This is a genomic window from Streptosporangium lutulentum (genome assembly GCF_030811455.1).
In the GTDB taxonomy this organism is placed as follows: Bacteria; Actinomycetota; Actinomycetes; order Streptosporangiales; family Streptosporangiaceae; genus Streptosporangium; species Streptosporangium lutulentum.
Window position 1 is genome coordinate 864127 of the sequence record NZ_JAUSQU010000001.1, and the last position, 922746, is coordinate 1786872.

The 922746-nt window shown below is 69.7% G+C and carries 741 protein-coding genes, 11 tRNA genes, 10 pseudogenes, 2 CRISPR repeat arrays, 3 riboswitches and 2 other annotated features (2 of these 769 cut by a window edge); of the genes and pseudogenes, 389 read left to right on the forward strand and 373 right to left on the reverse strand.

Going from position 1 to position 922746, the window contains the following annotated elements:
• Both J2853_RS03670 and J2853_RS03675 read left to right on the forward strand, forming a co-directional pair.
• Window positions 1-930, forward strand: partial view of an immune inhibitor A domain-containing protein gene (locus J2853_RS03670; RefSeq protein ID WP_307554949.1) — the end only. The gene continues 1803 nt to the left of window position 1, outside the view; 930 of the gene's 2733 nt are visible here — the last part of the coding sequence; the start codon falls outside the window, past its left edge; it ends in the stop codon at window positions 928-930.
• 85 nt (window positions 931-1015) lie between these two features.
• Entirely contained in the window at window positions 1016-1954 is a 939-nt protein-coding gene (locus J2853_RS03675) for a diacylglycerol/lipid kinase family protein (RefSeq protein WP_307554951.1), read from the forward strand.
• Between the two features lie 367 nt (window positions 1955-2321).
• Here the strand turns inward: J2853_RS03675 and mads6 are convergent, their stop codons facing one another.
• Complete coding sequence (gene mads6, locus J2853_RS03680) at window positions 2322-4091, reverse strand: methylation-associated defense system protein kinase MAD6 (protein ID WP_307554952.1); 1770 nt, start codon at window positions 4089-4091, stop codon at window positions 2322-2324.
• A 364-nt stretch (window positions 4092-4455) separates the two neighbouring features.
• On the opposite strand from mads6, the gene J2853_RS03685 reads away from it, so the two are divergent.
• Both J2853_RS03685 and J2853_RS47755 read left to right on the forward strand, forming a co-directional pair.
• Window positions 4456-4857, forward strand: coding sequence for a phage holin family protein (locus tag J2853_RS03685; RefSeq protein WP_307554954.1), 402 nt, complete (start codon window positions 4456-4458; stop codon window positions 4855-4857).
• Window positions 4854-5234: pseudogene (locus J2853_RS47755) on the forward strand (DUF3618 domain-containing protein); the annotation flags it as partial. The gene J2853_RS03685 and the pseudogene J2853_RS47755, both read left to right, overlap by 4 nt.
• Here J2853_RS47755 and J2853_RS47760 read toward each other — a convergent pair.
• Window positions 5225-5524, reverse strand: coding sequence for a pentapeptide repeat-containing protein (locus J2853_RS47760; RefSeq protein WP_370879511.1), 300 nt, complete (start codon window positions 5522-5524; stop codon window positions 5225-5227). The pseudogene J2853_RS47755 and the gene J2853_RS47760 sit on opposite strands and share 10 nt — an antisense overlap.
• Window positions 5525-5812: 288 nt before the next feature.
• Between J2853_RS47760 and J2853_RS03695 the strand changes: the two genes are divergently transcribed.
• Window positions 5813-5962, forward strand: a complete 150-nt coding sequence (locus J2853_RS03695) for a hypothetical protein (protein ID WP_307554957.1) — start codon at window positions 5813-5815, stop codon at window positions 5960-5962.
• A 31-nt stretch (window positions 5963-5993) separates the two neighbouring features.
• Here the strand turns inward: J2853_RS03695 and J2853_RS03700 are convergent, their stop codons facing one another.
• The gene (locus tag J2853_RS03700; protein WP_307554959.1) at window positions 5994-6689 is read right to left on the reverse strand and encodes a TenA family protein; all 696 of its coding nucleotides are present in this window, start codon (window positions 6687-6689) and stop codon (window positions 5994-5996) included.
• Window positions 6690-6953: 264 nt separating this feature from the next.
• Between J2853_RS03700 and J2853_RS03705 the strand changes: the two genes are divergently transcribed.
• The 5 genes from J2853_RS03705 to J2853_RS03725 all read left to right on the forward strand — a co-directional run bounded on the left by J2853_RS03705 (window position 6954) and on the right by J2853_RS03725 (window position 12118).
• On the forward strand, window positions 6954-7742 hold the full coding sequence (locus J2853_RS03705) for a DUF1838 family protein (RefSeq protein ID WP_307554960.1): 789 nt from the start codon (window positions 6954-6956) through the stop codon (window positions 7740-7742).
• Between the two features lie 117 nt (window positions 7743-7859).
• A complete protein-coding gene (locus J2853_RS03710) occupies window positions 7860-8378 on the forward strand; it encodes a MaoC family dehydratase (RefSeq protein WP_307554961.1) in 519 nt (172 codons plus the stop codon).
• A gap of 10 nt (window positions 8379-8388) precedes the next feature.
• Window positions 8389-9549: an acyl-CoA dehydrogenase family protein gene (locus tag J2853_RS03715; protein WP_307554963.1), complete on the forward strand. Its 1161-nt coding sequence runs from the start codon at window positions 8389-8391 to the stop codon at window positions 9547-9549.
• A 78-nt stretch (window positions 9550-9627) separates the two neighbouring features.
• The gene (locus tag J2853_RS03720) at window positions 9628-10053 is read left to right on the forward strand and encodes an HIT family protein (RefSeq protein ID WP_307554965.1); all 426 of its coding nucleotides are present in this window, start codon (window positions 9628-9630) and stop codon (window positions 10051-10053) included.
• 61 nt (window positions 10054-10114) lie between these two features.
• Complete coding sequence (locus tag J2853_RS03725; protein ID WP_307554967.1) at window positions 10115-12118, forward strand: hypothetical protein; 2004 nt, start codon at window positions 10115-10117, stop codon at window positions 12116-12118.
• On the opposite strand, the gene J2853_RS03730 is transcribed toward J2853_RS03725, so the two are convergent.
• A complete protein-coding gene (locus tag J2853_RS03730) occupies window positions 12105-12572 on the reverse strand; it encodes a hypothetical protein (protein ID WP_307554969.1) in 468 nt (155 codons plus the stop codon). The genes J2853_RS03725 and J2853_RS03730 overlap by 14 nt on opposite strands.
• A gap of 102 nt (window positions 12573-12674) precedes the next feature.
• Between J2853_RS03730 and J2853_RS03735 the strand changes: the two genes are divergently transcribed.
• The 7 genes from J2853_RS03735 to J2853_RS03765 all read left to right on the forward strand — a co-directional run bounded on the left by J2853_RS03735 (window position 12675) and on the right by J2853_RS03765 (window position 19638).
• Window positions 12675-12965, forward strand: coding sequence for a hypothetical protein (locus J2853_RS03735; protein ID WP_307554971.1), 291 nt, complete (start codon window positions 12675-12677; stop codon window positions 12963-12965).
• Window positions 12966-13196: 231 nt separating this feature from the next.
• Complete coding sequence (locus tag J2853_RS03740; protein ID WP_307554973.1) at window positions 13197-14393, forward strand: sensor histidine kinase; 1197 nt, start codon at window positions 13197-13199, stop codon at window positions 14391-14393.
• A 260-nt stretch (window positions 14394-14653) separates the two neighbouring features.
• The gene (locus J2853_RS03745; protein WP_307554975.1) at window positions 14654-15415 is read left to right on the forward strand and encodes a LytR/AlgR family response regulator transcription factor; all 762 of its coding nucleotides are present in this window, start codon (window positions 14654-14656) and stop codon (window positions 15413-15415) included.
• Window positions 15416-15446: 31 nt separating this feature from the next.
• Window positions 15447-15989 (forward strand): hypothetical protein, encoded by a 543-nt coding sequence (locus J2853_RS03750; RefSeq protein WP_307554977.1) that lies wholly within the window; start codon window positions 15447-15449, stop codon window positions 15987-15989.
• Complete coding sequence (locus J2853_RS03755; RefSeq protein WP_307554979.1) at window positions 15986-17485, forward strand: sodium/solute symporter; 1500 nt, start codon at window positions 15986-15988, stop codon at window positions 17483-17485. The genes J2853_RS03750 and J2853_RS03755 overlap by 4 nt, the downstream gene beginning before the upstream one ends.
• A gap of 216 nt (window positions 17486-17701) precedes the next feature.
• Window positions 17702-18028 (forward strand): DUF485 domain-containing protein, encoded by a 327-nt coding sequence (locus J2853_RS03760; RefSeq protein ID WP_307554981.1) that lies wholly within the window; start codon window positions 17702-17704, stop codon window positions 18026-18028.
• On the forward strand, window positions 18028-19638 hold the full coding sequence (locus J2853_RS03765) for a monocarboxylic acid transporter (protein WP_307554983.1): 1611 nt from the start codon (window positions 18028-18030) through the stop codon (window positions 19636-19638). Before J2853_RS03760 ends, J2853_RS03765 begins: the two co-directional genes overlap by 1 nt.
• Window positions 19639-19866: 228 nt before the next feature.
• Here the strand turns inward: J2853_RS03765 and J2853_RS03770 are convergent, their stop codons facing one another.
• Both J2853_RS03770 and J2853_RS03775 read right to left on the reverse strand, forming a co-directional pair.
• A complete protein-coding gene (locus J2853_RS03770) occupies window positions 19867-21381 on the reverse strand; it encodes an APC family permease (RefSeq protein ID WP_307554985.1) in 1515 nt (504 codons plus the stop codon).
• Window positions 21382-21807: 426 nt separating this feature from the next.
• Window positions 21808-22731, reverse strand: a complete 924-nt coding sequence (locus tag J2853_RS03775; RefSeq protein WP_307554987.1) for an aldo/keto reductase — start codon at window positions 22729-22731, stop codon at window positions 21808-21810.
• Window positions 22732-22911: 180 nt separating this feature from the next.
• Here J2853_RS03775 and J2853_RS03780 point away from each other — a divergent pair, with 180 nt between their 5' ends.
• Entirely contained in the window at window positions 22912-23496 is a 585-nt protein-coding gene (locus tag J2853_RS03780; protein WP_307554988.1) for a TetR/AcrR family transcriptional regulator, read from the forward strand.
• 15 nt (window positions 23497-23511) lie between these two features.
• Here the strand turns inward: J2853_RS03780 and J2853_RS03785 are convergent, their stop codons facing one another.
• The 3 genes from J2853_RS03785 to polX all read right to left on the reverse strand — a co-directional run bounded on the left by J2853_RS03785 (window position 23512) and on the right by polX (window position 28492).
• Window positions 23512-25047: a WS/DGAT/MGAT family O-acyltransferase gene (locus tag J2853_RS03785; protein WP_307554990.1), complete on the reverse strand. Its 1536-nt coding sequence runs from the start codon at window positions 25045-25047 to the stop codon at window positions 23512-23514.
• A gap of 287 nt (window positions 25048-25334) precedes the next feature.
• Window positions 25335-26729 carry a sulfite oxidase gene (locus tag J2853_RS03790; protein WP_307554992.1) on the reverse strand — a complete coding sequence of 465 codons (1395 nt, stop codon included), beginning with the start codon at window positions 26727-26729 and terminating at the stop codon, window positions 25335-25337.
• Window positions 26730-26809: 80 nt separating this feature from the next.
• A complete protein-coding gene (gene polX, locus J2853_RS03795) occupies window positions 26810-28492 on the reverse strand; it encodes a DNA polymerase/3'-5' exonuclease PolX (protein ID WP_307554994.1) in 1683 nt (560 codons plus the stop codon).
• Window positions 28493-28709: 217 nt separating this feature from the next.
• On the opposite strand from polX, the gene J2853_RS03800 reads away from it, so the two are divergent.
• From J2853_RS03800 to eccCb, 5 genes are all read left to right on the forward strand, one after another.
• Entirely contained in the window at window positions 28710-29195 is a 486-nt protein-coding gene (locus tag J2853_RS03800; protein ID WP_307554996.1) for a DUF6789 family protein, read from the forward strand.
• Between the two features lie 105 nt (window positions 29196-29300).
• Window positions 29301-29852 (forward strand): RNA polymerase sigma factor, encoded by a 552-nt coding sequence (locus J2853_RS03805; RefSeq protein WP_307554998.1) that lies wholly within the window; start codon window positions 29301-29303, stop codon window positions 29850-29852.
• The gene (locus tag J2853_RS03810; protein ID WP_307555000.1) at window positions 29852-31102 is read left to right on the forward strand and encodes a CU044_5270 family protein; all 1251 of its coding nucleotides are present in this window, start codon (window positions 29852-29854) and stop codon (window positions 31100-31102) included. Before J2853_RS03805 ends, J2853_RS03810 begins: the two co-directional genes overlap by 1 nt.
• A gap of 375 nt (window positions 31103-31477) precedes the next feature.
• Window positions 31478-31939 (forward strand): hypothetical protein, encoded by a 462-nt coding sequence (locus J2853_RS03815; protein WP_307555002.1) that lies wholly within the window; start codon window positions 31478-31480, stop codon window positions 31937-31939.
• Window positions 31905-36266, forward strand: coding sequence for a type VII secretion protein EccCb (gene eccCb / locus J2853_RS03820; protein WP_307555004.1), 4362 nt, complete (start codon window positions 31905-31907; stop codon window positions 36264-36266). Before J2853_RS03815 ends, eccCb begins: the two co-directional genes overlap by 35 nt.
• 159 nt (window positions 36267-36425) lie before the next feature.
• On the opposite strand, the gene J2853_RS03825 is transcribed toward eccCb, so the two are convergent.
• From J2853_RS03825 to J2853_RS03835, 3 genes are read right to left on the reverse strand one after another with little or no spacing between them, the layout of a single operon-like run.
• Window positions 36426-37931: a tripartite tricarboxylate transporter permease gene (locus J2853_RS03825; protein ID WP_307555006.1), complete on the reverse strand. Its 1506-nt coding sequence runs from the start codon at window positions 37929-37931 to the stop codon at window positions 36426-36428.
• A 20-nt stretch (window positions 37932-37951) separates the two neighbouring features.
• Window positions 37952-38413 carry a tripartite tricarboxylate transporter TctB family protein gene (locus J2853_RS03830; protein ID WP_307555008.1) on the reverse strand — a complete coding sequence of 154 codons (462 nt, stop codon included), beginning with the start codon at window positions 38411-38413 and terminating at the stop codon, window positions 37952-37954.
• A gap of 1 nt (window position 38414) precedes the next feature.
• Window positions 38415-39455 (reverse strand): tripartite tricarboxylate transporter substrate-binding protein, encoded by a 1041-nt coding sequence (locus J2853_RS03835; protein ID WP_307555010.1) that lies wholly within the window; start codon window positions 39453-39455, stop codon window positions 38415-38417.
• 159 nt (window positions 39456-39614) lie between these two features.
• Between J2853_RS03835 and J2853_RS03840 the strand changes: the two genes are divergently transcribed.
• Window positions 39615-40298, forward strand: coding sequence for a response regulator transcription factor (locus J2853_RS03840; RefSeq protein WP_307555012.1), 684 nt, complete (start codon window positions 39615-39617; stop codon window positions 40296-40298).
• 6 nt (window positions 40299-40304) lie between these two features.
• Window positions 40305-41786 carry a sensor histidine kinase gene (locus tag J2853_RS03845; protein WP_307555014.1) on the forward strand — a complete coding sequence of 494 codons (1482 nt, stop codon included), beginning with the start codon at window positions 40305-40307 and terminating at the stop codon, window positions 41784-41786.
• Window positions 41787-41821: 35 nt separating this feature from the next.
• Here the strand turns inward: J2853_RS03845 and J2853_RS03850 are convergent, their stop codons facing one another.
• Entirely contained in the window at window positions 41822-42781 is a 960-nt protein-coding gene (locus tag J2853_RS03850; protein ID WP_307555016.1) for a TAXI family TRAP transporter solute-binding subunit, read from the reverse strand.
• 234 nt (window positions 42782-43015) lie between these two features.
• On the opposite strand from J2853_RS03850, the gene J2853_RS03855 reads away from it, so the two are divergent.
• The gene (locus J2853_RS03855) at window positions 43016-43972 is read left to right on the forward strand and encodes a LysR family transcriptional regulator (protein ID WP_307555019.1); all 957 of its coding nucleotides are present in this window, start codon (window positions 43016-43018) and stop codon (window positions 43970-43972) included.
• Window positions 43973-44023: 51 nt separating this feature from the next.
• Here the strand turns inward: J2853_RS03855 and J2853_RS03860 are convergent, their stop codons facing one another.
• The 8 genes from J2853_RS03860 to J2853_RS03895 all read right to left on the reverse strand — a co-directional run bounded on the left by J2853_RS03860 (window position 44024) and on the right by J2853_RS03895 (window position 54429).
• Window positions 44024-46270: a penicillin acylase family protein gene (locus J2853_RS03860; RefSeq protein WP_307555021.1), complete on the reverse strand. Its 2247-nt coding sequence runs from the start codon at window positions 46268-46270 to the stop codon at window positions 44024-44026.
• A 384-nt stretch (window positions 46271-46654) separates the two neighbouring features.
• Window positions 46655-47881: a vWA domain-containing protein gene (locus J2853_RS03865; protein ID WP_307555023.1), complete on the reverse strand. Its 1227-nt coding sequence runs from the start codon at window positions 47879-47881 to the stop codon at window positions 46655-46657.
• Window positions 47871-48731, reverse strand: coding sequence for an SRPBCC family protein (locus J2853_RS03870; RefSeq protein ID WP_307555025.1), 861 nt, complete (start codon window positions 48729-48731; stop codon window positions 47871-47873). Before J2853_RS03870 ends, J2853_RS03865 begins: the two co-directional genes overlap by 11 nt.
• A 21-nt stretch (window positions 48732-48752) precedes the next feature.
• Complete coding sequence (locus J2853_RS03875) at window positions 48753-49643, reverse strand: AAA family ATPase (protein WP_307555027.1); 891 nt, start codon at window positions 49641-49643, stop codon at window positions 48753-48755.
• Between the two features lie 6 nt (window positions 49644-49649).
• Entirely contained in the window at window positions 49650-50630 is a 981-nt protein-coding gene (locus tag J2853_RS03880) for an XdhC family protein (RefSeq protein ID WP_307555028.1), read from the reverse strand.
• Between the two features lie 16 nt (window positions 50631-50646).
• Window positions 50647-53040, reverse strand: a complete 2394-nt coding sequence (locus tag J2853_RS03885; protein WP_307555031.1) for an aerobic carbon-monoxide dehydrogenase large subunit — start codon at window positions 53038-53040, stop codon at window positions 50647-50649.
• On the reverse strand, window positions 53037-53552 hold the full coding sequence (locus J2853_RS03890; protein ID WP_307555033.1) for a (2Fe-2S)-binding protein: 516 nt from the start codon (window positions 53550-53552) through the stop codon (window positions 53037-53039). Before J2853_RS03890 ends, J2853_RS03885 begins: the two co-directional genes overlap by 4 nt.
• Before the next feature lies 1 nt (window position 53553).
• Window positions 53554-54429, reverse strand: a complete 876-nt coding sequence (locus J2853_RS03895) for an FAD binding domain-containing protein (RefSeq protein ID WP_307555035.1) — start codon at window positions 54427-54429, stop codon at window positions 53554-53556.
• Window positions 54430-55022: 593 nt separating this feature from the next.
• On the opposite strand from J2853_RS03895, the gene J2853_RS03900 reads away from it, so the two are divergent.
• The 8 genes from J2853_RS03900 to J2853_RS03935 all read left to right on the forward strand — a co-directional run bounded on the left by J2853_RS03900 (window position 55023) and on the right by J2853_RS03935 (window position 64816).
• Window positions 55023-55610, forward strand: a complete 588-nt coding sequence (locus J2853_RS03900) for a 2Fe-2S iron-sulfur cluster-binding protein (protein ID WP_307555037.1) — start codon at window positions 55023-55025, stop codon at window positions 55608-55610.
• Window positions 55607-56599, forward strand: a complete 993-nt coding sequence (locus tag J2853_RS03905) for an FAD binding domain-containing protein (RefSeq protein WP_307555040.1) — start codon at window positions 55607-55609, stop codon at window positions 56597-56599. Before J2853_RS03900 ends, J2853_RS03905 begins: the two co-directional genes overlap by 4 nt.
• Entirely contained in the window at window positions 56596-58806 is a 2211-nt protein-coding gene (locus J2853_RS03910; protein WP_307555042.1) for a xanthine dehydrogenase family protein molybdopterin-binding subunit, read from the forward strand. Before J2853_RS03905 ends, J2853_RS03910 begins: the two co-directional genes overlap by 4 nt.
• Before the next feature lie 402 nt (window positions 58807-59208).
• Entirely contained in the window at window positions 59209-60717 is a 1509-nt protein-coding gene (gene arfA / locus J2853_RS03915; protein ID WP_307555044.1) for an arabinosylfuranosidase ArfA, read from the forward strand.
• A 57-nt stretch (window positions 60718-60774) separates the two neighbouring features.
• The gene (locus J2853_RS03920) at window positions 60775-62133 is read left to right on the forward strand and encodes an extracellular solute-binding protein (protein WP_307555046.1); all 1359 of its coding nucleotides are present in this window, start codon (window positions 60775-60777) and stop codon (window positions 62131-62133) included.
• Window positions 62130-63038 (forward strand): carbohydrate ABC transporter permease, encoded by a 909-nt coding sequence (locus J2853_RS03925; RefSeq protein ID WP_307555048.1) that lies wholly within the window; start codon window positions 62130-62132, stop codon window positions 63036-63038. The genes J2853_RS03920 and J2853_RS03925 overlap by 4 nt, the downstream gene beginning before the upstream one ends.
• Window positions 63035-63868, forward strand: coding sequence for a carbohydrate ABC transporter permease (locus tag J2853_RS03930; RefSeq protein WP_307555050.1), 834 nt, complete (start codon window positions 63035-63037; stop codon window positions 63866-63868). The genes J2853_RS03925 and J2853_RS03930 overlap by 4 nt, the downstream gene beginning before the upstream one ends.
• 369 nt (window positions 63869-64237) lie before the next feature.
• Window positions 64238-64816, forward strand: a complete 579-nt coding sequence (locus J2853_RS03935; RefSeq protein ID WP_307555052.1) for a hypothetical protein — start codon at window positions 64238-64240, stop codon at window positions 64814-64816.
• On the opposite strand, the gene J2853_RS03940 is transcribed toward J2853_RS03935, so the two are convergent.
• The 3 genes from J2853_RS03940 to J2853_RS03950 form a co-directional block, all read right to left on the reverse strand.
• A complete protein-coding gene (locus J2853_RS03940) occupies window positions 64813-65061 on the reverse strand; it encodes a hypothetical protein (RefSeq protein ID WP_307555054.1) in 249 nt (82 codons plus the stop codon). The two genes, J2853_RS03935 and J2853_RS03940, sit on opposite strands and share 4 nt — an antisense overlap.
• Window positions 65062-65609: 548 nt before the next feature.
• Window positions 65610-65831 (reverse strand): helix-turn-helix domain-containing protein, encoded by a 222-nt coding sequence (locus J2853_RS03945; RefSeq protein ID WP_046086987.1) that lies wholly within the window; start codon window positions 65829-65831, stop codon window positions 65610-65612.
• Entirely contained in the window at window positions 65831-66322 is a 492-nt protein-coding gene (locus J2853_RS03950) for a DUF2975 domain-containing protein (protein WP_307555061.1), read from the reverse strand. The genes J2853_RS03945 and J2853_RS03950 overlap by 1 nt, the downstream gene beginning before the upstream one ends.
• Before the next feature lie 512 nt (window positions 66323-66834).
• Here J2853_RS03950 and J2853_RS03955 point away from each other — a divergent pair.
• Genes J2853_RS03955 through J2853_RS03965 form a run of 3 tightly spaced genes read left to right on the forward strand, consistent with a single transcriptional unit; the run spans window position 66835 to window position 68055 of the window.
• Window positions 66835-67167 (forward strand): hypothetical protein, encoded by a 333-nt coding sequence (locus J2853_RS03955; protein WP_307555063.1) that lies wholly within the window; start codon window positions 66835-66837, stop codon window positions 67165-67167.
• Window positions 67164-67607 (forward strand): MerR family transcriptional regulator, encoded by a 444-nt coding sequence (locus J2853_RS03960; protein WP_307555065.1) that lies wholly within the window; start codon window positions 67164-67166, stop codon window positions 67605-67607. The genes J2853_RS03955 and J2853_RS03960 overlap by 4 nt, the downstream gene beginning before the upstream one ends.
• Entirely contained in the window at window positions 67597-68055 is a 459-nt protein-coding gene (locus J2853_RS03965; protein WP_307555067.1) for a hypothetical protein, read from the forward strand. The genes J2853_RS03960 and J2853_RS03965 overlap by 11 nt, the downstream gene beginning before the upstream one ends.
• Before the next feature lie 112 nt (window positions 68056-68167).
• On the opposite strand, the pseudogene J2853_RS48185 reads toward J2853_RS03965, so the two are convergent.
• Window positions 68168-68440 (reverse strand): annotated as a pseudogene (locus tag J2853_RS48185) (hypothetical protein); the annotation flags it as partial.
• A 96-nt stretch (window positions 68441-68536) separates the two neighbouring features.
• Between J2853_RS48185 and bla the strand changes: the two are divergent.
• Window positions 68537-69562: a class A beta-lactamase gene (gene bla / locus J2853_RS03970; RefSeq protein ID WP_307555068.1), complete on the forward strand. Its 1026-nt coding sequence runs from the start codon at window positions 68537-68539 to the stop codon at window positions 69560-69562.
• Between the two features lie 171 nt (window positions 69563-69733).
• Here the strand turns inward: bla and J2853_RS03975 are convergent, their stop codons facing one another.
• The gene (locus J2853_RS03975; protein WP_307555069.1) at window positions 69734-70189 is read right to left on the reverse strand and encodes a MarR family winged helix-turn-helix transcriptional regulator; all 456 of its coding nucleotides are present in this window, start codon (window positions 70187-70189) and stop codon (window positions 69734-69736) included.
• Window positions 70190-70269: 80 nt separating this feature from the next.
• On the opposite strand from J2853_RS03975, the gene J2853_RS03980 reads away from it, so the two are divergent.
• Entirely contained in the window at window positions 70270-71145 is an 876-nt protein-coding gene (locus J2853_RS03980; protein ID WP_307555071.1) for an alpha/beta hydrolase, read from the forward strand.
• 446 nt (window positions 71146-71591) lie between these two features.
• On the forward strand, window positions 71592-71957 hold the full coding sequence (locus J2853_RS03985) for a helix-turn-helix domain-containing protein (RefSeq protein ID WP_307555073.1): 366 nt from the start codon (window positions 71592-71594) through the stop codon (window positions 71955-71957).
• An 11-nt stretch (window positions 71958-71968) separates the two neighbouring features.
• Here J2853_RS03985 and J2853_RS03990 read toward each other — a convergent pair whose 3' ends face one another.
• Both J2853_RS03990 and J2853_RS03995 read right to left on the reverse strand, forming a co-directional pair.
• Window positions 71969-72571 (reverse strand): ClpP family protease, encoded by a 603-nt coding sequence (locus tag J2853_RS03990; protein WP_307555075.1) that lies wholly within the window; start codon window positions 72569-72571, stop codon window positions 71969-71971.
• Window positions 72568-73197, reverse strand: a complete 630-nt coding sequence (locus J2853_RS03995; protein ID WP_307555076.1) for a ClpP family protease — start codon at window positions 73195-73197, stop codon at window positions 72568-72570. Before J2853_RS03995 ends, J2853_RS03990 begins: the two co-directional genes overlap by 4 nt.
• A gap of 266 nt (window positions 73198-73463) precedes the next feature.
• Here J2853_RS03995 and J2853_RS04000 point away from each other — a divergent pair, with 266 nt between their 5' ends.
• Window positions 73464-75752 carry an ATP-binding protein gene (locus J2853_RS04000; protein WP_307555078.1) on the forward strand — a complete coding sequence of 763 codons (2289 nt, stop codon included), beginning with the start codon at window positions 73464-73466 and terminating at the stop codon, window positions 75750-75752.
• An 82-nt stretch (window positions 75753-75834) separates the two neighbouring features.
• Here the strand turns inward: J2853_RS04000 and J2853_RS04005 are convergent, their stop codons facing one another.
• Window positions 75835-77079 (reverse strand): MFS transporter, encoded by a 1245-nt coding sequence (locus tag J2853_RS04005; RefSeq protein ID WP_307555080.1) that lies wholly within the window; start codon window positions 77077-77079, stop codon window positions 75835-75837.
• A 95-nt stretch (window positions 77080-77174) separates the two neighbouring features.
• On the opposite strand from J2853_RS04005, the gene J2853_RS04010 reads away from it, so the two are divergent.
• Window positions 77175-77654: a winged helix-turn-helix transcriptional regulator gene (locus tag J2853_RS04010; protein ID WP_307555082.1), complete on the forward strand. Its 480-nt coding sequence runs from the start codon at window positions 77175-77177 to the stop codon at window positions 77652-77654.
• Between the two features lie 53 nt (window positions 77655-77707).
• Here J2853_RS04010 and J2853_RS04015 read toward each other — a convergent pair whose 3' ends face one another.
• On the reverse strand, window positions 77708-78721 hold the full coding sequence (locus J2853_RS04015; RefSeq protein WP_307555084.1) for an aldo/keto reductase: 1014 nt from the start codon (window positions 78719-78721) through the stop codon (window positions 77708-77710).
• Between the two features lie 256 nt (window positions 78722-78977).
• Window positions 78978-79475 (reverse strand): MarR family winged helix-turn-helix transcriptional regulator, encoded by a 498-nt coding sequence (locus J2853_RS04020; protein ID WP_307555086.1) that lies wholly within the window; start codon window positions 79473-79475, stop codon window positions 78978-78980.
• 77 nt (window positions 79476-79552) lie between these two features.
• Between J2853_RS04020 and J2853_RS04025 the strand changes: the two genes are divergently transcribed.
• The 3 genes from J2853_RS04025 (at window position 79553) to J2853_RS04035 (ending at window position 82742) form a co-directional block, all read left to right on the forward strand.
• The gene (locus J2853_RS04025) at window positions 79553-80485 is read left to right on the forward strand and encodes an EamA family transporter (protein ID WP_307555088.1); all 933 of its coding nucleotides are present in this window, start codon (window positions 79553-79555) and stop codon (window positions 80483-80485) included.
• 196 nt (window positions 80486-80681) lie between these two features.
• Window positions 80682-81320, forward strand: coding sequence for an NAD(P)-dependent oxidoreductase (locus tag J2853_RS04030; RefSeq protein WP_307555090.1), 639 nt, complete (start codon window positions 80682-80684; stop codon window positions 81318-81320).
• A 318-nt stretch (window positions 81321-81638) separates the two neighbouring features.
• Window positions 81639-82742 carry a tyrosine-protein phosphatase gene (locus J2853_RS04035; RefSeq protein ID WP_307555092.1) on the forward strand — a complete coding sequence of 368 codons (1104 nt, stop codon included), beginning with the start codon at window positions 81639-81641 and terminating at the stop codon, window positions 82740-82742.
• Between the two features lie 127 nt (window positions 82743-82869).
• Here J2853_RS04035 and J2853_RS04040 read toward each other — a convergent pair whose 3' ends face one another.
• Window positions 82870-83298, reverse strand: a complete 429-nt coding sequence (locus tag J2853_RS04040) for a hypothetical protein (protein ID WP_307555094.1) — start codon at window positions 83296-83298, stop codon at window positions 82870-82872.
• Between the two features lie 321 nt (window positions 83299-83619).
• Window positions 83620-84507, reverse strand: coding sequence for a hypothetical protein (locus J2853_RS04045; protein WP_307555096.1), 888 nt, complete (start codon window positions 84505-84507; stop codon window positions 83620-83622).
• 341 nt (window positions 84508-84848) lie between these two features.
• Between J2853_RS04045 and J2853_RS04050 the strand changes: the two genes are divergently transcribed.
• Window positions 84849-86054, forward strand: a complete 1206-nt coding sequence (locus J2853_RS04050; protein ID WP_307555097.1) for a vanadium-dependent haloperoxidase — start codon at window positions 84849-84851, stop codon at window positions 86052-86054.
• Here J2853_RS04050 and J2853_RS04055 read toward each other — a convergent pair.
• A complete protein-coding gene (locus J2853_RS04055; protein ID WP_307555099.1) occupies window positions 86038-86574 on the reverse strand; it encodes a VOC family protein in 537 nt (178 codons plus the stop codon). The two genes, J2853_RS04050 and J2853_RS04055, sit on opposite strands and share 17 nt — an antisense overlap.
• 109 nt (window positions 86575-86683) lie before the next feature.
• Here J2853_RS04055 and J2853_RS04060 point away from each other — a divergent pair, with 109 nt between their 5' ends.
• Window positions 86684-86935, forward strand: a complete 252-nt coding sequence (locus J2853_RS04060; RefSeq protein WP_089207040.1) for a type II toxin-antitoxin system Phd/YefM family antitoxin — start codon at window positions 86684-86686, stop codon at window positions 86933-86935.
• Complete coding sequence (locus J2853_RS04065; protein WP_307555102.1) at window positions 86935-87357, forward strand: type II toxin-antitoxin system VapC family toxin; 423 nt, start codon at window positions 86935-86937, stop codon at window positions 87355-87357. The genes J2853_RS04060 and J2853_RS04065 overlap by 1 nt, the downstream gene beginning before the upstream one ends.
• A 27-nt stretch (window positions 87358-87384) precedes the next feature.
• On the opposite strand, the gene J2853_RS04070 is transcribed toward J2853_RS04065, so the two are convergent.
• From J2853_RS04070 to J2853_RS04085, 4 genes are all read right to left on the reverse strand, one after another.
• Window positions 87385-87933 (reverse strand): phenylacetate--CoA ligase family protein, encoded by a 549-nt coding sequence (locus tag J2853_RS04070; protein ID WP_307555104.1) that lies wholly within the window; start codon window positions 87931-87933, stop codon window positions 87385-87387.
• A gap of 572 nt (window positions 87934-88505) precedes the next feature.
• A complete protein-coding gene (locus J2853_RS04075) occupies window positions 88506-88757 on the reverse strand; it encodes a hypothetical protein (RefSeq protein WP_307555106.1) in 252 nt (83 codons plus the stop codon).
• Between the two features lie 177 nt (window positions 88758-88934).
• Window positions 88935-89492, reverse strand: a complete 558-nt coding sequence (locus J2853_RS04080; RefSeq protein WP_307555109.1) for an anthrone oxygenase family protein — start codon at window positions 89490-89492, stop codon at window positions 88935-88937.
• Complete coding sequence (locus J2853_RS04085; RefSeq protein WP_307555112.1) at window positions 89489-90319, reverse strand: SDR family oxidoreductase; 831 nt, start codon at window positions 90317-90319, stop codon at window positions 89489-89491. Before J2853_RS04085 ends, J2853_RS04080 begins: the two co-directional genes overlap by 4 nt.
• 124 nt (window positions 90320-90443) lie before the next feature.
• On the opposite strand from J2853_RS04085, the gene J2853_RS04090 reads away from it, so the two are divergent.
• The 3 genes and pseudogenes from J2853_RS04090 to J2853_RS04100 all read left to right on the forward strand — a co-directional run.
• Entirely contained in the window at window positions 90444-91334 is an 891-nt protein-coding gene (locus J2853_RS04090; protein ID WP_307555113.1) for a LysR family transcriptional regulator, read from the forward strand.
• A 328-nt stretch (window positions 91335-91662) separates the two neighbouring features.
• Window positions 91663-93336, forward strand: a complete 1674-nt coding sequence (locus tag J2853_RS04095; RefSeq protein ID WP_307555114.1) for a metallophosphoesterase — start codon at window positions 91663-91665, stop codon at window positions 93334-93336.
• A gap of 75 nt (window positions 93337-93411) precedes the next feature.
• Window positions 93412-93588, forward strand: a pseudogene (locus J2853_RS04100) (transposase); the annotation flags it as partial.
• A gap of 51 nt (window positions 93589-93639) precedes the next feature.
• On the opposite strand, the gene J2853_RS04105 reads toward J2853_RS04100, so the two are convergent.
• Window positions 93640-94446 carry an alpha/beta fold hydrolase gene (locus J2853_RS04105; RefSeq protein ID WP_307555117.1) on the reverse strand — a complete coding sequence of 269 codons (807 nt, stop codon included), beginning with the start codon at window positions 94444-94446 and terminating at the stop codon, window positions 93640-93642.
• A gap of 766 nt (window positions 94447-95212) precedes the next feature.
• On the opposite strand from J2853_RS04105, the gene J2853_RS04110 reads away from it, so the two are divergent.
• Window positions 95213-95455, forward strand: coding sequence for a hypothetical protein (locus J2853_RS04110; protein ID WP_307555119.1), 243 nt, complete (start codon window positions 95213-95215; stop codon window positions 95453-95455).
• Window positions 95456-95606: 151 nt separating this feature from the next.
• Here J2853_RS04110 and J2853_RS04115 read toward each other — a convergent pair whose 3' ends face one another.
• A complete protein-coding gene (locus J2853_RS04115; RefSeq protein ID WP_307555120.1) occupies window positions 95607-98945 on the reverse strand; it encodes an AAA family ATPase in 3339 nt (1112 codons plus the stop codon).
• A gap of 316 nt (window positions 98946-99261) precedes the next feature.
• On the opposite strand from J2853_RS04115, the gene J2853_RS04120 reads away from it, so the two are divergent.
• From J2853_RS04120 to J2853_RS04130, 3 genes are all read left to right on the forward strand, one after another.
• Complete coding sequence (locus J2853_RS04120) at window positions 99262-100464, forward strand: PucR family transcriptional regulator (protein WP_307555122.1); 1203 nt, start codon at window positions 99262-99264, stop codon at window positions 100462-100464.
• A gap of 96 nt (window positions 100465-100560) precedes the next feature.
• Window positions 100561-102726, forward strand: a complete 2166-nt coding sequence (locus J2853_RS04125; protein ID WP_307555124.1) for a hypothetical protein — start codon at window positions 100561-100563, stop codon at window positions 102724-102726.
• A gap of 41 nt (window positions 102727-102767) precedes the next feature.
• Window positions 102768-105155, forward strand: coding sequence for a DUF6351 family protein (locus J2853_RS04130; protein ID WP_307555126.1), 2388 nt, complete (start codon window positions 102768-102770; stop codon window positions 105153-105155).
• Window positions 105156-105386: 231 nt separating this feature from the next.
• Here J2853_RS04130 and J2853_RS04135 read toward each other — a convergent pair whose 3' ends face one another.
• A complete protein-coding gene (locus J2853_RS04135; RefSeq protein WP_307568590.1) occupies window positions 105387-106754 on the reverse strand; it encodes an FAD-binding oxidoreductase in 1368 nt (455 codons plus the stop codon).
• A gap of 221 nt (window positions 106755-106975) precedes the next feature.
• Between J2853_RS04135 and J2853_RS04140 the strand changes: the two genes are divergently transcribed.
• From J2853_RS04140 to J2853_RS04150, 3 genes are read left to right on the forward strand one after another with little or no spacing between them, the layout of a single operon-like run.
• Window positions 106976-107584 carry a sulfite oxidase-like oxidoreductase gene (locus J2853_RS04140; RefSeq protein WP_442480511.1) on the forward strand — a complete coding sequence of 203 codons (609 nt, stop codon included), beginning with the start codon at window positions 106976-106978 and terminating at the stop codon, window positions 107582-107584.
• A complete protein-coding gene (locus tag J2853_RS04145) occupies window positions 107554-108312 on the forward strand; it encodes a ferredoxin reductase (RefSeq protein ID WP_307555128.1) in 759 nt (252 codons plus the stop codon). Before J2853_RS04140 ends, J2853_RS04145 begins: the two co-directional genes overlap by 31 nt.
• Entirely contained in the window at window positions 108309-108581 is a 273-nt protein-coding gene (locus J2853_RS04150) for a DUF6510 family protein (protein WP_307555130.1), read from the forward strand. Before J2853_RS04145 ends, J2853_RS04150 begins: the two co-directional genes overlap by 4 nt.
• 7 nt (window positions 108582-108588) lie before the next feature.
• Here J2853_RS04150 and J2853_RS04155 read toward each other — a convergent pair whose 3' ends face one another.
• The 5 genes from J2853_RS04155 to J2853_RS04175 form a co-directional block, all read right to left on the reverse strand.
• The gene (locus J2853_RS04155; protein WP_307555132.1) at window positions 108589-109641 is read right to left on the reverse strand and encodes a WxL protein peptidoglycan domain-containing protein; all 1053 of its coding nucleotides are present in this window, start codon (window positions 109639-109641) and stop codon (window positions 108589-108591) included.
• Window positions 109642-109718: 77 nt separating this feature from the next.
• Window positions 109719-110345 (reverse strand): hypothetical protein, encoded by a 627-nt coding sequence (locus J2853_RS04160; RefSeq protein ID WP_307555134.1) that lies wholly within the window; start codon window positions 110343-110345, stop codon window positions 109719-109721.
• Window positions 110346-110395: 50 nt separating this feature from the next.
• Window positions 110396-113530 (reverse strand): family 43 glycosylhydrolase, encoded by a 3135-nt coding sequence (locus J2853_RS04165; RefSeq protein ID WP_307555136.1) that lies wholly within the window; start codon window positions 113528-113530, stop codon window positions 110396-110398.
• Between the two features lie 82 nt (window positions 113531-113612).
• Window positions 113613-118346 (reverse strand): discoidin domain-containing protein, encoded by a 4734-nt coding sequence (locus tag J2853_RS04170; protein ID WP_307555138.1) that lies wholly within the window; start codon window positions 118344-118346, stop codon window positions 113613-113615.
• Between the two features lie 307 nt (window positions 118347-118653).
• Window positions 118654-118794: a hypothetical protein gene (locus tag J2853_RS04175; protein ID WP_307555140.1), complete on the reverse strand. Its 141-nt coding sequence runs from the start codon at window positions 118792-118794 to the stop codon at window positions 118654-118656.
• 475 nt (window positions 118795-119269) lie between these two features.
• Here J2853_RS04175 and J2853_RS04180 point away from each other — a divergent pair, with 475 nt between their 5' ends.
• A complete protein-coding gene (locus J2853_RS04180; protein ID WP_307555141.1) occupies window positions 119270-119572 on the forward strand; it encodes a hypothetical protein in 303 nt (100 codons plus the stop codon).
• Here the strand turns inward: J2853_RS04180 and J2853_RS04185 are convergent.
• Window positions 119562-120536, reverse strand: coding sequence for an aldo/keto reductase (locus tag J2853_RS04185; RefSeq protein ID WP_307555143.1), 975 nt, complete (start codon window positions 120534-120536; stop codon window positions 119562-119564). The two genes, J2853_RS04180 and J2853_RS04185, sit on opposite strands and share 11 nt — an antisense overlap.
• A 57-nt stretch (window positions 120537-120593) precedes the next feature.
• On the opposite strand from J2853_RS04185, the gene J2853_RS04190 reads away from it, so the two are divergent.
• Window positions 120594-121532 (forward strand): MBL fold metallo-hydrolase, encoded by a 939-nt coding sequence (locus J2853_RS04190; RefSeq protein WP_307555145.1) that lies wholly within the window; start codon window positions 120594-120596, stop codon window positions 121530-121532.
• A gap of 121 nt (window positions 121533-121653) precedes the next feature.
• Here J2853_RS04190 and J2853_RS04195 read toward each other — a convergent pair whose 3' ends face one another.
• The 3 genes from J2853_RS04195 to J2853_RS04205 form a co-directional block, all read right to left on the reverse strand.
• Window positions 121654-123549, reverse strand: a complete 1896-nt coding sequence (locus tag J2853_RS04195; protein ID WP_307555146.1) for a S9 family peptidase — start codon at window positions 123547-123549, stop codon at window positions 121654-121656.
• Between the two features lie 152 nt (window positions 123550-123701).
• The gene (locus J2853_RS04200) at window positions 123702-124772 is read right to left on the reverse strand and encodes a zinc-dependent alcohol dehydrogenase family protein (RefSeq protein WP_307555148.1); all 1071 of its coding nucleotides are present in this window, start codon (window positions 124770-124772) and stop codon (window positions 123702-123704) included.
• Window positions 124773-124802: 30 nt separating this feature from the next.
• On the reverse strand, window positions 124803-125744 hold the full coding sequence (locus J2853_RS04205) for a helix-turn-helix transcriptional regulator (RefSeq protein WP_307555150.1): 942 nt from the start codon (window positions 125742-125744) through the stop codon (window positions 124803-124805).
• Between J2853_RS04205 and J2853_RS04210 the strand changes: the two genes are divergently transcribed.
• The 3 genes from J2853_RS04210 (at window position 125743) to J2853_RS04220 (ending at window position 129207) form a co-directional block, all read left to right on the forward strand.
• Entirely contained in the window at window positions 125743-126447 is a 705-nt protein-coding gene (locus J2853_RS04210) for an SDR family oxidoreductase (RefSeq protein WP_307555152.1), read from the forward strand. The genes J2853_RS04205 and J2853_RS04210 overlap by 2 nt on opposite strands.
• 183 nt (window positions 126448-126630) lie before the next feature.
• Window positions 126631-128067 (forward strand): glutamate-cysteine ligase family protein, encoded by a 1437-nt coding sequence (locus J2853_RS04215; RefSeq protein ID WP_307555154.1) that lies wholly within the window; start codon window positions 126631-126633, stop codon window positions 128065-128067.
• Between the two features lie 90 nt (window positions 128068-128157).
• Window positions 128158-129207, forward strand: coding sequence for a hypothetical protein (locus J2853_RS04220; RefSeq protein WP_307555156.1), 1050 nt, complete (start codon window positions 128158-128160; stop codon window positions 129205-129207).
• A gap of 26 nt (window positions 129208-129233) precedes the next feature.
• On the opposite strand, the gene pcp is transcribed toward J2853_RS04220, so the two are convergent.
• The 4 genes from pcp to J2853_RS04240 form a co-directional block, all read right to left on the reverse strand.
• Complete coding sequence (gene pcp, locus J2853_RS04225; protein ID WP_307555158.1) at window positions 129234-129863, reverse strand: pyroglutamyl-peptidase I; 630 nt, start codon at window positions 129861-129863, stop codon at window positions 129234-129236.
• On the reverse strand, window positions 129860-130237 hold the full coding sequence (locus tag J2853_RS04230) for a thiol-disulfide oxidoreductase DCC family protein (protein ID WP_307555160.1): 378 nt from the start codon (window positions 130235-130237) through the stop codon (window positions 129860-129862). The genes pcp and J2853_RS04230 overlap by 4 nt, the downstream gene beginning before the upstream one ends.
• A gap of 78 nt (window positions 130238-130315) precedes the next feature.
• Window positions 130316-131137: a hypothetical protein gene (locus J2853_RS04235; protein WP_307555161.1), complete on the reverse strand. Its 822-nt coding sequence runs from the start codon at window positions 131135-131137 to the stop codon at window positions 130316-130318.
• 111 nt (window positions 131138-131248) lie between these two features.
• Window positions 131249-132124 carry a hypothetical protein gene (locus J2853_RS04240; RefSeq protein ID WP_307555164.1) on the reverse strand — a complete coding sequence of 292 codons (876 nt, stop codon included), beginning with the start codon at window positions 132122-132124 and terminating at the stop codon, window positions 131249-131251.
• A 377-nt stretch (window positions 132125-132501) separates the two neighbouring features.
• Here J2853_RS04240 and J2853_RS04245 point away from each other — a divergent pair, with 377 nt between their 5' ends.
• A complete protein-coding gene (locus J2853_RS04245) occupies window positions 132502-132663 on the forward strand; it encodes a hypothetical protein (protein WP_307555166.1) in 162 nt (53 codons plus the stop codon).
• A 63-nt stretch (window positions 132664-132726) separates the two neighbouring features.
• Here the strand turns inward: J2853_RS04245 and J2853_RS04250 are convergent.
• From J2853_RS04250 to J2853_RS04270, 5 genes are all read right to left on the reverse strand, one after another.
• A tRNA-Val gene (locus J2853_RS04250) sits at window positions 132727-132801 on the reverse strand.
• Window positions 132802-132814: 13 nt separating this feature from the next.
• A tRNA-Gly gene (locus tag J2853_RS04255) sits at window positions 132815-132886 on the reverse strand.
• 79 nt (window positions 132887-132965) lie between these two features.
• Window positions 132966-133036 (reverse strand) — tRNA-Cys (locus tag J2853_RS04260).
• A 22-nt stretch (window positions 133037-133058) separates the two neighbouring features.
• A tRNA-Gly gene (locus J2853_RS04265) sits at window positions 133059-133133 on the reverse strand.
• Window positions 133134-133222: 89 nt separating this feature from the next.
• Window positions 133223-135484: a peptidoglycan recognition protein family protein gene (locus tag J2853_RS04270; RefSeq protein ID WP_307555168.1), complete on the reverse strand. Its 2262-nt coding sequence runs from the start codon at window positions 135482-135484 to the stop codon at window positions 133223-133225.
• A 153-nt stretch (window positions 135485-135637) separates the two neighbouring features.
• Between J2853_RS04270 and J2853_RS04275 the strand changes: the two genes are divergently transcribed.
• The 7 genes from J2853_RS04275 to J2853_RS04305 all read left to right on the forward strand — a co-directional run bounded on the left by J2853_RS04275 (window position 135638) and on the right by J2853_RS04305 (window position 144577).
• On the forward strand, window positions 135638-135913 hold the full coding sequence (locus tag J2853_RS04275; RefSeq protein WP_307555170.1) for a hypothetical protein: 276 nt from the start codon (window positions 135638-135640) through the stop codon (window positions 135911-135913).
• A gap of 11 nt (window positions 135914-135924) precedes the next feature.
• A complete protein-coding gene (glmS, locus tag J2853_RS04280; RefSeq protein WP_307555172.1) occupies window positions 135925-137745 on the forward strand; it encodes a glutamine--fructose-6-phosphate transaminase (isomerizing) in 1821 nt (606 codons plus the stop codon).
• A gap of 184 nt (window positions 137746-137929) precedes the next feature.
• Window positions 137930-138952: a Bug family tripartite tricarboxylate transporter substrate binding protein gene (locus tag J2853_RS04285; RefSeq protein WP_307555173.1), complete on the forward strand. Its 1023-nt coding sequence runs from the start codon at window positions 137930-137932 to the stop codon at window positions 138950-138952.
• A 5-nt stretch (window positions 138953-138957) separates the two neighbouring features.
• A riboswitch (cobalamin riboswitch) is annotated at window positions 138958-139159 on the forward strand.
• Between the two features lie 123 nt (window positions 139160-139282).
• Window positions 139283-141499 (forward strand): ribonucleoside-diphosphate reductase subunit alpha, encoded by a 2217-nt coding sequence (locus tag J2853_RS04290; RefSeq protein WP_307555175.1) that lies wholly within the window; start codon window positions 139283-139285, stop codon window positions 141497-141499.
• A 30-nt stretch (window positions 141500-141529) separates the two neighbouring features.
• A complete protein-coding gene (locus J2853_RS04295; protein WP_307555177.1) occupies window positions 141530-142525 on the forward strand; it encodes a ribonucleotide-diphosphate reductase subunit beta in 996 nt (331 codons plus the stop codon).
• A 54-nt stretch (window positions 142526-142579) separates the two neighbouring features.
• Window positions 142580-143701, forward strand: a complete 1122-nt coding sequence (locus J2853_RS04300) for a mechanosensitive ion channel family protein (RefSeq protein ID WP_307555178.1) — start codon at window positions 142580-142582, stop codon at window positions 143699-143701.
• 105 nt (window positions 143702-143806) lie between these two features.
• Entirely contained in the window at window positions 143807-144577 is a 771-nt protein-coding gene (locus tag J2853_RS04305) for an enoyl-CoA hydratase/isomerase family protein (protein ID WP_307555180.1), read from the forward strand.
• Between the two features lie 25 nt (window positions 144578-144602).
• Here J2853_RS04305 and glgC read toward each other — a convergent pair whose 3' ends face one another.
• The gene (gene glgC / locus J2853_RS04310; RefSeq protein ID WP_307555182.1) at window positions 144603-145829 is read right to left on the reverse strand and encodes a glucose-1-phosphate adenylyltransferase; all 1227 of its coding nucleotides are present in this window, start codon (window positions 145827-145829) and stop codon (window positions 144603-144605) included.
• A gap of 48 nt (window positions 145830-145877) precedes the next feature.
• Here glgC and glgA point away from each other — a divergent pair, with 48 nt between their 5' ends.
• Entirely contained in the window at window positions 145878-147050 is a 1173-nt protein-coding gene (gene glgA, locus J2853_RS04315; RefSeq protein WP_307555183.1) for a glycogen synthase, read from the forward strand.
• Here the strand turns inward: glgA and J2853_RS04320 are convergent.
• Window positions 147040-147405: a PH domain-containing protein gene (locus J2853_RS04320; protein WP_307555185.1), complete on the reverse strand. Its 366-nt coding sequence runs from the start codon at window positions 147403-147405 to the stop codon at window positions 147040-147042. The genes glgA and J2853_RS04320 overlap by 11 nt on opposite strands.
• Before the next feature lie 96 nt (window positions 147406-147501).
• Between J2853_RS04320 and pgeF the strand changes: the two genes are divergently transcribed.
• Window positions 147502-148188 carry a peptidoglycan editing factor PgeF gene (pgeF, locus tag J2853_RS04325; RefSeq protein ID WP_307568594.1) on the forward strand — a complete coding sequence of 229 codons (687 nt, stop codon included), beginning with the start codon at window positions 147502-147504 and terminating at the stop codon, window positions 148186-148188.
• Between the two features lie 39 nt (window positions 148189-148227).
• Here the strand turns inward: pgeF and J2853_RS04330 are convergent, their stop codons facing one another.
• The 4 genes from J2853_RS04330 to J2853_RS04345 all read right to left on the reverse strand — a co-directional run bounded on the left by J2853_RS04330 (window position 148228) and on the right by J2853_RS04345 (window position 151733).
• A complete protein-coding gene (locus J2853_RS04330; protein ID WP_307555187.1) occupies window positions 148228-148644 on the reverse strand; it encodes a nitroreductase family deazaflavin-dependent oxidoreductase in 417 nt (138 codons plus the stop codon).
• Between the two features lie 75 nt (window positions 148645-148719).
• Window positions 148720-149535, reverse strand: a complete 816-nt coding sequence (locus J2853_RS04335; protein ID WP_307555189.1) for a sirohydrochlorin chelatase — start codon at window positions 149533-149535, stop codon at window positions 148720-148722.
• Between the two features lie 197 nt (window positions 149536-149732).
• Window positions 149733-150290, reverse strand: a complete 558-nt coding sequence (locus tag J2853_RS04340; RefSeq protein ID WP_307555191.1) for a GNAT family N-acetyltransferase — start codon at window positions 150288-150290, stop codon at window positions 149733-149735.
• Window positions 150291-150419: 129 nt separating this feature from the next.
• Entirely contained in the window at window positions 150420-151733 is a 1314-nt protein-coding gene (locus J2853_RS04345; protein WP_307555193.1) for an MFS transporter, read from the reverse strand.
• A gap of 85 nt (window positions 151734-151818) precedes the next feature.
• Here J2853_RS04345 and J2853_RS04350 point away from each other — a divergent pair, with 85 nt between their 5' ends.
• The 4 genes from J2853_RS04350 (at window position 151819) to J2853_RS04365 (ending at window position 155138) form a co-directional block, all read left to right on the forward strand.
• Complete coding sequence (locus J2853_RS04350) at window positions 151819-152511, forward strand: GntR family transcriptional regulator (RefSeq protein ID WP_307555195.1); 693 nt, start codon at window positions 151819-151821, stop codon at window positions 152509-152511.
• A gap of 29 nt (window positions 152512-152540) precedes the next feature.
• A complete protein-coding gene (locus J2853_RS04355; protein WP_307555197.1) occupies window positions 152541-153629 on the forward strand; it encodes an alpha/beta hydrolase in 1089 nt (362 codons plus the stop codon).
• Window positions 153630-153852: 223 nt separating this feature from the next.
• Window positions 153853-154251 carry a cupin domain-containing protein gene (locus J2853_RS04360; RefSeq protein WP_307555199.1) on the forward strand — a complete coding sequence of 133 codons (399 nt, stop codon included), beginning with the start codon at window positions 153853-153855 and terminating at the stop codon, window positions 154249-154251.
• Between the two features lie 11 nt (window positions 154252-154262).
• The gene (locus tag J2853_RS04365) at window positions 154263-155138 is read left to right on the forward strand and encodes an NAD-dependent epimerase/dehydratase family protein (RefSeq protein ID WP_307555201.1); all 876 of its coding nucleotides are present in this window, start codon (window positions 154263-154265) and stop codon (window positions 155136-155138) included.
• On the opposite strand, the gene pdxR (J2853_RS04370) is transcribed toward J2853_RS04365, so the two are convergent.
• From pdxR (J2853_RS04370) to J2853_RS04380, 3 genes are all read right to left on the reverse strand, one after another.
• Window positions 155128-156612 (reverse strand): MocR-like pyridoxine biosynthesis transcription factor PdxR, encoded by a 1485-nt coding sequence (pdxR, locus tag J2853_RS04370; protein ID WP_307555204.1) that lies wholly within the window; start codon window positions 156610-156612, stop codon window positions 155128-155130. The two genes, J2853_RS04365 and pdxR (J2853_RS04370), sit on opposite strands and share 11 nt — an antisense overlap.
• 97 nt (window positions 156613-156709) lie before the next feature.
• Complete coding sequence (locus J2853_RS04375) at window positions 156710-156901, reverse strand: ferredoxin (protein ID WP_307555205.1); 192 nt, start codon at window positions 156899-156901, stop codon at window positions 156710-156712.
• A 36-nt stretch (window positions 156902-156937) separates the two neighbouring features.
• Window positions 156938-158134 (reverse strand): cytochrome P450, encoded by a 1197-nt coding sequence (locus tag J2853_RS04380; RefSeq protein ID WP_307555207.1) that lies wholly within the window; start codon window positions 158132-158134, stop codon window positions 156938-156940.
• A gap of 107 nt (window positions 158135-158241) precedes the next feature.
• Between J2853_RS04380 and J2853_RS04385 the strand changes: the two genes are divergently transcribed.
• The gene (locus tag J2853_RS04385) at window positions 158242-158880 is read left to right on the forward strand and encodes a TetR/AcrR family transcriptional regulator (RefSeq protein WP_307555208.1); all 639 of its coding nucleotides are present in this window, start codon (window positions 158242-158244) and stop codon (window positions 158878-158880) included.
• Window positions 158881-158911: 31 nt separating this feature from the next.
• Here J2853_RS04385 and J2853_RS04390 read toward each other — a convergent pair whose 3' ends face one another.
• Window positions 158912-159355: an Lrp/AsnC family transcriptional regulator gene (locus J2853_RS04390; protein ID WP_307568596.1), complete on the reverse strand. Its 444-nt coding sequence runs from the start codon at window positions 159353-159355 to the stop codon at window positions 158912-158914.
• Window positions 159356-159505: 150 nt separating this feature from the next.
• Here J2853_RS04390 and J2853_RS04395 point away from each other — a divergent pair, with 150 nt between their 5' ends.
• Window positions 159506-160360: a tryptophan 2,3-dioxygenase gene (locus J2853_RS04395; RefSeq protein ID WP_307555210.1), complete on the forward strand. Its 855-nt coding sequence runs from the start codon at window positions 159506-159508 to the stop codon at window positions 160358-160360.
• Between the two features lie 82 nt (window positions 160361-160442).
• On the opposite strand, the gene J2853_RS04400 is transcribed toward J2853_RS04395, so the two are convergent.
• Window positions 160443-161498, reverse strand: a complete 1056-nt coding sequence (locus J2853_RS04400) for a LysR family transcriptional regulator (RefSeq protein WP_307555212.1) — start codon at window positions 161496-161498, stop codon at window positions 160443-160445.
• A 71-nt stretch (window positions 161499-161569) separates the two neighbouring features.
• On the opposite strand from J2853_RS04400, the gene dapA reads away from it, so the two are divergent.
• Entirely contained in the window at window positions 161570-162442 is an 873-nt protein-coding gene (dapA, locus tag J2853_RS04405) for a 4-hydroxy-tetrahydrodipicolinate synthase (RefSeq protein WP_307555214.1), read from the forward strand.
• Between the two features lie 63 nt (window positions 162443-162505).
• Here dapA and J2853_RS04410 read toward each other — a convergent pair whose 3' ends face one another.
• From J2853_RS04410 to J2853_RS04445, 8 genes are all read right to left on the reverse strand, one after another.
• Complete coding sequence (locus J2853_RS04410) at window positions 162506-163315, reverse strand: Fpg/Nei family DNA glycosylase (protein WP_307555216.1); 810 nt, start codon at window positions 163313-163315, stop codon at window positions 162506-162508.
• A gap of 10 nt (window positions 163316-163325) precedes the next feature.
• Window positions 163326-163736, reverse strand: coding sequence for a ribosomal maturation YjgA family protein (locus J2853_RS04415; protein ID WP_307555218.1), 411 nt, complete (start codon window positions 163734-163736; stop codon window positions 163326-163328).
• Window positions 163737-163786: 50 nt separating this feature from the next.
• Complete coding sequence (locus J2853_RS04420; protein WP_307555220.1) at window positions 163787-164635, reverse strand: phosphotransferase family protein; 849 nt, start codon at window positions 164633-164635, stop codon at window positions 163787-163789.
• A 98-nt stretch (window positions 164636-164733) separates the two neighbouring features.
• Entirely contained in the window at window positions 164734-165810 is a 1077-nt protein-coding gene (locus J2853_RS04425; protein WP_307555221.1) for a DUF2332 domain-containing protein, read from the reverse strand.
• 622 nt (window positions 165811-166432) lie between these two features.
• Window positions 166433-169900 (reverse strand): ATP-binding protein, encoded by a 3468-nt coding sequence (locus J2853_RS04430; RefSeq protein ID WP_307555224.1) that lies wholly within the window; start codon window positions 169898-169900, stop codon window positions 166433-166435.
• A complete protein-coding gene (locus tag J2853_RS04435) occupies window positions 169897-171129 on the reverse strand; it encodes a metallophosphoesterase family protein (RefSeq protein ID WP_307555227.1) in 1233 nt (410 codons plus the stop codon). Before J2853_RS04435 ends, J2853_RS04430 begins: the two co-directional genes overlap by 4 nt.
• Window positions 171130-171288: 159 nt before the next feature.
• Entirely contained in the window at window positions 171289-171891 is a 603-nt protein-coding gene (locus J2853_RS04440) for a hypothetical protein (protein ID WP_307555229.1), read from the reverse strand.
• 122 nt (window positions 171892-172013) lie between these two features.
• The gene (locus tag J2853_RS04445) at window positions 172014-172862 is read right to left on the reverse strand and encodes an RNase H family protein (RefSeq protein ID WP_307555231.1); all 849 of its coding nucleotides are present in this window, start codon (window positions 172860-172862) and stop codon (window positions 172014-172016) included.
• A gap of 161 nt (window positions 172863-173023) precedes the next feature.
• Between J2853_RS04445 and J2853_RS04450 the strand changes: the two genes are divergently transcribed.
• The 3 genes from J2853_RS04450 to J2853_RS04460 all read left to right on the forward strand — a co-directional run bounded on the left by J2853_RS04450 (window position 173024) and on the right by J2853_RS04460 (window position 177013).
• Window positions 173024-175069: an N-6 DNA methylase gene (locus tag J2853_RS04450; RefSeq protein ID WP_307555233.1), complete on the forward strand. Its 2046-nt coding sequence runs from the start codon at window positions 173024-173026 to the stop codon at window positions 175067-175069.
• A gap of 61 nt (window positions 175070-175130) precedes the next feature.
• A complete protein-coding gene (locus J2853_RS04455; RefSeq protein ID WP_307555235.1) occupies window positions 175131-176336 on the forward strand; it encodes an AAA family ATPase in 1206 nt (401 codons plus the stop codon).
• 44 nt (window positions 176337-176380) lie between these two features.
• Window positions 176381-177013 carry a hypothetical protein gene (locus J2853_RS04460; protein ID WP_307555236.1) on the forward strand — a complete coding sequence of 211 codons (633 nt, stop codon included), beginning with the start codon at window positions 176381-176383 and terminating at the stop codon, window positions 177011-177013.
• Between the two features lie 6 nt (window positions 177014-177019).
• Here J2853_RS04460 and J2853_RS04465 read toward each other — a convergent pair whose 3' ends face one another.
• Window positions 177020-177277, reverse strand: a complete 258-nt coding sequence (locus tag J2853_RS04465) for an ATP-binding protein (RefSeq protein WP_307555237.1) — start codon at window positions 177275-177277, stop codon at window positions 177020-177022.
• A gap of 239 nt (window positions 177278-177516) precedes the next feature.
• Window positions 177517-177702 carry a hypothetical protein gene (locus tag J2853_RS04470; protein WP_307555239.1) on the reverse strand — a complete coding sequence of 62 codons (186 nt, stop codon included), beginning with the start codon at window positions 177700-177702 and terminating at the stop codon, window positions 177517-177519.
• A 777-nt stretch (window positions 177703-178479) separates the two neighbouring features.
• Here J2853_RS04470 and J2853_RS04475 point away from each other — a divergent pair.
• Window positions 178480-178881 (forward strand): hypothetical protein, encoded by a 402-nt coding sequence (locus J2853_RS04475; protein ID WP_307555240.1) that lies wholly within the window; start codon window positions 178480-178482, stop codon window positions 178879-178881.
• Window positions 178878-179027, forward strand: coding sequence for a hypothetical protein (locus J2853_RS04480; protein ID WP_307555242.1), 150 nt, complete (start codon window positions 178878-178880; stop codon window positions 179025-179027). The genes J2853_RS04475 and J2853_RS04480 overlap by 4 nt, the downstream gene beginning before the upstream one ends.
• Window positions 179028-179316: 289 nt before the next feature.
• Here the strand turns inward: J2853_RS04480 and J2853_RS04485 are convergent, their stop codons facing one another.
• The 4 genes from J2853_RS04485 to J2853_RS04500 all read right to left on the reverse strand — a co-directional run bounded on the left by J2853_RS04485 (window position 179317) and on the right by J2853_RS04500 (window position 185523).
• A complete protein-coding gene (locus J2853_RS04485) occupies window positions 179317-179679 on the reverse strand; it encodes a DUF5615 family PIN-like protein (RefSeq protein WP_307555244.1) in 363 nt (120 codons plus the stop codon).
• Complete coding sequence (locus J2853_RS04490; RefSeq protein ID WP_307555246.1) at window positions 179676-180119, reverse strand: hypothetical protein; 444 nt, start codon at window positions 180117-180119, stop codon at window positions 179676-179678. The genes J2853_RS04485 and J2853_RS04490 overlap by 4 nt, the downstream gene beginning before the upstream one ends.
• Window positions 180120-180279: 160 nt before the next feature.
• A complete protein-coding gene (locus J2853_RS04495; RefSeq protein WP_307555248.1) occupies window positions 180280-181566 on the reverse strand; it encodes a M1 family metallopeptidase in 1287 nt (428 codons plus the stop codon).
• Between the two features lie 12 nt (window positions 181567-181578).
• Window positions 181579-185523 carry a Pls/PosA family non-ribosomal peptide synthetase gene (locus J2853_RS04500; RefSeq protein WP_307555250.1) on the reverse strand — a complete coding sequence of 1315 codons (3945 nt, stop codon included), beginning with the start codon at window positions 185521-185523 and terminating at the stop codon, window positions 181579-181581.
• 464 nt (window positions 185524-185987) lie between these two features.
• On the opposite strand from J2853_RS04500, the gene J2853_RS04505 reads away from it, so the two are divergent.
• The 4 genes from J2853_RS04505 (at window position 185988) to J2853_RS04520 (ending at window position 189620) form a co-directional block, all read left to right on the forward strand.
• Complete coding sequence (locus J2853_RS04505) at window positions 185988-186503, forward strand: methyltransferase family protein (protein ID WP_307555252.1); 516 nt, start codon at window positions 185988-185990, stop codon at window positions 186501-186503.
• Between the two features lie 97 nt (window positions 186504-186600).
• Window positions 186601-187467: a hypothetical protein gene (locus tag J2853_RS04510; RefSeq protein ID WP_307555254.1), complete on the forward strand. Its 867-nt coding sequence runs from the start codon at window positions 186601-186603 to the stop codon at window positions 187465-187467.
• A gap of 191 nt (window positions 187468-187658) precedes the next feature.
• On the forward strand, window positions 187659-188042 hold the full coding sequence (locus J2853_RS04515) for a cupin domain-containing protein (RefSeq protein ID WP_370879513.1): 384 nt from the start codon (window positions 187659-187661) through the stop codon (window positions 188040-188042).
• Window positions 188043-188396: 354 nt separating this feature from the next.
• Window positions 188397-189620, forward strand: coding sequence for a cytochrome P450 (locus tag J2853_RS04520; protein ID WP_307555257.1), 1224 nt, complete (start codon window positions 188397-188399; stop codon window positions 189618-189620).
• A 102-nt stretch (window positions 189621-189722) separates the two neighbouring features.
• Here J2853_RS04520 and J2853_RS04525 read toward each other — a convergent pair whose 3' ends face one another.
• A complete protein-coding gene (locus J2853_RS04525; RefSeq protein ID WP_307555259.1) occupies window positions 189723-190022 on the reverse strand; it encodes a helix-turn-helix transcriptional regulator in 300 nt (99 codons plus the stop codon).
• A 277-nt stretch (window positions 190023-190299) separates the two neighbouring features.
• Between J2853_RS04525 and J2853_RS04530 the strand changes: the two genes are divergently transcribed.
• Window positions 190300-190680 (forward strand): STAS domain-containing protein, encoded by a 381-nt coding sequence (locus J2853_RS04530; RefSeq protein WP_307555261.1) that lies wholly within the window; start codon window positions 190300-190302, stop codon window positions 190678-190680.
• 283 nt (window positions 190681-190963) lie between these two features.
• Here the strand turns inward: J2853_RS04530 and J2853_RS04535 are convergent, their stop codons facing one another.
• Window positions 190964-191890, reverse strand: a complete 927-nt coding sequence (locus J2853_RS04535; RefSeq protein ID WP_307555263.1) for a hypothetical protein — start codon at window positions 191888-191890, stop codon at window positions 190964-190966.
• Between the two features lie 267 nt (window positions 191891-192157).
• Window positions 192158-192814, reverse strand: a complete 657-nt coding sequence (locus J2853_RS04540) for a 4'-phosphopantetheinyl transferase family protein (RefSeq protein WP_307555265.1) — start codon at window positions 192812-192814, stop codon at window positions 192158-192160.
• 897 nt (window positions 192815-193711) lie between these two features.
• Between J2853_RS04540 and J2853_RS04545 the strand changes: the two genes are divergently transcribed.
• The 11 genes from J2853_RS04545 to J2853_RS04595 all read left to right on the forward strand — a co-directional run bounded on the left by J2853_RS04545 (window position 193712) and on the right by J2853_RS04595 (window position 210752).
• On the forward strand, window positions 193712-196687 hold the full coding sequence (locus J2853_RS04545; RefSeq protein ID WP_307555267.1) for an AfsR/SARP family transcriptional regulator: 2976 nt from the start codon (window positions 193712-193714) through the stop codon (window positions 196685-196687).
• Between the two features lie 398 nt (window positions 196688-197085).
• A complete protein-coding gene (locus J2853_RS04550; protein WP_307555269.1) occupies window positions 197086-198600 on the forward strand; it encodes an ABC transporter substrate-binding protein in 1515 nt (504 codons plus the stop codon).
• A gap of 7 nt (window positions 198601-198607) precedes the next feature.
• The gene (locus J2853_RS04555; protein WP_307555271.1) at window positions 198608-199573 is read left to right on the forward strand and encodes an ABC transporter permease; all 966 of its coding nucleotides are present in this window, start codon (window positions 198608-198610) and stop codon (window positions 199571-199573) included.
• Window positions 199570-200394 carry an ABC transporter permease gene (locus tag J2853_RS04560; RefSeq protein ID WP_307555273.1) on the forward strand — a complete coding sequence of 275 codons (825 nt, stop codon included), beginning with the start codon at window positions 199570-199572 and terminating at the stop codon, window positions 200392-200394. The genes J2853_RS04555 and J2853_RS04560 overlap by 4 nt, the downstream gene beginning before the upstream one ends.
• A complete protein-coding gene (locus J2853_RS04565; RefSeq protein ID WP_307555275.1) occupies window positions 200391-201188 on the forward strand; it encodes an ATP-binding cassette domain-containing protein in 798 nt (265 codons plus the stop codon). Before J2853_RS04560 ends, J2853_RS04565 begins: the two co-directional genes overlap by 4 nt.
• The gene (locus J2853_RS04570) at window positions 201185-201973 is read left to right on the forward strand and encodes an ABC transporter ATP-binding protein (RefSeq protein ID WP_307555277.1); all 789 of its coding nucleotides are present in this window, start codon (window positions 201185-201187) and stop codon (window positions 201971-201973) included. Before J2853_RS04565 ends, J2853_RS04570 begins: the two co-directional genes overlap by 4 nt.
• A 113-nt stretch (window positions 201974-202086) precedes the next feature.
• Window positions 202087-202257, forward strand: a complete 171-nt coding sequence (locus tag J2853_RS04575) for a hypothetical protein (RefSeq protein ID WP_307555278.1) — start codon at window positions 202087-202089, stop codon at window positions 202255-202257.
• A gap of 225 nt (window positions 202258-202482) precedes the next feature.
• Window positions 202483-205467, forward strand: a complete 2985-nt coding sequence (locus tag J2853_RS04580; protein WP_307555279.1) for an AfsR/SARP family transcriptional regulator — start codon at window positions 202483-202485, stop codon at window positions 205465-205467.
• Window positions 205468-205711: 244 nt separating this feature from the next.
• Window positions 205712-206050, forward strand: coding sequence for a hydroxyisourate hydrolase (locus tag J2853_RS04585; protein ID WP_307555281.1), 339 nt, complete (start codon window positions 205712-205714; stop codon window positions 206048-206050).
• An 11-nt stretch (window positions 206051-206061) separates the two neighbouring features.
• Window positions 206062-207765, forward strand: coding sequence for a 2-isopropylmalate synthase (leuA, locus tag J2853_RS04590; protein WP_307555283.1), 1704 nt, complete (start codon window positions 206062-206064; stop codon window positions 207763-207765).
• A gap of 197 nt (window positions 207766-207962) precedes the next feature.
• Window positions 207963-210752, forward strand: coding sequence for a helix-turn-helix transcriptional regulator (locus tag J2853_RS04595; protein WP_307555284.1), 2790 nt, complete (start codon window positions 207963-207965; stop codon window positions 210750-210752).
• Window positions 210753-210816: 64 nt separating this feature from the next.
• Here J2853_RS04595 and metF read toward each other — a convergent pair whose 3' ends face one another.
• Window positions 210817-211755, reverse strand: a complete 939-nt coding sequence (metF, locus tag J2853_RS04600) for a methylenetetrahydrofolate reductase [NAD(P)H] (protein ID WP_307555286.1) — start codon at window positions 211753-211755, stop codon at window positions 210817-210819.
• A gap of 322 nt (window positions 211756-212077) precedes the next feature.
• On the opposite strand from metF, the gene J2853_RS04605 reads away from it, so the two are divergent.
• The 21 genes from J2853_RS04605 (at window position 212078) to J2853_RS04705 (ending at window position 292781) form a co-directional block, all read left to right on the forward strand.
• The gene (locus J2853_RS04605; RefSeq protein ID WP_307555288.1) at window positions 212078-213010 is read left to right on the forward strand and encodes an ABC transporter ATP-binding protein; all 933 of its coding nucleotides are present in this window, start codon (window positions 212078-212080) and stop codon (window positions 213008-213010) included.
• Entirely contained in the window at window positions 212994-213767 is a 774-nt protein-coding gene (locus J2853_RS04610; RefSeq protein ID WP_307555291.1) for an ABC transporter permease, read from the forward strand. The genes J2853_RS04605 and J2853_RS04610 overlap by 17 nt, the downstream gene beginning before the upstream one ends.
• Window positions 213768-214008: 241 nt before the next feature.
• On the forward strand, window positions 214009-219624 hold the full coding sequence (locus J2853_RS04615) for a non-ribosomal peptide synthetase (protein ID WP_307555292.1): 5616 nt from the start codon (window positions 214009-214011) through the stop codon (window positions 219622-219624).
• Window positions 219624-238100, forward strand: coding sequence for a type I polyketide synthase (locus J2853_RS04620; RefSeq protein ID WP_307555295.1), 18477 nt, complete (start codon window positions 219624-219626; stop codon window positions 238098-238100). The genes J2853_RS04615 and J2853_RS04620 overlap by 1 nt, the downstream gene beginning before the upstream one ends.
• 25 nt (window positions 238101-238125) lie before the next feature.
• On the forward strand, window positions 238126-254880 hold the full coding sequence (locus J2853_RS04625) for an SDR family NAD(P)-dependent oxidoreductase (RefSeq protein WP_307555298.1): 16755 nt from the start codon (window positions 238126-238128) through the stop codon (window positions 254878-254880).
• Between the two features lie 32 nt (window positions 254881-254912).
• Complete coding sequence (locus J2853_RS04630; RefSeq protein ID WP_307555300.1) at window positions 254913-265865, forward strand: type I polyketide synthase; 10953 nt, start codon at window positions 254913-254915, stop codon at window positions 265863-265865.
• Between the two features lie 69 nt (window positions 265866-265934).
• Window positions 265935-268160, forward strand: coding sequence for a beta-ketoacyl synthase N-terminal-like domain-containing protein (locus J2853_RS04635; RefSeq protein ID WP_307555302.1), 2226 nt, complete (start codon window positions 265935-265937; stop codon window positions 268158-268160).
• A gap of 97 nt (window positions 268161-268257) precedes the next feature.
• Window positions 268258-268716 carry an ester cyclase gene (locus J2853_RS04640; protein WP_307555304.1) on the forward strand — a complete coding sequence of 153 codons (459 nt, stop codon included), beginning with the start codon at window positions 268258-268260 and terminating at the stop codon, window positions 268714-268716.
• A gap of 100 nt (window positions 268717-268816) precedes the next feature.
• A complete protein-coding gene (locus J2853_RS04645) occupies window positions 268817-271510 on the forward strand; it encodes an acyltransferase domain-containing protein (protein ID WP_307555306.1) in 2694 nt (897 codons plus the stop codon).
• The gene (locus J2853_RS04650) at window positions 271507-277938 is read left to right on the forward strand and encodes a non-ribosomal peptide synthetase (protein ID WP_307555308.1); all 6432 of its coding nucleotides are present in this window, start codon (window positions 271507-271509) and stop codon (window positions 277936-277938) included. The genes J2853_RS04645 and J2853_RS04650 overlap by 4 nt, the downstream gene beginning before the upstream one ends.
• Window positions 277931-280927 carry a type I polyketide synthase gene (locus tag J2853_RS04655; RefSeq protein WP_307555310.1) on the forward strand — a complete coding sequence of 999 codons (2997 nt, stop codon included), beginning with the start codon at window positions 277931-277933 and terminating at the stop codon, window positions 280925-280927. Before J2853_RS04650 ends, J2853_RS04655 begins: the two co-directional genes overlap by 8 nt.
• Before the next feature lie 9 nt (window positions 280928-280936).
• Entirely contained in the window at window positions 280937-281773 is an 837-nt protein-coding gene (locus tag J2853_RS04660) for a class I SAM-dependent methyltransferase (protein WP_307555311.1), read from the forward strand.
• Complete coding sequence (locus J2853_RS04665; protein WP_307555313.1) at window positions 281770-281967, forward strand: MbtH family protein; 198 nt, start codon at window positions 281770-281772, stop codon at window positions 281965-281967. Before J2853_RS04660 ends, J2853_RS04665 begins: the two co-directional genes overlap by 4 nt.
• Window positions 281968-281978: 11 nt before the next feature.
• Entirely contained in the window at window positions 281979-283463 is a 1485-nt protein-coding gene (locus J2853_RS04670) for an alpha/beta hydrolase (protein ID WP_307555315.1), read from the forward strand.
• A gap of 16 nt (window positions 283464-283479) precedes the next feature.
• Complete coding sequence (gene panD, locus J2853_RS04675) at window positions 283480-283902, forward strand: aspartate 1-decarboxylase (protein WP_307555317.1); 423 nt, start codon at window positions 283480-283482, stop codon at window positions 283900-283902.
• Window positions 283903-283984: 82 nt separating this feature from the next.
• Complete coding sequence (locus J2853_RS04680; protein ID WP_307555319.1) at window positions 283985-284431, forward strand: hypothetical protein; 447 nt, start codon at window positions 283985-283987, stop codon at window positions 284429-284431.
• An 87-nt stretch (window positions 284432-284518) separates the two neighbouring features.
• Complete coding sequence (locus J2853_RS04685) at window positions 284519-285937, forward strand: acyl-CoA carboxylase subunit beta (protein ID WP_442480512.1); 1419 nt, start codon at window positions 284519-284521, stop codon at window positions 285935-285937.
• Between the two features lie 13 nt (window positions 285938-285950).
• On the forward strand, window positions 285951-286703 hold the full coding sequence (locus J2853_RS04690) for a thioesterase II family protein (RefSeq protein ID WP_307555321.1): 753 nt from the start codon (window positions 285951-285953) through the stop codon (window positions 286701-286703).
• A gap of 33 nt (window positions 286704-286736) precedes the next feature.
• Window positions 286737-287918, forward strand: coding sequence for a methionine adenosyltransferase (gene metK / locus J2853_RS04695; protein WP_307555324.1), 1182 nt, complete (start codon window positions 286737-286739; stop codon window positions 287916-287918).
• Between the two features lie 92 nt (window positions 287919-288010).
• Window positions 288011-291475, forward strand: coding sequence for a methionine synthase (gene metH, locus J2853_RS04700; RefSeq protein ID WP_307568599.1), 3465 nt, complete (start codon window positions 288011-288013; stop codon window positions 291473-291475).
• A gap of 22 nt (window positions 291476-291497) precedes the next feature.
• On the forward strand, window positions 291498-292781 hold the full coding sequence (locus J2853_RS04705; protein WP_307555325.1) for a homoserine dehydrogenase: 1284 nt from the start codon (window positions 291498-291500) through the stop codon (window positions 292779-292781).
• Window positions 292782-292904: 123 nt separating this feature from the next.
• Here the strand turns inward: J2853_RS04705 and J2853_RS04710 are convergent, their stop codons facing one another.
• A complete protein-coding gene (locus tag J2853_RS04710) occupies window positions 292905-293162 on the reverse strand; it encodes a DUF5988 family protein (RefSeq protein ID WP_307555326.1) in 258 nt (85 codons plus the stop codon).
• 265 nt (window positions 293163-293427) lie between these two features.
• Entirely contained in the window at window positions 293428-293970 is a 543-nt protein-coding gene (locus J2853_RS04715; protein ID WP_307555328.1) for an RNA 2'-phosphotransferase, read from the reverse strand.
• 557 nt (window positions 293971-294527) lie between these two features.
• Between J2853_RS04715 and J2853_RS04720 the strand changes: the two genes are divergently transcribed.
• The 5 genes from J2853_RS04720 (at window position 294528) to J2853_RS04740 (ending at window position 298091) form a co-directional block, all read left to right on the forward strand.
• Entirely contained in the window at window positions 294528-295046 is a 519-nt protein-coding gene (locus J2853_RS04720; RefSeq protein WP_307555329.1) for a GtrA family protein, read from the forward strand.
• A gap of 293 nt (window positions 295047-295339) precedes the next feature.
• Window positions 295340-295918, forward strand: coding sequence for an RNA polymerase sigma factor (locus J2853_RS04725; protein ID WP_307555331.1), 579 nt, complete (start codon window positions 295340-295342; stop codon window positions 295916-295918).
• The gene (locus tag J2853_RS04730; RefSeq protein ID WP_307555333.1) at window positions 295915-296868 is read left to right on the forward strand and encodes a CU044_5270 family protein; all 954 of its coding nucleotides are present in this window, start codon (window positions 295915-295917) and stop codon (window positions 296866-296868) included. The genes J2853_RS04725 and J2853_RS04730 overlap by 4 nt, the downstream gene beginning before the upstream one ends.
• A gap of 87 nt (window positions 296869-296955) precedes the next feature.
• Window positions 296956-297564, forward strand: coding sequence for a helix-turn-helix domain-containing protein (locus tag J2853_RS04735; protein WP_307554050.1), 609 nt, complete (start codon window positions 296956-296958; stop codon window positions 297562-297564).
• Entirely contained in the window at window positions 297552-298091 is a 540-nt protein-coding gene (locus J2853_RS04740) for a transposase (protein WP_307568556.1), read from the forward strand. Before J2853_RS04735 ends, J2853_RS04740 begins: the two co-directional genes overlap by 13 nt.
• Window positions 298092-298239: 148 nt before the next feature.
• Here the strand turns inward: J2853_RS04740 and J2853_RS04745 are convergent, their stop codons facing one another.
• The 3 genes from J2853_RS04745 to J2853_RS04755 are packed head-to-tail and all read right to left on the reverse strand — an operon-like array spanning window position 298240 to window position 300667.
• Window positions 298240-298977, reverse strand: coding sequence for an SDR family NAD(P)-dependent oxidoreductase (locus J2853_RS04745; RefSeq protein WP_307555335.1), 738 nt, complete (start codon window positions 298975-298977; stop codon window positions 298240-298242).
• A gap of 32 nt (window positions 298978-299009) precedes the next feature.
• Entirely contained in the window at window positions 299010-299210 is a 201-nt protein-coding gene (locus J2853_RS04750) for a hypothetical protein (protein WP_307555337.1), read from the reverse strand.
• On the reverse strand, window positions 299207-300667 hold the full coding sequence (locus J2853_RS04755; protein ID WP_307555339.1) for an MFS transporter: 1461 nt from the start codon (window positions 300665-300667) through the stop codon (window positions 299207-299209). Before J2853_RS04755 ends, J2853_RS04750 begins: the two co-directional genes overlap by 4 nt.
• Window positions 300668-300775: 108 nt before the next feature.
• On the opposite strand from J2853_RS04755, the gene J2853_RS04760 reads away from it, so the two are divergent.
• Window positions 300776-301384, forward strand: coding sequence for a helix-turn-helix domain-containing protein (locus tag J2853_RS04760; protein ID WP_307555341.1), 609 nt, complete (start codon window positions 300776-300778; stop codon window positions 301382-301384).
• Window positions 301385-301506: 122 nt separating this feature from the next.
• Window positions 301507-301707: pseudogene (locus J2853_RS04765) on the forward strand (DUF4158 domain-containing protein); the annotation flags it as partial.
• Window positions 301708-301831: 124 nt separating this feature from the next.
• Here the strand turns inward: J2853_RS04765 and J2853_RS04770 are convergent.
• The 4 genes from J2853_RS04770 to J2853_RS04785 all read right to left on the reverse strand — a co-directional run bounded on the left by J2853_RS04770 (window position 301832) and on the right by J2853_RS04785 (window position 302815).
• Window positions 301832-301906, reverse strand: a tRNA-Val gene (locus J2853_RS04770).
• A 15-nt stretch (window positions 301907-301921) separates the two neighbouring features.
• A tRNA-Cys gene (locus tag J2853_RS04775) sits at window positions 301922-301992 on the reverse strand.
• 25 nt (window positions 301993-302017) lie between these two features.
• Window positions 302018-302089, reverse strand: a tRNA-Gly gene (locus J2853_RS04780).
• Between the two features lie 75 nt (window positions 302090-302164).
• Complete coding sequence (locus tag J2853_RS04785) at window positions 302165-302815, reverse strand: ACT domain-containing protein (protein ID WP_307555343.1); 651 nt, start codon at window positions 302813-302815, stop codon at window positions 302165-302167.
• Between the two features lie 105 nt (window positions 302816-302920).
• Between J2853_RS04785 and dusB the strand changes: the two genes are divergently transcribed.
• The 3 genes from dusB to J2853_RS04800 all read left to right on the forward strand — a co-directional run bounded on the left by dusB (window position 302921) and on the right by J2853_RS04800 (window position 307316).
• Entirely contained in the window at window positions 302921-304027 is a 1107-nt protein-coding gene (gene dusB / locus J2853_RS04790; protein ID WP_307555344.1) for a tRNA dihydrouridine synthase DusB, read from the forward strand.
• 283 nt (window positions 304028-304310) lie between these two features.
• On the forward strand, window positions 304311-306248 hold the full coding sequence (locus tag J2853_RS04795; protein WP_307555346.1) for a TRAP transporter permease: 1938 nt from the start codon (window positions 304311-304313) through the stop codon (window positions 306246-306248).
• Window positions 306249-306335: 87 nt separating this feature from the next.
• Window positions 306336-307316 (forward strand): TAXI family TRAP transporter solute-binding subunit, encoded by a 981-nt coding sequence (locus tag J2853_RS04800; protein ID WP_307555348.1) that lies wholly within the window; start codon window positions 306336-306338, stop codon window positions 307314-307316.
• Window positions 307317-307501: 185 nt separating this feature from the next.
• Here the strand turns inward: J2853_RS04800 and J2853_RS04805 are convergent, their stop codons facing one another.
• From J2853_RS04805 to J2853_RS04860, 12 genes are all read right to left on the reverse strand, one after another.
• The gene (locus J2853_RS04805; protein WP_307555350.1) at window positions 307502-308446 is read right to left on the reverse strand and encodes a glycoside hydrolase family 113 protein; all 945 of its coding nucleotides are present in this window, start codon (window positions 308444-308446) and stop codon (window positions 307502-307504) included.
• A 9-nt stretch (window positions 308447-308455) separates the two neighbouring features.
• Entirely contained in the window at window positions 308456-309073 is a 618-nt protein-coding gene (locus J2853_RS04810; RefSeq protein WP_307555351.1) for a TetR family transcriptional regulator, read from the reverse strand.
• 319 nt (window positions 309074-309392) lie between these two features.
• Complete coding sequence (locus tag J2853_RS04815) at window positions 309393-311483, reverse strand: golvesin C-terminal-like domain-containing protein (RefSeq protein ID WP_307555353.1); 2091 nt, start codon at window positions 311481-311483, stop codon at window positions 309393-309395.
• A gap of 3 nt (window positions 311484-311486) precedes the next feature.
• Complete coding sequence (locus J2853_RS04820) at window positions 311487-312404, reverse strand: dihydrodipicolinate synthase family protein (RefSeq protein WP_307555355.1); 918 nt, start codon at window positions 312402-312404, stop codon at window positions 311487-311489.
• Window positions 312404-314017 carry an FAD-dependent oxidoreductase gene (locus J2853_RS04825; RefSeq protein WP_307555357.1) on the reverse strand — a complete coding sequence of 538 codons (1614 nt, stop codon included), beginning with the start codon at window positions 314015-314017 and terminating at the stop codon, window positions 312404-312406. Before J2853_RS04825 ends, J2853_RS04820 begins: the two co-directional genes overlap by 1 nt.
• Window positions 314014-316068 (reverse strand): MGH1-like glycoside hydrolase domain-containing protein, encoded by a 2055-nt coding sequence (locus J2853_RS04830; RefSeq protein ID WP_307555359.1) that lies wholly within the window; start codon window positions 316066-316068, stop codon window positions 314014-314016. The genes J2853_RS04825 and J2853_RS04830 overlap by 4 nt, the downstream gene beginning before the upstream one ends.
• Window positions 316065-316859: an ABC transporter ATP-binding protein gene (locus J2853_RS04835; RefSeq protein WP_307555361.1), complete on the reverse strand. Its 795-nt coding sequence runs from the start codon at window positions 316857-316859 to the stop codon at window positions 316065-316067. The genes J2853_RS04830 and J2853_RS04835 overlap by 4 nt, the downstream gene beginning before the upstream one ends.
• Window positions 316856-317887 carry an ABC transporter ATP-binding protein gene (locus J2853_RS04840; protein ID WP_307555363.1) on the reverse strand — a complete coding sequence of 344 codons (1032 nt, stop codon included), beginning with the start codon at window positions 317885-317887 and terminating at the stop codon, window positions 316856-316858. Before J2853_RS04840 ends, J2853_RS04835 begins: the two co-directional genes overlap by 4 nt.
• A gap of 8 nt (window positions 317888-317895) precedes the next feature.
• Entirely contained in the window at window positions 317896-319407 is a 1512-nt protein-coding gene (locus tag J2853_RS04845; protein ID WP_307555365.1) for an ABC transporter substrate-binding protein, read from the reverse strand.
• A gap of 26 nt (window positions 319408-319433) precedes the next feature.
• On the reverse strand, window positions 319434-320306 hold the full coding sequence (locus J2853_RS04850; protein ID WP_307555367.1) for an ABC transporter permease: 873 nt from the start codon (window positions 320304-320306) through the stop codon (window positions 319434-319436).
• Between the two features lie 70 nt (window positions 320307-320376).
• On the reverse strand, window positions 320377-321297 hold the full coding sequence (locus J2853_RS04855; protein WP_307568601.1) for an ABC transporter permease: 921 nt from the start codon (window positions 321295-321297) through the stop codon (window positions 320377-320379).
• Window positions 321298-321302: 5 nt separating this feature from the next.
• Window positions 321303-322343, reverse strand: coding sequence for a LacI family DNA-binding transcriptional regulator (locus tag J2853_RS04860; protein WP_307555369.1), 1041 nt, complete (start codon window positions 322341-322343; stop codon window positions 321303-321305).
• A gap of 180 nt (window positions 322344-322523) precedes the next feature.
• Between J2853_RS04860 and J2853_RS04865 the strand changes: the two genes are divergently transcribed.
• Both J2853_RS04865 and J2853_RS04870 read left to right on the forward strand, forming a co-directional pair.
• Window positions 322524-323375, forward strand: coding sequence for a phytanoyl-CoA dioxygenase family protein (locus J2853_RS04865; RefSeq protein ID WP_307555372.1), 852 nt, complete (start codon window positions 322524-322526; stop codon window positions 323373-323375).
• Between the two features lie 10 nt (window positions 323376-323385).
• Window positions 323386-324243 (forward strand): AraC family transcriptional regulator, encoded by an 858-nt coding sequence (locus J2853_RS04870; protein WP_307555374.1) that lies wholly within the window; start codon window positions 323386-323388, stop codon window positions 324241-324243.
• Window positions 324244-324264: 21 nt separating this feature from the next.
• On the opposite strand, the gene J2853_RS04875 is transcribed toward J2853_RS04870, so the two are convergent.
• The 4 genes from J2853_RS04875 to J2853_RS04890 all read right to left on the reverse strand — a co-directional run bounded on the left by J2853_RS04875 (window position 324265) and on the right by J2853_RS04890 (window position 329275).
• Window positions 324265-324390, reverse strand: a complete 126-nt coding sequence (locus tag J2853_RS04875) for a CGNR zinc finger domain-containing protein (RefSeq protein WP_307555376.1) — start codon at window positions 324388-324390, stop codon at window positions 324265-324267.
• A gap of 193 nt (window positions 324391-324583) precedes the next feature.
• The gene (locus J2853_RS04880) at window positions 324584-325099 is read right to left on the reverse strand and encodes a DUF2087 domain-containing protein (RefSeq protein WP_307555378.1); all 516 of its coding nucleotides are present in this window, start codon (window positions 325097-325099) and stop codon (window positions 324584-324586) included.
• Between the two features lie 217 nt (window positions 325100-325316).
• A complete protein-coding gene (locus tag J2853_RS04885; protein ID WP_307555380.1) occupies window positions 325317-327809 on the reverse strand; it encodes a DEAD/DEAH box helicase in 2493 nt (830 codons plus the stop codon).
• Between the two features lie 122 nt (window positions 327810-327931).
• Entirely contained in the window at window positions 327932-329275 is a 1344-nt protein-coding gene (locus J2853_RS04890; protein ID WP_307555382.1) for an acyltransferase family protein, read from the reverse strand.
• A 194-nt stretch (window positions 329276-329469) separates the two neighbouring features.
• Here J2853_RS04890 and J2853_RS04895 point away from each other — a divergent pair, with 194 nt between their 5' ends.
• From J2853_RS04895 to J2853_RS04920, 6 genes are all read left to right on the forward strand, one after another.
• Complete coding sequence (locus J2853_RS04895; protein ID WP_307555383.1) at window positions 329470-330720, forward strand: sensor histidine kinase; 1251 nt, start codon at window positions 329470-329472, stop codon at window positions 330718-330720.
• Window positions 330711-331358 (forward strand): response regulator, encoded by a 648-nt coding sequence (locus tag J2853_RS04900; RefSeq protein WP_307555385.1) that lies wholly within the window; start codon window positions 330711-330713, stop codon window positions 331356-331358. Before J2853_RS04895 ends, J2853_RS04900 begins: the two co-directional genes overlap by 10 nt.
• Window positions 331359-331649: 291 nt before the next feature.
• On the forward strand, window positions 331650-332681 hold the full coding sequence (locus J2853_RS04905; protein WP_307555387.1) for an ABC transporter substrate-binding protein: 1032 nt from the start codon (window positions 331650-331652) through the stop codon (window positions 332679-332681).
• Between the two features lie 44 nt (window positions 332682-332725).
• A complete protein-coding gene (locus J2853_RS04910) occupies window positions 332726-333541 on the forward strand; it encodes a class I SAM-dependent methyltransferase (protein WP_307555389.1) in 816 nt (271 codons plus the stop codon).
• Window positions 333542-333543: 2 nt separating this feature from the next.
• A complete protein-coding gene (locus J2853_RS04915) occupies window positions 333544-334329 on the forward strand; it encodes an ABC transporter permease (RefSeq protein ID WP_307555391.1) in 786 nt (261 codons plus the stop codon).
• Between the two features lie 265 nt (window positions 334330-334594).
• On the forward strand, window positions 334595-335008 hold the full coding sequence (locus J2853_RS04920; protein ID WP_307555393.1) for a universal stress protein: 414 nt from the start codon (window positions 334595-334597) through the stop codon (window positions 335006-335008).
• 1935 nt (window positions 335009-336943) lie between these two features.
• On the opposite strand, the gene J2853_RS04925 is transcribed toward J2853_RS04920, so the two are convergent.
• Window positions 336944-337087, reverse strand: coding sequence for a hypothetical protein (locus J2853_RS04925; RefSeq protein WP_307555395.1), 144 nt, complete (start codon window positions 337085-337087; stop codon window positions 336944-336946).
• Window positions 337088-337216: 129 nt separating this feature from the next.
• Window positions 337217-337618: a GlcG/HbpS family heme-binding protein gene (locus J2853_RS04930; protein WP_307555396.1), complete on the reverse strand. Its 402-nt coding sequence runs from the start codon at window positions 337616-337618 to the stop codon at window positions 337217-337219.
• 487 nt (window positions 337619-338105) lie between these two features.
• On the opposite strand from J2853_RS04930, the gene J2853_RS04935 reads away from it, so the two are divergent.
• Together J2853_RS04935 and J2853_RS04940 are read left to right on the forward strand one after the other, a co-directional pair.
• Window positions 338106-339008: a class I SAM-dependent DNA methyltransferase gene (locus J2853_RS04935; protein WP_307555398.1), complete on the forward strand. Its 903-nt coding sequence runs from the start codon at window positions 338106-338108 to the stop codon at window positions 339006-339008.
• Between the two features lie 35 nt (window positions 339009-339043).
• Window positions 339044-340045: a phosphotransferase enzyme family protein gene (locus J2853_RS04940; RefSeq protein ID WP_307555400.1), complete on the forward strand. Its 1002-nt coding sequence runs from the start codon at window positions 339044-339046 to the stop codon at window positions 340043-340045.
• Between the two features lie 369 nt (window positions 340046-340414).
• Here the strand turns inward: J2853_RS04940 and J2853_RS04945 are convergent, their stop codons facing one another.
• The 4 genes from J2853_RS04945 to ureA form a co-directional block, all read right to left on the reverse strand.
• On the reverse strand, window positions 340415-342193 hold the full coding sequence (locus J2853_RS04945) for a tetratricopeptide repeat protein (protein ID WP_307555401.1): 1779 nt from the start codon (window positions 342191-342193) through the stop codon (window positions 340415-340417).
• Window positions 342194-342565: 372 nt separating this feature from the next.
• Window positions 342566-343552 carry an agmatine deiminase family protein gene (locus tag J2853_RS04950; protein ID WP_307568603.1) on the reverse strand — a complete coding sequence of 329 codons (987 nt, stop codon included), beginning with the start codon at window positions 343550-343552 and terminating at the stop codon, window positions 342566-342568.
• A gap of 60 nt (window positions 343553-343612) precedes the next feature.
• Window positions 343613-345262 carry an urease subunit alpha gene (locus J2853_RS04955; protein ID WP_307555403.1) on the reverse strand — a complete coding sequence of 550 codons (1650 nt, stop codon included), beginning with the start codon at window positions 345260-345262 and terminating at the stop codon, window positions 343613-343615.
• Window positions 345259-346047, reverse strand: a complete 789-nt coding sequence (gene ureA, locus J2853_RS04960; protein WP_307555405.1) for an urease subunit gamma — start codon at window positions 346045-346047, stop codon at window positions 345259-345261. The genes J2853_RS04955 and ureA overlap by 4 nt, the downstream gene beginning before the upstream one ends.
• Window positions 346048-346113: 66 nt before the next feature.
• Between ureA and J2853_RS04965 the strand changes: the two genes are divergently transcribed.
• Window positions 346114-346707: a TetR/AcrR family transcriptional regulator gene (locus J2853_RS04965; protein ID WP_307555407.1), complete on the forward strand. Its 594-nt coding sequence runs from the start codon at window positions 346114-346116 to the stop codon at window positions 346705-346707.
• A gap of 39 nt (window positions 346708-346746) precedes the next feature.
• Here J2853_RS04965 and J2853_RS04970 read toward each other — a convergent pair whose 3' ends face one another.
• The 3 genes from J2853_RS04970 to J2853_RS04980 form a co-directional block, all read right to left on the reverse strand.
• A complete protein-coding gene (locus J2853_RS04970) occupies window positions 346747-347598 on the reverse strand; it encodes a glycerophosphodiester phosphodiesterase (RefSeq protein ID WP_307555409.1) in 852 nt (283 codons plus the stop codon).
• Between the two features lie 159 nt (window positions 347599-347757).
• Window positions 347758-348327 carry a YceI family protein gene (locus tag J2853_RS04975; protein WP_307555411.1) on the reverse strand — a complete coding sequence of 190 codons (570 nt, stop codon included), beginning with the start codon at window positions 348325-348327 and terminating at the stop codon, window positions 347758-347760.
• A 66-nt stretch (window positions 348328-348393) separates the two neighbouring features.
• Window positions 348394-348984, reverse strand: coding sequence for a TetR/AcrR family transcriptional regulator (locus J2853_RS04980; RefSeq protein WP_307555413.1), 591 nt, complete (start codon window positions 348982-348984; stop codon window positions 348394-348396).
• Between the two features lie 78 nt (window positions 348985-349062).
• Between J2853_RS04980 and J2853_RS04985 the strand changes: the two genes are divergently transcribed.
• A complete protein-coding gene (locus tag J2853_RS04985; protein ID WP_307555415.1) occupies window positions 349063-349479 on the forward strand; it encodes a VOC family protein in 417 nt (138 codons plus the stop codon).
• Between the two features lie 59 nt (window positions 349480-349538).
• On the opposite strand, the gene J2853_RS04990 is transcribed toward J2853_RS04985, so the two are convergent.
• Window positions 349539-350501 (reverse strand): NADP-dependent oxidoreductase, encoded by a 963-nt coding sequence (locus tag J2853_RS04990; RefSeq protein ID WP_307568604.1) that lies wholly within the window; start codon window positions 350499-350501, stop codon window positions 349539-349541.
• Between the two features lie 159 nt (window positions 350502-350660).
• Between J2853_RS04990 and J2853_RS04995 the strand changes: the two genes are divergently transcribed.
• The 3 genes from J2853_RS04995 (at window position 350661) to J2853_RS05005 (ending at window position 353295) form a co-directional block, all read left to right on the forward strand.
• Entirely contained in the window at window positions 350661-351302 is a 642-nt protein-coding gene (locus tag J2853_RS04995) for a class I SAM-dependent methyltransferase (protein ID WP_307555417.1), read from the forward strand.
• 12 nt (window positions 351303-351314) lie between these two features.
• On the forward strand, window positions 351315-352247 hold the full coding sequence (locus J2853_RS05000; RefSeq protein WP_307555418.1) for a Ppx/GppA family phosphatase: 933 nt from the start codon (window positions 351315-351317) through the stop codon (window positions 352245-352247).
• 289 nt (window positions 352248-352536) lie between these two features.
• A complete protein-coding gene (locus J2853_RS05005; RefSeq protein WP_307555420.1) occupies window positions 352537-353295 on the forward strand; it encodes a DUF1206 domain-containing protein in 759 nt (252 codons plus the stop codon).
• A gap of 40 nt (window positions 353296-353335) precedes the next feature.
• Here J2853_RS05005 and J2853_RS05010 read toward each other — a convergent pair whose 3' ends face one another.
• Window positions 353336-354529, reverse strand: coding sequence for an RNA-guided endonuclease InsQ/TnpB family protein (locus J2853_RS05010; protein WP_307555422.1), 1194 nt, complete (start codon window positions 354527-354529; stop codon window positions 353336-353338).
• A gap of 279 nt (window positions 354530-354808) precedes the next feature.
• On the opposite strand from J2853_RS05010, the gene J2853_RS05015 reads away from it, so the two are divergent.
• Window positions 354809-355246, forward strand: a complete 438-nt coding sequence (locus J2853_RS05015; protein ID WP_307555423.1) for an ATP-binding protein — start codon at window positions 354809-354811, stop codon at window positions 355244-355246.
• Window positions 355247-355328: 82 nt separating this feature from the next.
• On the opposite strand, the gene J2853_RS05020 is transcribed toward J2853_RS05015, so the two are convergent.
• Window positions 355329-356306: a helix-turn-helix transcriptional regulator gene (locus J2853_RS05020; RefSeq protein WP_307555424.1), complete on the reverse strand. Its 978-nt coding sequence runs from the start codon at window positions 356304-356306 to the stop codon at window positions 355329-355331.
• 117 nt (window positions 356307-356423) lie between these two features.
• On the opposite strand from J2853_RS05020, the gene J2853_RS05025 reads away from it, so the two are divergent.
• The 3 genes from J2853_RS05025 (at window position 356424) to J2853_RS05035 (ending at window position 359912) form a co-directional block, all read left to right on the forward strand.
• A complete protein-coding gene (locus tag J2853_RS05025) occupies window positions 356424-358040 on the forward strand; it encodes a peptide ABC transporter substrate-binding protein (protein WP_307555426.1) in 1617 nt (538 codons plus the stop codon).
• Window positions 358041-358105: 65 nt separating this feature from the next.
• Window positions 358106-359029 (forward strand): ABC transporter permease, encoded by a 924-nt coding sequence (locus J2853_RS05030; RefSeq protein WP_307555427.1) that lies wholly within the window; start codon window positions 358106-358108, stop codon window positions 359027-359029.
• Window positions 359022-359912, forward strand: coding sequence for an ABC transporter permease (locus J2853_RS05035; RefSeq protein ID WP_307555429.1), 891 nt, complete (start codon window positions 359022-359024; stop codon window positions 359910-359912). The genes J2853_RS05030 and J2853_RS05035 overlap by 8 nt, the downstream gene beginning before the upstream one ends.
• A gap of 22 nt (window positions 359913-359934) precedes the next feature.
• Here the strand turns inward: J2853_RS05035 and J2853_RS05040 are convergent, their stop codons facing one another.
• The 6 genes from J2853_RS05040 to J2853_RS05065 all read right to left on the reverse strand — a co-directional run bounded on the left by J2853_RS05040 (window position 359935) and on the right by J2853_RS05065 (window position 368014).
• On the reverse strand, window positions 359935-360966 hold the full coding sequence (locus tag J2853_RS05040; protein WP_307555431.1) for a CPBP family intramembrane glutamic endopeptidase: 1032 nt from the start codon (window positions 360964-360966) through the stop codon (window positions 359935-359937).
• 154 nt (window positions 360967-361120) lie between these two features.
• Window positions 361121-362422, reverse strand: coding sequence for a lipopolysaccharide biosynthesis protein (locus tag J2853_RS05045; RefSeq protein WP_307555433.1), 1302 nt, complete (start codon window positions 362420-362422; stop codon window positions 361121-361123).
• Between the two features lie 422 nt (window positions 362423-362844).
• Complete coding sequence (locus J2853_RS05050) at window positions 362845-364113, reverse strand: M20/M25/M40 family metallo-hydrolase (protein WP_307555435.1); 1269 nt, start codon at window positions 364111-364113, stop codon at window positions 362845-362847.
• Window positions 364114-364415: 302 nt separating this feature from the next.
• On the reverse strand, window positions 364416-366341 hold the full coding sequence (locus J2853_RS05055) for a prolyl oligopeptidase family serine peptidase (RefSeq protein ID WP_307555436.1): 1926 nt from the start codon (window positions 366339-366341) through the stop codon (window positions 364416-364418).
• 2 nt (window positions 366342-366343) lie between these two features.
• Window positions 366344-367462 carry a C39 family peptidase gene (locus J2853_RS05060; RefSeq protein WP_307555438.1) on the reverse strand — a complete coding sequence of 373 codons (1119 nt, stop codon included), beginning with the start codon at window positions 367460-367462 and terminating at the stop codon, window positions 366344-366346.
• 168 nt (window positions 367463-367630) lie between these two features.
• Window positions 367631-368014 (reverse strand): histone-like nucleoid-structuring protein Lsr2, encoded by a 384-nt coding sequence (locus tag J2853_RS05065; protein ID WP_307555440.1) that lies wholly within the window; start codon window positions 368012-368014, stop codon window positions 367631-367633.
• A 1053-nt stretch (window positions 368015-369067) separates the two neighbouring features.
• Between J2853_RS05065 and J2853_RS05070 the strand changes: the two genes are divergently transcribed.
• The 3 genes from J2853_RS05070 (at window position 369068) to J2853_RS05080 (ending at window position 373898) form a co-directional block, all read left to right on the forward strand.
• Entirely contained in the window at window positions 369068-369589 is a 522-nt protein-coding gene (locus J2853_RS05070) for an HD domain-containing protein (protein WP_307555442.1), read from the forward strand.
• Window positions 369590-369774: 185 nt separating this feature from the next.
• A complete protein-coding gene (locus J2853_RS05075) occupies window positions 369775-371151 on the forward strand; it encodes an SWIM zinc finger family protein (protein WP_307555444.1) in 1377 nt (458 codons plus the stop codon).
• Window positions 371148-373898, forward strand: coding sequence for a DUF7824 domain-containing protein (locus J2853_RS05080; RefSeq protein WP_307555446.1), 2751 nt, complete (start codon window positions 371148-371150; stop codon window positions 373896-373898). The genes J2853_RS05075 and J2853_RS05080 overlap by 4 nt, the downstream gene beginning before the upstream one ends.
• A gap of 48 nt (window positions 373899-373946) precedes the next feature.
• Here J2853_RS05080 and J2853_RS05085 read toward each other — a convergent pair whose 3' ends face one another.
• Window positions 373947-374522 carry a type II toxin-antitoxin system Phd/YefM family antitoxin gene (locus J2853_RS05085; protein WP_307555447.1) on the reverse strand — a complete coding sequence of 192 codons (576 nt, stop codon included), beginning with the start codon at window positions 374520-374522 and terminating at the stop codon, window positions 373947-373949.
• Between the two features lie 323 nt (window positions 374523-374845).
• Between J2853_RS05085 and J2853_RS05090 the strand changes: the two genes are divergently transcribed.
• On the forward strand, window positions 374846-376276 hold the full coding sequence (locus tag J2853_RS05090) for an Ig-like domain-containing protein (protein WP_307555449.1): 1431 nt from the start codon (window positions 374846-374848) through the stop codon (window positions 376274-376276).
• A 249-nt stretch (window positions 376277-376525) separates the two neighbouring features.
• On the opposite strand, the gene J2853_RS05095 is transcribed toward J2853_RS05090, so the two are convergent.
• Window positions 376526-377629, reverse strand: a complete 1104-nt coding sequence (locus tag J2853_RS05095; RefSeq protein WP_307555451.1) for a DUF5925 domain-containing protein — start codon at window positions 377627-377629, stop codon at window positions 376526-376528.
• On the opposite strand from J2853_RS05095, the gene J2853_RS05100 reads away from it, so the two are divergent.
• The 16 genes from J2853_RS05100 to J2853_RS05175 all read left to right on the forward strand — a co-directional run bounded on the left by J2853_RS05100 (window position 377628) and on the right by J2853_RS05175 (window position 399963).
• On the forward strand, window positions 377628-377792 hold the full coding sequence (locus J2853_RS05100) for a hypothetical protein (RefSeq protein WP_307555453.1): 165 nt from the start codon (window positions 377628-377630) through the stop codon (window positions 377790-377792). The genes J2853_RS05095 and J2853_RS05100 overlap by 2 nt on opposite strands.
• A 695-nt stretch (window positions 377793-378487) precedes the next feature.
• Complete coding sequence (locus J2853_RS05105) at window positions 378488-380350, forward strand: peptidoglycan-binding protein (protein ID WP_307555455.1); 1863 nt, start codon at window positions 378488-378490, stop codon at window positions 380348-380350.
• A 78-nt stretch (window positions 380351-380428) separates the two neighbouring features.
• Window positions 380429-382183: a methylmalonyl-CoA mutase family protein gene (locus tag J2853_RS05110; protein ID WP_307555457.1), complete on the forward strand. Its 1755-nt coding sequence runs from the start codon at window positions 380429-380431 to the stop codon at window positions 382181-382183.
• Window positions 382180-384387, forward strand: coding sequence for a methylmalonyl-CoA mutase (gene scpA / locus J2853_RS05115; protein ID WP_307555459.1), 2208 nt, complete (start codon window positions 382180-382182; stop codon window positions 384385-384387). The genes J2853_RS05110 and scpA overlap by 4 nt, the downstream gene beginning before the upstream one ends.
• The gene (gene meaB, locus J2853_RS05120; protein ID WP_307555461.1) at window positions 384371-385351 is read left to right on the forward strand and encodes a methylmalonyl Co-A mutase-associated GTPase MeaB; all 981 of its coding nucleotides are present in this window, start codon (window positions 384371-384373) and stop codon (window positions 385349-385351) included. Before scpA ends, meaB begins: the two co-directional genes overlap by 17 nt.
• Window positions 385352-385651: 300 nt before the next feature.
• Window positions 385652-386449, forward strand: a complete 798-nt coding sequence (pyrH, locus tag J2853_RS05125) for a UMP kinase (protein ID WP_307568606.1) — start codon at window positions 385652-385654, stop codon at window positions 386447-386449.
• A 674-nt stretch (window positions 386450-387123) separates the two neighbouring features.
• Window positions 387124-388455, forward strand: a complete 1332-nt coding sequence (locus tag J2853_RS05130; protein ID WP_307555463.1) for a cytochrome P450 — start codon at window positions 387124-387126, stop codon at window positions 388453-388455.
• On the forward strand, window positions 388452-389336 hold the full coding sequence (locus tag J2853_RS05135; protein ID WP_307555465.1) for a terpene synthase family protein: 885 nt from the start codon (window positions 388452-388454) through the stop codon (window positions 389334-389336). Before J2853_RS05130 ends, J2853_RS05135 begins: the two co-directional genes overlap by 4 nt.
• Window positions 389333-390982: a prenyltransferase/squalene oxidase repeat-containing protein gene (locus tag J2853_RS05140; protein WP_307555466.1), complete on the forward strand. Its 1650-nt coding sequence runs from the start codon at window positions 389333-389335 to the stop codon at window positions 390980-390982. The genes J2853_RS05135 and J2853_RS05140 overlap by 4 nt, the downstream gene beginning before the upstream one ends.
• Window positions 390983-391221: 239 nt before the next feature.
• Window positions 391222-393741 (forward strand): sensor histidine kinase, encoded by a 2520-nt coding sequence (locus J2853_RS05145; RefSeq protein ID WP_307555468.1) that lies wholly within the window; start codon window positions 391222-391224, stop codon window positions 393739-393741.
• 96 nt (window positions 393742-393837) lie between these two features.
• The gene (locus J2853_RS05150) at window positions 393838-394269 is read left to right on the forward strand and encodes a roadblock/LC7 domain-containing protein (protein ID WP_370879194.1); all 432 of its coding nucleotides are present in this window, start codon (window positions 393838-393840) and stop codon (window positions 394267-394269) included.
• Entirely contained in the window at window positions 394266-394652 is a 387-nt protein-coding gene (locus J2853_RS05155; protein ID WP_307555470.1) for a DUF742 domain-containing protein, read from the forward strand. Before J2853_RS05150 ends, J2853_RS05155 begins: the two co-directional genes overlap by 4 nt.
• Window positions 394633-395253, forward strand: a complete 621-nt coding sequence (locus tag J2853_RS05160) for a GTP-binding protein (RefSeq protein WP_307555472.1) — start codon at window positions 394633-394635, stop codon at window positions 395251-395253. Before J2853_RS05155 ends, J2853_RS05160 begins: the two co-directional genes overlap by 20 nt.
• A gap of 190 nt (window positions 395254-395443) precedes the next feature.
• Window positions 395444-397465, forward strand: a complete 2022-nt coding sequence (locus J2853_RS05165; protein ID WP_307555473.1) for a CehA/McbA family metallohydrolase — start codon at window positions 395444-395446, stop codon at window positions 397463-397465.
• Window positions 397466-397551: 86 nt separating this feature from the next.
• Window positions 397552-398331, forward strand: coding sequence for a polyphosphate kinase 2 family protein (locus J2853_RS05170; RefSeq protein WP_307555475.1), 780 nt, complete (start codon window positions 397552-397554; stop codon window positions 398329-398331).
• 192 nt (window positions 398332-398523) lie between these two features.
• A complete protein-coding gene (locus tag J2853_RS05175) occupies window positions 398524-399963 on the forward strand; it encodes a bifunctional phosphatase PAP2/diacylglycerol kinase family protein (RefSeq protein WP_307555477.1) in 1440 nt (479 codons plus the stop codon).
• A gap of 129 nt (window positions 399964-400092) precedes the next feature.
• Here J2853_RS05175 and J2853_RS05180 read toward each other — a convergent pair whose 3' ends face one another.
• Window positions 400093-400371 carry a TFIIB-type zinc ribbon-containing protein gene (locus J2853_RS05180; RefSeq protein WP_307555479.1) on the reverse strand — a complete coding sequence of 93 codons (279 nt, stop codon included), beginning with the start codon at window positions 400369-400371 and terminating at the stop codon, window positions 400093-400095.
• A gap of 47 nt (window positions 400372-400418) precedes the next feature.
• Window positions 400419-401339: a phosphotransferase family protein gene (locus J2853_RS05185; RefSeq protein WP_307555481.1), complete on the reverse strand. Its 921-nt coding sequence runs from the start codon at window positions 401337-401339 to the stop codon at window positions 400419-400421.
• Between the two features lie 57 nt (window positions 401340-401396).
• On the opposite strand from J2853_RS05185, the gene J2853_RS05190 reads away from it, so the two are divergent.
• The 3 genes from J2853_RS05190 to J2853_RS05200 all read left to right on the forward strand — a co-directional run bounded on the left by J2853_RS05190 (window position 401397) and on the right by J2853_RS05200 (window position 403916).
• Entirely contained in the window at window positions 401397-402296 is a 900-nt protein-coding gene (locus J2853_RS05190) for a TIGR03619 family F420-dependent LLM class oxidoreductase (protein ID WP_307555483.1), read from the forward strand.
• Window positions 402297-402455: 159 nt separating this feature from the next.
• The gene (locus tag J2853_RS05195; RefSeq protein WP_307555485.1) at window positions 402456-403247 is read left to right on the forward strand and encodes an HAD-IIA family hydrolase; all 792 of its coding nucleotides are present in this window, start codon (window positions 402456-402458) and stop codon (window positions 403245-403247) included.
• A 36-nt stretch (window positions 403248-403283) separates the two neighbouring features.
• Window positions 403284-403916, forward strand: coding sequence for a hypothetical protein (locus tag J2853_RS05200; protein WP_307555487.1), 633 nt, complete (start codon window positions 403284-403286; stop codon window positions 403914-403916).
• A gap of 70 nt (window positions 403917-403986) precedes the next feature.
• On the opposite strand, the gene J2853_RS05205 is transcribed toward J2853_RS05200, so the two are convergent.
• Entirely contained in the window at window positions 403987-404523 is a 537-nt protein-coding gene (locus J2853_RS05205) for an NUDIX hydrolase (RefSeq protein WP_307555489.1), read from the reverse strand.
• A 78-nt stretch (window positions 404524-404601) separates the two neighbouring features.
• Window positions 404602-404856, reverse strand: a complete 255-nt coding sequence (locus J2853_RS05210) for a hypothetical protein (RefSeq protein WP_307555490.1) — start codon at window positions 404854-404856, stop codon at window positions 404602-404604.
• Between the two features lie 139 nt (window positions 404857-404995).
• Here J2853_RS05210 and J2853_RS05215 point away from each other — a divergent pair, with 139 nt between their 5' ends.
• Together J2853_RS05215 and J2853_RS05220 are read left to right on the forward strand one after the other, a co-directional pair.
• Window positions 404996-405514 (forward strand): TetR/AcrR family transcriptional regulator, encoded by a 519-nt coding sequence (locus tag J2853_RS05215; RefSeq protein WP_307555492.1) that lies wholly within the window; start codon window positions 404996-404998, stop codon window positions 405512-405514.
• Window positions 405501-405950 (forward strand): SRPBCC family protein, encoded by a 450-nt coding sequence (locus J2853_RS05220; RefSeq protein WP_307555494.1) that lies wholly within the window; start codon window positions 405501-405503, stop codon window positions 405948-405950. The genes J2853_RS05215 and J2853_RS05220 overlap by 14 nt, the downstream gene beginning before the upstream one ends.
• A gap of 220 nt (window positions 405951-406170) precedes the next feature.
• On the opposite strand, the gene arfB is transcribed toward J2853_RS05220, so the two are convergent.
• A complete protein-coding gene (gene arfB / locus J2853_RS05225) occupies window positions 406171-406593 on the reverse strand; it encodes an alternative ribosome rescue aminoacyl-tRNA hydrolase ArfB (protein WP_307555497.1) in 423 nt (140 codons plus the stop codon).
• Between the two features lie 214 nt (window positions 406594-406807).
• On the opposite strand from arfB, the gene J2853_RS05230 reads away from it, so the two are divergent.
• The 3 genes from J2853_RS05230 to J2853_RS05240 all read left to right on the forward strand — a co-directional run bounded on the left by J2853_RS05230 (window position 406808) and on the right by J2853_RS05240 (window position 410444).
• The gene (locus J2853_RS05230; protein WP_307555499.1) at window positions 406808-407638 is read left to right on the forward strand and encodes a hypothetical protein; all 831 of its coding nucleotides are present in this window, start codon (window positions 406808-406810) and stop codon (window positions 407636-407638) included.
• Between the two features lie 485 nt (window positions 407639-408123).
• Complete coding sequence (locus J2853_RS05235) at window positions 408124-409656, forward strand: alkaline phosphatase D family protein (RefSeq protein ID WP_307555500.1); 1533 nt, start codon at window positions 408124-408126, stop codon at window positions 409654-409656.
• Window positions 409657-409820: 164 nt separating this feature from the next.
• The gene (locus tag J2853_RS05240; protein ID WP_307555502.1) at window positions 409821-410444 is read left to right on the forward strand and encodes a hypothetical protein; all 624 of its coding nucleotides are present in this window, start codon (window positions 409821-409823) and stop codon (window positions 410442-410444) included.
• Window positions 410445-410521: 77 nt separating this feature from the next.
• On the opposite strand, the gene J2853_RS05245 is transcribed toward J2853_RS05240, so the two are convergent.
• Window positions 410522-411934 (reverse strand): FG-GAP repeat protein, encoded by a 1413-nt coding sequence (locus tag J2853_RS05245; protein WP_307555504.1) that lies wholly within the window; start codon window positions 411932-411934, stop codon window positions 410522-410524.
• 118 nt (window positions 411935-412052) lie between these two features.
• Between J2853_RS05245 and J2853_RS05250 the strand changes: the two genes are divergently transcribed.
• Window positions 412053-413282: a cytochrome P450 gene (locus tag J2853_RS05250; protein WP_307555506.1), complete on the forward strand. Its 1230-nt coding sequence runs from the start codon at window positions 412053-412055 to the stop codon at window positions 413280-413282.
• A gap of 33 nt (window positions 413283-413315) precedes the next feature.
• On the opposite strand, the gene J2853_RS05255 is transcribed toward J2853_RS05250, so the two are convergent.
• The 3 genes from J2853_RS05255 to J2853_RS05265 form a co-directional block, all read right to left on the reverse strand.
• Window positions 413316-413663, reverse strand: coding sequence for an MmyB family transcriptional regulator (locus J2853_RS05255; RefSeq protein WP_307555508.1), 348 nt, complete (start codon window positions 413661-413663; stop codon window positions 413316-413318).
• Between the two features lie 80 nt (window positions 413664-413743).
• Window positions 413744-415156, reverse strand: a complete 1413-nt coding sequence (locus J2853_RS05260; RefSeq protein WP_307555511.1) for a chitinase — start codon at window positions 415154-415156, stop codon at window positions 413744-413746.
• Window positions 415157-415707: 551 nt separating this feature from the next.
• Window positions 415708-417135, reverse strand: coding sequence for an MFS transporter (locus tag J2853_RS05265; RefSeq protein WP_307555513.1), 1428 nt, complete (start codon window positions 417133-417135; stop codon window positions 415708-415710).
• 114 nt (window positions 417136-417249) lie between these two features.
• Here J2853_RS05265 and J2853_RS05270 point away from each other — a divergent pair, with 114 nt between their 5' ends.
• From J2853_RS05270 to J2853_RS05330, 13 genes and pseudogenes are all read left to right on the forward strand, one after another.
• Complete coding sequence (locus J2853_RS05270) at window positions 417250-418206, forward strand: STM4015 family protein (RefSeq protein ID WP_307555515.1); 957 nt, start codon at window positions 417250-417252, stop codon at window positions 418204-418206.
• 79 nt (window positions 418207-418285) lie between these two features.
• Window positions 418286-419332 (forward strand): annotated as a pseudogene (locus J2853_RS05275) (STM4014 family protein); the annotation flags it as partial.
• 207 nt (window positions 419333-419539) lie between these two features.
• Entirely contained in the window at window positions 419540-420880 is a 1341-nt protein-coding gene (locus J2853_RS05280) for an STM4012 family radical SAM protein (RefSeq protein WP_307568610.1), read from the forward strand.
• A gap of 167 nt (window positions 420881-421047) precedes the next feature.
• Window positions 421048-421980 carry an STM4011 family radical SAM protein gene (locus J2853_RS05285; RefSeq protein ID WP_307568611.1) on the forward strand — a complete coding sequence of 311 codons (933 nt, stop codon included), beginning with the start codon at window positions 421048-421050 and terminating at the stop codon, window positions 421978-421980.
• Window positions 421981-422448: 468 nt separating this feature from the next.
• Entirely contained in the window at window positions 422449-422880 is a 432-nt protein-coding gene (locus tag J2853_RS05290; protein WP_307555518.1) for an SRPBCC domain-containing protein, read from the forward strand.
• A complete protein-coding gene (locus J2853_RS05295) occupies window positions 422867-423217 on the forward strand; it encodes an ArsR/SmtB family transcription factor (RefSeq protein ID WP_307555520.1) in 351 nt (116 codons plus the stop codon). The genes J2853_RS05290 and J2853_RS05295 overlap by 14 nt, the downstream gene beginning before the upstream one ends.
• Window positions 423214-423618 (forward strand): VOC family protein, encoded by a 405-nt coding sequence (locus tag J2853_RS05300; protein ID WP_307555522.1) that lies wholly within the window; start codon window positions 423214-423216, stop codon window positions 423616-423618. Before J2853_RS05295 ends, J2853_RS05300 begins: the two co-directional genes overlap by 4 nt.
• Before the next feature lie 213 nt (window positions 423619-423831).
• Window positions 423832-424161 (forward strand): PadR family transcriptional regulator, encoded by a 330-nt coding sequence (locus J2853_RS05305; RefSeq protein ID WP_307555525.1) that lies wholly within the window; start codon window positions 423832-423834, stop codon window positions 424159-424161.
• A gap of 317 nt (window positions 424162-424478) precedes the next feature.
• Window positions 424479-425144 carry a response regulator gene (locus J2853_RS05310; RefSeq protein WP_307555527.1) on the forward strand — a complete coding sequence of 222 codons (666 nt, stop codon included), beginning with the start codon at window positions 424479-424481 and terminating at the stop codon, window positions 425142-425144.
• Window positions 425141-426322 carry a sensor histidine kinase gene (locus tag J2853_RS05315; protein ID WP_307555528.1) on the forward strand — a complete coding sequence of 394 codons (1182 nt, stop codon included), beginning with the start codon at window positions 425141-425143 and terminating at the stop codon, window positions 426320-426322. The genes J2853_RS05310 and J2853_RS05315 overlap by 4 nt, the downstream gene beginning before the upstream one ends.
• Window positions 426323-426451: 129 nt before the next feature.
• Window positions 426452-426802: a hypothetical protein gene (locus tag J2853_RS05320; RefSeq protein ID WP_307555530.1), complete on the forward strand. Its 351-nt coding sequence runs from the start codon at window positions 426452-426454 to the stop codon at window positions 426800-426802.
• Window positions 426799-427704, forward strand: a complete 906-nt coding sequence (locus J2853_RS05325) for an ABC transporter ATP-binding protein (RefSeq protein ID WP_307555532.1) — start codon at window positions 426799-426801, stop codon at window positions 427702-427704. Before J2853_RS05320 ends, J2853_RS05325 begins: the two co-directional genes overlap by 4 nt.
• Entirely contained in the window at window positions 427701-429290 is a 1590-nt protein-coding gene (locus tag J2853_RS05330) for an ABC transporter permease (RefSeq protein ID WP_307555534.1), read from the forward strand. Before J2853_RS05325 ends, J2853_RS05330 begins: the two co-directional genes overlap by 4 nt.
• Before the next feature lie 350 nt (window positions 429291-429640).
• Here the strand turns inward: J2853_RS05330 and J2853_RS05335 are convergent, their stop codons facing one another.
• The 3 genes from J2853_RS05335 to J2853_RS05345 all read right to left on the reverse strand — a co-directional run bounded on the left by J2853_RS05335 (window position 429641) and on the right by J2853_RS05345 (window position 432109).
• Window positions 429641-430579 (reverse strand): class I SAM-dependent methyltransferase, encoded by a 939-nt coding sequence (locus J2853_RS05335; RefSeq protein WP_307555536.1) that lies wholly within the window; start codon window positions 430577-430579, stop codon window positions 429641-429643.
• Between the two features lie 227 nt (window positions 430580-430806).
• The gene (locus tag J2853_RS05340) at window positions 430807-431400 is read right to left on the reverse strand and encodes a TetR/AcrR family transcriptional regulator (RefSeq protein WP_307555538.1); all 594 of its coding nucleotides are present in this window, start codon (window positions 431398-431400) and stop codon (window positions 430807-430809) included.
• Between the two features lie 58 nt (window positions 431401-431458).
• Window positions 431459-432109: a TetR/AcrR family transcriptional regulator gene (locus J2853_RS05345; protein ID WP_307555540.1), complete on the reverse strand. Its 651-nt coding sequence runs from the start codon at window positions 432107-432109 to the stop codon at window positions 431459-431461.
• Window positions 432110-432202: 93 nt separating this feature from the next.
• Here J2853_RS05345 and J2853_RS05350 point away from each other — a divergent pair, with 93 nt between their 5' ends.
• Complete coding sequence (locus J2853_RS05350; protein WP_307555542.1) at window positions 432203-432574, forward strand: DoxX family protein; 372 nt, start codon at window positions 432203-432205, stop codon at window positions 432572-432574.
• 153 nt (window positions 432575-432727) lie between these two features.
• Here J2853_RS05350 and J2853_RS05355 read toward each other — a convergent pair whose 3' ends face one another.
• Window positions 432728-433678: an NAD-dependent epimerase/dehydratase family protein gene (locus tag J2853_RS05355; RefSeq protein WP_307555544.1), complete on the reverse strand. Its 951-nt coding sequence runs from the start codon at window positions 433676-433678 to the stop codon at window positions 432728-432730.
• Between the two features lie 102 nt (window positions 433679-433780).
• Here J2853_RS05355 and J2853_RS05360 point away from each other — a divergent pair, with 102 nt between their 5' ends.
• Entirely contained in the window at window positions 433781-434383 is a 603-nt protein-coding gene (locus J2853_RS05360) for a TetR/AcrR family transcriptional regulator (RefSeq protein WP_307555546.1), read from the forward strand.
• A gap of 167 nt (window positions 434384-434550) precedes the next feature.
• Here J2853_RS05360 and J2853_RS05365 read toward each other — a convergent pair whose 3' ends face one another.
• The 7 genes from J2853_RS05365 to J2853_RS05395 all read right to left on the reverse strand — a co-directional run bounded on the left by J2853_RS05365 (window position 434551) and on the right by J2853_RS05395 (window position 441002).
• On the reverse strand, window positions 434551-435117 hold the full coding sequence (locus J2853_RS05365; RefSeq protein WP_307555548.1) for a dihydrofolate reductase family protein: 567 nt from the start codon (window positions 435115-435117) through the stop codon (window positions 434551-434553).
• A 100-nt stretch (window positions 435118-435217) separates the two neighbouring features.
• Window positions 435218-435793 (reverse strand): pyridoxamine 5'-phosphate oxidase family protein, encoded by a 576-nt coding sequence (locus J2853_RS05370; protein WP_307555550.1) that lies wholly within the window; start codon window positions 435791-435793, stop codon window positions 435218-435220.
• 231 nt (window positions 435794-436024) lie between these two features.
• Complete coding sequence (locus J2853_RS05375; protein ID WP_307555552.1) at window positions 436025-436678, reverse strand: biliverdin-producing heme oxygenase; 654 nt, start codon at window positions 436676-436678, stop codon at window positions 436025-436027.
• Between the two features lie 60 nt (window positions 436679-436738).
• Window positions 436739-437995, reverse strand: a complete 1257-nt coding sequence (locus J2853_RS05380; protein ID WP_307555553.1) for an acyltransferase family protein — start codon at window positions 437993-437995, stop codon at window positions 436739-436741.
• Complete coding sequence (locus tag J2853_RS05385; protein ID WP_307555555.1) at window positions 437988-438728, reverse strand: alpha/beta hydrolase; 741 nt, start codon at window positions 438726-438728, stop codon at window positions 437988-437990. Before J2853_RS05385 ends, J2853_RS05380 begins: the two co-directional genes overlap by 8 nt.
• A gap of 244 nt (window positions 438729-438972) precedes the next feature.
• A complete protein-coding gene (locus J2853_RS05390; protein WP_307555557.1) occupies window positions 438973-439629 on the reverse strand; it encodes a response regulator in 657 nt (218 codons plus the stop codon).
• Window positions 439626-441002, reverse strand: a complete 1377-nt coding sequence (locus J2853_RS05395) for a sensor histidine kinase (protein WP_307555559.1) — start codon at window positions 441000-441002, stop codon at window positions 439626-439628. The genes J2853_RS05390 and J2853_RS05395 overlap by 4 nt, the downstream gene beginning before the upstream one ends.
• A 214-nt stretch (window positions 441003-441216) precedes the next feature.
• Here J2853_RS05395 and lon point away from each other — a divergent pair, with 214 nt between their 5' ends.
• From lon to J2853_RS05450, 11 genes are all read left to right on the forward strand, one after another.
• Entirely contained in the window at window positions 441217-443586 is a 2370-nt protein-coding gene (gene lon, locus J2853_RS05400; protein WP_307555561.1) for an endopeptidase La, read from the forward strand.
• A gap of 127 nt (window positions 443587-443713) precedes the next feature.
• Entirely contained in the window at window positions 443714-443896 is a 183-nt protein-coding gene (locus J2853_RS05405) for a hypothetical protein (RefSeq protein ID WP_307555563.1), read from the forward strand.
• 191 nt (window positions 443897-444087) lie between these two features.
• A complete protein-coding gene (locus J2853_RS05410; protein ID WP_307555565.1) occupies window positions 444088-447186 on the forward strand; it encodes an AfsR/SARP family transcriptional regulator in 3099 nt (1032 codons plus the stop codon).
• Window positions 447187-447365: 179 nt separating this feature from the next.
• Window positions 447366-447797, forward strand: a complete 432-nt coding sequence (locus J2853_RS05415) for a hypothetical protein (protein ID WP_307555566.1) — start codon at window positions 447366-447368, stop codon at window positions 447795-447797.
• A gap of 204 nt (window positions 447798-448001) precedes the next feature.
• Complete coding sequence (locus tag J2853_RS05420) at window positions 448002-448685, forward strand: M15 family metallopeptidase (RefSeq protein ID WP_307555568.1); 684 nt, start codon at window positions 448002-448004, stop codon at window positions 448683-448685.
• Between the two features lie 588 nt (window positions 448686-449273).
• Window positions 449274-450287 (forward strand): methionine ABC transporter ATP-binding protein, encoded by a 1014-nt coding sequence (locus J2853_RS05425; RefSeq protein WP_307555570.1) that lies wholly within the window; start codon window positions 449274-449276, stop codon window positions 450285-450287.
• Window positions 450284-450940, forward strand: a complete 657-nt coding sequence (locus J2853_RS05430; protein ID WP_307555572.1) for a methionine ABC transporter permease — start codon at window positions 450284-450286, stop codon at window positions 450938-450940. The genes J2853_RS05425 and J2853_RS05430 overlap by 4 nt, the downstream gene beginning before the upstream one ends.
• 68 nt (window positions 450941-451008) lie before the next feature.
• Window positions 451009-451851, forward strand: a complete 843-nt coding sequence (locus J2853_RS05435) for a MetQ/NlpA family ABC transporter substrate-binding protein (RefSeq protein ID WP_307555574.1) — start codon at window positions 451009-451011, stop codon at window positions 451849-451851.
• Window positions 451852-452023: 172 nt separating this feature from the next.
• Window positions 452024-452644, forward strand: coding sequence for a hypothetical protein (locus J2853_RS05440; RefSeq protein WP_307555576.1), 621 nt, complete (start codon window positions 452024-452026; stop codon window positions 452642-452644).
• Between the two features lie 152 nt (window positions 452645-452796).
• A complete protein-coding gene (locus J2853_RS05445; RefSeq protein ID WP_307555578.1) occupies window positions 452797-454332 on the forward strand; it encodes an acyl-CoA synthetase in 1536 nt (511 codons plus the stop codon).
• Window positions 454333-454734: 402 nt separating this feature from the next.
• Window positions 454735-456126, forward strand: a complete 1392-nt coding sequence (locus tag J2853_RS05450; RefSeq protein ID WP_307555579.1) for a S1C family serine protease — start codon at window positions 454735-454737, stop codon at window positions 456124-456126.
• Window positions 456127-456219: 93 nt separating this feature from the next.
• Here J2853_RS05450 and cydC read toward each other — a convergent pair whose 3' ends face one another.
• From cydC to J2853_RS05470, 4 genes are all read right to left on the reverse strand, one after another.
• Window positions 456220-457890 carry a thiol reductant ABC exporter subunit CydC gene (gene cydC, locus J2853_RS05455; protein ID WP_307568612.1) on the reverse strand — a complete coding sequence of 557 codons (1671 nt, stop codon included), beginning with the start codon at window positions 457888-457890 and terminating at the stop codon, window positions 456220-456222.
• A 69-nt stretch (window positions 457891-457959) separates the two neighbouring features.
• Window positions 457960-459792: a thiol reductant ABC exporter subunit CydD gene (gene cydD / locus J2853_RS05460; protein WP_307555581.1), complete on the reverse strand. Its 1833-nt coding sequence runs from the start codon at window positions 459790-459792 to the stop codon at window positions 457960-457962.
• A 7-nt stretch (window positions 459793-459799) separates the two neighbouring features.
• Window positions 459800-460567 carry a cytochrome d ubiquinol oxidase subunit II gene (locus tag J2853_RS05465; protein ID WP_307555583.1) on the reverse strand — a complete coding sequence of 256 codons (768 nt, stop codon included), beginning with the start codon at window positions 460565-460567 and terminating at the stop codon, window positions 459800-459802.
• 9 nt (window positions 460568-460576) lie between these two features.
• A complete protein-coding gene (locus J2853_RS05470; RefSeq protein ID WP_307555585.1) occupies window positions 460577-461761 on the reverse strand; it encodes a cytochrome ubiquinol oxidase subunit I in 1185 nt (394 codons plus the stop codon).
• 95 nt (window positions 461762-461856) lie between these two features.
• Here J2853_RS05470 and J2853_RS05475 point away from each other — a divergent pair, with 95 nt between their 5' ends.
• Complete coding sequence (locus J2853_RS05475; protein WP_442480513.1) at window positions 461857-462258, forward strand: helix-turn-helix transcriptional regulator; 402 nt, start codon at window positions 461857-461859, stop codon at window positions 462256-462258.
• A 79-nt stretch (window positions 462259-462337) separates the two neighbouring features.
• Here the strand turns inward: J2853_RS05475 and J2853_RS05480 are convergent, their stop codons facing one another.
• Complete coding sequence (locus J2853_RS05480) at window positions 462338-463045, reverse strand: permease prefix domain 1-containing protein (RefSeq protein WP_307555586.1); 708 nt, start codon at window positions 463043-463045, stop codon at window positions 462338-462340.
• Window positions 463046-463186: 141 nt separating this feature from the next.
• Window positions 463187-464254 (reverse strand): pentapeptide repeat-containing protein, encoded by a 1068-nt coding sequence (locus J2853_RS05485; protein WP_307555587.1) that lies wholly within the window; start codon window positions 464252-464254, stop codon window positions 463187-463189.
• Window positions 464255-464416: 162 nt separating this feature from the next.
• Here J2853_RS05485 and J2853_RS05490 point away from each other — a divergent pair, with 162 nt between their 5' ends.
• From J2853_RS05490 to trxA, 4 genes are all read left to right on the forward strand, one after another.
• Entirely contained in the window at window positions 464417-466765 is a 2349-nt protein-coding gene (locus J2853_RS05490) for an ExeM/NucH family extracellular endonuclease (protein ID WP_307555589.1), read from the forward strand.
• A 124-nt stretch (window positions 466766-466889) separates the two neighbouring features.
• Window positions 466890-467702, forward strand: coding sequence for an aminoglycoside 3'-phosphotransferase (locus J2853_RS05495; RefSeq protein ID WP_307555591.1), 813 nt, complete (start codon window positions 466890-466892; stop codon window positions 467700-467702).
• Between the two features lie 119 nt (window positions 467703-467821).
• Window positions 467822-468931, forward strand: coding sequence for a DNA alkylation repair protein (locus J2853_RS05500; protein WP_307555593.1), 1110 nt, complete (start codon window positions 467822-467824; stop codon window positions 468929-468931).
• 138 nt (window positions 468932-469069) lie between these two features.
• The gene (trxA, locus tag J2853_RS05505) at window positions 469070-469441 is read left to right on the forward strand and encodes a thioredoxin (protein ID WP_307555595.1); all 372 of its coding nucleotides are present in this window, start codon (window positions 469070-469072) and stop codon (window positions 469439-469441) included.
• Window positions 469442-469691: 250 nt separating this feature from the next.
• Here the strand turns inward: trxA and J2853_RS05510 are convergent, their stop codons facing one another.
• The 10 genes from J2853_RS05510 to J2853_RS05555 form a co-directional block, all read right to left on the reverse strand.
• Window positions 469692-471023, reverse strand: a complete 1332-nt coding sequence (locus tag J2853_RS05510) for a class II 3-deoxy-7-phosphoheptulonate synthase (RefSeq protein WP_307555597.1) — start codon at window positions 471021-471023, stop codon at window positions 469692-469694.
• 64 nt (window positions 471024-471087) lie between these two features.
• Entirely contained in the window at window positions 471088-472305 is a 1218-nt protein-coding gene (locus J2853_RS05515) for an FAD-dependent oxidoreductase (RefSeq protein ID WP_307555599.1), read from the reverse strand.
• A 230-nt stretch (window positions 472306-472535) separates the two neighbouring features.
• The gene (locus J2853_RS05520; protein ID WP_307555601.1) at window positions 472536-473522 is read right to left on the reverse strand and encodes a phosphotransferase family protein; all 987 of its coding nucleotides are present in this window, start codon (window positions 473520-473522) and stop codon (window positions 472536-472538) included.
• 9 nt (window positions 473523-473531) lie between these two features.
• Window positions 473532-474428 carry an aldose 1-epimerase family protein gene (locus tag J2853_RS05525; RefSeq protein WP_307555603.1) on the reverse strand — a complete coding sequence of 299 codons (897 nt, stop codon included), beginning with the start codon at window positions 474426-474428 and terminating at the stop codon, window positions 473532-473534.
• 77 nt (window positions 474429-474505) lie between these two features.
• The gene (locus tag J2853_RS05530; protein ID WP_307555604.1) at window positions 474506-475513 is read right to left on the reverse strand and encodes a LacI family DNA-binding transcriptional regulator; all 1008 of its coding nucleotides are present in this window, start codon (window positions 475511-475513) and stop codon (window positions 474506-474508) included.
• A gap of 30 nt (window positions 475514-475543) precedes the next feature.
• The gene (locus J2853_RS05535) at window positions 475544-476968 is read right to left on the reverse strand and encodes a GH1 family beta-glucosidase (RefSeq protein ID WP_307555605.1); all 1425 of its coding nucleotides are present in this window, start codon (window positions 476966-476968) and stop codon (window positions 475544-475546) included.
• Window positions 476965-477843 (reverse strand): carbohydrate ABC transporter permease, encoded by an 879-nt coding sequence (locus tag J2853_RS05540; RefSeq protein ID WP_307555607.1) that lies wholly within the window; start codon window positions 477841-477843, stop codon window positions 476965-476967. Before J2853_RS05540 ends, J2853_RS05535 begins: the two co-directional genes overlap by 4 nt.
• Window positions 477840-478814, reverse strand: coding sequence for a carbohydrate ABC transporter permease (locus tag J2853_RS05545; RefSeq protein ID WP_307555609.1), 975 nt, complete (start codon window positions 478812-478814; stop codon window positions 477840-477842). The genes J2853_RS05540 and J2853_RS05545 overlap by 4 nt, the downstream gene beginning before the upstream one ends.
• An 84-nt stretch (window positions 478815-478898) precedes the next feature.
• Window positions 478899-480251, reverse strand: a complete 1353-nt coding sequence (locus J2853_RS05550) for an ABC transporter substrate-binding protein (protein WP_307555611.1) — start codon at window positions 480249-480251, stop codon at window positions 478899-478901.
• 654 nt (window positions 480252-480905) lie between these two features.
• A complete protein-coding gene (locus tag J2853_RS05555) occupies window positions 480906-481607 on the reverse strand; it encodes a CHAP domain-containing protein (protein WP_307555613.1) in 702 nt (233 codons plus the stop codon).
• Between the two features lie 18 nt (window positions 481608-481625).
• Window positions 481626-481764: riboswitch (cyclic di-AMP (ydaO/yuaA leader) on the reverse strand.
• A 759-nt stretch (window positions 481765-482523) separates the two neighbouring features.
• Between J2853_RS05555 and J2853_RS05560 the strand changes: the two genes are divergently transcribed.
• The 7 genes and pseudogenes from J2853_RS05560 to J2853_RS05590 all read left to right on the forward strand — a co-directional run bounded on the left by J2853_RS05560 (window position 482524) and on the right by J2853_RS05590 (window position 488036).
• Window positions 482524-482922, forward strand: a complete 399-nt coding sequence (locus tag J2853_RS05560) for an ABC transporter substrate-binding protein (RefSeq protein ID WP_307555615.1) — start codon at window positions 482524-482526, stop codon at window positions 482920-482922.
• A gap of 112 nt (window positions 482923-483034) precedes the next feature.
• A complete protein-coding gene (locus tag J2853_RS05565; RefSeq protein ID WP_307555617.1) occupies window positions 483035-483799 on the forward strand; it encodes a class I SAM-dependent methyltransferase in 765 nt (254 codons plus the stop codon).
• 110 nt (window positions 483800-483909) lie between these two features.
• Window positions 483910-484887 (forward strand): FecCD family ABC transporter permease, encoded by a 978-nt coding sequence (locus tag J2853_RS05570; RefSeq protein ID WP_307555619.1) that lies wholly within the window; start codon window positions 483910-483912, stop codon window positions 484885-484887.
• Window positions 484884-485231 (forward strand): annotated as a pseudogene (locus J2853_RS47765) (ATP-binding cassette domain-containing protein); the annotation flags it as partial. The gene J2853_RS05570 and the pseudogene J2853_RS47765, both read left to right, overlap by 4 nt.
• A gap of 50 nt (window positions 485232-485281) precedes the next feature.
• Window positions 485282-485686: an ABC transporter ATP-binding protein gene (locus tag J2853_RS05580; RefSeq protein WP_307555623.1), complete on the forward strand. Its 405-nt coding sequence runs from the start codon at window positions 485282-485284 to the stop codon at window positions 485684-485686.
• Window positions 485687-485799: 113 nt separating this feature from the next.
• Window positions 485800-486837 carry a hypothetical protein gene (locus J2853_RS05585; protein WP_307555625.1) on the forward strand — a complete coding sequence of 346 codons (1038 nt, stop codon included), beginning with the start codon at window positions 485800-485802 and terminating at the stop codon, window positions 486835-486837.
• Between the two features lie 11 nt (window positions 486838-486848).
• Window positions 486849-488036, forward strand: coding sequence for a DUF6716 putative glycosyltransferase (locus tag J2853_RS05590; RefSeq protein ID WP_307555627.1), 1188 nt, complete (start codon window positions 486849-486851; stop codon window positions 488034-488036).
• A gap of 187 nt (window positions 488037-488223) precedes the next feature.
• On the opposite strand, the gene J2853_RS05595 is transcribed toward J2853_RS05590, so the two are convergent.
• The 6 genes from J2853_RS05595 to J2853_RS05620 all read right to left on the reverse strand — a co-directional run bounded on the left by J2853_RS05595 (window position 488224) and on the right by J2853_RS05620 (window position 495574).
• Window positions 488224-489510: an alpha-2,8-polysialyltransferase family protein gene (locus tag J2853_RS05595; RefSeq protein WP_307555629.1), complete on the reverse strand. Its 1287-nt coding sequence runs from the start codon at window positions 489508-489510 to the stop codon at window positions 488224-488226.
• Complete coding sequence (locus tag J2853_RS05600; protein ID WP_307555631.1) at window positions 489510-490436, reverse strand: glycosyltransferase family 2 protein; 927 nt, start codon at window positions 490434-490436, stop codon at window positions 489510-489512. Before J2853_RS05600 ends, J2853_RS05595 begins: the two co-directional genes overlap by 1 nt.
• A 314-nt stretch (window positions 490437-490750) precedes the next feature.
• Window positions 490751-492808: an N-acetylneuraminate synthase family protein gene (locus J2853_RS05605; RefSeq protein ID WP_307555633.1), complete on the reverse strand. Its 2058-nt coding sequence runs from the start codon at window positions 492806-492808 to the stop codon at window positions 490751-490753.
• Window positions 492809-493047: 239 nt separating this feature from the next.
• Window positions 493048-494010: an alpha/beta hydrolase gene (locus J2853_RS05610; RefSeq protein WP_307555635.1), complete on the reverse strand. Its 963-nt coding sequence runs from the start codon at window positions 494008-494010 to the stop codon at window positions 493048-493050.
• A 104-nt stretch (window positions 494011-494114) separates the two neighbouring features.
• Window positions 494115-494957 carry a bifunctional 5,10-methylenetetrahydrofolate dehydrogenase/5,10-methenyltetrahydrofolate cyclohydrolase gene (locus tag J2853_RS05615; protein ID WP_307555637.1) on the reverse strand — a complete coding sequence of 281 codons (843 nt, stop codon included), beginning with the start codon at window positions 494955-494957 and terminating at the stop codon, window positions 494115-494117.
• Entirely contained in the window at window positions 494954-495574 is a 621-nt protein-coding gene (locus J2853_RS05620) for a cyclodeaminase/cyclohydrolase family protein (RefSeq protein ID WP_307555639.1), read from the reverse strand. The genes J2853_RS05615 and J2853_RS05620 overlap by 4 nt, the downstream gene beginning before the upstream one ends.
• A 272-nt stretch (window positions 495575-495846) precedes the next feature.
• Between J2853_RS05620 and J2853_RS05625 the strand changes: the two genes are divergently transcribed.
• Window positions 495847-496467: a pentapeptide repeat-containing protein gene (locus J2853_RS05625; protein ID WP_307555641.1), complete on the forward strand. Its 621-nt coding sequence runs from the start codon at window positions 495847-495849 to the stop codon at window positions 496465-496467.
• A gap of 373 nt (window positions 496468-496840) precedes the next feature.
• Window positions 496841-498268 carry an AAA family ATPase gene (locus J2853_RS05630; RefSeq protein WP_307555643.1) on the forward strand — a complete coding sequence of 476 codons (1428 nt, stop codon included), beginning with the start codon at window positions 496841-496843 and terminating at the stop codon, window positions 498266-498268.
• A 132-nt stretch (window positions 498269-498400) separates the two neighbouring features.
• Here J2853_RS05630 and J2853_RS05635 read toward each other — a convergent pair whose 3' ends face one another.
• The gene (locus J2853_RS05635) at window positions 498401-499561 is read right to left on the reverse strand and encodes an ISAs1 family transposase (protein ID WP_307555645.1); all 1161 of its coding nucleotides are present in this window, start codon (window positions 499559-499561) and stop codon (window positions 498401-498403) included.
• Between the two features lie 209 nt (window positions 499562-499770).
• Here J2853_RS05635 and J2853_RS05640 point away from each other — a divergent pair, with 209 nt between their 5' ends.
• Complete coding sequence (locus J2853_RS05640; protein ID WP_307555647.1) at window positions 499771-500313, forward strand: DUF4276 family protein; 543 nt, start codon at window positions 499771-499773, stop codon at window positions 500311-500313.
• 201 nt (window positions 500314-500514) lie between these two features.
• A complete protein-coding gene (locus J2853_RS05645) occupies window positions 500515-501024 on the forward strand; it encodes a GNAT family N-acetyltransferase (RefSeq protein ID WP_307555649.1) in 510 nt (169 codons plus the stop codon).
• 215 nt (window positions 501025-501239) lie between these two features.
• On the opposite strand, the gene J2853_RS05650 is transcribed toward J2853_RS05645, so the two are convergent.
• Window positions 501240-502205: a serine hydrolase domain-containing protein gene (locus J2853_RS05650; RefSeq protein ID WP_307555651.1), complete on the reverse strand. Its 966-nt coding sequence runs from the start codon at window positions 502203-502205 to the stop codon at window positions 501240-501242.
• Window positions 502206-502572: 367 nt separating this feature from the next.
• Between J2853_RS05650 and J2853_RS05655 the strand changes: the two genes are divergently transcribed.
• The 4 genes from J2853_RS05655 (at window position 502573) to J2853_RS05670 (ending at window position 507068) form a co-directional block, all read left to right on the forward strand.
• Window positions 502573-503799 (forward strand): beta-ketoacyl-[acyl-carrier-protein] synthase family protein, encoded by a 1227-nt coding sequence (locus J2853_RS05655; RefSeq protein ID WP_307555653.1) that lies wholly within the window; start codon window positions 502573-502575, stop codon window positions 503797-503799.
• 145 nt (window positions 503800-503944) lie between these two features.
• The gene (locus tag J2853_RS05660; protein ID WP_307555656.1) at window positions 503945-505993 is read left to right on the forward strand and encodes an ATP-binding protein; all 2049 of its coding nucleotides are present in this window, start codon (window positions 503945-503947) and stop codon (window positions 505991-505993) included.
• Between the two features lie 146 nt (window positions 505994-506139).
• Window positions 506140-506307, forward strand: a complete 168-nt coding sequence (locus tag J2853_RS05665) for a response regulator transcription factor (protein WP_307555658.1) — start codon at window positions 506140-506142, stop codon at window positions 506305-506307.
• A gap of 188 nt (window positions 506308-506495) precedes the next feature.
• On the forward strand, window positions 506496-507068 hold the full coding sequence (locus J2853_RS05670; protein WP_307555660.1) for a putative glycolipid-binding domain-containing protein: 573 nt from the start codon (window positions 506496-506498) through the stop codon (window positions 507066-507068).
• Window positions 507069-507162: 94 nt separating this feature from the next.
• Here J2853_RS05670 and J2853_RS05675 read toward each other — a convergent pair whose 3' ends face one another.
• Both J2853_RS05675 and J2853_RS05680 read right to left on the reverse strand, forming a co-directional pair.
• Window positions 507163-507843 (reverse strand): response regulator transcription factor, encoded by a 681-nt coding sequence (locus J2853_RS05675; protein WP_307555662.1) that lies wholly within the window; start codon window positions 507841-507843, stop codon window positions 507163-507165.
• Window positions 507804-508889 carry a sensor histidine kinase gene (locus J2853_RS05680; protein ID WP_307555664.1) on the reverse strand — a complete coding sequence of 362 codons (1086 nt, stop codon included), beginning with the start codon at window positions 508887-508889 and terminating at the stop codon, window positions 507804-507806. The genes J2853_RS05675 and J2853_RS05680 overlap by 40 nt, the downstream gene beginning before the upstream one ends.
• A 176-nt stretch (window positions 508890-509065) precedes the next feature.
• On the opposite strand from J2853_RS05680, the gene J2853_RS05685 reads away from it, so the two are divergent.
• The 5 genes from J2853_RS05685 to J2853_RS05705 all read left to right on the forward strand — a co-directional run bounded on the left by J2853_RS05685 (window position 509066) and on the right by J2853_RS05705 (window position 513887).
• Window positions 509066-510166 carry a hypothetical protein gene (locus J2853_RS05685; protein WP_307555666.1) on the forward strand — a complete coding sequence of 367 codons (1101 nt, stop codon included), beginning with the start codon at window positions 509066-509068 and terminating at the stop codon, window positions 510164-510166.
• Window positions 510163-511344, forward strand: a complete 1182-nt coding sequence (locus J2853_RS05690) for an amidohydrolase family protein (RefSeq protein WP_307555668.1) — start codon at window positions 510163-510165, stop codon at window positions 511342-511344. Before J2853_RS05685 ends, J2853_RS05690 begins: the two co-directional genes overlap by 4 nt.
• 83 nt (window positions 511345-511427) lie before the next feature.
• Window positions 511428-512162: a Mut7-C RNAse domain-containing protein gene (locus J2853_RS05695; RefSeq protein WP_307555671.1), complete on the forward strand. Its 735-nt coding sequence runs from the start codon at window positions 511428-511430 to the stop codon at window positions 512160-512162.
• 42 nt (window positions 512163-512204) lie between these two features.
• Window positions 512205-512447, forward strand: a complete 243-nt coding sequence (locus J2853_RS05700; protein WP_307555673.1) for a winged helix DNA-binding protein — start codon at window positions 512205-512207, stop codon at window positions 512445-512447.
• Window positions 512448-512612: 165 nt separating this feature from the next.
• Window positions 512613-513887: an RNA-guided endonuclease InsQ/TnpB family protein gene (locus J2853_RS05705; protein WP_307555676.1), complete on the forward strand. Its 1275-nt coding sequence runs from the start codon at window positions 512613-512615 to the stop codon at window positions 513885-513887.
• A 264-nt stretch (window positions 513888-514151) separates the two neighbouring features.
• Here J2853_RS05705 and pulA read toward each other — a convergent pair whose 3' ends face one another.
• Complete coding sequence (pulA, locus tag J2853_RS05710) at window positions 514152-520064, reverse strand: pullulanase-type alpha-1,6-glucosidase (RefSeq protein WP_307555678.1); 5913 nt, start codon at window positions 520062-520064, stop codon at window positions 514152-514154.
• A gap of 365 nt (window positions 520065-520429) precedes the next feature.
• On the opposite strand from pulA, the gene J2853_RS05715 reads away from it, so the two are divergent.
• From J2853_RS05715 to J2853_RS05760, 10 genes are all read left to right on the forward strand, one after another.
• Entirely contained in the window at window positions 520430-521725 is a 1296-nt protein-coding gene (locus J2853_RS05715; RefSeq protein ID WP_307555681.1) for an extracellular solute-binding protein, read from the forward strand.
• Between the two features lie 3 nt (window positions 521726-521728).
• Window positions 521729-522742, forward strand: a complete 1014-nt coding sequence (locus tag J2853_RS05720; protein ID WP_307555683.1) for a carbohydrate ABC transporter permease — start codon at window positions 521729-521731, stop codon at window positions 522740-522742.
• A complete protein-coding gene (locus J2853_RS05725) occupies window positions 522739-523626 on the forward strand; it encodes a sugar ABC transporter permease (protein WP_307555685.1) in 888 nt (295 codons plus the stop codon). Before J2853_RS05720 ends, J2853_RS05725 begins: the two co-directional genes overlap by 4 nt.
• A 34-nt stretch (window positions 523627-523660) precedes the next feature.
• On the forward strand, window positions 523661-525325 hold the full coding sequence (locus J2853_RS05730) for a glycoside hydrolase family 13 protein (RefSeq protein ID WP_307555686.1): 1665 nt from the start codon (window positions 523661-523663) through the stop codon (window positions 525323-525325).
• Window positions 525315-526364, forward strand: a complete 1050-nt coding sequence (locus J2853_RS05735; RefSeq protein WP_307555688.1) for a LacI family DNA-binding transcriptional regulator — start codon at window positions 525315-525317, stop codon at window positions 526362-526364. The genes J2853_RS05730 and J2853_RS05735 overlap by 11 nt, the downstream gene beginning before the upstream one ends.
• Window positions 526365-526603: 239 nt before the next feature.
• On the forward strand, window positions 526604-527914 hold the full coding sequence (locus J2853_RS05740; RefSeq protein WP_307555690.1) for a right-handed parallel beta-helix repeat-containing protein: 1311 nt from the start codon (window positions 526604-526606) through the stop codon (window positions 527912-527914).
• Between the two features lie 95 nt (window positions 527915-528009).
• Entirely contained in the window at window positions 528010-528642 is a 633-nt protein-coding gene (locus tag J2853_RS05745) for an ACT domain-containing protein (RefSeq protein ID WP_307555692.1), read from the forward strand.
• 389 nt (window positions 528643-529031) lie between these two features.
• A complete protein-coding gene (locus tag J2853_RS05750; protein ID WP_307555694.1) occupies window positions 529032-529754 on the forward strand; it encodes a hypothetical protein in 723 nt (240 codons plus the stop codon).
• Between the two features lie 588 nt (window positions 529755-530342).
• Complete coding sequence (locus J2853_RS05755) at window positions 530343-531485, forward strand: sugar phosphate isomerase/epimerase family protein (protein ID WP_307555696.1); 1143 nt, start codon at window positions 530343-530345, stop codon at window positions 531483-531485.
• Between the two features lie 103 nt (window positions 531486-531588).
• On the forward strand, window positions 531589-534909 hold the full coding sequence (locus tag J2853_RS05760) for a PQQ-dependent sugar dehydrogenase (protein WP_307555698.1): 3321 nt from the start codon (window positions 531589-531591) through the stop codon (window positions 534907-534909).
• 99 nt (window positions 534910-535008) lie between these two features.
• On the opposite strand, the gene J2853_RS05765 is transcribed toward J2853_RS05760, so the two are convergent.
• Entirely contained in the window at window positions 535009-536232 is a 1224-nt protein-coding gene (locus J2853_RS05765; RefSeq protein WP_307555699.1) for an ABC transporter ATP-binding protein, read from the reverse strand.
• Window positions 536233-536597: 365 nt separating this feature from the next.
• Between J2853_RS05765 and J2853_RS05770 the strand changes: the two genes are divergently transcribed.
• Window positions 536598-537662 carry a LacI family DNA-binding transcriptional regulator gene (locus J2853_RS05770; RefSeq protein ID WP_307555701.1) on the forward strand — a complete coding sequence of 355 codons (1065 nt, stop codon included), beginning with the start codon at window positions 536598-536600 and terminating at the stop codon, window positions 537660-537662.
• Window positions 537663-537745: 83 nt separating this feature from the next.
• Here the strand turns inward: J2853_RS05770 and J2853_RS05775 are convergent, their stop codons facing one another.
• A complete protein-coding gene (locus J2853_RS05775) occupies window positions 537746-538027 on the reverse strand; it encodes a sigma-70 family RNA polymerase sigma factor family protein (protein WP_307555703.1) in 282 nt (93 codons plus the stop codon).
• Between the two features lie 44 nt (window positions 538028-538071).
• Here J2853_RS05775 and J2853_RS05780 point away from each other — a divergent pair, with 44 nt between their 5' ends.
• From J2853_RS05780 to J2853_RS05790, 3 genes are all read left to right on the forward strand, one after another.
• Entirely contained in the window at window positions 538072-538224 is a 153-nt protein-coding gene (locus tag J2853_RS05780; RefSeq protein ID WP_307555705.1) for a hypothetical protein, read from the forward strand.
• A gap of 32 nt (window positions 538225-538256) precedes the next feature.
• Window positions 538257-539708: an MFS transporter gene (locus J2853_RS05785; RefSeq protein ID WP_307555708.1), complete on the forward strand. Its 1452-nt coding sequence runs from the start codon at window positions 538257-538259 to the stop codon at window positions 539706-539708.
• 319 nt (window positions 539709-540027) lie between these two features.
• Entirely contained in the window at window positions 540028-540336 is a 309-nt protein-coding gene (locus J2853_RS05790; protein ID WP_307555710.1) for a hypothetical protein, read from the forward strand.
• A 63-nt stretch (window positions 540337-540399) separates the two neighbouring features.
• On the opposite strand, the gene J2853_RS05795 is transcribed toward J2853_RS05790, so the two are convergent.
• The 6 genes from J2853_RS05795 to J2853_RS05820 all read right to left on the reverse strand — a co-directional run bounded on the left by J2853_RS05795 (window position 540400) and on the right by J2853_RS05820 (window position 545299).
• Window positions 540400-541170, reverse strand: a complete 771-nt coding sequence (locus J2853_RS05795) for a hypothetical protein (RefSeq protein ID WP_307555712.1) — start codon at window positions 541168-541170, stop codon at window positions 540400-540402.
• Window positions 541167-541958 carry an ABC transporter permease gene (locus J2853_RS05800; protein WP_307555714.1) on the reverse strand — a complete coding sequence of 264 codons (792 nt, stop codon included), beginning with the start codon at window positions 541956-541958 and terminating at the stop codon, window positions 541167-541169. Before J2853_RS05800 ends, J2853_RS05795 begins: the two co-directional genes overlap by 4 nt.
• A gap of 5 nt (window positions 541959-541963) precedes the next feature.
• Window positions 541964-542677, reverse strand: a complete 714-nt coding sequence (locus tag J2853_RS05805; RefSeq protein ID WP_307555717.1) for an ABC transporter ATP-binding protein — start codon at window positions 542675-542677, stop codon at window positions 541964-541966.
• An 85-nt stretch (window positions 542678-542762) separates the two neighbouring features.
• Window positions 542763-543422 carry a response regulator gene (locus tag J2853_RS05810; RefSeq protein ID WP_307555719.1) on the reverse strand — a complete coding sequence of 220 codons (660 nt, stop codon included), beginning with the start codon at window positions 543420-543422 and terminating at the stop codon, window positions 542763-542765.
• A complete protein-coding gene (locus J2853_RS05815) occupies window positions 543419-544507 on the reverse strand; it encodes a sensor histidine kinase (RefSeq protein ID WP_307555721.1) in 1089 nt (362 codons plus the stop codon). Before J2853_RS05815 ends, J2853_RS05810 begins: the two co-directional genes overlap by 4 nt.
• A gap of 222 nt (window positions 544508-544729) precedes the next feature.
• Complete coding sequence (locus J2853_RS05820; protein ID WP_307555723.1) at window positions 544730-545299, reverse strand: TetR/AcrR family transcriptional regulator; 570 nt, start codon at window positions 545297-545299, stop codon at window positions 544730-544732.
• 76 nt (window positions 545300-545375) lie between these two features.
• On the opposite strand from J2853_RS05820, the gene J2853_RS05825 reads away from it, so the two are divergent.
• Entirely contained in the window at window positions 545376-545777 is a 402-nt protein-coding gene (locus J2853_RS05825; protein WP_307555725.1) for a nuclear transport factor 2 family protein, read from the forward strand.
• Window positions 545778-545913: 136 nt separating this feature from the next.
• Here J2853_RS05825 and J2853_RS05830 read toward each other — a convergent pair whose 3' ends face one another.
• The gene (locus tag J2853_RS05830; RefSeq protein WP_307555727.1) at window positions 545914-546657 is read right to left on the reverse strand and encodes an SAM-dependent methyltransferase; all 744 of its coding nucleotides are present in this window, start codon (window positions 546655-546657) and stop codon (window positions 545914-545916) included.
• A gap of 229 nt (window positions 546658-546886) precedes the next feature.
• Between J2853_RS05830 and J2853_RS05835 the strand changes: the two genes are divergently transcribed.
• Window positions 546887-548122 (forward strand): IS701 family transposase, encoded by a 1236-nt coding sequence (locus J2853_RS05835; protein ID WP_307554052.1) that lies wholly within the window; start codon window positions 546887-546889, stop codon window positions 548120-548122.
• Between the two features lie 143 nt (window positions 548123-548265).
• Here the strand turns inward: J2853_RS05835 and J2853_RS05840 are convergent, their stop codons facing one another.
• From J2853_RS05840 to J2853_RS05875, 8 genes are all read right to left on the reverse strand, one after another.
• Complete coding sequence (locus J2853_RS05840) at window positions 548266-549159, reverse strand: IS982 family transposase (RefSeq protein ID WP_307555729.1); 894 nt, start codon at window positions 549157-549159, stop codon at window positions 548266-548268.
• A gap of 64 nt (window positions 549160-549223) precedes the next feature.
• Complete coding sequence (locus tag J2853_RS05845) at window positions 549224-549895, reverse strand: TetR/AcrR family transcriptional regulator (RefSeq protein ID WP_307555731.1); 672 nt, start codon at window positions 549893-549895, stop codon at window positions 549224-549226.
• A 54-nt stretch (window positions 549896-549949) separates the two neighbouring features.
• Window positions 549950-551764: a bifunctional sugar phosphate isomerase/epimerase/4-hydroxyphenylpyruvate dioxygenase family protein gene (locus J2853_RS05850; RefSeq protein ID WP_307555733.1), complete on the reverse strand. Its 1815-nt coding sequence runs from the start codon at window positions 551762-551764 to the stop codon at window positions 549950-549952.
• 14 nt (window positions 551765-551778) lie between these two features.
• Complete coding sequence (locus J2853_RS05855) at window positions 551779-552633, reverse strand: shikimate dehydrogenase (protein ID WP_307555734.1); 855 nt, start codon at window positions 552631-552633, stop codon at window positions 551779-551781.
• On the reverse strand, window positions 552630-553085 hold the full coding sequence (aroQ, locus tag J2853_RS05860; protein ID WP_307555736.1) for a type II 3-dehydroquinate dehydratase: 456 nt from the start codon (window positions 553083-553085) through the stop codon (window positions 552630-552632). The genes J2853_RS05855 and aroQ overlap by 4 nt, the downstream gene beginning before the upstream one ends.
• A 272-nt stretch (window positions 553086-553357) precedes the next feature.
• Window positions 553358-554158 (reverse strand): N-acyl homoserine lactonase family protein, encoded by an 801-nt coding sequence (locus J2853_RS05865; RefSeq protein WP_307555738.1) that lies wholly within the window; start codon window positions 554156-554158, stop codon window positions 553358-553360.
• 13 nt (window positions 554159-554171) lie between these two features.
• Window positions 554172-555533: an MFS transporter gene (locus J2853_RS05870; protein WP_307555740.1), complete on the reverse strand. Its 1362-nt coding sequence runs from the start codon at window positions 555531-555533 to the stop codon at window positions 554172-554174.
• A gap of 819 nt (window positions 555534-556352) precedes the next feature.
• Window positions 556353-559976: an indolepyruvate ferredoxin oxidoreductase family protein gene (locus J2853_RS05875; RefSeq protein WP_307555743.1), complete on the reverse strand. Its 3624-nt coding sequence runs from the start codon at window positions 559974-559976 to the stop codon at window positions 556353-556355.
• 114 nt (window positions 559977-560090) lie between these two features.
• Between J2853_RS05875 and J2853_RS05880 the strand changes: the two genes are divergently transcribed.
• Window positions 560091-560543, forward strand: a complete 453-nt coding sequence (locus J2853_RS05880) for an Lrp/AsnC family transcriptional regulator (RefSeq protein ID WP_307555745.1) — start codon at window positions 560091-560093, stop codon at window positions 560541-560543.
• A gap of 172 nt (window positions 560544-560715) precedes the next feature.
• On the opposite strand, the gene J2853_RS05885 is transcribed toward J2853_RS05880, so the two are convergent.
• Window positions 560716-561255 (reverse strand): YdeI/OmpD-associated family protein, encoded by a 540-nt coding sequence (locus J2853_RS05885; RefSeq protein WP_307555747.1) that lies wholly within the window; start codon window positions 561253-561255, stop codon window positions 560716-560718.
• On the reverse strand, window positions 561252-561407 hold the full coding sequence (locus tag J2853_RS05890) for a hypothetical protein (protein ID WP_307555749.1): 156 nt from the start codon (window positions 561405-561407) through the stop codon (window positions 561252-561254). Before J2853_RS05890 ends, J2853_RS05885 begins: the two co-directional genes overlap by 4 nt.
• Before the next feature lie 89 nt (window positions 561408-561496).
• Here J2853_RS05890 and J2853_RS05895 point away from each other — a divergent pair, with 89 nt between their 5' ends.
• Window positions 561497-562477: a helix-turn-helix transcriptional regulator gene (locus J2853_RS05895; protein WP_307555751.1), complete on the forward strand. Its 981-nt coding sequence runs from the start codon at window positions 561497-561499 to the stop codon at window positions 562475-562477.
• 47 nt (window positions 562478-562524) lie between these two features.
• On the opposite strand, the gene J2853_RS05900 is transcribed toward J2853_RS05895, so the two are convergent.
• The 3 genes from J2853_RS05900 to J2853_RS05910 form a co-directional block, all read right to left on the reverse strand.
• The gene (locus J2853_RS05900; protein WP_307555753.1) at window positions 562525-564657 is read right to left on the reverse strand and encodes a SpoIIE family protein phosphatase; all 2133 of its coding nucleotides are present in this window, start codon (window positions 564655-564657) and stop codon (window positions 562525-562527) included.
• A 276-nt stretch (window positions 564658-564933) separates the two neighbouring features.
• The gene (locus tag J2853_RS05905; protein WP_307555754.1) at window positions 564934-565128 is read right to left on the reverse strand and encodes a DUF397 domain-containing protein; all 195 of its coding nucleotides are present in this window, start codon (window positions 565126-565128) and stop codon (window positions 564934-564936) included.
• Window positions 565119-565943, reverse strand: a complete 825-nt coding sequence (locus J2853_RS05910) for a helix-turn-helix domain-containing protein (RefSeq protein ID WP_307555756.1) — start codon at window positions 565941-565943, stop codon at window positions 565119-565121. Before J2853_RS05910 ends, J2853_RS05905 begins: the two co-directional genes overlap by 10 nt.
• Window positions 565944-566119: 176 nt before the next feature.
• Between J2853_RS05910 and J2853_RS05915 the strand changes: the two genes are divergently transcribed.
• Window positions 566120-566449 carry a hypothetical protein gene (locus J2853_RS05915; protein ID WP_307555758.1) on the forward strand — a complete coding sequence of 110 codons (330 nt, stop codon included), beginning with the start codon at window positions 566120-566122 and terminating at the stop codon, window positions 566447-566449.
• 21 nt (window positions 566450-566470) lie between these two features.
• Here J2853_RS05915 and J2853_RS05920 read toward each other — a convergent pair whose 3' ends face one another.
• The 8 genes from J2853_RS05920 to zwf form a co-directional block, all read right to left on the reverse strand.
• Complete coding sequence (locus J2853_RS05920; protein WP_307555760.1) at window positions 566471-567091, reverse strand: AAA family ATPase; 621 nt, start codon at window positions 567089-567091, stop codon at window positions 566471-566473.
• A 575-nt stretch (window positions 567092-567666) separates the two neighbouring features.
• A complete protein-coding gene (locus J2853_RS05925; RefSeq protein ID WP_307555762.1) occupies window positions 567667-568842 on the reverse strand; it encodes a zinc-dependent alcohol dehydrogenase in 1176 nt (391 codons plus the stop codon).
• Window positions 568839-569309 carry a hypothetical protein gene (locus J2853_RS05930; RefSeq protein ID WP_307555764.1) on the reverse strand — a complete coding sequence of 157 codons (471 nt, stop codon included), beginning with the start codon at window positions 569307-569309 and terminating at the stop codon, window positions 568839-568841. Before J2853_RS05930 ends, J2853_RS05925 begins: the two co-directional genes overlap by 4 nt.
• A gap of 336 nt (window positions 569310-569645) precedes the next feature.
• Window positions 569646-570866 carry a TIGR03118 family protein gene (locus J2853_RS05935; RefSeq protein ID WP_307555766.1) on the reverse strand — a complete coding sequence of 407 codons (1221 nt, stop codon included), beginning with the start codon at window positions 570864-570866 and terminating at the stop codon, window positions 569646-569648.
• A 238-nt stretch (window positions 570867-571104) separates the two neighbouring features.
• The gene (locus J2853_RS05940) at window positions 571105-571716 is read right to left on the reverse strand and encodes a bifunctional 4-hydroxy-2-oxoglutarate aldolase/2-dehydro-3-deoxy-phosphogluconate aldolase (protein ID WP_307555767.1); all 612 of its coding nucleotides are present in this window, start codon (window positions 571714-571716) and stop codon (window positions 571105-571107) included.
• Entirely contained in the window at window positions 571713-572696 is a 984-nt protein-coding gene (locus tag J2853_RS05945) for a glucokinase (protein ID WP_307555769.1), read from the reverse strand. The genes J2853_RS05940 and J2853_RS05945 overlap by 4 nt, the downstream gene beginning before the upstream one ends.
• Window positions 572693-574597: a phosphogluconate dehydratase gene (gene edd / locus J2853_RS05950; RefSeq protein ID WP_307555771.1), complete on the reverse strand. Its 1905-nt coding sequence runs from the start codon at window positions 574595-574597 to the stop codon at window positions 572693-572695. The genes J2853_RS05945 and edd overlap by 4 nt, the downstream gene beginning before the upstream one ends.
• A 101-nt stretch (window positions 574598-574698) precedes the next feature.
• Entirely contained in the window at window positions 574699-576174 is a 1476-nt protein-coding gene (gene zwf / locus J2853_RS05955) for a glucose-6-phosphate dehydrogenase (RefSeq protein ID WP_307555773.1), read from the reverse strand.
• A gap of 144 nt (window positions 576175-576318) precedes the next feature.
• On the opposite strand from zwf, the gene J2853_RS05960 reads away from it, so the two are divergent.
• Window positions 576319-577488, forward strand: a complete 1170-nt coding sequence (locus tag J2853_RS05960; protein ID WP_307555775.1) for an ROK family transcriptional regulator — start codon at window positions 576319-576321, stop codon at window positions 577486-577488.
• A gap of 28 nt (window positions 577489-577516) precedes the next feature.
• On the opposite strand, the gene J2853_RS05965 is transcribed toward J2853_RS05960, so the two are convergent.
• From J2853_RS05965 to J2853_RS05975, 3 genes are read right to left on the reverse strand one after another with little or no spacing between them, the layout of a single operon-like run.
• Window positions 577517-577780 carry a hypothetical protein gene (locus J2853_RS05965; RefSeq protein WP_307555777.1) on the reverse strand — a complete coding sequence of 88 codons (264 nt, stop codon included), beginning with the start codon at window positions 577778-577780 and terminating at the stop codon, window positions 577517-577519.
• 48 nt (window positions 577781-577828) lie between these two features.
• Complete coding sequence (locus J2853_RS05970) at window positions 577829-578218, reverse strand: hypothetical protein (RefSeq protein ID WP_307555779.1); 390 nt, start codon at window positions 578216-578218, stop codon at window positions 577829-577831.
• Between the two features lie 3 nt (window positions 578219-578221).
• Window positions 578222-578587, reverse strand: coding sequence for a hypothetical protein (locus tag J2853_RS05975; RefSeq protein ID WP_307555781.1), 366 nt, complete (start codon window positions 578585-578587; stop codon window positions 578222-578224).
• Window positions 578588-578692: 105 nt separating this feature from the next.
• On the opposite strand from J2853_RS05975, the gene J2853_RS05980 reads away from it, so the two are divergent.
• Complete coding sequence (locus J2853_RS05980) at window positions 578693-578959, forward strand: hypothetical protein (protein ID WP_307555783.1); 267 nt, start codon at window positions 578693-578695, stop codon at window positions 578957-578959.
• Between the two features lie 53 nt (window positions 578960-579012).
• Here J2853_RS05980 and J2853_RS05985 read toward each other — a convergent pair whose 3' ends face one another.
• A complete protein-coding gene (locus J2853_RS05985) occupies window positions 579013-579207 on the reverse strand; it encodes a CsbD family protein (RefSeq protein ID WP_307555785.1) in 195 nt (64 codons plus the stop codon).
• Between the two features lie 291 nt (window positions 579208-579498).
• Window positions 579499-580077, reverse strand: a complete 579-nt coding sequence (locus tag J2853_RS05990) for a copper chaperone PCu(A)C (protein WP_307555787.1) — start codon at window positions 580075-580077, stop codon at window positions 579499-579501.
• 344 nt (window positions 580078-580421) lie between these two features.
• On the opposite strand from J2853_RS05990, the gene J2853_RS05995 reads away from it, so the two are divergent.
• Window positions 580422-581000: a ClpP family protease gene (locus J2853_RS05995; RefSeq protein ID WP_307555788.1), complete on the forward strand. Its 579-nt coding sequence runs from the start codon at window positions 580422-580424 to the stop codon at window positions 580998-581000.
• Window positions 581001-581135: 135 nt separating this feature from the next.
• On the opposite strand, the gene J2853_RS06000 is transcribed toward J2853_RS05995, so the two are convergent.
• Entirely contained in the window at window positions 581136-581873 is a 738-nt protein-coding gene (locus tag J2853_RS06000) for a DUF2470 domain-containing protein (protein ID WP_307555791.1), read from the reverse strand.
• An 87-nt stretch (window positions 581874-581960) separates the two neighbouring features.
• On the opposite strand from J2853_RS06000, the gene rpsD reads away from it, so the two are divergent.
• Window positions 581961-582575: a 30S ribosomal protein S4 gene (rpsD, locus tag J2853_RS06005; RefSeq protein ID WP_307555793.1), complete on the forward strand. Its 615-nt coding sequence runs from the start codon at window positions 581961-581963 to the stop codon at window positions 582573-582575.
• Between the two features lie 50 nt (window positions 582576-582625).
• On the opposite strand, the gene J2853_RS06010 is transcribed toward rpsD, so the two are convergent.
• The 3 genes from J2853_RS06010 to J2853_RS06020 all read right to left on the reverse strand — a co-directional run bounded on the left by J2853_RS06010 (window position 582626) and on the right by J2853_RS06020 (window position 584973).
• Window positions 582626-583495 carry an ion transporter gene (locus J2853_RS06010; RefSeq protein ID WP_307555794.1) on the reverse strand — a complete coding sequence of 290 codons (870 nt, stop codon included), beginning with the start codon at window positions 583493-583495 and terminating at the stop codon, window positions 582626-582628.
• Window positions 583496-583744: 249 nt separating this feature from the next.
• Window positions 583745-584215 carry a nitroreductase/quinone reductase family protein gene (locus J2853_RS06015; RefSeq protein ID WP_307555796.1) on the reverse strand — a complete coding sequence of 157 codons (471 nt, stop codon included), beginning with the start codon at window positions 584213-584215 and terminating at the stop codon, window positions 583745-583747.
• Between the two features lie 92 nt (window positions 584216-584307).
• A complete protein-coding gene (locus J2853_RS06020) occupies window positions 584308-584973 on the reverse strand; it encodes a TetR/AcrR family transcriptional regulator (protein WP_307555798.1) in 666 nt (221 codons plus the stop codon).
• A gap of 94 nt (window positions 584974-585067) precedes the next feature.
• Between J2853_RS06020 and J2853_RS06025 the strand changes: the two genes are divergently transcribed.
• Window positions 585068-585826 carry an ABC transporter ATP-binding protein gene (locus J2853_RS06025; protein ID WP_307555800.1) on the forward strand — a complete coding sequence of 253 codons (759 nt, stop codon included), beginning with the start codon at window positions 585068-585070 and terminating at the stop codon, window positions 585824-585826.
• A gap of 91 nt (window positions 585827-585917) precedes the next feature.
• Window positions 585918-586661, forward strand: a complete 744-nt coding sequence (locus tag J2853_RS06030) for an ABC transporter permease (protein ID WP_307555802.1) — start codon at window positions 585918-585920, stop codon at window positions 586659-586661.
• A gap of 180 nt (window positions 586662-586841) precedes the next feature.
• On the opposite strand, the gene J2853_RS06035 is transcribed toward J2853_RS06030, so the two are convergent.
• Together J2853_RS06035 and J2853_RS06040 are read right to left on the reverse strand one after the other, a co-directional pair.
• On the reverse strand, window positions 586842-587084 hold the full coding sequence (locus J2853_RS06035; RefSeq protein WP_307555804.1) for a hypothetical protein: 243 nt from the start codon (window positions 587082-587084) through the stop codon (window positions 586842-586844).
• Between the two features lie 5 nt (window positions 587085-587089).
• Window positions 587090-588472: a S8 family peptidase gene (locus tag J2853_RS06040; RefSeq protein WP_307555806.1), complete on the reverse strand. Its 1383-nt coding sequence runs from the start codon at window positions 588470-588472 to the stop codon at window positions 587090-587092.
• A gap of 173 nt (window positions 588473-588645) precedes the next feature.
• Here J2853_RS06040 and J2853_RS06045 point away from each other — a divergent pair, with 173 nt between their 5' ends.
• Window positions 588646-590694, forward strand: coding sequence for a spermine/spermidine synthase domain-containing protein (locus J2853_RS06045; RefSeq protein ID WP_307555808.1), 2049 nt, complete (start codon window positions 588646-588648; stop codon window positions 590692-590694).
• Window positions 590695-590843: 149 nt separating this feature from the next.
• Here J2853_RS06045 and J2853_RS06050 read toward each other — a convergent pair whose 3' ends face one another.
• Window positions 590844-592757 (reverse strand): LCP family glycopolymer transferase, encoded by a 1914-nt coding sequence (locus J2853_RS06050; RefSeq protein ID WP_307568615.1) that lies wholly within the window; start codon window positions 592755-592757, stop codon window positions 590844-590846.
• A 432-nt stretch (window positions 592758-593189) separates the two neighbouring features.
• On the opposite strand from J2853_RS06050, the gene J2853_RS06055 reads away from it, so the two are divergent.
• Window positions 593190-594059 carry a LysR family transcriptional regulator gene (locus J2853_RS06055; protein ID WP_307555810.1) on the forward strand — a complete coding sequence of 290 codons (870 nt, stop codon included), beginning with the start codon at window positions 593190-593192 and terminating at the stop codon, window positions 594057-594059.
• Between the two features lie 86 nt (window positions 594060-594145).
• Window positions 594146-594979 carry a dihydropteroate synthase gene (gene folP, locus J2853_RS06060; protein ID WP_307555811.1) on the forward strand — a complete coding sequence of 278 codons (834 nt, stop codon included), beginning with the start codon at window positions 594146-594148 and terminating at the stop codon, window positions 594977-594979.
• 4 nt (window positions 594980-594983) lie between these two features.
• Here the strand turns inward: folP and J2853_RS06065 are convergent, their stop codons facing one another.
• Window positions 594984-596474 carry a sensor histidine kinase gene (locus tag J2853_RS06065; protein WP_307555813.1) on the reverse strand — a complete coding sequence of 497 codons (1491 nt, stop codon included), beginning with the start codon at window positions 596472-596474 and terminating at the stop codon, window positions 594984-594986.
• On the reverse strand, window positions 596464-597138 hold the full coding sequence (locus tag J2853_RS06070; RefSeq protein WP_307555815.1) for a response regulator transcription factor: 675 nt from the start codon (window positions 597136-597138) through the stop codon (window positions 596464-596466). The genes J2853_RS06065 and J2853_RS06070 overlap by 11 nt, the downstream gene beginning before the upstream one ends.
• 158 nt (window positions 597139-597296) lie before the next feature.
• Between J2853_RS06070 and J2853_RS06075 the strand changes: the two genes are divergently transcribed.
• From J2853_RS06075 to J2853_RS06090, 4 genes are all read left to right on the forward strand, one after another.
• Window positions 597297-598484, forward strand: a complete 1188-nt coding sequence (locus J2853_RS06075) for a LolA family protein (RefSeq protein ID WP_307555817.1) — start codon at window positions 597297-597299, stop codon at window positions 598482-598484.
• Window positions 598481-599500, forward strand: coding sequence for an ABC transporter ATP-binding protein (locus J2853_RS06080; RefSeq protein ID WP_307555819.1), 1020 nt, complete (start codon window positions 598481-598483; stop codon window positions 599498-599500). Before J2853_RS06075 ends, J2853_RS06080 begins: the two co-directional genes overlap by 4 nt.
• Window positions 599501-599603: 103 nt before the next feature.
• Window positions 599604-600476, forward strand: a complete 873-nt coding sequence (locus J2853_RS06085; protein ID WP_307555821.1) for a DUF2705 family protein — start codon at window positions 599604-599606, stop codon at window positions 600474-600476.
• A gap of 114 nt (window positions 600477-600590) precedes the next feature.
• On the forward strand, window positions 600591-602975 hold the full coding sequence (locus J2853_RS06090; RefSeq protein ID WP_307555823.1) for an ATP-binding protein: 2385 nt from the start codon (window positions 600591-600593) through the stop codon (window positions 602973-602975).
• Between the two features lie 148 nt (window positions 602976-603123).
• Here J2853_RS06090 and J2853_RS06095 read toward each other — a convergent pair whose 3' ends face one another.
• The 8 genes from J2853_RS06095 to J2853_RS06130 form a co-directional block, all read right to left on the reverse strand.
• A complete protein-coding gene (locus J2853_RS06095; RefSeq protein ID WP_307555824.1) occupies window positions 603124-603528 on the reverse strand; it encodes an ATP-binding protein in 405 nt (134 codons plus the stop codon).
• A 182-nt stretch (window positions 603529-603710) separates the two neighbouring features.
• Complete coding sequence (locus tag J2853_RS06100) at window positions 603711-603905, reverse strand: DUF5999 family protein (protein ID WP_307555825.1); 195 nt, start codon at window positions 603903-603905, stop codon at window positions 603711-603713.
• Window positions 603906-604169: 264 nt separating this feature from the next.
• Window positions 604170-606086 (reverse strand): FUSC family protein, encoded by a 1917-nt coding sequence (locus tag J2853_RS06105; RefSeq protein WP_307555827.1) that lies wholly within the window; start codon window positions 606084-606086, stop codon window positions 604170-604172.
• 15 nt (window positions 606087-606101) lie between these two features.
• A complete protein-coding gene (locus tag J2853_RS06110) occupies window positions 606102-608192 on the reverse strand; it encodes a xanthine dehydrogenase family protein molybdopterin-binding subunit (RefSeq protein ID WP_307555829.1) in 2091 nt (696 codons plus the stop codon).
• The gene (locus J2853_RS06115) at window positions 608189-609175 is read right to left on the reverse strand and encodes an FAD binding domain-containing protein (RefSeq protein ID WP_307555832.1); all 987 of its coding nucleotides are present in this window, start codon (window positions 609173-609175) and stop codon (window positions 608189-608191) included. The genes J2853_RS06110 and J2853_RS06115 overlap by 4 nt, the downstream gene beginning before the upstream one ends.
• A complete protein-coding gene (locus tag J2853_RS06120; protein WP_370879515.1) occupies window positions 609172-609672 on the reverse strand; it encodes a (2Fe-2S)-binding protein in 501 nt (166 codons plus the stop codon). The genes J2853_RS06115 and J2853_RS06120 overlap by 4 nt, the downstream gene beginning before the upstream one ends.
• A gap of 304 nt (window positions 609673-609976) precedes the next feature.
• Window positions 609977-610735, reverse strand: coding sequence for a YcnI family copper-binding membrane protein (locus J2853_RS06125; protein WP_307555834.1), 759 nt, complete (start codon window positions 610733-610735; stop codon window positions 609977-609979).
• 275 nt (window positions 610736-611010) lie between these two features.
• Window positions 611011-611577: an MFS transporter gene (locus J2853_RS06130; protein ID WP_307555836.1), complete on the reverse strand. Its 567-nt coding sequence runs from the start codon at window positions 611575-611577 to the stop codon at window positions 611011-611013.
• Between the two features lie 88 nt (window positions 611578-611665).
• On the opposite strand from J2853_RS06130, the gene J2853_RS06135 reads away from it, so the two are divergent.
• The 3 genes from J2853_RS06135 to J2853_RS06145 all read left to right on the forward strand — a co-directional run bounded on the left by J2853_RS06135 (window position 611666) and on the right by J2853_RS06145 (window position 614699).
• On the forward strand, window positions 611666-612145 hold the full coding sequence (locus J2853_RS06135; RefSeq protein WP_307555838.1) for a hypothetical protein: 480 nt from the start codon (window positions 611666-611668) through the stop codon (window positions 612143-612145).
• A 156-nt stretch (window positions 612146-612301) separates the two neighbouring features.
• Entirely contained in the window at window positions 612302-613129 is an 828-nt protein-coding gene (locus J2853_RS06140) for a helix-turn-helix domain-containing protein (protein WP_307555840.1), read from the forward strand.
• Window positions 613130-613322: 193 nt separating this feature from the next.
• A complete protein-coding gene (locus J2853_RS06145; protein WP_307555842.1) occupies window positions 613323-614699 on the forward strand; it encodes a sensor histidine kinase in 1377 nt (458 codons plus the stop codon).
• On the opposite strand, the gene J2853_RS06150 is transcribed toward J2853_RS06145, so the two are convergent.
• From J2853_RS06150 to J2853_RS06160, 3 genes are read right to left on the reverse strand one after another with little or no spacing between them, the layout of a single operon-like run.
• Window positions 614687-615436 (reverse strand): ABC transporter ATP-binding protein, encoded by a 750-nt coding sequence (locus J2853_RS06150; RefSeq protein ID WP_307555844.1) that lies wholly within the window; start codon window positions 615434-615436, stop codon window positions 614687-614689. The two genes, J2853_RS06145 and J2853_RS06150, sit on opposite strands and share 13 nt — an antisense overlap.
• A gap of 2 nt (window positions 615437-615438) precedes the next feature.
• A complete protein-coding gene (locus J2853_RS06155) occupies window positions 615439-616227 on the reverse strand; it encodes an ABC transporter permease (RefSeq protein WP_307555846.1) in 789 nt (262 codons plus the stop codon).
• A gap of 47 nt (window positions 616228-616274) precedes the next feature.
• Complete coding sequence (locus tag J2853_RS06160) at window positions 616275-617048, reverse strand: ABC transporter permease (protein ID WP_307555849.1); 774 nt, start codon at window positions 617046-617048, stop codon at window positions 616275-616277.
• A gap of 219 nt (window positions 617049-617267) precedes the next feature.
• Between J2853_RS06160 and J2853_RS06165 the strand changes: the two genes are divergently transcribed.
• From J2853_RS06165 to J2853_RS06175, 3 genes are all read left to right on the forward strand, one after another.
• Entirely contained in the window at window positions 617268-618410 is a 1143-nt protein-coding gene (locus J2853_RS06165) for an alpha/beta hydrolase (protein ID WP_307555851.1), read from the forward strand.
• Window positions 618411-618661: 251 nt separating this feature from the next.
• Window positions 618662-620293 carry a serine/threonine-protein kinase gene (locus J2853_RS06170; RefSeq protein WP_307555853.1) on the forward strand — a complete coding sequence of 544 codons (1632 nt, stop codon included), beginning with the start codon at window positions 618662-618664 and terminating at the stop codon, window positions 620291-620293.
• An 84-nt stretch (window positions 620294-620377) separates the two neighbouring features.
• On the forward strand, window positions 620378-621196 hold the full coding sequence (locus J2853_RS06175; RefSeq protein WP_307555855.1) for an ABC transporter ATP-binding protein: 819 nt from the start codon (window positions 620378-620380) through the stop codon (window positions 621194-621196).
• A 24-nt stretch (window positions 621197-621220) separates the two neighbouring features.
• Here the strand turns inward: J2853_RS06175 and J2853_RS06180 are convergent, their stop codons facing one another.
• Window positions 621221-621508, reverse strand: coding sequence for an HU family DNA-binding protein (locus tag J2853_RS06180; RefSeq protein WP_307555857.1), 288 nt, complete (start codon window positions 621506-621508; stop codon window positions 621221-621223).
• A gap of 392 nt (window positions 621509-621900) precedes the next feature.
• Window positions 621901-622077, reverse strand: coding sequence for a hypothetical protein (locus J2853_RS06185; protein WP_307555859.1), 177 nt, complete (start codon window positions 622075-622077; stop codon window positions 621901-621903).
• A 158-nt stretch (window positions 622078-622235) separates the two neighbouring features.
• Here J2853_RS06185 and mihF point away from each other — a divergent pair, with 158 nt between their 5' ends.
• Window positions 622236-622544, forward strand: coding sequence for an integration host factor, actinobacterial type (gene mihF / locus J2853_RS06190; RefSeq protein WP_089208239.1), 309 nt, complete (start codon window positions 622236-622238; stop codon window positions 622542-622544).
• Between the two features lie 244 nt (window positions 622545-622788).
• Here the strand turns inward: mihF and aceA are convergent, their stop codons facing one another.
• Window positions 622789-624081: an isocitrate lyase gene (gene aceA / locus J2853_RS06195; protein WP_307555863.1), complete on the reverse strand. Its 1293-nt coding sequence runs from the start codon at window positions 624079-624081 to the stop codon at window positions 622789-622791.
• 240 nt (window positions 624082-624321) lie between these two features.
• Here aceA and J2853_RS06200 point away from each other — a divergent pair, with 240 nt between their 5' ends.
• Window positions 624322-625791 (forward strand): helix-turn-helix domain-containing protein, encoded by a 1470-nt coding sequence (locus J2853_RS06200; protein WP_370879198.1) that lies wholly within the window; start codon window positions 624322-624324, stop codon window positions 625789-625791.
• 60 nt (window positions 625792-625851) lie between these two features.
• Here J2853_RS06200 and J2853_RS06205 read toward each other — a convergent pair whose 3' ends face one another.
• Complete coding sequence (locus J2853_RS06205) at window positions 625852-627645, reverse strand: CHAT domain-containing protein (protein ID WP_307555867.1); 1794 nt, start codon at window positions 627643-627645, stop codon at window positions 625852-625854.
• Window positions 627646-627774: 129 nt separating this feature from the next.
• Between J2853_RS06205 and J2853_RS06210 the strand changes: the two genes are divergently transcribed.
• Window positions 627775-628758 (forward strand): glucosyl-3-phosphoglycerate synthase, encoded by a 984-nt coding sequence (locus tag J2853_RS06210; RefSeq protein ID WP_307555869.1) that lies wholly within the window; start codon window positions 627775-627777, stop codon window positions 628756-628758.
• Between the two features lie 203 nt (window positions 628759-628961).
• Here the strand turns inward: J2853_RS06210 and J2853_RS06215 are convergent, their stop codons facing one another.
• The 3 genes from J2853_RS06215 to J2853_RS06225 all read right to left on the reverse strand — a co-directional run bounded on the left by J2853_RS06215 (window position 628962) and on the right by J2853_RS06225 (window position 631240).
• On the reverse strand, window positions 628962-629318 hold the full coding sequence (locus J2853_RS06215) for a PRC-barrel domain containing protein (protein ID WP_307555871.1): 357 nt from the start codon (window positions 629316-629318) through the stop codon (window positions 628962-628964).
• A 127-nt stretch (window positions 629319-629445) separates the two neighbouring features.
• Window positions 629446-630087, reverse strand: a complete 642-nt coding sequence (locus J2853_RS06220) for a hypothetical protein (RefSeq protein ID WP_307555873.1) — start codon at window positions 630085-630087, stop codon at window positions 629446-629448.
• A gap of 118 nt (window positions 630088-630205) precedes the next feature.
• Window positions 630206-631240 carry an acyl-CoA desaturase gene (locus J2853_RS06225; protein ID WP_307555875.1) on the reverse strand — a complete coding sequence of 345 codons (1035 nt, stop codon included), beginning with the start codon at window positions 631238-631240 and terminating at the stop codon, window positions 630206-630208.
• Between the two features lie 248 nt (window positions 631241-631488).
• Between J2853_RS06225 and J2853_RS06230 the strand changes: the two genes are divergently transcribed.
• The 3 genes from J2853_RS06230 (at window position 631489) to J2853_RS06240 (ending at window position 634595) form a co-directional block, all read left to right on the forward strand.
• The gene (locus J2853_RS06230; protein ID WP_307555877.1) at window positions 631489-632790 is read left to right on the forward strand and encodes a cytochrome P450; all 1302 of its coding nucleotides are present in this window, start codon (window positions 631489-631491) and stop codon (window positions 632788-632790) included.
• 109 nt (window positions 632791-632899) lie between these two features.
• Window positions 632900-634324: a hypothetical protein gene (locus tag J2853_RS06235; protein ID WP_307555879.1), complete on the forward strand. Its 1425-nt coding sequence runs from the start codon at window positions 632900-632902 to the stop codon at window positions 634322-634324.
• Between the two features lie 16 nt (window positions 634325-634340).
• Window positions 634341-634595: a hypothetical protein gene (locus tag J2853_RS06240; protein ID WP_307555881.1), complete on the forward strand. Its 255-nt coding sequence runs from the start codon at window positions 634341-634343 to the stop codon at window positions 634593-634595.
• A 127-nt stretch (window positions 634596-634722) separates the two neighbouring features.
• On the opposite strand, the gene J2853_RS06245 is transcribed toward J2853_RS06240, so the two are convergent.
• Window positions 634723-635514, reverse strand: coding sequence for a carbonic anhydrase family protein (locus J2853_RS06245; RefSeq protein WP_307555884.1), 792 nt, complete (start codon window positions 635512-635514; stop codon window positions 634723-634725).
• A gap of 462 nt (window positions 635515-635976) precedes the next feature.
• On the opposite strand from J2853_RS06245, the gene J2853_RS06250 reads away from it, so the two are divergent.
• From J2853_RS06250 to J2853_RS06275, 6 genes and pseudogenes are all read left to right on the forward strand, one after another.
• Window positions 635977-637515: a TIGR02677 family protein gene (locus J2853_RS06250; protein ID WP_307555886.1), complete on the forward strand. Its 1539-nt coding sequence runs from the start codon at window positions 635977-635979 to the stop codon at window positions 637513-637515.
• Entirely contained in the window at window positions 637508-638857 is a 1350-nt protein-coding gene (locus J2853_RS06255; protein ID WP_307555888.1) for a DUF2398 family protein, read from the forward strand. Before J2853_RS06250 ends, J2853_RS06255 begins: the two co-directional genes overlap by 8 nt.
• Window positions 638854-643062: an SbcC/MukB-like Walker B domain-containing protein gene (locus J2853_RS06260; RefSeq protein ID WP_307555890.1), complete on the forward strand. Its 4209-nt coding sequence runs from the start codon at window positions 638854-638856 to the stop codon at window positions 643060-643062. Before J2853_RS06255 ends, J2853_RS06260 begins: the two co-directional genes overlap by 4 nt.
• Before the next feature lie 561 nt (window positions 643063-643623).
• On the forward strand, window positions 643624-649599 hold the full coding sequence (locus J2853_RS06265) for a DNRLRE domain-containing protein (protein ID WP_307555892.1): 5976 nt from the start codon (window positions 643624-643626) through the stop codon (window positions 649597-649599).
• An 866-nt stretch (window positions 649600-650465) separates the two neighbouring features.
• Window positions 650466-651187 (forward strand): annotated as a pseudogene (locus J2853_RS06270) (transposase).
• Between the two features lie 300 nt (window positions 651188-651487).
• A complete protein-coding gene (locus J2853_RS06275) occupies window positions 651488-652135 on the forward strand; it encodes a class I SAM-dependent methyltransferase (protein WP_307555895.1) in 648 nt (215 codons plus the stop codon).
• Window positions 652136-652174: 39 nt separating this feature from the next.
• Here J2853_RS06275 and J2853_RS06280 read toward each other — a convergent pair whose 3' ends face one another.
• From J2853_RS06280 to tnpA, 5 genes and pseudogenes are all read right to left on the reverse strand, one after another.
• Entirely contained in the window at window positions 652175-652999 is an 825-nt protein-coding gene (locus J2853_RS06280; protein WP_307555897.1) for a cytochrome c oxidase assembly protein, read from the reverse strand.
• On the reverse strand, window positions 652996-653553 hold the full coding sequence (locus tag J2853_RS06285; RefSeq protein ID WP_307555898.1) for a DUF2243 domain-containing protein: 558 nt from the start codon (window positions 653551-653553) through the stop codon (window positions 652996-652998). The genes J2853_RS06280 and J2853_RS06285 overlap by 4 nt, the downstream gene beginning before the upstream one ends.
• A 283-nt stretch (window positions 653554-653836) precedes the next feature.
• The gene (locus J2853_RS48110) at window positions 653837-654283 is read right to left on the reverse strand and encodes a transposase (RefSeq protein ID WP_417848523.1); all 447 of its coding nucleotides are present in this window, start codon (window positions 654281-654283) and stop codon (window positions 653837-653839) included.
• Between the two features lie 91 nt (window positions 654284-654374).
• Window positions 654375-654728: pseudogene (locus tag J2853_RS48115) on the reverse strand (transposase); the annotation flags it as partial.
• A gap of 180 nt (window positions 654729-654908) precedes the next feature.
• The gene (gene tnpA / locus J2853_RS06295) at window positions 654909-655325 is read right to left on the reverse strand and encodes an IS200/IS605 family transposase (RefSeq protein WP_307555900.1); all 417 of its coding nucleotides are present in this window, start codon (window positions 655323-655325) and stop codon (window positions 654909-654911) included.
• Window positions 655326-655384: 59 nt separating this feature from the next.
• Here tnpA and J2853_RS06300 point away from each other — a divergent pair, with 59 nt between their 5' ends.
• From J2853_RS06300 to J2853_RS06335, 8 genes are all read left to right on the forward strand, one after another.
• Window positions 655385-656806 (forward strand): RNA-guided endonuclease InsQ/TnpB family protein, encoded by a 1422-nt coding sequence (locus tag J2853_RS06300; protein WP_307555902.1) that lies wholly within the window; start codon window positions 655385-655387, stop codon window positions 656804-656806.
• A 56-nt stretch (window positions 656807-656862) separates the two neighbouring features.
• Window positions 656863-657414, forward strand: coding sequence for a TetR/AcrR family transcriptional regulator (locus J2853_RS06305; RefSeq protein ID WP_307555904.1), 552 nt, complete (start codon window positions 656863-656865; stop codon window positions 657412-657414).
• 46 nt (window positions 657415-657460) lie between these two features.
• Window positions 657461-659635: an MMPL family transporter gene (locus tag J2853_RS06310; protein WP_307555906.1), complete on the forward strand. Its 2175-nt coding sequence runs from the start codon at window positions 657461-657463 to the stop codon at window positions 659633-659635.
• Window positions 659636-659871: 236 nt separating this feature from the next.
• Window positions 659872-660072 carry a hypothetical protein gene (locus J2853_RS06315; RefSeq protein ID WP_307555908.1) on the forward strand — a complete coding sequence of 67 codons (201 nt, stop codon included), beginning with the start codon at window positions 659872-659874 and terminating at the stop codon, window positions 660070-660072.
• A gap of 25 nt (window positions 660073-660097) precedes the next feature.
• Window positions 660098-660379, forward strand: a complete 282-nt coding sequence (locus J2853_RS06320; RefSeq protein ID WP_307555909.1) for a metal-sensitive transcriptional regulator — start codon at window positions 660098-660100, stop codon at window positions 660377-660379.
• A 47-nt stretch (window positions 660380-660426) separates the two neighbouring features.
• Window positions 660427-660642: a heavy-metal-associated domain-containing protein gene (locus J2853_RS06325; protein WP_307555911.1), complete on the forward strand. Its 216-nt coding sequence runs from the start codon at window positions 660427-660429 to the stop codon at window positions 660640-660642.
• The gene (locus tag J2853_RS06330; RefSeq protein ID WP_307555913.1) at window positions 660639-661682 is read left to right on the forward strand and encodes a DUF8832 domain-containing protein; all 1044 of its coding nucleotides are present in this window, start codon (window positions 660639-660641) and stop codon (window positions 661680-661682) included. The genes J2853_RS06325 and J2853_RS06330 overlap by 4 nt, the downstream gene beginning before the upstream one ends.
• Before the next feature lie 48 nt (window positions 661683-661730).
• Window positions 661731-663968 carry a heavy metal translocating P-type ATPase gene (locus J2853_RS06335; RefSeq protein ID WP_307555915.1) on the forward strand — a complete coding sequence of 746 codons (2238 nt, stop codon included), beginning with the start codon at window positions 661731-661733 and terminating at the stop codon, window positions 663966-663968.
• 124 nt (window positions 663969-664092) lie between these two features.
• Here J2853_RS06335 and J2853_RS06340 read toward each other — a convergent pair whose 3' ends face one another.
• The 5 genes from J2853_RS06340 to J2853_RS06360 all read right to left on the reverse strand — a co-directional run bounded on the left by J2853_RS06340 (window position 664093) and on the right by J2853_RS06360 (window position 667952).
• Window positions 664093-664926, reverse strand: a complete 834-nt coding sequence (locus tag J2853_RS06340; protein ID WP_307555917.1) for a metal ABC transporter permease — start codon at window positions 664924-664926, stop codon at window positions 664093-664095.
• Window positions 664923-665831 (reverse strand): metal ABC transporter permease, encoded by a 909-nt coding sequence (locus J2853_RS06345; protein ID WP_307555919.1) that lies wholly within the window; start codon window positions 665829-665831, stop codon window positions 664923-664925. Before J2853_RS06345 ends, J2853_RS06340 begins: the two co-directional genes overlap by 4 nt.
• Window positions 665828-666628 carry a metal ABC transporter ATP-binding protein gene (locus tag J2853_RS06350; RefSeq protein ID WP_307555920.1) on the reverse strand — a complete coding sequence of 267 codons (801 nt, stop codon included), beginning with the start codon at window positions 666626-666628 and terminating at the stop codon, window positions 665828-665830. Before J2853_RS06350 ends, J2853_RS06345 begins: the two co-directional genes overlap by 4 nt.
• Window positions 666621-667592 (reverse strand): metal ABC transporter substrate-binding protein, encoded by a 972-nt coding sequence (locus tag J2853_RS06355; protein ID WP_307555922.1) that lies wholly within the window; start codon window positions 667590-667592, stop codon window positions 666621-666623. Before J2853_RS06355 ends, J2853_RS06350 begins: the two co-directional genes overlap by 8 nt.
• A gap of 198 nt (window positions 667593-667790) precedes the next feature.
• Window positions 667791-667952, reverse strand: coding sequence for a hypothetical protein (locus J2853_RS06360; protein WP_307555924.1), 162 nt, complete (start codon window positions 667950-667952; stop codon window positions 667791-667793).
• Between the two features lie 116 nt (window positions 667953-668068).
• Between J2853_RS06360 and J2853_RS06365 the strand changes: the two genes are divergently transcribed.
• Window positions 668069-668401, forward strand: a complete 333-nt coding sequence (locus J2853_RS06365; RefSeq protein ID WP_307555926.1) for a YnfA family protein — start codon at window positions 668069-668071, stop codon at window positions 668399-668401.
• Between the two features lie 115 nt (window positions 668402-668516).
• Here J2853_RS06365 and J2853_RS06370 read toward each other — a convergent pair whose 3' ends face one another.
• The 4 genes from J2853_RS06370 to J2853_RS06385 all read right to left on the reverse strand — a co-directional run bounded on the left by J2853_RS06370 (window position 668517) and on the right by J2853_RS06385 (window position 672277).
• Window positions 668517-669683, reverse strand: a complete 1167-nt coding sequence (locus tag J2853_RS06370) for a glycosyltransferase family 4 protein (protein WP_307555928.1) — start codon at window positions 669681-669683, stop codon at window positions 668517-668519.
• Window positions 669680-670483 (reverse strand): sulfotransferase family protein, encoded by an 804-nt coding sequence (locus J2853_RS06375; protein WP_307555930.1) that lies wholly within the window; start codon window positions 670481-670483, stop codon window positions 669680-669682. The genes J2853_RS06370 and J2853_RS06375 overlap by 4 nt, the downstream gene beginning before the upstream one ends.
• A 157-nt stretch (window positions 670484-670640) precedes the next feature.
• Entirely contained in the window at window positions 670641-670814 is a 174-nt protein-coding gene (gene tatA, locus J2853_RS06380) for a Sec-independent protein translocase subunit TatA (RefSeq protein ID WP_307555932.1), read from the reverse strand.
• A gap of 1106 nt (window positions 670815-671920) precedes the next feature.
• The gene (locus J2853_RS06385) at window positions 671921-672277 is read right to left on the reverse strand and encodes an ArsR/SmtB family transcription factor (protein WP_370879199.1); all 357 of its coding nucleotides are present in this window, start codon (window positions 672275-672277) and stop codon (window positions 671921-671923) included.
• A gap of 234 nt (window positions 672278-672511) precedes the next feature.
• Between J2853_RS06385 and J2853_RS06390 the strand changes: the two genes are divergently transcribed.
• Window positions 672512-673723, forward strand: a complete 1212-nt coding sequence (locus J2853_RS06390) for an aminoglycoside phosphotransferase family protein (protein ID WP_307555937.1) — start codon at window positions 672512-672514, stop codon at window positions 673721-673723.
• 89 nt (window positions 673724-673812) lie between these two features.
• On the opposite strand, the gene J2853_RS06395 is transcribed toward J2853_RS06390, so the two are convergent.
• Together J2853_RS06395 and J2853_RS06400 are read right to left on the reverse strand one after the other, a co-directional pair.
• Complete coding sequence (locus J2853_RS06395; RefSeq protein ID WP_307555939.1) at window positions 673813-674121, reverse strand: AzlD domain-containing protein; 309 nt, start codon at window positions 674119-674121, stop codon at window positions 673813-673815.
• Window positions 674121-674828, reverse strand: coding sequence for an AzlC family ABC transporter permease (locus tag J2853_RS06400; RefSeq protein WP_307555941.1), 708 nt, complete (start codon window positions 674826-674828; stop codon window positions 674121-674123). Before J2853_RS06400 ends, J2853_RS06395 begins: the two co-directional genes overlap by 1 nt.
• 19 nt (window positions 674829-674847) lie before the next feature.
• Here J2853_RS06400 and J2853_RS06405 point away from each other — a divergent pair, with 19 nt between their 5' ends.
• Complete coding sequence (locus tag J2853_RS06405; protein ID WP_307555943.1) at window positions 674848-675480, forward strand: helix-turn-helix domain-containing protein; 633 nt, start codon at window positions 674848-674850, stop codon at window positions 675478-675480.
• A gap of 213 nt (window positions 675481-675693) precedes the next feature.
• On the opposite strand, the gene J2853_RS06410 is transcribed toward J2853_RS06405, so the two are convergent.
• Window positions 675694-676299: a TetR/AcrR family transcriptional regulator gene (locus J2853_RS06410; RefSeq protein WP_307555945.1), complete on the reverse strand. Its 606-nt coding sequence runs from the start codon at window positions 676297-676299 to the stop codon at window positions 675694-675696.
• A gap of 128 nt (window positions 676300-676427) precedes the next feature.
• Here J2853_RS06410 and abc-f point away from each other — a divergent pair, with 128 nt between their 5' ends.
• Both abc-f and J2853_RS06420 read left to right on the forward strand, forming a co-directional pair.
• Window positions 676428-678062, forward strand: a complete 1635-nt coding sequence (abc-f, locus tag J2853_RS06415; protein WP_417848534.1) for a ribosomal protection-like ABC-F family protein — start codon at window positions 676428-676430, stop codon at window positions 678060-678062.
• Window positions 678063-678956 carry a Vgb family protein gene (locus tag J2853_RS06420; protein ID WP_307555951.1) on the forward strand — a complete coding sequence of 298 codons (894 nt, stop codon included), beginning with the start codon at window positions 678063-678065 and terminating at the stop codon, window positions 678954-678956.
• A gap of 113 nt (window positions 678957-679069) precedes the next feature.
• Here J2853_RS06420 and J2853_RS06425 read toward each other — a convergent pair whose 3' ends face one another.
• The 6 genes from J2853_RS06425 to J2853_RS06450 form a co-directional block, all read right to left on the reverse strand.
• A complete protein-coding gene (locus tag J2853_RS06425; protein ID WP_307555953.1) occupies window positions 679070-681001 on the reverse strand; it encodes a fibronectin type III domain-containing protein in 1932 nt (643 codons plus the stop codon).
• A gap of 520 nt (window positions 681002-681521) precedes the next feature.
• Complete coding sequence (locus J2853_RS06430; protein ID WP_307555955.1) at window positions 681522-682394, reverse strand: hypothetical protein; 873 nt, start codon at window positions 682392-682394, stop codon at window positions 681522-681524.
• 95 nt (window positions 682395-682489) lie between these two features.
• The gene (locus J2853_RS06435; RefSeq protein WP_307555956.1) at window positions 682490-683116 is read right to left on the reverse strand and encodes a response regulator; all 627 of its coding nucleotides are present in this window, start codon (window positions 683114-683116) and stop codon (window positions 682490-682492) included.
• Between the two features lie 15 nt (window positions 683117-683131).
• Window positions 683132-684382, reverse strand: a complete 1251-nt coding sequence (locus J2853_RS06440) for a sensor histidine kinase (RefSeq protein WP_307555958.1) — start codon at window positions 684380-684382, stop codon at window positions 683132-683134.
• A complete protein-coding gene (locus J2853_RS06445) occupies window positions 684376-685098 on the reverse strand; it encodes an ABC transporter permease (protein WP_307555960.1) in 723 nt (240 codons plus the stop codon). Before J2853_RS06445 ends, J2853_RS06440 begins: the two co-directional genes overlap by 7 nt.
• On the reverse strand, window positions 685095-685811 hold the full coding sequence (locus tag J2853_RS06450) for an ABC transporter ATP-binding protein (protein WP_307555962.1): 717 nt from the start codon (window positions 685809-685811) through the stop codon (window positions 685095-685097). The genes J2853_RS06445 and J2853_RS06450 overlap by 4 nt, the downstream gene beginning before the upstream one ends.
• A gap of 191 nt (window positions 685812-686002) precedes the next feature.
• Between J2853_RS06450 and J2853_RS06455 the strand changes: the two genes are divergently transcribed.
• Window positions 686003-687313, forward strand: coding sequence for an MFS transporter (locus tag J2853_RS06455; RefSeq protein ID WP_307555964.1), 1311 nt, complete (start codon window positions 686003-686005; stop codon window positions 687311-687313).
• 93 nt (window positions 687314-687406) lie between these two features.
• Here the strand turns inward: J2853_RS06455 and murJ are convergent, their stop codons facing one another.
• The 3 genes from murJ to J2853_RS06470 form a co-directional block, all read right to left on the reverse strand.
• Window positions 687407-688981, reverse strand: a complete 1575-nt coding sequence (gene murJ / locus J2853_RS06460; protein WP_307555966.1) for a murein biosynthesis integral membrane protein MurJ — start codon at window positions 688979-688981, stop codon at window positions 687407-687409.
• 72 nt (window positions 688982-689053) lie between these two features.
• A complete protein-coding gene (locus tag J2853_RS06465) occupies window positions 689054-690481 on the reverse strand; it encodes a sensor histidine kinase (RefSeq protein ID WP_307555968.1) in 1428 nt (475 codons plus the stop codon).
• Between the two features lie 497 nt (window positions 690482-690978).
• Window positions 690979-691437: a nuclear transport factor 2 family protein gene (locus J2853_RS06470; RefSeq protein WP_370879200.1), complete on the reverse strand. Its 459-nt coding sequence runs from the start codon at window positions 691435-691437 to the stop codon at window positions 690979-690981.
• A 180-nt stretch (window positions 691438-691617) separates the two neighbouring features.
• On the opposite strand from J2853_RS06470, the gene J2853_RS06475 reads away from it, so the two are divergent.
• Window positions 691618-692235, forward strand: coding sequence for a TetR/AcrR family transcriptional regulator (locus J2853_RS06475; protein WP_307555970.1), 618 nt, complete (start codon window positions 691618-691620; stop codon window positions 692233-692235).
• Here the strand turns inward: J2853_RS06475 and J2853_RS06480 are convergent.
• Both J2853_RS06480 and J2853_RS06485 read right to left on the reverse strand, forming a co-directional pair.
• On the reverse strand, window positions 692184-694478 hold the full coding sequence (locus tag J2853_RS06480) for a polysaccharide lyase 8 family protein (protein ID WP_307555972.1): 2295 nt from the start codon (window positions 694476-694478) through the stop codon (window positions 692184-692186). The genes J2853_RS06475 and J2853_RS06480 overlap by 52 nt on opposite strands.
• Window positions 694479-694663: 185 nt before the next feature.
• The gene (locus J2853_RS06485) at window positions 694664-695563 is read right to left on the reverse strand and encodes an SMP-30/gluconolactonase/LRE family protein (protein WP_307555974.1); all 900 of its coding nucleotides are present in this window, start codon (window positions 695561-695563) and stop codon (window positions 694664-694666) included.
• An 88-nt stretch (window positions 695564-695651) separates the two neighbouring features.
• On the opposite strand from J2853_RS06485, the gene J2853_RS06490 reads away from it, so the two are divergent.
• Window positions 695652-696101: an Lrp/AsnC family transcriptional regulator gene (locus J2853_RS06490; protein ID WP_307555976.1), complete on the forward strand. Its 450-nt coding sequence runs from the start codon at window positions 695652-695654 to the stop codon at window positions 696099-696101.
• A 179-nt stretch (window positions 696102-696280) separates the two neighbouring features.
• Here J2853_RS06490 and J2853_RS06495 read toward each other — a convergent pair whose 3' ends face one another.
• The gene (locus J2853_RS06495) at window positions 696281-696991 is read right to left on the reverse strand and encodes an SDR family oxidoreductase (protein WP_307555978.1); all 711 of its coding nucleotides are present in this window, start codon (window positions 696989-696991) and stop codon (window positions 696281-696283) included.
• 146 nt (window positions 696992-697137) lie between these two features.
• Between J2853_RS06495 and J2853_RS06500 the strand changes: the two genes are divergently transcribed.
• Window positions 697138-697626, forward strand: a complete 489-nt coding sequence (locus tag J2853_RS06500) for a winged helix-turn-helix transcriptional regulator (protein ID WP_307555980.1) — start codon at window positions 697138-697140, stop codon at window positions 697624-697626.
• 99 nt (window positions 697627-697725) lie between these two features.
• Entirely contained in the window at window positions 697726-698343 is a 618-nt protein-coding gene (locus tag J2853_RS06505; protein WP_307555982.1) for a phosphoribosylanthranilate isomerase, read from the forward strand.
• A gap of 100 nt (window positions 698344-698443) precedes the next feature.
• Here J2853_RS06505 and J2853_RS06510 read toward each other — a convergent pair.
• The 5 genes from J2853_RS06510 to J2853_RS06530 form a co-directional block, all read right to left on the reverse strand.
• Window positions 698444-698520, reverse strand: a tRNA-His gene (locus J2853_RS06510).
• Window positions 698521-698522: 2 nt separating this feature from the next.
• Window positions 698523-698595: transfer RNA gene (locus J2853_RS06515), tRNA-Arg, on the reverse strand.
• 4 nt (window positions 698596-698599) lie between these two features.
• Window positions 698600-698672: transfer RNA gene (locus tag J2853_RS06520), tRNA-Met, on the reverse strand.
• A 451-nt stretch (window positions 698673-699123) separates the two neighbouring features.
• Window positions 699124-700149: an LLM class flavin-dependent oxidoreductase gene (locus tag J2853_RS06525; RefSeq protein ID WP_307555984.1), complete on the reverse strand. Its 1026-nt coding sequence runs from the start codon at window positions 700147-700149 to the stop codon at window positions 699124-699126.
• Window positions 700149-701087, reverse strand: coding sequence for an ATP-grasp domain-containing protein (locus tag J2853_RS06530; RefSeq protein WP_307555986.1), 939 nt, complete (start codon window positions 701085-701087; stop codon window positions 700149-700151). Before J2853_RS06530 ends, J2853_RS06525 begins: the two co-directional genes overlap by 1 nt.
• A 415-nt stretch (window positions 701088-701502) precedes the next feature.
• Here J2853_RS06530 and J2853_RS06535 point away from each other — a divergent pair, with 415 nt between their 5' ends.
• Both J2853_RS06535 and J2853_RS06540 read left to right on the forward strand, forming a co-directional pair.
• Window positions 701503-702309, forward strand: a complete 807-nt coding sequence (locus J2853_RS06535) for a maleylpyruvate isomerase family mycothiol-dependent enzyme (protein WP_307555988.1) — start codon at window positions 701503-701505, stop codon at window positions 702307-702309.
• A gap of 325 nt (window positions 702310-702634) precedes the next feature.
• Window positions 702635-703720 carry a Gfo/Idh/MocA family protein gene (locus J2853_RS06540; protein ID WP_307555990.1) on the forward strand — a complete coding sequence of 362 codons (1086 nt, stop codon included), beginning with the start codon at window positions 702635-702637 and terminating at the stop codon, window positions 703718-703720.
• 188 nt (window positions 703721-703908) lie between these two features.
• Here the strand turns inward: J2853_RS06540 and J2853_RS06545 are convergent, their stop codons facing one another.
• The gene (locus J2853_RS06545; RefSeq protein ID WP_307555991.1) at window positions 703909-704526 is read right to left on the reverse strand and encodes an FMN reductase; all 618 of its coding nucleotides are present in this window, start codon (window positions 704524-704526) and stop codon (window positions 703909-703911) included.
• 75 nt (window positions 704527-704601) lie between these two features.
• Window positions 704602-705720 (reverse strand): LLM class flavin-dependent oxidoreductase, encoded by a 1119-nt coding sequence (locus J2853_RS06550; protein ID WP_307555993.1) that lies wholly within the window; start codon window positions 705718-705720, stop codon window positions 704602-704604.
• A 208-nt stretch (window positions 705721-705928) separates the two neighbouring features.
• On the opposite strand from J2853_RS06550, the gene J2853_RS06555 reads away from it, so the two are divergent.
• The 3 genes and pseudogenes from J2853_RS06555 (at window position 705929) to J2853_RS47770 (ending at window position 707507) form a co-directional block, all read left to right on the forward strand.
• Window positions 705929-706747: a PIG-L family deacetylase gene (locus tag J2853_RS06555; RefSeq protein ID WP_307555995.1), complete on the forward strand. Its 819-nt coding sequence runs from the start codon at window positions 705929-705931 to the stop codon at window positions 706745-706747.
• A gap of 133 nt (window positions 706748-706880) precedes the next feature.
• Window positions 706881-707033, forward strand: a pseudogene (locus J2853_RS06560) (hypothetical protein); the annotation flags it as partial.
• Window positions 707034-707345: 312 nt separating this feature from the next.
• Window positions 707346-707507, forward strand: coding sequence for a hypothetical protein (locus J2853_RS47770; RefSeq protein WP_370879516.1), 162 nt, complete (start codon window positions 707346-707348; stop codon window positions 707505-707507).
• 168 nt (window positions 707508-707675) lie between these two features.
• On the opposite strand, the gene J2853_RS06565 is transcribed toward J2853_RS47770, so the two are convergent.
• A complete protein-coding gene (locus J2853_RS06565; protein WP_307555999.1) occupies window positions 707676-708200 on the reverse strand; it encodes a hypothetical protein in 525 nt (174 codons plus the stop codon).
• Window positions 708201-708490: 290 nt separating this feature from the next.
• Between J2853_RS06565 and J2853_RS47775 the strand changes: the two genes are divergently transcribed.
• Together J2853_RS47775 and J2853_RS06575 are read left to right on the forward strand one after the other, a co-directional pair.
• Window positions 708491-708697: a PIG-L family deacetylase gene (locus J2853_RS47775; protein ID WP_370879517.1), complete on the forward strand. Its 207-nt coding sequence runs from the start codon at window positions 708491-708493 to the stop codon at window positions 708695-708697.
• Complete coding sequence (locus J2853_RS06575) at window positions 708616-708792, forward strand: hypothetical protein (protein ID WP_307569044.1); 177 nt, start codon at window positions 708616-708618, stop codon at window positions 708790-708792. Before J2853_RS47775 ends, J2853_RS06575 begins: the two co-directional genes overlap by 82 nt.
• Window positions 708793-708885: 93 nt before the next feature.
• On the opposite strand, the gene J2853_RS06580 is transcribed toward J2853_RS06575, so the two are convergent.
• The 3 genes from J2853_RS06580 to J2853_RS06590 all read right to left on the reverse strand — a co-directional run bounded on the left by J2853_RS06580 (window position 708886) and on the right by J2853_RS06590 (window position 711866).
• On the reverse strand, window positions 708886-710367 hold the full coding sequence (locus J2853_RS06580) for a UDP-N-acetylmuramoyl-L-alanyl-D-glutamate--2,6-diaminopimelate ligase (RefSeq protein ID WP_307556001.1): 1482 nt from the start codon (window positions 710365-710367) through the stop codon (window positions 708886-708888).
• A 224-nt stretch (window positions 710368-710591) separates the two neighbouring features.
• Window positions 710592-710789 carry a hypothetical protein gene (locus tag J2853_RS06585; RefSeq protein WP_307556002.1) on the reverse strand — a complete coding sequence of 66 codons (198 nt, stop codon included), beginning with the start codon at window positions 710787-710789 and terminating at the stop codon, window positions 710592-710594.
• Window positions 710790-710810: 21 nt separating this feature from the next.
• Entirely contained in the window at window positions 710811-711866 is a 1056-nt protein-coding gene (locus tag J2853_RS06590; RefSeq protein WP_307556005.1) for an SDR family oxidoreductase, read from the reverse strand.
• A 454-nt stretch (window positions 711867-712320) separates the two neighbouring features.
• On the opposite strand from J2853_RS06590, the gene J2853_RS06595 reads away from it, so the two are divergent.
• The 3 genes from J2853_RS06595 to J2853_RS06605 all read left to right on the forward strand — a co-directional run bounded on the left by J2853_RS06595 (window position 712321) and on the right by J2853_RS06605 (window position 714772).
• Window positions 712321-712830, forward strand: a complete 510-nt coding sequence (locus J2853_RS06595) for a MarR family winged helix-turn-helix transcriptional regulator (protein WP_307556007.1) — start codon at window positions 712321-712323, stop codon at window positions 712828-712830.
• Window positions 712831-712957: 127 nt separating this feature from the next.
• A complete protein-coding gene (locus tag J2853_RS06600; RefSeq protein WP_307556009.1) occupies window positions 712958-713749 on the forward strand; it encodes an inositol monophosphatase family protein in 792 nt (263 codons plus the stop codon).
• A gap of 246 nt (window positions 713750-713995) precedes the next feature.
• Window positions 713996-714772, forward strand: coding sequence for an SDR family oxidoreductase (locus tag J2853_RS06605; RefSeq protein WP_307556011.1), 777 nt, complete (start codon window positions 713996-713998; stop codon window positions 714770-714772).
• Between the two features lie 87 nt (window positions 714773-714859).
• Here the strand turns inward: J2853_RS06605 and J2853_RS06610 are convergent, their stop codons facing one another.
• Complete coding sequence (locus tag J2853_RS06610; protein ID WP_307556012.1) at window positions 714860-715237, reverse strand: MarR family winged helix-turn-helix transcriptional regulator; 378 nt, start codon at window positions 715235-715237, stop codon at window positions 714860-714862.
• Between the two features lie 12 nt (window positions 715238-715249).
• On the opposite strand from J2853_RS06610, the gene J2853_RS06615 reads away from it, so the two are divergent.
• The 4 genes from J2853_RS06615 to J2853_RS06630 all read left to right on the forward strand — a co-directional run bounded on the left by J2853_RS06615 (window position 715250) and on the right by J2853_RS06630 (window position 719138).
• Complete coding sequence (locus J2853_RS06615; RefSeq protein ID WP_307556014.1) at window positions 715250-715690, forward strand: MBL fold metallo-hydrolase; 441 nt, start codon at window positions 715250-715252, stop codon at window positions 715688-715690.
• A gap of 212 nt (window positions 715691-715902) precedes the next feature.
• A complete protein-coding gene (locus tag J2853_RS06620; protein ID WP_307556017.1) occupies window positions 715903-716421 on the forward strand; it encodes a ricin-type beta-trefoil lectin domain protein in 519 nt (172 codons plus the stop codon).
• Between the two features lie 223 nt (window positions 716422-716644).
• Window positions 716645-717991: a transposase gene (locus tag J2853_RS06625; RefSeq protein ID WP_307556019.1), complete on the forward strand. Its 1347-nt coding sequence runs from the start codon at window positions 716645-716647 to the stop codon at window positions 717989-717991.
• Window positions 717992-718475: 484 nt separating this feature from the next.
• Window positions 718476-719138: a DUF4097 family beta strand repeat-containing protein gene (locus tag J2853_RS06630; RefSeq protein WP_307556021.1), complete on the forward strand. Its 663-nt coding sequence runs from the start codon at window positions 718476-718478 to the stop codon at window positions 719136-719138.
• A gap of 19 nt (window positions 719139-719157) precedes the next feature.
• On the opposite strand, the gene J2853_RS06635 is transcribed toward J2853_RS06630, so the two are convergent.
• From J2853_RS06635 to J2853_RS06655, 5 genes are all read right to left on the reverse strand, one after another.
• On the reverse strand, window positions 719158-720078 hold the full coding sequence (locus J2853_RS06635) for an RNA polymerase sigma-70 factor (protein WP_307556023.1): 921 nt from the start codon (window positions 720076-720078) through the stop codon (window positions 719158-719160).
• Window positions 720075-721280 carry an NAD(P)/FAD-dependent oxidoreductase gene (locus J2853_RS06640; protein ID WP_307556026.1) on the reverse strand — a complete coding sequence of 402 codons (1206 nt, stop codon included), beginning with the start codon at window positions 721278-721280 and terminating at the stop codon, window positions 720075-720077. Before J2853_RS06640 ends, J2853_RS06635 begins: the two co-directional genes overlap by 4 nt.
• A 180-nt stretch (window positions 721281-721460) precedes the next feature.
• On the reverse strand, window positions 721461-722435 hold the full coding sequence (locus J2853_RS06645; RefSeq protein ID WP_307556027.1) for a Ppx/GppA phosphatase family protein: 975 nt from the start codon (window positions 722433-722435) through the stop codon (window positions 721461-721463).
• 275 nt (window positions 722436-722710) lie between these two features.
• Window positions 722711-723688 carry a PLP-dependent cysteine synthase family protein gene (locus tag J2853_RS06650; protein WP_307556029.1) on the reverse strand — a complete coding sequence of 326 codons (978 nt, stop codon included), beginning with the start codon at window positions 723686-723688 and terminating at the stop codon, window positions 722711-722713.
• 144 nt (window positions 723689-723832) lie between these two features.
• On the reverse strand, window positions 723833-724552 hold the full coding sequence (locus J2853_RS06655) for an SDR family NAD(P)-dependent oxidoreductase (RefSeq protein ID WP_307556031.1): 720 nt from the start codon (window positions 724550-724552) through the stop codon (window positions 723833-723835).
• Window positions 724553-724616: 64 nt separating this feature from the next.
• On the opposite strand from J2853_RS06655, the gene J2853_RS06660 reads away from it, so the two are divergent.
• Complete coding sequence (locus tag J2853_RS06660) at window positions 724617-725183, forward strand: MarR family winged helix-turn-helix transcriptional regulator (protein WP_307556033.1); 567 nt, start codon at window positions 724617-724619, stop codon at window positions 725181-725183.
• Here J2853_RS06660 and J2853_RS06665 read toward each other — a convergent pair.
• The 3 genes from J2853_RS06665 to J2853_RS06675 all read right to left on the reverse strand — a co-directional run bounded on the left by J2853_RS06665 (window position 725164) and on the right by J2853_RS06675 (window position 727849).
• Entirely contained in the window at window positions 725164-725748 is a 585-nt protein-coding gene (locus J2853_RS06665) for a CHRD domain-containing protein (RefSeq protein ID WP_307556035.1), read from the reverse strand. The two genes, J2853_RS06660 and J2853_RS06665, sit on opposite strands and share 20 nt — an antisense overlap.
• 97 nt (window positions 725749-725845) lie before the next feature.
• Window positions 725846-726859, reverse strand: coding sequence for an IS630 family transposase (locus J2853_RS06670; RefSeq protein ID WP_307556037.1), 1014 nt, complete (start codon window positions 726857-726859; stop codon window positions 725846-725848).
• Between the two features lie 177 nt (window positions 726860-727036).
• Complete coding sequence (locus tag J2853_RS06675; protein WP_307556039.1) at window positions 727037-727849, reverse strand: hypothetical protein; 813 nt, start codon at window positions 727847-727849, stop codon at window positions 727037-727039.
• A 439-nt stretch (window positions 727850-728288) separates the two neighbouring features.
• Window positions 728289-728451, reverse strand: a riboswitch (cyclic di-AMP (ydaO/yuaA leader).
• A 238-nt stretch (window positions 728452-728689) separates the two neighbouring features.
• Between J2853_RS06675 and J2853_RS06680 the strand changes: the two genes are divergently transcribed.
• Window positions 728690-729382: a formylglycine-generating enzyme family protein gene (locus J2853_RS06680; RefSeq protein WP_307556041.1), complete on the forward strand. Its 693-nt coding sequence runs from the start codon at window positions 728690-728692 to the stop codon at window positions 729380-729382.
• Window positions 729383-729421: 39 nt separating this feature from the next.
• Here the strand turns inward: J2853_RS06680 and J2853_RS06685 are convergent, their stop codons facing one another.
• Window positions 729422-729889 carry a nuclear transport factor 2 family protein gene (locus tag J2853_RS06685; RefSeq protein ID WP_307556043.1) on the reverse strand — a complete coding sequence of 156 codons (468 nt, stop codon included), beginning with the start codon at window positions 729887-729889 and terminating at the stop codon, window positions 729422-729424.
• Window positions 729890-730414: 525 nt separating this feature from the next.
• Between J2853_RS06685 and J2853_RS06690 the strand changes: the two genes are divergently transcribed.
• The 8 genes from J2853_RS06690 to J2853_RS06725 all read left to right on the forward strand — a co-directional run bounded on the left by J2853_RS06690 (window position 730415) and on the right by J2853_RS06725 (window position 738621).
• Window positions 730415-730900: a hypothetical protein gene (locus tag J2853_RS06690; protein WP_307556045.1), complete on the forward strand. Its 486-nt coding sequence runs from the start codon at window positions 730415-730417 to the stop codon at window positions 730898-730900.
• The gene (locus tag J2853_RS06695) at window positions 730897-732120 is read left to right on the forward strand and encodes a hypothetical protein (protein WP_307556047.1); all 1224 of its coding nucleotides are present in this window, start codon (window positions 730897-730899) and stop codon (window positions 732118-732120) included. Before J2853_RS06690 ends, J2853_RS06695 begins: the two co-directional genes overlap by 4 nt.
• Window positions 732121-732585: 465 nt before the next feature.
• On the forward strand, window positions 732586-733311 hold the full coding sequence (locus tag J2853_RS06700) for a DUF1684 domain-containing protein (protein ID WP_307556049.1): 726 nt from the start codon (window positions 732586-732588) through the stop codon (window positions 733309-733311).
• 109 nt (window positions 733312-733420) lie between these two features.
• Entirely contained in the window at window positions 733421-734959 is a 1539-nt protein-coding gene (locus J2853_RS06705; protein ID WP_307556051.1) for an ABC transporter substrate-binding protein, read from the forward strand.
• A gap of 137 nt (window positions 734960-735096) precedes the next feature.
• Window positions 735097-736062: an ABC transporter permease gene (locus J2853_RS06710; protein ID WP_307556053.1), complete on the forward strand. Its 966-nt coding sequence runs from the start codon at window positions 735097-735099 to the stop codon at window positions 736060-736062.
• Entirely contained in the window at window positions 736059-736916 is an 858-nt protein-coding gene (locus J2853_RS06715; protein ID WP_307556055.1) for an ABC transporter permease, read from the forward strand. Before J2853_RS06710 ends, J2853_RS06715 begins: the two co-directional genes overlap by 4 nt.
• Window positions 736913-737725, forward strand: a complete 813-nt coding sequence (locus J2853_RS06720) for an ATP-binding cassette domain-containing protein (RefSeq protein ID WP_307556057.1) — start codon at window positions 736913-736915, stop codon at window positions 737723-737725. The genes J2853_RS06715 and J2853_RS06720 overlap by 4 nt, the downstream gene beginning before the upstream one ends.
• Window positions 737722-738621 (forward strand): ABC transporter ATP-binding protein, encoded by a 900-nt coding sequence (locus J2853_RS06725; protein ID WP_307556059.1) that lies wholly within the window; start codon window positions 737722-737724, stop codon window positions 738619-738621. The genes J2853_RS06720 and J2853_RS06725 overlap by 4 nt, the downstream gene beginning before the upstream one ends.
• Window positions 738622-738718: 97 nt before the next feature.
• On the opposite strand, the gene J2853_RS06730 is transcribed toward J2853_RS06725, so the two are convergent.
• Entirely contained in the window at window positions 738719-739906 is a 1188-nt protein-coding gene (locus J2853_RS06730; RefSeq protein ID WP_307556061.1) for an endo-1,4-beta-xylanase, read from the reverse strand.
• Window positions 739907-740742: 836 nt separating this feature from the next.
• On the opposite strand from J2853_RS06730, the gene xynA reads away from it, so the two are divergent.
• A complete protein-coding gene (gene xynA / locus J2853_RS06735) occupies window positions 740743-741747 on the forward strand; it encodes an endo-1,4-beta-xylanase XynA (protein ID WP_307556063.1) in 1005 nt (334 codons plus the stop codon).
• 135 nt (window positions 741748-741882) lie between these two features.
• Here xynA and J2853_RS06740 read toward each other — a convergent pair whose 3' ends face one another.
• From J2853_RS06740 to J2853_RS06780, 9 genes are all read right to left on the reverse strand, one after another.
• On the reverse strand, window positions 741883-742881 hold the full coding sequence (locus J2853_RS06740) for an aldo/keto reductase (RefSeq protein ID WP_307556065.1): 999 nt from the start codon (window positions 742879-742881) through the stop codon (window positions 741883-741885).
• A 136-nt stretch (window positions 742882-743017) separates the two neighbouring features.
• Window positions 743018-744256 (reverse strand): hypothetical protein, encoded by a 1239-nt coding sequence (locus J2853_RS06745; protein WP_307556067.1) that lies wholly within the window; start codon window positions 744254-744256, stop codon window positions 743018-743020.
• Between the two features lie 802 nt (window positions 744257-745058).
• Window positions 745059-746270: a cysteine desulfurase-like protein gene (locus J2853_RS06750; protein ID WP_307556069.1), complete on the reverse strand. Its 1212-nt coding sequence runs from the start codon at window positions 746268-746270 to the stop codon at window positions 745059-745061.
• Between the two features lie 170 nt (window positions 746271-746440).
• Complete coding sequence (locus J2853_RS06755) at window positions 746441-746671, reverse strand: zinc-ribbon domain-containing protein (RefSeq protein ID WP_307556071.1); 231 nt, start codon at window positions 746669-746671, stop codon at window positions 746441-746443.
• 214 nt (window positions 746672-746885) lie between these two features.
• On the reverse strand, window positions 746886-747791 hold the full coding sequence (locus J2853_RS06760; protein WP_307556073.1) for a dienelactone hydrolase family protein: 906 nt from the start codon (window positions 747789-747791) through the stop codon (window positions 746886-746888).
• Window positions 747792-747854: 63 nt separating this feature from the next.
• On the reverse strand, window positions 747855-750176 hold the full coding sequence (locus J2853_RS06765; RefSeq protein WP_307556075.1) for a hypothetical protein: 2322 nt from the start codon (window positions 750174-750176) through the stop codon (window positions 747855-747857).
• Window positions 750173-751897, reverse strand: coding sequence for an ABC transporter permease subunit (locus J2853_RS06770; protein WP_307556077.1), 1725 nt, complete (start codon window positions 751895-751897; stop codon window positions 750173-750175). The genes J2853_RS06765 and J2853_RS06770 overlap by 4 nt, the downstream gene beginning before the upstream one ends.
• On the reverse strand, window positions 751894-753186 hold the full coding sequence (locus J2853_RS06775; protein WP_307556079.1) for a hypothetical protein: 1293 nt from the start codon (window positions 753184-753186) through the stop codon (window positions 751894-751896). The genes J2853_RS06770 and J2853_RS06775 overlap by 4 nt, the downstream gene beginning before the upstream one ends.
• Complete coding sequence (locus tag J2853_RS06780) at window positions 753176-753820, reverse strand: ATP-binding cassette domain-containing protein (protein ID WP_307556081.1); 645 nt, start codon at window positions 753818-753820, stop codon at window positions 753176-753178. Before J2853_RS06780 ends, J2853_RS06775 begins: the two co-directional genes overlap by 11 nt.
• A 601-nt stretch (window positions 753821-754421) precedes the next feature.
• Here J2853_RS06780 and J2853_RS06785 point away from each other — a divergent pair.
• The 3 genes from J2853_RS06785 to J2853_RS06795 all read left to right on the forward strand — a co-directional run bounded on the left by J2853_RS06785 (window position 754422) and on the right by J2853_RS06795 (window position 757523).
• Entirely contained in the window at window positions 754422-755537 is a 1116-nt protein-coding gene (locus tag J2853_RS06785) for a 5-methyltetrahydropteroyltriglutamate--homocysteine S-methyltransferase (RefSeq protein ID WP_307556083.1), read from the forward strand.
• 841 nt (window positions 755538-756378) lie between these two features.
• Window positions 756379-756750, forward strand: a complete 372-nt coding sequence (locus tag J2853_RS06790; RefSeq protein WP_307556085.1) for a hypothetical protein — start codon at window positions 756379-756381, stop codon at window positions 756748-756750.
• A gap of 413 nt (window positions 756751-757163) precedes the next feature.
• On the forward strand, window positions 757164-757523 hold the full coding sequence (locus J2853_RS06795) for a hypothetical protein (protein ID WP_307556087.1): 360 nt from the start codon (window positions 757164-757166) through the stop codon (window positions 757521-757523).
• Window positions 757524-757548: 25 nt separating this feature from the next.
• Here J2853_RS06795 and J2853_RS06800 read toward each other — a convergent pair whose 3' ends face one another.
• From J2853_RS06800 to J2853_RS06830, 7 genes are all read right to left on the reverse strand, one after another.
• A complete protein-coding gene (locus tag J2853_RS06800; RefSeq protein WP_307556089.1) occupies window positions 757549-758730 on the reverse strand; it encodes a monooxygenase in 1182 nt (393 codons plus the stop codon).
• Window positions 758731-759003: 273 nt separating this feature from the next.
• Complete coding sequence (locus tag J2853_RS06805) at window positions 759004-761136, reverse strand: hypothetical protein (protein WP_307556091.1); 2133 nt, start codon at window positions 761134-761136, stop codon at window positions 759004-759006.
• Window positions 761133-764864 (reverse strand): vWA domain-containing protein, encoded by a 3732-nt coding sequence (locus tag J2853_RS06810; protein ID WP_307556093.1) that lies wholly within the window; start codon window positions 764862-764864, stop codon window positions 761133-761135. The genes J2853_RS06805 and J2853_RS06810 overlap by 4 nt, the downstream gene beginning before the upstream one ends.
• Window positions 764861-766060, reverse strand: a complete 1200-nt coding sequence (locus J2853_RS06815; protein WP_307556095.1) for an ATP-binding protein — start codon at window positions 766058-766060, stop codon at window positions 764861-764863. The genes J2853_RS06810 and J2853_RS06815 overlap by 4 nt, the downstream gene beginning before the upstream one ends.
• 122 nt (window positions 766061-766182) lie before the next feature.
• Window positions 766183-771165, reverse strand: a complete 4983-nt coding sequence (locus J2853_RS06820) for a DNA-binding protein (RefSeq protein ID WP_307556097.1) — start codon at window positions 771163-771165, stop codon at window positions 766183-766185.
• Complete coding sequence (locus J2853_RS06825; protein WP_307556098.1) at window positions 771162-772049, reverse strand: DUF4132 domain-containing protein; 888 nt, start codon at window positions 772047-772049, stop codon at window positions 771162-771164. The genes J2853_RS06820 and J2853_RS06825 overlap by 4 nt, the downstream gene beginning before the upstream one ends.
• A gap of 389 nt (window positions 772050-772438) precedes the next feature.
• On the reverse strand, window positions 772439-773677 hold the full coding sequence (locus J2853_RS06830) for an extracellular catalytic domain type 1 short-chain-length polyhydroxyalkanoate depolymerase (protein ID WP_307556101.1): 1239 nt from the start codon (window positions 773675-773677) through the stop codon (window positions 772439-772441).
• 335 nt (window positions 773678-774012) lie between these two features.
• Here J2853_RS06830 and J2853_RS06835 point away from each other — a divergent pair, with 335 nt between their 5' ends.
• Window positions 774013-775692 carry a DEAD/DEAH box helicase gene (locus J2853_RS06835; protein WP_307556103.1) on the forward strand — a complete coding sequence of 560 codons (1680 nt, stop codon included), beginning with the start codon at window positions 774013-774015 and terminating at the stop codon, window positions 775690-775692.
• 121 nt (window positions 775693-775813) lie between these two features.
• Here J2853_RS06835 and pdxR (J2853_RS06840) read toward each other — a convergent pair whose 3' ends face one another.
• Window positions 775814-777316 carry a MocR-like pyridoxine biosynthesis transcription factor PdxR gene (pdxR, locus tag J2853_RS06840; protein WP_307556105.1) on the reverse strand — a complete coding sequence of 501 codons (1503 nt, stop codon included), beginning with the start codon at window positions 777314-777316 and terminating at the stop codon, window positions 775814-775816.
• 69 nt (window positions 777317-777385) lie between these two features.
• Between pdxR (J2853_RS06840) and J2853_RS06845 the strand changes: the two genes are divergently transcribed.
• Window positions 777386-777997 (forward strand): LysE family translocator, encoded by a 612-nt coding sequence (locus J2853_RS06845; protein WP_307556107.1) that lies wholly within the window; start codon window positions 777386-777388, stop codon window positions 777995-777997.
• Between the two features lie 176 nt (window positions 777998-778173).
• On the opposite strand, the gene J2853_RS06850 is transcribed toward J2853_RS06845, so the two are convergent.
• Window positions 778174-779145, reverse strand: coding sequence for an alpha/beta hydrolase (locus tag J2853_RS06850; RefSeq protein ID WP_307556109.1), 972 nt, complete (start codon window positions 779143-779145; stop codon window positions 778174-778176).
• 515 nt (window positions 779146-779660) lie between these two features.
• Here J2853_RS06850 and J2853_RS06855 point away from each other — a divergent pair.
• A protein-coding gene (locus J2853_RS06855; protein WP_307556111.1) for an IS3 family transposase occupies window positions 779661-780883 on the forward strand; the annotation gives its coding sequence in 2 pieces (ribosomal slippage) (window positions 779661-779943 and window positions 779943-780883; 1224 coding nt in all).
• Window positions 779936-780049, forward strand: a sequence feature (AL1L pseudoknot). It overlaps the preceding gene by 114 nt.
• Window positions 780884-781011: 128 nt before the next feature.
• Here J2853_RS06855 and J2853_RS06860 read toward each other — a convergent pair.
• Complete coding sequence (locus J2853_RS06860) at window positions 781012-782832, reverse strand: CocE/NonD family hydrolase (RefSeq protein ID WP_307568620.1); 1821 nt, start codon at window positions 782830-782832, stop codon at window positions 781012-781014.
• Between the two features lie 6 nt (window positions 782833-782838).
• Here J2853_RS06860 and J2853_RS06865 point away from each other — a divergent pair.
• Window positions 782839-784313 (forward strand): IS3 family transposase gene (locus tag J2853_RS06865; protein ID WP_307556113.1). Its coding sequence is split into 2 segments (ribosomal slippage): window positions 782839-783178 and window positions 783178-784313, totalling 1476 coding nucleotides; the frame shifts between segments, so codons are not numbered across the junction.
• 6 nt (window positions 784314-784319) lie between these two features.
• On the opposite strand, the gene J2853_RS06870 is transcribed toward J2853_RS06865, so the two are convergent.
• The 4 genes from J2853_RS06870 to J2853_RS06885 form a co-directional block, all read right to left on the reverse strand.
• The gene (locus J2853_RS06870) at window positions 784320-785252 is read right to left on the reverse strand and encodes an AMP-binding protein (RefSeq protein WP_307556116.1); all 933 of its coding nucleotides are present in this window, start codon (window positions 785250-785252) and stop codon (window positions 784320-784322) included.
• A gap of 23 nt (window positions 785253-785275) precedes the next feature.
• Window positions 785276-786145, reverse strand: a complete 870-nt coding sequence (locus J2853_RS06875; protein WP_307556118.1) for an amidohydrolase family protein — start codon at window positions 786143-786145, stop codon at window positions 785276-785278.
• Entirely contained in the window at window positions 786142-786801 is a 660-nt protein-coding gene (locus J2853_RS06880) for a TetR/AcrR family transcriptional regulator (RefSeq protein ID WP_307556120.1), read from the reverse strand. The genes J2853_RS06875 and J2853_RS06880 overlap by 4 nt, the downstream gene beginning before the upstream one ends.
• A 191-nt stretch (window positions 786802-786992) precedes the next feature.
• The gene (locus J2853_RS06885; RefSeq protein ID WP_307556121.1) at window positions 786993-787256 is read right to left on the reverse strand and encodes a hypothetical protein; all 264 of its coding nucleotides are present in this window, start codon (window positions 787254-787256) and stop codon (window positions 786993-786995) included.
• A gap of 433 nt (window positions 787257-787689) precedes the next feature.
• Between J2853_RS06885 and J2853_RS06890 the strand changes: the two genes are divergently transcribed.
• From J2853_RS06890 to J2853_RS06920, 7 genes are all read left to right on the forward strand, one after another.
• On the forward strand, window positions 787690-788499 hold the full coding sequence (locus tag J2853_RS06890; RefSeq protein ID WP_307556123.1) for a DUF4158 domain-containing protein: 810 nt from the start codon (window positions 787690-787692) through the stop codon (window positions 788497-788499).
• The gene (locus J2853_RS06895) at window positions 788496-788798 is read left to right on the forward strand and encodes a hypothetical protein (protein WP_307556124.1); all 303 of its coding nucleotides are present in this window, start codon (window positions 788496-788498) and stop codon (window positions 788796-788798) included. Before J2853_RS06890 ends, J2853_RS06895 begins: the two co-directional genes overlap by 4 nt.
• 650 nt (window positions 788799-789448) lie before the next feature.
• Window positions 789449-789520 (forward strand) — tRNA-Gly (locus J2853_RS06900).
• A gap of 283 nt (window positions 789521-789803) precedes the next feature.
• Window positions 789804-790796, forward strand: coding sequence for an isopenicillin N synthase family dioxygenase (locus tag J2853_RS06905; protein ID WP_307556126.1), 993 nt, complete (start codon window positions 789804-789806; stop codon window positions 790794-790796).
• A 255-nt stretch (window positions 790797-791051) separates the two neighbouring features.
• On the forward strand, window positions 791052-792206 hold the full coding sequence (locus J2853_RS06910; RefSeq protein ID WP_307556128.1) for an alkaline phosphatase PhoX: 1155 nt from the start codon (window positions 791052-791054) through the stop codon (window positions 792204-792206).
• A gap of 184 nt (window positions 792207-792390) precedes the next feature.
• Window positions 792391-793257 carry a universal stress protein gene (locus J2853_RS06915; RefSeq protein WP_307556130.1) on the forward strand — a complete coding sequence of 289 codons (867 nt, stop codon included), beginning with the start codon at window positions 792391-792393 and terminating at the stop codon, window positions 793255-793257.
• Between the two features lie 292 nt (window positions 793258-793549).
• On the forward strand, window positions 793550-793759 hold the full coding sequence (locus tag J2853_RS06920; RefSeq protein ID WP_307556133.1) for a DUF1918 domain-containing protein: 210 nt from the start codon (window positions 793550-793552) through the stop codon (window positions 793757-793759).
• A gap of 212 nt (window positions 793760-793971) precedes the next feature.
• On the opposite strand, the gene J2853_RS06925 is transcribed toward J2853_RS06920, so the two are convergent.
• From J2853_RS06925 to J2853_RS06950, 6 genes are all read right to left on the reverse strand, one after another.
• A complete protein-coding gene (locus tag J2853_RS06925) occupies window positions 793972-794559 on the reverse strand; it encodes a hypothetical protein (RefSeq protein ID WP_307556135.1) in 588 nt (195 codons plus the stop codon).
• 198 nt (window positions 794560-794757) lie between these two features.
• Window positions 794758-796065 (reverse strand): MATE family efflux transporter, encoded by a 1308-nt coding sequence (locus J2853_RS06930; protein WP_307556136.1) that lies wholly within the window; start codon window positions 796063-796065, stop codon window positions 794758-794760.
• Between the two features lie 266 nt (window positions 796066-796331).
• Window positions 796332-797447, reverse strand: coding sequence for a zinc-binding alcohol dehydrogenase family protein (locus tag J2853_RS06935; protein ID WP_370879203.1), 1116 nt, complete (start codon window positions 797445-797447; stop codon window positions 796332-796334).
• Window positions 797448-797614: 167 nt separating this feature from the next.
• Complete coding sequence (locus J2853_RS06940) at window positions 797615-798262, reverse strand: L,D-transpeptidase family protein (protein ID WP_307556137.1); 648 nt, start codon at window positions 798260-798262, stop codon at window positions 797615-797617.
• Window positions 798263-798367: 105 nt separating this feature from the next.
• Complete coding sequence (locus tag J2853_RS06945) at window positions 798368-799060, reverse strand: M15 family metallopeptidase (RefSeq protein ID WP_307556138.1); 693 nt, start codon at window positions 799058-799060, stop codon at window positions 798368-798370.
• 101 nt (window positions 799061-799161) lie between these two features.
• A complete protein-coding gene (locus J2853_RS06950) occupies window positions 799162-799740 on the reverse strand; it encodes a CGNR zinc finger domain-containing protein (RefSeq protein ID WP_307556139.1) in 579 nt (192 codons plus the stop codon).
• Between the two features lie 33 nt (window positions 799741-799773).
• Between J2853_RS06950 and J2853_RS06955 the strand changes: the two genes are divergently transcribed.
• The 4 genes from J2853_RS06955 to J2853_RS06970 all read left to right on the forward strand — a co-directional run bounded on the left by J2853_RS06955 (window position 799774) and on the right by J2853_RS06970 (window position 802916).
• Window positions 799774-800631 carry an SCO6745 family protein gene (locus J2853_RS06955; protein WP_307556140.1) on the forward strand — a complete coding sequence of 286 codons (858 nt, stop codon included), beginning with the start codon at window positions 799774-799776 and terminating at the stop codon, window positions 800629-800631.
• 148 nt (window positions 800632-800779) lie between these two features.
• Complete coding sequence (locus tag J2853_RS06960; protein ID WP_307556141.1) at window positions 800780-801550, forward strand: putative hydro-lyase; 771 nt, start codon at window positions 800780-800782, stop codon at window positions 801548-801550.
• Window positions 801551-801626: 76 nt separating this feature from the next.
• Window positions 801627-801806: an imine reductase family protein gene (locus J2853_RS06965; protein ID WP_307556142.1), complete on the forward strand. Its 180-nt coding sequence runs from the start codon at window positions 801627-801629 to the stop codon at window positions 801804-801806.
• Window positions 801807-801962: 156 nt separating this feature from the next.
• Window positions 801963-802916, forward strand: coding sequence for a zinc-binding dehydrogenase (locus J2853_RS06970; protein WP_307556143.1), 954 nt, complete (start codon window positions 801963-801965; stop codon window positions 802914-802916).
• Window positions 802917-803040: 124 nt separating this feature from the next.
• Here the strand turns inward: J2853_RS06970 and J2853_RS06975 are convergent, their stop codons facing one another.
• Window positions 803041-804747, reverse strand: coding sequence for a ThuA domain-containing protein (locus tag J2853_RS06975; protein WP_307556144.1), 1707 nt, complete (start codon window positions 804745-804747; stop codon window positions 803041-803043).
• 59 nt (window positions 804748-804806) lie between these two features.
• Entirely contained in the window at window positions 804807-807731 is a 2925-nt protein-coding gene (locus tag J2853_RS06980) for a carbohydrate-binding protein (protein WP_307556145.1), read from the reverse strand.
• Between the two features lie 300 nt (window positions 807732-808031).
• On the opposite strand from J2853_RS06980, the gene J2853_RS06985 reads away from it, so the two are divergent.
• The 13 genes from J2853_RS06985 (at window position 808032) to J2853_RS07045 (ending at window position 821172) form a co-directional block, all read left to right on the forward strand.
• The gene (locus J2853_RS06985) at window positions 808032-809345 is read left to right on the forward strand and encodes an ROK family transcriptional regulator (RefSeq protein ID WP_307556146.1); all 1314 of its coding nucleotides are present in this window, start codon (window positions 808032-808034) and stop codon (window positions 809343-809345) included.
• A gap of 344 nt (window positions 809346-809689) precedes the next feature.
• Entirely contained in the window at window positions 809690-810784 is a 1095-nt protein-coding gene (locus J2853_RS06990; protein ID WP_307556147.1) for a sugar ABC transporter ATP-binding protein, read from the forward strand.
• A complete protein-coding gene (locus J2853_RS06995; RefSeq protein WP_307556148.1) occupies window positions 810763-811233 on the forward strand; it encodes an ATP-binding cassette domain-containing protein in 471 nt (156 codons plus the stop codon). Before J2853_RS06990 ends, J2853_RS06995 begins: the two co-directional genes overlap by 22 nt.
• 296 nt (window positions 811234-811529) lie before the next feature.
• A complete protein-coding gene (locus J2853_RS07000) occupies window positions 811530-812426 on the forward strand; it encodes an ABC transporter permease (RefSeq protein WP_307556149.1) in 897 nt (298 codons plus the stop codon).
• A 130-nt stretch (window positions 812427-812556) separates the two neighbouring features.
• Complete coding sequence (locus J2853_RS07005; protein WP_307556150.1) at window positions 812557-813618, forward strand: substrate-binding domain-containing protein; 1062 nt, start codon at window positions 812557-812559, stop codon at window positions 813616-813618.
• 173 nt (window positions 813619-813791) lie between these two features.
• Window positions 813792-814940, forward strand: coding sequence for an inositol-3-phosphate synthase (locus J2853_RS07010; protein WP_307556151.1), 1149 nt, complete (start codon window positions 813792-813794; stop codon window positions 814938-814940).
• Window positions 814940-815875, forward strand: a complete 936-nt coding sequence (locus tag J2853_RS07015) for an SCO3242 family prenyltransferase (RefSeq protein ID WP_307556152.1) — start codon at window positions 814940-814942, stop codon at window positions 815873-815875. The genes J2853_RS07010 and J2853_RS07015 overlap by 1 nt, the downstream gene beginning before the upstream one ends.
• Window positions 815872-816114 (forward strand): hypothetical protein, encoded by a 243-nt coding sequence (locus J2853_RS07020; protein WP_307556153.1) that lies wholly within the window; start codon window positions 815872-815874, stop codon window positions 816112-816114. The genes J2853_RS07015 and J2853_RS07020 overlap by 4 nt, the downstream gene beginning before the upstream one ends.
• Window positions 816111-816977: a sugar phosphate isomerase/epimerase family protein gene (locus tag J2853_RS07025; RefSeq protein WP_307556154.1), complete on the forward strand. Its 867-nt coding sequence runs from the start codon at window positions 816111-816113 to the stop codon at window positions 816975-816977. Before J2853_RS07020 ends, J2853_RS07025 begins: the two co-directional genes overlap by 4 nt.
• Window positions 816978-817170: 193 nt before the next feature.
• Window positions 817171-817797, forward strand: a complete 627-nt coding sequence (locus J2853_RS07030; RefSeq protein WP_307556155.1) for an EboA domain-containing protein — start codon at window positions 817171-817173, stop codon at window positions 817795-817797.
• Window positions 817797-818663 carry a TatD family hydrolase gene (locus J2853_RS07035; RefSeq protein WP_307568622.1) on the forward strand — a complete coding sequence of 289 codons (867 nt, stop codon included), beginning with the start codon at window positions 817797-817799 and terminating at the stop codon, window positions 818661-818663. The genes J2853_RS07030 and J2853_RS07035 overlap by 1 nt, the downstream gene beginning before the upstream one ends.
• Window positions 818663-819787 carry a metabolite traffic protein EboE gene (gene eboE / locus J2853_RS07040; RefSeq protein ID WP_307556156.1) on the forward strand — a complete coding sequence of 375 codons (1125 nt, stop codon included), beginning with the start codon at window positions 818663-818665 and terminating at the stop codon, window positions 819785-819787. Before J2853_RS07035 ends, eboE begins: the two co-directional genes overlap by 1 nt.
• The gene (locus J2853_RS07045) at window positions 819784-821172 is read left to right on the forward strand and encodes an alkaline phosphatase family protein (RefSeq protein ID WP_307556157.1); all 1389 of its coding nucleotides are present in this window, start codon (window positions 819784-819786) and stop codon (window positions 821170-821172) included. The genes eboE and J2853_RS07045 overlap by 4 nt, the downstream gene beginning before the upstream one ends.
• Before the next feature lie 276 nt (window positions 821173-821448).
• Window positions 821449-822454: direct repeats of the CRISPR family, unit length 30 nt; unit sequence GTCCTCCCCACGCACGTGGGGGTGAGCCGG.
• A gap of 171 nt (window positions 822455-822625) precedes the next feature.
• Here the strand turns inward: J2853_RS07045 and J2853_RS07050 are convergent.
• The 11 genes and pseudogenes from J2853_RS07050 to J2853_RS07100 form a co-directional block, all read right to left on the reverse strand.
• Window positions 822626-825364 carry a Rossmann-fold NAD(P)-binding domain-containing protein gene (locus J2853_RS07050; RefSeq protein WP_307556158.1) on the reverse strand — a complete coding sequence of 913 codons (2739 nt, stop codon included), beginning with the start codon at window positions 825362-825364 and terminating at the stop codon, window positions 822626-822628.
• A 63-nt stretch (window positions 825365-825427) separates the two neighbouring features.
• Window positions 825428-826495 carry a phosphotransferase enzyme family protein gene (locus tag J2853_RS07055; RefSeq protein WP_307556159.1) on the reverse strand — a complete coding sequence of 356 codons (1068 nt, stop codon included), beginning with the start codon at window positions 826493-826495 and terminating at the stop codon, window positions 825428-825430.
• On the reverse strand, window positions 826488-827576 hold the full coding sequence (locus tag J2853_RS07060) for a glycosyltransferase (protein WP_307556160.1): 1089 nt from the start codon (window positions 827574-827576) through the stop codon (window positions 826488-826490). Before J2853_RS07060 ends, J2853_RS07055 begins: the two co-directional genes overlap by 8 nt.
• Window positions 827573-828370, reverse strand: a complete 798-nt coding sequence (locus J2853_RS07065) for a sugar phosphate isomerase/epimerase family protein (protein ID WP_307556161.1) — start codon at window positions 828368-828370, stop codon at window positions 827573-827575. Before J2853_RS07065 ends, J2853_RS07060 begins: the two co-directional genes overlap by 4 nt.
• Window positions 828370-829281 carry a hypothetical protein gene (locus tag J2853_RS07070; protein ID WP_307556162.1) on the reverse strand — a complete coding sequence of 304 codons (912 nt, stop codon included), beginning with the start codon at window positions 829279-829281 and terminating at the stop codon, window positions 828370-828372. Before J2853_RS07070 ends, J2853_RS07065 begins: the two co-directional genes overlap by 1 nt.
• Complete coding sequence (locus tag J2853_RS07075) at window positions 829271-829981, reverse strand: HAD family hydrolase (RefSeq protein ID WP_307556163.1); 711 nt, start codon at window positions 829979-829981, stop codon at window positions 829271-829273. Before J2853_RS07075 ends, J2853_RS07070 begins: the two co-directional genes overlap by 11 nt.
• Entirely contained in the window at window positions 829978-830847 is an 870-nt protein-coding gene (locus J2853_RS07080; protein ID WP_307556164.1) for a hypothetical protein, read from the reverse strand. The genes J2853_RS07075 and J2853_RS07080 overlap by 4 nt, the downstream gene beginning before the upstream one ends.
• Complete coding sequence (locus tag J2853_RS07085) at window positions 830844-831293, reverse strand: hypothetical protein (protein ID WP_307556165.1); 450 nt, start codon at window positions 831291-831293, stop codon at window positions 830844-830846. Before J2853_RS07085 ends, J2853_RS07080 begins: the two co-directional genes overlap by 4 nt.
• Before the next feature lie 36 nt (window positions 831294-831329).
• Window positions 831330-832540, reverse strand: a protein-coding gene (locus J2853_RS07090; RefSeq protein WP_307568558.1) for an IS3 family transposase whose coding sequence is annotated in 2 segments (ribosomal slippage) — window positions 831330-832231 and window positions 832231-832540 — 1212 coding nt in all. Because the reading frame shifts where the segments join, the coding sequence is not laid out codon by codon here.
• Between the two features lie 70 nt (window positions 832541-832610).
• Window positions 832611-832871, reverse strand: a pseudogene (locus J2853_RS07095) (transposase); the annotation flags it as partial.
• A 39-nt stretch (window positions 832872-832910) separates the two neighbouring features.
• Entirely contained in the window at window positions 832911-833606 is a 696-nt protein-coding gene (locus J2853_RS07100; RefSeq protein ID WP_307556167.1) for a phosphoenolpyruvate carboxykinase (ATP), read from the reverse strand.
• A 280-nt stretch (window positions 833607-833886) separates the two neighbouring features.
• Between J2853_RS07100 and J2853_RS07105 the strand changes: the two genes are divergently transcribed.
• The 8 genes from J2853_RS07105 (at window position 833887) to J2853_RS07140 (ending at window position 845163) form a co-directional block, all read left to right on the forward strand.
• On the forward strand, window positions 833887-835206 hold the full coding sequence (locus tag J2853_RS07105) for an NsdA family TPR-like regulatory protein (RefSeq protein ID WP_307556168.1): 1320 nt from the start codon (window positions 833887-833889) through the stop codon (window positions 835204-835206).
• 539 nt (window positions 835207-835745) lie between these two features.
• Entirely contained in the window at window positions 835746-837524 is a 1779-nt protein-coding gene (locus J2853_RS07110; RefSeq protein ID WP_307556169.1) for a hypothetical protein, read from the forward strand.
• 251 nt (window positions 837525-837775) lie between these two features.
• Entirely contained in the window at window positions 837776-838648 is an 873-nt protein-coding gene (locus J2853_RS07115) for an NAD-dependent epimerase/dehydratase family protein (protein ID WP_307556170.1), read from the forward strand.
• Window positions 838645-839910: an enolase C-terminal domain-like protein gene (locus tag J2853_RS07120; RefSeq protein WP_307556171.1), complete on the forward strand. Its 1266-nt coding sequence runs from the start codon at window positions 838645-838647 to the stop codon at window positions 839908-839910. The genes J2853_RS07115 and J2853_RS07120 overlap by 4 nt, the downstream gene beginning before the upstream one ends.
• A 53-nt stretch (window positions 839911-839963) precedes the next feature.
• The gene (locus tag J2853_RS07125; RefSeq protein ID WP_307556172.1) at window positions 839964-841697 is read left to right on the forward strand and encodes a substrate-binding domain-containing protein; all 1734 of its coding nucleotides are present in this window, start codon (window positions 839964-839966) and stop codon (window positions 841695-841697) included.
• Between the two features lie 291 nt (window positions 841698-841988).
• A complete protein-coding gene (locus tag J2853_RS07130) occupies window positions 841989-843377 on the forward strand; it encodes an ABC transporter substrate-binding protein (RefSeq protein WP_307556173.1) in 1389 nt (462 codons plus the stop codon).
• Window positions 843374-844342, forward strand: a complete 969-nt coding sequence (locus J2853_RS07135; protein ID WP_307556174.1) for a carbohydrate ABC transporter permease — start codon at window positions 843374-843376, stop codon at window positions 844340-844342. The genes J2853_RS07130 and J2853_RS07135 overlap by 4 nt, the downstream gene beginning before the upstream one ends.
• Entirely contained in the window at window positions 844339-845163 is an 825-nt protein-coding gene (locus J2853_RS07140; RefSeq protein ID WP_307556175.1) for a carbohydrate ABC transporter permease, read from the forward strand. Before J2853_RS07135 ends, J2853_RS07140 begins: the two co-directional genes overlap by 4 nt.
• Here J2853_RS07140 and J2853_RS07145 read toward each other — a convergent pair.
• The 4 genes from J2853_RS07145 to J2853_RS07160 form a co-directional block, all read right to left on the reverse strand.
• On the reverse strand, window positions 845153-846490 hold the full coding sequence (locus J2853_RS07145) for an ROK family transcriptional regulator (protein WP_307556176.1): 1338 nt from the start codon (window positions 846488-846490) through the stop codon (window positions 845153-845155). The two genes, J2853_RS07140 and J2853_RS07145, sit on opposite strands and share 11 nt — an antisense overlap.
• Before the next feature lie 232 nt (window positions 846491-846722).
• A complete protein-coding gene (locus J2853_RS07150) occupies window positions 846723-848507 on the reverse strand; it encodes an acetyl/propionyl/methylcrotonyl-CoA carboxylase subunit alpha (RefSeq protein WP_307556177.1) in 1785 nt (594 codons plus the stop codon).
• Window positions 848504-848749, reverse strand: a complete 246-nt coding sequence (locus tag J2853_RS07155) for an acyl-CoA carboxylase epsilon subunit (RefSeq protein ID WP_307556178.1) — start codon at window positions 848747-848749, stop codon at window positions 848504-848506. Before J2853_RS07155 ends, J2853_RS07150 begins: the two co-directional genes overlap by 4 nt.
• Entirely contained in the window at window positions 848746-850311 is a 1566-nt protein-coding gene (locus J2853_RS07160; RefSeq protein ID WP_307556179.1) for an acyl-CoA carboxylase subunit beta, read from the reverse strand. Before J2853_RS07160 ends, J2853_RS07155 begins: the two co-directional genes overlap by 4 nt.
• A 118-nt stretch (window positions 850312-850429) precedes the next feature.
• On the opposite strand from J2853_RS07160, the gene J2853_RS07165 reads away from it, so the two are divergent.
• On the forward strand, window positions 850430-851116 hold the full coding sequence (locus J2853_RS07165) for a TetR family transcriptional regulator (RefSeq protein ID WP_307556180.1): 687 nt from the start codon (window positions 850430-850432) through the stop codon (window positions 851114-851116).
• Window positions 851117-851249: 133 nt separating this feature from the next.
• Here the strand turns inward: J2853_RS07165 and J2853_RS07170 are convergent, their stop codons facing one another.
• The 7 genes from J2853_RS07170 to J2853_RS07200 all read right to left on the reverse strand — a co-directional run bounded on the left by J2853_RS07170 (window position 851250) and on the right by J2853_RS07200 (window position 860569).
• Entirely contained in the window at window positions 851250-852128 is an 879-nt protein-coding gene (locus tag J2853_RS07170) for an alpha/beta fold hydrolase (protein WP_307556181.1), read from the reverse strand.
• A 645-nt stretch (window positions 852129-852773) separates the two neighbouring features.
• Window positions 852774-854723 carry a discoidin domain-containing protein gene (locus J2853_RS07175; RefSeq protein ID WP_307556182.1) on the reverse strand — a complete coding sequence of 650 codons (1950 nt, stop codon included), beginning with the start codon at window positions 854721-854723 and terminating at the stop codon, window positions 852774-852776.
• Between the two features lie 62 nt (window positions 854724-854785).
• On the reverse strand, window positions 854786-855778 hold the full coding sequence (locus J2853_RS07180; protein WP_307556183.1) for a substrate-binding domain-containing protein: 993 nt from the start codon (window positions 855776-855778) through the stop codon (window positions 854786-854788).
• Between the two features lie 61 nt (window positions 855779-855839).
• The gene (locus tag J2853_RS07185; RefSeq protein ID WP_307556184.1) at window positions 855840-856835 is read right to left on the reverse strand and encodes an ABC transporter permease; all 996 of its coding nucleotides are present in this window, start codon (window positions 856833-856835) and stop codon (window positions 855840-855842) included.
• Entirely contained in the window at window positions 856832-858319 is a 1488-nt protein-coding gene (locus tag J2853_RS07190; protein ID WP_307556185.1) for a sugar ABC transporter ATP-binding protein, read from the reverse strand. Before J2853_RS07190 ends, J2853_RS07185 begins: the two co-directional genes overlap by 4 nt.
• Window positions 858316-859728, reverse strand: a complete 1413-nt coding sequence (locus tag J2853_RS07195) for an aldehyde dehydrogenase family protein (protein ID WP_307556186.1) — start codon at window positions 859726-859728, stop codon at window positions 858316-858318. The genes J2853_RS07190 and J2853_RS07195 overlap by 4 nt, the downstream gene beginning before the upstream one ends.
• A 52-nt stretch (window positions 859729-859780) precedes the next feature.
• A complete protein-coding gene (locus J2853_RS07200) occupies window positions 859781-860569 on the reverse strand; it encodes an IclR family transcriptional regulator (protein ID WP_307556187.1) in 789 nt (262 codons plus the stop codon).
• Window positions 860570-860917: 348 nt separating this feature from the next.
• On the opposite strand from J2853_RS07200, the gene J2853_RS07205 reads away from it, so the two are divergent.
• Together J2853_RS07205 and J2853_RS07210 are read left to right on the forward strand one after the other, a co-directional pair.
• On the forward strand, window positions 860918-864100 hold the full coding sequence (locus tag J2853_RS07205; protein WP_307556188.1) for a galactose-binding domain-containing protein: 3183 nt from the start codon (window positions 860918-860920) through the stop codon (window positions 864098-864100).
• Window positions 864101-864227: 127 nt separating this feature from the next.
• The gene (locus tag J2853_RS07210) at window positions 864228-866297 is read left to right on the forward strand and encodes a ThuA domain-containing protein (protein WP_307556189.1); all 2070 of its coding nucleotides are present in this window, start codon (window positions 864228-864230) and stop codon (window positions 866295-866297) included.
• A 68-nt stretch (window positions 866298-866365) separates the two neighbouring features.
• On the opposite strand, the gene J2853_RS07215 is transcribed toward J2853_RS07210, so the two are convergent.
• Entirely contained in the window at window positions 866366-867424 is a 1059-nt protein-coding gene (locus J2853_RS07215) for an EamA family transporter (RefSeq protein ID WP_307556190.1), read from the reverse strand.
• Window positions 867425-867562: 138 nt separating this feature from the next.
• On the opposite strand from J2853_RS07215, the gene fdh reads away from it, so the two are divergent.
• Together fdh and J2853_RS07225 are read left to right on the forward strand one after the other, a co-directional pair.
• A complete protein-coding gene (gene fdh / locus J2853_RS07220; RefSeq protein ID WP_307556191.1) occupies window positions 867563-870757 on the forward strand; it encodes a formate dehydrogenase in 3195 nt (1064 codons plus the stop codon).
• A 62-nt stretch (window positions 870758-870819) separates the two neighbouring features.
• Window positions 870820-872427, forward strand: a complete 1608-nt coding sequence (locus tag J2853_RS07225; protein WP_307556192.1) for a recombinase family protein — start codon at window positions 870820-870822, stop codon at window positions 872425-872427.
• 10 nt (window positions 872428-872437) lie between these two features.
• On the opposite strand, the gene J2853_RS07230 is transcribed toward J2853_RS07225, so the two are convergent.
• Window positions 872438-872662: a hypothetical protein gene (locus tag J2853_RS07230; protein WP_307556193.1), complete on the reverse strand. Its 225-nt coding sequence runs from the start codon at window positions 872660-872662 to the stop codon at window positions 872438-872440.
• A 345-nt stretch (window positions 872663-873007) separates the two neighbouring features.
• On the opposite strand from J2853_RS07230, the gene J2853_RS07235 reads away from it, so the two are divergent.
• The gene (locus J2853_RS07235) at window positions 873008-873484 is read left to right on the forward strand and encodes a hypothetical protein (RefSeq protein ID WP_307556194.1); all 477 of its coding nucleotides are present in this window, start codon (window positions 873008-873010) and stop codon (window positions 873482-873484) included.
• Here J2853_RS07235 and J2853_RS07240 read toward each other — a convergent pair.
• A complete protein-coding gene (locus J2853_RS07240) occupies window positions 873477-874637 on the reverse strand; it encodes an ISAs1 family transposase (protein WP_307555645.1) in 1161 nt (386 codons plus the stop codon). The genes J2853_RS07235 and J2853_RS07240 overlap by 8 nt on opposite strands.
• Window positions 874638-874812: 175 nt before the next feature.
• Window positions 874813-875070 carry a hypothetical protein gene (locus tag J2853_RS07245; RefSeq protein ID WP_307556195.1) on the reverse strand — a complete coding sequence of 86 codons (258 nt, stop codon included), beginning with the start codon at window positions 875068-875070 and terminating at the stop codon, window positions 874813-874815.
• A gap of 97 nt (window positions 875071-875167) precedes the next feature.
• Here J2853_RS07245 and J2853_RS07250 point away from each other — a divergent pair.
• Window positions 875168-876378, forward strand: a protein-coding gene (locus tag J2853_RS07250) for an IS3 family transposase (RefSeq protein WP_307568558.1) whose coding sequence is annotated in 2 segments (ribosomal slippage) — window positions 875168-875477 and window positions 875477-876378 — 1212 coding nt in all. Because the reading frame shifts where the segments join, the coding sequence is not laid out codon by codon here.
• Here J2853_RS07250 and J2853_RS07255 read toward each other — a convergent pair.
• From J2853_RS07255 to J2853_RS07270, 4 genes are all read right to left on the reverse strand, one after another.
• Window positions 876339-877532: an NACHT domain-containing protein gene (locus tag J2853_RS07255; protein ID WP_307556196.1), complete on the reverse strand. Its 1194-nt coding sequence runs from the start codon at window positions 877530-877532 to the stop codon at window positions 876339-876341. The genes J2853_RS07250 and J2853_RS07255 overlap by 40 nt on opposite strands.
• 1289 nt (window positions 877533-878821) lie before the next feature.
• Window positions 878822-879592, reverse strand: coding sequence for a transposase family protein (locus J2853_RS07260; protein ID WP_307554833.1), 771 nt, complete (start codon window positions 879590-879592; stop codon window positions 878822-878824).
• Between the two features lie 164 nt (window positions 879593-879756).
• Window positions 879757-880032 carry a hypothetical protein gene (locus J2853_RS07265; protein WP_307556197.1) on the reverse strand — a complete coding sequence of 92 codons (276 nt, stop codon included), beginning with the start codon at window positions 880030-880032 and terminating at the stop codon, window positions 879757-879759.
• Window positions 880033-880905: 873 nt separating this feature from the next.
• Window positions 880906-882116 (reverse strand): IS3 family transposase gene (locus J2853_RS07270; RefSeq protein ID WP_307568558.1). Its coding sequence is split into 2 segments (ribosomal slippage): window positions 880906-881807 and window positions 881807-882116, totalling 1212 coding nucleotides; the frame shifts between segments, so codons are not numbered across the junction.
• 70 nt (window positions 882117-882186) lie between these two features.
• Between J2853_RS07270 and J2853_RS07275 the strand changes: the two genes are divergently transcribed.
• Window positions 882187-882840: a DUF4352 domain-containing protein gene (locus J2853_RS07275; protein ID WP_307556198.1), complete on the forward strand. Its 654-nt coding sequence runs from the start codon at window positions 882187-882189 to the stop codon at window positions 882838-882840.
• 545 nt (window positions 882841-883385) lie between these two features.
• Here J2853_RS07275 and J2853_RS07280 read toward each other — a convergent pair.
• Entirely contained in the window at window positions 883386-883904 is a 519-nt protein-coding gene (locus J2853_RS07280) for a hypothetical protein (RefSeq protein ID WP_307556199.1), read from the reverse strand.
• A gap of 212 nt (window positions 883905-884116) precedes the next feature.
• Window positions 884117-885226 carry a site-specific integrase gene (locus J2853_RS07285; RefSeq protein WP_307556200.1) on the reverse strand — a complete coding sequence of 370 codons (1110 nt, stop codon included), beginning with the start codon at window positions 885224-885226 and terminating at the stop codon, window positions 884117-884119.
• Between the two features lie 531 nt (window positions 885227-885757).
• On the opposite strand from J2853_RS07285, the gene J2853_RS07290 reads away from it, so the two are divergent.
• From J2853_RS07290 to csb2, 6 genes are all read left to right on the forward strand, one after another.
• Window positions 885758-886980, forward strand: a protein-coding gene (locus J2853_RS07290; RefSeq protein WP_307556111.1) for an IS3 family transposase whose coding sequence is annotated in 2 segments (ribosomal slippage) — window positions 885758-886040 and window positions 886040-886980 — 1224 coding nt in all. Because the reading frame shifts where the segments join, the coding sequence is not laid out codon by codon here.
• Window positions 886033-886146: a sequence feature (AL1L pseudoknot), on the forward strand. Its footprint overlaps the gene before it by 114 nt.
• A gap of 249 nt (window positions 886981-887229) precedes the next feature.
• Window positions 887230-888440 (forward strand): IS3 family transposase gene (locus tag J2853_RS07295; protein WP_307568558.1). Its coding sequence is split into 2 segments (ribosomal slippage): window positions 887230-887539 and window positions 887539-888440, totalling 1212 coding nucleotides; the frame shifts between segments, so codons are not numbered across the junction.
• A gap of 2453 nt (window positions 888441-890893) precedes the next feature.
• The gene (cas3g, locus tag J2853_RS07300) at window positions 890894-893356 is read left to right on the forward strand and encodes a type I-G CRISPR-associated helicase/endonuclease Cas3g (RefSeq protein WP_307556201.1); all 2463 of its coding nucleotides are present in this window, start codon (window positions 890894-890896) and stop codon (window positions 893354-893356) included.
• On the forward strand, window positions 893353-895572 hold the full coding sequence (cas8g1, locus tag J2853_RS07305) for a type I-G CRISPR-associated protein Cas8g1/Csx17 (protein WP_307556202.1): 2220 nt from the start codon (window positions 893353-893355) through the stop codon (window positions 895570-895572). Before cas3g ends, cas8g1 begins: the two co-directional genes overlap by 4 nt.
• Window positions 895569-896525, forward strand: a complete 957-nt coding sequence (gene cas7g / locus J2853_RS07310; RefSeq protein WP_307556203.1) for a type I-G CRISPR-associated RAMP protein Csb1/Cas7g — start codon at window positions 895569-895571, stop codon at window positions 896523-896525. The genes cas8g1 and cas7g overlap by 4 nt, the downstream gene beginning before the upstream one ends.
• A complete protein-coding gene (gene csb2, locus J2853_RS07315) occupies window positions 896509-898005 on the forward strand; it encodes a type I-G CRISPR-associated protein Csb2 (protein WP_307556204.1) in 1497 nt (498 codons plus the stop codon). The genes cas7g and csb2 overlap by 17 nt, the downstream gene beginning before the upstream one ends.
• A 47-nt stretch (window positions 898006-898052) precedes the next feature.
• On the opposite strand, the gene J2853_RS07320 is transcribed toward csb2, so the two are convergent.
• Complete coding sequence (locus tag J2853_RS07320; protein WP_307556037.1) at window positions 898053-899066, reverse strand: IS630 family transposase; 1014 nt, start codon at window positions 899064-899066, stop codon at window positions 898053-898055.
• 958 nt (window positions 899067-900024) lie between these two features.
• Window positions 900025-900353: direct repeats of the CRISPR family, unit length 37 nt; unit sequence GTTGCACCCGACCTCTGGGGTTGGGCTCCATTGCGGC.
• Window positions 900354-900829: 476 nt separating this feature from the next.
• Window positions 900830-901084, reverse strand: a complete 255-nt coding sequence (locus tag J2853_RS07325) for a GntR family transcriptional regulator (RefSeq protein ID WP_307568623.1) — start codon at window positions 901082-901084, stop codon at window positions 900830-900832.
• A gap of 463 nt (window positions 901085-901547) precedes the next feature.
• Between J2853_RS07325 and J2853_RS07330 the strand changes: the two genes are divergently transcribed.
• Both J2853_RS07330 and J2853_RS07335 read left to right on the forward strand, forming a co-directional pair.
• Window positions 901548-901718 (forward strand): hypothetical protein, encoded by a 171-nt coding sequence (locus J2853_RS07330; protein ID WP_307556205.1) that lies wholly within the window; start codon window positions 901548-901550, stop codon window positions 901716-901718.
• Window positions 901715-901864 carry a hypothetical protein gene (locus J2853_RS07335; RefSeq protein ID WP_307556206.1) on the forward strand — a complete coding sequence of 50 codons (150 nt, stop codon included), beginning with the start codon at window positions 901715-901717 and terminating at the stop codon, window positions 901862-901864. The genes J2853_RS07330 and J2853_RS07335 overlap by 4 nt, the downstream gene beginning before the upstream one ends.
• 526 nt (window positions 901865-902390) lie before the next feature.
• Here J2853_RS07335 and J2853_RS07340 read toward each other — a convergent pair.
• On the reverse strand, window positions 902391-902576 hold the full coding sequence (locus tag J2853_RS07340; protein ID WP_307556207.1) for a hypothetical protein: 186 nt from the start codon (window positions 902574-902576) through the stop codon (window positions 902391-902393).
• A gap of 518 nt (window positions 902577-903094) precedes the next feature.
• On the reverse strand, window positions 903095-903430 hold the full coding sequence (locus J2853_RS07345) for a PadR family transcriptional regulator (RefSeq protein ID WP_307556208.1): 336 nt from the start codon (window positions 903428-903430) through the stop codon (window positions 903095-903097).
• 437 nt (window positions 903431-903867) lie between these two features.
• On the opposite strand from J2853_RS07345, the gene J2853_RS07350 reads away from it, so the two are divergent.
• Window positions 903868-904029, forward strand: a complete 162-nt coding sequence (locus J2853_RS07350; protein WP_307556209.1) for a hypothetical protein — start codon at window positions 903868-903870, stop codon at window positions 904027-904029.
• 235 nt (window positions 904030-904264) lie between these two features.
• On the opposite strand, the gene J2853_RS07355 is transcribed toward J2853_RS07350, so the two are convergent.
• From J2853_RS07355 to J2853_RS07370, 4 genes are all read right to left on the reverse strand, one after another.
• Window positions 904265-906307 (reverse strand): FtsK/SpoIIIE domain-containing protein, encoded by a 2043-nt coding sequence (locus J2853_RS07355; protein ID WP_370879518.1) that lies wholly within the window; start codon window positions 906305-906307, stop codon window positions 904265-904267.
• Between the two features lie 146 nt (window positions 906308-906453).
• The gene (locus tag J2853_RS07360) at window positions 906454-907356 is read right to left on the reverse strand and encodes a hypothetical protein (RefSeq protein WP_307556211.1); all 903 of its coding nucleotides are present in this window, start codon (window positions 907354-907356) and stop codon (window positions 906454-906456) included.
• Window positions 907353-907550 carry a hypothetical protein gene (locus tag J2853_RS07365; RefSeq protein WP_307556212.1) on the reverse strand — a complete coding sequence of 66 codons (198 nt, stop codon included), beginning with the start codon at window positions 907548-907550 and terminating at the stop codon, window positions 907353-907355. Before J2853_RS07365 ends, J2853_RS07360 begins: the two co-directional genes overlap by 4 nt.
• Window positions 907551-907564: 14 nt before the next feature.
• Entirely contained in the window at window positions 907565-908644 is a 1080-nt protein-coding gene (locus tag J2853_RS07370) for a DUF2637 domain-containing protein (RefSeq protein WP_307568624.1), read from the reverse strand.
• A 227-nt stretch (window positions 908645-908871) separates the two neighbouring features.
• Between J2853_RS07370 and J2853_RS07375 the strand changes: the two genes are divergently transcribed.
• The 4 genes from J2853_RS07375 (at window position 908872) to J2853_RS07390 (ending at window position 912663) form a co-directional block, all read left to right on the forward strand.
• Window positions 908872-909765, forward strand: coding sequence for a 4Fe-4S dicluster domain-containing protein (locus J2853_RS07375; protein WP_307556213.1), 894 nt, complete (start codon window positions 908872-908874; stop codon window positions 909763-909765).
• Entirely contained in the window at window positions 909765-910760 is a 996-nt protein-coding gene (nrfD, locus tag J2853_RS07380; RefSeq protein ID WP_307556214.1) for an NrfD/PsrC family molybdoenzyme membrane anchor subunit, read from the forward strand. Before J2853_RS07375 ends, nrfD begins: the two co-directional genes overlap by 1 nt.
• 194 nt (window positions 910761-910954) lie before the next feature.
• Complete coding sequence (locus J2853_RS07385; protein WP_307556215.1) at window positions 910955-911122, forward strand: hypothetical protein; 168 nt, start codon at window positions 910955-910957, stop codon at window positions 911120-911122.
• A 350-nt stretch (window positions 911123-911472) separates the two neighbouring features.
• Entirely contained in the window at window positions 911473-912663 is a 1191-nt protein-coding gene (locus tag J2853_RS07390; protein WP_307556216.1) for a hypothetical protein, read from the forward strand.
• A gap of 134 nt (window positions 912664-912797) precedes the next feature.
• Here J2853_RS07390 and selD read toward each other — a convergent pair whose 3' ends face one another.
• From selD to J2853_RS07405, 3 genes are all read right to left on the reverse strand, one after another.
• Window positions 912798-913862: a selenide, water dikinase SelD gene (selD, locus tag J2853_RS07395; RefSeq protein WP_307556217.1), complete on the reverse strand. Its 1065-nt coding sequence runs from the start codon at window positions 913860-913862 to the stop codon at window positions 912798-912800.
• A 310-nt stretch (window positions 913863-914172) separates the two neighbouring features.
• A complete protein-coding gene (locus tag J2853_RS07400) occupies window positions 914173-914445 on the reverse strand; it encodes a GlsB/YeaQ/YmgE family stress response membrane protein (RefSeq protein WP_307556218.1) in 273 nt (90 codons plus the stop codon).
• 294 nt (window positions 914446-914739) lie between these two features.
• Complete coding sequence (locus tag J2853_RS07405) at window positions 914740-915303, reverse strand: hypothetical protein (protein ID WP_307556219.1); 564 nt, start codon at window positions 915301-915303, stop codon at window positions 914740-914742.
• A 463-nt stretch (window positions 915304-915766) separates the two neighbouring features.
• Here J2853_RS07405 and J2853_RS07410 point away from each other — a divergent pair, with 463 nt between their 5' ends.
• On the forward strand, window positions 915767-916018 hold the full coding sequence (locus tag J2853_RS07410) for a helix-turn-helix transcriptional regulator (protein WP_307556220.1): 252 nt from the start codon (window positions 915767-915769) through the stop codon (window positions 916016-916018).
• A complete protein-coding gene (locus J2853_RS07415; protein WP_307556221.1) occupies window positions 916015-916569 on the forward strand; it encodes a hypothetical protein in 555 nt (184 codons plus the stop codon). Before J2853_RS07410 ends, J2853_RS07415 begins: the two co-directional genes overlap by 4 nt.
• A 415-nt stretch (window positions 916570-916984) precedes the next feature.
• Here J2853_RS07415 and J2853_RS07420 read toward each other — a convergent pair whose 3' ends face one another.
• Together J2853_RS07420 and J2853_RS07425 are read right to left on the reverse strand one after the other, a co-directional pair.
• Window positions 916985-917851, reverse strand: coding sequence for an NADPH-dependent F420 reductase (locus J2853_RS07420; protein ID WP_307556222.1), 867 nt, complete (start codon window positions 917849-917851; stop codon window positions 916985-916987).
• On the reverse strand, window positions 917734-918219 hold the full coding sequence (locus J2853_RS07425; protein WP_307556223.1) for a MarR family winged helix-turn-helix transcriptional regulator: 486 nt from the start codon (window positions 918217-918219) through the stop codon (window positions 917734-917736). Before J2853_RS07425 ends, J2853_RS07420 begins: the two co-directional genes overlap by 118 nt.
• Before the next feature lie 367 nt (window positions 918220-918586).
• On the opposite strand from J2853_RS07425, the gene J2853_RS07430 reads away from it, so the two are divergent.
• Complete coding sequence (locus J2853_RS07430; RefSeq protein WP_307556224.1) at window positions 918587-919567, forward strand: TIGR03619 family F420-dependent LLM class oxidoreductase; 981 nt, start codon at window positions 918587-918589, stop codon at window positions 919565-919567.
• Window positions 919568-919790: 223 nt separating this feature from the next.
• On the opposite strand, the gene J2853_RS07435 is transcribed toward J2853_RS07430, so the two are convergent.
• On the reverse strand, window positions 919791-920054 hold the full coding sequence (locus J2853_RS07435) for a hypothetical protein (protein WP_307556225.1): 264 nt from the start codon (window positions 920052-920054) through the stop codon (window positions 919791-919793).
• A gap of 195 nt (window positions 920055-920249) precedes the next feature.
• Here J2853_RS07435 and J2853_RS07440 point away from each other — a divergent pair, with 195 nt between their 5' ends.
• Entirely contained in the window at window positions 920250-920978 is a 729-nt protein-coding gene (locus tag J2853_RS07440) for a DUF8817 family protein (protein WP_307556226.1), read from the forward strand.
• A gap of 114 nt (window positions 920979-921092) precedes the next feature.
• Here J2853_RS07440 and J2853_RS07445 read toward each other — a convergent pair whose 3' ends face one another.
• On the reverse strand, window positions 921093-921479 hold the full coding sequence (locus tag J2853_RS07445; RefSeq protein WP_307556227.1) for a winged helix-turn-helix transcriptional regulator: 387 nt from the start codon (window positions 921477-921479) through the stop codon (window positions 921093-921095).
• 94 nt (window positions 921480-921573) lie between these two features.
• Between J2853_RS07445 and J2853_RS07450 the strand changes: the two genes are divergently transcribed.
• Entirely contained in the window at window positions 921574-922239 is a 666-nt protein-coding gene (locus J2853_RS07450; protein WP_307556228.1) for an NAD(P)-dependent oxidoreductase, read from the forward strand.
• A 115-nt stretch (window positions 922240-922354) separates the two neighbouring features.
• Here the strand turns inward: J2853_RS07450 and hemE are convergent, their stop codons facing one another.
• Window positions 922355-922746 carry the 3' end of a uroporphyrinogen decarboxylase gene (gene hemE, locus J2853_RS07455; protein ID WP_307556229.1) on the reverse strand. 727 nt of this gene lie beyond the right edge of the window, so the window shows 392 of its 1119 coding nt (coding positions 728-1119); its start codon lies off the right edge, out of view; the stop codon is at window positions 922355-922357.

Sequence of the window (922746 nt, forward strand, 5' to 3'; positions counted from 1 at the left end):
TACGACACGGACGGGGCCTTCACCCCGCGCGGCTGGCACGCCGACGACTTCTCGCTCACCAACGGCACCCAGACCGTCTGGAGCGACGACGTCGAAGGCGGCGGCAACGGCTGGGCGCCCAGCGGCGGCACCTTCACCAACACCCACGGCCAGGGCTGGACCGTCAACGACGGCCAGCGGGAGATCTCCCGGTTCTACCTGGCCGAGTGGCGCAACTTCGACGGGTTCGACAAGGGCCTGCAGTACACCTACACCACCAACTACTCGCGTGACGGCGCCTGGAAGGTGGAGAAGGTCAAGTACAACGCCCCCGGCATGCTGGTCTGGTACCGCGACGCGACCTACACCAACAACTCGGTGACCGACAACCTCGACCTGGCCCCCAGCCTCGGCGCCAAGGGCAGCCTGCTCCTCGTCGACTCCCACTTCGACCCGCTGCGACGGACCGGGAAGGCCGCGGAGAAGGACCCCACGCAGACCAAGAACATGCCGGGGCGCCCGCAGACCTCGAACGCCGCCTTCTCCTTCGACAAGACCTACTCCTTCACCGAGTGCTTCGAGGGGCCGGACGAGCCCTTCAGCGAGTACTGCACCAAGGTGGGCAAGCTGAACGGTGTCCCGGAGTTCACCGACGCCAAGACCTGGTACCCCGGCTTCGAGACGCGCCCCGACGGCAGCCTGCTCTACCGCGACTTCGACGCCTCGACGGTCGTGCCGTCCAAGGGCGACCAGTCCTACAGCACCCGGATCGTCAACGCCGACGGCAGCCCGGCCAAGGAGCTGTACGGCCTCGACATGGGCAACGGCCACGTCCTCGGTTCCGGCAACCCCGGCGACGAGGGCAAGGCACTGGGCGTGAAGCTCAAGCTCCTCACCCCGCTCCCGGGTGACCTCGGCGCGATCATCCACGTGACCCCGCCCAAGAAGTAACCCGGTTCGCAGGACAGGGCCCCGCCGTGACTTCACGGCGGGGCCTACGATTTGACGGGCAAGTACCCGACCGAAGAGGGGCAGCGTGGGAGAGCTTCGAAGCAAGGCCGGGCACACCGAGGCCATCCGGACGGAGGGCAGGGTCTGCGTGGTCGTCAACACCCGCTCCCGCCGTGGCCGCCTCCGCTACTCCGAGGTGGTCGGCACGCTCAGGGCCGAGGGGTTCGACCCGATCCGCCTGTTCCCGGTAGACGATCCCAAGCGCCTGCGGGCCACGCTGGAGGAGGCCCTGGACGCCGGGCCCGACCTGCTCGTCGTGGGCGGCGGCGACGGCACGCTCAGCGCGGCGGTCAAGCACGTCGCCCACCGCGACGTCGCCCTCGGTGTGGTGCCCCTGGGGACCACCAACAACTTCGCCCGCAGTCTCGGCATCCCGCTCGACCTGCAGGGGGCGATCCGGCTGTTTCGCACCGGCAAGGTCGCCGACATCGATCTGGGGGTGGCCGGAGGCAGGGAGTTCGCGAACCTGGCGAGCTTCGGGGTCTCGGTCGAGGTGGCGGGCAGGGTCAAGCCCTGGGTGAAGCGCATCCTCGGCCGTCCCGCCTACCCGCTCACCGCCCTGACGATCCTTCCGCGCCACCAGCCGTTCCGCGCCTTCCTCACCGTGGACGGCCGCCGCCACGAGTTGCTCACCCACCAGCTCAACATCGCCAACGGCCGCTTCCACGGAGGCTGGCAGGTCGCCAAGGACATCAGCATCGACAACGGCCGGTTGGTCGCCTACCAGCTCGGCTCGGGCAAGCGGCTGCGCCTGCTGGTGGAGACGCTGATCCGCGCCACCACCGGCCGCTGGCGCAGCCTCGCGGGCGGCCCCTTCGTCATGGGCCGGGAGATGCACCTGGAGACCGACCCTCCGATGACCGCCGACGTCGACGGCGAGGTCCGCCTGATGACCCCCATCACGATTCGCACCGTCCCAAACGGCCTGCGGGTGATGGTCCCGGCTGATTTCGTCGACTCCTGACGGGACCGGCGAGCCGTCCACGGTTAGCGTTCTTGATTGGAGTGCATGTTCAGGGGTAGCTGTTCCTTCCGACGAAAATGGAGGACACCATGGCATCCCTTATCGATAAAATTCGGCATTACATGAGCACCCCGCAGGGGCGCAGAAATGTCGAGAAGGCCAAATCGATGGCCAAAGACCCGCGTAACCAGCAGAAGTTACGCCAGTTCATGAATCGCTTTCGTGCGGGCCGGACGCACCACTAGCCCCACCTTCCCGGCGAGCACGATCCTCGGTCAGAGGACGGCAGCCGGGCGTCCAGCCCGTTCCCGGCGAGCACGGCCCCCGGCCCTGCTCGCCGGTGATTACGGCCGGTCCCCTTTTGCAGTTATCTGCCGGACAGTCGGCGGAATCTTTCCCTGAGCCTCTCGAAGAGCACCGGCCCCCGCTCCTGCACCTCGCCGCCCGCGCGGACGTCCGGCGCGCGGCCGTCGTGCACGGGGCCGTTGACCGTATGGCCGTCGATCATGTGACCGTCGTGCACGGGGGCGTTGATCGCGTGGCCGTCGGGTACGGGCCTGCCGGGGGTGCGGCCGTTCCGCGCGGGGCCGTTGACGGTCCGGTCGCCGGGTGCGGAACCACTGATCGTGCGGCCGTCGGAGATCAGGCCGCCGGAGGCGTCGGGGGTCAGACCGCCGGACGCGGAGCCGCCGGGGGTCAGGCCACCGGGTGCGGAGTCGCCGGGGGTCAGGCCACCGGGTGCGGAGTCGCCGGTCGCCCGTACGTGACCCTCCGGCGCGCGGAAGTCCGGCGCGGGCCGCTTCCGGGCCCGCCGTAGATCGTCGAGGGCCTCGGCGGCACCGGGGCGCTTGGCCGGCAGAGGGTCGCGCATGCGCCTCAGCAGGTCCATGACCTCCGCGGACGCGCCGCCGGCGTCGACGGGTCCGGCGTCGGCGCCCGAGGGAAGCCGGCCGGTCAGCAGCTGGAAGGCGATCACCCCGGCCGCGTACACGTCGGACGCGGCGGTCATCCGCTCGGGCATGGCCTGGCATTCGGGGGCCGCGTAGTGGGTGTCGAGGACGTTGGGCAGCTCGTTGGCCACGGTGTGCACGCGAGGGCCCGGCTTGGCGTAGTCGAATCCGGTCAGCATCGCCCGGCCGCCCTCGGTCACGAGGACGCAGGCGGGGCTGAGCGCCCGGTGAATCACGTTGTTGGCGTGGACGTGGGCCAGGCCCAGCAGCACGTCCTCCACCACATCGAGCCTGGCCGTGGTGGAGAGCGTCCGCTGGGGGGCGGTGAGGTGCAGGTGCAGCGCCTGGCCGTGCACGTCGTCGAGGACCAGGACGAACCGGCTCTCGTCGTCGATCGCGAAGAAGTCACGGGAACGCACCACGCACGGGTGCGGGGGAATCCTGGTGAGGGACTGGTAGGAGTTGGCGATCAGCCGCCGCTCGGCGGCGCGCGGTCCCTCCTGGGCCAGCGGGTCGGCGCGGTAGACGCGCAGCAGGACCGTCTCGCTCTCCGGGAGCGTCGCGTTGATCGCGCGGTACTCGGTGACGCGGTTGTCCCCGCCGAGTTGCTCCTCCACCTCCCAGTTGCCGAACCGCGGCGGCGTGGTGGACCGGCGCACGCTGCCGTTCAGCGCCTCGATGATCGCGGTTCCGTACGGTTTGGTGTCCGAGGTGTAGCCGCGCCTGACCCGGGAGACGTCGCTCAGCATGCCGATCAGGTGGGGCAGGTCGGTGACGTGCCGCGAGTCACGGCCGGCCGGATCGACCAGCTCCGCGTCGAGGCCGGTCAGCACGACGACGCTGTCGACGTAGACCCGCTCCAGCTCGCGGCGTTCCTGCATGAGCAGGCCCTTGAGCGCCCGCCCGTTGCCACGGAGCTTGGCCACCGGGGACCCGAACGCGTCCCGCCGGGAGGGGAACCAGCGTGTCCCGGCCACCTCGATCCGGCCGCGTGTACCCTTGACGTCGATGACGCAGAGTGAATGACCGGTCAAAACGATCACATCGACCTCGAAGCTGTCGTCGCCGCGTGGCACCTCGATGTTGTGCAGCAGCAGCCAGTCGTCCGGGGCGTTGTCACGCAGATGTGCGATGACCCGTCGCTCGGCGTCGTTGACCGGGCTTCCGCCGCCGACGATCTGTGCCATCTCTAGCGCGCCGCCCTTCTGATCGTGCCCATCGCGCCCTGAAGTAGGGCAAGAGTCCTATCCTCACGCGTATCTCTACTTTTCCGCCACTCGGACACGCGCGACTACCTATGATCATGACGTACTCCGGCCCGAGAAGCGCATGAGCGATCATGACGTACTCCGGCCCGAGAAGCGCGTGAGCCGTCCGGCGCCTCGGAGCCGCCGGTGAAAACGCGGCGGGACAGATCCGCCCTGCTCGGCGGGCACGCCCGCGAGAAGTGGGTTCGCGGCGCGGACCACCGCCTGTGACCCTCGTCACCGAGCAGAGGTTTGCCTTGGCGAGAGCGGGTAGGCGCCTTCTTGTGAGGGAGGAGGAACGCCAATGTCCAACGATCCCAAAGAGTCGCTGCCGACGGCCGAGCTGATCCGGCAGATGTCCGAGCAGGTCTCGCGTCTTGTTCGGGACGAGCTCCAACTGGCCAAACTGGAACTCACGGAGAAAGGCAGGAACGCGGGCATCGGTGCGGGGTTGTTCGGCGGGGCGGGAGTCGTGGCCCTGTTCGGAGGCGGTTCCCTGGTCGCCGCGGTGATCCTGCTTCTCGCCCAGGTCATGCCCGCGTGGGTGGCCGCGGTCGTCGTGGGCGTGGTGTTGCTGGTTCTGGCCGCGATCCTCGGATTCTTCGGCAAGCGACGGGTGTCCGAGGCCGCTCCTCCGACCCCCGAACGGACCATCGCGAGCGTCAAGCACGACATCGACGCGGTGAGGGAGAGGGCACATCGATGACTGAGACCGACCCGGAACGGCCTGATCGGAGGCCCACGGACGCCGGAACCACCGGGGCCCGCAGGCAGGAGATCGGCGAGGCCCTGGCACCGGATGAGAGCGGCTCGCTCAACGTTCCGCAGACCAAGTCGGACGGAAGGCCGACCGAGGACCTCGGTGTCCCGGCGGCCGAGCGCGACGGCACCCCCCGGCAGGCCGAGAACGCGGTCACCGGCGCTCCGAACGCGGGAGACCCGGGAGACGCGGGGGAGCCGGGCACCGGGAAGACGAACAAGGAATCCGTACGACGGGATATCGAGAATGCCCGGCGCGAGCTGGGCGACACCGTGGAGGCTCTGGTGCACAAGACCGATGTGAAAGGCCGCGTTCAGGAGACCGCCGCCCATATGGGCGACGACCTGCGCCGGATGGGGGCGGCCACCGCCGACACCGCCACCGAGATGGTGGGCAGGGTCAAGGAGGCGGCTCCCGAGATGGTGGACCGGGTCAAGGAGGCGGCCCCCGAGATGGTGCACCGGGTCAAGGAGGCGGCCCCCGAGATGGTGCACCGGATGAAGGAGGCGGCCCCCGAGATGGTGGGCCGGGTCAAGGAGGTGACCCCCGTCGAGATCAAGGACGCGGCGGGGAAGGTCGGCGCCGAGGCGAGCAAGCGTCCCGTCGCGACCATCGCGGCAGTGGCGGCGCTCGCCCTGATCGTCTTCCGGGTTCTGAGGCGCGGCAAGAAGAAGTAACGCGGTTTCGGCCAGGGCCGCCCCCGCTTCCCGGGGGCGGCCGAACGCCGTCCTCATCGGTGAGGGCGGCGTTCGAGCGTTGTCCATGGCCGGTAAGTGAGCCAAACTCAGGTCCGCCGGGGTAATCTGACCGTTTCCGGGTGGGTGGCGGACCCCCTCCTCTCCGCCCGCCCGGACCTCCCACGTGAGCATGCCCCTACGGACCCGGCCATCGGGGCGACCTCTTGACCGACATCGAGGTGGCGGTCAAGGCCGCCCCATGCCGGGACGGCGTCCAGATCCGCCTCCACGCTCCGGCGGAGGGGCTCCACGCCGCACAGGCCGGTTCCGGAGGCGTTCACCGTCCCGCGCCCCCTGTCGCGCAGCGGGCCTGAGTCGCACCCGCCGGTGAACGGGCGGGAGGCGTCAGGAGCCGGCGGCCATGTCGAAGAAGCGCAGCTCCAGCCGCACGGCGCGGCGGAAGACGTCGAACACGCGCAGCCGCCCTTCCTCGTCGAGTTCGGGGCCCAGGCGGTCGAGTTCGCCGCACAGGAACGCCACCCAGGCACGGAACACCGGGCCCTCGTGAAGGTCGATCCACTCGCGGTGGACGAAGCTCTCCGGCAGGGGCTCCTCGGCGCGGCTCGCCCAGCCGAGATAGCTCCACTCCGCCACGCACAGCACCGCGAGGATGGCCGGGTAGTCCAGGCTGGTCCTGGCCTCGTCCATCAGGGCGCGGAAGTCGGCCGTCACCGGTTCCAGGTCGGGTGAGGCCAGGTCGGCGGGGACGGCGCCGAGGGCGGCGAGCGCGCGGTGGAAGTAGGTTTTCTCCTCCGTCGTGGCGGTCTCGCCCAGGAACCGGCCGAACGGCACCCGTGACTCGAAGCTGTCGGCACTGGCCACCGCCGCGCCGAGCAGGGCGGTGAAGGAGTCCACGAACTGGAAGTCCTGGATCAGGTACCGGCGCATGTCGTCGTCGGCGACGTCGCCCCGAGTGATCGACGCGGCGAACGGATGGCCGACCACCGCGGTCCACTCGGGTTCGGTCCCCGACCGCAGCCACTCGCTGAAGGCGGGATCGGGGGCGCCGGCACGCCATTCGTCGTAGGGGACCAGGTTCACCGGGCTTCTCCTCGGTATCTCGGAACGTCGATCAGCGTGAATGCTAGTCGCCGAGCCGGAGGCGAACGGTCCGCCCCGTGTGAATCCCGGGACCGAGGAGTCTTCGCAGGATGGAGAGGGTCGCTCTCGGGGTCGTGGGGCACGGCGTGGAGGCCGTCCAGCGGCGAGCCGCCCGCCACCCGGGCGTGGAACGATCGGGTTGGCCGTCCGTGACGGCTCGCGCCGCTTGCGATCTTCCCGACCCATGCGAACAGGACGGTAGAAATGATCGGTTATCCCACCGGTGGCCCGGCTGACGACCTGCGCGACCTCATCCGGGTCCGGGCCTGTGCGGACGGGACCGAGACCGTGGTCTGGTGGACGGGCGACGTGTACGGCTGGCAGCCCGACGACGGGCCGCGGCACCTGTTCGGCTTCGAGGGCGTCAACGTCGGGCGGGCTCGCGCCGTGCCGGGCGGCTACGAGCTGCTGACCCGTGAGGCCGCCGCCTACCTCGACCCCCGCACCCGCGAGATCCTCCAGACCTGGGACAACCCGCTCACCGGCCGGTCGGTCGAGGTCATGCACGTCTGGAACGACCCGGCCAACCAGCGCTGGCAGGAACAGGGACGTTTCGGTCCCTTCCGTGCCCCCCGGGTTCAGATCGGGGACCAGGTCGTGTTCAACGTGGACGTGCTGCTGGCGTACCCGTCCCCGCTTCCGGCCGCGGAGTTCCCCGATCATTCGGCCGGGGACATCTATCGGGCGATGGAGCTGTTCCAGTTCTTCGCTCCGGCGGCCGAACTGGCGTCCGAGGCCGGTTCGGTGCCGTGCGCGCTCTCCTGGACCCGGGTATCGCCGTGGCTGCCCTGGATGGAACTGGGCGCTCGGCCGGGGGCGCTGGTCTACCACTGCCGGGGCGCCAAACTCGGCGGCTGGGACGAGGTCCCCGACCGTCTCCGCGAACACGTCGCCGCCCAGGCCCCCGCGTTCGCCCACGCCCCCCAGGAGTGGTCGGAGCCCAACGAGACCAGCTGGACCGCCTTCAGGAAGCGGTCTTCCGGCCATCACTGACCGGATCCTAGGCTTTTGGGTGTATATGTCAGCATTTGGGAAGGAAAGATCAAGTGGGCCATTGACCGGCAAAACGCCGGATGGCTAGCGTCAAGGCCTCATCGATCAGGGGGAAACGTGACCGTTCACGAACCCGGTCTCGGCCGGTACTACGAGGATTTTGTCGTCGGCGACGTCTATCGGCACCCGCTCGGGCGCACGATCAGTGAGGCCGACAACACCTGGTTCACCCTCCTGACCATGAACACCAACCAGAACCACTTCAACGCCCACTTCGCCGAACGCGCGCCGGTCGGGAAGATCATCGTCAACTCCGGGCTGAGCGTGGCGATCGTGCTGGGCATCTCGGTCATCGACGTCAGCCAGAACGCGATGATGAACCTCGGCTGGGACGAGATCAAACTGACCCACCCGGTGTTTCTGGGCGACACCCTGTACGCCGAGTCGATCGTGCTGGACAAGCGGGAGTCCAAGTCACGGCCCTACGCCGGGATCGTCACCTGCCGGACCCGGGGCCTCAACCAGGACGGTGACGAGGTCATGTCCTGGCGCCGCTCGGTGATGGTCTACCGCCGTGACGCCCCCCACGACAAGAACTACTTCCCTCAGGCCAAGACGGGCCCGATGACGACATGAGGACGCCCTGATGGATTTCGAACTGAACGAAGAACAGCAGCTGTTCCGCCGGACCCTGCGGGAGTTCGTCGACAAGGAGATCATGCCGGTCGCCCCGGAGTGGGAGAGGACCGGCCGCTACCCCACCGAGATCGTCGAGCGGTTCAAGGAGATGGGACTGTTCGGGCTGACGATTCCCGAGGAGTACGGAGGCCTGGACCTGGACCGGGTCTCGTTCGCCCTGGTCTTCGAGGAGATCGCGCGCGGCTGGATGGGAGTGGCCGGAGTGCTCGGCTCGCACTCGCTGGCCTCCTGGATGATCGCCAAATACGGCACCGAGAAGCAGAAGGGCACCTACCTGCCCGACCTGGCCACCGGTGCCCGCCGTACCGGCATCGCGCTGACCGAGCCCGCGGCGGGCACCGACCTGCAGGGCATCCAGACCCGGGCGGTCCGCGACGGCGACCACTACGTGATCAACGGCACCAAGACGTGGATCACCAACGCCCGCCACGCGGACCCGATGCCGGTCCTGGTCAAGACCTCCGTCGCCGAACCCGCGCACCGCGGCATGTCCTTGATCCTGGTCGAGGCCGGAACCCCGGGCTACACGGTCAGCCGTGACCTGCCCAAACTCGGCTACAAGGGCACCGAGACCTGCGAGATCGTGCTGCAGGACGTCCGCGTTCCGGTGTCCCAGCTGCTCGGCGAGGTCGAGGGCCGGGGCATGCAGCAGGCGCTGTCGGCCATGGAACTGGGCCGGATCAACATCGCCGCCCGCGCGGTCGGCGTCTCCCAGTGCGCGTACGACGCCGCGCTGAACTACTCGCGTGAGCGTCACGCCTTCGGTCAGCCGATCGCCGATTTCCAGGCCATTCAGCTCAAGCTCGCCGACATGGCCACCGATATCCAGGCGGCCCGGCTGCTCACCTACTGGGCGGCGACCCGCTCGGAGACGGGCGCGGTGAACTCCGAGGCCGCGATGGCCAAGTACTTCGCGTCGGAGGTCGCGCTGCGCGCCACCCTGGAGGCCATGCGGATCCACGGCGGCTACGGCTACTCACAGGAGTTCGTCGTCGAACGCCTCTACCGTGACGCCCCCCTGATGGCCATCGGCGAGGGTACCAACGACATCCAGCGGATGGTCATCGCCAGATCCCTCATATCAGGCGCCGCCAAGGTCGGATGGTGATCCGATGCGCACCGTCAGGCGCCCGCCGCCTCCGTCCTGACGCGGTGCCGGGCGCCCGCCGTCTCCTATCCTGGCGTGATGCCAGATGGAGAGTGTGTGTTCTGCGCCATCGCGGCCGGTGAGAATCCGGCCCACATCGTGTTCTCCGACGACGTGGGTGTGGCCTTCCTGGACACGCGACCGGTTTTCAAGGGGCATGTCCTCGTGGCCCCTCTGGTTCACGTCGAGACGCTCTCGGACCTCACGGCGCCGATGGTCGGCCCGTTCTTCGAGCGGGTCCAGGCCGTCGCCGCCGCCGTCGAGCAGGGCCTGGAGGTGGGCGGCACGTTTGTCGCGATGAACAACCGGATCAGTCAGAGCGTCCCGCACCTTCACGTTCACGTCGTTCCCCGCAACCGCAAGGACGGCCTGCGTGGTTTCTTCTGGCCTCGGACAAAATACGACGACTCCACCGAAGCCGATTCCTATGCTCGCCGTATCCACGGAGCGCTCGACATCGGTTGAGCCGTCGGGATGGCGGCGGGGAGTCACGTCCGGTCATGATGATTGCCGGAGGTGGTGGGACGTGGGAGACACGCCCGCGGTGGCGCCGGGGACCGGACCGCTCGCACCGGAGTTCAACGGGATCGATCCCGTGCTCATGCGGGACTTCATCGCCGACCTGGAACGGGCCGGGCAGGTGATCGCCGAGCACACCGAGGCGATCCGCCGGGAGCTCGCCGCGGTGGATCTGCCCGCGGCCGGCCTCGCACCGGTCAGGGAGATCGGCGGCTGGACCGAGGAACAGCTTCCGCGACTCCGGCAGCGGGTGGAGACCATCACGTCCGCGCCCGCCGTACTGCTCGGAGGCGGGCTGACCGGTTATCGGGAGAGCGTCCTGCTCGCCCCGGCGGAGGCCCAGAAGCAGGGCTCGGATCTGGGCGAACGCTTCGCGGACATCGACCTCGACGAGTTCTCCCTCCTCGGCCCGTACGCCTCCGACCGGATGGCCGCGCTCGTCGGCGAGTTGAAGGCCCACCAGCACGACTCGAACTTCACCGCGGCCTTCTTCGCCGCCCTCGGTCCGACGGGCACGCGCACGCTCACCACCGAGCTGCGCCGTCTCGCCGAAGCGGAAAACTCGGTCGACGTCGCTCGTACGGCGTTCGCCACGGCACTCAGGGGCGGGGCGAAGGTCGCGGGGTTCGCTGGGATCATGCGGGCGATGCAGGAGACTGAGGAGAACGACCTGGACGGGGTCGTCGACCTGCTGCGTCCCGGCGCCTACCCGACCGAGTGGCTGGCGGGAATGGCGGCACCGATACTGGCGGACGGAAGCCGGGTACAGGGTAAGAACCTGGCCACGATACTCAACCTTCTCGGGAAGAACCCCGCGGCGGCCCGGTTGGCGATCGGTTCGGCCGCCGGCATCGGTCCGACTCCCGCCTCCGCCAAGCTGCCTTTCGGGCTGCTGTCCGGCCTTCCACAGTCATGGGACTCCGGGCCGAAACTGGCGAGATTTCTCGAGTCGCTCAACGAACGCAGCGGGGGAACCGAGGAAACCGCGGCAGGGTTCGGACGGTTGCTGGCGGCGGCGTCCGGCGCCTATGACGAGGAACAGGGTAAGCACAGCCGGGAGGCGGTGTTCTTCGCCTACACGGTGATGACCACGGTGGACGACCTGAAGCTGGGTGACGCCACCCGTCTCCACTTGTCGGAGATAGCCGGCTCGTACGCTCCGGAGATCACTTTGGGCGCGGACATAGGGGCCGTCGACATGACCGAGGACAGCGGCCTGTATCCCACACCCGGCTTCTTCGAGCCGACCATTGTCACAGGCCTGCGCGGCGCGTTTCGGCTCAGCCCTGAGGACACCTTTCGTTTTCTGACCACCTTCGCTGGAACCGATGAAACCCGGATGCCGTTCCAGGACGGCATGGGTCGGCTGGCCGGGCGGCTGCTTCCGGAGGCCTCCCGCCAGGTTAGAGACACCAATGATGTCACTGCCCTGGATGATCTGTTCACGATGCTTGGAAATGTACGTGGATTCGAATTGGCCGCCGCAGTACGAGTGCTCAAACCCCAAGACGAGGCAGTGAAGAGTGCCAAGGACGCGGAGAACTTTCTGATCGGTGCTCTCATGGGTGTCGGTGGCCTTTTCCCGCCCATGTCCATCTATGCTCGCACCTGGACGGCGATTTCCACGGGAAAATCTGCCTACGATACCTACGGTCCTGAGTCGGAGGAGAAAGTGGCCAAACTGCTCGAACTTGACGGCACGGAAACACTGGGCCGCCAGTATGCGGTTGCCCAACTCCTCGCGAAACAGGGTTTCACTCCTAGAGTGCCTCCAAGTGGCGCGGTTATCGCTGACGCGAACGGTGATCTGCGCTCTTTCGATAAGATTGTCGAACAGGGTGATGCGGGTGTGGAAATTTTGAATCAGTGGTTTATTGCTAACGGAATGGGTAGCCATGACAAGCTTGGTTTTGGGGAACTGAGCATCGTGCTTGCAGACCGCTTTGATGGTCGCAAAAGCCACGGTTTCTTGCGCACTAATCTCTACAAGGGAAAACTCACAACCGACTGAGACACTCGGTTTCGCCGCGCACTGCATATTGGCCATCGAATGAGGACTGTAACACCAGAGATGTTCTGGACAGTGTGTCGGCCATCGTCATGGGGTCATTGATGTCGTCTGGGTTTCCGATGCTGACAAGATCATAGTCGGCCACACGCTTCGATGCGCTGATCATAATGTCATTGAGGCCACTCGCCTTACGTTCAGGCGCGCTGTCCTGGCCCGTGGCGGCGAAGGTTCGTTTGGCTTTGCCCTCCCCGCAGGGGACGTCTTTTCCGCCAGGGTCGATGATCTTGATATTCTGGGCGTTCACTTCTTCGAGAAGCTTGAGAATATGTGCTTTGAGAGTCGCGCCCGCTTCGGCGGCGGTGGGTTCCTTTTCGCCGCAGGCGGCCAGGGTCAAAGCGGTCAGCAGGAGCGCCATACCAAGCCTTATGGGAAACCTGCGGGTGAAGTAGGGCATCGAATCTCCTTCGAAGCACTGGCCGACTGAGCGCACGATCTCATAATCTCCAGGGAAGCGCGCAGGCCATACCGGAAGAACACCGAGACGGAAGGCGGACGGATGGTTTCCGGACCGGACGGAACCGTCGGCAATCCCCGGCGGGAAGAACTGCGGCGGGCGCTGACGCAGGTGCGGGCGCATGCGGCGCGACTGGAGGCGGCGCTGGATCCCGCCCATGCCTCGTTCACCGGGAAAGCGGTCTGGGTGGGGCCGACGGCGCGGGCATTCACCGCGGAGTTGGCCGGGCGACGCAACCGGCTCCGGACGCTCGTCCAGCGGATCGTCGAGGAGTTGGAAGCGGAGGTCCGTGCCATCCCCGAGACGGTGGACCGGTCGCCAACCGCACGGTGAACGGTCTGAGGAGTCCTCACGGATCTGGGCAGAGGGGTGAACGGTCTGAGGAGTCCTCTCGGGCCGGGGCAGGGGTCTGGGGGCGCTCGGCGAACCTGGGCAGGGGTCTGGGGGCGCTCGGCGAACCTGGGCAGGGGGCGGTGAGCGGCCCGAGGAGCTCGTACGAATTTGACCAGAGAACGGTGAGTGATCTGATAGGCACCGGCGAACCCGGACAGATAGGGTCCGGGCGTGGAACCAGTCGTCGCGGTGCTGCTGATCGCCGCCCTGGTCGGTGTTCCGGCCCTGGTGCTGTGGCGTGTGCTGCGTGGTCGGCGCGAACTGGGCAGCAGCCCGGCTGAGCGCGCCACGTTCGAGACGCTGCACACCGCCTCCCTCGCCGCGCCGCCGCTGCGGGCCGGGCTGACCGAGGCCGGTACCCAGAAGGCGTCCCGGCACCTGCGCGAGTTGCTCGGCTCCCCGGCGCTGGCGATCACCGACGAGGAGCGGCTTCTGGTCTACGACGGGGAGGGAGAGCATCACGCCCGCGAGGCGTTCGCGCACGCCGCCAAGACCCTCGCAGGTGGACGCACCCGGGTCCTGGGCCCCGAGGTCGTATCGTGCGAGCTCCCCGAGTGCCCGATCAGGTTCGCCGTCGTGGTGCCGCTCATCACCGACGGCCGGGTGGTCGGCTCGCTCGCGGCCTACGGCGGGCACGCCTCGGCCGGTCTGGTCAGGGCCACCCACGAGGTGGCGAACTGGGTCGACTCGCAGCTGGAGCTGGCCGAGCTGGATCGATCCAGGACGCGGCTGATGGAGGCCGAGGTCCGGGCTCTGCGGGCGCAGATCTCCCCGCACTTCATCTACAACTCGCTGACGACCATCGCCAGCTTCGTCCGCTCGGATCCCAACCGCTCGCGCGAGCTGCTGCTGGAGTTCGCCGACTTCACCCGCTACTCCTTCCGGCGGCACGGAGAGTTCACCACGCTGGCCGAGGAACTGCGCTCCATCGACCGCTACCTCACCCTGGAGCGTGCCCGCTTCGGTGACCAGCTCCAGGTGACGTTGCGCATCGCTCCCGAGGTGCTCGCGGTCGCGGTGCCGTTCCTGTGCCTGCAGCCGCTGGTGGAGAACGCGGTCCAGCACGGGCTGGAGAGCAAGCTCGGCGTCGGCCGTATCTCGATCATCGCCGAGGACGCCGGCGCCGAGTGCAGGATCAGCGTGGAGGACGACGGCGTCGGCATGGAGCCGGAGCGCCTGCGCAGGATCCTGGCCGGCGACGCCGACGAGCGTTCGGGGGCCGGGGGAGTGGGGCTGGTCAACGTGGACGAGCGACTCCGTCAGGTGTACGGAGACGAGTACGGCCTGGTGGCCGAGACCGGTAAGGGCGCGGGCACGAAGGTCAGCGTCCGCCTGCCGAAGTACCATCCCGGCGTCTCCGCCCGCTGACGTTGCGCCATACCGTTCGTCCCGCTAAATATGACTGATGCGGTGCGAAGGGGGCCACGAGGGAGTTTTCCGCTCGAACGGCCTCGTGATCGCGGAGCTGCTTCAGGATCTTCGAGTTCTCGGGGACTCGGGTGGCCCGCTTCCGCCTTGACGCCTGCGGTGTGTCCAGGACACCCTTGGCGAATCTGGACAGTTGACACGCGATGCCCCTACTCATCACCCTCTAGAAATTCCAATGTGAACGCCCTGGAGGAACAACCGTGACCGGCCTGCGCGTCCTTGCGGTGGATGACGAGCTCCCCGCGCTGGAGGACCTGGCCTACCTGCTGCGGGACGACCCCCGCATCGGTGAGGTCTCCCTGGCCAGGGACGGGGCCGCGGCGTTGCGCGTCCTGGATCGGGCGATCGCCGACGGGCGCCCGATCGACGCGGTCTTCCTCGACATCCGGATGCGCGGCCTGGACGGGGTGGTGCTCGGCAGGCTGCTGTCGCAGTTCGCCAATCCGCCCCGGGTGGTCTTCGTGACCGCCTACGAGGAGCACGCGGTGGACGCCTTCGAGCTCAAGGCCGAGGACTACCTGCTCAAGCCCGTCCGGCCGGAGCGGCTGGCCGAGGCCATCCGGCGGGTGTGCGTCTCGTCGGAGTATCCGGAGAGCGACGTCGCGGGCCGTACCGACCCCGACACCATCCCGGTCGAGCTCGGCGGCGTCACCCGGTTCGTGGTCAGCACCGAGGTCCGCTACGTCGAGGCGCAGGGCGACTACGCCCGTCTGCACACCGCGGGCGGCAGCCACCTGGTGCGCATCTCGCTGGCCACGCTGGAGGAGCGCTGGTCCTCGGCCGGGTTCGTCCGGGTGCACCGCAGCCACCTGGTCGCGGTCAAGCACATCGACGAGCTGCACATCGACTCGGGCCGCTGCGTGGTCCGCATCGGCGAGACCGAGATCCCGGTCAGCCGCCGCCACACCCGCGAACTGCGCGACCTGCTGGTCCGCCGGGCCCGCAAGGGCCGTTCCGCATGAGCCGGATGGACGTGACGAGCCGGATGGACGTATGAGCGAGGAAGCCGGGCAGCGCGACGGGGCGGAGCCGCGGCGGCGGATAGCCGACAGGCTCACCTGGGCGGTGGAACGGCCGCGCAAGGAGTCCGACCGATCGCGCAAGGAGTCCGATCGGCCGCGCAGGGAGTTCGGGGTGCGCAGGGACTCCGGGACGCGCAAGGAGCCGGATCGGCCGCGCCGCGAGGTGGTGACCAGCCCCCGAACCATGGCGGCCCGCCACCCCCGTTACCCGGTGACCCGCGAGATCGACGAGCAGACCCACCTGGGCGAGGTCTACATGCGCTCGCTGGTCCGCACCCAGTTCCGGCTGGCGCTGTTCGTCTGCACGGTGCTCGGCTGCGTGGTCTGCGGCCTGCCGTTGCTGTTCCTGCTCGTGCCGAGGCTGCGCGAGGTCCAGCTGGCCGGCATTCCGCTGCCGTGGGCGGTGCTCGCCGGTCTGATCTACCCGGCGTTCGTGATCGGTGCCTGGCTCTACGTCCGTCAGGCGGAACGGAACGAACGCCACTTCGCCGACCTGGTGGACCGGGCCCGGTGAGCACCGCGTACGGAGTGACGGCGGTGGTGCTGGTGGCGCTGGCCGCGGTGCTCATCGGCGGGTTCGGCATCCGGCTGTCGCGGACCACCTCCGACTTCTACGTCGCCTCCCGGACGGTCTCCCCGCTGTGGAACGCCTCCGCCATCGGCGGCGAATATCTGTCGGCCGCGAGCTTCCTGGGCATCGCGGGCCTGATCCTCACCTACGGCGCCGACATGCTCTGGCTGCCGGTCGGCTGGACCGGCGGCTACCTGGTGCTGCTCGTCCTCGTCTCGGCGCCGCTGCGCCGCTCGGGCGCCTACACGCTGCCCGACTTCGCCGAGGCGCGGCTGGAGTCGATGGCCGTGCGCCGGCTGGCGGGCGTGCTGGTCGTGCTGATCGGCTGGCTGTATCTGATGCCGCAGTTCCAGAGCGCGGGCCTGGTGCTGCAGGCGATCACCGGCGCTCCCGAGTGGGCCGGGGGGCTGCTGGTGGCGGCCGTGGTCGCGGTGAACGTGATGTCCGGCGGCATGCGGTCGATCACGTTCGTGCAGGCCTTCCAGTACTGGCTGAAGCTCACCGCGCTGGCCGTCCCGGTGGTGTTCCTGCTGCTGGCCTGGCAGGCCGACGGGGCGCCGGGGCTGAGCGCGCACGACACGACCACCTGGGCCCTGCCGCTGGCCAGCGGCAAGGAGTACAGCCTCTACTCGACCTACTCGCTGATCCTGGCGACGTTCCTGGGCACCATGGGGTTGCCGCACGTGCTGGTCCGCTTCTACACCAACCCCGACGGCCGGGCCGCCCGCCGTACGACGCTGGTGGTCCTGTCGCTGCTCGGCGCCTTCTACCTGCTGCCCGCCATCTACGGCGCGCTGGGCCGGATCTACCTGCCGGAGCTGGCGGGCAGCGACACGGTGGTGCTCACGCTGCCCGGCCGGCTGGTCGGCGGGATGCTCGGCGACCTGCTGACGGCGCTGGTGACGGCGGGGGCGTTCGCGGCGTTCCTGTCCACCTCCTCCGGGCTCACGGTCTCGGTCGCGGGGGTCATCGGGCAGGACATCCTCAAGGGAGGGGTGCGCTCGTTCAGGGCGGCGGCGGTCCTGGCCGTGATCGTGCCCCTGGGCCTGGCCGCCCTGGCCCGCTCGCTGCCCGTCGCCGACGTGGTGGGCCTGGCCTTCGCGGTGGCCGCCTCCTCCTTCTGCCCGTTGCTGGTGCTGGGCATCTGGTGGCGGCGGCTGACCTCCACGGGGGCCATGGCCGGGCTGCTCGCCGGTGGCGGGCTGGCCTGCTGCGCGGTCATGATGACGATCGTCGGAGGGCCTCACACGGGGCTGCTCGGCGCCCTGCTGGCTCAGCCCGCCGCCTGGACGGTGCCGATCGCCTTCGCCGTCATGGTCGTGGTCTCGCTTCTCACCCCGGCCCGTATCCCGGCGGGCGTGGCCCGCACGATGGTGCGCCTGCACACCCCCGAGATCCTCGATCTCGACCGCGGCGACTGGCGGCCGCGGTCCTCTTGACATGATCAACTAGCTCTGGCGAAATAGAGCGGATATGCCAGTGCGCGTCCCTGTTGGGGGACCGCTCATCGCGCGATTCGGACCTTTCACCGCAGGCCATGTTCAGCTGACCGCGACTCGGCGGCGGCTGGGCGAACAGTCCGCCCCAGGGACTCCTCTCCGATAGCGTCCCCTCCTACGTTTGCCGTGATCCAGATCACATTCGTGGGAGGTCTCGTGACCGCCAGGCAACATGATTCATCGGTATATGAAGAGGTTCAAGCAAGTGAGAAGTTTCAGGAGCTGAGGCGGCGTCTACGGGCCTGGGCCTTCCCGATGACCATCGCGTTCTTCCTGTGGTATCTGCTCTACGTGGTGTTGTCCGGCTGGGCGCGTGACTTCATGGCCATCAAGTTGCTCGGCAACATCAACGTGGCGCTGCTCCTCGGCCTGCTCCAGTTCGTGTCGACGTTCTGGATCGCCTGGGCCTACTCCCGGTTCGCCGAGAAGAAACTCGACCCGCTGGCCGACGAGATCCGCCACGAAGTCGAGGGGAAGATCTGATGAGTCACCAGACACTTTCCACGATCCTGTTCCTGCTGTTCGTCGCGGTGACGCTGGGCATCACCTTCTGGGCGAGCCGCAACACCAAGGACGCCACCGACTACTACGCCGGTGGCCGGTCCTTCAGCGGTCCGCAGAACGGCCTCGCCATCGGCGGCGACTACATGTCGGCCGCGAGCTTCCTGGGTATCGCCGGGATCATCGCCCTGTCGGGATACGACGGCTTCCTGTACTCGATCGGCTTCCTGGTCGCCTGGCTGATCGCGCTGCTCCTGGTCGCCGAGCTGATGCGTAACTCCGGCAAGTTCACCATGGCCGACGTGCTGGCCTTCCGGATGAGCCCGCGCCCGGTACGCACCGCGGCGGGCGTCTCCACGATCACCGTGTCGATCTTCTACCTGCTGGCGCAGATGGTCGGCGCGGGCGCGCTGGTCGGTCTGCTGCTCGGTGTCACCTCACCGACGGGCAAGGCGCTCACGATCGTCGGCGTCGGCGTGCTGATGATCGTCTACGTGGTCGTCGGCGGCATGAAGGGCACCACCTGGGTGCAGATCGTCAAGGCCGTGCTGCTCATGGGCGGCGCGACCCTGATCACGCTGCTGGTGCTCGGCAAGTACGGCTTCAACCTCTCGGCACTGCTCGGCGAGGCCGCCGCGAAGAGCGGCAAGCCCGACCAGTTCCTCATCCCGGGCCTGAAGTACGGCACCGAGGCGCAGGGTCTCGCGGGCAAGATCGACCTGATCAGCCTGGGCCTGGCGCTGGTACTCGGCACCGCCGGCCTGCCGCACATCCTGATCCGCTTCTACACCGTTCCCACCGCGAAGGTAGCTCGTAAGTCGGTCCTGTGGGGCATCGGCATCATCGGCGCCTTCTACCTGCTCACCCTCGTGCTCGGCTTCGGCGCGGCGGCGCTGGTCGGCGGCGAGAAGATCCTGGCACAGGACAAGGCGGGCAACACCGCGGCACCGATGCTCGCAGAGGAGGTCGGCCGGCTCATCTTCGGAGATGTGGGCGGCACGATCCTGCTGGCCATCATCGCGGCGGTGGCGTTCGCCACGATCCTGGCGGTCGTCGCGGGCCTGACGCTGGCGTCGAGCTCGTCCTTCGCCCACGACATGTACGCCCACGTGTTCAAGCGCGGGAACGTCACCGACAAGGAGGAGATCCTGGTCGCCCGGATCTCCGCCTTTGTCATCGGCGCGATCGCCATCGGGCTCGGCATCCTCGCGCAGGGACAGAACGTGGCCTTCCTGGTCGCCCTGGCCTTCGCGGTGGCCGCCTCCGGCAACCTGCCCGCGATCCTCTACAGCCTGTTCTGGAAGCGGTTCAACACCGTCGGCGCGGTCTCGGCCATCTACGGCGGTCTCGGCTCGGCGCTGTTCCTGGTGATCTTCTCGCCGGTCATGTCGGGCACCGCGACCTCGCTGATCCCGGACGCGAACTTCGCCTGGTTCCCGCTGAGCAACCCGGGCATCGTCTCGATCCCGCTGGGCTTCCTGGCCGGATACATCGGCACACGGCTCAGCAAGGAGTACAACGCGGCCAAGTACGCCGAGATGGAGGTCCGCTCGCTCACCGGCGTCGGCGCCGAGAAGGCCGCCGAGCACTAGGCACGGCCGGTCGACCACGCGGTTCGCGAGCCGCTGTGATCGTCCGGAGGACGTGAGGGAGCGGCCGGCGGTACCGCCGGCCGCTCCCTTCCGCGTACGGCCCTCCCCGCGCGGGCGCCGGTCTCCTCCCGCGCCCGCGCGGGGAGGGCGTTGCCATCCGAGGCACCATGAAGTCGAATGACGTTCCTCCCAGCGCCCGCGCGGGAGGGCCGTACGCCGGGGGGAGGCTCAGTCTCGTTCCACGGTGTCCTCGAGCACGATCCGGCCGATGATCGCGTATTTGGCGGGGTTGGTGGCTTTGAGGTAGAGGGCGAGCCCGGCCCCCAGCAGGGCCAGGCAGAGCACGATCCAGGGGATCAGCGTGAAGAACGCGGACTTGGAGGCCTCGCCGGCGGCGGCCTCCTGGTTCTGGAAGAGCAGGAAGACGACGTAGATCATGGCCAGACCGCCGACGAGCGGGGCCAGCAGGGTGCGCCACCAGGAGGCGGTCTCGGGGTGCTTCTTCCTGGCGTGGAAGTATCCGATGACGGAGAAGGAGCAGAGGGTCTGGACGATGAGGATCGCCAGCGTGCCGAGCACCGCGAGCAGGGTGTAGATGTGCAGGTAGGGGTCCATCCCGGCGAAGAAGAACGCGAGGACGATGATCACGGAGATCACGGTCTGGACGAATCCGGCGATGTGGGGGGAGCCGTGCTTGGGGTGGGTGGTGCCCAGGGTCCTGCGGGTGCCGGGAATGAGGTCCTCGCGGCCGATGGCGTACAGGTAGCGCGAGGCGCAGTTGTGGAAGGCCATCGAGCAGGCGAACGAGCCGGTCAGGATGAGGATCTTGAAAAGGTCGACGGCCCAGGCGCCGACCAGTTGCCCGGTGGGATCGAAGAAGACCCCGGCGAACTCCTTGGCGGCGACCTCAGGGGCCTTCACTCCGTTGGCGGCGACCGTCATCCAGGAGACGAAGGTGTAGAACAGGCCGATGCCGACCACGGAGACCAGCGTGGCCTTGGGGATGATCCTCTTGGGGTCGCGTGACTCCTCGCCGTACATCGCGGTCGACTCGAAGCCGACCCAGGACCAGAAGCACATGAACAGCCCGAGGCCGACGGCGCCGGTCGTCAGGCCGGTGGTCTGGAACGCCCTGACCGGGTTGAGCGTCCCGGCCATGAGACCGTCGGGCCCGCCGCCGTGGAACAGGGTGACGGTGGCGGTCAGGGCGAGCATGAGGATCTCGGTGACCAGGAAGACGCCCAGGACCTTGGCGGTCAGGTTGATGTCGAAGTAGGTCAGGATCGCGTTGAGGGCCAGTCCGAACAGGGCGAACCACAACCAGTGGATGTCCACCCCGGCCAGGCTCTTGAAGGTGCCGTTGGCCGAGTAGGCGAAGAAGCCGATGATCGAGGCTTCGAAGATCACGTATGCCATGGTCGCCAGGAGTCCGGCCACCATGCCGACGACCTGGCCGAGGCCGTGGGAGATGTAACCGTAGAACGCGCCGGCGGAGGTGATGTGCTTGGCCATCGCCACGTAGCCCACGGAGAAGACGGTGAGGACGATGGTCGCCACCAGGTAGCCGGCGGGGACGCCCAGGCCGTTGCCGAAACCGAGGGCTATCGGGACGTTGCCGGTCATCGCGGTGATGGGGGCGGCGGTGGCGACTGCCATGAAGATGACGCTTGCGAGCCCGACGGCGTCCTTGCGCAGGCGGTTGACGCCGTCGGTCGGAGCCTCGGGCTTCTCGGTGATACTCAACGACATGGACCTTTCTGCGATCGGCGCTGTACAGAAGGGGTGTGGCGGCGATAATCGCAGCGAGCCGACCCAGCGAACCAAGCGAATTACCACCAAATGGGTTGTGAGATGTCATATCACCACAAATTGCGTCAAAGGTGGGTAAAGTTCGCAGTCATCTAGTAAGGGGCCGGGAATCATCCCGCCATGCCCTCGCGTCAGGCGATGATCTTTTCCGCGGGAAGGCCCGTCCGCCCGCGGCACCGGCCGGGGGCGTCCGGCTCACCGGTTCCGGGGGTCGCCTCCCCGCCGCGGCCGCCCCCCGTTGAACCGGTCGGGGCAGGGCCGTCGCCCACCTCGGTGCACCGCTCCTCCGCGAAGGGGCCTGCCGCGGTCGACCGCGGCAGGCCCCTCGTCGTGCTCCGCTCCGTCGCGGACCGCTCCGCCTTACCGGGACGCGGTGTCCAGCAGGGCCAGCTCGTCCTCGGACAGGACCAGACCGGCGACCGCGAGCAGCGGCTGGAGCTGCTCGACGTTGCGGGCGCTGGCGATCGGCGCGGCCACCGTGGGCTGCGCGGCCAGCCAGGCGAGCGCGATGGTGGCCATGGCGACGCCGTGGTTGGCGGCCACCTTGCCCAGGGCGTCGAGCACGCGCGGACCGCGCTCGGTCTCCAGGTACTGCGACGCCTTGCCCGCGCGGGGGCTGTCCACCTCGACACCCGGCCGGTACTTACCGGTCAGGAACCCGCGGGCCAGGCCGAAGTACGGCGTGCTGGTCAGCCCGCCGTCCAGGACCGCCTGGCGCAGCGCGCCCTCGTAGTCCCGCTCCAGCAGGTTGTAGTGCTGCTGGAGCACGCCGTACCTCGCCAGGCCGTCGCGCTCGGAGATCGACAGCGCCTCCGTCAACCGCTCGGCGCTGTAGTTCGAGGCGCCGATGTTGCGAACCTTGCCCTCCTCGACGAGTGCGTCGAACGCGCCGAGGGTCTCCGCCAGGGGGGTCTCGGCGTCGTCGAAGTGCGCCCAGTACAGGTCGATGCGGTCGGTCTGCAGACGTCGCAGCGACTCCTCGGCGGCCTCGCGGATGTTGGCCGCCGACAGCCCGGGACGGCTGGGCAGCGAGCCCACCTTGGTCGCCAGCACCATCTGGTCGCGGTTGCCACGAGAGGCCATCCACTCACCGATGATCGTCTCGGACTCCCCGCCGATGTTCCCGTCCACCATGTGGGTGTACGCGTCGGCGGTGTCGATGAAGTTGCCTCCCGCCTCGGCATAGGCGTCCAGCACGGCGAAGGAGGCGTCGCGGTCCGCGGTCCAGCCGAATACGTTGCCGCCCAGGCAGAGCGGGAAGAGGTTCAGCTCAGAAATACTCATGACATCACTCTATTTCCCGGACGATCACCCGTTTCCCCGGCACCGCCGTTGACCGTCGGGGCACCGTTTCGCGCCATGGGCGACAGCGGCGGCCGGCACCCGGCCCCCGTACGGCGTGCGTACGACGCTCTCTCCCCGGCGTCATGGAAACCCGGCCACGTCCGGGGCTATGGTCAAGCCGTGAGCAGCCTCAGACCGCGCTCCAGGCGCACGCGCGACGCCTCGGATCCCGGTACGCGCACGCGCATCCTCGACGCGGCCGAAGAGCTGTTCGCCGGGGGTGGTTACGAGGCGACCCCCACCGCGGAGATCGCGCGGCTGGCCGACGTTCCCAAGGGGCTCGTCTTCCACTACTTTCCCAAGAAGATCGACGTGCTGGTGGCGCTGATCGACGAGCGCACGCTCGTGGAGGAATCCCCGGAGGTGGAGGCCGTTCCCGGCGACGCGGCGGGCACCCTGTCCCGCCTGGCCAGGCGCCTGCCGCTCAGCGCCTCTCCGGCGATGCGCCGCATCCTCTTCCGCGAGGCCGACACGCACGGCTCGGTCAGGGACCGGCTCGGCCGCCTGAACGGTGAGATCATCCGGCGGGCCCGGTTCGCGCTGGAACTGGCGTTGCCGACCCCGCGCGGCGACGCCGCCCGGCTGGAGGTGGCGGCGGTCACCTTCGCCGCGGTGCTGCTCTACCAGGAGAACCTCTGCCAGCTCACCGGCCACCACATCGACCCCGACGCGGTCGCCGAGCTGATCGCCCACGCCCTGGGATGAGGGCCCGGCCGGCTCTCAGACCGCGATCATCTCCATGACCGGACGAGGATCGGACGCCCCCACCGGCCGGACCAGCCCCACCTGCCGTCCCATCGGCTCCGCCCCGGCCGGCTCGATCAGGTCCATCAGCTCGTCCATGGCGTCCCGCAGGTAGTCCATCAGCCGCCAGACGTCCTTCACCCGGTCCGGGCAGGAGAGGATGCCGAAGTCCAGCGAACCGTCGTAGGAGAAACAGGTGATGTTGACCCCGCCGCTCACGTCGGTCAGCACCGACATGGGGTAGTAGCCGAGCACCCGGGCCCCGCACAGGTACAGCGGGAGCTGCGGCCCCGGCACGTTCGAGATGATCAGATTGATCGGGGGCAGCACGATCGAGGCCAGCCGGAAGACCGCGGAGGTCGCCCGTGCGGTGATGGCCGCGGGCAGCACCGAGGACAGCTCGCTCAGCCAGGTGGCGGGGGAGCCGGCGAATCGCCGCTTGGCCGTGCGCATCGTCTGCCCCATGACCCGCAGGCGGTCCAGGGGGCAGGCCAGATCGGTCGGCATCGGAGTGATCATGACGGAGAGCTGGTTGCCGACCATGTCCAGGGCGCTCGCCGTACGGACCGCGACGGGGACCGCGGCGATCAGCGGCTGGTCGGGCAGCGCGTCGTGCTCGCGCAGCCAGGAACGCAGTGCCGAGGAGCACAGCGTCATGACCACGTCGTTGACGCTGCTCCCGGAGAGCTTGGCGATCCGCTTGACGTCGTCGAGCGGGATCGACCCGTAGGAGAACCGCCGTTCGGGGCCGATCGGGCCGTTGAACGGCGTGCGAGGGGCGGACAGCGAGGGCAGCTCCGGCAGCTCCGCGACCTGACCCGAGATCATCCGGGTGGCGGCGGCCATCATCCGGGCGCCCGGCAGCGCCGCGGCCACCGGGATCGCGTCGAGATCGGCCACCATGCGGCCCAGCGAGCGCAGCGCCCTGGCGGGCTGGGTCACCGTCCGGGTCACGGCCCCGGCGAGCATGGTGACCAGGTCCGGGGCGCTGGTCGCGGGGGAGGGCTCCGGCGGTTCGACGACACGTGGTTCGGGGGTGAGGTCCAGCAGGGCGGCCAGGGTCTCCGCGCCCGACACCCCGTCGATGGCGCAGTGGTGGACCTTGGCGTAGAGGGCGACCCGGCCGCCGGCCAGGCCCTGGATGAGATGCATCTCCCAGAGCGGGCGGCCACGGTCCAGGTGCCGTTCGTGGATCAGGGCGACCTCCTCGGCGAGCTGGGCCTCGTCACCCGGAAACGGGAGGGTCGCCTCGTAGACGTGGTCGGCGACATCGAGATCGGGAACCTCCGTCCAGTACGGATGGTCCAGGCCGAACGGCACACCGGCGAGGCGCAGGCTCAGTGCCGGGGCGAGATGCAGCCGTTGGCGGAGCAGCCCGATCAGGGCTTCCCGCGTGACGGCACCCGTGGGAGCGCAGACCGGATCGAGGATCGCCACCCCGGCGACATGGGCCGCGGTGGTGGCCGATTCGGCGTGAAGGAACTGCGCGTCGAGTGCGGTCAGTTGGCGCATCGTTGAGCCTCCTAACAGGAAAAGAAAGAAACGGGTGTGGCCATCATCGCTTCGGCTCGTTTCCACCCCGTTTCGTCTGGGCGACCTTGGGAGTCTTTCAGATAAATCCCGTCGGTCAGGCAGGGGGTTACGGTGACACGCCCTACCTGATCACCAGATATGGTCGCCGCCCAGGGAAAGCAATTCTTATGGTCTCCCCTCGGTAAGAATTGTGTGCGAATTCGCCATGTGATTGTTGTGACCCCTGCGCCGCCACACCGACGGCGTTTCGTTTCATCCGTTTGTGTTCAACCGTTCACGACCGTCACGGGATGGCCCGCGACGGCGTCGAAGAGATAGCCGAAGTCGTTGTGCGGGGTTCGCGACGGCTGGACCGCGCCGGTCTCGTCGGTGGCCCGGGCGAGCAGGATGTGCGGACCGGTCTTGAGCGGGTTCCAGCCGATGTGCCAGCGGGTCCAGGCCGGGACCACATGCGGGCCGCGAAGCCGGGCCTGCCGCCAGGTCGTCCCGCCGTCGACGCTCACCTCCACCCCGGCGATCCGGCCGTTGCCCGACCACGACCGCCCGTGCAGCACGTACGGGTGCCCGGCCCGCAACTCGGCGTCCCAGGGCAGCTCGAAGGCGCTCTTGACCGTCTGGAGGGCCAGCGGCGCGCTGCCCTCGGGCGGGTGGTCCTCGCCGAACATCCGGTAGAAGTCGGTGTTCCAGGGCGAGGCCAGCGGCGAGGTGGAGACCTCGATGTCGCCCACCCACTTGACCGAGGCCAGGCCGATCCACGAGGGGACGACCAGCCGTACCGGGTAGCCGTGGTCGGGGGGGAGAGGCCGGCCGTTCATCTCGTACGCGAGGATGACGTCCTTGAGCGCCTTGGCCACCGGGATCGGGCGGCGCACCGGCCCGTAGTCGACCCCGTCGCACACGTAGTGGGGGTCGAGCCCGCGCGGCATGACATCGACGGCGTCCGGGGTGAGCCCGGCCCGGTCCAGCACCGTGGACAGCGGTACCCCGCGCCAGCGGGCCACCCCGATGCCGCCGAGCCTCCACGGGGTGCCGGAGATCTCCTGACGCTGCTGGGTGGTGAAGAGGCTCCGGCCGTTGCCCGCGCACTCGATCGCGACGTCCCGCGTCACCGCGGGGAGCGCGAGCAACTCCTCGTAGCCGAAGCTCCGGGGGTTGGTCAGCCCGGAACCGTGCAGCTCCAGCCGCCAGGTCGCCGCGTCGATGATCGGGGTCGAGGTGTGGTTGCGCACGAAAAAACGCTCGTTGGGCACGTGATAGCCGACGTCGCGCACCGCCTCCCAGCGCATCTCGGCGTTGGTCCCGTGCGCGATGAACAACTCCGGTGGCAGCTCCTTGACGATCCCCTCGGCGACCGTCCTGATGGCCTCCCCGTCGGTCGCCCGCTCGCCCACGGCCTGACCGGCGACCGCCTCGTCCAGGACGGCCCGCCCCGCGACGCCCTCTCCGGCGACCCGCTCCACGAGCGTCTCGCCGGCCGTCTTCCCGTCAACCGTCTTCTCGCCGGCTGTCTCGTCGTCGACGGTCTCGTCACCGGCGATCCCTCCGTCGACGGTTCTCCCGTCGACGGAGGCCAGCCGGAGCCGGTCGGGATCGTTCCTGGTGGGTCGCCCGGCCCAAGCACGCTGGTGAACGGTCTCGTCGGCGAAGCCCTCATGCGGCATGAAGCATCATCCTCTCCCCTACTCCTATTTCCTACCAAGAAACAAGGGTAATCCGTAAGGGGGAGAAGGCCGTGTTGCCGTCAACGTCTCAGAAAGTTCATCAGCCGCTCCACCGGCCAGGTGTTGATCACATCGTCGCTGGTCAGCCAGGCGCGCTGGGCGATGCCGATGCCGAACCGCTGGTTGTCCAGATGGGGCACGGCGTGGGCGTCGCTGTCGACGGAGAACTTGACGCCGTGGTGGCGGGCCAGCCGTACCAGGTCGGAGGGAAGGTCGGAACGGTCGGGAAAGGAGTCGATCTCCATCGCGGTGCCGGTGCGGGCGGCGGCACGGAACACCTCGTCCCAGTCGGCGTCCACCGGCGGGCGTGCGCCGATCTTGCGGGTGGTGGGGTGGCCGATGATGTGCACGTGCGGGTTCTCGCACGCGGTGACGAACCGCCGGGTCATCTCCTCGCGCGACTGGGTGAAATGCGAGTGCACGCTCGCCACGCACACGTCGAACCCCGCCAGCACCTCGGCCGGCCAGTCGACCGAGCCGTCGGGGGCGATGTTGAGCTCGCTGCCGTGCAACAGTCGCATATCCGGATATTTCGACTGAAGTCGGCGTAGCTGCTCGCGCTGCTCCAGGGCCTTCTCCAGCGTCATCCGCTGCATCGCCAGCTCGGGCGCGTGATCGGTCACCGCGTAGTAGGAATGGCCGCGCGCGTGGGCGGCGGCGACCATGTCCTCCAGCGAGGCGATGCCGTCGGTCAGATCGGTGTGGGTGTGCAGGTCGCCCTTGAGGTCGTCCGCGGTGACGAGCACGGGCAGCTCGCCCTTGAGCGCGGCGGGGATCTCCCCGCCGTCCTCGCGCAGCGTCGGCGGGACCCACTGCAGGCCGAGCGCCTGGTAGATGTCTTCCTCGCGCTCGGCCGCGATCACCCGCTCGCCCTCGAACAGGCCGTATTCGGAGAGCTTCCAGCCCTTTTTCACCGTGATCTCGCGCAGGTGCACGTTGTGCTCCTTGGAACCGGTGAAGTACTGCATCGCGGCCCCCCAGGACTCGGCCGGAACCACCCGCAGGTCCACCTGGACTCCCTGGACGGTGCGGATCGAGGTTTTCTTCTCACCCGAGGCGATGACCTCCGCGACGTAGGGCTGGGCTTTGAAGTCGTCCATCAGGGACGTGGGGCCGACCGCGAGGATGTCGATGTCGCCGATGGTGTCCTTCATCCGGCGCAGCGATCCGGCGTAGGCGATCCGTTCGGCGGGCAGCGAGGCGATGATCCGCTCGGCCAGGTCCATCGCCACACCGAGATGTACCCTGGTACCGCTCCGGGCAAGCTGCTCGATGCCCTTGAGCAGGTTTTCCTCGGTCTTGGCGCCGAAGCCCTTCACCCCCTTCAGCCGCCCCTCCCCGATGGCGCCCGCCAGGGCCTCCGGGGAGTCGATGCCGAGCTCCTGGTAGAGGAAGACGGCCTTCTTCGGCCCGAGGGAGGCGATCCGGGTCAGCCTCCTGACCCCCTCGGGAACCTTGCCGCGCAACTCGTCGAGCTGCCGGAAGCTGCCTCTCTCCAGATGCTCCTCGACCTTCTTGGCGATCGCCTCGCCCACCCCGGGCACGCTCCGCACGGCCGTGGTCGCGATGTCCTCGGGAAAACCCGCGATCGCCTTGGCCGCCTTCTGGTAACTGCGGACCCGGAACGCGTCACCACCCGTCATCGCGAACAGCTCGGCGTATTCCTCCAGCGCGGCTGCCACGTCTTCGTTTGCTCGTGCCATAACCTCAGCCTAGAAGATCGCACCGACGTTTCCCCAGGGTGATCCTCGGCGGGGAGGTGCACGCCCGAGCGGTACTGCGACCGCGCACTTCCCCGCGAAAAATCCTTCCGTCGCGCCCGGATGTCGGCCGGGTGGACGGACCAGGTGGCGAGTCAGGCGGGCAAACCTTGGATCGATCGGTGGTTTCTTCGCATCCGGGCCGGGGCAGTCAGCCGAAATGATGCGGGATCTCGCGGAGGGAGCCCTCGGTGGTGTGCTCGCCACCGCGGTCATGAGCGCCGTGATGCTCGCCGGAGACCGGGCCGGGCTGATGGGGGAACATCCGCCCCAGCGCATCGCCAGAGCCGCGCTTCCCGGCCCCATGCATCGGCCCAAGCCGGGTGAGGGCGTGCTCGGCGCGGCCGCGCACTTCGCCTTCGGCGCCGCCTGCGGGGCGCTGTTCGCCGTGACCGTGGGCGGCCGCGAATCCCGGCCGTCGCTGGGTGCCGCGTACGGCCTGGCGATCTGGATCGTCAGCTACCAGGGATGGGTGCCCGGCCTCGGCATCATGCCGCCGATCCACCGTGACCGTCCGGAACGCCAGGCCGTCATGGCCGCCGGACACGTGACGTACGGGGTGGTCCTGTCGTTCGTCCTGAACCGCCTGCGTCACGACGGGCGGCGGTCGCGCCACCCGCGCCACGACCGGGTCATGGCGACCTGACCCGACCTCGACGCGGCCTTCACGTAAGAATTGTCCCTTCTAATCCGTTTTTAGATATTTCTAAGGCGGGTGGTAATCGGAGCCGCTCCGGAGGGACTACTGGGTGTGGACGACCCCGAAGAACGATTCACCGACCTCTATGACCGGCACTACCGGAGCGTGCTGGGATACGCCCTGTTGCGCACCGAGCACGGCATGGCGGAAGACGTGTCCAGCGAGACCTTCCTGATCGCCTGGCGACGGTTGGACGAGTTGCCCGACCCGGCGCTGCCGTGGCTGCTCGGCGTGGTGCGGAACCTGCTGGCCAAGCAATGGGACTCGCGTCAGCGGCGGCGGAATCTGGTCGACCGGCTCGCGGCGCTCAGCACCTCTCAGGATCACCTGATCTTCGACATCGCCGAGCACGTCGTGGACCGCGAGAGCGCGCTCAACGCGCTGGCCACCCTGCCGGAGCAGGACGTGGAGGCGATGGCGCTCGCCACCTGGCACGGGTTGCCGCCCGACCAGGCCGCCGCCGTCATGGGCTGCTCGACCCGTACGTACAACGTCAGGCTCCACCGGGCCCGCAAGCGTCTGGGCAGGGCGCTGGGCACGGAGGCGAGAGTCGCGAGACCCCGTTCGAGCCTGGCCCGGGCGCGGCTCACCGAGGAGGCCTGATGACATACCCACCCCACCGATCCGGCGAGGAAACCGGCATGACCGACCGCGTGTTCGCCCGGCTCAAACCCGTGGAACTGGACGGGCTGACCGAGGAGGCCTACCTTCGCCGCCGCTCGGACGACCTTGCCCGCGCGTTCCGGACCCCCCGCTCCCCTCAGCGCTCCCGGAGACTCACGATGCCCCGCCTTCCGTTCCTGATCACCGCCGCCACCGCCGTCGCGGGAGCGGCCGCCGCCGTGATCGTCGTTCCCGGCCTCGTCTCCGGGGAATCCGCGCCCGGCGCGCCCACCGCCGCCGCGATCCCACGGGGTTCTCAGACCCCGCAGACGGTGGACGCGCGGTCCTTCCTGCTCGCGGCGGCCGTGACCGCCGCCCGTGAGCCCGCCGAATCGGGCCGCTACTGGTACACCCGCGAGCGCGTCACCCAGAAGGCCACGACGGACGAGGTCGAGTACGCGGCCGAGGTGAAGTCCCTGGTGGAGAAGTGGGAGGCCGAGAAGAAGGAACTGAAGGGCAGGCCGTCGGAGCTGGAGACCGCCAGAAAGGAACTGGAGAGGAAGATCGGCGAGCTCAAGGCCTCGCCTCCGGCGGTGCCGTACGCGGTGACCACCGCCTATACGCAGGACGCGTGGTACGCGCGGGACAAGGGCGACTCCAGCCGTACGATCGGCAACCAGGACGTGAAGATCACGTTCGGGTCCCCGGAGGACGAGGCGAAGTGGAAGAAGGCGGGTTCCCCCGTTCTGCGGAACGACAAGCCGTCGACCGTCTCCTTCGACCACCCGCTGCCCCTGTCGATCGACAACCCGACCCTGACCATCCAGAACGTGGCAAGCCTGCCGACCGACAAGGAGGGCCTGGAGCGACGGCTGCGGAGCCTGTACGGCAAGAGCAGCGCCAAGGACAGGTCCGACTTCGCCGGGTACCTGCCGCAGACGAGTCTGGACCTGCTGCGGGCACCGCTCACCCCCGGCACCCGGTCCGCCCTGTTCAAGGTGCTGGCCGAGCAGCCGGGCATCACGTCCCAGGGCGAGGTCACCGATGTGTTGGGGCGTACAGGGGTTGCCCTCACCTCGCGTTTCACCGCCGATGAGGGCTCGTTCGAGCTTCGTCTGACCTTCGACAAGGAGAGCGCGAAGCTCCTGGAGTACGCGATCACGAAGGAGGGCGAGTCCTCCCCGCTGACGCGGGTGGCCTATCAGGACACCGGCTGGGTCGACCGCCTCGGCGACCGCTCGCGAGACTAGTCCTCGTCCCCGTGGGCCCCCGGCCGCGGCCGGGGGCCCCACTGCGGTCCGGTCGCCGACGTCGGCCGCGGTTGACGCCCGGCGCCGGGCGTCAACCGCGCCGCTCGTGGACGTCGCCGACGAACCGAGACAGCCCGTCATGCCGGCCCACGCTCGTGCACCGCCCCGTATAAGCGAATTCGGGGGCCCGGGGCTCCCGGCCGCCGAGGTCCACACCCGGACGTGCTTTACCGTTTTGCGCGGTCCCAGCTCGAAGACCTGGAGCCACCGTCGTTTTCTCGGCTCCCGTTAATTGTTTCCTCTACAATTCACTCGCTTCGAAGCTTCTGTTGTCAGAATGTCGGCAATGGCCGGGCGAACCACGGAGGACGGGCAATGCGGGACGTGGAACTGACGATCGAGGCGGCCCCCACCGTCACCGCCGAGCGTCTCGACCGGCTGACCCGGCAGCTCCACGATGATCTGCGGAGCCTGGGCACCGTCCGGGTGGCCCTCAAGCCCGACTCCCAGGTGCCGGCCGGTGCGAGGTCCGGGCTGGCGACTCAGCTCGGTGTGCTGGTGGTCGGCGGTGTGTTCTCCAGCGCCGTGATCAAGGCGGTGCTGGAGGTGGTGATGCGACGGCTTGACCGGTCGGCCGTGGTCGAGGCCAAGGTCACCTGGGAGGTCAACGGTGTCCAGGGCACCGTCACGGCCTCCGGGACCGGGATTCCGGCGGAGCAGCTGATCGAGTTGGCGGCGATATGGGGCCGGCCCGCCGAAACCGGGGAGGCCGAGACGGCGACGGAGGAAGGGGAGACGCTCCGTGGGCCGGAGGATCGCACTACTGATCGCAACTGACGGTTACGGGGATCCGGGACTGAACCGGCTCCGTGCCCCGGGCCGGGACGCCGGCCAGCTGGCGCAGCTGCTCGAAGATCAGTCGATTGGCCGGTTCGACCATGTGCGCGTTCTGCTGAACCGTCCGAAGGCGGAGATCGAGGCGGCGATCGAAGAGCTGCTCACGAACCGCATGCCCGACGACCTGGTACTGCTCTACATCGCCTGTCACGGGCTGGCGAACGACGTGGACCGGCTGTTCTTCGCGACGGTCGACACCCAGCTGGCCCGTCGGAACACCACGGCGATCCGGGCCTCCCTGGTTCACGATCTGCTCGACGAGTGCGAGGCGGCCGCCAAGATCGTCCTGTTGGACTGTTGTTACAGCGGGCTCTTCAACCGGGGCCTGTCGACGCGCTCCGAACGGCGAATCGACGTGGAACGTGAGGTGCTGGGGAAGGGCACCGTCGTCCTGACCTCGACCACGAGCCTCGCCTACGCCTACGAGGGGACCCAGTTCACCGACAACGGCGAACCGGCCTCGGTCTTCACCGGCGCGGTGATCGAAGGTCTGCGCTCAGGCGCGGCCGACGCCGACCGGGACGGCATCGTCACCCCCGACGAGCTGTACGACTACGTCTTCCGTGCCGTGATCTCGCAGTTGGGCGAGGAGCAGAAGCCGACCAAGAAGGGGGCGTGCGTTGGGCGCGTCGAGCTCGCCTACGCGCCGTCGATCCACGAGCGGTCCGGGAGCTGGAGAGCGGTCCGGGCCGCGGACGGCCTGGCTCTGGGCTCGCTGCTGCCACCACTGGTCAGCACGGTGGACCAGGGACTGAGATGCGACGCGTGGCCGGGAGCCTCGCGCCTGGAGGTGCCGATCGGCCGTATCGACCGCCGGACCGGCGAGGAGCTCGTGGTCGCGGACCTGACCAGCCGGGGCGGGCACGCGGCGGTGGTGGGCAAGTCCGGCAGCGGCAAGACGACCCTTCTGCGCACGCTCCTGACGGCCCTGGCGCTGACGCACAGCCCCGAGGAAGCGGTCTTCCTCCTGCTGGAAGGACGGGTTAACGGGCTCGGGGTGCTGCGCCGGCTGCCGCACGTGCAGATGGTGGCGGCGCCTCACGAGGTCGACATGGTCGCCGCCGTTCTCACGAGAGCCCAGGACATCATCGAAACGCGGCAGATCATGTTCCGCAAACTGGACATCGAGTCGGTGGACGAGTTCCGCGCGCTGCGGGTGTCACGGAAACTCCCGGCGGGAATGCACGGCGATGTGTTCCTGGTCGTGGACGGCTGGCTCGACTTCTCGATCGGCAGGGAGGCGCTGGAACGGGAAGTCCGGCGCATCGCCAACGCCGGCCTCTACTACGGCGTCCATGTCGTTCTGTCGTCGCGGCAGTGGAGCACGATTCCAGCGGAACTGCTGAGCATCCTGGGCACGCGGTACGAGCTGGCCCTGGACGACCCGGCCGACTCCCGATACGACGCGGTGCTCTCCAGCACGTTGGCCACCGGCAGGGGGCTTGCGGGGGGCAGGCCCTTTCGCGTCGCACTGCCCAGGATCGAGGCGGACGCGGACCAGATCGGCGACCGTGAGGCCCTCGTCTCCCTGTCGATCCAGGTGCAGGAGGCGTGGTCGTCCGTGCGGGTCGCCGAGCCCGACCGGCCCGAACCGCTCGCCTCGAATGTGCTCCTGACCGAACTGCTCGGTATCGCGGACGCCGCCGAGATCGATCTGGCGCGGATGTGGCGTCCCCGTCCGCCGCGGGAACACCTCCGGGTGCCCATCGGGATCGACTCCGAGGGCGAGCCGGTGATGCTCGATCTGAAGGAGTCCGCACGCGACGGCATGGGCCCGCACGGTCTGTGCGTCGGAGCCACCGGTTCCGGCAAGTCCGAGCTGTTGCGCTGTCTCGTTCTCGCGTTGGCCGTGACGCATTCCCCGGAGAGTCTCAACTTCGTCCTCGCGGACTTCAAGGGCGGCGCGACCTTCGCCGGGCTGAACGCCCTGCCGCACGTGGCGGCGTCGATCACGAATCTGGTGGACGACCTGGCCCTGGTGGACCGCATGCGTGACGCCGTCGCCGGAGAACTGGCCCGGCGTCAGGAACTGCTGTGGGCGGCCGGAAACTACGCCAGCGCATGGGACTACGAGGCGGCCCGGGCGGCCGGAACGGCACTGGCTCCGCTGCCGTCACTGCTGATCGTGATCGATGAGTTCAGCGAACTGCTCACGCAAAAACCCGATTTCATCGACACACTGGTACAGGTCGGCCGAGTGGGGCGCAGCCTCGGCGTACATCTGCTCCTGGCCTCACAACGCCTGGAAGAGGGCGCGCTACGGGGTCTGGACGCCCATCTCAGTTACCAGATCGGACTGAGGACCTTCTCCGCCACGGAGAGCCGTGCCCTCCTCGGAGTGCCGGACGCCTACCAGCTCCCGTCCCTGCCCGGCTCCGGCTATCTGAAGTCCGGCGGGGTGGAGTCGTCGTTGACGAGGTTCAAGGGCACGTACGTCTCGGGTCCGTACCGCCGGCCGGAAACCGGCGGCCTCTCCCGCGTCGGCCCGGAGGACTCCGGGGAAACAGGGCAGGTCCCCGCGAACCATGAGTTCGACGACATGACGATCGATGTGATCGTGCGGCGGCTGGCGGGCCAGGGGCCTGACGCCCACCCGGTGTGGCTCCCCCCGCTGGGCGCCCCGGTCACGCTGGACGAGCTGCTGCCGCTCACCGCCGACCCTGAGCGCGGACTCAGGCCGGATCCGTCCATGGGGAGCTCACCACCGCTGCGCGTCCCGCTCGGCATCATGGACCGGCCGTTCCAGCAACGGCGTGACATCCTCTACGCCGACCTGTCCGGTGCGGAGGGGCAGGCGATCGTCGTCGGCGGTCCGCAGTCGGGCAAGACGACGCTGCTCCGCACCCTCATCTCCTCCCTCGCGCTCACCCACACGCCGGCCGAGGCGCAGTTCTTCTGCCTGGACTTCGGGGGTGGCGGGCTGGCCGCGCTGTCCGGGCTCCCGCACATGAGCGGGGTCGGCGGCCGGCTGGAGGGCGAACGGGTCCGCCGGATCGTCCTGGAGGTCGCGAGCATCCTGGAGCGGCGCGAAAAGATCTTTTTGAGCCGGGGCGTCGACTCGATGCACGCGTACCGCGAACAGCTGGCCGCCGGACAGGTGCCGGAAGACCGGTTCGGTGACGTGTTCCTGGTGATCGACGGCTGGAGCGTGCTCCGCCAGGAGTTCGAGGAACTCGAACCCCACGTCCTGGCCGTCGCCCATCGTGGCGTGACCTACGGAGTCCACCTCGTGCTCGGTGCCGAGCGCTGGGCCGCGGTGCGGCCGGCCCTGCGGGACACCTTCGGCACCCGGCTGGAACTGCGCCTCGGCGATCCCGCGGACTCCGAGATCGACCGGCGGGCCGCGGTCTCCGTGCCGGAGGGCACGCCGGGGCGCGGGATCACCCCGGGCCCCTTCCACTTCCTGGCGGCCCTGCCCAGGATCGACGGGCAGACCTCGGCCGAGGACCTCGGCCGGGGCGTGCGGGACCTGGTCGACGCGGTGCGGGAGGCGTGGCCGGGTCCGGTGGCGCCGCAGGTCCGGCTGCTTCCCCGGGTGCTGCCGCTGGCCGACCTCACCGCGCTGGAGCGGCCCGCCGGCCACCTGATCCCCCTGGGGCTGGGAGAGGGGGATCTGGCCCCCGTCATGTGGGACTTCAAAGCCGAACCGAACATGATGATCTTCGGTGAGAACGAATCAGGGAAGTCGAACACGCTGCGGCTGCTGGCCAAGGGCATCGTGGCGGGCAACGACCACAAACAGGCCAGGATGGTCATCGTCGACTACCGGCGGGCGCTGCTGGGCGCCGTGGACACGGAACACCTGATCGGGTACGCCGCCTCCGGATCCGCCCTCGCCTCCGTGATCGCCGATCTCAGATCCGCGCTGGAGAAGCGGTTGCCCGGTCTCGACATCACACCGGAGCAACTCCGCGACCGTTCGTGGTGGACGGGAGCGGAGCTCTACCTGCTGGTCGACGACTACGACCTGGTGGTCACCTCGGGCGGCAACCCGCTGGCTCCGCTGATCGAGCTGCTTCCGATGTCATACGACCTCGGGCTGCACCTGGTCGTCGCCCGCCGCTCGGGGGGAGCCGGCCGAGCCCTGTTCGAGCCGGTGCTGCAGAGGTTGCGAGACCTGGGGACCGGCGGTCTCGTTCTCTCCGGCGACAGGGCGGAGGGCGAACTCCTCGGCAATGTGCGTCCGTCGCGGCAGGTCTCGGGACGTGGGGTGCTGATCACCCGGCAACAGCAGCGACTGGTCCAGATCGCCCACGTTCCCGAATGACACCGCTGCCCGGTGGCCTCGCGCGGCCGGTCCGGGCGCGATGCCGGTGCCGCCGCCGATCCGTCCTTCCCGGGCGCCGGCCCGGACCGGGCGCCGGGAAGGACGTGGACCGGTCGTCTCGCGGAGACGGAGGACGCCGAGCACACGGATCGACGGTCCCTACTCCTCCTCCGTGAACACGATCTCGCGGCGCTTGCGAATCGCCGGGAGGACGGCGATGACGAGCGCCGCCACGGTCAGGGCCAGGAGCACCGCGGAGATGGGCCGGGTCAGGAAGACCGACGCGTCGCCGCGGGAGATGATGAGCGCCCGCCGCAGGTTCTCCTCAAGCAAGGGTCCGAGGACGAAGCCGAGCAGCAGGGGAGCCGGCTCGCAGCCGCACTTGATCAGGATGTAGCCCAGGATCCCGAAGAACGCGATCGCGTAGACGTCGTACGCGTTGAACTCCAGGGAGTAGGTGCCGATCGCGGCGAACAGGATGATCATCGGGAACAGCACCTGGTACGGGATGCGCAGCATGCGCACCCAGAAGCCGATCAGCGGCAGGTTGAGCAGCACGAGCAGCACGTTGCCGATCCACATCGACGCGATCAGGCCCCAGAACAGCGCCGGTTCGTCGGTGATGACGTTCGGGCCGGGGGTTATGCCGTGGACGATGAACGCGCCGACCATCAGCGCCATCACCGGGTGGGCGGGCAGGCCCAGGGTGAGCAGCGGGATGAACGACGTCTGCGCGGCGGCGTTGTTCGCCGACTCGGGACCGGCGACGCCCTCGATCGCGCCGCGCCCGAACTCCTCCCGCCGCTTCGAGATCCGCTTCTCGACGGCGTACGAGGCGAACGAGGCCAGCACGTGGCCACCGCCGGGCAGGACGCCGAGCGCGGCGCCGAGACCGGTGCCCCGCAGGATCGGGCCGACGATCCGGCGCCGGTCCTCGCGGGTCGGCCAGAGGCTCTTCACCTTGCTGACGACCGCCGTGCGGGTCTGCTCGTTCTCCAGGTTGCGCAGGATCTCGGCCACCCCGAACATGCCGACGGCGACCGACACGAAGTCGATGCCGCCGTACAGCTCGCGCTGGTCGAACACGAACCGGGGCGTGCCGGTGTAGAGGTCCTGGCCGATCGTGCCGAGCAGGACGCCGAGCGCGATCATCGCCAGTGCCTTGAGCGTCGAGCCGCGCGCCAGCGCGATCGACACGATCAGGCCGAGCAGCACCAGCGAGAAGTATTCGGCCGGGCCGAACTTCAACGCGACGTCGGCCAGCGGCGGGGCCGCGACGGCCAGCACGACGGTGGCCACCGTACCCGCGATGAAGGATCCGATCGCGGCGGCGGCCAGCGCCGCGCCGGCCCGGCCCTGCCGGGCCATCTCGTGCCCGTCCAGCGCGGTGACCGCCGCCGACGACTCGCCGGGCAGGTTGATCAGGATCGCGGTCGTCGAGCCGCCGTACTGCGCGCCGTAGTAGATGCCGGCCAGCATGATCAGCGCCGTCACCGGCTCGAAGTTGAACGTGATCGGCAGCAGCATCGCCACCGTCGCCGTCGGCCCGATGCCGGGCAGCACGCCGACCGCCGTCCCGAGCAGCACTCCCACGAAGCAGTAGAGGACGTTCTGAACCATCAGGGCGGTCGAGAAGCCCAGTGCGAGGTTGTCGAGAAGTTCCATGTCTCAATCCGGATGCCGCGTCAGAACCCCAGCCACGGGCCCCACAGCGGGACTCGTAGCTGAAGTCCGACGACGAAGATGAGCGTGCCGGCCACGGTCAGTCCGGCGGCCACGGCCACGGCCGTGAGCAGCCGTACGCGCGAGCTGGCCAGCGCGGTGAGCAGGGCGGTCACCGCCGACGTCGGTACGAATCCGAGGCCCCGAACGGTGAATCCGAAGAACAGGATCGCGAGCACGATGGCGGCGACCGCACGCCAGGGGATCGGCCCGAACGAGATCATCTCGCCGGCGACGAGTCCCTTGACGACGATCGCCAGGCCCAGGGCGGCCACGGTCGCGCCGACCAGCAGCGGGAAGGCGCCGGGGCCCATCCGCAGCGGGGTGCCCAGCTCGTAGCCGAGCGACCCCACCACGAACGCGCCACCGATCAGGACGAAGATCCCCCCGACGAGGATGTCGGGGAAGGACCGGCGGCGCTCCATCTCAGGAGGCCTTGACGCCGGCGTCGGCGATGACCTTCGCCCAGGTGCCGAGCTGCTCTTCGAGCTTGGTCCGGAGCGCCTGCGGGGTCGTGTCCTCGGCCGGGACCGGCGCGGTGCCGAGCTTGGCCATCTGGTCGATGACCTTCGGGTCGGCCAGCGCCGTCTTCAGCGCCTCGGACAGCTTCTGGACGACCGCCTGCGGCGTGCCGGTCGGGACGTAGAGACCGTGCCACACGCTGACCTCGAGCTGGGGCAGCCCGGCCTCGGCCGTGGTGGGCAGGTCGGGCAGGCTCTTCACCCGCTCCGGCGTGGTGACCGCGTACGCCTTCACCTTGCCCGAGGAGATCTGGCCGCTGGTGTTGGTCGTCTGGTCGCACATGAAGTCGACCTGGCCGCCGACGAGGTCGGTCAGCGCGGGGCCGGTGCCTTCGTACGGGACCTCCTGGAGCTTGACACCGGTGGCGCTCTGGAACAGCAGGCCGCACAGGTGGGACGCGGCGCCGATGCCGGCGTTGGCCAGCGTGACCTTGTCGGCGTTCGCCTTCACGTAGGTCACGAGCTCCTGGAGCGTCGTGGGGGCGAAGTCCTTGCGGGCGACGACCGTCATCGGCACCTCGGTGACGAGCCCGACCATCTCGAAGTCCTCAAGCGGCTTGTAGCCCAGGTTCTGGTACAGGGCGGGCGCCGTCGACATGCCGATGTGGTGCATGAGCACGGTGTAGCCGTCGGGCTCGGCCCGCGCGACCTCGCCCGCGCCGACCGTGCCGCCCGCACCCTCGGCGTTCTGGACGACGATCTTGGCGCCGAGCTTGGCGGCCATCGGCTCGGCGATCATGCGGGTGACGACGTCCGTCGGGCCGCCCGCGCTGAACGGCACGACGAACGTGATGTTCTGGTCCGGGTAGCCCGCACCTGCGTCGCCACCACTGGTGGCACCTCCGCCGGCGGCGCCTCCGTTGCCGGAACAGGCGGCGACGAGCGAAAGGACGCCGAGCGCGGCGATCATCCGCGCGGCGGCCCGGTGTCTGCCGGTCGTTCTCATATCGCGGCCTCCTCCTCAGCGCACGCGCACTCGTCGGTGAGTGCGCGGCCTCAGTCTCGGACAGCGGGGACGCGGATGGTGTCAGAGGAATCCCAAGGAATGCGCTGATTGTCAGAGAAATCCCAAGATCTGATGATCGGGGCCGTAGAATCCGCCGGTATGCGGATCACCATCATCGAGGATGACGACCGCGTGGCGCGGGCTCTGGTGACCGTCCTGGTCCAGGCGGGCTTCGAGGTCCACCGCCTCGCCACCGCGGCGGAGGCCGTGCACGCCGCCCCGTCCGATGTGGTCCTCGTCGACCTGGGGCTGCCCGACGGCGACGGACTCGACGTGATCCGCAAGCTGCGTGACCGCCCCGAGACCGCCGTCATCGCCGTGACGGCACGGTCGGAGGAGCACGAACGGGTCCGTGGCCTGCGCGCCGGCGCCGACGATTACATCGTGAAGCCCTTCGGCATCCCGGAGCTGCTGGCCCGGATCGACGCCGTCCTGCGGCGCACCCGGGTGGCTCGCTCCCTGAGCCACCCGGACGAGCCGCTCGTCCTCGGTCCGATGCGGATCGGCGTCGGCACCCGCGAGGTCACCATCGGCGGCACGCCCGTGACGCTGACCCGCAAGGAGTTCGAGCTGCTCCTGCTGCTGGCCCGGCGGGCGCCGAACGTGGTGAGCCGCGACGTCATCCTCGACCAGATCTGGGGCGCGACCTGGGAGCCCTCAAGCCGCACCCTGGACACCCACATCGCGGCGTTGCGGCACAAGCTCGGACCGGCCGTGCTCATCCGCACGATCCACGGGGTCGGCTATCGGCTCCTGGCCGACCAGCCGGAGCTGATCGGCTGACACGCCGTGCACCGTCGTCTGCTCGTCGTCCTGGTGCCCCTCGCGGTGCTGCTCGTCTCGGCGCTCGGGGTGCCGCTCAGCGTCACCGTGGCCGAGCGGGAGATGCAGGAGACCTACGTCGACCGGCTCAACGACGTCGGCCGGTTCGCGTCGCTGGCCGAGACCGCGCTGTCGACCGGGCGGACCGAGGCGCTCCACCAGGAGCTGGCGCACTACCACGAGCTGTACGGCATCCCGGTCGCGGTGATCGACACGTCGGGCACGGTGCTGCTCGGACCCGCCGGTGCGTACCGGGAGGCGGCGCGGGCCGAGCCGGGGTTGCCCCGGATCGTGACCGCGGCGCTGGCCGGGGCGAGGTCCGAACCGTCAGGGGCGTGGGCGCCGTGGGACGACTCCGCGCTCGTGGTCGCGGAGCCGGTGGGCCGGGACAGCGAGGTCGTCGGCGCCGTCGTGACGATTTCCGACCTGTCGAAGACGCGCTACAGCATCCTCGTGCGATGGGCCTGGCTCGCCGGGCTCGGGCTGCTGCCGCTGGTCGCTCTGGTGGCCGTCGCCTGGCCGGTGTCGGCGTGGGTGCTGCGGCCGGTGCGGGAGCTGGACGCGGCGAGTTCGCGGATCTCACAGGGCGACCTCACGATCCGGGCGGACGCCGAGGCCGGCCCGGTCGAGCTGCGGCGGCTGGCGGAGTCGTTCAACACCATGATGGACGCGGTCGAGAACGCCGTGCAGCGGCAGCGGGCGTTCGTGTCCGACGCGTCGCATCAGCTGCGCAATCCGCTGACCAGCCTCCGGCTCGCCGTGGAGAGTCTGGAACCGCACCTGCGCGCGGCCGGTAACGGGCGGCAGGTGTACGACGTCGCCGTCGACGAGCTGAAGGCGATGCAGCGGATGCTGAACTCCCTGCAGGCCAGTGCGCGGATGGAGAGCATACGGACGGCGTCGCCGGTGGATCTCGACGCGGTGCTGGCGACCCGGGTGGACCGATGGCGGGCGCTGACGGCGACGGCGGGGCAGACACTGGCGGTCGACGTGCGGCCGGGGCTGCGGTTGCTGGAGCCGACGGGCGGGCTGGGCAGCATCCTGGACGAGCTGATCAGCAACGCGTTGCGGCTGTCGGACGCGCGGGTGGTGGAGGTGGCCGCCCGGGTCGTCCCCGGTGGCACGGGCGCCGGCCCCGGTGACGCCTCCGCGGCCGCAGGCGTGGTCACGATCACCGTCCGCGACGACGGCCAGGGCATCGACGCGTCCGAGCGGGCCCAGGCGCTACAGCGGTTCTGGCGGTCGCCGCGGCACCAGAACGTGCCCGGGACCGGCCTGGGACTGGCGATCTGCGCCGACCTGGTCGGGGCGGCCGGGGGCGAGCTGCGGCTGGAGGAGGGCCTGCCGCGTCCGGACGGGTCCGGGCACGGATTCGCCGCGGTGGTCACCTTGCCGGTCGTTCCGCGGGTGACGCCGTCGTCCGGCGCCCCGGATCCGTCGCCGGTCTGAGGACCCGGCCTCCGCCGCCCTGCCGCCGTCCCGGGTCAGCGCTTGCGGTCGCGGAACCAGGCGGCCGCGCCCGGATGGAGCGGGATCGACGCGGTGGAGATCCCGGTACGCACGTTGATCTGCCACGCTTCGGGAACGGCTTCGGCGCCGTCGCGACTGGCGGAGATGATCGCGCCGGTATGCGTGAAGATCGTGTCGGTGATGGCGTAGACCAGGTCGTCGGGCAGGTCGTTGCGCACGAGAAGCACGTTCGGCACGGCGACGGTGCGGGTGGCCGGGACACCGGCGTAGGCGGTCGCGGGGGTCATGGCCGGAGTGTAGGGACCTGGGAACGCCTCCAAGAGCGCGTCCGCCTGCGCGTCCAACGGGATCAGCCGGATCGGGTGCCGCTGCGCCAGCTCCGCGATGGCGGGGGTCGGGACGCCGGTCAGGGAGAACATCGCGTCGATCTCGCCGTCGCGCAGCGCCGCCGCCGATTCGGCCTGGCTGAGGTAGCGGCCGTCGGCGTCCACCGGGCCGAGCCTCAGAACCCGCAGCGACGTGAACTCCGTCCCCGAGTCGCGGGCGCCGAGGGATACGCGCTTGCCCTTCAGGTCCCGGAACTCGTCGATCGCCGAATCCGCCATGACCACGAGATGCAGGTGGCTGTCGTAGAGCCGGCATATCGCCGAGAGCTCCTCGGGCGCGCTGCCGTCGGTGGTGATCAGCGCGTCCAGGCTCGTCAGCCCCAGGTGCACCTCGCCGGCCCGCAGCATCCGGATGTTGTCGGCGGACGCCCCGCTCGGCACGGTGACCACCGCGACCCCCGGCACCTGCTGGGAGATGTGCTCGGCCAGCGCGCCGCCGATGCGCCGGTACACCGCCCCCGCCGGCCCGGTGGCCAGTCGCAGGCGGACCTTGTCGACCTCGGGCGGCCGGGAGCACCCGACGAGCAGCCCTCCGGCGGCCAGGAGCACCGCCCGCCGGTCGAGCCGTGGCTCCGGGTTCAGCACCATGCCGAGATGATACGGACAGCGGCCGCCGATGACATCGGCGTCGGCGCACCCGCGGTGGACGGACGCCGGCGTCGTGGCGGTGGACGGTGAGGCGACCGGGACCGGAGACGCGGGCGGATGCCGGGGCCAGGGCCTTCCACGACGGGGGAGAGCCGCGCTCGTGGCGGAAATCGACAGCCTTTCCTCAGCACCGTCCCCTACTGATCGCCAGATTTGTACAGTAACGTTCCCCGCGTGACACCCACCCAGCTACGCGCGTTCGTCGCCGTGGTGCGGCTCGGTTCGGTCAAGGAGGCGGCGGCGGAGCTCGGGGTGTCGGAGGCCGCCGTCTCGTTGCACATCGGTCAGTTGCGCAAGGAGTTCGGCGACCAGCTGTTCACGCGGACCGCGTCCGGGCTCGCCTTCACCCCCGGAGGGCTGCGGCTCGCGAGCCGGGCGACGGAGATGCTCAGCCTGCAGGAACGCACGATCGTCGAGGTGAGCCAGGCGAGCCGGGGCCGGCGGCTGCTGCGCGTCGCGGCGTCCAGCCTGTTCGCCGAGCACGCGGCGCCCGGCCTGATCGGGCTGTTCACCAGCAGGGCCGCCGACCTTGACGTGGAGCTGAGCGTGCACGATCCACGAAAGTTCGGTGCCCTGCTGCACTCCCGGACGGTGGACGTGGCGATCGGGCCCCGGGCGGGAAACCCGGACGAGTCGCTGGCGTGCCGGCCGTTCCTCAACTATCAGGTGATCGTCGTGTCCGGACCGGACCACCCGCTCGCCCAGCTCGACGCGGACACCCACCGGTTACGTGAGGAGACGTGGCTGCTCGGCCCGTCGGCGGCGGCGGACATCGGCGTGATTCCCGCGATCCTGCGCCGCCTCAAGGTGTCCGAGGGACACCAGCGGATCTTCCAGAGTCACTCCGCGGCCTTGGAGGAGGTCAAGCGCAACCACGGGGTGGCGCCGACGGTCTCCTTCGCGGTCGCGCAGGATCTGGCCAACGGCCGCCTTGTCCGCGTCGCCGGGCGGACCCTCCGATTCGACGGGGTGTGGGCCACGTCGACCCTCGCCGAACGGGGCGCGTCGTCGGCGGCCGCCGAACTCGTCCGGTTCGTCACCACCCCGCGGGCCACGCAGGCGATGCTGCGCGGCCCGGGGGTCAGCGTCGGCCGGTTCCGCCCCTCCGTTCACGTCACTCTCTGGAGCTGACGCGGCTCCGCGCGTTCACGGAAGGGCCGGCCGGGCTGCTCCGGCGGCAGATCACCTGCCGGGCCTGTAGCTCCGCTCGATATGGCCCTTGAGGTCGTCGGGATAGAAGTAGACGGGCCGGAGGTTGCCGCTCGCGTAACGTTCGGCCTGGTCGTTGAAGTGCGGTGAGCCGGGATGCCCGCTCGCGCCTCCCGCCGTCACCGCCCAGGCGCGCAGCCTCGGCCCGAACTCCACGACCGCCACGAAGCTGTTGCCGCTGGTGCCGTAATAGCGCTTCGTTCCCGGATAGCGCCTCGCCCCGAACGAGGCGAGGGAGCCCCATTGCGCGGAGGTGAAAGGCACCGGGCTGCTCGGCTTGGCGTCGTCGAACGTCTGGACGATCGCGCCGTCGTTGCGCTGGAAGCGGTTGATCTCGCCCCAGGGCACCTGCCAGCCGCCGAAATCCTGGGTCAGCCGCTCCGCCGCCGCCTTGAGCGCCGTGAGCCGCTGCGCGTCGGTGGCACGCTCGGCCAGGTAGTCCCACATCGACAGGCCCGCGTCCCTCGCCGCCTGGGCCAAGGGCGCCCAGAGCGCCTCGCCCCAGAACACGGCCAGCGAGGTCGCGGTCGAATCCGCGCCCCAGCGGTGGTCCCAGCCGCGCAGCAGACCGATCGGGCCGGCGAGATCCGCCTTCTGCCGGTCGCCCTCGGGCAGCCTGTCCCACGCCGTGATCAGCCCCGGCACGAGCCGGGCGAAGGCGGTGAGGTAGGTGTCGAAGGCGGCGGCGATCAGCGTCTGCGGGGTGAAGTCGCGCCGCGCGCTCAGCACCCGGATCGCCTGCGGCCCGCGCGGGTTCTCGCCGGCCTGGTCGAAATAGCGCGGGTAGTCGGTGGCCTTGGGGCTGTCCGCGCCGGCCGCGGTCCAGGGCCAGTTGTTCGCGTTGAACGCCCAGCCGTTCTTCGGGTTCACCGCCTGCGGCAGGCTCTTGAGACTGTGCAGCCCGCGCCAGTCGGTCGCCGGGTCGCTGCCGTCGACGGGCTTGCGATAGTCGAAGCGATCGTCGCGGACCGGCATGAACTGCGGCATCAGGAAGGCGATCTCGCCCTTGGAGTCCGCGAACAGCGTGTTGTTCGAGCTGTTGGCCTTGAAGCCCGCCACCTCGAGGTAGTCCGAGTAATTGCGCGCCTTGGTGCGCAGGAAGCTCTGCTGCAGCGCCTCAAGGGGCTTGTTCATCAGGGAGAACGCGATCCACTTGCCGTCCGCCTCGCGGACGATCGGACCGTGGTGCGTGGCGAAGGTGGTGAAGTCGCGCCGCGCCTGCCCGCCGTCCGCGGTGCGGTAGGACAATGTGATCTTCTTCGTCTTCACCGGCCGCAGCGCGTTGCCGTAGCGGTAGGAGCGTCTGCCGTTCGCCCCGGTCACGATCGTCTCGGCGAACTCGTCGACGTTGTCGACGCCGCTCGACGTGTGCATCCAGCCCGCGTTCGCGTTGAAGCCCTGGTAGATGAAGAACTGTCCCCAGGTGGCCGCGCCGTAGGCGTTGAGCCCTTCGCCGCTCGTCACCTGCTGCTCGGCGCGGAAGAAGAAGCTGGTGTGCGGGTTGATCAGCAGCAGTGCGTGGCCGTTCCGCGTGTGACTCGGCGCGATCGCCATGCCGTTGGAGCCCTTGGGCTCCTGGAACAGCAGCCCGCGCTCCTCGTCGGTCATCTCCACCGCGCGGTCGCCGTAGAAGGCCTCAAGCTGGGTGAGCGGCACCCTCTCGATGTCACCGCCGATGCTGCCTTCGGAGAAGCTCAGCGCCATCCACGGCTCGAACCGCTTGATCACGCGCGGACGCACCTCGGGATGCGTCTCCAGGTAGTGGTTCAGCCCGTCCGCCCAGGCCTGCATCAGCTTGCGCAACCAGGCCGGGCTCCTCGTGTGATCCCTCTTCAGCACCTCGGGATCGACGAACAGCCGCTGGCGCAGGTCCTGCCAGATCGCACTCTCGCCCTCGGCCTCGGCAAGGCGGCCGAGACTGACCAGATAGTTGTTCTCGATCCGGTTGAAGTCGTCCTCGGCCTGGGCGTACATCATTCCGAACACCGCGTCGGCGTCGGTCTTGCCCACCACATGGGGGATGCCCCAGTCATCACGGGTGATCGTCACGTTCGCCGCCTGCCGGTGCCGGCGGACGGAATCGGGGGCGATCCGCGTGGAATCGGCGGACGCGCCGTCGGGCGGCAGTCCCACCGCGACGGTCGCGGCTCCAGCGGCCAGTCCGGCCGCTCCGCCCAGGACGCGGCGCCTGCTCAGCCCTTCGTGCTGCGGGTGGTTCATGAGGGGGGTCCACCTTTCTCAGGGATCAAGGGATCATGCGGGGTTCACGCGACCTGTGCGGTGGCGGGGCGCGGACGCGGGGCTCCCCGTCACCGTTCGGCGGCGCTACCGCGTACCCCCGACACCCTGACGGGTGAGCCCGTCCCGGTGGCCACCGTCCGGCCGGGGAACGGCAACGATCATCACTGCCTCCCGGGTCGCTTGGTGATCAATCTTTCCAAGATGAGTACCACTCGCTCCGGCCGGGCGGCAATAGAGATCAAAAGATAGGTGACGTGCTAGACGCATTCGTGACAATCAAAGTTCAATGTGAGTGAATGCGTCGGTCAGGCGTGAAAGGGGTCGGTTCGGCGCGTGGGAAGGTGCCGGCCCGACCCTGAGGACTCAGGTTCGGTGGCAGACCCGTGAGATCTCAGTGATCACGTGTTGCAGGGATCGGAAGGTGTCCGCCGGCAGCAGCCGGTCGCAGTACGGAAGAGCGGCGGCCATGCCGGCGACGCGCGGCTCGAAGCCCGGGGCGGAGGCCCTCGGGTTCATCCAGATCACGCGATGCGCGCGCCGGCGCAGGCGCGCCATCGCGGACGCCAGGGCCTCCGGGGAGTCGCTGTCCCAGCCGTCCGAGCCGACGATCACGATGGCGCCCCGGACCGCTCCTCCGTGGTGGGAGGACAGCAGCGCCCGCACGTTGGTCGCTATCAGCGTCCCGCCGAACCGGTCGGTGACCTTGTCCGTGGCCTGCTCGATGGCGACGGCCGCCGACTTGTGCGTCAGGACCGTGGTCAACCGGGTCAGCGACGTCGCGAAGGCGAACACCTCCGCGTCGGCGGCCAGCGCCAGGGCGCGCATCAGGTGAAAGTAGGCCTGTGCCTGCGCCTGCATGGACTGGCTGACGTCACAGAGCATGACGACCCGTCGCGGTTTGTCGATCGCCCGCTCCCGCACCAGGCGAAGGGGCTCCCAGCCGGTCCGGCGAGAGCGCTGTACGGTGGCCCGCACCGCGATGCGGCGGCCTCGGGGACCCGCGGCGAGCCGCCGGCTCCGCCGGGTGGGCCAGTCGGCCACGAGCGAGCGCAGCCACGTGCCGAGCAGTTCCATCTCCCGGGCGTCGAGGTGTTCGAACGGGACCTCCGCCAGGCCGGAGACGTCGTTCGGCAGGCGGTCGGGTACGGCGAGCGAGCCGTCCGGCTCGTCCGCGCCGGCGACCACCGGGGGGAGCGTCGCCCAGGGCAGCGCGTCCCCGGGCCGCTGCTCCGAGGAGGCGCCGGGCAGGGAGGCGAGGACGTCGTCGTCCCCGCCGATGGTCCGCGACCGACGGCGCGCGTGCGGATCGAGCGACAGGGCCACGCCGCCGAACACCGCCGCGAACACCGCGTCGAAGACGTCGATCTCCGAGCGCCGCCGTACCAGGCTGATCCGGGCGGTCCAGTACAACCTCGTCGGCGAGTCCGGAGGGGACACCTCCAGTGCGCGGACGAGGTTCTCGACGGCGGTGAGACCGACGGGCACGCCACGCTGCCGAAGGCGGACCGCGAGCGCGACGGCGAACGCCGCGCGGTCGACCCCCGGCACCATCGGGGAACCGGCCGGGTCGGGGGACGACTTACGCGACAAGGAGATAGACGACGACGGCGAGGACGACAAGAAGGGCGACGGTGACGGGAAGCGCCCGCTTGTAGACGGAGCTGCCGGCGATGCTCATCACGTCCAGCGGTTCGGCGTCGGACGCCGGGGTGATGACGCGTCCGCGCGCCGGATCGGCGTCGCCCGTTCCCGAGGGTGCTTCCCCGGTCTCGGCTGTTTCCCGGGACGGCGTATCGGCCTTGCCCGTTCCCTCGGGTACCGCATCGGTTCCGTCTGTTTCCCGAGACGGCGTATCGGCTTCGCTCGTTTCCCGGGGTGCCGCATTGGCGTCGGCCGCCTCCTGGAGTGCCGGGCCGGGACGCGCCGGCGTCTTTCGGACCTCGTCCGGCCGGGCGACGCCGGGCGAACCGGGGTCCGCGGCCGGGGTGGCGGGGACGCCGACCGCGAGCTTTCCCTCAAGGCAGGCCGCGAACTGGCCGAGCAGCTTCCCGGAGACCTCTTTGATCATTCCACTGCCGAGCTGGGCGATCTTGCCGGAGATCTTCAGATCCGTGTCGACGGTGACGACGGTGTGCGCGCCGTCGGCCCGGAGCCGCGCGGTGATGACCGCCGAGGCGTTGCCCGCCCCGCGCGAGTCGCGGCCCTTGGCGTCGATGACGGCGCGATGGTTCGTGTCGTCCTTCTCGACGAACCGGACCGTGCCGGCGTACTCGGAGACGACAGGGCCGACCTTGACCTTCACCTTGCCGGAGTAGACGTCGCAGTCCACCCCGGTCAGTTGAGCGCCGGGCATGCACGGGGCGATGCCCTCGAGATCGGTGAGCACCGCCCACGCCTGATCGATCGGAACGCCGACGGTGAACTCGTGGTCAATCCTCATGGCCTCTCCCTGTGCTGTCGATCAGGCGGTCGCGCCGTGGGCACGGCCCAGATGGCCGAGTGCCCCGGTGATCGCGTCGCAGTCGTCCGGTGTCTTCGCGATGGTGCTGAGTGTCCGGACGACGTCCTCCCGGACCAGGTCGGTCGCGCCGAGCGCGGACAGGGCGGAGACCCAGTCGATCGCCTCCGCCATGCCGGGCGCCTTGTCGAGGTCGAGCAGGCGCACGCGGCCGATGAACGCGGTGACCGACCGGATCAGGGGCTCGTTCGCGGCCGGAACCGAACGACGCAGGATCTCCGCGGCCCGCTCAGCCGGGGGAAAGTCGATCCAGTGGTACAGGCAGCGCCGCCGGAGCGCGTCGTGCAGGTCCCTGCTGCGGTTGGAGGTCAGGACGACGATCGGCCGGCGCTTCGCCGTGAACGTGCCGAGCTCCGGGATCGTGATCGAGGACTCGCCGAGGAACTCGAACAGCAACGCCTCGAACTCGTCGTCCGCGCGGTCGATCTCGTCGATCAGCAGCACGGGCGGCATCGGCCCGCTGTGCCGGATGGCCCGCAGGATCGGGCGCTCCTGCAGGAACTCCTCGCTGAACAGGTCGGCGTCGGTCAGGTTGTCCCGCCGCGACTCGGCCAGCCGGATGGCGAGCAGCTGCCGTTGGTAGTTCCACTCGTAGAGCGCCTCGCTCGCCGTCAGCCCCTCGTAGCACTGCAGCCGGATCAGGGGCGTGACCAGGGCGCGGGCCAGGGCCTTGGCCGCGGTCGTCTTGCCGACGCCGGGCTCACCCTCCAGGAGCAGGGGCTGACCGAGGGTCAGCGCGAAGAACAGCGCCGAGGCGGTGCCCTCGTCGACCAGGTAGTCCATGTCGTCCAGGCGTCGCTGGACCTCGGCGGCATCGGCGAAGATCTGGTTCACGACGTTCTACAGCCCTCCTTCCTCCGCGTAGCGCCGGCGGCAACCCGGTCCGCAGAACCACACGTCCTCACCGCCGACGGCCAGGTGGGGCGTGCCGGGGGAGAGGGTCACGGTCATGCCGCAGATCGGGTCGACGGCCTGCGCCTTCGGGGCCGTCGCGGGTCCGCCGCCCGGTCCGGGAACCGCCGTCGCGGGTCCGCCGGCCGGCGACCCGGAAGTCGGCGTCGAGGGTTCGCCGCCGGGCGGGCCGGAAGGCGTCGCCGCCGGGGTCAGTCCCCGGGTGCGGATCGCGGCGACGATCTCCGCCAGGATCGACAGGGCGATCTCGGGCGCGGTACGGGCCCCGATCCGGAGCCCGACCGGCGAACGGACCCGCCGGCGTTCGGCCTCGGTGAGTTCCATCTCCGCCAGCACCGCCGTACCGCGCCGGTGGCTGGCGACCAGGCCGACGTACTCGACCCCGGCGTCCAGCGCGGCGCGGATGGCGGCGATCTCGTCGCGCCCGTGGCTGCACACCACGACCGCGGTGGCGCCCGCCGGACCCCGCTCGTCCGCCGCCCGCCGTACGGTGAGGTCCAGCGGGCGGGCCAGCTCGGCCAGCGCCTCGGCGATCGGCGACCGGCCGACGATCCAGATCACCGGCGACGGGAGCAACGGCTGGAGAAAGATCTCCAGCGCGCCGCCGGACAGGCAGGGGTTCACCACGACCTGGGCGCCGGGAGACTCGGGGAAGTCCAGCTCGCCTTCCGGCAGCACCCGCAGCAGCACGGACCGGCCGTCCCGAAGCGCGCCGAGAGCAGCCGTGCGCACGGAGCTCTCGGCGCACTGGCCGCCGACGAAACCCTCGATGGAGCCGTCGAGCAGGACGATCGCGTCGTCGCCGGGGCTGACCGCCGTCGGGAAATGGGCGCGGACCACGACCGCGTGGACGAACGGAACGCGGTCGGCGACCAGTTCCCTCATTCGCGTCGAGATGCCGGAAAGCATGAACGCTCCGATTCGGTCAGATCGGCGGCTGCGGCGCGCCACGCATGGCGTCCCACACCCGCGAGGGGGTGAGTGGCATGTCGGCGTGGCGGATGCCGAACGGTTTGAGCGCGTCGACGACCGCGTTGACGATCGCCGGAGGGGAGCCGACCGTCGCCGACTCGCCGACGCCCTTCGCGCCGATCGGATGATGCGGCGAGGGGGTCACGGTGAACCCGGTCTCCCAGTCGGGAACCTCCAGCGAGGTCGGGATGAGATAGTCCATGAGCGATCCGCCCAGGCAGTTGCCGTCCTCGTCGAAGGCGATCATCTCCATCAGGGCCATGCCGACGCCGTCGGTGAGACCGCCGTGCACCTGGCCTTCGATGATCATCGGGTTGATCCGGGTGCCGCAGTCGTCCACCGCGATGAACCGCCGCACCTTGACCTGGGCGGTGCCCGGGTCGATGTCGACGACGCAGATGTAGGCGCCGTGCGGGTAGGTGAGGTTCTCCGGGTTGTAGCAGATCTGCGCCTCAAGCCCGCCCTCGACCCCCTCGGGCAGGTCTCCCGCGCCGTGTGCCCTCATCGCGATGTCCTGGATCGTGACGGACTTCCCCGGGTCGCCCTTGACGTGGAACGAGCCCTTCTGCCACTCCAGGTCTGCGACGGAGACCTCCAGCATCCCCGAGGCGATGAGGCGCGCCTTGTCGCGCACCTTGCGGGCCACCAGGGCCGCCGCCGCGCCGGACACCGGGGTGGACCGGCTGCCGTAGGTACCGAGCCCGAACGGCGTCTGGTCGGTGTCGCCGTGCACGACGTCGATGTCGGCGGGCGGGATGCCGATCTCCTCGGCGACGATCTGCGCGAAGGTGGTCTCGTGGCCCTGCCCCTGGCTCTGCACCGACAGGCGCACGACGGCCTTGCCGGTCGGGTGGACGCGCAGCTCGCACCCGTCGGCCATGCCCAGCCCCAGGATGTCCATGTCCTTGCGCGGACCCGCGCCGACCGCCTCGGTGAAGAAGCAGACGCCGATTCCCATCAGCTCGCCGCGGGCGCGCCGCTCGGCCTGCTCCGCGCGCAGCTCGTCGTAGCCGGCGATCTCCATGGCCTTGCGCATGGTCGGCTCGTAGTCGCCCGAGTCGTAGACCCAGCCGGTCTTGGTCTTGTAAGGGAACTGCTCGGGCTGGATGAAGTTCTTGACGCGCAGCTCGACCGGGTCCATCTTGAGCTCGTACGCCAGGCAGTCGACCAGGCGCTCGACGAGATACACGGCCTCGGTGATCCGGAACGAGCAGGCGTAGGCGACGCCGCCCGGCGCCTTGTTCGTGTGGACGGCCGTCATCTTGCAGTAGGCGGCCTGCAGGTCGTAACTGCCGGTGAACACGCCGAAGAAACCGGCCGGGTACTTCACCGGCGCGGCGACCCCGTTGAAGGCGCCGTGGTCGGCGAGCACGTTGGTGCGGATGGCCAGGATCCTCCCGTCCCCGGTCGCCGCGATCTCGCCGCGCATGATGTAGTCGCGGGCGAAGCCGGTGCTCGTGAGGTTCTCGGAGCGGTCCTCCATCCACTTCACCGGCTTGCCGGTGACGATCGAGGCCACGATCGAGCAGACGTAGCCGGGATAGATCGGGACCTTGCCCCCGAAGCCGCCGCCGATGTCCGGCGCGATGACCCGGATCTTGTGCTCGGGCAGGCCGGCGACGATCGCGTACAGCGTGCGGTGGGCGTGTGGCGCCTGCGTCGTGGACCACAGCGTCAGCCTGCCGTCGATCCGGTCGTAGTCGGCGACGGACCCGCAGGTCTCCATCGGCGCGGGGTGCACGCGGGGATAGACGATGTCCTGGGTGACGGCGACGTCGGCCGCCGCGAACACCGCCTCGGTGGCCGCCTCGTCCCCGGTCTCCCAGTCGAAGACGTGGTTGTTCTCCTTGCCGTCCAGGTCGTCGCGGATGACGGGCGCGCCGGGATCGAGGGCTCTGCGGACGTCGATCACGGGTTCGAGCACGTCGTACTCGACATCGATCAGTTCGAGGGCGTCGCGGGCCGCGTAGCGGTCCTCCGCCACGACGAACGCGACCTCCTGGCCCTGGAAGCGGACCTTGTCGGTCGCCAGGACGGCCTGCACGTCGCCTGACAGGGTCGGCATCCAGGCCAGCCCCATCTCGGCCAGGGCGGCCCCGGTGACGACCGCCTTGACCTTCGGATGCGCCTCGGCCGCGCTGGTGTCGATGCTCACGATCCGGGCGTGCGCGACGGGGGAGCGGAGGATCGCCAGATGCAGCATGCCCGGCAGCTGCACGTCGTCGCAGTAGCGGCCCTTGCCCCGGATGAACCTCGGGTCCTCCTTGCGGAGCATCCGGCCGTGGCCGACCGGCTTCTGGTCGTTGTTCTCGAACTCGGAGGCCGGACGCTGGTCGACGGTGGTCATGAGGCGGTCCCGGTGGTGACGGTGGGCGAGTCCGCCTCGTGCGCCTGCGAGCCGGCCTCGTGAGCGGCGGCCCATCGCACGGAACGGATGATGGTCGCGTAGCCGGTGCACCGGCAGATCTGGCCGGAGATCGCCTCACGGATCTCCTGCGCCGACGGGTCGGGGTTGCGGTCGAGCAGGGCTCGCGCGGTCATCATCATGCCGGGCGTGCAGAACCCGCACTGCAGCCCGTGGCACTCCATGAATCCCCGCTGCACCGGATCGAGCTCGCCGTCCCGCTCAAGGTCTTCCACCGTGCGCACCTCGTGGCCGCCGGCCGTCGCCGCGAGCATGGTGCACGACTTGACGGGCTCACCGTCGAGCCACACCACGCAGGTGCCGCAGTTGCTGGTGTCGCAGCCCCAGTGGGTGCCCGTCAGGCCGAGATGGTCGCGCAGGAAGTGGACCAGGAGCAGGCGGCCCTCGATCTCCCTGGTGATCTCCTCGCCGTTGACGGTCATCGAAACCTGCATGTCAGGCCCCCTCGTTGATCCGGGCGACGGACCGGCGCAGGGCCCGCTTGGTGAGTTCCTTGGCGAGGTGGCGCTTGTAGTCGGCGCTGCCGCGCATGTCGGTGACCGGGTCGCAGCTCTCCGCGGCGAGGGCGCCGGCCCGCTCATAGAGCTCCTCGGACGGTCGTCTCCCGCGCAGCGCCTCGGAGACCGCGGGGAGTCCCGTCGTGTTCGGGCCCACCGCGGCGAGGCCCACCCGGGCGTCGGCGATCACCTCGCCGTCCAGCCAGACGGCCGTGCCCGCGGACGCGATCGCCCAGTCGCCCGCGCGGCGCTCGACCTTCTCGTAGGCGCTGGACCCGCCCTCCCGCACCGGGATGCGGATCTCGATCAGCATCTCGCCGTCCCCGACGGCGGTCTCGTAGGGGCCGCGATGGAACTCCTCCATCGTCACGACCCGCTCGCCGGTCCGGTTGCGGATCACGCAGCTTGCTCCGAGGGTGGTGCACACCGCGGACAGATCCTCCGACGGGTCGGCCTGGCACAGCGAGCCGCCCAGGGTGCCGCGGTTGCGGACGACCGGATCGGCGATGACCCGCTCGGCGTCACGGAAGATCGGGAAAGTCGCGGCGAGCGCGTCCGACTCGAGCAACTCGCGGTGCCGGGTCATCGCGCCGATACGGATCCGGGCCGGCTCCATCCGGATGTAGCCCAGTTCGCCGTGGAGTTCGTTGATGTCGATCAGATACTCCGGGTTGGCCAGCCGGAGCTTCATCATCGGGAGCAGGCTGTGGCCACCCGCGAGGAGCCGCGCGGAGCCGCCCAGCCGCTCCAGCAACCCGATGGCGTGATCGACGCTGGTGGCACGCTCGTATTCCAGCGGGGCCGGAACCTGCATGCGACACCCCCTTGTCTGGTGCTTGGCAGCCAAGTGGACCCCCGTCCGATAGCACTGTCAACAGCCACCTAAGGATTCGCTTAATTCGCTCGGGAAACGCGTGCCCGCCGGACGGGCACGCGAGGGCGCCCGCCGGACGGCCCGCTCACGCGGGGGAACGGGTGCCGCGAATCCACGCCGTCACCGGCCCCGATAAACTCTCCCGAATCCGGGATGTACCAGAGACGGACATGAGGATCAGGAGATGCGGACGGGCTACGACGCCGTGCTTGGCCGCCCTTCACGGGCGTCCACCCGGGGTGCCGGTCGCCGGTTGCTAAATGGAGCATCCTCCGCTTACCCTGTCAGGCATCGGAGGGTCCTTCGGCCGGCGGCCGCCGCGACCTCGGTTCCGCTGCCGGGAACAGGATCGTCATGACGGCATCACCACCCGGTTCACCCATGAGTCCACCACCGGCGAGGTCGTCGCGGGCATCGATCTGATCGGCGAACCGTCCGTCGTCCTCCGAGAACGCCTCCGGTACCGGAGGCGGGACCGCTCGCGTCCCGGCCGTCGGCGGCGGACCTCCAACGCCTTGTCTTCAGGAGATGTAATGGACACCACGTCCAGTGCCATTTCGCTACGTGTCAACGGCGAAACATATTCACTCACGGTCGACAACCGCACCACCCTGCTCGACGCCCTGAGGGAACGCCTCGATCTGACAGGGACGAAGAAGGGCTGCGACCACGGGCAGTGCGGAGCCTGCACCGTGCTCCTCGACGGCCGGCGGGCCAACTCCTGCCTTCAGCTCGCGGTCGCCGCCGAGGGGCGCGCGGTCACCACGATCGAGGGCGTGGCCGACGGCGAGCGGCTGCATCCGGTGCAGCAGGCGTTCCTCGACTTCGACGGCTACCAGTGCGGCTACTGCACGGCCGGTCAGGTCTGCTCCGCGGTCGCCGTGATCGAGGAGCACGCCGCGGGCTGGCCGAGCGCCGCCACGGCCGACGTCCGGCCCGAAGCGGGGCCGCCCTCACTCGACGACGACGAGATACGGGAGCGGATGAGCGGCAACCTGTGCCGGTGCGGAGCGTACGTGTCGATCGTGCGCGCGGTCGCGGCGGCGGCGTCGCAGGCGGCGGCGGAACGCGAATCCGCCGGTGACACGGTTCAGGCCGGCGGGGCGCGGGTGACGGCATGAGAGAGTTCGGCTACAGGCGCGTGACCGAGGTGCCCGAGGCGGTCGCCCTGCTCACCACGAACCCCGAGGCCCGCTTCCTCGGCGGCGGCACCAACCTCGTCGACCTGATGAAGGCCGGCGTGGAGAACCCCTCGCTGCTGGTCGACGTCCGCGAGCTCCCGCTCGACCGGATCGAGGTCGCGGACGACGGGGCACTGAAGATCGGCGCGACCGTGACCAACAGCGACCTCGCCGCGAACCCCGAGGTCAGACGCCGCTACCCGGCACTGGCCCAGGCGGTGCTCGCGGGCGCGTCCGGCCAGCTGCGCAACATGGCCACCGTCGGGGGGAACCTGCTGCAGCGCACCCGCTGCGGGTACTTCGGCGACACGGCCCAGCCGTGCAACAAGCGGGTGCCCGGCAGCGGGTGCCCGGCGCTCAAGGGCGAGCATCACAACCACGCCATCCTCGACTGGTCCGAGCACTGCGTGGCCACCCATCCCTCGGACATGGGAGTGGCGCTCGCCGCCTTCGACGCCGTCGTCTCCGTTCACACGGCTGACGGACCCGCCGAGCTGTCACTGCCGGAGTTCTATCTTCCGGTCGGCGACACCCCGCACCGCGAGACCGCGCTGCCGCCCGGCGCGCTGATCACCGGAGTGACCCTTCCGGCCGCCCCGGTGGCGGCCCTGTCCCGTTACCGCAAGGTGCGGGAGCGCGCGTCCTACGCGTTCGCCAACGGCTCGATCGCGGCCGCCCTGGACGTCGAGGACGGCACCGTACGGGATGTGCGGCTCGCCTTCGGTGCGGTCGCGTCCCGGCCGTGGCGCGCGCGGGAGGCCGAACGAGCGCTGACCGGCGGACCGGCGACGGCCGAGGCGTTCGCCGCCGCGGCCGACGCCGAGCTGGCCGCGGCCAGGCCCCTGACGCACAACGGGTACAAGGTGCCGCTGATCCGGAATCTGGTCGTGACCATGCTGACCGAGCTCACCCAGGAGGCCGTCCGATGACCACGCAGACCGCCCCGTCCGCGTCCGCCCCGTCCACCGCGGTGGCCTCCACCGGCACGGCCGTCACCACCGCCGCGCCCACCCGCTCCTCCGGCGCCGTCGGCACCTCGCACACCCGGCTGGAGGGCCGCGCCAAGGTCACCGGAGCGGCCCGCTACGCCGGGGAGGTGCCCTTCGCCGAACTCGCGTACGGCTGGCTGGTGACCTCGACCGTGGCCCGCGGCCGGATCCGTTCCATCGACACCGAGCCCGTCCTCGCGATGCCCGGCGTGATCTCCGTCCTGCACCACGAGAACGCGCCGCGCCTGCGGCCGGGAGTGGGCATGATGGGGCCCGACGCGACCCTGCAGATCCTGCAGGACGACCGGGTGCCGCACTTCGGCTGGTCCGTGGCGCTGGTGGTCGCGGAGACCCCGGAGCAGGCCAGGGCGGGGGCCGAGGCGCTTTCCGTCACCTACGACGAGGAGCCGCACGACGTCGTCTTCTCCGGCGACCACCCCGGCCTGTACACCCCGGACGGCGGGATCCGGGGCAACACGGACATGGAGAACGGGGACGTCGAGGCCGAGCTGGCCGCGTCCCCCGTGGTGGTGGACCAGCGGTACACCACGCCCGAGGAATACCACAGCGCGATGGAGCCCCATGCCGCGGTGGTGCGGTGGGAGAACGGCCGGCTGGAGGCGATCGACTCCAACCAGGGCTCCCACGCCGTCGCACAGGACCTGGCCAAGCTGTTCTTCCTCGACGCGACCTCGGTGCGGGTGCGGTCGGAGCACGTCGGCGGGGCCTTCGGGTCCAAGGGCCTGATGCGCCCGCACCTGATCCTCGCGGCGATGGCCGCCACCGTGCTCGACCGGCCGGTCCGGGTCGTCCTCACCCGCCGGCAGATGTTCTCGCTGGTCGGACTCCGGCCCGCGACGGCACAGCGGGTCCGGCTGGGCGCCGCCCCCGACGGGCGGCTGCGGGCGCTCGACCACGAGGCGGCCTCGTTCTCCTCCACCGTCCACGAGTACACGGAGCAGAGCGGGCAGCCCAGCCGCGTCATGTACGCCGCCGGCGCGCTGCGCACCCGCACCAGGGTGGTACGGCTCGACACGCCGACCCCGTCCTTCATGCGCGCCCCGGGGTGGGCTCCCGGCTCGTTCGCCCTCGAGTCGGCGATGGACGAGCTCGCCGAGCGGGTCGGCCTGGACCCGATAGAGCTCCGCCTGCGCAACGAACCCGGGGTCGCACCCGCGTCCGGGCTGCCGTTCAGCAGCCGCAACCTCGTCGCCTGCTTCGAGGAGGGAGCGCGCCGGTTCGGCTGGGCGGACCGGGACCCGCGTCCCGGGTCGCGCAGGGACGGGCGGTGGCTGGTCGGGACCGGTGTGGCCGCGGCGGCCCACGCGGCCGGGACCGTACCGTCCTCGGCGTCCCTCACCGCCGAGGCGGACGGCGCCTTCACGGTACGGATCGCCGCGGCCGACATCGGGACCGGCGCCCGTACCGCGCTGGCCCAGATCGCCGCCGACGCGCTGGCGGTGCCCGTGAAAACGGTCCGGGTGAAGATCGCGGACAGCGATTTCGGGCACGCGTTCCTCGCGGGCGGTTCCCTGGGCACCGCCTCCTGGGCCTGGGCGATCACCGAGGCGGCGGCCGCGCTCCGGGAGAGACTGACCCTCGTCGACCACATCCCGGGTGAGGGGATCACGGCCCGGGCGGACACGACGGATCTGGTCAAGGCCATGAAGGGGCAGGAACGTCATGCCTTCGGCGCGCAGTTCGCCGAGGTGGCGGTGGACGTGACCAGCGGGGAGGTGCGAGTGCGCCGGATGTTCGGGATCTTCGCCGTGGGCCGGGTCGTCAACCCGCTGACCGCGCGCAGCCAGCTCGTCGGCGGGATGACGATGGGACTGTCCATGGCGTTGCACGAGGAGGGGATCAGGGACACCGCGTCCGGCGGCCTGGTGAACGCCGATCTCGCGGGCTACCACGTGGCGTCCAACGCGGACGTGCCCGTGATCGAGGTCGACTGGGTCGACGACCCGGACACCTACAACCCCACCGGGATCAAGGGCCTCGGCGAGGTCGGAATCGTCGGGACCGCGGCGGCCATCGCCAACGCCGTCCGGCACGCGACCGGCGTACGCCACCGGGACCTGCCCATCCGCCTCGACCGCGTGCTGGCGGCCGGGACCGCGATCGAGAACGGCGGAGCGGCGCGGTGACGGCGCCGCCCGCGGGATCACGCGACACGGGCTGGTCTCCGCCGGGCGCCGCCGGACAGGGCGTGTAGGTCCCCCCGCCTCGGCCGGTGGTCAGGAAGGGTTCACCGCCCTTCCTGACCTCGGCGAGCGGGGTTCACGGGGCTCGGGGACTCGGGGGGCTCGCGGGGTGAAAGTGGCCAGCTGGACGTCGTCCGCGATGAGCTGGGGGTTCGTCACGGTGATCGGATCGTGATTTGACTCACACTTGACCCGCCCCCATGAGAGCGTTAACACTCACTCCAAGTAACCGTTGGTCCCTCGTTATGTTAGCGCTAACAACTGGAGTCGCTTAACTTCCCGGGTAATCCACGAGCTTGGCGGCCTCGCCGGAAGCCGGCGCTGGTCGCACCTGAGGAGATCTTTGTGCTGTCCGCGCACCTCACCCTCGACCCCGCGTTCAGGGTGGCCCCCGTCCATCGGCGCACATTCGGAACATTCGTCGAACACCTCGGCCGGTGTGTCTACACCGGCGTCTACGAGCCCGGCCATCCCACCTCCGACGAAGACGGCTTCCGGCGCGACGTGCTGGAGCTCACCCGCGAACTGGGTGTCACCACGGCCCGCTACCCCGGCGGGAACTTCGTGTCCGGATACCGCTGGGAGGACGGCGTCGGCCCGCGCGACAGACGGCCCCGGCGGCTCGACCTGGCCTGGCACAGCACGGAGACCAACGAGTTCGGCCTGGACGAGTTCGTCGCCTGGACCCGCAAGGCCGGGGTGGAGCCGATGATGGCCGTCAACCTCGGTACCCGGGGCATCGCCGAGGCGCTGGACCTGCTGGAGTACTGCAACATCGAGGCCGGAACCCACCTGTCGAACCAGCGGATCGCGAACGGCGCCAAGGAACCGCACGGGATCCGGATGTGGTGCCTGGGCAACGAGATGGACGGCCCGTGGCAGATCGGCCACAAGACCGCCCGCGAGTACGGACGGCTGGCAGCCGAGACGGCCAGGGCCATGCGCATGATCGACCCGGGTCTGGAACTCGTGGCCTGTGGGAGCTCCGGTTCCAGCATGCCGACCTTCGGCGCGTGGGAGGCGACCGTGCTGGAGGAGACCTACGACGTGGTGGACTTCATCTCCTGCCACGCCTACTACGAGGAGCACGACGGCGACCTGGCGAGCTTCCTCGCCTCGTCGCTGGACATGGACCACTTCATCGACTCGGTGGTGGCGACGGCCGACAGCGTGGGAGCCCGGCTCAAGAGCAAGAAGAAGCTCAACATCTCGTTCGACGAGTGGAACGTCTGGTACCTGTCCCGTTTCCACGACGCCGAACCGCCGCGGGACTGGCCGGTCGCCCCGCCCCTGCTCGAAGACCACTACCACCTGGCCGACGCGGTGACCTTCGGCGGCCTGCTGATCTCGCTGCTACGGCACAGCGACAGGGTGACCTCCGCCTGCCTGGCCCAGCTGGTCAACGTCATCGCCCCCATCATGACCGAACCGGGCGGCAGGGCCTGGAAGCAGACCACCTTCCACCCCTTCGCCCAGGCCTCCCGGTACGCGGCCGGCCAGGTGCTGCGGGTCGAGCCCGACTCGCCGACGCACGAGACCGCGAGATTCGGAGAGGTCACCGCCCTCGACGCCGTCGCCACCCACGACGAGGAGAGCGGCGCCACCACGCTGTTCGCGGTCAACCGTTCGATCGACCGGCCGCTCACCCTCACCGCCGACCTGCGTGCCCTCGGCCCGGTACGGCTCGCCGAGGCCACCGTGCTGTCCGGCCCCGATCACTACTCCCGCAACACCGCCGACGCCCCGGACACCGTGGCTCCCCGAGCGAACGCCGACGTCCGTCTCGCCGACGGGACCCTGGAGATCACGCTGCCGGCCGTCTCGTGGAATGTGATCCGCCTCATCCGCCCGTAGAGATCCATCCGGCCGCGCTCGTCGGGGGAGACGCGGCCTCGCTCCCTGGAGACAACAGTGGACGACACTCCACCGACCCCGTTCCCGACTTCGATCTCGTCCCGGATCACCCGTAGGAGCCTGCTGGGCGGCGCCCTCGCCCTCGGGCTCCTCGGCTCCGGATGCTCCCTCCCCGTGGACCTGGGCTCCTCCCGGACCCGCATCAGATACTGGCACTTCCTCGGCGCGAGCGACGGGGTCATCATGAACGGGATGGTCGGCGCGTTCGCCAAGGAGAACCCCGGCCTGTTCGTGGAGGAGAATGTCCTGCAGTGGGGCGAGCCCTACTACACCAAGGTCGCGATGGCGGGAGCCGGGGGCCGTTCCCCCGATCTCGCGACCTTTCACCTCGCCCGGCTCCCCGGCATCGGCCCCGGCCTGATCCTGGATCCGATCAACCTCGACCTGCTCGCCGAGAACGGTCTGCGGGCCGAGGACTTCAGCCCTCCCATCTGGGAACGCGCCCACGTCGACGGAGTGCTGTACGCGGTGCCGTTCGACGCCCACCCCATGGTCCAGTACTACAACACCGACGTCTGCGGCCGTGCCGGGCTGCTCGGCGGCGACGGCAAGCTGCTGCCCACCAAGGGCGCCGACCAGTTGCTGGAGTCGCTGCGCGAGGTCAAGGACGTCCTCGGTGGCAAGCCCCCGCTGGTCTTCGACGCGCTCGGCCTCGGGACGGTGGGGCCGTGGCGGGTGTGGTGGTCGCTGTACCCCCAGAGCGGCGGCACCCTCCTGTCGGACGACGGCACCACGATCACGATCGACGACGCCAAGGCGCTGGAGGCGCTCTCCTTCATGCGCACGCTGGGCGCGGAGGGACTGTGCGACCCCACCACCGACTACGGGGCGTCGGTCGCCGCCTTCCAGAACGGCGACGCGGCCTTCCTGTGGAACGGTGACTGGGAGATCACGACCTTCAAGCAGGCGAAGACGCCGTTCAACATGGTGCGCTTCCCCTCGGTCTTCGGCGGCGCCTCGGCCCAGGCCGACTGCCACGTCTTCGTCCTGCCCCACCAGCGCGACCGCGATCCGCGGATCGAGCGGGAGACCTACCGGTTCATCGCCTACCTGGTCAAGAACAGCGCCGACTGGGCGGTGGCCGGTCACGTGCCCGCCTACCTCCCCGCGCTGGAGGAGCCCGAGTACCTGGCACTGAGCCCGCAGTCGGAGTACCGCTCGGTCATCACCGACGTGGCACTCGACCCGCAGGTGTGGTTCACCGGATCGGCGTCGAGGCTGTGGATCGAGTTCGGTGAGGCGTTCTCCCCGGTGATCGCCGGAACGCGCACGCCCGAGCAGGGCCTGGCCCTGGCCAAGGCCGCCCTGCGCGGGCTGATGGAGGCACCCAACCCCTTCCCCGAGGAGCCCCGATGACGACCACCGTCGAAGCCCCCGCCGGCGCCGCGCCGGTCGCGAAGACCGGGGCGGGACGCCGCTGGACCCAGCACGGGCTGCTGTTCGTCGCGCCCTTCCTCGTGGTCTACGTGGCCTTCCTGGTCTGGCCGCTGCTGCTGGGCCTGAGGATGAGCCTGACCAGCGTCAACATCGCCGGGTCCAACGCCGGGTTCGTCGGCTTAGCGAACTACGCCGAGGCGTTCGGCGACCCCAGGATGTGGCGCTCTCTCTGGAACACCGTGCTGAGCACCGTGCCCCTGGTCGTCCTGGGGCTGGTGTTCGCCCTGCTGGTGCACAATCTGCGCTTCATGCGCTGGCTGTGGCGGCTGTCGTTCTTCGCGCCGTTCCTGCTGCCCTCCGCCGTGGTCTCGCTGCTCTGGCTGCAGATGATCTATCAGCCCGGCTTCGGCCTGCTGAACGGGACGTTCGGGACCGACATCCTCTGGCTGGGCGATCCGGACCTGGCGATGTGGTCGGTCGTGATGACCACCGTCTGGTGGACGGTCGGCTTCAACTTCCTGCTCTACCTGGCCGCGCTGCAGAGCATTCCCGAGCACCTGTACGAGGCCGCCGCGATCGACGGCGCCTCTGCCTGGGACAAGCTGCGGTCGATCACTCTGCCGATGCTCCGCCGTACCACCGGCCTCGTCGTGGTGCTGCAACTGCTGGCCTCGCTGAAGGTCTTCGACCAGATCTACCTGATGACCGGCGGAGGCCCGGAGAACTCCACCCGCCCGATCATCGAGTACGCCTACGACATCGGCTTCACGGGGTACCGCGTCGGCTACGCCTCGGCCGTCTCCTACATCCTTTTCATCCTGATCGTCGCTGTGTCCCTGGTGCAGTTACGGCTGTTCCGCAAGCGTGAGGAGTCTCTCCGATGACCAAAAGGTTCAGCCCCGGCCAGCTGGTCCTGCTCGTCGTCACCGGGGCGCTCGCCGTGGTCTGGCTCGCGCCCCTCGCCTGGGCGGTCGCCACCTCGCTCAAGCCCGAGGCCGACACCAACAAGATCCCGTTGCAGTGGGTCGGCAGTGAGGTCACCCTTGACGCCTACCGCCTGGTCCTGGGCACCGGCGGCATCGTCAAGTGGGCGATCAACTCCACCGTCACCGCGGTCGTCGTGACGGTCATGACCGTGCTGTTCTCGGCGATGGCGGCGTACGGTTTCGCGCGCACCCAGTTCCGGGGGCGGCGCGTGCTGCTCGCCGTGATCCTCGCGGGGATCATGGTTCCCCCGCAGGTGCTGATCGCCCCGCTGTTCGCCGAGATGGTCGCGCTGGGGCTGGTCGACACCTGGTGGGGCATCATCCTGCCGCAGGTCGCCGCGCCCGTCATCGTGTACATCCTCTACAAGTTCTTCCAGGGCGTCCCCCCGGAGCTGGAACAGGCCGCGTTCGTCGACGGGGCCGGCCGCTGGCGGGTGTTCTTCACCATCGTGCTCCCGCTCTCGCGCCCGGTGCTCGCCGCGGTGTCGATCTTCACGTTCATCACGACCTGGAACAACTTCCTCTGGCCGTTCCTGGTCTCCACCGACCCGAACACGATGACCCTGCCGGTGGGACTGGCCAACGTGGTGCAGGGCACCTTCGGCGTGCGCTACGCGCAGATCATGGCCTCCGTGGTCCTGGCCGGCCTGCCGCTGCTGATCATCTTCGTGTTCTTCCAGCGCCAGATCGTCCGCGGCGTCGCCCACACCGGCCTGGCCGGGGAATGACGGTTTCGACGGGCGTCGCCGATGTGGTGGTCAGGCCGCGGACGCGGTCTCGTAGCCGGCCGGACCGCGGTAGCCGAGGCCATGGTGCGGCCGGTGACCACCGGGTCCCGACGAATTCGAAGATCGCGCTGCCCTTGCCGCGCGGGACGGCATGGATACGCGGAGCTCCATGGATACCGCGCGAGCGTCGGCGGACCTCGGCGATCCGCTCGGTCGGCTTCGCGTCACGGACCTGGGGACCCGGGGACCCGGGGCCTGGCGCGGGCGGGGGCGACGGTGCGGCGAGCGGAGAAGCCGGCTCGGGAGAACCGCGGCAGCTCACACGTCGATTGCGACTACAACGTGATCTTTGCTCGCGAAGATGATCGAATGGATATCGACAAGCTGCGTCTCCGTATTGAGGAGTTATCCCAGCGATTTGGTGTTGACCCACCTGACGTGGTCTACGGTGAACCGCCCCAAGGAGCGGACTGCACGCTGAAGAGACGCGGCAAGAGCTCGTTGATCATCGTCGGAGCCACCTTCGAGACCATGCCGGAGCATGCGCAGGAGGCGGATCTCGCATGGGTCATCGCGGCGTCTGACCGCGAACGCCTTCGTAAGGAGGGTGTGCCGGCTCGAGTTGCGCGTAGCATCGGCGCCGCGATCGGCATAACAGGGGTGCTGCTGTTCTTCCTGGTCGGCTCGATCGTTCTGGCGGTGACAGCGTCTTTGACACTTCTCATCGTGATCGGCCTACCGATCATGATGAGAGCGCAGGTATATACACTGGACCGTCGGGTGGCCGAGGTCTGTGGAAGAGAGACGGTCCATCGCGCTTTGGAGTACTGGCAGGAAAACCCGCCTCGGATGCGAGGGCTCTATCGACTCGTGATGAAGCTGCAGCCTTCCTCGGCGAGACGAGCCGCCCGGCTGACCTCTGCGCGAACCACGCCCTTCCCCGCCTAAGCAGCCGGCTCCTGTGGTTGGCGATCATCCTGGAGTTGAGGCTCTCGCCGGAGGCTTGAAAGGCGTCGGAGCAGAGGGTGAAGAACGGCCATGGTCGCCACAGCGATCACGGCGGTGATCAAGGCGATGCAGAGCAGCAGGCCGACAAGTATGAGCACGTAGCGCACGAATCCGTAAGCAAACGAGAAGAGAACCTCTCCGTAGGTGAAATCGAAGGGCATCTCGTCCGCTTCGTCAGGAAGCAAAGTCGCTCCTTTTCACACGCATCGTGGGTGCGGGGAGAGAGTACATCGGCCATGAGGGAAGTGCCTTGAGGCCAGGTGGTCCGTGTGCGGTGAAGCGCCCCCTGCGCGGCGCGTTGGTTAGGCACGGTGCGGCGCGGTTCGCCGCCCCTTGATTTTCATATGAACAATTCGGCAATCCTTTAAGGACACCCGTGCCGAGTCTCGTTTGGCGCTTGACGCTTTGGCGTCGAATGATGCTTGACGGCACGAGCGTGAGCGCGAACCTTTCGACCTGTCGTGCTGTCGGCCCACCGTTTCGGTGATCCAGATCGTCACGCGTTCGGTGGTCAGCGCCCGGTCGGCACTCGCGACCACTGGGTCCGGACCGGCGGACCAGGACAGGCGCAGCTCTGCCCTCACCGGCGATTCATCGATCGCGTCGTTCCCGTCACCTCCGAGGTCGCGGAGGAGCGGGAGCGGCTGAACTCCGTGACACCGTCACGGTGCACGAGTCTCCGCGATGGTCGATCAACCAAGCTCGGACGGTCTGGACAGCCTTCTGGGGCATGTCATCCGCCCGCGGCGTCCTCGGCCTCCCAGCGCAGCAGGTCGCCCGGTTGGCACTTGAGTACTTCGCAGAGCGCGGCGAGCGTCGCGAAGCGCACCGCCTTGGCGCGGCCGTTCTTGAGTACCGCCAGGTTGGCGGGCGTGATCCCTACGCGGTCCGCGAGGTCGCCCACGGACATCTTCCGCCTGGCCAGCATCACGTCGATGTCGACGACGATCGGCATCAGATCACCTCGTCCAACTCGGCCTGCATCTGCGCCGCTTCGACGTCGCGCGCGACGGCCTGGGCGAGCAGCATCCGCAGCACGAGCACGATGAGCGCGACCCCCAGGATGGCCAGGCCGACCCCGCCCATGATGACGGTGACGCCCGGGTCGGCCCGCTGGCCCGGCGCGTTGAGGGCCGTGACCGCGAACCACAGGAGGGCAGCCGCCACGATCGCGCCGATCACGGCGTCCACGTACCGGAAGGCGGCGTGGGAGAACACGGTTCCGCGTCGCACCATCGTCACCAGCCGCCATACGCTGACCAGGGCGACCTGGCCCGACACCATGCCCAGGATCGTGATCACGCGCAGCGGGGTCAGCGGGAGCGACCCGTCCTCCGGGTCGCTCCCGCTGACCAACGTCCACACCATCGATGCCTGTACGAACGCGGTGCCGGCGAGCACCACCGCGAGCACGGCGCGAAGCGCACGCACTGCCAGCTTTCCCATAACCCGTCCTCCCATCGAATTGCGATGAGAATCTATCGAATCTCGATAGGTGAAGCAAGGGCTGGGCGGAGGGCCGGTGGTGGTTCTGCATCGTGACGGGACGCCGTCGCCTCCTCCTGTGGCGTGGCGTTCGCGCGAACCGTCTTGATCTTGTCGAAGCCGGTCTTGCTTGAGCGCACATCGGACGCGACCCGACTACGCCGAAGCCCTGGGGCGTGGCCTGCTGTAAGGGCCGATCCTGAGAGAACGGTCGACCCTCGTTAACCAGGGTTGGCGACACGCCGACGGCCGGACGAGCGACCCGGACCCGTACCAGGCCGACCCTGCAAGGGTGACACTGAGATCATCCTGTCTGCCGCGGCCCTGGGATGCCCGGCCCGTTCCTACTCGATGGCAGGTTCTTACCTGAGCGACCCTGCGGGAGTTGCATCCTGTACCCGGGTACAGGCTTACCGTCGGACGGTAGGGGTCGTTCGCATGAGAGACGGGCGACCTTGGCAATGGGAGAGCTCATGGAATGGGCGCCGGCTGAATGCACGCTTCCGACCGGGGAACGGCCGTTGCGGGTGGCGGAGTTCGACGACCTGTTCGCCTCCGCACTACGTGGACTGGAACGCGTGGGGCCGACTCACCTGCGGCTGATACTGGAAAGCGGAGCACACGTGGAGGAGACCGCGCGGGACCTGACGGCCCGAGAGACAGGTTGCTGTTCGTTCTTCGCCTTCACCCTGACCCCCGGCGGTGATGGGCTGATCCTGGACATCGAGGTCCCCGCGGTTCACACGAAGGTGCTCGACGGGCTGGTGGTTCGGGCGATCGAGGCGGCTCCCCAGGTCGCGTCATGAGCGACAAACGGCTGCGTACCGGAGAGGTCGCCGAAGCGGCGGGGGTCAACGCTCAGACGCTGCGTTATTACCATCGGCGGGGACTGCTGCAAGAGCCGCAGCGGAGCAACGGGGGGCATCGGCTGTATCCGCCGGAAACGGTGACCGTCCTGCGTGTGATCAAGGTGGCGCAACGGCTGGGCTTCACGCTGGTTGAGGTGGCCGATCTGGTCGAGGCGGTTGCGCATCGTCACGGCACGTCGGACAGCGGTTTGCAGGCACGGGCAACGGCGAAGCTCGCCGAGGTGGAACAGAAGATCGCCGACCTTCGGACGATCCGCGACACGCTGGTTCAAGCGGTGGACGCCGGGTGTGATGAACCGCGATCAGCGCTTGTGTCGGCAAGATTGCCTCAAGCCAACGGGCTGCGGTCATGGCACCCTGGTGACCGTGAAAGCTGAGACTCTTGTCGGCCTCTGGGAGAGCGGCCCCTACGACTACGGAACGATGGAGACAAGTTGGCTGGGCTTCCTCCCCGATGGACGAGGCTGGAGCGGGTGGGCCAGCTTTGGCGGAGGAATGGAGGTGGCTCGATTCCGCTGGCGTTGCCCCGAGCCTGCTCTTATGGAACTCCGCTACGAACATTCGTTCTTCGGCGCCTGGCAAGCCAATGGAAATCCGGGTTTTACCTTCGCCTCGCTCGATGGCCAGGAGCCGGATAATGAAGTGGTGCTCACCGGCTTCACCATCGGCCCCGACACGACCGTACTGGCAGAGGAATCCTTCACGGCCCTCCACCTGGAAAAGGCTGTGCAATTCTGCTCGACATTTGCGCTCGCCCGACGCGAGATCTCGATTCACGACGACCCCGTTCATGCCATTGCTCCCTGGGGGCCTCCCGATCTGTAGATCCCAAACAAGGTCCGGCAGGTCCTCGCCATCCTCACCATGGCCTTCGCCTGCTCCGGCCTCTCCCGCCTCATGCTTGGCCTGTCTGGGATCTTCCACTGGCTGCCCACGTTCATGGTGCAGGGAGGCCGCCCGAGGCTGGGCCTCCTGGCACACGATCTCGATCTGCACCTTCTGGTCCACATAGAGGAAGCCGGTCGCAGCCTGTACGGATTGTGTGGACCTGAGACGGTCCTGCGGCCCGCCGAGAATACCCGCCGGCCCATGGTCGGCCGATCCTGCGGTTGCCGATGTCGAAGCCAACGCGCGGCGTGTGGTGCTTCGGCGCGACCTTGCCTCTCTGGGTCCGGCATGCGCTTCCTGTCGGCGCCTCGCATATCGGGCAGTCGACTGTTCTGTGGGTATGGGCAGGTCACACCGCACATTCACTGGCGTCAGCCGCGCTTGAGACGATCATTGATATCCATATCGATATGGCGGAATGATCCATATTGATATTGGACGCCCGTGGCTGGTTCGTGATCTTCTCTTCGGCATGACACAACATCTCCGACTGCGGCTAGGGGTCGCGACGTTGACCGCTTCCGCGCTGCTGCTGGGCAGTCCCGCCTATGTGGCGGGTGCCGTCGCCGGCGAGACGAGCACCTCCGGTGTCACCGCCCGGTCGGGGAGCAACGCCCCCTCCGCCTCCGACCTGAACAAGACGCTGCAGGAACTCGAGAAGTCCTACAATGGGCGTATCGGCGCGATGGGCATCGATCTGGGGACCGGTAAAACGGTCGGCTACCGAGCCGACGAGAGTTTCCCGTTCAACTCCATGTTCAAGGTTTTCGCGTGCGCGGCAGTGCTGCATAAAGCGCGCACCAGCGACCCCGGGCTGATGGACAAGGTGGTTCGCTGGAAGCCTGCCGAGATGGCCGAGCTGACCGCGAACTCCCCGGAGACCACCGAATACACCGACACCGGCATGACACCTGCACAGCTGTGCCGCGCCGGGATCACCAAATCCGACGGCTTCGCGGGCAACACGCTGCTGAAGCAGATCGGCGGGCCGCGCGGGCTGACCGAGTTCTTCCGAGCCATCGGTGATCAGACGAGTCGCCTGGACCGACCGGAGCCCGGGCTGACCGAGTGGAAGCCCGGCGAAAAGCGCGACACCACCACCCCCGAGGCGGCCGCGCAGACCTTCACTAAGATCACTACCGGTAAGACCCTCCATGCCCACGACCGAGCGCGGCTGGTCGGCTGGCTGAAGGCCGGCCTCACCGGCGCCAACCGGATTCGGGCGGGACTCCCCAAGAACTGGACGGTCGGTGACAAGACCGGCACCGGCGGCGCGAGCAACTACGGCACCGCCAACGACGTGGCGATCGTCTGGACACCCGGATCGAGCGCGCCGATCATCCTGTCGGTGTTCACCAACCGTAACCTCAACAACACCTCGAACGATGACAAGGTGATCGCCTCCACCGCGACCGCGCTGGCCAAGGCCCTCGGCAGGTTGTGACCGGCCACCGGGTCGCGACGCGGTCCGTGAGGAAAGCGGATCTCGAATGCCGCCCTGAGAAGCGGCGACCGGGGTCGGACCAGGCCCAAGGCGGATCATGTTCCCTTTGAGGGGAGTGGAGAGAACTCTGAGGCCGGCGGTTGCCCTCTCGGCCTCCGCACCGGGATCCGATCAGGTTTCCACCCGATCCGTACGATGATCCGCCTCGGCCCGCTGGCGGAGCATGGAGAGGCTGACCGCGAGGTTCTCCAGGACGTCGGCCGGGAGCACCGAGCCGATCCAGGTCTGGAGTTCGGCCTCGACCGTCGGGATGGCTTCGGCGAGGAGGCGTTCGCCCTCCGGGGTGAGCATGACCAGCGAGGACCGCCGGTCGTCCGGGTTCGCGACACGACGGCAGCGGCCGGCGGCCTCGAGCCGGTCGACGGCCTTGCTGGTGGCGCCGACCGTGATGGCCGTCTCGTGCGCGAGATCGTAGACCCGGGCCATGTCACGCTGGGCGATGAAGCGCAGGAACTCGAACTGGCCCAGCGGCAGGTCGTGCTCGGCCTTCAGCCGGGCGTCGAGCGCGTTGTAGAGCCGCGTCTCCACCCGGACCAGGTCCGTGAACAACGATGTGAGATCAGTCACAGCCTTCCCCGGAATTAGGTTCCTTGGAATGTAGTTCTCGAGAACTACATTCCAAGGAACCTATCAGTGGGAGAACGACGATGACACAGGACCAGCGCTCCGCGGCGCGAGCCATGATGACCAAGGGCGACCTCGGCCGTACGCCGGCTCAGCAGCGCGCCGAGTTCGACGGGCTGTTCGCAGAGCGCCCGCTGGGCGACGACATCACGCTGACACCTCGCACGCTGGGAGGTGTTCCGGCCCTGGACGTCCAGGTCGAGGGTGCCGACGGCGACGCGGTGATCTTCTACCTGCACGGAGGCGGCTACGTCGTCGGCTCGGCCCGGACGGGAGCCGGCCTCGCGGCGCCGCTCGCACGTCGTACCGGGCTTCCGGCGGTGTCACTGGACTACCGCCTCGCGCCGGAGAACCCGTTCCCGGCGGCGATCGACGACGCGCTGGCGGCGTACAGAGAGCTGCTGGGGACCGGTCGCCGGATCGTGATCGCGGGCGAATCCGCCGGTGGTGGGCTGGCCCTCGCCACCATGCTGGCCGCGCGGCGGGACGGTCTGCCGTTGCCGGTGGCCGCGGCTCTCTTTTCGCCGTGGACGGATTTGACGCTGTCCGGTGTGAGCCTCGACTCCCGCGGTGATGCCGATCCGCTGTTCAGCCGCGCGCACATGGAGGAGTACGCCGAGCACTACCTCGCCGGTCACGACCCGAAGGACGAGTTGGCCAGCCCGCTCCTGGCGGACCTGACCGGTCTGCCCCCGCTGCTGATCCAGGTCGGCTCAGCCGAGGTCCTGCTCGACGACTCACTCCGGCTGGCGGTCCGAGCCGCGGAACACGAGGTCGACGTCAGCCTGAACGTCGTCGCCGGCGCGCCGCATGTGTACCCGCTCATGGCCGGCGTGATGGACGAGGCCGACCAGGCGTTCGACCACGCCGCCAGGTTCCTGGGAGACGCCGTCGCATAGACAGGGGGCATGAGCACCTCGCCCCCCACGGGTTCACATGAACACGTGCGCTTCGCCGAACGTCCTCGCCCCCGGGCAAGCCGACGGCAGCTCGCGGTTTCGCGTGGTGCCGGAGCGGATCAAGGTCCGCCCGCGCGTCGGAGGCCACCGCGTCCGCCCGGACGCGGTGGCCGCCCGGTCAGCCATGATCGAGATCTCTACGAGCCGCGCGACACCGTGGAACGCCGCGTCAATCAGATCAAGGGCCGTCCCTGGACGCCACCGGGCCCAGCCGCGGCCTGAACGCGATTCGTCCCGCGACGCCATCACCAACACGATCTCGCCATGCCTCAAGGCGCCCAAGCCGGATGCTCACCATCTCCCATCAAGGCGAAACCCAAGGGTCGCCGTTCTGCGGTGGGCGGAACGTATAGGACCTGACCGCGCCACCGAATTACGATGTGCGCATGCCCGACACCACCCGGCCGCCCATGCCCGTCGACGAGCAGCCGCACGAGCTGACCGCGCCACGCCGGCCGACGGAGCCGCTGTGGCGTGACGCGCTCGGCCGGTGCCTGAGGAGCCTGCGCCTCGAGCGCGGAGAGATACTGACCGAGACCGCCCGCCGTGCCGGGGTCTCGCCGCAGTACCTCTCCGAGATGGAACGCGGTGTCAAGGAGCCTTCGAGCGAGATGATCGCCGCAGTCGCCGGTGCCCTGGACGTGACGCTCGGTGAGTTGACGCTCGAGGTCGCCACGAGCCTGCGGGCTGCGCCGACCGGAACCGCTCCGGCGGGCCCGACCTGCCAGGCCGCCTTCGCGCTGGCCGCGTAGGCGGGTTCTCCCTACACGGGGATCGGTTGCCGTTCCTCGATCACATGGTCGATGAGACCGTAGTCCAGCGCCGTCGTCGCGGTGAACACGCGATCGTGATCCGTGTCGGCGCGCAGCGTCGCGACGTCCTGCCCGGTGTGCCGGGAGAGGATGCTCTCGATGTCCGCGCGCACGCGGACGACCTCGTCCGCCTGGAGAATGAGGTCCGGGATCGCTCCTCGCCCCTGCCCCATCGGCTGGTGCAGGACGACACGGGCGTGGGTCAGCGCGGCGCGTTTGCCGGGAGCGCCCGCGGCAAGAAGCACGGCGCCGACCGCGACCGCCTGCCCCACGCACGTCGTCGCCACCGGCGGACGGATGTAGCGCAGCGTGTCGTACACGGCGAGCATCGCGCTCGGGTCTCCACCCTCGCAATTGATGTACAGCTGGATCTCGCGGTCGGGACTTTCGAATTCCAGGTGCAGCAACTGCGCGACGAGAGCGTTCGCGACACCCGCGTCGATGGCGGTGCCGAGATAGATGATCCGCTCCGTCAGCAGGTGCGAGTAGACGTCCATGATCCGTTCACCGCGAGGATGCTGCGCGATGACGTTCGGAATCGTGTAGGTGCTCATCGGACGGCTCCTTCGGACGGGAAGCCGAGCCCGACGGGTCGATGACCGGTAGGCACGACTTCGTCGAAACTGCTGACGATCACGTCGATGAATCCGTATTCAAGCGCTTCCTGCGCCGTGTACCAGCGATCGTGCAGCGAGTCCTCGAAGATCCGATCGAGGGGTTGGCCGGTGTCCTCGGCGATGAGCCCGAGCACCGTGTCGCGGGTGTGGCGCAGGTCGCCCGCCTGCAGTTCGATGTCGACGGCGGCGCCGCCGATGCCGGCGGAGCCCTGGTGCATCAGCACGCGGGCGTGCGGCATGGCGCGGCGCTTGCCGCGGGTTCCGGACGACAACAGGAACTGGCCGGCGCTGTAGGCGATGCCGAGCACCATCGTGGACACGTCGCACGGGACGAGCCGAATGACATCGCGGATCGCGAGCATCGACGGCACCGATCCGCCGGGGGAATGGATCCACAGCGCGATATCGGACGACGAATCCTCTTTCGCCAAGGTGATCAGCTGCGTTGCCAGCAACGTGCCGTTGTCGTCGTTGAGTGCGCCGTCGAGCACGAGAACACGTTCCTGGTAGAGCTCACGCCGCATTCGTTCGTTGAACGACGGGACTTTCTGTTCCTCACTCATGCCTTCACTTTGGGCCACCGCGCGCACCGGCCACAGCCCGATCTGCCCACGGCAGATCCGCTCAGAGCAGCAGAACCACGACCGCCGCTGTCCTCGGCTGCCGCACTGACGGGAGAACGTGTGGCCTGACGAGTGATCACGCCCTGGTGGAGCGGTTCTTGCCCCCCGAGGGGAAGCACCCGGGGAGACGGACGGTCTCAGACACGCCGGTATCTTGGATCGGGCCGCTCGATGGGCCGGGGTGCCGGCAGTGGTGAGGAGGATGGATGGTCAGCTCGTTCGGCCCGCTCCTGCGGAGCCTGCGGCAGGCGGCGCAGCTGACGATCGAGGGGCTGTCGCACGCCTCCGGGGTGAGTGTGCGGGCCATCGGGGACATGGAACGCGGCATCAGCCGGGGCCCGCAACGGCGCACGGTGCAGGCGCTGGCCGAGGCGTTGCGGCTGGGTGAGGAGCAGCGGGCGGAGCTGGACGAGGCCGCGCGAGCGGGCCGGCCGCGGTCGGGCGGCTCGGTGCCGGGGCGGTCGGGGCTGTATGAGCTGCCGCGTGGGCTGGGCGACTTCGTCGGCCGGGTGGCGGAGCTGGAGCTGCTGTGCCGTCTGGGACGGGAGGCGTCCGTGGACGGCCCCACCCCGGTCGTGGTGGTGCACGGGCAGGCGGGATTGGGTAAGACGGCGTGCGCGGTGCGGGCGGCCGAGCTGCTGCGGGAGGTGTTCCCGGACGGGCGGTTCTACGTGGATCTGCGGGGCGTCGACGCCGAGCCGGTGCCGGCGGCCGAAGTGCTGCACCGGCTGCTGCGGGCGCTGGATGTGGACCCGCGTGTGATCGCCGAGGAGGAGTGGGAGCGGGCCAGTCAGTTGCGGGCGATCCTGGCGGAGCGGCGGTGTCTGCTGGTGCTGGACAACGCCGCCGACGAGGCCCAGATACGGCCGTTGCTGCCGGGGCCGGGGGCCGGGATGGTGGTGGTGACCAGCCGCCGCACCCTGGGTGGGTTGGAGGGGGTGACGCGGATCGCGCTGGCGCCGTTCTCGCCGCAGGAGTCGGCGCAGTTGTTGCGGGCGATCGTGCGGGAGGCCGCCGATCGCGCGGTGGCGGAGACGGAGCAGGTGGCGCGGTTGTGCGGGCGGCTGCCGCTGGCGTTGCGGATCGCCGGCACTCGGCTGGCGTCTCGGCCCGGGTGGACGATGCGGCACCTGGCGGAGCGGTTGTCGGATGAGGATCGCCGGCTGGCGACCCTGGCGGTTGGCGATGTGGGGGTGGAGGCGGCGTTCGCGTTGTCGTACGCGGTGCTGTCGCCGCCGGCGAAGGAGACGTTCCGGCGGCTGGCGCTGGTGCCTGCGGTGGATTTCGCCGCGCCGATCGCCGCGGTGCTCACCCAGACCGGGGTGTTCGCGGCTGAGGATCAGCTTGATGATCTGGTCGAGCTGGGCCTGCTGCAGCGTGAGGGCGCCGACCGTTATCGCTTTCATGACCTGATCCGGTTGTATGCGAGCCAGCGGTTGCGTGAGGAGGAACCGGCCGGGGCCACAGTGGCGGCCGAGCGGCGCATGGTCGACTGGTTGCTGGAGACCGCGATCGTGGCCGGGCGGTGGTTCGAACCCGACTACGGAGCACCACCGTCCGACGCCAAGGGCCTGGTTCCGCTTGCCACGCTGGAGGAGGCGCGGGCCTGGCTGGAGGTGGAAAGGGATACCTGGCTGGCCGGGCTGCGGATGGCGGCCGCCGCCGACCGGCACGAGCAGGTGGCCGAGCTCGGTGAGGCGATGCGCTGGTTCGCGGCCAATGCGCAGCACTGGTTGGGCGACTGGCTGGAGGTGTTCGGGCTGACGCGTGCCGCCGCCGCCGGGCTGTCCGATCCTCGCCGGGAACTGTGGCACATGAACCGCCAGGTCTGGGCCTTCCTCGTCACCCGCTTACCCCGCCGCGGGGAGGCGGCGTTGAGAGAGAACGCGGAGCGGGCGATGGAGGTCTACCGGCTCGCCGAAAGCCTCGGCGCGGTCAGAGAGCAGGCCGACGCGCTGTGCAACGCGGCCACGACCTGGAGGGTCCTCCTCGACTTCGATCAGTCGCTGTGGGCGTATTCCCGGGGGCGGGAGTTGGCCGAAGCCGCCGGTTACCACGACACCTACTACTGGGCCAGCGGCGGAGTGGCGACCGCGCTCTTCCGTCTCGGCAGGCTGGACGAGGCCATTGAGGCGTACCGCAGCGTGCTGAGGAACATTGACGAGCAACCGGTCGTCTCTTCTGCGGCAAAGCACTCACGAATATTTGTCCTGGGAGGCCTGGCCACAGCTCTGCTCGCCGCGCAGCGCTGGCAGGAGGCCATCGAGGTGGCGGAGCCAGCCTTGGCCGAGGCCGGCGGGCAGGGCAGCAACCTTGTGATGGGCATGCACCGGACGTTGGGTCAGACGTATGCCAGGCTCGGTGCGACCGGCGAAGCCCGCGAGCATCTGACCCGGGCGATCGAGCTGGCGGAGAAGTATAAAACATGGGAGCCCAGATCGCTTGACGAGGCGAAAGCGGAGCTGGCGGCCCTCGGCACTGATCACAACCCGTGACGATCCCTGGCGGACAAAGGTCTTCGCGCTCTGCCTGAGATCGTATGTGGGACCGGAGACAGCTGCTGAGCGGCCGGTCTGTTCAGCCGGCGGCGGCCGGGGTCGGGATGCGGTGCCGGGTGCCCGCCCACAGCAGGAGCGCGAGGCAGCTGATCGCGGCCCCCAGCGCGCACACGGCACCCCAGCCGGCCACCGCGTAGAGGGCGGTCGAGGCGATGGCTCCGAAGGCGCTGCCGAGCGAGTAGAAGACCATGTAGCCGCCGATCAGCCGGCTGCCCGCGTCCGGGCGAAGTGCGTAGATCAGGCTCTGGTTGGTGACGTGGACCGCCTGCACGGCGAGGTCGAGGACGATCACACCGACCGTCAGGGCCCACAGTGACTGTCGGGCGAAGGCCAGGGGCAGCCACGAGGCGGCGAGCAGGGCCAGGCCGATGCCGGTGGTCCGCTGGGAGAGCCCGCGGTCGTTCAGGCGGCCGGCTGCGGTCGCGGCCAGGGCTCCCGCGGCTCCCGCCAGTCCGAACGCGCCGATCGCCGTATGGGACAGCGACAGCGGAGGCGCGCTCAGCGGCAGCGCGACGCAGCTCCACAGGGTGCTGAAGGCGGCGAAGATGAGCAGGGCGAGCAGGGCGCGGAGCCGGAGGAGGCGCTCCTGCGCGAACAGGGTGAGCGTGGAGCGCAAGAGCCGTCCGTAGCGCATGGGCAGCGCAGTGGTGTCGCGGGGCGGCAGGGCGTGGTGCAGTGCCAGGGCGAGCACGCAGGTGAGGGCCGCCGAGGTGAGGTAGACGGAGCGCCAGCCGGCGAGGTCGGCCAGGAGCCCGGATACGGTGCGGGCAAGCAGGATGCCGGTGACCACACCGCTGGTCACGAGGCCGACGACGCGTCCGCGTTGCGCCGGTGGTGCGAGCGAGGCGGCGAAGGCCACCAACGTCTGGGTCACCACCGCGAGGAGTCCTACGGCGGCCATGCCCGCGAGCAGGAGCGCCGCGACGGTGGCGGTGCCGACCACCGTCAGCGCCGCTGCCAGCAGGAGCAGTTGCGTCACGATGAGGCGCCTGCGGTTGAGCAGGTCGCCCAGCGGCACGATGAAGAAGAGTCCCAGCCCGTAACCGAGTTGGGTGAGGGTGACGACGGCGCCGAGCGTCGCCGGGCTGATCGCGAAGTCGCGGCCCAGCGTCACCAGGAGGGGTTGCGCGAAGTAGACGTTGGCCACCGCGGTCCCACAGGCGATGGCGAAGAGCAGGGTGACGCCTCGGGGGAGCGCGGGGCCGGGAGTCCCCTTGTCCGTGCCCGCGGTCCGCGGTGTCGTGGTCTCGTCGTTGCCGGTCACCAGGCATCCCCCCAGGAATTGGTTTCATCTTGCTACCAGATTGACGGTAGCCATTCTGGTAGCATGTTGCAACCGATGTGAAAGTGGAGGGTGTCATGGTGAGGCGGACGCGTTTCAACGACAGTGACTGTCCCGTCGCGCGATCAGTCGACGCGATCGGCGACTGGTGGTCCTTGCTGATCGTGCGGGACGCGTTCGACGGCAGCCGCCGCTTCGGGGAGTTCCAGCGCAGCCTCGGCGTCGCCAAGAACATTCTCACCGCGCGTCTGCGCGTCCTGGTCGCCGGCGGCATCCTCGACGTCGTCCCGGCCGCCGACGGCAGTTCCTACCACGAGTACGTTCTGACGCCGAAGGGCAAAGACCTCTTCCCCGTCATCGTGGCGCTGCGGCAGTGGGGCGAAGGACACTTCTTCGAGCCCGACGAACCGCACTCGGAGCTGATCGACCGCCGGCGCGGGCGGCCCCTGCGTGCGCTGGAGGTCCGCTCCGCGGATGGGCGACGGCTCGACCCCGACGACACTGTCGTCAACAAGGTCGATCAGCCTCGAACGCCGGCCGGGACAAGGCCCGAGTAGCCTTCCGAGGCGATCGTGGCGCGACGGCCGGGAAGGGGGATCCCCGGGGCCGGTCAGCGGCGGCGCAGGCGCTTGTCCGCGATCGCCGGCGGTACGTCGACGTAGTTGTCCGCCGGGTTGATCTCGGTGCCGGGAGGCACGATCTCGTCGATCCGGTCGAGCACGTCCTCGCTCAGTTCCACGTCCGCGCTCGCCAGAAGGTCATCGAGCTGTTCGGGCCTCCGGGGGCCGATCAGGACGGAGGTGACAGCCGGGTGCGACCGGACGAACGCGGTGGCCAGGTGCGTCAGCGGCATCCCCGCCTCGGCGGCGAGCTCCGTGAGGAGCTGGACGACCTGCGCCCTGGCCTGGTTGGCGGGCGTGGTCAGGTCGAAGGCCTGCGGAGACAGCGTCGCGCGGTGGCCCCCTGTCAGGTCCGTGCGCCCCGACAGCCAGCCACTGCTGAGCGGCCCGTAGGTCAGGACCCCCATGCCGTGACGCTGCGCCGCGGGCAGCATGGCGGCCTCGATGGTCCTGGTGAGGATCGAATATCTCGGCTGCTCCGTGCGGAAGCGGTGGTGACCGCGCTTGTCGGCGATCCACTGCGCCTCGACGATCAGCTCGGTGGGGAACGTCGAGGAGCCGATCGCCCGCACCTTGCCCGCGCGGACCAGCTCCGACAGCGCTGAGAGCGTCTCGTCGAGGTCGGTGTCGGGGTCCGGCCGGTGCATCTGGTAGAGATCGATATGGTCGGTGCCGAGCCGCCGCAGGCTGTCCTCCACGGCGCGTTTGATCCACCGGGCCGAGCCTCCGCGATGGTTGTCGTCGGGCCCCATGGGGAGCGCGAACTTCGTCGCGAGCACGACGTCGTCCCGCCGTCCCTTGAGCGCCTTGCCGACGATCTCCTCCGACTCACCCCGGGAGTAGACGTCGGCCGTGTCGACGAAGTTGACGCCGGCGTCCAGGGCCGTGTGAATCATGCGGATCGATTCGTCGTGGTCGGTGTTGCCCATGGCTCCGAACATCATCGCCCCAAGGGCCAGTTCGCTGACCGACATGCCTGTTCCGCCGAGAATCCTGCGCTTCATCTTTCTCTTCCCTCGTCTTCGGTTTCACCGGCCGCTCCTGTGGTGCCACCGCCTCTTCGGCCTGGTCACCATAGGGGGCCACACCTCAGGTAACCACCGCCGGAGGTCGCCTCAGGGCGATGGGGGAGGTCCGCTCTCACCCGGGGTACGGCCCACAGGGGGTCCGGCGGAACCCCCCACGGGCCGGGCCGTACCACCGCCGCGACCTTGTCGTCGGCGCCGGGCGCACGCGGGCCTCCGGACCGGGACGCGCGAGTCAGTCCGTGGTGTCGCCGAGAGACTCCAGGAGAGTCCGGAGTTCGGCCGCGAGGGCGTCGCGCCGGGTGCTCGTGAGCGCGGCGAGCAGCCGGTTCTCGGTGTCGACGTGGTCGGGCAGGGCCTGGTCGATGAGCGCACGACCTTCGTCGGTGAGAGCGACGTGGACGCCACGGCCGTCCGTCTCACTGGGGGTGCGTCTCACCAGGCCGCGAGCCTCCAGGCGGTCGAGGCGCTGGGTGACGGCACCCGAGGTGATCATGGATGACCGCATCAGCTCGGCGGGGGTCAGGCGATGCGGCGGCCCACTGCGGCGCAGGGTGGCGAGCACGTCGAACGACGGGTGGTCGAGCCCGTGCGCGCCGAACGTCTGGCGCAGCTCCGCGTCGATCAGCCGCGAGAGCCTCGTCAGTCGCCCGATCACCCCCATCGGTGACACGTCCAGGTCGGGGCGCTCTCTGCCCCACTGCTCCAGTACGCGGTCGACGTGATCTGTCACCGCCCCAGCCTAGTTGATGTCTTAGCGGTGAGGCATATCTCTTTACCGATTGCTTAGCGGTGAGATACATTGCCTTAGTGCTAAGCAATCGAATCGGGATCGTCATGGTGACCGCGCTGGCGCCCGTCATCTGGGGAACCACCTATCTCGTCACCACCGAGCTGTTGCCACCGGACCGCCCGCTGCTGGCGGCGGTGGTGCGGGCGCTTCCCGCCGGCCTCGTGCTCGTCGCCCTCACCCGGCGGCTGCCCCGGGGCGTGTGGTGGTGGCGCGCGGCGGTGCTCGGCGCCCTCAACATCGGGGCGTTCTTCGCGCTGCTGTTCGTCGCCGCCTACCGGCTGCCCGGCGGGGTCGCCGCGACCGTCGGCGCGCTGCAACCCCTCCTGGTCGCCGGTCTTTCCGCCGGCCTGCTCGGTGAGCGCCTGTCCCCGCGCACCATGATCGCCGCCGTCGCGGGTGTGGCCGGGGTCAGCCTGCTCGTCCTCCGAGCCGACGCGCGACTGGACGGCCTCGGCATCGCCGCCGCGGCCGGCGGCGCGGCCGTCATGGCCACCGGGGTCGTCCTCAGCAAACGGTGGCGCTCACCCGCGCCCCTGCTCGCGACCACCGGCTGGCAACTCGCCGCGGGCGGCCTGCTGCTGCTCCCGGTCGCGCTCCTGGTCGAAGGGCCACCGCCCGCGGCGCTGAGCACCGCGAACCTGGCCGGATACGGCTACCTCGCGATCATCGGCTCCGCCCTGGCCTATGCCCTCTGGTTCCGGGGGATCCGCGCGCTGTCTCCCACCGAGGTCACCTTCCTCGGCCTGCTCAGCCCTCTGGTCGCCACCTCACTGGGCTGGCTCGTTCTCGGCCAGGACCTCACCGTCGCACAGGCGCTGGGCGGGCTCGTCGTCCTCGCCGCCCTCGTCGCGGCACAGACCCGCAGCGCCCGCGGCGAGCCACCGCACCGTCGCGTCACCGATCGGGCGACCGTCCCGGCGGTGACCTCGGAGTACAACCGGGCGTCCTAGGAGGAACGCTCCATGGGATGAGCCGGTTCTCCCCGGCACGACCCGCGTCTCCGGCGGGGCGGAGCCCGCCGGCCGGGCCATCGCGGTCAACCGTGACCTCGGCGGCCCGAAACACCCCGGGCCAAGCAACCGGCTCTCGTTCTGGCACGTCACGGCGTGCCTCATCAACCAGCCAATCCGCAAGGAGCTGAGAATCATGCGCATCACCGTGTTCGGAGCGGCCGGAAACGTAGGCAGCCGGGTGGTGGCCGAGGCGCTGTCCCACGGTCACCAGGTCACCGCCGTGGTGCGGGACCCGGCCCGTCCCCACGAACTGCCCGCCGCGGCCGGCATCCGTACCGGCGACGCCGGAAACGCCGGAAGCGTGGCCGAGCTGAGCGCCGGCCAGGACGTCGTGATCAGCGCGACCCGCCCGGTGCCCGGCAGGGAGGGCGAGCTTGCCGCGACCGCCAGGGCACTGCTGGCCGGACTGGCCCGGACCGGCGTCCGGCTACTGGTCGTCGGCGGCGCCGGCAGCCTGACCGTGCCCGGCACCGGTGGCGCCACCGTGATCGACGACCCGGAGTTCCCCGCCGCCTGGCGGGACATCGCGCTGGCGTGCAACGACCAGCTGGAGGCCTGCCGTTCCGAGACCGAGGTGGACTGGGCCTACCTGAGCCCGGCCGCGCTGCTGGAACCGGGGAAGCGCACCGGCACGTATCGCCTGGGCGCCGACGAACTGCTGGTCGACGCCGAAGGCAACTCGTCGATCTCCGTGGAGGACCTCGCGGTCGCCCTGCTGGACGAGGCCGAACGGCCCAAGCACCACAGGACCAGGTTCACCGTCGCGTACTGACCCTGGTCGAAGGCGTGGCCTGCCGCCGTCGTCGCCCCGCGAACGCCGGGTGATCACCTGGCCCTCCGGTCCGACCGCCGCCCAGAGCGCCGCGCTGCCGGCGCGAGACATCCTCGCGGACGCGGGCGCGCCGACCAGCGCGTGACCCACCCCGTGGGTCACGCGGCGAGGCCGCGCCTGCCGGCCCGGTGCCGCGACGATCCCCTGCCGGGGAGTTCGGACAGGACCGAACGCCGACCAGAAGAGTTCATCCTTAAAGTACTTCCTTTTTTCTTGTCCGATAGATCCAGTTACTGTACGACCGTAACGTCGATCGACATGTTGTCGATGCATCGCACCCGTGCCGCCCGTCTCGCCACCGCAGTGCTGGCGAGCACCCTGCTGACCGCGGCCGGGGCCGCGGCTCCGGCCTCCGCGGCGGCCGTCCACAACCCCGTTCACCAGCGGGCGGAGCAGCACATCCCGTTCACCGCCGCCACCGTCACCCAGAACGACAACGGCACGTACACCATCACCTGGAACACCTCGAAGGTCCAGCGGGTCACGGTTTACGCGGGGACCTCCCAGGACCGGATCTCACACAAGCACCCCGTGGCGACCGGCGCGGGCCGGATGACGGTCACCGTACGCGGGCTCGGCGCGGCCGACCGGTGGTGGTTCGAGCTGGTGCCCGACCACGGCCACCCGCTGACCCTCGCCGATCGCTCCCTGCACCTGGCCTCCGCCCCGAACCTCCGGGACGCCGGCGGCTACCGCACCGCCGACGGCAGCTGGGTGCGCATGGGCGTCCTCTACCGCTCTGGCGACCTGAGCAAGCTGACCGACGCCGACATGGCCAAGCTCACCCGGCTCGGCCTGCGTACCGTCTACGACCTGCGCACGCCGTCCGAGCAGAGCGCCAGCCCCGATCGGCTCCCGCGGGGCGTCAAGGCCGTGACGGCCAACGTCACCGGCACCACCGACACCGGAAACGTGTCGATCCCCACGCCCGAGGCGGCCGTCAAGCTCATGACCGACGGCGAGAAGGCCATGGTGTCCTCGGAATCCGGCCGCGCCGCCTACGGCTCCCTGCTCACCGCCGTCGGCCACGGCAGCGGGCTGCTCTACCACTGCACGGCCGGTAAGGACCGCACCGGCTGGGCCAGCGCCGCCATCCTGACCGCGCTCGGCGTCCCGAAGAGCACCGTCATGCAGGACTACCTGCTCAGCAACACCTACCGGGCCGCCGAGAACGCCGCCGCGCTGGCCCAGATGCCTGAGGCGCAGCGGCCGATCTACAAGCCCCTCATGGACGTGCGGAAGGAGTACCTGGACGCGGGCTTCGCCGAAGTCAAGGCCAAGTACGGTTCCTTCGACCGATACCTGGACAAGGCGCTCGACGTCAGCGCTCGCGAGCTGCGCGAGCGGCTGCTCGTCGATTAACGGGGCCTCGGCGGAGGGGACCCGCCGGACGACACCGTCGCGGCGTGCGTCGGGCGGAGTCACGTCAGGGATCCCGGCTATGCCGATCAAGGGAGGCGCGTGACGCGATCCGTCGAACCCGTGCGCTCTACGGCTTGCCGCCGATGGCGCACGCCCGGCACGGGGGTCGCCCGCACGTGCACTGCATGATGGCGTCGAGAACATCGTGGTCGTGGTACAGGCACTGATCGTTGCAGGTGTGGCGCGGAACGAATCCGGCCTGGATCTCGTCGGGCCACGGCTCCTCGCCCTCGCGGCAGCGGACGAACTGCTCGGGATCGACCGAGTGCAGCCCGTGCAGGCTCGCGCGGGCCTGGGTCTCCAGCCCCCGGGCCTCCGTCGCTATGGCCTTGAGCTGGGCGGCGAGACTGGAGTACCGATCGTCGCCGGTCCGCACATGCGCGGCCCGCAGCGCCATCGCCGCGTTGACCATGAATCGGCCGGCGTCCTGGAGGTCTGTGGTGTGGTGCATCTGTATGCCTGTCACGCCACGTACCCACACGGCGTCGTTGCTCATTGATCAACCTTTCGATGTTGCAGGCGCTCGAACTTGTCCTATTTTGCCCCATTTTGGTAGTTATGTCCATATTTGGGTAAATAGGAGGATAGTTGTCTTTTGCTGTTCTTGGGTGCCTGCCGGTATTCGTACTCCGCGGGGCCGGGTTGCCCGTTGCCCGAGTCGGACCACTCCGGGGTCGACTGAATCGGGGCAGCCGAGGCGCCGCCTGAGCTGTGAACGCGCCGAGCGTGTTCTGTCGACGGACGATCAGCAGCCGGGTCTCGGCGATGCTGTCTCCGGGTTCATGTTCCACGAGTCGATGCCGATGCTTCAACGGCTCTATGGCTCCGGGTTCAGACACGTCCCGGTCTCGTGCGCCTGGTCCGGCGGTGGGGAGTCGATGAGCACATCGCTGCCCCAGTCGGTGAAGTCGACCTCGAATACGGCGCTCTTGGGCTGGTTGTCCTCGGCCATGGGATGGGTCGAGGTGAGGTGCACCCGACGGGGAAGCCGGTCCGGGCCGACCCACAACTGCCAGGAGATTTGTGTCGAGTCGTTCCGCTTGCGAAATTGGGCGGCGATCACGGGGTCGTCGTGTGGAGCCGCGTTGATGAACTCTGTCAGCGAGCTGTTCCCGGAGTGCACGACGGTGGCGACTCCGTCGATGGTCTCCCCCGAAGAGGGGGCCGGGGCCGTCAGTTTTCGCAGCACCTCGGGTGAGATGAGGTTGCGTACGCCGAGCGAGCCGATGGCGCGCAACGGTTGCTCGCACCGGGGGCTGTGGCCGTGAAGCCAGGACTTGCCCGCGGGAACGTCCTTCCGATCAGCCCGGTATTCGTAGGTGCCGGAGCCTGCGATCGTGATCGTCCTGGTCGTCATGAAGGACAGGTCGGTCGGGACAAAGCCTTTCAGCTCATCGGGGACATTGGTCCGGTAGTAGGTTGCGGTCAAGTCGGAGGCGGTCGCGCCGAGGACTCCCGTGGTACGGCTCTCGCTGTATTCGCCGATGTTGACCAGCGCGACGAAGTCGTCCTCCGCTGCTGGAGGGGTGGACACGTTCTCGCCGTAGTCCAGGCGGACGAGCCTGGCGACCTTCACACCGGTCGAGCCCTTCATCCGCTGAGTCACCGCCTCGGCGGGCGTTCGCGCCGTGACCGCATCGCCGCCTCCGCAACCGGCCGTAAGGGCGAGCGCCAAGACGATCGTTGCAATCCTCGGCAAAGCCACCCGGTGATCATAAGGGTTGCCTGGCGAGACTTCCGATGACAGCAATTCGGCGCTCAACAAAACTCAACGCGATCCTGGTCATGAAGCTGCCGAAACCCCGTAGGTTCCGTCGTGAAGACCTTCATTCACGCTGAACCCGCAGCGAATCCGGGGCAAGGTAGAAGATCGCTTTGGACCTGTTCCTTATCCGTTATTCGGTCGTTGGGCTGCTGTGACGGGTGAAACCGGCGTAGTACTTTACTCGCATGTCTGACTTAAGTGGTGCAAGGTTGACCGCTGGCTTACGCCGGAAAGCCGTCAGGGTGGCCGTAGCGGGGATCGTTGCCGGGTCGCCGATTTGCTTGAGTTCGTCGGTTGCGTACGCGTCGGACGGGGCACCGCGGGCCAACGCCGTCGTCGTCTGGGACAGGAACGCCCAGACCGCCATGTGGGACGTCGCCCAGCAGCAGCCGCCGGAGCAGTCCCGTAGCGCTGCCATGGTGCACGGGGCCATTTACGACGCGGTGAACGCGATCGCGGGCACTCCGTACCAGCCGTATCTGACCACGCCTCGCGTCAAGGGGGCCGCGTCCATGGACGCGGCCGTGGCGAGCGCCGCATACCGGGTACTGAGCGCGTTGTTCCCCGATCAGCGGGAGAGGCTGACGACGCAGTACGACGAGGCGCTGGCCGGGATTCCGGCCGGCGGTTCCAAGCAGCGTGGCATCGCGGTCGGCGATCAGGCCGCCTCGGCGATGATCGCGGCGCGGAAGAACGACGGGGCCTACGGTGACCAGACCTGGGCCGTGGGCACCGAGCCCGGTCAATGGCGGCCGACGCCTCCCGCCTTCGCCTCGAGCAGCGCCTGGATCGCTCACCTCAAGCCGTTCCTGATCCCCAGCGGGTCCATGTTCCGCACCTCCGGCCCGCCGACGCTCACCGGCAAGCGCTATGCCCAGGACATCAACGAGGTCAAAAAGGTCGGCTCGAAGACCAGCGCGGTCAGGACCGAGGACCAGACGCAGGCCGCGATCTGGTGGCAAGACCGGAATGGGGGCGACTGGGAGATCAAGCGCCAGCTCGCGACGACGCAGCGGCTCAGCACGCTCCAGACGGCGCGGATGTACGCGATGGTGAATCTGTCCAAGGCCGATGCCACGATCGCCTGCAACAGCGAGAAGGCGGCCTGGCACTTCTGGCGGCCGATCACCGCGATCCGGGAGGCCGGCACCGACGGCAACCCGGACACGACACCCGATTCCGACTGGGAGCCCCTGCTCGACACGCCGCCGCATCCTGACTTCACCTCCGGGCACACCTGTTCCACCGGGGCGAGCATGTCGTCACTGACGCACTTCTTCGGCCGGGACGACCTGTCCTTCAGCGCGTTCAGCCCCGACGCGGGCGCCACCAGGGCCTACCACAGCTTCTCGCAGGCGCTCGCCGAGGTCATCGAGGCCCGGGTATGGGGTGGCATTCACACCCGCTCGGCTGATGTGCAGGGGGCGAAGATCGGCAAGCAGGTGAGCGCGTACATGGGGACGCACTACTTCAAGCCAAGGACCTGAATTTTCGGCTGCGATGAAACCCGGGTGAGGGCGTCGTGAAACCCGCGGAAGTTGGCGCTGCGGGAGGCCTTTCGGGTGCTGCGGGGACGCGGGATAGCCGTGATGACGTGCGGAAAAGGCGCCAGACCACGTCGAACTCGTTCCCCTCGGGATCCACTGTTGCCACCGCATAGTGATCAACCCCGGGCTGCGACAGCACCCGCACAACGGACGCCCCCGCCTGGACAAGCCGCTCCGCCTCGGCATCCACCCGCGCTTTCCGGGTCTCCAGCGGTACGTCCTCCCGCTTGCCGCCCACCTTCACATCCAGGTGGAACCGGTTCTTGATCACCTTGCCCTCAGGCACTTGCTGAAACCAGACCCTCGGCCCGTACCCCTCGGGATCGACGATGCTGTCGGTGCCGTCCCCTTCGCCCAGCTCGTCCTCCGGCACTCCGATACTGCGCCAGTAATCCCGCCACGTGTCGAATCCACCCGGTGGCGGCTGCACCGTGTACCGCAGCGCGCCCGCGTACAACATGAGTTAAGGCTGTGATTTCCGGGTCAGCATCGATCGAGCGGCGCTTGTGACTGTATGTGATCTTGTATTGCCTTAGTCTAAGTCTAGACAGACTAGACAGGGGGTCTTCATGGGCGGGTGGCAGGTTCAGGAGGCGAAGCAGCGCTTCAGCGAGGTCGTACGGCGGGCGGTGAGCGAGGGTCCCCAGGTGGTCACCCGGCACGGAGAGGAGGTGGCCGTGGTCATCGACATCGCCGAGTACCGCCGCCTCAGGGGCGAGACTCCCGACTTCGGACGGTTCCTTCTCGCCGCCCCCGACTGGGACGACGACATTGAGTTCCCTCGGAACCGAGACCTTCCCCGAGAGGTGGATTTCGACTGATGGGCATCGGCTACCTGCTCGACACGAACGTGGTCTCCGAAGCACGCAAGCGAAATGGGAGCCCGCACGTCAAGGACTGGATAGGCGGGACTCATGGGCCCACGCTCTACCTCAGCAGCCTGACGGTCGGTGAGATCCGCTGCGGGGTCGAGCGCCGCCGACGCAGCGACCCCGCACAGGCGACGATTCTGGAGCGCTGGCTCCACGGGCTTCACCGGCAGTTCAGCGACCGCATCGTTCCCGTCACCTCCGAGGTCGCGGAGGAGTGGGGGCGCCTGAACGCCGTCCGCCCGCTCCCCACGGCAGACGGTTTGATCGCCGCGACGGCCAGGGTGAACGGGTGGACCCTGGTCAGCAGGAACGTCAAGGACTTCGAAGGGGCGGGCGTGTCCGTGGTCAATCCCTTCGAGCTGCTGCACTGACGAAAGAACGCGTGGCCTGACGAGTGATCACGCTCGGGTGTGACGGTGCTTGGCGCCGGGCGGGAAGTACTCGGGGTGGCCTATCTCGCGGAGACGGATGACCCGGGGCTGTTTCGCCGAGGGGACGTAGTTGGCGAACTCGCTGTTGAGGCGGCGTAGCCGGGTCGGGATCGAGAGCCCGATGAGCTCCGCGGTCTCGTCGGAGTCGTGCAGGCCGGGCGTCGGCTCGACCGTCACGGTCGGCTGCCGGTCCCGCTCGGCGTCCTCGGCCACCTCCAGGACGAATTTTCCCGTCACCATGGTGCTGACCTCGGGTTGCTCCAAACCGATGGCGATGTTCTCCGGATAGATGTTGGCGCCGTAGTAGGAGACGGTGAAGTGGCTGCGGCCGAAGACGTAGGCGAAGGGCAGGGCGGGGCCTTCCACGCGGGGGTGGAAGCCGTGCTCGTGGAGGAAGTCGAGCATGCGGTCGTGGGGGACCAGGCCGCCTTCGTCGGCGATGTGGTAGCGGATGAGGGGGATTCCGTTGTCGCCGGAGAAGAGCAGGGTGCCGTTGTGTTCTTCGAGGAAGCGCACTCGTGGGTCGTATTGCACGAGGGCCGGCAGGCGTGATTCGCCGAAGAGTTCTTTGGCTGTTTCGGGGTGGTCGGCGGATCCGGATGGACGGTGGGGTTTCGTTGCCGAGGACGCAGGCGTCGGCGGTGTCGTACAGGGAGGCGGTGTCGTGGCTGGGGTTGGTCGTCGCGGTGCGTTCGGCGATTAGGGTGCGCCATTCCTCGCGAAGACCTCGCCGGCGGTGATTGGTTTGACGGAATAGTCGGCCCAGGGCAGGTTCTGGGCTGTGCCGCTGTCGATGACGTCTTTGAGGAAGGGTGGATAGCCGAGGAGGACGACCTGGTCGAAGTGTGGTGCCAGTTCCGGGATGACGCGGAGGGTCTCACGTTTGTCGCTGCCGGGGTGATGGTGATGACGGGGTAGCCCTTGGCGGTGAGGTGGCGGCGGCGGTTGAGGGTGAACAGGCCGCCGACCCAGGTGCCGAGGACGAAGCGGGTGACGGCGAGGGCCCTGCGTTCGGTGGCCTGGAAGGCGTCCCGGAAGACCTGGTCGAACCGTTCTGCGATCACCTGCTCGTCGGCCGTCGAGCGTGGTCAGGATGACGGGGTGCCGGTGGAGCCGGAGGACAACGCGATCATGTCTCCGATGGTGCCGTTCCGGCAGAGGCCGGGGAGGGGATGGGGGCGGGTGCAGTTGTCCTTGGTGGTCAGCGGTAGCCGTACGAAGTCCTCGTAGGTCTTGACCTGGTCGGCGGTTACGCCGTGCTCTGCGAGAAACGCGCCGTAGGCGGGCACCGAGACCGCCCCTCGATGGAACAGCTCAACCACGCCGTTGCGGCGATCCATCCGCCGGATGTACGGCCTCCACATCCGGTCCGTCACGTGGGACCGCGCGTCAGATTTGGGGCCCGCGCCCCCAAACCCCAGGTGGTGGCCTGCGAGCCCTCACACCCCAGACGCTCCCCTTCCCAAGCGGTCTGCGCGTCAGGCGCCGGGGGTGTTGGGCCTCGAAACGCGTGGTGCTCAGCCGACCGAGGTCTGGTGCATTTCGTAGGGAGTGGTCGCCGGTGATGTCTGCTGGCTTGCCGACGACAGGCGGTGGGCGCCGAACACGATCAGGGCCCAGGCCAGGCAGCCGAACGCGGCGGTGTGGAGGAGAGCACGGATGATGTTCCAGAACACCCATGTGCTCTCGAACTGCTCGCGTGCGGCGGCGATGTGCTTAGCGTCCGCCGCCTTGGCGAGTTGGTCGTTCAGTGGGACGTTGACGCCGCCGGTGATGAAGAACGCCACCAGGTAGAGCACGAACGCGGCGATGATCCACGGTAGTGCGGGCCCGCCGTGCCCGCGCCAGGCCAGGACGCCGGCCAGGGCGATGAGCGGGATCGATCCCATGAAGAGCAGCATGAAGGTGGGGTTGAGGATGGCCTTGTTGATGTTCTGCATCGCCTCGACCATCGTGCGGTCGGAGGAGCGGCTCAGGCCCGGCATCACTGAGTAGGCGAAGGCCGCGAACAGCCCGGCCATCAGGCCGGCGCTGATGGTGCAGGCGAGGAGTGTGACGGTCTGCAGGAGTTTCACATGTTGTCCTTGCGATTCCAGATGCCGGTGGCGGCGGTGTCGCAAGTGTAGTCGGCGAAGTCGCGGGGGGTGCGGCCCAGGGCGCGTTGCACGCCGTCGCCGAGGTGGGCGTTGCGGCCGTCCATGACGGTGGTGAACAGGTATCCGAGCAAGTCGACGATCTCGGCGGGCACGCCCTCGGCGGTCAGCGCGGCGGCGTAGTCCGCCGCGAGGACCGGGGTGAAGGTGATGTCGCGGCCGGCCGCCGAGGCGATGGCGGCGACCGCGTCGGCGAAGGTGAGCAGGCGAGGGCCGGTGACCTCATACGTCTGACCGGCGTGTCCCTCACCGGTGAGCGCCGCGACCGCCACGTCGGCGATGTCGTCGGCGTCCACAAACGGCTCGGAGATGTCACCGACGGGCAGCAGGACCTGGCCTTCCAGCACGGGCTCCAGCAGGTAGTTCTCGCTGAAGTTCTGGTTGAACCAGCTCGCCCGCACGATCGTCCAGTCCGCCCCGGAGGCTTGAACCGCCTTCTCCGCCGTCTGCGCCTCCTCTTCGCCCCGGCCGGACAGCAGCACAAGCCGACGTACGCCGGACCGCGCCGCGAACGCGGCGAAGTCGCCGACCGTCTCCGCGGCGCCCGGCACCGCCAGATCCGGGTAGTACGACACGTACGCCGTCGTCACGCCCTGCAACGCCGGGCCCCAGCTCGTCCGGTCGGTCCAGTCGAAGGGCAGCCCGCCGTGGCGCGAGCCGATCCGCACGGGAAGATCCTTGGCGGTCAGCCGCTTGACGACACGTCTCCCGGTCTTGCCGGAGCCGCCCAGAACCAGAGTCATGGCCATGTGAGTTCTCCCAGATGATCGAAGTTTTCCAACCCCTAGACGATCTCTGTACGGTGACGCCGGAACAACCTGCGGCTGGGCAACGTCCGTTGCCTGAGCGGAAATGATCACAAGGGGGATCGGTGTGGAGCAGCCGGATGCACGGACCTTTCTGACGCTGGCCGAGGAACTGCACTTCGGCCGGACGGCCGAACGTCTGCATACCTCGACCGCCCAGGTCAGCAAGGCCGTCAAGAAACTTGAGCGGCAGGTCGGGGCGCCGCTGTTCCAGCGCAGCAGCCGGAAGGTGACACTGACCCCGATCGGGGAGCGGCTCCGCGATGACATCCTGCCGGGCTACGAGCTGATCCAGACCGGCTTCGCGCGAGCGATCGCCGCCGGTCGCAGCGTCGGCGGAACGTTGGGGGTGGGATTCATAGGCGCGGCGGCCGGCATGTTCATGATGGAGGTGGCCAAGGAGTTCCAGGATCGGTACCCGGACTGCGAGGTGCGGATCAAGGAAAGCCTGTACGGCGACGGTGTCGAGCTACTACGCCGGGAGGAGGTCGACGTGCTGTTCGTCGGGCTTCCCGTCATCGAGGCCGACCTCACCGTGGGGCCGGTCCTGACCCGGGAGAAACCGGTGCTGGCCGTGTCGGCCCGCCATCCCTTCGCAGGCCGTGATGCGATCTCCTTCCAGGACCTGGCTCGCACCACCCTGCTCAGCGCGCCGGTGACACTTCCGGACTACTACGATGCGTCGCTGGTACCACAGCAGACCGATGACGGCAGGCCGATCGTCCGCGGCCCGGCGTTCGCCACGACCGAGGAGATGCTGGCCCTGGTCGGCGCGGGCAAGGGCACCTATCCGGTCCCCGTCCAAGCCGCCCGGTTCTACGCGCGACCCGATGTGGCCTACGTCCCGATCCACGATGCGCGGCCCTTCGAGTGGGCCCTGGTCTGGCGCAGTACCGGCGAGACCGCCTGCGTCCGCGCTTTCAACCAGGCAGCGCAGACACTGACCGTCCTTCCGTAGGGACACGTGATCCACCAGGATCCCCACCACGCTGGTCCAGGGCCACGTGTTCAGCGGTCGCACCTCAACGGGCCCGGCCCACGGGGTCACTCAGCCGGAGCGGGCGGTGGCCGCCGACGAGCCGGTGTCGTGAGCAGGGGTACGACCTCGAACACGCTGGTGAGTCCGCCGATGTGTTCGAGGCATCCTGTCAAGCCGGCCGATGTCACGTTCCAATGACGTCAAACGAACCTCATCGCGCCGACGGCGAGCAGGAGCGCGGCGTTCACTCGCAGGTCGATCATCGCCGACAGGCTGTGGACACCAGTTCCTTCTCCATGGAGACGACGTGTCGCTTCGCACCTCCCGTACCCGCTACCTGTTCGCCGCCGCGGCGACGCTGGTGGCCCTGATCTCGGCCGGTGGGGCTGCCACCGCGCAGACCATCTCCACACAGGCCATGTCCACGCACGGTGGCCAGTCGACCCCCAGTCACACCGTCTGGCGCGGTGACTTCGACGCCAACAGTGCCGCTTGGACGGTCCAGACCGACGGCACGGCCGCCGACTGGCGCGGTTGGAGATTAACCGAGCGCGACGCGTGGTTCGCCGCCGCCACGCCGGCCGGCGTCGGCTGCGACCCGGACCAGGACGCCCCGCTCGACCCGCGCTGCTTCCTCGACCAGCGCAACCAGTTCTCTCGGTCCCGCGGCGTGATCGCGGTCGCCGACAACGGCATCGCGGCCGCCAAGGGCGCGACCGTCGACGCGGCCAACCCGGTCACCACCACGCTGGCCAGCCCCGGCGTTCCGGTTTCCGGACAGCGCGAGCTCGAGCTGGTCTTCTCTTCGCATTACCGGCAGGCGCACAAGGCCGTCGGCCGGGTGACGGTGTCCTTCGACGGCGGGGCGGAGACCGAGATCCTGCGCTACTCGGCCGCCCGGATCAGCGCCAACGGCGGCGGCGACGTGATCTCCGGCCAGGAGGTCGTCAAGGTCGAGGTGCCGAACCGGGCGAAGACCGCCGTCTTCCGCTTCGGCTACACCAGCAACCGGCCCCAGCTCTTCTGGGCCGTCGACGACGTGGTGGTCCGCACCCCGCTGGCCCCGCTGTCGGGCAAGGCGAAGGCGACGACGCTTCAGGTGTTCAGCGACGTCCAGGGCGAGGGCCTGCCGTACCTGGACGGCGCCCTCGACCTGCTGCACCGCGAGGCCCCCAAGGCCGAGGCGATGCTGCTCGCCGGCGACGTGATCAGCGGCCCCAAGGAGAACAACCAGGAACAGCAGGTCCAGGAGTACAACGAGGTCAGCTCGATCTTCGCCGATCAGAAGCACCTGCCGACCTTGCTGCCCGCGATCGGCAACCACGACGTGCGCAGCTCGGTGCTGACCCGCAAGCAGCAGGTCGACAACTTCGTCGCGTTCGCCAACAAGTGGGGCGCGAAGATCTCGAAGCCGTACTACGAGAAGGTCGTGGGCGGGGTGCCGATCATCGTCCTCGGCGCGGAGGGCACGGGCACCGACCCGAAGCAGCAGGACATCAGCGACGAGCAGGTGGCGTTCCTGGCCCAGCGGCTGGCGTACTGGTCGGCCCAGCGCAAGCAGGTGGTGGTGATGGGGCACAATCCGTTCGCCTGGACGGTCTCCGGCACGTACGGCGAGTTCTACGGCAACGGCCCGCGGGTCGAGCAGCTTGAGCAGATCATCGGCCGCTACCCCAACGTCATCTTCCTGAGCGGGCACAGCCACTGGTCGCCGACCCGCCGGGACTGGTCGGCGCGGGTGCGTACCACCGGTGGTGACCTGGACGGCTTCACCGCGATCAACACCGGGGGGCTGGCGATGGAGTTCGGCCCGAGCCCGGACAACCCGTGGGACGAGGACTCGATGACCGACCGGCCCGAGTCGCCGAGCGCGCTGACCATGGCCGTCTACCCGGACCGGACGGTGGTGCGCGCGTTCGACGTACTCACCGGTGAGCAGATCAACGAGGTCGAGGTGGCCAACCCGCTCTACCGCGGCTGACCGCACCGGCACGGAGGACGACGGAACCCGGCCCGGTAACGACCGGGCCGGGGTTCCGGCACAGCCGCGACCGCCCTGCATGCCTTCAACCGCGGCCTCGAACAGGACCGCGACGCCGTCCGGGCCGCCGTCACCATGCCTTTCCACAACGGCGGCACCGAAGGCGTGAACACCAAGACCAAGCGCGTCATGCGCCAGATGCGCGGCCGAGCGGGCTTCACCTTGCTCCGCCACCGCATCCTCTTGGCCTGACGCTCCGTCACCACCGAAAGGGAGACAGAGCCGAGAACCGTACAGTCCCCTTCAGCGGCGGACGATGATGTCCATGAGCCGTTCCGGCGCGCGCAGCGGCAGATAGTGATCAGCCGCAGCCACGATCTCCAGGTGCGCACCGGGAATGCCCTCGGCGAGTCGGCGGGCGATCACGCCGATCTCCGAGTGATCGTGATCGCCGACGACGACGGTAGTGGGCACCGTGACCCGCTCAAGGAGCTCAACGGCGCCTACCTCCGAGAAGCGGACGTGGCCCTTCTCGGTGGCCGCCCGCACCTTGGCGTTCTCGGTGACCATGCCCGCGATCGCCGCGTATCCCGGCGCCCGGTCGCCCAGCGAGGCCCATACTGCGAGCTCCATCCCGGCCAGGCGGTCGGCATCGTTCCCGCGGTCCGCCGCCGTGTAGGCGTCCATCTCGGGAGACTGCGGCCAGTCGTGGCCACTGGCCGACGCCGCGACGAGGATCAGCGATCGCACCCGTTCCGGATGCTCCAACGTGAAATCGAGCGCGACCTCGCCGCCCATGCTCGGCCCAACCAGTGCAGCGCGCTCGATGCCAAAGTGGTCGAGGACCGCGAGCAGGTCCTCCTCGTAGCGGAACGGCGCGGTCGGCAGCGTCGAACGGCCCAGGCCTCGCGCGTCGTACCGGATCGCGGTGCGGTGGAGCGCGGGTTCAGGGAAAACGCCGTCCCACAGGCGGCTGTCATGCACGGAGCCGTGCAGCAGGACCATGGGTGCTCCGTTGCCGGACTTCTCGGCCCACAGGCGGCCGTCACCGGAGACGGGGATGCACTCGATCGTCCTAGGGCCGATTCGATCACGCTCGTCCTGCTCCACCTCGAACGGACATCCCCTACCAGACCGTCACACAATGTGATAGTCGGCTACGCGGAAAGGCTCGTCGGTCGGCGTAGAGCGACTGGAGGTTTCGTTCTATACCTTGTGTCGAACGCATAAAGCGATCGTTTGATGACTTAGGGTGGTATTCATCTGATGAGGCCTCATCATCAACACTCGCACTCTGAAGCACCGTAGTGACGGCATTCACACCAGGACACCTATCGTCGGCCCGTGCCACACGGATACGCGGACTTGCGCCATCAGAAGGAACCGTATGTTTTTCCATACTCACCGCGTCGCCTTGGCCATGGCCGGCGCGGCCTGCGCGATCGTCGTCCCGGTCGTCCTCGGACTCCCCGCACACGCCGACCCCGCCCCGAGGCCGGTTCCGAACCTGAAGCCGGTCCCGGTTCCGAACCTGAAGCCGGTCCCGGCTCCAGACCTGAAGCCGGTCCCGATCCCGGGGCCGACCTTGACCTCGCTCCCGACCATATGGCGGCCTTGGACCCCGAATCCGAGCCCAAGGTCGATTCGGTCGCTACCACCGGTTCCGGTCCTTATTTGGCGCGGCCCTCTCCCGGACCCGTGGCATCTGCGCAGGCCTTGGCACCTGAACCTGCCTCAGTACCTGATTCATCCCTAACGGTTCCCCAACTCCCCGTTGCATGGGTGAAGTGCGGCACGGTAACGAGATCCTGCTGGTCACGCATGATGCTCCACGTCCCTGTACGCCGGATGGTGGGAAGGCGGTGACCCGGCTGAGGTGGGCCGGCGCTCCGAAGTGATCTGCGACGGGTACGGCCTGGCCGACCGGTCCGGTCTGGTCGAGACGGTGCTGTGGTGGCAGGACCGCTGCCGGCGGGGCATCGACCAGGCGGCCGAGGCAGGGGATCCGGCGATGGCACGGCTGCGGGCCTCGGGCGCGGTCGAGCAGATCAAGGCCTCCTACGCGTGGGTGGAGCGGCATCGCGAAGAGCTTCACGGACCGGGCTCCTCTCCACGGTGACATCAAGAAGGGGAGCCTCCCTTCCCTTCCCGGCAGGTGACCCACACCTCCGGCCCGACCGGCTCCCCAGTCCAGTGACCTTGCGTAACATCCGGTCTGAGCTCGCCATCATGTACGGCGAAGCCAGACCCCCACCATCTTCAGCGGCCTTCTAACCGTGATCCGCGTGCAGGCCCGGAACGTCGTCGTAACCGCTGCGGGGGAGCTCGGCGAGCAAGTCGTTGGCGCGCGCTGCGAAAAGGTGGGCTCCGCGCTCCTGCGAAAGGACGAGCGCCCGATGGGCGGCGCGCACGGCAGACCGGACGTCGCCGCCGGCTTGAAGCGCCTTCGCGCGGATGAGGAAGACCAAGCCCTCCGCATACCGTTCGCCGTGCGTGTCGATGAACGTCTCGGCCTTGTTCAATGCGGTTAGGGCGGCGGAGACGTCGTCGGCGCAAAGCTGGATCTCGGCGAGAAGCGCGTACCAGGTGGCCAGATTCGATCGAGGTGGGTCGACCAGTGTGGTCTCGATGATGCGCTCCATCTCCGTGGCCGACGTGGCCGACGTGGCCGGGTCACCGCTGAACATGGCCTTCGCCCAGTGCCTCGCGAGCCGCAGGTAGCTGCCGGAGAACGTGAAGGAGAAGTCCGGATCAGCGTTGATCGCCGTCTCGGTCGTCCGCAGCACCCAGGCGAAGTCTCCCGCGGCGGCCGCCGCGGTGACGGCGAAGGAGCCCCAGATGCTGATGGCATAGGGGTCGCCGCCCGCGTCGAACTCCACCACGTCAAAAAGCCGGCGCGCGGCAACCAGGTCGCCGTGCAACGCGGTGTTCAGCGCCAGCATGACCGGCGTCATCATCTGCAGTCGGTGTCGCAGCGGCTCGGCGTCTCGCTGGGCATGGATGAGCGAATCGGACTGGCTCAGGTTCCGATAGGCCTCACCGATATTGCCCAAACTCCACTGGTGGACTCCCCACGCGTGATGGCCGGAAGCCTGGACGACAGGGTCAGAGGAGCGCTGACCGTGATCCAGCAGCCGGCGCGCGAGGCGCCCGGCGGCGTCGAGCTGGATGCCCTGGGCATGAGCCAGGAACCGGGAGAAGAGGAAGCCGGTGGCCTCCCGTTCCTGGCCGAGCGACCGAGCGATCTCCTCGGCGCGGTCCAGATGGTCCATGGTGGCTCCGACGAAGCCGGCGTGGATACCCGCGATGGCGGTCAGCTCAGTGAGCGCGGTCAGCTCAAGGCCGAGGAGGCCGGCGCCGCGTGCGATGTGGGCCGCGGTGTCGAGGTGCTTCTCCGCGGTCTCGTAGGCGGATCGTCTTGCCGCGATGCGGGCCGCGACAACGAGTGCGTGCGCCGTCTGCTCCGTCTCGGCGAGCGGGCCCGCCGCGCACAGGTGGTGGGCGAGTGCCTCACCATGACGCTCGGCCGGTTCCTGGGTCCGCGCGAGCGCGGCCGCGATGCGCAGATGGAAGTGGCTCGCATCTGATCGGGACGTCGAGCGGGCCACCGACTCGCGGACGAGATCGTGCACGAACCGCCAGTCACCCAGGGAGCCGGAGGTCACCTCGACCAGGCCGAGCGCTTCAAGGGTCTCCAGGCGAGTGAGGCACTGCGACGGGTCGAGGTCGGATGCGCTCGCCAACAGGCGGGCGTCGATGTCGCGGCCCATCAGGGCCGCGATTTCGATGAGGCGACGGTCCCCGTCGTCGAGCTTGCTCGTCCGGTCGCGGACGATGTCGCGTACCGTGGACGGGACGGCGGCCTGGGCTGCCGCTTGGTCGGACAGGTGGTCCTCTTCGGCCAGGAATCTCGCGAGCTCGCGCACGAACAGGGGGTTGCCTTCGGTGCGGGCCTGTATGCTCCGCGCGACGCCGGGACTCGGAGACCGCCCGGTCTCCTGGTGGACCAACTCGGCGACATCGGATGGTCCAAGGGGACCGAGAACGATGCGTCGGTGGCGGTCCTGGCGCGCGACCGCCGCCAACATGCGCCGCAGGTGCTGGCTGGGCGTCGGTGCGTGGCCGCGTAAGGTGCCCATCAACACGCTCCTGTCCGGGAGCGACTCGGCCAGGCGTGTGAACAGCTGAAGCGAGGCCTGGTCTGCCCAGTGAAGGTCATCCACGACGACGACCAGGGGCCGGCGTGCGGCGGCTGCGTTGAACAGTGCGACGACGCTGCCGTACAAACGGAATTGCGCTCCGGCATCCGGCCGCGCCAAGACCTCGGCGTCGCGTGCGGGGTGCTGCAGCAGGTCGCCGAGTTCGGCGGCCCAACGTGCCCGGTCGTCCTCCGGCAGTGCCGCGATCAGGGCCTCGACAATCTGGACCCAGGGCCACATCGACGGGGCGCCTTCGCCGTCGTGGCATCGACCCCAGAAAGTGAGGGCACCGTTCGCGGCGGCCTCGTCGGTGACTTCGGCGAGCAACCGGCTCTTGCCCACTCCTGGTGGACCCTCGACGAGTACGGTCTGCGCTCGGGCGAAGGTGGCCGGGTCGACGACATGGCGGAGGAGGGCGAGTTCCTCCTGCCGACCCACGAGACGATCAGACCGGCTGCCGGAAGGTTTTCGCGCTCCGCTCGTGGGGCGCGCGCCGGGCTTGGATCCGGGCGCGGCTTCCGGGAGAAGGCCGGCGACGCGCGGTGTGAAGACAGCCTCGGCTTGTTGGAGAACGTGCCGGTGCGCTTCGCGGAGCGCTGGACCGGGATCGATGCCCAGCTCGGCCAGCCGTGCTCGCATCGTGTCGAACACGGACAGGGCCTCCGTCTGCTGTCCCGACGCCGCCAGGGTGGTCATGAGCGTCGCCTGAACGGTCTCGTCGAAGGGCGCGATCCATGCGGCGAGGCGTAGCGGTTGCAAGATGCGTTTGGCGTGACCACGAGGCACGACAACGCGAGCGGCCTCGACGCAGGCGTCGAGCAGCTCGCGGTTGACGGAGGCGAACAGGGGGTAGGCGGCGGCGCTGAGGGTCAGCCCGTCGCCCGCGGACCCTCGCCACCGCGACAGAGCCTCTTCGTATGCGTCGGCTCCCTCCTCGAACCGGTGGGCGTCCAGTGCGGCGCGGGCGAGGCCGAGGAGCCGGCGAAATTCAGTCAGGTCGAGTGCCACGCGGCTGTCGTCGAACTGGTAGCCGCTGCTGCGGTGGTGGAGGTAGGAGCCGGGCGCCCGCGCGGGCAGGTTCGGTTCGAGCAGCCGTCGTAACGTCCCGACATATTTTTGTACGATGTTCAACGCCGACGTCGGCATCCTGTCGTCCCAGACGAGGTCGATGAGCTCGGAAGAGCTGACCGGTCGGCCCGCGCGCATCAGCAACAGGGCCAGCAGGTAGGTCTGCTGCCGCGGTCCGGTGTCGATCTCGACGCCGTCACGCCACACCCGTAAGGGACCGAGGACCTGGACGGTCAGCGAAGCGGCGTCATCTCCCGGACGGGCCGCGGGGGCGGCGGCAGCGGGTACGACGGGCGTCGGTTCGGTTCCGGCGCTTCGTCGGGAGGGGGAGGCGTCGGCCATCGAGCCCTTCCTCGGATTGGGTGGATGTTGAGGAAAGGCTACGCGTGGCCTCGGCTGTCCAACTCCGTGGGCCAGGGCCTGTTCGAAGTCCGGAGTCATCGTGGGCGGGCCACCCTCGATCATACGAATGACGGTCCTGCTCGGGTGCCGCGGGAGGACGTCGCGTGCTCCAGGGCCCAGGCCAGGGCGTGGTCGGCCACGGCCTCCCGTCCGGGTGCAAACGGTGATCGTCATGCCGGCTCGGCGGGGAATACGATGACCTCCCCCGATCACCGAGGAGGCCGATGAGAATGGCCGGCGGATCACCATGCGCCGCTTGAACGCCCTCGCCGAGCGTGTCGCCTCGCGCCTCGACCTGCTCGCCGGCCGGATGGTCGACGCCTTCGTGGTGGAGGTCCCCCTCTACGCCCACCTGCCCCGGGAGCAACTGGAAGGTGAGATCCTCCAGATCTGCCGGCACAACCTGCGGCTCTTCTTCCGGGTCCTCAGCGAGAACGAGCTGCCGGGGGAGCGGGAGCTTCTCGTCGTTCGCCGCAGCGCGGCGCGACGGGCGGAGGAGCACGTGCCGCTGGAGACGGTGCTCGCGGCCTACCGCGTGGGATCGAAACTCGGCTGGCAGGCGCTCTGCGCCGAGGCGCGTCCCGAGGAGCGCGAGGACCTGCTCGAAGCCGCGCAACTGATGATCACCTACACCCAGGTCGTCACCAGCGCCGTCGCCGCCGCCTATCTCGAGGAACGCCAGGCGATCCACGACGAGGATCGGGAGGCGCGTCGCCGACTGGCCGAGGCGCTCCTCGCGGGAATGCCCGCGCATCAGCTGGCCGAGCGCGCCGGTCATCCGCTGTCCGCCGGCTACCACGTGCTGGCGGTGCGGGTCGAGTCGTCGGTGGACGAGCGCGACGAGGAGGTGGAGAGCGCGGTGGCGGCCCGCCGCAAGCTGCGGCGGATGGAGCAGAGCCTGTTCGACGACATCGGCCACGAGGTGCTCAGCGTGCTCGCACCCGGTGGCGGCGTGGTCCTTCTCCCGATCACGGGACGGGACGACCGTGAGGGCCGGGTCGAGGCCACGGTGGCGCGGCTGGCGAAGGCCGCCGACGCGTCGGTGCTCGCGGCGGTCGCCTCCGGCGCCGGCCTCGCCGACCTGCCGTCCGCGGCGGCGGAGGCCGAACACGTGCTCCAGCTCGCCGGGCGGCTGAACGCCGCACCGGGGACGTACACCCTCGACGACGTCCTGCTGGAGTACGTGCTGGCGAGCGCCGGGCAGGTGGGCCGGCGTCTCGCGGACGTCCTGCTGCCGCTGGAGTCGGGGCCCGAGCTGGTGCAGACCCTTGAGGCCTGGTTCGCCTCCGACTTCCACCGGAGACGGACGGCGGCCGCGCTGCACATCCATCCCAACACCCTTGATTACCGGCTGACCCGGATATGCGAACTGACCGGCTTCTCCGTGGGAACGGGACGGGGCGTCCTGGTGCTGGGGGCGGCGTTGACCCTGCGCGCACTTGGGAGAAATCACAACTGACCATCAGAACTCTCGGATGAACACCGATGGTTGCCGGATAAGTGATCGGGTTAGCATCCCAAGATTGCCGATTCCGGCTTATCCGAGGAATGCATCATGAATCGCTCGTTGGCTCTCTTCAGCGCGCTGGTCGTCACGGCCGCCCTGACGGTGGGCACGCCTGTGGCCGCGGCCACAGGCACACCGCCGCCGACCCCTACTCCCAGTGCCGATGCCGAATTCGGTCCCGGTCATGGCGGCCCGCAGCCCGGCTGCGACCCGATCGACCCCGCCGCCTGCCTGCTGCCTTTCCCCAATGACTATTTCACCGTTCCCGATCGGTCCACCGCCACCGGCCGTCGCGTTGCCTTCTCGCCCGGGATGATGCCTCAGAACATTGCCGGAACCCCGATCGACCCCACCGAATGGAACCGCAACGACGGCTTCAGCCCCGGCACGCCGATCCTCACCCGGGTGCCCGGGATCGATCTGAAGAAGACCAAGGCCGCGCCGATCACCGATATCGGCAGGTCGCTCGACGACGACGCGCCGATCGTGCTGCTCAACGCCAGAACCGGCAAGCGCACGCCGTACTGGGCGGAACTCGACGCCAACGCGACCGATCCCGCCCGCCAGGCTCTGATCATCCGTCCGGCCGCGAACCTCGCGGAGGGCACGCGCTACATCGTCGCCCTTCGCTCGATGCGGGACAAGGCTGGGCGCATCATCCCGGCCGGCCCCGCGTTCGCGGCGTACGCCGACTCCCGGCACGGCCACGGAAAGGTCGACGATCGGCGCCTCGGGCAGATGAAGGACATCTTCGCGAAGCTGGAGAGGGCCGGGGTCGATCGGCGCGGCCTCTACCTCGCCTGGGATTTCACCGTCGCCAGCGAGCGCGGTCTCTCGGAGCGGATGCTGCACATCCGCGACGACGCCTTCCGTCAGCTCGGTGACACCGACCTCTCCGACAAGTCGGTCAAGGGCCGCTCTCCGCGATTCACCGTCGACTCGGTGCAGGACTTCGGGCAGTGCGGTGCCGACGGGTGCCAGCAGGGCGAGAACGACCAGGTCGCCCGCCGCGTCGCGGGGAACGTCTTCGTGCCGTGCTATCTCGACGAGACCAACTGCCCCACCGGATCGACGTTCCACTACTCGAAGGGATCCTCGCTGCCGACCCAGATCCCCGGCAACGAGCGGGCCGCGAACTTCATCTGCAACATTCCCCGCTCGGCCGTCTCCGGCGAGCGGATCCGCAAGGCGCACCCGTCGCTGTACGGCCACGGCCTGCTCGGCAGCGCGGACGAGGTCGACTCCGGCAAGCTGTACACGATCGGCGACGACAACGGCATCATGTTCTGCGCGACCGACTGGATCGGGCTCGCAAGGGACGACCGGGCGACCGCCCCCGAAACCTACCGCGACATCTCGAAGTTCCCCACGGCCGCCGACCGCGGGCAGCAGGGAATGCTCGACTTCCTCTACCTGGGCCGGGCGATGATCCACCCGGACGGCTTCGCGGCCGACCCCGCCTTCAGGTTCGAGAAGAACGGCCGGACCGAGTCGGTCGTCGACACCCGCGAACTGCTCTACATGGGCGGAAGCCAGGGCGGCATCATGGGCGGCGCCCTCACCGCGGTCGCCCCCGACTTCACCAAGGCCGTGCTCGGCGTCCCCGGCATGAACTACAGCCTGCAGCTCAACCGCAGCGTCGACTTCGCGCCGTTCCAGACGATCTTCGACCAGAACTACCCCGACAAGCTCGACCAGCAGGTCATCTTCGGCCTGCTGCAGATGTTGTGGGACCGTTCGGAGGCCAGCGGCTACGCGCACCACATGACGACCGACACCTACCCGGACACGCCCGAGCACAAGGTGCTCATGCTCGTGTCCTACGGTGACCACCAGGTCTCCACCTGGGCCTCGGCGGTCGAGGCGCGCACCATCGGCGCCCGCATCCGCACCCCCGTCCTCGACCCCGGGCGGTCGCAGGAGAAGACGCCGTTCTGGGGGATCCCGGAGATCAAGCGGTCGCCGTACCGCGGGCCGGCGACCATCACGGTCTGGGACATCGGGCCACTGCGCACCGTGGACGGCGAGGTCAAGGGGACACCGCCGCCGCCCGTCGAGAACGTGCCCAACGACGAGGGCGTGGACCCGCACGGGCCGGACGCCACGGAGACCGCGGCGGGGCAGGAGCAACTGGCGACCTTCCTCCTCGACGGCGTGGTCGTCGACACCTGCGGAAACCGCCCCTGCTACCTCGATGGCTGGACCGGGCCGTGACCCGCCAGGCGTCCATGAGCACGAGATCTCAGGAGTAGATCATGAATTCCCCCTCCGGCGGACGGCGCCGGTACCTCGCCGTCATCGCGTCACTGACCATCGCCACCATGCTCACCGCGGCCGGCCCCGCGGTGGCGTCCGCGCACGACCGTCCGTCCTCGGACGGGCAGAACGGCCGAGACGGGCAGAACGACCGGAACGAGCACGACCTGCAGATCACGGTGCTGTCCAGCCGGCCCGACCAGGTGTCGGGCGGTGACGCGCGGGTGCGGGTGCAGGTACCGGAGAGCGTGTCGCCACGCCACGTGAGGATCCGTCTCAACGGCGCCGAGGTCACGCGCGACTTCTCCCCGGGCGAGCAGCGGCAGACGCTCGTCGGTCTCGTCGACGGGATGCGGCTCGGCCGCAACGTCCTCACGGCGGAGACCGAGGGCGGTCGCCGGCTCGACGCCCGGCTCACGCTGACCAACCACGACATCACCGGGCCGATCTTCTCCGGCCCCCATCAGCAGCCGTTCGTCTGCAAGACCGAGGAGTCGGGGCTGGGCCAGCCACTGGCCGACAACCAGCAGCACATCGGTCTGCCGGTCTTCGCGCTCGACGCGAACGGGCAGAAGACCGATCGGATCACCGGGTGGAGCCGCGACTGCAGCGTCAAGCCGCGGGTCGACTACGTCTACCGGACCACGGACGGCGCCTGGAAGCCGCTGCCGGCCGACGGTGGCCGGCCCGATGACCTCGCCACCACCACGACGCTCGACGGAACCGTCCGCGACTTCGTCGTCCGCTGGGAGCGCGGCACGATCAACCGGTTCATCTACAGCATCGCGATGCTGAGCCCGCTCCGCGTGGACGAGGAACACCCCGCCGACTCGGCCTGGAACAAACGCCTGATCTACAGCTTCAGCTCGGGTGGGGTCGGGATCGGGTACAACCAGGGTGATCTCGGCACCAAGCTCAACGACATGTACTACGCCGAGGAGGGGCTGGCCGCCGGGTACGCCGTGACCTACTCCACGGGCAACGACACCGGAAACCACTACAACCTCCAACTCGGTGGCGAGACCGCTCTCATGGTGAAGGAGCGGTTCGTGGAGCAGCACGGGGCGCCCCTGTACACCGTCGGCATCGGCGCCTCCGGCGGCGGCATCCAGCAGTACGTGTACGGGCAGAACCACCCCGGCCTCATCGACGCCGCCATCCCCGTGTACGCCTATCCGGACATGGTCACCCAGGGCATCCACGTCGCCGACTGCGAGCTGCTCGAGCACTACATGGACGTCACCGCCGCGGACAACCCCAAGTGGCAGGACTGGGACAACCGCAAGCTGATCGAGGGGATGAACTCGAGCGGCACGGTCCGCAATCCGTACACGGGAAAGCCCGGCTCCAGCGAGTGCGTCAACGGCTGGCGGGGACTCAGCCCGCTGACCCTCAACCCGCACTACGGGTCGGCCGGCTCGAACCAGGGCCTGATGGAGCCCAAGGGCGTCATGGACACGGTGAAGTGGACTCATTTTGATGACCTGCGCAACATCTACGGGGTGGGGCCGAACGGCTTCGCGCGGCAGACCTTCGACAACGTCGGCGTCCAGTACGGGCTGGGGGCGCTCAAGGACGGCACGCTGACCCCCGCGGAGTTCCTGCAGCTCAACGCCACCGTCGGCGGCTGGAAGAAGCCGGAGGACATGGTGCAGGAAGGGGCGCCGTTCGTGCCCGGCGGCACGTACGACCCGTGGAGCTCGCGCAACATGACGCTGAGCCCGGACGGCGGGACGACCCCGGCTCCTCGCACCGAGGGCGATGTCGGCGCCATGGAGGCGGCCCACCGCGCCGGTCTCGTCTTCCGGGGCCAGATCGACATCCCGATCATCGACTGGCGGCACTACCTCGAAGACGAGCTGAACATGCACAACAGCCGGCAGTCCTTCGTCAGCCGGGAACGCATCGTCGACGCACGGGGAAACGCGGACAACCAGGCCATCTGGTTCACGGACGCGCGGCCCGACGGCGCCACGTCCAGCCCGCTCACCGAGGCGTTCAAGGTCATGGACCAGTGGATGGAGAACATCCGGAAGAACCCGAAGCGCACCACCGGCCAGAACAAGCCCTCGGCCGCCGAAGACCGCTGCTTCGACACCGGCGGCCGGCTCATCGCCTCCGGCAGGCACGTCTGGGACGGAATCCTCGACGACCGGCAGGAGGGGGCCTGCACCAAGCTGTTCCCCATCCACTCCACGTCGCGCGTCGTCGCCGGCGGGCCTTTCGACGAGGCGATGTACAAGTGCCGGCTCCAGCCGGTGGAGAAGGCCGTGGCCAGGGGCGACTACGGATCGTGGCGCCCCGACCCGGCGCAGCGGGCCACGCTGAAGAAGATCTTCCCGACCGGGGTCTGCGACTACACCAAGCCGCCGGTGGGCCGCCCCTGAGCCGCCGATCCACACCGCTGACCACGAAGTTCTGAACCTTCACCGCCTCTGATCCGACGAGGGGCGCCGGCCTGCCGGGCCGGCGCCCCTCGTCGTGTGGGGCCCCGGCGGCGATCACGGAGAGTCCGGCCGCCGACGGGTGCCGACCGGCGAGGGCCGTGGACGCCGGCGGGGGTCACTTCGCGAAGGCGCCGTCGCCACCGGTGATCCACGGGATGGACGACGCCCTCCTCAGATGATCTTGCCGGGGTTGAGTATCCCGGCCGGGTCCAGCGCGGACTTGATCGCGCGGTGCAGCGCCAGCACGTCCTCGCCCAGCTCGGCGTGCATGCCGCGCTTCTTCAGCAGGCCCACGCCGTGCTCGCCGGTGACGGTGCCGCCGAGCGCGATCGCGTCGTCCAGGATGGCCTCGAACGCCAGTTGTGCCCGGGCGCGCGCCTCCTCGTCCCCGGCGGGGACGACGATCAGCGGATGCAGGTTGCCGTCGCCGGCGTGCGCGATGTTGGCGATGTGCACGTCGTGCGTCCGGGCGTGCCTCTCGATGCGGGCCAGCATCTCCGGCACCAGGCCGCGCGGCACGCACACGTCCTCCGTCAGCACCGGCCCCAGACGTTCCAGCGCCGGGTACGCCAGTCGCCGGGCGGAGAACAGCGCCTCCGCCTCCTCCGCGTCCGTCGAGCGGGTGCTGAAGACGGCGCCGGCCTCGTCGAAGCACGCCTGCAGCGCCGCCGCCTCCTCCTCGTCGCCGGTGTCCACCCGGCCGAGCAGCAGCACGTCGCCGAGGTCGGCCAGACCCATGTTCTTCCAGTCGTCCACGGCCCGCAGGCAGTAACGGTCGACCAGCTCCAGCGCGCTCGGCGTGATGCCGGAGGCGGCCACGGCGGCCACCGCCCGTCCCGCGGACACCAGCGAGTCGAACGCGCCCACGATCGTCATCGGCGGGCTCTCCGGCAGCCGCAGCAGCCGCACGGTGATCTCGGTGATCACGCCCAGCGTGCCCTCCGAACCGACGAACAACCCGGCCAGGTCGTAGCCGGCCACGCCCTTCCTGGTCCTGCGGCCCACCCTCACCAGGTCACCGGCCGCGGTGACCACCTGCAGGCCGAGCACGTAGTCGCGGGTCACGCCGTACTTCACGCAGCAGACGCCGCCCGCGTTGGTGGCCGCGTTGCCGCCGATCGTGGACCACGGAGAGCTGGCCGGGTCGGGCGGGTACCACAGGCCGTGCTCGGCCGCCGCGGCCCGCAGCCGATCGTTGACCACGCCGGGCTGGACGACCGCGAGCTGCTCGTCCGTGTCGATCTCCAGGATGCGGTCCATGCCGTCGAGGGCCAGGAGTACGCAGCCGTCCACGGCGTTCGCGCCGCCGGACAGGCCCGTTCCCGCGCCGCGCGGCACGATCGGCACCCGGTGCTCGGCGCAGGCCGCCACCACCCGGCGCACCTGCTCGGCGTTCTCGGGCCTGACCAGCGCGACGGCCTGCCCCGCCGGTGCCCAAGCGGCCTGGTCGCGGGAGTAGGCGGCCACCACGTCGGGGTCGGTGACGATCCGGTTCGAAGGCAGGGCGGCGGACAAGACCTCTGAGAACTGCACGGACAGCACCGTAACAAGCGGACCGCGGCCGAGGCGAGGGGGGCTGCCTCCACCGCTTCGCCGGCGGACGACGCCGGCTTCGCGGAGCGCCACCGAGCACCCTGACCTGCGGGCCGTCAGATGATTCGGGTTAGGGTTATGGGATTCACCGCGTTCTCCTGACCCGCCCTCTTGAGATGGATTCAAGGGGATATATCTTGATCGTCCTGACATGACGATATTGGGAGGTGGGCGTCATCGGCACCGTCTCACCGGGGTTCTTCGGGCGCAGGCGCGCCAAGGCACCCGATCTGCCACCGGGGCAGTACCTGACCGAGGACTTCCCCGTGCTTTCGGCCGGACCCACGCCCCGCATCTCCACGGAGGCCTGGAGCTTCGGCATCACCACCGAGACCGGGGAGGTGAGGCGCTGGAACTGGGCGGAGTTCAACGCCCTCGCCATGGAGCGGCCCACGGTCGACCTGCACTGCGTCACCAAGTGGTCAAAGCTCGGCACCACCTGGGAGGGCGTCCCGCTGGAGACGCTCCTCGCCGGCGTGGAGACGTCCGCGGAGTACGCCGTGGCGGAATCCTACGGCGGCTACACCACCAACCTTCCCCTGGAGGACCTCCTCGACGGGAAGGCGTGGATCGCGGTCCGCTACGACGGCGAGCCCATCACTCCGGCGCACGGCGGCCCCGCCCGGTTGCTCGTGCCGCATCTGTACTTCTGGAAGAGCGCCAAGTGGGTGCGCGGCATCCGGCTTCTCAACGACGACGAACCGGGGTTCTGGGAGAGCGTCGGTTATCACAACTACGGAGACCCATGGCGCGAGCAACGGTACTGGGGCGACTGACCTGGCGGGTCGCCACGGTGGCCGCCGTGCGCGACGAGACCCAGAACGCCCGCACGATCGTCCTGGACCTGCCCGACTGGCCGGGCCACCTCGCCGGTCAGCATGTCGACGTACGGCTCACCGCCCCTGACGGTTACTCCACCGAGCGGTCGTACTCCATCGCCTCGGCGCCGGAGGGAAACCGCCTGGAGCTGACCGTCGATCTGCTGCCCGACGGCGAGGTCTCGCCCTACCTCGCGCGGGTGCTCTCCGCGGGAGACCCGCTGGAGATCCGCGGCCCGATCGGCGGCTGGTTCGTGTGGCGCCCCGAGCGGCCGGAACCGGTGCAGTTGATCGCGGGCGGCTCCGGCGTCGTCCCGCTCATGGCGATGATCCGCACCCGTGAGGCCGGCGGCGCCCGGGCCCCGTTCCGGCTGCTGTATTCCACGCGTGGGCCCGAGGCGGCGTTCTACCGCGACGAGCTGCGACGATCGAGTGAGAACGGCTCCGGCCTGAGCGTCACCTACGCCTACACGCGCGAGGTGCCCCAGGACTGGGAACGGCCGCCCGGTCGCGTCGACGCCGGCCTGCTCGCCCAGGCCGCCTGGGCGCCGGAGCGGGAGCCGATCAGCTTCGTGTGCGGGCCCACCGGCTTCGTGGAGAACGTCGCCGATCTGCTCGTCTCGGCGGGACACGACCCCGCACGCATCCGCACCGAACGATTCGGCCCCAGTGGAGGACAACCATGACCGAGGACCACATCGACGGGAACGCCGCCGGGGGAGCCCTGCGAGACATCTTCACCGTCGATCTGACCGCCGCCGTGGGGCGGTGTTCGAGTTGCTCCCAGAGCCTCGCGCTGGCCGAGGCACGCCTCTACACCCAGGCTCCCGGGCTGGTGGCCCGCTGCCCGGGGTGCGAGGAGGTCGTGTTCCGGCTCGTACGGGGACCCGGCCGCGCGTGGCTGGACATGCGCGGGGTGACGTGCGTGCAGTTCGAGCTGCCCACCGGCTCCTGACGGCGGTTCACGGACGGCCCTGAACCTGGGTGTTCCGTGGGGACTCCTTGGCCTCCGCGCGACCTTCGTCGCGGGCGCGGGCGAGCAGGTCCGCCAGACGCCGGCGGCGGCGCCGGGTGATGGCCCGGTAGGAGAAGAAGAGGATCACGAGAAGCGCGACCAGGGCCAGCTGGGGCCAGGGCACCGTCCAGACCGTCACGCCGGTGGCGGCGTTCTCGACCACGGCGCCGGGGGCGGCGCCCCCCTGGACGGACGGGGACACGGTGACGCTCGTGGAGAGCGGGCCCAGGGCCCAGACCCCCGCGATGCGGGTCTCCACCGTACGGCTGTCGCCGGGGAAGATCTCCTCGACAGCGGTCTTGGTGTCCCGTTCGGCCAGCCCGGACAGGTCGCTGACCGTCACCTCGCCGGCCCCGCTCACCGCGACGTTCCCCTTGTTCGTCGCCGTGTACCTGACCCGGATGACACCGGACGAGAAGGGGTTCCACGACTGCTCGTACGTGGCCGTGAGGTCGCCGGCCGCCACCGCCGCCTTGATCGTGCCGGTGGCGCGCATCATGACCCGGAACCCCACCCGGCTCTCCACGGAGACCGTTCCGCTGGCGCTGGTGACCGTCGCGGCGATGCCGGCCGGATGGTCTCCCGGCGAGGCGTCGCGCGGCACGGTGATCGTGAACGGCACCACCTTCGTCTCGTTGGCCCCGACGGTGACCTCGTTCTGGACCTTGATCCACGTGCCGCCGTCCACCGAGGGGCGGTCGGACTGGAGCATGTTGAAGCGGCCCTTGTCGGTGAGGTAACCGTCGGCGGCCTTCAAGGCGAAGACGGCGGAGGCGTCGCCGAAGTTCCGCACGGCCAGGTGCTCGGTCACGCTCTGACCCGGGTCGAGGGCGAGCTCGATCCACCGGCGGCCGTCCGGGCCCTGCTGACCGGCCGGCTGGACCGACCAGGTGAGCGTCGGTTCGGCCAGCGCGCCGGTGGGCACGAGGGGCACGGTGAGGAGCGCCGCCACCAGGACGGCGAGAAGCCGCGGCAGCGTCTGAGACAGGGTTCGGATCACGGCGGGGTCCTCCGGCGAAAGGGGATGGTGGGGGCCGCGGCGTCGCGGCCCCCACCCGTCGGTTATTCGAACGTCGGTTATTCGAACAGGGACAGGGTCAGTTTCGAAGAGTACGAACCCGCGGCGACGTCCGCGGGGGTGCGCAGGAACAGGTCGGCGTTGACGGTGTACGCGCCGCCGGCGACCTCGCCGGAATCGAAGGTCGAGGCCAGGAGTTCCTGGTCGACCAGACCGACGTTGTTGCCGGGCTGGGTCGGCTCGTCGAGGACGGTCACGACCTCCTCGCCCTCGGCGACCAGGCCGGTCTCGCCGCCGTCGATCAGGCGCGGCTTCCAGCCGAGGTGACCGGCGCTGATGGGCGTCTGGCCGGAGTCGCCGACGAAGTCGCTCGCGTTGCCGAGGACGGCCCACGCGCCGCCGCTGGGCACCTCCTCCATCGTGCGGGTGTCGGTGACCGTCACCGTCGGCAGGGTTCCGAGGAACTGGCGGTTCTCCAGGGTCGAGCCGTCCTCGCTCAACGCGACGGAGTCGGCGGCGATCGACATGGCGAGCACGCCCGGCTCCTTGATCGGCTCGATTTCGACCCTCACCTCCACGTCGGCGCCGGTGCCGGGGTCGGGGTCGGCCACGGCGGGAGCCTGGAACGCCACGGACGCGGTCAGAGCGGCAGCCGCCGCCAGCAGCCATTTACGCTGATTTTTCATGTGATTCTCCATGATGCGTGATTTACGGGGATGAAGAGAGAGCTGGGGTGTCAGGTGCAGGTGAGGGCGGGATATTCCGCGGTGTGGACCGAGGTCGTCTCCCCCTCGGCGGCGCGGACGGTGACCGTACCCGCCGCGATCGAGGCCGTACGGGTGGCGAACGACTGGTAGGCGCTCGCGCCCGGCGCGACGTCCGGGAACGATCGCTCGCCGTATGCGCTCTCCAGGGTGACGCTCGCCGCCGCGTCATGGTCGTTGCGCGCCTGCACGGCCACATACGCCTTGCCCGCCAGGCACCGCGGGGTGACCGTGATCGTGACGGGGATCTCGGCGGGCTCCTCGGGAGCCGGTTCCTGGGCGAAGACCCGCCATTCCGTGATCGCCATCGCGGAGTGGGTGGTGCCGTTGCCGTCGGCCCGGACCGTGGCCCGCACCCGGGACGTGGTGACCGGGTCGAAGGTGACGTTGTTGAACGCGGTCGTGCTCGTGCCGTACGCGGACGCGCCGGACACCTCACGCCAGGCCGAGGCGGCCTCGTCCCAGTACTGGAGCACCCAGCCGTCGGGCTGGGCGACGCCGTCGCCGGTGCCCTGGTTCACGTCCCGCCAGAACTTCAGCTCGGTGCCGACGATCCGTACGGGGCGTGACCAGTCGTACTGGACCCACTGGGTCTGTGGGCGGGTGCCGGACCAGGTGCCCCAGATCTGCGCCTGGCTCGGGTTGGCCGGGTCGGCGTTGTCGTTGAGGGCGGTGACGCTGTTCCAGCCCGCCGTGTAGGAGGCGGTCGGGGTCGCGATGGGGGCGACGTTGCCGTTGAGCGGCGCGGACAGGTCCGCCGGGATGACGACCGTCTTGGCGGTCTCCAGGTTTCCCGCCTTGTCGATCGTCCGGTACGACACGGTGTGCCGGTTGGCGTCGGGCGCCGTGATGACGCCGCCGGCGATGGGGGTCCACGGGCCGGTGCCGACGGCGTATTCGATGCCGGCGACGCCGGAGGTGGCGTCGGTCGCGAAGACCTTGACCGACCGGGTGGCGGTGTTCAGGGTGCCGAGGCTGACCGGTGCCGTGGCGTCGATGCGCACCGCGAGGTCCTCGGCTGCCGAGACGTTGCCCGCGCGGTCGGTCGCCTTCGCGGTGACGGTGTGCTCGCCGTCCCCGGAGACGTCGGCGTCGGCCTGCCGGGTGTCGGTGGTGACGACCGGCCGGTCGTCGTCCACCGTCGTCTCGATGGTCATCCGGCCGCCCCGGTCGTCGACGCCGTTGACGCGGACCCGGACCGCCGAGCGGTACCAGCCGGCGTCGCCCGCGCTGCCGCTGGGGGTGAGGGTCAGCGTCGGCGCGGTCTCGTCGCCTTCGGTGTCGTCCGGCGACAGGACCGTGACCTGCGCGGAGATACGGCCGGCGGCGTAGCCGAGCACGGTTCCCCGGACGGTGACCGTGCCGGGCCTGGCGACCTGCTCGGGGGTCAGCGGGTCCCAGAAGACCGGGATCCGCAGCGTCTCGCCGCCGAAGGCGACGCCGACGGTGCCGGGCAGCTCCGTCTCGCCCACCTCGACGGTGATGGCCGGCGGATCGACGGTCTCCGGCTGCGCGGCCAGGATCTTCCACTCCTCGACCGCGACCGCCGAGTAGGTGCCGCCGTTGGTGGAGGCGTCGAAGGTCGCGCGGACCTGCGTGGTGGTGACCGCGTCGAAGTTCGTGTTCTGGAAGCCCTGCGTGGCGGTCGGGTAGCCGCTCGCGCCGGGCACGTCGGCCCACCGGCCGGTGGCGAGGTTCCAGTACTGGATCTTCCAGCGGGCGGGGGCCGCGACGCCCACGCCGCTGCCCTGCGGGTTGTCGTTCCAGAAGTCGATCTGCGAACCGGAGATCCGCATCGGCTGGTCCCATGTGTACTGCACCCACTGCTGCGGCGGGTTGTTGCCGGTCCAGGTGCCCCACATGTCCGGCGGCAGCGGGTTGGGCCGCTGGATCTCGTCGTTGAGCGCCTTCACCCAGTACTGGGTGGGCACCGGCTCGTTCGAGACGGCGACCTTCGCCTCCTGCGCGACGTTCGGGCGCGGGGTGAGGTCACGTCCCTTGACCGGCGTCGGCGTGACGACCTTCATCCGGGGCGGGGTCTGGCTGTCGTCCCACTCGACCGGGTCGATCGCGACCGACCGGCGGAAGTGGTTGCCGCCGACGGCGTCGGCGGTGTGGTAGGCGATGTACCACTTGCCGTTGAACTCCAGGATGCCCGGGTGGCTGGTGGTCGAGGAGACCGGCCTGAGCATGGTGCCCCGGTAGGTCCACGGTCCCTCGGGTGAGGAGGCCGTCGCGTAGGCGATGCAGGCGTGGTAGTTCGCCGGGGTGCACTGCGAGGTCGGGCCGGCGTTGTTCCCGGCGTACGCCATGTAGTAGGTGCCGTTGCGCTCGAACGCCCAGGCCGCCTCGAAGAAGCCGGTCAGGCCGGTGACGGTGCGCTGGGTGGTGACCGGGGTCTTCATGTCCGCGGCCAGCTCGATCATGCGCAGGTTGCCGAACGAGCCCCACCAGAGGAACACCCGCTGTCCGTCGATCAGGATCGTCGGGTCGATGTTGTGGATGGTGTTGGCCGAGGGCACCCGCTGGGAGATCAGCGGCCCGCCCACGTGGTCGGTCCACGGGCCGGTCGGCGAGTCCGAGACGGCCACGCCGATGGCGAACTTGTCGGGCGCCGTGCTCTCGCGCTCGTTGATCGGGACGTACCAGTAGTAGCGCCCGTCCAGGCCCTGGACCACCTGGCCGGCGTACGCACGACCCGGCGTCGCCCAGGAGAAGACCGCCTCGGGGCGCATCAGGGACGGGTAGTGCGTCCACTGGCCGGACTCGACGTTCGTCGTCCTGAACGCGCCCCACTCGTTCATGATGAAGTCGTTCTGGGTCGCCCCGGCCTGGTCGTGGCCGGTGTAGACGAACAGCTCGTCCTGGTCCCCGTTCCGCACGACGAGCGGGGCGGGGTCGGCGGAGTAGTACGTGCCGTCCTTCAGGATCGGGTTGGTCGTGCTGGTGAAGGTGTAGGAGTCGGCGGCGTGGGCCGGAACGGGAATCCCGATCAGGCATATGGCCGCGAGCTGGGCGACCGCCGCCGCGGCGGCCCTGCGGAACCGGCGCTTCGGCCGGGGGTGGGGGGGTGATGAGGCGGCGCTGCGCCTCACGGCGATTTTCAAGGTTCTGCTTCCTTAGTGTCTGCGAGAGCCTTAGTGGGGGTGGTGGCGACGCCCCGCCGGGGACGCCGCCACCGGGGGAGTGCTAGCCGCAGTTGAGCGCGCCGTACGGCACCTGCGCCGGTACGGTGACCGGCACGCCGTCGGCGGTTCCGGTGACCTTCACGGTCGCCGTTCCGGCCGGGATCGACTTGGCGCGGGAGTTGAACGCCTGGTAGGCGGACTTCCCGGGCGCCACGTTGGCCACGGTCCGCGACCCGTACGGCGTGATCAGCTCGATCGTGAGCGGCACGTCGTCGTCGTTGCGGACGTTGAGGGTGACGTAGGCGCCTCCGCCGGTGCACTGGCTGCGCGCCTGCGCGTTCGTCTTCCAGACCGGGCCGCCCTCACCCACCGTGAGCGTCAGCGTGGTCCGGATGGTGCCGGCCTCGCTGACGTACGGCGGCAGGACCAGGTCGCCGACGACGGTGTAGGTGCCGGCGGTGTCGACGGTGTCGGGGTCGAACCGCCAGTTCACGCCGACGGCCTGGTTGTCCCTGGATCCGTCGTTGTAGGAGACCTCCACCTTGGTGGGCAGGTAGGGCTGCTCGCCGACCTCGACGTGCTGCTCGAAGGACTCGGCGCCCTGGATCGAGATGCCGTCGTCCGACATCTCGGGACGCACGTAGACGCGGGCCTCGGCGATCAGGCCGTAGGCGTCGTTGGTGCCGTAGATCACGAACGGGTCGACGTTGGCCTCCGCGACCATGTCCGGGGTGATCTGCTGCCACGTGAACGCCACGGTGCCTCGGGCGCCGCTGGTGTAGGTCGCCTCCAGCGTCGCCGGCGGGGTGGGCACCAGGCCCACGCCGGTCCGGATGAGCACCGGCGAGCGCACCGAGTCGACGGTCTCGCCGTTGGCGCGCCAGCGCAGCACGCCGGTGCCGGCGCCGCCGGACATGAGGCCCCAGATCCGGACGCGGATCCGGTTCGTGGTCACCGGTTCGAAGTTGAGGCGGTTGTAGGCGTTGGTGGCCAGACCGCTTTCGTACGAGGAACCTCCGGCGAGCTTCACCGGCGTCCAGGTGGTGCCGTCCGTCGAGGTCTCGACGGCGTAGGTCGAGGCCGTCGGGCGGCGGGTGCCGCCGTTGTCGTCGTACCAGTAGATGTCAGTCGAGGAGAGCCGCACCGGTGAGGTCCACTGGTACTGGATCCACGCCTCGTTGGCGGGGCTGGTGCCGTTGCGCGGCTGGCCCCAGTTGCCCCAGCCGGTTCCGGCGCCGGGGTTGGAGTTGCTCGGCGTGGTGGCCTCGTTGACCCGGGAGTGGTTCTCCCACGACGAGGTGCCGCTGGTGGTGATCGTCGCCGTGGAGCCGAACTCCGCGACGACGTCCTTCTTGGCGAGGGTCACCGACACGTTCGCGGTCGACCGCTCCTCGCCGTCGTCGGCGAAGAACCGGAAGACGTAGTCACCGGCGACGGTGCCGGTCACCCGGGTGGCCGGAGCCTTGGGGTCGGCGAAGATGACGCCCGCGCCCTGCGGCGCCGAGACGGTCTCCCAGCCGAAGGTCAGCTCGTCGTCGTACGGCACGCCGTCGTCGGTGGCCGTGCCGACCAGCCGGGTGGACAGGTTGCCGTCGCCCGCGGCGTCGCGCGTGGCGGTGACGGACGGGGCCTGGTTGGTGACGTCCGGGACCTCGCGGCCCGAGTCGAACACCTGGATCTCGGAGATCGCGGTGTAGTGGGACGGGCTGTTGGTGAAGACGACGCGCACCTTGTCCGCGGACACGGAGTCGAACAGCGCCTCGTTGAACTTCGCCGCCGGGACGGCCGGGTTCTTGAACTGGCCCGGCACCTCCTTCCAGCCACCGTCGCCGTCGGGCACCTGGACCCACCAGCGGGCGGGCTCGTGGTAACCACCGGCCTGGCGGTCGCTGACGAAGAACACCTTGAGGTTGTCGAAGGACTTGGCCGAGCCCAGGTTCAGCTCGACGTAGCCGTTCTTGTCGGTCGTGCCGTGGTTGCCCCAGTAGGGCTCGTTGGCGGTGACACCGTCGGTCACGGCCGCCAGCGACACGGGCCGCTCGGTCTCCTTGATGGCACCGGGCGTGTGGTTCATCGAGGTGCCGCTGTAGCCGGGCGTGTGGAACTGCCGCCACGGGGCCGGCCGGGTGCCCTGCTGGGTGTACGACGAGGCGAGGGTGGCGCCCTTCGCCAGGTTCGCCTCGTCCTCGGTCAGGTCGATGCCGGCCGTCTTGAGGTACGAGACGACGCGGTCGTCGTCGATGGGGGTGTTCACCGCGGACGGGAAGTCGTCCCCGGCGTCGGCCCGGAAGGTGACGGTGAGGCCGTCCTCGGCGGTGACCTGGTTGGTCTTCGGGTCGTAGGTGACCTTGCCGAGCCGGTCGGTGCTGACCTTCTTCTCGCCGTTCAGGAACAGGCTGTAGCCCGCGCCCAGACCGTACTTGGTGCCGTCGGGGTCCCAGACGATGGTGAGGTCCTGGCCGTGGTACCGCAGGTTGTTGACCATGAAGTGCTCGTAGCCGAACTTGATCGGCCAGAGCTCGATCTTGTCGTCGGAGCGCGGCTGGATGCCGGCCATGTCCTCGACATAGATGTAGTTCATGTTCCCGAGCATCACGTGGTTCGGGTTGTTGCGGTTGTAGGTCTTGGTGGCCGGGTTCCAGTTGGAGTAGTACTCCGACTGGTTCGGGGCCCGCAGGTCCGCGTTCGGGTAGATGCTCCAGGCCATCCAGTCAAGCAGCCGCTTGGCGTAGGCCGGGGTGATGTACTTCCCCTCGGGGTCGTAGTGGCGCAGCGCCGACCGCACGGCGCGGTACTGCACGGTGAAGTTGATGTTGGAGAAGTTGTTGGAGCCGCCGACCCCGTAGGCCGCCCGGTCGTACTGGTTGGCCGTGTAGAACGGGAAGATCGGGAAGTTGTCGCCGTAGGTCAGGAAGCGGTAGCCGTCGACGTACTTCGAGGCCTCGTCGAACGGGATGAGGTTCTCGGAGTAGACGTCGTAGAGGTTCGACTCCTTGGCCGGGATCAGCCCGCGCGCCGCGACGGGCAGCGGGTTTTCACGGCCGTTGGAGGCGGCGGCGCTGGTGGCGCCGTGCGACGTGGCGGCCAGGAACATCTTCGCGTCCGGGCTCCACAGCTTGTTCAGGATCGAATCCCGGATCCCGTTCGCGCTGGTGGCCATCTCGTCGACCTTGGCCTGGCCGGCGCCGGCCATCTGGTAGAGCTGGCGGGCCGCGTCGAAGGCGCCCCACACGTACGCCGACTCCGGACGCTCGATCGTGCGCGCGCCGGGTGCGCCGCCGCCGGTCTTCGGGAAGCCGAAGGTGATGGCGTCGGAGTCGTTGCCGGGCATGTAGTTGGTGTCGTACGCGATCAGCTTGTCGTTGTTGCCGTCGTAGTGCTCAAGCTGGCCCTCGCCGTCGCCCTCGAAGAAGCGGGCGAACTTCTCGGCGACCTCCTTGCCGCCGCCGTGCACGTTGTAGGCCTCAAGGCCGGCCGTGCCGAGGTACTGCGAGTAGTGGTTGTTCCAGCTCGTGTGACCCGGGCTGTCCAGGAAGGCCGAGGAGCCGGACAGCTCGCCGATGTTGAGGATCTGGCCGTAGGGCAGGTACGGCGTGCGCAGCCACTTGGTGTCCTGCAGGTGCATCGGCTGGGTCAGCGCCACGGAGTTCTGGTAGAGGTTCACCCCCTCGATCGTCGTGGGGTACTGGTAGACGTGGCCGGACGCGTTGGCGTCGAGGGAGTTGTAACGCTCCCCCCACCAGCGGTAGACGATGGCCTTCTCCAGCGCGGGGTCGGGGACGTTGATGTAGGGCACGTCCTGCGCCCAGCGGCGGTTGAACGCCGTGATGCCGGTGCGCACCGCCTCGGCGGGGGTCAGCTCGGCGTAGTCGTGGTACTCCTTCACCGTCTGCGGCAGCGAGGCCGAGGAGACCGCGCCGACCACGGAGAGCGAGACCGTGCCACCGGCGGGAACGGTGATCTCACGGTCCAGGTTGGCGCCGCTGCGGGTGAAGCCGTCTCCGGTGAGGTCGATCTTGACGGTGTCCCACGGGGTGTCGACGAGGCCGTTGTTGGAACCGCTGGTGATGACCCGGGTGCCGGTCAGCTCGGCCGCGGTGGCTCCCGCCTGGGTGGCCAGCGGCGAGGCCGCCCGGACCGTGAAGGTCGCCGCCGACTCACCGGGGTTGGTGAAGCCGATGGAGGTGACCGCGACGTTCTCGTAGGTGACGAACTTCGTCAGATCGGCGGTGACGCCGGTGGTGCCGATCGTGTACCGGCTCTTGGCGTGGCTGGGCGCGTTGAACCGGTTCGCGTTCACCTCGGTCACGGTCTGTCCGGGCACGGTGACCGTGTACAGGTTGCCGAGGTTGTTGGGACCTCCGACGAAGGCGCTGCCGGCGAAGCCCATGACGGTGAAGTTGTTGTTGCTCGCGCCGCGCATGTACAGCGAGCGGCCCCGGGTCATCAGCACGGCCGACCCGATCGCTCCGCGGACGCCGAGCACGCGATCGAGGTAGTAGTCCGTGCCGCCGGCGGCCAGGTCCTTGTCGAAGATCGACTGTTGCATGCTCGACGCGGTGAACGGCACGCCGGGCTTGAGCTGGTCGGCGACGTCGCCGACATTGCTGTAGACCGGGTCCCCGATGTCCATGACGTGGCTTTGACCGTTGGTGTAGACGCCCACGTCGCCTTCGTTGCCGGGGAGAACCGGGCCGGCGGCGTGTGCGGTGGATGGTAGGCCGACCAGGCCCGTCACCGTGAGCGCGACCAGAGCGGCCCAGGTGGGCGCTCGGCCTATGCGTCTGACATTCATTGGACTTCCTCCTGCTACCGGGATCGGTCGGTTTCTTGCCGGCGGCGTCGCGGCCCGTCGGGGCACGGACGCCGTCGTGAGGGGTGAATCTCGGCCGATGGCACCGTGGACGGACGTGACACCGGAGGTGGCACGCCCCACGGGGCCATGCGTCGCCGGACGGCGTGGACACGGTCGTCCGGCGACGTGAACGGGATCAGGGACAGTCGTGCGCTACCGTGCGCCAACCGCACCGCGTTCCCCCGGAGAACACGGGATCGGTCACGACGGGCCGCCGGTCCCGCACGGTGGCGGAACCGCGGTCGCCCTAGTGGTGGTACGGCACCGGGACGGTGATCGCGCCCGGCCACGGACAGCCGGTCTTCGCGCGTGACAGGAGCCCGCCGTGTCGGACCTTGGACGGTGTGTAGCGGTGGAGTCGTACCTCGGGCTCGTCCGCGACGGCCACGACACCACCGTGACCGATGCGGCACTGCCCAGCGAACGTGGCTTCATGGCCTGCTCCGATACCCCCCCACCCCAATGACCGAAATAAACTAAAAGGTTTTCGCAAACGTAGAAGAAAGCTACGGAGCTGTCAACGGATTGGGTGGGTATGGTCGCTTCTGACCAGTAATTGTCAGGCGAAAGTGTTTTCGGTAGTGACAACCGGGCGCGCGACCATAACCGATGTGGCCGCCTTGACGGGCGTCTCCGTCGCCACCGCCTCAAGGGCGCTCGACGGTCGCGTCGATGTCCGGGCACCTGGTTCAGGGCGCCGCGGCCCAGCGCGATCTCCAGCCGAACGCGCCGGCTCAGGGCCTGCTGTCTGGGCGGACCCGCGCCGTCGGCCTGCTCACCGGCGACTCGCCGGTAGGTTCGGCAGGTCCGGCACCCCCGTGCCGATCGGCACGGAAAACGCTTTCGGAGAAGGAGGGACGGCGGTGCCGCTCCGCGGCGCCCGCGGCGACGCGATCCGGGAGCAGCGGTATGTCCGCACGCTGCTCTCCCGCCGGATGGGCGGCCTCATCGCGGTCGGGGGAGCGCCGGCCCACGCCCGCCCGTCACCGAGGACGTGCCGGTCCCCGTGGTCCACGCGTGCGGACCCTCCGGGGATCCCGAGGGCACGCCGTCCGTCCCCGGCGACGTGGGCGGAGCGTGGCTCGCCGTTCGCCGCCGGGGATCGACCGGAGATCGACGCGGTTTTCCGCGGCGGCGACCAGGCGGCGGCCGGCGTCAGTGCTTGACGGCCCGGGGGCGGTACGGCTCGGCGAGGAAGGCGAGCTCCTTCTCGGTCAGGGCCAGGTCCACCGCGGCGATCGCGTCGTCCACGTGCCTGTCCTTGGTCGCCCCCACGATCGGAGCCGACAGGCCCGGCTGGTGGAGCAGCCAGGACAGCGCCACCTGGGCGGGAGGAACCTCCCGCTCGCCGGCCACCTGGGCGACCCGGTCGAGGATCTGGCGGTCGTTCTCCGCCTCGGTGTAGAGGGCGCCGATACGCGAGTCACTGCCCGCGCGGGCGGTGCTCTCCTCGGAACCCGCTCGGGCGAGCAGGCCACGGGCCAGCGGGCTCCACGGGATCAGGCCCACGCCCTGGTCGGCGCAGAGCGGGTTCATCTCCCGCTCCTCCTCGCGGTAGAGCAGGTTGTAGTGGTTCTGCATGGACACGAACCTCGTCCAGCCGTTGACCTCGGCGACGTGCTGGGCCTTGGCGAACTGCCAGGCGTGCATGGTGGAGGCGCCGATGTAGCGGGCCTTGCCCGCGCGGACCACGTCGTGCAGGGCCTCCATGGTCTCCTCGATCGGAGTGTCCGGGTCCCAGCGGTGGATCTGGTAGAGGTCCACGTAGTCGGTGCCGAGGCGGCGCAGAGAGTTGTCGATCGCGGAGTGGATGTGCTTGCGGGACAGACCCCTGTCGTTGACACCCTTGCCCGCGACGCCGAACACCTTGGTGGCCAGCACGTAGTCGTCCCGGCTGGGGAAGATCCTGCTGAGCAGGCGGCCGGTGACCTCCTCGCTGCTGCCGGTGGAGTAGACGTCGGCGGTGTCGAAGAACGTCACCCCGGCGTCGACGGCCCGCCGGACGATCGGCTCCGAGGCGGCCTCGTCGAGGGTCCACTCGCTACCCTTGGCGGGGTCACCGTAGCTCATCATGCCAAGGCAGATTCTTGACACCTTCATGCCCGTGGTGCCCAGTCGCACGTATTCCATCGCGAAACCTCCCGATCATCGTGATCTGGACCAAGCCTAAACAGGACAATCTTAGATATGAGCTCATCCAGGCATGACCATCAGCTCCCCCCGGGCCGCGTCGAGGAGGTCGCGGACCGCGTGTACGCGTACATCCAGCCCGACGGGAGCTGGTGGGTCAACAACACCGGGTTCATCGCCGGTCGCCGGGGAGTGATCAGCGTGGACTCCTGCGCCACCGAGCGGCGCACCCTCGCCTACCGCGAGGCCATCAGGTCGGTCACCGACCGGCCGATCACGACGTTGATCAACACGCATCACCACGGCGACCACACCTTCGGCAACTTCGCCTTCCCCGAGGCGACGATCGTCGGGCACGAGCGGACCCGGGAGGCGATCCTCGCCGAGGGGATCCCCGACTACCTCAACCTGGCCTGGACCCCGGTCGACTGGGGAGACCTGGAGGCCTGCCCGCCGTTCCTCACCTACACCGACGGGGTGACCGTCCACTCCGACGAGCTGCGCTGCGAGGTGCGGCACGCGGGCGTCCCCGCGCACACGACCAACGACTCCATGGTGTGGATCCCGGAGCGATCACTGCTGTTCGCCGGTGACCTGGTGTTCAACGGCGGCACGCCGTTCGTGATGATGGGCTCGGTGACGGGTTCGATCGCGGTGCTCGACAGGCTCAGGGAGCTGAACGCGGAGACGATCGTGCCGGGGCACGGCGGCGTGTGCGGGCCGGAGGTCATCGACCAGGTGCAGGGGTACCTGCGGTTCGTGCTGGACACCGCCGAGCGCGGCCGGGAGGCGGGCCTGTCGCCGCTGGAGACGGCGCGGGAGACGGACCTCGGCGAGTACGGGGGACTGCTCGACCCCGAGCGCATCGTCGGCAACCTGCACCGCGCCTACGCCGAGCTGGACGGCCTGCCTCAGGGGGCGCCGATCGACGTGGTCACCGCGATGCTCGAAATGATCGACTTCAACGGGGGCAGGCCGCTGACCTGCACGGCCTGATCGAGAACCCGTCCGGGCCTGCCGGGCGCCCGATCGGATCGGGCGCCCGGCAGGCCCGGCGGCGGGCCTCGGCCGATCAAGGGCCGGCTCCGGACGCATGCCCGGAGCCGACCGGAACCGGTCAGGAAAGGTGGCGCGACCACCATTCGAGGACGGCCTCGAACCGCTGGAACCGGTGCTTGGGACGGCCGCTCCGGCTGAGCTCGTGCCCCTCACCGGGGAACAGCAGGAACTCGGCGGGGACGCCGTTGTGACGCAGGGCGACGAACATGCGCTGGGCCTGCTCGACCGGGCAGCGCCAGTCCTCCTCGGAGTGGACCACGGCGAACGGCAGGTTGATCCGGTCGGCGTGGTAGAGCGGGCTCATCGCGCGCTGGGCCTCGATGTCGGGGCCGCAGTAGGCGTTGGCGAAGAACCAGCCGATGTCGGAGGAGCCGGTGAAGGAGTCCCAGGCGTTGACCGCCCGCTCGCTCCAGGCGGCCTTGAACCGGCTCCCGTGGTGAGCGGCCAGCCAGCTCGTCATGAATCCGCCGTAGGAGCCGCCCATCACGCCCACCCGCTCGGCGTCGCACTCGGGCCGCTCCAGCGCGGCGTCCAGCAGGGCGATGATGTCGTCGGCGTCCACGGTGCCGAATCCGCCGATGACGGCCTGGCCGTGGGCCTGGCCGTACCCGGCCGAACCTCGCGGGTTGGCCTGGATCACGGCGTATCCGGCGGCGGCGTAGACCTGGGTCTCGTCGAGGAACCCCCACCCGTGCTGGGCGAACGGGCCGCCGTGGATGTTCAGCAGAACCGGGTGCGGGCCCTCGCCCTCGGGCAGGGCCAGCCAGCCGTGGACGGGGTAGCCGTCGGCGGAGACGGCGGTGATCTCCTGGAGCGGGCGGACCCCGGGCAGGGGCCCGGTGAAGGCGGTGAGGGTCCCGTCCGGGGTGACCACCTCGCCGGGGCTCTGCGGCGTGGACGACACGGCGACGATCCGCCCGTTGTGGGAGGCGAACGACTTGACGCTCGCCCGCTCGCCCAGCACGAGGGTGAGCTTGTCCAGCGGCGCGTCGAGGGCGTCCGCGGGAACCAGCCGCAGCTCGACCGCGCCGCGTACGCGCACCGTGACCAGGATGCCGTTCTCGGTCGGGACGACGGGCATCGGCTCGATGCCCACCGACTCCTCCTCGGTCAGCCGCACCCCGGTCGAGGGCTCGCCGTCGATCCGCAGGGGAGCGCGGTAGAGGCCGGTGTTGCGGGCCACGGCGTGGATGCCGGAGAAGGCCTCACCGAGGTAGAGCACGTCCCCGTCGGGGAGCGCGACGGGGTGTTCGGCCGATCCGGCGCTGCGCACCACGAGGATCGGCGCGCCGCCGCCGGCCGGGACGGCGTACAGGTCGGTGTGCAGGCCCTCCTCGTCGAGGTCGCGACTGGCCGAGATCAGCACGTGCTCGCCGTCGGGGGTCCACGCGGGGGTGGCGACCTCGTAGGGTCCCTCGGTCAGGCGCACCGGCTGGGGGACGTCGGCGAGGGCGTTGACCACGAACAGGGACGGCCGCCGGTCAAGGGTGAAGCCGACGCCGTCGTGCCGGTAGCGGAAACCGGTGATCCGGCGCGGCGCCTCGGCCGCGGCGCTCGTGCCCTCCTCGGTGCCGTAACGGCCCTCTTCGGGGACGCGGGCGACAAAGGCGATCCGGCTGGAGTCGGGCGCCCAGACCGGGACGCCCGCGCCGAGGGGCAGGTCGGTGAGCGGGCGCGCCTCGCCCCCGCCGGTGGGCATCACGTGGAGCTGCGGCTTGCCTCCGTCGCTCGCACGGAGGAAGGCCACCCAAGCGCCGTCAGGGGAGATGCGGGGCGCGGTGTCACGGTCGCCAAAGGTGAAACGGACGGGCGGGCCGTCCTGGGGAACCCGCCACAGGCCCCCGCGATAGGTGTCGGACTCCAGGTCGGGCCGGGCGACGTCAACGAGGAGGAGATCGTCATGAAGGGTGACGCTGCCGGGGACGTTCAACAGGGAGAGATCTTCTGGGCGCATGTCTCGTGACGTTATCACCGTGTTCGTCGCATTTTATAGGGCCTCTTTTGCAGGACTTTGTGTGTCCGTATCCGCCGCGTGGTTATCGGAGCCGGCGGCCGGGCGGCCCACCGGCTCCGGACGTTCGGGCACGCACGACGTTCTTGTCGCGCTTATCGCGTCGGCAGGATCATCGTGACGCCCGGGACGGAGCCGATCGCGGCGAGCGCGGGACCCGCCTCGTCGAGACCGATGGAACGCGTGAGCAGCAGGTCGGGCCGGAGACCGCCCTCCATGACCGCCTTCAGCATCGCGGGGTAGGCGTGCGCGGGCATGCCGTGGCTGCCGAGGAGTTCGAGCTCGTAGCCGATCACCCGGTTCATCGGGAGCGAGGTGAGCCCGGGCAGCAGGCCGATCTGGACGTGACGCCCCCGGCGCCGCAGGCTTTCGATCGACGACACGCATGTCCCGGGGCTCCCGAGCGCGTCGATCGAGACGTGGGCGCCGCCGGAGGTCAGGTCCCGGATGCGGGTGGCGACGTCGGCTCCGCCTCCTCCGTTCCCGGAGGAGCCGGGAGCGGTCTCGGCCGGAGCGGCGGTGACGCAGGCGACGGCGCCGAACTGCCTGGCCAGCTCCAGGGCCTGGGGGGAGACGTCCACGGCGATCACCCGGGCCCCGGCGGCAGCGGCGATCATCACGGCGGAAAGGCCGACCCCGCCGCAGCCGTGCACCGCCACCCACTCGTCCGGCCGCACCCGGCCCACCGAGGTCACGGCACGGAACGCGGTGGCGAAGCGGCAGCCCAGGCTCGCGGCGGTGGTGAAGGCCATCCCCTCCGGCAGCGCCACCAGGTTCGTGTCCGCGTTGTCGATCGCCACGTATTCGGCGAAGGAACCCCAGTGGGTGAATCCCGGCTGGGTCTGGCGCTCGCAGACCTGCTGGTTCCCGGAGGCGCACGCCTCGCACGCCCCGCAGGCGCAGACGAACGGGACCGTGATGCGGTCTCCGGCCCGCCACGAGCCGACACCCTCGCCCACGGACTCGACGACCCCGGCGAGCTCGTGCCCCGGCACATGAGGCAGGGTCATGATGTCCGGGTCATGTCCCTGCCAGCCGTGCCAGTCGCTCCGGCACAGCCCGGTCGCCTCGACCCGGATCACCGCCCCGCCGGGCGCGGGCTCGGGAGCGGGCACCTCCCGGACCTCCAGGTCGGACCCGAAATCATCGAAGATCACCGCTCGCATCGGCCGCACACTCCTTCAAATGGCTCGACTTTACCGACTCGGCGACCTCTGCAGCATTCCCAGCATCCGCAGGGCGTCGTGGGAGGGGGAGCCGGCCTCGGTCGTGTAGAGGACCAACCGCTGGTCGCGGTCGGGGACGGGAAGCACCTGGCAGACGACCTCGATCGTGCCGATCAGCGGATGGGTCAGGGATTTGCGATGGTCACGGCGGATCGCGACGTCGTGCGCCGCCCACAGGCCCGCGAACTCCGGGCTGCGGGCCAGCATCTCCGCCACCAGGCTGCGAATGCCCGCATCACCCGGATAGCGTCCCGTCGCGGCGCGCAGGTCGGCGACCGAGGCGCGGGCGAAGCGGCCCTTCTCCTCGTCCTCGAGATTCGCGCGCACGTCGGGAGAGCCGAAGATCCAGCGGATCACGTTGAAGCCGCCCCCGGAACCGGAGTTCAGGCCGCCCATCACGATGCCCGCCAGATCGTTCCAGGCCAGGATGTCGTAGCGGGCGTCGAGCACGTAGGCCGGGATGTCCTCAAGGACGGACAGCAGGTTGAGGATTCCCCGGGGCACGTCCTTGGGCGGCCTGCCGCCGGGCGCCGGGGGATCGCCCGCCAGGTTGTACAGGTGGGCGCGCTCGTCGGCCGTGAGCAGCAGCGCGCGTCCCAGCGCGCCGAGCACCTGGTGCGAGGGGCGCGGTCCCCTGCCCTGCTCCAGGCGGATGTAGTAGTCGATGGACATCCCCGCGAGCTGCGCCACCTCCTGCCGGCGCAGGCCCGGGGTGCGTCTGCGGTCGCCCTCCGGCAGCCCGACCTCACGCGGGGTGACGCGCGCGCGGCGGTTGCGTAGGAATTCGGCGAGTTCGCTCCGGTTCATGACCTCCATCATGACCGAGGGCGGGCGATCCTGGGTGGTACCGCGAGTCCCAGCCTCCGCGAGGCTCTCCCGATCCTTCGCGGTTCCCGCCATGGTGAGAGGCATGATCGCTCTCATCACGGGTGCCAACAAGGGCATCGGATACCAGACCGCACGGCTGCTCATCGAACGGAACGTGACCGTCGTCGTCGGAGCCAGGGACGACGAGCGCGGACGGAAGGCCGCCGCCGAGCTGGGCGCCCGGTCCGTCCAGCTCGACGTGACCTCCGCCGAGTCCGTCGCGGGAGCCGCCGGCTGGATCGAGAAGGAGTACGGCCATCTCGACATCCTCGTCAACAACGCCGGAATCGCGCTCCGGCAGGACGACCCCGCCCCGAGCGGCACTCCCGCGGACGCCATGCGCGCCACCTACGAGACCAACGTCTTCGGCGTCGTCACGGTGACCAACGCGATGCTCCCGCTGCTGCGCCGGGCACGGGCGGGGCGGATCGTCAACCTGAGCAGCGGACTCGGCTCGCTGGCCGCGGCGACGGATCCGGGATCGCCGTTCCTGGAGTACAACAACCTGGCCTACAACTCCTCCAAGGCGGCGCTCAACATGGTCACCGTCGTCTACTCCAAGGAGCTCGCCGGCACCTCGATCAAGGTCAACGCCGCCGATCCGGGCTACTGCGCCACCGACCTCAACGACCACAGCGGTTTCAGGACCGCCGAGCAGGGCGCGGCGATCGCCGTACGGCTGGCGCTGCTGGACGGGGACGGGCCGACCGGCGCCTACCTCTCCGACGAGGGACCGGTGCCGTGGTGACGGTCCACCCGGACGTGCGTCCGGCCCTCTCGTAGATCGCCCTCCCGGCGGTTCGCCGTACCCCCCGGAAGGGCGGGATCGGCACCGGGATTGTGTGTACCTCATTACTTATCTCGTCGACTGATTAGAACCCGCCGGTTGGGACAGGGGGAGGGGAGACACGGACATACTGAGGATGGTGCGATGGGCCAGCGAGTCGACAAGGACCGATACTCCGAAGCGGATTTCACCCGCTTCAGGGAACGGCTGGCCGAGCAGCTCGAGCAGCTGCGCGAGCTGCTCGCGAAGCCCGGGTTCGGGGTGGGGCCCGCGACCATCGGGGCGGAGCTGGAGCTGTTCCTCATCACCCCCGACGGGCGCCCGCTGCCGCGCAACCACGAGGTGCTCACCGCCGCGGACGACGACCGGCTCACGCTGGAGCTCGGCAGGTTCAACATCGAGATCAACCTGACCCCGATGCCGATCGCCGGGCGACCCTTCAGCGCTCTGCTGGGGGAGATGCGGGAGACCATCGCCATGGTCGACAAGGCGGCGGCGACGCAGGGAGGGCAGGTCGTGGCGATCGGCATCCTGCCGTCCCTGGGGGAGTCCGACTTCACCAGCGAGACGCTCAGCGCCGAGAGCCGCTATCAGGCGATGAGCCGGGGCATGCGGAGGCTGCGCAACGAGCCGTTCCGGGTGCGCATCGAAGGGGTCGAGCGGCTGGAGCTGGAGGTCGAGGGCATCGTCGTGGACAGTGCCAACACCTCCTGGCAGGTCCATCTGCGTACGGCTCCCGCCGACTTCCCCCGCGTCTACAACGCCGCCCAGCTCGCCATCGGCCCGGTTCTCGCGGTCAGCGGCAACTCGCCGGGGTTTCTGGGCAGGCGGTTGTGGGAGGAGACCAGGATCGCGCTGTTCGAGGAGGGGTCCGACGACCGGGACGTGGAGCGGCTCGACCGCAGGGACCGGCGGGTGGCCTTCGGATCCGACTGGGTTCGCGGCGCCGAGGAGCTGTTCGAGGCGTGTGTCCGTGACTACGAACCGGTGCTGCCCATGGTCTCGGACGCGGAGCCGGTGATGGACGGGAAAGGCCCGGGGCTGGCCGAGCTCAGGCTTCACCACGGCACGGTCTGGACCTGGAACCGGCCGATCTACGACCCGGCGGACGGCGGCCACCTGCGGGTGGAGATGCGCCCCCTGCCCGCGGGGCCGAGCGCCGTGGACATGGCGGCCAACAGCGCCTTCCTGCTCGGGCTCACCTCCGCCATGGCGGTCCAGCCGATCGAGGAGTTCGCCTTCTCCGGGGCCTACCGCAACTTCTACCGCTCCGCGATCCACGGCCTGGACGCGCGGCTGAGCTGGCCGGGCGTGCGGGAGGAGATTCCGGCCGCGCAGCTCGCCCTGGACCTGCTCCCGATCGCGGCGGCCGGACTCCAGCGGGTGGGCGTGGAGGCGGACGAGGCCGAGTGGGCGCTGGACGTCATCCGGGAACGCGTCACGCGTCGCCGTACCGGCGCGATCTGGCAGCGGGAGGCCATGGCCCGGTTCGGCGGCGATCAGGCCGCGCGGGAGCGCATGGTGATCCGGTACCGGGAGCTGTCGATGATCGGGGAACCGGTGCACACCTGGCCCCTGTGATCACAAAAGCGATCTAAATCACAGGCATACTCATGAACTTCGCATTTCCATCAGCCAGGCTGGGTGGTGAGCGAAGAAGGAGATCCCCCCATGAGTGCGATGACCGCTGTGGCCGTGGAGCCGTTCGGACTGAGATGGGACGGTGACAGCTTCGAGGCCGGGGTCCTGGCACTGGGGAAGGAGCTCCAGCGGGTGCCGGTGGACGAGGTCCTGGCCAAGGCGAACCGCGTCTCGAAGAGGAAGGGCGCGGCCGGGACCGGGGCGTTCGGCCCGATGAGTCCCAAGCCGGTGGACTGGTACTGCTTCGACGCCGGCGACAACGCCACCCGCGAGTGGTACCCCCAGGGGCTCACCTGCGCCTCCGACGCCGGGACGGGAACCGGTGGGAGCGTGTTCGTGGTGAGCTGGTACCACACTCCGTCGTCGGGGGCCGAGCGGGGCATCCGCCTGTCGTTCCTCGACACGGGGTCGCTCCGCTACCGGCACGTCCTGCTGGTGACGGCCCGCGCGGACGGGAACATCGTGCCGATCAACATCCACGCGGGCGGCGTCGCCTGGTACGAAGGGCTGCTCTACGTCGCCGACACCACCCGTGGGCTGCGGGTGTTCGACCTTGAGCACATCTACGAGATCGACGGCGACGACGAGAACACGATCGGCAAGAAGGGCGGGGTCCACAACGCCTTCGGCTACCGCTACGTGATGCCGCAGACCGGCGCCTGGATCTCGACCGGCACCGCCAGGTTCTCCTTCGCCGCGATCGACCGCAGCACCTCGCCCGACACCCTGATCTCCGGCGAGTACGTGGACACCCCGGGCGAGTTCGGCAGGGTGGCCCGCTGGCCGCTGACCTCCGCGGGCTCCCTGCGGAAGGGTGCCGACGGCACCGCCGCCGCCCTCGACGCCTACCGCCTCCCCGCGGCGAGGATCCAGGGCGCGCTCTCCTACAACGGCACCTGGTACCTCAGCCAGGGCGCGGGCTCGACCAAGAACGGCACGCTGGTGGTGGTCGGGGACACGGTCAAGAAGCGGCCCTATCCCGTGGGCCCGGAGGACCTCACCTGTGTCCGGGACAAGAAGACGGTGTGGAGCGTGAGCGAGTTCGCGGGCCGCCGCGTGGTGTACGGCGTGCCGCTGTAGGAGCCCCCGCACCGAGGCCGCCGGCCTCAGTGCAGGGAGCCGCCGATCAGGCGCAGGTCGTCTTCCGGCGAGACGGAGACGGCGGCGGTCACGATCGCCCCCAGCGCCTCGGCGATCATCGGGATCGGCATGGACGGCTTGGCCCCGTCGAGAACCTGCCCGGGGGCGAACGGCACGTGCACGAAGCCTCCGCGCACGGCGGGCCGCTCGGTGGCGATCAGGTGCATGAGGCCGTAGAAGACGTGGTTGCAGACGAACGTCCCGGCGCTGTGCGACACGCTCGCCGGGACCCCGGCCGACCGCGCCGCCGCCACGCAGGCCTTCACCGGCAGCGTGGAGAAGTAGGCGGCCGGGCCGCCGCGCACCACCGGCTCGTCGATCGGCCGCTGCCCGGCGTTGTCCGGGATGCGGGCGTCGTCGAGGTTGACGGCCACCCGCTCCACCGTGACGTCGGGCCGTCCCCCGGCCTGCCCGACGCAGACGATCACCGACGGTTCGTACTCCAGCACCGCCGCCCGCAGGTGCGCGAGCGCCTCGCCGAACACGCACGGCAGTTGTACGGCCCGCACCTCGGGCACGAGCTTGACCGCCTCCCACGAGGGGTTGACGACGGCGCCGTCGAACGGCTCGAAGCCGGTCAGCAGGATGTCCCTCATCGCGGGTCCACGGGGCGGGCGCACGCGGGGGTGCCGCCGGGGAGGCGATGGCGGTTGTCGGCGATGAGCCGGTAGAGCCCGTGGGCCACCCACCGGAACGGCGGGACCCGGAGGAGGAACCCCAGCGGGCTCCACGGTGGACCTGCGGCGATCAGCAGCCGGGCCACCGCCTGCGCCCCGCCGTACACCCGGCCGCGGTCGATCCAGAGCACCTCGTGCCCCGCCCGGTCCGGCGTGGTGCCGAGCGCGGCCAGGTCGGCGAACTGCCATGGCGTGACGCGGGCGTGGATCCCGATCCGGCGTTCGGCGAACCGGACGCTCGTCGTGCAGAAGCCGCAGTCGCCGTCGAAGATCAGCACTGGTTGTCCCGTCATGGAAAAGACCTTACATATGGTGTTTTGATCATATTTGGGAGGCCCGGGTGGCCGTGATCGGGCGGTGGCGAAGATCCCTCAGGGGGCGGGAGGTCCGTCCAGATGGCGGAAGGCCTCCTGCGCGGAGCGGACGCTGTCGCGGAGCGCCTGTTCGAGGTGGTCGGCGTCCTCGCTCAGGCGGCTTATCTCCGGCACGGCGAACGTGTCGGCGCCGGTCTCCGCGAGGAGTTCCTCGTATCGGGGGAGCCGGGCCCGCAACTGCTCGATCTGGTCGTGGGCGCGCAGCGCCCGGTCGGCCTCGGAGACATGGCCCGCGTACCGTTCCAGGGCCTCCACCCGTGCGACCACGGCGGCCTCGCTGGCGGCGAGGGCACGTTCCAGCGGAGCCATCGCCGCGGCCACCTCCGGCGAGCTCCCGCCGTACATGAAGTCGTGGTGCTCCGTCCTGAGCGCCGACAGCTTGGTCAGCAGCCGGGCGATCTCCCACTCCTGCGCGGGGAGCATCACCGAGTTCCGTACGTCGTCGAGCATGCCCAGGGCGTTGACCCGGGAGCGCAGGATGAAGTCGATCGCCTGCTGGACCCGGTCGAGCAGCAGGCCGGCGTCGTGGTCGAAGTCCTCGGGCAGGAGGTAGCGGCCCTCGTACCAGCGGGCCTGCTGGTAGAGGTCGTGCTCGGTCACCTCGAGCTCCAGCGGATCCCGGGCGGCGAAAAAGCCGACGCAGCCCACGAAGACGAGCAGGGTGGGCACCAGGAAGATCGGCGCGATGTCCCCCATGAACAGCAGGAATATCAGGACGAGAGCCGACAGCGCTCCGCAGACCTGCAAAACGCGGAGCGGTGTGCGCGGGGCGCCCGAGGAGGACCCGGGGGCCCATCCGGCGCGGAATCGGGACAGCATCTGTCCGTGCTGGCGAAATAGGTCGGCGATTTCGGCGGGTATCTCCGGATCGATTGCCACACGCCGCACAGGCCATCCCCCTTTGCCCTGATCAAGAATCATACATTTCGGTCACCCGTCTAGATAGCGAAATGCCTCATGTGCCGAGCGGACGCTGTCGCGAAGCGCCCGCTGCAACAGGTCGGCGTCCTCGCTCAAATGGCCGATCTCCGGTGCGGAGAATCTGGCGGCGCCCGTCTCGGCGACGAGCTGTTCGTACTCCGGCAGGTGGGCGCGGAGAGCGTCGATCTGGCTCTGGGAGAGAAGGGCGCGCTCCGCGTCCGACACGTGCCTGGCGTAACGCTCCAGGGCCTCCACCCGCGCGACCACGGCGGCCTCGCTGGCGGCCAGGGCGCGCTCCAGCGGAGCCATCGCCGCGGCCACCTCCGGGGCCCTTCCGCCGCGGGCGAGGTTGCGGTGCTTGGCGCGCAGCGCCGACAGCTTGGTCAGCAGCCGGGCGATCTCCCACTCCTCCGCGGGGAGCATCACCGAGTTCCGTACGCTGTCGAGCATGCCCAGGGTGTTGACCCGGGAGCGCAGGATGAAGTCGATCGCCTGCTGGACCCGGCCGAGCAGGTGCCTGGCGCCGTAGTCGAAGTCCTCCAGGATCAGGTGGCGCCCCTGCCACCGCAGCGAGTGCGCGTACAGGACACGTTCGACGGAGTCGGTGGGGGAGGGTTTCCTGACGATGTACACGACGGCCAGGATCCCGAGGTACAGGCAGAGCAGGGGCACGAGGAACCGCATCGGCACGCCGGTGACGACGGTGGCGCCCAGCGCCAGCAGTGAGGAGGCGCCCAGGGCTCCCAGCAGCGCTCCCGGCACCCTCGCGCCGTCGTAGACCTTGGGGATCCGCCCGGTGCGGAAGCGGTAGAGCAGCGGCCCGTTCTGGCGGAAAAGGCCGGCGACGTCCGGGGGCACCTCTGGATCGACCACCACGCGTTGCACAGGCTCGCCCCCTTCGCCACGGTTACAAGAGCATAGCGATTAACCTGATTTCAGGTCGTGCGTCCTCCTATGGTGCCTCTTTACGAGGATGCATCGCGTGTCAAAATGATGATCATAGTGAGGTTTCCCCCGGGGGTGGGGAAATCAACGCAGGTCGCCGGGCGATATATATGTGCGGGTCGCCGTTCTATTGAGATGAGCGCGGAGATCCGGATGGAAGAGGGTTCGAACACGGACCGTTCCAGCCGGGCGCACGCACGCGATCAACGATCTCCCGTACGGTTCGCCTCTCCGGCCCGGCGTTTCTTTCGAGGGCCGATATTCGTGCGAGCATCCACACGGCGATCTCCGGCGGGGGATCGAGGGCGCGAAATCCCATGATCACATTCTGCGTGATCTCGGACTCCGCGTTTCTCGTCGAGGCGGTCCGGCCGGTCGTCATCGGCGAGGCCGGTAGCGACGAGCGCGTCGCGCTCTCGCCCGCGTGGCGGACGGTCCGGCGGGCCTTCGCCGCCTGGAACGGCGTGCTCCCGGCATGATCGGAGATCGGGGCGCACGGCCGGTGAAACAAGAATCCCCAGGCCGTCGGTCTGGGGAAACGGTGGTGGACGATACAGGGATTGAACCTGTGACCTCTTCCGTGTCAGGGAAGCGCTCTCCCGCTGAGCTAATCGTCCTCGGGTGAACCAGAGCGGAAGACGGGATTCGAACCCGCGACCCTCACCTTGGCAAGGTGATGCTCTACCACTGAGCCACTTCCGCGTGCCTGCTCCGGGTTTCCCCTCGGCTGCCACTCGCACTACTTTACCGGATCCCGGAGGCTCCGATGCCCGTGCGTTTGAGGTGGAGACGGGATTTGAACCCGTGTAGACGGCTTTGCAGGCCGTTGCCTCGCCTCTCGGCCACTCCACCAGACAGATCCCTGGAGATCTGCTGGAGCGGAAGACGGGATTCGAACCCGCGACCCTCACCTTGGCAAGGTGATGCTCTACCACTGAGCCACTTCCGCGTGACTCCCGGAGACGTGTCCGGGGCACGTAGAAACTCTAGCGCCTTCGCCGGGCGGATGTGCGCAACCGAGCAGCTTGCGGAGGATCTTCATTTGGCGAGTACTCGGACGTCGGAGGCCCGGACGAACATGAACCGGTGTCCGAACTGGATCTGGTGGTAGCGGATGTCGCCCCTGATGACGCGGTGTTGCGACGGATCGAAGGTGGTGGTCCTCAGGTAGGTGCCGCGGGTCGTCAGGCCGAGGCTGTAGAGCTGCCCGGCCGGCAGCGAATACTGCAGCGGGGTCAGCGTCTGGGGGGAGACGCCACGAGGGTAGGCCGACGCCTCGGGGTAGGCCCTGCCGTACAGCTTGACGGAGCGAAGGCCCCGCTTGGGCGTCACCAGCGGCCCCGACACGGGCACGGAGGCCGGGGCGGCCACCGGATCGTTGAACCACGCCTTCTGGCCGAGGTACCAGATCGCCGTCCAGTCGCCCTTGCGCCCGGCGAGCGCGTAGCGCTGGCCGGTGGAGGCGCGGGCGGCGTGGTCGTAGACGCTGTAGGACGAGCCGCCGGTCGGATGCTTGCCGACGTCCTTGACCAGCGGGGCGCTCAGGGAGGGGCGGGTGTGCAGCCAGACCGAGGCCGCGCCCAGGCGGCGGCATCCACCGGCGCAGCCGGTGAAGCCGGGGCGGTTGGTGGCGTAGTCCGGCTTGATCAGCACCGAACGCGCGGCGCCGCGGCTCTGGCCGGCCGGGGCCTTCTGGGCTGCCTGGGTCCTCGGGGCGTCCTGCGCCTTCCGGGCTCCCTGGTCCCCCGGGGCGTCCTGGCCGCCTTGATCCTTCTGGTCCTCCTGATCCTTCCGAGCGTCCTGGCCGTCCTGGTTCTCCTGACCGCCCTGGTCCTTCTGGGCGTCCTGGTTCTCCTGACCGCCCTGGTCCTTCTGGGCGTCCTGGGTTTCCCGGTCGCCCTGGTCCTGCGGATCCTGCTGCGGATTGGCGAGCAGTTTGAAGTCGTCCGCGACCTTCAGCGGGCTGCCGAGTAGGTCGAAGTAGTGGCTCCAGTTCCAGTACGGGCCCGGATCCTCGTGCATGCCGCTCACGGTCTCCGGGGTGGTGCCCGGCACGTTGTCGTGCCCGATGATGTGCGTGCGGTCCAAGGGGATGCCGTATTTTTTCGCGAGATAGCGGACCAGCTTGGCGGAGGAGAGATACATCGCCTCGGTGTACCAGGCGCCGCCCTTGGCCAGGTAGCCCTCGTGCTCCAGGCCGATGGAGCGGGAGTTGACGTACCAGTTTCCCGCGTGCCAGCCGATGTCGCTGCCCCGCAGGTGCTGGGCGATGTGGCCGTCGCCGGAGCGCAGGGTGAAGTGCCAGCTCAGGTAGTTGGGGTCCTTGGCGAGGCGGGTCATGGCGTTGTAGGTGGTCTCGCCGTCGTGGATGACGATGTAGTCGATCTGACGGGTCTTGTCGTAGCGGTCGTGGTTGCCGTATCCGCCTCCCTTGAGCTGCTTGTAGGCGGCGGGGATCCACTCGCAGGAGACGGTCGCGGGGCAGTCGGGCGCGGAGGCGGTCACGCCGCGGCGCTGGGCGGTCCGGCCGGGCGTCGGCGGTCGTCGCGGGGACAGGCCCGGGATCGCGGGCAGGACCACCTGCTCGCCGTCGTCGGTCACGCGCGCCGCACCGGAGCGGATCGTCGCGTAGACCGCGTCGGCGAAGGATCTGGCGGCCTCCGTGTTCGCCGCCTCCCTGTCCGCCGGCCTCTCGCCCGGCCCGTCCGCACCGTCCGCCATGGCGGAGGGGGAGCCGGAGTAGCGGGCCGCCGCGCCGTACCAGTCCGCGGGGTCGGGGCTCGGCTTCCCGCCGGTGCGCCGCTGGTAGTCGGCGAGCAGTGCGGCGCCGCCACGGATGTTGGCGGCGGGGTCCTTCCGCAGCAGGGCGGGGGCGATCCCCGTCAGCTTCGCCGCGCGGTGCAGGGTGTCCTCCGGCGGAGCCGCGGTGGTGTCCGGGATCGTGAGGGGGTGCGGCCGGGTCTCGTCGCCGCGCGGGTCCTCCCCGCCGCCGTAGTGATGGTGGTGCCCGGGTTCGAGACCGGCGTCGACCAGGTGCATGGGGCCGTAGCCCGCGGAGACGCTGGGTAACCCGTCGTTGCCGTCCCACCGCGACTCCATGTAGGAGACCGCGAGCAGCACGCTTTCCGGCACGCCGTACGTCCGGGCGGCCTGGGCGAAAGCCGCCTGCCTGCCACCGGGCGCGCTCTCTCCGGGGAGGGCGAAGGTCTCCTGCGGCCCGGCCGGTGCCGCCTCTCCCGGAAAGGCTTGGATCAGCATGGAGAGGGCGACAAGGACCGGTATCCCCGACAGACGGCTCATGGTGGTTCCTCCCGACCGAATGACTACCCAGAGTTAAATAACACTACCGAATGTCACTGATGAGAGGAGGCCTGAGACAATACGGCGGTTTCTTGCCCGAAATCGGGCAGGAAACTTGGTAGGTGGCCAAGGTGATGCGTAGGGTCCTGCTCTGTGTCCACGACATGGCATCCGCATGAGGATCTGATCACCCACCTGGCCCGGACGAGCGCGCTCGGCCCCGGGGAGGCGGCGCGGGTCGTCGCGGACGTGCTGGCTTACTTCTCCGAACCTGCCGAGGAGTTCGTCCGGAGACGTCACGCGGAGCTCAAGGCAAAAGGGCTGATCAACGAAGAGATCTTCCCTCGGGTGGCCATCGAGCTGACGGCTCGCCGTGTCGCGGCACCCGAACTCTCCCTGCGCCAACTGCGCCGGATCGTCTACGGGTAAGGAGCGGCTAGATGTGCGGAATCGTGGCTTATGTAGGGGCGAAGGATGCGGCGCCGATTCTGCTGGAGGGGCTGCAGCGCCTTGAATACCGGGGCTACGACTCGGCCGGCGTGGTGGTCTCCAACAAGGGCCTGAAGATGCGCAAGGTCAAGGGGCGGGTGGCCGACCTGGCGGCCGTCGTGCCCGCGCGGTTCAAGGGCGGCCTGGGCATCGGCCACACCCGCTGGGCCACCCACGGCGCGCCCAGCGACGTCAACGCCCACCCGCATCTGTCCACCGACGAGCGCATCGCCGTCGTGCACAACGGCATCATCGAGAACGCCGACGAACTGCGCGCCAAGCTTGAGGCCGACGGCGCGGTCTTCCTGTCGGAGACCGACACCGAGGTGCTGTCGCACCTGATCGCCCGTACCGTCCAGGACGTCGACTCGCTGGAGGAGGCGGTCCGGACGGCGCTCAAGCGGGTCGTCGGCACCTACGGCATCGCGGTGATCGACGCGCAGCGGCCCGGCGAGGTGGTCGTGGCCCGCAACGGCAGCCCGATCGTGCTGGGCATCGGCGAGAAGGAGATGTTCGCCGCCTCCGACGTGGCCGCGCTCGTCCGCTACACCCGCCAGGTGGTCCACCTGGAGGACGGCGAGATCGCCGTGCTCAAGGCCGACGGGTTCCACACCTTCGCCAGCGACGCGCGGGAGACGGCCAAGCAGCCGCTGACCGTCGACTGGGAGGACGGCCACTACGACACCGGGGGCTACGAGCACTACCTCCTCAAGGAGATCTCCGAGCAGCCCGACACCGTCGCCAGGACGCTGCGCGGGCGTCTCGACGACCGCTTCCACATCGCGCACCTCGGCGGCCTCAACATGGACGCGCGGGAGACCCGGTCCTTCCGCCGCGTGAAGATCATCGGCTGTGGTTCGGCCTACTACTCGGGCCAGATCGGCGCGCAGCTCATCGAGGAGCTGGCGCGGATCCCGGCCGACGCCGAACCGGCCAGCGAGTTCCGCTACCGCAGCCCGGTCGTGGAGGCCGACACCCTCTACGTGGCGATCAGCCAGTCGGGGGAGACCTACGACACCCTCGCCGCCGTCCAGGAGCTCAAGCGCAAGGGCGGGCGGGTGCTCGGCATCGTCAACACCGTCGGCAGCGCCATCGCCCGGGAGTGCGACGGAGGCGTCTACCTGCACGCGGGTCCCGAGGTCTCGGTGGCGAGCACGAAGGCGTTCACCTCGACCGCCGTGGCCTTCGCCCTGCTCGCGCTGCACCTGGGCCGCGTTCGCGACCTGTCCCCGGCCGACGGCCGGCGCGTCTGCGAGGGCCTGCGCAGGCTGCCCGACCAGATCAAGGAGATCCTCACGCTGGAGTCCCAGATCAGGGAGCTGGCGGAGAAGTACGCCACCTCGCCGAGCATGATGTTCGTGGGCCGGGTCCGGGGTTATCCGGTGGCCCGCGAGGGCGCGCAGAAGCTCAAGGAGATCTCCTACGTGCACGCCGAGGCCTACCCGGCCAGCGAGCTCAAGCACGGCCCGCTGGCGTTGATCGGCCCTGACATGCCGACCGTCGCGATCGTCCCCGACGACGAGCTGCTGGACAAGAACCTCACCACACTGGGTGAGATCCGCGCGCGCGGCGGGCGGGTGCTCATGGTCGGGCACCGTACGGCCGACACCAAGCTGGCCGACGACTGCATCGTGGTGCCCAAGAACGAGACCGAGCTGGACCCGATCCTGCTGTCGATCCCGCTCCAGCTCTTCGCCTACCACGCCGCCGTCGCCCTGGGCCGGGACGTGGACAAGCCGCGCAACCTGGCCAAGAGCGTCACGGTGGAGTGACCTGGGCGCCGACCTTCCCGGAGCCTCCGGGACTTGGCCTTCCCGGCCCCTTCCCCGGGCTCCCCGCCGCGTGTTCACCGCGCCGGGGAGCCCCTCCCGGCCGAGACGACACCCCCCAACATGTGACAGAGAGTGACATGAGAGTAACCTGAAGTATAGGGGGATCTTGGGGGAAGGGCCGCTTATGCGCCGTCGGGGGTTTTTTGCGTTCGCCGCGGGGATCATGGTCGCCGCGGGGTGCGGTTCGACGAGGAACTCCGGCGCGTCCACGGTCGGCAGGCTGTCCATCATCGCGCCCACGGCCCACGGGCAGGGCTGGGATCTGGCCGCCCGCACGCTGGCCGCCGTCATGATCGACGCGAAGCTGGCGAGGACCGTCGGAGTGAGCAACCATCCGGGCGGTCTGGACGCCGCCACGATGAACACGTTCGCCGCCGACCACGGCCCGTTCATGAGTGAAGGCAAGCTGCTCCTCACGGGGATGCCGATGGTGGCCGGGGCGGAGATCACGAACGCCCCCTCCGTGGTGGACTCCACCACCCCCCTCGCCCGCCTGATCGGCGACTGGGCGGCCCTGGTCGTCCCCGCGAACTCCCCCCTGCGCACCTTCGAGGACTTCGTCGAGGTGCTCCGCCGCGATCCGGCGGGGCTGGTGGTGGGCGGCCGGTTCACGGGAGGTTCCGACCACGTGCTCTACGGCATGATCGGCAAGTGTCTCGGGGTGGACGCCCGGCTGCTGGAATACAGCGGGTATCCCGGTTGGGCCGAGTCGGTCGAGGCACTCAACGACGGCCGGGTGGCCGCGCTCCTGGGGTCGGCCCGCTCCTTCAAGGAGGAGATCGCCGCGCGCCGCCTGCGACCCCTGGTGGTCTCCTCCGGCCAGCGGATCGACGGGATCGACGCGCCGACGCTCCTGGAGCTGGAAGTCCGGCTGGAGTACAGCGACTGGTGCGGCCTGCTCGGCCCCCGGGGCATGCGCCCCGAGGACAGGGACGAGGCCGTCGCCCTGTGCGACAGGCTGGACGACACGCCGCGCTGGCAGGAGGTGTGCGCGGCCAACGGCTGGAACCGGGTGTATCTGAGCGGCGAGGATTTCCGCCAGTGGCTCGTCACCGAGACCGGACGCACCCGCGGGGTTCTCTACGACCTGGGGCTGCTCAGGTCCTCAAGCACAAGGTGTAGGGGTGGTTGCGTCAAGCGCCACTAGATGTAGGATCCTCACTCGTTGCTGGTTCGCCCTTCCGGGGGCGAGGCAAGAGGGAACCCGGTGAGACTCCGGGGCTGCCCCGCAGCGGTGAACGGGAACGACAACCGTCATGAGAGCACTGGGCGCACCTTGCCTGGGAAGCGACGGTCGGTAGGCGTGAGCAAGGCGCCCGTGAGTCCGAAAACCTGCCGGCGACCATGAAAACTGTCCAGGGCCTCGAGGGAGGGCTCGCGGAACGAGGCGGTCCGGCATGCCCGGAACCGCTCTCAGACGCGTGCGCCCTTCCGGCGGGAGCCAACGGGGGAATTACGAGCACGCGAGGGGTAAAACGTGACACAGACCTTGGTCGACGCCACCAAGGAGACCGGGAACGACCAGGTCGACCGCCGGTTGGCGATCGACGAGGCCGCCGCCCGGGTGATCACTGATCCGGCGAACTCCAAGATCGCCGCCGGGATGCTGGCCGAGCTGATCGCCGACGAGGCCGCCGGGCACGGGGTCCGGACCTTCTCCGAGTCCATCGCCGCGACGCACGCGGCCGGGCTCATCCAGGACGAGCTGGCCCGGTTCGTGGCCGCCAACGCCACGGCGCTGGACGCGCTGGTCGCACCGGACGCCGACGGGCGCTTCGAGTACTTCGGGCTGCGCACGGTGTACGACCGCTACCTGCTGCGCCACCCGGAGACCCGCAAGGTCCTGGAGCGGCCCCAGCACTTCTTCCTCCGGGTGGCCTGCGGCCTGTCGGAGACCGTCGACGAGGCCGCCGAGCTGTACGCGCTCATGACGACCCTGTCCTACCTGCCGAGCTCGCCCACGCTGTTCAACTCCGGCTCGCGCAGGCCCCAGCTCTCCTCCTGCTTCCTGCTCGACTCTCCCCGGGACGACCTGGAGGCCATCTACGAGCGCTACGGGCAGGTCGCGCGACTGTCCAAGTACGCCGGGGGGATCGGGATCGCCTGGACGCGGGTCCGCTCGCGCGGCTCGCTGATCCGGGGCACCAACGGTCACTCCAACGGCATCGTGCCGTGGCTGCGCACGCTGGACTCCAGCGTCGCCGCGGTCAACCAGGGCGGTCGTCGCAAGGGCGCGGCCTGCGTCTACCTGGAGTCCTGGCACGCCGACGTCGAGGAGTTCCTCGAACTGCGGGACAGCACCGGCGAGGAGGCCCGCCGTACGCACAACCTGAACCTGGCGAACTGGATCCCCGACGAGTTCATGCGCAGGGTCGAGGCCGACGGCGTCTGGTCGCTGTTCGACCCCAAGGAGGTCCCGCACCTCACCGACCTGTACGGCGCCGCGTTCGAGGAGGCCTACCGGGCCGCCGAGGCCGAGGGCCGGTTCGTCAAGCAGATCCCGGCCCGCTCGCTGTACGGCCGGATGATGCGCACTCTCGCCCAGACGGGCAACGGCTGGATGACCTTCAAGGACGCGGCCAACCGGACCTCCAACCAGACGGCCCGCCCCGAGAACGTCATCCACCTCTCGAACCTCTGCACCGAGATCCTCGAGGTCACCAACGACGCCGAGACCGCCGTCTGCAACCTCGGCTCGATCAACCTCGCCGCCCACCTCACCGGCGAGGGAGTCGACTGGGTACGGCTGCGCGCGACCGTCCGCACCGCCGTGCGGTTCCTGGACCGGACCATCGACCTGGGCTTCTACCCGACGCCCGAGGCGAGGACGGCCAACGAGAAGTGGCGCCCGATCGGGCTGGGCGTGATGGGCCTGGCCGACGTGCTGTTCGCGCTGCGGCTGCCGTTCGACTCGCCGCAGGCGCTGGAGCTGTCCACCCGGATCTCCGAGGAGATCGCCCTCGCCGCCTACGGCACGTCCGCGGACCTGGCCGTCGAGCGGGGCCGCCACCCCTCCTACGACGAGACCAGGGCCGCCGGCGGCGTGCTCCACCCCGACCACTACGACGCCGCGCGATCGGCGGAGTGGACGGCGATCAGGGAGAGGATCGCGACGACCGGCCTGCGCAACTCGCTGATGATCGCGATCGCGCCCACCGCCACCATCGCCTCCATCGCGGGCTGCTACGAGTGCATCGAGCCCCAGGTCTCCAACGTCTTCAAGCGCGAGACCCTGTCGGGGGAGTTCCTCCAGGTCAACCGCTACCTGGTCCGCGACCTGCAGGCCCGCGGCCTGTGGACCCCGCAGATCCGTGACGCGATCAAGCGTGCCGACGGCTCCGTCCAGGACATCCCCGAGATCCCCGCCGACCTCAAGGTGCTCTACCGGACCGCCTGGGAGCTGCCGCAGAAGGCGCTGATCGACCTGGCCGCCGCGCGCACGCCGTACATCGACCAGTCGCAGTCGCTGAACCTCTTCATGGCCACGCCGACCATCGGCAAGCTCTCCTCGATGTACGCCTACGCATGGAAGTCCGGTCTCAAGACCACCTACTACCTGCGCTCGCGCCCGGCCACCCGGATCTCGCAGGCCACCGTGCAGGCGCCCGCGGCCCAGGCGGCGCAGACCGTGCTCGACCCCGAGGCCGTCGCGTGCTCCCTGGAGAACCCCGAGTACTGCGACGCCTGCCAGTAGGCATTTTTTTTCAGGAAAGGCTTTGCCCTGATGTTGCTCGACCCTGGAATGGACCTCACGCTGCGGCCCATGCGGTACCCGGAGTTCTACGAGCGCTACCGGGCCGCGATCCGCAACACCTGGACCGTGGAGGAGGTGGACCTCACCTCCGACCTGGCCGACCTGGCCAGGATGACGCCCGAGGAACGTCACCTGATCAACCGCCTCGTCGCGTTCTTCGCGACCGGTGACTCGATCGTGGCCAACAACCTCGTGCTGAACCTCTACCAGCACGTCAACGCCCCCGAGGCGCGCCTGTATCTCAGCAGGCAGCTGTTCGAGGAGGCCGTGCACGTCCAGTTCTACCTGACCCTCCTGGACACCTACCTGCCCGATCATGAGGAGCGGGTCCAGGCCTTCTCCGCGATCGAGCACATCCCCTCGATCCGGAACAAGGCCGAGTTCTGCTTCCGGTGGATCGACTCGCTCGGCGACCTGACCCGGCTGGAGACGCGGGAGGACCGGCGGGCGTTCCTGCTCAACCTGATCTGCTTCGCCGCGTGCATCGAGGGCCTGTTCTTCTACGGCGCCTTCGCCTACGTCTACTGGTTCCGGTCCAGGGGTCTGCTCAACGGCCTGGCCACCGGGACCAACTGGGTCTTCCGCGACGAGTCCATGCACATGGAGTTCGCCTTCAGCGTGGTGGAGACCGTGAGGGCGGAGGAGCCGGAGCTGTTCGACGACAAGCTCGGCGAGCAGGTCACGCGGATGATCGAGGAGGCGGTGGCGGCCGAGCTCGCCTTCGCGGCCGATCTCTGCGGCGACGGGCTGTTCGGGATGAGCGTGGACCAGATGCGCCAGTATCTGGAATACGTCGCCGACCAGCGGCTGGTCCGGCTCCAGATGCCCGTCCGGTACGGCACGGCCAACCCGTTCGCGTTTATGGAGCTTCAGGATGTGCAGGAATTGGCTAACTTTTTCGAGCGGCGGGTCTCGGCCTACCAGGTGGCGGTCGAGGGGAGTGTTTCCTTCGACGAGTCCTTCTGATTACCTGGTGAGTCTGGCCCGTCAGGGGTAGAGACGACGAGGGGGACGCCGTCAGTGTCCAGCTGGATCTATTTGCTCACGTCCGTGCTGTTCGCCGTGGTGATCGTGGAGCTGCTGAGGCGGGCGTTACGGTGGCGGCTGATCGGTGAGAAGTGGGTCCTCGCCGCGCCGCTCGTGCGGCGCTGCACCTGGCCGGCGTTCATGACGGCGGCGGTGGTGACCGCCTACGCGGTCTACGAGCCGGGCATGGCCGACGACTCGATCAGCCCGCTGATCCAGCGGCTGCTCAGCCTGGCCATGATCGGCGGCGTCTCCTGGCTGGTGATCCAGGCCGCCTTCGCGGTCACCGACGTGGTGCTGGACCGGCTGGTCGCCGTCGAGGGGGAGGGCAACCGGCGGGCTCGCCGGATCCGCACCCAGATCACCCTGGTCCGCCGGGTGGCCTCGGCGGTGATCATCGTGGTGGCGCTGGGCGCGATGCTCTTCACCTTCCCCCAGGTACGCGCGCTCGGCGCCGGACTGCTGGCCTCCGCCGGCATCGCCGGCGTGGTCGTCGGTATCGCCGCCCAGTCCACCCTGGGCAACCTGCTCGCCGGGCTGCAGCTGGCCTTCAGCGACGCGCTCCGCCTGGACGACGTGGTCGTGATCCAGGAGCAGTGGGGCCGGATCGAGGAGCTCAGCCTCACCTACGTGGTCGTGCGGTTGTGGGACGAGCGCCGCCTGGTGCTGCCGGTCTCCTATTTCACGTCCAACTCCTTCGAGAACTGGACCCGGCACGGCAGCCGGGTGATCGGCGCGGTGTTCCTCCGCCTGGAGTGGTCGGTGCCGGTGGACGAGCTGCGCGCCGAGCTCTACCGGGCGCTGCGCGAACACCCGCTGTGGGACCAGAAGGACTGGACCCTGCAGGTCACCGACACCCTTCCCAACGGTTTGCTGGAGCTGCGCGCTTTGATGAGCGCCGCCGACTCTCCCAGCGCCTGGGACCTCAAGTGCGACATGCGCGAGCACATGGTGAAGTTCATCCGGGACAAATACCCCGAGGCGCTGCCCCGGTTCCGGGTCGACGCCCCGGATGAGGCGGCGGGCATGCTGTCCGGGCTGTTCGCCGGAGGGGGAGGGGTTCGCGAGGCGCGGCCCTCGGAGAGCGACGGGAGCGCTGACGGCAGGTCGGCCTAGGCGACCGCGGGGCCCCACCTCGGATAGCGCGGTCGCGGCGTCCGGGCCTCTCGGGTCCGGGGGCTGCCCGCATGATCATACGAACGCCCCGGGAGAATCTATCTCGTGCAGATTCCCGCCGGTTTCGAACTGTCCGTCGATGACCACGTCGCCACGTTGCGGATCAACCGCCCCGAGAAACGCAACGCGATGAGCGTGGCCATGTGGCGTGCTCTGCCCGGCCTGCTCGCGGCGCTGGAGAACGATTCCGGCGTGCGCGTTCTCGTGCTCACGGGGGCGGAGGGCACCTTCTGCTCGGGGGCCGACATCTCGGAGATCGCCGGGCTCTCCGAGGCCGGCGACGACACGGGACTGACCGTCACCGCCGAACGGGCGCTGGCCGCGTTCCCCAAGCCGGTGATCGCGATGATCGAGGGCTTCTGCGTGGGCGGCGGCTGCCAGCTCGCCCTCGCCTGCGACCTGCGCTTCGCCGCCGAGGACGCTCGTCTCGGCATCACCCCGGCCAAACTCGGCGTCGTCTACCCGCTGAGCTCCACCCGCCGCCTCGTCGACCTCGTCGGCCCGTCCACCGCCAAGTTCCTCCTCTTCTCCGCCGAACTCGTCGACGCCGGCCGTGCCCTCCGAACCGGACTGGTGGACGAGGTCCTGGCGCCCGAGGCATTGTCCGAGCGCGTGTACGGCTTCGCCCGCACGCTGGCGACCCGCTCCCTGCTCACCCTGGCCGCGGCCAAGGAGATCGTGGACGGCCGGGCCGACGAGGCGCGCTTTCGCCGATGGCAGGAGGAGTCACGGGAGGAGGTCGCCGAAGGCGTCGCCGCCTTCATGGAACGACGGGCCCCGCGCTTCCCCTGGCGCGGGACGGCGCCAGGGAGGTGACCCCGTAGGGGATCGGGCTCCGGGGCTACCGTTCGACGATCTCGTTCTTGCCGATGACCACGATGCCGTTCTGGGTCACCGCGAAGCGGCTGCGGTCGTATTCGAGGTCGAAGCCGATCCGGGCGCCGTCCGGGATGATCACGTTCTTGTCGATGATGGCCCTGCGGACGATGGCGCCGCGGCCCACCTTCACGTTGCCCATCAGCACCGAGTCCTCGACCTGGGAGTGGGAGTGCAGCACCACGCCGGGGGAGAGGATGGAGCGCTCCGCCAGCCCACCGGAGACGATCACGCCCGCGGAGACCAGCGAGTCGATCGCCCTGCCCACCCGGTCGCCGTCGTTGTGCACGAACTTCGCCGGAGGGAGCGGGTCGTGGCCGGTGTAGATCGGCCACTGGCCGTTGTAGAGGTTGAAGACCGGGTGCGCCGAGATGAGGTCCATGTGGGCCTCGTAGTAGGCGTCGAGGGTCCCGACGTCCCGCCAGTATCCCCGGTCGCGCTCGGTGGAGCCGGGCACGACGTTGTCGGCGAAGTCGTACACCTCGGCGCTGCCCGACTTCACCATCATCGGGATGATGTTGCCGCCGAGGTCGTGTTTGCTGGTGGGGTCGAGCGCGTCCTCCCTGAGCGCGTCGAGCATCGCCTGGGTTTTGAAGACGTAGTTGCCCATCGAGGCGTAGACCTGGTCGGGCGCGTCCGGCAGTCCGACGGCGTCCTTCGGCTTCTCGCGAAAGGCCACGATCTTGCGCCCCGCCGGATCGGTCTCGATCACCCCGAACTGGTCGGCCAGCGAGATCGGCTGCCGGATCGCGGCCACCGTCACCTCGGCGCCTGATTCGACGTGCTGCTGCACCATCTGCCGGGGATCCATCCGGTAGATGTGATCCGCGCCGAACACGATGACGTGGTCCGGCATCTCGTCGTAGATCAGATTCAGGTTCTGGAACAGGGCGTCGGCCGACCCGGAGAACCAGTGCGGTCCGAGCCGCTGCTGGGCGGGAACGGGCGTGACGTAGTTGCCCAGCATCGCCGTCAGCCGCCAGGTTCGGGAGATGTGCCGGTCGAGACTGTGGTTCTTGTACTGCGTCAGCACGACGATCTGGAGGTAGTGACCGTTGGCCAGGTTCGACAGCACGAAGTCGACGAGCCGGTAGATCCCCCCGAACGGCACCGCGGGCTTGGCTCGATCCGCCGTCAAAGGCATCAGCCTCTTGCCTTCACCGCCGGCGAGCACGATCGCGAGGACTTTCATAAGTGGACCTTAACCTGATGAGCAGGGCTGAAACACTAAGCTGATCGTATGCGAGTGGATCTGCTGACCCGTGAGTATCCCCCCGACGTCTACGGAGGGGCAGGAGTTCACGTCGAATACCTTTCCCGGGAGCTGCGCCGGCTCGCCGACGCCCGGGTGCGCTGTTTCGGAGCGTCACGACCCGAGCATGGCGTCGAGGCCTACCGGGTGCCCGGTGGGCTGGAGACGGCCAACGCCGCGCTCCAGGTTCTCGGGGTCGATCTGGAGATGGCGGCCGGCTGCGAGGGCGCGGATCTGGTGCACAGCCACACCTGGTACGCCAATTTCGCGGGTCACGTCGCCAAGATGCTGTACGGCACGCCGCATGTGGTGACCACGCACAGCCTGGAGCCGTTGCGGCCGTGGAAGGCCGAGCAACTGGGCGGCGGTTACACACTGTCATCGTGGGCCGAGCGCGGTGCCCTGGCGAGCGCCGACGCGATCATCGCGGTATCGGAGGGAATGCGGCGCGACGTGCTCGCGAACTATCCCGAAATCTCATCGGAAAAAGTTTCGGTGATCCACAACGGGATCGACACCGGCGAGTACGCCCCCGACCGGGGCACGGACGTTCTGGAGAGACACGGCATCGACGCGGGGAGGCCGTACGTCGTCTTCGTCGGCCGGATCACCCGGCAGAAGGGCCTGGTCCACCTGCTCCACGCCGCCAGGGACTTCCACCCCGACGCCCAGCTGGTGCTCTGCGCGGGCGCGCCCGACACCCCGGAGATCGCCGCCGAGGTCACCGGGCTCGTCCGGGGCCTGGAACGGGACGGCGTCATCTGGATCTCGGAGATGCTTCCCCGCCCCGAGGTGATCCAGATCCTCACCCACGCGACCGTGTTCGTCTGCCCCTCGGTCTACGAGCCGATGGGCATCGTGAACCTGGAGGCGATGGCCTGCGAGACCGCCGTCGTGGCCACCGCCACCGGCGGCATCCCCGAGGTCGTGGCCGACGGCTCGACCGGTCTGCTGGTCCCGATCGACCAGGGCGCCGACGGCACCCCGCACGATCCGGATCGGTTCGCGGCCGACCTCGCCGAGCGGGTCAACCGGCTCCTCGCCGATCCCGGCCTCGCCGGGCGGATGGGCGCGGCCGGACGGGCCCGCGCCGTGGAGCACTTCTCCTGGGAGCGGATCGCCGAGCGGACGATGGATCTGTACCGGTCGATCAGCCGGTGATGAAGTGCAGGATCACGTTGTGGACGTGGTGGGCCTTGTTGTCCCCCCGGAACTCCACCTCGTAGGTGTGGGTTCCCACGTGGATGGCGATGGCGCCGGAGGAGAAGAACGAGCCGACCAGGGATTTGTTGCTCACCACGCTGACCGCTGAGACCTTCGAGTAGGGGATGCTCGTGATGGCGATCTTCTTGCCGACGAAGGACTTGTCCTGCACGATCACGCGCTTGTCGGTGAGCCCCAGGAAGCCGGTGCCGGTGCCGACCGCGTCGTAGACGGCGATGATCTGCTCACCCGGCATGAGGCCGCTCTCGATCTGCTGGAACTGTTCCTTCCGGTCGTACACAACCTGTGCCATGACACTCGCAATCTCTAGATGATCTGCGTGCCTGTGCAACGAACGTCCCATGAGCGGGGTTCCTGAGACCAGTAGGGTCGTGTCGTGAGCTTTCAGATGAGGATCACCGACCGTCACGGCGGCACCAGCGCGGAGCCGTACGGCAGCCGCAATCTCGGGGGCGGATGCGGGGACGACCCGGACGCGGTCGCCGCCAACCGGGCCAGGACCGCCGCCGAGTTCGGTCTGGACCGGGTCGTGTTCATGCGGCAGGTCCACAGCGCCGACGTCCGTTACGTGAGCGAGCCGTTCGGCGACGACCCGCCCCCGCTGGACGGGATCTGCACCGACGTGCCCGGCCTCGGCCTGGCCGCGCTCTGCGCCGACTGCGCCCCCGTCCTGCTGGCCGACCCGGAGGCGGGTCTGGTCGGGGCCGCGCACTCGGGGCGGGTCGGCACGGTCTCCGGGGTGGTTCCCGCTCTGGTCGCGGAGATGGCCGGGCGCGGCGCGGAGCCGGCGCGAATGACCGCTCTGATCGGCCCGATGGCGTGCGGCGGTTGTTACGAGGTCCCCGCCGAGATGCGGGACGAGGTCGCGATGACGCTTCCCGAGGCCTGGTCGGTCACCCGCCAGGAGACCCCCGCGCTCGACCTGCGCGCCGCGATCACCTCGCAGCTGGCCAAGGCGGGCGTCTCGGAGATCACCCACGACGCCCGGTGCACCATCGAGACCGCCGATCTGTTCTCCCACCGCAGGGATGCCAGGACGGGGCGTTTCGCGGGTTACGTCTGGCTGGAGGTCTGAGACGCGGACACCGGTTCCGGCCCGCGTCTCAGGCCCGGATCATGAGGAAACGCGCTCCAGCACGACCACGGGGATCTCCCGGGCGGTCTTCGTCTGGTACTCGTCGTAGGCCGGCCAGGTCGCGGTCATGATCTGCCAGAGTTCGGGCTTCTCCGCGGCGGTGGCGGTGCGTGCTCTCGCGGTGAACCGGTCTCCCAGAACCTGGACCTCGACCTCGGGGTTCGCCTGAAGGTTGAGATACCAGGCGGGCGGGGCGTCGGCCCCGCCCTTGGACGCCACCACGAGGTAGTCGTCGCCGTGACGCTGGTAGATGAGCGGCGTCTCCCGCCGCTCACCGCTTTTACGGCCCGTGGTGGTCAGGAGCAGGGTGACGGTGCCCTGCCACTCGTGACCCTCCGCGCCGTCGGTCGCCAGGTAACGCTCGACATGCTCTTTTCCGAACAGCGTGAACGGCATGATCGATCCCCTTTGAGGAATACGGATAGTCCCTATCGCTCAGCAGGATATCGACCTCGTCGATCGGCGAAGGCGTCAGTCGGCCGACAGGATGCTCCCGTAGGCGCGGGCGGCCAGGGCCGCGATCAGCTCGTGCGAGCCGAGAAGGCCGGCGCAGTCGACCCCGATCTCCGCGGCGGCGGCGCTCGCGAGGTCCGGGGCGGCCTCGGGACCGACGACGCACGGGGACAGGGCGATGCGCTCGGCGCCGATGCCGCGCAGCCGTTCGGCGGCTTCGGCGACGCCGGGCGCGCTGTCCAGCGAGGCGACCAGCACGGGAAGCGTCAGCCGTGAGGCCAGCAGCACGGCCGTCGGCTGTGCCTCCGACACGGCGTTCTCGCCGCCGACGGTGGCGAGGATGATGGCGTCGACCGGACTGGAGACGTTGAGCAGCCGCACCCGGTCGGCCCGTGCCAGGCCCTTCTCGGCGAGGCGGATGTGCAGGGCCTCGGCGAGAAGCGGGTGTGGCCCCAGGGAGTCGGTGACCGTCACCGAGACCCCGCTCGTCGCCACCGCCATGGAGATCAGCCGGTCCGCGACCGGATGCGGACCGGTCAGCAGCGGAACCACGATGGCGGCGGTGCCGTCCTCGGGGCGCTCGCGGGCGGCGGCCTCCAACTCGGCGGTGAGCTCCTTGGGATCCTCGCCGAGACCGGCGAGACGGACCTGGATCTGCGGATTGTCCGCCCGTATGAGGGCCGCGATCTCGGCGATGACGCCTGAGGCGTCGCCGAGTGTGGTCAACACCAGCGCGGGTGCCTCCGGCGGCAGCTGGGAGGGCACGGGCCTGCGGTGCCTGCCGGAGGGTCGAACGGCGCGTCCTCGCACGGGGAGGTTGGAACTCTCACTCACATGCGCGGACTCTAGGCCCATTTGACGGTCTCCGTAGTGAGAAACGGCAGCAATTCCGTCACGACATCCAGCGAGAAGGAGATTTCGGTCTCGCGCCCGGCGTCCCGGCGGGACGTCAGCCTCTTCCTCCGCTTCGGGCGGTGACCTGACGTCGTCCTATCCGGCGTGTGATCGATCAGGCAGACCGAAGACGGGGATCAGGTCTCCCTGTGCCCCTCCCACTCGTCCTCCAGAGCCGAGTGCACGATGGAGTCGCGCCAGACTCCGCGGGCCCGCACGTGGTGTCTGATCCGGCCCTCCTCGACCATTCCGGCGACCAGCATCGCGAGCTGGGCGGCGGTGTTGGCCGGGGAACGGGCGCCCCAGATGCGGTGCAGGCGCAGGTGCTTGAACCCGAACAGCAGCGTCAGCCGGATCAGGTCGGTGCCCATGCCCCGTCCCCAGTGGTCGGGGCGCAAGCCCAGGCCGATCTCCGCGCTGTGCGGATGGTCGGCCTCGATGTGCAGCCGGGCGACGCCGATGGCCCCGGAACTCTCCGGCTCGGTCACCGCGAACACGTAGAGCAGCCGGGGCTCGGCCTCGGCGGCCCTGAGCGCTTCGGCGACGACCTCCTCGACCTCCTCGCGGGTGCGCGGGTCGAACGGCAGATGCTCGGTGGCGGTGGGGTCGCCGTAGACGGCGTGCAACGCGTCGACGTCGTCGACGGTGACTTCCCTCAGCCGGAGTCTCTTGCCGGAGATCTCAACGTGGCGCATGGGCAGACGCTAACGCCTCAGAAGCCCCAAGGCTAGAGAACGTTCTCACTGGGGGCTATACCACCGGGCGGGCGGCGCGGGGAATGGCCGTCCCCCGCGCCGCCCGCCCGGCTTCCCTTCGTGGAGATCTCAGGGGTTCCGGGAAGCGGCCCCTGCGCGCGTTCCCGGGTGGTCGGTGAGGTCGAGGTCGCGCGTCTCGGGGGCCAGCGCCAGTCCGACGGCGGTGACGGCCAGCGCGGCGACCACGTAGAGGGAGATGGCGAGGGTGCTGCCGAACCGGTCGAACAGTGCCAGGGCGATGATCGGGGCCAGCGCGCCGCCGAAGATGCCGGCGACCTGGTAGCCCATGGAGGCGCCGCTGTAGCGCAGGCGGGTGCTGAACAACTCGGCGATGAACGCCGCCTGCGGGCCGTACATCGCGGCGTGGCAGGCCAGGGCCACGATGGAGGCCAGCGCGATCACCGGGAAGGACTTGGTGTCCAGCAGCGGGAAGAACGCGAACACCCAGATCGCGGCCCCGATCACGCCCGCGAGGTAGACCGGGCGGCGGCCGACCCTGTCCGACAGCGCGCCGAACAGGGGGATCAGGAAGAGCTGGCAGGCGGAGCCGATCAGCACCGCGTTCAGCGCGACTCCGCGTTCGAGCTTCAGCGGGCCGGTGACGTAGGCGAGGATGTAGGTCACGAAGGTGTAGAAGGCGACGTCCACGCCGATGCGCGCGAGGACCGCGGAGACCAGGGCGCGCGGGTGCGTGCGCAGCACGTCCAGCAGCGGCATCCGGGCCTTCTTGCCCGAGCGCTCGACCTCGGCGAACAGCGGCGACTCCACGATCCGCAGGCGGATCCAGAGCCCCACGACCACCAGCAGGCCCGACAGGAGGAAGGGCACCCGCCAGCCCCACGACAGGAACGCCTCCTCCGACAGCGTCGCCGACAGGAGTCCGAGCACGCCGGCCGCCAGCAGGTTCCCGGCGGGCACGCCGACCTGGGGCCAGCTCGCGTTGAAGCCGCGCCGCCGCGGGTCGCCGTGCTCGATGGACATGAGCACGGCCCCGCCCCACTCGCCGCCCAGGCCGAGGCCCTGAAGGAAGCGGAGGGTGACCAGCAGCAGCGGGGCGGTCACGCCGATGGTGGCGTAACCGGGCAGCAGGCCGATGAGGAAGGTCGCGATTCCCATCAGCAGCAGGGTCACCACGAGCACGTTCTTGCGGCCGACCCGGTCGCCGAAGTGGCCGAACACGATGCCGCCGAGCGGCCGTGCGACGAATCCGATCGCGTAGGTGAGGAACGCCAGCAGCGTTCCGGTGAGCGGTTCGAAGGTGGGGAAGAAGAGCTTGTTGAAGACCAGGGCGGCGGCTGAGCCGTACAGGAAGAAGTCGTACCACTCCAGGGAGGTGCCGACCAGACTGGCCGCGATGACCCGTCTGGTTTGAGTGCTTGCCATCGCACGCGCTCCTTAACTTCTAGGGGGTCCCCTCAACGTAAGGATTGTTCAACAATTCGACAATAGGTTTGTTCGATGATTTCTTGTGAGAGTGGACAACGCCATCGCCGCACTGCAGCACGACCGTGACCGCCTCGGGCGCAGCAGCACCGCCGAACGGGTCGCCGACGTCCTCAGGGACCGGATCGCCGAGGGGCTCTTCGTCCCGGGCCAGCGCCTGTCGGAGGAGACCATCGGGGTGGCCCTGGGGGTCTCGCGCAACACCCTGCGCGAGGCGTTCCGGCTCCTGGGGCACGAGCGCCTGCTGGAGCACCGGCTCAATCGGGGCGTGTTCGTGCGCGTGCTGTCGGTCGAGGACGTGGCCGACGTCTACCGGGTGCGCCGGGTGATCGAGTGCGCCGCCGTACGGCGCAGCGGGAGCGCCGGGCCCCAGGCGCTGGCTCTCATCGGGGAGTCCGTGCGGGAGGCGAACAGGGCCGCGGCCGAAGGCCGGTGGCAGGACGTGGGGACCGCCAACATCCGCTTCCACCAGATGATCGCGGCCCTGAACGGCAGCCCCCGCCTGGATGAGACGATGCGGCAACTTCTGGCGGAGCTCCGGCTGGTCTTTCACGTCATGAAGAATCCGCGGGCGTTCCACGAGCCTTTTGTCGCCCGGAACCTGCACCTGCTCGAACTCATGGAGGCCGGTCGCGCGGCGGAGGCGGAGCGGGAGCTGGAGTCCTATCTGGACGAGGCGGAGGAACTCCTGGTAAGGGCTTACATACCGGAGCCGTAGTCGTGAATGGAATGGAGGAGAATAAGCGGATGATCTCCCCTATTCCGAATGTGCTCGTGGTCACCGGCCCCGGCCTGGTCGCTGATCTGCGACTGCTCACCGAGGTGGCCGACCGCGAGTTCGAGGCCCTCGGCGTCAGCGGGAAGGTGTCAGCGGTCCTCGACGCGTCCGAACTGCGGACCGCGCTGGAATTCCCCGGTCCCGTGGTCGTCGTCCCCGGCCCGGAACCAGAGATCCGGAGCATGTCCGGCGGGCGCCCCAACGTTGTCTGGCTCGACCTGGCCAAGTCCGAGGCCCCGCCCGCGGCGCTCGGGGAGACCGGGGACGGCGCGCCGGGCACCCACATACACGGGCGAGGGGTCTGGGGGCTGACCTGGGCGATCAGGCACGCCGTGCATCGGTCGCGGTGGCCCGCGAAGAGGGTCGCCTACGGCGAGCACCCCGACCAGTGGGCGGAGGTACGGCTGCCGCACGAGACCGCCGGGACGATGCCGGTCGCGGTGCTGGTGCACGGGGGTTTCTGGCGTTCCATCTGGGCCGCGGACCTGATGGACGCGCTCAGCGTCGACCTGGCCGAGCGGGGGTTCGCCACCTGGAACCTCGAATACCGCCGCGCCGACCTTCACGGATGGGCCGCGACCACCGAGGACGTCGCCACGGGTGTCGCGCTGGCGGCGCAGGGCGCGTCCGGCCCTGTCGTGGCGATCGGCCACTCGGCCGGAGGGCAACTCGCCCTCCGCGCCGCCGCCGACGATCCCCGGATCACCCTCGTCGTCTCGCTGGCCGGGGTGCTCGACCTGGTGGAGGGCGACCGCAGGCACCTGAGCTCCGGCGCGGTCGCCGCGGCCCTCGGCGGATCGGCGTCCGAGGTGCCCGAGGTCTACCGGCGGTCCAGCCCGCTGGAGCGCCTTCCCCTCGGGGTGTCCCAGCTCATCGTGCAGGGCGGGGGCGACGACCTCGACCTGGTCGACCTGGGCCGACGCTACGCTCGCGCGGCTCAGGAATCAGGGGATGAAGTGATTTATCTGGAAATGTCGGGCGATCACTTCGACGTCATCGACCGGGCCTCGCCGATCTGGAGGGCGACCGCCGGAGTGATCGCCGAGCACAGGCACTAGAAGTGTTTTTCCGGGTGGTCGGGGCGGTTGCCGGCAGGTGGGGCATCGGCCTGCCCAGGTAGACGGCGGGGCCTGGAGCTCGTTGAGGATCGCACGGAGCGTCGGGCCCGTCGGCGGGGTGCCGGATGTGACGACCGGCCGGCTCGGCTGAGGCAAGTGGTACATCCGATCGGCCCGGAAGTGGAATAGTCGGCTGGTCCGCTTCCCGGCTAGCGTCGAAGATATGGACATCAAAGGCAATACCGCCCTGACCGTGCTTTTCCATGGGACGCCGCCCAAGCTCCCCGAGGCCGCCGAGGTGATGACCGCGCTCATCGAATTGCCGCCCGGCGACCCCGGTTCCCCGCCGCACCGGCACTCGGGCCCGGTGTACGGCTACATGCTCGAAGGAGAGATGATCTTCGAGCTGGAGGGCGAGCCGGAGCGGGTGATCCGCGAGGGGGAGGCGTTCTGGGAGCCCGGCGGCGACGTCATCCACTACCAGGCGGCCAACAACCTGTCCGGCACGTGGAGCCGGTTCGTCGTGGTCATGATCGGCGCGCCCGATGAGCCGATGCTCACCTATGTCGACGACGTGGAGCTCGCGGCCCGCCGTGACCGCCGTGCTCCCCGGCCGAACTGATGGCGGCCGGCATGCGGATCCTCCTCGCGGGAGCGACAGGAGTCATCGGCCGGCGGGTGGTGCCGCTGCTGGTCGCCGAGGGGAACCAGGTCACCGCCCTCACCCGGAGGCCCGGCCGGACCGCCACGCTGCGCGCGCTGGGCGCGGAGCCGGTGGTGGCCGACGCCCACGACCGCGAGGGACTCGCCGCCGCCGTCGAAAAGGCCGCGCCCGACATCGTGATGCACCAGCTCACCGACCTGGCCGCGGCTGACCACGCGGCGAACGCGGCACTGCGCAGGCAGGGCACCCGCAACCTGGTCGACGCGGCACTCGCCGCCGGCGTACGCCGGATGGTGGCACAGAGCATCGCGTGGGTCTACGAGGCGGGGGACGAGCCGGCCGGAGAGACGACGCCGCTCGATCTCGCCGCGCCGGGGGACCGCGGAGGACGGGTGCGGAGCGTGGCGGCGCTGGAGGCGGCCGTCCACGAGATGCCCGAGTGGGTCGTGCTGCGCTACGGGTGGTTCTACGGTCCCGGGACGTGGCACGCGCCCGACGGCCTCGCCGCGGACATGGCGCGGGCGGGGAAACTGGCCGCCGACGGCGAGGTGGTCTCCTTCGTGCACGCCGACGACGCCGCCACCGCGGCGGTGCGGGCGCTCACCTGGCCCGCCAACGGCGCGGTCAACGTCTGCGACGACGAACCGGCGCCGGGCCGGGAGTGGGTGCCCGCCTTCTGCGCGGCCGTGGGCGCGTCGCCCCCGCCTTCCGCGGACACCGGCCGGCCGGGGTGGGCGCGCGGCGCGGACAATCGCCATGCCCGCGAGCACCTCGGCTGGGTGCCGAGGTATCCGTCGTGGCGGGACGGCTTCGCGGCGTTCGCCGGCGGCGCCCCTACCCGATAGCGCCGGCCGGCGAGACCAGCGAGACCAGCGCGTCGAGCGCCCGGCGCCAGGCGTGCTGCGGCGGCGAAGCGTAGCCGATGACCAGGGCGGCGGGCCGCTCCTCGCCCGTCGGGTGCCAGTAGCCTGCGGTGTGCAGGCCGTGCAGGAGCAGTCCCGCGCGCCCCGCCGTGGCGACCAGCTCGCGTTCGGCGGACGCGGAGGCGACCGGCAGCAGCGTGTGCAACCCGGCGGCGACGCCCGTGAGCGGCGTGTCGGTGACCGCCGCCAGCCGTTCGGCCAGTTCGTGGCGGCGTCGCCGGTAACCCAGCCGGGCTCGCCGTACGTGCCGGTCGTAGCCGCCGCCGGAGAACAGGTCGGCGAGCACGAGCTGGTCGATCACGGGGGGCGCCGAGCCGGTCTCCCGTATGGTCTGCAGCAGCGGATCGCGCAGCGGGGCGGGCACGACCAGCCAGCCGAGCCGCACCCCAGGCGCCAGGGTCTTGCTGGTGCTGCCCGCGTAGATCACCCGGTCGGGCGCCAGCGCCTGCATCGCGCCGACCGGCTGCTGGTCGTAGCGGAACTCGCCGTCGTAGTCGTCTTCGATCACGTAGGCGTCGTTCCGCCGGGCACGTTCGATGAACGCCGAGCGCCTCCCGGGCGCCAGCACGACGCCCCACGGGTGCTGGTGGGCCGGAGTGAGCAGCGCGAACCCCGTGTCGTCCGGGAGGCCCGACGGATCGGCGCCGTCCGCGTCCACCGCCAGCGGCACGGAGGCGATCCCCGCCGCGGCCAGCAGTTCGCGGTGCAGCACGAACCCCGGGTTCTCGGTCGCCGCGCGCCGGGCGCCGAGACGGTGGAAGGTGCGCGCGAGCAGCGCGAGCGCCTGGGTGAACCCCGCGGTGATCACCGTCGATCCGGCGCTCGCCCACACTCCGCGGGTCCGCGACACGTAGTCGGCGACCGCCAGGCGCAGCGCGGGCATGCCCGCCGGGTCGGGGTAGCCCATCTGCTCTGATTCCATCGTCGACATCACGCGGCGGACGCTCGACGCCCAGTCCGCGCGCGGAAAAGTGCCGGCGTCGGGCCGGCCGGGACGCAGGTCTCCCAGGGGCGCGGCGCGAGGCTCCACGGGACCGTGGCCGGCGGCCTCGCCGATGCCGGACTCCGGGAGCACGGCGGCCACCCGGGTGCCGGATCCGTGCGCGCCCGTCAGCCACCCCTCGGCGATGAGCTGTGTGTAGACCTGGACGACCGTGCCCCTGGACAGGCCGAGGTCGGCGGAGAGGCTACGGGTGCCGGGCAGCCGGGTGCCCGCGGTCAGCCGCCCCGACCGCACCGCCTCGCGCAGGGCGGCCTCCAGGGAGCGCCCCACCCCGCCGGCGCCGGGCAGATCGAGATGCAGGTCGAGCCCCGACCTGACGCCGGCCCGGCCGTCGTCCGATGAGCCTCGCGTCGACCGGTCCCCTGCCGCGTGGGCCTCGTCCCGAATTACCATGCCGCGACGGCGAGATCGGCGACCGGGACGGGCCGGACGCGGGCGGCGGCCTCGGCTCCGAGGCCGCCCGGCCCCGAGGCTCCGGATCCGGCGGTCCTCACGAGCCGGACAGCGCCCCCGACGGGCAGAGCTGTACGGCGCGGCGGACCGCAGCCTCCCGCGAGGCGGGCGGGTCGGGGTCGAGCAGCACCACGGTGCCGTCGTCCTCGCTCTGGTCGAACACCTCCGGCGCGGTGAGCACGCACATCCCGGCACCGATGCACACGTCGGTGTCTGCCTTGATCTTCATGGGAACCCCCTCCTGCCAGATGACCGGCGACCGTTTCTACCAGGTGACCGGCAACCGGTCGACTCCGTAGATGGCCATGTTGGCACGCATCGGGACCTCCTGCGGCGACACGGCGAGGCGCAGGTCCGGGAAGCGCCTCAGCAGCGCCGGGTAGGCGACGCCCATCTCGGTCCTGGCGAGCTGCTGCCCCAGGCACTGGTGCACGCCGTGACCGAAGGAGAGATGGCCCGTCGGCGGCCGCGTGACGTCGAGCGTCCCGGAGTCGTCGAAGCGCTCGCCGTCGCGGTTGGCGGCGTTCAGCGCGATCGTCACCGACTGGCCGGCCCGGATCAGCCGGCCGTCGAGCTCGACGTCCTCCACCGCGCACCGGATCGGGCCGAGGTGGACGATGGTGAGGTAGCGCAGGAGTTCCTCGACGGCGCTGTCCGTCACCGACGGGTCATCGCGCACCGCGGCCAGCTGCGAGGGGTTGGACAACAGCGCGAAGGTGCCGAGGGCGATCATGTTCGCGGTCGTCTCGTGCCCGGCGACGAGGAGGAGCACCGAGACGCCGGCCATCTCCTCGTCGTTCAGCTCCCCGCTCTCCACCATGCCGCTGATCAGGTCGTCCGCCGGCCGGGCGCGCTTGTGCCGTACGAGGTCTCGCAGGTAGTCCGTCAGGTCGTTGACGGCCGCCTCCGCCTCGTCGACCGTGGACTCGAGGTTGAGCAGCGTCCTGGAGTCTCGCTGGAACTGGTCGCGGTCGGAGTAGGGCACGCCGAGCAGCTCGCAGATGACGAGCGAGGGGATGGGCAGGGCGAAGGACTGGACCAGGTCGGTGGGCGGCCCGTCGAGCTCCATGGCGTCCAGCCGTTCAGCGGTGATCGTCTCGATCCAGGGCTCCAGCCGCTTCATCCGGCGCACGGTGAACTGGCCGGTCAGCATCCGCCTGAACCGGGTGTGCTCCGGCGGATCCATCCCCAGGAAGAATCCGGGCCGACGCTTCCTCCGCCGCTCGGTCAGGTGCGGGGAGATCGGCGAGTGCACGAGGTCCGGCAGGTTGCTGAAACGCGGATCGGCGAGTACGGCCCGCGCCATGGCGAAGCCGGTGACCAGCCACCCCTCGTGGCCGTCCGCGTAGGTCATCGGGCGGATCGGGTCCTCCTGCGCCCATCGCACCAGCGCCGAGGGCGGGTCGAAGCGATTCTCGCGTGCGGTCGGGAACGTCACCGGGCTGGATACGGCTTCGGTCATGGATGTCTCCCCCTGGAGAGTCAACGAACTCCTTGACTCCACATAACAACTTCTGACATTAAATTGCAACTGATGCAAAAAATCATTGAATGCAGTAACGTTGTTTCATGGCAGAGAGCTCGGGACTGCGAGAACGCAAGAAGTTACGCACCCGCCGTGCGCTGATCGAGGCGGCCCTGCGCCTCTTCACGGAGAAGGGCTACGAGGAGACCACCCTGGCGGAGATCGCCGCGGCCGTGGACATCTCGCCCCGGACGTTCTTCAGCTACTTCGCGACCAAGGAAGACGTGATCTTCTTCGACTCCCAGGCGCGCCTCGACAGGGCCCTCGCCGTGCTCGCCGAGCGGCGGCCGGGGGAGACGGTGGCCGAACTCATGCTGCGCGTGGTCGAGCACTCCCTGGCCTGGGCCACCGTTCCGGACGACGAGGCCGTGGGGCTGACCGCGGCCCGCGTGCATCTGATCATGTCGGTTCCGGCGCTTCAGGCGCGCGCGTTGCACGTGCTGGTCGACAGCCAGCGCGGGCTCGCCGAGGCGCTGCATCGGGCGCATCCGGAGGAACTCGACCTCGTCGAGGCCTTCGCCCTCGTCGGCGCCCTCGTCGGCGCCCCGACGATCACGGCGATGGCGCTCCTGGACAGGGGCGACCCGCCCGACCAGGTGTGGGCCGCCGCCCGGCAGGCCCTGGACATCGCCGTGCAGGGTCTGCGCTGGGTCGGCTCGCCGTACCGGCCCGAGCCCGTCTGACCGGGCCGCGAGGCCGTCGTTCGTCCGGCCTCTACGGCTGGGGCGGTGCCTGGACGGGTGAGAGCGGACGCCAGGGGACCGGGCTGGACAGCACCATCATGCTCGACGGGTGGCCGTACGGCGCGAGCCTGTCGATCATCTCCTCGAAGGCCGTCATCGAGGAGGCGGCCACCCGGAGCAGGCAGCAGGTGTCACCCGTCACCCGGTACACCTCAAGGATCTCCGGCCAGGCCAGCGCCTGCTCGTCGCGGAGCACGCAGCGCGGACCGTAACACGACATCCTGATCAGGGCGGCCACCCCGCGTCCGGCCAGCGCCGGATCCACCCGCGCGTGATAGCCGATGATCACTCCGGTCTCCTCCAGCCGCCGTACCCGCTCCGCCACCGCCGGAGCCGACAGGTGCACCCGCCGCGAGAGCTCGTTGTACGACAGCCGCGCGTCGTCCTGCAGTTCGGTCAGCAGCGCCCAGTCCATCGCGTCCACCGTCACGCTCCGTTATCCCCTAAGTCGATCGGCCTTGACGCCTTCCATTCAGAAGGCGAAATCTCATATCCCCTTTCCCATGGTATTTCGGTGCCGGCCCGAACGCATCAGGATGGAGCGTGAACAAGCGGAGGAACACCAATGATCACCATCAGGCAGCTCAGTGAGCAGGACCGGAAGACGCGGGCCGAGGCCAACGAGGGACTGCCCACGCTCGGATTCGACGCGGGCACGCCGTACGACGACTACGTCGGCACCGCCGTCCTGCACGGACTCCAGCGCACCGTCACCGACGCCCCCGAAGAGCTCGCCTTCCTGGTCACCACCCAGGTGATGGAGCTCTACTTCGGCCTGCTCCGCTCGGAGTGGAGGCTCGCCCAGCGGCAGCTCGACGAGGACGACGTCGCCGCCGCGACCCTCACGATCAAGCGCACGGTCAAGCACTTCGAGGCGCTCAACGCCGCGTGGGCGGCGCTGAGCTGGCTGACCCCGGCGCAGTTCAACTCCTTCCGCGACTCTCTGGGCGAGGGGTCGGGCTTCCAGTCGGCGTTCTACCGTCACGTGGAGTTCCTGCTCGGCAACAAGTCCGAGTCGCTCATCCGCCCGCATCGCCGCAACCCCGAGGCGTACAGGGAACTCGTGGAGGCACTGAACCGGCCGAGCCTGTACGACTCGGTGCTCGCCCTGCTCGCCCGGTCGGGCCACGCGATCCCCCGCGCGGTGCTGGAGCGTGACCTCACCGCCGAGTACAAGCCCAGTCCCGAGGTCGAGGCGGTCTGGGCCGAGGTGTACGGCGGGCCGCTCGCGCCGCTGGCCGAGGCGCTGATCGACCTGGCCGAGCAGTTCTCCGACTGGCGCTATCGCCACCTGATGGCCGTGCGCCGCTCGATGGGCGCCAAGCCGGGTTCCGGCGGGTCAAGCGGCCTGAGCTGGCTGGAGCGGAGCATGCGGCGCGAGATCTTCCCTGAGCTCTGGACGGCCCGCACCCTCATGTGAGGGGGCTCGTCTCACCCCGGCGCCGCCGGCGAATCGAGTGATCGGCCGTCGTCCGCCTCCGCCCGGGCCCGCCAGAGGGCGGTCAGCCGGTGAGGATCGGGGCCGGGACCGAAGACCGCAGGGCGGTGATGAGGGCGGCGACGGCCGGGTGGGTGCCGGATCCCCGCCTGAAGGCGATTCGGGTGCGGCGGCGCATGGGCAGTTCGGTGAGCCGTACGCCGTCGGGTGGATCGGCCGCGCCGAGCTCCGGCACGAGTGCGACGCCCTGGCCCGCCGCGACCATCGCCAGCACGGTGGCGAAGTCGTCGATGTGGTGGCGGACCCTCGGGGCGAACCCGGCGGCCTGGCAGGCCCGCACGGTCATCGTGTGGCAGAGCGTGCCGGGGGTGGAGGCGATCCAGGGGTCGTCGCGCCGCCGGGCCAGCGCGCCGCCGGAGTCCTCGGGGCCCTCCGAGCCCGGATACCTGAGTTCTTCTGTCGAGCCCTTCGAGTCCTCTGGGTCCTTTGCGTCCTCCGAGCCCGGATACCTGGGCTCTTCCCTCAAGCCCGTCGAGCTTCCTGAGCCCCCTGGGTCCCCTGGGTCCTTCGAGGCCGGACACGTGGGCTCTTCCAGGGAAGCCAGATACATGGGTTCCTCCAGCAGGTCCTCGGTGTCCAGGGCGAGATCCGGGGGAGCGGGCACGAAGTCGTACTCATGGACGAGCGCGACGTCCAGGTCGCCCGCGCGCAGGCGGGGGGCCACCTCGGCGGGGTCGATCTCGTCCACCATCGGCTCCAGCCCGGGGTGCTCCCGGGCAAGGACGGTGAAGGCGGCGGGCAGGATCGCTCGGGTGGCGGTGGGAAAGGCCCCGATCCTGATCGTTCCGGTTAGGCCGGTGCGCGCGGCGGCCAGTTCGGCCGAGGCCCGCTCCAGTCGCTCCAGCACGGCCTCGGCGTGCCCGACCAGCGCGATCCCCGCCGAGGTGAGCACCACCCGGCGCCCGGTCCGCTCCAGCAGCGCCACCCCCGCCTCCCGCTCCAGGACCGCGAGTTGCTGGGAGACGGCCGAGGGGGTGAAGGCCAGCGCCTCGGCGACCGCCGTGATCGTGCCCCGGCGGGAGAGTTCGCGGAGCAGGCGGAGGCGCCGTACATCAAGCATCAGTTCAGCTTAACATTTTCGGAAGAAATGCGAACTGGACCTGCACGGTCGGCAGTGGCGAAGCTGGTGTCATGACTTTCCATGGGGTTCACATTCCTTTGATCACTCCGTTCGCCGAGGACGGCGAGGTCGCCGTGGAGGCGCTCGAAGGACTCGCGCACGCCGTGCTCGACGAGGGCGCGGCCGGACTGGTCGCGCTCGGCACCACCGCCGAGGTCGCGACGCTCACCGGGGAGGAGCGGCGGACGGTCCTGGAGACGTGCGCGCGGGTGTGCGGGGAACGGCGCGCGCCGCTGATCGTGGGCGCCGGATCCGCCGACACCCGGAGCACGGCCGAGGCGCTGGACGCGCTGAAGGCATGGCCCGAGGTGACGGCCGCGCTGGTGACCGTTCCGTCCTTCGTCCGCCCGTCCGAGGCCGGGGTGCTCGCCCACTTCGGCGCGCTGGCCGAGCGGACCCCGGTGCCGCTGGTGATCTACAACATCCCCTACCGGACAGGGCAGTCCGTGGGCGTGGACACGCTGCGACGGCTGGGGGAGCTGCCCATGGTGGCCGGGGTCAAGCACGCGGTCGGCGGGGTCGACCTGGACACCGTCATGCTGCTGGCCGACCCTCCCGGGGACTTCGCGGTGCTGGCCGGGGACGACCCGTTCTTCTCGGCCCTGCTCGCCCTCGGCGCCCCGGGTGGCATCCTCGCCTCCGCCCATCTGCGCACCGCGCTGTTCGCCGAACTGGCGGAGACCTGGCGATCGGGCGACACCGCACGCGCGCGTGCCCTGGGCCACCGCCTCTCCGCCCTGTCGGCGAGCGTGTTCGCCGAGCCCAACCCCACCGTGCTCAAGGGAGTGCTGCACGCCCAGGGCCGCATCCCCACGGCCTCGGTCCGGCTCCCGCTCGTCCCCGCCGGCAGGGCCTCGATCGAGGCCGTCCTGCGGCTGATGTGACGACGCTACCGGCCGCCTGAGCCGTTCGCCGGTCGCTCGTCGGCCGGCGGCCGGTCCATGGGGTCAGGCGCGCTGGCAGGTCGGGCACCAGAAGAGGTTGCGGCCGGAGAGCACCTCGGTGCGGACCTCGGTGCCGCAGAGGAAGCAGGGCATGGTCGAACGCCGGTAGACGTAGACCTCGCCGCCGTGGCCGTCGACGCGGGGCGGACGGCCCATCGCCTCCGGCGTGTGCTCGGGCCTGACCGTGTCGATGTGGCCCGCCCGCACGCCCTCGGCCATCAGGAACACCAGATCCGTCCAGATCGCCGACCACCGCTCGTGGGTGAGGTCGCGGCCGGGACGCGCCGGGTCGACGCCCTGCCGGAACAGCGCCTCGGCCCGGTAGATGTTTCCCACGCCCGCGACGACCGACTGGTCCATCAGCAGGGTCCCGATGGAGGTACGGCTGCGGCCGATCCGCCGCCAGGCGAGCTCCGGCTCGGCGTCCGCGCGCAGGGGGTCGGGCCCGAGCCTGGCGTGCAGCGCCTTCTTCTCGTCCGGGTCCAGCAGCTCACAGGTGTTGGGCCCGCGCAGGTCGGCGTACTCCTCCGTGGTGCTCAGGCGAAGCCGCACCATACCCGTCGGCGGGGGCGCCGGCGCCGGACCGAAGGTGTATTTGCCGTAGATGCCCAGATGCACATGGAGCCACCGGTCGTCGTCGAAGCCCAGCAGCAGATGCTTGCCGTGGGCGTCCGCCTCGGTGAGCACCCGCCCGTCGATCCGCAGGGCTCCGGCGGCGAACCTTCCCTGAGGGCTCTCGGCGTGAACCGCGGTTCCGGCGAACGCCCGCCGATGCTCCCCGGCCAGGCGGTGGATGGTGTGTCCTTCAGGCATGGTTCCAAAATCATACGGCGCGCTCACCGGTGGTGAGGATGACCCGGCGGCGAAGGAGAAGGGCGTGGGCCGACGCGGCGAGGACGGCCCCGGCCGCGTAGGCCAGGAGGTCGGCCGCGCCGAAGGTGCTGCCGAGCACCAGCCTGGCCACGACACTCGCCTCGGAGAGCGCGGCGGGAAGGGGCGTGAGCTGAGCCAGCTCGACCACCCAGCTGAACGCCAGCGCGCCGGCCGCCGCCCGGAACGGCGAGACCCGGGGCCACACCAGCACGATCAGCACGTACACGAGCACGGTGTAGAGGGCGTCACCGGCGTACTTGCCGAACCAGCCGCCGGTCAGCGCGCGGACGGACAGACCGGCGAGGACGGTGACAACGGCCAGGAGCGCGGCGAGCAGGCGAGTGCGGAGGACGGGGGACACCCGCCCACGATAACGCCGCGTGATGCGGAGTGCCTTTTCCCCGCCGCCGATCACACCTCGGCGTTCCGCTCCAGCCACGCGACGATGTGCTCCACATAGCTTTCAACGTTCAGCAGGGGCTTGCCGTCGAGGGTGAGCACCGCGATGAGGTGCCCGACGTCGAACACCCCGTCCCAGATCCGGGCGCGCCGGTAGGTCTCGCCGTCGACGGCTTCGCGGACGTTCTCCCAGCCGTGCCACGCCATGAAGGCGGCGTCGACCGCCGGGTCGAACCGCAGGGCCAGGTCCCAGTCCAGGACGCCGATCAGCTTGCCGTCCTCACCCCAATGGACGTTCCCGGCGCCGAGATCGCCGTGGACGAGCGCGTCCGGGACCGGTTCCAGGGCCAGCGCCTCCTCCAGGCGCCGCCGGCCTTCGGCCTGCCATTTCCCGGGGAAGCGCGGGATGACGTCCTCGGCCAGGACCTCGTCCCAGCGGCGGCCGCCCGTGGACTCGAGCGGCGCGTCGAGCACGGCTCTCAGCTCCGGAGTGAGGGGAAGCTCCCGCAGCGCACCGAGAAGCTCGCCGATCCTCGCCGGATCACCCTCGCCCTCGGGCAGTGGGGCGCCGTCGATCCAGGAGACGGCCACGGCCGCCTGATCCCCGAACATCGTCACCGGCGTCAACGGCTCCGGCACCGCGAACGGCAGCCCGGAAGCCGCGATCACCCGCAGCAGTTCGGTCCGGCGCGGCATGGCCTCCGCCGCCGCCGGGCGCCGGCTGATCCGCACGGCCGCGACACCGGGAAGCAGAACGACGTGATGGATCTGGCCCCGGCCGAGGCGTGCCGTGTCAAGGGGGGCGCCCGGCACGAGCGCGTCGGCTATCTCCAGCAACGGGGCAGGTATCGGGTCACTCACGCTTCGGCCTCTTCCTTCGAAAACTCACCGGTCGACAGTAGACCTTCGACGCCACGGGAAAAGACGCCGGTGGGCATCGAGCCGGGCGGAGACCACCGTCAGGCGGCGACGCCGCGAGCCGGGAGTCCGTGCGGGCGCGCCTCCGCCAGAACCGTCTCGGCGCCGGCTCCGAGCCGTACGGCCAGCTGGAAACGGTGCCGCTCACCGACCCTGCGCGGTTCGAAGGAGACGTGGGCGAAGCCCGCCTCCGGGGTGCTGGACGCCGCGAGCCGGTCCAGTTCGTGGTCGACCCGTGCCCACTCGGCGGCCGGGACGTACTGGCGCATGATCGAGTGCCAGATCACGGTGAGCGTGCCGGGCTCCAGCCGGACGCCCGCGAGGAAGTCGGCGGCGCCGGCGGTCTCGACCTCGGCCGGCACGCGGGCGGCCAGGCGCAGGGCACCGTCGAGCCGTGCGGCGCGGGCGATCTGGTCCGGCCAGACGTAGGCCCGCAGGGCCAGCGCGCCGCCGGGTGACAGCGGGTCGATGGGGGTCAGGTCGCAGCCACGCCGCTCGACGATGTCCAGGGCCGGATGCTCGGCTGCGGCTTTCGCCAGCCACGCGGGCGGAGCACCGTGCCAGGCCTCCTCCAGGAGGACCGGCGAGTCGGCCGGGCCCCAGGCGAAGTCCTCGTGGACGAAGCGGAAACGGTCGGCCCGCAGGTTGAGCCCCGCGCTGGAGCCCAGCTCGAACAGCCTGATCGGCAGCGGGCCGGCGTGCGTGGCCCTCAGCAGGCCGGCGATCAGGAGATTGGCCCGGCCGACCTCGTTGGTCTGCGGCGGGCGGGTCATCCAGTCGCGGACCGCCTCCGTCTCGGCGGCGACGGCGGCCCGGAAGGCGTGCCAGCAGGCATCGGGCCCGGCCGGGTCGAAGGCGCCCCCCGCGCTGGGATAGTGGGCGGCCAGGTCGGGGCCGCGGCCGGTGAGGACGAGAGCGTGCACCCCGCCGAGCAGCCGCAGCGCGACGGCGTCGGGTCCGGGCGCGTCCTCGTATCCGGCGAGCGCCTCCGCGCAGGGACCTCCGGCACGGACGTCCTGCGCCACCCGCTCCAGCAGGAACGCGTAGAGCGGCGAGCCGAGGCTCGCGCAGCTCCGCGCCTGATGCTCGACCATGACGGCGACACGCTCGCGGGACATGGGGTCCTCCTCATCCGGATAACGAGGATCATCCACCCGCGACGGCCGGCGGAGCAGAGCCGAACGGTGTGAACCGCGTCACGGCGGGTCGTGACAGCGGGAGCGCCGAATCCCCGGCGCTGCTCGCCGGCGCTGCTCGCCGGCGCTGCCGAACCCGGCCCCGAAACCCCGCGGCGATCGAACGCCACGCGAAGCGGGCCCGCCGGCGACGGCTGACCTGACGAGACGTCCAGGCGGTGTGAAACGCCCTCCCCGCCCTCGTGAGAGGACGGGCAGGGCGTTCGTATGTCCGAAGGCGGCCGGTTTTCCCGGGCCGACCACCTCGGCGCACCGCCTCACGACGACGCGATCTCGGGTGCTCCCGAAGGGTCGCTCCGGGCACGAGACGATCATGATGCTACCGTCCGTCGCCCGGTCGATGATCACATCCGCCGGCTCCCGTCCTGGTGGCCGACGACGAGCGGGCCGAGGACCCGGCGCGGTGGAACGGCCTGAACCTGCTCGGCTTCGCCCTCATGAACGTGCGGCAGACCCTGCTGGAGCACGCGTAGGCCGGGTCAAGGGCGTCCGGACGCCCTTGACTCGTGGTCCCGGCGGTTAACCGCTCCGGCGCAGAGGCCGATCAACCGGCGGGGGCGAACCTCGGGAGTGGGTGGACGTGCACCCGGTCCTCCGAAAGTTCGGCCCGAGCCAGATCGGTCAGATGGTTGTGGTGGGTGAAAACGATCATTTGGAATCGGTCGGCCATTTCGTCCAGCACGCCCAGGGTCGCGCGGGCGCGTTGGTCGTCGAAGGTCATGAAGATGTCGTCCACGACGAAGGGCAGGGTGTGCTCCTCCTCGGCGTACAGTTCCAGCGACGCCAGCCGCAGTGAGAGATAGAGCTGGTCCCGTGTGCCCTCGCTGAGCTGGCCGACCTTGAGGAGGTGGGCTCCGCGTCGCGCCAGTACGACGGGGGAGTCCTCTTCCTGATCGAGCTCCAGGCCGTTGAACCCGTCCAGGGTCAGTCTCCCGAACAGCTGACTCGCCCTGGCCAGAATCGGATCCTGCTGCGACTGCCGATATTCCTCGATGCATCCGCTGAGAATGCTGCGGGCTATCTGCAGGCGAAGATATTCCTCACTCTCCTCCACCAAGGCCGCGGCGGTGATTTCGGCGTCCGCGGCGGCTTGAGCGGCCTCAGCCGAGCCGTCAAGCCGCGCGAGTTCGTTCTTTCTCTCGCCGGAGAGCGTGGACTGGGCGGTTTGCTGCGTTTCCAGCACGGCGACGCGGTCCGTGAGCTCGTCCAGCTCGGCCTGGAGCCGGTCGGGGTCTGCGTCCGCGGCTTCCGCCATGAGGATCTGGAGATCTTCTCCGACGGAGGGGATCGTCGCGGTCACCTCCGTGAGAGTGGATATCAGACCGGTGTGCCGTTCGCGCCGCCGTACGGCCTCGCTCAGGGCTTCGACACCGTCCACCCAGGACTTCTCGGCGAGCCCGGCGAGCTCCGTCCCCAGCCGTCCGGCGGTTTCCTGGAGATCATCGACAGCCGTCATAAGTCTGCCGTTCTCGGTCCGCAGGAATACACGTCTTTCGGCGGCGGAGCGGTTCGCCCTGGCTTCCTTGTGGAGGTTCTCCATGAGTTCGTGGCGTTCGGTCTCGTCGTCGGGGAACCGCCGGCCGCACGCGGCGGCGATGGTCTCCAGTGCCGTGTGGAACCGTTCCACCACGGCTGTGTCCTGCTCCGCGCTCTTCTCGCTCTTGACGGCCTCGGCCGTCGCGGTCGCCACCTGTTCGAGCCGGTCCAGGTCGGCGAGGGCCTCGACGGTGTCACGGTCGGCCGGCAGTTCGGCTCGGACAAGTAGCTTGTCCCAGTCGCACTTCCACGCACTCAGATCACGCTTGTGATCGGTGACCTGGGCATCTGCCTCTTCCAGCTCGTCGCGAGCCATGGTGATCCGCTCCTCGCAAGCGGTGCGCTCCTGCGCCGCCACGTCATGAAGAGCCAACCGGGTCTCGGCGATCTCCTGGAGTTCGGGCAGCTCCGCCAGGGCGTTCTCCGCGTTCAGCGACGCGGCTCCCTCGGGGATACGCAGCTCCTCCCGGAGCCGCGCCATGTGCTGGGCGGCTCGCCCCCGCAGAGACGCGAGCGTGGCCCGCACGTCGGCAAGCTCGCTGACACCCTCACGGAGTCTTCCGGCGTTTTCCAATGTGGTGGGAGCGGCATTGGGGGTGGGCCGGGGCCCGGCGAAGTCCTTCCAGAGATGGATCCACTCGGCCTCCAGTTCCTCGGCGCGGCGGTCGAGGACGGATAGCTCTTCGCCGAGCTCGTCCAGCCTGCGCTCATCGCCACCGATCTGGAGCTCCAGTTGGTAGCGCTTCGCGACCCGGTCCGCCTCTTTTCGCATCTGGTCGGCGAGTTGGTCGGCCCGATCCAACGCGAGCTTGAACCCTTCGGCCCTCGCGTGCTCCCCATCACGGATCTCCGTCCAGAGGGCGTCGCGGGCGGATCGTGCGGCGGCGAGGTCGTCGTCGGTGGGCGGTGGGTCGTTGTTCAGCAGGGCTGCCAGGGACAAGCGCTCATCCGCCAGCTGCTTCGTCAGCTCCTTCGTGCTTTTGGCCAGATCCCGCCGGTCCCGCTTGAACTCACTCAGAGCGCCGGTATGTGCTTCGATCTCCGCGCGGGCGGGCAGCACGATGGTTCCCGCGTCCGTTACGGCGAGCGCCGTCAGCTTCAGGTCGCGCAGGATCTGCTCGATGATGCCGTGGATCCGCCGTTCGTCCTCGTCGGCGGTGGCCATCCGGCTGAGCAGGTCTGCGGGAACGGCGGCGAGGACGGCACGCAGTGGTCCGCTGTCCTCGGCGGGCGGAAGCTCGCTGAGCCTCTTCTCCGCCTCCTCCAGCCTGCGCCTCCGTTTGTCCAGGGCCTGGAGGCCCTGTGCCAGCGCGGACTCCACCACGGTGCGTCGTTCGTGGAGTTCTTGGGCGCGCGTTCGCACGGACCGAGGAACCTTGTAGCGGACGGAGTCGCTCAGTGAGGCGTCTGGATGCACCTGGCGCAGGAGTGACTCCGCCTCGTCACGAAGTTCGGCCGCGACACCGGCGGATCTCGCGAGCCGCTGCGCGGCGTTCAAGGCGGCTTTGCGGTCCTGGGAAAGGCTCTCGATCGCGTCGTCAACGGCGAGGAGGTCATCGTCGACGGTCAGTTCGTCCAGTTCGTGTACCGCCTCGTCGAGGCGTCGCCGGGTGCCGACCAGGCTGTCCTTCGCGACTCGCAGTTCCTCCAGCAGCCCGGGGAGGCGTTCGACCGCCTCCTTCGGCGCCAGGACGCCTTTCGCGAGTACCTCGTCGATTTGGGCGAGGAGCGTACGGCGCCGGTCCAGCGCGGGGAGCGCCTGGCTGAGCCGCTTGAGGCGTGAGTGCTCACTCCTGATCTGCTTCAGCTCTGCGGTCAGTTGAGCGAGGGATTCCCTCACAACCATGACTTCCCGCTCCCGCTGGGCGTACTCCTGCGGCTGGAGCGACGCGGTGCGCTGGCGATCCCGAGCCTGCTTCAGTGCGGCGATCCGGGTGTTGATCCGTGGTTTGAGGCCCCGCTGCTTGTAAAGCGCGTCGATGCGCTCGTCGATGACCCGCAGGGTATCGGAGAGCCGGAGCCCGGATCGGGAGGCGGCCAGGGCCTGCCTGAAATCCCCTCCACCGCGTGCCAGTGTTTCACCGCCCTTACGTAGTTCCGTGCTGGTCAGGGCGAATACCGAGGTGAACGTCGTCTGATCGATCCCGCTCAGAGCGGCATCGAGGACCGCCTGGTTCATAGGCGATCCGTCTGAGTCGAGCAGCGATGTGTTACGGGACTTGGTTCTGACGATCTCCAAGGCTTCACCGCTGGAGTCCCGGATCAGCGCGCCGAGACGTAGGGCGCCCTTGGCATGGACGAAGTCGTACGGCGAGCGCATGTCGATGCCGTACAGGAGCTGGTCGAGGGCGCGCAGGGCTGTCGACTTGCCCGCCTCGTTCGGCCCGGTGACCAGATGGATGCCCGGAGCGGACAGATCCAGGCTCGTCCCGGTGAAGGGACCGAACGCGGTGAGATCCAGCCTGTCGATCCTCATCGGCTCCGGCCTTCCGTGATCATGGATTCCAGTAGGTCGATGGCACCGTCGCCGATACGTTGCAGCCACTCCGAATTCTCGGGGCGGATTCCGTCGCGGCCGAGAGCCTCCGGCGGCAAGACCGGGTAGAGAGGGCTGCCGGTAACCAGCTTTCGCAGGGCGTCCTCGTTGGCACGCAGCACCTTGGCGGTGCGTCGGAGGTCGGCGAGCAGCCCCGCCGCGCCCTCGTCCGGTGTGTCCGGCGGCTGGGTCTCGTTCCGTACCTTCTCCACCCACAGTTCGCCGAGGTCGTTGGCGAGTGAGCGGACCTCGTTGACGAACCGGTGCTCCTCACGCCAGAGCTCCAGATGGGCGGCACTGCGGCCGGTGACGCTGACCCGGACCGCCCGCAACGGCCCCGGAGGAAGGACTCTGAGCTGGTGGCTCACCAGGTCGGCGGCTGAGTCGAGGTCGTCCGCCTCCGAGATGTCGACCCGCAGATGCTCCCAGCGGGCCACATCCAGATCGTGGTGTACAGCGGAGACGACCCGGAGGTCTTCGACGGTGACCAGGGTGCAGCCCTTCGGCCCGGTCTCCCGGGCGTGACGGCCCTGGATGTTTCCGGGGAAGACGATCCACGGGTCCTCTGAGACGACCTCGCGGGTGTGCACGTGACCCAGTGCCCAGTAGTCGTAGCCCTTTGAGGAGAGGTCGTTCACCGTGCAGGGCGCGTAGTTGTCATGGCCGTCCCGCCCGGTCAGCGCGGTGTGCAGCAGCCCGACGTTGAACAGGTCGCGGCAGGGCGCGGGGTAGGACAGGGCGAGGTTGTCGGTGACGTCGCGATGGGCGAACCCCTGCCCGTGCACGGCCAGTCCCCGGGCCTCGTCGCGCACGGTCTGAGGCTCGTTGATGTCGAGCATGTGGACGTTGTCCGGCAGCCGTAGCTGCCTGGTCATCCGGTTCTGCGCGTCGTGGTTGCCGGAGACCAGGTAGACGGGGATGCCCTCGCGGCCGAGCAGCGACATCTGCCTGCCGAAGAACAGGCCCGTCTGGAAATCGGGCCAGTCACCGTCGTAGACGTCACCCGCCAGTAGCACCCCGTCCACCGACTCGGATATGGCGAGGGCGACGAGATTCTCCAGCGCGCGCCTGGAAGCGGTACGCAGTTTCTCGGCCGGGGCGCCTTCGTAGGCCGACAGTCCGCGGAGCGGGCTGTCGATGTGAAGATCTGCGGCATGGAGAAGTTTCACTCAGATTCCTTCTCATGGGGGAAGACACACGCTGATCACTGATGATGACGTGCAGAAAAGTCAAAGATGGTGTTAATGATGAAAACGTTGATTCGTTCCAGTATCCGTAGCCGTTGAGAGCGTGGAGCCGGACGTGCTCCGGCCCCACGCCGTGGAAGATCAGCGGCGGGTGAGGGACCAGGCGCCGTCGGCTTTGACGGTGACCAGGCGAGTGCCGGTGGGCAGCAGAGCGTTGCCCTTGTAGGCATCGATCTTGTTGAAGAGCAGGTCGCCGTAGGGCCCGACGCGGGTGTAGCCGAAGACGATGAAGTTGCTCTCGCCCTTGTGAGCGGCGCTGACGGTGCGCAGGCCGCGCGTGGGGGAGAGCTTGAGGACCTGGTCGCCCTCGCCGCGGATGGTGCCGGCGCACCAGCAGCGGGCCTTGGTCACGGGCTTGAACCGGGCGGTCCAGGCGCCGTCGGCCTTGATCTCCAGAGCGGCGATGGCGCTGCCGGCGGTGGAGTTGTAGAGCACGGTGCCCTTGTACGGGCCGATCGTGTTGGCCAGAAGGTCCTGCTTCTTCCCGCGCTGGTTGACGGCCCAGACGATGAAGTTGGATTCACCGTTGTGGCTGAACTCCAGGAGGCCGGGGGTCTTGGTGGCACTGATGCGAACAACCTGGTCGCCCTCGCCGCTGTAGGTCTTGTCGGCGTGTGCGGTGGCGGTGCCGGCGGTGAGGGTGGCGGCGGCCAGAACGAGCACGGTCAGAGCACGCTTGAACATGGGGAACTCCCTAACGGGGGTTGGTTCGGGGGAGATGGGATCGTCGGCGACGCGCAGGAGGGCGTCGCAGCCTTGACCGCCCGCGCCCGGTTGGCAGGCGGCCGAGTTTTCCGGGGGAATGCTCAGGCGGCCATGGGCCGCTGGTGCCAGGAGGATAGGAAGGAGGAGACGAGGTCGGTGGCCCGGCCTGTCGCGTCGAACCGCTCGGTGACGCGTCGGCGGGCGATGGAGGCCAGGGAGTCGGCCGCTTCGTTGAGCAGGTGCCCGGAGTGTCCCTTGACATGCTGGAACACGAGCCCGTCGGCCTCAGCCACGTGCTCGGCGAGACGGACCAGGCTAGGTGCGCCGCGTCGGCGGGGCCGCAGGTCGTAGCCGTCGGGCATGAGCTCGGTGTCGCCTCGCTGCCAGGCCCGCAGGAAGCTCAACGCGCTCAGGCTGTCCACCAGCAGGACCTCGGGGTTGCCCGCGGCTCGGAGCAGGAGATCGACCGCGCGCAGCTCACTGACCAGAACTTTGGACGTGCCAGTGGGGTCGCGGTGGTCGGTGACCCAGCCACGCAGACCCCAGGAACCTTGGCTCGTGATGTAGCCGATCCCGCCGACCCCGTTCTTCCAGCTGGCGTCGGTGGCGGCCGTCAACGGTCCGGCGGCATCCCACCGCCCCGTCACTCTGCCGTGGTTTCCGGGAACGTTCCTGACCGACCTGAGGCCACGGCGCCCGCACTTGGTCGCGTGTGAGGTCAGCCAGGCACTCCTTTCCGCGGTGGTGAGCAGTCGCTCGGCCGCGGAGATGTCGCCGAAGAGCGCGGCGGTGAAGGCGAGACGGACGGAGTCGCGGACGTTTCCGCAGGCAGGACAGTTGGATCGGCCCGTCGCGTAGAGCTTGAGCGTCTCAGCGCGACGGGCTAGATCGGACGGGAGCAGCTCAAGGGCCGCCCGGAACTCGTCGATCCGCAGGGGGGAATTGATCATGAGCCGTCGCTCCTTCCATGTCGATGGTGCAACGTGGCCTACGCCAAACATTAGAGCACGTGTTGATGGAATCAACCAAGATTTTTCGCGACGTTGCTTGAAGTTGGCTCTTCACGATACGGTTCGATTTACATCGGGGATGCTTGAGGAAGGTGGCTGACATGCGGCGAGACGTCCAGGTGACCGCTGCGGACACCGCGCGGCTGGCCGGAGTGGGGCGGGCGGCGGTGAGCAACTGGCGGCGCCGTCACGACGACTTTCCCCAGCCGGTCGGCGGTACGGCGACCAGCCCCGCCTTCTCGCTGGAGGAGATCCAGCGGTGGCTGCGATCTCATACCGAGGGCAAGGAGTTCCCCGCCGACGAATGGCTCTGGCAGGATCTCCGGGTCATCGCCGACGACGACGAACTCGCCGGCCTGCTCGCCGATCTCGGAGCGTTCCTCGTCTACATGCATCGCCAGGCCGGCGACTGGGCCAAACTCGCGGCCGGTGACGACGCCACCGTCGCGAGGGGCCTTCCCCGGAGAGTGCGAAAGGTCATCGAGACCTTTCCAGAATCTCTGACCGCCGACAGGGTGCCCCTGATTCGCTCCATTGCCGGGCTCTCCGCGGAGCGTGGCGCCCAGGACACCTTCGAGTTCCTGCGCGAGCGATACTTCGAGGTGCACTCCCGGCGGGTCTACCTGACCCCTCCCGAGATCGTCGCATTGAGCCTGGACCTTGCCGGGCCGAATGCCGACACCGTTTTCGATCCCTCCTGCGGAACCGGCGACTACCTCATCGGCGCGCTGGAGCGACGGCCCGAGGTCAAGACCATGGGCCAGGAGGTCGACCAGACCACCGCCCGGCTCACCGCCGTACGACTCGCGCTGCGCAGCGGCAACGCCGACATCCGCACCGGCGACTCCCTGCGGGCCGACGCCTTTTCCGGCGAACTGGTCGACGTAGTGGTGAGCAACCCGCCGTTCAACGACCGTGCCTGGGGTTATGAGGAGCTGACCGCCGACCCCCGATGGGAGTACGGTCTGCCGCCTCGGATGGAGTCGGAGCTGGCCTGGGTCCAGCACGCGCTCGCCCATCTCAAGACGGATGGCGTCGCTGTCCTGCTGATGCCACCGGCGGTCGGCAATCGCAAGTCCGGCCGCCGGATCCGAGGCCAGCTCCTGCGCCGCGGAGCCCTGCGCGCCGTCGTCGCACTTCCCGCGGGCAGCGTCCCCAACGTCGCGGTCGCTCTGACGCTGTGGATCCTGCGCAGACCCGCCGAGGCCCGGACCCCGAGTCACGTCCTGATGATCGACACCTCGGGCCGGCCGGACGACTACGCAGAGGTGGCCACCGCGGCCTGGCGGGAGTTCAACGACGGGTGCGAGCTGGACGAGCCGGGGGTGAGCCGCTCGGTCCCGCTCATCGACCTCCTGGACGACGAGGTCGACCTGACGCCCGCCAGATACCTGTCCACGGCTTCAGAGGACCTCTCTCCCGAGCGGGTCACCGGGGCACGGAACCGGCTGGTGGACCTGCTCCGCGTCCTGGCCGAGCTGGTTCCCGCCACCGCCACCGAACCCCAGGACCTTCCCCTGGTGCCGCTCTCGGAGCTCCTGCGGCGCGGCATGCTCACCCTCCACCAGCAGGCCTCTGTCCGGTCGGGCGAGGAGTCGGAGGTGCCGGCGGGCTCCCTAGTCCTCACCGCCGAGGACGTCGTCGTGGGTCGGCCGGCCTCGGGGAAGATCCCCGAGCGCGGGGTGCCGTACGAGATCGTCACCCGGTCAGGAGACGTCGCGGTGCCCCAGATCGTGCGTGCCCCACTGGCCAGAGTCCTCACCCAGGGGGGCGCCGTCCTCGGCACTCATCTCTCCCTTCTGCGGCCCGATCCGGCAATGCTCGACCCCGACTTCCTGGCCGGGTTTCTCTGCAGTTCCAGCAATCTGCGCCAATACAGCGCTACGTCCACCAGTATTCGAGTGGACGTGCGGCGTGCGGAGGTGCCGTTGCTACCGATCGAGGAGCAGCGGGCGTACGGCGAGGCGTTCCGGCGCCTGAACGTATTCGAGTCCTCGCTGCGCCAGGCCGCCACCCTGGGCGAGGATCTGATCCGGCTGACAGCCGACGGCCTGACGCATGGCAGCGTCCGGCCGTCCATTCTGGCGGAGGCCGTACTGAGAGAACAGGACACGGACGAAGCGCTGGAGTCGGAGAGCGACGTGTGAGCAAGATGCACGGTGTCCATGAAACGGAACTGTTCGAAGTGAGCGGCAGGGGAGAAGCGGAGTGACGACACGGCGGTTGACCGAACTCAGAGTGGAGAACTTTCGAAGCCTGAAAGAAATCAAGTTACCGCTCGGCCCCATCAATGTTCTGGTTGGTCCGAACGGTGCTGGCAAGACGAACGTCTTGCGGGTGTTCGACTTCTTGGCTGACGTCGTCCGCACTGACCTGGGGCCGGCACTTGACAATCGCGGAGGATTCGATCACTTGATGTTCCGCGGAGGCGATGAACAGGAGAACAATATTACGGTTGGCCTTATGGGCACGTGGTCGGCGACCGTCGGGGGGCGACCTGATGAATACACAATGATGCTCCATGGTGGACCGCTAGAACGGGATGAGATCTTTGACGTGGGACTGCCCGATGGTAGGAGGCGCAGGATCTGGGTCGACGATGAGAATGCGATTACAACCGAATACGGTGCCGATGAGTCGCTGTTTGAATCCGAGATTCGACGGCCGGCAAAAAGAATTGGCCTCAACACTCTGAGTAGTGGTCTGTCGACATTGCCTCGGCTGTCCGAGGAGTTCGGATCGCGCGAAGTCACTGCTTTGGCTGACTTTCTCAGCACGTTTCGTATTTTCGATGTAGACGTCACCCGGGCGTGTCTGCCATCACGTGTTTCACGAAACGGCGACGAGACCATCGCGGACAACGCGTCTAACCTTGCTGGGTTCTTGCTGATGCTGCGCGACACAGACGAGGAGGCATGGGAGCGTCTTCAGGCTGATGCTGTGGAAGTTCTTCCCCAGCTCGAAGCACTTGACTTCGAGTATCCGTCAGGAGGCGCACACGCCGTCGTTGTCGTACTGCGAGAGCGGGGGTTGAGAGACACGACTCCGCTGCTCGACGCTTCATACGGCACCATCCGGCTGCTCGGGCTTCTGGCTATGCTCTATGACCCCAACCCTCCCGCGCTCACGTGCGTAGAAGAGATTGATCATGGCCTTCACCCGCAGGCTCTGGAGCTTCTGGTCGAGCGAATTCGGGAGGCAAGCGAAAGGACGCAGTTCATTATCGCCACGCACTCGCCGGCCTTCGCTGACCGTCTCCAGCCTGAAGAGCTTATTGTCTGTGAGCGCGGGGAAGACGGTTCGTCCATGATTCCGGCGATCTCGATTGCTCAGGTTGAGGAAATAGTGCGGGCTAGCGAAGGGATGCCCCTGGGGGAGCTGTGGTTCTCCGGTGCGCTGGGAGGCGATCTGTGAGCAGACGCGGGGGAACCCGCATTCGGCCCACCAGGAAACCAGTCGTGGTGGTCGCAGGTGAGGATCGAAATGACCGGATCAGTCTTCGGATCCTTCTGGAGGATTTCTGTCCGGAGATGCGTGGACGGGTTGTGGAGATCAGTGACCCGGTGCGACTGCACCAGGCCACCGGCGCGAACCTCGCCGCCCGCGCGGAGACCCTCGCGCGCAAGGTCCGTGCGCGGGCTGTGCGGGATGACACGACAGTGGCGTGCGTGTTCGTTCACGAAGACCTCGACGCGGTCGACGGTGATCAGTATCCGGTCATTCGTCTGCGGGTGGAGAAGGCTTTGGAAACCGCGTTGGGTACGGCGCACTACGCCCTGGCCGTGGCGGAGATCGAGTCTTGGTTGCTGCTGTTTCCGGACGCGCTCACGGCGGTCTGCGGATCGTGGTCGGTGCCCGCCCGCCATCGTGGCAGGGATACCGGGCGGCTGGCCGATCCCAAACAGGTGCTCATGAGAGAGGTCAGCGGATCGGGCCGCCGCTATCGAGAGGCCGACGCGCCCGAGGTTTTCGGCCAGGCTGTGGCGATGGGGCTGGCAGAGAGTCCTACGGGCCGAAACCGCTCGTACGAGCAGTTGCGTGAGGATGCCGCCCGTTGTTGTACCGATCACGTGTGGCCGAAATCAAGGTGATCTTGCCTAGATGAGACTCAGGTGGTCTGCCTGAAGCGCAGGCCATGCCACCAGTTGGAACCAGACTGCCTTGCCGTACGCGTTGAGGGTCCAGTCCCAGTTGTGGGAGAGGTCCTGGACGATGGCGAGCCCTCTGCCGGATGTGTCCAGACGGCCGGCTCGCTTCATCCGGGGGATCGCGATGCAGGGTGTGACGCCTTCATCAACGGCGTGAAAGCCGACGAGTTCGACCGCCGTTGGAGCGACGAAACCATCGGCCGCCATGATGAAGATCCTCGGCGGCCGGTGGTTCTCCGGTGAATACGCCTGGCCGCGTCCCTCATGAGGGAGCCCCGTCTTGCCCCGGTACGAACATCGATCAACCGCGAGGCCGGCGGTTGGTCGCAGTCTCCTTCCGGCTCCGCCACTGTCCGACGGCGTCGTGAAGCAGGGAGAGAAGGCTCCTGGGCGGGGGAGGGCCGGCGTCGGCGAAAGCCCTGTCGACCTCGGCGGTGAAGAAATCTTCACCCTGGTCGCCATGAGTCCCCGGACCCGCACAGCCCGGACCTTCTGCCAGAACAGATACACATCCGGCTCTCCACCAGATGCCCGAGCGCGCCGCGCAGTTCGGCCGGCTCGATGGTCCCGGTTTCGTAGGCGATCTTCTGCAGGTTGAGGATCAGGTTGCAGTAGTGGTCTTTCTTCGTCACCCCGGCTCCAGGTGACATCTGCCGCCAGACCTCTCGCCATCCTCGTCGATCTCGGCCGCCGGCATGCCCCTGCTCGTTGCCGCACGACGAGATGCTTGGCGGAGCGAGATGCTGGTCTGCGGAAGGCGACGCGATATGGAAACGTCGGCAGGTGAATCGGCTCGCAGTCGAAAAGAATCTAAATAAGTGCGTATACGTCACGCTTTTTACTGGGTAAGAATTTGAGGATCGAGAAAGCGTGGACGACATGGCGGGGTATTTCTGAAGACCTTGGGCGGTCTCCCGGGGTGAGCTGGGCTACTGCGAGACCGGCGGGGCGATCGTGATGGTGTGGAACGCCGACCGGCGGCATTCGGGCTGGGCGATGTGCGCGACGATCGAAGCCCGGGGCATTCGGCCGAAGGGCTTTCGCCTACCCGCCCACCCGCCTGTGCGCCGGAGCCGAACGTGGCCGGTGCGGGCGATCCTGAGAGGTGGCCTGCCTGATTCCGCGATGCCGGCCGGATCGCAGCGGTGGTCAAGGCAGAGCTGAGGCGGAGGCGGCACCACCGTTCCATGATCCGAAGGACGGCTCCTGGCGGGGCGCGGGTGGTGTCCGTGGTGGATGGGCGGCCTGATGTCCATGGGTCAATTAGGACACAGGTGAGTAACGTCACATCATGGGATGAATGGGATTAATCAGGACATACGTCGAGTTTAGTCCTCGTGCAACACACGAGCACATCCATCGCCTGGAGTCACAGCACCAGCCGGGCACGCCAAGGGAGAAACACGATCATGAGCAAGGTCACTCGTCGTCTGGCAACCGCGACCGCCACCCTCGCGATCACAGGTGGGATCCTTTTCGCCGCCGGCGGCGCCGCCTCGGCGGCCACCACATACGAGAGTGGGAGCGCCACCGGTGCCGCCGCCGTCCGGCACGAGGCGGTGAAGCAGGAAAGCCGCAGCTGGGACGGTCACCGGTGGTGGAACCGCTACAGCAGATACGGCGATCTTTACCTCGTGGTCCACGGCGACCGCTACCGCTTCGACGGCGACCACTTCTACAAATGGCACGACGGCAAATGGAAGCGCCTGACGAACGCCGCCGTCCGGCGCCTCGGCTTCGACCGCGGGCACCTCTCCGGCCACCATCACCACGGTCACGGGAAGTCCGGCCACGACGGGCACGGGAAATGAGCGCCCCGACGAGCTCCGGCGCGGAGACTCAGGCCACCACGGAGACCCCGGACACGACGGACCCGGCGCATGAGCACACCGACGAGCGTGGGCACGTCTACATCGGGCACCATCGACGCCGCCTCGATCAGGATCTGACGCCGTGACGCCGTTCCCCGGTGGGGAAGAGGGTTTCCGAGGCTCCGCCGTGTGGCTCTGAACGCGCGAGGAGCCCGCATCCCTCGGCTCGCCGACGCCCCGGCCCGATCGGCAGGGGCGTCGGTCGTCGAATTCCCGGGGCTCCTCGGACGGCGTCGATCACGAGGTGTGCCAGACGCGGCGCCGGCAGGGTTCCCGTCAGGGGAGAGGCGGCAGGCGGGGGACGTCCCGGGAGGCTCCCGCCGACATGTCATCGTCACAGGCGGGCAGGCCCGAATCGTGATCCTTGGTATCCCTTTATGTCAGCCAGTCCACCTGGCCGGAGACGGGCAGTCGTTCTTCGGAGAGAAGCCCGTCCAAGGCAGTGATCAACCGGCCGATCGCGGTCTTGGTCCTTGGAAAGCGGTGTGGACCGCTGTAGAGGAGACCCGCGCACGGGTGGCCTCCGTGGAGTCGCTGTGCCCGGAGGATCTCGAAGTCTCGAATGTTCTCGGTGAGCAGACAGCGCTGTTCCGCCACCGCCAGATCCAGTACTTGAGGATCGGGAAGTCCTCGGCCCTCGGGGCGTTCGACGATGGCGACGACGTCGTGTCCCCGTTCGCGAAGAGTCTCGGCGAGGAGGGGCGGGAACATCTCGTCCAGTAGAAGCCTGCCGCTCACGACGCGAGCAGTCCCTGCTCCCGCCTCCAGCGCTCCTCCGCCTCCTCCGCGGCGGCATCGGCGGCGGCGATCTGCGCGTCGATCTCATCGGGGTAGCTCGACCAGTACCGGATGGCGGTTCTGACCTGGTGCTGGGGTAGTCCCGAGTATTCGGCGGTCATGGCGACGATCTCATCGGCGGTCACATCGGGTTCGGCGGCACGTGCCACCTTGATCGCTCGGACGATCTCCCAGACGTCGGGGCCGCCGACGATCACCACCCTGCGGCCCGACGGGCCGGTCCGGAACAGCACACCCGGATGCTCCTCCATTCGGAGGGCCTCGGTGATGAGGAGGTTGACGGCGGCGGAGACCGAGAGCCCCGGGTGTTCCATGACGAACTTCGCGAGTTTGTCCAAGACGGCGTCCTCGAACCGGACGGACCGTGGTGTCGGCGGCATGGCTACAGTGTAGGTGAATGTAGCCATTCAGTTCCGTTGAATCCATCGGGCAGACCAGGGTCATAGGCCCGGCCTCCGGCGGCGCCTCCGGGTCCACCTCGTACGAGGGAAGGGCCCGACCGGCCGAGCAACGGGTTCGGACGTGTCGGCAGGGTTCCCGTCAGGGGAGAGGCGGCAGGCGGGAGCCGTACAGCCATGCGGCGAGGAGCCCGTCGTAGGAGCGCGTCGCGTACTGCAGGGCGAGATCGAGGAACATGCCCGTGGTGACGGTCCCGTGCCGGTTCGCGGACGTCCACTCGCGCAGCATCGCGAAGAACGCCAGGTCGCCGACGACCCGCCGCAGCGCGTGCAGCGTGAGCGCGCCGCGCTTGTAGACGCGGTCGTCGAACAACCTCCGGGCGCCGGGGTCGCCGAGCATGAAGTCCTGGGGAAGCCCCGACAGCCGCTGGTGGCAGCGGGTGGCGAGGACGTCGGCGGACTCCCCGCCGGAGGCCTCCGACCAGATCCACTCCGCGTAGCAGGCGAATCCCTCGTGCAGCCAGATGTCACGCCAGCTGCCGAGGGTCAGGCTGTTGCCGAACCACTGGTGCGCCAGCTCGTGGGCGACCAGCCGCTCCTCGCCCCGAGCCCCGTCCACGTGGTTCGCGCCGAAGATCGACATGCCCTGCGCCTCGACCGGGATCTCCAGCTCGTCGTCCGTCACCACCACGGTGTAGGAACCGAACGGGTAGGCCCCGAACCGCTCGCTGAAGACCTCCATCATCCGGTTCTGCCGGCCGAAGTCGTATCGCGCCTTGGCGGCGAGCTTGGGGGGGAAGGCCAGCCGCATCCGGGGACCGAGCTCGGCCTGCTGGTAGCGGCCGATCTGCACGCTCGCCAGGTAGGAGGCCATCGGCTCCGCCTGTTCGTACACCCACGTGGTCCCCGCCGCGCCCCTGCTCCTGCCGGTCAGATCGCCGTTGGCGACCACCGTGTACGGCGAGGCGGTCGTCACCGCGATCCGGTAGGAGGACTTGTCGTCGGGGCGGTCGTTGCACGGGAACCACGAGGAGGCCCCGATCGGCTGGCTGGCCACGATCACACCGTCGCTGAGCTGCTCCCAGCCGAGCTCTCCCCAGAAGCTGGGGGTCGGGCGGGGGGCACCGGCGTATCGGACCTCGACGGTGAACGGCCCCGGGGTCAGCCGCCCGGGGGCCAGGTGGAGCTTGCCGCCGCGATGGGTGAACCGCACCGGCTTGCCGTTGACCAGAACCCCTCCCACGCGGAAGGTGCCCAGGTCCAGGGAGAGGCGGCTGAGCGTCTCGATCGCCACCGCCGACAGGCGGGCGGTCCCGCCGAGCCGGTTGGAGCTGACCCGGTAGTCCAGGGACAGGTCGTAGTGCTCCACCCGGTAGCCGGCGTTTCCGTGAGACGGGAAGTAGGGGAGGTGGGAGGTGCTCGGAACCACGTATTTCCTCTGCTAAGTGCGCTTTTTCCAGGCCGCGATCGGGTTGCCGAACCAGCGCGTCCCCGGAGGAACGGATTCACCGCGCATCACCAGGGACGCCGGTCCGACAGTGGTGTTGTCCCCGATCATCGCGGCGGGAAGGATCACCCCGTGCGGGCCGAGCGTCGCCCCGTCCCGCAGGACGACAGTATCGATGCTCATGACGCGATCATGAAACAGGTGTGTCTGCAACACGCAACCCCGGTTCACGGACGCCCCGTCGCCCAGAGTGATCAGGTCGACCTCCGGCAGCCAGTAGGTCTCGCACCACACGCCGCGACCCACCCGCGCGCCGAGTGAGCGCAGCCACAGGTTCAGCGGCGCCGTGCCCAGCCAGCGCTGGGCGAACCAGGGCGCGCCCAGCACCTCCACGAAGTTGTCCGCCAGCTCGTTGCGCCACACGAACGAGCTCCACAGCGGCCGGTCGCCGACCGCGATCCGGCCGAGCAGCGCCCACTTGGCCACGGTGGTGACCGCCGCGGCGAGCACCCCGGCGCCGAGCACCACCACCCCGCTCAGCAGCGCCGTGACCGCGAAGCCGTACGAGCCGGCCAGCCACTCCAGGGCCGCGACCGCGAGCACCGCGACCGCGACCGTGCACATCACCGGGACGATCCGGCACACCTCGACGGCGGCACGGGCGATCTTCAGTCGCAGCGGCGGATCGTAGGTGCGGCTGCGGTCGCCGTCCTTCGAGGCCCGGCGCAGCTCCACCGGCGGCATTCCGAGGTAGGACGATCCGGCCTTGGCCTTCTTCGGCGCGGCCGACAGCACCGCGACCAGGCCGTCCTTGGGCACCTTGCGGCCCGGCGCGGTCATCCCGGAGTTGCCGAGGAACGCGCGCTTGCCGATCCGCACGTGGTCGACCCGCAGCCGCCCGCCCTCAAGCTCGTACGGCGCGACCATCGTGTCGTCGGCGAGGAACGCGCCGTCGCCCACGGAGGTCATCGACGGCAGCGCCAGCACCGTGGACAGCTCCACGTCCCGGCCGACCTTCATGCCCAGGGCGCGCAGCCAGGCAGGGGTGATCATGCTCGCGTACAGCGGGAACAGCCAGACCCGAGCCATCGACATCAGCAGGCCGGTGGCCCACGCCTGCCAGGCCTGGCGGCTGTGCACCGGGTGGTGGCCGGCGTGCAGGCCGACCGACAGCAGCCGCACCGACGCCACGGTCAGCAGGGCGTAGGCGGCCATCGAGGTGACGGTGGCGAGCGGCACGCCGTACAGGACACCGGTGAGGGACGTCGCGCCGCCGCGCAGGAGCAGGGCGATGCCGGGCAGCGCCGCGATCACCGGCATGAGGCTGAGCACCAACGCCGAGACCCCGTAGACCGCCACCCAGCGCCGCGAGCGTGGCGGCCGGACCTCGGAGGGCTGGCGGGCCTTGCCCATCCTGCTGGCGGGCGCGCCCGCCCAGCGTTCCCCGGACGGCACCGCGCCCGCGACCGCCGAACCGGGTGCGATCTGGGCGTTCTTGCCGACCCTCGCGCCCGGGAACAGGATCGTGCGGGCCCCGACCGTGGCGGAGGCGCCGATCTTGATCTCACCGACGTGCACCTGGTCGCCGTCGATCCAGTAGCCGTTCAGGTCGACCTCGGGCTCGACCGCCGCGTATTTGCCCAGCTTGAGCATTCCGGTGATCGGCGGAGCCGAGTGGAGGTCGGCGTCGGCGCCGACCTGGGCGCCGAGCGCTCGGGCGTAGTGGGTGAGCCAGGGGGCGGTGGACAGCTCTCCCACGCCGAGCCGTTCGGCGAACTGCTCGGCGAACCACAGCTTCAGATGGGTGGCCCCGCCTCGCGGGTAGGTGCCCGGTTTGAGCCCGTCCAACAGGAGTCTGGCGCCGGCCACCGCCAGGGCGATCCGCCCGGCGGGGGAGACGAACAGGATCGCGCCCAGGAGCACCGACCACCACGGGACGGTCGGCGCCCAGGGTAAACCGATCAGATTGTTGAGCGTGGCCAGGCCGATCACCCAGCGCAGCGCGCCGACGCTCAGCAGCGGCACGGTGAGCGCCGCCTGGACGAACGCGGCGGTGCGCGGCATCGGCGTGACGACCCGGTCGGTGGTCACGATCTCCGGGGCGTCGAGCGCGGACAGGTGCCCGGCGAGATCGGGAAGCGTCGGGTGGTCGTAGACGTCACCGACGGTGACCGCCGGGTAACGGGTTCGCAGCGCGGAGACCAGCCGGGCCGCCGCGAGGCTGGTGCCGCCCTCGGCGAAGAAGTCGCCCTCGGTGCCGCCCAGGATGTCCAGCCAGCACTCCGCGACCCAGGGGTCGACATCGGGCACGGCGTCGGACAGATCGGACTTCTTGATCAGTGGCCACGGCAGGGCGTCCCTGTCGATCTTGCCGGAGGTGCGGGTCGGCAGCTCGTCCACCAGGGCGAGCCGGGGGACCAGCGCGGCGGGCAGGGTGTGGCGGAGCCGGTCTCTGGCCTCCGACTGGTCGAAGTCCTCGCCCGGTACGACGTAGCCGACCAGCAACTGGTGCCCGCCGCCGGTGGTGCGGACCGCGGCCGCCGCCCCGGAGACCCCGGGCAGCGCCTGCAGGGCCGCGTCCACCTCGCCCAGCTCGATCCGGCGCCCGCCCAGCTTGACCTGCTCGTCGGCCCGCCCGACGAAGAGCAGCCCCTCGGCCTCGGCCCTGACCAGGTCGCCGCTGCGGTAGGCCCGCTCCCAGCCGAGGGATTCGAGCGGGGCGTACTTCTCCGCGTCCTTGAGCGGGTCGAGATACCGGGCGAGCCCGACCCCGCCGATGACCAGCTCGCCGGTCTCGCCCATGGACACCGGCTCGCCGTCCTTGCCGACGACGGCCAGATCCCAGCCGGCCAGCGGCAGGCCGATCCGTACCGGCCCCTCGCCGGTCAGCGGCGCCGCGCACGCGACCACCGTGGCCTCGGTCGGGCCGTAGGTGTTCCACACCTCCCGCCCCGGTACGGCCAGCCGCTCGGCCAGCTCGGGCGGGCACGCCTCGCCACCGAAGATCAGCAGCCGGACGTCGTCGAGCGTCTCGACCGGCCAGAGCGCCGCCAGCGTAGGCACCGTGGACACGACCGTGATGCCCATCTCGATCAGCCACGGCCCCAGGTCCATGCCCGTGCGCACCAGCGTCCGGGGGGCGGCGACCAGGCAGGCGCCGTACCGCCAGGCCAGCCACATCTCCTCGCAGGAGGCGTCGAAGGCCACCGAGAGCCCGGCCAGCACCCGGTCGCCGGGGCCGATCGGATCGTCGGTCAGGAACAGCCGGGCCTCGGCGTCCACGAACGCCGCCGCGTTGCGGTGGGTCACCGCGACGCCCTTGGGCTTGCCGGTGGACCCGGAGGTGAAGATGATCCACGCGTCGTCGTCGAGCCCGGGGCCCGCGCCGCCGGTGAGGGAGAGGGTCGCGGAGTCGGTTCGAGCGTCGCCGGTCCGTGTCAGGTGGGTGAGGTCCAGCCGGACGTCGCCGGGGTCTGTCAGGTACGCGGGGTCCGGCCGGACGTCGTCGGCGTGGGGCGGGAAACCGAAGGGGATGATCTTTTCGCCGTCGACGACGACCACGCGCACCCCGGCCTCGGTGAAGACCAGCTCGGCCCTCTCGTCGGGGTCGTCGGCGTCCACCGGCACGTAGGCGGCGCCCACGGTGAGCACGGCCAGGATCGCGACGTAGAGGCCGACGGTGCCCGACGGCACCCGCACCCCGACACGGTCACCCCGTCCGACCTCGGCCTCCCGCAACTCGGCGGCCAGCCGGTCGACCTCGGCCCGCAGGCCGGTGTAGTCGAGACGGATCCGCCCGTCGTCGAGCGCGGGGGCGTGGGGGTGCCTCCGGGTGGTCTGATCAAGGATGTCGAGCAGCGTTCTCGCCGGGGAGGCGCTCCTCCCGGGGAAGACCGCCGGTATCGGGACATGCTCGTTCTCAGTCGTAATCGGGTGCAAGGTATCTCCCAGTCGCACGACCGTGACTTGCGCCAGATTACGCGCGAGGCGCGCGACTCCATGTGGCGCCACTCATTGACTCCGTAATCCAACGATCGTGCGATCACTACTATTCCTGCCCGCATGGGGTTTTCGCGTAAGGACCGGCCGAGAACGCCTGCTATTTCGCGGTAAAGGGCCCGTGACCGGCCCCGGGACCGGGAAGGGGCGCGGTGGAGCGGCAGGCCGGATCCGCGGCCCGGGATCCCGGCCGGACGAGCCCCGGCCGGTCCGGATCCGCAGCCCGGGACCCCGGCCGGACGACCCTCGGCCGGTGACCGCGGGACCGGAGGGCGGTGCCGTCACCGATCGTTGACGATCTTCCGGTGCGAGTTTAAACTCAACAAGTAGTGAATTTAGGTGGCCGACGACGGCCGTGCGCGATCGACGGCCGTCGCCGGTCCCGGACACGGGAGCGTGACGTGATGCGAAAGACTCCTGCGGCCGTCGGAACCACGGTTTTTTTCGTGCTGGCGCCGGGCGTAGTGGCGGGGCTGCTGCCCTGGTGGATCACTCGCTGGGAGACGGGTGATCCACTCGCCTCCGTGCCGTCCTGGGCCACGGTGTCGTCGCGTCTCGTCGGCGGGACACTCGTCGTCGCCGGCGTCGTGGCACTGGTCCGGGCGTTCGTCCGGTTCGTGGTCGAAGGGCTGGGAACCCCTGCCCCGATCGCCCCGACAGAGCACCTGGTTATTGGCGGAATGTATAGATACGTCAGGAATCCGATGTATGTGGCGGTCCTCGCGGCCATCACCGGGCAGGCCCTGCTCCTCAGCCGGCCCGTCCTGCTGCTGTACGGCGCCGTCATGATGGTGCCGGTCGTCGCGTTCGTCCACTGGTACGAGGAACCGACCCTGAGCCGCAGGTTCGGCGCGGAGTACGAGAGATACCGCGCGGCCGTACCCGGCTGGTGGCCCCGCCTGCGCGCCTACGAACCCTGATCGGTACCGGAGCCGGTCATGCCGCGGGCCGGGGACGACCGGATCGGTGTCCGATTCATTCAAGACACCGGGCCGGTTTCCGGTCAGCATGGATGTCATGAACGACAGCATCCTCGACACCGCCGGCGCCTTCATCCTCCGTGAGGGCCGCCTGCTCGAACAGCGCCTGTTCGCGACCCTTTTCCAGGCGGAGCCCGCCACCGGGGTGGTGGACTCCCTGCGCGGCTACCAGAACTCCGACGGCGGCTTCGGTCACGGGCTCGAACCCGACAAGCGCTGCCCCGACAGCCTGCCCATCGACGTGGAGATCGCCTTCCAGACGTTGACGGCGGCCGGCTGCCCGCCGGCCGAGCGGATGGTGTCGCGTGCGTGCGACTGGCTGGCGGCGGTGTCCGCGCCCGACGGGGCGGTGCCCCTGGCCTTCCCGGTCATGGAGGCGTACCCGAGGGCCGTGCACTGGTCGGACTGGACCTACGCGCCGGGGCTGAACCCCACGGCGGGACTGGCCGGGCTGCTGCACCGGATGGGGGCCGACCACCCCTGGCTCACCCGGGCCACCGACTGGTGCTGGGCGGCGCTGGAGAAGGGCTTTCCCGACGACGCGCACGCCATGTCCGAGACGCTGGTGTTCCTTGAGCACGTCCCCGACCGTGATCGGGCCGAACGCGTCGCCGAGCGGGTGGGCGAATGGCTCCCCAAGCTGAACCACTACCGGGCCGATCCCGCGGACCCGGCCTACGGCCTCACCCCGCTGCACCTGGCCCCCACACCTGACAGTCGCTGGCGCCGGCTGTTCGCCGACGACCTGATCGAGGGCCACCTCGACCGGCTGGCGGGCGACCAGCGGCCGGACGGGGGATGGCCCATCACCTGGGAGCCGCCGGGTGCGGCCTCCACCCTTGAATACCGGGGAATCGAAACCCTGCGGGCCCTGCGGGTGCTCACCGCCTATGGGAGAGGTTGACGGCGCACGCCAGGAGGCCGTCCTGGTCGGTCCGGCGCGACGGGAGACCGTTCAAACGATCGGTAAAGCTTTGCCGGCCGTTCCTTGACCGTCGGCCGCGCCTTTCCCCGGATGACAGGCGGGCGGAACCCGGCGGCCCCGGAACCGCCCGGCTCCCGCGGGCCGAGGTCGTGCTAGCGTCGCCGCTCGTGCTGGAGAACGTGTACGTGGGTAGTGCGGACGTCGACGCGGCCGGTGATCGTGGCTGGCTCCTCGGGCATTTCAAGCCGGCCGGCGACGCCCGGCACAGCGAGGACGTCGAGATCAAGTGGGGCGTGCATCCGCGTGGCGACGAGCGCGCGCAGTGGGTCGTCGGTGAGAAACGCACGGCGCTGCTCCTGCTGATCAGCGGGCGCTTCCGGGTGGAGCTGCCGGGCCGCAGCGTGCTGCTGGCCGAGCGAGGTGACTATGTCGTGTGGGGTCACGGCGTCGATCACTCCTGGTACGCCGAGGAGGAGTCGGTGGTGCTCACCGTCCGCTGGCCGTCCGTTCCGGGTTACGCGGTTCCCGACCCCGGACACGAACCCCGCGCCTGAACGGCTCCGCCGGCCGCCCACGCCGGACGGCCGGCGCAGGACCACGGCGCGAGCCCGGCGAGCCGCCTGACCCGTGGCGCAGGCCGTACGGCACGCGTGAGGCGGCCCGCAGGCCCCGGCAAGGCCATGAGCCGGGCGGTTGCTAGCGTGGGAAGGGGCGAGCACGAGTGATCACGTGTACGGGAACGAGGTCGCGGCGTGCGCACACCGTGAACGAGTGATCCGCGATGCCCGGCCTCGCGGCTCCTGACCCGGCGACGTGAACGCGTCACCATGCCACCCGCGTCGTTGGTTCCCATCGCCAGGAGGGCGGGACCGCCGTGTCTCACGAGGTCCTGAGGCAAGGGAGTCACCATGGAACAGGCCAGCGCCTTCGAGCGGTTCCTCGACTACTCCAACCGCGCCGATCCGTATCCGCTGTTTCACGAGCTCCGCAAGACCCCGGTGGCGCGGCAGCCGGACGGCAGCTACGTGGTGAGCACCTATCAGGAGATCGTCTCGCTGCTCCACGACCCCCGCGTCAGCTCGGATCTGCGCAACCTTCCCGAGATAGCCGAGATAAAGCTCTCGCCGGAGGAGGCTCCGCAACTGCCGCCCGAGTTCATCCGCCGCGATCCGCCCGACCATGATCGGCTCCGGGCCGTCGCCATGAGGCACTTCGGGCCTCCGGACGCCCCCGGCCGGCTCACCGGCCTGGCACCCAGGATGTCCGAGATCATCGCGGACCTGATCGACGGCTTCGACGGCAGTACCCGGGTCGACATCGTCGACGACTTCGCCTACCCGCTTCCGCTCACGGTGATCTGCGAGCTCCTCGGGGTGCCCCGGGAGGACGAACCGCTCTTCCACCGGTGGTCCCAGACCACGGTCGAGACCAACGACCCGACGACCGGATCCATCGTCGAGCGGAACCGGCGACGTTTCCAGACCATGGCCGAACTGGGCCGCTACCTGGAAGGACTGGTGGGCGCCCATCGCCGGCATCCGGGCGACGACCTGCTCTCCGCCCTCGCCCTCGACGCCGACATGCCGTCGGACGACCTGCTGAGCACCGCGGCGCTGCTGCTCATCGCCGGTCACGAGACCACCGTCAACCTCATAGCCAACGGGGTGCTCACCCTCCTGCGCCGTCCCGAGCTGCTCGAACGGCTGCGTCACGAACCCGACCTGGTCATCGGCACGGTCGAGGAACTGCTGCGCTACGAGCCGCCGATCCAGATGCCGGGGCCGAGGCGGAGCGCCCTGGCCGACATCGACATCGGCGGCACCACCATCCCCAAGGGCGCGGTCATCATCCTGGTGCTCGCCTCCGGCAGCCGCGACCCCGAACGCTTCCACGACCCGGACCGCTTCGACCCCGACCGCCAGGACAACCAGCACCTCGGATTCGGCGGCGGCATCCACTACTGCTTCGGCGCACCCCTCGCCCGGATGGAGACGCACCTCGCGCTGACCGAACTCACGCGCCGGCTCGTCAACCCACGGCTCGTCACCGACCCGCCGCCCTACCGCCACACCCCGAACCTGCGAGGACCTCGCCACCTTCTCCTCGACATCGACGGCGTCCTCCCCGCGTGACCCGCGAACAGCGTCGCGCCGGTCCTTGGAGCGTGGCTCATCTGGTGGGTCGGCGGTCAGCTCAAAGGGGCCGGTATGTAGGCCGGTCGGGCACAGGACACGTCAACGCCTTGTCGCCTCGCGCTCGGCTGAAGTGTCGGAAGGAGGCGCCAACGGAGCGAGTTCGTGGGTGGTGAGCATCTCGATCAGGCGACGTACCGGCAGATCCGCTTCGGTCGGATAGCGCAGGCGCTGATCGGGGTTGATGCTGTAGTGGTTGCGCCGCCCGACCCGTTCGCGATTGAGGTAGCCGGCCTCGTGCAGGTCGCTGACGATGCCCTGTACGGCGCGTTCGGTTATGCCGATGACCGCGGCGATGTCGCGTAGCCGCGCCTGCGGGTTACGGGCGATCTCCAGCAGCACCCGCGCGTGGTGGGTCAAGAAGGTCCAGGTAGAAGATCCAGCATCAGGCACGGCGCGTCACACTTTCGGTCCTGCAACGTAGCGGTCGGAGGGGTGGATCCCATCGGACTGCCCATCATATGATGAACTGTCTTTCCGGTAATGTCCTTCCGTAGTCATGGCGGTCAGGGCTCCGCCACAGGCGGCTGCCCCTCATCTACCCTACGGCGAGCGATCATTGCCGCTGCCATCTCGACTTCTTCTCGCCGGAATGGAACCGGGGATGGAGGTAACGGCCGTGACCCCGCTATCGCTCACCAGCCAGTACCTACCCGGCGGAACGGTGGTCTGGGTGACCGGCGAGGTGGATGCGACCAACTCCGCCCGGCTGCTGACCTCCCTGGACCAGGCCCATCCGCGCCCGCAGGAGCCGCTGCTTCTCGACCTGAGCGCCCTGACCTTTCTGGACTGCTCCGGCCTGGCGACCCTGCTGCACACCCGCGCCCGCCTGGCCGCCGCAGAGGGTCGGCTGTCTCTGGCGGCCCCGCACGAGCGCGTGAGGCGGCTGCTGGAGCTCACCGGCCATGCCGGGTCGTTCGAGGTGCGCCACACGCTGGACGAGGCGGTCACCGCCGCCGGACTACGGGCAACGGCATGGATCGGCTCGGCCATCGCCTGAAGGCCGACACGGCGGGTCCTGGCCCGGATGGGCGAGGATGTCAGTCCTCTTCCGGCCTCGGTACCGGTGAGCTCGCGTATCCAACTGTCGCCGGTCGACCTATCCGGCTCCGGAATCACTACTGACCGTGAGGCTCCTGGCGGAGATCTGGGTGTGGAGCCCCGAACACTGACGAGAAGCAGCACCGACCTCTGCGCGTCGTAATGGCGATGACGCCGCCGTGTGGCGTCCGTACCCTCAGCGGGTGAGTCCCGTCCGAGGAATCCCGGTCGACGGGCTCGCCTCATTTCCGGGGCGCCTGGCCTGCCTTTTCCGTCCACAGCTCGTACGTGCTGTCCCCGGGGAGCACCCAGACCTCCACGTCGGGCCTGGTGATCTTCCGCAGCGGCGTCGCCTTGCCGGTCGTCGTCGAGACCCGGTAGACCGCCACCCCCGTCGCGGTCCTCGACCGGACGATCACGCGTCCCGCCTGGTCGAAGTCGAGGTCGTCGATGTACTGCCCGCGCGGCAACCCCACGGTCACCGTGCCGCTCGCGCGGCCGGTACGCAGGTCGAGCAGCCGCAACTGGCGATACTTCCGCCACGTGCCGACAGGCACCGCCGCCGTGACGTGGTCGTTCGCCAGCGCCGTCGGCGACAGCGATGTCTTCAGCCGCGTCCGGGCGCGCAGCCCTCGGTCGAACACCGTCAGCCGTTCCCCTGCCAGCAGCAGCCGGTCGCTGTCGGGACTGAACCCCGCGAAGGCCCACGCGTCCGTCCCTCCGGGAGGCGGCAGCACCTTGCCTTTGCGCAGGTCCGCGAAGATTCCCATCCCCGGCGCGGAGGTGCCCGTGACCACGTAACCGCCGTCGTTCGACACCAGCGGCCACTCCTCGTTGATCGAGGACGCCGTGAGCCGCGGTGACACCACCCTTTCCCCGCCGCTCAGCGTCCGCTCGACGAACAGCCCATCCGACTTACGGAAATAAAAGAAATGCCGCCCGTCCCCGCTGACCAGGAACGGCGCCCGCGCCCCGGCGTTGGCCGCGTCGTCGGGCGCCTCGGTGAGCGCCTCCGGCACCTGCACCACGTTTCCGTTGGTCAGCACCAGTTTCCAGGTCTGGGTTCGCTGCGCGTGCGCGATCGTGGCCGGCGCGGCGGCCACCGCGGGCTGTCCGCTCAGGGCCACGGTGGTCAGAAGGAGCGTCGCAAGAGCCGTGCGAAATCTCATATTTCATAATATTGCGAGATTTCAAGAAATATTGCTGTTTTCTGCCGGAGTTCGATGCCGGCTGCTTATCCATTGAGTCCTTCGCGTCCCACAACAGGCTAACTGCGAAGCTTGTCTGAAGCGTAGTAGTTTTTCCAATTTTATGTATAAATAGGTGATTCATGTATTTATCGCCGGATTTCAGGCCGAGGCCGGTGGGCGGCCCTCACATATGTGCGTTCGCCGTCCGGCCGCGATCCGCGCCACCCGCGAGGTGGACGGCGGAACTCAGCGCGGAATGACGATGGCGGTGACGATGAGTCCCCTGTCGACCAGCCATCGGCCGGAAAGGACGCTGAGGCGCCTGCCGTCGACCTTGGGCCCCGTCACCAGCAACCGCGCCGAGAAGGCGCCCGCCACGGGGTCGAAGCTGATCACCGCGTCCTCGAAGTCCAGCCACCGCCTGGCCAGCGGGAACCACGCCTTGTACACCGACTCCTTGGCGCTGAAGAGCATCTTGTCCCAGGACACCTGGGGATGGCCGGCCGACAGCAGGCGTAGCTCGGTGCGCTCCTCGGGCAGCGAGACGGCCTCCAGGACGCCGTTGGCCAGCGGGGTGTTGGGCTCGGCGTCGATGCCGATGGCCGTCACCGCGGAGGAGGTCCCCAGGACCGCGCCCCGGTATCCCGCGCAGTGCGTGATGCTGCCGACGACCCCCTTCGGCCACTGGGGCTCACCGCGCAGTCCCGGCAGCACGGGCGTGGCCGGCAGTCCGAGCCTGCCGAGGGCGGCACGGGCGCACACCCGCGCCGTGGTGAACTCCCTGCGGCGCTTCTCGACCGCTTGCTCGATCACCTTTTCCTCTTCGGGAAAAAGTGTCGCGTCAAGGGGGTCGTGGAAGAGGTCCGCCGCCACCACACAGCCGGGAAGGATGCTCTCGATCATGATGTCTCCCTCGCAGGGAGGCGGTTTTCTGGAAAAGTGCTTTTGCCCTTCTCCCGCCTGGTCATGACGTGATCGTAGCCGCGCGCCGAATCGGGGGAAATCGTGTGGCGGGTTTCTCGGGCCTGCTCACCGTGGATAAGGGCAGGCAGGGGACGGATAGGGGTCGGCCGGTGCGACACGCCGGCCGCGGTGGCGGCGGCGACGCGCCAGGCCCCGCCGACCTGTGCCGATGTGCCGGGCGGGCGGCCCGGGGATCTCGGGTGCGGACGCGGTCTTCACCGGGGAGCCGCGATGGCGGCCTTCGTGGCGGGTGGGGCCATGGCCCCGATGTCGTTCACGGAGGGGCCTTCCTTATCGTGAGCCGGATTGCCTTTCTTTGTCATCTCACGTTCACGCGGGGGATCGACGGTCTCATTCTCCGGCCATCCCCAATCCCCGAAAAGCTGCCGATCGTTTCCGGTTGCCCGAGAGTATGTAAGTTGAATTATTAATCAACGTGAGTCGATTTCGATCGGCTGCCGCGAAATAACGGTTCTGCCGTAGACACCGTCCGGAACCTGTGCGGTAATGCTCGTGTCCACACCACCCCTCCGCCGTCTGGCGCGATGGTCTGGTGGATACGGCCGGGCCGTTTCCACTCCGATCCCACTCGGTGAACGGCCGGCGCCCCCGAGCGACACGAGGTAGCCGTGAGCACCAGTAGCAGCAGCCGCATTCCCTCTCCCGTGAGAGTGACAGTGATCGCGATCGTGACCGTGACGAAAGACGGGCGACCCTGGAGCTGAACCGCGGTTCCGCACGGCCGGGGACACGGGGGTCCCGGGCCGCGACGACGGGCTGACGACGGGCCCAGCCCACCACGCCATCACTCACGTCCTCGACAGGGGGAGATTTCGGATGGAGTTTTTCGTGCTCGGCCCCCTGACGGCCGGGGTGGGCGACGAACGGCTTGACCTGGGAAGCGCACGGCAGCGGATCGTGCTGGCCGCACTCCTGCTCGACGCCAACAGGACCGTCACCGTCAGCCGCCTGATGGAGGCGATCTACGGCCACGATCCGCCGGTGACCTCGCGCTCCCAGGTCCAGAACTGCGTGTCCGCCCTGCGGCGCCTGTTCGATTCCCACGGGCACCCCGACCTCATCGTCACCACCTCCCAGGGGTACGCCCTCCAGATCCCCGGCGCGCGCATCGACGCCCAGCGTTTCAGGGCCACCCTCGTCCAGGCCAGGCAGGCCAGGGACGGCGGGCGGCAGGCGGAGGCGATCGACCTCTACCGCGCGGCGCTGTCCCTGTGGCGGGGACCCGTGCTCGACGGCGTCGAGAGCAGGCTGGTGCAGTCGGCCGCCGGCAGGCTCACCGAGCAGCGGATCACCACCGTCGAGGAGTGCGTCCAGTTGGAGCTGGAGCGCGGCGGCCACCACGAGCTGGTCGACGAGCTCGCCCGGTTCGTCAAGGAGTACCCGCTGCGCGAGAAGCTGCGCGGCCTGCTGATGACGGCGCTCTACAGGTCCGATCAGCGGGCCGAGGCGCTGGAGGTGTACCGGCAGACGAGGCAGACCTGGGCCGAGGAACTGGGCATCGAGCCCAACGAGCATCTGCAGCGGCTCCAGCGGGCCATCCTCGCCCGTGACGAGAGCCTGAACCCGCCGGACCGGCACACTCCCGGCGCCGTGGAGCGCGTGCGCGGGCGGAAGGGCGCGCCGGGCATGCTGCCGCCCTCCGTCGCCGACTTCACCGGGCGCACCGAGCAACTGGCCGAGATCCGCGCGCACCTGACAGGCGAAGGCGCGCGGGAGCGGTCGCGGCTGGCCGTACCCGTCGTCGTGATCGTCGGCAAGGCCGGCATCGGCAAGACGAGTATCGCGCTGCACATCGCGCACGCCATCGCCGGGCACTCTCCCGACGGCCAGCTCTTCGCCACCTTCCAGGGAGGCTCCACCCGTCCGGTGGGTCCCTTGCAGGTGCTCGAACGCTTTCTGCGCGCGCTCGGGGTGTCCGGCTCCGCGATGCCGGAAGGGCTGGAGGAACGCGCGGAGACCTACCGCGACCTCCTGGCCGCCCGCAGGACGCTGGTCGTCCTGGACGACGTGGTCAGCGAGAGCCAGGTCCTGCCGCTGCTGCCGGGCAACCCCGAATCGGCCGTCATCGTCACCAGCCGCAGGCGACTGCCGGGGCTGGCCGGTGCGGCCCATGTCGACGTGGCGGTTTTCGAGGCCGAGCAGTCGCTTGAGCTGCTCTCCCGCATCGCGGGAGCCGAGCGGACGCGGGCCGAGCCCGAGGCGGCCGACGCCCTCGCCGAGCTGTGCGGCCACCTGCCGCTGGCGCTGCGCATCGTCGGCACCCGCCTGGCCGCGCGGCCCCGGTGGAGCCTGGGGCGGCTGGTGGAACTCCTCCAGGACGAGACCCACCGGCTGGACGAGCTCAGATACGGCGACATGGGGATCAGGGCCGGGATCTCGCTGACCTACGACGGCCTGGGCGAGGAGGCCAGGCGGCTGTTCAGACGCCTGGCGATCATGGAGGCTCCCGTCTTCTCCGCCTGGGCCGGTGCCGCGCTCCTGGACCGCTCGCCGGCCGAAACCGACGACCTGCTGGACGACCTGGCCGACGCTCAGCTCATCGAGATCGTGGGAGCGGGCAGGGGCCTTGAGACCCAGTACCGCTTCCATGACCTCATCAGGGTGTTCGCCAGGGAGCGCCTGGCCGCCGAGGAGTCCTTCGCCGAGCGCAACGACGCGCTCGCCAGGATGCTCGGCGGCCTGCTGTTCATCGCCGACGCGGTTCGCGACCGCTACTACGGCCGCGACGTCGTCATCGGCAGCGACGCCGTCCGCTGGGCGCTGCCGGCCCCGCTGGTCGCGCAGTTCGCCGCCGCGCCGCTGGCCTGGCTGGAGCGCGAGCGCCCGTTCGTGCTCTCCGCCGTACGGCAGGCGGCGCACGCGGGGTTCGCCGGGCTGTGCTGGGACCTGGCGATGAGCATCGTCCCGCTCTTCGAGTCCAAGGTCTACCTCGACGACTGGCGGGAGAGTCACGAGATCGCACTGGCCGCCGCCCGCCGCTCGGGCGACCGCAGGGGCCAGGGGGCGATACTCACCTCGCTGAGCACTCTGTGCCATCTCGACCAGCGGCCGGCGGAGGCGTTCCGGCTGGCCCAGGCCGCGGTCACGGCGTTCGAGGAGGCCGGGGAGGTGCGCGGCGCGGCGCTGGCCACCCGCCATATCGGGATGCTGGACTGGACGGCCGGCCGTGCCCGGGAGGCGTCGTCGCGCTACGAGCGGGCGCTGGAGACCTTCCGCGCCACGGGCGACCGGGTGGCCGTCGCCTACGTGCTCAACCAGCTGGCCCAGATGGGACTGGAACGGGGCGACACGGAGGGCGCGGAGCGTCAGCTCCGTGAGGCGCTGAGGCTCAGCAGGGAGGGCGACGGCAGGCGGGTGGAGGCCCAGGTGCTGTACCGCATGGGGCACGCCCGGCTGAACTCCGGCGGTTTCCACGGGGCGGGGGAGTCCTTCGAGCGGGCGCTGGCCGTCGTGCGGGACCTCAGCGACCCGATCGGGGAGGTGCACGCCCTGCACGGGCTCGGTCTCGTGCGGCTTCGCCAGGGGGAGTTCGACGAGGCGGCCACGGCGCTGCGGCGGGCTCTGACGCTGGCCCGTGCCACCAACCAGCGGCTCATCGAGGCGCGGGTGCTTCTCGGGCTGGGCGAGTCGTCCCTGCGGGCCGGGCAGGCCGGGCAGGCCGTCGACCTGCTCAAGCGGGCGCTGGCCCTGTTCGGCCGGTATGACAACGTCACCGCCCACGAGGCGAGGGCCCTGTCCCTGCTCGGCGACGCGCGGCGGGCACTCGGCGAGACCGTCCCACCCGGCTCCTGAATGTGGGCGATCTTTCAGGACAAAGGTGCCGTTCGATGGATTTCATGCCTAAATGTCCGTGAGGTGAAAATTGACAGTGAAATTGACAGTGATCTCTGCCTCGTCTCTACAAAATCCTACATTCTGGTGAATTCTTATGTATTCACCTTAGAAAAGTCCCTGGTGTTCCTGCGACGACGTCCTTGACCGGCGAAAGTCGGGAGGCTCGCCATCCATTGACAGCGGCCTGCAATAGCCCCTTCCTTGCACTTGTTGACTAGTTTGTGCTTAAGACGGACAAGCCGGGCAGCTCTGTGGCGCGGCCGGGATGATACAGCTCTATGCGATGGCCATAATCGGCGAAAAGCGACAGAATGACCCCTCTAGTTAGGCTGTCAGATGACAACACGGGGGACATCGTGAAAAGTCAGATGGCGTCGCTCATCGGCTCCGGCATCGCCTTAGCCTTGGCTCTCACCGCCTGCGGCGCAGGGGGAAACGGGAGGGAGGGCCCGGCGTCGAGCACTGCCGAGTCGGCGCCCGTGATCGACATCGGCTCGCTGTACGAACCGCAGAACCTCGACAACGTGGGCGGCGGCGGACAGGGAGTGATCGAGGCACTCGGCGGAAACGTCTACGAGGGACTCTTCAGGCTCACCGACGACGGCACGATCGAGAACCTGCTCGCCGCCGACTACAAGGTCAGTCGCGACGGGCTCACCTACACCTTCTACCTGCACGAGGGGGTGCGGTTCCACTCGGGCGACCCGCTCACCGGCGCCGACGTCGAATACAGCCTGGAGAGGATCATCGACGACGGCTCCACGTCCCCCCGCAAGAGCGCCCTGAGCGTGATCAAGAGCATCGAGACCCCCGGCACCTCGACCGTCGTGGTCAAGCTGTCGTCCAGGTCGATCTCGTTCGTCTACAACCTGAGCCACGTGTGGATCATCAACGACACGGTCAAGGAACCGGCGACCGCCGAGGACGGCACGGGGCCCTACCGGCTCGGCACGTGGAAGCGCGGCTCCTCTCTGTGCCTGGACAGGTTCGACGGCTACTGGGGCGCCGCGCCCAAGAACCGGCAGGTGGTGTTCCACTACTTCACCGACGCGAGCGCGCTCAACAACGCGCTGCTGACCGGCACCGTCGACCTGGTGACCAGCGAGCAGAGCCCCGACGCCCTGGCCCAGTTCACCGGCGACCCGCGCTACAAGGTCAGCGAGGGAAGGTCCACGACCAAGCTCCTGCTGGCCTTCAACGACCGTGAGCCCCCCTTCGACAAGGTGCTCGTCCGCAAGGCCGTCAGCTCCGCGATCGACGACGGGAAGTTGCTGGAATCGATCTGGGACGGTCACGGCAGTCTGATCGGCTCGATGGTCCCGCCGAGTGACCCCTGGTACGAGGACCTCACCGAGGTGAATCCCTACGACGTGGAACTGGCCAGAAGACAGCTCGCCGAGGCCGGTTACCCGGAGGGCTTCACCTTCACCCTCGACACTCCCAACTACGACCCGCATCCCACCATCGCGACGTTCGTCAAGTCGGAGCTGGCCAAGGTCGGCATCACGGTGGACATCAACACCATCACCGCCGACGAGTGGTACACGAAGGTGTACCAGCGGCACGACTTCACCGCGACCCTGCAGGAGCACGTCAACGACAGGGACATCCGCTGGTACGGCGATCCCGACTTCTACTGGGGCTACGACAACCCACAGGTCGCGACCTGGATCAAGCAGTCGGAGGAGGCCTCCACCCTCGACGGGCAGACGGCCCTGCTGCGGAAGGCGAGCCGTCAGATCGCCGAGGACGCGGCCAGCGACTGGCTCTACCTCAACCCGCAGATCGTGGTCAGCACGGCCGGGGTGTCCGGCTACCCGGTCAACGGACTGAACGCACAGTTCTACGTCTACGGCATCGACAAGCGCTGAAGGTCCGGTGACCGCCTACCTCCTGCGCCGGACGCTGCTCCTGGTCATCTCGCTCCTTCTCGCGAGCTCGGTACTGTTCCTGCTGCTCAGACTGCTGCCCGGCGATCCCGCCAACTCCCTGCTGTCGGTGGGGGCCACTCCCGAGCAGGTGGCCGCCGCCCGGCATGAGATCGGCTCGGACCTCCCGCTGCCCGAGCAGTTCGCCTCCTGGATCGGCAGGATGGCCACACTCGACCTCGGCAGGTCCTTCATCAGCTCGCTGCCCGTGGGCCCCGAGATCGCCGGGCGCCTGGTCGTCACGGCGCCGCTGACGATCCTGGCCTTCCTGCTGGCGGTCCTGATCTCGGTGCCCGCGGGGTTCGTCACGGCCCACCGCCGCGGGACCTGGTACGGCTCGCTGCTCGGCGGGGTGTCCCAGTTCGGCCTGGCCGTACCCGTCTTCTGGGTCGGGATGCTGCTGATCACCGTGTTCGCGCTGCACCTGCGGCTGCTGCCGGCGGGCGGGTTCCCCGCGGACGACTGGGCCGACCCCGCGGCCGCGCTCACCTCGCTGGTGCTGCCCGTGCTCACCGTCTCCCTCGTCATGTCCGCCTCGCTGATCCGCTACGTCCACTCGGCCGCCCTGGACGTCCTGGGCAGCGACTACCTGCGGACGGCCAGGGCGCTGGGCTCGTCGTTCGCCGGTGCGATCTGGCGGCACGGCCTGCGCAACGCCGCCGTGCCCGTGGTGTCGATCCTCGGCATCGAACTGGCCACGACCTTCCTCGGCGCCGTCGTCGTGGAGAACGTGTTCGCCCTGCCGGGGCTCGGCAGCATGCTGGTCAAGGCGTTCGCCCAGCACGACTACCCGGTGATCCAGGGAATCCTGGTGCTGAGCACCTTCACCGTGCTGCTGATCGGTTTCCTGGCCGACGTCGTCCAGCGGCTCATCGACCCCCGGCTGCGCCGTACCGCGACCGGGGGGCCCGAATGAGTGCCCGGCGCCGCTCCCGCACGCTCGCCGTCGGCTGCGTCCTGATCGCGGTGATCGCCGCGACGGCTCTGCTGTCGCTGTTCTGGACGCCCTACGACCCGGCCGACACCTCGGGCGGGCGGCTGACGCCTCCGGGGCCCCTCCACCCGCTCGGCACCGACAGGCTCGGCAGGGATCTGCTCACCCAGCTGATGCTGGGCGCCCGCGTCGCGCTCACGGCGGGGACGGGGGCGGTCGTGATCGGCGCCCTGCTCGGCCTGGCCGGCGGGCTGCTCGCCGGATTCGCCGCCCACTGGCTGGACGACGTCCTGGCCGTCCTCCTCGACATCCTCATCGCCTTTCCCACCCTGCTCATGGCCATGCTCATGGTCGCGGCCAGAGAGGCGTCCCTGCTCACGGCCATCCTGGCGATCGGCCTCGCCATGTCGGCCGTCGTCGCGCGGCTGACCAGGGTGCTGGTCAAACAGGTCCTGGCGCAGGACTACATCACGGCCTCGCGCACCTCGGGCACCTCCTGGCCCAGGATCGTGACCGGGCACGTCCTGCCCAACATCTGGCCCACGCTCTCGGTCAACCTGGCGTTGCAGATGGGCCTGGCCGTGCTCGCCGAGGCGAGCCTGTCCTATCTCGGCCTGGGCGCGCCGCCCCCGAACGCCTCCTGGGGGCGCATGCTGCAGGAGGCCCAGGCGACGGTGTTCACCGCGCCCACCGGTGTCATCGCGCCCGGCGTGCTCCTGGCCATGCTCGTGATCGGCACGAACCTGATCGCCGACGGCGTGCGGGAGACCGCCGACCCGACCCTGAGGAAAGGACCGCGATGACCCTGCTGGAGGTCGACGGACTGCGCGTGCGCGCCGCGGACGGCCGGGCCCTGATCGACGGCCTGTCCTTCTCGCTGGGAGAGGGGGACCGGCTCGGCCTGATCGGCGAGTCCGGCTCCGGCAAGTCGCTGACCGCGCTGGCGATCATCGGCCTGCCGCCCCCCGGGATGAAGGTGTCCGGCAGCGTCGTCCTGGACGGCGTCCAGGTGGTGGGGGCGCCCGAGAGGCGGCTGAACAGGCTGCGCGGCCGGGCGGCGGCCGTGATCTTCCAGGAGCCGCTCACCGCGCTCGACCCGCTGAAACGGGCCGGCGCGCAGGTCGCCGAACCACTGCGGCGCAGGCGGCGGCTGCGCGGTGCGGCCCTGCGCCACGCGGTTGTCGACGCGCTGGCCGAGGTACGGCTGGCCGATCCCGAACGCGTCGCCCTGGCCTACCCGCACGAGATCTCCGGCGGCCAGCGCCAGCGGGTCGCCATCGCCATGGCACTGGCCTGCGAGCCGGCGCTGCTGATCGCCGACGAGCCCACCACGGCCCTGGACACCACGACCCAGGCGGAGGTGCTGGCGCTGCTGGACACCCTGGTCGGCGCCTCGGGGATGGGCCTGCTGTTCATCGGCCACGACCTCGGGGTGGTGGCGGGCGTCACCGGCAGGCTCCTGGTGCTCCAGGACGGCCGGGCCGTCGAGTCGGGGACCGTCGGGGACATCGTGCACGCGCCGTCCCATCCCCACACCCGCGAGCTGGTGGAAGGCACCAGGCGGCTGCACGACGCCCTGGGCGGGATCGCGCGATGAGCGGCCCGCGGGTGCTGGAGGTCCGCGGAGTGGACTTCACCTACAGGGGCGGGCCCGCCGTGCTCACCGACGTCTCCTTCTCCGTCGAGGCGGGGCGGAACCTGGCCCTGGTCGGCGAGTCGGGGTCGGGCAAGACCACACTGGTGCGACTGCTGCTCGGCCTGCTGCGGCCTGCCGCCGGGCAGGTGCTCCTGGACGGGGAGGGGCTGCCCGGGCGCGAGCGGGCGCTGCGGCGCGCGGTCCAGCCCGTGTTCCAGGACCCCTACTCCTCCCTCGACCCCCGGCAGCGGGTGGACAGGATCGTCGCCGAGCCGTTGCGCTCGCTCGGCCTGGTCCCCGCGGGCGACCGCCCGGAGCTGGCGCGCAGGGTGGCCGAGGCGCTGCGCTCGGTCGGGCTGCCGGAGGAGGCCGCGCGCCGTTATCCGCACGAGTTCTCCGGCGGCCAGCGCCAGCGCGTCGCCATCGCCAGGGCGATCGTCTGCGGCCCCCGGGTCCTGCTGGCCGACGAGCCGGTCAGCGCGCTGGACGTCGCCACCAAGGTGCGCCTCATCGACCTGCTGGCCGAGCTGCGGGAGAGCCGGGGGCTGACGGTGGTGATGGTCTCGCACGACCTCACCGTGACGGCCTCCCTGTGCGAGGACACGGTGGTGCTCGAACGCGGGCGCGTCGTGGAGCGGGGGGACACGGCGGCGGTGCTCGGCTCTCCCCGCCATCCCTACACCAGGCGGCTGGTGGCCTGCGTGCCCGCTCTGCCGGAGCCCGGAGGGAATGTCCACCGCCTCTGACCTGTGCGATGCCATCGCAGAAGCGATCCGATAACGAGGGAATGGCGCCTATTCCTATGGTGAACACAACAAGAACCGCAGCTGGTCAACCACCAAGGAACTGAGGTCAGAAAATGAAGAAGCACCTGGACAGCCGCCTCGCCAGATTCGCCGCCATTGTGGTCGTCACCACCGCGATCGTCGTTCCCGCCTTCGGCACCGGAGCCTCCGCGAGCGTGGACTCCGCCACGAATCTCGCCAAGCCCGCCCCCGCTCAGATGCTCTGCTGCAACACCTGGCCCTGACCCGCGATCCCCGGTCGCCCTTCATATGGCGTCCGGGAAGAAGGCCGGTTTCCAGCGGTGGCAGGAATACGGACGAGGAAGTAGTATTCCCACGAAAGTTACAAAAGCCTTTGGGGACAACGCTGGCATCAACGGGGCATGCGAGTGGAATTTTGCATTCTGGGTTCTCTGGAGGTCGTTTTAGACGGCCGAAGGCTGGACCTCGGGGGAACCAGGCAACAGACCGTGCTCGCCGTGCTTCTGCTGGAGGCGGGCCGGTCTGTCACCATTGGCAGACTCATGGAGGCGATCTACGGCGACGAGCCGCCGATGACCTCCCGAGCCCAGATCCAGATCTGCATCTCCGCGCTGCGGCGTCTGTTCGCCGCCCACGGCAGCCCCGACATCATCTCCACCCAGTCCCAGGCGTACGCCGTCCACGTCCCCGACGGCCGGTTCGACTCCCGTCGCTTCGAGAGCCTCGTCCTGCAGGCGAAACAGGCTCGTAAGGAGCACAGGACCGACGAGGCCATCGCGCGCTACCGCGAGGCGCTCGCCCTGTGGCGCGGCCCGGCGCTGGAGGGCATGGAGAGCAGGCTCGTGCAGTCGGCGGCGAGCAGGCTGGACGAGGACCGGATCTCGGCGAACGAGGACTGCATCAAGCTGGAGCTGGACCTCGGCCGCCATCACGAGCTGGTCGGTGAGCTCACCGCGCTGGTGGGGGAGCATCCGCTCCGTGAACGCCTGCGCGGTCAGCTCATGCTCGCGCTGTACCGCTCGGGCCGGCAGGCGGAGGCACTGCGGGCGTACCGGCGGGCCAGGCAGACCATGATCGAGGAGTTGGGGATCGAGCCCAACGAGCGGCTCCAGCAGCTCGAACACGCGATTCTCACCTCGGATCCGAGCCTGGACCTGCCGGTCGCGTCGGTCCTGCTCACCCCCGAACCCCAGGCCGTCGTGCCCCGCCTGCTGCCCACCGACATCGCCGACTTCACCGGGCGGACGAAGCAGGTCGACGAGATCCTGGAACGGTTGATAGCCGCCGCCGGGGTCCGCTCGGGGTTCGCGGTGCCGATCGTCGCGCTCGTCGGCAAGCCCGGGATCGGGAAGAGCACCATCGCCGTCCACGTGTCGCACCGCGTCGCCGAGCACTATCCCGACGGCCAGCTCTTCGCCGACCTGCACGCCGGCGCCTCCCGACCGGTCAGCCCGATGCAGGTGCTCGAACGGTTCCTGCGCGCCCTGGGGATCACCGGCACCGCGCTGCCCGACGGCCTGGAGGAGCGGGCGGAGATGTACCGCGCCCTGCTCGCCGACCGCAAAATGCTGATCGTGCTGGACGACGTGGGCGCCGAGGGCCAGGTCCTGCCCCTCCTTCCCGGCAGCTCGGACTCCGCCGTGATCATCAGCAGCCGCAGCCGGCTCGCCGGACTGCCCGGCGCGATCCACATCGACGTGGACATCTTCGACTCGGCGCAGTCGCTCAGCCTGCTCTCCCGCATCGCCGGCGTCGAGCGCGTGCAGTCGGAGCCGGAGGCCGCGGTGGCGCTGGCCGAGCTCTGCGGCCAGCTCCCGCTGGCGCTCCGCATCGCGGGCGCGCGGCTCTCCGCCCGGCCGCACTGGAGCGTCGGGCAGCTCGTGGAACGGCTGGAGGACGAGACCCGCAGGCTGGACGAGCTCAAGCACGGCGAGATGGGCATCAGGGCCAGCATCTCGCTGACCTACGAGAGCGTCAGCGAGCGGGCCAGATGCCTGTTCCGCAGGCTGGCGATCCTGGACTCGCAGATCTTCTCCGCCTGGCTCGGCGCGGCACTCCTGGACCGGCCGATCAGCGAGGGCCAGGACCTGCTGGACGACCTGGCCGACGCCCAGCTCATCGAGACGACGGGCACCGGGCGCGGGACGCACACCCAGTACCGCTTCCACGACCTCATCAGGGTCTTCGCCAGGGAGCGCCTGGCGGCCGAGGAGCCGGCCGCCGAGCGCGGCGCGGCGCTGTCCAGGGTTCTCGGCGGGCTGCTCTCCCTGGTGGAGGCCGCCTGCCGCCGCGAGTACGAGGACCGCATGATGGTCCCCGGCGCCACCGCCACGTGGTCGCTGCCGAAGGCGCTGGTCGACCGGCTGGTCGCGGTGCCGCTCGTCTGGTTCGAACGCGAGCGCTCGATCCTCGTCTCCGGCATCAGGCAGGCGGCACAGGCGGGTCTCGTGGAGATCTGCTGGAGCCTGGCCATCGGCGCGGCGACCTTCTTCCAGTCGCGGGTCTACTTCGACGACTGGCGGGAGACGCAGAGGATCGCGCTGGCCGCGGCCCGCCAGGCAGGGGACAGGCGGGGCCAGGCGGTCATGCTCTACTCGGCGGGCTCGCTCGCCAGCGCCGAGCAGCGCTTCGACGACGCGCGTCACGACTTCGAGACCGCGATCAGGCTGTTCACGGAGATCGGCGACGAGCGGGGCCTCGGCTCGGTGATGGCCAACAGGGGGCACCTGGACCTGGTGACGGGCAGGTTCGAGGCCGCGGCCGCGCACTTCGAGCGGGCGCTGGAGCTGTCGCGCGGCTCGGGGTCGCCGAGCACGACGATCTACGTGCTGCACAACCTGGCGCAGGCCAGGCTGGAATGCGACGACCCCGAGGACGCCAGGCGGCTGCTGTCCGAGGCCATGGAGCTGGTCAGGGGCGGCGTGGGGAGAAGGCTGGAGGGCCAGGTGCTGTACCGCCTGGGCCAGGCCCACCTGCAGGGGGAGGAACCGCGTCTGGCCGTGGAGGTGCTCGCCGAGGCGCTGACCGCCGTCCAGGAGGTCGGCGACCCCACGGGGGAGGCCTACATCCTGCACAGCATGGGCCTGGCCAGGCTGTCCCTCGGCGAGCTCGCCGAGGCGGGCGGCACGCTGCGGCACGCGCTGCTGCTGGCCAACACCTCCAGCGAGCGGCTCGCCAAGGGCCGGGTCCTGGCCGGCCTGGCCGAGCTGGCCCTGGCCGAGAAGAACCCGGCCGAGGCCGTGGCCTGCTTCGAGCAGGCCCTGGCCCTGTTCGGCACGATGAGCGTTCCGCTCGACGAGGCGCGCGCTCTCAGCCTGCTCGGTGACGCGCACGCGGCCCTGGGGAACACCGCCGAGGCGCACGAGGCGCTCGCCAGGGCGCTCGCGGTGACCCAGAAGATCGACACCGTGGTGGCCCAGCGCATGCGCGCCCGGCTCGCCGAGCGGATGCACGCCGGAGAGCCCGCCCCCTGACGCGGAGCCGGGTCCTTCCCCGGTCGGTGAGCGGCGCCCGTACGGTACGCCCCCCTCCCGCTTGAGCTCGCGATAGTGGGTGGAAGGCGGACCGATAGCGGTCTGGGCGACTCTGGGCGCAGGCCGATACGTGTGGATGGGAAGCCGTGATGTGGAGCGCCCTGTGCGGCGAGCACCTGCCGTTGGTCCCGGATGTGTTGGCAGGAGTCCGTCGCGACGGGCGTAGCAGATGGGTGTACCGGAGATGAGCATCACCGCGGAGGCGTTGGACGGGGTTTACGGACGATCGGCATCCGGTCTCCGGGCGAGCCTGGAACACGCGATGGACGGTTGCTGGCTGCCACTCGCCAGCGCGGAGACCGACGCGGACGGCCGCATCAGCGAGTGGGCCGGTCTGGGCCTGGACCGCGGGCTCTACCGCATCGTGTTCGACAGCGACCAGTATTTCGTCGGACTCGGCGTCATCGCCGCATACCCCGGGATATCGGTCATGTTCAGAATGCAGGACGAGACGGATGTGTGCAAAGTCCAGGTCCTGATCGCTCCTCATTCCTATTCGACCTATTTCGGCACCGGTAGTTGAGGGAGAGCATGATGAAGACGACCCGACGACCTTCCGACCGCTACACGGCGTCCCAGCCGGTCAGCCTCCCCGACCGGACCTGGCCGGGCAACACGGTCACCACCGCGCCCCGCTGGCTCTCCACCGACCTGCGCGACGGGAACCAGTCACTGGTCAACCCGATGAACCCCGAGCGCAAGCTGGCGATGTTCGACCTGCTGGTGGGCATGGGCTACAAGGAGATCGAGGTCGGCTTCCCCGTCGCCAGCCAGGACGACCACGACTTCCTGCGCCTGCTCATCGAGAGGGACCTGATCCCCGACGACGTGCGGATCTCGGTGCTGACCCAGGCGCGCGACGAGCTGATCCACCGTACGGTCGAAAGCCTGGAGGGCGCGGCCCGCGCCACCGTCCACATCTACAACGCGACCTCCCCGATGTTCCGGCGGATGGTCTTCGGCATGACCAGGGACGAGTGCAAGGACATGGCCGTGCAGGCCACCCGGCTGCTGATGAAGTACGCGGAGAAGACGCTCGGCGCCTGTGACTTCGGCTACCAGTACTCACCCGAGCTGTTCAACGACACCGAGCTCGACTTCTCCCTGGAGGTCTGCGAGGCGGTCATGGACGTCTGGGAGCCCGGTCCCGGGCGCGGCATCATCCTCAACTTCCCCACCACGGTCGAACGCTCCATGCCCAACGTGTTCGCCGACCAGATCGAGTGGCTGGACAGGAACCTGACCAGGCGTGAGCACGTGTGCCTGTCGATCCACCCGCACAACGACAGGGGAACGGGCGTGGCCACCGCCGAGCTGGCGATGCTGGCCGGGGCCGAGCGCATCGAGGGATGCCTGTTCGGCAACGGCGAGCGGGCGGGCAACGTCGACCTCGTCACCCTCGGCCTGAACCTGCTGACCCAGGGCGTCGACCCCGGCATCGACTTCTCCGACATCAACACGATCAGGCGCACGGTGGAGTACTGCAACGAGATCCCCGTGCACCCGCGCCACCCCTACGGCGGCGACCTCGTCTACACCGCCTTCTCCGGCTCCCACCAGGACGCCATCAAGAAGGGGTTCGACACCCTGGAGCGCGAGGCCCGGCTGAGCGGGGCGGAGGTGCGCGACCTGCCGTGGGCCATGCCGTACCTGCCGCTCGACCCCGAGGACGTGGGCAGGACCTACGAGGCGATCGTGCGGATCAACAGCCAGTCGGGCAAGGGCGGCGTGGCCTACGTCATGGACGCCTGGCACGGTCTGCACCTGCCGCGCCCGCTGCAGGTGGAGTTCGCCAGGGCGGTCCAGGCGGACGCCGACGCGGCCGGCGGAGAGATCACACCGGGGCGGGTCAGGGAACTGTTCGACAGGGAGTACCTCTCCGAGCCCTGCCTGACGATGCCGATGGCCATGGACAGGGAGCCGGTGACGGTCGAGCTCTACATCGACGGGCTCAGGTTCGACGTCGGCGGCCGTCGCGCCGACTCCATGCAGAGCATGGCGGCGACGCTGGCCCCCTGGGGGATCGACGTGCGCGTCGTGCACCGGGTCGGCTTCGCCGACCCCGCCGAGAAGGTGACGGTCTACGCCGAGTGCCGGGTGCGCGGCCGGCTGCTCTGGGGTGTCGGCATCGACGCCGACGTCGAGGCCGCCGCGTTCGCCGCGGTCCGCTCGGCGGTCATCCGGGGGGTCGACGAGAAGGAGATCGTGCGGCCGCCCGTGCCGATAGCGGCTCGATAACGACCAGAAACCACGACGGTCTAGCGTCCCCTTCATCAGAGGCGATCGTGAGCGTCAGGGGGCGTCATGCGACGAATCAGAATCGACATCAGAAGACCGAGACCGGTGAGACGCGAACTCCCGGACCTCCGTACCCCGTCCGGCCGGACATTGCGGTTCTCGTGAGAGAAACCAACCAGACTCAAGGGAGGCTGAAAATGGGACTGTTCGAACGTGACGAGGCACTGGCCTCCCTTGAGGGGCTGCTCGCCGACGCCGCCAACGGCCGGGGGAGGGTGGCGCTGGTCAGCGGCACCGTCGCCACCGGCAAGAGCGAACTGCTGCTCACCCTGACCGAGAAGGCCATCGACCTGGGCGCGCTGGCCATCACCGCGACCGGGTCCAGGGCGGAACGCGATCTGCCGCTCGGGGTGCTGAGCCAGCTCATCCACGACGCGCCGCTCCCGGCGGAGGAACGCGAGCGCGCGCTGGACCTGCTGCACGAGGGCGCCGCCGCGGCGATGTCGTCGGAGCGGCACGAGGAGACGCTGGAGCACATGGACGCGCAGATCGTGCACACGCTCTGCACGGTGCTGCTGGAGCTGTCCGAGCGCTACCCGCTGCTGATCGTCGTGGACGACGTGCAGCACGCCGACAGGGCGTCCCTGATCTGCCTGGCCTACCTGTGCAGGCGGGTGCGTTTCGCCAGGGTGGTCGCGCTGTTCGGCCACGCCGATCACGGGCGCTACGCCGAGACCTCCTTCCAGACCGAGCTGCTGCGCCAGCCGCACTGCCGCAGGATCCAGCTTCCCCTGCTGTCCAGGAGCGGCGTGCTGGAGCTGGCCGCCGAGCGGCTCGGGCGCGAGAGCGCCGACCGCTTCGCCGCCGAGTGGTTCCTGCTCAGCGGCGGCAACCCGCTGCTGGTGGTGGCGCTCACCGAGGACCACGAGGACGCGGAGAGGGCGGCGGGGGAGCCCCCGGCGAGCGTGGTCGTCGGCGACAGGTACGGCCAGGCCGTCCTGTCCTGCCTGCACAGGGCCGGTCCGCGGATGCTCCACGTGGCCAGAGGTCTCGCGGTGCTGGGCGAGCGGGCCGCCCTCGACCGGCTGCTGGACCTCAGCCCGGGAGAGGTGGCCCAGGCCGTTCACGCCCTGACCGTCACCGGGCTGCTCACCCGCGAGGGGTTCCGCCACGAGACCGCCCGCGTCGCCGTACTGGCCGAGATCGCGCCCGAGCAGCGCGCCGAGCTGTTCCACCGGGCGGCCGAACTGGCCCACAACGGCGGCGCCCCCGCGGCCGTGGTCGCCGAATACCTGCTGCACGCCGGGCAGACGACCGCGCCCTGGGTCGTCCCCGTCCTGGAGTCCGCGGCCAGGCAGGCGCTGCGCGAGGGACTCGTCGAGCCGGCCGTCGCCTATCTGAAGCTCGCCTGGCGCGCCTGCACCGACGAGCAGCAGCGCGTCAAGATCACTACGGCGCTGGTGCGCGCGGAATGGCGCATCAACCCCAGCGCGTCCACCGGCCACTTCCCCGAGCTGACCGACGCGATGCACCGTGGCATCCTGCGCGGCTACGGCGCCGTGGTGCTGGCCAAGGCGCTGCTGTGGCACGGCAGGTTCGACGACGCGCAGGAGGTGCTCGACCACGTCGGCGACTCCGGCACCGATCTGGACCAGGAGGCGCTGGCCGAGCTGCTCGCCACCCGCTCCTGGCTGCGCTCGGCCTACCCGTCCTTCCTGGCGCATCTGCGCCGCACGAAGGGCGACCACGGCAGGGTGACGATCTCCTCGGTGTCGGCCAACCGGCGCAGGGAGGCCGCGTCCGCGCTGGCGACCGTGCTCACCCGCGGTCCCGACGAGGACCTGATGTCCGCGGTCGAGCGGATCCTGCGCAGCTCCAAGCTGGACGAGACCTCGCTCGACACCGTGGAGAGCGCGGTGCTCGCGCTCACCTACGGCGGCTCGGCCGACACCGCGGCGCCGTGGTGCGATCTGTTCATCGAGGAGGCCGTCACGCGCCGCGCGCCCAGCCGGCAGGCCAGGCTCGCCGCGGTCCGCGCCGAGATCGCCATCCGCCAGGGCGACATGCCCGGCGCCGAGCGGCACGCGCGGCTCGCCCTGGAGATCATGCCGCACACCAGCTGGGGCGTGGCCGTGGGCGGCCCGCTGAGCACACTGGTGCTCGCGGCCACGGCGATGGGCAAGTTCGCCGACGTCAACGACTACCTGGACCAGCCGGTCCCCGACGCCATGTTCCAGACCAGGTACGGCCTGCACTACCTGCACGCTCGCGGCCGCTACAGCCTGGCCACCGACCACCTGCGGCCGGCCCTGAGCGACTTCGAGCTCTGCGGACGGCTCATGGAACAGTGGGAGCTCGACGTGCCGGGGCTCATCCCCTGGCGCACCGACGCGGCCGAGGTCTGCCTGCGCATGGGCAGGCCGGGCCAGGCCCGCAAGCTGATCGACGAGCAGCTCGCCAGGTGCGGCTCGAACGCGCCGCGCGTCCACGGCATCGCCATGCGGCTCCTGGCCGCCACGAGCGAGCTGCGGCACCGCCCCATGCTGCTGCGGAAGGCCGCCGACCTGCTGCAGTCGTCGGGCAGCGACCGCTACGAGCTGGCCAGGGCGCTCTTCGACCTCACCGAGGCCTACCACGCGCTCGGGGAGTACCGGCGGGCCGGGATGATCGGCCGCAGGGCGAGCGCCGTCGCCCAGGAGTGCGAGGCGAACTCGCTGATCAGGGCGCTGTCGCGGGGGACGGCGGTCGAGGAGGCTCACGGTAAGGCCGTGGAGGGGCAGGAGGTGACGGCGATACTCAGCGAGGCCGAGCGCCGCGTCGCCGCGCTGGCCGCCGTCGGCTACACCAACCGTGAGATCGCCAGCAAGCTCTACGTCACCGTGAGCACCGTCGAGCAGCACCTCACGCACAGCTACCGCAAGCTCAACATCACCCGCAGAGCCGACCTGCCGGCCAGTGTCGAGCTCACCAACTCCGTCATCGCCTGAGCCCGTGGGCGTGTCACCGGCCCGGACGACGGGCTCCTTCGAGCCGGCGACACCGCCCGCGCGGCTACCCGCGGGCAACGGGTACGTCCAGGGGGGCGGGCCCTTCCGGCAGCCCCAGGTTCCGGTAGATGTCCAGGACGACCGGCGCCCGGTTCAGGGTGATGAAGTGCAGCCCGGGGGCGCCTTCGGCGAGGAGGCGCTCGCCCATCCGGGTGGCGTGGTCGATCCCGAGGTCGCGCATCGCGGCGGGGTCGTGGGCGGCCGCCCGGACGCGGGCCATCAGGGCCTCGGGGAGGGTGGCGTTGCTGAGGATCGCGAACCGCTCGATCTGGGCGGCGTTGGTCACCGGCATGATCTCGGGGATGATCTTCACGTCGCAGCCGGCGGCGGCGACCCGGTCGCGAAGGCGCAGGTAGTCGTCCACGTCGAAGAACATCTGGGTGATCGCGTAGTCCGCGCCCGCCCGGCATTTGGCCACGAAGTAGCGGATCTCGCTCTCCCAGTCGGGGGAGCGGGGGTGCTTCTCCGGGAACGCGGCGACGCCGACGGTGAAGTCGCCGCGGTCGCGGATCAGGTGGACCAGGTCCTCGGCGTAGGCGACGCCGTCGGGGTGCTTGACCCACTCCGCCCGAGGGTCGCCCGGCGGGTCGCCGCGCAGTGCGAGCACGTCCCGGATGCCCGCCTCCCGGTAGCGGTCCAGGATCAGCCGCAGCTCCTGGACCGAGTGGCCGACCGTGGTGAGGTGGGCCACCGGCGTCAGGGTGGCCATCCCGGCGATGGCCGCGACCAGCTCGACCGTGCGGTCGCGCGTCGACCCGCCGGCCCCGTAGGTGATGGAGACGAAACTGGGGCGCACGGCCTCGATCTGCCGTACGCACGCCCAGAGCCGCTCCAGAGCGGCGTCGTCCTTCGGCGGGAAGAACTCGAACGAGTAGGTGGGCCGGCCGGAGGCCAGTGCCTCCCGTACCGTGGCCGGTCGCCGGCCGAGCGTCGTGGTGAACATGAAACAAACGTACAGAGCGATTTCCGGAAAGGTAACCGGTAGTTTCACGGTGCATTCAATAGGGGTCCGGCTGGGGTTTCCCGGTTCCGGTCGGCCCAATTATCCTCGAAATGGCAGTTTGTGAGGAATCGGCTCAGCGGCCAAGTGATCTCCTGCTCTCCGTACCGTGCCCCACCGCGTCAAGGGCCATCATGCGAGGAGTGGCCCATCACGGCTCTTGACGTTTACCGGGATTTTCTCTCACAGAATAAGGGCTGCCTAGGGGAAGGCGAGCTCCACTCGGAAAAATATGCTTGCCCTGTTTGACACGGAGGTGAATGAGTTGCTTGAGATCACAGGACTCGAGAAGCGTTATGGTGACAAGGGCGTGCTGCGCGGCGTCGATCTCACCGTACTGCCGGGGCAGGTACTCGGCCTGCTGGGGGCGAACGGCGCGGGGAAGACGACGCTGGTGTCGATCGCCGCGGGGCTCAGATCGGCCGACGGCGGCACCGTCAAGGTCGCCGGGATCGACGTGGCGCGCCACCCGGGACAGGCCCAGACCCACATGGGCATCGCGCCGCAGGAGCTCGGGATCTACCCGACCCTCACCGTCGCGGCCAACATCTCGCTCTTCGCCCAGCTCGCGGGGCTGAAGGGCCAGGCCGCACAGGCCAGGGTGGAGGAGGTCGCCCACCTGCTCGGGCTGCACGACCGGCTCGGCACCAAGGCCGAGGTGCTCTCCGGCGGGCAGAAGCGCCGGCTGCACACCGGGATGGCGATCGTGCACCGCCCGGACGTGCTCTTCCTCGACGAGCCGACCGTCGGCGCCGACGTCCAGTCCAGGACGGGCATCCTGGAGGTCGTGCGCGAGCTGGCCGCCTCCGGCAGCGCCATCGTCTACACCACCCACTACCTGACCGAGCTCGAACAGCTCGGCGCCGACATCGCCGTCCTGCACGAGGGCCGGATCGTGGCCGGCGGCACCATCGACGAGCTGGTGCAGCGATACGCCACCTCGTCGGTGCTGCTGCGGTTCGAGGGCGAGGCCCCGGCCGCCCCCTCGCCGGCCTGGCAGTCGGAGGGCCAGACGCTGGTCTCCACACTCGCCGCGGCCAACCCCGGACCGGCGATCGCGCAGGTGCTCGCGGAGCTCGGACCCGACGCCAACCGGCTGAACGGCATCGACCTGCAGCGGGCCAGCCTGGAATCCGCCTACGTCGCCATCACCGGCGGCTTCCCCCAGAAGGAGGCGCTCGATGTTGTCGCGGCGTAGCCTAGTGATCGCCCGATCGGGCCTCAAACTGGTCCTCACCGACCCGGCACCCATCGTCACGACCATCGTGATGCCGCTGCTGCTGGGCGCCTTCCTCATCCCCAGCGCCCGCGCCGCCCTGCAACTGCGCGGGTTCAAGGACGCCACCGGCGCCGAGTACGTCATCCCCGGCATGGCGGTCCTGTTCGCGTTCTTCGGCATCACGATGATCGGGACGCTGTTCTTCCGCGAGCACGCCTGGGGCACCTGGGACCGGCTCCGCGCCAGCTCCGCGTCGACCGCCGACCTGCTCGTCGGCAAGCTCGCCCCGCTCTACCTGTGCTACCTGGTGCAGATGGCGGTCCTGTTCGGGCTCGGCTACGTGATCTTCGGGTTCCACGCCAACGGCTCCCTCGTCGGGCTCGCCCTGCTGGTGCTCCTGCTCGTCCTGGTGCTCGTCTCGTTCGGCGCCATGCTGGTGGCGGTGTTCTCCACCATGGACCAGGCGCTGACGATCGGCAGCCTGGCCGGCATGATCATGTCCGGTCTCGGCGGCGCGCTGACCCCGGCCAGCACGCTCCCCGGCTGGTCCCAGGGAATCGCGCACTTCATGCCGCCCTACTGGGCGCTCGAAGGGCTGAGGAAGGTCACCCTCGAACACGCCACGTTGCGGACCATCTCCTCGAACCTGGCCGTGCTGGGCATTTTCGCGGTCGGTTTCGGTCTGGTCGCGGCGCTGAAGTTCAACGCCAGCGACGCGAAAGTGGGAAATACTTGATTTCACTTCCCCCTTTCTTCGGCCCGGCGCCCCAGGCGCCGGGCCGTTTTTCATGCCCGGGATCCGGGGCCCCGAATAGGGGCCACATAGGGGAATGGAAACAAACCCGTGCTCTATAGCATTTCATTTGCGGTTGTTGGGAAAACAGTCGCATCAACCGTAGCCGTGACCCAATTACGGAGTAGTGATGGCGACAGCAGACAGCAATGGGTCTCGAAGCATCCGCCGCGGGGAGAGGCCGGTGCGGCTCCCCCTTTCCTTCGCACAGGAACGCCTGTGGTTCCTGGAACAGCTCGTGCCCGGCACGGCCGTGCAGAACGTGCCGCTGGCCGCCCGGCTGCGCGGACCGCTGGATGTCTCCCTGCTGCGGGCCGCGCTCAACATCGTGATCCGCCGGCACGAGGTTCTCCGCACCGTCTTCGTGACCGACGGCGCCGAACCCGAACAGCGGGTGCTGGCCGAGCTCGACCTGCCGATCGAGCTGGCCGACCTGGGCGGGACCGAACCCGGCGAGCGGGACACCGCCTGCGCCGACCTGCTGTCGCGGCGCGCCGCCGAGCCGTTCGACCTGGAGACCGGGCCGCTGATCCGCGCCACGCTCGTCCGCCGCGGCCCCGACGACCACGAGCTGCTGCTGGTCATCCATCACATCGTCGCCGACGGCTGGTCGGTGAGCGTCCTGCTGACCGAGCTGTCGGCGATCTGCGCGGCGTTGCACGCGGGCGGGACCGATCCGCTGCCCCCGCTGCCCATCCAGTACGCCGACTTCGCGCTGTGGCAGCGGGAACGACTCGCCCAGGGCGGGTACGAGCGGGACCTCGCCTACTGGAAGGAACGCCTGGGCGCCACCCTGCCGGTCCTCGAACTGCCCATGGCGCGCACGGGCACCCCGGGCGAGTTCACCGGCCGGCTGCTGACCCGCGAGCTGAGCCCGGAGCTCACCCAGGCGCTGGAGCGGACCAGCCGGCAGGAGCACTGCTCCCTCTTCATGACCCTGCTGGCCGCCTACGTGACCCTCCTGCACCGGCACAGCGGGGAGAGCAGCCTGGTCGTCGGCACGCCGATCGCCAACCGCAACAACCTGGAGATCGAGGAGCTGATCGGCTTCTTCGTCAACACCCTCGCGCTGCGGTTCGACGTCGACGCCCGGCACACCTTCCGCGACCTGCTCAAGCAGGTGCGCAAGGTCGCCATCGGCGGGTTCGCGCACCAGGACCTGCCGTTCGAGAAACTGGTGGAGGAACTCCGGCCGGAGCGGAGGGTCAGCCAGGCGCCGCTGTTCCAGGTGATGTTCGTCCTGCAGAACGCGCCCAAACAGCCGTTCGAGCTGCCCGGCCTGGAGATCAGCCCGGTCGACGTGCACAACGGCACCGCCAAGTTCGACCTGCTGCTGTCGGTCTGCGTCCGCGACGGCCGGCTCTTCACCACCTTCGAGTACGACGCGGCCAAGTTCGACGAGGACGTCGTCGGGCGGATGCTGGACCGCTACCGGACGCTGCTGGAGTCGATCGTCGAGGACCCGGGCGCCGGCCTGACGGCGCTGCCGATGCTGCCCGCCGACGAGCGGGCCGAACTGCTCTGGATCGGCCGGGCCAGGGAAGGTTTCCCCGCCGACTCCTGCCTGCACGAACTGTTCGCCGTCCGGGCCGCCCGCACCCCGGACGCCGTCGCGGTCACCTTCCAGGACGAGCGACTGACCTACGCCGAGCTGGACGGCCGCGCCGAGGACCTGGCCGCCCGCCTGCACGCCGCGGGCGTCCGCAACGGCAGCCGCGTCGGCCTGTTCCTGGAGCGGTCGCTGGACACGGTCGTCGCCATCGTGGGCGTGCTCAAGGCGGGCGGCGCGTACGTGCCGATGGACGCCGCCTACCCGACCTCCCGGCTGCGGGCCATCGTCGAGGACTCCCGGCCGGAGGTGCTGCTCACCCAGCGCCGGATGCTCGACCGGCTGCCCGCCTACCCGGGCACCCTCATCTGCCTGGACGAACCCGCCCCCCGGGCCGAGGCGCCCGCCTTCCCCGAACCCGCGGACCCGGACTCCGGCGCGTACGTGATCTACACCTCGGGGTCGACCGGCCGGCCCAAGGGCGTCCTGGTGAGCCACCGCAACGTGGTCCGCCTGTTCGAGTCCACCCAGCGCATGTTCGGGTTCGACGAGACCGACGTGTGGACGATGTTCCACTCCTACGCCTTCGACTTCTCGGTGTGGGAGCTGTGGGGCGCGCTGCTGTACGGCGGCAGGGTGGTCGTGGTCCCGACGGACGTGGCCAGGGCCCCGGAGACGTATTTCGAGCTGGTCCGCGCCGAAGGCGTGACCGTCCTCAACCAGACGCCGTCGGCGTTCGTTCACTTCGCCGCCGCCGACGCGCAGCGGCCCGGCGCCGGCCTCGCCCTCCGCCACGTCGTCTTCGGCGGGGAGGCGCTGGAACTCGGCTCGCTCCGCCAGTGGATCGCCAGACACGGCGACCGGAGCCCACGCCTGATCAACATGTACGGCATCACCGAGACCACCGTGCACGTCACCTACCGGCCGATCGTCGCGGCCGACCTGGAGCAGACGGGCCGCAGCCCGATCGGCGAGCCGCTGCCCGACCTGGAACTGTACGTCCTGGACGAGCGACTGTGCCCGGTGCCGTTCGGCGTGACCGGCGAGTTGTACGTCGGCGGCGCCGGCCTGGCCGCGGGCTACCTCGGCGCCCTCGACCTGACCGCGCGGCGATTCGTCCCGCACCCCTTCGCCACCGGCGACGGCGCCCGCCTGTACCGCAGCGGCGACCTGGCCAGGGTGACGTCCTCGGGCGACATCGAGTACCTGGGCCGGGCCGACCACCAGGTGAAGATCAGGGGCTACCGCATCGAGGCCGGCGAGATCGAGGCCGGCCTGCTGGCGCACCCGGGCGTGTCGGCCGCCGTGGTCACGCCGCACACCGCCGCCGACGGCGACCGCAAACTGGTCGCCTACGTGGTCGCCGACCCGGCCGCGCTCACCGACGACGACGAGGACTCCTCCGACGCCGGCGACGCCTCCCAGGACCAGGTCGGCGAGTGGGAGCTGGTCTTCGACGGCATGTACGGCTCCACCCGGGAGGGCCTCGCCGAGGACTTCGTCATCACCGGCTGGAACAGCAGCTACTCCAACGAGCCGATCCCGGCCGAGGAGATGGCCGAGTGGGTGACCGGCACGGTGGACGGGATCCGCGCGCTGGCCCCCAAACGGGTCCTGGAGATCGGCTGCGGCACCGGCCTGCTGCTCCAGCGGCTGGCCCCGCACGCCGACGACTACTACGGCACCGACCTGTCCGGCGGCGCCCTCGCCTCCCTCGGCCGGCGGCTGACCAGCGACAACGTCACGCTCCTGCACCAGGCGGCGGACCGGACGGACGGCCTGCCCGCCCGCTACTTCGACACCGTCGTGCTGAACTCGGTCGCGCAGTACTTCCCTGACGCGCACTACCTGACAGACGTCCTGGTCGGCACCGCCGCCACCGTCGCCCGCCCGGCGACGATGTTCGTCGGCGACATCCGGGACCTGCGGCTGCTGGAGGCGTTCCACCTCTCGATCGAGCTGTTCCGCGCCGAGGACTCGATGCCGCTGTCCCGGCTCCGGCAGCAGATCTCCCGCCGGATGCAGGAGGAGGACGAGCTTCTCTGCGATCCGCTGTACTTCCACGCGCTGCGCGGGCTCATCCCCGACCTGGCCGGGGTGGAGATCCTCCTCAAGCGCGGCAGGCACCGCAACGAGATGAGCTGCTTCCGCTACGACGTCCTGCTCCACCTGGGCGAACGCCCCGAACGCGGACCGGGGACACGACTGGACTGGACCGAGGACGGGCTCAGCATCGCCCGCCTCGGCGAGCTGCTCGCCGCCGGTACGGCGGGCACGCTCACCGTCCGCGGCATCGCCAACCCGCGGGTCGCCACCGAACTGCGGGCCCTCGCGTTCCTCCGCGACGCCCCGCCGGAGGCCACGGTCGTCGACCTGCGCCGGGAGCTGGAGTGGGCCGACCTGGAAGACCGCGGCGTGGAGATCGAGGACCTGCACGACCTGGCCGGACGGCACGGCTACGAGCTGCGCGCCGAGTGGAACGCCGACCTGCCGGGCGGCTACGACGCCGTCCTGATCCCCACCGGCTCCCCGCGGACCACCACGACCTCGGCCGCGCACGGACCGGCGGGACTGGCCGAGCCGCACCACTACGCCAACGACCCGCTCCGGGCCCGCCGGCGCCGCAACCTGGTGCCCCGCGTCCGCGCCTTCCTGAAGGACCGGGTGCCGCACTACATGGTGCCCGCCGCGTTCGTCGTCCTGGACGAGCTGCCGCTGACCCCCAACGGGAAGGTCGACCGGCAGGCCCTGCCGCACCCCGACGCCGAACGGGCCGTGCAGCACAACGCGTACGTCGCGCCGCGGACCGACACCGAGCGCGCGGTCACCGAACTGTGCGCCGCCACCCTCGGCATCGAGCGGGTCGGCGTGGAGGACAACTTCTTCGAACTGGGCGGCCACTCGCTGCTCGCCACCCAGCTGGTCTTCCGGCTCCGCGACGAACTCGGCGTCGAGCTGCCGCTGCGGGTGCTGTTCGACTCGCCCACCATGGCCGGCATCGCCGCCGCCGTCGACGGCACCGCCCCCGGCTCTCCGGACGCGGACCTGGCCGCCGAGGTCGGGCTGGCCGAGGACATCCGCCCGGCGGCGGAGGTCGTCACCGTGGCGGCCGACCCGGCCACGGTCCTGCTCACCGGGGCCACCGGATTCCTCGGCGCGTTCGTGCTGCGCGAGCTGCTGCGCCGCACCCGGGCCGAGGTGCTGTGCCTGGTGCGCGGCCGGGACGAGGAGGACGCCGCCGAGCGGCTGCGCGGCAGCCTGGCGCGCTACGGGATCTGGAACGAGGAGGAGATGGCCGGGCGGGTGACCGTACTGGCCGGCGACCTGGCCGCGCCGCGGCTCGGCCTGACCGGGGAACGGTTCGACGTCCTGTCCCGCACGGTCGACGCCGTCTACCACTCGGGCGCCTCGGTCAACCTGGTCTACCCGTACTCGGAGCTGAAGGCCGCCAACGTCACCGGCACCGAGGAGGTGCTGCGGCTGGCCGCGGCGCACCGCACCGTGCCGGTCCACTACGTGTCCACGATCGGCGTGTTCGGGGCGCCGCCGGCCGACGGCGTGGCGATCCGCGAGGACGACGCCACCGGCCCGGCCGCGGGGCTCGGCACCGGGTACACGCGGAGCAAGTGGGTCGCCGAGGAGAACGTCCGGATCGCCAGGGAACGGGGCCTGCCCGTCTCGGTGTACCGGCCCTCCCGGATCGCCGGCGACTCGGAGACCGGCGCCTGCCAGAGCGACGACTTCCTGTGGCGCGTCCTGAAGGGATGCGTCCAGGCGGAGGCGGCGCCCGCCGGCGCGGAGATGCTGGTGGACCTGGTCCCGGTCGACTACGTCAGCTCCGCCATCGTGGCGCTGTCCCAGGGCGAGGACGCCGGCGGCAGCCACCACCTGACCAACTCGGGTGACCGGGTCCGGCTGTCGGTCGTGCTGGAATACCTGCGCTCCTTCGGATACACGCTGCGCGAGCTGCCCTTCCCGTCCTGGGGCGCCGCCGTCGCCGCCGACCCGGACAACGCGGCGTACCCGCTGCTCGGGGTGCTCGGCGACGCGCCCGCCGGCGGCCTCGGCGACCTCGTCTTCGACGCCTCCCGCACCGAACGCGGGCTGGCGGGCACCGGGGTCGCGCTGCCGGACATCGACCGCGAGCTCTTCGCCACCTACGTGGCCTACTTCGTGCGATCCGGATTCCTGCCCCCGCCCACCGGGACGTCCGCGGGCGTCGGCACCGACATCAAGGGAGTGACCCGCTGATGCGTGATATCGCCGCCGACCCGCCCGGCCAGGACATCGCCATCGTCGGCATGGCGTGCCGCCTGCCGCGGTCCCCCTCCGTCGCCGACTTCTGGCGGCTGCTGAAGGACGGCCGCGACGCCGTCACCGAAGCACCCCCCGGCCGCTGGGACGCGGGCCAGGTCACCGTCCGCCGGGGCGGGTTCCTGGACGAGGTGGACACCTTCGACGCCGCCTTCTTCGGCATCTCGCCCCGCGAGGCGGCGGCCATGGACCCGCAGCAGCGGCTCGTTCTGGAGCTCACCTGGGAGGCGCTGGAGGATGCCGGGATCATCCCCGCCGACCTGCGCGACAGCCGGACCAGTGTGTTCATGGGCGCCATGGCCGGCGACTACGCGGGCCTGCTCGGCGGCCTGGACGCGATCACCCCGCAGACCCTCACCGGGCTCACCAGGGGCATCATCGCCAACCGCGTCTCGTACGCGCTCGGCCTGCGCGGGCCCAGCCTGACGGTCGACTCCGCCCAGTCGTCCTCGCTGGTCGCGGTCCACCTGGCCTGCGAGAGCCTGCTGCGCGGCGAGTCCGACCTCGCGCTCGTCGGAGGCGTCAACCTCAACCTCACCGCCGAGGGGACGGTCGCCGCGGCCCGCTTCGGCGGCCTGTCACCCGACGGCCGCTGCTTCACCTTCGACGCCAGGGCCAACGGGTACGTACGCGGCGAGGGCGGCGGCGTCGTCGTCCTCAAACCGCTCGCCGCCGCCCAGGCGGACGGCGACGACGTGTACGCCGTGATCCTGGGCAGCGCGGTCACCAACGACGGCGCCACCGACGGCCTCACGGTGCCCAGCCCGCAGGCCCAGGCCGACACCGTCCGCCTCGCCTGCTCCCGGGCCGGAATCGGCCCCCGCGACCTGCAGTACGTCGAGTTGCACGGCACGGGCACCCGACGCGGCGACCCCGTCGAGGCGGCCGGGCTCGGCCTCGCCACCTCGGCCGGCCGCGACGTCGCGCTGGTCGTCGGTTCGGCCAAGACGAACGTCGGCCACCTGGAGGGTGCGGCCGGCATCGTCGGGCTGCTGAAGACGGCGCTGTCCGTCCGGTACGGGCAGATCCCGGCCAGCCTCAACCACGAGACACCGAACCCCGACATTCCCTTCGAGGCGCTGAAGCTACGGGTCCAGACCGAGCTCGGGTCATGGCCCCGGACGCAGGGGCCCCGCCTGGCGGGGGTCAGCTCCTTCGGGATGGGCGGCACCAACTGCCACGTCGTCCTGTCCTCCGCGGCCCGGCGGGAGACGCCGTCCGACGGCTCTCCCGGCGACCCGGCGGCGCGGCCGTCCATGGTGGTGTGGCCGATCTCCGGCAAGGGACAGGCCGCGCTGCGGGGACAGGCCGAGCGGCTGCGGACGTTCACCGCCGGCGACGACGTGGACCTCGCGTCGGTCGGGTTCTCACTGGCGAGCACGCGCACCGCGTTCACCCACCGCGCCGCGATCGTCGCCGACGACCCCGGCAGGTTCGCCCGCGCGCTGGACGCGCTGGCCCGCGACGAGCCTTCCGCCGACGTCGTCCGCGACCGGGCGGGCACGGGACGGCCGGCCTTCGTCTTCTCCGGGCAGGGCAGCCAGCACCCCGGCATGGGCCGGGAACTGTACGAGGCGTTCCCGGTGTTCGCCGAGGCCGTCGACGAGATCGGCGCCCACTTCGACGCCGGCCTGCGCGAGGTGATGTTCGACGACACCTCGGCCCTGCTCGACCAGACGGCGTACACGCAGGCCGCGCTCTTCACGTTCGAGGTCGCGCTGGCCCGCCTGGCCGGGCACTGGGGGCTCCGCCCGGCGTACCTGATGGGCCACTCGATCGGCGAGATCTCCGCCGCGCACGTCGCGGGCGTCCTCACCCTGCCGGACGCGTGCACGCTGGTCGCCGCCCGTGGCCGGCTCATGCAGGCGCTTCCCCCCGGCGGCGCCATGGTGTCCCTCGCCGCGACCGAGGAGGAGGTGCTGCCCCTGCTGACCGGCGGCGTCGACATCGCCGCCGTGAACGGCCCGTCCGCCGTGGTCGTGTCCGGAGACGAGGACGCGGTGGCCGCCGTCGCCGCCCACTTCGACGCCGCCGGCCGCAAGACCAGGCGGCTGCGGGTCAGCCACGCCTTCCACTCGCCGCACATGGAGCCCATGCTCGCCGACTTCGCCGAGGTGGCCGGCCGGCTGGCCTACGCGCCGCCGCGGATTCCCCTCGTGTCCAACCTCACCGGCCGGCTCGCCGGCGACGAGGTGTGCGCGCCGGACTACTGGGTCCGCCACGCCCGCCGGGCCGTCCGCTTCGACGACGGCGTACGGACCCTCGCCGCCCTGGACGTCTCCACCCTCGTGGAGATCGGCCCGGACGGCGTGCTGTCCGCGATGGCCCAGCTCGGCCTCGCCGCCCTGGACGGCGACGTCCCCGCGTGCGTCCCGCTGCTGCGCCGAGGCCAGAACGAGCCCCGCACCGCGCTCACCGGACTGGCCCGGGCGTACACCCGCGGCTGCGACGTCGACTGGGCCGCCGTGTTCGCCGGCTACGACGCCCACCGCGTCAAACTCCCCACGTACGCCTTCCAGCGCACCCGCCACTGGCTGGACGCGCCCGCCGATCCGGCCGGTCCGGCCGTCTCGGCCGGTGCCGCCGTCCTGGCCCCCGCGCCCGTGAGCGAGCCGGATGAGCGCCGTACCGCCCTGACCGGGGAGGAGACGGCGAGGCTGGTGCGGCAGTGCGCGGCCGCCGTGCTCGGGCACGCCGATCCCGAGTCGATCGACATGGACCTGACCTTCAAGAGCCTGGGGTTCGACTCGCTCAGCACCGTCGAGTTCCGCAACCAGCTCAACGCGGCGACCGGGCTCGCGCTGCCGGCCACGCTCCTGTACAGCTACGCGACGCCGAGAGCGGTCGCCGGCCACCTGACCGCACGTGACTCCCGGCCCGTGGACGCCGCCACCGCCGTCGCGTCCGACGAACCGATCGCGATCGTGGGCATCGGCTGCCGGTTCCCCGGCGGGGTGTCCTCGCCGGACGAGCTGTGGCGACTGGTGGAGGGCGAGGTGGACGCGATCGGAGGCTTCCCATCCGACCGCGGCTGGGACCTCGACGGCCTCTACCACCCCGACCCCGACCACCACGGCACCTCGTACGTACGTGCCGGAGGCTTCCTGACCGGCGCGGACGGCTTCGATGCCGACTTTTTCGGGATCAGTCCGCGTGAGGCGCTGGCGATGGACCCGCAACAGCGGTTGTTGCTGGAGACGGCGTGGGAGGCGATCGAGCGGGCCGGGATCGATCCTGTTTCCCTGCGCGGCAGCCGGGCCGGGGTGTTCGTCGGCGCTGTCGCCTCGGACTACGGCCCCCGCCTGCACGAAGGCACCGAGGGCGTCGAGGGCTATCTGCTGACCGGTACGTCGGCGAGTGTGGCGTCCGGGCGAGTGGCGTACACGCTGGGGGTGGAAGGCCCGGCGGTGACGGTGGACACGGCGTGTTCGTCGTCGCTGGTGGCGCTGCACCTGGCCGTCCAGGCGCTGCGGAGCGGCGAGTGCTCGCTGGCCCTGGCTGGCGGCGCCATGGTGATGGCGAACCCCGGCATGTTCGTGGAGTTCAGCCGCCAGCGTGGTCTTTCGCCCGACGGTCGTTGCAAGGCCTTCTCCGCGGCGGCCGACGGCACGGGCTGGGGTGAGGGTGTGGGTCTGCTGCTGGTGGAGCGGTTGTCGGACGCGGAGCGCAACGGTCACCAGGTTCTGGCGGTGGTGCGGGGTTCGGCGGTGAACCAGGACGGCGCCTCCAACGGTTTGACCGCGCCGAACGGTCTGTCCCAGGAAGGTGTGATCCGGCAGGCGCTGGCCAGTGCCGGGTTGTCCGCCCGGGACGTGGATGCCGTGGAGGCCCATGGCACCGGGACCGCTCTGGGCGATCCGATCGAGGCGCAGGCGCTTCTCGCGACGTATGGGCAGGGGCGGCAGGAGCCGTTGTGGCTGGGGTCGTTGAAGTCGAACATCGGTCATGCCCAGGCCGCCGCGGGGGTGGGCGGGGTCATCAAGATGGTGATGGCGATGCGTCATGGCGTGCTGCCCAAGACCCTGCATGCGGATGAGCCCTCGCCGCACGTGGACTGGTCTGCCGGTGCGGTCGAGTTGCTGACCGAGGCTCGTGACTGGCCGGAGGCCGGTCGTCCTCGTCGTGCGGCGGTGTCCTCGTTCGGGATCAGCGGTACGAACGCGCACGTGATCCTGGAGCAGGGTCCGGCGGTGGACGTGTCCGTGGCCGTGGAGCAGGGTCCGGCGGTGCCCGTCGAGAGCGATGCCGCGAACGTGTCTGTGGTTGTGGAGCGGTCGGCTGGTTCGGGTGGTGTGGTGCCGTGGGTGGTCTCGGCGAAGTCCGAGGCCGGGTTGCGGGCGCAGGCCGGACGGTTGGCGTCGGTCGAGCAGGACCCGGCGGCGGTCGGGCTCTCCTTGGTGGCGACCCGATCAAGCTTTGAGCACCGTGCGGTGGCGGTCGGAGCGGATCTGGCGGAGTTGCGCCGGGGCTTGGCCGAGATCGTGCCCGGTGCGGTGTCCTCGGTCGGGTCGGTGGGGGTGTTGTTCTCCGGTCAGGGCTCGCAGCGGGTCGGGATGGGCCGGGACCTGGCCGAGCGGTTCCCGGTGTTCGCCGCGGCGTTGGAGGAGGTCTGTGCGATCGCCGGGGAGCCGCTGCGGGCGGTGATGTTCGGCGAGGACCTCTCGGTCGACCTCAACGACACCGGATGGGCCCAACCCGCCCTGTTCGCCTTCGAGGTGGCGCTGTATCGGTTGCTGGAGTCGGTGGGCGTTCGCCCGCGGGTCCTGGTGGGTCATTCGATCGGGGAGATCGCCGCCGCGCACGTCGCCGGGGTGTTGTCTCTCCCGGACGCGGTGGCGTTGGTGGGGGCGCGGGGCCGGTTGATGCAGGAGTTGCCGGCCGGTGGGGCGATGGTGGCGATCGCCGCCCCCGAAGCCGAGGTGGTGCCGGTGCTGGCGGGGTTGGAGGACCGGGTCGGGGTGGCTGCGGTCAACGGCCCGGCAGCGGTGGTGGTCTCCGGAGAGCGGGAAGCGGCTGAGCGGGTCGCCGCGCACTTCGCTGAGGCCGGTTATCGGACTCGTTGGTTGCGGGTGAGTCATGCTTTCCATTCGCCGTTGATGGAGCCGATGCTGGAGCGGTTCGCTCAGGTGGTGGAGGGGTTGTCGTTCCTGACCCCGGCCGACGGTGGTCCGGTGGTGGTCTCCACGGTGACCGGGCAGCCGATCAGCGTCGGGGACTGGGCGCAGCCGCAGTATTGGGTTGAGCATGTGCGTCGTCCGGTGCGGTTCGCCGACGCGTTGGGTGCGGCTCGCGCGGACGCGTGGGTGGAGGTGGGCCCGGATGCGGTGCTGACCGCGTTGGCCGATGCCTGCCTGACCGAGCCCGCCGAGCTGGTCGCCCTGTCGCGTAAGGATCATGACGAGGTGGCGGCTCTGGCGACCGGGTTGGGCCGGTTGTATGTGGCGGGCGCCGAGGTGGATTGGCGGCCTTTCTTCCCAGCCTCGACGGCGGTGGTGGATCTGCCGACGTATGCCTTCCAGCGTCAGCGTTACTGGCTGGAGGCTCCCGCTGCTCGTGCTGATCTGTCTTCTGCGGGTCTGACCGCTCCCGGGCATCCTTTCCTGACCGCTGCCACCGCCCTCGCCGGTGACGACGGTCACCTGTTCACCGGAACACTCTCCCGCCGTACTCACCCATGGCTCGTCGATCACACCGTCATGGCCGCCGTCGTCCTGCCGGAGGCGGCGATCGCCGAGCTGGTGCTGTTCACCGGAGACCAGGTCGGCTGCCCCCGCATCGTGGAACTCGCCATCGAGGATCCGCTGACCCTCCCCGAACACGGTGAAGTCCGGATCCAGGTCAAGGTGGGCCGGAACGAGGAGGCGGGCCACCGCCCGATCACCGTTCACGCCCAAACCGGTGACGCCGAATCCGACTGGACCCTGCACGCCCACGGCCAGGTCACGGGTGAAGCGACCGTTGCGGCGCCAGAGCTGGTTGCCTGGCCGCCGCCCGGCGCGACGCCGGTGCCGGTGGAGGACCTGTACGCCTCGCTGGCTGAGCACGGCATCGACCTCGGCCCCGCCTTCCAGGCACTCACGGCGCTGTGGCGCCAGGGTGACACGACCTTCGCCGAGGTATGCCTGCCGGACTCGGGCAGCGACCCGGGCTTCGCCCTCCACCCCGCCGCCTTGGACGCCGCCCTTCGCGGCCTCGCCGATGCCCCTGGCGTCCCGTGGCACTCTTCCTGGTCGGGCGTTTCGCTCTACGCCTCCGGCGCCACGACCATGCGAGTACGGCGCACCGCCGCAGGTCAGATCACCATCGCCGACCACACCGGCGCACCGGTGGCGATGATCGACTCTCTGTCCACCACCCTTCTCCCGACGTCCTCGTTCACGTCGGCCGGCCAGGATGCGGCCCTCCTCCGCGTCGACTGGGTTCCTGTCGCGGTGCCTGAGGTGGTGGAGCGGGGGGTGTGGGCGGTTGTGGACGATCCGGTTCTGGCGGGGTCGTTGGCCGTGGGTGATCTGGCGGGGTGGCCGGATGGGTCGGTGCCGGATGTGGTTTTTGTGTCGGCGCCGGTGGGGGATGCGCTGGGGTCGGTGAGTGCGGTGCTGGGTCGGTTGCGGGGGTTGCTGGCCGATGAGCGGTTGTCGGGGTCGCGGTTGGTGGTGTTGACGCGGGGGGTGGTGGCGTCGGATCTGGCGGCGGCTGCGGTGTGGGGTCTGGTGCGGGCTGCGCAGGTGGAGCATCCGGGTCGGATCGTGCTGGTCGATTGGGATGGTGATCGGGCGGGGGTGGCGGCGGCGTTGGCTTCGGGTGAGGGTCAGGTCGCGGTGGTGGGCGGTGGGTTGCGGGTGCCGCGGTTGGGTCGGGTGGCCGCGGGTGGTGAGGCGCCGGTGTTCGATCCGGCGGGCACGGTTTTGGTCACGGGGGCCACGGGTGGTTTGGGTGGGGTGGTGGCCGCTCATTTGGTGGCGTCGTACGGGGTGGGCCGGTTGGTGCTGGTCAGCCGTCGTGGTGAGCAGGCGCCGGGGGCGGTGGAGTTGCGGGAGCGGCTGGAGGCGGCGGGCGCTTATGTGGAGTTCGCCGCGTGTGATGTGGCGGATCGGGCCGCGCTGGCCGCGCTCATCGCGGCTGTTCCCGCCGAGCACCCGTTGACGGGAGTCGTGCACGCCGCGGGTGTGCTGGACGACGGGGTCGTCTCCTCTCTGACTCCTGAGCGGGTTGAGGGGGTGTGGCGGGTCAAGGCCGAGGCGGCCTGGCATCTGCACGAGCTCACCGCCGGCCTGGATTTGTCGGCGTTCGTGGTGTTCTCTTCGGTGGCGGGGACGGTGGGTAGTGCCGGTCAGGCGAACTACGCCGCGGCGAACGCGTTCCTGGACGCTCTGGCCGTGCACCGGCATGCTCTGGGCCTGCCGGCCACGTCGCTGGCCTGGGGACTGTGGGAGCAGACCGGCGGCATGTCCGCCACTCTCACCCAGGCGGATCTCGCGCGATGGGCGCGGATCGGCATGGCGCCCATCTCGCAGCAGCAGGGTCTCGCCCTCCTGGACGCTGCGCTTCGGCGTACCGACCCGGCGCTGGTGCCGGTGCGACTGGATCTGGCGAGTGTCCGCGCTCAAGGCACGATCCCGCCGATGATGCGCGGGCTCGTCCACGTCTCGGCACGGCGCAAAGTCGGCACGGCGGCGCCGGCCTCCTCACTCGCACAGCGCCTGGCCGGCCTCCCGGAGGCCGAGAGGGCGGCACACCTGCTGGATCTCGTACGGGGACAGGTCTCTCTCGTCCTCGGACATGCCACGTCGGAGACCATCGACGCCGGGCGGGCCTTCAAGGACGCGGGCTTCGACTCCCTCACCGCCGTCGAGCTGCGCAACCGGCTCACCGCCGTCACCGGCCTGAACCTGCCCAGAACCCTCCTGTACGACTACCCCACCCCGAGCGCCGTCGTCGGACACTTCCTCGCCGAGCTCCCGGGAACCCGGACCGAGGCCGCCGTCGAGACGCGCGTCGCGATCGACGAACCGATCGCGATCGTGGGCATCGGCTGCCGCTACCCCGGAGGGGTGGCCTCCGCCGAGGACCTGTGGCAACTCGTACTCGCCGAGACCGACGCCATCGGTGATCTTCCTGACGATCGTGGGTGGAACGTCGACGGCCTGTACGACCCCGACCCCGACAAGGTCGGCACCTTCTACGCCCGTACCGGCGGGTTCCTGTACGACGCGGCCCACTTCGACGCCGAGTTCTTCGGGATCAGTCCGCGTGAGGCGCTGGCGATGGACCCGCAGCAGCGGCTGTTGCTGGAGACGGCGTGGGAGGCGATCGAGCGGGCCGGGATCGATCCTGTTTCCTTGCGCGGCAGCCGGGCCGGGGTGTTCGTCGGCGCGGCCCCCCAGGACTACGGCCCCCGGCGGGACGCGGTCCCGGACGGCATCGAGGGTTACCTGCTGACCGGTACGTCGGCGAGTGTGGCGTCCGGGCGGGTGGCGTACACGCTGGGGGTGGAAGGCCCGGCGGTGACGGTGGACACGGCGTGTTCGTCGTCGTTGGTGGCGCTGCACCTGGCCGTGCAGGCGCTGCGGAACGGCGAGTGCTCCCTCGCGCTGGCCGGCGGCGCCATGGTGATGGCGACCACCAACACCTTCGTGGAGTTCAGCCGCCAGCGTGGTCTCTCACCCGACGGCCGTTGCAAGGCCTTCTCCGCGGCGGCCGACGGCACGGGCTGGGGCGAGGGCGTGGGTCTGCTGCTGGTGGAGCGGTTGTCGGACGCGGTGGCCAACGGTCACCAGGTGCTGGCTGTGGTGCGGGGTTCGGCGGTGAACCAGGACGGCGCCTCGAACGGTTTGACCGCGCCGAACGGTCCCTCTCAGCAGCGGGTGATCCGGCAGGCGCTGGCCGGTGCCGGACTCACCACCGCCGACGTCGACGCCGTGGAAGCGCACGGCACCGGCACCGCTCTGGGCGATCCGATCGAGGCGCAGGCGCTTCTCGCGACGTACGGGCAGGAACGCCAGGAGCCGTTGTGGCTGGGGTCGTTGAAGTCGAACATCGGTCACGCCCAGGCCGCCGCGGGGGTGGGCGGGGTCATCAAGATGGTCATGGCGATGCGTCATGGCGTGCTGCCCAAGACCCTGCATGCGGATGAGCCCTCGCCGCACGTGGACTGGTCTGCCGGTGCGGTCGAACTCCTCACAGAGACCCGCGACTGGCCCGAGACCGGTCGTCCCCGGCGTGCGGCGGTGTCCTCGTTCGGGATCAGCGGTACGAACGCGCACGTGATCCTGGAGCAGGGTCCGGCGGCGGACGTGTCCGTGGTTGTGGAGCGGTCGGCTGGTTCGGGTGGTGTGGTGCCGTGGGTGGTCTCGGCGAAGTCCGAGGCCGCGCTGCGGGTACAGGCCGGCCGGTTGGCATCGGTCGAGGAAGACCCGGCCGCGGTCGGGCTCTCCCTGGTGGCGACCCGGTCGAGTTTTGAGCACCGTGCGGTAGCGGTCGGATCCGACCTGGCGGAGTTGCGCCGGGGCCTGGCCGGGATTGAGCCCGGTGCGGTGTCCTCGGTCGGTTCGGTGGGGGTGTTGTTCTCCGGTCAGGGGTCGCAGCGGGTCGGGATGGGCCGGGAGCTGGCCGCCCGATTCCCGGTGTTCGCCGCGGCGTTGGAGGAGGTCTGTGCGATCGCCGGGGAGCCGCTGCGGGCGGTGATGTTCGGCGAGGACCTCTCGGCCGATCTCAACGACACGCGATGGGCGCAACCCGCCCTGTTCGCCTTCGAAGTAGCCCTCTACCGGTTGCTGGAGTCGGTGGGCGTTCGCCCGCGGACCTTGATCGGTCATTCGATCGGGGAGATCGCTGCCGCGCACGTCGCCGGGGTGCTGTCTCTCCCGGATGCGGTGGCGTTGGTGGGGGCGAGGGGCCGGTTGATGCAGGAGTTGCCGGCCGGTGGGGCGATGGTGGCGATCGCCGCCCCCGAAGCCGAGGTCCTGCCGGTGCTGGCGGGGTTGGAGGACCGGGTTGGGCTGGCGGCGGTCAACGGCCCGGCGGCGGTGGTGGTCTCCGGGGAGCAGCAGGCGGCCGAGCAGGTCGCCGCACACTTCGCTGAGGCCGGTTATCGGACCCGTCGTCTGCGGGTGAGTCATGCCTTCCATTCGCCGTTGATGGAGCCGATGCTGGAGCGGTTCGCCCAGGTCGTCGAAGGTCTGTCGTTCCTGACCCCGGCCGATGGTGGTCCGGTGGTGGTTTCCACGGTGACCGGGCAGCCGATCAGCGTCGAGGACTGGGCGCAGCCTGGGTATTGGGTTGAGCATGTGCGTCGTCCGGTGCGGTTCGCCGACGCCCTGGGCGCGGCTCGTGCGGACGCGTGGGTGGAGGTGGGCCCGGATGCGGTGCTGACCGCGCTGGCCGATGCCTGCCTGAGCGAACCCGCCGAGCTCGTCGCCTTGTCTCGCAAGGACCATGACGAGGTGGCGGCCCTGGCCACCGGGCTGGGCCGGTTGTATGTGGCGGGTGCCGAGGTGGATTGGCGGTCTTTCTTCCCGGTCACCACGGCGGTGGTGGATCTGCCGACGTATGCCTTCCAGCACCAGCGTTACTGGCTCCACGCCACGACCGGAGCCACGAACGCGGTGGGTCTCGGCCTCACGGCATCCGACCACCCGTTCCTCGCCGCCAGCACCGAACTGGCCGAAGGCGACACCGTTGTCTTCTCCGGACTCCTGTCCACCCACACCCACCCCTGGCTGACCGACCACACCATCACCGGAACGACCCTCCTGCCCGGCACCGCGCTCCTCGAGTTGGCGCTGCGTGCGGGAGGCCAGGTCGGATGGCCGTACGTGGAAGAGCTCATCCTCCAGGACCCCCTGGTTCTACCGGAGCGCGGTGATGTCCGCCTCCAGGTGTCGGTGGGCGCGCCTGACGGTGACGGGTTCCGCCCGATCGGCATCCACTCACGCGGGGAACACGGCTCCTGGGTACGGCACGCCGCCGGCACCCTGGCCCAGCGTGAGCCCGCCGCGTCGTTCGCCTTCGAGGTGTGGCCTCCGGCGGGGGCGGTGCAGGTGAAACTGGACGATCCGTACGGGAACCTCGCCGAGCGCGACTACCAGTACGGACCGGCGTTCCAGGGGCTGCGGGCCGTCTGGCGGCGGGACGGCGACGTGTACGCCGAGGTCACGCTCCCGGACGGGCGGCAGGACGAGCGGTTCGGTATCCATCCGGCGCTGCTGGACGCCGCTCTGCACCCGTTGGCCCTCAGGCTGACCGGCCTCGGAGCCGATCCGCGCGTGCTGCTGCCCTTCTCCTGGTCAGGTGTCTCCCTGCACGCCGAGGGCGCGACGACCCTCAGGATCGGGATCACCGTGACCGGCGACAACGAGGTCGGCCTCACCGTGGCCGACCACACCGGTACCCCCGTCATGTCGGTCGGATCACTCGCGCTGCGCCCGGCTTCCGCCGAACAGCTCACGGCCGCGGCGGCCACCGGTGAGGATCTTCTCTACGAGATCGACTGGATTCCCGCGGACCTGCCCGAGGAGACCGTTCCGGCAAGCACGCTCATGCGACTCGGCTTCCCCACGCCGGTCGGCTCACCGACGCCGGCTGATGCGGACGCACTGTCGGAGCTCGCGTCGCGGGGCCTGGCCGCGGTGCCGGAGCCCGTACCCGCCGTCGTGGTCGCCTGGTGCGAGGCGGGTGCGGGGGAGACGGTCGTCGATCAGGCTCACGGCACCGCGAAGGCGGCGCTCGGCCTGATCCAGGCCTGGCTGGCCGATGACCGCTTCACGGCGTCCCGGCTGGTGCTGGTCACGCGGCGGGCGGTCACCGTACCGGGGGATGAGGAACAGGACCTTGCCGCCGCCACGCTGTGGGGACTGGTTCGGTCGGCGCAGACCGAGCACCCGGGACGGTTCGGTCTCGTCGACGTCGACGGCAGCGAGGCGTCCCGGAGCGTGATAGACGCGGCGACCGCTTCGGACGAGCCGCAACTGGCTCTCCGCGACGGCACCGCCCTGGCACCCCGGCTCACCCGATCGACACCGCAGGAAAGCGCGACCCCGCGCTGGGACGCGGATGGGACCGTACTGCTCACGGGCGGGACCGGCACGCTCGGCGCGGGGCTCGCCCGCAGGCTGGTGGGGCTCCACGGGGCACGGCATCTCGTCCTGGCGGGCAGGTCGGGGTCCGCGGCACCCGGTGCCGCGGAGCTGCGGGCGGAACTGACCGAGATGGGCGCCGAGGTCACGCTGGCGGCCTGCGACGTCGCCGACCGGGATTCCCTCGCCGAGCTGATCGCGGCCATCCCGGCTGAGCATCCGCTGACAGCGGTGGTCCACCTGGCGGGTGTGGTGGACGACGGTGTGGTGGCCTCGCTGACGGATGAGCGGCTGGACGCGGTGCTGCGCCCGAAAGTCGACGCCGCCTGGCACCTGCACGAGCTCACCGCCGGCCTGGACCTGTCCGCGTTCGTGCTGTTCTCCTCGGTGGCCGGGACGGTCGGAACCGCGGGGCAGGGCAACTACGCCGCGGCGAACGCGTTCCTGGATGCCCTGGCCGTGCACCGGCACGCTCTGGGCCTTCCGGCCACGTCGCTGGCCTGGGGGCTGTGGACCGGCGGTATGGGTGCCGGTCTCCAGGAGGCCGACCGGGTACGGCTCCGCCGGACAGGGGTGGGCGAGTTGTCCGCCGAGGACGGGCTGGCCCTGTTCGATCTCGCGCTCGATCTGGGTCGGGCGGTGGTCGTTCCCGCTCGGCTCGACCTGTCCGCGCTTCGCGGGCAGGAGACCGTACCCGCCCTGTTCCGGCGGCTCGTCCGGACCCGGCCCCGTCGCGTCGTCGAGGCCGGCCCGGCGGCGCACGCCGGATCCCTCGCCACCCGCCTGGCGGGACTGCCGGGAGACGAGCAGGTGCGGGTGCTCTCCGAACTGGTCACCACCCAGGTCGCGCTGGCACTCGGTTACGCGGGCGGCGAGACCCTCGACGCCGACAAGGCGTTCAAGGACCGAGGGTTCGACTCGCTCAGCGTCGTGGACCTGCGCAACCGGCTCAACGCGGCCACGGGGCTGCGGCTGCCGAGCACGCTGCTGTTCAACTACCCCACCCCGGCCGCGCTGGTCGAGCACCTGCGTGGCGAACTGCTCGGCGTGACCACACCCGAGGTCGTGTCCCAGCCGGTGGCGGCGACCGGAGCCGACGACCCGATCGCGATCGTCGGGATCGGCTGCCGCTACCCCGGCGGGGTCGGGTCGCCGGAGGAGCTGTGGCGCCTGGTGACGGCCGAGACCGACGCCGTCGCCGGGTTCCCCACCGATCGCGGATGGAACCTGGACGATCTCTACCACCCGGACCCCGATCACTACGGCACCTCGTACGTGCGGGAGGGCGGCTTCCTGTACGACGCGGACCTGTTCGACCCGGCGTTCTTCGGGATCAGCCCGCGCGAGGCGGCGGCGATGGACCCGCAGCAGCGGCTGCTCCTGGAGACCGCGTGGGAGACCTTCGAGCGGGCCGGGATCGACCCGGCATCGCTGCGCGGCAGCCGTACCGGGGTGTTCGCCGGGGTCATGTACCACGACTACGGCTCCCGGTTGCGGCAGGCACCGGACGGATTCGAGGGGTACCTCGTCAACGGCAGCGCGGGCAGCATCGCGTCCGGTCGGGTGTCGTACGCCTTCGGTCTCGAAGGCCCGGCGGTGACGGTGGACACGGCGTGTTCGTCGTCGCTGGTGGCGCTGCACCTGGCCGTCCAGGCGCTGCGGAACGGCGAGTGCTCGCTGGCCCTGGCGGGTGGTGTGACGGTGATGGCCACGCCTGCGGTCTTCGTCGAATTCAGCCGGCAACGGGGACTGGCCGCCGACGGCCGGTGCAAGGCGTTCTCCGACCAGGCCGACGGCACGGGCTGGTCCGAGGGTGTGGGTCTGCTGCTGGTGGAGCGGTTGTCGGACGCGGTGGCCAACGGTCATCAGGTGCTGGCGGTGGTGCGGGGTTCGGCGGTGAACCAGGACGGCGCCTCCAACGGGCTGACCGCGCCGAACGGTCCTTCTCAGCAGCGGGTGATCCGGCAGGCACTCGCCGCCGCGGGCCTGTCCGCCCGGGACGTCGACGCCGTGGAGGCTCATGGCACCGGCACCACACTGGGCGACCCGATCGAGGCGGAAGCGCTGCTGGCCACGTACGGGCAGGGGCGTGAGACTCCGCTCTGGCTGGGGTCGTTGAAGTCGAACATCGGCCACACCCAGGCCGCCTCAGGAGTCGGCGGGATCATCAAGATGGTCATGGCGATGCGCCACGGTGTGCTGCCCAGGACGCTGCATGTGGACACGCCGTCCCGGCACGTGGACTGGTCGGCCGGTGCGGTCGAACTCCTCACCGAAACCCGCGACTGGCCGGAGACCGACCGGCCTCGTCGTGCGGCGGTGTCCTCGTTCGGCGTCAGCGGTACAAACGCGCACGTGATCCTGGAGCAGGGCCCGGCTTCGGAAGAGGTTCCTGCTGGTTCGGGTGGTGTGGTGCCGTGGGTGGTTTCGGCGAAGTCCGAGGCCGGGTTGCGGGCGCAGGCCGGGCGGCTGGCGTCGGTCGAGCAGGACCCGGCGGCGGTGGGGTTGTCGTTGGTGGCGACCCGGTCGAGTTTTGAGCACCGTGCGGTGGTGGTCGGATCGGATCTGGCGGAGTTGCGCCGGGGTCTGGCCGAGATCGTGCCCGGTGCGGTGGGTTCGGCTGATGTGGTGGGGGTGTTGTTCTCCGGTCAGGGGTCGCAGCGGGTCGGGATGGGCCGGGAGCTGGCCGCCCGATTCCCGGTGTTCGCCGCAGCGTTGGAGGAGGTTTGTGCGATCGCCGGGGAGCCGCTGCGGGCGGTGATGTTCGGCGAGGACCTCTCGGTCGACCTCAACGACACGCGGTGGGCGCAACCCGCCCTGTTCGCCTTTGAAGTAGCCCTCTACCGGTTGCTGGAGTCGGTGGGGGTTCGCCCGCGGGTCTTGATCGGTCATTCGATCGGGGAGATCGCCGCCGCGCACGTCGCCGGAGTGCTCTCCCTGCGGGATGCGGTGGCGTTGGTGGGGGCGCGGGGCCGGTTGATGCAGGAGTTGCCGGCCGGTGGGGCGATGGTGGCGATCGCCGCCTCGGAGGCCGAGGTGTTGCCGGTGCTGGCCGGGCTGGAGGACCGGGTTGGGCTGGCCGCGGTCAACGGCCCGGCAGCGGTAGTGGTCTCCGGAGAGCAGCAGGCGGCTGAGCGGGTCGCCGCGCACTTCGCCGCGGCCGGTTATCGGACCCGCCGCCTGCGGGTGAGTCATGCTTTCCATTCGCCGTTGATGGAGCCGATGCTGGAGCGGTTCGCCCAGGTGGTCGAGGGGTTGTCGTTCCTGACCCCGGCCGATGGTGGTCCGGTGGTGGTTTCCACGGTGACCGGGCAGCCGATCAGCGTCGAGGACTGGGCGCAGCCGCAGTACTGGGTCGAGCACGTGCGTCGTCCGGTGCGGTTCGCCGACGCCCTGGGTGCGGCTCGCGCGGACGCGTGGGTGGAGGTGGGCCCGGATGCGGTGCTGACCGCGCTGGCCGACGCCTGCCTGGCCGAGCCCGCCGAGTTGGTCGCCCTGTCGCGCAAGGATCATGACGAGGTGGCGGCTCTGGCGACCGGGTTGGGCCGGTTGTATGTCGCGGGCGCCGAGGTGGATTGGCGGTCTTTCTTCCCGGTCACCACGGCGGTGGTGGATCTGCCGACGTATGCCTTCCAGCGTCAGCGTTACTGGCTGGAGGCTCCCGCTGCTCGTGCTGATCTGTCTTCTGCGGGTCTGACCGCTCCCGGGCATCCTTTCCTGACCGCTGCCACCGCCCTCGCCGGTGACGACGGCCACCTGTTCACCGGAACACTCTCCCGCGACACCCACCCCTGGCTGGCCGACCACTCCGTGCACGACACCGCGCTCCTCCCGGGCACGGTGTTCGTGGAGCTGGCGCTCAGCGCGGCGGAGCACGTCGGTTGCGCCGGGGTCGACGAGCTGACCCTGGAAGCCCCCCTCGTCATCCCGGACACCGGCCTGGTCGCACTGCAGGTCTCCGTCGGCCCAGCGGACGAGCTCGGCGGGCGGTCGCTGACCGTGCACTCCCGCCGGGAAACCGACGACGCCTGGACCCGGCACGCGAGCGGGACGCTGACCTCGGAGCTCGCGCAGAAGCCGGAAGCCCTGACGGTGTGGCCGCCCACCGGTGCCACGCCGGTGCCGGTCGACGGGCTCTATGACCGGCTCGCCGACGCGGGGTACGGGTACGGCCCCCTGTTCCAGGGGCTGCGCGCCGCCTGGCGCCGGGGCTCCGAGTTGTTCGGTGAGGTGGCGCTGCCGGAGCAGGGAGACGCGGGCGAGTTCGGCCTGCACCCCGCGCTCATCGACGCGGCCCTTCACCTGCAGCTCCTCGAAACGGCCCCGGTACGGATGCCCTTCAGCTGGAGCGGTGTGTCCGGTCTGGCCGCCGGCACGTGGCGGATGCGGGTACGGATCGCCGAGCTGGGCCAGGACACGGTCGCCCTCACCTTGGCCGGAGAGGACGGCACGCCCCTGGCCGTCGTCACGTCGCTGGTGTCGCGGCCCGTTTCGGCCGCGCAGCTTCGCACCGCCGACCACCACGACGCACTGTTCCACGTCGACTGGGTTCCGCTCGCCCTACCGGCCGCGCACGCGGGTCGCTGGGCACTGCTGGGACCGAGCCTGCCCGGCCTGGAGTTCGACCACCACACCGACCTGAGCGGGATCGCCGCCGCGGACGTCATCGTCGCCACTCACACGGGCGGGGGAGCACTCACCGCCGCAGCCGTGCACGACGCGACCGCACAGGCGCTGGACCTGCTCCAGCGCTGGCTGGCAGAGGACAGGTTCGCCGCCTCGCGCCTGGTCATGGTGACGAGCGGGGCCGTCGCGGCTCTCGCCGGGGAGGACGTGCCCGACCTGGCGCACGCCGCGCTCTGGGGTCTGATCCGCTCGGCGCAGGCGGAGCACCCGGGCCGCCTCACCCTCGTGGACCTCGACGGGCCGGAGTCGGCCGCCCTGCTTCCGGCGGCGGTGGCCACGGGCGAGCCGCAGCTCGCGCTGCGCCGGGGCGCGGCCCACGTTCCCCGCCTCTCCCGTGACCTGCCCCAGCCGGCGGACGAGCCCACCGGCTGGGATCCGGAGGGAACCGTCCTGGTCACCGGCGCGACCGGCACCCTAGGGCGACTGGTCGCCAGGCACCTGGTCACCGCCCGCGGCGTACGGCACCTGCTGCTTCTCAGCCGCAGGGGAGCCGCCGCCGACGGCATGGCCGCGCTCCACGAGGAGCTCACCGACCTGGGCGCCACCGTCACCGTGGCCGCCTGCGACGCCGCCGACAGGGAGGAACTCGCCGGGGTGCTCGGCGCGGTGCCCGCAGGGCACCCGCTGACCGCGCTCATTCACGCGGCCGGCGTCCTCGATGACGGCGTCGTGGAGTCCCTCACCCCGGAACGGCTCAGCCGGGTCCTGCGCCCCAAGGTCGACGCCGCGCTGAACCTGCACGAACTCACCCACGACCTGGCTGGGTTCGTCCTGTTCTCCTCCACGACCGGAACGATGGGAGGGGCGGGGCAGGCGAACTACGCGGCGGCCAACGTCTTCCTTGACGCGCTGGCTCACCACCGGCGGGCCGGCGGGCTGTCCGCGACCTCCCTGGCGTGGGGTCTGTGGGCGGAGCGGAGCGGCATGACCGCCGACATGGCCGAAGCCGACCTGCACCGCATCGAGCGGGCCGGCATCCAACCGCTCTCGTCGCAGGAGGGACTGGCCCTGCTCGACACCGCCATCACCGGCTCCCACCCGCATCTGGTGCCGGTACGGCTGGACCCGGCGGCCGTACGGGCACAGGGGGAGATCCCCGCTCTGCTCCGCGGCGTCGTCAAGGCCGCGGTACGGCGCGTGGAGGCGGAGCGGTCGTTCCGGAACAGGCTGGACGCGCTGCCGGAACAGGAAAGGTACGGCGCGTTGCTCGAAGCGGTCCGTGCCCAGGTGGCGGGCGTGCTCGCGCACGACGATCCGGCCGCCGTGGACGACGAGGTGGCGTTCTCCCGCCTCGGCTTCGACTCCCTCACCGCGGTCGAACTGCGCAACCGGCTGAACGGGGTGACCGGGATCCGCCTGCCCGCCACCCTGCTGTTCGACTACCCGAACCCGTCCGCCCTGGCAGGGCACCTGCGGGAACTCATCTACCCACCGGCCGCCGACCTTGATGTCGACGAGCTGGAGATCCGCCGGGCGCTGTCGTCCATCCCGATCCACCGCCTGCGTGAGGCAGGGCTGACCGAGACCCTGCTGCGTCTGGCGAGTCTCACCGACGACGACAGCGACCCCCGTACGAAGGCCACGGGCGAGGAGATCGACGCGATGGACGTCGACCACCTCATCCAGATGGCGCTAGATGGCAGCCAATCGTGATCAGGTCCGGAATCTGGAGCTCACCATGACCTCTAACGAGAAGATCGTCCAGGCCCTACGGACCTCCCTCAAGGAGACGGAGCGGCTGCGGCAGGAGAACGAAGCGCTGATCGAGAAGAGCCGTGACCCGATCGCGATCGTGGGTATCGGCTGTCGGTTCCCGGGTGGGGTGTCCTCGCCGGAGGAGCTGTGGCGGTTGGTGGCGGGTGAGGTGGATGCGATCGGGGATTTCCCGTCCGGTCGTGGGTGGGATGTGGAGTCGTTGTTCGATCCGGATCCTGATCATGCGGGGACGTCGTATGTGCGTCATGGCGGGTTCCTGTATGACGCGGATCGGTTCGACGCGGAGTTCTTCGGGATGAGCCCCCGTGAGGCGCTCGCGACGGATCCGCAGCAGCGGTTGTTGCTGGAGACGGCGTGGGAGGCGATCGAGCGGGCCGGGATCGACCCCGCGTCACTGCGTGGCAGCCGTACCGGGGTGTTCGCCGGGGTCATGTACCAGGACTACGCGGGCCGGGTCGCGGAGGCGCCCGAGGAGCTCGAAGGTTACCTGCGTACCGGCAGCACGGGCAGCGTCGCGTCCGGGCGGGTGGCGTACACGCTGGGGCTGGAAGGCCCGGCGGTGACGGTGGACACCGCGTGTTCGTCGTCACTGGTGGCGCTGCACCTGGCCGTCCAGGCGCTGCGGAACGGCGAGTGCTCCCTCGCGCTGGCCGGCGGCGCCACGGTGATGTCGAGCCCCAACACGTTCATCGAGTTCAGCCGCCAGCGTGGCCTGGCCGCCGACGGCCGTTCCAAGGCGTTCTCCGACCAGGCCGACGGGGTGGCCTGGGGTGAGGGCGTGGGTCTGCTGCTGGTGGAGCGGTTGTCGGACGCGGTGGCCAACGGTCACCAGGTCCTGGCGGTGGTGCGGGGTTCGGCGGTGAACCAGGACGGCGCCTCCAACGGGTTGACCGCGCCGAACGGTCCCTCCCAGCAGCGGGTCATCCGGCAGGCACTCGCCGGTGCCGGGCTGTCCGTCCAGGACGTGGACGTCGTCGAAGGGCACGGCACCGGGACCGCCCTGGGCGATCCGATCGAGGCGCAGGCGCTTCTCGCGACGTACGGGCAGGGGCGTGAGACTCCGCTCTGGCTGGGGTCTCTGAAGTCGAACATCGGCCACACCCAGGCCGCCGCCGGGGTGGGCGGCATCATCAAGATGGTCATGGCGATGCGGCACGGCGTGCTGCCCAGGACGCTGCACGTGGACGCGCCGTCCCGGCACGTGGACTGGTCGGCCGGTGCGGTCGAGTTGCTGACCGAGGCTCGTGACTGGCCCGAGACCGACCGGCCCCGCCGTGCGGCGGTGTCCTCCTTCGGGATCAGCGGCACGAACGCGCACGTGATCCTGGAGCAGGGTCCGGCGGTGGGCGCGTCCGTGGTCGTGGAGCAGGGGCCGGCGGTGCCCGTCGAGGGCGATGCCGCGAACGCGTCTGTGGTTGTGGAGCGGTCGGCTGGTTCGGTTGGTGTGGTGCCGTGGGTGGTCTCGGCGAAGTCCGAGGCCGGGTTGCGGGCGCAGGCCGGACGGCTGGCCTCGGTCGAGCAGGACCCGGCCGCGATCGGGCTCTCCCTGGTGGCGACCCGATCAAGCTTTGAGCATCGTGCGGTGGCGGTCGGAGCGGATCTGGCGGAGCTGCGCCGGGGCCTGGCCGGGATTGAGCCCGGTGCGGTGTCCTCGGTCGGGTCGGTGGGGGTGTTGTTCTCCGGTCAGGGCTCGCAGCGGGTCGGGATGGGCCGGGAGCTGGCCGGGCGATTCCCGGTGTTCGCCGCGGTGCTGGAGGAGGTTTGTGCGATCGCCGGGGAGCCGCTGCGGGCGGTGATGTTCGGCGAGGACCTCTCGGTCGATCTCAACGACACGCGGTGGGCGCAACCCGCCCTGTTCGCCTTCGAAGTAGCCCTCTACCGGCTGCTGGAGTCGGTGGGGGTTCGCCCGCGGGTCTTGATCGGTCATTCGATCGGGGAGATCGCCGCCGCGCACGTCGCCGGGGTGCTCTCCCTGCGGGATGCGGTGGCGTTGGTGGGGGCGAGGGGCCGGTTGATGCAGGAGTTGCCGGCCGGTGGGGCGATGGTGGCGATCGCCGCCCCCGAAGCCGAGGTCCTGCCGGTGCTGGCGGGGTTGGAGGACCGGGTTGGGGTGGCCGCGGTCAACGGCCCGGCGGCGGTGGTGGTCTCCGGGGAGCAGCAGGCGGTCGAGCGGGTCGCCGCGCACTTCGCCGCCCTGGGGTATCGGACCCGCCGTCTGCGGGTGAGTCATGCTTTCCATTCGCCGTTGATGGAGCCGATGCTGGAGCGGTTCGCCCAGGTCGTCGAAGGCCTGTCGTTCCAGATCCCGGCTGACGGTGGTCCGGTGGTGGTTTCCACGGTGACCGGGCAGCCGATCAGCGTCGAGGACTGGGCGCAGCCGCAGTACTGGGTTGAGCATGTGCGTCGTCCGGTGCGGTTCGCCGACGCGCTGGGTGCGGCTCGCGCGGACGCGTGGGTGGAGGTGGGCCCGGATGCGGTACTGACCGCACTGGCCGACGCCTGCCTGACCGAGCCCGCCACGCTGGTCGCGCTGTCGCGTAAGGATCATGACGAGGTGGCGGCTCTGGCGACCGGGCTGGGCCGGTTGTATGTCGCGGGTGCCGACGTCAACTGGCGGCCCTTCTTCCCGGCCACCACAGCGGTGGTGGATCTGCCGACGTATGCCTTCCAGCACCAGCGTTACTGGCTGGACGCACCCGCCGGGCGCCGGGACCTCGTCGCCGCCGGGCTCAGCGTCACCGACCACCCGCTGCTCGGGGCCCTGGTCACACGTCCGGAGGAGGGCGGCCTGCTGTTCACCGGCAGGTTGTCCCTCCGTACTCACCCGTGGCTCGCCGATCACACGATCATGGGTACCGTCCTGCTCCCCGGCACCGCGTTCGTCGAACTGGCGCTGCACGCGGGCCTGCACTCCGGTGCCGCCCGGCTCGACGAGTTCACCCTGCGCAGCCCGCTCGCCTTCACCGCGGACGCCGCCGCCCGGCTGCAGATCTGGGTGGGCGGTGCCGACCCGTCAGGCCGCCGCCCGGTGGCGATCTACTCCTGCCCCGACGGTTCCGACACCTGGACCTGCAACGCCACCGGAGCGCTGACCGCCGACGAGACCGTCGCGGGCGGCCTGCCGGGTGAGTGGCCTCCGCCAGGCGCGACGTCTCTGCCGGTGAACGACCTCTATGCCGGGCTCGCCGAGCGCGGCTACCAGTACGGCCCGCTGTTCCAGGGGCTCGGCGCCGCCTGGCGGCTCGGCGACGACCTGTATGCCGAGATCACCATCCCGCCCGGCACCGACACCGATTCGTACGGCGTTCACCCCGCCCTCCTGGACGCGGCCCTGCACTGCCTGGCCTTCGACACCGGCAGCGACGCGGTACGGCTCCCGTTCGCCTGGTCCGGAGTGTCGTTGCACGCCACCGGCGCCTCCGCGATCCGAGTCCGCCTGTCGCCCCTCGGACCCGACGAGGTGTCGCTGACCGCGGCCGACCCGTCGGGCGAGCCGCTGATCACCGTGGACTCGCTCGTCCTGCGGCAGGTCTCCGCCGACCAGCTCGCCCCGGCCGGTACGGCCGACGAGGCGCTGTTCCGGGTCGAGTGGACGGCCGTCCCGACCCCCGCCGCGCTCACCACCGACGCATGGGCTGTGCTCGGCTCGGACCGCCTGCCGGGAGTCACCGCCTACCCGGGCGTGGCGGCGGTGGCCGAAGCGGCGCCGGACACCGTTTTCCTGCCCTGTTTCCCCGAGCAGGAGTCCGCAGATCTGCCGGGACAGGTCCACGACAGCGCCCGGCGACTGCTCCAGGTGATCCAGGAATGGCTGGCCGAGGAGCGGCTCGCCGACACCCGGCTGGTCGTTCTCACCCGGAACGCCGCAGGTCCCGGCGCGGACGTCGACCTGGCCGACGCCGCCGCCTGGGGTCTCGTAAGGGCCGCCAGGGCCGAGCACCCGGGCAGGTTCACCCTGCTCGACCTCGACGACGACCAGGTCTCCGTCCAGGCCCTGCCGGTCGCGCTGGCCACCGGCGAACCCGAGCTGGCGATCCGCGCGGGTGTGATCCACGCACCCCGCCTGGTCCGTGTCGCCCCCGCCGAGAACGACGCCCGTGTCTCGCTCGACCCGCAGGGGACCGTACTGATCACCGGAGCCGGCGGTTCGCTCGGCATCCTCGTGGCCAGGCACCTGGCGACCGAGTACGGTGTGCGGCGCCTGGTCCTGATCAGCCGGCGCGGCCGGCACGCCCCCGGCATCGCCCAGCTCAAGGCCGAACTGCACCTGATGAACGTCCAGGTGAAGGTGGTCGCCTGCGACGTCGCCGACCGGGACGCCATCGCCGCGGCGATCACCGCTGTCCCCGCCGAGCACCCGCTGACCGCCGTCGTGCACGCGGCCGGCGTCCTCGACGACGGCGTGATCTCCTCGATGACGGGTGAGCGGCTGGACGCGGTGCTGCGCCCGAAGGTCGACGCCGCCTGGCACCTGCACGAGCTCACCGCCGGCCTGGACCTGTCCGCGTTCGTGCTGTTCTCCTCGATGGCCGGAACGGTGGGCGGCGCAGGCCAGGCCAACTACGCCGCGGCGAACGCGTTCCTGGACGCCCTGGCCGTGCACCGGCACGCTCTGGGCCTGCCGGCCACGTCGCTGGCCTGGGGACTGTGGGAGCAGGCCGACGGCATGGGCTCCACCCTCAAGGAAGCGGACCGGGTACGGCTGGCCAGATCCGGCGTGACCGCGATGACCGCCGCCGAAGGCATCGCCCTCTTCGACCAGGCGCTGGGACGGCCCGAACCGGCCCTCGTCCCCGCCAGGCTCAATCTGTCCGCCCTGCACGGCAGGACCGACGTGCCCGCCCTCTACCGCAGGCTGGTGCGGACGCCGATGCGGCGCGCCGCGGACGTCTCGGTCGCGGAAGGGTCGCTCGGCCGTCGTCTGGCCGGGATGACCCCGCAGGAGCGGGAGCGGACGCTGCTCGACATCGTCTGCGGTCAGGTCGCCCAGGTGCTCGGCTACTCCGGAACGGAGACCGTCGAGTCGGTCCGCGCGTTCAAGGAGCTCGGATTCGACTCGCTCACCGCCGTCGACCTGCGCAACCGCCTCACCGCCGTGACCGGCCTGCGCCTGCCGACGACCGTCGTCTTCGACTACCCCAGCCCGGCCGCGGTGGCCGCCTACCTCGTCCGTGAGCTGCTGGGCACGTCCGCGGTGAGCACCGCCGCGCCTTCGACGGTCAGCGCGGACGATCCGATCGCGATCGTGGGTATCGGCTGTCGGTTCCCGGGTGGGGTGTCCTCGCCGGAGGAGCTGTGGCGGTTGGTGGCGGGTGAGGTGGATGCGATCGGGGATTTCCCGTCCGGTCGTGGGTGGGATGTGGAGTCGTTGTTCGATCCGGATCCTGATCATGCGGGGACGTCGTATGTGCGTCATGGCGGGTTCTTGTATGACGCGGATCGGTTCGACGCGGAGTTCTTCGGGATGAGTCCCCGTGAGGCGCTCGCGACGGATCCGCAGCAGCGGTTGTTGCTGGAGACGGCGTGGGAGGCGATCGAGCGGGCCGGGATCGACCCCGCGTCACTGCGTGGCACCGCCACAGGCGTCTTCGTCGGCGCCATGACCCTGGACTACGGCCCCCGCCTGCACGAAGGACACGGCAACGACGAGGGCTACCTCCTGACCGGAACCTCCGCGAGCGTCGCGTCGGGCCGGGTCTCCTACGTGTACGGCCTTGAAGGGCCGGCGATGACGGTGGACACCGCGTGTTCGTCGTCGCTGGTGGCGCTGCACCTGGCCGTCCAGGCGCTGCGGAACGGCGAGTGCTCGCTGGCCCTGGCGGGTGGTGTGACGGTGATGTCGAGCCCGAGCACGTTCGTCGGCTTCAGCCGCCAGCGTGGCCTGGCCCCCGACGGTCGTTCCAAGCCGTTCGCCGCCCAGGCCGACGGGGTGGCCTGGGGTGAAGGTGTGGGTCTGCTGCTGGTGGAGCGGTTGTCGGATGCGATGGCCAACGGTCATCAGGTGCTGGCGGTGGTGCGGGGTTCGGCGGTGAACCAGGACGGCGCCTCCAACGGTTTGACCGCGCCGAACGGTCCCTCCCAGCAGCGGGTGATCCGGCAGGCGCTGGCCGGTGCCGGACTCACCACCGCCGACGTCGACGCCGTCGAGGCGCACGGCACCGGCACCGCCCTCGGCGACCCGATCGAGGCGCAGGCACTCCTGGCCACCTACGGGCAGGAACGCCAGGAGCCGCTCTGGCTGGGGTCGCTGAAGTCGAACATCGGTCACGCCCAGGCCGCCGCCGGGGTGGGCGGGATCATCAAGATGGTCATGGCCATGCGCCATGGCGTGCTGCCCAAGTCCCTCCACATCGACGCACCTTCGCCGCACGTGGACTGGTCGGCCGGTGCGGTCGAGTTGCTGACCGAGGCTCGTGACTGGCCGGAGAGCGGTCGTCCTCGTCGTGCGGCGGTGTCCTCGTTCGGGATCAGTGGCACGAACGCGCACGTGATCCTGGAGCAGGGCTCGGCGGTGGGCGCGTCTGTGGCCGTGGAGCAGGGCCCGGCGGTGGGCGCGTCTGTGGCCGTGGAGCAGGGGCCGGCGGTGCCCGTCGAGGGCGATGCCGCGAACGCGTCTGTGGTTGTGGAGCGGTCGGCTGGTTCGGGTGGTGTGGTGCCGTGGGTGGTTTCGGCGAAGTCCGAGGCCGGGTTGCGGGCGCAGGCCGGCCGGTTGGCGTCGGTCGAGGAAGACCCGGCCGCGGTCGGGCTCTCCCTGGTGGCGACCCGATCGAGTTTTGAGCACCGTGCGGTGGCGGTCGGATCGGATCTGGCGGAGCTGCGCCGGGGCTTGGCCGGGATTGAGCCCGGTGCGGTGTCCTCGGTCGGTTCGGTGGGGGTGTTGTTCTCCGGTCAGGGGTCGCAGCGGGTCGGGATGGGCCGGGAGCTGGCCGCCCGATTCCCGGTGTTCGCCGCGGTGCTGGAGGAGGTCTGTGCGATCGCCGGGGAGCCGCTGCGGGCGGTGATGTTCGGCGAGGACCTCTCGGTCGACCTCAACGACACCGGATGGGCACAACCAGCCCTCTTCGCGTTCGAAGTAGCCCTTTACCGGCTGCTGGAGTCGCTGGGGGTTCGCCCGCGGGTCTTGATCGGTCATTCGATCGGGGAGATCGCCGCCGCGCACGTCGCCGGAGTGCTCTCCCTCCCGGACGCGATCACATTGGTGCTGGCACGGGGCCGGTTGATGCAGGAGTTGCCGGCCGGCGGGGCGATGGTGGCGATCGCCGCCCCCGAAGCCGAAGTCCTGCCGGCGCTGGCCGGACTGGAGGACCGGGTCGGGCTGGCCGCGATCAACAGCCCGGCAGCGGTAGTGGTCTCCGGAGAACAGCAGGCGGCTGAGCGGGTCGCCGCACACTTCGCCGCCCTGGGCTATCGGACCCGCCGTCTGCGGGTGAGCCATGCCTTCCACTCACCGTTGATGGAGCCGATGCTGGAGCGGTTCGCCCAGGTCGTCGAAGGCCTGTCCTTCCTGACCCCGGCCGATGGCGGTCCGGTGGTGGTCTCCACGGTGACCGGGCAGCCGATCAGCATCGAGGACTGGGCGCAGCCGCAGTACTGGGTTGAGCATGTGCGTCGTCCGGTGCGGTTCGCCGACGCGCTGGGGGCGGCTCGCGCGGATGCGTGGGTGGAGGTGGGCCCGGATGCGGTGCTGACCGCGCTGGCCGACGCCTGCCTGACCGAGCCCGCCACGCTGGTCGCGCTGTCACGTAAGGACCATGACGAGGTGGCGGCTCTGGCGACCGGGTTGGGCCGGTTGTATGTGGCGGGCGCCGAGGTCGATTGGCGGTCTTTCTTCCCGGCGGCGACGGCGGTGGTGGATCTGCCGACGTATGCCTTCCAGCACCAGCGCTACTGGCTGGACACCTTCACCCCTCGCTCCGGGCTGACCGACCTCGGCCACCCCTTCCTCACCACCGCGACCGAACTGGCCGAAGGCGACACCGTCGTCTTCTCCGGTCGTCTGTCCACCCACACCCACCCGTGGCTGACCGACCACACCGTCGCCGGCACCATCCTCCTGCCCGGCACCGCGATCCTGGAGCTCGTCTGCCAGGCCGGCCGGAGGGTCGGCAGTGGCATGATCGGCGAACTGACCCTCGAAACGCCGCTGGTGATCCCCGCGCGAGGCGACCTCGACCTCCAGCTTGTCATCGGCGAACCCGGCGGGTCCGGCGCACGGCCGGTCAGCCTGCACTCCCGCCCGAACGAGGACGCCGCGACGCACACCTGGACCCGTCACGCGGTGGGCACCCTGGTCGCGGAACGCCCGGAACCCCCGCAGGACCTTTCCGTCTGGCCGCCCGTGGGCGCCGTACGGGTGGACGTCGGAGACCTGTACGACCGTCTCGCCGACCGGGGCTTCGAATACGGGGACGGCTTCCGCACGCTCACCGAGCTCTGGCGCGGTGGCGACGACATCTTCGCCAAGGTCACCCTCCCCGAACCGGCTTCGGCCGGCCAGGCCGGGTTCATCGTCTCCCCGGCTCTCCTGGACGGCGCCCTGCACACTCTCCACGCCGACGCGGACACCGACGTGGCCCGGCTGCCCTTCTCCTGGTCAGGCGTCTCCCTGCACGACACCGCCACCCAGGAGCTCCGGGTCCGCCTGACGAAGACCGGCGACGACGAGGCCGCCCTTCTGGTGACCGACACCGCCGGCAACCCGGTGGCGGAGGTCGATTCCCTCATCCTGCGAACCGCCGACCTCTCGGCCGCCGCCACCAACCTGCTGGCCCTCGACTGGGTTCCTGTCGCGGTGCCTGAGGTGGTGGAGCGGGGGGTGTGGGCGGTTGCGGACGACGCCGTTCTTGCAGGGTCGTTGGCCGTGGGTGATCTGGCGGGGTGGCCGGGGGTGCCGGTGCCGGATGTGGTTTTTGTGTCGGCGCCGGTGGGGGATGCGCTGGGGTCGGTGACGGCTGTGCTGGGTCGGTTGCAGGGGTTGCTGGCCGATGAGCGGTTGTCGGGGTCGCGGTTGGTGGTGTTGACGCGGGGGGTGGTGGCGTCGGATCTGGCGGCGGCTGCGGTGTGGGGTCTGGTGCGGGCTGCGCAGGTGGAGCATCCGGGTCGGATCGTGCTGGTCGATTGGGACGGTGATCGGGCGGGGGTGGCGGCGGCGTTGGCTTCGGGTGAGGGTCAGGTCGCGGTGGTGGGCGGTGGGTTGCGGGTGCCGCGGTTGGGGCAGGTGGCCGCGGGTGGTGAGGCGCCGGTGTTCGATCCGGCGGGCACGGTTTTGGTCACGGGGGCCACGGGTGGTTTGGGTGGGGTGGTGGCCGCTCATTTGGTGGCGTCGTACGGGGTGGGCCGGTTGGTGCTGGTCAGCCGTCGTGGTGAGGAGGCACCGGGGGCGGTGGCGTTGCGGGAGCGGTTGGAGGCGGCGGGCGCTTATGTGGAGTTCGCCGCGTGTGATGTGGCGGACCGGGCTGCGCTGGCCGCGCTGATCGCGGCTGTTCCCGCCGAGCACCCGTTGACGGCGGTGGTGCACGCCGCGGGTGTGCTGGACGACGGGGTCGTCTCCTCTCTGACTCCTGAGCGGCTTGAGAGGGTGTGGCGGGTCAAGGCCGAGGCGGCTTGGCATCTGCACGAGCTCACCGCCGATTTGGATCTGTCGGCGTTCGTTCTCTTCTCCTCGATAGCCGGGACCGTAGGAAGCGCCGGTCAGGCCAACTACGCCGCGGCGAACGCGTTCCTGGACGCCCTGGCCGTACATCGGGGGGGTTCGGCGACTTCGCTGGCCTGGGGGTTGTGGGAGCAGACCGGCGGCATGGCCGCGACGCTGGACGACGCCGACCGCACCAGGCTGGCCCGTGCGGGCATCGTGCCCCTGTCCAACGCCGAGGGCCTCGCCATGTTCGACGCCGCGCTGGCCACCGGGCGGGCGACGCTCGTCCCGGCCCTGCTGGACGCGGCGGCGTTGCGGGCCGCTGGAGAGGTACCGGAGGTGTTCCGGCGGCTGGTGCGCCCACCGGCGCGGCCGACCCGCGTGGACGCCTCGGCGCCGCTCGGACGGCGACTCGCGGCGCTCTCCCCGCAGGAGCGGGAGCGGGTGCTGCTCGACCTGGTCCGCGAGCAGGCGGCGCTGGTCCTCGGGCACACGGGAGCGGAGGCGGTCGACGGGGACAGGGCGTTCAAGGACCTCGGGTTCGACTCGCTCACGGCGGTCGAGCTGCGCAACCGCCTCAACACCGTGACGGGGACGCGCCTGCCCGCGACGCTGGTGTTCGACTTCCCGAACCCCGCGGCGGTCGCACGGCACATCCAGCACGAGCTGCTGGGGACGGCCGATATGGCCGAGACCCAGATGTCCGTCGCCACGGACGAGCCCATCGCGATCGTCGGCATCGGCTGCCGGTTCCCCGGCGGTGTCTCCTCGCCCGAGGACCTGTGGCGGCTCGTCGCGGACGCCACGGACGCGATCGGCGCCATGCCGGCCGACCGGGGCTGGGACGTCGACGGCCTGTACGACCCCGACCCGGACAGGCCCGGCACCTCGTACGTGCGGGAGGGCGGGTTCCTGTACGACGCGGCCCGCTTCGACGCGGAGTTCTTCGGGATGAGCCCCCGTGAGGCGCTCGCGACGGATCCGCAGCAGCGGTTGTTGCTGGAGACGGCGTGGGAGACCTTCGAGCAGGCGGGCATCGACCCCGAATCGCTGCGCGGCAGCCGTACCGGCGTCTTCGCCGGGGTCATGTACCACGACTACGGCGCGCAGCCGCAGGAAGGACTGGAAGGCCACCTGCTCACCGGCACCACGGGCAGCGTCGCGTCGGGCCGGATCTCCTACGTGTACGGCCTCGAAGGCCCGGCGATGACGGTGGACACCGCGTGTTCGTCGTCGCTGGTGGCGCTGCATCTGGCCGTCCAGGCGCTGCGGAACGGCGAGTGCTCCCTCGCGCTGGCCGGCGGCGTCACCGTGATGGCCAGCCCCAACACGTTCGTCGGCTTCAGCCGCCAGCGCGGCCTGGCCCCCGACGGCCGTTCCAAGCCGTTCGCCGCCCAGGCCGACGGGGTGGCCTGGGGTGAAGGTGTGGGTCTGCTGCTGGTGGAGCGACTGTCGGACGCGGTGGCCAACGGTCACCAGGTTCTCGCAGTGGTGCGGGGCTCGGCGGTGAACCAGGACGGCGCCTCCAACGGGTTGACCGCGCCGAACGGTCCCTCCCAGCAACGGGTCATCCGGCAGGCGCTCGCCGGCGCCGGACTCACCACCGCCGACGTCGACGCCGTCGAGGCCCACGGCACCGGAACCGCCCTCGGCGACCCGATCGAGGCACAGGCACTCCTGGCCACCTACGGACAGGAACGCCAGGAGCCGCTCTGGCTCGGCTCGGTCAAGTCGAACATCGGCCACACCCAGGCCGCCGCCGGCGTCGCCGGCATCATCAAGATGGTCATGGCCATGCGCCACGGCGTCCTGCCCAAGTCCCTCCACATCGACGCGCCCTCCCCGCACGTCGACTGGACGGCGGGCGCCGTCGAACTCCTCACCGAGGCCCGCGACTGGCCCGAGACCGGCCGCCCCCGCCGTTCGGCGGTGTCCTCCTTCGGGATCGGCGGCACGAACGCGCACGTGATCCTGGAGCAGGGCCCGTCGGTGGACGCGTCTGCGGCCGTGGAGCAGGGGCCGGCTCCGGTGGAGCGCCCGGCCGGTTCGGACGGTGTGGTGCCGTGGGTGATCACGGCCAAGTCCGAGGCCGCGCTGCGGGCGCAGGCGGAGCGGCTGACCGCCATGGTCGACGGCGACCTGACGGCGGTCGCGTCCTCACTCGCCGCCGGGCGCGCGCGCTTCGACCACCGGGCCGTCGTGATCGGTTCCCGGCCGGACGAGCTGCTGGCCGGGCTCAACGCCCTGGCCGCCGAGGAGTCCGTACCCGGCCTCATCCGCGGCACCGCCGGAGTCACCGGCAAGCGGGTGTTTGTTTTTCCTGGTCAGGGGTCGCAGTGGGTGGGGATGGCGGGGGAGTTGTGGGAGTCGTGTGCGGTGTTCGCGGAGCAGATGGAGGCGTGTGAGGTGGCGTTGGCTCCGTATACGGGGTGGTCGTTGCGTGAGGTGGTGGGGGATCGGGAGGCGTTGGAGCGGGTGGAGGTGGTGCAGCCGGTGTTGTTCGCGGTGATGGTGTCGCTGGCGCGGGTGTGGCAGTGGCTGGGGGTGGAGCCGGATGCGGTGGTGGGGCATTCGCAGGGGGAGATCGCGGCGGCGTATGTGGCGGGGGCGTTGTCGTTGGAGGATGCGGCGCGGGTGGTGGCGGTGCGGAGTCGGGTGTTGCGGGCGGTGGCGGGTCGGGGGGCGATGGCGTCGGTGTCGTTGCCGGCGGAGGAGGTGCGGGCTCGGTGGGGGGGCCGGGTGAGTGTGGCGGTGGTCAATGGTCCGGTGGCCACGGTGGTGGCCGGTGAGGTGGGTGCGGTTGTGGGGGTGGTGTCGGAGTGTGAGGTGTTGGGGGTGCGGGCGCGGCGGATCGAGGTGGATTACGCGTCGCATTCGGTGCATGTGGAGGCGGTGGAGGAGGAGTTGGGGGCGTTGCTGGGGGAGGTGGTGGCGGTGTCGGGTCGGGTGCCGTTTTATTCGACGGTGACGGGGTCGGTGCTGGATACGGCGGGGTTGGACGGGGGGTATTGGTATCGGAATCTGCGGCGGCCGGTGGAGTTCGAGCGGGCGGTTCGGGGGTTGGTGGCTGATGGTCATCGGGTGTTTGTGGAGGTGAGTCCGCATCCGGTGTTGACGGTGGGGGTGCAGCAGATTTTGGAGGCGGTGGAGGTCGAGGGGGTGGTCTCGGGGACGTTGCGTCGGGGTGAGGGTGGTTTGCGGCGGGTGGTGGGTTCGGTGGCGGGTGTGTATTCGCAGGGGGTGGGGGTGGATTGGGGTCCGTTGGTCGGGGGGGCGGGCCGGGTGGATCTGCCGACGTATGCCTTCCAGCGGGAGCGGTATTGGCTGGAGCCGGCCGCGGGGGGCGGGGACGCGGCGGGGTTGGGGTTGCAGGTGGCCGAACACCCCCTCCTCGGCGCCGCGGTGTCGCTGGCCGACGGGCAGGGCCTCGTGTTCACCGGCCGCCTCTCCACCCGTACCCACCCCTGGCTGGCCGATCACGCGGTCGCGGGGACGGTGCTGCTGCCGGGGACGGCCTTCGTCGACCTGGCGATCCACGCCGGTGATCACGTGGGGTGCGGCAGGATCGAGGAGCTCACGTTGCAGGCGCCCCTGGTGCTGCCCGGCAACGCGGCCGTCCAGCTCCAGGTCACCCTCGCCGCCGAGGACGAGACGGGCCATCGCGAGCTGGCGGTCTACTCCCGCCCCGTGAGCGACGCCTCGACCGGCGTCGAGCAGCCCTGGACCTGCCACGCCAAGGGCGTCATGGCCGCCACCGACCAGGCCGAACCCGAGCACGTACGGGCCTGGCCGCCGGAGCGGGCGGTTCCCGTCCCCGTCGAGGACGCCTACGACCGGCTCGCCGGCGACGGCCTCGACTACGGCCCCGAGTTCCAGGGGCTGCGGTCCGCCTGGCGGCGCGACGGCGAGCTCTTCGCGGAGGTCGCGCTGACCGGGGACCCCGCCGGGTTCGGCATCCACCCGGCCCTGCTCGACGCCGTACTGCACCTGCTCGCCCTGAGCGGCGACGGCGACGGCGCCGAGGTCCGGCTCCCGTTCGCCTGGTCCGGAGTGTCCCTGCACGCCACCGGCGCCACCGCGGCCCGCGCCCGGATCACCGTCACCGGACCCGGTGAGGTGTCGCTGACCCTCGCCGACCAGACCGGCGCGCCCGTCGTCACGGTCGACTCGCTCGTCGTCCGCCCCGTCGACACGGCCGGTCTCGCCGCGTCCACCACCACCGACGACCTGTTCCACATCGACTGGGCCGCGCTGCCCGTACCGGCCGGACCGGTCGCGTCCACCCCCGACTGGGCCCTGGTCGGCGCCGACCCCCTCGGCTTCGCCGACCTGCTGCGGATCGACGTGCACGCCGACCTCGCCGCGCTCAAGGCGACCGGGGCGCCCGTCCCCGCCGTCGTGTTCGCCGGGATCCCCGTCACCGGGCCGGACACCCCGTCCGCCGCGCACGCCCTCACCGGGCGGGCACTCGGCCTCCTCCAGGATTGGCTGGCCGACGACGACTTCGCCGGGTCCCGGCTGGTCGTCCTCACCCAGAACGCCGTCACCGCCCGGGCCGGAGAACCCGGGGCGGGCCTCGCCCAGGCCGTTCTGTGGGGACTGCTCCGGTCGGCGCAGACCGAGAACCCCGACCGGTTCGTCCTGCTCGACCTGGACCGCCAGGACGTCTCCCTCGGCGCGGTCGAAGCCGCCCTGGCCACCGGCGAACCGCAGCTCGCCGTACGCGAAGGCGACCTGTACGCGCCCCGGCTGGCCAGGCTGTCGGCGGGCGCGGCCCTGGCCGAACCGCCCGGTGTGGGGAACGCCTGGCAGCTCGACGTCACCGCGAAGGGCAGCCTGGAGAACCTCGCCCTGGTCCCCTCCCCGGAGGCCGCCGAACCCCTCGCGCCCGGGCAGGTACGGCTCGCCGTACGGGCCGCCGGGCTCAACTTCCGCGACATCCTCATCACCCTCGGCATGGTGCGCGACGACGGCCGTCCCGCGGCGTCCGAAGGCGCGGGCGTCGTCCTCGAGGTCGGCGACGGCGTGACCGGCATGGCTCCGGGAGACCGGGTCATGGGCCTGATCGGGAAGATCGGCCCGGTGTCGGTCGCCGACCACCGCCTGCTCACCCGGATGCCCACCGGGTGGAGCTTCGCCGAGGCCGCGGCGGCCCCGGTCGTGTACCTGACCGCCTACTACGGGCTGCGCGACCTGGCCGGCGTCCGGCGCGGCGAATCGCTCCTCCTGCACGCCGCCGCCGGCGGCGTCGGCCTGGCCGCGCTGCAGCTCGCCCGCCACTGGGGCGTGGAGGTGTACGGCACCGCCAGCGCCGGCAAGTGGGACGCGCTGCGGACCGTCGGATACGCCGACGACCACATCGCGTCGTCGCGGTCGCTGGACTTCGAACGCCGCTTCCTGGAGGCCACCGAGGGCCGGGGGGTGGACGTGGTGCTGAACTCCCTCGCCGGGGAGTTCGTCGAGGCCTCCCTGCGGCTGCTGCCGGCCGGGGGCCGGTTCATCGAGATGGGCAAGACCGACATCCGCGACGCGGCCGAGATCGCCGCCCAGTGGCCGGGCGTCGCCTACCGGGCGTTCGACGTGATGGATCCCGGTCCGGAGCACGTCCAGCGGATGCTGGCCGAGCTGGGTGAGTTGTTCGAGGCGGGGGTGCTGAAGCCTCTGCCGGTCACGGCGTGGGACATCCGTCGGGCGCCGGAGGCGTTCCGGTTCCTCAGTCAGGCCCGCAATGTGGGCAAGGTCGTGCTGACCGTGCCGGCGGCTCTGGATCCCGAGGGCACGGTGCTGATCACCGGCGGTACGGGTGTGCTCGGCGCCGTGGTGGCCCGGCACCTGGTGACCGAGCACGGCGTACGCCACCTGGTGCTCACCAGCCGCACCGGCGGCGCGACGGCGGGTGCCGCCGCGCTCGCCGCCGAACTGACCGGCCTCGGCGCGCGGGTCCGGATCGAAGCCTGCGACGCCGCCGACCAGGCCGGACTCCGGCCGCTCCTGGACGGGATCCGGGCCGAGCGGCCCCTCACCGGGGTCGTCCACGCCGCCGGGCTCCTCGACGACGCCACCATCGAGAACCTCACCCCCGAACAGGTCGAACGGGTGCTGCGGCCCAAGGTCGACGCCGCCTGGAACCTGCACGAACTCACCCGAGGCGACGACCTGGCCGTCTTCGCCCTGTTCTCCTCCGCCGCCGGCATCCTCGGCAACGCCGGCCAGGGCAACTACGCCGCGGCCAACGCCTTCCTCGACGCCCTCGCCGCCCACCGAGGCACCGGCGGGCTGCCCGCCACGTCCCTCGCCTGGGGACTGTGGGCCCAGGCGAGCGCCATGACCGGGCACATGACCGAGACCGACCTGCAGCGGATCAGCCGCGGCGGCTTCCTGCCGATCACCGCCGAGCAGGGCGTGGCGCTGTTCGACGCGAGCGTCGCCGCCACCGCCGCGACCGTCCTGCCCGCCCGCCTCGACATCGCCGCCCTGCGCGACCGGTCGCCCGCCATGCTCGCCGGGTTCGGCCGGCCCGCCGCCCGCCGAGCCTCCCAGGCCGGTACGGCGTCCGCCGCGTCGCTGGAGCAGCGGCTCACCGCGCTGCCCGCCGTCGAACGGGAACGGCTGCTGCTCGACATCGTCCGCGACAACGTCGCCACGGTCCTCGGCTACGCCACCACCACCGCCGTCAACCCCGGCAAGACGTTCAAGGAACTCGGCTTCGACTCGCTCACCGCCCTGGAACTGCGCAACCGGCTCAACGCCGCCACCGGGCTGCGGCTCGCCGCCACCCTCGTCTTCGATCACCCCACCCTGGACGCCGTCGCCGACCACCTGCGCGCCAGGATCCTGCCCGACGCGGAGACCGCCGCCGCCGCCATGCTCACCGAACTCGACAAGGTCGAGGCGGCCCTGCTCGGCATCACCGCGGAGGACGACGAGCACGGCCGGATCGCGGCCCGCATCCAGGCACTGCTGTGGAAGTGGAACGGCACCCGCGCCGCCGCCGACCAGCCCGCCGAGCAGGACGACCTCGACTTCGCCACGGACGACGACCTGTTCGACGTCCTCGACAACGAACTTGGAATCGGCAAGTAACCGCCGAGTCATCTCACGTAGGAGTGCGTCACATGTCGAACGAGCAGGTATTGCGCGACTATCTCAAGCGAGCCACGGCCGATCTGCGACAGACACGCCGGCTCCTCCGCGAGGCGGAGGAAGCGGCGCACGAGCCGATCGCGATCGTCGGGATGAGCTGCCGCTTCCCCGGAGGCGCCGACACCCCCGAGGACCTGTGGCGCCTCCTGGCCGCCGGTGGGGACGCCCTCACCGACTTCCCCGACGACCGAGGCTGGAACGTCGAGGACATCTACCACCCCGAGCCCGGCCAGGCGGGGAAGACGTGCACCCGGCGAGGCGGCTTCCTGCACGACGCCGGAGACTTCGACGCCGGTTTCTTCGGCGTCAGTCCCCGTGAGGCCCTCGCCATGGACCCGCAGCAGCGGCTCCTGCTCGAATCCTCCTGGGAGGTCTTCGAGCGCGCCGGCATCGACCCGGCGACCGTGCGCGGCAGCCAGACCGGCGTCTTCCTCGGTGTGATCTTCCAGGGGTACGGGCCGCGGCCCAGCGACCCCGGCGAGGATCTGGAGGGCTACCTGCTGACCGGCGGGACGACCAGCGTCGCCTCGGGCCGGGTCGCCTACACCTTCGGACTGGAGGGCCCCGCCCTCACCATCGACACCGCGTGCTCCTCCTCCCTGGTCGCGCTGCACCTGGCCGTGCAGGCGCTGCGCAAGGGCGAATGCTCGATGGCGCTCGTCGGCGGCGTCACCGTCATGGCCACGCCCGGAATCTTCCTGGAGATGAGCCGGCAGCGCGGGATCGCCCAGGACGGCCACTGCAAGGCGTTCGCCGCCGCGGCCGACGGCACCGGCTTCTCCGACGGGCTCGGCCTGATCCTGGTGGAGCGGCTCTCCGACGCCCGCCGCCTCGGCCACAACGTCCTGGCCGTCGTCCGCGGCTCGGCCGTCAACCAGGACGGCGCGTCCAACGGCCTCACCGCGCCCAGCGGCCCCGCCCAGGAGCGCGCCATCGAGCAGGCGCTCGCCGACGCCTGCCTCACCACCGCCGACGTCGACGCCGTCGAGGCCCACGGCACCGGAACCACGCTCGGCGACCCCATCGAGGCGCAGGCGCTGCTGGCCACGTACGGGCAGAACCGGCAGCAGCCGCTGCTGCTCGGCTCGGTCAAGTCGAACATCGGCCACACCCAGGCCGCCGCCGGCGTCGCCGGCATCATCAAGATGGTCATGGCCATGCGGCACGGCGTCCTGCCCAGGACGCTGCACGTCGACGAGCCGTCCCCGCACGTCGACTGGACGGCCGGCTCTGTCGAGCTGCTCACCGCCAACGTGCCCTGGCCCGAGACCGGGCAGCCGCGCCGGGCCGCCGTGTCCGCCTTCGGCATCAGCGGCACCAACGCGCACGTCGTCCTGGAGGAGGCACCCCCCGCCGACGAGCCCGAGGCCGAGGACGGCACCGAACCGGCGGCACCAGAACTGACCGCGCTCCGGCCGTGGACGCTGTCCGCGCGGAGCGAGCGGGCGCTGCGCGACCAGGCGGTCCGGCTGCTGGAGACCGTCCGCGCCGACCCCGCCCTCGACCCGGCCGACGTCGGCGCCGCCCTCGTCGCCACCCGCGCCGCCTTCGACCGGCGGGCCGTCATCCTGGCCGCCGGCCGGGACGGTTTCCTGGCCGGTCTCCAGGCCGTCGCCGACGGCGACGGCACCGCCGACGGCGCCACCCTGGTGCACGGCACCGCGGGCGATCCCGGCCAGGTCGCGTTCGTCTTCCCCGGCCAGGGCTCCCAGTGGGCCGGCATGGCCGTCGACCTGCTCGACTCCTCCGAGACGTTCGCGGCCAGCATCCAGGCGTCCGAGGAGGCGCTGCGACCCCACGTCGACTGGTCGCTGACCGGCGTGCTCCGCGGCGCCCCCGGCGCGCCCTCGCTGGAGCGGGTCGACGTGGTCCAGCCGGCCCTGTTCGCGGTCATGGTCGCGCTCGCCGCGCTCTGGCAGGCGCACGGCGTCACCCCCGCCGCCGTGGTCGGCCACTCCCAGGGCGAGATCGCCGCCGCCCACGTGGCCGGCGCCCTCACCCTCGCCGACGCCGCCAAGATCGTCGCCCTGCGCAGCAAGGCCCTGGTCGCGCTCGCCGGAACCGGCGGCATGGTCTCCCTCGCGCTTCCCGCCGACGACGCCCGCGCCCTGGTGGAGCGGTGGGACGGCAGGGTGGAGATCGCCGCGGTCAACGGCCCCCGCGCCACCGTCGTCGCCGGCGACGCCCAGGCGCTGACCGAACTGCTCGCCCACTGCGAGACCGGGAACGTGCGCGCCCGCCGCATCCCCGTCGACTACGCCTCCCACTCCGCGCACGTCGAGGCCATCAGGGAGGACCTGCTGCGAACCCTGGCCGGCGTCACCCCGGTCGCCTCGGCCGTCGCGTTCTACTCGACCGTCACCGGCGAGCGGCTCGACACCACCGGCCTGGACGCCGGTTACTGGTACCGCAACCTGCGTCACACCGTCGACCTGGACGGCGCCGTCCGCGCCCTGCGACGCGACGGGTACGGCACCTTCGTCGAATCCAGCCCGCACCCGGTGCTCACCGTGGGCCTGCAGGAGATCCTCGACGACGCCGGCGTCGTCGTCGGCTCGCTGCGCCGGGACCAGCCCGGCCCGGCCAGGTTCCTCACCTCCATGGCCGAACTGCACGCGCGCGGTGGTCAGGTGGACTGGCGGCAGGCCGCCGGCGGCACCCGGCTCGAACTGCCCACCTACCCGTTCGAGCGCACCCGCTACTGGCTCGACGCGCAGGCCGCCCCCGGCCACCCCGACGACGCGCTCTTCTGGGACGCGGTCGAACGCGAGGACATCCAGACCCTGGCCGGGACGCTCGACGTCGACGGCCCCTCACTCGACGCCGTCGTGCCCGCCCTGTCCTCCTGGCGCCGCCGCCGGCACGGCAAGGCCACCGTCGACGGCCGGCGCTACCGGGTGTCGTGGAAGCAGATCCCCGACGCGGGTACGGCCACGCTCACCGGCACCTGGCTGGTGATCACCCCCGGTGGCGGCGCCGACGGCGGCACGGCCGTCGCGGACGCCCTGGCCCGGCACGGCGCGGCCGTCCTGACCGCCGAACTCGCCGACCCCTCCGCCGAGAGCGTGCGCGAGCTCGTCGCCGCGCACGAGCCGAGCGGCATCGTGTCGCTGCTCCCGACGGACGAGCGGCCGGACGCCGCCCACCCCGCCGTCACCGCCGGTCTGGCCGGCACCCTCGCGCTGATCCACGGATCGGTCGCCGCCGGACGGGACGTCCCGATCTGGTCGCTCACCCGCGGAGCCGTCCGGATCGGTGCCGAGGACTCCGGCGGCAACGCCGCGCAGGCCCCGGTGTGGGGACTGGCGCGGGTCGCGGGCATCGAGCACCCCGGCATCTGGGGCGGCCTGGCCGACCTGCCGGCCGACCTCGACGACGCCGCGCTCAACCGGCTCTGCGCGGCCATCGCGCGGACCGGCGGCGAGGACCAGATCGCCGTCCGCCCGGCGGGCACCTTCGCGCGCCGCCTGGTCAGGGCGACCCCGGGGCGGACGGCCGAGCCGTGGCGTCCGGAGGGGACCGTCCTGGTCACCGGCGGCACCGGCGGACTCGGCGGGCACGTCGCCCGCTGGCTCGCCGACCGGGGCGCCGGGCACATCGTCCTGGCCGGACGGCGAGGCCCGGCCGCGCCCGGCGCCGCCGAACTCGAGGCCGAGCTGCGCGAGCGGGGCGCCCAGGTGACCGTCGCCGCCTGCGACGCCGCCGACCGCGCCGCCCTGGCCGCCCTCCTCGACGGGCTGGCCGCCGGCGGCACCCCGGTCCGGGCGGTCTTCCACGCCGCCAACGTCCTGGAGGACGGGCCCGTCGCCGCGCTCGACCCGGCCAGGATCGACGCCGCCGCCCAGGCCAAGATCACCGCCGCGACCAACCTGGACGAGCTCACCCGCGACCTGGACCTGTCCGCGTTCGTGCTGTTCTCCTCGCTGTCCGGCGTCCTCGGGCTGCCGGGCCAGGGCGGGCAGGCACCCGGCAACGCGTTCCTCGACGCCCTCGCCGAGAAGCGCAGGGCGAACGGCCTGACCGCCACGTCCATCGCCTGGGGGCCCTGGACCGGCGCCGGCCGCGACGCCGACGAGGCCGTGGCGGAGCTCCGCCACCGGCACGGCGTCCCGCCGATCCCGCCCGGCCTGGCGATCGAGGCGCTGCAGCAGGCCCTGGACCGGGACGAGACCACCCTCGTCGTCGCCGACATCGACTGGGAACGTTTCTTCCTGGCGTTCACCGCCGCCCGCCGCCGCCCGCTCATCGAGGACGTCACCGACGTCCGCGCGCTGCTCGCCGCCGGGGCGGGGGCCGGAACCGCCCCCGTGTCCGCGCTCGCCGGTCGCCTGCTCGGGCTCGGCGAGGACGACCAGGACGAGATCGTCCTGGACGCGGTCCGCGACCAGGTCGCCGCCGTCCTGCGGCACCCCACCACCGACGCGGTACGGCCCGACACCGCCTTCAAGGAGGCCGGGTTCGACTCCATCACCGGCGTCGAGCTGCGCAACCGGCTCAGCAACCTGACCGGCCTCAGCCTGCCCGCGACCCTCGTCTTCGACTACCCCAACCCGGCCGCGCTGGCCCGGTTCCTCCGCGCCGAACTCGCCGGTTCCCAGGCGGCGGCCGTCGTGGAGACCTCCCGGGCGGCCGACGACGAGCCGATCGCGATCGTCGGCATGAGCTGCCGCTTCCCCGGAGGCGTCAACTCCCCCGAGGACCTGTGGCGGCTCGTCGCCGACGGCGTCGACGCCGTCTCCCCGTTCCCCACCGACCGCGGCTGGGACCTCGACGGCCTGTACGACCCGGACCCCGACAGGACCGGCACGTCCTACACCCGGGCGGGCGGCTTCCTGGAGCGGCCCGCGCACTTCGACGCCGGGTTCTTCGGCATCAGCCCGAAGGAGGCGCTGGCCACCGACCCGCAGCAGCGGCTGCTGCTGGAGTCGGCGTGGGAGACCTTCGAACGGGCCGGCATCGACCCCGGCTCCCTGCGCGGCAGCCGTACCGGCGTGTTCGTCGGCATGACGTACCAGGACTACTCGGCCCGCCTGCACCAGGCACCGGAAGGGTTCGAAGGCCACCTGATGATCGGCAACACGCCGAGCGTCGCGTCGGGCCGGCTCTCCTACGTCTACGGCCTCGAAGGCCCCGCCGTGACGGTGGACACCGCGTGCTCGTCGTCGCTGGTGGCGCTGCACCTGGCCGTGCAGGCGCTGCGGAGCGGCGAGTGCTCGCTGGCCCTGGCCGGGGCCGTGGTCGTGATGGCCACCCCGGCGATGTTCGTCGAGTTCAGCCGCCAGCGCGGCCTGGCCCCCGACGGCCGCTGCAAGGCCTTCGGCGCCGGAGCCGACGGGTTCGGCGCGTCCGAGGGCGTGGGTCTGCTGCTGGTGGAGCGGTTGTCGGACGCGGTGGCCAACGGTCACCAGGTCCTGGCGGTGGTGCGGGGTTCGGCGGTGAACCAGGACGGCGCCTCCAACGGGCTGTCCGCGCCGAACGGTCCCTCCCAGCAGCGGGTCATCCGGCAGGCACTCGCCGCCGCGGGCCTGTCCGCCCGGGACGTCGACGCCGTCGAGGGGCACGGCACCGGCACCCCGCTGGGCGACCCGATCGAGGCGCAGGCTCTCCTGTCGACGTACGGGCAGGACCGGGAAGAGCCCCTGTGGCTCGGCTCGCTGAAGTCGAACATCGGTCACGCCCAGGCCGCCGCCGGGGTGGGCGGCATCATCAAGATGGTCATGGCCATGCGGCACGGCGTGCTGCCCAAGACCCTGCACGCGGACGAGCCCTCGCCGCACGTGGACTGGTCTGCCGGTGCGGTCGAACTCCTCACAGAGACCCGCGACTGGCCCGAGACCGGTCGTCCCCGCCGTTCGGCGGTGTCCTCCTTCGGGATCAGCGGCACGAACGCGCACGTGATCCTGGAGCAGGGTCCCGCCCCGGAAGAGGTTCCGGCCGGTTCGGGCGGTGTGGTGCCGTGGGTGATCTCGGCCAAGTCCGAGGCTGGGGTCCACGCCCAGGCCGGACGCCTGGCCGAGGCCCTCGCCGGCCGCGAACTCGACCCCGCGGGCGTCGCCCTCTCCCTGGCCGTCGAGCGCGCGCGCTTCGACCACCGGGCCGTCGTGGTCGGCTCGCAGCCCGAGGAGCTCCTGGCGGGACTCCGTGCCCTGGCGGCGGGAGAGCTCTCGCCCTCCGTCGTCCAGGGGGTCGCGGCCGGTGCCGGGACCAAGCGGGTGTTTGTTTTTCCTGGTCAGGGGTCGCAGTGGGTGGGGATGGCGGGGGAGTTGTGGGAGTCGTGTGCGGTGTTCGGGGAGCAGATGGAGGCGTGTGAGGTGGCGTTGGCTCCGTTTACGGGGTGGTCGTTGCGTGAGGTGGTGGGGGATCGGGAGGCGTTGGAGCGGGTGGAGGTGGTGCAGCCGGTGTTGTTCGCGGTGATGGTGTCGCTGGCGCGGGTGTGGCAGTGGCTGGGGGTGGAGCCGGATGCGGTGGTGGGGCATTCGCAGGGGGAGATCGCGGCGGCGTATGTGGCGGGGGCGTTGTCGTTGGAGGACGCGGCGCGGGTGGTGGCGGTGCGGAGTCGGGTGTTGCGGGCGGTGGCGGGTCGGGGGGCGATGGCGTCGGTGTCGTTGCCGGCCGATCAGGTGCGGGCTCGGTGGGGGGGCCGGGTGAGTGTGGCGGTGGTCAATGGTCCGGTGGCCACGGTGGTGGCCGGTGAGGTGGGTGCGGTTGAGGGGGTGGTGTCGGAGTGTGAGGTGTTGGGGGTGCGGGCGCGGCGGATCGAGGTGGATTACGCGTCGCATTCGGTGCATGTGGAGGCGGTGGAGGAGGAGTTGGGGGCGTTGCTGGGGGAGGTGGTGGCGGTGTCGGGTCGGGTGCCGTTTTATTCCACGGTGACGGGGTCGGTGCTGGATACGGCGGGGTTGGACGGGGGGTATTGGTATCGGAATCTGCGGCGGCCGGTGGAGTTCGAGCGGGCGGTTGGGGCTTTGGTGGCTGATGGTCATCGGGTGTTTGTGGAGGTGAGTCCGCATCCGGTGTTGACGGTGGGGGTGCAGCAGATTTTGGAGGCGGTGGAGGTCGAGGGGGTGGTCTCGGGGACGTTGCGTCGGGGTGAGGGTGGTTTGCGGCGGGTGGTGGGTTCGGTGGCGGGTGTGTATTCGCAGGGGGTGGGGGTGGATTGGGGTCCGTTGGTCGGGGGGGCGGGCCGGGTGGATCTGCCGACGTATGCCTTCCAGCGGGAGCGGTATTGGCTGGAGCCGGCCGCGGGGGGCGGGGACGCGGCGGGGTTGGGGTTGCAGGTGGCCGAACACCCCCTCCTCGGCGCCGCGGTGTCGCTGGCCGGCAGCGAGACCCTGCTCTTCACCGGCAGGCTGTCGTTGCGCACGCATCCCTGGCTGGCCGGTCACGCGGTCGCGGGAACGGTGCTGCTGCCGGGGACGGCCTTCGTCGACCTGGCGATCCACGCCGGTGATCACGTGGGGTGCGGCAGGATCGAGGAGCTCACGTTGCAGGCGCCCCTGGTGCTGCCCGACGACGCGGCCGTCCAGCTCCAGGTCACCGTGGGAGTGCCCGACGCGGCCGGACGCTGCTCCATCGGCGTTCACTCCCGGCTCTCCAACGCCGCCGACCACGACTGGACCTGCAACGCCACCGGCGTTCTCGCCCCCGCCGACCGGACCGAACCCGCTCCGCTCGCCGCCTGGCCGCCACCCGGCGCCGTCCGCGTCCCGGTCGAGGAGTTCTACCGGCGGCTCCGCGAGAGCGGCCTCGACTACGGGCCCGCCTTCCAGGGCCTGCGCGCGGCATGGCGGTCGGGCGACGACGTCTACACCGAGGTCACCCTCCCGGAGGGCGACGTCGACGGCTTCGGCATCCACCCCGCCCTCCTGGACGCCGCCCTGCACGGAATCGGGCTCGGCGCCCTGGACGAGGCCGACCCCGGCGCCGGCCTGATGCTGCCCTTCTCCTGGTCCGACGTCACCCTGCACGCCGGCGGCGCGACCGGCCTGCGCGTGCGGCTCAGCCCGGCCGGCACCGACGCCGTGTCGCTGGAACTCGCCGACCACGCCGGGCTGCCCGTCGCGTCGGTCGGCACGCTCGCCATGCGGCCCGTCGCCAAGGGCCGGCTCGGCAGCCACCACGACGCGCTCTTCACCGTCGACTGGACGCCCGTCCCCCCCGTCGCGGACGCCGTCCCCGGCGACTGGGCGGTCCTCGGGGCCGACCCGTTCGGCATCGGAGCCGCCGCCCACGGCACCCTCGGGGACATCGCCGAAACGGCGCCCGACACCGTGTTCGTCTGCTGCGACACCCCCGCGGGGGAGGTCGCCGAGGTCACCCGCGAGAGCGTCGAGCGGCTGCTCGGCACGCTGCGCGACTGGCTCGCCGAACCCGGTCTCGCCGCCGCCAGGCTCGTCGTCGTCACCCGTGGCGCGGTCGCCACCGCCGCGGCCGAACCCGTCTCCGACCTGGCCGCCTCGGCGGTCTGGGGGCTCCTCCGCTCGGCCCAGTCCGAGCACCCCGGCCGGTTCGTCCTGCTCGACCTGGACGGCCACCACGAATCCGTGCTCGCCGTCCCGGCCGCCCTCGCCTCCGGAGAGGCCCAGCTCGCCGTACGCGCCGGATGGCTCTACACGCCCCGTATCGCCCGCACCACGGCCCGGCCCGCGCTCACCCCGCCGGACGGCGTTCCTGAGTGGCGGCTGGAGGTGCGCGAGAAGGGCGGCTTCGACGCCATGGAGCTCGCCGCCGCACCCGCCGAACCCCTCGCGCCCGGGCAGGTACGGCTCGCCGTACGGGCCGCCGGGCTCAACTTCCGCGACGTCGTCATGGCACTCGGCATGGTGCCCGACGACGGGCGGCCCGCCGCGACCGAAGGCGCGGGCGTCGTCCTCGAGGTCGGCGACGGTGTGACCGGGTTCGCCCCCGGCGACCGCGTGATGGGGCTCATCTCCGGCGGCGTCGGCCCCGTGTCGTTCGCCGACCACCGCCTGCTCACCCGGGTCCCCACCGGCTGGAGCTTCGCCGAGGCCGCCACCGCGCCCGCCGCCTTCCTCACCGCGTACTACAGCCTGCGCGACCTGGCCGGCATCCGGCCCGGAGAGTCGCTCCTCCTGCACGCCGCCGCCGGCGGCGTCGGCACGGCCGCGCTGCAGCTCGCCCGCCACTGGGGCGTGGAGGTGTACGGCACCGCCAGCGCCGGCAAGTGGGACGTGCTGCGCGCCCAAGGGCTCGACGACCGGCACATCGCGTCGTCGCGGACGCTGGACTTCGAGCCCCGGTTCCTGGAGGCCACCGGAGGCCGGGGCGTGGACGTGGTGCTGAACTCCCTCGCCGGGGAGTTCGTGGACGCCTCCCTGCGGCTGCTGACCGCCGGGGGCCGGTTCATCGAAATGGGCAAGACCGATATCCGCGACGCCGCCGACCTCCCGGACGTGAGCTACCGGGCGTTCGACGTGATGGATCCCGGTCCGGAGCACGTCCAGCGGATGCTGGCCGAGCTGGGTGAGTTGTTCGAGGCGGGGGTGCTGAAGCCTCTGCCGGTCACGGCGTGGGACATCCGCCGGGCGCCGGAGGCGTTCCGGTTCCTCAGCCAGGCCCGCAATGTCGGCAAGGTCGTGCTGACCGTGCCGGCCGCTCTGGATCCCGAGGGCACGGTGCTGATCACCGGTGGCACGGGTGTGCTCGGGGCCGTGGTGGCCCGGCATCTGGTGACCGAGCACGGCGCACGCCACCTGGTGCTCACCAGCCGCACCGGAGGCGCGGCCGAACTGGCCGCGGAACTCACCGGCCTCGGCGCGCGGGTCCGGGTGGTGGCCTGCGACGCGGCCGACCGCGAGGCGATGACCGGGCTCCTGGACGGGATCCGGGCCGAGCGGCCCCTCACCGGGGTCGTCCACGCCGCCGGGCTCCTCGACGACGCCACCATCGAGAACCTCACCCCCGAACAGGTCGAACGGGTGCTGCGGCCCAAGGTCGACGCCGCCTGGAACCTGCACGAACTCACCCGAGGCGACGACCTGGCCGTCTTCGCGCTGTTCTCCTCGGGCGCGGGCATCCTCGGCAACGCCGGCCAGGGCAACTACGCCGCGGCCAACGCCTTCCTCGACGCCCTCGCCGCCCACCGCAACGCCGCGGGACTGCCCGGCACCTCCCTCGCCTGGGGGCTGTGGGCCCAGGCCGGTGGCATGACCGGCCACCTCGACACAGCGGACCGGGCCAGGATGGCCCGCAGCGGGATCCTGCCGTTCACCGTCGAGGAGGGTCTCGCGCTCTTCGACGCCGCGTGCGCCGGTGAAGCCGGCGTCGCCGTCCTCAGCAGGTTCGACCTCGCCGGTCTGCGCCGGTCGGCCGCCGCCGGGAACCTCGCCCCCGTGCTCCGCGCCCTGGCCGGCGGGCCCGCCCGCCGTACCGCCAGCGGAGCCGTCGACCTCGACACCCTCGCCGAACGGCTCAGCGGGCTCGACCCCGACGAGCGGCGCGCGTACGTGCTCGACCTCGTCCGCGGGCACGTCGCCGTCATCCTCGGCCACGCCGGGCCGGAGACCATCGAACCCGGACGGGTGTTCAAGGAGCTCGGCTTCGACTCCCTGTCCGCCGTCGAGTTCCGCAATCGGCTCAACGCCGCCACCGGCCTGCGGCTGCCCTCCACCCTCGTGTTCGACCACCCGACCGTGGCCGCGCTCGCCGACCACCTCCTCATCGAGATCGCACCGGACGCCCCCGGCACCCCGGTGCTCGCCGAGATCGCCAGGCTGGAGGCCGGCTGGGCGCTCGCTCCGTTCGACGACGACACCCGCGCCACCGTCGTCGCCCGGCTGCACGAACTGATCGCCCAGGTCGGCACCAACGGCGACGTCAACGGCGACGCCGCCGCGGACCGGATCAGCTCCGCCACCGACGACGAGATCTTCGACTTCATCGACAGGGAGCTCGGCATCGCCTGACCCGCCTCATCAACGGGGAGCCCGGGTCCCGCCTGATCCGCCGACCACCAGAACAGGGAAGTGAACAGCATGACGAACGAGGAGAAGCTCCGCGATTACCTCAAGAAGGTCACCACCGACCTTCACCAGACCCGCCTGCGGCTCAAGGAGGTCACCGACCGCGACGCCGAACCCGTCGCCATCGTCGGCATGGCCTGCCGGTTCCCCGGCGACGTCGAATCCCCCGAGGACCTGTGGCGGCTCGTCGCCGGCGAGGGCGACGCCATCACCGAGTTCCCCACCGACCGCGGCTGGGAACCCGGGCTCTACGACCCCGATCCCGAGGCGTCCGGCAAGTCGTACGCCCGCTCCGGCGGGTTCGTCGCGGGCGCCGGCGACTTCGACCCCGTGTTCTTCGGGATCAGCCCGCGCGAAGCCCTCGCCATGGACCCCCAGCAGCGCCTCCTCCTGGAAACCGGGTGGGAGGCCGTCGAACGCGCCGGCATCGACCCCACCACCCTGCGCGGCAGCCGCACCGGCGTCTACGCCGGCGTCGTCCACCAGGACTACCTCGGCCGGCTCGACCGCATCCCCGAGGAGTGCGAGGGCTACATCAGCACCGGCAGCTCCGCCAGCATCGCCTCCGGCCGCGTCGCCTACACCCTCGGGCTCGAAGGGCCCGCCCTCACCATCGACACCGCGTGCTCCTCCTCGCTCGTCGCGCTGCACCTGGCCGTCCAGGCGCTGCGCAAGGGCGAATGCGGACTGGCCCTCGCCGGCGGCGTCACCGTCATGGCCACACCCGGCATCTTCCAGGAGTTCAGCCGCCTGCGCGGCCTCGCCCGCGACGGCCGCTGCAAGGCGTTCTCCGACGACGCGGACGGCACCGCCTTCGCCGAGGGCGCCGGCGTGCTGCTGCTGGAGCGGCTCTCCGACGCCCGCCGCCTCGGCCACCGGGTCCTCGCCGTGGTCCGCGGGTCCGCCGTCAACCAGGACGGCGCGTCCAACGGCCTCACCGCGCCCAGCGGCCCCTCCCAGGAGAACGTGATCCGGCAGGCCCTCGCCGACGCCCGTCTCCAGCCCGCCGACGTCGACGCGGTCGAGGCCCACGGCACCGGCACCTCGCTGGGCGATCCCATCGAGGCCAGGGCACTGCTGAGCGCCTACGGCCAGGACCGGGCCGAACCGCTGTGGCTGGGCTCGCTCAAGTCGAACATCGGCCACGCCCAGGCCGCCGCCGGAGTCGGCGGCGTCATCAAGATGGTCATGGCCATGCGGTACGGGCTGCTGCCCCGGACGCTGCACCTCGGCGAGCCGTCCGCGCACATCGACTGGACGGCCGGCCACGTCGTGCCCCTGGAGCGGGCCAGGGCCTGGCCGGACGCCGGGCGGCCACGCAGGTGCGGGGTCTCCTCCTTCGGGTTCAGCGGCACCAACGCCCACGTCGTCCTGGAACAGGCGCCCGCCGAGGACGTCCCCGAGGCTCCGGCGGGCGACGGCAGGCTCCTGCCCTGGGTGGTCGCCGGAGTCGGGGAGGAAGGACTGCGCGCCCAGGCCGCGCGCCTCCACGCGTTCGCCTCCGCCGACCCGCGCCTCTCCGTCGCGGACGTCGCCCTCACCCTGGCCACCGCCCGCGCCGGCCTTCCCCGCCGCGCCGTCGTGATCGCCCGTGACCTCCCCGGTTTCCTCGCCGGGCTCGCCGCCGTCGCCGCCGGCGCCCCCGACCCCAGCGTCGTCCGCCCCACCTCCGGCGAACTCCCCGAGGGGGAGCCCTGGGGGATCGCCGCCGCCTACGCCGGCGGGGCCGAGGTCCGGTGGGACGCCGTGTTCGAGGGGAGCGGGGCGCGCGTCGCCGACCTGCCGACCTACGCCTTCCAGCGGGAGCGCTACTGGCTGGTCGACGAGACCGTCCGGGAGGCGCCCGCCGTGGAGGAGCCCCAGGCCGCGTCCTGGCGGTATCACGCCGTCTGCGCGCCCGTGCCCGACGACGCGCGGGTGCCGGTCTCCGGCAGCTGGCTGGTCGTCTCCGGGGCAGGCGCGGACGACGCGCTCGTCAGCGCCTCCGCCGGAGCCCTCGCCGGGCACGGCGCGCGAGTCCGTACCGTCGCGCTCACCCCGGGCGCCGACCGCCACGCGCACGCCACCTCCATCCGCGACGCGGCCGGCGGTGCCCGGGTCGACGGCGTGCTGTCCTTCCTCGCCGGTCTCGGCGGGGAGGACGTCCTGTCGCTCACCCGCGCCATGGCCGACGCGGGCGTCGACGCCCCGCTCTGGTCCGCCGGAAATCCCGGCGTCGTGGCCGCCGGATGGCACTGAAATGTAGGGGGTATTTAGGGGATCAATAAATTGGCCGGACATGCGAAAGTTAAATAGCCGGAAAGGTGAATACGTATAAACGATTCGGAGGATTGTCGTGGGAGAAGACCGTAGGGCCTGCGAGGAGAATCTGCAGAACTACATCACGCATGTCCTCAACGAGGGTCAGATCGATCGGCTGGGCGAATTCGTCCACCCCGACTTCATCACCCACACCGACGAGTCCGCGCTTGAGCTCGACGCCGAGGGCGACGACTTCGACGGCGTCCGCGACGGGATCGTCGAGCTGCGCGAGAAGCTGCAGCCGCACTACAGCGCCACCGTGACCAGGTGGGACGGCGACACCGCCCACCTGGCCTGGACCCTCGCCGGCACCCACGTGGGCCGCATCATGGGGTTCGACCCGACCGGGAAGTCCTTCGCCGTGAACTACACCAGCTGGTGCACGTTCAAGGACGGCAGGGCCATCGAGGCCAAGGGCGAATGGGACCCGGCCCAGACCCTGGCGGAGATCCGCAAGCAGATCGACGCGCAGCTCGTCGCCGACCACGTCTGACCGGATTGGCGACACCTGTTTCGCCGGTGCGTATCCGGCCACATCAAATCCGGTCATGACGACTATTTTCCCGACCATTGTTCGTGGGAGAAGCGGGCGTATGAACAGAGAAACAACCCCGGCCGACGCGGAGCATCCGACGACCGTGCTCCTCCCGTTGTCCGGCACCGACTCGAGGGCGGTCGCCGAACTCGCGGAGCGCTACGAGCGGGCGCTCGCCGACGACGGTGTCCGCCTGGCGGATCTGGCGTACACGGCGGGCGCGCTCAGCCCGCACACCGCTCCGCACGACGGCCCGCGCGCGGCCGGGGTGGTGGCCACGACCGGCGAGGCCCGGCAGTGGCTGGCCGACGTCAGCCGGCAGCCACCCGCCGCCGGCCTCGCACCGGTCGACGCCGGACGCCTCGTCCTCGTCTTCTCCGGCCAGGGCAACCAGTGGCTCGGCATGGGCCGCGGCCTGGCCGCGGAACCGGTCGCCGGGCGGGTGCTCGCCGAATGCGACGAGATCCTCACCCGGCTGGCCGGGTGGTCGCTCACCGCGGAACTGGCCGCCACCGAGGAGACCTCCCGGCTGGAGGACCCCGCGGTGCTCCAGCCCGTACTGGTCGCCCTGCAGACCGCCGTGGTCCGCCAACTCGAAAGCTGGGGGGTCGTCGCGGACGCCTGCATCGGCCACAGCCTCGGTGAGATCTCGGCCGCGGTCGCGTGCGGCGCGCTCACCCTGGAGGACGCCCTCTACCTGGCCGTCGTCCGCGGCGACCTGATGCGCGAGATCGTTGGCAGCGGCCGGACCGCGCTGCTGGGCGTCTCCGCCGAAGAGGCCGCCACCAGGATCGCCCGGCACGGCGGCGACGCCGAGATCGCCGCCTGGAACGCCCCACGGTCGACCCTGATCGCGGGAGCCGCCGCCACCGTGGGCCGCGTCGTGGACGAGCTCGCGGTCGAGGAGGTGTTCGCCCGGATGCTGCCCGGCTCCGTGGCTTTCCACAGCCGGTACGTGGCCCCCGTACATGACAAGATCACTGAGCTGGCCGGCGGCATCGTCGCCCGCGACGCGGGCACCACGATGGTGTCCACCGTCACCGGCGGGGTCGTCCCCGGCAGCGGGCTCGACTCCCGGTACTGGGGCGGCAACCTGCGCGAACCGGTCCGGTTCCTGCAGGGCGTCCGGTTCCTCGCCGACCAGGGGCACCGCGTCTTCGTCGAGATCGGCGCGCACCCCACACTGTCACCGTCGATCATCGAGTCGCTGGCCGGGACCGAGGCCCTGGTCGTCCCGACGCTGCGCCGCGGCGTGCCCGAGCGCGACGCGCTGCTCACCACCGCGGCCCGCCTCTACGAGGCGGGCGCCGCCCTCGACTTCTCCGCGCTGTCCCCGCCGGATCGGCGCGCCGTCCGCCTGCGCCCCGCACCCGCCCGGCGCGACACCGGCCCCGCCGTGACCGTCTCCCCCCGGGAGGCGTTCGGCGACCTTCCCGGCGGCCTGAGCCTCTGGCGCGGCACCGTCACCCGCACTCCCGCGCACGGCCGGTTCCACCTGTACGGCGAGCCCCTGGCCTCCTTCGCCCTGATCGCCGGCACCGCCCTCGCCGCCTGCCCGGCCGGGCCGTACGAGCTGGACGTCCGTCTCGCCGGCGGCCACGGTGCCGACGCCGTGGCCGCCGACGAGCCCTACGTCGCCTCGCCGGCCGGATCCGGGGCGATCGAGATCCACGCCCGGACCGGGGAGGGGCTCAGCCCGCGGGCCACCGGCGTCACGCGGCCCCGCACCGGAGAGGACCCCGGCCCGGTCGACGTCCACGCGCTCGCGGCCAGGTCCGGGACGCACCTGGCGGGCTCCGCCGCCTACACCGCCCTGGCCGAGGCCGGGCTGGTCGCCGACCACCCGCTGGTGCGAGACATCTGGCGCGGCCGGGGCGAGACGCTGTTCCGCCTGACCGCGACCACCGGATCGCCCGTCGACGTCATGGTCCACTGCGCCGTCCTGCTCTCCGCGATCCCCCCCGACGCCGACGCCGGTGTCGGTGTCGGTGTCGAAGGGGGTGCCGGACTGCCGGTCGCCCTCGACGCCCTGACCGTGGACCGCCCCGGAGCCGCGACCTGGCTCCTCCTCCGCGACCTCGACGAGCACGACCTCGACACACACCGCCTCGACACACACCGCGTCGACGAGCACGACCTCGGCGAGCACGCTCAGGGAGCGGGTCCCGGCGGTGGGACCGCCGGGCACTCGGTTCTGGTCCTGGACGCGTCCGGCGCCGTTCTCGCCGGTGCCGCCCGGCTCACCCTGCGGCACGTGCCGCAGGCCGTACTGGCCGAGCGGGCGGCCGAGCTGGCCGCCGCCCGGCGGGCCCGTGAGGCCGGTGCGGCGCTGGACCTGGCCGCGCTGGCCGGAGCCGACCTCGGCACCCGGACGGCCGCGATCGCGGACTTCCTGCGCACCGAACTCGGCCGGGTGCTGCGCATGCCGGCCGACCGGGTCGACCCCGACCGGCCGCTGAACGGTCTCGGCGTCGACTCGATCATGGGCCTGGAGCTGCAGGGCCGCCTGGAGGCGGCACTCGGCATCGAGGTGAAGGTGGTCAAGCTGCTCCGAGGCGACACCGTCACCGAGGTCGCCGCCGACCTGGCCGCCAGGCTCGACACCGGCACCCCGGCCGCCGCGGCCCAGGCCGCCGGGCTCGACGACCCCAGGGAGATCGAACGGCTCCTGGCCAACCTGGACATGCTCCCCCCGGAGGAGGTGGACTCGCTGCTCCAGCGCCTGGCGACCGGGGCGGCGGGAACGCTATGACCGAACAGATCGTGACGCCGCCGCCCGTGACGGCCGACCGCAGGGAGCTCCTGCGCGAGCTGCTCCGCAGCCGGGCCCTGCAGGCCGCCGACCACCAGCCGGCCTCCGCCGGCCAGCGCGCCCTGTGGCTCTTCGACCAGCTCCACCCCGGCAGCCCCGCCTACCACCTCGGCGGAGCCGCCCGGATCGAGGGCGCCTTCGACGCCTCGGCCATGCGGGCCGCCCTCGTCCAGGTCACCCGCCGCCACCCCGTGCTGCGCACCACCCTGGTCGCGGTGGACGGCGAGCTGCGGCAGCGCCTGTCGGGCGAGGCCACGGTCGAGTTCGACGAGCTCGACATGACCGGCTGCCCGGCCGAATGGGTCGACCAGGTCGTGGCCGAGTTCACCGAGCGGCCCTTCGACCTCGGACACGGCCCGCTGCTCCGTGTCCAGGTGCTGCGCCTCGACGACGACGCCCACCTGCTGGTCCTGGCCGCCCACCACGTCGCCACCGACCTGTGGTCGTTCGGCATCATCGCCGACGACCTGCAGCGCTTCTACACGGCCGAGGTCACCGGCGTCCCCGCCGACACCGCCGCCCCCGCGGCCGGCTACCTCGACTTCGTCCGCTGGCAGCGCGACCTCCTGGACGGGCCCGCCGGTCGGGCCGGAGGCGACTACTGGGAGCGGCAGCTCGAAGGGGAGGTCCCGCGGCTCGACCTGCCCCTGGACCGGCCCCGCCCGGCCCGGCCCGCGCACCGCGCCGCGGCCTGCTCCTTCACCCTGGACCGGACGCTGACCCTGGCGCTCAAGGAACTCGCCAGGCAGACCGGGGCGACGCCGTACATGGCGCTGCTCACCGTCTTCACCACGCTCATGCACCGCTACACCGGGCAGCGCGACATCTGGATCGGCTCGGCCACCTCCAGCCGGGGCCGCCCCGCCTTCCACGACGTCCTCGGCTACTTCGCCAACATCATGGTCGTCCGCACCAGGATCGAGCCGCGGCAGACCTTCCGGTCCCTGCTCGACCAGGTACGGAAAACCGTGCTGGACGGGCTGGAGCACCAGGACTTCCCGTACCCCATGGTGATCCAGCGGCTGGCCGAACGGCGGTCCGACTCCGGGTCGCCGCTGTTCGACGTGGCGTTCCACTACGAGTCGTCGCTGTCGTCGGCGCAGCGCGGCCTCTCGCTGATCGGCACCGGGTTCACCGACGCGGAGATCGCCGTCGGCGACATCGTCCTGCGCCCGCACGAACTGGCCCACCACGGCAGCGAGCACGACCTCACGCTGTTCGTCGAGGAGATCGACGACACCCTGTACTGCTCGCTCCGCTACGCCGTCGACCTGTTCGACCGGGCCACCGTCCGGGACATGGCCGACCATCTGACGGTCCTCGCGGGGGAGTGCGTGCGGCGGCCCGACGCCGGGCTCGGCACGCTGCCGATCCTCGCGCCGGACGAGCGGCACCGGATCCTCACCGCCTGGAACCGTCCCGACGACGGCGTCTCCACCTCGCGGTCGTGCGCCCACCACCTGGTCATCGCCCAGGCCGAGCGCACCCCCGACCGGACCGCCGTGGTGTGCGAGGACCGTTCGCTCAGCTACGCCGAACTGGTGGCGCAGGCGCGCCGGTTCGCGTCGGTGCTGCGGGCGCACGGCGTCGGGCCGGAGGTCAAGGTCGGGCTGAGCGCCGACGGGTCGTGCGACCTGGTCGTCGGGATGCTCGCCGTCCTGATCGCCGGCGGAGCCTACATCCCGCTGGACCCCGGATACCCGCCCAAACGCCTCGAATACATGATGGAGGACTCCGCCGTACGGCTGCTGCTCACCCAGCGGCGGCTGGCCGGCCGGCTCCCGGAGACGGGCGTGCCCGTCCTCTACCTGGACGACGACCACCCCGCCCCGAAGCCCGAACCGGAAGCCGTCGAGGCCACCGCGGACAACCTCGCCTACGTCATCTACACCTCCGGCTCCACCGGCCGGCCCAAGGGCGTGATGGTCGAGCACCGCGGCGTCGTCGACCTGGACCTGGCCCACCGGCAGGGCTTCCCGCCCGACCCGGACCGCCGGATCCTGCAGAACGCCTCGATCAGCTTCGACGTCAGCACCTGGGAGTGGCTGATGGCGCTCGGCTCGGGCGCCGCCCTGCACCTGGCCCCCCGCGCCGCGCTCCGCCCCGGCCCGCCCCTGATCGACGTGGTACGGCGGCGCGGCATCACCTCGCTCAGCGCCACCCCGTCGGTCATGGGCACCATGGATCCCGCCGACCTGCCCTCGGTCACCGAGCTGACCTCGGTGGGGGAGGCCATCACGGCCGAGACCGTCCGCGCCTGGGCGCCGGGCCGCCGCGTCGTCAACGCGTACGGGCCGACCGAGATCACCGTCTTCTGCACGCTGGAGCACTGCGAGCCCGACGGGCGGACCCCGGCGATCGGCAGGCCCGTCGCCGGCACCGAGCTGTACGTCCTGGACGACTACCTGGAGCCGGTCCCGGTGGGGGTGGTCGGCGAGCTGTACATCGGCGGCACCGGCGTGACCCGCGGCTACCAGAACCGCCCCGACCTCACCGCCGACCGGTTCGTGCCGCACCCGTTCTCCGACCGGCCCGGCGCTCGCGTCTACCGGACCGGCGATCGCGTCCGGTTCGGCCGCGACGGGCGGCTGCACTACCTGGGCCGCAACGACCACCAGGTCAAGATCCGCGGCGTCCGCACCGAACCCGGCGAGGTCCAGGCGGAGATCGTCGGGCACCCGGCCGTCCGGGAGGCGCTGGTGCTGGCCCGGCCGGCGCGCAACGGCGAGCTGCAACTCGTCGGCTACGTCGTCCGGCACGCCGGCGACGACACGAGCGCGGCGGCGATCCGCGACCACCTGGCGCAGCGGCTGATGCCGAACATGGTGCCCGCGCACCTGGTCCTGCTGGACGGGTTCCCGCTGAACCCCAACGGCAAGACCGACCGCGACCGGCTGCCCGACCCGGACGAGACGGCCGCGGACCGGCCCGCGAGCGGGGCCCCGCCGCGGACGGAGACCGAGCGGGAGCTCGCCGCCGTCTGGCACGAGGTGCTCGGCGTCACCGTCTCCGGCATCGACGACAACTTCTTCGAACTCGGCGGCCACTCGCTCCTCGCGACCCGGATCGTCACCCGGCTGCACCAGCTGCGCGGCGTGGAGATCCCCCTGCACGAGGTCTTCGACGCCCCGACGATCAGGACCCTGGCCGCCCGGGTGGAAGCCCTGTCCGGCGCCGCCGGAGCGCCCGAGCCGATCGAGCGGCGGCCGCGCGGCCCGGAGGGGCTGCCGCTGTCCTTCGCGCAGCAGCGCCTGTGGTTCATGGAGCAGCTGCGCCCCGGCGACCAGGCCTACCGCCTGGCCGGCGAGTTGCACCTCGAAGGCCGGTTGGACGCCGACCGGCTGCGCGCCGCGATGGCCCTCGTCGTCGGCAGGCACGAGGTGCTCCGGACGGTGTACCGCGCCCTGGACGGCGAGCCCCGCCAGTTCGTCCTCGACGTCCCCGCCGACCCGCTGCCGCTGCTCGACCTGGCGGGGACGCCGGAGGCCGACTGGGACCGGGTCCTGGGCGAGCGGATGCGCGAGTTCGACAGCGAACCGTTCGACCTCACCGCCGGGCCCGCCAGGGCCGTGCTGCTCAGGCTCGCCGAGGACCATCACGTCGCGCTCCTCGCGCTGCACCACATCGCCGGCGACGGCTGGTCGATGCGCGTGCTGGTCGAGGAGCTCACCGCCTGCTACCGGCTGCTGAGCGAAGGCGGCGCCCCGCCGCCGGAGGTCGCGGTCCAGTACGCCGACTTCGCCTGCTGGCAGCGCGACCGGCAGGACAGCGAGGACGGCGCGCGGGCGCTCGGCTACTGGGAGCGCCGGCTGGCGGGCGCCCCGCCCGCGATCGAACTGCCCGTCGACCGCCCCCGCACCGGGAGGCCCGGCCGCCCCCGCCGGGTCACCAGGGAGCTGGAGACGCCGCTGGTCGGCGCGTTGCAGCGGCTGGCCTCCGGTGAGAACGCGACGCTGTCCATGACCCTGCTGGCCGCGTTCAAACTGCTGCTGTCCCGCTGGTCCGGCCAGGACGACGTCCTCGTCGGCCTGCCCGTGGCGGGCCGCCTGCGCACCGACGTCGAACGCGCCATCGGCCTGTTCGTCAACACCGTGGTGATCAGGACCGACACCGGCGGCGATCCCACGTTCCTGGACCTGCTCCGGCAGGTACGGCAGAGCGTCCTGGAGGCCGACGCCCACCAGGAGGTGCCGTTCGAGCAGATCGTCGAACGCCTCGCCCCCGACCGCGACGTCTCCCGCACCCCGATCTACCAGGTCGTCTTCAACATGATCAACCTGGACGAGCTGGTCGTGGACATCCCCGGCATCGACGCCTGGGTCACCGAGACCGAGGACGTCAGCCCCCGCTTCGACCTCACCCTCTACGCCAAGCCCTACGACGGCGCCCTGACCCTCGACGTGGTCTGCGACGGCGACCTCTTCGCGGCCGGCACGGTCACCGCCCTGCTGCGCCAGCTGGAGGCCCTGCTCATCCAGGTGACCGCCGACCCCCGCCGGCCGGTCGACGAGCTGTCCCTGGCGGCGCCCGAGCCGGACGCGCGGTCGCACCCGGCCGGAACCGGGGCCCCGGTCCACGAGCGGTTCCTCGCCGCCGCCGGCCGCCACCCCGGTGCCGCGGCGCTCCACCACGACGGCCGTACCGTCACCTACGGCGAACTGGCCGGCCGCGCTGAGACGCTGGCCGCCGCGCTGCGCGAGGCGGGCGTCGGGCGCGGCGACCGGGTGGCCGTCCACGCCGGCCGCGATCCCGGCCTGGTCACCGCGCTGCTCGGTGTGCTCCGGGCCGGGGCCGCGTTCGCCGTCCTGGACCGGGACCACCCGCTGCCCCGCCGTACCGCCGCCGCCGGGAAGCTCGCGGCCTCGGCCTGGCTGGACGCCACCGGCGCGACCGGCCCGCCCGGCGTGCTCGGCCCCCCCGTCCCGTTCGCCCTCGCCGTCGCCGACCTGCCCCACCGGCCGGGCCCGGAGGAGCCCTTCCCGCCGGTACGGCCCGCCGACACCGCCTACGTCGCCTTCACCTCCGGATCCACCGGGACGCCCAAGGCCGTCGTCGGCTCGCACGCGCCGCTGGCGCACTTCCTGGACTGGTACACGACGACGTTCCAGGTCGGCCCGGACGACCGCTTCGCGCTGACCTCGGGGCTGAGCCACGACCCGCTGCTGCGTGACGTCTTCGTCCCGCTGTCGATCGGGGCGAGCCTGCACGTGCCCCCGCCGGGCCGCCTGGCCGACCCGGGCGCCCTCGCCACCTGGCTGGCCGCGAGCGGGATCACCGTCCTGCACCTCACCCCTCCGATGGCCAGGTTCCTGGCCGGCGCCGCCGACGCCGCGCTGCCCGCCCTGCGGTACGTGTTCTTCGGCGGCGACCTGCTCACCGAACGCGAGGTCGCGGTGATGCGCCGGATCGCCCCGCATGCCGCGCTGGTCAACTTCTACGGCGCCACCGAGACCCCCCAGGCACACGCCTACCACGTCGTCGGCGACCTGGCCCCCGGGCAGAGCGTGCCCCTCGGCCGGGGCGTCCACCCCGCCCGGCTCCTCGTGCTGCGCGGCGGACGCCAGGCGGGCGTCGGCGAACTGGGCGAGATCGTCGTCCAGAGCCCCCACCTGGCCGACGGCTACCTCGACGACCCCGAGGCGACCGCGGAACGGTTCGCGGACGGCCGCTACCGCACCGGCGACCTGGGCCGGCTCCAGGCCGACGGCACCGTCGCCTACGCCGGACGGGCCGACCGGCAGGTCAAGGTGCGCGGGTACCGGGTCGATCCCACCGAGGTCGAGACCTACCTGCGCACGCAGGCCGCGGACGCGTACGTCACGGCGGGCGTCGACTCCTCCGGGGAGACGACCCTCGTCGCCTATGTCGTGGGCGCGGACGACCCGGCAGGGCTGCGCGCCCGGATCGGCGGCGCGCTGCCCGCCTACCTGGTCCCGGCCCGGATCGTGCCCGTACCGGAGCTGCCGCTGACCGCCAACGGCAAGGTCGACGTCACCGCCCTGGCCGCCCTCACCCCCGACACGCCCCGCGAGGCCGCGGGGAAGCCGCCGGCGGCCGGGCTGGAGGAGAGGCTCGCCCGGCTGTGGTGCGACCTCCTCGGCCTGGACCGGGTCGGCAGGGACGAGAACTTCTTCGACCTCGGCGGCCACTCGATGCTCATGGTCAGGCTGCAGGCCGTCCTCGGCGAGGAACTCGGTCACGAGCTCGCCGTCGTCGACCTGTTCCGCAGCCCCACCGTGGCCACGCTCGCCGCCGCCATCGAACGCCCGCCCGCCGGCTCCGCACCGCCGCCGGAAGCCGGTGCCGAGCACGCCAGGAAGCGTGCGGACCGCAGGAGACGACTCAAGCAGGGACACCACAATGGCTGATCACGCGATGGACGACGACGGCGACGAGCTGGAGCGGATCGCGGTGATCGGCATGGCCTGCCGGGTTCCCGGCGCCGCGAACGTCACCCGGTTCTGGGCCAACCTCGTCAACGGCACCGAGTCGATCGAGATCGGCGACGTCCCGCCCGGCATGCCGCCCGGTTACGTCCCCGCCACCGGCCGCCTGGACGGGGTGGAGGACTTCGACGCCGAGTTCTTCGGCATGACGCCCCGCGAGGCCGAGCAGGCCGACCCGCAGCACCGGCTGTTCCTGGAGCAGTGCTGGGCCGCTCTGGAGGACGCCGCCTGCGACCCCGCCAGGTACCCCGGCCGGATCGGAATCTGGGGCGGCTGCTCGTTCAACACCTACCTGGTGCTCAACCTGCTGCCGCGCCTGAGCGGAGGCGGCGTGCCCATGGAGTATCCGGCCTCGCTCCTGCACGGCAACGACAAGGACTACCTGACCAGCAGGGTCGCCTACAAGCTCGGCCTGAGCGGGCCGGCGGTCACGGTCCAGACGGCGTGCTCCACCTCCCTGGTTGCGGTCGCCCAGGCCTGCCAGGCGCTGCTGGACTACCAGTGCGACACCGCCCTGGCCGGCGGCGCCTCGGTGAAACTGCCGCAGGACCTCGGCTACCTGTACGAGAGCGGCGGGATCCAGTCGCCCGACGGCCACTGCCGCGCCTTCGACGCCGACGCCGCAGGCACCGTGTTCACCAACGGGCTCGGCGTCGTCGTCCTCAAACGGCTCTCCGACGCGATCGCCGACGGCGACGTCGTGCACGCGGTCATCCTCGGCAGCGCCGTCAACAGCGACGGCAACCGCAAGGTCGGCTACGCCGCGCCCAGCGTCGACGGGCAGGCCGAAGCCATCGCCGCCGCCTACCGGGCGGCCGAGATCAGCCCTCATACGGTCGGGTACGTCGAGGCCCACGGCACCGGCACCGCCGTCGGCGACCCGATCGAACTGGCCGCCCTCGACGAGGTCTTCGGCCGGGCCGGAGCCGCCCCGGGATCGGTCGCCATCGGGTCCGTCAAGACCAACGTCGGTCACCTCAACGCCGCCTCCGGCGTCATCGGCCTGATGAAGGCCGTCCTCGCCGTACGGCACGGCCGGATCCCGGCCAGCCTCAACTACCGCCGCCCCAACCCCCGCGCCGGCCGCAACAGCCCGTTCGCCGTGAACGACACGCTCCGCCCGTGGCCGGAGCGGGACGGCCCGCGCCGCGCCGGCGTGAGCTCCTTCGGCGTCGGCGGCACCAACGCCCACGTCGTCATCGAGGAGGCGCCCCCCGTCCGCCCCCCGGCCACGCCCGCCCGGCTCCACCAGGTCATCACGGTCTCCGCCCGGACCGGCCAGGCCCTGACCGAGGCCCGCACCACCCTGGCCGCGACGCTCACCGGCCCCGTGGACGCCGGGCTGGCGGCCGTCGCCTCGACCCTGCAGCGGGGACGCCGGGCGTTCGCGCACCGGGTCGCCGTCGTCTGCGCCGACCCCGCCGAGGGAGCCGCCGCGCTGGCCCGTGCCACCGGGAGAGTCGCCGTGGAGCGGCCCTCACCGGTGTTCCTCTTCCCCGGTCAGGGCAGCCAGTACCGCGGGATGGCCGCCGGGCTGCTGGAGTCCGAGCCGGAGTTCGCGGCGCAGGTACGGGCCTGCGCGCGGATCCTCGACCCGCTGATCGGGCACGACCTGGCCGAGTTGCTCGCCGTACCGGCGGGGCCTGGTGAACCCGACCCGCTGGTGGCCACCGAGCTCGCCCAGCCGGCCCTGTTCACCGTCGAGTACGCGCTGGCCCGCTGGTGGGAGTCCATCGGGGTGCGCCCCGTGGCCATGCTCGGTCACAGCATCGGCGAATGGGTGGCCGCCTGCCTGGCGGGCGTCTTCACCCTGCCGGACGCGCTCACCCTCGTCGCCGCCCGAGGACGCCTGATCGGTGCGCTGCCGCGAGGCTCGATGCTGGCCGTCGAACTCACCGAGACGCAGGCCCGCGCCTACGAGGCGCAGGGGCTCACGATCGCGGCCGTGAACGCGCCGGCCCGGTGCGTCCTGTCGGGCCCCGCCGAAGCCGTCGAGCGGGTCCGGGCCGAACTCGTCGAACGCGGCGTGGCCGCCCGCCCGCTCGCCACCTCGCACGCCTTCCACTCCGGCGCCCTCGACCCCATGGTCGCGCCCTTCGCCGACCTGGTCGCGGCCGTGCCCCGGCAGGCGCCGCGCGTCCCGTTCGTCTCCAACGTCACCGGAACCTGGATCGGCGGAGCGGAGGCCACGGATCCCCGCTACTGGGGCCGGCAGGCCCGCAGGGCCGTCCGGTTCGCCGACGGGATCACCGCCCTGCTCAGCGTGCAGCGCCCGATCCTGCTGGAGGTGGGGCCCGGCCGCGCGCTGGGCCGCCTCGCCGCGCAGACCGCCGGGACCGGTACCGCCGTCGTGGGGACGCTCCCCGGGGCCGGCGGTTCGGGTTCCACGCCCGCCGCGCTGGCCGGCGCGGTCGCCGCCCTGTGGGAGCACGGCGCCGACCTCGACTGGGCCGCCTACCACGGCGGCGCCCCGAGGGCCGCCGCGCAGCTGCCCGGCTACCCCTTCCAGCGCCGCCGCCACTGGATCGACCCGCTGGACGCGCCCCCCGCCCCGCTTCCCGCGCCGCCCGCCACCCCGGCCGTTTCGCCCGCTCCCGCCGCCTCCGTCGCCTCCGCCGCCGAGCCGGTGGAGGTCGCCGGCGCGGAAGCGGAGACCGACGAGCTCACCGGGCGGATCCTCGCGCTCTGGCGTGACCTCCTGGGGTTCGACGAGCTCGGCGTCACCGACGACCTGTTCATGCTGGGCGGCGACTCCCTCGTCGCCACCCGGCTGATCTCACGCGCCGACCGGCTCTTCGACGTCGAAGTGCCGCTCGACGAGTTCCTGGACGAGCCCACGGTGAGCCGGATGGCCGCCCTGGTGCTGGCACGACTGGACTCCCCGTACCTGGCAGAAATCGGAAAGGTGTGAAACACGATCATGACTACCACTCGCGAGTCGTCGTACTACGGAGCCGGGGAGCACCCCCATCCCGAGAACGAGCTCAACCGGCTCAGGATCCAGGCGACGGCCTCCTGGCCGAAGGAGGCCCGCGTCATGCGGGAATGGGGGCTGCGCCCCGACGCCGACGTCCTGGAGATCGGCTCCGGCCCCGGCTTCATCACCGAGCTGCTCCTCCAGGAGGTCCCGCAGGGCTCCCTCACCTCCCTGGAACTGGAGGAGCACCAGATCGCCGAGGCCAAGGCGTACCTCGGTGACTACGACGAGAACCGGCTGCGGTTCGTCCAGGGCTCCGTCCTGGAGCAGCCGCTGCCGGACGGAAGCTTCGACGTCGCCCACGCCCGCTTCCTCCTCCAGCACGTGCCCGAGCCCGTCGCGGCGCTGCGCGAGATGCACCGCGTGCTGCGTCCCGGCGGCCAGGTCGTCATCGCCGATGTGGACGACCACCTCTGGGGCACCGTGCACCCCGCGCCGCGGCTCCCGGTCATCGACCAGGTCATCCAGATGCGCATCGACCTGCAGGCCCAGCGCGGCGGCGACCGCCTGATCGGCCGCAAGATCCCGCAGATGCTGCTGGCCGCCGGCTTCGAGCGGATCAGGGTCGAGGCCGTCGCGGTGTCCAGCGACGAGATCGGCATGGCCATGCTGGACCCGCAGCTCAACATCCGCTCCCGCTACGCCATGATGGTCGCCCTCAACCCCGCCGCCGAGGACGCCGTCCGCGAGCTCGCCGACGCGGTGGACGAGTTCCTCGCCTCGCCGCTCTCCTCCGCCATGCTCCTGGTCTTCATGTACTCGGGGGAGAAGCCGCGATGACCGGATCGGAGACCTGGGCCGTCGTGGTCAACCACGAGGAGCAGTACTCCCTGTGGCCCGCCGACAGGCAGCCTCCGAACGGCTGGCTGACCACCGGCTTCACCGGCGAGCGGGACGACTGCCTCGCCCACATCACGACCGTTTGGACTGATCTGCGCCCGCTGAGCCTGCGGCGCCGCGCCACCGTGAGCTAAGGAGAGGACCCATGGGAACTTCGCTGGACTGGCAGCCCAAAGAGGGCGCGGAGGAATTTGAGGTGGCCACCGCCAAGGTGCCGCTCGACCACCGCGAGCCCGGTGGCGAACTGATCGACATCGCGGTGATCCGGCACCCGGCCACCGACCCCGCCCGCAGGATCGGCTCGCTGTTCTTCGTGCCCGGCGGACCGGCGTTCCCGGGCGTCACCCTGCTGCCCGCGCACTACCGGTTCCTGCCCGCGGAGGTGCGCGAGCGGTTCGACATCGTCAGCTTCGACCCGCGTGGCGCCGGCGAGAGCAGCCCCGTCCAGGGCTTCACCTCCATGGAGGACATGGGCGCGTTCTTCGGCGACCTGCCGCTGCCCTTCCCGGTGACGGAGCAGGAGGGGCAGATCTGGGTCGACAAGTTCACCGCCTTCGCCAAGCTTGTCAGCGAGGGCAACCGGAAACTGCTGCCGCACATCTCCACCGCCGACATCGCCCGCGACATGGACGTGCTGCGCGAGGCCGTCGGCGACGCCACCCTCAACTACTTCGGCGTCTCCTTCGGTTCCCTGCTCGGCACCACGTACGCCAACCTGTTCCCCGGCAAGGTCCGGGCGATCGCGCTGGACGGCGCGATCGACCCGGTCAACTGGTTCACCGACGACGACGACCCCACCCTGAACGCCACGCTGCGTCTCGGCTTCGACGTGTCCGCGGCCCGCGGGGTGGACCACTTCCTCACCCTCGGCGGCGAGGCCGGGCCCGGCGCCTGCGCGTTCGCCGCCGGCGACGGCGAGGCCACCCGCGCCAAGTTCCAGACCCTGCTGGAGCGGCTGCGCACCCGGCCGGTCACGCTCAACACCCCCGAGGGCCCCCAGACCGTGACCTATCCCATGGTCATCGCCAACATGTGGGTCGCCCTCTACCAGATCGGCTACTGGAGCTCCCAGGCCGAGATCCTCCAGGAGCTCTGGCTCGCCACCGAGAGGCCCGAGGAGGACGGCCCGCTCGAGACCAAGCTCGACGTGGCGAACCGGCCGGGCGGCACCGAACTGCCGCCGCTGTTCGCCGCCCCGCCGGAGTGGTCGCTGGCGCTGCTCGGCGGCGACACCCCCAACCCGTCCGATCCGCAGAGCTGGTTCGCCCAGGGCAAGGTCGCCGAGGAGCGGGCCGGCGGCATGGGCACCGTGGTCAACTGGGGGTCGGTCGCCTGCGCGTCGTGGACCACCAGCCAGAACCGGTACATCGGCCCCTGGGACCGCCCGACCGCCGCGCCCATCCTGCTGATCGGCACCGTCGGAGACCCCGGCACCGCCTACGAGGGCACCGAGAAGCTCCTGGGCCTGCTCGCCGACGCGCACCTGCTCACCGTCGACGGCGAGGGCCACACCGCGTTCTACAACCCCAACCCCCATGTCGCCCGCGCGCTGACCGACTACTTCGTCGCCGGCGTCCTGCCGGAGCCGGGCGCGACCGTCCCGGCGGCGCAGCACCCCTTCCCGTCGTGAACACCTGTGAGGGACCATGTTTCGCACCCTGATGAAGTCCAAGATCCACCGGGCCACCGTCACCCAGGCCGACCTGCACTACGTCGGATCCGTCACGATCAGCCATGACCTGATGCTCGCCGCCGGCCTGATCGAGGGCGAGAAGGTCGACATCGTCGACATCGACAACGGCAACCGCCTGTCCACCTACGTGATCGAGGGTCCGGCCGACTCCGGGGTGATCGGCATCAACGGCGCCGCCGCCCGCCTCATCCAGGAGGGCGACCTGGTGATCATCATCGCCTACGCCGCCGTCGCCGAGCAGGACCTGTCCTCGCTGAAGCCCAAGGTCGTCTTCGTCGACAGGGACAACAAGATCATGCAGATCGGCACCGATCCCGCGGAGGTGCCGGACGGCACCGGCCTCGTCCGCGGGGACCTGGTGGCCTCGGCCGACTGACCCGATGCCCCAGCCCGCTGTGGATCATCGTGGGACAATCGAGCGCACGAACCCCCCCGTCGTAGATCCAGAGGAGATCGCCGTGTCGTCTGACAAATCGGTGGAAGTGTTCCGCTCCACCAAGGCAGGCCTGATCAAGCGAGTCGAGATCCGCATCGTCGGTGGCAACATCAGGATCAACGCCGTCAAGACCACGACGGTGACCGTCAAGGCGCTCGGCGACACGGCGACACTGGGCGCGGAGGCCTCCGTCAAGGGCGACGTCCTGCACATCGGCTCGTCGTCCGCACTGCGTTACTTCCGCCAGAAGGGCCGCATCGACCTGGTCCTCGACGTGCCGGAGGAGACGGCGATCTTCATCAAGGTCTTCGGCGCCGACGTCGTCATCAACGGCGGCACCGGCCCGCTCGAAGTGCGCGGGTTCGCCGGCGCGATCGAAGGCACGACCTACTCCAAGGACGTCAAAGTCCGCTTCACCGTCGGCGGCAACGACCTCGTCCAGGCGGCCGGAGGTGGCGGTCGCCCCTGATCCAGGTCGACCTCCTCCTTGCGGCCGCCGTACAACGACCTTCCATCCGTGGTCGTCTTCGGACCACGCGTCTCAAGGGGAGCCCCCATGACCATGGTGATCGCCGCGTCCGAACGCGTTTCGCGGGAACCCGACTTCCGCGAACCCGCGGTACGGCTCGCACAACTGCTCGACCCCGGCCCGTACGAGCCGCTGCACGACCCCGACGACAGCGGCGTCGTCGCGGTCCGCGGCCGGATCCACGGCGCCGAGGTGATCGCCTACTGCACCGACGCCACCCTGATGGGCGGCGCGATCGGCGGCGCCGGCGCCAAGCACATCGTCGACGCCGTCGACACCGCGCTGCTGGACGGGTGCCCGGTCATCGGGCTGTGGCACTCGGGCGGCGCCAAACTCGCCGAGGGCGTCGAGTCCATGCACGGCGTCGGTGAGATGTTCGCGGCGATGACCCGCGCCTCCGGCCGGGTGCCGCAGATCTCCGTCGTCCTGGGACCGGCCGCGGGCGCCGCCGCGTACGGCCCCGCGCTGACCGACCTGGTGATCATGGTCAAGGGCGGCAGGGTGTTCGTCACCGGGCCCGAGGTCGTGCGCAGCGTCACCGGCGAGGAGATCGACATGGAGAGCCTCGGCGGGGTCGAGGCGCACAGCCGCAAGTCCGGCGTCGTCCACATGACCGTCGACACCGAGGCCCAGGCGTACGAGAAGGCGCGCGGGCTGGTCGAGCTGTTCGGCCGGCAGGGCGTCTTCGACCCCGGCGCGGTGCGGGACGAGCGGAACCTGCGCGACCTGCTGCCCGCCGAACCGCGCCGCGCCTATGAGGTACGGCCGCTGATCAGGGAGATCCTGGACGGCGACTTCGAGGAGATCCAGCCCAAGTGGGCGGCCAACATCGTGGTCGGCCTCGGACGCTTCGCCGGGCGGACGGTCGGGGTGGTCGCGAACAACCCGATCCGCAAGGGCGGCTGCCTCGACTCCCTGTCGGCGGAGAAGGCGTCCAGGTTCGTCCGGATGTGCGATGCCTTCGGCATCCCGCTGCTGGTCATCGTGGACGTACCCGGCTACCTGCCCGGCGTCGGGCAGGAATGGTCGGGCGTGGTCCGGCGCGGGGCCAAGCTGCTGCACGCCTTCGCCGAGGCGGTCGTCCCCAAGGTCACCCTGGTCACCCGCAAGTCCTACGGCGGCGCCTACATCGCGATGAACTCGCGCTCCCTCGGCGCGACCGCGGTGTTCGCCTGGCCGGAGGCGGAGGTCGCGGTGATGGGCGCGGAGGCGGCGGTCGGGATCCTGCACCGCAAGAAGCTCGCCGCCGCGCCGGAGCACGAGCGGGAGGCACTGAAGACCCGCCTGGTCCAGGAGCACGAGGCGCTGTCCGGCGGCGTGACCCGGGCGCTGGCGCTCCAGGTGGTGGACGAGGTGATCGACCCGGCCGGCACGAAGAGCAGGCTGGCCGCGGCGTTCGCGGCGGTCCCGGGCCGGCGCGGCGACCACAACAACATCCCGCTGTGAAAGGCGACCCCCGATGACCCAGGCAACGATCGACACCCTCCGCTGGATCCGGCGCTTCCACGCGGCGCCCGGCAGCCCCATCCGGCTGGTCTGCCTCCCGCACGCGGGCGGCTCGGCCACCTACTACCTGCCCGTCGCGCAGGCGCTGTCGCCCGCGGTCGACGTGCTGGCGATCCAGTACCCGGGCCGCCAGGACCGGCGCGCCGAACCGGGCGTGGAGAACATCCAGGACCTGGCCGCACAGATCTACGAGCAGCTCCGGCCGTGGGCCGACCGCCCGATCGCGCTGTTCGGGCACAGCATGGGCGCCACCCTGGCCTTCGAGGTGGCCCGCCTGATGGAAGGCGACGGCATCGACCCCGCGCACCTGTTCCTGTCCGGCAGGCGGGCCCCGTCCCACAACCGCGAGGAGCGGGTGCACCTGCGCGACGACGCCGGGCTGGTGGCCGAGCTGCGCCGCCTGGACGGCACCCAGTCCCAGGTGCTGGAGGACGAGGAGCTCCTGCGCATGGTGCTGGACGCGATCCGCACCGACTACAAGGCCGTGGAGACCTACGCCTACCGCCCCGGCCCGCCGCTGGCGGCGCCGGTGACCGTACTGGTGGGCGACGACGACCCGACCACCACCCTGGAGGAGGCGCAGGGCTGGCGCGACTTCACCCGCGGCGCCTTCGAGCTGAAGGTCTTCACCGGCGGCCACTTCTATTTGAACGCGCACCAGGCCGAGATCCTCAGAGTGATCACCTCCCGTCTCGCCTTCGCCTGAACCTCGACCGAACCTTCCGAAAGGAGTCGCTCCGTGTCCCGTCGCCTGTTCACCTCCGAGTCGGTCACCGAGGGCCATCCCGACAAGATCGCCGATCAGATCAGTGACGCGATCCTCGACGCCATGCTCAAGGGGGACGCCAGAAGCCGCGTCGCCGTCGAGACGATGATCACCACTGGCCAGGTCCACGTCGCCGGAGAGGTGACGACGGAGACCTACGTCGACATCCCCGGCGTGATCCGGGAGAAGATCCTGGAGATCGGCTACGACGCCTCCCACAAGGGCTTCGACGGCGCCTCGTGCGGTGTGTCGGTGTCCATCGGCGCGCAGTCGCCCGACATCGCCCAGGGCGTCGACGACGCCTACGAGAGCCGGGTCGACCAGGCCGGCGACGAGCTCGACCGTCAGGGCGCCGGCGACCAGGGCCTGATGTTCGGCTACGCCTGCCGCGAGACGCCCGAGCTGATGCCGCTGCCGATCACGCTGGCGCACAGGATGGCCTCCCGGCTGTCGCGGGTCCGCAAGGACGGCACCTTGCCGTACCTGCGCCCCGACGGCAAGACACAGGTCACCGTCGAGTACGACGGCGACCGTCCGGTCCGGCTCGACACGGTCGTGGTGTCCACGCAGCACGCTCCGGAGATCGACCTCGGGGAGATCCTGGCCCCCGACATCCGCGAGCACGTGGTGAAGCCGGTCCTGGCCGGTCTCGACCTCGACACCGAGGGCTACCGGCTGCTGGTCAACCCGACCGGGCGTTTTGAGATCGGCGGCCCGATGGGCGACGCCGGACTGACCGGCCGCAAGATCATCGTTGACACCTACGGCGGCATGGCCCGCCACGGCGGCGGCGCGTTCTCCGGCAAGGACCCGTCCAAGGTCGACCGCTCGGCCGCCTACGCCATGCGCTGGGTCGCCAAGAACATCGTGGCCGCGGGCCTGGCCGACCGCGCCGAGGTCCAGGTCGCCTACGCGATCGGCAAGGCGCAGCCGGTCGGCGTGTTCGTCGAGACCTTCGGCACCGAGAAGGCGGCGGTCGGCAGGATCCAGGACGCCGTGCTCAAGGTCTTCGACCTGCGCCCGGCCGCGATCATCCGGGATCTGGACCTGCTGCGCCCGATCTACTCCGAGACCGCCGCCTACGGCCACTTCGGCCGCGAGGGCTTCCCCTGGGAGGCCACCGACCGCGCCGACGCCCTCCGCCGCGCGGTCTGACCCGGCCGGCCCCCGGCCCGTTCCACCGATGGTGTGCCCCAGCGGGACAGCCCCGCCGACCGAGAGCCGGTGTCGTCATGAGTAACGTCGTCATGGGGAACAGAGCGTCCCTTCGTGCGGCTCTGTCCGAGCGCGTCCTGGTCGCCGACGGGGCGATGGGGACGATGCTGCAGGCGCAGGATCCGACGATGGAGGACTTCCAGGGCAACGAGGGTTGCAACGAGGTCCTGAACGTCAGCCGTCCCGACATCGTGCGCGCGGTGCACGACGCCTACCTGGAGGCGGGGGTGGACTGCGTGGAGACCAACACGTTCGGCGCCAACCTCTCGGCGTTGGGCGAGTACGACATCGGCGACCGGATCTTCGAGTACTCGGAGGCGGGCGCGCGGATCGCCCGGGAGGCCGCCGACCGGTGGTCGACGCCGGAGAGGCCGCGGTTCGTCCTGGGGTCCATGGGCCCCGGTACGAAGTTGCCCAGCCTGGGGCACCTGCCCTATGCGACGCTGCGCGACGCCTACCGCGACAACGCGGCCGGGCTGATCGCGGGCGGCGCGGACGCGATCATCGTCGAGACCTCGCAGGACCTGCTCCAGGTCAAGGCCGCGATCGTGGGCGCGCACAGGGCGAGGGAGGCCGCGGGGCGCGACATCGTGGTCGTCGCGCAGGTCACGATCGAGGCGAACGGCGCGATGCTGCTGGGCTCGGAGATCGGCGCCGCGCTCACCGCGATCGAACCGCTGGGCGTGGACGTCATCGGCCTGAACTGCGCCACCGGCCCCGCCGAGATGAGCGAGCACCTGCGGTATCTGGCCCGTCACGCCCGCGTTCCCCTGTCGTGCATGCCGAACGCGGGCCTGCCCGTCCTCGTCTCCGGCGGCGCGTACTACCCGTTGTCGCCCGCGGAACTGGCGGACGCGCACGAGACCTTCGCGCGCGACTACGGCCTGGCCCTGGTCGGCGGCTGCTGCGGGACCACGCCCGAGCATCTGCGCCAGGTCGTGGAGCGGGTCGGCGGCCGGCCCCCGGCGGAGCGGCGTCCCCGTCCGGAGGCGGGCGCCGCGTCGCTGTACCAGCATGTGCCGTTCCGGCAGGACACCTCCTACCTGGCCGTGGGCGAGCGCACCAACGCCAACGGCTCCAAGGCGTTCCGGGAGGCGATGCTCGCCCAGAACTGGGAGGAGTGCGTCGAGATCGCCCGGGTCCAGGCCAGGGACGGGGCGCACCTGCTCGACCTGTGCGTCGACTACGTGGGCCGTGACGGGGTGGCCGACATGAAGGAGGTGGCGTTCCGGTTCGCCACCGCCTCCACGCTGCCGATCATGCTCGACTCCACCGAGCCCGCCGTACTGGAGGCGGGGCTGGAGATGATCGGCGGCCGGGCGGTCGTCAACTCGGTCAACTACGAGGACGGCGCCGGTCCCGGCTCCCGCTTCCAGAAGATCATGCGGCTGGTGCGGGAGCACGGCGCCGCCGTGGTGGCGTTGACGATCGACGAGGAGGGCCAGGCCCGCACCGCCGACGGGAAGATCCGCATCGCTTCGCGGCTGATCGAGGACCTGACCGGCGACTGGGGGATGCGGGTCCAGGACATCATCGTCGACTGTCTCACCTTCCCGATCGCCACCGGCCAGGAGGAGACCCGCCGCGACGGCATCGAGACGATCGAGGCCATCCGCGAGCTCAAACGCCGCTACCCGGCCGTGCAGACCACGCTGGGGTTGTCCAACATCTCCTTCGGGCTGAACCCGGCCGCGCGGATGGTGCTGAACTCGGTCTTCCTGAACGAGTGCGTCGACGCCGGCCTGGACTCGGCGATCGCGCACGCGTCGAAGATCCTGCCGATGGCGCGGATCCCCGAGGAGCAGCGCCAGGTCGCCCTGGACATGATCTACGACCGGCGACGCGAGGGCTACGACCCGCTGCAGCGGTTCATGGAGCTGTACGACGGCGTGGACGCCGCCGCGATGAAGGCGGGCAAGGCCGCCGAGCTCCTCCGCCTGCCGCTGTGGGAGCGCCTGTCCCGGCGGATCGTGGACGGGGAGAAGAAGGGCCTGGAAGCGGACCTGGACGCGGGGCTGGAGCAGCGGCCCGCCCTGGAGATCGTCAACGACGTGCTGCTGGACGGCATGAAGACCGTGGGGGAGCTGTTCGGCTCCGGGCAGATGCAGCTGCCGTTCGTGCTGCAGTCGGCCGAGGTCATGAAGACCGCCGTCGCCTACCTCGAACCGCACATGGAGAAGGCCGAGGGAGGCGGCAAGGGCCGCATCGTGCTGGCCACCGTCAAGGGCGACGTGCACGACATCGGCAAGAACCTGGTCGACATCATCCTGTCCAACAACGGCTACGAGGTCGTCAACCTCGGCATCAAGCAGCCGGTGTCGGCGATCCTGGAGGCGGCCGAGAACAAGAACGCCGACGTGATCGGCATGTCCGGGCTGCTGGTGAAGTCCACGGTGATCATGAAGGAGAACCTGGAGGAGATGAACTCCAGGAAGATCGCCGCCAGATACCCGGTCCTGCTGGGCGGCGCCGCCCTCACCAGGGCGTACGTGGAAGGGGACCTGGCCGACCTGTTCGAGGGCGAGGTCCGCTACGCCCGCGACGCGTTCGAGGGCCTGCGCCTGATGGACGCGTTCATGAAGGTCAAACGCGGCGAGGAGGGAGCGGAACTCCCCGCGCTGCGCGAGCGCCGGGTCAAGGTCGGCGCCACGCTGGCCAGGACCCCGGAGGAGGAGCTGCCCTCCCGCTCCGACGTCGCCGCCGACAACCCCGTCCCGAAGGCCCCGTTCCTCGGAGACCGTGTCGTCAAGGGCGTCGCCCTGAACGAGTACGCCTCCTTCCTGGACGAGCGGGCCACCTTCATGGGCCAGTGGGGCCTGAAGGCCGCACGCGGAGGCGACGGGCCCTCCTACGAGGAGCTGGTGGAGACCGAGGGCCGGCCCCGGCTGCGGATGTGGCTGGAACGCGCGCAGACCGAGGGCCTGCTGGAGGCGGCCGTGGTCTACGGCTACTTCCCGTGCGTCAGCGACGGCGACTCGCTGATCATCCTCAACGAGGCGGGCAACGAACGCACCCGGTTCACCTTCCCGCGCCAGCGCCGCGACCGGCACCTGTGCCTGTCGGATTTCTTCCGCTCCAAGGACTCCGGCGAGGTCGACGTGGTGTCGTTCCAGATCGCGACCATGGGCCGCAGGATCAGCGAGGCCACCGCCGAGCTGTTCGCCGGCGACGCCTACCGCGACTACCTGGAACTGCACGGGCTGTCGGTCCAGCTCACCGAGGCCCTGGCCGAGTACTGGCACGCGCGCGTCCGCGGCGAGCTGGGCATCGGCGGCGAGGAATCGCTCCAGGACATGCTCAAGGTCAACGTCACCGGCTGCCGCTACTCCTTCGGCTACCCCGCCTGCCCCAACCTGGAGGACCAGGCCCAGCTGTTCGAACTGCTCGACCCGGGCCGGATCGGCGTGGAGCTGTCGGAGGAGTTCCAGCTCCATCCCGAACAGGCCACCTCCGCACTGGTCGTCCACCATCCCGAGGCCACGTACTTCAACGTCTGACGAAGGGCTGAAGATGAAACCGATGAAGGTCGCGTTACTCGGCTGCGGGGTGGTCGGATCGCAGGTCGCCAGGCTGCTGCGCGAGCAGGCCGACGACATCGCCGCGCGCGTCGGCGCCCCCTTCGAACTGGCGGGCGTCGCGGTCAGGAGGATCGACCGGCCCCGTGACCCCGCCCTGGACCCCGCCCTGCTGACCACCGACGCCGGAGCCCTCGTCACCGACCCGGACGTGGACGTCGTCATCGAGGTGATCGGCGGCGTCGAACCCGCCAAGAAGCTCATCCTGGAGGCGATGGCCAAGGGCAAGTCCGTCGTCACCGCGAACAAGGCACTGCTCGCCCAGGACGGCGCCGCCCTGCACCGGGCCGCCCGCAGGAACGGGGTGGACCTCTACTACGAGGCGAGCGTCGCCGGCGCGATCCCGCTGCTGCGTCCGCTGCGTGAATCCCTCGCCGGAGACCGCGTCACCCGGGTCATCGGCATCGTCAACGGCACCACGAACTACATCCTCGACCGGATGGACTCCACCGGCGCCTCGTTCGACGACGCGCTTCAGGAGGCGCAGGCGCTCGGCTACGCCGAGGCGGACCCGACCGCCGACGTCGAGGGCTTCGACGCCGCGGCCAAGGCGGCCATCCTGGCCGGGCTGGCCTTCCACAGCCGGGTGACCTCCGCCGACGTCCACCGCGAGGGCATCACCAGGATCACCGCGGCCGACATCGCCAACGCCCGCGCGATGGGATACGTGATCAAGCTGCTGGCCATCTGCGCTCGCGATGACGGGCACGGCGTGGGCGTCCGCGTGCACCCGGCGATGATCCCGCGGACCCACCCGCTGGCCGGGGTGCGCGAGGCGTACAACGCCGTCTTCGTGGAGGCGCGGTCCGCGGGGAGGCTGATGTTCTACGGCGCCGGCGCGGGCGGCGCCCCCACCGCCAGCGCGGTGCTCGGCGACCTGGTGGCCGTCGCGCGCAACCGGCTCGCCGGGGTGTCCGGGCCGTCCGAGTCCGTCTACGCCGCGCTGCCCGTCCACCCGATGGGGGAGACCATGACCCGGTCCTACATCGCGCTGGAAGTGCTCGACAAGTCGGGCGTCCTGGCCCGCGTCGCCGAGGTGTTCGCCGAACACGACGTCTCCATCCAGACCGTACGCCAGGAGGGCCGGGGCGACGACGCGCAACTCATCGTGGTCACCCACCGGTCCAGTGACGCCGCGCTCGCCGCCACCGTCCGCCGGCTACGCCGCCTCGACGCGGTCCGCGCCGTCGGCACCGTGATGCGGGTGGAAGGTGAGGACACGGCTTGACCCGCGATCCTCAGGGCTCTCCGGGTCGCCCGCGAGCCCTGACCGAGCACACCCCAGGACCCGCCTCGCAGCATCTGGAGGCGGGTCCCGGCATGACGTCCGCGGTGAGGGCGGGGCGGTCGCCTACTCGGCGATCCTGGTGCGCATCGTCCAGTGGAACACCCACGCGCTGGAGACGCCGCTCCTGACCCGCTCGAAGTGCTCGTAACCGGCGCCGTACGGCACCTTGATCTTGCCGGCGACCGCGGCGGCGTGCTCGACTCTGAGCTGCCGCGGGACATACGCCGGTCCTCCCTCCAATACGACGTCGACGGGTCCTTCATCTGGCGAGGCGGACTCTTCCGCGGTGGGCGGGGCGGCGAGAGCGATGGTCTTCCTCATGCCGGACACTCCTTTGCCTGAGCCTCGGTTCGGCTGCCGGAAAGAGCGTCTGAGCAGCGCTCTCTCCAGATTTCATGCTTGCCTACCGGGCAGAAGAGGCACATCCCCCTAGGTACCCCTAGCACCATTCCGGTGACGCCTTGAGATCGCGAGGGGGATCCGCGCAGGTAGCGGCCTCGCCGTTTCGGATCCCACCGCCGGGAATCCCCGATCGGCCCGGTGGTACGGGGACCGTTCACCGGTCCTTCCCCACGGAGATCGTCGATCAGCCCGGGAAGCGGATGAACGCGGGCGGGACCTGCTCGGCCAGCCAGACGCCGTTGGCGCTGAGATGGAAGGCGTGCCCGTCCCGGTGCATCGCCCCGGCGTCCACCGCCAGGACGACCGGCACGCCACGGCGGGCGCCGACCCGGGTCGCGGTCTCCCGGTCCGGCGACAGGTGGACGTGGTTGCGGGTCATCGGCCGGAGCCCCTCCACCCGGATCGCGGCCAGGCTGCGGGCCACGGTCCCGTGGAAGAGGAACTGCGGCGGCTGAAGGACCGGCAGCTCCAGATCCACGGGCACCGAGTGGCCCTGGCTGGCCCGGATCCTCCCGTCCTCCACCAGGTAGCGCTGCTTGTCATTGACCGCCACGACGCGTTCCAGCTCGGCAGAAGAGATCGGGAATCCGTGCTCGGCCGCCGCGGCGAGCAGTGTCTCCACCTCCACCCAGCCGTGGGCGTCAAGCGTGATCCCGATCCGCTCCGGCCTGTGGCGCAGGTGCTTGGCCAGGTATTTGGAGATTTTCACTACGCGCCGCTCGTCCACCTCTCCCGCCTTTCTTCCCGGCCGGCATCGGGAGGGTCCCTGGCCGGAGGCTCGTCGCCGCTTCCAGCCGTCTCCCGCGCATGCCATCCTCGCCGAGGTGACGAAGATATGAGGCCGACCAGCCGGTTCACAAGACCGAACCGGCATCCCGGCTGCCGGCCGGCGGACTCGTTACGCGGAAAGGAACCGTGGGTTTTCCGACGAACCTTCTCCGCACGTCTGCTACGGCATCAGTGGTGGGGCGCAATGGAACGAATGTATGGTGGCCGCCTGATCGGTGTTGAGCATCCGCTTTCGGCGGGGAGTCATCCCAACGTCGTGTCCGGGCTGGAGTTCGCCGGGTGGCTCATCCGGTCACCGAGACGGTCCGGCTCCTGACGGGCGCTCCACCGCGACGTATTCGACTGTGGTGTGAGTGAGGATCGATACCAGATGTCGACCGGTGCGGCTCCGGCCGCCCGAGCCGGAAAGGCCGTGTCAGTGAGTCTTGAGACCAGGGTGTCCGGCCGGTGAGAAGCTCGGGATGCGTCGAAAGAGCAAAAGCAGTACTCGCAAGATTGCCAGGACCGCTGCCCGCCCTTGCGCTGAAGCATCGTGAGCTGCTGAAGTTCGCGGCGGTGGGCGGAGCAGCGTTCCTGGTGGACAACGCGGTGTTCTACGGGCTGAAGCTAACTGTTCTGGAACCGAAGCCGGTGACCGCGAAGGTCATCGCGGTGCTCGTGGCGACGATCGTGTCCTATGTGCTGAACCGTGAATGGTCGTTCCGGACCAGGGGCGGTCGCGAGCGCCATCACGAGGCGGCGCTGTTCTTCCTGGTAAGTGGCGTTGGTCTGGTGCTCAGCTCCGTGCCGCTATGGATCTCCCGGTACGTGTTCCTGCTGGAGACCCCGGACGTGAGCCTGGTCACCCAGGAGATCGCCGACTTCATGAGCGCGCAGGTCATCGGCACGCTGATCGCCATGGTCTTTCGTTTCTGGGCGTTCCGGAAGTGGGTCTTCCCCGACGAGGAGGCCCACCCCGGCCGCGTACGGCTGGCTCCGGCTCCCAAGCCCAGGCCCAAGGACGAGGCGGCCTGATCCAACCCTCCACTCGCCGGGCAGCCGCGGTGCATTGACCTGGTCAGTGCCGCTCGTTGTCCCCCAGGGCCACATCACCGCAGGTCGTCGCCTTAGCGCCGGTTCCCGCGCCATTCCGGTCTCGCGCACCGCACGGCGGCCCACCACCGAAACCCCTGCTCTCGGCCTCGCCTCCTGACCTGCGTCCGTGGCCTTCACCCGAGCCTGCCGGGCGGTCGGCAGCGTCCCGTGAACTCGTTTCCTGACTTGTGTGAAAGACGGTCGACACTACTTCCTTGAAAAGGCCCACCCCCATGCCGCTCAGTACGACCCTGTCTGACGCCGCCCTGATCGAACGGTCGTGGCGAGATCCCGAGGATTTCGCCTTGCTGTTCGACAGGCACGCCGGACACATCCACCGTTATGTGGCCCGCCGGCTCGGCGACGACACGGCCGACGACGTCGTCTCCGAGACGTTCCTCGCCGCGTTCAGGCAGCGCCGCGACTACGACACCGCCCGTCCGGAGGCCCTGCCCTGGTTGTACGGCTTCGCGACCAACTTCATCCGCCGGCATCAGCGCGCTGAGAGACACCGCTATAAGGCGTACTCGAAAATGGGCGTGCTTCCCGACGCCGACGACGCCGCGGAACAAGCTCTTGAGCGGGCGAGCGCGCATGCCGTACGCCGCCCTCTCGCCCAGGCGCTCGCCTCGCTGAAGGCCCGCGACCGCGACGTCCTCTTGCTCGTGGCCTGGGCTGACCTTACCTATGAGGAGGTCGCCAATGCTCTGTCCATCCCGATTGGAACAGTCCGTTCCCGCCTCAACCGCGCGCGGGCCATCGTCCGCAGCGCCCTCGGCAGCACCGACCCCACGACGGAGCAGATCTCATGAACGACCTGACCGAACTGCGCGACCTGTTCGCCGACAAGGCGCACGCCACTGCGGACCGCCTCGCTCCCGCCCGTGCCGCCCTTCTGGCCGAGGCCCGCACGAAGCGCCGGCCCTGGGCCCGGCCGGTCGGCCTGCGGCGTCTGATGCTGGCAGGCGGCCTGGTCGCGGCGATGACCGCAGGAGTGATCGCCGTCCAGACGTTCAATCCCGCCGCGCCCGCGAGCGCCGCCGAGGTCCTGAGGCTGGCGGCCGAGGCCGCGAGCGCCACCCCGTGGCCGGAACCCCGCGACGACCAGTATCTCCACTACGAGCGGATCGCGGAGACGCGCAGCGAGAACGGCGTTCCCAACGTCGGTCCGCGCCACATCACGGGCGAGGTCTGGGAGTCCGTCGACGGCTCCCGCCCAGAACTGTGGTGGCACAAGCCGTCGAAGTCCCACCCCCAGGACCGCGAGTACAAGGAGCTCCTGACCCGGTGCCCCAGCGGACCTGGCGCGGGGCGCTCCGCCTACGCCGACCTCCGTGGGTGGCCGACCGACCAGGAGCAGCTCCGGCACAAACTTGCCGAACTCGGCAACAAGATGGTCCTCAAAAAGGACACCGCGACCCAGATCTGGCGCGCCGTCGTCAGCGTCCTCGGCAGCCCGATCCCGCCCAAGCAGCAGGCAGCCATCTTCAAGATCGCCGCGACCCTGCCGGGCATCGAGACGGAAGAGCTCAAGGACGTCACCGGCACATCGGGCATCGCCGTGACCCGGGTGGACAACCGAGGCCCCGGGGGCGCCATCTCCCGCGAATCCCTCATCTTCGACAAGACCTCCTACGTCCTCCTGGGCGGCCAGGAACTCGCGCTGGGGCAAGGGCGTGAACTCTGGTCCATCACCCGTCCGCAGATCATCGACGTACTCCCGGCCTGGTCCAAGTCCCTGAAGCCGCGCGGCTGCGCCTAATGCAACGTTCCTCATTGCATGTTGCGTTTGCCTCTGGTCAGCGGTCCTGACCAGGGGCATCGTGGATGGTGGGGAGGTGATGCTGTCATGCCGAAACTGCTGCACGCCCGGACACCGCGTGATGGCGAGGAAGAGCGTCAGATCCGCAGGCTCGCCGGTGCCCGACATGCCCCTGCCGACTGGATTCAACGTGCTCAGATCGTCGTGTTGAGCTGGGAGGGGATGCGCGGCCCGGCGATCGCCGCCCGGCTGGGCTGTCACCCGGAGACGGTGCGCCGCCGGGTGCGCCGGTTCAACGCCGAAGGCATCGACGGGCTCGGTGATCGGCCCGGGCCCGGCCGTAGACCGCGGATCACTCAGGCCGAGCGATCGCGGATCATCGCGCTGGTCAAGACGACGCCGCCGGGGCGGTTGCGCTGGCGGCCCTGGGGGGAGTTGGAGGCTGACGATGAGGAGGGGCCAGCGGTGTGGACCCTGGATGCCCTGACCGCCGCCGCCCGTGAGCAGGGCATCAACATTGCCCGCTCCCAGGTGCGCCGGATCCTGCTGAAGGAAGGGGTGAGATGGCGCCGCACCCGATCCTGGACCATGAGCAAGGACCCGGACTTCGCCGCAAAAGAACACAGGTCGTCGGCCTGTACACCGACCCGCCGCCCGGCGCGGTCGTCGTCTGCGCCGACGAACTGGGGCCGGTAACCCCGCGCACGTTCCCGCCCGCGCCCGCCTGGTCACCCGACGGCCACCGGATCAAAGCGTCGCTGGAGTACTTTCGCGGCCCTGACAAGACCTGGGTATACGGCGCGCTTCGTGTTGCCGACGGTACTGCGGTCACGATGACCGCCTCGTCTCGCAACAGCTTCTTCTACCAGCGGTTTCTCCAGCAGGTCGAGGAGGCCAATCCCGGCGAGAACGATATCTGGGTCATCGCCGACAACCTCTCCAGCCATGACAGTCTGGCCACCCGGACCTGGCTGGCCGATCACCCGCGGATCCGGCACGCGTTCATCCCGGTCGGCGCCTGCTGGCTCAACCTGCAGGAGGCGTGGTGGCGGATCTTCCGTCACCACGCGCTGGCCGGAGTGTCCTTCGCTGACGGCAGGGACATCGACCACGCCACTCGCATCGCCACCGCCCAGCTCAACCAGCGGGCTAAACCTTGGGTCTGGGGACGGCCACCACCAGCTCCCAGGCACCTACGCCGTCAGTTCACCTACAGCATTTGAGGAACGTTGCACTAGGCCGCTTTCAAGTGGGCTGATCCAAATCGCGGTCCAGGGTCACCGCAGGTCAGCGCGCCGTTCAATTCATAGCGCGCTGACCTCGCACAATCAGTCGTTTGTGAGAGTTCTGCACCTAGCCAGAGTTCTGCACCTAGCCGAGGGCGGGTTGGCCGCCCATGGCGCTGAGGGTGGCGCCGTTGACGTAGCTGGCGTCCGGGGATGCCAGGAAGGCGACAGCCGCGGCGATCTCTTCGGGGGCGGCGACGCGCTTGAGGGCGACGGCCTGTCCGGCGGATTCGAAGGCGTCGCCGAAGGCGGCGGTGCCTTCGGTGCGGGTGGGGCCTGCGGCAACGGCGTTGACGCGTACGTCATCAGGGCCGTATTCGGCTGCCCACACGCGGGTGAGGGATTCCAGGGCGGCTTTGGTGGCGCCGTAGATGCCGCTGCCGAAGCCGGGAGTGTCGGCGGCGCCGCTGCTGATGTTGACGATCGCGCCGTGTCCGCGTGCGGTCATGCCGGGGGCGAGGGCCTGGACTAGGAGGTAGGGGGCGCGCAGGTTGATGGCGATGTGAGCGTCGAAGATGGCCGGGGCGGTGTCGGCTGTGCGGGCGAAGTGGAAGATGCCCGCGTTGTTGACCAGGATGTCGACGTTGCCGGCGCGTTCGGCGAGTGCGGTCACCTGTGTGGGGTCGGACAGATCGGCGGGCTCGAAGCGGGCTCTCACGCCGAGGGCTTCGATCTGCTGGAGGGCGTCGACGGCGCGTCCCTTGTCGCGACCGTGGACGATGATGTCGGCGCCGCGTGCGGCCAGGGCCAGGGCGGTAGCGCGGCCGATGCCTGCGGTGGCTCCGGTGACCAGGGCGGTCTGCTGGGCGAGGTCCTTGCTCATGATCGTGCTTCTTTCTTCGTGGTGCGGGTGGTTCAGCGGGTGTGCCGGGCGGTGAGGACGGTGTCGTGGATGGTCACCGGCGTGCCGTCGGGCGTGGTGGCGGTGCGGGGGCGTACGGCTCGGGTGGTGACCGTCCATGCGTGTGCGGTCAGGTGGTCGGGAGGAAGGCGGCACTGAAACGCGGGTCGCGCTCGGTCATCGGTGAACTCCTCGGGGCCGTTAGGGGTGATCATGCGTGGGCGTCGTCGGCGGCGGGGATGCGGCGCGCCCACACGCCGAAGAGGATGAGGCCGGCCAGCGGGAAGGCCGCGGTGGCCAGCAGGGTCGTGCCCAGCCCGTGGTCCAGGCCGCCGGTGGCGGCCAGGACACTGGTGAGAACGGCCAGGCCCATGCCGCCGCCCAGCTGCTGCAGTCCTTGGTTGAGGCCGGCGGCGGCGCCGATGTGCTCAGAGGGGGCCTGGTGCATGATGACGGCGGTGACCGGTGCGAAGGTCGCTCCCGCGCCCGCACCGAGCAGGATCGACGGCAGCAGCACCGTGACGATCGAGGTGCCCGGTCCGGCATCCGCTGCGACCAGTGCCATCCAGGTGATGCCCAGTGCCAGGCCCGACAGACCGGTGATGCCGATGGCGCGTTCCCCCAGGCGCGGCAGCAGCCGTGGAGTGAGCTGGTTGGTGGCGATCAGTCCGACGGTGAAGGGCACCAGAGCCAGCCCGGTCTGGATCGGGGTGAAGCCGAGGACCTGCTGGGTCAGCAGTGTGGTGAAGAACAGGAAGCCGACCTGACCGGCCGGGACGACCAGCATGGAAAGCAGCGGGCCCGCGCTGCGCATGGAGGAGAAGAACGCCAGCGGCATCACCGGGTGCGGATGCCGCCGCTCACACGCCGCGAGCGCCGCGAGCGCCGCGAGGGCGACGGCGAAGGCGGCGAGCACCAGGGGGCTGGTCCAGCCGTGGTCGGCGGCAGAGGTGAAGGTGAAGACCAGAGCCACCATCGCCAGGATCGAGGCAGTGGCTCCGCCGATGTCCAATGAGGTGCGCCGACGTTCCAGTTCGGGAAGGTTGCGCAAGGTCCCGAGCAGGACCAGGACGCCGATGGGGGCGTTGACGAACATCACCCATTGCCAGCCCAGCGTCTGCGTCAGCACCCCGCCCGCGAGCAGACCGATCGCTGCGCCGGCGCCGACGGCGAGAACGAACATCGCCATCGCGCGCGAGCGCTGCGGGCCAGGCGCGGTGATTCCCATGAGCAGGACCATCACACTGGGCGCGGCCACCGCAGCCCCCACCCCCTGAAGGGCACGCGCGGCCACCAGCAACCCCGCCGAACCGGCGAGACCTCCGGCGATCGAGGCGATCACAAAGACCGTCACACCGAGGACAAGGGCCCGGCGGGGGCCGATCATGGAGCCGACCTTGCCGCTGAGCAGGATCAGGCCGCCGAAGGTCAGAGCGTAGGCGGCGACGACCCAGGACAGACCGGCGCTGGAGAAGTCCAGATCGCGGCCGATATCGGGCAGGGCCACGTTCACGATCGAGGTGTCCACGACGAACATCAGCTGCGTCAGCACCAGGATCACCACGGCCGGCGCCACCGAGCCACGCGGAACGCTCACCATCGCATCCGTCGGCGGCGCCGGCGCGGTATCGGGCCCACCCGCCGGGGCGGTGGGCGAGTTGCCTCGGGTCATTGCACCTCTCCTGTCCTGCGTCATCGCCCGCGTCGGGGCGCCTGTTGACATGGTCAGGCGGCCTAAGCCGACAGGCAAAGATTCTTGCTGCGGTGGCAAGATAGGGGCATGGATGAAGAGACCGCATCGACGATGGCGGCGGTCGGGCCCCGCCTGAAAGGACTGCGCACTCAGCGCAACCTGTCGCTGACCTCCCTGGCACAGTCCACCGGGATCTCCCTGAGCACGCTCTCCCGCCTGGAAACCGGTCAGCGCCGCCCCACCCTGGAACTTCTGCTCCCCCTGGCACGCGAGCTACGCGTGGACATCGGCGAACTCATCGGGGCGCCGCAGACCGGCGATCCCCGCCTGCACCTCAAGCCCGTCACCCGCCACGGCATGACCATGCTGCCCCTCACCCGACGAGCGGGAAGCCTGCAAGCCTACAAACTGATCATCTCGCCCAGGACGCGCTCACCCGAGCCCGAGCAGTCCAGCCACGAGGGATATGAATGGATCTACGTCCTCGACGGCCGCCTACGCCTGGTCCTGGGCGACAACGACCTGATCATGGGCCCCGGCGAGGCCGCCGAATTCGACACCCGCACCCCCCACTGGTTCGGCAACGCCGACGAGAACCCCGTCGAGATCCTCAGCCTCCTGGGCCACCAGGGAGAGCGCGCGCACCTGCGTGCCCGGACCGTACGACCCGGGGGCACCGCGGCAGGTACCGAGTGACACACGCACACGGGGTCGCCGTAGCTTCCAGCGCAAAAACAACGATTCCGTTGATCTCGGCCGGTGACGGGTCGCGGGCCTGACGACGCCGCGCGTACGGTCCGCGGGTGGCGACCAGGGAGGTGTTCTCGGCTGAGGAGTCGGAGCGGCTTCGACGGTTCCCGGAGGTGGATCGGACGGAGCTGATCCGGTACTTCACGCTGACCCCGGCGGACGAGGCGTTCGTGCGGCGGTTCCGCGGTCAGGGCAACGTGCTCGGCGCCGCGGTGCGGCTCCGCACGCTGCCATGGCTGGGGTTCGTACCCGACGACGTGCCGGAGGCACCAGCCGCGGCGGTGCTGACAAGCGCCCGGCCGACCCGGAGCAACAAGAAGCCCCAGACTCTCGGCGTCTGCCGTGAGCTGGGGCTTTGCGTCTGCTTGACCAGGACTGGCCCGGTGTGGAACGTGGTGGACGATACAGGGATTGAACCTGTGACCTCTTCCGTGTCAGGGAAGCGCTCTCCCGCTGAGCTAATCGTCCGTGCTGAAAACCAAGAGGTGGAGACGGGATTTGAACCCGTGTACACGGCTTTGCAGGCCGTTGCCTCGCCTCTCGGCCACTCCACCGGAGTGAGAGCCCGAAGACCCTTCGAGCGGAAGACGGGATTCGAACCCGCGACCCTCACCTTGGCAAGGTGATGCTCTACCACTGAGCCACTTCCGCGTGTTTCCGCCGGATGTTCTCCCTGCGGCAACGAGAGAACTCTAGCGGGTTTTCCGGGTGGTCGTGTACCCGTGCTCAGTCCGGCCGGTGCGACTGGCGGGCGACCCCGCGTTCGACCGCGGGGAGGGTAAGGAAGATCTCCAGGATGCGGGTGAGACGGTGCACCTCGGTGCGGTGGAAGGCGGGACCGTCGGCGCGGGCCAGAAGGAGGGTCAGGGCCAGCGGGGGCAGCGGGGCGGCGATCAGGTGGAGGCCGGAGGCGAGGGTGGAGGCCGTCGGGCGGGCGGGGGTGTCGGCGGGGAAGGGCACCTCCTCGGGGGCACGCCAGCTGGAGTGGACGACCCTTCGAGGAGCCTTCTCGGTGCCGGCCGCGGCCCAGTCGGCGCTGAACAGCACCGGCATGGAGTCGAGCAGGGTGGCCAGGGCGCGATCTCCGGCCGTGGTGATGTATTTGAGGATCTCCAGCTCCGGATAGGTGTCCGGGCCGGCGCGCGTGCTCCACACGCCCTCGATGATCACTCCTGACACGCTCTCCAGCGCGTCGATCAGGGACTGCCTCGGAGCGGAGTCCGGCCAGTAGACGGTGATGTCGTCCAGCGCGCGGCCCTCGCCGCGATCGAGCACGACGATCTGGGTGATGTCCGCCCCGGCGATGCCGAGCACGCGGGTGATCCTGCCGAGGGAACCCGGCTGGTCGAGCAGTGTGATCCGAAGTCGCAGAAGCATCCGCGGCCCCCCTGTCACGTCTGGTTACGCAATTACCACCATATCGAGGGGCGATTCGTCCAGCTCATCGCGGTGCGGTAGAAACAGCGAGTGGAGTCGTTGAAGTTGGGACCGCTCGAGGTCTGGCCGCCTGTCGTCCTCGCGCCGATGGCGGGGATCACCAATGCGCCCTTCCGTACCCTCTGCCGCGAGCAGGGCGGCGGGCTGTTCGTCTGCGAGATGATCACGACGCGGGCGCTGGTGGAGCGCAACGCCAAGACGTTCAAGATGATCCGGTTCGAGCCGAGCGAGAAGCCCCGCAGCATCCAGCTCTACGGGATCGACCCGGTGACCGTCGGCAAGGCCGTCCGCATGATCGCCACCGAGGATCTGGCCGATCACGTCGATCTCAACTTCGGCTGCCCGGTGCCCAAGGTGACCCGGCGGGGCGGCGGTTCCGCCCTGCCGTACAAGCGGAACCTGCTCCGGGCGATCCTGCGCGAGGCCGTGGGCAACGCGGGGACGCTGCCGGTGACCATGAAGATGCGCAAGGGCATCGACGACGACCACCTCACCTACCTGGACGCGGGGCGGATCGCCGTGGAGGAGGGCGTCTCCGCGATCGCGCTGCACGGTCGCACCGCCGTCCAGCACTACGGCGGGACCGCCGACTGGGAGGCCATCGCCCGGCTCAAGGAGGCGGTGCCCGAGATCCCGGTGCTCGGCAACGGCGACATCTGGAGCGCCGACGACGCGCGGCGGATGATGGACAGGACCGGATGCGACGGCGTCGTCGTGGGCCGGGGCTGCCTGGGGCGCCCGTGGCTGTTCGCGGACCTGGCGGCCATGTGCGACGGGAGCGACGAACGGCTCCGCCCCCGGCTGGGCGAGGTCGCGGCGACCATGGACCGGCACGCGACGTCGATGGTCGAGTGCTTCGACAGCGAGTGGCACGCCGTGGCCGACTTCCGCAAGCACGTCGGCTGGTATCTCAAGGGCTTTGTCGTCGGCTCCGACCTCCGCCGCCGCCTGGCCACCTCGGAGACCCTCGCCGGCCTGAGAGAGAGCCTCGCCGAGCTCGACCCCGACCAGCCGTGGCCCGAGGGCGTGGACGCGCCGCGCGGCAAGACCAACCCGCGTGACCGCGTCCACCTGCCCGCCGGCTGGCTGGACGACCCCTACGATCTCGCCGTCCCCGGCGCCGACGCGGAGCTCGACACCTCGGGCGGCTGACACCGCAGGCCCGGCGGCCTCGGCCGCGGACCTTCCGGCCGGCCGGGCACCCGGTCGGCCGTTCTGATCGACCGTCCCGGCGGATCGATCATCCCCGCCAGCCGACTGCCGCCGTGGATCGATCATCCCCGCGGGCCGGCCGTTTCCACGGGCCGGGCGCTCCGGGGGGTTGCCCACTCCGGAGCCCGACGTGACGAGAATGTGATCAAGTTCCAACTGGATCTCGTCAACCGTCTGGGTACCCTGCCGTCAAGAGACGTGGCTCACATGTGGAGACGGCGGTTTGACGGGCACCACATCGGCAGATGAGTTGATCGCGGAGTTCGACGCGGAACGACCCGCCCGGCGCCTGCCGGGTCGTGTGGCGGCGGTCGTCACCGTGATCGCCCTCGGACTGTCGCTCTACGTGCTGTACTGGTCGTTCTGGCCCGGCCCCGTGGTGCCGTACCGGATGGCCTTCCTCGCGGTCGTGCTGCCGCTCACCTTCGTCTGCTACAGGCGGGGAAGGCGGGACACCGACCGTCCGGGCGTCGTCGACTGGGTGCTGGCCGGGCTGTCGTTCGCGGCCTGCCTCTACCCGCTGGTCGTCTTCGACGATTTCATCCGGCGCGCGGTCGAGCCGACGACCCTCGACGTGGTGGCCGGGGCGGCCATCGTGCTGCTGGTCCTCGAGGCCTGCCGCCGCACCGTCGGCTGGATCCTGCCCGCGGTCTGCGTCGGGTTCTTCCTCTACGCCTATTACGGCGGCTACCTGCCCTTCGACTGGGTCATCGGGCACCGCGGCTACGGCATCGAACGGATCATCGTCTCGTTCGTGATGGGCACCGACGGCGTGTACGGCGTGCCGCTCGACGTGGCGGCCACCTACATCATCCTGTTCACCATCTACGGCGCGGTCCTCGACCACTCGGGGGCGGGGAAGTTCTTCGTGGACATCTCCCTGGCCGCCTTCCGCCGCTCGCGTTCGGCGCCCGGCCGTACGGTGACCCTCGCCGGCTTCCTGCTCGGCACGGTCAGCGGCTCGGGCGTCGCGACGACGGTGAGCGTGGGCAGCGTCGCCTGGCCGATCCTGCGCAGGGCCGGTTACCCGCCCGAGCAGGGCGGGGGAGTGCTCGCGGCCGCGGGCATCGGCGCGATCCTCTCCCCTCCCACGCTGGGCGCGGCGGCGTTCATCATCGCCGAGTACCTGCGGGTCGGCTATCTCACCGTGCTGATCTACGCGATGATCCCCACGATCCTGTACTACCTGGGCATCTTCCTGGCCATCGAGATCGACGCCCGCAAGTACGGCACGCGGGCGGTCGAGGTGGACGCGCCGAGGTTCTGGCCGCTGCTGCGCCGGTTCGGGTACCACTTCAGCTCGCTGTTCGTGATCGTCATCCTGATGGCCCTGGGCCAGTCGCCGTTCCGGGCGGTCGTGTACGCCACGGTGCTGGCCTTCGCGCTCTCCTTCCTCGACCCCGAGCACCGTCTCGGTCCCGCGAAGGCGGCGAAGGCCCTCGCCGCGGGCACGATGGGAGTGCTGCCCGTCGCGGCCACCTGCGCCGCCGCCGGCCTGATCGTCGCCGTCGTCACGCTCACCGGGCTGGGTCTCAAGGCGAGCTCGCTGATCGTCGGGGCCTCGGGCGGGATTCTCGTCGTCACCGCGCTGCTGTGCGCGCTGGCGGTGCTCCTGCTCGGTCTCGCCGTACCGGTGACCGCGTCGTTCGTCATCGCGGCGGTGATCATCGGACCGGCGCTGATGGGGCTCGGGGTCAGCCAGGCCGAGGCCTACATGTTCATCTTCTACTACGCCGTGCTGTCGGAGGTCAGCCCGCCCACGGCGCTCTCGGCCTTCGCGGCCTCGGCCATCACCGGCGGCAACGCCTACCGGACCATGATGGCCACCTGGAAGTACACGCTGCCGGCCTTCCTGGTCCCCTTCGCCTTCGTGCTGACCCCCGGCGGGTCGGCGCTGCTGGCCCAGGGGGCGGCGGGGGAGATCCTGGCGGCCACGGCGGTCTCGGCGGTCGCGGTGGCGGCGCTGGCCGCCGCCACCGGGGGCTGGCTGCTCGGCCCGGCGGGACTTCCCGAGCGGGTCCTGTGCGGGGTGGCCGCCGTCCTGCTGCTGTTCCTGTCACCCCTCCCGGCGCTCGCCGGGGCGGGCTTCCTGATCCTCGCCGTCGCCCTGCACCTGGTCATGAGAAAACGAGAGGCAACGCCGTCGACGACTCCCTCCTGAAAGAGGGGCTTGACCCATCCGGAAGCGCGGCATCGTGCCGCGTTTCCCCCCGCCTGAAGGCGGAGGTTTCCACACTGGAGGAAATTGATGACCGTCAAACGCGTGGCCGTCCTGCTGGCCGCCGGGGCGCTGTTCCTCGGTGGCTGCGGCGGTGACCGATCCGCCGAGCAGGCCGCGGACCAAACCGCGGGCCAGCCCGCCGCGGGTAAGCGGCTGTCCATCGCCACCGGCAACACCACCGGCGTCTACTACGTCCTCGGGGGAGGGCTGGCCGACCAGATCGGCAAGGGCATCCCCGGGTACCAGGCGACGGCCGAGGCGACCGGCGCCTCGGTGGAGAACATCCAGCGGGTCGTCAGGGGCGACTCCGACATCGCCTTCACTCTCGCCGACTCCGCCGCGGACGCGGTCGCGGGCAAGGACTCCTTCACCGCTCCCCAGCCGATCCGTGCCATCGCCCGCCTGTACGACAACTACACCCAGGTGGCCGCCACCACCGAGTCGGGGGTGAAGTCCGTCGCCGATCTCAAGGGCAAGCGGGTCTCCACCGGCTCCCCGAACTCCGGTACGGAGGTCATCGCGCTGCGCCTGCTGAGGGCGGCGGGCCTCGACCCGGACAAGGACGTCACCCGCCAGTCGCTGGGCCTGCCCGAGAGTGTGCAGGGCATCAAGGACGGCACCCTCGACGCCCTGGTCTGGTCGGGAGGTCTGCCGACCCCGGGCATCACCGACCTGATGACCTCGCTGGGGGACAAGGCCGCCTTCGTCCCGCTGGACGGGGTGCTGCCCGCGATGCAGAGCGAGCACGGCCCGGTGTACGCCGCGGGCACGATCGCCAAGGATGTCTACAAGACCCCCGCCGACGTGTCCACGATCGCGGTGCCCAACCTGCTCGTGGTGAACGAGAAGATGGACCCCGCTCTCGCGGAGAGCCTGACCAAGTTGCTCTTCGACCGCAAGGCCGACCTGGAGAAGGTCCACCCCTCGGCCAAGGAGATCACCCGCGAGAACGCCCCCAAGACCGAACCCGTGCCCCTGCACGACGGCGCGAAGAAGTACTACGGCTGACCCACCGAAGGCCCGGCGACGACGCGGCCGCCCGGACGACGGGGCCGCCCGCGGGAACGGCCGTTCTCACCCGCGGGCGGCCCCGTCGTCCTCGCCCTGATGTCGGCGCCGGCCGTGCGCCGTTCTCACCCCAGGGTGTATCCGGCCGCCTTCGCCCCGGTGCCGGCACCGGCCAGGCGCCGCTCTCACCCGCGGGCGTACCTGGCCGCCATGGCGTGGAAGACCTCCTTCGGCTCCCACCGGGTGTCGTCGATCATCTTGACGACGCCGTAGGAGCCGAGGTCGAGGTCGCCCGGCCGCGTGTATCCGGCGAAGGTGAACCAGAACGCGCTGTCCACGCCCTCCTCCTCGAAGACGTCGAGCAGTTCGTCGAAGTAGCGGACCTGCTCGCCCTCGTCCCGCACGGCGCCTTCTGGAACGGTCCACGCCATGCCTCCGCGCAGTCCCGCGCCCCGGTAGGCGCAGGTGCCGAACTCGGTCACCGCGACCGGCTTGCCGTGCCCGGCGTGCGCGCGGACCTCCTCGCGGAAGACGGCGGCGTTGTACTCGGCGCGGTAGGCGTCCACGCCGACGAGGTCGAACGGGCTCCAGTCGACGAACTCCCAGGGCGCGGAGGCGTAGGTGATCCTTCCCTCGAACCGTTTCCGCGCGCCCGCCGCCGACTCGGCGAGGAAGGCGTTCAGCCGCTCCAGGAGCGGCCCCAGCGCCGCCCAGTCCTCGGGGGTGGAGTAGGACATCAGGGCGTTCAGCCGGTCCATGACCGTGTCTCCCGGCAGGAAGCCCTTGGCGAAGCCACTGATCTCGCAGCCCATGACGTAGACGACCTCGGCTCCCGCCCGCCGTAGGGCCTCCGCGCGCTCGGCGCACTCGGCGAAGTACGGCAGCATCTCCTCGGTGGTCAGTTCGCAGGGGAACGGCGCGAACCACACCTCCAGGCCCGCCGCGGCGGCGTGCTCGGCGGCGACGCCGAGCCGGGCGGGGTCGCCGCCCGAGACGCGTACGGCGGTGCAGTGCAGCTCGTCGGCGATGACCCGCATCTCGCGGCGCACCACCTCGGGGTCGAACGCCTCGCGGGAGCTGTTGCCGCCCGGGTGGAAGGCGGTGTCGTAGTTGATTCCTCTGGCGCGCATCGCGTCTCCTTAACGGGTGAACCGATCGCCGAACCCGCGTTCGAGGAGGTCGAAGGCGAGATCGACGTCTTCCGTGAGCCTGCGCCCCGCCTCGGGAAGCGGTGTCCCCGAGGCCAGGCGGTTGAAGAACGTCTCCTTGAGCGTGAGGACGGCCGCGGAGATCTGCGCGGCCATCAGCGAGGCGGTCAGGTCGTCGATCCGGCAGTCGTCGATCCCCGTCAGGGCCTGTGTGAGCGCGAGCCGCTCGCTGTACTGGATCCCGTTGACCCCCGCGACCAGCGTCGGGCTCTCGACGATGATCCGCATCATCGTGATCAGCGCCTCGGGTTCCACGTCGCCGGGATCGGCCGCGAACGCCCGGTAGTGCCGGCGCAGCGCGTCGAGGGGGGACTGCCCGGGCCGCCGTCCGGCCACGACCTTCGCCACGTCGTCGTCGGCCACCGAGCTCAGGACCAGGGACTCCTTGGTCGGGAAGTAGGTGAACAGGGTCACCTTCGCGACTCCCGCCGCGGCGGCGATCTCGTTGACGGTCACCGCCTCGAACCCCCGCTCGGCGAAGAGCCGCATCGCCGCCTCGGCGATCGCCTGCCGCGTCTGCCGTTTCTTGCGCTCCCTGAGTCCGGTCACAGGGCGACAATAACCGAACCGGGTTCAAAATCAAACCCGGTTCGGTTTATTGTCATGGCGAGTCACGCCCGGACCCCGTCACCGCGGACGCGGCGCGCCCATCCAGATGAGAAGGACGGCCGGGCGATGCCGAGCATGATCTGCACTTTGTCGTCGTGGCCGGTGGTGAGTTTGACGGAATCGGCGATGCGCTGGGTGCGGAGCGGTAGACCGGCGACTCGATCGGAGATGGTGAGGGCCGCGTCGTGTATCCCCGGTGGGGACCGTTCAGGGGAAGCGGGGGGGAGGCGAGATCGACCCCGCCGTCCTCGGCGGGTTTCTAGCGGAGCAACCGGACGGCGTCGGCGATGACCACCCCGTCGGCGGCGTTGCTCAGCTCGATCGTGGCCAGCCCTTCGGCCATGCGGTACCTGCCGAGCGACACCCACGATCCGCCGCGTGGCTCCGTCACCCCGGGCGTCCGCTGATCGACCCGCACCACGCTGGTCCCGCCCGCGTGGATGATCGTGAAGGGTGCGTTGCTCGCGCGATTCTCGTGCACGGTATGGGAGACCTGAACCTCGTAGTCGCCGTCGTGCGGGACCACCGGGCGCCACCGGACGACCCGCTCGCCCGCCCCGGCAGGCGCCGAGCGGTAGTTGCCGCCCCGGTAACCGGCCACGCTCGTTCCTGCCGACCAGGCGCCGCTGACCACCTGGTAGCCGAGCTCGTCGTTGTCGACCACCACCTCGTCGCGCACGTCGGCCTGAGACGGCGCGTCGATCAGACTCAGCGCGTCCAGCGAGACCAGCGTGCCGCCTCCGCGGCCCACCCCGGATGCGGTGAATCGGATCTTGTGCCGGCCGGCCTTCAGATCAACGGTGCCGAGTTGTGCGACGTCGTAGCCGTCGGCCCGGTCCGCCGTGGTGTCCAGCACCGCGGTCCTGGGCCGGCGACCGTTGACCGTGACGGTGACCAGACCGCCGGCGGCGGCTCGGAAGTAGCGCAGCAGCAGCTCATAGGAACCCGGCCGCCGGACGTCCACGGTGTACTCGACGTGGGCGCCGGTCCGGTCCGGCGTGAACACGGCCCGGCTTCCCTGGCGGGCCACCGGATCCGCGACGATCGACACGGCGCCGCCGGAGGCGTGCGCGCCGGTCGAGAGGTCGACGAGGTGTTCGGTGTAACGGGAGTACTTGCGCAGGCTGTCCCGGCCGTCGGTCAGCCATTCGAGGGAGAACCGGCAGATGGCCACCCGGCGAGGGAAGCTCGGGTTGTCGCCGTCGCAGCCGTAGACCAGCAGGATCGTGCCGTCCGAGAGCCGGGCGAGCTCGGAGTAGTACGACCGGCCCTCGTTGATCACCCGGCTGTAGCGGAACGAGTGCGCCTCGTCGTAGCTGACCGAGACCGTCAGGTTCGTACGCACCGGCGAGTCGGGGCGGCTGAACAGCATCCGGTCCACCTCGGACCTGCCCGGCCCGCCGGTGTAGCGCAACAGGCTCGCGTCCACGGCGTTGAACGTGCCGGTAGACCCGTCCAGGCGCGGCGGCGACCAGGTCAGCCCGCGGTCGGCGCTGACCGACACGATCCGCTGCCGGTTACCGCCCGACGCGGCGCGGCCGTTGACCAGCACCGTTCCGTCGGATCGCTGGACCACCCTGGCCTCGTTGATCGGGTACTCGACGGAGACCGGTACCTCCGAGGTCGTCTGCCAGGTCTCGCCGTGGTCGTCGCTGTAGATCGATGCCACACCGTAGTACCGCTGCTCGACGGTGTTGCCGATGATCACCCGGCGGTGGGAGCAGTTGAGCAGCAGCCGGCCGTTGTCCAGCTGGATGCCGTGGCCGGGGCCGGGACCGTGCAGAGCCCAGTCGTAGGGGAAGTGGTCGAACAGGCCGGACATCTCGCGCGGCTCGCCCCACGTGCGGCCGCCGTCGGCGCTGGAGATCATGTAGAGGTCGCCGATGTCGCCGGAGCAGCCCGTGTTCTCCGGCAGCAGGATGGACAGCATGTAGAACAGGAAGATCCCGCCGGTGGTCCGGTCGACGACGAACGCCGGGTTGCCCCACGACTGGCCGCCGACCGACGCCACCAGCGTCTGCGTCTGCTCCCAGGTGTCGCCGCCGTCATGGCTACGGCGCACCAGCAGGTCCCGGGGGCCCGCGTCGCACACCTCGTGCCGTCCCTCGGTGGCGACGAGGATGGTGTCGTCCGGCAGCACGGCCAGCCCGTGGACGTGGTAGCTCTCCAGCGGGTCCACGGTGTTGTCCCACAGCGTGGTGTCGTCGAAGGAGATCGGCCGCCGCCGAGCGGCCGCCGCGCTCGCGGTGGGTACGGCCGTGCCGATCGCGGCGGCCAGTGACGCCGCGGCGACCCCGATTCCGAAGGTCCTGCGGCCGATGTGTGTGTGCTGGGGATCTGGCTGTGCCACGTTCTACCTCCGGGGTAAGAGATACGCTTCGTCGTTGGTGAGCAGGGCGATCAGGTCGTGCCGTTCGGTCTCGGTGCACGGCAGGAGTGGCGCGGCCACGTGCGGTGGGCACAGCCCGCGGTCGTCGAGCACCGCCTTGATCGCGGGCACTCCCGGCCGCACGGAGTGCAGTGCGAGCAGCCGGTCGATCACCCGCTGCGCGTCCTCGGCGTCGGCGTCTCGCCCGGTTTCGTGGGCGGCGACGAGCTCAACGGCCAGCCGGGGTGCCAGGTTCGCGATGCCCGGGACGATGCCGTCGAGACCGAGCCGCAGTGCCGAGAGCAGCTGGGTCTCCGCCCCCTGGCTCACGCCGAAGTCGGGCCGGCGCCTGGCGGCGGAGACGATGTGGCCCAGCAGTTCCAGGTCGCCGGAGCTGTCCTTGATGCCGACCACGTGCGGCATCGCCACCAGCCGGTCGATCAGCGCCGGGCCGAGCGGGTTGCTGTAGCGCGGAGCGTTATAGGCGACCACAGGAACACCGAGACCGGCCAGGGCCGCGTAGTGAGCGGCGATCTCGTCGTCGCGGTGCCGGAAGTAGATGGGCGGGCTGAGCACGAGTGCGTCGGGCCGGGCCGCCGCGACCGCCGCCGCGCGATCGAGCGCCTCCGCGGTGCCGGCCGCGGTGACGTTGCACAACACCGGCCCGCCGGTGAGCTCGCGCCACTGCCTCGCCACCTGTTCGGCGAACTCGGCGAGCGCGGAGACCGGCAGCAGCGGACCCTCGCCGTTGCTGCCGAACAACATCAGGCTGCGCGCATCCGCCGCGGCGAGCGCGTGGAGCAGTCCCGTCGCCGCCGCGGCGGACGGCGTTCCCGGCTCGCTCATCGGGGTGACGAGCGGGATCATCACGCCGCTGAGGAGCCGCCGGCCGTCGGTCGGCATCAGTACCCCTTGATCTCGGGCCAGGCGAGCTCGACGCCGTCGGTGGCCAGCTCACCCTGGAACGCCCGCAGCCGCGCGCCGTCGGCGTGCACCTGCTCGGGCTCCAGCCCGTGTTCGAGGCAGTGTGCGGCAAGCGCGCCGGCCACCTCGCCGATGTTCCACTCCACCGGATGCAGGCGATAGCAGCCGTTGGTGATGTGGGTGGTGCCGATGTTCTTGGCCGCCGGCAACAGGTTGCGCAGTCGGACCGGGAGCAGCGCGCCGAGCGGGATCTGGAAGGGAGAGCTGGCGACGTCGATGTAGGTGTCGCCGCCGGTCGAGGGATGCAGGTCGATGCGGTACATGCCGATCCCGACCGAGTCGGGGTAGCTCACCGCGCCGGCCTCGCCGCGCACCGACATAGACAGATCCTGCTCGACGATCCGATAGCGGGCGGTGATTCGCCGGGACTCCCGGATGTAGGGTGCTTTGGCCAGCCCGTCGGCAGTGCCCATCACGTCGCCGCGTAACCGGAGTCCCGGCCAGCCGGTACCGCCGTCCTGGCGTGGCGCCTCGGTCTGCAGCCAGTAGAGCATGCTCATGCTCAGCTCGCGGGCACCGGCCAAGTGCTTGTCCCGTTCCTCGTCGCTCACTCCGATCAGCGGGCCGGGCAGATAGTCGATCATCGGCCAGTTCACGATGGTCACATCGCTGTCGGCGAACCCCGGCCGAAACACGTTGCGGGACAACACCCTGCGGAACGCCCACAGCTCCTTGTCGCCGGGATCCGCGCGCTGGTCGGCGACGACCGGACCGGACGCGGCGTTCGGGATGAACTCGCGCCGCACGTTCTCGAGCGTCCTCGGGTCGGGCGCGCTCAGGCTGAGCAACGGGTTCGGCCACTTCGGCGGTTGGTAGCGCACCCAGTCCGAGTAGCCGGCGGGGGGGTCGATCGTGTGGTTCTCCCCGGCCCGGTGGTCGACCGCGAACACCCACGAGAACGCCTGCATGTTCGCCGGCTGGGCCTTCTCGGGGGCGCTCGGCTCGCCGGTGTCGTGCCGGGACTCGAAGCCGGTGACGTGCTCGGCGCCGGTGAGCGGCAGCAGGTCGCCGAGCTCGGTGGCGTCCACAACGTACTGAGCGGTCACGTCGAGCCGGTGCCCGTCGGCTCCCTCGACGGTGACGGCGGTGACCCGGTCGCCGTTCACGGCCGCGCCGAGAACCTTGTGACCGTACAGGATGCGCAGCCGACCGGCCGACACGTACGGCGCGACCATGGCGTCGAGCACGGCGGCGGCGACCTTGGGCTCGTGGCACAGCCTTGAGACCCGCCCCTCGCCGGGGTTGAGGTCCGGACGGGCGCGTGCCTCGTCGGTCAGCGGGTACCACGTCCGGTAGTGGTCCCGGATCGCGTTGCGCAGCCCGCGGTAGCTGCGGGTGCACCCGAACTGCTCGATCCAGGTGTGCTCGTCCGGTGGTACTCCCTGGCTGGTGAGCTGGCCGCCGATCCAGTCGGTCTCCTCGACAAGGACCACGGACCGGCCTCGGCGCAGTGCGGCCAGCGTGGCGGCGACCCCGCCGAGCCCGCCGCCGGCGACGAGGATGTCGGTCGTCGTCTCGGATTCCCTTGTCACGCGGATATTCCCCCATCGTTGTCGTGTTTTTCGTTCTGGTACAACCGGAAGCGTTTCGGTTCCTCGGTGACCGGCACCCGAACCGGGTCACCGGCTCCCGGTGGGCTGACGTAGAGATCGCCGTTGCCGCGGGCGATCCCGGTGACCTCGTCGGCGGTGCGCCGGTAGGCGGTGACCACGACGTCCGGTGCGGCGTTGAGCAGCGGGTGCCCGTCCAGCGTCACGGTCAGCCGGTCGCCGGCGACCACGGCAAGCCGGCCGTCGCCGAGCGGCAGGTTGGCCAGTTCGGCGGCCTCTCCGGGGTGGGCGAACCGCCAGCCGTCCCGCTGGGCGTCGGCGAGCTCGCCGAACGCGAGGTAGGCGAGCAGGCCGCCCCAGGCCATTAGCCCGTCGGAGCGCGCCTGAAGCGCCCGCACGTCCTCGCCGGAGGTGGCCGGGTAGTTCTCGCGGACGTGGCTGTGCATGTCCCATTCGGACAGGAACAGCCGCAACAGCGCGGAAACCATTGGGCGGCCGGCCTCGGTGAGCTCGTAGCGGCGCAGGCCCTCGATCGCGAGGAACGCCATCGGTGCCCAGATGCGTCCGCGCCAGTAGGTCGCCGCGTAGCCGGGATCGTCGCGGGCGGCGCTCGGCAGTGGCGGGTCGCCGCCGAGTGTCTCCGGCCGCAGCAGCCGGGCAACGAGGGCGGCGGCCCGCTCGGGGTCCGGCATCCCGGCCAGCAGCGGGTACAGCATGGTCGGCGAGACGTGCAGGTCGTGCTTCCCGTCGGCCCGCAGGTTCCGGTAGCCGCCTCGGTCGGCGTCCCACAGCAGCGGGTTCGCGGCCGCTCGCGCCGCCGTCGCCTCGGCACGCAACCGTTGCGCCACCTCGGGTTCGCCCAGCGTGTCGGCGATCTCGGCGAGCGCGTCGGCGTCTGCGATGTGCAACGCGACGAGCCCGACGTCGGCGAGGTTCATCGTGTGCGTGTCCGGGTCGTAGGCCACGTCGTCGTACATCGGAGAGTCGTCCAGGCCGGACTCCCGTTTCGTCCGGTCCAGGGTCGCCGACTCGGGGTCGCCGGGAACGGGGTCAGAGCCCCAGGCGAGCAGGCCGTGTGGGCCGCGGCGCACGCGAAGCCACCAGTCGTGCCAGGCCAGCAGCGCCGGGAACGTGTCGGTGAGCAGCGCCCGGTCTCGGGTGTCGTCCGACAGTCCACTCGCGAGGTAGGCCTTGTGGACGGTCAGCGCCCCCACCGGGGGTTGTGACCGGTCAGCGGTGGTGCCCTTGTCGTCGGACACCCGGTTCGGGATCATGCCCGTCGCGTCGGCGAAGGGCAGGATCTGGCCGAAGATCCCGCGGGCGTAGTCGCGGTCGACGGTGCCGGCGACCAGCCCGGTGAAGAACGTGTCCCACGCGTGCAGCGCCCAGCTGCCGTAGAAACCCTTACGCTGCGCGGACACGAAGTCCCGGGAGGTCGGCGTGAGCACCCGGCCGAGATCCGGCGCGTAGATCGTGTTCCAGGTGACGGCGCGGGTCGCGGCCGCGGCGGCGTCGCCGAGCCAGCCGCTCGACCGCGGCGCGGTGCGTTCGGCCTCGGCCCGCCTACGGTCCAGCACGGCGGCGACGTCGTGGGCACCGCCGGGCACGCCCTCCGGGGCCACGTACAGGTCGACCTCGTCGGCGAACTCCAGCACCAGGCCTTCCGCCGGTACCGAACCGTCGACCCGCCAGAGCTCACCGCCGACCCGCACGAGTCCGCCGTCGGCGGCTACGTCGGTGCCACGCCACCCGTCGAGGACCACGAGCACACCCGCGGTTCCCTTGGCCCGGACGTACAGCGCATCGGTGGGTCCGCCGGCCATGACCAGGTGCAGCTGGCCGCCGCCCGCCTCGACAGTGACCTCCGCGTAGCTCCCGTCGACGGTGTGGTGCCCGAGCCGGACCAGCCCGTCGCGCCAGGTGAACCCGTCGAGGGGGGCGCCGGGCACGCCGAACCGGATCCGCAGTCCGGACGGCAGGTGGACCATGCCGGTGTGGGTCGTGACGTCCCAGGTGTTCCAGCCTACGGTCATGCCTCAACTCCCAGGTCGAGCGCGGCGTCCAGCAGGGTTTGGGTGTACTCGTGGCGGGGTGCGCCGAGCACCTCGCCGGCGGGGCCTTCCTCGACGACGACGCCGTGCCGCATCACAGCGACCCGGTCGGCGATCTGGTGGACCACGCCCAGGTCGTGCGAGATGAACAGCAGCGCGAGCCGGTGGCTGCGCCGCAGGTCCACGAGCAGCCGCAGGATCTGCGCCTGCACGGACACGTCGAGAGCCGAGACCGCCTCGTCGCACACCAGCAGCCGTGGCCCGACCGCGAGCGCGCGGGCGATGCTGACCCGCTGGCACTGGCCGCCGGACAGGTCTCCGGCGCGTCGTTCGGCCACGTCGCCGTCAAGACCGACGTCGGCCAGCACCCGGTGCAGCGCCTCGGCCCGGTCGCCCGGTGGTGCCGAGGCCGGATGCGTTCGCCAGGCCTCGCCGATGAGCGCGGCCACGGACATCCGCGGGTTGAGCGACGAGCGTGGGTCCTGGAAGACCATCTGGATCGCGCGCTGCAACTCGGGCGGGCGCCGTCCGGCCGGGCCGAGTGGTCGTCCGTCGAAGGTCACCGACCCGGAATCCGGCCGCTGCAGCCCGACCACACAGCGGGCGACCGTGGTCTTCCCGGAGCCGGACTCGCCCACCACCGCGAGGGTCTCCTCCGGCGCGACCCGCAGGCTCACCCCGTCGACGGCGACCAGACCGCCCCGACGGCGCCGGCCACGGCCACGGCCACCGAAGGTGACCCGCAGGTCGGACACCTCAAGCATGTCGCTCATCGGTCGAGCACCTCCTCGGCGAAGTGACAGGCGCTCCATCGGCCCGGAGCGACCTCGCGAACCGCCGGCACCTCGACGCGACACCGGTCCCGGGCGAGCGGGCACCGCGGATGGAACGCGCACGCGAACGGCCGGTTGGCGGGCGTCGCGGGCGTTCCGGGAAGCGGGTCGGCGAGCGCGGTGCGGGTGCGCACCGCCGGCACGCTCGCCACCAGTGCCCGCGTGTAGGGATGTGCCGGGCGCCGCAGTGCGGCGCCGGCCGGCCCGCGCTCGGCGACGCGTCCGGCGTACATGACCACCACCTGGTCGGCGACGTGTGCGACCACCCGGAGGTCGTGGCTGACCAGCAGCATCGCCAATCCCTGCTCCTGCTGGATCGAGCGGAGCAGGCGCAGGATCCTGGCCTGAACGGTGACGTCGAGCGCGGTGGTCGGCTCGTCGGCGAGCAGCAGTGAGGGGCTGCCGGCCAGGGCGAGGGCGATCATGGCGCGCTGCCGCAGTCCGCCGGAGAACTGGTGGGGATAGCTGTCCATCCGCCGCGCCGGCTCCGGCACCCCGGCCCGGTCGAGTAGGTCGACCACCGCGCGCCGTACCTCGGCACGTGGCCGCCCGTCCCGCCGCAGGATCTCGCCCACCTGCCGGCCGATGGTCAGGCTCGGGTTCAGCGCGGCGAGTGGGTCCTGGAAGATCATCGATATCTCGTGGCCCCGGACCCGCCGCCGCCGGTCGGGGCCGGACCGCAGCAGGTCCTCCCCACGCCACAGCAACTCGCCGCCGGTCGTGGCGCCGTCGGGTAGCAGACCGATCACCGCGAGTGCGGTCATCGTCTTGCCGCTGCCCGACTCGCCGATCAGGCCGACCGTGGTGCCCGCGAGCACGTCGAACGACACGCCGTCCACGATGCGGATCGCGTCCTCGGCGCCGCCGTCCGGAGTGGGCAGGTCGACGACCAGCCCGTCGATTCGCAGCAGAGGGCCGTCCGGCACCGGGTTCGCCGTGCCGGCCTCCTGAGGCCGCTGCACTGTCACCCGGCCGCTCATCGCGCGCCGACGAGCCGGACACCGGAGAAGTCAGGCAGCCCGCTCGGTTCCGGCGTGAACCCGTCGATTCTCGTGTTCCAGGCGTAGGCGAGGTTCACCGTCATCGGGTACATACCGACCGCGTCCTGCCAGATGATCTCGCTGGCCTGGCCGTAGAGATCGGCGCGCTCGGCCTCGTCGGCGCTCGCGCCCGCCTTGGCGAGCAGCGTGTCCAGCTCCGTGTTGCAGTACCCGGTGCGGCCCGCCGCGCACGGGTAGAGCCGGCCGAGGTTGCTCGCCGCGTCGTAGGTCGGCGTCGCGAGCTGTTGGAAGTTGATGTCCCAGTTGAGGGCGAGCAGGTCCTTGGTGAAGACTGCCTTCTCCTTCTCCAGTACGTCCACCTTCACGCCGATCTCGGCGAGCCCGGACGCCACCGCCTGGACGAACGGACGGAACTCGGCGTCGGAGAACTGCAGCCGCAGCTTGCCGTCGAAGTCGAAATCGGCGGCCTGCAACGCGGCCTTCGCGGCCTGCGGATCGTAGCCGCCCGGCTTCTGCTTCACGTAGCCGAGCACCGAGGGCGCCACCGGGGCATCGGCCAGAGCGCCGGTCTCCGGATACAGGTTCTTGATGATCGTGGAGAAGTCGACCGCCTGCCACAGGGCGCGGCGCACCTGCGGGGTCTTCAGCGCGGGAATCGAGGAGTTGAACCACATCGTGAACACCGCGGTGCTCGGCACCGTCTTGACGGTCACGTTGTCCGCATCGCGCAGCACGGACAGCTGGTCGTCCGGGATACCCCAGACGACGTCCACCTCTCCGGTGCGCAGTGCGGTCAACCGCGCCGAGAGGTCTGGGATGTTGCGGATCTCCAGGTTGTCGAGCCCCGGTACGCCGCCCCAGTACTTCTTGTTCGGGGCCAGCGCCAGCACCTCGCTCGGCGCGAACCGGCCCACGGTGAACGGGCCGGAGCCGACCGGATGCTCGAAGAACGCGGTGTCGTCGGTCTTGACACTGCCCGGGATGACGTAGAACAGGCCGAGCTTGCGCGGGATCGACGCGTCCGGGACCGGCGCGGTCAGCGTGACCTCGTTGTCGGCCGGCGCGGTCATCTTGTAATCGGGGAAGTTGGCGGCGTTCGGGCCGTCCAACGTCATCATCCGGTCGAACGAGGCGACCACATCGCGGGCGGTCACCGGCTTGCCGTCGGAGAACGTGACGCCGCGGCGAAGGTGGAACGTCCACTCCGCCGCGGTGGCGCCGGGCTCCCACTTCTCGGCGAGATCGCCGGCGACCTTGCCGTCGGCGACCGGCCGCACGAGCCGGCCGAAGATCGCCTGTGCGGCAAGCTGCGTTCCGGTCGTCGCGCCCTGAGCCCCATGCGGGTCGAGGCTCTCGATCGGATAGGTACCCGCGGCCGTCAGCTTCTGCTGGGCGGGGTCGCCGCCACCGCCGGTGGTCGTGGAGCAGCCGGTCAGCAGCAGAATGGCCACGGCCGCGATCGCCGTTCTCTTACGGAACTCGATCATTGAGTTCTCCCGTCAGGAAAAGGGGGTCAGGTCCGGCGGCGACGGTGCCCGTAACGAGCGGTGAGCTGGTCGCCGAGAATGCCGATGTTTATGATCAGCAGGGACAACGCGATGCCCGGCAGCGTCGAGATCCACCAGGCGGTCTCCAGATACTGCTGGCCGTTCGCGATGGTCTGTCCCCACGAAACGGTCGTGGATGGCAGTCCGATGCCGAGGAAGCTCAGGCCTGCCTCGGCCAGCACGACGAGGGCGAACTCGAGCGTGGCCAGCGCGACGACCGGGCCGAGGGTAAAGGGCAGCACGTGCCGGACGATGATCGACCAGATCGGCACGCCCATCACCCGAGCCGCGTCGACCCACGCCCGCTCGCGCAGCGACAGCGCGACGCCGCGGGTGACTCTGGCGAAGGAGATCCAGGCCGTCACCGACAGCGCGAGGACCACCACCAGGACACTGCGGGCGAACACGCCGGCGATCACGATCGCGAGGAGGATCGCAGGGAACGCCTGCAGTACGTCGATGATCCGGGCCAGCACCGCGTCCAGCCAGCCGCGGGCATAGCCGGCGACGATGCCGATCCCGACCCCGACCAGGCATGCGACCAGCACCGTCGCGAGCCCGATCGACAGTGACGTGCGGGCGCCGTAGACGATCTGCGCGAGGATGTCCCGGCCGAGCGCGTCGGTGCCGAGCCAGGCGACGCCGCCGGACACGGTCTGCGCGCCAGGGGCGAGCAGGCGGTCGGGCAACGGGGTGTGCACCGGGTCGTAATCGATGACGAGCGGCCCGATCACCGCCACCAGCACGTACATCGCGATCACCACGTACGGCACGCGGGCCGGCGCACCCCAGCGCCGGCGCGTCGCGACCTGTCGGGGCAGGGTCGCGGCCCGGCTCATGACATCCCCTCGCGGGTTCGGTGAGGCCTCTCCCGGTCGGCCTGTGTCCATGATTCGCTCGCAAGCTCGCTCATGACCCGGCCTCCGTACGGATGCGCGGGTCCAGCCGGGTGTAGAACACGTCGGCGACGATGTTGAGCACCATGACGATGCCGGCGATCAGCAGGGTCACCGCCTGCACCACGGCGTAGTCGCGGTTGGCGACCGCGTCGACGACCAGTGAGCCGAGCCCCGGCCAGGCGAAGACGTTCTCCACGATCACCGCGCCGCCCATGAGCGCGCCCATCTGCAACCCGACGATCGTCACGACTGGGATGAGCGAGTTGCGCAGCGCGTGTCCCAGCAGGACCTGTCGCTCGGTGAGCCCCTTGGACCGTGCCGTCTGGACGTACGGCTCGCGCATCGCCTCCGTGACACTGCTTCTGGTGAGGCGGGCGACGATGGCGGTGAAGGGGAAGGCCAGCGTCACCGCCGGCAGCACCAGATGTGCGGGTGTGCCGACCCCGGCGCTCGGCAGCAGCCGCAGGCCGAGCGCGAAGGTCAGGACCAGCATGATCCCCACCCAGAACGTGGGGAAGGACTGCAGCGCGATCGTCGCCGCGGACACCACCCGGTCCACCACGCCGCCGGACCGGCTGCCCGCGATGAGCCCGAGTACAAGACCGACGACGACGGCGATGACCGTCGCGGTGAGCGTGAGGTCGATCGTCGCGGGCAGCCGCTCAAGCACCGCGTCCATCGCCGGGCGGCCGAGCCGGTAGGACTGGCCGAAGTCCAACCGCAGCACGTCGCCGAGGTAGCCGAAGTACTGCTCGTACAGCGGCCGGTTCAGTCCGAGCGCCGCGGTGAGCCGGTCGATCTGCTCCTTGCTCGCGTCCGGCCCGAGGAACACCGCCGCAGGGTCGCCCGGCGCGGCGCGCACGATGACGAAGATGACCGATGCCGCGCCCCACATCACGAACACGCCGATCAGCAGGCGGCGCACCACCATGCGGGTCACCGCGACCACATCCGGTCGGGAGCGGGACCGATGGAATCGCCGGGCACGAAGCTGCACGGCACGGTGACCTGCTGGGGAGCGCTGTGCGGATCGCTGAGCAGGTCGACCAGGATCTGCACGGCCACGCGGCCCATCTCCGCACGGGGCAGGGAGAAGCGGGTCCAGTCCCGCAGTTCCGGAGTCCACGACGGCGGGTCACCGAGCAACGCGATCGAGCATTCGCCGGGGAAGCGGACCCTGGCCGCCGCGCTGGTCACATCCAGGGCGGTGGTCAGCCGGTTGTCCTCGCTCGGCTCGACGAGGATCGTGGTGACGCCGGCCGTGCCTGTCCAGTGCTCGACGAACTCGGGCGACAGATCGGCGGGGTCGGCGAGCTCGCGGATCAGCGACTCGTCCACCGCGACCCCGGCCGTGGCAAGGCCCCGCCGGTAACCCGCTTCGCGGTCGCGGGTGGGCTCGGTGTCCTCGACCGCGCGTAAGTAGAGGATTCGCCGGTGCCCCAGGCGAATCAGCTCCGCGACGAGGTCGCTGGTGGCCGTCACGTAGTCGGCCCCGACGTAGGACAGCTCGACGCCCTCGAGCTCGCGGCGGCCGATGAAGACGAACGGGAAGTCCTCCTGGACCAGCTCGGCCAACTCCTCGCGTCGCACGTTGCGACCAAGCAGCACACAGCCGTCGGCGAGCTTCAGGCGGTTCACCCCGCCGGTGTATATCGCCCGGTCTCCCGAGCCGACCGAGCTGAACAGCAGCAGGTCGTAGCCCTGCCGTGCGGTCTCCTCCTCGACGCCCATCAGGAACGGGAAGTAGAAGTCGCGCTGGTCGGTCGGGAAGACGGGCTCGAACGTGTACAGGCCCAGCAGGTGGTTGCGGCCGCCCTTGAGGCTGCGGGCGGCGACGTTGGCCGAGTAGCCCAGCTCGGAGGCCGCCGCGAGGACCGCCTGCCGCGTCGACTCGGTGATCTGGTCACTGACCGCGCCGCCGCTGAGGACGAGCGACACGGTCGCCTGCGAGACACCGGTGCGCTTGGCGATGTCCACCTGGGTTGCCCGACGTTGTCGTGGGGGAGGAGCCACATCAACTCCTATTAATACGTATTAGAAGATGGGGCGAAATGTTAACCACTGATTTCGGGGAGAGTCAACAGATGACCGGATTCGCCATCCAGGTGCGTGCTCGCACCATGGCCGGAACGCGGCCGCGAAGACCACGATTGAACGGTGACGAACACTGATCTGAAGGCCCGGTACGAGCGCGACGGCTATCTTGTCCTTGAGCACGCCTTTGACCCCGGCGAGGTCGATAGGCTGGTCGAAGAGGCCGTTCGCATCTGCCGCGGCGAACTCGGCGACATCCATGGCGCTCTCTCCGCCGGATCCGCCGACACCGACGACGACGTGCTGCGCAGGTTCCTGTGCATCCACTACCCGCACAAGCTCTCCGGCTTGATGCTCGCCACGATGCGCCATTCGGCGATCATTTCGGCTCTCACCTCGCTGATCGGCCCGAACATCAAGGCGATGCAGTCGATGCTGTTCATCAAGTCCGAGGGAGAGCCGGGGCAGGCCTGGCACCAGGACGAGATGTTCATCCCGACCCGGGATCGCTCGCTCGCGGCGGCGTGGCTCGCGCTCGACGACGCCACCATCGAGAACGGCTGCCTCTGGGTGCTGCCGGGATCGCACCGGTCCGGCGTGCTCTACCCGAACCGCGAGCACGACGACCCGCGCTACGACTGCACGGTGGAGTCCTACGGCTTCCCGTTCGACGACTCCGACGCGGTGCCCGTCGAGATCACGGCCGGCTCGGTGCTCGTGTTCAACGGCTACCTGCTGCACAAGTCGATGCCCAACACCGGCGGGCACGGCTACCGGCGGGCGCTGGTCAACCACTACATGAGCGCGGAGTCGCTGCTGCCGTGGGATGCCCCGCCGGAGGGGACGAACATGGCGCAGGCGGACTACCGAGACATCGTCCTCGTTGCCGGCACCGACCCGTACGAGTACAAAGGTCTCCAGGAGGTGCGCCGACCACGGGTTCGCCCGAACCGGGACGGCGGCTGTGACAGATGACGGCTGACAGATGATCTCCGTCGACCTGGTGCCCCGCCTCGGGCCCACCGTCGCGGACTACCCGCCGGGCTCGGCCTTCGGTCCGCGGGACGCCAGGTCGTACCAGTTCGTCTGGCTCCTTCGGGGCAGCGCCACCTGGCTGTGGGACGACGTCCTGCTACCGCTGACCCCGGGAAAGCTGCTACTCGTCCAGCCGGGAATGCGCGACTCGTTCCGCTGGGACACCCGTACCCCGACCCGGCACGCGTACGTGCACTTCACGCTCACCGGTCATGCGCAAGCCGACTGGCCGCTGGTGCGGGACCTGACAGGCCGGCACGACCCGATGGGTGCCCTGTGCCGGTACCTGCTCTGGCTGGGTACCGAGTGCCCGCCGGGGTGGCAGGTCCAAGCCGGCGAAACGCTCCGCCTGCTGGTGCTGATCTTCCTGGCCGGTCCCGCGCAGACGGACTCCACACCGGCGACCCTGCCGGAACCGGTCGTCGCGATGATGCGCGCGGTGCGCGAGCACTGGTCCGACGGGCTGGCGAGGCCGATCCCGATGCGACGACTCGCCACGGCCGCCCAGGTCTCGCCGAGCACGCTGTGCCGCACGTTCCGCCGGCGGTTCGGCGTCGGCCCGGTCGCCGCGATCGAGCTGCTGCGTCTGGCCAGAGCCGAACCGCTGTTGTGGCAGAGCAACCTGTCCATGCACGCGATCGCCGTACAGTGCGGCTTCGCCGACGCCTACCACTTCTCCCGCAGATTCCGCGCGATCTACGGGATGGCACCGACCACGTTCCGCTTCACCGCGCCGGAGACCGCACCACCGTCACCGGTCGAGTCCGGCGGCCTCGCGGCGCTGCAGTCACTCCTCCCCGGAACTTGATCCGAAAATCTCAGACGGAGGTCACGGGTGGCGGCTCCGGTGGTCGGCGACGTACACCCGGTTGGCGCAGCGGGTGGTGCGGAAACGCCGCCTGCCGTTGCGGGAGGTGTCCACGTAGGCCATGCCGCAGCCGGGGCGGTCGAACACGCCCAGCCGACGGTTTGCGGCTTCGGTCCTTCAGCTCACATGCTCCGGCGCGAAATAATCGCGCAGCAAGGCGATCTTCCCGTCGTGGGCGGTCGAAGGGGCGTACATGCTTGATGCCGTATGTCTTATCCGCCCCCTCGCTCAGGGTTGATCACGACAACAGCGTCCACATCCGAGTGCCGGCCACCCGCCTTCAGGGCTCGACCGAGCCGCCGCTGCGCCAGTAGACGTTGTTCTCCCTGCTCAGCAGCTGGTCGTCGACGAGATAGCGGCGCAACGCCGCGTAGTCGTCGTGGAAGGCCCGCAGCGCGACGTTCACCTCCTTCTCCGAATAACGGACGCCCGGCTCGAAGACCTGGGCGATGTAGTTCAGCACGATCAGTTGCTTGTCACGCTTGCTGGGAATCGACCGGAGCCGTCCCTCGACGAGGAACGACTGCAGCACCTTCTCCTCGGGAGAGGCCGAGGGCACCGGTTTGGCCGTGGCGTGCAGCAGCTCGCGGAACCGCGCCCGCCGCACCTGCCACCGGCCGTCGTCCTCACGCACGATCAGGCCGCCGCGTTCGAGCCGGTCCAGTGCGCGTCGGGTCGCGTCCCCGTCCAGTCCGGACCCCTCCGGGACGCCGTTCAACACCAACGCCGCCAGCACCCGCAGCGTGTCTTCCTGGTACAGCAGGCCCAGCACCTGTTTGATCGCATCGTCGCTCATCGGATTCCTTCGGTGGGAGCCCCGGCCTCGGCCGTGGGAAGGACGTCAAGCTCTCTATTTTGCCGGGTCCGCCGGTACGGCGGACCCGGCGGTTCGCCGGAGGCGGCTCAGGACGACGGGACGGGTCCTCCTCCGTCAGGCCCGCCGGCCCGGCGGCTTCCGTCAGGTACGGCGGACCCGGTGGCTTCCGTCAGGCCCGTCGGCCCGGCGGCTTTCGTCAGAGGCGGTTCAGGCCGATGACGTGGACGATGGCGCGCCCCTCCTCGTCGGAGGCGCCCAGGTCGACCTGGGCGTCGATGCCCCAGTCGCCGTCGCCCGCGGGGTCGGCGATGACCTGGCGAACCCTCCAGAACTCCGTCTCCTCCTGGATGCGGAGCAGGCCGGGGCCGCGGGCGTCCGGGCTGGTGCCGATCTCCTCGTGGTCGGCGTAGTAGGCGTCGAGCGCGGCTCCCCAGTCCACGTCGGGCGCCAGCTCGGCCAGCTCCTGCTCCTTCTCCAGGGAGGCCAGCTCGACCAGCCGGAACATCGCGTTGCGGACCAGCACGCGGAACGCGCGGGTGTTGGCGGTGACCGGCTTGGTCGTCTCCTCCAGCGAGGGCGCCTCCAGCTCGCCGGTCGGGTTCTGGAGCTGCTCCCACTCGTCCAGGAGGCTTGAGTCGACCTGGCGGACCAGCTCGCCGAGCCACTCGATGAGGTCGATCAGGTCCTCGGTCTTGAGGTTGTCGGGGATGGTCCGCGACAGGGTGCGGTAGGCGTCGGCGAGATAGCGCAGGACGGTGCCCTCGGACCTGGCCAGCTCGTAGAACTGGACGTAGTCGGCGAAGGTCATCGCCCGCTCGTACATGTCCCTGACGACGCCCTTGGGGCTGACCGTGTAGTCGCCGACCCAGGGGTGGCCCTGGCGGTAGGTCTCGTAGGCGGCCAGCAGCAGCTCCGCCAGCGGCATCGGATAGGTGACCTCGTTGAGGAGCTCCATCCGCTCCTCGTATTCGATGCCGTCGGCCTTCATCTGTGCGACGGCCTCGCCGCGCGCCTTGTTGAGCTGCGCGGACAGGATCTGGCGGGGGTCGTCGAGGATGGACTCGATGATCGAGACCATGTCCAGGGCGTAGGTCGGCGACTCCCGGTCCAGCACCTCCAGGGTGGCCAGCGCGAAGGTGGACAGCGCCTGGTTGAGCGCGAAGTCTTCCCGGAACTCGATGGTCAGGCGGGCCATCCGGCCCTGCTCGTCGGGCTCGTCCAGCTTCTCCACGACGCCGCCGGCCAGCAGCGAGCGGTAGATCGCGATGGCCTGGCTGATGTGCCGCCGCTGCCACTTCCGATCTTCGTGGTTGTCGGTGAGCAGGTGCTTCATCGACGCGAAGCAGTCGCCGGGGCGGTTGATCACCGCGAGCAGCATCGCGTTGCTGACCTTGAAACGGGAGTTCAGCGGCTCGGGCTCGGCGGACTGCAGCTTCTCGAAGGTCTCCTCGCTCCAGCCGACGAAACCCTCCGGCGGCTTCTTCCGCGCGTAGCCGCGTCTCCGCTTGGGATCGTCACCGATCTTGGCCAGTGCCTTCTCGTTCTCGACGACGTGGTCGGGGGCCTGACAGACGACGTAGCCGATGGTGTCGAAGCCCGCCCGCCCGGCCCGGCCGGCGATCTGGTGGAACTCGCGGGCGCGCAGCCGCCGCACCTTGTTGCCGTCGTACTTCGACAGCGCGGTGAACAGCACGGTCCTGATCGGCACGTTGACGCCGACGCCCAGCGTGTCGGTGCCGCAGATGACCTTCAGCAGGCCCGCCTGGGCGAGCCGCTCCACCAGGCGGCGGTATTTCGGGAGCATTCCGGCGTGGTGGACGCCGATGCCGTGCCGTACGAGACGGGACAGGGCCCTGCCGAACTTGGTGGTGAACCGGAAGTGGCCGATCATCGCGGAGATCGCCTCCTTCTCGGCCTTGGTCGACATGTTGATGCTCATCAGCGCCTGCGCCCGCTCCATGGCCGAGGCCTGGGTGAAGTGGACGACGTAGACCGGATACTGGTTGGTGGTGAGCATCTCCTCCAGGGTCTCGTGGAGGGGGGTCATCCGGTAGGAGTAGACCAGCGGGACCGGGCGCTCGGCGTTCTTGACGACGGCGGTGGGCCTGCCGGTACGGCGGGTCAGGTCCTCCTCGAACCTGGTGACGTCGCCCAGCGTCGCCGACATGAGGATGAACTGGACGTTCGGCAGCTCCAGCAGCGGCACCTGCCAGGCCCAGCCCCGGTCGGCCTCGGAGTAGAAGTGGAACTCGTCCATCACGACCTGGCCGATGTCGGCGGCGGCGCCGTCACGCAGCGCGACGTTGGCGAGGATCTCGGCGGTGCAGCAGATGATCGGCGCGCCGGGGTTGACGCTCGCGTCGCCGGTCATCATGCCGACGTTCGCGGTGCCGAAGACGGCGCACAGGTCGAAGAACTTCTCCGACACCAGCGCCTTGATCGGCGCGGTGTAGAAGGTGCGCACGTCCCGGGTCAGCGCGGTGAAATGCGCTCCGGCGGCGACCAGGCTCTTTCCCGACCCCGTCGGCGTGGACAGGATCACGTTGTTTCCGGAGACCACCTCGATCAGCGCCTCCTCCTGCGCCGGATAGAGGGTGAGCCCCCGTTCGGAGTTCCATTCGACGAACGCGTCGAAGATGGCGTCGGGGTCGGCATCGATCTCTTCTGGCAGGCGATCTACAAGGCTCACAGTCCAATACTGCCGAAGAACTGACGGTGGTCGAACCGGCCTCGGCAACGGATGCGCCTGTGTTCCCCACGAGATACGGCATATTAAGTGATTAAAGCTTCACAATCATACTAAAAAGGGATTTAAAGGGACTTGCTGAAGGAGGGGGCGGGGGCATCCGGCGACGTCGCGGCCGTGGACGGGCCGGGCCGAGAGGGAGCGGGGGCCGACCAGGTGAGCGCCAGACCGGCCAGGATCGCGCCCGCGCCGAGCACCGGCGCCGTACCGGGGACGAAACCGATCACCGTGAACGTGAGCAGGCCCGCCCCGACCAGCGCGGCGGCCACCATGATCCTGACCATCCCCCCGGTGTACGGCGAGGCCGCCGGGGGCTCCTCGAACCGGGCGAAGCTCCGCAGCAGCGGCCACATCGCCAGGGTGAGCATGATCAGCCAGTGCGGCCAGCCCGACAGCCAGGCCGAGGTCCCCGGCTCGGGGGTGGAGACCCCCAGACCCACCACGACCACCGAGGTGATGACGAACAGCGCGCTCATGTGCCACAGGTAGACGGTCATCATCCGGCGGCCGGCCCAGCCGAGCATCCGCGACACCCCCGGCCACTGCGCGAACGCCACGATCGGCCGGCGCAGCGCGAGCGCCAGCCCGATCTGGCCGAATCCCACCGCGAGCAGCGCGACCGTGGGCGGCGCCATGTTGGAGACGGCCGCGCCCGGCATCCCGATCATGCTGCCCGGATAGGGCCCGAAGGCCACCAGCGCCGCGGCCAGGCCGTACCCGGTGAGCGCCATGGTCCAGGGACGGCCCAGGCGGCCGTCGGCGTAGAGGAAGCCGAACTGGTGCACCGCGAGCCAGACCAGCCCGATGTTGAGGAACCCGATCACTTCCAGGCCGGTGCCGAACCGGGCGGCGTCCACCGCCACGGCCGCCACCGCCAGCAGCGCGGGCACGCGCCAGCCGTACACCATGTTGAGCCTGAGCATGAACGGGGTCATCGTCACCGCGACCAGGTAGATCGCCAGGAACCAGAGCAGCTGCCCGGCCAGGCGCGAGGCCGTCTCCACCGGCTGCTCCGGCATGCCGAGCCACAGCAACAGGTGGGGGAGGGGCAGCCACACCGCCGCGAGCGGCAGCACCGGCCAGGCGAGGCGGCGCAGCCGTACCGCCGTCCAGGCGGGAGCCGTACCGCCGCGCCGGACCGTACCCCGCCAGCTGATCGCGTTGGCCGCGCCGCCCGCGAAGAAGACCAGCGGCATCACCTGGCTGATCCACGTGATCATCCAGGCGTTCCCGCCGGACAGCGCGTTGCCGGTCACGATCCGGCCTTCGGCGAAGGAGAGCACCGGCATGCTCCAGTGCTGCAGCACCACCAGCGCCATGCCGAACAGGCGCAGCACGTCGATGAGCGGATCACGCCCCGGCGACGGTGGCGCGGTGGGTACGGCCGGACGGGAGATGACTGCGGTCACCGGGGCCTCGATTCCTCAGGGATTCCTCAGGGGATGGTGATCCGAGCCTCTCTCGGGGGCCCCACCGGCACAGTCACGCCCGCAACAGTCTTCGTGACGCGATCACCTCACCGTGAGAGGTAGTGCCTGCCTCACCCCCGTACGCCAGCGCACCGGTTGGATGCGCCGGGCCCCGCGCTCGTAGCGTTAGGGGCATGAGAACCCTGATGCGCCGCATAGGTACCGACACCCGGTACCTCATCGTCGGCTTCCCCCTCTCCATCATCTGGTTCGTGCTGATGGTCGCCGGCTTCGCCGCGGGGGTCGGCTCGATGGTCGCGTTCGTGGGCCTGCCGATCCTGGCGGTGACGCTGCTGGTCGCACGGGGTTTCGCCGACGTCGAGCGGCGCTGGCTGCCCGAGGTGCTGGGCCGCCAGGTCGCCCGCCCGCGCTACCAGCCCGCGCCCGCGAACGCCGGCTGGTTCCGCAGGCTGGTGAACCCGATGATCAACGGGCAGTCGTGGCTGGACCTGCTCTACGGCATCGTCGCCTTCCCGATCTCCATCGTGACCTTCGTCGTGACGGTGGTCTGGTGGGCGGGGGCGATCGCCGGTCTCACCTACCCGCTCTACGGATGGATCATCGCCGCCATCCCCGGCAACGACGGAGGGCTCGCCCATCTCCTCGGGTTCGGGGACAGGCTGTGGTTCGACACGATCATCAATGTCGTCATCGGCCTGCTGTTCGCGCTCACCCTCCCGATGTTCGTGCGCGGTGCCGCGCTGTTCCAGGCGGGGCTCGGCCGGGCCATGCTGACCGGGGTCGCCGAGCTGCACGAGCGCATCGACGACCTGGCCGAGGGCAGGGCCGCCGCGGTGTCGGCCGAGGCGAACGCGCTGCGCCGGCTGGAGCGTGACATCCACGACGGGCCGCAGCAGCGCCTGGTCTCCCTGGCCATGGACCTGTCGCGGGCCCAGCGCCAGCTCAAGCGCGACCCCGAGGCCGTCGACCGGATGCTCGGCCAGGCCATCACCTCCACCCGCGAGACCCTGGACGAGCTGCGCGCCCTCTCCCGCGGCATCGCCCCGCCGATTCTGAGCGACCGGGGCCTGGCTCCCGCGCTCGCCGCGCTGGCCAGCCGCTGCACGATCCCCGTCGAGCTGGACGTCCAGGTGACCGGGCGCTTCACCGCCGCGGTGGAGAACACCGTCTACTTCGTCGTCGCCGAGACCCTCACCAACGTCGCCAAGCACAGCCACGCCACGGTCTGCACCGTGGCGCTGACCAGAACCGGTAACTTCCTGATGCTGACAATCGGGGATGATGGGGTCGGCGGCGCACATGTCGCCAAAGGACATGGTCTGTCCGGCCTCGCCGACCGTTTGAAGGCGGTGGACGGAGAGCTCACGGTCGACTCATCCGTCGGAGGACCGACGGTGATAGTTGCGGAGGTTCCGTGCGGGTAGTGGTGGCCGACGACGCAGTGCTCATCCGAGAGGGTCTGATCAGACTCCTTGAGGAGTTCGGTTGCCAGGTGGTCGCCGCCGTGGGGGACGGCGACAGCCTGGTCGAGGCCATCGCGGAACACCGGCCGGACGTCTCGGTGGTGGACGTGCGGATGCCGCCCGGCTTCACCGACGAGGGGCTGCGGGCCGCGGTCGAGGCGCGCCGGAGGGTGCCGGGCGCGCCGGTGCTGATCCTGTCCCAGTACGTGGAGGTGTCCTATGCGGACGACCTGCTCGCCGACGCCAGGGGCGCGGTGGGCTACCTGCTCAAGGACCGGGTCGTGGACGTGGACGACTTCATGGGGGGCCTGCGCACGGTCGCGGCCGGAGGAACGGTCTTCGACCCGCAGGTGGTGGCTCAGCTGATGGTACGGCGACGCCGCGACGACCCGCTCGCCCTGCTCACCCCGCGAGAGCGCGAGGTGCTCGGCCTGATGGCCGAGGGCAGGTCCAACCCGGCCATCGGCCGCCAGCTCGTGATCAGCGACGGCGCCGTGGAGAAGCACATCCGCAGCATCTTCGCCAAGCTCGGCCTGTACGCCGAGGACGGTGACCAGCATCGACGCGTCCTCGCCGTTCTGGCCTACCTGCGTTCCTGACGCGCGTACGGCGCGCTCCGGGCGGGTGTCCCCGGGATCACCCTCGCCTGCGCTGACAGCCGGGCGAAGGTCGGCCGGGTTGTCATCCGCGCCCACGGCGTGAAGGAGCGCCTCGCGAAAGGCCGGTACGGCTCGCACCGGACTTTCGCCTGTTCGCCGGGACCGGCCGGCCCAGGTGCGGACTCCATGAATCCCTGTCAAATAGATCTACTTAAGCCTGACATATCAGAGTAAGATCCAGTCGATTGCGCTGTCCGCACCATTGCCAACGCCCCTTTCTGGAGGCAACGGATGAGGCGAGCCCGCACGTTGACGGCATTGCTGACCGCCCTGACACTGGTGGCCGCCACCGGCTGCGGAGGTGACACGCAGGCAGAACCGGCGCAATCCGCGGACGACGTCACCTACATCACCGCCTTCGGCGCGGCCGGGCGCGACGCCTTCGCGTGGATCGCCGAGGAAAAGGGGTACTTCCGGGAGGCCCGCCTCAACGTGCGGATCGAACTGGGCAAGGCGGGCGGCGAGAACCTCAAGGCGATGGCCTCCGGGCAGGTCCAGTTCGCGAACCTGGACCTCACCGGCGCGATGATCTCAGCGGGCGCCGCGGGAGGCAAGGGCTACAGGGACTTCCGCGCCATCCTCGCCGTCCACCAGCAGACCCTGGTCTCCATCATGAGCATGGAGGGGACGGGGATCACCACGCCCAAGGACCTCGCGGGCAAGAAGATCGCCGCGGCCGCCAACTCGGTGAACCAGTTGCTCTTCCCCGGTTACGCCAAGCTCGCGGGCATCGAGGCATCCGGGGTCCGCTGGGTCGCCGTGCAGCCGGTCCAGCTGGGAAGCACCTTGGCCAGTGGCCAGGTCGACGCGCTGAGCACGTTCCTCATCGGCAGCCCCACCATCGAGAAGGCCACGATGCAGGCGAAGCAGAAGAAGCTCGTCGTGTTCCCCTACAGCGAGTATCTGCCCGACCTGTTCGGCAACGCGGTGCTCACCACGACCGAGCTCGCCACGAAGAACCCGGACCTGGTCAAGCGGTTCCGCGAGGCACTGCGCAAGGCCCTGGTGTACACCGTCGAGCACCCCGACGAGGCCGCCGCGCTGCTGCACCGCAAGCAGCCGGAGACCGCCGCCGACGCCGCGAGCCAGGAGATCAAGCTGATGACACCGTCGGTGACGGCGGAGGGCACGGGCGCGTCGATCGGCCTGATCAGCAGGACCCGCGTGCTCGGAGCCATCGAGAGCCTGCGGAGCGCCGGGCTCGTCGAATCGGCCATGACCCCCGAGGACCTCGTCGCCTTCGACCTCATGCCGAGCGGCTGACCTCGGGTTTCCCTTCCGTCGTCCCTGGACCAGAGGAGTGTTCGTTGGCCGCGTCAACCGACCCGGAGGCACCGTCGTACGCGTTCGACAACAACGACCCGGAAGCCGCGCACCGGCACGACTACCTCGCGTCGATGCTCGACGGGCTGACCGGGTCACGGCTCGCCGAACTCGGCGACCTGACCGGGCGGCGATGCCTGGAGATCGGCGCCGGGGCCGGGAGCATCGCCGCCTGGCTGGCCAAAAGGACAGGACCGGAGGGCCGGGTGCTGGCGACCGACGTCAACACCCGCCACCTGCCCCTCGACGCCGGGTTCGACGTGCGACGCCACGACATCGTCTCGGAGCCGGTCCCGGAAGGACCGTGGGACGTGATCCACGCGCGTCTGGTGCTCGTGCACTTCCCCGAGCGTCACGACATCCTGCGCCGCCTGGCGGCCGCCCTCGCCCCGGGCGGAGCACTGGTCGTCGAGGATTTCGAGAACACGTTCCGCAAGGGCGTGCTCTCGGCCCCCACCCCGGAGGCCGAGGGGTTGCTCGACGCCTACCAGGACAGCCTCGTCAGGTGGGCCTTCCCCGCCCACGGCATCGATCCCGCCTGGGCCGGCCGGATGCATGCCGCGATGCTCGCCGAGGGACTGGTCGACGTCGACACCGTCGTGCACGCGCGGTCATGGCAGGGAGGCACGGCGGGGGCGCTGCTGATCGCGGCGAACATCGCCCAGGCGCGTGACAGCTTCCTCGCCGCCGGAATGAGCGCCGCCCAGCTGGAGGAACTCGACCGCCTGACCAGGGACCCGCGGCTGGTGGTGCGCAACCCGCTCACCTACTCCACCATCGGCCGCAGGCCGGGCGGCTGACGGTGGAGAACGGCACCGGGGCGCGGCCGGCACGGACCTACCTGCCGGCGGCGCTTCCCGTCCTCGCCGGGACGGCGGTGGTGGCGGCGTGGTGGCTGTCCACCGTCGTCTTCGGCATCAAGCCGTTCATCCTGCCCGCGCCCCCGGACATCGTCCGCTCGTTCGCGGACATGCCCGGCTACCTGATGAGCCAGGCGTGGGCGACTCTGGTCGAGACGGTCGCCGGATTCGGTCTCGCCGTGGTGATCGGACTGCTGTCCGCGATCCTGCTGACGGCGTCGCGGACCGTCGAACGCGCGGTCCTCCCGCTGCTGGTCGCCGCGAACGCCGTCCCCAAGGTCGCGGTGGCGCCCCTGCTGGTGGTCTGGCTGGGCTTCGGCTCGGTACCGAAGATCTGCATGGTCGTCCTGATCTCCCTCTTCCCGATCGTGGTGGCCACCATGTCGGGGCTGACCTCGACGCCCGTGGAACTGACCGAGCTGGCGAGGTCGCTGTCCGCGTCCCGTGGACAGACCTTCGTGAAGCTGCGCATCCCCTGGGCGCTGCCCCAGATCTTCGTCGGGCTCAAGGTCGCCGTCACACTCGCGGTCGTCGGCGCCGTCGTCGGGGAGTTCGCCGGCGGCGACCAGGGGCTCGGCTACGTCATCGTCGCGTCCGGCGCGTCCGCGGACACCTCGCTGGCGTTCGCCGCGATGACGCTGCTGAGCGTGATGAGCGTGACCCTCTTCTACCTCGTGGTCACCGTCGAGCGGCTTCTCCTGCCGTGGGCCCGCGAGATCACCGGCTGAGCTCGTCGCCTCCGTGAGGGGTGCCCCCCGCCGCTCCGGCGCGATCGCCGGGCGTATGCTGCGGCGTGCGGCTGGATCATCGGTATCGCCCTGCTCGCTGCGGCTTTCTTCGTCGGCCGGGCCGCCGGAGGACACCGCTGTCCGACGGTGAGGGGAGTCGTTCACGGCCCGTGGTCGTCCGTGAGCTCGCCGACCTCGCCGGTGCCGTCACGCTGTTTCCGGCGGGATCGTCCCGCCGTCGTTCGCGTCGTGACCGGGGGAACTCATGTACAAGCACATCCTTACTGCGATTGACAACTCGCCTCGGGCGGATCGAGTGCTCGACGCCGTGCGGTATCTGGCCGGCGTCACCGGTGCGGACGTTCATGTCCTGCACGCGGAGGAGAGAGAGATCTTCGCCGACCAGGTGGTCGACATGGAGACCGACGAGGAGGCCCGCGCCGTTGTGGACGGCGCGGTGGCTCGCCTGCGCGAAGCGGGGGTCACGGTCGAGGGCGAGGTCATCCACGTCCTGCGCGAGGGCGTGCCCGCCAACATCCTGAAGCGGGCTCGCGAGCTGGGCAGCGACCTCATCGTGCTCGGTCCCCGTCACCACGGCAGGCTCGGGGCCCTGCTCGGTTCCAGCGTCAGTCACGAGGTCAGCCTGCACGCCTCCGTCTCGATGCTGCTGGTCGTCTGACGGCGGCGTACGGGGGAGCCGTGCCCACGGGCAGTAGATTCAGGTCGATTTCACATTGAGCCTGAATAGTTGCCATAAAGATTGTTAAAGTCAGGGGCGGCTAACGTTTTTATTTGACGGTACCATTTGTTTGCCCTGTCTGAACTGCGTCGACATGTTATGCGCCGGCCTCCGGAGTACCCTCCTGATCGCTACCATTTCCGTGGTAGCACGGTGGATCCGATATTTTCGGAATCGGGAACGACATGGGAAATCGATTGCTTTCTTGCAAGATTAGATGGGCGCCAGGAAACCTCTCCAGCGGTCACGTCGGAGCTTTATCCGTCGCGGCGGCAGTCGGCATCGTTCTGATGTCGTCGAACGAGGTGCCGGCGAACGCCGCCACCTGGAAAGCGGAAGCCGCCCACTCCTATTCGCAAAACAACCGCATTTCCAAAAACGGGAACGGCTGCGAATGCCGCAAGCATCCCTGCAAGTGCCGCAGGCATTCCTGCGGTTGCCGCGGGCATTCCTGTGAATGCTGTGGGCGTCCCTGCCACCGTGGTCCGGAGGGTCCGGCGGGCAGGCGTGGTCTTCCCGGCCCCGCCGGTCTTCCGGGCCCTGCGGGTCGTCCCGGGCTTCCTGGGCCTCCGGGCCTTCCTGGGCTTCCGGGTCCTGCCGGTCCTCCCGGGCTTCCTGGGCTTCCGGGTCCCGTCGGGGTTCCGGGTCCTGCGGGTCGTCCCGGGCTTCCCGGGCCTCCGGGCTTTCCTGGGCTTCCGGGCCCTGCGGGTCGTCCTGGGCCTCCGGGTCTTCCGGGTCTTCCGGGACCCGTCGGTCCTCCCGGTCCCGCCGGGATGGACGGAGCGGAAGGCCTGCAAGGACCGCAGGGACTCCCCGGTCCGCAGGGAGTCCCGGGCCCTGCAGGTCCGCAGGGACCCGAGGGCGCCGAAGGTCCTCCGGGAGCCTCGGTTCTGGTCGGCCCACAGGAGCTTCAAGGGGTTTCCGAGCCGCGGGAAGCCTTGGTTGCGGGCGGTCCGCAGGAGTCCGCGGGCGTCGAGAGCCCCCGGGGAGTCCTGCCTCTGGAGCCTCTGGGGGGCGCGGGCCCCCGGGGAGTCCTGCCCCTGGAACCGCAGGGGAGTGCGGACCTCGAGGGAGTCCTGCCTCTGGAGCCTCAAGGCGTCGCGGACCTCGGGGGAGTCTCGGTTCTCACCGGTTCGCAGGAATACGAGGAGGTCATCACACGGCAGGATGTGACCGGCCCGCTAGAGGCCCGGGGCCTGCCGGGCATTCCCAGCCTTCAAGGCGTGCTGGGTCCGCGGGGGCTCGACGGCCTGATCGGCCCCATTCTCAAAGACATATTGGGTCAGCACGGACTTGAAAGTCTGATGGGCCTGAGAGGGCTCGACGGCCCGGTCGGCCCGCAGGTTATGCACGGTATCCAGGGAACGCCCGGTATTCGGGGAACGCACAGCGTGAAAGACATGACGGGCTCTCAGGAAATCCAGGTCTGTCGCCTACGCGCGGAGCGGTCCTGTCTTTCGGCGGGTTCTCTACCGCAATGGCCCAACGCACGAAGCAATATGACATTCCGGAGTAACAACGAGTTCGTGAAATCCACGGATTGGCATCGCTATCTCCCTTCGGAAGTCAGGGAAAGATTCATCATGAGGTGATCTCGGCCGGGCGCGAATACGCCCGCACGGCTCCGGCTCGTCCTCGTCGCCCTCGACCGGCGATCCCGAATCACCCCGTTTTTCCCGGGCGCTCGGGGGCGGGTTCGGAGACCCGGCCGTGAACGGGGTCCGGGCCCGGTCCGGCCGGCGGATCGGGTTCACGGGCCCGGCCGTACCCCTGTCGTCCGGACAGGGGTACGGGCCCGAGGAAGGGTGCGGCGTGGGCGGAGTCCGGCAGCCGGGGCGGCCCGCCCATCGGCCGCGTTTCACCTCATGGAAACCCCTAGCCGTTGATCAGCGACGTCTCGGACAGCGTGAGCAGGAACGCGCCGGCGGCGAGCAGGGCGATCGGCCAGGATCGGCTGATGGCTGACCAGATCGTGGCGGCCAGAAAACAGACCAGCGCGAGCAGCACGATGACATCCATCGAAATCCTCCAAGGAGTGAGACCCGTCAGGCGATCACCGCCTGGGGCAGGCCTCCTCTGCCCCTCCGGCACCGGAGGTAACATCGAAGTCCCTGGAACAAAGGGGATCCGCCGTACCCGGCCGCCGGGCTAGGTCCCTTCCCAGAGCGCGGCGGCGGTCTCGGCGCAGGCCACGTCCTGGGCGACGCTGCCGCCGCTGACGCCGACCGCGCCCACCACCCGGTGATCCTCGCCGGGTTCCCTGAGCGGAATGCCGCCGCCGAAGCACACGTACCGGTCTCCGGCGAGGCCGTACAGCTCTCCGCCCGGCACGACCAGCGGCGCGAGGTCGGCGGTGGACATGCGGTGGGCCACCGCGGTGTAGGCCTTGCCGGGGGCGAGGACCGGGCCGGCGATCTCCGCGCCGTCCATCCGCTGGAACGCGACCAGATGCCCGCCCGCGTCCACCACCGCGACCGAGATCAGCGCTCCCTCCCTCCCGGCCTGCTTCACCGCGGCCTCACACATGCGCAGCGCGAGTTCGAGATTCATCGAGCCCCCTTGCAGCCGTGAAAGCCTTCGACCCGGGCAATCCACTCCGTATCCACCGGCGACCGGATGACGCGAGATCTCGTGTAAAGCCCTCATATAAGACCCGACGCCTTGCGGGCCCGCATGGAGGACCGGTGGGGGCTCGCGATTCGTCCGCCCGGAGAGAACGCGCGGGCGGACCGGACGGCCGGATCCTTCACACCGGAGACGGCGGGGGCGGACGAGGGGCGGGCCGGTCGGGGGCGGGCAAAAGAGGTCCGGGGTGTCAGGTCGCAGGAGTGCCAGGATTCGGGGCGGCGATGACAAAGATGTCAAGATCAGGAGGGTCAAGGTCAACGGCGTGTCGAGACCGGAGGGGTCAAGGTCAACGGGTGATGAAATCACCATTCTCGCCGTCGCCACGGTGAGTGGCGGTGCAATTACCTTCGGATACGATCCCGTCATCATCGGCGAGTCCGTCAAGATATCGGCCTGACTCAGGAGAGGCATGCACAGTCATAACCGCGCAAGCATCGGCCACCAGATCAAATACGCCCTCCGCCGTCCTCAGCGGATTCCGCGACACGTGAGACGGCTGAGCAGGAACGCGTGGCTGCGCCTGAGCACGCGTGACCACATCGACTACTACCGTGCCGTCATGAAGTCGGACGTCTCCCGGAGTTCGGAGAGGGCCGTGGGCAGCAAGTCCCACGGACGCTGGCTCGCTCTCGGCCAGATGCAGTTCGATTACCTGGAGCGGCACGGGCTGAGGCCGGAGCACCGCATGCTGGAGATCGGCTGCGGCAATCTGCGTGCCGGGCGGCTGTTCATCGACTATCTGGACACCGGCAACTACTACGGCATCGACATCTCGCCCGACGTCCTGATGGCGGCTCAGGGCACCCTCGTCGACCACGGCCTGCGCGACAAGCTCCCCCACCTCATGCCGGTCAAGGACCTGCGCTTCGCCGCCCTGCCCGACGAGATGTTCGACGTGGTCCACGCCCACAGCGTCTTCTCCCACTCCCCGCTCCACGTGATCGAGGAGTGTTTCCAGCACATCGGCCGGATCATGAAGCCGGACGGCTGGTTCGACTTCACCTTCGACCGCACGGAGGGCAAGGAGCACCAGATCCTGCGCGAGGACTTCTACTACCGCACGGAGACCCTGCTGGCGCTGGCCGACAAGCACGGTCTCCGCGGGACCTTCATGGACGACTGGGAGCGGCTCCGGCACAGGCAGTCGAAGATCCGCGTCACGCATCCCGGCGCCGCGCCTGTCACGGGGCGTGCCGCGGCGGGGCGTCCCAAGGACGAGGCGGGGCGTCCCAAGGACGAGGCGGGGCGTCCCAAGGACGAGCGGCGCGAGCAGCGCCCCGAGGCGAGCCAGATGGCGCAAGATCTCCGATAGGATCCAGCACTTTGGGTGACTCACCTGGAGGACCGATGCGGGCCCACGACCTGTCCGCGGGGGGAGCCGTGCTGGCCCGCGTGCACGAGGCCGCCCGTACGGCGGTGCGGATGCACGACCTGCCCGAGGCCGAGATCACGCTGATCAACGTGTCGGAGAACGCCACCTACCGGGTGGACGACCCGGTCACCGGGAAGCGGGCGATCCTGCGGGTGCACCGCCTCGGCTACCACTCCACGAGGGCGATCCTCTCCGAGCTCGACTGGCTGGAGGCGCTCCGCGAACAGGCCGGGGTCCGCACTCCCAGGGTGCTCCCGGCCCCCGACGGCTCCCGGGTGCTCACCGTCCCCGGGGCGGAGCCCCGCGACTGCGTGATGTTCGAGTTCCTGCCCGGGGCCGAACCGTCGCAGGACCGGCTGGTGGCCGACTTCGAGCGGCTCGGCGCCATCACCGCGCGGATGCACCGGCACGCGCGCGGCTGGTCGCGTCCGGCGGGATTCACCCGCTTCCACTGGGATTACGAGGCCGCCCTGGGGGCCGAGTCGCGATGGGGCCGCTGGCAGGACGGGATGGGGGTGGGGACCGAGGCGTCGGCCGTCCTGGATCGCCTGGACAAGGAGGTGCGCGAGCGGCTGCACGGGTTCGGCCGGGGTCCCGGCCGTTACGGCCTGATCCACGCCGACCTGCGGACGGCCAACCTGCTCGTGGTGGGCGACGAGCCGCCCAGCGTCATCGACTTCGACGACTGCGGCTTCGGCTGGTACCTCTACGATCTGGCCGCCGCCGTCAGCTTCATCGAGCACCACCCGCAGGTCCCCGAGATGGTCGCGTCATGGGTGCGGGGCTACCGGACCGTGCTTGACCTCCCGGTCGAGGACGAGGCCGAGATCTGGACGTTCGTCATGTTCCGCCGCCTGCTGCTGGTCGCCTGGATCGGCACCCACACCGGGGTGGAGATCGCCGCCGAGCTCGGCGCCGGCTACACCGAGGGCACCTGCGAGCTCGCCGAGCGCTATCTCGGCGGCCTGCTCCGCTGATCGCGCCTCGTGATCCCCGGCCCCGGTCTCCCGCCGTCCGTCGCGTTCCGTATTCTCCCGATCCCATTCTCCGGCTTCCCGCCCGGCGCCGTTTTCCCGGCCTCCCGCCGATCAATACACGGCCGTCCCCGGATATCCGATGAAAATTTTCCGCGGGCCGCGCGCCGGGCGACGGTCTGATCGATGAATTTCACCGGAGCGGGCCCTTCGCCGGGGCGCGGCTCCCATTTGGAGAATGAGATCTCAGTGTCTGCCTCAATACGCTTGGTTAGGTAAATGAATTGTTACTCAACCGGACATTAACCGTGGCCCCGCGGCACGCGAGTTTTCTCTCCCGCGGACGATCTCGCCGGACGGGTGGAGCACGGTTCAGGACGTCAGCGCGCGGCGGATGTCGTCGTCGTCCGGAGCCAGTTCCATCGCGCGGGTGAGGTCGGCCAGTGCCTCCTCGTCGCGTCCGGAGGCACGCAGCGCCATCGCGCGGTTGAAGAGCAGGGCGGGGTCCGCGCCCGGTTCGAGGGCGTGGGTGAAGTCGGAGACGGCGCCCTCGGGGTCACCCATCTCGAAGGCGAGCATCCCCCGGTTGGCCCAGGCCGCGGCCAGCGAGGGGGAGAGCTCCAGCGCCTGGTCGAAGGCGACCCGCGCCTTGCGGTGACGGCCCTCGGCCATCTCCACCTGACCGAGGGCGCACAGCAGGTACGGGTTGGCCGGATCCAGGGCGAGCCCGGCCTCCGCGTCCGCCCTGGCCTTGCCGTACTCCCCGAACGCGACCAGCAGTCCGGCTCGGTTGGCCAGCCCGTCCACGAACTCCGGGTCCAGCTCCAGCGCGTGGTCCAGATCGCTGAGCGCGCCCCGGTGGTCTCCGGTGGAGAAGCGGATCTCGGCCCGGTTGTAGAACGGCTCGGGGAAGGGCGGGCCGACCCGCATCGCGGTCTCGTAGTCGGCGGTCGCCTCGTCCAGGCGGCCCAGCCGGTGCAGCAGGTTGCCCCGGTCGATGTAGTAGTCGGGGTAGCCGGGGTCGGCGGCGATCACCGCGTTCAGGTCCTCCAGCGCCTCCTCCGGGCGGCCCAGCATGACGGTGAGCTGCGCCCTGTTGGCCAGCAGTACCAGCCGGTGGATCGGGTGCTCGCCGGGCAGCAGGTCGCGTTCGGCCAGCTCGACGGCCTCCTGGACCAGTTCGAGCGCCTTCGCGGGGCGGCCCAGCCGTACTTCCACGAGCGCCCGGCCGTTGAGGTCGAAACCCAGCTTGAACGCCCGCTCGCGCGGGTCGGGAAGCAGCGAGGAGATGGCGATGGCCTGGTTCACCCAGGCCAGCGCGGAGTTCGGGTCGCGCTGGACCGGATCGTGGTGGCGGACCTTCAGCATCCCGGTGGAGTAGGCGGCGGAGGCGTGGACGCTCGGGCAGACGCTTTCGCGCCTGGCCAGCTCGAACAGGGCCTCCGCCTCCTCCTCCCGGTTCAGGGAGCTCAACGCGGTCGCGGCGCTGTGCAGGAGGCGCCACCAGAGATCGGGGTCCGTGGCCGGGTCGGCGAGTCTCAGCGCGCGCCGGCCCAGCTCCACCACGGCGTCGTGGCAACCGGCCTCCAGGCACCACTCCACCGCGAACCTGTACGCCTCCAGCGCTTTGCGCGGGTCGCTGCCGTGCTCACGGTGGTAGGGAATCGCCCCGAGCCGCGCGCCGATCGTTCCTTCGCGTTCCAGTTCGTCGGCGCGGGCGTCATGCTCCTCCGCGCCGAGGGACTCTTCGGACACGGCCTGGCCGCCGGTCACCACGGTCAGCAGTTGCGGGCCGATCCGGCGTCTCAGCACCGTCAGGAGCTCAAGGTCGGTGGGGTCGGCCTCGTGGATGTTCTCGACGACCAGGGTCCGGGGACCGGTTTCGGTCAGGTATTCGAGGAGGAACTCGGCCAGCCCATTGGACAGGCGAAGCGTACGGCGCGGGGCGTGGACCAGGATCCGTTCCGCGCTGGGCAGATGCATGGCCGCCGACTGGCGCCGGGCGGGGATCAGCTCATGCGTGTCGGGCGACATGGCACGCAGCTCTATGTCGTACCGGGCGACCAGCTCCGGCCGGGCGGCGGGTACCAGGGCGGAGACGATCGCGCCTCCTGCGGTGTACGGCCCGCGCAGGCGCCGATTGGCGTCCACGGGAGGCAGTAAAAGGGCAGGAAGAGGTGGTTTCCCCGATGGGTGCGATCCCCGACTCACCGGTCTCCTTTACATCAAACTGTCAAATTATTCATGATATCAAGCTATCTCATGTTACAAGCCGGCGCCCATTGCTGGGCGCCGGTTCTGTGACTTCGATCTCAGCCGACGTGCTTAGGGCTGGCGGTGCCACTGAGTGCAACGGTGCCGGGCTTGTGAACAATGACTCGCTTCATTGAGGACCTCTCTCGTTAATAAGAACAATTTGCAAGTATTCGCAACAATTGCCCCGATTGACAAGTTTTATTTTTATCGTGGCCGGATCCGGACAAACTATGGACAAATCGCTTTGTTTCGGCAGGCCGCAGTAAGTTACGGATGGGGCTGCTGCTGGGTGATGCAATGGATGCCACCGCCGAGGGCGAAGATGCCACGGGCGTCCACCGATTCGACGGCCCGCCCGGGGAAGAGCCTGGTGAAGATCTCGGCCGTCGCGGCGTCGCGCGGGTCGTCGAAGGAGCAGAGCAGGACGAGACCGTTGGCCAGGTAGTGGTTGATGTAGGAGTAGTCGACGAGCTCTCCGCCGGCCTCCCGCGTCTCCGGGGCCATCAGCTCCACGACCTCCAGGGAGCGGCCCCGCGCGTCGGTGGACGACCGCAGGATCGCCAGGTTCTCCCGGGTGACCTCGTGGTCCGGATGGGCCGGATCGGGCTGGACGTGGCAGAGCACCAGGCCGGGACGGGCGAAGGAGGCGAGCAGGTCGACGTGGCCGCTCGTGCCGTACCTGCCGTAGTCGGCGGTGAGGCCGCGCGGCAACCAGATGATCTTCTCCGCGCCGATCCGCGCGCGCAGCTCGGTCTCGACCCGCTCCCTGGTCCAGCCGGGGTTGCGCTTCTCCCCGAGCTGGACGGTCTCGGTGACGATGACCGTGCCCTCGCCGTCCACGTGGATGCCGCCGCCCTCGTTGACCATCGCGGAGCGGAACCTGGTCGCCCCCGCCCGTTCCAGGACCGCCGCGGCGACCAGGTCGTCCTTGGCGTACGGGTGCCGGCCCCACCCGTTGAAGGTCCAGTCGACCCCCGCCAGCGCGCCCCGGCCGTCCACCAGGAAGGTCGGGCCGTTGTCCCGCATCCAGCAGTCGTCCAGCGGCTGCTCCACCGGTTCGACCCCGGGAGACAGCCATCGGGCGGCCGAGTCGCGCTCGCTCGGGTCGACCAGCATGGTGACCGGCTCGTAGCGGACGATCGTGTTGGCCACGTCGGACCAGGCGCGATAGGAGGCCTCAGGGTCGGCCAGCGCGTAACCGGCGACCGGCCAGGACATCCAGGTACGGGTGTGGGGATGCCACTCCGGCGGCATGAAGAACACGTTGGTGATCCTTTGAAGGGTGGGCGAGGTCCGGACGGTGGGGGGGAGGGCTCAAAGGAAGTACAGGCGGTTGAGCGAGACCGATTCGGCGGGACCCGAGTGGACGGGGTCGCCGTCGAGCGTGACCTGGCCGAGCGCGTCCACCTGGACGGACCCGAGCCGCGAGTTGCGCACCATGTCCGCCGGGCCGATGCCCCGGGTCCCGCGCACGCCGACGCGGCGCCGGCGGGTCGTCATGTGGTCGTCGCCCGCGGCCGCGGCGGCCCCGCTGACGAAGGCTACCGACAGATCGGCGGGGGTCGCGCCGTACGCGCCGAGCTGCGGGCCCAGCACCAGCGGCTCGCAGGTGTCGGTGGAGGCGTTGGGATCACCCGTCACACCGTAGGCGGGGAACCCGGCCTTCAGCACCAGTTGCGGCTTGGCGCCGAAGTGGTCCGGCCGCCACAGCACGATGTCGGCCAGTTTGCCCGGCTCCAGCGAGCCGACCTCGTGGGACAGGCCGTGCGCGATCGCGGGATTGACGGTCAGCTTGGCCAGGTAGCGCAGCACCCGTTCGTTGTCGTGGCCCTCGGGCGCGCCCCGCTCGCCCTTCATCTTCCCGGCCATCGCGAACGTACGGCGGACCGTCTCGCCCGCCCGGCCCATGCCCTGCGCGTCGGAGGAGGTGATGCCGATGACCCCGAGATCGTGCAGCACGTCCTCGGCGCCCATCGTGCCCGCCCGGATCCGGTCCGCGGCCAGCGCGGCGTCCCCCGGCAGGCCGGGATCGAGGCCGTGCACCGAGACGATCATCCCGTGGTGCTCGGCGACGGCGTCCCGGCCGAAGGGCAGCGTCGGGTTGGTGGAGGAGCCGATGACGTTGGCCACGCCGGCCAGCCTGAGCACGTCCGGCACGTGCCCGCCGCCGCAGCCTTCGATGTGGAAGGCGTGGATCGTCCTGCCCCCGAGGACCGCGAGGGTGTCCTCCACCGACAGGCACTCGTTCAGGCCGTCGGTGTGCAGCGCGACCTGCACGTCGTGCTCCTCGGCCACCCGCAGCGCGGTGTCCAGCGCGCGGGTGTGCGCGCCCATGTCCTCGTGCACCTTGAAGCCGCTCGCACCGCCCTCGACGAGCGCCTCGACCAGGGGCGCCGGATGGGACGACGAGCCTCGTGCCAGGAACCCGATGTTCACCGGCCAGGCGTCGAAGGCGTTGAACGCGTGCCGCAGCGCCCACGGCGAGTTCACCCCGACGCCCCAGACCGGCCCGAACTCCTGGCCGATGATCGTGGTGACGCCGGAGGCCAGGGACGCCTCCATGATGCGCGGGCTGAGCAGGTGAACGTGGGTGTCGATCGCTCCCGCCGTGGCGATGAGCCCCTCGCCGGACACGATCGTCGTCCCGGTGCCGACCACCACGTCCACGCCGTTCAGCGTGTCGGGGTTTCCCGCTCGCCCGACGGCGTGGATGCGTCCCTCGCGGATCCCGATCGACGCGGTCCGCACCCCCAGGATCGGATCGAGGATCAGCGCGTTGCTGATCACCAGGTCGCAGGTGTCTCTGACGGAGGCGGCCTTCAGATGCAGGCCGTCCCTGGCGGTCTTGCCGAACCCGGCGAGGAACTCCTCTCCCGGCCTCTGGGAGTCGTGCTCGACCTCGACCACCAGGCCGGAGTCGCCGAGCCTGACCCGATCCCCCCGGCGCGGCCCGTGAACGCTCACCGCTCACCCGCCGGGTCGTCGCCGGCGGGCCCGGCCGCCGCCGGGTCGTCGGCACTCGCGGTCCGGGCCGCCGGCTCGCTTCCCAGGTAGCCGCAGGCCCGGGCCTTCTCCATGGCCCGTTCGAAGGCGCCCGGCGCGTCCAGCGGGCCGTCGACCAGGCCGGCGAACCCGATCGCCACCCGCGCCCCGCCGATCGGGACCAGCCGGGCGACGCGACTCTCGCCCGGATCGAAGCGCAGGGTGGAACCCGCGGGAACGGCCAGGCGGCGCCCGTAGCCCAGGGCCCGGTCGAAGAGCAGCCGGGGGTTCGTCTCGAAGAAGTGGAAGTGCGAGGTGACGCTGATCGGCACGGTCGCCGTGTTGCGCACCTTCACCTCGATCGTGTCCTCCTCCGCCGCGAGCCGCGTCGCCCGCTCCCGCTCCCGATCCGCGGGCCGCGTCGTCTCGATCACCGCGCCGGGGGCCAGGTCTCCGAGCGATCCGCCGCCGAACGGCTCGGTGACGATCGCCAGCCGGGTGCCGTCGTCGAAGACCGCCTCGACCATCACCTCGGTGACGATGTCGGCCACCCCGGGCAGCACGTCGCCGGGGCCGAGCACGCTCCGGCCCGCCGCGATCGCCTCGGCCAGCCTGGCCCCGTCGCGGGCGGCCTCGCAGACCGTGTCGGCGATCAGGGCGGTGGCCTCCGGCACGTTCAGGCGCAGTCCCCGCGCGCTCCGGGCGCGGGCCAGCTCGGCCGCGGTGAACAGCAGCAGCCGGTCGCGCTCCGTAGGTGTCAGCCGCATGGACACCCCCCTTTTAGAACGATTTTCAAAGTTAGAGTAGCATTCTAAACGGGTACGGTATGGGGCATGACGGTGAAGCTGGAGCGCCCCGACGTGCGAGCCCACGTGCTGCGGGCGGCGCTGCTGGCGATCGACGAGGTGGGGCCCGACCGGCTGCGCGTGCGCGACATCGCCGAACGGGCCGGGATGAGCAGCGGTCATGTCATGTACTACTTCGGCAAGCGCGACCGGATCCTCGTCTCGACGCTGCTGCTCAGCGAGGACGAGCTGGCCGAGCGCCGGACCGCCGAGCTCGCGGCCGTGGCCGACCCGCGCGAGGCGGTCGGCCGCCTGGTGGAGCTGTACCTGCCCACCGGCGCGGGCGACGTCCGCTGGCGGCTGTGGGCCCAGGTCGTCGCCCGCCCGCCGCAGGACGAGGAGACGCTGGCCAGGATCGCCGGGTTCGTCGGCACCTGGGTGCGGGAGCTGGCCCGCATCGTGGCCCAGGGGGTGGGGGAGGGAGCGTTCCGGCCGGTGGACGATCCGGAGGACCACGCGCTGCGAATGTGCCGGATCATGGACAGCCTCGCGCACGACGTGCTCCTCGGGCTGCCCGGCTGCGACTCCGGATGGGCTCGCGAGCAGGCGATGCGGGCGATCCGGCGGGAGCTGCTGCCCTGACCGGCCGTCACCGCTCCCGCCCGGAGCGGTGACGGCCGGTCAGGCGGCGCGCTGCCTCAAGGCTGAGGTGATCTTGCGCAGCACGTCGGGTTTGTTGGTGATGATGCCGTCCACCCCGTAGGAGATCAGGCGGCGCATGATCTCCGGGGCGTCCACGGTCCAGGTGAAGATCTTCATGTGAAGCTCGTGGACGCGCTGGACGTACTCCGGGGTGAGATCGTTGTAGGGCGGGTTGACGTGGTCGGCGAATTCCGCGAGTTCCGGGAGTTCCGCGGTCGTCGGCGTGCCGAGCAGGCCGATCGGAACCTGGGGCAGGTCCTGGTGGAACGTTCGCATCGAGTCCCAGTCGAACGACTGCACGGTGAGTCGGCCGGGACGCAGCCACGAGGGGTTGCGCCGTAGTTCGTCGGCGATACGGGCCTCGACGCCCGGGTAGAGTTGCGGCGCCTTGACCTCCAGGAGCAGGCCGAGCGGGCTCGCGCTCATCGCGCGCAGCGCCTCTTGGAAGGTGGGCACCCGCTCACCTTTGTACTCCGGGGAGAACCACGAGCCCGCGTCCAGTTTCCGGATTTCCGCCAGCGTGAGGTCACCGACCCTCCAGGGGGCGCGACCGGGGAAGACCCCCTCGACGTCGGTGGTGCGGGCCAGCGTCGTGTCGTGCATCAGGACCAGCTTGTGGTCCTTCGTCTCCTGGACGTCGAGCTCGAACACGTCGGCGCGCTGTTCCCGCGCCAGATTGAAGGCCGCGACGGTGTTCTCCGGCGCGTACGCGGAGGCGCCACGGTGGGCGACGTTGGTGATCGACGGCGGCGGTGCGGCGACCGCCGTGGAGGCGAACACCGTCAGGGCCGCCAGCGTGGTCGTGATGATGAGGCCGAGTCGTCGGAACATTGGTCTCCTCTGTTTCGGGAGGGGGCCTATGGTTCGAACTTGACAGCCGCTCATGACGACGAGTTGATAGGAGAGTATCCCGTTGATGTCAGGCAGATGAGCAATCGACCCGTGCGCGGCGGGGCGTGTCCCGCCTCGGCAGGACGCCCGGGCCGCGCGCTACGCGGAGGGCGACGGTGACTTCGGGGTGAGATCGAGGTCGAACCGCACCTCGACCTCGTCGCCGAGCTTGAGCGCGCCGAAGAACGCCGAGTAGGGCTGGATCCCCCAGTGGGTCTGCACGATGGACGCCGAGCCGCGCGCATGGCCCTCGGCCAGCGAGCCCCGCAGCGTGACGGGCCGGGTGACGCCGACGATGGTGAGATCGCCTTCGACGCGGAACGCCTCCGCGGTCCCGTCGACCCGGGCCGACCGGAACGTGATCGTCGGATGGCGCTCGGTGTGAAGGACCTTCCTCCGGAGGTTCTTCTCGATCTCTTCGCGGTCGGAGCCGGTGAGCGGCCTGATGCCGCCGGTTCCCTCACGAACCTCGAAGGAGCCGGCGTCGACGTCGACGGTCACCGAGGATCCGGCCGGGTCGGCGAGATCGACCGTGGCCTCGCCGTGCCAGCGGGTGGCCTCGATGGTGAGGTCGTGACCGGCCTTCGCGCCCAGCCCGCTACGGGTCGTGTGGACGAGGAGCCGGCCGGACCCCGGTCCCAGTGTGTGCCTGCCGGAGGTGATGCTCACCGTTCCAGGCTAACCCCGCTCGTGGTGGCGCGCCGTCGGCCCGTGCGAAGCCGGCGCGCGGCGGACTCATCCGGCGCGCAGCGCCTCCAGCATCCGGGACAGGGCGGCCCGGGCGTCGTCCAGGTCCCCGGGGTTCGCCGATCCCGCCAGCCACAGTGCCGCCTCGTTCATCGCGCCCGACAGCAGGTGGGTCAGCGGCGCGACCGGCTGCGGGGCGATCGTCCCCTCCTCGATCAGGGCGGTGAGCGCCTCGGCCAGGTGGCGGGCCGAGGCGGCCTCGTCCAGCGCGCGCCACTCGTTCCAGCCCAGTACGGCGGGGCCGTCGACGAGCATGATCTGCTGGACGTCCGGGTCGGTGCCGGCGGTGAGGAACGCCTGGCAGCCGGCGGTGAACCGCGTCCACGAATCGTCGTGGGCATCGGCGGTCGCGGCCACCGTCCGGGCGACCTGCTGCTGCACCTCCTCCAGCACGGCGCGGAACAGGGCCGCCTTGCTCTCGAAGTGGTGGTAGAGAGCGCCCTTGGTGACCCCCGCGGCGCGGACGATCTCCGACAGGCCCACCGCGCCGTAGCCCAGGCTCGCGAACAGGCGCCTGCCCTCGCGCAGGAGGGCCTGCCGGGTCTGCTCCCTCTGCCGGGCCCTGCCGTCCTTCGGCATCGTGCTCCCGTCCTTTGACATACCGGTGGTACGTCAATACATTACCTTCACATACCGACGGTATGTGAAGGAGTTCGCATGAAACTGACCAGCTTCTATCCGGTTGTCTGCACCTCAAAGCTTCAGGAGTCCCGAGACTTCTACACCGGGCTGCTGGGGTTCGAGCCGACGTTCGAGGCCGACTGGTACGTGAGCCTGCGGCGGCCGGGGACGCCGCAGTACGAGCTCGCCCTGCTCGACTACAGCCACCCGACGCTGCCCGAGGCGTACCGCACTCCCGTGCGGGGACTGCTGCTCAACCTCGAGGTGGAGGACGTGGACGCGGAGTGGGAGCGGCTCGTCGTCCGCGAGGGGCTGCGGGCCGAACTGGAGCTGCGCAGCGAGGACTTCGGGCAGCGGCACTTCATCGTGGCCGATCCCAACGGGGTCCTGATCGACGTGATCACACCCATCGAGCCCACCTCGGCGTACGCCGAGCAGTACGTCAATCCCTGACGCCCGGCCCCGCCCCGGTCACCTCCGTGCCGGGAACGCGGAGGTGACCGGCGCCCCGATCACCTCGTAGGGGAGGAGACCCGCAGGACGAGCTTTCCCCTGGTGCGGCCCTCGGCGAGCCGTTCGTGGGCCTTGGCGGCCTCCTCAAGCGGGAGCACCTCCTCGACCCCGACGGCGAGCCGCCCGTCGTCGACCATCCGGGCGAGGTGGGTCAGCGCGGCGCCGTCGGGCTCCACCAGGAAGGGCTCGGCGCGAAGGCCCCGGGCCTCGGCGTCGCGCAGCAGGTCGGGGGAGGCGCCGGAGGGCACCGGGACGAGCAGCCCACCGGGGCGGAGGACGTCGAGGGAGCGGGTGCTCGTCGCGTCGTGCCCGTCGCCCACCAGGTCGATGACCACGTCCACGTCGCGCACCGCGTCCTCGAAGCGGGTGGTGGTGTAGTCGACGAGCTCGTCGGCCCCCAGTTCGCGCAGCCAGGCGTGCTTGGCGGCGCGGGCGGTGCCGATCACGTGCGCGCCGAGGTGCTTGGCCAGCTGGACGGCGAAGTGCCCGACGCCGCCCGCGGCGGCGTGGATGAGGACGCGCTGGCCGGGCTGGACGTCCGCGGCGTCCACCAGGCTCTGCCAGGCGGTCAGCACGGCCAGCGGCATGGCGGCGGCCTCGTCGTGTCCCAGGGAGCGCGGCTTGCGGGCGAACTGCCGGGAGGGGGCGGTCACGAACTCGGCGTAGGCACCGGCCTGCCGGGGGAACCACGGCATGCCGTACACCTCGTCTCCCGCCTTGAGGGTGTGCACCCCGAAACCGACCTCCTCGACGACGCCGGAGACGTCCCAGCCGAGGATGAAGGGCGGATCCCCCAGAACCCCGGCCATGCCCGAGCCCGACCTGGTCTTGACGTCCACCGGGTTCACTCCCGCGGAGACGACTCGTACCAGCACCTCGGTGGGCAGCGGCTCCGGGCGCTCGACCTGGACCAGGCGAAGCACCTCCGGCCCGCCGAAGGTGTCCTGGCTGATCGCACGCATGAGGGTCACGAGATCTCTCCTTGGAAGCGGCCGGTCGCGGATCGACGACACCGATGACGCTATCTTTCACCACCCGGTGGAAGCCGGATCCCGGGGTCGTGGGTGAGTCGGCCCGGACCTCGGTGCCGGAGTGGCCGGGCGGGGTGGGATTCTGGTGCGATGAGTGAGTCGAGGAGCCGCTGGGCGGACATCGCGGGAGACGACGCGGGGGAGCGGTACGCGGCGCGGTTCGCCGAGCTCGCCGAGTCGGGGGCGGACATGCACGGCGAGGCGCGGCTGTGCGCGGAGCTGCTGCCGCCGGGCGCGCGGGTGCTGGACGCCGGGTGCGGCACCGGGCGGGTGGCGATCCGGCTGGCCGAGCTGGGATACGACTGCGTGGGCGTCGATCTCGACGAGTCCATGCTGGAGGTCGCCAGGCGGGCCGCGCCGGATCTGACCTGGATCCTGGCCGACCTGAGTGACCTGTCCGCCCTGGTGGGCGCCGGCTCCTTCGACATGGTCGTCGCCGCGGGCAATGTCATCCCCCTGCTCGCCCCGGAGACCGAGGCGCGGGCCGTCGCCGGGCTCGCGGCGCTGCTGCGGCCGGGCGGACTGCTGGTGAGCGGGTTCGGGCTGGACGCGGCGCACCTTCCGCTCGCCTCCGCCACGGTCGCGCTGGCGGACTACGACGCCTGGTGCCGGGCGTCCGGGCTGGCCCTGGAGCGACGCCTGGCGACCTGGGACGGCGCCGCCTACGACGGCGGCGGTTACGCGGTCAGCGTTCATCGCCGTACCCCGGGCGGACAGGCCATCGGAGAGTAGTAACTTCATCCCATGCGACTGGGCGTTCTCGACATTGGTTCAAACACGGTTCATCTGCTGGTGATGGACGCGCATCGTGGGGCTCGGCCGCTGCCCGCGTACTCGCACAAGGTCGACCTGCGGCTCGCCGAGCACATGGAGGACGGCAACCGCCTCTCCGAGCGGGGGGCGACGCGGTTGCGGGAGTTCGTCGAGGAGGCGCTGCGGCTCGCCGAGGACAAGGGCGTCGAGGATCTCATGGCCTTCGCGACCTCGGCGGTCCGGGAGGCCGTCAACGGCGAGGAGGTGCTCGCGCAGATCAAGGCCGACACGCAGGTGGACATCCAGGTCCTGTCGGGCCAGGACGAGGCGAGGCTGACGTTCCTGGCCGTGCGGAGATGGTTCGGGTGGTCGTCCGGGCGGCTGCTGGTGCTGGACATCGGCGGGGGGTCGCTGGAGATCGCGTCGGGGATGGACGAGCAGCCCGACGTGGCGGTGTCGTTGCCGCTGGGGGCCGGCCGGCTCACCCGCGACTGTTTCAGCGCCGACCCGCCCCCGGCCGACGAGGCGCGGGCGCTGCGCAGGCACGTGCGGGCGGAGATCGCCCGCTCGGTGGGGAACGTGGCGCGGTACGGCCAGGCCGATCACGCGGTGGCGACGTCGAAGACGTTCAGGCAGCTCGCGAGGATCGCCGGGGCAGCCCCCTCGCATGAGGGGCCGTACGTCCGCCGGGTGCTCAGGCACGCCGATCTGATCGGATGGACCGACCGGCTGGCCAAGATGGGGGTGCGGGAGCGGGCGGGGCTGCCCGGAGTGTCGGAGGGACGGGCGCCGCAGCTGCCGGCCGGAGCGATAGTCGCCGACGCCACGATGGACCTGTTCGGGGTCGCACAGCTGGAGGTGTGCCCGTGGGCGCTGCGGGAGGGCGTCATCCTGCGGCGGCTGGACGCGATGCCCGAGAACTGATGGCCGTTCGAGAAATCGACCGATATATATAAGTTGAATAACGCCTTAAACGGGCAAACAGCACTTAAATACCTTATGTCTGAAATGTTCCTTATGTCGGAAAGTTGTCCAGGGTTCGAAAGCCGGACGATGCCCCGGAACGAGGCGGCATGGGAAGAGCGGCCATCGCCCGCGCACCGGGCGATGACGGCGCACCGAGGTTTACCTGCCCATTAGGCGGTAAGAGCGCATTGTTATGAACAGCGCTCAGGTGGAAGGCGCCGCGCGCAGAGCGGCGAACAGTCAGACATTGGACAGGCTTGCCAGACTCGGCATGGGGTGCCGCGGTGTCCTCTACGGGCTGATCGGGTTCCTGGCCCTGCAGATCGCCTTCGGCGGCGGGAGCGGCGGCAAGGAGGCCGACAAGACCGGCGCGATCGAGATGGTGGCCGAGCAGCCGTTCGGCACCGTGCTGCTCTGGCTGATGGTCGTCGGCTTCATCGCGCTGACCCTCTGGCAGTTGTCGGAGGCGATCATCGGCCGAGGTCAGACCAAGGACAGGGTCGAGTCGGCGTCACGCGCGGTGGTCTACGGGCTGATCGTGGCCGCGCTGCTCGGCATGCTGCTGAGCGGCGACTCGGGCGGCTCGACCGACGAGCAGTCGAAGGACCTCACCGGCAAGCTCATGGACCTGCCCGCCGGGCAGTTCCTCGTGGGCCTGATCGGGCTCGGGCTGATCGCCCTGGGGGCCTACTGGATTCACAAGGGCTGGAAGAAGAAGTTCCTCCAGGACCTGCGCACCGGTGAGATGCCGCCGAAGGCGCGTCAGCTCGCCGAGAAGCTGGGCATGGCCGGTTACCTCGCCCGCGGTGTGATCGCCGCGGTCGCCGGTGTCTTCGTCGTCCAGGCGGCGATCACCTACGACCCCGACAAGGCCAAGGGCATCGACTCGACACTGCGCTCGCTGGCCGACACCCCGGCCGGGCCGTGGCTGCTCGGGGTCGTCGCGATCGGCCTGCTGCTGTTCGCGGTCTACTGTTTCTTCGAGGCCCGCTGGCACCGGGTTTGACATCCTCCTCTGCCTTTCAGGCAGAGGATTCCAACGGCACCTACCCCACCAGGAGAAGGTCGCGTTGAGGTTCGCGGTTCACCGGCCCGCCCAACGGCGGGCCTCCCCGCGCAGCCACCGCGTGCCCCGCGGCGGTATCTCGGAGGTTCTTCGCCGCGTTGACGTCGGCGTGGTCCCGATGCCCGCACGCCACGCACGAGAAGAGCGCTTGGCTCTTGCGACTCTCCCGGGCGAGGTGCTTGCAGGCGTTACAGGTCTGCGACGTATACCGCGGATCAATCTTCCACAGGCGGCCCGGGGCCTTGTGCTCCAGCCGGGTCGCCAGATGGCCCCAGCCGTTGGCCAGAATGCCCCGGTTCAATCCCGCCTTCTGGCGCACGTTCCGGCCCGGCGCCGTGATGCTGCCTTTCGCCGACCGGGTCATCGCGGAGATCTTCAGGTCCTCGATGCCGATCACGTCGAAGCGGCGGGCCAGATCGGTGCTGGTCTGCTCCACCCACTCCTTGCGCCGATCACCCTCCCGGGCCTTCAACCGGGCGATGGCGGCCTTGACCTTGGCGCGGCGCTTGGACCCGGGCTTGGCCCTTGCCAGGGCGCGCTGCAACCGCAGCAGCCGCTTCTTCTGCCCTGGACTTAAGGTGGGAACGGTCAGCGGCTCACCGGTGGACAACGCGGCCGACACCACGACGCCCCGATCCACGCCGACGGCCGCACCGGTCCCCGGGGCGGGAATCGGCTCAGGGATGATCGCGAACGCCACGTGCCAGCGGCCCGCCGCATCCCGGGTGACGCGAAACGACTTGGCTTCCCCCATGGGGCGGGACCAGCGGAACCGTACCCATCCCACTTTGGGGATGCGCACCTGGCCGACTTTGCGCGACAGGCGGCGCACGTCACCTGGTTTGACCGCGACGATCCGAAACCCCTCGCTTCGACCGCGCCGACGCCACCTCGGCCGCCGGTGGGTTTGGCCGAAGAAGTTCGCCATGGCCTGGTGGAAGTCCTTCAGCGCCTGCTGCTGAACGATGATCGACCCGGCCGCCAGCCACTCGCAGGCGGCGCGGGCCTCGGTGAGTTGGCGGCACTGCTCGGCGAATCTGGGCGTCGGCGCGCGTCCGGGCCGCCAGTGGGCGTGCTGTTCCACGGCCAGGTTCCACACATACCGGGCGTGCCCGCAGTGCTCCAGCAGCGCCGCCTGCTGGGCGGGTGAGGGGTGCAGCCGGTAGCGGGACACATCGAGCAACCTACCGATTCCCACCGACAGAAATCGGGAGACCACTATGGGTGACCGTTCTGCGTTTCCTTCCCGCCTTGAAGGACGGGACCTCCACGCTGCAGGTGCTCAGTGACAGGTGTGACCGCATGGGGCGACAGGTGCGAGCACGCAGGTGAAGGCCCTTCTGGCAAGCTCGACCTGTCTATCCGGTAAGTGATCGAACTCCTACTTTTCTGAGACATCTACCTTCTGGGGCTCCGCGTCTTCCAAAGGCGTGAACAGTATCGGAGGGGACGTATGGACTCGTCGGAGTATGACGGAAGCGAATGGGTTATCCGCTTGGAGGGTTCCCCCGACCAGGTGGCGAGGGCCCGCCGCCTGGTCTCGATGTCCCTGGGGCGGGATCACCCTCTTCATGACGACTGTGTCCTGCTCACCAGCGAGATCGCCACGAACGCGGTGATCCACTCCCGGTCGGGGGACGGCGGGGCGTTCACCGTCACGGTCGCCTACTCGGCTGAGGGGGTGCGGGTCTGCGTCCAGGACGAGGGCTCGTCGGCCGCCCCCTGCGTGTGCCGCGAGTCGGCCGACGGGACGGGGGGCCGCGGCCTGCCCCTGCTGGAGGCGCTGGCGCATCGCTGGGGCCTGGTCAGGGAGGCGGGCTCCAACAAGGTCTGGTTCGAGCTCGTGATGGAGCTGGCCACCGTACGCAAGACGCTGGCCGGCGTCGGTTGAACACCGTCCGCTCCGGCTCGTCGTTCGCCGGCCGGCCGAACCCGCCGGGCACCGGCCGCCGGACCTCGGACGAGCGACCGGATCAGATGAGCAGCCGGCACAGACCTTCGGCGAGGGCCTTGGTGGTGAGCCGGGTCCGGCTCTCGCAGCCGAGCTTGGCGAAGATGTGCTCCAGGTGCGTGGTGACCGTACGGACGCTCAGCACCAGTGCCGCCGCGATCTGCGGGTTGGAGTCGCCGAGCGCGACATGGGTGATCACATCGATCTCCCTGGTGGTCAGCTCGTACGGCAGGGCGCACGGGCGTTCGGCGATCACCGCGCCCTGGAGGGCGCCGTGCGGTCCCACGCCGGCGCGCAGCAGCCGCACCTCGTGCCACAGTCCGGTCCCGTCCTGCCAGAGCCCGCGCCGGTTGAGCTCGCGGGAGTCGATGAACTCCCTGGCCAGCTCCGCCATGGCCGGCTCGGTGGCGACGGCCTCCGAGGGCTGGACGCCTGCGATGTCCCTGCGGGTGCCGCCGCGGTCGAAGGCCACCACGCGGAACCCCGGCGGCAGGCCGCCGGGGTCGATCAGGCAGCGGCTCAGGTCGGTGACGTGGGCCAGGGTGGGAGAGACCGCGCTGATCAGCGTGCCCGCCTGGCCCGCGAAGGCCTCGGGGTCGCGGGCGTTCAGATGGAGCAGGCCGGTGTAGCGGCCCTCGGCCAGGAACAGGGGAGTGGTCAGCCCGGCCCGCCAGCCGTACGGCTCCAGATGGCGCCGGAAGTAGAGCTCGGTGCCGGGAGTGCCCATGACCAGCGGCTCACGCGTGTCCATGGCCCGGCGATAGGGGTCGAGCCGGACGTACTCCTCGGCGGCGTCCCCGTCGACCCGTGCGTAGCCGTCCGAGAGCAGGCTGCGGTGCCGCTCGGTCGCCGGGTCGTAGGCGACGAACTCGTAGGCCTCCAACGCGATGATCTCGCGTAACGCGCGCATCGCGCCGTGCGTGCCACTACGCCCGGCGATGTGAAAACCCACCTCGGTGAACGCGTGGAGGTGGCGCGGGCTCAGGGTGATCTGGTCCATGGACTCCTCCATGACCAGCGTGCCGCAAACCTTCGGCGGAGGGAATACGTAAACTCTCCGATGTCACGGGTTATCGGCATCTTTACCCTCTCCGGCAACACCCCCCGGGAGGAACACGTGACGGTCTTGACGAGAACACGAGGACTCGCCGTCCTGGTGGCGACGGTGCTCGTGGTGAGTGCGTGCGGCGGATCAGAGACGCCGGCGGCTCAGGGCGGGCAGCAGGGCGCCAAGGAGTTCTCGGTCGCGCTGACCGAACCGGACCACCTGACCCCCGGAAACACCTCCAGCAGCTACTCGATCACCGTTCTGCAGGCGCTGTTCGACCTCCCCGTCGTCATCGACGCGAAGGGACAGCCGCAGATGCGGGCCGCCGAGTCGGTGACCAGCGAGGACCAGAAGGTCTGGACGATCAAGATCAAGCCGGGGCAGAAGTTCCACAACGGCGAGCCGGTGACCGCCGAGAGCTTCGCCGACGCGTGGAACGCCGCGGCCTACGGTCCCAACGCGTGGACCAACAACTACTACTTCGAGAACGTCGAGGGCTACGACGCGCTGAACCCGGAGGCCCCCGAGGGCTCCGAGGAGGCCCCCAAGCCCACCGTCGACAAGCTGAGCGGGCTCAAGGTCGTGGACCCCAACACCCTTCAGGTGACGCTGACCGCGCCGTTCAGCCAATTCCCGATCACACTGGCCTACACCGGGTTCGCCCCGATGCCCAAGGCGGCCTTCGCCGACCTGGCGGCCTACGACGTCAAGCCGATCGGCAACGGCCCGTTCGCCCTGGACGGCGAGTGGGTGCGCAACCGGCAGATCAAGGTGAAGAGGTTCGAGGGCTACACCGGGCCTCGCCCCGCCAAGTCCGACTCGATCAACTTCAAGATCTATGAGAGCCGCGACACCGCCTACGTGGACCTGCGGGCCGGCAAGGTGGACCTGATCCAGACGATCCCGCCGGCGAGCGTGTCCGAGGCCAAGACACTGCTCGGCGACAGGTTCGTGGCCACGCCCAGCGGGACCATGGACTACCTGGGCTTCCCGGTCTACGACAAGCGCTTCGCCAGCGCCGACCTGCGCAAGGCCATCTCGATGGCCATCGACCGGCAGGCGATCGTGGACGCCGTGTTCAACGGCACCTTCAAGCCGATGAGCTCGCTGGTGGCGCCGCTGGTACCGGGCTACCGGGAGGGCGCCTGCGGCGAGGCCTGCGTCTACGACGTGGCCAAGGCCAAGGCGTTGTTCGAGGCGGCCGGCGGGTTCAGCGGCACGATGAACCTCTACTTCTCCAACGCCGACCCCAGCTACGAGCAGTGGATGACCGCGGTGGCCAACCAGCTCAAGGACAACCTCGGCATCGCCGACATCCAGTTCCGCAAGGTCCCGGCGGCCGACTACCTGTCCACGCTCCGCGCCCACAAGCAGGACGGGCCGTACCGCAACAACTGGGTGATGGACTACCCGAGCCCGCAGAACTACCTGCAGTCGATGTGGGGCGAGGGCAACCGGATGGGCTGGGAGAGCAAGAAGTTCAACGACCTGATCAGCCAGGCCAACTCCGCGGCCGGCATGGAGGCCAGCATCCCGCTCTACCAGCAGGCCGAGGACGTGGCGCTGCGCGAGATGCCGATGGCCCCGCTGTGGAACTGGCAGGACCAGGGCGGATACTCCGACAGGATCACCGGCGTCCAGATCGACGCCTACAGCCCGAACCTCGACCTGATCACGGTGAAGTAGTTGATCCACGAGGCACTCACGACCCCGGGGCGTCCCGCCCCGGGGTCTGCCGGTGAGGCGGGATCGTGAGATACGCGATCCAGCGGCTGGCCCAGGCCGTCCCGGTCTTCTTCGCCACCACGTTCCTGATCTACGCGATGGTCTTCGCCCTGCCCGGCGATCCGATCGTCGCCCTGGCCGGGGACAAGCCCCTGCCCGACGAGGTCCTCCACACGCTCCGGGAGCGCTACCACCTCAACGACCCGCTGATCGTCCAGTACGGCCTCTACATGCTGAACGCCGTCCAGGGCGACCTGGGGCAGACCTTCACCGGGCAGCCGGTGAGCGAGCTCCTCCAGGGCCGGTGGGCGGTGACCGCACAGCTCGCCGTCACCGCCTGGATCTTCGAGCTCGTGGTCGGTATCGGCCTCGGCGTGATCGCGGGACTGCGCCGGGGCGGGATCGCCGACACGGCGGTGCTGGCCGGGACCACGTTCGTCATCGCCGTCCCGGTCTTCGTCGTCGGCTACACCGCGCAGATCCTGCTGGGACTGAACCTCTCGCTGTTCCCGACCGCGGGAGTGGACGAGGGGTGGCCGGTCAGCTACCTGCTGCCCGGCATGGTGCTCGGCTCGTTCGGCCTGGCCTACGTGGCGAGGCTGACCCGCACCAGCCTGATCGAGAACATCCGGGCCGACTACGTCCGTACGGCGCGCGCCAAGGGACTGCGCCGAAGACGGGTGATCGGCAGGCACGCGCTGCGCAACTCACTGATCCCCGTGGTCACCTTCCTCGGCGTGGACTTCGGCAACCTGATGGCCGGAGCGGTCGTCACCGAGGGCATCTTCAACCTGCCGGGCATCGGCCAGCAGGTCTTCCAGTCCATCCAGCTCCAGGAGGGTCCCGTCGTCGTCGGCATCGTCACCATGCTCGTGATGGTCTTCATCGTGGTCAACCTGCTCGTCGACCTCCTGTACGGCGTGCTCGACCCGAGGATCCGCCGTGCTTGAGGCCCAGATCGCGGAGACCGGGGCGGACCGGATGAAGCCGGGATCGCTCTGGTACGACGCCTGGCTGGAACTGCGCGGCCGGGTGATCTTCTGGCTCTCGGCGGTGATCCTCGTGATCGCCGTCGCGATGGCCCTCTTTCCCGGCCTGTTCACGGGCTTCGGCCCGAACGAGGGCTGCAACCTGCGCATGTCGAAGAAGGGTCCCGCCGACGCGGCCGTGTTCGGCTACGACCTGCAGGGGTGCGAGTACTGGTCGCAGATCGTGCACGGCACCCGCGCCTCCGTCATGATCGGTATAGCGGTGACGGCCTTCGCGCTGCTCATCTCGATCGTGCTCGGCCTGCTCGCCGGTTACTACGGCGGCGTGCTGGACGCCCTCATCTCCCGGCTCACCGACGTGTTCTTCGGCATTCCCTTCGTCCTGGGCGCGACCGTCCTCCTGGTCGCCTTCCCCGACCACGGCATCTGGGCGATGACCCTGGTGCTGGTCGTGCTGGGCTGGACCACGATGACCCGTCTCATGCGCGCCCAGGTGATCGCGGTCCGCGACATGGACTTCGTGGCCGCCGCCCGGATGCTCGGCGCGGGCGACCGGCGGATCATGTTCAAGCACATCCTGCCCAACGCGATCGCCCCGGTCTTCGTGGTGGCCATGCTCAACGTGGGCAACGTCATCGCCGGTGAGGCGACCCTCGACTACCTGGGCGTGGGCCTGCAGTATCCCGAGGTCTCCTGGGGCCTGCAGCTCAACACGGCCCAGGTGTTCTTCGCCGAGCACCCCCACCTGCTCGTCTTCCCGTCGCTGTTCCTCACCGCGACGGTGCTCAGCTTCCTGCTGCTGGGCGACGTCGTCCGCGACGCCCTGGACCCCAAACTCCGCTGATCCCGCCTTCCGGGGACGCCGGTCACGAGAGGACCGGCGGCCCGGAAGGCGCAGGCCGGGGGGAGAGCGTCGCGATCCCCCGCCTCCTGGCCAGGATCACCACCGCGATCCCGAAGACGCCGAGCTGCACCACCGTGCCGGCCATGTCCTGCCAGGGCACGGACCCCTGGCTCAGCGCGTCGTCCAGATCTCCGGCCGCGCCGCTGAAACCGAACGCCAGCGCGTTGTTGATCACGTGCAGGCCGATGGCGGCCTCCAGGCCGCCGGTGCGCACGGCCAGCCAGCCCATCAGCACGCCGAAGGTGAAGACGTCCAGGATGCCCCAGTCGGTGTACCCGTGCATCGCGGTGAACCCGGCCGCGCCCAGCAGGATGCCCGGCCAGGGGCTGGTGAAGAACGCGCCGAAGGCCTGGAGCAGCCAGCCCCGGAAGATGTACTCCTCGGCGGCGGCCTGGAAGGGCACCAGCAGCAGGGTGACGACCAGGGCGGGCAGGAAGAGGCCCCAGCCCGCCCAGTCGAACAGGGTGCCGTAGTCCTTCCCGGTGGCGGCGTAGGTGGCGGCGGTCGCGACCTGGCCCAGAACCGCGGCGCAGACCGCCACCCCCGTGCACAGGGCCATCCAGCGCCACCGCAGGCGTCCGAGGACCGAGGAGAGCGTGCCGGGCGGCCGCCGCTGGATCCACACCGCCACGCCGTACACGACGGGGAGCACGGCGGCGATCGAGAGCAGGTTGATCGCCAGGTCGATCAGCGGGTCGGCGAACATCTGATCGCCGGCGCCGCTCATCTCGGCGCCCGCGATCATGCCGATCACCCCGCCGCCGACGATGACCGCGGTCCCGACCGCCACGAACCCCACGGCGACCAGGACCGTGCCCAGCACGGGCCGCCACCAGGCGTGCAGGGGGGTGCGGCCCATCAGGTCGTAACGGCTGCCGGGCGGGGCGGGCACGATCTGCGGCGCGGGCCGCGGCGGGGGCGGGAAGTGGCGCGGAGACGAGCCGACCGGCTCGTGGGGCATCACCGCGGGCTGGGAGTCCTGTGGGTCTCGCATGGCCCTCATTCTGTTTCACAGTCGGGCATCGGTGTGACGCGGTTTTTGAATACCGGCCGTGCGGCGAGACGGCCCGGCCCGTGGCCGGCGCGCCGACGGTGAGGAACGCGGGCCTCGGGACGCCGGTCGCGATCGGCCTGTCGCCCCGGCCGCCCTACGCGACGGAGGTCTGCGGGGGCCTGCCGGCTTTGATCACTCTGCGCAGGCCGGGGAGGATGATGAGCGCGATCAGGAGCTGGCTGGCGAGCATCCCGTACCCCACCCCGACGATGCCCGTGGAGGGGAAGATCGCAGCGACGGAGGCGAGCACCAGCATCGCCATCCCGATCTGGACGACCGCCAGTCTCCTGGCCCTGCTCTGCGCCCGCAGCATGCTGAGATAGATCTCGATCAGCGTGCCCGGCAGTACGGCCAGCGCCATCAGGCGGAGCAGCGGCGTGCCCTCCCTGGAGAGCTCCGGGCCGAAGACGTTCAGGATCAGCGGGGCGGCGGCGACGACCACCGCGATGATCGGCCCGACGATCAGGAAGGTGCGGCGGAGCGCGTTGCGCACGCTCTGCGCCAGCCGGGCCGCGTTGAAGGAACCCTCCACGGTCAGCGAGACCGCCATGTTCGCCGCCAGTAGTTCGATCATGCAGCCCAGCGTGTGGGCTATCGAGAAGTAGCCGAACATCGCCGGGTCGTTGAGCCAGGCGGCGACCATGACCGGGACCAGATAGACGATCAGCAGGACGGAGAGCGTGCCGGGGAAGTCTCCGGCCAGGAAGCGGCCGACCTCGCGGAGCGGGGGCGGGTTCGCGGCGGATTCCTCGGTCTCCCTGACGTGCCTGGGGATGACGACCGTGAAGATGAACCAGTTGATGGGGATCAGGGCCAGGGCGGTCGGCACGATCCAGGAAATGAAGATCCCTCCGAAGAGCCCGCCCTCGGGGAGCGCGAACGCCAGCCCGACGAGCATGGCCATCTTGACCAGACCGAAGGCCAGGCTGTTCACCGGCACCCAGACGGCCTTGCGCAGCCCGGCGAGCGTCACGTCCTGAAGGGTGAAGACCGTCCAGACCAGGACCGAGACCAGGAAGAACAGCCCCGGGCCGAACCCGCCGAGGTTGCTGTAGACCGGTCCCCAGAGGGGGAGGGTCAGCAGGAATCCGAGCGCGGCCACCAGCCCGGCGACTCCGGCGATCACGTAGCCGCGCACGACGAACTCGGCGGTGCGCCGGCCCGCCACCGGAATGAACCTGGCCAGGGCGCCGACGAACGCGAGCCCGGTGAGCGAGGCGAACAGGCGCAACACGCTGATCGTGGTCTGCCCCTCGCCGAAGGCGGAGGCCGAGTAGAGACGCGTGGCCAGGACCCAGTACCCCAGGCCGAGCACGGCGGTGATCGCCGTATTGATCATCAGCGCGTAGCCCTGGAGGAACAGCGGGTCGCGCAGGTCCGCCCGCAGGCGATCCATGAGGCCGGTCCTCGGGCTCCCGGCCGTCGCCGGGGTCGGTGGCGCGCTGTCTCCGTCGTGCATCAGGTCGTCGGCACCGGACGGATCGGCCGCGGGCCCGCGAAGGCCGGCGGGCGCGCCGCCGGTGATCGCGTCTCGTAACCGGGCCGGCCGGACACCGAGTGGTACATCAGAATCGGCACGTGAGTCATGATGCCCAAGTTTCACGGAGGCCGTGCCCGGCGGTGTTCTCCGGCGGCAGGGGAGGCCCGGCGGCGGTGACGGGCCTCTGACCAGGCCGTTCGGTTCTCCCCGCGGCGTTCTCCGGCGTACGGAATGCCCCGATGAAACCCGCTTTCGTCTCCTGGTGCGGCTCCGCTGTGAGTTTGCTCAGAGTTCGCTGTGAATCGGCGGGGAGGGCTCGACGGAGCGGAAGGAGAGGGTCAGGCGGCGAGAAGACGGTCCAGGACGCGCACGCCGAACTCCAGGCCCTCGACGGGGACGCGCTCGTCCACGCCGTGGAACATGCCGTAGTAGTCCAGGTCCGGGGTGAGCATCAGCGGGGCGAAGCCGTAGCCCTTGATGCCGAGCTCGTCGAAGGACTTCGCGTCCGTGCCGCCGGACATCACGTACGGCACCGGCCGCGCGGCCGGGTCCTCGGCGACGAGGGCGGAGCGGAGCTGCTCGAAGAACGGCGAGTCCAGCGGCGCGGACGGGGCGTCGCCGAAGCTGACGAACTCCCGGGTGACCTTCGGGCCGAGCAGGCGGTCGATGGTCTCCAGGAACTCCTCGCGGTATCCGGGCAGGAACCGCCCGTCGACGTACGCCGTGGCCGAGCCGGGGACCACGTTGACCTTGTAGCCCGCCGTCAGCATCGTCGGGTTCGCCGAGTTGCGGATCTGCGCCTCGAACAGCCTGCCGATCCGGCCGAGCCGTTCGGCCTCCTTCTCCAGGCGGTCGGCGTCGATGCTCTCGCCGAGGATGTCGGCCAGGCTCTCGACCAGGGCGGCCACCCCGGGCGTCAGCCGTACCGGCCACCGGTAGGAGGCGACCCTGGACAGGGCGTGGCAGAGCTCGGCCACGGCGTTGTCCGCCGGCGGACGGGAGCCGTGACCGGCGACGCCGTGGGCGGTGAGCTTCATCCAGGCGGTGCCGCGCTCGCCGACCGCGACCGGGTAGATCCGCGCGTCCGGCGTCACCTCGACGCTGTAGCCGCCGGACTCGCTGATGGCCTCGGTGCAGCCGTCGAACAGGTCGCGGTGACGCTCCACCGCGTACTTCGCGCCGTACTCGCCGGAGACCTCCTCGTCGGCGAGGAACGCCAGCACGATGTCCCGTTTCGGCCGGATCCCGCGCCGGGCCCAGTCGCGGACCAGGGCGAGCGTCATGGAGAGGGTGCCCTTCATGTCGACCGCGCCCCGGCCCCAGACGCAGCCGTCCTCGATCTCCCCGGAGAACGGGTGGATCCGCCAGTCGGAGGCCTCGGCGGGGACCACGTCGAGATGGCCGTGCATCAGCAGGGCCTCGTCCGAGTCGCCCGGGATCCTGGCGACCACGTTGGTACGGTGCCTGGCCGACTCGAACACGACCGGTTCGACACCGGTCTCCGCCAGCAGCCCGGCGACGTACTCGGCCGCCGGGCGCTCGCCGGAGCCCGGATTGGTGGTGTCGAACCTGATCAGGTCCGAGCAGATCTGTGCGACCTCGTTCATTGAGGAAAACCCTCCTGGAAACGGTTGATCGGGGGTGCGTGCCGGGGGCGTGGCGACGGCCCGGCGGACTCATGGCCGGCTCTCCGTCGATTGCCCGGAGTGAGAAGGCGACTACTTTTAGTTTATATTCGAGGGGTTATATGAGGCTAACCGACCCGGTAAGAAGTATGTCTGGATCGGATATCGCGCGGCGTGCTCCCCCGATGCCCCGCCGGAACCGGCCGGCTCCGGCGCGCGGAGGCCGGCGCCCCCGGCCCGGTGGAAGAGAGGGGACGGCGGTCGCCGCCGAGGGTGGGGGCGGTTCACCGTCCGCGCAGGGTCAGGGGCGGCACCTCGGGCGTCGGGAAACCGAAGATCAGACCGTAGAAGGCCAGTTCGGCTTCGAGCGCGGCCACGATGGTCTCCTCCCGGCGCCAGCCGTGCTGCTCGCCGGGGAAGGTCAGATACGCCCACGGCGTGCCTCCGCGCTCCAGCGCGGCGGCGAACCGTTCCGCCTGGACCGGATCGACGATCGCGTCCTCCAGCCCGTGCATGAGCAGCGCGGGCCCGGACGCGCGATCGGCGTGCAGGGTGGGGGAACGATCCAGGTAGCGCTGCCGGGTCTCCGGGAGCGGGCCGATCAGGCCGTCGAGATAGCGCGACTCGAAGTCGTGGGTCTCCCGCGCCCATCCCTCCGGGTCGGTGATCGCGTAGTTGGCCACCGCGCCGCGGAACACCTCGCTGTGCACCAGCGCGGCCAGTGACGTCCAGCCGCCCGCGCTGCCGCCCCTGATCGCGACCATGGAGGGGAGCGCCCGCCCGGCGGCGATCAGCCCGCGCGCCACCGTCTCGCAGTCGCGCACGTCCACCACCCCCCACTGGTGCCGCAGCCGCTCCCGGTAGGCGCGGCCGTATCCGGTGGAGCCGCCGTAGTTCACCTCGGCCACGCCGATGCCCCGGCTGGTGAAGTAGGCGATCTCCAGGTCGAGGACCATCGGGGCGGCGCTGGTCGGCCCGCCGTGCACGAAAATCACGTAGGGGGCCGGGCCGGTGGCGCCGCGCGGCGGATAGAGGTGGGCGTGCACGCCGTCGAAGGTCGCCGCCTCGGGCACGGGCAGCGCGTCGCGGGCCGGCAGGTCCTTCTTCGCCGACAGCACGGTGTGCGCTCCGGTCCGCAGGTCCGCCACCACGACCTCGAACGGGGTGTACGGCGAGGCCGCCACGCCCGCCACCCGATCGCCGGAGGCGGAGAGCGCGGGGTTCCAGTAGGTGGCTGGGGTGTCGAGATCGACGATCTCGCCGCCGGCCGGGTCGAGCACGCCGAGCCGGCGGTGGTCAGGGGTGCCGTGCACGATGACGATCCGCTCTCCCGCGAGCGCGAACCAGGTGCTGCCGAGCCGCCAGAGGGCGTCGCCGCAGTCTTCCCTGATCGGGGCCAGGTTGCGGGCGGGGGAGCCGTCGAGGGGGATCAGGTGCAGGTTCCACCAGCCGTCCGGGTCGGTGAGGGCGTAGAGGGCGCCGTCGTCGCGCCACTCGGCCTGGATCACCGACTCGTCGGGGCCGCCGGCGACGACCCGGTACGGCCCGGCGGAGCCGTTCTCGTCCAGAGGGGCGACGCACAGCTCGGTGCCGTCCCAGGGCATGGCCGGGTGGTCCCAGCCGATCCAGGCGATGTGCGTCCCGCCGGGGGAGATCCGAGGGTTCGTCAGGAAGTGCTGGGCGGCGGCGATGACCCGGACCGGCCCGCCGTCCAGCGGCACGGCCACCAGGTCGCGGCGGGGGGTGACGCGGGAGCCGGGTTCGGCCGGGGCGGGGTGGACCTCGCGGACGGCCCAGACCTCGTCGCGGCCGGGTGGCAGGTACAGGTCGCCGTAGCGGGCCCCGTCATCGGTGAGGGCGACCGGCCCGGCCCCTTCCGCGTGGTCCGTTCCGTCGCCGGACGCCGGGCCGGGGGGCTCGCCGTACAGGTACACGCGCTGGTCGGACCAGTTGGTGAACACGATCCGGCCGTCCGGCAGCGGCCGCCAGGAGCGCCCGCCGTACTCGATGAGACGGTTGCGGGAGTTCCAGCCGGCGGGGATCGCGTCGCGCGGCACGCCGTCCGGTCCGCACCGGACCACGCACCTGCGCCCGCCCTCGTGCGGACGAGGCTCGTCCCACCACACCTCCTCCCCGATGATCTCGACCCAGAGCGGGCGGTCGTCCACCCTGGCCACATCGACGGGACGGATGGGAGAGTCGTTGAGCATGATCACCAGTTGCCGTTGGAAGGGGGCAGGGAAATGTCGGACGGGTGGACGATGTGCACGATCCCCCCGCTGCCGGAACTGCGGAGCCAGACGTTCTCGAACGCGGCCCGCGGGTAGATCCGGCGTACCGAGCGGTCGTCCGGCGCCGCGGGATCGTTGGCGATGACGTCACCGCTCGCGGTGAAACCGACGACGACCATGATGTGGCCGCCGGTGGAGTATCCCGAACCGGGCAGCTCGTGCTCCCGGAACGACTGCGAGGTGAGCACCGGGATCCCGGCGTGGACGAGGCGCTCCAGCTCGGCGAGCGAGCGCAGCCGGGTGACGAACCCCTCCAGGCCGTACCGGCCGGCGTAGGCGACGCCGAACGGCCAGTTGCCGGTGCCCTGATAGCCGTGGTCGTACATGTCCCTGGCGGCGTGGTCCACGGCCGGGCACGGGTCGCCGGGCGTGACCCACGACAGGTCCTCCTGCCGCGGCCCGCGCTTCCAGTAGCCGAGCACCATGGTCATCGAGGCGGGACTGCACCAGTTGTCCCCGCCGCCGTCCCACTCGGGGAAGTGCCCCGCGTGGACCCTCTGCGAACGGCGCGGCACGTCCAGCTCGACGCCCCCGTTCTCCCCGGACGGGCTCACCGGCACCGTCGCCCGGGAGGGAACCGCCGAGGCCATCACCCCGGCCCCGTGCACCTTCGCCCCCGAGCCGTACAGCGTGAACCTGAGCCGGTAGGCCGTGACGGATCCGGCGGCCACGTAGGTGTCCACCGCGACGTCGCCGTCGGAGTCGCCCTGACCGGGCAGGGACGTCCGGTGGACGTCGGCGCCGCTCTCGGCCCAGCGGCCCATCACGTACCACTTGGTGAGGGTGCCGGAGGCGGTGCGGGCCTGGAGCCCGACCTCCAGCCACGTCCCCGGAGGGGTGCTCGCCGTCCAGGACGGCACCAGCTCGGTGGCGTTGAACCCGATGGCGCGTTCCTCGCCGGTCCAGCGGGTGTACTCCCAGGTCCTGGCGGCGCCGCCGAACGGATCGCGATAGTCGGCCAGCCCGCTCTCGCACGGGTCCACGCTCGTCCACCGGTGGAGGACGACGGGGCTCAGCTGGGCAGGCGACAGGGTGACCACCTGGCTGATTGTGGTTTCAGGGCGATGGCGGCGCATCGGATGGTTTACGTATCCGAAATACGAGACCGCGGTCAATACGCCCGGCGGACGAGGGGCCGGTCCTCAGCACTCCCGGTCGGCTACGACGCCGGCACCCCTGCAAGGTCCGGGAGCTCCGTTCGCACGCTTTCACTTGCCGGCCGAGGCCTCCGACGCTTTCTTCCCCGAGGTCTTGGCCATGCTGGGATCGCCGGCGGCGAACGCCTCGGCGACCTTTCCACCGATGCGCCCGCGCTCGCTCACCTCGATCCCGTGTGCCTTGGCCCACGCTCGGATCTCGGCGCTTCGTTCGCGGTTGCCTGCGGAGCTCTTCGCCCGGCCCTTACGGGTCAGGGGGGTGCCTGCCTTGCGTGCCGCCGACTGGAAGGGCTGGATGGCCTCCCGAAGCTTCGTGGCGTTCTTCGTGCTCAGGTCGATCTCGTAGGTGGTGCCGTCCAGGCCGAACGAGACGGTCTCATCCGCCTTCTTCCCTGTGATGTCGTCGGTGAACGTGACGACTTGCTGACGTGCCATTGTGTCACTCCTTAATCTTGGCGTCAGAGTGTGCGGCTGTGAACCGGCCGTCTACGGCTCTCTCGTCTCTTCCCCGCGTGTAAAACTCTAGCCCTTCCTTTCGTCGCCGCGCATGATAAACCCTCCTTGTCGAGCATCCAGGCCACCGGGTTAATTTCTCAAGGTCGAACTCCGGTGTCTTGGCGTCATTGATAAATGCTTCCCGTTCTTGACGCACTAAAAACGGTCGCTCCCTTGGAGGGTTCTTGGCGTCCGGCGAGACCGGATCGAGGTCACGTCTGTGGCGGGCTTTCCGGATGACCCCAAGGGGGCTTTGGACTTTCGTGACCTCTAACGGGTTTCCAGGGTCACGGCCATGAAAAAATCGACTTTCGCCACTTTGGGCGACTAAGGTCCATCGCTCCTCTGCTGTTCTTTTCGGATGCCTCACCGGTGCGTCCCGGGGCCGATGCCGGGCGTCCGGTCGGCGTCGGCGGCTGTTTCCCCTGGTGATGGCCCTGCCGGACGTCATGGGCGGAAGGGGGAAGGCCGGGACGAGAAGGGTCGTGACGGCCGTCGCGGAGACGCGGAGGTGCGGGGGAACGGAAGGGAATTCCCGGACGCCGAGGCTCTCGGCCGAACGCATTCCGGTGATTCGGAGGACAAATGGTTTCCCTTGAGGCCCGGAATGCGTGATGTTCGCCCGCAGGTTTGTCCGGGACGGGTCCAGGTGGCTTCGAGACACCCGCGAAGGCATGGAATCGATCACTTCGAGACTCGCCTCGACGCTCTCCGGTATGGGAGGAGTCACCTGCCGGCACACATGATTCCAGCCGCCGTACATTGTGAGGAGCATGGCGTGGCCGCCGTTTGTGCCTTCGATACCGATTGGCCCGTTCCACCGTCCGGGCGATCAATGGATTCTTCGAATTACCCATGTGGCGGTGGAGAGCGGACGGCAATCCACATGCCATACCGGGGCGGGGTCCATGAGATATCGCCGCGCGAGCGGGCCGCCCGTCACGGGCGGAACCGCCACAGATAAGATCGTCGTATCGGCCGGAGGAGCTGACGATGACCTTCACCCTTGACGACGCCCATCGCCTGGCGGATCGCGCCCACGAGGGGCAGACGGACAAAGCCGGGCTGGCCTACATCCACCATCCCGCGGCGGTCTCCAGGGCGCTTGAGCCCCACGGCCTGCAGGCGCAGATCGCCGGGATGCTCCACGACGTCGTCGAGGACACCGGGACGACGCCCGAGGATCTGCTGGCCGCCGGGGTCGAGCCGTACACGGTGGAAGCGATCATGGCCGTCACCCGGCAGGAGGGCGAGACCTACGACGACTTCGTCCGGCGTGCCGCGGCCCACCCCCTGGGCCGGGTCGTCAAGCGCGCCGACATCGGCCACAACACCAGCGAGGCACGGCTGGTGGTACTCGATCCGGTGAAGGCCGCCTCGCTCAGGCGCAAATACGAGAACGCGCTGAGAATCCTCGACGAGTCCGAGTCCGAGTCCGAGTCCGAGTCCGAGTCCGAGTCCGAGTCCGAGTCCGAGTCCGAGTCCGAGTCCGAGTCCGAGTCCGAGGCTCGTTAGCGGTTCCGCGCGCGATCTCGGCCGGGTTCTCCCGCGGCGGTGAGCGGCACCCGTCCCCGAAACGGCCCGGGCAAGGCGTCGGAGACGCCCGCCGAAACGGCTGGAAGCCGTTCTCGATCGCGTCGTTCCGGCCGCTCAGCGCGATCACCCGGTTTTTGTCGGTAGTGATCTCTAACGTCCGCCGTATGACGAGCGCCGTACAGGCATATTCCTACGCAGGCCCCTCCACGCTCTCCGAGGGTCACCTGGGACTGTCGACCTCCGGAGGCCGGACGGCCACGGGCTTCCTCGACCATCCACGGTTCTTCAGCGGGCTGCTCACCCAGGCCGCACCCGCCGCGGCGGGGCTGCTGGCCGTCGCCGACGTGGCGCTGGCGCGTTATCACCGGCCGCAGCCCGGTTTCACCCGCGACCCGGTGGTGACCTGCGGCGGCGACCGCCTGCGGTTCGAGTCGTTCTCCGCCTGCGGCGGCGTCTACTCCCGGCTGGACGTGCTGGGCCCCGCCCTCGACGGTGAGGTGTTCGACCGGGGCACCACCAACGTGGACGTGAACAACCCGCTGCGTGAGGCGCTGGCCAGGGTCGGCGGCCGCGACCCGCTGCACGTCGGCGTCGGCCCCGACGAACTCACCGTGACCACGCTCGACGGCGCGGTGGTGGAGAAGAAGGTGCCGTTGCCCAGCAGGTGGCTGCGCGGTTTCGCCGAGGTCCAGGTGATCGCCGCCGGGTTCGACCTGCGCGCCGAGCTGGCGGGTCCGCAGGCCGTCCGGTTCCTGCGCGGCCTGCCCAAGAGGGCCACCGCCGAGGTGTGGGCCGTCCCGTCGGGCAAGGAACTGAGGCTGTCGGATCGGGCCGTGCCGGGCGGGGTCCACCTGGCCGGGGCCGGGCGGCTGGCGACGATCATGCCGCTGCTGCGGTTCGTCAAGGTCCTGCGCGTGTACGGCCCGGCCGACGGCTCAGGGTCCAGCGCCTGGGAGGTGGAGCTGCCCGGCATGCGCTACACGCTGGCCCTGTCCCCGCAGACCTGGCGCGGCTTCTCCGGGGAGGGCGCGGTCCTGACCGACCTGTCCGGAGACCAGGTGGCCGACGACGCCGACCTGATCGGGTTCCTGCTCAACTTCGAGCCGACCCTGGAGCTCGGCCTGCTCGCCGAACGTTCGGGCCTTCCCCTCGACCGGGTCCGGGCCGCGCTCACCCAGCTCGGCACGGCCGGGCGGGTCGGATACGACCTGGCCGAGGCCGCCCACTTCCACCGCGAGCTGCCCTACGACCGTGACCACGTCGCCACGCTCAACCCCCGCCTGACCTCCGCCCGGGCGCTGGTCGACACGGGCGCCGTCCGGCTGACCGGCCCCGACTCCGCCGAGGTGACCACCGGCGGTGGCGTGCGGGAGGTCGGGCTGGAGGCCGGGTCGTGCACCTGCCCCTGGTGGTACGACCACCGGGGATCACGCGGTCCCTGCAAACACGTGCTCGCCGCCCGGATCCTCGCCCGGGAGGTCTCCGGCGCGGAGACCTCTCCTGCCTCGCAGGGCCCGCGGACTCAGGAGACCGCGCGATGACGGCCTGGGAGGAGGTCCGCGACCTCATCGAGGACCACGACCTCCCCGGGCTGGGGGCCCTCATGGCCGTGCTCGACGACGCCGAGCGGCAGGAGGTCGCCCGCGAACTCCCCCGGCACCTCAAGGCGTTGCGCCGGGAGCTGGGCCCGTGGGGGGAGCCGGCCGGCTGGGCCGAGCCGATGCGGGTGGCGGGCGCGGGTTCGTTCGGCGGCACCGCGGCCGTGGCCGCCTGGCTGAACCGGCGCGACTTCGTGCTCCCCGAATGGCGGTCCCCCGCCGACAGTGAGACGCTCGTCGAGGTGATCTCCGCGCGGGACCCGCAGTGGCAGGCCGACCTGGTCGCCCGGCTCACGCTCCGGATCCGCAACGGGCGATCCCCGGGGGCGCCGCTGGTCATGACCCTGCTCCGCCGTACCGGCGTGACCCCGCCGCAGCACGACCCGCTCGTGGTCGCCTGGGTCGCCGTACCCCCCAGCGCCTCCCAGCTGCGCGAGGACCCGCTTCTCGACGTCCTGCTGCCCCGGATCTTCGAGGCCCAGGGCGTCGGCCGGGCACTGCTCGACGAGCGGAGCTCCCCGCTCAGCTCGCCCTCCTGGCTCGGCGCGCTGGCCGTGCTCACCAGCGAGGGCCGGGTGTCACGGAAGGTGCTGCTGGACGGTTGCGTCAACCGCTTCCTGCGCGGAGGAGACGCCCTGGACCTGAGGTTCTTCACCCGGCTGCACGAAGTGGTCGAACCGACCTACGCGGAGGTGGAGTCCCGGGCCCGTGACTACCTGCGGCTGCTGCCCGCCGCGCCGGGACCGGTGGCCGAGCTGTCGCTCAAGCACCTGCGCCGCCTGGACCGCCTCGACCCCGCCGACGTGACCGAGGCCCTGGAGGGTCTGTTGTTCCGCGCGGAGGGCGGGCTGGTGCGCACCGGCCTCACCTGGCTCGACCAGGCCGTACGGCAGGCGCCGGAAAGGGCCGACGAGTTCGTCCCGGCCCTGGTCACCGCCCTCGGGCACGAGGCGTACGCCGTACAGGAGAAGGCCGTTCGTCTCGTGGTCAAGCACGCCCGGCACCTCACCCCGCTGGGCGCGGAGACCCTGCGGGCGGTGCTCACCACGCTCCCGCCCGACCTGGGCGGGAAACTGGCCGCGGCGGTCGGGGGAGAGGCGGAGCTGCAGGAGGAGCCCGAGACCTTCGTCCCGGGGGAACTCGCCGAGCCGGAGCCGCCGGCGCCGTTTCCCCGCCTGCCCGGCACGGTCGTCGAGTTCGCGACCAGGCGGTGGGCCGACACCTGGCAGGCGGGGGAGAGCTGGCTGGCGGGTTTCGTCCGGTTCGCGGCCGAGGACCGCGAGGCGCTGCGCGCCGCGCTCTCCGACGTGTCGCCCCGGGCCACCGGCTTCTACAGGTATGAGGACTGGTACTCCCCGCAGGAGTGGTTCACGGCGACGGCCGCGGAACTGGTCTCCCCGGGAGCCGACCCCGGGACTCCGAGCCGGCTGGCCGAGGACGAGGAGACCCGTGCCCCCGATCCCGGCGTCCGGGTCTCCGGACCCGGGAGGGGAGTCACGAACCTGATGTCGGTGCCGCAGGCCGCCTTCGCCTACGGGCGGTTCGGCTACGGCGCGTCAGGACCACGCCGTATCTTCGACGAGGTCCGGCCGGACCGGCTGCCCCGCGGTCGCGCCGTCTCCGCGCCGCACCGGTTCCTGCTGCGACGGTGTGCCGAGGTGCTCGCCGCGCTCACGGCGGGCGAACTCCCGCCGATCCTGCTCGCGACCCCGACCAGCGCCACGGGTCACCTCGACCCGGCCGAGTTCCTGAACCGGCTGGAGGCCGTCGAGGCCGCCGGTGGGAAGCCGCTGCCCGCCGACTTCCAGCAGGCCCTCCTGCGGTTGCCGCGAACCGCAGACCCGGAGATCGTCGCCCGTGCGGGCCGGCTGACCTCGGAGGCGGGCCGTCGCGCGGCGCGCTGGCTGAAGGACGGTCTGGCCGATCCCGAGACGGGCGTCCGCTGGAAGTACTCCGAGAACGCGAACGAGTACTTCTTCGACGAGCGGGAACCGAGCGGGTACTACGAGGCGAGACCTGTCGCGTGGCTGAAGGCCGAGCCGACAGGACTGCCCCTCGTCGACGAGCTGCTCGCCGAACCCCCGTCCTTCCCCCGGTCCGAACACGGCCGGCACATGAGCTGGTGGTCCTCCGTCCTGCCCTCGCATCGCGAAGTGGTCGCGGTCAACTACCTCCCGCACCTGATGCGCGCCTGGGACCGCCCTCAGGTCTCCCACGACTGGGTGGAGCAGCTCGCCTCCGGCGAGGGTCCGGCCGGCGACGCGACGGCGCTGCTGCTCGCGTTCTTCCTGGCCCAGGAGAAGCCGGCGAAGGGTGTGCGGCTCCTGCTGTCGGCGGCGGCCAGAGGTGATCTGCCCGTGGCGGCGCTCGGACGCCAGCTGGCCCCGCTGGTCAGACTCACCCCGGCGAAACTGCCACACGTGACGGCCGCCCTTGAGGACGCGGCTCGCGACGGAGCGCACAGGGAGGTCTGGGAGGTGATCCGGGCCGCCCTGCCGCACCTGCTGCCGAGGGCGGGGCTGAGGCCGTACTCCGGGGTGACCGATCTGATCGCTTTCGGCGTCAGGGCCGCCGGATGGGCGGAGGCGCGCGGGGAGATCCCCGAGATCACGGCGGCCGCGGGGCGGAGGAGCTCAAGCGTGTTCACCCGCGAGTGCCGCCGTCTGCGCGACTTGCTCGCCCGGCCCTGACCTCTCAGGGCCGGATCGGGGCCTGCGCCCGGAGCCGGGCGGGCGTGTTCACCTTTCGTCCGAAAGGCGGGCCGTCCGGGCCCACGCCGGGCGCAGGCGCCGCAGCGCCTCGTCGACGCTGTCGCCGTTCCCGGCGGCGATCTCGTTGCCGTCGAGATCACGGGCGACGGCGGAGTAGGTGGGGTGGGAAGGGCCGGGAAGGTGACTCAGGGAGATGGTGTGACCCTCGCGCAACAGCTCCTCCGGAGCCAGGCGGCGCTCGCGGTCCTGCCGGTCGGCCAGGTGACGGACGGCGACCAGGGCGGCCACCGGGGTGCGATGACGGGTGAGCAGCAGCGAACTGTCCTCGTGCGGCAGGACGGCCTGCCGCACGAGATCGCCGAGCTTGCGGCGGGCCGTCGACAGCGGCAAGGCGGGCAGGCCCGTCAGCGGCCCGGACACCTTCGAGATCGGGATGAGGGCGGCCCACTCCCAGCGCTCGCGGGTGATCAGCCTGGTGTCACCGTCCTGCACGGCACGCACCAGGCGGCCCCAGTCGGCGCGGGCTTCCTCGACGCCCAGCGGCGCGCCGAGCCTGGCGACGAGTTCGGCGTAGGCGGGCGGAACGAAGTCGGTGTCGGACATCCGAGAACCGTAAGCCACCTTACAAATAAACTGCAAGCCGGCTTACAAGATCAGGTGTCGCGGCCGAGCGCGGACATGCCTTGGAGGCCGTTGAACGGACGCCCACATGCCGCCGGATGCCGCCCGCTCGGGGCCGTCCATGCGGCTCGTGCCGCCACGGGCGGTGGGCCGCCGGTGCCTGGGACGGCCGCGGGCGTCCTCCGGGCGCGACGCGAAGATCACAGACTCGTCGCTCTGTGTAATCGAATGATCATAAGGAGTAGCGTCCTTGCGAAGTCGATCTACGAGGACATCCCTCACGACAGAGCGGGAGCTCACTGTTGATGTCACAACGATTCAGATCCGTGCTGGCCTGCACACTGATGACGCTACTGGCCGTATCGGCGACGCAGGTGGTGGCCGGTACCGGCGCGCACGCCGCCACCACCGCGCGGCAGGCCGCTACGCAAGCCGCCGCGCCCTGCATCCGGCCGGGGCAGGCGACCTACCCCGTGGACTACTACTGGAAGAACGTGCTCGGCATGCAGCTGGGCAGCGGGTCGATCTCAGTCGACACCTCCCCGTCCCTGTGGGGCGGGCAGATCACACCGGGCAGCACGTTCACCCTCACCCTGGCGCACCGCACGGCCAAGTGGCCGCTGCTGGTCAGGAGCTACACCACCACCTGGGACCTGTCGTCACTGCTGGCCAACGCCGATGTCATCGGTCAGTCGGGGACCGGCACCATCAGCGGCAACACCCTGTCGATCCCCTCGCAGGGCACCAAGGCCGACCCAGCCGCGAAGGTCATCACCTTCCAGGTCAGGCAGGGCACCGCCGGGGGCAGCATGACCATCCGGCCGACCGGGATCAGCAGCGTGATCGCCTCCCCGGGCCAGCTCGGAAACAACACCACCGCCCCCCCGATCCAGATCGCCAACGGACAGTCCATCTCACCCACCAGGGCCGTCGACGACACCGCCGCCACCAAGCAGGGCACAGCCGTCAGCGTGCCCGTCCTGGCCAACGACACCGCGACCGCACCGACGATCAGCGGCGTCACCCAGCCCGCCAACGGCACCGCGACGATCTCCGGCGGCACCGTGGTCTACACCCCCGCCGCGGGCCTCGGTGGCACCGACACCTTCACTTACACCGTCACCACCGCCTGCGGAACCAGCACCGCCACGGTCACGGTCACCGTCACCTGTGCCTACACGCCGGTCAACCTGGTCAACGGCAGCTTCGAGGCGCCACCCGTGGCCACTGTCGACTGGTCCATCTCCGACGCCTCCGTCAACCCGGGCGTCGGCTGGCACACCACCGCCACCGACAACAAGCTGGAGTTCTGGCGGGGCGGCACGAGTGGGCCCCCGGCAGCCGACGGCCAGCAGTTCGCCGAACTCAACGCCAACCAGGTCTCCACGCTCTACCAGGACGTTCCCACCGTTCCGGGAACGCCGATGACCTGGTCGCTGTATCACCGAGGCCGCCTCGGCACCGACGTGATGCGGGTGCTCATCGGCGCACCGGGCGCGACCGTGGCGCAAAACCCGTCCGGGGCCTCCTCCCCGGACATCTCCGACGACAACACCGCCTGGCGCCAGTACACCGGGGTGTACGTCGTACCTCCGGGACAGACCACCACACGATTCGCCTTCGAGTCGGTGTCGGCCGCGGGGGGCACCCCGACGGCCGGCAACTTCCTGGACGGCGTGACATTCCAGACGCCGCCCTGCCTGCCCATGACCAAGAGCACGGCGAACGCGGGCTGACACCCGGATGAGCCCATCGAACCCGGCCGATCCCGTGAACTGATCGGCCGCCGACCCGAGACCGTCCAGGTCCTTGACCCTCGCACCCGGCACCCGGGCGCCCGGCCGAGGACCGCGCGGACGGAAACGGGCGGGCGCGAGGTGGCGACGGAGCGCGGGCCGTACGGCGCGAAGGCCGCGAGCTCGAGGGCTCGCGGCCTTCGCGAGAGGGGACCGAGGGTCCGGACGGGCCCTCGGTCGCCGGAGGTGTCAGAGGTAGAGGCCGGTGTTCTCCTGGACCGTCGAGTGGTTGAGGAAGCCGTCGCGCAGGGCGAACAGCTCGGCGAGGGTGGCGCCGGAGGGGGAGAGGCCCTCGGTGGTGCCGAGCCAGCGGGCCGCCTCGTCATGAGGGAGGGCGCCCACCTCGATCTGGGTGAGACAGCGGCCGGGACGGACCACGGCGGGGTGGAGGCGGGCCAGGTTCTCGTTGGTGGTGATGGCCACCAGCACGTCGCGACCCTGACCGAGCAGTCCGTCGGTCAGGTTGAGCAGCCGGGACAGGCCCTGCCCGGTCGCCTCCTTGGCCCCGGATCTGATCAGCTCGTCGCAGTCCTCCAGCACGAGGAGCCGCCACTTCTTGCCGTCGTCGTCCGAGCCGACCGCGACCTCCATCAGGTAGCCGGGGGAGTTGAACAGCTGCTCCGGATCCAGCACGCAGTCGACCTGGCACCACGACCGCCACTCGTGGGCGAGCGTGCGCAGCAGCGTCGTCTTGCCCGTGCCGGGCGGGCCGTGCAGCAGGACGAGACGTCCGTGCACGTCGGCGGGGGTGACGGACATCAGACGCGACAGCGGATCGTTGAGGGACGTGGCATAGTTGCCGCTGATCTGCGACCAGGCGGAGGCGGTGATCGGCTTCTCCGAACGGCGGGCACCGTGGGCGCCCTGCCACCAGAAGCCCATCTCGACGTGATCGCTCTCGGGGTCGGGTTCGGTCGCGTCCTTGGTGACCTCGTCGACGATCGAACGGGCCAGCTCCTCCGTGACCGCGGTCACGCTGACCGTGGCGGCCCGGTTGCGGTATCGGATCGCGCGCAGGGTCCAGCCCTCACCGCACACCAGCCGGGAGTCCCGGCCGTCGTCCTCCAGCGCCGCCCGGAGCAGCGTCCCGGAGGCCGGCATCAGCGAGACCTCCGGACGGACCCGTTCCAGGCTCGCGGTGCACGACCAGGGCTGTGCTCCCGTGGCGAAGGGCGAAAGCGCGAGTGCGTCGATCACATCCACGGCCGAGTCGCCGTCGTCGAGCCAGATCTTCATCGGTAGCTCCGCCGGGCGTGGCTCCGGCGTGAAATGGACCTCCTTGAGAACTGACATGACGGCAATGATCCTCTCTGGTCGCCTGCCGGTCGAAGGGTTTTACGTGTACAAAGCTCTTCGAAGAGTTTTGCGGAACTTTAAGGATGTGAAACCGGACAACGGCTCCGCGACGGCGCTTATGGGTGGTCTTGGCGAGTTCGATGTCGATGGTCTGTGGTGAGGTCGGCGCCATGATCGGCTCCGATCGTCGGCGACGTGCCGTACCGCGCGGGCGTAGGCCCGCCCGGGGGCTCCGGCCGTGATCGCCTGGTGCGACTCCTCGTGTCCGGCGCATCGCCTGTCGAGGTCGCGCTCGGGAGTGAGCCGGAACAGCCGCGGGAGTCGGGTCTCCAATGGCGCATCAGGGTGCCCGGCGACGCGTTTTCCGGCGGGGCCGCGATCTCGGTGTGGAGTTCGGCGCCGGCGGCTGAGATCTCCTGGCCGATCATCCCGATCCACGGTGTGGCGGGCATGGGTTCCGTCAGGCGCGCAACCAAGAGGAATTGTACACTCTTGCCCGATTTGCGACCAAATGGTGGCGGGTGCCTCCCTGCTCTCCCTTTCGCACGTTGAACGGGTCACGGCACGCCGCTCGGCTCCCGGTCCCTCTCGTCGCCCGCGACGGCACCTCCCCGCCCCGGCTGGGCCTCGCCGATGGGGGTCGCCTTCGAGCGCGCATCCCCGGCCGCTGATCTCGTGACCGGTTTAGGGGCTTCCGCTCTGGTAAGGGAATGACTGTTTATCTACCTGACGATTACCTGGAGACGTGCTACGTGACCATCCGTTAATGGGCTAATCGGTAAACCTAGCCATATTCTGCCATGTCGCCCGTTATGCTCCGGTAAGCCCACCTCGCCCAAACTGTGGAGACGTCTCATGGCTATCGATCCTGTTACCCGCCGGGAGTGGGGTGCTCGGGAGCCACGTGGTTCCTACAGTCGGCTCAGCTCTACCAAGGGTGTTAAAGTCCACTACACCGGTGGGCAGGTCAGCCCGGACATCGTCAACGATCACGCCAAGTGTGTCGCCTTGGTGAAATCGATCCAGAACCAGCATATGGATAGTAACGGATGGATGGACATCGGCTACTGCGTCGATGAGCGAACGGAGATCCTCACCAGAGACGGCTGGAAGTCATACAAAGATCTCGATGTGGGAGACATCGTACTCACTCTCAATCACGAGACCGCGATGTCCGAATGGCAGCCTGTCCTTGAGGTGTGCGTATTTCCGGCGATGGAGCGGGAGATGGTGCAAATGGAGGGGACGTGTCACTCGTCGCTGACGACGCCGCATCACCGTTGGCCTGTCGAGCGTTATCGTCGGCGCACCGGTACGGAGCGCAAAAAGGGTCCCGATGGAAGATGGCTTCCCGTTGGTAAGGCCCAACGATCTGTTACCAGTTATGAACGGCTATGGGTGACTTCTGAAACCCTTGGCTATTGGGACAGGATTCCGATCGCCGCTCCATGCGCTGATCTACCGATTGAGGCGAAGTGGTCGGACGCTTTCGTCGAGGTGCTTGCCTGGTTCTGGACGGAGGGGCACATCAAGCGGATTCGTGGTGTCAGGTCCACCAGTGTTGTCATTTATCAGGCGCAGAAAAATTCGGCCAATGTCGCGAGTATCCGGTCGGCCCTCAGTGAGTTGTTTGGTCCTTCTGTTGATGGCTTCCCCCGGGTGGGGCGTGTCACAGACGGTGTACCTCGCTGGCGTGAGGTCATCAACCGGAATCTTGTCGAATTCCATCTTTCGTCCGATGCCGGTATTCATCTTCTGGAGATGGCACCTGACAGGGTTCCCAGCTTCGACTTCCTGCTGACGCTGACCAAAACTCAACTCTCTCTGTTTGTCGAGATCTCCATGCTCGCGGACAATGCGGGTACGGACAGGCTGGCGCAAAAAAGCCGGGCTGCCGCAGAGGCGTTCATGTTTGCGGTCTTGTTGTCAGGTAAGGCCGCATCGTTCCGGCGTAGGCCTCCGACCAGGAGCTGCAAGACAGAGATGTGGATGGTCGCTATCCGGCAACAAAAGAACCTTGCTCCACGAAGTGCCGCCACCAGGAAAAATGCGACGTTCAAGATTCAACGGCAGAAATACTACGGTGAAGTTTGGTGCCCGCGTACGGAGAATCAGAGTTGGCTCGCGCGTCGTAATGGTTCTGTCTACTTCACGGGAAACACTATGATCGCATGCCCGCACAGGAAGGTGTTCGAGGGCCGCGGTCTGAACCGCCTGCCGGCGGCCAACGGCGCCGGGCTCAACAGCGGTCACTACGCCGTGCTCGGGCTGGTCGGCTCGACCGGGCTGACCAAGCCGACCGACGACATCCTGCACGGCATCCTCGACGCCATCGAATATCTGAGGGACAAGGGCGGCGCGGGCAGGGAGATCAAGGGCCACCGGGATGGCTACGCCACCAATTGCCCGGGTGAGCCCCTGTACGCCTGGATCAAGCGGGGCGCCCCCCGCCCCGGCGCCGGTCCCGTGGGACCGCCCGAGCCGCATCCCTCCTTCCCCGGCCGGACCCTCACCTACCCGCCGGTCATGGGCGGCGAGGACGTCCACACCTGGCAGGCGCAGATGAGCGAACGCGGCTGGGACCTCGACGTCGACGGCCTGTACGGCCCGGAGTCCCGCGACGTCTGCCGCGCCTTTCAGGGGGAGAAGGATCTGCCGGTCACCGGCGCCGTCGACCGCGCCACCTGGAACGCGACCTGGGAGGAGCCCGTCACCTGACGACAGGCGCGAGAATCGTGGGCGTATAGGGGGCCCCTGGAAGAATATTCCTCAGCGTCAGCGCCTACTATCCGGTGCATGACGGTGCCGCATGATGAGTCCCGATCGGACGCCGCTTTCCCGCCGGTGACGCGAGAGCGGTGGCGTGAGCTGGCGCTCGGGGTCCTGCGCAAGTCGGGAGTCGAGACGGGCTCCCCCGAGGAGGCACTGGCCTCCCTCACGTATGACGGCGTGACGATCGCGCCGCTCTACGACGCCTCCGACCTCCCCCCCGATCCCGGCCTGCCGGGGTCGGCCCCGTACATCCGCGGTTCCCGCCCGGAAGGGGGGAGCTGGGATGTGAGGCAGCGGCACGAGGTCCCCGACCCGGAGGCGGTTCTCGCCGACCTGGAGAACGGCGTCACCTCACTCTGGCTCGCCCTGGAGCCCGAGGATCTGCCCCGCGTTCTGGAGCGGGTCCACCTGGAGCTGATCTCACTCACGCTGGACGCGGGCGGGCGGACCCGCGAGGCGGCCGGGGTGCTGTTCGAGCTGGCCGAGCGCAAGGGGTCCGGCGCGCTCGCCGGAAACCTGGGCGCCGACGCGCTCGGCGACCCGGAGACCGCGATCGAGCTGGCCCGGATCTGCGCCGAGGGCTTCGGCGACCTCAGGGCGGTCGTCGTGGACGGCACGCCGTACCACGACGAGGGCGGGAGCGACGCCGAAGAGCTCGGCTGCTCCGTCGCCGCCGGAGTCGCCGCGCTGCGGACCCTCACCGGAGCCGGTCTCACCGTCGAGGAGGCGTTCGGGCAACTGGAGTTCCGTTACGCGGCCACCGCCGACCAGTTCCTCACCATCGCCAAGCTCCGTGCCGCGCGCGGGCTCTGGGCGCGGGTCGCCGAGGTGTGCGGCGCGGGCACGGGCGCCGGGCAGCGGCAGCACGCCGTGACCTCCTCGGCCATGATGACCGCCCGCGACCCGTGGGTGAACATGCTCCGCACCACGCTCGCCTGCTTCGCGGCCGGGACGGGCGGGGCCGACGCGGTGACCGTGCAGCCGTTCGACGCGCGCCTCGGCCTGCCGGACGCCTTCGCCCGCCGTATCGCGCGCAACACCCAGGCGCTGCTGACGGAGGAGGCGGGAGTGGCCCGGGTGATCGACCCGGCCGGAGGCTCCTGGTACGTCGAGCGGCTCACCGAGGACCTGGCGGAGAAGGCATGGGAGTGGTTCCAGGAGATCGAGCGCGCGGGCGGCATGGCGGCGGCCCAGGACTCCGGGCTCGTCGCCGAGCGGCTCGCCGCGACCCGGAGGAGGCGCGCGGCCAACATCGCCCGGCGGCGCGACCCGATCACCGGGGTCAGCGAGTTCCCGAACCTCGCCGAGAGGCTCCCCTCCCGGCAGGCCCGTCCGGGCCAGGCCGCCGGAGTGCACTACGCCCAGGAGTTCGAGGCGCTGCGCGATCTGGCCGATGCCCAGGAGACCCGCCCGAAGGTGTTCCTGGCGACCATCGGCCCGGTGGCCGCGCACACGGCCAGGGAGTCGTTCGCGGCCAACCTGTTCCAGTCCGGGGGCATCGCCACCGTCTCCGGCGGGTCCGGGACGGATCCCGACCGGATCGCCGCCGATTTCATCGCCGCCGGCGGCGGCGCGGTGGTGTGCCTGTGTTCGAGCGACAGGCTGTACGGCGAGCACGCCGAGGCGGTGGCCGCCGCTTTGAGACATGCCGGGGCGAAAAAGGTCTGGCTGGCGGGTAGGAAGGGAGAGTTCGCAGGCGTGGACGCCGACCTTTACGCCGGGTGCGACGCGCTCGGGGTGCTCCGCACGACCTTCGACGATTTGGGGGTGGCTCGATGATTCCCGACTTCTCCGGGATCGGGCTCAGAGACGAGCCTGTCACCGAGGCCCGGGACCGGGGTCCGGTCTCGGGCCCGGAGCTGAGCGGCTGGGCGGACGCCGTACGGGAGGCCACCGGGAAGGGGCCGGAGGACCTGGTGTGGGAGACGCCGGAGGGAATCGACGTCAAGCCGCTCTACACCTCCGCCGACCTCGCCGGGCTCGACTTCCTGGAGACCTACCCGGGCGCCGCGCCGTACCTGCGCGGGCCGTACCCGACCATGTACGTCAACCAGCCGTGGACCATCCGGCAGTACGCCGGGTTCTCCACCGCCACCGAGTCCAACGCCTTCTACCGGCGCAATCTGGCCGCCGGGCAGAAGGGCCTGTCGGTCGCCTTCGACCTGGCCACCCACCGCGGCTACGACTCCGACCACCCCCGGGTGGCAGGCGACGTCGGCATGGCCGGGGTGGCCATCGACTCCATCTACGACATGCGGCAACTGTTCGACGGGATCCCCCTCGACAGGATGAGCGTGTCGATGACCATGAACGGCGCGGTGCTCCCGGTGCTCGCGCTCTACGTCGTGGCCGCCGAGGAGCAGGGGGTGGCGCCCGAGCAGCTGGCGGGGACCATCCAGAACGACATCCTCAAGGAGTTCATGGTCCGCAACACCTACATCTACCCGCCGGGCCCCTCGATGCGGATCATCTCCGACATCTTCGCCTACACCAGCGAGAAGATGCCGAAGTTCAACTCGATCTCGATCTCCGGGTACCACATCCAGGAGGCCGGGGCCACGTGTGACCTGGAGCTCGCCTACACCCTCGCCGACGGGGTGGAGTACCTGCGGGCGGGCGTCGAGACGGGCCTGGACATCGACGCCTTCGCGCCGCGGCTGTCGTTCTTCTGGTGCATCGGCATGAACTTCTTCATGGAGGTCGCCAAGCTGCGGGCCGCGCGGCTGCTCTGGGCGCGGCTGGTGTCCGGATTCGGGGCGAAGAACCCCAAGTCGCTCTCGTTGCGGACGCATTCGCAGACCTCGGGCTGGTCGCTCACCGCCCAGGACGTCTACAACAACGTCGTCCGCACCTGCGTCGAGGCGATGGCCGCGACCCAGGGCCACACCCAGTCGTTGCACACCAACGCCCTCGACGAGGCCCTGGCGCTGCCCACCGACTTCTCCGCGCGGATCGCCCGCAACACCCAGCTCCTGCTCCAGCAGGAGTCGGGCACCTGCCGGGTGATCGACCCCTGGGGCGGCTCCTACTACGTGGAGCGGCTCACCCACGAGCTGGCCCGCAAGGCCTGGGGGCACATCGAGGAGGTCGAGGTCGCCGGAGGCATGGCGAGGGCGATCGACCAGGGGCTCCCGAAGCTCCGCATCGAGGAGGCCGCCGCCCGGACCCAGGCGCGCATCGACTCCGGGCGCCAGCCGGTCATCGGCGTCAACAAATACCGGCCCGACGCCGACGAGCCCATCGAGGTGCTCAAGGTCGACAACACCTCCGTCCGCGCCCAGCAGCTCGACAAGCTCCGGCGCCTGCGTGCCGAGCGTGATCCCCGGCGGGTGGAGGAGGCGCTCGCGGCTCTCACGAAGGGAGCCGAGGGCGACGGCAACCTGCTCGCGCTGTCGATCGAGGCGGCCCGCGCCATGGCCACGGTCGGGGAGATCTCCGACGCGCTGGAGAAGGTGTTCGGACGGCACGCGGCTCAGATCCGCACGATCTCCGGGGTGTATCGCGAGGAGGTGGGGTCCGGCGTGGACGAGGTCCGCAAGGCGTGCGCCGAGTTCGAGCGTCTGGAGGGCCGCCGTCCGAGGGTCCTGGTGGCCAAAATGGGGCAGGACGGCCACGACCGGGGCCAGAAGGTGATCGCCACGGCCTTCGCCGACCTCGGTTTCGACGTGGACGTCGGCCCGCTGTTCCAGACGCCCGAGGAGGTCGCCCGCCAGGCGGTCGAGGCCGACGTGCACGTGGTCGGCGTGAGCTCGCTGGCCGCGGGGCACCTCACGCTCGTGCCGGCGCTCCGCGAGGCGCTGGACGCGCTGGGCGCGGACGACATCATGATCGTGGTCGGCGGGGTCATTCCGGAGGGCGACTTCGACGAGCTGCGCGCGGCGGGCGCGAGCGCGATCTTCCCCCCCGGCACCGTGATCGCGGACGCCGCCCGTGAGCTGCTGGCGGACCTGTCCACCCGGCTGGGCCATGACCCGGACGCTTGAGGACTACGTCCGGGGGGTCAAGGAGGGCTCCCGGACGTGGATCGCGCGCGCGATCACCCTCGTGGAGTCCTCCAGGGCCGACCACCAGGAGCTGGCCCAGCGGCTGCTGGTCGAGCTGACCCCGCTCGCCGGCAGGGCGCGCAGGGTCGGCATCACCGGTGTGCCGGGCGTCGGCAAGTCCACGTTCGTCGACGCGCTCGGCGTGCGCCTGACGGCGGAGGGCCACCGGGTGGCGGTGCTCGCCGTCGACCCGTCCTCGACCAGGACGGGCGGCAGCATCCTCGGCGACAAGACCAGGATGTCCCGCCTGGCCGTCGACCCGAACGCCTTCATCCGCCCCTCGCCCACCTCGGGCACGCTGGGCGGTGTCACGAGGGCGACCCGGGAGGCGATGGTCGTGGTGGAGGCGGCGGGCCATGACGTCGTGCTCGTGGAGACCGTCGGCGTCGGCCAGTCCGAGACCGCCGTCGCCGACATGGTGGACACCTTCCTGCTCCTCACCCTGGCCAGGACGGGCGACCAGCTTCAGGGCATCAAGAAGGGAGTGCTGGAGCTGGCCGACGTGATCGCGATCAACAAGGCCGACGGCTCGGAGGGCAGTCCCCACGAGCTGGACGCCCGCAAGGCCGCCAGGGAGCTGGCCGGGGCGCTTCGCCTGCTGGGTTCGGAGCACACGCCTCCGGTGCTCACCTGCAGCGGGCTGACGGGGAAGGGTCTGGAGGAGCTCTGGCAGCAGATCGTCCACCACCGCGACACCCTTGAGGCCTCCGGGGAGCTCGCCGAGCGGCGCCGGCGCCAGCAGGTTCGCTGGACCTGGTCCCTGATCACGGACCGGCTGCTGACCCGGCTCCGCGGGCATCCCGAGGTCGCGGCGATCACCGCCGAGGTGGAGCGCGAGGTCCAGGAGGGGACCCTCACCCCCTCTCTCGCCGCCGACCGCCTGCTGGAGGCCTTCAAACGCTGAGGCGCCCGCCCATGCCGCCGGCCGGGCGCCTCACCCCGTGTGCCGTGCCCGCCCGTGCCGTCACCCCCGCTTCCTGGCGCACGAGGCGCCCGCCTTCGCGGTGCGCCGAGGCGCCCCCTCGCGCCGTGGGCGGTGAGTGCGTGCCGGAACGGGCCGCGGGTTCCGGGAACGACCGTTTCCCGGTGACCGCGTCATGGGGTATTGAATAATCCCCGCGGGGATACGTCGAGAATGGTTTTGAACAGACTTACTTATCCATGGCATTTCCCAGTGGGTCGAGGTCACGAAGAGGTGTCCGATATGACCCCATTATCCTTGTGGGAGCCGCTCGGCAACGCTTCTCAAGGGCAGGGAGCAGTCATGAAATACAAGAGGATCGTCATCAAGCTCAGCGGGCGGGCGATCGCCGGAGAGGAAGACTACGGGTTCAGCGCGGCAGCCCTTACGCACCTTGCGACCGAGGTCATCGAGGTGCGCAAGCTCGGCGTGGAGATCGCCATCGTCGTCGGCGGCGGAAATGTATTTCGTGGAAGCAGGTCGGATGCATGGGGAATCGATCGGGTCGAGGCTGACAATATCGGCATGATGGCGACCGTGATCAACAGCCTTCTCCTACGAGGCAAACTCAATGCCATGGGAGAGCGCGACGTTCGGGTCATGACCGCCATTCCCATTGACAGGGTGGCCGAGCCGTTCATACGACTGCGCGCCGTACACCATCTGGAAAAAGGCGCGATGCTCATTCTCGCCTGCGGTATCGGGCAGCCGTTCCTCACGACCGACTACCCGAGCGTCCAGCGTGCGCTGGAGCTCGGCGCCGACGGGCTGCTCGTCGCCAAGCACGGCGTCGACGGGGTGTACGACAGCGATCCCTGCGTCGATCCCGGCGCGCGCCGGTTCGAGAGGCTGACCTACGACGAGGTCCTCGACAGCCGGCTCGGGGTGATGGACCAGTCGGCCTTCATCCTGGCGCGGGACCACGGTGTGCCGCTGCACGTCTTCGACATCGAGCAGCCGGGTCTCATGGCGGCGATCTGCAAGGGCGAGCACCGCGGCACCGTCATCCACGGTGAGGTGGAGCGGGCGGTCTACGGCTGACGGGCCGGGCGGCGGGAGGCTTCGGCCGGGGGATCGCGGACCCGGAGTGCCGGCCGGGCCCGGACCGGGGAGCGGCAGGGCCCGCTGCCGGCCGGTCGCCGGTCCTGGACGAGTCCGCCGCCGGTCCGGGGCGTGAGGCCGAGCGTGCCGGGGGATGGGATCGCCGGTACGGCGTGGGCGGATGTGGTTCATGAAACAGGCGTGGCCATGGTGAAAATGTGAGGCAGTGAACACGTTCTGTGACCGCTATTGGCAACCGTAGTAGGTGACAGTACGCAAATGTCTAATTAAAACTCAACAGTGACGCTCGTCCGGATTGGGACAGAAATATTAGTTCGCTGCAAGGTTGATCGCCTGTAGTCGATCATGTGATACTTCGCCCGAAGCGTTACAAATACTGCAATAAAACACTCTTTAGATACGTGATGTGTGAGAAGGCGCATGGCGAGGCGCGGGAAGTCTTTTGAAAGGTCGCCGGCCGACCGGCTCTGATTTTTCCCGTGCGGGAGCGGGCCCCGATGACGTGGCCGATCCCTGGATTGCGCCCGCGCCGCCCGGGCGCTCGCTCCGGGCGGCTGTCACGCTGCGTGGTTTCGCGTCGCGCGAGGTGGGAGAGCGGAGCAATGTCGATCAATGTGGGAGCCGGGGCGGTCCGGAGGGTGAGAACCGTTCCCATGCGTAAGGTTCTGCCGAAGTTCGCGAAGGATCCGGTGAACACCCTCGCGGATCTCGGAAGGCAGAACCGGGGGGAGATCGTCCGGCTGAACCTGGGGCCGTTCCGGCCGTACCTGGTGACCCACCCCGAGCACATCCAGCACCTGCTGCGGACCGACTGGACGAACTACCGGCGCGAGGGCATGTTCTGGCGGCCCCTGCAACGTGTCCTGGGCGCCAGCATCCTCGGCGAGGGCGACGCCTGGGAGAGCAGCAGGAAGATCCTGCAACCTCTGTTCACCGCCCGGTACGTCGCCTCGCTCGCCGAGCAGATGGCGGAGACGATCGCCGAGCGCATCGAGGAGCTCGATGAGTACGCCCGGTCGGGAAGGCCCGTCGACGCGGCCGAGGAGATGGCCGGCATCGTGAACCAGGCCGTGATCAAGGTGCTCTTCGGCAGTAAGATCACCCGTAAGGACGGGGAACGCCTCTCGCCCGCCTACGACACGGCCGCCACCTCGATCAACTTCCGGCTGCTCATGCCGTTCATGCCCTACTCCGTGCGGGTGCCCGGCGACCGGGCCTTCATGCGGGCCGTCAAGGTGATCGACGAGGTGGTGTTCCCGGTGATCAGGAGGGCGCGCGCCAACCCCGACGGCGCCTTCGACGTCATCTCCGCGCTCTGCCGGGCCCGCGGCGAGGACGGCGAGGAGATCGACGACCGGCAGATCCGTGACGACCTGGTCAGCGTCTACGGCGCGGCCTCGGAGTCCACCGCGATGTCCCTGACCTGGCTGTGGCCGCTGCTGGACGCGCATCCGGAGGTGGCCGCCAAGCTCCGCGAGGAGATCGACGAGGTGGTCGGCGACGGCCCCGCCGTACCGGAGCACGTCCCCCGGCTGCGCTACACCCGCATGGTCCTGCAGGAACTCCTGCGCCTCTATCCGGCGGGCTGGATCTTCCCCCGGATGGCCGTGAAGTCCGCGGAGATCGACGGGGTGCGGATCGAGGCGGGCGCACAGGTGCTGATCAGCCCCTATGCCACGCACCGGCTGGACGAGTTCTGGGAACGCCCGCTGGAGTTCGACCCCGAGCGGTTCGCCCCGGAAAAGGAAGAGCGCAGGCACAGGTACTCCTACTTTCCCTTCGGGGGCGGCCCGCACCAGTGCCTGGGCCAGCATCTGTTCTACGTCGAGGCCCCGCTCCTGGTCGCGGCCGTCCTGAGCCGCTTCCGCACGGCGGTCAGGACTCCAGGGCCGCTCACCCCGGCCCCGGCGGCCTCGCTGCGGCCCAAGGAAAAGATCGAGCTGATGCTCACCTCGAACCGGCGCGCCCCCGGGGAGGCGTCATGACGACTCCGTCCGATCTCGTGACCGGGTCGACGGCGACGGAGTGCGGGGCGATCTGCGCCGTGGCCGGGCAGTCCCAGCGCGACATGCGCACATGGGCGGAGGCCTATCCCGACCTGTTCGCGGCCAAGCCGTTCGACGCCGCCCTCTACAGCACGCTTTCGCTGGCCATGGCGTTCAGCGGGCCCTGGTTCACCGCCGAGCGGCTGCGGATGGCCAACAAGGTGTGCCTGTGGGCGTTCGGCCTGGACTGGCTCATCGACTACGTGGCGACGTCGTCGGCGGAGGCCGACGACGTGGCGTTCCGCTGCCTGGCCGTGGCCGACGGCGCCCCGCCGGTTCCCGGCGACGATCTCACACGGCTGCTGGCCGACATCCGCGACGAGCTCGCCGCCTCGCCGGTGTTCCCCGTGCTCGGGCCGATCTGGCGCGAGGAGCTCCAGCGCATGCTTGAGGCGATGCTGGCGGAATGGCGGTGGAAGGACGCGGGAACCACACCGACGTTCGAGGAGTATCTCGGCAACGCCGCCAACCTCGGCTTCTCCTTCGCGTTCGCCTCCCACTGGCTCCACACCGCGGATCCGGACGCCGGCGCCGGCCTCGACCTGGTCAGGGAGGCGAGCTGGGCGGTCGAACGCGTGATCCGCCTGCTCAACGACCTGGGCAGCTACGAGCGCGACCTGAGCTGGGGCGATCTCAACGCCCTGCTGATCGGCCTCACCCGGCCCGAGGTCGAGCGCCACGTCGCCGAGCTCGCGGCCAGGAGCCGGGAGCTGATCGGGCTCCTGCGAAAGACCCATCCCGAACTGGCCGACTACCTGGAACGGCAGATGGACTTCTGCGCGGGCTTCTACCGGGTCGGCGACTACTGGGGAGCGCTGTGAGGGCCCGGGAGCTCCTCCTCCCGGGTACGGCACGGCCCCCGGTTCCCGAGCGGGTCGACGTGGTCGCCGAGGCGCGCGACCTGGTCGCCGGGCTCGTGACCGACGCGTGGGGCCAGGTCTCCGCCTCCGCGTACGAGACGGGACGGCTGGTCAGCCTGGCTCCGTGGCTGACGGGCCACGCCGGACGCGTCCGGTTCCTGCTGAACGCCCAGCGGCCGGACGGCGGCTGGGGCGCTCCCGGCGGCTACGCCCTCGTCCCCACCCTCAGCGTGACCGAGGCGCTGCTGGCGGAGCTGGGGCGCGAGAACTCCGGCGCCGGGCGCGCCGTCCTGGCCGCGGCCGCCGAGCGGGGGATGGGAGCGCTGAGGCGATTGTCGGCCGAGGACGGCGAATCCCTTCCGGACATGCCCGCGATCGAGCTCATCGTGCCCGCCCTGACCTCCATGATCAACGACCGTCTGGGCGCGGACGGCGAGCGGCTGGACCTGCCCCGGGGCATGAGCGGCGCCAGGCTGTCGGCGGTCCGGGCGTGGCTGGCCTCCGGCGCGGCGGTGCAGCGGAAGCTGATGCACGCGCTGGAGGTCGCGGGCGAGGCCGCGGCCGGACTCCCCGGCGCCGTCCCGAGCCTGATCGGGGCGGAGGTCTCGGCCTCGCCGCTCGGGACGATCGGGGCCTCGCCCGCGGCGAGCGCCGCGTGGCTGGGTACGGACGGGTCCCTCGGCGGGGGAGGCTCCGTGCGACGGTATCTGGAGGTGATCGCGGAGAGGTCCGGCGGTCCGGTGCCGTGCGCGACCCCCATCACCGCCTTCGAACGAGGCTGGACGCTGAGCTGGCTGCTGCGCGCGGGCGTTCCCGTGGACGTGCCGGGCGAGCTGGCGGTGAGCCTGAACGACGCGCTCGGCCCGGAGGGCGCCGCGGCGGGACCGGGGCTGCCGCCGGACGCCGACACCACCTCCGTCGCGCTCCACGCGCTGGCGCTGCTGAGGATTCCCCGCGATCCGGGCAGCCTGTGGCCGTACGAGACGGACACCCATTTCTGCACCTGGCGCGGGGAGGAAGGGGCCTCCCCGACGGTCAACGCGCACGTGCTCGACGCCTTCGGCGAGCACCTGCGCCGAGGCGCGGGCGCCGGACCCCGCTACGGGACGGCCGTGCGAAAGCTCGCCGCCTGGCTTCGGGACCGCCAGAGGGCCGACGGGAGCTGGCTCGACCGGTGGCACGCCTCGCCGTACTACGCGACGGCCTGCTGCGCGCTCGCGCTGTGGGAGTTCGGCGGCGAGGAGTCGGCGGGCGCGGTGCGCGGGGCCGTGCGCTGGCTGCTCGGCACCCAGCGTCGGGACGGATCCTGGGGCCGCTGGGAAGGGACCGCGGAGGAGACCGCGTACGCGATGCAGACCCTGCTGCTGGCCGGCCCGGCGGGGCCGGGGCGGCCCGTGGAGGCGCTGGAGCGCGGTCACCGCTTTCTCCTGGGCTCGGTCACCGAGCGGGGTGATCCCGTCGACGCTCCGCCGCTCTGGCATGACAAGGACCTGTACTCGCCGAGGGCGATCGTCAGGGCGGCGATCCTGGGCGCGCTCCATCTGGCACGGCGGGTCCCGCTCACGACGGCCGAGGGGTCGTCCGCCTCCCGCGCCCATGTGATGTGACAGAAAGTTACCGGCAATAAACAGAGAAATTTGTCCTAAAAAGGACAGTTGGTCTATGGGGTCGCCTTCGCCTTGAGGGTGTTTAGGGACATTGCTAGGGTTCAGCGGGTGCGGCGCGAGATGCCGCCATCCGTGGGATTCCGCGTCGATCCGTGCGATGAGGCGCTGATTGATTCACACGAATTTATCGCCGTGAAACGCACTGCGAATTTTATTTCACTTTACCCAGGACGGATGCTATGCGCTTGCGCAACGGGCGTTTGCGGGCCAAGGTCACGGCACTGCTGGTGTCACTTACCGCGCTCTGGGCGTTCACGGCATGGGTGACGGTGCGTGAGGGCCTGAACATGCTGGGGGTGGCCTCGCTCGACGCGAGCGTGGCCGAGCCGAGCGAGCGGCTTCTGGTCGAGTTGCAGACCGAGCGACGGCTCAGCCTCATCATCCTGGGTGATCCGGTCGCCGGCCCCCGGCAGCGTGAGGCGCTGAACGTCCAGCGTGAGCGGACCCGGCAGGCCGACGAGAACTTCAGGAGGCTCGCGACCGCCGGCAGCGTGCGGACCCTGGGAAGCGAGGCGCTCAGCCGGCGCATCGCCGAGACGTTCCAGAACCTGGACGGCCTCGAGGAGGACCGCAAGGCGATCGATGCCGGGCGGACGGACCGGCTCCGGGCGTCCACGGCGTTCGCCGGCGTCGTCGCCTCCCTCTACCGCATCTATGACTCCATGGCGACGCTGGACGACAAGGAGGTCGCCAAGGACACCCAGACGGTCATCGAGCTGAGCCGGGCACGGGAGATGCTCGCGCAGGAGGACGCCCTGGCCGCGGGCGCCCTGGCCGCGGGCCGGCTGACCGAGAGCGAACGGGCACAGTTCGCGCAGACCGTCGGCGTGCAGCGGTTCCTCTTCGAACAGGCCGCGGTCGCGCTGCCGGAGGCCGACCGCGCCTCCTACCAGAAGCTGACGGCGAGCGAGCCGTTCAAGCGCATGCGTGTCATGGAAGACCAGCTGATCCGGGGCGCCACGGGAAGCCTGGCCGAGCGGGCCGACCTCGGGCAGTGGACCTCCGTGGCCCAGCCCGTGCTGGCGACGTTGCAGGAGGAGGTCCTGGCCGCAGGCGACGGGATCGTCGAGCGGGCCGCCCCGGTGGCGGTCGGCGTCATCGTGCGCCTCTCGCTCGCCGGCGGTCTGGGGCTGATGGCCGTCATCGCCTCCATCGTCCTGTCCATCACCACGGCGCGGGCCCTGGTCCAGCAGCTGGAGAAGCTGCGGATCGCGGCCTGGGAACTCGCCAACGAGCGGCTGCCCAGCGTGGTGGAGCGGATCGGACGCGGGGAGGACGTCGACATCGAGGCCGAGGCGCCGCCGCTGCGCTTCGGCGACGACCAGATCGGGCACGTCGGCCAGGCGTTCAACGCCGTGCAGCAGACCGCGCTCAAGGTCGCGGCCGAGCAGGCCCAGCTACGGCGCGACATCGCCGACATCCTGCGCAACCTCGCACGCCGTACCCAGTCGCTCGTCCACCGCCAGCTGAGCGTGCTGGACGTCATGGAACGGCGGGAGAACGACCCGCAGGAACTGCGGGACCTGTTCCGCCTCGACCACCTGGCGACCCGCATGCGCCGCTACGCCGAGAACCTCCTGGTGCTGTCCGGCGCCGCGCCCGGCCGGGCGTGGCGGGACGCGGTTCCGATGATCGACGTGGTCCGCGGCGCGCTGGCGGAGATCGAGGACTACACCCGGGTGGACGTCCTGCCCCTGGGCCAGGTGGTGCTGGACGGCAGGGCCGTCAGCGACGTCATCCACCTGATCGCCGAACTGGTCGAGAACGCCGCCTCCTTCTCGCCGCCCTACACGACGGTCCAGGTCAGCGGGCACGCCGTGGCGCACGGATACGCGCTGGAGATCGAGGACCGCGGTCTGGGCATGAGCCCGGAGAACCTCGTCGCCGCCAACGAGCGGATCGCCAACCCTCCGGAGCTCAAGCTCTCGGGCAACGCCCGCCTGGGACTGTACGTGGTCAGCCGGCTGGCCGAGCGGCACGAGGTCCGGGTGACGTTCAAGGCCTCGCCGTACGGCGGCACGACGGTCGTCGTCCTGATCCCGAAGGCCCTGGTCGGCGAGCAGGAGGAGCCCGAGGGCGGCGCCGGCTCCGGCCTGCGCGTCCCGCAGGCCCGTACGGCGGGCAACGGCGCGATGAACGGTGCCGCGAACGGTGTGACGCCCGCCGCCACCGTGACCCTCGGCAGGGGAGCGGACCCCCTGGGAATCGCCGGTGGCTCCGCGCCGGCAGTCAGAAGGGACAGGACCATCGACGAGCCCATCCGGGAGACGCCGTCCGAGAGGTGGGAACAGGCCGGACCCGGAGCGGGCCGCCACGCGTCCCCCGAGCCCGGCGTGTCCGAGGTCCGCGAGGAGACCGGCGGTCTCGCGGGTCTCCCCGGTCCTTTCGGCCGCGACGGCTCCGTCGCCTTCGGCGGCGCCGCGTCGTCGCCGCCCCCGGTCATGCCCCCGCCCGACACCAGCCATACGCCGGGCGGCCTGCCGCGTCGCGTCCCCCAGACACACCTCGCCGCCCCGCTGCAGGACAACGAGCCGGAGCCGGCGCCCGCGCCCGATGACGACGCCGACGAACGCTCGCCGGAGATGATCCGCGCCGCCATGTCGTCCTTTCAGGACGGCACGCGCCGCGGCCGTTTCGAGGCGGCACGACTGCTCGACGGGAGCGGTGACTCCGCGGGCGATGGCGAGCCCGCCGTGTGACGCTAATTTTGATCTTGGTTTGCGCGCGCCGGGTCGGCGCCGACGAGCCGCGAGGGGCCGGCGAGCGACCCTCGGCCGGCAGGAAGAGGAGAACGAGTGGTGCAGGGAACAGGATCTTTCACCGACCTGGCCTGGTTGCTGGACGACCTGGTCGGGCGAGTGGACGAGGCTCGGCACGGAATCGTCTTCTCCACCGACGGCCTGCTGCTGGCCGCGTCGGCGGGGTTCTCCCAGGCCGACGCCGAGCACCTGGCCGCCGTCGGGTCGGCGGTCCAGAGCCTGGGACGCGGGGTCAGCGACCGGGTCGAGGGCGGGCCGGTGCGCCAGACCATCATCGAGATGCGATCGGCCTATCTGATCGTGACCGCGGCCGGGCAGGGAGCCTGCCTGGCGGTGCTCTGCACGGCCGAGGCCGATGTCGGCCTGGTCGCCTACGAGATGGCCATGCTCGTCACCCGGGTCGGTCACTATCTCACCTCGCCGAGCCGGACAGCGGAGTCGTCCTTCAGGAGTGACGCTCCACGATGAACCGCTTCGACGGAAATCATGACGCGCAGTGGGTCGGTGAGGAGGCGGGGCCGATCGTCCGGCCGTACGTCCTCACCCGGGGCAGGACCGAACCGACGAGCGGAAGGTTCGACCTCATCACCCTGGCGGTGACGGTGCGGGTCGTCGCGCAGCATGAGCCGGGCCTGGATCCGGAGTGCCTGGCCATCGCACGGTACTGCCACCAGCCCCAGTCGGTCGCGGAGGTCGCCGCGCACATGAACCTTCCCGCGGGCACCGTCCGCGTCCTGCTCAGCGACCTGCTCGATCAGGGATTCATCGCCTTGCAAGAACCTCATTCGGAGACGGACATGCACGACGAGAGGCTGTACAGGGCGGTGCTGGATGGACTCCGTGCGCTCTAGCCGCGACGCCGGGCGGATGCAGCTGCCCAGGGCGATCAAGATTCTGGTCGCCGGCGGGTTCGGGGCCGGCAAGACCACCCTGGTCGGCGCGGTCTCCGAGATCGCGCCGTTGCGCACGGAGGAGATCCTGACCGACCGCGGCATCGGGGTCGACGACCTGTCCGGCGTGGAGACCAAGCAGACCACCACGGTCGCGATGGACTTCGGCCGCATCACCATCGGCGACGCCTACCGCCTGTATCTGTTCGGAACCCCCGGGCAGGAGCGCTTCTGGTTCCTCTGGGACGAGCTGGCCCTCGGCGCGATGGGCGCGGTCGTCCTCGCCGACACGCGCAGGCTGGCCGACTGCTTTCCCTCCCTGGACTACTTCGAACGGCGCGAGACCCCCTTCATCGTCGCGGTCAACTGCTTCGACGGGGCGCGCCGCTACGACCTCGACGAGGTCAGGCTCGGGCTGACCCTCCACCCGGACATCCCGATCGTGCTGTGCGACGCCAGGCAGCGGGAATCGGGCAAGGAGGTGCTCATCACCCTCGTGGAGCACGCGATGAGAATGAGGCTGGGCACGGCGCCGGCCCCCGGGGGGACGGCGGCCCGATGACCTGATCTCCGGGCCCGCGGATGCGGAGGTCTCCCTGCGGTTCGGGGATGAATGTTTACCGTCTCCGAATTACTTTTCTCCTCCTCGGTATGAATTAAGTCATCTGTTCATCGAACGTCACCCCTTACGATCCGTATCCGGCATGTCACGATATTCGCGATCATGAGGGCACGATCACGGGGAGAGACGTATGTGTGACAATCCGACCCTTCCTCCCGCTGTGGCGCGGGCGCTGGAGGAATACCGAGCACTGCTGGCCGAGCACGGGGTCACCTGGGGCGAGGATCCCATCTTCTACGTCAAGTCCATGGCCACCAACGCCTACCTGATGGGGGCCACGACGTTCTGGGAGGTATGCGATGACATGCTCGCCAAGCGCTATCCGGGCATGTCCCCCGAGCAGCTCAATAGCCGTCTCACCGAACTGGACATGAACGAGGTGGTGCGGAACGTCCTGGCGGGCAAGGTGCTCGACAACCTCGCCGCCCTCCGCCTCACTTCCGACGGCGCCCTGATCGAGGCGCGGGCGCAGGCCGTAGTCGACGACGAGCCCCTGAGCACGACGCTGCTGGTCGACTCGGCGCGCGAGGATCCGGTCACCGTGCTCGTGGACGGCCGGGCCCACGAGATCGGCCCGCACGGCGCCCGGCTCATCGCGATCACCAGCCGGAGCGAGGTGATCGTGGACGGCGGGCGCATGGACCTCTCGGCCCTGACCCGCAAGGCCCCCGCCGCCCGCCTCCGGGTGCGCGCCGGATTCCCGTGCAAGTGGAGCGTGTACGACGAGCACGGGCAGGGCTGGTACCCCGAGGGCGCCCCCGCCCGGCGCGACTACCACCTGCTGCCCTACTTCCACGGTGACGACCTGGTGCTGGACGTGCCGGCGGAGCCGCTGACCGTACGGGTGTCCAGGGGGATGGAGTACGACTCCGCCAAGGTCGAGATCACCCCCGTGGCGGGAGAGGAGACCCTCCTCGAACTCACCCCGCGGCGGCTGTACGACGCGGCGGCGCGCGGCTGGTACGGAGGGGACATGCACGTCCATCTCAACTGGGCGGGCGACATGGTCGGCACGCCCGAGCACGCGGCGGCCATGCAGCACGGCGAGGACCTGCACGTGCTGAACCTGGTCGCGGGAAACGTCTCCTCGATGCGGGTCTACGACTCCGAGGCGCTGGAGCACTGGGCGGGGCGAGACCTGCCGTGGTCCGACGACACGCACCTGGCCAGACTCGGCGTCGAGTACCGCAACGACCTGCTCGGTCACTTCTACGCCTTCGGCGTCTCGGCGCCGCCCTCGCGATTCCACACCGGTTTCCTGGGGACCGTGGACTGGCCGCCCAACAGCGTGGCCTGCGAGGAACTGCGCGGCCTCGGCGCCATCCTGGGCTACAGCCACCCCTTCCACAACCCGATGTCCGACACCGACGGCCCGGGCGTGCTGCCGTGGCGGAGTCGCAACTGCAGCTCCAGAGAGATCGTCGCCGACGCCGCGCTCGGCCTGGTGGACACCCTCGACGTGCTCAGCCAGACCGCGATCGCCACGACCGCCGTCGTCTACCGGCACCTGATCGGCGCGGGCAACCGGCTCGCGGTCACCGCGGGGACCGACGCGATGATCTCCTTCGCCCGGCGTGGCAACCAGTCCAACCCGCCCGGCTGGGAGCGGGTCTACGCCCAGGTGGACGGGCCGCTGAGTGCCGAGTCGTTCGCCGAGGCCGTCAGGCGGGGCCGCACGTTCGGCACGACCGGACCCTGGCTGGAGCTCCTGGTCGACGGGCACGGGCCCGGCTCCACGCTGGAGAGGTCGCCCGGCGACCGGGTCACGATCACCGTCGGGTCGGTCGGCCCCGAGGTGGAGCGGCTGGAGATCCGCACCGCCGACGGCGTCCTGGCCGAGGGGCCGCCCGGAGCGCTGACCGCCGAGCTGGTCCTCGGCGACCCCACCTACGTCGTCGCGGTGGCCGTCGGCGGCCGGCACGAGCGCGCCTTCACCGGCGCCGGAGCCTACGCGCACACCAGCCCGGTCTACCTCGACGTCGACGGCCGTCACGTGGCCAGGGCACAGGACATCCGCTGGTGCCTGGAATGGCTGGACCACACGGAGACGATGCTCCGCCAGGAGGGCAGGTTCGAGACCGCCGGGCAGCTCGACGACCACCTGGACCTGATCGAGCGGGCGAGAAAGGTCTACCGCGCCCGCCTGGACTGACGTCCGGGCCTTGCCTGAGCGGACACGTCCACCCGGAAGGCGCATGTCACCGCGCTCCTTTCGGGTGGACGTGCAAGGCTGTCGGCATGAATCGGTTGTCTCAGGTTGATCTGTCCCAGAAGCTGCCCAAGAAAAAAGCCGAGGAACGGCTTGAGGCGGCGCTGGACCGCCTGCTGCGCCTGAGGCTCATCCTCGGCGGGCAGGTCGGCGAGCAGCGCATCGGCCCGCCGCTGTGCGTGGTGTTCGAAGGCTGGGACGCCTCGGGCAAGGGCGGGGCGATCAAACGGCTGGTGCGCCCCCTCGACCCGCGCCACGTGCGGGTCGCCCAGTTCGCGGCGCCGACCTACGACGAGAAGCGCCACCACTTCCTGTGGAGGTTCTGGCCGGTGCTGCCCGGCTGGGGAGGGATGGCGGTGCTCGACCGGTCCTGGTACGGGCGGGTGCTGGTGGAGCGGGTCGAGGGGTTCGCCACGAAGGAACAGTGGTCCCGGGCCTACGGCGAGATCGTGGAGTTCGAGCGCACCCTCGCCGCCGAAGGCATGATCATGGTCAAGTTCTGGATGCACGTCTCCGAGAAGGAGCAGCTGAAACGCTTCCGCGACCGGGCGAACGACCCGCTGCGGGCCTGGAAGCTCACCGACGAGGACTGGCGCAACCGCGAGAAGCGCTCGCAGTACGAAACCGCGGTGGAGGAGATGCTCTCCCGTACCGATCACCCGCAGGGGCCCTGGCACGTGGTCGCCGGGGACGACAAGCGGCTGGCCCGCGTCACGGTCGTGGAGACGGTGTGCGCGGCGGTCGAGGCCGAGCTCAAAGCCCGCGGGCACAAACTGGACCCTCCGTCCACGCCGGTGAAGGATGACTAGCGGCGGGCCGCGGGAAAACACGGACGCGTAGCCGCCGAGCCCGGCCCCGGCCGGAATCCGGCGACGATCCGATGACGACCCGGCCCGCGCCCGCCGCGCGGCACGTCCGGGGGGCGTGTGCCGCGGCTCCGGTCACGCGACAGAATCAGGTGCCTGTTCAATCACTCGTCATTGGAGAAAAGGGGGCGGCCCATGCGGTTGAGCTCGCGGCTGGGCAGGCTGGACCGGCGGTTGTTCGCCATGGTGGCGGGCGCGAGACTGCACGGTCTCGAACGCTTCGTGCCCACGCTGTCCCGGGTGGCCGACAACTCCCTTCTGTGGGCGGGGGTGGCCGGCGGGCTGGCGGTCAGCGGGCGCAGGCCGCTGCGCCGCGCCGCGACCAGGGGGCTGCTCGCGGTCAGCCTGGCCAGCCCGCTGGTCAACCTGGTCGGCAAGCAGGCCTTCGGCCGGAGCAGGCCGTCGCTGGACGGATTCCCTTCGGGGCGGAGGATCAAGGTGCCCGTGTCGGCGTCGTTCCCCTCCGGTCACTCGGCTTCGGCCGCGGCCTTCGCCACCGCCGTGGCCATGGAGGCGCCCCTCGCGGTCGCCGCCCCCGTGGCGGTCCTGGCGGCCGCGGTCTGCTTCTCCCGGGTCTACACCGGCGTGCACTATCCGGGCGACGTGCTCGTGGGCGCCGGGATCGGTGTGGCGACCGGCCTGATCACCCGGCGCCTGTGGCCGGAGGCCGTGACGGGCGCGCCGCGCGTCGTCACCGCGCCGCCGATGCCCGACCACGACCTCGACGGCCAGGGGGTGGTAGCCGTGATCAACTCTTCGGCGGGAGGCGATCCGGCCACGGCCGAGACGGTGCGGGCCTCGCTGCCCGAGGCCGAGGTGGTCGAGACGGCCGGGCGGGACGTGGCCGGGCTCATGGGGGAGGCCGCGGCCCGCGCCCGGGTGCTCGCGGTCGCCGGGGGCGACGTCACGGTCGGCCGCGGGGCGCGGGCCGCGCTGGAGCATCGCAGGCCGCTGCTGATCATCCCGTCCGGGACGTCCGACCACTTCGCCGGGGCACTGGGCCTGCGTGACTCCCAGGACGCGATGACCGCCTACCGTTCGGGCGGGATGGTCGCGGTGGACGTGGGGGAGGTGGCGGGCCGGGTCTTCCTCAACAACGCCGGCCTCGGCGCCTATCCGGAGCTCGTCGGCCGGCGCGAGTCCATCGAGCGGCGCGTCGGCAAGTGGCCCGCGCTGCTGTGGGCGCTGGACCGCGTGCTGCGCACCGCCGAGCCCGAGGAGGTGGTCATCGACGGGGTCCCCCGCCGGGTCTGGGCGCTGTTCGTCGGCAACTGCCGCTACGACTCGCGCGGAGCAGCCCCTCGCCTGCGCCGGAGACTGGAGGACGGGCTGCTGGACATCCGGCTGCTGACCGCGACCTCCCGGTTGCCCCGGCTGCGCGCGTTCAGCAGCGTGCTGCTGGGCGGGCTCGGCCTGTCCCGGCACTACCAGCAGTGGCAGGCCGACACCCTGCGGGTCTCCTCGCCCTCGGGCTCGGTACGGCTGGCCTGCGACGGCGAGACGTTCACCGCGCGCGGCGACGTGGAGTTCACCAAGCGCCCCCGGGCCTTGCTGGTGGTCCGCCCGGCGGGCTAGCGCGGTCGCGGCGGACGGGCGCCCGTGGGGACCGCCGATCCTCGGCGACCCGGGTCGCCGAGGTCACCACGGCGGAAAAAGACCGCGATCTCGTCGTGAGATCGCGGTCTTCGGTTTCCCCCGGTCGGATCAGGAGGAGAAGAGCATCCCGAACAAGCCCTGCTGACGACGCGGGCGATGGCCGTAGTGGCCGCCGTGCTGCGGAGCGCCCCAGGCGGGAGCGCCGTGCATCGGCGGCGGAGGCGGCGGAGCGGCATGGCTCTGCTGGGACCACTGGCCTTCCATGCGGGTCAGGGTCTCAAGCTCGCCGTAGTCCAGGAAAATTCCGCGACAGCTTTCGCACTGGTCGATGTGGACGCCGTTGCGCTCATACGTGCGCATGGCACCCCGACACTTGGGGCACTGCATCTGGCTGATCTCCTTGATCCTGGGGCTGATGCTTCTGTAGCCACAACCTACTGCGTGGGCACGCTGTGGCAGGCGCTTCGGAGCCGGATAATTCTCAGACAGGCGTCGATCATCGTCTGCTCCGCCTCGCCCATCGGGCGCCCCTCCCGCCTGGCGGTGGCCACCAGCCCCGCCGTGAGCTGCACGGTCGTCGCCTGCGCCGGAAGGTTCAGCCGGTCCCACGGGTCGCCGTCCGGCGGTACGGCGCGCCCGCCCGCGGCGCGGTAGGCGCCCAGGAAACGGTGCCAGACCTCCGGCTCCAGCAGGCCGGCCGCGAACCAGGCGGCCGGCCTGGCCAGATCCCAGGCCGGGTCGCCGACGCCCAGGTCGTCGTTGTCGATGAGGATCCACTCGTCCGGAGTGCGGACCATCTGACCCATGTGCCAGTCGCCGTGGGCCAGCGAGAAGGACTCCGAGAACGACTCCCCGGCGGGCTCGGCGTCGAGGTCGGGCAGGCAGGTGAGGGCCCGGCGCACGACCAGCTCGGCGGCGGAGTCGCCGTCCAGGCGGGCGACCATCGCGGTCACCTTCGCGGGGCCGCCCGCCGCCCGCAGCGGAAGCAGCCCTCCCGCGGGTACGGCGTGCAGCCGCGCCAGCAGCCGCGCGGCCGCCTCCCAGGGAGCGGCCTCCGGGTTCATGGGGTTCACCGGAACGCCGGTCGGCCACACGGTGACCAGCCGATCGGCGACGATCATGACCTCCTCGGTCACCGGCTCAAGCATGATCCCGCGGAGCGCCGGGTGGGCGGTGGCCCGCATCCGCTCCACCAGCGGCTCCAGCTCGGCCCCGGGGGCGTGTGCCTTCACCACGACGGGCCCGGCCCGGACAATGATCACGTCTGGCCGGGTCGGCAGCACCGTGGCGGGCGCCTCGCCGTACTGGACGGCGATCCGGCGGAGCTCGTGGAGCAGGTCGTCGCTGTCACTCATCGGGCAAGTGAACCACTGATCCACGGCCGTGCCGTAGGACGGAATAAAGTACGGGTTATGAGGATCGGATTCGCGGTACCGGTATCGGGGTCCTGGGCGACGCCCGGCAACATGACGCGGGTCGCCCGCGGCGCCGAGGAGCTCGGATACCACGAGGTGTGGACCTTCCAGCGCCTGCTGTACCCGCAGGGGCACTCGATGGGGCCGGTCTATCGCAGCGTGCACGACCCGGTGGTCACGCTGGCCTACCTCGCGGGGGTGACGAGCCGGGTCCGGCTCGGGGTGGCGGTGCTCAACATGCCGTTCGCCTCGCCGGCGCTGCTGGCCAAGCAGCTGACGAGCCTCCAGACGGTGTCCGGCGGCCGGTTGGACGTCGGGCTCGGGCTCGGCTGGATGCCGGAGGAGTTCACCGCCTCGGGGGTGCCGATCGAGCGGAGAGGGCGGCGCGGGGAGGAGTTCATCCGGCTGCTGCGGCGGCTCTGGTCGGAGGAGACCGTGGAGCACAAGGGTGAGTTCTACGAGTTGCCGCCCGTGCACCAGGATCCCAAGCCGGAGGTCGCACCGCCGATCCTGCTGGGCGGCGGCGCGGAGGTGGCGCTGCGGCGCGTGGGGCGGCTGGCGGACGGCTGGGTCAGTTCGAGCGGCGAGAATCTTGATCGTATCGATGAAAAAATCTACATTGTAAAGGAAGCGGCCCGGAACGCCGGGCGCGACCCCGAGGCGTTGCGCTTCGTCACCCGGGCCGTCACCCGGGTCCGCCCGCCGGGGATCCCCGACCGCGCCCTGATGACCGGCTCGTTCGAGGAGATCCGGGAGGACGTCGCCAGGCTTGAGGCCAAGGGCGTCACCGACGTCTTCCACGACCTCAACTTCGACCCGGAGATCGGCTCGCCCGACGCCGATCCCGAGGAGTCGATGTACCGGGCCGAGGCGGCGCTGGAGGCGCTCGCGCCCTGACCGGCCGGTCGGACGCCCGTGGGGCGACGGCTCGTCACGGCCCGAGGTCAATGGCTGTTTTCAGATGAAATCAGATGATGTACGAGCTGATGATGTGCCCTTCACCTCGCACCTGTCATCCTGGTTGCCGTATCTATCGACCTGGAACGCGGGGGAACGGTGACGGAACGCAAGCCGATCGAGTGCTGGTTGTCGGACATGGACGGGGTCCTCGTCCACGAAGGACATCCGGTGCCCGGCGCCGACAAGTTCATCCGCCGCCTGCGCGAGTCCGGCAAGCGGTTCCTGGTCCTGACCAACAACTCCATCTACACCCCGCGCGACCTGGCGGTACGGCTGCGCGCGGCCGGTCTCGACATCCCGCAGGAGTCGATCTGGACCTCGGCCCTGGCCACCGCGAAGTTCCTGGACGACCAGCGCCCCGGTGGCTCGGCCTACGTCATCGGCGAGGCCGGCCTGACCACCGCGCTGCACGAGAGCGGTTACATCCTCACCGACATCGCCCCCGACTACGTCGTGCTCGGTGAGACCCGCACCTACAGCTTCACCCAGATCACCCGGGCCATCCGGCTGATCGAGGGCGGCGCCAGGTTCATCGCCACCAACCCCGACCCGGTCGGCCCGTCCAACGAGGGCTCGCTGCCGGCCTGCGGCGCGGTCGCGGCAATGATCACCAAGGCGACCGGCGTGGAGCCCTACTTCGTGGGCAAGCCCAACCCGATGATGATGCGCAGCGCGCTGCGGGCCATCGACGGCCACAGCGAGAGCACCGCGATGATCGGTGATCGCATGGACACCGACATCGTCTCCGGGATGGAGGCCGGGCTGCACACGATCCTGGTGCTCAGCGGCGTCGTGAGCAAGGATCAGGTCGACCGCTACCCGTTCCGCCCGTCCCAGGTGGTCGACTCGGTCGCCGACCTGATCCCGATGATCGACAGCGGTACCTGACGACAGCTGTCACCTATGGCTGGAATGCTGCCGGACATGACACACACTTATCTGGAGATCGGCCCGAAGAAGGTCTTCGCCTGCTCGGTGGAGTGGCCGGGATGGTGCCGGATCGGCAAATCGGAGGAGCTCGCCCTGGAGGCGCTGGTGGACTACACGCCGCGCTACCGGGTGGTCGCCGAGCGGGCCGGGCTGGCGTTCGAGCCGGGTGACCCGGTGGTCGAGGAACGGGCCAAGGGGGGTTCGACGACCGACTTCGGGGCGATCGAGGCGATCCCCGAGCTGGACGCGCGGCCGGTGGGGGCGGCCGAGGCGGAGCGCACCGTCGCGCTGGTCGGGGCGGCGTGGGAGCTCTTCGACGAGGCCACGGCCGATTCGCCGGAAGAACTGCGCAAGGGCCCGCGCGGCGGTGGCAGGGACCGGGACAAGATGGTCGCCCACGTGATCAACGCCGAGCGGGCCTACGCCCGCAAGATCGGTGTCCGGCACAAACCGTTCCGCGACGCCGCCGGGCTGGCGGCCATCCGGGCGGAGATCACCGAGGTGCTGGCCATCCCCTCGGACGGTTCCCCGCTGGTCTCGGGGGGCTGGCCCGCCCGCTACGCCGCCCGGCGCATCGCCTGGCACGTCATCGACCATCTCTGGGAGATGGAGGACCGCCGTATTTGACGTCCTCCCCGGCTTTGAAAACCGGGGATTCCAGCACCCGGCCTTTCAGCCGGGTCTGTCGGTTCGCGGTTCACCGGCCGGGCAACCCCGAAGCCTCCCCGCCCTGGATGTCCGGTGATCGCCGTGGCTCAGTCCGGGAGTCCGCACGGTCGCCGGAGATCAGGTCGGGCAGGCGGACGACGTGGTCGGCGAGGTAGTCACCGAGCTCCGGGGGGACCAGGTTGATGGCGGTGATCTCGGCGGGGTCGAGCGGGAGCCGTACCACCTCGTAGAGGCCGCGGGCGGGGTCGGTGAACTCGGGACCGCAGCGCAGGGCGAGGTCCATGGAGACCAGGCGGCAGCCGTAGACGTGCTGGGTCTTGACCCCCTCCTCACGGGCGCATTCCAGGGTGGTCAACGGGGTGACGCCGGAGACGACGGCGCCCAGCTCCTCCAGGACCTCACGGTGAAGGGTGTCCTCCAGGGAGGCGTCCTCGGGCTCGACGTGGCCACCGGGGATCGACCAGTAGAGCTCCCTGCCGGGGACCGTGCGCCGGAACAGCACGAGGTTGTCGTCGTCGTCGAGGAGCACGGCACGCACGCTGGGAACGGCGGGGACAGAGGGCATCTCCTCATTGTGTCACCACGCCCCCGCCGCGTTGAGGATCCGCATCGAGTTCCGGAGCCGCGATATCGGTGGCCGGCTTCAGCGGTCTTGTTCCGGCGGCCGCAGCCACAGATCCGGTGGGCCGACGAGGGCCCGCGCGTCGGGCGGTCGCAATCCCGCCGCGGCGCAGCAATAGGCCTCGGCATAGTCCTGGTAGAGGTACTCGGCGAGAATCTCGTCGGCCGTCTGGTGTCCACCGGCGTCGCCGCTGAAATCCGCTCCGAGGCCCGCCGGCCACCGTTCGCCCGCATCACCGGCCGGCCCGTCACCCGACCACTGGTCACCTACGACCATTGATCGGACGTACGGCTGCTACATTACGGATGTAATGGAGGTGGACATGCGAGAACGGTGGGTACCCGACGCGCGCCGCGCCGCGATCGCCAACGCGGTGGGGAGGCTCCTGACGCGCGGCCATGGAACGTTCCCCGGCATGCGGGAGATCGCCGCCGAGGCCGGGGTGACGACCGGGACGCTGCAACACCACTTCAGCACCAAGGAGGAGATGCTCCTGTTCGCGCTGGAGCATCACTGCCGACGCTGCGCCGACCGGCTCCGGGCCCGGTCGGGAGAGGGCACGCCGTCCCCGCGTCAGATGCTGTCCGCGATCGTGACGGAGTTGCTTCCACTGGATGAGGAACGCACCGCGGAGACGAGTGTGGTCATGGCGTTCGTGTCGCGCGCCATGACCGATCCGGGCTTCGCCGAGCACTACCGCGCGCAGCGCAAGATCCTGCTCGATCTGCTCAGCGAACAGTTCGAGCGCGCGGCCACCCCGCACCCCTCGGTCGCCGCCACGATCCTGTTGCAGGTCATCGACGGAATGCGTATGGATTGCCTGCTTCTCGGACCGGACGCCGTCCGGATCGACGCCGTCCTCGACCGGCTCCTGACGCCGGCACCTTCTTCGAATCCACCCTCGTCAACCGGGACACCGCATGAAAAGCGTTGAGTTCAGCACCACGACCACCCTGTCCGCCGCCGCCGAGGAGGTCTTCGAGCACCTGGCCGACCCGAACAACCACGTCGGCCTGTCCCCGCTGCTCGTCGAGGTCCGCGACATCCGCCGCGGGCCGGCCGAGGTGCGCTTCACGGCGGTCGAGCGATTCACCATGGGACCGCTGCGCCGCGACAACGTCGTCGAGGTCACCCTGCGCCTGGGGGAGGGCACCATAACCGGGGACGTGGCCAGTTCCGGTGGCGTCCGGGTGGCTTACGGCTACCGCATCGACTCGGTGCCCGGCGGGACCCGGGTGATCGACCACTATCGGCTGTCGGCGCCGTTCGGGCTGCTGCGGTTCGCGGTGGGCCAGGCGAAGAAGGTGCAGGCGGCGCGGGGCCGGGAACTGACACGCCGATTCCAGGTGAGGCGTTCCCCGCAGACCTGACGATGGCGTGCGCCCCGCGCGCTGGAAAGGGCTTCACGCTCTGGCGGAGCGGCTCCCGTTGCCCGCCGGGTGGAGTCGCGGCCGCCTGAGCGGCGGACGACCTTCACGTAGGCTTTCGCCGGTCCTCCGGAACACCCCGGCGAGTTCGCTTCGTCCGGCGTCGGCGGCATCGGGGAAGCATCGGGGAAGCGCGGTGGTGACCTCCTTGGGACCCGCTCGTCTAGTGATCGTCCCTGCGCAGGCGCTTGAGGTCGGAGCGCTGTTTCTTGGCGGCGATGCGCCGTTCGACGGCGCCCCTGCTGGGCTTGGTCGGGCGGCGCTTCTTGGGGGGCGGGGCGATCGCCTCGCGCAGGATCTGGGCCAGGCGCATCTCGGCGGCCTCACGGTTGCGCAGCTGGGAACGGAACTCCGAGGCGGCGATGGTGATCACGCCGTTCACCAGGCGGGAACCGAGGCGCTCCAGGGCGCGGGCCTTGAAGACCGGGCCGAACACCTCGGTGGCGGCCACGTCGAAGCTGAGCTCGACGCGGCTGTCGGTGGTGTTGACCCCCTGCCCGCCAGGACCCGAGGAGCGGGAGAACCGCCAGTTGAGTTCGGCCTCGGGGACGGAGACCGAACCGCTGATCTGGAGCGGACCGGGCATGGCGATGACTTCCTTTTCGCAGGGGATGTGTGTTCAGAGTAGCGAGGGGACGCACCCATCGATCAAATGGTTTATGCCCCGTTTGGCCCATCTTGATGAGTTTCAGGTCGCTCCCATTCCCGCGCGGCCGTGTCGCGGCCTTGTGAGGCCCGGCTCTTTTCCGTCAAAGTGACTCCGGTTGTCGTACATATCGATGAACGGGAGGCGGGGGCGCATGGACAAGATCGTCGGTGTGCACGGGATAGGGAAGTACCACTACTACCGCGACGCCGGTAACTCGGTCACCGGCGCGGCCACCACGATGCGCGACAAGTGGGACCGTTACCTGCACAAGGGCCTGACCGGCGGCGAACCGCACGCCAAGGAACGCTACGTCACCGAGATCGCCTACTACGCCCACCTGCTGGGCGAGAACAAGGACGACTCCCCCCGCGCCGTGCAGGCCATGGACGTCGGAGCCCAGGAGGTCTTCGTCGCCTGGGCCAGGCAGCTCGACTCGGTGGGGGAGGGGCTGACCGGAGCCCTGCACCGGATGACGGGCTGGCTGCTGGACCGCCTGCAGGTCAACGCCGCCGACTTCGCCAAACTCTTCTGCCCGGAGGTCGCCGCCTACATGGCCGCCGGCGGTGAGGTGCGGGCGAAGTCGCGGGAGGCGGTGGCCGAGGTGATCAGGCGCAACCGGCCGAAGGTCGTGATCGCGCACTCACTGGGCAGCGTCGTGGCCTACGAGACGCTGTGGGCCAATCCCGACCTGGAGGTCGACCTGCTGATCACCCTCGGCAGCCCGCTCGGCATGCGCAATGTGATCTTCGAGCACCTGATGCCCGCCCCGGTCAACGGCTGGGGCGAACGACCGCGGCAGGTGAGGCGCTGGGTCAACATCGCCGACAAGGACGACATCGTGGCGATCCCCCCGGGTCTGCGGGCCTGCTTCACCGGGGTCGACCAGGAGGCCCTGGTCAACCTCGACTGGCTCGACTTCCACACCGTGGAGAAATATCTGGGCTGCGGCGCGCTCAACAGCCACCTGAAGCCCTATCTTTGACGTCCTCCCCGGCTGTGAAAACCGGGGATTCCAGCACCTGGCCTTCCAACCGGGTTCTGGTGGTTCGCGGTTCACCGGCCGGGCAGCCCCGAAGCCTCCCCGCGCGGACACGGCACACCCTGCCGCGCTCAAACAAACACATCCCACTTGGCTGTCGCGGAACACCCCAGCCCTACCGAGCCGAACCCACACACCACGAGGAAGCACAAGAAGTGAGACCGCGCCGGCCCGTATCGCGACCGCCGGGAGAGTCTCCGAGGCCGGTGGCGGGCCGGTGTCAATGCCGGTGTCAACGCGTGCGTCGCCGCCGGTGCCGGGGCGATCGCCGAAGGGAGGGCGGCACTTCGCCGCGATGTCGCCTGCCGGTCGGGCGGCGTTCATGACATGGGGTAACGGGCTTGCCTGTGCAACGGTTGTTCACCGTGCCTTGATTCGCAGGCCACGGCGGGGACAGCTCGAACCGTTGCACTGATGACGTGGAGCAGATGCCGTCGCGCAGAGTGTTCATGTCCATCGCCGCCGCGGGTGCGGGCGGCCTGTTGCTCACCGGGGCCGGGGTCGCTCCGGCCAGGACCCTCGCCCGTGATCCGTTCACCCTCGGCATCGCCTCCGGCGATCCGTCAAGGGACGGGGTCGTGTTGTGGACCAGACTCGCCGTCGAACCGCTCGGACCGGACGGCCGGGGCGGGATGCCGGCCCGGGACGTGGACGTCGAGTGGGAACTGGCCCTCGACGAGCGGTTCGCGAAGGTGGTCCGCAAGGGCACCGAGACCGCCCGCTGGAAGCGGGCGCACAGCGTTCACGTCGAGCCGGAAGGGCTGGAGCCCGGCACCGAGTACTTCTACCGCTTCCGCGCCGGAGGCCACGTGTCCCGGGTCGGCCGTACCCGCACCGCCCCGGCCGCGGTCTCTCCGATGACCTTCGCCATCGCCGCCTGCGCCCACTACGAGCACGGTTTCTACACGGCCTACAAGAGGCTGGCCGAGCAGGAGCCGGACCTGGTGGTGCACCTGGGCGACTACATGTACGAGTACGCGCCCAAGGGATACACCGCCCTCGGCGGGAGCGTCCGTCACCACACCCCGGGCAAGTGCGCCACGCTGGCCGACTACCGGATGCGGCACGCGCAGTACAAGAGCGACGCCGACCTGCAGACGGCGCACGCGGTGGCGCCCTGGCTGGTCGCCTTCGACGACCACGAGATCGAGAACAACTGGGCCGGAGACGTCTCCGCTTCCGGGGCCGCGGGGTTCGCGCAGCGCAGGGCCCACGCCTTCCAGGCCTACTACGAGAACATGCCGCTGCGCCGCGCGAGCCTGCCCGGCGGGGCGTCGATGCGGATCCACCGGCGGGTGGACTGGGGGCCGCTGGCCCGGTTCCACCTGCTCGACACCCGGCAGTTCCGTGACGACCAGGCCTGTGAGGACGGGCTCAGGTCGGGCTGCGACGACCGGCTCGCGACCGGGCGCACCCTGCTGGGAGAGGACCAGCGACGCTGGCTGCTCGACGGGCTGGCCTCCTCCGACGCCCACTGGAACCTGGTCGGCCAGCAGGTCCTGATGGCCCAGCGCGACTCCAAGGTCGGCCCGGGCACCGAGGTCAGCATGGACTCCTGGGACGGCTACGCCGCCGAGCGGACCCGCCTGCTGACCGGCTTCCGGGACTCCGGCGCGACCAACCCGGTCGTGCTGACCGGTGACGCGCACATGCATCACGCGGCCGACCTCAAGCTCGACTTCGACGATCCCGACTCGCCCCGGGTGGCGGTGGAACTCGTCACCTCCTCGATCGCCAGCGACGGCGACGGCTACCGGGACAAGGGCCGGATGGCCGAGACGATCGAGGAGAACCCGCATATCTCCTACCTGGACCAGCGGCGCGGTTACATCGTCTGCCGGGTCACCCCCGAAGAACTGCGGGCCGACTTCCGCACGCTGGACTACATCAGCCGCCGCGGCGCCCCCGCGAAGACCGGCGCCCGATTCACCGTTCCGTCGGGACAGTCGGAACTGATCTGAAACGGGCGGTCGTCATTGACCTGAACGGGACGGCCATTACCTGGCTGACGGCGAAATTCATCGCTGACTGAGCAGGATATTGGTTGCTAACCCGAAGCGGGAGAATTGTCACTCTCCTGAAAACTGTGGGGGAATTTCCAGCTATTTGTTGCATGATGCGGCGTATGAGTCATCCCCCTACGAGGCTCACCGCCGCGGCTCTCGCCGCCGCGCTGGGTGGCCCTCTCCTCGTTCAGAGCCCTGCCCTGGCCGCGGGGCCCGCGATCCCCACCGCCACCGTGAGATCCGCCGCCACCGTGACCGCCCCGTCCACCGCCGTCGCGGTGTCACCCGCCGCCAGGACCGTGTCGTCCACGGCGACCGCCGGCGGAGCGGCGGCGCCCGCCGCCGCGACCGCCGCCAACTTCGGCTACGAGATCTCCTTCCCGAAGCACGTCCGCCGGGGCGGATCTCTCGTCTTCACCGTCAAGATCCGCAACAGGAAGGCCGCCGGTCAGCACTACGTGGCCCTCCTCGGCGACTTCCCCGGCGGGTTCCGCAAGATCAAGGTGGTCGCCAAGCCCCGCAGCGTCAAATGCTCCGTCAAGCAGCGGGACCTGGCCTGCTGGATCACCTCCCTGGACAAGGGGGACTCGACCAGCGTCGGCATCCGCGCCTGGGCGGGCTCGCGCCGCGGCACCGCCACGGTCGGGTTCGGCGTGCTCGCCACCAAGGACCCCGACGCGACCCTCGGCGCGCTCAAGAAGAAGGTCCGTCTCAGCATCAAGGCGAGGACGAGGATCCTTTGACGTCCTCCCCGCGCCAGCGGGCAGGTCGGCCGCCCCGAACGCCCGGCGGAGGATCGTCGTGGGGACGCCGCCCGTGATCAGCGCGAGGCCGAGGACCCGGTGAGCGTGTAGCCGAAGAGCGTGTGCTCGGTGCCGGTGGCCAGGACCTTCGCCGTATCCGGGCGCACGCCCGGATACGCGCCCTCCTTCGCGGTCCCGCGGAGCAGGGTGAGCCTGCCGTCGCCCGGCGAGGCGACCACCAGCCCCCGGTCCGCGGTCGTGGCGAGGGCCGCGCCGAAGTCGCCGCCCTCACCGGTGATCAACAGGTTGTTGTCCTTGGTCAGGCCACCGGAGCGGGTGCCGGCGAGCACCTGGACGGCGTTCTCGCCCGGCACGCCGATCGTCAGCTCGTCGTCCCCGTCGCCGTTGAGGTCTCCCGCCGCCAGGGACGCGCCGAACCGGTCGAAGTAGCGGGGCTCGCCCTTGAGCGAACGCTGCGACCAGGCCTCCGTGGTCGCCGTCCGCAGGCCGCCCGAGGAGCCGTAGACGACGTCCACGGTGCCGTCGCCGTAGTCCATCGCCCGCTGGTTGTCGGTCAGTCCCTCACCCGGCACCCCGATCGCCAGGTCGTCGCGGCCGTCGGCGTTGAAGTCACCGGTGGCCAGCGCGGCGCCGAAGGAGTCCCAGGCCTCGCCGAGACCGGCGATCGAGGGGCTGTCCTGGGTGAGCAGGCTCGCCTTCTCGCGGCGGACGTCGAGCACGGTGACCGAACCCTGACCGCCGTTGTCCATGATCGTGTCGGCGGGCGCGCCCACCGCGACCTCGGCCCGGCCGTCCCCGTCGAAGTCACCGGTGGCGAGCACCCCGCCGAACTGGTCGGTCTCCAGCTCGCGCTGCCCGACCCAGCCGGTTCTCTGCGTGATCATGTACGGCTTGCGTCCCTTGCGGCCGTAGACGCCGACCGCGCCCCCGTCCAGGCCGGGGGCGCCGATCACGAGCTCGTCGTCCCCGTCGCCGTCCAGGTCCCCGGCGGCGAGGGCCGCCCCGAGCCGTCCGGAGCCGCGCTCGCGTCCCAGGTCCCCGGCGTCGATCACCTTGCCGGGGCGCAGGCCGTCCGGCGAGCCGTGGAACAGCTGCACGACGCCGTCGCCGTCGGCGCCCGTCCGGGAGCGGTCCTTCTCCGAGACGCCCACGGCCAGGTCGGCACAGCGGTCGCCGTCGAAGTCCCCGGTCGCCAGCGCCGAGCCGAAGGAACTCGCGGTCTCGGCCTCGCCGGGCACGCCGGGGCTGTCCTGGGTGAGCCGCAGCTCCGTCCGCATGCCGTACAGGACGGTGACCGACCCGGCGCGGGCGTGCCCGCCGACCGTGGTGTACGGCGCGGCGACGGCGAGATCGGCCCGCCCGTCACCGTCGAAGTCGGAGGGGATACCGGAACAGGCGTTCGCGGCGGCGGGGGAGACGGGGGCGAGGAGGAAGGCGAGGACGGCGGAGGCGATGAACGCGGCTCTCATACTTGTGATGGTTTATGTAGATTCGGACACTCTCCCCACAGGGACATGAAATCCACGTGACCAGCGCAGTAAAGAATGTGCCAGGAATGGCGATGGGGAACGTGCCAGGATTACGGTCATGGAAATCGACCTGGCCGATCTGGGATTCTGGCGGCGTCCGCTCAAGGAGCGGTATGAGGCTTTCGCGCGCCTCCGGGATCTGGACCTGCCGGTGTTCTTCGAGGAGAAGCGGGTGCCGCTGCTCCGCTCGGGAGGGGGGTTCTACGCCCTGGTCCGGCACGCCGACGTGGTGGAGGCCGGCCGCAACGCCAGGGTGTTCTCCAGCGAACCCGGCGTGACCAGCCCCGAGCCGCCCGGCTGGGTGAAGCGAGTGTTCGGCGAGTCGATGGTCAACATGGACGACCCCCGGCATGCCCGGCTGCGCCGGATCGTCTCCCGCGCGTTCAGCCCGAAGATGCTGAGCACCCTGCAGGGCGACATCAACGCCGCGTGCGCGCGGATCGTCGACGACGCGGTGGCCGCCGGGCCGGGCGACTTCGTCGCCCAGATCGCCTCCCGCCTGCCCATTCATGTCATCTGCGACATGATGGGCGTCCCCGACGAGATGCGGGCCAGGGTCCACGAGCAGGTCGACGTCTCCACCGCCTACTCCGGCGTGCGGCCCAGCCTGCCGCGCTCGGTCGGCATGGCCGTCCAGAACACGGTCGCCCTGCTCGCCCTTCAGCGCCTGGTGATCAAACTGGGCAGGGATCGCGCGAGGACGCCGCGAGGCGACCTCGTCTCCGCACTGGTCACCGCCAACGTCGACGGGGAGCGGCTGACCGACCGCGAGCTGGGCTCGTTCTTCACACTCCTGCTCGTGGCGGGCAACGAGACGGCCCGCAACACGATGGCGCACGGCCTCAAGCTGCTCACCGACAACCCTGGGCAGCGGCGCCTGCTGACCGACGACTTCGACGCGCGCATCGGCGGGGCGATCGAGGAGATGGTCCGCCACGTCTCGCCCATCATGCAGTTCCGCCGCACCGTCACCGAGGACTACGACCTGCGCGGCCTGCGCCTGAAGGCCGGTGACAAGGTCGTGCTCTTCTACGGCTCGGCCAACCGCGACGATTCGGTCTTCCCTGACGCCGACCGGTTCGACATCACCCGCGACGCCAAGCCGCACGTGGGCTTCGGTGGTCCGGGGCCGCACTTCTGCCTGGGAGCCAACCTCGCCCGCCAGGAGATCAGAGCGATGTTCCGGGAGCTGCTCACCCGGCTGCCGGAGATCCGCTCCGTGGGTGAGCCAGAGCTGCTGGTGTCCAACTTCGACAACAGCGTCCGCAGGCAGGCGTACACCTTCTAGCGGGCGCGGTGGACAGCACGCGGCAGTCGGTGCTCACGCCCGCGAGGAGCAGCCACCCATGCCGTCTCCGGCCACCCTGACGAAGGGCGGCGCCGGAACGCCGGTCAGTGCGGCGCGGTGTCGTTCCCGGTCACGGGAACCGGGCTCCTCGGTGAGGCCGAACACGGCGTGGCCGAGCGTGTTCTCGGCCACGATGACCATCCGGTGGTCGACGATGATCGCGGGGATGTCGCGCATGCCCTCCAGCAGCAGCCGCACGCCGCGCCGGATGGGCTGCCGCCCCCGGCCGGCGACGCGTTGCGGCCGTGCGAGCTCGTGCAGGTAGGCGTGCTCCGCGATTTCCGGCACCCGCAGCCGTTCCAGGGTGACCGAGAACGCCACCGTCCCGGTCCGAGGGTGACCGGACGGCCGGGCGCCATGATCAGGAGCCGGCGCCCGGCCGGGAAACCGGTGACGAGCTCCTAGAAGCCCGCGGTGATGCGGGTGAACTCCCAGTCGGCCTGGGCGATGCCGCTGCAGGTGGAGGACGAGTCGCCGCCGGGGCAGGGGCGGTCGCGGTTGACCGCCCAGTACGCCAGGCGGGTGAGGCCCTTGGACGTGGCCCAGTCGCGGATCTGGGTCCAGGTCGCCGGGGTGGTCAGCTCCTGCTGGTCGGACAGGCCGTTCATGCCGGAGATGCCCATCCGGGAGTAGGCCTGGGCGTCGGTCCAGCCGTTGGCGGCCTTCAGAGCGTTCTTCAGACCCTCGGCGGAGCTGACGGTGTTGGTGAAGAGATTCGTGCCGCCGAAGTTGAACGGCATGATCGTGTAGTTGTCGATCGGCACGGCCAGCGCCTTGGCCTGGTTGATCAGGCGGACGCCGGCGCTGCTCGGACCGTTGATCTCGGTGCCGAAGGTGACGGCGATCTTGACGTTGGGGTTGTTCTGCTTGACGATCTTCAGGCCGTTGAGGATCCGGTCCTGGACGGTGTAGTTCTCGAACTCGTCGCTGTTCTCGATGTCGAAGTCGACCACCGCGGGGCCGACGGCGTTGATGACCTGCTGCACGGCGCCGGCGAACGCGGCCGGGGTGGAGCAGTTCGGGCCGAGCTTGTTGCCCGACCAGCCGCCGAAGGAGACCTGGACGCTGCCGCCCGCTGCCTTGATCTGCGAGATCGCCTGCGCGTCGGCGCCGCCGGTCAGCGGCCTGGAACCGTCCCAGCGAGGAACGCAGCCGCCGCCGGACAGGATGAACGCCATGGTGAAGGACTTCACGCCGGTGGCGTTCATGACCGTGGCCGGGTTCGGCGGGTTGCCCCAGCCCATGTAGAGGTAGGGGGCGCCGGCCATCTTGCTTCCGTTGGAGGGAGGCGTGGTCGGGGGTGTCGTGGGACCGTCACCGGAGACGGTCCACTTCTGGTTGCTGCCGCCGCCGCAGGTCCAGATCTGGAGGCGGGTGCCGTTGGCGCTTGACGGGCCGGTGGCGTCGAGGCATTTGTCGGCGGCGGGGTTCACCAGGTCGCGTGCCGCGCTGTAGCGCCACTGCTGGGCCGCGGAGCCGTTGCAGTCGTAAAGCTGTACCTTCGCCCCGTTGGCGGTGGAGGCGGCTGTCACGTCCATGCACTTGCCGAGGGCGCGGACGGTGCCGTCGGTGCCGATGGTCCACTGCTGGGCCGCGGAGCCGTTGCAGTCGTAGAGCTGTACGGCGGCGCCGTTGGCGCTGCTGGCCGCCGCCACGTCCACGCACTTGCCGTCGAGGCCGGTGATCTGCCCGGTGGCGGCGGCGGCCGGCGTGCTCGTCACGCCGATCAGGGTGGGAACGGCGACGAGGAGGCTGCCGAGGGCGGCCAGCAGCGGGATGCGGGGGCTGGATGGGCGCGACGGTGTCACGGCCATGGGCGTCTCCTTCTGGTGGGGGATACGGCTGGAGGTGATCCAGCCGACGAGATGAGGACGCTGTTCGCAGGGGGTCCTGTCATCGGCGGACGGGCGATGCCGGCCCGCCGGGGCCCGTCCTGCCGGGACACTAGATCACCCTTGATTCGCCAGTCAATACAAGAAGTAAAAAAAGTCGCGGCCGCTGTCAGGCCGCCTCGCGCGCACGCGGGGGCGGCCTGGAAACAGCGGCTCACCAGGGAAAAGAGCGAGGACCGGATCTTTTTGAAAGATCATAGGCTGTACCCGTATGGGGTATCTCGCGATTTAAGAATGATTTAAGCCGTACCGGCCCGAGGCCAACGCTCCCGGCCGCTACGATCCGACGACGGCCGGGGAAGGGACGAGGCGGAGCCGGGACGATGGTGGTCGAGGGATTCCGGGCTCAGGCGGGTTCGGCGGTCACGCGACGACCGCCCACCGGGTGGTTCGCCGCCTTCCGGCCGGGAGCGTCACCGGGCGGATCGCCCGGGTTCGGCGGCCGCGGAAGCGGCCGCCCGCCGCGTGATCCATCACTTTCCCGGCTGGGGAGCCGTCACCGGGCAGGTCGTCTTCGGCTCCACGGGGATCAGGACGTTCACGCGGATGGTGAGGAAGGTGATCAGTGCGGCCACGCCCAGCATCGCCGCACTGATCAGCATCGTCAGGTGGAACCCGTCGGTGAACACCGAGGGAGAGGTGAAAGCCTCTCCGGTCAGGCCGACCAGCGGCGGAATCGCGGCGACCGCGAGCAGCCCGCCGGTCCGGGCGACGGCGTTGTTGACGCCGCTGGCCACGCCCGCGTGACGCTCGTCGGCGGTGGCCAGCACGGTCGCGGTCAGCGGCGCGACCGCCGTCGACAGGCCCAGGCCGAACAGGGTCGTCGGGAGCAGCACGTCCACCACGTAGGACGAACCGGGGCCGATCCTGGACATCAGCAGCAGGGCCGCGGCGCAGATCAGGGTGCCGGCCGTCATGGGGATCCGGGGCCCGATCCGCTTGGCCAGCTCGCCCGAGCGGGAGGACAGCAACAGCATGAGGATCGTCACCGGGATCATGGCGGACCCGGCGAGCAGCGGGGAGAAGCCGGCGGAGACCTGGAGCTGGACCACGAGGAGGAAGAACACCACACCCATCGCGGCGTACATGACGAACGTGACGACGTTGACCGCGACGAACACCCGCGAGGCGAAGACGTCGACCGGAACGAGCGCGTGGGGCGAACGCCTGATCTCCAGCCAGACGAACGCCGCGCCCAGCAGGACGCCCGCCACGACCGGGACGGGCTGCAGGGCGATCAGGCCGTAGGTGATCCCGGCCAGTGTCAGGGCGGCCAGCACCGCGCCGAACACGTCGAACCGCCCGGTGGCCTCCACGTCCCTGCTCTCCGGCACATACCGAATGGCGACCACCAGCACGAGCGCGGCCAGCGGAAGATTGATCAGGAACACCCACCGCCAGCCCGCCGTCTCGACCAGCCAGCCGCCCAGCAGGGGACCGACGGCCGCGGCCACTCCTCCCAGACCCGACCAGGCCCCGATCGCCTTCGGCCGGTCCTCACGGTCGAAGGACGCCTGGATGATCGCCAGGGACCCGGGCGTGAGCAGCGCCCCGCCGACGCCCTGGAGCGCGCGGGCCCCGATCAGCGTCTCCACGTTGGGCGCCAGCCCGCACAGGGCTGACGCGAGCGCGAACCAGGCCACGCCGATCAGGAAGACCTTGCGCCTGCCGAACCGGTCGCCGAGCGAGCCGCCCAGCAGGATGAGGCCCGCCAGGGTGAGGGTGTAGGCGTTGACGGTCCACTGCAGGCCGGCCATGTCGGCGTCAAGGTCGGCGCCGAGGGCGGGCAGGGCCACATTGACGACCGTGCTGTCCAGCAGCGCGATTCCCGAACCGAGGACGGTGGTGAGGAGAACCCAGCGCCCCTTCGCGGAACTGAACCTTATGTGACCGTTTTCCATGGACTTCATCATTGCCGACTGTTTGCGGGCACATAACTCGGGGACATCACCTGGAAGTTCCGGCGATCTCTGGTAGGACGGATCCCGTCATGTTCGGCCTGACGGGAGCCCTGGATGGACTACAGCGAGTTCAACGACGAGGTAGACGGCCTCTACCGTGGAGAATACGCCGGTCTGCCGATCGCGCGCCTGCGCCCTCCGGACGCGCCGATGCCCGCCGCCGACCGGACGGCGTGGCGGATCTCGGTGAACGTCTACAACCCGAAGGAGACCTTCGAGGAGCACTTCGCCCGTTTCCTCGACACCGTCGACGTCGGCGTGGTCAAGGCGATCATCATCGGCGGATGGGGCGAGGCCTACCAGGAGGACTCCGGGGTTCCCGTCCGGCTGCTGGTGGAGAACGCCGCACGGTTTCCCGCGTTGCGCTCGCTCTTCTTCGGCGCGATGCCGCAGGAGGAATGCGAGATCTCCTGGATCCGGCAGAGCGACGTCACGCCGCTGCTGGAGGCCTTCCCCCTGCTGGAGCGGTTCGAGGTCCGCGGTGGGTCCGAGCTGGAGCTGCGCCCGATCCGGCACGAGAGCCTTAAAATCCTTCGGTTCGAGACAGGAGGACTGCCCGCGGCGGTCGCCCGGGGGGTCGGCGACAGCGATTTCCCCGCGCTCGAATACCTGGAGCTCTGGCTCGGCACGGAAGACTACGGCGGCGACACCACCGTGGAAGCCCTGGAGCCCATCCTGTCCGGTGAGCGGCTGCCGACGCTCAAGCACCTGGGCCTGCAGGACAGCGAGATCCAGGACGAGATCGCGTCCGCGGTGGCGTCCGCGCCGGTGGTGGCGCGACTGGAGTCGCTCTCCCTCTCCATGGGCGTGCTCGGCGACGAGGGGGCCGAGGCACTCCTGTCAGGGCAGCCGCTGACCCACCTGGAGCGCCTGGACCTGCACCATCACTTCCTGACCGATCCCATGATCGAGCGGGTCGAGACCGCCTTCGCCGGCTCCGGCGTCCGGCTCGACCTGTCGGACCGTCAGGACCCCGACGAGGGCGACCGCTACGTCGCGGTCGCGGAATAGCACCGATGAGCGGGTTCACAGGACTGATCATCGAATCGCCCCCGGGGCGCCACGGCCGGCGGCACGCCGCGGTGTCCGGATGAGCGTGCTGGCCGTCGTCGGCACGCCGGGGGATCGGCGGGTGACCATGTTCGCCGACGCCTGCGCCCGCCACGGCGTCCGCGAGCCTATGGTCGTCGCCTGGACGTCCGTGCTGCGCGGAGAGGGGATCCGGCTGGAGCCGGGGACGCTCGTGCGGATCGACTCACCCGGCGAGGACGCGGAGGCGGACGAACTGCTGCGCGGTCCCGGCGAGCCGTCCCGGGTGAGCGGCGGGGCCCGCTGGCACGCCGCGTTCACCGCCGGGACGGCACGGGTCCGCGAGGCCGTCGACCGGACACCCGGAGCCGTGCTGCTCGCCGACGTCGGCGAGATCGCGGTGATGTTCGACAAGCGGCTGTGCCACGCCAGACTGTCCGCGGCCGGGGTGCCGGTGCCGCCCGCGCTCCCCGGGCCGATCGGCGACTACGCCGAGCTGCGCCGTCGCATGGACGAGGCCCGCTGGGGCCGGGTGTTCGTCAAACCGGCTCACGGCTCGTCGGCGTCCGGGGTCGTCGCCCTGCACTCCTGGGGCGGCCGGGTCAAGGCGGTGACCTCGGCGGCCCTGGTCTCCGGCCGGCTGTACAACTCCCTGCGGGTGAGGTCCTACGAGGACGAGTCCGAGCTGGCGGCGATCGTCGACCTGCTGGCGGTGGACGGGCTCCATGTCGAGCGCTGGTTTCCCAAGGCGAGCCTGAACGGACACGTGATCGACCTGAGGGTGGTCGTCGTGGACGGCACGCCCACCCACGCGGTCGTCCGCGCCGGCCGGAGTCCCATGACCAACCTGCATCTCGGCGGCGGCAGGGGCGACCTCGGTGAGGTCGTGACCGGGCTCGGTCCCGAAGGCTGGGCTCGGGCCCTGGAGATCTGCGCGCGGGCGGCGGCCTGCTTCCCCGGAAGCCTGGCCGTGGGGGTCGACCTGATGATCGGGGTCGACTGGCGGAGCCTCGCGGTGGCCGAGGTCAACGCGTTCGGCGACCTGCTGCCCCGGCTGGAGGGCCTGACCGGCGGCGGCGCCGAGGGCCTCGACACCTACGGCGCCCAGGTCCGCGCGATCCTCGCCCGCCACGCGCCGGCGGAGATCAGGAACACGAGGGGCGAAGGGGTCATCGTGGCGGGTGGGTCGGTGGGTCGTCGTGAAGACGAAGGAATCACCGCGGCCGACGGTTCGGTGGGTCGTCGCGAAGGCGAAAGGGTCATCGTGGTCAGCGGGCCGGTGGGTCGTCGCGAGGAGCGGACCGAGGGGGAAAGCGTGTCTCCGTCCGTCTCGGTGAGTCCCTACCAGGGTTATGTCTACGCCTATCCGCACAAGACGTCGTACCGGCCGCTGGATCCGCGCCCGTCGCTGCGGGAGGTGTGGGCGGGGGAGCCGCAGACGAACCTGTTCCTCTACCTGCACATCCCGTTCTGCGAGATGCGCTGCGGGTTCTGCAACCTGTTCACCCGGACCGGCGCCCCCGAGGAGCTCGTCGCCGCCTATCTGGACGCCCTGGAGCGTCAGGCGAGAGCCGTACGGGACGCCCTGGACGATCCGAGGTTCGTGACCGCGGCCGTCGGCGGCGGCACGCCGACCTACCTGAGCGCCGCCGAGCTCACCCGGATGTTCGACCTCACCGAGCGCGTCATGGGCGCCGACCTGCGGGCCGTCCCGCTCTCGGTGGAGACCTCGCCGGCGACCGCGACGACCGACCGGCTCACCGTCCTGGCCGAACGGGGCACGACCCGGATCTCGATCGGCGTGCAGAGCTTCATCGACGCCGAGGCCCGTGCGGCGGTCAGGCCACAGAGGCGAGAGGAGGTCGAGGCGGCGCTCGGCTCGATCCGGGAGGTCGGCTTCGAGGCGCTCAACATCGACCTGATCTACGGGATAGACGGGCAGACCGAGGCGTCCTGGCGCTACTCGCTGGACGCGGCGCTCGCCTGGAAGCCCGAGGAGATCTACCTCTACCCGCTGTACGTCCGCCCGCTCACCGGCCTCGGCCGCCGCGCCCGCGACTGGGACGACCACCGGCTCGCCCTCTACGGCCAGGGTCGCGACCACCTGCTGGCCGCGGGATACGAGCAGGTGTCGATGCGGATGTTCCGGCTGCCGGGACAGGTGAGCGCGACCGAGTACCGCTGCCAGAGCGACGGCATGGTCGGCCTCGGCTGCGGCGCCCGCTCCTATACCTCCCGGCTCCACTACTCCTACGAGTACGCGGTCGGCGCCGGTCAGGTACGCGCGATCATCGACGACTACGTACGGCTCGCGCCCGGGGAGTTCGAGGTCGCCAACGTGGGATTCCGGCTGGGAGAGGACGAACGGCGGCGCCGTCATCTGATCCAGTCGCTGCTCCAGGCCGAGGGGCTCGACCTGGCCGCCTACCGCGAACGTTTCGGCGTCGAGGTCGTGACCGGTTTCCGGGAGGAGCTCGACCGCTTGGCGGAGCGGGGCTGGCTGGAGTGGGACGGCCCCGCGGCCGGTGAAGGCGGGGCGGCCGGGACGGGACGGCTGCGCCTGACCCCGGAGGGCCTGGCCCGTTCCGACGCGATCGGCCCGGCGCTGTTCTCCGGCCGGGTGCGTGAGCTGATGGCCGGATACGAGGCGCGGTGAGCACGCCTAAGGAGCCGTCGGCGCCCGTCCTCGCCGGTCACGGCCGAAACGGTGAGCATGACCGGGACCGCGACCGGGATCACGACCGTGACCGGGACCGGGGCCGGGATCATGACCACGGTCGGGACGAGGATCACGACCACGGCCGGGACCGGGACGGGGGCCACCTGTCGATCCTTTATCGGGGGCCGCTGTCGAGCTGTGATTACGACTGCCCCTACTGCCCGTTCGCCAAGCGCCGCGACGGCCCCGACCGGCTGCGGCAGGACCGGGCGGCGCTGGAACGGTTCACCGGGTGGGTGACCGGGCGCGAGCATCCGGTCTCGGTGCTGTTCACGCCGTGGGGCGAGGGGCTGGTCCGCTCCTGGTACCGGCGGGCGATGGTCGAACTCAGTCACCTGCCGCATGTCCGGCGGGTCGCCATCCAGACCAACTTCAGCTGCCGCCCCGGCTGGCTGGCCGAGGCCGACCTGGACACGCTCGCGCTCTGGGTGACCTACCACCCCGGCCAGGTCTCCTACGAGCGGTTCCTGGGCAGGTGCCGTGACCTGGCAGGTCGCGGTGTCCGCTTCAGCGTCGGCGTCGTCGGCCTGCCCGAGCACCTGGAGCACGCGCGCCGACTGCGGGCCGACCTGCCCGCCGAGGTGTATCTCTGGGTGAACGCCGCCGAGGGCCACCTGTACACCGATCCGGAGGCGGCCCTCTGGACGGCGATCGACCCGCTGTTCGCCTACAGCCGGACCCCGCACCGCAGCGCCGGGCAGCCCTGCCGTACGGGAGACACGGTGATCTCGGTGGACGGGGAGGGCACCGTACGGCGCTGCCACTTCGTCCCGGCCGTCCTCGGCAACCTCTACGACGGGACGTTCCGCCCGAGGGCCAGGACCTGCCCGGCGGCTCTGTGCGACTGCCACATCGGCTACGTCCATCTGGAGCGGACCGGCCTCTACGACGTCTTCGCCGGGGGGATCCTGGAGCGCGTTCCCGGCGCCCTGCCCACCGGTCCATCGGTTCACGGAGGAGTTCCCGAGGGGTTTCAGCCTCAGCGAGCACAAAGAGCGATCGGCATGCCTGCTCGAAGGGGGACACAGACCACCTGATCAATGACTCCCACCGGTCTCAGACCCCTGGCCCAGGGTTGAGGAACCAGGCCGAGCCCCACCGCACAGGCCCCCGCCGCCGGGGTCGGTGGGTCGCGGCCGGTGGAGGTGGTCGTTGCCGGGCGACTCTCCTTTCCCGGATCTGTTCCGGACAGGTTCGACGCGCCGCTATCCGCTCCCGGGCGCCTGGCCGGTGCGGGCGAAAACGGCGGTGAGCGCGGCGGCCAAGGCCGCGGCGGCCAGGGCGGCCAGGGCGCCCCGGGCTCCGGTGATCCCGGGTCCTCCCGTGAGGTGAAGGGTGAGGGTGACGGCGTCAGCAGAGCGACCAAGGTGAGCAGGTAGGCCAGTCCGGTCTCGCCGGCCTGGTACTCCGGTGACACTTTGCGATCTTGATGGCGGATGAGAGTTTCGCAACCGTCGGGTTGCTGTATGGTTATGGCAACTCAATGGTTGCCATGGAGGTGCCGAATGCCGATCCCCGACCGCATCGAGCGGACGCTCGACCTCGCCCACCCGATCGAGAAGGTGTGGGCGGCCCTGACCACCGCCGACGGGCTCGGCGGCTGGCTCGGCGACAAGGCGGAGATCGACGACCTGCGGCCGGGTGGCCGGATCAGGGTGTGCTGGGACGGCACGTGGTCGGTCCTGCGGATCGAGACCGTCGAGCCGCCACGCCGCCTGTGCTTCACCTGGCCCGTCGACGGGCTCCCGCCCGGCGACCCGCGCCGCACCCACGTCGAGATCGTGATCCGTCCCGTCGGCGACGGCACCCGGCTCAGCCTGACCGAGACGGGGTTCGCGCAGCTGCCCGACGAGCTCTCCGCCGCCTATCAGGGCAACGTCGAGGGCTGGCGGAAGGAGCTGGACAAGCTGGTGCGTCACCTCGATGGCCGACGCTGACCCCGAGGAGGTGGCGGTGGCCGTGTTCGCCGCGCTGGCGGACTCCAGCAGGCGGGCCATCCTGGCCGAGCTCGCCGCCCGGGGTCCGGCGACCGCGACCGACCTCGCCGATCGCCTGCCCATCTCCCGCCAGGCGATCGCCAAGCACCTCGCCCTGCTGTCCGGCGCCGGTCTCGTACGGGCGGTGCCGGCGGAACGCCGCCGCGTCCGCTACCACCTCGAACCGGCCCCGATGGCGACCGCCCGATCCTTCCTGGCCGTCCTCGCCCGCGACTGGGACCGCACCCTGCACTCCCTCGGCGCCTACCTCGACCGCGATCAGGAGCCCCAGCCATGAGACCCACGTTCCAGGGCGGCCGCAACATCGCCATGAAACTGCCCAAGGCCCAGTTCGACCGCACCGTCGCCTTCTATCGGGACGTGCTCGGCATGGAGGTGACCGAGGAGGGCGGCGAGGGGGTGGACGGCGCGGTGGCGCAGTGCGCGTCCGTCCGGTTCGGACCGGTGAAGCTGTGGTTCGACCGGGTGGACAACTACGCCCAGGCGCAGGTGTGGCTGGAGCTTTTCACCGACGACGTGGAACTGGCCACCCGCCACCTCGCCGAGCACGGCGTGCATCCGCAGGACGAGCTCGAACCACTGCCCTCGGGCTTGGACGCCCACTGGATCGGCAACCCGGCCGGGATCCCGCACATCGTGCGGCTTCCGGATGACATGAGCGACACTTTGCGATCTTGACGGCGGAGGCCGGGTAGGAGCGGCTCGCACGAAGACGGCCACCGGCGGGTGAATCCGGCCCGGGGTGGCCGTGCGGCGCGTGCGGTGCGCCGGTCAAGGCCGCCACGGGTCGCCGGCGGCCGCGCGTGTACGGTCCCGGGGCACATCTCAGCTATTCTGTGTTACTACATACCAGTAGTAAGTAACATTGGGTAGCGGAAAGGGGGGTGTTCCATGGGCAAGCAGATGACGGAGATGCTCAAAGGAACGCTGGAGGGCATCGTCCTGGCGATCCTGTCCGGCCGGTCCGCGTACGGCTACGAGATCACGGCGTGGCTGCGGGACCAGGGCTTCTCCGACATCGCCGAGGGCACCGTCTACGCGCTGCTCATCAGGATCGAGCAGCGCGGCCTGGTCGATGTGAAGAAGGTCCCGTCCGACAAGGGGCCGCCACGCAAGGTGTACTCCCTCAACGCGCAAGGACGGGAGTATCTCGAGGAATTCTGGAGGACCTGGAGCTTCCTCGCAGAACGGCTCGAACAGCTCCGCGACGGAGGCGAGTGATCTTGAAGAGGGCGGCTTTCTCTCAAAGGTGATCGGCCCCGAGCGGCGGTGGCGGGAGTACCGGGCGCGCGTGAGACGGCTTCGTCCGGACTGCCGCACGGCGGGTCGTGCCCGGCCGGCTGCTTCTCGCCGCGTGCCGGCGGCGGCGTCAAGACGGCGACAACCGGTATCGGCGACGCAGGCCGTCGACGACTGACCCGCCTACCCGGTCGAGGCCGGTCCGGAAGAAGACCCGGCACAGGGGTGCCGCCGGTCTCCGCCGTCCGCGACGCGGCATTTCGTCGAGCCTCGCGGTGCTCATGACAGGATGGTCGATCGTGACAATTCGGGTGTTGATCGCGGATGACCAAGAGATGGTGCGCCGGGGTCTGCGGCGCATCCTGGAGAGCCGGCCGGACATCGAGGTGGTCGGCGAGGCGGAGGACGGGGTGGCCGCGCTGGAGGCGGCGCGTGCGCTGCGGCCGGATGTCGCCCTCGTGGATATCCGGATGCCGCGCATGGACGGCCTCGAAGTGACGCGGCGGCTCGTCGGGAGTTCGGCGGTGCCAGGGGTCAAGGTCGTGGTCGTGACGACGTTCGACCTGGATGAGTACGTCTATCCCGCGCTGCGGTACGGCGCCTCCGGGTTTCTGCTGAAACGCTCGGGGCCGACGCTCCTGGTGGAGGCCGTACGGGCGGCCGTGGACGGGGAGAGCCTGATCAGCCCGTCGATCACGGTACGACTGCTCAAGCACGTGACGGGCGGTGCCCGGCCGGCCGCGGCGCCGCCGCTGGAGGCGTTGACCGAGCGGGAGATCGAGGTCGCCGGGCAGGTGGCCGAGGGCAGGACCAACGCCGACATCGCCCGCGAGCTGTTCATCTCGGCGGGCACCGTGAAGACCCATGTCGCCAGCATCCAGCGCAAGCTCGGGGTGCGGAACCGGGTCGGGATCGCCATGCACGCCTGGGAGATGGGATACGTGGCCCGGGAGCGACCCACATGATGGCCGTCCGGGGGACGGCGCCCGGAAAGTGGCTGTCGCGTCGGCTGGTGTGGTGCGCGATAGCCGCGGCGCTGGTCCTGGCACCGGCGGCGCTCGGCCGATCGTCCGCCCTCGTCATGGCGGTGCCCGCCGCGGCGACGGCGTTCACCGCGATGATGCGGTGGCCCTGGGGGCGCGTCCCGCTCGCCGCGGCCGCGAGCGCGGTGTGCCTGCTGTCCCTGACCGCGGACCTCGTCTTCCGCGGCCCGCAGGGCTACGTCGTGCTCTGGGCACTGGTCGAATTCCCCGCGCTGCTCATCCTGGCCGGACGGGTGATCCGGCGGGCACCGGACCGGCAGGCCGCGACGGTGGGGCCGCTGGTGGCGTCCGCGGTGGTCCTGCTGCCGGTGCGATTCCTCTTCGCCGCTCCCGCCGCCGACGTGCAGGCGGTGGCTCTGACCTGTTCACTGTCGCTGTTGCCCGCCGCGGGCGCCATCGGGATCGGGCTGTATTTCCGGACGCTCGACAACCGGCGGGCACGCGCCGTCCTGGAGGCACTGCGGGAGCAGCGTCTCCAGGTCGCCGCCGATCTCCACGACTTCGTCGCCCACGAGCTGACCGGCATCGTGCTGGAGGTGCAGGCGGCGCGGCTCGACGCGTACGAACCCGCGCAGTTCGGGGAACTGCTGGGGCGGCTGGAGGCGTCCGGGCTGCGGGCGCTGGACTCCATGGACCGTACCGTCCAGACGCTGCGCGGCCCGGGGGAACGGGACGCACCACCTACCCGGGTGTACGGGCTGGGGGATCTGACCGAGCTGGTCGGGCGGTTCGCCGAGAGCACCGACGGCGGCGCCCTCGCCGAGCTGAGGGTGGAGCCGGACCTGGCGGGCACGCTGCCGCGCGGTACGGAGGACACGGCGCACCGCGTGGTGCTGGAGGCGCTGACGAACATACGGCGGCATGCGGCCGGGGCGAGGGGAGTGACGGTCACGGTCGTACGGGCACCGGCCGGGACTCCGGCGGTGGAGGTGACCGTCACCGACGACGGGAACGGGACGACAAGTCCGCCGATCTTGAGACGGGGCGCCGGCGGCACGGGCCTGCCCGAACTCAGGGCGCGGGCCGAGGCGCTTGGCGGGACGCTGACCTGGGGTCCGCACAAGACGGGCTGGCGGGTGCGGGCGATACTTCCCGGCTGATATCTCCCGTTCGGCAGATGTGCCGGGTCCCGCTGCTCGGTGATCCTCGGGAAGTGCGTCGGACGACGCACTCACGCCCCTGGAGGATCGTTGATATCGCCCAAGACCGCGCGCGTTCTGACGTGCTGTGTGGCCATCGTGCTGGCCGGCGGCCTGACCGCCTGTTCCGTGGACGCCAGGAACGCGACCCCCGAGGAGAAGACCTTCGCCTTCGGCGGCGAAACGCTGGATGTGAAGGCGCACGGGATCCCGACGGATCTGGTCGCCAGCGACCGTGAGGACGTCAAGGTCACCCGCTGGTTCGACACCAGGGCCGGCAGCTCGAAGACACTCCGGTGGGAGCTCAAGGACGGCGCCCTTGAGCTGGAGGCCGGCTGCACCGGGCTCGCGCTCTGTGACGCCCGCTTCGAGGTGGAGGTGCCGCGCGGCGTCGAGGTGCTGCGTGACGGCCGTAAGACCGACCTCCGGGGGCGGGAATGACCGTGTTCGAGCTCCTGGACCTGAGCAAGGTGTACCGGGGCGGCAAGCGGGCCGTCGACGGGATGACCCTGCGGCTGGGGCCCGGGGTGCTCGGACTGCTGGGTCCCAACGGCGCGGGCAAGTCCTCGCTGATGCGGATCGCCGCCACCGTCACCCGGCCGACCTCCGGACGGGTCCTGTTCAACGGCACGGACGCGGTGGCGCACCCGGGCGAGCTTCGCTCCTCGCTCGGCTACCTTCCGCAGGACTTCGGGGTCTACCCGAATCTGTCGGCCCGGGAGTTCCTCGGCTATCTCGCCGCCGCCAAGGGCGTCACGGCGCGCTCGGCGCGCACCCGCATCGACGAGCTGCTTGAGCTGGTCAATCTGACCGAGGCGGGCAAGCGTCCGCTGGGGAGGTACTCCGGCGGCATGCTGCGGCGCGTCGGGATCGCGCAGGCACTGCTCGCCGACCCGAAGGTGATCATCGTCGACGAACCGACCGCGGGCCTGGATCCGGAGGAGCGGGTGCGGTTCCGCAATCTTCTCAGCGACCTCGCGGTGGACCGGGTGGTGATGCTCTCCACCCACATCGTCTCCGACGTCGAGTCGGTGGCTCAAGACATCGCGGTCGTCGCCGGCGGCCGGCTGCTGCGCCGCGGCACTCCGGAGGAACTGCTCCGCGAGATGGAGGGTCAGGTCTGGGACGTGCCGGTCACGGTTGACGATCTGGCGGCGGTACGCGCGCGCCACATCGTCAGCCGCATGGCGCGTACGAGAGACGGCGTCCGAGCCCGGCTGCTGTCCGCCGGGCAGCCTTACCGGGGCGCCGTGTCCGTGGCGCCCGACCTCGAGGACGCCTATCTCGCGATCGTCAACCGAGCGGGGCTGCCCGCCGGCGCGTCCGCGGGGTCCGCCCGATGAGCGTGCGCGTCCTGGGCGGCATCGCTCTCGCCGACTTCCGGGACCGGGTTCGCAGACCCGTGTACGCGGTGACGCTGCTGGCCGCCGTGGGCCTGGGCTGTCTGGCCGTGCCCGGCGCCGATTCCCGCTGGGTCATCCTGCAGATCGGGGATCACCGCGGTGTGTACAACAGCGCCTACGTCGGCATGGCGACCGCGCTCGCCGGCGCGTTGTGGCTGGCGCTGGGCGGTTTCTACGTGGTGCGGGGAGCCCTGGCCCGTGACGAGAGCTCGGGCGTCGGCAGGCTGCTCGCCTCGACCCCGCTGAGCACCACCGCGTACCTGGCGGGCAAGCTGCTCAGCAATGTGCTGGTGCTCGCCTCGATGGTGGGGGTGCTGGCCGTGACCGCGTTGGTGATGCAGCTGGCGCGCGGCGAGTCCACGACGGTCGATCCGATGGCGCTGTCGCTGCCGTTCGCCGTGATCGCACTGCCGCTGGTGGTGGTGACGGCCGCCGCGGCGTTGCTGACCGAGGCGCTGCCGGCGCTGCGGGGCGGGTTCGGCAACGTCGCGTGGTTTTTCGTCTGGATGGTCGTCGCGGTGGGCGGCCAGGGGCCCGGGGCGCCGTTCGGCGGCATCGGCGTCCATGAGGCGGTCGAGTCGATGCGTACGGACATGCTCGCCCAGGGGGTGCGGGCCCAGGGAGAGTTCAGCCTCGGCTTCACGTACGTCGCCGAGCCCCTGCGCGTCTTCGAGTGGGGCGGCTTCACACCGGACGCGGACTTCCTGCTCGGCAGGCTGGTTCTGGTGCTGGGCGCGGTGGGGTGCGCGCTGCTGCCCGCACTGTGGTTCGGTCGCTTCGATCCCGCGCGCGGGCGGCCCGGCCGCCGTGCGGCATCCCCGGAGCCCGCGGCCTCCGTCGCGCACGCCGAGCCCGTCGTGCTCTGGTCGGCCGCGGTCGAGAGGCTGCCGTCCGGTTCGGTGCGCACGGGCGGCTCGGCCTGGCGGCTGTTCACCGGTGAGCTGCGAATCCTGCTGCGAGGGGTGTCCTGGTGGTGGTGGGCGGGGGCGGCCCTGATCTCACTCGCCGGGCTGATGGCCACCGGCAACGGAGCGACCCGGGTGGTGCTGCCGCTGGCCTGGATCTGGCCTGTACTGATCTGGTCCCGGCTGGGCACGCAAGCGCACGAACACGGCGTCCAGGCGCTGCTCGCCGCCACCCCCCGGGCCCGCCGCCGGCTGCTCGCGGAGTGGGCCGCAGGAGTCTTCCTCACCGCGGCGACCGGATTCGCGCCGGCTCTGCAGCCGGCGCGGGAGGCCGACTGGCACGGAGTGGCCTCCTGGACGGGCGGAGCGTTCTTCATCCCGTCCTTGGCCCTCGCGCTCGGCACGCTCAGCCGCGGCCACCGGCTCTTCCAGGCCCTTTACCTGCCGCTGTGGTACATCGCGGCCAACGGCTTCGCCGTACTCGACTACATGGGCGCGACCCGGGCGGCGGGCCGGCCGGCCCTGCTCCACCCGCTCGCCGTCGGTACGATCGCCGCCGCACTGCTCGGTCTCGTCCTCGGCGCGGGAGCGCTACGGCGGGCTGTGGGGCGGGAGGCGTGAGGCGACAGGACGTCGCGGTGAACATCGGATTCACCGCGGCGATGAAGGAGGAACTCACTGGAGTTCAGGCAGGCGAGCCCGCAGCCACTCGGAGAACGGACCACCTGGCGAAAGCTCGAACGGCTCATCGACCCCGTGGACGGACAAAGCCGTGGCATAACCGATCAGGATGTTCTGCAAGTCCTGCAGGGACCCCTGTCGGATCCACATGGACGGACGCAGCCGGACCTGGTCCAGCACATCATGGACATCCCGACACTGGTCGATCGGTCTTGGCCTTTGTCTCTGGTCAGCTGACACAGGCCGGACTCTATGGCGAAACCCGGCGAACCTTCCCGGTCACAGCACTACTAGGCGCGCTTGCCCCGGGTGATCCTGCGGGTCCATCGCACCGCGCGCTGGACCACCGGACCGGCCAGGCTGATCTCCGAGGTGACCTTCCTGAGGGCCTGGGTGGCCGCCTCCGATTCGGCCACGGCCCTCTTCAGCTCCGCCGTGGTGCGCTGGAGCTCGCCACTGAGTTTCCCCAGCGTGGCGGGGTCTCCACCGGGGGTGGGAGCCGCGGGCTTCTTGCGCTCGTTGACCCGGACGAGCTCCCAGCCGTCGAAGGCGTCCGTGGTGTGCCACAGGTCGGAGCGGGACTCCAGCCACCGCAGCAGGCGTGCCTGGATCGGCGCCGGGTCTCCCCAGGTCGCGTAGAGCTTGTGGTTGCTGACACAGATCGGTGCCAGGCCCAGGTTCGCCACCGCCTCCCAGACCGCCATCGCCACGCCCGGAGTGTGCTCGCTCCGGTAGTCGTCGAAGACGACGATTCCGTCATCCCGCAGGACCTCCCGCGCGGAGAGCACGTCCTGCCGGACGTGAACGTAGAGATGGGAGGCGTCCACGTGGACGAACCTGCAGGATTTGGCCGCGACGTGGTCCAGGACGATCGAGGTCGGCCCGTGCACCACGACCGGGAGCGTGTGGTGGAAGCCCAGGTAGTTCTGCTCGAACTTCTCACGGGTGAGGGTCGAGTAGGAGCGGCTGGTCTCGGCGTCGTTCGCCGCCTCGGGGGCGTCGGACTCGAAGAGGTCGCAGACGGTGAAGGTCTCGCCGGGCCGCAGATGGCTGCCGATCATGACCGCGCTCTTGCCCAGGTACGTCCCGAGTTCGAGGAGATCGCCCGGAGGTTCTTCCTGCCCCCGCGCCTGCAGGAACCAGGTGAAGAGCCGCTGGTCGGTGATCCAGAACCAGCCGGGGATCCGGTCGAGTGATCGGGGGGTGATTTCTACCTTCACGGCGGACATGGGCGGACCGTAGCAGCCGAGGTCCGCCTCTCGGCAACAGCCGATACCCACCTTTCGGCGGGTGTTCGTCGGATGGCCATCCTCGATGTGCCGCCTCGACGCTCACCGGTCGATCGACCTCACCCGGCGGGTTCGTTCTTCTCCGGGCGTTGATCTCCTCCACGGCGCGAAACACCGGCCGCGTCCCGCCGACAGGCCCGCGGCCGGTCAGGCGGAACGGGCGTGCGTCAGGCGCCCAGGGCGCGGAGCACGAAGCCGGAGACGATCTCCTCGGCCTCCTCCAGGGCGACGGAGCCGCTGAGCAGCGGCACCCGTTCGGCGCCGATGACGGTGAGGATGATCCGGGCGGTGGCGGCCACGTCGGAGGCCTGGAAGTCGCCCGAGGCCACGCCGCTGTCGATGATGCCGGTCAGGATGCGCTGCATCGGCGCGACATGGTCGGCCAGGCGCTGGTAGGCGTCGGGGCCCAGGGCCGCGGACAGGTCGGCGGGGCCGGGGTGGGGGTGCGCGAGCAGCCCGGCGAGCTGGAGTCTGACGAACACCCGCAGCCGTTCGGCGGGGGAGGCCTGCTCGGGCAGCTCCCGCTGGTAGCTCTCGATGAAGTAGTTAGTCACCCGCTCGGTGAAGGCCAGCAGCAGCGCGGTCTTGTCGGGGAAGTAGTTGTAGAGGACGGTCCGGGTGATCCCGGCCTCGCCCGCCACGTCGGTCATGGAGATCGTGTCGATGCCCTGGTCGCGGGAGAGACGCGAAACCGCGCGCAGGATGCGATCTCGCGTCTGAGCGCGATGTTCGCCGATGGTCGCGGCTGAGATCCGGGGCACCGTCCCATGGTCGCACAACGCCGAGGTCGCGGGCCTTTCGCGTCGGGGCCGGAGACGGTCAGCGCCGCGGGCGGGCGGTGAGCATCGCGGTGTGCAGGTCCTCGGCCGTGGGCGCCGGGGGGAGCGGGGGACCGGACCGGTCGGCGCGGCAGGCGTCGAGGATCAGGGCGACCACCCGCCGCCACGCGTCCGGTGCCGCGCAGCGCGTCGAGCCGAGCACGCCGGCGTTGGCCATCAGGATCAGCATCAGGTCCTGGCCGGTGAAGTCGGTGCGCAGCGCCCCGGCGTCTCTGGCGCGCTCGATGACCCGGCTCGCCGACGTCATCGCCTGCGCTCGGGGCCCCTCCATCGTCTGGGCGGTGGGGAAGCAGGAGGTGAGGGCCTCGGTCACGCCTTGGTCCTCGGCCTGCATGCCGCAGAGGTGCTCGACCAGCCCGCGAAACCCCTCCCAGGGGTTGGAGGCCAGCTCCGCCACTCCGGCGACCTCGGCGAACTCCGTCATCCGGTCGGCCATGATCTCCTCGATGAGCGCCTCGCGGTCCGGGAAGCGCCGGTAGAGCGTGGCGATGTTCACCTCGGCCCGGCGGGCGATCTCCTCCAGCGGGACGTCGAGACCGCGCTCGCGGAAGGCGATGCGAGCCGCCCGCAGGATGCGCTCCCGGTTGAGTTCGGCATCCTTGCGCAGCCCCCGCCGCTTGCACCTGTCCATACGATGATCCTACAAAGTTAAGGAATGCCTGCGCTTATGCTACGGTCTCCGAAAAACGAAGGGCTTCCTTCACTTATTTCCTCGGAGCTCGTAATGAACGTCATCCTCTGGGTCGCGCAGGTCCTGCTCGCCGCGACCTTCCTCATGGGCGGTCTGACCAAGGCCACCAAGTCCCGCAGTGAGCTGAGCGGCAAGATGTCGTGGGTGGAGGACTTCTCCGACGGCCAGGTCAAGGCGGTCGGCATCGTGGAGGTGCTGGCCGCGATCGGGCTGATCCTTCCCGCGCTCACCGGGATCCTGCCCGTGCTGACCCCGCTCGCCGCCGCGGGCCTGGTGGTCACGATGATCGGCGCCGCGATCGTGCACGTCCGGCGCGGGGAGTACCCCGGGATCGTCTTCAACATCGTGCTTCTGGTGCTGGCCGCCTTCGTGGCCTGGGGCCGGTTCGGGCCCTACGCGTTCTGACGGCTTGGCTCACGTCCGGCCGCGCCGGACGGCCTCCGGGATCGGCCGGTGCCGTTGATCGGGTGGTTGGCGTTTCCCGTCCGAACGGGAAACGCCGGCCACCCTTTTCGATCGCCGGGACCGAAAGCCCTCGCGGCGATGCCGGAGAGCCCTTCACGGCGTGGGGTTCGCGCGGTACCAGTCGAGGGTGGCGGCGACGGCATCGGGGTTCGGCGTCGCGGTGAACGGGCCGAAGGTGCGTGTGAACTTCGAGGCATCGGTCACGAAGGGGCGATCGCGCTGGTACCAGGTCTCGCCGAGAGCACGGATGGTGGGATTCACCAGCCCGAGGGCGCGTTGCATGAAGCGCCCGAGGGGCGCGGACTTGACGGGGCTGCCCAGCTCCGCGAACACCAGATCGAGGAACTGACTCCCCGTCAGCGGTGCCGCCGCCGGAAGGTGCCAGGCCTGGCCGTCCGCCCGCGCGTCGTCGCCGAGTGTCACGAGTCCCCTGGCGATGTCGGGCAGGTAGCTGAACGAGTGGGGCTGGTCGAGCGGCCCGACCCAGCGGGCGACCTTTCCCTGGAGCGCGGCGCCGAACACCGTCGCGCCGACGACGGTGTTGACGCCGCCGGGACCGTAGTAGTCGGACGCTCTGCCGATGGCGACACGCAGCCTGCCGGCACGGTGATCCGCCAGGAGCGCCTCGGACATCTCGGCGCGGACGCGGCCCTTGGGATTACGGGCGGCGTACGGCATGTCCTCGGTCATGGGCGTGCTGACAGGGCCGTACATGTACAGGTTGTCGGCGAAGACCAGTTTGGCACCCGAGGCGGCCGCCCCCTCGCGCACCGCGTCGGTCATGCGGGGGAACTCCTCCACCCACCGGTGATAGGCGGGGGCGGCGCAGTGGTAGACGACCTGGGCGCCGTCGCACGCGGCCTTGGCGCCCTCGGCCGAGGTGATGTCTCCCCGGTGGGCCTCGACGCCGGGCAGCGCCGGCACCCGGCCGCTGCGGTTGACCGCACGGACGCGGTGTCCGCGGGCGGCGAGTTCGCGGACCACGGAGTTGCCGATGGCGCCTCCGGCACCGAGGACGACATGCAGGTTGGAAGGAGCGGACATGGGGGGCCTCCGATGCGGTTCTTCCCGGGGCGCCTGGTGGGCCGCAGGAGGAGAACCATTTGGTGATGGTGTTATGAAACAGCGTTACGGTATGCTTGTCAAATGGCACGCCCCCGCAAACGCGATTACGACGAGTTGCGCCGAGACCTTCTGGACGCCGCCGGACGGCTGCTCGCCGAAGAAGGCCCGCAGGCGCTGAGCACCAGGCGAGTGGCCCAGGAGGTGGGCAGCTCCACGACCGCCGTGTACAACCTCTTCGGCGACAAGACCGGCCTGTTACGGGCGATGTTCCTGGAGGGGTTCGCCCGGCTCGCCCGGGAGTTCGCCGCGGTGCCTCGCGACGGCGACCCCGAGGCCGACCTGATGGCACTTGGATACGCCTATCGGGCCGCCGCCCTGGCCAATCCCCACCTGTACGAGTTGATGTTCGGGCGTCCCATCGCGGACTTCCGGCCCGACGAGGCGGCCCTGGCGCAGATACAGGGGACGTTCGGCACCCTGGTCGCCGCCGTCGCGCGGTGCGTCGACGCGGGCCGGTTCGCCCCGTCCGACCCCTACGACATCGCGGTCCACCTCAACGCCCTGGTGCACGGACTGGCCAGCCTGGAACTGCGCGGTTCCCTGGCCGGCGGCGATCAGGCAGACCGGCACTGGCGCCTGGCCCTGGAGGCCGCCTTCCGCGGCCACCGCACCCCGGCGCCGTGACACCGGGAGTGCGGGGGAGCCGAGAGCGGCCAGATCCGCCGCGCGCGGATGACGCGGGCCGGCCTCAATGCCGGCCTCAACGCGGAGCGGCCGGGACACCGAGGCCGGCGGGCCGGTGGCGTGAAACCGCGTCGCCCGGGTGGCGCCCCGGTGCGGTCGCCCTGCCCCTACGCGACGTCCTTGACGCCGTAACGCAGATAGACCACGCCGTTACCGAAGCGCCGCTCGTCCAGCAGCGTCAGGTCGACGCGCACATCGTTCGGAAAGAACGCGTTGCCGCCGCCGACGATCGCCGGTCCGACGAAGCGGTGGTACTCGTCGACCAGCCCGGCCCGGATCGCCTGCGCCGCCAAGTGCGGCCCGGCGACCGCGATGTCGAGGTCGGTCTCGTCCTTCAGCCTCCGCACCGCCTCCGGGTCGAACGTCCGCTCGATCCGGGTCCGCTCGCCGGTCACCTCCCGCGGCGTCGTGGAGTAGACGATCTTGTCGGAGGCCTGCCAGATCCGCGCCCACTCCAGGATGAACGGCTCCTGTCCGGGCATCGTGTGCGCGGTCTCCCAGTAGGACATCGTGTCGTACATCCGGCGGCCGTACAGGTAGGTGCCGATCGATCGCCCGTGCTCGTTGACGAACCTGTGCAACTCCTCCTCGGGGCGGCCCCAGCTGAAGTCACCGTCCCTGTCGCTCACGTAGCCGTCGAGTGACGTGATCATCGAGTAGACGAGCTTACCCATGGTGGGCCTTCTTTCCTGTTCCGGCGGTGGATCGCATGATCGATGTACGGCCCGCCGCCGGCGATCCGCGTGGGATGCCCGCGGGCAGGGCCGGGCCCTCCTATCGGGGGCGTGTGACGCGGAGCCGCCCGTCGGTGACGTTGTCGAAGCGTGAATCCCCGCCCCGGATCAGGACGAAGTGCCGCAGCACGTCGGCGCTGTAGGCCAGCATGGGGCCGGACGGCGCGAGGTCGTCGCCGGTGAGCTCCTTGCCCGCGGGAAGGCGGGCGTTGAGCGTCGCCAGGGCCGCGACGGGATCGTCGGCGGGGCCGGCGGTCGCCTCGAGGTAGAGCGCCTCGGCGCCGCCCACGGGCGCGTGGGAGTCGAAGACCGTGATGGCCACGTCCGGGCGTTCGGCGAGGTTGCGGGAATGCCTGCTGTCCGGTGCCGACACCCAGAAGAGCCGGTCCTCGTCGCGGGCGGCGAAGAATACGGGGGTGGCCCACGGCCGTCCCTGGCGATCGGCGGTGGCGAGCACGAGGTAGCGGCTGTCGCCGAGCAGCCGGGGAACCGTCTCCCACATGCCGGTCACCGGCCGCGGACCCCGTGGGCGAGGCCCGGCGGTGAGATCCGTGATCGGTGCGGTCCCGTGCCCGCCCGTGGGCACCGGCCCGTCCGCCGCGCTCGTGTTCGCCATCGTTCCTCCTGCGATCGCCGGCTTGCCGACACATCATCGCGTTCACCACACGGTCTCATCAATGACGAGATCTGGAACAATTGTTCGCACCTGCTGAAGCGTGAGGGAGCGGTGGAGCGTCAGGACATCGAGGTGTTCCCCGTGCTCGCCGAGGAGCCGCACTTCGCGCGCACGGCCGGGCGCCTCCACGTCTCGGCCGCGACGCTTGGCTAGCCGGCCCGGAGACTCCCGTCAGGCGGCGAGCTCGGCGCGCACCACCCGGCCGAGCTCGCCCAGGACCTCGGTGTTGAGCTGGTAGGCGAGCTTGGTCTCGCGGATCAGGCGCTGCTTGTCGGCGTCGCTCAGGGGCAGCGCGTCCAGCCGGGCACGATACTGGTTCTTGAACCGGGGCAGGCTGCCGACCTCGTCGAAGAGATAGAAGTCGACACCGCCGCCCGGCGTGTAGCCGTAGATCTTCTGAAGCTCCATCCGGATGAACTGCCCGCCGGACAGATCGCCCATGTAGCGGGTGTAGTGGTGGGCGACGTAGCCGCCCGGCCGGCTGGAGACCTGGTTGATACGGGCGACCAGGGTCAGGGTCGGCAGGGAAGGCTCGATCCTGGACCTCCAGCCGGCGCCGTAAATCGTCTCCAGGTCACGGACCAGGGCTTCCTCGCGGTAGAGCTCGGGGAAGACGAACGGCGCGGCGATCGGGTCGCCGGCGAGCGCCTTGGACGCGCCGTCGAGGGCCAGATAGGCGAAGTAGTGCTGGGCCACCATCTCACCGTAGGCCTCGGGGCTGAGCTGACCGGCCATCAAAGCCTTGAGGTAGCTGTCGTCCTCGGCCGACTCGTGGTCGCTCCAGGTGGCGTTCCTGAGTACTTCGGAGAACGGCGAGTCGCTCATGATCGCTCCGCGTAGAAGGGGCCTTTCACGACACAGTGTCACAAAGATCGCGAGACCTCGTCAAGCAGATGACGACACCCTGTCATTAAACCTTCCTTTGAAAAAAACGGGCAGCCAGATGATCGACATCAGGGCGGCGAGCACCGGGAGCCAGGCCAGCCGCTGCACCAGCCAGACCGGCTCGTCGGGCGTGGACAGCAGGCCGGGGACGTCGCCGAAACGCAGCGCGACCACGGCGGTCACGGCCAGCGCGGTCTGGTGCCACAGGAAGATCTTCATCGCGGACAGGTTGGCCGTCGCCACCACGGCCCACAGCCGGGGCCGCCGCATCAGCCGGGCCAGCGGATCCCGGGCCAGTATAGCCAGTCCCACCTGGGCGATTCCGAAGCAGACCACGGCGAGCGTGGGCGGGCTGAGGTTGGAGACCTTCACCCCGGTCACGCCCACCATGCTCGCCGGATACCCGAATCCGGCGACCAGCACCACCGCTCCCGCCGTACCGCCGGCCAGTAGTCCCGCCGCCACCCGGCGCGAGGCGAACGCCCCGCCCGCCCAGGCGATCCCCAGCGCGTACGGCACCAGCCACCCGGCCGCCAGGTTCGCCCACGACAGCCAGGCGGGACCGTCGAGCCAGAATCTGACCACGTCCACCCCGAGTACGACCACGGCCGCCGCGACCGCCGTCGCGACCGGACGCAGGCGCATGAGCAGGGGAGTGGCCGCGGTGAATGCGGCGAAGACCGCCAGGAACCACAGCGGCCCGACCGCCGGGAGCGTCAGGGCCCTGATCGTTTTGAACGGCATCTCATGCAGTGCCATCCCGGCCACGATCCCCGCCCAGACCAGGAGCAGCGACACCACCGGTCCCAGCAGCCTGGCCATCCTGATCCGTACCCAGGCCGGACGGGCCGCGGCCGGCGGCAGGCTTCGCGCCGTAGCCGTAGCCGTAGCCGTAGCCGTAGCCGTAGCCGTAGCCGTAACCGAGGTCGAGGTCGAGGTCGACAGGCGGCTCCGTGCCGCCGCATAGCCGCCGACGAAGAAGAACACCGCCAGCGTCTGGAACACCCAGGAGAGCGGTGTGAGCATCGGCAGGTAGCTGAGCGGGCTGGAGATGTACACCGCCCCCGCGGGTCCGAGTGCCCACGCCGTGACCAGCCAGTGCCCCAGAACCACCCCCAGGATCGCCAGCGCCCTCAGCGCGTCGACCCCCCGATCCCTGGCCGGGGGAGTCGCGCGCTCGATCCGCCGGACCCACCCGCCGTCCGCCCCCGGGGCCCTTCTCGCGGGCACCGCCGTACGGTGCGCGAGGTCAGCCACGGGACACCTCGCCGGCCCGCCCGAGGGCGATCAGAGTGAGGTTGCGCAGGGATTCGCCACCGGGCTTGAGGTAGTCGCTGTGTCCGGCGGCACCGGTCGCGAACAGGCGGGCGCCGAAGGCGGGATCCGCCGGGTCAGGGCCGAAGCCGAGCGGGCCGAGCCGGAGCTTGGGCACGTCGCGCATCCAGTCCTGGGTGCCACTCCCGACCCACAGCGGAGTGCCACCCAGCTCGGCGGCGGAGGAGACGTCAAGGCCGGGGCTGCCGAAGACCGCGAGGTCGGCGAGGTCCAACCCGGGAGCGGCCTTGGCGCACACGACCGATCCGTAGCTGTGGCAGAGCAGGCTGACCCGCTTGCCCCGAAGGGTGTCGGTGACATACCGCCGGAGCTCCACGGCCCCTTTCCCCGCGGACTCGCCGGTCACCGCCTCAAGGCTGACCGTCGCAGGGCTGTCATAGCCGAGCCAGGCGACCACCGCCAGCCTGGCCCCCGGATCCAGGGTCCGGGCCTCGGCCAGCACCGCCCGTGCACCGCCCCCCGGCGTGATGTACAGCCTGACTCTGCCGCCGTCGAAGGTGGCGGCCGTGGTGTCGGCGCCCGGGACGATGACCGCGACGTGCTCGGCCGTACGGAGGTCGCCGTAGACCCGGATGACCCGGTCGCCCCGGGGAGGGGGGACGATCACGTAGGTGAGCGCGACGGCGGTTGCCACGGCGACTGTGCGGCGGAACATGCATGTCTCCTGTCCGGTCTGGAAAAACCAGACAGGACGCTAGGAGTCGCGGTCCGTCACCCACATCGCCTCAAGGGGTCGCCTTCTCGCTCCCTCCCGGGAGTGAGGGCGATCACCTGTCCACGCTCTTCCATAGGTGATCTCCGTTCACCTGCGGGGTTCCGGGGGTGAACACCCGTTTCCTTCCGGGGCGATGGTCCGTCCCACCCCGAGGGCGAACAGCCGTTCCGGAGAGGGAAGGGAATCACTCTCCCGGACGGACCAGGCCTGTCTCGTAGGCGTGGACGATCGCCTGGGCGCGGTCGCGCAGGTTGAGCTTCGCCAGGATCCGGCCCACGTGGGTCTTCACCGTCTGCTCCGACAGCACGAGTTCCTCGGCGATCTCCTGATTGGACCGGCCCTGCGCGATGAGGGCGAGCACCTCGGTCTCGCGCTCGGTGATGTCGTCCAGCCGCCCGCGCGGGCGGCGGGGCCCGACGCGGGCGAACTCCGCGATGAGCCGCCTGGTGACCGAGGGGGCGAGCAGCGCGTCGCCGGCCGCGACCACCCGGACGGCCTCGGCCAGCTGCTGCGCCGAGGCGTCCTTCAGCAGGAACCCGCTGGCCCCGGCCCGCAGCGCCTCGTAGACGTAGTCGTCGAGGTCGAAGGTGGTGAGGATCAGGATCTTCGGCAGAGGGTCACCGGAGGAGAGGATCTCCCGGGTTGCCGCCAGCCCGTCCATGACCGGCATCCGCACGTCCATCAGCACCACATCCGGTCGCAGCTCGGCCACCCTGGTCACGGCCTGGCGGCCGTCGGCAGCCTCGCCCACGACCTCGATGTCCGGCTGGGAGTCCAGGAAAATGGTGAACCCGGTCCTGACCATGCCCTGGTCGTCGGCGATGAGCACCCGGATCGTCACGCTTTCTCCACGATCGGCAGTATGGCAGTGATCGCGAAGCCGGGCCCGACAGGTCCGGCCCACAGGCTTCCGCCGAGCATGGACACCCGTTCCCGCATCCCGATCAGGCCGTGCCCTACGTGTCCCGGTTCCGTAGGGGAGGGATGTCCGGCGTCGTTCGCCACCTGGAGGTGAAGCTCGGCACCGGACCGGCTGATCTTCACCGAGACGGTCGAGCCGGGTGCGTGTCGCATGGCGTTGCTCAGCGACTCCTGCGCGATCCGGTAGGCGGACAGGCTTACCGCCGTGGGCAGCCCGGTCAGGTTGCCGCCCAGCTTGAGTGACACGGTGAGCCCGGCCGAGCGCGCGGTGCCGATGAGCTCCTCCAGGCGGCCGAGGCCCGGCTGCGGCGCGGTGTCCGTGCGCCCGTCCTCGTCTCTGAGCACGCCCAGCACGCGGCGCATCTCGGTCATGGCCGAGAGCGAGAGCGCGCGGATCTCTCTCAGCCCTTCCTCAAGGCGCCCGGCGTCTCCGGCTGCCTGCAGTGGTACGGCCTCCGCCTGGATGGCGATCACCGACATGTGGTGGGCGACGACGTCGTGTAGCTCCCTGGCTATCCTGGCCCGTTCCTCCAGCATGGCCTGCGCCGCCAGCGCCCGCTTGCTGCGCTGCTCCTCCTCTGCCAGCCGACTGGAGGCCAGCCGGCGGATCCGGACGTTGTAACCGAAGAGCGCGGGGACGGCCAGCAGGATCGCGACCAGGATCAGGGTGCCGCCGTAGGCGGTGGTGGTCGTTACGGCGAGCACGGAGATGATCCACACGCCCAGGGTTGTCTCCCGTGCGCAGCGGACCGCGACGGAGTAGACGACCAGTAGGTAGGTGACGGCCTGCGCCAGAGAGAAGACCTGGTTGAGCAGTGCACCCGTGATCGGGGTGGTTAAAAGCGAGCCCAGGATGGCCAGCCGCCAGGCCGCGAGCGGCCACCGGCCGCGTAGCAGCACCGGGAGCGAGGAGACGGCCGCCGCGAACCAGAGCAATGGCTCGTCGAGCCGGTTCACCACGAGGCCTACCTGCGACAGTTTCTCGTGCTCGGTTATGAGTTGTGTCGCGAACCAGAGCAATGGCTCGTCGAGCCGTTTCACCACGAGGCCCACCCGCAACAGATTCTCCTGCTGGGTCATGAGTCGCGAGAGCTCGGTGCTGAACAGGAACCAGGCGAGCAGGATCTCGGCCAGCAGGACCAGGTCGACGGTTCGGAACGGTAACAGTCCCAGGGAGGCGGGGACGGGAGGCCGCAGGCGCCGTGATCGGGGAAACGGCGGATCGGCCTTCCCGGTCACCAGGGCTTGGGCGAATGGCCGTGCCAGCCGCAGGAGACCGTCACGCAGGAGCATCGGCCCAGCCTAGACATCCTTGGCATGGTCGGCGTCATACCTCGGAGTGATCCGATATATCACTCTCAAGAGGGACGATCAGGGGGATCTTGTACATCTCTCCCGAGAAGGACGATTACACAATTACGATCGCTCACAGCGAACACGCTCAATCTCGGGAACATTTGCGGGCTCCCATTACTTGAGTCGGTATAACTCAACCCTTGGAGTTCACATGAGTGAGAGCTTGATCCTCCCGGTCCTGCCGCTCGACGACGAGGTCGTGCTGCCGGGCATGGTGGTCCCCCTGGACCTGTCCGAGACCGAAGTCCGCGCCGCGATCGACGCGGCTCAGGCTCTTGCCGACAACAAGCCCCAGGTGCTCCTCGTTCCCCGGATCGACGGAAGATACGGCCCCGTGGGTGTGAGGGCGATCGTCGAGCAGGTGGGCAGGCTGCCCGGGGGAGAGCCCGCGGCCGTGGTGCGCGGTGTCGACCGCGTCCGCGTGGGTTCCGGCACGACGGGCCCGGGAGCGGCCCTGTGGGTGCAGGTGACCGTGATCGACGTCGTCGAGGCGGACGATCGCGCCCACGAGCTGGCCAAGGAGTACAAGGCGCTGGCCACCACCATCCTGCAGAAGCGGGGCGCGTGGCAGGTCGTCGACGCGGTCAACCAGATGGACGACCCGTCGATCCTCGCCGACAACTCGGGCTACGCCCCCTGGCTGAGCACCCAGCGCAAGGCCGAGATCCTGGCGACCGCCGACCCGGCCGACCGCTTGGAGAAGCTGGTCGAGTGGTCGCGTGAGCACCTGGCCGAGCTTGACGTGGCCGAGACGATCCGCAAGGACGTCCAGGAGGGCATGGAGAAGCAGCAGCGCGAGTTCCTGCTCCGCCAGCAGCTCGCCGCGGTCCGCAAGGAGCTGTCCGAGCTCAACGGCTCCTCCCCGGAGACCGAGGAGCAGGACTACCGCGCCCGCGTCGAGGCCGCCGACCTGCCGGAAAAGGTGCGCGAGGCCGCACTCAAGGAGGTCGACAAGCTGGAGCGGACCTCCGACCAGTCTCCCGAGACCGGCTGGATCCGCACCTGGCTCGACACCGTCCTCGACCTCCCGTGGAACGAGCGGACCGAGGACTCCTACGACATCGCCGAGGCCCGCAAGATCCTCGACGCCGACCACACCGGCCTCGACGACGTCAAGGACCGGATCATCGAATACCTCGCCGTCCGTGGCCGCAGGGCCGAGAAGGGCCTGGGCGTGGTCGGCGGCCGTCGCAGCGGCGCCGTGCTCGCGCTGGCCGGTCCTCCCGGAGTCGGCAAGACCTCCCTCGGCGAGTCCGTCGCCCGCGCGATGGGCCGCAAGTTCGTCCGCGTCGCCCTCGGCGGCGTCCGCGACGAGGCCGAGATCCGCGGTCACCGGCGCACCTACGTCGGCGCCCAGTCCGGCCGGATCGTCCGTGCGATCCGCGAGGCCGGTTCGATGAACCCGGTCGTGCTGCTCGACGAGGTGGACAAGGTCGGCTCCGACTACCGGGGCGACCCGACCGCCGCGCTGCTGGAGGTGCTCGATCCGGCGCAGAACCACACCTTCCGCGACCACTACCTGGAGGTCGAGCTCGACCTCAGCGACGTGCTCTTCCTGGCGACCGCCAACGTGCTGGAGTCCGTCCCCGGCCCGCTGCTCGACCGCATGGAGATCGTGACGCTCGACGGCTACACCGAGGACGAGAAGGTCGCGATCGCCCGCGACCACCTGCTCCCGCGCCAGCTCGACAAGGCCGGCCTCACCGCCGAGGACGTCACCGTCGAGGAGGACGCGCTGCGCAGGCTGGCGGGCGAGTACACCAGGGAGGCCGGAGTCCGGTCCCTGGAGCGCTCGATCGCCAGGATCCTGCGTAAGATCACCGCCAACATCGCGCTCGGCGAGGGCGAGCTGCCCGTGACGGTGGGAGACCTGGTCCCCTACCTCGGACGGCCGCGCCACGTGCCGGAGTCCTCGCTTCCTGAGTCCCGCCAGCGTACGGCGGTGCCCGGCGTGGCCACCGGCCTCGCGGTCACCGGAGCGGGCGGCGACGTCCTCTACGTGGAGGCGTCCCTGGCCGACCCGGAGACCGGCGACACCGGCCTGACCCTGACCGGTCAGCTCGGCGACGTCATGAAGGAGTCGGCCAAGATCGCGCTCTCCTACCTGCGCTCGCGGGGCGCGGAGCTGGAGCTGCCCGTGGCGTCCCTCAAGGACCGCTCGGTGCACGTCCACTTCCCCGCCGGAGCCGTTCCCAAGGACGGCCCGTCGGCCGGTGTCACGCTGATCACGGCCCTGGCCTCGCTGCTCTCCGGCCGCCCGGTCAGGAACGACGTGGCCATGACCGGTGAGGTCTCCCTCACCGGCCGGGTGCTCCCGATCGGCGGGGTCAAGCAGAAGCTGCTGGCCGCCCACCGGGCGGGCATCACCACCGTGCTGATCCCGGCCCGCAACGAGCCCGACCTGGACGACGTTCCCGAGGCCGTCCGGAGCGAGCTCACCGTTCACGTGGTGAGCGACGTGCGCGAGGTCCTGGAGATCGCGCTCACCTCGGCCAACGTCACCGAGCACGCCACGGCATGACCCTGCCCGGAACGGCCCGCCCCCGCGAGGGGGCGGGCCGTTCCGCGTCACGCCCGCCTTCCCTTCGCCCCACCGTCCGCAGGCTCAGCGGGTTCGGCGGCGCCTGTCCGAGGCCGGAGAGGTGTGGATGCTCCTGGAGGAGCAGGTGGACGCCGACGGGCTGAACGCGCGGACCGTGTCGATGCTCTACGAGGTGTGCGTCACCCGGAGGCTGCGCCGGAGCAGATACCGGCTGGACGAGTCGCTCAGCCAGGGACAGGAGGCCAGGGACCTGCGCGACCTGGCGGCCAAGGGCCGGCTCACGCCGTAAGGGGAGGCCGAGGGCCGCTTCTACGCGTCCGGCCCGAGGATGCGGGCGATCAAGGACGGGTTCGGCGCGCGGGTGGTTCCGCTGCGCGACCGTATCGGCACTAATCGGGGCGAAATCTGATCAATCATATAGCGCGCCGCCCGGACACGATCTAATCTCAGAGATCTTCGGGGATGCCTTGGGGAGGGCACATGGAGTTTCGACTCCTCGGTCCGGTAGAGGTTTGGGTCGGAGACCGTCAGGTGTCGCTCGGGGGAGCGAAACCTCGCACTCTGCTGGCCGCGTTACTGCTCGACGAGGGACGCGTCGTCCCGGCTGAGCGGCTCGTCGCGGTGCTGTGGGGTGAGGATCCGCCGGACACCGCGCGGGCGGTCCTGCAGACCTATGTCTCGTCGCTGCGGCGGTCGTTCGACCGTGCCGGGCTGCCGTCTGTCATCGTGTCGCACCGGGTGGGCTATCTCGCCGACATCCCGGCGGAAACCCTCGACCGTGCCGTGTTCGAGCGACTGGTCGCCGACGGGCGGAAAGCCGCGGTCGAAGGCCGTCACCACAAAGCGAGCGAGGCTCTCCGGGCGGCTCTCGCGCTCTGGCGAGGTCCCGCCCTCGGCGGGATCAGCGACTCCCCGCTCCTCACCGAGGCCGGACGGCTGGACGAGTTGCGGCTGACCGTCACCGAGGAGCGGATATCCGCCGAGCTCGCGCTGGGCCGCCACGATCAGCTCGTCGGGGAGCTGACGACGCTGGTGGCACGCCATCCCATGCACGAACACCTGCGCCGTGACCTCATGATCGCGCTCAACGGGGCCGGAAGGCGAGGAGACGCGCTCACCGTGTACCGGCAGGGCAGGCAGGTCCTGGCGGAGGAGCTGGGCATCGAGCCCGGCCCCGACCTGCGGCAGACGCACGAGGCGATCCTGCGCTCGGATCCCAGTCTGTCGCCGACGGTGAGCTCCGAGCCGACGGAGCCGGGCACCGCCTCACCACCCGTCCCGCCCTCCGCCCCTCTTCCTTCCTCCCCGGCCTCCCCGGCTTCTTCCGCTCCGGGTTCCGAGTCGGGCAAGCTGTACCAGCTGCCACCGGCCCCGGCCGACTTCACCGGCCGGACCGATGAGATCGCCTCATTGCGCGCCTCCCTGGCCCAGCCGTCCGCGATGCCGATCTGCGTGATCTCGGGAGCCGGAGGCACCGGTAAGTCCGCTCTCGCGCTGTGTGTCGCCCACGAGATCGCCGACCTCTACCCGGACGGCCTGCTCTACGTCGAGCTGCGTGGCACCACCGAGGCCGCGGCGACGTCCGAGGAGGTCCTGGGGCGGCTCCTACGAGAGCTGGGCACGCCTTCGCCGGCGATTCCGGCGACCCTGGAGGAGCGGGCCAACCAGTACCGCACCTTGCTCGCCGGCCGTCGCATGCTGGTGGTGCTCGACGACGTGGCCACCGAGCGTCAGGCCAGGCCACTCCTGCCGGGCTCACCGGGCTGCGCCGTACTGATCACCTCCCGGAACAGGCTTCCAAGCCTCGCGGGCGCGGCCCTGACCGAGCTCGGAGTACTGACCCAGGACGCGGCGCTCGCCCTTCTCTCCCGCATCGTCGGCGCAGAGAGGATCACCGCAGAGGCGGACACGGCACGGATGGTCGTACGGCAGTGCGGATTCCTGCCCCTCGCGATCCGGATCGCCGGCGCCAGGCTGGCCTCGCGTCGCCAGTGGCCGGTGAAGCTCCTGGTCAAGCGTCTCAACGACGAGCGGAGGCGGCTGGACGAGCTGATGGTGGGGGACCAGGAGGTCCGGGCGAGCATCGGGCTGAGCTACGAGTTGCTGACCGAATCCGCCAGAGGAGCACTACGCCACCTCGGGCTGCTCGGCCTGCCGCACTTTTCCGCCTGGGTCGCGGCCGCGGCGATCGGGACGAGCCCCGACGAGGCCGAGCAGGAGCTGGAACAGCTGGTGGACGCCTCGCTCGTCGAGGTGGAGGGCGTCGACGAGACCGGGCAGGTCCGCTACAGGCTCCACGATCTCATCCGGTTGTTCGCCAGGGAACGCGCCGAGGCGGAGGAGTCTCACGAGGAGCGGACCGAGGCGGTGACCCGGGTGCTCGGCGGCTGGCTCTGGTTGATCGAGAGGATGACCGTGGCCGAGCCGCTGAGCAGGATCGCCATGCGATCCTCCTACCGGCTGGCCACCCCGGTGGATCCCGAGGTCGCGCAGGCCGTGCTCGCCGATCCGCCCGCCTGGTTCAGGACCGCGCAGGAGACGCTGATCGTCGGGGTCGAGCTGGCGTCGGCGATGGATCTGGACGAGATCGCGGTCGAGCTGGCGTCCGCCCTGTGCCACTCGGTCTTCGTCGTGGAGAACCTCTTCGAGGCATGGCACCGGACGCATGACGCGGCCCTCGCTGTCGCGCGACGCAACGGAAACACCGCGGGCGAGGCGACGCTCCTCGCCGAACTGGGCCAGCTCTGTTACGAGCAGGATCGCTACCACGAGGCACGGGAGTACTTCAGCCAGGCACTATCCATGTTCCGTGCCGCCAAGGACGCCCGAGGAGAGTGCGCCACCCTCGTCGGACTCGGCAACGCCTGCCGCGAGCAGGGATACCTGCCGGAAGCGCTTCACTTCCTCGGCAGGGCAGAGGAGATGTGGCGTGCTCAGGAAGACGACGCAGCCGTCGCCCACGTCAAGCGTCTGGTCGGGTCCATCCATCTGGAACGGGGCGACTTCGACCGGGCATGGACGGACCTGCAGGAGGCGCTCACCCTGTACGAGCTGATGGGGAGCAGCCGGGGCAGGGCGCTGACCATGCGCACGATGGCTCTCCACCACCTGGCCAGAGCCGAACCCGATCAGGCCGAGAAACTCGCCGAGCAGGCGCTACGGATCTTCCGCGAGCTCGAAGACCAGCTTCTCGAGTCCTACGCCGTGCGGACCCTGGCCAAGGCGCGCATACGGCTCGGCCGCCACGACGAGGCGCTGGAGCCGCTGGAGGACGCACTCGTCATCACGCGCTCCCTGCGTGACCGGTACGGTGAGGCGATCACCCTGCGCACCCTCGGAGAGCTGCACCTCGCCGAGGGCCGTCTCGACGAGGCGGAGAGCCGTCTCAACCAGTCGGTGAGACTGTGGGAGGCGCTGGATCTCCCGCTGTTCCGCGCCCGGACCTTGCGGGACCTGGCGATGGTGCACGCCGAACGCGGCGATGCCGTGACCGCCGGGAAGGTGAGAACGGAGGCGATCGAGGTCTTCCGCATGTACGGTTCCCGCGAGTACGGAGAGCTCTGCCCGGCTCCTCTGTAAGAACGCTCCCCTGTAAGGACCGGCCACGGTTCTGTAAAAACGACTACAGGATCCTTACAGGGGAGTTGAAGCGCCTTGGTGGATCCTTTCGGCGACGGAACGAACTGCCGAAAGAGGAAACACCGATGAACGTCTTCTCCCCGTAGCACCGTGCGGGCGCCCGTGGCATCGCCGCAGGTGTGGCCGTCAGTGCGATCGTGGCCGTAGGCCTGGAAATCGTCGGGGTCACCCCGGTCTCGGCGGCCGGCCGCGACACGATCGTCTCCGCGGCCCAGGCCGAGCTCGGCAAGGCGAGTCGCAACAAGGAGAACCCCGCGGGAAGCGGCTGTAACTACCGCACCGGAGTGTTCCGGTCCTGGAAACCCGTGATCGGCCGCGGTTCCGCGGACGGCGTCCGGTTCCGGAACAGCGAGTGGTGCGCCGACTTCTCCAAGTACGTGTGGACGAACGCCGACGTCCGTCACGCCGACATCGACGGTGACGGCCACGACGAGATCATCTCTTTCTTCCCCGACGGCACGGTGCACGCCTGTCGCAACCGGGGCTGGGGCGATGCCACGGTCTACCACGGCGACGACCAGAAGGTCGTCGCCGGCGGCTTCGCCCCTTGAGTTCCGGCCCCCTGCTCAGTGGTTCTCGGTCCGATCCCTGCGGATCGGACCGAGAACCGTTTTCGCCGTTCTCTCCATCCATGAAGAGCGACATGGATCCCACAAGCGGTGCTAACGGGCAAAGCACCAAGTTTGTCCTGAATGTTCTCTCCAGGAACGGTCAGGTGCCCGAAAGATCGCCAGAGAATGGAGCACGTGAGTGAAATGTCAGAAATAGTACTTTTGTCGGATCCTCGGATCCTCGAACTGAGAGTGGAGGAGTGCGGCGAACCTCTGGTCGACCTCCGTGAGATGGGGGTGTTCCGTATCGACATGCGGCTGGCGGACCCGGCGGGCGCCTTCGCTCACCTGCGGTCCAGTGTCGCCAGCAAGCTCGTGGCCGCGCAGACCCTGCTTCCGCGAGAACTCCGGTTCCTCGTCGTGGAGGGATACCGGCCGCCCGTGCTGCAGGAGCAGTATTTCTCCGAGTCGGTCGAGGAGTTGCGAGGACTCCACCCCGACTGGAGCGCCGAACGGCTCCGCTGCGAGGCCGGTCGTTACATCTCCCCGCCGGAGGTGGCGCCGCACGTCGCCGGCGCGGCCGTCGATGTGACCCTGTGCACGGACGCGGGGATCGAACTGATGATGGGAACGGAGGTCAACGCCACCCCTACCGGCCCCGACGGGGCGTGTTACACGGCGTCACCCGACATCTCCCAGGAGGCCAGGGACAACCGTCGCACCCTGATCGGCGCGTTGACGGCGGTGGGCCTGGTGAACTATCCCACCGAGTGGTGGCACTGGTCGTACGGTGACCGTTACTGGGCGTTCGTCACCGGCGCCCCCAGCGCGATGTACGGCGCGAGCGGTGGCTCCGGCCTGAACGGCACGAGCGTTCCGGCAGGGTGAGGTCTCGCGGGCGGGCGGTGAAGCCCCGTGAGCGGCAGCGCGGCTCGCGGGTTTTTTGACGTCCGCCCGCGCGGCCGGACGGCGTGGAATGGGCGGGCCGGGTCGGTTCGTTGTCCTTGTCGTCGCACGTGAGACGCCGGTCGGAGGAATACGGCGCCGGCCGTTCCGGAGGAGCCGCCAGGTTACATAAAGGGCACACTGGGACGAATCTTCGAAAATGGACTGTTGGAACGTGATCGCTATCACATAACATGTCGGGAATTAGGGTAAGCAGGTCACGTGTTGAGGCAGGCGTGAACGTGGCAGACGATGTCGGCATGACCCCGCAGGGCCGGGTCATGTGTCAAGGCATGTGTCAGGACGTGTGTATGGGGGCAATACCCCGCATGTGCTCTATGAGCTGCATGTGCTCGATGCGCTGAATTCTGCCCCCTGTCCGTTCCCTCCGTAAGGCCCTCAACCATGACCTGCACCGCGGACCATCTCGTCCTGCGTCGTCTGAGCCATCTCCCCTTCCACCCCGGCACGCGCTAGCCGTTTCCCCGTCTGAAGTCTTTTCGCCAGATTCACTGACGTTGGGGAACAGCTGTGATTGATGTGTCGGGCCTGAGAAAGGTCTATCGAGATCGGGGCCGCGAGGTGGTCGCCATCGACGGCGTCGACCTTCACGTCCGCGAGGGTGAGATCTTCGGCGTGCTCGGGCAGAGCGGTGCCGGGAAGAGCACTCTGCTGCGCTGCGTGAACCTCCTGGAGCGTCCCACCGCGGGCACCGTCTCCGTGGCGGGGCAGGAGCTGACCAGGCTGGGAGAGGGCGAGCTGCGCCGGGCGCGGCAGCGGATCGGGATGATCCACCAGCATTTCGCATTGCTGTCCTCCCGTACGGTCGCCGGGAACGTGGCGTTCCCCCTTGAGGTGATGGGAGTGGGGAAGGCCGAACGCGCCAAACACGTCGCCGAGCTGCTGGAGTTGGTCGGTCTGGCGGACAAGGCCAAGACGCATCCCGCGCAGCTGTCCGGCGGGCAGAAGCAGCGGGTGGGCATCGCCCGGGCGCTGGCGGGGAATCCTTCGGTCCTGCTGTCGGACGAGGCCACCTCGGCGCTCGACCCGGGCACCACGCAGTCGATCCTGGCCCTGCTCAAGAGACTCAACCGGGAACTCGGCCTGACCATCCTGCTGATCACTCACGAGATGAACGTCATCAAGTCGATCTGCGACTCGGCGGCCATCATGCGCGACGGCCGGGTCGAGGAGTCGGGGCCCATTCCGGAGCTGATCGCCAAGCCCGGATCCCGGCTCACCGCGGAGCTGTTCCCTCTTCCCGCGTCGGAGCCCGGCGCCGTCACGATCACCTTCACCGGACAGGCCGACGAGCCCGTGGTGTCACAGGTGGTCCGCACGTTCGACGTGGACGTCTCCATCCTCGGCGGGGTCCTGGAGGAGGTGGCCGGTGTCTCGGCCGGACGCCTTCGCCTGCGCCTCACCGGTGACGGGCGCGCCGCCGCTCTCACCTACCTGTCCGAGCGCGGCCTGCTGGTCGAGGAGACCCCGGAGACCGCGCGAGCCGGCGCCCCGGTCGCGTCGCAGGTGAAGGAGATCGCATGACCTGGGACGAGATGGCTCCGCTGCTCGCGGAGTCGACGCTGCAGACCGTCCAGATGATCCTGTTGTCCACCCTGTTCACGGTGCTGATCGGGCTGCCGCTCGGGGTGGCGCTGATCGTCACCGACCGGGGCGGGCTGTTCCCCTCTCCGGTGCTGAACCGGGTGCTGGGAGTGATCGTCAACATCGGCCGCTCGCTGCCGTTCATCGTCCTGATGATCGCGGTCATCCCGCTGACCAGGCTGATCGTGGGCACCACCATCGGCACCACCGCCTCGGTGGTCCCCCTGACGCTCGGCGCCGCGCCGTTCTTCGCCCGGCTGGTGGAGACCGCGCTGCGTGAGGTCGGCAGGGACAAGGTGCAGGCGGCCCAGGCCATGGGCGCCAGTCGTACGACCATCGTGGGCAAGGTCCTGCTGCCCGAGGCGATGGCGGGCCTGGTCGCGGGGCTCACCGTGACCGTGGTCGCGCTGATCTCCTACTCGGCGATGGCCGGGGCGATCGGCGGCGGAGGGCTCGGAGACCTGGCCATCCGCTACGGCTACCAGCGCTTCGAGACCACCCTCATGGTGGTCACCGTCGTCGTGCTGATCGCGATCGTCCAGCTCGTGCAGACCCTGGGCGACGTCGTCGCCCGGCGTCTCGCACACCACTGATTCTTCGTCATCGAGAGGACCCGCCACGAGCGGGGGCCTCTGTTTTTCCCACCCAAGAGGAGCACACCGTGCGTAAACTCTCCGCGATCGCATCCGTCGCGACCGCCCTGGTCCTGGCGCTCACCGCCTGCGGATCGTCAGAGCCCGCCACCGGCGGCGGGGCGACGACCGCAGCCTCGGCCCAGGAGACGCTCAAGGTCGGCGTCAGCCCGGTCCCGCACGCGGTGATCCTGAAGTTCGTCAAGGACAACCTCGCCGCCAAGGAGGGGCTGAACCTGGAGATCATCGACTTCGCCGACTACGTGCAGCCCAACGTGCAGCTCGACGAGGGCCAGCTCGACGCCAACTACTTCCAGCACCGGCCCTACCTGGACGACTTCAACGCCTCCAAGGGCACCAAGCTGACCTTCGTCCAGGCGGTTCACCTGGAGCCGCTGGGGCTCTACTCCAAGAAGATCACCGACGCCGCCTCGCTGGGCCAGGGCGCGACCGTCGCCCTGCCGAACGACGCCACCAACCTGGGCAGGGCGCTGAAGCTGCTGGCCGACAACTCCCTGATCACCCTGAAGGACGGCGTCGGCGTCGCGGCCACCGAGCGCGACGTGGCCGACAACCCCAAGAACCTGAAGTTCCAGCCGCTGGAGGCCGCGCAGCTGCCCCGCTCGCTGGAGGACGTGGACGCCGCCGTGATCAACGGCAACTACGCGCTGGAGAGCGGCCTCAACCCGGCCGAAGACTCGCTGGTGCTGGAGAAGGCCGAGGGCAACCCCTACTCCAACGGCCTGGTGGTGAAGGCCGGAAACGAGAACGACCCGCGCGTGGTCAAGCTGGCGAAACTGCTCGCCGGCCCCGAGGTGAAGCAGTTCATCGAGCAGACGTACAAGGGTGCGGTCATTTCCGCCACAAGCTGATGATCAACGGGCCACATCAATGATCATTTACGGCAATCTTATGGTTTATCCGGAAAGATTTCTGATTTGATCATTGGTGTGGCCTCGTCTTTTAAGCGAGCTTTAAGTGGCTGTCAATCGGTAGGCCGTACAACGGGGATGTCAGAAACCTCACCCCCGAGAGGCCCTCGAAATGAGAATCACCACCCGAATCATGGTGGGCGCCGGCGCGGCCGCCCTCCTCGCGGTAGGCGCCCCGGTCGCGGCCAACGCCGCCACCCCCGGCCCCAACCCCGGTCAGGTCGTCACCGTGATCCCCGGCGGGTCCGGCTTCGGCTCCTCGTCCTCCTACGACACCTGGGGCTCGTACTTCTCCAGCGACGGGAAGGCGCGGGCGCAGGGCAAGGTCATAGTGAAGAAGACGTCCCAGAAGCAGTGGTACTGGAAGACGGAGTACAAAGTCGTCAAAGAGTGCAAATGGCACAAGGGCGACAAGAAGTGCCACTGGGTAAAGAAGCCCTACAAGAAGCACGTGTGGAAGTGGGTTCACGAGTACAACTACACCGTCAGCAGCACGCTCAAGAACTCCAAGTGGTGGGGTGACCCCCGGTACCGCTGCGCGTGGGAGACCTTCAGGGTCGTGAACTTCAACGGTTCGAGCTCCTACAAGAGCTTCAAGAACTGCGGCAAGTCCACCGCGTCCTACTCCTTCAGCGGCAAGAACGCCAAGGACATCTACGTCAAGGTGAGCCGTGGCAGCTATGGCGAGCCGAAGGGCTACCACGGCAGCTGGAAGTCCATCTACAGCGCCTGATCCACCCGCAGTCACCCTTGATCCGCCTGTGGCCGCACCTGGCCGGCGACGGATCCACCCCCGAATGCAGGGCCGTGACCTCCTCCGAGGTCGCGGCCCTGCCGCGTTGTGGCACTTCTCACCGAACATCAAACCGAGTAATGTTCGGTTTTATGCACCCCGGAGCCATCGCGGCCGTTCTGCCGGACAAACCCGCTGTGATCATGGCGGGCTCAGGGAAGGTCGTCACCTTCCGGGAGTTGGACTCCGAGTCCAACCGTCTCGCCCACCTGTTCCGCGCGTCGGGGCTGCGGCCGGGTGACCACATCGCCTTCATGCTGGAGAACCATCCGCTGTTCCTGGTGGTCGCGTGGGCGGCGCACCGCTCGGGTCTGTACTACACGGCGATCAGCTCGCGGCTGAAGAGCGACGAGCTCGCCTACATCGTGGACAACTGCGAGGCCCGGGTCTTCATCTCCTCCGCGGGTCTGGCCGACGTGGCCACCTCGATCGCGGACGTGACGCCGAAGGTCGAGCTCAGGCTCATGCTGGACGGCGTCGCCCCCGGATTCGACTCCTACGAGGAGGCGGTCGCCGCCCACCCGGTCACGCCTCTCGACGACGAGTGCCAGGGCATGGACATGCTCTACTCCTCCGGCACCACCGGGCGGCCCAAGGGGGTCAAACCCTCCCTTTCCCGGGCGCCGATGGACGCGCCGGGAGCGTTGCTGCAACTGATCCAGTTCCTGTTCGCGCCCTCGGCCGACAGCGTCTACCTCTCCACCGCGCCGCTCTACCACGCGGCTCCGCTGCGCTACTGCATGACCATGCAGCGCCTGGGCGTGACGATCGTGGTCATGGAGAGGTTCGACCCCGAGCAGGCGCTCGCGCTGATCGAGAGGTACGGGGTCACCCACTCGCAGTGGGTGCCGACCATGTTCATCAAAATGCTCAAGCTGCCGGAGGAGACCCGCGGGCGGTACGACCTCTCGTCGCTGACGTGCGCGATCCACGCCGCGGCCCCCTGCCCGGTTCCGGTCAAGGAACGGATGATCGAGTGGTGGGGACCGATCATCCACGAGTACTACGCGGGAACCGAGGGCAACTGCTTCCTCTACGTCGGCTCCGAGGACTGGCTCAAGCACAAGGGCACGGTCGGCCGCCCGCTGCTCGGCGTCACGCACATCTGCGACGAGGAGGGCAACGAGCTGCCGCCGCGCGAACACGGCACCGTCTACTTCTCCGACGGCCCCCGGTTCGTCTATCACGGTGACGAGGACAAGACGAAAGCCTCGCAGGATCCGCAGGGCCGGGGCTGGACCACCCTCGGCGACATCGGCTACCTCGACGAGGAAGGCTTCCTCTACCTCACCGACCGGCGCTCCTACATGATCATCTCGGGCGGGGTGAACATCTACCCGCAGGAGGCCGAGAACATCCTCTCGATCCATCCGAAGGTGGCGGACGTGGCGGTCTTCGGCGTCCCCGACGAGGAGATGGGCGAGCAGGTCAAGGCCGTCGTCCAGCCGGTCTCGATGGACCTGGCGGGTCCCGGGCTGGAGGCCGAGCTGATCGAGTACTGCCGCTCCCAGCTGGCGCCCTACAAGTGCCCGAAGTCGATCGACTTCCGTGAGGAACTGCCCAGGCATCCCACGGGCAAGCTCTACAAGCGCCTCCTTCGCGACGAGTACCGGCCCGCCAAGCCCTGAATCGACCTCCCGGACGAGCGCGCCGCCCGCGCTCGTGGAGCGATGCCGGGTTCCGGCCGGCCTTCGGCCGATACGGCAGTGCGCCGCCCGTGCTCGCGGAGCGGTGCCGGGCTCCGGCCGGCCTTCGGTCGATACGGCAGCGCGCCGTCCGTGCTCGCGGAGCGATGGAGGCGGCCCTCGCGTCATCCGCGGGAGACCCGGTGAGAGCTGTTTTTTTCGTCGTCCGGCGCCCGCCGATCCTGGCTCTGACCACGACTGATAAAGCGGTTGTCAGAAGAATTGGATCATCCCGATCATCCGCTTAACCAGGTCTTATACGCTCTCGGGCATTGTTTGGGGTACCGGGAGACACCGGTCGCCGCTCCGGTGACGCGGGAGCGGACGTAGGACTTGGGGGAAGACATGGACCCGAACAAGGATGAGCAGGAGATCACGCCGGCCGCGGCGACCCCCGGGAACGACGGCTGGAGCCAGTTCGGCAAGGTTCCACCGCGTGCGGGTGCCTACGGGGCTGAAGGAGTGACCGGGCCGCAGCCGACGATGATCCACCCGACGCCGGAGCCGTACGCCGCCGGGACGTTCGGAACACCGGCGGCGCCCGCCCAACGAGGCCGGATCGGCACGGCGAAGAAACTGGGTACCGGGCTGGCGTTGGCCGCGATGGCCATCGGCGGTGGTGTGGCGGGGGCCTTCGCCGCTACCAGCTTCAGCGGTAGTCCCACGATCGCGGCCTCCTCCTCCAGCCCGGTCGTCAGCCCTGTCAGCAGGGTGACGACGGTCGCCGACGTCGCCAAGGCCGTCCAGCCCTCGGTGGTGTCGATCCAGGTCAAGACCGCGAACGGCGGCGGAGAGGGATCCGGCGTCGTGTTGTCCGAGGACGGCCGGATCCTGACCAACAACCATGTGGTGGAGGCCGGGGGGCAGGGCGGCCAGATGACCGTCAAGTTCAGCGACGGCAAGACCGCCAGTGCGAAGATCATTGGTACCGACCCGACGACCGACCTCGCGGTCATCAAGGCGGATGACATCTCCGGCCTCACCCCGGCCTCGCTCGGGGACAGCGACGCGCTCGAGGTGGGCGACTACGTGCTCGCCATCGGCAGCCCGCTCGGTCTGTCCGGCTCGGTCACCGCCGGGATCGTCAGCGCGCTGAACCGCACGCTGACCGTCGGGGACGACGAGGGGCCGCAGCAGCAGATGCCGCCGGGCTGGCCCGGTGGCGGGCAGCAGTTGCCGCCGGGCTGGCCCGGTGGGCAGGAGCAGGGCGGTGGCGGGCCGGAGCAGCAGCAGCAGGGGAGCGGCGCCACCACCATCGGCGGCGCGATCCAGACCGACGCGTCGATCAACCCGGGCAACTCGGGCGGCGCGCTGGTGAACGCCTCCGGCCAGGTGGTCGGCATCAACACCGCCATCGCCACCAACGGCGGCGAGGGCAGCATCGGTGTCGGCTTCTCCATCCCGATCAACACCGCCAAGCAGGTCGCCCAGCAGCTCATCGACAACGGCAAGGTCTCCCACGCCTTCCTGGGCGTGAGCCTCACCGACGCCACCGGAGACGCGGGCGGCGCCCTGATCGCCCAGGTCACCGCGGACAGCCCCGCCGACAAGGCGGGACTCAAGCAGGGCGACCTGATCACCAAGATCAACGCCACCCCGGTCGAGGACGGCAACACCGTGGTCGGCGCGGTGCGCGGGTTCAAGCCGGGACAGAAGGTGGTCGTCGCCTACGTCCGCGACGGACAGCCCCACACCGTCACCGTGACCCTCGTCGAGGCGCCCGCGCCCTCGCAGTGACCCTCGGGGGAGTGGTCGGAGAGTCACCCCACAGACAGATGTGCCGTCGGAGCCGCTGCGGATCCGACGGCACATCTTTTTTTCGCGGGGCCGTCACCGTCCGGCGGTCAGCGCCTCCGAGTGCCACAGGTCGCGGTAGTAACCGGGGGAGTCCACCAGCTCCTCATGGGTGCCCCGCTGCGCCACCGAGCCGTTCTCCAGCACGACGATCTCGTCCACCCGCTCGAGCCCGCGCAGGCGGTGCGTGACCAGCAGCGTCGTGTGACCGTGGGTCGCGTCCAGCAGGTCGGCCATGAGGGCGTCCGCGGCCGTCTCGTCCAGCGCCTCGGCGGGCTCGTCCAGCAGCAGCACCGGGGGATCGTTGAGCAGCGCCCGGGCCAGCGCGAGCCGCTGAAGTTGCCCCCCGGACACCGTCCGCCCGTCCTCGCCGAGCACGGCGTCCCACCCGGTCCGTTCCACCCACCGCTCCAACCGCGCCCGCCGTACGGCCTCCGCCAGCTCCTCGTCGCCGGCCTCCGGCCCGGCCAGCCGCAGATTGTCCTTCAGCGACGCCTGGAACACGTAGGGATCCTGGGTCAGCCCCGTCATCATCCGCCGGGTGTCATCGGCGGACAGCTCCGCGATGTCCACGCCGCTCAACCGGATCGTCCCGGACTCGGGCTCCACCAGGCGCATCAGGGCGGACAGCAGGGTGCTCTTGCCGGCGCCGCTGGGGCCGACCAGGGCGACGCGCCTGCCGGGGGTGAGGGTCAGGCTGACGCCGTTCAGCGCGGGAGCGCGGTCGGCGCTGTGGCGGACCACCAGGTCCTCGACCTCGACGGTCGGCGGCCCCTCGGGAACGGAGGCGGGCGTGGCCGGTTCGGTCACGGCGGGCGGGGTCGCGCGGACCTCCCTCAGGCGGCGCAGGGCGGCGAGGACGCCGGTCAGCCGCTCGGCCGCGCCGGCCATCGGCAGGACGGGTTCGAACGACACCAGCGAGGTCAGCGCGAGCACCGCGACGGCGACCGGGCTCGTTCCGGCGCTCTGTGCGACTCCGACGATCGCCGCCACGGTCAGGCCCTGGGTGAACATGCCCAGCCCGCTCGCCACCGCGTTCGCCCGCGACCGCCGGCGCTCCAACGCCGCCAGGCGGGCATCGGCCTCGGCCGCGGCGGCCAGTGCCCGGTCGTTCGCCCCGTAGGCGGCCAGGTCGGCGGAGCCGTGCACCAGGTCGGCGACCCGGGCGGCCAGATCGGCCCGCGCGGGTGCGATCCGCGCCGACCAGCGCCGCGCCGCACCGGCCGCACCGGCGGGAATGAGCACGCCGGCCACCAGCAGCCCGGCCAGCAGCACCAGCGCCGCCGCCGGAAGCAGGAACAGCCCGATCACGACCGCCGCCACGCCGGTCACCAGCGCGGCAGCCGCCGGAAGCAGGCAGCGGACCAGCAGGTCCTGCACCGCGTCGGTGTCGTCGACCATCCGGCTGAGCAGGTCCGCCCCCCGCTGGTTCAGCGGTCCGGCGGGGATGAGCGCCTGGTAGAGGCGCTCCCTGGTCGCCGCCTGGGCCCGCAGCGCGACCTCGTGCCCCGCCAGGCGCTCGCCGTACCGGAAGACGCCCTTGGTCGTCGCGAACGCCCTGACCCCGACGATCGCCACGCTCAGCGCCGCCAGCGGCGGCTGTTCGGCGGCCCTGGTGATCAGCCATGCCGCCGATCCGATCAGTCCGACCCCGGCCAGTTCGGCCGCCGCTCCCGCCGCCGCGGCGAGGGCCAGCCGTCCACTCATCCGGTTCACGGGGTCTCCTCGGCCTTCCACGTCGGGTTCACGGGGTCTCCTCGGTCTCGCGTGTCGAATTCACGAGGTCTCCTCGGCTTTCCGCGGCGGAACACCGCCGGCCGTGTCGCGTCCGGCGTAGGCCGCCCGGCCGGCTCTCGGGCCGGCCGCCAGGTCGGACACCACCCGGCCTTCGGTGATCCTGATCACCCGGTCGGCCAGGTCGATCATCGCCGGCCGGTGGGCCACGATCACGGCGGTACGGCCGTCGGCCAGATCGCGGGTGGCGGTCACGACCGCGCTCTCGCTGCGGCCGTCGAGCCGGGCGGTCGGCTCGTCCAGCAGGAGCAGGCCGGTCGCCGGGCGGCAGAACGCGCGGGCGAGCGCGACCCGCTGCCGCTGCCCGGCCGACAGGTTCGCGCCGCGCTCGCCGAGCATCGTGTCGTAGCCGTCGGGCAGCGTGGCCACGAACTCGTCGGCGTGCGCGGCCTTCGCCGCCGCTCTGACCTCCTCGATCGTCGCGTCCGGGGCGCCGAGCCTGATGTTGTCGGCCACCGAGGCGGCGAAAAGGTGCGGGCGCTGCGGCACGAACGCCAGCCGGCCACGCCAGGAGTCGTGGCCGGTGAGCTCGACACCGTCGATCAGCACCCTGCCCGAGGCGGGGGTGACGAAGCCGAGCAGCAGGTGGAGCAGGGTGCTCTTGCCCGCGCCGCTCTCGCCGACCAGTGCCACCCGCTCGCCGGGGGCGATCACCAGCGAGACGTCCTCGAGAGCGCTCTCCTCGCGGTCCGGATAGCGCACGGTGACGTTCTCCAGCCGGATCTCCGGCGCCGCCCCCGCCCCCGTTCTCGTCCCCGCGTCCGCGCCCGCTCCCGCTCCCGCGACCGGCCCCGTAACCGCTCCCGCGACCGTTTCCGTCCCCGTCCCCGAGCCCGCGTTAGCGTTCGCGCCGGACGGGCCGTCCTGGTGGGACGGAGGCTTCACCGGCCCGTCCAGTACGGCGAAGGTCTCGTCGGCCGCCGCGACCCCCTCCATCGCCGCGTGGAAGGTGTTGCCCATGTTGCGCAGCGGCAGGTACGCCTCCGGTGCGAGCAGCAGCACCAGCAGGGCGGTCCGCAGGTCCAGCGACCCGGACAGCAGCCGCAGTCCCACCGGCACCGCGACCAGCGCCAGTGACAGCGACGCGGCCAGCTCCAGCACCAGCGACGACAGGAACGCCACCCGGAGCGTGCGCATCGTCGCGCTCCTGTGGGCCTCGGACACCTGCCGGATCACCTCGGCCTGGAACCGGGCCCTGCCGAAGGCCCGCAGCGTGGGCAGGCCCCGCACCACGTCGAGGAAATGGCCGCCGAGGCGGGACAGCGCCCGCCACTGGCGTTCGGTGACGGCCTTGGTGTGCATGCCGACCAGAGCCCCGAAGATCGGGATGAGCGGCAACGTGATCAGCACGATCACCGCGCTGGCCAGGTCGGCGGTGAACAGCCGGATGAGCACGGCGATCGGCACGACGCCCGCGACCGCGACCGCCGGGAGGTATCCCGACAGGTAGGGATCGAGAGCGTCCAGGCCGCGGCCGGTCAGCGTCACGAGCTCGCCCGAACGCTGCGAGGCCGGTCTGGCGGGGCCCGCCTCCTGCAGCCGCGACAGCAGCCGGTGACGCAGGACCGACTTCACACCGGTGGTCGCGCGCCCGGCGGCGACGCCCTGCAGCAAGGTGAACAGGGCCCGGACACCGACGACCAGTGCCAGAAGGATCAGGGCCGAGGTCGCGAACCGCCCGGACAGCACCCCGGCGAGCAGCTCCGCCTGGACGAGGACGAGCAGGCCCGCCAGCACGGCGGCGGCCAGACACAGGGCCAGGTGCCGGCGGACGGCCCGCTCGCTCCGGGCCAGCCGTACAAGATCCTTGTGCATGTGAACCTTAGAAGAACGACGGGATCCGGTCGGCGGCACGCCGGGGACCGAACGTGCGCCATGTCCATACTTGCGCACCCACCATGACCGGTGCGAACGGCAGGATCATGACACTCAACACACTCAGCGTCCCGGTGGGCGCGACGTGGTCCAGCAGCCACGGGGCCGCCGCGACGAGCAGCACCGCGACGGGCGCACCGGCCGCGCACGCCGAGGCCAGGAGCGCGCGACCGGTGCGGCTCGCACCGGTCACCTGGCCGGGCAGCAGCCAGGAGGCGAAGGTCCAGCCGTGGAAGGCGAGCACCGCCGCGACGATCAGCCCGCCACCCAGGCCGAGCAGGCTGATCGACGGCCCGGACAGGCCGCCGGCCAGGGCGACCAGCGCCGTGCCCCAGCTCAGCGCCAGACCGTACGAACCGATGCAGATCATCCAGTCCCAGCCCGCTCGCCAGGCGGGGCCGTCGAGACGACGCCGGAACCACAGCCCGGCGTCGCGCAGGATCCACGAGACCAGCAGGGAGACCACCAGCGGGTAGAGGCCGAACAGCACGTCTCCCTCGATCGAGGGGAAGACGCCGAACAGCACGCCCGCCACGGCCACCAGCCACACCTCGTTCGCCAGGACGAACGGCGCCATGGCGGAGACGATCCTGTCCCGGTCCTTCTGCGTCCTGCCGAGTACGGGCAGCAGCATGCCCAGGCCGATGTCGAAGCCCTCCAGGGCGAAGTAGCCGATCAGCAGGAGGGCGAACACGCCGAACCAGAGGATGTCCACGGTCTCTCCCTAGTAGCTGAGCGCGTGCGCGCGCTCGGTCGAGTCGGCGGGACCGTCCGCGCCGAGGGCGATGGCGGCCGGACCACGACGGACGGTGCGGGCGATCAGGACGTAGTCGACGACGGCGAGCAGGCCGAGCACACCGGCGAAACCGATCAGCGAGGCAGTGATCATCCCGGAGGTGAGGCCGGGGGACATGGCGTCGGCGACGGTCAGCTTGCCGTAGATCAGCCAGGGTTGCCGGCCCGTCTCGCGGACCAGCCAGCCGAGGATCGCGGCCAGGAACGGCAGGGGGGTGATCGCCATCAGGATCGGCTGGGCCCAGCGCCGGCGCGGCAGCCAGTACACGGTGGGCAGCAGCACGAACATGATGAGGAACTGGAGCAACTGCCCGATTCCGATCATGGAGCCGAGCGAGATCCCGGTCAGCGGCGAGGCTTCGAACTTGTCCGGCTGGAAGGTGGAGAGCGGTGCGAACTGGGCGTAGCCGAAGCCGACCGTGATCAGCGAGCCGACGAACGCGGTGACGATCCCGAGGCGAAGTGAGCCGGTGAAGAACTCCCGCTCGGCGGTCCTCTTGAACAGGTGGTAGGCGCTGGCCCCCATCACCACGAAACCACCGGTCCACAGGCCCGCGCCGATCACGTGCGGCAGCGCCAGGGTCAGCATGGGGTTGGTGACCAGCGCGCCGAAGTCGGTCAGGACCAGGTGGTCGCCCCGCTCCACGGCTCCGGCGGGATTCTGCAGGAACGAGTTGGCCACCATGATCCAGAAGGCGGAGGCATAGGCGGTCAGCGCCACCAGCCAGATGCAGGCCAGATGGAGCCACTTGGGCAACCGGTGCCAGCCGAAGATCCACAGGCCCAGGAACGTGGACTCCAGGAAGAACGCGACGAGCGTCTCGATCGCGAGCGGGGCGCCGAAGATGTCTCCGGCGTAGTGCGACAGGCCGCTCCAGCTCAGGCCGAACTGGAACTCCATCACCAGTCCGGTGAAGATGCCGAGCGCGTAGTTGATCACGTAGATCTGGCCCCAGAAGCGGGTCCTGCGCTCATGGAGTGGCTTGCCGGTCATGACATAGCGGGTGTGCATGATCGCGATGAGGGGGGCCAGGCCCAGGGTCAGCACGACGAACAGGAAGTGCAGACTCCCCGTCACGGCGAACTGCGTCCGGGCCAGGTCGAGCACATCCATGACGTCGCCTCCTTTGTTGTGTTTGCCTACCTATAGGCACTCTACATGTAGCTGGCCTATATGTAGGATGCCTACACGGGAGATAGGCTGATGACGTGAGCGAGCGAAGTGAACAAGCCGTCGAGCATGACGACGCGGTCTTCGAGCGGCCGGTCAAGGGAGATCGCGTGAACACCGATGCGCTTCGCGGGCACATGGACGCCCTGCTGCTCTCCGTGCTGGAGCACGACCCCCTGCACGGTTACGCGATCATCGAGGCCTTGCAGGAGCGCAGCGGCGGCGCGCTGACCGTGCCGACCGGCACGGTCTATCCGGCGCTGCGGCGGCTGGAGCAGGCGGGATACCTCGCCAGCGAGTGGGCCACGGTGGGCGGGCGCAGGCGGCGCACCTACCGGCTGACCCCCTCGGGCCGTACGGCGCTGGCCGGGGAGCGCTCCGCCTGGCGGGAGTTCGCCGGCGCGATCGGCAGCGTGCTGGAGCCTCGGGCCACGCGGTGAGGAGCCCGTGCGGTGACGGGCGGTGTGCCGGAGCCTCGGGCCGCGCGGTGAGGGGTCCGGCGGGCTGCGGGAGCCCGGGTCACACGGTGATCGAGTCCGCGAGCCGCGCGGTGCCGGGCTCTCGCCGGGTGAGACGCAGGCACCGGGCCGCGCAGTAGAGCTGCAGCAGCCAGGACGCGCAGGTCATCAGCGCGGCCGGGATTCCCAGCGGAAGGCCGGAGAGTTTCGCCGGCCCGTTCGCGCCGTAGGTCAGCGCCAGGCTCAGGATGAGCGTGATCGGCAGTATGGCGCAGATCAGCATGGCCAGCGACCGGGTGACGAGCCGGGGCCGCCGGATCCTGCGCAGGCCGCGGCTCAGCGCGAGCAGTGTGACCCCGCCGAGCACGCCGACGAACATCTGGAGGATGTCCAGGCCGCGGGAGACCGGGATGAACCAGGAGGGCCAGGCCGCGTAGGCCGCCGGGTCGCCGGGGAGGGTCCGCCAGGTCAGGGTCCACATGAGCGTGGTCAGCGGCACGCTGAGAAACAGCAGGCAGGCCAGCCGGCGTCCCGCCGATATGGAGAGCCCCTCCTGGTAGCCCGGTGCGATCTCGCTGATCGGGCCGAACTCCTCGACCGCGATCCGTTCGGCCTCGGCCCGGTCCAGTCCTTCACCCTCCAGCGCCTCGGCGGTGTCGAGCAGGCTGTCGCGCGCTTCGGTGATCATGTCGAGCTTCGGGCCTCGCGGGCCTCTGAGGGCATGGCTGAGCCCGGTCACGTAATCGTCGATGACACCGGTGCTCGTCATGTTCTCCCCAGCCGCATGATCCCTTTCAGGGTAATCACTCCCATCCTGGTCGTCCCTTCGGGGCCGGCGCATCGGGGACCACCCTGAGAAGACCCCGAGCCGGCTCGTGTCCGCTTCGCCCGAGATCGGCGAGCGTTCTCCTCATCGGTCCGGGTCGGTGGCCCGGAAAGCGCGTCGGCGCCACCAGCGCAGCGCCCGCCCTCCGCGCTGGGGCAGGGCGAGAGAGCAGTCGCGCAGGCGGAGGCGCTCGGGATGGAGGATCCCGGTGAACAGGCAGGCGCTGAGGTCCAGGCCGGTCAGCTCCAGTTCTTCGGAGTCGACTCCGTGCAGCGAGGTCACTCTGGCCGTGCCCTTGCCGCTGAGCGTGGCCGGGCCGCGAAGCGTGGCTCCTTCGAGATCGGCGTCCGCGTCGTTGAGGCGTACGGTCAGCCGCCCGGCCACCCGCAGGCGCCGCAGATCCACCGAGCAGCCGTCGGCGGCCAGGTCGAGATCTCTGCCCGCCCACGCGCCGGCGAGGGTCAGGTGGCGGCCGACCGAGGCCGGGGTCAGATAGCCGCCCGCCGCGAATCGCGCCGCCTCGAACCCGGCCAGCCCGCCGAACCTCGCCTTCCGGAACGAGACGGTACGGCGGAACCGGCAGCCCCTGAAGGTCGCGTCACCGGCGAACCGGGTGTCGTCAAAGGCGACGAACCCCTGGAAGTCGGCATTTTCGAAGGACGCGGTACGGCCGAACACGGCCTCGCCGAACAGCGCGTCGCTGCCTATGGACACCCGGTCGAAGGCCGCGTGACCCGCGACGGTGACACCGTGCAGGGACAACTCCTCGGCGAACCGGACCTCTCCGAAGGAGACGTTGCTCGCGAAACGGGCGTCGCAGAACGAGGCGAGGCGCTGGAAACGGGCGTGGTCGAACGAGACGTCCCCGCCGAACACGACGTCGCCGAACCTGACGCTCTCGGGAAAGAGCGCCCAGTCGAACCTCGCGCGGCCCAGGTAGCCGTGCGTGGCGGCCAGGATCCGTTCCAGCAGGCGCCCGCTGACGGTGGTGGCCCGCAGATCGACCGCCGAGCCGGAGGACAGACCGTGGATGACGTCGTCCAGCTCGCCGGGATCCAGGTGGGCCATACAGCGCCCGTACGGTTGCCGGGCTGATCCGGTGCACTGCGGGGAGACGGCGCAGGTGATCCAACCCACGTCCAGAGTTCTCATACATGGTAGGTACCCGCAGACGACCGCCGCACCAAGTTCTAGGTCAAGGCAAGCCAGATCTCGCGGGCCAACTGGACATGAATTGTCAAGATTTGATTATTTAGCCTCCTAACTACCCATAGGTAAGTGATGTCCGGCTAAAGGGGCTCTACGCTCCCGGTCATGCGTGCTTTATCCCGGGCCTTCACCGCCCTCGTCGCCCTCAGCGTCACCGCCGGTGTCGCGGCCTTCACAACAGCACCGGCTCTGGCGGAGCCGGGCACCGTCGTCATCAGCCAGGTCTACGGCGGAGGTGGCAACAGCGGAGCCCCGCTCGCCAACGACTTCGTCGAGCTGTTCAACCGCGGTGCCGCACCCGTCGCGCTGGACGGCTGGTCCGTCCAGTACGGCAGCGCCGCCGGCACCGGCAACTTCGGCGCCAACCCGGTCGTCTCCCTGTCAGGCACGCTCGCGCCGGGCCGGTACCACCTGGTCCAGCTCGCCGGCGGCGCCAACGGAGCCGCCCTGCCCACGCCGGACAGCACCGGCGCGATCAACATGAGCGGCACCGCGGGCAAGGTCGCCCTGGTGCGCTCGGCCGAGGGTCTGGCCTGCAACGGCGGCTCCACCCCCTGTACGCCGGAGCAGACGGCGCTGATCGCCGATCTCGTCGGGTACGGCACCGCGAACTACTTCGAGGGCACGGTCGCTCCCGCCCTCTCCAACGGCACCGCCGGGCTGCGCAAGGATCACGGCTGCGCCGACACCGACGTCAACGGCGCCGATGTGGAGGCCGCGGCCCCCGCGCCGCGCAACACGGCCACCGCCCCGGCGCCCTGCGGCGGGGTCGAGCCCACGCCGGAACCGACCGTGGAACCCACGCCGACCCCCACGCCGACGTGTGAGACCCCGGCCACCCACCAGATCGCCCAGGTGCAGGGAAGCGGTGACATCAGCCCGCTGGCCGGCCAGGTCGTCCGCGTCGAGGGCATCGTGACCGCCGACTTCCAGGAGACGAACCAGCTCGGCGGGTTCTTCCTGCAGGACCCGACCCCGGACGCCGACCCCGCCACCTCCGACGGCCTGTTCGCCCTCGCCCGCAGCTCCTTCAAGGACGTCAAGGTCGGGGACCGGGTGCTGGTCACCGGCAAGGCCGTGGAGTTCAACGGCTGGACCGAGCTGTCGCCGGTCACCTCCGTCGACATCTGCGGCACCGGAAAGTCGATCAAGCCGACCAGGCAGAGCCTGCCCCTGCCCGCCGGCGCGACCTTCGAGCCGGTCGAGAGCATGCTCGTCACCTTCTCCCAGGCGCTCACCCTCAACGACCACTACAACCTGGGCCGTTACGGCGAGATCACCGTCTCCTCCGACGGCCGCACGTTCCAGCCGACCGACCGCTCGGGCGTGGACGCCGCCAAGAACGCGCGCCGGAGCCTGCTCGTGGACGACGGCTCCAGCGTGGAGAACCCGCCGGTCATCCCCTACACCGACCCGCGCACCGCCCGTCTGGGCGACACCGCGCTCGGCGCCACCGGCGTGATGGGGTACGGCTTCGGCAAGTACCGCCTCCAGCCGACCAAGCCGATCAAATTCCTGGGCCTCAACCTGCGCCTGCCCGCCCCGTTCCCGGTCATCGGCAACGTCAGGGTGGCCAGCTTCAACACCCTCAACTGGTTCACCACCCTGGGCTCGCGCGGCGCGAGCAACGCCGCGGAGCAGCAGCGCCAGCTCACCAAGCTGGTCGCGGCGCTCAAGGGCATGAACGCCGACGTGGTCAGCCTGATGGAGGTCGAGAACAACGGCCAGACGGCGCTCCAGGCCCTGGTCGACGCGCTCAACGCCCAGGTCGGGGCGGGCACCTACAAGGCGCTGGCCCACCCCTACCCCGGCACCGACCAGATCCACGTGGCGATGATCTACAAGCCGGGCAAGGTCCAGCCCGTCGGCGCGGCCCAGTTCTCGACGGACCCGGTCTTCCGGCGGCCCCCGCTGGTCCAGACCTTCCGCCGGGTCCAGGGCGGGGAGCCGTTCACGGCGATCGTCAACCACTTCAAGTCCAAGGGCTGCGACGCGAGCGCCGTCGGCCCCGACGCCGACAACGGCGACGGCCAGAGCTGCTTCAACGGCGAGCGCGTCCGCCAGGCACAGGCGACGCTGAGCCTGATCAAGACCCTGAAGCTGCCCAACCCGCTGGTGCTGGGCGACCTCAACGCCTACGGCGAGGAGGACCCGATCGCCACCCTGGAGGCCGGCGGCCTGACCAGCCTGACCAAGAGGTTCGTCCCGGCGCCGCTGCGCTACAGCTACCTCTTCGACGGCCTCGCCGGTGAGCTGGACCACGCCCTGGCCGGCAAGGACCTGCTCAAGCGAGTGACCAGCACGACGATCTGGCACATCAACTCGGACGAGAGCCGGATCAACGACTACAACACGGAGTTCAACCCGCTGAGCCTCTACCGGCCCGACGCGTTCCGCTCCTCCGATCACGACCCCGTGGTCATCGGTCTCACCCTGCCGGGCGGCAAGCGCTGACCCCGGTCTCCGGGGCCAAGCCCTGATCCACAACCATAAGAGGGCCCCTCGTCTTCACCGAGGGGTCCTCTTCGACGTGAAAACCCGTTGTCGCCGGCGCCGTTCCCCGGGGAGGATCACGTCCATGAGCCGCCCCGTCATCTCCGAGATCCCGACCGGTCCCGTGGCCGTCCCGGGCGTCGTCACGGCGCTCGCCGGCGACGACACCGTCACCCCGGTGTGGCACAACGCGCTCGGCGGTCTGACGTTCCGGCTCGATGACGGGCGCGACGGCATCAGATACGTCAAGTGGATCGCCGCCGGCACCCCGGAGATCGACCTCCCCGGTGAGGCGGAGCGCCTGGTCTGGGCGCGGCGATGGGTGACCGTCCCGCGAGTCGTCGAGCACGGCACGGACGCCGACGGCACCTGGCTGGTCACGGCGGCGGTCCCCGGCCTCTCCGCGGTGGACCCGCGGTGGAGTGTCGACCCGGCGACCGCGGTGGCCGCGATCGGCCGGGGACTGCGCCTGCTCCACGACGCCCTGCCCGTGGACCGGTGCCCGTTCGACTGGGGCGTCGATCGTCGGCTCGCACGCGCCGACGAGCGCATCGCCGGCGGAGAGGGACCGGCCGACCGGTTCCCCGAGCACCGCCGCCTCGAAACCGCGGAGGCGAGGGCCCGCATCGGCGAGCCGCCCGCGATCGACCGCCTGGTCGTCTGTCACGGGGACGCGTGCGTCCCCAACACCCTGCTGCACGACGACGGCACGTTCGCCGCGCACGTCGACCTCGGTTCGCTCGGGGTGGCCGACCGATGGGCCGACCTCGCGGTCGCGGCCTGGAGCACGGAGTGGAACTACGGCCCGGGCTACGACGGCATCGTGTACGACGCGTACGGGATCACCCCGGACCCGGAGCGCATCGCCTACTACCGACTGCTCTGGGACATGGCGTGATCGGTCGCGTGCCGCTCAGCCCGGCGGTCGCACCGTTCCGCCCGCCGTCCGCCGCGCCATAATTGGTCTCGCCGACACCGGCAGTGGCCGGATGCCGGCTCGACACACGGGGAGAATCCATGCCTTTCGCCGACGAACTCATCGGCGACCACACCGCCAAGTCGCTGATCGAAGCGGTCGCGGCGGTCGCGCCCGGCGCGCCGCTCGCCGCGCTCCGCACCGCCGCCGGCGAACTGGCGACCCGGTCACTGCGGGAACGCAGCGACCTGCTCAGAGACGCCCTTCTGCGGGACCTGCCCGGTGACTACGACGCGTTCGCCCGCACGATCCGCGCCGCGAAGACCGGGGAGCTGCCCTTCAGCGGGTGGCTGATCTGGCCGGTCACCGGCGCGATCGCCGCGAAGGCGGTCGACGGCGGCGGCGTCGACGCCTTCGACGACGCCATGGCCGTGCTCGCCGAACTCACCTCTCGCCTCACGTCCGAGTTCGCCATCCGCGTGCTCCTCGACCACGACGTCGACCGGGCGCTCGCCGCCGTTCTGACCTGGGTCGCCTCACCTGACGAACATGTCCGCCGCCTGGCGTCCGAGGGCACCCGGCCGTTCCTGCCCTGGGCGAAACGGGTTCCCGCCCTCCTGGCCCGCCCTCGGGCGACCCTTCCCGTCATCAACGCCTTGTACCGCGACGAGAGCGAGTACGTGCGACGCTCCGTCGCCAATCACCTGAACGACCTGAGCAGGCAACAACCGGACCTCGTCGTCGAGACCGCGGCGGCCTGGCTCTCGGAGCCTGACGAGCACACGGCGCGCCTCGTCAGGAACGGCCTCCGCACCCTCGTCAAGAAAGGCCACCCCGGTGCGCTCGGACTGCTGGGGTTCGCTCACGTCGACGGTATCGACGTCGTCGGACCGACCCTCGCGGAGACGCGGGTCCCGTTCGGCGGAACCGCCGGTTTCACCGCGACGATCACCAATACCGCGGCCGAGCCGGCGACGCTCGCCATCGACTACATCGTGCACCACATGAAGGCGAACGGCGATCAGCGCGGTAAGACCTTCAAACTCACCACCATGACGCTGGCCCCCGGCGAGCGACGAGAGCTCTCTCGCAAGCACTCCTTCCGTGAGATCACCACCCGGCGCTACTATCCGGGCGCGCACGCCATCGAACTCCAGATCAACGGCGTCGCCTCCGGCCGAGGCGAGTTCACCCTCGTGGCGGCCGACTGACAGGCGCCAAGGGGCCCGCGGAGGCGAACGACCGTCACCGGCCCCGGCTTTTTCCGTCCGCGATGCGGGATGGAATGCCCGGCGCCGGGAAGTGGTTATGCCAGCCGTACAGACGTGAACGACAAGAGGAGCCAACCGGTGGCGACCATCGAGGTAACCGAGAAGAACTTCAACGACATCGCCGATGAGGGGATCGTCCTGCTGGACTTCTGGGCGGCTTGGTGCGGACCGTGCCGCACTTTCGGCCCGATTTTTGAGAAGTCGTCGGAGAAGCACGACGACATCAAGTTCGGCAAGATCGACACTGAGGCGCAGCAGGCGCTGGCCCAGGGGTTCGAGATCACCTCGATTCCGACCATCATGGCGATCCGTGACGGCATCGTCGTCTTCGCGCAGCCCGGAGCGCTGCCCGCGCCCGCCCTTGAAGACCTGATCGGTCAGGTTCGCGCGCTCGACATGGATTCGATCCGGGCCGAGCTCGCGAACGAGGTGGGCATCCAGAAAAGCTGACGCCCGAATCAAAAAGCCCCGCGACCGGTGACGGTGCGGGGCTTGCCGATGGGCTGTCCGGCCGGACCGAGCGGTGGATCTCGCCGCCTCTCGGCCGGACCTGGAGGCCCGGACCTGGAGGCGGAGCCCTCCGATCAGGCCGGGAGGCGGATCTTCGCCGGCCAGACCCGACCGGGAGGCGGAGCCTCCCGATCAGGCGGGGAAGGACGATTCCACCGGTCCCGATCGGGCCGGAGGCGGAGCCGTCCGATCAGACCGAGCGGTAGAGCTCCGCGACCCTGAAGGCCAGGTCCAGCGACTGGCTCCGGTTCAGGCGCGGGTCGCAGGCCGTCTCGTAGCGCCGGGCCAGGTCGTCCTCGACGATCTCCGTACCGCCGCCCACGCACTCGGTGACGTCGTCGCCGGTGAGCTCGATGTGGACGCCGCCGGGGTGGGTGCCGAGCGCCCGGTGCACCTCGAAGAAGCCCGCCACCTCGTTCAGGACGTCGTCCAGGCGGCGGGTCTTGTGGCCGCTGGGCGCCTCGAAGGTGTTGCCGTGCATCGGGTCGCAGATCCACGCCACCTGGGCGCCGTCGGCGGTCACCTTCTCCACCAGCGAGGGAAGGTGGTCGCGGATCTTCGAGGCCCCCATCCGGGTGATGAACGTCAGGCGCCCGGGCTCGTTGGCCGGGTTCAGCTTCTCGACCAGGGCGAGTGCCTCCTCGGCGGTGGTCGTCGGGCCGAGCTTCACCCCGATCGGGTTGCGGATGCGGGAGAAGAACTCCACGTGCGCGCCGTCGAGCTGACGGGTGCGCTCACCGATCCAGACCATGTGCGCCGACACGTCGTACGGCATGCCGCTCAGGGAGTCGATCCGGGTGAGCGCCCGGTCGTAGTCCAGGATCAGGGCCTCGTGGGAGGAGTAGAACTCGACGCTGTGGAACTCCTCGGGCTCGGCCCCGCACGCGCGCATGAACGCCAGCGCCTGGTCGATCTCCCGGGCGAGCCGCTCGTAGCGCTTGCCGGCGGGTGACTCGCTCACGAAGTCGCGGTTCCAGGCGTGCACCTGGCGCAGGTCGGCGTAGCCGCCCTTGGTGAAGGCGCGGACGAGGTTCAGGGTCACCGCGGAGGAGTGGTAGGCCTGCAGCAGCCGCCACGGGTCGGGGATGCGGGACTCGGGCGTGAAGTCGAAGCCGTTGATCATGTCGCCGCGGTAGGCGGGGAGTTCCACGCCGTCGCGGACCTCGGTGTTCTTGGAGCGGGGCTTGGCGAACTGCCCGGCCATCCGGCCGATCTTCACGACCGGGACCTTCGCCGCGTAGGTGAGCACGATCGCCATCTGCAGCAGCGTCTTGAGCTTGTCGCGCACGTCGTCCGCGGTGGCGCCTGCGAAGGTCTCCGCGCAGTCGCCACCCTGCAGGACGAAGGCCTCGCCCCGCGTCACCGCGGCCAGATCCGCTTTGAGGTTGTCACACTCCCCGGCGAACACGAGGGGCGGAAGGCCCCCCAGCTGGTTGACGACCTTGTCCAGCTCGCCGCGGTCGGGCCACTCGGGCTGCTGCGCCGCAGGCAGCTGCCGCCAGGAATCGAGGTTGATGCTCACGACATACCAGGCTATTGCAACCGGGAGATCAAACTAACCCAATGTCCACAGACTGAGAATGTCTTTATGCCTGGTGAGATTTCACGGGACTTCTGACGTGTTCCGGAAGGACGCCGAAACCGATGAAACGGCAGGCCAGAGAGCCGATGACGGGGATCCGAGCGATATTCGGGGGCATCCGTGCCGGTTTGCTGCCTTTGGATAGGACTGGGCGGATCAGCTGATTCTGCACCACGCGCTGGGCGAACTGGGTGATCATGGTGGGCAGGGTGCGGCGGCGCTGGACCCCGGCGAGCAGGGACTCGGGAACGGCGGCTCCGTCCGCCAGCGGTCCGGCCAGCAGGTTGGCCGCGGCCACCGCGTCCTGCACGGCCAGGTTGATGCCGACGCCGAAGATCGGGGACATGGCGTGCGCGGCGTCGCCGATGATCAGCAGGCCGGGACGGTGCCAGCGGCGCAGCCGATTGAGGGCGACCGACAGCATGCTGACGTCGTCGAAGTCGGTGATCAGCTCGACCCGGTCCTTGAGGAAGGGCAGCAGGCCGGCGACCGGTTCGCGGAGCGCGTCCACGCCACGGGCCCGAAGGGCGTCGAAGCCGCCCTTGGGAATCACGTAGGCGAGCTGCCAGTGGGTCTCGCGGTTGATCGCCACCATGAGCTTGCCGGTGGAGACGCGGAGGAACGTCCTGTCGGGGTCCGTCGCCTCGTGCGGCAGCCGGAACCAGAGAACGTCCATCGGCGCGGCGTGTTCCACGGGGACGAGCCCCGCGGCCCGGCGCACGTCGGAGTGCCGGCCGTCGGCGGCCACGGTGAGCGTCGCCGGAAGCTCGTGCTCGCCGGAGGCGTCGCGGTAGCGGATCCCGCGCACAGCGTCGCCCTCACGGATCACACCGTGCACCTCGGCCTCCATGATGAGGCGGAAGTTCGGATACCGCTTGGCTGCGCTGATCAGCAGGTCGAGGAACTCCCACTGCGGAACGAAGGCGATATACGGATATTTACTCTTGAGCTTGGACAGGTCGGCGATCAGTAGCGAGGCGTCGTCGGTCTGCATCCTCAGACTGTCCACCTTGCGGTGCGGGAGCCGGTGGAACTCCTCGGCCAGGCCGAGCTCGTCGAGGATCTGGAGGGTCGACGGATGAATGGTGTCGCCCCTGAAGTCACGCAGGAAGTCGGCGTGCTTCTCCAGAAGCGTCACCTGGACGCCCGCCCGGGCCAGCAACAGCGCGAGCATGACCCCCGCCGGGCCGCCCCCGGCGATCACGCATGTGTTCTGGTTCATAATTCATCACCTAATGAAATCCTGACACGGAACGTTCGCGAAGGGAACCGGTTTCCGGGAAGCCGGGCGTCATCCGGTATCGGACAGGAAGGTGTGAGGCCCGCGCCACCGAGGCGCGAGGTCCGCCGAAGGCGCCCCCGACCCGCCGGAGACAATGTCTGACCTGCGGAGACAATGTCCGATGCCACGATTGTAGGCATCGGTGACAGGTGGGCCTCGCGGCGAGGTCGCTACGGGGCGGCCAGCGCGTCGAGCGCCCTGAGCGCGGCGGCGGAGGAGCGGTCGCGCAGGGAGGCGTACTCCTTCTCGGGATACTGGCGGGGGCCGTTCTCGGTCAGGATGATCAGAGCGAGGTAGAGCCGGTAGAGGGCGATGCGGGCGCGGGTGGAGGCGGTGAACTCCACGACCCCGCCCGCCTCCCGGTAGCCGGCCACGATCTCGTCGCTCTCGTCCAGCTCGCCGAAGATCGTCGGGGTGACGAAGTCGGCCAGCGGATCGCCCCAGAACGCACGCTCGTGGTCGATGATGGCCTGGATGCGCGGCGTTTCGTCGAGGGTCAGGAAGACGTTGCCCGGCCACACGTCGAAGTGGACCAGGCAGGGCGTCGTCACCTCGTCCAGCACGCCCGCACTCGCCTCGATCGCCGCCGAGATCTCCGCCGCCGGCCTCGGCAGCGGGATGGCGTAACGGCGCGCGTCGGCCAGGATCGCACCGGTCATCGCCAGGAAGGCGGTCCGCCAGGTGTCACCGGTCAGGCCGGCGTGCGGGTAGCCGTAGACGTCGCCGGTGATCGCGTTCAGCCGGGCCAGATGGCGGCCCAGCTCCCGGCGGAGCGCGCGCCGGTCCGCCTCGGCCGGTTCGGTCTGGTTCCACGACACCCCGCCGAGGGCGGACAGGATCAGGTAGTCCCCGCCCAGCACGGGATCGTCGAACCCGGCGCGCAGCAGCTCCGGGCCGGGCACCCCGGCCGGTCCCGCCAGGCCGTAGACCATGGCCTCGGTGCGCAGCAGGTGCCGCTCGTAGCGCAGCTGCTCCAGCTCGGGCGGGGGCGACAGCTTGAGGACCACCTCGCGCCCGTCCTCCAGGGCGAGCCGCCACACGGCGTTGGCGAAACCGTCGGTCAGCTCGGCCGAGGCGGTCACCCCCGTGCCGAGGGCCCGTCGCACCAGCGCGTCGAGCTGGGAGGGAGTGAGCGAGCGCTTGGTCTTACTGTCCATCGCCTCACCTTAGACGGCGGAGATCGTCCAGGAGGTCTCGACCTTGTCGCCGGGCTGAAGCACGATCAGGTCGGTGCCGGAGTTGAAGGCGTCCGGCGGGCAGGTCATCGGCTCGATGGCCAGCCCCCGGTAGTCGAGGCTGCTGCCGGTGCACACCTGCGCCCAGGGCATCGACGCCGCGTCCCAGCGGATCTCGACCCCGCCGTCCGGGCCGTTCACCCGTATCCGGACCAGCCCGTCGGCGTCCGCGGCGAGTCCGGTGAAGGCGTGGTCCACGGCGGTGTCGCCGACCGTGCGCGGGGCCCTGAAGTCGTACGGCGTGCCGGAGACGTCCTCCAGGGAGCGCGGCAGCAGCAGGTCGTCCACCAGCAGCACCTTGGAGGCGGGCACGTGCAGTTCGTACTCCTTGACGTCGCCGCCCGCCAGCAGCCACGGGTGCGGGCCGCAGCCGTAGGGGGCGGGCCGGTCGCCGATGTTCTCCGCGGTCAGCGTGGTGGTCAGCCCGTCCGGGGTGAGGGAGTAGAGGACCTGCAGGTCCAGCGTGAAGGGATAGCCCGGGGTCGGGGCGAGGGTGTGCGCCAGCCGTACGAACCCGTGCTCGTCCTCCACGGCCAGCCATTCCACCGCCTGCCAGTCGACCTCGGCGACCAGCCCGTGCAGGGCGTTGCCCCTGTCCTCCTCGTTCGTCGGCAACCGGTGGACCTCACCGTCGAAGGTGTAGGAGGAACCGCCGATCCGGTTGGGCCACGGGGCGAGCAGGGCGCCGCTGTAGTAGGGGATCGGCTCGTCCGCGGGCCAGCTGGGCACCAGGTCGCGCTCACCGTGACGGAGCACGCGCAGGGCCGCGGACCGCTCGGTGATCTCGGCGTGCATGATGCCGCTGCGGAGGGTGAACTGCCTGGACACGGGGGTCCTTTCGCCGGGGAGGACAACGGGGTGGGGCGACGCCGGCCCGAGGTGAGCGGGGGCCGCCGTCCACCCGGTCAGGCGGAGGCCCGCTCGACCAGGTGTGTATCCAGTATCACGACGGGCTGCTCCAGATGCTCGCCGTTGATGCGGGAGACGAGAAGATGGGCCATCTGGCGGCCCATCATCTCGGTGGGCTGGTGCACGGTGGTGAGCGCGGGGGAGGAGTGCGCCCCGGCGGGCGAGTCGTCGAATCCGATCACCGCGACGTCGTCCGGGATCGCCCTGCGCTCCTCCCGCAGCACCCGGATCGCGCCCAGCGCCATCGGGTCGGAGGCGGTGAACACCGCGTCCAGGTCGGGGTTCTCAGCGAGGAGCTTGCGCATGCCGACCATGCCGCTCTCCTCGCTGAAGTCGCCGTAGGCCACGATCTCGGCCACGCCGGTCGCCAGCAGCGCGTCACGGTAGCCCGCGAGCCGGTCCACGCCCACACCCATGTCCTGCGGGCCCGCGATGGTGGCGATCCGCCGGCGGCCCTTGCCCAGCAGGTATTTGACCGCCTGCCGGGCTCCGGCCCTGTTGTCCACGTCGACGTAGCTGTAGGGGGTGAGACCGACGGGACGCCCGCCGATGACGGTCGGCACGCCCATGGACTCCAGCCGCCCGGGCAGCGGGTCGGCGCCGTGCAGCGAGATCAGCAGCACCCCGTCGACGTGCTGGCCGGTCAGGTAGTGCTCCAGCCGCTCGTGGTCCTGCTTCGACTGGGCCATCGCCAGGATGAGTTGCAGACCGGTCTCGGACAGGGCCGAGCCGATGCCGCGGATGGTCCCGGCGAAGTAGGGTTCGTCGAAGACCCGCAACTCCGACTCCGAGACGACCAGGGCCACGGTGTCGGTGCGACGGGTGACCAGCGCCCGCGCGGCCCGGTTGGGGACGTAGCCGAGCTCCTGGATCGCCCGCAGGACCGTGTCGCGAGCCTTCTCGCTCACCTTCGGTGAGCCGTTGATGACTCGCGACACCGTACCGCGGCCGACCCCGGCCAGAGCCGCGACCGCCTCAAGCGTCGGACGACGGTCGCCGTTCATGTTCTCGCCCCCATAGATGATTACCGGCTCTTATTCTGCCGGACCGCTCAGGCCTCCACGCCTGATGGTCCCGGAATACCAGAGAGCGCTCTCTTTGGGAACTCTGAGCTGGGTCTCATAATCGACGTGAACCAGGCCGAACCGCTTGCCGTACCCCCACGCCCACTCGAAGTTGTCCATCAGCGACCAGGCGAAGTAGCCCTCCAGCGGGATTCCCGCCTCGATCGCGGCGTGGCAGGCGCGCAGGTGAAGGTCGATGTAGTCGACCCGGTCGCGGTCGTGGACCACACCGTCGGCGTCCACGACGTCGTGGAAGGCCGCGCCGTTCTCCGAGATGACCAGCGGGATCCGGGGGTAGTCGGAGACCAGCCGCCGCAGGATCTCCCCCAGCCCCGAGCCGTCGATCTCCCAGCCCATGTCCGTGACCGGCCGCCCGCCCTCGACGAACGACACGTGCTCGCTGCCGACCCAGGGCGACCCGGTGTCGGTGGGCGCCGCCGCGGCCGACGCCGCGCCGCCCGGGGTTCCGGAGACGGTGAAGCGGCTGTAGTAGTTGATCAGCAGTTTGTCGAGCGGCGTCGAGATGACGTCCAGGTCGCCGTCCCGGACGAACTCGCCCACCTCGCCGAAGTCCTCCAGCACGTCGGCCGGATAGGCGCCCTTCAGCAGGGCGTCCAGGAAGAATCGGTTCTGCAGGCCGTCGATACGGCGGGCGGCGTCCAGGTCGGCCTCGGAGCCGGTCTGCGGCGTGATCGCGTAGAGATTGACGCAGCCGCCGATCTTGGTGTCGGCCCGCTGGGCCCGCATGGCCTGCGAGGCCAGGCCGTGCGCCAGGAGGAGGTGATGGGCGGCGTGTACGGCCTGCGCCGGATCTCGACGCCCCGGCGCGTGCTCGCCGGAGGCGTACCCGAGGAACGCCGAGCACCAGGGCTCGTTGACCGTACTCCAGTTGCGGACCCGGTCGCCGAGCGCGTCGTGCACGACCGCCGCGTAGTCGGCGAAGCGCTTCGACGTTTCGCGTGAAGGCCAGCCTCCCGCGTCCTCCAGGGCCTGGGGCAGGTCCCAGTGATAGAGCGTCACCCAGGGGTCGACGCCCCGCGAGAGCAGCTCGTCGACCAGGCGACTGTAGAAGTCGAGGCCCTTGGCGTTGATCGCGCCGCTGCCGTCGGGCTGGATCCGGGGCCAGGAGACGGAGAACCGGTAGGCGCCGAGACCGAGGTCGGCCATCAGCCGAACGTCGTCGCGGTAACGGTGGTAGTGATCGATGGCCACTTCGGCGTGCTCGCCGTTGACCACCCGTCCGGGCTGCCGGACGAAGGTGTCCCAGATGGAGAGACCGCGGCCGTCTTCGGAGACGGCGCCTTCGATCTGGTAGGCGGAGGTGGCCGCGCCCCAGACGAAGTCCGTTGGGAACACCAGATCCGGGGTCTGAATCCGCGTTTCTTGCGTGGTCACGCTTTGACCGCACCTTCCATGAGGCCGCCGACGATCTGACGGCCGAACGCCACGAAAACGATGAACAGAGGGAGGACCGAGGCCGCCGTGCCGGTGAAGAGCATGACGTAGTCGGTACCGTGGGCCTGGTTGAGCGCCGCGATCGAGGTCTGAACCACCGGGTTGTCCGGGTTCAGGACGATCAACGGCCACATGAACTCGTTCCAGGTCTGCATGAAGACCAGCAGCGCGAGCACCGCCATACCGGGACGGAGCGCGGGCAGGATGACGTTCACATAGATCCGCATGGTGGAGGCGCCGTCGACGCGGGCCGCCTCGACCAGCTCGTCCGGGACCGCCTGGGTGGCGTACTGGGTCATCATGAAGACCCCGAACCCGTTGACCAGGAACGGCAGGATCACCGCCTTGAGCTGGCCGGTCCAGCCGAGGGTGACCATGAGCTCGTACAGCGGCACGATGCCCATCTGCTGGAGGGGGACCATCATCGTCACCAGGATCAGGCCCAGCAGGATCTTGCTGCCCTTGAAGCGGAGCTTCGCGAAGGCGAAGCCGGCCAGGGTGGAGATGAACACGACCGACAGGGTCACGGTGACCGAGACGATGGCCGAGTTGATCAGACCGGTGAGGAAGTAGGCGTCCTCGGTGGAGAACAGCCTGGCGACGTTCTCGCCGAGGTGCCCGCCGGGCAGCAGCGGCGGCGGGACGTCCATCGCCTCCTCGTTGGTCCGCGTGGCCATGATGAACATGTAGTAGATGGGGAAGGCCGAGAGCACGAGCGCGAAGGCCAGGACGACCTTCGTCAGCGGGCCGGCGTCCCAGATGCGGTTCCGCGCGGCCGAAGCCGTGTGGCGCGGCCGGGATTGGATGGCCGTCACTTGGAACCCCCGATACGGCGGGTGAAGGAGTAGTTGATGAGCGTGCCGATGAGGATCAGCACGAACAGCAGCCACGCGGCGGCCGCCGCGTAACCGAAGTCGAAGTCGCGGAACGCCTCCTTGACGATGAACATCGCCACGGTCTGGTACTGGCCGGTGGTACCGCCGGCCATCGTCGGGTTGCCGTCGAACATGACCGGCTCGGTGAACAGGGTCAGCCCGCCGATGGTGGAGATGAACACCGTGAAGATGATCGTCGGGCGCAGCATCGGGACGGTGATCTGCCAGAACTGCCGCCTGGCCGTGGCGCCGTCGATGGCGGCGGCCTCGTAGAGATCCTTGGGGATGGTCTGCATGGCGGCGAGCAGGATGATCGCGTTGTAGCCGGTCCAGCGCCAGTCGATCATCGTGGAGATCGCGATCCACGAGGACCACTTCTGGTTCTGCCAGTTGATCGGGTCGACGTCGAAGAGGCTGAGGAACCAGTTGATCATGCCGTAGTCCCGCCCGTAGAGCTGGGTGAAGACGACGGCGACGGCGACGACGGAGGTGATCAGCGGAAGGAGCACGCCGAGGCGGAAGAAGAGCCGACCCCGGATGCGCTTGTTGAGCGCGTTGGCCAGGAGCAGGGCCAGGGCGAGCTGCGGGATCGTCGACATGGCGAACATGCCGAGCGTGTTGACCACCGCGTTCCAGAAGGCCCCGTCGGTGATCAGTTCGGTGTAGTTGTCGAACCCGACGAGGGTCTTGTCGCCGGCGAGCTCCCATTCGTGCAGGGACACCCAGAGGGTGTAGCCGAGCGGGAAGATGCCGAAGATCGCAAAAAGCAGGAAGTAGGGGGAGACGAGGAAGTAGGGAGTCGCGCGGAGGTCGAACCGGGCGAACCCTCTGCTCCGTCCCGGTCCCCGGTGTCCCGCGGACCGGCGGGGGCCGGGCCGGGGAGGAGCCGGGGTGTCGACGTGCAGGGTCATCGGTCAGAGCCTTTCAGCCAGGGGGCAGGCGACCGGCCCGGCGGCGGTGTCACCGTCGCCGGGCCGATGCGGATCGGGACGGGATCAGCCCGCTGCCTTGACGCCGGCCTCGACGAACCTCGTCCAGGCCTGGTCGTAGGGGATCGAGCCCTGGTCCATGCCTTCCAGGACCTTCTCCACCGAGGTCTTGACCTGGGCGTGCTTCTCACCGAGGAAGGTGGGAAGCAGGTCCTTGACCGAGGCGCCGAAGATCTGACCGGTCGGGGCGTCGTTGAAGAACGGGTTCTTCAGCTCGCTGACCGCGGGGTCCTGCTGCGCGGGGATGGAGCTCGGGAAGGCCGCGGCCTCCTGGAAGGCCATGACGTGGCCCTCCTTGCCGGTGAGGTAGTTCAGGACCTCGGCGGCTTCCTTGGGGTGCTTGCTCTGCTTGGGCACCGCGAGGTAGGAACCGCCCCAGTTGCCCGCGCCGCCGGGCACGGCCGCGACGTCCCACTTGCCCTTGTTCTCGTCACCGGCCGCACCGGAGACCACGCCGAGCATCCAGGCCGGGCAGCCCATGGTGGCGAAGGCGCCCTTCTTGATGGCGGCGTTCCACGGCGGGGTGAAGGAGGCGAGCTTGGCGGTCAGGCCCGCCTCGCTGAAGCTCTTCACCAGGTCGAAGGAGGTCTTGATGGCGGGGTTGGTCTCGAGGACGAGCTGGTTGCTCTTGTCGAAGTAGGCGACGTTGCCGTTCTTCGGCGCCTCCTGCGACAGGATCACGTTGTAGAGCGTGTTCGGGCCGTCGAGGAACTTGGGGTCGGACTTGCCGGGGTTGGCGGCCTGGAACTTCTTGCCGATCTCCATGAACGCGCTCCAGTCGGGCCAGAGCTTGCCGACCTCCTCGCGCTCGGTGGGCAGACCGGCCTTTTCGAACAGGTCCGTGCGGTAGCACATGGTCATGCCACCGATGTCGGTGCCGAGGGCGAACAGCTTGTTGTCGGCGTTGATGCCGTTGTCCCACTTCGCCGCGGGGAAGTCGGCCTTGCGGCTCTCCAGGCCGTACTCGGCGAGGTCGGTGAAGAACTGCGGACGGGCCTTCATGAGGCCCATCGCGCCCTCGTCCACGGCGATGATGTCGGCCGCGCCGCTGCCGGCCTGCAGGCGCTGGAGCAGTTGGGGCAGGTAGACGTCCTCAAAGCGGTCGGTCAGGTTCTGGTACTTGACCTGGATGTTCGGGTGCGCCGCGTTCCAGGTTTCCACGGCCTTGTCGTAGCCGAAGTTCTCGCCGCCGCCGAAGGTGTGCACGGTGATGGTCACCGGCTCGGCCGCGGCCGAGGAGCCGCCGGCGTTCGCGGCGGGTGCGGGGGACTCACTCGAACCGCAGGAGGTAATCGCCAGGGCGGTGGCCGCCATGACTGCGACTGCGGCGAGTTTGCCATGTCGCGTGTTGTTCAACATTCCGGACCCCTCTCAGGTGGTCGCCCGAATCAGTGGGAGGTGGCAACGCGAGGCCGGCCCCCGAAACTCGGCCTGCGACGCGGCGGTTCCTCGGTATGCTTTGGGAGCGCTCCCACGAAGAGTGGACGATAGGCAACCTGGACGTCAATATGCCGAAACTCAACCGTTACATCTAGCCGGTTTGCGGGTGACTAACTGGCATGAAGCAGACAAAGCTCTCAGCAGGACAGTTGGGAGCGCTCCCATCTCATGCACATACAGTTAGGACATTTTGCAGGTGAGGAGGGGTGAGGGGTCCCGTCCGCGCCCACCCTTCCGGGCTCGTGCGGCGCGTGTCACCCCTCGGCGCCGCGACCTTTCTGTGTCCTCTTCGTGATGATTTCGTGGTCATATTCGTAGCCGCTCCGTGAATCTTTCATGGCTCCGCCGCGCCTCACGCCGATCGGAGCGGGGTTCCGGGAGGCGGAGGGCCGCGGGGTCACGCGAGGCGGAGGACGCCGAAGAAGATCGAAGGAGGGGGGCGTCGAAGGAGGGGCGGCGAAAGGGGCGGCGGCGAAGAAGGAGGGGCGGCGAAAGGGGCGGCGGCGAAGAAGGGGCGGCGAGAAGGAGCGCGGCTCGATTCGAGCCGCGCTCCTTGGTCGGTGCCTGAGGGGATCAGGCGGTGTAGAGCGGGTAGCCGTAGCCGACGACCTGGGACTTGGGCCGGATGCGCTGCTCGACCACGCCGTTGCCGGTGTTGCCCTCGATCGTGGTGATCGTGCCGTTGCCGTTGTCCTTCTTCACGAGGCCGACATGGTCGATGCCGTCGATGTCCTTGCTGCCGTTCCAGTCGTAGAAGACGACGGCGCCGGGCTCCGCGACGTTGCCCCAGCGGTGGTTGTCCTTGAACCACTTGGCGTAGGTGACGGTGTAGGCGTCCCAGCCCATGGCGGGACGGATGCCGGCCTGCTCGCCGACCCAGGAGACGAACATCGCGCACCAGGGGGCGTTCGCGTAGTCCTGCACGCTACCGCCGTCGCGGGCGACGGTCTCCCTGCCTCGCGGGGAGGACTCGTACCAGGACTGGAACTTGGTTCCACCGCCCCGGGCGTTCTCTCTGATGCCGATCTGCTTCTCGGCGATGCTCAGGACCTGCTGGGCGGAGACCTTGGGGAGCTGCTCCGCCTCGATCTGGAGGCGGGACAGGGTAGGCCTGACGATCTCGGAGGAGGTGGGCTTGAGGGCGCTGGAGTTGGGGGGCTCGGCCAGGGCGGGGGAGGCCGCGATGGTCCCCCCGGCGATGGCGATCGATACGCCTGCGAGGACGCGGGCCACGTGGGTGAAGCGGAGGGTGGGGATAAGGCGATGCTTGGTCATGCGGGGGTTCGACTCCTTGCGTCGCTTCCATTCCGCCTACCGGGTTAGCTGACGGGTTCGGGCTGGGAAGTGCCCTACGACGCGCGAACGCGTTGATTCACCCCAGAAACGTGGTTCCCCGGTTCCGCTGACTGCGCGGATTCGGCGGCCGTGCTCACCTGTGTGAAGGATCCGCGCAGGTGAGTGCGGTCGGGCAATGTGGTGGCAATGCTCGGGTCCTAAAAGGCTCAGGCATTGACCTCGAATGAGACGAACCTACGCCAACCAGACAGACGAATACAAATGCCACACATTGCCTTGGCTTGGTACTACGCCTGAAAACGGGTAAAGGAAGAGCGGCTTTTCCGGCTCGATCAAGGCCCGGATTCATGGCCGTCCGGCGGTGGGCGTGTCCGTTGGCGGCGGAACGGGCGGTAGCCGCCTCAAAGTTCGGAAAAGCCTATTTTCATGGCGATTCCAAGCCTCGCCGTCGATTTGTGGATCATTGATTCGAGGTTGTGGCGGCACCGAATCGGGGCCGGTCGGGGGCCGTTGTCCATGATCGAAATCTTTAGAACACAGTATCGAGTAAAGTTCTGACCGCAATAGGGTCGAGGCGCGGATTTTTTACCTTTGACCTGCATCCCCGCCCCAATGTGAGGGTATGGGCGATCACGCGTGACGCGTCCGGTTTCGCACCTGTCCCACGCGTATCAGGCGACTCGTGTCTGACAGGGCGCCCATTGTCCTGCCGATATCGACGATCCGAATGGACGCCCGGAAGCCCGAACCGGAAATGCCGGTCGCTTCTCTTGTGCGATGCGCGAGAAGGCGGGGTTCGCGTTTTGGGTCATGCGTGGAGTCGGCGGTCGCTTGAGGGCGCGGAACGTCATGGGCTCAAGGCCGGGCATGGCGCTTTGTGGTGTTCGAACGGTGAATGCGGGACGTCGTGGCGCTCAAGTCGACGAATGCGGAGCTCCGGACCAAGGCGCCGGCCATCGCCGGTCGCGGAGGGCTGCCCGACACCATCGGCACGTTCCTCGGCGCGGGCAACGCCTTCTCCGATATCGCCCAGCAGTGGTCCGAGGGAAGCTGGGAAAAGATCGCCGAGCGCGATCCGGACGTGATCGTGCTGGCTGACCTCACCCGCGGCGGTGACGGTGACAGCGCCGCGGACAAGATGAGGTTCCTGCGCTCCGATCCCGTCGCCTCCCAGCTCACGGTGGTCAAGAACAACCGCTTCATCGTCGTGCCCGGATCGGCCGTGGACCCCTCGATCAGGGGCGTCAGCGCCGTGGAGAAGGTCTGTGAAGGACTGCGGGACCTCTACGGCTGACCCAGGACGAGCCCGCTCGACCCGACCTGACCCGGCATACGACCCGAGCCGACCCGGCATGAGCCCGCTCGACACGAACCCCGCCCACCCGATTCCCTCCCCGGAGACCGTGATGACCACTTCCACACCCTCACCGACCTCGTACGACCTGCTCTCACGCTGGGAAGAGCAGCAGGCCGCCTACGTGGCCCATCGCGAAAACCGCTTCCAGGTGATGCTCGACGTACTCGGCCTGCACTGCCCCGCGGACCTCACCGTGCTCGACCTGGCCTGCGGACCCGGATCGATCGCCGATCGAGTGCTGAGCCGTTTCCCGCAGGCGCGCGCGGTGGCCGTCGATTACGATCCGGTCCTGGCGCACCTCGCGCGATCGATCCTGGAGCGACACGGTCGAGCCACCGTGATCGAATCCGAGCTGGCACATTCGGGCTGGTCGTCGGCCCTCTCGGCGTGGAGCTTCGACGCGGTGCTGACCTCCACGGCGCTGCACTGGCTCTCTCCCGGCCAGTTGCTGGAGGTCTACACCGAGTTGGCGCGCCTGCTGCCCCCCGGCGCCGTACTGCTCAACGCCGACCACCTGCGATTCGGAGCCGACCGCCCGACGCTGCGGCACCTGTCGGCCGGCCATGACGCCGAGGTCCAGAGGGCGGCCTTCGCGGACGGCGCCGCCACCTGGGAGCAGTGGTGGGCACTGGCGGCCAGTGATCCCGACCTAACGCCCCTGATGCCCGAGCGGGAGCGACGTTTCGCCGACCGCCCGCCGCAGTCGCCGGCGCCGCTGGAGTTCCACCTCGCTGCTCTGCGTACCGCGGGCTTCACCGAGGTGGGAACCGTCTGGCAGTACCTGGATGACCACGTCGTCTTCGCCCGTCGATGACATCTCACGTATCGCCACGGGTGGCCGGACACGCCGGCCCGGACGGACCCGTCGCCGTTTCGCGAGGTGGGCGACGGCGAGGAGGTGTCTCGGCGGCCGGTGCGGGACTGGTGCTGTTGCCGTTGTCGGTGGCGCTCGCGGTGACCGTCGGAGCCGCGGGCCTGTCGATCGGTGACGTGTTCCAGACGATCGCCGTGCACCTGGGTGTCCCGCCGGCTCCTCTCACGGGCCTCCAGGACGCGATCGTCTGGGAGCTCCGCCTGCCCCGGGTGCTTCTGGCCGCGCTGGTCGGAGGGGGTCTGGCCGTGTGCGGAGCGGTCCTGCAGGCGCTGACCCGCAACCCTCTGGCCGACCCCTACCTGCTGGGCATCTCCTCGGGCGCCTCCACCGGGGCCGTGGCCGTCCTGATCCTCGGCCTGGGATCGGGGGCCGCGGCCGCCCTGACGGCGGGTGCTTTCACCGGCAGCCTGCTGGCCTTCTGCTGCGTGCTCGCACTGATAGGCATGACGTTGGGCGGCTCGATCCGCGTCGTGCTGGCGGGGGTGGCGGTCTCGCAACTGTTCGGCGCGCTGACCAGTCTGATCGTCATCTGGGCGGGTGACGATCGGAGCACTCGCGGTGTGACGTTCTGGCTGCTGGGCTCGCTCGCCTCGGCGGGCTGGACCACCGCGGCCCTCTGCGCGGCGGCCACGGGGATCGCCCTGGCGGTCTGCTGGTTCGCCTCCCCCGCCCTGGACGCCTTCGCCTTCGGACGCGAGGCCGCCGCCTCACTCGGCATCCCCCCGGCCAGGACGCAACTCATCCTGTTCGTCACCACCGCGCTGAGCACGGCGGCTCTCGTCGCCGCGAGCGGCGCCATCGGGTTCGTGGGCCTGGTCGTTCCGCACGCGGTCCGGTTCCTGGTCGGCAGCCGCCACCGCGTGCTCCTGCCGGCGTGCGCGCTGTACGGAGCGATCTTCCTGCTGTGGGCCGACACCGCAGCGCGCACACTGTTCTCCCCACGGGAGATCCCCGTCGGCGTGCTCACCGCGCTGATCGGCGTTCCCGCGTTCGCGGTCATCATGCGCCGAAGGAGCGCCGGATCATGAGCTTGGACACCCATGACGTCGTGTGGGCCGCCGGCGGCGCGCCCATCATCGACGGGATCACGATCGCCATCCCGCGGGGTGGCTTCACGGGCCTGCTGGGACCCAACGGGTGCGGGAAGTCGACCTTGCTGCGGGTTCTGGCCGGTCTGCTGCCTCCGAAGGCGGGAACGGTCCTGCTGGATCGGTGGCGGCTGAGCGAGCTGCCGCGGCGCGAGGTCGCCCGTCGTCTGGCGGTGGTCGCCCAGGAGGTGTCCGCCGACGTCGACATGACCGTCGCGGACGTCGTGACGCTCGGCCGGATTCCGCACAGGACCCGGCTCGGCGCGGTGGGCCGTGACGACGCCCGCGACGCGTGGGAGACCGAGAGGGCCCTGGCACAGTGCGACCTGGCGGGATGGGAGGACGTCACTGGTCGACGCTGTCCGGCGGGGAACGTCAGCGCGTCAACATCGCCCGCGCTCTGGCCCAGCGCCCCACCGAGCTCCTTCTCGACGAGCCGACCAACCATCTCGACATCCACCACCAGGTCGACCTCCTGCGGATGCTGGCCGCCGCACCGGCCACGGTCGTCGCCGCCCTGCATGATCTGAACCTCGCCGCCCAGTACTGCGACCATCTGCTTCTCCTGGAGGCCGGGCGGGTGGTCGCCTCGGGTTCTCCCGCCCAGGTGCTGACCGAGCGGCTGGTCGAACGTGTCTACCGCGTGAGCGTGACGGTGAACACGGGTTCCGACGGCCGTCCTCACCTGAGATACGGCTCCCTCAAGGATTCCGTGCGAGCGGAGGGCCCCGGACGGTGACCTCGGGGCCGCCGTCCGGGGACGGTTCGCCCGCGGATGGGCGAAAGCACATAGCTGCTTGTTCATCCGCAGTTCCCGGGCGCTTAAGGCCGCGGGGTTAGGTTGAGGCAGTCGTGAACGGGTCATCGCCCGGCGTGGAGGACGGTCGAGACCACGCGCGGGAGCAGGGTTCGGCCGTTGCCTGGGTGGAATCCCCGCTGCAGATGCTCTGCGCGGTGGAGGCCCACCATGCCGGGTTGCTCGGTGCTCGCAGCCGTGTCATCCCCCGGGCCAAGTTGCGCCCGCTGGAGGTGACCCACCGAGAGCTCTCCCGGCTCGCCCTGCCGCCGGGACTCGAACTCACCGCTCCCGAATCGGACATGCCCCGCTCCGGCCGGGGTACGACCGGGGCCGTGGGCGACGCCTTCTCCGGCAAGGTTCAGTTCCGCTGGCTCACCACCCTTCCCGGCCGCATCGTGATCGTCGACGACGGGCTGGCCACGATCCGGCTCCTGGAACTGCTCACCGGGCGGATGTGGACGCCCCTGTTGCGGGCTCGCGGCAACGCGGGCCGGCTCAGGACCGCTCTCGGGACGGCCGCGGGCATACGGCTGCGCACCGCCGCCCGCTCCGGCCGGCTGTCGATCTTCACGGCGCTGCCCGTTCCCGCCGAGCTGGCGCAGGCCGTACGCGACAAGGGCGCGGAGCTGGTCACCCACGATTTCACCTGGCTGCGGTCGCAGCCCCTGCGCAGGCCACGCCCCGAGGAGCGCACGATCGTTCTCGGCACCTCGCTGGTCCGCAACGGCCTGATCCACCGCGAAAACTACTTCACCTGGCTGGCCGGGCTCGGCTCCGCCGAGCCGGTGGCCTACTTCCCGCATCGCCGGGAGGACCCCAGCGATCTCGCCCGGGTCGGGGAACAGCCCGGGATCACCGTCTACGACGGCGGGGTTCCCGCCGAGATGACCCTCCGCGGGCTGGCCGCGGAGCAGCGGGTGCTGAGCCTGCCGTCCACCGCCGTCACCTCCCTGCGGGTTCTGCTCTCGGCCAGGGGGGTCGCCGTGGAGACCGTGGACGTCCCCGACGAGTGGTGGACCGCCGAGGCGGCGCCTTCGCTCCGTTCCCACCTTTCGATGTTCGCCCATCACGACACTGGAGTTACCGGTTGAAGGTCCTGGCCGTGGCCGACTCGGATTCGTACCTGAAGTGGGCGGCCTGCCTGCTCCGAGACCTGCCCTCGGGCTGCGAGACGGAGCTGGCGGTGATACGCACTCCCATCACCCCCTCTCCGGCCCAGATCCACGCCGCCGTCGACGGCTCGGCGGCCGATCCGCCCGTGCTCTCGGCCCGCGCGCTGCGCCGGACCGCGGAGCGGTTCCGGCCCGACGTGATCCTGGTGTCCTGCACCGGACCCGTGGTGGACGTGCTGGTCGCCGAGGTGCTCGCCGGGCTCCAGCCCAGGCCGGTGTTCGTCTCCGGGCTGCCGGGCATCTCCATTCCCGCGACCGAGAAGGCGTGGCTGTTCCGGAGCGGGTGCGAGCTGTTCGTGCTGCACAGCGGGCGGGAGGTCGAGGAGTTCTCGGCGATCGGCCGTGAGCTGGGCGGGGGCGGCGCCGTGGGACTGGCCAGACTGCCGTTCCTGCGGACCAGCGCGGAGGTTCCCGTCACGGGGCCGCGCAACCGGGTGGTGTTCGCGACCCAGGCCAAGGTGCCCAAGCGCAAGGAGGAGCGCGAGCGGATCCTGCTCGCCCTGGCCGCCCTGGCCGAGCGGCGGCCGGACCTGGACGTGGTGGTCAAGCTCCGCGCCCTGGACACCGAGCGCCAGACCCACAACGAGCGCTATCACTACCAGCGCCTGTGGCAGGCGCTGGCCGACGACGGCCGGGTGCGTCCCGACGGGGTGCGTTTCGCGGTGGGGCCCATGCACGAGCACCTGGCTCACGCGAGCGGGTTCGTCACGGTCAGCTCGACCGCCGCCCTGGAGGCGATCGCCCAGTCCGTGCCGCTGCTGGTGCTGTCGGACTTCGGCGTCGGGGCGGAGATGATCAACCTGGTCTTCGAGGGCAGCGGCCTGCTGGGAACCCTCGACGACCTGGCCAATGGACGTTTCCTGAACCCGGACGAAGCCTGGTGCCGGGCCAACTACTTCCACCCCGGTGGCGAGAGCGACTGGGTCTCCCGGATGGTCTCCCTGGTCGGTCAGGCCCGTTCCGGACGCCTCGTCCCCGCCACGTCGCTGCTCGACGGCCCGCAGTTCGCCGCCGCCCGCCGCCGCGCCCGCCTGCGCGTGGAGGTCCCGCCCAACGTGCTGCGCGTCGGGTACCGGGCCAAGCGGCGCATGCGCCGTTACCTGAAGGTGCTCGGCTGAGGGCGGCGCGTCTCCCGGAGGCCGTACGGGTGAGTGAGGGTCGTCACGGCCGCCGACCGGACAATTGAAGATCCATGCGGGGGAGGCGCGCGGTCCGGCAGGGTTCGGGACGGGCGCCTCCCTCGCGAAGGACCGCCTCCTTCGCGAAGGACCACGGACGAGGCCTGACCCGCGGGAAGGAAGCGGATCAGGTGAGCGTCTTGGAAAGACGGCGGCGGAGCCTGCTCAGCGTGCCGGGCTCAGAGGGCGGTGGGGCCGAAGCGGCGGGGGTCTGGATCAGTTCCAGGGCGGCCAGGCGCCGGCGCTTGAAGTAGCGGGCGGGGCCGTGGGCGTCCACGTAGGCGGCGGCCGGCTCGCGCAGCCCCGGGTGGATCTCGCTCTGCATGCAGTAACCGACCGCGCCGACCAGGGCCCCGAGGTCCACCGGCGGTGGCTCCTCCAGGGATCCGTCCGCTGACATGCGCGGTAACAGGGCGTCGGTGATCGTGACCGGGATGCGGTTGCTGTTCTCGTACGGGGTGAGCCGTTCCAGGACCAGCTCGCCGCCCATCGTCGCCACCGGCAGGCCGAACTGGCGCCGGGCGGTGATCAGAGCGGTGGAGAAGCAGCCGACCACCAGCTCGGGCCGCAGCGCCGCGAAGCACGACTCGGCGGGAACGGTCTCCGGCACGGTGGTCAGCTCGACGCCCATTTCCCGGGCCGTCTCGCGCAACTGCTGGGCGTGCCGCCGCCCGGCGGCCGGGTGCGGCTTGAACAGCACGGCGCCGAATCCCCGGGCGACCAGGCCGCGCAGCATGTCGGCGTGGAGCCCGGCCTCCTCCTCGGGGGTGACGATGCCGAGCGCGGAGAGGTACTGGCCGAGAATCATCGGCCGACCGGCGGGCAGACCTCCGGCGACGGGCTCGATCACGTTGAGGAACGCCTCGTCGGAAAGGGTCTCCGCGGGCACGCCGTACTCCGCGAGCAGCAGGGGCGTCAGGCCGGGCACGAGGTCGAGGTGGAGCAGGCGGGTGATCCGGCCCGAGATCTCCTGCGGTAGGGGGTCGCGGGTGGGACCGTAGCTCATCAGGCCGTCGGAGTAGACCGTGATCGGGCAGTCCTTGATCAGGCCGGCGAGGGTCCTGGACGGAGGCACCGCGATCGACTCCAGCACCAGCTCGTCGGGGCCTTCTCCGAGGGAGAGATGCGACCGCAGGAAGCGGCTCAGCATCGGAACCTCGATGATCCGCGCCTTCCAGTCCGACGGGTGCAGCGGGGCCACGATGTCGTTCCACGACCAGACCTCGTCGAAGCGCGGGCGCAGCGCGGCGAAGCCGGGGGCCTCGTCCAGGGGCGGGGTGACCTCCGGGATGGCCGCGTTGTTGGACACCAGCAGGAGCCGGCGGCCCTTGCGCGGCCCGAAACGGCCCTCGTCGATCGCCGCCGCCAGCGTCATCGCGCCGAACAGGGTCGAGGCGTAGAACAACTGCGTCATCAGGCCTCCAGCAGTCTCTGCAGGATCTGGTCGCGTTCCGGGTCCAGGCGGGTCGCGGCGAGCAGGTCCTGGGGCAGACGCCGCAGGAACTCGACACCGCGTTGCTCGAAGCGTGTACGGAGGTCGGGGGAGAAACGGTCGCTCAGTTCCAGGTGGTGGGCCAGAAGCGCGCAGAACGTGCGCACCGCCTTGGGGACGAACTCCTCCTCCAGGTCCGCCAGGACCATGTCGAAGGCGTCGAAGAAGTGCAACTGCCGGGCGTCGCCGGTCTGGGTCAGCGAACCGGACACCATCCGCCGGTAGAAGAGCCCGGCCAGCGAGACCACCGCGAACGAGCCGGCCTGGCGGTGCAGCCGCCAGATCCACGGCCGGTCCTCGGCGGTGTGCAGGTGCCCGGGGAAGGTCAGCAGGTCGCCCAGGTCGCGGCGGTAGATGCCGGCCCAGGCGTAGGGGTAGTCGACCATGGTCTTCACGGCGGCGGGCAGGATGTGGTCGCGTGGCTTCAGCACCGTCTCGCGGGTGGCCAGCGGCGCCCGGTGGACGACCCGCCTGCGGCCCTCGACCTGGACGTGGTCGACCCGGACGAAGTCGCAGCCGAGCCGTTCGATCGCCTCGACCAGGTCGCCGAGGTAACCGGGCGCCAGCCAGTCGTCACCGTCCATGAAGGTCAGGTAGCGGCCGGAGGCCAGGGACAGCCCGAGGTTGCGGGCGTCCGCGAGCCCGACCGGGGTCTCGTTCCGCAGGACGACCAGACCGGGTAGATCATTGCGGAAATCCTCGATGATCTGGCCGGTGGCGTCCACCGATCCGTCGTCCACCACGATGAACTCGAAGTCCCTGTGCGCGTTCCTGGCGAGCGAGGCGAGCGCGTCGGAGATGTAGAGCTCGGCGTCCCGCACCGGGACGACGATGGACAACTTGATCAAGTTTTCCTTTCCCCTCGAAGTCGAGTCGGCCGCGACACACGGTGTCGCCGTCTACGCGTCACCATCCAAGAGCCACGTGTCGCGGGCCGCACGGTGACATGGCCTGCGAGCTACGTCTTGCCGTCCACACGGTGACGAGGTCTGTGAAACCACACGTCGCCGCTCGTACCGTGACGCTTTCCGTGAACCGGGCGCCATCCCGTGGGCGGCGACGCGGTCCACGGGTCACCCGCGATGGGCGGACGGCGACGCGGCCCGAAGCCGGGCGTCGCCGTCCACGCGGCGCGGGTGACCTACGAACCGGGCGTCACCGTTCACACGGTGACGCGGCGCAGACGCGACTTGGGGGCCACCTCGCCGGGGAAGACCCGCTTGATGCCGTCGCCCAGAGCCGTCTCGATGATGCGGATGTCACGGACCAGGTGCTCGAGTCCGGCCGGCTCCAGCGAGGCGGCGTGGTCGGAGCCCCACATCGTGCGGTCCAGTGTGATGTGCCGCTCCACGGTCACCGCGCCCAGGGTCACCGCGGCCAGCGAGATCTGCAGGCCGCGCTCGTGGCCCGAGTACCCGACCGGCACGCCGTACCGCTCCTGGAGGGTGACGATCGTGCGGAGGTTGGCCTCCTCGGGGGGAAGCGGGTAGGTGGAGGTGGCGTGCATCATCACCAGTTTGGAGGTGCCGAGGATCTCCACCGCCTGGTCGATCTCCTCCAGCGTGGACATGCCGGTGGACAGGATGAGCGGCTTGCCGGTGGCGGCGAGCGCGCGCAGCAGCTCCAGGTCGGTCACGCTGGCCGAGGCGATCTTGTGGGTGACCACGTCCATGGACTCGAGGAAGTCCACCGACGGCACGTCCCACGGGGAGGCGAACCAGTCCAGGCCGCGCTCCTTGCAGTACTGGGCGATCTCGGTGTACTCCTTCAGGCCGAACTCGGTCCTGATCTTGTACTCCATGTAGGTCATCTCGCCCCACGGCGTCTGCCGGATCTGGTCGCGCTGCTCCAGCGGCACGCAGATCTCCGGCGTGCGCTTCTGGAACTTGACCGCCTGGCAGCCGGCCTCGGCGGCCACGTCGATCAGCTTGCGCGCGATGTCCAGGTCGCCGTTGTGGTTGATGCCGATCTCAGCGATCATGTAGACCGGCTGGCCGGTGCCGACCAGCGCGTCGCCGATCTGGACCGGCTTCGCGACCGGCGTGAGCCGCAGCTCGGCGCGGGGCGCGGGCGCGGTCACGACCTCGTTCACCGGGCGGGCCGCGAGGACCCGGTCGCACAGCTCCCGCACGGCTCCCGCCCCACCGGCCTTGGTGAGCACGACGCGGGCGGCGGCGCGGACCTTGGGGTGGGCGTCGGGGACCGTGATGGGCCAGCCGACGTCGCTCATCGGGCCCAGGTCGTTGACGTCGTTGCCGATGTAGGCGACGCGCGCCGGGTCCAGCCCCTCGATGGTCAGCCAGTCGCGCAGCACGGTCCGCTTGTCGGTCAGGCCCTGCAGGACCGGCACGCCGAGCTTGCGGGCGCGGGCCGCGACCACCGGGTTCTGCTCGGTGGACATGATCATCAGCTTGACGCCCGACCGGCGCAGCAGGGAGATGCCCATGCCGTCGGAGCGGCTGACCGCGACCATCTCGTGGCCGTCCTGGTCGATGTAGGCGCGGTCGTCGGTGTGCACGCCGTCGAAGTCGGTGATCACGGCGTCGACGTCGATCGGCTCGGGCCGGTCCACGAAGGGCGCCAGCGCGCGGACCATCTCCAGGTCCTCGGGGTTGTCCACCTCGATGGCGTGCCGCGACGGCACCGGCTGAACGGCGACGGAGCCGAAGAAGCGGTGGCCGTGCTCGCGCAGGCCCTCGGTGCGCATCACGTAGAACGCGCCGGTCTCACGGAAGTGCGGCTCGCGGTCCTGGCGGCGCGGGCGGAACGACGGGTCGTGGTTGACACCGGCGCCGTTGGCGCTCCACAGGAACTCGTGCGTCTCCAGCCCGGAGAACACCACGTCGGCGGTGCCGTCCAGGACCTTGGTGATCGCGGTGTCCAGATCGGCGGGATCGATGAACGCGCTGGTGCACTGGACGAGGATGACCACGTCGGGAACGTCGGACATGTGGTCGAGCACGTGCAGGACCGCCGACTCGCTGGAAGCGGTCGCGCCGCTCAGCTCGCCCGGCCGGTCGATCACGGTTGCCCCGGCGGCGCGGGCGACCTCGGCGATCTCCGCGTGGTCGGTGCTGACCACGACCTCGTCGATCAGCTCGGCCCGCACACAGGCTCTCACCGCGCGGGCGACCAGGGGGGTGCCGCCCACCGCGGCCAGGTTCTTCAGCGGTACGCCCACTGAACCGCCACGGGCGGGAACAACAGCCAGGACTCGCAAGGTAGCTCCTCATGACATACGGCAAAGGCCCCTGAGCTGGGGTGTCTTAGGAACCTAGCCACGAGGGTGACCGGAAAGGGGGTTCTGAGCTGAACGTCCAGAGTCGTCCGGCTTAACTTTCCGCGCGACCGGGAACTCCACCATGAGCCGCCCGGCCGGGCGTCACCCGGCTTCCCCTGATCACGGAGCGAAGCGGCCGGGTGACCGGTCGTGGGACGTCGCCCGGCCGGGCGACGAGGTCAGAGGGCCGCGCCGATGGAGCCCATGAGCATGGGAAGCGCGCGTTCGAGGCCGCGGCGCCAGTAGGGCCAGGTATGCGTGCCGGGGCCGTAGAAGTCGGTCGTCACGTTGGCGCCGTTCGCCGTGGCGCGCTCGGCGAAGGTCACCGACTCCAGGAGCAGGGACGCCTCGCCCTCGTCCCGCGCGGTGGAGGAACCGTCGAGCGGGCCGGGGGAGCCGTCGCCGCTGGAGACGAAAAGCGGCATCCCGCGCAGCGCGGAGGTGAGGTCGGCCGGGTTGTGGGCGGCCCACTCGCGACCCCGCGGGGAGCCCCAGAGCTTCGCGGGGTCCTCGTCGTACTGGCCGAGCAGCCAGTCGACGCCGCCCTTGCCGTTGCGGGTGTGCAGCACACCGGAGAACGAGGCCGCCGACTGGAACATGCCCGGATGGCGCGCCGCGTAGGACATCGCGCCGAACCCGCCCATGGACAGCCCCGCCACGGCCCGCCGGTCCCCGGCGCCGTAGTCGCGCTCCAGGATCCGGCGAACCTCGGTGAGGTGGAAGGTCTCCCAGCCGGGCCCGTCCCGCCAGTCGGAGTAGAAGCCGACGGAACCGCCCTCCGGCATCACGACGATCGCCGGGTAGGGCGAGGTGAGCTCCGCGGCGGCCCCCTCGGTGACCCAGGTGTCGTATCTGGACTGGCAGCAGCCGTTCAGCAGGTACAGCACCGGCCACGGTCCCGAACCCGGCCTCCAGCCCTCGGGCAGCAGCACCCGGACCACACCCTCGCGGCCGAGCGCGGCGGAGGTGACGGTGAGTTCGTGATCACGCTCACTCAGGCGGTTCACCTGCACACCGCTCGTCGTCCCACCGCCTTTGGAAAGGCCGCCGGAGGAGAACGGCCACAGCACCGCGAGCAGTACGGCGACCACTCCCGCCCCTGCCAGAAGGAGCACTCCCAGACGCACGGTTGTACGGTTCACACGGCCAATCCTCGCCTGTCCGCGTGACCACGGGAAGCCCAACGGCACATCTGGGATATCGCCGGTGAGCGGGCGGCGGCCCGTACGGCCGGCCGGATCGCCGGTCAGCGGGCGGCGGCCCGTACGGTGTGCCGTAGCAGCAGCGCGGTGGTCACCGGACCGACGCCGCCCGGGACCGGGGTCAGCGCGCCGGCCCGCTCGGCGACGGAGGCCGCGTCCACGTCACCGACCAGGCCGCCGTCCTCGGTGGGATTGGTGCCCACGTCCACCACGACCGCACCGCGCCTGACGTACTCGGCGGTGATCAGCCCGGCCCGGCCCACCGCGGCGACCACCACATCGGCGGCGGAGGTGACGGCGGGCAGGTCGACGGTGCGCGAGTGGCAGACGGTGACGGTGGCGTTCCTGTCCAGCAGCAGGTGGGCGACCGGCTTGCCGACCACGAGGGAGCGTCCGACCACGGCCACGCGCAGGCCGGTCAACGCGATCCCGTGATGCTCCAGGATCGCGACCACGGCCTCGGCCGTCGCGGGGGCGAACGCCGGAAGCCCGGCGACCAGGCGGCCGAGGGACAGGGGGCCCGCGCCGTCCACGTCCTTCTCGAACGCGATGGCGGAGGCCAGATCCTCCAGCGCGGCCCCGGCGGGCAGCGGGGTCTGCAGGATGACGCCGTGCACCGTATCGTCGGCGCTGAGCTCGGACAGCCTCTCGCGGATCGCGCCGGCCGTGGCGTCGGCGCCCAGGTCGACGACGTCACAGGAGATGCCGGCCTTCTCCGCGGACCTGGCGATCGAGCGGACGTACCACGCGGCGGACTCATCCGCCGTGGCGACCACGACCGCGAGTCTCGGCGGCCTTCCGGCGGCGGTCAGCGCGGCGGCTTCGGCGGAGGTCTCGGCGCGGATCGCGGAGGCCAGATCCCTGCCGGACAGCACGGTGGCGGTCACGGGGCGATCTCCCGCCGGACGGCGGCGGTGACCCGCTCGGCGCGGGCGGCGATGTCGTCGACCTTCGCGGCCTCGGCGGCCAGCTCGGCGCGGGCCTTCTCGTCCTTCATGCCGCCGAGGTTGATCTCGACGTTGACGCGGGCGGTGGTCGCCGCCGCGCGTGCGGCCTCGGTGGCGGCGGCGATGTCGGTGATGACGTTGCGGTTGCCGATCGGCAGCAGCTCCTCGGCCAGCTCGACCGCGACCAGGGCGGCGGCGATGACCTCGGCCGGGGGTCTGCCCGCGCCGATCAGGGCCTTCGCGATGGCGGCCGAGCGGGCGGCCTTGGCCTCCTCGGTGTCCTTGGGAAGCTTGTAGGCCTCGGTGACGGCGGTGAACGCCGTCGCGTCGTCCTCGGCGAGCCGCAGCGCGGTGGCCCGCAGCTCGTCCGTCTCGAAGATGATCCGCTCGATCGCCTGCCGGTGGTCGGCGTACTTCTCGCCGGTGCTGTAGCGGGCGACCATGCCGAGCAGGGCCGCCGCCTGGGCGGCGTGCAGGGCCGCCGACGCACCACCGCCCGGGGCCGGCACGCGATCGGCGAGCCGGTTCAGGAAGTCACTGATCTTCTCGTCGCGCATGGGCGCTCGTCCTCCGGTCGGTGGGGTTACGACATGCCCGAAAATCCTCCCACGATCGAGGGCCGGCCACCGTGGTGACCACGCCAACCGGTTCGCCGAGCGGCCGGAGGAGAGGTGAGGTGCCTCGGTGAGGATTCTGTCGGTGGCGTGTGGGAGGTTGGCGGGCATGACTTGTTCCGTCCGCCGCACGCGTGGTGAGCGACCCCTTGATGAGCGGGCAGCGCACGTGCCCGGTCGGCTTCGCACGCCGGAGGCGCCCACGGAGTCCGGGCGTGGCTGAGCACGAACACGGCAGGCTCATGCCCGAGACCCACACGACCGTCCGGTCCGAAGACTGGGACAGCCGGGACCTCTCGGGAGAGAGCCACAGCCAGGTCGCCTTCGTCGACGTGGACATGACCGAGGCGACGGGCCAGGGCGCTGCCTTCTCCGGGTGCACCTTTCGAAACGTCCGGTTCAACGCCTCCGTGCACTCCGACGCCGCGTTCGTGAACTGCGCCTTCATCCGGTGCGCGTTCTTCGACGCCACCTTCACGGGATGCAAGTTCGTGGGCAGCGTGTTCGGTGACTGCACCTTCAACCTTCTGAAGGTCGCCGGCGGTGACTGGTCGTTCGTCGGGCTTTCCGGAGCCGATCTGCGTGGAGCCTCCTTCGCGGAGGTCCGGATGCGCGAGGCCGACCTCGCGGGCGCACGATGCCAGGGGGCCACGTTCCGCCAGGTCGACTTCGCCGGAGCCTCGTTCCGCGGCGCCGACCTCTCCCGCTGCGATCTCCGGGGAAGCGAGCTGTCAGCGCTTGACCCGCTCACCGTCGCGGTGAAGGGCGCGGTGATCGACCTCCAGCAGGCAGCCATGATCGCCACCGCGCTGGGCCTGGACGTGCGCTCCATATAAGAGGCGTCCCCCGGCGGTTCCAGACGACCCGGATCCCGCGCTTCATCCTTACCGGCGGAGAAACCCCCACCACCGCCACTACGCCGAATACCGATGAAGATCGGCGGCTTCGGGCGACTCGCCCGACCGGGTCATGGAAGTTCCGGCGATCATGGGGCTGAAGGAGTTACGGCCGCCGATCTGCTCGGTGCCCTACGAACCGGGTCTGGATACTGAGTAAAGATGATCGCAGCGGAGCGTCGTAGGAGAACGCTACGCTCGACGTGATCGCCTGTGAGATCGGCAACGACCTCGAAGCCACGCTCGCCGAGTGTGAAGGTGCTCGAGTGGGCGAATTCTGAGGATGATTCTGGTGAGTAGGTGGTGATGGACTATGTTGACCAGGCTTGAGGTGCAGGGATTCAAGAACCTGCTGGATGTTCGCGTGGACTTCGGCCCGTTCACCTGCATCGCGGGGGCGAACGGCATCGGGAAGTCCAACGTGTTCGACGCCATCGAGTTCCTGTCCTATCTGGCCACGGATACTTTGGTGGAAGCTTCTCAGCGAGTCCGTGGTGCCTCTGGTATACGGGGGGGTGATCCTCGGGATCTCTTCTGGGACGGATACAGGGACCATCCGCGACGCATCTCGCTGGCTGCGGAGATGATCGTTCCCTCAGAGGTAGAGGACGATCTTGGGGCTCCGGCAAAGCCGACGACGACTTTTCTACGCTACGAACTCGAGCTGGAATACATTCCTCCTGAGGGGGAGAGCAGCGTAGGGCGGCTGATTCTGGCCCGGGAGGAGCTCCATCACATCAATCGTGGAGATGCGGGAAAACATCTTCGCTTCCGGCACAGTGCCAAGAATTTCCGGAACGCCGTGGTGCTAGGTCAACGCAGAGGCGGAGCTTTCCTGTCCACGGAGAAACGAGACAGCGGCACCGTTATCAACGTCCATGGTGATGGGGGGAGCTTCGGCAAGCCGCAGCCGCGGGCTGCCGCCAGAGCCGGTCGGACAGTTCTCAGCACGGTGACTACGAATGACTATCCGACGATTCTGGCCGCTCGTAGGGAGATGCAGAGTTGGCGTCGTCTGGCGCTGGAGCCATCAGCTCTGCGCGCGCCTGACAGTTTCGGTGACTCCCGAACCCTTGGAGCGGATGGCCGCCACCTGGCCGCGACCCTCTTTCGCATCGCCAATGAGAGTGGACGGCTGGCGGGAGCACCTGACGCTGATGCTGTTTACGCGCAGGTTGCCGACCGATTGTCGGATCTTGCTGCGGTCGGGGTGGAAAGCCTACGTGTCGAGCCAGACCCGGTTCGTGAGGTCTTCACGCTTTTCCTGCAGGAACGGGGTGGTCTTCGTCTGCCGGCCAGAGCACTTTCCGAAGGAACTCTTCGCTTCCTGGCGCTGTGTGTCCTGCTTGAGGATCCGACGGTGACCGGCCTTATCTGCATGGAAGAGCCTGAAAATGGCATCCATCCAGCCAATCTTCCAGCCATGGTGGATCTGGTTCGAGACCTGGCGGTGGATCCACAAGAAGCACCTGACGCTGCGAATCCGTTCAGGCAGGTCATCATCAATACACATGCCCCGGGTGTTGTGCAGTTGTGCGATTCTGCAGACCTGCTGCTGGCCGAAGGGCGCTCCTTGCGCGCTTCGAACGGATCGATGACTACGGCTCTCTCCCTTGTTCCCTTCAGCGGATCATGGAGAGCGACATCGGGTGAAGCTTCGTTTTCCGAGGGTGATGTGGTCGCTTATCTTGTTGCGCCTCCCGGTGCTCAACTTCGTCTGCCTTTGGATGTGGTCGGGTGAGCTTACGATTGTTCAGAGGTTTGTTCGTGGCTGAGGGAAGTTCGGATCTGCCACTTGCTGATCTCGTTGAATCTCTGTTTGTCGACAGGGGTGTGACCAGGGCCCCGGCAAAGTCGGTTGGGCGGCTCTTGATCATGTGAGGCCGAGGAGGGCCAGAGGGCGGGTGGCGTCTCGGGAGAGGTGCCGGATGGCCTGGGCGAGGTTGGTCGCGCCGGTCAGGCGCAGAACGCCGATGGCGAGGTTGCGCAGGGCGGCCATGTTGCGGGGTGCGTTGCCGGTGCGGGCTTGGGAGTGGTCCTCGCCGTAGGTGACGTCGCGGACGTAGTGGAGCCGATTTTCGATGCTCCAGTGGCCGCGGATCCATGCGGCGAGGTCGGCGGGGCTGGCCTGCCAGGTGGGCAGGCTGGTGATGGCGTAGACGGTCACGGTTCGCCATTTGCCCTGCTTCAGATCCCTGACCTGGCGTTTGATCTGCATGGCTTGGACAGCGTGCGGGAAGAGCAGGCCGGCTTTGACGGTGAGCACCTTCAGCGTGCGGCGTTCCTCGCGGCCGTGTCCGCGATCGCGCCGGCGGTCGGCAATGGGGACCCGTTTCCACAGCAGGCGTTTGAGCTGGGTGTGCAGGCTGGGCTGATTCTTCTTCACGATCAGTATGTAATGGGCGTTCTTCTTGGTCACCAGGAAGGTGGCATGATCGCGCTGGGTGTGCAGCGCGTCGGCGGTGAGGACACATCCGTCCAGGTCAAGACCTTCCAGCAGGGGCTGGAATCGGGTGATCTCGTTCGTTTTGCCGTCCACGTCGGTCTGGGCCAGCACCAAGCCGGAGTTGTGATCGAAGGCGGCCAGCAGGTGCACGGTGCTGTGTTCGGCCAGGCGAGCACCGCGTAGCGCCTTGCCATCCACCGCGATGGCCTGGCGTTGTCGGCCGCGCCCGGATGTCGGGGCGCTTTCGGCGTGTATCTGCAGGCGGGCGGTCAGCCACCCAGTGAGGATCGCATCGAGCATGTCGGCGTCGACAACCTCCAGCAACCGGCGGATCGTCGCCTCGTGTGGTGGCCGATGAGCTCCGATCACGGGGTCGCGTCTGACCTCCAATATGGCCTGGACCTGGACTGGAGCATCAGCGATCCATTCGCCGATCGCGGTGAAGGACCGCGCTCCGGCCAGGACCGCCGCTGCGGCCACTGCCAGTACCGAAGCCAGCGCGTGTCGGATCCCGCGTCGATCGCGCGGATCGGGAACCTGCCGTAACTGATCCAGCAGGCTGGCGTACTCGGCGACTACGACGGGCATGGAGTCGCAGCTCACTTCGGCCAGTTGGTTCAGGGCAGGGTTGATCGGCAATGATGAGGGGGCAGGCACGGCCTTCTCTGATCATTTGGCGTAGAGAACCTCATGATCTCGAAGATCGTGCCTGCTTGCTTACCGGCCGGCTTCGCGTCCGTCACTCCGCGAACCGGACATCACATCATTCAACGCCACTATGCCGGGGCCCTGGGGGTGTGACGCTCAGGCTGAGCAAACCGGACTTCTCGCTTCTCGACAAGGTCCCCAAGGATGTCAGGTCGCGTGTGACAGTCGGCATGAAACTGTTGCGAGACCCTGTTGATCTAGTTGTTGTGCACCGTGATGCCGACAATGTGGGGCATGAGGTCCGCCAAAGCGAGATCGAAACCGCCGTTCGGGAGGCGGGTGTCACCTCCTCGGTCATGCCGGTGATACCAGTGCGCATGACCGAGGCATGGCTGCTGCTCGACGAGAGCGGAATACGCCAGGTGGCAGGCAATCCGCGTGGACGGAAGGACCTCAGGCTTCCCAAGGCCCATGAGATTGAGAATGTCGCCGATCCTAAGCATGTGCTCAAGGAATGCCTCGTCAATGCGGCTGACGTGTCTGGGCGACGTCATGATCGCATCACGAAACGTTTCTTTCAACATCGCCGCCAGCTCCTGGAGAGGCTGGACTGCACGGGGCCGGTCTCGGGGCTGCCTAGTTGGAAGCGGTTGGTCGCAGACATTGATGCGGTTGTTGAACAGTGGAAATGAAGCAGGTCTCGGTTCCCCTTATGTTCGAGACATGGACCTGATCAATCGGAGCGCTGGACACCTCGGTACAGGCGCTCAGCGGCTGCGGTGTCATGTCCCGATGCGGGGACGATCGTAAGTCACCCAGCCGCAGGGCACGATGCACTTCATTGCATCATCTATGTCTCTGCGCCAAAAATCACCGGAGGAATGGCCCTCACGATGTCGCCTGTCTGGATCACTCGGCCCGAGGCTGAGCGGGACGTCCCCGCGATCCGCGAGGTCACTCTCAGTGCGTTCCCCACCTCGCTGGAGGCCGACCTCGTCGAGGCGCTGCGTGCCGATCCGGCGTGGCGGCCCGGCCTGTCCATCGTGGCCGAAGACACCGGCGGCACCGTCGTCGCCTACTCGTTGCTCACCCGCTGTCACGTCGGCGACGTCCCTGCCCTGGCACTGGGCCCCTGCGCCGTCCTGCCGCATCACCAGAGGCGGGGCGCGGGTTCGGCCGCGATCAGGGCCTGTCTCACCGCTGCCCGTGCGATGGGTGAGAACCTCGTCCTCGTGCTCGGCCACCCCGAGTACTACCCGCGGTTCGGGTTCACCCGGGCCTCCGCCTACGGGATCCGCCCGTCCTTCGAGGTTCCCGACGCGGCGATGATGGTGCTCGTGTTCGACGACACCCTCCCAGTGCCGGGCGGCACCATCGTCTACCCGCCGCCGTTCGGCGTCTGATCCATCCAAGTCTGTTCGTCCGGGCCTTTCCCGGTGAAGGGCCGATGCCGCCAACCTGGAGACGGCGACGGCTTCGGCCGGTGTCACCGCGGCGGTCGGTCGGAGTCCACGGGTGCTCCTCGTAGCCGGAGCTGCGATCGTCCTGCTCCCGGTCGCGGTGGTCGTGCTCGACCGGCACGTCACTTCCCGGCGATCCGCCAAGGCGCGGACGCCTCTCAGGGTTCGATCCCCGCCAGGACCACCTCCTCGAGCACGACCGAGGCGGTCGGCTGGTCGGGCAGGTTGTACTGTCCCGCGGTGACGGCGACCACGAGGTCCAGCGCGGGCGCCACGTAGATCCGCTGGCCGCCGTTGCCGAACCCGCCCGCCCACGTGTCGCCCACGTACCAGTGATAGCCGTAGTGGGAACCCTCGTCGATCCGCACGCGCGGGCGCAGCGCCGCCTCCATCCAGGACGAGGGCACGACGCCGCCGCCCCCGTCGAGCACCAGCCGCCCGATCGCGAGAAGGTCGCGAGGGGTCAGCCGCAACCCGGAGGCCGCCAGGGCCACCCCGTCCTCACCGGTCGACCACTCGAAGCGCGTGATCCCCAGCGGCTCGAACAACCTGGCGCGCGCGTAGTCCTCCACCGCTCGCCCGGTGCCCTTCTCGATGAGCCGCGCCAGCAGCGCCGAAGCGCCTCCGCAGTAGGACCGCCGGCTGCCCGGCTCGTCCACGACCGGCCGCTCCAGGATGTAGCGGAAACGGTCGGGCGCGAGTTCCATCGCGATCTCGCTGTTGGCCGCGCTCGTGTAGGGAGCGCTCTCGTCCCATTCCAGGCCGAGCGTCATGGTGAGCGCGTGCTCGACCGTCAGCACGGCGCGCCGGGGGTCCTCCGCGAGGTCCGGATACTCGGGGAAGTGCCGCAGCAGGGGCTCGTGCGGTTGCGGCACCTGACCGTCGGCCAGGGCGATGCCGTACAGGAGGCCGACGACGCTCTTGGTGACCGAGCGGACGTCGTGGAGCGTGTCGGGGGTGAAGCGCACGTGGCCGAGTGACTCGTTCATCCTGAAGTCCTCGCCCTCACCGTAGTGCTCGAGGATCACCCGGCCGTGGCGGACGGCGACGGCGGCGTGGAGATCGGGCACCCGGCCCTGTTCGATGGCCCGGACGAGGAGGTCCGGGGGTGTCTGGCTGTTCATGATCTGTTTATACGGGCTGCCACCGTGTCAGTATCAACCTCTTTTCCGGACGGTCCGCCGATCGCGGAGGGCCTCGGAGACCGGCCCTGTCCGGGCGGTGGGATCGGAACGCCGACGGGCGCCGCCTCGGTGGCCGCCGAGATGAGGGGCCGCCGGCGCGCCCGGTGGCCGATCCATCCGGTGAGCTCTCTTTCGGCCGGGCTTTTTGGCGCCGCCGAGGCGATGATCGTGACATTGCCGACAAATCTCTCGTGACATTTTCGTCGGTCGGGCCACCTGGCCGGGTGAACGTGCCCTGACAGGGTTGTGCCGGGACGCCTTTGCGGTATCGCTCACGGTGGCGTTCCCGGAGATGAGGGAGTCGTCGATGGGGGACGGGATGAGGGCGGGTGCCTCGGTCACCGGGCTTGGCGCCACCACGCCGCTGGGCGGGGATGTGGCCTCGACCTGGAGCGGCATGCTGGAAGGGCGCTCCGGCATCGCCTCGATAGAGGAGGAGTGGGCGGAGGACCTGCCCGTGCGGATCGCCGGACGGATGAGAGTGGACCCCGCCGAGGTGCTGGGCCGGGTGAAGGCCCGGCGGCTGGACCGCTGCCAGCAGGCGGCCCTCGTCGCCGCGGGGGAGGCCTGGGCGGACGCCGGGGCCCCCGAGGTCGAGCCCGAGCGTCTGGCGGTGGTGATCGGCACGGGAGTCGGCGGGGTGCTGACCCTGCTCGCCCAGGACGACCTCCTTGAGGCGTCCGGGGCGCGGAAGGTCTCGCCGTACACGGTGCCCATGCTGATGCCCAACGGGCCCGCGGCCATGGTCAGCATCGAGTTCGGCGCCCGGGGCGGAGCCCACACGCCGGTGAGCGCCTGCGCCTCCGGAGCCGAGGCGATCGCGATGGGCCTGGACCTCATCCGCCTCGGCCGTGCCGACGTGGTGATCGCCGGTGGCGCCGAGGCGTGCGTGCATCCTCTCACCCTCGCCGGATTCGCCCAGGCCAGGGCCTTGTCCAGGCGCAATGACGCTCCGCGGGAGGCGTCCCGGCCCTTCGACGCCGGGCGCGACGGGTTCGTTCTCGGCGAAGGGGCGGCTCTGATGGTTCTGGAACGTGAGGGATTCGCCGCGGCTCGTGGAGCCCGGGCGCACGCCACGCTGGCCGGCGCGGGTGTCACCTCCGACGCCCATCACATCACCGCGGCCGACACGGGCGGGCAGGTGCGTGCGATGCGGTCGGCCCTGTCCTCGGCGGGACTGGACGCGTCCGACGTCGACCATGTGCACGCGCACGCCACCTCGACCCCGACCGGAGATCTGACGGAGGCCCGTTCGATCACCGAGGCGCTGGGGACGCGTCCCGTGGTCACCGCCACCAAGTCGATGACCGGGCATCTGTGCGGGGCCGCCGGGGCGATGGGCGCGATCGCCGCGATCCTCGCCGTCCGCGACGGGGCGGTCCCCGCGATCCTGAACCTGAACGACCCGGATCCCCAGATCGGGCTCGACGTCGTCACCGGGAGGCCGCGCCATGGCCGGTGGGCGGCGGCGATGGCCAATTCCTTCGGGTTCGGCGGGCACAACGCGTCCCTGGCCTTCACCACCGCCTCCTGAACCCGGCCTGCGACGGCGACCGCGAGGTCCGGCACGGGCGCCGGGCGGATCGGCCGTGCTCTCCGCGAGGTTCGAACCTCGCGGAGAGCACGGCCGGCGGTGGCGGAGGTGCGGAACCGTCGGTGCCCGGTGGCATCCTGGGGACGTGACGACCCATGCGGTGAGCCCCCTGTTCGTCGGGCGGGCGGATGAGCTGGCCGTTCTGGAGGAGACGCTCGCCCGTGTGCGCGCCGGGTCGGTCTCGACCGTGCTCGCCGGTGGCGAGGCCGGCGTCGGAAAGACCCGTCTCATCAGGGAGTTCGCCGAGCGGGCCGGTGACTGCCGGGTGCTCATCGGCGGATGTCTCGAGCTGGGCACCGACGGCCTGCCGTTCGCCCCGTTCACCGCGGTGCTGCGCAAGCTCGCGCGCGACCTCGGACACGAGGAGCTGGCCGCGCTGCTGCCCGGTGGCACGACGGGGGGTCTCGCCCGGCTGCTGCCGGAGTTCGGAGAGCCCGACAAGGACGGCGCCGAGACACGCTCCCGGCTGTTCGAGCAGGTGCTGGGCCTGCTGGAGCGGCTCGCCGGGCTCGCGCCGACGATCTTGATCATCGAAGACGCCCACTGGGCCGATCGCTCCACCCGCGACCTGCTGTCGTTCCTCGTCCGCTACCTGCGCCCCGACGCGCGTCTGCTGATCCTCGTCACCTACCGGTCCGACGAGCTCCACCGCCGGCATCCGCTGCGCCCGCTGCTGGCCGAGCTCGGCCGGGTCGACCAGGTCACCCGGTTCGATCTGCGGAGGCTGAGCCGTCGCGAGGTGGACGAGCAGGCCGCGAGCATCCTCGACAGGATGCCGGCCACCGTCGACATGGACCTGGTCTACGCCCGCAGCGAGGGAAATCCGTTGTTCGTCGAGGCGCTGCTGAGCGAGGGCGGCGAGGGCGCGGCGCTGCCCGACTCGCTGCGAGACCTGCTGCTGGCCAGCGTCGAGCGGCTGCCGGAGGAGACCCAGGAGCTGTTGCGGGTGGCCAGCGCCGGGGGAGCCAGGATCGAGCACGCGCTGCTCGCCGCGGTCGCCGGAGTCGACGACGACGCCCTCTCCCGGACGCTGCGCCCGGCGGTGGCGGGCAACGTGCTCGTGGTCGACGGCGAGGGCTACGCCTTCAGGCACGCCCTGATCCGCGAGGCCGTCCACGACGACCTGCTGCCCGGTGAGCGCACCCGCCTGCACACCCGCTTCGCCGAGGCGCTGGAGAAGGATCTCGCGATCCTGCCGGCTCCTCGGGGGGCCATCGAGCTGGCGCACCACTGGCATGCCGCGCACGACGCGCTCTGGGCGCTCGTCAGCGCGTGGCATGCGGCCGCCGCCGCCAGGAGGTCGGCGGCCTACGGCGAGCAGCTGCGGATGCTCGACAGGGTGCTGGAGCTGTGGGAGCGGGTGCCCGACGCGGCGGAGAGGATCGAGGCCGACCACGTCGACGTGCTGCGGCAGACCATCACCGTGGCGCACCTGGCGGGAGAGTTCGAGCGGGGGATCTCCCTCGCCAAGGCGGCCCTGCGCGAGATCGACACCGGCACCGACCCGATCCGCGCGGCCCGGCTGCTGAGACAGCGCGGGCTCGTCAGATACGACCTCAGCCGGCCGGGGTTCGTCGACGACCTGCGCACCGCCGTCCGGCTCGTGCCCGCCGACCCGCCGACGGCGCTGCGCGCCCAGGTGCTGGAGAACCTCGCGCGCGTGCTCCACGGTCGCGACACCTGGGCGGAGAGGAAGGCCCTGGCCGAGGAGGCCATGCGCATCGCCCACCAGATGGGTGACGACGTCACCGAGGCGCAAGCGCTCATCACGTTCACCTGGTCCCACCGACGCTTCTCCGAGGTGGAATCCCAGGTCGAGGGTTATGCGCGGGCATGGGAGATCGCGGGCCGGGCCGGCAGCTACAACGCGCTGCTGCGGGCCGCCATCTCCGAGTCCGACTCGCTCGAAGGGGCCGGGTGGCACGAGAAGGCCGCCGAGGTCGCCCGCAGGGGCATCGCGGACGCCGAGACGTACGGCCTGGCCCGCACCTCGGGCGCCTTCCTGGCGATCAACCTGGCCGAACCCCTGATCTCGCTGGGCCGCTGGGGCGAGGCGCTGCAGGTCGTCGAGCACGCCCTGGAGACCGCGCCGCCGTCGCCGCGGGGGAGCGCGAGAAGGCGGCCCGATACCTGACGCGGGCGGCCGAGCTCGCCGGTCACGTCGGCGCCGCGCCGCTCGCCGCCGAGATCGGTGACCTCGCCAGGCGGGCACGGATCCCGGTCGCCGGCGAGCCGTCCCCCGGGGGAGCCCGGTTCGGGCTCACCGCCCGTGAGCACGAGGTGCTCAGACTGGTGGCGGAGGGCCGCAGCAACCGTGAGATCGCCGGGGAGTTGTTCATCTCGGCGAAGACGGCCAGCGTGCACGTCTCCAACATCCTCGCCAAGCTGGGCGTCGCCTCGCGTGGGGAGGCGGCGGCCATGGCTCACCAGCGGAATGCGCTGGGCTGAGGATTCCCGGTGGCCGGAGAGCTCCGGCGGACACGGCCGGGGGGCGACCTGGAGACGAGCCGTCCACGGATCGCCGGGCAAGGCCCGGAAAAGCGCAGGGGGTTTGTGTGGATCTTCCAGGGTAGGTCGGTGTGTGGTGTCGGCGATCTCATGAAGACGAAAGGAAGCCGGCAAAAGAGGGGAGAGCGATGCGCGGGCTCGTGTGGACGAAGGACGAGGGTGCCGAATACGCCGAGGTCAACCTCGCGTCGGAGCTGACGGCGGTCGGGGTGGCGATCGGGACGGACCCCGTGCCCTACCGGCTGGAATACACCCTGCGGACCTTTCCCGGATACGTGACCGAGCTGCTCTGCGTACGGGCCCACGGCGCGGGCTGGCACCGGGCGCTCGACCTGCGCCGTTCGGCGCACGGCACCTGGTCGTGCGAGACGAAGGCGGAGGGCGACCTCGAAGGGCCGCCGCCCGGCGGGGACATGAACGTCCTGAACGACGCGCTCGACTGCGACCTCGGGCTGTCACCGCTGACGAACAGCATGCCGGTGCTCCGGCACGGCCTCAACAACTGCGAGGGGCGGATGGACTTCGTCATGGCGTGGGTCCGGGTTCCCCACCTGCAGGTGACCCGCGAGGCCCAGCGTTACACGCATCTGGGCCCCGGATCGGTGCGTTTCGAGAGCGAGGGCTTCAGCGCGGACCTCGCCTTCGACCACGACGGGATCGTCGCCGACTATCCGGGTCTGGCGAAGCTGATCGGTCCGTGACGACGCGCGCCGGCGTCGTCGCGGCATGCCGCATGAGGCGATTGTGGGACTTCATGGGTTTTCGCCGGTGACCTGTCGCTCTCCTCCGTGACAATCATGGAAGCTCCACGCCGGCGAACACGATCCCCAGTTCGTAGGCCCGGACCACGGCCTGGGTGCGATCGCGGGCGTCGAGCTTGTCGAGGACGTTGCGCACGTGCGTCTTGACCGTCTCCCGGGACACGAACAGCGTCGCCGCGATTTCGGCGTTGTTCTGCCCGCGGGCGATCTGACGGAGGACGGCCAGCTCCCTCGGGGTGAGGTCCAGTGACGACCGTGACGTCGTCGTCCCCTGACGGGGTGCCGCGATGCGGCGCAGCGCGTCGGGGAAGAGGACCGCCTCCCGGCCGTGCACCAGGCGGATGGCGTCCACCAGCTCGTTCGCGGGAGCCCGTTTGAGGAGGTATCCGGCGGCTCCGGCTCGCAGGGCGCCCCAGACGAGCTGGTCGTTCTCGAACGTGGTGACCACGATGACACGGGTCCCGGGAGACCTGCGGGAGAGTTCCCTGGTCGCCGTGAGCCCGTCCATGTACGGCATCCGGATGTCCATGAGGACCACCCCGGCGCCGATGCCCAGCGCGACGGCCTCGCGCCCGTCCGAGGCCTCGCCGACCACCTCGATGTCCGGATGCATGGAGAGCATCGTCGACCATCCGGAGCGGATGAGTTTCTCGTCGTCGGCGACGACGACGCGGATCACTTCGCCCGGAGCGGCAGCGTGGCCCGTATGCCCCACGTGCTGTCCACCTCCCTCCATTCGCAGGTCCCACCGACCAGGCGGGCCCGCATCCGCATCCCGGCCAGCCCGCGCCCCTCCCGGGGAGGGGAGACGGATGGAGTGCCGACGGCCTCGTTCTCGACGGACAGGACGAGCTCCGAACCGACGGCGACGTGCATCCTGACCCGCCCGCGGCCGTGCCGGAGGGCGTTGGTGACCGCCTCCCGGGCGATCGCGTAGGCCACCCGCGAGGTATGTTCCGGGACCTTGTCGACCGGGTCGACGTGGCACTCCACCTCGAGCCCGCAGGTCAGTTTGCCGAGAGAGAGCAGCGTGGGCGCCTCCGCCGCGTCCGCGTCGTCGAGGACGCCCAGGAGGACGTCGAGATCCTGCTGTGCGTCACGGGCGGTGGTGACCAGATGGTCGAGGGACCGGGCCACCTCGTCCCCGTCGTCCCGTCCCTGGAGAACCGCCTGGGCGGCCATCCCCTGAACGAGGACGACGCTGAGGGCGTGACCGACGGAGTCATGAAGCTCAAGGGCCAGGGTCTGCCGACGATCGAGGTCCTCGATCGTGTGCGAGGGGTCGGATCGGAGCAGTCTTCGCACGGCCCATCGCTGGGCGGTTCCGGCCGCGACCATCACCGCGACGGCGCCGACGAGGACGGCGAGAAACCGGACCACCGGCGCGGGATCCTCCTGCCATTGCCCGATGTCGACCACCTGGACGACGCCGGGGAGAAGAGCGAGTGCCACCGCGCTCAAGGTGGCGCCGAGGAAAAGATGCAGGGTCGTGAGGATCCAGAGGTAGAGACGGTCCGTACGATCCGGCACGTCCACGTGGAGTAGTTCGGACAGGGCGATGACCTCGATGCGCTGGACGAGCGGCACCGACGTGACAAGAACCGAGGCGGGCAGGCAGGCGACCCACAACAGCAGGATGCGCGTCAGGGACAGATCGGTCAGGAACAGGAGGGCGAGACCCGCGGCGACGGGGGTCAGCAACGCGGCTCCCAGCAACTGGTACAGCCCCGATTTCAACACGCGGACGATGCGATCCCTCATGTGATGCCTCCGCGTCGGTGATCGGGGCCGGCCACGGTCGGGCTACCGTTCGCGGTTCCTCCCTCATGGTGAAGTTAACCCACGAACGGCGTCGGGACCTCACCCGCGAGGGGGAGGTGGTGCGGCGGGGGGCGGGCGAGGCTGGCGGGTGACGCCGCACTCATCTGGAGGTCGCCATGACGAACCCGTTCACCGCCCGCGTGGAAGTGCCGCCGGCAGGGAGGTGGCGATGGCCGGTGTGGGCGGGTTACGCGGCGTGCGGGTGGGCTGTGACGTACGGCTGCGTCCTGCTGGCGATCGCGCTCGACGGCGGGTCGCTGTTCGGCCTTCCGCATGGCGCATGGGTGGCCGCGCCCCTCCTGCTCGCCGCCGCGGTCGCCGCGGCCGCCACCGTCCGTCCGTGGGGGCGGCGACTTCCGCGTCGTGCCGTGTCGGCCGCTGTGTGGACCGCGGCCGTGCTGGCCCTCGGGAGCAGCGCCTTCGTGCTTATGAACCTGATCGAGCTGGCCACGACCGGTACCGTCCGCGACCGCCACGGCGACGAGGACTGGGCAGGTTTCATCGAGCGCGGGTGTTTCGCCGTGGGCGCCGCCCTGCTGGTCGCCACCGCGCTGTCGTGGCATCACCGTACGGCTGGATCCTGCCCTCGCTGCGGCCGGGCACATTCCCCGTGGGCGGTGACGGCCCTGGAGTATCCGCCGGCGCATGCCGCACCGCGGCGTGTGCGCTGGATCGCCTACGCCGGCTGCGCGGCGTTCGTTCCCTACTACGCCGTCCACGGCGTTCACGTGGCCGGTTATGCCCTGGACGGCTCGCGGTTCCCGCCGAGCGAAGCTCTGACCTGGTCTCGCTGGTTCCTCTTCGGCGTCCTCATCGCACTCGCCGTCTTTCTGCTGCTGGGCCTGGTACGACCGTGGGGAATGGTGTTCCCGCGTTGGACACCGTGGCCGGCGGGCAGGCGGGTGCCCCGGTTCCTGCCGCTGACGCCGGTGTGGGTGGTGGCCCCGACGCTCGCCCTGTACGGATTGGGAGGTGGGATCTACACGGTCCTGGCCACCGCCGGGATCGTCGGTCACTATGACACCGAGACGCTGCTGCTCGCCGCGGCGGCCATGACGGCGTTCGGGGGGTACGGCTGGGCCCTCGCGATCGCCGCCGTGTCCTACCGCCTCCGCACCCGGCCACGTTGTGTGCCGGGGTCCCGAGACTCCATGGCCCCGCACCGTGACCTCCCATCCCAGCCTGCCGAGACCAGACCAGGAGCCCCCCGATCATGATGCCTTTCGCGATTCGCGCCGGACTGATGTTCGACGGCAGGAGTGTGTCCGGGCCGACGACGGTTTTTGTGGAAGATGGGCGGATCACCGGGGTGGACACCTCCGGTGCGCTCCCTCCCGAGGGGGTGGCCCTGGCCGACCTCGGGCCGGAGGCGTTCCTGATGCCGGGTCTCGTCGACCCTCACACGCATCTCGGTTTCGACGCCGGCCCCGACCCGGTGACCTCGTTCACCACCGCCGGCGACGCGGAACTGCTGGCCTGGATGCGGACCGCGGCCGGCCGGGCGCTCCAGGCCGGTGTCACGACCGTGCGTGACCTCGGCGACCGCAACTACCTGGCGCTGGCGCTGGGCGCGGAGTCAGAGCGGAACCCCGGAAGGGGACCGGAGATCCTCGCAGCCGGGCCCCCGATCACCACGCCCGGCGGCCACTGTCATTTCATGGGAGGCGTGGCCGAAGGAGCCACGGCGCTGCGCGACGCGGTGCGGGAGCGGCACGAGAGGGGCTGCGCGGTGGTCAAGATCATGCTGAGTGGCGGCCTCATGACGCCGGGCTCGGCGCCGCACGAGGCCCAGTACTCCCTGGCCGACCTGCGGATCGTCGTGGACGAGGCACATCGGCTCGGCCTGCCGGTCGCCGCCCACGCGCACGGCACACCGGCGATCGGAGATGCCCTGGCGGCGGGAGTGGACAGTATCGAACACGCGACCTTCATGACGGCGGACGGGGTCGACGCCGACCCCGCCCTGCTCGCCGCCATCGCCGGAAGCGACGTCTTCGTGAGCTTGACGACCGGAATCGCGCCCGGCGATTCGACGCCGGTCCTGCCGCCGGAGGTCGCCAAGCGCGTGCGGGCCGTGCATGAGGCCTTCAGGAGCCTGTACGAGCGGGGCGCCAGGATCGTGCTCGGTACGGACGCCGGCATCACGCAGCTCAAGCCACACGACGTGCTGCCGTACGCCATCGCCCAGAGCACCGCGGACGGTCCGTCCCCGCTGGAGGCACTCGTCGCGGCGACCGGCCTCGCCGCCGAGGCGTGCGGGGTCGCCGACCGGAAGGGACGGATCGCGGTGGGCGCGGACGCCGACCTGCTCGTCGTCACCGGAAATCCCCTCGACGATCTCGATCGGCTCCGGGACGTCCGAGCGGTCTTCCGCGCGGGTGTCCGGGTTCGATGAACGGGGCGAAGGGGTGAGGCCGGCCCTCGGGGCGGGAACGAAACCGATGGCCGATGATCGTCGGGCGCTGGCATGCTGGTCGTATGGACGGTCCCGGCATTCATCTGAGTTTCGCCCCCGAGCTGCACCTCTTCGTCGCGGCTCGGCGACGTGCCGGAAGCACGGTGGTCGCCGTTGACAGCTCTTCGACGCTCGGGCACATCGTCGAGTCGCTGGGAGTCCCGCTCACCGAGTCGGGCCGGCTGAGCGCCGACGGCAGGGAGGTGCCGGTCTCCTACGTGCCGCGCGGCGGCGAACACGTCGAGGTGAGCGGGATCGAGCGGCCGCAGAAGGTGCCCGGGGCGCCGCTGAGGTTCCTGCTCGACGTGCACCTGGGAACGCTGGCACGGCGGCTACGTCTGCTCGGGGTCGACGCGGCCTACGAGAGCGAGGACCTCGGCGACCCGGTGCTCGCCACGCTCTCGGCCGAGCAGAGGCGGGTGCTGCTCTCCCGGGACCGGGGCCTGCTGAAGCGGCGGGAGATCTGGGCGGGGGCCTACGTCTACAGCCACCGGCCGGACGACCAGCTGCGCGACGTGCTGGAGCGGTTCGCGCCGGTGCTGGCGCCGTGGACCCGATGCACGGCGTGCAACGGAATCCTCGGAGACGTGGGCAAGGACGCGGTCCGCCCCGATCTGGAGGACGGCACCGAGCGCGCGTACGACGCCTTCGCCCGGTGCACGGCCTGCGCGCGCGTCTACTGGCGCGGCGCGCACCACGCCCGCCTCAGCTCGATCGTCGAGGGCGCGATGCGCGAGTTCGGCGGGACAGTGGCCTGAGGATCCCTCGGCCGCGCGAGCGCCACGGCGTCTGTCGGCGAAGTGTCGACCGGCGCCGAAGGGAAACTGTTCGACGACCTGGAGGAGCTGGGTTACCTGCGCAGGGTGTCCGGCCCGGCCGACTGCCGGGCCAAACTCATCGTCTTCACCGACCGGGGCGGTGAGGCGCTGGTGGTCGGGTACGCCGCGATCGACGAGGTCGAACGCCGCCTGGCGGCCCTGCTGGGCAAGGGCGGTCTCGCCGACCTGCACGTCACCCTGAGCCGCGTCATCACCGACTTCTGATGGCGAGAGCGCGGTGGGGGTTCCGAACTACTTGTTGTTTGTTCGGTCCTCCTCATGTCTTCTCAGTGTTTCTCTATGATCTCGTCGAGTCTCGCCGTTCGTATAGACGCTCCGTGACCACTCGACTACTATAGCTCATGAGTTCGAGTTGGCGGAGGGGCGGGCGTGTCCGAGACGGCGCAGCAGACGGCCCGTTCTTTGCAGGGCTATCGGATCGAGCTCGCACCCACCCCCGAGCAGCGCACCCGGCTGGCTCAGCACGCTGGGTTGGCGCGGGTGGCGGAGAACTTCTACCTGGAAAAGGTCCGGGCGGCGCTCGCTCAGCGCGCCGCCGAGCAGACCTACGGGGTGGCCGAGGCCGAGCTGACCGGTGTGCCGTGGAGCGCCCCGCAGTTGGAGGCGTTGTGGCGGGCCGCCCACCCCGACCGCTACCCGTGGTTTACCGCTGAGGGGTTGTCCTCGCGGGTACCCAAGGAGGCCGCCCGCTGCCGGGCAAGCGCGCTAAAGAACTGGGTCGCCTCCCGGGCCGGGAAACGTAAAGGGCGCAAGATTGGTTTCCCCGCCTGGCGCAAGCGACGCGACGGGGGCCGGTTTCGCTATGACGCCGACCGGGCCAAGCCCGCCGACGCGCGCACCGTCAAACTGCCTGGCATCGGCGCCGTTGCCACCCGCGAGGACATGAGCTGGCTGACCGGGCGGATCGCGGCCGGAACCGCGCGGGTCCTCGGTGCCACCATCAAGGAACAGGCGGGCCGGTGGTGGATCTCTTTTCAGCTCGACCTCGACCGCACCGCGCTGAACGCCGCACGCGCCGCCCCCGCCGAGGCGGACGCCTGCGGCCTGGATCTCGGGCTGACGGTCTTTCTCACGCTGAGAAACGACGACGGCAGTACCGAGGAGATTCATGCTCTCAAACCGCTGAAGAGGTCACTGCGTGCCCTGGCCCGCGCGAATCGGGCGTTGGCCCGCAAAGCCGAGGGCAGCGCGAATCGGGCCCGCCAGGCTCGGAAGGTCGCGGCCCTGCATCTGAAGGTCGCTAACCAGCGCGCCGATTTCCTGCATCAGACCACCACGTGGCTCGCGAGAACCAAACGAGCCATCGCGGTGGAAACGTTGAACATCGCCGGGATGGTGAAAAACCACCGGCTGGCTCGAGCGATCCACGACGCCGGCTGGGGGGAGTTCATCCGCCAGCTCCGCTACAAGACCGACTGGTACGGCGCGTACCTGCATGCGGCCGATCGCTGGTTTCCTTCCTCCAAAACCTGCTCGGAATGCAAACAGGTGCATCGAGGGCTGGCGCTGGCCGAGCGCACCTGGACGTGCGTCGGATGCGGCACCAACCATGATCGGGAGGTCAACGCCTCGACCAACCTTCTCGACGATATGCTCCCGGCGTTGGAGGCGCTGGAGTTGAAAAGAGGCCAGGTCGCGGCCTGAGCGCGCGCCACATCATCTCAACGTCGCCCGGAAGTTCCCCCCTGAGGAGACGTAAAACGCCGGTGGAGACCAGGTAAGACCAGCGGGCAACCGTTGGCACCGGTCAGTGAAGCAGGAACAGGGAAAGAGAATCACGGAGATTCTCTGAACGGCCTCCAGGATCGATGGACGGGTTCCCTGACCGGGCCGGGTGCTGTAACACCCGGCCCGGCTTCTTTCCAGGACTGTTTCTCCGGCGGCGCGGACGCGGTGGTCGTGCGCGCCCTACGACTGGACGAACACCGCGACCGTGCGAGCCGGGACCGTCAGCGTGCCGCCGGCGGGGTCGAAGGTCGATCGCTTCACGACGGCGTCGTCGCCGGCCGCCTGGACGGGGTGGAGCGTTACCCGGGCGCCCTTCAGCGCGGCCACGGTCTGCGGCTGCGTCTCGGGGGTCGCGTTGAAGACGACGGTGATCGACGTCCAGCGCGGGTCGAGGCCTGAGGCGTCCAGGTGCATGGTCACGACACCCGGGGTCTCCGAGGTGCCGCTGGTCGGGAAGGTCAGGCGCCTCTGAATCTCGGCCAGGGAGCCGAGCGCGAAGGCCGGGGAGGAGGAACGGATCTTGAGCAGCTCGCCGTACCCCGCCCGCGCCGCGCCGATCGCCGCGCAGTCCGGCTTGAGCGCCGGATCGGCGAGCAGCGGCCTGGCGTAGGGCCACTTGTCCTCGTTGTCGGGCTTGGGGGGCAGGCCCGAGCCGAAGCCGTTACCCGCGGAGCAGTCCCACAGCAGCCGGTTGAACCAGTCGCCGGAGTCGTAGGAGTTGCGGTCGAGCGACTTGGAGCGGAGCCGCTCGCTGCCCGCGTGGACGAACGAGGTGCCCTGCCCGAGCACGGCCGTGGCCAGCGAGAGCGACTGCATGCGCACCCGGTCGGCCATCGCCGTCGCCTGCGGCAGCTTGTAGGCCAGCGCGTCGAACAGCGTCTCGTTGTCGTGGGCGTCCACGTAGGTGACGACCTCGCCCGGCGAGGCGGCGTATCCGGCGGGGGCGCCGTTGTAGCTCACCTCGGAACCCTTGACCTGCTCGCCGCTGGAGGCGGTGAAGGCGTAGTCGCGCAGGTTGCCGGTGAGCCCCACCTTGATCAGGTCCTGGTAACCCAGGAGACGGGCCCGCTGCTGCTCGGGGGTGCCGTTGGCCGGTGACCCGTTGGGCGCCCCGGCCAGGCCCGAGCCGAAGCCCTGGACCCGGGGGTCGGCGTCGAACGGGCCGCCGCCGCGCACCGCGTCGCGCAGGCGGTCGCTGAAGGTGCCGATCCCGGTGCCGGCCATGTTGGCCTGGGTGGCCTGGACGAAGCGGGCGTCGTCGGCGACCTCGCCGAAGTTCCAGCCCTCGCCGTACAGGATGATCGACTTGCCGTCCACGCCGTCCTTGGCGAGGGTCAGCCCGTCCAGGGCCTTGCGGACCGCGAGGATGTTCGCCTTGGGGTGGTGACCCATCAGGTCGAACCTGAAGCCGTCCACCTTGTACTCGCGGGCCCAGGTGACGATGGAGTCGACGACGAGCCGGCCCATCATCGCGTGCTCGGGAGCGGTGTTGGCGCAGCAGGTGGAGGTGGCCACGGCGCCGTCGTCGAGCAGCCGGTGGTAGTAGCCGGGCACGATCCGGTCGAGCACCGCAGTGGGGTCCTGACCGGCGGCGTGGGTGTGGTTGTAGACCACGTCCATCACCACCCGCAGCCCGGCCCCGTTCAGGCCGCCGACCATGCTCCGGAACTCCTTGATCCGGGCGGAGCCGTCCGGCTCCGAGGCGTAGGAGCCCTCGGGCACGGTGTAGTGCGACGGGTCGTACCCCCAGTTGAAGGAGTCCTTGGCCGCGGATCCCGTGACGCACGCCTGTTGCAGCTCGGAGTCGGCGGGCATCGAGGCCAGGTCGCAGTCCGGCTCGGCGCGGTCCGCCCTCCTCTCGGGAACGGTCGCCATGTCGAAGACCGGCAGCAGGTGAACGTGGGTCAGCCCGTCCTGGGCGAGCTTGCGCAACTCCTTCATCCCGTTTCCGTCGCCGCCGAACGCGGCGTAGGTACCGCGCTGATCGGCCGGGACCGAGGCGTCGGAGGCGGAGAAGTCACGCACGTGCAGCTCGTAGATCGACGCCTTCTGCTGCGCCACGGGTTCGGGTTTGGCCAGGGAGGACCAGCCGCCGGGTTGCAGTGACCGGTCGGAGAGGTCGACCAGCTGGCTGCGGACGGAGTCGGCGGCCAGCGACAGGCTGTAGGGGTCGGTCACCTCGTTGGTGACGATCTTTCCGGCGGCGGGCGCGTAGACCGTGACCAGGAAGGTGTAGTAACGGCCCTTCCAGCCGGGCTGACCCCGCACCGACCAGACGCCGGTCGCGTCGTCGCGCCGCATCTCGTGGACCGTACGGCCCGCGCCCGACGAGCCGGAGTAGAGCGCCAGTTCCACCTTCCGCGCGGTCGGCGCCCAGACCGACAGCCGGGGCGTCGAGCCCCCGGCGGGGCCGAGCTCGGCGTCCGCCGCCTTGGCGTAGACGTCGTCGAGCACGCCGGGGATCTGCACGCCGGTGGCGCGCAGCAGCGCGCCCGAGGCGTCCCGCTCGACGGCCACGACCTGGCCGCGCAGGGCACCGGCGACGAGGTCGGCGTCGCGCGGGTCCACGGTGAACGCCGCGTGGGCGGCCAGGTGCGGCCACTTCGCCTTCTGCGCGTCGGTGAGCGTGCCCGGGTTCAGGCGGATGATCCGGAGGTCGCCGGTCAGGTCGCCCTCGGCGTAGGCGATGTCACCCTTCGCGGAGAAGGCGAGGGAGTGCCGGAGCGAGGCGGACGGCTCGACCTTCCACGCGACGGTTCCCCGGTCGATCCAGTGCGCCGCCGACATGCCGAGATCGACGTCGGCCTCGCGGGACGCGGACTGGGGCAGCAGGTAGCCTTCGACGGCCGCGATCCGCCAGGCCTCGTGGCCCACGGCGGTGAGGTCCAGCGACTGGTTGTCGGGCAGGTCCTTCTCGTCGCCCTTGTGGATGATGTAGTTCACGGTCTTCGCCCCCTGGGTCAGGGGGATGCGGAAGTAGACCCCGAAGGCGTCCTCGCCCGCGGGCTGGAGCGGGGCGGCCCACTCGGTGGGAGCCGCGACGTCGCCCCACAGGTGCAGGCCCCAGCCCTCGTAGTCCTTGGCGGGGCGGTTGTAGTGCAGGATCGCGACGTTCTCGGCCGCGGCCCGGGTCGGATGGGCCTTCGCCACGCCCGAGGCGACGTAGGCGTCCGGCTGGAGCGCCGGGGTGAGCGCCTGGTCGGGACCGGGATCCTTGGTGTCGCCCTTGTGGATGATGAAGTTCACCGGGACGGAGGCGTCCTTCAGCGGGATCTTCCAGAACGTGCCGTAGGAGTCGGTGCCGTCCGGCGGGCGGGGCGTGGCCCACTCGGTGGGTACCCCGTCGCCGAGCCCGTCGCCCCACAGGTGCAGGCCCCAGCCCTCGTAATCCTTGTCGGGGCGGCTGTAGTGGACGGTCGCGTGGCCCTGGGCCGCGGCGCGGGAGGCATGGGTGCCGGGGTCACCCTTCTCCAGCCAGACCTCGCCGGTCTTCGAGGGATCGACGATCCGGTCGCCGCCGTCCTTCTCCTCGCCCTTGTGCGCGATGATCCCGACGCTGGTGGCCCCGGGCTTCAGCTTGATCCAGGCGAACCGGCCGTAGGAGTCCTCGCCGGTCAGCGGGAGCGGCTCGCCCCACTCGGTGGGGTTCTCGACGTCGCCCCAGACGTGCAGGCCCCAGCCGTCGTAGTCCTCGGGGTTGTCGCGCTGGTAGTGCACGACCAGCCAGTCGCGCTCGACCGCGCCGGGTTCTTCGGGGGAGGGTTCGGCCCCGACCGTGGTCTGCGCGGTCGCCGAGGCGAACCGGCCCGCCGAGTTCTTCACGACCGCCTTGTAGGCGATCTCCGTACCCGGCGCGAGGCCGCGCAGGTCGTGGAAGACCCTGAACGTACGGCCGGCGGCCGAGACGTTGGGCGCGTCGTCGGTGCCCAGCACCTTCCAGGCGCCGTCGCCTGCCTTGGCGGCGAAGGTCACCTGGTCGAAGCCGGTGCCGGGCACGGTCGCGGTGACCGGGATCCGGCCGTCCCCGGGGGTTCCTCTGACCTCGGCCCCCGGGAGCGCGATCGAGACCGCCGGGGCCGCCTGCGGGGCGGCGAGCCTGGCCGGCGCCCGGTAGACCACCGCGGACAGGGCCGGGACCGTCAGCGCCAGCTTCGCGTCGGCGCCCGTCGTGACCTTGGCGGCGGCCTCGCCGTACACCCTGGTGAAGGGGGCGTTCGCCGAGAAGGTCGGCACGCTCGCCGTGGCCGCCTGCTCGGCGTTGTTGACGGCGACGACGTACTCGACCTGCGCCTTGGCGTCGATCCTGGAGAAGGCGTAGACGCCGCCGGAGACGAGGCGCTCGATCTGGGCGCCGTCGGCCAGGGCCGGATGGGCGTCGCGGAGCTTGGCCAGGGCGGAGATGCTCTGGTAGAGCGGGTGAGTCTGGACGAAGTTGTCCTGGGCGTGGGTGGCCGCGGTGCCGATCAGGTCGTCGCTCAGGTAGCTCGCGGTCGTGGAGGCGAACATGGACGCGCGGGCGTCCTGGTCGCCGCCCTTTCCGGTGAAGCCCTGTTCGTCTCCGTAGAAGACGACCGGCTGGCCGCGGGTGAGATACATCAACTCGTGGGCGAGCCGGTCCCTGCGCAGCAGTTCCGCGTCCGTCTCGGGTGTGGCCGGCGCGCCGCCCTGGACGTCCTGCTGGAGGAAGCGGCCGATGCGGCCCATGTCGTGGTTGCCGAGGAAGGTCGGCAGCGACGCCGCGTTGCCGTCGGCGTCGGTGTGGTAGTCGTCCCCGGTGAACAGCTGGGCCAGCCGCGCCGCGCCCGCCGTACCGCCGCTGAAGGAACGGGCGGCCTCCTGGAAGGGGAAGTCCAGGGTGGCGTCCATCCCGCCACGGGTGGAGTATCGGCTGGTGAGGGCGGGATCGCCGGAGTAGACCTCGCCGAACATGAAGAACCGCTTGTTGCCCTTCTGGGCCGCGTAGCCGTGCAGGGCGGGCGAGAACTTCTCCCAGAACTCCATGTTCACGTGCTTGGCGGTGTCGATGCGGAAGCCGTCGAGACCGGCCTCCCGCACCCACGTCCGGTAGATGTCGATCATGCCGTCGACGACCTCGGGCCGTTCGGTCCACAGGTCGTCGAGGCCGAAGAAGTCGCCGTACTCGTCGTTCTCGCCGCCGCTGAAGGTGGAGTCGCCCCGGTTGTGGTACATCGTCGGGTCGTTCAGCCAGGAGGGGGTCTTGACGCCCTTCGGCGCGACCGGCGTGTAGGGGAAGGAGCCGGTGTTCACCGTGGGGAAGTCGCCCGTGCCCGCGTATCGCCGGTCGTCGAACGGCACGCCGTCCGCGTCGACGTAGGGGTAGGCGCCCTTCGACCGGTAGGAGTAGGTCTTCTCGCTGTAGTCGATCACATCGGCCGTGTGGTTGGTGATGATGTCGAAGAAGACCTTCATCCCGCGCTTGTGCGCCTCCCGCACCAGTTGCTTCATTTGATCGTTCGTACCCAGATGCGGGTCGATCCTCGTGAAGTCGGTGATCCAGTAGCCGTGGTAGCCGGCCGAGACGTCGGCCCCCGTGCCCTGGACCGGGCGGTTCTTGAACGCCGGGGTGATCCAGAGCGCGGTGCTGCCCAGGTTCTTGATGTAGTCGAGCTTGCCGAGCAGCCCCTTGAGATCACCGCCCTGGTAGAAGCCCTTGTGGGTCGGGTCGAAGCCGGTGGTGAGCCGGTCGCCCCGCAGGCCGCCCCGGTCGTTGCCGGTGTCGCCGTTGGCGAACCGGTCGGTCATCGCGAAGTAGAAACGCTCACGGGTCAGGTCGTCGCGGAGCGCGTCGCGGGCGAGGTCGCGATCGGACGGCTCCGCCGTACGGCTCAGCGCGGAGACCACCGGTTCGGCGGACGGCCGCCTCACCGCCCCGGCCACGCCGGAAAGGCCCGAGGCGGAAAGGCCCGAGGCGGTGAGGGCGGAGGTGGAAAGAGCGGTGGGGGGAGAGGCGGAGGCGGCGAGGGCGGGGGTGGGAAGCGGCGCGGCGAGAGGGGCGGCGATCAGGGTTGCCGCGAGAACGGCGCCCGTCAGGAAAGTCGATCTCGCGCGTCGTGGGGGGAGTGGCCAGACCACGGGGGCCTCCACGGAAGTTGTTTCGAGGGTGTTGCCCGGAAGTTACTCACTAGACATGATCTGTGCAATCCCTTGCCGAAACTTTCTGAATCGTAATGATTCTTGGGTGTCCGGAAGACGGTTCCTGTCGCGTCCGAAGCTCTGCAAAGGGCGCCATATATTGTCTGACCTGCAATTATCCTCCTCAATACATGCGGGGTTAATGCTGCCCGGGTCCGGGCCTTTAGGAACTTTGTAACGAGTTTGCAGAGTCTTGCAGAAACTTCTTCCAATGCGATTCACGGCGGCGTAACGTCCGGCGTACTCCGGACCTCGGCCTGCAAGCTCCCCGCTCAGGCCGACCCCCCTGAACACGAGGAGAAAACATGCGGCGAGCCTTCTCGGCTGCGACGATGGTCGCGGCCCTCGCCTTGGCGGTCGCCGCCTGCGGTGGCGGAGACAGCGGCACGACGGCGGCCCCCGCCCAGTCCGCCGCGGCGGACCCGTCGAAGGTCAGCGGTGAGATCACCTGGTGGGACACCGTCCGGCCTGACAGTGAGGGCCCGACGTTCCAGGCGCTCATCAAGGAATTCCAGGCGAAATACCCCAATATCAAGGTCAAGTACGTCAACGTTCCCTCCGACCAGGCGCAGAACCAGTTCCAGACCGCGGCGCAGGCGGGCACGGGAGCCCCGGACGTGATCCGCTCCGAGGTGGCCTGGACCCCCCAGTTCGCCTCGCTCGGCTACCTCCAGCCGCTGGACGGCTCGCGGGCCGTGGAGAACGAGGCCGACTTCCTGCCCGGCCCGCTGAGCAGCACCAAGTACAACGGCAAGACCTACGCGGTGCCGCAGGTCACCGACACCCTGGCGCTCATCTACAACAAGAGGCTCCTGGCGGAGGCCGGGCACGAGAAGGCTCCCACCACGGTCGAGGAGCTCAAGCAGGCCGCGCTCGACGTCAAGGCCAAGACCGGCGCCAGCGGCCTCGCGCTCAACGTGGACTCCTACTTCCTGCTGCCCTTCATGTACGGCGAGGGCGGCGACCTTCTCGACGTCCAGAACAAGAAGATCACCGTCAACTCGCCGGCCAACGTGAAGGCCATGGAGACGGTCGCGGACCTGGTCGCCTCCGGTGCCGCGCCCAAGCCCGCCATCCAGGACAGCTACGCCAACGCCATGACCGCCCTCAAGGACGGCAAGACGGCGATGATCTACAACGGCCCGTGGGCGCTGTCGGAGATCTACCAGGGCAAGGAGTTCCAGGACAAGGCCAATCTCGGCATCGCGCCGGTCCCCGCGGGTTCGGTCAAGGCCGGCGCCCCCACCGGCGGCTGGAACCTGGCGATCTACGCCGGTTCCAAGAACCTGGACGCCTCCTACGAGTTCGTCCGCTTCATGAGCAGCGCCGAGAGCCAGGCCAGGGTCGCCAAGGAGATCAGCCTCCTGCCGACCCGCCCCTCCGCCTACGACAAGCCCGAGGTCCAGGCCAACGAGGCAGTCTCCGTCTTCAAGCCCATCATGGAGACCGCGACCGCGCGGCCGTGGATCCCCGAGGGCGGCCAGCTCTTCCAGCCGCTGCTTGAGGGCTACCAGTCGCTGATCGGCGGCCAGGCCACTCCCGAGGACATGCTCAAGAAGGTCGACGACCAGTACCGCGGCATCTTCAAGGACTGGAGCTGATCCGTGGCGCTCTCGACTGGACGTGCGAGCAGCACGGCCAGGGACCGGACCGCGGGCTCGGGAGGCGCCCGCGGTCAGGATCGCCACCAGCGCCCAGGCCCGCTCAGGCGCGTGATGGGCCGGCACTGGTACGCCTGGGCCATGGTCGCCCCGGTGATCCTGGTCACGGCCCTGCTGATCGGCTGGCCGCTGGCCCGAGGCGTCTACCTGTCCCTGACCGATGCCACCGAGGCCACCATGGGCCGCACGATCGGGGTCAACGTCATCCCGTCGACGTACGAGTTCGTCGGGCTCGACAACTACATCTCGATCCTGACCAGCTCCCTGTTCTGGGACAAGCTGACCTGGACGATCGTGTGGACCGTGGCGTGTGTCGCGCTCCACTACGGTCTCGGTCTCGGCCTCGCCATGCTGCTCAACCGCAGGGTGAGGTTCCGCTCTACCTACCGGCTGCTGCTCATCCTGCCGTGGGCGATCCCGGGATTCGTCTCGGCGTTCATCTGGCGCTACCTCTACAACAGCGACTACGGCGTGATCAACGGCATGCTGAAGGCGGCCGGGCTCGGGGCGGTCGGCTGGCTCGACGACCCGACCACCGCGAAGATCGCGGTGGTCGCGGTCAACGTCTGGATGGGCGTGCCGTTCATGATGGTCGCCGTCCTGGGCGGTCTGCAGTCGATCCCCGGCGAGCTCTACGAGGCGGCCGAGGTCGACGGCGCGACGCCGTGGCAGCGCTTCCGCTTCATCACCGTCCCGGGGCTGCGCACCGTGTCGAGCACGGTCATCCTGCTGGGCACGATCTGGACCTTCAACATGTTCCCGGTGATCTTCCTGATCAGCGGGGGAGGGCCGGGCAGCTCCACGGAGATCCTCGTGACCTACGCCTTCCGCGAGGCCTTCACCGGCATCCGCAACTACTCCGGCTCCGCCGCCTGGGGAGTGATCATCCTCATGCTCCTCGTCGTGCTGGCCCTGGTCTATCGCCGCGCGCTGCGCAGGCAGGGGGAGGTCTGGTGAGCTCCGTCACCGCCGGTCCGGCCGGTTCCGCTCCGGCGCGAGGGGTCCGTCGCCGCGGGGATCGCGGCGTCGGCAGGTCGATCCTGCTCCACGCGACCCTGCTCTGCGCGGTCGCCGTCTCGCTGTTCCCCATCGTCTGGCTGGTCCTGACCTCGCTCAAGCCGCGCGACGGCTGGCTCTCCAGCGAACTGGAGTTCTTCAACCAGCCCTCGCTGGACAACTACACCCGGGTGCTGACCGAGACGCAGTTCCCGACCTGGCTGCTCAACTCGGTGATGGTCGCGGGACTGACCACGGTCATCGGGGTGTTCCTGGCCTCCACGACCGGATACGCGATCAGCCGCTTCCGCTTCCCCGGTCACCGCGGGGTCATGTGGATGCTGCTCATCACCCAGATGTTCCCGGTGGCCATCCTGATCGTCCCGCTCTACAACCTGATGGCGAGCCTCGGGCTGCTCAACCAGATCGCCGGACTGGTCATCGCCTACATGACCGTGGCCGTGCCGTTCTGCGCGTGGATGATGAAGAGTTACTTCGACTCGATCCCGCGCGAGATCGACCAGGCGGGAATGGTCGATGGTCTGACGCCGTTTGGCACATTTTGGCGGGTTATCCTTCCCCTGGCCAGGCCGAGCCTGGCGGTCACGGGCTTCTACTGCTTCATGACCGCCTGGGGAGAGGTGGCCTACGCCACGGTGTTCATGTCGCAGGAGGAGAAGCGCACGCTGGGCATCGGGCTGCAGCAGTTCGTCGGGCAGCACTGGTCCGACTGGGGCCTGCTCACCGCCTCGGCGGTTCTGATCGCGGTGCCCGCGGCGATCGTCTTCCTGCTCGTGCAGCGCCATCTGGTCGCCGGCCTTACCGCCGGCGCCACGAAGTCGTAACACCGCCGTGCTATCACGTCCTGACATGCCTGAAATGTCACTTGATCGGGGGACAAATATGACCGGGCTCGCCCGCATGGACCTTGCCGCAGCCACCGCCACCCGATGGTGGCGTGACGCGGTGATCTACCAGGTCTACGTGCGCAGCTTCGCCGACGGCAACGGCGACGGCATCGGCGATCTGCTGGGAGTGCGGAGCAGGCTACGGTATCTGGCCGACCTGGGGGTCGACGCGATCTGGCTGACCCCCTTCTTCACCTCGCCGATGGCCGACTTCGGCTACGACGTGGCGGACTACCGGAACGTGGACCCGATCTTCGGGTCGCTGGCCGACGCCAAGGCGCTGATCGACGACGCGCACCGGCACGGCCTGCGCGTGATCGTCGACGTCGTTCCCAACCACACCTCCGACCGGCACGCCTGGTTCCACGAGGCCGTGGCCGCGGGCCCCGGCAGCGCCGCGCGGGAGCGCTACATCTTCCGCCCCGGTAAGGGCGCCGACGGGGAACTGCCGCCGAACGACTGGGAGTCGGTCTTCGGCGGCCCCGCGTGGACCCGGCTGCCCGACGGCGAGTGGTACCTGCGCCTGTTCGCCTCCGAGCAGCCCGACCTGAACTGGGAGAACCCCGAGGTCCGCGCGGAGTTCGAGTCGATCCTGCGGTTCTGGCTCGACCTCGGCGTGGACGGCTTCCGCATCGACGTGGCCCACGGCATGATCAAGGCGGAGGGGCTGCCCGACGTCGGTCACGCCGACCAGGTCCGGATGATCGGCACCGACACGACGCCGTTCTTCGACCAGGACGGCGTGCACGAGATCCACCGGGCCTGGCGCACGTTGCTCGACTCCTACCCGGGCGAGCGGATCGGCGTCGCCGAGGCGTGGGCGCCCACCGCGCAGCGGCTGGCCAACTACATCCGCCCGGACGAGTTGCACCAGGCGTTCAACTTCCAGCTCCTCGTCGCCCCCTGGGACGCCGTGGGGTTCCGCGCGGTGATCCAGGAGTCGCTGGAGACGGCCGGCATGGTCGGCGCCTCCAGCACCTGGGTGCTGTCCAACCACGACGTCAAGCGGCACCTCACCCGCTACGGCGGCGGAGAGCTCGGCCTGCGCCGCTCGCGCGCGGCGGTCCTGCTGACGCTCTCCCTGCCCGGCTCGTCCTACATCTACCAGGGGGAGGAGCTCGGCCTTCCCGAGGTCCTCGACCTGCCGGAGGAGTTCCTGCGCGACCCGCAACGGCTGCGCAACCCCGACCACGGCCGGGACGGCTGCCGGGTGCCGATCCCGTGGGCCGACGTCCGGCCGCACTTCGGCTTCAGCCTGCCGGGCATCGAGGAGTCCTGGCTGCCGATGCCCTCCTCCTGGGGTCCGCTCAGCGTCCAGTCCCAGCTCCACGACCCGGCCTCCACGCTGCACCTGTACCGGGAGGCGCTGAGGATCAGGCGGCGACGGCAGGCCTTCGGCGACACCCCGCTGGTCTGGCTCGACTCCCCCGAGGGCACGCTGGCCTTCGGCCGGGGGGACGACTTCGTCTGCACGGTCAACCTGACCGGCGAGCCGGTCGAGCTGCCCGCCCCCGGGCGGGTCCTGCTGGCCAGCACCGCACCGGCCACCGCGGGTGACGCGGAACCGATCGCCGAGGGCGACCTGGTACGGCTCGCGCCCGACTCCGCCGTCTGGTGGGAACGCGATGACGCATAGCGGCGGCCCGCTCGGCAACGGCGCCGCCCGGCTGACCGACATCGCCGCGCAGGCGGGGGTCAGCGAGGCCACGGTCAGCCGGGTGCTCAACGGCAAGCCGGGCGTCTCCGCCGTCACCCGGCGGTCCGTCCTGGCGGCGCTCGACGTCATGGGCTACGAGCGCCCGCAGAGGTTGCGCCAGCGCAGCAACGGGCTGATCGGCCTGGTGACCCCCGAGCTGGACAACCCGATCTTCCCGGCCTTCGCCCAGGCCTTCGAGAAGACGCTGACCCAGCACGGCTACACCCCGCTGCTCTGCACCCAGCTGCCCGGCGGGGCGCTGGAGGACGAGTTCACCGAGCTGCTCGTGGAGCGGGGGGTGAGCGGCATCATCTTCGTCTCCGGGCTGCACGCCGACGTCACCGCACGCTCGGACCGCTACACCCAGCTGATCGGACAGGGCGTGCCGATCGTCCTGCTCAACGGGCACGCGGCCGACGTCCCGGCGCCCTTCATCTCTCCGGACGATCGGGCGGCGGCGCGGTTGGCGGTGCAGCATCTGGTGGATCTGGGGCATGAGCGGATCGGTCTGGCGGTCGGTCCGGGGCGGTTCGTGCCGGTGATCCGGAAGATCGAGGGGTATCGGAAGGCGATGGCGCAGTTGCTGGGGGTGAGCGAGGTGGAGGAGTTGATCTCGCATTCGCTGTTCTCGGTGGAGGGGGGTCAGGCGGCGGCGGCGCAGTTGCTGGAGCGGGGGTGTACGGGCATCGTGTGTGCGTCGGATCTGATGGCGTTGGGGGTGATTCGGGCGTGCCGGGATCGGGGGTTGTCGGTGCCGGGTGAGGTGTCGGTGGTCGGGTTCGACGACTCGCCGTTGATCGCTTTCACCGACCCGCCGCTGACCACCGTGCGGCAGCCCGTGCAGTCGATGGTGACCGCCGCGGTCCACACCCTGCTGGAGGCCATCGCCGGTGCGCCGGGAAAGCACTCCGAGCTCATCTTCCAGCCGGAGTTCATCGTCCGGGGCTCCACGGGCTCCGGGCCCAAGGTCGTCCGCTGACCCCCGCCGACCCTCGCTGACCCGTCCGCGACTCCGCGACGGCGGAGCCCGCCGGCGCCTTCCAGAGCTATGCCCGGATCGCGGTGGATCACCCGGCTGCCACGCCGCCGCCGCCGTCCGCGCAGGTGAAAGAGATGTAATGGCTTGCCGTAGGCCCGTCCTGTAGCTCGTGGCGAGCGTCGCCGGCGTGCGACGATCCCCGCTGACGTGCTGACGGTGACGGCGATGGAGCGTGCCAGGTGGACTCGACAAGGCGATGGACCGTTCCCGTGCTGGGGGCATTCACGGTGGGCGAGCTGTTCCTCGCCGCTCCGGTGCCCACCACGGGAGTGCCGGGAGGCGCCGTGGCCGCTCCGGCGAGCACCGCGGCCGCGGCGGGCACCGTCTACTACGTGGACTCCGGAGCCGGCAGGGACTCCGCCGCGGGCACCTCGGAGGCGACGGCCTGGCGTTCCCTGCACAGGGTCAACGCCGCCGAGCTGCGCCCCGGCGACACCGTGCGGTTCAGGCGCGGCGGTGACTGGCGGGGCACCCTGAGGCTCAGGGGCAGGGGCACCGCCGCCGCCCCCATCTCCGCCGAGCCGTACGGCAAGGGCGCGGATCCGAGGATCACCGGCAGCACCGCCTGCGTGGTGATCGCAGGCATGTACGTGCGGGTGTCCGGGCTGCGCGCCAGCCGCTGCCAGTGGGCCGGCTTCGAGGTGAGGGGCGACCACAACGAGCTGAACGGCGTGCACTCCGACCACAACGTCACCGGCGTCCAGTTCATCGGCTCCCACAACACCGTCAGGAACAGCGTCCTGAGCGGCAACAACCGGATGAGCGTCAACGACAAGGGAGGCGACGACGACTCCGGCGCCTTCGGCGTGCTGCTCAACGGCGACGACAACCTCGTCGTCGGAAACGTGATCGTCGACAGCTACGCGCAGAGCGAGGACTACGGCACCGACGGCGCCGCCGTCGAGGTCTACAACGGCGACCGCAACCGGGTCGCCCGCAACGTCTCCAGGGACAACGAGACCTTCGTGGAGCTGGGCGCGAGGAAGGGCAAGACCGCCGAGGGGAACGTGTTCTCCAACAACGTGGTGACCTCCTCCCGCAAGAGGGGCTCCTTCCTGATCACCCGGGGGCCCGGCAGCCCCATCGGCCCGGTGAGAGGCACCGTCGCGGTGCACAACTCCGTCTACCTGCCCGCCCGTGACACCATCGGCTGGTCCTGCGGCGACGGCTGCTCGCCCGCCATCCTCAAGCTGCGCAACAACGTCATCGTGGTCGGCGGGCGGATCGGCGAGGAGGACGGCAAGGGAGGAGCCGACGAGGGCGGCAACGTCTACCGGGGCCGTTCCCCCAGGTTCAAGCTGGGCCCCGGGTCGATCATCGCCGATCCCCGCTTCCGCAGCCGCGAGGACCTCCACCTGAGTCCTGGCTCCCCGGCCCTCGGCCGCGGCGTCAAGCTGGGCCCCGAGTGGTTCGGCGGCGCCGCGCTGGCCCGGGATCTCACGGGGGCCCGCCTGCCCGCCGCTCCCGCCGCGGGCGCGTATCAGCACTAACTCTTTCCCGTATCAGGTTTTATCCTGGATATCTCCTCGGAATCTCTGTGAAACCTGTCTAGGACACCCTGGTGTCCAGAGCGAGGTGATCGGCAATGATGTTGAGACTACGGGTGTCCTTTCCCGACAGACCAGGTGCCCTGGGGCAGGTGGCGCGAGTGCTCGGCACGCTGGGCGCGGACATTCTCCAGGTGACGGTGCTCGAACGCGAGACCGGCCGGGCGGTGGACGACTTCACCGTCTCCTGGCCGGGGAGTCCGGACGCGGAGACCGTCAGGGACCGCCTGTCGGCCGTCCCCGGCATGCGGGTCGAAGGGGTCTGGCCCACCCGCGAGGTCCCCGGCGCCGCGCCCGACTACGACCTGCTGAGGCACGTCGCCGCCGACCCGGGCCGGGCCTTCGCCACCCTCGTGGACGCCGTGCCCGATCTGGCGAGCGCCGAATGGGCGGTCATCGTGTCCTCGGAGCGGAGCGAGATCGTCCATCACAGCTGGCAGGCTCCGTCCTCCTTCGACGAGACGGGAGGTCTCGTCGGTGTCAAGGCGGCCGACCTCACCTCCCTGCGCCCCTCGACGTTCAGCTCGGGCCGTCACCGGCTGATGAGCCTGCCCGTTCCCGGCGCGGACCTGCACCTGATTCTCATGCGCACCGAGGGCCCGGCCTTCCACCGTGCCGAACTGGACCGTGTCATGCGCATCCTGGAGATCGTTTCCATCATCGGCCGCTGACCCGGGCCGCCCGCCGTCGCGGGCCCGGGGCGCAGGAGCGGCGCGGGCCCTTCCCGGAGGGCCCGCGGGCCGCTTCGCGGGCCCGAGGTTCCCTCGGGAATGTCCTTGGAGACAACCCGGAGGACATTAAGGTCTCCAAATCGGACGTTTCCGGCATGCCGGTCATGGGGTATGGGAGATCAAGGAGCGCTGTGCCGCTCTCCGCGGGCCCGCCGCCCAGCGGGTCGTGGCCGATGCCGGAGCATCGCCCGCCACGAACGGGCTCACCACGATTCATCAGGTAGGACGGCCATCGCGGCACTCGATGGCCCTCGCGACGTCCCCCCGACGGATGGCCGCAGGCCATATCGGGCCCGGGCCTGCACCGGGCTCGTGAGGAGGACAGTCTGATGCGTGAGCACCATTCCATCGTGACCGCGGGCCTGCTGGGGCTGTGCCTGACGATGACCACGGCCTGCGCGGACGCCGACTGGGCCCCCACCGTGACGATCCCGATGGGGAGCGTGGAGACGGCGACCTCCATGCCCGAGTCTCCCGTGCCCGACACCCCCGCGCCCACGACCTCCACGCCTGACATGCCCGAGGGGTTCAAGCCGCTCGGGAGCGTCGCCAGCGGGCTCTTCGTCGCGGTTCCCGAGGGCTGGGTCGCGCTCGACCTGAGTAAAGACGATCTCGAACAGGGTCTGAGGAGCAGCGGCCTGTCGGGGCCGGCGCTGGAGCGGGCCAAGCAGAACCTGCAGATCCTGGTGGACAACAAGGCCCTCTGGGCGTCCGACCCCGCGTCGTCCCAGGTGTCCCGGCACAGATTCGCCACCAACCTCAACGGCTACTGCCAGTCCGGCCCCGAGACGACGGTGGACGAGTTGATGGCCTCCGCCAGAACGGAGTTGGAGCGGCTCAACGCCAAGGTCTTCGAGACGGTGCGGACGCCGATCGATTTCGGCGAAGCCGGGCGGGTCACCTATTCGTTCACGACCGACGGCATCACCGTGAAAGGCACCCAGTATTACGTGCCCACCCGTGGCAAGGTCTGCATCGTCACACTCAGCACCGACCAGGACGGCAAGCAGGAACTGTTCGACAGCATCGGCAAGACGATCCACCCGGTCTGACCTCCGGTCGGCTCTGTCACGGGACCCCTGCCGAATCGGCGGCGCGTTATCACGATATTTCGTGATGCTAGGTGGCACTTTCGCCGGTTGCAAGCAAAAGCTCGCGGGTTTGTAGATAAAAGGTGCCAACCTGCCCTTTTGTGATGGGCGGTCGTCGGTGCGCCTGTCCGATCCGGGAGGCTCCTCCGCCTCGCCTCCATCGGGATCCGTCCGGCGGCCGGAAAACGACGACACCGGGGCCACGGGTGCGACGCGCCCCGAAGGGGTGCCTTCACGGATGGCGCTTGATGAGCCGGACGAGATGGCGGGCGACGCTCATGCAGGGACTTTAGTCACAAGTAGGAGAAAGACCCCGCAATGATGACGAAACTTCTTCCAATTTTGTCAAAAGCCGCGTAACTTCCACGCCAAGTTCTCTGCACAGTACCGAGGGGTCGCGGTGAGTCGCACGGCCGTATCCACGGTGGGACGTCGGTGGGTGGCGACCATCGCACGGATCCGCCGGTTCCACGGCGGAAGGGAGTCGGCGGCTCAGCCGTGGCATCGGGGGATCAGGCGATTCCGTCCACCCACATGGAGAAGAGATCGATGAGCGCACACGAAGAAGAAATCGAGATCACCAACGCGCTGCGCCGGGGCCTGGGGCTGAACCGGCGACAGTTCCTCGCGGCCACGACGGGAGTCACCGCGGTGGCCATGGCGGGAGCGGGACCGCTCGCGTCGACCGCCCAGGCGGCCTCGGGCCGTCACCCCAGGGGCACGCTGGTGCCGCCGAGCAAGCGCGGCATCATCCTCTACACCGTCCGCGACGCGATCTCAAGGGATCCGCTGTCGACGGACCTTCCCTCCGGCTTCCAGCGCGTGTTCGAGGCGCTCTCCCGGATCGGCTACCGGCAGGTGGAGTTCGCCGGCTACGGCCAGCACGCCAACTCCAAGGGCGGCGCCAACCTGGAGAGCGTCGAAGGCGCCCGGATGCTGCGCCGGTGGCTCGACCACTACGGCCTCGAGGCCGAGGGCAACCACGGCTTCATCCCCGGCTCCTGGCCGCTCACCACGGCGGACCTCGACAGGTTCAAGCTCCACCTGGAGATCGCCCACACCCTCGGCCTCGGGCACGTGGGCACCGGCAACGACCCCACGAACAGCGCCTACAAGGACGACTGGAACATCGCCGCCGAGAAGTGGAACCATCTCGGCTCGATCGCCTCCCGCGCCGGGATCAAGCTGTACACGCACAATCACGACGCGGCGTACAACTTCCTTCTCGACAGCGGCCCGCTTGACGCGCTCGGCAAGCCCACCCGCTCGTCGGGCATCCGCAAACTGGAGTACTTCCTCAAGATCACAGACCGCAGGGACGTCTACCTGGAGATGGACATCTTCTGGGCGCATGTGGCCCGGTTCAAGTTCAGCACGTTCACCGCCCCCGACGGCTCCACGCGGACCGACGTCTTCGACCCCCTGGCGGTCGTGCGCGCGAACGCCAGGCGGTTCCCCCTGTTCCACGCGAAGGACGGAAAGTCCAACCCGGCGACCGCGAACGGCTACGACATGGTGCCGTTCGGCACCGGTGACATCGACTACGCCAAGTTCTTCAGGGGCGCGGGCCCCAAGGGCTCCTTCAACCCGATGTACGAGCAGGACAACGCCCCCGGAGGAACGGCCAACCCCGGCCAGTCGCTCCAGTACGCCGACCTGAGCTACGACAACATGGCCGCGCTGCGCGGCTGACGACGCCACGAGTTCGGCGGACCGCCACGTGATCCACACCGTTGCAGCGGTGTGCGTGGCGGTCCGCCTTCCTTGCCTCCCCCCGGAAGAGAAGGCGCAGTAAGTGAAGCGTACTCGCATGATGCTCGGCGGAATCCTCACCGCCCTGACGCTCCCCCTGACGATGCTCGGCGCCACACCCGCCGTCGCCCACCCGGGGCATGACCCGGCGACGGAGTGGTCGAGCTACGAGAAGATCACGTTGACCAAGAACATCGGTGAGCCGATCGACATGGCGGTCCTGCCCGACCGGCGGGTCCTCCACACCGCGCGCAACGGCGACATCCGGCTGACCGACGCCACCACCGGCGTCACGAAGGTCGTCAACACCGTCCCCGTCTACGCCAACTCGGAGGACGGCCTCCAGACGATCGCGATCGACCCCGGCTTCGCCGAGAACAAATGGGTCTACGTCTACTACGCGCCGAGGACGATGACGGCGCCGTACCCGGAGACGACGCCGACCGGGTCGGCGCCCAACTCGCTGCCCGCGGGCGCGGACGAGTCGTACTGGGACCGGTGGAAGGGCTACAACCAGTTGTCCCGGTTCAAGTGGACCGGCGATGCCCTCGACCTGTCCACCGAGCAGATCATCATCAAGGTCGAGGCGCAGCGTGGGCAGTGCTGTCACGTCGCCGGCGACATGGACTGGGACGCCGACGGCAATCTCTACCTCGCCACCGGCGACAACACCCCGGCCGGCACGCCGGGGGCCAACGGCTACGCGCCCAACAACGACGCCCCCGGAATGAACCCCGGGCTCGACGCGCGGCGCGGCGCGGGCAACACCAACGACCTGCGCGGCAAGATCCTGCGGATCACGACGGGGGAGGACGGCTCCTACACGATCCCCGCCGGCAACCTGTTCCCGCCGGAGACGGCCGGGACCCGTCCGGAGATCTTCGCGATGGGCCTGCGGAACCCCTTCCGCATGGACGTCGACCCGGAGACCGGCACGGTGTCGTGGGCCGACTACGGGCCGGACGCCGGCGCCCCGGACGCCGCCCGGGGCCCGCTCGGCTACGTCGAGTGGAACGTCACCCCCATCGGCGAACCGATGAACGGGGGCTGGCCGTACTGCACCGGAGACAACTTCAACTACAACGACTGGGACTTCGCCGCCTCGGCGGCGCGTGAGTGGTTCGACTGCGCGGGCGGGGCGGCGAACACCTCGCGATGGAACACCGGCCTGGAGCAGGTCCCGGCCGCGGTGCCGGCGGACCTGTACTACGGCGACAACAACACGCACCAGCCCGCCGAATGGGCCGGGCTCACCGATTTCGACCCGCAGGGTGGGCAGGGGCCGATGGGCGGCCCCGTCTACCACTACGACCCGGAGAACCCCTCGACGACGAAGTTCCCGCAGTACTGGGACAGGAAGTTCTTCTTCTCCGAGTTCTCCCAGGACTATCTCGCGGCGTTCACCGTGCCGCAGCCGGACGGGCCGGTGACCGCGATCGAGCAGTTCCTGCCGAACAGCGCGCTGAGGACGATGGCGATGCCGATCACCGACAGCCCGATGGACATCGAGTTCGGCCCCGACGGCTCGTTGTACGTGCTCGACTACGGCGACGGCTTCTTCCGCGCCAACCCCGACGCCGGGCTCTACCGCATCGACTACGCGCCGGGGAACAAGACCCCCCAGGCGAAGATCACCGTCGACCGGTCCTCCGGCAGCGCCGCGCCCCTCACCGTCGAGTTCAGCGCGGCGTCGTCCCAGGACGCCGAGCCGGGCGCACTGGAGTACGACTGGGACTTCGACGGGAACGGCACCTTCGACGCCACAGGCGTGACGGCCTCGCACACCTACACGGAACTCGGACAGTACGTCGCCCGGCTCCGCGTGACCGACGCGGAGGGCAAGGCCGGGCTCACGTCGACCGAGATCACCGTCGGCAACACCGCGCCCGAGGTGACCATCCGGACACCTGGGAACGGCTCCTTCTTCGACTGGGGCAACGCGGTGCCGTTCCGGATCGGGGTCGCCGACGAGGAAGACGGGAACACCCCGGTGTGCAGCCGGGTGCAGTGGACCTTCGGCCTCGGCCACGACGCGCACGCGCACCCGGAGACGACCGGCACGGGGTGCTCCGGCGGCTGGCCGACACCGGTGAACGCTCCCGAGCACGGTGAGACCGAGAACATCTTCGGCGTCATCGTCGTGAGCTACCGCGACAACGGGGCCGGCGACATCCCGGGGGCGCTCGGTGAGGCCACGCTCATCCTGAACCCGAAGCTGACGCAGGCCGAGCACGCGGACGCGAGCGAGGGCGTAACGGAGACCGCGGACGAGAGCGCGTCCGCCCGAGCGAAGATCACGTCGTTCGACGCCGGAGACTGGATCTCCTACGACCCGGTGAACCTCACCGGGATCACGGGTGTGAAGACCCGGGCCTCCGGAGCGGGCACCCTGTCCCTGAGGTGGAACTCGGCGACGGCGGATCCGTTCGCCACCGTCACCGTGCCCGCGGGAGCGGGCTGGCAGACGGTGGACACCGCGCTCGCGGACGCCCCGGAGGGCAGCGGCAGGCTCTACGTCACCTCGACCGGCGGCGTGGACGTCGACTCCTTCACCTTCGAGGGTGACGGGGTCGCGGACCGGACGCCGCCGACCGTCTCGGCGACGCTCAGCCCGGCGGAGCCGAACGGGGAGAACGGCTGGTACACCGGAAACGTCACGCTGACGGTGACCGCGACCGACAACGCCACGGTGGCGAGCCGGCAGTACTCGCTCGACGGCGGCACGACCTGGCTGAACGCCGCCAACCCGGTGACCCTGAGCGCGGAGAACGTCAACGAGGTGCGCTACCGGGCGACCGACGGCGGCGGCAACGTCTCGAAGATCGGCACCGCCACGGTGCGGATCGACAAGACCGCCCCTGCCCTGTCGGTGAGCGGCGTGGAGAACAGGAAGTACGGAGACTCCGCGTCGATCAGGCCCGTCTTCTCGGCGGCGGACGCGACGTCGGGTGCGGCGAGCGCGACGGCGACGATCGGAGGTGATCGGATCACCTCCGGTAAGCCGGTCACCCTGTGGCGGCTGGGGCTCGGCAGACACGAGCTGATCGTCACCGGAAAGGACAGGGCGGGCCACTCCACGACGCGGACCGTCGAGTTCGAGGTCACGACCTCCTTCGCCGATGTGCGCGCGCTCATCGATCACTTCAGGAAGGCGGGTTCGGTGACGAGCCGGGGTGCGGCCGCCCTGCGCACCCGGCTGGACCAGGCCGTGAAGCAGGCGGACCGAGGGAGGAACAAGGATGCGATCAAGGAATTGGAGCAGTTCGCGAAGCTCGCCCGCGAGTCGCGCAACGTGACCGACAGGGCGGTGCGCGACGTGCTCGTCCGGGACGCGGAGGCGCTGATCGCGCGGTTGCGCTCCTGATCACCCTGACGGCCGAAGGGGTTTTCCCGCGGCCGCGGGGCGGGTGAGAACCCGGTGTTTCCGGCTCCGCTCCAACCGGGCGGAGCCGGACTCGCCGGGTCAGCGGTGGGGCGGGTCGATGCGGGAGCCGTCCACGGCGAAGAGCATCAGCCGGGTGACGTCGATGCCCACCCGGGCGGGTTCGCCGGAGCGCCAGACGGGACGGGAGCCGACCCGGACGATGAGGTCGGCCCTGCGGTGGGTGCCGCCACCGACCTGCTCCTGCGTCTGATGGGGCTCGGCCTCCTCGGAAAGGGCGCGGGGCACCAGCCGGCGCATGAGGGCGCGAGTACGGCCGCCGGAAACGGAGGAGGCCAGGCCGGCGGCCCGGTGACGGGGATCCGGGGGCTCGGGTACGGCCACGGCGGTCAGGCCGCTTTCGACGTAGGCGAGCCACTCGTGGCCGTGGTACTCCAGGGCGCGGACGCGGCCGAGGAAGGTCGGGCCCTCGAAGCTGTCGGGGACCGGGGCGAGGCAGTCCGGGCGGAGGCCGACGATGATCTGGCTGCCGACGTGCTGGGAGATGACGTAGGCCCTGGGATCGGTCCAGGGGATCGTTATCTGGTGCGGGCCGAAGTCCAGCAGGATGAACTGGTTCTGCGGCGTTCGTACGGTGGCCGCGAGAAGGTTGAGCTGCTGGGAGCTGAGGAAGGCCGCGGTGAAGGCGGTGGCCGGGTCGTTGTAGACCTGGCCCGGGGTGCCGAGGTCCTGCAGGACGCCGCGGTTCATGATGGCGATCCTGTCGGCCAGGGTCAGGGCCTCGACCTGGTCGTGTGTCACGTAGACCGTGGTCACGCCGAGCGAGCGGACCAGGGAGGAGATCTCCATGCGGAGCTCGGTGCGCATGCCCGCGTCCAGGTTGGACAGCGGCTCGTCCATCAGGAAGAGCGAGGGCTGGCGGACGATCGCGCGGCCCATCGCGACGCGCTGGCGCTGGCCGCCGGAGAGCGTTCCAGGACGGCGCTCAAGCGTCTCGTCGATGTGCAGGGCCTTGGACAGTTCGGTCACGCGTTCCCTGATCATCGCCGGGTCGGCTTTGGCGATCTCCAAGGGAAAGGCCATGTTGCCGCGTACCGTGCGATGTGGATACAGTGCACCGTTCTGGAAGACCATGGCGACGTCGCGATCACGTGGAGCGAGGTCGTTGGCGAACTCCCCGCCCAGCCAGAGGTCTCCGGAGGTGACGTCCTCCAGTCCCGCGATCATCCGGAGCAACGTGGACTTTCCGCAGCCAGACGGTCCGAGCAGGACGAGAAACTCCCCGTTTTCGGCGCGCAAATTCATGCGGTCAACCGCAAGGAACCCTCCGGGGTAAACCTTGCTCACATTATCGAGGACGACGGTACTCATGCGCGCTCGTTCCTCCCGGACTCCGCTGCCCGGATCCCAGCCGTGTAATTGATGAGGTAGTACATCGCGACACTTGCCCATGTGTCCATAGATGTCGTTAGAAATCGCACATCTGTCGGTTACTTTCCAGTTTCATGTCGTGTAGGTGGGTTAAGGAATGCAGGGTTTGACGTGCCATCCATGGCCGGCGGGTTCGGGATGTTACAGTTTGCGAAAAGTTGCGGGAATGGGTTTCAGATGAGGGCGCCGAACGTCGCTCGGTTCGCACTCGATTCGGCCGCATGGTGGGGTGGCTTCTGATGGACGGCGAACTCGAGCAGACCCCTCGTCCCCGTCCCGACGGGGCGGGAATCCGGCTGGCCGACATCGCCGCGCAGGCGGGAGTCAGCGAGGCCACGGTCAGCCGGGTACTCAACGGCAAGCCGGGCGTGTCGCAGATGACCAGGCAGGCGGTGCTGACGGCGCTCGACCTCATGGGCTACGAGCGCCCGCAGCGCCTTCGCCAGCGCAGCAACGGACTGGTCGGCCTGGTGACCCCCGAGCTGGACAACCCGATCTTCCCGGCCTTCGCCCAGGCCATCGAGAAGGCCCTGACCCAGCACGGCTACACCCCCGTGCTCTGCACCCAGCTGCCCGGCGGGGCACCCGAGGACGAGTTCACCGAGCTGCTGACGGACCGCGGAGTGAGCGGCATCGTCTTCGTCTCAGGGCTGCACGCCGACGTCACCGCCAGGATGGACCGTTACATCCGCCTGACCGAGCGCGGGCTGCCGATCGTCCTGATCGACGGCTACAGCGACCGGATCGACGCTCCGTTCATCTCTCCGGACGATCGGGCGGCGGCGCGGTTGGCGGTGCAGCATCTGGTGGATCTGGGGCATGAGCGGATCGGTCTGGCGGTCGGTCCGGGGCGGTTCGTGCCGGTGATCCGGAAGATCGAGGGGTATCGGAAGGCGATGGCGCAGTTGCTGGGGGTGAGCGAGGTGGAGGAGTTGATCTCGCATTCGCTGTTCTCGGTGGAGGGGGGTCAGGCGGCGGCGGCGCAGTTGCTGGAGCGGGGGTGTACGGGCATCGTGTGTGCGTCGGATCTGATGGCGTTGGGGGTGATTCGGGCGTGCCGGGATCGGGGGTTGTCGGTGCCGGGTGAGGTGTCGGTGGTCGGGTTCGACGACTCGCCGTTGATCGCCTTCACCGACCCGCCGCTGACCACCGTGCGCAAGCCCATCGGCGCGATGGCCTCGGCGGCCGTGGCGACCCTGCTGGAGGAGATCAAGGGCATGCGGGGCAGGCACGTCGAGCTGATGTTCCAGCCCGAGCTGGTCGTGCGCCGCTCGACGGGCTCCGGCCCCCTGGTGAGCCGCTAGCGGGGCCGGCCAGGGGGTTCCGGCCCGTCCAGGCGCGATCCAGACCCGGGCCGGCGAACGTTCCCGGTCACAGCGTCACAGCGCTAACCGAGGGCGGCGAGGTCGAGGTGATGGAGGCGCGCCGGGTCGGCGATCACCTCGTACTCGGCGATCCTTCCCTTCTCGATCGTGAGGACAAGGACGAGGAGCAGGCGTCCGTACGGGGCCACGACGACTCCCACGGTTCCGTTCACCAGCGCCGGCTCCGCGAACCTCGCCCGCTGCGAGAGAAGCAGCGTTTCCTCCACCACGGCCCGCGCACCGCGGATCTCCGTCGGTACGCCCACGGGCAGCGCGGCGGCATCGGATCGTACGGGGTCGTCCACACGAACAAAGCAGGAAAGCAATGCACAACGACCAGGAGGACGACATGTTCGAAGCAACCGGCCCCCTTGCGCGGGAGTCCGCTCCGGTGCGGATCGCGGTGGCCTTTCACAGCGGGTACGGGCACACCGCCCGTCAGGCCGAGGCCGTAGCCGACGGCGCCAGGGGGTCACCTCACCCGCGACGCCGCCAGGCGTGACTCCAGGTCGTGAATAACTACACTGAGTGACCATGGGGGCGCCGCAGGACCAGACCATACGAACGCTCATCCCGGCACGGATCGATCGGTTGCCCTGGTCCCGGTTCCACACCCGGATGGTGGTGGCGCTCGGGGTGGCCTGGGTGCTCGACGGCATGGAGATCGCCATCGCCGGGGCCGTCGGCAATGTCCTCCGCGAGCGGGAGACCCTCGGGCTGACCTCGGTCGAGGTGGGGTTCGCCGCCACGGTCTACCTGCTCGGCCAGGTCGTGGGCGCGCTGGTGTTCGGGCGCCTGTCGGACAGGTTCGGGCGGCGCAGGCTCTTCATCATCACGCTCGGCCTCTATCTCATCGCCAACGGCATCACCGCGTTCTCCTTCTCCTACTGGTGGCTGCTGCTGTTCCGGTTCTTCGCCGGCATGGGCATCGGCGGGGAGTACGCGGCGATCCACTCGGCCATCGACGAGCTCATCCCCGCCAGATACCGCGGTCGGGTCGACCTGGCGGTCAGCGGCACCTACTGGCTGGGCGCCATGATCGGGACGGCCTCCACGTACGTCCTCCTCAACCCCGGCCTGCTCCCGGTCAACCTGGGCTGGCGGATCGGCCTGCTGATCGGCCCGCTGATCGGACTGGCGATCTGGGGTCTGCGGCGGCATCTGCCGGAGAGCCCGCGCTGGCTGGTCATGCACGGCAGGGAACGCGAGGCCGAGCTGGCGGTCCGGGAGATCGAGGAGCACGTGCGCGAGTCGGGAGGGAAGCTCCCCCCGGTGGACGAGAAGCGGGCCATCAGCATCCGGCCGCACGGCAGGGTCGGCTACCGCGACGTCCTGCGGGTGGCCTTCAAGGACTACCCGAAGAGGTCGATCCTCGGCGCCACCCTGATGATCAGCCAGTCGTTCCTCTACAACGCGATCTCCTTCACCTACGTGCTGGTGCTCTCGCAGTTCTACGGGGTGAGCGCCTCGGAGGCCGCGCTGTATCTGTTCGCCTTCGCCGCGGGCAACCTGCTCGGCCCGTTCGTCCTCGGGCCGCTCTTCGACACCGTGGGCCGCAAGCCCATGATCTCCTCCACCTACATCCTCTCCGGCCTCCTGCTGGCGGGCACCGGCTGGATGTTCAAGGAGGGCATGCTCACCGCGACCACCCAGACGGTGCTGTGGTCGGTCATCTTCTTCATCGCCTCCGCGGCGGCCAGCTCCGGGTACCTCACCGTCAGCGAGCTGTTCCCGCTGGAGGTCCGGGCCCTGGCCATCGCGGTGTTCTTCGCCATCGCCCAGAGCTTCGGCGCGCTCGGCCCGACCATCTTCGGCGCCCTGATCGGCGACCAGAGCAACCCCGATCCGACCCGCCTGTTCTACGGCTACCTGGTCGCGGCGGCCATGATGGTGATCGCCGGGATCGTCGCCCTCCTGCTCGGGGTCAAGGCCGAGCGGGCCTCCCTGGAGGACATCACCCCGCCCCTGTCGGCGGCCGCGAATTGATCTCCGCTCCGGCGTGAACGCCGGAGCGCCGGCCTGTGTCCCGGTGATTCGGAGGCCCGCCGAAACCCGGCCGGTCATTGACGAATGACCGATGATGAAACACGCAATGATCACGGTGAGGGGAAAGGCGCGAGCACCAATGTGATCCCGCCCATATCTATCGAGAATGGCGCAAAATCGATAAAGAGCGCCGGGCTCTTCCTGCCTACCGTGGATTCCGGGTTTCACATCGTCCCGGTGTCGTCCTCGATGCCGGTTCGGAGTCCCGCCGGCCCGGCATCGCCCGGGGCGCGGCTGATTCGACATGGAGTGACGCATCATGATCAACGTTAGAAACGCGCTGGGGACCGGGATGATTCTGGCCTCCGTCCTCATCGCACCCGTGACGACGCCGGCCCAGGCCGCCGCCACCGCCGAGACCGTCTCCGCCACGTCCACGCTGACGTCCGTTCAGAAACCCTGCCGGAAGCACCGCAACCCCGCCAGGTGCCGTGCCCGGCTGGGAGGTCTGGGCGGACACAGCCCTCAGAGCGGAATCAGAGGCATAGGCGGCGGTATCGGCGGTGACGGCAGCATCGGCGTTGACGACGGTATCGGGCACAGGGACCACGGCCGCAGCAGGGACTGACGCGCCGGGTGTCACGGCACGCCCGGCACCGGGTGCTCGGCGTGGAACCGACAGGCCGCCGTGCTAACCGTCTCTGCGCACGAAGACTCTCCAGGCGACGGCGACCGACAGAGCAGCCCAGGCGGCCAGCACGAGCAGCCCGGCGACAGGGTCGAGCGCGGTGGCGGGGTCGGCGGGCATCCCGAGAAGACTCAGGGCCGCCTCGTGCGGGAGGAACCTCACGAGGTGCGGCAGGGTGCTCCGAAACGCCGGTGAGATGAGAATCGGCGTGATGAGAAGCACGGCGAGGGGAGTGACGACCGTCTTCGCGACGACGGCGAAACCATGACCGATCAGGCCGAGCAGGAGATAGGCGGTCAGGAGGGCCAGGAAGCCGATGACGACATCACGGGTTCCCGGCTCTCCGGAGCGAACCTCCGCGGCGTGCCACAGGGCGTAGCCCGGGAGGACGGCCGGTATCGACGCGATCAGGCTGAGCGTCGTGCTGACGGTGAGCTTGGCGGCGAACAGCCGGTCGCGGCCGGGGACGACGGCGAGGCTGACGCGCAGCTGGCCACCGCGATACTCGCTTCCGGCGGCGAAGACCGCGATCGCGACGAACACGTAGACCGGCGCGAGCATGAGGGTGCCGAGCCGGGCGATCGGACCGTCTTGACCGGCGATACGGACGACATCCGTGGCCGCGACGGCGCCGAGCAGGGTGTTGGCGCCGAACGCGACGGTGAGAGCGATCCAGGAGGCGGGGAGAGTGGAGATCTTGATCCGCTCGGCGGCCAGGATGTCGCCGAACCGGATGGTCTCCACCGGTAGGGGAGTGGACGTCTCGGTCCTCATCGCGCGTCCCTCCTGCTGAGCGTGATCGCCGCGGCGACGGCGGTCGCGACGGCCCAGCCGATGAGGACGAGCAGGCCGTGCTCCCGGCCGGCTGTGAGGTCGCCGATGCCGGGATCGAGTATGAGGTTCCTGGCCGCGCTGAGTGGGAACAGGGCGTCCAGATCCGGCGCGGCCCCGGCCAGAACCTGGCTCATCGTGACGGCGATCAGCGCCACGGTGACGACGATGCCGGTCAGGGTGCCGCGCGCGACGACAGTGACGGCGAACGCGGTGAGGCAGAACAGGACCGCGAAGGCGATGAACCGCCCGTAGCCGAGGAAGGCTTCCTCGGTGAGGAGCAGGCCGGCGTTCCAGTCCCTGATGGCGGCGTAGACGAACGCGGTGCTGACGCCCACGATGAGGATCGCTACGACCAGCACGTACAGTGCCGTGGCAAGGAGCTTCGCGGTCACCATGCGAGCTCTGCGCGGCATGGCGAGCACGGTCAGGCCGAGCTGCCGTGAGCGGAACTCCTGCCCCGCGATCACGGCGGCGAGTACGGGCAGGAACAGGCCCATCTGCAGCGACGCCCCGGCCAGAAGGCCGAGGATCTCCTGCTTCGCCGGCTGAGGCTGCCCGGTGAAGATCTCGATGATCCCGTCGGGAGTGATGTTCGCCACGGCGTCGGCGAAGAGCTCGGCGGATTGGAGCTGGACCAGCGTATGAAGGGCGAGGATGACGCCGGTGACGATCCACACGCTGGGCAGGGTGAGGAGCTTGGTCAGTTCCGCTCGGGTCGCCGCCGGCATCGCGTTCACCACCGCGACCCGGTCCGGTCGCCGGTGAGGGCGAAAAACGCCGTCTCCAGCGAGGCGTGGCCCGCCGTGACCTCGGCCAGCGAGCCCTGGGTGACGATACGGCCGTGGTCGATGATCACCACGTCATCGGCGGTGTCGGCCGTTTCCGTCATGAGATGGCTCGACAACAGCACAGTACGGCCGCGGGCCGCGTAGTCCCGGAGGAAGGTGCGAACCCAGCGGATGCCGTCCGGGTCCAGTCCGTTCACGGGTTCGTCGAGGACGAGGATCTCCGGCTCGCCGAGCAGAGCCCCGGCGAGTCCGAGCCGCTGCTTCATGCCGAGTGAGTACTTCTTCACCCGCTGTTTCGCCGTGTCCGCCAGGCCGACGAGCTCGAGCACTTCACGCACCCGCCCGCGTGGGATCCGGTTCGATTGGGCGATCCACGACAGGTGGTCGATCGCACGGCGCTCGGGGACCGAGCCCGCCCCGTCCAGCAACGCTCCGAGCGCTCGCAGCGGGTCTTTCAGGTCTCGGTAGCGCTTCCCCTCGATCAGCGCCCGCCCGCCGGTGGCCGCGTCCAGGCCGAGCAGGACGCGCAACGTGCTGGACTTTCCCGCCCCGTTCGGACCGAGGAATCCCGTGACCCGGCCGGGCCGGGCCGTGAACGTGACGTCGTCGACCGCCTTCTTGCTCCGATAGTGCTTGCTGAGTCCGATGACTTCGATCACTGGGCACCTTGATCCGTCGTGCTGGCTGATTCCGTCCAGCCTGCGGCGACGAGGTGCCGGGCCGCGTCCCCCGGAAGTGGACACCTCAGCGAGACTCGTGCAACAGTCCCGCCTCGTAGGCGAGCACGGCCAAGTGGGTGCGGTCGTTCACATCGAGCTTGGCGAACACGCGCTTGAGATAGGTGCGCACCGTCTCCAGACTCAGGAAGAGCTCGTCGGCGATCTCCTGGTTCGAACACCCCCGCGCGACCAAACGGATCACCTGCACCTCTCTCTCGGAGAGCCGCACGTCCGCGAACGCGTGACGACGCCGCGACCGCCTCGGCGTGAACTGGTGCATCAGCCTCGCGGTGACCTCCGGTGCGAGCATGGCATGGCCCGCGTGAACCGTACGAACCGCATGAAGCACCTCCGGCGGCGACGCGTTCTTCAGCAGGAACCCTGAAGCGCCCAAGGTCAAGGCCTCATGCACATACTCGTCGAGATCGAACGTGGTCAGCATGATCACCCGGGTGCCTTCCGCCTCGGCGAGGACCCGGCGGGCCACGTCCAGCCCGCTGCCGCCCGGCATCTGTACATCGAGCAAGGCCACGTCGGGGGTCAGCGCGAGGATCAGCCGCAGTGCCTCCGCACCGTCGCCCGCCTCCCCGGCGACGCGGAAACCCTCGGTACGCTCGAACAACTTCCGATACACGGCACGGAACCGGCCGTCGTCATCGGCCAGAAACACACTGACAGGCGTCATCTCGCGACTCCCGACGGCAGCCGTGCCTCGACCTCGAAGCCTCGATCCGGCAGGTTCCGCCACCCACCGACCAGACGCGCTCGCTCCCGCATTCCCCGCAACCCGAACCCGGACACGCCGTCCTCCTTACCGGGGCCGTCGTCACGGACACGCACGACGAGCACATCACCGTCCGGGTGGAGTTCCACGGTGCAGGCGGCGCCCGGCGCGTGACGTACCACGTTGCTCAGCGCCTCCTGAACGATCCGGAACGCGATCGCCGCGACGATCTCGTCGACCTGCCCAGGCGCCGCGATCCGCGCGTCGGCGCGCACTCCCGCGGCACGCGTGGCGGCGACAAGTGAGGGCAGCTGCGAGATACCGGGGACGGGCGCCGTCGCGGACGCTCGGCCCGGTTCCACGCCCGGACCCGCCCGGAGCGAGCGGACGAGCGACTGGATGTCCTCCAACGCCGACCTCGCGTGCTCCTCGATGCCGGCGAGCGCGTCACGGAGCTCCTGCTCGCTCGCGTCCGCAAGGCCCCGTGTCACCCCGGCCTCGGCACTGATCAGTCCGAGGGCGTGCCCCACCACGTCATGCACGTCACGAGCGACATCGAGCTGCACACGAAGGGCCTGCTCGACCGCCCAGGCGCGTTCGGTCTCCCGAACGGACTCGACCTGCCTGCCCACGGTGACCCCCAACAACCACGAAACGCTCAAGGCCGTAACCGCGATCACCACACGCTGCCCCCACCCACCCAGGCTCTCTTCCGGGACACCTGTCACGGCCGCCAGAACGGCGACGACACCGACGGCAACGAGGACGAACACGCGAACCCGCGATGCGTGAGTCAGAGCCAGCGAGTACAAACACCAGGCCGTGGCGAGCATCGGATCCTGACACAGGCCCAGCAGACTCGCCACCACCGTCGCGGCACCCGCCGCCGTCACCGCCGGCACCGGAAGGCGCCGGTGCAGCAGCATCGCCGCCGCCGCGACCGCGGCCAGCGCCGGCCCCGCGACCAGGCGCCAGGTGCCGGCCACCTCGATGATCGAAGGAAGCCAGAACACCCCGACGACCACGAACGCCGCCACAGCGTCCACGAAGGGCCGCCGCGGACCCGGTACGACTCTGTCCCCGCTGGAACGGCGCCCCATCAACCCGCCTTGTCCGGGACGGCCGGCACGTCAGCGGTCCGTCTCCGACGATCGGACTTCCACAACGACAACGTATCGCCGCCTGGCCGGATCCTCCCCCGGATGAATTCGCCGCCGGCGGCGTACCTCGGACGGGCCTTCGACGAAGGTGACACGGTCGGACGGGCCCTAACGGCCGTGTCGCTGTTCCTCGATCCCGAGAAGCGCGAGCAGGCAGGGGCGCAAGAGGCGGTCGATCTCCTCCTGGGGCGCGTCGCGCAGAGGATCGAGATCGAGCAGTTGGTGGCCGATGGTGACACCGATCATGATCGAGGTCACCAGCGCCGCGCGCAGACGGGCGTCGTCGCCGGTAAGCGCCGCCCCGATCTGGTCGATCTGCCTGCCGAGCACGGCCTGGGCGGAGGCGGCCGCCTCGGGATGGGTGAGCATCGAGCGCATCATCGCCAGCGAGGTCGGGGGTAGCCCGCTCAGCTTGACGCCGAGCGTCTCCAGCATCCGCTCGATGAGATCCTCCGGCTCCCGCTCTCCCCCGGGTACGGGAGGGGCCTGGACGGCCCGGCTGAACAACTCCTGCTTGGACTCGAAGTACTGCATGACGAGGGCCGGATCGACGCCTGCCGACGCGGCGACGGCCCTGATGGTCGTGCGTTCGAAGCCCCGCTCGGCGAACAGCGCGCGCGCCGCCTCCAGGATGCGCTGCTCGGAGTGGCGACGCCGTTCGGCTCGGGAGAGATTCACCTCGTGACTCTACAGCCGTTGACCCGATCGGGCCGTGAGTCATACACTCAACACTCGTTGAGCGAATGGAGAAGTCATGCAGATCACGACCATCGTCGCCCGTTATCACGACGCGATGCTTCGAAAGTCGGCCGACGCCCTCGCCGATCTCTACGCCGAGGACGCCGTTCACGAGTTCCCGTTCACCACTCCCGGCCTGCCGCCCCGGTTCGAGGGCCGCGAAAAGATCCGTGCCGGATACAAGGCCATGTGGGGCGCGAGCCCGGCGCGGGTGGAGGAGATCCGCAACGTGGTCACCTACGAGACCACCGACTCCGAGGTGGTGGTCGTCGAGCACGAGACGACGGGTGTCGTGGACACCACCGGCGGCCGGTTCCGGGTGCCCGGCCTGCTGGTCCTCCGGGTCAGGGACGACCGCATCGTCCACTGCCGCGACTACATGGACGCCGCCGGGGTCGCCCAGGCCCGAACCGCCTGACGGGCCCGGGGCTCACGGGCCGAGGGCGATGCGCCGTACCCTGGGATCGCCGCGCGGCTCGTCGCGGGCACCGGTCATGGCGACGTCCCGTTCTCCGGTGGATCTTGCCCCGGACGCACCCGCCACCGGCGGCGGATCAGCCCAGGGTGAGGAAGGCGAAGCCCCACACGTCGCGGTAGCCGCGTAGCCAATAGGAGCGGTGCTGGTCCACTTCGGCGCGGGCCGCCTCGGCTCCGGGGTGGTCGGGGTTGGCGACGAGCCACTCCTCCACGTCGGCGGTGAAGCCCGACTCGAACTCCTCCCACTCGCCTTTGCCGGCGGTCTCGATGCGCAGCGGCCGGAATCCGGCGGCCACGGCCTGGTCCACGAGGCCGGCCAGGTCGGTGTAGGTGTCCGCGGAGGTGCCCGGCCACATCCCGGCCAGTTCTTTGTCGGTGGGAGTACGTTCCCAGAACTCGGCGGCGAACAGCAGACGCCCGCCCGGGTTGACCAGAGGGCGCAGGGTGCGCAGGGTGTGCGGGATGCTCGGGCTGTCGCCGAAAGCGTGCCAGGCGCCGACGCTCAGCACCAGGTCCGCGGTGCCGAGATGCTCCTCGGCCGGGCCTTCGACGAAGGTGACGCGGTCGGACAGGCCCCGAGCCGCGGCATCGGCGCGCCCGCGGACCAGGTCGGGCCCGTAGACGTCGACGCCCGTGCCGCGGGCTTCCGGTACGGCCGCCAGGACGCGGAGCAGCAGCCGCCCCCAGCCGCAGCCCAGATCGAGCACGGTCGATGGTTCGGCGGCGGCGAGGCCGGTCGTCAGCCTGTCGGCGCGTTCGGCGGACAGCGGCGCGTGGAAGTCCAGCTTGGAGCCGGTTCCCAGCGAGGGGGGGTTGGTCATGGTGCGCACTGTAGGTGGTTGATCACGATTGCCGCGAGGGCTTTTCCCGGCCCTCCGCCACCGGGCACCGGCCGCTCGCCTCGAAGGTGGGTTCGGTGTCCTGCTCCACCGGCAGGACGCTCGGACCCTCCTCACTCTGCCGAAATCGCGAAACGCCGCCGGATCCCTAGTAGGACTTGGTTACCTCGGGTAGGAGACGGTATGTCACCTGCGTTGGGGGTGAGGGAAGATGACCCCTCAAGAACTCGAGGCCGTGCGGGCGCGACTGGAGACGTTCGCCGCCGAGGTGTTCTCCTGTTTCGCCCGTGCTGATCAGCGGCGATGGGGCGAACGATATGTGCGCGGCCTGCTGACCGACGGGGCCCGTAAATCGATGGAGCCGATGGCGGCCCGGCTGGGCGTGGACCGCCAGGGGCTGCAGCAGTTTCTCACCGACGCCCCCTGGTCACATCAACTGGTGCTGGCCGAGCTGGCCTGGCGGATGGACACGGCGATCAACCCGGCCGCCTGGGTGGTCGATGATGTGTCCTTTGTCAAGGATGGTGAGGAGTCGCCGGGAGTGGCCCCGCAGTACTGCGGGGCGCTGGGCAAGACCGCTAACTGCCAGGTCGCCCCGAGTGTGCACCTGGTCACCGACGTCGCGTCCTGTCCGGTGAACTGGCGGCTGTTCGTGCCCGAGGGGTGGGATGCGGCCTCACCGCGCACGGAGGATTCGGCCGCGGTGGCGGCGCGCAGGCAACGGGCCCGGATCCCCGCGGACATCACTCATGTGCCCAAGTGGCAGCTGGCTTTGGACATGATCGATGAGCTGTGTTGCTGGGGGCTGGAGGCGCCGCTGGTGGTCGCCGATGAGGGCTATGGCCAAGACGGGGCCTTTCGTCTGGGCTTGACCGAGCGTGGCATCGGCTACGTGGTGGGGGTGCGCTCCGATACCGCGCTGCTGGGCATCGATGCCGGCCGGACGGTCGCGCCGTATGCGGGGACTGGGCGGCGGCCGGTGCCGCGTTATCGAGACAAGCCGCGCTCAGCCCAGCAGATCGTGACCGCCGCCGGACGGCGCGCGCTGCACGCGGTGACCTGGCGGGCCGGGTCCAAGGGGCCGTTGCGCTCACGGTTTGTCGCGCTGCGGGTACGGCCGGCGGGGCTACGGATCCGCCGCGCGCACATGGGCGAGGATCTGCCGGTGTGCTGGCTGCTGGCCGAATGGCCACCTGGTGAGAGCGAGCCGACCAAATACTGGCTGTCCACCCTCCCGGCAGACATCCCGCTACGGCGCCTGGTGCGCCTGGCCAAAATCCGCTGGCGCATCGAACACGACTACCGGGAGTTGAAGACCGGCCTGGGTCTGGACCACTTCGAGGGCCGCACCTGGAGTGGCTGGCACCATCACGTGACCCTGGCCTCGGTCGCACACGCCTTCTGCACCCTGGAGCGGCTCGACCCAAAAGTGCCGGCTGCGGTTTGAGCACCTACCGGATCATCGCCGAGTTGCAACTACTCCTGGCGTGCTGGGCCGGAATCTGCCCCACCTGCCGCCGAGCGTTACCCAGACACGCCCAGCCCGTCCCCACCTAACCAAGCCCTACTAGACGAGTAAGTCCGATGTGATCAGTGGTCGTAGGCGATCAGCGAGCGGGTGACCGGGGCTCCGGTCTTGTTGTTGTGCCAGATTGCCGCGGCCATCGCCAGGATGCGCTGGGCGACGCGGACGGCGACGCCCTCGAAGGTCCGTCCGCCGTGTTGTTCCAGGTCGAGTTGGCCTTTGAGAGTGTCGTTGACCGACTCGATGAGCTGGCGGACCTTCTTGAGCATTGGCTCGCCGTGCCGCTGTTTCTCCCGCTTGCGGGAGGGACGCAGCAGGTCGATGCCGTGGGCGGCGAGTTCCTTCTCAAAAGGCTTGGAGGCGAAACCCTTGTCGCAGATGAGCAGAATGCCCTCGCGTTCGGCGATCAGGCCGGCATCGACCTCGAGCATCGCGGCCAGCACCTCCCGCTCGCCGATCTTCGGGTTGGCCAGCGCCCATAAGATCGGCATGCCGGTCGGGGTGCACACCAGATACAGCCGCAGGCCCCAGAAGAACCGGGAGTGTGAGGCGCAGTAGCCATAGCCGGCCCAGCCGGCCAGGTTCGAGCGCTGCACGGTTGGGCGCGACATCCCGCACGGCACCGGTGTGGAGTCAACGATCCAGTGGTTGTCGAACCAAAAGTCGCTGTCGGTGGCCAGCTCCCGGATCATCTGCTTGACCAGGGGCAATGCCGCGCGCAGGCGTTTGTTGTAGCCCGACTGCTGCGGCAGGTACGGGAACATGCCGGACAGGTGCGTGCGGGCGAAGCGCAGCCAGCGGGCCTCGGAGTGGTGACCGAGCAGCGCCTGGGCCACCGCTAGGCAGACGAGCTCGGAGTCGCTGAGCAGCGGCGGCCTGCCCATCGATCGGCTTCCTCCGATCTTGTCGTCGATCTTCACATATAGTGCGGTCAAGAGGGTGTTCAGGTCTTGCGTCACAACATGATCTTGAACGCCCTCTCTTCATGCCCGGTCACCGGCCCCAGACATCGGACTTACTCGTCTAGGCCCCGGCGGGCCCGCCCGCACCCGTGAGGTAGGCGACGACCATCTCGCCGATCATCTTGCGATGCCTGTCCCGATGTTCGGACGTGGTCAGGTCACGCCCGAACAGCGCGCCGAAGGTGTGCTGGTTGGCGATGCGGAAGAAGCAGAACGCGCTGATCATCATGTGGACGTCGACGGCGTCGGCGTCGGTGACGAACGCGCCGCTCGCCTGGCCCGCGTCGAGGATCTGAGAGATCACGTCGAGAACGGGGGTACCCAGGTTCGCCAGCACCTCCGATTTGCGGATGTGCTCGGCCTGGTGGATGTTCTCGATGCTGACGAGCTTGATGAAGTCGCGGTGGGCGTCGTGGTGGTCGAAGGTCAGCTCCGCGAGCGTGCGGATCGCCTCGACCGGCGCCAGATGCTCCACGTCGAGCGTGCGTTCGACGGCCCGGACCTCGGAGTAGGCCTTCTCCAGGACGGCGATGTAGAGCTGTTCCTTGCCGCCGAAGTAGTAGTAGATCATCCGCTTGGTCGTCCGGGTGAGAGCGGCGATCTCGTCCACCCTGGCGCCGGCGTAGCCGTGCCGGGCGAACTCGCCCTGGGCGACCGCCAGGATCTCCGCCTTGGTGCGGTCGGGGTCACGCTGGCGGTCCCCGGTTACGCGGGTGGCGGGCTGCGAGGGCATGAGGCTCCACGGGGATGACGAATCCTGGTCGGGCCTCATCCTATTGCCACGTGCTCACCGGCTGACGGGAGCGTGCTGGACGGCCAGCCGGATGGGGGTGTTCTGCGCGCCGTAGCCGTCGTAGCCGCCGACGCGCTGGACGATCTCGAAGAACACGCGGCCGACGGTGACCGTGTAGAGGTGGAGGAACTCGCCTCGCGCGTCACGGTCGTAGAGCAGCCCGAGCTCCCTGAGCGTCCGGTGCCGCTCGGGCCCCAGGTCGTGGCGGGCTTCGAGGTCGTCGTAGTAGTTGCCGGGGATCGGCAGCAGCACGCCGCCGAGCGCGCGAAGCGCGCGGGCCGTGGCGACGATGTCCCGGCTGGCCAGCGCGACGTGCTGCCACGGGGTGTCCGGGTGGGAGACGTGCGAGCCGACGTGGGCCACGTTGAGCGCTATGCGGACCGCGCCGTCGGGGCTGGTCACCGCCCTGCTCCGGAGCAGGCCGTAGGGGTCGGCCAGCTCCAGGCTCTCCTGCGGGCGCAGGCCCAGGACGCTGCGGTAGAAGAGCGAGGCCTCGTCGAAGTGGTGCCACGGCTGTGTGAGCGCCACATGGTCGATGTGGGTGATCTCTCCGGGCACCGGTTCCACCGCGACGCCGGTGAAGTCACCGGTCCAGCTCGGGTGGTCCGGCTGTGCCGTACGGCAGAAGAACAGCGCGGTGCCGTCGGGGGCGGCGACGGAGTCCAGCGGGGCGTCGTGCGGGGCGCGACGGCGCGGAAGGACCGGCGAGAGCAGCGACTGCGCGCGCTTGACCGAGCCCGCCGGATCGGGGGTCTCCAGTCCGATCGCGGCGAGGGCCGGATCCCGCGCCGCCTCTCCCGCGTTCAGCAGGATCCTGGCCTGGCCCTGCTCCCAGAGCTCGACCGGCTTGCCGCCGTGCACGCCCGTGCGCGTGAATCCGAGTGCGGTCAGCAACCCGCTGAGCTCCGCGGTGTCGGGGGCGGCCAGCTCGGCGAAGGCGAAACCGGTGGGGACGACAGAGCGGGGAGGCACGGCGAGAGCGGAGTCCGGCGGCAGGCGCCGCGCGACGGACTCCTCCAGGGCGATCAGCGATCGCATGGCGTCGACCGCGGTGCGGGCGGTGTCGGCCTGCCGGAAAACGTCGTTGAACACCTCCAGCGACAGCGGCCCGGAATATCCGGCCCGCAGGACGTGGGCCACGAGCCCCGCCAGATCGAAACCGCCCTGCCCGGGAAAGCAGCGGTAGTGGCGGCTCCACTGCAGGACGTCCATCGCGAGGAGCGGGGCGTCGGCGAGCTGCAGGAAGAAGATCTTTTCACCGGGGATCGCCTCGATGCCTCCGGGGTCGGAACCACGCGACAGGATGTGGAAGCTGTCGAGGCAGACGCCCAGGCAGGGGTGATCGGCCATCCGCACGATGCGCCAGGCGTGCAGATACTCGTTGACGTGGCGACCCCAGGCGAGCGCCTCATAGGCGATCTCGATCCCGTGCTCGCCCGCCCGCTCGGCGAGGAGACGCAGGTGCTCGGCGGCGAGCGCGTCGTCGTCGACGGCGTCGGGAGAGACGCTGGAGCAGACGAGCAACCGGGTCGAGCCGAGCCGTTCCATCACGTCGAATTTGCGCTCGGCGCGGCGCAGGTTCCGGCCGAGGAGATCGGCGGGGACCGCCTCGAAGTCACGGAACGGCTGGTAGAGATCGATGCTCAGGCCGAGGTCCGCGGCTCGCGTGCGGATCTCCTCAGGGGACAGGGGGCTGGCGAGCAGGTCGTTCTCGAAGATCTCCACTCCGTCGAATCCCGCGCCGGCGATCGCGGTCAGCTTCTCGGTCAGCGTGCCGCTGAGCGACACGGTGGCGATGGACTTGCGCATGTCGTTCCTTCCTCTCAGGCGCTGACGAGATCGGTCAGGTGGGTGAGCATCCGTTCGGCGTCGGGTTCGCATCCCGTGAAGAGGCGGAAGGCGTGGGCGGCCTGGAAGACGACCATGCCTCCGCCGTCGAGGGTCCGGCAGCCGAGTGCCCGCGCCTGGCGGAGCAGCTCCGTCTCCAGGGGCCGGTAGACCACGTCGGCGACCCACAACGCGGGGTGGAGCAGGCCTGTGGGCAGGGGGAGCCCGGGATGCGCCGCCATGCCGGTGGGCGTCACGTTGACCAGGCCGTCCGCCTCGGGCAGCAGCCCGGCCAGCGCGCCCGGGGCCGCGGCCGACGCGCGCCCGGCGCCGAACCGGAGTGTCAGCTCGGCGGCCAGCGAGACCGCCCGGTCGGGCTGGACGTCGACAAGGGCGATCCGGTCGGCGCCGAGGGTCAGCAGGGCGTGCGCGACCGCGGCACCGGCGCCGCCCGCCCCGAGCTGCACGATCTGGCGGGTGGAGGCGTCCGGAAGCCCCCGGGCGAAGGACTGGGCGAATCCCGTCCAGTCGGTGTTGTGCCCGACGGCGCGGTCGCCGTCGAACACGACGGTGTTGACGGCGCCGAGCATCGCGGCGTCCGGCGAGAGCTCGTCCAGATGCTCGATGACGGTCTGCTTGCACGGATGGGTGATGTTGAGCCCGGTGTAGCCGAATCGCCGGGCCCCGCGAACGAGATCGCCGACCGCCTCCGCCCCCAGTCCGAGCTCGGCGAGGTCGATGAGGCGGTAGAGATAGCGGAGGCCGTGGAAGTCGGCTTCGCGCTCGTGCAGGGGAGGACTCAGGGAAGGGCCGACGCCCGAACCGATCAGCCCGACCAGATGGGAGGTCAACGGTCTCTCTTCTCCAGCAGGTGGGACAGATGGATGAGGGCCAGGGCGTAGCCGTGCGCTCCGGCGCCGCAGATCATGGCGTCCGCGACCTCGGAGACGAACGACGTGTGGCGATACTCCTCGCGGCGGCGGTGGATGTTGGTCAGATGCACTTCGACGATCGGAACGTCCACGGCGGCCAGGGCGTCGCGCAGGGCGACCGAGGTGTGCGTGTAGCCGGCCGCGTTGATCGCGATTCCGGCCGCGTGCCGCCCGGCCTCCTGGACGGCGTCGACGAGCACGCCCTCGTGGTTGCTCTGCCGGAAGTCGATCAGCAGGTCGTGTTGCTCGCCGACCGCGTGGCACAGGGCCTCGATCTCGTCCAGCGTGGTGGTGCCGTACAGTTCCGGCTCGCGGCGGCCGAGCAGGTTGAGGTTGGGCCCGTTGAGAACCAGCACGGGGGCGCGGGACATTGATCACTCCTGAATGTACGAACTAGTACGTTACTTTATAGCCCAGCGAGTCGTCTCCGGGAAAGCCCGTCTCGCCGAGGTGGCCTCCGGTGAGGCGTGACGGCGGTGGCGCCGGCCGGGCCGTCGCCCCGGCCGGCGCCACCGCCTCAGGCTCGCGCCGGCGCGGACCTCATGCGACGACCACGATCCGGCCCGCGAGGACGGACCTCATGGGACGACTGAGGCCGGCCCGCGAGGGGAGACCTCATGCGACCCGGCCCGCGAGGGGGACCTCACGCGATCACCGCGACCCGGCCCGCGAGGGGAGCCGAGAAGGGAGGAAAGCGGTCGAGCACCTCCGGGTCGTGACCGGCGACCACCAGGTCGGGACCGTCGGACAGTTCCCTGATCCGGTCGAACGCCCCGTACATGCCAGTCATGCTGTGCAGGATCGCGAAGGGCCGGTCGTCTTCGATGTTCTCGTAGAAGTGGCTGGCGTCCGAGGCCAGCACCACGTGGCCCTGCGCCGTCCGCACCCGCACCACCTGCATGCCCGCGGTGTGCCCGCCGACCAGGTGGACGCTCAAACCCGGGACGACGGCCGCGTCTCCGTCGACGAGCCGCACCCGGGCCTCCTTCCGGGCGGCCCGCAGGTGCGCCAGGTCGCTTTCGGAGACCAGCCACCGTTCCCTGGTGATGCGCTCCGCCCACGGCCCGGTCCAGTAGTCGAGTTCGGACCGCTGGAGCACGTACCGTGCGGCCTCGAACTCGTGGGCGGTGCCGGTGTGGTCGTAGTGCAGGTGGGTCAGGACGACATGGCCGACGGATTCCGGGGCCACTCCCATCTCGGCCATCGTCCGCGCGGGCGAGGCGAGATACTCCAGTCCCTCGATGCCGGCCGCCCGATCGGCGTGGATCCCGGCGTCGACGAGGACCGTGTGGTTCGCGGAGACCGCCAGCCAGACGTAGTAGGCCGTCGGGTGCGGTTCGTCCCACCGGGTGTCGTATCCGTGGAAGTGCTGGCCGCGCCGTCCGTCTCGCTGTGCGTAGCGGATCGCGTAGACCCGGAACTCGTCGTCTGCCCTGCCGCTCATGTCGCCTCCGATCTCAGGCGGAGACCGTCGCGGGCCCCGACGGGGTCTTTCCCGTTTTCAGGCCGAGATCCTCGGTGGGAACCTTGTAGGTTTCGCGTCCGGACGCCACGGCGATCACGTTGATCAGGCACAGGACCGCGACGATGATCGAGACGCCGAGCCAGCTGTCCTTGCCCGTTCCGGCGATCGCGGTCGCGATCGTGGGGGCGAACCCGGCGATCGCGAAGCCGATCTGGGTGCCGATCGCCATGCCGGAAAGGCGGACCCGGGTGCTGAACATCTCGCCGTAGAAGGACGGCCACACCCCGCTGGTCGCACTGTGCACGATGCCGAACATGAGGATCCCGACCACGAAGATCAGAAGGTAGTCGCCGGCCGCGATCGATCCCAGGTAGGCGAACATCAGTACGGCGCAGCCCAGGGAGCCGCCGATGAACACCGGCTTGCGCCCGACCCTGTCCGACAGCCTTCCCCACAGCGGGATCGTGATCACGGCCGCGACGTTGGCGAGGACGCCGACCCACAGCATGGGCGAGCGTTCCAGCCCGATCGTGTTGACCGCGTAGGACAGGGCGTGAACGGTGAAGATCGTGCTGACGGAGGCGATCACCGCGGCCACGACCACGCGCAGGACGTCGGCCCAGTGGGTCCGGAACAGCACGGCCAGCGGCATCTTGGCGACGCCGTTGCTCGCGACCTCCTGCTCGAACGCCGGCGTCTCCTCAAGCGTGCGGCGGATGACGAGCCCGACCACGGCGACGATGATGCTGAGCCAGAACGGCACCCGCCAGCCCCAGGAGAGCAGCTGCTCCTCGGGAAGGGCCGCGATGGGCAGGAAGATCGCGGTCGCGAGGATCTGTCCGGCCTGGGTGCCGTTGAGGGTGAAGCTCGTGTAGTACGCGCGCCGGTTCGGCGGGGCGTGCTCAAGCGTCATGGAGTTCGCGCCGGCCTGCTCTCCGGCCACCGAGAAGCCCTGCAGCAGCCGGAGAACGACCAGGAGCACCGGGGCGAGCACCCCGACCTGGTCGTAGGTGGGCAGGCAGCCGACGAGGAAGGTCGAGATCCCCATCAGCACCAGGGTGAAGACCAGGACCTTCTTGCGGCCGAACTTGTCGCCGACATGCCCGAGGACGAAGGCGCCGACCGGGCGGGCGAGGTAACCGACGCCGAACGTCGCCAGGGCCAGCAGCGTCCCGGTGGCGGGGGAGGAGGCGGGGAAGAAGACCTTGCTGAAGACCAGGGCCGCGGCGGTGCCGTAGATGAAGAAGTCGTAGTACTCCAGCGCACTCCCGATCCAGGCGGCGAGCGCCGCCTTGCGAGGCTTGCCCTGCGCGACGGGGGCGGTCGCGCCGGGGTTGGCCGGGTCTGTGGTCATAGGGGTGGTTCTCCTCTGCGAATGCTCCGATGCGTCGGCAGCGAGACGATCGGTGTCGTGGGTCGGCCGCCTACTCGATGTCGGAGCATGACCAGGTCAAGCCTCTACGGGTCGGGTTTCGGCGGCAACTGGGGGGTGTGCCGTTCGATCGCTCGGTCGGGGGCTCCCACGTGAGCGGATTCGTCGGACGGATCTGCGGTGTCGGGGTACGAACCACAGGGTCGGCTACGGGGGTGGCGAATCCCTCGATGAAGTCCGCCGTCCGTACGGCCTCGGTGCCGGGCTCCGCGTTCGCGATCGCGGGGTGCCGGCTGCCGAGTGGCTCCTCCATCGGGGGCTCGTGCCGTAGAAACTAACTCACTAGTTCGTACATTACAAGGGTGTTTCCCCACCGTGAACGCAAGATCTTTTCCCGGCGCGGTTCGCCGCCCACGAGTCCCGCGGGTGCCCCGGCGGCCCCGTCCGTCCGGTCGTCGCCCGGCCCTCCGGACGACGACCGGACGGCCCGCTGCGGGACGCGCCCGGCTGCCGGGGAACGTGGTGAGGGAGCGGCCCTCGCGACCGGCTCAATGGGCGGGGCCCTCACGACCGGCTCGGCGTTCCACGCATGTACGACCCGCACGGCGTTCCACGCATGCACGACCGGCTTCGCCGTCGGCGGCGTGGAACGCCGTGCCTTCCGTCCCGGCGCCGGGCGTGCCCTGCCAAAACAGCCGGGATCGCACCTAAGGCGCGATCCCGGCTGACAGCACTTTCATCCGCTCATCCGCGAAGCCCCCGGTGACACACCGGAGCGATCAAGGATGAGCCCCGCGGACCCTAGACGTCTGTCAGACGGTCGAGGATGGCCTTGGCGGAGGCGCGGTAGGTGTCCACGTTGCGGAGCTTCACGTGCTCGTAGCCCCGGATCACGTCGGGCAGTTCGGCCAGTTCGCGGACCTGCTCCTCGGTCTCCGGGCGCAGGTGGGCCAGGGCACGGCGCACGTCGCGGGTGTACTCGGCGACGAGCTCACGCTCGACCTTGCGCACCCCGCCCAGGCCGAACGGGTCCAGCGGGGTTCCGCGCAGGGCGCGCATGCCGTACAGCAGGCGGAAGGCCGGATCGAACCAGGCACCGAGACGGATCTTGCGCTTCATGCCCAGGGCGCGCAGGACCGGCGGGTGCAGGTTGTAGGAGACCCGCGCCCCCGGACCGAACTCGGCGGCGATCCTCGCCCGCTCGACCGGGTCGAGGTGCAGGCGCGCCACCTCGTACTCGTCCTTGTAGGCCATCAGCCGGTGCAGGTGGAGGGCGTAGGCCTCGGTGATCGGGGAGCGCTCGGCGGAGACCTTCCGTTCTTCGGCGAGGACCTCACGGACCGCGTCGGCGTAGCGGGTGGCGTAGCCGGGGTTCTGGTAGGCGGCGAGGTCGGCCATCCGGACCGTCAGGATCCGGTGCAGCTCGGTGCCGGGGGCGGCGATCGAGTCCGCGACGCGGGTCGTCTCGGGGCTCGGGGGCTGCTCGGCCGTCGCCGGGGGACGGGTCTGCCGCGCCACGGCCTCGGGGTCGGCGACGACGGCCCGGCCCCAGTGGAAGGCGGCGATCGTCTTCTCGGCCGCCTTGCCGCCGCCCAGCCGGACGGCCCGCTCGATCGACTCCAGGCTGAGCGGGATGAGCCCGCGCTGCCAGGCCGCTCCCATGATGATCGTGTTGGCCGGCATGTGGTCGCCGAACAGCGCCTGGGCCACCTCCTCGGCGTCGAGGTAGACGTTCAGCTCGCGCCGGGTCCGCGACTCCAGCGCGCTGATCGGCGAGCCGGGCTCGGTGAGGTGCTTGGACGGGTCGAGCACCATGGACCCTGTCGGGATCAGGCTGGTGGAGACCACGGCCACGGTCCGGTCACGGTCGGCGGCGCTCAGGTGCTTGGGGTCGGTGGCGCCGATCAGGTCCAGCGCGAGATAGGCGTCCACGCTGGCCGTACCGGCCTGGGCCGAACGGTCGCCGTCGCCCTCGAAGATCAGGATGTCGGAGACGACCGTGCCGCCCTTCTGGGCCAGACCGGTCTGGTCGAGCCCGCGCGACTGCTTGCCGTCGAGCATCGCGGCGGTGCCGAGGATCTGCGCGACCGAGATCACGCCGGTGCCGCCGATGCCGACCAGCCTGATCGTGGTCTCCCCGGTGCGGACCTCGGGCACGGGCAGCTCAGGGGGAGCGGGTACGGCTCGCCTGCCGGTCTTGGCCTTGCCCTTGGCGGGCAGGACGGTCAGGAAGGAGGGGCAGTCGCCGTCCGTGCAGGAGTAGTCCTTGTTGCAGGACGACTGGTGGATCTCGGTCTTGCGGCCGAACTCGGTCTCCACCGGCAGCACCGACAGGCACTCGGACTTCTGCCCGCAGTCGCCGCAGCCCTCGCAGACCCGCTGGTTGATCACCACTCGCTTGGCCGGGTCGGGCAGGTTGCCCTTCTTGCGCTCCCGGCGCTTCGTGGCCGCGCACTGCTGGTCGTGGATCAGCACGGTCACGCCGGGTACGGCGGCCAGCTCGCGCTGCGCCTCCTCCAGCGCGGTCCTGTCGCGAACCTCGGCGATCTTCGCCAGCTTGACGCCCCGGTAGCGCTCGGGCTCGTCGGTGGTGACGATGACCCGGCGGACGCCCTCGATCTCCAGCCAGCGGGTGAGGGCCGGCACCGAGAGCGCCGGGGTGATCGTCTGACCGCCGGTCATCGCGACCGCGCTGTTGTAGAGCAGCTTGTAGGTGATGTTGACGCCCGCGCCGACCGAGGCCCTGACCGCGAGCGAGCCGCTGTGGTGGAAGGTGCCGTCGCCGAGGTTCTGGAAGATGTGCGGGGTGTCGGTGAACGGCGCCTGGCCGATCCACTGCGTTCCCTCGCCGCCCATCTGGGTCAGCCCGGTGAGCGTGCCCTTGCTCTCGGGGTTGAGCACCACCATCGTGTGACAGCCGATCCCCGCCCCGACCAGCGCGCCGTCCGGGACGGCGGTGGAGCGGTTGTGCGGGCAGCCCGAGCAGAAGAACGGGGTGCGGGAGGGACCGAGCAGCTTCAGCGGAGCCGGGCGGCTGATCACGGACAGGCCCCTGGCGACCCGGTCGCCGAGTTCGGCGGTGAACGGGCCGGACGGCTCCGCGTCGGCGAGCTCCGCCGCGACCGGTCCGGCCGGCCCCGCCATGGCGAGGCCGGTGAGCTTCGCGGTGGTGCGGACACCGAGCTCCGTCGTTGATCCTCCGGCCTGCCGGCCGGTCAAACCCCTGCGGCGCAGGCGGAAGGCGATGGCCTTGGCCGCCAGGTCGGCGTCGACGGCCCCGAAGTGCGGGATCAGCTGGGCGCCGTTCTCGTCGAGCTTGCCCAGGACGCGCGGGGCGTCGGCGGTGCCGTACAGGATCTCCTTGACCTGGGTCTCCAGCAGCGGCGCCTTCTCCTCCACGACGAGGATCTCCGTCAGCCCCCGGGCGAACGTCCGGACGATCTGAGGCTCCAGCGGCCAGAGCATGCCGATCTTGAGGAGGCGGATGCCCAGCTCCTCGGGCGTGACCCCGAGCTTGCGGAGTCCTTCGCGCACGTCGTAGTAGGCGGTGCCGGAGGCGACGATGCCGAGCCAGGCGTCGCGGGGGTCCGCGGTGATCTGGTTGAGCTTGTTCTCGTGGGCGTACGCGCGGGCCAGCTCCAGGCGCGGGCCGACGAGCGTGCGCTCCATCTCCAGCGACCACGGGGTGAGCAGGGTGGCGTTGGGCGCGTGCCGGTACGGCCTGCCCTCGTGTTCGACGACGGGCATGACCGGGACGACCCGGTCATGCCCGACGTTCACGGTGCCGGTGGCGTCTACGACGTTGGAGACGGCCTTCACCGCGACCCACAGGCCGCTGGCCCGGGACGCCGCTATCGCGTGGCGGCCCAGGTCGAGCAGCTCCTGGACGCTGCCGGGGTGGACGATCGGCATGCCGAGAGTGGCGAGCGTGCTCTCGGTGGCCGAAGGGAGGGTGGAGGACTTGCAGGTCGGGTCGTCGCCGCACAGGGCGATCAGGCCGCCCTCGGGGTGGGCGCCGACGAAGTTGCCGTGCCGGAACGCGTCGGCCGCGCGGTCCACTCCGGGAGCCTTGCCGTACCAGACGCCCAGGACGCCGGCCTTGCGCGGGCTGGGAAGGCCCGGCACGAGCTGGCTGCCCCACACGGCGGTGGCGCCGAGCTCCTCGTTCTGGCCGGGACGGTGCACGACGTCGAGCGGCTCGGCGTACTTGCGGGAGCGTGCGAGCTCCTGGTCGAAGCCGCCGAGGGGGGAGCCGGGGTAGCCGGACACCATCGCGCCGGTGTCGCGACCGGCGGCCCGGTCGGCGCGCATCTGGTCGAGGATCACTCTGACCAGTGCCTGGGTGCCGGTCATGAAGACCTGTCCCTCGTCGAGGGAGTACCGGTCGTCGGGCCTCACCTCGCGAGCGTCGGCGAAGATCGTCATGATCGTTGTCCTGTCTGATCGGCCCTGCTTCGATTACCGCAAGGTTATGGCAGACCGAACAAAATTCGGTGTCAATCTTTGCGGCCGTGAGCCGCTCGGTTAGCATTTGATGCCATGGATGTGACAGATCGCGCAATTGTCGGCCTACTCCAGGTGGAGGGACGGCTGAGCAACCTGGAGTTGGCGGAGCGCGTGCGGCTTACCCCCTCGCCGTGCCTGCGCAGGGTCCGCAACCTTGAGGAGTCGGGGGTGATCACCGGTTACCGTGCCGTGATCGACCCGGCCGCCGTGGGGCGGGGCTTCCAGGTCGTCGCCTACGTCGAGCTTGAGGGCCAGGACGCCGAGACCGTCACGGCCTTCGAGGCGGCCGTCATGGAGATCGACGACGTGATCGAGTGCCTGCGCATGTTCGGCCGCCCCGACTACGTGCTGCGGGTCGCGGTGCCCGACATGGAGGCCTACAGCCAGCTCTGCCTGGAGAAACTCGGCCGCCTGCCCGGTCTCGACAAGCTCACCTCCCAGATCGCCATGAAAGCCCTCAAGCCCGGCGGCGTCCTGCCGCTGTGACGCCAGGCCGGCCGGGTCGTCACCGGGCACCTGTAGCACGGAGGCCCCGTCCCTCAGGGCGAGGAGGAGGTCTTGCCGTTGGGCGGGCCGGTGAACCGCGAACCTCGATGCGGCCTCTTCCTGATGGGGTAGGTGCCGTTGGAATCCTCTGCCCCTCCGGCAGAGGAGGATGTCAATCCAGCAGGCCGGAGATCGCCTTTCGCAGGCGAACCGCGCGTCCGGCCGGGGTCCGGGCCTTCAGCAGCGGCAGGATCACCAGGTAGCGGCCGGTCTTGTCGAGACCCGCGAAGCGGGCGGCGGCCTCCGGCCGGGCCGCCAGCGCCTCGGCCAGGTCGGGCGGGACGGTGGCGTTTCGCTGGGCGGTGTAGGCCGCCGCCCACCGGCCGTCCGCCTGGGCGGCGGCGACCTCCGCCAGGCCGGGCGGCCGCATGCGCCCGGCGGCGCTCAACGCCTCCACGTGATCGACGTTCACCTGCGACCACGGGCTGTTCCTGCGGCGGCGTGAGTATCGCTGCAGGAAGGAGTGCTCGTCATACGATTTGCGCTGGCTGTCGATCCAGCCGTAACACAGCGCCACCTCCAGCGCCTGCGCGGTCGTGACCGAGGTGACGGCCGACCCCTTCCTGGCGATCTTCAGCCAGACACCGCCCTCGGTCTCATGGAACTCGGCCAGCCACGCCTCCCACCGGGGGGCGTCCGCGAAGTGCATCATCGGTCCAGAACCTCCGGGTAGTACCGGTCGCACACGGTGCCGGACGGATCGGCCACGGCGGCGGTGAAATCGGGGCCGCGCTCGGTGAGGGGTGTGTACGGCGCGGCCAGGCCGTCGGCGAGGACGTCGACGGCGACGGGTCCTCGAAACATCGGTGGCTCCCTTCTCCGGTTGGTGACAATCACTATTTTTCCATCTAAAGTGCTCATCAATTGAGCACTTTTTCGGGGAAACTGGGGACATGCGCGCTGACCGACTCGTCGCCGTCCTTCTGCTCATGCAGGCCCGGGGCCGGGTGACCGCCGCCGAGCTGGCCGACGAGCTCGAAGTGTCCGTCGCCACCGCCCGCCGCGATCTGGAGGCGCTGTCCGCGGCGGGCATCCCGGTGTACCCGCAGCCCGGACGCGGCGGCGGCTGGTCGCTCGTCGGCGGCGCCCGCACCGACCTCAGCGGCCTGTCGGCGACCGAGGCGCAGGCGCTGTTCCTGCTCGTCGGCCCGGCCGCGGCGGTCTCGGATGAGGCCAAGGCGGCGCTGCGCAAACTCGTGCGGGCGCTGCCGCGGACCTTCAGGGCCGACGCCGAGGCCGCCGCCGACTCCACGATGATCGACCCCACCCGGTGGGGCGAGCGTGATCGCCGCCGGCCCGAGCTGGTCGACCTGTTGCAGACCGCCGTGATCCGGCGGCGGAAAGTCCGCCTGACCTACACCAGCGGCGCCAGAGAGCGGACCGAACGGCTGGTCGACCCGTGGGGCCTGGTCGACAAGGACGAGATCTGGTACCTCCTCGCCGGGACCGAACGAGGGCAGCGAACCTTCCGGGTCGACCGGATCGTCACGGCCGAGCCGACCGACCAGCCCGCCGAGCGCCCGAACGACTTCACGCTCGCCGCCGCGTGGCAGCAGGTCGTCGGCGAGGTGGAGCTGCGGCGTTCACGCACCTGGGCGACCGTGCTCATCGAGGCCAGGTTCGTGCCGGTGCTGCGAACCCACTTCGGGCGGCACTGCCACACCGACGGCGAGCTCGACCACGGGCGGGTCAGGGTGCGGCTCGCCGCACCGACCCCCTTGGACATCGCCCGCAACCTCGCCGGATGGGGCACGATGATCGAGGTGGTCGAGCCGAGATCCGTCCGGGCCGAGCTGGCGCGGATCGGCGCGGAGCTCGCCGGGCACTACACCGATGACGGCCCTGACGAGCCGGTCGCCCGACGGGACCTCTGAACGAATCCGATCCCGGCGACTCCTCCGGAGGGCCGGGGGAGCCCCTCTCACGCCGCCCGGCGCGGGAGGGGGCCCGGATCGCCGGAAGGGGCCGCGGGCAGGCGCAACGCGATCATGGCGATGTCGTCCTTCCCCCCGAAGTTCAGCTCGGTCAGCAACCTGTCGCAGAAGGACTCCAGGGGTTCGCGGGCGAGTGACGCGGCGTGGCGGCGCAGCCGTTCGAGGCCGTCGCCGAGGTTCTCCCCCGGCCGTTCGACGAGGCCGTCGGTGTAGAGAAGCAGCGTGCTGCGTGGTGGCAGCGGCTCGACGGCGCTGTCGCGCGGCCGATCGTAGAGCAGCCCGAGAAGGTGGTTGGGCGCTTCGTCGAGGAAGCGGCTGTCGCCGTCGTGGTCGACCAGCAGGGGCGGCGGATGCCCGGCCACGGAGTAGTTCAGCCGGGGCAGGCGGTCGCTCGCCCTCTCGACGCGGGCCAGGACACAGGTCGCGGTCTCCTCCGAGTACAGGGTTCCCATGGCGTTGTCCAGCCGTCTCAGGATCTCGCCGGGAGGCTCCTGGCGGTCGATGGACAGCCCCCTGAGCATGTTGCGTATCTGGCTCATGGCGACGGCCGAGGGAAGGTCGTGACCGGCCACGTCCCCGATGGTCAGGACGGTGGTGCCGTCGTGCAGGAGGAAGCAGTCGTACCAGTCTCCGCCCACCTCGGCGGCGGCGGGGCTCGGCCGGTAGCGGGCGACGATCTGGAGGTCGGGAACGACGGGAGGGTCGGGGAGCAGGCTGTGCTGGAGGGCGAGCGCCACGCGCTGCGTGCGCCGGAATTCGATGGCGTTGCTGAGGGGGGTGTGCGCGTGGTCGAACGTCTGGCCTATCAGGGCGGCATCGGTCGCGCTGATCACCGGGCGCTCGCCGCAGACGGAGGCGGACACCACCGCCGCCACGGTGCCGTCGACGATGACCGGTACGAGGACCATGCTGTTGGCCGCGGCGTCGATCAACCATGACTCGGTGTCCGCGAGCGCGATCCCCGGTGGGGGCTGTCCCGGCGGAAACAGGATGTGGACGGGGCGGCGGTGCCGTACCACGTCGGCGAGCGCGCGGCTGGTGCCGATGCTCTCCTCGTTTCGCGCCGGCCGTTCGGGCAGACCGGAGCGTACGGCTCCGGCGATGCGGTGGACGACGAGCGGCGCGTCCGCCGGGCGGTCGGCGGACTCGGGAAGCAGGTAGATGACACACCCGTCGGCCAGCTCCGGCACGATCACGTTGGCCAGCGCGGTGAGCATCTCCTCCAGGCGCGTGATGTCCGCCGTGGCCTCGGTGGCCCGGTCGAGCAGTTCCTGGCGCCGGTTCTCCTGCCACTGCTGTTCGATGTCGGCGCAGGTGCCCACCCACTCCGCGACGACGTCGCCCTCGCGCACCGGTACGGCACGCACCTTGAAGTGCCGGTAGGTGCCGTCCGTGAGGCGCAGCCGGTAGACGTGTTCCCAGAGCGGGGTCACCTCCTCGACCGCCCGGGACCAGGACGCGATGGTCGGCTCGACGTCGTCGGGATGGAGGGCCCGCAGCCACCCGTCGCCGCGGAACTCCTCCCACGACTGCCCGGTCACCTTCTGCCACCCGGGACTCGGCTCGTTGACCCCGCCCGTGGCGGCGGTCACCCACACCATCTGCGTGCCGACCCTCCCCAGGCTCTTGTAGCGCTGGAGGAGACGGAACCGCTCCTCGGAGAGCGCCTGGACGCGCTGTGCGGAGGTGACCTGCGCGGTGACCTCCACGAACACCTGCAGCACCCCGCGGTCGCCGTCGTCGAGGAAGATCTCCGAGAGTCCGAAGGTGAAGAAACGTTCCTGGAGACCGGTGCCCGAGTAAACCATGGTCACCGGCGCCTCGGAGACGTTCACCGGTTTCCCGGTCCGCAGGACCTCGTCGAGCAACGTGAAGTAGGCCGAGGAGTTCTCCTCGACGAGATCGTCGAACGCTTCGCGGATGGGAACTCCGAGGGGCCTGTCTCCGAAGATCGATTGGAAAACGGCATTGGTGTAGATCAATCGGTGGCTGGGCCCCCTGCTGACCGTCACCGCGACCGGTGCCGGATCGAACACCTCCAGGCCCAGACCGCCGGACCTTTTCCCCCGGACATACTCCATTGAGACTTCCCTGGCCGAGCCGTCCACATGGGTCGGCATGGATTGGCTCTTTTACCTAATTGCCTCGCACATAAGAACAGATTAGGACATATGGGGACATGGGCCCTTGGCGTAGGGCGGGGAAGAGGGGCTCGCTCCGTCGGGCGTCGTGTCCGGCGGCTCGCCCCGGCCGGAGGTTCCCGTCCCTGAAGTGATCATGGTTGACGTGAGCCGCAGGGGGAGCACCGTCGGGATCGGAGCGACGTGACGGCGCCGGTCGAACAGCCCGGTCGAACACGATCCGGCCGAGGGTGCCCCGGCCGGTCGGCTCGTTCGTCAGATGGAGTCGGCTTTGATCCTGGTCAGGAAGTCGGCCCACACCTCGGGGGCGAACAGCAGGGCGGATCCCGCCGGGTCCTTGCTGTCGCGGACGGCGACGACGCCGGGAAGATTGGCGGCCACCTCCACACATTCACCGCCGTTTCCGTTGCTGCGGCTGCTCTTGCGCCACTGTGCGTCGTTCAGGTCCATGCGTTCATCCTCTTTTCGATCAAAGCCGCCGAGGCGGCCTGTGGCAGTGCACAGGAGTGCAGGGCGTCGAACTGAGCCGACAGGGCGTCGACTCTGGAGGGGTCTGTGAGGAGTTGCGCGTCTTCCGCGTTCTCCATGTAGGCGATGTTGGGCGCGCCTTTGAACGAGAGCATCAAGATGGGCCCGGCGAGGCCGGCATAGGCGCCCACCTCGAACGGGATCACCTGGACGGTGATCCGGGGGCGTGCCGTCGCCCTCAGGATGTACTCAAGCTGCTCGCGCATGACCCTGCCGCCGCCTATGGGCCGGGCCAGTACGGCCTCGTCCAGCAGGACGAAGAAGATCGGCGGGTCCGGCCGGTCGAGCAGCCGCTGCCTCTGCATACGGACGGTGACCAGTTCCTCCACCTGTTGGTCGGTGTCGAACGGCCGGCCCGCCCGGGTCAGCGCCCGCGCGTAGTCTTCGGTCTGGAGCAGCCCCGGCACCACCGCGAGCTGGTAGTTGCGCAGCATCTGCGCCTCCCACTCCAGCTCGAACAGCGAGCGGACCCAGGCGGGGGAGGACTCCCTGACGATCAGCGGCCACAGTTTGATGAGTGTTCCGCCGGTCTCCAGCACCTCGTCGCACCTCTGGGCGAACTTCCTGGTGGGGGCGCGCGCGGCGGTCTCGATCAGGCCGACCAGGGAGGTGGAGTAGGCGGTCCGTTTCGCGAGCTCCTGCTGACTCCAGCCCATCGCCTCTCGCAGTCTGCGCAGCTCAGAGCCCCAGTAGGCGGTGATGCTCGTGCTGGGGTCCAGCTCTTTCGGTGCGGGCATGGGGGTCCCGTCCTTCGTGGTCCTACATGCTTCGGGGTGGGTTCCACAGCCGACCTGAATCGAGATGAACGTACCTCGTCGTAGTCCTGCGGCTACTAAAAGTAATGACCCGGAAGCACTCTGGGAGGGGAAACGACCGAACGTTTCCATGGAACATCGAGAGGAGGCGGACGGGAATGATCATCCAAGGGGTGCTGCTGGGAACGCCCGCCATGCATGCCGCGGGCCTGCTCAAAGACGAGCTGGAACGGCAGGGCGTCGAGAGCGACGTCCATGACGGTTACGGCCTGGCACTGATCTCGGTCTGGGCCGACCTGGTGGTCTGGACGGACGGCATGGTCTATCGCTGGTGGGCCGGGCGCGTGTCGTCAAGGACCGGCCGGCGGATCTACGCGATCTACGGCGTGGGCAACCCGGCCACCGCCGCACGCGGGGTGGCACTCCGCTACGCCGAACTCCGGGACAGCCACCCGCGCTCCGAACTGATCGTCCAGGCGTTGTCGTGATCCGGACGGCCCCCGGGGCCGTCAGTCGTCGGCTCCCCCGTCCCGCCGCGCGCCGAAGCGGATGGCGCGGAGCAGGTCCGCCGCGGGCCGGTTCAGGACGACGACTCCGGTGGCCGGGGGGAGGGAGCCGCTGTGGGCGCGGGCGATGAGCACCCGCCAGCGCCGGCAGTGACGGGCGAAGGTGGCGTCGGTGACGACCCGGCCGCGGGACAACTGCCCCTCGCGCGCGATCCGCGGCTCCACGTCGAGCAGGATCAGGTGGACCTCACTGCCGACCCGGCGGGCCAGCCAGGCGAAGCCGTACAGGATGTGCGGCCAGGTGCCCCGGGTGTGCGCGACGACGCTGTGGCCGCCGAGCAGCGCGCGGGCGATCCGCCACACATGGGTGGCGTGCACGATCGGGATGCGGGCCCGAGGGGGGATGGGACCGAGGTAGCGCGCCCACCAGTTGCGGGACTGGCGCGAGTCGATCACCTGTGCCTCGCCGTCGCGCACGGGCTCCCTCTCGTCGCCGCGCAATCCGTACAGCCGGTCCAGCAGCGTGCTCTTGCCCGCGCCGGGAAGTCCCGCGAGCAGTACCAGTGACCCGGCTGGATAGTTCAGGTCCTCGACGGAGGCCTGACCGGCCGGTGTGGTGGCCATTGCGTGCACCTCGCAGGGCTGGGGGATTTCTCTCATCATGCGTCTCGCGGCCTTCCGGTTGGCGAAATGAATTCGTCGGAGATCCGATGGAACGACGGAAGGGCGAATCCGGCGATGATCGAACCGAGGATCACTCGTGATGTGATTTCGCGCGTTCAGGTATGCCGGAGCAGGTGCATGCGCAGATGGCGAGAGAGATCGAGAGGCCGGAGCGGGCGCGGCCGCATCCGTGGACGCCGGACCGGCGGGGAAGTCCGGCGGGGCGGGGAGAGCGGGAGGTGAGCGGGCATGTGTACTCCTCGAATGCGCTGAGCCATTCGAGGTCTCCTTCACCCGCTACCTCACGGGCGACCGTCCGGGGATGCCGTAAGGCATCCGTATTGACCGGACCGGTTCTTGGGAAGTACTCCCCTCGTCGTTCCAGGCTAAGGGATCCGGGCACATAACGTCACGCTGAGGCGATAGGGGTACTCGACGAACGACGGACCGGGTGCGGTGAACGGCGTCAAGCGGGCTGCTCGCTCATGGAATTGTCCGATGAGTCTCGGAGCTCACCGGACAATTCATATGAATGATTATGATTCAGGACGAAATACCGCCCGGACGCATCCATCCTTCCTGGCCCTGAACAGGTCGTAGCCTCCCGGGGCCTCGTCCAGCGGCATCGAATGCGTCGCGAGATGGGACGTCACCAGTTCACCCTTCGCCATCAGCCTCAGCAACATCGGGATGTAACGCTGCCCGTGCTGCCGCGCGCTCCGGACCGTCAGCCCCTTGTTCATCATCGCGCCGAGCGGAAACCTGTCCACCGTTCCCGAGAAGGCCCCGAGGACGAAGACCGATCCACCCTTGCGGCAGGCGCGGACCGCCTCCCGCACCGCGACCGGGCGGTCCACTTCGAGCCGGAGTTGCTGCTTGACCTGGTCGTACATCTGCTGCGGGCCGACGCTGTCCGCCTCCATGCCCACGGCCTCGATACAGACGTCGGGTCCCCTGCCTCCGGTCCGCTCCCGTAGCTCGGCGTCGACGTCGGTGCCGGAGTAGTCGATCGCCTCGGCTCCGATGTGGCGCTCGACCATCGCGAGCCGCTCGGGGTGGCGGTCGATCGCGATGACCCGGTCGGCGCCGAGGAGCGTCGCCGCACGGGCCGCCATCTGGCCGACCGCGCCGCAGCCCCACACCGCCACCACGTCGCCGGGGCCCACCCCGCCCAGGTGCGCGCCCATCCATCCGGCGGGCGCCGCGTCGGAGGCGAACAGGGCGCTCTGGTCGTCGACCCCGTCCGGTACGGGGAACGCGCCGTGGTCCGCGAACGGAACCCGGACATATTCGGCGTGGCCGCCCTTGAACCCGCCCATGGCGTGGGAGTAGCCGTAGACGCCGCCCGGTTCGTAACCGAGGAGCGTCTGGGCGACCTCCGGGTCGGGGTTGCTGTTGTCGCACAGGGACCACAGGTCGTGGGAGCAGTACCAGCACCGGCCGCAGCCGATGGACGAGCACACCACCACCCGGTCGCCCACCCTGTGCTTGCGGACCTCGGGGCCGATCTCGACGATCTCGCCCAGGAACTCGTGGCCGATCACGTCTCCCGCGCGCATCGCCGGGATGTATCCGCCGAGCAGGTGCAGATCGGACCCGCACGTCGTGCTCAGCCGCACCTTGACGACGGCGTCCTGGGCGTTGAGGATCCCGGGGTCGGGCACCCGCTCCACCGAGAGCCGGTTCATGCCCTGCCAGCACAGGGCCTTCACCGCCGTTCCTCCCCGCCCGCGCGATGCGCCACCCGGTCCGGCGGATCTCCCCGCGGGACGGGGCGCGTCACGGGCGGTTCCTCCGGGCGCAGCACCTCCCCGGTCTCGATCAAGGACTTGGTCTCGCGGAGGGCCTCCCGGATCTCCCGGCGGGGGTCGCCGTGGGTGAGGCGGCTCATCATCCCGCCGGACTCCCGCAGCGGCGCGCGCAACCGCGCGGCGATCTCGGTGCCCTTGTCGCCGGGCGCCTCGCGGATCCGTACCTCGACGGCATCGCCCAGCATCGCCAGCGGTTCGGGCAGGAGCCCGTCAGGGGCCACGTCCTCGGGCCTGCGGTTGATCGTGACCGGCAGCCAGCGGTAGATCCCCCGCCCCTCCTGGGGCCAGGTCTTGGGACGACGTGACGTGAGCCAGCGCACCACCCCCATGCCCGCCAGCGCGGTCACCCCCACCAGGAAAGGTTTCATGCTCCAGCCTCCTGAAACGGACATTTCCCCTGATGGGGCTACCCATCGCCTGTCCGCGGCTACCGGGGTCCGGTGGCACTTGGGCCGGTGTTGACGGCTCCCTGGCCGGCGTCATGGCTGCGGGCGGAGCGCGAGGACCGGGGCTGGGGCAAGAGGGGGACCGCGATGACCGAGAGCCCCGTGAGCTCCACGCCCGGCACCCGGAGGCCCGGCCCGGGGCGGACCGGCGGACGCGGCCGGTGTGCGCCTTGTCCGTCATCGTCTTCGATCGGGGCTCGGCGGGCGTCCTCACCCGGCGCGCCCGGGATGCGCCGGGTGAGGACGCCGGTGGAACGCTCAGTAGCCCGAACCGGAGCCCGAGTTCGAGGGGGAGCCGGAATGGGAGGACGAGGACGACGGCGCGGGGGTGGCGGACGGGGACGCCGCGGGGGCGGAGGCTCCCGCCGGACGGATCACGCCGAGCACGCCGTGGGTGCCGCCGTCGCTTCCGGCGCTGAACCACAGCGCGTTCTCGCCGCCCACCGTCGCGGTGCCCCGCTCCAGGTCCCACAGGCCGCTCAGGGCGATGGGCTTTCCGTCGGCGGAGCGCAGCGGGCCGAGCGAGCGGCCGTTGCGCGGGTTGTAGGCGTTGATCCAGCCGTCGCCGAAGTTTCCGACCAGCAGCGCTCCCGCCTGGGCGCCGAAGCCCTTCGGCGCCAGGGTCATGGCCCAGGGCGCGTTCAGCGCGCCGCGTGAGGCGAATCGACCGGCGAACCGGCCCGAGCCGTCGAAGTGGCTGATGAACCCCTTGCCCTTGCCGGCCACGGCCTTGCCGGTCCGCGGATCGCGCTTGGCGTAGGCGACGAGGATGGAACGGCCGACGACCTCCACGTTGAACGGCGCGTAGTCCTCCGGAACGCCCGGGTCGCGGAACGCGCCGCGGCCCATCTGGAGCCGGTCGAAGTCGCCGTCGAAGACGTGGACGCGGTTGTGGGCGAAGTCGGCGGCCAGCAGCCTCGGCCCGCGGTCGGTCTGGGCCAGGGCCAGGCCCTTGAGGTCGGCGCCCTTGACGAACGCGCCGATGACGGCGTCGTCGGGGTCGGCCTCGGCGTTCCAGCCGGTGATCGCCCCGCTGGGGCTGGCGAAGATGAACGTCGCCGGTCCCGAACCGCCGGGGCCCCTGACCACGAACTCCTCACCGGGGTTGACCACCTGCCCGGTGGGCCTGCCGCCGGGAACGCGGACCTGGGTCTTCTCCTGCTTCACCGTGCCCACGCCACCGGAGTAGACGGTGGCCAGGCCGGTGCCGGCGGCCGAGACCCAGAGCGTCTTGCCCATGGCCAGCCCCCACGGGTTGACCAGCGTGGGATCGGTGACCACGGCCCGGCCCCGTACGTCCGAGACCAGGTTGACGACCGTGAAACGGGTCTGCGTGTGCGCGGCTCCGGCCGCTGACGTACCCGCCGATGACGTGTCGGCCGCTCCGGCCGACGCCTTGCCGGTCGTTCCGGCCGACGCCGTACCGGCCACGCCCAGAACCAGCGCCGTGACGCCGGCCGTGACGATGCGTACTCGCATTCGTGCCTCCTTTGTACCGGGAGTGCCTGTCGCCGCGAGATACGCGCGGGATCCGGATGCGGTTCACCGGCCTTTTCCGGGGGGCGGGAACGAGAACGGTCCACGGCCGCCGGGCAGGGCGGCCGTGGACCGGATTCCGTGGGCGGTCACGCCGGGTCACGGTGACTCACGACCGCGTGCGGACCCGGGGGAGGACGAGGTCCGTTCGCGAGGTCGTGATCGGCCGGAGGCCCGTGGTCTACCGGAGGGCGGCCGCCTCGGCGGCCAGCTTCTCGATCCGGGCGTAGTCACCGGCGGCGAGCGCGTCGGCCGGGGTGAGCCAGGTGCCGCCCACGCAGCCGACGTTGGGCAGCGCGAGATAGTCGGGGGCGGTCGCGAGCCTGATCCCGCCCGTCGGGCAGAACCGGATGTCGGGCAGCGGGCCGCCCAGCGACTTGAGGTACGGCAGGCCGCCTGCGGCCTCGGCCGGGAAGAACTTCATCTCGGTGAGCCCGCGCTCCGCCAGCGTCATGACCTCCGACGCCGTCGCGACCCCGGGCAGGAACGGGACGCCGCTCGCCTCCATGGCGTCCAGCAGCGCCGGGGTGCTTCCCGGGCTGACCAGGAACTTGGCGCCGGCCTTCACCGAGGCCAGCACGTCGGCCTGGACCCGGACGGTCCCGGCGCCGATCACCGCCTCGGGGACCTCGGCGGCGATCCGCTGGATGGCCTTCAGCGCGTGAGCCGTACGGAGGGTGACCTCGATGACCGGCAGGCCGCCCGCCACCAGGGCCCGGGCCAGGGGGACCGCGGTCTCCAGATCGTCGATCACGACGACCGGGATCACCGGGGCGATGGCGAGCAGACTCATACGTACTCCATATCCGACATATCTGATGTATCCGAAGCGCCTGACAGGTGCTGGTTCAGCCACGCGGCCGCGCCGACGAGCGCGGGCTGGGAGGCCACGATCAGCGTCGTGGAGATACCGGCCAGGTAATCGTTCAACGTGGGGGTGGCCTCGAACCGGCGGCGGAAGTCGCTGGAGAGGACCCGGTCCACGATACGCGGCAACACGCCGCCGCCCAGATAGACGCCGCCGCGGGCGCCCAGGGTCATGGCGACGTTTCCCGCGAAGGTGCCGAGCATGCCGCAGAAGACCTCGACGGTCTCCGCGCACAGCGGGTCGTCCATCCCGGTCACGATCTCCGAGGAGGACAGCCGCGGCGCGTCCACGCCGTGGACCATCGCGAGCCCGCGGTGCAGCCGCGACAGGCCAGGCCCCGACAGCAGGTGCTCGGCCTCCACGTGGCCGAGTCCGTCCGCGCGCAGGGCCTGGACGATCGCGTGGTCGCGCTCGTCCAGGACCGGCATCGTCACGTGCCCGCCCTCACCGGGGATCGGCACCCAGCCCTGCGCCGCGGGCACCAGGCCGCCCACGCCCAGCCCGGTCCCGGGACCGAGCACGGCCTTGACGCCGCGCGAGGGCTTCGGCCCGCCCAGGGAGACCAGGTCCCGGCCCCGCAGGTGGGGCAGGGAGGCCGCCAGGGCCTCGAAGTCGTTGAGCGGCCAGGCGTCCGGGACGCCCAGGTCGCGCACCGAGCCCGACCACCCGGCGTTGGTGAGCCGGTAGTGGTCGCCGTTGACAGGACCCGCGATCGCGACACACGCCGCTCCCGGCTGAACTCCGCCCGCATGGTCTGCGAGATAGGCGGCTACGGCTTCGGGAAGGCCATCGTGATCGGCGACCGCCAGGACGGCCACCGCCTCGGGCCGGCCACCCGGTTCGGTGATCAGCCCGAACCGGGCGTTGGTGCCGCCGACATCGGCGACGAGCCAGGGAAGGCTCACAGAGCCTCCTTCACCCGGGCGTCGGAGGCGCCCTGGGCCGACAGGGCGCCTGCGACGCTCTCGGCGTGGCCGTTCAGGGCGAAGATTCCCGCGCCGCGCTCGGCGGGGCCCGCCGCACGGCGGAAGGCGGAGAACAGCTCGCGCCCCGTCCCCACCCACTGGGCGTCGGTGAGCGGCGCGCCCAGCGGCGTGCGGGCGGCCAGTTCCTCGGCGGGGACCAGCAGTTCCAGGGTGCCGGCGGCGGCGTCGAGGCGGATCGGGTCACCGTCCAGGACCAGCGCGATCGGACCGCCGTCCGCGGCCTCGGGCGACAGGTGGATGGCGGCGGGAACCTTGCCGGACGCGCCGGACATGCGGCCGTCGGTGACGATCGCCACCCGCTGTCCCCGATCCAGCAGCACCGCCATCGGCGGGGTGAGCTTGTGCAGCTCGGGCATGCCGTTCGCGCTCGGTCCCTGGTAGCGGATGACCGCCACGAAGTCCTGCCCGTCCAGCTCGCCCGCCTCGAAGGCGCGCAGCAGCTCCAGCTGGTCGTCGAAGACCTTCGCGGGCGCCTCGATGAGCAGGTGCTCGTCCTTGACCGCGGAGACCTTGCTGACCGCGCGGCCCAGGTTGCCGTCGAGCATGTGGATGCCGCTGTCGGAGGAGAAGGCGTCGGAGACGGGACGGAGCACGTCCGGGTCGGTGCTGCCCTCGGTGCGCTCCTGCCAGACCAGCTCGCCGTCCTTGAGCTCGACGGCCGAGCGGTAGTGGTCGAGCCCGCGCCCGGCGATCGTCAGCACGTCGCCGTGGAGCAGCCCGGCGTCCAGCAGCTCGCCGATGAGTACCTGCATGCCGCCCGCGGCCTGGAAGTGGTTCACGTCCGCCTGGCCGTTGGGGTACATGCGGGTCAGGAGCGGCACCACCTTCGACAGCGCGGCCAGGTCGTCCCAGAGCAGCTCGATGCCCGCCGCCGCGGCGATGGCGACGATGTGCATGGTGTGGTTCGTCGAACCGCCGGTGGCCAGCAGCGCCACGCAGGCGTTGACGATGGCCTTCTCGTCGACGACCTCGCCGACGGGGGTGTACTCGTCGCCGTGCACGGTCAGCTCGACCGCGCGCCTGCCCGCGGCCTTCGTCAGGGCCTCGCGCAGCTCGGTGCGCGGGTTGACGAAGGTCGCGCCCGGCAGGTGCAGGCCCATGACCTCGATCATGACCTGGTTGGAGTTGGCGGTGCCGTAGAAGGTGCAGGTGCCCGCGGAGTGGTAGGACTGCGACTCGGCGTCGAGCAGCTCGCCCTTGCCGACCTTGCCCTCGGCGAACAGCTGCCGGGTGCGGGCCTTGACCTTGTTGGGCAGGCCCGAACCCATCGGCCCGGCCGGGACGAAGACCGCCGGCAGGTGGCCGAAGTGCAACGCGCCGATCAGCAGGCCCGGCACGATCTTGTCGCAGACGCCGAGCAGGAGGGAGGTGTCGAACATGTCGTGCGAGAGCGCGATCGCCGTGGCCATCGCGATGACCTCACGGCTGTAGAGCGACAGCTCCATGCCCGCGCGGCCCTGCGTGATGCCGTCGCACATGGCGGGCACGCCGCCGGCGAACTGGGCGACGCCGCCCGCCTTGCGGACGGCCGCCTTGAGGATCGGCGGGTAGGTCTCGTACGGCTGGTGCGCCGACAGCATGTCGTTGTAGCTCGACACGATCGCCACGCCCGGCTTGACGTTGGCCCGCAGGTCCAGCTTGTCGGCCTCGCCCGCGGCGGCGAAGCCGTGGGCGAGGTTGGCGCACCCCAGACTTGCCCTGGCCGGCCCGCGCCCGCGCGCGGCCTCGGCCTCGGCGTGGAGCCGCGCCAGATACGCGGTACGGCTGGCGCGGCTGCGCTCGATCAGGCGGTCGGTGACCTCCTGGATGACGGGATGCACTCGGCCTCCTCCGTTGTCGCCGGGCCGGCCTGCGTGCTCCGCCGGGCCCGGGTGCTCTGTTCGGTCTGCGTGCTTCACGCGGTCGTTCACGTCCCCGCCGCTCACGCGGGGTACTCCTCGTGCCAGGCACGGTCGCTGCGGCTGACGAGCTCGTGGGCTCCCGCCGGGCCGGAGCTGCCCGCCGGGTACGGCTCCGGCGCGGTGCCGTACGACTCCCACTCGCTGAGGATCGGGTCGATCCACCGCCAGGCGGCCTCCACCTCGTCGCGGCGCATGAACAGCGTCGGGTTTCCGGTGAGGACGTCCATGAGCAGCCGCTCGTAGGCCTCGGGCACCCGGCTGGTGAAGGTCTCGGCGAAGCTCAGGCTGAGCGGGACCGGCTTGAGCGCCACCTCGCCCGCGCCCGGCTCCTTGGCCATGATGTGCAGCTTGATGCCCTCGCTCGGCTGCAGCCGGAGCACCAGCCGGTTGGGCGTGCTGCCGGGGTAGATCGAGTGGGGCACGTCCTTGAACTGCACCACGATCTCCGAGTGCCGGTACGGCATGCGCTTGCCGGTGCGCAGGTAGAACGGCACGCCCGCCCAGCGCCAGTTCTTCACCTCGGCGCGGATCGCGGCGAAGGTCTCCACCCGGTGCGAGGCCTCGGTGGGCGCGGTGCTGTCGGGCTCGTCGAGGTAGCCGGGGACCTGGACGCCGCCGGACTCACCGGCCGTGTACTGGCCGCGGACGGTGAACCGGTCGACCTCGCCACCGGTGATCGCCCTCAGCGACTCCAGGACCTTGACCTTCTCGTCGCGGATGGACTCGCGGTCGTTGCGTGACGGCGGTTCCATCGCGACCAGGCACAGGAGCTGGAGCAGGTGGTTCTGCACCATGTCGCGCAGCGCGCCCGCGTGGTCGTAGTAGCCGCGGCGGCCCGGGGTTCCCACGGTCTCGGCGACGGTGATCTGGACGTGGTCGATCCAGAGGGAGTTCCAGATCGGCTCCAGGAACGCGTTGGCGAACCGGAGCACGAGCAGGTTCTGGACCGTCTCCTTGCCCAGGTAGTGGTCGATGCGGTAGATCTGCCGCTCGTCGAAGATGGCGCCGACCTCGTCGTTGATGCGCTGAGCGCTGGGGAGGTCGCGGCCGAGCGGCTTCTCCAGCACCACCCGCGAGGCGGGGGTGACCAGACCGGCGCGGTGCAGCTCCCTGCAGAACGGGCCGAACGTCATGGGCGGGCTGGCCAGGTAGAACACCCGGCTCCGCTGCTCGTGCCCGGCGAGCAGGGCGGTGAGTTTCGCCCAGCCCGTCACGTCCTCGCCGCCGATGTCGACGGAGACGTGGTGCAGGCGGTCGAGGAAGCGCTGCCAGGTGCCGAGGTCGTCCACCGGTACGGAGCCGCGTACCTCCGCGTCCACCTTGCCGCGGAAGTCGGCGTCGTCGAGCCCGCCGCGGGACATCGCGATGATGCGGGTCTCGGGGGACAGACGGCCGTCGCGGTCGCAGTGATAGAGCGCGGGAAAAAGTTTCCGCATGGAGAGGTCGCCTGTGCCGCCGAAGACGATCAGGTCGGCGGGTTGCGGGGTCTCGGACATGGGGGATGGCTCCGTTGATCTACCGAAATTGGGGATAGATCGGACACTAGTCACATCTTGCGCTCTACACAAGCTGAGTTTTGTCATTTGAGATGAGAAAGTGCGAAGTTTTCATTTCATAACTGGGTGTGGTTCACTTGGCCGATGCCTCGACGTCCCGCTACCGCGCTGGCCACCAGCGGTGAGGTGCTTCGCCTCATTCGCACCGGCGAGGCTTCCACGCGGGCGGACATAGGGCGTGTCACCGGTCTGTCCCGACCCGCCGTCTCCCTGCGTGTCACCGAGTTGCTGGACCGGCGTCTGGTCGTGGAGGACAGCGAGGGCCCGTCCACCGGTGGCCGCCCGCCCACCCGCCTGGTCTTCAACGCCGCCGGCGGTGTGGTGCTCGTCGCCTCCCTGGGCGCCAGCCGCGCGCAGATCGCCGTCTGCGACCTCGCCGGAGCCGTGCTGGCCCGTGCCGGCCTGGCCGTCGACGTGGAGGAGGGACCGGACGTCGTCCTCCCCCTCGTCATGCAGACCTGGAGCGAGCTGCTCGGAGACCGGTCGCTCTCGGCGGTGCGCGGCGTCGGCATGGGCGTCCCGGCCACGGTGGAGTTCGCGGCGGGCCGTACCGAGAGCGCCCGCATCATGGCGGGCTGGACCGGCGTGGCCGTCCCGCCGATCATCGCCGAGCGCTTTCCCGCGCCCGTCTTCCTCGACAACGACGTGAACGTCATCGCGATCGGCGAGCACCGTGAGATCTACGCGGGCGAGGTCGCCGACCTGCTGTTCATCAAGGTCTCCACCCGGATCGGCTCCGGGGTCATCGCGGGCGGTGAGATCCTGCGGGGAGCGCTGGGCGCCGCCGGGGAGATCGGGCACATCCCGGTCAGGGACGGCGGGGGAGTGCTCTGCCGCTGCGGCAACATCGACTGCGTCGACTCGGTGGCGAGCGGGACCGCGATCCTGCGCGACCTCCGCGCCCGAGGGCACGAGGTCAAGAGCCTGGCCGACGTGGTGGCCCTGGTGCGGGCCGGTGACGCCGAGACCATGACCGTGGTCCGCAACGCGGCCCGGATGCTGGGGGAGGTCGTCGCCAGCGCGGTCAACCTGCTCAATCCCGCGGTGGTCGTCCTCGGCGGAGACGTGGCCGAGACCTTCCAGCCGATGGTGTCAGGCGTCAGGGAGGTCGTCCACCGGCGCTCGACCGCCCTGGCCACCCGCAACCTGAGGATCGAGCGCAGCCGCCTCGGTCCCGGCGCCGGAATCGTCGGCTGCGCCCACATGGTCCTCGACCACATCCTGTCTCCCGAGGCCGTCGACTCCCTCCCCTGACGGGCTTCGGCTCGCCGCGCTCGGAGGCTCAGCCCGCCTCGGTGGTCATGCCCGGACGGCTCCGTGACTGGCGGCGAACCGCGAGCACCACGTCCGCGATCACGATCAAGGCCAGCACGACCATGGCGATGATCAGCCAGGTGGTGCCGGTCGCGAAGCCGAACACGCCGAGGATGACGATCGGTATGAGCCCGAACGAGCCCAGGCGGATATGGACGACATCTCGCGGTGTCGCACTGACCATCGGCTTCCCGGTCTCGGACGTCTGCTCGGGCAGCTCATCGGGAGTCATCGTTTTTCTCCTTCGATCGACAGCATCCGGTACCCGGATGCTGTGCCGTCATGCGTTCCGCGGTTCCGTCAATGCCCTCATCAGTCCTTCGGGATCGGAGACGGTCAGGGTTGCACCGGGATGGGTGAGGAACCCGCCGGGCGCCAGCGCGGACACCGGAGTACGGAAACGGACGCACACGCCGCGCCTGGCGTTGGTCCCGAAACTCACCCCGCGATCGGTCAGCGACATGCGTGGCCCGAAGACCTTCCACGGCGAGTAAGGGCCGGTCAGTGTGGCGTCGAGGACGTTGGACAACGGCGTGCGCAGCAGCCAGGGGCCGAACCGGACCACGAACTCGCCCTTCTCGGCGATCACGAAGGCGCTGTCGGGACGCACGCCGAGCACTCCGAGGGGTGTCCGCCACACCGGATCGATGTCGAACGCGAACCGGGGCACGGTTCAGTCCTCCCAGGGCGGCGAGTCGCCCATCTTGGTGTAGTACCTGGCCAGGTGGGACTTGATCCGCTCGATGTCCCCCTTCGGCACGTCGACCCCGCCCCGAGACCCCCGCATGACCGCTCCGGCGGCCATCACGGCACGCGGTACGACCGTGAGCTCTCCTCCGATCACGTCGGCGATCGGCAGCTTGTAGCTCTCGAAGTTCCCGGGCGCGTCGTCGTCGTACCAGAGGTGGGCCTCGCGGTACCTGGCGTTCGGCTCCTTCTCGGCGTCCGCCCACCTGCGGACGCGCTTCTCCTCCGCCTGCCCGTCCCAGGCCCTGCCCCGATCCGTCAGGGGGAGATCCTGGAAGCGTGTCACTGTCATGATCTCGGTCCCCTCTCGCTTCTCTCCGGGGGCCTCCCTACCCGATCGCTCGAATCCATGCCTGGTTGGCGACATATTTACCCTTGTGGCGGGGAGAGGATCGGCATGATCGATGAGCGTGAAGCAGGAGAGGAAGCGGTCGAACACGATCTTCCGGAGGAGGATCCGTTACCCCCGGCTCCGCGAGGCGCCGACGGAGAGAGCCGGGTCGTGGCGGAGCGGTCCGGAGCCGACACCTCCTTCCCCGAACGGCCGCTCCTGGCGGACCCCGACAACGAGCGCCGATCCAAGGCCGGGGACGGGGAGGTCGGGGACGGCGACGAGACGTCGGGGAAGCGCACGCCCGAACCCGAGGTCGGACCCGCCTCCTGAGACGACTGCGGCGGGGCCCCGAACTTCGGGGCCCCGCCGCAGGTCCGGCTCAATCAATCCTTAACGGCTTTCTTGACCTTCTTCGCGCTGTCCTTGACCTTCTCGCCGGCCTGCTTGAGGCCGCCCTTGAGCTGGTCGGTCCTGCCCTCGGCCTCCATCGACCTGTCGTCGGTGGCGCGCCCAACGCCTTCCTTGACCTTGCCCTTGGCCTCCTGGGCCTTGTTGCGGACCTTGTCGTCAGCGCCCATGATGTGGTTCCTCCCCGAATATGAAGTCCGTGTCGTGCAGTGGTACTTCCTGTCCGTCGAGGGGAGGGGTAAACCTGCCTCCCGCGCGGGCGGCGGGCGCCTATACCATCCGATGACCTGGGAGTACGCGCGGGCGGGCAGGCGAAGTCAACGCCGGCGGCAGCGATCGCGGGCCGCGTTCGCCCGGCGCCCGGAACTCCGCGTCCAAAGTGATCGCAATTCCGTCCCGACCCCGGATGACCCGTGACCGGCCGCAGCCGCCACGCCTTGCCGGCGGCCGTCGCCCAGGTCCTAGTGACTCTTGTTCTCACCGGGCCGGTAGTCCTCCCTGGCGCCGGCGAAGTCCTTGCCGACCGCGGTGAACTCCAGGGTCCGGCCGCCGGCGAGGGTGAGGGTGAAGGGGATCAGGGCGCCGGGCTTCACCGCTTCGGTGACGCCCATCAGCATGATGTGGTCGCCGCCGGGCTGGAGCCGACGGGTGCCGTGGGCGGGGACGACGAAGCCGCCCTTCGTGGGACGCATGACCGTCTTGTCGCCGGAGCCGACGATCTCGTGCAGCTCGATCTCCGGCGAGAGGGGAGAGGTGCCGGAGACGACGGTCACGTCGGCGTCGGTGTTGTTGACCAGGGTGCCGAAGGCGGCGGTCATCCCGCGCTTGGTGGCCTTCACCCACGGATCGGTGATCGCCAGCGCGGGGACGCCCGCGGCGGGGCTCCCGGCCGTGGGTGCGTCGGCCTGCTGGGTGGACTCGGTGGGCTGCTGGGCGGGAGGCCGGGTGGATCGAGGATCCTGCTGGGCGCCGCAGGCGTTCACCGACGCGGTGGTGAGTGCCGCCAGGAGCCCGGCGGAAAGAACACGTCGGACGATCATGAATAGGCCTTTCCTGATGTACGGCGCCGCGCTCGGAGTCGTGCTCGGCGGGCGGGTGGGAACGCCGGCGGAGTCACGCTCGTCCCGAGGCGTCCCGGGGCGAAGGCCGGGGCTCGGGTGAGACGAAAGGGCGAGGTCACGGGCATGGTGCGGCAATGATCACACACGGCGGCGCTGGGTTTCCCCCGGAGCCGGGCCGTGTCCCGGACGCGAAATAAATTTACCGGCACTGCGCTTTCAGCGGAACGCGCTGACAGCGAACGGGCCGAAACCGGAGTGCCTGCCGGGGCTAGTGTCGCTGGTATTCGCTATTCGTAAACTTTTGATTCGGGGTAGGCGAAAAGATGACCACTCCACAGTTCGTTCCTGAGGATCAGCTTTACCAGCGGCTCCTGCGCAAGCGGATCGTCGTGCTCGGCAGCGAGGTGAACGACGAGGTCGCCAACCGGATCTGCGCGGAGCTCCTGCTCCTCTCCGCGGACGACGACGCGCGCGACGTCTGGCTCTACATCAACTCGCCCGGCGGCTCGGTGACGGCCGGGATGGCGATCTACGACGTGATGCAGTTCATCCCCAATGACGTCGCCACCGTGGGTATGGGCATCGCGGGTTCGATGGGGCAGTTCCTGCTCTGCGCCGGTGCGCCCGGCAAGCGATACGTCCTGCCGCACGCCAGGGTCATCATGCACCAGCCCTCGGGTGGCCTCGGCGGCACGGCCAGCGACATCGCCATCCAGGCCGAGCAGATGCTCTACACCAAGCAGATGATGCGTGAGCGGATCGCCTTCCACACCGGCCAGCCGCTGGAGCGGATCGAGGAAGACTGGGATCGCGACCGCTGGTTCACGGCCACCGAGGCGAAAGACTACGGATTCGTCGACGAGGTCATTCAGAACACCAACGCGGTGGCGTCGCACAATTAGTTTTCTCGTTTTCCGGTTTTCGGGAGAATCCCGCGTCCGGTTCCGGCGAATGCCGCAACCGGACGCGGGATTTCCTCGTCCCGGAAGCCGGCAGCCGGAAGCCGGAAGCCGGAAGCCGGCTGGGGACGGGTTCCCTCAGTGATGGCAGAGCAGGCAGCGTACGGCGTGCTCAAGAGACCGGGCGTCGGTGATCGGGGCGGGCCAGGGGAGCCTGATCAGGGTCGGGTCGTCGATGCCGGAGCGGACGGTCGCGCCGAAGCGGTCGAGCTCCCAGAGCCACGCCTCGGTGATCGGGGCGGAGAGCAGGGAGCCCAGGGCGGTCTCCAGCTGACCGCGGTGGGCGTTGTTGACGTGATGGAGCATGCGCTCGGCGTCGTCCATCAGGGGGTCGGGGGTCGCGTCGAGATACTCCTCGGCGTCCAGGACGCCTGACTCCGGTCCCGTGAGATAGATCACCCGGCCGACGTCGACGCGGAGCAGCCGGGGGCCGTCGGCGGTCTCCAGGGTCTCCAGGGCGTCGAACAACGCCTCGTCGGGGCAGCGCTCGGCGATCGCCACCGTCGACTCCCTCGCCTGGTCCGCGGGTACGGGCTGCAGCCAGCCCTGCACCTTGAGCAGACCACGCGAGAGCTCGTGATCCCCGAGGGAACGGCTCGCGGTCAGGTCCACGGTCACCACGGACTCGTGCTGGATGTCGTAGAGCGGGTCCTCCGGCATGACCAGGAGCACCGGGCGGCCCGCGCCGTCCACGCCACCCCTGGCGGGCATCGCGGGCCGGGCCGTACCGACGAGGGACACGTGCGTGGGGGCGGCGGTGGCGGCGAGTGTGCGGATCCGCTCGGGGACCGGCGGAGCGGTGACGGGGTGCTGCATGGACCGGCTCTCCTTGAGTGCGGGGAGTTCCTATGTGTAAGGTTAGGCTTGCCTCACTAAGGTAGACCTAACCACAAAGGAGTGACCGTGCGCTACACCGGACCCAAGGTGCGGCTGTCCCGCCGGGCGGGCGTCCCGCTGACTCGCAAGGCCGTCCGCTATTTCGAGGAGCGGCCCTACCCACCGGGCGAGCACGGGCGCAAGACCAACCGCAGGCAGACCGGCGACTACGGGTTGCGGTTGATGGAGAAGCAGAAACTGCGCTGGTACTACGACGTCTCCGAGCGGCAGATGCGCCGCTACTGGGACATGGCGCTGCGCAGCACCGGCCGTTCGGGAGCCGAGCTGGTGGTGCTGCTGGAGACGCGTCTCGCCTCGCTCGTCCTGCGGTCCGGCCTCGCCACGTCCATCTACGCGGCCCGCCAGTTCGTCACGCACGGTCACATCACCGTGGACGGCCGCAAGGTCGACATCCCCAGCTACCTGGTCAAGCCCGGCCAGGTCATCGCGGTCCGGCAGAAGTCACGCGGGATGCAGCCGTTCGTCGCCGCGGCGGAGGGCACCTACGCCGACGACAGGATCGCGTCCTACCTGGACGTCAACCACGCCGACCTCCGGTTCACCGTGGTCAGCCGCCCGCTGCGCGAGCAGATCGTGGTCCCGGTGGACGAGCAGCTCGTGGTGGAGTTCTACTCCCGCTGACCGACGAGAGAGCGGGCCCGCCGCCCGGATGGGCGGCGGGCCCGCTCCGCTCAGCGGGACCGCTTCTGCCGGGTCCGCTCGCGTCTGGGCCCGGCCGCCGGGGGCGGTGAGCCGTTCAGGCGCGGATCGCCGGCGCCGGAGGTCACCGCGACCTTCTCCCTCAGCTCCCGTATCTCCGCCCTGAGCGCCGTCAGCTCGGCGAGCACCGTCGTTCCGAGCTCCTGGGTCGCCTTGACGGACTCCTCCGCGTGCTCCTCCTCCATGGCGCTGACCACTACCGCGATGAAGAGGTTCAGCACCACGAAGGTGCACACCAGCATGAACAGCACGAAGAACACCCAGGCGGACGGGTGCTGGTCCATCACCTTCCGGGTGATGTCGGACCACGCGTCCCCGGTCATCATCTGGAAAAGGGTGAACAGCGAGGTGGGCAGGTCCCCGAAATACTCCGGTGCGGTGAGGTGGTAGAGCTTCGTGCCCATCACCGCCGTGACGTAGAGCACCAGCCCGAGCAGCAGCACGATCGAGGTCATTCCCGGCACCGCGAGGAGCAGCGCGGTGACCACCTTGCGCAGGCTCGGCACCACCGAGATCAGCCGTAGCGCGCGCAGGATGCGCAGCGCCCGCAGCACCGAGAGTCCTCCCGCCATGGGCAGCAGGGAGATCGTCACGATCGCGGTGTCGAACAGGCTCCACGGATTCCGGAAGAACCGCCAGCCGTAGGCGTAGATCTTGACGCACAGCTCGGCCACGAAGATGTAGAGCGCCAGGTGATCGATGATCGTAAGCGCCGTGCCGTAGTGCTCGACGGCGGTCGCGGAGGTCTCCAGGCCCAGGGTCGCCGAGTTGATCACGATGACAGTGATGATGAATCGCTGGAAGCGTGAGGTCTCGAGGGCGGCACGAACACGTTCGCGCACCGGCACGAAGACTCCCGGGGGTCGGAGGGCCGAGTTCAGCAAAGATCATAATGGGTCGGCAGAGGTCCGGATTTCGGGTGTCCGCAGGGTGACGTGGACGGAAGGCCGCGAGGCGTTCGGAGGAGGGCGCGGCGGTGAGGCGCGTGCGTGAACCTCGCACCCGTGACGAATCACGCCGGGGATGACCGGCGTCTTCCGCCTCTCGCTCGTGACGGGCCCGGGTGGGTGATGAGCGGGACGTTCGCGCGGTCAGGGCAGGGGCGAGAGGCGGAAGACGCGCGGGTCGCGGCCGGACTTCTCGGTGTAGTGGTCGTAGAGCGGCCATATCCGGAGCAGGCGCGCCCAGGCTTCGGCCCGCTCCTGCCCGGCCAGCAGGTGTGCGGTGACGGGGAACTCCCGGCCGTGGAAGCTCACCGTGGCCGCCGGGGTCTTGAGCAGGTTGCCGCTCCAGTCGGGATGGCGCGCGAGACCGAGGTTGGAGCCGACGACCAGGAAGTCGCCGCCGTCTTCGGGGAGGCAGACGAGCGGCGTGGCGCGGGGCCGGCCGCTCCTGCTGCCGGTCGTGGTGAGAACGAGGGTGGGGATCACCTGGGCGCTCGGCACGAGCCTGCCCCGGGTCAGGCGGTGCGCGGCCAGGTCCATCCGGGGCACGATCTTCGGGCCGATCCTGACGAAGGCGTCGGTCGCCGCCAGTCGCTGGACGAGTGACCTGATCATCATGGTGAGACGACGGCCCACAGTGATCTCGCAATCCCGTGCGGTCCCGATCCGGCTTTCGCCCTCACCGTAAAGTGAAACGATCACCGGGTCAATCACTTGACCGCGGGAGCCTTCGGGTCCGCCTCCCGGCGGGTGCAGTAATCGCCGAGGCCCGACTCCAGCAGGTCGAAGGCCTGATCGGCCCGTCGTCTCAGGTCCGGGGCGATGGCGTCGACGGTCTCGCCCGCGAGCATGCGCTGGACGGCGTAGGCCATCAGCGCGCGCAGCACCGCGCAGATCTGGGCGGCGGCGAACGCGGGTGCGAGGTCGTCGGGATCGGTGTCGGTCTCGTCGGAGAGTGTCCCGGCCAGGGACCGCTCCCGGGCCTCGCCCATTTCCCGGAGCCGGGCGTTGAGCGACGGGCTGGCGTTGAGCATGCGGGTGAAGGCGTCGCTTCCCTCGTGGAGGCCGTACCGGTGGTGGCCGGTGTCGAGCGCGTCCAGGAAGTCGCGGCGCAGGGCCTCGATCGCGCTCTCCCCGGACTTCCGTTCTCGCACGACCTTGCCGAGCAGGTCCTCCACCTCCTCCTGCCGGTCGAAGAGCAGGTCCTCCTTGGTCCGGAAGTAGTTGAAGACCGTGTTGACCGACACGTCGGCGGCCCTGGCGACCTCGGCCACCGTCACGTTGTCGAAGCCTCGCATCATGAACAGCCCCGTTGCGATGTCGGAGATGCGTGCCCTGGTCTCCCGCTTCTTGCGCTCGCGCAGGCCCTCACTCATGAGGTCATTCTATAGGGTCGAGTAAATTTTGGAGTAACACCAAAATTGGTGCTACTTTAAAAATGGAGGCGATCAAGTGATCAGGACATCAGGTTTGAGCAAGACCTTCTCCGGCGGCGTCGAGGCAGTCCGAGGGGTGGACCTGGCCGCGGAGGCCGGAGAGATCGTGGGATTCCTCGGCCCGAACGGCGCGGGAAAGACGACCACCATGCGCATGCTGACCACCCTGCTCCGTCCCACGGGAGGCGCCGCCACGGTCGCCGGGCACGACCTGCTCGCCGACCCGCGGGGCGTGCGGCGGCGCATCGGCTACGTGTCCCAGAGCGGAGGGACCAACCCGGCGACCTCGGTGGGGGAGGAGCTCGAACTCCACGCCATGCTGTACGGCATGCGCCGGGCGCAGGCGCGCGAACGGGTCGGCGAGATGGTCGAGCGGCTCGGTCTCGGCGGTCTGGAGACCCGGCTCGGCGGTGCGCTCTCCGGCGGTCAGCGCCGCCGCTTCGACCTCGCCTTCGGCCTGATCCACGGGCCGTCCCTGCTCTTCCTCGACGAGCCCACCACCGGACTGGACCCGCAGAGCCGGGCCGGCCTCTGGGACCACATCAGGAGCCTGCGCCGGGAGCACGGCCTCACGGTCTTCCTGACCACCCACTATCTCGACGAGGCGGACGCGCTCGCCGACCGCCTGTTCATCATCGACCACGGAGTGATCGTCGCCGAGGGCACCCCGCAGGAGCTCAAGGGCGGGACCGGCACGCTCGACGACGTCTTCCTGTCCATCACCGGCCGCTCCCTGAGGGACGACCCGGCCGGCGGCGAGTCCCCGGTGGCCGGCGGGACGGCAGGCGAGTGAGGCGCGGCGGCGACCCGCCGAACCTGAGCGAGTTCGACGTCGTGGGTGGAACGGCCCGCGAGATACGAGTCACCCCTGCGGTGAGAAAGTGGTGAACGACCCGATGGACATCGTCCGTGACACCTGGCTCGTCTTCCGGCACAACACCGAGATCTCCCTGCGGCAGAAGGCCGGAATCATCTTCGGCGTGCTCCAGCCCATGCTCTACCTGGTCCTGTTCGGCCCGCTGTTCGCCACGATCGGCACCTGGGAGACGCTGATCCCCGGGCTGCTGATCCAGGTGAGCCTGCTCAGCGCGGGCCTGGCCGGGTTCGGCATCGTCTTCGACGCCCGGTCCGGCGTGCTGGAGCGGCTACGGGTCACTCCGGCGCACCGGGTCTCCCTGCTGCTCGGCCGCGTGCTGAGCAACTCCCTCACCCTGCTGATCCAGTCGGTCATGCTGATCGTCGTGGGCTACGCCTTCGGCATGCGCGCCTGGTTCCCCGGAGTGCTGGCCGGGCTCGTCCTCATGACGCTGCTCGGGGTCAGTCTGGCCGCGCTGTCCAACGCGATCGCGCTCACCATGAACCCCGAGCTGTTCGCACCGGTCATGAGCACCGCGATCGTCCCGCTGCTCCTGTTGTCGGGGGCGTTCCTGCCGATGTCCATGGCTCCCGGCTGGCTGGACGCGCTGTCGCGGGCGACCCCCTTCCGCTACGTCCTCGAAGCCATCCGCGAGCTGTTCGGCGGACGCTACGCGACCCCGGCCGTGGCCGTGGGGGTCGCCGTGACCCTGGTCCTCTCGGGGGTGTGCGTCGCCGTGGGAACCAGGGTCTTCAGCCGGGAGAACGCCTGAGGGAGAACGCCTGAAGGACTGCCCGAGCGAACGCCTGAGGGAACGCCTGAGGGAACGCCTGAGGGAACGCCTGAGGAACGCCGGTCCGCGGTTCGCCGGACGACGCGGCCGCCGGAAAGAACGGTCCGCCTCGTCACGGATCCGCTCCGGGCCGTCGTCCGGCGAACCCGGGTGGCGCCCTCAGCTCGGCGGGCCGTACGGCTCGATCCTGGGGTCGGAGTAGGGCCCGCCGCCCGCCGCGGGGTCGACGCGGCGGGCGGCGGCCTCGCTCACGCGCAAGCCGTACAGGTTCTGATCGGGGTCGATGCGGTCGATGAGCACCAGGCCGTAGCCGGTGTCGACCTCGTTCTCCGACAGCTCCAGGTGACGCGTGGCCTGCGCGAGCGTCGCCCCGGGCGGGAGCCGTACGGTGACAAGAAGCATGCCCCTCACGCTACGCGCTCGGCCTCGGTATCGGCCGCGCGCCGCAACGCGGCGATCATTTCCCGGGAGTCGGCGATCCCGTAGCCGTAGTCGTGGTCGAACCCGACGGTGCTGCGGTCTCGGGCGGTACGGCGGAGCAGGGTGCGCAGCTGGGCGGGGGACAGGCGGGAGGCCGGCCACCGGGTGCGGATGGCGGCGACCAGGCCGGCGGCGACCGGGCAGGCGGCGGAGGTGCCCGAGTCGGGCTGGTCGTCGCCGAAGGCCTTGGACCCGGAGAAATGGGTGTAGGAGCAGATGTCCGGCTTGCGGGCGTCGAGGCGGCCGGGGCCCTGCGAGGAGTAGCCGACCCGCGTGTCGCGCGTGTCCACACCGCCGACGGACAGGGCGTTCGGGTGGGAGTTGGCGCCCGTGATCGGGCGGTTGGGATAGGCGCAACGGCCGTCCTTGCAGTCGCGTCCGCAGTTCCCGGCGGCGAACAGCACGTCGGCGCCCGCCTGGTCCAGACTGGCCACGATCAGGTTGAACGGGTGGGCCAGGTTGTCGGAGTAGTTGCCGGTATGGCCGACGGGGAAGTCCCAGTGCGGGGAGAAGGAGCCCCAGCTGTTGCTGATCACCAGGGAGCGCGATTCCAAGGGCTGGTCCTCCAGGACGGTGCGCAGGTGGGCGAAGGCCGCCACCGCGTCCGACAGCAGTCCGTCCAGGGCCGATCCGCCCGGCCGCGTGGACAGCAGCACGGGGACGTCGATCAGCGTCGCCCGGGGGGCGGCGATGAGCGTGTCGAACGCGCACATCGTGCCGTGGTCCACCTCGAACTCGCCCGGCTCGCCGTTCACGCCGCCGGGGACCCAGCTGCGGCCCGCGTCCAGGATCACATCCCGGCCGAGGTGCCGGGCGACGTGCGCGGTGTTGATACCGGTGTCCAGCACCGCGAGCGCCACGCCGGACCCGTCCATGCCCTCGCCCGCGAGCTCGGCGACGCGCAGCAGCCGCTCCACGTCGTGCCAGTCGCCCACCGGGTCGTCACCGCCGCAGGTGAGGATCGGCTCGATCACCGGATCGGCGAACACCCCCACCACCTCGGGGCGGTGGGTGGGAAGGAGGGTGAGCCGGTTGGACAGCTCGTCGTCGGAGATCTCCCCGCGGACCAGGACCGTGGCCTGGTCGCCGGCGAAGGAGAACGTCAGCGGCTGGTTCAGGGAGAGGGGGTCGCCTCCGGCGCCCGGCAGGGGGCGGGGCACGGCGACCGGGGTGAAGGAGGCGTCCAGGACGACGCCGGGCAGGGCGCCGGACAGGGCGCCGGAGACGTCGGCCGTGGTCATGGTCACGGAGGGATCGGCCACGGCCGTGACGACGTCCGAAGAGGGGCGGAGCTGAATCAGGACACGCATGACGCACCACCGGGATTCGAGGGGAACCGAGTTCCCCTACGTTCCTTCATCCGCCTCGATCATGTCCAGCCGTCCGTATCACGCCCTATTGGTGCTCATGCCCCTTAAGCACGACAAACCGCAGACGCGGATTTCCTTCCCTGAGGGGTTGGCGATCACTAGCGTTGGATGGCATGACCGCAGCGGCGGAGACGACGCCAACCCCACATCCCGATGTCCGGCACGCACCTTGGCTGAGCACCCGGCCGCGACTGGTCGTGGCCAGCGCCTTCATGCTTTTCCTGGAACTGGCGCTGATCCGGTGGACCGGATCGAACATCGTGCACCTGAGCTATTTCACGAACTTCGTTCTGCTCGGTTCCTTTCTCGGGATCGGACTGGGTTTCCTTCGCGTGGGGCGCACCACGCGGCAGCCGTACTACTCGCCGATCGTGCTGGCCATCCTGGTGCCGATCATCCTGCTCTTCCCCGTCACCGTGGACCGGCAGACCGAGGGCGTCCTGTACTGGACGAGCCTGAGCACCACCGGGCCACCGGCCTGGCTGATCCTGCCTGTGATCTTCACGGCGGCGGCGATCGTGCTGATGGGCCCCGCGGAGCTGGTCGGGCGCTGCTTCCCCGAGCTGGGGCGGCTGGAGGCCTACCGCTACGACCTGATCGGCAGCCTCACCGGCATCGGGCTGTTCACCGCGCTGTCGTTCCTCAGCGCGCCCCCCGTGGTGTGGGGGGCCATCGTCGCGATCGCCTACGCGGTGCTGCTGTGGCCCCGCACGGTCTGGGCGCGGGTGGCGCTGGCGATGCCGTCGCTGGTCATCGTCGGGGCGCTCGGCGTGGAGACGCTGACCGCGGGGGCACTGTGGTCGCCCTACTACAAGGTGACCTATTCGCACGCCCAGTGGAACGGCGTGCCGCTGATGGACATCAGCGTGAACGGCATCCCGCACCAGCAGGCCACCCCGGCCAAGAGCAAGCTGGAGTGGGAGGGACAGTACGGCCTGCCGTACGAGCGGTCGACCTCGGGCAAGCTGGACGACGTGCTGATCGTGGGCGCGGGCAGCGGCACCGACGTGTCGATCGCGCTGTCCAAGGGCGCCAAGCGGGTGGACGCCGTGGAGATCGATCCCAAGCTGCTCGAACTCGGCCGCACCTACCATCCGGACAGGCCCTACAACGACCCGCGTGTCACCACCCACGTCACCGACGGCCGCGCCTTCCTCGAACGCAACTCCGACAAGAGATACGACCTGATCCTCTTCGCGCTGCCCGACTCGCTCACGCTGGTCTCCGGGGCGAGCTCGCTGCGGCTGGAGAGCTACCTGTTCACCCAGCAGGCGATGGAGGCGGCCAGGAATCACCTCAAGCCCGACGGCGTCTTCTCGATGTACAACTACTACCGCGAGAACTGGCTGGTGGACCGGCTCGGCTCCACCATGCAGGCGGCCTTCGGGCACAAGCCGTGCGTGGACGTCGTCAGCGAGGCAGGACAGCAGGCCGTGATCACCTCCGGGCTCAGTGCCGCGACGCAGAGGTGCGCCACGGAGTGGGCGGGAGCGACCGCGCAGACCCCGCCGCCGACCGGTGACGACCGGCCCTTCCTCTACCTGAAGGACCGGACGATCCCGCAGATCTACATCATCACCCTCGGCCTGATCCTGATCGTGAGCATGCTCGCGGTCCGTGCGGTCGCCGGCCCGTACCGGCGCATGCGCCCCTACGCCGACCTCTTCCTGCTCGGCGTGGCGTTCCTGCTGCTGGAGACCAAGAACGTGACCGGGTTCGCGCTGCTGTTCGGCACCACCTGGGTGGTGAACGCGGTCGTGTTCGGCGGGGTGCTGGTCGCCGTGCTCGCCGCGGTTGAGGTGACGCGCCGCTTCCGGGTCCCATCGCTGCCCGTGATGTACGGCGTGCTCCTCGGCGGCCTGGTACTGGCCTGGCTGGTGCCCAACTCCTGGTTGCTGGGCCTGCCGCTGCCGGTGCGCGCGGTGGTCGCCGTGGTCGTGGCGTTCCTGCCGATCTTCGCGGCCAACGTGGTGTTCGCCAAGCGTTTCGCCGACTCCGAGAACGGCACGCTCGCCTTCGGCGCGAACCTGCTGGGTGCCATGGTCGGCGGCTGCCTGGAGTATCTGGCGCTCATCGTCGGCTACCAGGCCCTGCTGATCGTGGCGGGCCTGATCTACCTCATGGCCTTCGCCCTGCTGCCCAGGAACGCCCGGATCGCCTGAGAGCGGGCGCCCGTCGCCGAGGGCCTCGCCGTACGGCGGCCCGGCGCCCGTGACGAGAAAGACCCGTGGCCCGCACCCCTTTCAAAGGGGTGCGGGCCACGGGTCTTTCGGGCGGGAGCCGGTGTCCGGGGTGGAAGACCCGGGACGGGTCAGAACCCGCAGAGATCGCTGAGGGCCTGGGCGCCGGCCTTGCTGCCGTTCTGGGTGGGGGTCTGGCTCGGCAGCGCCGCCACGGTCCTGGTGGGCTTGGGGGTGAGGGTGGGCGTCGTGCCGCTCGTGCCGGGGGAGGGTGTCACCCGGGCGGCCTGGGGACGGCGCGCGGGCGGGCGCAGTGCCCTGGCGGTCGCGGTGCGGATCTTCTGCCAGTCGGCGGCGCCGGGCCAGAAGTCCGGCGGCACGAACTGAAGGCTGGTGATCTTGGCGTCCTTGACCTTGAGGCCGAGTTCGACGAGGTGCGGCAGCAGCTCGCGGGGAATGTCGGTCTTGGCCATCTGCTTGGCCACACCCGCGATCTTGGTGAAGTTGGTGAGCACGACCTGGGGGGTGGCCTGCTGGGCGAAGGCGCCGATGACACAGCGCTGGCGGTTCATCCGGGAGAAGTCGTCGCTCTCGACGCGGGAGCGGCCGTACCAGAGCGCCTCCTCACCCGACAGCGTCCGGTAGCCGGCCTTGATGGTGCCCGCGGTGCCGTAGTGGCCGCCCCACTTCACGTCGTTGTCCACCCTGATCTTCAGCCCGCCGATGGCGTCCACCAGGTGGGCGAAGCCGAACATGTTGATCAAAGCGTAATAGTCGATCTTGAGGTTGAGCGTGAAGCCGATGGCGTCCATGAGGGCTCTGGGGCCTCGCTCCCCGGTCTTGCCCGGAACGATGTCGGGATGCTCCTCGCCGTACTGCCAGATCTCGTTGAGCAGGCCGCCGTTGGGCAGCTCGCGCATGTAGCCGTTGGGAAACTGCTTGCCGAGCGGGGTGTTGGGAGGGAAGCGGACGTGCTGCAGGTTGCGGGGGAGACTGAACAGGACCGTGTTGCCGGTTTTGGTGTCCACACTGGCCACGTTCATGCTGTCGGTCCGCACGCCCTCCCTGTTGCCCGCGCCATCGCCGCCGACGAGCAGGAAGTTCACCCGGGTGCGGCCGTTCCACGGATCCTCGTGCTTGACCGGGGCCACCGCGGGGTTGTCCGTGGAGCTCTGGAAGATGGCGTTGGCCGCGTCCTTGACGGTCAGCACGGTGCTCGCGGTCAGCGCGAACGGCGCCGTCACCGCCACGCAGAGCACGCCCACCACGATGCCCGACACGATCTGGCCCCTGCCGCTCAGGCGGTTGGGGCGCAGGGAGACGTAGGACCAGAGCACCAGCAGGAACCAGCAGAACGCGCCGACGATGGCCAGGATCGTCCCGGCGAGGAGCGTGCCGTCCTGGGCGACCAGACCGGCGTCGCCGCTCAGGACGAACCCCCCGATCAGCGCGGTCAGCAGCAGCGCGCCGAAGATCCCGAGCAGGATGAAGCCGGTACGGCGACGCCCCGCGCGCAGGTGGGCCGAGCCCGGAAGGATTATGGATAGAGCGGTCCAGCCGACGAGCGAGAGGGGCGTCAGCGGCTTGGCGAACCGCATCCGTCCCGGGGGGGCGGGAACGGAGGGCCGGGTTTCGGCCTCCCGCGTCTGCTCGGGCCGCGTGTCCGGCGCGCCCTGCGCGTGACGGGCGTCCTGCCCGTCCTGTTCCGCCTGCTCGGGTCGTCTGCCCGGAGCGTCCTGCCGGTCCTGGGCGGCAGGCCGGCCCCGCCCGTCAGGGGGGCGGTGCCCCTCCGGTACGGCCTCCGCGTGATGCGGGTCCTGCGTGTCGGCCGGGCCCCGTGCCCCCGGCGGGTCCTGCGTGTCGGCCGGGCCCCGCGCTCCCGGCGATCCCTGCGCGTCGGCCGGGCCCCGCGTCCCCGACGGTCCCTGCACGTCGGATGATCCGTCCGTGCCGTCGGGACCTGGGCCGGGGGCCGCGCTGCGCCGCCGGGAGCGCCGTTTCCCACCCTCACTGGCGAGATCCCCCGAGTCTTGCCCAAGGCGCATCGTCACACCGCTTCCTACTACGTCTTATCCCGGTCCACCTGGCGAAACGGCCAAAGTTCCCTAATTCCACGGAATTGTCAGGATTCTAGCCCTCATACACGGACATGGCAGACGGATGACCAATTTGTGGTTAATGGTCCCTTACACTACGGCGTCGCCGGGTTGGTCTGGGTGAGGGCCGCTGGTGCGGGTGGAGGCGCCCCGGAGGCGGCGGCGGGAGATATGACCCGCCGTCCGCCACGCTGTCTCCCCATCGCCCCAAACATCCGATATGGCCGTGAAGGCTCGGGCGTTTGTCGAATTTGGGGCGTAAGCATACTGATTTCTCATACGTCACGGATGTCGCTGCATTCGGTTACATTCCGAAATCATCCGAGGTGATCTCCGCGATGTGCGGGACCCAGCCAGGTGCTGTGTCCTAGCTTCAAAGTCATGAATCTGCAGCAGCTCCGCTATGTGGTCGCGACGGCGGAGCATCGCACCATGACCGACGCGGCCAGGTCGCTGTACATCGCACAACCTGCGCTTTCACGTGCGATAAGAGACCTCGAACGAGAGCTCGGAATGACGTTGTTCGCCCGTTCCGGACGTGGCGTGGTCGTCACGGCCCAAGGGCGCCGGGTCGTCAAACTGGCCCGGGAGGCACTCGACGCCGTTCGTGAGATCGAGGCACTGTCCACGCATGGCCATTCGTCCGAGGCGGAACTGCGTATCGCCTCGACCCCCAGCCTTGAGCCGGGGTTGGCCGGACGCCTCCTCCCCGCGTACACCGCCGAACATCCCGGTGTACGCGTCCACATTGTCCGCTGTGACGGACGGGACGGCGTGATCAGCGCCATCAGGGACCAGCGGGCCGACCTCGGCCTGACGGACCTGCCCGTCCCCACCGATCTGATCAGCCATCCGCTCGAGCGCCAGGAGATCGTCCTGATCTCCCCGCCCGGCGTGGCCCTGCCCGACCCGGTGCCGATGAGCAGGCTCAACGGCATGCGACTGGTGCTGCCGGCTCCCGGCAGTTCCCGGCGAAGGGAGTTCGAAGCGCTGTTCGCCAAGCACGGCGTCACCCCGGTGGTGGCGGCGCAGCTGGACGAGCGCGGCAACTGGCTGAGCGCGGTCCGCTCAGGTACGGCCTCGCTGCTCTGGTACCGGGGGATGACCGAACAGGCCGCCCGGGCAGGGCTGGTGGTTCGCGCCCTTGATCCCTCGGTCCGCCGGGTGATCGCCATCGTCCACGCGCGACGGCGGCTGCCCGCCATCGCGCAGGAGTTCCTGTCCGTGGCCGAAAGTGGGTCGGCCGCCTAGGAACGCGCTGATTGTCCGTTTTTCCCCAGAGGCGGCGCAGGTGGGAGCGCCGGCCTCTCCGACACCGGGCTATAGGCTCGGTATCGATGACTACCCTGCACCTGCGTGGCCGTGAGTTCCGGCCCGGCGAGTTCGCGATCATGGCTGTGGTGAACCGCACCCCCGACTCCTTCTTCGACAAAGGCAGGACGTACGGCTTCGCGGCCGCACTCGACGCGGTGGACGGGGCCGTCGGCAACGGCGCGGACATCGTGGACATCGGCGGCGTCAAGGCGGGTCCCGGCGACGAGGTGAGCCCCGCGGAGGAGATCCGCCGGGTGGCCGACCTGGTCGCGGCGGTCAGAGAGCGCCACCCCCAACTGATCATCAGCGTCGACACCTGGCGCGCCGAGGTCGGCGAGGTCGTCGCCGAGGCGGGCGCCGACCTGCTCAACGACACCTGGGGCGGGGTCGACCCCGACCTGGCGAAGGTCGCCGCCAAGCACGGCATCGGGCTGGTCTGCGCGCACGCCGGACGCGTCGCCCCCCGTACCCGCCCGCACCGCATCGCCTACGCCGACGTGGTCGCCGACGTCATCGCTCACACCACGGACCTCGCCGAGCGCGCCGTCGCGGCGGGAGTTCCCAGGGAGTCGATCCTGATCGACCCGGCGCACGACTTCGGCAAGAACACCTGGCACTCCCTGGAGGTGAGCCGCCGCCTGCACGAGATGGTCGCCACCGGCTGGCCGGTGCTCGTCGCGGTCTCCAACAAGGACTTCGTCGGGGAGACGCTCGGAGGTCTCCCGGTCGACCGCCGCCACGCGGGCACGATGGCCACCCTCGCGGTCTCCGCCTGGCAGGGCGCCCGGGTCTTCAGGGTCCACGACGCCGCCTCCGCCCGCACCGCGCTGGCCACCGTGGCCGAGCTGCGAGGCTGACCGGTCAAGAGAGCGGAAGCCGTACGACGGCCCGGAGACCCGGGGAGGCGTCTTCCAGGTGAACCGCGCCGCCGTGGGCGTGGACCGTCTCGCGGACGATCGCCAGGCCCAGCCCGGCCCCGCCCTCGTCGCGGCTGCGCGCGCTGTCCAGGCGGGTGAACCGGTCGAAGACGCGCTCGCGGTCGGGCTCGGGGATGCCGGGGCCGTCGTCGGTGACGGTCAGTATCGCGTCGGCCCCCTCGGTCCGCAGCTCGACCACCACGGCGGCGCTGGTGTGCCGCAACGCGTTGTCGACCAGGTTGACCAGCACTCGCCCCAGGTCCAGCGCGTCGCCCGTCACCACGATCGCCCCGGCCGCCCGCCAGGCGTCCTTCGGCGTCCCGGACGTCCGCCGGACGTCCCCCGGCGTCTCGATCGCCTTGTGGGCCCGGCCCCCGTTTCCCGGCCGGTCGATCGGGGCGCCCGCGACCTTCACGGTGACGGCCTCGCCGTACCGCTCGGCCGTCTGCGGGACCAGCTGGTCCAGCTCCACCGGTTCCTTGCGCGCCAGCGCGCCGTCGCGCTCGTCCAGGCGGGCCAGCGCGAGCAGGTCCTCGGCCAGCCGGTACAGGCGCATGGTGTCCTCCAGCACGCCCTCGGCCGTCTCCCGCCAGTCCTGCCCCTCCGGATAGCCGAGCGCCACCTCCAGCTGGAGCCGGATGCTGGCCAGCGGGCTGCGCAGTTCGTGCGCGGCGTCGGAGACCAGGGCCCGTTGCCGGGTGTCGGCCTTCTCCAGCCGGGCCAGCATGGCGTTGAGCGTGGTGGCCAGGCTGTGGACCTCATCGTGGGCCTCGGGCACCGGCAGGCGGCGGGAGCGGGCGGTGCCGGTGATCTCGTCCGCGCCCCGGCGCAGCGCGGCGATGGGCCGCAGGGTCCCGCCGATGATCACCCAGCTGGCCGCGGCGAGCAGTATCAGCAGCAGCGGCGTGCCGACGATCAGCACGTGCCCGGCCGTGCTGATGCTGGTCTGCACCTCGCTGAAGGGGCGCGCGGCGAGCACCGTCTGCCCCCGGTCGGCGCTGAGCACCCGGACCCGCAGCACATGCGGGATCCCGTAGGGCTCGCCGTCCAGATACCGCGCTTGACCGCTGTCGATCGCCTTCCGCCGATCCCCGGCGTCCAGCAGCGGGACCAGCCTGTCGGTGCCGGTGGTGGCGTGGGTGATCCGCCCGGCCGCGTCGATCACCTGCAGCAGGGTGCCGTCGGCCGAGGTCAGCTCGTCCGGCAGTCGCCCGGCGTCGGCGAGCGAGACCGCGTCCCGGGCCCGCTGGTAGATCGAGTCGTCGATGGTGGTGATCAGTGAGTTCCCGAGCACGCCGATCATCACGTAGGCCGAGACCACCAGCGCCACCGCGAGCACGGCCGAGGCCACCGCGGTCAGCCGGAAGCGCAGGCTTTTGCGCCGCCACCAGCCGACCGTGCGACGGGCCCCGTGGGCGGCCGGATCAGCCGCCATCGCCGGCCAGCCGGTACCCCGACCCCCGGACGGTCTGCAGGGCACTCCTGGAGAACGGCACGTCGATCTTGCGGCGCAGGTAGCCCACGTAGACCTCGACCACGTTGGGGTCGGTGTCGAAGGTGTCCCAGACGTGCTCCAGGATCTCGGTCTTGGAGACCACCTCGTCGTGGCGGCGGATCAGATACTCCAGGAGCGCGAACTCCCTGGGCGTCAGCTCCACCGGCGTCTCGCCCCTGGTGACCCTGCGCCGCGCGGGATCCAGCGACAGGTCACCGGCCCGCAGTACGGCGGGGCGCCGGTTCGCCCCCCGCCGCAGCAGCGCCCTCAGCCTGGCGACCAGCACGACGTAGGAGAACGGCTTGGTCAGGTAGTCGTCGGCGCCCAGGTCGAGCCCGTCGGCCATGTCGTACTCGCCGTCCTTGGCCGACAGCATCAGGATCGGCACCCAGTTCTCCTCGGCCCGCAACTGCTTGCAGACGTTGTAGCCGGAGATCTTGGGCAACATGATGTCCAGCACCACCACGTCGTACTCACCCTGCCTGGCCAGATGCAGTCCGTCCTCACCGTCGTGCGCGAGATCGACCGCGAACCCCTCGGCCTGCAGCCCGCGTTGGAGTGCCGCGGCCATTCGCCGCTCGTCCTCCACGACGAGAACCCGCATCTTCGCCCCTTCCATCGTGAACGCCCATCTTCGGTCAGCCGGCCTGAGAGACGGCTGAGAATCCTGTGAGCCCCCTCAGTCTGTCTCAGCTTCGGCACAGGACCGGTCACGCAGTCTGATGGGCGACAGGGGTTTACGGCATACCGTGAAGGAATGAGATGCCCGAGCAAGCAAGCCAAGACAGACGAGGCAGACGAGGCAACGCGGTGAAGTGGGCCGTGCCGGTCGCCGCGGTCGCGCTGGTCGCCGGAGCCATCGGCGCGGGGCCGGTCATCGCGGCGGTCCAGGGAGACCCGGTGCTGCCCGGACGCACCGCCGAGCAGTTGCTCGCGGACGCCGCCCAGGCCACCAAGTCCGGGCTGAAGCCCATGTCGGGCACCGTGATGCAGACCGCCTCCTTCGGTCTTCCCGGGCTGCCCCAGGTGCCGGGCATGGGCGGCACCTCGCCCGCGGCCCTGCTGGCGGGCTCGCACGAGCTCAAGGTCTGGTACGGCGGGGAGAACCAGGTACGGCTCGCCCTGCCCGGGCGGATGAGCGAGAGCAACCTGATCGTCAACGGCGACCAGGCCTGGTTGTGGGAGAGCGACGCCAACAAGGCCACCCGTATCAAGGTCGACGGCCAGGCCCTGCACGGCGGGGCCGGAGAGGCCCCGAAGGCACTGCCCACGGCGACCACCCCGCAGCAGCTCGCCCAGGAGCTCCTGCGGGAGACCGGCGCCGACACCGTGGTCAGCGTGACCAACACCGAGAAGGTCGCCGACCGCGCGGCCTACCAGCTCGTCCTCGCGCCCAAGGACGCCTCGTCCCTGGTCAGGGAGGTCAGGCTGGCACTCGACGGGGAGACCTTCATCCCGCTGCGGATCCAGGTCTACGCCAAGAGCGCGGCCGAGCCGGCCTTCGAGGTCGGCTTCACCTCGGTCACCTTCACCCCGCCCGCCGAGGACAACTTCACCTTCACCCCGCCCGCGGGCGCGAAGGTCGTCGAGCAGCGGCTGCTGGACACCCCCGCCGCCGAGCGGGGGAAGGTCGCGCAGGAGAAGGCGGAAGGGCTCAAGGACAGGGCCAGGACCATCGGTGACGGCTGGACCACGGTCATGGAGCTGCCCCTGTCCGAGCAGGACCTCAAGGGCCAGGCGCCGAAGGCGCGGGGCGACGGCCCCGCCGGGCAGGACGCGAACGCGATCGTCGACGCCCTCCTGAAGTCGGCCAAGCCGGTCAGCGGGACGTGGGGCAGCGGCAGGGTCATCCAGACCAAGCTGTTCTCCGCGCTGCTGACCGACGACGGCCGCCTGCTCGTCGGCGCGGTCACCCCCGAGAAGCTGACCGAGGCGGCCGGACAGAGATGACCGGGACGCCGCCGGACGCCGGGGGAGCCGTGCTGACCGTTCACGAGCCGATGACGCGCCTCACGGCCTCCGCCGAGGGTTGCTCGATCGTCACGCGAGGGCTGACCAAGCGGTTCCGGGGCGGCCAGGTGGCCGTGAACGACCTCGATCTGGCGGTGCCCAGAGGGTCGGTCTTCGGCTTCCTGGGCCCGAACGGCTCGGGAAAGACCACGACCATCCGCATGCTGCTCGGCCTGATCGCGCCGACGTCGGGCGGCTGGGAGCTCCTCGGCACGCCGATGCCGGGCGGGGCGGCCGGCGTGCTGCCGAGGGTGGGGGCGCTGGTCGAGGGGCCGGCGTTCTACCCCTATCTGTCGGGTGAGGCGAACCTGCGCCGCTACGACGCCGCCGACCCGTCGGCGGATCCCCGCACCGCGAACGCCAGGATCGGGCTCGCCCTGGAACGGGTGGGCCTGGCCGCCGCGGCGCGCAAACGGTACCGGGCCTACTCGCTGGGCATGCGCCAGCGGCTGGCCATCGCGGCCACGCTGCTCGGTCCGAGGGAACTGCTGGTCCTCGACGAGCCGACCAACGGTCTGGACCCGCAGGGCACCCGCGAGGTGCGGGGGTTGATCAAGGAGGTCGCCGCCGAGGGGACGACCGTGTTCGTCTCCTCCCACCTGCTGGCCGAGGTGGAGCACATGTGCTCCCACCTCGCCGTCATGCGGACGGGAAGGCTGGTCGCCCAGGGCCCGATCTCCGGGTTCCGCGAGCTTCGAGCCGGCGGGGCGGTCAGGATCCGGGTGGAGAGCCCGGACACCGCCGAGGCGGCGGCCGTACTGGCCGCTCTCGGCCTGGAAGGGATCCGCGCCGGCGACGCCGAGGTCAGTGCCGAGCTGGGAGACGCCGCTCCGGAGCGGATCTGCGCCGCGCTGGTGGCGGACGGCGTCGCCGTGCGCGGCCTCGCCGTACAGCGGCCGAGCCTTGAGGACGTGTTCGTGGGCCTGACGGGAGAGGGTTTTGATGTCGACGGTTAGCGAGAGACCGGTCGCGCGGACGGACGGGCGCGGGGGCGCCGGCGGGGACACAGCCGGGGACACAGCCGGGGACACAGGCGGGCACGGGGGAGGGGGAGCCGGCGTGGGGGCGGCCGGGGGCGGAGGGCCGGTCGCCCCCGCGCGGGCGGTGGGCGCGACCCGGGCGTGGGCGCGGCTGCTCGGCTCCGAGATGAGCCTGACCTTCCGGCGGCCGAGGAACCTCGCCATGCTGGTCGTGCTCGCCCTCGTCCCGGTGCTGGTCGGCATCGCGCTGCGGACGTTCGGCGGGCCGGACGAGGGCGGGGGACCGGCGATCTTCGCGCAGGTGACGGGGAACGGGTTGTTCCTCACCTTCGCGGCGCTCTCGCTCCTCGTGCAGCTGCTGCTTCCCGTCTCGGTCGCGGTGGTCGCCGGGGAGTCGATCGCCGGGGAAACGGGCGCGGGAACGCTGCGCTACCTGCTCGTGGCGCCGGCGGGCCGGACCCGACTGCTGGCCGTCAAATACGCCAACGTGGTCGTCTTCTGTCTCGCGAGCGTCACCGTGGTCGCGCTGTCCGCGCTGCTCGCGGGGCTGGCGCTGTTCCCGGCCGGTCCGATAACCCTGCTGTCGGGAGGGACGGTCCCCCTGTCCGAGGGGGTGCTCCGGATCGGGCTCGTCGTGCTGTACGTCGCGGCCGGCATGGCGGCCCTGGCCGCCGTCTCGATGGCGCTCTCGACGCTCACCGAGGTGGCGATCGGGGCGATAGCCGGGACCGTGGGGCTGGTCATCGTGGCCCAGCTCCTCGGCACCCTGCCCCAGCTCTCCGCGCTCCAGCCGTACCTGCTGACGCACTGGTGGAACGGATTCGACGGGGTGCTGCGTGATCCGATGGCCACGGACGAGATGGGACAGGGGTTGCTGGCCTTCGCCGCCTACGTCGTGATCTTCGGCTCGATCGCCTGGGCCCGCTTCACCAGCAGAGACATCACCGGTTGACTTCTGATTTGGTATACAGTATGGCGTTATAAACGGCCTGGGCATAACCTGGGTTCTGTCGGTTCGAGGTCACCGGACGGTGAAGCGTCGATCGAAGCCGGCGCGGGGTGCCTGATGAGTGATATGTCGACCTTGAGCCGGCCGCGGGGGCGGAGGCTGCCGGCCGAGGTCACCGGTTTCGTGGGGCGTCGGCACGAGGTGGCCGAGGTCAAACGTCTGCTGTCCGGAGCACATGTGGTGACGCTCACCGGGGCGGGCGGGGTGGGGAAGACCCGGCTGGCCCTGCGGGTCGCGGCCGATGTGCGGCGGGCCTTCCGCAACGGGGTGTGGCTGGTCGAACTCGCCGCGCTGGACAAGCCGGAACTGCTCGTCCAGACGGTGGCGGAGGCCCTGGAGATCCGGGACCGCTCTCCCCGGCCGCCCCTGAAGGTGCTCACCGATCACCTGCGGGACAAGCAGGCGCTGATGGTTCTGGACAACTGCGAGCACCTGCTGCAGGACTGCGCGGTACTCGCCGAGAAACTGGTGCGTGCCGCCCCCGACCTGCGGGTCCTCGTCACCAGCCGGCAGGCGCTGGGCGTCGACGGCGAGCACACGCTGACCGTGCCGCCGCTGGCGCTGCCGGACTCCGGTCTCGCGCGGCCGTCCACCGAGGCGCTCGCGCAGTCCGACGCGGTGCGGCTGTTCGCCGAGCGGGCCGGGGCCGTCCTGGCCGATTTCGCCGTCACCGACGACAACCGGGAGGCGGTGGAGGGCATCTGCCGCCGGCTGGACGGCCTTCCCCTCGCGATCGAGCTGGCGGCCGTGCGGCTGCGGGCGCTGTCCGTCCAGCAGCTCCTCGATCGATTGGACGACCGGTTCCGGTTGCTCACCTCCGGTTCGCGGGCGGTGCTGCCCCGCCATCAGACGTTGCGCGCCCTGATCGACTGGAGCTACGCCCTGTGCACCGACCAGGAGCGGGCGCTGTGGGAGCGGGTCTCGGTGTTCGCGGGCGATCTGGATCTTGAGGCCGCCGAGACGGTCTGCTCCGGGGACGGCATCGCCTCCGGGGAGATCGTCGACCTGGTGATCGGGCTGGTGGACAAGTCCGTCCTGGTCCGGGAGGAGTATCCGTCGGGGGTGCGGTACCGGCTGCTGGAGACGATCCGGCAGTACGGCCGCGACCGGCTGCGAGAGTCCGGGGAGGAAGAAGATCTGCGGCGACGGCACCGCGACTGGTGCCAGGGGCTGGTGGCCCGCGCGGAACAGGAGTGGTTCGGCCCCGGTCAGGTGAGGTGGTTCGCGCGCCTGCGCGGTGAGCACAGCAACCTCCGCGCGGCCCTGGACTTCTGTCTCACGGCGCGGGGAGAGGCCGAGCGCGGGCTGGCCGTCGCCACGGCCATGCGGTTCTACTGGATCGCGGCCGGTTTCCTGCACGAGGGGCGGTGCTGGCTCGACCCGCTTCTCGCCGCGGACGCGGCGCCGACCGTTTCCCGGGCCAGGGCACTGTGCGTCAACGCCCGCCTGGCGGTCCTCCAGAGCGACTTCGCGGCGGCGGAGTCGATGCTGGAGGAGAGCCGGGCGCTGGCGGGACGATTCGACGACGCGGCGACCCTCGCGCAGATCATGTACGTCTCCGGTCTCTCCGCGCTGGTCCGGCAGGACCTGACGAGGGCCGCGACGCTTCTTGAGAATGCGGTCGATCGCCACAGGGAGCTGGACGATCAGGTGGGCGTGGTGAACTCACTGATGTACCTCGCCACCGCGCATTCGTTCCTCGGCCACTCCCGCCGGGCCCTCACCCTGTTCGAGACCTGCCTGGGATTGTGCGAGGCCCGCAGCGAACACTGGTTCAGGTCGTACGTGCTGTCCGTCTTCGCGATCGAGATGTGGCGGCAGGGCGACACGGCGCGGGCGATCGAGATGGAAAGCGAGAGCATCCGGCTCAAGCAGCCCTTCAACGACCGGCTGGGCATCGCGCTGTGCGTCGAGGTGATGGCGTGGATCGCCGCAGGCAAGGGCGACTGCGAGTGCGCGGCCCAGTTGCTCGGCGCCCTGCGGGGGATCTGGCGATCCGTCGGGGGTCCCCTGTTCGGCTACCTCGCCGAGTACCACTCGCAGTGCGAGGCGGTGGTTCGTTCGGCTCTCGGGGTGAAGAGATTCGACGTCGCCCTGCGCAAGGGGGCGGGGCTCACCTTCGAGGGGGCGCTCGCGTGCGCCCTGCGGGAGAAGGCGTCCGCGGGCGAACAGCCCGAGGAGGCCGACCGGCCGTCACCGTTGACCCGCAGGGAGACGGAGATCGCCCAGCTCGTCGCCCAGGGGTTGAGCAACAAGGAGATCGCGGCGTCCCTGGTGATCGCCCAGCGCACCGCCGAGGGCCACATCGAGCACATCCTGAGCAAGCTCGGCTTCCATTCACGCGCCCAGGTCGCCGTCTGGGTGGGCGAGCGGACTCGAGCCCCTGAGGAGGAGCGTCCTTCCGAGGGCGATCCCGGGCCCGCGGCTCCGCCCGCCTCCTGACCCGGCGACGGGGCGAGCGCGTTCCCCGCGGGACTCGTCGGCCCCGATCACCGGAGAACCGGGGCCGAGGGGTGCGAGCGTGTTCCCCGTGGCGTCCGTCGGCCCGACCACCGGAGGCGGTGATCGGGCCGACGGGCGCCGGGAGGGCTCAGCTTTGGGGGTGAGAGTGCACGGGCAGCTCGAACCAGACGACTTTGCCGGTGGAGGTGCGGGTACTGCCCCAGCAGCAGGACAGCAGGTCGATCAGGCGCAGCCCGCGTCCTCTGTCCTCGTCGTCGCCGGCCTCGTACACGTAGGGCAGCGCGGAATCCGAGTCCTCGACCTCGCAGCGCAGCAGCCCCTCCTGGAGGGAGAGGGTGAGCCGGATCGTCCCGTACGCGTGACACAGCGCGTTGGTGACCAGTTCGCTGACGAGCAGTTCGGCGACCCCGCTCTGCCCGTCGGCTCCCCATTCGACCAGTTGGGAGCGGGCCAGACGCCGTGCCTTGCCCACGGAGGAGGGCCTGGGAGAGAACCGCCAGGAGATTTCCCTGCAAAAACGGGAGTCGAACATGAGTTCACCAAGGTGGCCGATGGTCGCCCGGATCCGGTGCCAGACGTACGCCTGATCGCGCCCGTCTCCGGAAGCACTCCGGGAGAGGGGACGGCTCCCGGAGGCGGGCGCGATCGGCGGGGGCGGGCAGGTCCGCGGACGCGTCGTTCCCGCTCGCGGGTCGGCGGGAATGTAGAGGCGGTTCACGCGGCCTGCCCATAGGGGCTGCGGTGAGCGGGGATGCTTCTCCCGTCGGGCATGAGCTCGCCGGTGTCGTCGAAGATCACTACACCGTTGCACAGCAGACCCCACCCCTGCTCCGGGTGAAAGGCGACAAGGAACGCGGCCTCGTGATCGGGAGCGTCCGAGGGGGGGCATTGCGGTTGGTGTTGACACATCGTTCGTACCTGTGATCCATCGACGATTGAGTGGAAGTTCTCACCACTGATCAGCCTGTGCTCCGGCCGGGCGGCAGGAAACGGGATAAACCCCCCCATTCATACCTATTGCGTAATACGTAGGTAGTGCCTCGGTAAGCTGCGTAATGACCGGCACCTGCCGCTTTCCCCTTGTGGACAGGCGTTTTCGCGGCACGACACCCCCAGGGCACTCGGTATGGAGAATGGCAGGGGACCCCGTCCTTCAGGTAAAGAAACCGGGGCTCAGCCGGAGTGGCTCTCCGACACGGTGTCGCGCAGGCAGCGGAGGGCGACGTTCACCCTGTCGAGGGTCTCCTCCTCGGGAAGCGCGGGTTTCCTCGGCCTCCGCCCCGTGCGGATGTCGGCCGCGATGTCCTCCAGGGACGTCACCACGGCGTCGACGGACTCCTGTGAGGGAGGCGGCGTGCCGTGGTCGGTGCGAACGGCGGTGGCGGCGGCCGCGTCGATCAGCCGTTCCAGCGAGACCATCGCGGGCCACCAGGCGGTGACGCGCCTGCTGATCGCGGCGGGTTCGGTCACCGCCCGCTGGAAGACCGTCCGCAGGTCGGCCAGAGCGTCGTAGGCCATGCGGAGGTGCAGCGCCCTGGCGTCGTCCCGCGGGTCGAACGCGTGCCGGAGGTAGCCCGCGGTGGCCGACAGGACCTCGGCGAACTGCGGCCCGACCGGGGCCTCCCAGCTCGCCGACCACGGCAGGTACCCCAGCAGGAGGACGATCAGGCACCCGAGCAGGGTGTCCAGCAGCCGGATCTCCGCCAGTCTCGGCCCGCTGTCGGTCAGCAGGTCGACCAGGAGCAGGACCAAAGGCGCCTGGAAGGTCGACATCAGGCCCCAGTTGCGTTGCATGCCGTACGGCAGGAGCGCCGCGAACACCGCGATCGGGATCAGGAGCGCCGGGCCGTACGGCACCACGATCAGCACCGCGGTGCCGATCAGCGCGCCCACGACGGTCCCGAGCCCGCGCTGCACGGCGCGCGCGAACACCGAGCCGAAGTCGGGCTTGAGCACCAGCGCGACGGTCAGCGTCGTCCAGTAGGACCGTTCGAACAGACTGAGCTCGCTGATCGCGGCGGCGGCTCCCATGCAGAGCGTGAGCCGGATCGTGTAGACGCGGGTGAGGTGCCCGTACCACATCTCCTTCCACGCCCTCCGGAGCCGATGGGCGTGCCCGACCGGCTCGTACGGCGGCTGATCGGCCGCGACCTCGCCGCCGGACACCAGCTCGACGGCCTCCCGCACGGACGAGCACAGGGCGCGGAGGGCGGGTGAGTCGTACTCGCAGCGCGGCGGGCCGGGCGGCTCCCCCTCTCCGGCGAGCGACCCGGTGAGCTCCTCGACGGCCGCAGCCAGCTCCCCGGGCGGCTCGCGCTCCTCATGGTCCAGTGAGATCAGCGCGTTGCGGATCGGCGACGCCTGGTTCAGCAGGGCGACCAGCCGGCTGCGTTCCGCGTCCGTGCCCGCCGCCCTGGAGCGGGCGCCGAGCACGGTCTCGTAGGCGTTCTTGAGGGTGATGTCGAACGCGGCCAGGGCGTCGCCGTCCCGGTCCGCGAACAGCCGGGAGAGCGCCCGGTAGACCGCGATCACCACGGCCTCCTCCGCCGCACGGGGACGGAGCAGCCAGCCGGGCGTCATCAGCGCGACGGCCCATCCCGCGCCGAGCAGGAACGACAGCGTGTTCAGGCCGATCGATCCCGGCAGCTCTATGCCGGCGCCGATCACGGCCATCACGAGCAACTGGAGCCCGGCCACCGAACCCGTGGACCCCGTCGTGCTGATCAGCGCGGACACCACCGAGACGGCCATCAGGACCGGCACCGTCCACCAGCCCCGGCCGTGCGCCATCGCCCCCAGGAGATACCCCAGCCCTCCGAGAAGGCCGGCCGCACCCATCAGGATCACCCTGACCCGGTACGACCCGCCGCGATCGGACACCGCGGCGGTCATGGCGCCCATGGCCGGCAGCAGGCCCGCCACGACCTGCCCGGCGGCGAGCGCCACGACGAGCGGGGCGGTCACGGCGACGGCGGTGCGCAGCATCGGCCCCCACCGCAGCGGCGCCGGCGCCGGCCGTACCGTCTCCACGAGCCAGTCCGGAGCGGCGCCGGCCAGCTGGTCGGCGGCTCGCCGGAAGAGCCGGGGCATCGACGGCGCCGGGACTCAGCGCACCAGCTTGTCGAGGCGGATCGGCAGGTCGCGGATACGGACGCCGGTCGCGTGGTAGACCGCGTTGGCCACCGCCGCGGCGGTGCCGACGATGCCGATCTCCCCTATGCCCTTGCTCCCCATCGGGTTGAGATGCGGATCGTCCTCCTCGACCCAGAACGCGTCGACGTCGCGCACATCCGCGCAGGCCGCGATGTGATACTGGGCGAAATCGTGGTTGAGGTAGTCGCCGAACTCGTCGTCCATAAGGCTCTCCTCCATGAGAGCCATCGACAGACCCATGGTCATGCCGCCGATGAACTGCGAGCGCGCGGTCTTCGGGTTGATGATCCGTCCCGCGGCGAATCCGCCGAGCAGCCGGAGCACCCGCGTCTCCCCGGTGTCGGCGTCCACGGCGACCTCGGCGAACTGGGCGCCGAAGGCGTGCCGCGCGAACCGCCGCTGCGCGCCGATCTCCTCGGAGGTGTCGGCGCTCGTCTCCAGGCCGGTCGCGGGCACCTCTCCGGCCCGCCGGTCGAGCTCCTCCATCAGCTCCTGACAGGCCCTGACCACGGCCGTGCCCCACGAGGCGGTGCCCATCGATCCGCCCGCCACCATGGCGCTGGGCATCGCGCTGTCGCCGATCCCCACCCGGACCCGGTCCGGCGAGGTGCGCAGCTCGTCGGCCGCGATCTGGGTGAGCGCCGTCCGGGCGCCGGTGCCGATGTCGGAGGCGGCGATCCGTACGGTGAACGTGCCGTCCGGCTCGCACCTGGCGGTCGCCTGGGAGGCGACGCGGTAGGTCGGATAGGTGGAGGAGGCCACCCCGGTCCCGATCAGCCATCTGCCCCGGCGCCGGACCCCGGGCGCGGGATCGCGGTCGGCCCAGCCGAACCGCCGCGCTCCCTCACGCAGGCAGGCCACCAGGTTCCGCGAGCTGAACGGCAGGCCGCTCTCCGGGTCGGCGGCCGGATCGTTGCGGATCCGCAGCTCGACCGGATCGATCTTGCAGGCGACGGCCAGCTCGTCCATCGCCGACTCCAGCGCGAACATGCCCGGCGCCTCGCCGGGCGCGCGCATGTAGGACGGCGTGGGGACGTCGAGCCGGACCAGCCGGTGAGTGGTGCGCCGGTTGGGCGCGGCGTACATCATCCGGGTGGGCGTGGTGGTCTGCTCGGCGAACTCATGGATCCTGGAGCTCTGCTCGAACGCCTCGTGCATGATCGCCGTCAGTCGCCCGTCGGTGTCCGCGCCGAGCCGTACCCGCTGGATCGTCGGGGTCCGGTAACCGGTCACCGCGAACATCTGCTGCCGGGTCACCGCGAGCTTGACCGGACGGCCGACCTGTTTGGCGGCGAGCGCCGCGGCCACCACGGACGGCTTGGGAGCGGCCTTGGACCCGAAACCGCCGCCCACGTGCGGGGAGATCACCCGGATGTTCTCGGGCGGCAGGCCGAACAGCGGCGCGAGCGTGTCGCGGACCGCGGACGCTCCCTGGTTGGAGTCGTAGAGCGTCAGCCCGTCACCGTCCCACACGGCCACGGTGGCCTGCGGTTCCATCGGGTTGTTGTGCTCCGCCGGCGTGCTGTACATCGCGTCCACCACGACCGGTGCGGCGGCGAACGCGGCGTCCGGGTCACCCAGCTCGGTGTCGGTCGGGTAGTTCGGGTTGACATGATCCGGCCGGTACATCTCCGGATGGTCGACGCGCAGCTCGACGTCGTGCGGCTCGGCGTCGTACTCCACCCGTAGCCGCTGGGCCGCCTCCCTGGCCTCCTGGAGCGTCTCGGCCACCACGATCGCGATGTACTGGCCGCGGTAGGCCACCCGGGAGGACTGCAGCACGGCCAGTTCGGCGTTCTCCGGCGTGGACAGCCGGGGAGCGTTGCCGTGCCAGATGGCGGCGATCACCCCGGGGAGCTGGACCACGGCGTCGACGTCGATCGAGCGGACCTCACCGCGGGCGACGGCGGCCGGCACCGGTACGGCGTAGGCCAGGTCCCGAGGGGAGTGCTCGAAGGCGTACCGGGCCTGGCCCGTGACCTTCTCCAGACCTTCGACCCGGTCCATCGTCGAGCCGACGTACGCGGCGGCCGTGGTGGTCATGATGCCTCCGCGAGGTCGATGAGGGTGCGGACCAGGACGTTTCTGGCCAGCGGTACCTTGAACCCGTTGTCCCGCAGCGGCCGGGCCTGAGCCAGCTCCTCCTCCGCGGCCCGGGTGAACTCCGTCGCCGTGGCCGGCGAACCGCGCAGCGCCTCCTCGGCGAGCTCGGCCCGCCACGGCACATGGGCGACGCCGCCCAGCGCGATCCGGCAGTCCCGCACCACGCCGTCGGCCACGTCGAGCGCCACCGCCACCGACACCACGGCGAACGCGAACGACGCCCGGTCCCGCACCTTGCGGTAGTGCGACCGGGTCGCGAACGACAGCGCGGGAACCTCGACCGCGGTGATCAGATCACCGGGTTCCAGCACGGTGTCGCGGTCAGGCTCGTCACCGGGCAGCCGGTGCAGTCCGGGCATCGGCACGGTCCGAGGTCCCCGCCTCCCCTCCACGTGGACGATCGCCCCGAGCGCGGCGAGCGCCACGGCCATGTCCGACGGATGGGTGGCCACGCAACTGCCGGAATAGCCCATGATCGCGAGGTTGCGGTGGTCGCCCTCGCGGGCCGGGCAACCCGAGCCGGGCAGCCGCTTGTTGCACGGCTTGGAGACGTCCTGGAAGTAGGAGCAGCGGGTGCGCTGGAGCAGGTTGCCCCCGACCGTGGCCATGTTGCGGATCTGGCCCGACGCTCCCGCGAGCACCGCCTGGACGAGCATCGGGTGGCGCAGCCGTACGAGAGGGTCGGAGGTCAGGTCGCTGTTGCGCACGCCCGCGCCGATCAGCAGGCCGCCGTCCCGGCTCTCCTCTATGGCGGAGGAGGAGATCCTGGTGACGTCCACCAGCAGTTCGGGTGAGGCGACGCCCAGGCGCATCAGGTCCACCAGATTCGTGCCGCCACCGAGATACATGGCGTCGGGCCGCTCGTCCAGCGCGGCCACCGCGGAGCGCGCGTCGTCCGCTCGCCGGTAGTCAAAGGGTCTCATCGGGCCACCTGCCCGATGGCCGCGACGATGTTGACGTAGGCGCCGCAGCGGCACAGGTTGCCGCTCATGCGCTCGCGGATCTCCTCGTCGTCGAGGCGGGGCTCGGCGACCACGTCCGGGGTGACGGCGCTCGGCCACCCGGCCGACGCTTCGGCCAGCATGCCGACCGCCGAGCAGAGCTGCCCGGGAGTGCAGTACCCGCACTGGAAGGCGTCGTTGTCGATGAATGCGGCCTGCAGCGGATGCGGTGTGTCACCGGTGGCCAGCCCCTCGACCGTGGTGATCTCGCAATCGTCGAGGCTCACCGTCAGCGCGAGGCAGGATTTCATCCGCCGCCCGTCCACCAGCACCGTGCACGCGCCGCACTGCCCGTGGTCGCAGCCCTTCTTCGCCCCGGTCAGGTCAAGCCGCTCGCGCAGCGTGTCCAGAAGCGTCTCCCGGGTGTCCACGCTGATGGGATGACTGTCCCGGTTCACCGACAGCAGGATGTCCATCATGACCGGAGCCGAGACCGGGACCTCTTGTCCTGGGATGTTCGGTTCATTTTTCACGGGCGCTCTCCTACCCGCTCATCCGTCCGGGTTACCTCCGCTTTCGCCGAGGAGCGCTTGACCACTCGCTGACCCGATAGGGGGCCGGGATACGGAAATGCGGTGATATCGGAGTTCCTGGGCCGGAGGTGGAGCAGGACATGACGAAGGCCTTTCCCGACCGAATCCCGGTCGGGAAAGGCCTTCATCGCGCTCGGTCCCTATGGCCGCGGGAGGCGTTCCGGACGGGACCCCTCGCCGATCGGACCGATCAGGAGGTACGGCCGCCGCGACGCAGGCCGAGCGCGCCGATCACGACGCCGACGAGCCCGACCAGCAGGCCGGCTCCGCCGAGCAGGCGGGCGGTGCCGTCGGAGCCGTCGGCGGCCTCGGCCGCGACGGGGGTCATCGACGGAGCCGTCGTGCTGGGCGCCGTCGACGCGCCCGCCGCCGGGGTCGCGGAGGCGGCGGCGTGCTCGTCCCCCTCGGCGGAGGCGGGGGTGAGCTTCAGCAGCGGGGCCGGGCGCTCGGCCTCCGAGCCGTCGGCCTTGGGCTCATCGGCCCACTTCACGACCTCTCCGCCGCTGTAGGTCTGGGTCGTGGGGAAGATGAGCTGGTCGGTGTCCTTGGGCAGTGCGCCCATGGACACCTCGAACTCCTGGAACTGGCCGGACTCGATCTTCCCGCCCGTCCAGATGACCTTCGTGACGGCCTCGGTGATCTCGCCGTACTCGGTGGTGACCGGCTTGGGCAGCTTGCCCTCGACGACCTTGACGTCCCAGCCCGGCACCGGCCTGACCGTGACGAAGGGCAGCGGGTGGTCGAGGGGGAAGGCGACCTCGATCTTGTTGGTCGAGGCGTCGTCACGCTCGTTCGGGACGCGGAAGGCGACCTTCGTGAAACTGCCCTGCACGGCGCTGCCGGGGTTGATGGTGACGTGTGCGAGGGCGGGCAGGGCCAGGCCGACGGTCAGGGCGGTCACACCGGCGGTGACGGCCACCAGACGGCGGCAGGCATGGGAAAGCGACATGGGGGTTCTCCACTTCGGCACTTCGGAACATGAGGTTTTCAGGGGTCGCGACAGGCCGGGCCGTCCGCCGGAGGCTCCGGGAGAGTGTGCTCTCCGGAAGGCGGGCGGGCCGGGAGCCGTGACGACCGGCGAGAGGACCGGCGCCGGACCGCGCGGCGGCCGTGCACCGGACCGTGCGGCGACCGCGACCGGGGACGGTCCGCGCGGCGGCGATGGCCGTGCGCCGGAGCGCGCGGCGACCGTGACCGTGCGCCGGACCGTGCGGCGGGTCGAGGTCAGACGGCAGGCAGTGGAGGGCCGCGCCGGCTGACGGAGTGACGAAGGAGAACGGCGCGCGCGGGGACGGGCGTGCCCGGCAGGGGCACGGCGCGCGGGAGGGCGACGGCCACCCGAGGGAGCCTCAGCAGCCGGAACATCGCGGTGAGGCGGTGCCGCGCCGAGCGGAGCAGCGCCCACAGGGCGGCCTCGCCGCGGGCCAGCCACCACCCGGTGATGAGCGTGGCGGTGAGGTGCGCGACGAGCATGCCCAGGCTCTCGCCCAGTCCCTTGCCGTGGGAGTGCGGAACCAGCGAGACCCCCGCCGGGTCGCCGAAGGCGAACAGTTCGTGCAGGAGCAGTTGCAGGATCGAGAGCCCGACGCTGATCGTCGCGGTGGAGCGCTCGCGCCCGGCGAGCAGCATCGTCACGAACATGACCGCCGACCCGCCGACGGCCACCCCCCACGGCGCGGGCCCCGACCCCCCCGCGGCCACGTGGCCGAGGACGGCGAGCGTCACGCATACGGCCGAGAAGGAGGCCGCGCGCATGAGGCGTAGGGGGAGGTGGGCGCGCATGGTGCCCATATGCTCTCATGCCTTTACAACGCCTGCCGTTCTGGGGTTTTTGTCGCTATGGTTGCCGCGACACGCGCTTCAAGCCGGGGTGGTGGCTATGCGGCACTTCTTTGGGCTGCTCGTCGGGTTGGTCATGACAGCCGTGCTGTTGTTCGGCGGCGGCTGGGCGGTGCAGGAGGCCGGGACGGGCCTGATCTCGCTTCCGGCGGAGAGCGACTCGAAGACCTGGATCGCGCTGGGGACCATGGCCGTGATCGGGCTTCTGATCGGTCTGGTGGTCGCCGGCCGCGTCTCCCCGCTGGCCGCCTTCATCCCGTCGATGGTCCTGCTCGCGTGGACCGTGGTCTACGCCCTGGACGTCAGGCGCGCCATGGGCCTGATCCCCGACGACCCCGCCTTTCACGAGGAACTCCTGCAGGCCGGTCGCGGTATGGGCCTGCTCCTCACCGCGGGTGTCTACGCCCTTCTCGGCGTCCTTTTGTTCCTGCCCGTCCTCATGCCCTCCCGCTGGGCCGCCCGGGTCCGCGAGGACGAGGAGGAGTACGAGGAATCCGGCGACCAGGGCTACTACCGGTAGGGCGGCCGCCCCCTGGATGATCTTCCGGTTCGGATGGCCGGAGCATCGGGACGGTCATGGCCGGACCCCTCTGGCCAGGGCATTCGTCAAGATGAAGGCCTACCCTGGGAGTGATACGGCCACCTTGTCAACCAACTTCTGACATACCGTAATGAAATGGACAGTGACAATCTCCTTGGGGAGTTCCTGCGTGCGCGGCGTGAGGTCACCGCTCCCAGGCAGGTGGGACTGCTGCATTCCGGTCCTCGCCGGACGCCGGGGCTGCGCCGGGAAGAGTTGGCGATGCTGGCCGGGGTCAGCACCGACTACTACATCCGCCTGGAGCAGGGGCGCGAGCGCCACCCCTCCGAGCGGGTGCTCGCCTCGCTGGCGCAGGTGCTGAGCCTCGGGCCCGACGCCGCGACGCACCTGTACGAACTCGCCCATCCCAGGCCGCGGCAGCCCAGGGTGACCGGCGAGACGGAGCGGGTCGGCCCCGAGTTGCTGCGGCTGATGCGCGGCTGGCCCGACACCCCGGCGCTGGTGTTCGGCCGCTGGATGGACGTGCTGGCCACCAACGCGCTGGCCGCGGCGCTGTACGACGGGCTGGAGCACGCGGACAACCTCGTCCGGCTGGTCTTCCTGGAGCCCGCCGCACGCGAGTTCTACCGGGACTGGGAGAAGGTCGCCCGCGGCAAGGTGGCCCACCTGCGCGCCGCCGCCGGAGCGGACCTCGGCCACCCGTATCTGACCGCGCTGGTCGACGAGCTCTCGTTCGAAAGCGCGGACTTCCGCCGGATGTGGGCCCGCCATGACATATCCGGCAAGACCCGCGAGGCCAAGCGCTTCCGTCACCGTGATGTCGGCGACCTGACCCTCACCAGCGAGGTGTTCGGCATCAACAGCGCACCGGGCCAGCAACTGATCGTCTTCCAGGCCGACCCCGGCAGCCCCTCCGAGCAGGCCCTGGTCCTGCTGGGCAGCCTCGCCGTCATGACGGGATGAGGCCATCGCCACGACCGCCGACTCCATGTTCGTCCCCGGACCAGCCATCTGCCCATTCCGGTGTACCGCACACCCCCTGCTCTTTTTCGGGATCCGCGTGAAACGTGAGCAAGGAAGCACTTCCATCCCTCGGGTCTTTGCCGAGCTATGACCCGATCGTGGTGAGTAGCACACATCCCGGAAGGAAGACACAGTGAGGTTCGTGCCGCGCCTGCGTTCGATCCAAGCGCGCTACACGATGACCGCGACGGCGCTGCTGCTGATCGTGCTGATCGCGGTGAGTGCGAGTTCCGACCTGGCGATCCGCTACAGAATCCAGGACGACGCCTTCAGCGACGCCGAGCGGGTGGCCAGCCAGTGGAGCGCGGCGGTGCGCAACGGCAACATGCCGAGCCTGATCCCCACCTCCACCGGCGTCAACCTCATCCAGCTGGTGGACGCCCACGGCAAGGTCACGGGCGCCAGCAGGGAGGCGTGGGGCAGGCCGCCGCTGAGCTCGATCCGGCCTCCCGCCAACGACCGGTTCCAGCGGCTGACCGACGGCTGTCTCGTGCTGATGGCCATCCGGGTCTCTCCCACGGCGGACGCACCGGTCGTCTACGCGGGCATCGAGGAGCCGTCCATCCTGCGAAAGCACCGCCTGGAGTACTTCTTCGCCGGAAGCGCCCTCATCCTTCTGATCTTCGCCGCCTGGATGACGTGGTCCGTGGTGGGCCGGACGCTGCGTCCGGTGGCGGCGATCCGCGAGCGGATGTCGGAGATCACGGTGAGCGACCTGAGCCTGCGGGTGCCCATGCCGCCGGGCGATGACGAGTTCGCGCTGCTGGCCCGCACCGCCAACCAGACCCTGGAGCGGTTGCAGGAGGCGGTGGAGCAGCAGCGGCAGTTCGCCTCCACCACCTCCCACGAACTGCGCACCCCGATCGCCGGCCTGCGCACGCAACTGGAGGAGGCGCTGCTCTACCCCGACGACGTCGATCCGCGCGAGACCATCCAGGGGGCGCTGTCGGCGACCGGCCGGCTGGAGGCGATCGTCAACGACCTGCTGCTGCTGGCCCGGCTGCGCGCCGCCGACCCGGCGACCCGCGAGCTGGTCGACCTCGGCAAACTCGTGACGGAGGAGGCGTCGGCCCAGGCCAACGGCGTTCCGGTGTATGTCCGGGCGGTCCCCGGCGTGCTGGTCTGCGGCTCCCAGATCCAGTTGATCAGGGTGGTGAACAACCTGCTGAGCAACGCGCGCCGGCACGCCGACACCAGCGTCAGGGTCTTCGTCGACTCCGCCGACGGCCAGGCCGTCGTGGCGGTGGTCGACGACGGCGCCGGCGTCGCGCCGGCCGATCGGGAGCGGGTCTTCGAACGCTTCACCCGCCTGGACGACGGGCGGCGCCGTGATTCCGGGGGCAGCGGGCTCGGCCTGGCCATCTCCCGCGACATCGTCCACTCCCATCACGGGACCCTGCGGATCGAGGACTCACCGCGCGGCGCCCGGTTCGTCCTGCGGCTGCCGTTGCTGGACGCCAAGCGCGGAGAGGCCCCCGCGGACGACGATCGCGACGTTCAGCCGCTGTAGAGGCGGGTGACGACGCCCTCGATGGACTCTTCATCGGGGACGGTGGCGCGCAGGTCGTCCAGGGTGCCGTCGAAGGCGAGGCTGCCGTGGTCGATGACCATGATCCGGCGGCAGAGTTTCTCGATGTCGCCCAGATCATGGGTGGTGAGCAGGACCGTGGTGCCGTGTTCGGCGTTGAGGCGGCGGAGGAAATCGCGCATCGCGGCCTTGCTCACCACGTCGAGGCCGATCGTGGGCTCGTCGAGCACGAGCACCGCGGGATCGTGCAGGAGGGCGGCGGTGATGTCGCCGCGCATGCGCTGGCCGAGGCTGAGCTGGCGGACCGGTGTGGCCATGAACTCGGTGAGGCCGAGGAGTTCGGTCAGTTCGGTGAGCCGCCGCCGGAAGTCATTCTGATCTACTTTGTAAAGATGGCGGACCAGTTCAAAGCTGTCCTTGAGCGGAAGGTCCCACCACAGGGTCGTCCGCTGTCCGAAGACCACGCCGATCTTGCGGGCCAGGGCCGTGCGGTGGCGTGTCGGGTCGAGCCCGGCCACCCGGACGCGGCCCGTGGTCGGCGCCAGGATGCCGGTGAGCATCTTGATGGTGGTGGACTTGCCCGCGCCGTTGGGCCCGAGGTAGCCGACGAACTCCCCGGCCTCCACGGTGAACGACAGCTCCCGTACGGCGTGGACGGTCTTTCTGGTCTTGCGACGGCCGACGGCGAACGAGCGGCCGACCCGTTCGAGTTCGATCATGTTCAACTCCCCGTTGAGCGGTAGCGGCGGACGCCCGCCCGCCAGGCGAGGGCGGCGGCGACGGCCAGGACGACGGCCGCCAGGGGCGCGGCGAAGCGGAGCCAGTACGGCAGGCCGAGGGGGTCCGGCCGGTCCAGGACGAACAGGGCGGGCTGCCAGTTCACGAACGCCAGCGGCACGATGAACGTCGCCCCCTTGACGAGTTCGTTGCCGTACACGCTCAGCGGGTACTGGGTGAGCGTGACGCCGCCGTAGGTGAAGGCGTTGGCCACCTCGGGGGCGTCGGTCAGCAGGAACTGCATCGCCCCGCCGAGGGCGAAGATCGAGGAGAAGATGACGATTCCGCACAGGACCATCACCGGTACCGTCCAGGCCCTGCCGGCGGCCAGGCCGAGCTGGGACAGGGCGATGGACAGCACGACGGCGGCCTGGGCCACCCTGCCGAGGCGCTGCACGCTGAAGCGGTCCGTGGCCATCTGCACGAACGTGCCCGCCGGGCGGATCAGCATGGTGTCGAAGGTGCCGGTCCTGATGTGCTGGCTGAGCCGTTCCACGTTGCCGAAGAGGAGGTCGCTCAGGGCGAAGGACAGGCCCGCGGTGCCGTACAGGAACATCACCTCGGCCAGGTCGAACCCGCCCAGGGATCCGGTGTGCTCGAAGATCACCCAGATCGCCGCCACGTCCAGCGCGCTGATGACGAACGAGCCGATCGTCATCGTGATCAGCGGCCCAGGGTACTGTGCGGAGGCCCGCAGCCAGGTCCAGGCGAGCAGGAGATAGGTTCGGGTCATCTCAGGCGCTCACTCCCGGCGGCGTCCGCTCGGGGACGCTCTCGTCGTCAGCCACCCTGAACCACGACCTTCCGGCGGGCCGAGCGCGTGACCAGGGCGCCCAGGAGCAGCAGCGCCACTGCCCAGGCACTCTGGAAGCCGAGCGCCTCGACGACGTCCCGCTTGCCGAGGTAGACGTCCGCGGGGACCTGCACCATCGCCGACCAGGGGAGGGCGCCCGCCAGCGTGCCGAGCCAGCCGGGGAACAGGTTCAGGGGCAGGACCATGCCGCTGAAGAAGAACGTCATCACCAGGGACAGTGACTGGACGCCCCGGTCGTCGATGATCCAGCAGGAGGACAGCGCGATCAGGTAGCGCCAGCCGAAGCTGACGATCACCGCCAGTATGAAGCTGGCCGCGAAGAAGGCCCAGGTCGCCGGGTCGCTCGGCACGATGAGGCCGAACAGCGCGGCGCCGACGGCCGTCGGGGGCAGGCTGCGCAGCAGGAGCAGGTAGGCCGCCCGGCCGAGATCGTCGGAGAGGTTCCACAGCTGCAGCGACGCCGGGCGGACGAGGTCGACGGAGATGTCCCCGGTGCGGACCCGGTCGGAGATCTCCAGGCCGCCGCCGAAGACCTGCATGGGGCCGATGAAGGCCTGGCTGAGGAAGCAGAAGGTGACGGCGTCCGCGAGGTCGTACCCGGCGAGCCCGGGGCGGGCCTCCCACAGGGCGATCAGGACGTACGCGCGGAGGATGCCGAAGACGGTGTTGGTGAAGGCCCCGGCGATGGCGGCGGAGCGGTAGGCGGAGTGACGGCGGAAACCATACGCGGCGATACGCATGTAGAGCGGGAAGGCTTCCTCCCGGAGGACGTCGGGACAATCCCCATATCGTCCTCGGTGGGTCCTGGCCGGGCAATGGATTTTTAGGATTTCGGTTGAGGGGCAGGTGAGAGGCAAGCTCAAACTGGGGAAGTTTGATATATATCCGTAATCGTCATGAAATGTCCTATTCAGATAGAATCATGTTCTGGCTAGGGAACACCCTCTGCGGAGGCGCTCATGCACGATGAGATCGATGTGGACGTCTGTCCTACCTACCCGCTCAGCTGGCAGGCCGCGGCGCTCAGCGCGATCATGCGTCGCACCTTCAAGCCGATGTCAGGTCTTCTCCTGAGAACCGGCGTCGGAGTCATGGCGGTCTCTCGCATCGCCGCGCTGGCGGCAAAGGTGCCCCTGCGCCTGCCCGCCCACGTGAGTGTGGTCCGGGACGAGGTCGGGGCGTGCTCCGGCGAGTGGGTCCGTGCCGGGCAGGAGCTCGACGAGGACAAGGTGCTGCTCTACTTCCACGGCGGCGGCTACTTCGCCTGTTCCCCGGCGACCCATCGGCCGATCACCTGGCGTCTGTCGGCCGCGGCCCAGCGCCCGGTACTGGCCGTCGACTACCGGCAGGGCCCGATTCACAGGCTGCCCGAGTCTCTTGAGGACGCGATCGCCGCCTACCTGTGCCTTCTGGAGCGCGGCTACGCCCCCGCCGACATCCTGTTCGCCGGTGACTCCGCCGGTGGCCATCTCACCCTCGCCACGCTCCTGGCGCTCCGCGACCGCGGCCTGCCGTTGCCGGCGGCCGCCGTGTGCCTGTCGCCGTGGACCGATCTCACCGATGTCCCCCACCAGGTCAACCGCCTGCTCGACCCGATGATCTCGGCCGGCCGGGTCGACTGGCTCGCCCGCCGCTGGACCGTCGGCCTCGACCCCCGGCACCACCTGGTCTCCCCGGTCTTCGGCGACTACACCGGCCTGCCCCCGCTGATGATCGTCACCGGCTCCACCGAGGTTCTCCGCGACGAGGGCCGCCGCGTCGCCGAGCGGGCCCGCGCCGGCGGTGTGCCGGTCACCTACGAGGAGTGGCCCCGCATGCCCCATGCCTTCGCCATCCTCGCCGACGTCGTCCCCGAGGCCCGCCGGGTCTTCCTGCACATCGCCCGCTTCCTCGGCGCGGCCAGGGTCCTCACCTCCTACGACCCCGCCGAGCAGGATCTCGCCGCCTACGATCCCGCCGTCGAGGACCTCGCGGCCGGGTTCGATCCCCTGGCCGGGTTCGATCCCGGTGTCCAGGACCCCGCCGCGTGCGATCCGGCCGCGCGGCCCGATTCGCCCGCCGTCCAGGATTCGCCCGTCAGGCCCGGTTCCGCCGCGGCCTGAGCCCGCTCCGCCGTCCGACGCGGCGAAATGCTGGGATTCGCCGCCTTCGTGATGAAGCGGCGGGGAGATCGTCCTCGCTGGTCACGGCGTCACGTCCGGTACCAGGAGGCACTCGGGACACCACCGGTTCCTTACCCTGAGGGATCATTGACCTTACCTGTCATATCCCTTGTGAGCGGTCGGCAGCGAAGGCCCCTCGATTCCCGCCACAGTGTGCTTGCCATAGCTCGCACACGAGAGGCTCAACCAGGATGGCACGTGGCGGAAACGGCCCCATGAACGGCATGCCGCCCGGTGTGCGGCCACTGACCGTCGGGGACCCGGTCATCATCGGCCGTTACCTTCTGCTCGGCCGCCTCGGTGTCGGCGGGATGGGCGTCGTCTACCTGGCCGAACACCCGCAGGGCGGTGTGGTGGCGCTCAAGACGCCACATCCCATGCATCTCAACGATGCCACGCTCCGCGCCCGTTTCGCGGGCGAAGTGGAATTCTCCCGGCGAGTGGTGCCTTTCTGTACCGCCGCGGTGGTGGAGGACGGCATCGACAAGGAGCGCCCCTATCTCGTCACCGAATACATCCGCGGCCCCGCGCTGTCCCAGGTGGTGTCCGCCTACGGTCCCCTCACACCGGACCTCGCGTACGGCGCCGCCCTGGGGGTGGCCGCCGCGCTGATGGCGGTGCACGAGGCCGGGCTGGTCCACCGCGACCTCAAGCCGGGCAACGTGCTGCTGTCCGACACCGGTCCCCGGCTGATCGACTTCGGTATCGCCAGGGACGTGGACGCTCTCGCCGCGCACACGCAGGGAGGGCAGGTCATGGGCAGCCCCGGCTGGGTCGCCCCCGAACGGCTCACCGGCGGCCCCGCGCTGCCCGCCTCGGACGTCTTCGCCTGGGGCTGCCTGATCGCCTACGCCTCCACCGGCCACCATCCCTTCGGCGGAGGGGAGCTCGACGCGCTGACCCGGCGCATCCTGGTCGAGCCGCCGCGCGTCACCTCGGTGCCCGCCCTGCTGCGCCCCGCCGTCGAGGCGTCCTTGGCCAAGGATCCCGCCCACCGGCCCCGGGCCGTCGAGCTGCTCGGCGCGCTGCTCGCGGCCGGTGGGGTGGGCGACCCCTGGGACCTGCGGGAGGCGGTCGCCGAGGTGCTGGCCGAGATCTGGACGCCGGTGCCCCACCCGCCGGGAGCCGGCCGAGTGCGGCCGGCGGCCGTCGAGGCGGTGCGGGAGCAGCCCTCGGTTCCGGCGAAGGTCTCCCGCCGGGCGCCCCGCAAGAGCGCGCACCTGTCGCAGGCGGGCTTCGCGGCACTGGCCACGGTCTCCATGGCGGCCGTCACCGTGGTCGCCGCCACGAGCGGCGGGACCGGCACCGGCACCGGCTCGGGCGTCCCCGAGCGGATGCCGATGGTGGTCCCGAGCGAGAGCACGACCCCGGGTTCCGCCCTGAGCGGCACCCGGCCGCCGGTGGGCAGGCCGCAGACGCCCCCGCCCCCTCCGATCACTCCCACCACGGTCATGGTGACCACGACCCAGACCGTCCCGGCAGTCACCCCGCCCGCGGGTGACCGCGAGGAGCCCTCTCCCGAGCGGCCGCACGGACCGGACGGCCGGCCCGACGACGACGAGGGCGGCGACGAGAACGGGGGCGGCGACGGGGGAGGAGGCGGGCGCGAGCCGCAGACCTGTGCGGGAACGACCACGAACAGGGCCAAGGCCCGGACAAGAGACTGCCCGACGACGCCGAACAGTCCCAGGCCCTCCTTCACCCAGATCCCGCAGACCGGCGACGGCGAAAGTCCGTCCCCGACGCCGACCACGCCCATTCCCTCCTCGACGGTGATCACGCCGCCGCCGAGCTCCGGCCCCTCGTTCCAGATAGGCGATTGATCACTTACCCCGACGGGCTCAGGTAGGACAAACTGGTGCGTCCGTTAAAGTAAGCGCCGCAGGTCGCGGCGGAGGGGGAGATCGATGGGCGAGCTTGTTTCCGGTCCGGTGGAGCTGAGCGGCGTCGGCGTCCGGGTGGTCGGGCGAACGTTGCTGGAGGGCATCGACTGGCGGGTGAAGTACGGAGATCACTGGGTGATACTGGGGCCCAACGGGGCGGGGAAGACCACCCTGCTGTCGCTGGCCGCCGCCGTGCGGCATCCCACGGAGGGAACCGTCACCGTGCTCGGCCAACGACTGGGCCGGGTGGATCTGAGAGAGCTGCGCCGCCACATCGGCCTGGTCGCCGCCAGCCAGCGACTCGTCGACGAGGGGTTGCTGGAGGAGGAGGGCGCCACCGCGCACACCGTCGTCCTGACCGGCCACACCGGGACCAGCGCCCCGCTCTGGGACCGGTACGGCCCGGCCGAGCACGAGCGTGCCCACCGCCTGCTGGCCGACCTGGGCTGCAAGGACCTCGCCGACCGGCTCTTCCGGGTCTGCTCCCAGGGCGAGCGGGCCCGGATCCGCATCGCCAGGGCGCTGATGGTCGATCCGGTGATCCTGCTGCTGGACGAGCCTTTCGCCGGGCTCGACCTGCCCGCCCGCGAGGACCTGATCGCCGCGGTGGAGGACCTCGCCACGACGCGTCCGGCGCTGACCACGGTCACCGTCACCCACCACCTGGAGGAGGTCCCGGCCACCACGACTCACGCCCTGCTGATGCGCGACGCCCGCATCCAGGCGAGCGGTCCGGTGACGGAGATCCTGACCGGGGAGAACCTGTCGGAGTGCTTCGGCAGGCCGTTGCTGATCGACACTCTCGACGGCCGCTGGTCCGCTCGCGCATCGCGTGATCGCTAGTCCTTCCGCTCTCCCGGAGAGCGGCTAGTCCTTCTTGCGCTGCCGGATGAGACCCATGAACCCCGGGCTCGGCTTGAATTTGGCCGTCCAGGTCTCGGCGATCTCCAGGGGCTCACCGGTCTGCGGGTTGCGTCCGGTCCGTGCGGGTTTGTGCACGATCTCGAAGGACCCGAAGCCGGGGATCGCCACCTTGTCCTCGGCCGCCACCGCTGTCTGAATGGTTCCGAGAATCGCATCGAGGGCCGCGGCGGTCTGTCGCCGGCTGAGACCCGCCTCGGCCGCGGCCTTCTCGATCAGCTCGCGCTTGTTCATCTGAATCCTTCCGGCATGGACACCTCGGGTCTCAGCCTATGGAGGAAACGCGTCGCGGTGTCGCGGCCCGGCGGTGTGTTTCGGGCGGCGGCGACGGGAAAGGGCGGCGCGCACGCCGGGGATCGGCGCGCGCGGTGAGTGCCTGTCACCTCAGCACGGCTGACAGGCACCCACCCTCGGGTTCAGCGGTCGGACTGGGCGGCCAGTCGTTCCGCCTCCGCGTGCAAGGCCTCGACGAGTATGAGCTCCAGACGGAGATCCTCGTCAATGAGGCCGACCAGAACTTCCATCGGGCCTCCCTGCTTACTCCGACGTCCCAGGAAGCTCAGAAGTTCACACGGGCACCGGACAAGACTCGGCCGTGATCCAACTTTGATCACGACGTGGTCGTCTCACGGTGTCTTCACGAGTTCGGCCAGGTCGACGAGCTTGTCGACCTCGCGCACGTCCGCACAGTAGGCCACCAGAACCCGCTCTCCGCTGATGCGCCGGGTGACCCGCAGGCATGGGCCGTCGTCGAACACGACGGCCTCGACCTCGATGCCCCCCGGACCCTGCCAGATACCCATGAGCCTGAGGCTACGGAGAGACAGGTAAGACGGGGGTAACCAAACGGGCATATCGTGATGCTCGGCGCAGGTCCGGCCTCTCCGTACGTCGGGGATGATTAATCGGGTCGCTGTGGGTAACAGGATGCTTTAATTAACGTAATCAGGGAGAAATCAACATGGCTTTGCCCAAGCTAACCCCCGAACAGCGTCAGGCTGCCTTGGCCAAGGCAGCCGAGACCCGTACGGCACGTGCCAAGCTTCTGGCCGAGGTCAAGGCGGGTGCGCTCAGCCTCGAACAGCTGCTCGGCAGGGACGACGACATCGCCAAGCGCATCAAGGTGTCCCAGGCACTGCGGGCCCTGCCCGGGATCGGCAACGTGAAGGCCGCCCAGCTGATGGAGCAGGCCGACGTGGACGAGGCTCGCCGGCTCGGCGGACTCGGCACGCAGCAGCGCCGCAAGCTGATCGAGGCCGTCACGAGCTGAAGTGGCCGGGCCACTGTTCTCGCGGGCCGTCTTCCGCTCCCGTGAGCGGGTTCGGGAAGCGGCCCGCGAGAACACGAGAAGCCCCGCCGGACGGACTCAGGGAAGATCTGAGAAGAATCCGTGAGGCGGGGCTTTCGGCGGCGTCGGCGGGTCGTCGAACCCGCTGGGGAGGTCGCCTGACGTCTCCGGGGGTGCTCAGAGGAAGTCCGGTCCGGATGGTCGTGGGCGAGTCTCCGCGAGAGCCTCAGTGGGCCTGCGCGAACTGCTCCTCTTCCGTGGAGCCCCGCAGGGCCGTGGTGGAGGAGTCCGGTGCGATGGCGGTGCTGACCAGATCGAAGTATCCGGTACCGACCTCGCGCTGGTGGCGGGTGGCGGTGTAGCCGTGCGCCTCGGCGGCGAACTCTGCCTCCTGAAGCTCGACGTAGGCGCTCATCCCCTCCCCGGCGTAACCCTGGGCGAGGTTGAACATCGAATAGTTGAGCGAGTGGAAGCCCGCCAGCGTGATGAACTGGAACTTGTAGCCCATGTGACCGAGTTCGCGCTGGAACTTGGCGATGGTGGCGTCGTCGAGGTGCTGCTTCCAGTTGAAGGAGGGGGAGCAGTTGTAGGACAGCATCTGGTCCGGATACTCCGCCTTGACGGCCTCGGCGAACGTGCGGGCCACATCCAGGTCCGGGGTGGAGGTCTCCATCCAGAGCAGGTCGGAGTGGGGCGCGTAGGCCAGGCCGCGGGCGATGCAGGCGTCGACGCCGTTGCGGACGCGGTAGAAGCCCTCCGCGGTGCGCTCCCCGGTGGCGAAGACCTGGTCGCGCGGATCGACGTCGCTGGTCAGCAGCGTCGCGGCCTGAGCGTCGGTCCGCGCGATGACCAGGGAGGGGACGTCCAGCACGTCCGCCGCGAGGCGGGCGGCGTTGAGGGTCTTGATGTGCTGACCGGTCGGGATCAGCACCTTGCCGCCCAGGTGACCGCACTTCTTCTCCGAGGCGAGCTGGTCCTCCCAGTGCACGCCGGCCGCACCCGCGGCGATCATGCCCTTCATCAGTTCGAAGGCGTTCAGCACGCCGCCGAAGCCCGCCTCGGCGTCGGCCACGATCGGGGCCAGCCAGTACGGGGCGTTCTCCTCACCCTCCGACCAGGTGATCTGGTCGGCGCGGAGCAGCGCGTTGTTGATGCGCCGCACGACGGCCGGGACCGAGTTGGCCGGGTAGAGGCTCTGGTCCGGGTAGGTCTGCCCTCCGAGGTTGGCGTCGGCGGCGACCTGCCAGCCGGACAGATAGATCGCCTTGAGGCCGGCCTTGACCTGCTGAACGGCCTGGTTGCCGGTCAGCGCGCCGAGCGCGTGCACGTAGTCCTCGTTGTTGAGCAGGTCCCACAGCCGCTCGGCGCCGAGCCGGGCGAGGGTGTGCTCCTCCTGGACGGAACCGCGTAACCGGACCACGTCCTCGGCGGTGTAGGTCCGTTCGATGTCCTTCCAGCGGGGGTTGGTCTCCCACTCGTGCCGCAGCTCGTCTGCGGCTCCCTTGAGGCGATCATTCATTGGTTAACTCCTTTTCGTCCCCTGGGTGCCCTGCTCTGAGTGTGTGCCCCCGTTTAAAGGGGCGAATAGGTCAACTTGGGCGTAAGAAATGAAATTTTTCTTATGAGGTGAATACTGTGCGGTATTCGACGGAGAAGAAATCAAGAGTTTTCTCTATGGACTAGACCAATCCGAAGGAGACGGATGCCGGCGTCCGCGGCGTGTTGAAATTTCTTCCGAAATTTCGCTTAGCATCGTGGTATGGCATCTTTGGTCGGTGAAGAACCGCTTTCCTTGACGCAAGAACTCGATCTCATCGCGTTCGGCCAGCGCCTGAGACACCTGCGCAAGCAACGCGGTCTCACCCTCTCCGACCTGGGCGAACGCGTCAGCCGGGCGCCCAGCCAGCTCTCCCTGCTGGAGAACGGCAAGCGCGAGCCGAAACTGTCGCTCCTGAAATCCCTCGCCACCGCCCTCGGCGTGCCGGTCGAGGAACTGCTCCGCCGCCAGGCCCCCAACCGGCGGGCGCAACTGGAGATGGCCCTGGAGGAGGCGCAGCGCGACCCGCTGTACGCGGGACTCGGCCTGGCCAGGCTGAAGGTCTCCGCCCGCGTCCCCAACGACGTGCTCGAACACATCCTCGGCCTCTACGGCGAGCTGCGGGCGCGCCAGGCCAGGGGGACCGCCACCCCCGAGGAGGCGCGGGCCGCCAACGCCGAGCTCCGCCGCAAGCAGCGCGAGCAGGACAACTACTTCGCCGAGATCGAGCAGTCCGCGGCCGAGGCGCTCGCCGCGGTCGGTTACCGCACGGGCGCGTTGTCGCAGAGCACCGTCCAGGCGCTGGTGGCCCACTTCGGCTACACCGTGCAGACCGTTCAGGACCTGCCGCACACGGTCCGCTCCATCTCCGACCTGCGCAACCGGCGGATCTACGTCAAGCACGAGCAGGTCGGCATGCACACCCCGCGCACGATCCTGCTGCAGACGCTCGGCCACCTCTCCCTCGGACACCACAAACCCCGTGACTTCGCCGACTTCCTGCGCCAGCGGACCGAGGCCAACTACTTCGCCGCCGCCGTCCTGGTGCCCGAGGCCGCCGCTGTGCCGTACCTGAGGGAGGCCAAGGAGGACCGGGCGCTGAGCGTGGAGGACCTGCGGGACGTCTTCGCCGTCTCCTACGAGATGGCCGCGCACCGCTTCACCAACCTGGCCACCCGGTTCCTCGACCTGAAGTGCCACTTCGTCCGCAACAACGCCGACGGGATCATCTACAAGGCCTACGAGAACGACGGCATCGTCTTCCCCGCGGACGAGCAGGGCGCCATCGAGGGCCAGCGGATGTGCCTGGAGTGGTCGGGGCGGCAGATTTTCCTGTCGCCCGACAGGTTCTCCGTCCTCTACCAGTACTCCGACTCACCCACCGGCACCTACTTCTGCGTCGCCCACGTCGACCCCTCCAGGGAGCGGGACTTCGCCATCACGCTCGGCGTGCCGTACCGCGAGTCACGCTGGTTCCGCGGCCGTGAGACCACCAACCGCACCAAGTCGGACTGCCCGACCGGTGACTGCTGCCGCCGCCCGCCCGCCGAGCTCACCCAGCGCTGGGAGGGCTACGCCTGGCCGTCGGCCCGCGGCAACTCGCACATCCTCGCGGCGCTGCCGCCCGGGTCCTTTCCCGGAGTGGACGAGGCGGACGTCTACACCTTCCTGGAGCGTCACGCGCTCAGCTGACACCCCTCCGCCGGGACCTCGCGGGCGGCTCGCGGCCACCGTCGCCGGAACGGCGAGCCGTCACGCGCCCGGCTGGGAGCGCGAAAGCCTGAGCGACGGGTGACCGTAGAACTGGTAGGCCGCCAGGGTGGCGGGTGACTGGCAGCGCAGGGACCGCAGGACCTCGGCCGGGAGCTCGCCGCCGAGGTAACGGCCGTAGAACCCCTGCGCGAGGCCGCCGCCGAGGGGGTCGGCGGACCAGAGCGGGGCCACGACCCCGCCCGCGCCCGCGAGCAGGAACGTCCACGGATCGCCGGTGCCCTCCAGGAAGACGAAGGGATCGCCGTCCAGGTCCTGGCTCAGGGCCGTGGGCGCGGAGTCGCCGGCCGCGAAGTGGACGATGTCCGGTGATCGGCCGAACAGGCTCAGGACCTCGCCGAGCAGGGGAGCGACCTTCGTGGCGCCGTAGGCGGTGACCAGCGGGTGAGGGGTGTCCGCCTCGGCGTACACGACCGCCATGCTGTCGCCCCTCACCCGCGAGGGCGGGGGCAGTTCGGGACGCCGCCCTCCGATGGGCCAGCGGCCGGTCACCGTCTGGCAGTTCAGATAGCGGGGAACGGAGGCGTCGACGGGTTGCTCCAGAGCGGCCAGCTCCCAGGGGACGTGCGGTTCCTGAGAGAGGATCAGCACGCTCGGGCGGCGCGGCGCCACCCGTCCGGCCACCGCGTTCAGCAGCTCCCAGAATCCCCTCGGGACCTTCGAGGCGATCTGACGCCCCAGCTCCTCGGAGAGGTGGCCCCGCTCCGTGAGGCGCCGCCCGAACTCCGAGGTCCGCACGCCGAGCTCGCAGCTCTCCGGCTGGTCGGGGGTGAGGAAGTGCGGGGACCGGTAGGTCCACCACAGTCGTCCAGGCTGGTCGCCGTGGACGATGACCACCGTGACGTCCGCGGGCTCCTCCGCGCCGGCCAGCCGGACCCGGGTGCCCGCGACCGGCTCGGGAGGGTCGTCCCGGCCGAGCTTGCCGGGGGAGCCGAGGACCGAGATCGGGCGCACGCCGAAACCGGTCACCTCGCCGCGCACCGCGTGGATCGCCTGGATCTGCCGGACCGTCTCCGGCTGCTCCTGCGGAAGGGCGACCAGGCTGATCGTCGTCTTCGGGTACGGCGAGGCGTCGTCGGCGCGGAGCTGGACCCGCCATCCGCGGGGTGCCTCGAACCCCTCCGCGATGATCTGGACGTCCAGGTCGACGGGCTCTCCGGAGGACGGGGCCGTCATGCCCTCCTGGCCCTGCTCGGGGGAGAGGCCGACCCCCACCTCGATCCCCCAGCCCCCGACCACCTCGGGCGGGGCCTCGATCAGCGGAAACGCGTTCTGATTCCGCCGGTCGGCGGGGGCGGCGTCCTTCTCCCCGCGGCGCCTGCGGAACACGTCGGCCAGTCGGCCGATCATCGAGGGGCCACGGTCGGCGGCCGGTGGCGAGGGGGGCTCGGGCTGGGTGGGCGGAGAGGAGTGCGCTCCGCCGGGCCGCGGCCGGTCGGGGGCGGCCGATCCGTTCGACGGGTTTCCCGGCGGTGAGCCGGGACTCGCGGCGGCCGGTGGCCGGTCGGGATCGGCGGAGTCCGTGAGCGAAGGGACCAGCTCCTCGGCGGTGACGTGGTCGTTCAGGCGGAGCAGGGCGGAGAGCCGCTCCCAGGCGGGGCCGTACTGGGCGACGAGCATGATGACGGCGTCGGCGAGCGGCCCGGGAGGCTGCTTGCCCTCTTCGGCCAGGAGAAAGTCCAACCGGCCGCGGAGCTCTTCGGACGTGGTGCCCATCAGGCGGTCGAGCTCATCACGGACGGTGTGCGCCGCCCTCATCACGGCTACCGGGTTCATCCCGCTCCCTTGCTGCGATCTGGATTGATCTTCCCACCTTCGCGGCGGGGACGGGAGCCGGTACTCGTTGCGAATCGGCGCCACATAAGGTGATACCCGTAAGTTCCGAGGTGATGGGAAGGATGGGCCGTGCTGCCTGAAGCGGGGGCATGGTTGCGTGGGCGCACATCATCATCGGATGACTGGTCGTTGGCGTGGCTGATGGAAGCCAAGGGAGACGTGACGGTCAGTGTCGTGCTCCCCGCCCGCGACGAGGAGGGGACGGTCGGGGAGATCGTCACCGCGATCCGGCGCGACCTGATGGAAGCCGTCCCGCTCGTCGACGAACTGGTGGTCATCGACTCCCGTTCCGTCGACGAAACCGCCGTGCGCGCCGCGCGGGCCGGGGCCAGGGTGATCGCTCAGGACGAGATCCTGCCCGATCTGAAACCGCTGGACGGCAAGGGGGAGGCGCTCTGGAAGTCCCTCGCCGTGACCTCCGGTGACCTGCTGGTCTTCATCGACGCCGACCTGCGCGAGTTCCGCACGTCCTTCGTGACCGGACTGCTCGGCCCGCTGTTCGACGACCCGGGCGTGGTCTACGTCAAGGGCTGCTACGACCGGCCCCTGCAGAACGTGCAGAGCGGCGGCGGCCGGGTCACCGAACTCGTCGCACGGCCTCTGCTCAACCTGCACTGGCCGCTGCTCGCCGGGTTCGTGCAACCCCTCGCGGGGGAGTACGCCGGGCGCAGGTCCGTGCTGGAGCGGGTCCCGTTCGTCACGGGCTACGGCGTGGAGCTGGGCCTGCTGATCGACCTGCTCGACCTCGCCGGACTCGACGCCCTGGCCCAGGTCGACCTGGGCCGTCGCGTCCACTCCCACCAGTCCACCGAGGCGCTGGGCGGCATGGCCGCCCAGATCCTGCAGACCTCCTGGTCCCGGCTGGAACGCCAGAACAAGATGGTCTCCCTGCACACGCCCTCCACCCGCCTGGCCCAGTTCCGCCGGGACACCGACGGCGAGAGCCGGTCGGGCGGTTCGGGCGGGCACCACGCGACCGTCCGCGACGTGGCCGTCGCCGAACGCCCACCGATGATCACCGTCCCCGGCTACCACCCCCGGCGGACCGGCTGAAAGGCATCACCCCGGCCCGGCCGCGTGTGAACCACGGCGACCGCGTGTGAACCACGGCGACCGCCGACGCGGTCGCCTGGATCCGGCCGGCGCCGTCGTCGGCGACGGACATCGGCCCACGCCCGGCCATGAGCCGTCACCGACAACGCCGACCGGATCGAGGGCGGCGGCACTCCGCCCCGCGGAGACCTTCACCTACACGGTCAGATCGTGGAGAAACGACCGTAGTGGCCGCCGAGACGCTCGTGGTAGCCGGCCTCCTTGTAGGTGGTCACGTTGAACTCCGGGGCGTCCTCGATCTCCTTCTTGGTGCATCCGACGTAGATCTTGCGCTCCGGAGGGTCGATCCGGGTGATCGTGCCGGCGGGCAGCACGATCTTCTTGTCGAAGACCCAGAAGCCGATGTCGACGACCACGTAGCTGTCGTCCGCCATGGTGCTCTCTTCCTCCACCAGGCCGATTTTCCCGTCGGTGGCCTCCACGTCGAAGCCGATGAGGTCCAGTGTCTGGTCGCCGCCGTAGACGTCGGAACGGTACGTCCATATGTTTTCGCTCGCCATGTTCAAACTCTTCTCACCTGAGAGGGACCTCACACCTGTCTCGTCTACCCGCCGAGGCCCAGCTAAACGAGCCGAGTAGAAGATCAACTGTAACCCGCCGGCCGTGCCCGGCCCGCCGGGTCGAGGCTCATGCCTTGCCGCGTCCGGAGAGCCGCCGGCTCGCGAAGGCGACGGCGAGGCTCACCCCGGCCACACCCAGGTAGATCCAGTGCGGAGTCGGCTCACCGCCGGAAGCGCCGGACGAAGGCGTGGCGACGGTCACCGGAGGGCGGGTGGCCGTACCGAGAGCGGTGAGGAGTTCGGCGGTGAGCGGCTCCCCGTTCTGCGTCCCGTCCTCCGTGCGCAGAGGGGCTCCGCCCGGACGGACCATCCGGTTGCCCGCGCACAGCGAGGTGTGCAGGGCCACGCCGGGATCGACCGCGAACAGGCCGGACTCGCCCGCGGAGGCGAACACCAGATAGCGCGATCCGGCGGTGAAGCGGTATCCGCACGCGGCCTCGTCGGCGTTGGTGGCCACCTCGAACTCGGCGCTCGCCTTCCCCTTGTAGACCTGGTCGGCCCGGAAGGTGTAGACGACCGGCGGGGTGGGACCGAGCGGGTCGCCGTCGAGCTTGCGGGCGGCCGTCATCGTCCCGGTGAAGACGGCGGCGGACTCCTTCACCTGCTCCGCCGGCTCAAGGGGGGCGCAACTGCAGGCGCACGCCGTACCGGGAGCGATCATCAGGGTCGCGGTGACAAGCAGCAGGATGACGAGCAGCCGATGTCTCATGCCCTCATGACGTACGTCTCCCCGGGGCGGTTCGATGACGGGGGTCGCCCGGTGCTCACGTGCGGTCGGGAGTCACGGGTGTTCACGTGCGCGGGCGGAGCCGGGGGGTTCCGGGTGTTCACGTGCGCGGATCGTCGCGTCGGACGTCGTCCCGTTCCCCGTTTCGCGCCCGCTGCCCTGGAGGCCGGGCGGTGGGCGCTCCCCGGCCCGCCTCGACGCGGCGAGCGGCCAGGTGCCCGGGGTCCGGCCAGCGCACGCCGTACGCCCAGCCCGCTCGTTCGAGCCAGCGGATCAACCGGGCGCTCGGGTCCATCTGGCCTTTGAGCACGCCGTGCCGGGCGCAGGTCGGTTCGACGTGGTGCCAGTTGTGCCAGCCCTCACCGAGGGTCAGGAACGCCACCCACCGGACGTTGGACGACCGGTCCCTGGTTGTGAAGGGACGCTCGCCGAAGGTGTGGGCGACGGAGTTCACCGACCAGGTCACATGGTGCACCACGGCGTAGCGGACCAGCCCGCCCCAGAAGAGGGCGGTCCACACGCCGGTCCACGACATCGTCCACAGCCCTCCCGCCGCGGCGGGCAGCAGGAAGGACAGCGCCGCGACGGCCGGGTAGGCGGAGTCGAACCGCCGGACGTCCGGGTCGGCCAGCAGGTCCGGTACCCAGTGCTGCCGGACGGAGCGGTGGCGCGCGGTGTAGAACCAGCCGACGTGGGCGTGCGCCATGCCTCGCAGCAAGGCCGGGCCGCTGTCGCCGTACCGCCACGGCGAGTGCGGATCGCCGGCCCGGTCGGCGTATTTGTGGTGGCGGCGATGCTCGGCCGCCCACAGCGTGACCGGGCCTTCGAGCGCCATGCCGCCGGCCAGCATGAGTGCGATGCGCAGTGGTCTGCGGCACTTGAAGGCCCGATGGGTGAAGTGCCGGTGGTAGCCGACGGCGATCCCGAAGACGCTGACCAGGTACATGACGACGGCGATGACCGCGTCGTGTGGCCCGATCCCCCATCCCCAGAGGGCGGGAACCGCCACGGCCAGGGTCAGCACCGGCAGGATGACGAGGGCGACCAGATAGGCGGTGCGGCGCCCGGTCGTGACCGCCGCGGTCTCGGCCGTTCCCGGCTCCGGCTGACCTGGTGGGAAGGCCGACGTGGTCACGCTACCCCCTGCGGTCGGCGAAGACCGTCCGATGCGCGGTCCGGTCGCCCATTCAACGGGCGGGCCGCGGGGCGGCGGGAGTTGCCTGGAAGTGACAAGTCGATTACCACGTGAAGTCGGGCCGATACATTGCGTGGCCATGGTGGGGTAATGTTTCGCCCGCTCGGAGTGTGGCTACGGAAAGTGATGATCTCTGTTCGTTCCGGCTTCGGCGGCCGGTTCACGGGTGAGACGGAGGGTCCTGCGGCATGAGTGTTGTCGAAGCGACTACGGGCGGCCATCTGGAGAGATACGACGCGGTCCTGGCGCGTGATCCGATGTCCGCGCTCGCCCTCGTCCGGGAATGGATGCGCACGGACTGGCGTGCCCTCTTCGCGGAGCTCCGTGACCAAAGGCCGATCTTCGTCACGCCCGCCTTCACCGTGGTGACCCGTTTCGCCGACGTCACCGAGGTGCTCTCCCGTGAGGAGGTCTTCACGGTCCGGGCCTTCGGCCCGCGCCTGGACGCGGCGCTGGGCGGGCCGTTCATGCTCGCCAGGGACGCGACGCCGATGAACTGGCGGGAGAAGGGGCTGATGCAGGTCATGCTCGCCCCCCAGGACGCGGCGAGCCTGCGCGGGCTGGCGGGGCGGATCGCGGACGAGGCCCTGGACGCCGCGTCGGGGCGAGGGCGGATCGAAGCCGTCGGCGAGCTCTTCCGGCACGTCGCCCTGCGCGTGTGCGGCGAGTACTTCGGCTTCCCCGGCCCCACGCCGGAGACCCTGTCGAGGTGGACGAGAGCCGTGATCACCGATGGCTTCGCCAACTTCCAGGGCGACCCGGCGATCCAGGCGGAGTCGGTCCGCGCGGGAAGGGAGATGATGCACTACCTGCGCGGCCTGCTCGCCGAACGCCGGGCCGCCATGGAGGCGGGGCCGGTGCCGGATGACGTCTTCACGCGCCTCATCCGGACGACGCTTCCGGCCGAGGTCGACGTCGGAGACGAGCGAATACTGATCAACATGGCCGGGCTGCCCCTCGGGTTCGTGGAGAGCGGGCCGGGAGCCATGGTGGAGGCGGTGGAGCAGATCATGCTCCGCCCGCAGGTGCGGGCGGAGGCCGTCGACGCCGCCGCGGATCCGGATCCCGCCCGCTTCGACCGCTACGTCTGGGAGGCGCTGCGGTTCAGCCCGTTCTTCAAACTGCTTCCACGGGTGTGCGAGCGCGACCACGTCCTCGCCGCCGGCACCCCGCGCCGGACGGTCATCCCCGCGGGGACGTTCGTGCTCGCCGCCCCGGCCTCGGCCATGTTCGACGCGGACGTGGTGGAGGAGCCGGACGATTTCCGCCCCGGCAGGCTGGAGCACCACCGGCTGTACTTCGGTCACGGCCATCACGCGTGCCTCGGCGTGCACCCCGCCAGAGCCGTCATCTGCGAAGTCGTGCGCCGCCTGTTCCTGCGCCCCGGGGTGCGCCTGCTCCCGCCGCCGGACGGAGTGATCGTCCGCGACCACGGCATCTTCCCCGACCGGTTCGTCCTGGGACTCGGCTCGGACGGAAGGGAAGCGTGACGGTGGCACCCGTCGCCGGAGCCACGCGAACGCCGCCGGAGGCGCTCGACCGCGTCGTTTTCGAGAATCCGCGACCGCGTCTCGTGGGCCTGCCCGGACAGGAGGAGCCGTGAGCGGCGGGGAAGCCTCCGAGAGCCCTCACCACTCCGGCGTCCACGGGAAGGCCGACCAGGTCAGGGCCGCGAAGCTGCTGCGTTCCGCGGCCCGCGAGCTGGCGGACATCGGGGTGGCGGTCCAGGAGGCGTCCGTTCACGTCACGGCGGCGCTCACCGACGGCGCCGTGCTCGGTTCCCTGCTGCGCGCTCCGGCGGGGGGATACCGGACGCATCGCGCGCTGCTCCGCGCGGTGACGAACCGGAAGGGACTCGGATACGCGGTCGCCGGAGGCCGGCTGGGCGGCCTGGCGGCCAGGCTCGGCGGCATGGTCGGCGCGGAAAGCGTGGCCGTCCTCATCCTGGCGACCTCGTTGCGGTTGCGGATCACCGCCGTGACCCTGGACCATCCGGAGCTGGCCGACGATCCGTTGCTGAGCAGGCTCATCGAAGCGGTAAGTGCCGACCGCGACGTCGAGTCGCTCCGAGCGCTGCGCGCCTTGCTGAAGGACCGCGGCGCGGTACGGACTCTCAGCGAGCTCGCCCCGGTCTTCGGCGAGGTTCTCGCTCTGCGGGCACTGCTGGACGAGAATCCGCTCAACGACACCACCGCGTGGCTGATCGCGACCGGAAAGGGATATGCCAGCGCCGATCCGATCATCGGCATGAGCAACAGGGCCATAGCGGCCCTCGACAGGGGGGAGGGGGCCGTGCGCCGGCTGGAGCTGGACTCCGGCGAGGCCGCGCGGCTGAGATCGGAGGGCTCGTTGCTCGACTTCCTCCTCAACATCGCCGTCATCGGCACGACCGGGCGGATACTCATCCAGAGCGTGACGGGTCCGGACGGGGTGACGCGCCACGTCGTCCAGGCGCCCGGCATGAGACCCGGCAGGCCCGACAACGACTCTCCGCAGGACCTGCTCGGCGCCTTCAGCAGCGTCGTGCTCGACAGCAGCCCCTACAGCCGCGCACTGATCAAAGCCATCGACGACTTCGGCGTTCCGCGGGGAGACGAGATCGCCCTGATCGGGCACAGCGCCGGCGGTGCGGCGATCATGAATCTGGCGCAGGACACGGAGTTCTGCGCCCGCTACACCGTCACCCACGCCGTGGCCGTCGGATCGCCGATCGACTTCAAGAAACCGGTGGACCCCCGAACCTGGGTCGCCAGCGTCACCAACCAGCACGACATCATCCCGACCCTGGACGGGCAGGGCGCGGGTAACTGCTTCGACCTGCACCCCGACTGGTACGTGGTGGACTACTTCGACTCGACGCACCTGTTCCCGATCTGCCACGGCATCGAGCACTACACCGCCAACCTCGCGAACGATCTGCCCGAGGCCCGCGACCGGATCGACCGTCGGCTCACGCCGTATCGGGGCACGGTCACCCGCTCACAGGCCTACCTGCTGTTCGACCGTGTCCCAGACCGCATGTGACCGAAGGAGCATCCGGATGCCCGCCGTTTCCGAAGTGATCGCCGTCCATGCCGGGATCCTGCGATCCGACGCCCGGGTGCTCACCGAGTGCGCCGAACGCCTCCGCGAGATCGAGGCCCGGCTGGGCGGGGAGGGTGTCGCGCCCGGCTGGCTGCGGGAGACCGTGAAGGCCCACATCGACGCCTGCGTCGTGGCCTCCGGTGACCTGGCCGAGGCCGCGACCCGGCTGCGTGCCCACGCCGATCAGGCGCGTCGCCGACCGCCGCGGTGACGCCGGCATCCCGCGGCTCGTGACGCGACCGGCCCGGAATCGCTTCCGGCCGCACGGTGCGAACGGCACCTGTGCGGACGGACGCGAAGTCCTTCACGGAGCGGTCCGAGCCCGGGACGGCGTGCCGTTACCGGTAGGCGTAGACCCTGGGGGCCGGAAGGTTGACCTGGAGTTCCCTGCGGTTGCCGTCGGCGTCCCACAGCGCTCTGTACGCCTGGACGTTCTTCTGCCCGGCCTTCACCCGATGATCGAACACCACCCAGTTCACCGGCTTGAAATAGTTCTGGATCTCATCCGGTGTGGTGAGGGAGCCGGTGTAGCGGTAGGTGCTGTGGTCGGCGGGCAGCAGGGCCTTGAGGTCGATGTCGTGGAGGGTCTTGGACGCGCCCGGCGCGGGCGGGGACGCGATCAGGCGGTCGAGCTCGGACGGCTTGGAGAGGTTCGCGGAGTCGATGAGAACCGAGAAGACCACGTAGGCCTTCGGCAGGGTCGCCCTCTCGTGGACCAGGTGCGCCTCCAGGGGAGCGAAGGGCTGGCCCGCGAACTTGTGCTCGGCATGGCCGTGGAAGTGCACATTGCTCAAGTTGTACCGCTCGCCGTTGAAGGTGACGTACGGCTGGGGATCCTGGCTCGCGATGACGAACCGGACGTCGTCATGCTCGCTTGGCTGGCCGCCGAGCGGCGGTTTGTCCTGGAAGAGAACTGTCCCGTCCACGCTGTGCGGGTAGTGGATGGCGAGGGTGGACCGGTTGCCCGGGCACGCGGCCGAACGGTCGATCTCGATGGGGCTCTCGACGGCTTCGTCGGTTCCGGTGCTCTGGCATCGGGGTTTGTCGTGGGCCTGTGCGGAGGTGGAGAATCCGGCGAGGAGGAGCGGGATGGCGGCGGTTGCCGCTATCCGGGCAAGGCGACGGCGCAACGGTGGCCTTTCATATGCGGGGGGCGCCCAATGCGTAACTTGTGGAGATCAGATGGGTCTCACGCGCATTTGGGCGACATAAGGGGCGTCGGACACAGTAACCGAAAAGTGATCACCTTTGACGCGCTGAGCCGAGATCAAAACGACCACAAGTAAGCGGTCGTTTACCCGTGGCCGAGACGTCGCGCTCGGTGACGGGAGGCGTCCGGCGCGAGGCCGGGCCGGGCGCCGGACGCTCGAGTCCGGAGACGTCCGCCGATCGCGGGGAGCGGCGGGTTCACGAGGCGGACGGGCGGGTGGCGCGGTCTCTCGTCCGCTCTGACGTCAGGTCCTGCCCTCCGGTCGCGGTTCGAATGCGCGTTCGCCGGAGAGAGGGCTCACCCCCTTTTTCGAAAGAGAGTTCGCTGATCGGGGCGTAAGGGCCTGGTGTGTTCTCCGGTTGCGGAATACTTGCTGCCTGACATGACAGATTCAACGGATGGCCGCAGAGCACTGGACCTGGACGCGCTGGCGGTCGGCGACCGGTTCCAGCTGTTCAACTTCACGCGCAGAGACGATCACGTCGCCTACCTGTGGGTGCTCCGGGCGATGGATCGCCTGCGGGCGGTGCATCGGGTTCAGGTCGACAGCGAGGACGTCGCGGCGGCCTTACGGGAGCTGGCGTCGATCCACGACGAGGTCCCTCAGCTGGACGCGGCCCTGCGGAACCGGCTGGACGCCCTGGCCGACGACAAGATCATCCACCGGCTTGAGGACGCCTCCCGGGCCGGGACGCTGGCGCGCTACCGCAACAGGCAGTCGGTCTACCAGTTCAGCGAGCTCGGCTACCGGGCGTTCACCGCGGTGGAGGATGTGCTCGCCGTCAGGGTCCGCGACGTCAACCTGTCCCGGCTGGTGTTCTCGGACATCCTCGACGACCTCCGGTCGCTGGCCACGGCGAACCGCAGTGGCGACGAGGACCAGGTCTACCGGCGGCTTTCCCGGCTGGACCAGGTCATGGAGGACATGGTCCGCCGGTCCGCCCGGTTCCACGTGACGCTCGGCGAGATCGTCACCTCGACCGAGGCCTCGCCGGAGCTGTTCCTCCGCTACAAGAACGCCCTGCTGACGCACATGAGCGATTTCATGGCGGAGCTCGACCGTTACCTGCCCCGGCTGGACCGGGCCGTGCGGGAGGTCGAGGCCAGCGGTGTCAACACGATGCTGATCAGGGCGGCCGAGGCCGACGACAGGCCGTTCCTGAGCGACCTCGAGCGGATCGAAGACTGGAAGCGCCGGTGGGAGGCGCTTCGCGCCTGGTTCACCGCGATGCCCGGCTCCGCGTTCGGAGCGGCGGAGCTGCGCCGTGCGACCAGGTCCGCGGTGTCAGGCGTGATCGCCCTGCTCCGGCAGCTCACCGAAGCCCAGCGCGGCGGTGTGAACAGGGCCTCCGAGCTGAGGCACCTCGCTGAGTGGATCTACAACACGCCGGACGAGGACGCCGCCTACGCGCTGACGACGGCCGCGTTCAACCTGAGTTCGGCGCGGCATCTCGGTGGAGCCCACGATGACGCCGAGCAGATCTCGCCGCGGGCCACGTGGTGGAACGCGCCAGGCATCGAGGTCGCCCTCACGCCGTTCCGGACGGGCAGGCAGGCCGGTCCGGGGCTTCCACAGCCGGTCCGCACCGACACGGGGGTACGAGCGGATCTGCGGCGGCGGCAGCTCGCGGCCAGAGCCGCCGAGCGCGAGGCCGCCCAGGGCCTCACCGCGAACGGAGCCCACGGCCGGGTTCTCGACGAGGCCGAGACCCGCGTACTGCTGGCCCTGCTGACCCGCGCGCTGGAAGCCCGCTCGGTGGTCGCGGGCCGGTTGGCGTCCGGGTCCGGAGGTGACGACACCGTGGTGATGAGACTCGTGCCGGAGCCGGAGGGCAGCAGCGTCCGCACCCCTCACGGCACGCTGCACCTGCCCGGATTCGCCCTGGAGATCGTCCCGCGTTCCGGGAGGGCACATGGCTGAACCACAGGCGGCGGCGGATGTCCAGATCGGCGACCTCGGCGCCTACCAGGACGCGGTGCGGCTGGTGCTCACCAGCGATCTGATCACGGTGGTTCACCCCCGGCCCGGGATGCTGGACCGGGTACTGCCCTGGGCCGACCAGCTCACCCGGGATTTCCGCGAGCTGTTCGGCTACACCCTGATCGCGACGACCCATCAGGTGCGGTTGATCCGCCGGCTCGACACTCTGAACCCGTCACGAGTGAAGATCTTCACGAACAGGGCGGGCAGGGCGTTCGACCGCAGACGGCTGGCCTATCTCTGCCTGGTGCTCGGGTCCTTCCAGAGGTCACGGGTGGAGATCAGCCTGGCCGACCTGGTCCGCCTGTTCGGCCCGGTCGCCAACTCCATCGAAGGTCTCGGCTTCGATCCGGTCGTCCCCGGGCACAAGGGGGCGGTGGTGGACGTGCTCGGCTGGCTGGTGGAGCGCGGAGCGCTGCGGTTGTCCGACGGGTCGGCCGAGGCGTGGGCACGCGGCGACGGCGGAGATGCCGACGCCCTGTACGACATCGACCACGACATCTGCGCGACGATCTTCAGGCCCGCTCGCCCCGTGCAGCATCTGACCAGCGCGGCGGGGCTGCTGGAGGGCTGGGGGGGTTCTGCCGAGAGACGGGCGCGCAGGCTCCTGCTGGAGCAGCCGGTGGTCTACTACGCCGACCTCGACGCGGAGACGGCCGCGGTGCTCCGGCGCGACGACGTCGTGGAGAACCTGGCCCGGCTCACCGGTCTGGTCGTGGAACGCCGGGCGGAGGGCGTCCTGCTCGCGGATCCGGGCGGAAGGTTCACCGACAGGCCTTTCCCGGGCAGGGGCGGGGTGGTCAACCGCGCGGCCGGACTCCTCCTCGCGAGGTTCGCCGACGTCCTGGAGGAGCCGGGCGCGCTCGGAGCGGTGGAGCCTCCGGCGGAGGCCGACCTACAGCAGGATCTGCTCCTGCGGATCGACTCCGCGCTGCCGCGGGCCGGTGTCGTACACGATCTGGCGTGGTCGTCGGCGGAGCGGGCTCCCGCGCCACCGCAGCGCCCCGAACGGCTGGTCCTGGTCGAACGGCACAGGCTGGAAATCCTGATCGAGGAGCTGTACGAACAGTTCGGCGCGGCCTCCTTCACCGGAGCCTGGCAACAGGACCCGCTGGGGCTCCTCGACGCCGCGCTCCTCCTGCTCACGGACCTGCGCCTGGTGCGCCCCGTTCCCGGCGGGGTGCTGCTGCTTCCGGCGGCGGTCCGCTACCGCAACATCACCCTGGCGATCCCGGCACCGCCCGAGGGCCAGCTCGACGTCTTCGAAGGAGGTTCGGTGTGACGCGGTTCAGGCCGTCCCGGGCCGGATTGATCAACATCTGGGACTACACGGACGAGGAGTTCGTGTTCGCGGACGGCAGGCTGGTGCTGCGCGGGCACAACGGCTCCGGGAAGACCAAGGCCCTGGAGGTGCTGTTTCCCTTCGTCCTGGACGGAGTGGTCGACGCTCGCCGGCTGGATCCCTTCAGCGGCGAGAACCGCACGATGAAGTCCAACCTCCTGTACCGGGGACAGGAATCGGAGTACGGATTCGTCTGGATGGAGTTCGCGGCGGCCGGACGGACCGTCACACTGATCATCGCGCTGCGCGCCCACAAGGACCGGCCGGCGGTCAAGACGTCCTTCTTCGTGACGGCCAAACGGCTCGGGATCGACTTCGGGCTGCTCTCCGAGGATTCCCGGCCGCTGACCGAGCAGCAGCTGAAGCGGGTCCTTGAACCCGAGGCGTGGTACGACAGCGCCACCGACTACCGGGACGCCGTCGACGCCGCGCTCTTCGGTCTCGGGCGAGAACGCTACACGCAACTGCTCGACCTGCTGCTCGCGCTGCGCAGGCCGTTGCTGGCCAAGGACCTCGATCCGGGGAAGGTCTCCGACACCCTCACCGCGGGGCTGAGCCCCGTCACCGAAGACCTCGTCGAGCAGGCCGCCCGCGACTTCGAGAACCTCGCGGCGGTCCAGCGGCTGGTCGACGACCTGACCTCGGCCGACGGCGCCGCCCGTGCCTTTCTGGGGTGTTACGCCGACTACCTCAGGGTCAATGCGCGCTTCCACCTCGACCGGATCGGAACGCGCACCGAGCAGGTGGTGGGACACGCCACCGCGATCGCCGAGGCACGGGCCGAGATGCGCCGTGCGGGCGCCGCCCAGGACGAGGCCAAGGAGGCCCGCAGGGTCGCGGGCGTCGAGCAGAACAGGCTCGTCGGCAGGCTGGAGGGCCTCAAGAAGCACGAGGCCTACACCGCTCAGGGCCAGCTCGACAGCCTGCGCGGGCAGGTCGGCCAGGGAGCCCAGGAGATCGCCAGGGAGCGGGAGGCGAACGCCAGGGCCGCCGCGCACATCGTGGATCTCGACCGCGAAGCCGGCGAGGTCGAGCGGCAGCTCAAGAACGCTCGCGAGGCGGTCGGCCGGCAGTCCTCCGACATGGCCGAAGCCGCCGGGCTCGCCGGGCTCACCGTCCCGGACGACGGTGACCTGCGGGAGGCCCGTGCCCAGGCCACCGCCCGTCTGGAGGACGTCGAGGACGTACGGCGACGGCTCGCGACGCTTGGCGAGGCGGAGCGGGACCGCGGGCACGCGGAGCAGGCCCTGCAGAAGGTGGATGCGAAGATCGAGGCCGGCGAGCGGGCCTGCGAGAGTGCCGAGCGGGAGCTTGCCGAAGTCCGGGCTCGGGCGGAGGAGGACCTGCGCGCCTGGGCGGGCAGGTGGTCCGGGGATCACCCGGATCCCGTGGCGAGTGCCACCGACGTCGCGGTCCTCGTCGAGAGCCTGGCTCACCTGGGGGAGGCCGGGGCTCCGAGCCTCGGCGAGGTCTTCGGAGACCTGACCGAAGCACGGCGCACGGCGCTCGTCACCCAGGTGGCCGGGCTGGAGACCAAACTGGGTGAGCTCGCGGCGGAGCTCGAACGGCTCACCGCGTCGCGGGACGAGGTCGCGGCCGAACGCGACGACGCGCCCCCGCTCGCGGCCACCCGCCACGCCGCCCGGGACGAACGGCCGGGAGCCGCCCTCTGGCAGCTCGTCCGGTTCGCCGACGGGGTCCCGGACACCGAGGCCGCGGCCGTGGAGGGGGCGCTGGAGGCGGCCGGACTGCTCACCTCCTGGATCCACCCCGATCCGAGGCTCACCGAGGCCGCCCTGGAGATGGCCGAAGCCGACACCTACCTGCTGCCGGCGCCGGCCGGGCGGCGGCCGGCGGGACGAACCCTGGCGAGCGTCCTGGTTCCCGAAGAGCAGGGTCCGGTTCCCGCCGAGATCGTCTCCGACGTGCTCGGCTCGATCGCGCTGACCGACGAACTCACCGTCACCTCCCCGGCGCCCGCGATCAGCGGGCGGGGGCAGTTCAGCTCCGGGATTCACCTGGGCGCGCAGCCCAAGGCGGCGCCGGAGTACATCGGCGCCACCCACCGTACGACTCGGAGAAAGGCGAGGATCGCCGAATACGAACGACGGATTCAGGCCGGGTCCCAGGAGCGGGCGCGCGGCGAGGCGGAGCGTGACGCGCTCCAGCGGCGCCTGGACGACATCGGCCGAGCCCGGGTCGAGCTACGGCCCATGGCCAAGAACCTTCTCAAGACCACAGCCGTGCTGGCCGAGAAGTCGACGCTGCTGGCGGCCGCGCGGATGGAGCGCTTCGAGGCCGCGACCGTTCTGGACGGCACCACGGCCGAGGTGGACGCCGAGCGGCGCAGGCTCCGGCAGACCGCCGCGGACCGGAACATGCCCTCCGACGCGGCGGAGGTCGAGACGATCGCCCGGGCGATCGCCGATTTCACCAGGGCGGCGGAGGGGCTCGGCCAGAGGCTCACCGGAGTCGAGACCCTGGGACAGGACCTCGCCGGGCGTCGCCGTACGATCGCGCGCCTCGACACGGAGCACAAGAACGCCTCCGCGGCCCTCGTGGAGAAGGAGGAGGCACACCTGGGCGCGGCGGAGCGGCTGGCCGCCCTGGAGGAGACGCTGAGCGCACCGCTCCAGGAGATCCTGGGTCAGATCGGCGAGGCGGAGCGGTCGCTGAGCGAGGCCAAGGCCACCTGGCAGGCCGAGGACGAGCGCGCCCGCAGGGAGCACGACGCCCTGGTCAAGGCCGAATCGACGTACGAGCACGGCGGGATCTCCCTCCGGGAGGCACTGAGGGAACTGCTCGATCAGCTCGCGTCGTTCGCGCCGTTCGCGCATGCGGACCTGCGGCCGGTCCTCGACATCGGGGTCGCGCCGTCCTGGCCGGACCGTACCCGGTGGGCCCCGCCCGAGCAGGTCGCCGCCGAGATCGTCGAACGACTGTCCGAGCAGGAGGCCGCCCTGGCGGTCGGTTCCGTCCTGCCGGACGGCACGGCCGAACTCCTCGGCCTCTATGACGCGGCCACCAGGGGCCGGTCGGCGGGGGAGACGGCCCGCAAGGGCGTTCGCGACCGGATGACGGAGGCGCTCAAGGAGTTCAACGACGCGCTCAACGCCTGCGAGGAGGACTACCGGCTCGACTGGGAGCCCGGAGACTCCGTGGTCGTCGTGCAGGTCCTCGACGCCGACGGCCGCCACCCGGTGGCCGAGTTCGCGCGGCGCATCGCCGACCGCGCGGAAGAGCAGGGATTCCTCCTGGAAGAGCGGGAGCGGACCGTCTTGGAGGACGAGCTGCTGGCCGGCCTGTCCCAGCAGATCTTCGACCGGGTCTTCGTGGCCAGAGACCTGGTCAAGGGCATGGACGCCGACACCAGATCCAGGCCGATGTCGACCGGTACGACGGTGGGCATTCGCTGGGTCGTGTCCGACAAGATCACAGATCTGCAGAAGGAGGTCTCCGAGCTGCTGGGACAGGAGGGTCTCGGCTCCGAGCAGCTGGCCGGTCTGCGCCGCCTTCTGCGGAAGATGATCCACGAGTATCGGGCCGGACACCCCAGGGCGACCTACAGGGAGGTGCTCTCCACGGTCCTGGACTACAGGACCTGGCGCTCCTTCGAGCTGCGGCTGAAGGTTCCCGGAGAGGACGACGTGAAGCTGAGCAAGAAGCGTCACTCCCAGATGTCGGGAGGGGAGAAGTCCGCCGCGATCCACCTGCCGCTGTTCGCCGCGGCGAACGCCATCTACTCGTCCGCTTCGAGCACCTGCCCCCGGATGATCGCGCTCGACGAGGCGTTCGCCGGCATCGACGACGTCTACAAGCCGGACCTGCTCGGGCTCACCGTACGGTATGACCTGGACGTGTTCATGACGGGCCATGACCTGTGGGTCCGGTATGCCACGGTCCCCGCGGCGGCCCACTACGACATGCACAGCGACAAGGCCTCCCACACGGTCTCGGCGATGCTCGTCCTGTGGGACGGAAGCGAGCTCATCGACTCCGGGGCGGGGTTCTCCGGCAACGACGAACTGGCCAGGGAACTGCTGGGGTTCGCCCCCACCCGACGCGTGCCGCTCGAGGCCGGCCTGCTGGAGTCGGCGGAAGGACTCGACGAGGACAAGGACGAGGAGACAACGGCCCCGGTCTGAAGGCCAGGGCTTGAGGTGTCGCACGGACGTCAGAGTCACGATCACGCTGTGACCGGTAGGCCCGTCCCCAGGGGGTGGAAAAAGGTTCACTGCTACGCGCTGGTCGGCACTGCTGGCGAAGCCACTGACCCCAGCGGCGCGGACGCATGAGCCGCCGGGCTATGGCGCGGGCAGCTCGCCCTGGATTTTTTGGGGCATCCGCCATCGCGGCCGCTGGAGCGGAGGATCTGTAAAACATCGTCGTGTGGTGCTGCGCCATCAAACCGATGGCAGCCACGGAGTCGTGGTTGCTCTACACGCCCGCCGGCTAATTTTCCCTTGATCGTTATACCTTTTCATGTTTGCCGTTCACTCCACCACCCGTGATCATTTGGCTTGATCGTTTCTCTTTCTTTGAGTAAATTTTACTGATAACTTCCTGCGAGTCGAATCCTTGTTCGCATGCCCCGCACTGCCGTGCGGGCCATAATCATGCACGCAGGAGTATTAGTGTCATTGAACGCAGGGGTAAGAAAGACTTCGCCCCCCTTACCTCATCACAGACGCAGCAAACGTCGATTCGTGAACGTCCTTGCGGCAGGACTGTCGGCGATGTTGATCGTCAGTTTGGCTGCAGTCCCATCATGGGCACAGCAGGAACCGACACCGACTCCGGCCCAAACGCAGCCCGCACCCGCACCCGCACCCGCACCAAAGGGTGGTACGCCGGTTGTGGACAAGGTGGTGGAAGCCGCCAAGGAGAAAGCCGCCAAGACCGGCAAGCGCGTGGAGATCCCCTCTCAGCAGACCGAGACCACGACGGTCTTCGCCAATCCCGACGGCAAAACCCTGCGGATGGAACAGCACGCGCAGCCCATCCGGGTCAAAAAGGCCAAGGGCAACGGTTTCACGCCGATCGACACCACCCTCATTGAGGAAAACGGGGTCATCAAGCCCAAAGCCGTCAGAGGCGAGCTGACCTTGTCGGTGGGCGATGACACCGCCTTGTTGAAGAGCAAGAGTGCACAGGGCACCGCGGAGATCGCCGCTTCCGGCAAGCTGCCCAAGCCGAAGCTCACCGGGAATGCCGCCACCTACCAGTCCGCCTACGGCGAAGACGTAGACCTGGTGGTCACCGCGACCGCGACCGGCTTCCGGCAGCAGATCATCATCCGTGAGCGGCCCACCGGCCCGCTGACCTTCCGCCTTCCGGTGGACCTGCCCGGGGGCATGTCCTACGGCACGAACGCTGCCGGGCAGCCTACGCTGCTGGCCGAGGACGGCAAGAAGAAGATCGCCGACATTCGGCCGGCGCCGCTGCTCGACGCTGTGGCCGCCGATGGCAACGGGCCGATCGACGCAGGCAAGGTCGGCAAGGCCGCCGTCAGGGTGGAGCAGGACAGTTCCACCCTGGTGCTCACCCCCGACATGACGTTCCTCGCCGATCCGGCGGTTTCCTACCCGGTGACCTTGATGGCCATCGACTCCGACTGGTGGGAACCCGCCCTGGGCAATGACACCTTCGTCAACAGCTTGGACTACCAGGACGGCTACTACAACAGCAGCCTGGACCGGATCCTGGTGGGTAAGTCCAACAGCGGGTCGGTGCGCTGGCGCAGCTACATCCGCTTCGACGAGATCCCCGCAGACTCCCCGCTACGGAACGGAACGGTCGACAATGCCGACCTGGTTCTGTGGAACCACTTGTCCAACGACTGCGGCGAGTTCGTCGGATCCGGTATCACCGCCCTGCGCATCACCCAGCGCTGGGATGTCTCCACCCTGACGTGGAACAACCAGCCGCTGGCCACCAGCGCGGGTGCGAACACCGAGTACGGCGCCTATCTCCCTGGCTGCACCCGCGGCTACATGAACTACGAGCATGACCTGATCCACTCCGTCAACGACATCGTCCAGGCCTGGGCCGACGGTCAGCCGAACTACGGCTTCCAACTCGCCGCCGGCAACGAATCCGACATCACCAACTGGCGCCGCTACCGGACCCAGGAATACACCTGCTGCAGCCCGGGCGCCCATGCTCCCAAGCTCACCGTCGACTTCACGCCCGCGCAAAAAGTCAAAGTTGTTTTCGGGTTTGATCAGCGGCGAACCACCCTGCCTACCTATGACGAGGCAATAGCAGCGGAGATTGATCCAGGAAAAAGCGAAGGTCCGGCCATCACCGTCGATGGCTCAATCGCCCTAGAAAATGGTAGAGGAACGGCCTACCAGGTTAACCCCGATAACATCCGGCCGCAGGAAGGCGAGACTTGGGATTCGGATCCTGAGGTCGAAAACGATCAACCGGCGACTGTGGTCGAGACAAGCCCGGCCAAGGACGCTACGCGGGTTTCCCGAGATGCTCAGGTAAAAGTTACTTTTAGCGAGAGCGTCGACGGGGCCCGCCTCCTTTTAAGGGACGCGGCTGGTACCTCGATCGACGGCACCACATCAATGGACGCCGACAACAAGGTCTTAACCTTCACTCCTAGCGGGCCTCTCACAGAAGGAACCACTTACACCGCTGAGGCGAGCGGAGCCTACACATTGTGGGATGTTGTAATGGCTCCCCATTCTTGGTCGTTTGGCACCCTTGACGCGAACGAGCGGGGCCACTGGTCCTTTGATGAAGGTTCGGGGAAAATCGCAGTTGACTCCTCTGGACACGACCACAACGCAACACTGAATGATTCATCAGCCTGGATTCCAGGAAAGATCGGCAGCGCAATCTCAAATGCGCCTCCCGTGCAAATGCAAAATGCGGCTCCCTCAGCTGATTCTCAGACACGGGAACGTGCTGCCGCCTCGCAGACGGCAATGGAACAAAGTAAGCAGATACAAGTCGCCGGGGAAACTACCGAGACGAGCGTCACCTACGCGCTGCCCGATGGGAAGTCGTTCAGGACAGAGATCGCTGCTGGCCCGGTGCGGACCAAGCAAAACGGTGCCTGGGTGCCAATCGACACCGCCCTAACCGAAAAAGGCGGGGTGATGCAGCCAAAGGCGATCAAGACTGGTGCCGCAGTGGAGGTCTCTAGCGGCGGCACAGGTCCATTCGTGAAGATGACTGCCGCCGACGGGCAGACCTACGCGTTGCGCTGGCCCACAGCGCTGTCGAAGCCGAACCTTAATAAGAATGTGGCCACCTTCGCCGACGCCGCAGGCCGCGGCGCAGACCTAGTGGTGACCGTGTTGCCGACCGGGTTCCGACATGATGTGGTGCTGCGCGAGCGGCCTGCCGCGCCACTGGAGTTGCGCATCGGTGTGGAGACCGGAGGTTTGGCACTATCAGAGGGTAAGGGCGGGCGCCTGCTGCTCACTGGTAGTAGGAGTAAGAAGCTGGTGGCGTCGGCGCCGCAGCCGGTGATGTGGGATGCCAGCACCAAGGGCCGCCTGCCCAAGGCCAGGCACGCGAAGATCGCCACCGACGTGGTGACCACGGACGGCCGCACCGAGCTGGTGCTCAAGCCCGACCACACGTTCCTCACCGACCCGGCCACCAAGTATCCGGTGCGGGTGGATCCGACCACCACGTTGCCGTTCAACCATGATGTGGAGGTCTGGGCCACCGACACCGCGAACCAGCCGGCCATTCCGAATGGCGATTATCTGATGGCCGGGCGGATGTTCGGCACCTTGTCCCGGGTGCACCTGCGCTTCGACACCGCCACCCTGGCGGGCGCCGCGGTGACCGACGCCAAGCTGTCGCTGCTCAACATCGACGCCCAAGGCTGCGGCGCCACGGTCGGGCCGGGCATCCAAGCCCGACGCCTGACCTCGGCGTGGGATGAGAACAACCTCTACTGGGCCAACAAGCCGACCTCCACCGCCGAGGACGCCCAAATCAACAGGGCAGCCCTCAACCCGAGCTGCGAGCCGACTCCGCTGGAGTGGCCGGTCACCGCCATCGCCCAGGACTGGTCCGCCGGCGCCGCCAACCACGGCCTGGTGCTACAGCACCCCAACGAGGCCAACACCGCCGACAACTACCGGGTCTTCCCCGCCTCCGAGGAGACCTTCGACTTCAACTCTCCGCCCAAGCTGACCATCACCACCTCCGGATCGGCTTCAGCTCCGGCGATCACTGGTTTGACGGTGACCCCGGCGCAGAACGTGGCGGGCATCACGACGGTCACCTCCCCCACCCCGCAACTCGCGGCGACTGTCTCCGACACCGCAGGGGGCAACCTGACCGGCCAGTTCGAAATCGAGCACGACCCCACCGCCACCGAGCAGGGCACTGGCCAGATCTGGACCGGAACCTCGACCGCGGTGGCCTCCGGTGCTCAGGCCACGGCCGTCGTCCCGGCAGGAAAGCTGACCGACGGCTGGAAGGTCCGTTGGCGCGCCAGTGCGGCCTCGGCTACTGCCACCTCGGCGTGGTCGGCCTGGCAGCAGGCCACCATCGACGTGCCCGACCCGACGGTCGGCCAGTTCCAGGTCACCCCTTCCACTCTGGTGGGCGGCAAGACCGTCACCACCAGCCTCACCCCGAAGCTGCTCACCACCGTCACCGACCCTGGCACTCATCCGGTCCGGGCTGAGTTCGAACTCGAGCACGACCCGGCCGCCACCGGACAGGGCACCGGCCAGATCTGGACCGGCGCCGTCGACAATGTCGACTCTGGCACCCAGGCCACCATCACCGTCCCCGGCGGCAAGCTGACCGATGGCTGGCTAGTGCGCTGGCGCGCTCGCGCGGTTGCTGGAGAATCGTCCTCGGCCTGGTCGGACTGGCAGCAGGTCGCAGTAGACGTCATTCACCCCGGTGAGGAACCGCTAGCACAGACCACCGGGCCAGTGATCCATACCGACCAGAGTTTCACCGTTGCCGCTTGGCTGCGATGGAACGATAAGGACGGCGACTACACGGTCATCGAACAGAAGGGTGTCCACCAGGCGCCGTTCCGGCTAGGAAATGACCCCGACCGCGGCTTACTCTTCACTTTCACCAGCGCCGACACCACTGATGCGACAACCGAGGGTGCGCTCTCCGATGTCGAACCGCCGGTCAATGAGTGGTTCCATCTCGCCGGCGTGTATAACGCCACGGCTAAAACTGCGACATTGTACCTTAATGGTGACCCAGTCAAGTCTGGACCGGTCAGCTTCACCGCCTGGAATGCTGATACTGCCATGACGCTGGGAACCAGCATGATCGGTGATCTCGACGAGGTGCGTGCCTATCAGCGAGTATTGGCCGCACCTGAGATTGCATCTTTGTCTGATATCGCAGCTTATAGCGCCTCAGGCGTAAAATTTCCTCTCCCTGCCAAGAAGGGCGTAGAAGCCTCGTCAATGGCGGACCCCGTAGTCCCTAAATTCGACTACGAACGCCACTCGATCGAAACTTGCAACGAAAAGCTCACGCCAAGCGGGTTGTATCACACTGCCGAGGGGTTTGCTGAAGTTCGCCCTTACAGTGGATGTTGGACGAAATGGCTCGGATGGGGAGAGTGGGAGATAGACCGAGTTAAAAGCGTCGCTGCTGGTAGGCCGATCCCTATGCCGGATAGCAACACAGCGACGGTGTTAGAAGCGACCGTTGTCATGCACACCTATCTTGGCAATACATATGAAACTGGTGTTATAGGTGGCGCCGACACAACTCAAAAGCCTCGAGATATCACTATCTTCACTCAAATAAGTGATATCCGTGACTATGTGGACGGCAACCTGACGGACGACAACGACAGCGATATATTGAGCTTAGAGATCGACAGGGAAGCCTCAGACGACTCCGAATGCGATCTGAAGGAAGGATCTACTACCCTTCCTCACAAAAAACCCATTAGCGCCTGGAAGACGAGCGGATATAATAAGTTTACTCTCCAGTCGACTGGTGGAGAGAACGACGGCACCGGTTCAATCGCAACATGTACGATAGAGCCTTGGATTCTATACGAGGACAAGTTTCTCGGTGTACTTGACACCGATATCCCACTCTGGAATAAGCCGGAAACCCGAATCTATAACGACCGGCAATCTCCACACGTGCGTTGCGACAGCAAGGTGATGGGCAACAAAGTAGGGAAGGACTACTACAAGCACAAGGGAGCGTGCATCTTCCCCGCAGCGGACCGGATCTTTACCATGAGTCGCAGCGACTTCAACATCAGCAACCCGATACCTTCTCATGAAGTTAACAACGGTCCCGTACAAAACATTGACAAGGCGCTTAAGGACTCAGCCAATACCAATCCACCACTAAACGGGACTCCTCAGCCGAAAAACATTCCAGGCAACTATGGGCCGGGCGATAAGCCGCTAGGAACGGCTTTAATTCGAACGACGAAAGAGAGCGAAGTAACTGCGAACCGTACGACCATAAAAGGTCCATGCGATCTTTATTACCCCAACCGAACTGCAAACAGCCAACAATGCGACGAGTATCCCTTCGGGTCCACGCAGAATGGGGCAGCGAAAGCCAACGGGCACTATGCGATCATGGCGGTGAATACCAAAAAGAATGGCTACCACGGTCGACAGCTGGCTGCATTCTATTCACGCTATCGCGTCGGTGGAGAAAATAAATTCTGGATACGAATTATTAATTAAGTAAATAAGTGGCGGCGTCGCCGGAACGGTCGTTCCGGCGACGCCGCCACGGCATGAGAGGAATAGACGAGTGAATTCGTCCACTGATATATGGGACCTTATGGATTCTTGTGGGATGGCGGAGTCCTTCATGGGGGCATGGTGTGAAGGACTTTCTGTAGGAGAAGTAGCGGAGCGCCTCCGTGTCGATCCCGGTTCCATGATTGAATGCTCTTGGGAGGATATAGAGAACGGCCTAGGGCCCGATGTCATGTTAGGAGGGGCAGTGTGGATCGGTTCTCAGGGCCCAGGATGGACTCAGATCGTCCAGCTTGGAGGACTTCATATAGCGTCAATCGGACCGCAGGCTTCTCTTAGCGCCGATGGAGGGCGTCTATTTTATTTAGGATGGCCTCTGCTTGAGACGGAAGGCCCCGAAGATCTCCAATATATTGTTAGCGGAAAGATTATTACCAAGTTGCCTCTTCTGAGTCCTGAGACAAGATCGGGATCTGATCCCAATGCGCTAGACGCCTACATGGAAGGATTAAATTTCGGCGCCAATTACAGATGGAAAGAGAGTATTACGTCAGCATTAAAATTAATCGGCCGAGTCACGGGGCGGGCGATCGACGAAGATTGGATTGGTGGAGTTCATGCCGGATATATAATCCCAGAAACATTCTGGCCGTAACGATCATTTTTCGGATGAGCTGGAAATAACTATTCACAACCCCTTTGCTATGACAGTGAACCTCTTCGTCCTCTGGCGGCGAGCTGCTGGTCACAGCCTGATCGCAAGGCCGTTATTCGCCTGACGACGCAGAGAAGCCCCTGGTAGACGGGTTGATCACCACAGTCACGCCCGTCACAACCAGGAGCTTCGGATGCTGTTCCATCGTGCTGCCGTCGATGTGTCGCGTTCAACGCCGAACTACGTCGCCGGCCTGATCCGCCGGCACCGCCAGGCGATCGAGTCGCCCTGGCGGCGGCTCAACCCCGGACGACAGGCCCTGCTGGTGCTGGTCCACCTGCGCAAAGGCGAGACGTTCACCGAACTCGGAGCCGGGTTCGGGGTATCGACGGCGACCGCGTGGCGGTACGTGCAGGAGACGGTGGCGTTGCTGTCGGCGCGCTCGCCTAAGCTCGGCCAGGCGTTGCGGAAGGCCACACGGGACGGGGTGCACTACCTGGTGCCGGCGGCACGCTGATCCGCACCGACCGGGTCAAGGCCGACCGGCCGTACCTCTCCGGCAAGCACCGCGTGCATGGAATGAACGTCCAGGTCATCGCCTCACCGGACGGGACGATCCTGTGGACCTCTGGAGCCCTGCCGGGCAAGGCGCATGATCTGAGTGCCGCCCGTATCTGGGGCATCCTGCGTGCGCTGGAGCGGGCCGGAATCATCACCCTGGCCGACAAGGCGTATCAGGGGGCTGAGGGTCCGGTCGCCACGCCGTACAAGGGCAAGAACAAGCCCGCGTCGCAGAAGCAGGCCAATCGCTCCCACGCCAGGCTCCGCGGTCCCGGTGAACGCGCCGATGCCCAGCTGAGGAGCTGGAAGATCCTCCGGAAGCTGCGCTGCGGTCCCGGCAAGGCCGGTCACTAGTGCAAGGCCATCGCGGTCCTTCAAAACCACCGCGTCGCAGAGACCGCTTGAGGGTGAAAAAGACATCCCAGCAGCGATCTATCTCCCGGTCGACCGGCAGGGGCACGATCTTTTTCCAGCCGGGTGATCAATCCGATTGAGCTTGTCATTTTCGACGGTGACGGTGTGCTGGTCGATAGGGAGCACATCGCCGTGCGGGTGCGTTCCGCGGTGCTGACCGATCTCGGCTGACCGCTGACCACTGACCGAGGCCGAGGTGACCGAACGGCGCCGGCGCACTGGCTGGAAGGCCCGGACACGATGACCTTCGACGACATGCGCGACCTACCCGCCCTGTTCGCCGAACCTCGCGGGGTCGCGGGAACAGCCGGATACGGCGAGGCCTCCGATCTCCTCGCGGACCAGCACGAGAGCGTCACCTTCGCTGAAGTTCACCGTGAAGTGCTGCACCCGTTCCCCGCGCGGCCCAGCCGGGTACTGGACCTCGGCGCGGGAACGGGACGCGACGCCGCCGCGCTGTCCCGGCTGGGACTCACGGTGGTCGCGGTAGGGCCCACCGCCGAACTCCGCGCCCATGGACAGCGGCTTCACCCGGCGACCGGCATCGAATGGATCGACGACCACCTGCCCGAACTGACCGCCCTGCGCCGACGTCCTGAGCGGTACGACCTGATCCTGCTCACCGCAGTCTGGATGCACCTGGACGCACGGGAGCGGTCGGAGGCGATGAAGCATCTCACCGGACTACTGGCGCCGGGCGGACGGATCGTACTGTCGCTGCGGCACGGACCGGTCCCCACGGGACGGCGCATGTTCGAGGTGTCGGCGGAGGAGAAGATCCACCTGGCCGCCACCACCGGACTCCACGCCCTCCATCACAGCGAACGCGAAGACCCCCTCGGCCGACAGGACGTCCACTGGACCTTCATGGCCCTGCAAGCGCGGTGATCCCACGCGCTCCGCACCCGTGATTCCGGTCACGGCCTCTTACGTCGGTGGCGTCAACGCGTCGTGCGCGGGCACCGGGGGCCGGGCGGCGGGCCGTACGGGACGCCAGGTGCTCACCAGGGCCAGTGCCAGCAGCAACTCGGCGAGGTCGCCGCCGTAGTACATGATCTCCGCGGCTCCGCGCAGTTGCGCCGTGGGCACCGGCACGTCGACGAGCAGCCCGGCGTACATCAGCTGCGACAACGTGGCATGCACGGCGACCGCCACCCCCAGCACGACCAGCCGCACCGGTACCGACGGGCGTCGCGGAGCCGGGTCCGGACCGGCGATCACCCAGGCGAACAGGCATCCGGCCAGCAGGAAGTGCACATGCACCAGGTGGTGCAGCGGCGCGCCGGCAGAGGCGATCCGATACAGCGGGGTGCAGTACAGCACCACCATGCCGCCCACGCTGAGCACGAGTGCGCTCCACGGATTGGCCGACAGGTGCACCAACCGGCTGCGCAGCAGAGCTCCGACGCGCCGCCCGTGCGCGGGAGGCAGCGAGCGCAGCAGCAACGTCACCGGGGCGCCCAGCACCAGGCCCAGCGGCGCCAGCATCCCGATCAGCAGGTGCTGCAGCATGTGCCCGCGAAAGTCCGTCTCGGCGAACGCGGCGACCGGACCGGTCACCGCGCCCACGACCAGGACGGTGCCGGCGGCGAAGCTCGCCGTCCGCCACCGGCTCCACCCCCTGGCCTCCCGGCCGCGGAGTGCGGCCAGGAGGCCGTACCCGCCCAGCACCACGGCCAGCACGGCGAGCGGCAGCAACGCCCGCGGGTCGCCGCCGCCGTGGTGATGCGTCTCGTGCGCCAGCGCGATCACGGCACCGGCTCGGCGGGGACGCGGCCGCTCTCGCGGCACAGGTCGATCGGGGGACCGCCGCGCTGCAGCAGCCACCCGCCGGCCATCAGTACGGCGCCCAGGAGCAGGAACCCCAGGTCCCACCAGATCTGGTACGGGCCGGTCCGCACGTGGTGGATGCCCAGGAGGTGATGGTCGATGACGCCCTCCACCAGGTTGAACACCCCCCACCCGACGAGGATCCAGCCCCACAGCATCCGTGATCTCCACACCCGGCCGCGGGAGTGGACGACGCGCGAGTACAGCAGTCCGAGGCCGATCAACACCGACAGCCAGGTGAACGCGTGGAAGAATCCGTCCCACAACGTGTTCATCCGCAGTCCGGGAACGGTGTCCACCGGGTAGTACCTCACGCCGATGTTGTCACTGTCGGTGCTGGACAACATGTGATGCCACTGCAGGATCTGGTGCAGCAGGATGCCGTCGACGAACCCGCCCAGCCCGATGCCCAGAACCGTCCCGGGCAGGGCGATCCGCCGCCTGGCCTCGGTCGTCGCGGCCGGTCCGGTCGCCATCGCGCCCTCCTCTTCTCACGCCCGGTCCGATGCGGTGGCACCGGGCATCCGTTCCGCCGATCACGAGCGCTCGGACGGGCGCGTGCGGACCCGGCCGGACTCCTGATCGCCGGCGGGGCGTCCCGGTCGCGCGACGTCCTCTCCGCCCGTCAGCCGAGATCAACTATCTGGGGTGATCCCGCCGTACGGCATGGGGAAACGCCGCCCTGCTCGGCTCTTGGCCCGGTGGTTACCGAAGGTCCGCAGAAAGCCTCGGCCTTCAGGACTCTGTTGACCGATTGCATTAGGGGGCCAGGCTGAGATCGGTGGCGAGTCGGGTCAGGTGTGAGACGCGGGTAGGTCCACGTGGGGTGTCGGTCCACCAGGCATCCAGACGGATCAGGTTGATTGCAGTCGTGGTGAAGACGTGTCCGAGTGCGGTCTTGGGTAGGCCGTGGTAGCGGGTCCGGCGGATCGCGGTGGCCCGGACAGCCTGGGAGATCGTTCCCTTGATGCCCGCGCGTATGGCGTAGCGGTCTTTCCATTCCGGGGTCTGCTGCTCACCCCGTCGCTCGTCCAGAATCCGTTGGAGTGGTTGCGGGAGCAGGGTCAGGGTGCGCCCGTAGGTGCCGCTGACCGAACGGGTGCACTGGTCTCGGACCGGGCACGGACCACAATTGGTGCCGGAGAAGCGGACCTGGGTGATCGGAGTGCCGTTGGATTTGTGCTGGTCAGACCAGGAGACGCTCATCGCTCCGTGGGGGGCAGGTCACGCGGTGGCCGTCCCAATCGACGGTGAAGTCCTCCCGGGCCACGCCGGCTTGGGCCCGGACCTGCCCGATGCCGCCCCTGATGAGGCGGTCAGGAAACTCACTCAGCACCGAGAAGTTGAACCCCGGATCGGTCAGTTCCAAGGCCGGGCCATACTTCCAGTCGATCCGGCCGCGCACCGCATCAGCGGCTTGGCGATCGCTCAGTCCCTCGGCGAACTGCAGCACCGACACCAACGCCAGCATCCCCGGAGACAGTCCGGGGCCACCTCGGACCGGGAACAGCTCGGCGAACTCCTCGTCATCGAAGAGCAGACCGAGTTCGTCACGGACCCGCATCGCCAGGCACCCCTTGGGAAAAGCTGCCCGCGCTACCCGGGCAGTCGATTCCGGCACCTCGCCAGCGGGACGGGGACGCAAAGACATGGCGGGACCTCCCCCACACACTGTCTGCGAGAGGGTTCCTCCGCTGCGCCACATCAAACAATGATCATCACTCGAATCGGCCAACAGAGTCCTTCAGACCGGGGATGAATGCGGTCCCCGTCAGGGGATGGCCCGCCGTCAGGCGGGACATCCCGAAGCGCGAAGCGCGGACCCAGAACGTCAGGCTGGACGGCGTTGCTGTTCGATGTAGGCCTTGATGACGGTCAGTGGAGCTCCGCCACAGGAGGCGGCGAAGTAGCTGGGGGACCAAAAGGGGCCGTGCATGATGGCACGGTTGACCCGGCCGGTGAACTCCTTGCGGAGGTAGTGCGAGGACACGCCCTTCAACGAGTTGACCAGTTTGCTGATGGCGACTTTAGGCGGGTAGTGGACCAGCAGGTGGACGTGATCGTCTTCGCCGTTGAACGCGCGTAGCTCGGCCTCGAAGCCGTCGCACACCTCGATCATGATTTCTTCGCAGCGGCGCAACATCTCGTCGTCGAAGACGTTCCCGCGATATTTGGTCACGAAGACCAGATGGGCATGCATCGCGGAAACCACATGTCTACCGCGCCGGTATTCGGCTTCCTGAGTCATAGACCAGACGCTAATGTGTTCGAGTCGATGAGATGTGAGCAATAGGTGGGGCAAGGGAGGTGTTTCGCATACTGACGGGGCGTAAGTACCGGCTGGAGATGGACTTCGGGCAGCAACTGTTCGCCGAGCGGGTGGCCGGGATCTGCCGGTCGGTGTGGAACACCGGCCTGGAACAGCGTCGCGCCTATCGGCGCAGGGGCGCTTTCATCGGCTACGCCGAGCAGTGCGGGCAACTCGCCGACGCCAAGGGCGAGTTCACCTGGCTGGCCGATGCTCCCGCCCAGGTCATCCAGCAGACGCTCAAGGACCTGGACGAGGCGTGCCGCAGGCACGGCACCTGGAAGGTCCGCTGGAAGAGCAAGGCGAAGTGGACGCCGTCGTTTCGGTTCCCGACCGCCAAGCACATCCCGGTCGAGAAGATCAACCGCAAGTGGGGGCGAGTGTTCCTACCCAAGTTCGGGTGGGTGAGGTTCCGCCGGTCGCGCCCGCTGGGCGGGAGTGTGAAGTCCGCGACCCTCTCGCGCGACGGTAAGCACTGGTTCGTCTCGTTCCTCATCGACGACGGCATCCCTCACATGGACAGGCATGCACGCCCTGAGCGGGTGGCGGGGGTGGACCGGGGGGTGGTGACGGCTGCCGTCACCTCCGATGGGGAGTTCTTCGACCGCCGCCATGCCAGCGAGTCCGGCGTGTCCTCACCGGTGCCCCCGAAGGAGGAAAAGACCGACCGTGAGGCCGATCTGGGCTACCTGTCGGCCGGTGAGGCGCAGCGGTGTCTGCGGCTGCGACGCCGGTTGGCCCGTACGAAGAAGGGCTCGGCTCGGCGCAAGGCGGTGGCCGGTGAGCTGGGGAAGATCATGCGGCGGGTTCGGTGGCGCCGGGCGGACTTCAACGCCCAGGCCGCGCACCGGCTCACCCGTGACTACGGGCACATCGTCTTGGAGGATCTGGGCGTGCGTGGCATGACCGCCTCGTCGTCCGGCACGATCGAGGAGCCGGGTTCGCGGGTCGCTCAAAAGTCTGGCCTCAATAAGGCGATCTTGGATAAGGGCTGGTACGGGCTGGAAGTCGCGTTGCGGTCCAAGGCGCGCTATACCGGCAGCGTCATCGGTAAGGTCTCTGCTGCCTACACCTCCCAGACGTGCTCGGCTCCGGCCTGCGAGACGGTGGACGCGAAGAGTCGTGAGAGCCAAGCCCTCTTTTGTTGCACCACCTGCGGGTATACCGGGCACGCTGATGTGAACGCCGCGAAATGCATCAAGGCCAAAGGACAGGCGGCCGGGCCGGTCGTCTCAGGGCGTGGAGACTCAGGGGTTGCCCGGGTCGGTGAAGCGTCAAGCACCCCGTTCCATAGCTCGCGGCGTGCCGCGAGCTGCCGCGTAAGCGGCACGGGAATCCCCGTCCTTCAGGGCGGGGGCAGGTCAACCAACGTCTACCGGTGCTCCGGGGCGTCGGTGCGGGGTTCGATGTCACAGAGCTGACCGATCGGTCAAAAGCTGTCCGATCGGTCAGGTAAATTGGGGGAGGGGGTGATGTCTTGTCGAGAAATATCCGTTCGCGCACCCGTCGGGAGATTCTCGACGCCGCGTCCAGGCTGTTCGCCGTGGCGGGTTTCAAGGGCACATCCCTGCAGGACATCGCCGCGGAGGTGGGCTGTTCCAAGGCGACGCTCCTCTACCACTTCGACGGCAAGGACGCGATCCTCGTCGAGATGCTCGCCCCCGCGGTCGGAGCGTTCGACATGCTCGACAAGCAACTGGCCGGGCTCGCCGACGACACCGTCCAGTTCGCGGCGGTGAAGGGCTACGTCGACCTCGTGCTGCGCTTCCGGCGAGAGATCACCGTTCTGTACGGCGACATCCCGGCGCTGCTCGAACATCCCGCCCTGGCCGACGTGCAGGGCATGGTGGACCGCCTGCTCGACGCGCTGGCCGCCCGCTCGTCCGAACCTCCGGCCCAGGTCACGGCTCTGATGGTTCTGGGCGCCGTCCCCGTCGTCTGCATGAAGCCCGCCGCCATGGACGACGACGAGTTACGCGACGTCCTGGTCCGCAGCGCGGCCGGGACGCTCAACGTGCGCGGCGCCTGACCTCGGGCGACCGCTTTCTCCCCTCCATTCCGACAGGGATACTCTTTTGGCTACTCTGCTGTACAGGCTCGGCCGTGCCTCCTTCCGCCATAGACGGCTGGTACTGGCCCTCTGGCTCGCCGTACTGGCCGTCGCCGGCGTCGGCGCCCTCGTCTTCATGGGCCCCACGGCCAGTAACTTCACCATGCCGGGGACGGAGTCGCAGCGTGCGCTCGACTCCCTGGCCAAGCATTTCCCCCAGGCCGCGGGCGCCACCGGGACCGTCGTCGTCGCCGCTCCCGAGGGCGAGAAGCTGACCGCCCCGAAGAACCAGGCCACGGTCCAGGCGCTCACCAAGGAGGCTGGAACGCTCCCGGGCGTGGTGGCCGCCGTCGACCCGTTCCAGGTCGGGGCGGTCTCCCCGGACGAGCGCTACGCGCTGATCCAGGTGCAGTTCGCCGTCGGCGGCGACGAGCTGACCGACGCCCAGCACGCGGCGTACGAGAAGGTGGGCGGCGCGGCCGAGGCCGCGGGCCTGCGGGTGGAGCGCGGCGGCGAGATCATGTCGGGTGAGCCCGAGATCGGCTCGACCGAGGCGCTGGGCGTCGGCGTGGCGGCGATCGTGCTGATCGTCACGTTCGGCTCGCTGGTGGCCGCCGGGATGACCCTGCTCAACGCGCTCATCGGCGTGGGAGTCGGCATGGCCGGGCTGTTCGCGCTCAGCGGCGTCGTGGAGTTGACCGCCACGGCTCCGGTGCTCGCCCTGATGCTCGGCCTGGCCGTCGGCATCGACTACTCCCTGTTCATCAGCTCCAGGCATCGCCAGAACCTGCTCGACGGGCTGGAGCCCGAGGAGGCCGCCGGCCGGGCGGTCGGCACGGCCGGATCGGCCGTCGTCTTCGCCGGTGCCACCGTCGTCATCGCGCTCGCCGGGCTGTCGGTGGTCAACGTCCCGTTCCTGACCGTGATGGGCCTGGCCGCCTCGGCCACCGTCGCCGTCGCCGTGCTGGTGGCGATCACGCTGCAGCCCGCGCTGCTCGGCTTCGCCGGCCGCAGGATCCTGGCCCGCCGGCACCGCGCCGCCTCGAAGCCGGGCGCCCACGAGCGCGCGGGCTTCGGCTTCCGCTGGGCCTACCTCATCACCCGTCTGCGGGCGGTGGTCATCATCGCCGGGGTGCTGGGGCTGGCCGTGCTCGCCGTACCCGCCAAGGACATGCGCCTGGCACTGCCCGACGCGGGCACCGCGTCCGCGGACTCGGCGGCGCGCAAGGCGTACGACCTCATCGCCGAGGGGTTCGGGCCGGGGTTCAACGGCCGCCTGGCCGCCGTGGTCACCGGTGACTCGCCCGAGGCCGCCGGCCGTGCCGCCAAGCAGGCCGCCACCCTCATCCAGGGCACCAAGGGTGTCGTCGCGGTAACCCCGCCGCAGTTCAACGCCCTGAAAACCACCGCGCTGCTCGCCGTCATCCCGAGCACCGGGCCCACCGCCGCCGCCACGGAGGCCCTGGTCCACACCATCAGGGCCAAGGTCGCGAACCTCGACGGCGCCGAGGTGGCCCTGACCGGCCAGACCGCGATCGGCATCGACGTCTCCGAGAAGCTCTCCGACGCCCTGCCCGTCTACCTGCTGCTCGTGGTCGGACTGTCCATCCTGCTGCTGATGCTGGTCTTCCGGTCGGTGCTGGTCCCGATCAAGGCGGCGCTCGGATTCCTGCTCACCGTCGGCGCCACCTTCGGCATCACGGTCGCGGTCTTCCAGTGGGGGTGGCTCGCGGGCCTTCTCGGGCTGGACACACCGGGACCGCTGGTCAGCTTCCTGCCCATCCTGCTCATCGGCATCCTGTTCGGCCTGGCGATGGACTACCAGGTCTTCCTGGTCTCCCGGATGCGGGAGGACTTCGTCCACGGCAACACCGCGGAGCAGTCCACCATCTCGGGGATGGGCCACGGCGCCCGCGTCGTCACCGCGGCCGCGCTGATCATGATCTCGGTCTTCGCCGGCTTCGTGCTGCTCGACGACCCGATCATCAAGTCCATGGGCTTCGCCCTCGCCGTCGGTGTGGTCATCGACGCGTTCGTGGTACGGATGACGATCGTTCCGGCCGTCATGTCCCTGCTGGGCGACAGGGCGTGGTGGATGCCCCGATGGCTGTCGAGGGTCCTGCCCAACGTCGACATCGAAGGCGAGCAGCTGCGCGCGCACCTGGACCGGGAGACCTCGAAGGTGACCGTCCACAGCTGATCCATCCCACTGGTGGCCGGGCGGCGTCGTGCTGCCCGGCCATCGGTCTGTCACCGCACAGCGCCGACACCACCCGGCACGGACCCGCCCGCGGGCGCCGTCTCTCCCGTGCCACGGATCGGCGTAGATCCGTTCATCGGTGAAATCGCACACCTCCGTTGCACATTAACCCCCTGGGGGTATGTTATGTTCATCGAACCGGGATACCCCGGCTGGGTATTTGCGAGGAGGGTCTCATGTGCGGCGTGGCGGACGACGTCTCCGCGCGGGTCGAAGCGGGCGGGGGCGTCCGCGGGGCGGCCCGTGAGCACCGTGTCCCGCCGGCTCTCGCCGGTCTCGGCGATGCCGGCGGCATGATCGGCGCTGAGGCCGATCCGGCCGACGGCCCGGTCGTCGTCGCAGGCGGAATACCCTGCCGGGGTACCTTGTTGCAGTGAGGAGGAGCGAGACACAGGGGGAGAGATGCACGGATACGCCGACAGCAAGCAGGACCACCTGCGGCGGCTGCGCCGGATCGAAGGTCAGGCCCGCGGGCTGCAACGGATGGTCGAGGAGGACAAATACTGCATCGACATCCTCACCCAGGTGTCGGCGGCCAACCGGGCACTGCAGTCCTTCGCCCTCTCCCTGCTGGAGGAGCATCTGGCGCACTGCGTGGCCGAGGCCACGGCCAAGGGCGGCCCCGAGGCCGAAGCCAAGATCAAGGAAGCCTCCGACGCCATCGCCCGTCTCGTCCGTTCCTGACCATCACGTAGATCGACACGTAATTCCATCCAAGAGGAGTGACCGTTATGACCACCACCACCACCTACACCGTCAAGGGTATGACCTGCGGCCACTGCGTCAGCTCGGTCACCGAAGAGATCACCGAGGTCGCAGGGGTCACCGGCGTCGAGGTGGACCTGGCCACCGGCCTGGTGACGGTCGGCAGTGACGGCCCGGTCGACGCCGCGGCCATCACGGCCGCGGTCAAGGAGGCCGGATACGAAGTGGTGACTCCCTCATGAACACGCCGGCCAGGCTGGGGGCCTACGCCCTGGGCCTCGTAGTGATCTTCGGTGGAGCCCTCGGCGCCGGTACCGCGGTGGGCTCCACCGGCGCCGCGCCCGTCGTGGGCGGCGACGGAGCCCACGCGACCCCGCCCCCGAGCCGGGCGGCGGACGGCCACGGAACCCACACGGCTCCGTCCCCGAGCCAGGCGACGGGCGGCCATGAAGCCCACGACGAGACGGCCCCGAGCCGGACGGCGGCCGATGACTCCACCCCGGGAGGGCTTCAGGTGTCCCAGGACGGCTACACCCTGACCCCCGAGACGACGGAGATCAAACCCGGCGAGGCCACGGACTTCCGGTTCCGCGTGATCGGTCCCGACGGCAGGCCCGTCACCCGCTACCAGGTGCGACACGACAAGAAGCTGCACTTCATCGTGGTCTCCCGCGACCTGGGCGACTTCCAGCACCTGCACCCCGAGCTCGCCGGCGACGGCTCGTGGTCGGTGAGGCTGACGCTGCCCGAGGCCGGTGACTACCGGGCGTTCGCCGACTTCGCCCCCGAGGGAGGCCCGGCCCTGACTCTCGGCACCGACCTGCGGGCAGGTGGCGCCTACGAGCCCGGGGAACTGCCCGCGACGAGCCGCACGTCCACGGTCGACGGCTACACCGTCACCCTCGACGGCGACCTGGTCCCCGGAAAGTCGAGCAAGATCACTCTGAAGGTGAGCAAGGACGGCCACCCGGTCACCGACCTGCAGCCCTACCTGGGCGCCTACGGGCACCTGGTCGCGCTGCGCGCGGGAGACCTCGCCTACCTGCACGTGCATCCCGACGGGGAGCCGGGCGACGGCAGGACCCAGCCGGGCCCGGAGATCACCTTCTACGCCGAGGCGCCCAGCCGGGGCGACTACCGGCTGTTCCTGGACTTCCAGCACGCCGGAACCGTGCGCACCGCGGACTTCACCCTCCACGCCGGCCAGGACGCGACCCCGGCGAAGGCACCCGCTCCCGCCCCCTCGACAGGCCACTCGGACTCCGGCGAGCATGATCACTGACGCCCGGCATGACGAGAAGAACAGTACGATGAGCGAAAGGAGCAGGTGATGTCCTCTCTCACGGACGACAGACCGCAAGGCACGGTCGAACTCTCGATCGGCGGCATGACCTGCGCGTCCTGCGCCAATCGGATCGAGCGCAAGCTCAACAAGCTCGACGGCGTGACCGCGACCGTCAACTACGCCACGGAGAAGGCCCGGGTCACCTTCGACAAGGGCATCGATCCGCAGGAGCTGATCGCCGAGATCGAGAGGACCGGCTACAGCGCCGAGCTTCCCGCGCCGCCCCGGGCCGAAGACGCGCCGCAGGAGCCCGAGGACGAGCTCCTGCCCCTGCGCCGGCGACTGATCACCTCCGTGGTGCTCGCCGTACCGGTGATCGCGATGGCCATGATCCCGGCGCTGCAGTTCACCTACTGGCAGTGGCTGTCGCTCACCCTGGCCGCGCCGGTCGTCGTCTACGCCGGCTGGCCGTTCCACAGGGCCGCGTGGATCAACCTGCGCCACGGCGCCGCGACCATGGACACCCTGATCTCGCTCGGCACCGTCGCCGCCCTGGGCTGGTCGTTGTGGGCGCTGTTCCTCGGCAGCGCGGGCGTTCCCGGCATGGTCCACCCGTTCGCGTTCACGATCGAGCGCAGCGACGGCTCGGGCAACATCTACCTTGAGGCCGCCGCGGGCGTGACCGCGTTCATCCTGACAGGCCGTTACTTCGAGGCCCGCGCCAAACGCCGCGCCGGCGCCGCCCTGCGGGCCCTGCTGGAACTGGGCGCCAAGGACGTCGCCGTCCTGCGCGACGGGTCCGAGACCCGGATCCCGGCCGACCGGCTGGCCGTCGGGATGCGGTTCGTGGTCCGGCCCGGCGAGAAGATCGCCACCGACGGCGTGATCGAGGAGGGCTCCTCCGCGGTCGACGCCTCCATGCTCACCGGCGAGTCGGTGCCGGTCGAGGTACGGCCCGGCGACGCGGTGACCGGCGCGACCGTCAACGCCGGCGGCCGCCTGGTCGTCCGCGCCACCCGCGTCGGCTCCGACACCCGGCTCGCCCAGATGGCCAGGCTGGTCGAGGACGCCCAGAACGGCAAGGCCCAGGTCCAGCGGCTGGCCGACCGCATCTCCGGGATCTTCGTCCCGATCGTGATCGCACTGGCCGTCGGCACGCTCGGCTACTGGCTGGGCACCGGAGGCGGCGCCGGTGCGGCCTTCACCGCCGCGGTCGCCGTACTGATCATCGCCTGCCCCTGCGCCCTGGGCCTGGCCACCCCGACCGCGTTGCTGGTCGGCACCGGCCGCGGAGCCCAGCTCGGCATCCTGATCAAGGGCCCCGAGGTGCTGGAATCCACCCGCGCCGTCGACACCGTCGTGCTCGACAAGACCGGCACCGTCACCGAGGGAAGGATGACCCTCACCGGCGTCCACCTCGCCGACGGTGAGGACGCCGCCGAGGTGTTGCGCCTGGCGGGTGCCCTGGAGCACGCCTCCGAGCACCCCATCGCCCAGGCCGTCGCCCGGGGCGCCACCGAGCGCGTGGGCGAGTTGCCCGTCCCCGAGGACTTCGCCAACCTCGAAGGTCTCGGCGTCCAGGGCGTCGTCGACGGGCACGCCGTGCTCGTCGGCCGCCCCGCCCTGCTCGCCGAATGGTCACAGCACCTGCCGGCCGAGCTGGAGGGGGCGCTCACCGAGGCGCGGGCGGCGGGCCGTACGGCCGTCGCGGTCGGCTGGGACGGCAAGGCCCGCGCGGTCCTGGTGGTGGCGGACACGGTCAAGCCGACCTCGGCCGAGGCGGTCCGGCGGTTGCGCGGGCTGGGGCTGACCCCGGTGCTGCTCACCGGTGACAACGAGGCCGTGGCCCGGTCGGTGGCCGACGAGGTCGGCATCGACGAGGTGATCGCCGAGGTGCTGCCCGCCGACAAGGTCGACGTCGTCAAGCGACTGCAGGCCGAGGGCCGCAGGGTCGCCATGGTCGGCGACGGCGTCAACGACGCCGCGGCACTGGCCCAGGCCGACCTCGGCCTGGCCATGGGGACCGGCACCGACGCCGCCATCGAGGCCTCCGACCTCACCCTGGTCCGCGGCGACCTGCGGGTGGCCGCCGACGCCATCCGGCTGTCGCGCCGGACGCTGCGCATCATCAAGGGCAACCTGTTCTGGGCCTTCGCCTACAACGTGGCCGCCCTGCCCCTGGCCGCGCTCGGCCTGCTCAACCCCATGATCGCCGGAGCCGCGATGGCCTTCTCCTCGGTCTTCGTGGTCGGCAACAGCCTGCGCCTGCGCCGCTTCAGCTAGCGGGGGAGCGCCGGTGTGGCCGGAGGCGGACGCATCGCCTCCGGCCACACCGGCGTTCCGTCACCCCCGGACCCGCACGGGCTCGAACCCGGTGGTCACGGTGCCGTCCCCGGTCGCGAAGCGATCAGCCGGCTTCGCTGAGGGCCGTGGATCGTCGTGACCTTCTCACTCCGCGGCGCAGAAGAAGGGCGACGGCGAAAACGGCGCCGACGAGCAGCGCGATGGACGCTCCCGCGGCGACGTCGGCGAGCATGGAGATCCAGATTCCGGTGAGCCCGCAGGCGACGCCGATCACGGCGGCCAGCGGGAACAGAACGGCGAGGCGGTCGCTGAGCAGCCGGGCGGTGGCGGCCGGTCCGACGAGGAGGGCCAGGGTCAGGATGGCTCCGAGCGCGGGGACGGTCGCCACCACGGCCATCTCGACGAGGGCGAGCAGCGCGAGGTCCAGCAGTGTCACGGGCAGTCCCGCCGCCGCGGCGCCATCGGGGTCGAAGGCCCGCAGCAACAGTTCCTTGCCCAGCATCGCGAGCGTGAGCAGGATCACGCAGGCGACGACGGCGGTCGTGACCAGGTCGGAGGCGCCGACGGTGAGGATGTCGCCGACGGTGTAGGCGGTCAGATCCTTGGTGAAACCGGCCTGCGCGGAGACCAGGACGACTCCGAGCGCGAAGCCGCAGGCCAGGGCGACGCCGGTGGCCGCGGTGAAGTTCTGCCCCCTGCCCCGGCCCAGGAACACGACCCCCGCCACGATGAGCAGGCCGAAGACGCCGCCGCCGAGGAACAGGTTGATGCCGAGCAGGGCCGCGACCACGATGCCGGGGAAGGTGGCGTGGGTGAGCGCCATGGCGAAGAACGACAACCTGCGAGTGATCACGAAGACGCCGACGACCCCGCCCATGGCTCCGACGAGAGCGGCTTCCAGCAGGGCCCGGTGCACGGCGAAGTCGAACCAGCTCATCCGGTCACCCCCGTCGAGATCCCGGACGAGGCCGTGCCGGGGGACCCGGCCGCCGCGCGTCTCCGGCCGATTCGGCGGCGGGCCACGCCTCCGAGCCCGGCCAGCAGATAGAGGCCGGTCAGGACGAGGACGACGGTGCCGCCCGCGGCCAGCCGTACCCCGTGGTGGACGGACGCCTCGTAGCTGGCCGCGAGGCCGAGCCAGCCTCCCAGCACGCCGATCACCACGGCCAGCGGCACGATGAGCGCGAGCCGGTCGGACAGCGCACGGGCGGCCGCGGCGGGCACGATCAGCAGTGCGATGACCAGGATGGTGCCCACCGCGCGCACGGCGGCCACGATGACCACGGCGACGAGCAGATTGGTCACCAGGTCGAGCGACCTCGTGCGATAGCCGGCGGCCTCGGCCGTCTCGGGATCGAAGGCGCGCAGCAGGAGCGGACGCCGCAGCAGGGCCAGCGTCGCGATGACGACGACGGATATCAGCGCGGTCTGCGCCAGTTGCTCCTCGGTGACGGTCAGGACGCGGCCGAACAGGAAGGCCGTCAGGTCGGTGGTGTAACCGCTCTGCCGGGAGACCAGCACCACGCCGAGCGCGAACAGCGAGGTGAGCAGCATGGCGAGGGCGGAGTCCTCGTTCACCGCGCGCCTGCCGGTGAGAAGGGTGAGCAGCACCGCGGTCACCACGCCCGCGGCGAGCGCGCCCCAGAAGATGCCGCCCTCGCCCGCCGCGAGGTAGCCGATGACCACGCCGGGAAAGACGGTGTGGGTCATGGTGTCGGTGACGAAGGCGAGTCTGCGCAGCAGGACCAGCACGCCGACGGTGCCGGCCAGCGCGCCGAGGATGACCAGCTCGATCAGCGCGCGGGCCATGAAGGGGGTGGCGAAGGGCGCGAAGAGGTTCATGACTGGGCCACGATGACGCGGTCACCGCGCAGTTCCAGCGCGTGTCCCCCGTACGTCGCCCGCAGGCCCTCGGGGGTCAGGACCTCCTCGGCCGGGCCGAAGCCGAACTGGTACCGGTTGAGCAGGCACACCTCCTCGCAGGCGAGGTGGGCGATGGCCAGGTCATGGGTGCTGATCACCACGCTCGCGCCCTGGCCTTTGAGCGCGGTGATCGCCTCCAGCAGCGCGTGCTGGCTGACGGCGTCGACGCCGTTGAACGGCTCGTCCAGCAGCAGCAGCCGAGGCTGGGCGGCGATCGCCCGCGCGAGCAGCACCCGCTGGCGTTGCCCGCCCGACAGCGTGCCGAACCTGTGCCGCGCGCGATGGGTGAGACCGACCCGCTCCAGCGCCTCCGCCGCCGCCGCGCGATCGGACCTGCCGGGGCGCCTGAGCCAGCCGATCCTGCGGTACCGGCCCATCATCACGACCTGCTCGACCGAGACGGGGAAGTCGGGGTCGAGGGTGTCGGCCTGGGGCACGTAGGCGACGTCGCGGCGCGCCAGGGCGGGAGTGCGGCCCAGCACCTCGATCGTGCCTCGCACGACCGGGACCAGATCGAGGATCGCCTTGATGAGGGTCGACTTGCCCGCCCCGTTGGGACCGATCAGCGCGACCGCCTCACCCGGGTGGACGACGCCGTGGATCTTCTCCAGCACCGGCACGTCGCCGTACGCGATGCTGGCGTGTTCCAGTCGCAGGGTGACGTCCCGGGGCGCGCCGTCTTCGGGCGGGAGGTCCGGGGGAGCGGGGTCAGCCATTGAGCGCGCCGACGATGACATCGGTGTTGTGCTTCTCCATGTCCAGGTAGGTCGCGCCCGCCGAGCCCTCGGGGCCGAGCGTGTCGCCGTACAGGGAGTCCTCGCCGGCCTCGACCTTCACGCCCGCCTCCGTTCCGATGGCCTGGGCGGTCTTGGGCGGCAGGGAGGACTCGGAGAAGACGGCGGTCACCCCGGTCGACTTGATCTTGGCGACGAGGTTGGAGATCTGCTTGGCCGACAGCTCGGCGGAGGTGTCGAAGCTGGGGATGATCGAGCCGATGAACGTCAGGTGATAGCGGTCGATGTAGTAGCCGAAGGCATCGTGGTTGGTCACCAGTTTGCGCCGGTCGGCGGGGATCGTGTCGATGCGCTTGGCGATGTCGGCGTCCAGGGCGTCCAGCTTGGCGTCGTAGGAGTCCAGATTGGCCTGGTACGCGGTGGCGTCGGGGGCGTCCTTGGCGGCGAGGGCCTTCTCGATGTTCGCCGCCATGATCTTGGCGTTCTGCGGGTTGTGCCAGATGTGCGGATCGCCCGCGCTCTCCTCCTCCGAGCCGTCGCCCTTGCGGATGGTCACGCCCTGGCTGGCGTCCACGACCTGGCCCTCGAACCCGGCCGAGGAGATCACCTGGTCCAGCCACTTCTCCAGGCCCACGCCGTTCTTCACCACGATGTCGGCGTCCGCGATGGCCTGGATGTCGGCGGGTGAGGGTTCGTAGTCGTGCGGATCGACGTTCGGCCTGAGGATCTGGGTGACGCTGACCTTGTCGCCGCCGATGTTGCGGGCGAAGTCGCCGACCTGCGTGGTGGTGGCGACCACCTTGAGCGGGCCGTCGGCCGCCGCCGAGGTCGCGACCTGGCCGGATGCGGCCGAGGACGTCTGAGCGGCGCCGGCCTGCCCGCAGGCCGTGGCCAGCAGCGCGATCAATCCGGCGCTCGCCGCAAGACCGCTTCGAGATGAGAACACGGGTGATTCGTCCCTTTTTAGGGTAGATGTATGGATTCAGTCGAATCTTCCATAGAATGAAAATGATTGTCAAGTTGGTTATCGTTCTGTCAGGCAGGGGCGATGATCGCGGCTCTCCGTCCCCTCCCTCGCGGAGCGCCCGACCGGCGCCCGCCTCCGGCCGACCGGGGCTTTTACGCCGGGTGGCCGGTGACGCCCTCAGGAGTGGCAGGGGCGCGGACGCGAGCCCAGGAGTTCCGGATCCCAGGGGTCCTCGCCGGGAACGTCGCGGACTTCGATCAGATCGGCACGGCGGTTGCCCGCGCACTGCGGGGTCGCCACCGGGACCCGCTCGGAGAAATGGGAACGCAGATCGTCCAACGGGCAGGACGTGCCGGTGAGCCCGGTGTTCGCGCACTGATCCGGGACACTGTGCCGGTCTTCGCCCCCGGAGTGAACGGCGGAGCACCGGCCGACGTTTCGGTAGCGTCGGGTCCATGACGATCGCCAAGTCCCTGCTGTTGTTCGCCCTCGCGGCCGTCGCGGAGATTGGCGGCGCGTGGCTGATCTGGCAGGGGGTGCGCGAGCATCGCGGACTGCTGTGGATCGCCGCCGGCGTCATCGCGCTGGGAGCCTACGGATTCGTCGCCGCCTTCCAGCCGGACCCCCACTTCGGCCGGATCCTGGCCGCCTACGGCGGGGTGTTCGTCGCCGGGTCCCTGCTGTGGGGCGTCCTGGCCGACGGCTTCCGCCCGGACCGCTGGGACCTGATCGGGGCGGGGATCTGCCTGGTCGGCGTGGTCGTCATCATGTACGGTCCGCGCGGCTGACCGGCGCCTCGCCTCCCGCTCGCCGGGCTCGCTCGTGCGGCCGTCACCACCGCCGCCCTCATCTCATCGGTGAGGACGGCTCACCGGTGAGGGCGGCGAAACGGGGGACGCGTGATCAGGGTCCCGAGACGGGCGAATCGGGCCGCAGGAGGTCCGTGAACAGCTTCTCCCACATGGGAGTGACGGCATCGGGGGCGTAGTCCCGCGCCGTCCGTACGGCCGCCTGGCCCATTCGCCGCCGGAGTTCGCGGTCGGAGATGAGACGGCTCATGGCCGAGGCCAGCGCGTCGACGTTCTTGGGCGGCACGAGCAGCCCGTCGACCTCCTCGGTGATGACGTCGCGGGGGCCGGTCGGGCAGTCGAAGGCGACGACCGGCAGCGCGTGGGACATGGCCTCGATCATCACCATCGGCAGCCCCTCGAACCGGGAGCTGAGCACGTACAGCGAGGACCGGGCCAGTTCCTCGTCGAGCCGGTTGCTGCGGCCCATCAGGGTGACGTTGTCCTCAAGCCTGTGTTCCTTGATGAGCGCGCGCAGCGCGGCTTTCTTGGGACCGGTGCCGTAGATGCGCAGCCGCCAGTCCGGATGGTGCCGCACGACCTGCCCGAACGCCGGGATGAGCAGGTCGAACCCCTTCTGCGAGACGAGGCGGCCGGCGGCGATCACGAGCCGGCTGTCCTGCGTGGAGGGCTTCTGGTCGAGGGTGTGGATCGCGTTGGGGATCCGCACGACCGGGGTCCCGGGCAGCAGCGCCTGGTAGTCCGCGCGGTCGGTCGAGGTGAGCACCGCGACCGTGTCCAGCCGGCCGTAGTAGCGGGCGATCTCCTGCCGGACGCTGTCGGGGTGGGTGGCCAGGTTCATGTGCTCCTGGGCGACGCGCACGACGCTTTTCGGGGTACGGCGGGCGGAGATGAGGTTCAGCGCCGGGCGGGTGGTGACCAGGATGCCGTCCTGGAGCCCGGAGACGTAGTCGATGACGGCCTTCTCCACCCGCTCGGTGAAATAGGACGCCGCGAACTCGCCGTAGGGCACGATCTTCCCGCGGATCCTTCGCCAGGCCTTGCGGGCCGTCGAGTCGGGCCGCACCCCGTCACGCTGGTCGGCCAGGGCGGTGATCTCGACGCGCGGGTCGACGGAGAACTGGGGTTCGTCGCGGCGGCGCACCACGCTGATGATCTCGACGTCGTGCCCGGCGGCCGCCATCGCGTTCGCCTGGTTGACCACGGTGCGGATCGTGCCGCCCATGCCGTAGGCGTGCAGGAGCATGTAACGGATCTTCATGTGGCCGCCAGGTATCCCCACGTGACGGACATCGGCCGCAGGACGTCGGGTATCTGGTCAGGCCGGGGAAGATCGCGTCCTTGCTGCACGGTCCCTGTCTGGATCTTGTCCTTCCAGTCGCCGAGGCCTTTCTGGATCACGGCCTGCGTGCCGTAGGAGAGCATCTGAGGCTCCCAGGGGATGCCGAGGAAGTCGCAGATGCTCCGGGTCTGGGTCTCCGGGTCCTCGGTCAGGTCCTCGTAGCGCACGGTCAGGCCGGTGAGCGCGCGGCGGGCCCGCTGCACCGCCTTCATGTAGCGCAGGGCGTCGAGTGCGGCCTCCTCCGGCGTGCGGCGGTCCGGGCTGGCCTCGTGCCAGGACTTCGCGATGGAGGCGGGGTGGCGCAGCAGGAAGACGAAGCGGGCGTCGGGCCAGCAGGTGGCGATGCGCTCGAAGGCGAAGGCGTTGGCCGGCGTCTTGTCCGCGATGAAGGACTTGCCGCTGCGGACCAGCTCCCGGTGGAGCACGCGATCCCACAGCAGGTGCTCCAGGTCGGCCTGGTTGTGGCCGAGAGCGTCCATCGCCTTGCGCGACAGCGGGGTGCCGAAACCCACGGTCAACCGGCGTACGTGCAGCTCGTGCGGGGCGTGCACCATCGAGTGGGCGTTGAGCACCGATCGCAGGAGCGTGGAACCCGACCTGACCGGCGAGAGGATGAAGATCGGCGCGGTCAGCAGCCGGTCCGCCGGGTCGGTCGGTGGCCTGACGAGTTCCTTCGCCGCCGACTCCTTCACCGGGCTGACAGGGGTCGCCGCGGGCAAAAGCCCTGCTTTCCCTACCCGATTAAACTGGAATCCCGTAAACCTGACCAAGGCGTTGTTGACCGTCCGCTGCCAGCTCATGACGAAGAAGGGTACTTACCTTTCCTGGCAATTCACTGTGTGTTCGATCCAGGTTCCGGCATCGGGCGAGCGACGTTCAGAGAGGTGTGGGCGGTGTATCCTCATCGTCCTGCGGACGGTTGATCTCGCTCTTGAAGACGCGCAGGGAGCGTCCCATCGAACGGGCCATCTCCGGCAGCCTTTTCGCGCCGAAGAGCAATATGAGTACCGCCAGAATGATGAGTATCTCAGGCAGTCCGAGATCGGCCATGGATGGGTCTCCTGTCTTTGATCCGCGTGCGCGCGGGCGCCTGGGCGGCTCCGCGGGCACATGGCGGAGGACCCTTCGTGATCGGAGGGTCCGCGCGGCGGGGGGAGCGAGGCCTTGGGCGAAGTTTATTCATCGCCGGTATGGAGAATGTAAGGACTTCGCAAAGCATCGGTTGCCGCAATGCCCGGCGAGGGCTTCGGGCCGAGGGTGTCGCGGCGCTTACGGGCTTTCGTCTCGCCGGATCGGGCTCGTCCCGGTCGACGGGTGGATTCCGTGCCGATCTTTTCCGGCGCCGCGGGGTCGCGCGGGGCGGTTTGATATCGATCTTGCGCTGGGGCCGCTGAGGCTGCCGGGGCTGCGGTGATGCGCTGCCCGCCGTCAGGATGCGAGGCCTCCCGCCTCGTCCGGCGCGCCGTTCGCGGAGGTGAGCGGAGGTGATCCGGCCCTCGGGGCCGCGTCCTCGGCCCCTTGCCGGCCTCTGCCGGCCGACGAAGCGTCAGGAAATCCGGCGATCAAGGACCGGTGTGCAGGAGAAAGGCGCCCAACCTGTGCTCCGCAGGAGGGAAATGGCCTTTCTCGGACTTCTTTGACGAGTTCAATGAAAGCTCTTATGTGAATGTCGTGAAAATTCGATGGATGAGTGAAATTTGATACCGCCCGGATGATGCTTCATCGGTGCCGGCCTGTTTCGTTTGTGGAAAATCGTACGGAGAGCGGCTGGAGTGTGGCGAGTCTCCGCCGAATCCGCGTAGCCGGTAGGAGATCGCCGGTAAGCGCGGAGGTGGATATGAAAATTGATCACACCTCACAAGCCTTGATCATTTTCATGGTTTTATGAATGAATTGTGGTCCTTGTCACATCCTCTCCGGATTTTGGAGCCTGGAACCAGAATGATGGCATCGCCTAACGGAATCCCCGTCTCCCCGGATCATCGGAGTTCTTTTCCAGCGCGCGCGGAAAGCCGCGTCGTGCCATGGAGACGGCACCGCACGCCGTACAGTGCCCTGCGCGAGGGATCATGTGAATCGGTCAGGCCGGCTGGCACGCACCGGCTCACCGCCAGGGGGTCGTGCGGGATCCGACGACGGATGCCCGGCGTGGGACGCTAGACGGTAACCGCCAGGCTGACGTGGTGTCCCACGTCCTCGGTGCCGGCCGCGTCCAGCACCGCGTCCAGGAGGTGGGGGAAGCGGGCGTCGAAGTCGGCGCGGCGGAGGGTGACGAAGCATCGCGTCCCCTCTTCGCGGGTGCGGGTGATCCCCGCGTTCCGCAGGACCCGCAGATGGTGGCTCAGGGTCGACTTGGCCACCGGTGCCCGCAACTCTCCCCAGCCACGCTCCACGCCGTCGGACAGCAGGCGGACCAGCCCCACCCGGATGGGATCACTGAGGGCCGCCATCACCTCGGTGAGCTTCATCTGGTCGAGGTCGGGGTGATGTTGCGGGTGTTTCATGCCAGCCATGATACGTCGTTCGACGTTTGGCGAACGCTGAGTGACCGTACCGGTCTGTTCGCCGGGGGTGAGCCCGGCACACGTGGTCCGGACCCGATGCCGGCGGGCCGTCGCGGGCGGCTGCCGTCCTCCGCTCCGACGGCCCGATGACCCCGGAGGCCGGCAGGGGAGCGCGCCCGTCACGGCGGGACGACCGGTGGATATTCGATCGCGATCTCGCAGGGATTGCCCCAGACTGGCGAAATGGGACGTACGGTCAGCGCGCTGGTGACGTGGGACGGGAGGTGTCTCGGGGCCGTCGGACCGTTCCCGGTGAGCGTCCCGTGGTGGTCGGAGGTCGAGCCGGTGGTGGCGCACCTGCGGCAGGCACTCGGAGTGCCGGTGCTGGTGCTGCGCCTGCTGCACGTGCGGGGCGGCGAAGGGGCTCGCGACGGTCATGTGACCTATCACGTCGAAGCACTGGAGCGGCCCGCGCCCGGCCTGCTGGTCGCGGATCCTCCGGATGGCGACGCCTCTCACGCCTGGTTCACCGAGCCGCAGGAGCGGCGCTCGCCGTGGGCTCGAGCGGAGGATCTCCACGAGATCCTCGACTGGGCGTCCGGCACGCTCGAAGCGGCGGGCCGCCCGGTGACCGGGGCGGTCGAGCAGCGCAAAACCTGGAACCTGGCCGGTCTGTTCCGTCTTCCCACGGCCCGGGGGCCGGTGTGGCTGAAGGCCACGCCGGGGTTCGCGGCCGACGAGGCGGGGGTCATCGCGGCGTTCGCCCAGGTGGATCCCGGGCTCGTGCCCGCGCTCGTCGGATCGGGAGAACGGCGGGTGCTGCTGGAGCACGTGCCGGGAGAAGACTGCTGGGACGCCCCCGCGGAGGTCATCGCCGACGGGGTGAACCGCTTCGTCGCGGCGCAGGCCGCGCTCGCCGGGCGTCAGGGCGGGCTTCCGGGCGGATTGCCTGATCGGCGCACGCCCGCCCTCGCCGGCCGGATCCGGGATCTCCTCGACGGCGACGAGGTGAGGGAACTCACCGCGGAGGAGCTGACCGCGGCCCGCGCGCTCGCCCGGCGGTGGCCCGCGCTTGAGGACTGCGGCCTGCCCGACACGATCGTGCACGGCGACTTCCACCCCGGCAACTGGCGCAGCGACGGCGGCCCGCCGGTCATCGTCGACTTCGCGGACGCGTTCTTCGGCAATCCGGTGCTGGACGGATCACGCCTGTGCGACTTCCTGTCCCCGGCCGGGCGGGCGGACGCCACCCGGGACTGGATCGACGCCTGGTCGGCGCAGGTCCCCGGGTGCGACCCGGCCCGCGCCCTCGTCGTCGCCGAACCGCTCGCGCACCTGACCTACGCCGTCCGCTACCAGGAGTTCCTCGACGGCATCGAACCCGACGAACAGATCTACCATCGCGGCGACCCCGTCGCCGAGATCCGCGCCGCGCTCCGGTGCGCACAGGCCTGATCCGGCCCGGAGAGCCCGGCTCCCGTCCCCGCCGGCGCCTCTGGGGATCATGGACGGTCGCCGGGTGGCCTCGCGGATCTCCGATCGGATCAGGGCACGCCGCACAACCGGAGCACCGCCGTGGTCGCGGCGGCCGCGATGACCACCACGGGAAACGGCGCGCGCCGGACCGCGAGAACCCCGCCGACCAGCACGCCGGACGGCCTGGCCCATCCGGCGAAGCCGTTCCCCTCGGTGAGTGAGGCGGTGGCCACCAGGGCGACCAGCAGGACGACCGCGGCGACGGACAGCAGTCGTTGCAGGCGGTCCGGAATGCTCAGCCGGTGCTGGAACATCGGTCCGGCCAGCCGGAGCGCGTAGGTTCCGACGGCCAGCAGGACGATGGCGAGCAGGGACATCAGAGCGCCTCCCGGGTCGGGTCGGTCTTCGCCGCGGCGGTGGCGGGCCGGCCGATCGGCAGGAGACCGGCCAGCGCGAGCAGCACCGGCAGCCCTGCGGGCAGGAACGGCGCGGTCGCGACCGCGACGACCGCGCCGAGCAGGGCCGCGTTGCGGGTGCCGCGATCGGTGAGCGCGGGCAGCACCAGGGCCAGCAGCACGACGGGAAAGGCCGCGTCGAGTCCGAGGGCGTCGGTGTCGCCGAGGATCCCTCCGGCCAGCGCGCCGAGCACGACGGCCAGGTTCCAGATCAGGAACATGGCGAGGCCGCAGATCCAGAACGCGGCGCGGCGCCGCCGCCGGTCGCGCTGGCGCAGGGCGAAGGCCACGGACTCGTCGAGGGTCAGATGCGCGCCCAGCAACCGGGTCCACCACCGTCCGTCGAGCACGTCGGCGACGGCGAAACCGAAGGGGAGCAGGCGGGCGTTGAGCACCAGGCCGGCCACGACCGCGGCGACCGGGCTGCCGCCGGAGAGCACCACGCCCACCGCGGCGAACTGGGCGCTACCGGCGAAGACCAGCAGGGACATGGTGATCGGCACCCAGGGTTGTATGCCGCCGGACACGGCGATCGCGCCGAAGGAAGCACCGACGATCGCGTTGGCGAGACAGATCAGGGCGATGTCGCGGCGCGTGCCGCGATCAAGTGTTCGCCATAGCGAATGCATGTCCATTAGAATGAACACAATGGACATCGTTCGTCAAATCGAACGAATCGGCGTCTGGAGCGAACGCATGGAAGACGAGTCACGAGGCGGGGGCGACCGGTCCTCCCGCGACCTGGCCGCGCTGATCGCGGCGTCGGTCCGCAGGGAGCGCGACCGCGCCGGGCTGTCCCTGACCGAACTGGCCAAACGGGCGGGCATCGCCAAGTCCACGCTGTCCCAGCTGGAATCGGGCGTCGGCAATCCGAGCGTGGAAACCCTGTGGGGACTCGGCGCCGCGCTCGGCGTGCCGTTCAGCCGGCTGGTCGACCCGCCGCGGCCGAACGTGCGGGTGATCCGTGCCGGTGAGGGGCCGGTCACCTACGCGGAGAAGGCCGACTACGCGGCCACGCTGCTGAGCTCCTGCCCGCCCGGCGCCCGGCGGGACATCTACCGGATCGTGGTGCAGCCGGGCGAGCCGCGGATCTCGGAACCGCACATGTCCGGCACGACGGAACACGTGACGCTCGCCACCGGCCGGGCGCTGGTCGGCCCGAACCAGGAGGCGGTCGAGATCGGCCCGGGCGACTACGTCGCCTATCCCGGCGACGTGCCGCACATCTTCAAGGCCCTCGAACCGGACACCGTCGCGGTGATGGTCATGGAGCACATCTGAAAGAAGACCTCGTGTGCCACGGCCGGGATGCCGAGGGGGGCTGTGCCCGGCCCCGGCGCCTTTCCGCGAGCTCGCCGGGTGGAGTGCGCGCCTCCAGTGAGCGGGCGTGTGCGGTGGCGCCTGTTCGCCTGTTCCCTGTTCGCCTGTTCGCCGGCGAGCGGGAGCGGGCCCGGCGCCCCGTGAACGGGTGTGCGCGGTAGCGCCCGCGACCGGTCACGTCGAGGACTGGAACACTCCGGCGCGAGCGGCGGCCAGGGCCGAGGCGGCGGCCCGGTCGGCGACCGCCTCGTCGGCCGGCTCTCCGGTGATGAACAACCGGTAGTACAGCGGCGCGACGGCGACCCTGACCACCTCGACGGCGTCGGTGCCCTCGGGGAGCTCGCCCCGCTCGATCGCGCGGGTGATGAGGACGGCGGACTGCCGGTGGCGGGCGGCGTAGAAAGCGTGCAGCGCCCTCGCGGTGGCCGGGTTGCGTACGGAGGCCGAGACGAACGCGGTCGCGATCGGGCCGGCGTCGGGATCGGCGAAGCCGGTCACCACCAGGCGGGTGAGCTCTCGCAGGTCGCCTTCGACGGTGCCGGTGTCGGGAATCGGCCAGGGCTCGCCGCCGGCCAGGTCCAGTGCGTCGGCGGCAAGCCCCTCCACGCTGCCCCAGCGCCGGTAGACCGTGGTCTTGTGCACGCCGGAGCGCAACGCGATCCCCTCCACGGTCAGACCGTCGTACCCCTTCTCCGCCAGCTCGGCGAGGGTGGCCGCGCGTACGGCTTCGCGGGTCCGCGCGGTGCGCCCGCCGGGCCGGGCACTCCCGGGAGTAGTCACTGCCGCCTCCAGTTGCATGAGCCTCATCCCATCCTGCATACTCGCACTAACGCTACTTTGTAGCATTAAATCGAGGGAGTGAACAGCCATGGACCGTTCGCCGAGCATCGCGACAACCCGTCCGCCCCATGTTTCGGAGTCCTGTTTTGCCTACTCAACTGACCCTGCGGGGAACCTGTAAGTCCTACGGTGACCGCCTGGTCCTCGACCAGGTCTCTTTCTCCGTACGGCCCGGCGAGCGCGTGGGGATCGTCGGAGAGAACGGCTGTGGCAAGTCCACGCTACTGCGACTGATCGCCGGCATCGAGAAGGCCGATGACGGCGAGATCACCGTCGCCGCCGGCGGTGGAGTCGGCCACCTCGGACAGACCCTCGGCCTGCCCGCCGACCACACCGTCCAGCACGCCGTCGACGCGGCCCTCGCCGAACTGCGCGCGATGGAGACCCGGATGCGGGAACTGGAGGCCGACCTCACCGAGGACCGGCTGGCCGAATACGGCGACCTGCTCAGCGTCTACGAGGCGCGCGACGGCTACGGGGCCGACGCCCGCGTCGACAAGGCGCTGCACGGCCTCGGCCTCGCGCACATCGACCGCGACCGTAGGCTCGGCAGCCTGTCCGGAGGCGAACAGGCCAGGCTCGGCCTGGCCTGCCTGCTGGCCGCCTCGCCGGAGATCATGCTGCTCGACGAGCCCACCAACCACCTCGACGCCTCCTCCATGGACTGGCTGGAGGAGCGGCTGCGGGCACACACCGGTACGGTCCTCGCGGTCTCGCACGACAGGTTCTTCCTGACGCGGGTCGCCACCTCGATCCTGGACGTCGAGGGCGGGGCGGTCACCCGGTTCGGCGGCGGCTACGCCGGTTTCCTGACCGAGCGGGCCGCGGCCCGGCAGCGCTGGGAGCAGGCCTACGCCGACTGGCGCGAGGAGATCGGGCAGGTCGAGGCGTTCGCGGCGACCACCGCGCATCGCGTCGCCCACGGCCGGGACATCAAGGACCGCAACAAGATGGCCTACGACCGCAACGCCGGCCGGGTGCAGAGCTCGATCGCCGGACGGGTCCGCCAGGCGGCCGAGCGCCTGCGGCGCCTCCAGGGCAACCCCGTGCCCAGGCCGCCGGAGCCCTTGCGTTTCTCGGGCCTCTTCGACGAGGGCACGGCGGACGGCACCCTGGTCGAGCTGCGCGATGTCCGGGTCGGCGACCGTCTCACCGTCGACGCCTTCACCGTCGAGCCGGGCCGGCGTTTGCTGGTCCGCGGCCCCAACGGCGCGGGAAAATCCACCTTCCTGCGGATCCTGGCCGGTGACCTCGAACCCGGCCGCGGCGTCGTACGGCGCCGCGGCCGGATCGGCTACCTGTCGCAGGAGTCGGTTTTCGCCAGGCCCGAGCAGACGGTCCTCAAGGCCTTCGCCGAGAGCCGGGCGGGCTACCTCGAAGAGCACCGCGCACGGCTGTTGTCCCTGGGCCTGTTGCGGGCCGACAGTCTCGGCACACCGGTCGGAGCGCTCTCGATCGGCCAGCGCCGGCGCCTCGCCCTGGCCCGGCTGCTGACGGGCGAGGCCGACCTGCTTTTGCTGGACGAGCCGACCAATCACCTTTCGCCCACCCTCGTCGAGGAACTGGAACAGGCCCTCGACGCGTACCGGGGCGCGATCGTCGTCGTCTCCCATGACCGGGCGCTGCGCGGCGGATTCACCGGAACCGAGATCGAGATACGCGACGGCCGGCTCGTCGCCGACCGGCTTTCGAAGGAGAACTGAATGACTGTTTCGATCAAGGAATTTCCGGTCTCCGGCCCCGAAGCGGGCCCGTACGGCATCACCGCCGGGCCCGACGGGGCACTGTGGTTCACGGTGGTTCACCACGGTCGGATCGCCCGGATCACGGTCGACGGAGATCTCACCTCGTACCAGCTTGAGCCGGCGTCCGGGCCGACGATCATCACCGCCGGTCCCGACGACGCGCTGTGGTTCACCCAGTACCGGAACCACGAGATCGGCCGTATCACCACGGGCGGCGACATCGGCTCCTTCTCCCTGCCGACGCCGGAGTCCGGGCCGTTCGGGATCACGGCGGGTCCTGACGGCGCGCTGTGGTTCACCGAGACCAACGCCAACCAGATCGGCCGCATCACGACCGACGGCACGGTCACCGAGTTCCCCCTCCCGGTCCCGGGAGCGTTTCCCAGCGCGATCGCCGCCGGATCCGACGGCGGGTTGTGGTTCACGATGAACGCGGCCGACGCCGTCGGCAGGATCGGCGTGAACGGCGAGATCGCGATCCACCGGCTGCCGACCGCCGGTTCCGCCCCGGTGGGCATCACCGCCGGGGCGGACGGCGCGATGTGGTTCGTCGAGATCGGAGCAGGCCAGATCGGGCGGATCCAACCGGACGGGAGTATCAAGGAGTTCCCGCTCCCCGATCGCGGCGCGCGGCCCCACGCCATCGCCGTCGACGCGTACGGTGACTGCTGGTTCACCGAGTGGGGCGCCAACCGTGTCGGCCGGATCACCCCGGCGGGTCTGATCGATGAGCACGAGCTGCCGGTCCCGTCGTCGGAGCCGCACGGCATCGTCGCCGGGCCGGACGGCGCGCTGTGGGTGGCACTTGAGATCGGCGCACTCGCCCGGATCACACCGGAGACCTCGCGATGACGAGGCGGGTCAAGGCGTGCCGCCAGAGGTCGGGGGCCGGTGAACCCGCTGGTCACCATGGTCGATGAGACGCCGGGCGGGCCTGCCGGACCGCCCGGCGCGGACGCCGGTGGTCAGCCGGCGACGAGGTCGAACTGCTCCCACGGGCCGATCGCGTCGCGGTTGGCGACGAGCGGCTGAGCCCCGGCGCCCTCGGCGCACACGTACTTGCCGTTGACCTGCGCCCGGAGGCTGACCGACCCGTTGGGGTTGGTGACCAGCTGGAAGGTCTCCCACGCCCCGGCCGAGGGGCGGTTGGCGATCAGCGGTTGCGCCCCGGCGCCCTCGGCGCACACGAACTGGTTGTTGACCCTCGCCCGCAGCCCCACGTTGCCGTTGCCCAGGTCGACGCGCTCGAACTGCTGCGCGGTCCCGGCGGACGTCCCGTTCGCGATCAGCGGCGAGCCGGTGGCGGCGGTGACGTAACGGCTGTTGGCCCTGGAGCGCAAGGTGATCACCGCGGTCGACGACGCCGACGTGGTCACGCTCACGGCGTTCGACGCGCCGGAGGTGTTGCCGGCCGCGTCGCGCGCGACGACGGTGAAGCCGTACGCCGTCGCCGGGGTCAGGCCGGTCACCGTGTACGGCGTGTTCGGGGCGGTGGCCACGACCGTGCCGCCGCGGAGCACCTGGTAGCCGGCCACTCCCACGTTGTCGGTGGAGGCCGACCACGACAGCGTCACGGTGGTGGCCGTCTTCGCCGTCACGGCGAGGTTGCCCGGCACCGTCGGCGCCTGCCTGTCACCCCCGCTGGAGACCACGGGCGGGGTGGGGCGGGTGGCGGTGAGGGCGATCTGGCCCTTGAGCATCCTGCCGCCGTCGCCGGTCAGGCGCAGGTAGTAGTCGGCCGAGCAGGCGGTGCCGTCCTCGTCGAGGGCGAGCATGCCGGAGTCGGCCGGGACGTCGGCGAGGGTTTCGGCGGTCTTGGCGATCTGGTTGCCCTCGTTGTACTCGTCGAACATGGAGATGTAGATGCCCTGCGCGCCGACGCGGACCATGTTGTAGAACTGGCGCCACATGAAGTCGCCGTGGCGGCGCTGGCGGGTGGTGACGTCGCCGGGCAGCACACACGGCTGGTAGTCGATGCCGTGGGCGTCGCAGTCGGCCTGGTCGGGCAGGTTGACGTTGGTGTAGAAGTGGTCGACGTCGGCGATGGTGCCGATGCGGCCGACCATCCAGGGGGAGATCATGTGGAAGGCGTGGTAGACCTCCAGGAAGCCGGGGCGTGAATCCTCCACGCCGCGGCGCCAGTGGGTGGGCACGCCGCCCATGACGTAGCAGCCCTGGTCCTTGAACCAGTTGACGACCTCCAGGCAGGGGGCCGGGGCCCAGGGGCGTTTGGGGTCGTTGAAGCCGAAGCCCCAGATGCCGACGACGGGCTTGCCGTTCTGCATGGCGTAGGCCGGTGAGGCGGTGTGGGCCTTCATCTTGTTGAGCCAGTCGGTTTTGATCTCCGGCTGCATGTTGGTCCAGTCGGTGACGTCGTACATGATGTAGTACTTGCGGCCGTTGGCCTCGGCGGCGGTGCGGACCTTGGCGGCCATGGCGTCGCGGGTGGGGCCTTCGCCGCCCATGGGGTTGAAGCGTTGCAGGGCGGCGGTGTCGATGTTGTTCTCGCGCATCCAGCGGAAATGGGTGTCGACGGTCTGCTGGTCGTAGGAGGAGAACAGGGTGGCGGGCCGGCCGTCGTTGAGGTCGGCGTAGGCGGTGGGGTAGGTGTTGGTGTACTCGCGCGTGTCGGGCCAGGCGACGATGGTGTTGTTGGAGGGGGAGGGGCTTTGGGCCATGTTGCCGCTCCAGTGCCACCAGCCGTTGATCGGGGCGTTGTCGCCCTTGCAGGCGAACCAGCCCTGGTAGCCGACGGTGATCTTCCCGACCACGTCCCCGACGGGGCTGTCGGCGCGGGCGGCGCTGTTCAACGCGGTCAGTAGCTGCGACGACGACACCGCGGCGAGAGCGGACCCGGACATCACGGAGGCCATGAACCTCCGGCGCGAGACGGCCACGTGAACTCCTTCGGATAGAGCGACTGTTCGGGCGCGCCTTGGAGGTGGAGCCGGCGGAGCCGGCACGCTCGATCGGCGGCCGTCGCCGATCACGATCGGAGACGGCACTGCTGGACGACGAGCGACCGTCGCGTCGACGGGAAGAGTCCCGGGCCCGTTCCTTCCGGATCAGACCTCATGTCGACAGAACGCCACCAAAGGCGCGAAGCGATATGTGTCATGACTGGCGTAACATCGGACCGCTTGCCGTCATCCTGACAGGATCCGATATGTAAACGCAACACATACAAGACGTTCCGGAAATATCCGATTGATTTTGAGAAAGAACGTGCAGTTCACGGCCTGGAAATGGATCGGTCCATGAAGGCGGGGGCCATTCGCCATCGGGACGGCGGCACCCATTCATCGGATCTCTTTCCGCAGTTCGCGGGGTCGAGAGGAATGGAGAGCGGACCGCGGAGAGGCTCACGTATGTCCCGCACCCACCCGGCGGCGGCCGGTCGTCACGCCGTCGTTCACGTCAGCCGGCGGCCACGGTGTCGTCCGCCGAGCGCCGTACGCGGACGTAGGTGCGGTCGTCGAAACTGACCGTCCCCGGGGTCAGTCCCTTGGTCGAGGGATGCGCGCCGATGCGCATCGGGTCCGCGCGAAGGGACGCCGCGAGCTCGTCCTCGGCATGCCGGAGGCGCTCGGCCGCCGACAGGTATCCGTCGGAGGCCAGGGCGACCTCGAGCACCTCGTGGTCAAGGGGGAAGACCTCGACGAACCGGTCCGGGACCCGGCGCCCGTCCAGCACCCCGAACCCCAGCGGGCCGGCCTCCTCCCGGTTGGCCAGAACGCTCTGGCGCCGCAGCACGGGCAGCACGAGCTCGCGCCCCGGATCCTCCCGTGCCAGCTCGGCCACGGAACGCCCTTCGGCCAGCAGACAGTGCAGGTACGCGGCCCGGGCCCCGGCCAGCACCCGGTCGATCGCCTTGTCGCCCCGATGATGCTCCCAGCCGCCGGCGCGGCCGATGGCCAGATGCACGTCCCCGACCCGCCAGACCAGCCGACGGCGGGGCAGCAGGACCGCGGCGACCGCGGACGGGGCGAGCGGGTCGTCCTCGGAGACACCCCACTCGCGGCGCAGCCGCGCCAGACCGGCGGTGACGGCGGCGACCGCCGCCGCGGGGCCGGTGTCCGCCGGCAGGCTCCGCAGGCTCGCCGCGACGCGCTCGGCCGCCAGAGCGCCTCCGCTCAGGCCGCCGTAGGTGCGTCCGGACTTGTCGGTGGCTCCGTCGATGACGCCCACGCAGCGGAGGCCCAGGTCGTCTTCGACCGTCACCAGCAGGTCCTCGCCGCGGCCGGCGCCTTTGGGCACATGAGCCCGTTCGGCGATCACCCACTCGCTCACCGGCCCTCCCGACCTCGGCTGGGCTCGTCGGGGGAGCGCCCGGCCGGTCGCCCAACCCTACCCACGGCCGCGGCGAGGTCCGGCCGGGTGCCCGATCAGCCGTCGGCGCCCGGCGTGAGCAGGCCGGTCTCGTACGCCGCCGCGACCGCGGCCGCCCGGTCGTTCACCCCGAGCTTGGCGAAGAGATGCAGCAGATGCGTCTTCACCGTCGCCTCGGTGACGAACAGCTTCGCCGCGACCTCACGATTGGTCGCGCCGCGGGCGATGAGCCCGAGCACCTCGAGCTCCCTGCGGCTCAGCGTCCGCCGTTCCGGCGTGCGGGCCCTGTGCGTCAGCACGCCGGCGACCGAGGGGGACAGCACCGTCTCACCGCGGGCCGCGGCCCGTACGGCACGGCGCAGCTCGGCGCGCGGGGTGTCCTTGAGTAGATAGCCGGTGGCGCCCTGCTCGATCGCGGGCAGGACGTCGGCGTCGTCGTAGAAGGTGGTCAGGACCAGCACGTGAATGCCGGGCGCCTGCTCGCGCAGCCGGCGGATGACCTCCGCGCCGCTCATCTTCGGCATGCGCAGGTCCATGAGCACGACATCGGGGTCGGTCAGCCGGGCCACGGCGAGCGCCTCCGGCCCGTCGGCCGCCTCACCGACGACCTCGAAGTCCTCGTCGCCGGTGAAGATCCCGCGTAACCCGTCGCGGACGACGGGATGGTCGTCCACGATGATCATACGAATCGGCATGTCTCACGACGCGTTTCTGCGGCGGTCGGACGAATCCGGAGCCGAGTCGGCGGGAATGGCGGGAACGGTGGCGGAGATCCCCGTTCCCTGGCCGGGGGCCGTCTCGATCACGAACTCGCCGGCCAGCCGGGTGACCCGCTGACGCATCGCGATGAGACCGAAGCCGCCCTCGTCCGGGGAGTTCGTCACCCCGGGGGTGAAGCCGGACCCGTCGTCACGCACATCCAGTATCACGACATCCTCCATGTACGACAGGGTGAGGCCGACGCGGGTGGCCGAGGCGTGCCTGCCGACGTTGGCCAGCGCCTCCTGCGCCACCCTCAACAGGGTGATCTCCACCTCGGTGTGCAGCGGCAGAGGGTCGCCGGTGACCGACACGCCGGCGGGCACGCCGGTGGTCTGTGACCACTTCTCCGCGATGTCGTGGAGGGCGGCGGAGAGCTGGGCCTCGTCCAGCGGCGCCGGACGCAACGCCTGAACCGACCGCCGGGTTTCGTTCAGGCTCTCCCTGGCCAGGGCGCGCACCGTGTTCAGCCGCGAGCGGGCGGCGGGCGCGTCGTCGATCGCGTCGTCGGCGGCTTCGAGCTGGGTGAGGATGGCGGTCAGGCTCTGCGCGACGGTGTCGTGGATCTCCCTGGCCATCCGTTGCCGTTCTCCGAGCACGCCGGCCTCGCGCGCGCTCGTCAGGAGCCGGGCCTGCAGGGCCGCGTTCTCCTCCGCGAGCGCGGCCAGCCTGGCGCCGGTCTTCCGCAACTGGACGATCATCACCCGGCGTTGGTCGTTCTGGTCGGAGATGGTCCGGGTCAGCAGGCCGGCGGTGGAGGCGATCAGCACCGCGACGAGGAAGGAGTAGAGCATCTCGTCCGGGGTCCGCCCGGGGCGGGAGGGGACGGTGACCAGCACGCCGGCCGTCGCCGCCACGCCCGCGTACGCCCACCACCCGGGCAGCAGGGTGAAGGCCTGGATGAACGCCGCCACCCCTGTCACCGTGAACAGCGGGTCGACGGCGACCAGCGCCCCGGTGACGGCGAGCATCACGACGAAGTAGACGATCATCGCCGTCGGCCGCTCGGTCCAGGCAGGGTGCGACGTGACCATGAACCAGTGCCAGGCTCCGGCGAGCAGCGCCAGGGCCAGCACCTCCGGCCTCCAGTCCCGTAGCAGGACGAAGACCGTCGGAAGCAGGACGAACAGGTACGGCAGGGCGGGCCCGGCGCGATCCCAGCGGGAGGCGCCGAGGTCGGTGGTCACCACCGGAACGCCTTGACGGCCACGCCGCCGGCGATGATGAATATCGCCACCATGATTCCCAGGGTAACCGGGGAGATCGCATCGCCCTTCCACGCGCCGCGCATCGCCTCGACCACGGGGGCCATGGGGGTCAGGTCGCCGATGGCACGCATCGAGCCGGACATGGTCTCGCGGGGGATCATGGCACCGGAGAGGAAGACCATCGGAAAGAACACGCTCAGCCCGATCACGGTCGCGGTGCGCCCGCTGGGGACGAGCGCGCCGATGAGGAGGCCGATGGCGCCGAGGCTCAGCGCGCCGAGCGTCCACGCGAGGAGAACGCCCGCCGCGCTGGCGGGCGCCGACAGATCGAGGGCGGCCAGGCCGATGACGATCAGCAACGCCGTTCCGAGCGCGGCCAGCAGCATGTGGGCGGTCCACTGGGCGCCGAACAGCATGGTGGGTGAGGCGGGAGTGGCACGCAGCCGTTTGAGGATCCGGCGTTCCCTGTACTGGGCCAGCGTGGCCGGAAGGACGACCAGCCCGGCCAGGCCGATGACGAAGACGCTCAGCATCGGCACCGTGGCGTCGATGACCGGCAGCCCGCCGGGGAGGGTTTTCCCGGTACGGGTCTTGACCCACAGCATGATCGCGGGGAAGGCCAGGGCGAAGAACCCCGACATCGGATCACGCACGATCAGTTTCAGCTCGACCCCGATGACGTTCGCGACACCCTTCACGCCGTTTCCCTTCCGGTCAGAGCGAAGAACGCGTTGTCCAGCGAATCGGACTTCGCCCGCCTGATCAGCTCGTCCGGGCTGCCCTCGGCGACGACGCGGCCCCTGTCGATGATCGCGATGCGGTCGCACAGGGCCTCGGCCTCGTCCATGAAATGGGTGACCAGCACGACGGTGACCCCGCGCTCACGCATGGTGCGGACCAGCCCCCAGGTGGTGCGGCGGGCGGAGGGGTCCAGGCCCGTGGTCAGCTCGTCGAGGAAGACGACCTCCGGGTCCCCGACCAGTGCGAGGGCGATGAACAGCCGCTGCTTCCAGCCGCCGGACAGGCTCGCGAACCCGGCGCGCCTCTTGTCCGTCAGCCCCCACTCGTCCATGAGTTCCCGCCAGTCGGCGGGCTTGTCGTAGAAGGAGGCGTACATCCGCAACGCCTCACCGACCTTGATCGCGTCGGGCAGCGCCGCCTCCTGAAGCTGGACCCCGATGCGCTGCAGCAACTCGCGCCGGTCGCTCTGCGGGTCCAGGCCCAGCACCCGCAGGGTGCCGCCGTCTCGCCGCCGCAACCCCGACGCGCACTCCACGACGGTGGTCTTCCCCGCTCCGTTGGGGCCGGCGATTCCGAAGATCTCGCCTCGCTCCACCCTCAGGGAGACGCCGTCCACGGCCTTGCCGGACCGGTAGCTCTTGCTCAGGTCGTTGATCTCGATGACTGCCATGTTCCGAGAATCGCCGGTGGGCGGCGCTCTCGAAATCCACCGAACGGTTGATGGGGACCGGCCTCCATACGGGGCTCCCCGATGACCTGGTGGCGAGGAGAACGCTCCGAACGTCGTGAGGCTGAACCTAGCATTCGCTTGGCCGACGTAGTACCAATGATTCCGGGCGTTTCAGGGGATAGGAGTTCGCCGTGCGACGGGGATGGGTACTCACGCTGGCCTCTCTGACCATCACGCTGGTCGTCGTCGACCTCACCGCCGTCACCATCGCGCTGCCCGTCATCCAGGCCGACCTGGGCGCGGGACTGGCCGAGGTGCAGTGGGTGGTGGACGCCTACGCGATCACGCTGGCCGCGATGCTGCTGCCGGTGGGGGTCCTCGCCGACCGGTACGGCAGACGCCGGATGCTCGCGATCGGCGTCACCCTGTTCACCCTCGCCTCGCTGGCGTGCGCGCTCGCACCGAACGCGATCCTGCTCGACGTGGCCAGGGGCGTGCAGGGGCTGGGCGCGGCGGCCCTGTACGGCACGAGCACCCCGCTGATCGCCGCCGCCTACCCCGACGGCCCCGGGCGGGCGAAGGCCCTGGGCGTCTTCAGCGCGGTCTCCGGCCTGGCCATGACCGCCAGTCCCGTGATCGGCGGACTGCTGGCCGGACTGTACGGCTGGCGGGCCATCTTCCTGATCAACGTGCCGATCGGCCTGCTGATCCTGGCCGCCCTCCGCGGCCGGATTTCCGAGTCCGTCGGGCGCGGACACCTCGACCCGCTCGGCTCCCTGGCCGTCACCGCCGCCCTGTTCGCGATCATTCCGGGCCTCATCCACGAGATCCCCTGGCTGGTGGTCTTCGGCCTGGCGCTGCTCGCGGTGTTCGTGGCGGTCGAGCTCAGATCGACCCGGCCGATGCTGGACTTCGGGCTGCTGCGCGACCGCACCTTCGCGGTGGGAGCCGCCACCACCTTCCTGATGCTGGCGAGCATGCTCGGGGCCTTCACCTATCTCACCCTCTACGTCCAGGGCCCGCTCGGCGCCGGGCCGGTGGAGGCCGGAGTCCGTTTCCTGGCGTTCAGCGCGACCTCCGTCGTGGCCGCGGTACTGATCTCACGGCTCGTGCATCGCCTGCCCATGGGCGTGCTCATCGCGGTCGGGCCCGGTCTCATCGCGGTGGCCCTGCTCGTGATGACCTTCCCCGCGGCGGATCCGTGGATTCCCCTGATGGCCGGTCTGGCGCTGAGCGGCGCGGGTCTCGGCGCGGGGAACGTGATCAGCAATCAGGTCGCGCTGACCGCTCCGGAGGATCGGCTCGGCATGGCCACCGGCATCGTCAACGCCCTCAAACAGATCGGCACCGCGATCGGCGTGGCCGTGCTGGCTCTGCCGTACGGCGCGGGGGTGCGCACCATGCTGCTCGTCGCGGCCGCGCTGGCCGCCGCCGGAGCCCTCCTGCCCCTCGGCCTCCTGTACGGCAGGCGCCCCGTCGCCGCCGGGCGACCCGCGGGCTGAGCGGACGGGAGACGACGGACGGCCCCGGGAACGCCCAGGCTCCGGCCGGCGGAATCTCCCGGTGAAAACGGCCGCCCGCCGGGCTCTACGCGCTCAGGCGCGACCGGTCCGGATCATCGCGGTCAGCTCCCCGAACTCCGCGATGCGCAGCCCTCGCGCACCGAGCGCGTAGAGCCCGGCTCCGGCGGCGGCGGCCAGGAGGACCGTGACCGCCGAGCCGGTCCAGGCCGTCCCGACGGCTGACTGCAGGGACCGGACGGTCACGGCGGCGGTGAGCCCGGCGACGGTCGCGGCGACCAGCATCCGGGCGTGGGCGTCGAGAAGGCGGTGCCCGTCGAGAAGGCCGATCCTGCGGCGCAGCACCGCGGCGGTGACGACGAGGCCGGTGGCGTAGGCGAGGGCCGTACATCCCGCGATCGCGATGACCAGGTCCGGACCGGGCGTCAGCCGCGCGGCCACCAGGCAGGTGGCGATGGTGACGGCGGAGACTCCGGTGCTGATCAGCGCCGGAGTACGGGTGTCGCCGAAGGCGTAGAAGACCCGCAGCATGATCTGGTATCCGGCGAAGGGCACCAACGCCAGTCCGTAGGCGGCCAGAACCGATCCGGTCAGACGGGCCGCCTCAGGGGAGGCGTTTCCGTGGGCGAACAGCACCGTGGCCAGTTGCGGGCCGAGAACCACCAGCCCGGCGGCGACGGGCACCAGGACGGTGCTCGACAGCCGCAGACTTCGGGACAGGTCCGCGGTGACCCGGGGGAAGTCGCGCCCGGCCGCCGACCGGCTCATCATGGGCAGCACACCGGTGATGATCGTCACCGCGATCACGGCATAGGGCAGCTGGAACAGCGTGTAGGCGTTGGAATAGACGCTGACCGCACCGGGACCCGCCTGCGAGGCGAGATCGGTGATCACCACGAACACCGCCTGAGCCGCGATCACCGACAGCACCGTCCATCCGGCCATCACGCCGATCCGGCGGATGCCGATCCCGCGCGGGTCGGCACGCAGCCGGACCCGGAATCCGGCCCGCCGGCCGGCCACGATGAGGACGAGCATCTGCACGGCCACCCCGGCGCTGGTGCCGATCGACAACAGCAGCGTCTGCGCCTGCGTCAACGTTTCCAGCCGGCCCGTTCCACCGATCACCACGAAGACCAGCGCGGTGGTGATGACGACGAGATTGTTGGCCACCGGCGCCCACATCGGGGAGACGAACCGGTCGCGGGCGTTCAGGATCGCCGCCAGGGCCGCGCTCACCCCGTAGAACAGGATCTGCGGCAGAAAGAACCGGGTGAAGACGATCGCGGTACGGCGCTGCTCGGGGGTGAACCCCGACGCGTAGAGGTCCATGAGGAGGGGAGCGGCGATGATCGTCACGATCACCACGACCGCGAGAGCGTAGACGATCAAGGACAGCAGCCTCTGGGCGAACAGCTCGTCGTCGGTGTTCTCGTCGGCGGCCGTGCGGATCAGCAGCGGAACGATCACGCTTGCCAGCGCCCCGCCCATCACCAGCTCATAGATGGAGTTCGGGGTGACGTTCGCCACCGTGTAGGCGTCCAGCAGTCGCGTTCCCAGGCCCAGCGCGGCCACGAGCGTCAGCACGCGAACGAACCCGGTCACCCGGGACACCAGGGTCGCCGTCGCCATCGCCTGGCCTGTTCGCATGAACCGTGGCCGCTCCGCCATGCCGCGTGCCTCCCGCGTCTGGGACTTGTCCGGATGTGACGTATCCGCCGGTCACGCCGGGCCGGGGTCGCGCGGGCCGGCCGGCCGAACGGGTTCGGCCAGGGGGAGGTGCACCACGAAGCGCGCGCCGCCCTCCGCGCCGTCTTCGATGCGGATGCTTCCCTCGTGCGCCTCGACGATATCGCGGGCGATGGCCAGGCCGAGTCCGGTGCCCCCCTCGCCGCGGCTGCGGGAGGTGTCCAGCCGGGTGAACCGCTGGAAGACGCGTTCCCGGTCGGCTTCGGCGATTCCCTCTCCGTCGTCGGTGACGACGAGCTCGGCGTAGGTGCCGTTGCGGCGCACCTCGACCCGGATCAGGTGCTTGGCATGCCGTTCGGCGTTGTCCAGAAGGTTGTTGAGGACACGGCCGATCTGGGTGGGAATGGCCTCGACGTTCACTCCGGAGGTGAGCCCCAACTGGACCGCGAACCGGCCCGTCCGCCGGGAGACCTCCACCTGGACCAACTGCTTCAGATCGAGGTTCTCCAGCGCCTTGTCTCCCGTCGCTCCCACCCGTGCCAGGAGAAGGAGGTCGGTGACGATCATCTGTAGCCGGTCGACATCGTTCAGCGCGTGGTCGAGCACCTCCTGGAGATCGGCCTCCTCGGGGTGGAGCTGAGCCTCTTCCAACTGCACGCGCAGCCCCGCGATGGGGGTTCGCAGCTCATGCGAGGCGTCGGCGGCGAACCGCCGCTGCCGGTCGAGGGCCTGTTCGGTCTGCCGCTTGGCCTGCTCTATCCGTCCCAGCGTGCGGTTGACGGTCCGGGAAAGCCGGACGATCTCGTCATCGCCAGGCGGCTCCGGTACCCGGCTGCTCAGGTCGTTGACGTTGATCGCGGCCAGTTCGGCCCGGATGGCCTCCACCGGGCGTAATATCCGGCCGGTGATCTTCCATGCCGCCCAGATGGCGAGCAGGATCAGCGCGGCGGCCTGGGCCGCGAAGAGTGTGTCGGACCCCCCTGTCGAGATCGTCGTCGGGGCGGGCCTGCCGGCGTAGACCACCGGCGAATCCTCCGAGGTGCGGACTCGTATGGCGGTGAGGCGCACGCATCCGACGACCGGCTGTGCGCAGGTCTGCACGTCCTGGTCCGGATCCTGCGGGGTCGGCCACTCCGAGGTCATCGCCGGCAGTCCCCGGATGGAGGCGGACGACGCGATGACGCGGTGGCCGGGCGCCACGACCTGGATCAGATCGATGCCGGGGATACTGGGCGCGATGGGATCGGTCAGCTTTCCCACGCGAACGGCCGCCGCGGTGAGGGTGGCCGCCTTCTGGCTGTCCAGCCATACGGCGTCGCTGAGCGTCTTGCGTACTTCCAGGCTCCCGATCACCGCCGTGGGTATGAGAAGAAGCGCCGCGAGGAAGGCGACCAGAACGGTGATCCGCCCGCGGATCGATCGCGGGCGCAGCCGGACACGTGGGGGGGACGTCTTGACCACGCGTCCTCCTCCCCGTGGGATCGTTTCCCGTCTTGATCGCGATATGCGGTGTGAGCGGGGCCGGGATCGCCGCGGTCATCGGCATTCGCCTCATGCGTGATGACTGCCGGCATGTGGGCCCCGGCGAGGCTTGACCTCCTCGGCGGTTTTCACAGTGGGATCGTCATCCCGCCGATTGTCGGGGGGAGTCGGTTGTCGAAGGTGTCTCGTGAATACGGTCGGGACGGGTTCTTGACAGGACAGGCGTCGACCATCGTCCGGCGGGCTACCGGCCGGTGATCGCGTCGAAACCGGCGGAAGTCAGGTGTGGTTCGCCGGAGATATGAAGTGTAGCTCGCAGGGGATGAGGGGCGTGGCGAAGAGCGTCGCGGCCTCATGCGGCGCGGGGCTTCCCGCTGATCCCCGTATTCGTCGCGGGGAATCCGGTCTTTCCGCGGCGCGGGCAGGGGCGCGCGGCGACGATCCGCGGACTCCGTCCCCGGCCGCCCGGGACGGGGTCAGCGAATCGGATGCGTGACCCCGAGTTCGTGGTCGGGGCGGGGCCCGAAGATGCGTCGTTCGTTTTCGTCGATGGTGACGTCATTGATGCTGGCTTCCCGGCGGGCCATGAGCCCTTCCTCGTTGAACTCCCACAGTTCGTTTCCGTAGCTGCGCCACCACTGACCGTTGGCATCGCGGCTTTCGTACTGGAATCGCACGGCGATGTGGTTGTCGCCGAAGGCCCAGAGTTCCTTGCGCAGCGCGTAGTCCAGCTCGCGCTCCCATTTCTCGGTCAGCAGTTCCACGATGGCCGCGCGCCCGGTGACGAAGACGTCCCGGTTGCGCCATACGGAGTCTTCCGTGTAGGCGAGCGAGACCTTCTGCGGATCACGGGTGTTCCACGCGTTCTCGGCGGCCTGCACCTTCTGCAGCGCCGTCTCCCGGGTGAAGGGCGGCAGCGGGGGACGAGCGCTCACGGGTATGTCCTTCCTGTGGGGGTGATCGCGGGGGGTCGGGGTGTCGTGGTGACGACGCCGGTGCCGGAGCTCTGGATCCTTTGCCCGCCCCTTTAGAGAACGAATGTTCTCCACCGATCCTGCTACGCTAGAGAACGGTAGTTCTCTCGTCAAGAAGCTCCCGTCGAGAAGACAGTTGGCATGGATCGCGAAACCGCGCAGACCCAGTTGCTCGACGCGGCCGAGCAACTGTTCTACGGCCGCGGTATCCACGCCGTGGGCATGGACGACGTCCGTGACACCTCAGGGGTGTCGCTCAAGCGGCTCTACCAGGTCTTTCCCACCAAAGAACGGCTCGTCGAGGCCTACCTGGAGCGCCGTGACGTCCGATGGCGGCAACGCCTGGCCGATCATGTCGAGAGCTGCGACGATCCCGAAGGCCGGATTCTGGCGGTGTTCGACTGGCTGGGGGTGTGGTTCGGCGAGCCCGCTTTCCGGGGCTGCGCGTGGATCAACTCCTACGGCGAGCTGGGGGCCACCTCGGCCGTTGTCGCCGACCTGGCCCGCGAGCACAAGAGGCGGTTCAAGCGGTATCTGCACGACCTGGTGGCGGACGCCGGCCTTCCCGCCTCCCTGGCCGATCACCTGCTGCTTCTGGCCGAGGGCGCCATGGTCACCGCCGGGATCTTCGGCGACACGGAGCCGGCCGCGCAGGCGAGGTCCGCCGCCGCGCTGCTCATCGCCGCCACGAAACGCCCGGTGCCGCTTCAGGCGATCCAGTCGAGCCGTACGGTGACCGTCGTCGAACCGCCGCCCTGATCCGCCAGCCGTCCGAAGGCGAGCGTGAGCCTCGTGCCGGTCGTGGCGCTCATCAGGAGCGGGTGCCCGCGAAGCACCTCGATCACCGGCCGGTCCCAGGTCACGGTCAGCTCGTCCAGGTCGCGCCGGGGATCCGACACGGTCAGCGTGGCCGTACCGTCGCCACGCTCCCTGACGAGGACCGCGCACGGGGCGGAGGCGGTCAGGCCGCCGGCGGCTCCGTCGTTCCAGAAGTTGACCGCGGTGATCCCGAGTGACGGGACCCGGACCCCCTGCCGGCGGGCGGTGTTGGCGAGCACGCGAGCCCAGTCGGGGTCGGCGGCGCGGGCCCGGGTCTCCGCCGGGCTCGCACCCGGCAGGAGCAGGTAGACGTATCCGGCGGAGACGGGGTCGACGCCGTGGTCGAGCCAGAGGGTCACATAGCTCCGGGTCACCGGGCCCGAGCCGCCGGTGCGCTCCTCGCGCAGCGTGCGCAGGCCGCCGGCACAGGGCAGGACGTAGCCGCCGTGTCCCTCCAGGTGGGCCCAGCCCTCCTCGACGTCCAGGGTGAGGAGCGCGTCGGTCCTGCGGTTGTCCACGACGGTCTCGACCGGCACGCCGTCCTCGCCGGTGATCGCGGCCCCCAGGCAGACCACCGCGTCGTCGAGGAAGAACCACGACTTGAAGGCCTCCACCGTGCTCTCGAAGCCGTTCAGGTGCTGGCCGACCGTCGCGTACATGCCGTCGGTGGCGCCCCCCACCCAGCGGCCCGGCGGGCGGGTGTCGCCCCATCCCCGGCCGGCGCCGTCGGGCAGTCGCCGGGTGGAGACGGTCGTGCCCGGCAGGCGGTAGGGGTCGACGGTGGGCCAGAAGGAGTCGGAATACTGGTCGCCGTGGCCCTCGCCCCACCAGTAGAGCATTCCCGAACCGGTGTGCCAGCCGCGCAGGTTCTCGCCGTTGCCGTGCTCGTAGTGGCCGATCCGGTCCGAGGCCATGCTGAGTCCCGCGCACCAGCCCGGCCTGCGGTGGACGGCGCGGGCGCTCATCGCCGGCAGCCGGTGCCCGTCGGGTTCGCCGGCCGCGGGGATCGCGTCGTCGCCCAGGATCGCGGCGAGGCGGGCGTGGAACCCCAGGTCGTCGCTCTCGGCCGCCGCGAGCATGGGCTTGCAGGTGTCCCGCAGCGCCCACCCCTTGACCATGGCCTGCCAGCGGGACCGCTCGGCGGCGGAGGCCGTCTCCCCCAGCAGCAGGATCGCGGCGGCGATCGCGTGTCCCCGCTCGTGGTCACCGTACGGTTGCCTGCCGAGGGCGCGGCCGCTGACGAGGTCCATGCAGAAACCGTCGTGGACGAACGGCGCGAACGACTTCTCGACCATGTCGTAGACGATCTGCCGGTTCGGGTCGACGACCTCCCACGGCGAGCCGCGCAGCACCGCGAACAGCGTCGCGAGGCCGGACAGCAGCAACGCTCCGTACGTCCCCTGATAGGGGACGGACGTGTGCTGGACGAACGAGCCGTCCCGGTAGATTCCATCGCCCTCGTGGACGTAGGGGAAGACCGGGGAGAGCGCCGAGACGGCCAGTGCCGCCTTCTTCCGGTCGGATCCGAGGAGAGCGTGCAGCAGCGTCACCACGCACAGGTCCACCCGGTTGGCCCCGGTGCTGGTGCCGCTGTAGTCGTCCAGGAGACATTCAGGGACGAAATGGTCCACTGCCTCTCGCAGCGCCTCGTTCTGCGGGTCCGTCAGATGCGGGCCGATCAGCACGGCCGCGTTGAGGAGCTGCTTGGGGACCCCGATCTGCCAGTGCCACCAGTTGCCGACCGGGTCCGCGCCCGCGGCGTACACCCGCCGCCGGTAGTGGTCGATGCCCCTTGCGACGGCCGCGGCCAGGTTCGTGTCGCCGGTCAGGCCGGTCCCCGGCAGGGCGTACGCGCGGGCCATGGTCTGCAGCCGCGCCGGGGTGGCGGCGTATGAGGGGAACGCCAGGTCGGGCCAGAGCGACGCGTCGGTCGGCGCCATGGCGTCCCGGTGTCCGGCCGCCGCCGCCCCCAGCTCCGCCAGCCGGGTCCGGTACGGCTCGGCCGTCGCGGCGAAACCCGATCCCGCCACCACGTCCCGCCAGCGGCGGCGCAGCAGGGCGAAGGAGTCGTCCCCCACGGGCGCGGCCCGCTCCGGAATCAGCACGCCGGCCACGGCGACCCCGCTGAGCTGGAGAAACAGTCGCCTGGAATGCCCGCTAAGACGGAACGACCATGACGCCACCGGATGAACCCCGATTTCAGAGATACTCGCAGGACATCACCAGACATCCCTTCACCATATTGCCGTGACCTGCGGGTCAGAAACGATCATTGTTTCGACGGGGCCCGGACGATCCGGCCGGTCGTCCGGGGCTCCCGGCCCGAACGGTGCCCGTGGCACCACCCCGGGGGAGGGGGCGGCGGCGCTCAGGGGTAGCGGACGCCGGCGAAGTTGACGCGCAGCGCGTACAGGGAGGTGGAGGCGGTGATGAACAGATGGTTGCGTTTGGCGCCTCCGAAGGTGAGGTTGGAGACGACCTCGGGGACGCGCAGTTTGCCGATCAGGGTGCCGTCGGGGTCGAAGCAGTGCAGGCCGTCGTGGGCGGCGACCCACAGCCGCCCGGCGTCGTCCACGCGGACGCCGTCGAAGGCCCCGGCGTCACAGGTGCCGAAGACCTCCCCGCCGGACAGGGTGCCGTCATCGCGCACCTCGAAGCGGCGGATGTGCTTACCGGGGGTGTCGACGACGTAGAGGTGGCGCTCGTCGGCGGAGAAGGCCAGGCCGTTGGGGCGGATGAAGTCGTCGGCGACGACGCGCGCCCGGCCGGTGGCGGGGTCGATCCGGTACACATGACAGCCGCCGATCTCGCTGTCGCCCCGGTTGCCCTCGTAGTCGCTGCTGATGCCGTAGTCGGGGTCGGTGAACCAGACGGAGCCGTCGGAACGCTCGACCACGTCGTTGGGGCTGTTGAACCGCCTGCCGTCGACGCGGTCGGCCAGGACGGTGATGGAGCCGTCGTGCTCGGTGCGGGTGACGCGGCGGTTGCCCTGCTCGCAACTGATCAGGCGGCCCTGACGGTCGAGGGTGTGGCCGTTGGCGTATCCGGACGGCTGCCGGAAGACCCCGACCGCGCCGGTGGTCTCGTCCCAGCGCAGGACGCGTTCGTTGGGGATGTCGCTGAAGAGGAGGTAGCGGCCGGCGGGGAAGTAGACGGGGCCCTCGGTCCAGCGGCAGCCCGTGTGAAGGCGCTCCATCCGCTCGTCGCCGTTGCAGCGGCGGAAGCGGTCGTCCAGCACCTCGAACTGCGTCTTGACGGTGTCGATCATCTCAACCCTTCAGGTGAACCAAATTCGGCCATATGCCGTACGGTGGAACCTTATATGGATAAATCCGGCTTTTGGAAGGTGAAAATCGGTGGACGCCGTCGATCGGGCATTGCTGAAGGAGTTGCAGCGCGACGCCACGCAGGCGTACGCGGCGCTGGGGCAGGCGGTCGGGCTGTCGGCAGGATCGGCCCATGAGAGGGTGCGTAAACTGCGCGAGAGCGGCGTCATCCGACGTACCACCATCGACGTCGATCCCGCGGCGGTCGGACGCGGGGTCCTGGCTTTTGTGCTGCTCAGCTCCGATGAGTGGATGGGCGACGCCCCCACCCGGCAGGCCCTGGAGGCTGTCGCGGAGATCCAGGAGGCGCACGTCGTCGCCGGGTCGGCCTCTATCCTGGTGAAGATCAGGACGGGCACCACCGAGCAGCTGCAAGGCGTGCTGCGCCGCTTGTTCGGGGTTGACGGCGTGACCGGCACCCAGACGATCGTGGTCCTGGAGACCTTCTTCGAGCGTCCGGTGGACGCCGGCGGGGACTGACGAGCGTCCGGTGGACGCCGGCGGAGACCAACCTCGCGGGCATCGCAGCCTGGCCTTGGCCGGGGCGGATGGCGCCGTCGCGGTGGCCTCCCTCACCTCGGCGGTCGACCTGGGCGGTGCGCCGCGCCGGCGGGATGCCTGAGGACGTGTGCTTCCCGGGGCAAAGGAGCGGTTACGGCTCAGGGGGTCGCGGTCAACTGCGGGTAGAGCGCGCTGAGGTCGCCGGAGAGCGCGGCCCTGACGTTCGAGCTGATCTCGTCGGCGAGGACCTCGTACCGCCCGGCTTCGACGCCGTCGAGGGTGGTGTGGGCGACCTTCGCGGGGTCGGACTTGGGCCCGTCGACGTGCGCGGCCATGTCGGTGTCCATGTATCCGACGTGCAGGCCGGTGACCAGGGTCTTCTGCTCGGAGAGTTGTACGCGCAGGGCATTGGTGAGGGACCAGGCCGCAGACTTGGCCGCGGAGTAGGCCGCATCGCCGGGGAAGGTGATCCAGGACAGCACCGACAGGACGTTGAGGACGGCTCCGCCGCCGTTGCGGGCCAGGGAGGGAGCGAAGGCCCGGCTCATGGCGAGCGTGCCGAAGTAGTGGGTCTCCATCTCAAGCCGGAAGTCGTCGATGTCCCCGTCGGGAAGACCGGCGCGGGTGGAGCTTCCGGCGTTGTTGATCAAAAGGGTGACGTCCTGCGCCAGATCGGCCGCCGCGCGTACGGATGCGGGGTCGGTGACGTCGAGCGCGACGCGCACCACCCCCGGCGTGGTGATCGTGTCGGGGTTGCGTGCGGCCGCGTAGACCTTTGACGCGCCGCGATCAAGCAACGTCTGGACGAATTGCCTGCCGAGCCCGCGATTGCCACCGCTGACGAAGGCCACAGCGCCGTTGATCTGCATGATTTTCCTTATGGGTAGATTGCGGGATGGGCGCCACCAGGAGGTTCACGCTCCAGGGCGTCGTACGGCAAACCCATCGCCGCTAAGTTGGTATTTCAAATCTAGCAGCTTGAATTGGAAAATCCAATTTAGGGTAGGCTGGGGCCATGCCTGCGAAGATGGACCGTTCTCCCGAGCCGCGATGCTCCATCGCCCGGAGTCTGCAGGTGCTCGGCGAACGGTGGACGCTGCTGATCATCCGGGATGCCGTCGCCGGCCACACCCGGTTCGCAGACTTCCGTGACTCCCTTGGCATCGCCTCCGACCTCCTCACCAACCGGCTGAACACGCTGGTCGAAGCGGGAGTCATGGAGCGCCGCCCCTACCGGGAACTCGGGGCGCGGGTTCGCCACAGCTACCACCTGACCCCGGCGGGCGAGGAGTTGGTGACGGTGCTCGCCTCGCTGCAGCAGTGGGGTGACGTCAACCGGCCCCACGAGGACGGTCCCCCCGTGCTGCGTCGCAGCCGGTCCTCAGGGCGTTCGATACGTGTCGCGTTCGTTGATGACACCGGCACGATCGTGCCCCGGGAGGACGTCGACCTCGTCTACGCCGACGGCGTCATCCCCGCCCGGTCACCGTCAGGAGACGGGTGACCGGGTTTTCCCCGGGCGGATCCGCCCTCTTCCGGACGCGGGCCGGTGAGGTCCTCACCGAGGACCGATCTCGGCGGAAACGCGGCTAGCGTAGGCGGGATGTACGTGAAGATCTGCGGGCTGCGCGAGCCCGAGCATGTCACCGCCGCCGTCGAGGCGGGCGCCGACGCGATCGGCTTCGTCCTCACCAGGAGCTCCCGGCGCGTCACCCCCGAGCGTGCGCGCGAACTGGCCTCGGCGGTGCCCTCGCACGTGCTGACCGTGGCGGTGTTCGCGGGCGAGGCTCCCGAGGAGGTCAGGGCGGCCGCGCTGGAGGCCGGGGTGCGCGCCGTCCAGTTGCACGGTGACCACCCGCATGAGGATTTCACCGCGCTGAAAGATCTCGGCGTCACGCTGATCCGCGCCGGAGCGGCGAGCACCGACCTGCGCTGCGGCGCCTTCGACGAGGACCTGCTCATCGTCGACGCGCCCAAACCCGGCTCGGGGGAGCCGTGGGACTGGGCGGCGGTGCGCGGACGCCCGGAGGGCCGCTGGATGCTGGCGGGAGGTCTGGACCCGTCGAACGTGGCCGAGGCGATCGCCGCCGCCGGACCCTGGGGGGTGGACGTGTCGAGCGGTGTGGAGACCGCGCCCGGGGTGAAGGACTCCGGGCTCATCGGGGATTTCGTCGCCGCCGCCCGGAGCGCCTCCGGCGGGTCGCCCTCGTCGTACCGGTGAACGGACGCCTTCCGTGGAGACCGCCGTCAGTGGCGGTCTCCACGGAAGGCGCCGGTCCGGAAGCGGCTCCTGTCGCCGTTCCGGGATCCGAGCATCGACGTGGGGCGGCCGACGGGACTCGAACCCGCTTGCACCGGGATCACAACCCGGTCCCTCGTCCACTTCGGGATCGGCCGCAGCACCTCTGGCTGGAATCGAACCAGCGACCTCCTGCTCCGCAAGCAGGCGCGCTCTCCACTGCGCCACAGAGGTTGGATAGCGGGTGCGGGAATCGAACCCGCCCACAACGGCTTATGAAACCGCCGAGCACACCAGCGCCCTCACCCGCCCCAAAGGAAAAGCCGCCTCAGACCCTGCGGTCCAAGACGGCTCACGTCGTGACGGCGGACGTCACACGCGAGCCTCCCGGGGCATGCGCATACGGCGATGAACACGCATGGTGCGATGGTTCTGACCGTGATGACGACGCATGACCCCTCCTTGTGAGGCTCGACTGGCTTGATCAAAGGATGCCGGACTTCGGGAACCGGCCGCAACGCGTTTACTCCGCGTACCGCGACGGACATCGGCGGGAAGCCGTCCGGGATCGGCGGCGTGATCGAGGATCTCTCCCTCACCCGGCGTACCGCGGTCTCCTGCCCGCCCGGCGTACCGCGCCGGCGGGTGCCCGGGTCGAGCCGGGGGCGGCACCCCATCGGCTGAGCGATCGCGGAATCGGACGAGCCGGCCCCCGCCGCGCACATCACGGCGGGGGCCGGGCACATCACGGCGGGCGCTCGGCTACCCCTGCGGGTAGGCGGCGATCACCTCGCGTCCGAAGCGGTCCATCTCGGTGTGCTGGGGCGAGAACTGGAGCAGCATCAGGTCGACCCCGGCCTCCTCGTACGCCTTGATCCGCGCGATGATCTGCTCCGGGGTGCCGACCAGCCCGGCGCGCAGCCCGCGGTTGGAGACGCTGTACTCCTCCAGCGAGACCTGCGACTCCAGCTGGGAGCCCTCGACGAAGTCCTGGTAGGAGGCGTAGGCCTCCGGAGAGGAACGCACGTTCAGGATGCGCTGCAGCTCGGCCTGCGCCTCCTCCTCGGTGTCGCGGCAGACCACGTAACCGGAGACGCCGAAGGAGAGCGGCGCCAGACCCTGGGCCTGGCGGCGCTCGCGCATGTCGGCGATCTTCGCGGCGATGGTCTCCGGTGAGTCGCCGTGCATCACGTAGGCGTCACCCTGGGCCGAGATCAGCTGCTTCGCGGTGGGGGACTCCCCGCCCATGTAGACGGTGGGCCGGCGGGCGGGCTTGGGCTCCAGAACCGTGCCCTGAAGGTTGTACAGGGCGCCGTTGTGGGTCACCGTGTCCTCGGTGAGCAGCCGGCTCAGAACCTCCAGCCACTCCTGGGTGCGGGCGTAGCGGGCGTCGTGCACGTCGAACGGGGCGCCGTACTGTGCCGCCTCGTCCTTCCACCAGGAGGAGACGACGTTCAGGCTGGTCCTGCCGGGCGCGATGGTGTCGAGCGTGGACAGGGCCTTGGCCGTGGCCGACGGCGCGTGGTAGTTGGGCCGGACGGCGAGCATCAGCTCCGTCCGCTCGGTGACGGCGGCGACCGCCGGTGCCAGGGTCCAGCAGTCGAGGGCGGGTGCGCGGTGGCCCTTGATGTCGTTGAGGTTGAGCTCGGCGATCAGGGTGAGGTCGAAGCCCTGGCGCTCGGCGCCGACGGCGAGGTCACGGATGTAGGACCAGTCGATGCTCATGTCCTCGTCCGGGACATTGCGCAGCCATCCACCGAAAATCGGCATCCAATAGCCGAACCGCATCAGAGGTCCTTCCCTTCTTCGATGAGCCGCTTGATCATGCGGGCGATCTGCCGAGGCCCGGAGCGGGGGGCCGCCGCCTCGACCTCGGGGTTGTAGTTGGTGTTGGTGTTGACGTCGTAGGTCACCAGGCGGCCGTCCGTGGTCTCGATGAACTCGAACCCGGCGACCTCGATCCCGTGCCTGCGGGAGAAGTCCAGGTACTGGCCCAGCACGGGGTGGTCGAAGTCCTCGCGGAGCGAGAACAATCCGGGCGGCGCGTCGATCAGGCAGGTGTCGTCCGCCGGGGGGATCGCGCAGGCGTCCGCGGGGCACAGCTCGAAGCCGCCGCGGGCGGTGTCCGCGGTCAGCGCGTAGACGACGCTGCCGTCGACGACCTCCACGCGGGTGATGCGGGGCTGCTCGGCGCGGAGGTACTCCTGGAATAGGGTGATGCCGTCGACCGGCGGCTCGTACCCGGGTGAGTTCAGGTGGTCGGCGAAGGCGTCGGCGCTTTCGAACAGGGCGACGCCGAGGCCCTTGCCGCCCTGGTTGTGCTTGGCGATGAAGGGGGCGGGCATCTTGGTCGCCGCGTCCAGCAGGTCCTCGTGCCCGACCACGGCGAGGGTGGAGGGCACCTCGATCCCGGCCGCGCGCAGCGCGGTGAGCTGATCGACCTTGCTCATCTCCAGTTCGAGCACGCGGCGCCCGTTGACGACCCGGCGGCCGTAGGCCTCCAGCCAGCTGAGCACCGCCCGCGTGTGGTCCTTGGCGAGCAGATGCCCGCGGGTGTGGGATGAGGCACTCATCCGGGACCAGTAGACGCCGGGCGGCGGCGGGGAGTCGAGGTCGAGCAGTCCATCTCCGAGCAGCCAGGGCTCGTGGTCCACGCCCTCGGCCTCGAAGGCTGCGGCAAACGGCGGATACCACTCGGGGTTCTCATGGAGAATGTAGGCTTTCACGCCGCGCGTCATCCTTCCGTCGAATTGTGCTGGAATCTGCCGATTGTTGCACGCGTGACCGACCGAGCCCAGTCCGGGTCGGCCGATGCGATCAACCGTCGGCTCCGTTCGGCGTCTCGACGACGACTCGGGCACCGTACCGAGACGTCGCCGCCGGTCAGACCCGCCGGGCCGGTCTGGAGCACTTCGCGGAGCCCGGCCCGCCGTAGCGCGGTCCGATCGCGGTCGTCGGCACGCGGAACGCGGGCGGAGATTGTTCCCGCGGGAAACGGATGTGTGGAACAACGGAGCCGGATCACGCGCTTATATGCTCCGGTTCTGACCGTTGTCGAGCCCGGGCGCTTTCGGGAGACGACGTGGGCAGCTACCTCGTTTGACATGTAATGACCGGAGCCCCCTTCTCGTTGGGAAAGCCATGACCACGCTCATCGACAGGACCATCGCGGCCCTGCGTACCAATCACGACGATCTCTCCGCCCTGGTGCGCGGTCTCGACGCCGAAGACCTCAACCGGCCCTCGGCCGCCTCGGAGTGGACCGTCGCCCAGGTGCTCAGCCATCTCGGCAGCGGTGCCGAGATCGGCCTGGCGTCGCTGCGGGCCGCGTTGGCCGGCCAGGACGCGCCGGGCCAGGACTTCAACCAGTCGGTGTGGGACCGCTGGAACGCCAAGGGTCCCAAGGAGCACGCCGAAGACTTCCTGAGCGCCGACGCCGAACTCGTCGCCGCCTACGAGTCCCTGGACGCCGACACCCGCCGGCAGTTGCAGATCAAGCTTGGCTTCATGCCGGCACCCGCCGACGTCACGCTGGTCGCCGGCATGCGCCTGAACGAGTTCGCCTTGCACGCCTGGGACGTCAAGGTGGTCTTCGACCCGAAGGCCACCGTCGCCCCGGACGCCAGTGAGGCACTGGTCGACTTCCTTCCCGGACCGCTCAGCTTCCTGGTCGGCTTCATCGGCAAGCCCGATGCCCTGGCCTCCAGGCCGGTCACCCTCCGCGTCGAGACGAGCGAACCCCGCCGCGTCCTCGACCTCACGATCGGTGAGACGATCGGTTTCGGCGAGCCCTCCGAATCGGCGGACGCCGTCCTCTCGCTTCCCGCCGAGGCGTGGCTGCGCCTGGTCAGCGGCAGGCTGGACGACGCGCACACCCCCGGCTCCGTGAAGGTGACCGGTGACGCCGTCACCCTGGACGACCTGCGGCGGGTTTTCCCGGGATTCTGAGGCGGGTGTCCCCGCGAGCGCGCTGAGGCGCCCTCGCGAATGCGCCGACGCCCGGCTTCACCGCGACGGGACGCCCGGTTTCACCGCGACGGATCGTCACGGCCGAACGCGCCTGCCCGCGTTCGGCCACGTTCCCGTACCGATCGGACGGACGGCCGGCGCCCCCTCGGCCCGCCGTCGCACGACCGGGCGGCACCACGCGGTTCGCCGCGAGCCCGCGGACCGTCGCGGACGCGGGAGCCGGCGGTGGCGACCACGCCGCCCTACCGGGAGGATCAGGAGAGGACCAGCTCAGTGGTCATCAGCCGCGCGAAGAGGAATCATGATGAGTTCACAGTCAGCGGGCCGGTTCGGCCTGGTCGGTAGCGGGTGGCGCTCGGAGTTCTTCCTACGTCTGGCCAGGCAGTTGCCGGAGCGCTTGTCGGTCTCAGGCGTGGTGACCAGGTCGAGCGAGCGGGGAGCCGAGGTCGAGGCGGCCTGGGGAGTGCCGACGTTCCGTACCGTCGCGGAGCTGATCGCGGCCGAACGCCCCGAGTTCGTCATTCCCTCGGTGCCGTGGCAGGTCACCCCCGAGGTGACCAAGGAGCTTGTGAGGCTCGATGTCCCGGTGCTGGCGGAGACGCCGCCGGCGGCCGATCTGGACGGGTTGCGCGACCTCTGGTCCGCCGTCGGGACCAGCGGCCTGGTGCAGGTCGCGGAGCAGTATCTCCACATGCCGGGTCACGCGGCGAGGCTGGCACTCGTCCGCGAAGGGGTCCTCGGGGAGGTGACCTCCGTGCAGGTCTCCTCGACGCACCTGTACCACGCCGTGTCCATGATCCGGCACCTGCTCGGGGTCGGCTTCGAGGAGGCCACGGTGACGGCCCGGTCCTTCACCGCCCCGCTGGCCGATCCGCTGTCCAGGGACGGCTGGACGGGTGACCCGTCGCCGAGGAAAACGGCCACCACGATCGCGACCCTGGAGTTCGCCGGGGGGATGGGACTCTACGACTTCACCGACAACCAGTGGTGGAATCCGCTGCGCGGCCGGCGGATCGTCATCCGCGGGTCCGTGGGGGAGCTGGTGGACGACCGCGTGGTGCGCCTGATCGACCCGAGGACCCCGGTGGAGTCCCACCTCACGCGACGCCAGACCGGGATCGACCTCAACCTGGAGGGCTTCGACCTGGACCACATCAGTTTCGACGGGCGCGTGGTCTATCGCAACGACTACCAGGGCGCGCGGTTCTCCGAGGACGACCTGGCCGTCGTCTCGCTCCTGTGCCAGATGACGTCGTGGTGCCGGGGCGAGGCCCCTGAGCCCTACTCCCTGGCGGACGGATGCCAGGACCACCTGCTCAGCCTGGCGATCGAGGAGGCGGTGCGCACCGGGGCCGACGTCACCACCGGCCGCGAGGCGTGGGCCCGGTAGGGGTGCGTCACGGTGCCGGACAGCGAGCGGGGAGCCGGCGGCCGAATCGGCCGCCGGACGGGGTGGTCCCGCAACGCGGGCTCCCCGCCCGCCCGTGATCGGGGGGCGGTGGCGCGAGCCGCTGTCCTCAGGGGCACGATCCCGCGTGCCGCCGCTCTCAGGGGATGTAGTCCTGCGAGCCGCCGTTCTCAGGGGCGTAGCGCCGCGAGCTGCTGCTCGAACGGGATGACGGCGTCGGCCTGCTTGGTGGCGGCCGGCCGGCGCAGGATGAGATCCACCAGTTCCTCCGAGGCGCGGGCGATCCGGGCGGGAAGGCCGTCGGTGAGCGCGTCACCGCCCGTGCCCCAGTCCTCGGAGGCGGCGTAGACGGCGGTGGGCACGACGAGCGCGCGCAGGTAGACGAACAACGGGCGCAGCGCGTGTTCGAGAGCGAGCGAGTGCCGGGCCGTACCACCGGTCGCCGCGATGAGCACGGGCTTTCCGGCGAGCGCGGTGTTGTCGATCACGTCGAAGAACGACTTGAACAGGCCGCTGTAGGAGGCGGTGAAGATCGGCGTCACCGCGATGACACCGTCCGCCTCGGTCACCGCCTCAAGCGCCTCACGCAGCGCGGTGCTGGGGAAGCCGGTCACCAGGTTCTTGGCGATGTCGACGGCCAGGTCGCGCAGTTCGACCACGCGCACCTCGACCTCGCGCTCCCCGGCCAGGCGCTGCCTGGTCGCCTCCGTCAGGCGATCGGCCAGCAGACGGGTCGAGGAGGGCTGGCTGAGACCCGCCGAGACGACCACGAGATTGAGGGGACTCATCGAAGTCCTTCCGCGAAGGCCCCGGGCTCGCGGCCCGGGGCGGATGTCAACTGGTTGTTCTTGCTCAGGTGGAGGTCAGACGGAGGAGTCGGCGGAGACGGAGGGCTGCTCGCCCGCCTCGGCGTCGCGGCGGGCGACGAGAGCCCGGTGGGTGGGGCCGTCCGGCACCTGGCTCGGCCGGCCGGCGGCGAACTCCTTGCGCAGCACGGGCACGACCTCCTCGCCGAGGATGTCGAGTTGCTCCAGAACGGTCTTGAGGGGCAGTCCGGCGTGGTCCATCAGGAACAGCTGGCGCTGGTAGTCGCCGAAGGAGTCACGGAACGTCAGGGTCTTGTCGATGACCTCCTGCGGGCTGCCCACCGTGAGGGGGGTCTGCTCGGTGAAATCCTCCAGCGACGGGCCGTGGCCGTACACGGGCGCGTTGTCGAAGTAGGGGCGGAACTCGCGAACGGCGTCCTGGGAGTTCTTCCGCATGAACACCTGACCGCCGAGTCCGACGACGGCCTGCTCGGGGGTGCCGTGGCCGTAGTGGGCGAAGCGCTCCCGGTACAGCTCGATCAGGCGGATGTAGTGGTCCTTGGGCCAGAAGATGTTGTTGGCGAAGAAGCCGTCGCCGTAGTAGGCGGCCTGCTCGGCGATCTCCGGGCTGCGGATCGAGCCGTGCCAGACGAACGGCGGGACCCCGTCCAGCGGCCGGGGGGTTGAGGTGAAGCCCTGCAGAGGCGTGCGGAAGCGGCCCTGCCAGTCCACCACGTCCTCGCGCCACAGCCGGTGCAGCAGCGCGTAGTTCTCGATGGCCAGCGGGATGCCCTGGCGGATGTCCTGCCCGAACCACGGATACACCGGGCCGGTGTTGCCGCGGCCCATCATCAGGTCGACGCGTCCGTCGGCGAGGTGCTGCAGCATCGCGTAATCTTCGGCGATCTTGACCGGGTCGTTGGTGGTGATCAGCGTTGTGGACGTCGACAGGATCAGCCGCTCGGTCCGCGCGGCGATGTAGCCGAGCATGGTCGTCGGCGACGATGGCACGAAGGGCGGGTTGTGGTGCTCACCGGTCGCGAAGACGTCGAGGCCGACCTCTTCCGCCTTGAGCGCGATGGTCACCATCGCCTTGATCCGCTCGCGCTCACTCGGTGTCTTACCCGTGGTGGGGTCCGGAGTGACGTCGCCCACGGTGAAGATCCCGAACTGCATCGTGCTCACCATCTTCTATGTCGTTGAAGTTTCAATCACCCGTAGCGTTATGGCGAGTGTACTTATTCCTGCCGGCTCCCTGCCGATCACGGGTCGGGCCGGGGGCGCTCCTACGTCGTGAGCGAGGCGTGACCGGCGGCTCGGACTGTCGGTGGAGCGTCATAGGGTGGGGCGCTTCAAGGGTTTTCTTATAAAGGGGGCGGTTTTGGTGAGTGGTGAGCTGACACTGATGGCGGTTCACGCCCATCCCGATGACGAGGTGATCGGGACGGGCGGCATCTTCGCCAAATACGCGGACGAGGGCATCCGCACCGTTCTGGTCACCTGTACGAACGGTGAGCAGGGTGACGGTCCCGGCGGGGTGAAGCCGGGAGAGGCCGGTCACGACGAGGCGGCGGTGAGCGCGCTGCGCCTGGAGGAGCTCCGCGCCTCGGCGACCCAGCTCGGGATCTCGCACGTGGAGCCGCTCGGCTACCGCGACTCGGGCATGGTCGGCTGGGCCGGAAACGAGGCGGAGGACGCCTTCGCCAACGTTCCGGTGGAGACGGCCGCCGGTCGGCTGGCCGAGCTGATGGAGCGCTACCGCCCGCAGGTCGTCGTCACCTACGACGAGAACGGCAACTATGGTCACCCCGACCACATCCAGGCTCACCGGATCGCGGTGGCCGCGGCCGAGGCCACCGGCATTCCCCGCAAGCTCTACTACACCGCCGTGCCCCGTGAGCGGATGGCCGAGGTGTTCGCGTATCTCCGCTCGACCGGTGCCGCTCCCGAGGACCTGGAATTTCCCCCGGACTTCGGCACCCCGGAGGCGCTGATCACCTCCGTGGTGGACGTGGCTCCCTACGTGGAGCGCAAGGTCAAGGCGCTGGAGGCGCACGCCAGTCAGGGCGAGAACATCTTCTTCTTGCGGATGCCCGCCGAGGCCCAGCAGCGGGTGTTCGACACGGAGTCCTTCATCCGCCACGTCAACCACGTCCCCGCCGCCTCCGACCACGAGGACGACCTCTTCGACGGCCTCCGATAGGAAGGCTTTCGCAGACATGCGTACGCCCGATGTGCACCACGCCCTGGCTGGTGTACATCGGGCTGTGCATGGCGAAGACCTGACAAGTCCGTCGGATTCCGCGCATTACGGTGCGAAACCGATCCCAGGGTAAGTGACCGATCGCTACCTTGAGCGGACCGGTACGGTACGGGCCCTGATGTCCTGCATGCTGACCGGCCGGCACAGCCTGCTGCTCGGCCCGCCCGGCACCGCCAAGAGCGAGCTCGCCCGCGACCTCACCGGCCGCATGCCGAAGATCGCCCCCGATGACGAGATCGGCGACCGCAGCGGTTCGGCCCACGACTCGGAGGACTCCCGATAGCCGTCGGTGAGCGCGACGAGTTCCTTAAGGAGGATGAGTTCCTTAAGGAACTCGTCGCGCCGGTCCGCGCCAAGCTGGCCGCTGGCGGGCAGGTGATCGAAGCCCCCGGTTCGGGAGTGGACCGATTGGTGGCATCCGGGCAAGACGACGATTGGGCCTGAGCGGGTACATGAGCGTCGTGCCGCGATCGAGACGGCGTGCTTCGCACGGCACGCCGGTCCGCTGGCGGTGAACTGGTACAGCCATGCCGAGGTGGTGCGCGAGATCACCGAGCGGTACTTGGGTGGGGACTCCTCGGAGGAGATCGCCGGCAGCTTGAACCGGCGGGGTGTCCGGCCGGTCAGGGACGGGCGTCGTGACTCCGCTCGGCGTGGCTTTGGTTCGCTGCTTCCGCCATGGATGCTTACCGCCGGGTAGGTCGCCTGGTGATTTTCAGGGCAACGCCCCGGCTTCCCTTCTTCCGTTCTGGCGGTCGTCGCAACACCCCGGCTCGGGGAGTCGCAACGGACTTCGAGATCCGTAAGGTCCGATCACCACAGAAGCGAAAGAAGGGGAGGCCGGGCGGGGCTTTCATGCGGGCAGGGCTTATATGACAGCTCGTTCAACGTGGTAGTCGAGGCCGTAATGTGCCCCGTCGAGCGTGAAGCGGCACTGTTTCCAACCCTGCCCCGCCTCGTCCTGCCTGATCGTGTGAGTGCCGAAACGATCGTCCGGGTCAGGGCTGTCCTCCTCCAATAGCCATACGATGGCTACCGATTGGTTCAGGGCCTGGGTGCGAGTAGGGCCATTCTGCAGGAAGCGCGTCCATGCGGGGCCAGCCCTCATCGATCCCCGGTAAAGGGTAATGCCGTCGAATTTCAGCCAGCATTCATCGGTGCTCTCCTGTGCCTTGAGGCAGAAGAAGTTCCCGAAGTGCACCAAAAAGGTGACCTGCTGCGCCGCATGGAGTGTGGACTTCTGGGCGAACGCCGGAGCAGCATACGCCCCGGCCGCTGCGGCTCCGACGAGACCGGCTGTCACGCTGAGGGTTCTGGACAGGAAGGCCCGTCGGCCTGAAGTTTCGATGGCGGCGCGCCGGTACACATCTTCCGTCACCTGTGTGACATTCATATGCATTTCTCCTGCTATGGGTTTGTATGTGCGGAGTGCGACGCCGAGGAGGCTTCTTGCGTTAAGTGTTTGCTTGGGTGCGCATAGTAGTCAATCACTGGGCTGGCGTGTTGCAGCTGCTTACGCACTGGTATGCGGCTTCGGTGTCAGCCAATACGAAGAGCCCTCCGTCCGCTGCCGCTTCCGTTCCGGTGGTCGAGTGGCGGTGCCTGGGCCTTCCTAGCCGTAGGGGAACAATTGAATTCGCCAACGTTCCGGTGGAGACGGCCGCCGGTCGGCTGGCCGAGCTGATGAAGCGCTACCGCCCGCAGGTCGTCGTCACCTACGACGAGAACGGCAACTATGGTCACCCCGACCACATCCAGGCTCACCGGATCGCGGTGGCCGCGGCCGAGGCCACCGGCATTCCCAGGAGGTGTTCGCGTATCTCCGCTCGACCGGTGCCGCTCCCGAGGATCTGGAATTTCCCCCGGACTTCGGCACCCCGGAGGCGCTGATCACCTCTGTGGTGGACGTGGCTCCCCACATGGAGCGCAAGGTCAAGGCGCTGGAGGCGCTCGTGGGCAAGCCCTCTCCACGCCGGTGGAGGTGAGCCGACCTTCCGGGACGGGCTCCGGCTTCTACGTCGCTCTTCCCCACGCCCGTCGTGGAGGACGCGGGCGTCATCGTGCGGCCTGGCCGGCCGTCAGGAGGTTGACGGATTCGCGGTCAGTTTCCGGACGGTCTCCATGTCGTCGCAGTGGACGGCCCGCCTGCCGATGATCTGATACTTCTCGGAGCCCTTGCCTGCGATCAACACGATGTCATCGGGTTCGGCCACGCTCAGCGCCCGCCTGATCGCCGCCTGGCGGTCGAGGATCCGCTCGACGTCGGTGCCGGTCCGGGCCACCCCGGCAATGATCTGATCCGCGATGGCCCCGGGATCCTCGTCACGCGGGTTGTCGTTGGTGACCACCACCAGGCTGGAGTGTCGGCCGGCGATCTCGCCCATGGGCGCACGCTTGGTTCTGTCGCGGTCGCCGCCGGCGCCGAAGACCGTGATGACGCGGCGGCGGGCGAATCCGCCGATCGTCGTCAGGACCTTTTCCAGCGAGTCGGGGGAGTGGGCATAGTCCACGATCACCGACACGCCTTCGGAGGTCTGGAAGGTCTCGAACCGGCCGGGGATCGGCGGCAGCGACGCCAGCGCGTCAAGGACCACGTTCACGTCCTGACCCAGCAGGTGGCAGATCGCCACCGTGGCCAGCGCGTTGTGTACGGCGAACCTGCCCGGAACGGGCACCGCCGCCGGCGTCCGGCGGCCGTCGTGATGCAGGACGAACCTCGTACCGGAGGGCCTTGTCGCCAGATCGGTCGCCCGGAAATCCGCCGCGTCGTTGTCGATGCCGAACGTGGTGACCGCCCCAGGCATCAGGGCGGCGATGTCCACGCTGACCGGGTCGTCGGCGTTCGCCACCGCTCGGCGGCACATGCGGAACAATCGCAGTTTGGCGGCCTTGTACTGCTCCATGTCGCCGTGATCATCCAGATGGTCGGGCGTCAGGTTGGTGAACACCCCGACATCGATGTCGGTGCAGTCCACCCGGCGCAGCATCAGAGCCATCGAGGATGCCTCCATGATCACCGTGTTCGCCCCTCGGTCGCGCATACGACGCAGGATGTGCTGCAGATCCGCCGACTCCGGGGTGGTGGGAGTCGTCCTGTCCACCGCGATCGGTTCGTGGCCGACGCGGCAGCCCTCGGTACCGATGACCCCCGCCCTCGCGTTCGCCCCGGTGCGCAGCACCGCCTCCACCATGGAGGAGACCGAGGTCTTGCCGTTCGTACCGGTGACAGCCACGATGTCCATCTCGCGTGCGGGCTCACCGAAATACCTGGAGGCCACCACCGGAACCGCCGCGCGCGTGTCCGCCACCCGTACCACGCACACCTGCCGGGGCAGAGCGCCGGCGATCGGGTGATCGATCATTGCCGCCATGGCGCCCCGTTCGACGGCCTCGCGCACGAACCGATGTCCGTCCGTGCGCGAACCCCGCATGGCGACGTACATCGACCCAGAGGTCGTCCGCCGCGAGTCACAGACGACACCGGCCTTGACGTCAGCCGACTCCGGGTCGCCCTGCAGCACTTGATGGTCGTATCCGGTGAGGAGGTCACTCAGCTTCATCGGTCCCGCACTCTCTTTTTTGCGCCAGCCTGTCGCGCGGGAAAGGCCGAAGCCGGGTAACACGCCGATGACACACCCCCGGAGAGGAGCGGTTGTGTTCGGCCTCGACCGCTCGCTGTTCGGCCTGATGCGGGAACGCCTGCCGATGCCCGCCGGCCGTTCCCGCTGTCGCGGCCGTGGTGATGACCACGAGAACGGCGAGGGCGATGACGACCCAGCGGAAGTCAGCCGAGTAGATCGCGGTCTGGCCGATGCGTCCGGTCGCCGTTGTCCTGGGCGAGGCCGTTGTGAGGGAGGGGGCCCTTCGGCGAGCGGTCGTCGCTCGTCCAGGAGATGGCGGCGGGTCCGGTCGACGGTGCCGGGGTTGTCCGGCCTGGCCGATCCTTGTGGCCGGAGACCACGGCGGTCGGCCGCTGTTCCATCGGCCGGAGGTTCGCGGCGGGCTAAGGGATGATCTTTAGTCTGCGGAATTCCGCAAAAATGGCGAGGAACATCTGCTCGGTCTCGACGTATTCATGGAAACCGGCTCGCCGGGACTTCGACGTGTCGCCGAACATGTCATAGTCCAGCGCGAAGACGAAATCGCCGAAACCCCAGCACGACACTTCGTCGTAGGAATGCGCGAGACCGTATTTCGCGGCCATCTCCTTCCACAGCGATTCCTTGTCCGCCATCACGGTTTCGAGCGACATCGGCAGCGGCGGAGCGACTTCCATGTCGAAGAAGGCGGCGATCTTGGGCCACATCTCGTTCCACCGGAACAGATCGCCGTTGGCGATGTTGAACGCCTGCCGCGCGCCGCGTTCGTCGGTGGCCGCCCAGACGGTGGCCTTCGCGAGCAGGTTGGCGTCGGTCATCTCCAGCAGGCTGTCGTAGGCGCCGGGCTTCCCCGGAAAACGCAGCGGGAGTCCGAGCTCCTTCGAGATCGACGCGTACACCGCGATCACCAGCGCCAGGTTCATCGGGTTGCCGAGCGCGGCTCCACCCACCATCGACGGCCGGATGGCCGACCACGTCCAGGCTTTTCCCTGGTTGCGTCGTTCGAGGAATGACTGCTGGTCCACGTTGAACTCCGGCGGCATGTGTCCGGCGTCCGTCTCCCGGGCCGGAGTCTTGAACGGGCCGAGATGCGCGCCGTAGACCTTGTAGCCCTGCATGAGGCTGATGTGCCGCAGTCCGGGCGCGATCGGCTCGATCGCGTCCACGGTGTTGACCAGCATCGCGAGGTTGGGGGGTACGAGCTCGGCCCAGCTCGGCCGGTCCTGGAACGCGGCGTAGAAGATGTGAGTGACTTCGGTCAGCCCGCCCAGTTTCTCGCGGGCCTCATCGGGGTCGAGCAGGTCGACGGCGATATAACGGACACGGCCGGTGTCCTCGCCGCCGCGTCGTGAAATCCCGACGATTTCCCAGTCGCCGAGGGTGTGAAGATGGTCGATGATGTCGCGACCGACGACTCCGTTCGCCCCGACAACGAGGGCGACTTTTCGTTCCGTGTTCATGAGTCCTCCAAAATGGATGTGAATATGACGTCAGGCCGCGTCTCGGCGATTGGCATGAGGTCTGCTCGAAATGGTTTGCGATAAATCGACCATCTGGTGAATGGCCTGGGGAGGGCGGAGTTCGATCGGGCGTTCGCGATGGTGGGTGAGGGCGTGGCCGTTCACGGCTCATCGCGGACCCTCCTGGCCCGCGTGCGGTGAGGTCCGGATGGTGCGGAGGCGATCGTGTGGGTCGGAGGCGGCACGAACGCGGTGACGCCAACCGCGACCAACGCGGCCGGGGAGACGCTCCCGGTGATGCGATGCGCCGACTTGCACGTTCGTCTCATCGTCAATCATTTCTCGTGAGATTGTTTCGCCATGTCTACACCTCTCCAGATGTTCACGTCAAATAATCTCAACGCTGATAGTTTCCGTAGCGCAGGACTGTCGACGTCGCGGGTAGAATCCCGGCATGAGCGCCTTGCATGACCCCTCGGCACCCACCGGCCCCGCAAACGACTCGCAGCGTTCGCGCCGGGGGGAGTTCTTCGCTCAGCTCGCCGACCGCCGACCCGACATCGCCCTGTGCAAAGCGTCGCTGCTCGCCGTACGCACGGCTGAGGAGGCGGCGGCACTGCACGGGATCACGCTCGCCCAGCACATGATCCTTCAGATGCTCGACGCCGTCGGTCCCGCCTCGCAGCAGGCCCTCTCCGACGAGTTGCGCATCGATCGCAGCACGATGGTCCGATGCATCGACGCCCTGGAGAAGGGCGGCCACGTGCAGCGTCACCGTGACTCCGCCGACCGCCGCGCCTACTCCGTCCACCTCACCGAAAGCGGCCGCACGCTGCTGGCCGACGCGGATCAGGAAGTCCCGGGGGTCCTGAAGCAGACACTGGCCCCGCTCACCGACGGGGAGCGGGCCGACCTGACGCGGCTGCTGGCCAAGCTCGTCACCGGTACCGCCCCCGGCGCGTGACGGACACCGGCCCGCACCCCCCGTCCTCCGACGGCGCGTGACGGACACCGGCCCGCCCTCCCCGGTCCTTCGACGCCCGGCGCACCGGCGTCAAGCGGCCGATCTCGCCTGATCTATCCTGCGACTCATGCTGACCACTGATGTTGAGCTGGCCCGTACGGCGGCGCAGGCGGGAGCGGCCGTCGTGCGCGCCATGTTCGGCGCGTCGCCGGTGCGCGTGGAGAAATCCGGTGGTGACTTCGCCACGGCCGCCGACATGGAGGCGGAGCGGGCCATCCTCGATGTCATTCGCACCGCCCGGCCCGGTGATGCTGTGACCGGCGAGGAGATCGGGCGTACGGGCCCGGCGGGGGCCGAGCGCATGTGGCTGGTCGACCCTCTGTGCGGCACGCTGAACTACGCCGTGCGCAGCATGCTGGTGGCGGTGAACGTCGCCTTGCGGGTGGGCTCGGACATCACGGTGGCGGCCTCGGCCGACCCGTTCGCCGACGAGGTGTTCTGGACCGATGGCCTCCACGCCTGCGTCCGCCGCGGTGGCATGGACGAGCCGCTCAAGCCGTCGCCGGATTCGCGGCTGGTGGACGTCAACCTCGACCCGCCGTTTCCGAGCGCACCCGCCTTCCGCGCCGCCGCCCTGCTCGCCGATCCGGGGTTCGCCGAGCGGTTCCGCCCGCGCGTCGTCTCCACCACCCTGGCGGTGGCCTGGGTCGCCGCCGGCCGGCGGGCCGCCTACGTCACCGACGGCCGGCTTCATGACAGCGTGCACTTCGCCGCCGGGGTCGCGTTGTGCCGGGCCGCCGGATGCGTGGTGACCGGCCTCGACGGCCTGCCGCCGCACACCGGTGCGGGCGGGCTCGTCGTGGCGGCCGACCAGGAGACCCACGCGGCGCTGCTGGACCTCATCCGCCCATGCCGGTGACGGATACCGGCGGCCCACTGTGCACCGGCCCGGCCCACACGCCCCGCTCACGCATCGCACCGGTCATCGCCCGCCGCGGCACGTCGCACGGTTCCGGTCTCGGGGCGCACCGCCGGCGGTCGAGCAGGCGATCGCGCCGCGCTCAGTGTCCTCAACATTGCGCAAGTGTTTGACAAGGCGTGATTTGTGGATCTTCGGGTGGATATGGCGGGAACAAAGGAGCACAGGAGGAAGGGGCGGATTGTCATGACCGTTCAGAGTTCCGCCAAGCCCCTGGACGGGCGCGTAGCCGTCATCGTCGGCGCCTCCAGTGGCATCGGTGAGGCCGCTGCCGAGCATCTGGCGTGGCTGGGTGCCAAGGTGGCGGTGGTGGCACGGCGGGAGGGGCGCCTGGAGGATCTGGTCACTCGAATCGAGAAGAACGGCGGCAGCGCGATGGGGATCGCCGCCGACGTGACGCATGCGGATCGGCTGCGCGAGGTCGCTGACACGGTGGAGGAGGAGCTGGGCGGCGCGGATCTGCTGTTCAACAACGCGGGTGTCATGCTGCCGGCGCCGATCGAGGAGTTGCGCACCGATCAGTGGCAGCACCAGATCGACCTGAACATCACCGGGCTGATGAACGCCATCGGCGCGTTCGTCCCGCAGCTTGTCCGGACCGCGGCCGAGCGGGGAGTCGCCGATCTGGTCAACACCGCCTCGATCGCGGCCCACAACATCTTCCCGAACTTCGCCGTCTACTGCGGCACCAAGGCGTACGTCACGCAGCTGTCACGGAACTTGCGGACCGAACTGGGCGCCAAGCAGGTGCGGGTCTCCGCGATCTCGCCGGGCACAGTGGGCACCGAGTTGCAAAGCCACGTCACCGACGACGGCGCGCGAGAGTGGCTGGATTCCTCCAAGCAGACGATGGAGTGGCTCACGCCGCAGGACATCGCCCAGATCGTCGGCTTCATCGCGACCCTGCCGCCGCGGGCGAACCTGCAGGAGGTCATCGTCATGCCGACCGGCCAGCCCGCCTGACGGCCGCGCACGAGCCGTGCCGAGGGCGTCGGCGGACGGCGCGAGGGGAGTGCCGCCGCCGACCTGCCGGTCAGGTGAGGTGCGGGCTCATGGACGGGTGATGGCTTGCTCCAGCAGGCCATGAAGGAGGCGCTGCTGCTGGGGGGTGAGACCGGCCAGCGGTGAGTCGTGGACGAGGAGTTCGAGGAGCCGGTCGCGGAGGGCGTTGCCCTCACCCGTGAGGACGAGTTGCTTGGCACGTCGGTCGGTGGGGTGCGCGCGGCGCTCGATCAGGCCCTGTTTCTCGAGCTTGTCGACGATGAAGGTGGCGTTGGAGGGCTCGCAGCTCATGCGCTCGGCGAGATCGCGCATGGTCATCGGCCCGGTCATCTCCCGTAGCGCGGTCGCCTGTGCCGCGGTGAGGCCCATCATCTCGGCTGGGCCTGGCATCCCGCCCCGGGTGGTGACCAGCCCGCTTTCGCCCATGCCGACTACTTCGTGACCGAGCCGGAATGGGCCCGGCGCGACCTGCTGAAGGCGCACGGCATGGCCAAGGAGGTCGACGCGCTGGCGCCGCGCGTCCGTACGGTGACAGACGGGCAGGAGATCTTCCCCGGTGTGCGGGTCCGGATCACGGCCGGCCACACGCCCGGGCATGCCGAGTACGTCATCACATCGGGCGGGCGGCGGCTGATCGCCTTCGGCGACGCCCTGCACTCACCGATCCAGGTCGACCACCCCGAATGGTCCGCGGCCGTCGACCACGACCCTGTCCGGTCCGCCGACCACCGCCGCCGCCTCGTCGCCGAGCTGGAAGAAACCGACACGATCGGCTTCGGCGTCCACTTCGCCGACGTGGTGTTCGGACAGGTCCGCCGGGAGGGCACCGGCCCCGCCTGGCGCCCTCTTGACGCCCGACCATCCGAGGGCGAGCGATGACAACGATGATCGCGTACGGGCTTCCCGTGAAGTCGCGTACCCAAAGCGCGCGACCTTGGACGGATGGTCACGGTCACGGGCCGTGGAGATCGCTGCGAGTCTGAAGCGGGACGGCAGGCTGCCCGCAGGTCGGCGACCGAATGTAATTGATCAATCACTCTGGGTTATGAGATCGTGTTCGCGTTCTGATCAACCTCTCCTGGGAGACATCAATGCTGCTTGCCCGCCATCTGCTGACCGTCGCCGCTGTCGCCGCCGTGAGCGCGATCGCAACCCTGCCCGCCGCGGCATCCACGCCCGTTGCCGGCGCCGCCCTCGCTCCGGCCCCCGTGTGCCTGGACGCCACCAACGAGCGCGCCAACGGCACCGAGGTGCGCCTGTGGCAGTGCATGGACCACGCCAACCTGAGGTTCGTGGTCGACGGTGGCCAGATCAAGGTCAAGGACACCGTCGGCACCAATCGGCAGGTGTGCCTGGACGCCACCAACGAGCGCGCCAACGGCACCGAGGTGCGCCTGTGGCAGTGCATGGACCACGCCAACCAGAAGTTCGTGGTCGACGGTGGCCAGATCAAGGTCAAGGACACCGTCGGCACCAATCGGCAGGTGTGCCTGGACACCACCAACGAGCGCACCAACAACACCGGGATGCGCCTGTGGCAGTGCATGGACCACGCCAACCAGAAGTTCGTGGTCGACGGTGGCCAGATCAAGGTCAAGGACACCCTCTGATCACGCGGGGCTGCTGCACGCCCCGTTGAAACCGCTCCCGGCCGCACCCCGCAAAGGGGCGTCGGACGGGGGCGAGAAGTCCTCCGAAAAGGTCGGCTGAGGCCGTAACCCGAAAGCCCGCTCCGCAACGGACGCTGTTGGTAAATAGGGTGCGGGCGTGACGATGGCCTGTACGACCCCGTTGGGGTTGTGCAGGCCATCGTCGTGTTGAGGGGTGGGTTCGGTGTCGTTGCGTGGGGTGGATCTGGGGGAGATCCCGGAGGAGACCGCTCGGCTGGCGCGTGCGGTGTTCCCGAAGGGCTGCCTGGTGATGCGAGTGCGGGATGCGCTCGGGCCGGTGTTCTCGGATGCTGATTTCGAGGAGCTGTTCCCGGCCCGAGGGCGGCCGGTGGTGTCTCCGGCCCGGCTGGCGCTGGTGTCGGTGTTGCAGTTCGCGGAGGGGCTGACCGACCGGCAGGCCGCGCACGCGGTCCGCTCGCGTCTGGACTGGAAGTATGCCCTTTCGCTGGAGTTGGCCGACACCGGATTCGACTTCTCGGTGCTCAGTGAGTTCCGCGCCCGACTGGTCGACGGCGAAGCCGGTCAGATGGTGTTCGACGCGGTACTCCGGGCGGCCGGTGAGGCAGGGCTGGTCAAGGCGGGCGGGCGGCAGCGCACGGATGCCACCCACGTGCTGGCCGCAACAAGAGACCTGAACCGGCTGGAGTTCGTGGTCGAGACCCTGCGGGCGGCCCTGAACCAGGTGGCGGAGGAGGCCGGAGCCTGGCTGGTGACGGTGTCGCCGCCGGAGTGGTTCGACCGCTACTCGGCCAGGCCGGAGGACAGCCGCTTCGCGTCCCGGTGGGCGGCCCGCGTCGAACACGCCGACCAGTGCGGCACCGACGGCATGACGCTGCTGAAGGCCGTCTGGTCGGCCACGTCATCGCCCACATTGCGAAAGCTACCCGCGGTGGAGTTCCTGCGGCAGACCTGGGTACAGCAGTTCCAGCACGTCGAGGGCACCGTGCGTTGGCGTGGGACGAAGGACCTCCCGCTGGGCCTGATCCGCTTGCGGACCCCCTACGAGCCCGAAGCCCGCACGGGGTCGAAACGGGACCTGGGCTGGTCCGGTTACAAAGTCCACCTCAGCGAGACCTGCGAGCCCGACGCCCCGCATCTGATCACTCACGTTCGCACCACGCCGGCGCCCATCAACGACGTCCTGGTCCTGGAGGACATTCACACCGCCCTGGCCGAACGGGGCCTGCTGCCGGACGAGCACCTGGTGGACGCCGGATACATCGACGCCGAACAGATCCACCACGCCCGCCGCGATCACGGCATCGAGCAGGACACCGACCACTGGCGCCGTCGCTACGGACACCGAGCCGGCGTTGAGGGCACCATCTCACAGGGCGTCCAGGCGTTCGGCCTGCGCAGATCCCGCTACCGCAGCCTCGCCAAGACCTGGTTGCAGCATCACTTCACCGGCGCTGCCGTCAACCTCGCCCGCATTGATGCCTGGCTCACCGGCAGACCACTCGCCAAGACCCGCATCTCGCCCTTCGCAGCGCTCCGCCCCGCTGGATGAGATCCAGCGGGGCGGAATTAACCAACAGCGTCCGCAACGGAGCGGGCTTTCGGGTTACGGCCTGTCATGTCGGGTCGATCCGGGGAAACCCGCCGCGAGCAATCACGACGGGTTTCCCCGGTCCGGCCCGACCCGCCCGAGTCGCGTGCGTGAGGGATCATGAAGAGGTGTGGCAGCGGCAGGCCGTCGGCCGGCCCGGGCGCGATCCGCCGGCGGTCCTGCCAGGTGAGCCCGCCTCCGGCCATCATGGTCTCCTCGGTGACCCCTCGCGGTGGTCCCTGGCCCCCGCCGTAGCGTTCACTTCTCATCAAGTGCAATGATCGATACATTCTTCGTTGCTTTATCGTCAAGACGGTTGCAACACTTTTATGGCATCTACCTGCGCATATTTAAATATCATGCAACGTGTGTGTTGTGTAAATCTGGAAAGCAACGTAGCGTTTGCGATGTCAGAAACAACATGGCACAGCGCAAGGAGCACCCCATGCAGACCTTCACCACCCCCGCCCCGATCTCCGCCGTCCTGGACATCCCCGCCGGACGCCTCCAGTTCATCGCCGCCGACCGGGCCGACACCATCGTCGAGGTCCGGCCCACCAACCCCGCCAAGAGCCGCGACGTCAAGGCCGCCGAACAGACCACGGTCGTCTACACCGACGGCGTCCTGCGGATCGAGACCGCGACGAAGAACCAGTACTTCGGCCCCTCCGGATCCATCGAGGTCACCGTCAAACTGCCCACCGGCTCCCACATCAAGGCCACCACCGCCGGCTCCGAACTGCGCGGCGTCGGCCGCCTCGGCGACGTCACCTTCGACGGCGCCTACCGCCAGATCAAAATCGACGAGGCCGCCGCCCTCCGCCTCACCGCGGTCGACGGCGACGTCGAGGTCGGCCGGTTGGGCGGCCCCGCGGACATCAGCACCGCACGGGGCGACATCCGCATCACCGAGGCCATGGGCGGCACGGTGGTGCTGCGCACCCAGTCCGGTGACATCTCGGTCGGCGCCGCCGCCGGGGTCTCGGCCGCCCTGGACGCCGGCACCTCCTACGGCCGGATCACCAACGCCCTGAAGAACGACGGCACCGCCGTCCTGGACATCCGCGCCACCACCTCCAGCGGCGACATCACCGCCCGCAGCCTCTGAAGAAGCAGAACCGGCACTCTCAGGGCGTGCCGACGTCGCGGGTGGTCCCGTCGGCGATGGCCCGGAGTTTGTCTGGGTTGGCGACGTTGTGAATGGTGGTGATGCGACCATCGGCGTCGAAATCGAAAGTGACAGTGGCGATCACGCGGTCCAGGCCGCTGAACACCATGCCCGGACCGCCGTTGATCTCGACCAGTTCGGCGTTCATGTCGGCAGGCTCGACACCCTGGTAGGTGACCTTGCCGATGGCGGAGAACCAGGCGGCCACGGTTTGCGCGCCCACGATCGGACGCAGTGCCTGGCGGACCTTGCCGCCGCCGTCGGTCCACAGCGTGACGTCCGGGGACAGCAGTTGCATGAGGGTGTTGAGGTCACCGCCGGTCGCGGCGGCGAGGAACCTCTCGGTGACGTCGCGCTGCCGCGACCGGTCCGCGGTGAAACGCGGCCGCCGGGCGCGCACGTGCTCACGAGCACGGTGCGCGGCCTGGCGCACCGCGGCCTCGGAACGCTCCACCGCCTCCGCGATCTCGGCATGGCTGAAGCCGAAGACCTCCTTCAGCACGAACACCGCGCGCTCAAGCGGGCTGAGGGTCTCCAGCACCACCAGCATCGCCATCGACACCGACTCGGTGCTCGTGATGTCGTCGGCGGTGTCGTTGCCGGTGAGGATGGGTTCGGGAAGCCACGGCCCCACGTAGGTCTCACGCTGACGCTGGGTGGAGCGCAGCCGTTGCAGCGCCAGATTCGACACGATCCGCGCCAGATAGGCCTTGGGGTCGGCCACCTGCGAACGGTCGGCTGCCGACCATTTGATCCAGGCGTCCTGGACCGCGTCCTCGGCGTCGGCCACGGTGCCGAGGACGCGGTAGGCCACCGAGAACAGCAGGTTGCGATGCTGGTCGTACACCTGCTGGTCGCGCTCAGGGGACGGGTGGGTCACCGCACACCCCGGACGCGGGTGAAGCGGCCGCCATGGGGCCAGAACGCGCCTGAGGCCGGCATCTTCTTCATACGGCCGTAGGTCGGCCAGGGGGAGGCGGTCACCGTCTCCTTATACCGTGCCGCCATGCGACCGGTCAGATACACCCGTCGGGGACTGTCGTCGGGGTGGGTGAACTGAACGACCGCGTCATGCCGTCCCAGGCTCACCGGCGTGTGGTAGTAGCCGAAGCGGAACGGCTTGGGCCGCTTGCCGTTCAGCGTGCGGAGGATCGACACCGCCGCGTGCACCCCGGTCGGCATGCCGCCCTGGCAGGTGCCGTGCATGACGCCGTAGCCCTGGCGGATGGCGGCCGCGTCACCCACGGCGTACACGTCGGGGTGCGACACCGATCGCAGCGTGGCGTCGGTGACGACGCGGCCACGCTCGTCGACGGTCAGACCGGCGGCGGACGCCAGCGGCGACACCTGCGTACCGCTCGTCCACAGGACGACATCGGCGGCGATGCTCCGCCCGTCCGCGAGCTCGACCGAGTCGGGCAGCACCTTCACCACCTCGATCCCGCTGCGCACCTGGACGCCAAGGCGTGCGAGCGTGGCCTGCAGATAGGCCTTCGGTTTGGGGCTCATGGCCGCGCCGGGCTCCTGCCAGCCCAGCAGCACGACGTTCAGCTCCGGGTACCGCTCGGCGATCTCCGCGGCCGACTCGACTCCCGTCAGCCCGCTTCCGCCGACCACCACCGTGCCGCGCCCGAGCCGAGCCAGCCGGTCGGCCAGCAACCCGGCGTCCTGGGCGCCGTCGAGGGTGTAGGCGTGGTCCTCCACGCCCGGTACCGCCGCCGTGTCGGTCACGCTGCCCAGGCCGTAGACCAGCGTGTCGTAGTGCAGGACCCGGTTGTCGTCGATCCGCACGGTCTTCGCGGTCACATCCACCGCCGTCACCCAGCCGCGCACGAACCGCGCACCCGTGCCCTCCAGCAGGTCCGGAATGTTCATCCCGGCGACCTGCTGCCCGGTCGCCGACATGTGCAGCCGCAACCGCTCGGTGAACCGCTCCTGCGGGTTCACCAGGGTCACCCGCACATCCTCGCGCCGCCTGACGCGGGCCGCGAGCTGGATCGCCGCGGCCATGCCGGCGTACCCCGCCCCCAGAATCAGAACGTGGTGGGTGGCCGCCGTGCCGGTTTCGCTGTGTGTGATCATCGTTGTGCCTTTCATCTCATGCGGACGACCACGAGATGCAAGCTGCTCACCGGTCCGTGACATGGGGCCGGTGTGATGTGCGTCACAAGGGAGCGATGGCGGTTGAGACGGAGCCCCGGCAGACGGGACGGATCACGCGAACGACCCCTGCGGTGAGGGATCAAAACCCGGAGCGGAACATCACCGGTGACGTTGGTACGGGCGAGGAGGCAGGGAGCGCCCTCTTCCTCCCGACGTCACTCCCAGGTGTTCCAGCAGCAGTCCCTCCCGGGTGGACCAGGGGCAGATTTCCGCGCGGGTGGCCCCGCAGGCTTCCATGAGGGCTTCGGCCACCAGCGCTCCGGCCAGGGACTGCTCGGCTCGGTGGTCACTGATGCCCGGCAGGTCACCGCGGTCGGCCGTGTCGGTGCCGGCCAGCAGGGCGAGCGATGCCCGGAGGCCGGGCAGGACCAGATGCCGGCGGGTGCGCGCAGGTTTGCCGCGGACGGCGACGGCGAGCCGGGCGAGCTGCGTGAAGGTCTTGGAGCAGGCCAGCACGTGCTCGCCCCGCTGGACCCGTGGCAGGCCGGGCAGGTCGCTCAGAACACGACGCAGGTGCTGTCGCACCTCCTGCAGGTGCCTCTTGGAGGAGCAGACGCCGTCGGGCAACCACTCACGAGTGATCCTTCTGGCGCCGAGCGGCAGCGAGTGCACGATGTGAGGCTGGTCGCCGGTGCCAAAGGCGATCTCCACTGTGCCGCCGCCGACGTCCAGGACCAGCAGCGGACCGGTCGCGTGCTTCGCCCAGCGACGGGCGGCCACGTACGCCAGTCGCGCTTCCTCCTGGCCTGACATCACCTGCAGGTGGGTGCCGGTGGCGCGGGCGACCCGGGCGATGACCTCATCGCGGTTGGGCGCGTCCCGGATGACGGAGGTGGCGAACGCGAACACCTCCTGCCGCGAGTCCTCCCTCGCGCCCATCGCCTCGGACACCGCCCCCTGCACGCTGCGCACTCCGCGTTCGCTCACCCGTCCGTCCGAGGTGAGCATCCGGTGCAGCGCCAGCCGCACCTTGCGGGACATCACCGTCTCCAGCCCCGAATTCACCCGCGAGGGCCGGACCACCATGAGCAGAGCACTGTGGCACCCGACGTCCAACACTCCCGCCTGCCGCATTCGCACCGCCTTTCTGTCCGATACACCTGTGGACGCCCCGCTCACGTCACTTCTCCGCCACGAGCGGCTTCACCCGGCCGGGCGGCGTCCGCGGAGACGACTTCAACGGCGGCGACCCGATCGACCAGGTAGAGCACGGGCCCTCTTCGATCAAGATCTCACAGTGAGGCCCTGATCGGCGGTGAATCCGCTCCGGCGTCGGCGAGTCGCTCCCACCTGCCCAGGAGGCCGGCGACCAAAGCGCGGCGCCGCGCCGACACGCCGCACCCCGGAGACTACAAGCCGGTGCGCTGCCACAGCGTGCCTGTGTACTGCCCGATGTCCAACCCTTTCCCCGCGGCCCATCCGTCGTCGTGACAGGTCGCCAGATGCCGGTCGGCCGCGTCGCCGATCAGCGACACCACCGTGCCGGTCTCGCCCCTGGCCCGCATGCGCTCGACCAACTCCAGCGCCGCCCACAACGCGGTGCCCGACGAGGCGCCAACCGGCAGTCCGGTGACCTCGCGGATGTGCCGGGCCGCCGCCACACCGGCCGCGTCGGGCACGGGGACGATCAGATCCACGAGGTCGGGCTGGAAGCCGGGCTCGACGCGTGGCCGTCCGATGCCCTCGATCCGTGACGGCATCCCGGTGCCGTAGTCGGGCGCGTCGAGGGTCCATCCCGGGAAATAGGCCGAATTCTCGGGATCCGCCACTGCGACGCGGCAGCTTTCACCGTGGGACCGGATCCACTGGCCGAGGGTGGCCGAGGTCGCTCCGGTGCTCGCACCCGTCACCACCCAGTCCGGCCGCACCTGCCCGAACAACTCCTCCGCCAGGTCGTGCGGCGCGGCCCGGCCGAACTGGTCCAGGAAGTGCCCGTCGATCTCCCGTGCGGCGTTGTAGATCGCCGGCGGCGGCGTCACGAACCGGCACTCCCCGCCCAGTTCCTCCACCGGCCGCGCCCGCGCCTGGCTGCGCTCGCCCGGCATGACCACGATGTACGGCAGCCCGAGCCGCCGCGCGAACCAGGCCTGTGCCACGGCCGCGTTGCCACCGGTCGCCTCCACCACGGTCGCGCCCTCGGCGATCGACCCGTCGAGCACGGCCTGGCGGAACAGCGCCCTGGCGTGCCGGTGCCGCAGGCTCCCGGTCGGCTGCGCGGACTCATCCTTCAGCAGCAGCCTGACGCCGGGGGCCGATACCGGGAGGCCGATCAGCGGGGTGGGCTCGCCCACCGCCAGCACGTCGAGCGCTCGCGTGTTCCAGTTCACCGCTCCACCCTATTAAAACGATCAAGGCCGGTGACATTCACCGTGAAAGCCCGAGGCCGGTGGCCGTGTGCGGCCACGTCCGGTTCGAGTGGCTCGCCGTCGAGGTGAACGTCACGCCGCGCGGTTCCCAGCGGGCCGGTGTCGCTATCGCGTCGTGAATGCGCCGCCGTTGACATGGATGGTCTGGCCGGTGATGTGCCTGGCGCCGCGAGAGGCGAGGAAATAGGCGGTCTCGGCGATGTCGTCCGGCGTGCCCGGCCGCTTGTCGTGGGTCTCCCGAACGAGTGCGCCGTGGCGTTCGTCCGTCATCTGCCCGCGGAAGAAGCCGGTGCCCGCGATGTAGCCGGCGGAGATCACGTTGCTGGTGATGCCGCGCGGGCCGACCTCGGCGGAGAGGAAGGCGTTCCAGGCGGCGAGGGCGGCCTTGGACGCGCCGTAGGAACCGCCTCGACGCTCCGCTCCGATCGAGCCGATGCTGATGACCGAGCCGCCGGGGACGAGCTTGGCCTGGACCGAGGCGGTGGTCAGGACCGCGCTGAGCAGGTTCTGGGACAGGGCGGCCTGCCACTGGGCGAACAGCGCCTCCAGAGGCGAGGCGTCGGCGGGTGCCGCGTCGGCCAGGCCGCCGGCCGCGTTGACCAGTACGTCAAGTGTCTCGCCGAGCCGGGTGCTCAGTGCCTCGACCTGCCCGGGCTGAGTCGCGTCGCAGACCACGCCGTGCACGCTCAGTTCCTTGGCGGTCCGCTCGACGGAGTCGGCGTGCCGTCCGGTGATGAAGACCTCGGCGTGGTCGGCGGCGAATCTCGCGGCGATGGCGCGGCCGATGCCGCTGCCGCCCCCGGTGACAAGCACGATGCGGGTCAAGGTTCCTCCTGCTCGATAGTATGTTTAGATCTAAACATAGCTGCCGCTGACAGAGGACCGCACCATGGCTGATGCCGTTTCACCGGCGGGGGACCCTGTTCCCGCCTACCCCGCCGCGGAGATCGCGGCGGCCTGGCAACGCGAACGGCCCGGCACCCCAACCGAGTCGATCGAGGTCGTGACGCCCATCTGGCGCTTGGCGAAGCTGTTCGCGGACGACCGCGGCCGGGTTCTGCGAGCGGAGGGAATCGATGCCGCGACTCTCGACCTGCTGTCCGTCATCCGCCGCTCCGGGCCGCCCTACACCCTCAGCACCCGTGAGATCGCACGGCGGACGCTGGTGACCGCCGGCGCGATCTCCCAGCGGGTCGCCCGGGCCGAACGGGACGGACTCGTGCGGCGAACGCCGGGCGCGACCGGGCGTCGGACCGTGCTGGTGTCGTTGACGGCCGAGGGACACGCGCTCATCGAGCGTTCCGTCGACGTGGTGCTCGGCCGCGAGGCGGCGCTCGTCAGTTGCCTGTCCGAGTCCGAACGCGCCTCACTCATCGGCTTGCTGGAGAAACTGACGGCCGACGTCAGACTCCGCACGGTCGAGCCTGAGGGGGCGGCTACCAGCGGTTGCCCTTGAGAAGCTGGCCGCGGACCGCGCCGTCGGCGAACTGGGTGGTGTGCAGGTTGGCGTACCAGTTCTTCGGGTTGGCCTTGATGCCGTTGAGCACGCCGGTGTTCTTGACCACGACGGAGCCGGAGCTGATGTTGCCGCGGGTCTTGCCGTTGGACAGCAGGTCGATGACGACGTCACCGTTGGTGCCGGCCTTGCCGCGGTGGATGTGGAACGCGGTGGGCTTGGAGACGTTCTTCCACTGGACGATGTAGTACATGCGGTTGCCCTGGATGCGGAACTTCGCGACCGCCACTCCGTTGCGGTCGTTGACCTTCTTGCCCGGCGCTCGAACCTCGTTCCTGCCGAGGAGCACCGAGGCGAAGTAGTAGCTCTTGGCCTGGCTCGCCTCGGCGCCGGTGAACGTGGCGGCGGTGGCGCTCACCCCGGCGGACGCCGTGGCGGTGGCCGCCCCGGCCGGTACCGCCACCGCGCCGACGGCCAGCGCCGCGGCCGCCGCGCCCAACGCCACCCGGCCCAGTACGCGCCGCCGCGAGATGCGTCCGCCGTCAACCTGCTCGAATGCGTTCATCGGAACCTCTTCCTTGGGTTTGCTGTGCGGCTCCTTGCCGACATCGCAGACATTAGGAGAGGTACTGAGCCGATCGTAAGTTTTGGGACTATCCGTGTTATGGGCTGATGTAGGCCAGATGCGGATCGGCGAAGAAGGCCCGGACAATGTCGGGACGCTTTTGCAGCCGGCGCATGCTGCGGTGCATAGCCGCGGCCAGCTCATGCTCATCGGCGACCGCCTGGCGCGCCACCCGGGCCTTGACGTTTTGGTTGACCCACTCATCGGGGTTGACCTCCGGCGCATACGCGGGCAGGAAAAACAACCGCAGCCGCCCGCCGGTACGCGCGACGAAATCACCGACCGCTCGGGCGGTATGAATCGACGAGCCGTCGACGATCAAAACGATCGGCCCGGTAATGGTGCGCAGCAGCTGCGCGCAGAACCCGAGGAACGCCCACCGGTCCATCGCGCCGTGTCCCAGCCGATAGCGCAGTGTGCCGTCGGCCCCGACCGCCGAGAACATCTTCACCGACCGGCGACCCGCCCCGGCTGACACGACCGGCGTCTGCCCCACCAGGGCCCAGGTGGTGCCGCAGCGGTGATCGACACGCATGCTCATCTCGTCGGCGAACAACACCACTGTCCCGCGTCTGCGCGCCCGGCGGCAGATTGCCGGGAAGGCCACCGTCGTCCACCCGGTGATGGCCGCCGGATCACGCCGGAGTGCGGCGTAGGCCGGACGCTGTGGCGACAGGCCCAGCCCGCGCAGCAGCCGCCCGGTCGCCGTCACCGACAGGTCGATCCCGAACCAGGCCGCGATCACCATCGCCACCAGCGCCCTGGTCCACAGCACAACGGCCGTGCCCAGTACCTGACGGGGGGTGACGTCACGGACCACCGCCTTGATGGTCTGCTCCTGGCCGGGGGTGAGCCGCCGTGGCCGGCCCGGCGCCTTCTTGATCCGTAGCGCCTCGATACCGCCCGCCCGCGCCTGGCGTTTCCACCGAAACACCGATTCGCGGCCTACTCCCAGTGCTTCAGCCACCCGATCCGGTGACATGCTCCCTCCCAGTAACCGGAGGGCGAAGACCTTCTCCTCGAACGTCGCTCTGCGACCTTTTCTGGCCATACTCCAAGCATGTCCCCGCCGGAACGCGATCTCCCACCGCCACCCAACAAGTACCAAAACTTATGATCGGCTCAGTAGCTGCCGGTGTTAGCGTACAAATCCACATAAAGCGTCGAGTGTGCACAACGGCACATACCGCCCTCGCGGTGGGCCTCAGCCCGCCGTGGTCGTCCGGGGTTACTCCGCGAACTCCGGCCGGTGCGGGATCCGGCCGGCTGGAACATCCATGGCGTACTGCTGCTCGAAGGCGACCGTCTGAGTGTTTGCGGCCGGCTGCTGAGCGGGAGCGGGCCTGCACGAGTGAGAGCGGACGACGTGCTTGGCGAGCTTTTCCCACTTGGCGTAGGCATCGGGGAATCCGGAGCGCTGCACGGCCTGCGCGGCCTGGGTGAGCGGGAGCCGCTTCCAATGGGAGACGGTCGCCAGCCCCTGGTAGAACTTACGCGCCGAGTACTTCGGGTTGAGGATCTGCTTGCGGGTTCCCCAGCCCTGGGACGGGCGCTGCTGGAACAGCCCGAGGGAGTCGCGATCGCCGTAGTTGAGATTGCGCAGCTGGGATTCCTGCAGGCTCGTGGCCACCCCGATGACGGCCGCGCGGGTGGGGAGCCCGAGTTTGGACGCCATCTCGATGACGATGGCGGCGTTGGCCTTCTGCTCGGCGCCCAGCGTGCGGAGCTGTTTTGACGCTTTCGCCGACGACGCCGCGAGGCAGGTCGAAGCCTTGCCTGCGGCCTCGCCCGCAGGCGGTGCCGCGGTGGCCGGCTGCGCCTTGCCGTTCGGCTGCGCCGTGGCAGGTGGCTGTGCCTCGCCGTTCGGCTGTGCCGCGGTGGCCGGCTGTGTCTTGCCGTTCGGCTGTGCCGCGGCGGGTGGCTGTGCCTCGCCGGCCGGCTGTGCCGCGGCGGACGCGCTGCCGACGCCGAGGAGGCATGTGCTCAGCAGCGAGGTGCCGACCGCGCCCGCCGCGATCCGGGCATGGGAACCAGTGCACATTCGGGCGAGGGTACAGCGCTTCCGGTTGAGAACCTCGGAGAACTTCATGGGAGAGGGGTCCTTCGAAAGGGAACAGGGGCCTTCCCGCGGAAATCTCAGGGCCCGTGGTCGTCAGGGCCCGGCGGCGCGGGGGAAGAGGCGCTCAGCCCGGCGAGGGGACGCCGGTGGGAGGGCCATTGGAGTACGGCGAAGCCGGGCGCTGCCGCGCGAGGGCGACGGGCCGGCCGGGGGAGTGACCCGGTTGTGTCGGGACCGGACGAACGGCCTCATCGGACACGGTTCCTGAAACAGGGTTTTACCGACGAGGACCGGCCGGGTGCGCGATTCACCGTGAGAACGGCGTCACATTCGGGCCGGGAACGCGAATCAGCGCCGATGCCGTCCGATTAAGATCGGTCCGGCGAATCCGAGGGCGGATGATGCTGTGATCGTCACGCATTTCTCCATTCCTTGAACGCCTACCGGGTTAGCTGTCGGGCTCGGGCCAGGAGTCGCCCTACCATCCGCGTCGGGATGGATTCGCCCCCTGCGGCGATCAGCCGCGTAGTTGGGTCCTCGGCTCCGGCGGCATGGAATGTCACCGGACTCGGCGCCGGACGGCGGCCTTCCGCTTGAAGGTCGTGTCACCATCCGTTTACTGAAACTAGACACTAACCTCAAATATGGACAAAGCAAACTAAAACCCCCAAAATTGCAAAGATCTACCTTTCTGGCCCTGATTCCGACCGTCGGCCACCGCGCCCGCGGGGCCGCTTACCCCCTGGCCTGGGTGGTAGCGTTCATGATCAGTTGCCTCCGAATGTCGTTGACACGAACCGATCATGTTAAACAGGACCTGCGATGAGCATTGAATCGACGCCGCGCCAGGCGGTCGCCGACCGCATGATCGAGATTCCCGCCGGGGCGATCATCCTGCGGGACGAGGGTACGAAGACGAACTGGAAGGCCGAGGTCGGGGCCTTCCGGCTGGCGCCGTATCCCGTGACCCGCGAGCTGTACCACGCCGTTCTGGGCGAGGCGCCCGCGAGTGCGGCGGGGCCGCGGACGCCGGTGACCGAGGTCTCCTGGATGGATGCCGTACGGTTCTGCAACCTGCTCTCGCAGTCGAAGGGGCTCGACCCCTGCTACTCGATGGGCGACGACCCCGACGGGCAGGACGTGGTCTGCGACTGGGACGCCGACGGCTATCGCCTCCCGTCCGAGGCGGAGTGGGAGTACGCCTGCAGGGCCGGAAGCGCCGGCGTCCGCTACGGGGAGCTGGACGAGATCGCCTGGTACCGCGGGAACTCCGGTGAGGAGATGCACGACGTCGCGACCAAGGCGCCGAACAGGTGGGGGCTCTACGACATGATCGGCAACGTGTGGGAGTGGTGCTGGGACCTCTACGATCCCAGCGTCTACGGCCCGTACCGCGTGTTCCGCGGCGGAGGTCTGTACGATCAGCCCCGATCGTGCCGGGCGTCGTGCCGCCGCAAGAGTCACCCGACCCTTCGCATCGACGACCTCGGGTTCAGGCTCGCCCGATCACGGTGAAAGGCGGTCGCGGACGGGTGCGGTTCCCGCGAGGGTCCGTCAGAAACCGAGCTCGCTCAGCCCGGGATGGGCGTCCGGCCGGCGCCCCAGCGGCCAGTGGTAGGCGCGTTCCGACTCCTCGATGGGAAGGTCGTTGATGGACGCGTGCCTCGCGACCATCACCCCCTGCGCGTCGAATTCCCAATTCTCGTTGCCGTAGGAGCGAGACCAGTTACCCGAGTCGTCGTGGGATTCGTAGGCGAAGCGCACGGCGATACGGTTGCCGTCGAAGGCCCAGAGTTCCTTGATGAGCCGGTAGTCCAGCTCTCTCGTCCACTTGCGCGTGAGGAAAGCGATGATCTCGTCGCGTCCGTTCACGAACTCCGCGCGATTTCTCCAGTGACAGTCCGGCGTGTATCCCTGAGCCACGCGTTCCGGTTCGCGGGTGTTCCAGGCGTCTTCCGCCAACCGGACTTTCTCGATGGCGGCGTCGCGAGTGAACGGGGGAAGCGGAGGATGCGTCGCCATCTTCTCTCCTTACGACGTGTGTGACGGTGCTTCGAAAAGCGCCGGAGTGGTTCCGCTCGCTTCGCCGTCTTCCCTGGTCAGAGTACGGTTTCATCCGGCGTTCGTCACCGATGACGACGGCGCGTCGGCGACCGGGCGGATGCCGGCCGGTGCGGGAAACGCGTTCTCGTCAGGGATCACCCGAACCCCCAGCCGCAATGGGACGTATCGCGGGTCAGGGATGATGTGCCGGATCGGGTGCGGCGACAAGAATGACGAGCCGCTGGACCGGCCAGGCGATCAAGTGCGCCGGGCGCCGTCCTGATCATCCTCCGGCTACCAGAACTTCGATCGCCGTCCTGTCCGGCGGGAGGGAATCCGGCCGGAGCTCGTCAGGCATCAGGCCGCGAGCAGGGCTTGAACCACGGGAGGTCCGACCTACGAACGTCTGCTGAACGAGATCCCCCGACGGACGAGCAACGAACTGTCGATCAAAGTGGCACGCTGATGGTATGGCGTAATCGCCGCCCCCCGAAGGGGGATCAGGTGACCGGTTCACCGCAGACGCAGCACATCGTCGTCCTTGATCCGTCCGAAGTGCCGGCTGCCCGTGCGCTGGCAGCACTCCAGAACGTCGAGGTGGAAGAGGTCCCGCGCCGCGGCATCGAGCCTGTGGTCACCGTGACCCTGATCCTGGTGGGCGCTGTGACCGCGGTCGGCGCCGTGGTGCATGTTCTGGAGCAGCACAAGGGCGGTCAGGTGATCGACCTGAGACCGGGCGCGCCGAAGGCGTTCTACCGCACCCCGGAGGTGGTTTTCGGAACGGTGGTCATCATTGCCGAGGACGGCAAGGTGACCGTCGAGGTCAAGGAACCGGAGGGCATGTTCGGCAAGGTGATCTCCATCCTCCCCGAATTGCTGTCCGGTGGCGCCGACAGCGCGGAGCAGATCGCGCAGACGGTCACGGCGATGTTCGACTCCGAGGTGGAGGTTGAGACGGTCGAGATCCCGCCTCCGGCAGGTGAGAGATGAATGCGCGCCGGTCTCACGAAGAAGCGCGGCGTTTCCTCGAGCACCTTCGCGCTCACAACCAGGCCGCGCTTGGAATCTCCTCCGACTCCTCTGCCCTCGTCGACCGGGCTGATCCGAGCGATACGGTGAACCGGTTCCTGCGTGAGAGCCTGCACCCCGAAGATGCCCGGGATCCGGAGATCCGAGCGCTGGTGGAGCAGCATTTCGCGCGCAGTCATCACGGCAATGACGAGATGCTGGCCGGCTTGCAGGACAACATCGAACAGACCGCGGCCGCCCGTATCAAGGGTGTGGATCTCGCGCCCCTGAGTCCGCTCATCGGCTATCTGCAGACGGGACAGCTCAACGCCGTGAGCATGCGCGTGCCGGGCCGCTCCGGCGACTATCTGGTGCTCTTCGAAGACGAGATGCTGCTCTTCGCCTCCAAGCTCAGCAAGGCCGTCGCCTGGGCCATACCCGCCGGCCCAAGCGACGCGAACGGCATGATGACCTTCGAGTGGGGCATGCCTCCCGTGACCGAGCGGATCGAGGCCAGACCCGAGGTCGCCGAGCAGTTCGCGGACATCGTCATCACCTACGCCGTCACAGGGGGCGTCGGTCAGGCCGCCCACCACATGGTGCCGCCGGGCTACCTCAATCTCGCCTCCATGATGCGCGACTCCCTCGAATACTTCGTTCTGGGTCACGAGTACTCCCACATCCTGCTGGGCCACCTGGACATCGCCGAGTCGCGCAAGGGTGTCCTACCGGCCGGCGAGGCCGAGGTGCTGGCTTACTCGTGGCGTCAGGAGCTCGACGCGGATTGGTTCGGCATGGTTCTGTCGATCAACGCGCTCATTGATCACGAGGATCAGGACATCCCCTTTGGTTTCATTGGTATCAGTCTGTTCTTCGACGCGCTGGATGTCATGGACCGCGCTGTCGCTCTGCTGCAGACCGGCGACGAGAACGCCCGTCAGCTCGGCTCTCACCCACCCTCCGATCTGCGCAAACGGTACCTGCGCGACTTCTTGCCGCAGATGGCCGGAGGTGATCCCGAGCTCTCCGAGGACGTGCGAACCGCTCTCGAGCTGGCCGATGTCCAGAGCGAGATCATTCGTCTGCTGTGGGAGCGCACCCGGCCGATCCTGCTGGACCTGCGCCGACATGGTGTGTCAGTGGCTCCCACCTGGAGGACGATCCCCAAGGAGGCCGGGGACGAGACCGTGCCAGGGCCGTAGGGTCGTGGCACCGGGACGATGGTCACGGGCTCCGGCGTAGCGGCGTTCGTCTCGTTTTCGATCGTGTGAGGTCGAGGGCGGTCAGGGCGCGGGTCGCGGGAGAGCGGCGTCGAGCACGATCCTTGCGTGGGCGACCTGCTGTAACGGTGCGGTACGAGAGCCCGAACCATTTCGCCGAGATCACCTCACTGGGAAATATTCGGCGTGGTCACGGCGTTGCTGGTCTCTCACGGAGGTGAGGACTCCGGGGGACGGCACGGTGAAGATCGGATACATCGGCGGAACCCGCGCCGGACCGCTGCCCGGAGTCGGGGATATGTCCGGAATTGGACGTATCCCACTATTTTGGTAGGCTTAGCGGGAAAATCGTCAACGGTGCGTATCGCGCCCGTCGTCGGCGACGCCTCCGTACCCGACATGATCGGCAGGTTCGCCTGCCCAGAATGAAGTGAGCTGTTCACAACCATGTCCGCACTGGCTTCCGCGCGCACGATCGACTCCGCGCGTACCGGCTGGGACGCCTGGCGGGCGTCCCGGCTGGCCTCCCTCGTCACGCCCACGGGCAACCTCGCGCTCGTCGAGACCCGCTGGCAGGCGAGTGGCCAGGACGAGTCCATCGAGGACGCGCTGTCCGGCCGGCCGGACAGCGTGACGGCGACCAGGCTGGAGCGACGGAACATCGACACGGGCGAGGTGGAGCGCGGCATCCGCCTCTGGGACGCGGACGCGCCGTCGATCCGGCACTTCGACACCGTCGAGGCGTTCCCGTTCGACCCGGACTGGGTGATCGAGGCCACCTTCACCCCGGTGCCCGGGTCGCGCCGCATCCCGTTCGAGCACATCCGTGACAACGGCGGCACCCGTGAGCTCGTCGTTCCCGGCGACATCACCTTCGACCTGCACGGCACCGCCTACTCGCTGAGCGCGTTCGACGACGACGGAACGCTGCTCCTGGTCTTCGGTGACAAGACCAACGGCGTGAGCACCTACGCCGCCGGCCGGTTCCTGATCGTGCGGCGCGAGCCCGGCGGCGACCGGGTCGTGCTCGACTTCAACCGGGCCTTCGTCCCGCCGTGCGGATTCTCCGTCCACTACAACTGTCCGCTGCCGCCGCCGCAGAACCGCTTTCACGTCGCCGTCGACGCGGGCGAGAGGCTTCCGGTGTTCCTCGACGGCTACGAGATCCACTGAGGCGGCACCGAGACCGCGCCGAGCCGGCGAACGGGGACGCACCCGCGACGCCGGTGAGGTTCAGGCCGCCCATCATGCCCGGCCGTACGGCCATCGATCAGGAGAAACAGTGAAAAGCAAGATGGCGTCGCTCGTCGGCGCCACCCTCATGGTCGCGCTGACCCTCACCGCCTGCGGCTCCGGCTCCGGCTCCGGCAACGCCTCGTCGGCCGGTTCGGAGAGCACGTCGCCGACCGGCTCGTACGATCCGAACGCGACGATCGAGATCGGCTCGCTCTACGAACCCCAGAACCTCGACAACACGGGCGGCGGCGGGCAGGGGGTGACCGAGGCGTTCAACGGGAACGTCTACGAAGGCTTGTTCAGGCTCGGCGACGACGGCAAGGTCGAGAACCTGCTCGCCAAGGACTACAAGGTCAGCCCCGACGGCCTCACCTACACGTTCACGCTGCGGGACGGTGTCACGTTCCACTCGGGTGACCCCCTCACCTCCGCCGACGTGAAGTACAGCATCGAGAAGGTCCTCGCCAAGGACTCGCAGTCCGCCCGTAAGAGCAGTTTCGCCGGGGTCAAGAGCATCACGACTCCCGACGACAGCACGGTGACCGTGAAACTGGCCACCAAGTCGATCTCGTTCGTCTACAACCTCAGCTACGTGTGGATCATCAACGACCAGGCGAAGAACCTCACGACCTCGGAAGACGGCACGGGTCCCTACAAACTCGGGACGTGGAAGCGGGGCTCCTCGCTGAGCCTGGACCTGTTCGCGGGCTACTGGGGCACGCCCCCGACGAACAAGGGGGTGGTCTTCCACTACTTCACGGAGGCGACCGCCCTCAACAACGCGCTGCTGACCAACGCCGTCGACATCGTGACCAGCGAGCAGAGCCCGGACGCCCTGGCCCAGTTCAGCGGCAACGAGGATTACAAGGTCAACAACGGTCATTCGACGACCAAGCTCCTTCTGGCCTTCAACGACAGGGTGAAGCCTTTCGACAACGCCCTCGTCCGCAAGGCCGTCACCTCCGCGATCGACAACCGCAAGCTGCTCACCTCGATCTGGGGCGACTACGGAACCCTGATCGGTTCGATGGTCCCGCCGACCGACCCGTGGTACGAGGACCTGACCACGGTGAACCCCTACGACGTGGAACTGGCCAAGAAGCAGCTGTCGGAGGCCGGTTACGCCAATGGGTTCGGCTTCACGCTCGACACCCCGAACTACGACCCGCATCCCACGGCGGCCACGTTCATCAAGAGCGAGCTGGCCAAGGTCGGCATCACCGTCACGATCAACGTCATCACCGCGGACGAGTGGTACACCAAGGTTTTCAAGGACCACGACTTCGCCGCGACGCTCCAGGAGCACGTCAACGACCGCGACGTCGTCTGGTACGGCAATCCCGACTTCTACTGGGGATACGACAACCCTGAGGTCACCAAGCTGGTGAACCAGGCGGAGCAGTCGGACACGACCGACGAGCAGGCGGCTCTGCTCAAGAAGGCCAACCAGCAGATCGCCGCGGACGCCGCCAGTGACTGGCTCTACCTCTATCCGCAGATCGTCGTGGCGTCGTCGTCGCTGTCGGGTTATCCCCTCAACGGCCTGAACTCGCAGTTCTACGCCTACACCATCAAGAAGAGCTGATGCCCGCTCCACGTCCAGGCCGTCGCGAAGAGCCGATGTCCGCTCAGCACGCCCCGGTCCGCCCCGTCCCGGTCCGCCGTCCCGTACGGCCGGCCCGGGGCGGGGCGTCCCGCCCCGGGCCGGCGGCCTGACCCGCCATGGCCGTCTACCTGCTGCGGCGAGTGGTCTTCCTCGTCGTCTCGCTGTTCCTGGCCAGCGTGCTGCTGTTCCTCCTGCTGCGCCTGCTGCCCGGTGACCCCGCCAACTCGCTGCTGTCGATCGGGGCCACCCCGGAGCAGCTCGCGGCCGCCCGCCACCAGGTCGGGTCGGATCTCCCGTTGCCGGAGCAGTTCGTCTCCTGGCTTGGCCGGCTGATGACCCTCGACCTGGGCACCTCCTTCGTCAGCACCCTCCCGGTCGGCCCGGAGATCGCCTCGCGACTGGCCGTCACCGTTCCCCTCACCCTGCTGTCCTTTCTCCTGGCGGTCGTCGTGGCCCTGCCGGTCGGCTTCGTCGCGGCCTATCGCTCCGGCACCTGGTACGGCTCGCTGCTCGGCGGGCTGTCCCAGCTGGGGATCGCGGTGCCGGCCTTCTGGGTGGGGATGCTTCTGATCACGGTGTTCTCGCTCCGGCTCCGGGTACTGCCGGCCGGAGGGTTCCCGCGGGACGACTGGGCCGACCCGGCCGACGCGCTGACCTCACTGGCCCTGCCCGTCGTCACGATCGCCCTCGTCATGTCCGCGTCGCTCATCCGCTACGTCCGCTCCGCCACGCTGGACGTGCTCGGCAGCGACTACCTGCGGACGTTCAGGGCGCTCGGATCCTCCTTCACCGGGGCGATGTGGCGTCACGGCCTGCGCAACGCGGCGGTTCCCGTCGTCTCGATCCTCGGGATCGAGCTCGCCACCACCTTTCTCGGCGCCGTCGTGGTCGAGAGCGTGTTCGCCCTTCCGGGGCTCGGCAGCATGCTCATCAAGGGGATCGCGCAGCATGACTATCCGGTCATCCAGGGCGTCCTGTTCGTCAGCACCCTGGGGGTTCTGGTGATCGGGTTCCTCGCCGACCTCGCCCAGCGGATCATGGACTCGCGGCTGCGCGGCACCGTCTCCGGGAACGCGCGATGAGCGCCGTGATCGAAACCGGAGCCCTCCGCGCCCCGGCGCGCCCGCGCCGGTCCACGACCCTGGTGATCGGCTGCGTGCTCGTCGGAGCGATCGTCGCCGTCGCGGTCGTCTCTCTCTTCTGGGTTCCGTACGACCCGGCCGACACCTCGGGTGACCGGCTCATGCCCCCCGGCCTGCCCCACCTGTTCGGCACGGACAAACTCGGCAGGGACCTGCTCACCCAGCTGATGATCGGCGCGCGGATCGCCCTGACGGTCGGGATCGGGTCGGTCGCGCTCGGCGGCGTCCTCGGAGTCGCGGGCGGCCTGGCCGCGGGCTTCGCCACCCGGTGGCTCGACGACACGATCTCGGCCCTGCTCGACATCCTCATCGCCTTCCCCACCCTGCTGCTGGCCATGCTCGTGGTCGCCGTACGGGACGCCTCTCTCGGCTCGGCCATCCTGGCGATCGGGCTGGCGATGTCCGCGATCGTGGCCCGGCTGACCCGGGTGCTCGTCAAACGCGTGCTGTCGGAGGACTTCATCACGGCCTCGCGCACCTCGGGAACCTCCTGGCCGCGCGTGGTGACCGGACACATCCTGCCGAACATCTGGCCGACGCTCCTGGTCAACCTCGCGCTGCAGCTCGGTCTCGCCGTACTGGCCGAGGCGTCCCTGTCCTATCTCGGGCTGGGCCCTCCACCGCCGAACGCGTCCTGGGGAAGCATGCTGCAGGCGGCTCAGGCGACCGTGCTCACGTCACCGGTCGGCGCCATCGCTCCCGGTGTGCTCCTGGTCATGCTCGTCATCGGCGTGAACCTGATCGCCGACGGCCTCAGGGACGTGGCCGACCCGACCCAGAGGAGAGCGCGATGAGCCTGCTCGACGTCACGGGACTCCGGGTGCGTTCCGCGGACGGCCGCGAACTCGTCTCCGACGTGTCCTTCTCGATCGACGCGGGCACGAGGCTCGGACTGATCGGTGAGTCGGGTTCGGGCAAGTCGCTGACCACACTCGCGATCATGGGCCTGCTGCCGGCGGGGATGACCGTGTCCGGCAGCATCGTGCTGGACGTCCCGGGGCTGCCTCGGACCCAGATCGTCGGCGCGGCCGAGGGAGCCCTGAACGGGCTGCGCGGCCGGGCCGTGACCGTCGTCTTCCAGGAACCCCTGACGGCGCTCGACCCGCTCATGAGGGTCGGCCGCCAGGTCGCCGAGCCCCTCGGGCGAAGGCGCGGGCTGCGCGGCTCCGCTCTGCGCGCGGCCGTCCTCGCGGCGCTTGAGGAGGTCCGGCTCACGGAGCCGGACCGCATCGCGAGGGCGTATCCGCATGAGATCTCCGGCGGTCAGCGCCAGCGGGTCGCCATGGCCATGGCCCTCGCCTGCGAACCCGCGCTGCTGATCGCCGACGAACCCACCACGGCCCTTGACGTGACGGTCCAGGCGGAGGTGCTCGCGTTGCTGGACAGCCTGGTCTCCGCCCGGGGGATGGCCCTGCTGTTCATCAGCCACGATCTCGCGGTCGTCTCGACCGTCACCGACCGTGTCCTCGTCCTCAAGGACGGCCACGCCGTGGAGGAGGGGATCGTCCAGGACATCGTGAACGCCCCTCGGGACCCGTACACCCGCTCCCTGGTGGCCAGCGCCCGGGAGCTCGACAGCGCACTGGATCGGATCACACGATGATTCCGCCGACCCCGCCGACCCCGCCGACCCCGCCGACCCCGCCGACCCCGCCGACCCCGGCCATTCTTGAGGCACGTCAGGTGGGTTTCGCCTACCGCGGCGCGGCTCCCGTCCTCACCGACGTCTCGATCGCCGTGACCCCGGGGCGCGGGGTCGCGCTGGTCGGCGAGTCAGGAGCGGGCAAGACCACGCTCCTGAGACTCCTGCTCGGCCTGACCCGGCCCACCAGCGGACAGATCCTTTTCGACGGCGCGGAGCTGGCGCCGCGGGACCGCGGGCAGATGCGCGCGTTCCGGCGCACCGTCCAGACCGTGTTCCAGGATCCGTACTCCTCGCTCGACCCGCGGCAGCGCGTGGGCAGGATCATCGCCGAACCTCTACGCTCCCTCGGCCTGATGGCGGAGGACCGGCCGGACGGCTCGCATGCGGGCCGGCGTTTCGCGGGACCCGGCGGGGCTCGCCGGTCCGGGTCGGGCGACCCGCGGGTCGACCCCCGTGTCGCCGCCGCGCTGCAGGTCGTCGGGTTGCCACAGGACGTCGCGCGCCGTTACCCGCACGAGTTCTCCGGCGGGCAGCGTCAGCGCATCGCCATCGCGCGTGCCATCGTGTGCGAGCCCCGGGTGCTGCTCGCGGACGAGCCCGTCAGCGCGCTGGACGTCTCGACCCGGGTGCGCATCGTCGATCTGCTGGCCGAGCTGGGGGAGAGTCATGGGCTGACCGTCGTGATGGTGTCGCACGACCTCGCCGTGGTCGCGATGTTGTGCCGGCATACGGCGGTGCTCGAACGGGGCCGCATCGTGGAGCAGGGCGACACCGCCTCGGTGCTCGGCTCTCCCGGCCACCCCTATACGCGCAAGCTGGTCGACAGCGTGCCGAGGCTTCCAGCCGGGGCTTAGCGCTCCGTCGCCTTCGGGCTTTTCGGCGACGGAGCAGCCTCCTCAGGCTACCGAGGCAGCCACGGGGCATCCGAGCCGGCGGATGCCCCGGTGTCGCTCATCGTCGGGGCTTCTGCGAGACCCTCGGCAGGACGTAGGGCGGTCCGGCGAAGGCCAGATCGGCCTTGACGACGTTGTAGGCGCGCTTGGGCAGGTAGGACTCGTCGTACAGGGTGGCCAGGCCCTCCGGGGGGTTGGAGAACCAGCTGGGCACCCATGAGTGCTTGTCGGTGAGTCCCCAGACGGTGTAGGACAGGCAGCGCCGGTTGGCCAGGCATGCCTGAAGGAGCACGCTGTAGTTCGCCGCCGACGCCTGGAGACGGGGATTGATCTCGTTGGCGTCGCCTGCCCGCACGCCGTCGGTCATCAGACTGCGCACGTCCACCTCGGTGAACGCCGTGGCGAGCCCGAGATCGGAGAAGGCGTCGAGCACTTCGAGCGCCTGGAAGGCGTCGTAGTTGCCGTACTGGGTGGCAAGGTGCCCCTGGCTGCCCACGCCGTCGATGGGGACGCCGCTCGCGCGCAGCTGCTTGGCCATGTTGTAGGTGTACCAGGTCTTGTCGGAGGGGCCGCGGTCGCTGAACGCCTCGATGTTGTAGTCGTTGTAGAACAACAGGGCCTCAGGGTCGGCGGCGCGGGCCCAGCGGAAGGCGTCGGCGATGTAGCCGGGGCCGAGGTGCTGCGCCCAGAAGCCCTTCAGGTGGATCGACGACGGGCTGTCCCACGGGTCGCTGACCGCCTCGTTGACGACGTCCCACTGCCAGATCTTGCCCTTGAAGCGCTTGACGACGGTGGTGATGTGCTTGCGCAGGATGTCACGGAGTTCCGTGTTGCTGATCGTCCCGTCGTTGACGCCCTGGGTGAGCCAGGTCGGCAACTGGTTCTGCCAGACCAGCACGTGACCGCGGACCTTCTGCTTGTTCTTGCGGGCGAAGTCGATCAATTCGTCGGCCGGACCCCAGTTGTACACGCCCCGGGTGGGTTCGAGCGCCTCCCACTTCATGACGTTCTCCGCGGTGACACTGGAGAACTGTGACGCGGCGAGCGCACGGTACTGGGGACTGGCCGCGTCGCGCAGTGCGTCCATGTCGATCGCGGTGCCGATGGCGAGGTTGTGGCGGGCGGCGAGCGTGCGCAGACTCTGCTCGGCGACCGTGGGATGCCGCTGGTCCGCGGAAACGGGTACGGCGGTCAGTACGCCGGCCAGCATGAGCACGGTGGCACCGACGACCAGGAAACGTTTCATCGAACTCCCTTGGAATCGGCCCCCGAAAATTTCGGTTTAAGAACGAAAGGTAACGTTAGCAAAGCTCTCCATGGGAGAAAAGGGCAATGTTGTAACCCCGAAACGTTTCGGAAATCACCCCTCGTAAGGGCCGTGAACGCCTCGCTCCGCTCAGGGAAGGGGAGCGGGGAAGCGGAGGCCGTGACGCGGGCATGTACGTATCGAGGGTGCCGCCCCTCCGTTCCTTCGCGAGTGGAGGCGGCTCGGTCCGCGCCGCGACCGTGGAGGGTGAGTCGATCTCGGACCGATGGGGCGGCCGAATCGGATTCCGGGTCAAGAAACGGTGCGGAGTGCGCCGGTCTTCGCCACGACGGGCCTGCCGGTTTCCGCCGCGACGGGCTCGTCGCGATCATGCTTTGTTTCATCGCATCCCGTGCAGTATGTTTCGGTGAATATATGAAACTTTCAGGAATGCCGGCTCAAATTTTGATTGTTCGGCAGGGGGTAGCGCCGACCGGCGTCTCATTCGATCAGCCATTCAGGGCCACTGGTCAGGACGAATGCATTCTCGGCACATCTTAAATCAAGATCAGGTTTCCGAGGTGTTTCCGAAAGTTATTGACAGCTCGACGGAGTGAAACTCACACTCTCACCATCGGCAGCCCTCAACCACTGTCGATCCGGGTCACCCGCCGCGTGGCCTGATCCTCCGGTCGTCGACCGCACGACGACCGGCCAGCCCCGCCGCGTTGTACGACTCCGACGCGCGGTGGTCGTCACCCTGGCCACCGACGGCCCCGCCGGGTCATATCACGCTGCCTGCCCCCCGCGAGCCTTCACGAGGAGGAAGCACGCACATGAACGATGCCCCCGCCCACCTGAAGAGCCGCAGACGCGGCCGCACCAGGCTGCTCATCGGCCGTGCCTGCGCCGCGGCGCTGGCCGTGGCCATAGCGATGCTGCCCGGCGTCGCCAACGCGGCCATAACCTCCAACCAGACCGGCACCAACAACGGCTACTTCTATTCGTTCTGGACCGACAGCGCCGGGTCGGTCTCCATGGAACTGGGAGCCGCCGGCAATTACAGCACCTCATGGAGAAACACCGGGAACTTCGTTGCGGGAAAGGGCTGGAGCACCGGCGGACGCAGGACCGTCAACTACTCGGGCAGTTTCAATCCGTCCGGCAACGCATATCTCACCCTCTACGGGTGGACGAGAAACCCACTCGTGGAGTATTACATCGTTGACAACTGGGGCACCTACAGGCCCACGGGAACGTACAAGGGCACGGTCACCAGCGACGGCGGTACGTACGACATCTACCAGACGACGCGAACCAATGCCCCCTCCATCGACGGCATCAGAACCTTCAGTCAGTACTGGAGTGTCCGGCAGTCAAAGAAAACGGGCGGAACCATAACCTCCGGAAACCACTTTGACGCATGGTCCCGTAACGGAATGAGCCTCGGCAACCACGATTACATGATCCTCGCAACAGAGGGATATCAGAGCAGCGGGAACTCCAATATCACGGTGGACGGCTCCTCCGGCGGCGGCGGCGGCGGTGGCGGTGGCGGTGGCGGTGGCGGCGGTGGCGGCTGCACCGCGTCGCTGTCCGCGGGTCAGCAGTGGAGTGACCGATACAACCTCAACGTCTCGGTCAGCGGCTCCAGCAACTGGACCGTGACGATGAACGTCCCCTCCCCAGCGAAGATCATCTCTACGTGGAACATCAGCGCTGCCTATCCCAGCGCCCAGGTGCTGACCGCCAGACCCAACGGCAACGGCAACAACTGGGGTGCGACGATCCAGGCCAACGGCAACTCGACCTGGCCGACGGTCTCCTGCAGCGCGAGCTGACCTCCGAACACCCGAAACACCGCACCCGTGGCGCGGCGGCCCGTGGCCGCCGCGCCTGTGCTTGCCGTGGTCGATCAGGCCTTGAAGGCGGAGGGGTTCCGGCCGGCGGTCAGCGGTTCGTCCATGCCTGGAGGTTCAGGACCAGCTGAGTGCACCGCGCGTGGCCCAGTAGGCCTCGGGGTCCTCGGCCAGCCCGGCGAGCCGCTCGTCGAGTTTCGCGTCCCAGCCGGTCTCGGCCGCGCTCAGGTTGCTGCGCAGTTGCTCGATCGAGGCCGCGCCGCTCAGCACCGTCCCGGCCCACGGCCGCGCGAGCACGGCCGCGAGGGCGAGCGCGTCCGGTGTCGTACCCCGCTCGCGCGCGGCGGTCACGAGCGCCTCCGGTGCCGCGCGGGCGGTCAGGCGCCCGTTCGCCACGCCCTCCTTGACGATCACGCCCATCCCCGCCGCGTGCGCCCGGGAGAGTGCCTCGCCGGCCGAGCGCTCCAGGAGATTCCAGGTCGACTGCACGGTGTCGAACAGCCCGGCCTCGACCGCCCGCTCGATCGTGTCGGCCTGGCGCGGCCCGGTGGTCGAGACCCCGATCGCGACTCCCTCGGCCCGCAGCGCGCGCAGCAGGTCGAGCACGCCCTCGTCGTCGAACACGCCGCTCTCCACCGTCGCCGAGTGGATCTGGTACAGAGACAGGTGCTCGCCGAGCAGCTCGCGGCTCTGGTCCAGCTGGCGGCGGAACTGGGTGGCGGACAGCTCCTTCACCTCGTGGCGCGCGGCGTCCAGCCGCCAGTCGCCGACGTAGGCGTATCCCCACTTCGAGCCGATCGTTGCCGCTCCCGGGGCGATCGCGCGGTCGCGCAGCCAGCCGGCGAGGAACTCCTCCGCGCGCCCGTACGAGCGGGCCGTGTCGAAGTAACGCACGCCCGCCGCCCACGCGGCGTCGAGCACGGCCCAGGTCCGCGCCCGCATCGTGGCCACGCTGCGGTCGTCGCCGAGATCCTCGGCGCGGCCGAGCGTGATGTAGGCGGGGCGGCCGAGCGCGGCCAGGCCGAGACCGAGCGGCGTCACCGTCAGGCGGGTGCGGCCCAGCGGACGCCGGGCCGGCGCGTCCATGCCCGGCGGCTCCATGTCCGGCGATTCCATGCTTCACAATATAGCGACCACGATGCCGGCGCCCTGAGCCGGAGGGTGCCCTCTCGGCCGTTCCGGCCTTTTTGGAATCGACTGCCGATGTCGGTGCGATAAAGATGGGAAACGGTGCCGTGCCGACCGGTTCCCACTACTTTCTCCAGAGTTCAAGAAACCGTTTCCAGCGGTCCGAGTGGAAATCCCGGGGAACGATGCTGATGCGTTCCTGCAGGCCGGTCGCGTGGGCGAGCGCGTTGACGGTCCGCACATAGTTCAGGACGTTGACGAGGCCTACCTGGTCCTGCCTGGTCAATTCTTCCTGCCGGTTGAGCCGGTGGAGCACCTCCGTCGCCTTCCAGAGGGGCCTGGCGGGATAAGGATGCAGCGCGTCCACCAGAAGATACGATCGCGAGTCGATGAAGACGACATTGCCGTCACCGACCATGTCCATGGTCTCGCCCGTCGCCGCCGTATAGGCCAATGAACTGCCGGCGAACCTCCGAAGGGCGTCCATGAATGCGGGGTTTCGCTGAGACCGCTGGAGCAGTCTGGCGATCGACGGGCTCTGCTGGACATCGAGGAGGAGCTCGCGATCGAAATCCGCCGGGCCGACGAGCTCCAGCCAGCGCCGGTTGACCTCCACGTACTTCTCCGGGTTGGGGTTCTTTCCTATCTCGGCGTATCCGGTCGCGAGGTCCAGGTTGTCGAGACTCTCAAGACCGTGAACTCTGCTCTGCCGGGTCACTATCGTGGGAAACTCGTAGGTCCTGTCGCCATCGAGTTTGTTCTCTCCGATGAATTCATTGATGACGCGCCCGGGCCAGTCCACGATCCGGACGTCGACGGTCTGGTCGATGACATGGGATGGTCCATGAGAATCCCGTAGCTTCGCGAAGCGAGACTCCTTGTCATTGGCGATGTCCAGCAGGGCGGAAGTCGCCTCGGCTCCTGAAAGCCGACCGGGTTCCCATCCTTCCGTCCAGCCCAATACACGCTTGTTCGCATTGTAATCGAGCTTGAATATCGTCTCGCCGTCCCTGAAGACGAGATGCTCGCCGCCTTTGGTGAGATATATCAGATCCGCGCCGGACGGGCCTTTCATGTATTCGCCGGTGCCGGGGCGCACGGAATACAGGGATTCGTTGGGGCTCCAGTTCACGAGAGCATTGTTGAGAGCCGTCGAGAACTGTTCGCCACTGAGTATCGCCCGGCTGTCCACGCCTTCGCGGAGACGCGCCAAGCCGTTCGCGTCAAGCTCGCCCAGTCTTTTCAGCGGGGTCTCGAAGCGCCGGTCGCCGGCCAGGTCGTCCCAGCGGAGACCCGCACCGTCCGGCGGTGAGACGTCCGCCGACGCCCGCGCCACGTCGACGGTCTCCGGGCAGCGGTCCACCGCGGCGAGCCGGGAGGCCGAATCGCCGGCCCCCGGGTCGACAGGTCTGAACGGCCGGGTCCGTCGGGGGAGCCGAAGACGCCACCCGCCTCCGGCGGAGGAGTGCCGGTCTCGGGGCGGGGAGGGGGACCCCCACCGGGGTCGGGAAAGGGGCGGGGCGGCACGGCACCGCCATCGTGGGGACGACCGGTGGCGGCGATCGAGGTGGTCAGGTGCTGGCCGTCGGCGCCCAGGGCGCTGGAGGTGACGCCCTTGAGGAGGGTCTCCCAGCTGAGGGCGCCCATCGCGCCGCCGGTGAGCGCGGACATCGCCAGTTGCCGCCGGTCGAGGTCTCATGGCCGATCGCCGAGCGCGCCACGTGGCAGCCGTCGGAGGTCATACGTGACCCCGCGGCTCGTCCTGGAGGTCGACGGGCTGAGGCAGGAACGAATCGAGGCTCACGGTCGCGCCGTAGATCTCCTAGTACGGCAGGTCGCCGGGTATCAGCGGCTCCATGAGCTGCTTCGCCTGCTGGGAGGCGGCCGCGGTGGCCCGGCCGATCTGCTCCATGCTCTGAGGTGGTCGGTCGCGGTGCGGCCAGGCGAAGCCGCACCACACGGCCCGACCGGGGAAGGGTGAGCGCCTGATGGGCGCGTGCACCGTCGGCGCTCACCTTCACCGGGCCAGCATCGTGGGAGAGTTCGCATATTCCGGTCGCCGATCCACCGCTTACGGGGAAGGCGTCCATGGAACCGGAGGGCTCCGCGTGTGCGGCCTCCCTCCGGGTGACCACGCGGTCGGCGGAACCGTCGCGAAGGGGCCCTCACCCGGTCGGGGAGAGATCCTCCAGCGCGTTGAGCAGGCGGTTCACGTCGGATCGGTCGTTGTAGTGAACGAGGCCGGCCCGTACGGCGGAGCCCGAGTCACGGATGCCGAACGCCTCCGTCACCTCCCAGGCGTAGCAGTGCCCGTCCCACACGTTGATCCTGGCCTGGGCGAGATGCTCGGCCACCTGGCGGGGGGTGTGACCGGCCACGGTGAAGTAGACGGTGGCGGTACGCCGCGCGGGTGAGCCGACGAGCCGTACGTGCGGCAGGGCCGACAGGCCCTTGAGCAGGTGGGCCAGCTCGGCCTGCTCGTGGGCCTCCACCGCGGACATCGAGGTGAGGACGCGCTGGCGCCGGGTACCGGTCGCCTGCGGGTCGAGCGAGGCCAGGTGCTTGACGGCGGCGGTCACGCCCGCCAGGTCGGCGAAGGGCAGCGTCCCGGTCTCGAACCGGTCGGGCACCTCGTCGGAGGAGGAGGCGAGCTTGTCGGACCGCAGCCCTTCCAGCAGCTCCGGCCGGCCGATGACCGCCCCGATGTGCGGGCCCGACCATTTGTAGGCACTGGTGGCGTAGAGGTCCGCGCCGAGCGCGACCATGTCGACGGGGGCGTGCGGGGTCGCGTGCACCCCGTCGAGGTAGAGCAGAGCTCCCACGGCGTGCGCCCGTGCCGCGATCCGCGGGATGTCGGGCATGGTTCCCAGGACGTTGCTCGCGGCGGTGACCGCCACCAGCCGGGTTCGCTCGGTGACCAGGTCGTCGTACTGTCCGGCGGGAAGCTCGCCCGAGGGAACCTCGACCGAGGCCCACTTGACGGTGGCGCCCGCTCGTTCGGCCGCCTGCACCCAGGGACGGACGTTGGCGTCGTGGTCGAGGCGGGACAGCACGATCTCGTCGCCCGGACCCCACTGTTTGGCCAGCGCGTAGGCGAACCGGTAGGTCAGGGTCGTCATGTTCGGGCCGAGCACCACTCCACCGGCGTCGCCGCCGACCAGGTCCGCCACGGCCTGACGGGCCTCGGCGACGATGGCGTCCGAGCGGGCGCTGGCGGGAAACGCGCCGCCGCTGTTGCCGATGCCGCCCCGGTAGGCGGAGGAGATGGCGTCGATCACCGTTTGGGGAACCTGAGTTCCGGCTGCCGCGTCCAGCCAGGCGTATCCGTCGGACAGGGCAGGGTAGAGAGTGCGAACGTGCGCGACATCAAAACTCATATTGAGCACTCTTCACGACATAGGGGCTAAAGGGAAGGATGTGGCGATAATCACCGTCGGTGATGGGGTGATATCCGGCGGGCCGCCAACCGGCTACCCGGCGGGCCGCCGACCGGCTCACCTCGCGCCAGACCCTCGATCCGGCCGCCGGCAAGATGAGCGGCGGGCGATCAGCGGACCGCCAGCCGGTTCGCCTCGTCCCTGGAGATGTCGTAGGACGCCCCGCAGAAGGTGCACTGCACTCCGTACCTCGTCCGCACCGGGAACAGCGGTATGAAGAACAGGCTGAACTTGGTGACCCGTTTGGACAGCACCTGTGCCGCCTGGTTGCCGCAGGCGCGGCAGACGAGCGTCAGCACGCCGAGCCGGTGGATCACGGTGCGCAGGCCGAAGATGAGCATTACTCCCGCATACCCGGACAGGGCGAGTTCGCACGCGCATCGAGCGGTGAATCGTCACTCACCGCCGTCCGTCACTTCACGGCGCCCGTCACTTCACGGCGCCCGTCACTTCACGGCGCCCGTCACCTCACGGCGCCCGTCACTTCACGGCGCCGAAGCCGCCGACGGTGGCTCGCCGAGGTCACACGGGGCCGCCGGTCCATCCTGGCGGGGCTCAGGCCAGGTGAACGCCGAACCAGTCGAGGACGCGCTGATACGCCGTGGCGGCGGCGTCGGCGTCGTAGCGCTGGCCGGTGTCGTTGAAGAAGGCGTGGTTGACGCCGGGGAACGTCACGAGCTCGTGCTTCAGGCCCGCCTTCTCCAGCTCGGCCTTCGCCTGGTCGCGGCCGGCGTTGACCCGGGAGTCCTGTTCGGCGTAGATCCCGAGAACGGCGGCCTTGGAACCGGAGAAATCGGCGTTCTCGGGGAGCGGGCCGTAGAACGGGACGGCCGCCGACAGGCGTGGCTCGTTCGAGGAGAGCAGCAGCCAGACCATGCCTCCGCCGAAGCAGAAGCCGACGGCGCCGAGCTTCTTGCCGGGCGCGCGCCGCTCCAGCTCGCTCAGGGCGGCCTTCAGGTCCGCGGCGAAACGATCCTCGGAGATGCCACTCAGGGCCGCGGTGGCCTTGGCCGGGTCGCCGAGTGAGTCGGTCCCGCCCTCCCTGGAGAGCAGATCGGGGGCGAGCGCGGAGTAGCCACTGGCCGCCAGGCGCCCGGCGACCGACCGGATGTGGTCGTTGAGCCCGCGGTTCTCGTGGACGACCAGCACCGCGCCCCGGGGATCCGGAGCCGCCGCCCAGGCGCCCTGGAGCGTGACCCCGGATCCGGGGCCGGGGAACGTGATCGCCTCGGTGGACAGCGGCGGAGGACCGGCGGGGGAGGCGGAAGCGGAGGCGGATGACGTGCTGACGGAGGTCGCGGCGCTTTCCTGGCCGGTCGTGCAGGCCGCGAGCAGGGCGCTGGCGGCGGGCAGCGCCAGGCCGAGGAGGGTCAGGCGGCGCAGCGCCTCGCGGCGCGGGATGAGCCCGTCGGCGTGGTCGACCGCGACCTCTTCTGCGAGATACCGCTGGAAGGACGTCATCTCTCCACACTATGAGGAGGCCGCGAAAATCGAGGTAAACAAGGGAGTGTCGTCCGGCATGATCTAGGCCGGGTCACGAGGGGTTCCGGGCGCGGAGGGATCGGCCAGGGGGAGATTCCGCAGGCGCCGCCGTATCTCGGTGACCTGGAGGGGCTCGGCGATCCCGTCCCACGGGGCGAGCGCGTTCAGTCCTTTCTCACGGTGCCGCTGGGCGTTCCGCGGCTCCGCGCGGGCGAGGTGCAGCCGTGCCAGCGCGGTGCTCACCCCCGTCGTGGGAAGCCGGGTCAGGGCCGAGCGAAGCAGCTTGGCGGCCTCCCCGCGGCGGCGTCGCGGAAGCGCCGCCGCCTGGTGCACCTGGCAGCGGGCCTGGCCGATCGTGTCTCCTGAGCGTTCGTACAGCTCGACCGCCTTCTCCCAGTTCCTCGTGGCGTCGTGAGCCCGGCCCAGGTACCAGTGGACAAGCGCGAGGAGTTCCCGGCTGTGGGCCTGGGCGTGCACGTCGCCCGCCTGCTCGGAGATCCCGAGGGCCTGGACCAGGGTGCCCAGGGCGTCGGCGTACAGGCGGTTCGCCTCGTCCGTCCTGCCCTCGAAGCCGCAGACCTGTCCCCGGCGGATCCGCAGCACGGCCATGTTGATCCACCGGATGGCCTGCCCGACGGTGTCGCCGCCCGGCAGGACCTGGCCGTACTGCACCAGCGACGACTCCACCGCGGCGAACTCGTCACCGGTGGCCAGCAGCGTCGCCGCACGGGCCAGATGAAGCTGGGCGGGCCAGGACTCGACCCCGGCCCGCAGCCCCGAGGCGATGTCGAGATGCTCCTGGGCCGCGCGGGGGTCTCCCAGCGTCAGGGCTATCAGGCACAGCCGTAGCTCGGCGGTCGCCCGGACGTCGGCATCGCTCAGCGTCCTGGCCGCGTGCGCCAGGGCGCGGGCGGCCTCCCGCCTTTCCTGATGACGCTGCTCCAGGAGGAACCACACCTCCAGGGCGTCCGCGATCCGTCCCAGCGGACCGGCCGCCCGCGGAGCCGGTTGCCGTGTCCTCAGGATCTGCAGCAGTGCCTTGTCCTCGATCCCGAACCAGTGCCGGGCCTCCTCCTGGTGGAGCCGCTCGGCGAAGAAGTCGGCGCGATCCGCGAAGCGCTCCACCAGGCGCTGCCACGCCGCGTCCCAGTCGGCCGGCGGCTCCGCGATCGCGCGGGCGGCGTCCACCACGCGGACTCGGGACGTCCGTACCTTCTCCACCAGGCCGTGCTGGCCCAGCTCCTCCATCGCCTGTTCGACCTCGCGCTCCGACCCGCCCGCGAGCGCGGTGGCCCCGTCGATCCCGAGTTCGGCGATCGGCGCGTGTGCGAACAACGCCAGCAGCCGCCGCGCCTCCGGTCTCACCCGCCGCAGTTGCATGGTGAGCAGGACCTGAAGGGTGTGGTCGTGAGGTCCCTGCTCCAGATCGGTCACCAGCGTCGCTATCGGGACCTGCGGGTTCTCGGTCAGCCAGCGGCCGATTCCGACCGCGATCGCGGGCCTGCGCAGGAACAGGTTCGTCAACCTCTCCGTCGCCGCCGGATCCGCCTCGATCCGTTCCTCCGCGATCTGGGAGCGCAGCAACGCCACACCGTCGTCGGCGTCCAGAAGCCCGATCTGGACGACGGCCACATCCGCGGGAACCGCGTCACCCGCACCGGCCTGGAGCTCCCCGGTGACGATCACCCAGCTTCCCGGCACGTGACGGGGGAGCCATGCCACCTGGCTCCACCGTTCGACGTTGTCGAGAAGCAGCACCTGGCCGGTGTGCCGAAGCGCGGCGGAGACCTTCTGCGCCGCCCCCTCCGGGCTCTCGATCGGCCCCAGCGGGCAGTCGAGCGTCCGCAGCACCCGCTCCACCACGCTCAAGGTGTCTTCGGGCTCGTCCGGGTCCTGCCCGCGGAGATCCGCGTAGCGCTGCCGATCGGTCTCCGGGGCCAGTCTCCATCCGGCGTTGACGGCCAGCGCGGAGGTGCCGATTCCGGCCACGCCCCGCACGATGACCAGACCTCGCTTCAGGGCCTGCTCGATCACTTCCTCGACCTCGGCCTCCCTCCCGACCAGTGGTGTGACCGGCGGGGGGAGCCGCAGGGGTTCGGCCGGCTCATGGGGCTCCGGGGGCCGCTCGCGCCCGCGCAGCCATCTGGTGGAGAGCAGGAACAGGGCCACGCCGATGGTGAGACCGGTCGGGATCAGCGGCAGGAAGTAACCGAACGCCGTCTCCATGATGACGGCCGCGCCCAGCGGAGGGGCGAAGGCGAGCGCGGCGGCCAGGGACTCCTTGCGGTTGCGAGGCAGTGTCGCGCGCAGCCTGGCCAGCCGCGACCGGGGCTTTCCGGGTGGTTCCGGGGGAGGGGAGCTCATTGGCGGACCCCCTGGGTCAGTCCTCGGACCAGCCACCTGCCGGTCGCGAACAGCAGCAGTACGGGCACGGCGGTCAGCACGATCGTCTGGGCCGCCAGCCCGCCGGCCGAGGTCGTGAAGTGGCGGGCCTGTTGCAGGACGACCAGAGGCGCCTGATCCGCCGGCCAGTTCAGGAGCAGGCCGAGCACCAGGTCGTTCCAGGTGAGCACGAACGCCAGCACCGCCACCGCCACCACGGCGGGACCGCTCTCGGCCGTCACCTGGAACAGCGCGGAACGACCCTCGGCGAGGGGGCGCAGCACCACCGGGCGCGGCACCGAGATGAACGCGTTGCGGAGCAGCAGCACCGCCAGGGGCAGCACCAGCGCGGCGTGCACGAGGCTCAGGATCACGATGCCGCCGGCCCCGGAGCCCAGGACCTCTCCGAGCGGCAGGGCCAGCGCCTGCGGGGGCAGCACCACGAGCACGACCGCCCCCGTGGTGAGGATCCGTCGCGCCCGGCGAGGCAGCTGCTCGGGGGTCAGGGCGTAGGCGGCGGGGACGGCCAGGAGCAGGACGACGACGGCGACCAGCAGTCCGCGCTGGGCCGTGGCCCCCAGCGCGTCGGCGAAGGAACCGTCGCTGAAGGCCTCGCCGTACGATCCCAGCCCGTAGCCTCCGGTCCACCACCCGGAGGTGGCGGCCTCCTTCGGAACGCGGAACGACGTGAGCAGGAGGGCGACGAGGGGGAAGGCCCACACCACGGCCACCACGGCGAACAGGACCTGGACGATCCGCCGGGGACGTCCCTGTACGGACACGGGCCGATCCTCCCGCCGCGGCCCCGCGCTCGGCCAGTCCCGGCGCAGTCGCCACAGCACGAGCATCACCAGCGCGACGGCCATCGCGAACAACAGGATCGCCAGGGCCGACGCCCGGCCGTCTCCCAGATCGTCGCGGTGACGCCACCAGAAAAGTCCCACCACGTCCACCGCCGACTGGATCGAACCGGGCACGCCGACCAGGACCAGATCGAACACGCGGACGGCGGCGGTGAGCACGATCAGCATCACCAGCGCCGCCGTGGGAAACAACGCCGGAATCACCACCGTGCGGAGGCGGCGCAGCCTCCCGGCGCCGAAGACGCGCCCCACACGCAGCAGGTCCGCGGGCATGGTGGACAGGCCCACGTGGAAGACCAGGAACGCCAGGCCCGTCCACTGCCAGACGAATGCCAGGCCGAGGACCAGCCAGATCCAGCCGGGGCCGAGAAAGATCACGTCACCGGGCAGCAGAGCGCTCACCAGGCCCCGGTCGGGGTTCGCGTCGAAGATCAGGCGGAAGGCCACCCCGGCCGTCAGCGGCGAGGTCACGGCGGGCAGCGCCAGTACGGCGAGCAGCACCCCCCGCGTGCGGGGACCCGTGTCCCGGGCGAGCCAGGCGAGTCCGAGCCCGAGCGCGCAGACCACCAGCGCGAGCATCAGCCACAGGGCGTTGTGGAACAGGGCCAGCCAGACCTCCTCGTCGGTCATGACGTCCAGATAGCCGTCCAGGCCGCCGTCTCCGCTCACGCTCGTCACCACCGTGACGGTCAGCGGAACGAGCAGGACGACGGTCGTGAGCACGACCGCGGGAAGCAGGTATCCCCAGGCTCCCCACCTGCCCTGACCGTGCCACCGGGCCGGCGCGCGCAGGTCGTGGTGCGGCGTCACGTCGAAGAGGAGGGCGTCCTCGCCCGTCATGATGTCCTTCCCGTCCCGCTGAGCGCCGTCAGCATCCCCATCGCGTCGTCCACCGCCCGTTTCAGCTGTTCCGGGCGGGGAGGCCGCCCACCGGCGGCGACCACGGTGAAGAACTCGGTCAGGACTCGCCACAGGCCCCGGCCGTCTCCGCCGGCCAGGCCGCCGGTGAGCCGGTCGGAGAGATCGAAAGCGATGTCACCCCGCAGCTCCGTCGTCAGTTCGTCCAGCGCCGTGTGCGAGAGCGGGGCGCTCTCGTTGAGCGACAGGAAACCGCCGGCTTCGATCCAGTCCTTCAGCCGGTTTCTCGCCACGTCCGGTCCGGTGAGCCACTCCGCGAAGCGCTTGCCCCGGTCTCCGGCCGCGGTGAGTGCCACCACGACGTCTCCTCCGACCAGTACGGGTGGTTTTTCTCCGCCGGCAGGCCAGGGGAAGCGGAAGCTCATCACCTGCTCCCTCTCCTGCTCCTCGGTGCGGTAGCCCTTGATGACCGGCCAGGCGAAATCGGGCGCGGCCACCATGTCCGCATGGCCGTACCGGAAGACGTCGAGGATCGAGTCGTGGAACTGGGTGATCAGTGCTCGGCGGCCCCCGCCGGGAAGCAGCCCCGGGATGGACCACAGCTCCGCCAGCCGCGTGAGTGTCTCTTTGACGGATTCGTGGCCCCAGCCGTCGCCGGGCCTCCAGCCGTCCGGCGGCGGCAGGTGCAGCCTGCCGTAGAGCTCGGCATCGACTCCGAGCAGGACGTTCTCGAACCAGTCGGTGAGAACCCAGCCGTCGGCCGCCCCGATGGAGAGCGGCCGGGGGCCGGTTCGCCCCGCGCGGATCCGGCACTCCTTCACCCATTCGGCCCAGTCGGTGGGCAGGGCCGGAGCGGTGCCGGGGCGATGCCACACCCGTGACTTGTGCGCGACCTTGAACCAGATGCCCTTGAGGGAGGTGTCCGGTTCCTGCTCCTGACGCACCAGGTTCTTCCAGGGAAGAGGGTCGAAGGAGGTGAGGGGTTTCAGCCGGGCGCGGATGTCGTCGTCCTCGACCAGCTCCAGCCGTGGCACGATCGCCACATCCGGGGTGGACGCCGAGGCCACCGGGTTTTTGAGCAGGGCGGCGATGTTGTCCCCGGCCGAGTACACGACGGTGGGACGGTCGTACCACTTCAGGATGTCGCGGAACCGGTTCAGCTCCCAGCCGCTCCACACCACCGCGATCCGCAGCGGTCCCTCCTCGTCGCACCCGGAGAGTCCCGCCGCCGCCAGACCCGACAGCACCGTGAGGGCCTGTCTACGATTCATCGGCATCTACGACCTCCCAGGAGACCGCGGGGGCACGGAGCGTCTCGACCCGGTGCCTGTCGTCGCTCACCACCAGGATCGGAAGGTCGGGGTAGGCCTTCAGGCTCTCGCTGACCGCGGCGTGACAGGGGGTGTATCCGGAGTGGTCCTCGATCACCACGGCCATCGCCGCCTGCCAGTGGCACATCGCCCGGGCGAGCGCCACCCGGAGTCTCTCGTCGGGGGAGAGGTCGTGCGGCCGCCAGCTGAGGATTCCGTGAAGGTTCAGCCGTCCGGCCACGTAGTTCACCTGCCCTCTCCGGAAGCCGTCCCGGTGACGCCTCCGCACGGCGAACCCGATGTTCTGCTCGATCGTGAGATGGGGGAAAAGGCCGCCTCCGGCGGGCACCAGGGCGATGCCGCGATCCTCGGTGGGCAGTGAGGTGACCTCGCGTCCGGCGATCCAGATCGTTCCCGTGAGCGGCCAGGTCTGTCCCAGCAGCACATCGGTGAAGGCATGGATGTCGGCGGCGTCTCTCGCCAGCACGACGGCGGTATCCCCGGTGTCGACGACCAGCTGGTCGGGCTTCAGCGTTCGTTTGTCCTGGCCGTGCTCCCAGGAAAGACCGTCCAACTGGAGACGTAGTCCGGGCACGGATTCATCAGCTCCGGCAAAATGAGGGAATGTTCTTTATTCATATAACGCAGTTCTTGATATAGCACAATGTAATCCGGTCGCGAGGGTTCCTTATGAACCGCGACCGAATCGATTCGAGTCCCTATGACTGAGTCGCGACTGAGTTATAACGCCTTGACCGTGTGTTATGCGTGCCGGCTGATTCGGCGGTGTGTGATAGCGGCTTCCGGGACGGTGGCGGACGCCCGTGCGGAAGGAAGGCGGCCTCGTGGTGTTCTCGCATCCGCCGCGGCCTGGTCCGCGCCGTTCTCGCGCCCGCTTCCGATCGCCCGGTCGCGGCGTTCCCACATCCGGCGGACCGGGAGTCCGGCGGACCGGGAGTCCGGGAGGCCGGCTCGCTCGGGGCGCCTTGAGCCGGGGGCGTGACGCGTGAGTTCCGAGCCGTCGCCAGGTCCGCGGGTCCTTCCGGCTCCTCGGCCGGACACCGGCCTCCGGCGGCGGCTGTGAGTACGGTCACGAATTCGTGGCATCTTCGTTTTCGCCGGGGGAGAGGTCGGGGGGGCACGCGAGGTGATCTAGCGTAGAAACAGAGAAAAACCGATACTTGGAGATGGTTTAGATGCGCAACTCGCCCCCCTTCCGCGCGGATCACGTCGGCAGCCTGCTGCGTCCGGCTTCCCTCCTGCAGGCGCGGGAGGACTTCGCCGCCGGACGCATCCCCGTCGAGGCGTTGCGCGAGATAGAGGACGAGGCGATCCGCGAGGTCGTACGGCGGCAGCAGGAGGTGGGCCTGCAGTCGGCGACCGACGGGGAGTTCCGCCGGGCGTCCTGGCACATGGACTTCATCTACCGGCTTGGCGGTATCGGCCAGGCCACCGACGAGCACATCACGGTCAAGTTCGAGAACGAGCAGGAAAAGATCGAGTTCACGCCTGCGGCCATGCGGGTCCACGACAAGATCCGGCTCGAGGAGACCATCTTCGCCGACGATTTCACCTTCCTGCGTGACACCGTCACCACGGCCGTGCCGAAGCTGACGATTCCCTCGCCCAGCATGGTCCACTACCGCGGCGGCGCCGCCTCGATCGACCCGGGCGTCTACTCCGACACCGAGGAGTTCTGGAGCGACCTCAGCGCGGCCTACGCCGAGGAGGTCCGCAGGCTCGGCGAGCTGGGCTGCACCTACCTGCAGTTCGACGACACGAGCCTGGCCTACCTGAACGACCCGTCCCAGCGAGCGGAGCTCAACGAGCGCGGGGACGACGCCGAGCACATGCACCTGCGCTACATCCGGCAGATCAACAGCGCCCTGGCCGGCAAGCCGGAGGGCATGACGGTCACCACGCACATGTGCCGGGGCAACTTCCGCTCCTCCTGGGCGGCCTCCGGCAGCTACGACTTCGTCGCGGAGGCGTTGTTCGGAGAGCTCGCGGTGGACGGCTTCTTCATGGAGTTCGACGACGAGCGTTCCGGCGGGTTCGAACCGCTGCGTTTCGTCCCGCCGGGCAAGATGGTGGTCCTCGGCCTGGTCACCACCAAGCGGGGCGAGCTGGAGTCCAAGGACGCCCTCAAGCGCCGCATCGAGCAGGCCGCCAAATTCGTCGACATCGACCAGCTGTGCCTGTCGCCGCAGTGCGGCTTCTCCTCCACGGTCGAGGGGAACGTCCTCACCCACGATGAGCAGTTCGCCAAGCTGGCCCTGATCGTCGAGACCGCGCAGGAGGTCTGGGGCTGATCCCGCCGTAGCGGAGCGTCTCCCCGTCCCACCCGCCTCACGCCAGGCCGGGCCGGAATCTCCGGCCCGGCCTGGCGTCTTGTCCGTCCGGGGCCGGGTGCTCCCGCTGAGGAGGCGTTGAACTCGAACTCGGAGAGACCCGGAGAAGCCCCGCCGACCTGACGGTCGGCGGGGCTTTTTTGCATTGCATAACGTACATTTCATGCCTTAGTAGTAAAGATGAAAAAGAGTGGGTGACGATAAATGTCGCCAACGCTACAAAGCTGGATAAGTGGAAGGAATCGGAAGTATCAGGAGCAGCTAGGTGGCATATGTTATTTATTGACCTATGACACGATATGGCTTTGACGTGTCTGATGTTCCTTTCGGTGGGGGGCGGGGAGGTGTTATCTGAGGTCTCTTATCAGAAAATGAGGGGATGTGAGGGGTATGGCTCCGATGGCATCCGGCATTAAAGATCATGTGTTCTCGGTGGCATCGTCTGTTTGCTTCCGGGCACGCGTTCGCCGGGCGACGTCGAGCCGTGCGGGGCATATGTGTCCACGGGTGAGGCCGGAAACGGGGCCGGTTCTTTCCGACGTTCCATCGTTCCGGTGCCGGGGGCCTCTCTCCGAGTCGTCACCGCCGGGCCGCGCGCCGGATTCCCGAGATCTCGGCCATTCATACGTGACCACTGACGTTCGGCCAGGCCGGCCGCGATAGCCGCCACTCCATGAAACGGCTCATCGGGTGTGAGCCGAGTTTCAACGTCCATCGACCGGAGGACGCCAATGACTTCCGTTCGGTTCAGATAAGCATTCGCGCTCGACGCTTCAGCGGATATGTCAAAGGGGACTACGCAATGCCCAATATCAAGAATATCGCCATCACGCTCACTCTCGGCGGCGTACTCGCGGGAGGCGTGGTCGGTGTAGACGGCGCGGCCATGGCGGCCGGTGCCGGTGCGACCGGTTCGGCCAACGCGATGAGCTCGGCCTGGGGACTGACGGGCGTCGCCGGCTGCGGCGGCGGCTGGGGCTGGGGTGGGGACTGGGGCTGGGCCAGTGCCGGCCGGGGCGGGAGATATGTGAAGGGGGGATGCCACTGGAGAGGTGCCGAAAGGTTCAACGCGAGGATCAGATGCTGCCGGGGGCACCGCGACAGGAACATCACGCTCAACGGAACGATCACCGAGGACGACCCCCTGGCGATCGTCCGCCAGCTGACGCCCTGAGCGGCCCTGCGGCACCTGTCCGCGTGACGGGCCCGGGAGCCGGCCATACCGGGACCTGAGAGAGCCCCGCTCGTCTCCTCGGAGACGGCGGGGCCTTCTTCGTGTCGCGCGTCCGCGCCGATGCGCGGCTCGTGTGGTGGTGGGGACGAAGTCGGTCACGCTCTCGCGGTGACGACGGTGGAAGGTCCGGGAGCCGGATGGGTCGATGGCCCGGCCGCCACCGTCTCGACGCGGTCCGGGCACACCCGCTGGGGATGGCCGGGGTTGTTAGGTGCGGATGTATGGGTAGAAATATAATCAACTAGGGAGGAATCGCCCGACTGTGGCAGGCTGTGAAGATCTCACAAGCCGGTTCCGTATCCGCCATGGAGCTTTCTCGGGCTCCGCCAGATACCGCTGATCCGGGGGCCATCATGAAGTGGATCATCGCTGCGGCGGCGCTGCTCGCGGCCACCGCAGCCGGACCTGCCATCACCGGGACTCCAGATCAAGCGGCAGGCAAAATAAAGGTGAGCGAAGAGCAATATCAGACGCTCCTCGGTCAATGTCGGTTTTCGAATACCGAGCAGGCCCGTGCCGAATGCCAGGCAAAGGTCAAGAACACCTATCAGATCGGGGAGGCGAACCCCGGCCTGGACTGCCGTGAATACGTCAGTGTCAAGGTGTGCGGCACGCTGGACCTCAGTGCGAAAGAACGTGAATGCGTGCAGAAAGAGGTGAATCAGGGAACGTCCTACAGGCGTGCCGAAGTTCAATGTTACATTTCCTCGTGACCGCCGTGACAGGCCGGCCGGAGGGTCAGGACGCGGGAGAGGCCACGAGCAGCCCGAGGCACATCTCGTCGGCCGTGCCCTCGCCCCAGACGACGTAGCGCGCGGGAAGATCGCGCAGCGCGGGAAGCTTCTTGCGAAGGCCGGCGTCGTGGGTGCAGGTCACCCGGAGGACGTCGCCGGACCGGAGGGCGACGGGCTTGGCCAGCGGGCGGATGGCCTGCTCGTCGAAGTTGTAGTTGGGGATGTCCAGGAGGGTCTGCGCGCCGGATTTCCCGGGGTTGAGCTCCACCTTGATCGAGCGTCCGAGCAGGTGCATGTGCCCGGCGACGGCGTACACCGTGCCGTTCTCGTTGATCTTCCGATCGCAGTGCTGGGTGGGCGAGGCGACCGGGGGCCTGGCGTTGTTGCAGAACTGGTTGAGCCCGGCCACCATGCCCCCGGCCTGCTCCCCGAAGCGGCCGACGACATCGCGGACCGCGGCTTCACGGTCACACAGCGGACCGGATTCGTCGGCCGCGCAGGGCAGCTCGATCGGTGCCACCAGCCGGTTGGTCACCAGCGGCTCAAGGTCGGCCTTTCCGTCGGTGAGCCGCAGCCGGATCGCGGACTGGTCGCTACCGGCCGGCTTGCCCCCGCTGGCGAGCAGGCTGTAGTGCACCTGCATGATCAACTGGCTGCCGGGCGGCATCGGATAGCCGACCTTCTGGGTGAGCAGCGTCTCGTCGGCTCCCGGTGCCCAGTGGCCGATCCAGTCGCCGTCGTCGATGCCGGCGTCGCCGAAGCAGGTCCAGCCCTCGCCGGGCGTGCGGGCGTCGAGGGCGCGGGCGGCCTCGACCTTGTCAGGACCGACCCGGAAGACGATCGCGTGGTGGACGAGGTCGGTGTTCTGCGGCAGGAACTGGCTGCCCGTGAGGAACGCCCGGTCGGACAGCTTGGGATCGACCAGGAAACAGCGGTATTCGTCGTTCCCCCCGGCGGAGGGCGCCGCCGGTTCGTACGGCTGGGGCAGCGTCAGGTTGACGAACCGTTCGGAGGCCCGCAGCGGCGCCGCCGGCGGTGGCGCGGCGGGCTTTCCGTGGGCGCCGTGCGCCCCGGTGCCGGCGGTCGCACCCGTCGTGGAGGAGCCACTCGGCTGCCCCGCCGCCGAGCATGACGTGATGAGGACGACGGTGGCGAGCGCGGCCGCCGCCCCGCTCAACCATCGCACCGGTCGGGTCGTATGTCTCATAACCGCCCCCGTCGTGGAATTCTCCCGTGGATTCCTGAGCGGGCCGGGAAGCAATCCGGCCTGATACTGGAATCCAGGATCCTCGGTTCGAGAATGGTTTCCATCGTTCGGAAGACCCAGAGCGCTCCTCCGATCGGTGGAGAACCCCGCTCCGCCCGGGGTAGCGGTCACGCTCGCCGCGGCTCATCCTCACGCCCCGTACGGCGGGCACCCGCGAGGCCGCTCACGGGCGTGGCCGTGAGCGGCGGAGCCTCACCTCAGAGCATGGCCGTCATGCCAGGACGCCTGGACCAGTACCCGTTCGGTGGCCGTGAGGTGGACGGCGGCGGCGAGCCACGCCCACGCGTACCGGTCGCCGCCGGAGTCGACCAGGCGGCCGAACACGTCGCGGGCGCGGCGATCGGCCTCTTCGGTGAGCGCGCCGACGAGCTCGGCGGCGGTCCCGAACCCCGCGCGACGCAGCGGAGCCCGCTGGACGAAGGCGTCTCCGCCGCGCGCGGCCTCGGCGACCGCCCGCCGGCCGCCGGAGACGGCCAGCTCGACCAGGCGCCGCACCCGCCACAGGGGCGAACCCGCCACCGGATCCGCTTCGGCCGCGGCGTCCTTCTGCCACGGCGGGCATGCGTCGAGGGGCGGGAGATGGGAACCCCGCAGGCGGTCGTACCCGAGATCGGCGCGATCCAGCCATTCGGCGGGCAGGCGTAGCGTCGGCCCGGCGCCGGGAACGGGCCCGACGGCGAGCGGGCGCAGGGTGGCCGCCCGGCCGGGGTCCAGCCTGCCGACCACCCGTACGCGCAGGCCGGGCCGGGACGCGAGCTGCCGCAGGTTGGCGACATGAGCCAGCTCGGGATGGGGGTCGGCCGGCGTCAGCCGTATCAGCGGCCCGTGCGGCGGCCTCTCCGGTCCCTCCTCGGAGCCGGAGGGACCGCCGGCGGCGGGTTGCCCGGGACGCGCGGCGAGCGGGTCCGACTCGCCGAGGGGCTTCCCGCCGAGGGGCGACAGCTCACGGGCGAGCAGCCGGTCTCCCTCGGCGCCGACGATCATCAGGTCGCATCCGACGAGCCGTCCCGATCTCTCGTCCTCCGGCGGATCGCTCCAGGCGTCCGCGGAGAACGTCGCGTCGGCCGCCTCGGCGAGCGGGCGGGCGAACAGGGCCGCCAGCGGCCATGCCGACCAGGGCAGCCCGGCCACGGGACTGGCCCGCACCCCGCGGCCCGAGCCGAGACGCCCGTCGGGGGAGATCGTCGCCCCGGCGATCAACAACCCCCCGCGGGCCAGCTGGGCGTGGTCGAGGGCCGCGGCTCCGATCGCGACGGTGGCGGTGGCGGCACCGCGGGCACGGGCCGCACCTCCGGGTCTGACGTCGGCGACGGAGAACCGGCGGCCGTCCTCCGCGACGAGATGGGTGACCACCCCGCCGTAACCGGTGGCACTGATCACCGGTTCCCTGCAGATCCCGTGGACCCGCAGGCCCTCCCCCTGCCGGTAGGAGCGGCGCGTGGTTCCCGGCAGGGCCGGATCGGGGTCGGCCGCCGCGAGTCTGCCCGCGGTCAGCAGAAGATCCTGAAGCGCGGAGACCAGATCGGCGAGCCGGTGCCCGTCCTGGTGCGCGCGAGCGGCCCGCAGGCCGCGGACGACGCGCAGGGCCGCGGCCTCGGCCCTGGGCAGGCCGGCCAGCCGGGCGGTGTGCGCCGCGCGGAGCAGTTCGGCCTGGGGCACCGCACCGGCACCGGGCACCCCTCCCGAGAGCACCGCGACGGCGGCAGCCCACAGTCCGGCCGCGGCGGCCACCTGCTTGGCGCCGGGACCGGTGACGGCGGGCCGCGCGCCGGCGTCCGGCAGGTCCCCGTCGGCGCCCCCTGGCGCCGTGGCTCCCGCGGACCCGCCCGAGCCGGCCGGCGCACCGGCCTCCACGGGTGCGTCCGGGCCCGCGGGAGCGCCGGTTCCCGCGGGAACGTCCGGGGCCGCGGGTGTGCCGGTTCCCGCGAGCGAGCCCAGGCCCGGGAACGGATCCGCTTCCGCGAGCGAGTCCGGATCCGCAGGCGTGTGGCTTTCCGGGAACGCGTCCGGATCCGCGACCGGGCAGGCGCTGAGGACGGCGGCGCGGTGCAGGCAGCGGGGCGCGAGCAGGCAACCGCACAGCGCCGCGCCGGAATCGGTGACCGTGCCCGCCGGTCCCGGGGTGAGGGTGACCACCGCGTCCTCACCCCAGGCGACGGAGACGGTTCGCCCGTCGGAGGTGACCGGAAGCCCGGCGCAGCGCTCGATCGCCGCGTCGAGCTTCTTGCGCAACCGGGGAGAGAGGTCCTCCACGGCCGCCGCGGCCACGTGAGGCTCCACCGGTGGCAGTCGCACGGCAGGGGAGCCGGGGGCAGGGAGGGTCAACGGGTTTCTCCTCGAAGGCGGTCGCCCACCCAGCGGGCGAGGGCGAGCGGGCTGAGCGCGGCGACGGGCATGCCGGCCGCGACAAGTTGCCGGGCGACGGATACCGAGTAGCGAGGGGCGCCGGTGTCGTCCAAGGCGGCGCAGCCCAGCAGGTGCACCCCGGAGGAGACAAGGGAGCGGACCTCGCCGAGGAGCCCTCCGAGGGGGTGGCCCTCCTCGAAGTCGCTGACCACGACGACGAGCGTGCGGCTCGGCACGGTGACCAGGGAGCGCGCGTGGGCCAGCCCGGCGGCGATGTGGGTGCCGCCGCCGACCCGCACGTCGAGCAGCAGAGACAGCGGGTCGCCGACCTGGTCCGTCAGGTCGATCACCTGGGTGGAGAAGGCCAGGAAGTGGGTGGACAGCGTGGGCACGCCTCCCAGGACGGCCGCGGTCAGCGCGGACCAGACCACCGAGGCCTCCATCGAACCGGACACGTCGACCACGAAGATCAGCCGCCAGTCGACCTCGGCGCGGGTACGGGTGGTGAAGACCGGCCGCTCCGGAACGACCAGGATCCTGCCGTCGTCGGTCCGCCGCGCGTGCGCCAGGTTGGCCCGGAGCGTGGCGGGCAGGTTGAGCCGCCCGCCGGGGCGGCGGGTGGGACGCGGCATCGCCAGGCCGGCCATCGCGGGACGCATCCGGGTGGCGAGCTCTTGTGCCAGCTCGGTGACCAGCCGCCGGACCAGCGGCCGCAGCCGGGAGAGTCGCTGCTCGGGCAGGCCGCCCGCCAGGGACAGGACGGAGGTCAGCAGTTCGATCGACGGGCGCACGGCGTCGGGATCGAGCACCTGCAGCACGTCGGTCCGTCCGGTGTCGGCCGCTTGGGCCAGCACCTCCTCCCGTACCTCCGAGCCGAACAGGGCGTCGAGCTCGGAGGCCCATTCGCGGGCGGAGGGGAAGGAGGCGCCCTGCCCGCCGACGTCACCCTGCCCGTGCCCGAGGTCTCCGGCTCCTTCGCCCCTGCCCGCCCCGTACAACTCGTCCAGGGCGTGCGCGTAACGCCGGGCATCGGTGGGAAGGCGTCCGGTCTCCCTGCCGAGGAGCAGGCGCCACCGGTCGGCCGGGGAGAGCCGCCTCGGGGCGATCTCCCCCTCACCCTCGGGTACGGTCCGGTGCCCGGTCGTCCCGGTCCCGTGTGCGGTCTCCTGCCGTGCGAGCGCGAGCGCGAGCGCGGGCGTGGGCGTGGTCCGGCTGTCCGAGCCGGGCGCCTCAGACGGTCCGGGCGGCTCGGACGGTCCGGGCGGCTCGGATCCGGACGCGGAAGGGGAGAGCCCGGGCAGCCGCAGGCCGGTCAGGGCGGCCAGCCCGGCGGCGTCCGCGGCGGTCCACAGGGCCAGGAGTTCGGGCGGAGCGCTCAGTGCCAGGTCGAGCCGATCGCCGAGCCGGTCGGTCACGGTCCGCAGGAACCGGTCGCGCGCCGCCGGGGCGAGCGTGTCGAAACCGCCGCGCAGCGCCGGTAGCCGGTCCAGGAAGCCCTGGTCGGGCAGGACGTCGATGCGCTCCAGCAGCGGGTCGAGAGCCGCCGCGGCCGACTGCAGGAGCGGGCCCGAGGCGACCAGCAGGCCGGTGAGCAGGCGGGACAGGCGGCGGCGTCCGTCCGGTCCGGTGGCGGTGTCGATCCATCCGGCCGTCCGTGCCCCGAGGGTCTCCGGCGGGTCCAGGTCCAGCAGGACCCGGGCCGCGAGCGCGGCCCCCTGAATGAGCGGGGAGCCGGTGCGCGCGAGAGCGCCCAGGGCGTCGTCGACGCGCAGGCCCAGCCGGTGCTCGGCGGAGCGGGTGACCAGTGCGATCAGGGCGGCGGCGTCCGCGGGCCGGTCGCTGCCGGCCAGGCCGGGAAGCGATCGGACGGCCGCCTCGATCAGGGTGCCGGTCAGGTCCGCGGCCTGGTCCCGGCTTTCGGGAGTGGTGCCGGGAAGGTGCTCGCGGCGCAGGGCCTCCAGCAGGTCGAGTGCCTGGAGAAGATCGGGGAGACCCGCGGCGGCGGGAAGCACGGTGGCGGCGTCCGCAAGACGGTCGGAGACCAGGCCCGGCAGGTCGCAGACGGCCGCGGCGCGCAGTCCCGCGAGGACCGGCTCGCAGGTGGGGCCGCCCTCCGCCGACTGACGGCGGAAGGTCTCGCGCAGCGTCCCGGCGGCGGCCAGGGCGGCGGTGACGCCCCGGACACCCGCCAGGTCGAGCAGCGCGGCGGCCGAAGGGGTCCACGAGAGCTGCCATCGGGTGGTGAGCGCGGTCGCGTCGCCCGTGCCCGCCACCTCGATCTGCAGGCCGTACCCGGTGCCGCACACCAGCAGGCGTTGCAGCAGGATCTCGCGGCGGCGGTCCAGGTCGGAGCGGAGCGGGTCGAGGCGGAACTCGCGGGGGGCGGGATCGCCGGGGCAGGGCAGCCTCAGCTCCGCCAGCTCGGCCTCGACCGCGGGCCCCAGCCCGGAACGGGGCGTGCCCGGCGCGGTCCTGCCGCGCTCGGTGCCGACGAGGACCGTCTCCAGGGCGCGAGCGAGTGTCAGGCCGCGCCCCAGCGACTCGCCCTGGCCGAGTACGGTCGTCACCGCCTCCAGCACCTCGCCGCGGCCCGGTGCGGGCAGGTCCCGCAACCCCGCCAGGTCGCAGGCCAGCCGCAGCGTCTCCACGGCCTCGCCGGTGCCGGCGGTGTGCCCGGCGGCCCGCAGCTCCCGGCACAGGTCGGTGATCGTACGGGCCGCGGCGTCCCTGATCTTCCCCGGATCGCCGCCGGCCGTGAAGATCGCCTGTTGCCAGCGCGGATCGCGGATGCCCGCCGGATAGCCGGACCGGGAGTCGAGCAGGTCGAAGGCGTACGGGACGAACGACGTGGCGGGCGGGGGGCCTCCGGTGCCCGGTGCGGCGGACGGGCCGGTGCCGGGTGCCGGGGCGGCGGGCTCCGGGACGACCAGCGCGGGGGCGTGGAAGGCGCCGATCACCGCGGCGACCCGCCGGCCGCCCAGGGCGGCTTCGGCGAGGACCTCGCGCATGTGCGCCTCACGGGCCAGGTCCCGGGGCGGCACGCCGCCGGAGGCCTCCGCGTCCTGGCGCAGGGCCCAGCCCACACCCAGCGCGGCCCGGCGCACCGCCTCGGGCAGGCACCCGGGGGCGAGCACCTCGACGGCACGATCCCACATGTCGTCCCCCTCCCGGCCCGTGGAGGAGGCGGTCAGGGCGTCGGAGAAGACGTTCGCCGCCACACCGGACGGAGGCGGATCGCTCGCGGACCAGGCGGGGGCGGAGAGCGGAAGGTCGCAGCAGAGCACCTCGGCGCCGCGTTCCCGCGCCCAGCGGACGGCGGCCAGTTCGGGGGAGAAGTCGGCGAAGGGGTAGAAGCCGAGACGGCCGTCCCCCAGCGTTCCTGCGAGGGCGACCGGCGCGAGGGTGGCCGGATCCGCCAGGTGGACCAGCCACGGCTGGAAGTCGGCCGGCAACTCGACGCAGACCACCTCGGCTCCGGCGGCGTCGAGGAGATCGGGGACGACCGCCGCCAGCGCGGGGCTGTGGTGGCGCACCCCGAGGAGGTAGGGCCGGGAGGCTCCGGCGAGCGCGTCCACCGCGTCCCGGGGGTCACCTCCGGCGTTCCGCGCGCGGCCGTCCGCCTCCGGCGGGCCGGAGCCCCGGCCCGCCGGAGCATCCGCGTCCCGGAGGTCCGGGCCGGGGGCAGGGGTTTCCCGATCGCTCCTCACCGCAGGTTCTCCCGCAGGTCCCAGAGCCGGCGCCACATCGCGGAGCCGTCCTCGGCGCGGCGGCGCACCGGGCCGTCCCAGTAGCCGAGCAGCCGCGCGTGGTCGGCCGGATCGTCCTTGCGGACCACGCCGAGCAGGTGGCCGGGCACCAGGTCGAGCACGTCCCCGCCGGGCAGGTAGGCCGCCGCCACCCCGAGGGAGGCGGCCACCTGCACCGCCTCGGCGGTGGACATCACGGTGCCCGGCCGTTCCACGTCCCAGCCCTCGGCAGAGCGGCCGGAGCGCAGGTCGCGGAAGACGGTGACCAGCGCGTCCAGCACGGCGTCGTCGACCTCGAAGGCGGCTCCCGCCCGCCGCACCACGGAGGTGGCCTGGCTGCGCACCAGGGCGGCCTCGGCGGCGGGGTCGGCGATGGGGGCGACGGTCTCGAAGTTGAACCGGCGTTTGAGCGCCGCCGACATCTCCGAGACGCCGCGGTCGCGCAGGTTGGCCGTGGCGATCACGGTGAAGCCGGGGGCGGCCGTCGGCAGGGCGTCGGGTGTGCCGGTCAGCTCGGGCACGCTGAGGCGCCGGTCGGACAGGATCGACACCAGGGCGTCCTGCACCTCGGGCAGGCAGCGGGTGATCTCCTCGATCCGGGCGACGCGCCCGGTGCGCATGGCGTTCAGCACCGGGGAGTCGACCAGCGCCTGCCTGCTCGGTCCCTGGGCGAGCAGCAGGGCGTAGTTCCAGCCGTAGCGGAAGGCGTCCTCGGTGGTGCCGGCGGTGCCCTGCACGGTGAGCGAGCTCGTGCCGCAGACGGCGGCGGCGAGCAGCTCGGAGAGCATCGACTTGGCGGTGCCGGGCTCGCCGACCAGCAGCAGGCCGCGCTCGCCGGCGAGCGTGACCACACAGCGTTCGATCAGGGAGCGCTCGCCGACGAACTTGGAGGACACGACGAGCCGGGTGGGTGGCACGCCGCTGTCGCCGGGGTCGCCGCCCTTCGCTTTCCGGGCGCCGGGAAGTTCGAGCGTCTCGCCCCCGCTGCCGCAGACGAAGGTGACCACCGCCCGAGGGGTCAGCGCCCAGCCCGGCGGGCGGGGGCCGTCGTCGTGGGCGGCGAGGAAGGCGAGTTCGGCGGCGTACCGTTCTTCGGCCGGCGATGTCTGCCGGTTGGGCGGGGCCGCGGGGACGGCCGCCGGTTCCGTCATGGTCATGGGGGAATCCTCTTCGTCTGTTGGGCGGACCCGGGGCCGGGCGCGGGACGGGCCCGCGCCCGGCTGGATCGGGCCCGATGAAAGCGGTCCGTTCCCGGTCGTCCGGAGGGAACGGGAAGACGTCAGCGCCGCCTGCCGCGCCGGACGCGGAGCTCCTCGAAGCGCGGAAGGTCGCCGTCGCGGACCCGCTGCCAGGCCCTGGCGTAGAGGTCGGCCACGGGTTCGGCGGGGACGAGCACGCCGAGGGACGGAGTCTCCCCGCTGACCAGGTCGAACATGGAGATCTTCCACTGTTCGAGCGGGAGGCTCGGGGCCTTGAGGTCCACCCAGGCGCCCGGCAGGAAGAGCGAGCGACCGGCCCGGGCGCGGGTGGCCTCCACCACCAGGTCGGTGGCGGCCAGTTCGGCGCGGGCCGCCTTGAACCGGGCGGGCTTCCAGCCGGTCCACCGGGTGACGTTCTTGTCGGTGGGGTCCGGCATCGCGAGCATCGTCAGGTAGAGCGTGGCGGCGTCCTGGCTCAGGCCGTACTCCTGCGCGACCTGGGAGAGCAGCGCGGGCACGGAGCGGCCGGGGTCCTGCGGCCACCAGGTGCCGTCGGCCGCGCGCTGCCCCGACGCCGGGTCTCCGGGATCGGCGAGGAGCGCCTCGAAACGCGGGTCACGCGCGGTGCGCAGCGCCAGCTCGGCCGGGAACGGTGCTTCCGCGTACCCGGCCAGGGCACGCAGGGCGGGAAGGTAGGGGTCGTTCCCTGACGCGTCGAGCAGGGCGGTGCGGACGCCCGGCATCGGCCGATCGTCGTGGGTGGCCATGATCACGGCGCCGTAGCGTTCCCAGCCTTCGGCGAGCTCGGTAGGGGCTCCGGCGACCTTCCTGAACGCGAGAAGGTCGACGTAGTGACCCAGGCTGAGCAGCAGATCGGGGTTGGACAGCCGCTCCCGGACCGCGGTCAGCACCGCGGGCAGGGCGGCCCGCACCGGGTCGCCGCAGGGCAGCCGGTGGGCCAGCCACACGGACAGGGCGATCGAGGCCGTCAGCGTGGGCTCCGTGAACCCGGCGACGCCGTCGTCGGCGGGGGAGACCCGGTCGCGGTGCACCCGCCAGCGCAGATCCCCGCTGAGCTCCGGCGACGCCGTCGGATCGAGCAGGGCGGGCAGCGCCCGGCCGGGCTCCCACTCGGTGCGCACCGCGCGTGTCGCCTCCCCGACGAGCCATTCGGGGACGGCGGCCCGCCGGCCCACCCTGGAGTTCCACACCCGTGCGGCGGCGGCGACGTCCGGACCGTCGGTCCACAGCGCGGCCGGGTGTTCGGGCAGCAGCGCGGCGACGACCTCGCGCCGGATGTCGGCGTTCGTCCGGCCCAGCTCGTCCTTGGCGACGGCGGCGTCGGACGCCTTCAGCCCGAGCGCGGTCCGCAGGTCGACGGGCAGGAAGGCGCGCTGGTGGGCGTCCACGTAGGGCAGCCCGGCGACGATCAGCTTGGCCGCCGTCTCCGTCACCCCCGTGAGCCGCGAGAACTCCCCGGCCGCCTCCGGCCGCCAGGGCGCCGGACCTCGTGCGGCGTGTTCCGCGAGGAACTCCCCGAGCCAGCCCGCCGGCCTGGCCTCGCCGACCGGGCCCGAGGAACGCACGGTGTAGGGGTGGGGGACGTCGAAGCGGCGGGCCGGATCGTGGAAGAGCGCGGTGAAGTGGTAACCGCCGCTGTCGGAATCGGAGTCCAGGAAGGCGATGAAGGCGCCCTCCTCCAGGGCGAGCATTCCGCGCCGGTTGCCGCCGCGCTGCCCTCCCCGGGCGTTGTCGAGCCACTTCTCGTCGAGGTGCAGTGTGAGACGGCGCCACGAGGCCGGCTCGGCCGCGGAGGACAGCCCGAGCGTGTCGAACTCGGAGAGCAGCTGCCGCAGCGCGTCCGCCTGCCCGGGGGCGGACGTCGACGCCATCCGGTAGGCGATCGCCGCCGACCTGTCGAGCAGCGGCTCCCACTCCAGCGTGGAGTACGGAAGCTCCGGGCCGTTCAGATGGAGGCGGACGGTCTGATCGGAGGGGGACCGGCCTTCCCCGCGGATCATCCGCAGCTGCCGGAAGACGTTGTGGGACTCCTCGCGGTTCCACCATGAATTGACGGAGACGCCGAGACCGTTGAGCGCCTCGGTGAGCAGGTCGTCGGAGGGACCGACGGGTCCCTGCTCCTTCGGGCCGCCCGCGAGGGCGTCGGCGAGCCGGGCCGCCACCGCGTCCAGGGCGGCCTGCTGGAAGGCGGCGAACCGCGCCACCCCCGCGACCCCGGCGACCACCGCGTCGTGGGTGATCTGCGGCAGCAGCGCGCGGACCATCCTGTACAGCTCGTCCTGCGCCGACTGCGCGTCCTGCGGGGACTGTCCTTGCGGGCTGGAGCGCGCCGACTCGAAGGAGTTCGCGGCCTTCAGCAGCGCCGCCGCCGTCTCCCCGTCGATCCGGCGCAGGGCCGTCGAGCCCTCCGGGTCGCGCGGCCGCATGCAGCGCCAGTAACGCACCGGAGGCAGCAGCACGGTGCCCTCCGCGAAGGCTCCGGGAACCCTCCGCAGGGCGGCCGTCGCGACGACGACCCCCTCGGGGTCGACGAGATTGACCCCGCCGTAAGCCGTGGTGAGGGCGCGCGGCCGGTCGTCCCCGGGGAACGTCACCGCGTGCGCCGGGGAGCCGGTCCCGTTGCGGCCTCCGCCGCCGCCGAGGTTGACGGTCCGCCCGGCGAGGTCCTCGCCGCGCCGCGATCCGTCGGGCAGCTCGACCACCCGCCAGCCGAGCAGGCCGCCCACCGGGACGCCGGCCGGGGTGGCCTCGTCGGAGAGGGCGGGCAGCAGCCAGCCGCTGCGGAAGGCGCTGCCCGAAGGCGCCGACCGCAGCGCGTCGGTCAGGAAGCCGGGCATGCTCAGCCGGCCGTCCGCCATGCCGGCCGGGTCGTACTCACGCCAGTCGTTGCTGCCTTTGTCCCACTTCCAGAACGAGGTCCCGTCGCCCATCAGCCGGTGCCTGTCGGGCACGGTGGTGTCGCCCGGGTGCAGCACGTCGCTGCCCGTGGTCCGCCCGCCGCCGGGCAACGGCAGGGTGACCAGGTCGGAGCTCAGCGCCCAGCTGGAGCCCATCCCCTCCATGGGAAGAATCGTCCCGGCGGAGGAGTGCCAGTATCCACGCAGTCCGTCGCCCGAACCGTCGGCCTGCCAGTAGACGAGCAGCTCGCCGTCGACGTAGTGGAAACCGGGGTCGCCCCAGACGTCGTCCGGCGCGGTGCGCAGGTCGTGGGTGAGCGCGGTTCCCTCCAGGCCGATGACCCTGACCTGGGAGGGACCCGAGACGATCAGGTGCGGCCACGCGTCGGCGACCGCGATCTCATTGAGGTCCTTCGGGCCGATGAGAGCGGCGACCGCCTCCTCCCAGGCCGGCCAGCCCAGCTCGTCGAAGATCCCGCAGCGTAGCGTCCGGGCGAGCTCGGCGGAGAGATCGGTCCGCGCGGCCTCGGCGACCTCGTCCTCGGCGAGGAGGAGTGCCTCGCCCGGCAGCCAGGTCAGCAGCTTGATGGCGTCGGGCAGCTGCGGCAGGCCGGCGGCGAACGAGTGGCGGGCGGCCGTGCTCACCCACTCCGCCAGCATCGGCCGGCCACCGGGAGAGGCGGCCAGGCAGCGGATGGCCCGATGCCCCTCGGCGTCGTCGCGGAACCGGTCGGCGGTGCGGTGGAACACGGGCCGGAACCGGGGGTCGGCCGCCAGCGCGAGCAGGTCACGCCGGTTCTCGTCCCGCGCCCAGGGCCTCAGCAGCAGCGTCTCGGTGTCATCCGGGTCGGCGACCGGAACGTCCAGCGACAGCAGCAGGTCGAGCAGGTCGGGATCGGGTTTGAAAGGCAGGCTTCCGCTCGTCGCGGCGAGTTCGGCGCGCAGCCGTCCGGCCACGCGCTCGACCAGCGCGTACAGGCCCGGCAGCCGCGTGAGCCCGGGGTGCCAGATCCCCAGGAAACGTCCGAGCCAGCCGGCGGTGCCGTCCGCGGGACGCTCCCGCTCGGACACCTCGGGGTCGTCCAGGCCCGTGGTGGCGCCCGATTCCTCCAGCATCTCCAGCCAGAAGGCGGACATGTCGTGGTCGCGGTTTCGGGGCATCAGGTTCAGCAGCGTTCCGCGGATCGCGGGCTCCCGCCTGGCGAGGGCCACCAGAGCCGGGCGGTGCGCCTGCCACCAGCTCGGCGGGGCCCCGAGCGTGGCGGGCAGGTCGAGCAGGTCGACCAGGTAGGCCTGCTCCTCGGCGTCCGCGTCGCAGTCGGCGGCCCCGGACAGCCGGCGCAGGTCGGTGGCCATCTGCGCGGACGGCGACAGCCCGCCCGCCGTACGGCGAACGCACAGCCTGCGGAACCTGCGCAGGGCCTCGTCGGCCGGAACCCGGGCGGTCAGATCCTTCGCGTACGCCGACAGCGCCTTCACCGGCAGCGCTCCGGAGAGCGCGAACTCCAGGAACACCGCGTCGAGCCGCTCCTCGTCGACGTGCAGTCCGTGCTCCGCCTCGGCCTTGCGCGCCTGGGTGAACATCTGTGCCGCGTAGGTGACGTTCTCCACGGAGAGGAACACCCGTCCCGCCTGTTCGAAGAACGTCGGCAGGAAATGCGGGACGGACCCGGCCAGTCGCGTGGCGAGGTGCCGGTAGGCGTCGAGGGCGGCCTTCGGCTTGGACTTCACCTGGCGGCCCGCGCGCTCCAGCTCCGGAACCAGGGCGAGCGCGTGACGGCCGTCCTGCGGGTGGTGCACGAGCACCCATTCCGGGAAACCGAGCGCGTGCCGCAGGCCCAGCCCGACCACGGCCGGCTCGCCGGCCGGTTCCAGGCCGAGGAAGCCCGCCGCCGCGTCTTCCGCCGAGCCCAGCTCCTCGGTGACCAGGCGCACCACCACCCGGCCGTCCAGCGCTGGGTGCCGGTAGGCGCGCGCGGTCAGCGGCACCGCCTGCTCGCCGCCTCCGCGCGTGTCAGGGAGAAGGACGGCCCCGGCCTCCAGCAGTTCGCGCGTCCCGGCCTCGCTCCCGGCTCCGGGTGCTCCGGTTCCGGCCTCCCGCGGCCGCCCTGTCGTGCCGCTCGCCGATGACATGACGTCGCTCACGCGTTCTTTCCTTCCTCGACGGTCCGGCCGGCGTACAGCGCCGCGGCCATGCGCATCCCCTCGGACCAGGCCACCGGGCCGACCTCCCGGAGTCTCAGCAGCCTGCCCTCCCGGTCGTGCCAGGTCAGGCCGCCCGTCTCGGTGTCACCGTCCCAGTAGGGTTCTCCGATCCACACCGACGCCTCGGTGGTCCGTCCCGCGTCGCGCACCGCGCAGGTGGCGTAGCCTCCCGACACCCGGTAGCCGAGGGAGGTCGTCCGGGCGGCGAGACCGAACCGGGAGCCGAACCGTCCCCCGGCGAACTCCTTCACCTCCGTCGCCGTCTCCGCCGGATCGGCGGGCCTGGTCCAGGTCGCCCGGTGGATCTGCTCGACCCGCTGGACCACACCCAGCTCCGCGGCGAACTCCCGCAGCTCCTCCAGGTCGGGCAGCAGCACCGGGTGCGGCAGGGTCACCGTCTCCGGGGACAGCCGGACGGTCTCGCCGTCCAGGTTCACCATCCGCAGCTCGCCGGAACCGGTGACGTCCCGCAGGAAACCCGGCTCGTCCTTGTCGTCGCCGACCACGACGAGGTCACGCAGCACCGACTGCCACGCCTCGTCCTGCCACACCTGGACCACCAGCCCGGTGGGGACGGGCAGGGACGACACCATCCAGGTGTCCACCTGGGCCACGCAGGCGGCCTCGTGCCGTTCGAGCCACTCGGTCAGACGGCGTAGCCGCTCCACCTCGGGGTGTTCCCGCACCTGTTTGGGCAGGGACTTCAGCTGCCGTCCCGCCGCCCGGCCCGTGGTGGCCCTCGCCGCCACCCGGCCCTCCACCAGGGTGACCTCGTACCCGTCGCCCGCCACCAGCCAGCCCAAGGGGTCCCTGCCTCTCACCACGCACGGATTGCCGACGCCCGCAGGGATTTCGACACCTGCGACCGTTATGCGCGGAACGCTAACGCCCCGGACCGACAAACCTGTACTCGGCGTCGGGCGGCGGGACGACGACCTCGCGCACCAGTCTTTCGTCGCGGAGCGGGGCGGGGCGACGGCGTGGCCACCGTTTCGAAGGGGGCGTGGCGCCGATCGGACAACGAGGCGAAGCCCTCGGCGGATCGGGGCCGCGCGCGTGGGACGTGAACGCGAGGGTGCCCGCACCCGGTCCTTGTGAACCGGGTGCGGGCACCCTCGCGCCGCCTTCGCCGCCACGTCCCCCTGCGGTCACCTTCCGGGATCGTGGTCGGCCGCCCGGCCCGGTTCCCCGGCCGTGGCGGGCTCGCGGGAGATCACTGGCACTGGCCGTCGGCGAGGACCCAGTGGTTCGAACCGGTCTGCTTGAGCGTGTGGGTGGTGAAGGTGTTCCACAGCCCCATGGCGTCGTTGGACCCGTTGGCGTAGGTGTAGCCACCGGACTGGTGGGCCCGTCCCGCGGTGGTGTGGGCGTAGTTGCTCGCGGTCACGCAGGCCGGGGGCACCGTCGGCGTCGGGGTGGGGGTCGGCGTGGGGGTGGGAGTCGGGGTCGGGGTCGGCGGGGTCCCGCCGTTCAGGCGGAAGAACTGCACGTCGTGGTAGGCCGAGCAGATGGTGTCGAGGAAGTACGCCGCCACGGTGCCGCACTGGTCGGCGGCGCCGCCCGGGTCGATCGGCAGGCCGTGCCCCATGCCGGCGATCTCGTACAGGCGCACGTCGTCGTTGCCGTACACCTTCAGAGACGTGCCGCCGGGCAGGCTCTGCGTGGAGGTGGGGGTCTGCGAGACGCCCCGCACGTTCGTCCACTGGTCCCGCAACTGCGCGGCGTTGGCCGGAACGACGGTGAAGTCCGACGAGCCCTGCCAGATGGCGACACGCGGGTACGGCCCCGAGTACCCGGAGTAGGCGTTGCGTACCAGGTCGCCCCACTGCTTCGGGGTCTTGCTGACGGGCCCGTACTGGCAGGTGGACGCCTGGGTCAGGCCGGCCGCGCAGCGGTACGCCAGCCCGGCCCCGATCGAACCGCCCGCGAAGACGTCCGGATAGGTGGCGAGCATGACCGCGGACATGGCCCCGCCCGCGGACAGCCCGCTGACGTAGACGCGTGCGGGATCGGCCCCGTAGGTGGTGACCGCGTAGGCGACCATGGCGCGAATCGAGGCCGCCTCGCCCTGGCCGCGGGTGGTGTCGCCGGTCTCGAACCAGTTGAAGCAGTTGGAGAAGTTGTTGGCGCTGCCGGTCTGCGGCACCACCAGGCTGAAGCCCAGCTGATCGGCGAACTTGCGCCATCCCGAGTTGGCGAAGTATCCGGCGGCGTTCTGCGTGCAGCCGTGCAGCAGAACCACGACCGGACGGCCACCCGCCAGCCCGTCGGGCCGGTAGCTGTACATGGACAGGTTGCCGGGATTGCTGCCGAACGAGCTGACCTGGACCAGCGAGGCCGCCCGCGCGGGAGTCGCCGGTGCGGTCGCACCGAGCAGCCCGACAAGGAGGGCCAGAAGGGTCAGTAAGGTCGGGGCGGTTCGCGACAGTGGCGCTGAACGAGATACGGTCATGGGGGGTGCTCCTTGCTGTTGCCTGGCTCACCGGCTCTTACCAGCGCACGTTAGGACCGGCGTAACGCCCCCGACATGTTCACGACACACACTATTCGGCTCCGGGCTATGGACCGTGTTCTCATGCCGCAGGCCGAAGATCTCCGTGTTCTCCTGGAGGGACGCTCGGTACATAGCGGTGCTCGGAAGGGTCGCCGCTCGTTCCTCCGGTGCGCGGCGGTTACGGAAGCGGAACCGTTTCCACAGTACAGAACGCTGATCGACATACCCCGTGGTGCGTCATTGGCCGCTGCGGCGGCCGACGACGGCGACGGGTGGGAACGAGGAGTCCGACCATGACCCTGAACACAAGCGACGACCCGGGCAGTTTCGCCGACCTGGGACTGCGCCCGGAGCTTCTCCGGGCGCTCTCCAGCCTTGGCTACGAGGAGCCCACTCCCATCCAGCGTGAGGCGATCCCGCCTCTGCTGGAGGGGCGCGACCTGCTGGGGCAGGCCGCGACGGGGACGGGCAAGACGGCCGCTTTCGCGCTTCCGGTGCTTCATCGGATGTCGCTGGAGGGCAGGGGCGCGGAGCCGATGGCGCTGGTGCTCGTGCCCACGCGCGAGCTGGCCGTCCAGGTCTCGGAGGCGGTCCACCGCTACGGCCGTGACCTGGACGTGCGCGTCCTGCCGATCTACGGCGGGCAGCCCATCGGCCGGCAGTTGCGTGAGCTCGAACGCGGGGTCGACGTCGTCGTCGCGACGCCGGGGCGTGCCCTCGACCACATCGGCCGCAGGACCCTTCGCCTGGGCGGTCTCAAGATGGTCGTCCTGGACGAGGCGGACGAGATGCTCGACATGGGCTTCGCCGACGAGATCGAGGCGATCCTCCAGGAGACCCCCGAGGATCGTCAGACGGTGCTCTTCTCGGCGACGATGCCGTCCCGTATCAACGGAATCGCCCGCCGCCACCTCCAGGACCCGGTCCGGATCCAGACCGGGCGGGAGATGGCCGCCCCGGGGGAGGCCCCGCTGGTACGGCAGACCGCGTACGTGGTCCCCCGGGCGCACAAGCCGGCGGCGCTCGGGCGGGTGCTGGACGTCGAGTCTCCCTCGGCGGCGATCGTCTTCTGCCGCACGCGAGACGAGGTCGACCGGCTCACCGAGACCCTGAACGGGCGCGGTTACCGCGCGGAGGCGCTGCACGGAGGGATGAGCCAGGAGCAGCGCGACCGGGTGATGGGGCGGGTGCGGAACGGGACCGCGGACCTGCTCGTCGCGACCGACGTGGCCGCGCGCGGGCTCGACGTCGAGCAGCTCACCCACGTGATCAACTACGACGTTCCCTCCGCGCCCGACTCGTACGTGCACCGGATCGGCCGGGTCGGCAGGGCGGGCCGCGAGGGCGTCGCGATCACCCTGGCGGAGCCGCGAGAGCACCGGATGCTCAAGACCATAGAGCGGGTGACCAAGAGCCGGATCACGGTCGAGAAGGTGCCGACCGTCGCCGATCTGCACGCCCGGCAGCTGGAGATGACGCGTTCCGCGCTGCACGAGAGCCTCCTGGAGGACGACCTGGAGCGCTTCCGCGTCGTGGTCGAGACGCTCACCGACGAGTTCGACATCATGGAGGTGGCGCTCGCCGCGGTGAAGCTGGCACACGAGGCCAGCGGGGTGACGGCCGACGAGGAGGAGATCCCGGAGGTCGACCTGAGGACCGAGCGGGAGGGACGTGGTCGCCGCGAGACGGCCGGCCGCGACGATCGGCGCGGTCGCGCACCGGCGGGCGGGATGACACGCCTGTTCGTCGGCGCCGGCCGCAGCAGCAGGATCCGGCCGCAGGACCTGGTCGGCGCGATAGCCAACGAGTCACGCCTCAGTGGGCGTGACATCGGGGCGATCGAGATCTCCGACCGGTTCTCGCTCGTGGAGGTCCCCGAGTCCGCGGCCGACGAGGTGGTCGCCGCCCTGCGGGAGAGCAGCATCAAGGGGAAAAGGGTGACGGTCCGCAGGGAGCGGGACGGCAGGCGTTAGCCGGCCGTCGAGGAACCGTCCGCCACGTCCGGCCGGGCCGGCCCGTTGACGCAGGCTCCCGCCGGGACCGATCAGTGTGGCCGTGACCCCGTCCGCCAACGGTCGTGACCGGATCCCGCTGTCAGAGCAGACGCCGTACGACGTCGCCGAGGGTCGCCACGCCTTCGCCGATGTCGGTCGGCGTGCTCGCGGCGTACCCCAGGACAAGCCCTGGCCGGCTCGGGCGCTGGCTGTGCCATGACAACGGCTGCACCTTCACGCCACGCGCGAGCGCCGCTTCGGCGAGGTCGGCGTCGGCGAACCCGGCCTCGAAGGTGATCATCAGGTGCAGGCCCGCCGCGGCACCGTGCACGACCGCGCGCGGAAGGTGGGTTCTCAGCGCGTCGATCATGGCGTCCCGGCGGCGGCGGTGGCGTCCCCGGAGGAAACGTAGCTGGCGCTCCATCTCGCCCGACTCCATCAGCCGAGCCAGAACCAGCTGTGGCAGTACGGCGTTGCCGAGGTCGGCGTACCGTTTGGCGGCTACGAGGTCCTCCCGGTACTTCGGTGGGGCGAGGAGCCATCCCACTCGCAGAGCGGGAGCGAGCAGCTTGGACACGCTCCCGGTGTAGCAGACGTGCTCGGCGAGCATCGACCGCAGGGCGGGGACCGGAGGGCGGTCGTAACGGTGTTCGGCGTCGTAGTCGTCCTCGACGATCAGCCCGCCCTCACCGGCCCACCGCATCAGCTCACGACGTCTCTCCCCGCTGAGCACCACCCCGGTGGGAAACTGGTGCGCCGGGGTCAGCAGGACGGCCGGAGCGCCCTGGGCACGCAACTCATCGACACGGATTCCTTCGGAGTCGACCGTGACCGGCGGGGTGTCCAACCGCCAGTTGCGCAGATGCTGACGAGTGCCGAGCGATCCGGGGTCCTCCACCGCCACCGCGGAGATCCCGTCATGACGGAGCACCTGCGCGAGCAGTCCGAGTGCTTGAGCGGTGCCGGCGACGATGAGCACCTCACGCGGATCCACCCTGATCCCGCGATTGCGGGCCAGCCAGTTCGCGACGGCGAGACGCAACGCCGACGTCCCCCGGGGATCTCCGTATCCGAAGTCGGCCGCGGAGAGGTCGCTGAGTACCGAACGCTCAGCCCGCAGCCAGGCCGTCCGCGGAAACGCGGCCAGGTCGGGCACCCCGGGCGACAGATCGATCCGGGCCGGAACCGCTCGCAACGCGTCGAAGGCGTCCGCGCCGGGCGCGGCGGCGAACAACGCACGCGCCGGCGGCGGGCCGGCGGGCACGGGTGGCCGCGCTGCCACCGGCGCTGTCATCGGCGCTGTCACCGGCGCGGCGACGACGACCGTTCCGCCCCGGCCTCGCCCGGCGACGTGCCCGTCCTCGCTCAGGCGCTGGTAGGCCTCGGTGACAACGCCGCGGGACACGTGCAGCTCACCGGCCAGAATCCGCGTGGCAGGCAGCCTGCTCCCGACCGGCAGGCGTCCGTCCGATATCGCGAGCCGAAGGTGCCGGGCCAGCCAGGTGGACAGTCCACCCGCCGGCGCGTCACCGATGTTCAGCTGAAGGAAATCGGTCCCAGACGTTATGGACCTGTCGGAAGCGTCTTCATTGGACCTGTTCACCGGGCCATTGTGTCAGCAGGGTGAACCTATGACACTGATCTGCTCGACCCGCCCTGCCAGGAGTTCGCTGTGAGCGTCGCGTTCTTGGTGACCACGCTCGTCATGGTCGCCACACCTGGCACAGGCGTTGTCTACACACTGTCGGCCGGCCTCTCCCGCGGACGTCGCGCAAGCGTCGTGGCCGCGGTGGGATGCACGCTCGGCATCGTTCCGCACATGGTGGCGACGATCACCGGTCTCGCGGCGCTGCTCCACACGAGTGCACTGGCATTCCAGGTCCTGAAATATCTGGGTGTGGCCTATCTCCTCTACATGGCGTGGGCCACGCTCAAGGACAAGAACGCGATCGTCGTGGAAGAGGAGACCGCCCCTCGCCCAGCGATCAGGGTGATCATCTCCGGCATTCTGATCAACCTCCTCAACCCGAAGTTGACCATGTTCTTCTTCGCGTTCCTGCCGCAGTTCGTGAGCACCGGCGAGCCGGGCTCCCTCCTGCGGATGGTGGAGTTGAGTGCCGTCTTCATGCTGTTCACGTTCGTCGTCTTCGCCGCCTACGGCATTTTCGCCGCCTCGATGAGGGACCACGTGACCTCGCGACCTCGGGTGATGGCCTGGATGGGCCGGATCTTCGCCGGTTCCTTCGTCGCGCTCAGCGTCAAACTCGCCTTCACCGATCAATAGATCCAGGCCGCGGAAGGAACGGCTCTCGTGGCATCCGGCGGAGCCGCCGGGCGATCCGGGCCGGCGGCCCGGCCGCCCCGGCCGCCCCGGACGCGGCGGATCGGCATCGGGCCGCCGGTGCGCGGGGCGGCTCCGTGCGCACCTGGCCCTCCGGCCGATACGGCCGCGCCCGGAGGTCAGCGAAGCAGCGCCCGGCGCAGCGCGACCACCCGCTCGGCGGCGGCCCGGCGGCTGATCTCCGCCTCGGGGATCATCCCGTCGAAGCTGTGGAAGGCCCCCGGGTACAGGTGGAACTCGGTGGAGACGCCCGCCTGCACCAGCCGCTGGGCGTAGTCGACGCACTCGTCCCTGAAGACCTCCAGTTCGCCGACGTCGAGGTAGGCGGGGGGCAGACCGGACAGGTCGGCCATGCGGGCGGGGGCGGCGTACGGCGAGACGTCGTCCGTACCCGCGGCGTCACCCAGGAGCGCACTCCACCCGAGGAGGTTGGCGCCCCGGTTCCAGACGACCGCCTCGGCGAACTCCCGGCTGGACGGGGTGACGTTGCGGTCGTCCAGCATCGGGCAGACGAGCAGTTGGAACGCCAGGGCCGGGCCGCCGCGGTCGCGGGCCAGCAGCACGGTGCCGGCGGCGAGACCTCCTCCGGCGCTGAGCCCGCCCACCGCGATGCGGTCGGGGTCGATGCCGAGTTCGGCGGCGTTCTTGGCGGTCCAGACGAGACCGGCGTAGCAGTCCTCCACCGGTGCCGGATGCGGGTGCTCGGGCGCGAGGCGGTAGTCGACGGATACGGCCACGCATCCCAGCCGGATGACGTACTCGACCATGCGCAGGTCGTCCATCTCGGGGTCGCCGATGATCATCCCGCCGCCGTGGATCCAGTAGACGCCGGGAACGGCGCCCTCCTGTCCGGCGAGACGGTAGATCCGCAGCCGGATGTCGGGCTCGCCCTCCGGGCCGGGCACCATCCGGTCCTCGATCGTGACCCGGTCGTCAAGCGCGACCGGGGCCATCGCGGCACGCATCGCGTTCATCTGGACGCGGATGCCGGGCAGGTCCTCCAGCCGGATGGCGGACAGGTCGGAGGCGGGGAGGGGAGACCGCAGGAGAGCGGCCCCCAGCTCGGGATCGATGTTCGGGTGAAGTTCCATACCACTCACCTTCGGGAGGACGGCAGCGCCGGGCCGTGCGATCGGCCCTGCCGTCGATCATGGGCGGATCCGGGCCCCTTCACAACCGGAAGACGGCCACGACGAAGGAGCATACGACCGCCGGTTGGCGGTCACCCGACCGGTATGCCGGCGACAGGGCGCACCTCTGGCACGTGTAATGACGAAGAAATCTGGGCGTCATGGGCTTCCCGGGGTGCTTGTCAGCGCTGTTTTCCCGGGTGACAGCCTTAAGGGATGAGGTATTCAGACAGAAGCGGGGGACTGTCTGGCACGGAGCGAGAGCGATGTGAGGCGCTGCGGCTTCGGGCGGCGGACATGCTCTCCGGAGGAGCTTCTTTTCGAGACAGCCTTTCGAGACGCATTATGGCCGCGATGCGTCTCAGGTGTGGATGGTTCTCGTGAACGACCGTTTGTGAGAGCCTTCGGCGCTGCTTAGGTGTCCTGGGCCACCCCGAGTTAGTTGGAGGCTCCGATACCTGGAAGGGTGAGGAGTTATGGCACCACCGAGGAAGTATGCCCCTGAGCTGCGGGAACGCGCTGTCCGTATGGTTTTCGAGCTGCGTGCGGCCGGTGAGGGGGCGGGCGTGCTGGCCCGGGTCGCAGACCAGCTCGGGGTGCACCGCGAGGCGCTACGGACCTGGGTGCGCCAGGCCGAGGTCGATGGCGGGAAGCGCCCGGGGACATCGACTTCTGACGCCCAGCGGATCACCGAACTCGAGCGTGAGAATCGCGAGTTGCGGCGGGCGAACGAGATCCTGAAGGCCGCCTCGGCGTATTTCGCCCGGGAACTCGATCCCAGACTGCCGCGCTAGTCGAGTTCATCGATACCCATCGCGAACGGTTCGGTGTGGAGCCGATCTGTGCCGTGCTGGAGTTCGCGCCGTCCACGTACTGGGCGGCGAAGAAACGGGAGTCGAATCCGTCGGCTCGTGCGGTCCGGGACGAAGAGGTGAAAAAGGAGATCCTGAAAGTGTGGAACGGCCCGGGACGTGGCCTATATGGGGCGCGGAAGGTGTGGGGCCAGCTCAACCGCCAGGGCGTCACGGTCGCCCGGTGCACGGTCGAGCGGCTGATGCGCGAGCTGGGCCTGTGCGGGGCGACCTGGTCGCGCAAACGGCCCCGGACCACCGTCCCCGGCGCCGATCGACCCGGTGACCTGCTGGAACGCAACTTCACCGCGGGCCGGCCGGACCTGCGATGGGTCGCGGACATCACCTATGTCGCCACCGCCTCCGGCTGGGTGTACACCGCGTTCGTCCAGGACCTGTACTCCCGTCGGATCGTCGGCTGGCAGGTCGCCGACCACCTGGGCACCGATCTGGCACTCGACGCCCTGGAAATGGCGATCTGGGCGCGTGGAGGCGTCATCGATGACCTTGTTCACCATTCCGATAGAGGCGTTCAATATACTTCTATCCGCTACGCCGAACGGCTCGACCAGGTCGGTGCGGCTCGTTCTGTGGGCAGCAAAGGCGATTCGTATGACAATGCCGCTGCGGAGTCGCTCAACAGTCTCTACAAGAAGGAGCTAATCGAGTTCCATGGCGGCTGGAAAGGCGTCATGGATGTGACGATTTCCACCATGGAATGGGTTGCCTGGTATAATTCTGAAAGGCTACATTCTTACTGCGGGAACGTTCCTCCGGCCGAGTACGAGGAGACGTTCCACCGATCAACCGCCGACGGCGGCCTGGCGATCGAGAACCAAGCGATCTAGCCTCCAACTTCACCGGGGCGGCCCATCCACCAAACCGGATCAATTCCAGAGGCCAAGTTCCACAGCTCGTTGGCACGCTGCGTGATTCAGGTTTGGCTCACCCCGATGCTGCGTGACCACGCCGTCGATCAAGCTGGCCATGGTGTGTTCCATGTCCGATCCTCGTCAATGCCGTTGCCGATGACCCGCAGTGTGGAGCTCAAGCCCTGCGGACCAAGGGAGCAGGCGGCGCGGACGGTCCTCAGCTCACCGGTCGCGCCAACGATGATGTCGGTCTGTGTGTTGAGCTGTGTCGCTGAGGGATTGTGAGCGTGCGTGGAAATCTCGTATGTGTGGAGGAGTTCAATGGGTTCGCCTTCCACGGTGCGGCCCTTTGAAAGCCACCCACCGCGGACGACGACTTCTGTGCCGTCCGCGTTCTCTTCGAGGGTCACAGCTACTTGCTGATCGACCATCCGATCGTTCTCCCTTGCGCGGGTAGCCGCAGGCAGTTCGAAGGGTGCTGTCATGTCGTGGGTGGGCACTGTCGGCAGATGGAGAATGCTGCTGTACTGCGGACCGACGAGCACTTCGTAGCCAGCGGCGGAGAGCTGAGGCCAGTACTCGGGAAAGTCCGCCGCGCTGAGCGTCAGCTGAAGGCGGTGTCCGGCTTTCAGCCGATAGCGGGTGGGGTCGAAGTCCATCTCGATCTGATGGCCGGCATCGGCCACTTCTCGTGATTCGGGCACCCCGGTGTAAGGCGGTGGGTTGGACAGACGTTGGAAGCCGCGTGTGATCAGTGTCGTGTGGCCGTTTGGCGCGATGTCGTTGAGTTTCGCTACTACGTCCACGTCGAGGTGCGCAACAACCAGGGAGAGGCTGATGCGCGGTGCTCCGGCGATGTCGAGAGTTGAGTCGAGCACGTCGGAGATGAATATGGCGGATCGGGTCACATCGCGCCTCTGATCACGGGGGGCTGCTGCCATCCCCAGACCTGCGGCGACTCCGACCGTTGCGTCGAAAGCGACAGGAACACGGCTCGGTGCCGCCGATGGTCCGGTGCTCAGTCTGCCGTCGGAGAGGTAGAGGGTGCGGTCGGTGGGGGGCACGGCAGGATAGTGTTCGGCGAACTCCCACTGGTCAGCGCCCATGATGTAGGTGGACACGATCGGTGCGGGTGTGGCTTCGGGCTGAACTTTCCGCAGATGTTCGTCGAACCAGTCGATGGTCAAGGCCACGGAATCGACCGGAGCCTGCTCCTGCCCTTCGGGCATACCGTGTAGCCAGGGCCCGCAAATGATGCGGCGAGGTGCATTGATGGCCGCGAAGTCGCGCCATGCGCCGACGACATTGGTGTCTCGCCAGCCGGTGAAGATGAGGGTGGGCACATCGATGGTGGCCGGGTCGACCTCCCGCCCCTGCCAGTAATGGTCGCGGTGCGGATGCTCTGTCCACGCGTCGTGCCAGGGTCTTGCCGCCTGGAGACGTGCTGAGAACGCTGAAGGATCGAGCCATGGTGATGTGAGTGGCAGGGCGGTCAGGGCCAGCATCATCGTTGACCACTCGCCAATGATCATGGCCAGTCCCACGGCGCCTTTGCGTGCCACCTCGTCGGAGTAGGGATCTGTTGATCCCTCGATCGCCACTACGGCTCGCAGCGACGGAGCTCCGCTGGTCGCTGCGCGCAGCGCCGTGATGCCCCCGTACGACAGGCCCCAGACTGCCACCCGTCCGTTACACCATTGCTGATCAGCGAGTTGCTCGATGATGTCGTAGATGTCGTCCTGTTCGACCTTCTCGAACGCATCGGACTTGACACCCTCCGAGGCTCCGGTCCCGCGGAAGTCGACCACGGCGACGGCGTACCCGGCTCTGGTGAACCTTTCCAACTGCGGTGTCCCTCCCTGCCAAAATGGACAGAGGTAGCAAGTAGGCATAAAACTCTGTATCGAGGGCGGGGAAGGAGACATCCCTTCGTGGAAGCAAGCAAGCTGGATCCGCAAATCCCTGACCCGCAGGTGCGTGAGCGGGCTGCGGTCCGCCGATACACCGCGGCCTACAAGGCCCGGATCCTGGCGGAGTACGACCAGCTCGACAAGGCCGGCAAGGGCGCGCTGATGCGCCGGGAAGGCCTGTACTCGTCGTTGATCTCCAGTTGGAAGACAGCCCGAGACCATGGCGCGAGCGAGGCTCTGGCCCGGCCGGTCGGCCGCCCCAAGGCCGATCCACGCGATAAGAAGATCGACACGCTGGAGGGCGAGGTTGAGCGGCTGCGCGCCGAACTCGACAAGACCCGCCAAGTGATCGAGGTGCAGGGAAAGCTCTTCGCGCTGCTGGATCAGTTCGCCACCGGCAGCGAGGCACCGACGGGCCGGGGCGAGCAGTGACCGAGATCATCGAAACCGTCCAAGCCGAGGCGATTGAGGAACTGACTCCGTTGCTTGGGCGGCGCAACGCGTGCGCGGCGGCCGGAGTGCCACAGGCCAACTGGTATCGCAAGAACCGCACCAGCCCCGCCCCGGACCGGCCGAGCATCCCGCGCACGCCGCACCCGGCCGCGCTCTCGCACGGTGAGCGCGAGCGCATCCGCACCGTGCTGAATGAGCGGTTCGCTGACGCGGCCCCGGCCACGGCGTACTTCACGCTGCTGGACGAGGGCACCTACCTGGCATCCGAATCCACCATGTACCGGATCCTGCGCGAACACGGCGAGGTCGGCCGCGATCGGCGCCGTCAGGCCACCCACCCGGCCAAGACCATCCCCGAGCTATTCGCCGACGCCCCGAACCGGGTGTGGGCCTGGGATATCACCAAGCTACGCGGCCCGCACAAGGGCATCTGGTACCACTTGTACACGATCATCGACATCTACAGCCGTTGCGTGGTCGGCTGGATGGTCGCCTCCCGCGAGTCGGCCGCGCTGGCCAAGCGGCTGATCGCTCAGACCATCATCAAGCAGAAGGTCAACCGTGACGCCCTGACCCTGCATGCCGACCGCGGCAGCTCGATGAAGTCCAAGACCGTCGCCGAGTTGCTCATCGACCTGGGCGTGGCCAAGTCGCATAGTCGCCCCAAGACATCCAACGACAACCCGCACATCGAGGCGAGCTTCAAAACGCTCAAGTACTGTCCGGCCTTCCCAGGCCGGTTCGGCTCGATCGAGGACGCCCGCGCCTTCTGCCAGGACTTTTACACCTGGTACAACCAGGAGCATTACCACTCCGGGATCGGCTACCACCACCCGGCTGACGCGCATTACGGTCGCGCTGCCGCCGTCCGAGACCGCCGCGCCCACGTCCTGGCCACCGCCCAAGCCGCCCACCCCGAACGCTTCGCCAGCGGCGGCGCCCCCACCCCTCCCAACCTGCCCGGCCCGACGTGGATCAACAAACCCAAACAGGACCAGACGGACGAGCAGAAGGACACACCAGAGAAGCCGACACAGAATTAGCCCAGCTCAACTGCCTTGATCAAATTGACAGGTTCCGCCATCAGTCAGGCCATAGACCTGTCTGAGCGGGATGCCGAAACGTTCCTCCCAGCCTCGTTGCCACTCTGGCATGGGAACTCCCCAGGCCAGCCTGACCCGGTGATCGCGGTCTCTGTCACTGGGCGGTTGTTTCCACAGGATCGTCAGCGTCGCACCCATAAAGTTGAAAATGGACACGTCGAAGGCCCTGACGTCGTTCCAGAACCGTGAGGCGCTGAAGCGGCGGCCAAGCACGGCGGTACCACGACAGGCCAGGGCGGCCACGACAGTCAGGGTGGCGGCGTCGATGTGGAAGAGCGGGAAGGGGCAGTAGAGGACGTCGTCGGGGAGCAGGCCCATGTAGGTGGCGTGCAACTGTCCCTGCCTGGCCAGGTAACGATGGGACAGCACACATGCCTTGGAGGCGCCGGTCGTGCCGGAGGTGAACAGCAGGGTGGCCGCGGCGAGGTCGTCGACCTCGGCAGGCGGGCACCGGTCAGTGCAGTGTTGATAGTCGGCCAGGTCGTCGAACCGCTGTTCACCTGCGATGCCGTTGACGACAACCCGCTTCAGCTCAGGAAGCTGATCGAGCACGGGCGTGACGACCGGAAGGAATTTGGCGTCGGTGACCAGCACCGAAGCCTCGGCCACCCGCACCGCCTGGGTCAGATGCTCCCCGAGCAGAGCGGTGTTGAGCGGAGCGTGGACGGCACCAAGGCGCGCCAGGGCGAACCAGACGAGAACCTGATCGAGGCTGTTGTGCATCAGCAAAGCGACACAACTGCCTGCGCCTACACCAATTCGGGCGAAGGCGGTTGCGAGCCCGGCCGACCGCTGCTCGACCTGGCAGTAGGTCAGGTCTCCTTCATACGTGCGGAGGAAGACGGCATCAGGGGTGCCGGCTGCCGCATGGGTGAGCATCGCGGTGATGGTGGATCCTTGCATCACTGCGACGCCCCCATGAGCCCGAAGAGGCGGGAGGCATTGTCGTGGAAGAGCGCTTGCAGTGCCGCATCCGGCAGTCCCGATGCGCGCCACTCCGTGATGGCGCGAGCCGGAGACATCATGGGCCAGTCGCTGCCGTAGAGAACCTGATCACGTAGCACATTGGGCATCATGCCGAACAGCGTGTCCCACCCGGTCCCCGCCCTGGCGACGTACTTCGGCGCCAGAGCACCGAACTCCAGATAAACCGTCGGGTGACGGCGTGCCACCGCGCAGTACTCCGTCACCCAGGGCCAGCCGGCGTGGCAGGCGATCAGAGTCAGGTCGGGGAAGTCGCAGGCCACCTGGTCCAGCAGTTCCGGCCGCTCATGACGCAGAGGGTGCAGGCGACTGTAGGTGACGCCCGTATGTACCGCGACGATCAGCCCGAGCTCTTCCGCCCGGGAGTACATCGGGTAAAGGCGGCGGTCGTCGATGTCGAGCCCGAAGAACGCCGGCTGGAGTGTGATCCCGAGCAGCCCGAGGCCGGCGATCGAGGCTGTCTGCCGGGAGATCTGGGTCGGCCGGGCATCGGCGATGTCGACGCATCCGATGCCTGTGAACCGGCCGGGATGTTCGGCCAGAACCTGGCACAGCGCTTCGTTGAGGGCGTCCGCCGATTCACCGCCCTCAGACTCGGCGTGCATGACCGCCTGGTCGATGCCCTCGTCCTCCATGACCTGGAGCAAGTCAGCGAAACGGCCGGTGTTCATCTTGTCGGTCAGCTGCAGGACCTTGTCGTACTGCTCGGTCTGCCGTCTGGGGGCGGCATAGGTCTGACTGGGGCGTAGCTCCTGCGGGAGCCGTACCCGGGCGTCGATGATGCTCATTCTGCGGCTTCCGTTCCGTGCGGGTAATCGGTGATCGGCTCGCTGGCCAGCTGAATCGGGGCCGGCAATTCTCCTGACTCCTCCCGGCTCACGGGCGGCATCCCGACGAGGCGGCAGACGAGCTCGACGAACTGGTCCTGGACCTCGGTGATGTCCAGTCGCCCGTCGGGCCGGTACCAATTGGCGACGCCGTTGCACATCTCCAGGAGCGCCAGGCGGGTGATGCGCAGATCGGTGAGGTGGAAGACACCGGTGCGTGCGCCGCGCTCGATGACCTCGGCGAAGATCGACTCGTAGTCATCGCGGAGGCCGATCAGGGCCTCGTGGTCGTGCGATCTCAGGGCGCGGATCTCTTGGTCGGTCACCTTGGCCGTGAGCGGGTTGAGCGCGCACAACCCCACATGCGTCCGTACCAGGCGGGCCAGCTGCATGCCGGGGTCGGCGGACGTGCTGGTCGCGTCGAGCGCGGAGCGCAGCAACTGTTCAAGGCATGATCGCATGATGCCGGTGAGAACCTCCTCCTTGCTCCCGGCGTAGTGGTACAGGGTCGCGGAGTTGATGCCCACGGCACGCCCGAGTTCGCGGATGCCGGTCGCGGCGTACCCCTTCTGGGCAAACAGGCGAACCGCCGCCTGCTGGATCTCCTCAAGCCTCATGAACATTCCCAATCAATCGATTGATAGATACTGAATCATCGGCGGCGATGTTGGTCAAGCACGATGCAAGAGCATCGGATGCCGATCAGGTGGGTGCATCTCGATCGATGGATACGGCATATAGCAGCTGTGGTGGGTCCAAGGTGATTGCACACACCTGATCGCATCTGGCCCCGGCCGGGTCGGAGGCGTCAGGCAGCCAGGCCCAGGTGGGTGTCCATGTCGATCTGGATGGTGCCGTACAGGTTGGCGTGCGACCAGAACAGCGGCGATAGGGTGCGCCGATCGGCGTCGGTGAGCCGGTCGGCCCCCGAATCTCGGGAGAAGGTACGGCTCCAGACCTCGGCTCTCCGCGACAACGCCACCCTGGTCGGCGCGGCCGAGCTCGCCTTCTCCGACGCACTGGCCAGCCCCCTGGAAGTACTCGCCCGCATGACGTCGTAGTCCGGTCGCACGCCGGAGTCCGGCGCTCGCCTCCGCAGCCGGCAGCCTGCCCACCCCGGTCGCGGTCCACCGTCTGCGCCAGGTCACCCTGGCAGGACTACGTCCCGCGCCTGACCTGAGATGAACCCCCGGACCGGTAGCCCTCCCAAGCAACCAACGGGCAACTGTCTGGAAGTGTGGCCGATCCGTGCAAGAGACCGGCCACACGCCGGGTGGGGCCAACAGGAACCGTAGAGCAGGCCCCCGCAACACGCGCAGACCTTCCGGGGAAGTCCGTGTCCTGGCCCGCCGCGGCTGGCTGACCTTCGACGGCGAGTCGGGGCCGATGGCCCCCGGACCAGCGCTGGGCGCCATCGGGGCACGCAGCCGGGCGGAGGTGGATCGGTCGGCGGCCGAACTCATCCCGGTCGGCATCGGCATCGCCATCGAGTTCATGGCCACGGCTTGCGGGCCTCGCTGGAACAGCACGGCCTGCTGCCGGGGACGATCAAGAGTCTGCTGACCAATGCGACCCGGGGCTTCACGACACTCTACGAACAGGTGTGGGACTCCACCGGGCCAGAGCCGGACCTGCCCGCCCTGTCAGAGGACGATCTGACCGCGCTCGATGAAGAGATCGGCGACCCGTCGGCTATGCCGCTGAGAACGGGCGTTCCGCTGCCGGCGAGGGTCACTAACACGGACACCGCACACAACTGTCAGACTTCCTCCGATAGTGGTCATGTTGGGTGTTCAGCGTGCCGCTGGTACATCCGAGGCACCTTCATCCCTAAGAAGGCGCGGTGGGATCCCCAGAAGCAGATTCGCGAGGACTACGGGTACACCGCGTTCGAGGCCGAGCAGTGGTTCTCCCTGGCGTTCTGGGTGTACCGGCGGGCGTGGACGACCAACGAACGCCCGATCGTGCTGTTTGACCTGGCCACCCACCGCCTGGATCAGGCCAAGATCCTGCTGCCCGGGGTCGCCACCCTGGAACGGATGATCGCCTCGCTGCGCGAACGCGCCGCGCTGCGCCAGTACAAGATCCTGGCCGCCGTGCCCAACCCCCACCAGCAGGCCGGGCTGGAGGACCTGGTGGTCGTCGAGGACGGCAGGCGGGTGTCCAGTCGTTGCGCCGCCACGAGGTGTTCGTGCCCGGTCTGCACAAGTGGGGCGACCCGACCGCCGGCCTGCTGGCCGGGGAAGCCTGGGAGAAGGCACGCCCGAACATCTGCCATGACCTGGGCCTGTTACCGCAGCCAGGCGTCGATGTGAAACGGTGGGCGAGCAGCCTGAACTTCGCCTACAAGCAACTCGCCGCCGGCCTGTCCGGCGACGACGTACGCAACGACTGGGTGCGCATCGAGACCGACTCCACCGGCAAGGACCGCCTGGTGCTCACCGGCCTGGAGAAACTCGATGAGCCCGCCTCCCTCACCGCGCTGCGCGCCGACGTCGACGCCCGCATCCCGGTTGTGGACCTGTCCGAGGCGGTCCTGGAGGTGCGTGGTCCAACCTGCGCACCAAGGTCTTCACCTTCGCCGTCGGCGGTATCGACGAGCTCACCGGCCTGATCAAGAACCGGCTCAAATCCATGCAGTACCGGCCCGACCTGCTGGACGGCTTCATCGCCGAGACCGGGCTCGTGATCTCCGACCTGGCATAACCCCCAGCTTTCTTGCTCAGTACGGCCGCACGACCGTGGCGGGGAGGATCCGACCGGGACCGAGGAGGGAATTCTTTCCGGTATTCGACGCCCGGGGAAATGCCCCTGCCCGGGAAACGCGTCGCCCTGTTAAATGCCTGGCGTCCGGCGAATCCCACGTCTACCGTGGGAAGCGATCAGAACAGGGACACCGTCTCGATTCCCCGTCGTGACAATCGCCGGCCAGGCGTCATGGGGGAAGGCGGCGGCACTTCCACACATCAATTCTCTTCGACTCCGGAAAGGCGTGATAATCACATGGTCGGAAGGGAGGTGAAGCGGCCAGCCTCCGTCGCCGTGAGAATTCATTCACGACGGCGGGAGCGACCGACCCACGGAAAAGAAAGGCCGGAAATCCTTTTTCATGAGACCCCGGAGACGATCGTGAGGGAATTCGTGATCGAAGTTCCCGCCGGACACGTCGTACGCCGGTTCTGAGGGAATCTTCCAGCGCCCGCCGCCCCGGGCGACGGATCTCCGGCAGCACCCGTGACGCATCCCGCCAGGCGGGAAGGCCACGCCGCAGAGGCCGAACCGGTAAGGCAGCCGGCTTCCACCCGGCAGGACGGGGTTCGAGCCCCCGCTGCGGCTCCGCCCTGAAAGAAGAGGGCCACGGGACCGGGACTCGGCGAAGGGAGTGGCGACCCTCGCCAGGTCGGCGGTTCCACCATGCGTCCGGTACGGCTCACGCCAACCGGGCCGGACGCGGAGGACAACGCAGGTCGACGGGCGGAGCGGGTGCTCGGATCCCACCCTCTCCGCCCGGCCGCGTCAGCCGCCGAGCCGAAGCGTCCGCCGAAGGCGCCCGGCAGGACGGAAGGTGTCGCTGGAGCGGCGACGTACGGTTCGAGCGCGTCCGCGAGAGAATAGGCGAATGGACCAGCCGCCTGTGATCGACGTCAGCGCCCTGGTGAACGGCGAGTCCGACGCCCGGCGCGAACGGGCCGCCCGCGAGATCGGGCAGGCGTGCCGCGACAGCGGGTTCTTCTACATCTCCGGCCACGGGGTTCCGTCTTCGCTGCTCGAACGCCTCGACCGGGCCGCTCGCCGCTTCTTCGAGCTGCCCCTCCACCAGAAGATGGAGATCTCCATGGACCGGGGAGGTCGCGCCTGGCGGGGGTTCTTCCCCGTGGGCGGCGAGCTCACCTCCGGTCGCCCGGACCTGAAGGAGGGCGTCTACTTCGGCGCCGAGCTGCCGGAAGGCGACCCGCGCGCCGGTACACCGCTCCACGGCCGCAACCTCTTTCCCGCGCAGGTGCCCGAGCTGGGCGAAGCGGTCCTGGAGTACATCGACACCCTGACCGGCCTCGCCCAGTCGGTCATGCGCGGTGTCGCGCTCAGCCTCGGGCTGGCGGAGGACTATTTCGTGGCCGGCTACACAGCCGATCCCACCGTGCTGTTCCGGATCTTCCACTATCCGCCGGCTCCGCCCGCCTCCGACGAGTGGGGCGTGGGTGAGCACACCGACTACGGCCTGCTCACTCTGCTGGCCCAGGACCGGAACGGCGGCCTGCAGGTCCGGGCGAGGACGGGCTGGATCGAGGCTCCGCCGATCCCCGGCACCTTCGTCTGCAACCTCGGCGACATGCTCGACAGGCTCACCGGTGGCCTCTACCGGTCGACTCCGCACCGGGTCAGGAACGTGAGCGGTCACGAGCGGCTGTCGTTCCCCTTCTTCTTTGACCCCGGCTGGGACGACGAGGTGCCCCCGCTTCCCTCGCGGGCCGCCGGTTCGCCGGGCGCGCCCGAAGGCGGCCCGGCCCGGTGGGACGGTCAGGATTTACGCGCCTTCACCGGTACCTACGGCGAATACCTCCTCGGCAAGGTCTCCAAGGTGTTCCCGCAGTTACGCCAGGACGTCCTCTGACCACGGCCGTATGCGGCCGGGCCGCTCGCTCCCGGGTTCACGGCGGCTCCGGAGGCCCGCGTCCCGCCGTCCGCGACCGGGACGAACCGGCCCGTCGCGCGCGGGATCCCCAGGTGCCGGATCGCCGTCGCGCGATCAGCGCGGACGGGCCATGCGCTGTTAACCGCGTGCACGGGTAGATGTTGACCAACGCTTGTAATCTTTGGCCTTCTCGGGGAGAACGGTCCTGTTGATCCTTCATGAGGAGGTTCGCTGATGGAACGCCGTACATTCCTTCGTGCCTCGGTGCTCGGCGCGAGCACCGTGGCCTTCACCGGAAGCCTCTGGCAGGGCGCTTTCGCGGCCCCCGCCCAGAACGCCCCCGGTCCCTACGGCGCCCTGCTGGCCGCCGACGCCAACGGCATCCGGCTTCCGGCGGGATTCACCAGCAAGGTGATCGCCCGCTCCGGGCAGGCGGTCCCCGGTACCTCCTACACCTGGCACAGCGCCCCGGACGGCGGCGCCTGTTTCGCCGACGGCAGCGGCTGGATCTACGTGTCCAACTCCGAGGTCAACCCCGGCGGAGGCGCCTCGGCGCTCCGGTTCGACTCCAGCGGCAACGTCGTCTCCGCGAACTCGATCCTGTCGGGCACCCGGCAGAACTGCGCCGGCGGCGCGACGCCGTGGCAGACCTGGCTGTCGTGCGAGGAGGTCGCTCTCGGGTACGTCTATGAGACCTACCCCTTCGGCGGCGCCGCGGTACGGCGTCCGGCCATGGGCCGCTTCAAGCACGAGGCGGCGGCGGCCGACCCGGTCCGTAAGGTGATCTACCTGACCGAGGACGAGACCAACGGCCGGTTCTATCGATTCGTCCCGACGACCTGGGGCGACCTGTCCGCCGGCAGGCTGCAGGTGTTCGTCGCGGGCTCGGCGACCAGCGGCTCCTTCACCTGGGCCGACATCCCCGACCCCGACGGTTCTCCGACCGTGACCCGCAGCCAGGTCTCGGGCTCCAAGTCCTTCAACGGCGGCGAGGGCTGTTACTACGCCAACAACACGGTCTGGTTCACCACCAAGGGGGACAACCGGGTCTGGCAGGTCAACCTCGCCGCGGGCACGTACGAACTCGCCTACGACGACAGCCTCGTCAGCCCCGGCACGGCGCCGCTGACCGGCGTGGACAACGTCACCGGTTCGACCTTCGGCGACCTCTACGTCGCCGAGGACGGCGGCAACATGGAGATCTGTCTGATCACTCCGGACGACAAGGTCTCCTCGTTCCTGCGGATCAACGGCCAGGGCTCCTCGGAGATCACCGGCCCGGCCTTCGCCCCCGCCGGCAATCGCCTCTACTTCTCCTCCCAGCGCGGCACGTCCGGCTCCTCTTCAGGGGGGATCACCTACTGCGTGACCGGCCCGTTCCGCACCTGACGGACGGTGCGGGCCGTACGGATCACCGGACCGTACGGCCCGCGCCGCCGCGTCGCCGTCCAGGGCGTCGTCCAGGGCGGGGCGCCGGCGCGGGAGCCGGAAAATCCCTGATGACCAGGTCTTTTGGGTCACCGTGACGATTGATGGGAAGGGGTGGGGTAGAGGGAGACGTCAGGAGGGTGATATGGCAGCGCATGTGGTGGTGGGTGCGGACGGCTCGTCCCCCTCGGAGACCGCGGTTGAGTGGGCCGCCGAGGACGCCGCGAGGCGTGGTTGCGATCTCCGGATCGTCCACGTGCACGAACCGACGAAATATGACGACTCGGTGCGGGCGTCGCCGGGCCTGCACGACTCGGCGGCGGAGTACGGCCAGGACGTGCTGGAGAAGGCGGCCCAGCAGGCGCGGGCCCGCGCTCCACGGATCGAGGTGAGCATCTCGCTGGAGAGCGGCGGGGTGGTCGAGGTTCTCCGGCGGGAGGCCGAGGACGCCGAGCAGCTCGTGGTCGGCAGCCGGGGGCTGGGCGGGTTCGCCGGTCTGCTGCTCGGGTCGATCACGCGATCTCTGGCCGGTCATGTGGCGGCGCCGATCGTGGTCGTCAAGGAGGTCCCGGAACAGGGCCGGGGGGAGATCGCCGTCGGATACGACGGCTCGGAGCATTCGGCGACGACGCTGCGGTACGCCTTCGAGGAGGCGGCGCGCCGCAGAGCCCGGCTGCATACGATCCACACATGGCAGATGCCGATGATGGGGCTGTACACCGTGGCCTACACCCCGCTGCTGGAGGACATCATGGCCGCGGAGCAGTGCACCGCCACGAACGCCCTCAGCCCCTGGCGGGAGAAGTACCCCGGGGTGGAGGTCAAGCAGACGGTGAGCTGCGAGCATCCGGTCGCGGCCTTGCGGGACGCCTCGGCCGCCGCCGACCTGGTGGTGGTCGGCTCACGAGGGCTGGGCGCCTTCGAGTCCGCCGTTCTGGGCTCGGTGAGTCATGGGGTCCTGCACCATGCCCACTGCCCCGTCGCGGTGGTGAACGCCGACGGTGAGGAATGACGGGTCTCCAGAGCCCCGCGGTGGCTCGGCGACGGGCATCGCGGTGCCGCGGTGATCGTGGTTTCGATCCTTTTCCCTCGCGTGGCAGAAGCATCCACAGCCGCTGGTAGAGACCCCTTTCGAAGGGGTATCTCCGGAGGAGGCGCTGCGGGCCGTCGTGACCGGGGTCATGCCGCCGGCGGTCGCGGAGTCGGTCATGCCGTCTGTCGGCGCACCCGCTCAGGCGGCACCGTACGGCGCGGGCCTGCCCGGTGGCCGTCGTCCACCGGGAACCCAATGAGGGGGAACTGATATGAAGGCAGCGATAGGGGACAAGCTGGTCATCGAAGGCGGCCGGACCGGTGAGGCCCGGCGGGTCGGCGTGATCGTGGAACTGCGCAACCCGGACGGCTCTCCGCCCTACGTGGTGCGGTGGCTCCACGTCGAGCACGAGACCCTCGTGTTTCCCGGCCCCGACGCGCACGTGATGACCGAAGAGCAGGAGCGGATCACGACGTCGTGACCGGCTGATCCGGCCGGCCTCCGACCGGCCGGTCAGGTCGCGGTCTCACGCCGTCCGGCGCTGAGGGGCCCGTCGTCCCGCGGCCACCGGACTCATCACGCGACAACGAGGGTCAACGGCGGACGATTCCGCCTGGACAGGTCATCGAAGCCGGGCAAGGAGGCCGGAACCCCTGACCTCCGGTGGCTCCGAGAAACGGCGGGGGCCCCGGCTCACATCAGCGGGATGATGCTTCCGGCGATTTTGAGCGCGTCCTTGGCGGCGTCGACGATGTGCGCGAAGGACAGGCCGGTGCTCGCTCTCCGCGACCACTTCCATCCCTCCGACAGTTCGGGCCAGGCGGCGGAGAGCGCGGGGTTGATCTCGCTGACGTTGAAGTCGAAGTCTCGCGATCCCGAGTCGAAGGTCCCGTGGACCCGTCCCTCTTTCGTGAAGCTGAACGCCGGCGTGCCGTCCAGGGGGCTCACGACCCACACCACCCTCACGTTGTGGCTGGTCGCGCCGGAGGCGTGCAGATGGCCGCTGAAGTTGTAGGAGCCGTTGGGGTAGAGGGCTATCGTCGTCCATCCGTCCACCGGTGTGCCGTTGTCGAAGGTGATGCGGCTGGTGGCCTGGAGGCTGCCGAGAGGATCGGTCGTCGTCACGTGGACGATGGAGACTTCCTCGGACGCGGGTTCCTCCGAGGCGTTTCCCCGGGCGGCTCCCGCCGAGGTCGACGCGCTCGCCGGGCCATGGAGGAACACCGCGCAGCCGAGCGTGATCGCCATCATCGGCGCGAGCATCCTGAACGTCCGTCGCATCGTTCTCGCTCTCCTTCAGGTGAGGTGCGGGGATGGAGAGCGGCATGGCGCCGATGAGTGACTCGCCTTCGCCCGGCATGCCTGCGGTTTTCGCGAGTACGCTCGAAAGTCACTCCCTGTCGTCAAAGTTATACGCAGAAGGACGGTCTTCGGCGGCGACACGACGGGTGAGGGCTCACAGCACGCCTGAGACAGGGGTCACCCCCTGGCCGATGTCGATTCCGACGTGCGGCTGTACCACCAGAACCCGGCCGTCTGGCCTATCACAAGCAGCAAAGCGGTGCCCGCGTAAGCGGCCCACACCCAGGTGAGGCCCCCGGCGGTCGCGATCGGGACGGCGGCCATGGACAGCAGCCCGTAACCGATCACGAAGGTGAGCAGGCTGGGCATGGTCCGCGTCATCGCCAGCAGCCCGAAACCGGGCAGAGCCTGGGCGCCGTCGGCGAGCACGCTCAGGAGCAGCACCGGGATCAGCGTGAGGACCAGGGCGTGGACCTGCGGATCGGAGGTGAACAGCCGGATCAGCGTGTCGGCGAAGATCCACACCATCAGACCGCTCAACGCCAGCACCGGAAGCGTCACCGTCAGCCCGGCCAGCAATCCCCGGCGCACGCCCGGACGATCACCACTCTTGGCCGCTATGGCGATCAGCGGCACGGAGGCCTGCCCGACCGTCGGAGCCGGCAGGAACACGAAGGTCGACATGACGACCAGCACCTGGTGGGCGGCGACCTCGGTCGTGGACACCCGGGCCACCGCGAAGGCCAGGACGCCGAGCCCGCTGAACTTGATGAGGAGTGTCGCCCCCATCGGCAGGCCCACCCTGGCCATTCGCCAGATCCGGGCCCACTGCGGCCTCCCCGGCCGGAGCGGCTGGCCGGCCAGCACCGTCGCCTGCCTCAGAGCGGTATGAGCGATGATCGCCCCTGCCAGGTTCGCCGCCAGCATGGCCAGGCCGGCACCCGGTAGGCCGAGCGAGGGGAGCGGTCCGGGCCCGAGCACCAGCGTCAGGATGAGGGCCACCGAAATACAGGTGTTCGCCAGGCCGGCGCGCATGACCGCGGTCGTGTGCCCCAGGCCGATCAGCATGGAGGTGGCGGAGACGCTGATGGCCGTGACGAGCAACGCGGCCGCGAGAATCAGCGGGAAGGCGCCGAGCGCGTCAAGGGTCTGTGCCGGCACCCCGGCGACGCGGGCGGTGAGCGGTACGGTGGCCACGGCGACCGCTCCGATCATCCCGATGCAGATCGCCAGCCACATGCCGTCCTTGACGGTCGGGCGCAGCGCCTCAGGGTCGTCCCTGTGCGCGGCGACGAAGGGCATCGACCCGCGAAGCGCACCGGCGACCGCCATACCGGCGGGAATGAACACGGCGTTGGTCAGGGCGAAGGCGGCCAGCGCGGCCGTACCGAAGTTGCCCAGGGTGGCGGCGACGACCGAACTGCCCACTATGGAGGCGCTCGCCGACAAGTACAGAGGGAACGCGGAGCGGATGATCCGCCGCACCAGGCCGAGAAAAGGCGGAGGGACGGGAAGCGTCGCGCCCGCGCTCTCTTCTCCGGCCGCCGAACCGGGCGTTTCCTGTGTTCTCCGGTCTGTTTCTCTCGTGCTCCGCGGCATGGACACCTTTTAGGCAGGGGGTGTGCGTGGTCGCGCCGATTGTTCCATCGTCACCGTGGATGTTCTGCATCGCACGTCGCGGGCCCGCGCCACGGCTGCCAGCCCGGCCACATCACCCACGCCGATCGTTCGTCGTCCTTTCCCCGGCCGGGTCAGGTCCGCTCGTGCGCGTTCGCGTCTTCGATGAGTACGGCGGCGCCCTCGAAGCGGCCGGCGGCCAGGTCGTCCAGGGCCCGGTCCGCGGAGTCGAAGGGGTAGGGCACGGTCGTCACCCGGGGTGGATGGGCCGAGGCGAGGTCCAGGTACGCCCGGCCGTCGGCGCGGGTGTTGGCGGTGACGCTGCGCAGCGTCCGTTCCTGGAACAGGTGGCGCTGGTAGTTCAGGGGGGGAATGTCGCTCAGGTGGATGCCCGCCACCGCGAGGACGCCTCCCCGGTCCAGGGCGGCCAGCGCGACCGGGACCAGCTCGCCCACCGGGGCGAACAGGATGGCGGCGTCCAGCGGCTCGGGTGGCGCGTCCGTGTCGCCGCCCGCCGAGGCCGCGCCCAGCGTCCGCGCCAGCTCCCGGGCCCTGGCGGATCGGGTCAGGACGTGCACGGTCGCGCCCTGGGCGAGGGCGACCTGCGCGGTCAGGTGGGCCGAGCCGCCGAAGCCGTAGATGCCCAGCCGCCCGCCCGGCGGCAGGTCGCAGCGGAGCAGGGCGCGATACCCGATGATCCCGGCGCACAGCAGCGGCGCGAGCTTCTCGGCGGGGACGTCTTCGGGAAGGGGGTAGGCGTAGTCCTCGGGGACGGTCAGGTATCCGGCGTAACCCCCGTCGGCGTCCCAGCCGGTGTAGGTGGAGAAGGGGCAGAGGTTCTCCGCGCCCCTGAGACAGTGACGGCAGCGCCCGCAGGTCGAGCGGAGCCAGGCCACACCCACGCGGCTGCCCGGCGCGAGCCGTTCCGAAGCCGGACCTGACGCGACCACCCGGCCCACGACCTCGTGGCCGGGCACGGTTCGCGGGCGTCGCGGAGACAGGTCGCCCTCGGCGAGATGAAGATCGGTCCGGCACACGCCGCAGGCCTCGACCTCGACCAGCACCTCTCCGGGTCCCGGCACGGGAACCGGGAGCCGGACCCGCTCCAGAGGCCCGGAGCCGATCGGCCCAGGCCGGGCGACCACCCAGGCGTCCATCTCGTCGGGGATCGCGGACCGCGACGGCGCGGGCCGGGGGGCTCGCCCGCCCCGGGCCTCCGGGCCGGCGGGTGTCGCCGGGCGTTCGTTCACGGTGAACCTCCGCGGGTGTCTCTCCGCCGGAACGGGCCGATGGGGCCCCTTCACCTCTATCTCACCGCCGGAGCAGCTTCGGACACCTCGACCGGAGGGCACCCGAGGTGCGTGACGCCGGTTCGCTCGAAGCCTCCGTCGGCGCGCGGGCGGGTCGTCGCTCCGCGTCAGGCGACTTTTATGTCTATCTGCGGGGAGTGCTTCGGATCCATCCAGCGCAGCAACCGCAGCAGTTCGCCGTCCGGCAGGCCGACGCAGCCGGTGGTGGGCGTGCTGCTGATGTGAAGGAAGATCGCGCTACCCAGGTGGGGCGTGCGGTCCTTGGTGTTGTAGGAGATCACGGCGCCGTGGTTGTAGGCCGGTATGGTCACCATGTTCTCGGGGGCGGTCCCGGCATCGGCGTGGCGGGAGTCCACCCACGTGTTGTAGAGGGGACTGGCGGAGTCGTCGTTCCACTTGTCGTAGGAGAACGCCTGCCGGTAGGGGAACTTCACCCCGGGGTCGGGCTTGACCCCGAACATGAAGTCGAACCCGTACGTGCCGGACGGGGTGCGCCCGTCGCCCTCCCGCTTCCGGCCCGGCGGGGCGATGCCGTTCTTGCCGACGTGCGCCGTCCACGGCCCGTACGTCTTCACCCAGTTGCCGTCCTCCGCGGTGTAGGCGACCAGGGTGGCGGTGGTCTTCCGGTAGGAGTCGGCCGTCACGGTGATGAGCTGCCGTCCCTGCGCCGGGGGCGGTGGAGCGGCGGCGGACGCGGTGCCGGCACCGAAGAACCCCCCGGAGACCATGACGAGCGCGAGAAGGACGGCACTCACGCGAACAGGAGCCACCCTCGGGTCCGAGGACGCTCTCCGATTAGCATTCATGCAGCTCAGGCTAGCTATGGGAGAGGTGTGCTCGGATACCTCGCCGCGAAGCCGTCAGCGCCCGTTCTGGGAGAAGTGCTGATAGTCCTTCTCGGTGGACCAGGATCCGCCCCAGCCCCAGCCGATCTTCTTGAACGCGCGCACCACGTCGTCGCCGGGGTTGATGACCCCCTGCCGGTCCAGGGGCCGCCGAACGTAGTCCTTCCCGTTCGGGGGCTCGACGGTGCCCCCCGGATAGGGGTGGATGTAGGGGTTCTCCCGGGTGTTGACGTCGATCGCCAGGCCGTAGGCGTGTTGCGACCAGCTTCCGCTGGTCCCGACGCGCCTGCAGTTGAAGCCCGAGGTGTTGTCCGCTTTCATCGAGGCGGCGTCGCTGCCCTTGTAGGCCTCCACCGGCTGCATCTGCCGGATGGGGAAGCGCTGGCCGTACAGCTTCTTGAAGACCGAGACGACCTGGTCGGCCACCGATTTGTTGATCACCAGCTTTCCGTCGTGGGGTTTGCCGTCGAAACCCCAGTAGGTCATGCTGATCATTCTGAGATCGTCGGGTTGCACCGGGCATCCAGGACGCCAGGAATGGCGCAGCTGGTCCGAGGACACCCTCGTCACCGTGGCGGTGAACGGTTGCGAGGCGCCGGGGGGCGAGGTCGCCGCCGCGGGAGACGCCGCCGTCACCGTCGCGATGCCGGCCACGCTGAGCAGGACGAGTGCCGCCGCCGTCGGCGCACGGTGTGGGATGAATGTCATCTCCCCAGGTTAGGCACTCTCCGGCCGCCCGCCGGATCCGACCGGCCGTTGTCGTCTGACGCGTACCTCGTCAGGATCATGAAGGAGAGCCCGCGAGCGCCTCACGGAGCGGACCCGCGCCGGGCGCGATAGGCGCTGGCCTTGGCCCGGTTCTGGCAGGACAGGTCGCAGAACCGGCGCGAGGCGTTGCGCGTGATGTCCATGAACACCAGGTCGCATCCGCCGGCCTGGCACCGGCCCAGCCGCGCGGCCTGCCCCACCCCGATGATCATTGCCAGGGCGGTCCCCGCGTCGGCCACCCAGGCGTCGACCAGGCGCGCGTCCTGCCGATGGAACGACAGCGTGTGCGTGTCCTCGTGCAGGGTGGGCACCGCCGAGTGCCGTATGAGCAGATCGTTGAGGGCGGCGACCGGCGGATCGGGAGCGCCGAACACCGACCGCAGCACCTCGGCCGCCGAGGCCAGGGCGTCGACGTCGGTGAGCGGCATCCCGGCGGCCTCGGGCCGGTCGGCGGTCAGCGCGGCCCGGCGGGAGGCCGCGGTGCCGGGCGGGGTCACCGTGCGGCCGTGCGTCCGGGTCACCGCCAAACGGTTCACCAGGAGTACGGCCAGCGCGGCCCGGCTGCTGACATAACTGTCTATTTGGGATTGACCAGTGATGTTCCATCCGTCTATCGTCACTGCCGTATCGTATCTAGACAGTGAGGTTTTGTGATGTCTCTCGCCCGGCGGATGTGGCACCAGATCGAACCGGTCCACGCGGCCGTCTACTTCGCCCCCCAGGTCTTCGACGAGGCCGCCAAGCTCGGCTACGACGTGCGGTCGCGCTGGCCCAGCTACTTCGCCTGGCGTACGGCCCCGCTCGGTGAGGCAGGACCCCGGCTGGTGACCGCCACCCACTACAGCTTCAGCCCCACGATGATCGCCGGGATCGTCCCCGCGATCTGGGCCGTCGCGAGTCCCGAACAGGTGCTGGAGGCCAGGCTCAGGGGCATGGACAGGACCCTGCGCGACCTGCTGGGCGAGGGGGTGAACCAGGCCGAACTGGCGGAACTGGCCAGGCGGGCGGCCGAGAGCGTGGACGTCGCGGGCAGGCCGATGGCCGCCGCCAACCTTGACCTGCCCTGGCCGGACGAGCCGCACCTGGCACTCTGGCAGGCCTACACCGTGCTGCGGGAGCACCGCGGCGACGGCCATCTCACCGCGCTGCGGGCGGCGGGTCTTGACGGCTGCGAGGCGCTGGTCTCCTTCGCCGCGATCGGTGCCGCACCGGCCGCCAACTTCGCCGGGCGCGGCTGGAGCGAGGACGAGTGGGCCGCCGCGAGCGACCGGCTCGCCTCGCGCGGCCTCCTCGACGCGAACGGCGCGGCCACCGAGGCCGGACGGCGGCTGCGCGACCAGGTCGAACGCATGACCGACGACCTGGCCGCCGGACCGTGGCGGGCGTTGGGCGAGCAGCGTGCCGACCGGCTGGCCGAACTGAGCCTGCCCTTCCTCGGCGCGATCTTCCAGACGGGCATGCTGCCGGCCCAGAGCACGCTCGGCATCGGCACCGTGCAGGCGCCGGACTGAGGCTCGGACTCCTTCCGGAGCTTTCGGAGAGCAGGCGGGGAGGACGGTACGGCCGCGCCCCGATGTCCCGTGGGATTTCGAGCACCGTCTCCGTGAGGACGGGCCGCTCCTCCTTGCGGCGGCGGGATCCGGCGCCGATCCTGGGGAGATGGGGATGACTCCGGGCGAGGCGCGGCGGCGGTTCCGGGCGGGCGAGCGCGTTCCGACCGCCGGGTGGTGTCCGGGCTGGACGCAGGCCAACCTGCTGGCGGTTCCCCGCGATCGTGCGTACGACGTGCTGCTGTTCGCGCAGCGAAATCCCCAGGCCTGCCCGGTTCTGGACGTCGGTGAGCCCGGGGCGGTGCGCACAGAGATCTTCGACGGCGATCTGCGGACCGACCTGCCCGCCTACGTCGTCTACGAACACGGGGCCGCCGTCGCCGAGGTCACCGACGCCACCGGCTTCTGGCGCGAGGACCTCGTCGCCTTCCTGTTCGGCTGCAGCTTCACCTTCGAGGACGCGCTGATCCGGGCGGGGGTCCCGGTCCGTCACATCGAGGCGGGCACGAACGTGCCGATGTATCGCACGTCCGTGCCCTGCGTTCCGGCCGGTGCGCTGTCGGGACCCCTGGTGGTCTCCATGCGACCGGTTCCGGCGTCACTGGTGGCCACGGCGGTACGGGTGACCTCGCGGTATCCCATGGTTCACGGGGCGCCCGTACACGTCGGCGAACCCCGGGAGATCGGCGTCTCCGACCTGACCATGCCCGACTTCGGCGATCCGGTCGAGGTACGGCCCGGCGAGATCCCGCTTTTCTGGGCCTGCGGGGTCACGCCGCAGGCGGCGGTCCTGGCCGGCGGCGTCGAATTCGCCATCGGCCACGCGCCCGGGCACATGGCCATCACCGACGCCCGCGACAGCCGGTTCCTCGTCCCCTGACCCGCGGTCCGCCCCGGCCTCACGTGTCCGGCCGGGTTCCTACTCGGCCGCGGACGGGGCGACCTCGTACGAGCCGGTGGACCGGCTGGCGATGGGCATGGCCAGTGTCGAGCACGTCCTGCACACCAACGCCGACGCGGGCGTCGACACCGCGCTTCCCGCCGTCGTCGTGGACCTGTTCCGGCGCGGCATGGACGCGGGACACGCGGCCGACAGCTTCTCCAGCCTGGTGGAGGTGATGAAGAAGGCGGGCTAGCGGTCCGTGCCCACCCGGTGGCGCTCGTTCACCGGGTGGGCACGACCCCGCGGACGGGGCACGTCAGGGGCCGGCCATGGTTTTTCGGGCTTGACCTCAACATGAGTCGAGGTTGCAGGCTTGGCCGCAGGAGCCGGAGCCGATCGAAGGGGTTTCATGCGCGCGGTGTGGTTGAAGGAGTTCGGCGGGCCCGAGGCGCTCGTCGCGGCGGAGACGCCGGATCCGGTGGCAGGGCCCGGGCAGGCGTTGGTCGAGGTGGAGTTCGCCAACATCACCTTCGTGGAGACCCAGCTCCGTGCGGGCACCGGGCCGTTCACGGTGGAGTTGCCGATGATTCCGGGCAACGGTGTCGGCGGTGTGGTCACGTCGGTCGGCACGGAGGCGGACCGGAGGCTGATCGGAAGGCGGGTGGTCAGCGGCACGGGTGGCTCGGGTGGCTATGCCGAGCGTGCCGTGGTGGACGCCGGCGGGCTCTTCGAGGTGCCGGACGGTATGGAACTCGACACCGCGGTGGCGTTGCTGGCCGACGGGCGCACGGCGATGTCGATGGCCGAGGCGGTCGAGCTGCGCGCCGGGGAAAGAGTGCTGGTCGAGGCCGCCGCGGGCGGGGTGGGCACCCTGCTGGTCCAGCTCGCGCGGGCGGCCGGAGCCAGGGTCGTCGCGGCGGCGGGTGGCGCGCGCAAGGTCGGACTGGCGCGCGGCCTGGGCGCCGACGTGGCGGTCGACTACCGGGAGCCGGACTGGACGGAGCGGGTGCGCGAGGCCGTGGGCGGGGTGGACGTCGTCTTCGACGGGGTCGGCGGCACGATCAGCGGGTCGGCGTTCGGACTGCTCGACCGGGGCGGGCGAATGATCAGTTTCGGGCTCGCGAGCGGCGAATGGGCGAACGTCTCGGAGGAGGCAGCCGCGGACCGCGGGGTGACGCTGGTGCGGCCGGTGACGACGCCGGAGAAGATGCGTTCACTCACCGAGAGAGCGCTGGCCGAGGCGGCGGCCGGACGGTTGCGACCGGTGATCGGGCAGCGGTTCCCCCTGGACCGGGCGGCCGATGCGCACCGGGCCATCCAGTCGCGGGCCACCGTGGGCAAGACCCTGCTGGAGGTGCGGTGACGGGTTCCGGTGTCGTTTCGGTGGCCTGAGGGCGTTGAGGCGACCCGGTTTCATACCGGTGACCCGGTGCGGCGACGGGGGGCTCGCCGCACCGGGAGGCCGTGATAGTCGGATCGCGGTCGGACTATTTGGTGATGGTGAAGGTGTCGACGTCGAACAGGGAGCCGGTTCCGGTGCTGGTGAAGGCCAGGAACAGCGGCCCGGAGGCCGAGCCGGTCAGGGTGGTCGATACGTTGACGAAGGTGTCCCAGCTACCGGTGTTGGGCACGTTCACCGACCCCAGGAGGGTGCCGGTGGCCGATCCCGATCGGATCTGAATGGTCCCGCCGGGACCGGCGGAGGAGACGCGGGCGCTGAAGGCGGTGGCACCGGCGGTGTTGACCGAGGAGTAGCCCGCCCAGTCGCCCCTGTCGATGTAGCCGGCGGTCCTTCCGCCGCTGGCTCCGCCGTGGTCGGCCGGCTGCACGCCCAGGGTCGAGGTGTAGGCCTCGCCCTCGACGGTCTGGGTGACGGGGCCGGTGCCGCCGAGCTCTTTGATCCGGATGTTGCGGAACGCGACGTCGTCACCCGTGCCGTGGTTCTGGATGCCGATGTGCCCCTCCCGCAGGCTGCGGGCCGGGTTGGTGTTGGTGAAGTCGTTGATCCTCGTTCCGTTGAGGAAGACCTGGAGTCGCTCGCCCTGGACGAGAAGCTCGTAGGTGTTCCACGCGCCCGGCGGGTTCAGCGCCGCGTCCCGGGCGGCGATATCGGCGGACTTGACCGCGTAGACGGATCCGGTGGTGCGGTCGGCCGAGTCGGTGGCGTCGATCTGGACTTCGTAGCCCTTGCTCGTGTTGAGCGGGTCGGAGGCGGGAAGGCCGACGAAGACGCCCGAGTTGTCGTCGCCGGCAAGCTTCCAGTCGAGCTTGAGCGAGTAGGCGGCGAACTTCTTCGCCGAATACCACAGCACGCCCATGCCCCCGGTGGAGGTGAGGGTGGAGTCGGAGTTGGTGAAGCTGCCCGGCCCGGTCTGCGTCCAGCCGGTGGTCGAGCCGTTGTACAGCGGGGTGTAGCCGGTCTCCGGGCGGCAGTCGGCCTTCGCCATCCCAGCCGCGTAGCGGATGCCGCCGAGCAGCAGCGTGCGGAAGCCCGGCTCCGCGTAGGAGGCGATGGTGTGGCCGAGGCCGGTGTAGAACGACCGGCCGGAGGCCACCGGACGGCACCAGGTGATCGGGTGGTCACCCATGTCACCGCCGCTGTAGCTGCCCTCGTCGAGGGTCTGCAGCACGTGGGCGGTGCTTCGCGGGTTGGTGCGGTAGTTGTACCACTCGTCGCTTCTGGACCAGGTCGGCGCCAGGTGGGCGGTGGCCGCGTGGGCGCGGTCCTCGGTCTTGACCGTCGCCTGCTGGGGGGCCGGGTGCCCCTTGAACCAGGCGCCGGCGAGGTTGCTGCCGTAGTACGGCCAGTCGTACTCGGTGTCGGCGGCGGCGTGGACGCCGAAATAGCCGCCTCCGCCGTTGACGTAGCTCTCGAAGGCGGCCTGCTGGGTGTTGTTGAGCACGTCACCGGTGGTGCTGAGGAACACCACGGCCTTGTACTGCGCGAGGTTGCCCGTGGTGAAGGCCGCGGCGTCCTCGGTGGCGGTGACGGTGAAGTTGTTGGCCGCGCCCAGATCGCGGATGGTCTGGATGCCGGTGGGGATCGCGTCGTGCCGGAAGCCGGCCGTCTTGGAGAAGACCAGCACCTTGTAGGCGGGGTCGGCGGCCTGTGCGGCCGTCGGGACGAGCACGGTCGCGGCGACCAGTGTGGCCGCGCCCATGGCCGTGAGCCCGCGTCGTAAGAGGCTCCGCATGGCTGTCCTTTCGTCCGTGGTGCCCGGTGCGGCGGGGACCCGTCGCACCGGGATCCGCGTCACTTGGTGATGGTGAGGGTGTCCACGTCGAGCAGAGCCCCGGAGCCGCCGGTGAAGGACAGGAACAGAGCTCCGGAGGCCGACCCGGTCAGCGTGGTCGAGACGTTGACGAAGGTGTCCCAGCTACCGGTGTTCGCGACGTTCACCGACCCCAGGAGGGTGCCGGTGGCCGAGCCCGATCGGATCTGGATGGTGCCGCCGGGACCGCCGGAGGAGACGCGGGCGCTGAAGGCGGTGGCGCCGGCGGTGTTGACCGAGGAGTAGCCGGCCCAGTCGCCGTTGTCGACGTATCCGGCGGTCTTGCCGCCGCTGGCCCCGGCGTGGTCGGCCGGCTGCACGCCCAGGGTGGAGGTGTAGGCCTCGCCCTCGACGGTCTGGGTGGTGCCGCCGGTGCCGGTGCCGAAGGTGAAGGCGTCCAGGTCGAACAGGTTGCCCTGGCCGGTCACACCCTTGAACACCAGGAACAGGGTGGTGGTGCCGGAGGGGGCGTTGGTGATGTTCGCGTTGACGTTGACGAAGGTGTCCCAGCTACCGGTGACCGGTACGGTCGCCGTGCCGAGCAGGGTGCCGGTGGCCGAGCCCGCCCGCACCTCGATGGTGCCGCCCACCCCGCCGGAGGAGACCCGTGCCGTGAACGTCCTGGCGTTGCCCAGCGCGTAGGGCTGGAAGGAGATCCAGTCACCGTTGTCGACGAACCCCGCGGTCTTGGCGCCTTCGGCGGGGCCGTGGTCGGCGATCTGGATGCCGGACTGGGCGCCGAAGTGCTCGGCCTGGCGGTGACGGGGCTGCAGGGTGCGGATGCTGTGCGTGGTCAGGCCGGCCGCGTCGGTGTACTCGGCGTCGAGGACGCCGTAGACGTTGGCGGCGGAGTCGTGCTCACCGTCGATGGGAACCGCGATGCTTCCGGTGCATCCGTTCTTGGAGGTGATGGAGTGGCGGTGGCTGTCGTGACCCAGCAGGTAGGTGACCTTGACCTTGGTGCAGTCGATGGCTCCGTCCTCGGGGTCGGTGACGTTGACCGTGAAGGGCACGGTGTCACCGAAGGAGAACAGCTGCCCCTCGGCAGGCGTGGTGAACGTCACGGTGGGCGCGGTGTTGCCGACGGTCACGATGACGCTCGCGGTCGCGGTCAGCCCGGCCGAGTCGGTGACGGTCAGCGTCGGGGTGTAGGTGCCGTTGGTGTTGTAGGTGTAGGTCGGGTTGGCCGCGGTGGAGGTGCCGCCGTCGCCGAACCTCCACGAGTAGGTCAGCGCGCCGCCCTCGGGGTCGGAGCTGCCGGCCGAGGAGAAGGTGACCGCCAGGGGCCTGGGACCGGAGGTCTTGTTGGCCGCGACCTTGGCGATCGGGTTGCGGTTGGTACCCGCGAGATACTCCACCCGGTAAAGGGCCTGGTTGTCGCTGCCGGTGCCGTAGTCGAGCACATACAGCGCGCCCTCGGGACCGAAGGCCATGTCCATCACCTGGGTGCCGGTCCAGGGGAAGTCCTCGATCACGCCGGGGGCGCCGTCACCCTTCACCTCGATCGCCTTGATCCATCTGCGGCCCAGCTCACCGGCGAAGTAGCGGCCGTCGAGGGAGGCGGGGAACTTGACGTTCGATTCGAGATCGGCGTCGTAGCGGTAGACCGGTCCGCCCATCGGGGATTCGGAGCCGCCGCCGAACTCCGGCGGGGTGCCGGCCTCGCCGCCGTAGCGGATCCAGCTCGGCTTGGCCGGGGGCAGCGTGGTCAGGCCGGTGTTGCGGAAGGAGTTGTTGGTCGGGCCGCCGGCGCAGTCGTACTTGGCCGCGGACGGGCCGGAGGGGAAGGTGTATTCGTTATAGGTCTCGGCGGTGGTGTTGGTGCCGGTGCAGTACGGCCAGCCGTAGTTGCCCGGGGCGGTGATCCGGTCGAATTCGACCTGGCCGCCGGGGCCGCGGCCCGGGTCGGCGCCGCCGGCGTCGGGGCCGTAGTCGCCGAGGTAGACGATGCCGGTGGGCTTGTCCACCGACATGCGGAACGGGTTGCGGAAGCCCATCGCGTAGATCTCGGGGCGGGTCTTGGCGGTGCCGGGCGGGAACAGGTTGCCGGCCGGGACGGTGTAGGTGCCGTCGGGCTGGGGTTTGATCCGCAGGAGTTTGCCGCGCAGGTCGTTGGTGTTGCCCGAGGAGCGCTGGGCGTCGAACTGGGGGTTGCGGTCGGTGCGCTCGTCGATGGGGGTGTAGGAGTTGGACTCGAACGGGTTGGTGTCGTCGCCGGTGGTCAGGTAGAGGTTGCCGGCCGCGTCGAAGTCGATGTCGCCGCCCACGTGGCAGCACTGGCCTCGGTCGTTGGGCACCTCCAGGACGACTTTCTCGCTGGCCAGGTCCAGGGTGTCGTCGGTTTTGAGGGTGAACCGCGACAGGTTCAGGTGGCCTTTCCAGGCGTTGAAGGTGGCCGCGGTGCCGCTGGTGGGGGCGTCCCCGTCGGGAGTGGACAACCGGGGGGAGTAGTACAGGTAGACGTGGCGGTTGGTGGCGAAGTTCGGGTCGGCCGCGACGCCCTGCAGGCCTTCCTCGTCGTGGGTGTAGACGTTGAGCTTGCCCGCGACCTTGGTCACGCCGGCCGCGGTGGTGATCCGGACTGTGCCGTCGCGGGCGGTGTGCACCACCGAGCGGTTGGGCAGCACGGCCAGTGACATGGCCTCACCGAGCTTGGCCCCGCCGACGGCCAGCTGAACCTGCTGGTAGTCCGCGGGAGGGATGACGGCCGCAGCGGCGGCCGCGGCCGACGTGGCCGCGTGACCCGCATGACCCGCGTGGGCCGCCAGGCCCGTCTGACCGAGGGCGGCGGTGTAGGCCACGGGGGCGGTGGGGGAGGTGTACGTCGCGTTGAGCACCACGCCGCCGGCCGCGGCCAGCAACATCGTGGCGAACATTCGGGCCCAGGGCCGCGAACGTGGAGACATGAGGAAATCCCTTCCTGACCTGGGGGTTAAGTCAGGCAAGGCGCGCGCCGCCGCGCTGATTGCCGTGGTGCCTTTATTTGTCTCGGATAGCAATTAATTGGCTTTGTAACACGAGGATGACAGGTTGCGCACCCCTGAGTCAGGTAACGAATTAGCAACCGGCGATTCCGTCGCAGGTGGGCGAAAAAAACGTGCAGGGTTACGAAAACGTTACGTGGAGCGAAACGTTTCGACACTTGTGCCCCACCTATCGGACACCTTTAATTCGGCGAGGCATGCAAATTAATTCAGGAGCGTGACGTGCAACACGGCCGGGGCGGTGGTTGGAACGGCGACCAGAAGGGTTCGGCCAGGTCAGTGGGTATTCCCGCGGACCAGGCCACCGTGCGCCGATCCAACCTCTCCCTCGTGCTGCGCCACGTGAGCGAGCGAGGATCGCGGTCGAGATCACTCGTCGCCGCGGAGACGGGCCTCAACAAGACCACGGTCACCAGCCTCGTCGGAGAGCTGGTGGCACGCGGGCTGATCAAGGAGATCGGGCCGCAGCACGCGGGTGCCGTCGGTCGTCCAGGTCTCGCCCTCGCCTTGGACGGCTCCGGCGTGGGAGCGCTGGGTACGGAGGTCAACGTCGACTACGTCGCGGCCTTCGCCACCGACGTGGCCGGCCGGGTGCTCATCGACCGCCGGGTCGGCTTCGACGCGACGGGCGGCGGCCCTGAGCGCTCGCTCGACGAACTGGCAAGAACGATCAAGGAGGCTGTGGCCGAACTCGACCTGCTCGGCGTCACCCTCGCCGGAATCACCGTGGCGGTGCCCGGCCTCATCGACTCCGCCACCGGGATCGTCGAGGTCGCACCCAACCTCGGCTGGTACGGCGTGCCGGTCGCCAAGGTGCTCTCCAAGGCGGGCGTCGCACCGAACGTGCCGATCACCGTGGACAACGACGCGAACCTCGCCGCACTGGCGGAGTTCACCGCGGGAGTCGCGGCGGGCACCTCCGACCTCGTCTACCTGACGGGTGAGGTGGGTGTCGGCGGCGGTGTCATCGCGGGTGGACGGCTGCTGGGCGGTGCGGACGGTTTCGCCGGCGAGGTGGGGCACGTGATGGTGGACCCATCGGGCGAGCGGTGCGGTTGCGGCCGGATCGGCTGCTGGGAGACGAAGGTCGGCCTTGCGGCGCTGGTCCGGATGGTCACCCCGGAACGCGCCTACGGTGTCGGTGACGGAGTGGTGCGCGACCCGGAGGAACGGCTGGCCGAGATAGAGCTGCGACAGGCCGCGGGCGACCGCCGGGTCGACGCGGCCGTCATCGAGGTCGGTCGCTGGCTCGGACGCGGCGCGGCCACGCTGGTCAACCTGTTCAACCCGCGGGTGATCGTCATCGGCGGCTACTTCGCCAGACTCGCGGAGCAGATCATCCCCGTCGCGCAGACCGAGCTGAAACGACTGGGCGTCGCGGGATCGGCCTCCCGCTGCACCTTCGTCGCCTCCGACCTCGGCTTCGGCGCGGCCTCACGGGGCGCCGCCGGGATGGTCGTCGAACGGGTGCTCTCCGACCCCACCTCCATCGACATCCGCCACGTGGTGACCTCAAGACCAGGGGAGGAGCGCTGATCGAGTGCCGCAAGGCGTTCCCCGCTTGAGCCGATGAGACCACCGGACCCACAAGACCACTGAATCGGCAGATCCGCCGGACCTATGAGACCACTGAATCGGCAGACCCATCGGACCGGCGAAACCGTCGGACCGGCGGATCCGCCGGACCTACGAGACCACTGAATCTCGGTGGAGGGCCAGTGCCCGACCACCCCCGATACCCCCGTCCGTCCGGTTGACCCGGATACGTGACGGAGCCGTTCCCGCCGACCTCGGTTCCGATGCGGTGGTGCCGCTTCGAGTCGCCGGACGGACGGGTCCCCCCATCCTGAAACCAGCTGGACATGATCCAGGAGGCTCTCATGTCGGAGTCACCCCCCGACCCCATACCCCTGCTGTTGATGCGGGGGATCGTTAAGCAGTTTCCCGGTGTGCGTGCGCTGGACGGCGTCGACCTGGAGGTGTTGCCCGGTGAGGTGCACTGCCTGCTGGGCCAGAACGGCGCGGGAAAATCCACGCTGATCAAAGTGCTGGCCGGGGCGCATCAACCCGACGAGGGCACGATCACGCTGGGCGGGGAGGCGGTGCGGCTGTCGTCGCCGACCGCGGCGATCAAGCTGGGGATCTCCACCATCTACCAGGAGCTGGACCTGGTCGACGGGCTGAGCGTGGCCGAGAACATCTTCTTGGGCCATGAGATGGCCCGGCTGGGATTCGTCAGCCGCGGCGAGGCCAACCGGGCGGCGCGCGGGTTGCTGGAGCGGCTGGGGCACGGGGAGATCCGGCCGAACACCGAGGTGGGCCGGCTGTCGCCGGCGGCCAAGCAGGTGGTGAGCATGGCGCGGGCGTTGTCGCATGACACCCGGTTGATCATCATGGATGAGCCGTCGGCGGCGTTGGCTCATGACGAGGTGGGCAACCTGTTTCGGATCATCCGGGAGTTGACCGCGCAACGGGTGGCGGTGGTGTACATCTCGCATCGGCTGGAGGAGATCCGCGAGATCGGGGATCGGGTGACGGTGCTCAAGGACGGGCGGACCGCGGCGGTGGGGTTGCCGGCCAAGACGACGCCGACCGCGCAGGTGGTGGCGTTGATGACCGGCCGCAATGTGGAGTATGTGTTCCCGCCGCGCCGCCCCGCCCCCGCAGCGGGAGCGGAGGAGAGCACCGGTGGGGGTGAGCCGGTGTTGCGGGTGCGGGATCTGACGGTGCCGGGGGTGTTCGCCGGGGTGTCGTTCGAGGTGGCGGCCGGGGAGATCGTGGGGTTGGCCGGGTTGGTCGGGTCGGGCCGCTCGGAGATCATCGAGGCGATTTACGGGGCGCGCCGGTTTTCCGGGTCGGTGGTGTTGGAGGGTGGCCGGTGGGCCGGGGCGGTACGTCTGGGGCGGTGCGCCGGGGGATGGGGTTGGCGCCGGAGGAGCGTAAGGCGCAGGCGTTGCTGCTGGATCAGAGTGTGACGCGCAATATCAGCCTGGCGAGTTTGGGCCGGTATTCGCGGTGGGGGTGGATGGATCGGCGGGCGGAGGCGGCCGAGGCGGCGGAGTTGGTGGCGGCGTTGGATATCCGCCCGGCGGATCCGGAGCGGCCGATCAAGACGTTGTCGGGGGGTAATCAGCAAAAGGCGGTGCTGGCGCGGTGGTTGGTCAACGGGCGGCGGTTGTTGTTGCTGGATGAGCCGACGCGGGGGGTGGATGTCGGGGCGCGGGCGGAGTTGTATGCGGTGGTGCGGCGGTTGGCCGATACGGGGGTGGGGGTGTTGCTGGTTTCCAGTGAGGTGCCGGAGGTGTTGGGGTTGGCCGATCGGGTGTTGGTGATCCGGGAGGGTCGGATCATTCATCGGGCGGCGGCGGCGGAGCTGGACGAACATCGGGTACTCGACATGATCATGGAGGGGAGTGCGCTGTGAGCGATCCCACGAACAAGACCCCGGCGGGCCCGGCAGGTGCGAGCGCACATACGAGCACAAGCACGGGAGCCGATACGGCTGGCGCGGTGGGCGCGGTGGGCGGGACCACGGTGACATCCACCGGTGGATCCGGTGGATCCGGTGGATCCGGTGGATCCGGTGGATCCGGTGGATCCGGTGGATCCGGTGAGTCGGGTGCGGGTAGGGGGTCGGCGCAGGTGCGGCGCTCTCCGGTTGCGCTTGGGCCGTTGGCTCGGCTGGGGGAGGCCCGTCATCTCGGGCTGGTGGTGGCGTTGGTGCTGCTGGCGGTGGTCGGGTTGGTCACCGTCCCGGACACTTTTGCCACCACCTCGAATCTGGTGAGCATTCTGTCGCTGGCCGCGACCATCGGGGTGATCACGGTCGGGGCGACGTTCGTGATCATCGGTGGGGGGATCGACCTGTCGGTCGGGGCGCTGATGGCGTTGGCGTCGGTGTGGGCCACCACGCTGGCCACCCAGGCGTACGGGCCGGCGGTGATGATCGTGTGTGCGGTGGCGGTGGGCACCGGGGCCGGGCTGGTCAACGGGTTCTTGATCGCTTATGGGCGGATGGTGCCGTTCATCGCGACGCTGGCGATGCTGGTGGCCGCGCGTGGGTTGGCGCAGCGGATGTCGGATCGGCGCACCCAGCTGGTGCAGCAGGGCAATGAGCTGATTGTGGATTTGTCGACCAGCCGGGTGTTCGGGGTGCCGGTGCTGGTTTACATTTTCGCGGTGGTGGTCGCGGTGGGCTGGGTGGTGCTCAATCGGACCACGTTCGGCCGGCGCACGTATGCGGTGGGGGGTAATCCGGAGGCGGCGCGGTTGGCGGGGATCGATGTGCGCCGGCACACCATGTTGTTGTATGCGCTGTCGGGGTTGTGTTGTGGGATCGCGGCTGTGTTGATCATGGCGCGGACCACGACGGGGTCGTCGACGCATGGGGATTTGTATGAGTTGGACGCGATCGCGGCGGTGATTATCGGCGGGACGTTGCTGACCGGGGGCCGGGGGTCGATCATCGGGTCGATCCTGGGTCTGTTGATCTTCACGGTGATCACGAATTTGTTCATTCTGAACGGGTTGAACACCAGTGATCAGTTGATCGCGAAGGGTTTGATCATTGTGGTGGCGGTGCTGCTGCAGCGGCGCAGCCTGGAATCACGAACCTAGACGCGCACTCAGGCGCGGCTCATCTCTCGAACGCAGGACCCGCCTCGCGGACCGGTCAGGGGACCGCGGGACGCAGAACCTTTCACCCCCATGAAGCGCTGTGCGCTTCACCCCCAAAAGGAGCAGGTTCATGGCAGAAAACGTCGCCCGTCGGGGATTCCTCCTCGGCGGAGCCGTTCTTGGCGCCGGCGCGTTAGTCACCGGATGCACCAGCAACGCCCCGGCCGCCGCACCGGCCGCCGCGCCCTCATCGGCGGCACCCGCCCCGGCCGGCGGCAACGACGCCCCGGGCACCAAGGTCGTCATCGGATTCTCCGCCCCGGCCGCCGACCACGGCTGGATCGCGGCGATCGCGAAGAACGCCGAGGCCGCGGCCAAGGAATACCCCGATGTGGAGTTCAAGCCGGTCGAGCCGACCAACGACATCAACGCGCAGATCTCCGCGGTGGAATCGCTGATCGCGGCCAAGGTCGCCGCCCTGGTGATCCTGCCGAACGACGGCCAGCAGCTCAACCAGATCGCCCGCCAGGCCAGCGACGCCGGCATCCCGGTGATCAACCTGGACCGGGTGTTTCCGGACAAGCTGTCCTATCGCACCTGGATCGGCGGCGACAACTACGGCATGGGCGTGGCGGCCGGTCACTACATCGGCACCAAGCTGAAGGAGAAGGGGGTGGCCAACCCGGTGATCCTGGAGATCCAGGGCATCGCCACGCTGCCGCTGACCCAAGACCGCAGCAAGGGCTTCGAGGACGCGCTGAAGACCTTCGGGTTCACGGTGACCGCCAAGCAGGACGCCCAGTTCACCGTGGAGTCCGGCACCGAGGTGGCCAGCAACCTGATGCAGGCGCACAAGAAGATCGACGCGATCTGGAACCACGACGACGACCAGGGCATCGGCGTGCTGGCCGCGATCAAGGAGGCCAACCGCAGCGAGTTCTTCATGGTCGGCGGCGCCGGGTCGGCCAACGCGATGCGCGACATCCAGTCCGGCTCCAGCGTGCTGGAGGCCACCGTCACCTACAGCCCGACCATGGCGTCGTCGGCCATCAAGCTGGCTCGTCTGATCGCGCAGGGCAAGGGCATGAGCGACCTGGTGGAGAACCAGGTGCCGCAGTCGATCACTTTGGCTTCGGAGACCATCACCAAGGACAACGTCGCCCAGTACCTGCCGCTCGGATTCGAATCGTGACAGCGATCCTCCAGATGGGTATGGCGAAGGGCAGGGCGATCATGTCGCCCGCCGCTCTCTCCAGCGACTAGTTCCCGCCGCCGACCCCGGGCGGCGGCAGGCCAGGTGTGCCGCCGCCCGTCATCTCCGAAGAATCGACATCCCAGGAATCGACTGTTTGAGCAGGAGGCCCGATGCGTACGGGAGTGTGGCTGATAGGAGCGCGGGGGTCGGTCGCCGCCACCAGCGTGATCGGGGCGCTCGCGTTGCGGGCGGGTCTCACCGATCCGACCGGTTGCGTCACCGAGCTGCCCGAACTGCACAGCCCCGAGTTACCCGGCCTCGGAGATCTCGTCTTCGGTGGGCACGACATCTCCTCGAACCCGTTGGTGAAGAAGGCCGACACGCTGGCCGCCGCGGGCGTCGTCCCGGCCTGGCTGGTCAGAGCCCTCTCGGACGAGCTGGCGACGGTCGAACAGGAACTACGGCCGGTGCCCGACGCCGGAAACCAGGCCGCCATGGCCGACCTCATCGGCGCCGATCTGATCGACTTCCAGCGGCGGCACGACCTGGACAGGGTCGTCGTGATCAACGTCTCGACCACCGAGGCCGCGCCCGAACCGCATCCGGCCCACGCCGACCTGGGGGCGCTGGAGGCCGAGCTGGCACGCTCGCAGACCCTGCTGCCCCCGAGTTCGCTCTTCGCGTACGCGGCTTTCCGCGCGGGCTGCCCCTACGTGGACTTCACCCCCTCGACGGGCGCGCGGCTGCCCGCCCTAGACCAGCTCGCCAGGAGACAGCGCCTGCCGTACGGCGGGCACGACGGAAAGACCGGTGAGACGCTCGTCAAGTCGGTGCTCGCGCCGATGTTCGCCCTGCGCAACCTGCGCGTGCGGACGTGGTCGGGGATCAACCTCCTGGGCGGTGGCGACGGCGCAAACCTCGCCGAACCCGCTCCCAACGCGGCAAAGACCGCCAGCAAGCAGCGAGTGCTGGCCGAGACGCTCGGCTACGTCCCCCAGGGGACCACGCGCATCGACTACCTGGAAGACGTCGGCGACTTCAAGACCGCATGGGACATGGTGACCTTCGAGGGCTTCCTCGGCGTGCCGATGCGCATGGAGTTCACCTGGCACGGCTGCGACTCCGCGCTCGCCGCGCCCCTGGTGCTGGACCTGGCACGGCTCACCGCGGCGGCACACCGGGCCGGGCGCTCCGGCCCGCTCTCCGAACTCGCCTTCTTCTTCAAGGATCCGTTCGGGTCCGAGTCGCATGCCCTGGCCGAGCAATGGCGGGTGCTCCGCGGCTTCGTCGCCGGGCTCGGCGCGGAAGACCCGGCCTGATGGCGGCGCTGCGCGACTTCCTGGACCTGGTGCGCGCGCCCGCCGCGCTGTCCGTGCCGGGCGACGTCGTGGCGGGCGGAGCCGCCGCCGGGTCGCTCGGCCACCGGACCCCGGCCCTGGCCTGCGCCTCGGTCTGCATCTACTGGGCGGGAATGGCCGCCAACGACTGGGCCGATCGCCGCCTGGACGCGGTGGAACGCCCGGAGCGGCCGATACCGTCGGGGCGGATATCGGAGAACCTGGCGCTGGCCACGGCCCTGGGACTCACCGGCGCGGGTCTCGTGGCCGCCGGACTCGCCGCCGGCCGCCGGGGCCTCGCCGTCGCCGCGCCGCTCGCGGCCGCGGTGTGGACCTACGACCTGCTGGCGAAGAACACGCAGGCGGGGCCGGCGGTGATGGCGGCCTGCCGCGCACTGGACGTGCTGCTCGGTGCGAGTCCCGGCCTCGGCGCAGGCCGTACGGGTTCCCGGGGCGCGCCGCCGGGACCGGCAGGGGCGCGCTCGCCGTCCCGCACGTTCGCCGACGCGCTGCCCTCGGCCCTCGCGGTCGCCGCTCACACCTACATGGTCACCGAGCTGTCGCGCAGGGAGGTCTCGGGCGCGGACCGCCGCGTCCCCGCGACGACCCTGGCGGGTACGGCGGCGCTGGCCGCGGGGGTCACCGTGGCGGGGGGCAGCCGTGGCGCGGAGCCGGGGGCGGCCCTTCAGGCGGCACTCGCCTCCTGGTATCTCGCGCGATTCGGCGCGGCCCAGGCCCGTGCCGTCGACGAGCCCTCCGCCCCCCGGATCCGCGAGGCCGTGGGCACCGGCATCACCGTGCTGCCCGCGCTGCAGGGCGCGCTCACCGTCCACGCCGGCGCCGCCCCCGCGGGGCTGGCCGTGGCACTGGCGGCCCCGCTCGGCCGCCGGCTCGCCAGGAAGATCTCCCCGACATGAGCACCGACACGAGCACCGACACGAGCACCGACACGAGTTCTGGCGTGCGCACCGGCACGAGTGCCGTCACGGAGACCGGAACGAACATCGGCATGAGTTCTGGTACGGGCACCGGCATGACCGCCGTCACGGAGACCGGAGTGAACACCACCATGAGTTCTGGCATGCGCACCGGCATGACTGCCGTTCCTGACACCGGAACGAACATCGGCGTGAACCCCGGCACGGTGCTGACATGAGCACGGGTATGAACGGCGCCCTCAGGTTCGGCTACGGGACCAACGGGTTCGCCAACCACCGGCTGACCGACGCCTGCGAGATCATCGCGGGACTCGGCTACACCGGCGTCGCCCTGACCCTCGACCACGACCACCTGGATCCCTACGCCGCCGGGCTGGGACGGCGGGTGGCGGAACTGGCCGACCGGCTACGGGACCTCGGGCTCGGGGTGGTCGTCGAGACCGGTGCGCGCTACCTGCTGGACCCCTGGCACAAGCACGCCCCCACGCTGCTGCACGACGAGCGGGAGAAACGGCTGGACTTCCTGCGCCGAGCGATCGCGATAGGCGCCGACCTGGGCGCCGAGGCGGTGTCCTTCTGGGCGGGGGTGCGCCCGGACGGCGTGGGCGAGGATCTCGCCTGGGAGCGTCTGGTGGACGGCTGCGCCCGGCTCGTCGAACCGGCCGAGACCGCCGGGGTGCCACTCGGGTTCGAGCCCGAGCCGGGAATGCTCGTCGAGACGATCGCCGGGTGGCGGCGGCTGCGGGAGGCGCTCGGCGCGCCGGCCGTCTTCGGCCTGACGCTCGACATCGGCCACTGTCGCTGCCTTGAGCCGGATCCGGTGCCCACCTGCGTGACGGCCGTGGCGGACCACCTGGTCAACGTGCAGATCGACGACATGCGCCGGGGCGTGCACGAGCACCTGGAGTTCGGGGAGGGGGAGATCGACTTCCCGCCGGTGCTGCGCGCGCTCGGCGACGCCGGGTACGGCGGGCTGGTCGCGGTCGAGCTGCCCCGCCACTCCCACGCCGCCCCCTCCGTGGCCGCCCGCTCGATCGACTTCCTGCGCGCGGCCGAAAAGGAGACCGCCGCCAGGACGTGAACCGCCGCCGGAGGGCGCCACCGGGAGAGAGACCGCAGCCAACCAGGAGACCGACGCCAAGAGGAAAACCATGGTCGGCGGAAGGCCATGGTCAAGATCGAAGCCATGGACGAGAGGCAACTACGGCCGAGAGGGAAACCGTGGACGTGAGCGGAATCGCAGACGAGAGGGAGACCATGGAAGGGAGGCGACCGTGACGGAACCGGAGCGGCTGCGGGCCGCGCTGGCGGCCGAACCCGGGCATGACGTACGGGCTCGGGAATGGCTGGCCGACGCGCTCGGGCGGATCGCGGAACGACCGGAGACGGTCGGGCGGTCCTTCGCCGCCGCGGGACGCACCGTCGGACGGGCGTCACTGGCGGACGCGCCCGACTGGACGGCGGACGAGGCGGCCAGAGCGCTGCTGCTGGCCGCGCTGCCGGCGGACCGTGCCGGGGACGAGGCCGCCGCCCTCTATCGGTACGGCGACGCGAACGAGAAGCGCGCGGTGCTCAAAGCCCTGCCGGCGCTGCCGGTGGGGGCGGAGGCCGTACCCCTGCTGCACGACGCGATCCGCAGCAACGACGCGCGCCTGGTGATCGCGGCACTCGGGCCGTACGCCGGGCACCTCGACCAGGCGATGTGGCGGCAGGCGGTGCTCAAGTGCGTGTTCATGGACGTGCCGCTGGCGGCGGTGGACGGACTGGCCGAGCGGGCCGACGCCGAGCTGGCCGCGATGCTGGCCGCGCTGGCCGACGAGCGCGCCGCGGCCGGGCGTTCGATCCCCGCCGACGCCATGGCACTGCTCACCACGCTCACCGGCGAGAAGAAGGATGCATGATGCGCATATTCGACCCCCACATCCACATGACCTCGCGCACCACCGACGACTACACGAGGATGGCGGCGGCCGGAGTGCGCGCCATCGTCGAACCGGCCTTCTGGCTGGGCCAGCCCCGCACCAACCCCGGTTCCTTCACCGACTACTTCGACTCGCTGGTCGGCTGGGAACCGTACCGGGCCGCGAAGTTCGGCATCCGCCACCACGCCACGATCGCGCTGAACCCCAAGGAGGCGGGCGACCCGCGCTGCCGGCCGGTGCTCGACCTGCTGCCCCGCTACCTCGACAAGGACGGCGTCGTCGCGGTCGGTGAGATCGGCTACGACTCGATGATCCCCGAGGAGGACGAGGCGTTCGCCGCGCAGCTCGCGATGGCCGTCGAGCACGGCCTGCCCGCGCTGGTGCACACCCCGCACCGGGACAAGGCCCGCGGCACGCAGCGCAGCCTCGACGTCGTCAAGGAGTCCGGCATCGCTCCCGGCCACGTCGCCATCGACCACCTCAACGAGGTCACCGTGGACCTCGTGCGCGACTCCGGCTGCTGGATGGGCTTCTCCATCTACCCCGACACCAAGATGTCGCCGCCCCGCATGGTGGAGATCCTGAAGACCCACGGGCTGGAACGGATGCTGATCAACTCGGCCGCCGACTGGGGCGTCTCGGACCCGCTGCTGACCAGGGAGACCGCCGAGGCGATGCTCGCCGCGGGCTACACCGACGACGACGTGGACCAGGTGCTGTGGCGCAACCCGGTGGAGTTCTACGGCCAGTCCGGGCGGCTCGACCTGTCCGACCTCGACGACGCCGCCTCCCGTGCCGCCGAGCCCACCTTCGAGGGCAGCTCGATCCTGCGCGGAGGCAGCTGATGCGCCTGCGTCATCCGGCAGGACGCCTCCTGCACCTGAGCTACTGCACCAACGTGCACCCGGCCGAGAGCCTGGAGGGCATCGTCGGGCAGCTCGACGAGTACGCCCTGCCGATCCGCGAGCGTCTCGGCAGCGACGTGCTCGGGCTCGGACTCTGGCTGGCCGCGCCGGTCGCCGCGGCACTCGCCCTCGACGCCGAGGCCCGCAAGGGCTTCCGCCGCGAGCTGGACGTGCGCGGGCTGGAGGTGGTGACGCTCAACGGCTTCCCCTACAGCTCCTTCCAGGACCCCGTGGTCAAGCAGGCCGTCTACCATCCCGACTGGACCACCCCCGAACGCCTGCGCTACACCCTGGACCTGGCGCGCGTCTTGGCCGACCTGCTCCCGGACGACGCGGCCCGGGGATCGGTCTCCACGCTGCCGCTGGCATGGCGGCATCCCTGGGACGACGCCCGCGCCGCCACCGCCACGCGGATGCTGGACCTGCTCGCCACCGGACTCGCCGACATCGAGGCCAGGACGGGGAAGGTCATCCAGGTGGCCTTCGAGCCGGAACCCGGATGCGTGATCGAGACCACCGCCCAGGCCGTCGCCCTGCTCTCCGGCGTGGACACCGACCGGCTCGGCGTCTGCCTGGACCTCGCGCATCTCGCGTGCGCGTGGGAGGAACCGGCCGAGGCGCTGCGCGCGCTGAAGGAGGCGGGCATCCCCGTCGTGAAGGTCCAGGTGTCGGCCGCGCTGGAGACCGACAAGCCCGGCGCGCTGCGCGAGTACGTCGAACCGCGGTTCCTCCACCAGACGCGCAACCCCGAGGGAGGCGCCGTCGACGACCTCGACGAGGCCTTCGAGTCCGGGTTGCCCGGCCCCTGGCGGGTGCACTACCACGTGCCGCTGCACTCCCGGCCGTCCGCGCCGCTGACCACCACCGCGCCGCTGCTGCGCGCCGCGATCGGCGAGCTGGTCGGCGGTCCCGACGCCGTGTGCGACCACTTCGACGTCGAGACCTACACCTGGGGCGTGCTGCCACCCGAACAGCGCCCGCAGACCGCCGGTCAGCTCGCCGACGGCATCGCCGCCGAACTGGCCTTCGCCCACGCCGAACTCAGCAAGGGAATGCGCGCATGACATCACTTCTGGTCCTCGACGTCGTGGGGCTGACCCCGCGGATCCTGGAGCACATGCCCCGGCTGCGCGCCGTCGCCGACGGCGGCTTCCAGGCGTCACTCGGGACGGTGCTGCCCGCCGTGACCTGCTCGGTCCAGTCGACCTTCCTCACCGGCGAGCTTCCCACGGAGCACGGCATCGTGGGCAACGGCTGGTACTTCAGGGATCTGGGCGAGGTGATGCTGTGGCGCCAGCACAACGCGCTGGTCGGCGGGGACAAGCTCTGGGACGCCGCCCGGCGGGCCCGTCCCGGCTACACGGTGGCCAACGTGTGCTGGTGGTACGCCATGGGCGCCGACGTCGACTGGACCGTCACCCCCCGGCCGATCTACCACGCCGACGGTCGCAAGGACCCCGACTGCTACACCGACCCGCCGGAGCTGCACGACGCGCTCACCTCCCGGCTGGGCGACTTCCCGCTCTTCAACTACTGGGGGGCGCTGGCGGGGATCACCTCGTCGGAGTGGATCTGCCGGGCCACCGAGCAGATCATGGCGGAGCACGATCCCGACCTCACCCTCGCCTACGTGCCGCACCTGGACTACGACCTGCAGCGGTACGGTCCCTCCGCCCCCCAGGCGGCCGTGGCCGCCGCCGAGCTGGACCGGACGCTGACGCCGCTGCTGGACGCGGCCGCGGCGCGCGGGACCACGGTCGTGGCACTGTCGGAGTACGGGATCACGGACGTCTCGCGCCCGGTCGACGTCAACCGACTGCTGCGCGCCGAGGGGCTGCTGCACGTGTACACCCAGGCGGGCATGGAGTATCTGGATCCGTGGACGTCGCGGGCGTTCGCCGTCGCCGACCACCAGGTGGCCCACGTCTACGTGCGCGACCCGGCCGACGTGCCGGCCGTCGCCACACTCTGCGCCGGCCTGCCGGGGGTGGCCGAGGTGCTCGACGCCGAAGGCAAGGCCCGGTCCGGGCTTGACCACCCGCGCGCGGGGGAGCTGGTCCTGGTCTCCGATCCCGACGCCTGGTTCACCTACTACTACTGGCTCGACGACGCCCGCGCGCCCGACTTCGCCCGGCTGGTCGACATCCACCGCAAGCCCGGATACGACCCGGCGGAGCTCTTCTTCGACCCCTCGGGGCCGGGCGCGGCCAAGCGCCGCGCCGGGGTGGCGCTGCTGCGTAAGAAGCTCGGCATGCGCTACATGATGACCGTGGTCGGACTCGACGCCGGGGCGCGGGCCATCAGGGGATCACACGGGCGGCTGCCGGAGGATCCGCGCGACGCCCCGGTGCTGCTGTGCTCCGATCCCACTCCGGCCAGGGAACACGTCGAGGCCGTCGAGGTCAAGGAGCTGCTGCTCGGGCTGGCCACGACGAAGGCACGTAGGTGACGATGACAATCCCGACGACGACGGGGTCGTTCAACAGCTCACCTCCACGGGCGTGGGAAGGACGGCGGACATGAGCCGATCCGAGTGGGTGCGGAGGGCTCACCCCCACGAGCATGGGGAGGACTCCCGCACGTGCCCCTCGAATCCCCCCAGATCGGCTCACCCCCACGGGAGTGGGGAGGACATCTCGGCCACTCCCGGCAAGGTCGCGCAGAGCGGCTCACCCCCACGTGGGGGTGAGCCGCCGTGGGTCCTGGCCGCCGGCGGGCCCTCGAGGTCCTCCCCACGCACGTGGGGGTGAGCCGCCGTGGGTCCTGGCCGCCGGCGGGCCCTCGAGGTCCTCCCCACGCACGTGGGGGTGAGCCGGCCCACGGTCCTCCATTAACCGGGTCGAGTTCGTCCTCCCCACGCACGTGGGGGTGAGCCGGGCCTCGATGACGACGAGCACCGCACTATCTAGTCCTCCCCACGCACGTGGGGGTGAGCCGGAGGCCGCGATGGCCCTGTCACCTGCCGGACGGTCCTCCCCACGCACGTGGGGGTGAGCCGGAGAAGGACTTCAATTTCCCGGCCAGGATGGAGTCCTCCCCACGCACGTGGGGGTGAGCCGGGTTCGAGCTCGGCGAGCCGGCCGACGACGAGGTCCTCCCCACGCACGTGGGGGTGAGCCGAAGCGCCCCCGCCCGGCCGCCAAGGCGGAACCGTCCTCCCCACGCACGTGGGGGTGAGCCGTCTTGCGAGTGATGCACCGGACCCGACATGCCGTCCTCCCCACGCACGTGGGGGTGAGCCGCGCCCGCCGGACTACATCGGCCCTGATGGGCGGTCCTCCCCACGCACGTGGGGGTGAGCCGCTCTCCAGCCGGGATGTCACCCGCATGGAGCGGTCCTCCCCACGCACGTGGGGGTGAGCCGCGCATGCGCCGCAACCGGGACCTCCACGTCACGTCCTCCCCACGCACGTGGGGGTGAGCCACCTGCGGTGCTCGGGTGGCCATACGGCCCTCCGTCCTCCCCACGCACGTGGGGGTGAGCCCACCCCGCTCAACACCGACGGCTCCACAGTGCTGTCCTCCCCACGCACGTGGGGGTGAGCCCCGCGCGCTCCTCGTCCGGGTCGACTCTGGAGGGTCCTCCCCACGCACGTGGGGGTGAGCCGCCCCGGTCGCGCTTCGAGGAGTCGAGCGGAATGTCCTCCCCACGCACGTGGGGGTGAGCCGCTCTGCGCCGGCCTGCCGGGGGTGGCCGAGATGTCCTCCCTACGTACGTGGGGGTGAGCCGCAGGTATCGGCGGGAATTCGTGGCGTCACTACGACCGGGGCGACTACGGTCCTGATGAGCTGTTCCTGTCCGCTGAGCGACTCCTGGCCTGGGGTCACGGTCGGACGCAACCCAGCAGGCCCGGTCATCAATCAGACCGGGCCTGCTGGGTTGCTGGTGGAGGGCGGTGCGCTCATCCCGTTGAGACAAGGCCCTTCAGCGAGGTCGGCACCACATCGTCGCTGCCGGGTGTCGTCTCCTGGTGAGGCTGCTGGGCACGCAGGTGCTCCGCCATGGCGGTGATTCGGCGCAGCGGGCCCAGGTCCAGTGGAGGCAGAACCCGGGAGCTGATCAGTGCACCGGCCGCCAGCTCGATCGCGGTGTGCAGCGGCGAGTCCTCAACCACTTGGTCGTGCAGGACATCGCCGTCGCGTTCCACCGTGACCCGGTGGTGGTTGCGCTCCAACTGCCAGCCGCCCGCCGCGGTGACGGGGTCCAGGTGGACGGTGACCCGGGTACGGCCGGCGTGGACGGTGAGGTAGCGGTGCCGGTCGTCTGCGGGGCGGATGTCGCGCCGCCACCCGGCCGCAGTCTGCTCGGGAGCGCCGCCCAGGACCACAGCCGAACTGGTGATGCTGGAGTGCAGCTCCAGGTGCAGCAGGTGATCGCCGGTGCGTAGCGTGGAGTGTTCGGTGAGCGCAGACACGAACAACCTGGGGTCGTAGATGGCGCGCAGCATCGCCTGTTTCGGGTGGGCGGTCAGGTACGCGTCGAACACTTCGGCCGGGATGAGACGCCGCAGCACGGCCAGCATGTGCAGCCACTCGTAGCCGAGCACTCCGTAGGAGCGGTCAACGAACCGGCCGCCCGCGATGTCCGCGCTGCGGTCCTTGGTGAACGTCACCTCGATGTGACTGGCCGAGGCGCCCGGCTCGTAGGCGCTGATGAGGTCGGTGACGACGTCCAAGGCGCGGGCATGCTGATACTGGTCGGTGATCACGATTCGGGCGTTCGGGTGCTCCTCCAGCAGCCCAATGAGAGCGTCGATCTCGTGGCCCTGGCAGGCGGGTTTCTCCAGCAGGATCCGCGCCTGCGGGTCATGGGTGAGGATCGAGCGCAGCACCGGCAGGTGGTCAGCGGTCGGGCAGCACACCGACCACATGCCGACCCCGGCGGAGACCGTCGCCGGCAGGTCGTCGACACCGTGCCGGAACGTCTGGCACGTCCGGGGCAGGTCCTGGTGCTTGGGGTCCACGATGGTCAGTTCCGCGCCCGCCTCGGTGAGGATCTGCGCGTGCAGGCGTCCGACGGTGCCGTAGCCGACCACGCATGCCGCGACCCCGGCCAGCGGCGCGGGCCGGGCCGGTGTGGAGCGGGCGGGCGCGCCGGTGAACGCCAGGTACGTGTCGTAGTAGGCGTCATACAACCCCGAAGCGGAGATGATCTCGTCGACGAGTTCGGTGTGGACTCCCGCCTGAAGGGTGCCGACCTGGGCGCAGAGCTCCTTCGCTGCGATGAGCGTCCCGGCCCGGTAGGCGTCGTACCCCTGGTTGGGGATCGAGTCGGACTCGAACAGGTTCATGCTCCGGCCGTCGCCGAGAATCGTCGCCCAGGCGCCGCTCCGCAGACGGTAGCGGCGGCCAATGCCGGGGATCTCCACCGCTGCGCGGGCAAGCTCCGGGTCCGTTGTCAGCAGCTCGAAGTCCTTCGTCGCGTACGGCGCCATGACGATCTCGTCGGGCAGCAGCGACACCGCCTCCTCGGTCAGGGCGTCTACCTCTCCGGTGGTCGCGACCACCAGGAAGGGCCGCATGGCGAGCAGCGCGTCAACGGCGGTGCGGTAGGTGGTGTGCCCGTTCTCCGCCGCGCCGATCAACGCGAGCGGGTCGGGGTCAACCACGTTGACCTGGCACCCCTGGGCGCGGAGCGCGTTCGCCAGCCGCGACCCGAGGGTTCCGTATCCGAGGACCAGCACCGGCCGGCCGATGACTTTCACGGCGGGCAGCAGCTCTCGCAGCCTGCGCAGGCACGAGTCGGCGATTTCCGGGTAGCCCAGGTACGTTTTCAGCTCCGAGCGCGCCAGGTTGAACACCGGGATGCTGAGCGGTCCCGCAGCGGTGATCCGCTTCAGCCCGGATACGGTCAGCTCCACCGCTGCGTCCACCCTTCGGGGGGCGTCGGCGCGGCCGTACCCCTGGGCGAGCAGCCCGCCGTCGTCGATGACCAGCACCGGCCGTTGTGCTTCGTGGGCGGCGTCGATGAACGCGTCCACTCCGTCCATCGCCCGAGCGAGATCATCGGCGTGGGTTTCGGGGGCGTTGATCGTGGTGTTGTCCAGCAGCCCGCTGGTGCACCCCTGCGCCAGGAGCGTCGCGTGGACCCGGTCACGGTTGCGGGTGCGGTCGCCCTTGGACAGCGCGTAGATCCACTGCGGGGGGACACCGGCCTCCTGCAGCGCCATCAGGAACGCGAGACTGTTCTCCACGTAGTGATCACGGAAGATGACCGCCCACCCGGCGAGGTCCTTGTCCGGGACGGCGTGGCCGGCCAGCAGCGGCATGGAGGCGGTGATCTGCGCCAGCTCCGCCGGGTCGTAGCAGCGCAGCCGCTCCCGTAGCCACACCTGCAGGTCCCCGGCCGCTTCCTGCCCGCCCGGGTGGACGTCGAGGAGGATCTCCAGGCATTCCTGGTCAGGCAGCACATGGCTGAGCGTGTCAGGCCGCTCCGGGGCGTAGGGGTGCCAGCGCACCGTGACGCGGGCCGCCCCGTCGGCGTCGGTCAGGAGCAGAGTCCCCTGGTCGAGCTGGTTGACGCGCAGGTGGTGCCGGGCGGCGATGTCCGTCGCCCCGAGGTCCAGAACGGTCGGCGAGATAGGGCCACGAAGAACATCCCATGCCGAACAGATAGGCAACTGGACGGTTTCCACGGTCACAGGGGATCTCCCTTGAGGTGTCGGGGGGTAGTGCAGGAATGCGCGGTCAATGGCCGGGCCAGGTCAGCCGTCGGCCAGCTCGGTCAAAAGCGTGTCGGACGCGGCGAGGTCACCCAGTAGGACGCCCACGGCGCGGTGCCGTACCAGCCAGAACTCGTCCAGGTCGGCCTGGAACAGGCCCGGCTTGAGGTAGTGCTGCCGCACCCCGTACAGGCTTTTCAGCAGTTGCAGCAGCGCGACCCGCCCGCAGGCGCGCACGTCGACAGCCGCCACCGCAGGGTGTGCTTGCCGGTAGGCGCCGATCAGGGTGGCGGCGGCGTCGAGCCAGTTCGCATCCCCGACCACGGTGTTCGGGTAGAACGCCATCCGGCCCAGGTCATAGGCGACCAGGAACGGGTCCGGCGGCCGGAAGTCCAGCACCGCCGACAGGGTCTCCTCCGTGAACAGCAGGTTCACCGGCGAGTAGTCGCCGTGCACGACCTGCACGGTCAGGTCCGCGGGCAGGCCGGCCAGCAACCCGGGGACGTGGGTGAGCTGGTCGCGGCGCTCCAGCAGGGTGCGCTGCGCCATGGTGTCGAACGCGTCACCGGCCCCGGCACTGATCCGGTCTGCGATGATCTCCAGCAGTTCGTCGATCGTCGTGGTGATGGCGTCCACGTCGATGTCGCGCCACCGCTGACCCGCCGACCCCTGCTCCGGAGGGTTGCCCGGCAGGGCGGCGAACAGGGCGTGGATGCGGCCCAGCGCGGTCCCGGCCTCGGCCAGCTGCGACGGCGACAGCAGGGGTGAGACACCGCCGGGCATCCACTCCCACACCGACACCGGCAGCGAAGTGCTGGCGTCGAGGTGCTGCCCTTCCTGATTGGGCAGCACCCGCGGACCGGGGATGCCCGCCTCCACCGCCCGGACCGACAAGGCGATGGCCGCTTCTTCGGACTGCAGGTCGGTGCCGGCCGGGTAGCTCTTGACGAACACTCCCAGGCCGTCGTCGCACACGGCGTGGTAGTTGACGGTGCCCTGCCCGATGGGCAGCTGCGTGATGGTGCGCACCGTCAGCCCATAGCGGGCGGCCAGGAGAGAGGCGACGCGATCGCCCCGCTCGACGGTTGCCGGGATCGCGCTGTCAGGCACGTTGGATCTCCTTGCGTGTGGTGAGTTGCTCGAACATTCGCTGGTAGGTCGCGGCGATGGCCTGCCAGCGGGCCGCACCGTCCACCGGTGATCGGCGGGCGCGCGGGCGGGGAACGGTCTCGGCTGCGGCCAGCACCTGGCCAGGGCCGTCCGCGGTGGGGTAGAGCAGCGCTGGGTGCCCGGCGGTCATCTCGTCGATGGCGGGCAGGTCCGGGGCGATGACCGGGGTACCGAACGCCAGCGCGGTACCGACCGAGCCCGGGAACAGGACCTGGGTGAAGAACTCCCACGGCCCGTCGACACGGTACGGGCACAGCGCGGCGTCCGCTGCCCGATACAGGTGGTGCACGTGCTCGGGCGGGATGCGGTGCGGATACACCCGCACCCGGCCGCCGCTCTCCTGCGCCGCGTCCTGGAGTTCAGCGGCCAGCGCGTCGTCGCGGCACGGTCCGGCGACCAGCAGCCGGGCGTGCCGGGTGTGGCCGGTGAACGCGCCCACCACGGCGGGCAGGTCTTTGTAGGCGGTGAGGTTCCCCACGACCAGCACCGCGTACGAGGTGGCGCGCAGCCATCTGGTCAGTTCACTTGTCGGTTCTGGTTCCGGCCCAGCATCGGCGGGCGCGGTCAGCCCGGACCAGCCGGCCACGGTGACGGGTGCCTTCGTCAGCCGGGACAGGTACACGGCGTCGGCACAGGTGTGCGTCAGGACCGTGTCGGCCAGGCCGAGCACGCCGAGCGCGGCATACCAGTCGGTGTCGCTGGGCGGCCCGCCATCGATGGGCAGCAGGTTATGCACCGTCCACACGATGCGCCACCCGCCCTCGCGTAGCACCGCCAGCTGCTCCAGCATGGTCTTCACGGCGTCGAGCGTCCGCTGCCCGCCCGGCTCCCGGTACAGGCGCTTCAACCGGTGAAGATTGATCACCCCGGGGTGGGCAGGCCGGACCGGCAGAGCATCCAGGGTGGCGGAGCAGGCCAGGGGGAGGGCGGCGGGGGCGTGGCGTTCCAGCTCCGCGAAATACGGGCTGGGCCATCCCGGATCGCGGATCACCACCCACCCGCAGTCAGGGGCAGTACTCATCGTGTCTCCCGGGCGGTGAGGTCTGCCCACCAAGTGGTCGCGGCGCGGTACCGGGCCACGCACTCGGCCGGGTTGCGGTCAGGCCCGGTCCATTCCAGGGCGACCTCCAGGCACTGCCCGGCGTCGATCCGGTCAGCGGCCAGGGCGGCGACCAGGGCGTGCCCGGGCGCGTGCAGACCGGTGCCGGTGTCGGACAGGTGCACCACGGCGGCGTGGTCAAGGACCTGCCCCGCCCACGCGGGCGTACCGCCGTCGTCGGGGAGAGCGGCGGCGAGCTGCGCGGTGTCGGCCAGCAACCGCACCGACGAGCACGACTCCACCATGGCGATCAGCGGCCCGAAGGCGCCCTCCTCCACCCATGCCGGGTGGTGGAGCTCCACCAGCAGCGGCACCGCACTGCGCGCCAGCACCGGCAGGGTTCCCGCGTCGGCCAGCACCCGCTCGTCCAGAGGGGTGCGGGCCAGTAGCCTCACCCACCCGGCACCGAGGAGGGCCGCCGCTTCCGTGAGCTGCGCCAGGTCGTAGGCGGCTTGCGTGCGGTCGGAGCTGTCGCCCTCCAGCAGGTCGGCCAGGTCCAGGTCAGCGGTAACCCCGGTGATCGGCACCGTGTCCTCGGCCATCTTCCGCCACTGCCATACGGTGGCCACCCGCTGAGCGGCCAGGTCGAACCCGCGGGGTCCGCCGCGCAGGTGCACGAACGGCACACCGTTGGCGACGGCCAACCGCAGCAGCTCCGGCACATCCAGGTCCCGCACCGAAATGCTGTACAGCCCGATCGGGGTAGCGGTGTCCATCACACCTCCCACGAGAAGATCACAACGGGTTCGGGCGGTTGACCGGGCCCGCCCAAACCCGCGTACAGGGCGGGGGCTTCGGCACCGGGGGTGATCCGGCACCAGTCGTCGAGAAGCCCCGGGTCCAGGTGCCAGCGCAGCCAGGTCGCCGCCGCCAGGTACGCGTCGGCGTAGCGGCCGGTCGCCGCCGCGGTGAGTTCATGCATGCCGATGACGGTCCACCCGGACCGGTGAAGCGACAGCGACGGCAGGACCGACCCCGGATCGGGGGTGCCCAGCAGGCCGAGCGTGCCGCCGGAGGTCAGCAGCATGACGGAGCGGCGTGGACGCCCGGCCGCGTCGATGACCAGCCTGGCGCTGCCCCGGCTCACGCTGGTGACGCACTCCACTCCGGGGACCCGGCTGATCGGGGCGTGCGGTCGAGATGTCAGGACCCGCACCCGGGGGGCGCCCCGGCGGCACAGCTCCAGGGCGCAGCCCAGCGCGACCGGCCCGGACCCGACCACCACGGCGTCGTCCAGCTCGGTGTGGGCGGGCAGCTGCTCCAGCCCGAGGATGGCCATCTGCTGGAACCGGGCCAGCGCCGTGACCTGCACGCCGGTGCCGGGCGGCGCCGTCAGGGTGCCGCCGGAGGAGGGGTCGAACGCGGCACCGTGCGGTACCGCCGCCAGCACCCACCCGGTCGACGCGTCGCCGCCGACCGTGATGTATCCGGCGTCCCGGGCCCCGCCGGGGTCGTTGGACGCTTTCAGGTGGCGGCGTTCGGTGCCGGGGCTCAGCACACTGAACCGCCCCGCGATCATGCCGTCCGGGGTCGGGGCGGCGGGCAGCAGCCGGGCCAGCCCACCGGCCAGGTGAATCCGCGGGCCCGCGTACCGGCACACCGGGGGGTGGACGAGGTCAGCGGGCACGGAGACTCTCCAGGTAGGCGGGCAGCTCCTCCAGGTGACCGATCACACCGATCTCCGGGTGCAGACCGGGCGGCCGCCCTTCGGGACTGATCAGGGCGGCGCGCATGCCATGACCGTGCGGGCCGAAGGCGTCCTTCGCGGGGGTGTCGCCCACGAACAGGATCTCCCCGGCCGGGCAGCCGGTCGCTTCCACCACCGCGGCGTAGAACCTCGGGTGCGGCTTACGGACACCGAGCGTGCTGGACAGCACCAGCCCGTTGAAACAGTCACTGATCCCGGCCTGGCGCAGGGTGCGGCGGCGCACGCTCTCGGGGCGTTGGGTGTCGCACGCCAGCACGCACACCAGCCCCCTCTCGTGCACCTGCCGTAGCGCGTGGACGGCCCGCGGGTCGATCTCGGCGTCGGGGATGGCGGTGAACACCTTCCGGGCGGCGGCTGCCGGGTCATCCAGCACCGCGCCGCTTTCCAACGCCGCCACCCGCAGCTGCTCGGCGAACGAGGTCTGCTCACCGCGCTGCCGGTCAGCGGCCCGGACCCGGTGTCCCACCTCGTTGAAGACATCGGCGAACCCATCGGGGATCACCGCGTCGGGCAGGCCCCGCAACACACCGGTTACGGTCGCGGCGTCTGGGTTGGGGCCCGGCCGGGCCAGGGTGCCGCCGAAGTCGAACGCCACCGCTTTCACGCGCCCTTTGGTCATATCCTCACCTGCTTGTTGTCCGTCAGTTGTTCGACACACGCCGCGATCTCCTGCGGTGCGCCTCGCCCTGTGTGAACGCCCACCGATCCGGCTAGGGTGTGGACGTAGCGGATGCGCCGCCGCAGAGTCGTCTCGTCCTCCAGCAGGCGCAGCGGCTGTTCCCCTTCGTTCAGGATCCGCTCCAGCAGGTGCCCACTGGCTACGAGCCACGCCGTCGCCGCCGTGTGGCGGTCCAGCCGCTCAAGCACACCGTGTGTCGCGGGGTCACCGTCGACGTCGACCAGGACGGCCGTGACCACCGGCACCCTGACCGGTGCGAGCCGCAGAACACGCTGTTGGTGCAGGTCCACGACGTCCGGGCCTGTGTCGGGCAGGTCGAGTTCGGGGAACCAGCGGCGCAGCGGAGCCCGTCGCCCGAGGACGGCAGTGGTGCCGCCCCGCACCGCGGGGCCGCCCTCTGCGGGAACGTCGACCAGGGTCACGTCTCCGGCCAGCCACTGCCACCCGCGCGACGCGAGCGCGACACCAACGAGCGTTTTACCCGCGCCGTGCCCGCCGAGCAGCAGCACCGCACCCGTTTCGGGCCGGTACATCGTGACGGCGTGCACGGGCACGGTGCCCGCGCCCACGTGGACCACGTGCAGGTGCGCGTTGATCAATCGGCGGGCGTCCGCCACGTCATCGGGCACGACCACCCCAGCGGCGACCGAGTGGCCGCCCTCCTGGGGAGGGGTGTCGCGGGCGCCGGGAATGTGCGGCGCGACCTGCGGCCACGCCGCGACCAGGCTCTCGTCGTACACCACGGCCAGGGTGCGGCCGGCGCTGCGCACCTCCACGATCCGGCGGGTTCGCTCCGCGGTCGTCATCGGAGGCTCACGCCCGGCAGCCACGTCGACAGCGCCTCCCACACCGGGGCGTGCGGCAGCGCCCGCAACTCCGCCAGGGTCAGCCGTACCCCGACCGTGCCCGACAGCGTCGTGTCCCAGCCGGGTTCCGGCCAGTCAACGCGGGTCGGCGGCGGCCCGCCGGTCACGCCCAGCAGGTCGGTGGAGTACAGCCGTTGCGCCGGGACGTACGCCGCCTGCGTCATCACCACGCTCAGCGTGACCGCATCCATGGGTGTAGCCCACGCCACCTGATCCGACCCCGGCGGGTTCGCCTCGGTCGTGATGTGCACCACGGCGCCCAGCCGGGTAGGCCGTGCGTACCCGAAAGTCGCGCGGTGCTCGGCCGGAGTGAACAGGACCCGCTGCCGCGTTCCTTCCACCAGCCGGGCCTGTTCCGTACCGGCTTCCAGACCGATCAGCCCCACCGGGGGGCCTTGGCCCCAAAATGTGGACACCAGCTGTCATGCGGCGAGCAGGACCCTATCGGACCGCTGCTCGTAGGTGATCGGGCTGAGGTAGTTCAGGCTGGAGTGCCTCCTTCGGGTGTTGTAGCGAGTGATCCACTTGAAGACCTCCAGGCGAGCCTGGCGGGCCGAGGACCAGCGTTTGGCGCCCTGCAGCGTCTCGCGTTTGAGAGTGGCGTTGAACGCCTCGGCGGCAGCGTTGTCCGCGCTTGTCCCGACGGCGCCCATCGACTGGCGAACACCGAACTCCTTGCACACGGCGGCGAAGTCGGCGGAGGTGTATTGCGCCCCGTGATCGGAGTGAAAGACCGCCCCGGCCAGGTCACCACCCCGCGTGGCGGCGGCTGCCCGCAGCGCGTCGGTCACCAGCTCGGTGCGCATGTGATCGGCGATCGACCAACCAGCCAGGCGACGTGAATGCAGGTCCAGCACCGTCGCGAGATACAAGAACTGTCCCTCACCGACGGGCAGATAGGTGATGTCGCCCACGTACCGCTGGTTCGGCGCGGCCGCGGTGAAGTCCCGCTTGATCAGGTCGGGCATCTTCTGATGGGAGGGCTCGGGCACCGTGGTGCGGACCCTCTTACGCAGATGCAGCCCGACGATGCCGAAGACCCGCATGATCCGCGCCACCCGCTTGTGATTGACCCGCCGGCCCGCATCGCGCAGCTCGGCAGTCACCCGCGGGCTGCCGTAGGTGCCATCGAAGTCGGCGTGGATCTGCCTGATCTCCGCCGCGAGCGCAGCGTCGGCCGCCGTCCGCACCGCCCTCGCCGGTGTGGCGGCCACCCACCGATAGAACCCCGACCGGGAGACCTCCAGCACTCGGCACAGTCGCTTCACCCCGAAGGCGTCACGGTGATCGGCAACGAACTGGAAGCGACTCACCAGTTCGTCTCCCCGGCGAAATACTTGGCCGCCCGCCGCAAAATCTCGCGCTCCAGCTCCAGTTCCCGGATCCGGGCCCGCAACTGCTTGTTCTCCTCTTCCAGCACGTTGCCGGAGGTTACCAATCCCGTCGGCGGCCTCTTCACCGAGCCCGTCTTCGGAGCAGTGCCGGCAGACCGCGCCTGGTGCACCCACAGGCGCAACGTCTCACGGTTGACGCCCAGGTCCTTGGCCACCGACGCGTACGTCCGCGACGGGTCCGACAGATACAACGCGACGGCGTCTGTCTTGAACTCAACTGAGTAGGCCTTCATGGCCACGAGGAACTCCTTGGTCTCCAGATCTCTATGATCTGGCACTCAAGATGTCCACACCTCGGGGTGAAGGCCCCAGTTCCCGGATCCGGGCCCGCAACTGCTTGTTCTCCTCTTCCAGCACGTTGCCGGAGGTTACCAATCCCGTCGGCGGCCTCTTCACCGAGCCCGTCTTCGGAGCAGTGCCGGCAGACCGCGCCTGGTGCACCCACAGGCGCAACGTCTCACGGTTGACGCCCAGGTCCTTGGCCACCGACGCGTACGTCCGCGACGGGTCCGACAGATACAACGCGACGGCGTCTGTCTTGAACTCAACTGAGTAGGCCTTCATGGCCACGAGGAACTCCTTGGTCTCCAGATCTCTATGATCTGGCACTCAAGATGTCCACACCTCGGGGTGAAGGCCCGGGAGCGCGGCACGCGTCGGCCAGCCCGCCACGATCCCACCCGGCCCGACCATCACCAGGTCATCCGCCATGAACCGGGCACCGAGCTCCTTGCATGCCCGGTGTGCCAGCGTCGTCTTGCCGCCGCCCTGATCGGCGATGAACAGCACTGCCACCCCGTCGACAGCGATCGCGGACGCGTGCAGCAGCCTCCACCCGCCGGCGAGCATGCGGGAGGAGAAGAACATGCGGGCCGTCCAGTCCAGCCAGCGCCGCCCAGGCCCAACCTCGGGCACCACGACGCGGGTCGTCCGGCGGCCCTGGTCGATTTCCAGCAGCGCTGCCGCGGTGCCCGGCTTGTAGCGGCCCAGCAGGCGCATCAGCCCATTCGACACGTCGACCACCGCGAGCTGAGGCCCGCCGCAGGGCGACACGACCACCGGCCGGTCAGCGAACACCTCATCGACATCGGCGGGCAGGTCATCGTGCTCGTCGCGCATGGCTCGCACCGTCCAGCCGATGCCCGGGGCGGCTTCCTCGACCGTGCAGGGCGGGGCCATCACCGACAGGACGCCCTGCAGCAGATCCGAGGGCGCGGACACGCGTAGCCGCCATGAACCCAGCACGAGATCCGCGGTCTGTTCCAGCCCGGCAGCACCGCTGCCCGTCGCCTCCGACGTCGTCATGGGCCTACCTCCAGCCGCATGAGGACGAACCCACTGACTTGGTATTTCGCCACAGAGAGCTCCTCGCTTGAAAGGGCGTGAGGGGCGGAGGCGGGGTGGCCAACCGTGGCCGCTCCTATCGCGCCTCGCGATCACCCCGTCACGTTCCGGTCTCACTCACGAGTGAAGAGCCCAACCACCTGACCGCACAGAGCTTTCGGTATTGGATGGTTTTGGATCCTCGGGCTACGTGGGAAGCAGACACGAGGGGATAGACATGCCGAGACAACGACGTCACCCAGTGAAAAACACCGCCCTGCAGGAGGCGATCGCCGCCGCCGGGAAGCCCTATACCCAGATCGCGAAAACGATCAACGCTGTTGGGGCTGAAGCTGGGCAGAGTATGTACTACGACCCGGCCGCTATCGCACACTGGCTGTCGGGGACCATCCCTGCGTCGACGGCGGTTCCCGTCATCGTCGAGGCGTTCGCCCGGCTGCTCGGCTGGGACCTCGCCGCTCACGACCTGGGGTGGCCACACAACGAAGCGGCACCCGAGGACCCATGGGAGGGCGACCCCGTGGCCTGGGTGACCCGCCTGGGGAGGGACGACATGCTCAACCGGCGATCGCTGCTTTCCGCCGGCCTGTACTCACTCGCTGCGCTGAACCTGCCAGCCAACCTGCGTACCATCACCGCCCGTTCCGGACAGCCGCGCCGGGCAGGTGCCTCCGACGTCGAGCGCATCCGCATGATGAGCAGCCAGTTCGCCACTGCCGATGACATGTTCGGCGGCGGGCATGCCCGCTCCACCGTCCTGGCCTACCTCATCCACGAGGTCACGCCGCTGCTGCACGGCACCACCGGCAAGGCACGCCCCGAGCTGTTCACCGCCGCCTCCCAGATGACGTACCTGGCCGCGTTCATGGCCTCCGACGCTGGGAACGCCGCCGGGCTGGCGCAGAAGTACTACATCCAGGCGGTGCGGCTCGCCGAGGAAGCCGGTGACCCAACCGCGAAGGCGACCGCGCTGCGAGGGCTCGCCACCCAGGCCGTTGAGCTTGGCCACTCCGCCCGGGCTGTCGCTCTCGCCGAGGAGGCGGTGTCGACGCTGCGCGGCAAATGCCCGGTCCGCGTCCGGGCATGGATGGCAGGCATGTGCGCCGACGCGCACGCCGCCAACGGCAACACCAAGGCGGCGCTCAACGCGCTGCACCAAGCCGAATCGGACGTGGAGCGTGCCGACTCCATTCCGGAGTCTCAGTGGACGGGCGCCTACCGGCGTGCGTCGCTGGAGCATCAGACCGGAACAACCCTCGCCCAGCTCGCGGACCTTTCCGCCGCCGAAGCGCACCTCATCAATTCCGTCCACGCCCGCCGTAACATCGAGCGCCGCTCCCGGGTGCTCATCGCCGCACGGCTCGCCGGTGTGCAGCTGCGTCAGCGCAGGCCCGACGTCGCGGCCGCGACCGTCCTCGAACTCCGCGACGATCTCCCACTGCTGGCGTCCGGGCGGGTCACGGGTGAGCTCGTCAAGCTGCGCGCGAGCTGGGTTCCAGACAGGGGCAACCCGACAGTCAACGAAGCGGATCGGCTCATCGCGTCCCTCACCGACCGCTGACTTCGCCATCGGCGGGGGACGCTGCGCCGTTCAGGTCACGATGCGTTCGTTGTCAGGGCGCGATCATCGACTGGCCCTCGTCGGGTACTGTGGTGCGGCTCGGGCGGCGTTCAACTGGGCTGTGTCCTGGGTGAGCGCTTCGTGGTGGCAGCGGGGCCGCTGAGAAGTCCTACGGCATCACTGAGGGGGACCTGACACCGTGGCGGCCGTGGTCGCGAAATTCCCCTGTTCCGGGGTGGCCGGAGGCTGGTCGGTACGCCGCTCAGGAGAACCTACCGGCTCTGCTGCGGATCACGGCGCATGACCATGACCTCCACATGATGCCGGAAGGGGTTCAAGCCGCTGCGAACAGGGGCCGGGTCGGGCCGTCGGTGGTGGTCATCCAGGCCGGGGAGTCGCTCGGAACCGGGGTGATCAGACCAACCTATCGGGTCGCAGCACCGCATCGCGTCGAAGATCATGGAGTCTGATCGGCGGGGCGGGACCGCTTGTTCCATTGTGCGCACCTGTACGGCGGTGCAGCACTAAGATCACGTCCCGTGTCTTCGGATGGTTTATGGCGGATTATCAGGATTGGGTTAGTAGGTCTGGTTCTCGCGGCGGCGGTCGCGGGCCTGGTGCTCGGCGACGCCTGGCTCTGGGTGGCCGCCGATTGGTCGCCGCCGACCTATGCGGAGTTCTACGCGCGCGGCGGGTTTGACACCCCGACGACTGTGGCGCTGCTCGTGGCCGCCCTGGTGAAGGCCGCGCTCCTGTGGCTGATCCTGCGTGCCCCCGCGCCGGGACCGCTGGACCGCCGGGCGAAGGCGCTGCGCCGACTGCTGTATCTGGCGGTGGCGTACGTCCTCGTGCTGTGGTACCCGATCGCGCTGCTCCCCGACGTGGTCGGCGCGGCATTCCAGCTCGCGCTGTGGACCGTGATCGACGTCCTCTACCTGCTCGTCATCCGCTGGCGGTCCCGCATGCTACGTGCGGCGGCCGGAGCGATGTTCGCGGTCGAGCTGGCCGGGATGGCCGGCGAACTGCTCGACGAACTCGACCTCCCAGAGCTTGGATCGGGCGTCATCGTCGAACTGGGCTTGATGCTGGGTGCAGGGGCGGCGACCATCATCACGGTCGTCGGGCAGCGGCGCGACGGCCGGTGGAGCCGTGGCACGCAGGTCGCCGGGGGGTTGTCGGTGGGCGTCTACGCGCTGGCGATCCCGCTCAACATTCTCTTCGCAAGAATCTCCAGCGGCAATCTGGCGATGCTGGTCATGATGAACGCGGTGGGGCTCGTCAGCACCGTGTGGATCGCGGCGACCGCCCGTGAACTGCCCATTGAGAGCCGCCCGGCGGACCTTCCGCCCGCGCGGCGGCGTGTGCTCCGCGTCGCGGTGGCGGCCGTGGCCGTACTGCCGGTCATCGCGCTGATTCACCCGGAGCAGACCCCGCACCTCACCTACACCGGCTGGTCGATGGACTGCTACGACCGGCCCAGCTTCGGCGACCTGAAACCCGCGGAACGCGACGCCGCGTTCCTGTGCCGGGCGCGGAGCAGAGAGGGCGGGGTCCCGCCCATGTTCCCGGACAGCCTGTCGGATCAGGGGATCCTCGCGTACGGGCGGGCGCTGTGCCGTACCAAGGACCGCGACGAGCAGGAGGCGATTCTGACGCGGGCCGGGAGCGCGCGGTCCGCCTGGGGCGCGGACCCGTGGGACCTCGTCTACGCCTGCCCGGAGATCGTCGGCGCGACCCATCCCGAGCTACTGCGGTCGACCGCGGAGACGGAGGCGGCGAACACCGCCTACATCGCCGAGGAGAACGCGAAGTGCCGCGACCCGTGGCCCCGGACGAAGGGCGTCGTCCAGGCCACGGCCAAATACTTCCTGTTCGTCGACGGCGATCACGGCTATCTGGTCCACGACCCCGACGACGAAGCGGCCGACGAGGCGGCGGAGCGGGCGACGGACAAGGTCTACGACGACAACACCCTCATCGGGGTGTCCGGCAGCGCGGTGCTCATCGGGCACGTCGAAGACGTCGTTGATCTGTGCCTTACGGTGAAGGCCTTCCGCACCGCGCCGCCGCGGCGGACAGCCGGGTGGAAACAGGTCAACGAGGTGCCGATCGTCAGCCGCAGCGGCCGGCTCACCGTGCCGGAGATGGGCGAGGGCGGAGAGGTGGGCGCGGGTGCCCCGATGCCGAACCTGGCGATCGCGGGGAAGGGCCGCTACCGGCTCCGTGTGTACGTGCGGGTCGACGATGCGGGGGAGGAGCAGCACCTGGTCGTCGTGTTCCCGGGTGCGTCGAGGAAGAGGCTTGAGCTGAAGCCGTGAGCGGTGGCGGGGCGCGCACTCTCCTCCGTCGCCCTTCCACCGGCGGCCGGAGACAGCCACAGGGACAGGGCCTGCTCGGTCAGGTCGAGGACCGGATGCCGTGGGCTTTCCGCGACGGTTTTATAGTGAGTGAAGTCAAGTCATCGTTGACAACAAGCCGTGGGGAAGGCAAGCTGCTCGCGCATGTACAAATCGTTTTGCGATCGTGCTGGCCGAGCCGTACCGTCTCCTCCTGTCGGTGGTGTGAATACATGAGCGATGTCCCCCGCCGCGTTCTGGTGACCGGGGCGGCGGGCAGGTTGGGGCGCACGACGCTCGACCTGCTCGCGCGCCTGGGTGTGCCCGCGACCGCGCTCGACCTCCATGATCCGGGCGGGCTGGCGGCCGACCGGGTGGTCACGGGGAACGCGGGAGACTCCGCGACGGTGCGCGACGCGCTCGACGGGGTGGACGCGGTCATCCACCTCGCCGCGATCCCCGCCCCCGTCCTGGGCACGCCGGAGGAGGTCTTCTGCGGCAACACCCGCGCGACCTTCGTGGTGCTGGAGGAGGCGGGCCAGGCGGGAGTGCGCCGGGCGGCCATCGCCAGCAGCTTCTCGGTGCTCGGCCTGCCCTGGGCGGGGCGCCCGTTGCATCCGGCCTACGTGCCCGTCGACGAGGCGCTGCCGCTGCAGATCGAGGACCCCTACGGATTGTCGAAGCAGGCCGACGAGGCGACGGGGGCGATGATGGCACGCCGCCACGGCATGGCCGTCGTCGCGCTGCGCTTCCCCCTGCTCGGCGGGCCCGGCGACAAGTTCGACAAGACCGCCGCCCGATACGCCGACGACCCCGGGTCGGGCGCCAAGGAGCTGTGGAGCTATCTCGACAGCCGCGACGCGGCCATGGCCTGCTGGAGATCCGTCGCCCTGCCGATCGAGGGCTATCACGCGATCTTCGTGACAGCCAGGGACACGCTGGCCCCGCAGCCCACCGAGGAACTCCTCGACCGGTTCCATCCGGGAGTCGAGAGACGGGCCCCGGTGCCGGGCAGAGCGGTGCCGATCGACCTCGGCGAGGCGGATCGGCTGCTCGGCCTCACCATCGAACACCCTCACCCCGCCGATGCCGTGGAGCCGATGTGAGCGTTCTTCCCCTCCCCGAGACCCAGGCCCCCTGGCCCGCCAGGGACGCCCTGCGCATCACCGCGGTCCGGCCGATCGTCACCGCCCCCGAGGGGGTGCCCCTGGTGGTCGTCCGGGTCGACACCAGCGAGCCCGGCCTGTACGGCCTGGGCTGCGCGACCTTCACCCAGCGCTTCCACGCCGTGGCGGCCGCGGTGGAGCAGCACGTCGGTCCCCTGCTGATCGGCCGCCATCCGGCCGACATCGAGGACATCACCCGGATGGTGCACTTCTCCTCCTACTGGCGGGGCGGTCCGGTCCTGAACAGCGCCCTGTCCGGGGTGGACCAGGCACTGTGGGACATCGCGGGCAAGCGAGCCGGAATGCCCGTCTACGAGCTCCTCGGCGGGCGCGTGCGGGCGGCGGCCGACACCTACCTGCACGCGGGCGCGGCGACGGTCGAGGAGACGATCGAGGAGGCCCAGGCGATCCTGGCCTCGGGATACCGGAACGTGCGCCTCCAGGTGGGCGCGCCGGGGCTCGGGCACTACGGCTCGCCGGGCTCGCCGGGCGGCTATCCCGGCTCGCCGTACCCCGACGGCTGGGACGTGCAGCGCTACCTGCGCGACACCCCCGGGCTCTTCGAGCGGGCCCGCCGGGAGCTGGGCGAGGAGCCGGGGCTGATGCACGACGTGCACTCGCGGCTCACGGTCAAACAGGCGATCGTCCTGGCCAGGGCGCTGGAGCCGTACCGGCTCGTCTTCCTGGAGGACCCGATCGCGCCGGAGTTCTACGACCGGCTGCCCGAGGTGCGCGAGGGCTCCCCGGTGCCCATCGCGGCGGGGGAGCAGCTCAGCTCCGTCACCGACGCGGTCAGGCTGGTCCGCGACGGCGGCGTCGACCTGCTCCGCCTGCACGTGTCCTCGGTGGGCGGGCTCACCCCCGCCCGCAAACTGGTCGCGCTGTGCGAACTGACCGGCGTGGGTACGGCCTGGCATTCCCCGGCGGACGTCTCGCCGGTGGGCGCCGCCGCCAACGTGGCGCTGGACGTGACCACCGCCGCCTTCCAGATCCAGGAGGGCCACCTGTACGCCGAGGCCGTCCACGAGGTCTTCCCCGGCACGATCAGCCCGGTGAACGGCTACCTGTACCCGAACCAGGAGCCCGGCTGGGGGATCGATCTGGACGAGGACCTGGCGGCGAAGTATCCGCCGACGGCCCATCTCCACGAGCGCTGGGCGGCACGCGTGCGCCGTCCCGACGGCGGCATCGAGGCGCCCTGAGACCCATGAAACATTCAGTGAGTATAAGGAGTGTGTCGATGTAAGATCGACCCATGGCCTCGTCACCCTCTTCGGAGCGGTCTCCCGCACGACGGGAACGGAAGAAGGCGGAGACGCGGCGGGCCATCGCCCACGCCGCGCGACGCCTGTTCGCCGAGCGCGGTTTCGAGGTCGTGACGGTCGCCGAGATCGCGGCGCTGGCCGACGTCTCCTCCAAGACCGTCTTCAACCACTTCCCCGCCAAGGAGCAGCTCCACTTCGAGTACGACCCGCTCATGTGGAGGACCCCGGCGCAGGCCGTCCGGGAGCGGCTGGAGGGGGAGTCCGTCATGGACGCGGTCCGCCGCCTTCTGCCCCGCCCTCCGGCCTCACCGGACGGAAGCGTCGAGGCGGTCGCCGCCCACGCGCGGACCTATCGCGACAGCCCCGCGCTGCGCGCCTACGCGCGTGAGATGTTCGCCGGGCACGAGCGTGCGCTGCGTGAGGAGATCGAGGCCGAGGCGGGGTCCGAGCCGGGCGTCATGGCGGCCATTCTCCTGGCGCCCGTCCGTGAGGTGTGGGAGTCCACCCTGCTCCGGATCGCCCAGGGCGCGCTTCCCGGTGAGGCCGCGGAACGGGGGAGGCAGGAGCTCGACGCGGCGTTCGACCTGCTGGCGCGGGGGTTGCCGGGTTCCTCGCGCGCCGACCTCACGCCGTCAGGAGCGGGCGTGACGGGTGCCGGGACGCGGGAGGACGGCGGGCCTGACGCGGGACCGCCGGCCCGCGCGCGGTCGCGGGGACCGGTCCGGGGCGACCGTCCGAGCATCACGAGGGTCGCGCAGCTCGCGGGGGTGAGCGCGACGACGGTGTCGCACGCGCTGAACGGGCGGCGCCCGGTGGCCGACGAGACGCGAAGACGCGTGCTGGAGGCGATCGAGCGGCTCGGCTACCGGCCCAACGCCCTCGCCCGGGGCCTGCGCACGAGCAGGAGCCAGACGATCGGGCTGGTCATTCCGGACATCACCAACCCCTTCTACCCGGCGCTGGCCCGTGGGCTCCAGGACGTGCTCGGGCCGGCGGGCTACGACCAGATCATCAGCAACACCGACGGCGAGCGGCGGCTGGAGCAGGCCGCCATAGAGCAGATGATCGCCCGTCAGGTGGACGGCCTGGCCTTCGCGGTGTTCCACACCCATCCGGAAGACCTGCTGCCCGCCATCGAGGCGGGCATCTCGGTGGTGCGCCTCGGCGGACGCCTGGCCCAGGACGGGGTCGACGTGGTCCACAGCGACGACGAGGGCGGTTCCGCCGAGGCGACGCGCTACCTGCTGGAACGCGGCTACCGCAGGGTCGGTTTCGTCTGCGGCCCGCACGCGGAGGGCCCCGCGGCCGAGCGCGTGGCGGGCTACCGCTCCGCGCTGAGGGCCGCAGGGATGGCCGACGATCCGGGCCTCGTGGCGCATACGCACTTCAGCCGGGCGGGAGGGGCCTCGGGCACCGCGCGTCTGCTCGACCTGCCCGAGCCTCCGGACGCGGTGCTGTGCGCCAACGACATCATGGCCATCGGCGCGCTCGACACGGCCGACGCGCGGGGACTGCGCGTTCCCGCGGACCTGGCGGTCATGGGGTTCGACGACATAGAGGCGGCGACCCTGGTCTCGCCCCGGCTGACCACCATGGCCAATCCGGCGCGGGAGATCGGCCAGGCCTGCGCCCGGCGGCTGCTCGACCGGCTGTCCGGCGTGGTCGCGGAGCCGTCCAGCGAGATGGTCATTCCCGCCCGGCTGGTCCGCCGCCAGTCAGCCTGAGCGACTCGTCCTGTCCCATTCCGGCTGACCTTGTCCCTTGACACTCGCTGGGTTACGTGTAGATTTCGGAACCAGTCTTAACGATTTGCATGCAGCGCCACCTTGTGATCTGGATCCCGCCCACGGCACCGGCGAGAGCCTGGATTCACCATCAGTGAACCCTCATCCCCCAAGGAACCCTCATCCCCACGGAAGGAGGATCCCGATGACAACTGGTGCAAAACATCGCAACGCTACGATCATCGCGATTCCGCTGCCCGCCCTCACGACGACGATCCGGGAAGGCGCGAGATGACGGCAGCGCGGAAACGGACCCTGGCCGCCGCCCTGGCACTCGCGGTGGGACTCACCGCGGCCGCCTGCGGCGGGAGCGGAGACGGGGAGGCCGGACAGCAGGCGGCTGGTCAGACGCTGAAGATGTGGACCTTCAAACGCTCCCACGCCGACGCGCTGAACAAGGCCGCCGCGCAGTTCAAGAGCGAGACGGGCATCACCGTCACCATCGAGGCGGTCACCCCCGACGACGTGTTCGTCAGCAAGGTGCAGGCCGCCGCGCAGACGAACGGCCTGCCGGACGTGCTGGAGACGCACTCGGGCGGCGAGGACCTGGAGATGGGCGCGTCGGGACTGCTGAGCGACCTCTCGGCGGACGTGAACGACGCCTGGAAGCAGCGGCTGCTGCCCACCACCCGCGAGGCCGGGGTGATGACGCAGCAACGGATCGACATCGTGGCCAGTGACTCGCCGTTCAAGCAGGTCAAGCCGGGCACGAGGTTCAGCGTTCCGTTCACCGCCGGTGCCTTCGGCATCGTCTACGCCAACAAGGAGAAGCTGAAGGCGGCGGGGCTGAGCACCGACACGCCCCCGAAGACGTGGGAGGAGTTCCTCGACGCGCTGAAGGCCACCACGGCCAAGGAGCCGGAGCGGGGCGGTCTCTCCCTCGGGCTGAAGGTGTCCCAGACCGGGTTCAACTGGATCTACCAGCCGCTGGCCCACTCCTACCTGGGCAAGGAGAGGTTCCAGGCGCTGCTCGCCAAGGGCGCCGCGCAGGGCTTCGGCTCGCCCGACGGCGTCAAGACGCTGGAGCTGTACAGCAGGCTCACGCCGTACTGGATGCCGGGGGCGACGACGCTCGGCATCGACGAGGCCGACATCGCCTTCGCCCAGGGCAAGGCGGCGTTCGGCGTCGGCGGCACCTTCACCCTGGCCTTTCTCGCGCAGAACGGGATGAGCCCGGACAAGGTTCTCACCTTCCCGATCCCGCCGTCGGCCGAGGGGCAGAACAAGGAGATCTCGATGTCTCCGCTGGCGCTGACCTCGCTCGGCATCACCTCGACCACCAAGAACAGGGAAGCCGCGCTCAAGTGGCTGGACTGGGTGACCTCGCCCAAGGGCGCGGGAGTCGTGGCCACGTCGTCGCTCGACCTGCCGGCGACCGACCTGGGCGCCGAGGCCGAGTCGCTGCTCGGCGCCGACCTGGCCGCCCTGCAGAAATATTTCACCGGTGCGCCGGAGAGCGCCTACGACGCCGCCGACGTCAGCTTCTTCCCCTCCGAGTACGACCAGGTCAAGCCGGGCGACCTGATGGTGAGGCTGACCCCGCTGAAGGAGGTCACCCCGGAGCAGGCCGGCACCGAGATGGACAAGGTCATGGGCGCCATGTGGAAGGCCACGCAGTGACCACGCTCACCGTGAAGGATCGCGCGGGGCGGCTCCTGAAGGAGCCGCCCCGCGGCGGGCGTCCCCCTGGGCGTTGGAAGGAGATCCTGACCGGGTGGGCGTTCGTGCTCCCGGCGGTGGCGCTCTTCCTGGTGATGGGGCTCTACACGATCGGCAGCGGCTTCGCGCTGAGCTTCGCCAAGTGGAACGGCTTCACCCCCGAATGGATCTGGGTCGGGCTCCAGAACTACCGCGACCTGCTCTACGCGGATCCGTCGCTCGCCCCTGAACTGCGCCGCGCCGCGTGGAACACCCTGCAGGTCATGATCGCTGTTCCGGCGCTCACCGTGGCGATCGCCCTGCCGCTCGCGGTCGCGCTCAACTCCATCAGGCGGCTGCGCTCCCTGCTGCGCTCGGTGTATTTCCTGCCCTACGTCACCAGCGGGATCGCGGTCTACTACGCCTGGCGCTATGTACTGGAGCCCGACGGCGCGGTCAACCTGCTGCTGCGGGCACTCGGGCTGGGCAGCCTCTCCCAGCCGCAGGGCTTCCTGGGCAACCCGAGCACCGCGCTGCCCACGCTGATCCTGATCCTCGTCTGGTCGAGCGTCCCCATCGCCACCCTGCTCTACCTGAGCGGGCTGCAGGCCATCGACCCCAACATGATCGAGGCCGCGCAGATCGACGGAGCCGCCCCCCGGCACGTGTTGCGCCGCATCATCTGGCCGCTGTTGCGGCCCATCACCGCGGCCATCGTGCTGCTCGGCGTGCGCGACGCCCTGCACGGCTTCCAGATCTTCCTGATCATGACGCGTGGCGGTCCCGGCGGGCACACCGACGTGCTCGGGCTGATGGCCTACCGGCTCTCCTTCTTCAAGGGCCTCGCGCTGACGCTGGGACTGGCCAGCGCGCTGGGCTGGCTGCTCTTCGCCGCGGCCCTGCTGCTCACCCTGGTGAACGCGCGCATGCTGAGGAGGATCCGATGAGCAGATCCCGTGCGGCCAGGATCGCCGCCTACGTGGCGCTGGCCCTCTACGCGGTGATCAGCGTGTATCCGTTCCTGTGGATGGTCTCGGGCGCCTTCAAGAGCAGGACCGAGATCCTCCAGGGCGGGCATCTCATCCCGCGGAGCCCCACGCTGGACACGCTCGTGACCACCTGGAGCCAGCTGCGCTTCGTCGAGTACTTCGGCAACAGCCTCCTCGTCACCGGCTCGACCGTCGTCGGTGTCCTGGTCGTCTACAGCCTGGCCTCCTACGCCTTCGCCGTGCTGAACTTCCCCGGGCGCAAGGTGCTGTTCTGGTTCTTCGTGTCGCTGCTGTTCGTCCCCGGCATCACCGTGCTGCTGCCCGTGGTGATCCTGGAGAAGGAACTGGGCATCCTCGGCACGCATCTCGGGCTGGTGCTGCCGTTCGTCAACGGCACCGCCCCGCTGACCGTCCTGCTGCTGACCAACAGCTACAGCTCGATCCCCCGGGAGCTGCGCGAGGCGGCTCGCGCCGACGGAGCGGGGGAGCCGCGCATCTTCTGGTCGATCTACCTGCCGCTGGTCAGGCCCGCGCACATCACGATCGCCGTGCTGACCGCGGTGCCGACCTGGAACGAGTACGTCCTGACCCGCGTGTCGATCAGTGACCCGTCCCTCTACACGCTGCCGCTCGGCCTGGAGACCCTGCTCTCGAGCGAGGTGCCGCGCTACAACGAGGTGATGGCCGCGTCGCTGATCCTCGTGCTCCCGGTCATCGCGCTCTTCCTCTTCCTGCAGCGCTACTTCGTCAACGGGCTCGTCGGCGCGATCAAGGGCTGATCAGGTCCGGGTCGATCAGGGGCCGGCCCGGACCTGACGGGGAGCCCTGGGGCACGGCGCCCGGTGCCGAGCCGATCGCGACGGGGTCGTCGATGAGCTGGTTGATCACGACGTTCGCGGCGCCCAGGGACGCGGCGCCGAAACCGAGGCCGGAGGCGACGAAGCGGCACCGGGCGGCCGGCCCGGCGACGACCAGGTGCTCCAGCTCCGCCTGGGCGAAGGGGAGGAGCCACTGGGCCAGCGTGGCGAAGTAGCCGCCGACGACGATGACGCGCGGGTTGAAGAGGTTGACCAGGATCGAGCCGCCGAGCCCGAGCCACCGGCCGACCTCCGCCACGGCCTCGATCATCAGCGGATCGCCCTCGGCCAGCCCGCGGGCGATCTCCGCCACCCGCTCCTCGGGGCCGAGCACCGGGACGGCGCCCAGTCCGTAGGCCTGGTCGGGTGTCGCCGTGCGCACCAGCGCCGCGAGCCCGACCTTGGTCTCCCAGCAGCCGTTGCGCCCGCAGCCGCACCGGTGGCCACCGGGGTCGACGGGCAGATGCCCGACCTCGCCGGAGAAGCCGTCGGCGCCGCGCAGCAGGTGGCCGTCGACGATGATGCCGCCGCCGACGCCGACCTCACCGGTCAGGTAGACCATGTCGGGCGTCCCCGCGGCGACGCCCGAGGTGTATTCGGCCAGCGCCGCGAGGTTGGCGTCGTTGTCCACCGTCACGGGCACGCCCAGGTTGCCGAGCGCGATGGACAGCCAGGAGGCGAGGGGCACGTCGCGCCAGCCGAGGTTCGGCGCGAGCGCGACCACGCCGTGGCCGACGTCGACCAGTCCGGGCACGCCCACCCCGACGCCCGCGGGACGGGTGCCGGCCAGGACGAGCTCGTCGACGGCGGCGCGGGCCACCCGGCCGAGCTCGCGCAGCGCCTGGTTGGGGCCGCTGCCCATCGCGTCGAAGCCCACGCGGCGCTCCACCAGGACGCGTCCGCCGAGGTCGGTGCCGTGGACCGCGACGTAGTCCACATTGATCTCCAGGCCGAGGATCCCGACGTGGGCGCCGTCGAGCGCCACCGCCCGCCGGGGACGGCCGACCGCCCCCGCGTGCTCGATGCCGACCTCGCGCACCAGCCTCCGGTCGAGGAGCTCGGCCATCAGATTGGAGACGGTGGCACGATGCAGGCCCGTCGCCTCCGCGATGTCCGCGCGGGAACTGGAGCCGTGGTTGCGCAGGTGCCGCAGGACCAGAGAGAGGTTGGCCCGGCGCAGTGAGGCGTGGCCCGCCGGCTGGACGCCGCCCCTCGTCAGACGGGCGAAGTTCTCCTCCCCCTGCGTCACGCGGTCACCGGCCTTTATTTATCTTGAATAGCAATTAATCGATTTTCTAACACGGGCGGACCGTTCCACACAACCGGGAGCGATAACGACTTCGCACCTGTCACCTGGAGTTCCGGGGCCGATGAGGCGCGGCGGGATTCCGGGCCGACGCGGCCTGCGGGCGGCCGGGCGTTCCCGCCCTCGTCCGGCCGTCCTCATTCGACCGTCCTCGTCCGGCCGTCGCCCGCGGGTCTCAGTCCTTGATCTGGCAGATGGCGGTGCCGGCGGTCACAATGGCCCCGGCCACGGCGGACAGGCCGGTGACGGTTCCCGCCCGGTGGGCGGTGAGCGGCTGCTCCATCTTCATCGCTTCGAGGACCACGACGAGGTCGCCCTCCGCGACCGTCGTGCCGTCCTCGACGGCGACCTTGACGATGGTTCCCTGCATGGGGGAGATCAGCGAGTCGCCGCCCGCCACGGGGGCGGCCCTCCTGCCCCCGGAGCGCCTGGGTCTCGCGGCGGCCGTGCTCGCGGACCCGCCGGCGACGGCCCCGAGCCCGGCGGGCAGCACGACCTCCAGGCGCCTGCCGCCGACCTCGACGGTCACACGCTCACGCTCGGCGGGCTCGGCGCCGCCGGTGGCAGCGTCGGTGGCCCCGTCGTAGGGCGCGATCGTGTTGCCGAACTCGGTCTCGATCCAGCGGGTGTGGACGTCGAAGGAGCGGCCGTCGCCGACGAACGCCGGATCGCCGACCACGGCGCGGTGGAAGGGGATCACCGTGGGCATGCCCTCGACCGTGAACTCCCCCAGAGCCCGGCGTGCCCGCTCCAGCGCCTGCGTGCGGTCGCGACCGGTGACGACGAGTTTGGCGATGAGGGAGTCGAAGGAGGCGGGCACCGTCTCGCCCTGCTCGTAGCCGCCGTCGAGGCGGACGCCGGGGCCGGAGGGGGGCCGCCAGCGAAGGAGCGTGCCCGGGGCGGGCAGGAAGCCGCGGCCGGCGTCCTCGGCGTTGATCCGGAACTCGATCGAGTGGCCGCGCGCCTCGGGGTCGTCGTATCCGAGCCTCTCGCCGGCGGCGATGCGGAACATCTCGCGCACCAGGTCGATGCCGGTCACCTCCTCGGTCACCGGGTGCTCGACCTGCAGCCGGGTGTTGACCTCAAGGAAGGAGATCACGCCGTCCTGGCCCACGAGGAACTCGCACGTGCCCGCGCCCACGTAACCGGCCTCGCGCAGGATGGCCTTGGACGACTCGTGAAGGACGCGGACCTGCTCGGCGGACAGGAACGGCGCCGGAGCCTCCTCGACCAGCTTCTGGTGGCGGCGCTGCAGCGAGCAGTCGCGCGTGGACACCACGACGACGTTGCCATGGGCGTCGGCCAGGCACTGGGTCTCGACATGGCGTGGCCGGTCGAGATAGCGCTCGACGAAGCACTCGCCCCGGCCGAACGCCGTCACCGCCTCCCGCGCCGCCGACTCGTACAGCTCCGGCACCTCCTCAAGGGTGCGCGCCACCTTCAGGCCACGGCCCCCGCCGCCGTAGGCCGCCTTGATCGCGATCGGCAGCCCGTGCTCGCGGGCGAACGCCACGACCTCCTCGGCGCCGGAGACCGGGCCGGGGGTGCCGGCCACCAGCGGAGCGCCGACCTTCTGCGCGATGTGGCGCGCCCGCACCTTGTCGCCGAGCGCGTCGATCGCCTCGGGCGGCGGGCCGATCCAGGTCAGGCCGGCGTCGATCACGGCTCGCGCGAAGTCCGCGTTCTCGGCGAGGAAACCGTATCCGGGATGCACGGCGTCGGCGCCGGACCTGCGGGCCACGTCGAGGATCTTCTCGATGGACAGGTAGGACTCGCCCGGTGTGGCGCCGCCGAGGGCGTGGGCCTCGTCGGCGATCCGGGCGAAGAGCGCGTCGCGGTCGGGGTCGGCGTACACCGCGACGCTGCCGATGCCGGCGTCCTTGCACGCGCGGACGACACGGACGGCGATCTCACCGCGGTTGGCGACGAGCACCTTGCGCGGCGCGTGGGAGTTGCTCACTGAAGTCCTCCAAGCGTTCGCCTCGATTCCCGCCAGCCACCCGGGCCGGGGGACAGGGGCAGGCGTTGCGTGTGCCGGTACGCGGCCCAGCCGCGCGGGTGGGCGGGCGGCGGGGCGGCGGGACGCGTCGTACGGGCGAGGACGGCCGCGACGAGCGCGGCCAGTTCCTCCGGCGACGGGTCGCCCCTGACCACCCGCAGCAGGGCCGGTCCCGTCGTCGCGCCCGTGTCCGTGTCGCTCACAGCGGGATGTTGCCGTGCTTCTTGGGCGGCAGCGCCTCGCGCTTGCCACGCAGCAGCCGCAGCGACCGGATGATCTCGCGGCGGGTCTCACGCGGCGCGATCACCGCGTCGACGTAGCCGCGCTCGGCCGCCTGGTAGGGGTTGGCCAGCGTGTCCTCGTACTCCGCGACCAGCTTGGCGCGCAGCGCCTGCGGGTCGGCGGCCGAGGCCAGCTCCTTGCGGTAGAGGATGTTGACCGCCCCCTGGGCGCCCATGACCGCGATCTGCGCGGTCGGCCAGGCGATGTTGTGATCGGCGCCGAGGTGCTTGGAACCCATGACGTCGTAGGCGCCGCCGTAGGCCTTGCGGGTGATGACGGTGACGAGGGGGACGGTGGCCTCGGCGTAGGCGTACAGGAGCTTGGCGCCGCGGCGGATGATGCCGTTCCACTCCTGCTCGGTGCCGGGCAGGAAACCGGGCACGTCGACGAGGGTGAGCACGGGGATGTTGAAGGCGTCGCAGGTGCGCACGAACCGCGCGGCCTTCTCCGAGGCGTCGATGTCGAGGATGCCGGCCAGCTGCATCGGCTGGTTGGCCACCACGCCTACCGCGTGGCCCTCGACGCGCCCGAAGCCCACGATGATGTTGGGCGCGAACAGCGCCTGCACCTCCAGGAACGCGCCGTCGTCGAGGAGCGACTCGATGACGATGTGCATGTCGTAGGGCTGGTTGGCCGAGTCGGGGATCAGGGTGTCGAGCGCCCGGTCGGTCTCGCTGATCTCCAGGTCGGCCGGGCCGCCGTCGACCGGCGGGTCGTCGAGGTTGTTGTCCGGCAGGTGGGAGAGCAGGGCCCTGACGTAGTCGAGCGCGTCGTCCTCGTCGTGGGCCAGGTAGTGGGCGTTGCCGCTCTTGGTGTTGTGGGTGCGGGCGCCGCCGAGCTCTTCGAAGGTGACGTCCTCGCCGGTGACGGTCTTGATGACCTCGGGGCCGGTGACGAACATGTGCGAGGAGCCGTCGACCATGACCGTGAAGTCGGTGAGGGCGGGGGAGTAGACGTGGCCGCCCGCGCAGGCGCCCATGATCAGTGAGATCTGCGGGATCACGCCGGAGGCGCGCACGTTGCGGCGGAAGATCTCGCCGTACAGGCCGAGTGAGACCACGCCCTCCTGGATGCGCGCCCCCGCCCCCTCGTTGATGCCGATGATGGGGGACCCGGTCTTGAGCGCCAGGTCCATGACCTTGCAGATCTTCTCGCCGTACACCTGGCCCAGGCTGCCGCCGAAGACGGTGAAGTCCTGGGAGAAGACGCACACGTGGCGGCCGTCGATCGTGCCGTGGCCGGTGACGACGCCGTCGCCGTGGGGGCGGTTGTCCTCCAGGCCGAAGGCCGTGCTCCGGTGGCGGGCCAGGGTGTCCAGCTCGACGAACGAGCCTTCGTCCAGCAGTCGTTCGATGCGTTCGCGGGCACTGAGCCTGCCCTTGGCGTGCTGCTTGGCGGCGGCTCGGGCGGAGGCGGCGTGTACGGCCTCGTCGAGGCGTTCCTGGAGATCGGCGAGTTTGCCGGCCGTGCTGTGCTGGCTCATTGACTACCATGCTTCTGTAAGACTCAGTTCCATTCAGAACATACTCAGTATCATGTGGGTGGACAACATCGGGTGCCGGGTCGAGGGCCCGCGAACGCGGATCGGGGAAAACGGAGTGATGCCCATACCGCCCATCGGCCGGCGTCTCGCCGAGGCGGCGATCGCCCTGTTCAACGAGCGCGGCTACGACGAGACCACCGTCGACGACATCGCGGCCCGGGCGGGCGTCAGCCGCAGCACGTTCTTCCGGTACTACCGCTCCAAGGAAGAGGTGATCTTCCCCGATCACGACGCGCTCCTGGCGAAGGTGCAGGCACGGCTGAAGGCGTCCACCGCCGACACCGCCATCGTCGCCATATGCGACGCGGTCCGCATCGTGCTGGCGCAGTACGTGGAGGACGCCGAGGTGTCGCTGCGCAGGTATCGCCTGGTGGGGCAGGTCCCCGCGCTGCGCGACCGCGAGATCGCCGTCGTCGCCCGCTACCAGCGGCTGTTCCGCGAGTACGTCGGTGACTGGCTGGGCGACTCGACCGACGCCGTCCTCCGCGCCGAGCTCATGGCCTCCTCCGTCGTGGCGGCCCACAACCAGGTGCTCCGCGGGTGGCTGCGCGCGGGCGGCGCGTACGACCCCTTCGGTCCCCTGGACCACGCGCTCCAGTACGTCATCGCGACGTTCCGGCACCTGGAGAAGCCGCAGGAGCCGGGCGGCGACGACGATCAGATCGTCGTCGCCGCCTTCCCGCGGTCGGCGTCGCCGGAGGTCGTGATGGAGACCGTCCGGGCATACCTGCGGGCGCGACCGTGAGGCGGTGCGCGAACGGGCCCGCGTGATCGGCCCACAGGGCGGGGCGGCTCAGGTGGTCCGGCCCGCCGCGCTTCCTCCGGATCGGCGGTCCGGTCGCGGGGGAGCGAGGCTCGGCCGGAGCCGTCTGCCGCCATCAGCGTACGGAGCAGATCGCTGATCCGATCACCGCCGTCACCGCGTCCGGGTGCGATATCAGGGTCAGGTGGGAACCGCCGCGGAACTCGGTGACCTTCGAGCGCGCCCGGTTGGCCATGGACCGCCCCGAAGCCGGGGTGATGATCCGGTCGCCGGTGCTGATGAAGGACCAGGAGGGGATCGTCTTCCACGCCGCGGCCTTCGACGGCGTCATGAACGCGCTGGTCGAGGCGGCTCGCTGCGAGGCCCACAGCCGGGAGGCGGTGTCCCGGGGCAGGTCCGAGGCGAACGAGCGGGTGAAGAAGTCCTGCTTGAGGTAGAGGTCCTTCGCTCCCTGAGGCGCTCCCGGGTAGGAAGCCATGTCGTAGAGGGAGGCGGGATCCTTGTTGAGGGCGGAGTCGGAGCCGCTGAGCTGGCCGGTGGTCTCCCCGATGTCGGGCACCGCCGCGTCGACGTACACGAGGGCCTTGACGTTCGGGACGCCCGCGGCGGCGTTCGTGATCACTGACCCCCCGTAGGAGTGTCCGACGAGCACGATCGGGCCGGAAACGGTCTTCAGGAAGTCGGCGACGGTCGCGGCGTCGCCGGTGAGGTTCCGGAGCGGATTGGCTATGGCCCGCGCGACGTAACCCGCTCGTTGCAGAGCCTCCACCTCGCCGTCCCAGCTTGAGGCGTCGGCCCAGGCGCCGTGCACCAGGACGACCGTGGGCTTGGAGCGGCCCGGCGACGGACAGGGCGACGGCTGACCTGTGAGCGCGGATGACGCACGCGCCTGGGCGCCGGTCGCCGACGGCGCCGCCATCGGTGTGGCGATCATCGCGAGTGCCGCCATGGGCGCGAACATCGTGAGCCGTCGCCAGGCGTGTGCAGGTTTCATCGGTCTCTCCTTCGGTCAGACGGGTGATCCCCGGATGGGCCCGGCGGCTCCGGCCCGGCGAGGCCTCGGCCATGCGGGGAAAGGCGGCTCAGGCCTCACCGCGGGCACCGCGCACTCCCTGCCGCGGCCGCTCCCGTTTCGCGGTCCGTCTCCGTGAGTGCCCCTGCCTGCCCCGAATGCGCGTTCACCAGGGTCTGATACCTCGCAAATATGAGCAATTAACCCAAAATGGGATAAAGCGGTGCAGTGAGTAACCGGCGGCCGGTATGTGCCCGGTGTGGTCACGCTTTCCGGGCACACCGCGTGGGCGTTCCCCGATCGCTTCGGCGGCTTTCTGCGATACTCCCCAGATGCCGGACGCCTGGGAATGGGACGAGTCCCTCTTCGCGAGAACGGCTCAGCACTACGAACGGGGAAGGCTGCCCTACGCGCCGGGACTGCGCGCTGCTGGCCGAGGCCGCGCCTCGCGGACGCTTCGCCGAGCACGTGCCGGACACCGAACTCGTGGTCTGGCGGCGGCCGTGAACCCGTGACGCGCCCACGCGGCCCCCGCACCGTCGCGGCCGACGGGTGGTGAACCGGGTCCGGTCCACCACCCGCCGCCGTTTCCCCGGCGGAAAACGTCCGGAAAGCCCGGCCGTCGTCTCAGCTCGAGTAGGCCTCCAGTTCGAAGATCCGCGCGGCGGTGTCGCTGTCACTGGTCGGTGTGAGCACGTTGACGCGCACGTACCGGGCGGTGACGGGGGTGATGGTGTGGGTGGTGACGTCGGCGGTGTTGCCCCGGGCGGACACGACGTTGCTCCAGGTGGTGCCGTTGGTGCTGACCTGGATGTCGAAGTCGCGGGTGTTCCAGCTCGGCTTCTCGCCGCCCGCCCCGGAGTGGCGCACCACGAGGCGTCCCACCTGCGCGTCGGACTGCAGGTCGACCTGGAGCCACTTGCCGGCGCCCAGCGCGCACCACTTGTCGGAGTTGCCGGCCGTCCAGCTGCCGTTGACGGCCTTGGCGGGAGCCTCGGAGGCCGCGCACTGGCTGCCGGCGGTGGCGGGCTTGTTCAGCGCCAGATTGGTTCCGCTCGCCACCTGGGGTGTGTAGAGGCGGATGTCCGTCAGGCTCGCGCTGCCCTCGTAGACGTTGGTGTAGAGGTCGCCGATCACGAAGTAGTCGGGATACTGCGAGCCGGCCGGCCACTGGTTCGGCCAGGACGCGCTGCCGTTCACGTCGTTCTGGACGAGGGTGGCGTTGTAGCGGCCGTCGTACTCGCCGGGCTTGACGTTGTAGTGCCAGATCGGGGCGTTGCCGACGATGAAGGGGCGGTGGAAGCGGAGCGTCTTCTGCCCGACGCGGGCGAAGTTTCCGCTGGCCTCAAGGGTGTAACCGGTGGCGTCACGCTCGATGGCGAAGGTGTAGAACTGATTCGGCATCAGCTCGGGCTGCAGCTCGGCCGCCGACGACAGCTGCTGCTCCGCGACGCCGCCGGAGCAGCTCGTCATGAACCACTGCGAGTTGCCGGCGAGACCGCCGGGCCCGGGGTTCCAGTTGGGCAGGCCGCTGATCCACATGTTGACCGTGTTGAAGTTGCCGTCGCGGTAGTTGTAGTACTGGTTGGTGGTGGAGTTGCAGACCCGCCCGCCGGTGCCGGTGCCGACCCGGTCGGGGTGCTGGGAGAAGGAGTCCATCAGCACCTTGCGGCGGTAGTGCCAGAAGTGGTTGTTACGCGGGGCGGGGTTGGCGAAGTCCACGATCGACATGAAGTGGAAGCCGTTGTAGCCGTAGGGGCCCGACCGCACGTCCTGCCACTCGCAGTAGGGCGCGGCGGCGTTCCCGCTCCAGCCGGGGCTCCTGGAACCCTCACCCCAGGGGTGCTGCGTCTTGCACCCCTGGGTGCCGTAGCCGTTGACCTTGCCGTTGTACTCGATCGAGCCGTTCCGCTTGCCGCCGAAGTCGATGGTCTTGAGCTTGTACTCGACGCGGTACCGGTCGGGAAGCTTGTTCGTCGGCCGGAAGATCGCCCCGCCGGTGTGGTCGGGCACGTTCAGCACCGCCGCGTTCGCGCCGCCCACCGACGCGGTGGTGATCGACGGCGGCGACTCGATGACGCCGTCCTTGTTCCAGTCGCGGGCCGAGAGCGAGGCCGTCAGCCAGCCGCCCTGGCCGACCGGGAACTCCTTGCGGTAGGTGGCGAAGGAGTTGAAGGCGGTGGTCCACGGGGTCCCGTAGTCGTTGCGGTACCACAGCCCGGCATCATCCATGATCGTGTCGAACGGGTTGGCGTAGGTCTCCTTGACCCACGGCGCCGCCGCCCCGGTCAGCGGCGCCGAGAAGTCCTCGGAGTGGACCAGGGTCCAGCCGGGCCGGGTGGGGTCGTCGGCGGCCGCGGCGCCCTTGGCGGACGTCACCGTCGCGGTGAACCCGGCGTCCGCCGCCCCCGCCGTGACGCCGGAGCCCCCGGCGGCTGTGGCGGCTTCGGCGGTCGCCGCGCCCGCCGCGTCCGTAATGGGGGAGGCGGAGGCGGCGAACGAGGCGAGTGCGACGACGGTTGAGGTGATCGTGGCGAGAGTCGCCGTGCGCGCGACTCTTCTGGCATTCCTTTGCATGGATACGCCCTTCACTCGTGTGACGTGAGCTGCCCGCCGTTGGGTGGCCGTCCGCCGGTGGCTCAGAATCCGCCGTCGGGGTCGAGGTACTTGGCCGCGTTCTCCTTGGTGACCTGCGGGGAGGGCACCACGGTGTCCTTCTCGACCGTGGCGCCGCCGAGGATCTCGACCGCGCGGTCCAGTCCCAGGCTGCCGATGTCGTCCGCGTCGTTCAGGCCGGTCACCATGTAGTTGGTGCCGTCGAGGATCGCCTTGAGCGCTTCGGCCTGCCCGTCGACACCGGCGATGATGATCTGCTTCGACTTTCCGGCGTCGGCGATGGCCCTCTGCGCGCCCAGGCACATCGCGTCGTTCTCGCAGAACACGGCGGCGAGGTCGGGGTTGGTCGCCAGCAGGCTCTCCATCACGGTCAGCCCGCCGTCGGAGCCCCAGTTGCCGAAGTCGGGGGCCTCGACGAGCGTGATGCCCTTGGCGGTCGAGAGCACCGACTTCACGCCGTCGGTGCGGGCCAGGCCGATGCTGTTGTCGGCGGGGCCGCCCTTGATGATGCCGACCTTGCCTCCGTCGGGCAGCTTCCCGGCGAGGAACTGGCCGTTCTGCACGCCGATCGCCTTGTTGTCCGGGCCGATCCAGCTGGTGTACTCCCCGGTCTGGAACTTGCGGTCGACGAGGACCACCGGCTTGCCCGCCGCCTTGATCGAGTTGAGCGCCGCGGGCGCGGACTCGAGCGGGCCGCCGGAGATGATGACGGCGTCGACGTTCTTGCTCAGCAGGTCCTCGACGTTGGAGGCGAGCTTGGCGGCGTCGCCGTTCGCGTCGGTGCTGATGATCTCGACGTTGCCCTTCTCCTTGGCCTGGGCGGCGATCGCCTTGTCCATGCCGCTGAAGTAGGGGCCGCCCAGCGTGAAGTTCGCGACGCCGATCGTGTAGGAGCCGTCACCGGAGGCGGTGGCGCCCGTGGTGCCGGCGGGCGCCTCCGCGGCGGACGAGCAGGCGTTCAGACCGGCGGCGAGGGCGCCGGCGGCCAGCAGGATGCCGAACTTCTTCGCGTTCATAGAAGATCTCCCAGGGGGGTGGTGGTGAGGACGGAGGCCGGCGGACGGCTCGGCGGGCGCGTCACGTGCGGGCCCGGTTGGTGCGCTGGACGAGGATGACGGCGATGATGATCAGTCCTTTGAGCACCTGTTGCCAGAAGCTCTGCACGCCGTAGAGGTTGAGCAGGTTGTTGATCAGGACGAGGACGAGCACGCCGCCGAAGGTGGCCTTCACGGATCCGCGCCCGCCCGCCAGGCTCGCCCCGCCGATCACGCACGCGGCGATCGCGTCGAGCTCGAACGCCACCCCGACGCTGGGCTGGGCGATGCCCACCCGGCTCGCGAGGATGACGCCGGCCAGACCGGCGCACGCGCCGCTGATCGCATAGGCGAGAATCACGTGCCTGCGCACGTTGATGCCCGCGAGCCGTACGGTCTCGGCGTTGCCGCCGATCGCGACGATGGAGCGGCCCGCCGGGGTCCGGGTCAGGAAGACCCCGCCCACCAGGAAGACGACCAGCATGATCACCGTGCTCAGCGGGATGGGGCCGATCATCGCCGAGCCGAGCGTGAGGAACGACTCGTCCTCGGGGGCGATGGGCACCTCGGAGTAGACGAACGCCAGACCCCTGACAGTGGTCAGCGCCGCCAGGGTCACCACGAACGGGGCCAGCCCGAACCGGGCGACCAGGGTGCCGTTGATCAGGCCGAACCCGATGCCCGCCGCCAGGCCCGCCGCGATCGCCACCGGCAGCGGGAGACCCGAGACCAGGCCCGCGCTGAGGATGCCGGAGATGGCCACCACCGACCCGACCGAGAGGTCGATGCCGCCGGTGAGGATGACCACGAGCATGCCGAAGGCCAGCAGACCCGTGGTGACCATCTGCTTGAGCAGGTTGGTGAGGTTGGTCTGGGTGAGGAACGTGTCCGAGGTGGTCGCCGCGACCGCGACGAGCAGGACGACGAGCGCGACGAACGCGGCCGGGGCCGTGAGGTCGCGACCGCCGAGCACCAGCCGGGGAAGTCGCCCGGCACCGGAGGCGGCGGCCGGCACGGGCTTGATGAGCTGCCCGGTCATGCGGGGAGTCCAATCGAGTAGGCGAGGATCTCGTCCTCCGTGGTCTGGTCCGAGCGCAGGTCGCCGCTGAGCCGGCCCTGGTTCATCACCAGCACCCGGTCGGTCGCGCCGAGCACCTCGGTGAGATCCGAGGAGATGAGCAGGACGCTGAGCCCTTCGCGTGCGAGCTCGTCGATCATGCGATAGATGTCGACCCTGGTCGCCATGTCCACGCCGCGGGTCGGCTCGTCGAGGATGAGGACGCGCGGGCCGACCAGCAGCCACTTGGCCAGGACGGCCTTCTGCTGGTTGCCGCCGCTGAGGTTGACCACGGCCATCGAGGCGCAGTGCGCGGGCTGGATGTTCAGCCTGTCGATCATCTCGGTGACGTCGCGGCGCCGGCGGGCGGTGTCGATGAACGGGCCCCGCCGGGTCGAGTGCAGCGTGGTGAGCGCGATGTTGTCCCGCACCGTCATGCCGAGCACCAGGCCGCTGCGCTTGCGATCCTCGGTGACGAGCGCGAGCCCGGCCGCGATGGCCTGGGCCGGCGTGCGGAAGTCGCCGCCGCCTCCCGGCAGGCGCACCTCGCCCGCGCCCGCGGGCTCGGCTCCGAAGACGCACCGGGCGAGCTCGCTGCGGCCCGACCCCACCAGGCCGAACAGCCCGACGATCTCCCCGGCGTGCAGCGTGAACGAGATGTCCTCGAACTCGCCCTCGCGGGTGAGCCCGGTCACCGTGAGCCGGGCCTCGCCGCGTTCCGCGCGCCGGTCGGGATAGATCTGTTCGAGCCGGCGGCCCGCCATGAGGCGGATCAGCTCGTCCTCGCCGGTGCGGGCCGGCTCGGTGGTCTCGATCACCCGCCCGTCCTTGATCACGACGATCGAGGTGGCCAGGTCGAGGACCTCGGCGAGCCGGTGGGAGACGTAGATGATCAGGACCCCCTGCTCCTGCAGCCGCCTGATCAGCGCGAACAGCGCGTCGAGGTCGCTTCCGGCCAGCACGGCCGAGGGCTCGTCGAGGATGAGGACGCGCGGGCGGCTCACCAGCGCCTTCGCGATCTCCACCATCTGCTGCCGGGCCACCGAGAGACGGCCCGCGAGGGTGCGCGGGTCGATCGCGCCGAAACCGGCCTCCTCCAGCAGCTCCCCGGCCCGCCTGTGCGCCGCCGGCCAGTCGATGAGACCGGCGCGGCGCGGGAAGTTGCCCATCAGCAGGTTCTCGGTGACCGAGAGCTGGGCCACCAGGGTCAGCTCCTGGTAGACGGTGCGGACGCCCCGGGCGTGGGCGTCGTGCGGCGAGCGCAGGGTGACCCGCTCACCGTCCATCCACATCTCTCCCGCGCTCATGGGCAGCGCGCCGGAGAGAATCTTGATCAGGGTCGACTTGCCCGCCCCGTTCGCGCCGACCACGGCGAGCACCTCGCCGGGACGCCCCGCGAGGTCCACCCCGTGCAGCACCTCGACACCGCCGAAGTCCTTGCGGACGCCGCGCAGCTCAAGGCTCATCCGAACGCCTCCATCACCACGATCGTCTTCTGGCGGGTGAGGTCCAGGACCGTCTCGTGCAGCCCCTCCCGGTATCCGCCGGTGTCCTTGGTGCCGCCGAACGGCAGGTTCTCGGCGCGCAGCGCGGTCGAGCCGTTGATGATCACTCCGCCGACGTCGAGGCGGCGGGCGATGTCGAACGCCCGCGAGACGTCCCGCGTGAAGACCGCCGCCTGCAGGCCGTACGGGGACTCGTTGGCCATCCGCACCGCCTCCAGCGGGTCGGAGAACCGGGCGACCGGGGCCACCGGACCGAAGATCTCCTCGGCGAAGGCCGCGCTGGCGGTGGGGACGTCCACGAGCACGGCGGGGTCGACGAACGCCCCGCGCCGCTCGCCGCCGGCGACCAGCCGGGCGCCGTCCTCGACGAGCCGGCCGATGGCGGCCACGACCTGCTCCGCGGCCTGCTCGGCGATGAGGGGGCCCACGTCGGTGGACTCCCGCAGCTGGTCGCCGACGGTGAGCTTGGCGGTCTGCTCCAGCAGCGACTCGACGAAGGCGGCGTGCACGCCGTCCTGCACGTAGACCCGCTTTACCGCGCAGCAGATCTGCCCGTTGCCCCGGGCGAGGCGGCCGAGCACGACCGCGCGGGCGGCGTCGTCGACGTCGGCGTCGTCGCACACGATGAGCGCGTCGTTCCCGCCGAGTTCCAGAAGGACCTTCTTCAGGGTCTGTGACCCGAGCCGGGCGATCTCGCGTCCCGCCGCGGTGCTTCCGGTGAGGCTCACCGCGGCGATCCCCGGCAGCTCGGCCAGAGCCTGGGACACCGGGAGCCTTCCGGTGACGAGCTGGTGGGCGTGGCGCGGTGAGCCGGCCTGCTCGACGAGCTCCGCGACCCGGACCAGCGCGAGGGGGCAGCGCGAGGGCGGTTGCACGATGACGGCGTTGCCCGCCGCGAGGGCCGCGGCGGCCTTGTGGGCGTACAGCTCGACCGGGTAGTTGAAGGGGACCAGCGCCGCCACGACGCCGAGCGGCTCGCGCATCGTCACCGCGAGATGGCGTTCCAGACCGGGTACGGCGTCGAGCGGGATCTGCCGCCCGAAGAGCCGGGTGGCCTCGCCCGCGTACCCCCGGAAGATGCGGATCGCGGCCGCGACCTCGCCTCGGGTCTGCGGCAGCGGCTTGCCGTTCTCGGCGGCGAGCAGCAGGGCGAGGCTCTCCTGCTCGATCTCGATCAGGTCGGACACGCGCCGTAACAGGTCCGCGCGCTCGTGGGCGGCCAGGGCCGCCATCGCCCGCTGCCCCTCCTGCGCGTCGGCGACGACCTCGGCGACCCGCTCCGCGGTGGCGGCTTCGACCTCTCCGAGCAACTCCCCGGTGCCGGGATTGTGGACGGTGATGATGGAACCAACTGGCGATGTGACGGACATCCGCTCTTCACTCCTTGATGATTCGACTGCTGCGCCGGCAGGTGTTCGCGGCTCAGTGCGGGACGAACTCCCCGTTCCTGGGTGCGGTGTAGCCGATCCGGCGGCCGATGTCGGCCGCCATCGCGAGCGCGGTCGGCGCCAGGCGCCGGCAGTCCTCGACGCTGAACCGGTTGGCCGGCGCGGAGACGCTGAGCGCCCCCACCGGCTGGCCGGAGGTGTTCATGATCGGTAGCCCGACACAGCGCACGCCCTCCTCGTTCTCCTCGTCGTCGATCGCGAAGCCCTGAGCCCGTACGACGGCGAGTTCGGCGAGCAGCGTGTCGCCGACGAGGGTCCGGGGCGTGTGCCGGTCGAGCGGGCGGGCGAGGATCTCGGCGCTGCGCCGTTCCTCCAGGAGGGCGAGAACGGCCTTGCCCATCGCCGTGCAGTGCATGGGCGCGCGGCTGCCGATCCGCGAGACCAGCCGGATGGACTTGGCGCTCTCGACCTTGTCCACGTAGACGATGTGGTCGCCGACGGGGATTCCGAGGTGCACGGTCTCGCCGCTGAGCTCGACCAGTTCCAGCAGGTACGGCCGGGCCGCGGCGCGAAGGTTGTCCTCTTCGAGGTACTGCCCGGCGAGGGTGATGAGGGTGACGCCGAGGTGGAAGGCGCCCGCCGGGTCACGGTCGAGGACGCCGAGTTCGAGGAGTGAGGTGGCGTATCGATGGGCCGTGCTGACGGCTACGCCCGCGCGGCCCGCGAGCTCGCCCAATGTGATACCGGTCCGGCCGGATTCGGATACCGCATCAATCAGCTCGAATGCCTTGTCAACGCTGGATGATTTTCTTCCGCTCTTCATTCGAGTTACTCGAATCTATTTTCATTTATTTGTAAGATTTTTGCGATGTTTGCACTGAGGGGAGTCGCTGTCAACCCTTTTCTCACGGCAACTGTCATTGCGGAGTGAAATGTCGAATGTCCGTTTTATGGTTATTTGTCGGACTTAACCGTTTATGTGAATTTCGCTGGAGGGTTGTGAAGGCTGATCGTGACAAGACGGAAACATTAGCCCTGAGGCATTGACACTTTTGTATCAGACAGGCAAAGTTCCATCGAAGACGGCGAAAGCTCGGCGGCTTACGCTGTTTGTTAGTCAAAAGGTGCGGCGGCGCGCTCCTCTTTTCCAGGTGTATTGGAAGGAGCACGCATGCGTAGGCGCGTACTCGCGTTTGCCACCAGCGCCGTTCTCATGATCACGGGGCTCGTGGCCCTCCCGCAAGCCGCGATGGCCGCCGACGTCTTGCAAGAGGTCACGCTCGCCAAGGGCACCGCGGACATGGGCGAGCCGATGTCGCTGGCGGTCCTGCCGGACCGCACCGTGTTGCACACCTCGCGCGACGGGCGGATCTTCTCCACCGACGCGTCGGGCGACACGAGCCTGGCCGGCACCATCCCGGTCTACACCCACGACGAGGAGGGGTTGCAGGGCATCGCCGCCGACCCCGGCTTCGCGACCAACCGCTGGATCTACCTGTACTACGCGCCGGTGCTCTCGACGCCGGCCGGAGACGCGCCGTCCACCGGCACCGACGCGGACTTCGCCCGCTGGCAGGGCCACAACCAGCTGTCCCGCTTCACCGTCAGGGCCAACGGCACGGTGGACCTGGCCAGTGAGAAGAAGATGCTGCAGGTCACCACGGACCGCGGGATGTGCTGTCACGTCGGCGGGGACATCGACTTCGACGCCCAGGGCAACCTCTACCTGACCACCGGCGACGACACGCAGCCGTGGTCGTCGAGCGGCTACACGCCGATCGACGAGCGGCCCGGCTTCAGCTGGGACTTCGACGCCCAGCGCACCTCCGGCAACACCAACGACCTGCGCGGCAAGCTCCTGCGGATCAAGCCCCAGCCCGACGGGACCTACACCGTCCCGAGCGGCAACCTCTTCGCGCCGGGGACGGCCAGGACCCGTCCCGAGATCTACGCGATGGGCTTCCGCAACCCCTTCCGGATGTCCGTCGACAAGGCCACCGGCGTCGTCTACGTCGGCAACTACGCCGCCGACTCCGACACCGCCGACCCGAACCGGGGCGAGGGCGGCCGGCAGGAGTTCGAGCGCGTCACCGGCCCCGGCAACCACGGCTGGCCGTACTGCCAGGGCTACAACAGCCCGTACAACGACTTCGACTTCGCCACCAACACCTCCGGGCCGAAGTTCAACTGCGCCGCGCCGGTCAACAACTCCCCGCACAACACCGGCCTGACCAATCTGCCGGCGGCCAAGCCCGCCTGGATCGCCTACGACGGCGGCGCGCCCTCACAGCTGGGCAACGGTGGCGGACCCATGGCCGGTCCGGTCTACCGCTACAACGCGGCCCTGAACTCCCCGGCCAAGCTGCCGCAGAGCTACGACGGCAAGTTCTTCGCCGGTGAGTTCACCCAGAACTGGATCAAGACGATCACCGCCGACGGAGACGGCAGCGCCGGCACCATCGCGGCGTTCCCCTGGACCCACACGCACATCATGGACATGGCGATGGGGCCGGAGGGCGCGCTCTACGTCCTCGACTACGGGGCCGGCTGGTTCAACGGCGACGAGAACTCCGCGCTGTACCGGGTGGAGAGCGCCCCCACCGGCAACCAGGCGCCGACCGCGGTCGCCACCGCCAACAAGATCTCCGGTCAGGCGCCCCTGGCGGTGGCCTTCAGCTCGGCCGGTTCCAGGGACCCCGAGGGCGGCGCGCTCACCTACGCCTGGACCTTCGGCGACGGCGGCACGTCGACGGCGGCCAACCCGTCGCACACGTACACCGCCAACGGTTCCTACCAGGCGAAACTGACCGTCAGGGACCCGGCGGGCAACGTCGGCAGCGCGACGGTCACCGTCACGGTCGGCAACACCGCCCCGACGGTCACGCTCAACGGCCCGTCGAACGGTGCGATCTTCCAGTTCGGCGACGCGGTGCCCTACCGGGTGACGGTGACCGATCCCGAGGACGGCACGATCGACTGCTCGAAGGTGAAGGTCAACTTCATTCTCGGGCACGACCAGCACGGTCACCCGATAACCAGCGCGACCGGCTGCACCGGTGTCCTGCAGACCACGGCCAACAGCGAGCACAGCCAGAGCGACAACATCTTCGGCGTCATCGACGCGACCTACACCGACAACAGCGGCCTGATCGGCAACTCCCAGATCATCCTGCAGCCGGCGCACCGCCAGGCCGAGCACTTCGGCGGCTCCAGCGGCAACGTCACCGTGTACCCCAGCCCCAACACCGAGGGCACCTACGTCGGCGCCATCGAGAACGGCGACTGGCTGTCGTTCACCCCGTACAACCTGACCGGCGTCACCGGCGTCACCGCGCGGGTCTCCTCGGCCAACGCGGGCGGCACGCTGGAGTTCCGTACCGGATCGGTCACCGGGCCCCTCGCCGGATCCGTCGCGGTTCCCGGCACCGGCGGCTGGGAGAACTGGGTCACCGTCAACGGCTCGATCAGCCCGCCGAGCGGGACCGCCCCGCTGTTCCTGGTCTTCAAGGGCGGCTCCGGCGGACTGTTCAACGTGGACCACTTCACCTTCACCGGCGGTGGGCCGGGACAGGGCGACCTGGCGCGGGGCAAGCCGGTGACGGCCTCGTCGACCGACGATCCGGCCCGCACCGCGAACCTGGCGGTGGACGGCGACACCACCACGCGCTGGTCCAGTGCGTATGCCGATCCGCAGTGGATCCGGGTGGATCTGGGTGCTTCGTACGCCCTGAACCGGGTGCGGTTGAACTGGGAGGCGGCGTTCGGCCGGGCGTATCAGATTCAGACCTCACCGGACGGCAGCGCCTGGACGACGGTTTATTCCACGACGACCGGTGACGGTGGGGTCGATGATGTGGCGTTGACCGGGACGGGTCGTTATGTGCGGGTCAACGGCACGCAGCGGGCGACGGCGTGGGGGTATTCGCTGTTCGATCTGAATGTGTTCGGTACGCCGGTGGCGTCGGGGTCGTCGTTGTTGTCGCAGGGGCGGCCGGTGACGGCGTCGAGCGTGGAGGCGGGTGCCAACGTGGTGGCCAACGCGGTGGACGGCAACACCGCTACGCGGTGGTCGAGCGCGTATGCCGATCCGCAGTGGATCCGGGTGGATCTGGGCGCTTCGCGGCAGGTCAGCCGGGTGCGGTTGAACTGGGAGGCGGCCTACGGGCGGGCGTATCAGATCCAGACCTCACCCGACGGCACCACCTGGACGACGGTTTACTCCACCACCGCCGGTGACGGCGGGATCGACGACGTGACATTGACCGGGACGGGCCGTTACGTGCGGGTCAACGGCACCCAGCGCGCCACCGCCTACGGCTACTCCCTGTGGGAATTCGAGGTCTACGGAAGCTGAGAGGAAACCACCCGTGCGTACCCTGTTCAAAGGCAGGACGGCATTCGCAGTCGCCACGGTCTTCGCCATGGTGCTCGCCATGGCGGCACCGGCTTCTACCGCTTCTGCCGTGTCTGCTGTGCCTGCCGTGTCCTCCGTTTCCGTGACCGCGGCCGCGGCCCCTCCGATCACCTACAAGGTCCTGGTCTTCTCCAAGACCACGGGATTTCGCCACTCCTCGATTCCCGACGGCATCGCGATGATCAGGCAACTGGGCGCCGACAACGGGTTCGCGGTCGACGCGACCGAGGACGCCGCCGCCTTCACCACCGCGAACCTCGCGCAGTACAAGGCCGTGGTGTGGCTGTCGACCACGGGTGACGTGCTCAACGCCGCCCAGCAGACGGCGTTCGAGTCCTACATCCGAGGCGGCGGCGGTTACGCGGGCGTCCACGCGGCGGCCGACACCGAATACGACTGGCCCTGGTACGGCGGGCTGGTCGGCTCCTACTTCAAGTCGCACCCGGCGACCCAGCAGGCGACGGTGCGCTTCGAGGACCGGGCCAACCCGTCGACGGCGCACGCCCCGCAGACCTGGACCCGCACCGACGAGTGGTACGACTACCGCACCAACCCGCGTACGGACGTCAAGGTGCTCGCGAACATCGACGAGTCCTCCTACTCCGGCGGCACCATGGGCGCCGACCACCCGATCACCTGGTGTCACGGCTACGAGGGCGGCCGGTCCTGGTACACCGGCATGGGGCACACCGAGGAGTCCTACGCCGACCCGGCCTTCGCCACGCTGGTGCTCGGCGGGATCCAGGTGGCCGCGGGTGCCGCGCACAGCGACTGCCGGCCCGAATCCGGCTACACACCGCTCTTCGACGGCACCCAGGCCAGCCTGGACAAGTGGCGTCAGGCCGGACCCGGGGGATTCACCCTCGCGAACGGCACCCTCAGCTCCTTCGGCGGCATGGGCCTGCTGTGGTACCCGCTGAGCACCTTCGGCGACTACTCGCTCAAGCTCGACTGGATGATGCCGGGCGATGACAACGGCGGCCTGTTCATCGGCTTCCCCGACCCCCAGGGCGATCCGTGGGCCCCGGTCTCCACGGGCCACGAGATCCAGATCGACGCCACCGACGCCGACCCGTCCCGCACCACCGGCAGCGTCTACAGTTTCCAGGCGCCGGACTCCGCGCTGCGCGCCGCGAACCTCAACCCGCCCGGCATGTGGAACACCTACGACGTCAGGGTGCACGGCCGGCACGTCGAGGTCTACCTCAACGGCGTGAAGATCAACGACTACACCAGCACCCGGAACATCGCCAACGGCTACATCGGCGTGCAGAACGACGGCGACGCCGCGCACATCAGCTACCGCAACATCCGCATCAAGCCGGACTCAGGACCGCCAGTGCCGCCGGCCACCGACCTGGCGCGGGGCAAGCCGGTCACGACGTCGAGCGTGGAGGCGGGCAGCGCCCACGTGGGCGCCAACGCCGTGGACGGCAACGCCACCACCCGGTGGTCGAGCCTGTATGCCGATCCGCAGTGGATCCGGGTGGATCTGGGTGCTTCGTACACCCTGAACCGGGTGCGGTTGAACTGGGAGGCGGCGTTCGGCCGGGCGTATCAGATTCAGACCTCGCCGGACGGCAGCGCCTGGACGACGGTTTATTCCACGACGACCGGTGACGGTGGGGTCGATGATGTGGCGTTGACCGGGACGGGTCGTTATGTGCGGGTCAACGGCACGCAGCGGGCGACGGCGTGGGGGTATTCGCTGTTCGATCTGAATGTGTTCGGCACGCCGGTGGCGTCGGGGTCGTCGTTGTTGTCGCAGGGGCGGCCGGTGACGGCGTCGAGCGTGGAGGCGGGTGCCAACGTGGTGGCCAACGCGGTGGACGGCAACACCGCTACGCGGTGGTCGAGCGCGTATGCCGATCCGCAGTGGATCCGGGTGGATCTGGGCGCTTCGCGGCAGGTCAGCCGGGTGCGGTTGAACTGGGAGGCGGCCTACGGGCGGGCGTATCAGATCCAGACCTCACCCGACGGCACCACCTGGAGCACGGTTTACTCCACCACCGCCGGTGACGGCGGGGTCGACGACGTGACATTGACCGGGACGGGCCGTTACGTGCGGGTCAACGGCACCCAGCGCGCCACCGCCTACGGCTACTCCCTGTGGGAATTCGAGGTCTACGGAAGCTGAGCGGCTCCGGGACCCCGGGCACTCAACGGAAGCCGAGCGGCTCCGGGGCCTCGAAGGGCTCGGGGAACTCAGTCGATCGGGGAGGAACGCGTGGCGATCCGGACACGGGCGCCGCGCGTTCCTCTTCCGTACGGCTCGACCCCGTCCAGCCCGACTCCGACCGGCGTGGATCCGTCAGGCTCACTTTCCTCCGGCCTGGCCCCGCCCGGTTCGACGGAGCGCGTACGGACCACGGCCAGCTGGGCGAAAAGCGCACCGCTCAGGACCAGGGCCCCTCCGAGCAGTTGGGGAAGACCGAGCGACTGGCCCAGCAACCACCAGGCGATGACCACGCTGGCGACCACCTCAAGTGAGGCGATTGTGGCTCCGATGGCCGCGCTCAGGCGGCGCACCGCCGCGATTCCGGTGATGTAGGCGATCACCGTACCGACGACGACCAGCCATCCCACCACCAGCGGGCCCGGAAGCGTCCGCTCTCCCAGGGCCAGGTCGGCGGTGAGCAGGTGCCAGGGGAGGGACCAGGGCCTGACCACCGGCACGAGCGCGACCACCGCGCCGATGAGTCCCCAGGTGAGCGCGCCGAGCGGGTCGACGTCCTTTCCCGCGTCCTGGCTGAGCAGGAAATACGCCGCCGCGCAGACGGCCGTGGCGAATCCCAGGACCAGGCCGAGTCCGTCCAGGCGCAGGCCCTGCCACACCTCGACGACGCAGGCGAGCCCGCCGATCGCGAGAATCGCACCGATCAGGGCGGCACGCGGCAGCCGTACGCGTCGCACGATCCCCACCCAGGCCAGGACCAGAACCGGTGCGGCGTACTCCAGCAACGACGCGATGCCCACCGGCAGGCGGGCGACCGTCGCGTAGTAGAAGGCCTGGACCGCGGCGAAGCCGAGCAGGCTGTAGGCGGCGACGAACACCAGCCGGTGGCGGGGAACGATCAGGGCCCTCGGCCTGCTCACGAGGGTCACCAGCAACAACACGAGCGCCGCTCCCGCGAGCCTCGTCCACACCACCTGTGACGGCGACAGGCCCGCGTCGATGAGTGATCTGGCCAGGGGACCGGAGAAGCCGAAACACAGGGCCGAGACGACCGCCAGGATCAAACCGTGGGCGCTGGATCGAGGCATCTGAGCGTCTCCTTTCGCTCTCAACACCTTCATAAACGTTTTGATGGTGTCGTTCAATGGGGTGTCGGTGGTTTTTGTGATGCATTTCCGTTTTGTGGGAGGCGGTTAGACCCTCTGGGCCGGGGTAGGACCGCCGCCATGGCAGGGGGGAAGAACTGGATCTCCCGCTGGCCGGTGTTCCGGCAGCTCATGGGAGAGAACGGCAGGGGTGAAGCCGCGCGTTCGGCGCGCACCGACGCGCTGAGGCCCCGCACCGAGAAGGCCGACAGCGTCGCCAAGTCGATCTGCCCGTACTGCGCGGTCGGCTGCGGCCAGCTCGTCTACGTCAAGGACGGCAGGGTCTCCCAGATCGAGGGTGACCCCGACTCGCCCATCTCCCGCGGCAGGCTCTGCCCCAAGGGATCGGCGAGCAAGCAGCTCGTCACCCATCCCGGCCGGCAGACGCAGGTGCTCTACCGGCGGCCGCACGGCACCGAGTGGGAGCGGCTCGATCTCGAGACCGCGATGGACATGATCGCCGACCGGGTGGTGCGCACCCGGCGGGAGACCTGGCAGCAGGAGGAGGAGGGCAAGGTCGTCCGGCGCACCATGGGCATCGCCGGCCTGGGCGGGGCGACGCTGGACAACGAAGAGAACTACCTGATGAAGAAGCTCTACACCGCCATGGGTGCGATCCAGGTGGAGAACCAGGCCCGTATTTGACACTCCTCCACCGTCCCCGGTCTGGGGACCAGCTTCGGGCGTGGCGGCGCGACGGACTTCCAGCAGGACCTGGTCGAATCCGACTGCATCGTCATCCAGGGCTCCAACATGGCCGAGTGCCATCCGGTGGGGTTCCAGTGGGTGGTGGAGGCCAGGGCGCGAGGCGCGAAGGTCTTCCACATCGATCCGCGCTTCACGCGGACCAGCGCGATCGCCGACCGGTACATACCGATTCGTGCTGGAAGTGACATCGTCCTGCTCGGTGCGCTGGTCAACCACGTGCTCACGAACGAACTCGACTTCCGCGAGTACGTGCTGGCCTACACCAACGCCTCGACGATCGTGTCCGAGGACTTCCAGGACACCGAGGACCTGGACGGGCTGTTCTCCGGCTTCGATCCGGAGACGAACACCTACGATCCGTCGAGCTGGGCCTACGAGGGCGCGGGCGAGGAGGCCGCCGCCGGGCTGCGCGGCGAGCAGCTGGAGGGCGGCCGGCACCACGCCGAGGCCGCGGGTGCCGAGCAGTACGGCTCGGGCGGCGCCCCCGCGCCCTCGAAGCCACCCACCGACCCCACGCTGGCCCACCCGCGATGCGTCTACCGGATCCTCAAACGGCACTTCGCCCGCTACACCCCGGAGCTGGTGGCCGAGCTGTGCGGCATCTCCCCGGAGGAGTTCACCGAGCTCGCCGACGCGATCACCGCCAACTCCGGCCGCGAGCGCACCACCGCCTGGGCGTACGCCGTCGGCTGGACCCAGCACACGGTGGGCGCGCAGTACATCCGCACGGCCTCGATCCTGCAACTGCTGCTCGGCAACATGGGCCGCCCCGGCGGCGGCATCCTGGCGCTGCGCGGCCACGCCAGCATCCAGGGCTCCACCGACATCCCGACGCTGTTCAACATCCTGCCGGGATACCTGCCGATGCCCCACGCGCACCGGCACGAGGGGCTGGACGACTACCTGTCCCAGGCCGGGCCCGACACGGGCTTCTGGGGCAGGAAACGCGCCTACACGGTGAGCCTCCTCAAGGCGTGGTGGGGCGACGCCGCCACCGAGGAGAACGACTTCTGCTTCGACTACCTGCCGCGCCTCACCGGCGACCACGGCCACTACACCACCGTGATGGGGCAGATCGACGGCACCGTGAAGGGCTACTTCGTGGTGGGGGAGAACCCGGCGGTCGGCTCCTCCGGCGGCAAGGCCCAGCGCCTCGGGCTGGCCAACCTCGACTGGCTGGTGGTGCGCGACCTGACCCTGGTGGAGACGGCCACGTTCTGGAAGGACGGCCCGGAGCTGGAGACCGGGGAGATGCGCACCGAGGACATCGCCACCGAGGTGTTCTTCCTGCCCGCCGCGAGCCACGTGGAGAAGGAGGGCACCTTCACCAACACCCAGCGGCTGCTGCAGTGGCGGGAGAAGGCCCTCGAACCGCCGGGCGACTGCCGTAGCGACCTGTCGTTCTACTACCACCTGGGCAAGCTGATCAGGCAGCGGGCGGGCGACGACGAGATCGACCGGCCGCTGCGCGAGCTGACCTGGGACTACCCCGAGCACGGCGAGCAGCGAGAACCCTCGGCGGAGGCGGTGCTACGCGAGATCAACGGCACCGGCCCCGACGGGCGGACGCTGTCGGCCTACACCGACCTCAAGGCGGACGGGTCCACCCGGTGCGGCTGCTGGATCTACTGCGGGGTCTACGCCGACGAGGTCAACCAGGCGGCCCGGCGCAAGCCGGGGCGCGAGCAGACCCCGGTCGCACCCGAATGGGGCTGGGCCTGGCCGGCCAACCGGCGCATGCTCTACAACCGCGCCTCCGCCGACCCCGAGGGCCGTCCGTGGAGCGAGCGCAAGGCCTACATCTGGTGGGACGCGGACAAGGGGGAGTGGACCGGGCACGACGTGCCGGACTTCGAGAAGACCAAGCCGCCCGACTACCTGCCCCCCGACGGGGCCCTGGCAGAGGCGGCCCTGGCCGGAACCGACCCGTTCATCATGCAGCCCGACGGCAAGGGCTGGCTGTTCGCCCCGGCGGGACTGGCCGACGGCCCGATGCCGGCGCACTACGAGCCGCACGAGTCGCCGGTGCGCAACTCGCTGTACGGCCAGCAGTCCAATCCCGCGCGTCAGGTCTACCCGCGTGCCGAGAGCCCCTACAACCCGCCGGAGTCGCCGCGCTTCCCGCACGTGCTCACGACCTACCGGCTCACCGAGCACCATACCGCGGGCGCCATGAGCAGGCCGCTGGCCTACCTCGCCGAACTGCAGCCCGAGCTGTTCTGCGAGGTGTCGCCCCTGCTCGCCGCCGAGCTGGGGCTGGCCAACGGAGGCTGGGTGACGATTGTGACGACGCGCACCGCCATCGAGGCCCGCGTCCTGGTGACCGACCGCGTCCGCCCGCTGCGGATCCAGGGCCGGGTGGTCCACCAGATCGGCCTGCCGTACCACTGGGGCTGGGGCAGCGGCGGCCTGGTGACCGGCGACGCCGTCAACGACCTGCTGCCCATCGTGCTCGACCCGAACGTCTACATCCAGGAGGGCAAGGCCGTGACCTGTGACCTGCGACCCGGCAGACGCCCCAGGGGAAGGGCCCTGCTCGATCTGATCGAGGAGTATCGCCGTGGCTGAACGGATGGGGTTCTTCACCGACACTAGCATGGTGTACCCATAGGCTCCATATACTGGTGGGCATGAGCGACAGCGACCTGCTCCCCGAGGGTGCTCGCACCTTATCTGGCCTGCGCGTTGGCCTTTATGTCCGTATCTCCGACGACCGTGAGGAATCGGGCCGAGGAGTGGCCCGTCAGCTTGAAGACGCAACCGCCCACGCTGTGCGTCGGGGTGCGTCTCATGCGCCGGTGTACGAGGAGAACGACACCAGCGCCTACAAGAAGCGGCGGCTAGTGGTCCGGAGTGAGGCCGGCGACCCGTACTTCGTCTGGCGTGTGATCCGCCCGGTATGGCAGCAGATGCTGGCCGATCTCCGCCGTGGCGCGATTGACGCGGTCGTGGTCTATGACATCGACCGGCTGGCGCGTGACCCGCGTGACCTTGAAGACGCGATTGAAATCGCCCAGTACCGGGGCAAGTGCTTCGAGGGCGTGACCGGCTCGCTCGACCTCAACACGGACTCCGGCGTAGCGATGGCGCGCGTCATGGTGGCAATGGCGTCCAAGTCGTCCGCCGACACGGCTCGACGGGTGAAGCGGATGCACCGGGAACTGGCCGAAAAGGGCATCTCGAAGGGCCCGTGGCGGCCGTTTGGCTGGAACGAGGACAGGACGACCGGTCACCCCGTCGAGGCGGAGTTGATCCGTGAGGCCGTGCGGAAGATCCTGGCGGGCGTCCGTGTCGGCGGCATCGTGGCGGACTGGGATGAGCGCGGGATCAGGACGCCTCGCGGCAACAGGTGGGTGTGGACCAACCTGCTCCAGTTGCTGCGGAATCCACGCCTCTGCGGGTATCGGGGACGGGTGAATCAGCGGCTCAATGACAAGAGTGCGTACGTCAACGAGATGGAGATCGTCACCAGGCCGGACGGCACGGAAGTGCTCGGGCAGTGGGAGCCGATCATTACCCGAGATGAGTGGGACAGGCTGATCAAGAGGATCGGCAAGCACGCGAAGCCGACCGGGCTCCCCGGAGGGGCCAGCGCCCGGAAGTACCTGCTGACCGGTTTTGCCCGGTGTGGTGTTTGCGAGGGGCATCTGAAGATGGCAGGCAACGCCGTCCGCCCCACTACGCGGTACACGGAGAACTTCTTCTACTACTGCTCCGGCGTGGAGCGTGGCGAATGTCCGGGCAACCGCCGGACAGGCCCGCCCGTTGATGAGCTGATCCGTGACCTGATCTTCAGGGTCCACGACCAGCAGATGAGCGGCGGAGTGGTCGAGGAACGGGGTGACACGCCCGAGGAACTGGCCGTGCAAGCGCGGCTCGCCGACATCGACGAGTTGATGCATGACCTGTACGAGCGGTGGAAGGCGAGGAAGCTGCCGTCCGACCGGTACTTCACCATGTCCGATGATCTTGAGGCCGATAAGGGGGCGTTGATGGCGAGCCGAGCCACCCAAACCCAGGTTGTTGCCGACGCCGTCTTCGCCGACGCGGTCAGGAAGGGCTGGGACGATGCCACGCTGGACGAGAAGCAAGCGTTTCTCGGGAAGTACCTGAAGGCGGTGATCATTCATCCGATCCCGCTCATGAGGAGCAAGAACAGCGACAAGATGGTGCCATCCCCGAAGTTCAACCCGGACCTGATCGAGCCGGTGTGGATCCACGGCTCGCCGATGAAATAGGACACCGGTCTCAGGCGGCCTGCCGCCTCGGGAGGGCGGGCTCACGACTTCCGCTTACGCGGATGCCGAGGCAGGCATTGGCCGCCGCCCATTCATCCGGGGAAAGCCGGGGGGCGATTGCTGCGTGGCGCTCCAGCCACGCTTCACGCTTGCGTTCGTCCTCGCTCACGGGCGCCGGGTCATCCTCGGCGCCGGCGACCAGGGAATTACTGCCGGAATTCGTGAAGTCGACCATGGTGCTGAGACTTTCGTTCGGCGGCCGATTCAGACAGTTAGGACCCAACTCGATTGAATATGTTGAATCCCACATTCAATCCGAGTTGGGATGTGGTCGAAGGACTCGCTGAGAGCTGATATGGGCAGTACAAAGCATCCGACCATCTGGTCGGTGGCTTTTTTCGTTAAGGTGCGGTCAGCCCTAGCCCATCACCCGACCGAATGATGGGCTAGGCAAACAGCGTCGCTCAAATCGAGGAATGCGCCGGCCTAAAGGGTGTATAACCTGCCCATGAGCACCCCCCAACCCCCGTCCCAGCACCCCCAGGCCCCTGTCGATAACGGTCCATCCATCAGTCCCGGCATGTGGTGGCTCGCCGGAGGAATCGGCGCAGCCTTGATTCTCGGAACTGTGGTAATCGGCGCCGCGAGCACCATCGAGTCGGCGCCCTCGGCAGGTCCGCTGAGGTCTGTGATCGCCGAGGACTTGGTGGACGACATCAACGACGCGGGCATCAAATGCATGAACCCAGTGGAGTATCAGCTGGACGACGCCGAGGTAGGCATGCGCGCGGTCAGCTGCTCGCTCTACGGCCCGGACGGCAGCTGGCACGGGCTGATCTCTGTCAAGACGTCTATCGGCAACGACGAGCTCTTCGCCCGGGAGGTCGCCTTCTACCAGCAGCCCGACACGAAAGCCATGACCAACTTCCCTATCTGGGTGGCCAAGGGTGACCGCTGGCTGGTGTCGGTCGGCACGGCTCCGGACACGGCTAAGGCCATAGCGACAGTCCTCGGCAGGGCCCCGGCAAAGTCGGTTGGGCGGCTCTTGATCATGTGAGGCCGAGGAGGGCCAGAGGGCGGGTGGCGTCTCGGGAGAGGTGCCGGATGGCCTGGGCGAGGTTGGTCGCGCCGGTCAGGCGCAGAACGCCGATGGCGAGGTTGCGCAGGGCGGCCATGTTGCGGGGTGCGTTGCCGGTGCGGGCTTGGGAGTGGTCCTCGCCGTAGGTGACGTCGCGGACGTAGTGGAGCCGATTTTCGATGCTCCAGTGGCCGCGGATCCATGCGGCGAGGTCGGCGGGGCTGGCCTGCCAGGTGGGCAGGCTGGTGATGGCGTAGACGGTCACGGTTCGCCATTTGCCCTGCTTCAGATCCCTGACCTGGCGTTTGATCTGCATGGCTTGGACAGCGTGCGGGAAGAGCAGGCCGGCTTTGACGGTGAGCACCTTCAGCGTGCGGCGTTCCTCGCGGCCGTGTCCGCGATCGCGCCGGCGGTCGGCAATGGGGACCCGTTTCCACAGCAGGCGTTTGAGCTGGGTGTGCAGGCTGGGCTGATTCTTCTTCACGATCAGTATGTAATGGGCGTTCTTCTTGGTCACCAGGAAGGTGGCATGATCGCGCTGGGTGTGCAGCGCGTCGGCGGTGAGGACACATCCGTCCAGGTCAAGACCTTCCAGCAGGGGCTGGAATCGGGTGATCTCGTTCGTTTTGCCGTCCACGTCGGTCTGGGCCAGCACCAAGCCGGAGTTGTGATCGAAGGCGGCCAGCAGGTGCACGGTGCTGTGTTCGGCCAGGCGAGCACCGCGTAGCGCCTTGCCATCCACCGCGATGGCCTGGCGTTGTCGGCCGCGCCCGGATGTCGGGGCGCTTTCGGCGTGTATCTGCAGGCGGGCGGTCAGCCACCCAGTGAGGATCGCATCGAGCATGTCGGCGTCGACAACCTCCAGCAACCGGCGGATCGTCGCCTCGTGTGGTGGCCGATGAGCTCCGATCACGGGGTCGCGTCTGACCTCCAATATGGCCTGGACCTGGACTGGAGCATCAGCGATCCATTCGCCGATCGCGGTGAAGGACCGCGCTCCGGCCAGGACCGCCGCTGCGGCCACTGCCAGTACCGAAGCCAGCGCGTGTCGGATCCCGCGTCGATCGCGCGGATCGGGAACCTGCCGTAACTGATCCAGCAGGCTGGCGTACTCGGCGACTACGACGGGCATGGAGTCGCAGCTCACTTCGGCCAGTTGGTTCAGGGCAGGGTTGATCGGCAATGATGAGGGGGCAGGCACGGCCTTCTCTGATCATTTGGCGTAGAGAACCTCATGATCTCGAAGATCGTGCCTGCTTGCTTACCGGCCGGCTTCGCGTCCGTCACTCCGCGAACCGGACATCACATCATTCAACGCCACTATGCCGGGGCCCTGGGGTGAGCCCGACCGCGAGCGCGAGCGTTATGACGCGTAGCAGGGTCAGGGCTCTGTCGGCTTTCCAGCTCGTCAGTGGTGTGGTTGCGAGCGTGGAGGACGCGGGCTGTTCCGCCCACTTGATCACTCCGTCCGCAGATCCGACCGCGAATCCGAACGCGAGCCCGAGCACGAGCCCGAACACGAGCACGCCCGCGAACTCGCCAAACCCGACCACGAGCCCGACCACGATCCCGACGGCGAGTCCACCCTTGAGGGGCCTTCACCCCGAGGTGTGGACATCTTGAGTGCCAGATCATAGAGATCTGGAGACCAAGGAGTTCCTCGTGGCCATGAAGGCCTACTCAGTTGAGTTCAAGACAGACGCCGTCGCGTTGTATCTGTCGGACCCGTCGCGGACGTACGCGTCGGTGGCCAAGGACCTGGGCGTCAACCGTGAGACGTTGCGCCTGTGGGTGCACCAGGCGCGGTCTGCCGGCACTGCTCCGAAGACGGGCTCGGTGAAGAGGCCGCCGACGGGATTGGTAACCTCCGGCAACGTGCTGGAAGAGGAGAACAAGCAGTTGCGGGCCCGGATCCGGGAACTGGAGCTGGAGCGCGAGATTTTGCGGCGGGCGGCCAAGTATTTCGCCGGGGAGACGAACTGGTGAGTCGCTTCCAGTTCGTTGCCGATCACCGTGACGCCTTCGGGGTGAAGCGACTGTGCCGAGTGCTGGAGGTCTCCCGGTCGGGGTTCTATCGGTGGGTGGCCGCCACACCGGCGAGGGCGGTGCGGACGGCGGCCGACGCTGCGCTCGCGGCGGAGATCAGGCAGATCCACGCCGACTTCGATGGCACCTACGGCAGCCCGCGGGTGACTGCCGAGCTGCGCGATGCGGGCCGGCGGGTCAATCACAAGCGGGTGGCGCGGATCATGCGGGTCTTCGGCATCGTCGGGCTGCATCTGCGTAAGAGGGTCCGCACCACGGTGCCCGAGCCCTCCCATCAGAAGATGCCCGACCTGATCAAGCGGGACTTCACCGCGGCCGCGCCGAACCAGCGGTACGTGGGCGACATCACCTATCTGCCCGTCGGTGAGGGACAGTTCTTGTATCTCGCGACGGTGCTGGACCTGCATTCACGTCGCCTGGCTGGTTGGTCGATCGCCGATCACATGCGCACCGAGCTGGTGACCGACGCGCTGCGGGCAGCCGCCGCCACGCGGGGTGGTGACCTGGCCGGGGCGGTCTTTCACTCCGATCACGGGGCGCAATACACCTCCGCCGACTTCGCCGCCGTGTGCAAGGAGTTCGGTGTTCGCCAGTCGATGGGCGCCGTCGGGACAAGCGCGGACAACGCTGCCGCCGAGGCGTTCAACGCCACTCTCAAACGCGAGACGCTGCAGGGCGCCAAACGCTGGTCCTCGGCCCGCCAGGCTCGCCTGGAGGTCTTCAAGTGGATCACTCGCTACAACACCCGAAGGAGGCACTCCAGCCTGAACTACCTCAGCCCGATCACCTACGAGCAGCGGTCCGATAGGGTCCTGCTCGCCGCATGACAGCTGGTGTCCACATTTTGGGGCCAAGGCCCGAGCCCGAAGATGAGCCACTTTGCGAGCGCATTTCGCAAGTGTTTGGTGAGGTTAGTTGTTCTTCCTGGCAGATGCAGATCGGCATATCCGGGAGTCTCGGTGAACCAGGTACCGCGCCCGAACGTGAGCCCGCTCACGAACCCGCCAATAAGCCCAAACGCGAGCCCGCCGTAGAACCCTGTCCTGAGCCCGAGCCCAAGCATGATCCCGAGCATGCTCGCAAGCAGGCCCGCAAGCCCGCCCGCAAGCCCGCCGGTAAGTCCGCCCACGAGCCCGGCCCGCCAGGCGGCGCGGCGTCGTCCGGTGTGAGGGATGGTGTGCTGGGCGAGTTGCCACCAGGCCAGGTCGTAGGTGCTGTGCTGTCGCAGCACACCGGCGAGGTAGGTCAAGTGGTCGCGGGCGCGATCGGGGTTCCAGGCGATGCGGGGCCGAAAGTGTTCGGCGGGGTCATCGCTGGGCGGTCGGCTGTCGATGACGGCGGCGATGAGGTGGTTGAACAAATGGGCCCGCAGCGTCTCCTCCTGCTGGGCCAGGTGGCCAATCAGGGGGGCAGGGTCGGTGGCGGGAGTGATGTAGACGGTGCGTATCAGCCACAGGCCCAGCGCAGTTCCCGCGAGCCGACTCAGGCCCGCGTGGGAGGCGGTTTGCAGCGCGGCCCAGATCGGCGTCCAGTCGTGGTGGGGCACCGGTGGCAGGCAGATGCGCAGGTAGTTTTCGGCGTCGGCAGGAGCGATCGGGGCCGGGGAGATGACCGCAGCAGCGGTCAGCACGTCGCCTGCTTGCTCGACTGCTTCGGCGAACTCATCGAAGCGACTGGTGAGGATGAATTGATCCCCTTGATTCAGCCGTCGGTTCAACGCGCCAATTACCGCGACGCGGGCTTGTTTGGGGATCTCGTCTAGGCCGTCCAGAATGGGCAGGATGTGGCCGTGGTCGAGGAGGGTTTTGGCGGCGTCGGGCCCGAATTGTGGGGCGTTCAGCGCCGGGTAGTCACGGGGCAGGCGGGTGGCGAGCCAGTCGTGCAGTCGTGGGTAAGCAGCGGTATCCCAGCCGTTGACTGGTACCAGAACCGGCACCGGATCGGTCGCATCCCGGCTGGGCCCCACCAGGTGCAGCAGCAACTGAATGGCCAGGGTCGTCTTGCCGGTCCCGGGCCTCCAGTAATGACCAGCCGACGGCGCCGCAATTCCCGGAAAGCATCGGCCAGTTCGGGGATCTGGTCGCTGGAACCGCCGAACGTCAACAGGTGCTCGCCGACCAGGCGCGGATGGTCCATCATTCTGACGTCGTCGACCAGACGCCAGGTGATCGAGATCGATTCGGGATCGTCCAGAGACCGAGTGATCGCCTCAGCGTCCCACTGGTTTTTAACCCGGTCGATCAGCGTCTGCTTCGCGTCGGCGATGGTTTTTTCGCTGGTTACCTGTCCGGGCGATGCGGATCGTTGCTTGGCCCAGATGAGTGCTCCTGCCGCCAAGGTGATTGCGGCCAGAGCAACTGCCATCAGATCGGCGATGTTGATCTGCTCTTTGAGATCCAGAGCTTTGGCGACCCTGCTCACCATGAAGGCCAATATGATCACCGCTGAGGCTGCCGCCAGGATCGGCCACCACGATCTGCGTCCGTTCACTGGCGCATTTTCTCGCGCCCATCACATCTGCGGGATGGATGTGCACAAAAAGTAATCAGATAGCTGCTGGGTGCGATCCGTTGCCTTCGCCGGCCACTGCCGCCGTTTCCGTCTCGATCTGACGCAATCGGTGTTTCCGCAGGTAGAAAATCGGCGCGAGCTCAGAGCAGGCCCATCAAGAGAGGAAGACACACCAGGACCAACATGACCAACTACGCCGCCAGACCAACACCACTATTTTCGGGGGATGTGCGCAGAGTCGACGACAGGGCCCAGGGACAGTGGCCGCAGATCCGTCAACGATGCCGCCTGCAACATGCACCGGCTACGCCACTTGCCGCCGTACATGAACGTTCTGGACTAAGGTTCTGTCTTAGCGATCATGGAAGCGGAGCGAACTGTCGTGGTGCGCGACGGGCAAGCTACCTATATTGCGATTCCATCACTTACCCCAAGTGAACGAGCCGAACGCGATGCAATGTCGGGATGAAGCGCATCACCAGACAGCAGCGGGTGACCGCGATCCTCTTAGGTATCGCGGTATTTATTGCGTTAAGCGGCGTAGCCGCTTCTGTAGCGTTCTTCACAGGTGATCCGCAGCCTATCAGTTTCTCCTGGCGAATCATTCTATCGTCGCTTGTTGCAGTGCTCGCGGCGCTGATCGTATTCAACCTGCAGAGCCGACAAGCTCTGCGACGACTCAAAGCAGCCGAGGAAGACCCGGGACAACGCATCCGCGACCGTATTGAGCGCGTCAACTTGGCATTCACTGAGCCTTTTTCATCCTTGGGCGAGCCGGTGGTTCTGAAGAACAGCGATGGCCTTGCACAGGTGTCCCGCCTTGCTGGGGCTGCAGCGGAGCTTTCGCAGGATGCGCCAGCTCTTGAGCTGGGCGTTCGCGCGCTCGCCTGGACCGCGCAGGCGGGCGTGTGACCGATTGGCCCGCTTCTGCGATCCGGGCTTGTTCTTGCCCTTGTATGGAGTGAGGACCGGGCCTTCGGCTCCCTGGTAGGCCTTGTCTGCGAGCGTGATGATCCCGGCCCGTTCCAGCTGGCGCAGGATGCCCCAGATCCGGGCGGCGCTCAGATCATGGGTCTTGCCCGGCAGCGCCCCGGAGGTCCATAAGATCGTCCCGTCTGGTGAGGCGATGACCTGGACGTTCATCCCGTGTACCCGGTGCTTACCGGAGAAGTACGGCCGGTCGGCCTTGACCCGGTCGGTGCGGATGAGGGTGCCGTCCAGCACCAGGTAGTGCAGGCCGTCCTTGCTCGCTTTGCGCAGCGCTTGCCGGAGCTTCGGGGAGCGTGTCGACAGCAGTTTTACCGTCTCCTCCACGTAGCGCCATGCGGTCGTGGTCGACACTCCGAACCCGGCTCCGAGCTCGCTGAAGGTATCGCCCTTGCGTAGGTAGACCAGTGTGAGCAGGGCCTGCTGTCCGGGGTTCAGCCGCCGCCAGGTTGACCCGATCGCCTTGCGACGTCTGCGGATCAGGCCGGCTACGTAGTTCAGCGTTGAACGCGACAAATCGACGGCGGCGCGATAGAACAGCACCCGGAGCTCCTGGTTGTGACGGGCGTGGTTGTGGTGATCAACCCGTCTACCAGGAGCTTCTCTATGTCATCAGGCGAACGGCAGGCTCGCGATCAGGCTGTGACTTGCGGACCGCCATTAGAGGATGAAAAAGGTTCACTGAAGCCGCCACCCTCATGGAGGACCTACAGCGTGACCTCGCTGCCCAGCAGACCGCTCGCGAAGAACTCCTCGCACAGGCCGAAGAACAGCAACGGCTTCTCGCTGTCGACCATGAGCAGGCCGAGAACATTCGGCAGATTCTGATCGGTGAAACCAAAGCCACGATCCGCGCCGAGCGACGTCAGGAGTGGATGTTTTTCGCCCTCGGTGCGATGATCTCCATCCCCATCGGGGTCGTCATCAACGTGCTCGTCCCCTGACATGAAGAACGTGCCCGACCTCAGATCGAGGTCAGGCACGTTGTGGATCCGGAGCTACAGGCTTTGAAAAACCGGCCGTTCTGACAGCCTGCTACGCCACCTGCCATCGCGCGAGCATCTTGGACTCCTACTCGCTGCCGACCGTCCCATCGGTGGGCACTTCAGGGCGTCGTCCGCCTTGGTTAGTGTCCGCTTACGCCCGGACAAGACGAAGGGCGTGCAGTACAACTGCACGCCCTTCAGGAAGCAGCGGTTCAGATCGGACAGTCACCTCGCGCGTAGGGCACCTGGGCCAGCGCAGTACCCGGTTCGGCAAGCCGCGAACGGCTGATCACGCAGGAAAGCACCTACCTCCTACGAGGCGGGGTGTATCGCTCCCAGGCGTCTCTTCAGACGATACGAATCGACAAAATCTGTCAAGGGAAAGTCTTCTTCTTATGTTAAAAAATTCCACCTCAGGGCGAAATTCGACCCGAGCTACTTCTTGTATTGATGCCAAAGAGTTACGGTCCTGCAACGCGTTTTGCATTCTGCAGACAGGCGAGGGATGTATAGCCACGTTTCAGGTCATCAGGTGCTTCTCTGGCGCTGACCTGATAGTGCGACACCCACGGATTGGTCCATAGAATCTCACAGCTACCATCAATCAGGCGGATGTTTGAGGCGTCTTCTACGCACCCCCAGCCCAGGAGTTCCGATGGCGAATCAGTACGGCCCGCAGGACCCGTATCACCAGCCACAGCAGCCGTACGAACAGCCACCGCAACCGCCAGCCGGCTACCCCCAGCAGCAACCATACGGTCAGCCCTATGGACAGCCGTATCCCCCGCCCGGCTATGGATACGGTCCACCTCCGCAGAAGCCGGGTAGGGGCGCCGTGGGGCCTTGGCCCCAAAATGTGGACACCAGCTGTCATGCGGCGAGCAGGACCCTATCGGACCGCTGCTCGTAGGTGATCGGGCTGAGGTAGTTCAGGCTGGAGTGCCTCCTTCGGGTGTTGTAGCGAGTGATCCACTTGAAGACCTCCAGGCGAGCCTGGCGGGCCGAGGACCAGCGTTTGGCGCCCTGCAGCGTCTCGCGTTTGAGAGTGGCGTTGAACGCCTCGGCGGCAGCGTTGTCCGCGCTTGTCCCGACGGCGCCCATCGACTGGCGAACACCGAACTCCTTGCACACGGCGGCGAAGTCGGCGGAGGTGTATTGCGCCCCGTGATCGGAGTGAAAGACCGCCCCGGCCAGGTCACCACCCCGCGTGGCGGCGGCTGCCCGCAGCGCGTCGGTCACCAGCTCGGTGCGCATGTGATCGGCGATCGACCAACCAGCCAGGCGACGTGAATGCAGGTCCAGCACCGTCGCGAGATACAAGAACTGTCCCTCACCGACGGGCAGATAGGTGATGTCGCCCACGTACCGCTGGTTCGGCGCGGCCGCGGTGAAGTCCCGCTTGATCAGGTCGGGCATCTTCTGATGGGAGGGCTCGGGCACCGTGGTGCGGACCCTCTTACGCAGATGCAGCCCGACGATGCCGAAGACCCGCATGATCCGCGCCACCCGCTTGTGATTGACCCGCCGGCCCGCATCGCGCAGCTCGGCAGTCACCCGCGGGCTGCCGTAGGTGCCATCGAAGTCGGCGTGGATCTGCCTGATCTCCGCCGCGAGCGCAGCGTCGGCCGCCGTCCGCACCGCCCTCGCCGGTGTGGCGGCCACCCACCGATAGAACCCCGACCGGGAGACCTCCAGCACTCGGCACAGTCGCTTCACCCCGAAGGCGTCACGGTGATCGGCAACGAACTGGAAGCGACTCACCAGTTCGTCTCCCCGGCGAAATACTTGGCCGCCCGCCGCAAAATCTCGCGCTCCAGCTCCAGTTCCCGGATCCGGGCCCGCAACTGCTTGTTCTCCTCTTCCAGCACGTTGCCGGAGGTTACCAATCCCGTCGGCGGCCTCTTCACCGAGCCCGTCTTCGGAGCAGTGCCGGCAGACCGCGCCTGGTGCACCCACAGGCGCAACGTCTCACGGTTGACGCCCAGGTCCTTGGCCACCGACGCGTACGTCCGCGACGGGTCCGACAGATACAACGCGACGGCGTCTGTCTTGAACTCAACTGAGTAGGCCTTCATGGCCACGAGGAACTCCTTGGTCTCCAGATCTCTATGATCTGGCACTCAAGATGTCCACACCTCGGGGTGAAGGCCCGTGTTCTGGCTTCTCATCGTCTGCGTACCCATCTTGCTGCTATTCAGCTGCGTTGCGACCGTCGTCAGTATCGGCGGCGATACCACGGTGACCACGCAGGAGGACCGGCCCGGCGCTGTGCGGTCGGCCGCCCCTGAGAGCACCCAGCCTTCACCGGTTCAAGAGGCCGAGTCTCCGGCCGCCGCCGAGAACACCCAGCCTTCACCGGTTCAAGAGGCCAAGCCTTCGGCCGCCGCTGTTGGCGGCGCGATCACTCTGCAGGGACGTGATTCTGGACTACAGGTCGCTGTGACCCTCGTAAAGGTCGTCGAAAACGCGAAACCAAAAAACGACTACTCCAAGCCGGAGACCGGAAATCGCTTCTTCGCGGTCCAGTTGATACTTAACAACACGGGCCAAGCGGCCTACAGCGACAGTCCTACCAATGGCGCCTACGTGATTGACGCCGAAGGCCAGCAATACTCCTCAGCGTACGGGGACGTGCAGGAAGGCGTGTCGTTCCACGGGTCAGTGACGATGGGGGCCGGTGACAGCCGTAAAGGCATCATCGTCTTCGAGGTGCCCCAGGCTGCGAAGATCAGCAAATTTCAGTTCGCACTGAATAGCGGATTCGCTGACCAAAAGGGTGAGTGGCTCACGCAAGCTGCGGGGTAGCGAAGTCTCCTGATCTCTCGCACAAAGCGGGCCCTGCGCTATGGCCTGAGATTGTGATATCTCCAGGAAGGCGACACTTCCTCATCGAGGCGGAACCGTCTGCCCTTCTCCAGGGTCGCAGCAGCCGCACCCGCCAGCGCCGGTGATTCCCGCTGCTGCTGACCTTGAATACTGCGAGGGACGCCCGCTCTCCTTCGGGATGGCGGATGCTTCTTCTGGAGCTCCCAACAAAACCACGCTCACCGGCCAACCCGCGGCACTGGCCAGCCGTCTTACAGGCGTCTCATCTCTCTGCTTGTAGCCGTACAAAGCGAAGGGGCCCCCAAGATGGGGGGCCCCTTCGCTGTCCGTACCGATGGACCAGCGAGGCCTACAAGTAGTTGCCGTCACGGCGCAGGAACCAATGTCAATGCAGATCAGTGGTCCCCCTCAAGCGCACTTGAAGATCTTTCGGAAGCTCTGACCTGCATATCTGTTGAAAATTTCGCCGACACTACGGGGACCCGTATGCGCCTACATCACGGGATCGTCTCTGGGATGCCTTCTCAGCTCTGCCAGACGTTGTAGTCGACGTAGTAATCCGCGCCAACCTGGAAGTAGGCCCGGCGCCACCCCTTACTCACTTCGTCTTGCCTGATCACTTGAGTGCCGAGGAGGTCGTCGCCCCCTATATTGTCGTGTTCTAGTGCCCATACGCGCATTTCCGGTCCGCTCATGACCATTTGCCTGTCTACGTTCCGCGTGCGTCCACCCTTCATTTCCCCGCGCCATATTTCAATATGGTCGAACTTCAGGCTGACATCATCGACACCGGACTCAAAGATGCCGCCGGGATCGTTGGGCCTAGTGCAGTGGAAGTTCGCGAAGTGCACCATGATGAGGCCCTTCCGCTGCGCCCGTAGCTTGGACCCCTGAGCGGAAGCCGGAGCGGCATACGCCCCGACCACTGCGGCTCCGACGAGACCAGCCGTCACGCCGAGCGTCTTGGACATGAAGGCCCGTCGGCCTGGAGTTTCGATGGCAGGGCGCCGGCAGACACCTTCCGGCGTCTGTGGGGTATTCATATGTATTTCTCCTGCCGTGGGTTCGTGTGTGCGGAGCGTGACGCCGAGGAGGCTTCTTGCGCTAAGTGTTCGCTTAGGTGCGCATAGTAGTCAATCATTGAAGCTGGCGTGTTGCGCTTGCGTCTGTACCGGTATGCGACCTACAACAGCGGCCGAAAATGCAGAACGCGCCCGGCCTCGGATCGAGGTCAAGCGCGTTGTGGTTCCCGTGGCTACAGGTGGGCGACCGGGTTGTCCCTCCACTTGTCGCCTTCCTCGATGTACCCGAGCATTGCCTTGCTGCCGTCGGCCCAACCGCCATGCCTTGAGATCTTCTCCAACTGAGCACCGGCCTTACGTGCTTCCGTAGCGAACCCGCGCCGCAAACTGTGGCCGGTCCAGCGACCTTCTAGGCCAGCAGTGTTGGCAATCCGGGTAACGACCTCGGCAGCGGCCTCGGCAGTAATCCGGCCCTCGGGGTCACCGATGGCTACGCCCTTGCGCATCATCTGCCGCGTGTCGATGTTGCCGAGGATGTCGACGCGCACGAAAAGCGGCCCGCTGGTGCGACCTTTCTCGGCCATGGCGGCGATCAAGGCCAGAACCGTACGGACGGGGCAGGTGTCTGCCTTCCCACCGCCGTAGGTCACTGCGACCTCGGTGTACTTCTTGATCTTGCGCCGGTAGATGTTGACCAACAGGCCGTCCTCGGTCGCGGTGACGTCGGCGATGTTCAGGGCGGAAAGCTCAGAGACGCGGGCAGCGGTGGCGTAGCCCAGCAGGAGGAGGGCAGCGTTGCGCTTACCGGCGAGAGTCGACCGGTCGATCTTGTCCAGCATCGACCGCAAGGGATCGCGTCCGGCCGGTGCTGCCTTGCGAGTCTGCGCCGCAGGGTTGTGCGTCGTGGCGAGGTACTCGCGGTAGCCGGAGAGGACCTTCCTGGCGCCCTTCGTCTGCGGCGGGTTGACGTCGGCCGCGTTGTGCCACGTGCGGATCGCTGCCAAAGCGCGCTCAATGCTTGCCGGGCCCAACGGCTTGCCGGTGCGGGCAGAAATGGCGGTCGTCAGGTGGGTCACGTATTCCGTCATGGTTTGCGAGGTGGCGGGCATTGAGACGCGACCCTGCGAGACACACCAAGCGTCGAAGGCCTTCCAGTCCTTCGTGTAGGCCCGCATGGTGCTGGCGGGAATTCCGGCGGCGACAGCGTCCCGAGCGGCATCGCTCAGGAAGTGATCGGCATCGGTGTGGATGGCAACCGCAGAGGCCGGAGCGTAGGCGGGCACGATCTCCGCCAGAACAGGGCGGCCAGCGACCTCGATCTCACGGGAGGCAATCTCAGTCACGGGGGTGTCCTTCGGTAGCGACTAGGTCAACAAGTGCTCTTGAGAAGAAATATTATCACGAGCACTCTCCAAATTGATCTAGAGGAGGCCCTATGAGGTCGCAAACAGGCAACGATGGCGATCAAGGGCAGAAAACGGCTTACGCCTACGACGGTTCTGCTAAGGCGAGGGAGTGGAGCCGATGACCGCGTCACATGAGCGTCGTCGAGCTCGACCGTCACGGCATCAAGGGCATGTGTCCCGTCGGCCTGGCCCACGTTGCCTGCGGTCGGCGTCGGCGCCACGGATCCGCAAAAAATGCGCGCGGTCGATGAGGCAGGGGCATGCCCAGTTCATCCGCGTCACGGTTGGCTTGCCCACTGACACTGCGTGCCCCCACAGGTACAGGTCCAGCTCCCTACCAGCCCTTGACATATATGAAGAGGGGGCACCCTTAAACGGCCCTCATGAAGAGACACCCGCCCGGTCATTCAGGTGGATGGGCCACCCCGAGTTAGTTGGAGGCTCCGATACCTGGAAGGGTGAGGAGTTATGGCACCACCGAGGAAGTATGCCCCTGAGCTGCGGGAACGCGCTGTCCGTATGGTTTTCGAGCTGCGTGCGGCCGGTGAGGGGGCGGGCGTGCTGGCCCGGGTCGCAGACCAGCTCGGGGTGCACCGCGAGGCGCTACGGACCTGGGTGCGCCAGGCCGAGGTCGATGGCGGGAAGCGCCCGGGGACATCGACTTCTGACGCCCAGCGGATCACCGAACTCGAGCGTGAGAATCGCGAGTTGCGGCGGGCGAACGAGATCCTGAAGGCCGCCTCGGCGTATTTCGCCCGGGAACTCGATCCCAGACTGCCGCGCTAGTCGAGTTCATCGATACCCATCGCGAACGGTTCGGTGTGGAGCCGATCTGTGCCGTGCTGGAGTTCGCGCCGTCCACGTACTGGGCGGCGAAGAAACGGGAGTCGAATCCGTCGGCTCGTGCGGTCCGGGACGAAGAGGTGAAAAAGGAGATCCTGAAAGTGTGGAACGGCCCGGGACGTGGCCTATATGGGGCGCGGAAGGTGTGGGGCCAGCTCAACCGCCAGGGCGTCACGGTCGCCCGGTGCACGGTCGAGCGGCTGATGCGCGAGCTGGGCCTGTGCGGGGCGACCTGGTCGCGCAAACGGCCCCGGACCACCGTCCCCGGCGCCGATCGACCCGGTGACCTGCTGGAACGCAACTTCACCGCGGGCCGGCCGGACCTGCGATGGGTCGCGGACATCACCTATGTCGCCACCGCCTCCGGCTGGGTGTACACCGCGTTCGTCCAGGACCTGTACTCCCGTCGGATCGTCGGCTGGCAGGTCGCCGACCACCTGGGCACCGATCTGGCACTCGACGCCCTGGAAATGGCGATCTGGGCGCGTGGAGGCGTCATCGATGACCTTGTTCACCATTCCGATAGAGGCGTTCAATATACTTCTATCCGCTACGCCGAACGGCTCGACCAGGTCGGTGCGGCTCGTTCTGTGGGCAGCAAAGGCGATTCGTATGACAATGCCGCTGCGGAGTCGCTCAACAGTCTCTACAAGAAGGAGCTAATCGAGTTCCATGGCGGCTGGAAAGGCGTCATGGATGTGACGATTTCCACCATGGAATGGGTTGCCTGGTATAATTCTGAAAGGCTACATTCTTACTGCGGGAACGTTCCTCCGGCCGAGTACGAGGAGACGTTCCACCGATCAACCGCCGACGGCGGCCTGGCGATCGAGAACCAAGCGATCTAGCCTCCAACTTCACCGGGGCGGCCCAGGATATCGGCTCCACGCGCTACACAGTGGCCTGAAATATGGAACTCGCGGATGCCCGGAAGCAGGCTTGCCAGCATGCGCGGTCATCGAATCGGGCTCTCCATGTCGTTACGGATGGGCAGCCGCATTCCAAGGCGCCCGCCTCGGGGGTGCTGGGGCCTTCACCCCGAGGTGTGGACATCTTGAGTGCCAGATCATAGAGATCTGGAGACCAAGGAGTTCCTCGTGGCCATGAAGGCCTACTCAGTTGAGTTCAAGACAGACGCCGTCGCGTTGTATCTGTCGGACCCGTCGCGGACGTACGCGTCGGTGGCCAAGGACCTGGGCGTCAACCGTGAGACGTTGCGCCTGTGGGTGCACCAGGCGCGGTCTGCCGGCACTGCTCCGAAGACGGGCTCGGTGAAGAGGCCGCCGACGGGATTGGTAACCTCCGGCAACGTGCTGGAAGAGGAGAACAAGCAGTTGCGGGCCCGGATCCGGGAACTGGAGCTGGAGCGCGAGATTTTGCGGCGGGCGGCCAAGTATTTCGCCGGGGAGACGAACTGGTGAGTCGCTTCCAGTTCGTTGCCGATCACCGTGACGCCTTCGGGGTGAAGCGACTGTGCCGAGTGCTGGAGGTCTCCCGGTCGGGGTTCTATCGGTGGGTGGCCGCCACACCGGCGAGGGCGGTGCGGACGGCGGCCGACGCTGCGCTCGCGGCGGAGATCAGGCAGATCCACGCCGACTTCGATGGCACCTACGGCAGCCCGCGGGTGACTGCCGAGCTGCGCGATGCGGGCCGGCGGGTCAATCACAAGCGGGTGGCGCGGATCATGCGGGTCTTCGGCATCGTCGGGCTGCATCTGCGTAAGAGGGTCCGCACCACGGTGCCCGAGCCCTCCCATCAGAAGATGCCCGACCTGATCAAGCGGGACTTCACCGCGGCCGCGCCGAACCAGCGGTACGTGGGCGACATCACCTATCTGCCCGTCGGTGAGGGACAGTTCTTGTATCTCGCGACGGTGCTGGACCTGCATTCACGTCGCCTGGCTGGTTGGTCGATCGCCGATCACATGCGCACCGAGCTGGTGACCGACGCGCTGCGGGCAGCCGCCGCCACGCGGGGTGGTGACCTGGCCGGGGCGGTCTTTCACTCCGATCACGGGGCGCAATACACCTCCGCCGACTTCGCCGCCGTGTGCAAGGAGTTCGGTGTTCGCCAGTCGATGGGCGCCGTCGGGACAAGCGCGGACAACGCTGCCGCCGAGGCGTTCAACGCCACTCTCAAACGCGAGACGCTGCAGGGCGCCAAACGCTGGTCCTCGGCCCGCCAGGCTCGCCTGGAGGTCTTCAAGTGGATCACTCGCTACAACACCCGAAGGAGGCACTCCAGCCTGAACTACCTCAGCCCGATCACCTACGAGCAGCGGTCCGATAGGGTCCTGCTCGCCGCATGACAGCTGGTGTCCACATTTTGGGGCCAAGGCCCTGCCTCTACGGCACGCCACAATGAGGCCCGGTGGTGAAACCGGGATCGAGCACCGCCGCCAAGACTGGCAAGTTCGCCGAAAACTTCCCGCAATGAAGCCCGGCTATGAAGTCGGGATGAAGCGCCATCGAGTGGGAGTCGGCGTGGGCCGGCGTCACGCCACAATGAGGCCCGGTCGCGAAACCGGGATCGAACCAGAGAAAGACGCCGAACGCGGCTGAAAGCTGTACGACCCGCAATGAGGCCCGGCGGCGAAACCGGAGTGAAGCCTGGACGCGTTCGCAAAGGCGGGCGGTGCGCCTTTCGTCCCGCAATGAGGCCCGACGGTAAGTCGGGATGGAGCTGCTGCTAGGAGGTAGTGGGGGTGTCGCTGGCACGGTCGCCGCAATGATGCCCGGTAGTGAAACCGGGATGGAGCACGTCGATCCGTGGGACGGCATGTTCCCGGCTCGCGACCCGCAATGAAGCCCGGCGATGAAACCGGGATGGAACGCGCCGCCCAGCGGTTGAAGATCGAGCAGCTCCAGCACCCGCAATGAAGCCCGGCTATGAAGCTGGGATGGAGCAACTACCTTGGCGACACCGCCAATTTCACCCTGGTCCCGCAATGAAGCCCGGCGATGAAACCGGGATGGAGTCCTGGCCGGTGAACGCATATACGGAGGACATCACATGCCCGCAATGAAGCCCGGCGATGAAGCCGGGATGGAGCTCTCTCGACGTTGACACCAAAACGGCTCAGGCGCAGCTGGACCCGCAATGAAGCCCGGCGATGAAGCCGGGATGGAGCGACGGCCCCGACGGGGGCGTCGATCATCGTGGACGTCCCGCAATGAGGCCCGGCGGTGAAACCGGGATGGAGCCTCCACGTCGGCGAGCGCCACGTAAGCCGCCGTCTCCCCGCAATGAAGTCCGGCGATGAAACCGGGATGGAACCCGCCCAGGCATCCGGCTCCACGGCGTCGCCATGACCCCGCAATGAAGCCCGGCCGTGAAATCGGGATGAAGGCGCAGATCTGGACCGGCAACGAGCTGAAGAGCTACCCGCCGCAATGAGGCCCGGCGGTGAAACCGGGATGGAGCGGCTGGTGGGAGGTGGGTCTGTTCACTCCAGATAGCCTCCCGCAATGAGGCCCGGTAGTGAAACCGGGATGGAGCAGTTCGTGAGCTGGGGAAATAACCGAACGTGCACGGGATGGTACGCAAGAGTTAGCCGTTTTGTCCGTGAAACGGCTTGGTTGGGGTTGGGAACCTCCCCGGGAAAGCGTGCGTACTTGAGGTTCCGAACTCAGGCCGCGGGGATTCGCGGGGAACCAGTTTTGCTTGTGGTGTTGTCAAGGAGCGATCGAACCGAGGGAGCCGAACGAGAGATCAGTCTGGCCCATTAGCGATGCAGACAGGAACGAGGACGCCGGCGCTCTTGCCGCCTTCGATGGGCTGACGTTCTGCTCCGTAGACGTCGAAGACGCCCAGAGGGATAAGACCCTTGTGTTCCAGGGGATGGACAGGATAGCCAACTGTCCTTGTCGCGTGGGTGCGGGCCGCAGGGATGGGTGGTCGAGCAGTGCTTGGACGGCGTGGATGTCGAGGGCGGGTTTCCACAGAGGCCAGATCATCACGGTGCGCCGGTTGCGGCGGAGACGTTTCGGCCGTCCCCGGTGACGCGTAGCAAAGGCAGAGCTTGTGTGGCCAGCCAGGTGGCGCCGGGAACCCGACGGCGAGGGATTTGCCCGAAGGATGGTCGGCGGCGCTCCTCCGGACTCGCCGCAATGGGGCCCGACAGTGACGCCGGGATCGAACGACCAACGTAGTGGAGCCCAAGATAAAAAGATCTTGGGGTTGCCGATTTTAGAGCATTCGAACCACTGAAAGCAGCCGCAATGGAGCCGAGATGAGTCCTCGGGGCGAAGTAAAATCTTTACTTTTTTGAGTCCGGTGGTCGACGAGCGGCGACCTTCCCACCGGGTGGGTCTGAGCGTTGGATTTCGACCTTGGCGGAAATACCTCGATTAGTTTCGAGGTCTCCCCTCAAGGCCCAACGACGAAAGAGTATCCCCTTTCCCCCGACCTCTCTCCTCTTCCGGCGCCAGAGGAGGAGAAGTGGCCCGGCAAGGGCTAAAACATACATCAACGGCGCGTATGTGCTAATTTCTTGGAGCATCTCTTCGGTTTCTGCTTGCAGTGATTACCCGACCTTCACGAGTCTGGCGACGCATCCATGATCAATCAATCGATTTCCGATAAGTCTAAATGTGGGTGGTTTGCACATTATGGGAAGTTCTGTGACAAGTGCAGCAAAATAGCCCCTTTCACTCTTGGTCTTCCTCCGTCAAGCCGTCGGCGCTCCTTGAAGATCTGTCGGTAGCTTCTGGCATCCTCAACAGTTGTGCCGCTAAGCGGGAATATTTGTGAGGTAATGCGATGATTGACGCCTTTGCGGATTTCGTTCTCCGTGCGACCGATCAGGCTTATGGTCCGTATCCGTACCAGGAGCAGTTGGCGGCGGAGGGATTTCCGCAGGTCCTGCGGGTGCCGACCGGGGCGGGCAAGACGATGGCGGCCGTGTTGCCCTGGGTATGGCGCCGTAACGTCTGCCCGGAGGAGACCCCACGTCGGCTGGTCTACGTCTTGCCACTACGTGGCCTGGTCGAGCAGACGGTCGGTCACATCACGACATGGCTGAGCCGCGTCGGGATGTCGAACGAGGTCGGTGTGCACGTCCTGATGGGCGGAGTCGATCGCGACGATTCGGCCTGGCAGTCTCATCCGGACAAATCCGCGATCCTGGTCGGCACGCAGGACATGGTGCTCTCTCGGGCCTTGATGCGTGGATATGCCGAGCCCCGGCCACGCTGGCCGATCTCGTTCGCACTGCTGCACACTGACACCCAGTGGGTGTTCGATGAGACCCAGCTGCTCGGTCCGGCGTTGCCGACGTCGATTCAGCTGCAGGCGTTCCGCGATCGGATGGGAACGGCCACGCCGACCGCCACCATGTGGATGTCGGCCACGTTGTCGCCCGAGGACATCGCCACCATCGATCACGCTCCCGCGACTCGGGTCATGCAGTTGAGTCTTGAGGATCGCCACGGTCCGCTGAAACGCCGCCTTGACGCCACGCGGACCGTTCACCGGCTCAACCTCACCGATGACACCAATCGGTATCCCGCGGAAGTCGCCGCTGCGCTGGCTGACCACCATCGTGCGGGCACTCGCACGATCGGCGTGTTCAACACGGTTGATCGGGCAGCGGCGGTGTACGAGCAGCTACTCAAGGCCGCCCCTGACGCTGATCTGCTCCTGGTGCATTCCCGGTTCCGGCCGGTAGAGCGTCGCGCTGCGGCCGATCGGCTGGCGGCTGAGCTTTCGCCGGCTGGGCAGATCGTGGTGACCACACAGGTCCTTGAGGCAGGAATCGACATCTCCTCGCGCACCCTATTCACCGAGGCGGCGCCCTGGAGTTCGGTCGTGCAACGGGCGGGTCGATGCAATCGAGCCGGAGAGTACGGCCCCGGTGAGGCGGTACTGCTGTGGGCGCCGCCTCCGGCGGGCCGTGCGACAGCGGCCCCCTACGACGAGGGCGACCTCGCCGAAACCGCGTCTGCGCTAACCGCGCTGGAGGGGCAGGCAGTCACCTCAACCGACTTACAAGACCACCCGGTCAAGCAGGCACAAGCCTTGTATCCCCTGCTACGCCGACGTGACTTGCTTGACCTGTTCGACACGATGCCCGATCTCACCGGCAACGACATCGACGTCACGCCGTGGATCCGCGACGCCCAAGACCGGACGCTGTTGGTGGCCTGGCGGCGCTGGGCCGGCGGACAACCCGGCGAGGACGAACTTTTCCCCCACCGAGACGAGCTGTGCCCCGCCCCGATCAATGATGTCCGGGACCTCGTGACCGGCAAGCAGACCGGCAAAAATCAGATGCTGTTGTGGGCGCAAGATCCTCTGGGCGGAAAATGGCGGCGCGCCCGAAGCGACGATCTACGCCCAGGCGGCGTGCTGCTTGCTGACGCCACCAAGGGCGGCTACGACCCAGCGCTGGGGTGGGCGCCCAAGTCCGGGGCGCCGGTAATGCCCGTCGCTGAGATGAGCGCCGCAGAGGAGTCGGGCGACACGCTGCCCGATGACAGTCCCAGCTTCCGCCGCGGCCGCTGGGTCACGCTGCTCGAACATCTCGGCGACGTCGATCGCGAAGTTGCGTCTCTTGCTGAGGAACTGGCGCCGCTGCCCGGCCTGACACCCACCATGATTGAGGCGGCGATACTCGCCGGCCGCTATCACGACCTCGGCAAGGCCCACCCGGTGTTCCAGACCACGCTGACCGGCGCCGATCAGAAGACGCCCGAGGCCGACATCCTCAACGACGGCGACCATGTTGAGGGGCCGGCCTCGCTGTGGGCGAAGTCTCCGCATCGAAGCGGGCGGCACAGCAGGCGGTATTTTCGCCACGAGTTGGTGAGCGCGCTGATGCTGCTGCATCCCGACTGCCGGTTGCTCGACGATGCGGCCGAGCCCGATCTGGTGGCCTACCTTGCTGCCGCACACCATGGCAAGGTCCGCCTCTCGGTCCGTTCCGTGGGCGACGAGAGCGGCGAAGAGCCGCCGCGCATCCTCGGTGTAGCGGCGGGAGACCTTGTTCCTGCGGTCCAGGTGCCGTACGGCGGGCAGACACCCGAGATCATTCTCGATCCGGCGATGCTTCTGCTCGGGGGTGAGAACGGCCGCCCCTCCTGGGTCAGCTGGGTCCTGAAGCTGCGAGATCGCCCCGATTTGGGACCGTTCCGGCTTGCTTTCCTGGAAGCGCTGGTCCGCGTCGCCGACTGGCGGGCCAGCGCTACCTACGACGTGCCGGCCGCTGCGGGGGATGCGAAGTGAGCTCGATCATGCTGCGTGGCTGCGCGGCGACTACCCTCGCCGGCTATCTCCAGGCTCTCGGTCTGCTGCGCGTGCTCACGCTGCAACGTGACCCGGGTGCTCGGCTGCACTGGGTGGGTAATCGGCCCGTCCTGACGACCGGGCTGGACCACGAAGAGCTGCTCGACTGGCTGATTGACGCCTACCGGCCCAGCCCGATCATCTCCCCGTGGAACTCCGGCTCCGGCTTCGCAGGTAACGGCAAGAGCCCAGCGGCCGAACGCGCGCTGACCGCCATAGCCGACTCCACGACCGAACGGCTCGCGCCACTGCGTGCGGCCATCCATGCTGGTCGCGCCGTTGTCGTTGAGGCGCGCCGCCGCAGCTACGGCGGCACGGGTGAAGAGTTGTGGGCCAAAGAGCACAAGACCGATGTCATTCAGCTGTGTCGCAACATGCTGCCCGATGATGCCCTCCTGTGGATCGACGCGGCGGTAGCCCTCACCGCCGCCCATCCCGCCTACAATCCGCTCGCCGGCACAGGCGGGAACTTCGGCCGCCAGGAGCTGTCAGCCACCTTTCTCCAGCGGCTGCTCGTGTTGATCGGTCCAGATGCTGACCGGACCCGCTCACGCCGATGGGGCCAAGCGGTGCTGATGGGTGATGAGTCGGTGCCGTATCTGCGGGAAACCGTGGGTCAATACGATCCCGGCCGAGCCGGAGGCATCCACTCCTCACCCGGTGAGAAGAGCGACGACTCCGGGTTCGTCAACCCCTGGGCCAACGTACTCACCTTGGAAGGGGTGCTGTTGTTCGCCGGGGCCACGGTCCGCCGTCACGGCACCGAGGCCAGTAGTGCTGCGTTGCCCTTCCTCACCCGCAGCACAGCCGTCGGCCATAGCACCGCTGCCGAAGCCGAAACGGTCAAGGGAGAGCTGTGGGCTCCGCTGTGGCCGCGCCCGGCGACGCTCGCCGAGATCGGTCAGTTGCTGGGTGAGGGGCGAGCCACCTGGCGGGGTAGGCAAGCGCGGACCGGCTTGGACTTTGTCTTGGCCGTGGCCGCGCTCGGCGTCGATCGAGGCATCGGATCCTTCAGCAGATTCGTCATTGCCGAGCGCCTTGGCCAAAATCCCCTCGCAGTCGCCGCCGGGCGCGTCCAGGTCCGCAGGCACCCCGAGGAACGCCTGCTGCGTGCCCCGTATGACTGGGTGCGCCGGGTACAGCGCGCCGGTCTGCTTCCGGCTGGGATCGCCACCGCGGTCCGGCAGGTTGAGCGTGAGATCTACGCGGTGGCGACCGGTGAAGGCCCGGGAGCGCTACGTCGCTTCGTCATCGCCTTCGGCCGTCTCCACGAAGCCGTTGCCCGCTCCGGCGCCATACGCGCTCAAGTTCCCCCTTTCAGCAGCCGCGAGACGTCCTGGGCGCCGGTGCTAGGTGATGGAGGAGAGGAGTTGCGCATCGCGCTGGGTTACGCCGGACTCCGCGACGCTCGACCGCGTCCCCACGCCGGTCTGCGGGAACTGCTGACCCGGATAAGCATCAGCGCTGCTGCGGGTTTGACCTGGTCCGACCAGCCTGCGACCGGTATCGAGATCACCGGTTCCACGCTGGCCAAGGCCCTGGCCGAAGCCCACCGTCGACGCACCTTCCTGCCTCCGGCCGCCGACTCTCGTCCCGGAGCGAAAGACCTGCCGACTGAGCCGATCTCCTCACGGGCGGCTTTCCCTCATGGGCGATGGGTGCCCGCGGCACTGCTGGAACGATTCACACTCGGCGACACCAACGATGAGCTGATCGCCGATTATCTACGGGGATTACTTGTCCTGGGTTGCGACGCCAAGGCCGCCGAACCCTTCGGCGACGAAGATCGGCACGCGCGCCATCCGATCATCCGCATCTTTTTGCCGTTCTTCGGCACCCATGCGCTGAACATGCAGATTGGCACGCCACCTCGTCCGGTGACGATCGATTTTTCCCCTCGGGCCGACTGGGTCCCCCGCCTGATCGCCGCCGGGCCCTCGAACGTGCTGGCCGATGTGCTGCTGCGGCTGAAGCTGGCCGGCTGCCCGCCGGTGGTCACCGAACCCGCTTTACGGGCAAACAGGATCGACGGCGTGCGCCTGGCCGCCGCTCTCCTCCTTCTCGTCCCACCCGCGCATCGCATCCGCGCGCTGAACGCCACCTGCCAAATCCCCACCCCCGACCTGTCCGACCAGAACGAAGGAATTCTTACGTGATCCCCCTGGACGTCCCCCGGCTCCGTTTCACTGCTGAACTGCAGCCACTCCTCGGCTCGACGTTCCAGCCCACCGGCTTCCCCGACATCGGCGCAGCGGTGTTCGAGCGATTCGACGATGACGGCCAGACGACCGAGGCGCTGCTGGTCGAATCCGTCCAATCCATGGCCAACCGGCTGGAAGCCATGGCATGGGACCGCGGCGCTCAGCAACCGGTCGATCTGCTGGCAGCTCTGCCGTACGTGCGCGTCGAGCAGGCCGGCACCGGGGAATACCGCACCTCCAGCCGGGTGGAGGCCCACCGGCTCACCTCAGCGTTCGTCCGTGACGCCGAGCTGGACGGCGTCAAGATGGCCGAGGTGCTCCGTGAACGACTCGGTCTGGTCAAAGACACCCCGCTGAGCTATCCGCGGATGGCTGCGGCCCTGCTGCGCTTGGACCCGTTCTGCCTGCTGCACGGAGTCTTCTTCAATCAGAAAGTCTGGGTGGGGCAGCCCCGGTTCACTCGCGCGGTGTCCGGTGTCATCGAGGCGCACGACGTGCGCCGAGCCGTGAGCGGCGGCCGTAAATCCGATCTCGTACGGCACGGCCTCGAAGGCGCATCCGGCGGCACCAGCGAGGGCTACGGGTCCATCCCGTTCCACCGCATCGAATGGACCGCCCGCACCATCAGGGCGTACTTCGTCGTCGACGTGGAGCTGATCCGCTCCTACGGGCTGGCTCCCGAGACCACCGAGCTGCTCATCGCCATCGCCCTGTGGGAGATCCGCTCCCTGCTGTCTTCAGGACTGCGCCTGCGAACCGCGTGTGACCTCGATGTCGTCAGCGGCCCCAGCGGATTGTATGACCTTCCCTCCCAGGACGATCTGAGCGCCCGGATCACCGAACTGATCAAACGACGCCACGACGACTTCGGTGACACCAATGTGATCACCGTTGGCTGGAAGGGCTGAGATGCTCACCGTCGCCCTGCATTTCCCCTGGCGGCGCTACCACGCCACCCCCTGGGGCAAGTACGTCAACGAAGGCGCCGTGGAACTGCCGCCCTCGCCGTGGCGGCTGCTGCGCGCGCTGTATTCCACCTGGAAACTCCGCATACCCGACCTGCCGGAGGAGCAGGTCCACGACTTGCTGTCCCTGCTGGCTCAGCCGCCGTCCTACACGCTGCCGCCCTACCGCCCAGCGCACAGCCGCCACTACTACCCCGACAGCAAACACCGGGCGGGCAAGCCGAGCACCGACAAGGTCATCGACGCCTTCGTCGCTCTGGGGGGTGATGCCACCATCTACGCCCACTGGTCCCTCACCCTCACCCCGCAGCAGCAGTCCCTGCTGGAGCGACTGCTGCAATCACTGCCCTACCTGGGCCGCGCCGACAGCATCTGCGAGGCACGCCTGGCGCCCGACTGGACCCCCTCGCTGGACGGGCCACCACGACTCGCCGTTCCCACCGACCTGTCAGACGAAGAACTCAACGGCCACGAAGAAATCGACCTCCTCGTTCCCGAACTGCCGTTGGATATCGTCGCGCTCACCGCGCGGCCTGCCGACATCCGCGCCGCCAAGCTCCTCTACCCACCCGCCACCCGCCTGATTTCCTACACCCTTCCTGGGCCCGGCCACGACCTCCTCCCTGCCTCCAAACCCACGGGAAACCGGAAACGCTCCATCTCTCACCGCACCGGGGGCAACGGCGGCGCGACCAACGTGACTGCCGTCCGGATCGCCGTGGCCGGCACCGCCCAACCCTCAATTCGTGCCACCGTCGCCCTCACTGATGCCTTCCGCGCAGCCGCGGTCAAAGAGCTCAGCGGTATCCGGCAGGCAAAAGCCACCAGTCTCCTGGCCGGTAAGAATCACGACGACACCCCGCTCACCTACCACCAACACGCTCATTTCCTGCCGTGGGACCAAGACGGCGACCGGCGCATCGACGAGATACTCCTGTGGGTGCCCGGCGGCCTCGACGACGACGAACTCCAAGCCCTCGACAAGCTGGCTGGTCGCAGCGTCGGCACCCCGAAAAACGTTCCCGGGCCGAAAGACCTCCAGGTCCGCATCGCGGCCTACGGAACAGCCGAGACCATCCTGCCCGCGCAACTACGCGGCCCCTATCGGCAGTGGCGATCGGTGACGCCGTTCGTGCCCTACCGCCACCGCAAGCGCCACCAGGAAATGGACGACTATCTCACCGCCGAAATCACCCGCGAGCTCACGCAACGAGGCATTCCCGCTCCAATATGCGTCAGCCGAGATGCCACCGACGACTGGCCGCTGTTCACCCGACATCGCTGGTCCCGCTCCAACCGCACAGAGGCCCGTCCCGGCTACGGACTCACCCTAGAATTTGCAGAACCAGTCTCCGGTCCCTTAGCACTCGGCCACCTCTCCCACTTCGGCCTAGGCGTCTTCCGCCAGCAGCCCCACCCGTAGGTGCTGAGCACCTACTGAGCCGATCGTAAGTTTTGGGACTATCCGTGTTATGGGCTGATGTAGGCCAGATGCGGATCGGCGAAGAAGGCCCGGACAATGTCGGGACGCTTTTGCAGCCGGCGCATGCTGCGGTGCATAGCCGCGGCCAGCTCATGCTCATCGGCGACCGCCTGGCGCGCCACCCGGGCCTTGACGTTTTGGTTGACCCACTCATCGGGGTTGACCTCCGGCGCATACGCGGGCAGGAAAAACAACCGCAGCCGCCCGCCGGTACGCGCGACGAAATCACCGACCGCTCGGGCGGTATGAATCGACGAGCCGTCGACGATCAAAACGATCGGCCCGGTAATGGTGCGCAGCAGCTGCGCGCAGAACCCGAGGAACGCCCACCGGTCCATCGCGCCGTGTCCCAGCCGATAGCGCAGTGTGCCGTCGGCCCCGACCGCCGAGAACATCTTCACCGACCGGCGACCCGCCCCGGCTGACACGACCGGCGTCTGCCCCACCAGGGCCCAGGTGGTGCCGCAGCGGTGATCGACACGCATGCTCATCTCGTCGGCGAACAACACCACTGTCCCGCGTCTGCGCGCCCGGCGGCAGATTGCCGGGAAGGCCACCGTCGTCCACCCGGTGATGGCCGCCGGATCACGCCGGAGTGCGGCGTAGGCCGGACGCTGTGGCGACAGGCCCAGCCCGCGCAGCAGCCGCCCGGTCGCCGTCACCGACAGGTCGATCCCGAACCAGGCCGCGATCACCATCGCCACCAGCGCCCTGGTCCACAGCACAACGGCCGTGCCCAGTACCTGACGGGGGGTGACGTCACGGACCACCGCCTTGATGGTCTGCTCCTGGCCGGGGGTGAGCCGCCGTGGCCGGCCCGGCGCCTTCTTGATCCGTAGCGCCTCGATACCGCCCGCCCGCGCCTGGCGTTTCCACCGAAACACCGATTCGCGGCCTACTCCCAGTGCTTCAGCCACCCGATCCGGTGACATGCTCCCTCCCAGTAACCGGAGGGCGAAGACCTTCTCCTCGAACGTCGCTCTGCGACCTTTTCTGGCCATACTCCAAGCATGTCCCCGCCGGAACGCGATCTCCCACCGCCACCCAACAAGTACCAAAACTTATGATCGGCTCAGTACCAGTACGACGTTATGGTGATGACCTGCTCTTCACGCCCTAAAGAGCAGGACTTCATCGGAGGGCTTCTTCGCCAGGACGGCACCTGGTTAGGAACCCTTAGCACACACGATTTTCCAGAGAAGTTCCTAAGCTGAAACCGGACTCCAAGGCATAAATTCTTGCATCAGTGAACTCTTTCGATCATGGGCTGAGGCCTTTTGGCTGTTCATGAACCGTTGCACCCGATCTTCGTGACTGGGCTCCATTGCGGCCGCTCCGGAAGGCCGAGCCGCTGCGCGGTCGCCCTGGTTGCACCCGATCTTCGTGACCGGGCTCCATTGCGGCGATGCCGCCGATGTGTCGTGGACCACGTCGACCATTAGTTGCACCCGGCCCTCAGAGCCGGGCTCCATTACGGCGATCGGCATGCCGGTTACCTGGGCTACACGCCGTGTTGCACCCGACTTCTGGGGTTGGGCTCCATTGCGGCACGAAGGGCACCCCTCCGGCCTTCGTGAACGCGTCCAAGTTGCACCCGGCCCTCACGGCTGGGCTCCATTGCGGCACCGCATCGCCGGTGTTGGCCTCGATCGTCTGCACCGTTGCACCCGGTCCTCGTGGCTGGGCTCCATTGCGGCGCGTAGTACGCGAGGAACAGCGCGGCGGACTCCAGGGTGTTACACCCGGTCCTTATGGCTGGGCTCCATTGCGGCATGGCTGCTGTGACCTCGTCGGCGAGCGGCCAGCGCGAGTTGCACCCGGCCTCTGGGGTTGGGCTCCATTGCGGCGAGTACTCGCCGGTCCTGTTCGGTGCGGCGCCCCTCAGATTGCACCCGGCCCTCGTGGCCGGGCTCCATTGCGGCGATCTGCAGGTCATTGATGAGGGCCGCATTGCTGAGCGTTGCACCCGACCTCTGGGGTTGGGCTCCATTGCGGCGCTTCGTTCAACATGCGGATTCGGCCCGCCAGGTCGGGTTGCACCCGACCTCTGGGGTTGGGCTCCATTGCGGCACAAGAATGTGCTGCTCGCCACCGCGCTCATCTGTCGTTGCACCCGGCCCCTGGGGTTGGGCTCCATTGCAGCAAGGACGAGACCGGCCGCGGCCACATCGTGCTCTCCGTTGCACCCGACCTTCTGGGTTGGGCTCCATTGCGGCGTGATCGGCGTCTTCCGCCGGTTCGCCGGGCGGTAGTTGCACCCGACCTCTGGGGATGGGCTCCATTGCGGCGTTGAGCGCCGCCTGCGCTTCCCCTTGGGGCGCAGCAGGTTGCACCCGGTACCCGCCCCCATTGCGGCGACATGATCGTTTCCATCGGGAAGAGGTTGCGCGCGGTTGGCCACGGGTGGGCGGCAAAGCGATGATCCTGATCGAGGACATCGTCGTGTGGCGCCGATCCGCTGGCGGAACATCTCAACTCATGCCGGTAAACAGTTACTATTCCGCCAAATCGAGCACCGGGGTAAATGGGGAAAATGCCCCTGTCGCAGTTGGGACATGGCCCTCTGAAAGTCGGACCGAAATCCCAACAGGCAGCCACCCAAGCGCTGCCCACTACAGGGCCCCCGGGTGGCCCATGGAGACCGCTCTGACCTGGGCGAAGCCCATCCACAGGCCGCCGGCACGGCGATGCTCAGGGGCGATCCTGTGGCGGATGACGTAGTTACTATTTCGCCCGACGATGACCGGGATTCGTACCGTCGGCGTCAGTCCGTGTTCTCTTCGGCTTGCTTTGGTGGTGACACGAACGTGCCCACTCCGCGCACCGAGTAAGCGACGCCTTCCTCTCGCAACCGCGTGAGCACCTTCTGGGCAGTATTCGGCGCGACCTCGAACTCTCCGACCAGCTCATGCTGAGACGGGAGCTGACCATCCACCGGATAGACGCCGTCGGCGATCCGCCGTTTGAGGACATCGGCCACTTGCACCCATTTGGGCGCATTTTGCCGCCACTCGATCATCACAGCTGCACCGTAAGCACCCACGCAGATCCGTGGATACTCACGGGATACCAAGGTTGAGCATGGTTAAGCGTGGTTAAGTCGTCTACCCTGACGGCAAGTGCTCGACATGAATCGGGCCCGCCACAGCGCTCAGAACGCCATGACGGGCCCTTGATCGGACTCGGAGGTCCGACCCATGGCAAAGCCTAAGACCGCGCAGACCACTCCGGCCGGAGCGCGGTGATGTCGTGAGATTCGACGAAAACGGCCAACCGGTGCTTCTCTCGTACGCCGTCCACCACGACGCCGACGGCTGGCATGCGACGTACACGGGCCTGATCTCGAAATCGGCTGAATCTGCTGGGTGCGTGGTTGTCCTACATGACCAGGACGGCGACGAGCTCTTCAGGCGGGCCATCCGGAACCGGATAAAAGCGCGCGCGTGGGAGCTCTGCCCAGACCCAGCGCCGGAGCCAATCCGATGACCGGCGAACCAGGAGGTAACTCCCTACAGCCGAAGGTCAAGCACTGGCAGACGCCGAAGGTCCGGCACTGGACAAACGGGGATGTCGTCACCCCGGAGATAGAGGCCCTGTTCGACTCGATGGTGGCCACGCTCAGGCGGGTTCAAGACAAGCTGAGCAAGTCATGACCGTCTCGGACCACCAGAGGGATCTCGCCATCGCCCTTGCACAGCGCTGGCAGGTCCCCCGGGACGAGCTCGACCGCGCGGCCGATGCTCTCGGCGTGGCCCGGGTGACTGACGAAGAATGGGCCGAGATCTGCGGTCCTGCATGACTGGCCGGGTATCGGTGGGCAGCCGCGTCATCGTGGACACCCTGCTGCACAGCCATGCCCGGACACGCTCGGCCCGGGACCTTGTCGGCAAGCCTGGGACCGTCGACCGCCTTGTCCCGCGTGGGACGTCCACCTACGCCCTGGTGGAAATGGACGAGTCAGTCCGCGGATTCCCGGGCCAGACGAAATGGGAGGTCCAGCTGGAGGACCTGTACGTGATAACCACGCCGAGCACCGGTCAGCTTGAGCCTGAGCCGGCCGATTACACGATCGGATTCGAGGCCTATCCGGTCGAGCTCCGAGCGATCCATGGTGTCCGGCATGCCGTGCCGACGTCCAGAGCCGAGAGACCTCTTACCGAGGCTGTGTGCAGTCTCCTTGTCCGACCGGTGCACTCGCCGACGTGGCCGATCCCCTTCGACCCGTCATCGAAGGTCTCGTGTCCCGGGTGCGTGGAAGGCCTGGAGTTGCGGCATCCGATCCCTAAAGCGGCGCACCGATTTTAGGGATCTAACCGCTTGTGCAACTACTCGGCGGCCTTCTTGCGCTGCCGAACTTCCACACCCAGGTAGCCGCGCAGCCACTTCACGCCCGTCTGGAATACAGCTCCGGCGCCGACTACTGCGAGGATCGCCGCGCCCAGTCCGGTGTCCAAGGTGGTTTCGACTCCGCCCCACACGAGCAGAGCGGTGAGCGGCGTCCACGTACGCACCTCGGTCACCAACACCCAGCAGGTGCCCCGACGCATTAGACCGCCCAGGTCGGAGATGCGCATCCTTAGGGAGGCCCGGACCAGGCTCAAGGCGTAACGGGTCGGGGCAGGACTCTCCACCAAGTCCACAGCCCATTCTGATACGCGCCATTTTCGGTCACGTCCACCGATCAGGGCTGCGGCCCCTATTAGGGTACGCGGAATTGCAGTTCGGACCATATAAGAGCCAAGTCTTCTCCTAGCCCAAGCCTTGATGATCTCCATTTGATTGGCCTGGAGAAAGGCTAAGACTAAAGAGATGAGGGACAGGACCGCAGCCATAACGTCACCGATTGTGCCTGCCGCTGAGGTAGGTTCCGGAGCTTTGTCTGAGATTAAACCGACCACAACAGCGACTACCGTAATGAGAACAACGAGTCCCAATAATACCGAATTAATCCTTTTTCCTAGGGAATTTATTTTGACCTGCGATGTAACCCAAAACGACCTATCTATTGAACGTTTTTGGAATCTTCCTCTCACGTGGCGTTCCCCGTCGGACGCATTCGACCAGGCAGCCAACTACGGCTACGGCGAGCGGCTTGTGCGGCGGCGTACTCCTGCCGTCCGGTACCGGACAGGATGTATAGGCGGCGTTGTGGCCTGTCGGCAGGAGCGTTGGCCTCCCAGGTGCCGGTGAGCCATCCCGCCTGTTCCAGACGCTCCAGGATGGGATACACGGTGCCAGGTCCCAGGTCGGCCAACTCGGTGATCCGATATCCCCATAGGGGGTCTGATGGGTCGGCTGCGAGCAGCAGGTCGAGGACCATCCGGGTGGGAGTGGTTAGCCGAATTTTTGGCGGTGGTGCAGTCATGTCGATTCACCTCGCAGGAGCGGAGACCTATATCGAGAACGATACGTCGCTCTGGATGTCCGCGCTGCGTTTCGACGAACTTCGTGTCGACCGTGCGCCTCATGAAGAGAACTCCCTGCGGACCTTCGTATGGAGATGTATATTTTTCGTAGTATCCGTGTCATTACGAACATGAACTTCGGCGTTTGAGCTATTTCGGATGATTTGCCGGATTAGCGAAATGGAGGTAGCCACCCTCCCGTCGATGCTCCTTGGCGGTGCTCACTTCACGGACACTCGACCCGGGTGGCTCCCGGTAGGCAACCCAACCCAACCCAACCCGAACCACGCCTTGCCAGAGGAACACCCGTTGCTGCGCTCGCAGCGTCGGTTGGTCACCGAGGTGAAGGACCACCGTGAAAGGGTTCCCGCAATGGCTGCGCGTCCTCGTAGCAGCCTTGATCGCTCTGCCCCTGCTGGTGCTCGTCCTGGCGTTCTCGCCTGGACTGTTCTTCTGGCCGTTCCTGCCGAAGGACCGTCGCGACTGGTTCCTCGAAGTGCTTGACCGCTTCGTGAAGTGGATCAGCGCGATGTTCGGCGGCAACGACCAGGACAGCTGAAGCCCGCAGCATCCCGCAGGGTCCGGATTTCACTATCCGAACCCTGCGGGCCTGATCCAGCGGCATCTGGCCCCCGAAATCAGCTCAGCGACTAGCACCAGGACCTGCTATGCCTAGCAGGTCAGCTAGTGCCCAGACATGCCCCTGACCTGCGACCTATCGATCTATCGACCCAAACGGTAGGGCCTCGAAACCCCAGAATCGGCGGCTTCGAGGCCCTTGCCTGCTGCTAGAGCTAGCGGACCACACGGATGCGCTTGGGAGCAGCCTCCACCAGATGCGTCCGGGTGATGCCGCGCCGGTTGGATCCCTTGCCGTCAACCGTCTTGAAGACCTGTCCGGCCTGGATCCCGTACGGCTTCAAGGCTGCCGTCAGCTGAGCCGTCTTGGCGTCGTCGGCCTGGTCGGCCCACGGCCCGTAGACGTCGGGCCTGAGCACGGCCAGCCTGTCGATGATGACGGAGTTCCACTGCTTTTCTTCACTGGCCGGAACCACCGCGAGGACGTCCGCCACCAGGTCGAAACTGATTTCCGCCTTCGGGGTGGGCAAGTCGCCGGCCGACTGGCCCGAGAGAGTCCCTGCGGCAATCCTCAGAGCCCGCGCACGGTCGGCGATCAGCCCGGCAGCCGGGTTGTCGATGTAGTAGCCCCTCGTGATCCTGGCCTCCGTGCTGACCCCGAGCAGGTACCCGATGCCCAAATCGGCATCCGTGAAGACGGTTGCCCTGATGCCGTTCTTGTAAGCCGACGTCCCAAGGACCATGTCATTTTCTGTCTGACCGGCCACCTTCAGGCAGAAGCGCACCAGGACGTTCCCGCTGACGCCGGTCGGCATGGAGTCCTTGTCCGGCCTCTGCGTGGCCAGCAGCAGGATTATCCCGAGGGCACGACCCCTCTTGATGATCGCCGTACAGAGCTTCTCTGCTTCGGCGCCGAACTCCTCATGAGCGAAGAGCTCCTGACACTCGTCCACGGCCACGACCAGGGGATGCAGGCCGAGCGATTTCTGAGCAGCCAAATCCGCGGTGACCTTGTTCTCAGGACAGACGTCCTCGGGAAGGCCGTCGATGGTGTCGGCCCGCTTCTCCAGATCCTTGTAGACCTCGCGCAGGCTGACCACGCAGGCCTCAATGGTCGAGTCCTTGGCTCCCGACGCGTAGTGGTGGGCGACCTTGGAGAGCGACTTCAGGTCACCGGTGCCCTTGAGCTCGAACACCCGGAGCTCACAGGACGGGTCGAGGGCGGCACCCAGCAGCAGGACGCGCAAGGCGAACGTCTTCCCGAAACCGGGCATCGCCCCGATCAGCATGTTCCGGTAGATCAGCGGGATGGCGATCTCCCGACCGCGCTGGTCGGTGCCGAACGGAATCGGCTTGAAGACGTCGATCTGGCCCGTCTTCGCGTACGGCCATGCAGGACGCTTGGCCTTGTTCATGTCCTGATCGCCCACCCAGATCACGACGCGGCCCGGGTGGATGTGCATGGCGGGCTCCGGCCACACGCAGCCCAGCGGCCTTCTCAGGGCCGACGCCAGGCGCACACGCTTTTCCATGATGTCTGTGGCGGTCACGCCGAACGGAAGGTCGATGTCAGCCCGCCACCCGGGACCGTCACGGACAATCGGCGTGGGGAAGTTGATCCCGTTGCTGCCCTTGCCGACGGCCTTGTTGAGCTCAGCGACACCGAGGGCACCCAGCGCCCGCAACACGAGATCGCTGGTGAGCTTCTGGACCTGCGTGGGGATCACGGCCCGGTCGAAAACCTGCCTGTCGGCGGGCGTGCCGATCCGGCCGAGCAACGCCACCAGGCCACCGAGGGCCAGCCACTGGTCATAGCTGGGGTCCGTGCCCATCAGCAGGATGGCGCCCAGGGCCAGGACGACGGCAGCGCTCAAGGAAATGATGAGCCGGTTCTTCACTCGCTTGTCGTGGGCGCGGGTCATCCGCAGGTAGATGTCTCCGTCCTTGGTGGCGGCGACCTGCTGACGAATCGGCTTGCCCTCAAGGTCGAACGTCCACACGACCAGCCCCCGGGCCACCTTGGCGGCACCCTGCGGCGATCGTGCGGCCAGCTTGGCGGCGTACTTCGGGGAACGGGTCGCGTGGTAGGCGACCACGTAGGCGGCGTGGTTAGCCTGCCAGCGGATGACCGACAGGGCATAGGTCTTGGACCGCAACCACAGGGGGATGATCGGCAGCCGGTTCTTGGTCCGCTGCTCCAGTTCGGACATCCAATCGACGTCTACCGGTGCGGCCTGATCGACGAGCAAGATCGGCATATCCACCAGATCATCGTCAGAGCCTTCAGTAGCCTCTACCGTGACGTCGGTCGAGACAGCAGCCCCGAGGGGCTCAGAGACGACCTGAGCCCCGCCCAAGATGACCTCTGAGCCATCCAGGTTGATCTCTACCTCAGCAGCGGTCATCAGAAGCCCCCAGCAACGTTGGCAGTGCAGAACGGGTGGCGAGAGTCGAGGCCGCATCCGGGGCAGGTGATGCCCTCGGAGACGTCGACGGTGAGCTTCCTGACGGCATCGGCGAACTGGCGCAGGTGCTCGTAGGCGCCGAAATTCGGATCCGCTGCGAACTTGGCGGCGTAGGCGATGACGGCAGCAGGAGAGTTGCCCGCGTGCAGGGCTTTCTCGATGCGGGTCAGCATCCGGGAGCGCAGCCAGGCCGGTGCGTCCCGGTAGTGAGCCGGGAGCTTGCCGAGCACGTCCCCAGCCAGCCGAGAAAAGTCCTGTGAGATCGCCGGAGGCGTCGTGACGGCGTCGCGCTCGGTACGGGCCGTATCGACGCCTACGGCGATATCAAGAGCAGGGTTTTCGTCGTTGGTCTTCTTAGTAGTTCTGGTCTTCTGGGTTGTTGTTCTTCTTAAAGGGGCGTGAAAACCGTCGTCGGGAATCCCGTCGTTGGTGCTGACCTTGGGATTCGTCGCATCGATGCTGGTCACGTCCAACGACGGGATTCCCGTCCGTGGTGCGCTGCTTTCACCATCGACGGGATTCCCGTCCGTGGTGGCCGTAGGAGCCTTGGGCGGGTCGCAGAGGATGTACTCCACGGTGCTGAACTTGCCGCCGAGACGCTCACGCACACGGACCAGGTAACCCAGCGACTCAAGCTCTCTGATCGCCGTACGGACCGACTCACGACCGTCCGTGAAGGCCGAGATGATGGTCTTCTCCGAGACCTTGAAGCCGACCTTGTGCGACGCCAACCAGTCCCGAAGTCCGGCCGCCTTCATGGAGATCTTCCGGTCGCGGAACCAGGTGTTGCTGATCATCGTGAAGTTGTCCGAGGGGAGCTCTGCGCGGCGGATGCTCGTCATCGCTGGTTCCCTCCGATCGCGTGGGTCGAGCTGGGGACGAAGCAGGGGACCGACCCGAGGACCGGCCCGGGGACGGTTTCGGTGGTGGCCTGCGACGTCATGGGGACGGTCCGCAGGTCGAGGACCGCGCTGGGGAAGAGGGCGAAGGACAGGACGGTTCGGGGACCGGTCCCCTCCGAAGAGAGGACCGGCATAAGGCCGAAGGTCACTACGCGGCCACGACCAGCTCGGCCGGGGCGGCGTCGTTGGCTGAGGCGATGAAGGCCTTGAGCTTGGGCAGCAGCGCGGACGCGCGGGCGGTCGAGATCTTGTGTCCGTTGTTCCGGAAGAGCTCGATGACGTTGTCCCGCGTGAGGTTCCGTCCCCCTGCGATGAGCTCCAGAGCGATCTCCTGACCGACCGGCATCAGGTCATCGACGTTGGGGACGGACCGCTTGCGAGCGGGCTTGTCCGTGGCCGTGGCGGGCTTCCGGGTACGCGGCTTGGGCTCGATGGCCTTGGGTACCTCGGGGACCGCAGGCAGCTCGGGGACGACGACGGAGGCGGTCACGACGGCCTCGGGGACAGCGGCGACGGTCGGGGCAAGCTCGCCGAGACGGAACAGGGCACGCTCGCGACGGGTGGCCTTGATGCGCCAGAGCCTGCCGTACTGGTCCTGCAGGTCGGTCTTGGCAAGGACGCGGTCACGCTCACGCTGGAGGGCCAGGGGGTAGCTGCGGACCTCCCACAGGATCATGCGACGCCACAGGGCGAACGTGCTGACCGGCGAGAGGATCCAGCGGGACTTACGCACGGTGTCCATCCGCGTCTCGGACGCCAGGCCTGCGCGGGTCCTCACGAAGTGGGCTGCGAGCTCCACGGCCAGCGCCCAGAGAAGCGGCAGGATCGTATGGGCGACGATCGAGAAGGGATCGGTCTCTCCGGCGACGTTGAGGTAGACCGTCCCGAGGATCAACGCCCACGTGAAGAACCGCAGGAGCTTGACCCGCATGTCCAGCCGGGCAAAGACAAGGTCCATGGCCGAGAGGGCCAAAATTCCGAGGTCAACTCCGAGCGGCACTGACCATGCCAACCAGCCGAAAAACGGCTCTGCAGCGGTGGCGACCTTGGCGAAGGAATTGACGAAACCGATGAGGCCGATTACGCCGACCAGAGCGCCGACGACAGAGAGGGCGGTGAATTCGCCAGAGGTCAGATCACGAGGAGCCTTGGAAGAGGCTGCAACTCCGATCACGGAGACTGCGGCTTCGCTTGGTACGGGCACAGATGCGTCGGTAGAGTCAGACATTGGGTTCTCTCCTGGTTGAGTCAGGTTGGGGACCAAGGCCTCCAGCCGGTGTTCGAGCACCGGCTTGGGGCCGTTCGCGTTGTCAGGGGAATTTGCGGCCAAGTCCGTCACGGCGGCCGTTGAAAGGTTTGTCCCGCTTCGACACGGGCAGGCCGCTCAGAGACGCCTTAGTGTTCGCCCAGGTCAGGGCTATAACTTGGACACTCATCATTCGAGGGTTTCCCGTGATGGACATAGCACCGAATAGGTACGGCTTCTTCACCGACACCAGCATCTGTATTGGATGCAAGGCGTGCGAGGTGGCCTGCAAGGAGTGGAACGACGTGCCCGACGACGGGTTCGTCTTCCGGGCGACCTCCTACGACAACACCGGGAGCCTGGGGGCGAACACCTGGCGCCACGTGGCCTTCATCGAGCAGCAGAGACCGGTGGGACAGGCCGACGGCCGGGGACAGGTCGGCGGTCAGGACCAGGGCGAGGGACCGGCCGGCGGCCCGGGGCCCGATTCGATCGAGCGCTGGCTGATGTCGTCCGACGTGTGCAAGCACTGCACGCACGCCGCCTGCCTGGACGTCTGCCCGACCGGCGCGCTCTTCCGCACCGAGTTCGGCACCGTGGTGGTGCAGGAGGACATCTGCAACGGCTGCGGGTACTGCGTGCCGGCCTGCCCCTACGGCGTGATCGACCGCAGGGAGCGCGACGGCCGGGCCTGGAAGTGCACGATGTGCTACGACCGCCAGCTCGGAGGGCTGGAACCGGCCTGCGCCAAGGCCTGCCCGACCGACTCCATCCAGTTCGGCCCGCTGGACGAGCTGCGGCTCCGCGCCGAGGAACGGGTGGAGCGGCTGCACGAGGAGGGCAGGCCGGAGGCGCGGCTCTACGGCGCGAGCCCCGATGACGGTGTGGGCGGCGACGGCGCGTTCTTCCTGCTGCTGGACGAGCCCGAGGTGTACGGCCTGCCGCCCGATCCGGTGGTGACCACCCGCGATCTGCCCGCGATGTGGCGGTGGGCCGGAGGGGCGGCGGTCTCCCTGGTCGGGGCCATGGCCGTGTCCTTCCTCTCAGAGAGGCTCGTGGGCCGGATCGCGGCCCACGATCGTTCCCTGGGACGGCGGCGTTGATGCGCGAAGACGCGATGGTGCCGGAGGCCGAGTTCCGGTCCTACTACGGGCAACCGGTGATCAAGGCTCCGGTCTGGCACGAACCCCACATGCCGGTCTATCTCTACCTGGGAGGGCTGTCCGGGGCGGCGTCGGTGATGGCCGCCATGGCCGGGCTCACCGGGCGCGACCGGCTCGCGCTCACCGCCCGCGTCACGGCGGCCGTCGGCGCCACCGCCGGTGCCGCCTTACTGGCCGCCGAGCTCGGCAGGCCGGAACGGTTCCTCAACATGCTGCGGGTGTTCAAGCTCACCTCGCCGATGAGCGTGGGCTCGTGGATCCTGGCCGCCCACAGCGGGCTGACGACGATCGCGGCCGCCTCCGCGGTCGCCGCGGCCCTGCCCTCGGCCGCCGCCAAGGTCGTCGCCGTCCTGCCCGCCGCCTCCGCCCCCGTTCGGGCCCTGCCCACCGCCGGTGACGCGGCGACCCTGGCCATCGCGGTGACCGGCCCGCTGATGGCCACCTACACCGCGGTGCTCCTCGCGGACACGGCCGTGCCCGCCTGGCACGAGGCTCACCGGGAGCTGCCGTTCCTGTTCGCCGGGAGCGCCCTGGCCAGCGCGGGCGCGATGGGCATGCTGGCCACCCCCCGCGTCGAGGCGGGTCCGGCCCGTGCCGTCGCCGCGCTGGGGGCCGTCATGGAGACGGCCGCCGGGGCGGTCATGGAACGCCGGCTCGGCCTGGTCGGCGAGCCGTACCGGCTGGGCAGGGCGGGCCGCCTGATGCGGGCGGCCCGTGTCCTCACGGCCGGCGGGGGCCTGCTCGCCACGGTCGCCGGGCGCAGCCGCACCCTCTCCGCGATCTCCGGCCTCGCCCTCACCGCCGGTTCCCTGTGCATCCGCTTCGGTGCCCTTGAGGCCGGCAGGTTGTCGGCCGCGGATCCGAAATACACGGTGGTGCCCCAGCGGCGGCGTCTCGAGGCCGGGAATCCCGCGTCGGTCCCGGAGCGGCCGTAGACCGGGGCCGCGCGGCCGCGGTCGGCAGGTGGTGAACGTTCATCGCGAGAGACATCTGCTTACTTGCTCATATGTTTAATTGTTCAGTAACGAGGAGATTACTCTTCGTGAGCATTGCAGGTCAGGTGCCCTTGTCCTGGCCGAACCACCGGCCTCACGCCGGTGAACGGATGCCGATCGAAGGAGACATCGCGATGATCGCGAAACGAGCCACCGCCCCCCTGACCGCGTGCGTCGCCGCGAGCGGGCCGCCCGCCCGTCCCACGGCCATGTCCGGCCGGCCGGCACCGGCCCGCGCCTGCCAGGTGACCACCGTGCGCCCCGGGGGCGCGCGAGGTCACCGGGCAGTGGCGGGCGGGTAGCCGCGCATGGTTCGCATCCCCCGCCCCAGACGGCGTCCGCCGGTCGACGGTGAAGAACCTCGGATGCACGGCGCGCCCCGGATCCTGCGAGGGGAGGCGCTGATGATCGTGGTGCTGACGGTCCTCACCGTGGCCGAGATCACCCGCCCGCCGCCGCTTCGGCCGTAAGGATTTCGGCACCGAGCGGGCTTTTCCATCGGGAATCTTTCCAGCGGGAAACAACGAACCGCCGGGCCGGGGCGGGCATCGGCGCGCGTGCCGCGGAAGTCTCCGCCGCCGATGGCCGCTGAGCGATCCGCCGGACGTTTCCAAGTTCTTCCGCGATCCATCCCGATAAGAGGTGTTAAGACATGCTGCTGGCCGATGGGACACAGACGCTGGGACCCGCGCTGGAAGGAGCCTTCCCCGGCGCCAATGCCGGCGCCTGGGCCGCGGTGCTCCTGGTGTCGCTGTCCACGCTCGCCGGGGCGTGGCTGGCCCGGCGCAACTCGGCGAAGGTGACGGTGTGGCTGGCGATCGCCTCGGCGATGATGCTGATCACCGCCCTGGCCGACCTGCTGCCCGACGCCTGGCGAGACGCGGAAGAGAACGGGGTTCCCCTGTGGGGCGTCGGGCTGGCCATCGCGTTCGGCTTCACAGTGATCACTTATTTCACCCGCAGGGGCTGCGGGCACGAGGGGGCCGGATCGGTCAAGGGCAGGCACGCGCTCGGCCTGCGCCACCGCGCCGAGGAAGCCGTCGACGTCGCCCTGTTCGGCGGCATGGGTACGGCGGCCGCCCTCACCCTGCACCGGACGATCGAGGGCGCGACCCTGGCGCTGACCGCCTCCACCGTGGTCGTCATCGCCCTCATGGTCCACTCGGCCGGCGAAGGGCTGGCCCTGGCCGCGCTTCTCGACATGGCCAAGCAGCGCCTGGCCCCGTGGCTGGTGGTCTCCTGCGCGGGCCCGGCCGTCGGCGTTCTGCTCGCCACCGTCGCCCCGCTGCCCGGTCAGGTCGTGCCGATCCTGCTCGGTGTGGTCACCGGCGTCCTGCTGCGCGCCGCGATCGTCGGCTTCAAACTCGCCGCAGCAAAACAGGAGAACGGACGCCTGTCCAAACGCCACCTGACCATCGCGGCGGGCGTCGCCGTCACCGCGGGCGGCCTTCTGGTCACCAGTCACGGCATGCCGGGTCAGGACCACTCGCGAACCGAGCCGTCACACCACGTCGCCGACGGGGACACACCCGGCTCGCCCACCCCCGTACCCCCTCACCGGACACCGGCCCCGCAGGCGCGGACCTCCGCGCAGGCCCCACTGACCCGGGCCCAGCTACGCGCGGCGGTGGCCGCCGAGCGGATGAACCTGGTCGGCGTGTTCGCCCGCACCGACGACACCACGAAAAACGTCCAGATCAGAGGCATCCTGCGCGCCCTGCCCGGCTACGGCGCCGCTGAGATCGCCAACCTGCTGGCGGCGGGCGGGATCGACGCCGGACGTCGCGTCGGGGAGTTGACCGAGCGGCAACGCCGGTACCTGCTCAACGCCGTCACCGGTTGACTCCGGCGGTCGCGGGGGAGGACGTCGCCGCCCCCCGGAGACCTGGAGACACCTTTGGGACCTGGAGACCTCGAGGATCGGGAGAGCTCGGGAATCCGGAGGTCCCGGGAGCCGGAAGACCGGTCCGGGGTGGTTCAGCGCAGCCGCAGGGCCGGCCCGTCCAGGGGGACGAGCTCGCCGACGACCGGGGCGCCGGGGATCTCGCCCACCACCAGCAGGCCGCCGGAGGTCTGGGCGTCGGCGAGCAGCAGCAGGTCCTCCTCGCCGAAGCGACCCGGGTCAAGGTGCGGCTCCACCCAGGCCAGGTTGCGGCGGGTTCCGCCGCTGACGTAACCGGCCCGCAGGGCCTCGCGCGCCCCCTCCAGGTACGGCACGGCCGCCACGTCGACCACCGCCGTGACGCCGCTCGCCCTGGCCAGCTTGTACAGGTGACCGAGCAGGCCGAACCCGGTCACGTCCGTGGCGCACCCGGCACCGGCGGCGAGCGCCGCCCGGGAGGCGTCGCGGTTCAGCGTGGTCATCGCGGCGACGGCCTGCGGGAAGACCTCGCCGGTCGCCTTGTGCCGGGTGTTGAGCACGCCGACGCCCAGCGGCTTGGTCAGGGAGATCGGCGCCCCCGCCCGCCCGCCGTCGATCCGCAGCAGCCGTCCGGGGTCGGCCAGGCCGGTGACGGCCATGCCGTACTTGGGCTCGGGATCGTCGACGCTGTGGCCGCCCGCGACGTGGCAGCCCGCGGCCCGCGCCACGTCCAGACCGCCGCGCAGCACCTCCTTCGCGAGCTCCAGCGGCAGGATCTCCCGGGGCCAGCCGAGCAGGTTGACCGCCACCAGCGGCTCCCCGCCCACCGCGTAGACGTCGGACAGGGCGTTGGCCGCCGCGATCCGTCCCCAGTCGTAGGGGTCGTCCACCACGGGCGTGAAGAAGTCGGCCGTGGCCACGATCGCCCGGCCGCCCTCGATGCGGACCACGGCGGCGTCGTCCCCGTCGTCCAGCCCGATGATCAGCTCGCCGGCGGGGGAGGAGAGAGGGGCCCGGCCCTCCGCCCCGTCCAGGAGACCCGCGACGACGGCCTCCAACTCTCCGGGCGGGATCTTGCAGGCGCAGCCGCCTCCGTGCGCGTACTGCGTCAGCCGGAGACCCCGCGGCCCCGATGGGGCGGGGCTCGTCGAGGCCCCCGGCTTCGCCGCCGTTCCTGCCATGTCGCATCCTCCCCGATGGCGAGCGGCGCGCCGCCGTCCGGCGTGCCGACTCCGAGCCCTACCCCGTCACGCGTGAATTCTCTCCCGGAGGCGCCCGGTCATCCGCCCCACCGGCAGGCCGTTGTGAGGACGAGGAGGCGCCCGGGTTGCTCACCACACCGGAAATCACCGGTGCGTCAGGTCTGGGGGCACGATCAGCCGGGGAGCTTTCGGCCGTGAAAAGCCGCGGGCCTCGCCCTGTCGGTCAGGGCGAGGCCACCGCGAGCACCGCGTGCTCATCGTGCCGGTGCGCAGGAGTCGGTGATCGCGTTTATCGGACGCCGCGCCTGCCGTACAGGCTCACCGCGGCGATCACACCGACCGCGGCGACGGCGACCTGCAGGATCAGTTCGATCCAGTCGATGCCACCGGTGCTGGCCACGCCGAGGGCACTGGCGATGGCGGTGCCGATCAGGGCGGCGACGATACCGATCACGATGGTCAGCCAGATCGGAATGCCCTGGCGCCCAGGCACGACCAGCCGGCCCAGTGCACCGATGACGGCTCCGATGACGATGGCGATGATGATGCCGGTGATTGTCATGTCCCACTCCCTATCTGTTCGCTCGACTGGCGGGCCCTCTGCCCGGGCACACAGGCACCACACATCACAAAACGATCAAAAGCCGGCGACCGATGACGACGGCTGTCCCGTTGGGGTCCGGCGGGAGCGGACCCCCGGGATCGCGTCCCGCGTCACCGCGCGGCTCATTCGCGGGCCTGCCGCCCGGCCACGTGGAAGTAACGGGGCGGCAGGCCCGCGAACGAGTCGGCCTGCCGCCCGGGCACGTGGAAGTGACTGGACGAACTGCCGAAGCGGTCCACCCTGCCGGCCGGTTCAGGCCGAATTTAGAATCTCAAAGCGTTCAGCCATACCTGTGAACAGGAGATCGTCCTCTTCGGGGATGAAAGAGCCGCAGCCGAGAGTGAAACGTACGTCGTCGTGGACGACGAAGTACTGGCGGACGGCCCAGACCCGGCCGGCGTCGTGTTTCGCACAGTCCAGCCGGGTACCGGTTCGCTCGGCGATCCGGGCGTCGGCGATGTGGAAGTCGCGGAATCCCGCGGCCTCAAGTACTGCCTGAACCTCTTCGGCGACCTCGGCCGCCGTCCATCGTGGCCGTGGGAGCCCGCGGAAGACGGTGAGGTTGTGCCGGCGGTCGGCGGGGTCGCCGAATCGGGCGGTCTCCAACGGGCTGTTTCTCAGGTTCGGAGGTCGTTCGTCCCAACCTTGCGGGACGTGGACGGCGTAGCCGAATTCGGGTTTTTCGATGCGCTGCCAATGCACCACGTGCTCCTGGGCGTCGATGCGTCGAAGGTGCCTGAGTGCAGCGGTGTAGGACTCTCCGGTACGGCGGGCGCGTTCACGGACGCGGTGCTTGAAGTGCTTGTTCGCTGTCATCAGGCCCTCGACACCACGAAACTCGACCCTCGGCGAAGAGCCCGTGGCGGGCGGATGACCAGCGATCCGAGGAAACCTGTCCCCTTTGCCTCCGCCGAGCGGCCCTGCCGGGGAGGGCCGAAGGAGGTTGGGCGGTGAATCAACGCCCGGTCCAACGATAACGCTTCGCGGACGCTCGCCGTACCTCGCTCACCGTAGGGACCGCGCTCCGCTCCTCCGGGGTGACGCGACGACCGCGTCCGAGGATGGCCGGCGCTTGCCGCCCGTCCAGTCCGTACTTCTTCGCCGCGCTCGGTCGCCCGTCGTCGGTGGGCCGCAGCCGACGTGCACCTGCCTCAAGCGCCGGCTTGTCCGCGGCGGCGAGCGAAGTCCGCGGTATCCCGGCATGTGCTCCGTTGTGATACTTGCCAGAGTGTTGCTTATACGCAATGCTTTGATTGTGGCAGGCAAGGATAAGCCAACGTTGTACAACCGACTTGCGGTGTTGCGGGCGGAGCGGGGAGTGTCCCGGGCCGAGCTGGCGGCGGCGGTCGAGGTGAACCCACAGACCATCGGGTTCCTGGAGCGGGGCGACTACGGCCCCTCGCTCGACGTCGCCCTGAAGATTTGCGAGTTCTTCGAGCTGCCGGTCGAGGCCGTCTTCTCCCGCCGCCCCTTCGAGCCGATGTCGCACCAGCTCTACACCTCACCACGCCGAACGGGAGAGACGCCATGAGCGATGCCGCAGGCCGCCGCAAGATAAGGGAACTGCTGGAGGACCTGAAGGACACGACGCCGGAGGAGCGCCGCGAAGTGGTCCGCGCGTACCACGCGGGGGTCATCGCCGAGGGGCGGTCGCGGCCCGTGCCACGGTGGCTTGAGCGCACGCCGGTCCGCCGGTCGCTCGCCGTGCTGGTGGCCGCCCCGGTGGTCGCCGGCGCGGTAGCCGCGTTCATGACCGTGTCCATACCGTCTTCAGTGATCGGCTTGGCGGGCATAGCGGTCTATCTGGCGTCGTGGCTGCTGCTCCGTCGGGCGACCAGGCAACTGGCGGAAGTGCCCGACAGCGCGCTGGACGAGCGGGAAGTGGTGGAACGCGCCGAGGCGACGCGTACCGCGTACGTCCTGCTGATCTGGCTGATGTTCCTGCTGACCGTCACCGCCGTCGCCGACTCCCGCTGGATCGATTTGGAGTGGGAGCCGCTGCTGCTGGGCGCGCTGATGACCGCGACCGGCCTGCCGATGGCCGTCGCCGCCTGGCGATGGCGCGACCTGGACGATGAGTGATCACTGCCGCACCGTGAGCAGGGGTGCCGTCAACGGGCCGAGGAACGATGGGCCGTCATTGGCGGTACGGGCTCAGTCCGGGAGCGGCCGTAGTGTGGCCGTCGGCTCGAAGAGGCGGTCCAGGTGGTAGTCGATGATCGCGGTGGCGGCTCCGTTCGTCATGCTGAACCGCGGCAACGGCTGACTTCGGATCGCGAGGGGGCCGGGATGCCCGATGAACCGGTCGACGCGATCCGGATGGTGCTCGGGCCTGATCTGTCCGCGTGCTGGGGCCGCGGACAGGACATCGTGATGCGGAGACACCGGACGCTCATGAGGTTCAGGGCGGTCAGCCGGTTCCTCGCAGGCGACGTCGGCCAGGGCCGCGGCGCCGGTGCGATTTTTTGGAACCGTCCGCGATCGCTACTGAGATTCTTTACAGGCCGAGGAGCCGCGGCAGGCGTGCGACCGCGCGGACAAGGGCGACCATGTCGTCACCGTGCGCGTCGGGCCAGGTGCTGACGATCGGGAAGACCATCTCCCGGCGCAGGCGGTCGTTCTCCCGGTCGGCCAGATCCAGCGCCCTCGTGAGCTGTTCGCCCGTCAGCTCGGTGCAGTAGGCGGGGGAGCCTGGCTGGATACGCCAGGAGTCCTCGATCGGTCCCGCGTCCACGGCGTCGAAGCCGGTGTCGTCGATCAGATCGCTGACGGTTTTCTTGGCCGCGGGGTCGGTGCCCGCCACGGGAATGGCGAGACGGCCGGGGGTGCCCTTCGGCGCTCCCTTGTTCTCGAGCGTGTGCTGGGTGAGGGCGTTCCAGGCGCGGATGACAGGGCGTCCGAGGCACTCTTCGACCCAGACGCTTTCGGCCTGCCCGTTCTCGATGGCGTCGATCTTTCCGTCGCGGAAGGGGTAGTAGTTGGACGTGTCGGCGATCACCACGTGGTCCGGCACACGGTCGATGAAGGGCTTGAGGTCGGGGACCTTTCCGAGCGGGGTCGACAGGATGAGTACGTCGACGTCCTGACCGGCGTCGGCGGCGGCTACCGCGGTCGCGCCGGTCTCCGTGGCGAGGTCCGTGATCGTCTCGGGCCCTCGTGAGTTCGCCACCCGGACTGAATGTCCAGCCTTCGTCAGCTTGCGAACCAGGTTGGTCCCGATTGCGCCCGTTCCGATGATTCCGATTTTCACTGCTGTCTTCCTTTCGTGTTGGCTGAGGATTTTGTCGTCGAGAAGTCGTCGTGACGGACGAGCCTGTCGACGATCTCCCTGACCTTGTCGAGGTCGAAGTCGGGCACCTGACACAGCGCATCGACCTGTTCGCCGACCCTCCAGACGTCTTCACGGATGGCCTGGCCGGCGGGGGTGAGATCGACGAGCACGCGGCGCTCGTCTCTGGGGTCGCGCGTCCGCGTGACCATGTCCGAGGCTTCGAGCCGCTTGACCAGCGGTGTGATCGTGCCGGTGTCCATCCCGAGTTTCTCGCCGAGTTCGCCGACAGAACGTGGTGTGCCGCAGTACAGCACGAGCATCACCAGATACTGGGGGAACGTCAGGCCCAGGGGTGCGAGGTAGGGCTTGTGGGCTCGGGCCATGCGGTTCGCCGCGCCGTAAAGAGTGAAGGAGAGCTGCCGGCCGACCGATCGACGTGAGTCCTGGTCCTGCTGTGTCATGCCGTCCCCTCATCATCCGGACATACTCTGAAATATTTCCTAGCGCGTTAATATATAGCGCACTAGATAAAAGCTGTGGCACACCCCCCGGTTCCTGCCGGGTCAGCGTGCCGCGAGAGTCCGCCTGTTGCTCCTCGTAGCAGCGCGGCAGCCGAGGGGGATGTGCCGGTTCGCTCCGCGGACTCCCCGATTCTCACGTGCTCAGGCCTGCGCCCTTGACCTTCACATCAACGTGAGTGTTCAAGACTTGACGTGCGGGCTGAGAGCAGCGGAAATCCGCACTCTGCCTGGAAAGCAGGGATGTCTCTGCGGCTCGGCTCAGTTCCCGCGGTGGCCACGACAATCACGACCACATCGGAGGTCTCCAATGAGACTCGGACTTCGTCTGCCCCAGAGATTGGGAGTCGACCTACAACACGACCTGGTCGAAGCGGCCAGAACGGCCGAAGCGGCCAGAACGGCCGAAGCGGCCGGATACGCCAGCTTGTGGACGTACGAACTGCTGCTCTTCCCGGAGACGCCCGTCGAACCGTACGCTCCGCCGGACGTGCCGTGGCCGGAAAGCGGGCGGCAGGCCGCCGACCCCCTGGCGGTCCTCACGGCAGCGGCGGTGGCGACCGAAGAGGTGCGCCTCGGTACCGCCGTTCTGATCGCCGCGCTCCACACACCCGTCCAGCTGGCGAAGCAACTGGCCACGATCGATCAGATCAGCGGCGGCCGCGTGATCGCGGGTATGGGCGTCGGCTGGTCCACCGACGGATTCCAGGCCGCCGGCGCCACCCGAGCGGATCGCGGCCGTTTCCTCGACGAGACGCTGGACGTCTTCGACGCCGTGTGGGGGCCGGATCCGGTGACCTTCCGGGGTCCTCGCGTCGTCATCGACAACGCCTCGGTCCTGCCCAAGCCCGTTTCGAAAATCCCCGTGATGCTCGGCGGCGGTGCCAGCAACCTGGGCCGCGGCACCAGCTCCAATGCTCTGCGGCGCATCGCCGAACGCGCGGACGGCTGGCTGCCGCTACTCACCACACCCGGGCCGGCCGGAGCCGCAGAACTGCGCGCGAGCTGGGACCGCATCCGGCACATGGCTTCCGAGTACGGCCGGGACACGAGCCGGATGGAGATGGTCGTGGTGGGAAACGTCACCTTCACCGACCGTCCGGCAGGACCTGACCGATCGGCGTTCGCCGGCACCCTCGACCAGATCATGGATGACATCCACACGGCCGCGGAGGCGGGCGCGGACGAGCTGATCGTGGATTTGAATCTGCAGGACTGGTTCACCGGCACCCGGCGGATGCTTGAGACGGCGGTGGAGATCCGTGCGCGAGCCGTAGCCGCCGGTGTTTGACGCCTGCGCCCGCCTGGCTCTCACCGACTTCGGCGTCTGAAAACGTGTTTGAGAGCTGATCATCGGCTTCAGGGGGCCCGTTCGCGTGGGCGCGGTCCGGGCCACTGGACGGGGTGTCCCCAGGGGATGCGCCGCGGCAGCGTGCTGATCGCCGCCCACCGGACCGTCGCCTCGCTCGTCGGTGCCTGCCGCTCATGGTCGCGGGCCGGCCGCCGGTGCGGCGTCAGCCAGGTCGGCGCCCGCTCGACCTGAGGCGTGGTGCCTCGATGTTCTCGACCATCTCGGTGTGCCCACCCGTTTGAGGAGAGATCGGCCGCTCGGCCGCCAATTGAGCGAGGGCAAGCAGCAGGAGTTCGCTGCTGGACCAGTCGGCGCGGTCGCCGCGGCCCAGTTCCACCACGCGCCGCATGACCTCATCGGGGGCGAAGCCCAGCGTGGCGGCGATGCGTTTGGCGGCATGCAGAAGTTCATGGTCTCGGGCCGTCATGGGGTGACCTACTCTTCGGTGCGGCTCCGGCGGGTAACGCCCTCGGCGAAGATCTGGCCGAGCTTGTCGTTGGCGTCGAGCCTACAGACCACCACAGATGACGTCCGGTGGCGTGAGCCGGGCCCTTGGAGCGATCCATATGCGAGTTTCGCCGAAGGGTGCAAGCATCGCCGGACGATCTGAAAGGTGAATGACTTGAGTGAGCCCGCGGTTCGGCCGAACGAGACGACGGTGCCGTTGATGCCGTGCGCGTCGGTGGAGGAGACCCTGACGTTCTATGAGGCGCTGGGATTCGAGGCGACCTACAAACAGAGCAAGCCCTATGTATATCTGGCGCTGCAGTGGAGCGGGTTCCAGCTGCACTTCGGCCCGGCGCCCAAGGGCCTGGATCCGGCCCGGGAGGAGTCCGGAGGCTGCCTGGTCATGGTCGACGCCGTGGCGCCGTACCACGCGGCGTTCGTCGCGGCGATGCGCCGGGTCTACGGGAAAGTGCTGAGTTCCGGCCTCCCGCGGATCACCCGTTACCGGCCCGGCGCGTCCCGGTTCACGCTGATGGATCCGTCTGGAAACTCGATCATATTCATCCAGAACGAGGAGCCCGCCGAGCTGGAGTATGGCGGCTCGAAGAAGCTGAAGGGTCTGGCCAGGGCGCTCGACAACGCCCGGATCCTGCGCGAGTTCAAGAACGATGATCTGCAGGCCTTCCGCGCGCTCAAGTCCGCGGTGCGCAGGCACGGCGCGGACGCCGCGGTGGTCGAGCGGGCCATCGCCCTGTGCCACCTCATCGACTTGGCCATGGTCCTCGGCGAGCCCATCGATCCCTGGCTCACCGATCTGCGCGGTCTGGAGCTCACCATCGACGACAGGCAACGCATCGAGTCGGAACTCGGGCATCTCGCCGGACTTCAGGAGTGGCTCCCCTAAGCTTCGCTTTCAACATGGTTCCGGCCTCGGCGTCCACCGCTGAGTGGTCGAGCAGACAATCGCTCTGCTGCACCGGTTCCGTCGGCCACGCATTCGCCGGGAGTGACACCGGTCCTATCTCAGCAGGCGCGGGCCCGGTGCCGCGTCGTGTCCCTGGCGTGCTTGAAGCAGCGCGGGGAGGTGATCTTTGCTCCAGGCGCGGGCGGCCTCGATGAGGGTCAGCAGGCTGCGTCCCAGCGGAGTCAGTTCGTACTCGACTCGGGGTGGGTTCTCGTCGTAGGCGGTGCGCGTCACCAGACCATCGCGCTCCATCGCCCGCAGGGTCTGGGTGAGAACCTTCGGGGTGATGCCGCGTAGCGGGCCCTTGAGCTCGTTGAATCGTCGCCGGCCTCCTTCGAGGCAGAGCACGACCATTCCGGTCCACTTGTCGCCGATGTGAATCGGCATGGCGCTGGACGGGCACACGGGGTCGAACATCTCCGGGTCCAAGGGCTCGGCCATGAACGCGAGGCTATCCCAGTATCGTTGAGGTAACCAGTATCTGCTGGATACCGTCTCGTCCTGGACGCGAAATACGCAGCCAGAGGGGAACGGTATGAGCAGCATCGTCATCTTCGGAGCGGGCGGCCGGGCTGGACGGGCCGTCACGGCCGAGGCGCGTGGCCGTGGGCATCAGGTCATCGCCGTGGTCCGGGAGCCGGCCAAGTACGGTGACCTCGTGGCGGAGGGCGTCTCGGTGATGCAGGGCGATGTCACGGACGCAGAACGAATCTCCTCGATTGTTCGCGGCCACAAGGCCGTGATTCACGCGGTAACGCCATTCAACGGGCCGGAACAGGGTTTCGCCGACCTCGACCCGGAATTCTTCGTCAAGGCCGCCGACGCCCTGCTTCACAGCCTGGCCGAAACGGGTGTTCCCAGGCTCCTGGTGGTGGGTCTGTTCGCGAACCTCAAAGACGCCGACGGGCGTCCGGTGATGGACGACCCTTCGGTCTTCCCGGCGGAGATCCGGCCGTTCGCCGCGGCGCACACCGCCGGCCTGGACCGGCTCAAAGCGCAGGACGCGGTGGTCGACTGGCTCATGCTCACCCCGCCCGCGCGGCTGGAGTGGGACGGCCTCAGAACGGGCCGCTACCGACTCGGGGGAGAGACCGCGCCGCCGGCATCGGCGCATCTGTCCTACGCAGACCTCGCGGTGGCGATGATCGATGAAATCGAAACGCCGCAGCACCACCGCACCCGCGTCTCGGTTTTCACCTGAGCAGTACCAACCAGGCGACCGACCGGACAGGCCCTCGCCCACACCCAACAGGAAGCCCCAGGCCAGACCCCCGGTAGGCGGCGCACACGAGCCGACGCCGACGTGTTCAGGCTCTCTACCGCGTCAAAGCTGCGGACCAGGACCGTACCTGCTGGGCGAGAGCGGCCACATGCTCGGGGGGTGTGGTCTTGACGATTCCGTGTCCGAGATTGAACACGAACGGGCCACCACCAAGCGCGTTCAGGATGCGGTCTGTTTCCGCGTGGAGCGCAGGCCCGCCCGCGACCAGGAGCTGGGGGGCGAGGTTGCCCTGCACGCACCGGCCGAGCTCGTGCTGCACCTTCTGCGCGGCCCACTCCACAGGTACTGTCGAGTCGAGCCCGACGCAGTCCACGCCGGTCGCCTCGGCGAAGCCGTTGTAGGCGAGCCCCGCGCCGCGCGGAAAGGCGATGATGGGAACACTCGGATGCTTCGCCTTCAGCGCCGCGACGATGGCGGCGACCGGCG

Excerpts from the sequence above, each read along its gene's own strand:
- J2853_RS03890 (WP_307555033.1), bottom strand. The coding sequence starts at position 53,552 with ATGCAGGTTTCGATGACCGTCAACGGCGAGGAGATCACCAGGGAGATC.
- J2853_RS06250 (WP_307555886.1), top strand. The coding sequence starts at position 635,977 with ATGACAGATTCAACGGATGGCCGCAGAGCACTGGACCTGGACGCGCTG.
- aceA (WP_307555863.1), bottom strand. The coding sequence starts at position 624,081 with ATGAATGATCGCCTCAAGGGAGCCGCAGACGAGCTGCGGCACGAGTGG.
- J2853_RS05385 (WP_307555555.1), bottom strand. The coding sequence starts at position 438,728 with ATGTTCCGCCGCACAGTCGCCGTGGCAACCGCCGTCGCGCTCACCTAC.
- J2853_RS05075 (WP_307555444.1), top strand. The coding sequence starts at position 369,775 with ATGACGAGCGCCGTACAGGCATATTCCTACGCAGGCCCCTCCACGCTC.
- J2853_RS07175 (WP_307556182.1), bottom strand. The coding sequence starts at position 854,723 with ATGCAAAGGAATGCCAGAAGAGTCGCGCGCACGGCGACTCTCGCCACG.
- J2853_RS04060 (WP_089207040.1), top strand. The coding sequence starts at position 86,684 with ATGGGCGGGTGGCAGGTTCAGGAGGCGAAGCAGCGCTTCAGCGAGGTC.
- J2853_RS06400 (WP_307555941.1), bottom strand. The coding sequence starts at position 674,828 with ATGCATTCGCTATGGCGAACACTTGATCGCGGCACGCGCCGCGACATC.
- J2853_RS06215 (WP_307555871.1), bottom strand. The coding sequence starts at position 629,318 with ATGGCGAGCGAAAACATATGGACGTACCGTTCCGACGTCTACGGCGGC.
- J2853_RS04065 (WP_307555102.1), top strand. The coding sequence starts at position 86,935 with ATGGGCATCGGCTACCTGCTCGACACGAACGTGGTCTCCGAAGCACGC.
- J2853_RS04585 (WP_307555281.1), top strand. The coding sequence starts at position 205,712 with ATGAGCATCACCGCGGAGGCGTTGGACGGGGTTTACGGACGATCGGCA.
- J2853_RS05495 (WP_307555591.1), top strand. The coding sequence starts at position 466,890 with ATGAGCCGCCCCGTCATCTCCGAGATCCCGACCGGTCCCGTGGCCGTC.
- J2853_RS06565 (WP_307555999.1), bottom strand. The coding sequence starts at position 708,200 with ATGAATGTCACACAGGTGACGGAAGATGTGTACCGGCGCGCCGCCATC.
- J2853_RS05755 (WP_307555696.1), top strand. The coding sequence starts at position 530,343 with ATGAGCGCACACGAAGAAGAAATCGAGATCACCAACGCGCTGCGCCGG.
- J2853_RS06915 (WP_307556130.1), top strand. The coding sequence starts at position 792,391 with ATGGCAGCGCATGTGGTGGTGGGTGCGGACGGCTCGTCCCCCTCGGAG.
- J2853_RS05330 (WP_307555534.1), top strand. The coding sequence starts at position 427,701 with ATGAGCGTGCGCGTCCTGGGCGGCATCGCTCTCGCCGACTTCCGGGAC.
- J2853_RS05410 (WP_307555565.1), top strand. The coding sequence starts at position 444,088 with ATGGAGTTTCGACTCCTCGGTCCGGTAGAGGTTTGGGTCGGAGACCGT.
- J2853_RS04185 (WP_307555143.1), bottom strand. The coding sequence starts at position 120,536 with ATGGAATACGTGCGACTGGGCACCACGGGCATGAAGGTGTCAAGAATC.
- J2853_RS05715 (WP_307555681.1), top strand. The coding sequence starts at position 520,430 with ATGCGGCGAGCCTTCTCGGCTGCGACGATGGTCGCGGCCCTCGCCTTG.
- J2853_RS04390 (WP_307568596.1), bottom strand. The coding sequence starts at position 159,355 with ATGGACTGGGCGCTGCTGACCGAACTGCAGGACGACGCGCGGCTGTCG.
- J2853_RS07215 (WP_307556190.1), bottom strand. The coding sequence starts at position 867,424 with ATGCCTCGATCCAGCGCCCACGGTTTGATCCTGGCGGTCGTCTCGGCC.
- J2853_RS03995 (WP_307555076.1), bottom strand. The coding sequence starts at position 73,197 with ATGAGTGAGGAACAGAAAGTCCCGTCGTTCAACGAACGAATGCGGCGT.
- J2853_RS05835 (WP_307554052.1), top strand. The coding sequence starts at position 546,887 with ATGACCCCTCAAGAACTCGAGGCCGTGCGGGCGCGACTGGAGACGTTC.
- J2853_RS06835 (WP_307556103.1), top strand. The coding sequence starts at position 774,013 with ATGACCCTGAACACAAGCGACGACCCGGGCAGTTTCGCCGACCTGGGA.
- J2853_RS03715 (WP_307554963.1), top strand. The coding sequence starts at position 8,389 with ATGGATTTCGAACTGAACGAAGAACAGCAGCTGTTCCGCCGGACCCTG.
- J2853_RS06405 (WP_307555943.1), top strand. The coding sequence starts at position 674,848 with ATGGACATCGTTCGTCAAATCGAACGAATCGGCGTCTGGAGCGAACGC.
- J2853_RS06535 (WP_307555988.1), top strand. The coding sequence starts at position 701,503 with ATGACCACGCTCATCGACAGGACCATCGCGGCCCTGCGTACCAATCAC.
- J2853_RS06150 (WP_307555844.1), bottom strand. The coding sequence starts at position 615,436 with ATGATCGAACTCGAACGGGTCGGCCGCTCGTTCGCCGTCGGCCGTCGC.
- J2853_RS07100 (WP_307556167.1), bottom strand. The coding sequence starts at position 833,606 with ATGACGACGTCGGAGGCGACGGGCAGCGGTGCTGCCGGGCTGGAACAG.
- J2853_RS06905 (WP_307556126.1), top strand. The coding sequence starts at position 789,804 with ATGGACCAGCCGCCTGTGATCGACGTCAGCGCCCTGGTGAACGGCGAG.
- J2853_RS06155 (WP_307555846.1), bottom strand. The coding sequence starts at position 616,227 with ATGACCCGAACCTATCTCCTGCTCGCCTGGACCTGGCTGCGGGCCTCC.
- J2853_RS03980 (WP_307555071.1), top strand. The coding sequence starts at position 70,270 with ATGACACAGGACCAGCGCTCCGCGGCGCGAGCCATGATGACCAAGGGC.
- J2853_RS06710 (WP_307556053.1), top strand. The coding sequence starts at position 735,097 with ATGGCCGTCTACCTGCTGCGGCGAGTGGTCTTCCTCGTCGTCTCGCTG.
- J2853_RS06420 (WP_307555951.1), top strand. The coding sequence starts at position 678,063 with ATGACTGTTTCGATCAAGGAATTTCCGGTCTCCGGCCCCGAAGCGGGC.
- J2853_RS05210 (WP_307555490.1), bottom strand. The coding sequence starts at position 404,856 with ATGGTCGTAGGTGACCAGTGGTCGGGTGACGGGCCGGCCGGTGATGCG.
- tnpA (WP_307555900.1), bottom strand. The coding sequence starts at position 655,325 with ATGACTCAGGAAGCCGAATACCGGCGCGGTAGACATGTGGTTTCCGCG.
- J2853_RS04635 (WP_307555302.1), top strand. The coding sequence starts at position 265,935 with ATGACGAACGAGGAGAAGCTCCGCGATTACCTCAAGAAGGTCACCACC.
- J2853_RS07435 (WP_307556225.1), bottom strand. The coding sequence starts at position 920,054 with ATGACGGCCCGAGACCATGAACTTCTGCATGCCGCCAAACGCATCGCC.
- J2853_RS04935 (WP_307555398.1), top strand. The coding sequence starts at position 338,106 with ATGCACAGTCATAACCGCGCAAGCATCGGCCACCAGATCAAATACGCC.
- aroQ (WP_307555736.1), bottom strand. The coding sequence starts at position 553,085 with ATGTCCCGCGCCCCCGTGCTGGTTCTCAACGGGCCCAACCTCAACCTG.
- pgeF (WP_307568594.1), top strand. The coding sequence starts at position 147,502 with ATGAGGATCACCGACCGTCACGGCGGCACCAGCGCGGAGCCGTACGGC.
- J2853_RS07010 (WP_307556151.1), top strand. The coding sequence starts at position 813,792 with ATGCGTACGGGAGTGTGGCTGATAGGAGCGCGGGGGTCGGTCGCCGCC.
- J2853_RS06775 (WP_307556079.1), bottom strand. The coding sequence starts at position 753,186 with ATGAATCGTAGACAGGCCCTCACGGTGCTGTCGGGTCTGGCGGCGGCG.
- zwf (WP_307555773.1), bottom strand. The coding sequence starts at position 576,174 with ATGTCCGAGACCCCGCAACCCGCCGACCTGATCGTCTTCGGCGGCACA.
- J2853_RS07180 (WP_307556183.1), bottom strand. The coding sequence starts at position 855,778 with ATGAACGCGAAGAAGTTCGGCATCCTGCTGGCCGCCGGCGCCCTCGCC.
- J2853_RS06585 (WP_307556002.1), bottom strand. The coding sequence starts at position 710,789 with ATGGAACAGCGGCCGACCGCCGTGGTCTCCGGCCACAAGGATCGGCCA.
- J2853_RS05175 (WP_307555477.1), top strand. The coding sequence starts at position 398,524 with ATGCGGTTGAGCTCGCGGCTGGGCAGGCTGGACCGGCGGTTGTTCGCC.
- J2853_RS04920 (WP_307555393.1), top strand. The coding sequence starts at position 334,595 with ATGTACAAGCACATCCTTACTGCGATTGACAACTCGCCTCGGGCGGAT.
- J2853_RS04940 (WP_307555400.1), top strand. The coding sequence starts at position 339,044 with ATGCGGGCCCACGACCTGTCCGCGGGGGGAGCCGTGCTGGCCCGCGTG.
- J2853_RS05635 (WP_307555645.1), bottom strand. The coding sequence starts at position 499,561 with ATGCCCGTCGTAGTCGCCGAGTACGCCAGCCTGCTGGATCAGTTACGG.
- J2853_RS05185 (WP_307555481.1), bottom strand. The coding sequence starts at position 401,339 with ATGAGTGACAGCGACGACCTGCTCCACGAGCTCCGCCGGATCGCCGTC.
- J2853_RS04230 (WP_307555160.1), bottom strand. The coding sequence starts at position 130,237 with ATGACGGGACAACCAGTGCTGATCTTCGACGGCGACTGCGGCTTCTGC.
- bla (WP_307555068.1), top strand. The coding sequence starts at position 68,537 with ATGATCCATATTGATATTGGACGCCCGTGGCTGGTTCGTGATCTTCTC.
- J2853_RS04085 (WP_307555112.1), bottom strand. The coding sequence starts at position 90,319 with ATGGCCATGACTCTGGTTCTGGGCGGCTCCGGCAAGACCGGGAGACGT.
- J2853_RS05935 (WP_307555766.1), bottom strand. The coding sequence starts at position 570,866 with ATGCGAGTACGCATCGTCACGGCCGGCGTCACGGCGCTGGTTCTGGGC.
- J2853_RS05975 (WP_307555781.1), bottom strand. The coding sequence starts at position 578,587 with ATGACAGTGACACGCTTCCAGGATCTCCCCCTGACGGATCGGGGCAGG.
- dapA (WP_307555214.1), top strand. The coding sequence starts at position 161,570 with ATGACTTTCCATGGGGTTCACATTCCTTTGATCACTCCGTTCGCCGAG.
- J2853_RS06140 (WP_307555840.1), top strand. The coding sequence starts at position 612,302 with ATGGACAGTGACAATCTCCTTGGGGAGTTCCTGCGTGCGCGGCGTGAG.
- J2853_RS05260 (WP_307555511.1), bottom strand. The coding sequence starts at position 415,156 with ATGGCCGTGACACCGTCGCGCCCATCCAGCCCCCGCATCCCGCTGCTG.
- J2853_RS06685 (WP_307556043.1), bottom strand. The coding sequence starts at position 729,889 with ATGGCGACGCATCCTCCGCTTCCCCCGTTCACTCGCGACGCCGCCATC.
- J2853_RS06080 (WP_307555819.1), top strand. The coding sequence starts at position 598,481 with ATGACCGGGACGCCGCCGGACGCCGGGGGAGCCGTGCTGACCGTTCAC.
- J2853_RS05595 (WP_307555629.1), bottom strand. The coding sequence starts at position 489,510 with ATGACGCAGTTGTTCTACGCCTCGACCCTGTTCGGCGCGATGACGCTG.
- panD (WP_307555317.1), top strand. The coding sequence starts at position 283,480 with ATGTTTCGCACCCTGATGAAGTCCAAGATCCACCGGGCCACCGTCACC.
- J2853_RS04660 (WP_307555311.1), top strand. The coding sequence starts at position 280,937 with ATGACTACCACTCGCGAGTCGTCGTACTACGGAGCCGGGGAGCACCCC.
- J2853_RS04980 (WP_307555413.1), bottom strand. The coding sequence starts at position 348,984 with ATGCCGAAGGACGGCAGGGCCCGGCAGAGGGAGCAGACCCGGCAGGCC.
- J2853_RS04320 (WP_307555185.1), bottom strand. The coding sequence starts at position 147,405 with ATGGCACAGGTTGTGTACGACCGGAAGGAACAGTTCCAGCAGATCGAG.
- J2853_RS05560 (WP_307555615.1), top strand. The coding sequence starts at position 482,524 with ATGCGGGACGTCGTGGCGCTCAAGTCGACGAATGCGGAGCTCCGGACC.
- J2853_RS05515 (WP_307555599.1), bottom strand. The coding sequence starts at position 472,305 with ATGAACCAGAACACATGCGTGATCGCCGGGGGCGGCCCGGCGGGGGTC.
- J2853_RS06395 (WP_307555939.1), bottom strand. The coding sequence starts at position 674,121 with ATGTCCCTGCTCGCCATCGTCCTGCTGGCCGTCGGAACCTACGCGCTC.
- murJ (WP_307555966.1), bottom strand. The coding sequence starts at position 688,981 with ATGCGAACAGGCCAGGCGATGGCGACGGCGACCCTGGTGTCCCGGGTG.
- J2853_RS04015 (WP_307555084.1), bottom strand. The coding sequence starts at position 78,721 with ATGAAGCGCAGGATTCTCGGCGGAACAGGCATGTCGGTCAGCGAACTG.
- J2853_RS05745 (WP_307555692.1), top strand. The coding sequence starts at position 528,010 with ATGATGTTGAGACTACGGGTGTCCTTTCCCGACAGACCAGGTGCCCTG.
- J2853_RS05420 (WP_307555568.1), top strand. The coding sequence starts at position 448,002 with ATGTCAGAAATAGTACTTTTGTCGGATCCTCGGATCCTCGAACTGAGA.
- J2853_RS04670 (WP_307555315.1), top strand. The coding sequence starts at position 281,979 with ATGGGAACTTCGCTGGACTGGCAGCCCAAAGAGGGCGCGGAGGAATTT.
- J2853_RS06095 (WP_307555824.1), bottom strand. The coding sequence starts at position 603,528 with ATGTTCGACTCCCGTTTTTGCAGGGAAATCTCCTGGCGGTTCTCTCCC.
- J2853_RS06505 (WP_307555982.1), top strand. The coding sequence starts at position 697,726 with ATGTACGTGAAGATCTGCGGGCTGCGCGAGCCCGAGCATGTCACCGCC.
- J2853_RS03815 (WP_307555002.1), top strand. The coding sequence starts at position 31,478 with ATGCGGGACGTGGAACTGACGATCGAGGCGGCCCCCACCGTCACCGCC.
- J2853_RS03955 (WP_307555063.1), top strand. The coding sequence starts at position 66,835 with ATGGAATGGGCGCCGGCTGAATGCACGCTTCCGACCGGGGAACGGCCG.
- J2853_RS05350 (WP_307555542.1), top strand. The coding sequence starts at position 432,203 with ATGAACGTCATCCTCTGGGTCGCGCAGGTCCTGCTCGCCGCGACCTTC.
- J2853_RS04625 (WP_307555298.1), top strand. The coding sequence starts at position 238,126 with ATGACCTCTAACGAGAAGATCGTCCAGGCCCTACGGACCTCCCTCAAG.
- J2853_RS04345 (WP_307555193.1), bottom strand. The coding sequence starts at position 151,733 with ATGGCAAGCACTCAAACCAGACGGGTCATCGCGGCCAGTCTGGTCGGC.
- J2853_RS06435 (WP_307555956.1), bottom strand. The coding sequence starts at position 683,116 with ATGATCATCGTGGACGACCATCCCGTCGTCCGCGACGGGTTACGCGGG.
- J2853_RS05045 (WP_307555433.1), bottom strand. The coding sequence starts at position 362,422 with ATGGATCGCCTGCGGGCGGACCTGCGCGACCCGCTGTTCCTCCAGGGC.
- J2853_RS06475 (WP_307555970.1), top strand. The coding sequence starts at position 691,618 with ATGGATCGCGAAACCGCGCAGACCCAGTTGCTCGACGCGGCCGAGCAA.
- J2853_RS07280 (WP_307556199.1), bottom strand. The coding sequence starts at position 883,904 with ATGAATACCCCACAGACGCCGGAAGGTGTCTGCCGGCGCCCTGCCATC.
- J2853_RS03730 (WP_307554969.1), bottom strand. The coding sequence starts at position 12,572 with ATGCCCTACTTCACCCGCAGGTTTCCCATAAGGCTTGGTATGGCGCTC.
- J2853_RS07445 (WP_307556227.1), bottom strand. The coding sequence starts at position 921,479 with ATGGCCGAGCCCTTGGACCCGGAGATGTTCGACCCCGTGTGCCCGTCC.
- J2853_RS05405 (WP_307555563.1), top strand. The coding sequence starts at position 443,714 with ATGCTCCTGGAGGAGCAGGTGGACGCCGACGGGCTGAACGCGCGGACC.
- J2853_RS05270 (WP_307555515.1), top strand. The coding sequence starts at position 417,250 with ATGGACTACAGCGAGTTCAACGACGAGGTAGACGGCCTCTACCGTGGA.
- J2853_RS06255 (WP_307555888.1), top strand. The coding sequence starts at position 637,508 with ATGGCTGAACCACAGGCGGCGGCGGATGTCCAGATCGGCGACCTCGGC.
- J2853_RS05315 (WP_307555528.1), top strand. The coding sequence starts at position 425,141 with ATGATGGCCGTCCGGGGGACGGCGCCCGGAAAGTGGCTGTCGCGTCGG.
- J2853_RS05930 (WP_307555764.1), bottom strand. The coding sequence starts at position 569,309 with ATGAAACCTTTCCTGGTGGGGGTGACCGCGCTGGCGGGCATGGGGGTG.
- J2853_RS05095 (WP_307555451.1), bottom strand. The coding sequence starts at position 377,629 with ATGTCAGTTCTCAAGGAGGTCCATTTCACGCCGGAGCCACGCCCGGCG.
- J2853_RS06105 (WP_307555827.1), bottom strand. The coding sequence starts at position 606,086 with ATGCCCCGGCTCTTCCGGCGAGCCGCCGACCAGCTGGCCGGCGCCGCT.
- J2853_RS06665 (WP_307556035.1), bottom strand. The coding sequence starts at position 725,748 with ATGAACGCATTCGAGCAGGTTGACGGCGGACGCATCTCGCGGCGGCGC.
- J2853_RS06920 (WP_307556133.1), top strand. The coding sequence starts at position 793,550 with ATGAAGGCAGCGATAGGGGACAAGCTGGTCATCGAAGGCGGCCGGACC.
- J2853_RS04820 (WP_307555355.1), bottom strand. The coding sequence starts at position 312,404 with ATGCCGACCGACGGCCGGCGGCTCCTCAGCGGCGTGATGATCCCGCTC.
- J2853_RS07415 (WP_307556221.1), top strand. The coding sequence starts at position 916,015 with ATGAGCGATGCCGCAGGCCGCCGCAAGATAAGGGAACTGCTGGAGGAC.
- J2853_RS06590 (WP_307556005.1), bottom strand. The coding sequence starts at position 711,866 with ATGAACACGGAACGAAAAGTCGCCCTCGTTGTCGGGGCGAACGGAGTC.
- J2853_RS07385 (WP_307556215.1), top strand. The coding sequence starts at position 910,955 with ATGATCGCGAAACGAGCCACCGCCCCCCTGACCGCGTGCGTCGCCGCG.
- J2853_RS07365 (WP_307556212.1), bottom strand. The coding sequence starts at position 907,550 with ATGCCGGTCCTCTCTTCGGAGGGGACCGGTCCCCGAACCGTCCTGTCC.
- J2853_RS06365 (WP_307555926.1), top strand. The coding sequence starts at position 668,069 with ATGACGATCGCCAAGTCCCTGCTGTTGTTCGCCCTCGCGGCCGTCGCG.
- J2853_RS05345 (WP_307555540.1), bottom strand. The coding sequence starts at position 432,109 with ATGGACAGGTGCAAGCGGCGGGGGCTGCGCAAGGATGCCGAACTCAAC.
- J2853_RS04760 (WP_307555341.1), top strand. The coding sequence starts at position 300,776 with ATGGATGAAGAGACCGCATCGACGATGGCGGCGGTCGGGCCCCGCCTG.
- J2853_RS04000 (WP_307555078.1), top strand. The coding sequence starts at position 73,464 with ATGGTCAGCTCGTTCGGCCCGCTCCTGCGGAGCCTGCGGCAGGCGGCG.
- J2853_RS05985 (WP_307555785.1), bottom strand. The coding sequence starts at position 579,207 with ATGGGCGCTGACGACAAGGTCCGCAACAAGGCCCAGGAGGCCAAGGGC.
- J2853_RS04425 (WP_307555221.1), bottom strand. The coding sequence starts at position 165,810 with ATGTCCCGCGAGCGTGTCGCCGTCATGGTCGAGCATCAGGCGCGGAGC.
- J2853_RS06090 (WP_307555823.1), top strand. The coding sequence starts at position 600,591 with ATGAGTGATATGTCGACCTTGAGCCGGCCGCGGGGGCGGAGGCTGCCG.
- J2853_RS05070 (WP_307555442.1), top strand. The coding sequence starts at position 369,068 with ATGACCTTCACCCTTGACGACGCCCATCGCCTGGCGGATCGCGCCCAC.
- mads6 (WP_307554952.1), bottom strand. The coding sequence starts at position 4,091 with ATGGCACAGATCGTCGGCGGCGGAAGCCCGGTCAACGACGCCGAGCGA.
- J2853_RS06980 (WP_307556145.1), bottom strand. The coding sequence starts at position 807,731 with ATGTCTCCACGTTCGCGGCCCTGGGCCCGAATGTTCGCCACGATGTTG.
- J2853_RS06770 (WP_307556077.1), bottom strand. The coding sequence starts at position 751,897 with ATGACGGGCGAGGACGCCCTCCTCTTCGACGTGACGCCGCACCACGAC.
- J2853_RS05440 (WP_307555576.1), top strand. The coding sequence starts at position 452,024 with ATGAGAATCACCACCCGAATCATGGTGGGCGCCGGCGCGGCCGCCCTC.
- J2853_RS06205 (WP_307555867.1), bottom strand. The coding sequence starts at position 627,645 with ATGAACCCGGTAGCCGTGATGAGGGCGGCGCACACCGTCCGTGATGAG.
- J2853_RS03895 (WP_307555035.1), bottom strand. The coding sequence starts at position 54,429 with ATGCAGGTTCCGGCCCCGCTGGAATACGAGCGTGCCACCAGCGTCGAT.
- J2853_RS06055 (WP_307555810.1), top strand. The coding sequence starts at position 593,190 with ATGAATCTGCAGCAGCTCCGCTATGTGGTCGCGACGGCGGAGCATCGC.
- J2853_RS06740 (WP_307556065.1), bottom strand. The coding sequence starts at position 742,881 with ATGGAATCGCCGGACATGGAGCCGCCGGGCATGGACGCGCCGGCCCGG.
- J2853_RS04055 (WP_307555099.1), bottom strand. The coding sequence starts at position 86,574 with ATGTTGTACGCGGGCGCGCTGCGGTACACGGTGCAGCCGCCACCGGGT.
- J2853_RS05580 (WP_307555623.1), top strand. The coding sequence starts at position 485,282 with ATGGGAGGACGTCACTGGTCGACGCTGTCCGGCGGGGAACGTCAGCGC.
- J2853_RS04075 (WP_307555106.1), bottom strand. The coding sequence starts at position 88,757 with ATGGATCGCCGCAACGGCGTGGTTGAGCTGTTCCATCGAGGGGCGGTC.
- J2853_RS04170 (WP_307555138.1), bottom strand. The coding sequence starts at position 118,346 with ATGAATGTCAGACGCATAGGCCGAGCGCCCACCTGGGCCGCTCTGGTC.
- J2853_RS06165 (WP_307555851.1), top strand. The coding sequence starts at position 617,268 with ATGCACGATGAGATCGATGTGGACGTCTGTCCTACCTACCCGCTCAGC.
- J2853_RS06275 (WP_307555895.1), top strand. The coding sequence starts at position 651,488 with ATGACCTTCGACGACATGCGCGACCTACCCGCCCTGTTCGCCGAACCT.
- J2853_RS05905 (WP_307555754.1), bottom strand. The coding sequence starts at position 565,128 with ATGGACCTGAACGACGCACAGTGGCGCAAGAGCAGCCGCAGCAACGGA.
- J2853_RS04205 (WP_307555150.1), bottom strand. The coding sequence starts at position 125,744 with ATGCCTCTCACCATGGCGGGAACCGCGAAGGATCGGGAGAGCCTCGCG.
- J2853_RS05365 (WP_307555548.1), bottom strand. The coding sequence starts at position 435,117 with ATGGGTAAGCTCGTCTACTCGATGATCACGTCACTCGACGGCTACGTG.
- J2853_RS05885 (WP_307555747.1), bottom strand. The coding sequence starts at position 561,255 with ATGATGCACTTCGCGGACGCCCCCCGGTGGGAGGCGTGGCTGGCCGAG.
- J2853_RS06605 (WP_307556011.1), top strand. The coding sequence starts at position 713,996 with ATGACCGTTCAGAGTTCCGCCAAGCCCCTGGACGGGCGCGTAGCCGTC.
- J2853_RS06390 (WP_307555937.1), top strand. The coding sequence starts at position 672,512 with ATGGGACGTACGGTCAGCGCGCTGGTGACGTGGGACGGGAGGTGTCTC.
- J2853_RS04965 (WP_307555407.1), top strand. The coding sequence starts at position 346,114 with ATGACGGTGAAGCTGGAGCGCCCCGACGTGCGAGCCCACGTGCTGCGG.
- J2853_RS05485 (WP_307555587.1), bottom strand. The coding sequence starts at position 464,254 with ATGAGAACTCTGGACGTGGGTTGGATCACCTGCGCCGTCTCCCCGCAG.
- J2853_RS03790 (WP_307554992.1), bottom strand. The coding sequence starts at position 26,729 with ATGCCGCATGAGGGCTTCGCCGACGAGACCGTTCACCAGCGTGCTTGG.
- J2853_RS04190 (WP_307555145.1), top strand. The coding sequence starts at position 120,594 with ATGAGCTCATCCAGGCATGACCATCAGCTCCCCCCGGGCCGCGTCGAG.
- J2853_RS07005 (WP_307556150.1), top strand. The coding sequence starts at position 812,557 with ATGGCAGAAAACGTCGCCCGTCGGGGATTCCTCCTCGGCGGAGCCGTT.
- J2853_RS04330 (WP_307555187.1), bottom strand. The coding sequence starts at position 148,644 with ATGCCGTTCACGCTGTTCGGAAAAGAGCATGTCGAGCGTTACCTGGCG.
- J2853_RS03860 (WP_307555021.1), bottom strand. The coding sequence starts at position 46,270 with ATGAACCACCCGCAGCACGAAGGGCTGAGCAGGCGCCGCGTCCTGGGC.
- J2853_RS48110 (WP_417848523.1), bottom strand. The coding sequence starts at position 654,283 with ATGAGCGTCTCCTGGTCTGACCAGCACAAATCCAACGGCACTCCGATC.
- J2853_RS07065 (WP_307556161.1), bottom strand. The coding sequence starts at position 828,370 with ATGGACACCGCTACCCCGATCGGGCTGTACAGCATTTCGGTGCGGGAC.
- J2853_RS04730 (WP_307555333.1), top strand. The coding sequence starts at position 295,915 with ATGAACGACCTGACCGAACTGCGCGACCTGTTCGCCGACAAGGCGCAC.
- J2853_RS07025 (WP_307556154.1), top strand. The coding sequence starts at position 816,111 with ATGAGCACGGGTATGAACGGCGCCCTCAGGTTCGGCTACGGGACCAAC.
- J2853_RS47760 (WP_370879511.1), bottom strand. The coding sequence starts at position 5,524 with ATGGTCGCGACGGGACGCTTGCTCGCCTCGGCGCCGACCTTCCCCGCC.
- J2853_RS06925 (WP_307556135.1), bottom strand. The coding sequence starts at position 794,559 with ATGCGACGGACGTTCAGGATGCTCGCGCCGATGATGGCGATCACGCTC.
- J2853_RS04595 (WP_307555284.1), top strand. The coding sequence starts at position 207,963 with ATGGGACTGTTCGAACGTGACGAGGCACTGGCCTCCCTTGAGGGGCTG.
- J2853_RS06500 (WP_307555980.1), top strand. The coding sequence starts at position 697,138 with ATGCCTGCGAAGATGGACCGTTCTCCCGAGCCGCGATGCTCCATCGCC.
- J2853_RS03810 (WP_307555000.1), top strand. The coding sequence starts at position 29,852 with ATGACATACCCACCCCACCGATCCGGCGAGGAAACCGGCATGACCGAC.
- J2853_RS03840 (WP_307555012.1), top strand. The coding sequence starts at position 39,615 with ATGCGGATCACCATCATCGAGGATGACGACCGCGTGGCGCGGGCTCTG.
- J2853_RS04035 (WP_307555092.1), top strand. The coding sequence starts at position 81,639 with ATGTTGTCGATGCATCGCACCCGTGCCGCCCGTCTCGCCACCGCAGTG.
- J2853_RS06610 (WP_307556012.1), bottom strand. The coding sequence starts at position 715,237 with ATGGGCGAAAGCGGGCTGGTCACCACCCGGGGCGGGATGCCAGGCCCA.
- J2853_RS06350 (WP_307555920.1), bottom strand. The coding sequence starts at position 666,628 with ATGGCTGACCCCGCTCCCCCGGACCTCCCGCCCGAAGACGGCGCGCCC.
- J2853_RS05105 (WP_307555455.1), top strand. The coding sequence starts at position 378,488 with ATGGCTATCGATCCTGTTACCCGCCGGGAGTGGGGTGCTCGGGAGCCA.
- J2853_RS06125 (WP_307555834.1), bottom strand. The coding sequence starts at position 610,735 with ATGTCGCTTTCCCATGCCTGCCGCCGTCTGGTGGCCGTCACCGCCGGT.
- J2853_RS05750 (WP_307555694.1), top strand. The coding sequence starts at position 529,032 with ATGCGTGAGCACCATTCCATCGTGACCGCGGGCCTGCTGGGGCTGTGC.
- J2853_RS04895 (WP_307555383.1), top strand. The coding sequence starts at position 329,470 with ATGAGAACCCTGATGCGCCGCATAGGTACCGACACCCGGTACCTCATC.
- J2853_RS04490 (WP_307555246.1), bottom strand. The coding sequence starts at position 180,119 with ATGCCGCCGACACCACGGTCCGTCCGGTTCGAGGACGCCGTCTTGGAC.
- J2853_RS07060 (WP_307556160.1), bottom strand. The coding sequence starts at position 827,576 with ATGAGTACTGCCCCTGACTGCGGGTGGGTGGTGATCCGCGATCCGGGA.
- J2853_RS06015 (WP_307555796.1), bottom strand. The coding sequence starts at position 584,215 with ATGATGATCAGGTCACTCGTCCAGCGACTGGCGGCGACCGACGCCTTC.
- J2853_RS04725 (WP_307555331.1), top strand. The coding sequence starts at position 295,340 with ATGCCGCTCAGTACGACCCTGTCTGACGCCGCCCTGATCGAACGGTCG.
- J2853_RS05530 (WP_307555604.1), bottom strand. The coding sequence starts at position 475,513 with ATGAACGGCGACCGTCGTCCGACGCTTGAGGCGGTCGCGGCTCTGGCC.
- J2853_RS06200 (WP_370879198.1), top strand. The coding sequence starts at position 624,322 with ATGGCATCTTTGGTCGGTGAAGAACCGCTTTCCTTGACGCAAGAACTC.
- J2853_RS05850 (WP_307555733.1), bottom strand. The coding sequence starts at position 551,764 with ATGCGCAAGTCCATCGCCACCGTGTCGCTCAGCGGCACGCTGACCGAG.
- J2853_RS05785 (WP_307555708.1), top strand. The coding sequence starts at position 538,257 with ATGGGGGCGCCGCAGGACCAGACCATACGAACGCTCATCCCGGCACGG.
- J2853_RS05960 (WP_307555775.1), top strand. The coding sequence starts at position 576,319 with ATGCCTCGACGTCCCGCTACCGCGCTGGCCACCAGCGGTGAGGTGCTT.
- J2853_RS07335 (WP_307556206.1), top strand. The coding sequence starts at position 901,715 with ATGACCGTCTCGGACCACCAGAGGGATCTCGCCATCGCCCTTGCACAG.
- J2853_RS05145 (WP_307555468.1), top strand. The coding sequence starts at position 391,222 with ATGCGCTTGCGCAACGGGCGTTTGCGGGCCAAGGTCACGGCACTGCTG.
- J2853_RS06670 (WP_307556037.1), bottom strand. The coding sequence starts at position 726,859 with ATGGCCAGAAAAGGTCGCAGAGCGACGTTCGAGGAGAAGGTCTTCGCC.
- J2853_RS05370 (WP_307555550.1), bottom strand. The coding sequence starts at position 435,793 with ATGGCGAACACGAGCGCGGCGGACGGGCCGGTGCCCACGGGCGGGCAC.
- J2853_RS05055 (WP_307555436.1), bottom strand. The coding sequence starts at position 366,341 with ATGCTCAACGACTCTCCCATCCGTCCCGTCGATGTGGCCAGGGTGGAC.
- J2853_RS03825 (WP_307555006.1), bottom strand. The coding sequence starts at position 37,931 with ATGGAACTTCTCGACAACCTCGCACTGGGCTTCTCGACCGCCCTGATG.
- J2853_RS07240 (WP_307555645.1), bottom strand. The coding sequence starts at position 874,637 with ATGCCCGTCGTAGTCGCCGAGTACGCCAGCCTGCTGGATCAGTTACGG.
- J2853_RS05160 (WP_307555472.1), top strand. The coding sequence starts at position 394,633 with ATGGACTCCGTGCGCTCTAGCCGCGACGCCGGGCGGATGCAGCTGCCC.
- J2853_RS06910 (WP_307556128.1), top strand. The coding sequence starts at position 791,052 with ATGGAACGCCGTACATTCCTTCGTGCCTCGGTGCTCGGCGCGAGCACC.
- J2853_RS05490 (WP_307555589.1), top strand. The coding sequence starts at position 464,417 with ATGCGTGCTTTATCCCGGGCCTTCACCGCCCTCGTCGCCCTCAGCGTC.
- J2853_RS05470 (WP_307555585.1), bottom strand. The coding sequence starts at position 461,761 with ATGGATGTGCTCGACCTGGCCCGGACGCAGTTCGCCGTGACGGGGAGT.
- J2853_RS04125 (WP_307555124.1), top strand. The coding sequence starts at position 100,561 with ATGAATCGCTCGTTGGCTCTCTTCAGCGCGCTGGTCGTCACGGCCGCC.
- J2853_RS03930 (WP_307555050.1), top strand. The coding sequence starts at position 63,035 with ATGACCAAAAGGTTCAGCCCCGGCCAGCTGGTCCTGCTCGTCGTCACC.
- J2853_RS05305 (WP_307555525.1), top strand. The coding sequence starts at position 423,832 with ATGGGCAAGCAGATGACGGAGATGCTCAAAGGAACGCTGGAGGGCATC.
- J2853_RS04400 (WP_307555212.1), bottom strand. The coding sequence starts at position 161,498 with ATGCTTGATGTACGGCGCCTCCGCCTGCTCCGCGAACTCTCCCGCCGG.
- selD (WP_307556217.1), bottom strand. The coding sequence starts at position 913,862 with ATGGCAGGAACGGCGGCGAAGCCGGGGGCCTCGACGAGCCCCGCCCCA.
- J2853_RS05335 (WP_307555536.1), bottom strand. The coding sequence starts at position 430,579 with ATGTCCGCCGTGAAGGTAGAAATCACCCCCCGATCACTCGACCGGATC.
- metH (WP_307568599.1), top strand. The coding sequence starts at position 288,011 with ATGGGGAACAGAGCGTCCCTTCGTGCGGCTCTGTCCGAGCGCGTCCTG.
- J2853_RS07205 (WP_307556188.1), top strand. The coding sequence starts at position 860,918 with ATGCGTAGGCGCGTACTCGCGTTTGCCACCAGCGCCGTTCTCATGATC.
- J2853_RS06880 (WP_307556120.1), bottom strand. The coding sequence starts at position 786,801 with ATGAGGCTTGAGGAGATCCAGCAGGCGGCGGTTCGCCTGTTTGCCCAG.
- folP (WP_307555811.1), top strand. The coding sequence starts at position 594,146 with ATGACTACCCTGCACCTGCGTGGCCGTGAGTTCCGGCCCGGCGAGTTC.
- J2853_RS05180 (WP_307555479.1), bottom strand. The coding sequence starts at position 400,371 with ATGCAGTGCCCCAAGTGTCGGGGTGCCATGCGCACGTATGAGCGCAAC.
- J2853_RS07345 (WP_307556208.1), bottom strand. The coding sequence starts at position 903,430 with ATGACTGCACCACCGCCAAAAATTCGGCTAACCACTCCCACCCGGATG.
- J2853_RS04620 (WP_307555295.1), top strand. The coding sequence starts at position 219,624 with ATGCGTGATATCGCCGCCGACCCGCCCGGCCAGGACATCGCCATCGTC.
- J2853_RS04030 (WP_307555090.1), top strand. The coding sequence starts at position 80,682 with ATGCGCATCACCGTGTTCGGAGCGGCCGGAAACGTAGGCAGCCGGGTG.
- J2853_RS07165 (WP_307556180.1), top strand. The coding sequence starts at position 850,430 with ATGCCCATACCGCCCATCGGCCGGCGTCTCGCCGAGGCGGCGATCGCC.
- J2853_RS04480 (WP_307555242.1), top strand. The coding sequence starts at position 178,878 with ATGAGCGCCCCGACGAGCTCCGGCGCGGAGACTCAGGCCACCACGGAG.
- J2853_RS06675 (WP_307556039.1), bottom strand. The coding sequence starts at position 727,849 with ATGTGCACTGGTTCCCATGCCCGGATCGCGGCGGGCGCGGTCGGCACC.
- J2853_RS04360 (WP_307555199.1), top strand. The coding sequence starts at position 153,853 with ATGGACATCAAAGGCAATACCGCCCTGACCGTGCTTTTCCATGGGACG.
- J2853_RS05680 (WP_307555664.1), bottom strand. The coding sequence starts at position 508,889 with ATGAGGGATCGCATCGTCCGCGTGTTGAAATCGGGGCTGTACCAGTTG.
- J2853_RS04755 (WP_307555339.1), bottom strand. The coding sequence starts at position 300,667 with ATGACCCGAGGCAACTCGCCCACCGCCCCGGCGGGTGGGCCCGATACC.
- J2853_RS07320 (WP_307556037.1), bottom strand. The coding sequence starts at position 899,066 with ATGGCCAGAAAAGGTCGCAGAGCGACGTTCGAGGAGAAGGTCTTCGCC.
- J2853_RS06550 (WP_307555993.1), bottom strand. The coding sequence starts at position 705,720 with ATGCAGTTCGGGATCTTCACCGTGGGCGACGTCACTCCGGACCCCACC.
- J2853_RS05980 (WP_307555783.1), top strand. The coding sequence starts at position 578,693 with ATGATCGATGAGCGTGAAGCAGGAGAGGAAGCGGTCGAACACGATCTT.
- J2853_RS06170 (WP_307555853.1), top strand. The coding sequence starts at position 618,662 with ATGGCACGTGGCGGAAACGGCCCCATGAACGGCATGCCGCCCGGTGTG.
- J2853_RS05550 (WP_307555611.1), bottom strand. The coding sequence starts at position 480,251 with ATGTTGAACAACACGCGACATGGCAAACTCGCCGCAGTCGCAGTCATG.
- J2853_RS04410 (WP_307555216.1), bottom strand. The coding sequence starts at position 163,315 with ATGCCTGAAGGACACACCATCCACCGCCTGGCCGGGGAGCATCGGCGG.
- J2853_RS03900 (WP_307555037.1), top strand. The coding sequence starts at position 55,023 with ATGGACACCACGTCCAGTGCCATTTCGCTACGTGTCAACGGCGAAACA.
- J2853_RS04950 (WP_307568603.1), bottom strand. The coding sequence starts at position 343,552 with ATGCCGCCGGAGTGGCATCCCCACACCCGTACCTGGATGTCCTGGCCG.
- J2853_RS06960 (WP_307556141.1), top strand. The coding sequence starts at position 800,780 with ATGGGGATGACTCCGGGCGAGGCGCGGCGGCGGTTCCGGGCGGGCGAG.
- J2853_RS05300 (WP_307555522.1), top strand. The coding sequence starts at position 423,214 with ATGAGACCCACGTTCCAGGGCGGCCGCAACATCGCCATGAAACTGCCC.
- J2853_RS04880 (WP_307555378.1), bottom strand. The coding sequence starts at position 325,099 with ATGAGCGACGATGCGATCAAACAGGTGCTGGGCCTGCTGTACCAGGAA.
- tatA (WP_307555932.1), bottom strand. The coding sequence starts at position 670,814 with ATGGCCGATCTCGGACTGCCTGAGATACTCATCATTCTGGCGGTACTC.
- J2853_RS05990 (WP_307555787.1), bottom strand. The coding sequence starts at position 580,077 with ATGATCGTCCGACGTGTTCTTTCCGCCGGGCTCCTGGCGGCACTCACC.
- J2853_RS04375 (WP_307555205.1), bottom strand. The coding sequence starts at position 156,901 with ATGAAGATCAAGGCAGACACCGACGTGTGCATCGGTGCCGGGATGTGC.
- J2853_RS05100 (WP_307555453.1), top strand. The coding sequence starts at position 377,628 with ATGACGGCAATGATCCTCTCTGGTCGCCTGCCGGTCGAAGGGTTTTAC.
- J2853_RS06000 (WP_307555791.1), bottom strand. The coding sequence starts at position 581,873 with ATGCAGCACCCCGTCACCGCTCCGCCGGTCCCCGAGCGGATCCGCACA.
- J2853_RS03950 (WP_307555061.1), bottom strand. The coding sequence starts at position 66,322 with ATGGGAAAGCTGGCAGTGCGTGCGCTTCGCGCCGTGCTCGCGGTGGTG.
- J2853_RS04575 (WP_307555278.1), top strand. The coding sequence starts at position 202,087 with ATGAAGAAGCACCTGGACAGCCGCCTCGCCAGATTCGCCGCCATTGTG.
- J2853_RS06345 (WP_307555919.1), bottom strand. The coding sequence starts at position 665,831 with ATGAACCTCTTCGCGCCCTTCGCCACCCCCTTCATGGCCCGCGCGCTG.
- J2853_RS05795 (WP_307555712.1), bottom strand. The coding sequence starts at position 541,170 with ATGAGGACCGAGACGTCCACTCCCCTACCGGTGGAGACCATCCGGTTC.
- J2853_RS05355 (WP_307555544.1), bottom strand. The coding sequence starts at position 433,678 with ATGTCCGCTCCTTCCAACCTGCATGTCGTCCTCGGTGCCGGAGGCGCC.
- J2853_RS05895 (WP_307555751.1), top strand. The coding sequence starts at position 561,497 with ATGCGCGCTGACCGACTCGTCGCCGTCCTTCTGCTCATGCAGGCCCGG.
- J2853_RS06595 (WP_307556007.1), top strand. The coding sequence starts at position 712,321 with ATGAGCGCCTTGCATGACCCCTCGGCACCCACCGGCCCCGCAAACGAC.
- J2853_RS04855 (WP_307568601.1), bottom strand. The coding sequence starts at position 321,297 with ATGGTGGTGCGCCGCCTGCTGATCGGCGTGTTCGTGATGTGGGGCGCG.
- J2853_RS04245 (WP_307555166.1), top strand. The coding sequence starts at position 132,502 with ATGATCACATTCTGCGTGATCTCGGACTCCGCGTTTCTCGTCGAGGCG.
- J2853_RS05050 (WP_307555435.1), bottom strand. The coding sequence starts at position 364,113 with ATGAACGAGGTCGCACAGATCTGCTCGGACCTGATCAGGTTCGACACC.
- J2853_RS05910 (WP_307555756.1), bottom strand. The coding sequence starts at position 565,943 with ATGCCCGCACCGAAAGAGCTGGACCCCAGCACGAGCATCACCGCCTAC.
- J2853_RS07325 (WP_307568623.1), bottom strand. The coding sequence starts at position 901,084 with ATGATCGAGTGGCGGCAAAATGCGCCCAAATGGGTGCAAGTGGCCGAT.
- J2853_RS04800 (WP_307555348.1), top strand. The coding sequence starts at position 306,336 with ATGACCGTCAAACGCGTGGCCGTCCTGCTGGCCGCCGGGGCGCTGTTC.
- J2853_RS04505 (WP_307555252.1), top strand. The coding sequence starts at position 185,988 with ATGCGAAAGACTCCTGCGGCCGTCGGAACCACGGTTTTTTTCGTGCTG.
- scpA (WP_307555459.1), top strand. The coding sequence starts at position 382,180 with ATGATTCCCGACTTCTCCGGGATCGGGCTCAGAGACGAGCCTGTCACC.
- J2853_RS04385 (WP_307555208.1), top strand. The coding sequence starts at position 158,242 with ATGGCAGAGAGCTCGGGACTGCGAGAACGCAAGAAGTTACGCACCCGC.
- J2853_RS06020 (WP_307555798.1), bottom strand. The coding sequence starts at position 584,973 with ATGAGTGAGGGCCTGCGCGAGCGCAAGAAGCGGGAGACCAGGGCACGC.
- J2853_RS03830 (WP_307555008.1), bottom strand. The coding sequence starts at position 38,413 with ATGGAGCGCCGCCGGTCCTTCCCCGACATCCTCGTCGGGGGGATCTTC.
- J2853_RS06660 (WP_307556033.1), top strand. The coding sequence starts at position 724,617 with ATGGCTGATGCCGTTTCACCGGCGGGGGACCCTGTTCCCGCCTACCCC.
- J2853_RS06850 (WP_307556109.1), bottom strand. The coding sequence starts at position 779,145 with ATGGAACTTCACCCGAACATCGATCCCGAGCTGGGGGCCGCTCTCCTG.
- pdxR (WP_307555204.1), bottom strand. The coding sequence starts at position 156,612 with ATGGTAATTCGGGACGAGGCCCACGCGGCAGGGGACCGGTCGACGCGA.
- J2853_RS04445 (WP_307555231.1), bottom strand. The coding sequence starts at position 172,862 with ATGATCAATTCCCCCCTGCGGATCGACGAGTTCCGGGCGGCCCTTGAG.
- J2853_RS05630 (WP_307555643.1), top strand. The coding sequence starts at position 496,841 with ATGTTGACCAGGCTTGAGGTGCAGGGATTCAAGAACCTGCTGGATGTT.
- J2853_RS04850 (WP_307555367.1), bottom strand. The coding sequence starts at position 320,306 with ATGAGCCGGGCCGCGACCCTGCCCCGACAGGTCGCGACGCGCCGGCGC.
- J2853_RS06100 (WP_307555825.1), bottom strand. The coding sequence starts at position 603,905 with ATGTGTCAACACCAACCGCAATGCCCCCCCTCGGACGCTCCCGATCAC.
- J2853_RS05650 (WP_307555651.1), bottom strand. The coding sequence starts at position 502,205 with ATGAACAGCCAGACACCCCCGGACCTCCTCGTCCGGGCCATCGAACAG.
- J2853_RS06050 (WP_307568615.1), bottom strand. The coding sequence starts at position 592,757 with ATGCGCCTTGGGCAAGACTCGGGGGATCTCGCCAGTGAGGGTGGGAAA.
- J2853_RS05375 (WP_307555552.1), bottom strand. The coding sequence starts at position 436,678 with ATGAGCGACTCGCCGTTCTCCGAAGTACTCAGGAACGCCACCTGGAGC.
- J2853_RS05040 (WP_307555431.1), bottom strand. The coding sequence starts at position 360,966 with ATGCGAGACCCACAGGACTCCCAGCCCGCGGTGATGCCCCACGAGCCG.
- cydC (WP_307568612.1), bottom strand. The coding sequence starts at position 457,890 with ATGAGTGGACGGCTGGCCCTCGCCGCGGCGGCGGGAGCGGCGGCCGAA.
- J2853_RS07195 (WP_307556186.1), bottom strand. The coding sequence starts at position 859,728 with ATGTCCGTCACATCGCCAGTTGGTTCCATCATCACCGTCCACAATCCC.
- J2853_RS06765 (WP_307556075.1), bottom strand. The coding sequence starts at position 750,176 with ATGAGCTCCCCTCCCCCGGAACCACCCGGAAAGCCCCGGTCGCGGCTG.
- J2853_RS05325 (WP_307555532.1), top strand. The coding sequence starts at position 426,799 with ATGACCGTGTTCGAGCTCCTGGACCTGAGCAAGGTGTACCGGGGCGGC.
- glgA (WP_307555183.1), top strand. The coding sequence starts at position 145,878 with ATGCGAGTGGATCTGCTGACCCGTGAGTATCCCCCCGACGTCTACGGA.
- J2853_RS04665 (WP_307555313.1), top strand. The coding sequence starts at position 281,770 with ATGACCGGATCGGAGACCTGGGCCGTCGTGGTCAACCACGAGGAGCAG.
- J2853_RS05545 (WP_307555609.1), bottom strand. The coding sequence starts at position 478,814 with ATGACCCTGCACGTCGACACCCCGGCTCCTCCCCGGCCCGGCCCCCGC.
- J2853_RS05690 (WP_307555668.1), top strand. The coding sequence starts at position 510,163 with ATGATGCCTTTCGCGATTCGCGCCGGACTGATGTTCGACGGCAGGAGT.
- J2853_RS04630 (WP_307555300.1), top strand. The coding sequence starts at position 254,913 with ATGTCGAACGAGCAGGTATTGCGCGACTATCTCAAGCGAGCCACGGCC.
- J2853_RS04565 (WP_307555275.1), top strand. The coding sequence starts at position 200,391 with ATGACCCTGCTGGAGGTCGACGGACTGCGCGTGCGCGCCGCGGACGGC.
- J2853_RS05110 (WP_307555457.1), top strand. The coding sequence starts at position 380,429 with ATGACGGTGCCGCATGATGAGTCCCGATCGGACGCCGCTTTCCCGCCG.
- J2853_RS04540 (WP_307555265.1), bottom strand. The coding sequence starts at position 192,814 with ATGATCGAGAGCATCCTTCCCGGCTGTGTGGTGGCGGCGGACCTCTTC.
- J2853_RS06320 (WP_307555909.1), top strand. The coding sequence starts at position 660,098 with ATGCACGGATACGCCGACAGCAAGCAGGACCACCTGCGGCGGCTGCGC.
- J2853_RS06075 (WP_307555817.1), top strand. The coding sequence starts at position 597,297 with ATGCCCGAGCAAGCAAGCCAAGACAGACGAGGCAGACGAGGCAACGCG.
- J2853_RS05565 (WP_307555617.1), top strand. The coding sequence starts at position 483,035 with ATGACCACTTCCACACCCTCACCGACCTCGTACGACCTGCTCTCACGC.
- J2853_RS07230 (WP_307556193.1), bottom strand. The coding sequence starts at position 872,662 with ATGGTCGACTTCACGAATTCCGGCAGTAATTCCCTGGTCGCCGGCGCC.
- J2853_RS05995 (WP_307555788.1), top strand. The coding sequence starts at position 580,422 with ATGACCACTCCACAGTTCGTTCCTGAGGATCAGCTTTACCAGCGGCTC.
- J2853_RS07375 (WP_307556213.1), top strand. The coding sequence starts at position 908,872 with ATGGACATAGCACCGAATAGGTACGGCTTCTTCACCGACACCAGCATC.
- J2853_RS06700 (WP_307556049.1), top strand. The coding sequence starts at position 732,586 with ATGTCCGCACTGGCTTCCGCGCGCACGATCGACTCCGCGCGTACCGGC.
- J2853_RS05240 (WP_307555502.1), top strand. The coding sequence starts at position 409,821 with ATGAGTCATCCCCCTACGAGGCTCACCGCCGCGGCTCTCGCCGCCGCG.
- J2853_RS04610 (WP_307555291.1), top strand. The coding sequence starts at position 212,994 with ATGTTGTCGCGGCGTAGCCTAGTGATCGCCCGATCGGGCCTCAAACTG.
- J2853_RS04040 (WP_307555094.1), bottom strand. The coding sequence starts at position 83,298 with ATGAGCAACGACGCCGTGTGGGTACGTGGCGTGACAGGCATACAGATG.
- J2853_RS06040 (WP_307555806.1), bottom strand. The coding sequence starts at position 588,472 with ATGCGTGTCCTGATTCAGCTCCGCCCCTCTTCGGACGTCGTCACGGCC.
- J2853_RS04995 (WP_307555417.1), top strand. The coding sequence starts at position 350,661 with ATGAGTGAGTCGAGGAGCCGCTGGGCGGACATCGCGGGAGACGACGCG.
- J2853_RS05430 (WP_307555572.1), top strand. The coding sequence starts at position 450,284 with ATGACCTGGGACGAGATGGCTCCGCTGCTCGCGGAGTCGACGCTGCAG.
- J2853_RS05135 (WP_307555465.1), top strand. The coding sequence starts at position 388,452 with ATGACGACTCCGTCCGATCTCGTGACCGGGTCGACGGCGACGGAGTGC.
- J2853_RS07160 (WP_307556179.1), bottom strand. The coding sequence starts at position 850,311 with ATGAGCCAGCACAGCACGGCCGGCAAACTCGCCGATCTCCAGGAACGC.
- J2853_RS05450 (WP_307555579.1), top strand. The coding sequence starts at position 454,735 with ATGGACCCGAACAAGGATGAGCAGGAGATCACGCCGGCCGCGGCGACC.
- J2853_RS04340 (WP_307555191.1), bottom strand. The coding sequence starts at position 150,290 with ATGCGCCACGTTGAGATCTCCGGCAAGAGACTCCGGCTGAGGGAAGTC.
- J2853_RS04705 (WP_307555325.1), top strand. The coding sequence starts at position 291,498 with ATGAAGGTCGCGTTACTCGGCTGCGGGGTGGTCGGATCGCAGGTCGCC.
- J2853_RS07170 (WP_307556181.1), bottom strand. The coding sequence starts at position 852,128 with ATGAAACCTGCACACGCCTGGCGACGGCTCACGATGTTCGCGCCCATG.
- cas3g (WP_307556201.1), top strand. The coding sequence starts at position 890,894 with ATGATTGACGCCTTTGCGGATTTCGTTCTCCGTGCGACCGATCAGGCT.
- J2853_RS06130 (WP_307555836.1), bottom strand. The coding sequence starts at position 611,577 with ATGGGCACCATGCGCGCCCACCTCCCCCTACGCCTCATGCGCGCGGCC.
- J2853_RS05670 (WP_307555660.1), top strand. The coding sequence starts at position 506,496 with ATGCGCGGGCTCGTGTGGACGAAGGACGAGGGTGCCGAATACGCCGAG.
- J2853_RS07355 (WP_370879518.1), bottom strand. The coding sequence starts at position 906,307 with ATGCCGATCTTGCTCGTCGATCAGGCCGCACCGGTAGACGTCGATTGG.
- J2853_RS03945 (WP_046086987.1), bottom strand. The coding sequence starts at position 65,831 with ATGCCGATCGTCGTCGACATCGACGTGATGCTGGCCAGGCGGAAGATG.
- J2853_RS05645 (WP_307555649.1), top strand. The coding sequence starts at position 500,515 with ATGTCGCCTGTCTGGATCACTCGGCCCGAGGCTGAGCGGGACGTCCCC.
- J2853_RS05685 (WP_307555666.1), top strand. The coding sequence starts at position 509,066 with ATGACGAACCCGTTCACCGCCCGCGTGGAAGTGCCGCCGGCAGGGAGG.
- J2853_RS06285 (WP_307555898.1), bottom strand. The coding sequence starts at position 653,553 with ATGGCGACCGGACCGGCCGCGACGACCGAGGCCAGGCGGCGGATCGCC.
- J2853_RS06220 (WP_307555873.1), bottom strand. The coding sequence starts at position 630,087 with ATGAGACATCGGCTGCTCGTCATCCTGCTGCTTGTCACCGCGACCCTG.
- J2853_RS03705 (WP_307554960.1), top strand. The coding sequence starts at position 6,954 with ATGATCGGTTATCCCACCGGTGGCCCGGCTGACGACCTGCGCGACCTC.
- J2853_RS05870 (WP_307555740.1), bottom strand. The coding sequence starts at position 555,533 with ATGACCACAGACCCGGCCAACCCCGGCGCGACCGCCCCCGTCGCGCAG.
- pcp (WP_307555158.1), bottom strand. The coding sequence starts at position 129,863 with ATGAGGGACATCCTGCTGACCGGCTTCGAGCCGTTCGACGGCGCCGTC.
- J2853_RS06640 (WP_307556026.1), bottom strand. The coding sequence starts at position 721,280 with ATGATCACACACAGCGAAACCGGCACGGCGGCCACCCACCACGTTCTG.
- J2853_RS06815 (WP_307556095.1), bottom strand. The coding sequence starts at position 766,060 with ATGACCATGACGGAACCGGCGGCCGTCCCCGCGGCCCCGCCCAACCGG.
- J2853_RS04365 (WP_307555201.1), top strand. The coding sequence starts at position 154,263 with ATGCGGATCCTCCTCGCGGGAGCGACAGGAGTCATCGGCCGGCGGGTG.
- J2853_RS06715 (WP_307556055.1), top strand. The coding sequence starts at position 736,059 with ATGAGCGCCGTGATCGAAACCGGAGCCCTCCGCGCCCCGGCGCGCCCG.
- J2853_RS07405 (WP_307556219.1), bottom strand. The coding sequence starts at position 915,303 with ATGACAGCGAACAAGCACTTCAAGCACCGCGTCCGTGAACGCGCCCGC.
- cydD (WP_307555581.1), bottom strand. The coding sequence starts at position 459,792 with ATGCACAAGGATCTTGTACGGCTGGCCCGGAGCGAGCGGGCCGTCCGC.
- J2853_RS03765 (WP_307554983.1), top strand. The coding sequence starts at position 18,028 with ATGAGTCACCAGACACTTTCCACGATCCTGTTCCTGCTGTTCGTCGCG.
- J2853_RS06860 (WP_307568620.1), bottom strand. The coding sequence starts at position 782,832 with ATGTCTCCTTCCCCGCCCTCGATACAGAGTTTTATGCCTACTTGCTAC.
- J2853_RS06540 (WP_307555990.1), top strand. The coding sequence starts at position 702,635 with ATGAGTTCACAGTCAGCGGGCCGGTTCGGCCTGGTCGGTAGCGGGTGG.
- J2853_RS03750 (WP_307554977.1), top strand. The coding sequence starts at position 15,447 with ATGAGCGAGGAAGCCGGGCAGCGCGACGGGGCGGAGCCGCGGCGGCGG.
- J2853_RS05245 (WP_307555504.1), bottom strand. The coding sequence starts at position 411,934 with ATGAGAGCCGCGTTCATCGCCTCCGCCGTCCTCGCCTTCCTCCTCGCC.
- J2853_RS05965 (WP_307555777.1), bottom strand. The coding sequence starts at position 577,780 with ATGACTCCCGATGAGCTGCCCGAGCAGACGTCCGAGACCGGGAAGCCG.
- nrfD (WP_307556214.1), top strand. The coding sequence starts at position 909,765 with ATGCGCGAAGACGCGATGGTGCCGGAGGCCGAGTTCCGGTCCTACTAC.
- J2853_RS05190 (WP_307555483.1), top strand. The coding sequence starts at position 401,397 with ATGAGGATCGGATTCGCGGTACCGGTATCGGGGTCCTGGGCGACGCCC.
- J2853_RS06790 (WP_307556085.1), top strand. The coding sequence starts at position 756,379 with ATGCCCAATATCAAGAATATCGCCATCACGCTCACTCTCGGCGGCGTA.
- J2853_RS04440 (WP_307555229.1), bottom strand. The coding sequence starts at position 171,891 with ATGTTCAAGCGTGCTCTGACCGTGCTCGTTCTGGCCGCCGCCACCCTC.
- J2853_RS04925 (WP_307555395.1), bottom strand. The coding sequence starts at position 337,087 with ATGGATGTCATCGTGCTGCTCGCGCTGGTCTGTTTTCTGGCCGCCACG.
- J2853_RS06045 (WP_307555808.1), top strand. The coding sequence starts at position 588,646 with ATGACCGCAGCGGCGGAGACGACGCCAACCCCACATCCCGATGTCCGG.
- J2853_RS05765 (WP_307555699.1), bottom strand. The coding sequence starts at position 536,232 with ATGAATTTGCGCGCCGAAAACGGGGAGTTTCTCGTCCTGCTCGGACCG.
- J2853_RS05395 (WP_307555559.1), bottom strand. The coding sequence starts at position 441,002 with ATGCTCCTGCGTGACGGTCTCCTGCGGCTGGCACGGCCATTCGCCCAA.
- J2853_RS06680 (WP_307556041.1), top strand. The coding sequence starts at position 728,690 with ATGAGCATTGAATCGACGCCGCGCCAGGCGGTCGCCGACCGCATGATC.
- J2853_RS06870 (WP_307556116.1), bottom strand. The coding sequence starts at position 785,252 with ATGCTCACCCATGCGGCAGCCGGCACCCCTGATGCCGTCTTCCTCCGC.
- J2853_RS04010 (WP_307555082.1), top strand. The coding sequence starts at position 77,175 with ATGGTGAGGCGGACGCGTTTCAACGACAGTGACTGTCCCGTCGCGCGA.
- J2853_RS04270 (WP_307555168.1), bottom strand. The coding sequence starts at position 135,484 with ATGAGCCGTCTGTCGGGGATACCGGTCCTTGTCGCCCTCTCCATGCTG.
- J2853_RS04475 (WP_307555240.1), top strand. The coding sequence starts at position 178,480 with ATGAGCAAGGTCACTCGTCGTCTGGCAACCGCGACCGCCACCCTCGCG.
- glmS (WP_307555172.1), top strand. The coding sequence starts at position 135,925 with ATGTGCGGAATCGTGGCTTATGTAGGGGCGAAGGATGCGGCGCCGATT.
- J2853_RS04645 (WP_307555306.1), top strand. The coding sequence starts at position 268,817 with ATGAACAGAGAAACAACCCCGGCCGACGCGGAGCATCCGACGACCGTG.
- J2853_RS07360 (WP_307556211.1), bottom strand. The coding sequence starts at position 907,356 with ATGACGAGCATCCGCCGCGCAGAGCTCCCCTCGGACAACTTCACGATG.
- J2853_RS03990 (WP_307555075.1), bottom strand. The coding sequence starts at position 72,571 with ATGAGCACCTACACGATTCCGAACGTCATCGCGCAGCATCCTCGCGGT.
- J2853_RS06755 (WP_307556071.1), bottom strand. The coding sequence starts at position 746,671 with ATGCTCATCTTCGGCCTGCGCACCGTGATCCACCGGCTCGGCGTGCTG.
- J2853_RS06750 (WP_307556069.1), bottom strand. The coding sequence starts at position 746,270 with ATGAGTTTTGATGTCGCGCACGTTCGCACTCTCTACCCTGCCCTGTCC.
- J2853_RS05695 (WP_307555671.1), top strand. The coding sequence starts at position 511,428 with ATGGACGGTCCCGGCATTCATCTGAGTTTCGCCCCCGAGCTGCACCTC.
- J2853_RS04930 (WP_307555396.1), bottom strand. The coding sequence starts at position 337,618 with ATGAATCTCGAACTCGCGCTGCGCATGTGTGAGGCCGCGGTGAAGCAG.
- J2853_RS07075 (WP_307556163.1), bottom strand. The coding sequence starts at position 829,981 with ATGACCAAAGGGCGCGTGAAAGCGGTGGCGTTCGACTTCGGCGGCACC.
- J2853_RS06315 (WP_307555908.1), top strand. The coding sequence starts at position 659,872 with ATGTGCGGCGTGGCGGACGACGTCTCCGCGCGGGTCGAAGCGGGCGGG.
- J2853_RS04430 (WP_307555224.1), bottom strand. The coding sequence starts at position 169,900 with ATGAGGATCGACAGGCTGGATCTCACCGCGTTCGGTCCCTTCACCGGG.
- J2853_RS04990 (WP_307568604.1), bottom strand. The coding sequence starts at position 350,501 with ATGCGTGCGATCAGCCAGGACACCTTCGGCGGGCCGGAGGTGCTTCGC.
- J2853_RS06070 (WP_307555815.1), bottom strand. The coding sequence starts at position 597,138 with ATGCGGGTTCTCGTCGTGGAGGACGAGCGGCGAATGGCCGCGGCACTC.
- J2853_RS07330 (WP_307556205.1), top strand. The coding sequence starts at position 901,548 with ATGACCGGCGAACCAGGAGGTAACTCCCTACAGCCGAAGGTCAAGCAC.
- glgC (WP_307555182.1), bottom strand. The coding sequence starts at position 145,829 with ATGAAAGTCCTCGCGATCGTGCTCGCCGGCGGTGAAGGCAAGAGGCTG.
- J2853_RS04560 (WP_307555273.1), top strand. The coding sequence starts at position 199,570 with ATGAGTGCCCGGCGCCGCTCCCGCACGCTCGCCGTCGGCTGCGTCCTG.
- J2853_RS05220 (WP_307555494.1), top strand. The coding sequence starts at position 405,501 with ATGAAAAGCGTTGAGTTCAGCACCACGACCACCCTGTCCGCCGCCGCC.
- J2853_RS05770 (WP_307555701.1), top strand. The coding sequence starts at position 536,598 with ATGGACGGCGAACTCGAGCAGACCCCTCGTCCCCGTCCCGACGGGGCG.
- lon (WP_307555561.1), top strand. The coding sequence starts at position 441,217 with ATGAGTGAGAGCTTGATCCTCCCGGTCCTGCCGCTCGACGACGAGGTC.
- J2853_RS03785 (WP_307554990.1), bottom strand. The coding sequence starts at position 25,047 with ATGCGCCAACTGACCGCACTCGACGCGCAGTTCCTTCACGCCGAATCG.
- J2853_RS04985 (WP_307555415.1), top strand. The coding sequence starts at position 349,063 with ATGAAACTGACCAGCTTCTATCCGGTTGTCTGCACCTCAAAGCTTCAG.
- J2853_RS05165 (WP_307555473.1), top strand. The coding sequence starts at position 395,444 with ATGTGTGACAATCCGACCCTTCCTCCCGCTGTGGCGCGGGCGCTGGAG.
- J2853_RS06370 (WP_307555928.1), bottom strand. The coding sequence starts at position 669,683 with ATGAAGATCCGTTACATGCTCCTGCACGCCTACGGCATGGGCGGCACG.
- J2853_RS07235 (WP_307556194.1), top strand. The coding sequence starts at position 873,008 with ATGTGGTGGCTCGCCGGAGGAATCGGCGCAGCCTTGATTCTCGGAACT.
- J2853_RS04535 (WP_307555263.1), bottom strand. The coding sequence starts at position 191,890 with ATGAGATTTCGCACGGCTCTTGCGACGCTCCTTCTGACCACCGTGGCC.
- J2853_RS04355 (WP_307555197.1), top strand. The coding sequence starts at position 152,541 with ATGATCTCCCCTATTCCGAATGTGCTCGTGGTCACCGGCCCCGGCCTG.
- J2853_RS05200 (WP_307555487.1), top strand. The coding sequence starts at position 403,284 with ATGACACACACTTATCTGGAGATCGGCCCGAAGAAGGTCTTCGCCTGC.
- J2853_RS05790 (WP_307555710.1), top strand. The coding sequence starts at position 540,028 with ATGATCAACGTTAGAAACGCGCTGGGGACCGGGATGATTCTGGCCTCC.
- pyrH (WP_307568606.1), top strand. The coding sequence starts at position 385,652 with ATGACCCCATTATCCTTGTGGGAGCCGCTCGGCAACGCTTCTCAAGGG.
- J2853_RS03850 (WP_307555016.1), bottom strand. The coding sequence starts at position 42,781 with ATGGTGCTGAACCCGGAGCCACGGCTCGACCGGCGGGCGGTGCTCCTG.
- J2853_RS06795 (WP_307556087.1), top strand. The coding sequence starts at position 757,164 with ATGAAGTGGATCATCGCTGCGGCGGCGCTGCTCGCGGCCACCGCAGCC.
- J2853_RS06730 (WP_307556061.1), bottom strand. The coding sequence starts at position 739,906 with ATGAAACGTTTCCTGGTCGTCGGTGCCACCGTGCTCATGCTGGCCGGC.
- J2853_RS06330 (WP_307555913.1), top strand. The coding sequence starts at position 660,639 with ATGAACACGCCGGCCAGGCTGGGGGCCTACGCCCTGGGCCTCGTAGTG.
- J2853_RS05920 (WP_307555760.1), bottom strand. The coding sequence starts at position 567,091 with ATGGCCACCACACCGGCCGGTCAGGCCTCCGTCGAGGACCTGAACTAT.
- J2853_RS05730 (WP_307555686.1), top strand. The coding sequence starts at position 523,661 with ATGTCACTTGATCGGGGGACAAATATGACCGGGCTCGCCCGCATGGAC.
- J2853_RS04510 (WP_307555254.1), top strand. The coding sequence starts at position 186,601 with ATGAACGACAGCATCCTCGACACCGCCGGCGCCTTCATCCTCCGTGAG.
- J2853_RS04905 (WP_307555387.1), top strand. The coding sequence starts at position 331,650 with ATGAGGCGAGCCCGCACGTTGACGGCATTGCTGACCGCCCTGACACTG.
- J2853_RS04450 (WP_307555233.1), top strand. The coding sequence starts at position 173,024 with ATGCGGCGAGACGTCCAGGTGACCGCTGCGGACACCGCGCGGCTGGCC.
- J2853_RS05845 (WP_307555731.1), bottom strand. The coding sequence starts at position 549,895 with ATGCCCTCGCAGCCCGCCACCCGCGTAACCGGGGACCGCCAGCGTGAC.
- J2853_RS06335 (WP_307555915.1), top strand. The coding sequence starts at position 661,731 with ATGTCCTCTCTCACGGACGACAGACCGCAAGGCACGGTCGAACTCTCG.
- J2853_RS04870 (WP_307555374.1), top strand. The coding sequence starts at position 323,386 with ATGATCTCCGTCGACCTGGTGCCCCGCCTCGGGCCCACCGTCGCGGAC.
- J2853_RS04520 (WP_307555257.1), top strand. The coding sequence starts at position 188,397 with ATGGAACAGGCCAGCGCCTTCGAGCGGTTCCTCGACTACTCCAACCGC.
- J2853_RS04285 (WP_307555173.1), top strand. The coding sequence starts at position 137,930 with ATGCGCCGTCGGGGGTTTTTTGCGTTCGCCGCGGGGATCATGGTCGCC.
- J2853_RS04395 (WP_307555210.1), top strand. The coding sequence starts at position 159,506 with ATGATCACCATCAGGCAGCTCAGTGAGCAGGACCGGAAGACGCGGGCC.
- J2853_RS03885 (WP_307555031.1), bottom strand. The coding sequence starts at position 53,040 with ATGACCACCGTCGACCAGCGTCCGGCCTCCGAGTTCGAGAACAACGAC.
- J2853_RS06240 (WP_307555881.1), top strand. The coding sequence starts at position 634,341 with ATGCCCGCCGTTTCCGAAGTGATCGCCGTCCATGCCGGGATCCTGCGA.
- J2853_RS05290 (WP_307555518.1), top strand. The coding sequence starts at position 422,449 with ATGCCGATCCCCGACCGCATCGAGCGGACGCTCGACCTCGCCCACCCG.
- J2853_RS05800 (WP_307555714.1), bottom strand. The coding sequence starts at position 541,958 with ATGCCGGCGGCGACCCGAGCGGAACTGACCAAGCTCCTCACCCTGCCC.
- J2853_RS05065 (WP_307555440.1), bottom strand. The coding sequence starts at position 368,014 with ATGGCACGTCAGCAAGTCGTCACGTTCACCGACGACATCACAGGGAAG.
- J2853_RS06160 (WP_307555849.1), bottom strand. The coding sequence starts at position 617,048 with ATGCGTATCGCCGCGTATGGTTTCCGCCGTCACTCCGCCTACCGCTCC.
- J2853_RS07140 (WP_307556175.1), top strand. The coding sequence starts at position 844,339 with ATGAGCAGATCCCGTGCGGCCAGGATCGCCGCCTACGTGGCGCTGGCC.
- J2853_RS07370 (WP_307568624.1), bottom strand. The coding sequence starts at position 908,644 with ATGTCTGACTCTACCGACGCATCTGTGCCCGTACCAAGCGAAGCCGCA.
- xynA (WP_307556063.1), top strand. The coding sequence starts at position 740,743 with ATGAACGATGCCCCCGCCCACCTGAAGAGCCGCAGACGCGGCCGCACC.
- J2853_RS04115 (WP_307555120.1), bottom strand. The coding sequence starts at position 98,945 with ATGGCCGACGCCTCCCCCTCCCGACGAAGCGCCGGAACCGAACCGACG.
- J2853_RS05780 (WP_307555705.1), top strand. The coding sequence starts at position 538,072 with ATGTTCGAAGCAACCGGCCCCCTTGCGCGGGAGTCCGCTCCGGTGCGG.
- J2853_RS04195 (WP_307555146.1), bottom strand. The coding sequence starts at position 123,549 with ATGCGCCCAGAAGATCTCTCCCTGTTGAACGTCCCCGGCAGCGTCACC.
- J2853_RS07425 (WP_307556223.1), bottom strand. The coding sequence starts at position 918,219 with ATGACACAGCAGGACCAGGACTCACGTCGATCGGTCGGCCGGCAGCTC.
- J2853_RS04745 (WP_307555335.1), bottom strand. The coding sequence starts at position 298,977 with ATGAGCAAGGACCTCGCCCAGCAGACCGCCCTGGTCACCGGAGCCACC.
- J2853_RS04215 (WP_307555154.1), top strand. The coding sequence starts at position 126,631 with ATGGGCCAGCGAGTCGACAAGGACCGATACTCCGAAGCGGATTTCACC.
- J2853_RS06725 (WP_307556059.1), top strand. The coding sequence starts at position 737,722 with ATGATTCCGCCGACCCCGCCGACCCCGCCGACCCCGCCGACCCCGCCG.
- J2853_RS05265 (WP_307555513.1), bottom strand. The coding sequence starts at position 417,135 with ATGGAAAACGGTCACATAAGGTTCAGTTCCGCGAAGGGGCGCTGGGTT.
- J2853_RS06580 (WP_307556001.1), bottom strand. The coding sequence starts at position 710,367 with ATGAAGCTGAGTGACCTCCTCACCGGATACGACCATCAAGTGCTGCAG.
- J2853_RS06830 (WP_307556101.1), bottom strand. The coding sequence starts at position 773,677 with ATGACCGTATCTCGTTCAGCGCCACTGTCGCGAACCGCCCCGACCTTA.
- J2853_RS03685 (WP_307554954.1), top strand. The coding sequence starts at position 4,456 with ATGTCCAACGATCCCAAAGAGTCGCTGCCGACGGCCGAGCTGATCCGG.
- J2853_RS05940 (WP_307555767.1), bottom strand. The coding sequence starts at position 571,716 with ATGAGTCTGCTCGCCATCGCCCCGGTGATCCCGGTCGTCGTGATCGAC.
- J2853_RS07035 (WP_307568622.1), top strand. The coding sequence starts at position 817,797 with ATGCGCATATTCGACCCCCACATCCACATGACCTCGCGCACCACCGAC.
- J2853_RS05865 (WP_307555738.1), bottom strand. The coding sequence starts at position 554,158 with ATGAGCGGCAGGGCAGACGACGAGTTCCGGGTCTACGCGATCCGCTAC.
- J2853_RS06065 (WP_307555813.1), bottom strand. The coding sequence starts at position 596,474 with ATGGCGGCTGATCCGGCCGCCCACGGGGCCCGTCGCACGGTCGGCTGG.
- J2853_RS04130 (WP_307555126.1), top strand. The coding sequence starts at position 102,768 with ATGAATTCCCCCTCCGGCGGACGGCGCCGGTACCTCGCCGTCATCGCG.
- J2853_RS04200 (WP_307555148.1), bottom strand. The coding sequence starts at position 124,772 with ATGCGAGCGGTGATCTTCGATGATTTCGGGTCCGACCTGGAGGTCCGG.
- J2853_RS04145 (WP_307555128.1), top strand. The coding sequence starts at position 107,554 with ATGGCGCGAGCAACGGTACTGGGGCGACTGACCTGGCGGGTCGCCACG.
- J2853_RS06035 (WP_307555804.1), bottom strand. The coding sequence starts at position 587,084 with ATGCTTCTTGTCACCGTACGGCTCCCGCCCGGGGCGACGCTCGCGCAG.
- J2853_RS06545 (WP_307555991.1), bottom strand. The coding sequence starts at position 704,526 with ATGAGTCCCCTCAATCTCGTGGTCGTCTCGGCGGGTCTCAGCCAGCCC.
- J2853_RS05880 (WP_307555745.1), top strand. The coding sequence starts at position 560,091 with ATGGATGTGACAGATCGCGCAATTGTCGGCCTACTCCAGGTGGAGGGA.
- J2853_RS04710 (WP_307555326.1), bottom strand. The coding sequence starts at position 293,162 with ATGAGGAAGACCATCGCTCTCGCCGCCCCGCCCACCGCGGAAGAGTCC.
- J2853_RS04295 (WP_307555177.1), top strand. The coding sequence starts at position 141,530 with ATGTTGCTCGACCCTGGAATGGACCTCACGCTGCGGCCCATGCGGTAC.
- J2853_RS06990 (WP_307556147.1), top strand. The coding sequence starts at position 809,690 with ATGTCGGAGTCACCCCCCGACCCCATACCCCTGCTGTTGATGCGGGGG.
- J2853_RS03800 (WP_307554996.1), top strand. The coding sequence starts at position 28,710 with ATGATGCGGGATCTCGCGGAGGGAGCCCTCGGTGGTGTGCTCGCCACC.
- J2853_RS03735 (WP_307554971.1), top strand. The coding sequence starts at position 12,675 with ATGGTTTCCGGACCGGACGGAACCGTCGGCAATCCCCGGCGGGAAGAA.
- J2853_RS04545 (WP_307555267.1), top strand. The coding sequence starts at position 193,712 with ATGGAGTTTTTCGTGCTCGGCCCCCTGACGGCCGGGGTGGGCGACGAA.
- J2853_RS06945 (WP_307556138.1), bottom strand. The coding sequence starts at position 799,060 with ATGACATTCATCCCACACCGTGCGCCGACGGCGGCGGCACTCGTCCTG.
- J2853_RS03775 (WP_307554987.1), bottom strand. The coding sequence starts at position 22,731 with ATGAGTATTTCTGAGCTGAACCTCTTCCCGCTCTGCCTGGGCGGCAAC.
- J2853_RS04785 (WP_307555343.1), bottom strand. The coding sequence starts at position 302,815 with ATGCTTCTGCGACTTCGGATCACACTGCTCGACCAGCCGGGTTCCCTC.
- J2853_RS05830 (WP_307555727.1), bottom strand. The coding sequence starts at position 546,657 with ATGACCAACCCCCCCTCGCTGGGAACCGGCTCCAAGCTGGACTTCCAC.
- J2853_RS06970 (WP_307556143.1), top strand. The coding sequence starts at position 801,963 with ATGCGCGCGGTGTGGTTGAAGGAGTTCGGCGGGCCCGAGGCGCTCGTC.
- J2853_RS07400 (WP_307556218.1), bottom strand. The coding sequence starts at position 914,445 with ATGACAATCACCGGCATCATCATCGCCATCGTCATCGGAGCCGTCATC.
- J2853_RS04235 (WP_307555161.1), bottom strand. The coding sequence starts at position 131,137 with ATGCTGTCCCGATTCCGCGCCGGATGGGCCCCCGGGTCCTCCTCGGGC.
- J2853_RS04805 (WP_307555350.1), bottom strand. The coding sequence starts at position 308,446 with ATGCGCGCCAGAGGAATCAACTACGACACCGCCTTCCACCCGGGCGGC.
- J2853_RS05080 (WP_307555446.1), top strand. The coding sequence starts at position 371,148 with ATGACGGCCTGGGAGGAGGTCCGCGACCTCATCGAGGACCACGACCTC.
- J2853_RS03880 (WP_307555028.1), bottom strand. The coding sequence starts at position 50,630 with ATGCTTTCCGGCATCTCGACGCGAATGAGGGAACTGGTCGCCGACCGC.
- J2853_RS04650 (WP_307555308.1), top strand. The coding sequence starts at position 271,507 with ATGACCGAACAGATCGTGACGCCGCCGCCCGTGACGGCCGACCGCAGG.
- J2853_RS07125 (WP_307556172.1), top strand. The coding sequence starts at position 839,964 with ATGGCCTCGTCACCCTCTTCGGAGCGGTCTCCCGCACGACGGGAACGG.
- J2853_RS07080 (WP_307556164.1), bottom strand. The coding sequence starts at position 830,847 with ATGACGACCGCGGAGCGAACCCGCCGGATCGTGGAGGTGCGCAGCGCC.
- J2853_RS04150 (WP_307555130.1), top strand. The coding sequence starts at position 108,309 with ATGACCGAGGACCACATCGACGGGAACGCCGCCGGGGGAGCCCTGCGA.
- J2853_RS05445 (WP_307555578.1), top strand. The coding sequence starts at position 452,797 with ATGCACCCCGGAGCCATCGCGGCCGTTCTGCCGGACAAACCCGCTGTG.
- J2853_RS06185 (WP_307555859.1), bottom strand. The coding sequence starts at position 622,077 with ATGGGTATCTGGCAGGGTCCGGGGGGCATCGAGGTCGAGGCCGTCGTG.
- J2853_RS03835 (WP_307555010.1), bottom strand. The coding sequence starts at position 39,455 with ATGAGAACGACCGGCAGACACCGGGCCGCCGCGCGGATGATCGCCGCG.
- J2853_RS05155 (WP_307555470.1), top strand. The coding sequence starts at position 394,266 with ATGAACCGCTTCGACGGAAATCATGACGCGCAGTGGGTCGGTGAGGAG.
- eboE (WP_307556156.1), top strand. The coding sequence starts at position 818,663 with ATGCGCCTGCGTCATCCGGCAGGACGCCTCCTGCACCTGAGCTACTGC.
- J2853_RS05170 (WP_307555475.1), top strand. The coding sequence starts at position 397,552 with ATGAATCGGTTGTCTCAGGTTGATCTGTCCCAGAAGCTGCCCAAGAAA.
- J2853_RS05620 (WP_307555639.1), bottom strand. The coding sequence starts at position 495,574 with ATGCGCGACGAGAAGATCAGTGACTTCCTGAACCGGCTCGCCGATCGC.
- J2853_RS03905 (WP_307555040.1), top strand. The coding sequence starts at position 55,607 with ATGAGAGAGTTCGGCTACAGGCGCGTGACCGAGGTGCCCGAGGCGGTC.
- J2853_RS06230 (WP_307555877.1), top strand. The coding sequence starts at position 631,489 with ATGAGTGTTGTCGAAGCGACTACGGGCGGCCATCTGGAGAGATACGAC.
- J2853_RS05230 (WP_307555499.1), top strand. The coding sequence starts at position 406,808 with ATGGACAAGATCGTCGGTGTGCACGGGATAGGGAAGTACCACTACTAC.
- J2853_RS04685 (WP_442480512.1), top strand. The coding sequence starts at position 284,519 with ATGACCATGGTGATCGCCGCGTCCGAACGCGTTTCGCGGGAACCCGAC.
- J2853_RS06600 (WP_307556009.1), top strand. The coding sequence starts at position 712,958 with ATGCTGACCACTGATGTTGAGCTGGCCCGTACGGCGGCGCAGGCGGGA.
- J2853_RS05810 (WP_307555719.1), bottom strand. The coding sequence starts at position 543,422 with ATGACGCCTGTCAGTGTGTTTCTGGCCGATGACGACGGCCGGTTCCGT.
- J2853_RS06485 (WP_307555974.1), bottom strand. The coding sequence starts at position 695,563 with ATGATCGACACCGTCAAGACGCAGTTCGAGGTGCTGGACGACCGCTTC.
- J2853_RS05015 (WP_307555423.1), top strand. The coding sequence starts at position 354,809 with ATGGACTCGTCGGAGTATGACGGAAGCGAATGGGTTATCCGCTTGGAG.
- J2853_RS07390 (WP_307556216.1), top strand. The coding sequence starts at position 911,473 with ATGCTGCTGGCCGATGGGACACAGACGCTGGGACCCGCGCTGGAAGGA.
- J2853_RS47775 (WP_370879517.1), top strand. The coding sequence starts at position 708,491 with ATGAAGCGCTACCGCCCGCAGGTCGTCGTCACCTACGACGAGAACGGC.
- J2853_RS06495 (WP_307555978.1), bottom strand. The coding sequence starts at position 696,991 with ATGCAGATCAACGGCGCTGTGGCCTTCGTCAGCGGTGGCAATCGCGGG.
- J2853_RS06620 (WP_307556017.1), top strand. The coding sequence starts at position 715,903 with ATGCTGCTTGCCCGCCATCTGCTGACCGTCGCCGCTGTCGCCGCCGTG.
- J2853_RS03720 (WP_307554965.1), top strand. The coding sequence starts at position 9,628 with ATGCCAGATGGAGAGTGTGTGTTCTGCGCCATCGCGGCCGGTGAGAAT.
- J2853_RS05825 (WP_307555725.1), top strand. The coding sequence starts at position 545,376 with ATGCAGATCACGACCATCGTCGCCCGTTATCACGACGCGATGCTTCGA.
- J2853_RS04690 (WP_307555321.1), top strand. The coding sequence starts at position 285,951 with ATGACCCAGGCAACGATCGACACCCTCCGCTGGATCCGGCGCTTCCAC.
- J2853_RS05130 (WP_307555463.1), top strand. The coding sequence starts at position 387,124 with ATGCGTAAGGTTCTGCCGAAGTTCGCGAAGGATCCGGTGAACACCCTC.
- J2853_RS04210 (WP_307555152.1), top strand. The coding sequence starts at position 125,743 with ATGATCGCTCTCATCACGGGTGCCAACAAGGGCATCGGATACCAGACC.
- J2853_RS05900 (WP_307555753.1), bottom strand. The coding sequence starts at position 564,657 with ATGCCGACCCATGTGGACGGCTCGGCCAGGGAAGTCTCAATGGAGTAT.
- J2853_RS05360 (WP_307555546.1), top strand. The coding sequence starts at position 433,781 with ATGGCACGCCCCCGCAAACGCGATTACGACGAGTTGCGCCGAGACCTT.
- J2853_RS03985 (WP_307555073.1), top strand. The coding sequence starts at position 71,592 with ATGCCCGACACCACCCGGCCGCCCATGCCCGTCGACGAGCAGCCGCAC.
- J2853_RS05295 (WP_307555520.1), top strand. The coding sequence starts at position 422,867 with ATGGCCGACGCTGACCCCGAGGAGGTGGCGGTGGCCGTGTTCGCCGCG.
- J2853_RS06630 (WP_307556021.1), top strand. The coding sequence starts at position 718,476 with ATGCAGACCTTCACCACCCCCGCCCCGATCTCCGCCGTCCTGGACATC.
- leuA (WP_307555283.1), top strand. The coding sequence starts at position 206,062 with ATGAAGACGACCCGACGACCTTCCGACCGCTACACGGCGTCCCAGCCG.
- J2853_RS05020 (WP_307555424.1), bottom strand. The coding sequence starts at position 356,306 with ATGGACCAGATCACCCTGAGCCCGCGCCACCTCCACGCGTTCACCGAG.
- J2853_RS07130 (WP_307556173.1), top strand. The coding sequence starts at position 841,989 with ATGACGGCAGCGCGGAAACGGACCCTGGCCGCCGCCCTGGCACTCGCG.
- J2853_RS04835 (WP_307555361.1), bottom strand. The coding sequence starts at position 316,859 with ATGAGCGACATGCTTGAGGTGTCCGACCTGCGGGTCACCTTCGGTGGC.
- J2853_RS05735 (WP_307555688.1), top strand. The coding sequence starts at position 525,315 with ATGACGCATAGCGGCGGCCCGCTCGGCAACGGCGCCGCCCGGCTGACC.
- J2853_RS06760 (WP_307556073.1), bottom strand. The coding sequence starts at position 747,791 with ATGACGTCCTTCCAGCGGTATCTCGCAGAAGAGGTCGCGGTCGACCAC.
- J2853_RS06120 (WP_370879515.1), bottom strand. The coding sequence starts at position 609,672 with ATGATGGACATCCTGCTGTCGGTGAACCGGGACAGTCATCCCATCAGC.
- J2853_RS06180 (WP_307555857.1), bottom strand. The coding sequence starts at position 621,508 with ATGAACAAGCGCGAGCTGATCGAGAAGGCCGCGGCCGAGGCGGGTCTC.
- J2853_RS07200 (WP_307556187.1), bottom strand. The coding sequence starts at position 860,569 with ATGAAGAGCGGAAGAAAATCATCCAGCGTTGACAAGGCATTCGAGCTG.
- J2853_RS05875 (WP_307555743.1), bottom strand. The coding sequence starts at position 559,976 with ATGACGATCTTCGCCGACGCTCGCGAGGTGAGGCCCGACGACCGGTAC.
- J2853_RS07045 (WP_307556157.1), top strand. The coding sequence starts at position 819,784 with ATGACATCACTTCTGGTCCTCGACGTCGTGGGGCTGACCCCGCGGATC.
- J2853_RS05500 (WP_307555593.1), top strand. The coding sequence starts at position 467,822 with ATGCCTTTCGCCGACGAACTCATCGGCGACCACACCGCCAAGTCGCTG.
- J2853_RS05000 (WP_307555418.1), top strand. The coding sequence starts at position 351,315 with ATGCGACTGGGCGTTCTCGACATTGGTTCAAACACGGTTCATCTGCTG.
- J2853_RS06645 (WP_307556027.1), bottom strand. The coding sequence starts at position 722,435 with ATGCGGCAGGCGGGAGTGTTGGACGTCGGGTGCCACAGTGCTCTGCTC.
- abc-f (WP_417848534.1), top strand. The coding sequence starts at position 676,428 with ATGTTTCGGAGTCCTGTTTTGCCTACTCAACTGACCCTGCGGGGAACC.
- J2853_RS04220 (WP_307555156.1), top strand. The coding sequence starts at position 128,158 with ATGAGTGCGATGACCGCTGTGGCCGTGGAGCCGTTCGGACTGAGATGG.
- J2853_RS06385 (WP_370879199.1), bottom strand. The coding sequence starts at position 672,277 with ATGGCTGGCATGAAACACCCGCAACATCACCCCGACCTCGACCAGATG.
- J2853_RS06695 (WP_307556047.1), top strand. The coding sequence starts at position 730,897 with ATGAATGCGCGCCGGTCTCACGAAGAAGCGCGGCGTTTCCTCGAGCAC.
- J2853_RS07190 (WP_307556185.1), bottom strand. The coding sequence starts at position 858,319 with ATGAGCCTTGAGCTGCGCGGCGTCCGCAAGGACTTCGGCGGTGTCGAG.
- J2853_RS07015 (WP_307556152.1), top strand. The coding sequence starts at position 814,940 with ATGGCGGCGCTGCGCGACTTCCTGGACCTGGTGCGCGCGCCCGCCGCG.
- meaB (WP_307555461.1), top strand. The coding sequence starts at position 384,371 with ATGACCCGGACGCTTGAGGACTACGTCCGGGGGGTCAAGGAGGGCTCC.
- J2853_RS06955 (WP_307556140.1), top strand. The coding sequence starts at position 799,774 with ATGTCTCTCGCCCGGCGGATGTGGCACCAGATCGAACCGGTCCACGCG.
- mihF (WP_089208239.1), top strand. The coding sequence starts at position 622,236 with ATGGCTTTGCCCAAGCTAACCCCCGAACAGCGTCAGGCTGCCTTGGCC.
- J2853_RS06115 (WP_307555832.1), bottom strand. The coding sequence starts at position 609,175 with ATGAGACCCTTTGACTACCGGCGAGCGGACGACGCGCGCTCCGCGGTG.
- J2853_RS05555 (WP_307555613.1), bottom strand. The coding sequence starts at position 481,607 with ATGACCAAGCATCGCCTTATCCCCACCCTCCGCTTCACCCACGTGGCC.
- J2853_RS06975 (WP_307556144.1), bottom strand. The coding sequence starts at position 804,747 with ATGCGGAGCCTCTTACGACGCGGGCTCACGGCCATGGGCGCGGCCACA.
- polX (WP_307554994.1), bottom strand. The coding sequence starts at position 28,492 with ATGGCACGAGCAAACGAAGACGTGGCAGCCGCGCTGGAGGAATACGCC.
- J2853_RS05215 (WP_307555492.1), top strand. The coding sequence starts at position 404,996 with ATGCGGGAGATCGCCGCCGAGGCCGGGGTGACGACCGGGACGCTGCAA.
- J2853_RS04655 (WP_307555310.1), top strand. The coding sequence starts at position 277,931 with ATGGCTGATCACGCGATGGACGACGACGGCGACGAGCTGGAGCGGATC.
- J2853_RS05205 (WP_307555489.1), bottom strand. The coding sequence starts at position 404,523 with ATGCCCTCTGTCCCCGCCGTTCCCAGCGTGCGTGCCGTGCTCCTCGAC.
- J2853_RS04970 (WP_307555409.1), bottom strand. The coding sequence starts at position 347,598 with ATGTTCCGACGACTCGGCCTCATCATCACGACCACGCTGGCGGCCCTG.
- J2853_RS04380 (WP_307555207.1), bottom strand. The coding sequence starts at position 158,134 with ATGACCGAAGCCGTATCCAGCCCGGTGACGTTCCCGACCGCACGCGAG.
- J2853_RS06135 (WP_307555838.1), top strand. The coding sequence starts at position 611,666 with ATGCGGCACTTCTTTGGGCTGCTCGTCGGGTTGGTCATGACAGCCGTG.
- J2853_RS05655 (WP_307555653.1), top strand. The coding sequence starts at position 502,573 with ATGGGGGACGGGATGAGGGCGGGTGCCTCGGTCACCGGGCTTGGCGCC.
- J2853_RS06340 (WP_307555917.1), bottom strand. The coding sequence starts at position 664,926 with ATGAGCTGGTTCGACTTCGCCGTGCACCGGGCCCTGCTGGAAGCCGCT.
- J2853_RS03925 (WP_307555048.1), top strand. The coding sequence starts at position 62,130 with ATGACGACCACCGTCGAAGCCCCCGCCGGCGCCGCGCCGGTCGCGAAG.
- J2853_RS04750 (WP_307555337.1), bottom strand. The coding sequence starts at position 299,210 with ATGATCACCCCTAACGGCCCCGAGGAGTTCACCGATGACCGAGCGCGA.
- J2853_RS03910 (WP_307555042.1), top strand. The coding sequence starts at position 56,596 with ATGACCACGCAGACCGCCCCGTCCGCGTCCGCCCCGTCCACCGCGGTG.
- J2853_RS05890 (WP_307555749.1), bottom strand. The coding sequence starts at position 561,407 with ATGTTTCGAGGACCCGTCGCCGTCGACGTCCTCGCCGACGGCCTGGCC.
- J2853_RS06875 (WP_307556118.1), bottom strand. The coding sequence starts at position 786,145 with ATGAGCATCATCGACGCCCGGGTACGGCTCCCGCAGGAGCTACGCCCC.
- J2853_RS04570 (WP_307555277.1), top strand. The coding sequence starts at position 201,185 with ATGAGCGGCCCGCGGGTGCTGGAGGTCCGCGGAGTGGACTTCACCTAC.
- J2853_RS05235 (WP_307555500.1), top strand. The coding sequence starts at position 408,124 with ATGCCGTCGCGCAGAGTGTTCATGTCCATCGCCGCCGCGGGTGCGGGC.
- ureA (WP_307555405.1), bottom strand. The coding sequence starts at position 346,047 with ATGCGGCTGACACCTACGGAGCGCGACCGGCTGCTGCTGTTCACCGCG.
- J2853_RS05250 (WP_307555506.1), top strand. The coding sequence starts at position 412,053 with ATGGAAATCGACCTGGCCGATCTGGGATTCTGGCGGCGTCCGCTCAAG.
- metF (WP_307555286.1), bottom strand. The coding sequence starts at position 211,755 with ATGTTCACCACGACGCTCGGCCGGCGACCGGCCACGGTACGGGAGGCA.
- J2853_RS04735 (WP_307554050.1), top strand. The coding sequence starts at position 296,956 with ATGCCGAAACTGCTGCACGCCCGGACACCGCGTGATGGCGAGGAAGAG.
- J2853_RS07225 (WP_307556192.1), top strand. The coding sequence starts at position 870,820 with ATGAGCGACAGCGACCTGCTCCCCGAGGGTGCTCGCACCTTATCTGGC.
- J2853_RS07430 (WP_307556224.1), top strand. The coding sequence starts at position 918,587 with ATGAGACTCGGACTTCGTCTGCCCCAGAGATTGGGAGTCGACCTACAA.
- J2853_RS06325 (WP_307555911.1), top strand. The coding sequence starts at position 660,427 with ATGACCACCACCACCACCTACACCGTCAAGGGTATGACCTGCGGCCAC.
- J2853_RS03870 (WP_307555025.1), bottom strand. The coding sequence starts at position 48,731 with ATGAGGATTGACCACGAGTTCACCGTCGGCGTTCCGATCGATCAGGCG.
- J2853_RS07115 (WP_307556170.1), top strand. The coding sequence starts at position 837,776 with ATGAGCGATGTCCCCCGCCGCGTTCTGGTGACCGGGGCGGCGGGCAGG.
- J2853_RS06785 (WP_307556083.1), top strand. The coding sequence starts at position 754,422 with ATGCGCAACTCGCCCCCCTTCCGCGCGGATCACGTCGGCAGCCTGCTG.
- J2853_RS05090 (WP_307555449.1), top strand. The coding sequence starts at position 374,846 with ATGTCACAACGATTCAGATCCGTGCTGGCCTGCACACTGATGACGCTA.
- J2853_RS04845 (WP_307555365.1), bottom strand. The coding sequence starts at position 319,407 with ATGATCGAGTTCCGTAAGAGAACGGCGATCGCGGCCGTGGCCATTCTG.
- J2853_RS07185 (WP_307556184.1), bottom strand. The coding sequence starts at position 856,835 with ATGACCGGGCAGCTCATCAAGCCCGTGCCGGCCGCCGCCTCCGGTGCC.
- arfB (WP_307555497.1), bottom strand. The coding sequence starts at position 406,593 with ATGCCCGGTCCGCTCCAGATCAGCGGTTCGGTCTCCGTCCCCGAGGCC.
- J2853_RS06450 (WP_307555962.1), bottom strand. The coding sequence starts at position 685,811 with ATGGCAGTCATCGAGATCAACGACCTGAGCAAGAGCTACCGGTCCGGC.
- J2853_RS04830 (WP_307555359.1), bottom strand. The coding sequence starts at position 316,068 with ATGACCGTAGGCTGGAACACCTGGGACGTCACGACCCACACCGGCATG.
- J2853_RS06525 (WP_307555984.1), bottom strand. The coding sequence starts at position 700,149 with ATGCGGTTCGGCTATTGGATGCCGATTTTCGGTGGATGGCTGCGCAAT.
- J2853_RS05915 (WP_307555758.1), top strand. The coding sequence starts at position 566,120 with ATGATCATCCAAGGGGTGCTGCTGGGAACGCCCGCCATGCATGCCGCG.
- J2853_RS03935 (WP_307555052.1), top strand. The coding sequence starts at position 64,238 with ATGGATATCGACAAGCTGCGTCTCCGTATTGAGGAGTTATCCCAGCGA.
- J2853_RS06110 (WP_307555829.1), bottom strand. The coding sequence starts at position 608,192 with ATGACCACCACGGCCGCCGCGTACGTCGGCTCGACGATGGACCGGGTC.
- J2853_RS07450 (WP_307556228.1), top strand. The coding sequence starts at position 921,574 with ATGAGCAGCATCGTCATCTTCGGAGCGGGCGGCCGGGCTGGACGGGCC.
- J2853_RS06720 (WP_307556057.1), top strand. The coding sequence starts at position 736,913 with ATGAGCCTGCTCGACGTCACGGGACTCCGGGTGCGTTCCGCGGACGGC.
- J2853_RS06175 (WP_307555855.1), top strand. The coding sequence starts at position 620,378 with ATGGGCGAGCTTGTTTCCGGTCCGGTGGAGCTGAGCGGCGTCGGCGTC.
- J2853_RS03960 (WP_307555065.1), top strand. The coding sequence starts at position 67,164 with ATGAGCGACAAACGGCTGCGTACCGGAGAGGTCGCCGAAGCGGCGGGG.
- J2853_RS04160 (WP_307555134.1), bottom strand. The coding sequence starts at position 110,345 with ATGAAAAATCAGCGTAAATGGCTGCTGGCGGCGGCTGCCGCTCTGACC.
- J2853_RS04465 (WP_307555237.1), bottom strand. The coding sequence starts at position 177,277 with ATGGCGGCCGATGGTTTCGTCGCTCCAACGGCGGTCGAACTCGTCGGC.
- J2853_RS05085 (WP_307555447.1), bottom strand. The coding sequence starts at position 374,522 with ATGTCCGACACCGACTTCGTTCCGCCCGCCTACGCCGAACTCGTCGCC.
- J2853_RS05520 (WP_307555601.1), bottom strand. The coding sequence starts at position 473,522 with ATGGACAGTAAGACCAAGCGCTCGCTCACTCCCTCCCAGCTCGACGCG.
- J2853_RS07020 (WP_307556153.1), top strand. The coding sequence starts at position 815,872 with ATGAGCACCGACACGAGCACCGACACGAGCACCGACACGAGTTCTGGC.
- J2853_RS05480 (WP_307555586.1), bottom strand. The coding sequence starts at position 463,045 with ATGACGAGCACCGGTGTCATCGACGATTACGTGACCGGGCTCAGCCAT.